This window comes from Ferrigenium straubiae, from assembly GCF_051257895.1.
Taxonomy (GTDB): domain Bacteria; phylum Pseudomonadota; class Gammaproteobacteria; order Burkholderiales; family Gallionellaceae; genus Gallionella; species Gallionella straubiae.
In genome coordinates, this window is the sequence record NZ_CP194331.1 from 1479072 (window position 1) to 2383659 (window position 904588).

Below are 904588 nucleotides of genomic sequence, written 5' to 3' on the forward strand. Positions count from 1 at the left end.
TCTATGCTGCCATGGCAGTAGAAGGCTTCCTCAATTTTTATGGCGTTGTCCGGCTCGGAGAAGAAGAGTTTACCTGCCACTTTGAGAAACTTGGCCTCATTCCAAAACTACGGCTACTCTTACTCATTTGCGATTCGATCTCAATCAGTAACACAGACCCTTTGGTGAAGCCCCTGGAACACATTGCCGCATCTCGGAACTCCTTAGTACATCCAAAGGCTAGGGAGATTCGCTTTGACCTTCCAGAGCAATCCCTAAACAACGTAAGAATTCCTGATGCCGCACGCGAAATCATTACGGATATGAATGTATTTTTCCACGAGTTTTTAGCTTTAGTACCAGACGCTTCACATCTACTCCCTAATAACGACGAATAAACCCGCGTAGGGCGCATTAGCCGCAAGGCGTAAGGCCGTATGTATCAAACAATCATCCGGCGGGTTACGCTTTGCTAACCCGCCCTACAAAACCTGCTTTTCATTTCCCCTGAGCGCCGCCGAGTAGATACCGTCTTCCTCGTCAACTGATTTTTGCATAGTCATGGCGATAGGGTTGACGGGTTTTGAGGACGCCGTAGCACAGATGCACCAGTTTGCGCATAGCGGCGCCGAGCGCGGACATCTTGGATTTACCTCTGGCGAGCAGGCGTTCGTAGATTGCTTTGACGTGTGGGTTGCAACGTATTGCCACGACAGCCGCCATGTACAGCACAGCGCGTATTCTGGCAGGTCCCGCCTTGGAGAGTCTCGATCGCCCCAATATCGAACTTCCCGACTGCCGTTCTATGGGAACCAGGCCAAGATAGGCCGCAAGCTGTTCGGCTGAGCCGAAGTTATGGCTGTGCATGACCGCCAGCAGATTGTTTCCAACCTGCGGCCCCACCGCAGGGATGCTCTGGAGCAGTGACAGGTCTTTCTTGAGTCCCGGATGATGATCGATATGTTGATCAATGTCCTGCTGCAATTGCGCGAGTTGCCCGGACAGGAATGCAATGCTGTCGGAGATGGATTGCTGTATCAGTGCTGGAGTGTCCGTGGCATCGGCTTTCTCCCGCCGGTTGCGCTCGCGTTGCAGGTCTTGGGCAATGGCATCGCGCCGCGTAATCAGCGCCTGCAATATCCGCGCCTCTGGCGCAGGCGGCACCCAAGCTGCAGGCTTGAGCAAGGCGCCATAGCGAGCCAAGACAAAGCTATCTACCCCGTCCGTCTTGGTGCGCACCGCCAGCCCACGCCCGAAGTCCTTGACCTGCGCCGGATTGACAATGGAAACCGCTACACCCGCATCAGCCAGCGCCAGCGCGGCCTGCTCGTGGTAAACCCCCGTTCCTTCCATGACCACATGCAACTCTGCTAGGGAAACGTGTTGCTTTACGACCCAAGCCAGCAAATCAGCAATGCCGGACTTGCTGTTACTGATCACCTTGGCCTTGCGCTTGCCAATGGCATCATCCAGCAACAGGCAACAATCCAGCTTGGCCTTGGCGACATCCATACCGAGATAAAACATGATGACCTCCGTTACAATGGTGCCAACTTCGCCCACTTGCCTTGTGCATTCAGGGTTTGCCCCTTGGCTACCGTTCAGTGTCTTTGCTGGCGATGTGGTGAAGCAGAGGGCTTAATCTACTCGACAAGGTCAGGCCTTAGCGCAGACTTCAAGCTGCCTCTGCTTCGGGTGGTGGTAGCTAACCACCACAATGGGGAAGATACAAGCGCAGGCTGGTCAGGGGTAGTCCGACGAATATGTTTGAGCACGTGGCCGCGCAGCGGATCGTGCGAGTTTATGAGGAGGCCTGACCGGCTGAGCAACGCAGGGAACCGCGCAGCGGCGGCAAACCGGGGTCGCCTTCTTTTCTAGCCGTTCCGCAAAGGTGTGTAAAGTGAGCGCCAGCCCCTTCGTTTTTGGTTGGCTGTGTGGCGAAACGGGAGTGTAAGATGTTGACTCCCTATACCCTTTTGAGCTTTAAGGATATGTTCGATCTTCCCATTGGCACTTTGCTGTTTACCTATACACGCATAGCGAATCTGGCGCAAGCAGTAGCCTCTCTGCCACCGGATCGCCACCTCGTTCTTCCGGCTCGTGACTACGCAGATTTTTCCAAAGTTGCAGAGGATTTTCTTGCGGCCAGTAGGGCCATTGGGCTTAAGGTTACTGAAGTGTCTGCAAGCCGTCTTCCGGGCGAGCTTAAGCATGCCGAAGAACAAGGCGGAAACTTCCACTTTCGCGGTGCAAATCTGGTTCATTTAACTGGTTGCCTGAATGAAATCGTGATCTGCATGCAGAATGAATCGGCGCTCAAGGTGGCATTGATGCTTCCACCCGATAAGGAGGAATATTTTGAACCCAAGGCCCCTTTGTTTGGGGATGAAGTTCATGCAAAATTCAACAATGTCATTTATGAAATCAGTGAGGCCGCTAAATGTCTGGCACTCGGAAGGTCAACCGCTTCAGTTTTTCATCTAATGCGAATCCTTGAAATAGCATTGAGGGCAATTCACAGTTGTCTCGGTATTGAAGTGGCCCTAACAGGCAATGAGCGAAACTGGGGAAATATTCTCGCTCGTATCAGAGAAGAAACCGCGAAACGCGGGAATGGTTGGGCAGAGAAAACTTATTTCAAAGAGATTTACGCACGGCTAGATGCGGTTAAGGATGCCTGGAGGAATAACACCATGCATGTTGAAAGCATTTATACCGAGCAGGAAGCAAAAATCTTATTCGATAACACTCGCGCTCTTATGCAGAAGATAGCTTCGCGAATGGATGAGCATGGGCTTCCGCTGGCTTAGCGGCTCGCTACGGAAGATTTTGCGCCAGTAATGATAATTACCACGAGCTTTTACCACATTGGATTGCAGGCATTTTTATCTCGGAATCTACACACCTTTGCGGAACGGCTAGCCTTCTTTTTGGTTACTTTTTCTTGGCGACGCAAGAAAAAGTGACTAGCTGCCGGGCTACCCCCGGCGGTTTTGGTTTTGACTTGGGTGGAAACTCCGTGCTTCTACCCTCTCCCCAACCCTCTCCCTACAAGGGAGAGGGGGCACAACACACTACCCCCTCGGATGATGCATCGCATGCAACTGCTTCAACCTCTCCCGCGCCACATGCGTATAAATCTGCGTTGTCGAAATATCAGCATGCCCCAACAGCATCTGCACCACGCGCAAGTCCGCACCGTGGTTCAGCAGATGCGTGGCAAAGGCATGGCGCAGGGTGTGCGGCGAGAGCGGCTTATTCAGCCCGCAGGTCTTCGCGTGCTTCTTGATGAGGTACCAGAACATCTGGCGCGTCATGCCCTCGCCGCGCGCGGTGACGAACAGCGCGTCGCTGACCTGTTTGCCGAGCAGCACACCGCGCCCATCCGCCAGATAGCGGCGCAGCCAGTCCAGCGCTTCCTCCCCGAGGGGCACGAGGCGCTCCTTGCTGCCCTTGCCCATCACGCGCACCACGCCCATGTCCATGCTCACCTGCGCAGCGCGCAGGGTCACGAGTTCCGAGACGCGCAGGCCGGTGGCGTAGAGTACTTCGAGCATGGTGCGGTCGCGCAGGCCGAGCGGCGTCTGCACGTCGGGCGCGTCGAGCAGTTGTTCGACATCCTGCTCGGTGAGGCTCTTGGGCAGGTTGCGCGGCAGCTTGGGGGTATCGATCTGCAGGGTGGGGTCGGCGGAAATCCTGTTTTGCCGCAACAGGTAGCGGAACAGCCGCTTGAGGCTGGAGATCGCGCGGCCGGTGCTGCTCGGCTTGGCCTTCTGCGCGGCGACCAGATGCGCGAGGAAGCCCTGGATGTCGGCGTGGGTGGTTTGCAGGATGGACAGGCCGCGCTGCTGCTCCAGCCACGCGGCAAACTTGGTCAGGTCGCGCCGGTAGCTGTCCAGCGTGTTGCGCGACAGGCCGTCTTCCAGCCAGAGGTTGTCGCAGAATTCATCGAGGAGGTCGGTGTTGGTCATAGACCAGCCGTTCGCCCTGAGGTATCGAAGGGTGAACGCATATCCCCACCGTCGTGGTTCGATACCTCACCACGAACGGGATTCATAACGCGCCCTCATGCGCCAGCAGCCAGCGCTTGATGTCCAGCGGGCCGCCGCTCGCGTGATGGGCAAAGCCGCCCAGCCCACCCTTGCCCACCACGCGGTGACAGGGAACGATGACGGGGATGGGGTTTGCGCCGCAGGCCTGGCCGACGGCCTGCGCGCAGGATTTGAGTTCGGCGGCGATTTCGCCGTAGCTGCGCGTCTGTCCGCGCGGGATGGCCAGCATGGCCTGCCATACTTTTTTCTGGTGCGCGGTGCCGTGCAGGTCGAGCGGCACGGAGAATTTGGCGTCGGGATTTTCCAGGTAGCGCAGCAACTGCTCGCACACGGTTTTGGCGAACGCGCTGGTGGCGCGCTGCGGCTTTTCGCCTGCAGGCAGGAAGTCGATGCCGGTCAGCGCCGCTGCGGTGCAGCGGATGCCGAGCACGCCGAACGGTACTTTAAGCTTGGCCTGGTAGTTCATGCCGCGATGATAGCGCACAAACAATATCGTGCGCACAGCGCACGCTACATGGCTTCTACAATAAAAAACGGGAGCCAGGCTCCCGTTTTGTCACGCAGAAAAACCGTTCGCTTATTCGGCGCGCGCTGCCAGTTTTTCCTTGATGCGTGCCGACTTGCCGGAGCGGTCGCGCAGGTAGTACAGCTTGGCGCGGCGTACCGCACCCTTGCGCTTCACTTCGATGCTGGCGATGGTGGGTGCGTAGGTCTGGAAAGTGCGCTCCACGCCTTCACCGGCGGAAATCTTGCGCACGATGAACGAGGAATTCAGGCCGCGGTTGCGCTTGGCGACCACGACGCCTTCGAAAGCCTGAACGCGCTTGCGCTCGCCTTCGACCACGTTCACGTTCACGATGACGGTATCGCCGGGGGCGAATTCCGGGATGGTCTTGCCCAGACGGGCGATTTCTTCTTTTTCCAGCGTTTCGATCAAGTTCATTTTGCTACTCCTTGGTTATCGGATCTTGTTCCTTCTGGAACTGAGCCAGAAGCCGAGACTCCTCTTTTGTCAAATCACGCCCGGCCAACAGATCCGGCCTGCGCAACCACGTCCTGCCCAACGACTGCTGAAGCCGCCAACGCTGTATCTCGGCATGATTGCCGGACAGCAGCACCGGGGGCACGGCTTCACCATTAAACACTTCCGGGCGGGTGTAGTGCGGGCAATCCAGCAGGTCCTGCACGAAGGAATCCTGCTCCGCCGATTCGGCATCGCCCAATACACCGGGCAGTTGCCGCACCAGACTGTCCATCAACACCATCGCCGCCAACTCGCCACCGGACAACACGTAGTCGCCGATGGAAAGCTCTTCATCCACATACCGGCGGATCAGGCGTTCATCGATGCCCTCATAGCGTCCCGCCAGCAAAATCAAACCTTCTTCCGGCTGCGCCACCAGCTCCTTGACCACCGCATGGGTCAGCAACCTGCCCTGCGGCGACAGATACACCACGCGGCTCTTCTTTACGCCGCTGGCCGCCTGCCGCTGCCTGGCCGCGCTGATCGCGGCCGCGAGCGGCTCCGTCAGCATCACCATCCCGGGGCCGCCGCCGTAGGGGCGGTCGTCGATGGTGCGGTAGTTGTCGGTCGTGAAATCGCGCGGATTCCACGTCCTCAATTCATAGTTGCCCTGTTCTGCCGCGCGCCGCGTGATGCCGTATTGCGTCAGCGCATCGAACATTTGCGGAAACAAAGTGATGACATCGAAAATCATCTCAGGTATTCCGCCGACCAATCCACAAGGATGGTCCTGTTTTTCAAATCCACCTGCTTGATGGCCGAGGCCACAAACGGGATCAGGATTTCGCCGCCGTCGCCCTGCACGCTCAACACCTCGTTCGCGCCGGTCTCCAGCAGGTTCGCCACCGTCCCCAGGCGTTCGCCCGCCTCGTTGACCACCGCGAGCCCGATCAGGTCCGACCAGTAGTATTCGCCTTCATCCTGCGCCGGCAGGCTGCTGCGCGGCACGGCGATCAGCAGGCCCTTGAGCTTCTCGGCCGCATTGCGGTCCGGGCAATCCGGCAATTGCGCAACCAGCGTCTTGCCGTGCACCTCACACTGCCCTGCTTCCACCTCGCGCCACGGGCCTTGCTCATGGCCGATCCACCAGGTCCGGTAATCCAGCAGGCTGTCGATATACTCGGTGAACGTCTGGATCTTGATCCAGCCGCGGATGCCGTGTGCGGCCGCTATGCGCCCCATGATGACCATGGAGCCCGCTTCGTCAGGCTTGGGCAGCGACACTCTCGAATCAGGCTGCCGCAGCTCCGGCGCGCTTGACCAGCTTGGCAACGGCTTCGCTCAATTGCGCGCCCTTGCTTTGCCAGTGGCTCACGCGCTCCAGTTGCAGGCGCAGCGCTTCCGGGCCTTCTGACAGGAGCGGATTGTAGAAGCCGACGCGCTCGATAAAGCGGCCGTCGCGGCGGTTGCGCGAATCAGCAACGACGACGTTGTAAAACGGACGGTTCTTGGAGCCGCCACGGGAAAGACGAATAATGACCATATAAAACCTATTAAGTTATAAGCCCAGCAAAAGGGCGCGAATTCTACGACATCTGGGGTGCTTCTGGCAACCCGTAGAAAATCAACGGGTTTATCGGTGCAATAAGACTTCAAGGACGAACTTGGTGCCCAGGTAGGCCAGCAGCAGGAACACGAAACCGCTCACCGTCCAGCGCACCGCGGTGCGGCCGCGCCAGCCGTAGGAATAATGCCCCCAGAGCAGCACGGCGAACACGCCCCAAGACACGAAACCGAACAGCGCCTTGTGGTTGAACTGCCATGCCTTGCCGAAGATTTCCTCGGAGAACACCGCGCCGGATGCGAGCGTCAGCGTCAGCAGCACGAAGCCGATGGCGATCATGCGGAACAGCAGGGTTTCCATGGTCAGCAGCGGCGGCAGGCTTTGCAGCACGCGCGGCAGGGTCGCGTGGTGCAGGCGCTTTTCCACCTGCGAGATCAGCACCGCGTGCAGCATGGCGATGGTGAACAGGCTGTAGGCCAGCATCGCGGCGGCAATATGCGCCTTGAAGGCAAATAGTTGAGTGTTCTCCAGCTGGTGCGCCGACGGGAAGAGTTCCGGCAGCAGCACCGCCGCCGACGCCAAGGGTAAAACCAACGCCTGCAACCCGCCGATGGGGTAGAAGAAGCGCGACAGCCAGTACACCAGCAGCGTCAGCCAGAAGATCAGCGACAACGCGTTCAGCAGACTCAGGTTGAAGCCGCCGTTGGCAAACACATCCTGAATGAGCAGGTAACCGTGCAAGACCAGCGGGATCAGCACCAGATGCCCTATCGCCCCGCGGCTTAGCGCATCCCCCTCGCCGCGCGCCTGCGCCCGCCAGAAATAGGCGGCCAGCACGCCATAGGCGGCGGCAACGATCAGGGCAAGGAGAATGTTAGGCATTTTTGTCAGGATGTTTTAGACTTCGCGAATTCTACACCATACGCAATAACATACCCATATGCTGGACAATCTGACGCAACGCCTTTCCGGCGTCATCAAGACCCTGCGCGGTCAGGCGCGCCTCACCGAGAGCAACATCCAGGACGCCCTGCGCGAAGTGCGCATGGCGCTGCTCGAAGCCGATGTCGCGCTGCCGGTCGTCAAGGACTTCATCGCCCAGGTCAAGGAGGCCGCGCTCGGCCAGGAAGTCATCGGCAACCTGAATCCGGGGCAGGCTCTGATCGGCGTGGTGCACCGCGAGCTCACCAAGCTGATGGGCGAGCACAACGATGCGCTCAACCTCGCCACCACCCCGCCCGCCGTGATCCTGATGGCCGGCCTGCAGGGCGCCGGCAAGACCACCACCAGCGGCAAGCTCGCCAAGCTGCTGCGCGACCAGCAGAAGAAGAAGGTGCTGCTGGTCAGCTGCGACGTATACCGCCCCGCGGCGATCGAGCAACTGCGCACGCTGGCGCAGCAGCTGGAGATCGATTTCTTCGCCTCCGACATCGGCCAGAAGCCGAGGGACATCGCGCTGGCCGCGCATGACTACGCGAAAAAACACTACCACGACGTGCTGATCGTCGATACCGCCGGCCGCCTCGCCATCGACGAAGCGATGATGGAGGAGATCAAGCAGCTGCATGCCGCGCTCAAGCCGATCGAGACGCTGTTCGTGGTCGATGCGATGACCGGACAGGACGCGGTGAACACCGCCAAGGCGTTCGGCGACGCGCTGCCGCTGACCGGCGTGATCCTCACCAAGCTGGACGGCGACGCGCGCGGCGGCGCGGCGCTCTCGGTGCGCCACATCACCGGCAAGCCGATCAAGTTCGTCGGCGTGAGCGAGAAACCCGCCGGCCTCGAAGCCTTCCACCCCGAGCGCATGGCCTCGCGCGTGCTCGGCATGGGCGACGTGCTGTCGCTGATCGAGGAAGCGCAGCGCGGCGTCGATCACGCCGAAGCCGAGAAGCTCGCCAAGAAAGTCAAAAGCGGGCAAGGCTTCGACCTCAACGACTTCAAGATGCAGATCGTGCAGATGCGCAAGATGGGCGGCATGTCCGCGCTGATGGACAAGCTGCCCGCGCAACTCAGCCAGGCGGCGGCCGGCGCCAAGGTGGACGACAAGCAGATCAACCGCACCGAAGCCATCATCAACTCGATGACGCCGGCGGAGCGCAGCAAGCCGGAGCTCATCAAGGCCTCGCGCAAGCGGCGCATCGCCGCCGGTGCGGGCGTGCAGGTGATGCATGTCAACCAGCTGCTCAACCAGTTCGAGCAGACGCAGAAGATGATGAAGATGCTCGGCAAGGGCGGCGGCATGGCCAAGCTGATGCGCGGCATGGCGGGGAAATTCCCCGGCATGGGGCGCTAGACTTCACCCGGTATCGTGGCCATCAAAGCCATCATCTTCGACGTCGACGGCACGCTCGCCGACACCGAGGACGGACACCGCCAGTCGTTCAACAAGGCCTTCGCCGAATGCGGCTTCGACTGGCACTGGGATGCGGCGCTGTACGACAAACTGCTCGCAGTGACCGGCGGCAAGGAGCGCATCAAGTATTTCGTCTCGGATTTCCTGACCGGCTATGCCAGGCCAGAAGACTTCGAGGACGTCGTCAAGCGCCTGCATGCGGTGAAGACACAACACTACAACGCCATGCTGCGCGAAGGCCGCATCCCGCTGCGCCCCGGCATCCGGCAACTGATCTCGGATGCGCATGAAGCCGGCATCCTGCTGGCCATCGCGACCACAACCACGCCGGAGAACGTCGCCACGCTGCTCGAGGTCGGGCTCGGCAAGGACTGGCAGAAACACTTCGCGGCTCTCGGATGCGGCGACATCGTGCCGCACAAGAAACCCGCGCCGGACATCTATTTCTGGGTGCTGGAGAAACTCGGCCTGCCCGCCGCCGCATGCATCGCGCTGGAAGACTCCGAAAACGGCCTGTGTGCCAGCCTCGCGGCAGGCATCCGGACTTTCGTCGTCCGCAACCGCTACACGCGCAGCCAGGATTTTTCGGGTGCTGCGGCGGTGTTCGACGACCTGGATAATCTGGAAAATTTCTACCGGATAACCGGCTTGCTGCTTCCCAAACCGCGGATTTCTGTTTAGCATTCACTCGCCAAGGGGGTGTAGCTCAGTTGGGAGAGCGTCTGGTTCGCAATCAGAAGGCCAGCGGTTCGATTCCGCTCACCTCCACCATCTGTCATTCCATAAAGTATTCAGCTATATAAAGTATCGGATAGAATGCACGCTTTGCATTTCGTATTTGATTGAAGGATCGTATGTACCAAATCGCACCAAGCATTCTTTCCGCCAACTTCGCCAAGCTTGGCGAGGAAGTCGACAACGTCCTAACCTCCGGCGCGGACATCGTGCACTTCGACGTGATGGACAACCACTACGTCCCCAACCTGACCATCGGCCCGCTGGTGTGCGAAGCGCTGCGCAAGCATGGCGTGACCGCACCGATCGACGTGCACCTGATGATCAAGCCGGTGGATCGCATCATCCCCGATTTCGCCAAGGCGGGCGCGACCTACATCACTTTCCACCCGGAAGCCTCCGAGCATATCGACCGCACCATCGGCTTGATCCGCGAGAACGGCTGCAAGCCGGGGTTGGTGTTCAACCCGGCCACGCCGCTGGACGTGCTGGAATACACGCTGCCAAAGATCGACATGGTGCTGCTGATGTCGGTGAACCCCGGCTTCGGCGGGCAGAAGTTCATTCCCTACGTGCTGGACAAGGCGCGCAAGGTGCGCAAGATGATCGATGCAGGCGGCTACAACTGCCGCCTGGAAATCGACGGCGGTGTGGGCCCGGCCAACATCCGCGAAGTGGCCGCGGCCGGCGCGGACACCTTCGTTGCCGGCTCCGCCATTTTCGGCGCGCGCAAGGACAGCGACCCGCACCGTTACGACAGCGTGATCGCGGCGATGCGCGCCGAGCTCGCCAAGGTGTAGCCATCATGCGCGCCCGCCTGTTCCTGTTGCCGATAGCCGCCCTCGCGCTGGCTGGCTGCGAGCGGTTTACGGGCGCCAATCAGCAGAAGACTCTCGACGCCGAGGCGATCGGCTATGCCTGCCGCGTGTCGCTGAAAACGCCCGAAGACTGCATGAAGGAAAACGACACGCACAGCCCGACTTCCGTGTTGTACGGCTGGAAGGAAGCCGACAAGGACATCAAGGAAAAGGCCATCGACCCCACCATGGGCAGGCACGCGCCACAGGCCCCGCAAAGCACACCGCCTGCTGCAGAAAGCAAACCAGTCGCCGCGGCCGAAGGCAAGCCCGCTCAGGGCACCGCCGAAAAACCGGCTGGCCGCTAACGGTACGGCCATGCAGCAAGCCGCGCCCATCAGAAGATTCTCCACCCCCGTCAGCGTGCGCGCCATCGTCGCCGACCTCGACGGCACGTTGCTGGACTCCGCGCCGCAACTGGCCGAAGCGGCCAACCGCATGCTGCGTGAAATCGGCTACGCACCCGTGCCGCAGGAACTGCTTGCCAGCTACATCGGCAACGGCATGGCCTGGCTGGTGAAGCGTGCGCTGACCGGCAAGATGCACGCCACGCCCGATGCCGCGCTGTTCGACCATGCCATGCCGATCTTCGAGAAGCACTACGCCGGCCTGCTGCTGGACAGCAAGCCGTACGACGGCGTGATCGAGGGTCTGGAAGCCATGCGCGCTGCGGGTTTCCGCCTGGGCTGCATCACCAACAAGGCTTCGCGTTTCACCGGGCCGCTGCTGGAAGGCGTCGGACTGGCGAAATATTTCGAGATCGTCGTGTCCGGCGACACGCTGCCGGAGAAGAAGCCGCATCCGCTGCCTTTGCTGCATGTGGCGGAATTCTTCGGCGTGCCGGTCGAACAACTGCTGATGATCGGCGACTCGCTGAACGACACCCTCGCGGCGCGCGCCGCCGGTTGCCCGGTGTTCTGCGTGCCTTACGGTTATAATCACGGCGAGCCGGTAGAAACCCTGGACACGGATGCGGTGATCCCCAACCTGTCCGCAGCCCTGACGCTCATAAAACGCATTTGAACATGAAACATCAATACCTCCATTTTTCGAAGACTGCCTGCTGGCGATGGTGAGCGCTGCTTCACCGGATGCACCGCATCCACGCATCGTCTTCGAAACAATATAGGAGGTTTTCATGCTGCACCCCATCACCGAACAAGAATTCAACGCGCTTGCCGAGCAAGGCTACAACCGCATCCCGCTGGTCAGCGAGACCTTTGCCGACCTCGACACGCCGCTGTCGCTGTACCTCAAGCTCGCCAACAAGCCCTATTCCTACCTGCTGGAATCGGTGCAGGGCGGCGAGCGCTTCGGGCGCTACTCCTTCATCGGCCTGCCCGCCGACACGCGCATCACGGTGCGCGGCAAGCAGGTCACGCTGACGCACCAGAATAGCGAGACTAAGCACGAAGCCGAGAATCCGCTGGATTTCATCCGCGAATACCAGACGCGCTTCAAGGTCGCCGAACTGCCCGGCCTGCCGCGCTTCTGTGGCGGGCTCGCGGGCTATTTCGGCTACGACACGATCCGCTACATCGAGCCGCGCCTGGCCAAAACTCAAAAGCCGGACACACTCGGTACGCCCGACATCCTGCTGATGCTCACCGAGCAGCTCGCGGTAGTAGACAATCTTTCCGGCAAGCTCACCTTCATCGTCTATGCCAACCCGGAACAGGCCGATGCCTACGAACTTGCGAAACAACGCCTGCACGAGCTGACCACGCGGTTGCGCCAGCCGGTGGACATCCCGCACGCTCCTGCCATGCATGGCGGCGAGGCAAGGTCAGAATTCGGCGAGGCCGCGTTCAAGCAGGCGGTGGTCAAGGCCAAGCAATACATCTTCGACGGCGACATCATGCAGGTGGTGCTGGCGCAGCGCATGGCGCAGCCCTTCCCGGCCGCGCCACTATCGCTGTATCGCGCGCTGCGCAGCGTGAACCCTTCGCCGTACATGTTCTATTACGACATGGGCGACCACCACGTGGTCGGCGCATCGCCGGAAATATTGGTTCGATTGGAAGGCGATACCGCCACGGTGCGCCCGATCGCCGGGACGCGCCCGCGCGGCAAGACGCAGCAGCAGGATATTGAGCTCGCGGAAGAACTGCTGGCCGACCCGAAAGAGCTGGCCGAGCACCTGATGCTGATCGATCTCGGGCGCAACGACATCGGGCGCGTCGCGCAAAACGGCACGGTGAAGCTCACCGAGAAGATGATCATCGAACGTTATTCGCACGTGATGCACATCGTCTCCAACGTCGAGGCCGCGCTCAAGCCTGGCCTGAATGCGATGGACGTGCTCAAGGCTACCTTCCCCGCCGGTACGGTCAGCGGCGCAGCCAAGGTGCGCGCGATGGAGATCATCGACGAACTGGAACCGAGCAAGCGCGGTATCTACGCGGGCGCAGTCGGCTATCTCGGCTTCAACGGCGACATGGACCTGGCTATCGCGCTGCGCACCGCCGTGGTGAAGGACGGCATGCTCTACGTGCAGGCGGGGGCGGGCATCGTCGCCGACTCGGTGCCGGACAGCGAATGGACCGAGACGCAGAACAAGGCGCGCGCCGTGCTGCGCGCCGCGGAGATGGTGCTGGCGGGGCTTGATGCGGAAGTACCTCGCTAGAGGATCTTTTGATGTTTGGAATAAACAGCTTGGGGGCTCAATTTTCTAGTTGCCATTTTTTCCTGCTAGGAGTGAGCCTTGCTGCACTCCTTTTTCCCGATATTGCACTAGGTGACTATGGGGAGAAATTTCTATCTGTCCGGTGCAACCCTGAGGCGGGCGTATTCGAAGTAGAGCCTCGGATCATTTGGAACGGAACATTGGACGCTCTGCGTAGCGACATTGAACAGAGCAATGGCAATGTAAGACTTGGAGACACCCTGCTCATTCAATTTAGCTTGAATCCTCCTGCAATACAGCCAACAGGCAACTTGGAGGCAAAGTGCACTATATCCAGATCACATCTCAAAGCGATTGTCCACGGATGGGATTTTCCAAAGCTTGAGCTTTTTTCAGAAGATGAACAGATTGCGAATCTCACTATTGGATACGTCTGGCAGTTCAGTGGATACGTTTTTCGTGTCCGCTATACACCAACTGGAGGATGGGAGGAGTTTTGTGGTGGTGATAAAAAAATAAACTCATGGCGTACTCTCGATAGAAAGCGCCTTGATACAAACTGCCCTACACATTGATGCATGGCTCACCACTGAAGCCTCGTTAGCCTACGTAGAGTGCAATCATTCTGCGCCGAAAGAAACATCTAGTGCATTGTGTCTTATGGCATCTATAAAGATAGATTATGTTGCGACTGACTGAAATCAGGCTGCCGCTCGACCATCCCGAGGAGGCCATCGGAGATGCCATCCTCGGGCGGCTAGTCATTCCTGCGGAAGACCTGATCCGCTATACCGTATTCAAGCGCGGCGTGGACGCGCGCAAGAAGAGCCACATCCTGTTCACATACACGCTCGATGTGGAAGTTCGCGACGAAACGGAAATCCTCGCGCGTCTCGACAGCGACCCGCATGTCAAACCCGCGCCGGACACCAGCTACCATTTCGTCGCGCAGGCGCCGCAACATCTTGCCGAACGTCCCGTGGTGATCGGCATAGGCCCCGCCGGACTGTTCGCCGGACTGATCCTCGCGCAGATGGGCTTCCGCCCGCTGATCCTGGAGCGCGGCAAAGCCGTTCGCGAAAGAACGAAGGACACCTGGGGGCTGTGGCGGCAGGGCGTGCTCAACCCGGAATCCAACGTGCAGTTCGGCGAGGGCGGCGCGGGCACGTTCTCCGACGGCAAGCTGTACAGCCAGATCAAGGACCCCCGACACCTCGGCCGCAAGGTGATGGAGGAATTCGTCAAGGCAGGTGCGCCGGAAGAAATCCTCTACGTCAGCCATCCGCATATCGGCACCTTCCGCCTCGTGGGCATGGTTGAAAAAATGCGCGAGACCATCCAGTCGCTGGGCGGCGAGATCCACTTCCAGAGCCGCGTGGACGACATCGAGATCGACAACGGCAGAGTGTGCGGCGTGGTGCTCGGCAGCGGCGAGCGCATCGCCACGCATCACCTGATGCTCGCGATCGGCCACAGCGCGCGCGACACCTTCGAGATGCTGCACAAGCGCGGCGTGTACATCGAGGCCAAGCCGTTTTCGATCGGCTTTCGCATCGAGCATCCGCAGTCGCTGATCGACCGCGCGCGCTACGGCGACAACGCGGGCAACCCGCTGCTGGGCGCGGCGGACTACAAGCTGGTGCATCACGCGAAGAACGGGCGCTCGGTGTACAGCTTCTGCATGTGCCCCGGCGGCACGGTGGTTGCCGCGACCTCGGAAGCGGGGCGAGTGGTCACCAATGGCATGAGCCAGTATTCGCGCAACGAGCGCAACGCCAACAGCGGCATCGTGGTCGGTATCACGCCCGAGCAGGACTATCCCGGCGACCCGCTCGCGGGCATCGAATTCCAGCGCCGCTGGGAGTCGCGCGCCTTCGAGCTGGGCGGCGGAAACTACCAGGCACCCGGGCAACTGGTCGGCGACTTCCTCGCAGGCAGGCCTTCGCGCAACTTTGGCGCGGTGCAGCCGTCTTACACTCCCGGCGTGCATTTATGCGATTTGGGCAGCGCCCTGCCGGACTATGCAATCGCCGCGATCCGCGAAGCGCTGCCCGCCTTTGCGAAGCAGATCAAGGGATTCGACCTTGCGGACGCGGTGCTCACTGGCGTCGAGACGCGTACCTCATCGCCGATCCGCATCAAGCGCCGCGACGAAGATTTGCAGAGCATCAACACGCAAGGCCTGTACCCGACTGGAGAAGGCGCGGGCTACGCGGGCGGCATCCTGTCGGCGGCGGTGGACGGCATCCGGGTTGCCGAAGCGGTGGCTTTGAGTATGATGCGCACAAACGATGAATAGACTGGAACAGACATGCTTTTGATGATCGACAATTATGATTCCTTCACCTACAACCTGGTGCAGTATTTCGCCGAGCTCGTCGCGGACGTGGTGGTGCGCCGCAACGACGAAGTCACGGTCGAACAGATCAAGGAAATGAACCCGCAGCAGATCGTGGTGTCGCCCGGCCCATGCACGCCGAACGAGGCGGGCGTGTCGGTGGCGGCGATCAAGCAGTTTGCGGGCAAGATACCCATCCTCGGCGTGTGCCTCGGCCACCAGAGCATTGGCCAAGCGTTCGGCGGCAGGATCGTGCACGCCAGGCAACTGATGCACGGCAAGACCTCGGCGATCCACCACAAGAACACCAGCGTGTTCACCGGCCTGCCGAACCCGTTCACCGCAACGCGCTATCACTCGCTGGTGATCGAGCGCGCGACCCTGCCGGACTGTCTGGAAGTTACCGCGTGGACCGACGACGGCGAAATCATGGGCGTGCGCCACAAGACGCTCGCGGTGCACGGCGTGCAATTCCATCCCGAATCCATCCTGACCGAACACGGGCACGACATGCTGAAGAATTTCCTGGAGGGAAAGAAATGACCATGATGACGCCGCAACAAGCCCTCGCCCGCCTGATCGATCAGCGCGAAATCTTCTACGACGAGATGCTGTCGCTGATGCGCCAGATCATGGGTGGCGAAGTCACGCCGGCGCAGATCGCCGGCATCCTCGTCGGCCTGCGCGTCAAGAAGGAAACCATCGGGGAAATTTCCGCCGCCGCTTTCGTGATGCGCGAATTTTCCGCCAAGGTGCCAGTCGCCAACCGCGACCACCTGATGGACACCTGCGGCACCGGCGGCGATGCGGCGCACACCTTCAACATCTCCACCGCCAGCGCGCTGGTCGCGGCGGCGGCGGGGGCGCGTGTCGCCAAGCACGGCGGGCGTTCGGTGTCTTCGACCTGCGGCTCGGCGGACGTGCTGGAAAAGCTCGGCGTCAACCTCAACCTGACCCCGGAACAGGTCGGGCGCTGCATCGACGAGATCGGCATCGGCTTCATGTTCGCCCCAAACTTTCACGGCGCGATGAAGTACGCCGCGCCGGTTCGCCGCGAGCTCGGCGTGCGCACGATTTTCAATGTGCTCGGCCCACTGACCAATCCCGCCGGGGCAGACAATCAGGTGATGGGCGTGTTCCACCCCGACCTGGTCGGCATCCAAGCGCGCGTGCTGCAACGTCTCGGCAGCCGCCATGTGCTGGTGGTGCACGGCGCGGACGGCATGGACGAGATTTCCATCAGCGGCGACACTTACGTCGCCGAGCTGAAAGACGGTGAAGTCAGTGAGTACACCGTATGTCCAGATGATTTCGGCCTGACCAGCGCACCCATCGATACGCTGCGTGTCACCAATGCCGACGAAGCGTGCAAAAAATTACTGGGCGTATTGAACAACGAAACCGGCGCACCGCGCGACATCGTGCAACTGAACGCCGGTGCGGCGATTTACGTGGCTGGCCTGACCGCCACGCTCAAGGAAGGCATTGCGAAGGCATATAGTGTGATCGCCAGCGGCGCGGCGAAGGAAAGGCTGGAGCAGCTCATCGCGCTGAGCAACCGTTTCAAGGGCTGACCGCCGCCTTTACACCCGCACGGGCTCGAAGGTCGCGTCCAGGTTCAGGTCGTCGCAGTAATCGAGGAAATTCCCGCGCAAGGTGGAAATGTGGATGTCGGCATGGATGCCCACCGTCATGTGCACGGAAAACATGGCCGTACCGGTATGCGGCGCCGGGTAAGTGTCGGTCTGGAGCTCCTCGATGTTGATGCCGTTCCTGGAAAAGAATACCGCCAGGTTGCGCACGATGCCGGGATGATCCATGGCCACCACCTCCACGCTGTAGGGAACCACCGGCTGCTTCTGCTCGCGTTTCTGGGTGCGCTTGTGGATGATGGTGAGCCCCAGCTGATCGCCCAGCGCCCCCATTTGCGCATCGAGCTTGGAAAGCGCGTGCCACGGGCCGGAAAGCAGCATGATCAGGGCGAACTGCCCACCCAGCACGGCCATGCGGCTTTCTTCGATGTTGCATCCGCTCTCGGCGATCCGGCTCGAAAGCCGGTCGACGAGACCGACCTTGTCTTCTCCCGAAGCGGTGATCACCAGATAATCGTTTTGCGTGTCTATGGCCATGATGCTGAGATGCGAAATTGAACGGCTCCCAGTGTAATGCCCCGCGGGACAATGCGCCAGCATGCCTTCCTGCGGCATGCCGATCCCTGCCGGCCTCATGGCTATTCCGGACCAAACTACGCAATTGACCCGATTTCATTGGATGGCGGACGCGCTATCCTCGCATCACCCCCAGCAGCCGATCGGCAATGAACCGGAGGTCACCATGAACATCCCCAGCCTTTCCGACTACGCTCCCTACGTAAACCGGGTCACGAACTACCTGGATGCGCAGACGGCTTCCGCACAGCAGTCCATCGATGAACTGCACCGGAACTCGGCAAGTTACGAGGTCAGAATTTCGGATTACGGGATGATACAGAGCGACCTGGCCAATCTCGAATCGGCCGCGCAACAACTGAGCGGGCCTGATGCTGCCATCGTCGCCGCCATCGACCCGGGCCGGATTACCGGCACGGTGCAATCATTCATCGACTCATACAACAGGGTGCAGGCCGAACTGTCCAAGTATCGTGCCGGAGGCTTGCCGGATGACCGGACGCTGGCGGAGATCGGCAACCGGCTTTCGGCTGGCGCGAGCCCCGCACAGCCCGCATCGGATGTGTCGCTTGAACAAATCGGAATCACGCGCAACCAGGATGGAGCACTGACTTTCGATACCCTGGTGTTTCAGGACGCCTATTCCCGGAATCCGGCAGGCGTTGCCCGTCTCTTCACCGGCAATGGAAACGGCCTCGCCGACCAGGCTTCGGTACAGCTGCAGAACGCCCTCCAGCCGGGCGGAGGCATCTCGTCGAATATCGATCAGTTGCTGTCGAAAATCCGGAAAAACCAGCAGATGGAGAGCCATATTGAGGATAGCGCCCTACGCAACCTGCAGCAGTCCGCACACCAGCATGCGCAGCAACTGGCGATGATGGTCGTCGCGCACATCATGGGACAGTTCATGCAGGACGCATCGTCCCGATCGGAGAATCACCCAGGCACCACAACCGGTGCGTCAAGACTCAAAACGCTGATGAGCGATCTCGCCAGCCGCTACAACAACCCCTCCCCCGCGGCAAACCCCGGCGTTCAGGCCTGAGTGTTTTTTGAATTGCCGGGGCGGCGTTCGATTTCAGCCAGCATGTCCGCCACCGTCGGGTAACGCAGCTTCACCTTCAGCTCCCGCTTCATGCGCCGGTTGGTCAGCCGCCGCGATTCATTCATGAACGACAGCAGCGCATCCGGAAGCACCCGCTGCGCCTCGGCGCGGCTGATGCGCGGTAGGTGCGGCAAGCCGAACGCATCCGCTACGGCATCGAAATATTCCCCCGTCTTCATCGGGTTGTCGTCGCCGGCGTGATACACGCGGCATGTCTTGCCGTGGCGCAAGGCCGCCACGGCGATGCGCGCCAGGTCGTCGGCGTGGATGTGGTTGGTGTAGCCGTCCTCGCCGTCGGCGATACACGGCAAGCCCTGTCGCAGGCGATCCAGCGGCAAGCGGTCGGCGGCGTAGATGCCCGGCACGCGCAGGATGCCGGCCTGCACGCGATTGCGCCTTGCCCAGTCGCGAATTTGCCTTTCGGCATCGGCGCGGCGCTGCGCGCGCGCCGTTTGCGGGTTGCGCGGGTGCGTTTCGCTCACGATGGCGCCGCCGCAATCGCCATACACGCCGCTGGTGCTGATGTACACCAGCCGTTCCGGCAATCTCCCAAGCGACAGCGCGGCCAGCAGGCGGCGGGTGCGCATATCGCGTGTGCCGCTGTTCGCGGGAGGAGCGAAGTGCAGCACGGCATCGGCCAGTCCGGCGATGCGTTCAAGGCTGGCGCGATCGTCCAGATCGCCCGGGATCGGCAGCACGCCGAGCGCGCGCAGTTTTTCGCGGCGCACCGGATTGCGCACCAGGGCGAAGATCCGGTAGCGGCGCGCAAGCAAAGGAATGGCGCGCATCGCCACGTCTCCGCAACCGATAATCAACAGACGTTTCATGACATAATTATACCTAGCGGCATAAACCTACTGCGCGGGCTGACATCGGGGTCGCGCGGTGCTCGGCATCCTCATGTACTTCCATGTACACTCCGGCGCCTGCGCTCCGGGCTCCCCCAATGTCAGCCCGCTCGCTACGGTTTCTGCCGCTAGGTATATGCCTTGTAATTTATCTTTTTCGACCTGACAGTTTCACCATGACCTTTCAAACCACCATCCGGCCGAGCGGCTACCAGTTCCCCATCGAAGAAAACGAAACCATCCTTGCAGCCGCGCTGAGGCACGGCTACACCCTGCCGTACAGCTGCCGCGAAGGCGCGTGCGGCGTATGCAAGGGCAGGGTCATGGAGGGCGAGGTGGATCACGGCAACCACCTGCCCAGCGCGCTGACCGAGATGGACAAGGCGGCGGGCATGACCCTGTTCTGCTGCGCCAGGCCGAAATCGGATTTAACGATCGAATGCCACACCGCAGGCAAAGCCAGCGACATCCCGGTGCGTATCATGCCCTGCCGCGTGCACAAAATGACCCGGCTGGCGGAGGACGTGATGGCGCTGCAGCTCGAACTGCCGCCGGGCGAACAATTACAGTTTGCGGCCGGACAACACATCGCCCTCCTGCCGAAAGACCAGAAACCGCGCAATTTCACGCTGGCCAACGCGCCGCACGAGGGCGGCTTCCTCGAACTGCATATCCGCAGGATGGAGGGCGGCGCCTTCACACAGCATGTGTTCAACGGGATGAAGGAGCGCGACATCCTGCGCTTCAAGGGCCCGCTCGGCGAGTTGCGCTTGCGCGAAGACTCCGGCAGGCCGACCATCTTCGTCGCCGACGGCACCGGTTTCGCACCCATCAAGGCGATGATCGAACATGCACTGCACCTCGGCCTGCAACGCCCCATGCACCTCTACTGGGGAGGAAGCCGGCCGGCCGATCTGTACATGATGGAGAAAATCAGGCAATGGGAAGGCAGCGGCATCAAGTTCACCCCGGTGCTTTCCGCAGCCTTGCCGGAAGACAACTGGCAGGGCAGAACCGGCCCGGTGCATCAGGCCGTGCTGGATGATTTCAGCGACCTGTCCGGCCATGAAGTCTACGCCTGCGGCACGCCGGAAATGGTGAATGCCGCGCGCCAGGACTTCACCGCGCAGCGCGGCTTGCCGGAGGCGTCGTTCTTCGCGAGCGCGTTCGTCCCGGCGCCGGCATTCGTGAGCCCATTTCAGCAATACCAGAGTCCGTTCTAAATTTCTTCGTTGAACCACGAAGGGCACGAAGAAAAGCAGCGCCACACTTTGGCGCAGGCCCATCGTACTGCGCCGGAATGAGGCCTAATGGATTTGTAGGAGCCCGATTTATCGGGCGATCTCAAGAAGCATCGCGCAACAAGTTGCGCTCCTGCAGGGGTGTTTTCCCCTAATGGATTATCCGGATTAAAGATTCGTGAACTTCGTTAACCAGCCACTCAGCGACCGTTGTTTGGTCGCCGAGTGGAATGGCCAGGAGTTCCATCAGTTCTTCGTGGTGAAGTGTTTTTTGGTCAACCGGCTTATTTGCCGCCCACCTTCATTTCGGCCGCCTGCTGGTAATACCCGAGCGCCTCACCGGCCTTGCCCGACTGTTCCGCGAGCTGCCCCAGCGCATGGTAGGCCGCGTGGCTCGGGGACACGCTGATGCTGGCATCCAGGTAGTTTTGCGCCTTGCCCCACAGCTTCTGGTGCAGGCACAGCTTGCCGAGCGCGAGCAGCAGCCCGGCATCGTCCTTGTGCTGGTTGAGCCATTTCTCGGCCTGCCTGATCTGTGCAATCACGTCTCCGGACTGGCAGTCGCCGTACAGCGCGACCAGCTCGCTGTCCCACTGCGCATTCAGGCTGTCGGAGAGCAGCTGCTGCGCGAGCTGCCCGCCGCCGAGCCGGATTAGCGCGCGTGCGGCCGTCGCCGCGATCTTGCCGCGCCGCTTGAATTCGGCAGGGATGTTTGCCAGATAGTCTGTCAGCCCTATCAAGTCGTCCTGCTGGCGGATCTTTTCCAGCCAGGCCTGCTGGCGCAGTTGCGCTGCCACCGTCACATCGATGGCTTCGTGCTTCTCCAGCTTCTCGATCAGGTTCAGCACTTCATCCCAGTTGCCCGCCTGCTGCTGCGCCTTGAGTTCCAGCGACAGCGCACCGGGATGCATCTTGGCGCCGCTGTCGCGCAACTCCTGCAGCGCGTGCAGCGCACCGCGCGAGTCGCGCTGATCGAGCATAAACTTGGCCGTTGCCATCAGGCGCAGGGTGGAATCGCCGGCCGTCTTGCCCTCGGCGGCGGACAGATAGGCGTCGCGTTTTTCGTATTCGCGCAATTCATGCGCGGAGCGCGCCGCGATGATGGGGTGCAGCGCGGACGTGTCGCCCAGCTCCATCGCGCGTGCCGAGGCCTTCTCCGCCGCGGCATAATGCCCTTCGAAGAACGCGTTGAGCGCCTCGCCCAGCAGTTCGCGCGCCTTGCCCTGGGCGCGCTCCATGCGGAATCTCCGCACATATGCCGGCAGCCGCACGACCGCGAACATCAGGCGCAGCAGCCCGTAGCCGGACACGAACGCGAGCATGAGCAGGACGATGAACAGCGTGAGCGACAGTTCGATGCGGTAGGGCGGGTACACCAGCAGCACATAGGCCGGGTTGTGCGACGCCGTCACCAGCGCGACCGCGGCGGCGAACAGCAACAGGATCCAGAGCAGATATTTCATTGCGCCGTTTTTTTGGCAGGGATGCGGTCTGCCGCGTGCTCGTGCGTCAGGCGGTAATTGCGCACTGCCTGCAGGCTCGGGCTGACGTCCGGCAAGTCGATGCTGACGGGAGAAGCGGAGATCTTCTTCAGTGCGGCCAGCACCCGCACGACCTCGTTCGATTTGCCGTCGAAATAGCGTGTGATCCATTGTTGCGCGGTTTTCATTTCCTGCCGGAAGCCGTCCTCGTCGCGCGACAGCAGGGCAAGGCGTGCCGAGAGCAGGCGCAGCTTGAGGTTTTCGCGCAGGAAAAATTCCTGGTTGGGCGGCAGCAGCGGAATCTCGGCCTTGCCGGTATCCTCGATACGCACCAGTTGCCTGGCGTCCTGCCAGATTTCGCGCAGCAGCCTCTGCCAGGTTGTTTCGTTCTTCGGCGCGGCGGCCTGTGCGGCCTCCTCCTTCTTCGCCACGCGCTGCTGATAGACCAGCGGCAATTCGTCCACGTCGGCGATCAGGCTGTCGAGCTGGAGGTTGATGCCGGTGATATCCACGCCGGGCAGGGCGCGCAGCTTGTCCATATCCTGGCCGATGGCCTTGCGCAGCCCGTTGAACGCCGGCCGGTCCATGCGCTGCAGGCGCGAGTCGGCGCTCTGCATCGCGATCAGCGCCGCCTTGACGTTGGCCGACAGCTGCAGCTGCTGCCCGGCGATCAGCAGCATCTGCTCGACCTCCGCCAGCGCGGTTTCATCGCGGCTGACCGACAGGTCGTTGTACAGAGCCTCCAGCGCAGCGCGCTGGTTCTGCGCCTCGGCATAGCGCGTCTCGAGCGCCGCTACCTTGACGGACAGCTCGCGCACCTCGCCCTGGCTTTGCGTCAGCAGCACCTGGTTGGCCTTGCCGGCGCCGTCCATCTCGGCGATTTTCTTCGCCAACTGCTGCTGCATGTCGCCGATCGCGCGATGCCCGTCGAACCATTGCCACAGGAAAATCACCACCAGCACCGCCAGCGTCATCTGCGTGAGATTCATCCTGGAAACAGCCGTCACGAAGGCATTGTGGCGCGGCTGCTCCTCGCTCCCGGCGCGTATGGTATTTTCGGTAGATTGCTGCTGCTCGTTCATGTCGGTTTCCCCGGAAGGCTGGCGCCGGAACACTGTCCTGCATTTTTCTGTCCTGCCCATGCTATCAAAGCCGACATCAATCCGTCATCCCCCGACCCGCTCGGCAACACCCACCGCCAGCCCTGCCGCTGCGCCAGTTCGGCGATGCGCGGATGCGGCACGAACAGCGGCAGGTCGCAGGCGCGACCCCGCGCCTCGCCCAGCATCTGCCAGAGGTATTCCAGCGCCTCGCTGCTCGTCACCGTGATCGCATCGGGCGCGGCATCCAGCAGCACGGCAATGTCCTGCTGCGGCCTGCTGCGCCGGTAGCAGGCCGCGTATTCCACTGCTGCGCCGCACGCCTTGAGCGTCTCGCCCAGCAGCTTGCGCCCACCGTCGCCACGGAAGATCAGCACGCGCCGTCCGGCGACATTTTGCAACTCCGGCAGAGCCAGCAAGCCCTCGCTATCGAAGTTTTCAAGGGGCACGATGACCTCGGCGACGCCGAGTTCGCGCAAGGCCTTCGCGCTGCCCTGCCCGACGGCGGCGATTTTCAGGTTGGATGGCAAACCGTCCGCAGCAAGGATCGCTGCCATGCCGTAACGCACGGCGTTCGGGCTGATGAAGATGGCGAGATCGAATTGCGCGAGGCGTGAAATCTGTTCGTGCAATGCCGCCGGGTCGGCGGCGGGCGCGATGTCGAGCAGCGGGAACAGCAACGGGATACCGCCCGCCTCCTGGATGCGCCGCACCAGCTGGGCGGCCTGCTCACGCGGCCGCGTGACGGCGATCTTCAGCCCGGCAAGCGGCAAATCACCCATTCAGGGCGGCAAGAATTTCGCCCGCGCCCTGAGCCAGCAAGGCATCGGCGACCCGCTTGCCCAGCGCCTCGGGGTCGGCTATCTCGCCGGTCAGGTCGGCGTGCACCATGCGTTTGCCGTCCGGGCTCGCGACGAAGCCGCGCATGCGCAGCTTGCCGTTCTGCACTTCGGCAAAACCACCCAGCGGCACCTGGCAGCTGCCCGCGAGCACGCGGCTCATGGCGCGCTCCGCGAGCACACAGGCGGCAGTATCGGGGTGGTGCAGCGGCTGCAGTGCGGTGATCACATCGGCGCGATCGGCGCGGCACTCGATACCCAATGCGCCCTGCCCGACAGCCGGCAGGCTGTCTTCGCTGGAAATGACGTTGCGGATGCGCTCGCCCAGCCCCAGGCGTTTCAGCCCGGCGGCGGCGAGGATGATCGCGGCATACTTGCCTTCGTCCAGCTTGCGCAGGCGGGTCTGCACGTTGCCGCGCAGCGGTTCGACGATCAGGTGCGGGAAGCGCGCGCGCAACTGGCTCTCGCGGCGCAGGCTGGAGGTGCCCACCACGCTGCCCGGCGGCAAATCTGCCAGGTTTTCATACTGGTTCGAGACAAACGCGTCGTGCGGGTCTTCGCGCTCGCCGATGGCGGCCAGCACAAAGTCTTCCGGCATATTCATCGGCACGTCCTTCAGCGAATGCACGGCGAGGTCGGCGCGCCCGTCTTCCAGCGCGGTCTCCAGCTCTTTCACGAACAGTCCCTTGCCGCCGATTTTCGACAACGTCACGTCGAGGATCTGGTCGCCCTGCGTGGTCATGCCGAGGATGCTGACCTCGGTTTGCGGATATAATGCGCGCAGCCTGTCCCGGATATGTTCGGCCTGCCACATGGCCAGCGCGCTTTCGCGCGAGGCGATCACCAGACGGGAGGGTGCAGTTGAGGATGCTTGACTCATCGGATTTCCTGAATTTCATTGATCGTACGCGTTGCATTCTAACATGAGGAGCGTCGCGCTTTTTCGTATGAATGAAATGCCGCCTGCTAGCGCCATGATCATTTCCCTCTCCTCAATCCTCTCCCGCAAGCGGGAGAGGAGGCGAACGTGAAAAGCAATCTTCAATTCCCGAATGTAATGAACCTGATTACCGCCCCCGCCGATATTTCCAGCAAGGACTTGCCGCTGCGCGAGGACGTGCGCCTGCTCGGCCGCATCCTCGGCGAGACACTGCGCGAACAGGAAGGCGAGGCGTCCTTCCAGCTCATCGAGAACGTGCGCCGCGCCGCGGTGCGCTTCCGCAGGACGCAGGACGACCGCGACCGTGAGCAGCTCGAACAGACGCTGGATGCGCTTTCGCCCGCCGAGACGCTGCTCGTGGTGCGCGCCTTCAGCTACTTCTCGCAACTGTCCAACATCGCCGAGGACCTGCACCACAACCGCCGCCACCGCGCCCACCTCAAGGCCGGCAGCACACCCAGGGACGGAAGCCTGCCGCTGGCGCTGAAGCGCGCCAAAGAAAAGCGCATCGGCAAAAAAAACCTGCAGGCGTTCCTGGACGGCGCGCTGATCTCGCCGGTATTGACCGCGCATCCCACCGAGGTGCAGCGCAAGAGCATCCTCGACTGCCAGCTGGTCATCTCGCGCCTGCTCTCCGAACGCGACCGCATCGACATGACGCCCGACGAGCTTGCCGAGAACGAGGAGGCCCTGCACCGCTTCGTGCTTATCCTGTGGCAGACGCGCATGCTGCGCACCGCCAGGCTGACCGTGCGCGACGAAATCAACAACGGGCTGGAGTATTACCGCTACACCTTCCTCAACGAGATTCCCAGGATTTACGCCAATCTGGAAAAGCAACTGGAGGCGCACTTCGGCGAAAATATCCGCATTCCGCCGCTGCTGCGCGTAGGCAGCTGGATCGGCGGCGACCGCGACGGCAACCCCTTCGTCACACACGACGTGATGCTGGATGCGGTACAGCAGCATTCCGCACTGGCGTTCGAACACTACCTGAATGAAACCTATATTCTCGGCAGGCGGTTGAGCCTGACCGACCGGCTGGTCGATGTCAGCGATGCGTTGCGCAAGCTTTCCGATGTTTCGCCGGACAAGGATGCCGCGCGCGAGGATGAGCCTTATCGCCGCGCGCTGAACCTGATCTATTCGCGCCTCTCGGCCACGGCCCGGCAGCTCGGGCACGAAATCACGCACCTGCCGCCGTTGGACCGGCATGCGCAACCCTATGCCGCGCCGAAGGAATTCATCGCCGACCTCGACGTGCTGATCGACTCGCTGCTCAGGCACGGCGCGGTATACCTCGCGCGCGGGCGGATCGCCAGCCTGCGCCGCGCCGCCGAGGTGTTCGGCTTCCATCTCGCGCCGCTGGACATGCGCCAGCACAGCGCGATCCACGAGCAGACCGTGAGTGAGCTCTTCTCTCACGGCCTCGGCAAGCCAAACTACCCGGACCTGGACGAAGCTGAGCGGCGCGAGGTCTTGCTGGGCGCATTGCAAGCCGGCAAGCCGCTGCTCTCCGATATCGAACAGTACACGCCGATGACGCAGAGCGAGCTGCGCACCATGCAGGCCGCCGCGCTGATCCACCGGCGCTTCGGCCGCGCGGCGCTGCCCAACCACATCATCTCCAAGACCGATGCGGTGAGCGACATGCTGGAGCTCGCGCTGATGCTTCAGCAGGTCGGGCTGCTGGAAGGCGACAACCAACTGCACGTCAATATCATCCCGCTGTTCGAGACCATCGAGGACCTGCGCGGCTGCGGCGTCATCATGGACGAGCTGTTCGCTATTCCCTGGTACCGCAAGCTGCTGGAAAGCCGCGGCAACACGCAGGAGGTAATGCTCGGCTACTCCGACAGTAACAAGGATGGCGGCTACCTCACCGCAAACTGGGAACTGTACAAGGCCGAGCTGGAGCTGGTGAAGGTGTTCGAGAAGCACGGCATCGAGCTGCGCCTGTTCCACGGGCGCGGCGGCACCGTCGGGCGCGGCGGCGGGCCGAGCTACGACGCGATCCTCGCGCAGCCGCCGGGCAGCGTGAACGGACAGATCCGCATCACCGAGCAGGGCGAGGTGATCGCCAGCAAATACTCCAATCCAGAGATCGGGCGGCGCAACCTCGAGACGCTGATTGCCGCGACCATGGAGGCCACGCTGCTGCACCACCACGGCGCGGACAGCGCGATGCCGGAGTACCACCGCATCATGGAGGCGCTGAGCCTGGATGCGTTCGCCGCCTACCGCAGGCTGGTGTACGAGACGCCCGGCTTCACCGATTACTTCTTCGCCGCGACCCCGATCCGTGAGATCGCCGAGCTCAACATCGGCAGCCGCCCGGCGGCGCGCAAGGCATCCGACCGCATCGAGGACCTGCGCGCGATCCCCTGGGTGTTCAGCTGGAGCCTGAACCGCGCGCTGCTGCCGGGCTGGTTCGGCTACGGCAGCGCGGTGAAGCGCTTCGTCGAACGCGAGGGCAAGGCCGGACTCGCGCAGTTACAAACAATGTACAGGAACTGGGCGTTCTTCCGCGGCCTGATGTCCAACATGGACATGGTGCTGTCCAAGACCGACATGGGCATCGCCTCGCGCTACGCCGAACTGGTGGAGGATAAAGCCTTGCGCGAACGGGTCTTCGGTGCGATCCACCGCGAATGGGAGGACACCGTGGAGATGCTGTTCGCCGTGACCGGCAACACCACGCTGCTGCAGGACAACCCTACGTTCGCGCGCAGCCTGCTCACGCGCACCCCCTACATCGACCCGCTCAACCATTTGCAGGTCGCGCTGCTGGAACGCCACCGCGCCGGGGACGACGACGTACTGGTGAAACGCGCGATCCATCTCACGATCAACGGCATTGCGACCGGTTTACGGAACAGCGGCTAGATTTCCTGTCTAACGACCGCGCCCGCTCGCCAAAAATGTTCATGCGTAATTTTATTCTCGCTCTCACCACCGTCCTGCTGCTCGCCTCGTGCAAAAGCGTGTCGACCGGGAGCGTCATCACCGTCGCGACCAGCAGCAGCCCGCAGGCGGCGGCGCGCGCACTGCTCCAGCGCAAGAAGCTCGCCTATATACGCAACCCCGTGCAGATCGCCAACGACCTGAAGGGCGTGCAGCGCGATTTCAAACGGCTGATGGACATCCTGAGCGGCAACGCTGGCAAGAAGTGGGGCCAGAAGGAAGCTCGCCTGCCCGATCGCACCCACTACGTCAAATACACGCAGGGCTACCTCTCGCGCGCCATCGTGGACTTCGACCGCGGCGAGATCACCGTCGAGACGCTGGACGAAAAGAATCCCGCGAACAGCCTGAAGGACGCCATCGTCACCACCCTGCTCACCCCCGATGACCCGCGCGCGGTCGACCTGTTCTCGGACAGCTCGATCAAGCTGACCGGCGAGCGCGATCCCTATCTACTCGGGCTGGTGCTCGACGACAACGGCCGCGCCATCGCCACGCCGCAGCAGGCCGATCGCTTTGCCGGAAGTCTGGTCAAGGATGCGCAGAGCCGCAGCGTGAAGACCGACGCGGGCAGCAAACAGGCCCGGTTCGTGAAGTTCGCCATGGTCAGTAACTTCGCGAACAAGCAGGCAGAAAAATACCGCCCGCTGGTGGAAAAATACGCCAAGACCTACGACGTCAGCCCGAGCCTGGTGTTCGCCATCATGCGCACCGAGAGCAACTTCAATCCCTTCGCGGTCAGTTCTGCCCCCGCCTACGGCCTGATGCAGCTCGTGCCGAGCAGTGGCGGGCGCGACGCCTACAAGCGCGCCAAAGGCGCGAACGAAATGCCGAGCAAGCAGTACCTGTTCAACGCGGAAAACAACATCGAGCTCGGCGTGGCCTACCTCAACGTGCTGGCCTTCGACGAACTGGACGAAGTGGCCGACCCGGTGTCGCGCGAATACTGCGTCATCTCCGCCTACAACACCGGCCCCGGCAACGTGCTGCGCGCATTCGGCGGCTCGTCGAAGAACCGCGACGGCGCCCTGGACGAAATCAACCGCATGGCCGCGCCCGCCGTGTACGACCGACTGCGCGCGAAGCTCCCCTACGCCGAGACGCGGCAGTATTTGCAGAAGGTGGTGGGATTCAGGAAGCAGTTCATTGCGCTGAACTGAGCAGTTCGCAGGATGTATGGCCAACAACAATCAAAACCGCCGGGGGTAGCCCGGCAGCTAGTCACTTTCTTTTGTGTCGCCAAAAGAAAGTGACCCAAGAAAAGGCGACCCCGGTTTGCCGCCCACTTCGTGGGTACCCTGCGTTGCTCGACTGGTCAGGCGGCTGCGGAACTCGCGCTACGCGCTCAGACAGTCCTCGCCGAAATCCCCTGACCAGCCTGCGCTACTCGGCGGCGCTCAGGGGAAATGAAAATCTAAAACCCCAAAGGCAGATGGGTTTCGCGTTGCTCAACCCATCCTACGTACTGAGTATTTCCGACTATACCGAATTATCTAGATAATTCGGTATATTGATTCGGGCGGGATACTCGGATAGGGTGCACGGGTTGCCGAAGACATTCAACCGCGTAATGGTTTTCTGTCCAGCCATAGGCAGCACTAAAAAATCACAACAGAATAAAAACATAATTTCACGTAATCATAAAATTTTATCCGCCGCTTTGACGCAATGTTTTTGCATCAATTGGGGTGGCGCTTTTGGTTAGCGTAAATAAGGGAGAGGTAGGAATGAAGGAAAAAATGAAGGCCCATGCCTTTGGTATTAAAAGGCATAACAACAGCGGCGACCTCCAAGATCTCTTAGCACAAATAAAAGACGATCAACTTAGCAAGCGAGTTAGGTCCATCGGATTTTCTGATATGCGAATCGAGGACGTTACCCAAAAAAATGGGTTATGGTTTTTCGATTTTGGGAAATTTAGAGAGCAACACGGCCCTGGGAAAGCATCAAAAGCCACACCTGTACAGGGCTTCTCATTTAAAAATGGTGAAGTTTTTTGCGAAGAAACGGCTTGTTTATATATCCCATCATCCTGTCATTTAATAATTCAATATAACCATCACGGTGCCAGGGTAGGGAAAATTCAGGAATACCTGAATTATTACGATCCAAATAATACGTATGCATTTGAGTTAGTTCCGAAATACGATGAAGCCATAGAACGAAAGTTTCGTAATCGGGCGGCCACGAAAAAAATAATTTTTGAAATTGACCCAAGATTTTTGAATCAGGCCGATAGAGTTGCAGGCACCGCTCTTACTCAAGCCTTGGATTTAGGAGAGCAATCACAGGGTGAAAAGGTAGAATTAACAATTTCTGCAGGCAGACCAAGGCAAAACTATCTGAGTCAGTTCATCGATAAAACTGCAGAAATATTAAAGAAAAAGGCTGGCGAAAATCCAGATGGAATAACAAAACTCAAAGTAGGCATTCTAGAAAATCTTGATAGTCGCATGGAGGTTCTCGATCTCATAGCCCAAAGACTAGTGCACGAATTTGAAGATATCCCGCTGGGGCCTGATCTACGTTTCCCCAAGGCTGAACGTTACAAGGCCTTGGAGCGAGCGTACAACAGCTGGAAAAATGTTCTAAAGAAATGAAATCTATATACCTAGAAAGGATTGCTCCATACATTCTTGCCATTGCGGGCGCACTTCTCTGGTGGAAGTTTCAGTTGGTATTACCTGCGGGTGACGGAATTCTTGGCTCCTCCCTTACCTTGGGTGCCATTCTCACGGGTTTTTTAGCCACAGCCAAAGCTATAGTGATGTCGTTAGATTCCCCAATAATGCACAGAATTCGTAACACCACATATGTAAACGATTTGGTGTCATACCTTAGCCAAGCAATCTGGCTGAGTTTCGGTTTTTGTATAGTTTCTATTGTTGGTTTCTTTTTAGCTACGAATAGCTTGTGGTATGGCTTGACGTGGATTGTATTTGGTTTAGCTAGTGCAGGAGCCTTCATCAGGGTAACAAATATCATGCTTAAGATAATTAAGCATCCGCCCCAATAATTTGGAAAAATTTGAAGGGGGTTAGCTCAGCATCACATTTGATTTCAAGGCATGGTGCGCGCAGCCCACCATGCCTTTGTTTTTTGTTTTCCATCCCCTGTGCGCCGCCGAGTAGATACCGTCTTCCTCGTCAACTGATTTTTGCATAGTCATGGCGATAGGGTTGACGGGTTTTGAGGACGCCGTAGCACAGATGCACCAGTTTGCGCATAGCGGCGCCGAGCGCGGACATCTTGGATTTACCTCTGGCGAGCAGGCGTTCGTAGATTGCTTTGACGTGTGGGTTGCAACGTATTGCCACGACAGCCGCCATGTACAGCACAGCGCGTATTCTGGCAGGTCCCGCCTTGGAGAGTCTCGATCGCCCCAATATCGAACTTCCCGACTGCCGTTCTATGGGAACCAGGCCAAGATAGGCCGCAAGCTGTTCGGCTGAGCCGAAGTTATGGCTGTGCATGACCGCCAGCAGATTGTTTCCAACCTGCGGCCCCACCGCAGGGATGCTCTGGAGCAGTGACAGGTCTTTCTTGAGTCCCGGATGATGATCGATATGTTGATCAATGTCCTGCTGCAATTGCGCGAGTTGCCCGGACAGGAATGCAATGCTGTCGGAGATGGATTGCTGTATCAGTGCTGGAGTGTCCGTGGCATCGGCTTTCTCCCGCCGGTTGCGCTCGCGTTGCAGGTCTTGGGCAATGGCATCGCGCCGCGTAATCAGCGCCTGCAATATCCGCGCCTCTGGCGCAGGCGGCACCCAAGCTGCAGGCTTGAGCAAGGCGCCATAGCGAGCCAAGACAAAGCTATCTACCCCGTCCGTCTTGGTGCGCACCGCCAGCCCACGCCCGAAGTCCTTGACCTGCGCCGGATTGACAATGGAAACCGCTACACCCGCATCAGCCAGCGCCAGCGCGGCCTGCTCGTGGTAAACCCCCGTTCCTTCCATGACCACATGCAACTCTGCTAGGGAAACGTGTTGCTTTACGACCCAAGCCAGCAAATCAGCAATGCCGGACTTGCTGTTACTGATCACCTTGGCCTTGCGCTTGCCAATGGCATCATCCAGCAACAGGCAACAATCCAGCTTGGCCTTGGCGACATCCATACCGAGATAAAACATGATGACCTCCGTTACAATGGTGCCAACTTCGCCCACTTGCCTTGTGCATTCAGGGTTTGCCCCTTGGCTACCGTTCAGTGTCTTTGCTGGCGATGTGGTGAAGCAGAGGGCTTAATCTACTCGACAAGGTCAGGCCTTAGCGCAGACTTCAAGCTGCCTCTGCTTCGGGTGGTGGTAGCTAACCACCACAATGGGGAAGATACAAGCACAGGCTGGTCAGGGGTAGTCCGACGAATATGTTTGAGCACGTGGCCGCGTAGCGGATCGTGCGAGTTTATGAGGAGGCCTGACCTGCCGAGCACACGAGGGAACCCACGAAGTGGGTGGCAAACTGGGGTCGCCTTCTTTTTGGTTACTTTTTCTTGGCGACGCAAGAAAAAGTGACTAGCTGCCGGGCTACCCCCGGCGGTTTTGGGTTTGATTGTCTGGATTCCGGCCTGCGCCGGAATGACGGTTGCCCTTCGATGCCTCAGGGCGAACGGCTGATTCACGACAACCTCAACTAAACTCCTTCACGATATGCTGCTGCCTCCGGCTGATCGCCAGCAACTCCTCCAGCCCTTTCAGCTTCACCATCCACCCGCTCCCCTCACCTTCCTCGCTGCCCTTCTCGAAGCCCGCTATCGCCTCCTTTGCCACCAGGCAGTTGCGGTGCACGCGCACGAAGCGCGTGGCGAATTCCTTCTCCAGCGCGGAGAGCGATTCTTCGAGCAGGTATTCGTGCTCGGCGGTGCGCACGGTGACGTACTTCAGCTCGGCGCGCAGGAACAGCACCTGCTCGATGGGCACGAGGTGGATCTTGCCGCGCTCGTGGATGGATAGGAATTTGCGCGGCTCGGGGAGCAGGTCGCGCAGCACCTCGGTCTGCACCGGCACGACTTCGCGCGCGCGGGTGAGCGATTCAAACAGCCGCTTCAGTCGGATCGGCTTGAGCAGATAGTCGATGGCATGCACCTCGAAGGCCTTGATCGCGTAGGTGTCGTAAGCGGTGGTGAAGATGATGACGGGCGGCCACTTCGCCACGCCCCCTTCGGCTGTGCCCAGGATAGGCCTGGGCATCTTCTGGATATGCTGCGCAAGCTCGATGCCGTCCATCTGCGGCATGCGGATGTCCAGCAGCACCACGTCGACGGGCACCTCCATCAGCAGGTCCAGCGCCTCCTGGCCGTTGCCCGCCTCGCCCACCACCTCCAGCGCCAGCTGGTCGCTGCAATCGTGCAGCAGGTCGCGCAGGCGGCTGCGCGCGGGCGGCTCGTCGTCCACGATGAGGATGCGCAGGGGCAGTTCGACGGTGCTCATAGGGTTTGCTCCTTCATGTACGGCAATGTGATTTCGACGCGGTAGAAGTCCGCGCCGTTCTCGACCTTGTAGCGCGCCTCGACGTCGAACAGCAGGGCGAGGCGCTCGCGGATGTTCTGCAGCGCCATCTTGTTGCCGGAATGCGGCGCGGCCTCGCGCGCCGTGCAGGGATTCTCCACCCCGATCCGCAACTCGTCGCCGCTGCGGTACAGCGCGACGGTGATGCTGCCGCCCTGCGGCAACGGCTCGATGCCGTGGTACACGGCGTTTTCCAGCAGCGGCTGCAGCAGCAGCGGCGGAATCAGCGCATCGTCCGGCACGTCCCGGATTTGCCAATCCACGCGCAGCCGTTCGCCCATGCGCAATTGCTCCAGGGCGATGTATCGCCTGCCCAGCTCGATCTCCTGGCGCAACGGCACGAAGTCCTGCGCCTCCGCCATCGCCATGCGGAACAGGTCGGACATATCCTCCAGCGCGGCCTCGGCCTGTTTTGGCTGGGCGCGCACGATGCTGAGCACGGCGTTGATGGTGTTGAACAGGAAGTGCGGCCGGATGCGCGCACGCAACACCTGCAGGCGCGCCTCGTGCAGGGCGCGCGACAGCACCTGGCTGCGCCAGCGGAAATACACCAGCAGGATGCCGCACACCAGCACGCTGAGCAACAGGTAGCGCACCGCGTCAAACCAGCCGCCGTCGCGCTCCAGCGGGCGATACAGATCGCCGCCGAAATAATAGGTGGCCAGCGTCACCACCGCCGCGAGAGCGCTCACCGCCAGTGCGCCGCGCCAATAGGCAAGCCGGGCCAGCCACGGCTGCGCCGCCCACAGCAGCAACAGGCAGGAGAGCAGCACCGGCGTGAGCAGTGTGGCGATCTGCATCATGCGCGACATCACGTCCGCCCATCCATACGCCTGCAGCAGCGCCTGCAGCAGTGCCAGGCCGTTGCTGATCAGCAGGATGCGCAAGGTCACGCCGAGGTTGCGAAAGTTGGGCAACGCGTCGGGCAGGGTGTTTTGTTTTATACTGCGCGCCTTATTCATGGCGGGAAATCTTACCGTTTTTCGGGGACAAGTGGGGGCGGCAATGCAAGATAAAGATACCTGGTCGGGGCGATTCTCGGAGCCGGTGGCGGAACTGGTGAAGCGCTACACCGCATCGGTGGACTTCGACCACAAGCTGGCCATGTTCGACATCCAGGGTTCGCGCGCGCATGCGCAGATGCTGGCCGCCTGCGGCATCATCGGCGCGCAGGACCTGGACGACATCCGGCGCGGCCTCGCGCAGATCGAGAACGAGATCATCGTCGGCGATTTCGCCTGGTCGCTCGACCTGGAAGACGTGCACCTCAACATCGAGAAGCGCCTCACGATGCTGGTCGGCGATGCCGGCAAGCGCCTGCACACCGGGCGCTCGCGCAACGACCAGGTAGCAACCGACGTGCGCCTCTACCTGCGCAGTGCGATCGACGACCTGCTGCACCTCATCAAGGCGCTGCAGACCGCACTGCTCGACCTCGCGCAGCACCACACGCATACGATCATGCCCGGCTTCACCCACTTGCAGGTCGCGCAGCCGGTCAGCTTCGCGCATCACCTGATGGCGTATTTCGAGATGCTCAAACGCGATGCGGAACGCCTGCAGGATGCGCGCCGCCGCGTGAACCGCCTGCCGCTTGGCGCGGCGGCGCTGGCCGGCACCAGCTACCCGATCAAGCGCGAGATGGTGGCTGAATTGCTGGGCTTCGAAGGCGTCTGCGAAAATTCGCTGGATGCGGTTTCGGATCGCGACTTCGCGATCGAATTCACCGCCTGTGCCGCACTGATCATGACGCATTTGTCGCGTTTCTCCGAGGAACTGATCCTGTGGATGAGCCCGCGCTTCGGCTTCATCGACATCGCCGACCGCTTCTGTACCGGATCAAGCATCATGCCGCAGAAGAAAAACCCCGACGTGCCGGAACTGGTGCGCGGCAAGACCGGGCGCGTGAACGGCCACTTGGTCGCGCTGCTCACGCTGATGAAGGGCCAGCCGCTGGCCTACAACAAGGACAACCAGGAAGACAAGGAGCCGCTGTTCGACACCGTGGAGACGCTGACGCAGACGCTGCGTATCTACGCCGACATGATAGGTGGCATCAAGGTCAAGCCGGAGGCCATGCGCAGCGCAGCCTTGCAGGGCTATGCCACCGCGACCGACTTGGCCGATTACCTGGTGAAGAAGGGGCTGCCGTTCCGCGATGCGCATGAGGCGGTGGCACTCGCGGTGCGCTACGCCGAACAGAAAGGCTGCGACCTCACCGACATCGGTCTTGCCGACTTGCAGCAATTCTCCGCACTCATCGATCAAGACGTGTACCAGGTGCTGTCGCTGGAAGGCTCGCTCGCCAGCCGCGACCACACCGGCGGCACCGCACCGAAACAGGTCGAAGCCGCCATCGCACGAGCCCGCGCAAATCTCGCTAAATCCTAGGCAAAAAAATGGGCGACCAGGGGTCGCCCAAATAGGAGGAGAGTATGAAAAGTAGAGTTGTTACCAACATCTAACCCAGACACTCGGAGCGGACTATATCCACTCCTCCCTCCAATTCATATATGTAAAAATACCTATATATTTCGGCCTAGTCATTTCGGATAGCCCATCGGCCTAGTTCTTTTGAAATGCTTGCTTTACCCTTTGCCGGGGATGTTTTGACCAAAACAGCTTGTACCCCTGCAAATTGAAGCGGCGCCCGAGGGCGCCGCTTCGTTATTCAGGGCTGGAGGATTGCCCGAAAATCAGGCGTTTTCCAGCAACTGCTTGAGTTCACCGCTCTGGTACATCTCGGTCATGATGTCCGAGCCGCCGACGAATTCGCCCCCGATGTAAAGCTGCGGGATAGTCGGCCAGTTGGCGTAATCCTTAATCCCCTGACGGATTTCCTCGTCCCGCAGCACATCCACGGTGAACAGGTCTTTCACGTCCAGTGCCTTCAGGATGCGTATTGCGTTGCCGGAAAAACCGCATTGCGGAAACTGCGGGGTGCCCTTCATGTACAGCACCACCGGGTGCGTGGTGACTTGCTCGTGGATGCGTTGCCGGACGTCTGTGCTCATGGTGTTTTTACCTGAATTAAATGGTCAGGAATTCTATTGGCGCGAAGAATACCGCGTCAAGCATAAAAAAACGGGCGTCCGAAGATGCCCGCCTGTTTTTCCGGAACGGTCGAACCGGATCAGAAGGAATGCCTCATGCCGAGGGAAACCACGGAAGGGGAAGCTCCCACGCCGTTGATCGTCGCATTTCCGGTGGTGGCCGAGGTCTGCGAGAAACCATAGCTCGCGCCGGAGTCGTTGCTGATGCGCGAATAGTTCGCGTACAGCTTGGTGCGCTTGGTCAGGCCGTGGTCGTAGCCCAGGCTGAACTGGCTCGCGCCGGTGTTGGCGGTGTTGCCCACCTGGCCGGCCTTGCCGTAGGCAAGCTTGATGGCGTCCTTGCCGAACTTGTACTGGCCGGTGAGCCAGTAGGCGTTGTGGCCGAAGCAGTCGCTCCCGGCAGGATTGGCCGCACAGGGGGCAACCCCTCCCAGGTTGTCGCTGGTTTTCTCATAGACAAGCCCCAAGATAAAGGCATCCATCGTATAGCCCGCGCCCAGCTTCCAGGCCGATTCCTTGCCGCCGGCACGGACAGTGTCGAGCATGTGCTCCTCATAACCCAGCGAACCGAAGAAGGGCGCGGCGTCATATATACCCGCCACACTCACAATGTTGGACTTGGCCTGCGCGGCGGTGGTGTTGCCTTCCGCCGTGTTGGCATAGGCGGCGATACCGCTGAACCCATTCACGGACGGGCTGGTGTAGGAAATGGTGTCGGTCGGGCGGCCATCGAAAGCCGTATTGGCGGACTTGAGGGCGACCCCGCCCATCAGAGCGCGGTTGTCGGCGATACTGTCGGCGAACGGGTCCAGCCTGCGCGTGGCCAGCTTGTAGGGGGTGTCGTAACGCCCCAGCAGCACGGTGCCCGCGCTGTCGCTCTTCAGGCCGACGAAAGAGTTGCGGGTGGCGAAAGTGCCGCCGGCGTTATCAATGTTGATCTGCTGCTCGATCTGCCAGATCGCCGCGAGGCCGTCGTCCAGTGCTTCCGAGCCCTTGAAGCCGATGCGCGAGACGTTGCTCGACACGTTGCCCTTGCTGACGCCCGCCACGCCTGCGGCAGAGGCGCCGGTATTGATCCTGTCGTAGGAGAGGTCAATCTGGCCGTAGAAGGTCACGCCGGAAGAGGTGTTCAGGCTGGCAGGCGCGCTGGCCGTGGCGCTCTTGGCTGCGGCCGCTCCCGCGCTCGCGGTTGCCTGGGCCGGTGCCGTGTTCTTGCGCTCGATTTCGCGCTCCAGCGCGCGGATTTTCTGATCCAGTTCCTGCACCATGGTGCGCAGTTTTTCCAGCTCGGCCTTGTCGGTCTCGGCAAATGCCACGGGGGCTGTGAGCGCCAGAGCGATCGCCAGCACAATACTTTTCTTCTGCATGTAACACTCCTCAGGTCTGTTTATATCGGCTGCCTAGTCCGCCGGCCGTTGGAAAAACCGCCGACGAAAACTCAGGTGCGGATTATCCGCATCACGAAAGGCGCCGCAAGGTGAATAGTGCAGATTTAACAAAAAATTCACACAACGCACCGGGGGCGGCGATTTTCCGCCGCCGAGCCGTCGTCCGCGGCCGATATGCTATGCTCCGCGCGACTTTTCTTCCGACGATACGCGATGAGGCGCTTCTTTTATTTTTGCCTGCTGATAGCCTCGCCCGCGCTGGCCGACCAGACTGCGGACTTCCTCGCCGCGCGCGATGCATTCCGCGCCGGAGATGCGGCAAAACTGGAACGTTCCGCACAACGACTGAAAAACACGCCGCTGGAGGTGTACGCCAGCTATTACCGGCTGCGCCTCGGCCTGGAAAAGGCCGACGCAGGCGCGGTGAAGGATTTCCTTTCCCGCCCGGAAGACACGCCGATGATCGACCGGTTGCGCGGCGAATGGCTCAAGGCACTCGGCAGGAAACAACAATGGGAACTGTTTGATGCGGAATATCCGCGCCTGCTCGGCGAGGATGCCGAACTGACCTGCTATGCCCTGCAATCGCGCCGCCGCAGCCAGGAGCAGGAGGCGTTGAGCGAAGCGCGCCGGTTGTGGTTCAACGGCAAGGGGCTGCCGGACAGTTGCGGCCCGCTGTTCGAGGCTGCGCTGGCCGCCGGCATCATCGGTGAACCGGATGTCTGGCAGCGGCTGCGCCTCGCGCTCGAAGCGGGCAACGTGTCGCTTGCCAAGCAGCTCACCGCGCGCCTGAGCGGCAACTATGCGGTGTCGTCCGCCGCATTGGAAGTTGCGGCGACCGATGCGGAGCGTTACCTGGAAAGACCGGCGCTGGACAGGAAAAACGGCGATGGCCAGCGTGTTGTTGCCCTATTCGCCCTGCACCGCCTGGCCAAGCAGTCCCCCGACCTCGCCGTGGCGCGCTGGGAAAAAATCGCGTCTCATTTCCCCGACGCGGAGCGGCATTATTTTTACGGCTGGCTGGCCTACGAGGCGGCGCGCAAACTGGATAAGCGCGCGACACAATGGTTCAAGGCTGCGGCTGACACACCGCTCAACGAACAGCAGTCGGCCTGGCGCGTACGCGCCGCCTTGCGCGCGCAGGACTGGCCCGAAGTGCTGGCGGCCATCGATGCGATGGGCGAGACGCAGCAGAGCGAGCCTGCCTGGCGTTACTGGAAAGCGCGCGCGCTGCAGGCCATGGGCAAGCCCGCCGAAGCCGAACGGCTGTTCATGGCGCTGGGCAACGAATACCATTTCTACGGACAACTGGCGGGAGAGGAGCTGATCGGTGCGCCGGTAGCGGCCAGGACGACGGCCTACAAGCCCCACAGACAGGATATCGCGGCGATGCAATCCCTGCCCGGCATCCAGCGCACGCTTGCCTTGTATCGCCTGGACATGCGCAGCGAGGCATTGAAGGAGTGGAACTGGGCGATACGCAACTTCAACGACCAGGAGCTGCTCACTGCCGCGGAGATCGCACGGCGCAACGAAATGTACGACCGCGCCATCGGCGCGGCGGACCGCACCGTCAATATGCATGATTTCAGCCTGCGCTACCTTGCGCCCTATCGCGAGGTGTTGCACGCGCATATCCAGGAGCATGGGCTGGAAGAGGCGTGGGTGTATGGCCTGATGCGCCAGGAAAGCCGCTTTGCAACAACGGCCAAGTCCGAAGTCGGCGCGGCCGGCCTGATGCAGATCATGCCGGCGACGGCGCGCTGGGTAGCGAAGAAGCTCGGCCTGAAAAGCTATCACCAGTCGCTGATCCACCAGATCGACACCAACCTGCGTCTCGGCACCTACTATATGAAGACCGTACTGTCATGGTTCGACGACAGCCCCGTGCTGGCCTCGGCGGCTTACAATGCCGGGCCGGGCAGAGCGCGCCTATGGCGCGGCGACCAGGCGCTGGAAGGCGCGATCTATGCCGAGAGCATCCCGTTCGACGAGACGCGCGACTATGTGAAAAAAGTGATGAGCAACACCATGTATTACGCCAGACAATTCGATGCGCCGCAGCGCCCGCTCAAGCAGCGGCTCGGCATCGTCGCGGGCAAGACAGCGGACAACCAGCAGGCCATTCCCGATGAGAAGTAAGGCCCCGATGAACAGCAAAGCCAGAATCTATTGCGTCGGCGGCGCGGTGCGCGACCGCTTGCTCGGCCTGCCGGTGCGGGACCATGACTGGGTGGTGGTCGGCAGCACGCCGGAAGAAATGGTGGCGCAAGGCTTCCAGCCGGTCGGCAAGGATTTCCCGGTGTTCCTGCATCCCGAGACCCACGAGGAATATGCACTGGCGCGCACCGAACGCAAGACTGCGCGCGGCTACAAGGGCTTCGCTGTATACGCTGCACCGGACGTCACGCTGGAGCAGGACCTGCTGCGCCGCGACTTCACCATCAACGCCATCGCCGAGGATGCCGACGGCAAGCTGATCGATCCGCACAACGGCGTCGCCGACCTGCGCGCCGGCATCCTGCGCCATGTCAGCGACGCGTTCGGTGAAGACCCGGTGCGCATCCTGCGCGCGGCGCGTTTCGCGGCGCGCTTCGGCTTCGCTATCGCACCGGAAACCCTGGGGCTGATGCGCCAGATGGTGGAGAACGGCGAGGTGGATGCGCTGGTTGCGGAGCGTGTCTGGCAGGAACTGGCGCGCGGCCTGATGGAAAAAACGCCGTCGCGCTTTTTCGAGACGCTGCGCAGTTGCGGCGCGCTGGCGAAAATCCTGCCCGAGGTGGACGCACTGTTCGGCGTGCCGCAGCCGGAAAACTATCATCCAGAAATCGACAGCGGCATCCACACAATGCTGGTGGTGGACGATGCAGCGCGGTACGGTTACCCGCTGGAGGTGCGCTTCGCCGCGCTGACGCACGACCTAGGCAAGGCGACGACGCCGAAAGACATCCTGCCGCACCACATCGGGCACGAGCAGCGCGGCGCGGAACTGGTGAAGCAGCTCGCGCAGCGGCTGCGCGCGCCGAGCGAATGCCGCGACCTGGCCTTGCTCGCGGCGCGTTATCACGGCAACATCCATCGTGCCCGCGAGCTGCGTGCCGAAACCATCATCAAACTATTCCAGTCGGCGGACGCGTGGCGCAGGCCGGAACGTTTCGCGCAACTGCTGCAGGTCTGCGCTACGGACGCGCATGGCCGCACCGGCCACGAGCAGGACGGCTATCCGCAGGCGGATTACCTGCTGCGCCTGCTGGCCGCCGCACGCGCGGTGGATGCTGGCGCAATCGCCAGCCAGTGCGCGGACGAGGCCACCATCCCGGAACGCGTGCGCCTGGCGCGCATGGCAGCGATCGAACCAATGGTTCAACCGCGATCCGGCGCAGGCTAAATATCGTATCGCCCGGTGGCTGACAGCCACCCTGAAAACTGCTCTGCAGCCTGGCCCCAGCTTCCGGCTACACCCCTCTCCATGCAGGAATAGGGCAATTCACTTATTGCTTTTCCCGCCCATAGGTCTAGGATTACATCACGGTGCAAGTCGTCGCACCACGCGCCGGTTCGAGCAACCTTCATGGGAGGGACAGGTCATGAAAAAGATCGCCACCATCGCCCTGCTGTATGCCATCGCCGCCATGCCCGTCTATGCCGCCGAAGACTACCTTGTCCCGGAAGCGGATGCGCCGGATGTGCTCCGAAGTGCCACGCTCGGCAAAATCAGGGCAAGTGCCGACCGGCTGAGCACATTCAATCTGCTGGAGGTAAACAACAATTTTTCACTGTACGGCAAGCTATCCATTCCCCGCCTAACCACCGGTATCGAGACCGGAATACAGCGCAATGCCGTTACCTACGGGCTGCACGGCCAGCTTGGAAGCATGGCTGGAATAGGCATCCCGAAAATGGGCCTCCGTTTCGGTTGGAACCGCGATCTGGTCGGCCCGGATAGCGGTGGCAACATGTATTCGCTGACGGCGGAAATCAAGTTCTAGGCTCCCTGCCCGGCAACTGCCATCCTGCATACGGGATTCCCTACCCCGGAATAAGCAATACACCCAATTTCCCCGGCCGCGATGGCTGCCTAAGATGTGCATCCCCTGGCAACAACCGCCGCCCCCTGAAATCTGCCAGCCATTCCAAATCAACTCCCGTGGAAAGGAAAAACATGAAGAAGACTGTCGCCGTTGCCTTGCTGTCTGCCGCCGTTGCGCTGCCTGCCTATGCGGCCGATAGTGGCGCTTACGCCGGGATCAAGGTGGGCAGCAATCGTGTGGGATTCAACGCACTGAGCAAGTCCAGCGATACCGCCTACGGCGTGCTGCTTGGGTACCAGTACACCCGGAACTTCGCCTTTGAAGGCGAATACACCGATCTCGGGAAGTTCTCCACCACCGCGGGTGTTAACGGTAAGTCCGACGTCTGGGGGCTAAGCGCGATTGGCATAATGCCGCTGCAAAACAGATTCTCGGTGTACGGCAAGCTCGGCATCGCCCGCTCCAACACCACCACGTCGGCCGCCACCGGCGCACATCGTACTTCCGCCACTTACGGGCTGGGAGGGCAATACGATGCCACGCCGATGATCGGCCTCCGTCTCAGTTGGGAACGCTACGGGGTAAGAGTGATCGGCCAGGACGCCAACGATGACCTCTACTCGCTGGTAGCAGCATTCAGGTTCTGACAGATCAGAACCCAAAGAAAAGCCGGGGGTTCCCCGGTTTTTTGTTTGCCAAATTACCGCAAAGAACTGTTGATAACTTTTCCAAAATAGGCCGTTCGGCATATTGCCCAATCATCAACGACATGGATAGGATGCCTCCCGACTGCAAAATCATGCCGATGATGCAGTTATCCGGGGTTATTTATTAATACAAACAGGAAAAATCAGAAAATGAAAAAAATTGCTTCTGCTCTGTTGTTATCCACCGTTGTTGCAGCACCTGTATTCGCGGCCGATAGCGGGTTCTATGCCGGTGTAACGGCGGGTCAAGCTCGTGCCAGCAGCTACGCCAGTAACGTCACTTTGACCAAATCTACCGATACCGTTGCCGGCATTCTTGCGGGTTATCAATTCACCAGGAACTGGGGCGCTGAAGCGTTCTACACCGGCGCAGGCAAATTTACAGGCGTCAATACAGTAGGTGTAACCGGTTCCGGTAATGCAGACACTTGGGGCCTGGTCGTCGTAGGCACCCTGCCACTGTCCGATGCCTTCTCTCTATATGGCAAGCTGGGCTATGCGAGCACCAAAACCAGCGCATCGTCGAGCAACGGCATTATGAAAGGCGCAACGCGTAGTGCTGAAACCTACGGCTTAGGCGCTACGTATAACATTAACAAATCTGTAGGCATCCGCTTCGGCTGGGATCGTTACGCTGCCGCCGTCGCTAACGGCACTGCAATTGGCTCCAAGGATAATTTTGATTCCGACGTGTACTCCGTGGGCGCCGTGTTCAAGTTCTGATCGAAGTTGTTGTCACAAAAAAAGCCGGGGAGTCCCGGCTTTTTTGTTTTTGTTGCGAAGCTACAGCCCCAGCCCGCTCCACATCGCATCCACCTTCGCCTTGACCTCGGCGCTCATCACGATGGGCGTGCCCCATTCGCGCTGAGTCTCGCCCGGCCACTTGTTGGTGGCGTCCAGCCCCATCTTGCCGCCCATGCCCGACACCGGGCTGGCAAAGTCGAGGTAGTCGATCGGGGTGTTTTCCACCAGCAGCGTATCGCGCGCCGGATCGACGCGCGTGGTGATCGCCCAGATCACCTCCTTCCAGTCGCGGATGGCGATGTCGTCGTCCACCACGACGATGAACTTGGTGTACATGAACTGGCGCAGAAAACTCCAGATGCCAAACATCACGCGCTTGGCGTGCCCCGGATATTGTTTCTTGATGCTAACGATCGCCATGCGGTAGCTGCATCCTTCCGGCGGCAGATAGAAATCCATGATCTCCGGAAACTGCTTCTGCAGCAGCGGCACGAACACCTCGTTGAGCGCGACGCCCAGCATCGCGGGCTCGTCAGGCGGCTTGCCGGTGTAGGTGGAGTGGTAGATCGCATTGCGGCGCATGGTGATGCGCTGGATAGTGAACACCGGGAAACGATCCTGCTCGTTGTAGTAGCCGGTGTGGTCGCCATAGGGGCCTTCCAGCGCGGTCTCGCCGGGATGGATCGCGCCTTCCAGCACGATCTCGGCGGAAGCAGGTACTTGCAGATCAGAGCCAACACATTTCACCAGTTCGGTCTTGCTGCCGCGCAACAGCCCAGCAAACTGGTACTCGGACAGCGTGTCCGGCACCGGCGTGACCGCGCCGAGGATGGTCGCCGGGTCAGCGCCGATCACCACCGCGACGGGAAACGGCTGCCCCGGATTTTTTTCGCAGTGGTCGCGGAAATCCAGCGCGCCGCCGCGATGCGCCAGCCAGCGCATGATGGTCTTGTTCGGGGCTATCACCTGCTGGCGGTAGATGCCAAGATTCTGGCGCGGCTTGTTCGGGCCGCGCGTGACCACCAGCCCCCAGGTGATGAGCGGCGCGACATCCCCTGGCCAGCAATGCTGGATCGGCAGCCTGGAGAGATCGACATCCGGGCCTTCCCATACGATCTCCTGGCACGGCCCAGAGGACACCTCCTTGGGCGACATGGTCAGCACCTGCTTGAGCACCGGCAATTTTTCCCACGCGTCCTTCAGCCCCTTGGGCGGCTCCGGCTCTTTCAGGTAGGCGAGCAGCTTGCCGACTTCGCGCAGCGCCTGCGTGCTCTCCGCGCCCATGCCCATTGCCACGCGGCGCGGCGTACCGAACAGGTTGGCCAGGACGGGCATGTTGTGCCCGGCCGGATGCTCGAACAGGATCGCCGGCCCTTGCGCGCGCAGCACGCGGTCGCAAATCTCGGTCATCTCCAGGTGCGGCGAAACCGGCGCAGCAACGCGCTTGAGTTCGCCGAGCTTTTCCAGTTGCGCGATGAAGTCGCGCAGATCGTGGTATTTCATCAGTAGAACCTCTCTTCACCTTCGGGTCTGGTTTTAAAACGCTTGTGCAGCCAGAAATACTGCTCCGGCATTTCGCGCACGCGCTGTTCGATGAATTCATTCATGCGCCGTGTATCGGCGACCACATCACCGGTCGGGTAATTTTCCCAGGCCGGATAGAAGCGTACCTCATAACCCTCGCCGCCGGGCAGCAGCTTGCTGATGCAGGGCACCACCCGCGCGCCGGTCATTTCGGCGAGGCGCGGCACGGTGGTCAGCGTCGCGGCCTTCACTCCGAAGAACGGCACGAACACGCCGTCCTTGGTCGCGAGATCCTGATCCGGCAGGTAGTAGAACGGGCGCCGCTCGCGCATCGCCTTGATGACCGGGCGCAGACCCTGCTGGCGCACGTATAGTTTCTGCTCACCGAAACGCGAACGCCCGTGCAGCAGCATCTTGTGGAACAGCGGATTCTTCTGACTGGAATACACGCTGACCAGGTCGACATGCTGGATCATCCACGAGCCGCCGACATCCAGCGCAACGAAGTGCGGCGCGAGCACGATCACCTGCCCACGCGCCTGCGCCGCCTCGTAATGTTCCAGCCCCTCGACGCGGATGTAGCCCTGGATGCGGGACGCGGGGCTCCACCACAGGATGCTGCGTTCCAGAAAGCTGCGCGCGAAAGCCTGGAAATTTTTTCTGGCCAGCACCCTGCGCTCGGCCTCGGACAACTCGGGGAAGCACAGCCGCAGGTTGGTCGCCGCCACGAAACGCCGCTCAGCGGCGAACCAGTACAGCAGCGTGCCCAGCGCATTGCCCAATCCCGCGAGCAGCGGCAGCGGCAGGAAGTGCAGCAGCCACATCAGGAAAATGCCTATTCTGGTTATCATCTTTCAAACAGCCATTGAACCACGAAGGTCACAAAGGGCGCGAAGAAAAACAATGCGCCTCATAGAGAATCCCTTTCCGGCAAGTTTCCAATTTTCACGCAATGAAAAATCTTCGTGGTGAAATGCTTTTTCTGTGTTCATGCCTGTTGTGAAGTTGTCGCGGGCGCATCCACGCCGCGCGGGATTTTATAGCGGTTGTAGCTCCACAGGTATTGCGCCGGGCAGGCGCGGATCACGCGCTCCAGCGCCGCATTGATCTGCCGCGGCACGGGTACGGCGAAATCCAGTTGCAGCGGCTCGACGTGGATCACATAGCCCTGCCCGTGCGGCAACCGTTCCGAGTAGGCGATCAGCACCGTCGCGCCGCTGCTTTCCGCGAGGCGGGCAGCCAGCGTCATGGTGTAGGCGGGGCGGCCGAAGAAATCCGCCCATTCGCCCTCGCCCCGGCTGGGCACCTGGTCGGGCAGCAGCCCGATCGCCTCGCCGCGCCTGAGCGCCTTGTACAGCAGGCGCACGCCGCTCACGTCGGCCTTCGCCAGCTTCGCCTGGCCGCGCTCGCGGCCACCGCGCATCACGCCTTCCAGAAAACCGAGCTTGGGCGGGCGGTACAGCACGGTGATCGGCACGCGCCGCGCGGCATACAGCGCGGAAATTTCGAAGCAGCCCAAGTGCGGCGTCAGGAAGATGATGCCGCGGCCTTGTTCCTGCGCCGCAACGATGTGCTCCAGCCCGATGCATTCGCGCACTGCGCCGACTACTTCGTCATACGGCCGCCCCCAGACCCACGCCAGTTCCGTGATGCCCCTGCCCGCCCCGGTGATGGCGTCGGACAACACCTTCCGGTATTCGGCCTCATCGGCAGTTATCCCGGCCTGGCGCAAATTGCCCCTCGTACGCGCGGCATATTGTGCGGAGACCGCATAGGTCAACCGCCCGAGCAGTGCGCCGAGGCCGTGTAACGCGTTCAGCGGCAGCAAGGCAAGCAGGCGAAAGAAGGATTTGAAGAGGAAAGCGGTCATGGGGGTGGCATGCTACCAAGTTTGGTCAGAATTGGTACAATGCGCGCCTTTTGTTCATTTTAGAGAGATAGAGCGGGGAGCCATGAGCGAATACTTGTTTACGTCCGAATCCGTTTCCGAAGGCCATCCAGACAAGGTGGCAGACCAGATTTCCGATGCCATCGTCGATGCCATTTTAGCGCAGGACAAGCATTCGCGCATTGCCGCCGAAACGCTGTGCAACACCGGCCTCGTCGTGCTGGCCGGCGAGATCACCACCGCCGCCAATGTCGATTACATCCACGTGGCGCGTGAAACTCTCAAACGCATCGGCTATGACAACACCGAATACGGCATCGACTACAAGGGCTGCGCGGTGCTGGTGGCCTACGACAAGCAAAGCCCCGATATTGCACAGGGCGTGAACAGGGCTTATGACGATGAACTGGGGCAAGGTGCGGGCGATCAGGGCTTGATGTTCGGCTACGCCTGCCGCGAAACCGACACGCTGATGCCATTGCCGATCTACTTGTCGCACCGCATTGTCGAGCGCCAATCGCAATTGCGCCGCGACGGCCGCCTGAACTGGCTGCGCCCGGATGCCAAATCGCAAGTAACCATCAAATATGTCAATGGCAAGCCCGACTCGATCGACACTGTGGTGCTGTCCACCCAGCACGCGCCGGAAATGACGCTGGAGCAAATCCGCGAGGCGGCCATTGAGGAGATCATCAAACCGATCCTGCCCAGGGAACTGGTCAAGGGCGACATCAAATATCTGGTCAACCCGACCGGACGTTTCGTCGTCGGCGGCCCGCAGGGCGATTGCGGCCTGACCGGGCGCAAGATCATCGTGGACACTTACGGCGGCGCGGCGCCGCACGGCGGCGGCGCATTCTCCGGCAAAGATCCGTCCAAGGTGGACCGTTCCGCTGCCTACGCCGGGCGCTACGTAGCCAAGAACATCGTCGCGGCAGGTTTGGCAGACAAATGTCTGATCCAGATTTCCTACGCGATCGGTGTGGCACAACCCACCAGCGTGATGGTCACCACTTACGGTACCGGCAAAGTATCGGATGAAAAAATCGCCGAACTGGTCAAGAAACATTTCGACCTGCGCCCGAAAGGCATCGTGCAAATGCTCGACCTGCTGCGCCCGATCTACCAGAAGACCGCGGCTTACGGCCACTTCGGACGCGAGGAGCCGGAATTCAAGTGGGAAGCAACCGACAAGGCTGCTGCACTGCGGGCTGACGCAGGCCTGTAATTCAGCACAGCACAAATGTAAAGCAAACGGCGCCTCGGGCGCCGTTTGTTTTGGTTGGTACGCGTTCCCCTAAGGTTTTATCTGCTTCAACTTCAAAGGCACTCCCGGCTTCTTATTTTCCTGCGGCGCAGATGCCGCCGCTGCGGCTTCCGCCGCCTCCCGCTGCAGATCCTCTATCGCCACGGCTCGCACCTCCATTCCGGGAGGATTTTTCGATGTCGTTTTTTCCCTGGCGGATTTAGGTGCTGCACCCGCCCTGCTTTCGGCAGCAGGCTGCTCCTTGGCTTGCGCTGTCCCCTCCGCCTTGGCTTTCACTGCCTTTTCCGCCTTGACGCGTTCCGCTTCGGCCTTGGCTTCCTGCTCGGCTTTCAGCTTGGCCGCGGCGTCAGCCTGTTTCTTCGCTTCTGCCACTGCCTTCTTCTCGGCCTTGATGCGCTCGGCCTCGGCCTTGGCCGCTTCCCGCTTGGCTCGGGCGGCATTGCGTGCGATCTGCGCCTTTTCTCTCTCGTGCGCCTCCTGTGCGGCGCTGAGCCGACGAGCCTTGGTTTCCTGGGCGGCTTTCAGCTTGGCCGCCTTGGCCTCGGCGTCAGCCTGCGCCTTCGCTTCTTTCTCCGCCTTGATCCGGGCGGCTTCGGCCTGCTTCGCTTCGACCCGCGCCGCTTCCTCGCGTACGGCCTGCTCCTTCTTCACCCGCTCCGCCTCGTCCCTGGCTTCCTGCTCCGCCTTGGCCGCCTGCTGTGCGGCTATTTGCCTCGCGACCAGTGCACGCTGTTCGACGGGGTCGATCCTCGCGACATTGCCCGCCCCGATGCCGAGTTTCACCGCCTCTTCGGTGAGCTCGCCGATGGAGAACTGCGGCTGGACCTCGGTCAAGGTGAGCGTATCCGCCGCACGGTCCGTGGCGCCCAGCACCGCACCCTTTAGCCCGACGACCGGTGCCGCATCCCTGACGTAAACAACGAACTGATCGCCGGCTTTCAGCCGCGCGTCGCTCCCCGCATCGAGATAGGCCTTCTTCCCTTCGACCCGGATGATGTTCGCGGAGAAGGGCATTTTCTCCAATGTCGCGCGGATATCCTTGACGGCAAGATCGAGCAGCCGGTTTGTCGCCTGCCCGAATTCAGTTTCAAAAAAGATGCTGCTGCCGAAGGGCTTGTCGTTGCCCACCCTCACCTCGCCCTGTGCCTGTTCACCCAGGCGGCGCAGCATGAGGCGGTTACCCGTGAGCCCGTCATAAACGGCAAGTTCGACTTCGATGTGCCGCTTCGCGCCTCCGCCGATCGGTGTGCCGAGGTAGCCTTTTTCCTGCTTCGTTCCCGCATTCACCACCACGCCGGAAACCAGGAATTGCGCACCGCTCTCTGCGGCAGCCCCGATGATGACCTCGCGCTGCGCGTCTCCCGCCTCGGCCGGAATCGAACAGCCGCTGTAAGCAGCCAGGAACTCCCCGCTTGCCTCCAGCCGGCTGGCAAGCGCCAGGGGAAGGCCGTCGTAGATATTGTTGATGTCGTCGACATGCAGGGTGTTGGCGACGTCGAACTGGGCGAACGCAATTTTCCTTTTCGCGGCGCGCGCCGCACCCTCCTGTGCGCCCTCGGTTCCTTCCGTCTGGGCGGCAACGGGCGCCGCGCAGAGGGCAACCATCATGCAGAACAGCGTCACCAGCGAGGCGGCGCAGCGAGAACCTTGGCGAATGTTGAATGGCATGAACTACCCTCTTAAAGCAATATGCGCCAACCGGTCAACACGTAGCGTTCCAGCACGAACAGCACAGCGAAGAGCAACAGTAGTACGACGGCGAAGCGCAACACTTGCCAGGCAAATTTCAGGTAGCGGCGGTCGCGCGTGAAGACATACATCCCGCCGCTCAGGATCACCAGCAGCGCGACCACTATAAAGAACAGGCGCAGGATCAGCACATGTCCACCATGGTCGCGTCAGCTCAGGCGGCCTGCAGTTGCAGCCGCAGGAAGGCCGGCGCGTCTTCCACGCTGTCGAAGGTGACGAACTCCCAGGCCTGCTCGTCGGCGAGCAGGGCGCGCAGCAGGGCGTTGTTCAGCGCATGGCCGGATTTGTAGCCGGAGAACGCGCCGATCAGCGGATGCCCCAGCAGGTAGAGGTCGCCGATCGCGTCGAGCACCTTGTGCTTGACGAACTCGTCGTCGAAGCGCAATCCATCGGCGTTCAGCACGCGGTATTCGTCCATCACGATGGCATTGTCGAGGCTGCCGCCCAGCGCAAGGCCCTGCGCGCGCATGTTCTCGACGTCCTGCATGAAGCCGAAGGTGCGCGCGCGGCTGATGTCGCGCACGTAGGATTCTTCGCCGAGGTCAACCACCACATGCTGCTTGGCGTCGGCGAACACCGGGTGGGCGAAGTTGATGGTGAAGGTCAGTTTGTAGCCGTTGTAGGGCTCGAAGCGCACCCACTTGTCGCCGTGCTTCACCTCGACGGTCTTCTTAACGCGGATGAATTTCTTGGCGGCGGATTGTTCGGCGATGCCCGCCGACTGCAGCAGGAAGATGAAGGTGCCGGCGCTGCCGTCCATGATCGGCACTTCCGCGCTGTCGAGATCGACATAGGCGTTATCCACCCCCAGCCCGGCCAGCGCCGACATCAGGTGCTCGACGGTCGCGACGCGCACGCCGTTCTGCTCCATGCAGGTGGACAGGCGCGTGTCATGCACCAGCTCGGCGCGCGCCTGGATTTCCTCGACCGGCCTGGCGTCCACGCGGCGGAATACGATGCCGGTGTTGACCGGGGCGGGGCGCAGCCCCAGCGTGACTTTTTCGCCGCTGTGCAAGCCGACTCCCGTCACGCTGACGGAGCTCTTCAAGGTGCGTTGCTTAACCATTGGTGCCTTAGACACAAAAATCATGTGTGAATTTTATCACGGCAATACCCGGCACAAGGAGCGGCATCACCCCCTGAGTCCGGAATCCTGAATCCTCCTCAGTCCGCCTGCTTGCGCAGGAAGGACGGGATATCCAGCGTATCCATGCCGGATTTCTCCATCGCATCGATGGTTTCCCTGCGGCCGCGGCGCATTACGGCAGGCGTATCCAACTCGGTGTAATTCACGCCGCTGCTGGCAATCGGCTCGTCGTGCGTGCCGGTGCGCTGGTAGGTTTCTTCGCTGCGGTAAACCACTTCCGGCTTGGGCTGCTTGCGCATCATCTGCGCGCCGAGGCCGGTTGCCACGACGGTCACGCGCAGGTCTTCGCCCATGTTCTCGTCGAACACCGAGCCGACGATCACGGTCGCTTCTTCGGCGGCAAACTGCACGCACTCCATCACGTCTTCCAGTTCCTTGAGCTTCAGGTTGCTGGACGAGGTAATGTTCACCAGCACGCCGCGCGCGCCGGACATGTCCACATCTTCCAGCAGCGGGCTGGCGATCGCGCGTTCGGCGGCGGTGCGTGCGCGGTCCGGACCGGAGGCGATCGCGGAACCCATCATCGCCATGCCGTTTTCCGACATCACGGTGCGCACGTCGGCGAAGTCGACGTTGATCAGCCCCGGCACGTTGATCACTTCGGCGATGCCCGCCACCGCGCCCTGCAGCACGCCGTTGGCGGCCTTGAAGGCCTCCGGCACGGTGACGTCGCTGCCCAGCACTTCCATCAGCTTGGAGTTCGGCACGATGATCAGCGAATCGACATGCTCGTGCAGCGCCTCGATGCCGGCCTTGGCGAAGCGCATGCGGTTGCCTTCATAGGTGAACGGCTTGGTAACCACCGCCACGGTGAGGATATCCAGCTCGCGCGCGATCTGCGCGACGATCGGCGCGGCGCCGGTGCCGGTGCCGCCGCCCATGCCGGCGGTGATGAACACCATGTTCGCGCCGCTGATCATCTCCTTGATGCGTTCGCGGTCTTCCTCGGCCGCTGCCTGCCCGATCGACGGCTTGGCGCCTGCGCCCAAGCCCTTGGTGATGTTCGCACCGATCTGCAGCTGGGTGCGCGCCTTGCTGCGCTTGAGCGCCTGCGCATCGGTGTTGATGGCGATGAACTCGACGCCCTGCACGCCCTGTTCGATCATGTGGTCCACGGCATTGCCGCCGCAGCCGCCCACCCCGATCACCTTGATCACTGCATCCTGTGTTTCCGCTTCCATTAGTTCGAACATCGTCGCCTCCTTATAAAAATAACTTCAAATATACTTCCGGGCCCTGAGCCGCTAACCCCTGAAAACCGCTAGAAATTCCCCTGAAACCACGATTTCATCTTTCCCAATACATCCCCCAATGAACCTGATTGCTTGCGCGTCTCTTCGTCACGCTGGTAGTGCTCCAGGCCATACAGCAGCAGCCCCACGCCGGTCGCCATGCGCGGCGTCTTCACCACATCGGACAGCCCGCCGACATACTTCGGAATTCCGAGACGCACCGGCAGGTGGAAAATTTCCTCGCCCAGCTCGACCATGCCCTGCATGGCGCTGCTGCCGCCGGTGATCACGATGCCGGATGAGAGCAGGTCCTCGAAGCCGCTGCGGCGCAGTTCCTGCTGCACCAGCAGGTAGAGCTCCTCGACGCGCGGCTCGATCACCTCGGCGAGCGTCTGGCGCGACAGCGAGCGCGGCCCGCGCTCACCCACACCCGGCACCTCGATCGCACCGTTGTCGGCGAGCTGGCGCAAGGCGCAGCCGTGCTTGATCTTGATATCCTCGGCATCCTGGGTCGGCGTACGCAACGCCATCGCGATGTCGTTGGTGATCTGGTCGCCCGCGATCGGGATCACCGCGGTGTGGCGGATCGCGCCGCCGGTGAACACCGCGATGTCGGTGGTGCCGCCGCCGATGTCGACGAGGCACACGCCCAGCTCCTTTTCGTCCTCTTCCAGCACCGCCTTGCTCGACGCCAGCGGCTGCAGGATCAGCTCGTTGACCTCCAGCCCGCAACGGTGGATACACTTCATGATGTTCTGCACCGCCGCGACCGCACCGCTGACGATATGCACCTCGACGTCGAGGCGCATGCCGCTCATGCCGAGCGGCTTCTTGATGCCGCTCTGTCCGTCGATGCTGAACTCCTGTTCGAGGATATGCAGGATCTGCTGGTCGCCCGGCAGGCTGATCGAGCTCGCGGTCTCGACCACCCGCTCGACGTCGGCGGGCGCGACCTCCTTCTCCTTGATCTTCACCATGCCGCGCGAGTTGATTCCGCGGATGTGGCTGCCCGCGATGCCGGTGTGCACCTCATGGATCTTGCAGTCCGCCATCAGCTCGGCCTCTTCCAGCGCGCGCTGAATCGAACCCACCGTGGCTTCGATGTTGACCACCATGCCTTTCTTCATGCCATCCGATTCGTGCATACCCATGCCGATCACCTCCAGCATGCCGTCCGGCTTAACCTCGCCGACGATGGCCACGATCTTGGATGTACCGATATCCAGCCCGACCACCAGGTTCTTGGTTTCCTTGTTTCTGCTCATCGTTTATACCTCGCTGCCTATCCTCAACTCCTGACCATACCGCCCACCGCAAACCCGTTGCGATAGCGCATGTCCACATACCGCATCGTCTGCCCCGCCAGGCTGTACGGATATACCGTCACAAACCGTGCCAGGCGCTGCTGCATCTCTTCGCGACCCAGTTCCAGCACCAGGCCATTGGAGAGGCGCAACTGCCAGGCATGGCGCGGCGTCAGCGCCAGTTGCGTCACCTGCAGGTTCAGCGCGGCAAGCTGCGCATTGAACTGCGTGTAATGCTGCGCCACCTCCACTGACGCTCCCTCCGGCCCGATGAAGCCCGGCAGCGCCTGCTCGCTCGCCGCGCCGAACACCTCGCCGTGGGTGTTCACCAGCGCTGCGCCGTTCCAGCGCGCCAGCGCCTGGTGCTCTTCCAGCTGCACCGCCAGCCGGTCGGGAAATTTGCGGCGGATGGTGACGCTGCGCACCCATGTCAGTTTTTCCAGCGACTGCCTCAGGTGCTCGATGTCCACGGTGAAAAAATTGCCGCGCACCTCGCTGCGTGCCACCGCCAGCACTTCCTGCACATCCACGCGCTGCGGCGCCGCATCCAGGCGCACGCTCTTCAGCGGTGACAATCCCGGCAGGTGCACGACGTAATAGGCCGCGCCATACAACACTGCCAGCGCGCTGAAAACCAGCAGCGCGTTGGCAATGTTCCTCAGCAGGACGGCGTTATCCCACATGCGCTCCCTCCAGTACGCGAATCACCAGTTGCTCGAAGCCGATGCCGGCCTGGCGCGCTGCCATCGGCACCAGGCTGTGGTCGGTCATCCCCGGTGAGGTGTTCACTTCCAGCAGATAGGGCTGGCCCGCCTCGTCCATCAGGAAATCCACGCGTCCCCAGCCTTGTCCGCCGATCAGCGTGAAGGCCTGCTGTGCCAGACGCTGCATCTCGGCCTCCTTGTCCGCGGACAGCCCGCACGGACACAGGTAACGGGTGTCGTCGCGGAAATATTTCGCCTCGTAGTCGTAGAACTCACTGGCCGGCTCGATCTTGATCACCGGCAGCACCTCATCGCCGAGGATCGCCACGGTGTATTCGCCGCCGCCGATGAAGCTCTCCGCGATCACCAGGGAGTCGTGCTTCGCAGCTGCCTGATAGGCGCCGCGCAATTCGCCGACGGCCTTCACCTTGCTGATGCCGACGCTGGAGCCTTCGTTGGCCGGTTTGACGAACAGAGGCAGGCCGAGCTGCTGCACCACGGCATTCCAGTCGCTGTGCGCATCGAGCAGCATGTATTTCGGCACCGGCAGGTTGGCCGCCAGCCACACCAGCTTGGTGCGCCACTTGTCCATGCCCAGCGCGGAAGCGAGCACGCCGCTGCCGGTGTAGGGAATGCCCAGCAGTTCCAGCGCGCCCTGCACCGTGCCGTCCTCACCGAAGCGCCCGTGCAGTGCGATGAAGGCGCGCTCGTAGCTCTCGTCGCGCAAGGCCTGCAAATCCTGCACCGCCGGGTCGAAGGCATGTGCATCCACGCCGTTGCGCCTGAGCGCCGCGAGCACCGCCGCGCCGCTCTTCAGCGACACCTCACGCTCGGCGGACTTGCCGCCGAACAGCACCGCCACTTTTCCGAAGGATTTAGGATCGAGGGTCGAGGATTGATTCTTGTTCATTTCGTTTCACCAATAATTCTTACTTCCGGATGCAGCTCGATGCCGGTCTGTTGCCGCACCGTTTCGCGCACCTCGCCGATCAGGTTCTCGATGTCCGCCGCAGTCGCGCCGCCGGCGTTCACGATGAAGTTCGCGTGCTTCTCCGACACCTCTGCGCCACCGATACGTTTGCCCTTCAGCCCGCACTGCTCGATCAGACGCGCTGCGTGATCGCCCGGCGGATTGCGGAACACCGACCCCGCATTCGGCAAATTCAGTGGCTGGCTCGCGTTGCGCTTTTCCATCAGCGCCCTGATCTCCCCGCGCGCGGCGCCGGCGTCTCCCTTCTCGAACTGCAGCCGCGTCGCGACGAAATATTCCTCGCCAGTCTCGCGCAGCGTCACATGGCGATAGCCGATTTTGTATTCCTGCGGCGCGCGCTCGATAAGCTCCCCGCTGCGGGTCAGCACCTGCACATGCAGCACCTTCTGCCAGGTCTCGCTGCCGTAGCAGCCCGCGTTCATCGCAAGCATGCCGCCCAGCGTGCCGGGGATGCCCGCGAAGAATTCCGCGCCGCCTAGCTGGTTCGATGCGGCGAAGCGCGCGAGCTTCGCGCCCGCCACGCCGGCCTGTGCATAGACGATGTCCGCGCCCTCCAGCCGCAGTTCGTTCAGCGCACCGTGCAGCAGCAGCACCGTGCCGCGCAGGCCGCCGTCGCGCACCAGCAGGTTGCTGCCGAGGCCCACGGCGAGCAGCGATTCGTCCGCCGGCAGGCCACGCAGGAAGACCTGCAGGTCGGCGAGGTCGGCCGGGCGGTAGACGCGCTCGGCGCGGCCTCCCGCGCGCCAGGTGACATGGCGGCTCATGTCTTCGTCGCGGAGCAGTTCCCCGCGCAGGCCCTGGATGGTGAAATGTGCCGGTTCGCTCATGTTCATTTCTGTGCCAGTTGCCTCACCAGATTAGGCACGCCGCCGATCGAGCCCGCGCCCATGGTGAGCACCACGTCGCCGTCCTTCGCCATCTGCATGACGGCCTGCGGCATGTCGGCTATCTGCTCTACGAATACCGCCTCGTTCTGCCCCGCGACGCGCAGCGCATGCATCAGCGCGCGCCCGTCCGCCGCGACAATGGGCGCCTCGCCCGCCGCGTATACCTCCGCCAGCAGCAGTGCATCCACGCTGCACAGCACCTTCACGAAGTCCTCGAACAGGTCGCGCGTGCGCGTGTAGCGGTGCGGCTGGAAGGCCAGCACCAGGCGCTTACCGGGGAACGCGCCGCGCACCGCAGCCAGCGTCGCCTTCATTTCGACCGGGTGATGTCCGTAATCGTCGATCAGGGTGAATGCACCTCCACCGGGCAACTTGATCTCGCCATACCTCTGCATGCGCCGCCCGACCCCCTGGAACTCGGCCAGTGCGGCGACGATGGCATCTTCCGCCACGCCCACTTCGAGCGCCACAGCAATCGCCGCGAGCGCATTCAGCACGTTGTGCATGCCTGCGAGGTTCAGCGTCACGTCGAGGTCGACCGGCACGCTGTTGTGGCGGCACTCGGCGGTAAAGCGCATCTGCCCGCCCTGGTGGAGCACGTTCACCGCGCGGATCTGCGCGTCCTCGCCGAAGCCATAGGTGGTGACCGGCTTGCTGATGCGCGGCAGGATATCGCGCACGTTGGAGTCGTCCACGCACAGCATCGCGCGGCCGTAGAACGGCAGGCGCTCGATGAAATCGACGAAGGCCTGCTTCAGCTTCTCGAAGTCGTGCCCGTAGGTCTCCATGTGGTCGGCGTCGATGTTGGTGACCACCGCAAGGATGGGCGTGAGGTAGAGGAACGAAGCATCCGACTCGTCCGCCTCGGCGACGATGAACTCGCCGGTACCAAGCCTCGCGTTCGCGCCGCTGCTGTTGAGCCGCCCGCCGATCACGAAGGTCGGGTCATAGCCACCCTTCGCGAGCACGCTGGTCACCAGCGAGGTGGTCGTGGTCTTGCCGTGCGTGCCCGCCACGGCGATGCCCTGGCGCAGGCGCATCAGCTCGGCGAGCATCACCGCGCGCGGCACGACGGGGATACGCCGGTCGCGCGCCGCGACCACTTCGGGGTTGTCCGCCTTGACTGCGGTAGACACTACCACCGCGTCGGCGTCGGCGAGATGTCCTCCGGCATGGCCGATATGCACCGCCGCACCGAGCTGCCTGAGGCGCTGCGTCACCGCACTCTCGGCGAGGTCCGAGCCGCTCACCTGGAAGCCGAGGTTGAGCAGCACCTCGGCGATGCCGTTCATGCCCGAGCCGCCGATGCCGACGAAGTGCAGATGTTTGACTTTATGTTTCATTTTTCTCCGTTATCCAGCCAGTTCCGCACACACTCTCGCCACGGCCAGCGCAGCCTCCGCCTTGGCTACGCTGCGCGCCTGCTGCGCCATCACCGCCAGTTTTTCGCGCGTCAATTCCTGCAATAGTTGCGCCAGTTTCTCCGCACTCAGCTCCGCCTGCGGCAGCAGGATCGCCGCGTCGCGGTCGGAGAGGAAGCGCGCGTTATGCGTCTGGTGGTTGTCCACCGCGAACGGGAACGGCACCAGGATGCTCGCGACCCCCGCCGCCGCGAGCTCTGCGACGGTCAATGCGCCCGCGCGGCAGATCACGAGGTCGGCATCTGCATAGCTACCGGCCATGTCGTCGAGGAACGATCGAATGTCGGCCTCGACTCCGGCCTCACGGTACAGCTGTTGCACGCTCTCGAAATGTTGCTTGCCGGTCTGATGGATCACATGTGGACGCACGTCTTGCGGCAGCAATGCGAGCGCCCGCGGCATGGCCTCGTTGAGCGCCTTCGCCCCGAGGCTGCCGCCCACCACCAGCACGTTGAGCCTGCCGCTGCGCGCCGCATAGCGCGCCTGCGGCGCGGGCAAACCGGCGATGCTGCTGCGCACCGGGTTGCCGCACCAGACCGCTTTCGGCAGCACGTCGGGGAAACCGCTCAGCGTCTTCTGCGCGATGCGCGCCAGCACCTTGTTGCTCAGCCCGGCGATGGAATTCTGTTCATGGATCACCAGCGGGCGGCGCAGCAGGGCCGCCATCACCCCGCCCGGGAAGGTGATGTAACCGCCCATACCCAGCACCACGTCGGGACGGTGGCGGAAAATCGCCGCCGCGCTCTGCCCCAGCGCGACGAGCAGATTGAACGGCAGCATCAGCTTGCGCAGCAGCCCTTTGCCGCGCAGGCCGGAGAAACGCACCCAGGCCATCTCGTAGCCGTGCTTCGGCACCAGTTCGGCCTCCATGCTGCCCGGCGCACCCAGCCAGGTCACCTGCCAGCCCTGCGAGCGCAGGATGGCGGCGACCGCCAGCCCCGGCATGATGTGCCCGCCGGTGCCGCCTGCCATGATGAGAATCGAGCGCTTGCTCATACTGGCAGTCCTCTAGCGACGCGCCTATTTTGGTTCCGGCCGCCCCGCTGGGGTTTAACTTGCTTGCACAAATTAGCCTTCACCGAAACAGAAGGGTTGTGAACTATCGCGCTCATACCGGAAGCCCCCGTGCAACCCTTCTGTTTTCGTAATCGACGCGCAACAGCACCGCCGCGGCGACGCAGTTCACCACGAGGCCGCTGCCGCCGAAGCTCAGGAAGGGAAGGGTCAGGCCCTTGGTCGGCAGCACGCCCATGTTCACGCCGATGTTGATCATCGCCTGCACGCCGAGCCACACACCGATGCCCTGCGCGACCAGCGCGGAGAAATTGCGTTCGAGGAAGGCGGCATGGCGGCCGATCTGGAAGGCGCGCACCACCAGCAGCGCGAACAGCGCAATGACCGCCGTGATTCCCGCCAGCCCCAGCTCCTCGGCGATCACCGCCATCAGGAAGTCGGTGTGCGCCTCCGGCAGATAGAAGAGCTTCTCCACGCTGCCGCCGAGCCCCACGCCGAACCACTCGCCACGCCCAAAGGCGATCAGCGCATGGCTGAGCTGGTAGCCCTTGCCGTAGGGATCGGACCACGGGTCCATGAAGCCGATGACGCGCTGCATGCGGTAGGGCGAGGAGAGGATCAGCGCGGCAAACGCGAGCGGCAGGGTCACGACCAGCCCGGCGAACACCTTGAGGCTGAAGCCGCCGAGCCACAGCGTGCCCAGTGCGATCGCGCAGATCACCACGAACGCGCCCATATCGGGTTCGAGCAGCAGCAGGCTGCCAATCAGCGCCATCACGGCGAACATCGGCACGAAGGCCTTGACGAAGGTGCCCTTCACCTTCGCCTTGCGCACGGTGTAGCTCGCGGCGTACAGCACGGCAAACAGCTTCATCAGTTCCGAAGGCTGCAGGTTGACGACGAACAGCGACAGCCAGCGGCGGCTGCCGTTGACTTCGCGCCCGATGCCTGGGATCAGCACCAGCACCAGCAGCGCCGCGCCGAACAGGAACAGCCAGGGCGCATAGTTCTGCCAGAGCTGCACCGGCACCTGGAACGCGATCAGCCCCGCGATCAGCCCCGCGGCGATGAACACGCCGTGCCGCAGCAGATAATAGGCCGGCTGGTAGCCGGTGAATTTGCCGGCCTCGGCGGTCGCGATCGAGGCGGAATACACCATCACCAGCCCGAGCGCGAGCAGCGCGATGAGCACCCAGACCAGCAGTTCGTCGTACTGCGCCTGCGGCGGACGGGTGCGAGTCTTGACCGCGTAGGGGCGGCGCGAGGCAGCCTGCATCTCTTTGGCCGATGTCAGCGCGACCATGCGGCCTCCTTGATCAGCTCATGCACCGCTTCGACGAATATCTCGGCGCGGTGCGCATAGTTGCGGAACATGTCGAAGCTCGCGCAGGCCGGCGAGAGCAGCACCGCGTCGCCCGATTGCGCGAGCCGCGCGGCCTGCCGCACCGCCTCATTCATGTTTGCGGCTTGCTGCAGCGGCACGCCGCAGCCTTCCAGCGCCGCCGCGATCAGCGGCGCATCGCGCCCGATCAGCACCACCGCGCGCGCATGCCGCATCACCGCCGGCCGGAGCGGCGCGAAGTTCTGGCCCTTGCCCTCGCCGCCCGCGATCAATACAACCTTCCTTCCCAAGCCTTCCAGCGCGGCGACCGTCGCGCCGACGTTGGTGCCCTTGGAGTCGTCGTAATAGAACACGCCGTCGATCTCGGCCACGCGCTCCACGCGGTGCGGCAGCCCGCGGAAACCGCGCAGCGCATCGAGCAGCGCCGGCATCGGCAAGCCGATCGCGCAGCACAGCGCGAGCGCGGCCAGAGCGTTGGCAACGTTGTGCAGCCCGGCGACCTGCAACTCGTCCGCCCTGAGCAACTGCTCATCACCCTGCATCAGCCAGATTTCGCCCTGCATTTTCTCAATGCCAAAGTCGTCTGCATTGGAGGGGGCATCCAGTCCGAAGGTCACGACCTCGCGGCCCGGCAGCGCCATACCCATGCTGCGCGGATCGTCGCGGTTCAGCACCTGCACGCCATGCCCGTAAAAAATGCGCGCCTTGGCCGCGGCGTATGCGTCGATGCCGGCATAGCGATCGAGGTGGTCTTCGCTGATGTTGAGCACCGTCGCCGTATCGACGTTCAGCGTCGCGGTCGTCTCGAGCTGGAAGCTCGACAGCTCCAGCACCCATATCTCCGGCTGGTTCGCGCCGCGCGCCATGACCACGTCCAGAACCGCCGGCGAAATGTTGCCCGCCGCGACCGCGTCCTTGCCCGCCGCCCTGCACAGGTGCTCCACCATGCTGGTCACGGTGGTCTTGCCGTTCGACCCTGTGATCGCGATCACCTTGGTCGTGAGCCGCAAGTCGTAATCCATGATCTGCTGCGCCAGAAGCTCGATGTCGCCTTCGACGGGAATTCCGCGCGCGCTGGCGCGCTGCACGAAAGGATCAGCCAGCGGCACGCCGGGGCTGATGGCGATCAGGTCGATACCGTCGAACAGGGTGTCGTCGAATGCGCCGCAGCGGACTTCCGCCTGCGGGCAGTCGCGCTGCAATACGTCCAGCCCCGGCGGGTGGGCGCGGCTGTCGGCGACGCGCACATGCGCGCCCTGCGCGTTCAGCCAGCGCGCGAGCGAAAGCCCGGTCTCACCGAGACCGAGCACCAGCACCAGTTTGTCTTTCAGTTGTGTCATCTCAGCTTCAGCGTCGCCAGACCGATCAGCACCAGCAGCATCGTGATGATCCAGAACCTCACCACGACCTGCGTCTCCTTCCAGCCCTTCAATTCATAGTGGTGATGCAGCGGCGCCATGCGGAACACGCGCTTGCCGGTGAGCTTGAACGAGGCGACCTGGATCATCACCGAGACCGCCTCGACCACGAACACGCCACCCATGATGAACAGCACCAGTTCCTGGCGCACGATCACCGCCACGACGCCAAGCGCCGCGCCGAGCGCCAGTGCGCCGACGTCGCCCATGAACACTTCGGCGGGATAGGCGTTGAACCACAGGAAGGCCAGCCCCGCGCCGGCAATCGCGCTGCAGAATACCGCCAGCTCACCCGCGCCCGGGATGTAGGGAATGCCGAGATATTTGGAGAACACCGCATTGCCCGCCACATAGGCGAAGATCGCGAGCGCGCCGCTCACCAGCACGGTGGGCATGATGGCCAGGCCGTCCAGCCCGTCGGTGAGGTTTACCGCGTTGCTGGTGCCGACGATGACGAGATAGGTCAGCACGATGAAGGCGAACGCCGAGAGCGGGAACACCAGCAGTTTCAGGAACGGCACGATGAGCTCGGTATGCGCGGGCAGGCTCGCGGTATTCCACAGATAGGCGCCGACCACCAGCGCGATGATGGACTGCCAGAACATCTTGGCTTTCGCCGACAGCCCCTTGGGGTTGCGATGGACAACTTTCCGGTAATCGTCCACCCAGCCGATCACGCCGAAACCCAGTGTGGTGAGCAGCACCACCCACACATAGTGGTTGTGCAGGTCGCCCCACAGCAGGGTGGTGATCGCGATCGAGGTGAGGATCAGCGCGCCGCCCATAGTCGGCGTGCCGGCCTTGACCAGGTGCGTCTGCGGCCCGTCGCTGCGCACCGACTGGCCGATCTTGTAGACGGTCAGCTTGCGTATCATCGCCGGCCCGACCATGAACGAGATGACCAGCGCGGTCATCGCCGCCAGCACGGCGCGCAGCGTGATGTAGTTGAACACGCTGAAGAACCTGATGTCCTGGGCGAGCCATTGTGCGAGTGTGAGCAGCATCTACCGTATCTCCTCATTGCCTGAAGGCAGGGGCGATGCACAGCTCCCCTTTTCCCTCTTTCCTTCTCCCTGCCCCTTCGAGCCTTCCGCCTTCGCCTCGCCGGTGCAGAATTGCACCACGCGCTCCATCTTCATGAAGCGCGACCCTTTCACCAGCACGGTGACATCCTCGTCCAACTCGTCTTCCAGCGCCTTGTGCAAATCCTCGATGCGCTCGAAATGCTCCGCGCCGCAACCGAAGGCGCGCACCGCGTGGACGCTCAACTCGCCCAGCGCAAGGAATTTCTCGATCCCGGCGCTGCGCGCCTCGGTGCCGACCCCGGCATGCAGCATGGCGGCGTCCCCGCCCAGCTCGCCCATGTCGCCCATCACGAACACGCGTTTGCCCCTGGCCTCTGCGAGCACGCCGATCGCAGCGCGCATCGAGGCGGGGTTGGCGTTGTAGGTGTCGTCGATCAGGGTGGCGCCGTGCCGCGCGTTCTTGCGCTGCAGGCGTCCGGTCACGCCGCCGAACTTTTCCAGTCCCGCGGCGATGACCTCCAGCGGCACGTTGAGCGCGATCGCGGCGGCGGTTGCGGCAAGCGCGTTGCGCGCGTTGTGCGCGCCGGGCACCTGCAAATCGGCGCTGAAGTCTCCCGATGGAGTGTGAGCATCCAGGTGCAAGCCCGTGCCGCGCGACTGCCATTGCCCGCCCACGTCGGCCTGCTTCTCGATGCCGAACTCGAGCAGTTGATGCGAGCCGGCGAGCGTGCGCCACAGCGGTGCATGCTCGTCGTCGGCATTGATCACCGCGGTGCCGCGCGGCTTGAGCCCGGCAAGGATTTCACCCTTGGCCTGCGCCACCGCCTCCACCGTACCCAGCCCCGCGAGATGCGCGCCGCTGGCATTGGTGATCAGCGCGATATCGGGTGAGGCGATATGCGTCAGGTAATCGATCTCGCCGGGATGGTTCATGCCCATCTCGATCACGGCATAGCGGTGCTGCGCGGTCAGTTGCAGCAGGGTCAGCGGCATGCCGATGTCGTTGTTGAGATTGCCCCGGGTGGCGAGCACCGCGTTGTCGCTGCCCGCCGCTTCGCGCAAAACGCTTGCGAGCATTTCCTTCACCGTAGTCTTGCCGTTGCTGCCGGTGACCGCCGCCAGCGGAATTTCGAACTGCCTGCGCCAGTGCGCGGCCAATTGGCCCAGCGCGAGGCGGGTATCCTCCACGATCAGGATTCGGGATTCAGGATTCAGGAGCGGGGGGTGCGCTTCGTAACTGTCGGCGTTGACCATCACCGCAACGGCGCCGGACTGCAGGGCGGTCGCGGCAAACTCGTAGCCGTCGAAGTGCTCGCCGCGCAACGCAATGAACAAATCACCCGGCTGCATCTTGCGCGAGTCGCTGGACACGGCAAAAAAGCGCGCATCCTCCCCGATCATGCGCGCACCGAGCGCCTGTGAGGCCTGCGAGAGCAGCATCATGGTATCGCCCTCCATCTTTCCAGCGCGTCCGCGGCGACCGCCACATCGCTGAACGGATGCTTCACGCCGGCAATTTCCTGGTAGTCCTCATGCCCCTTGCCCGCGATCAGCACGGTGTCGCGTTGCCGCGCCATTCCGACGGCACGTGCTATGGCCGCGGCGCGCTCGACGACGGCCTCGTGCTTGCCCATGTCCATGCCGCCGAGGATTTCGTCGATGATGCGCTGCGGATCCTCGCTGCGCGGGTTGTCGCTGGTGACGATGCAATGGTCGGCAAACTTCTCGGCGACCCGCCCCATCATGGCGCGCTTGCCGCGGTCGCGGTCGCCGCCGCAGCCGAACACGCAGATCAGCTTTCCGCCCGAGGACGCGCCTACCTCGCGCAGCGTCAGCAGCACCTTTTCCAGCGCATCCGGCGTGTGTGCGTAGTCCACGATGACCGTCGGCTGCCCTCCACCACCGACCCGCTGCATGCGCCCGGCCACCGCCTGCACCCTGCCCAAGGACTGCACTGCCTGGTCCAGTTCGATGCCGCTCGCCAGCAGCACCGCAAGCACCCCGAGCAGATTCGCCGCGTTGAAGCGGCCGACCAGCCTGCTGTTTATTTGCGCCCCGCCCCAGCTAGTATGCACATCGAGCCGCAGGCCCTGTCCGCTCATCTCGGCAAGGTTGCCGTACACCATGCGCAGTCCATGGCGCTCGGCCAGTTGCAGGGCGGCATCGCTCATGCCGTAGCCGATCACCTCCGCGCTGCCGTCGCGCAATTGCTCGGCCAGTTCCGCGCCGAAGGCATCGTCGAGATTCAGCACCGCATATTTCAGTTGTTCCCAGTCGAATAGCTTGTGCTTGCTCGCCGCGTAGCTTTCCATGTCGCCGTGATAATCGAGATGGTCGCGGCTCAGATTAGTCAGCAGCGCCACGTCGAAACGTGCGCCGTTCACCCGCCCCTGCGCCAGCGCGTGCGAGGACACCTCCATCGCCACGGCCTGCGCATCGGCGCGCAAATAATCCGCGAGCAGGCCATGCACGCGGATCGCATCCGGCGTGGTGTTGGCACTGGGTTGCAAACTTTCGACGAAGCCGTTGCCGAGCGTGCCGATCAGCGCGCATTTCTTCCCGACATCGTTCAGCGCATGCGCGATCCAGTGGCTGGTGGAGGTCTTGCCGTTGGTGCCGGTCACCCCGACCAGCCACAGCTTTTCGGAAGGCGCGCCATACACCGCGTCCGCGAGCCATCCCGCCTTGTGCCGCAGGTCGCTCACCGCGAGGTTGGGAATCTGCCAGGCGTCGTTCCAGGCGAAATGCTGCGCCTCCCCCCCGGATAAAAGCTTTTCATAAATTACCGCATTCGCGCCCTGTGCGATCGCCTGCGCGATGAACTGCCGGCCATCCGCCTTCTCGCCCGGATATGCGACGAAGGTATCGCCCGGCCGCACCGCGCGGCTGTCGGTCACGAGGCGCGTGATTTTTACGTTCAGCTCTCTTAACCGATCAAAGGGAAACATCAGACTTCCTCCCTGACGACGTCCGCCGGCGGCGCGATCACGTTGTCGAGCGGCGCATCGTTCGGCACGTTGAGCGCATGCAGCGCAGCGCCCGTCACCTTGCTGAACACCGGCGCGGCAACCAGCCCGCCGTAATACTGGCCGTTGTCCGGCTCGTCGATCATCACCGCCACGACGAGGCGTGGGTTCGAGGCCGGCGCGAAGCCGACGAAGGAGGCGACATAGCGGTCGATGTAGCGACCGCCTTCCAGCTTGTGCGCGGTGCCGGTCTTGCCCGCGACGCGGTAGCCGACCACCTGCGCCAGCGGCGCCGTGCCGCCGGGCTGCACCACCAGCTCCAGCATGCCGCGCAGCGTGCGCGCGGTGGCGTCGGAAAACACTTTTTTCCCGGTTGCGGGCGCATCCAGTTTGAGCAGCGATATGGGCTTGAGTTCGCCGTCGCTGGCGAACACGGTATAGGCGCGCGCGAGTTGCAGCAGGTTCACCGACATGCCGTGCCCATAGGACATGGTGGCCTGCTCGATGGGGCGCCAGGTTTTCGCGTCGCGCAACCTGCCCGATGCCTCGCCGGGGAAATTGCTGCCGGTCTGCGCGCCAAAGCCGCTGTCCGATAGGCTCTGCCACAGCGTCGCGGACTCCATCGACAGGGCGATCTTCGCCGAGCCGATGTTGCTCGACTTCTGGATGATCTGCGCCACGGTCAGCATCGATTCCGGATGCGTGTCGTGTATCTTCTTGTTGCCCACGGTCAGCACGCCGCGCTCGGTGCTGATGACCGTTTCCGGTTTCACCTTGCCCTGTTCGATCGCGGTCGCGACGGTGAACGGCTTCATCGTCGAGCCCGGCTCGAACAGGTCGGCGATGGCGCGGTTGCGCATCGCCTGGCTGCCGACCTTGCTGCGGTTGTTGGGGTTGTAGGCGGGATAGTTGGCGAGCGCGAGCACCTCGCCGCTCTTCGCATCGAGCACCACCACCGCGCCGGCCCTGGCCTTGTGCTGTTTCACCGCATCGGCCAGCTCGCGGTAGGCGAGGTGCTGCACCTTGCTGTCCAGGCTCAGCGCGATGTCGCTGCCCGGCTTGGGCGCGCGCAGGCTGCCCGCGTCCTCGACGATATGCCCGCGCCTGTCCTTGATGACGCGCTGGCTGCCGGACTTGCCGGCCAGCCGCTCCTGCAGCGCCAGTTCCAGCCCTTCCTGCCCGTTATCGTCCAGCCCGGTGAAGCCCAGCGTCTGCGCGGCCTCTTCCCCCGCGGGGTAGTAGCGGCGGTATTCGCGCTGCAATGAAATACCGGGAAGATTGAGGCTCACCACCTTGCCGGCCTGATCGGGAGGCAGGTGGCGCTTGAGATAGACGAAATCGCGCGAGGTGTCGGACAGACGGTTTTTCACTTCTTCGACGTTCATGCCGAGCGCCTGCGCGAGCTGTTTGATCTGCCGGCCGTCGGCTTCGACATCCGCCGGGCTGGCCCAGGCCGATTCCACCGGCGTGCTCACGGCCAGCGGCTCGCCGTTGCGGTCGGTAATCATGCCGCGATGCGCGACGACTTCGATCACGCGGCTGTAGCGGGCGTTGCCTTTCTCCTGCAGGAAGTCGTCGTGCATGACCTGCAGGTACACCCCGCGGCCGAACAGCCCGGCCAATCCGGCGAGCAGCACCACGAATAACGCGGTGGCGCGCCATCCGGGCAGTTCTGCCGTGATGTCTTGATGTGCGCTGGCCGCATAATTCATGGTTGTTGGTTTGCTCTGCCGTCAGGCTCTACCCGTATAAATTGAACTTGCCCGTTTGCGGGCAACTGCATCTGCAGCTGTCGCGCCGCGATCTTCTCCACCCGCGCCGGCGTGGCCCAGGTGCTCTGCTCCAGTTGCAACTGTCCCCACTCAACGTCCATCTGCTGCGCAAGCTCCTTCTGCTTCTGCAGCTCGACATACAGCTTGCGCGCGCGGTGCTGCGAAGTGACCACGCTCAGCGCGCAGACCACCACCGCCGCGAGCAGCAGCGCATTCAGTGCGCCCCCCTGCATCACATCGCTACGCCACATCGCTGCGCTCCGCCACGCGCATCACCGCGCTGCGCGAGCGCGGGTTGGCCTTCACTTCCGCCTCAGCCGCGCGCACGGCCTTGCCGACCAGACGCATCCGCCCCTGCGGCACTTCGCTCGCGCGGATCGGCACATCGCGCGGCAGCTTGTCGCCCTCCGCCATGTCGCGCATGAAGCGCTTCACGATGCGATCCTCCAGCGAATGGAAACTGATCACCGCGAGCCGCCCCCCGGCCTTGAGGTGCGTCACACATTCCGGGAGCACCCTCTCAAGCTCTTCGAGTTCCCCGTTGAGATAAATCCGTATAGCCTGAAAGGTGCGCGTTGCCGGGTTCTGCCCGGCTTCGCGGGTACGTACCGCTTTGCCAACCAGCTCGACGAGCTGCCGCGTGGTGTGGATGGGCTGGACTGCGCGCGCCGCAACAACCGCCCTTGCAATCTGCTTAGCAAACCGTTCTTCGCCGTAATCACGTATCACCTCCGTCAGCAAACCTTCATCCGCCGTCGCCAGCCACTCGGCCGCGGTCATCCCGCTGCTGGTGTCCATGCGCATGTCCAGCGGCGCATCGAAGCGGAAACTGAAACCGCGCTCCGCCTCGTCCAGTTGCGGCGACGACACCCCGAGATCCAGCAGTATGCCGTCCACCTTCGCCACACCCTCTTCGCGCAGCACTTCCGCGAGCTGCGCGAAACCGCGATGCACCATCCGGAAGCGCGCATCGCGCCATGCCTTGCCAACCGCCACCGCCGCCGGATCCTTGTCCAGCGCGATCAGCCTGCCTTCACTGCCCAACCGTTCGAGTATCCGCGCGCTATGCCCGCCGCGCCCGAACGTTCCGTCCACATAGATGCCGTCCGGCCTGATCGCGAGTGCCTCGACAGCTTCATTCAGTAATACTGTGGTGTGGGCTAAGCCCTCACTCACAACGAGAAGCCCTCCAGCTCAGGCGGCAGCTCGCCTTCCATGAACGACAGCGCGGCTTCCTGCTGCGCCTGCCACTTCGCCTCGTCCCACAATTCGAATTTGTTGCCCTGGCCGACCAGCATCACGCGCTTGTCGAGCGCCGCGTAGCCGCGCAGGGTCGGAGAGATCAGCACGCGCCCCGCGCCGTCCATCTCCACCTCCTCGGCATAACCGATCAGGCGGCGCTGCAGCGCGCGGATTTTCGGGTTGAGCGCGGAGAGCTTGAGCAGCTTGTCGCGGATCGGTTGCCAGTCGGGCTGCGGATAAACCAGCAGGCAGCCGTCGGCATCGGCAGTCAGCACCAGCTTGCCCGCGCAATGCGCAAGCAGCATATCGCGATGCCGCGCCGGAATCGCGAGCCTGCCCTTGCTGTCCAGATTAAGTTGCGCCGCTCCCTGAAACATCCCTTAGCTCCACTTTTACCCACTTTTTACCACTTAGGCCCACTATATTTAAAAAAATCCAGCGAGTCAAGCCGAAAAACAGGTTTTTTCTTTATGGGACAAGGAGTTAGCGAGGGAAGTTAATGCAAAACAAATACCCTTAAAAAGCAAGGTATTGCGCAAATAAGCTAAAGTTGTTTGTGATGAAAAGGTAGGGGGATTGGGTATTCGGGAGGGGCAGGACTACATCAACAAGATCGCGTCCCACGCGACCACTCAATGGTTGGCGGGCAGTTTGCCCGCCAACCATTGACCGCTTTGTTTTCCATCCCCTGAGCGCCGCCGAGTAGCGCAAGCCGGTCAGGGGTAGTCCGACGAATATGTTTGAGCACGTGGCCGCGCAGCGGATCGTGCGAGTTTATGAGGAGGCCTGACCGGCTGAGCAACGGAGGGAACCGCGCAGCGGCGGCAAACCGGGGTCGCCTTTTCTTGGGTTACTTTCTTTTGGCGACGCAAAAGAAAGTGACTAGCTGCCGGGCTACCCCCGGCGGTTTTGATTGGTGGGTATCGCTACGCTCAACCCATCCTATACTTATTGATGCCTTAAATATTTTATGCAAGTCATATCGTTTCGATGCTGGCATATCGATGCTTGAATTCAGAGGGGCTCACTTGGTATTCCCGGAACAATGCTAGGGCTCGTGGCGATTTGACAGTAAGTGGATTTGTCGTAAGTTGGATCGCACCGGATCGCCCTGGCTTTATTCCACCCGCAATATTGATGGCCGCCTCATATGAAAGATCAAATATTACATAAGGAGAAGTCGGGTCCGCATAGAATGCCGAAAATCTCGGATCAGCATCACCGATAAGGAGTAGACGGTGGTACTGTTTTCTACCAAGCTCGCCGAATATTTTTGTCCACACCCACCTCCGTATCGGGCGACCTGCAATCGTACTCAAGAGTGATGAGTATTTAACTTCAAAGCAAAGCTCACTTTCTGATAATTCGAGATCATGCCCAGCACCTCGCTTGGAACGACGGGCAGAAACAAGTCTTGCAATCAAAGATTCCCCTCTTAATCCCTTTGCAATCGTAGGGTGGCCACGAAGGAACTCTAATTCATCCCGAAGGCGCGCATTCTCTTCTTCAAGCTCTCGTATGAGAGCAAACGCTCCTCGTACATTTCGTGGCCCTTGGGTAGATGAATGACGCGCCATAAGAAAATTTATCGAATCTTCGGCATCCCGCAAACCACATCCCCACACTGCCCCCGCTGCCTCAACGCATGATCCATCAACACCAACGCCACCATCGCCTCCGCAATCGGCGTCGCCCGCAGCCCCACGCAGGGATCATGCCGCCCTTCGGTGGAAACCTTCACGGCCTTGCCGCCTTTATCGATGGAGCCGCGCTCGATGCGGATGCTCGAAGTCGGCTTCACCGCATAGTGCGCGACGATGTCCTGCCCGGTGGAGATGCCACCGAGAATGCCACCCGCATTGTTCGACAGGAATCCATTCGGTGTGAGTTCGTCGCCGTGCTCGCTGCCCTTCTGCGCCACGCAGGCGAAGCCCGCGCCGATCTCGACGCCCTTGACCGCGTTGATGCCCATGAGCGCGTAGGCGATCTCGGCATCGAGCCGGTCGAACACCGGCTCGCCGAGCCCGACCGGGACATTGTGCGCAACGACCGCGAGCTTCGCGCCGATGGAGTCGCCGGACTTGCGCAGCGCGTCCATGTAGTCTTCGAGCGACTGCACGGCTTCGGCGTTGGGCGCGAAGAACGGGTTGTGGTCCACGTCGTCCCAACTCCTGAACGGAACGGCGATCTCGCCGAGCTGAGCGAGGTAGCCGCGCACGGTGACGCCGTATTTTTCCTTGAGCCATTTCTTCGCGATCGCGCCCGCCGCGACGCGCCCCGCGGTTTCGCGCGCCGAGGCGCGCCCGCCGCCGCGGTAGTCACGGATGCCGTATTTTTGCCAGTAGGTGTAGTCGGCGTGGCCGGGGCGGAAGGTCTCGGCGATGCTGCCGTAGTCCTTGCTGCGCTGGTCCTCGTTGCGGATCAGCAGCGCGATCGGCGTGCCGGTGGTCCTGCCCTCGAACACGCCGGAGAGGATTTCCACGGTGTCGGATTCGCGGCGCTGCGTGACATGGCGCGAGGTGCCGGGCTTGCGCCGGTCGAGGTCGGGCTGGATGTCTGCTTCGCTCAGGGCCATGCCCGGCGGGCAGCCATCGACGATGCAGCCGATCGCCGCGCCGTGCGATTCGCCGAACGAAGTCACCGTGAACAAGGTGCCGAAGGTGTTTCCAGACATAACCAGCCTCATCGAAAGGATGCGCAAATAAGGCGCTCAGTTTAACATAGCGTCCCGCGCGGACACGCCACCCACTAACCATTACCGAAACCACGACCATGCAGAAATTGACAGCGGAACAAATCGAACTCGGCCTCACGAATGCGGATGTCGCCGTACGCAAGGAATTCGCCGAGCGCAAGGATTACACGCCGAGCGCGGCGCAGATCGAGCGCGGCCTCACCGACGAGAGCCCCGAAGTCCGGGCGCGCTTCGCCGACCGCAAAGACTATATCCCGACGCCCGAGCAGATCGAGCGCGGTCTGACCGACCCGGCGGACAGCGTGCGCTACACCTTCGCCGAGCGTGAGGACTACACGCCGACTCCCGTACAGATGGAGCGCGGCATGAAGGACCCGCACCGCTTCGTCAGGATGCTGTTCGCGCAGCGCATGGATGGTATGCATTAAAACTTCAACCACGAAGAGCACGAAGAACGCGAAGAAAAGCATCAAGCCATATTTCAAAAATATGCCCACGATGAAAGCCATCCTGATGACCGCCGCCGGCAATGCCGATGTGCTGCAACTGCGCGAGATCGCCAAACCCGAACTTCCCTCGCCGCACCACCTGCGCGTGAAGCTCGCCGCCGCCGGGGTGAATCCCATCGACACCAAGCTGCGCGCCAATCCCGTCTATTATCCCGACAAGCTGCCCGCAATCCTTGGCTGCGACGGTGCGGGCATCGTCGAGGAAGTGGGCAGCGCGGTGACGCGCTTCAAGATCGGAGATGCGGTGTATTTCTGCAACGGCGGGCTGGGCGACGAGCCGGGCTGCTATGCCGAATACACCACGCTGCACGAGGAATACTGCGCGACGAAGCCCGCCAACCTATCACTTGAGGACAGCGCCGCGCTGCCGCTGGTGCTCATCACTGCATGGGAGTCGCTCGTCGAGCGCGCCAATCTCAAGGCCGGGCAAACCGTGCTGATCCACGCCGCCGCCGGAGGCGTGGGGCATGTTGCCGTACAGCTTGCGCACCACCTCGGCGCGAACATCGCCGCGACGGTCGGCGACGAAAAAAAAGCCGGGCTCGCGCACGGCCTCGGCGCGGAAAAAATCATCGAGTACCGCGAGCAGGACTTCGTGCAGGAGACGCTGGACTGGACAAATGGCCGGGGCACGGATGTGGTATTCGACACGGTGGGCGGCGAGACTTTCCTGCGCTCGCTCGATGCCGTACGCATCGGCGGCAAACTGGTCACCCTGCTCTCCACCCCGCTGTCACTCGCCGATGCGCAGAAAGCAAGGCTGCGCAACCTGTCGCTGTGCTACGACCTGATGCTCACCCCGCAGGTGATGAACCTGCACGAGGAACGCGTGCGCCAGCGCAAAATCCTCGAGGAGGCGGCGAAGCTCGTCGAGGCAGGCAGGCTCGGCGTGCTGGTGTCGCACAGGCTGCCGCTGGAGCAAGCGGCGACGGCGCATCGCATGATCGAGGCGGGCGGCATGACCGGCAAGATCGTGCTGACGATGTAATGGCAAAAAACACCCTCTCCTCCGCCCCCTCTCCCGTACCCGCAAGGGGCATCCCCACTAGGGTCCCGCTGCTACGCAGCGACCGTGGCGAGACAAGCAGGAGAGGGGAATTATTCCCTCTCCCAATTTTGGGAGAGGGTTAGGGAGAGGGCGATGCAATTCATTGACACACATTGCCACCTCGACGCGGCCGAATTCAACAACACGCAGGCCGCGCTGGTGGAAGCCGCGCAGGCTGTGGAAGTGGCGCGCATGGTCATTCCTGCGGTTGCGCGCAGCAACTTCGAGGCGGTGCACGGCCTGTGCGAGCGCTTTCCCGCCTGCGCGCCCGCCTACGGCATCCACCCGATGTACGTAGATGAGGCGCAGCCGCAAGACCTCAACGCGTTGCGCGACTATCTGGCGCAACCCGGTACCGTCGCGGTCGGCGAGATCGGTCTGGATTTCTTCATCGAGCCGCACGACCGCGTGCGGCAGGAATACTTCTTCGCCGAGCAATTGAAACTGGCGCGCGAGTTCGATTTGCCGGTGCTGCTGCATATCCGCCGTGCGCAGGATGTGATCCTGAAGCACCTGCGCCAAGCCAGGGTGCGCGGCGGTATTGTCCATGCCTTCAGCGGCAGCCGCCAGCAGGCGGATGAGTTCATCAGGCTCGGCTTCAGGCTCGGCTTCGGCGGCGCGATGACCCATGTACGCGCCACGCGCCTGCGCGAACTCGCTGCAACCCTGCCGCCGCAGAGCATCGTGCTGGAGACCGACGCGCCGGACATCCCGCCCGCCTTCCTGCATAGCCCTCTCCTCAATCCTCTCCCGCAAGCGGGAGAGGAGGCGGACGAATTGCTGCGCAAAGCCAAAATCACCGAGCCGAACAAGCCGGAGTACCTGCCGCGCATCGCCGAAACGCTCGCGGAGCTGCGCGGCCTGCCGCTGGAGGAGATCGCGCGCATCACCACGGAGAACGCGCTGACAGTTCTCCCCAGACTCGGATCGCTTGAATAAAAATGCACTCCACCACGAAGCACACGAAGGCCACGAAGAATTTTCATCCCGGAAAACGCAGGTGGGAAATTATTAACCCTTCGACACGCCCGCTACGCGTGCTGCTCAGGGCGAACGGACTGCTCACCAAGCCGGCGAGCCCACAAAAAGCCCTGCGTTCTTCTTCGTGGTCTTCGTGTCCTTCGTGGTTCATATTAGAATTTAAATAAACATGCCGCTCTCCCATCTCGACAACGACCATGAGCGCCGCTTCGGCGGCGTTGATCGCCTCTACGGCGAGGGCACCCGCATGGCGCTGCACCGCAGCCGCGTGGCGGTGGTGGGCGTCGGCGGCGTCGGTTCCTGGGCGGTCGAGGCGCTCGCGCGCAGCGGCGTCGGGAACATCACGCTGATCGACTTCGACCATGTCGCCGCCTCCAACATGAACCGGCAGATCCAGGCGCTGGAGAGCACGCTCGGCGCGGCGAAGGTGACGGTCCTCGAAGCGCGCATCCGCGATATCAATCCCGCCTGCAAGGTGAATGCCGTCGATGATTTCCTCACCGAGGGAAATCTCCGCGAGTTGATTCCAGAAGGCGCGTTCGACGCCGTAATCGACGCCTGCGACCAGGTGAAGGTGAAGGCCGCGCTGATCGCCCACGCGCGCTTCAAGAAGATTCCGCTGGTCGTGTGCGGCGCGGCAGGCGGGAAGAGCAATCCCCTCAATTTGCGTCAGGCCGACCTGGGGCTGGTCACCCACGACGCGCTGCTTTCGCGCATCCGCAACCTGCTGCGCAAGGAATTCAAAATTCTGCCGCGCAAAAACGGCAAGTTCGGCGTGGCCTGCGTGTACCTGGAGGAGCCGTCCCGGAAGAGCGGGATCTGCACCGCGGGCAACCTGAGCTGCGCGGGCTACGGCTCGGCAGTGACGGTCACCGCGCCGATGGGGTTCGCCGCAGCGGCCTGGTGCATCGAGCGGCTCGTGACACAATCTGGCGATTGATTCGAGGCTATTCGCCCATCAAGCATCGGCGGCCTGACTACCACTCGCGGAACGAAAAGCCAACACCCATCGTCGTCTGGCGATGGTTGTAGTCGATGAGGCTCTCGCCGAAGCCTGAAGTCAGCTGGGTATGCAGCCGCGCGGAGTTCCCCAGCGGCACCGGCATCGACCAATCGAGTTGCATGAAGCCGCGGTTACTTCCGAAGCGGAGATTGTTGCGCAGCAGCAGGGCCACGGCCTGCGACTTGTCTGCGGGCTCCCAGCGCGCCACCAGGTCGGCGCGGCCGACGTAATCGGTGATGTCCGGGTTCTCGTCCTTGAGGGCATTCTCCGGGATACGCCACCAGCCGCGCGCCATCACCGAAGTGTTGCCCCATTCCCAGCCGCCCTGCAGGTAGAGGCGGTTCCAGCTGCGCGACTCCGGCAAATGCTGCCCGTTCGACTGGTGCGACAGCCCGAGGTTGACGAGCTTCAGTCCCGAATCCTTGCCCGTGCCCAGGGTCGCGATGAGTTCCGGCTCGTAATTGGTCTCGCGGAACAGCGAGGAATTGCGCGTGTTGAACATCTGCCAGTTGGACTGCTGCGTGTAGGCGCCCCACAGGCGCAGCGTCTTCAGCCCCAGGAAATTGATGTCTCGCTGGCTGCCGATGTCCGCCTTGAAGCTCAACTGGAATTTGGTCTCCAGCGCATCGAAATCGAAGGGTGCAGGCGTGCTGTGGCCCGGAGCGGGCGAGGTAGGCTGCCTGTTGATCTTGCCGGTCGTGCGCACCAGCAGGTAGCTTTGCCGATGTGGTGTCAGGCGGCCTAATTTGCTCTCATCGCGATTGGTTCTGTCATCCAGGTTCCAGGCCTTGGTCAGGTAGGAGCGTTCCGGGGGCGGGGGCGATGCAGGTGTGGCAACGGCTGGCGGCGGCGCTCCCTCTTCGTCTTCAAGCAACGGCAGTTCCGCCATGGAAGCGGCGGCCTGCGCATTGTCGTAGCACTTCAGGCGCTCGGCGTTGCTGCCCGCATATTGCTTCGCGCACAGCGCAAAGGCCTCCTCGCCGGCCTGTACCGCCGGCGCAAGCAGCAGGCACAGCAGCAGGAAGCCGCCCCGGCGGGCGGAATGGTTCGTTTTTTTCATAATGAAACCGAGCTAAAGTTATTCGTATGGTGGCCGCGAACGGCAGGCAGCACCGCCTATCTCAGCCAGCCCTTGCGGTGGAACACCCAGAACGGCAATGCGACGGATACCGCCATCAGCGACAGGGCGAATAGATAGCCGTTCGGCCAGTTTAGTTCCGGCATGGACTTGAAATTCATGCCGTAGATGGAGGCGATCAGGGTGGGCGGCAGCAGCGCCACCGAGACCACCGAGAACAGGCGCACGATCTTGTTCTGGTTGATGTTGATGAAGCCGACCGTGGCGTTCATCAGGAAGTTGATCTTGTCGAACAGGAAGGCGGTATGCCCGTCCAGCGAATCGATGTCCTGCATGATCTGGCGCGCCCCATCCATCATGTCCGGAGAGAGCAGCTTGCTGCGCATCAGGAACGAGACCGCACGGCGCGTATCCATGAGGTTGCGGCGGATGCGCCCGTTGAGGTGCTCCGCATGCGCGATGCTGGCCAGCACCGCGCTGGCCTGTTTGTCGCTGAGCGTCTTGTAGAGCACCGCGTCGCTGATTTCGCCGAGATCGGCATAGGCCTCCTCCAGCGCGTCGGCGGAGAACTCCACGTCGGAGCCGTACAGGTCGACCAGCACGTCGAGGCTGCCCGCGACCAGGTCGGTCTGCCCGCGCGAACGCAGGCGGAAATGCTGGAAGACCGGCGGGTCTTCGTCATGCACGCTGAACAGCACGTTGTTCGACAGCACGAAAGCTACGATGACGCTACGCGACTCGCTTTCCTTGCCGAGCAGGAAGTCCGAGCGCACATGCAGTTCTCCGTCCTCCTCGTAGAAGCGCGCGCTCGCCTCGATGTCGCGCAAATGCTCGGCTTGCGGCAGGATGATCGAAAAGGTCCTGGTCACCCATTCGCGCTCTTCTTCGCCGGGTGCAATGGCATCCACCCAGACCGGCTTGCGCGCGGCGATCTCATCCGGCCGGATGCCGACCAGCTTTCCGTTTTCCAGCGTGAAAATATTGAGCATGCGGTTGCTTCCGGTTACTGAATTTCAATGGGGGCGATTATCCACTACAAGGACTCAAAGGAAAACGCGCCAGCACCCGGTAATCCGTCAGCCCGCCCCGCTGCACGGATTGTACCAGTGCGAAATCCGCTATCCTCCAGCATGCCGGCTGCATCACGGGCAGCGGCATATCGCTCCAGTGCGCGTTGCGCAGCAGCGTGACATGCGGTTTATATTCGCGCTGGTCGAACTTGAAGCGATGCGCGTCCAGGCGCCGCCCCAGCGCATCGGCCAGTTGTAGCAGTTGCTGCGGCACATGGTGCGGCGCGGCGTACACGATATGGTTGTGCCCCCAGTAGCGCGCCGCATCGAAACACAGCTCGAACCCCTCGCCGCCTGCCTCCTGCGCCGCGAGCTGCAGCACTTCCAGCCCATACAGTTCGACATCGCCGATGAACGCCAGCGTGTTGTGCAGCGTCTCGCCGCGCATCGCGCGCCCGCCGCACAGGCGCTTCAGCGGCGCCTGCCAGGCCGCAAGCTGCGCGGACTCGGCGGCGGTCGGCCAGAAGGCGAAAAAAACGCGCGCAACAGGGTTGTCGGGTGGGTGGTTCATATGGCGGGCATTCTATAGCAGCCGGGCGTGCCGCCGATGGAACTTTCCCCAATAGCGATCCTCTTCCCTTTCATGTTTTGCGCATCCTGTTTTGTCCGCATGCTCATCAGGGTCGAGCGGCGAGCCGCATTCGGGTAAAATGCGCGCCTTGTCGAATCAGGGCAGACCATGACTGCACGCTTGAGAGAAATACCCTACAACTACACCTCGCTTTCCGACCGCGAGATCGTCCTGCGGCTGCTCGGCGCCGAGGCGTGGGACATCATCAACACGCTGCGCGAAGAACGCCGCACCGGGCGCTCGGCGCAGATGCTGTACGAGGTGCTGGGCGACATCTGGGTGCTGACGCGCAATCCGTACCTGCAGGACGACCTGCTCTCCAACCGCAAGCGCCGCAACGCGCTGACCGGCGCGCTGCGCCACCGCCTGAACGCCATCGAGGCGCGCCGCCGCGAGTCCGAGGGCGACGCCGGCCAGGACGACCGCAACCGGAAGGTGAGGCGCCTGCTCGAACTCGCCGCGGCGGCAGTCGACCAGTTCGCCGCCGAATTCGAGCAGACCCTACAGCTGCGCAAGCGCGCGCTGCGGGTGCTGACACGCATCACGCGCCGCGACAACATCCAGTTCGACGGCCTGGCGCGCGTCTCGCATGTGACCGACGCGACCGACTGGCGTGTGGAATATCCGTTCGTGGTGCTGCACCCCGACACCGAGGAAGAGGTCGCGCCGCTGGTACGCGCCTGCATCGAGCTCAAGCTGACCATCATCCCGCGCGGCGGCGGCACCGGCTACACCGGCGGTGCGGTGCCGCTGGACAGGTTCTCCGCGGTGATCAACACCGAGAAGCTGGACGCGTACTCCGCCGTGGAACATCTGGTGCTGCCCGGTGTGGACAAACCCTACGCCACGATCCGCTGCGGCGCGGGCGTGGTAACGCGGCGCGTGATGGAGGCGGCGGAAGCCAACAAGCTGGTGTTCGCGGTCGACCCGACCTCGGCGGACGCGTCGTGCATCGGCGGCAACGTGTCGATGAACGCGGGCGGAAAGAAGGCCGTGCTGTGGGGCACCGCGCTGGACAACCTCGCCTCGTGGCGCATGGTCACGCCGGACGGCCTGTGGATGCTGGTCGAGCGCATCAACCACAACCTCGGCAAGATCCACGACACGGAAACTGCGACCTTCCGCATCAGCCGCTTCGAGATCGACGGCAAGACGCCGCACGGCGCGCCGGAGATGCTCAACATCCCCGGCAGCGCGTTCCGCAAGGCCGGCCTCGGCAAGGACGTCACCGACAAGTTCCTCTCCGGCCTGCCCGGCATCCAGAAGGAGGGCTGCGACGGCATCATCACCTCGGCGCGCTTCATCCTGCACCGCGCCCACGAGCATACCCGCACCGTGTGCCTGGAATTCTTCGGCCAGGTGCGCGAGGCGGTGCCCGCGATCGTCGAAATCAAGAACTACATGGACGCGCACCCCACGGCGCTGCTCGCGGGGCTGGAACACCTCGACGAGCGCTACCTCAAGGCGGTGGGCTACGCCACCAAGGCCAGGCGCGGCACCCGCCCGAAGATGGTGCTGATCGCCGACGTGGTCAGCGACGATGCGGACTCGGCGGCTTCCGCCGCATCGGAGATCGTGCGCTTCGCCAACCTGCGCAGCGGCGAAGGTTTCGTCGCGGTCTCCGCCGAGGCGCGCAAGAAATTCTGGCTGGACCGCGCGCGCACCGCCGCGATCGCCAAGCACACCAACGCCTTCAAGGTCAACGAGGACGTGGTGATCCCGCTGCCGCGCATGGGCGACTACTGCGACGGCATCGAGCGCATCAACATCGAGCTGTCGCTGAAGAACAAGCTCAAGCTGCTCGATGCGCTGGACGAATTCTTCGCGGGCGAACTTCCGCTGCGCTACCAGGACGACGCGCAACTCGGCGGCGCCGAACTGCTCGGCAACCGCCCGCAGGCGGCAAAGCAGGTGCTCGCCGAAGTGCGCACGCGCTGGCAATGGCTGCTCGACAACCTCGATGCGCCGCTCGGGGAAGGCATGTACGCGCCCGAGGACCGGCAGGATGCGGCCACCGTGTTCGACGCGGTGCAGCGCCACCTGATGCGCGCCTCGTGGAAGCGCGAGGTGCGCGAGCCGCTGCGCCACATTTTCAGCGGTGCCACCTACCAGCCCATCCTCGACCAGTGCGGCAACATCCACGGCAACGTGCTGAAGAGCCGCGTGTTCGTCGCACTGCACATGCACGCCGGCGACGGCAACGTGCACACCAACATCCCGGTGAATTCGGACGACTACGAGATGCTGCAGCAGGCCTATGCTGCGGTGGACCGCATCATGCGCCTCGCGAAGGACCTCGGCGGGGTGATCTCCGGCGAGCACGGCATCGGCATCACCAAGTTCGACTACCTCGATCCTCAGGACATCGCCGCCTTCGCCGACTACAAGCAGCGCATCGACCCGGAGGGACGCTTCAACCGCGGCAAGCTGCTCAAGGGCAGCAACCTGGAGCGCGCCTACACACCGAGCTTCAACCTGATGGAGCTGGAAAGCCTGATCCTGGAAAAGAGCGAACTCGGCGAGATCGCCGACTCGTTCAAGGACTGCCTGCGCTGCGGCAAGTGCAAACCGGTGTGCAGCACCCATGTGCCGCGCGCCAACCTGCTATATTCGCCGCGCAACAAGATCCTCGCGACCTCGCTGCTGATCGAGGCGTTCCTGTACGAGGAACAGACGCGGCGCGGCGTCTCCATCCAGCACTTCGCCGAATTCGGCGACGTCGCCGACCACTGCACGATCTGCCACAAGTGCAAGAATCCCTGCCCGGTGGACATCGATTTCGGCGACGTGTCGGTCGCGATGCGCAACTTCCTGCGCAAGCAGGGCAAGAAGAAATTCAACCCGGTGACTGCCGGCTCGATGATGTTCCTCACCGCCACCGACCCGCTCACGATCAAGCTGCTGCGCAAGACGATGATCGAGCTGGGCTACAAGGCGCAGCGCGCCGGCCACAAGATCGCCAAACATCTGGGCCTGCTGGGCGGCCAGCTCAAACACCCGCCGGCCACCGTGGGCGGTGCACCGCTGCTTTTCCCGTCCGGCCACGCGAAGGTGATCCACTTCGTCAACAAGCCGATGCCGGGCAACCTGCCCAAGAAGACCTCGCGCGCGCTGCTCGACATCGAGGACCCCAGCATCGTGCCGGTCATCCGCAACCCGCACAAGCTGAGCGAGGATTCCGAGGCAGTGTTCTACTTCCCCGGCTGCGGCTCGGAGCGGCTGTTCGGCCAGGTCGGGCTCGCGACGCAGGCGATGCTCTACGAGCTCGGCGCGATCACCGTGCTGCCGCCCGGCTACCTGTGCTGCGGCTACCCGCAGAACGCCGCAGGCAGGGCCGACCAAGCCAATCAGATCAGCACCGACAACCGCGTGCTGTTCCATCGCGTGGCGAATACGCTGAATTACCTCGACATCAAGACGGTGATCGTGTCGTGCGGCACCTGCATGGACCAGTTGCTGAAATACCAGTTCGAGAAAATCTTTCCCGGCTGCCGCCTGCTCGACATCCACGAGTATTTGCTCGAGAAAGGCATGAAGCTGGAGTCCCCCACCGGCGCACGGTACATGTACCACGATCCCTGCCACTCGCCGATGAAGACCTACCAGCCGCTCAAGGTGGCCAGCGAGTTGATGGGGACCGACGTGAAGCTCAACGACCGCTGTTGCGGCGAGGCCGGCAGCTTCGGCGTATCGGTGCCGCAGATCGCGACCCAGGTGCGCTTCCGCAAGGAAGAGGAAATGCGCAAGGGCGCCGCCGCGCTGCGCGCCGACGGTTTTGCCGGCGAGGTGAAAATCCTCACCTCCTGTCCGGCCTGCCATCAGGGGCTGTCGCGCTACGACAACGACAGCGGCACCACGTCGGAATACATCATCATCGAAATGGCGCGCCACCTGCTCGGCCCGGACTGGCTGGAGAGTTACGTCGACAAGGCCAATCACGGAGGCATCGAACGCGTGCTGCTGTGAGCTGCCCATTCCGGGGAACGCCGCTTGACGGCAGGACGCGCCTCATGGAAAGTATCGGCCTATAACCAAGAATAACCATGCTGACACTCCCGCTCGAACCGACCGACGACCGCGCCAATCCGCTTTTCAAGGATGCGGCCGGCTGCGCCAAATGGCTCGGGCAACTGCAGCTGACAAACCTGCAACTGGCGCACAGCCTGCTGTTCAGCCAGATCAACGAGCTCAACCGCTATCCGATGCGCGGCCAGGAACGGCTCAACACGCTGGAGCTGCTGCGCGAGACCGTCGGCTACGTGCAGGGCGACTACGCCAAGAAACTCATCGCCAAACCGCTGCCGCTGAACGAAAGCGAACTGATGGTGTTCATCGCCATCGTGCAGCTCTGGCAGGCCATGGTGCTGGGCTACCAGCGCTGCCTGCAGGACTATATCGCCGGCGACAAGCAGCTCGCGAAGCACGGCGCCTTGCTGTGCCAGCGCTGTCTGATGTACAGCGGCCTGGAGATTTTCGAGCACCTGCGCACCGGCTACGAATTCGATCCCAAGCTGTGGAACCAGCTGCACGAGCTGTATGCCTTCGCCGAGGAACAGAATTTTCAGGCCGGCGAAGTCGGCGATCCGCTGAACGAAAAATACCCGCGCAGCAGCTGCCGCAACGTCTACGTGAAGACCCTGCTGGCCTGCTACGCGCGCCCCGCGGAGCTGACCCGCTCGCAGCTGCAGTTGCTGGATAACTGGCTCACACAATGGAGCGGTACGGTGACGGTGGAACGCAGCTATGCCGCCAGCAAGGGGGACGCCCAGCCGCTCGCGATAGACCTGGCCAGCACGCGCGGCCTGCAGCCGCTTACACAGGTCACCCACAGCGAATCGATGCGCTACCTGCCGATGGTGCCGCTCTCCAAACTGCTGCGCGTGAAGACCATCCTGCTGCAGCAGGGCCAGACCCCACGGCAGGTCAACCTGTGCGAACACTGCAGCGCAAGCGACTGCATCGAGTTCCTCACCTTCCTGCACCAGTGCTGGTGCGAGAACCACAGTGTGCGCCAGGGCGAGCGACTCCCGGCCGTGCAGCGCGCCCAGCTCTGCTACAAGCCGGAAGGCATCTACGCGCACCTGTCCGGCAAGCCGTTCCGGCAGCCCGGGCGCGAGAGCACGCTGGGCAGCGTGGCACGCCACCAGATCGAGGCCTTCGGGCGGGTGCTGCAGGACGCGCACAACAAGGAGCTGCTGGAAATGGGCTTCCCGCTGGAGACCTGGCAGTTCGAGAACGAAAGCATCTCGGGAGCGCGCCTGACGCGCGAGGACACCTTCGGCGGGCGGTTAAGCTACAACCAGCTCATTGCCGTACGCCCCGGCGATGCGGAAACCTTCCTGCTGGGCGCCACGGCGTGGACGAACGTCACGCGCGCCGGGCAGTTGCAGATCGGCGTGCGCTACCTGCCCGGCACCCCCGAGGCGGTCAGCATGCGCGCCACCGGCATCAACATGACCGTGCCGGAAAAATACGTCCCGGCCTTTTTGCTGCCCCCCGTTGCGGGGCTCGGCACCCCCCCCAGCCTGGTCGTCCCGCGCGACTGGTACCAGCCGGACCGCGTGGTGGAAGTCCTGCATCTGAACGGCGAGAAGGAGCACCTCAAGATGGGCATCAGCGTGGAACGCGGCATCGATTACGAGCGCGTGAGTTTCACGATAGCCTACTGATCCGCACAAGGCACAAATAGAGTTTCCTGCTCCGTTCGGCCTGAGCCTGTCGAAGGCCGTAAAGCCGTTCATGTTTCGATAGGGCTTTCCTGAGCGAAGTCGAAGGGCTCAACGCGAACAGCTTCTACTTTATTCGCTCAGCCCATCACCGGATAATCGATGTAGCCCTTGGCCCCGGGTGTATAGAACGTACCGGGATCGGGGGCATTCAGCGCAGTGCCGTTTTTCCACCGCTCGACCAGGTCAGGATTAGCGAGGAACGGGCGTCCCACGGCAACCAGGTCGCACTTGCCCGCCGCGAGGTCGCTCTCGGCCCGTTCGGCGTCGTAGCCGCCGGAAAGGATCAGCGCGCCCTTGAACGCGCTGCGGAACGCCGCCTTCATCGAATCGGGCACCGGCGGCGCACCCATGGAAGAATGATCGACCAGGTGGATGTAGACCAGCCCGCGCGCATTGAGCTGCTGCGCCAGCCAGGCGTACTCCGCCTCCATCGCGTCGTACAGCGGCATGTCGTTGAACACGCCGAACGGCGACAGGCGGATGCCGACCCTGTCCTTGCCGATGGCGACGATCGCCGCCTCGACGGCCTCGAGCACGAAGCGCGCGCGGTTCTCGATCGGGCCGCCGTAGCGGTCCGTGCGCAAATTAGAGTTCGGGCGGATGAACTGCTCGAGCAGGTAGCCGTTCGCCGCATGCAGCTCGACGCCGTCGCATCCCGCCGCCACGGCGTTCTTCGCGGCCTGCGCGAATTCCCCGATCGCGTCCCTGATGTCCGCCGCGCTCATCTCCTGCGGCATGGCGTTCGGCTTCATCCCCTCCGCATCGGTGTACATCTCCCCGGCGGCCGCGATGGCCGAAGGCGCGAGTACGCGTGCGCCGGGAGGCAGGTTGAGCTCATGGCTGACGCGCCCGGTGTGCATGAGCTGCACGAACAGCTTTGCGCCCTGCGCGTGCACCGCATCGGCAACGCGCCGCCACCCTTCGACCTGCGCCGCGGAAAAGATGCCGGGAATGCGCGCGTAGCCCAGCCCGTTTGGGGAGGGCGACGTGCCCTCGGTGACGATCAGGCCGGCGCTCGCGCGCTGCGCGTAATACTCCGCCATGAGTTCGTTCGGCACATTGCCGATGGCGCGGCTGCGCGTCATCGGCGACATGACCAGACGATTTTCAAGCGTGAACTGGCCTAAAGTGGTTTTCGAAAATAGCAGCGACATGGTTGCTCCTCCTGAAAAATGATGAAGCTATCAGCTTAGCGAACAATACATCTACAAACCGGATGAAGTCCGGATAGTCGAAAAATCATTGATGTTCGGATCCCAGCCATTGCATGGCCGCTTCACGATTAGAGAATATCTTTATGTTCCATTCTGCCTTTCGTGGAGTGGCAATCAACGACTCGGTAGAGCGTTCGGTGATTCGATTGTAAGCAACGACCGCCATGGCCTTGATTTGTCCGATCGTGGCCAAATTCATTTGCGCAACAAAATCGTAAGAATAGGAATTGATCTTGTTGATTAAAAGATTAAATGGCGCCTGCAGGTGCGCGATGAGAAATTCGTGGTATTCATTAACCATCGCTTCGTCCATCTCGACGCCATCGTCGATGATCACTTCGGCAATGCTGCTGGAAAGCAAAATAATCTTTCCGAATCTGAGTTCATGTAATTCCATGGCAATAATCCATCAACCAGCGTTTTAGTCTCAAATTGCAAGTATTTGAATAAGTATAAGCCAAACTGCCACACAGTAATTGTGCATATCGTTCATCAATATCCGCTTCGAAGACGACGGCCATTCGACCATGCCCTGGCATTCTCTCAGCGCGGTTCGATCTGCGACAGGTGCCGCGCCACCGACAGCCACGCCCCGAGCCATCCGAGGTAGACCGAGAACAGCAGCAGCGACAGGCTGTCGCCGGGGGACAGCGGACGAAGCGTGAGCGAGCTGCCGTAGAGTTGCGACAGCGCGCCGAGCTGCGCGTTGAGCAGCAGCAGGCTGAGGGTGACGATGAGCCAGGCCATGATGCCGCCGAGCAGGCCCTGCGCCGCGCCGAAATAGAGAAAGGGGCGGCGGATGAAGCCGTCGGTCGCGCCGATCAGCCGGGCGACCTCGATCTCGTCGCGCTGCGTGAGGATCTGCAGGCGGATGGTATTGAAGGTGACGGCGACCAGCGCGAGGCTGAGCAGGCTGGCGAGGATCAGCACCCCCATGCGTCCGAATTTGAGCAGAGCTTCGAGCTTGTAGGCCCAGGCCGAATCGAGCTGCGCCTCGGCGATTTTCGGCAGCTTCGCGAGTTCGCCGCGCAACGCATCGAGCGATTGCGCATCGCCCGGTTTGGGATGGACGACGAAGGCATCCGGCAGGGGGTTCTGCTGCAGCCCGCCGATCAGGTCGGCGAGGCCGGTACTCTGCTTGAGCTGCTCCAGCGCCTGCGCGCGCGGGACGAATTCGACGCCCGCGACGGCTGAGTGCTGTACCAGCTGTTTGTGCAGCCGGTCGATGTCTTCGGCCTTCGCATTCATCTCCAGGAACAGGCTGATCTGCGGCGTGCCGGAGAACTGTGCGACCAGCCCCTGCGCATTCTGCAGCAGCGCATACAGGCCGGCAGGCAGGCTGAGCGCGATGCCGATGACCAGGATGTTGAGGAACCCGGCCAGCGGGGATGCGAACATGCGGCGCAGTACGGCGCGCAGTACGCCGAGGCGCTGGGCGAAGGCGCGCGTCATTGCAGCACGCCCTCTTTCAGCGCGAGGCGGCGCACGCCGCTGTCCCGCAGCACGCTCTCGTCATGGGTGGAGATGAGCAGGGTCGCGCCGACCTGGTGGAAGGAACTGAAGATCGCCATGATCTCGCGCGCGTAATCCGCATCGAGGTTGCCGGTCGGCTCGTCGGCCAGCAGGATGGCCGGGCGGTTGACGATGGCGCGCGCGATGCACAGGCGCTGCTGCTCGCCGCCGGAGAGCGCGATGGGATTGGCCTTCTCGCGCCTGAGCAGGCCGACCTTGTCCAGCGCGGCGCGCACCCGCTTGGCGCTCTCGCGGTGGTCGAAGCCGCAGATTTGCAGCGGCAGCAGCACGTTGTCGAACACGCTGCGGTCGAACAACAGCTTGTGATCCTGGAACACGATGCCGAGGTTGCGGCGCAGGTAAGGCAAGGCGCCGCCCTTGAGCGCGCCGACGTTCTGGTTGTTCACCAGCACGCTGCCGGAATTGGGCCGCTCAATCGCCGCGATCAGCTTGAGCAGCGTGCTCTTGCCCGCGCCGGAATGCCCGGTGAGGAACACCATCTCGCCCTCGGCGATGTCGAACGAGACGCCCTTCAGCGCCTCGTAGCCGCCGGGATAACGCTTGTGGACCTGGTTGAAGGAGATCATTTACGGGTAACACCGTAACCGCGCTGCGCTTCGTCAGGCTGCGGCATGGTCTTGAGCGGATTATCGAGGGGAAGATTGTTTTTCATGATCGTCGCTTTTGCTGATGCTAGCCGCTCGCTGCGGAGAAAGCAATTTTGCGTGCCGGCGGTGGAACATTGGGTGGACTGAAGGCCTTTACCGGGGAAACTGCTGCCCACCGCGCCACCATTGAAAATAGGCCGTTCGGCATATTGTTTTTTGATGGGAATGCTGAAACACTGCGCCGCATTATTCGAATGCTGTGGGGAAAGCATGGTCTATCCCCCAAATACTTGTGTTGGGAAATTATTGTGATGCTGCCCCATTTAATTGCTATGTTCCAGCTTTCGGCTGAAGAATTCACAGCTTTGAGGTTCCAATTTGGCACCTCAAACTTGAAATCACAATTTGTGACTTCAAACGAAACACCCTCCGAACGCGGCGGACGCCGTTATGCCCCTTACGCCTTCACCGAACAGGGCGTCGCCATGACGCCAGTCACTTTATGCCTCCTCAAGCAATACGGGTTGACGCACCGTATCCCAAAGAATACACTGCCTCATGAAGTCCATCCTGACCACGGAGGTCTTCGATACCTGGTTCGCAAACCTGAAAGACAAGCAGGCATCGCGCCGCATCCAGGTACGCATCGACCGGGCCGAGGATGGCAACTTCGGCGATTGCAAACCCGTGGGCGAAGGCGTCTCGGAAATGCGCATCCACCATGGGCCGGGCTATCGCGTGTACTTCATGCAACGGGGGATGGAAATCGTCATCCTGTTGGCGGGCGGAGACAAATCCACCCAGACAAAAAACATCAAGACCGCGCTGGAAATCGCGCGTCAAATTTAGGAGGCCATCATGACAAAAACCAAACTGAAAAAATGGGACAGCGCCGAACACCTGAAAACCGATGAGGACATGGTGCTCTATCTCGAAGCCTGTCTCGAAGAAGCAGGCGATGATGCCGCCTTCATCGCCAAGGCGCTCGGCAACATCGCCCGCGCCAAGGGCATGACCCAACTGGCAAAGGAAACCGGGCTGGGGCGTGAAAGCTTGTATAAGGCGCTATCGGGAGAGGGCAACCCAAGTTTTGCAACTATCCTGAAAGTGACGAATGCGCTGGGGATCAAATTGCATGCACAAAGCGCTTAGGCGGCATGATTGAGAGCAATGGCGATGCTGACCCCCTATCACTTTGATTCGATGCTGTGTGGAAAGCATGGTCTATCCCCTAAATACTTGTGTTGGGAATTTAATGTGATGCTGACCCCGTTTAATTGATTGGCAGTTTGAGAAACTATTGCGACCCTAGCCCCTTTAATTCCTGATCATCATAACTAGAATTTCTACGTCTCCATGAAACTAAAGCCATTCATTCGTTGGGCCGGGAGCAAAAGACAACTTGCCCCCCTATTGTCCTCATGCTGGCCAGGCAACGATTATCGTTATATCGAGCCATTTATGGGCTCTGCGTGCGTGTTCTTCTCAATTTCACCAACACGTGCATTACTATCAGACATTAACGCTGAACTTGTTGGCATGTTTGAAGCGGTTCGTCAAACACCAGAGGCTGTATATGCCTCACTATTGAGCATCCCTGTTGGTGCCGAGAGTTATTACATCATTAGAAAGATTGATCCGAACTCACTCGCCTCAACGGATCGCGCCGCACGCTTCATTTTTTTAAATCGTTATTGTTTTAATGGCCTTTACCGCACAAATCTAAAAGGAGAGTTCAACGTCCCTTATGCGAGCTCAAAGACAGGGGGGCTTCCCACTTGGGATGCTTTTGTTTTGGCTGCGAACATGTTAAAGAACGTTGATATTAAGTGCGGGGATTTTGCCTCTATACTGGCAAACGAAGTGAAGGCCGATGACTTTATTTATCTGGATCCACCCTATGCCGTCCAGAATGAAAGGATTTTCAGCCAATATGGCCCGCAAACATTTGGCCTTAACGATCTCGAACGCCTGCGAGATACTCTGATACAAATTGATTCTATTGGCGCCAAATTCCTGTTGTCTTATGCAAACAGTCAAGAGGCCAAGCTTTACTTCCGCGATTGGCACAACACTACTGTTGAAGTACAAAGAAACATTGCTGGCTTCGCAAAACATAGGCGAAGAGCATCTGAAGTCCTAGTCTCAAATTTCGACTGTGAATCTCTTGCCAACTTCAGAAATGACCAACCTTAAAATCGCGATCATTAGTGATCTTCATATTGGGCACGGCGTAAGATCTAAAGATCTCAGCCCCCATGCCGACACAAATGGAATTGACGAGAAATATCTTCTGAAATTCCTTGAATTTGTTAAGTCAAAAAACATACAAGCAAACTACTTAGTAATTCCTGGAGACATTACAGGGAAAGCTCATCCAGATGAATTTAAGCTCGCATCAAAAGTAATATTGCAGATTGGTACGGCTCTCGGCGTGCCTGAAGAAAAGATTTTATTTGTGCCCGGCAATCATGATAAAAATTGGGATGCAAAACCAGCTGGGGAAAACGACACAACAGGTTTTTATGCCAAGCAAATGTATGCGCCACTTCAGCACGAAGATTGGTTTTTTGAGCACACGATGCGTCGCTCGCCACACCACATGTTGTCTGACAATTGTTTGGGGGTTTGGACTTTTGAGGATTTGATTCTAGTTGGTTACAACTCTTCAAATCACGATGATCGAAACACAAAGGTACATCATGGCCTAATCACAGAATCTTCATTGCAATGGCTTGACGCACAACTTCAAACAATGGACTTGGCAAAACAAAAATTAAAAGTTTTTCTAGTTCACCACCATCCAATTCAATACAGCGATCACATTCCAGATACACCCGACTTTAGTGTAATGACAAATGCGGAAAATCTGCTTAACCTTTTAACAAAGTTCAAGTTCGATTTGCTGCTGCATGGCCATAAACATATGCCTCACTTCAAAACACAAATTACAAACTCTAGTTTTCCGCTCGTAATTTTAGGCGCTGGTAGCTTTTCATATCAGCTTGAGTTGACCTACAACCAACATGCAAGCAATCAATTCCATTTATTGGAAATCGAGGGGCGAGACGATGAAGAAGAGTGCATCTTCGGTCTCTTGCGCAACTGGGCATACTTAAGTGGACACGGCTGGAAGGCAAGTCAAAAACATGACGGAATTTTGCACCAACTTGGGTTCGGCACATACGCGTCGCCAACAATACTAAAGAAGAACTTAGTCCAAAAAATCCAAACACTCTTCCAAAAAACTGATTATGTGCGTTGGCTTGATCTCGTGACACAGGAAAGCAAATTGGGTTACATACACCCTGATTGCGTCATGCTTTTATTAAAAGAAATTAGCGCCGAAATTGGCGTCGAATGTCATGGCGAAATTCCCGATAACGCAATTTTGCTTCTACCACGGAAGGCAAACTAACATGGAAGATATACTAAAACGAAACCTCTTTGAAGTTGAGAATGCTAGAAACTTGTCTTCTATTGAGGTTGTAAACACGTTTGTCCCAACCAAATCTTTTTGGCGATTACTGTCCCCCAAAAACCATATCGTTCTTGGTGCGCGCGGATCGGGCAAGACTGAACTTGTGAGGATGCTAGCGCACGACCACCTTTCTCAGTTTGATGATAAGCGCGCAAAGGAAATCATTCAGCGAAAAGAGTTCATTGGCATCTACGTCCCAACAAGATTGGAATGGGTTGGCGGATTGAAGAACAAACAATGGCAAACTGAAGCAGAGGCCGAGAAATTTTTCCAATGGCGACTAAATATATCCACTTGCGCCGCATTATTAGTGACGCTAAAAAGTTGCCTTGACACCTATATCAAAAACCATGGTGACCGTGCGCGCACAGAGCGCGATTTGGCAAGAGCACTTTATAAAACATGGACTGACAACCCAGAGGGTTCATGCGAAACGATTTTTGCATTACATGAATTACTGGAAGACATTGAACACGGCAAACAGGCTCAGATCACACGCGCGCGCATAACGGGGATTGCGACCAGTAATGAATTAATGATCGGTGCATATTTCGAATCTGAGCTTTTTTCCCCCCTAAGAAGGGCAATAACGCTTGCATCACGAGCTCTCGATTTTCCAGAAAACTCCGTATGGATGCTATGTCTCGACGAGGCTGAATTTCTTGAACCTCATCACCATAGAATCCTCAACTCACACCTACGAGCACATCCCGGGAACTTGGTCTTCAAGATCACAACCATGCCCTACTACCATCACACACTTGAAACAAACATGAACGCTTGTCTAAACGTTGGACACGATTTCGAATACATCTACATTGACAAGGACCCGATAGAATTTCTGCCGAGTGAGGACAGCGGTGAGTATTTCGCAAAAATGCTCTTTAACAAGCGCGCAGAACAATCGGCGGGAGATTACAAGTGGGAAGATTTTGAAGCATTACTAGGCGCCTCCGTACTGCTTGATTCTAGAATCAGTGACTGGTCTGCGGATTCAAAAATGATGGCCCTAATGAAAAAACATGCCAACTCGGCTACACAAGCGAGAGCAGGTCGTCTGGCCGGCACACCCGATTTCAAAGATCAAATTTCAAGAAAAATTCACGGTGCACTCCTGCTTCGAGAGGCGGTTGCACAAAAGCGTGGCCGCGCAGAGCTGGATGTTTACTCTGGCATTAGAATGGCAATAAGGTGCAGTGATGCAAACCCAAGAAGACTAATTCGCATTATTAACCTTTTCATTTCTGAGCGAGGAAAGAGCGAAACGCTTAACCAGATTAAGCCACAACGTCAAACAATGTTGTTGACTGCCTTTTCAAACAGCACACTGAGTCGAGTACAAAGTGAGCCACAAAACGGCCCAGATTTGTATAAGTTCTTATCTGCTGCCGGTAATTATATGCGACGGGATTTACATGACAACCTGCTTGGTACTGACCAAGTTTCATCCATAGCGATCGATGTCCCAATCACCGACAATGAGTGGACCGTGATCAAAAATGCCGTAGGTCTTGGGCTTCTCTACCCAAATATTAATGCCAATAGTGGCGATCAAATGCCTGAGCGAATTGGTGTCTTTCGTCTAGCCTACGTACTTGCTCCTAACTTTAAAATTCTGCCGCGAAAAGGCAAACCAGTGTCGATCAAACGCATTAATCAGCAGGCTGACATACTAGTGCTACAGAATACCAAATCATGAAGCTTACCTCCATAAACGACATCACATTTGAATCTGCCAAAGCCAACACATATGACTTGGCAATCTTTGCTTGTGGATATGAGTCACGCTGCCAATTTATTTCCTCTCAACTCAATCATTCCAATATCAATAGGCAGCTAATATTTGGTTTTGAATTTGTTGGCGATGCCATGTTGCGAGCTGAAAGCGACAAGCACTTCCAACAAAAGTGGGGGATAGCCCCAACAATTCTGCCCTCCCCAAATGAATTGGAGGTGTATAGGTTATTAAATCAGGAAATTCGCGATTCTAAGGCGAAGATCTCTCGTGTCCTTGTAGACTATTCTTCAATGAGCCGCTCGTGGTATGCCGCCATCCTCAATTGGTTCAGGTTCAGTGAATTGCAGTCTGAAGTTGTCGTCGACTTCGTCTATTCAGCCGGGGAGTATTCTGGTGACTTTGCTCCCATTTCTGTCGAAAGCATTTTGCCTTTGCCAGGTTGTGAGGGGTCGTCAGGGACTGTTACTAAATCTATAGCAGTCATGGGCCTTGGTTTTGAAAATCTCGCCCCCCTCTGCGTTTTAGATAAATTGCAACCAGATGAAATATTCGCATATTTTGCATCCCCATCCCTAAATGAAAGCTATCCCACCATTGCGCGCAGCAAGAATAAGGAATTGATTGATGTAGCAAGGGAGACGCTTGAACTTCCGCTAACAAGTATCGAGCTGACTGTTGCAAAATTGGCTGAAGTTATTTCGCCGTACTTAAAAACCGCGGATATAACTTTTGTTCCAATGGGACCTAAACCACATGTATTAGCAACAATTTTATTGGCCATCAGATTCAACCAAGTCACCTGCTTGCATGTGCATGGTAAATGTCAAAATATCGCGGACATTGTTGCTAGCGGTGATGTGATCGCAACAAGCCTGCAATTTAGACATTAAAACGACAAGGTGCTCAGGCTCGAATTGTTTTCAAGACAATCAGGGACAGGCCACGGTTTCCTGAAGCCTTCATCACTTACTCGAACCTGTCGGAGCTAGTCGGGCGGCTGGTGGCTTGACCGCCTGTTTCGGCAGACTTCGTCTTCCCGTTACTGCTCGTCCAGCCCCAGCAGCGCCTCGACAAAATCCTCCACAACGAACGGCCTGAGGTCGTCCAGCCCCTCGCCCACGCCGATGAAGCGCACCGGGATCGGGTGCGCCCTCGCAATCGCGGCGATCACGCCGCCCTTGGCGGTGCCGTCGAGCTTGGTCAGGATCAGGCCGGTCACGCCGAGCGCCTCGTCGAAGGCCTTGACCTGCGAGAGCGCGTTCTGGCCGGTGTTGGCGTCGAGCACCAGCAGCACCTCGTGCGGGGCCTCGGGCAGTGCCTTGGCAATCACGCGCTTGACCTTCTTGATCTCTTCCATCAGGTGCGCCTGCGTGGTGAGGCGTCCGGCGGTGTCGGCCAGCACCACGTCGATCTTGCGCGCCTGCGCGGATTGCACCGCGTCGTAGATCACCGCGGCGGCGTCGCCGCTCTGCTGCGCGATGACCGTCACGTTGTTGCGCTCGCCCCAGGTCATCAACTGTTCGCGCGCCGCGGCGCGGAAGGTGTCGCCAGCCGCGAGCAGCACCGACAGCCCCTGGCCCTGCAGGTATTTTGCGAGCTTGCCGATCGAGGTGGTCTTGCCCGCGCCGTTCACGCCGCACATCATGATGACGAAAGGTTTATGGGTTTCAGCCTGCAGCGGTTGCGCGAGCGGCCTGAGCAGCTTGAGCAGGCAGTGCGCGAGCGCCTCCCTGAGCTCGGCCGCCTCGCTCAGGCGATGCTCCTTGACGTAATAGCGCAGATCGGCGAGCAGCGCATTGGTCGCGTCCATGCCGACGTCGGCGGTGATGAGGATGGTCTCCAGTTCCTCGTAGAGGTCGTCGTCGATCTTGCCGCCGCGGCCGAACAGGCCGGTCAACTGGTTGCCGGTGCGCGCCAGCCCGGATTTCAGGCGCGCGATCCAGCCCTGTCCTGAGCCTGTCGAAGTGGCGTTGGCGGGTTTTTCTTCGGGGGCACCGGACGGATTTTTTTTCAGGAAGCTGAACATTGGGAACGCATTTTGGACACGGGGAAATAGGGCATAATACGCGCGCATTTTATGCCGATTACATGTTTTAGGGCTAGGCACATGAGAGCTTATCTGTTTTGCATCGCACTGCTGCTGGGAGGCATGCAGCCTGCCGCACAGGCGGAGGTATTCGAACGCACGCTGGCGAACGGGCTGAAAGTCATCGTCAAGGAAGACCACCGTGCGCCCGTGGTGGTGCAGCAAATCTGGTACAAGGCAGGCAGCATGGACGAGCGCACCGGCGTGACCGGCATCGCGCATGTGCTGGAGCACCTGATGTTCAAGGGCACCCATGCCGTGCCGGCGGGCGAATTCTCCAGGCGCATCTCGGCGGCTGGAGGGCGCGAGAACGCCTTCACGAGCTACGACTACACCGCCTACTTCCAGCAGTTGCACAAGTCGAAGCTGCCCCTGGCGATGCAGCTGGAGGCCGACCGGATGCGCAACCTCAACCTCACCGCCGATGAGTTCGCCAGGGAGATCAAGGTGGTCATGGAAGAGCGCCGCCTGCGCACCGACGACGAGGCGCATGCGCTGCTGCAGGAAAAGATGATGGCGACGATCTACCAGCAGCATCCCTACCGGCATCCGATCATCGGCTGGATGAGCGACCTCGAATCGCTCACGGTGGGCGACGCCAAGGCGTGGTACGACCGCTGGTACGCACCGAGCAACGCCACGCTGGTCATCGGCGGCGACGTCAAGGCCGAGGAGGTGTTTGCGCTGGCGCAGAAGCACTACGGCGCGATCCCGAAGCGCGCCATGCCGCCGCGGCGCAACTTCATCGAACCCAAACAGGTCGGCATCAAGCGCATGGTGGTGAAGGCTCCCGCCGAGCTGCCGCAGCTGGTGATGAGCTACCACGCGCCCACGCTGCAGGACCCCGCCCAGGACTGGAAGCCCTACGCCTTGCAGATTCTGGCCGGTGTGCTGGACGGCAACGAATCGGCGCGCCTCAACAAGCATCTGGTGCGCGAGCAGCAGATCGCCAGTGCGGCGGGTGCGGGCTACGACGCCACCTCGCGCGGCCCGAGCCTGTTCACCCTCGAAGTCACGCCCAGCGAGGGCCGGATGGTGGATGACGTCGAGGCCGCGTTGCGCCGGGAGATCGTGCTGCTGCTCAAGGACGGCGTGAGTGAGGAGGAGTTACAGCGCGTCAAGGCGCAGGTGGTGGCGAGCGAGGTGTACAAGCGCGACTCGCTGTTCTACCAGGCGATGCAGATCGGCCAGATGGAGAGCATCGGGCTGGGCCACCGCGCGATCCCGGTGATGCTGGAGAAACTCCAGGCGGTGACGGCCGAACAGGTGCGCCAAGCCGCCGAGGAAATCCTGCAGGACGACAGCCTGACCGTCGCGGTGCTCGACCCGCAGCCGCTCTCCGGCAAACCGAAACGCCAGCCTCAGGGAGCGAACCATGCGCATTAAATCCCTTCTTGTTGCGGCGCTGTGCTGCGTTGCGGCCACTGCGTTCGCCACCCCCAGCATCCAGCACTGGCAGAGCGCCAGCGGCGCGAAGGTGCTGTTCGTCGAGAACCACGACATCCCGATCCTGGACGTCGCGGTGAGCCTGCCGGCGGGCAGCAGCTTCGATGCCGCGGACAAGGCCGGCGTCGCGGGCCTGACCCATCACCTGCTCGACCTGGGCGCGGAAGGGCTGAGCGAGGACGACATCGCGCGCGGCATGGCGGACCTCGGCGCGCAATTCGGCGGGAGCTTCGACCAGGATCGCGCGAGTCTCTCGCTGCGCACCCTGAGCAACGCGGCGCAGCGCGACAAGGCTCTGGACATCATGGCGCGCGTGCTGCAGCGTCCGCTGTTCCCCGAGGCGATCCTGCTGCGCGAGAAGGCGCGGCTGATCGCCGCCCTGAAAGAGGCCGAGACCAAGCCGGAGAGCATCGCCGACAAGGCCTTCAACAAGGCGGTATTCGGCGCGCACCCCTACGCCCTGCCGGTTTCCGGCGACGTCGCCGGCGTGGAGAAGATCACCGTGCAGGACCTGCGCGACTTTTACGCCGCGCATTACCGTACCGGCGGTGCGGTAGTGGCCATCATGGGCGACATCTCGCGCGCGCAGGCCGAGGCGATTGCGCAACAACTGACGGCGCAACTGCCGGCGGGTGCTGCGCCCGCCGCATTGCCCGAGGTCGCGATGCGGATTCCCGCCAGCGAGCAGCGCATCGCCCACCCCGCCAGCCAGAGCCACATCCTGGTCGGCGCGCCGGGCATGGCGCGCAACGATCCGGACTATTTCCCGCTCTATGTCGGCAACCACATCCTCGGCGGCGGCGGCTTCGTGTCGCGCCTGATGGACGAGGTGCGCGAGAAGCGCGGCCTGGCCTACAGCGTCTACAGCTACTTCATGCCGCTGAAACAGCCGGGCGCATTCCAGCTCGGCCTGCAGACCAAGAAGGAACAGGCCGATGGGGCGCTGCAGCTGGTGCGCAACACGCTCGCCGAATTCATCGCCAAGGGGCCGACGGAAAAGGAACTGCTGGCCGCCAAGCAGAACATCATCGGCGGCTTCCCGCTGCGCATCGACAGCAACCGCAAGATCCTCGATTACCTTAGCATCATCGGCTTCTACAACCTGCCGCTGACCTATCTGGACGATTTCACGCGCAGGGTCGAACAGGTCACGGTCGCGCAGGTCCGCGATGCGTTCAGGCGCCACATCGACCCACAGGCGATGGCGACGGTGATCGTGGGCGCGCCCCCGGCGTCCGCAGATAAAAACGGGGCCACAAAATAAAAAAAGCAGCAAGCAACAAGGTTCGCATCATCGGCGGCGAGCTGCGCAGCCGCACCATCGGCTTTCCCGATGCCGAAGGTCTGCGCCCCACGCCGGATCGCGTGCGCGAGACGCTGTTCAACTGGCTGGGGCAGACGCTCCACGGGCGGACCTGCCTGGATCTGTTCGCCGGCAGCGGCGCGCTGGGGTTCGAGGCCGCCTCACGCGGCGCGGAACGGGTGGTGATGGTGGAAAAGAACCCCGCAGTCTTCCGCGCCCTGCGGGACAACATTGAAAAATTGGCCTGCGCCAACGTTTTCGCATATTGCCAAGATGGGTTAGAATTCGCAGCTCGCGATGCGCACCGGTACGACGTGATTTTCCTGGACCCGCCGTTTAAGAGCGGTTGCCTGCCCAGGCTGCTGGAAATCCTGCCGCAACACTTGAACCAAAACGGCAGGGTATATGTCGAATCGGGTGATGCGATTGATGCCGCACCGCCTTGGCAGGCAGTGAAGTCAGGCAAGGCCGGGCAGGTGTATTATCAATTACTGGGCTTACTGTAGATGATTAGGGTGGTTTATCCGGGAACTTTCGATCCCATCACGCGCGGGCATGAGGACGTGGTGCGGCGTGCCGCAGGCATGTTCAGCGAAGTCATCGTGGCAGTGGCGGAAAGCCGCACAAAGACATTGTTCACGCGGGACGAACGGGTGGAAATGGCGCGTGAGGCCTTCACGGACTTTGCCAACGTGCGCGTGGAAGGCTTCGACGGTTTGCTGATAAACTTCGTCCGGGCGCATGAGGCGCGCGTGGTATTGCGCGGATTGCGTGCGGTGTCGGATTTTGAATACGAGTTTCAATTGGCCGGGATGAACCGCAATCTCTATCCCGAAATGGAAACGCTGTTCCTGACTCCGGCGGAACAATATACCTTCATCTCGGCCACCATGGTGCGCGAGGTGGCCCGCTTCGGCGGCGATGTCAGCAAGTTCGTTTCGCCCTTGGTGGCGGCAAGGTTGCAGCAGAAATATTAAATTGATCTAACTAGGAGAAAAGCATGGCACTGATAATTACCGATGAATGTATCAACTGCGACGTGTGCGAGCCGGAATGCCCGAACGACGCAATTTCGCAGGGTGATGAGATTTATGTCATCGACCCCGACAAATGCACCGAATGCGTAGGCCACTACGACACGCCGCAATGCGTGGAAGTCTGCCCGGTGGATTGCATCCCCAAGGACCCGAATCATGCGGAAACCAGGGAGCAACTGCAGGCCAAGTACGAAAGACTGACGGCCGGGAAGTAATCCCTCGCTGCAACACCCAGATGACAGGCGGGGCGCATCATGCGCCCCGCCTGTTTTATTTTGCCGGAACAAAGTTCCCGCGAAAGCGGGTCTTTTGCATTCTGCGCTACCCCTGGATCAGCCGATACACCTGACGGTACAGCTCGCGCATACGGCTCATCTGCTCTGCCGTGACAGGGCGCCGTCCGTAGCGCGCATCCTCGAACAGGATGGTGATTTCGGACAGTTCGTCGCGTATGGAACGGTGGAAACGGCTGATCTGCGCAAGATATTCCGTGGTATTTACCGGCGGTTCGCGCTGCATATCCTGCAATGAGAACAGCCGCTCCGTTGCCAGGTAATAACGGCGCGCCACCGCCGCATCGTGTTGCTGCATTCCCACCAAGCCCAGGCGCAGATAGTCCAGCCGTGTGAGCAGCCATATCCCCGTTTTCGCTTCGCGCATCAGCCGCCACAGCGCATAGAGCAGTGCCAGGAAACCGAGCAGGAGCAGAGTCATCGCGATTGCGTTGCGGTTTTTGTCCAGCCATTCCTTGAACGATTGCCATAGCTCCTGCAGGCTCTGCATCAGCGGCTTCATGGCCATGGCGCACCACTCGCTCGCATCGGCCATGTCATTGATCGCAGCGCGCTGCCATTCCGGCATGCCGGCGTGCCCGGCCACTTTGCGCATTTCAGCGGGCGACAACCAGTCCGTGCCGCGCCCTCCAGTACTGGAAGAATTGCCGCTTCCGCTGCCACCCCCGGCCTGCGCCCCGCCTGTGGAGCCATTTTGCGGTTCGCCTTTGACGGTGGCGACATTGCCGGCCTGGCCCCACTTCCAGAAAAGGGAATGCCATGTCGCCTGGGGAGTGAGCGCATAGAGTGCCAGGCATAGCGCAAGGATCACCAGTGTTGCGGCAGCAATGGCTGCACCTTGCGCGCCGACGACATGATGCCCCAGGCTCTGCTGGCGCAATTCGCTGGCGGTGCGATTGATCTGCTCCGCGACCAGAGTGAACACCACGGCGATTACATAGGGCACGAGATAGAACAGCATGGCCCAGTCGGCGCGGAAGTGCGAGGCGGCGAACAGCACCATCACCACCGAGATGAGCAAAGCCAGATGGAGATGCCGCCGGGTGGTGGTGACACAGTTGTAGGCGACTTGCAGCATCGCCAGCATATACAGCCCGGCGCGCGGGAATCCCCACATCGGAATGAAGATGACCACGGAAATCAGCGCACCGAATATCAGCCAATTGCGCATCCGCCGCCGCCCCGCCTCTGTAGCTTCGCCGTGCTGCCGCCAGCCGGTGTGCAGAGTGAGGGCAAACACGACCGACCACAGCATTACCTCGGTTGCGAAGCCTCCATACTGGATGTCGAGGAAGGCATTGCATGTCAACGCCAGCACTTGCGCCGCAAACAATCCGAGATAAGCCGGAAGATAATTCAGCGGAGGGCTCATGGATTGAACACCCTGACCAGATCGTCGCCCTTGCGCAGCGTCAGGTAGCCCACGCCCAAGTCGAGCAGTCCAGCCCACGGAGACGACGCGCCGGGTTCCTTATCCAGAAACGTCTCGCGTTCAAACGCTATCGCCAGCACGTAAGCGCCGCGCGCGCGCAGCAGGGCAACAGCCTGCAAGGTTCCGGCAACCCGCTCTTGCGGTTCTGCGAGGAAAACCACGACGGTCTGCCCGTGGCGGCAGTTCATCGCAACGTTTTGTAACGCTTTTGCGTAGGGAATTGCCCCATCGGCGGCGGCCACCGCCAGCGCATCCAGCATATCGCGGTAGTGCGCCTCGCCGGAACCGATGCCGACGGCAAGCTGTCGTGCGCCCTCGCCGTGCAGCCGGACCGGCATGCCGTTGCTGCATGCGTAGCGGCCGATGGAAGCCGCGATGCGCACGGCATATTCAAAACTGGAATGTTTGCCCTTGCCGGCATTGCCGCCCGCCGACATATCCAGTGCAATGTACAACGAGGCCGAAGCCAGCGGCTCGAATTCCTTCACCATCAGTTCATTCAGTCGCGCCGTGGTGGGCCAGTGCACGTGGCGTGGGTTGTCGCCGCGCCGGTATTCGCGCAGGCCGGAAAATTCCGCCGCCCCAGCCCCCTCGGGCAGCAAAAATCCGCCGCGATGGATTTCGCTGGGCGTGCCGGACAGCGGCAGGGATACGATGGGAAATACATCGGGGTAGATGGTCAGCGTCTGCACACCGCCGCTCTTTTGCTCGCGCGCCTCGATCAGCCCGAGCGGAAAGCTGGAAGCCAGCCCTACCGGACCGAGCCGGTAAAACCCGCGCTTCTCGCACAGCAGCGGCACATCGAAGCTGCGCGTTGCATCGCCGCCGATGTAGGCAACAACGCCCAGCACTTTTTCCTCGGGCGCATCGCCCCGTGCCGCGCCGACAAAAGGCAGGCGATCCATCGCCTCCACCATGAAACGCGGTAACCAGCCGTGATTGCGTACCGTCACATGAAACAGGATGGTCTCGCCTTCCTCGGCGCGCTCCGGTCCGCTGCGCGTTACCGATAACCGCTTCACCAGCCAGCGCGGCCAGACAAACCCGGTAATCAGCGTCGCCAACAACAGTGCCGCAATCGCCCAGGGCAGCGCCTGCCCGCGATTGATGGCCGCCGCATAAGCCACCAGCGTGAGGCCGGCCAGCACCAACGGCTTGAGGTAACGTGGATTCCAGGCGGGACGAGGGAAGTTCATCGCTTATGTCGAATCTGGCGCGCCTTGATTACACCGGAGGATGCACCCGATCCAGCACTTCCTTCAGGATGTTGCTTGCCGTTTTGCCCAGCGCGGCAGCCTGCGGGCGCACGATGAGACGATGTTCCAGCACCGGTCCGGCCATGAGCTTGACCATGTTCGGAGTTACGTAGTCGCGCCCATGCAGAAAGGCCAAGCCGCGCACGCCCCGCGCCAAAGCCAGCGTTCCGCGCGGGCTGGCGCCCAACCGCAGATCGGGATGCTGGCGCGTAGCGTCGGTGATGCGGGCGATATATTCGGCGACGTTCGGATTGATATGTACCTGCTTCGCCGCCTCTCGTACCGCCAGTATCTCGGCTTCGGTAGTAACAGCTTGCAGTTGCTCGATGGGATGAGCGAGCGTCTGCGCACCGAGGATGCGCACCTCCTCCTCCAGCGTCGGATAGCCCACGTTGAGGCGCACGAAAAAGCGGTCGAGTTGTGCTTCCGGCAGCACATGCGTACCGGCCATGTCGATGGGGTTCTGTGTTGCCAGCACCATGAACAGCGGCGGCAAATCATAAGTGCTGCCATCCACGCTGACACGAAATTCTTCCATGCATTCCAGTAGCGCGGACTGCGCGCGCGGCGTAGCGCGGTTGATCTCGTCGGCCAGCAAGATATGGGTGAAAACCGGTCCGGCACGAAACTCGAATTCGCTGGTTTTCTGGTTATAGATCGGCACTCCGGTGATATCCGAGGGCAACAAGTCCGGGGTGCACTGCAACCGCTTCATATCCACGGCGACGGACTTGGCCAAGGCGCGCGCCAGCATGGTTTTGCCGGTGCCCGGCACATCCTCCAGCAGCACATGGCCACGACAGAGCAGCGAAATCACCGCCAGCTCAATTACCGGCCGTTTACCGACGATGACCTTTTCAACGTTGTCGACAAGCTTCCTGATGGTTTGCATGAACGCTCCCTGATCGCGAGTTTTTGCCGGGCTGGCTGGTTATCATGTATCGTTTTGAAGCCAACCCTTCAACAGCAGTTCGAGTTTATCCGCGCCGCAAGTTTTGCGCCAATTTTCAAGCTAGCACTGGCACTGCGAACAATAGAAACTGGAGCGCTGCCCCTGCCTGATCTGCCTGATGGGTTTGCCGCACTTGCGGCAGGACTCCCCTGCCCGGCCGTACACCCAGTAGTGCTGCTGGAAGTAACCGGGCTTGCCGTCGCTATTGATGAAATCGCGCAGGGTGCTGCCGCCTTTTTCGATTGCCTCGGTCAGCGTGGCGCGTATCTCCTTTACCAGCCGCGTGCAGCGCGGCAGGCTGAGTTTCCCGGCGGCGAGTTGCGGTTTGATGCCGGCGCGAAACAGGGCCTCGTTGGCGTAGATATTGCCCACTCCGACCACCACGTGGCTGTCCATGATGACGTGCTTGATCGCGGCAGTCCTGTTGCGCGTAACTTGGTGGAGATAGCGTGCATCGAAGCCCTTTTCCAGCGGCTCGGGCCCGAGCGCGGCGAGCAGCGGGTGAGCGCTAACCTCGCCTTCATGCCAAAGCACCGCGCCGAAGCGGCGCGGATCGCGCAGGCGCACCAGCATGCCGTTGCCCAGCACCAAATCGAAGTGGTCATGTTTCCCGGCCGGTGTCTTGACGGGCAGGAGGCGTAGGCTGCCGGACATGCCGAGGTGCAGGATCAGCGTACCGCGATCGAACCCGGCGAGCAGGTATTTGCCGCGCCGCCCGAGCGTGCGGATGGCTTGTCCGCGCAACAGCTTCGGCAGGTTTTTCGGGACCGGCCAGCGCAAGCCGGTGTGGCGGATAACGACATCCAGGACGGGCTGGCCTTCGAGGTGCGGCGCGAGGCCGCGCCGCGTGACCTCGACTTCCGGGAGTTCAGGCACGACGGCGTTTCCACCACATCGCCGCGCCGGCCAGCGCAAGCAGCAGCGGCAGGCCCGCCAGGAAGCCGAGGCCGATGGTGGCGAGCTGCTTCTTGCCGAGCGCCAAATTGCTGTCCTTCGCGGCGCGCGGCTGCAGGGTGATGAGGTGCTCCTCGCTGACCAGCCAGTTCACCATATTCACGCCCAGGTCCACGTTGCCGCCGTTGCCGGCGAAGCTGTTGGCGAGGAACGCGCCGCTGCCGACCACCACGATGCGCTGCTCGCGGTCGTTGATGTTGCGCTGCAGCGCGACCGCGATCACGGCGGGACCGGGGGTATCGCGCCGCTTATCGAAGCGCGGCGTAGCATTAGGCGCGCTACGGCTCACCCAGCCGCGCGCGGCGGCTTCCACCAGCACACTGTGCTGCCATTCCGGATTTTCGTTCCACGCCAGCGGGCGCGCCGAGGGGAAGGCGGTGATCAGGTTGAAATTGCGCGTGATGGCATGCGGCGGATAGGCCGCGCCCAGCGACCAGGTGGCGGGGGCGTTCATGCCGGCGGCGGAGGGGTCGATCACGATGCCGGGCGGCAGCAGCAGGTCGAGTTTCTCGGCGAGGCGCTCCAGCCCGTGCAGCGGCTCGGCGTCCACCAGCCAGAGCAGGTTGCCGCCGCGCTCGACGTAGCGCAGCAGCTTGTCCACTTCGCCTGGCATGAGATCGAGCTGCGGCTGGGTGATGACCAATACGCCGACATTGCTCGGCACCTCCTGCGCCAGCGCGAGATTCAGGCTGTTGAGGCGGAAGCCGTTCTGTTTGAGTTTCGCGCCGAAGGGATTGCCGAGGTCGTGGTTGGCGATGCCGTCCAGCTTGCGCTCGCCATGCCCGTCGAGATACATCACCAGTTGGTCGCGCTTGTGCGCGAGGCGCAAGAGCGCGCTGGTGAATATCTGCTCATTGAGCTGGGTGAGGTGTTCGCTGCGCCCTGCGTATTCGACCACCATCTCGCCGTTGAGCTGGACGCGCGCCGCGCGGGTCTTCTCCGGTTCCTTCTCCGGGTCGATGAACGCCAGAACGATGTCGGGCTTGTAGCGCTGGTAGAGCGCGAGGTAGTTGCGGATGATCTTGCGGATGTCGCCGAGGCGCGCGTCCTGCTCGGTGGCGTATACCGTGACGTTGACCGGGCCTTTCAGTTGCGCGAGCACCTCCACGCTGGCGGGTTCCAGGCTGTTGCCGGCGTTGTGCGTAACGTCGCGCTGCACGTGGTAGCACGTCGCGAGATAGCCCAGGCCGGACGCAATACCCAGCAGCAACAGCACGAACAGCAGGTTGCGCAACAGCGGATGGGTCAGGAATTTACGCACGATGGCTCACCCGTAGATGCGGTTGTTATGGAGGCGGCGCATCGCCAGCAGCAGGAAGAACGCGCTGAACAGCACGAAGAAGGCGGCATCGCCGCTGTCCAGCAGGCCGGCATTGAAATTCTGGAAGTGATTCAGCGGCGAGACGAAATGCCAGGGCGAGTCTTCCGCCGCCGCGCCGATATCGGCCAGCCACAAGCCGACCAGCACCGCCAGCGCGCCGATCGCGGCGATAACCGGCTGGGTGGTGAGTGCGGAGACATACAACCCCACCGCGACGTAGCTGGCGGTGAGCAGCAGCAGGCCGAGCAGGTTGGAGAGCATCAGGCCGTGATCGAGCGCGGTGCCGAGCGCCAGGGTGTAGAGCATCAGCGGCACGCCGGCCGTCAGCAGCGTCAGGAAAGCCAGCAGGCCGAAGAACTTGCCGAGCACGATCTGGCGGCCGGACAGCGGCGCGGAGAGCAGCAGCGCAAGTGTCTGGTTGCGCCGCTCCTCGGCGATCAGGCGCATGGTGAACATCGGCGCCAGCATCATCAGCAGCAGCGCGGCGGTGTTGAACAGCGGCGCGGCGATGGTTATGGTCACGCTGGGCGGATTGGCGAGCTGCGCGAGCTGCGGCTGGATGTCGAGGAAGGCATCGAGCCGCGCGAGGAAGAACCACGCGAAGACGAACTGCAGCGCGGCGAGCGCGAACCAGGTCGAAGGCATGGAGAACAGGCTGCGCAGTTCGCGCAGGGCGAGCAGGCGGATCATGCATTTCCTCCTGGAGCATTTTTTCCGCTGTCGGTGATCTTGACGAACACCTCCTCCAGCGTGGACTGCAGCGGCGTGAGCTGCTCGACTTGCCAGCCCCGCTGTTCGGCGAGGGTGAGCAGCGCGCTGCCGGGGTTGGTCTCCGGCTCGTGCAGCACGCGGAACTGCGTGGCGGAGAGCCGCTCGACGCCGCTGACGCCCGCGATGGCTTCCAGCTCGCCCAGGGGCGGCGGGTTACGCAAGGTGACGGTGAAGCCGGAGACGCCTCCGTACTTCTGCATGCGCGCGCTGGTGTCGCCGTAGATCAGCCTGCCGTTCTGCATGATTTCCACGCGGTCGCACACGCTTTCCACCTCGCCGAGCAGGTGCGTGGAGAGGATCACGCTGCTGCTGTTGCCCAGCTCGCGGATCAGGACGCGGATGTCGCGGATCTGCGCGGGGTCGAGGCCGACGGTGGGCTCGTCCAGCACGATCACGGCGGGACGGTGGATGATGGCCTGCGCGATGCCGACGCGCTGCTGGTAGCCCTTGGACAGGGTGCCGATGATCTTTTTGCCGACTGCCTCCAGGCCGCAGCGCCGCCTGGCCTGGACCAGCGCCTCGGCGGCGTCATTCGGCTTCATGCCGCGCAGGCGCGCCGCGAAGATCAGGTAATCGTCCACGCCGAGCTCGCGATACAGCGGCGGGGTCTCCGGCAAATAGCCGATCTGCGCCTTGGCCTGCATGGGACGGCGCAGCAGGTCGATGCCGCAGATTTCGATGGCGCCGCTGTCTGGCAGCAGGCAGCCGGTCAGCATCTGCAGCGTGGTGCTCTTGCCCGCGCCGTTGTGCCCGAGCAGGCCCAGTACCTCGCCGCGCCTCAATTCCAGCGACACGCCGTGTATGACCTGCCGGTTGCCGAAGCTGCGCGTCAGGTTGCGCGCGGAAAGGGTCGTTTCGGGATGGGTGTTGGACAAAGTCAGCGGCCGTCGTGGTTATAGGTTCGGTTAAATATAACCCAATCCATGCGCCCCGTCCTACGCATTGAGCCGATCCAGCAGTTCGCGTATCTTGAGCGGGTCGTCGGCGCGCAGGATCTTCTGCGTCAGCACGGCGATCTCCGGCAGGCTGGTGGTGAGCACACGCTGCTTGACGCTCGGCACCTGCGCCGGGAACATCGAGAACTGGCGCAGCCCCAGCCCCAGCAGCAGCCGTGTGTAGGCCAGTTCGCCGGCCATCTCGCCGCATACCGAAACCGGCACGCCGAGCTTGTTGGCGGTGCCGATGACATGCGCCAGCAGGTTCAACACGGCGGGGTGCAGCGGATCGTACAGGTGCGCGACATCCTCGTCGGTGCGGTCGATGGCCAGCAGGTACTGGATCAGGTCGTTGGTGCCGATGGACAGGAAATCCAGTTTCTTGGCGAACACGTTCAGCGCCAGCGCAGCGGCGGGAATCTCGATCATGCCGCCGATTTTCACCTCGCGGTCGTAGGGGATGCCTTCGTCATCCAGGCCCTTTTTGGTGGCGTCGATGAACTGCAGGGTCTGGTTGAGTTCGGACGCGCTGGACAGCATCGGTACGAGGATTTTCACGTTGCCGTAATGCGTAGCGCGCAGCAGCGCGCGCAACTGGGTGCGGAACAGCTGCGGCTCGGCCAGGCACAGGCGGATCGCGCGCAGCCCCAACGCGGGATTGTTGGCGACGCGTTCCGCATCCTTGAGTTGCTTGTCCGCGCCGAGGTCGAAGGTGCGGATCGTGACGGGCTGGCCGTCCATGCCCGCGGCGGCGGCGCGGTACGCCTCGAACTGCTCCTCCTCGCCCGGCAGTTCGTCGCGGTTGAGAAACAGGAACTCGCTGCGGAACAGGCCGATGCCGGTCGCGCCGTTTTCCTTCACCTCGGCGATGTCCCCCGGCTTCTCGATGTTGGCGTGCAGTTCGATGAGGCTACCGTCCAGCGTATCGGCGCGCGCGCTGCGCAGCCGCTTGAGCTTCTTGCGCTCCAACTCCCACGCGCTCTGGCGCAGCTTGTATTCGGCAAGGATGGACTTGTCCGGGGCGACGATCAGCACACCCTGCTCGCCGTCGAGGATCAGCAGGTCGTTTTCGCGCACCAGTTCGCGCGCATGATGCAGGCCGACCACGCATGGCGTATTCAGGCCGCGCGCGACGATCGCGGTATGCGAGGTCGCGCCGCCGACATCGGTGACGAAGGCGGCATATTGCTGCGGCTTGAACTGGATCAGGTCGGCGGGGCTCAGGTCGTGCGCGACCAGGATCGTCTCGACGTCGTGCCGCGCCGGCGGCGGCTGGTGTCCGGGGCGGCCGGCAAGCCGCTTGAGCAGCCGCTCGGCGACCTGCTTCACGTCGGTCTGCCGCTCGCGCAGGTAGGCGTCCTCGAACTCGTCGAACTGCGCGACCAGGGTTTCCACCTGCACCTTGAGCGCCCATTCGGCGTTGCAATGCTCGCTCGCGATCATGTCGCGCGGCGCGGCGCTCAGCAGCGGGTCATCCAGGATCATCTGGTGCAGCTCGAGGAAGGCGTCGAACTCGGCGGCGGCATGGGTGGGGCGGTTGCTGCGCAGGCTCGCAAACTCCTGGCGCGTGGCCTGCAACGCCGCATCGAAGCGCGCGATCTCCTCGCCGATGAAGGGTTTGGGCAGGATGTAGTGCGCCACCTCCAGCGAGGTGTGCGAGACCAGGTGCGCATGGCCGATGGCGATGCCGCTGGAGACTGCGATGCCGTGCAACGTGAAACTCACAGAAATCCTCCGTTCGTGCTGAGCCTGTCGAAGCATGAACTACCCATCATATGTGCGCCCATTTTAAATATCCCGAAATACCATTCCCCCTTCGACAAGTTCAGGGCAAACGGTATTGGCGAATATGCAGCGTCGGTCAGGCTCATTCGCCTTCCCCGAATTTGTCGTTGATCAGGTTCACGATGGCCTGCATCGCATCGGCCTCGTCCTCGCCGTCGGTCTCGATGCCTATGGTCGCGCCCTTCGCGGCGGCCAGCATCATCACGCCCATGATGCTCTTCGCGTTCACGCGGCGCTGGTTGCGCGACAGCATCACCTCGCACTTGAAACTGGAAGCCAGCTGCGTGAGCTTGGCCGAGGCGCGTGCGTGCAGGCCGAGTTTGTTTACGATCGAAATTTCTTGTTGCAGCATCGCTAATCCTCGCGGCTCATGTGAACGATGCATTCGCGACCGCCCTCGACGGCGATATTCGCGAGTTCCGGCAACGTCTTGCCGGGACTGCACACCACGCGCAGCAGCATCGGCAGGTTCACGCCCGCCACACCCATCACATGCTCGGCATGGCACAGCCGCCGCGCGATGTTGCTCGGCGTGGCGCCGAAGATATCCGCCAGGACCAGCACCCCGCCGCCGGTGTCGAGTTGCCTGATGAGCACCTGCCCCTCGGCCAGCTTCAGCTGCGGATCGTCGCCGGCCTGCACCGTCAGCACCCTGAGGTTTTTCGGCTCCTCGCCCAGCACATGTTCGACGCAATCCACCAGGCTCTCGCCCAGCGCGTTGTGCGCCACCACCAGAATTCCAACCACTAGATCACCCCCATCCAATACGAGCCTGTTTCAGCAGGTTTCGTCACGCGCCATTCGCTGCGGGATACAGTGCGAGGCGCGCTCATGCCGGCCGCGCGGCGCACCTTGTGCTCGACGATCTCCTTTTCCGGATCGTTCACGGCAGCACCTCCACATGCAGGCCCTTGTCGGCGAATTCTAGCCGTTTCTGCAGACCGGCTGTGAGGTGGATGTTGCCCTGCTCATCCACCAGCATCGCCTCGTCCGCGTTCATCCGTTGCGCGGCAGCGCGCCAGCCATTGGCTCCGGCGATGAACAGCGGCTTGGAAACCGCATCGGACAGCACCCCGGCGCGCGGCCCGCGCGTCAGCACGGTCGCCGCCTGCACGCCCTCGGCGGGACGGCCGTTGCGCGGATCGATCAGGTGGCAGTAGCGTTTTTCGCCCAGCATGAAGTAGCGCTGGTAGTCGCCGGATGTGCCGATAGCCTCGCCATCACGCAGCTCCAGCGTCGCCAGCGCGCCGGGCTTGCGCGGATGCTGGATGCCGACGCGCCACGGGCGCTTGCCGTGCTGGCCGAGTGCGAGCACGTTGCCACCGATGTTGACCAGCGCGTTGCGGATGCCCTGCTTGCGCAATATTTCGGCGGCGCGGTCCAGCGCGTAGCCCTTGGCGTAGCCGCCGAGATCGAGCCGCACCGCCTTGTTGCGGCTGTGCGCCCTGCCCTGTTCGATGACGATGTCGCTCATCTGCGGATTGGCTGCCACCCACTGCGCAAGCTGCTTCTCGTCGGGCAGCGCCGCCTTGAACTCGTCGGCATGGAAGCCCCACAGCTGCACCAGCCCGCCGATGGCGGGGTTGAACAGGCCCTGCGACTGCTGCGCAAACTGCGCGGCATCCTGCAGCATCGCGGCAAGCTCCGGCGATACGGCCTTGCTCTCGCCCCTGGCAAAGGCCGCATTCAGTTCGCTCAGTTCGCTCGGCTGCCACGCGTGCAGCATGTCGTGCAGTCGCTGAAACTCCTGCATGACCTCGTTCGCCGCCTGCTGCGCGCGCGCCTCGTCCTCGCCGTACACGGTGACGTCCACCAGTGTGCCGAACACGTAGCTCTGCTGCTGATGCAGCGGCTCCTTGCCTTCGCAGGCGGCAAGCAACAGGACGGCGACGATTGCAAGAAGGCGGATCAGCCCGTGCATCTGGTGATTTCCGGCGGCCCGATTTCCAGCGATGCGGCGAGCAGCGCCAGCCGCGCCACCACGCCGTAGGCATAGAAGCGGTTGGGCGTGTCGTCCGGCGCGCAGTCCGGGTTGGGCAGCGTGCAGCAGGACTCGAAGGCCAGCGGCTCGAAGGACATCCCCGGCGCATTGAGGTTCTCGTCGGTGCCGCGCTCGGTGTGCACGCGATAGAAGCCGCCGACCACGTAATGGTCGACCATGTAGACCACCGGCTCGGCCACCGCCTCGTGGATATGCTCGAAGGTATACACCCCTTCCTGCACCAGCACGTCCGAGACTTCCATGCCTTCCTTGATCACGGCCATCTTGTTGCGCTGGCGGCGGCTCAGGCCGGTGACCTCGCTCGCGTCCTTCACCGTCATGATGCCCATGCCGTAGGTGCCCGCATCGGGTTTGACGATGACGAAGGGATCGTGCTTCACGCCGTATTCGGCGTACTTCGCGCGCATCTTCTGCAGGACTGTGTCCACCTGCGCGGCGAGACAGGTTTCACCGGCGCGCTCCTGGAAATCGACCTGGTGGCAGACCGCAAAGTAGGGGTTGATCAGCCAGGGGTCGATGCCGAGCAGCTGGGCAAACTCGCCCGCGACACGGTCGTAGGCGGCAAAGTGCAGCGACTTGCGCCGCGTCTGCCAGCCCGCCGAGAGCGGCGGAAAGACGGCCTGCTCGAGATTCTGCAGGATGGCCGGCACGCCCCCCGACAGGTCGTTGTTGAGCAGCACCACGCAGGGGTCGAAATCCGCCAGCCCGAGCCGGTTGCCGCGCCGCACCAGTGGCTCCAGCGTCAGCGTCGAACCGTTGGGCAACTGGATAGCCGTGGGTGCGGTGATCTCGGGCAGCAGGCTGCCGACGCGCACGTGCATCCCGGCCTGCCTGATGATGGCGACCAGTTGCGCAACGTTCTGCAGGTAGAACATGTTGCGCGTGTGGTTCTCCGGGATCAGCAGTACCCCGCGCGCCACGGGGCAGACTTTCTCGACCGCGCTCTGCATCGCATGCACGCACAGCGGCAGGAAATCCGGATTGAGGTTGTTGAAGCCGGCCGGGAACAGGTTGGTGTCCACCGGTGCGAGCTTGAAGCCGCTGTTGCGCAGGTCCACCGAAGCGTAGAACGGTACATCATGCTCCAGCCATTGCGCGCGGAACCAGTGCTCGATGGTCGGCATGGCATCCAGGAAGCGCCGCTCCAGGTCGAGCAGCGGCCCGGTCAGGGCGGTAGTGAGATGGGGAACCATAGTGCTCTGTGAATTATTCGATGCGGCGCATTATACATAGCGGAATAAATCTGCTGCGCGACTCCGGGATGGGGTCGGGCGTGTTGCCGCCATGCATGGCCGATAGCATCGGGTCGCGGATAATTGCTACAATGCCGCCATGTCCGACTTCAACCTCACCCATCACTTCCTCATCGCCATGCCCGCGATGCAGGAGGGCGTTTTTGCCGGCACGCTGACCTACGTGTGCGAACACAACGAAAACGGCGCGCTGGGCATCGTGGTGAACCGTCCGATCAGCCTCACGCTCGGCGAGATGTTCGACCAGATCAAGATTCCGCTGCATCAGCCCGGCCTGCAGAAGATGCCGGTGCATTTCGGCGGGCCGGTGCAGACCGAACGCGGCTTCGTGCTGCACGACACGCCGGGTGACTGGCAGTCCACGCTGCGCATCAACGACAACCTGGCACTGACCACCTCCAGGGACATCCTCGAAGCGGTCGGCCAGGGCGAAGGACCGCGCCACCTGCTCGTCACCCTGGGTTACGCGGGCTGGGATCAGGGACAGCTGGAGCATGAGATGGGCGAGAACGCCTGGCTGACCGTGCCGGCCTCGGAACATATCCTGTTTAACCTGCCGGCCGAAGAACGCCTGCCCGCGGCGATGGCGCTGCTCGGCGTGGACTACGCCTCGCTGGCCGACAATGCCGGACATGCCTGAACGCACACCGGCTTTTATCGCCCAAGGCACACTCCTCGCATTCGATTTCGGCACCCGGCGCATCGGCGTCGCGGTCGGCAACACCCTGCTGCGCAGTGCCAATCCGCTGACCACCATCGACGAGGAAAAGACCGATGCGCGCTTCGCCATGATCGCGGCCCTGCTCGCCGAATGGCAGCCTTGCGCGCTGGTGGTGGGGCTGCCGAGCAACGACGACGGCACGCCGCACGAACTGACCGCGCTCGCCCGCCGCTTCGCCAACCGCCTCAAGGGGCGGTTCAATTTGCCGGCGATTCTGGTCGATGAGCGTTATACTTCGCTCTCCGCAAGCGCGGCTTTGAACGAACAGGGCGTCCGCGGCAAAAAGCAGAAGCCCCTGATCGACCAGTATGCCGCGCAGCAGATATTGCAGGCGTATTTTGATGAACCCGCAGCGGGACTGATCGTATGAAAAACCCACAACTGAACAAGAACGGCGAACTCCAGCACCTGCTGACCACCGAGGGCCTGCCGGCGAAGATCGTGCGCGACATCCTCGACCGCGCCGCGACTTTCCTCGAGGCCGCCGACGGCGGCGAGATCAGGAAGGTTCCCCTGCTGCACGGCAAGGCGGTGTTCAACCTGTTCTTCGAGAACAGCACGCGCACGCGCACCACCTTCGAGATCGCCGCCAAGCGCCTTTCCGCCGACGTGGTCAACCTCAACATCGGCTCGTCCTCCACCAGCAAGGGCGAGACCCTGCTCGACACCGTGAACAACCTGTGCGCGATGCACGCCGACATGTTCGTGGTGCGCCACGCGCAAAGCGGCGCGGCGCACCTGATTGCCAAACATGTCGCGCCGCATGTGCATGTCGTCAACGCCGGCGACGGGCGCCACGCGCACCCCACGCAGGCGCTGCTCGACATGTTCACCATCCGCCACTACAAGAAGGAATTCCACAACCTGCGCGTCGCGATCGTCGGCGACGTGCTGCACTCGCGCGTGGCGCGCTCGCAGATCCACGCGCTGACCACGCTCGGCGTGCCGGAAGTACGCGTCATCGCGCCCAAGACGCTGCTGCCGGCGATGATCGAGAACCTCGGCGTGCGGGTCTATCACGACATGGCACAGGGCCTGAAGGATGTCGACGTGGTGCTGATGCTGCGCCTGCAGCACGAGCGTATGGCGGGCGCGCTGCTGCCCTCCGCGCAGGAGTACTTCAAGTACTACGGCCTCACCGAGGAGAAATTGGCGCATGCCAGACCGGATGCGATCGTGATGCACCCCGGCCCGATGAACCGCGGCGTCGAAATCGACTCCAGCGTCGCCGACGGACCGCGCTCGGTGATCATGTCGCAGGTGACCTTCGGCATCGCGGTGCGCATGGCGGTGATGAGCATGTTGGCGGGGAAAACACAATGAACATCCAAATCAAGAACGGCCGGCTGATCGACCCGAAGAACAACATCGACGCAAGGCAGGACCTGTTCATCGTAAAGGGCAGGATCGCCGCCATCGGCAATGCGCCGGCGGGGTTCGTAGCGGACCAGGTCATAGATGCCACAGGCCTGGTGGTCACCCCCGGCCTGATCGATCTGGCCGCGCGGCTGCGCGAGCCGGGCTACGAATACCGGGCCACGCTCGAATCCGAGATGGCGGCGGCGGCAGCGGGCGGCATCACCAGCCTCGCCTGCCCGCCGGACACCGAGCCGCCGCTCGACGAGCCGGGCCTGGTGGAGATGCTCAAGCACCGCGCCAGGAACCTGAACCAGGCGCGCGTCTATCCGGTCGGCGCGCTGACCACCACGCTCAAGGGGCAGGAGCTCACCGAGATGGAGGAACTCACGGACGCAGGTTGCGTCGCGTTCAGCCAGGCCGATGCGCCACTCACCGACACGCGCGTGCTGCTGCGCGCGATGCAGTACGCCGCGACTTTCGGCTTTTCGGTGTGGCTGCGCCCGCAGGACAGTTTCCTCGCGAGGGACGGCGTTGCGCACGACGGCGAAGTGGCGACGCGCTGCGGCCTGCCCGCGATCCCGGTATGCGCCGAGACCATCGCACTCTCGACCATGCTGGCGCTGGCGCGCGACACCGGTGCGAAGCTGCATGTCTGCCGCCTCTCCAGCGCGGCGGGCGTGGAGATGGTGCGCGCCGCCAAGCGCGAAGGCCTGGCGGTGACCTGCGACGTATCGCAAAATCATGTGCACCTGTCGGAAACGGACATCGGCTTCTTCGATTCGAACTGCCACCTGATTCCGCCGCTGCGCAGCCTGCGCGACCGCGCCGCGCTGCGCGCCGGGCTGCTGGACGGCACCATCGATGCAATTTGTTCCAATCACGCGCCGGTCGACGAGGATGCCAAGCAACTGCCGTTCGCCGAGGCCGAAGCGGGCGCGACCGGCCTGGAGTTGCTGCTGCCGCTGGTGCTGAAGTGGGCGCAACAGGAAAAGCTCGGTCTGCCCGATGCGCTCGCGAGAGCCACGCTGCAGCCCGCTCGGATACTGGGGCTGGATGCGGGGCACTTGAGCCCCGGCGCAGCCGCCGACATCTGTGTGTTCGACCCCGAAGCGTACTGGAAGGTCGAACCCGCGGCACTGAAGAGCCAGGGCAAGAATACGCCGTTCACCGGCCTCGAAGTGCAGGGCCGGGTGCGTTACACGCTGGTGGACGGACAGGTGGTCTATCAGGGGTAGCGCCGTTAGTATTTCATCCAGCACGCCGCACCAGAGGATGTATACAATCGCCGCAGCAAATCAGCCCCTAAGGAGGCTTCACATGTTGGCTCTTGAAACGACGGTATCTATTAACGATCACCGCCTTGTCATACAGGACGCAGCGTTGCCCGACCACGCCGAGCATGCGCGCGTCATCGTAATGTGGGAGTCCGCCAAACCAGCCGGGCGGCGTTCGCCGCCGACAGCACTGGCGGGGATGGGCGAAAAAAAGGGCGACATCCTCAGCGGCCCGCCGGAAAGCGACTGGGACGTATTGTCCTGATGCTCATCCTTGATACTCATCATGCCCTCTACTGGTGGGTCAATCGCACACCGGGCAAGCTTGGGCAACAGCAGATAGAAGCTATCGAAACAGCCGATTCTCATGGCTGTCTCGGCCATGACCTGCTGGGAGATGGCGTGGCTGGTGAAGTATGGGCGGATTGTTCTCAAGCTGCCTGTCTCCGATTGGCTCAATCAAGTTGAGGCAATCGGCGTGGCGGTTATCCCGGGATCAAGGGCAATTGCCGAGCGTGCCGTCTTGCTGCCAGATCACCACAAAGACCCGGTTGATCGCATCATCATTGCCGCAGCTGTTGAGCATCAAGCACAACTGGTCAGCGCTGATGGGAAATTTCCGGCTTATCAGGAATTGGCTGGATTGCTGGTGCGGTGATGAGTGGCTCGAAAATGACTACACAGCGTAAAACAATATTGGCGGCGGTAAAGAAAGCGCCTCCCCGCGGCGATTACGTTTGGGACGGCAAGGACGAAGCCGAGCGCCCATTGACCCGCGCAGAAATGTAAAAAGGCGTCGAGGCCTACCGCAAGAAACGCGGACGCCCGGCCAGCGCAACCCGCAAGGAACAAGTCAGCGTGCGCTGCAGCCCGGAAGTCCTGACTTATTTCCGCTCCGGCGAAGGCTGGCAAACCCGCATGGATGCGGCGTTGCAGTTGCTGGTCAAGAAGCATCCGGAGTGGTTGAAGAAATTGGGATAGTCGAAGCAATTCGACTCCGATATATTGAGAGCTTGTCCGTAACTAAACCACATCCGCAAGCAGCGGGGTATTGGTTGGGTGGATAAAACGCCGAGGCGTGTATCCACCGCCTTTATGGCGGATTGACGATATGCACAAATGTATGCACAATGCGTAACATGAAGATCGAGTTCGATCCAAAGAAAGCCGAAGCCAACCCAATCAACCATGAAGGGGTAACGTTCGACGAGGCTGCGGCAGTGTTGCTCGATCCCTATGCGCTCACAAAAGAGGATACTGACGCAAAGCGCGAGCAACGGTTTGTGACTTTGGGTATGGGTGCAAAAGGCCGGGTGCTGGTTGTGGTATGGGCGCTGCGTGGCGAAAGCATCCGCTTGATCTCGGCATGGAAAGCGAATCAACCGCAACGGAGGCAATATGAAAAGCAGTTCTGACACGATGCACAAAAAACACAAAAACACGAATTTCGCCAACGCGAAACCAGTATCGGCCATTCCCGCCCTGGCCAAGCTGCAAACGGAATCCGGCGGCAAGACCCGCATCACCATGCGTGTGGACAATGACGTGCTCGCGGTGTTCAAGGCGCGCGCGGAAATGACCGGTGGAAGCTATCAAACCCTTATCAATGATGCGCTGAAACAGGTCGCCGCCGGACAAACGCTGGCAGAAGTCGTGCGGCAAACCATCCGGCAGGAGTTGCACGCAGCATAGGTGGCGCAACCCGCAAGGAACAGGTAAGCGTGCGCTACAGCCCGGAAGTCCTGACTTATTTCCGCTCCGGCGAAAGCTGGCAAACCCGCATGGATGCGGCATTGCAGTTGCTGGTCAAGAAACATCCGGGGTAGTTGAAGAAACTTGGATAGCCGGAGTGATTCGACTCCGGGGCGTTGATTCGCTTGTGGTGTACTAAAAACTGTAGCAAATAATCAGAGCGCAAGGTATTCCGGATTTCATTCCATCCGAAATACGTTTGTGGGGACATAAATTGTAAATGAGTGATATGAAGAATAAGTTGCAACGGGCTATTGAGCGTGGTTATTTTCGTTCTGTTGATCTATTTTCTGGATGCGGTGGGATGACAGCAGGTTTTCACCGAGGAGGTTTCAAATGTGTGGCAGCAGTCGAAATTGACGATGAGGCGAGGCGAACCCATTCGGTAAATTTTTCATCGCTTGCGGCCCCCGATACCTACCGAGTATTCAAAGACATTAAAACAACGAGCCCAGTAGAGGCGATAGCGCATATAAGAGCGCCTAATGAAGCACCGGAGGATGTGATTGATGTTGTCATTGGGGGGCCGCCTTGTCAGGCATTTTCAAGACTAGGCAGAGCTAGGCTTTGGGAGCTTAGCGGAGAAAAATATGCGCACCAAAACGATGAGCGCGCAACAATGTATCAATATTTCCTCGAATATGTGGCCAGATTAAAGCCCCTAGCTTTCGTTATGGAAAATGTCCGTGAAATCGGAAAATTCGTCGGTAGAAACGTGGCTGAAGAAATTGCTGTGACTGCGGAGGAGCTAGGATATGAGGTTCGTTACACTTTATTGAACGCGGCTTGGTTTGGAGTGCCGCAGTTACGGGAGCGGGCGATTATTATTGGCATCCACAAGGAGCTCGGAAAAATTCCATTTTTCCCTCTTATTCAGTGCGAATATGATTTGCCTAGTGGATATTCAACTTCGCGTGCAGGTAAGGGAAAAATAGAGGTTCTACCCCCTTTTGATCATTATGTTGACCATCTTGATTTTGAGTCAAAAACAAAAAAAGCCGTAACGGTACAAGAGGCGTTTTCGGATCTTCCGCCAATGTATGATCACTTAGATGGCCGAACAGGAAAAGGGCTTCCACGACATTCCTCAACACAAGGAGAATACATTTCCCCCCCTAAAAAAAGATACACAAGGGAAATGCGGAAGTGGCCGGGGTTCGAGGCAGACCCTGCCAGATTTTCAGGCCATGTTATTCGTTACACACCAAGAGATTATGAAATATTCAAAAGAATGCCCACGGGTGGAATGTATCCAGAAGCTCATCAGACCGCGATGGAAATATTTAGGGAGCGGATTGATGCGTACGAAAAAACGCACAATAAAAAGTTAAAGAAGGGGAGCGCAAAGTGGAACGAGATTTTCAAGCAGACGGTTCCACCTTATCCCGTTACAAAGTATCCTAATAAGTTCAGGAAAATGTGGCCCGATCACCCTGCAAGGACTTTGCCCGCACATCTTGGCAAAGATTCATATTCACACATTCATTTTGATAGTCAGCAGGCAAGATGTATCTCGCTTAGAGAGGCCGCACGGCTACAATCTTTTCCCGACGGATTTGTTTTTCCAGGGACGATGAATCCATCGCTAAAACAAATTGGCAATGCTGTTCCGCCGTTGATGGCCTTCGCGATTGCGTCGGCTCTAAAAAAAGCACTCATTGAAAACTCCTAATGAAGGAAATTTAAGATATGGGCACAATAGAACTTCGGCAAAGCAATTTCGAGACGGCGCTCGGCAATTTTTTGCCGGCTTATAGGCACTTATCTCCATGCTACGGCACCTCGAATATAGCCAGGATGGTTCCCGGTGGCATCGTATTGGCAGTTACGAATCTGGACAATTACACCGATCAGTCAGGCCCACTTTGTTTAGTATCTAGGCTTTGTCCTCTTCCGAATGCGGAGCTCTATATTTGCGCGGTTATTGAATCTGAGAAGGAGAGAGTTGCAGCGCGTCTTGAAGAGATGATGGCCAAGTTTAAAGCGAAAGATCCGCTTTTCGGCGAGAGAAATAACAACACATCAGTATGTTTGGCCAGCGATCAGAAATTATATTTTTATAATAAAAAAATATCTGAGATTGAGTCCCCTGTACAGGATTATTTGGGTGGGCCTGTTGCGATTGATAAATTTTATTATTCTGTATATTCCCCCCACAGTCGGCCTAACGAAAAGACGTTGCTAAAAAGCCTTATTGCGGGCATATCTGAATTCGTGGGCGCAGACAAAGTTGTTGAGGTTGATACATGGGGTCGATTTGGTTTCTTACCAAGCGCTATAGTCCCCATGCATGAGCCAATCGAAAAGTTGGTGCCGGACTTTGTTTCTTGTGCCGCCGTTGGCAATCTCAAAGCATCAAAAATTATGGTTGGCCGCTTTGCGGCATCACTATGGGCTAAGCGTTTTTTGATTTTAACTGGCCTTTCTGGCTCCGGCAAAACCAAACTGGCTCATGCCTTTGCCGCATGGCTCAGCGAATCGGAGGCCCAGTACCGCCTTGTCGCCGTGGGTGCGGACTGGACGACCAATGAGAATGTGGTTGGCTATCAGGATGCCTTGCAGTCCAACATTTACCGCAAGCCCTCGAACGGATTGCTGGATGTAATCTTGCGCGCAAGGGACGACAAAGATCGTCCGTATTTCCTGATTCTGGACGAGATGAATCTTTCGCATGTGGAGCGCTATTTCGCCGACATCTTGTCCGCCATCGAATCGCGGCAGGAGATTGCACTGCACTCTTCAGCGAATGATTTGGAGGCCTTTGAAAAAGACCCATTGCCCGTGCCATCCAAAATTCGCTTGCCGAAAAATCTATTTATTATCGGCACGGTCAATGTGGATGAAACCACCTACATGTTTTCGCCCAAGGTGCTGGATCGCGCCAACGTGATTGAATTCCGCGCGACAGCAGGCGACATTTCCGCGTTCCTCGACAACCCATCCGCGATAAACATGGATATGCTCGCCGGACAGGGCGCGCAATTCGGCGCTGCCTTTGTGGCGGAGGCTGCTGCGGAAGTCCAGCTAAAGAGCGAAACTGCGGTGGCGCTCAAGGAAAGGCTGGCAGAAGTTTTTGCCGCGCTCGCGCCAATAGGGGCGGAATTCGGTTTTCGCACCGCATATGAAATAACGCGCTTCACTTACTACCACGAGAAATTGACCGGCGACGGCTGGCAGTTTAATGAGGCACTGGACGCGCAAGTGCTGCAAAAACTCATGCCCAAGCTGCACGGATCGAGGCGCAAACTGGAGCCGGTGCTGAATACATTGGAAGCCTTTTGCACAACGCACCAGTGCAATGCCAGTCTGGAAAAAATAGATCGCATGCAGAAACGCCTGGAAAGAGACGGCTTCACCAGCTTTGCCGAGGCTTAAGTGGCCTCGCAGCCAGTTAGCGAATCACTGGAGTTTATTGGCGACCGGGGAATTCCAGTTGCGCGGCTGGCGCTGTATGCGCCGGAAGGCAAGGCTGACGCGCTGATTCGGCTTGCCGAAGCCGAGGCCAATGATGCGGGGGAAGAGCCCGTGCAGATTGTGGAGGGGCTGCGCTACGAATATGCGTTCTACGGCGCCGCCGCAGAGAGCTTGCGGCTGGAAGAAGAATTCGGCAGGGGCATGATCGAGCCGAGCAGCATTCAGGGGCTGGCGCACTGCGGAAGCATCGCCACCGGCCTGAATACCGGGCGGCTGGGTCTGCTGGCGCGCGATGCGGCTGGCTCCATCATTGGCCGCGCCGCGCTTGAAGTGCGCTCGCACAAGCTGGGCTACCGCGATGACTACCGGCAAATGCTGGAAGACATCACCGGGCAGTGCGTGGATTTGCTCATGGACTCGCGCGCGGCAACGGCCATGCGCATCGCCCCCGATCCGGGACAGTCGCCGCAAACCATCAATCAGCGCTTTGCTTTCTTGCGCGCGCTGCTCGGTTCTCGCTCTTTTGCCGATGCTTTGCATCGCATTACCTCTCACCCGCACCAAAGCTGGGAACCCGAAGAAATTGCCTGCGATACCCGCCGCAGCTTTCGCCCGGATGCGCGTGCAGTGCGCCAGCTTGCCCGCGCGCCGCGCCGCTCGCCTTTGCCGGCTGCACATCCATTATCGAAGGTGATTGCCTCTCTGCCGGAGCGCATTTCGATATACCGCAATGTGCAGAGCGAAGACACGCCCGAGAACCGTTTCGTCAAGTTTGCGCTGCAAACTTTCGTCAGCTTCCTGAATAGAATGCTGCTCAAGCTGGAAGAGATCGGCAGCGCCGCCGATGCGCGGCTGCGCAAGGAAATTGCCGCGCTGGAAAACCAGCTTGAGGCCAACCTAGCGGCAGATGTGTTTCGCAATATTTCCGAGCCCGACATGCTGCCGCTGGGCAGCACGGTGTTGCAGCGCAAAGAGGGCTACCGCGAGGTTTATCAGGCGTGGCTCAGATTTGATATGGCAGCGCGCCTGGTTTGGCACGGCGGCGACGATGTGTACGGCGCGGGGCAGCGCGATATTGCTACGCTGTACGAATATTGGGTTTTCTTCAAGCTGCTGGATATTGTGTCGGCAGTTTTCAAGATGGACAAACCCGCAGCGGATATGCTAATTGGGCCAACACCCGACGGCTTTGGCCTCAAGCTGAAATCCGGCGAACACATGGCTTTCGATGGCATTTTTCTTGGTGCTGCGCGCCCGCTTAAGGTGTGCTTCAGTTACAACCGCAGCTTTGCGCAAAATTCAGACAACCGCATTTCCGGCTCGTGGACAGAACGCATGCGCCCCGACTACACCCTGAGTTTGTGGCCCGCCGATTTCAAAGAGCATGAGGCCGAAGAGCAAGAGCTGATGGTGCATGTGCATTTCGACGCGAAATACCGCATCGAGAATATTGCGGAATTATTCGGCAAAGACGATGTGGATTTGAGCGCCGAAAAACAAGAGCAGCGCGAGGGGCGGTATAAGCGCGCAGACTTGCTCAAAATGCATGCTTACCATGACGCCATCCGCCGCACGCGGGGGGCTTATATTCTTTATCCGGGAGATGAGGCAAAACCGTGGGAGCGCTATCGCGAGGTTCTCCCCGGAATCGGCGCGTTCCCGATGAGGCCCGGAAATGGCGCGCAAGAGGTCGAGAAGTTTATTCGCGAGATTGTCGCGCATACATGCGACCGCGCAACCGTGCGAGAACGCCAGAGTTACCACACCTATCGGGTGCAGGAAGCGGTAGCAAGCTATGAGGTGTTAAGTAAATTTCCGGAGAGAGATATTGGCGGCAAACAGCGTGCAGCTCCGCTGGCGGAAACTTTCGTGCTTGTTGGCTGGTACAAGGATGAGGCACATTTGAAGTGGATTCTGGACAAAAAACTATACAACTTCCGTATGGACACTGAGCGTGGTTCACTACGCCTGAAGCCGGATGTTTCCGGCGCGCAGTATCTGCTACTGCACAGCCACAAGGGCGCTACAAGCCAAGGCTTGATGCGGCTTTCCGGGGAAGGCCCTCGTGTGCTGTCTCGCGAAGCGCTGAAAGCCGAAGGCTATCCGGGCGAACCGTCAAAGCCGTTTTATCTGGTTTATAACGTGGAAATGGCAGAGGGATTTGAGGGCTACAAATGGGACTATAAGGAGTTGCCCGTACGGCTGCAAAACCGCCAGTCTGCCGAGCCGCAGACGATCACGCTCGACGCGTTGATGGCGGTGGCCAAAGCGAGCCTGCTTACCAGGGCAGGGGGTGGTTGAAGTGTCTGTGCGTAAACATCCTGCGGCAGTCAGGAAAGTCGCCGCAACTTTGAAGTATCGCTACCACGACTTCAACCACTATAACCGCAAAGACCCGCTGGACGAATTGCTGTTTATCATGTGCAGCACCAAAACTGGCGAAGCAAGTTATCGCAACACCTTCCGTGCGCTGAAAGAAGCCTTCCCCACCCACCTGCAAATCGCCGAGGCCCCCGCCGAATATATCGCGCGGCCCATCGCCAGCGGTGGCCTGTCAAACCAGAAGGCCAAGGCGATACGCGATCTTCTCGACATCATCGTGGCACAATTTGGCGAGCCGTCCCTCAAGGCATTGCGTGCGATGAGCGACAAAGATGCCGAAGCATTTTTATTGTCGCTGCCGGGGGTGGGAAAGAAAACCGCGCGCTGCGTCATGATGTATTCGCTCGATAGGCAGGTGTTTCCGGTGGACACGCATTGCTGGCGTATCGCCCGGCGGCTCGGCTGGGTCAGGCCGACGCAGAAAGACAAACACTGTGCCCCGCGTGACATGGATCGGTTGCAAGCCAAAATACCGCCGGAACTGCGCCACTCTCTACACGTAAACATGATTTCGCTGGGGCGCGAGATTTGCATGCCGAAAACTCCACGTTGTGACATATGCCCGATAACTGTCTGGTGCCCGAAGATCGGCGTGCCGCGAACGCGAAGCAAAAAAGCACACATGTAACGAGCCGAAATATCGGGTGTAGTAAAATGCAGCGGTCAGATTTCCCACCGCAGTTTTTATTCCCACATAACCATGGACCCATTATTAGACTTCTCCGGTCTGCCGCGCTTCGCGGAGATCAAACCCGAACATGTCGCGCCGGCGATCGACCAGTTGCTCGCGGAGAACCGCGCGCTGATCGCGCGCCTGCTGGCCGACGATACGCCGACCTGGCAGAGCTTCGTCGTGCCGATGGAGGACGCCAACGAACGGCTGTCGCGCGCCTGGGGGCAGGTCGGGCACCTGAATGCGGTGATGAATTCTCCCGAGCTGCGCGAGGCTTACAACGCCGCGCTGCCGAAGATCACCCAGTACTACGCCGAGCTCGGGCAGAACCTCGCGCTGTTCGAGAAATTCAAGGCGCTGCGCAACGGCCCGGAATTCGCCGGTTTGAGCGCGGCACGCAAGAAGATCGTCGAGAACGAGCTGCGCGATTTCCGCCTCGGCGGCGCGGAGCTGCCGGAGGAGCAGAAGGCGCGCTACCTGAAAGTCCAGGAACGCCTCGCGGAGCTGTCGTCGCGCTTCTCCGACAACCTGCTCGATGCGACCAACGACTACACGCTGGTCATCGAAAACCGCAACGAACTGGATGGCCTGCCGGAAGACGCGCTGCAGACGGCGCAGGAAGCGGCTGCGGCTGCGGGAAAAACCGGCTGGCTGTTCACGCTGAAGGCGCCGTCCTACCTGGCGGTGATGCAATTCGCCACCAACCGCGCTCTGCGTGAGACGATGTACCGCGCCTACGTGACGCGCGCCAGCGAGTTCGGCAAGCCGGAGTGGGACAACACGCCGCTGATGGACGAGCTCATCAGACTGCGCGGCGAGGAAGCGAGCCTGCTCGGCTTCGCCAATTACGGCGAGGTGTCGCTGGCCACCAAGATGGCGGAATCGCCGCAGCAGGTGATCGATTTCATGCGCGAACTGGCGCGGCGCGCGCGCCCCTTCGCCGAGAAGGACCTGGCCGAGCTGCGCGAATTCGCGCGCACCGAACTGGGGCTGGCCGAACTTCAATCCTGGGACGTGAGCTACGCCAGCGAGAAGCTGCGCGAGAAACGCTACGCCTTCTCCGAACAGGAAGTGAAGCAGTATTTCCCGGAGGACGCGGTGCTGGCGGGCATGTTCCGCTTGGTCGAGACGCTGTACGGCCTGCAGATCGAACAGTCCGCAGCGCCGGTGTGGCATGAGGACGTGCGCTTCTTCGACATCCGCGACACATGGGAACAACTGCTCGGGCAGTTCTACCTCGACCTGTACGCGCGCAGCAGCAAGCGCGGCGGTGCGTGGATGGACGACGCGATCACGCGCCGCCGCCTGGCCTCCGGCATCCAGACGCCGGTGGCCTACCTCAACTGTAATTTCTCCGCGCCGGTCGGCGGCAAACCCGCCCTGTTCACGCACGACGAAGTCATCACCCTGTTCCACGAATTCGGCCACGGCCTGCACCACCTGCTCACCGAAGTGGAAGACCTCGCCGTGTCCGGCATCAACGGCGTGGAGTGGGATGCGGTGGAGCTGCCCAGCCAGTTCATGGAAAACTTCTGCTGGGAATGGGAGGTCGTGCACGGCATGACGCGCCATGCGGAGACGAACGAAAAGCTGCCGCGCGCGCTGTTCGACAAGATGCTCGCCGCGAAGAATTTCCAGAGCGGCCTGCAAACCCTGCGCCAGATCGAGTTTTCGCTGTTCGACATGCTGATGCACAGCCGCTTCGAGGCGGGCGGTGCAAAGTCGATTCTTGGGTTGCTCGACGAGGTGCGCGCCGAAGTGGCGGTGCTGATCCCGCCCGCGTTCAACCGCTTCCCGCACAGCTTCTCGCACATCTTCGCCGGCGGCTACGCGGCGGGCTACTACAGCTACAAGTGGGCGGAAGTGCTGTCCGCCGATGCCTACAGCCTGTTCGAGGAGAACGGCGTGCTGAATCCCGACGTGGGCGCGCGCTTCCGCGGCGAGATCCTGTCGGTGGGCGGCAGCCGCGGCGCGATGGATTCGTTCCGCGCGTTCCGCGGCCGCGAGCCGAGCATCGACGCGCTGTTGCGGCATAATGGGCTGCTCGAAACTTCCTGAGGAGGCGAAATGAAGCATATCGTCTTGTTGTTAAGCTGTCTGGCATGGATGCCGGCGCAGGCCGGCGAGCTGTACCGCTGGGTGGACGCAAAGGGCAAGGTGCATTACGGCGATGCGCCTCCGCCGGACGCGGCGCAAATCGAAGAGAAAAAGTTTTCCCCGGCCGGGACTCCCGGCGCAGACCTGCCCTATGCGACGCGGCGCGCGCAGCAGGATTTCCCGGTCACCCTGTACGTCGCGGACAACTGCACGGAATACTGCGACCAGGCGCGCAGGCTGCTGAACGAGCGCGGCATCCCGTACACCGAGAAGAAACTGGTCACCCAGGAAGAACTCGACGCATTCAAGGCGCTCTCCGGCAGCGACAGCGCCCCCACCCTCGCGGTGGGCCGCACCTTCCTGAAAGGCTTCCTCGCCACGCAGTGGCACAGTGAGCTCGACATCGCCGGCTATCCGAAGACCGCGCCCTACCGCCCTGCCGGCGCCCCTCCTGCACCTGCCGCAGCGAGCGGGGTCGCGCCGGCCAGTCCCGCCGCACAGTAAAATCTCCCTAAACGGCTAATGCGTCAAAGCGGTGCAGCGCCGTCCTGTGGGATAATTCGCCCATGAATTCCTCCCTGCTTTCCGGCCTCAATCCCGAACAACGCCTCGCCGTCACCCTGCCGCACCAGTCCGCGCTGATCCTCGCAGGCGCGGGCAGCGGCAAGACGCGCGTGCTGACCACGCGCATCGCTTATCTCATCAGCACCGGGCAGGTTTCGCCGCACGGCATCCTCGCGGTGACCTTCACCAACAAGGCGGCAAAGGAGATGGTGACGCGCCTGTCGGCGATGCTGCCGATCAACACACGCGGCATGTGGATCGGCACCTTCCACGGCCTGTGCAACCGCATGCTGCGCGCGCATCACCGCGAGGCGAACCTGCCGCAGACCTTCCAGATTCTCGATTCCGGCGACCAGCTCTCCGCGATCAAGCGCGTGATGAAGGCGCTGAACGTGGACGACGAAAAGTACCCGCCGCGCGAGTTGCAGAACTTCATCAGCGGCAGCAAGGAACAGGGGCTGCGCGCCTCCGAAGTCGAGGCCTACGATCCCTACACGCGGCGCAAGGTGGAAATCTTTGCCGAGTACGATGCGCAGTGCCAGCGCGAGGGCGTGGTGGATTTTTCCGAGCTGCTGCTGCGCTGCTACGAGCTGCTGCAGCGCAACGCGCAACTGCGCGAGCATTACCAGCAGCGCTTCCGGCATATCCTGGTGGACGAGTTTCAGGATACCAACCCGCTGCAATACCGCTGGCTGAAGCTACTGGCCGGTGCCGGTGAATATCGGAGACCCTCTCCTCAATCCTCCCCCGCAAGCGGTGGAGGAAGCGAACGTGAAGAGCAATCTTCAATCTTCGCGGTGGGCGACGACGATCAGTCCATCTATGCGTTCCGCGGCGCAAACGTCGGCAACATGCAGGAGCTGCTGCGCGACTTCCATATCGAGAGCGTCATCAAGCTGGAACAGAACTACCGCTCGCATGCCAACATCCTCGATGCGGCGAACGCGCTGATCGAACACAACCGCAACCGCCTCGGCAAGAACCTGTGGACGGCGGAGAGCGGCGGCGAGAAGCTGCGCGTGTACGAGGCCGCGACCGATGTGGACGAGGCGGGGTTCATCGTCGACGAAATCCGCCAGCTGAAATCCGAGGGGATCAACCTCAAGGAGATCGCGCTGCTGTACCGCTCCAATGCGCAGTCGCGCGTGCTGGAGCACGCGCTGGTCTCCGCCGGACTGTCATACCGTGTGTACGGCGGGCTGCGCTTCTTCGAGCGGCAGGAGATCAAGCACGCGCTGGCCTACCTGCGTCTGATGGAGAACGGCGACGACGACAACGCGCTGCTGCGCATCGTCAACTTCCCGACGCGCGGCATCGGCGCGCGCAGCATCGAGCAGTTGCAGGAAGCGGCCAAGCAAAATAACACCACCTTGTTCGACGCCGCTGCAAGGGCGGGCGGCAAGGTCACGGCCTTCGTCGCGCTGATCGAGTCGCTGCGCAGCGCGACGCGCGAACTGCCGCTGCCCGAGATCATCGACCATGTGCTGCAGCACAGCGGCCTCATTGCGCACTACGAAAACGAGAAGGCTTCCACCGCGAAGAGGCGCGAGGCCGAGGAGCGGCTGGAGAACCTCAACGAACTGCTCAACGCCGCGACGCTGTTCGTGCACGAGAACGAGGACGACAGCTTGACAGCCTTCCTCACCCACGCCTCGCTGGAAGCGGGCGAGCACCAGGCGGGCGACCAGGATGATGCACTGCATCTGATGACGGTGCATGCCGCGAAGGGCCTGGAGTTCCACACCGTGTTCATCACCGGGCTGGAGGAGGGGCTGTTCCCGCACCAGAACAGCCAGAACGTGGACGGCGGGCTGGACGAGGAGCGCCGCCTGATGTACGTGGCGATCACGCGCGCGCGCCGCCGCCTCTACCTCACTTTCGCGCAGAGCCGCATGCTGCACGGCCAGGTGAATTACGGCATGGCGTCGAGCTTCCTGCGCGAGCTGCCCGAAGAGTTGTTGCACTGGCTGACGCCGCGGTTTGCGGCGCGCAAGAGCTTCGATTCGTACCTGCCTGCTACGGCTTCCACCCCTGCCCCATCCTTCGGCGGCGGCGCATCGCCCGCGCACAGTTCACCCTGGCGCATCGGCCAGCGCGTGTTCCACCAGAAGTTCGGCGAGGGAACCATCACCGGCGTCGAGGGCGGCGGCGCGGATGCGCGCGTGCAGGTCAACTTCAAGCACGCCGGCAGCAAGTGGCTGGCGCTGGAATACGCAAAGCTGACCGCTGTGGGTTAATCGGGCGGCGGGAAGCTCGCCGCCAGCTTGTCCGGCACTTCCCGCCTGAGGGCGAGCGGGATCAGCAGCCCGGCCATGCCGATGTCCAGCACGATCACCGCCGGCGCCATCAGCAAATCGAACCGGAACAGGCCGGAGACGAACAGGTTATGCGGCACCTGCGCCAAGGTGATTTCCGCCTCGGTGGCAGCCGGGTATTGCAAGGCTAGGAGCTTGCGTCGTCCGGCTTTGGGGTTTCTTCCGCGGCGGGAGCGCTTTCCACAGGAACGGGAAAGATGTCGCAGTAGCAGGCGTAGACGGAGGTGAACATGATGGGCATCAGCACCAGCCAGCCGAGCATCATCGGGATGCTCGCGAGGATAGCCAGCAGCAGGATTGCCATGCCGTACACCAGCATCGCGCCGATGTTGACGACGAAGGCGCGCAGGCTGAGTTTCATCGCTTCCGCCGGGGTGGCATTGTTGAAGTAAACCAGCATCGGCGCAAACTGCATGGCCATCAGCATCACGCTGAACAGCGTGATGCCGAACAGGATGGCGATGCTCGCGCCCGAGATGGCCTGCTTGATGATTTCCGGATTTTCCACGGGCTGGCCGCTCGCCAGGATGCTGACCAGCGCGGCGCCGCCGACCATCATCATCACGCCGAGAATCAGGTATTGCCCGACCAGCGCGACGCCACCCAGTGTGACGAGCTGCGAGGTGTGCTGGCGGAAGCCGCTGAACAGGTGCGCCAGCTCCAGCTCTTCGCCGTGCTCCAGCGCACGGCAGCCGACCATCAGGCCTGCCAGCACCACCGGCGCCAGCAGGCTGACGAGCGGCTCGCCCACCACCGGCACGGCGGACAATCCGACCGCCGCGATGAAGCAGATCATCAGCAGCACGATCCACAGTAGCGGAGCCTTCATGAACAGCACATAGCCCTGCTTGATCCATTGCCAACCCCGTCCTGCTGCGAGATGTTGCGGCTCCATATCGTTCTCCCTATAGCCAGACGGGCGATGTCGTTGCGGTGTGGTTTTTCAGGATGCGCTCAAAGTGGCGCGGGTCGTGCGCATTGACCAGCTCGCCACCGCGCGGCAGGTACAAATCGTAGAGACGCGACAGCCAGAAGCGCAAGGCGGCGGCGCGCAGCATCAGCGGCCAGGCGGCGCGCTCGCTGTCCAGCAGCGGACGTACCGCATGGTAGGCGCGCAAAAAATCCTGTGTACGGGCGGTGTCCAGCATGCCGCCGTCATTCATGCACCAGTCGTTCACGGTGATCGCCACATCGTACAGCAGCGCATCGCTGCACGCGAAATAGAAATCGATCAGCCCGCCGACGCGGTTTTCCTCCAGCAGCACGTTGTCGCGGAACAGGTCGGCGTGGATCACGCCCTGCGGCAGCGCCGCCCAGTTGTGTTGCGCATGCAGCGCGACCTCGCCGCCCAGCAGCGCGGCCAACTCCGCATCGAGGAACGGCTGCACCTGCGGCGCGGTCGCGGTGCGCCAAGCCGCACCGCGCGGGTTGGGCATGACCTGACTGAAGCTCTGCCCGGCGATGTGCATCTGGCCGAGCATCGCACCGATCGCGGCGCACTGCGCAGGATTGGGTGCCGTCGTGGACTTGCCGGTGAGGCGGCTGACAATGCAGGCAGGCTTGCCGTTGAGCGTACCGAGAAACTGGTTGCGCCGGTTCGCCACCGGGCTGGGACAGGGAATGCCGTGGCGCGCGAGGTGTGCCATGAGGTTCAGGTAGAACGGCAACTCGTCGGCGGTGAGCTTCTCGAACAGCGTGAGCACGAAGCGGCCGTTGCTCGTGGTCACGAAGTAGTTGGTGTTCTCGATGCCGGAGGCGATGGGCTGCAGTTCCAGCAGCTGGCCGATGGAATAGTCGCCCAGCCAGGCGGTCAGCTCCGCCTCCGAAACGCTGGTGAAAACGGCCATTGCCTAGAACTTATGGATGATCCAGCGCGGCACGCGCAGACCGGAATCCAGGCCCTCCTGCCGCGCAAATTTGCCATCGCCGCGATCGTCCACCAGGTAGTAGGGCACGCCGTGCTTGGGCGTGATCTTGATCATGTACAGCTTGCCGCCCGCGCGATATTCCTCGACGGTCTGCTCGGTTTGCTTGGTGATGGTCACTTCCGGCTCGCCTACGGGTGCGGCATCCGGCCCGGCCTCGAACGGCGGCGGCGGAGGCAGCGGTTCGAGGTTGTCGGGTACCGGTTTCTGGGCGTAGGCGCTCAGGGAGAAGCAGCCCAGCAGCAAAAAGGTCAGGTAACGCATGGCGGTAGCCTCGATGAATTGGAATGGGCGTATTTTAGCCGATGTGCACCGAATCAGGCAGCCGTTATCGTTCGCCATGCATCGAGTTTGCAGCCGTAGGGAATGGAGGCATTCGCCGGGCTGGTGGATGGCAGGCGCAGGTACTCGATGGAGACACCCTCGATGCCGGGCAGCACATGCCTGCGATAGCACTCCTCGGCCTTGGCGCCGTTGAAAAAGACACGGGTAATTTTGGAATGGCGGCGGAAGAACGCCGCGAGATCGTTCGGCGCGAGCGAGCCGTTGTCTATATCGGAGTCCAGGCTGCCCTTGCGGCGGCAGGAGTGGAGCACATCCCACAGCGCGATCCCGGCCGCCTTCAGCGCCTCGACCCTTTGTTCGTAAGGCAAAGCAGGATCGACGCCGAGCAGCTCACCCATGATGCGCCAGAACAGGTTCTGCGGATGCGCGTAGTACTGGCCCGCACGGAGCGAAGCCTCGCCGGGCATGCTGCCGAGAATGAGGATGCGCGCGTCCGCCCTTTCGATCGGCGGGAAACTCTGGATGTGCCGCATGAGTGGTAGGTCGGGTTTCAATCCGACAGCGACAATTACAAATAAAGCTGGCGCTCGCGCTCTGCCTCCGAAGGCTCGAAGCCGCGCGTCTCGTAGTGCTTGAAAATCGCGCTGACCACGGTCTCAGGGTCGTCGATCACCTGGACCAGGTTCAGGTCTTCCGGGCTGATGACCTTCTCCTCCAGCAGCGCGGTCCTGAACCATTCGATCAGGCCGCCCCAGAAGTGGCTGCCGACCAGGATGATCGGCATCTTGCGCGTCTTGCCGGTCTGCACCAGCGTCAGCGCTTCCATCAGTTCGTCGAGCGTACCGAAGCCGCCGGGCATCACCACGTAGGCGCTGGTAAATTTCACGAACATCACCTTGCGCGCGAAGAAGTGCTGGAAGGTCTGGCTGATATTCTGGTAGGCGTTGCTGTGCTGCTCGTGCGGCAACTGGATGTTGAGGCCGACGCTCGGCGATTTGCCGTAGTAAGCGCCCTTGTTCGCAGCCTCCATGATGCCCGGGCCGCCGCCGGAGATCACCGAAAACCCGGCGTCGGAGAGCAGCCGCGCGATCTCCTCGGTGAGCTTGTAATAGGGCTGGCTGGGCTTGGTGCGCGCACTGCCGAAGATGCTGACCGCGGGATGGATGCGGTTGAGGCGTTCGGTGGCGGAGACGAACTCTGACATAATGCCGAACACACGCCACGCCTCCTTGGAATTCCACAATTCCGGCAATGCGGAGACGGGCAGCTTGGACGGGATGTTCATGTAATGACCTTTTGCAGAAAATTGAAACGAATGAAATGAGTTCCGCTAAAACAAACGAAGCGAGCTTCGCTAAAACCTTGCTCCTCGTGGACGGCTCGTCCTTCCTGTACCGCGCGTTCCATGCGATGCCGGATTTGCGCAACCACGAGGGCTTTCCGACCGGCGCGATCTACGGCGTGCTCAACATGCTGCGCAAGTTACGCCATGATTTCCCGGCGGATTATAGCCTGTGCGTATTTGACGCAAAAGGCAAAACCTTCCGCAACGACCTTTACCCCGACTACAAGGCGCACCGCCCGCCGATGCCGGACGACCTCGCGCGCCAGATCGCGCCGCTGCACGAGGCAATCGCCGCCTCCGGTTGGAACCTGCTGATGCTGGAAGGCGTGGAGGCAGACGACGTGATAGGCACGCTCACCTCGCAGGCCGAACGGGACGGGGTGCGCTGCATCGTCGCAACCGGCGACAAGGACCTCGCGCAACTGGTCAATGAGCATGTGACGCTGGTCAATACCATGAGCAATGAGACGCTGGACGTGGCTGGCGTTTCCGCCAAGTTCGGCGTGGAACCTACGCGCATCGTGGACTACCTGACGCTCACCGGCGATCCGGTGGACAACGTGCCGGGCGTGGAGAAGGTCGGCCCCAAGACGGCGGCGAAATGGCTCGCTCAATACGGCACGCTGGATAATTTGATTGCGCACACCAGCGAGATCGGCGGCGTGGTCGGCGAGAATTTACGCCGCGCACTCGACTGGTTGCCGCAGGCGCGACGGCTGCTCACGGTGAAATGCGACGTGGCGCTACCGTATGCCTACAGCGAACTGGCCCCGCCTGCCCCAGATACGGAGCAACTGCGCAGCCTTTATGAACACTTCGATTTCAAGTCATGGCTGCGCGAACTATCACTCCCCTCCCCCGCAGGCGGGGGAGGGGCTGGGGGAGAGGGCAGTCGATTCAACACTGCAACTCCTCCTTCAGCCCTCTCCCCAACCCTCTCCCGCGAGCGGGAGAGGGAGCACGAAGCGGCTGTTGCCAATGAAGGCCACTACGAATGCATCCTCACCGAAGCGCAACTCGACGCCTGGCTCGAAAAGCTGCTTGCCGCCGAGCTGGTCTCGCTGGATACCGAGACCACCGGCCTCGACGTGATGGACGCGCAACTGGTCGGCATCTCGTTTTCCATCGAACCGCACCACGCCGCCTACCTGCCGCTCGCGCATCGCTACCCCGGCGCGCCGGACCAGCTCAGGCGCGACCACGCCCTGCAGAAACTCAAGCCCTGGCTGGGGAGCGCGCGGCACAGGAAGCTCGGGCAGAACCTCAAGTTCGACCTGCACATCTTCGCCAATCACGGCATCGCGCTCGCGGGCATCCACGACGACACGCTGCTGCAATCCTACGTGCTGGAGTCGCACCGGCCGCACGAACTGGGCAACCTCGCGCTACGCCACCTCGGCCTCGCCACGATCGGCTATGCCGACGTGGTCGGCAAGGGCGCGAAGCAGATCTGTTTCGACCAGGTCGATCTCGACACCGCCACGCGCTACGCCGCCGAGGATGCCGACATCACGCTGCAACTGCACCGGGCACTCGCACCGCAGATCGAGGCGCAGAGCGGGTTGCGGCATGTGTACCGGGACATCGAGCTGCCGACCATGCAGGTGCTCTACAAGATGGAACGCAACGGCGTGCTGCTCGACTGCAATCTGCTGAGAATCCAGAGCCGCGAACTGGGCGAGAAACTCATCGCGCTGGAGGCGAAGGCATTTGATGCCGCCGGGCAGCCGTTCAACCTCAATTCGCCGAAGCAGCTCCGGGAAATCCTGTTCGACAAGCTCGGCCTGCCGGCAAAGAAGAAGACGCCGAGCGGCGACCCGTCCACCGACGAAGAGGTCCTGCAGGAGCTCGCGCTCGACTATCCGCTGCCGAAAATCCTGCTCGACTATCGCGGCATGGCGAAACTCAAGTCCACCTACACCGACAAGCTGCCGCAGATGGTGGATCGCACCACCGGCCGCGTGCACACCAGCTACTCGCAGGCGGTCGCGGTCACCGGGCGGCTCGCCTCATCCGATCCCAACTTGCAAAACATCCCAATCCGTACCGCCGAGGGCCGGCGCATCCGCGAGGCGTTCGTGGCACCCACGGGCTCGCGCATCGTCTCCGCCGACTACTCGCAGATCGAGCTGCGCATCATGGCACACCTCTCCGGCGACGCAGGGCTGCTGCAGGCCTTCGCCAACAACGAGGACATCCACCGCGCCACCGCCGCCGAAATCTTCATGGTCACACCCAATGAGGTGGACAGCGAACAGCGCCGCTACGCCAAGGTCATCAACTTCGGCCTGATCTACGGCATGTCCGCCTTCGGCCTCGCCAAGCAGCTCGGCATCGAGCGCGGCGCAGCAACCGCCTACATCGACCGCTACTTCGCGCGCTATCCCGGCGTCGCCGATTACATGCAACGCACCCGCGAGCAGGCCAAACAGCAGGGCTACGTCGAGACCGTGTTCGGCCGCCGCCTGTGGCTGCCCGAGATCAACGCGAGCAACGGCATGAAGCGCCAGGCCGCCGAACGCGCCGCGATCAACGCGCCGATGCAGGGCACCGCGGCGGATTTGATCAAGCTCGCGATGATCGCCGTGCAGCACTGGCTGGAAACAGAAAAGCTAAAGACGCGCCTCATCATGCAGGTGCACGACGAACTGGTGCTCGAAGTGCCGGAGAGCGAGCTGCCGCACGTGAAGGAGAAACTGCGCGACCTGATGTGCCATGTCGCCGAACTCAATGTGCCGCTGGAGGTGGGGTTGGGCGTGGGCGGGAACTGGGATGAGGCGCACTAAGTTTGCGATGGAGCGCAGCGATACCCAACAATTGCAGCGATGGGTATCGTGCTGCTCAACATCCTACGGTTGCTTGATATTCATTTTGATTCACGGCACGATGCGCAGATGAAAATATTTTTTCGACAACTCCGTTAGAGGTTTCAATGGAATGCCCATACTGCGACTCTAACCACACGAGAGCATTTCGCATCGTGTATGAGGAAGGCTCATCAACGCATGGTGAGTATCAATCTGAACTCAGTTACCGTTGTCGCCCCCCTTGGCTAGACACCGAGATTAATAGGGCATATCTTTGGGCCATCGGCATAGTCTCTGCTATAGCCGCTGTTAAAGTTAGCCGCTTCGCAGGTACATGGTGGTGGGGTGTCGGCACCTTTGCCTTATTGTTTTTAGTGTTTATCACTATTTGGAAAATGACAGTTGAAAAAAGACGATTAAGGCAATATCACTCGCGTCGTGAAGCGTGGGAAAAGTCATGGGTCTGCATGAAGTGCGGAGAAGCCTTTTTCATTGAACAGCCGCACTCGCACTGTCTCTAGTATTTTCGGCAAATGGGTATGCACAGAAAATCACGCAGGTTGGTTACCTTCGCGTTAGGCTCCATCACAGTAAACTTCCGAGGTATCACCATGATCCAAAACTTCCGCACCATTTTGATCGCCTTTTTCGCCCTTTTCTTTATACCCATCGGTGCGGCGGTCGCCTCACCAACACTTGTTGGAACGTATGCGATCATGAACCACGGAAAGCTCGTTGAATTCATCCGCGTCGAAAAGAGTGGCCCCGGCTATGTGCTTTTTGAGAAGCAATCCGGAAAGTGGCGGCGACCCGTGGAGGTCAAGCCAGCTTCAGAGTCTCAGCTTGAGGCTATGCTCAAACATCCAGTTACAGTCCAATTTACGGGACTCACAAGCAAAAAAATTGGTATTTTTCAGGTTCCAAAGGGTTGGAAATCCGGCAAGTTTGTCTGCTCTACCGGCTATTGGTTGGCGACTGTTCTCGGCCCTGTTGAGCTACACAAGCAATAAATCTGCATAAGCTAGCTAACCCGCAAAGGGTAGCCCACGTAGGGCGCAATAACCAGCGGGCATTGCGCCGGGTGTAATTTTCATGCTGTGCAATGCGCTGCGCTTATTGCACCCTACATGCTGACACCCCGCGCATGCTACTCCCCCTGCTGCCGCTTCAACTCTCTGATCCGTTCCAGCAGCGCCTTGCGCTCTTTCTCCAGCTCCAGATAGTTCACCGAAAGGCTCTTCAGGTCGTCGGTGTAGCGCTGGATGCGCCGCTCGCGCTCCATCTGTGCGCGCACGACATCGTCGTAGTTCGGCGGGGGCGTGTTGATGTCCGTGCCGTAGGGGTGATGGCCCATGGGCGGCGCGCCTTCCTGCACTTCCATGCGGCGCAGCTCCAGGGTCATCTGGTAGCCCTGGTACATGGACTGCTGTTCCTGGCGCACGGCGCCCAGCTCGGCTTCGAACCGGCTCAGCTCGTCCTGCGTCCCGGCGCATGCGACGGCCGATGCGAACGACAACAGGAAGAAAAGGATGTGTTTCATGGTGGCTCCCAGGCACAAAGCTTGCGGGCGGTTCGATAGGGCGGATTGTGCAGGCATATCGGCCGTACCGCACTAAGCAATACTATGTATCGCCCGCCCCGGCGTGGCGTGCTACCGTTCCCCAAACATCCGCAGAACGGAGGCTGGAATGGCGAAAAAAACGTTTCCATTAGCCAATGTCTACAAGCTGCTCGAGCCGGGCCCGGTGGTGATGGTCGCGACCGCGCGCAAGGGGCGCGCCAACGTCATGAGCATGTCGTGGCTGACGATGATGGAGTTCACGCCGCCGCTTATCGGCGTCGTGATCAGCGGCAACAACTACAGCTTCGACGCGCTGGTGAAGACTAAGGAATGCGTGATCGGTATCCCGACCGCAGACCTGGCGCAGACGGTGGTGAAGGTCGGCAGCGTGACCGGAGCCAAAATCGACAAGTTCGCAAAATTCGGCCTGACGCCGCTGCCCGCCGCGAAGGTGCAGGCGCCGCTGATCGCCGAGTGCTACGCCAACCTCGAATGCCGGATATACGACAGCCGCTTGGTGAACAAATACAATTTTTTCGTACTCGAGGTGGTCAAGGCGTGGATCGACCCGGCGCGGAAAGACCCGCGCACGCTGCACCATCGCGGCCGCGGCCTGTTCGCCATCGACGGCGAGACGATCAAGCTGCCGTTCGACAAGCCATGAACCTCCGGGGCAGACAGATCATTGCCGGTATGCTGCTGGCGATCATGGGCACTGCGACCCTTGCCGCGGACATCCAGCCGGGGCTGTGGGAACTGGTCGTGGAAAGCCGGATTGCCGCCGCTCCCGGTTTCTCTCCCGAACCCGTCACGATGCAGCAGTGCCTGACGGAGCTGGACGCGCAAGACCCTTCCCGCATTCTCGGCGGCGTGTCGAATCCGGGTGCGACGAATTGCACGTATACCGAGAAGAGCAGCAGCGGCAACGTGTTCCGTTTCAGGATGGAGTGCGCCGGCTCGCTCGGCATCCAGGCCAGGGGCGAGATTGCTTACTCGGCCTCGGCCATGGACGGCCGCATCGTCACCGTGGCGGGCACGGCGGGGCAGCCGACCGAATTGCAGAGCCGGATCACGGCTCGCCGGCTGGGTGGCTGCTGACATGGTGAAAAAATCGGTTGTCTGCACCCTGCTGCTGGCTGCCAGCCTGAACGCTTTCGGCCTCGAACTGCCGCTGGACAAGATCAAGCTGCCGCCCGGTTTCAAAATCAGCCTGTATGCCGACAACGTGCCCGGCGCGCGCTCGATGGCGCTGGGGCCGGGCGGCACGCTGTTTGTCGGCACGCGCGGCACGAGGGTTTACGCGCTGCCCAACCGCAGGCACGGCAAGCACGCCGACGAGGTCATCGTTCTCGCCGACAAGCTCGATACGCCGAACGGCGTGGCGTTCCGCGACGGCGCGCTGTTTGTTGCGGAGGTGAACCGCATCCTGCGCTACGATAACATCGAGTCGCGCCTCTACACTCCGCCCCGGCCGGCGGTGGTCAACGACAGCTTCCCGGACGACACGCACCACGGCTGGAAATTCATCCGCTTCGGCCCCGACGGGATGCTCTACGTGCCGGTGGGCGCGCCGTGCAACATCTGCGAGCCCGACCCGGCGCGCTACGCCGCGATCTTCCGCATGAAGCCGGACGGCACGGCGCTGGAGCAGTATGCGCGCGGCGTGCGCAACACGGTGGGCTTCGACTGGGATCCCGATACCGGCGAGTTGTGGTTCACCGACAACGGGCGCGACTGGATGGGCAACAACGCGCCGCCGGACGAACTGAACCATGCGCCGCGTCCCGGCATGCACTTCGGCTATCCGTACTGCCACGGCAAGGCGGTCGCCGACAAGGACTTCGGCGGCAAGCGCGCCTGCGGCGAATTCACGCCCGCCGCGATGGAGTTGGGGCCGCATGTGGCCTCGCTGGGGATGCGCTTCTACACCGGCAGGATGTTCCCGGAAAGTTACCGCAAGCAGATCTTCATCGCCGAGCACGGCTCGTGGAACCGCATCCCGCCCCTAGGCTACCGCATCACGCTGGTGCGGCGGGAAAACGGCAAGGCGGCAAGCTACGAAGTGTTCGCGGAAGGCTGGCTCAGCGGGCTGGCGGCGTGGGGAAGGCCGGTAGACGTAGAGGTGATGCCCGACGGCGCGCTGCTCGTGTCGGACGACAAGGCAGGAGTGATCTACCGCATCAGCTACGGGGAATAGCCGGTCAGGAAGCCCGCAGCCGCACCATCTCCCCGTCGCGGTTGAAGGCGAGGTAGTTGCCGATGCTGCCGACCTGGATGGACTTGACCATCTCCTTCAGCGGCTCTTCCGCTTCGACGCTTTCCGTCACATCCGCGGATTTTGCGGACATGCAGGCTACGAACGCGATGTCCCAGTCTTTTTCCGTGTGACGGGATTCCTCGACTAGGGTCGCAAAATCTACCCGGTTACTTGCCAGCTTATCCACGACCATTACCGGCATCAGGGCGCCGCCTTTACGCGCCTTGAATTGCTCCTGCTGGTCCTGGGTGGATTCGCCCGGCAACTCGGCCTTGGCAAACACGAACAGCATGCGCTGCGGCGTAGGTTGCGTGTTCGCGGCATTCAGCAAATCTTCGTAACTCGATATGTTCACGGCGTATGGCCTTTCAATAAAATATTCGCGGATTATATTTCACTATCGCCGCATAACCCAGCGGCAAACGACCTTTGTTCCCTCGCGCGCTATGCCTCCACGATCTGCAGGCTCACATGCAGGGCCTTCCACTGCTTCACTTCCTCGTGCAGTGCGGTTTCGGTGAGGGGGTTCTGCACCAGCCAATCGGCGTCCAGCGAGAGGTGGAACTTGGTGCCGCTGAAGCGCCCGCGCAGGTCCGGCAACCCGATGTCGCTGCGGTTGCGGTAGAACAGCACGGCAAGGCGCAGGCTCATCGCCAGCACGCAGTCCTCGGTGTTTTTCAGCTGTCCCTGCAGCTTGTCCAGGTTGCCGCGCTGCGCCAGCGCCAGCAGGCTCAGGTGCGCCTGCTCCTTCTTCGAGAAGCCGGGCATGTCGGCGTTGGCGAGAATGTAGGCGGTATGCTTGTGGTAGCCGCTGTGCGCGACGCTGACGCCGATCTCGTGCAGCCTGGCCGTCCAGCCGAGCATCAGCAGCGCGGCATCATTGGCTTCATCGCCGAGGAATTGCCGCGCAAACAGCTGCGCCAGTTGCGCCACGCGCTCGGCCTGCCTCGCATCGATGCGGTAGCGCTGCATGAACTGCCGCACCGTGACCTCGCGCATGTCGTTGTCGTGAAAGCGCCCCAGCAGGTCGTACAGCACGCCTTCGCGTAGCGCGCCGAGCGCGGGCTGCATCTGTTCGATTTCCAGCTCGCAGAAGGCGGCATACATGATGGCGAAGCCGCCCCCCAGGACGGGTATGCGATCCGGGCGCAGGCCCTGCAGGTCGAGCTTCTGCACGTCGCCGGCCTTGATGAGATCGGCGCGCAGTTTTTCCAGGCCGCCCCGCGTGATGCCGCTCTTGCTGTAGCCGTTCAGCTCCAGGATTTCGCTGATGGCCTTGGCCGTGCCCGATGAACCGAGCGCCTCTTGCCACTGCCCCCTGAAATCCGCCGCGATGGTCTGCAATTCGTTGCGCGCGGCAAGCTCGGCCTTCTTGAGGTTCTGCTTGGTGATCTTTCCACCGGGAAAAAAGCGCAGGCTGTAGCTGACGCAGCCCATGTACATGCTTTCCAGCTTGAGTGGGGTGAGGCCGTTGCCGACGATGAATTCGGTGGAGCCGCCGCCGATGTCGATCACCAGCCGGTTGCCTTCCGACTGCGGCAGCTCGTGCGCCACGCCGAGGTAGATCAGGCGCGCTTCCTCGTGCCCGGCGATGACCTCGATCGGGAAGCCCAGCACATGCTCGGCCTGCGGGATGAAATCGGCGGCGTTCCTCGCCACACGCAGCGAGTTGGTGCCCACCGCGCGCACCGCCTCGCGCGGCAGGTCGCGCAGGCGTTCAGCGAATCGTCCCAGGGTAGTTAGCGCGCGCTGCTGCGCCTCGGCATCGAGGTATTTGTCGGCGGTGAGTCCGGCGGCGAGACGCACCGGTTCGCGCAACTCGTCGAGCATGTAGAGCTGGTCGCCCTCGACGCGTGCGACTTGCAGGCGGAAGCTGTTGGAGCCTAAGTCAACGGCGGCGAGAATGGGCTGGTGCTGCACTCTACTCCTGGACTTCGCGGTCGATCTCGTCCAGGGTCACGTGGCGCACGTCGCGCCCCTTGACCATGTAGATGACGTACTCCGACATGTTCTTGGCGTGGTCGCCGATACGCTCGATCGCCTTGGCGACGAACAGGATTTCCAGCGAGGTGGAGATGGTGCGCGGGTCTTCCATCATGAAGGTGATGAGGTAGCGCATGATGGCGCGGAACTCCTCGTCCACCTGCTCGTCGAGGCGCACCACCTGCGCGGCCATCGCCACGTCGAGGCGCGCAAAGGCGTCGAGCGACTTGCGCAGCATGTCCAGCGCCAGCTCGGCGGCATGCTTGATCTCGTGGTAGCGCGGCAGGTTGGGCGTGTTTTTCTGCGACAGCAGCTTGGCCATGCGTGCGATCTTCTCGGCCTCGTCGCCGATGCGCTCCAGGTCGGTGATGGTCTTGACCACGGCCATCACGAGGCGCAGGTCGCCCGCCGTCGGCTGGCGGCGCGCAATCACCTGGCTGCACGCCTCGTCGATCTTCACCTCCATCGCGTTGACGCGGTGGTCATCATCGATCACGCGCGCCATCAACGCAACGTTACTCTCCAGCAGCGATTCCACCGCGCTCTTGATCTGGCTTTCCACCAGGCCGCCCATCTGCAGCACGTTGGCGCGGATGGCCTCGAGCTCTGCATCGAACTGGCGGGAAATATGGTAACCATGGCCCATGCTGTCATTCCTCGAAATAATTGACTGTGCAGTGTACGCGGCGAATGTGAAGGATAGATGACAGTCGCATCGCTCCCCCAGCCTAGATACTTATGCCGTTACCGTCTTCACGCCTTCCGCGGTGCCGAGCAGCAGCACGTCGGCGGCGCGGCGCGCGAACAAACCGTTGGTGACCACGCCCGCGATGTGGTCCAGCGTCGATTCCAGCTCCACCGGGTTCATGATCTGCAGCCCGTGAACGTCGAGAATGACGTTGCCGTTGTCGGTGGTGAAGCCCTCGCGCAGTTTCGGCTGGCCGCCCAGCTTCACGAGCTGGCGCGCCACGGAGCTGCGCGCCATCGGGATCACCTCGACGGGCAGCGGGAACTTGCCCAGCACGTCCACCAGCTTGCTCGCGTCGCACACGCAGATAAATTTTTTACTGGCCGCCGCGACGATCTTCTCGCGCGTCAGCGCCCCGCCGCCGCCCTTGATCATGTGCAGGTGCCGGGTGATTTCGTCCGCACCGTCCACGTACACCGGCAGATCGCCCGCGTCGTTCAGCGACAGCACCTCGATGCCGTGCCCCTTGAGGCGCTGTGCCGAGGCTTCCGAACTGGCAACCGCGCCGCGTATCCTGTGTTTGATCTTCGCCAGCTCGTCGATGAAAAAATTGGCGGTGGAACCGGTGCCTACGCCGACGATGCTGTCGACCGGCACATACTCGATGGCGGCCTGCGCGACCGCGCGTTTCAAATCATCCTGGGTCATCATGCCGAATACTCTCTTTACTATCGTTGTGTTCGTGATTATTGCAGGAATCGGGCGCTTTGGGGAAACCGCGCGGCGCCGGTGGTAATATGCCGGAAAACAAAAGGGAGGAATGACAATGCAGCCACGCACGGTTTCCACCACGCCCTACACCGACCAGAAGCCCGGCACCTCAGGCCTGCGCAAGCGCGTGCAAGCCTTCCGCCAGCCGCACTACCTGGAGAACTTCGTCCAGTCCGTTTTCGACACCGTCGCCGCACCGCCGGGTGCCACGCTCGTGCTCGGCGGCGACGGGCGTTACTACAACCGCGAGGCGATCCAGGTCATCCTGAAAATGGCTGCGGCCAACGGCTTCGGCCGCGTGCTGCTCGGCCGAAGCGGCATCCTTTCCACGCCCGCAGCCTCGTGCGTGATCCGCAAATACCGGACCCATGGCGGCATCATCCTGTCCGCAAGCCACAATCCCGGCGGGCCGGACGGCGATTTCGGCATCAAGTACAACACCGCCAACGGCGGCCCCGCGCCGGAGAAGATCACCGAGGCGATCTTCTCCGCGAGCAGGAAAATTGCGCAATACCGCATCGCCGATGTACCCGATGTCGCGCTGGATGCGCTGGGCGACAGCCGGCTCGGCAGCATGACCGTGTCGGTGATCGATCCGGTTCGTGATTACGCCGACCTGATGGAATCGCTGTTCGACTTCACCGCGATCCGTACGTTATTGAAGAGCGGATTCCGCATCCGCTTCGATGCGATGCATGCCGTCACCGGGCCTTATGCGCGCGAAATTTTCGTCAACCGGCTCGGCGCGCCGCCGGATAGCGTGATGAATGCCGAGCCCTTGGAAGACTTCGGTGGCGGCCACCCCGACCCGAACCTCACCTACGCGCACGAACTGGTGGAGGCGTTGTACGCCGATGAGGCGCCGGATTTCGGCGCGGCCTCGGACGGCGACGGCGACCGCAACATGATTCTCGGCAGGCGTTTCTTCGTCACCCCCTCCGACAGCCTCGCGATCCTCGCCGCCAACGCGCATCTCACGCCGGGCTACCGGAAAGGGCTGGTCGGCATCGCGCGCTCGATGCCGACCAGCGCGGCGGCGGACCGCGTGGCCGAAGCGCTCGACATTCCCTGCTACGAAACGCCGACCGGCTGGAAGTTTTTCGGCAACCTGATGGATGCGGGTAAGGTGACGCTGTGCGGCGAAGAGAGCTTCGGTACCGGCTCGGATCACATCCGCGAGAAGGACGGGCTGTGGGCGGTGCTGTTCTGGCTGAACATTCTCGCCGCGCGCAGACAATCCGTGGAAACTGTCGTACGCGAGCACTGGGCGCGCTTCGGGCGCAACTTCTATTCGCGCCACGACTACGAGGGCATCCCCGTCGATGCAGCCAACGGCGTGATGCAGCTGCTGCACAGCCGTCTCGGGGAATGGCAGGGAGCGCAGCTCGGCCGCCACAAGGTGCTGTTCTGCGACGACTTCAGCTACACCGACCCGGTGGACGGCAGCGTCAGCCTCGGCCAGGGGGTGCGCATCGTCTTCACCGACGGCTCGCGCATCGTGTTCCGCCTGTCCGGCACCGGCACCGAGGGCGCGACGCTGCGCCTCTACCTGGAGGCCTATGAGCCGGATGCGGGCAGGCACCGCCTCGACGCGCAAGAGGCGCTCGCAGAACTGATCGGCATCGCGCTGCAGATTTCCGGGCTGCGCGAACGCACCGGACGCGAACACCCTACCGTCATCACCTGAACGGATATAATCTCACCCTGATCATCGAAGGAGGAAACCATGGCAAACAAAAAAATCATCCAGACCCCCGATGCACCCGCCGCGATCGGTACTTACTCGCAAGCCGTGCGTGTCGACCACACCGTCTACCTGGCCGGCCAGATCGGCCTCGATCCGGCCACCATGCAGATGGTCGAAGGGATCGACGCGCAGATCCACCGCGTGTTCCAGAATATGCGCGCGGTTGCGACCGCGGCAGGCGGCAGCATGGACGACGTGGTGAAGATCAACATCTTCCTCACCGACCTCGGCAACTTCGCGAGGGTGAACGAGATCATGGCGACCTATTTTCACCAGCCCTATCCGGCGCGCGCCGCCGTGGGCGTCTCCTCGCTGCCGCGCGGTGCCTCGATCGAGGCGGACGGGGTGATGTATTTGCAAGACTAGCGTGACCCGCCGGGCAACCCTCTCGCCTGCCCCTCCCCCGCAAACGGGAGAGGGTGGAGCATAGCGGAGGAAGAGGACGCATTGGTTTCGCCGACAAAAATTTCACCCGCCACGCTGGCCAAACTCGCCAGGCTCGGCATCCATCACCGCACCGATCTGTTACTGCACCTGCCGCTGCGTTACGAGGACGAGACCCATCTCGCGCCGATTGCCGCGGTGCAGCCCGGCATGACTGTACAGGTACAGGGTGCCGTCGCGCACAGCGAGGTGGTTTTCCGTCCGCGCCGCACCCTGGTTTGCCGTCTGCAGGATAACGGCGGCGAACTGTATTTGCGCTTTCTCAACTTCTATCCCAGCCAGCAGAAACAATTGGCTGTTGGCAAGCAGATCCGCGCCGTCGGCGAGGTGCGCATGGGTTACTACGGGCCGGAGATGGTGCACCCCAAGTGCCGCGCGGTGAATGACGAAACGCCGCTGCAGCAGAGCCTCACGCCGGTCTACCCGACCACCGCCGGGCTGTCGCAGGCCATATTGCGCAAGCTGATCGGCAACGCACTGGAGACGCTGCCGCTGGACGACACCCTGCCGGATGCGCTGCTGCAAAAAATGAAGCTGGCCTCCTTCGCCGACAGCGTCAGACTGCTGCACAACCCGCCGCCGGATATTTCGGCGGCCAGCCTGGAACAGCGCAGCCATGCGGCATGGCGGCGCATCAAGTTCGACGAACTGCTCGCGCAGCAGCTGTCGATGCGCGTGCACCACCGCGAGCGCGGCAAGCGCATCGCGCCGGCACTCGCATCGAAACAGCACCTCACCGCGCAGTTGCTGAATAACCTGCCCTTCGCGCTGACCGCTGCACAGCAGAAGGTGCATGCCGAGATCGGCCGCGACCTCGCGCAGCCGCACCCGATGCAGCGCCTGCTGCTCGGCGATGTCGGCAGCGGCAAGACCATCGTCGCGGCGCTCGCCGCCTTGCAGGCCATCGAGAACGGCTGGCAGGCCGCGTTCATGGCGCCGACCGAGATCCTCGCCGAGCAGCATTACTTCAAACTGCGCGACTGGCTGGAGCCGCTCGGCATCAGCCCGGTGTGGCTGTCCGGCAGCCTGAAGAAAAAGGACAAGGCTGCGGCGGCGGAACGCATCGCCGGCGGCGACACGGCGCTCGCCATCGGCACGCATGCGCTGTTTCAGGAGCAGGTCGAGTTCCGTAAACTCGGCCTTGCGATCGTGGACGAACAGCACAAATTTGGCGTGCAGCAGCGCCTCGCGCTGCGCAACAAGGGCAACGAGCCGCACCAGCTCATGATGAGCGCCACCCCCATTCCGCGCACCCTGGCGATGAGCTACTACGCCGACCTCGACGTGTCGGTGATCGACGAGCTGCCGCCGGGGCGCACCCCGGTAATCACCAAGCTCGTCAGCGACGAACGCCGCGACGAGGTGTTCGAGCGCGTGCGCGCCGCCTGTCTTGAAGGAAAACAGGCCTACTGGGTGTGCCCGCTGATCGACGAATCGGAAGCTTTACAGCTGCAAACCGCAATCGAGACGTATGAAACCCTGCGCACCACTTTTCCGGAGCTCAATGTGGGACTGGTACACGGCAGGCTGGACAATGCCGAAAAGGCGCGCGCGATGGCGGCGTTCAAGGCGGGTGAGCTGCAGTTGCTGGTCGCCACCACCGTGATCGAGGTCGGCGTGGACGTGCCGAACGCCAGCCTGATGGTGATCGACCATGCCGAGCGCATGGGGCTGGCGCAACTGCACCAGCTGCGCGGCCGCGTGGGGCGCGGCGCGGAACACAGCCTGTGCATCCTGCTGTACCAGCAGCCGCTTTCCGAGCTGGCGCGGGCGCGCCTGAAAATCATTTTTGAGAGCAACGACGGCTTCACCATCGCCCAACAGGATTTACAATTGCGCGGCCCGGGCGAATTGCTCGGCGCAAGACAGAGCGGCGTGGCGATGCTGCGCTTCGCCGACATCAATGCGGATGAAGAATTACTGAATGAGGCGCGGCAGGCCGCCGACGGCTTGCTGCGCGATTTTCCCGATGCTGCACGGAGGCACTTGCAGCGCTGGATGGCAAACAAACATGACTACCTTCACGCCTAGCAAATTTATGCCCGATAAATTCTGGCACGGCGCGGCGCTGGGCTGCGAAGCCGGCCTCGCGCCCTGGCTGCGTGACCGCGGATCGCTGACGCAGCGCATCCAGCGGCGCTGCGCCCGCTTCGCGGTGCGCGGCGTGCGCAGCGGCCTGGCGCGCATTGCGCTGGACGAGGCCGCCCTGCTCGGGGTCGCCCCGCAGCATCTTGCGTATTCGCGTGAAGTGTTCCTGTACGCCGACGGCCGGCCGGTGGTGTTCGCGCACAGCGCGTGCGCCCGGCAGCACCTGCGCGGCACATGGTCGGCCGTGCGCGGCCTGGGCAACCGGCCGCTGGGCGCGCTGCTGTTCGCGCACCCGCAGGTGGAGCGCAGGCCGCTGCATTACAAGGTGTTACGCAGCGCACATCCTCTGTTTCGGCGCGCTGCCGCGGAGCTGGGTAATCCGCCGGGCAGGCTTTGGGCGCGCCGCTCGCTGTTTTATCTGCACGACGCCCCGCTGCTGGTGACGGAGGTTTTTCTGCCGGAAATCCTGCGCCTTGCCAACCCGGCATGAGGCGGCGCTTACTCCTTGGTGTTGGCCAGCTTTTTCAGCGCCAGTCCGAGTTGCGAGCCGTCCAGGGTCTGACTGAGCCTATCCAGCGCGTCCCTGGCCGATTTGCCGAGCTTGCGCGGAGCGGCTGCGGGCGGGCTGCGATCGAAGGAAACTTGCACCTTGACGCGGATTCCGCTAACCTCACACCCCCTGTTTTGCAACAGAATGGCCAGTTCCGGCGCAAGCTGGCGCAATTTCGCGGCAACGGCGGCATTGGCAGCGGCAACGTTGAGCGTGCCGGATTGCAGCCCCAATACTTGGCTGGATTGCGCAAGATAGGGTGGCGCAACACTCATGAAATGGCGATGCAGTGCCGACAAGGCCTGTGCCTTGGACAGCAGCGGCCGTAATTCCTGATTGCCGCTCAATAATGACTTGAATCGCTGCGCCACGGGTTTACGATACATATAAAAAGTTAGGAGGGGGAGCATGAATATTATTCTAGTTTCCGATCGCTTGGCAAAGCCCCGCAGTGTTACGCTGGGCGGCTGGCAGGTGCTGGCGCTGGTGCTGGTGCTGTCCGGCATGGTATGGGCTGCGGCGCTTTCGTTGCAGTATGCGCTGGTGCGCTTCGCTCCGGAAGAGCTGAGCGATGGGGTGCGCACCCTGCTGTCCAGAATGCAGAGCGAAGAACAGCAAAAACAGCAGTCCTATGTGCATAACAGCCTGGATGCGATGGCGACCCGGGTCGGCCAGATGCAGGCGCAGGTGCAGCGCCTGGACGCGCTGGGCGCGCGCCTGGCCAAGCTGACCGGCATGAAGCCCGAGGAATTCAAGTTTGACCAGCTGCCGGCGCAAGGCGGACCGCTGATAGCCATGCCCCCCCAGGAAATGTCGGTGAACAGCCTGGAGCAGCAGTTGAACAGACTGACCCTGGCGGTCAACGACCGCAGCGACAAGCTGCAAGCTCTGGAAACCATGCTGCTGCAGAATCAATTGAGCCGCAGACTGCTGCCTTCGATACAACCGATCAACGAGGGGTTTTATTCGTCGAATTTCGGCTGGCGCCTCGACCCCTTTACCGGCGCGAACGCCATGCATGAGGGCGTCGATTTCATGGTTCAGGCGGGAACGCCCATCCGCGCCTCGGCAGGCGGCGTAGTCGCCTATGCCGACCAACATCCGCAATATGGTAATATGGTCGAAGTCGATCACGGCAACGATATCGTGACGCGCTACGCGCATGCCTCGCGGCTGCTGGTGAAGGTCGGCCAGGTGGTGCGGCGCGGCGAAAAAATCGCCGAGGTCGGCAGCACCGGGCGCTCCACCGGCAATCACTTGCACTTCGAAGTCCGCTATAAAGGCACCGCCCAGAATCCCGTGCGCTTCCTGCAGAAAGCCGCCAGTTGACAGGGTGATGTGAGCCAGCAGAAAGCGGCTCCAAGGTGAGGGTGAGGCGATGAGAGCCTCACCCTTTTTATTGCAGTTGAGTTTTTTAATTAAGTTTGGAAAAACATGATTTCCGGTGTACTGAAAAGCATCTTTGGCAGCCGCAATGACCGCCTGCTCAAACAATACCGCGCTACCGTGCAGGCCATCAACAAGCTGGAAGCCGATATTGCCAAATTGAGCGACGAGGAGTTGCGCCGGAAAACCGACGATTTCCGACAGCGTTTTGCGCAGGGCGAGACGCTCGACGCGCTACTGCCGGAGGCATTCGCCGTGGTGCGCGAAGCCGGCGTGCGCGCATTGGGTATGCGCCATTACGATGTGCAGCTGATCGGCGGCATGGTGCTGCATTACGGCAAGATCGCCGAGATGCGCACCGGCGAGGGCAAGACCCTGATGGCCACCCTGCCGGTCTACCTGAATGCGATTTCCGGCAAGGGCGTACATGTCGTGACGGTGAACGATTACCTCGCGAGCCGCGATGCCGAGTGGATGGGAAAGCTGTACCGCTTCCTCGGCCTGTCGGTCGGCGTGATCCTGTCGCAGATGCCGCACGACCAGAAACAGGCCGCCTACGCCGCCGACGTCACTTACGGCACCAACAACGAGTTCGGTTTCGACTACCTGCGCGACAACATGGCGACGCATGCGGAGGAACGCTTCCAGCGCCCGCTCAACTACGCCATCGTGGACGAGGTCGACTCGATCCTGATCGACGAGGCGCGCACCCCGCTGATCATCTCCGGCCAGGCCGAGGACAACGTCGATATCTACGTGCGCATGGACAAGCTCGCGCCGCAGCTGCAGCGGCAGGCTGCAGACGATGAAAACGGGCCCGGCGACTTCAGCGTGGACGAGAAGAACCACCAGATACTGCTCACCGAACCCGGCCACGAGCGCGCCGAGGAACTGCTGGCGCAGGCCGACCTCCTGCCGCCCGGCGGCAGCCTGTACGACCCCGCCAACATCACCCTGATCCACCACCTGTATGCGGCGCTGCGTGCGCACAACCTGTACCACCGCGACCAGCAATATGTCGTACAGGACGGCGAGGTCATCATCGTGGACGAATTCACCGGCCGCCTGATGGCCGGTCGGCGCTGGTCGGACGGCCTGCACCAGGCGGTGGAGGCAAAGGAAGGCGTGGCGATCCAGAAGGAAAACCAGACGCTGGCCTCGATCACCTTCCAGAACTACTTCCGCATGTACCACAAGCTGGCCGGCATGACCGGCACGGCCGATACCGAGGCCTACGAGTTCCAGCAGATTTACAGCCTGGAAACCGTGATCATTCCGCCGCACCGCCCGACCATCCGCAAGGACCAGATGGACAAGGTGTATCTCACCGCAAAGGAGAAACACCAGGCGGTGATCGATGACATCAAGGATTGCTACAAGCGCGGCCAGCCGGTGCTGGTGGGCACGACCTCGATCGAAAATTCCGAGCTGCTGTCGCACCTGCTGGACAATGAAAAGCTGCCGCACCAGGTGCTGAACGCCAAGCAGCATGCGCGCGAGGCGGAGATCGTCGCGCAGGCCGGGCGGCCGAAGATGGTCACCATCGCCACCAACATGGCCGGCCGCGGTACCGATATCGTGCTGGGCGGCAACGTCGAGAAGCAGGTCGAACACCTGCGCGCCGACGAAAGCCTGGACGAGACCACGAAAGAACAGCGCATCACGCAACTGAAATCCGAATGGCAGCAAGTCCACGAGCAGGTGCTGGCCAGCGGCGGACTGCACATCATCGGCACCGAGCGCCACGAATCGCGCCGCGTGGACAACCAGCTGCGCGGCCGCTCCGGCCGCCAGGGCGACCCCGGCTCCAGCCGCTTCTACCTGTCGCTGGAAGACCCGCTGCTGCGCATCTTCGCCTCCGACCGCGTCGCGGCGATCATGAACCGCTTCAAGCTGCCCGAGGGCGAGGCCATCGAGCACAGCTGGGTGACTCGCGCCATCGAGAACGCGCAGCGCAAGGTCGAGGCGCGCAACTTCGACATGCGCAAGCAGATCCTCGAGTACGACGATGTCGCCAACGACCAGCGCAAGGTGATCTACCAGCAGCGCAGCGAGCTGCTGGAGAGCGCGGACATTTCCGAGACCATCCAGGCGATGCGCGAGGGGGTGCTGGACGACGCCATCAGCCAGTACATCTCGCCGGGCAGCATGGAAGAGCAATGGGACGTGCCCACGCTGGAGAAGGTGCTGGCGGCCGAATTCCGCCTGGAATTGCCGCTGGCGCAGTGGCTGGAGGAAGACAAGCAGCTGGACGAAGCAGGCTTGCGCGCCCGCGTCGCCGGACAGGCGCAGCAGCAATACCAGGCCAAGGTTGATGCCGTGGGCGCGGAAGTCATGCACCACTACGAGCGCGCCATCATGCTGCAGAGCCTGGACCAGCACTGGCGCGAGCACCTCGCCGCGCTGGATCACCTGCGCCAGGGTATCCATTTGCGCGGCTACGCGCAGAAAAACCCCAAGCAGGAATACAAACGCGAGGCTTTCGAGCTGTTTTCCATGATGCTGGATGCGGTCAAGCGCGAAGTGACCCAGGTATTGATGGTCGTGCAGGTGCGCAGCGGGGAGGACGTCGAATCGGTAGAAGCCCCCCCCGCGCCGGAAAATGTGCAGTATCATCACGCCGGTTATGACGAGGCCCTGGCGCAACCGGACGATGGGCAGTCAACCGATGAAGAGCATAAACCGTTTGTGCGCGGTGGGCAGAAGGTAGGGCGCAACGATCCGTGCCCATGCGGGTCGGGCAAGAAATACAAGCAGTGCCATGGCAAATTGAGTTAGATAAAATCAAATTAATAACGTGGAAGGGGGATAACATGTCACTAGTAATTGATACGCTGCGCACCTCGACGATTACCGAGGAGCTGAGCGATGCAGAGGTGGATATTCTTTCGGGCCTGTTCGAAGTTCACGATTACAAATCCGGAGATACCATCGTTCAGCCAGGTGAGCCACAGCCGGACAACCTGTACATCCTGGCACATGGCGATATCGAGGTAAAAATTCAGAGCACCGAAGGAAAATCCACCATCCACGTCCTCAAGCCGGGCGACCTGGCCGGCATGATCACCTTCGTGGGCGGCGCGGCCTCGCAGGTCAGCGCAACACTCTGCGCCGTCGGCGACACCAAGGTGTTGAGTCTGGATCGTTCCAAATTCGAAACGCTGATCAACAGCCACCCCATGATCGTATACCGCGTCATGCGCGGCTTGGCGCGGAACATGCACGGCATCGTGCGGCGCATGAATACCGAGTCGACCGAACTCAGCAACTACATCTACCGCACCCACGGCCGTTATTAGGAAGTTTCCATGCCGGTCAATCTGACACCGCCCGCTGCGGCACAACTGTTGCCCGTTGCGGGCGTTTTTCTGGGCGTCACCGAAGCGAACATCAAGCGCGAAAACCGCAAGGACTTGCTGGTGGTTCAGCTAGACGAGGGCGCGCGGGTCGCGGGCGTGTTCACCAAAAACCGCTTTTGCGCCGCGCCGGTAACCGTGGCGCGCGAACACCTCGCACAACCGGATGGCATCCGCGCGCTGGTGGTCAACACCGGTAACGCCAATGCCGGCACCGGCGAACAGGGCATGCAGGATGCGCGCACCACCTGTGCCGCATTGGCCGGCCTGCTGGGCTGCAAGGCATCGCAGATATTGCCGTTCTCTACCGGCGTCATCATGGAGCCGCTGCCGGTAGGCAAGATCGCCGCCGGCCTGCCCGGCTGCGTGACGAACATGCGCGCCGACAACTGGCATGACGCCGCGCACGCGATCATGACCACCGACATCGTCGCCAAGGCCATTTCGAAGCAGGTAATGATCGGCGGTGCGCAAATCACCGTCACCGGCATCGCCAAGGGCTCCGGCATGATCCACCCGAACATGGCGACCATGCTCGGCTACATCGCCACCGACGCGGGCATCGCGCAGCCGCTCTTGCAGCAAATGGTCAGCGAGGCCGCCAACCGCTCGTTCAACTGCATCACCGTGGACGGCGATACCTCCACCAACGACGCGCTGATGCTGATCGCTACCGGCCGGGCGGCCCTGCCGGAAATCCGCGATGCAAAAAGCGCGGAATTCGCCGCGCTGCAGGCCGCCGTCACCGAGGTCGCCATTTACCTCGCGCAGGCCATCGTGCGTGACGGCGAAGGCGCGACCAAGTTCATCACCGTACAGGTCGAGGGCGGCAGGGATGAAGCCGAATGCAAACAGATCGGCTACGCCATCGCCCGTTCGCCGCTGGTCAAGACCGCCTTCTTCGCCTCCGACCCCAACCTCGGGCGCATCCTCGCCGCGATTGGTTATGCGGGTGTTGCCGACCTGGATGTCGATGTGCTCAGGCTGTATCTCGACGACGTGCTGGTCGCCGAGCATGGCGGGCGGGCTGCGAGCTATCGCGAGGAGGATGGGCAGCGCGTGATGAAGCAGAGCGATATCACGATACGCGTGGTGCTGAATCGTGGGGTGGCGAAGGCAACTTTGTGGACTTGCGATTTTTCTTACGATTATGTGAAGATCAACGCGAGTTATCGCAGTTAGATTGCTCCATCCAACCGTTCGTGGTGAGGTATCGAACCATGAACGGCCATAATCAACATCAAAACCGCCGGGGGTTGCCCGGCAGCTAGTCACTTTTTCTTGCGTCGCCAAGAAAAAGTAACCAAAAAGAAGGCGGCCCCGGTTTGCCGCCGCTGCGCGGTACCCTGCGTTGCTCGACTGGCCAGGCGGCTGCGGAACTCGCGCTTCGCGCTCAAACAGTCTTCGCCGAAATCCCCTGACCAGCCTGCGCTTGTATCTTCCCCATTGTGGTGGTTAGCTACCACCACCCGAAGCAGAGGCAGCTTGAAGTCTGCGCTAAGGCCTGACCTTGTCGAGTAGATTAAGCCCTCTGCTTCACCACATCGCCAGCAAAGACACTGAACGGTAGCCAAGGGGCAAACCCTGAATGCACAAGGCAAGTGGGCGAAGTTGGCACCATTGTAACGGAGGTCATCATGTTTTATCTCGGTATGGATGTCGCCAAGGCCAAGCTGGATTGTTGCCTGTTGCTGGATGATGCCATTGGCAAGCGCAAGGCCAAGGTGATCAGTAACAGCAAGTCCGGCATTGCTGATTTGCTGGCTTGGGTCGTAAAGCAACACGTTTCCCTAGCAGAGTTGCATGTGGTCATGGAAGGAACGGGGGTTTACCACGAGCAGGCCGCGCTGGCGCTGGCTGATGCGGGTGTAGCGGTTTCCATTGTCAATCCGGCGCAGGTCAAGGACTTCGGGCGTGGGCTGGCGGTGCGCACCAAGACGGACGGGGTAGATAGCTTTGTCTTGGCTCGCTATGGCGCCTTGCTCAAGCCTGCAGCTTGGGTGCCGCCTGCGCCAGAGGCGCGGATATTGCAGGCGCTGATTACGCGGCGCGATGCCATTGCCCAAGACCTGCAACGCGAGCGCAACCGGCGGGAGAAAGCCGATGCCACGGACACTCCAGCACTGATACAGCAATCCATCTCCGACAGCATTGCATTCCTGTCCGGGCAACTCGCGCAATTGCAGCAGGACATTGATCAACATATCGATCATCATCCGGGACTCAAGAAAGACCTGTCACTGCTCCAGAGCATCCCTGCGGTGGGGCCGCAGGTTGGAAACAATCTGCTGGCGGTCATGCACAGCCATAACTTCGGCTCAGCCGAACAGCTTGCGGCCTATCTTGGCCTGGTTCCCATAGAACGGCAGTCGGGAAGTTCGATATTGGGGCGATCGAGACTCTCCAAGGCGGGACCTGCCAGAATACGCGCTGTGCTGTACATGGCGGCTGTCGTGGCAATACGTTGCAACCCACACGTCAAAGCAATCTACGAACGCCTGCTCGCCAGAGGTAAATCCAAGATGTCCGCGCTCGGCGCCGCTATGCGCAAACTGGTGCATCTGTGCTACGGCGTCCTCAAAACCCGTCAACCCTATCGCCATGACTATGCAAAAATCAGTTGACGAGGAAGACGGTATCTACTCGGCGGCGCACAGGGAAAAGAAAGTCAAAACCTAAAACCCCAGCATGGGCACTTTGTGCCCATGCTGAAATTAGAAATTACAATTGAAATTGTAAGATTTTTGGCAGGTGAGATTTATGAGTAATCCCCGAGATGAAAAATATGGAACTGTTTATTTTCTTAGCCACGGAACAAGTGGTCCGGTAAAAATTGGTTTTACCAGCGGTGGCAATCCACTATCCAGAATACGCCAACTCCAGACAGGTGCTCCAGAAGAATTAAATTTGCTCGGTAGTATCGCTGCAGAAGCGAGCATTGAGCCGGTGATTCACACGTTCCTAAATGTGCATAATGTTCGGGGTGAATGGTTTGAAAGAGAACCTTCATTATATTTGTTGGAGCGGCTCCAATTACGGTCAACTTTCTATGATGGAGAGTTTGTTAGAAATTTCGGATTTGTTGAAGCATCGCGACCAAAAAATGATGCAGACTGCGGAGCAGAGCTTCTTGAGGAACAAGTAGCTAACAATTTACTTTGGGACATAAAGAACCAACTTTGCCAAGTAAATACAGAACTGCCACTTCCTTTCTTTGCTTGGCTTTCTGCTCAGATGGGAAGAGATGATCCAATTGGCGATCTTGCTAAAGAATTTGCCACAAATTCGGGCATGCCAATTTGCGGCTCATTGAAACAATATCTAGAACATTTTCGTAATGTTCGTAATCCTGCCATTACTCGGACAGTTATTGAGGCATGGATTGAGTGCGATATCGCAGTGTTCGCACTGGCTTTCCATGATAAGTAGCGTGGGCACGAAGTGCCCACGCGGTGGATTTTGCTTTTCCATCCCCTGTGCGCCGCCGAGTAGATACCGTCTTCCTCGTCAACTGATTTTTGCATAGTCATGGCGATAGGGTTGACGGGTTTTGAGGACGCCGTAGCACAGATGCACCAGTTTGCGCATAGCGGCGCCGAGCGCGGACATCTTGGATTTACCTCTGGCGAGCAGGCGTTCGTAGATTGCTTTGACGTGTGGGTTGCAACGTATTGCCACGACAGCCGCCATGTACAGCACAGCGCGTATTCTGGCAGGTCCCGCCTTGGAGAGTCTCGATCGCCCCAATATCGAACTTCCCGACTGCCGTTCTATGGGAACCAGGCCAAGATAGGCCGCAAGCTGTTCGGCTGAGCCGAAGTTATGGCTGTGCATGACCGCCAGCAGATTGTTTCCAACCTGCGGCCCCACCGCAGGGATGCTCTGGAGCAGTGACAGGTCTTTCTTGAGTCCCGGATGATGATCGATATGTTGATCAATGTCCTGCTGCAATTGCGCGAGTTGCCCGGACAGGAATGCAATGCTGTCGGAGATGGATTGCTGTATCAGTGCTGGAGTGTCCGTGGCATCGGCTTTCTCCCGCCGGTTGCGCTCGCGTTGCAGGTCTTGGGCAATGGCATCGCGCCGCGTAATCAGCGCCTGCAATATCCGCGCCTCTGGCGCAGGCGGCACCCAAGCTGCAGGCTTGAGCAAGGCGCCATAGCGAGCCAAGACAAAGCTATCTACCCCGTCCGTCTTGGTGCGCACCGCCAGCCCACGCCCGAAGTCCTTGACCTGCGCCGGATTGACAATGGAAACCGCTACACCCGCATCAGCCAGCGCCAGCGCGGCCTGCTCGTGGTAAACCCCCGTTCCTTCCATGACCACATGCAACTCTGCTAGGGAAACGTGTTGCTTTACGACCCAAGCCAGCAAATCAGCAATGCCGGACTTGCTGTTACTGATCACCTTGGCCTTGCGCTTGCCAATGGCATCATCCAGCAACAGGCAACAATCCAGCTTGGCCTTGGCGACATCCATACCGAGATAAAACATGATGACCTCCGTTACAATGGTGCCAACTTCGCCCACTTGCCTTGTGCATTCAGGGTTTGCCCCTTGGCTACCGTTCAGTGTCTTTGCTGGCGATGTGGTGAAGCAGAGGGCTTAATCTACTCGACAAGGTCAGGCCTTAGCGCAGACTTCAAGCTGCCTCTGCTTCGGGTGGTGGTAGCTAACCACCACAATGGGGAAGATACAAGCGCAGGCTGGTCAGGGGATTTCGGCGAGGACTGTTTGAGCGCGAAGCGCGAGTTCCGCAGCCGCCTGACCAGTCGAGCAACGCAGGGTACCGCGCAGCGGCGGCAAACCGGGGTCGCCTTCTTTTTGGTTACTTTTTCTTGGCGACGCAAGAAAAAGTGACTAGCTGCCGGGCTACCCCCGGCGGTTTTGATTTTAATGGAAAGGGTGAGATTTCTACCCTCTCCCTAACCCTCTCCCTGCAAGGGAGAGGGAATACAAACTGGCATCCTTCGATACTTCAGTGCGAACGGCCTGATTTGAAAGACTACATTGAACACGCAAACCGAAATCACAAAAATCATCGAAGTCTCCGCTGCCGTCCTGCAACGCCCCGACGGTTCCTTCCTCCTCGCCCAGCGCCCTCCCGGCAAAATCTGGGCCGGCTACTGGGAATTCCCCGGCGGCAAGATCGAACCCGGCGAGACGCCATACCATGCACTGGTGCGCGAACTGCATGAGGAACTGGGCATCGAGGTCGAGGCCGCTTATCCGTGGATCACCCGCGTGTTCGCCTATCCGCATGCGACGGTGCGGCTGAATTTCTTCCGCGTGACGGAGTGGCGCGGCGAGTTGCATCCGCATGAGGGGCAGCAGTTTGTATGGCAGCCTTCTACCCTTCGATACGTCAGGGCGAACGAAAAAAATTCCGCAACCGTTTCTCCCATGCTGCCTGCCAACGCACCCGTCCTACGCGCGCTGGAGTTACCCCCCCTGTATGCCATCAGCAACGCCGCCGAACTGGGTACGGAGGAATTCCTGCGGCGGCTGGAGCACGCGTTGCAGAACGGCTTGCACCTGTTGCAGTTACGCGAGAAGAACCTGTCCCGCGATGAGTTGCGCGAACTGGCACGGCGTGTGATGGCGTTAACTCATGCGCATGGCGCGAGACTGCTGCTCAATGCCGATATTGAAATGGCACAGGAGATCGGTGCGGACGGCGTACAACTGACGGCCACGCAACTCGTGGAACTGAAGGAACGCCCTGCGGTGGACTGGTGCGGGGCCTCCTGCCACAACGCGGAGGAGCTGCGCCGCGCGGAGGACTTGGGCTGCGATTTTGTGCTGCTCTCCCCGGTACTGCCGACCCTGTCCCATCCCGGCGCGCCGCACCTCGGCTGGGAGAACTTTGCTGCCATCACGGCGGGCTCGTCCATTCCGGTGTATGCGCTGGGCGGCCTGAAGTGTGGCGACATGCAGGCCGCGTGGCGGCATGGCGCGCACGGCATCGCCCTGCTGCGTCAGGCCTGGTGATCAGGCGGGGGAAGTTCCTCTTCGCGCTGTTCGACGCGATATTCTTCTTTCGCCCATTTGCCGAGGTCGATCAGCTTGCAGCGTTCGCTGCAGAACGGGCGGTAGCGGTTGCTGGTATCCCACTCCATTTCCCTGCCGCACTGCGGGCAGGCCACGATCGGCGGTGCTTTTTCCGGCATTACGAGGAGAGGCTGCAGAAGGTCAGATCGAACGGCACATCCTGTTCGAACAGGGTGGATTTTGCGGCGTAGTTGGCGACGATGAAGCGGATGTTGATGGCGTATTTGTTGGCGCCGACTTCGGGGATGCACGCCAGGTCGCTGCTCAGGCTGACGCGCAGCATCTGTGCGACGCGCCCGCCCTGCATCTGCTGGAAAGTGCCCTGATGCGCGGTGAAGTGGAATATCTTGCCGTTTTCGCGCAATAGGCGCAGCACGATTTTCAACCCAACGTACAAGGGCATAAGCGGCGCCAGCCACGCCCGCAGGAGCTCTCGGCGTGATTCGGCATCCCGTTCCTGCCAGTAGTGATAGGAAGGCAGGTCGAATTCGCAGGTACCGCCCGGCATGACGGCACGCTGCTTGATGCCCATCAGCCACTCGTTCTCGCGCAGGTGCTGGCCAATCTTGCCGGTCATGGCGAGGATGTCCGTGGAGGCGCCGTCGATCTCCGTAAGGATGGCGTCCAGCGCATCTTCGGAAATCGCGGGATTGTTGTGCAGCGAAGCAAGGGCGCGTTTCTGGCGCTCCAACTCCTGCAGCAGTTCGGATTTCAGATCGGCGCGGCAGGCGACTTCGAGGATTTCAAACAGGGTGAGCAATGCGGCATGGTGGTCCATGCCATGTGAGTATTCGATGAAGTGCGTCGCACGTGCGAACAAGTCCTCAAGGCGCAGCAGGGTGCGCACTTTTTCGTTGAGAGGAAACTCGTAGTCGATCACGGCGGCAAAAGCGGGTTAACTTAATTGCGAACGATATATGGGTTTTCCTTGTATCGTCAATCGCTGTTTTGCATTTTTGCGTAGTATTCATGCAGGACGGCGACCTGTCCGGCCAGGCTGTCCAGCCCGGCATCGTTGCGGATGACATCGTCGGCCAGCTGCAGGCGGTCGGCGCGTGGGGTTTGCCGGACGATGATGGCGCGCACTTCCGCTTCGGTCAGGCGGCTGCGTCCGACGACGCGTGCGACCTGGGTATCCTCGTCGCAATCCACCACCAGCACGCGCTGCACCAGTTGCCGGAAGTTGCGGCTCTCGGGCAGCAGCGGCACCACGGCGAGGATGTAGGGTTTGTCCTGCAGCTGCCGTAACTGCGCCTTGGTCTGTTCGAAGATCATGGGGTGCAGGATCTGTTCTAGCCGCTGCCTGGCGGCGGCATCCGAAAAAATCAGCCCGCGCATCTTGGCGCGGTCCAGGGCGCCGTCTCCCGTGAGGTAATCGTCGCCGAAGGCGGCGCGGATCGCCGCGATGGCTGCACCGCCGGCTTGCGTCAGGTGGTGGGCGATGACGTCCGTATCGATGATACCCGCACCATACTCCGCGAACAGTGCGGCAACGGTAGTCTTGCCGCTGCCGATCCCGCCGGTGAGTCCGATAATCAGCCTGTCCCGATAACCAGCGACTTGGCTGTCGTTCTTTGACAGCTTAGTCGAATGGCTAGTTGTTCCATCAGCCGGTCGAAGGCTCATGGAGCGGCGAGCAGTTGCAGATAGCTCTGCGTCAGCGTTTGCCCCCAGAACAGCGCGATCAGCCCGCCGCCTGTCAGATAGGGGCCGAAGGGAATGGGAACGTTGCGGCCATGCTTGGCCGCAACCATCAGGGCAATGCCGACCACCGCCCCCACCAGCGAGGAAAGCAGGATGATGAGCGGCAGCATCTGCCAGCCCAGCCAGGCGCCGAGGGCGGCGAGCAGTTTGAAGTCGCCGTAGCCCATGCCTTCCTTGCCAGTGGTGAGCTTGAACAGCCAGTACACGCACCACAGCGCGAGATAGCCGAATACCGCGCCCAGTATCGCGCTGTGCAAATCGGTAAAGACACTGGCCAGATTGAATACCAGGCCTGCCCAGAGCAGCGGCAGGGTGATGTCGTCCGGCAGCAATTGCGTGTCGAGATCAATCGCCGTGAGCGCCAGCAATGCCCAGATGAGCAGCAGCGCGCCTGCGGCCGCCCAGCCGAAGCCGAAGTGCCATGCCGCATAGGCGCACAGCAGGCCGCTGACCGCCTCGATGACGGGATAGCGCGGCGAGATGGCCGCGCCGCAGCCCTTGCACTTGCCGCGCAGCAGCAGGTAACTGACGACCGGGATGTTTTCCCATGCGCCGATGGAGCGGTTGCAGTGCGGGCAGGCGGAGCGCGGGACAAGAAGATTGTAGTCGGGTGAGGTAGACGGCTCCTCACCGCGCAGTTCGGCGCATTGCTGCCGCCAGCCAAGCTCCAGCATTTTTGGCAGGCGATGGATGACCACGTTCAGGAAACTGCCAACCATCAACCCCAGAATACCGGAGAGCAAAATGAAAACCAGCGGGGAGGTTTGCAACAGAGACAGCATCGAATCACCTTGCGTACACAAAAAAGGCGCGGACATCGCCGCGCCTGTCCATAGCCGGATTGTTTACCCGACCGCTTGACCCATCTTGAAGATCGGCAGATACATCGCAACCACCATGCCGCCGATCAGCGTACCGAGCACCACCATGATGACCGGTTCCATGAGACTGGACAGAGCCTCTACCGCGTCGTCCACTTCGGCCTCGTAAAAATCGGCCACCTTGCTCAGCATCGCATCCAGCGAGCCGGCTTCCTCGCCGATCGACACCATCTGCAGCACCATGCTCGGGAACACTTCGGTGTTCTGCATGGCCACGGTCAGGCTGTTACCGGTGGTGACCTCGCGCTGGATATATTTCGTGGCGTCGAAATACACCGCATTGCCCGCCGCGCCCGCCACCGAATCGAAGGCTTCGACCAGGGGCACGCCGGCCGCGAACATGGTGGAGAGCGTGCGGCTCCAGCGTGCGATGCTGGCCTTGCGGATCAACTCGCCGAAAATAGGCAGCTTCAGCATCATCCGATCCATGGCGTCTTGCATTTTTTTGCTGCGTTTCCAGAAGTAGAAAAAAGCGTAGAAGCCGCCGCCAATGCCACCAAAGATCGCCCACCACCATGTCACGAAGAAATCCGAGATACTCATGACCACCAACGTCGGTGCCGGCAAATCGGCGCCAAAGCTGGAAAACAGTTCCTTGAACGCGGGAATCACGAAGATCATGATCACGGCGGTGATAACGAAGGCAATGACGATGATGGAAACCGGATAGAACAGCGCGGATTTGATCTTGCTCTTGATGGCCTGGATCTTTTCCTTGTAGGTCGCCAGCCGGTCCAGCAGGGTGTCCAGAATACCCGCCGCCTCGCCCGCACCGATGAGGTTGCAATACAGTTCGTCAAAATACAGCGGATATTTCTTGAAGGCCTGCTGCAGGCTGCTGCCGGTTTCCACGTCGGTCTTGATATCGAACAGCAGCTTCGCCACGGAAGGGTTGCTATGCCCCTTGCCGACGATGTCGAATGCCTGCAGCAGCGGCACGCCGGATTTCATCATGGTGGCAAGCTGGCGGGTGAACAGCGAGATGTCCTTCTCCGTGACCCTCTGGGTGCTGGCGCGCAGCTTTTTCACCTTCGAGACATTGATGCCCTGGCGGCGCAAATGGGCAGATACAGTGGCCTCGCCGGGCGCGCGCATCTCGCCCTTGACCAGCTTGCCGTTCTTATCCTTGCCTTCCCATACATAGGAATATTCTTTTGCCTTTCCTGCCTTCGGTGCTACAGCCATAGCGACTCCCTTGGGTCATCCCCTAACGTTGGCGGGCATGATGCCGAGCTTTGCGTCTATTGTAAAGCAGCCGGGGCGATTTACGGAGCAGGCCTACTGCCTGTCCGCCTGCACCGGGAAAATGCGCACTACCTTCACGATACGGTCCTGCGTCTGGATGATCTCGATCGGATAGCCCGCGATCTTCAGGCTGACGCCGGCCTCGGGGATATCCTCAAGATGCTCGAGGATCAGGCCGTTCAGCGTTTTCGCGCTGTCCAGCGGCAGATGCAGCCCCAGCTTGCGGTTCAATTCGCGCAGGCTGCTGCTGCCCTCCAGCAGGAAGCTGCCGTCCTCCTGGCGCAGGAACTTGCCGCTTTGTGCGGGGGATTGGGTGGTGAATTCGCCGACGATTTCCTCGAGGATATTTTCCAGCGTCACCAGGCCGAGCAGTTCGCCGTATTCGTCCACCACCAGCCCGAGCCGCGCATGGCGCTCCTGGAACTGCTGCAACTGCTTGAGCAGCGGCGTATCGGAGGGGATGAAATAGGGTTCATTGAGAATTTCGCGCAGTTGCGCCACATCCAGCGCCGCTTCCTGCAACAGGGCCGGCACACGCTTGAGGTGCAGGATACCGATGATGTTGCTGGGCGTATCGGCATAGACCGGCAGCAGGGTGTGGTGGCAGGTGATGATCTGCTGGCGCAAGTCTTCCGCGCCGGCATTGATGTCCAGCGCCTCGATCTGGTTGCGCGGCACCATCACGTCGTTCACAGTGATGCGCTCCAGGTCGACCAGGTTCAGCAACATCTTCTGGTGCTTGCGTGGCAGAAAATGCCCGGCCTCCAGCACCAACCCGCGCAATTCCTCCAGCGTTATTTTTTGCTTGCTCTGATCTGTTTCTATCTTGATGCGCAACATCCACAGTATGCCCTTTACCAGGGCGGTTGCCACCGAAACGACCGGATGGAACAGGGTGATGAGCGGCGCAAGCAGGTAGCTGGAAGGCAGGGCGATACGTTCCGGATGGCTGGCAGCAATGACTTTCGGCATGATCTCGCTGAATACCAGCAGCACGAAGGTGATAGCCAGCGTTCCCAGCAGCAGGGTCAGTTCGTCGGCGCCGAACAGCCGCATGATGACCACATTGGTCACCGCCGCCGCAGCCACGTTCAAGAGAGTATTGCCGAACAGGATGGAACCGAGCAGCTTGTCCACCTTGGCGAGCAGGCGGGAGGTCAGCTTCGCGCTCTTGTTTCCCTTGCGCACCAGGTTGTTCAGGCGATAGCGGTTGATCGCCATCATCGAGGTTTCCGCAGCGGAAAACCAGGCGCCGAAGATTATCAGCAACAACAACGCGCCGAGCAGCGCGTCTAGGGAAATGTCATCCAAGGTGAAGTTTCAGCGGTATTTGATGGCAGGAATAGTGTGCGAGAGGCTAACGGGTGTCAAGCGGCGCAAGGATTAAGAATTGCTTTTCTCGTTTGTCTCCTCTCCCGCTGGCGGGAGAGGATTGAGGTGAGGGTGACGTGTGCTGTAACGCATCAGCACGATCCCGGCGACCACCATCGGCAGGCTCAGCCACTGACCCATGCTCATGCCGAGCGACAGCAGGCCGAGAAAATCATCCGGCTCGCGCGTGAATTCGGCGATGAAACGGAAACTGCCATAGCCGATGAGAAACAGGCCGGATACCGTGCCGGTGGGGCGCGGCTTGCGCGCATACAGCCAGAGCAAGGCGAACAGCAGCAAACCTTCCAGCGCGAACTCGTAAAGCTGCGAAGGATGGCGCGGCAGATTGTCCACTCTGGGGAAAACCATCGCCCAGGGCACATCGGCGGGACGCCCCCAGAGCTCGCCGTTGATGAAGTTGCCGAGCCGCCCGAAGGCCAGGCCCGGCGGCACCAGCGGGGCGATGAAGTCGGTCAGTTGCAGCCAGCGCAGATTGTGCTTGCGTGCGAACCATGCCATCGCAATCAGCACGCCGAGAAAGCCGCCGTGGAACGACATGCCGCCCTGCCACACCGCGAGGATTTCCAGCGGGTGGGCAAGGTAATACGAGGCCTTGTAGAACAGCACATAGCCCAGCCGTCCGCCGAGGATCACGCCGAGCACGCCGTAGAACAGCAGATCGTCGAGCAGTTTGGCATTGATCTGCGGATGATTCAGCATCGCGATGCGCTTGCGCCCCAGCCAGAGGAAGGTCATGAACCCGGCGAGGTACATCAGCCCGTACCAGTGGATGGCGAGTGGGCCGAGTTGTACGGCGACGGGATCGAACTGCGGATGAACGAGCATGGTCGAATCGGGTAAAATTAACGGCCCAATTATACGTGCGCTTTAACTACAACAAGGAAACAACATGCCCGCTTACCGTTCACGCACCTCCACCCACGGCCGCAACATGGCCGGCGCGCGCGCCCTGTGGCGCGCCACCGGCATGACCGAAGGCGACTTCGGCAAGCCGATCATCGCCATCGCCAACTCGTTCACCCAGTTCGTGCCGGGCCATGTGCACCTCAAGGACATGGGGCAACTGGTGGCGCGCGAGATCGAGAAGGCGGGCGGCATCGCCAAGGAATTCAACACCATCGCGGTGGATGACGGCATTGCGATGGGGCACGCCGGGATGCTGTATTCTCTGCCGAGCCGCGAGCTGATCGCCGATTCGGTGGAATATATGGTCAACGCGCACTGCGCCGATGCGCTGGTGTGCATCTCCAACTGCGACAAGATCACGCCGGGCATGCTGATGGCCGCGATGCGCCTGAACATCCCGGTGGTGTTCGTCTCGGGCGGACCGATGGAGGCGGGCAAGGTCAGCTGGCAGGGCAAGGTCATCGGGCTGGACCTGGTCGATGCGATGGTCGCCGCGGCAGACGACAGGGTCAGCGCGGCGGAATGCGAGGCCATTGAGCGCTCGGCCTGCCCGACCTGCGGCTCCTGCTCCGGCATGTTCACCGCGAATTCGATGAACTGCCTGGCCGAGGCGCTGGGCCTCGCGCTGCCCGGCAACGGCACAATGGTCGCGACGCACGCCGAGCGCAAGGAGCTGTTTTTGCGCGCCGGACGCCTGATCGTCGAATTGTGCCGGCGCTACTACGATGAAGACGATGCGGCGGTGCTGCCGCGCTCCATCGCGACCTTCGAGGCGTTCGAGAACGCGATGACGCTGGATATCGCCATGGGCGGCTCGACCAACACCGTGCTGCACCTTCTGGCGATCGCGCGCGAGGCCGAGGTGAACTTCACCATGCGCGACATGGATCGTCTGTCGCGCCATGTGCCGACCCTGTGCAAGGTCGCGCCCTCCTCCGAATACCATATGGAAGACGTGCACCGCGCCGGCGGCATCCCGGCGATCCTCGGCGAGCTGGATCGCGCCGGCCTGCTGCACGCCGGTACCGGGACGATCCACAGCCCGACCCTGCGCGATGCGCTCAGGCACTGGGACATCGTGCAGACCACGGCCGAACCGGTAAAGAAATTTTTCCGCGCCGCGCCCGGCGGGATCGTCACCACCCTCGCCTTCTCGCAGTCCATGCTCTACCCGGAACTCGACGCCGACCGCGCCGGCGGCTGCATCCGCGACAAGGCGCATGCCTATTCGCAGGACGGCGGACTGGCGGTGCTGCACGGCAACATCGCGCTGGACGGCTGCATCGTGAAGACCGCCGGCGTCGACGAAAGCATCCTGAAATTCACCGGGCGTGCGCGAGTATTCGAAAGCCAGGACGACGCGGTGGCGAGTATCCTCGCCAACAAGATCGTGGCGGGCGACGTGGTGGTGATCCGCTACGAAGGTCCGAAGGGCGGGCCAGGGATGCAGGAAATGCTCTACCCAACCAGCTACCTGAAGTCGAAGGAACTGGGTACGGTATGCGCGCTGCTCACCGACGGGCGCTTCTCCGGCGGCACCTCGGGCCTCTCCATCGGCCATGTTTCGCCCGAGGCCGCGCGCGGCGGCGCGATCGGTCTCGTGGAGGAAGGGGACACCATCGAGATCGACATTCCTCAGCGCAGCATCCAGCTGGCAATTTCCGATGCGGAGATGCAGCGCCGCCACGCCGCGATGGAGGCGAAAGGCGGCAAGGCCTGGCAGCCCGTCAGCCGTGAACGCCACGTATCTGCGGCACTGCGCGCCTACGCCGCCATGACCACTTCGGCCGACAAAGGCGCGGTACGCGATGTAACGCAGGTGGAAAAATGAAGCGTGTGGCGGCTGACGCTGCTACCGGGTCGCATCTCCACTTGCGTGGAGCCTCTGCTCCGCCGTCCGCAGGTCAACGCCTTATGACCACTTCGGCCGACAAGGGCGCGGTGCGCGACGTGTCGCAGGTCGAAGGGAAATAGCCGTGACCGCATCGCAGTCGTTGAATACGCAATTCGGCATTCCCGGACAACTGAGTTTCCGTGACGACGCCAGCGGGCTGGTCATCGCCGAAATCGGCAACCCACAGGCAACCGCCTCGCTGTGCCTGCAGGGTGCGCACCTGATGACCTGGCAGCCCCGGAGCCAGGCCGCGCCGGTGATCTGGCTGTCGCGCGACGCCAGGCTGGCGCCCGGCAAGTCGATCCGCGGCGGCGTCCCGGTCTGCTGGCCGTGGTTCGGCGTGCATGCCGACCCCGGTTTCCCCGCGCACGGCTACGCGCGCACCGTGCCCTGGCAAGTGATCGAATCCGGCACTGAGCCGGATGGCGCGACGCGCCTGACGCTACGCCTGATCGAGAGCGAAAAAACCCGGGCACAGTGGCCGCACGCGGCGCGGCTCGAACTGACCGTCAGCGTCGGCGAGACACTCCGCATGGAGCTGTCCACCGAAAACACAGGGGAGTCGGATTTCGTGATCGGCGAAGCGTTGCATGCCTATTTCCGCATCGGCGACATCGGCGCAGCGCGCGTGACCGGACTGGCCGGCGGCGATTACTGGGACAAGGTGGGCGGCTCGACGCTCAAAAAACAAGATGGCATAATCCGGTTCGAGGGAGAGACCGACCGCGTGTACATCAACACTGCCGCGGGGTGCGCGATCGAGGACGACCGGCTGAAGCGGCGCATCCTTATCGCCAAATCCGGCAGCCTTTCCACCGTAGTGTGGACCCCGTGGACAGCCAAGGCCGAAAGGATGGGCGACTTGGGGCAGCCGGACGGCTGGCGCGAGATGCTGTGCGTGGAATCGGCCAATGCCATCGACAATGTGGTGCATGTCGCGGCGGGAACCGGGCATACCCTGATCGTCGAATACCGCGCCGAATCGTTGTAGATATTTTTTAATTGTTTGATCAGAAAATCTGGACAGGGAAAATCATGCGTATTCGAAATATCTTGCTGGCATCGCTGTTGATTGTACTGTACGGTTGCCAGCCGGAAGTACCCAAGGAACATGCCGCCAAGTCTGACCAATGGCTGCTGGCGGACAAGACCGGTTGCTTCATGTGCCATAAAACCGGCAAGAATCTGCTTGGCCCGGCATGGGAGAATGTATCCGAGCGCTATAGAAACAACCCGGATGCCGAGGCCCACCTGATGAACAAGATCCTGAACGGCGGTGCTGGCGCGTGGAGCAGCCGCGACATGCCCGCCTACGATGAAAGCCTGCTTACCACGCCAAATCGCAAGATTCTGGTCAAATACATCCTGTCGCTGAGATAAGGCGGAGCGTATACAACTCCGAGAAGCCGTTCAGCCCGAACGGCGAGCGGACCAAGATAAGCGGGCATGGCGCTCGCCATGCCCGCCAAGCACTACGGTAGCGTCCTCGCGAGGCGGAAGCCGATGGTGCCGAAACGGTAATCGGATTCGCTTCCGCCGCGCTTGGCCGCGGTCTGGGCGTAGCTCCAGCCGCCGCCACGGGGCACGCGCAACAGGCTGTCTCCTTGCCACGCGCTGCCGTCCGCGGGGGCATCCTTGTAGCTGTCGTGGTAGACGTCCTCCACCCATTCCCACACGTTGCCGCTCATGTCGTACAGCCCCCAGGCATTCGGCTGCCTGGTTGCGACCGGGTTGGTCGCCTTGCCGCTGTTGCCCGCCGGTTTCGCCAGCCCGCCATACCAGCCAACGCTGTCCAGATTGTCGCCGCCGCAGTATTGCTGCTGCGCGCCCGCACGGCAGGCGTACTCCCACTCCGCTTCACTAGGCAGGCGGTATTTTTTCCCGGTCTTGGCGTTGAACTTCTCGAGGAAGGTCTGGATATCGTCCCAGCTCACCTGCTCCACCGGGCAATTGTCGCCGCAGGTGGCGAACTTGCTGGGGTTGTTGCCCATGATGGCCTTCCACAGGCCTTGCGTGACTTCGGTCTTGCCTATCGCAAAGGCATAGCCGATGGTGACGCGGTGCACGGGCTTTTCGTTATCGTCTCCGCTATTCGACCCCATGTCGAAGCTCCCCGCCGGGATCGCCACCATCTCGGGGCAATCGGCGCAGTCCTTGAAAACCTTGCCAGCCGGCATGCTGGCGCCGCCTTTTTCTTTCGCAGCCGGCTTGCGCTCGTCTTTCGCGTGAGCCTGAAGCGAGATGAATGCCAGTACCATCAAGATAATTCTAAACACCTTCACTTTATTCTCCTGTGAGTCAATATTGCAGCTTCGCAGCATCGTTAGGTTGGATTGGATTCCTCGACAAGCCTGATGTAACCGTTTCGGTTCCGTATCGCCATTACGCCCGTTGAGCTGGTTTTTTATTTTCCGGCCTGATTGCGAAATTTTACTACAGCCGGCGGCCTCATCGAAATAGCCTCATGCACTTCAACATGAAGGCGGATGCAGAACACCCGGGAACTACAGGTCGGAATCCGCCATGCGTTTCTTGAAGGCAGTCCACAAATCCCGCAAAAAACAATAGCTGTAATAGATGGCAAAACCAAGAAACGCTCCCAGCATGAGCGTCCAATACCACATTTCAAGAATATTGTTGATCATTCGTCCTGCCCCCCGGGGTGAGTGAGCGCAATTGTAACGCAGGGACTGAATCTGAACGGATATTGCATTTCAACATCCTTCCGCCCCTCCGCTGCTTTGCTGCTGACTATCGAGTGCGCGCCCATTTTTTTAGATTCCCATCCAAACGCAGTATACCCATCGCTCATAAGGAGTATGCGGCCGCCTCGTCCGGCTTCCCCGTTTCCCCGTACTTGTTGCGCTCGACGGCTGGCCAATGCCGCGCTCCCAGGATGCGGTTCGCCACGGCATGGCCGCAGGCAAGGCGGTCGCGCACCGACACCCCGCCCCGGTAGTTGGCCTCGAGGTGCAGGCCGGGAAGATGCTGCAGGCGCGCCGCGATCGCCCGCATGCGTGCCTGGTAGGCGCCGTGATACAGCGGCAGCGCCTCGCGGTGCCGGTCGATGCGCACCATCTCCGGGTCGGCTTTCAGGCCGATCAGCGGGCGCAGCGTTCCGAACGCCTCGTCCGCTATGCGTGCATCGTCCAGGTCAACCACCCGAGGGGCGCGCGCACCGCCGAGATAGGAAGTCAGCAGGACTTTTCCCGGCGGCGCGCGGTCCGGAAACAGCGCGCTCATCCACAGGTTGCCCGTGAGGGTGGCGCTTTCCCGCTTCGGCGCCAGGAATCCGCTGCCGTCCAGCGCATGCCCCACCGCATCGCGCGCCAGCCCCATGTGCACCACCGTTACGCTGGCGTAGCCGATGCCGCGCAGCAATTCCGCCAGCTCGTCATCCAGCGTATCAACCAGCGCCGCCGCCGCAGGCGCCGAGGTTGCCACGATCACCTGGCTTGCGGATACGGTGCGCTGCCCATAGGGGGTCGCCGCCACGGCCTGCCAGCCGTCCCGCTCGCGCACCAGTTCTTCCGCAGCATGGCCGGTGCGCAGATCGATTCCGGGCGTCCTGGCCAACGTTTCCGCGAGCGTGCCCATACCGCCGCGAAAGGAAAAGGCTTCGGTGGTGCTGGCCGCGCGCTTGCGCAATATGCGGTTGACCAGCACCCCGGCAGCTATGCTGCCATAGCGTTGTTCCAGCGCAACCAGGCGCGGCAGGACGGCAGCGGCGCTGGCCTGATCCGCATCCGCCGCCAGCATGCCGGCGATGAAAGGCTCCATGGCCTTTTCCAGCACCTCGCGTCCCAGCCGGCGGGTGATGAACTCGCTGACCGGCTCATCGGCTCGCCCGCCGGAGAATACAAAAGGTTCGGCGAGCAGGCGCAGCTTGCCGCGCAGGCTCCACAGGGGCGAAGCCACCATCGCACCGAGCCGCATCGGCAGTGCTTGCAGACACCCTCCATGCAGCAGGTAACGGCGCGCCTCGGCGGCAGGCAAGCGGGTAGTCTTCGCCGTTTCCAGCCCCGCCTCGCGCACCAGTTCCGCAACCTCGGGGCGAAAATTCAACACCATGGACGCGGCGCGTTCGGTGAGATAACCGTCCTGCCTCGTGCTCGCAATCTTGCCGCCCGGCCGTTCGCCGGCCTCCCAGACTTCGACGGACATGCCTGCGCGCGCCAGCCACCAAGCCGAGGCGAGCCCCGAGATGCCACCGCCGATAATCAGTACGTCAATCTTGTCCATTCCGCTTGTTTGCCTTGAGCTGCGCCTTCATATCTTCGAGCAAGTCATGACCCAGCAAGTCGCCCGGGTTTTCGCGCGCCGCAACGAAGCTGCGGATGGTATCAAAACGCTTGTCGGCTTCGGGATTTTCCTTGAGGCGCGGCACGCGCTCGCGCGCGATCGCGTAGGCATCGAAGCTCAGCTCCTGCATCCCGAAGCCCTTCATGCGCTGTACCGCGCGCATCATCGCGTGGTTGCGAAAGCGCGTCAGGTCACCGGAGGTGATGCGCGCCAAGCCTTCCTTGCGCGCATTGAATTCGGCGGCCTTCTTGATGCCCGCGCGGATGAAGTCCGGCGCGGACAGCACGCGCGCCAGCGCGTCCTCATCCCATTCCACGCCGCCGGTCAGCCGGGCGATGGCAGCCTCGACATCGGCTTGCTCTACTGTTGTTGCATGCCTCTTGTCAGCAATTTGTTCTGCCGCGCTTTCCAGCGCGGGCGCGACGAACATGCGCACCTGAGGTTTTTTTTCAGCGAGAAACTCCGTCAGCAATCGATCCGCTTCAACAGCCCACCGCAAGCTGCGACCGGATTGTTGTTCAGATTCCAGCCGGTCCAGGAGCTTGACGTTGACTTCCAGTCTGCCCTCGGAACGCGCGACCTCCTCGGCGATCGCACACACCCCTTGCTGCAGGAAGGCGGGCATGGCGGCGAGACGCGCTCTTGCCTCTTCGCTCCACGACAGCGTATCGCCCTGCCTGATGCTTTCCACCTGAATATTCGGCCGCGGCGGCCCGTTGCTGCCGAAGCGTCTGGCGGCCAGGGTGGCAAGATGTTCTTCGGTCACCATCCGCAAACCCAGTTCGGCCACATGGCTTTCGGCGCGGTTCCTGACCATCTTGCGCAAAAAGGAAGGGGCGCGCGCGAGGCGCTTCTCCGCCTCTTCGCTCCAGGCAAGTTTTTTCGGCTGTTCAATCAGCGGCTCGATGACCGCAGCCCCATCGGGCACATGGACGCACCAGGGATCGGTGTCCATCATGCCGCCGCCCAGCGCGAGCGGCCGCGCGCGGCAGCCGCCGCACAGCTTCCTGAATTCGCAACTGCCGCACTTCCCCTGCAGCATGGGATTGCGCAGCGACCGGAAGGTGGGCGACTGATTCCAGATGTCCCAGAATTTTGTGTCGCGGATGTTGCCTTCTTCGGTCGGGATATAGGGACAGGCCGTCACTCCGCCTTCCGGCGTGATGCGGCAGTAATGGATGCCCGCGAGGCAACCGCCGCCCTCGTAGCCCGCTGCGCGGGTGAGCGTCGAAGCGGGGTCGCGCTGGTAGGCGATGCGCTTGTAATGCGGTGCGCAGCGCGCGCGGATCAGCAGGTCGCGGCTCTGCTCCTGCGCCGCCACGAGCTGGTTGAGCACCCTTTCATAGGTGATGGGGCTGATGTCCGACATGGACTCGCCGCGCCCGGTACACACCAGGAAAAACACGTTCAGCACGCGCGCTCCGGCTGCGCGCGCAAAAGCTATCATCGACGGGACTTCGTCGGCATTGGCTTCGGTGACCGAGAAGTGAATCTGGAAGGGCAGGCCGTGGCGCTTGCAGGCTTCGATGCCCGCCATGGTTTTTTCCCACGCGCCGGGCAATCCGCGGAAGGCATCGTGCCTTTCGGGATCGAGGGAATCGACGCTGATGCCGACACCCAATGCGCCGGCTGCCTTCAGCGACTGCACGCGTTTTTCGGTGAGCGCCACACCGTTCGTTCCCACCACCATCGCAAGGCCGTGCCCGGCGCCGTGGGCCACCAACTCCTCCAGATCGCCGCGCAGCAGCGGCTCGCCGCCGGTGAGCACGACCATGGTCTCGGTGCTGCGTCCCGCAACCTCGTCCAGCAGGCCGCGCACCTCGTCGGTGGTGAGTTCGTTTGCACCGCCATGCTGCATCGTTTCCGCATCCATGTAGCAATGGGCGCAGGCGAGGTTGCAGCGCTGGGTCAGGTTGATGGCGAGCAGGAATAAATCGTTTGTGGTACCGGGCGCATCCATTATCGGGAACCTATAAAATCCAAATCGCAGGCATCCGCACAAAGCCTGCCTGCTGCTTCATTTCAGACAGCTAAACAATAAACCTTCACTCGCGACATGATATAGCGAATCGTGATCGGTTCCTTGTATCGGAACCTTAAAGAGCTGCTGCGTAGTCTACGGCAGGGCAGCAAAGCTGACGATTTCTTTCAGCAGTTCATCTTCCTGGTAAGGCTTGCCGAGGTAGGCGTTCGCGCCCAGTTGCAGCGCGTAGTCGCGGTGCTTGTCCGCCGCGCGCGAGGTGATCATGATGATGGGCAGATGTTGCGTTCTGGCATCGCGGCGCAGGTGCTTGGTCAGTTCGAAGCCGTCCATGCGCGGCATTTCGATGTCCAGCAGCATCACGGCCGGTAGTGTCCCGCCGAGCTGCTCCAGCGCATCCATGCCATCCTTGGCCGTGGCGACCCGGTAGCCGGCGCGCATCAGCAGCCTCGTCGTGACCTTGCGCACGGTCAGCGAGTCGTCCACCACCATCACCAGCGGTTGTGCCGGCGGCTCTTCCGGCGCAGCCTTGACGGGGGCCGCAACGCGCTGTGCCAGTTGCGCCGGATTCAGGATCAGCGCCACCGCACCGCTGCCCAGCACGGTCGCGCCGGCGATGACCGGCAATTGCGCCAGTTGCGGGCCGGTGTTCTTTACCACCGCTTCCTGGTTGCCCAGCAGCCCGTCCACATGCAGGGCGATGCGCTGCTCGCCGCTATGCAACAGCACCAGCGGATTGTGCCTCTGCTCTTCCGGTTCGCACCCGCTATCGCCGAGCAGGTGCGGCAGGTAGTGCAGCGGGTAAAGGTGTCCCTGCCACTCGACCTGGCGGTCGCGGTAAAACTGCGCCAGCTCCGCCGGTTTAACCTGGCGCGCCTGCTCCACCATATTGGAGGGAATCGCATAAGTCTCCTTGCCGGAACGCACCAGCAGCACATGCGTGACCGCCAGCGTGAGCGGCAGATGGATGGTAAAGCGCGTGCCCAGCCCTTGCTGCGAACTCACCTCGATGCGCCCGCCCAGCGCGGCGATTTCGCTATGCACCACATCCAGGCCGATGCCCCGCCCCGCCACTTCCGTCACTTCGGTTGCGGTGGAGATGCCCGAGATGAAAACCAGTTGCGCAAGCCGCCCGTCGCCGGCCGCCTCGTCCGGTCTGAGCAGCCCTTTGGCGAGCGCCTTTTCGCGCAATGCGACAAGATCCAGCCCCGCACCGTCGTCGCTGAACTCGAACACCAGCTCGTTGCCTGCGTGGCGCAAGCCCAGGCGAATTTCGCCGATGGGATTCTTGCCGCGCTGCACGCGCACCGCTTCGCTTTCGATGCCGTGTGCCAGCGCATTGCGCAGCAGGTGTTCGAAGGATGCCGTCATTCTCTCCAGCATGCTGCGGTCCAGCTCCAGCTCCGTGCCAAGCAGTTCGAGGTTGGCGCGCTTGTTCAACTCTTTCGCCGCCTGCCGCACGACGCGGTACAGCCGCTCGGCAATGCTGGCAAACGACACCATGCGCACGTTCATCAGGTTCTGCTGCAGCTCACGGCTCTGGCGCCCCTGGGCGGCCAGCGCGGCTGCCGTCACCTCAAAATTCTTCAGCAGCGATTGCTGCACGGTCTGCACGTCATGCACGCTCTCGTTCATGAAACGCGTCAATTCCTGCAGGCGGGTAAAGCGGTCGAATTCCAGCGGGTCGAACCGTTCCGCGCTGCCTGGCGTCAATGAGGCGCGCGCCTGCATCCGGCTTTCCGCCTGCATCTCGATTTCGCGCAATTGCTTGCGCAGGCGTACCACGCTGCCGGTCAGCTCCAGCAATCCCTCCTTAAAGGCGCGCATCTCGGTTTCGATGCGCGAACGCGCCATGCTGATTTCACCTGCCTCGCTGGCCAGCCGTTTGACAAGGTCGGCGTGCACGCGCAACATCCCGCCGCCTTCCGGCACACGCTGTTCCCTCCTGCGCTCGACACCCGTGTATTCGGCCACGCGTGGCTCGGCGCCGGCCGCACCGCCACGCAGTTTTTCGATCTGGCTGGCGATGTGGTCGAGGCCGCTTTCCAGCACATCCAGGAGCTCCGGCTGTGCGGCCGCCCGGGCGGCGGACAATACCTGCTCTTCCATTTCGTGCGCGATGCCGCCAGTGCGCATCGCACCCGCCATGCGTGCGCTGCCCTTGAGGGTGTGCAGCAGTTGCAGCAGCAGTTGCGGCTGTCGTTCGTCGCCCGGCTGGTCGCGCCAGGCGCGCAGCCCGGCGCCTATCTGCGGGCACAACTCGTCCGCCTCTTCCAGGAAGACCGGCAGCATTTGTGCATCGATATCGTCGCGGGCCTGCGGCTTTCCCGCAGCGACGGGCATGGCCGGAGAAGACTGAAGAGGAATGAGCGTCGCTGCCTTGTCCACCGGCGCGGAGGGCGGGACGGCTTCTTTCTCGGGAGTTGCCACAGGCTCACCCCCTGGAGGCTGTTCTGCCGCCTCCCCTGGCTCGATGCCGTTCTCGATCTGCTGCGCGGTTGCTGCCAGGTCGCCCGCCTCGACGCTTACCCCGCCCTGGCTGTTGAGCGCATCTACCCAGCCGGTGAATCGCCGTTCCGCCCCGGCGATGAAGTCCAGCAATCCGGGGGTGGGCGGCCGGTTGTCCTGCAGCCACTTGTTCAGTGCGCGCTCAACGTTCCATGCGACTTCGCCGAGGTCAGTCAGGCCGACCATACGCCCGCTGCCCTTGAGGGTGTGGAAGCCGCGCCGGATATTCACCAGGAACTCGCGGCTGAGGTGCAGCCGGCAGGCTTCCAGGTTATTGCGCAGGGTGTGCAGCACTTCCTGCGCCTCTTCCAGGAACACCTCGAGCAATTCCTGGTCCTCGCCCGCCGGGTACGGCATCTCGATGCCGCGCGGCTCGGGCGCAACGGCTGCCGCCGCAGGGGGCTGCCGCAGCTTCACCATCCAGCCCCATGCCGTTTGCAATGAGGAAGCATCGCCGGCCTCGCCCCGCGCCAGATGACGCAGGTATTTTTGCAGCGCGTTTATTGCGCCAGACAGGGCATGGTCATCCGCCGGTTCCGGGACATCGTCGCTCTGCGCGAAACGGCGGATGCAACCCTGGATGGCGACCAGCAACTGCTCCGCCTGTTCCAGGGACACGATGTGCAGGCCGCCCCGGATCTGGCCGCACAGGCGCAGCAGCTCGCCCAGCTCATTGCGCTTGGCCGGGTCGGTGAAAAAGGCTCTCAAGCCCTGCTCGACATACTGGAGGTTCGCCAGCATTTCGTTGAACAGGTGGATCTTTACGTCGCCCTGTTGCTGCAGGCAATGCAGATGCACCAGTTCGGCCAGTTGCTGTGCATCCTCGGGCTGCTGCGTCAATGCCGCCTGCATGCGCTCCGACAAGATGCGCGCTTCCTTGAGGAATCCGCTATTCAGCTTGCCGTAATGCCGGATGCCGCTGCCCAGCAGCAGCAAGGCCATCGCCATGTCGAGGGCGATGAGCCGCAGGTTCTCCGGCTCGCCCGCCTGTTGCGCCAGCGCGCATGCCTGCTGCGCCAGGTATTGCAGGGCGTTGCGGCCGAGCCTGTCGGCCTGCGCCGCGAGCTGCCCGGCATGCTGGGCGAATTTTTCGCAGGCCATGCGATTGCCCTGTACGCACCACTCCAGGCTTTTCTCGGCGGCCTGCAGGCGATCGCGCATCGCCGCGAGAATCTGCGCCGCTTCGTTGGGCGGCAGGGCGGCAGGCAAGGGCAGGTAAAATTCCAGTGCATAGGCCTGCCGGATTTCCTCCGCCGGATCGCTTGCGGCGCTGCTGCTCCCGATCAGGTAGAGCATCTCGTTCAGGATAGTCTGCGCCTCGCCGGCGTGCCCCTCGGCAGCCGCACGCATCTGCTGGTCTATGCGCCCCAGCAGATGGCTGGTATTCGGCCACGCGGGCATTCCGTCCAGCCGCAAACATTCGAGCAGCCCGCCGGCGACCCACCAGAATGCGCGGCTGCCGTCCGGCGGCATACAGCGCATCGCGCCTTCCAGCGCCTCTTGCATCGCCTGCAACGCCACGGGCGCAGCGTCCTTGCGCAGCCAGTGCAGCAGCCCCTGCTGGTAGCGGCTGCGCAGCGCCCTCAGCCGCTGCGGGGCATCGTCCTCCGGAGGCATGTCCAGTATCCGTTGCGGTAACTGCACGTCCAGGTTGGGATGGAACAAGTCCAACTCGAACGAGACTTCCAGGCCGCGCAACTGCTGCAGCGCCTGGTATTCGGGAAACAGCCGTAGTGCGGCATCATCCGCGCCGTTGGCCAGCGCATCGAGGTGGTGGGCGAGGCCGGCCAGCGCCTGCTGCAGCACACCGCGGTGCAGGTCTGAGAACATGCCCGGCTGGGATGACAGTTCGTCCAGTACGGTTTTCAGTTCGGTGCAGAATGCGGCCGTGCCGTAGAGGCGTGCGTCCCTCAGGGCGTCGAGCAAACGGTGCAGCCCGCCGCGCGCCGCATCCAGCGCAGCCACGTTGTCGGGCGCGGCCAGGTATTGTTCCAGGGGCGCACCGATTCCGGACAGTGCATTGTCCAGTGTATCGCGGCCGGGTTGGGTGGCGTCGGCCATCGGTCAACCTACAGCTTGAAGCCCGACACCGAACCCTTCAGGTCGGCGGACAGGTTGGTGAGCTGCGCGACCGAGTTGGCCGTGAGGCGCGTGCCGTCGGTGGCCTGCTGGGTGATCTGCAGGATGTTGTGCATCGCGTGCGCCACCTTGCCGGCCATGTCGCTCTGCATCTGGGTGGAGGAAGAGATGCCGTCGATCAGCGCCGCGAGCTCCCTCGATACCTGCTCGATCTCCTTCAGCGATTGCCCGGCCACGTCGGAGAGCTTCGCGCCTTCCACCACGCCCAGTGTGCTCTTTTCCATCGCCGCGATGGCGTCCTGCGTATCGCCCTGGATAGTCTTCACCAGCGCGCCGATCTGCTTGGTCGCCTCGGCGGAGCGTTCCGCGAGGCGCTGCACCTCCTCGGCGACCACCGAGAAACCTCTCCCCGCCTCGCCCGCGGAGACTGCCTGGATCGCCGCGTTCAGCGCCAGCACGTTGGTCAGCTCGGTGAGGTCGGAGATCAGGTCGACGATCTCGCCGATCTCCTGCGAGCTTTCGCCGAGGCGCTTGATGCGCTTGGAGGTGTCCTGGATCTGTTCACGGATGCCGTCCATGCCGGCGATGCTGTTGCGCACCGCCAGCCCGCCGCGCTCGGTGGCCGTCAGCGTGCGCTGCCCGACCTCAGTCGCCCTGGCGGCGCTGCTGTCCACCTCGCGGATCGAGGCCGCCATCGATTGCACCGACTCGCCGGCCTTGCGGATTTCTCCCGCCTGTTTCTGTGCCGCTTCCAGCAAGCCTTTGGAAATCTGCTCGGCCTGGTGCGTCGCGTGCCCCATCTGGTCGGTTGCCACCATGATGCGCGCCACCAGCTTGCGCAGTTCCTCGGTGGTGTAATTCACCGCGCCGGCGATCGCGCCGGTGACGCCTTCCGACACCGTGGCGCGCACCGTCAGGTTGCCTTCCGCGAGTTCGCTCAATTCTTTCATGAGACGCTGGATCGCCTCCTGGTTGCGCCGGTTGGAATTTTCAGCCTCCTCGGCGCGCTGGCGCGAATCGTTCAGGTAAATTTTCGCCAGGATCAGCAGTTGCAGCAGCACCAGCGCCCCGGCCAGCACCGTGACCGGGCCGGCAAGGCGCGCGGCCACACCCGACTGGTACGCGTCGATCAGCCGCTGGCTTTTCGCCAGCACCAGGTCGATGTTGCTTGAAATCGATTTGGCCGCGCTCTTCGCCTTCACCAGGCTGCTCGCCTGCTCGTTCAAAATCTTGATGTTGCCGCGGTAGGGTTCGAACAGGATGGCCAGCCGCTGCACCGCCGGGTCCGCCGCCGGCAGCGCGGCGAGGCTTTCCTCGGCGGCGGTGGCCTCGCTGCCCAGCGCAGCCAGTTGCCCGGGGGATACATCGGCCACCAGGGCCCGTGCGGCATCCTTGGCGATCCGTTCCACGGACAGGGCGAAGCGGATCGCCGGTTTTTTCTGTGCGTCGGCGGCGGAATCGATCAGCCCCTGGGTCAGGCTGCGAAGCTCGGCGCTCGTAGCCTCGATCCCGGCAACGGTGGCGCTCAGCGTCATCAGGCCGAGGCGGCCTTCCTCCAGCGCCTGCACGTCCGCGAGAGTCTTGTTCGCGGTCGCCATCAGTTCATCCAGCACTGCACGCGCCGCGCCGCCGGTGGCCGGCAGGCTGCCGTCTCCCTTGTCCAGCAGACGCAGGATACCGGCGAAGTTTTCCTTGCTCTGGGCCAGCGCCTGCAATGCGGGGGCATCGCCCAGCGCGCTCAGCTGCGCATCCTTGGCGAGGCGCTGCGACAGCAGCAGCAGCTTGCCGGATTGCGTCAGGTAGCGCGCGGTATAGTCCGCCTCTCGGCTGTTGAGATAGGCTGCCGCGGCAGCCACGGCGAGGAACATCACCAGCGAAGCACCCAGCAATCTTATTTTCCGTGTAGCCGGGAGGCGCTCCGCTGACGGCGATAGCGGCTTGCCTCCGGTTCCCCGTTCCGCTTCAGTGTCTTTTTTACCGCGCAGCCTGAATGCCATGTCGCTTCCCTTTATCCGCTCGCTAGGCGCCGATCTGCAAAAACTCCGGTTGCCCGAGCAAGCCCACTATATCCAGCTTGTTCCAGGTATTTCCCTGCTCGTCGCGGTATCGGACTTGCCCGCCGGCCTCGCTTCGCTCCCAGGCGCGGGCGTTGCGCAGCCCCAGCACACGCTCCACCAGCAAGGCCGCATTGAATTCGTGTCGTTCGGCAACCAGCAGCACGCGGTTGGCCGCCTCACCGGATGCCTTGCCTTGTTGCCGATAGGCGGCCAGGTCGGTCACGCCGTACAGCACGCCGCGCAAGTTGATCATGCCGAGGAACCAAGGCTTGGCGAGCGGGGCCGCCGTCAGCGGCGGCAGCGGCGCTATCCCGCCGAGGTCATGCATGTCGACCACCCAGTTCTGCCCCGCGATTTGCACGCCCAGCGTGGAGATTTGATCGCCGGTGCGGCCCTTGGCCTGCATGCGATCGATCAGGTCCTGCTGGAATTCGCGCAGATTGATACGCCTGGACATGGATAGCTCTATGGGGCATCGCCATCGCGCGGCTCTTCCGGCTGGCGCGTATGGGTTGCGACGGCTTCCACTAGGCTCTTTTTGGTGAAGGGCTTGATGAGGTATTGCTTCGAGCCGACCAGTTTCGCACGCGCGCGGTCGAACAGCGCATCCTTGCTGGTCAGCATGACCACGGGGATATTTCCGAAGTCGGGGTGATTCCTGATCAGGGCACAGGTCTGGTAGCCGTCGAGGCGCGGCATGATCACGTCCACGAAAATCAGGTCGGGCCGGTGTTCGACAACCTTGGACAGGCCGTCGAAGCCGTCTTCTGACAGCACGACCTGGCAGCCGGCCTGCGACAGGAAAATTTCGCCGCTGCGCCGGATGGTGTTGCTGTCGTCGATCAGCACCACTTTCTTTCCCGACAATGGCAGATTCTCGACCAACTTTGCCTCCCTGTTCGATGTCCGGCGCCTGTGTGGTTTTTCTGAGCAGCTTGCGGTATCAATGCTAACCCGGGAACTGCTCAGCGCAACCGCAGAATTGAGGGGTAAACCCTAACCTATTCGGGCTCAATTACCGCCGCCAGAAATACGGCGTAAACAGGATCAGCACGGTGAAGATTTCCAGGCGCCCGACCAGCATGCCGAAGGTGCACACCCAGGTTTGGAAATCGGTCAAGCCGGCATAGTTGCTGCCTGGTCCGACCGCACCCAGCCCAGGGCCGAAATTATTGACGCAGGCCAGTACCGCCGAGAATGCGGTAATGAAATCCAGGCCGCTGATCAGCAGTACGAAGGTCAGCGTCGCGATGGTCATGAAATACAGGAAGATGAAACCCAGTACGGCGAACACGATGTTGTTCGGCACCACATGACCGCCGATCTTCATCGGGTTGATGGCCGCCGGGTGCAGCAGCTTGAGGAACTCCCGCCCGGCCTGCTTCACCAGCACCAGTGTGCGGATCATCTTGATGCCGCCGCCGGTGGAGCCTGAGCTGGCCGCGATACATCCGATGAACATCATCCACAGCGGCGCGAAGATCGGCCATAGACCATAATCGACGCTGGTGAACCCGGAGCTGGCACCGATCGAAACGACATTAAAACTAGCATGGCGCAAAGCCGTCGGGAAATCGGAATACACATTCTGCCACCACAAAAACACGGCAATACCGAGACAGCTCACCAGGATCAGGCCCACTGCGGCACGCCCTTCGGCATCACCGAGATAAACGGATAACGACTTGCTGCGCCAAACCAGAAAATGCGTGGCGAAGTTGATCACCGCGAACAGCATGAACACGATCATCACGAACTCGATCAGCGGTGAATCGAAGTAGCCGATGCTGGCATCATGTGTGGAAGAACCGCCCAGACCCATGGTGGCAAAGCCATGACAGACCGCATCCAGCCAGTTCATCCCGGCCAATTTCAGAGCGCCAATACAGAACAATGTAATAACGACATACACCACCCACAGGTTGCGCGCTGTATCGGCGATGCGCGGCGCGAGCGCGGCGTCTTTCATCGGCCCCGGCATTTCGGCCTTGAACAACTGGCGACCACCGATACCAAGCAACGGCAGCACTGCCACCGCCAGCACGATGACGCCCAGCCCTCCCAGCCAGTTTAGTTCGTGCCGCCAAATGTTGATCGCCGGCGAGAGGTTATCCAGCCCGGTCAGCACGGTCGCGCCGGTGGTGGTCAAGCCGGACATGGTTTCGAAATAGGCGTCAGTCAACGATAGCCCGGGTATTGCCAGGAGCAGGGGAATCGTGGCGAACAGCGGCATCGCCGTCCACATCGTCACCACCAGCAGGTAGCCATGGCGGATGGACAGCTCGCCCCTGTAGCGGCGCGTCAGCACCCACATCAAAAAGCCTGCTCCTGCAGTCCACACCATCGCCAGCAGGAAATCCAGCAGCATGGTGTTGTCTGCATAGATCAGCGAAGTGGCCACTGGTATGACATAGGCAATGCTGAACATCACCAGCAACAGGCCAAGCGCGTGGATAACGGTCAGCGTGCGTTGCATCAGAAGAACCCTATGCTGACCTGAAACAGTTTCTCGACTTTTTTCACAGTGCGCTTATCGATGACGAACACGATGACATGGTCTTCCGCCTCGATGCGCGTGTCATGGTGTCCCATGATGACCTCGTCGCCGCGCACGATCGCGCCTATGGTCGCGCCCTTGGGCAGGTCGACCTCGCAGATGCGCCGTCCGACCACTTTGGAGGACTGGCGGTCGCCGTGCGCCACCACTTCCAGCGCCTCGGCCGCGCCGCGCCGCAACGAATGCACTACCGCGACATCGCCCTGCCGCACGTAGGCAAGCAGCGAGCCGATGGTGACATTAGCCGGGGACAGGGCGATATCGATCTTGCCGCCCTGTACCAGGCCGACATAGGCGCTGCGGTTGATCAGTGCAATCACCTTGCGCGCACCACCCTGCTTGGCGAGCAGCGCAGACATGATGTTGTTCTCATCGTCATTGGTCAGCGCGCAGAACACATCAACCTCGCCGACATGCTCCTGTTGCATCAGCTTTTCGTCCGTGCCGTCGCCGTTGAGCACCAGCGTGCTCTTCAGTTCGCTAGCCAGCTTCTCGCAGGATTTCTTGTTGTATTCGATCAGTTTGACCTGGTAGTCGCGCTCCAGCGCCTTGGCCAGGCGGCGGCCAATGTTGCCGCCGCCGACGATCATCACACGCTTGGTAGGCTTGTCCATGCGGCGCATCTCGCTGAGTACGCTGCGGATGTTGTCGGTCGCGGCGATAAAGAAAATTTCGTCACCGTCCTCGACTACGGTACTGCCCTCGGGAATGATCGGCCCGTCCTTGCGGAAGATCGCCGCGACGCGGGTCTCGACCTGTGGCATGTGGCTGCGCAAAAAATTCAGCGGTTTGCCCACCAGCGGCCCGCCCTCGAAGGCGCGCACTGCGACCAGCGACGCCTTGCCGTCGGCGAATTCCAGTACCTGCAACGCCTCGGGAAATTCAATCAGCTTGGTGATGTACTCGGTGAGTATCTGTTCCGGACAGATCGAATAATCCACGCAGAAATTACTCGCACTGAACACTTCCTGCCGCTCCAGATAATTTGTCGCGCGGATCCGCGCGATGCGCGTCGGCGTGTTGTAGAGGCTGGCCGCGAGCTTGCAGGCCACCAGATTGACCTCATCGCTTTGCGTGACCGCGAGCAGCATATCGGTGTCGGCGATGCCTGCCTGCTCCAGGATTGAGGGATGCGCCGCATTGCCGGTCAGGGTGCGCAGATCCAGCCGGTCCTGCAGCTGGCGTAGCTTGTCGCCGTCGGAATCCACGACGGTGATGTCGTTCGCCTCGCTCACCAGGCTTTCCGCTACCGTGGAGCCGACCTGCCCCGCGCCCAGTATCAGTATTTTCACGTCCCCTCCCGATTCATCGCTGCGCGCGTATCCACTTCTTCCATTCGTCGAACAGTTTCTTGTCGCCGGCCGCAATCACCGAGCGCTGCCAGACATCGCCCAACGCGAAATCGTCGTCCTCGATGCAACTGGCATGACCGCCCGCTTCCAGCAAGACCAGCAGGCCGGCGGCATAATCCCAGAGTTTCTGGCCGCCATGCAAATACACGTCGTAGCGCCCGGCGGCGGTGTAGCACCAGTCCAGCGCGCTTGCGCCGAAGTTGCGTTGCGAGGAATAGGGTGGGTGGGAGGCGAGCTGCGTGACCAGTTTTGCGCCCAGGCGCTTCAGGTCGACGTTGGCCAGGGCATGCTGCAGCGATTTCGCCGCTTCGCGCTTCATCAGCAATTCGCCGTTCAGGAACGCGCCCTTGCCCGATTCGGCGGCGAACATCTCGTCCGCGACCGGGTCGTACACCACGCCCAGCTGGCTCTTGCCCTTGCGCAGCAGCGCGACGGACACCGCGAAATAGGGCAGGCCGCGCACGAAATTGGAGGTCCCGTCGATCGGGTCGATGCACCAGAGGCCATCATGGCCGGCTTGCCATAGCGCATGCTGCTCGCTCGCGGGCATTTCCTCGCCCAGCACCGGCACGTTGAGAATGGCCTGCAACTTCCGCGTCAGGGCGGCCTGCGCGGCGGTGTCCGCCTCGGTGCACAGACTGCCGTCGCTCTTGCGCTGGTGCGCCACCTTGAGATAGCGCGGCATGATCTCCTCGGCCGCGACCAGTTTGACGGCCGCGACCACCGCCTTGAGCATCGCGCCCATGCTGCGCGTGGAAGCCCGCGTCATGCTTCACCTTTCCACTTGATGGAGCAGCCCATACTGGCGATCTGTTCGCGCGGCCCCTGGCCGGTCCGGGCGACCTGCAGCATCGCGTCGAACAGGTCGCGCGGCGCATCCGGCGCGGCTTCCTTGCGCGACGCATCGAGCCGCCCGCGGTATTGCAGCTCCAGCTTGGCGTTGAAGCCGAAGAAATCCGGGGTGCACACTGCGCCGTAATCCTTCGCGACCCGCTGGGTCTCGTCCCAAACATAGGGAAAAGGATAACCGTACTGGGCTGCCACCCGCTTCATGTTGTCGAAGGAGTCTTCCTCGTAGTCGGCGGGGTCGTTGGACATGATCGCGATGCTGTTGATGCCGTGCTGCTGCAGTTCGCGCGCGTCGCGCACGATGCGGTCGCGGATGGATTTCACATAGGGGCAGTGGTTGCAGATAAACATCACCAGCAGGCCGTTCGCACCGCGCGCACCTTGCAGCGTGTAACGCTTGCCGTCCACGCCCGGCAGGTCAAAATCGGGGGCTTTCCAGCCGAAATCGCACAACGGTGGTTGCAGGCTGACCATTTGATATCCCTGACAAGATTTTGCGCGGCATTATATCATCGCGCCCAAGCCATTATTCATCCGCAAGCTGACCATGCCGCGCTTCTACTGCCCTCCGCCCCTGCCCTCCGGCGGTTCGTTCGACCTGCCGCCCGAGGCGGCGCATCACGCCGCGCGCGTGCTGCGGCTGCGCGAGGGGGATCGCGTGGAAATGTTCGACGGCATCGGCAATGCGTGCCACGGCGTCGTCGCCGCGATCGAAGGCAGGCGCGTGGCCGTGGATCACATCAGTGCGACGGATGCTGACCGCGAATCGCCGTTGCGGGTCATGCTCGCGCAGGCCATGACCAGCAGCGAAAAAATGGACTGGGTGATCCAGAAGGTCACCGAACTGGGCGTCGCGGAAATCCAGCCGCTAGCCACCGAACGCAGCGTGGCGCGGCTGTCCGCCGAACGCGCCGCCAAGCGACTCGAACACTGGCAGCAGGTCGCCATCTCCGCCTGCGAACAATGCGGGCGCAACCTGCTGCCCGAAATCCATGCGCCGCTGGACATCATGGTCTGGCTGCAACAAATGAAGGAAGCGCCCGGCACGAAGCTCATCCTGCTGCCGCAGGGTGCAACCTCCCTGCATAACCAGCCCAGACCTCAGGGCGGGGTCACGCTGCTGATCGGCGCGGAGGGGGGCTTCGCCGAGGCGGAAAGCGAAGCCGCACTGCGCTGCGGCTTCACGCCGATCCGTTTGGGCGTGCGCGTGCTGCGCACCGAGACCGCGGCGATCGCCGGGCTGGCCGCGCTGCAAACGCTGTGGGGTGATTTTTGTGAAACGTGAAATGTGAGAGCAGTTTTTTCGTTTCACGTTTCACCTTTCACTTTTCACGTACTTCAAACAAGGAGACCATCATGCCTTACGTCAACATCCGCATCGCGGGTACGCTGACCCGCGAGCAGAAGGCGAAAATCGCCGCCGAGATCACCGACACGCTGGAGCGCATCGCGCTCAAGCCGAAATCCTATACCTACATCGCCTTCGACGAACTGCCCGACGAGAACTGGGCCATCGCCGGGCAGTTGCTAGACGAGGAATAGCGCGGCATGATGCACGTATTGCACTAGGGAGCCTTAAATGCCGATTACCACTTCCCCCGCCGACTTCGTCGCCTGGTTCCGTTCCGTCGCGCCTTACATCAACGCCTTTCGCGGCAAGACCTTCGTCATCGCCTTCGGCGGCGAGGTGGTCGCGGACGGCAAGTTCGTCGAGCTGACGCACGACTTCAACCTGCTCGCCGCGCTCGGCATCCGGCTGGTGCTGGTGCACGGCGCACGCCCGCAGATCGAGCAGCACCTCGCAAAGAACAATCTCGGTGACACCTATTACCAGGGTATCCGCATGACCGACGCGGAGACCCTGCAGTGCGTGAAGGAAGCAGTCGGCCGGGTGCGCGTCGAGATCGAGGCGCTGCTGTCGATGGGGCTGGCGAATTCGCCGATGGCCAACGCCGACATCCGCGTGGCGGGCGGCAACTTCATCACCGCCCAGCCCATCGGCGTAGTCGAAGGCGTGGACCTGATGCACACCGGCAGCGTGCGCAAAGTGGACGTTGCGGCCCTGAACGACCGCATGGATTTCGGCGAGGTGGTGCTGCTCTCGCCGCTCGGCTACTCGCCCACCGGCGAGGTGTTCAACGTCACGCTGGAAGACATCGCCACCGCAACCGCCATCGCGCTGGATGCCGACAAGCTGATGTTCCTGATGGACACGGACGGCGTGCATGACAAGAAGGGTAAGCTGCTCAAGGAGCTCACCATCGCCGAGGCCCAGGCCGTGCTATCCGGCAAGCGCAAGCTGCCCGAAGACGTGGGCATGTTCCTGCCCTGCGCGATACGCGCCTGCGAGGCCGGCGTGGCGCGCACTCACCTCGTCAGCCGCCACACCGACGGCGCGGTGCTGCAGGAGCTGTTCAGCGACGAAGGTATCGGCACGATGGTCGTGGAAAGCACGCTCAACACCCTGCGCGCCGCCACTATCGAGGATGTCGGCGGCATCCTGCATTTGCTGCGCCCGCTGGAGGCCGCGGGGGTGCTGGTGCGGCGCAACCGCGAACTGCTGGAACGCGAAATCGCGCGCTTCGTGGTGCTGGAACATGACCGTCGCATCGTCGGCTGCGCCGCGCTCTATCCCTTCCCCGACGAGGCCGCCGCCGAGCTGGCCTGCCTCGCGGTGGACACGCAATATCGCGATCGCGGCTATGGTCAGGCCATCCTCGACCACATGATCAGCCTCGCGCAGATGCAGAGGCTGAAGGAATTGTTCGTGCTCACCACGCGCACCGCGCACTGGTTCATCGAGCGCGGCTTCGTTGAAGCCGACGTCTCGGCGCTGCCCGCGCAGAAAAAGTCGCTGTACAACTACCAGCGCAAATCCAAGGTGTTTGTGCGGAAGATTTGAACCGGAAAGCGGCGGACTCAGAGGAGGCGGGTTAGGCTGCCTTACCCGGGCTGATGCCGTTCTGCGCAAGAACGGCAATCACCTGCTGCACGCAATCGGGCAGGCTGTTCTCCGAGGTATTCACCACCAGCTCCGGCGCGTCCGGCGCTTCGTAAGGCGACGATATTCCGGTGAACTGCGCGATCTCGCCCGCGCGCGCCTTACGGTACAGCCCTTTTACGTCGCGCTGCTCGCACACCTCGACCGGGCATTGACAGTGGACCTCGATGAACTCCCCCGGCCGCACCATGGTGCGCACCCGGTCGCGGTCTTCGCGGAACGGGGAAATGAATGCCGTCAGCACGATCACGCCCGCCTCCATGAAGAGTTTCGCGACCTCGCCGACGCGGCGGATGTTCTCCGCCCGGTCCGCCGCCGAGAATCCCAGGTCGGCGCACAGGCCGTGGCGCACGTTGTCGCCATCGAGCACGAATGTCCGGCATCCTGCCTGGTGCAGGTGCTCTTCCACGGCATGCGCCAGGGTCGACTTGCCCGCGCCGGACAGCCCGGTAAACCAGACGATGGCGCCGCGATGCCCGTTCTGCGCCTCGCGCCGCTCGCGCGTCACGGTTGCGTGGTGCCAAACTACATTGGTGGGAATTGAGGGTACTTGCCGGTCATTTGTGGTAAAACCGGGAGTCCCAGCATTGTTGCCCACAAGGTCGCCTTACACTGGACACATCTTTATTTTCCCAGTTCATTTACTTTCCTGAGAATGTCGCGCGCCTGTTTATTGCTCAACATGGTAGAGCTTTCTGGCGCGTAGCCATGTGGGCAGATCAGTTCGCCCTTGACCACGCCAAACAGCCTGCAGATGGCCGGGCGCACTTCATAGACGGAGCATTTCTTGGTGTTTGCGTCAAGCAACGGGCAGGTGTATATCCCCTGCTTCTGGTTGTTTTGCATCTGAAGCCGGACATCTTCCGCTGAGCGGCCGGAGGCCTGGATGCAGCGCATATATTCCAGCCGCGACAATTCAACCGGCCCGCAGCAGTCGTAGCATCCTTCCTTGCATTGAAAAGCGGGGATCGCGCTCAACAGCGCGTCTATTTTCGCCAATTTTGTAGATTCATCCATCTGATCTCTGACTCTAACAATAATATTTAAGTATCACGCAACCATTGTCTCACTGCAACAAAAAAACAGGGGAGACCGAAGTCTCCCCTGTTAGCCTATCGACAGTACTCTGAAAACAGCCCAGCTTCAGGCTGCTTCCTCGATTCCGTCAACTTAGAACGAAGCTTCCAGCATGAACATCAGGAGGCTGTCGCCGGAATTGCCCGCAACAGTCTTGTCCTTCGCACCACCCAAGTCATAAACGCTGCCGCTGTACTTGGTATAGCTCGCATGCAACGCAACGTTCTGTACCATGTCGTAGATGCCCTGGATCATGAAGGCCTTATCCTTGTTGAGCGCTGCCGCACCGGTATCGCCATCCAGGTACGAAGCACCGAGGTGCAGAACGTGGGGGATCACGCTGTAGTCGGCACCGATCTGAAAGGCCTTCTTGGCATTAGGATTGTTAACACCAGCGACGTTGTTATATGCATTGGTAGTCCCAGCACCACCAGGGGCGCGAGCATAGGACGCATACAGGCTGAAGTCCTTGCCACCCAGTTGGGTCTGGCCTTGGAAGTCCAGAGTAGAACCCTTACGGTCTACTGGCGTTGCTGCGACGCCCTGGTTGGTAGAACCCGACATGAAGCCCAAGCCGATATGCATATTCCAGTCAGCATAGTTCGGGGTGGCAGCCAAACGTACCCAGTTTGCCTTGAATTGCTTGGTGCCAGCACCGCCCAGAGAACCTGCTTGTGTGGGCGACCAACGAGTCCAGTTGATGTAGCCCATGTCATTCTTGGCCACAAATGCGAGACCGGTCGCAGCGCCGTTGTTCAGGCCGACGAAGTTGGCGGCGGCAATGCTGGAACGATCTTCAGACCAGCGCAGACCGCGAACCATACCCGAGCTGCTCAACTCATAGCCGTGTGCCGGGCCCAGTACATCAGTCCAGAACGGAACCACGCCCACCTTCGCACCACCCGCGTCGAACATGAACGGCATCTTGAAGCCTGTGGCGATACCGCCGTTACCAGCGGCGTTGTTACCCGCCAGGTTGCCTTCGATCACGAAGCCAATGTTTTCGGCAGCACGTCCGCCCAAGAACATGGACATTTCGTCCGGCATCTGCCATTGGCCACTGTTGGTAGTTGCGCCAGACATGGCCGCATTGGCAGCGGTATCAACACCATTGGTCTTCTGGTAACGAATCTTGAGCAATACGCTGGCGTTCAGGGTGTCAGGGATCGACAGGTGTTCGCCTTCGATCTTGCTTTGTGCGCCCATCATGGTATAGCCGGCGGACTTGAAAGCCATACCGAAGCTGTTCAGGACAGGGAAGTGCTGGAAGTGACAAGCGCTACAAGCCATGCCGGTTTGACGAGCAAACGACGGAATAGCGGACGCTTCCGGAGCAAACGCGGTTGCTGCCAACACGCCTGCCAGAGAGAGAGCGATTTTCTTCATTGTGTATTTCCTCTTGAAAAGAAAAAGTTGGTTTATGTGTACGACTCGAAGTGATGGCAAAACCCCCCTGCTACCACTGATGCGGACTGTATAGAGAGGTGGGAAGGGCTGTCAAAAGTTTGTAGGGGGGAGTGTGGTTTTTTTGCAACAAATCGATACCCCGAGATGATGTAAATTTCGCGTTATTATGGACATATACAGAAATAAAGACATAAGTCATGGATGCCACTACCTACACCAATGCCCGCAACAGCATTGCCAAGACCATGGATAAGGTGAACGAGAATCACGAGCCGATCACTATCACGCGCCAGAACGGCGCTCCTGCCGTGTTGATGTCATTGGAGGGTTTCAACGCATGGGAAGAAACCGCATACCTGCTGCGTAACCCGGCCAATGCCAAGCGCTTGAGCAGCGCGATTGCATCCATTGACAGCGGAAAGGTGAAAGAATGGTCCTTGCTCAAATGAAAATCCTTTGGGCGAACGAGGCGTAGGAAGACTATTTGTGGTGGCACAAAATGAACGATAAGGCTTTCCGGCGCATCAACCGGCTGATCGAAAATATTCAGAATGCCCCATTTGCCGGCCCCGGCAAGCCAGAACCTTTAAAGCATGAATTATCCGGGTACTGGTCGCGCCGTATTACCGATGAGCGCCGTCTGGTTTATAAGATCGACGATGGCCGGATCGTTGTCGCGCAATGCCGCTATCATTATTGAGAAGGCATGAATCCGTACACATTTCGAGAGGGTGTAAGAATTTTTGTGTAAACGGTCATTTGGCAGGAAACTGCCGCCACTTTGCAAGGAGAGGACATGACCGTAGCGAAAGCACTACCGCAAGAACTGATCGACAGCCTGCTGGCTGACTACAAGAAACCGGAAGACCTGATAGGCGAGCACGGCCTGCTCAAGCAGCTCACCAAGGCATTGGTCGAACGTGCGCTGAATGCCGAGATGGAAGCGCATCTTGGTTACGGCAAGAATGAAGCCGTCACCAATCCTGCGGGCAACACCCGCAACGGCAAAAGCAAAAAGACACTCAAGGGTGAATTCGGCGAGCTCCCCATCGAGATTCCTCGCGATCGCCACGGCAGCTTCGAGCCGCAACTCATCCCCAAGCACCAGACCCGCTGGACTGGATTTGACGACAAGATTCTGTCGCTCTACGCCCGTGGCATGACCGTGCGCGAGATCCAGTCCCACCTGGAAGAAATGTATGGCACGGAGGTGTCGCCGACGCTGACCTCCTCGGTGACCGATGCCGTGACCGACGAGGTGAAGACATGGCAATCCCGCCCGCTGGATGCGCTGTATCCCATCGTCTATCTGGGCTGCATTCACGTAAAGGTAAGGGATGCCGGCACCGTCCGCGCCAAGGCGGCCTACCTGGCGTTGGGCATCAACATGACCGGCGAGAAGGAGCTGCTGGGCATCTGGATCGCCCAGACCGAAGGCGCCAAGTTCTGGTTGCAGGTGATGACCGAACTGAAGAACCGTGGCGTGCAGGACATCTTCATAGCCTGTGTCGATGGCTTGAAGGGATTCCCGGAAGCCATCGAGGCCGTATTCCCCAAGACCGACGTGCAGTTATGCATCGTGCATCTGGTGCGCTACAGCCTGAACTATGTCTCGTGGAAGTTGCGTGAAGAGGTCGTAACCGGCTTGCGCGCCATCTATAGCGCCGCCACCGTCGAGGATGCCGGGCTGCGGCTGGCCGAACTCGAGGAAAAATGGGGTGAGGCGTACCCGCCGATCATCCAGTCATGGCGGCGCAACTGGGCGCGTATCATCCCGTTCTTTGACTACCCGCCGGAGATCAGGCGAGTGATCTACACCACTAATGCGATCGAGTCGGTGAACATGAGCCTGCGCAAGATCACCAAGAACCGGGGCTCATTCCCAAGCGACGAGGCATTACTGAAACTGTTCTACCTGGCGCTGAATAACATCAGCAAGAAATGGACGATGCCCATCAGGGATTGGAAGGCTGCGCTAAACCGGTTTACTATCCAGTTCGAGGATCGGATGCCGCAACAGTAGAGAAACCCCGTTTACACAAAATTCGGGACACCCTCCATTTCGACAGGCTGGATTCATGGATAAAACTGACCGCATCAATAATTATGTAAACCTCGACAATGTATGTTACGCAAACGATTATCCCCTCCCAGCCTCGACATTGCGTCCTCACTCTGTCGATATCTCACCAGCGGGGGTTGCCTAAATCTGCGCAATGCTTCATTATCCAAACATAAGCCCCTGCATGGCAGGGACTACGCCCAGGCAGGCCGTCTTTGCACCATTGCACGGCCCTTGCTGAAATCTGGACGCGGCATTTGAAATCTCTTGGGAGGGAATAATAATGAAACGCAATCAGTCCGGCTTTACCCTGATCGAAATTGCCATCGTGCTGGTCATTATCGGCCTGCTACTCGGCGGCGTGCTGAAGGGGCAGGAGCTCATCAACAGCGCGAAGGTGAAAAACCTTTCCGCGGATTTCAAGAATATCCCTGTCTTCATCTACGGCTATCAGGACAAGTTCAAGGCCTTGCCGGGAGATGATGTCGCGGCCGCGACGCACCTCACCGGCGCGAGCAATGCAACGACACCGGCGGGCAGCATAGGCAATGGCGTAATCAACGGCATGTGGGATTCGGTCACGCTTACCGACGAGTCGATACTCTTCTGGCAGCATGTGCGCCTGGCCGGATTTGCTCCGGGCGAAACGGTACCCAATCTCACTACCTACCTGCCCACGAATGCGGTAGGCGGAAGAATCGGTATCACCAACGGAACGGCAGCCAATCTGCCCATCACCGGGTTGAGAGGCGCCTACATTATCTGCTCGGGCAGCATACTCGGGAAATTCGCCAAACAGATGGACACCACTCTGGATGACGGCAACACAGCCACCGGCTCGGTGATGGTCATGGCCGAACCGGCAGTGCACCCGGCCGCCGTTGTTCCCGCAGCCGCCATTGCAACCGGTTCCATCGACGATGCAACCAGCTACACGGTGTGCATGGGCGTCTGATTCAGATTAACCCGGCGTGACATTCAAGCCCGCTTCGGCGGGCTTTTTTATTGCCCCCGCGGCAGGTAGTATCTACCCTCTGTGCAGCCTTTCCTCCGCCTGCTGCAGCGCCTCCGGCAGCCCCAGCAGCACCAGCACGTCTCCCGCCTGCAACATCATTTCCTCGCTCGGTTGCGCACCGCGCACGCCGCGGCGGCGCACCGCATTCACATCAACGTTCAGAGCATCCAGGCCGACCTCGCGCAGCTTCTTGCCTGCGGCAGCGGAGTCTTCCTTGAGCAGCACGCTGAGGAAGCGCTGCTGCAGACGATCCGTCGCTTCACCAACCTCGTACTGGGGGCTGCGCAAATAGCCGCTGAACACCGCATAGCGGCGCGCACGGCTTTCCTGCACGCGGCGGATCACGCGATTGAGCGGCACGCCCGCCATCAACAACGCCTGCGAGGCGAGCATCACGCTGCCTTCCAGCACTTCGGCGACCACTTCCGCCGCGCCGGCCTCCTTCAACGCTTCCACATGGGTGTCGTCGGTGGTGCGCACCACCACCGGCAGATCGGGACGCAGCTCCTTGACATGGCGCAGGATCGCCAGCGCGGAATGCTTGTCCTTGTAGGAGACCACCAGCGCCTTGGCGCGCATCAGGCCCGCGGCCATCAGCACCTCGCGCTTGGCGGCGTCGCCGTACACCACGCTTTTCCTGGCGGCAGCGGCTTCGCGCACGCGGCGCGAATCAAGATCCAGCGCGATGAAGTTCAGCTTCTCATCTTCCAGGAAGCCGGCCAGCGTATGCCCGCTGCGCCCGTAGCCGCAGATGATGATGTGCCCGCTGCTGCCCATGCTCTGGATGGCGATCTGGTGCAACTGCATCGCACGGTTGGTCCATTCGGCCGCAGAGAAGCGCCGCGCGATCGCCTCGCCGTGCTGGATCAGGAAGGGCGCCGCCAGCATGGAGAGCAGCATCGCCGCGAGCGTGATCTGCATGGTGGTCTCATTGAGCAGGTGTGAGCCTTCCGCGAGCGTCAGCAGCACGAAACCGAATTCACCGGCCTGCGCGAGGCCGATCGCGCTGCGCAGCGCGACGCCCCAGTCCCCTTCGAAGGCGCGCGCCAGCAAGGTTACAACCAATGCCTTGAACAGGATCAGCGCCAGCAAGGCGAGCAGTACCCAGCCGAAATCCGCCAACACGCTGCCCAGGTTGAGCTTCATGCCGATGGTCACGAAGAACAGGCCGAGCAGCACGTCGCGGAACGGCTTGATGTCCTCTTCCACCTGGTAGCGGTACTCGGTTTCGGAGATCAGCATGCCCGCAACAAACGCACCCAGCGCTAGCGACAGACCCGCCAGCTCGGTGAAATAGGCCAGCCCCAGCGTGATGAGCAGCACGTTGAGCATGAAAAGCTCGGAGGATTTCTGTCGCGCCACGACGTGAAACCAGGAGCGCATGGCATACTGCCCGAACACCAGCAGCACCAGCAGCACCGCGATGGCCTTGAGCGTCGCGAAGGCCAGCATGGCGGCAAGATCGTCGGGCTTCGAAGCCAGTGCGGGAATGATGGTCAGCAGCGGCACGACGGCGAGATCCTGGAAGAGCAGCACGCCCATCATCTGCTGGCCGTAGGGCAGGTTCAGTTCGGCGCGTTCGACCAGCATCTTGCTGACGATCGCGGTGGAAGACATCGCCAGGATGCCGCCCAGGGCCAGCCCGGTGCGCCAGTCCAGCCCGAATATCTCGGCGAGCCCCATGACCAGCAGCATGGTCGCGACCACCTGCGCGCCGCCCAGACCGAACACCGTGTACTTCATCGCCTTGAGGCGCGCGAGGCTGAATTCCAGGCCGATGCTGAACATCAGGAACACCACGCCGAATTCGGCAAGATGCCGCGTGCCCTGTGCATCGGGTATCCACGCCAGCGCATGCGGGCCGATCAGGATGCCGACCACCAGATAGCCCAGCATCACCGGCAAGTGCAGGATGCGGCACAGCACCACCACCAGTACGGCGGTAGCGAGCAGGATGAGGACCAGCGAGAGCGTATTTTCCATCAGTGGTAGGTCATAAAAAGCGCGGCATCGTGCCGCTTAAAATCCAAAGTATCCGGTATAACCATCATGCTGAACGCATGAAGCCTGATAGACTGCACAGGCAAGCATTCCGTCGTTGCGTGCGCAATACCCCTCCGGGTGGCCGGGACTCAAACCCTGCCGCTCCGGGCACGCGGCATGGTGTGGATATACATATGTTTCGCGGGGAACCTGCATGAAGGATCGCCGGAACATGCAGTGCCGGAAATCCACTTCGGCGAGCCGCCTGCCATCCGGTGTTCAATCTGCGTCGCGCCATGAAAAGTTGTACGGATTATGCTGAGCGGGCGCACTGCTTGTCAATTTGGCGTTGCATAGCCATGGCAGTACGCAACAAAAAAGCCGGCCTGTGCCGGCTTTTGCGGATTGCCCTGCGAAGAGTTTTATTTCGCCAATCCCAGAATGAAACTCACCAATTCCTTTCTTTCGGCATCCTTGACCTGGGGATAACCCGGCATGGGCTGGTTGCCCCATACGCCGCTTCCACCCTTGATTATTTTGGCGTTCAACCTGGCGGCCGCACCGGGGTCGCCCTTGTACTTTTTGGAAACTTCCGCCCAGGCCGGGCCTATCACTTTTTTATCGATTGCATGACATATGACGCAGTTGTTCTTCTTGGCGAGTTCCGGCATCTCGGCCGCATGGATACTGCCTGCGACCATCAACCCTGCTGCGAGCACAATTACGATGACAGGTTTCATGTTTCCTCCGTTTATTGGTTAAAACGACTCAAACCTTGCGAAGGCAAAAATCCACCATCGCCACCTCTCCTGCAAACTTTGCCAGACACATGTACAGAAGCAAAAAAAGCCGGCTTGCGCCGGCTTTTTTTGAAGATTGCGCTAACAATCTTTCGACTGACTCAAGGCTGGCTTACTTTGCCAGACCCAGAACGAAGTCGACCAGCGCAGCACTGTCAGCTTCGCTGAGCTTCGGGCTGGCCGGCATCGGCATCGCACCCCATACGCCGCCGCCGCCCTTGATCATCTTGGGAACCAGCTTGGCCTTCGCGCCAGCGTCGCCCTTGTACTTCTTGGCAACTTCCGCCCAAGCCGGGCCAACCACCTTCTTGTCAATTGCATGACATGCGGTGCAGTTGTTCTTCTTGGCCAGTTCCGGCATATCGGCTGCCAGGGCGCTGCCTGCAACCATCAAGCCTGCTGCTGCAACCATGCTTACGATAATAGATTTCATGTTCTCTCCGTTTCGTGATTAAAAAATCTCAAACCATATGAAGGCGTCACCTTCGCTAACGATTCTAAACAACTCCGCCTGCTTTGCCAATCAGCTTTTTGGCGGCAAGGCCATAACGCATTGCCGCCCTGACGCGTTGACAGCTTATTTCAGGGACAGGATGTATTTTGCCAGTGTCCTGCGATCCGCCTCGCTGATTTGCGGGCTGGGCGGCATCATCATGGCGCCCCATACCCCGCTGCCGCCCTTGGCGATCTTGTCCACCAACCGGGCTTCCGCTCCCGTATCGCCGCGGTATTTGGCCGCGACATCCTTGAAGGCCGGGCCGACAATTTTCTTGTCGACCGAATGGCAGGCAAGGCAATTGCTCTTTTTGGCCAGCTGCATGAAATCCGCTTCGGATACTGCAGGCGCGGGTTTAGCCTCGGCAGCAACCGGCGCCGGTTCGGCCTTCGCAGCCGGTGCCGGGCTTGCCGGGGCTGGAGCGGACTGCATGGCTTTTTCTGCGGGAGCAGGCTGCATCGCCTGTGCCGGGGCGGTGGCGGCCGGTTGCACAGGTGGCGCGGCGGCTGGCTGCTCCATGGCAGGGGCGGGTGGAGCGGGAGGCTGTTCCACGGCCGGGGCGGCAGCCTTGGGCGCAGGCGCTTCAGGCTGACAGCCATAGAGCGGGACAAACAGGGATACAAGCAAGATACTTTTCATGCGCATGATTTTCTCCTTGGAGTTGGGATTTTCAGAAAACCTTCACGATCCGGCACAGTGTTTGCCGTAAAGGCTGCCCGATTACTGCTGCAACCTTAAGCGGCATTGTCAATGTATTTGCGGTTTCCCGCAAACTTTATTCCTCTGCAGGCTGCCGCCGTGCGCCGCGAACCGCGCCGACAGCAAATACGCCTGCGCCCAACAGGATGAGCAGGAGATACTCATAGGCGAGGATGCCGCCGCGCAGGGTCAACAGGCTGTCCAACACGCCGAGCACCATCAGGACGAAGCCCAGTATCCTGGTCTTCACGCCTCGATTGCTGAATTTAGTCTCTTCCATGCTATGACTGTCAGGCGGCAGGCTTGGCGCTGCGCGCCCACCAGAGCAGGCCGCCTGCGGCCAGCGCCATGACCAGCAGCGCCGCAATGAGCGGACGGTATCCGGTTGCGGGTTTCAGCAGCAGCCAGTACCAGGTGGTCATGGTGTGCTTGGCACCCTTCTCGCCGTTGCTGCCATCCCACGCGGCGAACGCGATGGGGATAAATTTGCCCTCGGCAAACTGGATGTCCTGCGCTGGTGTGGGCGTCGCAAGCGGACGCATCATCAGCACCTTCCAGGTTCCGTCGCCGTAGCTCGCCCTGCCCTTAAGTCCAACCTCGGCCGCATCGCGCCGCTCGATCTCTTTGAAGCCGCGGCTGTTGGCGAGATGGATGCTCTCCGCGGCGTCCTTCGTACCGCTCTTCCACTGCCAGATATTCACCGGGCGTGATGCATCGCCCATGCCGAAATAGGGCTTGGCCATTCCCTTCGTGACCGTGACGGGAAGTTGCACGGCGACGCCATCCTCGGCGATCGGCGGGTCGGCAAGCTTCTCTGCGGCTTCGTCGCCGGGGATGCTCCGGGTGCGGTCGTCCCACTCGAGCAGGATCGCGATGGCCTTGTCGTTGTATAGCGCGCGCACCGTGATCGTGTCGTTGGACGGCGTGAAGAAGCGCTCTTCCGCGATGAGCTGCGGCACCAGGTAGAAGGTGGCCGCTTCGGTTTTCTCCCAGCGCACGTCGTCCGTGGTCTCGGGCAGGTCGCCCTCGACCCGGTCCGCCTTGACGACGGTGTTTTCCGCGGCGACCTTCCTGCCGGTCTCCGCGAGCGACGCCACGTAGTTGGCGACATACCAGCGCTCCTCGGCGGTGAGGCTCTTCTTGCTCTTCGGGTCGGCGAAGGAGGGCATCTCGGTGCCCGCGATGCCGGTGGAGATGCGCGCGAAAATATCTTTCGGATCGCTGCCGCCGCGATAGGTCCAAGGCTTGGTCAGGTTGCGCGGCCAGGTGCGCTCGCCGGCCTCGCCCTTGAGGCGCTTGCTCGCGCTGCCCTTGCCGGACTTGCCGTGGCATTCCACGCAGCGGTCGCCTTCTTCAAACAATTTTTTGCCCTTCGCTATGCTTTCGGCGGAGCTTGCGACCTGCTTGCCGAAATCGACCTGTTTTTCCGGCGGCTTGTCGTAACCGGCGAAGGTCTTGAGGTAGGCCACGAGGTTCCACATGTCCCGTTCCTTCAGCACATCGCCCCAGCCCGGCATCGCGGTGCCCGGCATGCCGTCGCGGATCATGCGGAAGATGTCGTCGTCGTTGGGCACCATATCCTCGAAACTTGAGGACTTGATCTTGTAGTTACCCGAGGTGAAGTCGCGCGGCGGCGGGTTGAGCAGGTCCTTCGCCGCGCCCGCGCCGTCGCCTTCCGCGCCGTGGCACCAGCCGCAGCGCTTCTCGTAAATTTCCTTGCCCTTAGCGGCATCGCCGGGTTTCGCCGCCGCCGTACCTGCTGCAAGCAACGCGGTGCAGAAAACGAAGAGAGCTAACTTGCTCATTCCCATGCCCTCGGCTGCCTGCCGGTGTAGTCATACAGGAACAGAATGACTTCCCAGATCTCCTCCTCGGTCAGGAAGTTTTCCCAGACCGGCATCGACGAAATCCACGGCGCGGCCTCGGCGGGCAAACCCGGTCCGCCGGTGGCGATGCGCCAGAACAGGAAGGATTCCTGCAACTGCGCGATGGTGCCCACGTCGCGGAAGTTGATCGGCGTGGGGTTCAGCCCCGCCGCGTACGGCCCCTTGCCGTCCAGCTTGTCGCCGTGGCAGTACTGGCAGTTCCTGATATAGACCTCGCCGCCCGCCTTGACCAGTTCGCGGTACTTCGCGGAGTCTTCCTTCTGGTATCTGCGCAGGGGGTTTTGCAGCGTAGCGAGGTTGTAGCTCTTGCCGTATGCCTTGAACTTCGAGGGCGGCGCGGGATGAATGGTGCGCAACTCCACCGGTGCCTCGTAACCGGGCTGCAGGCCCGCATAGGTGTAGTAGCCCGCGAGCAGCGGCACGATCACGAACACGATGTTGCGCAGTCTTCTCTTCGACGGGTCCTCGACCAGCGCCCGGATCGGCGCGACTAGCTCATGCGCCCCCTCGTCGGTGAAAGTGAACGCCATGAGTGCGCCGGACACCACGAAGACCATGTACATGGTGAGCAGGCTGCGGGGAATCAGCTGCCCGAGCAGCACGTCGAAGAGCAGGATGAAGCCGAAATACACGCCGAATACCATGAGGGCGAACTGCAACAGGCGGGGGATGCGTCTCTTCGTCATGGTCACTTTAATTTCGCGAGGTAGTTGACCAACATCTCCAGCTCCTGCGCCTTCATCTGCTCGCCGTAGTTCCTGGGCATCATGCCCGGAGCGTATCCTTTGGGAACTACCGCGTCGGGGTCGAGGATTGCCTGCCGCAGGTATTCCTTATTCTTCGTCGCACCGATCTTCGCGAGGCTAGGCCCCAGCGTGCCGGCCTGCCCGGCGACAACATGGCAAGCGCCACAGGTATGTTTGGCGATGACCTCTTCGGCTGTCTTCGGCGCGGCGGATTCTTCCGGGTTCGCGGTGGGCATCGCGGGAATGGCTACCGTGACCTCGGCTCCACTCGATTCCTGGAGGTAGGCGATCACAGCCACAATCTCGGCATCGGAAAGGCCGATGCCGCCGCCGGAGACATCGGGCATCGGGCTTTCGCTGTCGTTGCTTCCCGCCTTGCCGAAGCCGGGAACCACGTAAGCCGACGGCTTCACCAACGACTCGTGTAGATACTCCTCGACGGTTTTTGCCGCGCCCTTGTAGGCGGGATTCTTCAGGTTTTCCGCCGCAATCGCGCCTATTTTGTCGAGCAGCGGCGCGCGACCCATCGCGTTGTGGCACAGGGTGCAGGTGCCCTTGCCATTGTAGATTTTGCCGCCCAGTGCCACGAACTGCTCCATGGTCATCGCGCCGAGTTCCAGCTTCTCCTCGACGGGCGGCAGCTCGGGCTTGATCTGCGGAATCCCGAAGTTCGAATACGCCGTGAATCCGCCGATCATGAGCAGGCTGAAGCCGGAAACCTTAAGGAAATTGGTCATGCCGGCTTCTTCCAATAACCCCTGACAGGAGCGCGCCGGCTGTTGATCGCGTTCAGCCAGAAGATGAACATGACCATCGCCATGAACAGGATCGTACCGAGCGAGACGATGTTGGCCGCATAGCCGAGGTCGGGGGTGAAGGCATCGGGCGAGTTGTCGCGGAACACGTTGGTCACATGCCAGTGCTGGCGGATCGCGGAGCGCACATAGCCCATCAGACCCATCAGCCAGGTGAAGGCTACGGCCAGCAGGAACAGCGCGTATTGCGAGCGTGCGGGCATGCGCCCCCAGTGCAGCGGTGCGACCTCTTTCGCGCCCTTGTACATGAACGCGTCGATGATCGTGCTCGCGACGATGATGATCAGCGTGGTCAGCACCTGCGGAATCGAGGCCGCTACCTTGTAGACGTTGTTGGTGAAGTAGCCGTAATAGACGCCGAGCAGCGTGATGTTGATCAGGCCTGCGGTGAACAGTGCGACCTGCATCGCGTTGCCTGCCGCCACCCAAGATACGGCCGGAATCTTGTTCGCTCGCCGGTAGAACATGAAGCTCAGGAAGGTGAACACGATCAGGAAATTCACCGCGGTGTTCTTCGCCGGCATGATGCCGAGCGCCCCGAGGTACTGGTGGTACGGCCCGCCGAGGCTCTTAAGCTCGACGTTGGTGAGCACCAGCGTGTGCGGCGTGAACCACACGAGGAAGGCCGCGACCAGCACGACGGCGATGTACTTGATCCTCGGGTTGTAGCGGTGCGCGCCCTCGCTGCGCCCCATGCCGCACCACAGGTAATAGTTGGCCGACAGGAACAGCGCGCCGATCAGCACCGCCTGGATGATGAAGATCCACGCGAACACGCCGCCCATCAGGGTGATGCCCATCTGCTGGCTGTAGGCGTACATCTCGGCCGTGAGGTAGTAGCCCGCGAAGGGCAGCGGCAGCAGCGCCGCAATGGCGATGAAGTTGGCGTTGTAGCCTATCCAGTCGTAATGGGCGCGCTCCTCCTTGCTCCTGGCGCTGAGAAACTTGAAGGCGGCATAGGCGCCGATGATCGAGCCGCCGTACGCCACGTTGGCGACCAGCCGGTGGATGTTGATCGGGTTCCACAGAAAATTGTGGATCGCGGCCCAGGTGTCACCGTTGAACACGCCCGCCGCATCCACGGCCGCCGGGCTCATCATGAAGGTTGTCCAGGCATTAGCGAGGAACATCAGCGTGCAGCCGGTCGCGTTGAGCAACAGCCCGAGCGTCAGATGCACCCATTTCCGGTTGCCCCCCTGCAGCCAGTGCCAGCCGTAATAGTAGATGTACAGGATCGCGCTCTCGGCAAAGAACAGCAGCGCGTAGACGAACATGCTGCCCTTGAAGATCGTCGCGAGATAGGCGAACAAATGGGGATAGAGGAGCACCAGCACGAAGGTCAGCAGACCGCCGAGCAGCGCGGTGATCGAATAGGCCGTGATGCTGACCTTCATGAACTCGAAGGCCATCTGATCGTAGCGCTCGTCGCGCGTTGCCATGCCGATGGCCTCGATGATGAAGACGAAGATCGGCACCGCCAGCACGAACGCGCCGAACCATAGGTGCAACTGCGCGACCAGCCACACCGTGACGCGGGAATTCACGCCCTTGAAGGCGGGGTAGTCCGATGCGGACAGTTTGGGTGCGGGCGGGTAAGTTGCCGCGTTTGGAGTGGCGGCAGTGTCAATCGCCGTCGAAGCCGTCGCCGACAGGGTCGCTGCCGCCTCGGCTGCGTTTGCCGCAGGCGAAGCAAAGGGGAGGATGAGCAGGGCGCAAACAACCCATAAAAATGCCCAGCCGATTATTCTTGTAGTTCGTGTTGGCAAGATATATTTTCTGTAAACGCGCGCAAGCCTCAAGGTCGGTATATCAGCGCCAGCCCCTGCAGCTTCATCAAAGAGAAATCCAGGGCAAGGAACACGACGCCGAAGACGACGAGTGCGGCAATGAACGGTAACAAGTGAGCCCTCATGCTCACGCCCGCAGGAACCATGCGAAAAAAACGATCACAGCGATCAGTACCGACGTAAACAAGGCCGGTCCTGCCCAAGGGTATTTGGTTGCTTCCCCTTCATGTGTGTGGCTTTCATTAACGTTCATGCCGCTGCCATTCCCTTAGATGGTTGCTGCTAATTGCGAAGCCACCGGGAAGGAAGCCTTCCTTCCCCCGGCGTTGTTTTACCGACTACAGGACGAAGTAATACAGGATCAGGGCAATAAAGGCGACGTTCATCAGCATCCCGGAAAAAATGACAATATCCGCGTAGTGTTTTTTGTCCGGATATTTCATTCCCGTACCCTATTTAGCCTTGCAGTCGCAAAGCTTGCGGATGTATTTCACCAGACCTTCCACTTCATCCGTGCTCAAAGTTGTGCCCCAGGGCGGCATCAATGCCGACTTGCTGATGGACGGGCCGCCGTCCTTGATGACTCCCCGGAGGTCGTCATCGGTGCGTTTCGCTATTTCCGTGGAGTCGGTCAGGTTGCGCGGGTCGGTCGCGAAATCCTTGGTGACGTTGATGCCCCTGCCTTTGCCGTCAACCCCATGACACTGGGCGCAGTAGAAGTCATATACCTGCTTCGAGTCTGCCGCCTGCGCCGTACTCACTGCACCCAACGCCAGGCAGAGCACTGCTGCGATTGCTGTTATTTTCGACACGAGTCTCTCCCTCTCTTCGTATTATTCCAAAGAAGCCACATACGATGCGATGCTTTCCAGATCTCTCTTGTTGAGCACGCTGCCGAAATCGGGCATGTCGCGAACCGGCTTGAATGCCTTGATGTTCGCCAGGTACGCGTAAACCCAGTCCGGGTTCAGCCGCTTGCTGGCTCCGGCCAGGCTGGGCCCGCTCTTGCCGCCGTGCATCTCGCCCTTCACCGGATACTCATGGCATCCGCCGCAAGGCGCTTTCTTGGCGAAGATGTTCTTGCCCTGCGCGGACTCGGCGGGTTTGATTACGCCAGCCTTGACCTCAGAAGATTTCAGGCCCATCAGGAAGTCCGTGACCGCCGCCGCATCGCTGGCCGACAGCTTGGGATGATCGGCCGGATTCCTGTCGGTAAGCGAGTTGTATTTCAGCGGGCGGATCGGTTTGGGATTCTGCAGCCATGCCGCAAGCCATGGCTTCTGGAATTTGCTGCCGGCATACCACAGCTCCGGCCCCTTCTTCGCCAATTGGTCGGCTATCGTCTTTTCCTTCGCCGGGCCGTCGGTGTAATGACAACCTGTGCAGCTCTTCTTGAAAATCGCGTCCCCACCAGCCGCGTAGCCCGGTGCTGCTGCAACCAGCAAAGCCGCGCCGATGGAGACGGTAACTGCCAGCAATCTCATGTCGCACTCCTTTCCATTTCCGTGAATTCAAAAAGTCAATCGATACGAACCGCCGCCATTTTATTTTATTTTATTTTATTTTCGCTCCAATTCACTTGAGGATTTCGGGTATTTTCTTGAGGATTTCGGGTATTTTGGGAGCCTCCAGGCCGACGGGGATGCCCCAAAGATACCCGCAAATCCATGCTGCACGGAATCGATAATATCTTTTCCAAGGATAATACTATCAGCGGATGCAAAGCGGGAATTGACGAATGGCGGCTGGCGGCCTCCATCGCTTGACCGGGCAACGCCGGATGGGTTCTACTACTGGAACTGTAGCAGGCGGCCCGGACAAATATCCGGCAGGGCTAACCGGTGCGGCAGGAAATCCCGGCCAGATAAACGGAGCCACTTCCAGATTTCAGGAGAAAGTTGTGAAGCAATACAGCAAACGCATGGTAATCGCCCATTGGCTGACTCTGCTACTGGTATTCGTGGCCTGGTATCTCGGGGATGGAGTGGCAAAGGCTCGGCATGCGGAAGGCGCGACTCTGGTCGCATACTTTTCGCATGCACTGATTGGCATCTCGGTGCTGTTCCTGACGATATTGCGCCTGACTTTCCGTAATGTGGACGGCACGCCACCGCTGGTGAGCCAGGCGCTGATGGATTGGCTGGCCAAGGGAGTCCATCACCTGCTCTATGCCCTGCTACTGCTGATGCCGGTAGTCGGCTTTATGACTTTTCTGACCAGCAGCGTGGGCCTGGCTTTGCTGTCTGGCGACACCATTCTGCTTCCCAAGGAATATACCGGTGCCGCCTTAATCCCTCGCACGACGCATGAGATATTGATGTATGGGCTGATCGTGGTGGTGGTAGTGCACATAGCGGGAGTAATCAAGCACCAGTTCATCATGAAAGATGGCATTATGGAGCGGATGTCGCTGCGCAGAAAAAAATGATTGGCACCGGGTGATTGAGTCTTGCATCCTCCTCCGGATTGCAGGGAAGCGCAGCGCCTGACAATATGCTTACGGCTTAAGTAAAAAGATGATTCGCATGAACCCCCAGGTTGCCCAGGCCGTTACCGAAGAATTACGCCCATCATCCGGCGCCTGCCCGCATCAACGCATCCTGGTCGCACTGGATTCCTCAGACCATGCCAACGCCGCGCTGCGCGTAGCGGCGGAACTGGCGGGATTGGCCAATGCCTCCGTGATCACCGGCTCCCATGTGTACGCCGCCAAGCTGCACGACATGCGCTTCCGCCAGATGGAAGGCGGCCTGCCCGAACAGTTCCGGCAGGAACATGAACTGGAACGCCAGCGCGATGTGCACGACGACCTGATCACCCGCGGTCTGGCTATCATCACCGACTCCTATCTCGACCAGGCCGCAACCCATTGCGATCAACTCGGCATCGACTTCAGGCGTTGCTCGCTGGAAGGAAAAAATTACCGCGCGCTCGCGCGGGAAACCAATTCCGGCGCTTATGACCTGCTCGTCATGGGCGCCCTGGGGCTCGGCGCCATCCAGGGCAGCCGCCTGGGGAGTGTATGCAAACGGGTGGTGCGGCGTTCAAACATCGATACCCTGGTTATCAAGGAACCCGGCCGTTCAATCAAGGAAGGCCCGATCGTCGTCGCGGTGGATGGCTCATCCAAGGCGTATGGAGGCTTGGTGACTGCGTTGACGTTGGCCAGACACTGGCAAGTGCCCGTCAATGTCATCGCCGCCTTCGATCCCTATTACCACTATGTCGCGTTCAATCGCATCGCCAGCGTGCTGTCCGAAGAGGCGGGCAAGGTCTTCAAGTTCAGGGAGCAGGAAAAACTGCACGAAGAGATCATCGATTCGGGATTGGCCAAGATATACGACGGCCACCTCGCGGTCTCGCGTTCGATGGCCAAAGATTTTGGCGTCGAAATAGAAACCGAACTGCTGGCCGGCAAGCCCCACGACGCCATCGAAAAATATGTCAGGAAGATCAAGCCCTCGCTGCTGATCGTTGGCAAACTGGGCATCCATGCCGACGACGAGCTCGACATCGGCGGCAACAGCGAGCACCTGCTGGAAAACATCGACTGCGCGATCCTGCTCGGCATGCGCGAGCATCAGCCGCAAATCGATGTCGTCTCCGGCGTCACCACCTCCTGGACCCATGAAGCCGAAGCCAGGATGGAGCACGTGCCCTCCTTCGTGCGCAACATGGCGCGCATGGCCATCCTGCGCTACGCGCAGGAACACGGCCACACCGTCATCACCCGGAAAATCGTGGATGAGGCAACCGCCCAGCTCATGCCGAACCGCGCGGAACAGGCCATGGAAGAAATCGTCGCCGCCTACGATGCCGGAGACCTGAAGCGCAAACCCAATGCGGAAGATGCCCTGCGCTGGTCAGAAGAAGCCGTCGCGCTGCTGCGCGGCATCGAAAACCTCGCTGTGCGCGGCAACCTCAGCATGCGCGCCGAGAAAAAAGCCCGCCAGGAAAAAAGCAACGGGGTGGAAGCCAGGCACTTGCAGCCGTTCCTTACCGACGAAGCGCCGGACGATGCGCAGCCCGCAACATTCTCAATCCACTGGCAGACCGCCGCGCTGGCACGCCTGATGCGCGTGCCCGAAGGCTTCATGCGCGAAAAATGCAAGCAGAGCATCGAGAATTTTGCGCGGCAGAATGGCTATACCGAAATCACCCTGGAGGTGGCGGAAAACGCCCTCAGGCTGGCCCGCAGCGAAATGGAAAAAACCATGCAGGAACAAAGCGCGCCAGATTCCAAACCGGCGCAGGGTGGATGCCCGTTCGGCCACGGCAAAAAAGCAAGGAACCCTCAAGGCCCGGGCCGATAGCGCAGACCGACTTTGGATTGGACAAGAAAGGCAAAAGCCAGGACATCCCGCCCGACCGTCCACTTCCGGCGCATTGCGAACGGCCGGCCAAGCCGCCCTGGATAACCATGTACCTGTTCCGGTTGAACAAGCCCCCGGGAAATGCTAGTCTTCCCGCCACAAATCATGGCACTTTCCGATTACATCCTCACCTTCGGCCAGCACCTGCTTGAGCAGCACGGCCAACGGATCCACAAGATTGCCCTCGACGCCGGTTTCACCTGCCCAAACCGGGACGGCGCCAAAGGCATCGGCGGCTGCACGTTCTGCAACAACAGCTCGTTCAGCCCCAACGGACCCGAACAGAAAACGCTGGAAACGCAGCTGGACAGCGGGCGGAGCGCCATCTCGAAGCGGACGCGCGCGAAGAAATACCTTGCCTATTTCCAGGCCTACACCAACACCTATGCCGACGTGGCGGAGCTGGATGTCATGTATCGCCAGGCCATGACCCAGCACGACATCATCGGCCTTTCGGTCGGGACGCGGCCGGATTGCGTGTCCGGCGCAGTGCTCGACCTGCTCGCCGGATACCGCGACGAAGGGCGCATCGTGTGGCTGGAGCTCGGCCTGCAGTCGGCTTTCGACGAGACCCTGCGCCGCGTCAACCGCGGCCACGGGCTGAAGGAATACCGCGAGGTGGCCATCGAGGCGCGGCGGCGCGGCATCCCCCTGTGCACTCACCTGATTCTCGGCCTGCCCGGAGAAGACGAGTCGCATTATCATGCCAGCCTCGACACCGTGCTGGACATTGGCGTGGACGGGCTGAAGCTGCACCCGCTGCATGTAGTGAAGCACACCGTGCTGGCAAATCAGTGGCGGCGCGGCGAATACCGGCCGCTGCAGCGCGAGGAATATATCCGGCATGCCTGCGACCTGATCGAGCGCACGCCGGAGCACATCGTGTTCCATCGCGTTACCGGCACCGCGCCGAAGGATATCCTGCTAGCGCCGGAGTGGTGCTCGCAGAAATGGAACGTGCTCAACGGCATCGAACTGGAACTGGCGCGGCGCGGCCGTCGCCAGGGGAGCCTGGCCGGAACGCCCTGGATTAGAGAGGAAATACTGGATGCAGCGTAAGATCGAACTAGTATGCCCGGCGGGCAGCCTGCCGGCGCTGAAAACGGCAATAGACAACGGCGCGGATTGCGTCTACATGGGGTTCCGCGACGACACCAACGCGCGCAACTTCACCGGCCTGAACTTCGGCGTCGACAACGCGAAGGAAGGCGTGCGCTATGCCCACGCCAAGGGCAGGAAGGTGCTACTGGCGCTGAATACCTACCCGCAGGCCGACGGCTGGCAGCGTTGGACATCGGCCATCGACCATGCCGCCGAGCTGGGCATGGATGCGGTAATCCTCGCCGATCCAGGGCTGATGCAGTATGCCGCGAAGACTCACCCCAACCTGCGCCTGCATCTTTCGGTGCAGGGCTCGGCGACCAACTACGAGGCGATCAATTTCTACCACGAGATGTTCGGCATCCAGCGCGCCGTGGTGCCGCGCGTGCTGGCGCTGGCGCAGGTCGAGCAGCTGATGGCCGGCACCCAGGTGGAGATCGAGCTGTTCGGTTTCGGCGGGCTATGCGTGATGGTGGAGGGGCGCTGCGCGCTGTCCTCCTACGCCACCGGCGATTCGCCCAACACGCGCGGCGTGTGCTCGCCGCCCAAGGCGGTGCGCTGGGAGGAAACGCCCAAGGGGCTGGAATCGCGTCTGAACGGCATCCTCATCGACCGCTACGATGCCGGCGAGAACGCCGGCTACCCGACCCTGTGCAAGGGTCGCTTCGACGTGGAGGGCGAAACCTATTACGCCATTGAGGAGCCCACCAGCCTCAACACCCTGGAACTGCTGCCGGAACTGGTGCGCATGGGCATCGCCGCGATCAAGATCGAGGGGCGCCAGCGCAGCCCCGCCTACGTCGAGCAAGTCACCAAGGTGTGGCGTCAGGCCATTGACAACTGCCTGCGCGATGCCGGAGCGTTTGCCGTCAAACCGGCATGGCAGGCGGAGCTCGGCAAGGTGTCTGAAGGGCAGTCACAGACGCTCGGCGCGTACTATCGTCCCTGGAAATAAGATATGAAGCTAGCTCTCGGCCCCGTCCTCTACTATTGGGATCGCGACACCATGCTCGGGTTTTACGACGAGATGGCCAGCGCGCCCGTGGACATCATCTACCTCGGCGAAACCGTCTGTTCGCGCCGCCACCTGCTGCGCCTGCAGGATTATCTGGACATGGCGGAACGGCTCACCGCCGCCGGCAAGGAAGTGGTGCTCTCGACGCAGACGCTGATCGAGTCCGAAAACGACCTCAAGACGCTGCGCAAGATCGCCGAAAACGAAAATTTCCGCGTCGAGGCCAACGACATGGGTGCGGTGCGCCTTCTGGCGAACAAGATGCCGTTCGTGGCAGGCCCGTTCCTGAACATCTACAATCCGCAGACCCTCGACATGCTCACCGGACTGGGTGCAACACGCTGGGTGATGCCACTGGAAATGTCGCGCGAGGCGCTGGTCTCGATCAACAACAACCGTCAGACGAAGCTGGAAACCGAGGTATTCGCCTACGGCCGCCTGCCGCTGGCCTTTTCGGCACGCTGCTTCACCGCGCGCCACCACAACCTGCAGAAGGACGACTGCCAGTTCAAGTGCCTCGATTACGAGGACGGCCTCGCCCTGAAGACCCGCGAGGGCCAGCCCTTCCTGAACCTGAACGGCATCCAGACCCAGTCGGCGCTGGTGCATAACCTGATCGGCGAACTCGATTCCCTGCAGGGCGCAGGGGTAGATGTGGTGCGGGTCAGCCCGCAGGCGCACCATAGCGGCAAGATACTCGGCCTGTTCCGTGAAAGCATGGAGCAGCGCCTGACGCCCGAACAGGCCTTGGCACAGATCAAGGACCTGATGCCGGCCGCGTCCTGCAACGGCTACTGGCACGGCAAACCCGGCCTCGATTTCATCCGCGACTAGAGTGAGGTGATCGCATGAAGCCCTTCCTGATTCCGCAACCTGTCGGCAACCTGATCTCGCTGCTGCCGCGCTACCCCCACTCGCTGATTTTTGCGCGCGCCATCAACCTGGCGCTGGGCGACAGGCTGCACGACGAGACCTGGCAGCCCCTGCACGGAAAACAGGTCTGCATCCGCGTCAAAGATGCCGGCCTGACCTTCCACTTCACCCTCGGCGCACAGGGGCTGCTCGCGCGGCACGCGGTCTCCCGCCCCGACCTGTCCATCAGCGCCAGCGCGCAGGATTTTTTCCTGCTCGCGCTGCGCAAAGAAGACCCGGACACGCTGTTCTTCAGCCGCCGGCTGGTCATGGAGGGAGATACCGAAATGGGGTTGCTGGTGAAGAACACGCTGGATGCGATGGAGCTACCGCCGCTGGATTTGGGCGCCCTGCTGCCGGTGCGCCTGCTCAACAAACTCCGTACGCGCCTGCTGGCGTAATTCAATTATTCGTCTATTCGGTTATCAGAAAAAAGGGCGCGATAAATCGCGCCCTTTTTCTGCCACTGTAAAAACCCGGTTCAGTTTTCCAGATAGTCCACCAGGATGCCGCTGGTCAGGCGCAGGCGCTGGCTGATCAGTTGCGCGATCTTGAACAGCAGTTGCGCCGAAAGCGCGGGCTTGTCGCGCATGATCTGCATGAAGTTTTCCTGGGTCAGCACGGCCAGTACCGACGGCGCAACGACCACCGCCGTTGCTGAGCGCGGCTCGCCGTCCACGATGGTCATTTCGCCCAAGCTACGGCCGGGAAGGATCGTGGTAACGGTCTTGTCCACGCGCCGGTTGTCTTCCTTGTGAACCTCGAGCTTGCCTTCGAGCACGACGCACATGAAGTCCCCCTTGTCGCCCTCGCGGAAAAGTACTGCGCCTGGGGCGGCGCGATATATCTGTAGATACTCAGACAACGCCTTGATTTGCGCCCACTCGAGATCCTTGAACATCTGCACGTTCTCGAGCATGGCCGCAATCCGATCCGAAGACGTCGTTCCCGACTGGGGATGCTGGCGCCGGTCTGGAGTCGCGCCTGCGGCTTGCTGGCGGCGCTCCGGAAACAGCTTGCCGGGCTCCAGCATCTCAAGCGACGCCAGGGATGATTTTGCGCTATCCAATGCCACGATTCGCCGTTCCGTTTTCCATCAGGTGTTCTGCACCACCACTTTCGGGAACACGGCGCTGCGGTTCTGCGCCATGTCCGCGATCTTGACCGCGATGCGGCGCGCGATCTGCTTGTATACCTTCGCGACCTGGCCGTCGGGATCGGCGACCACCGTCGGTTTGCCGGAATCGGTCTGTTCGCGGATGCGGATGTCCAGCGGCAGGCCGCCGAGAAACTCGACGTTGTAATCGGCGCACATCTTCTCGCCGCCGCCCGATCCGAAAATATGCTCCTCATGCCCGCACTTGGAACAGATGTGCGTGCTCATGTTTTCCACGATGCCGAGGATCTTGATGCCGACCTTCTCGAACATCTTGAGTCCCTTGCGCGCATCCATCAGCGCGATGTCCTGCGGCGTGGTCACGATCACCGCGCCGGTGACCGGCACCTGTTGCGCCAGCGAGAGCTGGATGTCGCCGGTGCCGGGTGGCAGATCGACAACCAGGTAATCCAAGTCGTCCCAGCGCGTCTGGCGCAGCAGCTGTTCCAGCGCCTGCACGACCATCGGGCCGCGCCAGATCATCGGCGTGTCGTCGCCGCCGATGAGGAAGCCGATGGACATCGCCTGCAGGCCGTGATTGATCATCGGCTCCATGAAGTGGCTGCCGTCCGTATTGGGCTGGCCGGAAATACCCAGCATGGTCGGTTGCGAAGGCCCGTAGATGTCGGCGTCCAGCATGCCGACGCGCGCGCCCTCGGCGGCCAGCGCCAGCGCGATATTGACCGCGGTGGTGGACTTGCCCACCCCGCCCTTGCCGCTCGCCACCGCGATGATGTTGCGCACGCCGTCCACCAGCTTCGCGCCGTGCGGCACCGCGTGCTGCACCACCTTGCTGGTCACGTTGGCGCTGACGCTACTGCCCGGCAATGCCGCCTTGAGATGCGCTTCGATCATGGCGCGTATCTCGTCCAGCACGCTCTTCGCGGGGTAGCCGAGCGCGATATCCACCGACACGTTGTTGCCGTCGATCTTGACGCTCTTCAGGGATTTGCCGCTGGCGAAATCCTTCTGGGTATTCGGGTCGATCAGATTCTTCAGTGCGCCTTGCACATCAGCTTCGCTAAAACTCATCATTTACTCCTGAAATCATTTGAAAAACTGAAAACCGGTGCCAATCTGCCCGGCTATTCTAACTCAATGGCTGCAGCCGCCACTCCCGCAACCGCCTTTCTGGGGCTCCGGCTCGCTGCCGGGCTCGCGGCTTCCGCCCGCAGCAGCCAATTTCTCCAGATACTCCTGCCACAACTCGGCCTGATGCTTGCCCAGATTGTAGAGATAATCCCAGGTGTAAAGGCCGGAGTCGTGACCATCGTCGAAGACGATCTTCATCGCATAATTGCCGACCGGCAAAACCTCAAGCACCTTCACATCCCTCTTGCCGACCTGCAGGGTCTCCTGGCCGACGCCATGCCCCCTCACCTCGGCCGACGGCGAGTGCACCCGCAGAAACTCGTAGGGCATTTGAAAGCATGCGCCATCGTCAAATGCGATCTCGAGCGCGCGGGATTGCTGATGTAATTTAATTTCCGTAGGGTGTCCTGACATGATTCCAAATTCCGTTGGTAGTGAAAAACCGCGCCGCACAGCAGGCGCCAATCAACCTGAATAGCAATTTTGCGACGGGAAAATATTAAGTTGCGATGGTGCTGCGATGACTCATACAACCAAGCAAAAACACAGGCAAGTCACTATACGCAACTCGCGCGGGAGCATCAAGACCGGATGTCCCTGATTGGGACGATGTTATTGGCCGTTATCGCCCATCTTTTCGCGGTGAACCGCCCGGCAAGGTTAACCGCAGCCGCGTTTTAGTTCGGTGCGAGGTGCGCAGGGTGATAAAATCGCGCTCCAAAATTTTCCGAAGTCAGGTTTTTAATGCTTTCCACCGCAAACATCACCATGCAATTTGGCGCCAAGCCGCTTTTTGAAAACGTCTCCGTGAAGTTCGGCGACGGCAACCGCTACGGCCTGATCGGCGCGAACGGCTGCGGCAAGTCCACCTTCATGAAGATCCTCGGCGGCGACCTGGAGCCGTCTTCCGGCAACGTGATGCTGGACAAGAACGAGCGCCTCGGCAAGCTGCGCCAGGACCAGTTCGCCTACGAAGATATGCGCGTGCTGGACGTGGTGATGATGGGTCATAGCGAGATGTGGGCGGCAATGAGCGAGCGCGACGCGATCTACGCCAACCCGGACGCCAGCGAGGAAGACTACATGCGCGCCGCCGACCTGGAGGCGACCTTTGCCGAATACGACGGCTACACCGCCGAGCCGCGCGCCGGTGAACTGCTGCTCGGCGTGGGCATCGCCATCGAGCTGCACAACGGCCCGATGCGCGAAGTCGCGCCCGGCTTCAAGCTGCGCGTGCTGCTGGCGCAGGCGCTGTTCTCCAACCCGGACATCCTGCTGCTCGATGAACCGACCAACAACCTCGACATCAACACCATCCGCTGGCTCGAAGACATCCTCAATGCGCGTAACTCGACGATGGTCATCATCTCGCACGACCGCCACTTCCTGAACAGCGTGTGCACCCACATGGCCGACCTCGACTACGGCAGGATCACCGTGTATCCGGGCAATTACGACGACTACATGTTCGCCTCGACGCAGGCGCGCGAACAGCAGTCCGCCGACAACGCCAAGGCCAAGGAAAAGATCGCCGAGCTGAGGGCCTTCGTCGCGCGCTTCTCGGCGAACGCCTCCAAGGCGCGCCAGGCCACCTCGCGCGCGCGTCAGATCGACAAGATCAAGGTCGAGGACATCAAGCCCTCCAGCCGCCAGTACCCGTTCATCCGCTACGAATACGACGAACGCGAGAAGCTGCACCGCACCGCGGTGGAGGTGCAGCAGATGGCCAAGGGCTTCGACCGCATGCTGTTTTCCAACGTGAATTTCCGCATCGATGCGGGCGAGAAGGTTGCCATCATCGGCCCGAACGGCATCGGCAAGACCACGCTGCTGCGCTGCCTGGCGGGAGACCTCGAACCCGATACCGGCACCATCAAGTGGGCGGACAAGGCCAAACTCGGCTACTACGCGCAGGACCACGCGCACGAGTTCGCCGAGGACAAGACCCTGACCGACTGGATGACCTACTGGCGCGGCCCGCACGATGACGACCAGGTGGTGCGCGGCACGCTCGGGCGCCTGCTGTTTTCCGGCGACGAAGTGAAGAAAAGCGTCAAGGTGCTGTCCGGCGGCGAGAAGGGGCGCATGCTGTTCGGCAAGCTGATGCTGCAGCGCCCCAACGTGCTGCTGATGGACGAGCCAACCAACCACATGGACATGGAATCCATCGAGTCGCTCAACACTGCACTGCTGGAATACAAGGGCACGCTGATCTTCGTCAGCCACGACCGCGAGTTCGTCTCCTCGCTCGCGACGCGCATCATCGAGATTTCCGCGAAGGGCGTGACCGACTACCATGGCACTTACGAAGAGTACCTGCGCGACCAGGGAATGGCACTTTAACCGATAGGAACCAACATGGCCGAACACCGCTATACGCTGACACTCTCCTGCCCGGACCGGGTCGGCATCGTCGCGGCGGTGAGCGGCTTTGTTGCGCAGCATGGCGGCTTCATCGTCGAGGCGAGCTACCATACCGATCAGGAGACGCAGCGGTTTTTCATGCGCCAGGAAATCCGCGCCGACTCGCTGCCGTTCGATGCGGCGGGATTGCGTACGCGCTTTGCCGCGCTGGCAGAACAATTCAGCATGGACTGGCAGGTCAGCGATTCCGCCGTAAAAAAACGCGTGGCGGTACTGGTCAGCAAACAGGATCATTGCCTCAACGACCTGCTGCACCGCTGGCGCAGCGGCGAGCTGGAAGTAGAGATTCCCTGCGTGATCTCCAACCATGAAGACCTGCGCGGCTTCGTCGAATGGCACGGTATCCCGTTCCATCATGTCGCCATGCAGGACAAGGCTGCGGCCTTTGCAGAAATTGCGCGCCAGTTCGATGAAACGCGCGGCGACGTGATGGTGCTGGCGCGCTTCATGCAGATCATGCCGCCGGATTTATGCGCCCGCTATGCCGGGCGCATCATCAACATCCACCACAGCTTCCTGCCCTCCTTCGCGGGCGCCAAGCCCTACCACCAGGCCTACCACCGCGGCGTGAAGCTGATCGGCGCGACCTGCCATTACGCGACCGCCGAACTGGATGCCGGCCCGATCATCGAGCAGGACACCACGCGCATCGACCACGGCGACACCGTGGAAGACATGGTGCGCTACGGCAAGGATATCGAAAAAACCGTGCTGGCGCGCGGCCTGCGCTATCACGTCGAGGATCGCGTGCTGGTGTGCGGCAACAAGACCATCGTGTTCCGTTGATTTCCTAAAGCGCGTCTGTGCCGGACTCGCCGGTGCGGATGCGGATCACCTGATCGAGGTCGGACACGAAAATTTTGCCGTCGCCGATCTTGCCGGTGTGCGCGGATTTTTCGATGGCTTCCAGCACCTGTTCCAGCAGGCCTGCTTGCACGGCGGTCTCCAGTTTTATTTTTGGCAGGAAATCCACCACGTATTCCGCGCCGCGATACAGCTCGGTATGGCCCTTTTGCCGCCCGAAGCCCTTGACCTCGGTGACGGTGATGCCCTGCACGCCGATCTCGGAAAGCGCCTCGCGCACTTCGTCGAGCTTGAACGGCTTGATGATGGCGACGACCATTTTCATGACTATCTCCTCTGCGAATCTAGAATGCGCGTGTCACCGACAATACGGCAACCCCCTTGCCCCAGTCACCGCCAAACGCGGGATAGGTGTAGAACGGACTGGCGTTGGTGTCGGTATAGGCCGCGGTCACCAAATAGCCGCTGAAATCCCTGGACACGCTCAGCTTGTAGTCGGTATAGGTCGGCGTGTTGGCGAAGGCTGCGGCGGCGGCATCCTTGTAGGTCTGTCTGCCCGCGTGCGCGCCGAAGGTGAAGCCAGTGCCCCCCAGGGGAACGCTGGCGTTAAGCTCAAAGTAGCTGGTGCCCACCGCACCCGGAACAGTCAGGAACTGCCCCAGTCCATAGGAGTACTTGGCGGCGACCCACTTGTAGCCGAGCGCGCCATAGACCTCTTCGGTATCGGCCTTGGCAAAACCGGCCGCGGCGGTGTAGCTACCAGGATAGTTATAACGGATGAAACCGACATCGTAAGTAAAGTCACCTGCAAAGCCGTTGCGGAAACCAAACCAGGTATCCAGTTCCAGGGTGACGCTGCCGGTCGCCACCGCGCCGCTGTCGGCGATCCAACTCACGTTCGAACCCCATACGCCCGCGTACAGGCCGCTGGCATGGGTATAGTCGATGCTGCCCTGCAGCGCCGGATTGTGGGAGGCCTGCGAAATGCCGCGAAAAATATAGTCGGTGGTGAAGCCGATGTTTGCGCTGAAGACATGCGGAGACGGTGGCGCATCCGCCATGGCCATGCCGGATGCCGCCGCCAGCAGCAAAAATAACAGTTTGTGCTTCATCACGTTTCCTTTTCTCGAGTCAAGAACGAGAGGAAAAATCTCCACGTCCCTTCCTCAGCAGGATGCGTGCCAAACTGAATTATGTTTGAATTACACTATGTTGCGGGCTAGGCAGCACCTGCCGGAGCGAGCCAATGCATGTTCCTGGTGCGTATCGGAAACACCCTCGCACCCATGAGGTGCGGCAAGCAAACGCTTAACTTGCTACACTTCGGGGCGCATCAACTACGGGAGAACAAACCATGCCTGATACAAAAATTTTTGACGACCTGTCCGCCAAGATCAGCGAACTGGTGAAGAACAGCCCCGCCAGGGACATCGAGAAGAATGCCCGCGCCATGCTCATGCAGGGCTTCGCCAAGCTGGATCTGGTGACGCGCGAAGAATTCGACGTCCAGGCACAGGTGCTGGCGCGCGCGCGCCAGCACCTCACCGCGCTGGAAGCGCGCGTCGCGGAACTGGAAGCGCAGCGCAACACCGCCGCAAAGTAATTTATGAGCGCCTCTGAAAACTCAGAGGTAACTTCATGAGCTTGGCTGTTCTCTACAGCCGCGCTTTATCCGGCATGGAGGCCGCGCTGGTCACCGTCGAGGTGCACCTCGCCAACGGCCTGCCAAGCTTCACCATCGTCGGGCTGCCTGAAACCGAGGTCAAGGAAAGCAAGGACCGCGTGCGCGCGGCCTTGCAGAACTGCCAGTTCGATTTTCCGGCGCGCCGCATCACCGTCAACCTCGCCCCCGCCGACCTGCCCAAGGAAAGCGGACGCTTCGATCTGCCCATTGCGCTCGGCATCCTCGCCGCGACCGGCCAGATTCCCTCCGACCGACTGAATGATTATGAATTTGCCGGAGAGCTCGCGCTGACCGGAGAGCTGCGCCCGATCCGCGGCGCGCTGGCGATGACCTATCGCGCCTCGAACAGCGGGCGCGCCTTTATCCTGCCGCAGGCCAATGCCGCCGAAGCCGCGCTGGTGGAGGAGGCAACCGTCTATCCGGCGCAATCGCTGCTACAGGTCGCCGCGCACCTCGCCGGACGCGAAGTCCTCGCGCCGTATGACAGCCCACCGCAGAGGGTCGCGCCGCATTACCCGGACATGCGCGAGGTGAAAGGCCAGGCGCAGGCCAAGCGCGCGCTGGAGATCGCCGCTGCCGGCGGGCACAGCGTGCTCATGGTCGGCCCGCCGGGTACCGGCAAGTCCATGCTGGCGGCGCGCTTCCCCGGCATCCTGCCGCAGATGTCCGAGGAAGAAGCTCTGCAGAGCGCGGCGCTGCAATCGCTCGACGGCAGCTTCGACGTGGCGAAGTGGAAGACCCGCCCCTACCGGTCGCCGCACCATACCGCGTCCGGCGTAGCGCTGGTCGGAGGCGGTGGCAACCCGCGCCCCGGCGAAATCTCAATGGCGTTGCACGGCGTGCTGTTCCTCGACGAGTTGCCGGAGTTCGAGCGCAGCGTGCTGGAAGTGCTGCGCGAGCCGCTGGAATCCGGGCGCATCACCATCTCGCGCGCCGCGCGGCGCGCTGATTTCCCCGCGCAGTTCCAGCTCATCGCGGCGATGAACCCGTGTCCCTGCGGCTACCTCGGGCACTACAACGGCAAATGCCGCTGCACGCCCGACCAGGTCTCACGCTACCGCAACAAGATTTCCGGGCCGCTGCTGGATCGCATCGACATCCAGATCGAAGTGCCCGCCGTTGCGCAGGACGATTTGCTCAACAAGGCGGACGGCGAAGTCAGCGCCGACTTGCAGGCGCGCGTGGAAATCGCAAGGCAACGCCAGCTCGCGCGCCAGGACAAGGCCAACGCGCAGCTTACGGTGACTGAGATCGACGAGTTATGCGCGCCGGATGAACAGGGCGCCGTGCTGCTGCAACAGGCCATCAGCCGCCTCAATCTCTCCGCGCGCGCCTACCACCGCGTGCTCAAGGTTGCGCGCAGCATCGCCGACCTGGAAGGGGTTGACGGGATTGAAACCAGACATATTGCCGAGGCGGTGCAGTACCGGCGGCTGAATCTCTAACTAGAACGGCGGCTCACTCGCCAGCGCCAATGGCTCGCCGCCCAGCGGATGGGCAAAACTCAACGCGCTGGCATGCAGCATCAGTCTCTCCGCCCCTTGACCGTACAGCGCATCGCCGAGGATGGGATGCCCGATGGCCGCGAGATGCACGCGCAACTGATGGGTGCGGCCGGTGACCGGCTCCAGCTCCACGCGGGTTGTGCACGTATCCCGCTCACCCTTCGATACCCCAGGGCGAACGTCCTCGCCATACCCCAGCACCCGATAGCGCGTGAGTGAGGGCTTGCCCAACTCATGATCCACCTTCTGCCGCGGGCGGTTCGGCCAATCGCCGGCCAGCGGCAGGTCGATCTCAGCGGATAGAGACTCCACCCTGCCCGCCACCACCGCCACGTAACGTTTTTGCACTTCGCGCTTGCTGAACAGATGCGACAGGCGGCGCTGCATCTCCGCGCCGCGCGCGAACAGCAGCAGGCCGGAGGTCGCCATGTCCAGGCGGTGCACGACCAGCGCGTCGGGAAACTCGGCCTGCACGCGGCTCGCGAGGCAATCCTGTTTGTCCGCGCCGCGCCCCGGCACCGCAAGCAGCCCGGCGGGTTTGTTCGCCACGATGAGGGATTCGTCCTGGTAGATCAGCGCGAGGCCGTGAGGGTGAGGGTGAGGGTGAGGGTGAGGGTGAGGGTGAACAGGTTTCAAGAAGGACAGCCGGTTGCCGGAAAGACCATCAGTCTTTTTCGGATGGCGCCTGGGGCGGGTGGTTTTCTTGCGGTTGCGGCTCGCCGCCGCCCCATCCCCCGGCGGGACGGTTCTTGCTCTGGTCCGCCCAGACGAAGCGGCCGAACAGCACGCAGCCTTTCATGCCCGGACTGCAGGGCAGGTCGTTCACCTTCTGGCATTTGCCTTCGTGTTCGTGCGGACATCCCCAGGAGCTCATGTGCTTTTCATTTCCCCGTCAAATTCTGACCTTGTGCGCCCAACTCTAGCACACTCGCCTAACGCATCCCGCCCGGCGCACGCCAGACGCCGGTGATCGGCCTCTCCTGCGCGCTCTCGCCCAGAGGGGGCAAGCCATACATCCCGGTGAGGGTGCGCAGCAGGGTGTAATGGTTGATGCGCTGCGCGGACCTGCCGGGCTTGACCATCGCGCCGGCGAAGATCGTCGCGATGCGGTTGTCCTCCGAGCCGTCGTCCTCATCCCAGGTCACGATCAGCAGGCTGTTGTGCGTCATCGCCCATTGCGCATAGGCCTCGATGTTCCGCGCCAGCCAGGCATCGCCCTGCGCGATGCTGCCGTCGTGCATGTCGTTGAGCTGGTTGGGCACCACCAGCGCCACGGCGGGCAACTGCGCAAAGTCCTGCGGAAACGCGTCGAACGGCTGGTTGAACGCCGCCAGTTCCTTCCAGTTCGCCAGCGGATTGTGCTTGCGCACATACGCGCCGTAGATGCAGCCCTCGAATCCCGCCTCCGGCATGGACTCCGAGTAGCTGACGAAGTTCAGTCCCTGCGCAATCAGGGCGCCGGCAAGATTCTCGCCGCCCAGTTCCAGCGGGCACGCATTGCTGCCGATGCCGCGCGTGGTGCCGGAAAACAGCGCGAGATAATTCGGCTGGCTGGGATGCGCAACGCCGCGCGACCGGGTGAACAGCACGCCACGTTTGGCGAGCGCATTGAGATAGGGCGCCTCGCGGTTGCCGATGATCTGCGAGAACGACCGGTTCTCTTCCACCACGATGACGATGTGATCGGGGCGCGGCAGCGCATCGGCGGCCAGCGCGCTTTGCGCCAGCAACATCAGGGCAAGAACGAAACGCATCAGGCTTTCTTCACAAACTCCGTCTTCAACTGCATCGCGCCGATGCCGTCGATCTTGCAGTCGATGTCATGGTCGCCGTCCACCAGGCGGATGTTCTTCACCTTGGTACCCACCTTGACGACGGAAGACGAGCCCTTGATCTTCAGGTCCTTGATCACCGTGACCGTGTCGCCGTCGGCCAGCACGTTGCCGAACGCATCCTTGTACACGCGCTGCTGCTCGCCGCCCTCGGCGGGCGCGTCTTTCGGCCACTCGTGCGCGCACTCGGGGCAGACGTAGTTGCCGCCGTCCTCGTAGGTGAATTCGGAACTGCATTTGGGACACTTGGGTAGACTGCTCACGACTAAACTCCAGTAATAAAAATTCGATGCGGGTGTACGCTAATGGTAATCGTCTTCGCGCTGATGGCGCACGGCGATGATCGTCACGGTTTCATTGTCCTCGATTTCGAACAGCGCGACATAGCCTGCGCCACCGAACGGAATCACCAGTTCGCGCAGCAAGGCATTCTCTGCAATGGCCTTGCGGCAGGTGAACGGGAATTGCTGCAACAACTCGATGCCTGCGGCGATGGTCTTGCGCGCGTGCTTCGCGGCCTGCAAGTCTTGTTCTGCGATGAAGACAAAGAGCCGTTTCAAATCCTCCTTGGCTTCCAGGGTGTAGCGAACCCTGTAGCTCACTTGCGCGCTTTCTTCCTCGCATCGGCAAGCACGCCATCCAGCTCCTGCAGCACTTCCTCAGAGGAAAAATAGACTCCGGATTTTTTTGCGGCATCGCGCGAAGCCAAGCCGCGCGCGATGAACTCCTGCTGCGCGCGGCGCAGCTCCACGTTGCGCCGCACCGCATCCTCGACAAACGCGGAAAGCGTCTCGCCCGGACGCAGCATCTCCTCGGCGGCCTGCCGGAGTTCGGGCTGCACACGCAGCGCGGGCATGGTGGCGGTTTTCATGGCTTGCCTCGTGTATTGCAAATGTGATGCACATCATCGCCGATGCGGGCGGGAGATGCAAGACGGATGGAGCGATAGGATGGATTGACGAAGGATACCCATCAAGAGAACGATGGATATCGCGTTGCCAACCCATCCTACGTGGGCTGCCAAAGCTCCATTCTTTACAGTTAAACGTAAAAGTAAGGGGCTACGTGCTTTTGCGCAGCCTCGCTTGACCGATGGGGGGCGCGCTCACGATTGCACCATGAACGCTTCATAGGCCCACACGATGCAGAGCGCAGCCAACACCAGCCAGATTGCGATGATGACTGTACCTGCAACCCGGCTCACGGGTTTACCATTCTGGATGGTTTCCTGTGCCCGCGCCCGGCACTCGGCTAAAACTGGATAGGGGATCAATTTGATAGCCAAAGAGATACCTATTGGTATCAGAATGAGATCGTCCAGATAGCCAAGAACCGGCACAAAGTCTGGGATCAGATCAATAGGGCTGAAGGCATAAGCGACGATGCCAGCAACGAGAAACTTTGCATACCACGGTGTTCGTGGATCACGTGCAGCAAGGTAAAGAGCAAAAGTCTCCGCCTTGAGATGACGCGCACGTTTTTTTAGTTCTGCGAGTAATGCCATATCAAAAACGAACTCATCACGCCGCAATCCGTTCCAGCGGGTGGATTTTTTTCAGCACATCGGCCAAAGCTTCTTTCGCCATTTCCGTGTCATAGCGCGTCTGGCCGCGCAACCAGTAGCCGTCAGACAGGCTGAAATACCGGCACAGGCGCAAGTCAGTATCGGCAGTAATCGAGCGCTTGCCATGCACGATTTCGTTGATACGGCGTGGCGGTACGCCGATTGCTTTGGCTAGAGCATACTGGCTCAAACCAAGCGGCTTCAAAAATTCTTCCAGCAAAATTTCGCCGGGATGTATGGGAGGTAATTCACGCATGTTTTTGACTCCTGAATAGTATCTTACGGTTAGTGGTAATCCACGATCTCGACATCAACTGCGCCACCGTTTTCGAAACGGAAACACACACGCCACTGATCGTTGATGCGGATACTCCACTGCCCCTTGCGATTCCCCTTGAGCGCCTCAAGACGATTATTGGGCGGAATGCGCAAGTCTTCGAGGCTGCCAATCATATGAAGTTGTTCCAGCTTCCGGCGCGCTACCCGTTCAATGTTGGCAAACCGGGGAGCACGCTCACGATTGAACAGTGCTTCAGTTTCGCGGCATCGAAAGGATTTAATCATGCGCACATATTAACGCGTCGCGTTAATATGTCAAGCCCGCGCGAAATATGACTTAGATGCTGACCTTAAAAATTCGCGAGGAGGGATAGATGCAAGGCGCACGGAGCTTTGCATGGCCATTCGACTAGGCTGACAAAATACGCCAGCCAAGTCGCTGGTCAACGCAGAAACCGGAATGTACTTAAGGTACATGAGGATTTCGAGTACCGCGCAACGCCGCATAACCAGCCACTTGGCTGCTGTATTTTGGCAGCCTAGTGGAATGGCTAGTAGTTCCATCAGACGCCCTCCGCAGCAATTTTTACAGCTTGTACCCCCGGTGCACCGCCACTACGCCGCCGGTCAGGTTGAAGTACTCGACGCGCTCCAGCCCGGCCTCCTCCATCATCTGCTTCAGCTCATCCTGCCCCGGGTGCATGCGGATGGATTCGGCGAGGTAGCGGTAACTGTCGGAATCGTTGGCGACGAGCTCGCCGATTTTGGGCAGCAGCTTGAACGAGTAGGCGTCGTAGATCGGTTCCAGCGGTTTGGCGATTTTGGAGAACTCCAGCACGATGACGCGCCCGCCCGGACGGATCACGCGGCACATCTCGCGCAGCGCGGCGTCCTTGTGCGTAACGTTGCGTAGGCCGAAGGCGATGTTGGCGCAGTCGAAGTAGTTGTCGGGAAACGGCAGGTGCTCCGCGTCGCACTGCGCGGTCGGCGTGGCGATGCCTTCGTCGAGCAGGCGGTCGCGACCGACGCGCAGCATCGCGTTGTTGATGTCGGTAAGCACGACCTGGCCGCTCGCGCCGACCTTCTTGAGGAACAGCCGCGACAGGTCCGCCGAGCCGCCCGCCACGTCGAGCACGCGCTGCCCCTCGCGCACGCCGCTGACGCCGACCGCGAAGCGCTTCCAGATGCGGTGCAGCCCGACCGACATCAGGTCGTTCATGATGTCGTATTTGCTCGCGACCGAGTCGAACACGCCCGCGACGCGTTTGGCCTTTTCTTCCTCGGCGACGGTTTCAAAACCAAAGTGGGTTTCAGCCATTTCCATACTCCTTAAATGCGTCGCTGAATTTCAGCGGGTCGTGCTCATAGCGAACGTATCTTGTTCAGCAGCGCGGTGGTGGAGCGCTCGTGCAGGAACGGGATGCTGTGCACCTTGCCGCCCCAGCCCTGCACCTCGCGCGCGCCGACGATGTTTTCGATCTGCCAGTCGCCGCCTTTCGCCAGTATGTCGGGGCGTGAGGCGAGGATCAGGTTCAGCGGCGTATCCTCGTCGAACGGCACCACCAGGCTGACCGATTCCAGCGCGGCGAGCACCGCCATGCGGTCGTCCTGCGGGTTGACCGGACGGTCGCCTCCCTTGCCGAGACGCTTCACCGAGGCGTCGCTGTTCACCCCCACGATCAACGCCGCGCCCAGCGCGCGCGCCTGCGCGAGGTAGGTCACATGGCCGCGGTGCAGCACGTCGAAGCAGCCGTTGGTGAACACCAGCGGGCGCGGTAGCATGACGGCGCGCTCGGCGAAGTGTTCCGGCCGACACAGCTTGTGTTCGAAGATGGGGGCCGTGTACATCTATGGCGCCTCGAAAAACCGTAGCGAGCAGTTTGAGTGCAAGGCGCACGGAACGGAGCGACGAGACATATCGAACAGATAGGCGAGGAAGCGAGTACCGCGCAACGCCGCAATCAAACTGCGCAGCAGGTTTTCCGAGGCGTCCATTTAATCGAGGTATTCGAACAGCCGTACCACGCGCTGCACACCGCCGGTGGTGCTGGCGATTTCGGTGGCTGCGTCGGCCTCGGCACGCTTGACGAGGCCCATCAGGAACACCGTGCCGTTTTCCGTGACCACCTTGACGTGTTCGGCGCTGAAGCGCTTGTCCTGCATGAAGCGCAGCTTCACGTCCGAGGTAACCACGCTGTCGCTGCTGCGCGAAGTCAGCGAACTCGGGCTGGCGACGACCAACTCATTGCTCACGTTGCGCACGTTCTCAACGCCGGCCACCAGCCTGCCGATCTCGGCCTTCACCACCTCGCTCGGCGCTTCGCCGCTGACCAGCACGTTGCGGTTGAAGCTCGTGACGTTGACGTGCACCTTGTCCTTGTACTGCTTGCCGATCTGGCTGGATGCCTTATTTTCAATCGCTTCGTCATCGATGTAGGCTCCGCTGGTGCGGCGATCCTGCACCATCATCACGCCGGTTCCGACACCGGCGGCGACCACCGGAAAACAGCCTTGCAGCGAACCGGCCGCAAGCGCGAGCAACAGCAGGGAAACGATACGCATGTCTATTCTCCTAACAGTAGATAATCGATCACGTCGCACAGGCAGTGCAGGGTGAGCAGGTGAACCTCCTGGATGCGCGCGGTGTTCTTCGCATTCACGCAGATCAGCACGTCGCCGTCGCGCAGGGCGCCGGCCATCTCGCCGCCGTCGCGCCCGGTCAGCGCGACCACGCGCATGCTGCGCTCATGCGCCGCGTGGATCGCCGCGACCACGTTCGGCGAGTTGCCGCTGGTGGAAATCGCCAGCAGGCTGTCGCGGGGCATGCCGAGCGCGCGCACCTGCTTGGAAAATATCTGGTTGAAATCGTAATCGTTGGCGATGGAAGTGAGCACCGAGCTGTCCGTGGTCAGCGCGACCGCCGCCAGCGGGAGGCGCTCCTTCTCGAAGCGGTTCACCAGCTCCGCCGCGAAGTGCTGCGCATCGGCCGCCGAGCCGCCGTTGCCGCAGCACAGGATCTTGCCGTCATTGGCGACGCAGTCGAAAAAAACCTGCGCGGCTTCCGCGATGGGCTTAGCCAGCTCTTCCTTGACCTTCAGCTTGAGTTCTGCGCTGTCCTTGAAATGCTTGATGATGCGCTTGCCTATATCCATTGTTATTGTCCCTGCGATGAGCGCGAATATTAACCGAATCAGGCCTCGAACGCATTCCTGAGCCATTCCACGCCGCCCTCGCCCATCAGCACGGCATCGAAGCGGCACGGCGGGATATGCGCGAGGGTGGCGAGATATTGCTGCGCGGTGCGGACGATGCGCTGTCGCTTGCGCGCGTCGATGCTGGCCGCCGCACCGCCAAAGCCGGCATTGCGCCGCAGGCGCACCTCGACGAACACCAGCGTCGTACCGTCTTGCATGATCAGGTCGATCTCGCCGAAGCGGCCGCGGTAGTTCTGCGCCACCGGCTTCAGCCCCTGCCCCTGCAGGTATTGCGCAGCCAATTGCTCGGCCTGCGCGCCGCAATCATTCATGGTTTTCCCAGCCGCGGCTCGGGAATGCCGGCGCGGCAGGTGCGGTCTGCAGATGGCGGGACTGCACCTGCCCCTGCGCGAAAACCGCGGGAACCGCCGTGCGCTGGAAGACATGGCTGTTGAGTTCGATGCGTCCGCTCACCCCGTCCAGCGGCAGGGTGGCGTCGACCTTGCCGGCCAGCAGCAACTGGATCAGGCGGAACGCATCGATGCCCAGCGCATAGAGCCGCTCGTTATCGGCGGAAAGCAACGAGATGGGGCGCGGATAGACCATCACCGCGGGATGGTCGGCCTGCAGCAGCCACGGCATGTCCACGAAGCGGATGCCGTGCAGGTCGTAATTGACCAGGTTTTCGCTGTTGCCGATAAAAATTTGCGAGGTGGCATAGATCGGCAACTTGTTCGGCAGATAGGGGCGGATCAGGCGCGCCTTTTCGGCATCGGCGGCGAGGAACACCACCGTGCCGGCCGCCTCGGCAATGTCGGCAAGCACCGCGGGATCGCCGTCGTATTCGATCTCACGCGAGATCGTGCCGCCCGAACGGTGCCATTCCTCCTCGAAGGCGAACTGCAGCCGCTTGGAAAGCTGCTCGCGCGTGGTGATGACGATGGCCCACTGCAGCCCCTCATGCATCGCCAGTTGCGCGGCCTGCCGCGCCTCGGCTTCCACCGCCATGCCGAAAAAATACAACTGCCCCACAGGCGCGGTTTCCGCCATGTTCAATGCCAGGGTCGGCACCGGAATCTCCTTTTCCGCCGCCAGCACGCCGACGCCGTTGCGCGTCAGCGGCCCCACCACGGCGCGTGCACCATCGGCGACTGCCTGGCGATACAGCGCGGCGATGTCCTTGCCCTCGTCGAAGCAGCCATACACCCGCACCGGCAGCTTCCCCGGCAGCTGCATTTCCAGATCGGCTGCGGCCTCGAAACCCTGCCGCACCGCGTCAGCGGCGGAACCGAAAGCTGCCGATTTCAGCGGCAACAGCAGCGCGATATGCGGTACGGGCTTCGCGTCGTCCGGAGGCGGCACTTCGCCGGCCGGCGCGCCCTCGGTGGCGCAGGCCATGCTGCTCACGTATAGTGCGAGCAGCGCCGACAGCCAGAGGAATGCACGTTGCATAGCGAATATCCGGAAAAATTGGAACCAGCATTATATGTAGTTGCCACCCCGATTGGAAACCTGCGTGACATCACGCTGCGCGCGCTGGACGTGCTGGCAGCGGCGGATGTCGTCGCCGCGGAGGACACGCGCAACACCGCGCACCTGCTCACGCAGCACGGCATCAACGCGAACCGGCTCATGGCAGTGCACCAGCACAACGAGAAGGGTGCAGCGGAGAAAATCGTCGCGCTGCTGCAGGCGGGGCAGAGCGTGGCCTTCGTCAGCGATGCGGGAACGCCCGCCGTCAGCGACCCCGGCGCGTTGCTGGTGCAGGCGGTGCGCGCAGCGGGCCTGCGCGTCATCCCGGTTCCCGGCGCGAATGCGGCGATCGCGGCGTTGTCGGCGGCAGGCCTGGCCGAGCCGCATTTCCTGTTCTATGGTTTCCTGCCCAGCAAGTCCGCCGCGCGCCGTACCGCGCTCGAATCCCTGCGCGACCAGGCCTGCACGCTGGCGTTCTACGAGGCCCCGCACCGCATCGTCGAATGCGTCGCCGATTTATGCGAAGTGCTGGGCGGGGAGCGGCAAGTCGTGCTGGCGCGCGAGATCACCAAACTGTTCGAGACGATCCATGCCTGCCCCTTACGCGATGCCGGGGCATGGCTGATGTCTGACAGCAACCAGCAGCGCGGCGAGTTCGTGGTGCTGGTTTCGGGTGCTGCGCCGCAACCCGGCTTGTCCGCCGAAGCAAGGCACACCCTGGAAATTCTGCTCGACGAGCTGCCGCTCAAGCAGGCGGTGCAGCTCGCCGCAAAGATCACTGCGGCGAGCCGCAACGAGCTGTATCAGCTCGCGCTGGAGATGAAACCTAGTTGACGATCTTCCAGGAGCCGTTCGGCTGGCGGCAGGCAGTTCCGTAGGCCTTCTCCTGCTTGCCGCTGACGGTGACTGTCGTCTGGTATTCGCGGCAGTTCTCGCCGTCGCTAGTCTTGAAGGTGCGGGTCGGCGTTGCAGAAACATCGGCGCCCGTATTCGGGTTGCGCCAAGTGCTGGCCTGATGGTCGCGGTTGTATTCCAGCGCGGACTGTGCCTTGCGCTCATCGTTCTCATCCATGTAGCGCCCCATCTCGCTGCCCACGAGCGCGCCGAGCAGCGTCCCGGCAATGATGGCGGCGGTGCGGCCTTCCCCGCCGCCGACATTGGAACCCAGCACGCCGCCCAGAGTGCCGCCTATGACCGCGCCGCTCTCCTGCTTGGTCTGGCAGGCGGCCAGCGTCACGGACAAGACGGAGAGAAAAAGCATGATCAGGATTCTTTTCATGATGGCACCCCTTATGTGGAATTCGGCGCTCCAATCATAGGGGGTCTCTTGTCGGCGTTATATGCGGGTAATTGCGTATTTTGGAGCCGGCAAGATGCTGAAAGCGGTGTCAGGCCCCAAGATATTCCAGCAGCGCCTGCGCGTTGTTGTGCCCGGCATCCTTCGCCGCGTAGACGAGTGTGGCGCTTCCCCTGCCGAGCGCGGCCCGCAATTCGGCGACAGTTTCAGGCTGCCGGTCGAGCTCGGCAAAGTAACGCCGCCGGAACTCCGGCCAGCGCTCGGGCTGGTGCGCATACCAGCGCCGCAGTTCCGTGGAAGGCGCGATGTCTTTCAGCCACAGATCTACGGCGGCCTTATCCCGGCTCAGGCCGCGCGGCCACAGCCGATCCACGAGAATGCGGATGCCATCGGCTTTTTCCGGCGCCTCATAGGCGCGCTTGATCTGCAGTTTCATGGCGGCAGGGCTGGTTCCCGAATGTTACGCAACCACCTTAACCCGGATCGCCGATGGAGAGCAATACACTGAAAAGCGTAAGCAGGAGCATCGAGAATAAGGTTGTATTTCAAACAAGCGTTTGATATTCTGCCCGGCTTGCAGCGCACCGTTTCATCGGAACGCCAGGGGGAAGGCAGCTGCTTTTCAGACAATTAAAACAGGATACCGAACATGGCAACTCCAACCAGGCCGATAGCTTACACCCTCCTTCTGACCGCCCTGCTGGCGGGCTGCGGCGGGAACGACAAGGGCGCGCCGCCCGGTGGACCGGGCGCAGGAATGCCGCCCCCCGAGGTGGACGTGATCACGGTCGCCGCGGGCAGCGCGACGCTCACGCAAGACCTGCCGGGGCGCTTGCAGGCGTACCGCACGGCGCAGGTGCGCGCGCGCGTCGAGGGCGTGATCGAGAAGCGGATGTTCCAGGAAGGCAGCGACGTGCAAGCGGGCGCGCCGCTGTTCCAGATCGACGCGCGCACCTATCGTGCGGCGGCCGAGGCGGCCCGCGCGGACCTCGCGATCGCGCGCCAGACCGTCGAGCGCTACCAGCCGCTGCTCGAAATCAAGGCGGTCAGCCAGCAGGAATACGACCTCGCGGCGGCCAAACACAAGCAGGCCGAAGCCGCGCTGATCCGCGCCGAGGAAGACCTGGAAAACGCCAGCGTTCCCGCCGCGATCTCCGGGCGCATCGGCCGCGCGCAGGTGACCGAGGGCGCGCTGGTCGGCAAGGGCGAGGCCACCCTGCTCGCGACCATCGAGCAGCTCGACCCGATCTACGTCAACTTCACCCAGCCCGGCGCGGATGTGCTGCGCCTGAAACAGGCTGTCAAGGCGGGCATGCTCAAACACGCCGAATCCGCCAGCGTGGAGATGTTGCTGGAAGACGGCAGCGCCTATCCGAAAGCCGGCAAGATCTTCTTCACCGACATGGCGGTCGACCCGAACACCGGCGCGGTCAGCCTGCGCGCCGAGTTCCCCAATCCGCAGCGCGAACTGCTGCCCGGCATGTTCGTGCGCCTGCGCTTCCCGCAGGCGCAGGCGGACAACGCCATCCGCGTGCCGCAGCGCGCCGTGCAGGCCAACCCGCAGGGGCAGTTCGTGATGATCGTAACCCCCGACGGCAAAGCAGCGCCGCTGCCGGTAAAAACCGGCGGCATGGCGGGCAGCGACTTCATCATCGCCGAGGGTCTGAAGGGCGGCGAGCAGGTCATCGTGAACGGCCTGCAGAAGGCGCGCCCGGGCACGCCGGTGAAAGCGGTACCGGCAAACGGTGCGCAGAAGAAAGCAGAAGACAAGGCAACGCCGCCTGCTGCAAACGGCAAGTCATAAGGGACACCCATGTTCTCCAGATTCTTCATTGACCGCCCGATCTTCGCCTGGGTCATCGCGATCCTCATCACCTTCTCGGGCATCCTCGCGCTGCGCGCCCTGCCGGTCTCGCAGTATCCGTCGGTGGCGCCGCCCACGCTGAACATTTCCGTCACCTACCCAGGCGCATCGGCGCAGGTGGTCGAACAGAGTGCGGTGCAACTCATCGAGCAGGAGATGAACGGCATCGAAAACCTGCTCTACATGGAGTCCAGCTCGCAGGTAAGCTCCGGGCAAGTGTCGCTGACCTTCCGCCCCGGCACCGACATCCAGTTCGCCTCGGTCGAGGCGCAGAACCGCATCAAGCGCGTGGAAGCGCGACTGCCGGACGACGTGCGGCGGCTCGGCGTGACCGTGACCCGCGCCGGGCGCAACTTCGTCATGGTGGTCGCACTGACCTCGCCGGATGGGCGCCTGAACGCCGTCGATCTCGGCAGCTACGCGAGCGCCAGCGTGCTGGAGCCGCTGCTGCGCGTGCCCGGTGTGGGCGAAGTGCTGCTGTTCGGCACCGAGTATTCGATGCGCATCTGGCTCAAACCCGACCGGCTGGAAGCCTATGCCATCTCCCCCGCCGATGTCGGCCGCGCGGTGCGCGCCCAGAACGCGCTGCTGCCGCTCGGCGAAGTGGGCCAATTGCCGGCAGCAGCGGGGCAGGAGGTCAACGCCGTGATCGGCAGCCGCGGGCGCCTCACCACGCCCGATGAATTCGGCGACATCGTCGTACGCGCCAATCCGGACGGTTCCGCCGTGCGGCTCAAGGACATCGCGCGCGTCGAACTGGGCGCGCAGGATTACAGCCGCTCCTCGCGCCTCAACGGCCAGCCCATCGCCGGCATGGCGATACGCATCACGCCGGGAGCGAATGCGCTGTCGACCACGCAGGGCGTGCGCGCCAAGATGCAGGAACTGTCGCGCTACTTCCCGCAGGGCGTGGACTGGACGGTACCCTACGACACCACACGCTTCATCGAACTCTCCATCCACGAAGTGGTGGTGACCCTGCTGGAGGCCGCGGCGCTGGTGGTGCTGGTGATGTTCGTGTTCCTCGGCAGCTGGCGCACCACGGTGGTTCCCGCCGTCGTCGTGCCGGTATCGCTCATGGGCGGGCTGCTCGGGCTGTACGCCTTCGGCTTCTCGATCAACGTGCTCACGCTGTTCGCGATGGTGCTCGCGATCGGCATCGTGGTGGACGATGCCATCGTGGTGGTGGAAAACGTCGAGCGCAACATGCGCACCAACCATCTCGACCCGCGCGCGGCAACCATACAGGCCATGAAGGAGATCACCGGCGCGATCATCGCCATCACGCTGGTGCTCATGGCGGTGTTCGTGCCGATGGCCTTCTTCGGCGGCTCCACCGGCGCGATCTACCGCCAGTTCGCCGTCACGCTGGTAGTGACCATGGCATTCTCCGCCCTGCTCGCGCTCTCGCTCACCCCGGCGCTGTGCGCGAGCCTGCTCAGGCACGACCCGGCAAGCGCAGAGCGCGGCTTCCACGGCCGTTTCAACCGCTTCTTCGGGCGCGTCACGGAACGCTATGCCGGCGGAGTCGATTACACCATGCGCCGGCTGCTGCGCTCCCTCGCGATCTACGTCGTGATCGTCATTGCTGCCGCCTGGACCTACGTGAAGCTGCCCGGCAGCTTCCTGCCGGAGGAAGACCAGGGCTACATCGTCACCGCCATCCAGCTGCCGCCCGCGGCGACGCGCGAGCGGTCGCAGGCCGTGCTGGAAGCGGTCGAGCAGTTCTACCTGAAGCAGCCGCAGGTGGACAAGGTGATCGGGGTGCTGGGCTTTTCCTTCTTCGGCAACGGCCAGAACATGGCGCTCTCCTTCATCAAGCTCAAGGACTGGGACGAGCGGCCGGGCAAGGAAAACTCGGCGCAGGCGCTGGTCAGGCGCGCCAACATGGAGTTCTTCCGCATGAAGCAGGCCATGCTGTTCGCGATCAACCCGCCGCCAATCCCGGAACTCGCCTCGGCCGGCGGCTTCGACTTCCGGCTGCAGGACCGCGGCGGGGTCGGGCGCGACAAGCTGCTCGATGCGCGCAACCAGGTGCTGGGCATGGCGATGGGCGACAAGCGCCTCGCCGCGGTGCGCCCCGAAGGCCAGGAACCCGCACCGCAGCTCTTCTTCGACATCGACCGCGACAAGGCGGAGACGCTGGGCATCAGTTCCACCGACCTCAACGACACCCTGCAATCGCTGCTCGGCGTGTCCTACATCAACGACTTCGTGCGCCAGGGGCGGGTGCTGCGCGTGCAGATGCAGGCCGAGGATACGACGCGCCGCAGCGAAGCCGACCTGTTGCGCACCTCGGTGCGCAACAGTGCGGGACGCATGGTGCGCCTCTCGGAGTTCGTCAGCACCAGATGGGTGGCGGGCTCGGCCAAGCTCGACCGCTACAACGGCCTCGCGGCGATGAAGATCTCCGGCGCGACCGCGCCGGGCGTGTCCAGCGGCGAGGCGCTCGCTGCGATGGAAGCCATCGCGCAGAAGCTGCCGCCGGGCATCGGCTTCGAGTGGTCGGGCATCTCGTCTGAGGAGAAAGTCTCCGGCCAGCAGGCGCCGCTGCTGTTCGGCGTATCGCTGCTGGTGGTGTTCCTGGTACTCGCCGCACTGTACGAGAGCTGGTCGATCCCGCTCGCGGTGATGCTCGCCGTGCCGCTCGGCGTATTCGGCGCGCTGGTCGCGGTGGAGTTGCGCGGCCTGCCCAACGACGTGTACTTCAAGGTCGGACTGATCGCCATCATCGGGCTGTCCGCGAAGAACGCCATCCTGATCGTCGAATTCGCGCGCCGTCTCGAAGACGAGGGACGTGAGCGCCTCGCGGCTGTGCTGGAAGCCTGTCGCCTGCGCCTGAGGCCGATCCTGATGACCTCCATCGCCTTCGTCGCCGGCGTATTCCCGCTGGCCATTTCCACCGGCGCGGGCGCCGAAAGCCGCCGCGCCATCGGCACCGGCGTCATCGGCGGCATGGTCGCCGCCACCGTGCTCGCCATCTTCCTGGTACCGGTGTTCTTCATGGCGGTGCGGCGCATCTTCCCGGGGCATGCACGCAAGCATGCCGAACATGAGGAGAACCGCCATGAGTAAGAAATTTGCAATTGCCGCCATCACGCTGGTGCTGGCCGGCTGCTCGATGACGCCCGACTACCAGCGCCCCGCCGCGCCGGTCGCCGCCGCGTGGCCAGGCAACGCCCAGCCGGGCGGCGCACGCCGCGTCGCGGACACCGACTGGCAGCGCTATTATCCCGACCCGCGCCTGCAAGGCCTGATCGCCGCCGCCTTGGAAAACAACCGCGACCTGCGCATCGCCACGGCTCGCATCGCGGAGGCGCGCGCGCTTTACGGCGTGCAGCAGGCCGACCGGCTGCCGAACTTCAGCGCCACCGCGGGACGCAACGCATCGCTGACCCCGGCGGGCGCGTCGGCGTTCAGCCCCAATGCGATCCACACGCAGCGCTACGACGTGGGCATCAGCCTGGTGTCGTTCGAACTGGATTTCTGGGGGCGGGTCGCAAGCCTGAGCGAGGCCGCCAAGGCCGGCTACCTCGCCACCGAGGCCGCACAGCGCGCCTTCCGCCTGTCGCTGATTGCCGACGTGGCGAATGCCTACCTGTCGCTGCTGGAACTGCGCGAACGCGCGCAGCTCGCCGCAATGACTGCCAGAACGCGTAGCGAAACCCGCGAGCTGACCCTGCGCCGCCGCGACGTGGGCGTGGCCGGCGACCTGGATTTCCTGCAGGCGGACGGCGCGTACCAAGCCGCCGTCGCCGAGCGCGCCAATCTGGAACGCCAGGAGGCCGCCGCTGCAAACCTGCTCGATACGCTGGTCGGTCAGCCGATGGCGCAGATGAAAGACCTGCCCGCTGCACGCGGCCTCGCCGAGCAGGGCATCACCCCCGACCTGATCGCCGGGCTGCCCGCCGAGGTGCTGCTGCAGCGCCCCGACGTGCTGGCCGCCGAGCAGCGGCTGATCGCCGCGAATGCCAACATCGGCGCGGCGCGCGCCGCCTTCCTGCCGCGCGTCACGCTGACCGGCAGCGTCGGCACCGCGAGCCGCACGCTCGCCGGGCTGTTCGAGCCGGGCAGCGGCGCGTGGAGCTTCCAGCCCGCCATCAGCATGCCGCTGTTCGACGCGGGGCGCACCTCCGCCAACGTGGATATCGCCGAGGCGCGCAAGGTCATCGCGGTCGCGGAGTACGAGAAGACCATCCAGCAGGCGTTCCGCGAGGTCGCCGATCTGCTCAATGCGCGTGAGAAGCTCGCCGAGCAGCTTGCCGCACAGCAGGCCAACGCCGCGGCGCAGAGCCGGAGGCTGAAGCTGGTCGAGGCGCGCTACGGAGTGGGCATCGCGAGCCACCTCGAAGTGCTGGACGCGCAGCGCGAAGCCTTCACCGCGCAACAGGGCACGCTGCAGGTGCAGCGCACGTTACTGTCGGCCGCCGCGCAACTCTACAAGGCGCTCGCGGGGCAGGGCGCGCCGCAGGAAGCAGGCAAATGACGGCCAGCATGTCCGCCAGCGAACAAACCCGCGCGCGACTGCTGGATGCGGCACGCGAGACGTTCTCCGAGCATGGCTTCCAGGGCGCGACGGTGCGCGAGATCTGCCGCCGCGCCGGGGCGAACGTCGCCGCGGTCAGCTACCACTTCGGCAGCAAGGACGACCTGCTCGCCGAGGCGCTGAACTTCGCGCAGCTCAGGTCGTTGCAGGCTGACAATCTCGATTCCGGCGCAAACCCCGAGGAACGCCTGCGCCTGTTCATCCGCGACTTCATGCTGCTGTTGCTGGACGAGAAGAACCCTTCCTCGCAATGCCGCATGATGGCGCGCGAACTGGCCGATCCCTCGCCTGCGCTGGACAAGATCGTGCGCGAGGCAATCGCGCCGCTGCATGAATTCCTCTACAGGCTGCTGCGCGAAATTGCCGAAAAAAATGCCGGGGAAGCCGAGTTGCGCCGCTGCGTGCACAGCATCTTCGGCCAATGCCTGTATTACCGCCACTCGCATCCGGTGCTGCAACGCCTGCACCCCAGGCTGCGCTACAGCCGCAAGGAAATCGAGGCGCTGGCCGGACACATCGCAGACTTTTCCCTCGCGGGCGTAGCGCATCTCTCGGGGAAAAGCGCGGATAGTGCTTGAGTTTACTCAAGCTCTCCAACGTGGAATGTGCTGCGCACCCTTACAGGTGCAACCGCGCGAAAGATGCCAAGCAGGCGCTGAACCAACAGGCGCAGCGGCTCATCGACTCGACCGGGTTTCCGCTTTCGCGGGAACGGCAAAGATCAAACCTTGAATTGCGCAACTATGTCGTTCAAGCTGCCCGCAATGCTGCGCAGGTCATTGGCATTTTCAGCCACTGCCTCACTTGCGTGTGCGGTTTGCTCAGACATTTGAGTAATCCCCTCCATCGAATTTGCTACCGCTTTTGCGGCCGCGTCCTGTTCTCTCACGGCTCGTCCAATCTCATTGATATGGCTGTTGATAACACCGGCCCCCGCTGCGAGGCTGGTAAGGATGGCATCTGCTTTCTGTGAAAGTTCGAGACAGGTGGCGACAAGCGCCACGTTTTCATCCATGGAAGTGCAAGTGTTGCCGATGTCTTGCTGTATCTCCGCAACCATCACCGAAATATCCTGTGTGGATTTTCCAGTCTGTTCAGCGAGCTTTCTGACTTCATCTGCGACCACGGCAAAGCCGCGACCTTGCTCCCCGGCCCTGGCCGCTTCGATTGCGGCGTTGAGCGCCAGCAGGTTCGTCTGATCCGCAATCCCCTTGATCGTTTCCACTATCCTGTTAATTTGTGAAGAACGCTCCGACAGGGACTGGACAAGCACTGCGGTTTGTCCGGTGTTCTGAGTCAGTCGCTCCATGCTCTGCTGGACTTCGCCAATCGCCGCAGACCCCTGCATGGCAGCATCGCGATTTTTCACCGAAATTTCGTCGCTGCTTCTTGCAGAATCTGCCACCGAGGTAATTGATACCGATAGCTGCTCGATTGCCGCAGCGATTGCCGTACTCTTTTCCGATTGCTGCGCTATCGAGTCACTGATGCTCCACGATCCCGAGGCAACGGCCTCGGCACTGGCTTTAACACTGCCACTGCTCTCCCTTACGGAGAGCAGCGCTGCCCGCATTTTCCGGAGGAGATCATGGAATGCCCTGGCGATGCGCCCGATTTCATCGAAGGATTTTACGCCGGTTGACATTGTAAAGTCCTTGTTCTGCGTGATGATGACCATGGCCGATTCAAGCGCCGACACCGGAGTGGCAATGGAGCGGATAATCCACAGGCTGAGCAGCACGCCAAGGCCGACCAGAATAATGATCAGGGTGATGATGAAATTTCGGGTAAAGGCGTAGGATTCCTTCTGCTCGAGAATCTCAATAGCCGTCTCTTTTGCCAGAAGCGTGGATAACTCATCTGCCGCGTCGAGCGCATCTTTAACCTTGGGATTCATCTCCTTCAACAGAATGAGCGTACCCTGCTCATAGTCGCCCTCCCCAACCGCCTTGACTACTTTCTGAAGGCCATTCGCAACAAGCTCCTCCCGTGCCGCTTTGAGTTTCCGGAATGATTTTTCCTCACCCTCAATAAAACCATGCTTTGCATATTTTTCGAATGCTTGATCGATTTTTTTCTTGTTCTCGGCGATTCTATCCAGATGAAACCCGATCTGATGATCGTGCAGGCTCGATGCCGCCATGGCCGGATTGTGCTGCAACACCAACAAGGCCTGGGCTCTGTCATCCTGGATAACAGTTCGAATATCTCCCATAATTTGTACGGGAGCAAGATGATCGGCAGCCAGTGCATCTGAAAAGTCGCTGCCTTTTTTCAGTGAAAGCAAGAGGCTCACACTGATGACAACAAGAGCGAAGAGAAAAACTCCCGCCAACAAAATCAGCTTCTGTTTAATTGATAGTTTCAAAACCACTCCCCCTAAAAAAACCAGGAGCACACGAGTACATAGCCCGTGGCCCGCTATATGAACTGCTGAAAGCGCTACCTGCAAATTCTAACCCAGGAAAATTTTATTTATGCTCCGCTAACATAAAAAATTTGGCACACCTGCATGGATTAACCTTTTGAGCTCCTGCCCTCGTGCAAACCGGCTATCCGGTTTGGGTCGAAATCGACTCATCGCAATCGCAAACCTCCTCTACAAAAGCGGATCCCCACGGCAACGAATCCAGAGCGTCGGATACCTTCGCCCCTCTCGATAAAAATACCTGAAACTGCTTATTCAAATATTTCGTCGATTTGGTTATCTTGAGCAGTAGCGTTTAGGCTCGCATGTTTCACCGGAAGCGCCGCTCTTGCCGTTTAATTACCTGAACATTCCGAACCATGCTTGCCATTTAATGAACCTTTACGAGGAGGCCATGATGAAATGCAATGTCGGCGGGATCGATCGTACGGGACGCATCGTTATCGGAGTAGTGCTGCTCGCTGTCGGATTGGCTGCTCCCATCGAAATGACCTGGCGCATAGTGGCGCTGGTTGTTGCGGCCATAGCGCTGGTAACCGCAATCGTGCGCTTCTGCCCTGCAAACGCAGCTTTCGGGATCAACACCTGTGAAGGCGAGGAGAAGAAGTAGGAACGAGCCAAAGACTCATGCTTGCTTGCAGCGTGCCAGAGGAAGACCAGCAAGTCGGAGGAAGCTGGGAACCCCCGTTAAATTGAAGAAGCGCCCTAGACCGGATTATCCTGATCGAAGAAGCGATGCTCCAGGCCGAAGCGCGCGGACAGGTGTTCGCCCAGCGCCTGGATGCCTAGCCGCTCGGTGGCGTGGTGTCCGGCGGCGATGTAGGCCACGCCGCTCTCCTGCGCGAGATGGAAGCTCTGCTCGGAAGCCTCGCCGCTGACGAAGACGTCCGCGTCCTGCGCGATGGCCGCCTCGAAGTAGCCCTGCCCCCCGCCGCTGCACCATGCCACCTTGCGGACGCTCACAGCATCGTCGCCGATGACCTGCGGGATGCGCTGCAGCGCCTGCCCGATCCGCGTGGCGAATTTTGCAAGCGTCTGCAGGGACGCCAGCTCGCCGATGTACGCGATACCCTGCTCGCCAAACCGGCCCTGTTCCACGATCCCGAGCAGCCTGCCGAGCCGTGCGTTGTTGCCCAGCTCCGGATGCGCATCAAGCGGCAGGTGGTAGGCCAGCAGGCTCACGTCGTTGCGCAGCAGCTGGGCGAGGCGGCGCTTTTTGATGCCTGTGATCGCGGCCTCCTCGCCGCGCCAGAAGTAGCCGTGGTGCACGAGGATCGCGTCCGCACCCCACGCGACCGCCGCATCCAGCACCTGCTGCGAGGCAGTCACGCCGGTGGCGATGCGCCGCACTTCCGCGCGCCCTTCCACCTGCAGACCGTTCGGGCAGTAGTCCTTGAACAGGGCGGTTTGCAGCAGGCTTGCGTTATAATCGCGCAATTCATTGAGCAGCATGACTTTCCTTCGACATGAAACAGGCGCGTCCATCATACCATGCGTAAATACTGGCTTTTCTTCACCCAGGCGGTCACCATCGTGCTGGCGCTGCTGTTCATCGTTCAGACGCTCAAGCCGGAGCTGCTGCCGAGCGCGGCGCGTAGCGGAGTGGTCACGCTGCTGGAAAGCGCGCCGCAGGCGACGGATGGCAAACCCACCGCGGGCGTGAGCGCCGCCGCGCAGAAGGCCATGCCCAGCGTCGTGAACATTTTCACCAGCACGGTCATCAAGACGCCGCTCCATCCCTTCATGGACGACCCGCGCTTCCGCTTCTTCTTCGGCGACCCGCGCGAGATGGAGCCGCAGAGCAGCTCCAGCCTGGGCTCCGGCGTGATCGTCAGCCCCGACGGCTACATCCTGACCAACCACCATGTCGTGGAAGCGGCCGACGAGATCGAGGTCGCGCTGGCGGACGGCCGCAAGACCAGGGCGCATGTGATCGGCTCGGACCCGGAGACCGACATCGCCGTCATCAAGGTCGAACTTCCCGGCAAGCTTCCCGCGATCACCTTCGGCCACCCGGAGCGCGCGCAGGTGGGCGACATCGTGGTCGCCATCGGTAACCCGTTCGGCGTGGGGCAGACCGTCACGATGGGCATCATCAGCGCACTCAAGCGCAACCATCTGGGACTGAGCACCTTCGAGAATTTCATCCAGACCGACGCCGCGATCAATCCCGGCAACTCGGGTGGAGCGCTGGTGGATGTGAACGGCAACCTGATCGGCATCAACAGCGCGATCTATTCGCCGAACGGCGGCTCGCTCGGCATCGGTTTCGCCATCCCCGCGAGCATCGCCAAGAAGACCATGGAGCAGATCATCCAGACCGGTTCCGTGACGCGCGGCTGGATCGGCGCGGGGGTGCAGGAACTGACTCCAGAGCTGGCCGAATCCTTCCGGCTCGGCAACACCAGGGGCGTGCTGATCACCGAAGTCATCCGCAACAGCCCGGCGGATCAGGCCGGCGTCAAGGCCGGCGATCTGCTGGTTGCGATAGACGATACCGCCATCGTCGACTGGAACACCATGCTGGAAACGGTGGCCAATCTGCCGCCCGGCAAGATGGTCACGGCCAGATTGATGCGCAACGGCGCGGCGATGAATCTGCCGGTGAAGATCGGCAAGCGGCCAAAACCCAGGCCACAGGAGGAGTGATGCCCGTCAGGGCTGGGCTTCTTCTGCCCTGCCCTTGCTGCCTACCCACGAGGCGACCACGATGCCCGCCTCGTAGAGCAGCCACAGCGGAATCGCCAGCATGAATTGCGACACCACGTCCGGCGGGGTGAAAATCGCGCCGACAATGAATGCGCCGACGATCACGTAGGAGCGGACTTCCCTGAGCTTCTCGACGCTGACCACTCCCATGCGTACCAGCAGCACGACCGCGACCGGCACCTGGAAGGTGACCCCGAATGCCACGAACATGCCGAGTACGAAGCTGAGGTATTTATCGATGTCGGTCATCACCGCCACGCCCTGCGGCGCCGCCCCGACCACGAAACCGAATATCACCGGAAACACCGCGAAGTAGGCGAACGCCATGCCGCAGAAGAACAGCAGCGTGCTGGCGACGATGAGCGGCACAACCAGGCGCCTCTCGTGCTCATACAGGCCGGGGGCGACGAAGCGCCACATCTGGTAGAGGATGTAAGGCAGCGCGATCAGCAAGGCGGCCATCATCGCAACCTTGAGCGGCACGAAGAACGGCGTGGTGACATCGGTGGCGATCATCTGCCCGCCCCTGGGCAGCTTCGCCAGCATCGGCTGCGCCAGCAGGGCGTAGAGGTCGGAAGCCCACGGAAACAGGCAGATGAACACCAGCAGCAGAACCACGGTGACGTTCAGCAGGCGCTTGCGCAATTCGATCAGGTGCGCGATGAAGCTTTCACTGGTGCCCATCAAACCGGCTTGCCTGGGGTGGTGGAGGATTGTGCGGCAGGAGGCTCAGTCTCATCGGACTCGTCGGTGGTTTTGCCCATCTGGGCATCCAGAACTTTCTGCTCGATCGCCATCCTGGCTTCCAGTGTGGCTTGCTCGATGGCGGTGATTTCCTTGCCGATGGTGCTGCGCAACTGTTTGGCTTCTTCGATCGCCATGTCGTTGGCGATGTCGCTCTTGACGCTGTGCACGTAACGCTGCATCCGCCCCCACAGGTGCCCCGCCGTGCGCGCCACTTTCGGCAGCCGCTCCGGCCCGATGACGAGGAGCGCCACCAGCAGGATGACCACCAGTTCGGAGAACGCGAAGTCAAACATTCGTGTTTGACTTGTCCTTTGCCTGCGTCTTCGACGTCACTTCGCCTTCGATGACCTTGCCGCCCTGCCCGTCCTGTTGCGCCTGCTTGGGCTCGTCATCGCGCACACCTTCCTTGAAATTCTTCACTGCGCCGCCCAGGTCGCTGCCGATGTTGCGCAGCTTCTTGGTGCCGAATATCAAGACGACGACCAGCAATACGATCAGCCAATGCCAAATGCTAAATCCACCCATCATGTTCTCCTCAAAAATTGACCGTCAGCTTTGCATAACCATTCGACCAAGGCAGCAAAAAACGCTGCCTTAGTCGCTGGTTAACTGCGCCGCACCATGGGCGGGATGCTGCCGCCGCCGATAATATGGATGTGCAGGTGAAACACTTCCTGCCCGCCGCCCTTGCCGGTGTTGATCACGGTGCGGAAACCGTTTTCCAGGCCCTGCTCCTTCGCCAGCCTCGGAGCCAGCACCAGCATCCTGCCCAGCAGGGCGGCGTGACCGTATTCGGCCTCCGCCAACGAAGCCAGGTGCAGCTTCGGAACCAGCATGAAATGCACCGGCGCGACCGGGTTGATGTCGTGAAACGCCAGCACCTCGTCGTCTTCGTACACCTTGCGGCAGGGAATCTCGCCGCGCGCTATCCTGCAAAAAATACAGTCGCTCATGCTCAGTCCTTCTTCCGGCTTTCCTTCTCGGCGATGCCAGACAGGCCCTCGCGGCGGGCCAGTTCGTTCAGCACATCGTCCGCGCTCAGGCCATGTTTGGCCAGCAGCACCATACAATGAAACCACAAATCGGCGGTTTCATACACCAAGTGGGTCCGGTCGCCCCCCTTGCTGGCCAGAATCATCTCAGTGGCCTCCTCGCCGATCTTCTTCAGGATGGCATCCTCGCCCTTGCTGAACAACCTGGCGACATAGGAACTCTCCGGCGACGCCTGCTTGCGCGCCTCCAGCGTTTCCGTCAGCCGCTGCAAAATATCCTGGTTCATGTTTTCCGTGCTCATTTCTTGTAAATCTCATCGGGAGATTTCAGCACCGCGTCTGTTTCCACCCACCGGCCTTTTTCCAGATGACTGAAGAAACAGCTCTCGCGCCCGGTATGACAGGCGATGCCGCCCTGTTGTTCAATCTGCAGCAGGATCGCGTCGCCGTCACAGTCCATACGGATATCCTTCACCCGCTGGACATGCCCGGATTCTTCGCCCTTGTGCCACAATTTTTTGCGCGAGCGCGACCAGTACACCGCCTCGCCCTTCTGCCAGGTCAGCTTCAATGCCTCGCGGTTCATCCACGCCACCATCAGCACCCGCCCGGTCGCCGCATCCTGCGCAATGGCCGCCACCAGCCCGTCTGCGGACCAGTTCACCTTGTTCAGCCACGCCTCGCTCATAACCGCACCTCCGACACGTTACTGGCGCAGCCAGCCGTTTGCGGGATAACCAGCCACTTGCCAGCTTGCTGGCTTAGTGGAATGGCTAGTAGTTCCATCAGGAGGTGCGATGCGGTTATTGGCTCCGGCATCACGCGCTGTGCGCATGAGCCTGCACCGCAACTGCGTTGTCCCGCACCCGTCGCTTTCGCGCACCGTGTCATAACCGCACCTCGATTCCCTGTTGCGCCATGAACTCCTTGGCCTGCTGCACGGTATATTCGCCGAAGTGGAAGATGCTCGCCGCGAGCACCGCGTCCGCCCCGCCGAGTTTCACGCCATCGGCCAGGTGCTGCAGGTTGCCCACGCCGCCGCTGGCGATCACCGGTATTTCCAGTGCGTCGGTCACCGCGCGCGTCAGCGCGAGATCGAAGCCGTTCTTCTGCCCATCCCGGTCCATGCTGGTCAGCAGAATTTCCCCCGCACCCAAGCCCTGCATTTTTTTCGCCCACTCCACGACATCCAGACCAGTGGCCTTGCGCCCACCGTGAGTAAACACTTCCCATCGATTAGCGCCCACCTGCTTGGCATCGATCGCCACCACGATGCACTGCGAACCATAGCGCCCCGCGGCATCCGCAACCAGTTGCGGATTGAGCACCGCGGAGGTGTTGATGCTGACCTTGTCCGCTCCGGCATTCAGCAGGTTGCGCACGTCGCCGACCTCGCGCACCCCGCCGCCAACGGTCAGGGGGATGAACACCTGCGAGGCGACGTCTTCGATGATGCGGAAGATGATGCCCCGGTCGTCCGAACTCGCGGTGATGTCGAGGAAAGTCAGCTCGTCCGCGCCCTGCTCGTCGTAGCGGCGCGCGATCTCCACCGGATCTCCGGCGTCGCGCAGTTCGACGAAGCTCACGCCCTTGACCACGCGCCCCGCCGTCACATCGAGACAGGGAATGATACGCTTCGCCAGCATGAATTACTGCTTCGCTCCGGTCAGTTCGTCGGCCAGCGCCTGCGCCGCGCGGAAATCCAGCGTACCTTCATAGATTGCGCGGCCGGTGATCGCGCCGGTGATACCCTCGGACTGCACCGCGCACAGGGCGCGCACATCGTCGAGGTTGGTGATGCCGCCGCTGGCGATCACCGGCACATGCAGCGGGCCGGCGAGCCCGACGGTGGCCGGGATATTCACGCCGGAGAGCATGCCATCGCGCCCGATGTCGGTGTAAATGATCGCTTCCACGCCGTAGCCCTCGAAGCGCTGCGCCAGGTCCGCCACGTCGTGCCCGGTGAGCTTCGACCAGCCGTCCACCGCCACCTTGCCGCCCTTGGCATCCAGCCCGACCATGATGTGGCCGGGAAAGGCGTCGCAGGCCTCGTGCAGGAAGCCCGGCACCTTGACCGCGGCCGTGCCGATGATGACGTAGCTCACGCCGATGTCGAGGTAACGCTCGATGGTTTCCAGGTCGCGGATGCCGCCGCCCAGTTGCACCGGCACGTCGCTGTCGCCCATCGCCTCGATGATGCTGCGCACCGCGGCCTCGTTCTTCGGCTTGCCGGCGAACGCGCCGTTCAGGTCCACCAGGTGTAAACGGCGCGCGCCCTGCTCCAGCCAGTGCCGCGCCATCGCGGCGGGATCTTCGGAAAACACCGTGGCGTCTTCCATCACGCCCTGTTTGAGGCGCACACAATGACCGTCTTTCAAATCAATCGCGGGAATAATCAGCATGGTTTCACTAATCAAACAAAAAAGTTAATCAAAAAACAACGACCGGTAATCTGCGGACGCAAGCCTTTACCCCGGCTGCCACTCCACGAAATTCTTCAACAACTGCAACCCGTCGCGCGCACTCTTTTCCGGGTGGAATTGCACCGCAAACAGGTTGTCCCGCGCCACCGCGCAGACAAATGGTTGCGGATAGTCACTGGCCGCCTGCACCAGTTCCGCATCCCTCGGGCATACATAATAGCTGTGCACGAAGTAGAAGCGCACATCCTGCGGGATGCCAGCCCACAGCGCATGGTCGCCGTGATGCACGCGGTTCCAGCCCATGTGCGGCACCTTGAGGCGGTTGCCCTGCGCATCCTTCAGGTCGGAAGCGAAGCGCACGACCTCGCCGTGCAGCACGCCCAGTCCCGCCACGTTGCCCTCGGTACTGTGCTCGAAGAGCATTTGCAGGCCGATGCAGATGCCGAGGAAAGGCTTGTCGCGCGCGGCCTGCAGCACGGCATCGCGCAGGCCGCGCGTATCCATCTCGCGCATGCAGTCCGGCATCGCGCCCTGGCCGGGGAACACCACGCGCCCGGCGTTTGCGATCACCTGCGCATCATCGGTCACGGCAATTCCGGCGCCGGGCGCCACCTTGCGCAGGGCCTGTTCGACCGAGCGCAGGTTGCCCATCCCGTAATCTACAACGGCGACATCTACCATTTCAACCTATAGCGTTCCCTTGGTGGAAGGCATCACGCCGGCCATGCGCGGATCGAACTCCAGCGCCATGCGCAGGGCGCGGCCGAAAGCCTTGAAGAGGGTCTCGGCCTGGTGGTGGGCATTGCTGCCCGCGAGGTTGTCGAGATGCAGCGTGACCAGCGCGTGATTGACGAAGCCCTGGAAGAACTCGTTGACCAGGTCCACCTCGAACTCGCCGATGCTGCCGCGCACGAAGTCGCAGTTGAACACCAGGCCGGGGCGGCCGGAGATGTCCACCACCGCGCGCGAAAGCGCCTCGTCCAGCGGTACGTAGGCATGGCCGTAGCGGCGCAGCCCCTTCTTGTCGCCGATTGCCTGGTTGAATGCCTGGCCGAGCGTGATGCCGATGTCTTCCACCGTGTGGTGCGCATCGATATGCAGATCGCCCTTGGCGAGGACCTCAATGTCCAGCAGCCCATGCCGTGCGATCTGGTCGAGCATGTGCTCGAGGAACGGCAAGCCGGTATCGAATTTGGCCTGGCCGCTGCCGTCCAGGTTCAGCTCGACGACGATCTGGGTTTCCAGGGTGTTGCGTGAAACTTTCGCGCTACGCATGATTTTCGCCTTGTGCGATTTGTTTAAGGGTGTCCTGCAATGCAACCATGAACTTCGCATTCTCCTCCGGTGTGCCGACCGTCACGCGCAGGCAGTCGTTCAGCATCGGGTGTCCGCCGTGCAGGTTTTTGATCAGCACGCTGCGCCGCTTCAGGCCGTCGAACACCTGCGCGGCGTTCGCCACACGGAACAGCAGGAAGTTCGCCTCGCTGGGATAAACCCGCACCTCGGCGATCCCGCCCAACTGCCGGTACAGCTCAGCGCGCGCCAGCTTGATCTGCTCCGCCTGCTGCAACAGCACCTCGTGATGCTCCAGTAATTTTTCGGCGACCAATTGCGGCAAAACGCCGACATTATACGGCAAGCGCAGTTTTTCCAGCTGTCCGAGCCATGCCGCATCGCCCGCCAGAAAGCCCAGGCGCAGCCCCGCCATGCCGAGCTTGGAGAAGGTGCGCATCACCAGCAGATTCGGATAGCGCGCGAGGCGCGGGATGAAGCTGTCGGCGGCAAAGGCATAGTAGGCCTCGTCCACCACCACCAGGCCGGGCGCCGCCTCGATGATCCGCGCCACGGCATCCGCCGGAAACAGGTTGCCGGTGGGATTGTTCGGGTAGGCGAGGAAGACCAGCGCGGGCCGTTCGCGCTCGATCGCATCGAGGATCGCCGGCAGGTCCAGCGAAAAATCCGCTGCCCGCAAGGGGACGCCCACATAACGCATCCCGGTGAAGGTTGCGATCATCTTGTACATCACGAACGACGGCTCCACGCCCAGCAGCGTTGCACCGGGCTTGTTCAGCGCCAGCGCCAGCAACTGGATCAGCTCGTCCGAACCGTTGCCGAGCAGCACCTCCATGCCGCCCGGCAAGCCGAGCAGGGCGCGGATTTTCTCCTTGAGTGAGGCAGCACCGGGATCGGGGTAGCGGTTGATGGCGGCGGAGGCGGTCGCATCGGCGATCTCACGGCACAGCTCGGGCGGCAAGGAATAGGGATTCTCCATCGCGTCCAGCTTGATATAGCCTGCGCTGTCCGGCACATGGTAAGCATGCAAATCAAGGATTTCGCGGCGCAGCAGGGCGCCGGCGAGAGAAGCAGCGGAGGGCATGAAATGAATCGCTCAATAAACGAGTGGCATCACGATGGCGCGCAGCTTATCACAAACTCCGGTGCAGATACGCATCGGGGCAGCCGTGATTATTGCCGCTCCTCATTCTGATGTAGTAAGCTGCCGTTACGTCGAGAACCCCGCTTAACCGAACGAAACAGATGCCTCCAAGCCCCCATAATCCACCGGCCAGCCCGTCCCCCGACAAACTGCAGGGCTTCATCGCCAATTTGCCGGGAATGGCCTGCCAGGTTGAATTGCAGGAAGACGGCTCCTTCACCTTCCCCTATGTCAGCGAAGGCTGTCAGGCGCTGTTCGGCTTCCCGCCGCATGAGCTGCAGAACGATGCCTCCAGTTTCCTGAGGCTCATCCATGCCGATGACACTCCCTCGCTGCTGGACTCCCTGAAAAAATCGGCGCAGACCCTGTGCTTCTGGAACTGGGAGGGACGCATAACCCTGCCGGACGGCGAGACCAAGTGGATCAGCCTGGGCGCCACGCCACAGAGCATGCCGAACGGCCTGCCGCGCTGGGAAGGCATCATCCTCGACACCACGCAGAGCAAGCTCGGCGAACTCGAAGTCAAGCGGGTGCAGCATCAGCTGCTGGAACTCTCCTCGCACATCCAGGATGCCAAGGAACAGGAACGGCTGCGCATCGCGCGCGAGGTGCACGACGAGATCGGCAGCCTGCTCACCGCGATGAAGATGGACCTGTCCTGGCTAATCCAGCGCCTCCCCAAGGACACCCCCAAACTCACCGAAAAGGCCAAGACCATAGAGGAACTGGTCAACCGCGCGATCAACTCGGCAAGCCATCTGGCGCACCGGCTGCGCCCCGGCTTCCTCGACTGTTTCGGCATCATCGCCGCGATCGAGATCGAGGCGCAGGAGTTCAGCAAACGCAGCGGCATCCCCTGCACCATCGTCAAATCGCAGGACAACATCGAACTGCCCGAGGCGTATTCGATCACCCTGTTCCGCATCTGCCAGGAGGCGCTGAACAACATCCTGAAGCACGCCCACGCCAAACATGTGCAGATCGAGATCGTCAAGGGCACCGACCATCTCGAGCTGATCCTCTCCGACGACGGGGTAGGATTCAGCGAGGCGGCGCGCAACAAGCCGCGCTCCTTCGGCCTGCGCGGCGTCCAGGAGCGCGTCGCGCACCTCGGCGGCACGGTCAAGATCGCCAGCACGCTGGGCGTGGGCACGCAGATCGCCATCTTCGTCCCGCTCATGGAAGAAACCCCGCAGCAGGCGCTTTTCGGGGATGCGTCGATATGATCAACATCCTCGTGGTGGACGATCACGCCCTGATCCGCAAAGGCCTGAAGATGCTGCTCGAAGAGGGCCCGGACTTCCACATCGCCGGCGAGGCGGAGACCGGACAGCAGGCCATCAGCATGGCGCGCAAGCAGCATTTCGACCTGATCCTGCTGGACATCTCCCTGTCGGACAAGCACGGCATCGACGTGCTCAAGCAGCTCAAGACCGAGCAGCCGGACGTCAAGATCATCGTGCTGAGCATGTACCCCGAAGAGCAATACGGCGTGCGCGCGCTCAAGGCGGGCGCGATGGGCTACATCAACAAGCAGAGCGCCCCGGAGAAACTGGTCGGCGCGATCCAGCAGGTCATCGGCGGCAAGAAATACATCAGCGCGCCGCTGGCCGAGCAGCTGCTGAGCAACCTGATCGGCGAGTCGCAGGAGGCGATGCACCAGAATCTCTCCAACCGCGAATACCAGACGCTCTGCCTGATGGCTTCCGGCAAGTCGCTCACCGAAATCTCCGAGATCATGGCGCTCAGCCCCAAGACGGTGAGCGTCTACCGCGCGCGCATGCTGGAGAAGATGGGCTTCAAGAACAACGCCGAGGCGGTCCACTACGCCATCGCGCACAACCTGGTGGAAGCCAAGAAGTGACAGGCCATGAATAAGCACAACCCCTCCGAACTTGCCCGCGAAACGCTGAAAACGCTCGCGGCGCGCAAGATGCAGCCGACGCCGGACAACTACGCGAAGATTTACGCCGAAATCGGCGGCATCCCCGCCGAAGAGGAGCGCGGCGCGGAAAAAGTCCTGCGCGGCATTGCCGACCGCCTCGCGCAAGCGCCCAAATCTGCGCCTACCGCCCTGGTATTGAACAAGGTGATCGGGGCCGAGGACTGGGACCAGTGCCTCAGGGAAATCGAAAAGCTCCTGCCCAAGCCGGGCGGAGAAACCACCCAGTCGTGGTCCGAGCTGATCCGCGATTTGCTGCGCCAACTGGAAACTCCCCATAAAGGCCTGACCCTCACGCGCAAGAAGGAAGGCCTGGAAACCGTGTTGAAGCGCTTTGCCGCAAACCCGGAAGTACTGTTCGACAAGCTGAACGGGCTGATGCGTTCCTGGGCGGAATCCCCGGTTGCGCCCGGCACCGAAGTTGAAGCCGAACCGTCTGCGGCGCTTGCCGCGAGCGGCATGACGCCGGTCGCACTCCCCGGTATCCCGGCCGCACCGCATATCCCCGGCGAGGAGGCGGGTATGCCCGCCCGGCTCGCGGAGTTGCTGGCACAGACGCTGGAAAGCTTTCTGGGCATGCTGCCGGAGTTGGCGCAGGAGGTGCGAGCCCTTGTCCAGCAGGCGCGCAACATCAGGACGCACGAGCAAGTCGCCGTCTTTGCCAAGCAACAGCGCCAATTCCTGATAAGGGTCGAGTTGCGCGCCGAGGACAAAGCCAAGGTGCACGAAGGCCTGATCCGCCTGCTGCGCCTACTCGTGGAAAACATCGGCGAAATGGTCGAGGACGAAGAATGGCTGCACGGGCAAATCGCCATCCTCCAGGAAATCATCGCGAAGCCCGTCGACCGGCGCGCCATTGCCGATGCCGAGCGCGGCCTGCGCGACGCCATCATCAAACAGGGCCTGCTCAAGCAGAGCCTCAGCGAGGCCAAATCCACGCTCAAGACCCTGATGGCCAACTTCATCGACCGGCTCGGCGAAATCACCGCGAGCACCGGCGACTACCACCAGAAGATCGATGGCTACAGCAAGAAGATCAGCAAATCCAACAACATCACCGAACTGAGCCACCTGCTGGAAGACATCATGCAGGACACGCGCGTCATCCAGGCCAGCGCGCTGCGCTCGCACGAAGAGCTGGTCGGCACCCGCAAGCAGGTCCAGGAAGCCGAGGGCAAAATCAGGCAGCTGGAACAGGAGCTCGCGCAGGTCAGCGAACTGGTGCACCAGGACCAGCTCACCGGCGCGCTCAACCGGCGCGGCTTCGACGATGCGTTCGACCGCGAAGCCACGCGCGCCGACCGCAGCCACACGCCCGTCTGCATCGCACTGCTCGACATCGACAACTTCAAGCGGCTCAACGACACCATGGGTCACCAGGCCGGCGACCAAGCGCTGGTCCACCTGAGCCATGTCGTCAAGGAGGCGCTACGCCCCAGCGATTCGGTGGCGCGCTACGGCGGCGAGGAATTCATCATCATGCTGCCCGGCATCGGCATCGAGGAGGCGGCTGCAACCGTCGAACGCCTGCAGCGTGAGCTGACCAAGAAATTCTTCATGCACGGAAATGAACGCGTCCTGATCACCTTCAGCGCGGGCGTGGCGCTGCGCGGCCCGCAGGAACCCCAGGATGACGTCATCGGGCGCGCCGACAAGGCCATGTACCAGGCCAAGCATACCGGCAAGAACCGCGTGGTTGTGGCGGAGTAAATACGGAAACCAGGTCCGCCCCGCAGATTACTCAGATTTAAAAACCCTTGCCGGTGATGGGTGCACGCTTATGGTTACCTGACCCCCGTCAATGATTCCCTGTTTAATCTTGCGTAATCTGTGCAATCTGCGGACAGCTGCCTTTTCCGGTTTTATTCGACCCCCGTCATTTTGATTACCCCTTGGGATGAACATGGATAACGCCCACAGCGCCGATCATTGTTTCCACTGCGGCCTGCCCATACCCGCCGGGGCGGATTACCGCACGCGGCTGGACGGCGCGGAGCGGCGCTTCTGCTGTTTCGGCTGCCAGTCGGTGTGCAGCGCCATCTTCGAGGCCGGGCTGCAGGGTTACTACCAGCGCACCCCGGAAGGCGTGCTGCTCGGCCCGCCGCCCGAACCGCCCAGGGACATCGAGATCTACGACTTCGACGAGGTGCAGCAGGAGTTCGCCACCTGCTCCGGCGACACGCGCGACATCCACCTGCTCGTCGAGGGCATCCACTGCGCCGCGTGCGTGTGGCTAATCGAGCGCGGTTTGCAGCGCGTGCCCGGCGTGCTGTCGGCCAACGTCAACCTCGCCGCCAGGCGGCTGCACCTGCGCTGGGACAACCGCCGCAGCAAGCTCTCCGACGTGCTGCGCGCGCTCGCCAGAATCGGCTATTCCGCCGTGCCCTACGACCCGGAAAGCGCCGAGGGCATCATCAAGAAGGCCAACCGCGCGATGCTCTACCGGCTGTTCTTCGCCGGCTTCGCGATGATGAACATGCTGTGGGTTTCGATTGCGCTATACAGCGGCGCGAGCCGCGACGAGTTCCGCGAATTCTTCCACTGGATCGGCCTGATCCTCGCCACGCCGACCCTGCTGTATGCGGGCTACCCCTTCTATCGCGGCGCCATCGGCGGGCTGCGCGGCGGCCGCCTGACCATGGACCTGCCGATCGCCATCGGCCTCTCCGTCACCTACGCCTACTCGCTGTATGTCACGGTCAGCGGGAGCAAGACCGGCGAGGTGTATTTCGACACCGTCACCAACCTGATTTTCGTGATCCTGGTTGGCCGCTACCTGGAAGGCATGTTCCGCCATCAGGCGATTTCCGCGACCAAGCGACTGATGGAGCTGCAGCCGCGCGTCGCGATCGTGATGCGCGAGGGCGAGGAGCAGATGACGCCGATCCGCGGCGTGAAGCCCGGCGACCGGGTGCTGATCAAGCCCGGCTACAAGGTGCCGGTGGACGGCGTCGTGATCGAGGGGCACAGTTCGGTGGACGAATCCATGCTGAGCGGCGAATCCACGCCGGTGAGCAAATCGATTGGCGCGCAGGTCTCCGCCGGCACGTTGAACACCAGCGGCGCGCTGCTCGTCGAAGTGCGCACCCTGCTGCAGGACACGACGCTGGCGAAGATCATCCGCCTGGTCGAAGAGGCGCAATCCTCCAAGGCGCCGATCCAGCGCCTCGCCGACACCATCGTGCCGTGGTTCGTGCTGGTCACGCTGGTGTGCGCGGCACTGACCTTCTTCATCTGGAATACCAGGGATTTCGAGGTCGCGCTGATGGCGGCCACCTCGGTGCTGATCATTACCTGCCCCTGCGCGCTGGGCATGGCGACGCCGATGTCAATCGCGGTGGCCTCGGGCCTCGGTGCCAAGCACGGCATCCTGATCAAGAACGGGCTGGTGCTGGAAACCCTGTCCAGGGTGAACCATTTCGTGTTCGACAAGACCGGCACGCTGACCGAAGGCAGGATGGGCGTCGCAGAGCTGCATATCGCGCCCGGCGTGGCTAAGGAAGAGGTGCTGCGCCATGCGGCCGCGGTGGAACGCCTGAGCGAACACAGCGTAGCCAAGGCCATCGTCGCCGAGGCAGAGGCACAGCAGTTGAGTTATCGCGACATCGCCACGGTGGGCTTTCAGGCCACGGCGGGACTCGGTGTGGAAGCAATAGTAAACGGGAAGGCAGTCTTGCTCGGCAGCGCCGAATGGCTGAAGCGGCAAGGCATAACACTCGATGAAAAGCTGCAGGCGCAGGCACACGAGCTGGAAGCGCAGGCGATGAGCTGCGTGCATGCTGCGATCGGCGGCGCGCACTTGGCCGTGTTCGCGCTCGCGGACAGGCTGCGCGGCGATGCGCAGCAACTGGTGAATGAGCTGCGCGCGGCAGGCATCGCCATGACCCTGCTCTCCGGCGACCGCCGGCCGGTCGCCGAGGCGATCGCGCGGCAACTGGGCGGCATGGAAGTCATCGCCGAAGTGTTGCCGCAGGACAAGGACAGCGTGATCCGGCAACTGCAGCAGAAGGGCGCGATAGTCGCGATGGTCGGCGACGGCATCAACGACGCGCCCGCACTGATCCGCGCCGATGTCGGCATCGCGCTCGGCTCAGGCACCGACGTGTCGGTGGAGAGCGCCGACATCGTGCTGATGCACAACGAGCTGGACAAGGTGCGCCTCGCCACCCTGCTGTCGCGCCGCACCCTGCGCACCATCCGGCAGAACATCGGACTGTCCTTTGTCTACAATGCGATCATGGTGCCGCTGGCGATGCTGGCGAAGGTCACGCCGCTGGTCGCGGCGATCACCATGCCGATCAGCTCGCTGGTGGTGATCGGCAACGCGGCGCGCATCCGCACCCTTTTCAGGAAATCTTAGGAGCTGTCATGGATGTAATTTACAGTCTGATCCCCGGCATGATGTTCTTCGGCCTGGTCTTCCTCGTCGTGCTGATCTGGGCGGTGAAGAAGGGGCAGTACGAAGACATGGAAGGCAGCGCCAACCGCATCCTGCACGATGACGATGAGGACATGATGGACCACCCCGCCGCCAACAAAAAGAGCGGGGCAAACAAGGAAAAGGCCGAACCGGAGTAGCCGGAACCGCCCGCCTGCCTCGACCGCGCCCGTCGGGCCGCTGGACGAGCGCCGTGCACACCGTGCATACTTTGCGCCTTGTCCGGCCACTCGGCCAAGAAGCAGATTCAAATAAACGGCAACGGAGGAGTGAGGTTTGCCATGACGACCGCTACGCCGCGCAGAAAGCGCACCGTGAAGACCGCCCATACCGATGTCGAAAAAATCGGCCGGGCCACCGCGCGCTTGCACCACCTGCTGAAAGAGCTCGGCCATACCCGCAGCCTGGAAAAATCGGCCTCCACCATGCCGGACGCGCGCGACCGCCTTTCCTTCATCGACCAATCCATGCATGAAGCATCGGAAAAAACCATCAGCGCGGTAGAAACTTCATTGCCGTTGACCGGTGCGACGCGCGCCATTTGCAGCGACCTCTCGAACCGGCTGGCAGGTGCGGTGTTTGAAGAAAATACGATGCTGATCGAGGAGGCGATTACCAGGCTTGGCGAGATTGCCGCCGCAGAAGAGGCCATCTACCGCAGCCTGCTGCACATCATGGAAGCGCAGGAATTCCGCGACGTGGCCGGGCAAATGGTCAACAAGATCGTGGGAGCCGCCGTCGAAGTCGAGAGCATTCTGCTCGACATCCTCAAGGAATACGCGCCTGACACCAGGGATTCGCTGATCAGAACGGAAGGCCTGACCGCCGGCCCCGCCCACAAGCCGGACGACAGCGTCAGGGGACAGGACGAAGTGGACGATTTGCTTTCCTCGCTGGGGCTCTGACCCGGCGCCACCTTGCGGCAATCCTGCTTAAGCCTCCAGACGGAAGCTGAAGCAGATGCCGGACGCCAACTCTAGTTGAGCACTTCGCCGCTGCCCAGCAAGGGTTGCAGCAGCCTGCCGAAGTCCCGGGGCGGAACGTATTGCAGCACGGGTTTTTCCTTGCCACTCAGCGCGATGTCCAGGCCGTGTTGAGGATACAGCCAGTGCACCGCACCGCTTTCCTTTTCCCGGATGCGCTGGTTCGGCTGGCCGAAACGCTTGAGGAAGATTTCCTCCTCCACGCGCACCGACGGCATGTAGGTCAGGCCGCCTATCGGCAGCACGCGCATTCTGGCCACATCCTCCGTCGCCGGCGTAATTTTTTTGCCGCCGCCGGTCCCACTGATGCGCAGGCCGCGCTCGTACATGGCCTGCAATTCCGCCTCGGGAACGGCGATGTCGATGACGATCCGGGATTTCAATCCCGCCAGGGTGACCTGCTCGAAGAACATTTCCGCAACCAGCCGCCCATCCGGCGACTTGAACAGGCTGGACTTGGCCTCTTCGCGGAAGCGCTGCTCCGCCTCGCCAGCGGTGCTGGCGCCCAGCGTCAGGCCGAAGACGCGCGTCGTATCCGGCATGGGATGTTCGATGTTCCACGGCAGGTCGCCCTGCCCGACCGGCTTGTCCGGCATGAAAAACGAACCGATCAGGATCAGCACAGAAAGTGTGCCGATGCCCCAGTATATTTTGCGTTCCATGGTCATTTTTTGGGGGCTCGAAATTGTTGATGCATTATCTTCCTCGTGAAGAGCCTCATAAATTAATCCGGGCAGCACCGCACCAAAGCGCGGCGTACTATGGTCAATTGCCGAACATCGCGCGCAGACCGGGCAGGTCGAGCAGCTCGACGGAGCGCGCCCGGACCTTGATCAGGCCGCTCTCCTGGAACTGGGAAAATGTGCGGCTGACGGTTTCCAGCTTCAATCCAAGATAGCTGCCGATTTCCTGGCGCGACATGCGCAACTGGAAGTGGGTAGGCGAATAGCCGCGCGCCGCATAACGCTGCGACAGGTTGAGCAGAAAGGCGGCAAGGCGCTCTTCGGCGCGCATCGAGCCGAGCAGCAGCATGATGCCCTGGTCGCGCACGATTTCGCGGCTCATGATCTTGTGCAGGTGGCGCTGCAGGCTGGGCAGCTTGCGGCTCAAGGCCTCCAGCTTGTTGAACGGCAGCTCGCACACCTCGCTGTTCTCCATCGCCACCGCATCGCAGGTGTGGTGATCGGTGCAGATCGCGTCCAGGCCAATGATTTCGCCAGCCATCTGGAAGCCCGTCACCTGCTCGCGGCCATCCTCGTGAAGTATCTGCGTCTTGAACGAACCGCTGCGTATGGCGTATAGCGACTGGAACTTGTCGCCGCTGCGATAAAGGTAACTGCCGCGCGCGTAGCCGCGCTTGATATTGCTGATATCGTCCATCTGCTGCATTTCGCCGACGCTCAGGTCGACAGGCAGGCAAAGCTCGCGCAGATTGCAGTTGGAGCACGCTGTTTTGAGGCGCGAAGCCGGTCGTTGCACGTTAATTGCCTTAAAAAATGGGAAACAGGGAACAAATCATGGAGAACATCCTCTCACCCATCCACCATTTGCATTGTAAATACCTCGTAGATTTTGACATATATTTGATATATATCAAACCAATCCGGGGCGACTAACTGGCATAATTCATGGCATTTTGTAGGGGTATTTTATGGATGAGCCAGTCAATCAACTGGTAGTGGATCTGGAGTTGATCCGCAGGCTGGACAAGAACGGCCCGCGCTACACTTCCTATCCGACTGCAGACCGCTTCATTGAAGCATTCAACGCCGAAAGTTACAAGCAGTGGGTGGCAAAACGCGAGATCGGCGGCATCGCCCGTCCGCTGTCGCTGTATATCCACATCCCGTTCTGCAACACGCTGTGCTTCTACTGCGCCTGCAACAAGGTCATCACCAAGGACCGCAGCCAGTCGGCCGAATACGTGCGCTACCTGACCAAGGAGATGGCGATGCAGGCGGAACTGCTCGGGCCGGGACAGGTCGTCGAGCAGCTGCACTTCGGCGGCGGCACGCCGACCTTCATGAGCGACGACGAAATACGCCAATTGATGGCGGCGATCCGCCAGCACTTCAAGCTGGTGGAAGACGGCGAATACTCCATCGAAATCGACCCGCGCAAGGTGAGCGATGAGACCATCGCACTGCTCGGCAAGGAAGGCTTCAACCGCATCAGCATCGGCGTGCAGGATTTCGATGCCGAGGTGCAGCGCGCGGTGAACCGCATCCAGAGCGAGGAAGAGACCTTGGGCATCATCCGCGCCGCGCGCGCCAACGGCTTCAAGTCGGTCAGCATCGACCTGATCTACGGCCTGCCCAAGCAGACGCTGGAGGGCTTCGGCGTGACGCTGGACAAGATCATCGCCGCCAATCCGGATCGCCTGTCGATCTACAACTACGCGCACATGCCGTCCATCTTCAAGCCGCAGTGGCGCATCAATGAAGAGGACTTACCGGCCCCGCAGGTCAAGCTGGACATCCTCAGCATGGCGGTGAACAAGCTGACCGGCGCGGGTTATGTGTATATCGGCATGGACCACTTCGCCAAGCCGGAAGACGAGCTTGCGGTGGCGCAACGCCAGGGGCGGCTGCACCGCAACTTCCAAGGCTATTCGACCCATTCAGACTGCGACCTCGTTGCGCTGGGCGTCAGCGCCATCGGGAAAATCGGCCCGACCTACAGCCAGAACTACCGCGAACTGGAAGACTATTACGACGCGCTGAACCGGAACGAGTTGCCCATCATGCGCGGCCTGGAGTTGAACGCCGACGACCTGGTGCGCCGCGCGATCATCCAGGCGCTGATGTGCCATTTCGAGATTTCCAAGGAATCGTTCAACATCGCCTACCTGATCGACTTCGACCAGTACTTCGCCACCGAAATGGAAGAGCTGCGCGAATACGAGCGTGAAGGCCTGCTGGCTATTTCCCCACAGTGGATCGAGGTGACCCCCAAGGGGCGCATGCTGATCCGCAACATCTGCATGGTGTTCGACAAGTACCTGCGCACGCGCACTGAGCATGCGCGCTACTCCAAGGTAATCTAGAAAAATTGCTGCGGAAGGCGTCTGCGGCGTTGCGCGGTACTCGCAATCCTCATGTACCTTCAGTACATTCCGGTTGCTGCGTTGACCAGCGACTTGGCTGGCGTTTTTTGCCAGCTTAGTCGGATGGCCATGCAAAGCCCGGGCGCCTTGCATCCATCCCTCCTCGCGAATTTTTAGGCAGCTTTTTAACAGAAATGCAGGTCGGGCTATAGAGCCCGACCTGCAATCTCTCCGCTATAATCCCTCCCGTCTTTCATCCCAATCTTTCAGCGGAGGGAATAACATGAACAAGATCCTCAAGTACGGTTTGCTGGGCACAGGCGCAGTGATCGGTATCGCCGTGGCAGGTGTGACATACGTGGCGGCAACCTTCGACCCGAACGATTACAAGGACCAGATCATCAAGGCGGTGAAGGACAGCAAGCAGCGCGACCTGCGCCTCGACGGCAAGATCACGCTGTCGTTTTTCCCCAGCATCGGCGCGAATATCGGCAAGGTATCGCTGTCCGAATTCAAGAGCGACCAGCAGTTCGCCGCGATCGATTCGGCGCATGTCTCGCTCGCGCTGCTGCCGCTGTTCTCCGGGCAGGCGGTGGTGGACGAAGTGGCGGTGAGCGGCCTGCAGGCCACGCTGGTCAAGCGCAAGGACGGCACGACCAACATCGACGACCTGCTCGGCGCCAAAGAGGAGAAAACGGGTGAGGAAAAACAGGCCGGGAAGAAAGCCGACGCCAAGCAGCCGGTCAAGTTCGACATCGCCGCGGTCTCCATCGAGAAGACCAGCCTGACCTACCGCGACGAAGGCAGCGGCGCACAGTACGCCATCAAGAACCTCAACCTGCACACCGGGCGCATCGCTAACGGCGTGCCGGGCAAGATCGACCTCGCCGCCTCGGTGCAGGCCAACCAGCCCAAGCTGGACATCACGACGCAGCTCAAGACCACGCTGACCTTCGATCTGGACAAGCAGCAATACCGCCTGGAAGGGCTGGACCTGCAGGCAGGCGGCGCGGCGCTGGACATCAGCAACCTCAAGCTGAAAGCCAGTGGCGATGCCAGTGCGGACCTGAAGACGCAGGAGTTCGGCACAAGGAAATTTGCGCTGCAGGCAACGGGCACCAAGGCGAAGGACAACTTCGAGGCGGCGCTCGACGCACCCGCCCTGAGCCTCACCAGGGACAAGTTTTCCGGCGACAAGCTGACGCTGAACGCCAAACTGGACGGTGTTTCCGGCAACATCGCCGCCGCGCTCTCGCTGCCCGGCGTGGAAGGCAACGCGCAATCCTTCAAGGTCGGCGCGCTGACGCTGGCTCTCGACGTGAAACAGCCCGAGCAGGCGTTCAAGGTGAAGCTTTCCTCGCCGCTGTCGGGCAACTTCGAGGCGAAGCAATTCAACCTGTCCAACCTGGTCGTGGCGATGAACGCCACGGGCGATAAGCTGCCGGGCAAATCGATCAGCAGCGAGATGAAGGGCAGCGTGCAGGTCGATGCGGCGAAGGAAACCGTGCAGGCCAACCTCGCCGGCGGCCTGCTGCAGAGCCAGGTCAAGGCCAGGGTCGGCGTGAACGGCTTCGCCGATCCGGCGATCCACTTCGACGTGGATGTCGACCAGTTCGATGCCGATCTGTACCTGCCGAAGAAGCCGGCGGGCGAGAGCAAGGCCTCCGCACCCAAAGCCAGCGAACCCGAGCAGCCCATCGACCTGTCCGCCCTGCGCAAGCTCAAGCTGGACGGCAGCTTGCGCATCGGCGCGCTCAAGGTGGCGAACGTGAAATCCAGCAACGTGCGCCTCGACGTCAAGGCGCGCAACGGCCAGGTGAACGTCGCGCCGCTGTCCGCCAACCTGTACCAGGGCAGCATGAAGGGCAGCCTGAGTGTGAACGCACAGGCCACGCCGAGCATCGCCATCAACCAGATGCTGAGCGGCGTGAATGTCGCTGCGCTGACCAAGGATGCGGCGGATTTCGACACCCTCGAAGGCAAGGGCAACATCGGCATGAACCTCACCATGCAGGGCGCCACCGTCGGTGCGATGAAGAAGGCGCTCAACGGCACGATGTCGCTCAATCTTGCCGACGGCGCGATCCGGGGCATCAACATCGCCAAGAAGCTGCGCGACGCACAAGGCATGCTGGGCAAGGGCGGCGCAAGCGCGCAAACCCAGTCCGCCAACAAGGACGAGAAGACCGACTTCAGCGAGCTCAAGGCGAGCTTCAAGGTAAACAACGGCGTCGCGCACAACGACGACCTGTCGCTGAAATCGCCGCTGCTGCGCCTATCCGGCAACGGCGACATCAACATCGGCAACGACAGCATCGACTATGTTGCCAAGGCCACGCTCGCGAAGACGCTGGAAGGCCAGGGCGGCAAGGATGCCGTCGGCGGTATCACCGTCCCGGTGCGTGTCAGCGGCCCCTTCACCAACCTGAAGTACACCCTGGATTTCGGCGCGATGGTCGGCGAGGCCGCCAAGGAAAAAGTAAAGACCAAACTGCAGGACCAGCTCAAGGAAGGCCTCAAGGGCCTGTTCAGATGATTCACAAAACCCGTTCGTGCTGAGGTATCGAAGCATGAACGGTATGCCCGTGGAACTTATCCGCTCGCCCTTCGATACCTCAAGGCGAACGGATGGCTGGTAGCTAATATGCCCTCTTTCGCCTCGCGCCTCGTTGCATGGCAGCACAAGCACGGCCGCCACGACCTGCCGTGGCAGAAACAGGGGGCATATTACGTGTGGCTCTCCGAGATCATGCTGCAGCAGACGCAGGTCGCCACCGTCATCCCCTATTACCTGCGCTTCATCGCCGCCTTCCCGACCGTCGCGGCCCTCGCCGCCGCGACCGAGGATGAAGTGTTGGCGCACTGGAGCGGCCTCGGCTACTACGCGAGGGGGCGCAACCTGCATCGTGCCGCACAACTCATCGTCGAAAAGTATCGTGGCGAATTCCCGCGCAAATTTGAAGATATCCTCGAACTCCCCGGCATCGGCCGCTCCACCGCCGCCGCGATCTGCGCGCTGACCTGGCACAAGCGCCGCGCGATCCTCGACGGCAACGTCAGGCGCGTGCTGGCGCGCTACTGCGGCATCGCAGGCTGGAGTGGAGACAGGAAAGTCGAAGCGCAACTCTGGCAACGAGCCGAGGCCCTGCTGCCGCAGCACGATATCGCCGCCTACACCCAGGCGCTCATGGACCTGGGCGCGACCGTCTGCACGCGCGGCAGGCCGAAGTGCGGCGAGTGTCCGGTGCAGGCCGGCTGCGTCGCGCTCAATACCGGCCGCGTCGGCGAACTGCCCACGCCGCGCCCGAAAAAGGCAGTGCCGGAAAAACGCGCCACCTTCCTGCTGCTGATGCACGGCAACGACATCCTGCTGGAGAAGCGCCCCGGCAGCGGCATCTGGGGCGGGCTGTGGTGTCCGCCGCAGTTCGACGACGAGGCAACGGCGAGGGACTGGTTCGTGCGCAGCGGGATGACCGCGAGTGAAGGAAAGCGGCTGGAGACCTTCACCCATACCTTCACGCACTTCAGGCTGCATATCACGCCGCTAGTGATCCGGCTCACGCACAAGCCGTTGCACGCCGCGCAACCGGGCAGTCTGTGGCTGGAGGTGGAAGAAGCGTTGCGGGCGGCTATCCCTATGCCGGTGCGTATGATATTGAATAAGGCCGTTCGTGGTGAGCATATCGAACCATGAACAGCCGGAAATTCAACATTGAATAAATAGGGCGCTACCCATAACAAAGGCAACACCAATCCTGTCCTTATTTTTAGCCAGGAACTCATCACCGGCCCGTTGCGGACCATCGCCATACGGCCAAATATAGTCGTCAATAATTATCCATCCGCCATCAACGACAAACCCGCTCCAGGAGGCAATATCGGCCTTGGCAGCGGCATAACTGTGATTGCCGTCAATATGCAGGATCGCAATATGGCCGCAATAGTTCGTTGTTCCAAATGATGCGGTGGTGGCACTCCGGTGTTCGCCGTAATGCTTCGCACCGTCTGTTGAGGGCATGCGCAGGTAATTGACGTGATTGACACTGTATGGAAGAAGATTCATTTCAAAAATGGTGAGCGCTTCTTCGACATTCAATTGTGCCGCCACGGTGTCAACCATACCCTGTGCGTCATGTTGCACCAGATGTTCGTTAGACCAGGGGTCAACGCATAGCAAATTCCCGATCTCATAACAATGCGCCAATCTGGCCAAAACAAAGGCTGACTTCCCCCACCAACTGCCTATTTCCACCACATCTCCGGGGGGGGTGTGGCAGAAAATCGCGCACAGGGCGGAAATCTTTTCGTCATCACACATTCCCGGAATCAGATTCGAGTGCCTAAATAACGAAGCAAGTTCGATTTCCGATATTGACGCTTTGACCGGGAAATTCGAAGCCAATGGAAGAGGTTTTTCCAGCAATGCCCGTGCCTGGTTGCGAGCTGCACGGTACCCGCTCAACTCCACATTTACCGGCGAGTCGTTCACCAGAGTCACATTTGGTGCAAGTTCTTTCAGGATGCGATTTAAATAATCCCAGACCACGGGATTGGGTGAAAAAATTCCGCCTATATCGAATTCCAGAATGGCTTGCTTGAGCGCGCCGCAGAATTCGGGCTGTGTGACATAGGGAAGATATAGCCATGCGGGATATTGTTCCCGTGAAACATCATAATCAAGCGACGAGGCGCCAATGACGGCCTGCCCATCGCGCAGGCATTTTTGCAGGTATTCGAGAGAACGCGGCATGCCACCCGGAAAAATCAAGATGTGTTTCCCTGCGCTACTCGTTTTCTGGCAATTATTCATTAAACAATCCCCTGTGCCTTCAATGCCATCCATTATTTCCAGTAATCCATGAATCCTTTTTTGAAAAAAAGCTGATCCGCTTCACTATGGTTATACTCTATCACCGCCTGCTGCACTAATTCGGCATTGTCTTTAAACCAGAACCACATCGTAGAGCCAAGATGGTAGACAGATGCCTTGAATCCGTATTTATCGAAGAGTATTTGCATGCTTCGATTGGTATAAAAAGCCACATGTACCGGCAGCAGATAGAACCATTCCGGATCCTGCGGAATATCTTCGCGGACCAGGGTGTGAACCGAGAGGGTTCCCGAATCGGAAACCAATGAAGCAATCTGGTCAAATGTCTCGATACTCAAAAGATGTTCAAGTACAGAGGTGCTGATGACGTTGTCATAACGATGGGAGATCAACTGATTTTCGGTCAGGTAATCGCCATTACCGGTATGCATGTATCGGTCAAATTTCAGGGTGGGCAGTCCGTTTTCCGAGAGCAGATCGGCGAGTTTGCCGTCACCGCAGGCATAATCCACCCAAGGCAGTTGATGCGGCAATACCTTTATTTGGGCGAGCCTGGATAGTATCTTGGCCTGTGCAGCCAGACGGGTTAGCCATTTGGGGTCGAGAGCCGCAAAATCTGTACCTTGATATGTTGAGTGCACGGCCTCATTCAGCTTTTCCCATTCAGAGGCGGGCATGTCCTTGTGTGTCTTGGAGATAACAAAACCACAGCCGCCGCATTTCCAGTATTCAACTTCATGGAGATTGAATTCTCCCCTGAAATCCTTGGAAAAATAATACGCCATGGATGCGTTGCAAATCATGCAGTTCATGCAATGCGCTCCCATCTCATGACGGTGGGCATGTTTTTCACGAGGTTTCCTGTTCTTGTTTCAAGGCGCGTTTCCTTGCCTTGGCCAACATGGACACATCGGGCTGAAATTGAGCAGGATTACCAAACACCAGCGAATCGGCAGGAATGTCCCTTGTTACAACTGCGCCGGCACTGATTCGGCACCGGTCGCCTATGGTTATTCCGGGCATGACTTTTGCGCCGGTGGAAATCAGGCACTCCCTCCCAACCGATACCCCACCGTTGACGCAGGCATAAGGCATGAGGGAGGAACGGTCACCAATGGAGCAATCGTGAGCAACAGCGCAAAAAGCGTTGATTAGAACATGTGAGCCCACATGTGCATCCCCCGCAACCAGTGAGAAAGGAGCAACAACCACTCCCGCGCCAAGCATGGCATGTCTGGAAATTATTGAAGATGGGTGAACAAAGGTTTCCCAAGTGAGAGATAAAGGCTGGAATTTATCAAGTATTTCTTGCTTATGCTCGGGGTATCCAATAGCAAAAATCGCGTTTTTGCATGAATAAGAATATCGTTGCGGGTGTACGACCTCATGCCCTAGAAGAGGTGCATTATCCTGTTCATCAAGTGCGCAAACAATATCATAGGAACCGTGTTCTTCAATATATCCCACAACTTCTTTGCCAAACCCTCTGGCGCCTACTATGACGATTTCTTTCTTTCGGCCCATTCTAATAGCCCCGTTTTATATTATGTCGAGAAGTTGAATCAGATAATAAGTCCGCCATCAAATTCAAAGATTCTGCCACTTGCCAACTCATTGCCGAGAAGAAAATGTATCGCCTCACCAATCTCCTCCGGTCGGGCAAATCGTTTGATCAGGCTCTTGCTGGCCAAGCTGTCTATTATGTGGCGCGGATACTGCTCTGCCATCGGGGTCAGTGTCAGTGCCGGACGAAATCCGCAGACCCTGATGCCGAAGGGGGCCGTTTCCCGCGCAAGAGATACGGTAAACGCCTCTACCCCGGCTTTGCTTGCAGCATAGGCACTTTGCCCTGGTGCCCCATTCGCGGCAGGAGAGCTGCATGTCACGACCACGCCATGGTGGCGTTTTCTAACCAGCCGGTCAACGAACTCGCGGGCGCAGAGAAAGGTGCCGGTAAGATTCACATCCATCGTTTTTCGCCATGACTGCTCCGGATAAGTGTGAATTCCGCCACGAGCTATGCCAAATACCGGTGCATCGAGAACAATTCCAGCAAGGCAGATCAAGGCATCCGGTGCCACGCAATACTCCATGATCGAGTCAAAAGCATTTTGAACGGCGCCGGAATCACTCACGTCTGCGATTATTTCCAAGTCGGGTCGCTCTTCTGGATTACAAGATCCAGAAGGCTTGATATCAACAGAGATAGTCCGCCATCCATTGTTCTTGAGGTTGGCAATGCAACCCTTTCCGAGGCCACCGCTTCCTCCGGTTATCACGGCATTTTTTACGTTCATCATTGGGGCGCATCCTTTGTCAGCACCATCGCCATGGCTCGCGGGAGAAACCTTCCTCCCGGAAGCCGGTTGCCGCTGTCGCACACAAGCCGTATAACTCGAAGGCCCACTTCCTCGGCCATCAGGATGGCCTCGCTCTCCTTGTGGAATTCATACACGTGATCCCGTTGCGGCGATTCCAGCGCAGTGCTGAAAAAAGCGAGTCCGCCGGGTTTCAGGTTTCTGCTGATTGAGGCAAACAGGGCGTGTGGAGTTTGCAGGTGTTCCGCAAGCATGGCGGCCATGATTCCGTGGTAGCCATGCGCCTCGTTCTGGTCGTCAAGCGTCAGCACATCCTTGACCGCAAAGCAGGCCCGATCCGCATGGCCTGATGCTCCGGCAAGCTTGCGGGCAATACCGATGGCCGTCGGGCTTATGTCATAGCCCGTCAGCGTGGCATCCTTTCGATGTTCTATGGCTGCCAGTCCCATGACGCCGTGGCCGCAGGCCAACTCAAGAATTGTCGGCGTCGCGGGAAGCTTGTCGAGGAATTCATCCCTGAACAGCCTGATATGGTTGGCCATGCTTTCCCAGAAAGCATAGATGAGGATTGCCGCCCACATGTATGGGGTCATGTAGGCGCTGTCTTCGTACACATGCTCAATGATGTCGGGAAGCGACTCGGGTGTGTACTTTCCTTCCTGCTCATATTTCCTCTGCGCCTGTGAAACGTGCATACAATATTGCGCATATCCCTTCACAGCATGTTCAAAAACTTCTTCTCCATAGGCTTCGCGAGCCCAGCGTGACAATGGGAAAAGGAGCCAGTCGCAAATATCCTGGTTATGTTCGTAAGCCTTATGGGCGCTGGGGTAAAACATTCTGGCCTTCTTTTCGAGTGCCTCCAGAAAGTCGTTTTTTTCGGCCATTAACATTCTCCTTGTTGTGCCAAATTGATCGAGGGCGCGTGGCGAACCTTCCTGATCATGGGAAGGATCAGATTGTTACCGTCCCATGGTGAATCAAATACGTGCATCGAGCCCAGGCGAACTATCCTGTCCACGCCCTGCCTTCCCGCCAGCTCGGCCAGCGCTGCTTCCAGTTGTGGGTTGGTCATGCCGAGCCCCAGTGTCTGCACATTGCCATCGAGAAGCGGGGCGATCATGCGCAAGTCCTCAACCGGAACTATATGCAGCGTTCTGCCCTGAACCGGTTCCGGAAATGAGGGTGAACCATGAACAAGGATGGTCCAGTCGGGTGTTTCCGGGAAGATGGCTCGATTGTTGACGTCATCAAGCAGGGTGGATGCCCTGGCGCGGACTATGGCCGACGTAAGCGATGCATCGATATCAAGGCGGGGGTGAGCACTGTTCTCTTCATTGAACGCCTTTGACATGGCATCAAGCAGGGGCGATAGATCATCATTGCGGTTTCGTTCCACAAACAATACCTGCGGTGAACTGCACGCCATCTGGTCAAACTGCCATACATCCCGCGCAAGACGCAGACACCATTTGGAGAGAGCTTCCGGTTCGGTCCAGGCGCCCCGGTCAAGAGCCGCGACTGAAACTCTCGGGCCGAATACCATGAATCGCGCCCAGTAGGGAAACGGCAGCGCGCGGATTGAAGTGACTGCCTCCTTGCCTCCCCAGATCATGGCTCCATCAGATGAACGGGCCATGGCTTCATGCAAATCCAGGCGGTCACGGTGGAAAGTAACAAAGCGGAATCTGCGCGCAATTTTTTCTCCTCCGTGCACCAGACGAAGCGATTCCAGCAGATATTGCACGGGCTCTACAAAGGATGGCGGAACCCTTACCAGCGAAACATTTCCCCCCAGCAAGGCACAGAGTCCTGAAAGCAGTGGCAGAATCTGCACGTTTGCGGCCGGCCAATGCCCTACGAGGCCAACCGGGAATGTCTTGAAACGGGTTTTGTTTTCTACAACCCAGCCTTCCTGCCACCGGTTTCCCAGCTCACGGTCAAGTATTGCCATCAGCGTACCTTTGCGCAGCCACATGCCAAGGAACACCGCCCCTGGCACAGCGGCGGCAGGAGGCTTCACAACCTCAGAAGACCAACTGTCACAGAGCCCGACCAGTTCATGCACCGATAAAGGTTCATCGGTCAAAATCTGCTTGAGCTCCCCCGCAATAACCGTTATCCGCTCAACGGTATCAACGGGTTCTATAACAAACATGTCCGGCAAAGATGCATTCATTCTTCAGGCGATCCTTTGTCTGTCAATATTTCCGCATCCTCGCACTTCGGCTTTGGATATGCGCCCCACAAAGCGGAATGCGCTTCCGGGGCGGCCGCAGGGACAGCCATCTTCAGCGATGAGCGTCGCCAGATCTTCCGTCAGCAGGAGGTGCCCCGGGAAGCTTGTCGGCAGGGCGCTGCAAACCTGAACAATGCCTGTTCCGCCAGTTATTACCGGCTTTAGCGTAAGCGGATCACGGATGACAACAGCTCCGAAGGCTGGAGCATGTTTGTTTCCTGCAATACAGTCGGGATAGATGATGCCAAGGTTCTCAACCATGCCGTAGTAATCAATGACCTTTTCTTTCTGGCAACCAAAGACCTGTGAAGCGGTTATGTTGAAAACTTCTTTGGTAACTGATTCCGCGATCAGCTTTTTCCACCCGCCGCTGTGGAGGATAACGGCTTGCTGCATCCCCAGGGTCTTTCCCTTTGCCGCCAAGGGCGTGATCAATTTTGTCCAGAGTATTGACGTGAAACCGTAGACGATGACCGGTTTATCGCCATGCTGTTCAATAAATTCCCCGAGAGCCTCGTCATCAATATCCAGGTTCCCGCCCTTAAGGCAATAGACGGTTTCAGTAGCAAAGGGCGATAGCGCGCGAATGGCTGCCCCCCTGGCTCCCAGGCTGGCAGCGTTTGCATTGGTTTCAGCGCTGTCAACAACCAGATAGGGGCGTCGGGCAGAACCTATAAAATCGCGAAGAATTGCGACCACTCCCTTGGTCATCCGCTTGGCGGTGGGCGCATCAATGGCAATCCTGCTGGGCTCCTGGCCTGTTGTCGCACTCGAAAGCAGCGTTCTTTGAATTTTATCGGAGGGAACGAGGGCCAACGGCGGGTTGCGCTTGAAAACCGAAACCGGGATATAGGGAAGCTCCTCGATGCTTTGCGCGTGCTCCACCTTGATGGGCCAATGGCGCACATAATTGGCATAAACTTCAGACTGGCTTGCCGCATGAATCACCTGTTCGCGCAACAGGGTAAAAACACGGGCTGCAGCTTCTGCGCTGCCAGGGCCATAGGGCGGCCCGGTCAGGATGGCATCTATTTTTTCATCAAGAGTGCTCATTGCTCTTCAAGCAACAGGTTTAATGCCGCACGGTCCAGTTTGCCGCGATCCGTAAGGGGCAGATGGTCGATGATGATTATCATTTCACATGTCCAGGCAGGGGGCAAAGAGGTCTTGATTCTGCTGGCCAGCTCTTCATGTGAAACCTCCTTATCGGGAACCACAAATACGGCGGGGGCTTCACCCGCCTCGTCATGGGGAATCACGCAGGCTGCCGCATCCCTTACCCCCTGCACACATAAAACCTTTTGCTCGATTTCACCCAGCGAGAGCCGCTTGCCCCTGACCTTCAGGAAATCCACGTTGCGCCCTTCAATCCAGACATACCCTTCTTCGTCCATTCTTCCCGAATCATTGGTGTTCAACCAACTGCCGTCGAATTTGGCGCGTGTCTCTTCAGGGTCATTCCAATACCCAAGGCATACGGAGGGGCCGCTGACCTGGATTGCACCGGATTGCCGTGCAGGCAGGCTTGCCCCGGAGTCATCAACAATTCTGAGCTTCAGGTTGTCAAGCGCTCTTCCAACGCTGCCCTTTTTATCAGAAAGCCTTTCAGGTTCCAGGCAAGTGATCCTTGCGGTAGCCTCGGTTTGACCGTACATGACGTAAAAAGGCACATCCGGCAAGCAGTCCCTGAACTGTTCTATGTGCCGCCACTCCAGGTGGCCGCCTGCCTGGATGGCCCTGCGCAAGCTCGGCATTGGTATGGTTGACAGGCTGGAGCGGGAAAGGAGTATCTTGTAAACGGACGGCACACCGGCAAAGGTAGTGCATCCATATTCGGCTATCGACCTCAATACTTTGTCCGGAAACATGAAGCGGTTGTCAAAAACAACGCTGCCGCCGCAATAAAGATGGCTGTGCAAAACGCTTGCTCCGAAACAGTACGAAATGGGAAGGATGAGCATTGCAGTTTCTCCGTCGCCGAGGCGCTGGCTTCGTACAATCGCTTCGGTGTTGGCGAGGAGATTTCCATGGCTGACCATGACAAACCGGGGCCTGCCGGTTGTGCCCGATGTCGGCATGAGAGCGGCCAGGTCGGCAGCGGCACGGGGCACCGGGTGAGCCAGGACAGTCCCTTCCGTTGCTTGATTTGCATGAATATAAAGCACTTCCGGGGGGATTTTCAGCTTCGGGCTGTCGTCGGTTTCCGACCAGACAGCCCTCGCCCCGGTCAAATCAATATAGGCTGATATATCTGTTGAAAGATTCGACGCATCAATGGGTACGGCAACCAGCCCGGCATAGATTGCTCCGAGATACGCCAGAGCGGATGCCGGCGAAAGCCGGCAGGTGATTATGATACGCTCACCCGGCTTGAGTCCAAGGGACACGAAAAAACCGGCGCTTCGTGCAATGAGAACTCCTGCGTCAGAATTGACCTCATTTGTTTTTACGTTCACAAGCCGCGATGAGCCGCCGCACCGGCTTGCAAGTTCTCCTGAAAAATTCATTGAATCCATGCGCTAAGTGATCTTGTTGCGCATCACCTCAATTATCGCAGCCACGTCTTCCATAGCCATCAATTCATCTATATCAAATGTGACGTTGAATGTTTTTTCAAGAGACAGGGTAAGTGTGGCATGCCCCAAAGAATCCCAGCCCGGAATATTTTCCGGTTTGGCATCAATGGTGACCAACGATGGATCGGTGCCAAATGCAACCTTGAAACTCTGCTGGATTTTTTCCATTAGTTCCTGCTCATTCATATGCAATATTCTCCTGATATTTCTTCGGACGGTTCATTTGCAACTGTAATAACAAAACGATTTGCCCACCTAACTTGCAATCAATCCAAGAATAAGATCAATCTGTTCATTTGATAAGCCCGGGTAAATCGGCAAACAGATTACTTGTTCCGCAACTTTCCTCGCCACTGGCAAATTCGCGTGTGCCGCCGAAGGCATCCCCCGGTACATCGGGAAATCGCTTATCAACGGGTAGAAATAGCGGCGCGCATAAATACCGGCGTCTTGCATTTTTTGATATAGCGCATCACGGCTGAGCGGATAGTCCGGCTGCACCAGAATCGGGAAGTAGGCATAGTTAGCTGTTTTTTCGCACCCAGCCAGCAAGCAATGGATGCCCTTGACGCCGGCCAAGGCCTCTCGGTAACGGCTATCAATGGCTTTGCGCTTCTGCAGGGCTTCATCAATGCCCTTGAGTTGCAGCAAGCCAAAGGCGGCATTAATTTCGCTCATCTTGCCGTTGATACCCGAAGCAACCACAGTAACCTCATCCACAAAGCCAAAGTTTTTCAGGTGGTCAATACGTTGTTTGGTTTTTGCATCGTGGCAGACGATGGCTCCGCCTTCAAAGGTGTTGAACACTTTTGTGGCGTGAAAGCTCAGCACCGACAGGTCGCCATGGTTAAGCACACTGCCGTCATGGCATTGCACACCGAAGGCGTGGGCAGCGTCGTAGATGATTTTCAGTCCATAGTTGTCGGCAATTTTTTGGATGCGATTCACATCACAGGGGTGGCCGTAGCAGTGCACCGGCATGATGGCAGTGGTTTGCGGGGTAATGGCGGCCTCGATCTTGTCAGGGTCGAGATTGAGAGTGATCGGATCGATGTCCACAAACACCGGTTTGATTCCGTTCCACAGCAGCGAATGGGCCGTTGCCACGAACGAATATGGCGTAGTGATGACTTCGCCAGTGATGCGCAAGGCTTGCAGGGCTGTGACCAGGGCGAGGGTACCGTTGGTGAACAGGGCAAGGTGCTTAACCCCCAGGTAGTCACACAATGTCTGCTCGAATTGCTGGTGAAACGGGCCGCTATTGGTCAGCCATTTGCTGTCCCAAATTTGCTGCAGATAGGGAATGAATTCATCCAGCGACGGCAACGAAGGCTGCGTGACATAAATTGGCGCGGCTTTTCGTGATTCCGTCATTTGCCGGCCTCCTGCGTCATACGGTCAGTATCTTGCAATGTCACTTCAAACGACTCCGGCGGCAAGCCGGCGCACCAGCGTTGCCACATGAGGCGCAAGGCACGTTCCACACCTGCGGCAACCAGCGCTGGCTGGCCCATCACCGACTTCGCAAAGCGTTCGCGCACCCCTGCCCGGATATCGGACAGCGCGGCAAGGTTGCGGGACCAGGACAAGCCCCTCTGCACGAAATCTGCCGCATCATGTGCAACGAACGCTTCCAGGCCAGCATGACTGAGAATTGTGGCTCCCGTCCGGCTTGCCACCGTGTTGCCCGTCATGGTTAGTGTCGGCACACCCATCCATAGCGCATGAAGGGTCGTGGTACCTCCGGTGTAAGGGAATGTATCCAGGCAGATGTCCACCTGATGATGCAATTCCAAATAATGCTCCATACCGCTGCGCGGATGGAAACTCAGGCGTTCGCGCGCGATGCCTTCCTGCGCAAACCATTCGATCAGCGTGCCGTATCCGCCATCCCGGGGCATCCCTCCCAGCAACATGCGTGAATCGGGCAAGGCACGCAGCAGTTGCGACCAGAGGGCAACGACCGGCCGGTTGAGTTTATTTGCCCGGTTGAAGCTGCCGAAGGTCACATGGCCGTTACTCAGGGCAGGCAGGGCGTTAACCGGCGGCGCATTTTCGAAGTGCAGGAAAGGTGCACTAGCCGGCATTTGTACGATTTTTTCCGTGAACTGGCTGTCGAATTGACCGGGTGGCAGAAAAAATCGATCCGCCAGATAGTAATCCATCGCGCTCAGCCCCGTGGTGCCGGGGTAGCCTATCCAGCTGGCCTGCACCGGCGCAGGCTTGCGGGCGAAGGCCAGCAGCCGATGTTCGGCGGTGTGCCCCGAAAGATCAATCAGGATGTCGATGCCGTCCGCACGGATTTTCTGTGCCAGCGCGTCATCCGACAGGCTGGCAATCGGGTGCCAGTGCGGCAGATACCCTCGCAGGCGCTGGGTGACGCCATCTTCGGCGATTTGGTTGTAATAGGCGTGCAGCGATAACTGCGGGTAGCCGGATAAATGAGCCAGCACCGGTTCGATAAAAAAAGCTACGGGATGGGTGCGCAGGTCGCCGGATACAAAGCCGACCTGCAAACAGCGCTCCGGGCTTCGCGAATGTGGATGCTGCGGCCAACTTGCGCGCAGGGGTGCTTCGAACTGTTCGGCAAAGCGGCGGTGTTCTGCAAACAACGCCTGCGCATCCACCGCTTCGCTTTGACTGAGGCAGTAAAGCAGGTTGCTGTGTGCCCTGGCGTAATCGGGTTTGACCGTCAGCGCCAGGCGGTAACTCGCCTCCGCTTCATCGAGCCGCCTGAGATCCAGCAGGGCATTGCCCAGGTTGTTGTACGCCTCGGCGTAATCGGGTTTGATCGCCAGCGCACGGCGGTAGCTCGCCTCCGCGTCGTCGGGCTGCCCGATGTCTCGCAGGATATTGCCCAGGTTGTTGTGTGCATCGGCATAATCGGACTTGATCTCCAGCGCACGGCGGTAGCTCGCCATCGCTTCATCAAGCCGCCCGATAGTTTGCAGGGCGTAGCCCAAGTTACCGTGCGCCTCGGCGTAATCGGGTTTGATCGCCAGCGCACGGTGGTAACTTGCCACCGCTTCATCGACCTGCCCGAGGTCGCGCAGGGCGGCACCCAGGTTGCGGTGCGCATCGGCGAAATCAGGCTTGATCGCCAGCGCACGGCGGTAACTCGCCACTGCATCCTCGAGCCGCCCGAGGTCTCGCAAAGCATTCCCCAAGTTGCTGTGCGCATCGGTGTAATCGGGTTTGATCGCCAGTGCACGGCGGTAACTTGCCACCGCACCCTCAAGCCGCCCGAGGTCTCGCAAGGCATTGCCCAGGTTGTTATGCGCCTCGGCAAAATCGGGTTCGATCGCCAGCGCCCGGCGGTAACTTGCCGCCGCCGCATCAAGCTGCCCGAGGTCCCGCAGGGCATTGCCCAGGTTATTGTGCGCATCGGCGAAATCGGGTTTGACCACCAGCGCCCGACGGTAGCTTGCCACTGCGCCATCGAACTGTCCGAGGCCTCGCAGGGCATTGCCCAGATTGCTGTGCGCATCTGCATCATCGGGCCGCAACTCTGCCGCTTTTTGCGAAGCCTGCAGGCTGTTTTTGCCTTGTGAATGAAGGGCAACCCCCAGCGCCTTCCAGACAAACCCGGAATCCGGATACTGCTCCACCAGTAAGCGTGCCCTGCTTTCCAACTCGGCATAACGCCCGGCATTAAACAGGGCAACCAGCTGCTTGCATTCATCCGGCGTGGGAGCCGTGTTCTTTACAAGAGATTCGGCTGAGTCTTTATCCTGGCAACATTTCTTGTATTTTTTCCCGCTGCCGCAAGGGCAGGGGTCATTCCTTCCCGGTTTCACGCTCACTATCCTTAAGATCGGTTTGGTCCTGAAGTTGGACACATACTAGCATGGATAATTCACTGAAATAATCATCAAGACCCCTGATGCATTGCCGGCGATACCGACGCAGAGCGAGTGTTTTCAAAAAGGTGGCCAGGCTACCCCCGGCGGTTTTACCTTACGCTCCCCACTTCTTTATCAGTGTCTGCGGCACGCCAAGATGATCAAGCACCCGCGCCACGACAAAATCCACCAAGTCCTGCATGCTCTGCGGGTGGTGGTAGAAGCCGGGATTGGGCGGCATGATGACGGCGCCGGCGTGCGACAGCTTGAGCATGTTCTCCAGATGGATCGCGGAGAACGGCATCTCGCGCGGCACGAGGATCAGGGTACGCCTCTCCTTGAGCATCACGTCGGCGGCGCGGGCGATGAGGTCGTCGCCGATGCCACCCGCGATCTTGCCGAGCGTGCCCATGGTGCAGGGGCAGACCACCATCGCGTCACCGGGATTGGAGCCGGAGGCCATCGGCGCGTACCAGTCCTGGATGCCGAACACCTTTAGCTCGCCGCTGAATTTCCCGTAGCGCTCCGCGAACATCTGCTCCGCCTCCTGCGGGCGGTTCGGCAACGTGATGTCCGTTTCCTGCTTGGCGACAATCTGCGCGGCCTGCGAGTACACCAGATGCACGCGCTGCCCGCTGGCGAGCAGGCATTCCAAGAGGCGCATGCCGTAGGGCAGGCCGGAGGCGCCGGTGAAGGCAAGAGTGATGATCTTCATGGCAGTCGTTCCATGTTTGGTTTGCCGTCATTATCCATGAAACGCGCCGCGATGAGGCCGTTCGCCGTGCCGAACACCAGCGCTGCGACGGCAAAGACCGGGATGAGGTAGGCGATGCCGGCATGCGGAATCAGCCAGACGTACACCACCAGCATCTGCCCGGCGATATGCGCGAAGGCGGCGTAGATGCTGTGGCTGACCGGGCCGAACCAGCGCACCGGCAGGTGCTGCGCGAAGGCCAGCACGAGCAGGCTGCATACCGCGCCGGACAGGCTGAGGAAAAAACCGGGAGCGAGGAAGCTGCCGAACAGCAGGCTGCCCGCGACGACGCGCAGCAGCGACACCCAGGCCGCCGCGCGCCAACCGTAGCGCGCCAACACGATCAGCGTAACGATGTTGGCCAGCCCCGGTTTCACGCCGGGCAGCGGCGAGGGGATGGCGTTCTCCAGCACCGTGAGGCCAAGCGCCACCGCCGCCATGCGCGCGATGTGGTGATCTTCCGCGGTGCTATCGAGCTTAATAGTTGAGGCTGTCATATTTCCTGGTGCTGCCGGTCAACTCAACGCTGACCTCGTTGGGCAGGCAGATGGCGATTTCACCGGGCTGTTGCAGCCAGCCCTGGCGCACGCAGTATTGCCTCGGACTCGGGTCGGAGCTGATGCGCGCGTGGCGCTTCTCGATGGTGATCACGCTGGTGCCTAGCGGGCCGGGGACCTCGATCTGCTGGTCGCGCGACAGCGGCACTTCGCGGAATATCTTCCCACCGCTGCGGATCACCGCCTTATCGGCAAGGCCGCCGCTCCACAGCGTGATGGCGAGCAGAACCACGCAGAGGCCGCCGAACAGCAGCGTCAGCCAGTCGCCGGCCTTCAGATACTGCAACATATTCTTTAACCCTAGGACGCCTTGAAAAACCGTAGCGAGCGGCTTGAGTGCAAGGCGCACGGAGCACAGCGACCGAGACATACCCGTGGGTAGACGAGGAAGCGAGCACCGCGCAACGCCGCAATCGAGTCGCGCAGTAGGTTTTTCAAGGTGTCCTCATGCGAGCTCACGGTGGCGCACCAGCACCTGTTGCTGCCGCTCGAAATGCCGCGCGAGCTTTTCGGCAAGATAGACCGAGCGATGCTGCCCGCCGGTGCAGCCGATGGCCACGGTGAGATAGCTGCGGTTGTCTGCGACGAAACACGGCAGCCAGCGTTCCACAAAATTGCGGATGTCGCCGAACATGTCCTGTGCGGCAGGAATATTTTCCAGGAATTCGATCACCGCCGCGTCGTTTCCGGTAAGCGGGCGCAACTCCGGGTTGTAGTAAGGGTTGGGCAGGCAGCGCGCATCGAATACCAGATCGGCATCCAGCGGGATGCCGTGCTTGTAGCCGAACGACTCGAACAGCAGCGTCAGGCGCGCGCGATCCACCTTGATGAACTGCTTGATCCAGGCACGCAGCGCATTTGCATTAAGTTCAGTGGTGTCGATGTGGTGGCCGATGTTGCTGATTTCGGCGAGCAGTTCGCGCTCCTGCCGCACGCATTCCGGCAGGGTACGCACGCCATCGTTGAGCGGATGCAGGCGGCGCGTCTCGGAAAAGCGCTTCACCAGCGTCTCGGTCTGCGCATCCAGAAACAGCACATGCACCGCCAGCTCCTTCTGCATGAGCTGCAGCAGCATGGCGGGAAGTATCTGCACGCTGTGTGCATTGCGTACATCCACGCTTACCGCGATATTCTGATAACCGGCCGGCATGAGCTGATCGACCAGGCTGGGGAGCAGCTCCGAGGGCAAGTTATCCACGCAATAGAAACCCGCATCCTCCAGCGTCTTGAGCGCGACGCTCTTGCCGGAACCGGACAGACCGCTGATCAGGAAGAGTTGCATGGGGTTCCCGCTAGTCGCCGAGCAGCAGCTGGTCGTGCCGCAGGATGAATTCCTGCATGCTGTCGATACCGCGCTGCTGCATGACGTAATTGCGCGCGGCGGCCTCCACCAGCACCGCAAGGTTGCGCCCTGCGACCACCGGGATGTTCACGGTGCTGACGTTCACGCCCAGTATCTCCTGATGCGTAGCGTTGAGCGGCAGGCGCTCCATTTGCGAGAGATCGCCGCCCTGCGGGCGATGCAGGTGCACGATCAGCTTCAGGCTCTTCTTGCGCCGCACCGCCGTCTCGCCGAACATGGTGCGGATATTCAGCACACCCAAACCACGCACCTCGAGAAAATCGCGCAACAACTCCGGGCAGCGTCCTTCCAGCGTATCCGGCGCGATGCGGTGCAATTCGACGATGTCGTCGGCGACCAGCCCGTTGCCGCGCGTGATCAACTCCAGGCCGAGCTCGCTCTTGCCGGCCGCGCTCTCGCCGGTGATCAGGACGCCGACCCCCAGCACATCGAGAAACACGCCGTGGCGCGTGGTGGATTCGGCCAACTCCTTGGCGATGTAGTGGCGGATCAGCCACATCAGGTGCGCGCTGGGCTTGGGAGAGCGGAACAGCGGGATATGCGAGCCGTTGGCAAAATCGATCAGCTCGGCCGGGATGTCATCGTCGCCCGCCACGATCAGGCAGACCGTGATGCTTTGTTCGATTTGCCGGAACGCGCCGGCGCGCTCATCAGCACCCTGGTTGCGCAGATAATCGAGTTCGGTCCGGCTGAACACCTGCACCCAGTTCGGGTGGACCAGGTTGAGATGGCCGATAAGTTCGCTGTTCGAGGCATTGACCCTGTCGCTGTCGATGATGCGGTCCGCGCCGTCCGTGCCGGCAACGCGGCTGAGCTGCAGCCGCTGCTGTTTGTCTTCGAACAGTTGCCGGACGTTGACCTGGCTCATGCCGTGCTTTTCCAGTCGCAGAACAGCTGATGGATGCCGGCCACATCTTCACAGGCTAACAGGCGGTTGCGGAACTGCGCACCGCTGAACATCTGCGCCAGCTCGCCGAGAATCTGCAGGTGCAGGTCGGTGGCGCGCTCCGGGACCAGCAGCACGAAAATCAGGCTCACCGGCTGGCCGTCCGGCGCATCGAACGGAATCGGGTGGGAGGTTTTGACGAACGCGGCAGTCGCCTCACGCAGTTTGGCGATGCGCCCATGCGGGATCGCCACGCCCTGCCCCAGGCCGGTCGATCCGAGCTTCTCGCGCGCGAACAGGCTGTCGAACACCTGGCTGCGCGCGATCTGCTGGTTGTTTTCAAACAGCAGGCCGACCCGCTCGAAGACGCGTTTTTTGCTGGTGGATTCGGCGTCCAGCAGGATATTGGCGGGCAGCAGGATTTTGCTGATCAGGTTCATTATCAACGTCGCATAAAAATGGGCGGCATTGCCGCCGCCCGTTGGTGATTATTCTGCTGCGTGATGCTTGCCGGAGTCGTCGTGGCGGCGTGCCGCCAGCTTTTCCTTATGCTTCATCACCTGGCGGTCCAGCTTGTCCACCAGCGCGTCTATCGCCGCATACAGGTTCTCGTCCTCGCATTCCACGAAGACATCCTTGCCGCTGATATGGATGGTGGCTTCGGCCTTCTGCTTCAGCTTTTCAACGGAAAGGATGATATTAACGTCGATCACATTGTCGAAATGGCGTTTGATCTTGCCGATTTTTCCGGTCGCATAGTCGCGGATGGCGGGTGTGATTTCCAGGTGGCGCCCGGTCAGGTGGAGGTTCATGTCTTGCTCCCTTATTTAGAGTGATTTACGGAGATTCACCGGGGGAATGTGCATTGCCTCCCGGTACTTTGCTATGGTACGCCGGGCGACTACGATGCCCTGCTGTGCCAAGATTTCTGACATGCGGCTGTCGGTAAGCGGTTTGCGGGTATCTTCCGCGCTGACCAGTTGCTTGATCAACTCGCGTATTGCGGTGGAAGAACAGGTGCCGCCGCTTTCCGTGGACAGGCCGCTGCCAAAGAAATGCTTGAATTCGTATATGCCACGCGGGGTCAGCATGAATTTTTGCGTGGTGCTGCGCGAGACCGTGGATTCATGCAGTTCCAGCGTTTCGGCGATTTCGCGCAACACCAGCGGGCGCATGCCGATCTCGCCATGTTCGAAAAAATTGCCCTGCCGTTCCACGATCGCCTGCGCGACCCGCAGGATGGTTTCGAAACGCTGCTGCAGGTTCTTGATCATCCATCTCGCTTCCTGCAGTTGCGTGGCAAGCCCCGCTGAACCTTTGTCGTCGCGCTGCTGCAGGATGTTGGCGTAAATCTGGTTCACGCGCAGTTTGGGCATGGCTTCCGCATTGAGCCGCGCACGCCATTTGTTCCCGCGCTTCTCGACGATCACATCGGGCACCACGTAGTCGGCAACACTCCGGTCGAACTCCGCGCCAGGCTTGGGGTTCAGTTCCACGATCAGATGCTGCGCGGTGCGCAGGTCATCGTCGGTGCAGCGCAGCAGTTTTTTGATCCTGGCAAAATCATGTGCGGCGAGCGCATCCAGGTGATGGCCCACCAGGCGGATCGCCAAATCGCGCTGCGGCGTGTCTTCGGGCAATGCCTTGAGCTGCAGGGCCAGGCACTCGCCCAGATTGCGCGCACCTAGGCCGGGCTGGTCGAGATGCTGCAGCTGCACCAGCGCGGTTTCCAGGTCGTCCAGGGTGATTTCGAGCTCTGCGGGCAGCAGCTCGGCAAGCTCGCCCAAGTCTTGCGCCAGATAGCCGTTCTCGTCCAGCGCATCGATCAGCATCCCGACCACCCTGCGGTCCCTGTCGTCCAGCGAGCTGGTGGTCAGCTGGTTATGCAGATGCTCGCGCAGGCTGGCCTCGCCGGCAGCCTGCTCGGGGTAGGTTTCATCCTCATCATCGGTGCTGTGTGCCGTGCCTCCAGCGGTATTCCAGTCCGCCTGCTCGTTGCCGAAATCGTCTGCGCCACGGTCGTCGGCTCTGCTCTGCTCGACCCTATCGTCTGCCGAACTCGCGCTGTCGCGCGTCTCCATGGGGGTATCGTCACGTGGAAAAACAGCCAACACGGGTTCTTCGGCCAATTCCAGCATGGGATTTTCGTCCAGCATTCTGGCGACTTCCTGATGAATGTCCTGCGTGGAGAGTTGCAGCAAGCGAATAGCCTGCTGCAACTGCGGTGTAAGCGTCAGCTGCTGGGATATCCGAAGTTGTAGCGCCGGTTTCATTGCCTGGTGTTTGTTCCGGGGTGCATTGCCATCAAAGCCGGAAATGCTCGCCCAGATAAACTTTCCTCACGCCCTCATTATAGATGATTTCATCCGGCTTGCCCTCCGCCATCACCGCTCCGGCATTGATGATGTAGGCGCGGTCGCAGATGCCCAGCGTCTCGCGCACGTTGTGGTCGGTGATCAGCACGCCGATATTGCGCTCCTTGAGAAAACGGATGATTTTCTGGATGTCCAGCACGGCGATGGGGTCCACGCCGGCGAACGGTTCGTCCAGCAGGATGAAGCGCGGGTCGGTCGCCAGCGCGCGCGCGATTTCCACACGCCGCCGCTCGCCACCGGACAGGCTGATGGCCGGATTGTCACGGATATGCGTGATATGCAGGTCTTCCAGCAACGATTCCAGGCGATTCTGCAGGTCGTCATCGGAAAGATCCTGCAATTCCAGCACTGCCTGGATATTCTGCGCCACGGTCATGCGGCGGAAGATCGAGGCTTCCTGCGGCAGATAGCCCAGCCCGAGGCGCGCGCGGCGGTGTATCGGCATGTGGGTGATGTTCTGCTCATCGATGAAAATCTCCCCGCCATCGGCGGCGACCAGCCCCACGATCATGTAGAACGAAGTCGTCTTGCCCGCGCCGTTCGGCCCGAGCAGGCCGACCACCTCGCCGCTCTTCAGCGACAGCGAAACATCATGCACCACGGTGCGCGAACCGTACTTTTTCTTGAGGCCAACCGCACGCAATTCACTCATCATGCAAATCCGGAAAATATTTCATGAACCCGCTCAATCTGCGGAAGGCAGGGATACACTAGGCCTGATCGGCAGCGCATCCGGCACGGAAGACGCGGCTGCGCCCTGTTTCGGCTTGGGTTGCAGGACGGCGCGCACCCGCTGCGGCGGCTCCTTTCCCGTGCCTGCGCCGCCGCTGCTCACCTGAAAAATCTCAGTCTTCTGGTTATAGGTGATGTGCTCGCCGCGCACCTCATCCAGGTTGCGCACCACGCGCGCCCGCACATAGAAGTCCACCGTCTCGGCGCGCGTGTCGTATTCGATGCGCTCGCCGTACCCCTCCACATACTCGTCCAGCCCCTCGCGTTTTTGCCGGAAACTGGCGGTATTTCCGTAGGCTGTGCCGTGCTTGAAGCCTTCCTGGTCCTGCACCACCACGATCTTGTCGCCGCGTATCAGCATCGTGCCCTGGGTCAACTTGACGTTGCCGATGAAAGTGCTGACCTGCTGCGCATCGTCCACCAGCACTTGGTCGGCCTCCAGATGCACCGGCTTGTCGCGGTCGGCGCGTTCCGCCAGGCAGGCAGGCGCCCAGAACAGCAGCAAGGCCGGCAGCAGCAGAATCGTCGGCAGCGGCTTATTTTTTGTTTGGCACATGTTCACTTCTTACCTGGGAGAGCAGTTTCAGGGTGCGCGCCTTGTTGTCCATTTCAAGGCCTATTGCATGTACGGTATTGTGCGCGTCCACAATAAGAACGGGACGGTCGGTGTCTGCCCAATCCCGGTCCGGGACGACGTGCAGATATTCGGTATGCAGCGTAAGCTCCTCACGTTGCGCACTTGCCTCGCGCAGCACTTCGACATCCTGGTGCAGGAATACCTCTTCGCCCCTGCTGGAGACGGTGCCCTGCCTGGCGATGATGTGTATCGGCGGCTGCTCGGCAGACAATGAAGTCAGGCGCGGCACTTCCAGCGTAGTGCTGTCGTCATCCGGGTAGTGCTGCAATTTTTTTGCAGCCATGATGAAGCGCGGCACTCCCTGCTCGTTCAGCCTGACAGCAGAAAAGTTTTCCATGATGGCATCCGGATCGTGACGCTTGCTGCTATCCGGCTTGTCCGGCTCCGGCCGTACCTGCTGGCTCAGCCAATAGGTCATTCCCAGCAGGCCGAGCAATGGCAGCAGCGACAGCCAGTAGCGGGCACGTGAAACAACGGTCATTTCAGGTAGGGGGCCAGTTGTGCGTTCAGTGTGCCTTGCGCCGACATGATCAATTCGCAGGCTTCGCGCACCGCACCGTGCCCTCCACGTAATTGGGTCACATAGGCGGAATGTTCGCGCACCAGCCGCGGGGATTCCGGCACGCTGATCGACAGCCCGACATGGCGCATCACCGTCAGGTCGACCACGTCGTCGCCCATATAGGCGGCGGCATCACGGGACAGCTTCAGCCTGTCGAGCAGCTCGACCATCGTTTCGCGTTTATTTTCCACGCCCTGAAAGACATGCTTGATGCCGAGGTTCTGCGCACGCGCCGCGACGCAGCGCGAAGTACGTCCGGTGATGATGGCGACTTCCACCCCGCTGGCGAGCAACATCTTCAGGCCGTGCCCGTCCTGGGAATTGAAGCGTTTGAATTCCTCGCCCGAATCGGACAGATACAACCCGCCATCGGTCATTATCCCATCCACATCGAAGGCCATCAGACGAATCAGTTTGGCGCGGCTCTGCAGCATATTCCCTCCCCTAAATAACTTTGGCGTGCAACAGGTCGTGCATGTTGAGCGCGCCGACCAGTTTGTTTTCTCCGCACACCACCAGCATCTGGTTGATGCTGTATTGCTCCATCATCTGCACCGCCTCGACGGCCAGCGCATCCGGGCCGATGCAGCGCGGATTGGCGGACATCACGCTGCGGACCGGCGTGGCATTGAAATCCAGCTTCTTCTCCAGCGTGCGGCGCAGATCGCCGTCGGTATAGATACCCAGCACGCGCTGCTCCGCATCCACGATGGCGGTCATGCCCACACCCTTCTTCGAGATTTCCAGGAGCGCATCGCTCAGCATCGCATGCTCACGCACCATGGGCACGCGCTCGCCGCTGCGCATGATGTCGCGCACGTGGGTGAGCAACCGCCGCCCCAGATTGCCGCCCGGATGCGAGCGCGCGAAATCTTCCTTGCCGAATCCCTTGGCGTCGAGCAGCGCCATCGCCAGCGCATCGCCGAGCGCCAGTGACGCCGTAGTGCTGGTGGTGGGAGCCAGGCCCATCGGGCAGGCCTCCTTATCCACATGCGCGTCGAGGTGCACGTTGGCAGCCTGCGCCAGGCTCGATTTCGGATTGCCGGTCATGCTGATGAGCTTGGCGCCCTGCCGCTTGATGACCGGCACGATGGTCATCAGCTCCTCACTCTCTCCGGAATAGGACAGCGCGATGATGACATCCTTGCTCGTGATCATGCCCAGGTCGCCGTGGCTGGCTTCGCCGGGATGCACGAAATAGGCCGGCGTGCCGGTGCTGGACATGGTCGCGGCAATCTTGCGCGCGACATGCCCGGATTTGCCCATGCCGCTGACAATGACGCGCCCCTCGCAGCGCAGAATTACCTCCAGCGCGTGCAGGAAGTCGTCATCGAGGCGTGCGGCGAGCGCCTGGACGGCGGCAGCTTCGATGTTCAGAACCTCGCGGGCGAGATCGAGTGCGCGCGGCGCGGCGGAAACATGCTTATTCATGCGGCGCATTATAACAGCGGGAGTTTTCCGGGTAACCGGCAAATATGGCCGAACCGAACGGAGCGGAAAATCAGCCTACAATCAACCGTCATGCGACCCCGGCAGAGCCTGCGTCTGCTTCAAAGCCTATTCTTCTGCGTTTTTTTTCAGCAGACACTGCATCTTTGTCACATAGTTTTGCAGCAAGGTGATGTAAGCGTTGTCGATATCCTTGAACTCGCATCCTATGTACCCGGCCGTTTTTTCATGTTTATGAGGTATCAGGCTTTTCACCGTTATCGTGACGCTGATCTTGCCCACTCCCGGCAAATCGATCTGGCAGTCTGAATAGGTCTGCCCAGGCACAAATTCGATATTGCCCTCCGCACAGGACAGCCTTAACCCGCCGCCGCTGATATCCGTGATGGGCATTTCGACCCGGCCTCGTATACCTGTCGGAATAACACAACGCAGGCGCTCGGAGGAGGGGACTGCAAGCCGGAAATGCTGGCGGCGCTGCAGGCGGTAGAGGTTGGCCGGGAATGGCAGATAAAAAGCGGGGTCGCCCTGATACGTCACCAGACGCGCTCCAGTGACAGCAAACTGTATCTTGACCCGATCAAGCGAGCTGACCAGGGTAATATTTTTGCTCTCCGCGATACGCCGGTTTCTGGATATATCGGTGCCCTGCTCCACCCACAATCCCTTGTCGCCAACGTTCAGCATTGAGGTCATGATGAAATCTGTGGTATCGCCGTAATAAAGGGCGGCGCGCGACTTCGCCTCCACAACGTTGCGCAACAGGGACTGAATTTGCCGTGCAGAGGTAATACAGCACTCCGCCTCCTGCTCTCCGGAGAGTCTTTCAATGTCCAGTGATATCTCTTTTCGCATGCTTGAAACCACTACTTGGCCGTTCTTGAACGCTGCACCATGGTCACGTAGCGCTGCAGCAGAACATTGGAAGCATTGTCGAGATTCTTGAACTCGCATCCCATGCGCTTGACGGTCTGTCCAATTTTTGGAGAGGCCGAAACCATGCTTTTCACTATTATCGTAGCGTCTATCTTGCCGACATCCGGCAGTTCGATCTGGCAGCCTGCATAAACCTGCCCCGGTACAAAATCGATGTCGTCACCAGTATAGGACAATTTCATCCCGCCGATGCTGATATCCGTGACGGGTACCTCAAGCTGCTTTACCGCAGGCGGCTTGCCGACTGGAATAATACAGCGCAAATATTCCGAGTTGGCAAGCATGAGCCGGTAATATTCGCGGTGCTGCAGACGATAGAGACTAGCCGGCAATGGCATGTAAAAAGCCGGGTAATCCTGATGCTTCGCTGCATGGATTTCGCCCACGGGAAATTGCATCTTGACCTGATCCAGCATGCTGACCAGGGTGACACTCCTGCTCTCGACAACGCGCCGGTTCTTCTGAGCATCCACGCCTTGCTCCACCCACAGCCCTTTTTCCCCGACTTTCAGCACAGTGGTCAGGATGAAATCATCTTTCGCACCACCGTAATAAAGCGCAGCCGGCATCACCTTTTCCGAGAGGCTGCGCAACAAGGAGCGGATTTGCAACTCCGAGGCAATGCGGAATTCCTTCTCCTGCTCTTCGGAGAGCTTCTCGGGGGTTAATGGGATATTTCCTTGCATTGGTAAGCTAGACTCAAAAACAGCGACTTAAGAGCATCTGCAACCAGTGGTCGGCATAGCCCAAGGGGGCGCATGATAACAAAATCCGGCATACATGGGTTACAACTTGGGCAGTATGCCCGGCGTTTCCGCATGCTCCAGCCGGTAGAGCCAAGCCAGCAACTCGGCTACGGCCAGATAAAGCTGCGGGGGGATCTCCTGGTCAAGTTCAACCTGCATCAGCAGCCCGACCAGGTCCTCGGACTCATGCACATAAATATCGTGCTGCCTGGCGCGCTCGATAATCGCCTGGGCGATCAGACCACGCCCCTTGGCGACTACTTTCGGCGCCCCGGCCTGATTCTTGCCGTAGGTCAGCGCGACGGCGACCTGCTGCGGGGTAAGGCTGCCCCGTTTCACGATTTTTCCACCACGGCGGCGGCCAGCGGGACGCCCGCGTCGGCAAGTGCATCCTTGAGCCTGGGCAGGGCGCGATCGAACAGATTGACGGTTGCAGGATCTGCCGCACGCAGCGTCATCCTTACCCCGCTGCCGGCGAATACCAGCCTTGCATGAACATCGCCCAGCATGGGCAATGCCAGTTCCATCTCGGTACTCCACTGGCGCTCATCCTGCTGCCGCGACTGCTGTTCCGGCTGCCCCTGAATTTCCCACTGCATCTGCTGCCCCGGCCAGACCTGCCCCATCCACACCAGATGATGTTGCTCCAGCGTGTGCAACTGCTGCTGCACCAGATGAACCAGTTCTTTGGCTATCGGCTGCGCGGCATCTCCGGCAGCCTTGGCCTGCGCCGGCATGTCAGCCTGCGCCATGGAAGTCTTCTCGACCGCAGCATGTTGATCGGCAGCTTTCCCGGGGAGAGGATACTGCACGTCAGACAACTGCACACCCTTCCCGGTCAGCCGGTTTTGCGGTTCCTCCAATAATTGATTGATGCTGCGCTCCCCCCGCACCCACTGCGCCTGGTGCGACTCATAGAACAGACCGCTCTTGCCGAGCGTCTCGCGCAACGCACCGGCCAACTGCTGGGTATCCGGCGCCTGCTGCCCGGACAGCCAGACCGCCTTGCTGCCGAGTTGCTGAACAACGGGCCTTTCGATAGGCCGCTCCGCAAGGTTGGAAAGCAGCCGCGCCGCCGAACCGATCTGTTCGGGAGTCGAGAGCGGATTGTTCGATGCAACCATACCGAAAGAGAGGCGCGGCTTCAACGAGACTACTTCGAGTTTGATCGTATCGCCGCTCTGAATATTGCCGGGTAAGCGCATCTGGAGGATCTGACCCGCGACCTGAACCTTGAACAAACCTTCGCTTATCTTGGCCTGGACGGAGCCCTGCACTTGCTGCCCCACCTCAAGATTGGTGACGGGTTTGGGAGTATCGGGAGTTGCAGTGATTAACGGTTTTCCAGAGCCGGAAAGACCTTGCAGTGCGCTAATCAGATTGGCTGGCAGCATCGTACAATCGCCTCATCAGGTTTCGAGCTTATGCACAGCGGTTCAATTCGGCGAAACCATGCGCAAGCTCCGGTAAACCGGCTCATGCATTGGTATAGGCGATGGCGGCTATACCCACCTGGACGTACTAAGTCCTGCTGCCGTATGCCTGTTGCAATCGCTGCTCCTGTCGATTGCTTTGCATGATGCGCTGCAACTGCCCCATCCATGCCGCAGTACGGCTGCGGATATCTGCATCATGCGCGAGGATTTTCTTGATGAGCCGCGCCTTGCGCTGCAGTGACGGCCCATCCAGCACGACGGACGCATCCGCTTCCTTCATTGCGTCGACATGCTGCCTGCACTGTTGCTCGAGGTCGATCAGCCGATCCCATTCGCCACGTACCGCCGCATCGCGCATCTGTGCGGTCAGTGTTGATAGCGACTCATAATTTGCGATGATTTGGCTGTTACTACCCATTTCCCTTACCCTCTTGCGTACGCCAGTTGGACCTTATTCGCGTTTATTGGCTGCACATCCACAACCGGTGAAACAGCAGCGGCAGCAGTTGCATTAGGACGTATGCTGTCCCATGCGCCCTTCAAATCGTTCAACAGGCGCGCCACTTCATCCAGGGCGGCAATGTCATTTTTCAGGTTGGCGGTAAGCAGGCGTGTGCACATATAGCCATACAGAGCCGACAGATTTTGTGCCAGCCCCCCCTCGACACTTTTGTCCAGACTGGCATTCAGGCCTTCATCAATGATGGCAATAGCCTTGGAAATCGCAGCGCCCTTGGCAGGGATATCCTTGCGAAGCATGCCGCTCTTGGCATTGGCGATCGCCAGCAGCGCGCCCTGATACAACATGGAAATCAGTTTATGCGGATCGGCAACAGTTACGCCGGATTCGACTTCAACTTTTGCGTAAGCCTTGATTGCACTGGCGGCATTCATGCTAATTCCCCCGGTTATAATTTGTTGAGTTGCTGCGTTAGGTAAGAACTGGTTTGGTTCATGCTGCTCAGCATGGAATCCAGCTTGGTAAATTGGGTACGGTAGCGCTTTTCGATGGCGTCCAGCCGAACGTTCAGCGCTTCGCGCTGCTTGCCAATGTCCTTGATGCTGATGTCGATCCCGGTCGTTCTGCCATCCAGCAGGCCACCACTCGCCAGGAACGTCGTCGCCAACTCGTTCAGGGTATAGGCATAGCCCTGCGAATAATTGACCGTGCCACGCGCGCCCGTTAGGCCACCGTTGATCCGTACTGTGAGTCCGGTCGAGTTGCCTGTGCTGGAAGTAAGAAATTGCCCAGACCCGGTTGCCGCTACCCCATCGATGGTGCCAGCCACATCCACCCCGCTGGTTGCGACGGGTGCGCCACCCAGCAGATTGCTTGCGCCAATACCCGATACCGCGAGGCTGGAGGCGGAACCGTAGCTATTTGAGGTGATAGTGAATACCCCGGCGTTTTGCGTCACAGCTACCGATATTCCTGCGCTAGACAGCGCACTGGCACCGTTGATCTTGGATTGCACTTCAGCGGCCAGTGCGGCTGCCGTGTATGTACCCGCAGCCAGCACTACCGATGCGCTGACGCCATTCACAGTAAAGTTCAGTGCATCGTCAACGCCGCTGGTAATGGTGAGCCCGGCCGCAGCATTGCCCGCGATATTTCCTTGCGTGGCGAGCGTTGTGACGTTCACGGCATAGCTGCCCGGTTTGGTTGCGGAAGAGGCGGAACTGTAACTGACCAGACTATCGGAGGCCTTGCCGACTGCCGCAAACAGGCTGGCGATGTCATTAAAATTGTTGCTGATGGCGGTGTCGAGTTTGCTAGCGTCCAGCGCCAGCGTACCGTCTTTCTGGAACGACACGCCAATTTGCGACAAAGTGGTGAGCGAACCGCCGGTATTGCTGACAGCCGTATTAAATACGGCGCGGATTTGTGACTGCATCGAGCGCACCGTGGAATCGCCCTGCAAAACCGCCCCTTTCTTGGTGGCTGCATTGTAGGCAGATACGTCGCCCAATATTTTATTCAAGTCGTTGTAGGCTTTTACGAAGCCCTCCAGGGAGGACTTGACCGTGGCGGTATCACGCTCGACGGTCAATTTCACGGGTGTGGCCGTGACTTTCTGCAAATTCAGCGTGACACCCTGGATGACGTCGGCTATGGTGTTGCTTGCCTTGCTCACGGACGCGCCGTCCACGATAAATTCGGCATTCTGCGCCGTCGCGTTCTCGGCAAGATTCTGTCCGGCGTTGTTGGCCGGATCATAAGCGAGCAAATTGCTCAAAGCCGCATCACCAGTCACGCCGATCTTGATGCTGCTCGTTTTGCCGATGCTGTCCGAAGTCAGCGTCAGCCGATAGGGGCTAGCACCGCCGTCATTGATAATGGTCGCGGTCACGCCGATTTTGGCGGCGTTGATGGCATCGCGTATACCCTGCAGGGAATTGTTTGCGGGGTCTATGGTAACCGTCTTGGTGCCGGTACCGTTAGAGGTAAAAGCTGCGCCGGTATATTTGCCGGTCGGGGCATCAAAAGCACCGCCCGTAATGGTGCCGAAATCAAACGTCAGGGTTCCGCTACCGATAGCCACTGTGCTGTCGGTTTGGCCGGTTGCCGCCAGTTTTTGCGATTGTGCCAGCTTGGTCACCGCATCGAGCGAGTAAACCCCCGCAACGGCCGTGGATGAGGCGGAAGCCGTAAAAATACCGGTATCCGACGAGGTAGCCTTCAGTGCCTGAAATTTCGCTATATTACTCAGGCCGGAAAGCGTACTTTGAAAGCTGGATAACGCCCCCTTGATGCTGCCATATGCCGAAAGCTTGGCTTGGTAGCTTGCTTCCTTGGCTTTGAGCAGGTTAAGCGGTCTTTGCTCAATGGTCATGAGCTGACTGACCAGACCACTCACGTCAAGGTATGACGATCCGACACCCGATGTTGTTGCCATGACGTTTCCTTCCCAGACCCTTTCAGGCCTTTTGCTTCAACAACAAACCCTGACTGACCTGGTCTATTGCGCGTGAAATTGCCAGCATTTCTTCCGTCGGAAATTGCCGGACCAAATCGCCGGTATCCGTATCCACGAGCTTGAATACCTGTTTTTTCGTATCTTGATCTACACTAAATTCAAGGCTCCTGTTCGCCTGCTTCAGGGTCTTGTTGATGCTGTCCACTGCGTTTTGCAATTGCTCGGCCGAGGTTTGCTGGTCAGCAGCCGGTTTAACGGCAGCCTGGGGCAACTCGAGTTGCGCACTGGGTTTGGCTTCGACGTTTGAAGGGGTAGCAACAACATTAGGCTCGCCATTACTGGCGAACCGCGCAGGTTGTGGAGTTTGAGCTATGTTTCCGGTATTTTGGATAAGCATTTTACTCTCCTTTGTTTAGAAATCCCGACCGGGTTACCGGCCGGGATTATTCTACCTTACCGTGCTTATTTCAACAGGCTCAAAACGTTGCTCTGCACCTGGTTGGCTTGCGACAGCATCGCGGTGCCAGCTTGTTGCAGGATCTGGTTACGCGTCATTTGAGCGGTTTCTGCGGCGTAATCGGTATCGGTGATACGGCTACGCGCAGCGCTCAGGTTCTCGGCGCCGTTTTGCAGGTTGCTGATGATGGCCTCGAAACGGGACTGGGTCGCACCAAAAGTCGCGCGAGTCGTGCTGATCGCGGCGATGTCGGTGTCCAGCTTGGTGATTTCGGCAGCCGCGGTGGTGGTGGTAGCACCCAGTGTCCCGGCATTGGTCTGCGTGGTGGCGGCAGCCGTAGCAACGGTGATGGTTTCACCGTTGTTCGCGCCAATCTGGAACTGCGCGCTCAATGCTCCGCTCAACAACGCGGTTCCGTTGAACTTGGTATCGGTGATGATACGCTTGTTCTCGGCAAACAGCTGCTTGAATTCAGAATCAATCGACGCGATATCGTTAGCCGAAGTGAAGTTGCTCGCCTGGATCGCCAGTTCGCGCATACGCTGCAGGTTGTTGCCGATGCTGGACAGCGCGCCTTCGGCAGTCTGAGCCAAGGAGATACCATCGGCGGCGTTGCGTGCTGCCTGGTTCAGGCCGCGGATTTGCGAAGTCATCTTCTCGGAAATCGCAAGACCTGCCGCGTCGTCCTTGGCGCTGTTCACGCGCAGACCGGAAGACAGGCGCTGCAGGGAGATTTGCATCGAGGTCTGCGAAGTGTTCAGGTTGCGCTGAGCATTCAAGGACGCGATGTTAGTATTAATAAAGGCTGGCATTTTGGTTCTCCATCAATAACGGAATTTTCTATCCTGCTTAAGGGTCCCGGCCAAGCTGCTGGCCGGGACTCCTAATCGTGTTTATTTCAACAGGCTCAAAACGTTGCTCTGCACCTGGTTGGCTTGCGACAGCATCGCGGTGCCAGCTTGTTGCAGGATCTGGTTACGCGTCATTTGAGCGGTTTCTGCGGCGTAATCGGTATCGGTGATACGGCTACGCGCAGCGCTCAGGTTCTCGGCGCCGTTTTGCAGGTTGCTGATGATGGCCTCGAAACGGGACTGGGTCGCACCAAAAGTCGCGCGAGTCGTGCTGATCGCGGCGATGTCGGTGTCCAGCTTGGTGATTTCGGCAGCCGCGGTGGTGGTGGTAGCACCCAGTGTCCCGGCATTGGTCTGCGTGGTTGCGCCAGCCGTAGTAACGGTGATGGTTTCACCGTTGTTCGCGCCAATCTGGAACTGCGCGCTCAATGCTCCGCTCAGCAACGCGGTTCCGTTGAACTTGGTATCGGTGATGATACGATTGTTCTCGGCAAACAGCTGCTTGAATTCAGAATCAATCGACGCGATATCGTTAGCCGAAGTGAAGTTGCTCGCCTGGATCGCCAGTTCGCGCATACGCTGCAGGTTGTTGCCGATGCTGGCCAGCGCACCCTCGGCCGTCTGAGCCAAGGAGATACCATCGGCGGCGTTACGTGCTGCCTGGTTCAGGCCGCGGATTTGCGAAGTCATCTTCTCGGAAATCGCAAGACCTGCCGCGTCGTCCTTGGCGCTGTTCACGCGCAGACCGGAAGACAGGCGCTGCAGGGAGATTTGCATCGAGGTCTGCGAAGTGTTCAGGTTGCGCTGAGCATTCAAGGACGCGATGTTAGTATTAATAAAGGCTGGCATTTTGGTTCTCCTTAATAACTGAGTTTGTTATCCGGCTTGTGTCGCACACTTTGGCTGACTATTTATTGATACGTTATCAACCGCCGTTGAGTTAGTTATCGGAAGGAGCAGGGAAAACTTTAGGAAGATTTTAGAAATTCTTTGAGGTTGCAAGCCTTGCGCTGCCAAGCGGATTACCAATAGCCCTGCGCGCACAATTAAAAACATCAATAAAACAGCCGGTTAAATAGTTTTGCATCTGCCCCCGATTTACCATGAGGGTTGGGAAATAAGCCTTGGCCTGCGCCTCGTTACAAGGTAGCCGCAACCATGAATCGATCAGTATTGACCTCGAATACTTCCTCGCCACGCTTGATGCGGATGCGCAATTCCCAGTAGCCTTTGAGTGGAAAGTTGATGTAGCCCTGATAATTGCCCGGCGAGATTTCCCTGAAAATTGTTGTGAAGTCCCGGCCTGCATCAGACGCGCGGTAAGCCTTCACTTCCATCGCACCGCTGACCGGCGCCCCCGCACGGTCCGCCACGCCGATTTCATAGGCCGCTGGCGAATTCATCGCGACGGTGCCGGGCTGCTTGACGGTGGTTTGCCAGGCAAGCGCCCGGTGCGCCTCAAGGTTGCTCAGCGTGGCGGCGTCGGATTTGCGGTTTTTGACGCTGTATTCCCGGTCTACCAGCGCCGGGCGATTTTGCATGGACAGCCAGATGAACGCGCCATTCACCCCCAGTACCACGGCCATCAACCCCAACATCCCGAGAAACCACGGGTTGCGTAAACCCTTCTTGCTGTCCTGTGAAATCATGTTCTTGATTCCCTTCCTGAAATTATTTCCTGCGCCCCAAATCAACGCTTGGGCCATTGAATTTTGTCTTGTATTCGGCGCCGATGAGCGGATCTTCGATGCTCTGGATGCGGAACTCGATCGGCGTCACCTCCCTCTTGAGGTTCCGGCCGGGCGCCCTGACGAAAATGGTAAAGGAGGTGCTGCGGCCATGGCGTGCCAGCAGAGGCTGCTCGGCGCCGATGATCACCTGATCCCTGACACCACCCTCTGCCGTCACACCGATGCTGATATCCTTGTCGGTCTTGTTCAGGATCTTCAATTCGTATTTGTTCTGTATCGAGCCGTCACTCAGGTAAACGTACAGGGGTTGGCGTTCCGGGATCACCTTCAGCGTTAACGAACCCAGGTGGGTGAGGCCATAGACGATGCCGCCAAAGGCGATCATGATGATACCGATATATACCCAGGTGCGCGGGTGCTGGTACATCTTCTTGACGGGCTTGCCTTCCAGTTCGTCCAGCGAGGCGTAGCGTATCAGGCCGCGTGGCTTGCCTACCTTATCCATGATGGAATCACAGGCATCCAGGCACAGACCGCAGGTGATGCAGCCCAGTTGCTGGCCATCGCGGATATCCACGCCGGTCGGGCACACCTGCACGCACTGGAAGCAGTCGATGCAATCGCCCTGCGGCGCGCCCTCCTCGCCCGCCTTGCGGTGCAGCTTGCCGCGCGGCTCACCGCGGTTGTAATCGTAGGCCGGCAATATCGTCTGTGCATCGGTCATCACGCCCTGGATGCGCGCATAGGGGCACATCCACATGCAGACTTGCTCGCGCAACAGTCCGGCCAGAATGTAGGTGCCGAAGAAGAAGGTGATCAGCGTCACCCAGCCGACCAGAGGCAACTGGAAATGCACCAGCCTGCCCCAGTAATCGTAGGCATCCACGAACCAGATTGAAAAGCTGATTCCGGTGAGCAGGGAAATCAGCATCCAGATGAAGTGCTTGACGGACTTTTTCCCGATCTTTTCCAGGTTCCAGGGCGCGGCATCCAGTTTGCGCCGCGCCTGGGGGTTGCCCTCGATCTTGTCCTCCAGCCAGACGAACCAATCGGTCCAGGCAGTCTGGAAGCAGAAATAACCGCACCACACCCGCGATGCCACCGAGGTCACCGCAAACAAGACCATTGCCAGCAACAGCAGCAACAGCGACAGCATCCAGATATCCTGTGGCAATACCGTCAGATTGAAAAAACGGAACTGACGATGCTCAATGTCAAACAGAATGGCCTGCTTGCCGTTCCAGCGCAGATAGGGTACCAGGAAGAACAGCAGCCAGAGCGATTGGGTGTAATTTTTCAGGGTGCGAAAAAAACCTGGCATGCGTTTGGCATGTACCGTCTTGTCACCCTTGTTGACGTTCCAGTGCTCCAGCTCGCGGTAAATCCCCGTGACGGTGCCGGTCTCTTTCTGTCCTGTTTCCTTATCCACGCTCTCTCTCCCGGCTGGTTTGCACCAACTTTCAAAAATCCTGCCCCACTATTCCCGCACTGCTCATTATTACAAATCGGACTCGATAAATTTCCGCAGGTTCCCCAAGCCCATTGGCTCTATGCCGGGTATTGTTCCAGAACATCCGGTTCCGGAATGAAAAAAGAGGGGATTCGAACCCCTCCTTTTCCCGCACCGGTGCGGACTATTAACTCTTGCTGCCTTTGGTTGCATTCCTGTAAATCGTATAGAACAGCCATGCCACCACTCCAAAAGCCGCTGCTACGGCGATAATTACGCCCCAAAACACCATATCATGATTCATGTTAAAACTCCTCCTTCATGCAATATAACCAAAACCCATGCGAACGAAAAATTGCCGCTATCGCCCCTCATTGCATTCCCTGCAAACCTTGTAGAGCAGCCAAGTCGCAGCCGCAAATGCGACAACCATAACGACGACTACCCCCAAAGCGCTACTTCCTGATTCATCTTTAGATGCTCTCCTTCAGACAATGTCCGCGCAGGAGTTGCCCGCGCGGACAAGGGTGCTATTTTCCCTTGCTTGCATCCGGTGCCGCAGGGGCTGCAGGCGCGTCTGCCTGTCCACCTCCGAATTTGTACACATACACTGCCAGCTTCTTCATTTCGGCATCGGTCAGCTTGCCTGCCTCCTTGAACGATGGCATGACCGCCACGCGACCTTGCGGATTACCCGCATTCACGCCGTAGGTAATGGTGCGCTTGATACCCTCGAGCGATCCATCAAAACGCCATATCTTGTCGGTCAGACTGGGCGCTCCCATGGCCTGTGTACCCTTGCCGTCTGCGCCGTGACAGGCCGTGCAACCCTTTGCCGCAAACAACGGCGTGGAGGTTGGCTGGCCATTCGCGACCGCGTTGGCCAAGGCCTCGATTTCGGCAGCGGTAAGCATATCCTTGTGCGCCATCATCATGCCTTGGCGGCCACCGCTGATCGAAGCGTAGATGTCGTCGATCTTGCCGCCATACAGCCATTCATCGTCATTCAGGACGGGCGCGAACAGCCCTTCCTTGTCGTGCGTGCCAACGCCGTTCTGACCGTGACAGGCGGCGCAGTTGTCGCCGAACAGCACTTTGCCGGAACGGATGGTGTACTCGGCCAATTCGCTGTCCGCCAGAATGGCTGCCGGCGTCATGTCCTTCAGCCTGGCTTCGAATTTGCCGCGCACTGCCTCCACCTCACCCTTGTCTTCTTCCATTTCCTTGATGGCCGTCCAACCACCGAGCCCTTTGGTGAAAGTGTTCATCGTGGCGACAGGAATGGATGGGTAGTACAGGAAGTACACCACGCAAAATAACATGCTGGCTGCCAAGCCCAGCATCCACCATTTGGGAGGCTGGTTGGTGAGATCAGCCAGATCGTCGTCCCACACGTGTCCCGTTGTCTGCGCGCCTGATTCCTCGTGTTTTTCGCTCATTTCATTTCTCCTGCATTGATTTGATCTTCGTCATTCAGCACCATGCCGCGCTGCGACTCGAACTTGTCCTTGTTAGCCGGACGAAACACCATGACATATACATAGACCATGCCAATGGACACCGCTACGGTGAAGAACACGCCGAGCCAGTCATTGACAGTCATGGCTGCCGCATCCATGCCCAGATAACCCAGTAGATTAGTCACGGTAGTTCACGCCTTCGGTAAACTTGATGTGATTTCCCATGCCCTGCAGGTAGGCAATCACCGCATCCATCTCGGTTTTACCCTCGACACCGGCCGAACTCGCAATATCCATCTCGGTGTAATTGGCCGGGTAGAACGGCATCATATTCATGACTTCCATGGTTTTTTTCACCTTGGCCACATCCACTTTTTTGCCATCCAGGAAGGCATAGTTGGGCATGACGGATTCGGGCACCACTTCACGCGGATACATCAGGTGGCGGCGGTGCCATTCATCCGAATACTTGCCGCCGACGCGCGCCAGGTCCGGGCCGGTACGCTTGGAACCCCACTGGAAGGGATGGTCGTACATAGATTCGGAAGACACCGAGAATTGGCCGTAGCGATCCTTCTCGTCGCGGAACGGGCGAATCATCTGCGAATGGCACAGATAGCAGCCTTCGCGGATATATATCTCGCGCCCCGCCAGTTCAAGCGGCTTGTAGGGACGCACGCCATCGCCCGGCTTCCAGTCGTCCAGGGATTGGCCCGGCTTGCGCTGCCAGACGATGGGGGATATCTGCTTGCTGTCCACCTTGGTTTTGACATCGGGGGACAGGTGGGTCATGGTACGGTCCAGGTAGAACAGCGGGACGATTTCCACAATGCCGCCGAACACCAGAACAAATGCAACCACCACGAACATCAGGACCGTGCTGCGCTCGATCTTGTCCTGGAACTTGGTCGAATAGATTTTATCGCGATCAGACATTTCTCACTCCTTATGCTTGTGCGGGAACGGCTTGGGCGCTGCGTGCGGCGCTTGCCTTGCGCACCGTCATTACCACGTTGTACAGCATGATCCAGGCGCCCAGATGGAAGATCAGCCCGCCGATGGTGCGCATCGCGTAGTACGGATGCATTGCGGCTACAGATTCAACAAAGGTGTAGGTCAAAGTGCCGTATTCGTCGTAATCGCGCCACATCAGACCCTGCATGATGCCGGACACCCACATCGCCACGACGTAAATCACAGTGCCGATAGTAGATAACCAGAAGTGCACATTGACCAGGTTGTCGGAGTACATCTCGGTGTTCCACAGCTTCTTCACCAGATGGTAGATCGCGCCGATGGAAACCATCGCCACCCAGCCCAGCGCGCCGGAATGCACGTGACCGATGGTCCAGTCGGTGTAATGCGACAGGGCATTCACGGTCTTGATCGACATCACCGGCCCCTCGAAGGTGGACATCGCATAGAACGCCAATGCAACCACCAGGAAGCGCAGGATGTAATCGGTGCGCAGGCGATCCCAGGCGCCGGACAGCGTCATCATGCCGTTCATCGCACCGCCCCAGGACGGGATAATCATCGCCAGGGAAACTGCCGCGCCGAGCGAGCCGGTCCAATCTGGCAATGCGGTGTACTGCAGATGGTGTGCGCCCAGCCACACGTAGCCGAACATTAGCGACCAGAAGTGCAGCACGGACAGGCGATAGGAGAATACGGGGCGGTTGGCCTGCTTTGGCACGAAGTAGTACATGATGCCGAGGAAGCCGGCGGTCAGGTAGAAACCCACCGCATTATGACCCCACCACCACTGGATCATGGCGTCCTGCACGCCGGAGAAAATGGCGTAGGACTTGGTCAGGCTGACCGGGATGGCAAGACTGTTCACCACGTGCAGATAGGTGATCATCACGATCATGCCCATGAAGAACCAGTTGGACACGTAGATATGCGAAGTCTTGCGCTTCGCTATGGTCATGATGTAATTCAGCCCGAACGCCAGCCAGACGACGGCGATCAGGATGTCGATCGGCCATTCCAGTTCGGCGTACTCCTTACCCTGGGTGAGTCCCAGCGGCAGGGTGACAACCGCAAGCACGATGATCAGGTTCCAGCCCCAGAAGGTGAACCACCCCAAACCATTGCTCCACAGCTTGGTCGCACCAGTGCGCTGCACGATATAGTAGCCGGTAGCCATCAGCGTACAGCCGCCAAATGCGAAAATTACCGCATTGGTGTGCAGCGGGCGCAAACGCCCGAAGGATATCTCAGCGATGTCAAAATTCAAGAACGGCCACGCCAATTCCGCTGCGATCCAAACGCCGACCAGCGTACCCACCAAAAAGTAGATCACCGCCGCGATGGAAAACCACCTGACGACTCCCATGTCGTATTTCACTGGTGCTGCTTGAGTTGTCTCCACAATACCTCCCTGATGCTAGTTAAAAACAATGCATTTCTCCCACAATACAAAAGCGCGTTCCGGAACTGCGGCAATGTGCCGGACGCGCCCCGATAAACTACTCAAACGGCCTGGGGCGCGGCGTCTTGTCCGTAGACGGCGGCAGAATCGGCAGCTTGAAATCCGGCTGTTTGCCGGTAAGCGTCTTCAGGAAGGCAACTATCCGGCCGATCTCGTCCTTGCTGAAACTGCGGCCGAGCTGCAGCCTCCCCATCGTATCCACCGCCTCTTCCAGGGTCCAGGCAGCGCCATCGTGGAAGTAGGGGTAGGTCAATTCGACGTTGCGCAGGATCGGCACCTTGAAGTTCATGCGATCCGCGTCCTTGCCTGTGACCGCAATCCGCCCCTGCGCCTTGCTGGCTGTCTTGTAGTCGGCATGCAAACCCATTTTCTGGAACGATCCACCGCCCACGGCGGCGCCGTTATGGCAGGCAACGCAGCCCGTATCCTTGAACAGCTTGTAACCGGCCAGTTCGGTGCCGTTCAGCGCCTTCTTGTCACCCTTCAGCCATTTATCGAAACGGGAATCCGGCGTAACCAGGGTTTCTTCGAAAGCAGCAATGGCATCGGTCACCATACCGACCTTGATGTCGTCCGAGCCGAACACTCGTTTGAATTCGTCGCGGTACTGGGGAATGGAGCGCAGCACATCCACCGCCAGTTCGTGAGTGAAGGCCATCTCGCCGGGGTTGGCGATGGGGCCGCCCGCCTGCTCCTTCAGATCCTTCGCACGCCCATCCCAGAACTGCGCCAGGTTCATGCTCGAATTCAGCACGGTGGGCGCATTGATCGGGCCTTGCTGCCAGCGGTCGCCGATGGATGTCTGCAAATTGTCCGTCCCGCCCATGCTCAGGTTGTGGCAGGAATTGCAGGAAATAAAACCGGATTTGGATAGTCGCGGATCGAAGAAAAGCTTCTTACCCAATTCCATCTTCGCCACATTCTTGACGGTTACGCGATGGACAGGCTGGATAGGTTCGCTGGCGGCGGCCCAGGAGGCCGACGTAGAAACAACAATCAGTGCTGCTATCAAAGTGACAAGTTTCATGATCATTCCTTTCACAGGAGAAGAAACACAAGAACGGACTCAGCTTTGTGGTGCAACGACCAATTGCGGCATAGTGTAGTGCACATCCTCACAATAGGAAAGGCAATTCACCCCGCCAACCACCCAAAGAACCAAGTCCCGCTCGAACGCCCGCCTTCCGGCAGAACGCCAATATTCTTTTTCGATAACCCAACACAGGTTACCAATCTGAGCAAACCCGGCTTACCTGGCAAATATGCCGTTCGCAACTGAGCGGTGCCACAAGCGGCCAGTACCAGCGCATGAGATAAACAAGCTGCCACAGAGATATCACTGCAGTCATTCTCTGTTCAAATACCGTGAAAAACCCTGATGCACGTCAACCTTTCTATCTGGAACTGAAAGTGATGTTAATGTAGAAAGATTAAGGCCCGGCAAAATCCGCTTGAAGCGTCTATCGCCGGGTCCCTTATTTTTACTTTAAAACTTCCAGCCCAAACCGACACCGAACAGGATCGGATCTATCTTGAGCGTCGTCACATAAGCGCCTGCCGTTGTCTTCACGTCGGTCTTCATCCAAACCTTCTTCAGGTCAACGTTGAAGGACAGGTTTTTATTGATCGGCATGTCGAAGCCAACTTGCAGCGCACCGCCTGTGCTGCTCCTGTCGACGTCCAGGTTACCCAGGCTCACGCTCGAAAAACGCGTGTAATTCAGACCGGCTCCCACATAAGGACTGAAGGAACTGCCGGGCATGAAGTGATATTGCGCCAACAGGGTCGGCGGCAGTTCTCTCAACGTGCCAAGCGACGCGCCGTTCAGCGTCACAGTATGTTTTTGTGGATAGGTCAGTACCAGTTCAGCCGAAATGTTGCTGGTAAAGAAATAGCTGATGTCGACCTCGGGGATCGTCTCGTTGCTGACCGCCACGCCCGTGAGGGGGCTGGAGCTGCTTTGCGGTGCGACGTTGACTGCGCGCGCGCGCACCAGCCAGTCGCCTGCCTCTGCGAATACATTGGATGATGCAAACAACGCGCTTGCCGCTACGGCCATCAATACTCTTTTCTGCATGATTTTCTCCTGAAAGTTAATTACTAGGGCTCAAAAAATACCCACAAAGAATATGTGGGTTTGAGCGGAGGAACCATGACGCGCGTCAACCTTCCTGTTCGACACGCAGAAACAAGCGCTTTGTTGCCAAGGCAATTGGCTGTAACAGGTTTCAGTTATTCCAGGGCAGGTTATAAATCTGATTGGCGAAGTAGACGCAACATGGGGTTGCGCCTACTCCGCAACGAAACAATAGGGAATAAAGGCCTGCTGAACTAAGCTCTGGGTAGCGGAAAAATCAGCAGCAGGGCTGGGCGCGCAGCAGCGGGATAACCTGCGCGGTAGCGGTGTAAGGCTCACGCGCAATGCCACTCAGGCGTTCGAGATTATTCAACATGATATGCCGGCGTTCGATGGTAACCACACCTTCTTCCTGGAAACGGGTAAAAATACGGCTGACCGTTTCCTCGGCGATGCCCAGATAATTGCCGATGTCACCGCGCGACATGCTCAGATTGAACTGGGTGGGAGAATAGTTGCGCATGGCAAACCGCCGCGACAGCGACAGCAGGTAAGTCGCCAGCCGTTCTTCGGCATTCTTTTTACCGAGCAACAGCATCAACTCCTGGTTGTGCTTGATCTCCCTGCTCATCATCCTGAGCATTTGATAATGCACCGACGGGATTTGCCGCGCCAACTCCTCGAAGCAATCCACGGAAATCTCGCACACCGCAGTGGTTTCCAGCGCAATCGCTTCGCAGTTATAGCGCCTTTCGTCTATGGCGTTCAGCCCGAGCAGTTCACCCGGAACATGAAAGCCGGTGATCTGCAGGCGGCCGTCGTCGGTGGAAATGCAGGTCTTGACCGATCCGCTACGAATGGCATAAATGCGATTGAACGCCTCGCCAACGCGATACAGCACCTCTCCGCGCTTGATGATGTGCTTCTTCTTCACATAGCGGTCGAGCACCGACGTATCGGCGCTTTCGAGCCCCATGGATAAACCGATCCGGTAAAAGCCGCAGTTCTGGCAGGCTATCACGGGACAGCTCTGTTTTAGCTCAGCTTGAGGTGCCATCATTACTCCACTCAAATATAAAATATCCCGCACAACCCCGCTTGTTTGAGCGCAACAGCGCATAGGGGTTCCGGCGCAAGGCGCCTGATATCTGAAAAATATCCTTCAAAGGCGCTTTAACCGCATGACTTTGTGCAACTGCGGGCCTTTTCAACATCACGTTCAAAAGACCCTCCGTAACGCCGCAGCAGTTCAAGCATGGCGGAGGCTTTGTCCAGCGTCTCCTGGTACTCAGCCGCCTGGTCCGAGTCCGCCACAATGCCGCCGCCCGCCCAACAGTATATTAGTTTTTCATTATACACCAAGGTGCGGATGGCGATATTGCTGTCCATGTTGCCGTCAAAACCGGCATAGCCGATAGCGCCGCAATAGACACCGCGGCGGTCCGGCTCCAGTTGCTCGATGATCTGCATCGCGCGTAGCTTGGGCGCGCCGGTGACCGAGCCGCCCGGAAAACAGTCGCGCAGCACGTCCAGCGCGTCGCGCCCCGGAGCGAGCCGCCCCTCCACCGTGCTGACGAGGTGATGCACGTTGGCAAAGCTCTCCACCTCGAACAATTCCGGCACGCGCACCGAACCGGGCGCACAGCTCTTGCCCAGATCGTTGCGCAGCAGATCCACAATCATCAGGTTTTCCGCACGATCCTTGGGATGGTTGCGCAACTCTTCGGCAAGCCGGCGATCCTGCTGCGCGTCGCCGCTGCGGGGGCGGGTGCCCTTGATCGGCCTGGTCTTGACCTTGCCGCCTTGCACACTGACGAAACATTCCGGCGAGGCGCACAGAATCTGTGTCTGGGGCAGGTTCAGGAAGGCCGCATAGGGTGCGGGGCTCAGGCTGCGCAGCGCAAGATAGGCGCCGAAGGCATCGCCTGCGGCCTGCGCGCTGAAGCGCTGCGCGAGATTGATCTGGTAGCAGTCGCCCGCCTGCAGATACCCCTGCACCACCGCGAAGGCGGCCGCGTAGCCTTCCGGGGTGAAGTTTGAGGCTATATTTCCCCGCACGCGGAAAGTATCGGCAGGAAGCGCAGGAAGATTCTGCAAACGGAGCAGCAGCCGCGGCAGCAGCTCCGCCGTTTCGGCAAAGCGCCGGTGCGACACCAACTTTGCTGTATGCAGCCGGTGATCCAGCACAACCGCCCAGTCGTAGATGCCCACCGCCATGTCCGGCAACTGCCCGCGGGGCTGCGCGATGTCCGGCAAAGCCATCATGCGGCGCGCCAGATCGTAGCCCCAGTAGCCCAGCGCGCCGCCGGCGAAAGGCACTCCTTCAATCGGCGCGACCGGCTCGCCCAGGGCGTCGCGCAGCAAGGTAAACGGATCGCCCTCTTTCGAGCCCTGATCGAGCGTCAAGGTGCGCTGCGGCGCGGCGGTCAGGATGTCGTAGCGCGCCATCCCGCCGCTATCCAGCCACACCGCCCAAGGCAGGTCGGCCAGCGCGGCGTAATAGCGCGAAGCATCGGGCTGATAGGGTAGCGGGGTGCTGTAGAAACTCATTGCTCGATCATGGGTAGTGGCGGCATCAAACGCGCAGGGCAGGAAGCCCACACCGCCAAAGGTGGAATGATACCACCAGAGCCGCACCTCCTTTGCGCGGTGATCCCCTACCCCTTGGAAGCTACCTTAAAAATTCGCGAGGAGAGATGGATGCAAGACGCACGGAGCCTTGCATGGCCATTCGACTAAGCTGGCACAAAACGCCAGCCAAGTCGCTGGTCAACGCAGCAACCGGAATGTACTTAAAGTACATGAGGATTGCGAGTACCGCGCAACGCCGCATAACCAGCCACTTGGCTGCTGTATTTTGGCAGCCTAGTGGAATGGCTAGTAGTTCCATCAGACGCCCTCCGCAGCAATTTTTAAGGCAGCTTCTCAGGAAAACCAGCGCAGCACGGCGGCTGAGCTCAGCGCCAAAGCGCCCAGCCCGAACAGGACGATCCAGACCGGCCGGCTTGGCATCTCCGATGGATGGGCAAACAGCTGCCATGCCGCCAAGACAAAGCCGGATACTGCACACGCCATTTTCACGCCGAGCGCGGCCACAGCGATGCCATGAATGTCGGGAAACTCCCCGTAATGGTAAAAACTGATCGCGCCGAAGGTCGCGCCGCTTGCCGCCTGGGTCGCCCAGCCGATGAGCACGATCCAGATGAGGCGGTGCTGCACCGCCGCCTCGCGCCACGCAAGCGCACAGGCCGCGCCGCCTACCACCGCCACCGCCCCGAAGTTATGGACTATCTGGGTGGCGGAATAGGCAAGGTTCTGCCAGTCCATCGCTATTCCGCCGTGACCTCGATGCAGCGCTCCATGCCGGTCGGCGTGTGATTCTTGTCGACCAGCCTGGCGCAGATTCCATGCATCCCCGGCGTCAAGGGATCGAGGGTGTGGCTGCCCTTTTTCTGGCGCAGCAGACCCGCCATCTTGCCGTCCACGTAAAGATGGGCGTGATCCGCACCGCCTCCGAGGGTGACTTCGTAGGCGAGCTGGCTTGGCATTCCGGCCTTGATTTTGGAGCCGTCTGCGGGAGAGATGATGTCGATCTTTGCTTCGGCGGCTGCCGCCGGCAAGGCGGCAAGACTGGTGAGCATGAGGGCCAGCATGGACAGTTTGCGCATAGTTTTCTCCTTCGATGTATTGGAAAAGCACGACGGAAATTCAAGCCGGGATAGCTGCGGTTCAGGCATACAGCGTGCGAACTATCACCCTGCGGCAGGGCAAAATCTGTAGGTGAAACTACCTAGCTTTTCCGCACATGACCCCAGCCACATCTCAATCCGGTCAAGGATGGCAGCCAACATGATAAAATCCGCTCTCATTTTTTCAGGCTCCGCACCATGACCGGCAACACCCCTACGATCGAGCGGATCGAGCAGCTCCTGCAGCAACGCATTCTGGTTCTCGACGGCGCGATGGGCACGATGATCCAGCGCCACAAGCTCACCGAGGCGGACTACCGCGGCGAGCGCTTTGTGGACTGGCCGCGCGACCTCAAGGGCAACAACGATCTGCTGGTGCTGACCCGGCCCGAAGTCATCAAGGCGATCCATTGCGAATACCTCGCGGCGGGCGCGGACATCGTCGAGACCAACACCTTCGGCGCAAACGCGACCACGCTGCACGCCTACGGCATGGAATCGCTCAACTATGAGTTGAACGTCGCCGGCGCGAGGCTCGCGCGCGAGGCGTGCGACCAGTACGCCACGCCGGACAAGCCGCGCTTCGTCGCAGGCGTGCTCGGCCCGACCGACAAGACCTGCTCCATCTCGCCGGACGTGAACGATCCGGCGGCGCGCAACATCACCTTCGACCGGCTGGTAGCCGATTACTCCGAGGCGGCGCGCGGCCTTATCGACGGCGGCGCCGACCTGTTGCTGATCGAAACGATCTTCGACACCCTCAACGCGAAGGCCGCGATCTTCGCGGTGCAGACAGTCTTCGAGGAGCGCGGCTCCTCGCTGCCGATCATGATCTCCGGCACCATTACCGACGCATCGGGCCGCACGCTCTCTGGCCAGACCGTCGAGGCCTTCTACAACTCGCTGGCACACGCGAAGCCGCTCTCCATCGGCCTGAACTGCGCGCTCGGCGCTGAGGAGCTCCGCCAGTACGTCGAGGAAATGTCGCGCATCGCGAACTGCTTTGTTTCCGCGCACCCGAACGCCGGCCTGCCCAACCCGCTCGCGCCGAGCGGCTACGACGACACGCCGGAGAACATGGCCGGCCACATCGGGGAGTGGGCGCGGAGCGGCTTTCTCAACATCATCGGCGGCTGCTGCGGCACCTCGCCCGCCTTCATCAAGGCGATCGCCGAAACGGTCAGGGACATCGCGCCGCGCAGGATTCCCAGCATCCCGCGCGAGTGCCGCCTGTCCGGGCTGGAGCCGTTCAACATCGGCGACGCCTCGCTGTTCGTCAACGTCGGCGAACGCGCCAACGTCACCGGCTCGGCCAAGTTCAAGCGCCTGATCCTCGAAGGAAACTACGAAGAAGCCCTCGAAATCTGCCGGCAGCAGGTGGAGACCGGCGCGCAGGTGATCGACATCAACATGGACGAGGCGATGCTCGACGGCGAGGCTGCGATGGTGAAGTTCCTCAACCTCATCGCCTCCGAGCCGGACATCTCCAAAGTGCCGGTGATGATCGACTCCTCGCGCTGGAACATCATCGAGGCGGGGCTGAAGTGCGTGCAGGGCAAGCCCATCGTCAACTCGATCTCGCTCAAGGAAGGCGAGGAGAACTTCATCAGGTACGCCACGCTGGTGCGCCGCTACGGCGCGGCGGCGGTGGTGATGGCCTTCGACGAACGGGGCCAGGCCGACACGTTCAAACGCAAGACCGAAATCTGCAGGCGCAGCTATGACATCCTCGTGAACCAGGTCGGCTTCCCGCCCGAGGACATCGTCTTCGACCCGAACATCTTCGCGATCGCGACCGGCATCGAGGAGCACAACAACTACGCGGTGGACTTCATCGAGGCTACCGCGTGGATACGCAAAAATTTACCTTATGCAAAGGTCAGCGGCGGCGTATCGAACGTATCTTTCAGCTTCCGCGGCAACGAGCCGGTGCGCGAGGCGATCCACACCGTATTCCTCTACCACGCGATCAAGGCGGGTATGGGCATGGGCATCGTCAATGCCGGCCAGCTCGGCGTGTACGAGGAGATACCGAAAGAGCTGCGCGACGCGGTGGAGGACGTGGTGCTCAACCGCAGCCCCGACGCGGGCGAAAAACTGGTCACGCTGGCCGAGACGGTAAAGGGCGGCGGCAAGGCACAGATCGAAGACCTCGAATGGCGCAAGGGCACGGTGCAGGAGCGCCTGACCCACGCGCTGGTGCGCGGCATCACCACTTATGTCGTCGAAGACACCGAAGAGGCAAGACAGCAGGCTAAGTCGTCAGTCGAGGTGATCGAAGGCCCGCTGATGACCGGCATGAACGTGGTCGGCGACCTGTTCGGCGCGGGCAAGATGTTCCTGCCGCAGGTGGTGAAGTCGGCGCGCGTGATGAAGCAGGCGGTGGCGCACCTCGTGCCCTACATCGAGGCGGAAAAGGCGCGCTCCGGCAACAACAAGCCCAAGGGCAAGATCGTGATGGCGACGGTGAAGGGCGACGTGCACGACATCGGCAAGAACATCGTAACGGTCGTGCTGCAATGCAACAACTTCGAAGTTATCAACATGGGCGTGATGGTGCCCTGCCAGCAGATCCTCGACGCCGCGCGCGAGCACAACGCCGACGCGATCGGCCTGTCCGGCCTGATCACACCGTCGCTGGAGGAGATGGCGCATGTTGCGAAGGAGATGCAGCGCCAGGGCTTCACCATCCCGCTGCTGATAGGCGGCGCGACCACCTCGCGTGTGCACACCGCGGTGAAGATCGAGCCCCACTACCAGAATGGCCCCACCGTCTACATCGTGGATGCCTCGCGCGCGGTCGGCGTGTGCAGCAACCTGTTGAGCGAAACGCTGCGCGACGATTACGTCGCGGGCATCAAGGCCGACTACGCGGCGGCGCGCGAGCAGTTCGAGGGCCGCAAGGAAAAGGCCGTGTATGTGCCCTTGCCCGAAGCGCGCGCGCATGGTCTGAAAACGGACTGGAAGAACTACACCCCGCCCAAGCCGAAAATGCCCGGCGTGCACCGACTGGGAGACTACCCCATCGACATCCTCGTGGACTCCATCGACTGGACGCCATTCTTCCACGCCTGGGAGCTGTCCGGACGCTACCCGAAGATATTGCAGGACGAGGTTGTGGGCAGCGAAGCGCGCAAGCTGTTCGCCGACGCGCAGGCGATGCTGAAGAAGATCATCGCCGAAAAATGGCTCACCGCGAACGCGGTGTTCGGCCTCTTCCCGGCGAACAGCGTAAACGGCGACGATATCGAAATCTATTCTGACGAGAAACGAAAAAAGGTCCTGATGACCTGGCACAACCTGCGCCAGCAGACGAAGAAGCCGGACGCCATCCCTAACCTCTGCCTCGCCGATTTCGTCGCGCCGAAGGAAACCGAAGTCAAAGACTACATCGGCGCATTCGCCGTGACCGCGGGCATCGGCATCGAGAAGAAGCTCAAGGAGTTCGAGCGGGCGCACGACGACTACAGCGCCATCCTGCTGCAATCGCTCGCCGACCGCCTCGCCGAGGCCTTCGCCGAACACCTGCACCTGCGCATGCGCCGCGAATTCTGGGGCTATGCGGCGGACGAGAGCCTGGACAACGAGGCGCTGATCGCCGAGCAGTACCGCGGCATCCGCCCCGCCCCCGGCTACCCCGCCTGCCCCGACCACACCGAGAAGGGCGCGCTGTTCCAACTGCTGCAGGCGCCGCAGAATGCGGGCATCACGCTCACCGAAAGTTTTGCGATGCTGCCCACCGCCGCCGTGAGCGGCTTCTGCCTCTCGCACCCGCAGGCGCAATACTTCGCGACCGGCAAGGTGGACAGGGATCAGGTCGCGGACTACGCGCAGCGCAGGGGCTGGAGCGTAGAAGAGGCGGAGCGGTGGCTGGCGCCGGTGCTAGGTTACTAAATAATTGCATCCTTCAATAACAACAAGAAAACATGAAATGAAACACATCACTTTCTTACCGCTGGCCCTGCTGCTGACCGCCGGCCTTTTTTCAACCACGGCCCATTCCGAACCGGCCAACACACAGAAGGAAAAACGCATCATGACCGAACTCATCAAGACCGACACCAAACTGGGCGAAGGCGCCGAGGCCACCGCGGGCAAGCTCGTGCTGGTGCACTACACCGGCTGGCTGTACGACGAGGCCGCGCCCGGCCACAAGGGCAGGAAGTTCGACAGCTCGCACGACCGCGCGGAACCATTCGACTTCCCGCTCGGCGCGGGGCATGTCATCAAGGGCTGGGATCAGGGCGTGGAGGGCATGAAGGTCGGCGGGCAGCGCACGCTGGTCATCCCGGCGAACCTGGGCTACGGCGCGCGCGGTGCGGGCGGCGTGATTCCGCCGAATGCGACGCTGGTGTTCGATGTGGAGCTGCTGGCCGTGCGCTAAGCCGGCCCGCATACCCTGCAACAACCTTGTGATTCCGGAGAAACGTAACATGATGAAGCGCACCTTGTTTTTACCGCTGGCCCTGCTGCTGACTGCCGGCGCCTTTTCGATCACCGCCTGCTCCGAAAAGGCCGCAACAGAAAAGAAACCCGGCGTCGTGTCCGAACTGATCAAGACCGACACCAAGCTGGGCGAAGGCGCGGAAGCCGTCGCGGGACGCAACGTATCGGTGCACTACACCGGCTGGCTGTACGACGAAACGTTTCTCAACCACAAGGGTAAAAAATTCGACAGCTCGCACGACCGCGGCCAGCCCTTCGATTTCCCGCTCGGCGCGGGGCGCGTCATCAAGGGCTGGGACCAGGGTGTGGCAGGCATGAAGGTCGGCGGGCAGCGCACGCTGGTCATCCCTGCGCACCTCGGCTACGGGCCGATCGGCGCGGGCGACGCGATTCCGCCGAATACGGCGCTGGTGTTCGAGGTGGAGTTGCTGGGAGTAAACTGACCAGCATCGCCAGACTATCGCCATGTTCTACGTCGACCTCTTCTCCGCGCTGGATCACCACAAAGTGGATTACCTGCTGATCGGCGGGCTGGCCGTTTCGCTTCACGGCGTGGAGCGAGCCACGATGGATGTGGACATCACCGTGGCGATGCATCCGGCCAACTTGGCGGCGCTGATCGAGGCTGTGAAAGAACTTAACCTCGCACCTGTGCTTCCAGTTCCGCTGGAGTCGCTGGGCGACATCGAATTGCTGCGCGAATGGCATGCACAACGCAACCTCGAAGCCTTCGCGCTGCGCACGCCTGAATTGGCTGGGGTAACCATCGACGTGCTGCTGTTCCCGCCCGTCGACTTTGCGGGCATGGCGGCACGGGCGGTAGAGTTCGACGTGGCTGGAACGGCAATCAGGGTTGTTTCCATAGATGACCTGATTGCGTTGAAAAAAGCGGTTGGACGTCCGATCGATATTTCCGATGTCGAACATCTGCAACGGGTGAAGTCCGCATGAAACAGCCATTCAACCCCGGTGACCGCACCTATTACGTGAGCGACGAACGGCTGCGCGCATTCAAGTCGCTCACGCCGGAACAGCGGCTGCGCTGGGTGGAGGAACTCGCAAGATTCCTGCGGCTGGCCAAGGCGGGCAGAAAAAAACCTGCTGCATGAACCTGATCTCGCACCCGGTGCTGGTCACGGCGCTGATGCTCGCAGTGTCCAACCTGTTCATGACCTTCGCATGGTATGCGCACCTCAAGAACATGGCGAGCTCGCCGTGGTATGTGGCGGCGCTGGTGAGCTGGGGCATCGCGCTGTTTGAATACCTGATCCAGGTGCCGGCGAACCGCATCGGTTACACCGAGCTCAGTCTCGGGCAGTTGAAGATTTTGCAGGAAGTCGTCACGCTCTCGGTGTTCGTGCCGTTCGCAGTGCTGTACATGAACCAGCCGCTGAAGCTGGACTACCTGTGGGCGGCGCTGTGCCTGATGGGTGCGGTTTATTTTATCTTTCGGGCCTGAGCCATGAGCCAGCAACAACACATCCACATCCTCGGCATCTGCGGCACCTTCATGGGCGGCATCGCGGCCATCGCCCGGCAGGCAGGCTATCGCGTCACCGGCTGCGACGCCAACGTCTATCCGCCGATGAGCACGCAGCTCGAAGCGCAGGGCATCGCGCTGATCGAGGGTTTCGGCGTCGAGCAGCTCGACCTCCGGCCAGACATCTTCGTCATCGGCAACGTGGTGGCGCGCGGCAACCCGCTGATGGAGGAAATCCTCAACCGCAACCTGCCCTATACCTCCGGACCGCAATGGCTCGCGCAGAACATCCTGCACGACAAGTGGGTGCTGGGCGTCGCGGGCACACACGGCAAGACCACCACCAGCTCGATGCTCGCGTGGATACTCGAATACGCGGGCCTGAACCCCGGTTTTCTGGTCGGCGGTGTGCCGCAGAACTTCGGCATCTCGGCGCGGCTGACCGATTCGCCCTTCTTCGTCATTGAGGCGGACGAGTACGACACCGCCTTCTTCGACAAGCGCTCCAAGTTCGTGCACTACCACCCGCGCACCGCGATCCTCAACAACTTGGAATTCGACCACGCCGACATTTTCGCCGACCTCGCCGCGATCGAGACGCAGTTCCACCACCTCGTGCGTACCGTGCCCGGCAACGGCCTGATCGTGTGCAACGGTCGCGAGGAGTCGCTGGTGCGCATGCTCAAGCGCGGCTGCTGGACGCCGGTGGAGAAGTTCGGTGGCAACGAAGGCTGGAGCATAGACACAAATGACCGCGTGGCGCTGGATGGTGAAGTGCAAGGCACGCTGCAGTGGGACCTGCTCGGCGAGCACAACCGCATGAACGCGCTCGCCGCACTCGCCGCGGCACGCCATGCGGGCGTGCCGGTCGCGCAGGGGCTGGCTGCATTAAGTGAATTCAGGAACGTGAAGCGCCGCATGGAGGTACGCGGCACGGTCAACGGCATCACCGTGTACGACGACTTCGCGCACCATCCCACCGCGATAGACACCACCATCGCCGGGCTGCGCCGCAAGGTCGATGGAGCGCGCATCCTCGCCGTGCTGGAGCCACGCTCCAACACCATGAAACTCGGCGTGATGAAAGACGCGCTGCCCGACAGCCTCAAGGACGCCGACCTGGTGTTCTGCTACGGCGCGAACCTCGGCTGGGACGCCGCTACGTCACTTGCACCGCTGGGCGAAAAGGCGGTGGTGAAGGACAACCTCAACGAGTTGATCGAAGCCATCGCCGCCGCCGTGCGCTCAGGCGACCAGGTTCTGGTGATGAGCAACGGCGGTTTCGGCGGGATACACGAGAAGCTGCTGAAGCGCCTGGCAAGCTAGGACACGAAGCAGGCTTCTGCCGCCCAGCAGCACAGGCTTAGCGCTCTTTCAGCATCCACATCACATCCACAAAGGATGGCGCGCCCTTGCTGCCGACTGCCTCGATCAGCTTGCTGAGATAACCGCTGTTGTGCACCGACATGCGCGTGAAAGACTGGATAAGCTGGACTACCCGCGCATCGCTCAAGCCTTGGTAATGACTGGCCATCCCCACCAGGAACACCTGAATGATTGCGAGGTTGCACACCATCTCCCGGTACAGGTCGAGATAGCTGGCGCGCGTGAACGGGAACAGGCGGATAAGCACCCCGTTCACCAGATAGTTTTCCAGGATGTAACCCTTGTCGCGGAAATACGGCAGATAGTAAGTCTCGTAGGCATGCTGGTAGCGCGTCAGCAGTTCGGCATCACCGCCTGTGCCCTGCGCTTCACTGCCAAGCAGGCCGTCGGCAACAGCCAGTATGCATTCCCGGAAGCGTGGGCGATCCACGTTCAAAAATTCGGAGATGAGCCCGGTAGTGACGTGCAATTTGCGCGGCAAATCGGAATGTATCTGCTCGAATTGCGCCTCGATGGCTGGCGGGTCGGAAAACAGATCGACGAAAGCCGACAGTACCGGGATCATTTCGGCAGCGTTTTTGAAATGCGGGTTGCTGACCACGCCATCCACCTCATCCAGCAGGAAACCCAGCGTCATCACCCGCGCGCCCAGCGTCAATTCCCGGAATTGCAGGATGCCCAGAATCAGAGTGCGGAAATCGTTCAGGACGGCGATCTGCCCGGGGTCGACGGTGCCGTTTTGCGGCATACGGTAGGAGGTGAAATCGCGCTCGCCAAGATCGGCATCCGGCGCAGCCATTTCCAGGGTGATCGGCTCGGGGTGCAGCAACACCAGGCGCGCCGCTTCCGGGCAGGACACGCCGAGTGCATATTCGCGCTGTTCGCCGAATTGATTGTAATAGCGCGGAAATGAGGCGCAGGTATCCGACAGCGCTTCCGGCCCCAGTTCTTTTTGAATCATGCACAGCATATCGGGCATCAGGAACGAACAACGCCCATCTGCCCGCAGCTTCACACTGGCGTATTCCTGCTCGCTCTGGCTGGCCTTCTCGTTTTCCACCACGACACTGCGGAACATCGGCGCCAGCGTCTCATGCTCGCATTTCTGATAACGCTGCCAGGTCGTATGGTCGATGGTGACGCGCCAGCCACTGCAGCAGGTATCCTCGCAATCCGAACCGATACAGCGGAACTTCTGATAGTAGTCCGGCACCATTACCGGCTTCTTCGCGGCCATTTTTGCCCCGGATTTTGCGTGTGGTTTCGACTCCTGCTGCTTTGCCATTTCCCATCCTTCCACAGAGTAACTGCTACATCATTTCACAGGACGCCCGTGCTGGGCAAGCGCGCAATGCCCACAGGTTGCGAACCCCATCGAGGCGAATCACGTCCCTGCGGCTACTGATTCTCCAGCCCCAGTTCCTGAATCTTGCGCGTCAGGGTGTTGCGCCCGATGCCGAGCAGCGCGGCCGCCTCGATGCGGCGCCCTCCGGTGTGGCGCAGTGCCTGCAGGATCAGGGTGCGCTCGAACTCGGCGGCAAGCTTCTCCATGATCCGGCCTTCGCCGCGCTGCAAGGAGAGCTCCACCTGCTGCGCCAGTACGGCGCTCCAGTCGCCGCCGGGTGACACGGCCGCTGCGCCGCGCCACTCGGGCGGCAGGTCGGCGATCTCGATGCGCTGCGAGGGCGTCATTACGGCCAGCCAGTGGCACAGGTTCTCCAGCTGCCGCACGTTGCCGGGAAAGTCCTGCGCGGCGAGGAAGCGCAGCACTTCCTCGCTCAACAGCTTCTGCTCCACGCCCAGTTCGCGCGCGCTCTTCTGCAGGAAATGCTTCGCGAGCAGTGGGATGTCCTCGCGGCGTTCTCTTAATGGCGGCAGACGCAGCCGGATTACGTTGAGGCGATGAAACAGGTCTTCGCGGAACAGCCCCTGCCGCACACGCTCGTCGAGGTTCTGGTGCGTCGCGGCGATGATGCGCACGTTGGCCTTGACCGGCTGCTGCCCGCCGACGCGGTAGAAGTTGCCGTCCGACAACACGCGCAACAATCGGGTCTGCAGGTCGGCGGGCATGTCGCCGATTTCGTCGAGGAACAGCGTGCCGCCTTCGGCCTGCTCGAAGCGCCCCTGCCGCGCCGCCGCCGCGCCGGTAAATGCGCCGCGCTCGTGGCCGAACAGTTCAGATTCGAGCAGATCTTTGGGGATCGCCGCAGTGTTGATCGCGATGAACGGTTTGCCGGCGCGCGGACTGTGACGGTGCAGCGCGCGCGCCACCAGTTCCTTGCCGGTGCCGGATTCGCCGTTGATCAGCACGGTCGCATGCGATTGCGCAAGCTTGCCGATGGCGCGGAACACCTCCTGCATCGCAGGCGCCTGCCCGAGTATCTCGGCGGCTGCCTCCACTTCCTCTGCACCGCCCGTCTTGCGCTGGCTCTGCTCCATGGCGCGCCGAATCAGCTCGACCGCGTGATTGACGTCGAACGGTTTGGGCAGGTACTCGAACGCACCGCCCTGGAACGCGGAGACGGCGCTCTCCAGGTCGGAGTAGGCGGTCATGATGATGGCAGGTATGAGCGGGTAACGCTGCTGCAGCGCCTGCAAAAAATCCAGCCCGGAACTGCCGGGCATGCGGATATCGCTGACCACCGCTTGCGGAACACTGCCATCCAGCGCAAGCAGCGCCTCGTCGGCAGAGGCGAAACTCTTGAACTCGATGTTCTCGCGCGCCAGAGCTTTTTCCAGCACCCAGCGGATGGAGCGGTCGTCGTCGATGATCCAGACAGGCTGCATATCTATTTACCTTTACGGGAGAGGAAGCAGCACGGTAAAACAGGTGCGCCCCGGCTCGCTGTCGAATTCTATCGCGCCGTGGTGCTGGCTGACGTAGTCCTGCGCGAGCGTCAGCCCGAGGCCGTGGCCGTCGGCGCGCCCCGATACCAGCGGGTAGAAAATCTTGTCCTGCAGTTCCGGCGGGATGCCGGGGCCGTTGTCGATGATCTGCACCATCACCGCGAGGCGGTGGCGGCGCTTGACCAGCGTCACCTGCCGCGCGATGCGGGTGCGCAGAGTGATGTTGCCGCTGCCCTGCAGCGCCTGCGCGGCATTGCGCACGATGTTGAGCATCGCCTGGATGAGCTGCTCCTTGTCGCCGATCAGCGGCGGCAGGCTGACGTCGTAATCGCGCCGTATCTTCAGCCCCTCCGGCATCTCGGCGAGCACCACGCTGCGCACGCGCTCCAGCACTTCATGGATGTTGAGTGCGCTGTGGTGCGAGGCGTTCTGCGGGGAAAGCAGTTTCTCCACCAGCGAGCGCAGCCTGTCCGCCTCCTGCACGATGACCCGGGTGTATTCGCGCAGGGCCGGTTTTTCCAGTTCCTGCTCGAGCAGTTGCGCCGCGCCGCGAATGCCGCCGAGCGGATTCTTGATCTCGTGCGCGAGGTTGCGCAGCAGCAGGCGACTCGCCTGCGTCTGGTCGAGCATCTGCTCTTCGCGCGCCAACTTGAGCGGCCGGTCCATCGGGTGAAATTCCAGCAGCAGGTATTGCCCGTTATCGAGCTGCACCGGCGTCGCCGCACAGCGCAGATGCAGCCTGACATGCGCATGCGTACCCAGCGTCAGGTCGTGCTCGATGTAGCTGGCGTTGTCGCGGATCGCGTGCTGCATCGCATGGGTCAGCTGCCCGGCATCGGTGAATGCCTGCTGCACCGGATACCCGAGCAGATTCTTTCCGCTCACGTCGAACAGGTGTTCTGCGGCCGGGTTGAGATAGATGACGCACGCCTCGCCGTCCAGCAGGATGACGGCGGTCGCAAGGTGTTCCGGCATGAAGGATGACAGGTCAGGCATACATTCTTGCGCAGCAGAAAACATGCCAGGTGGGAGAACCTACTTGAGTTTTGACAGCTCGGTTTTGAGCGCCTCGACGTTGTTGCTGTGCAGATCGACCTGCTCCTGCAGCGTCTTGATTTTCTCTTCGTATTTCGCCACGTTGCGGTAAGTCTTGCCGTCCTGGCCGCGATAAACTTCCGGAGTCGATTCACCCTCTTTCAGGTTCTGCCGGGCTTCCCCGAGCAATTTTTCTTCCGCCTCCAGTTCATCCTGCAGAATCTTGCGGCGCACGTCATCGCGGCTCTTTTGCGTTGCGCCATCCACCCTGGGGAAGCCCTCGGGCGTGGCGGTGCGCGCCGGCGGCACCATGGTAGGCAGCGGCTCCAGGATGATCTTCTTGCCGCCCTTGATCGGCGCGCTGGAATAGGTGACATGGCCGTCGGCATCGACGGCCTTGTATATCTCCGCCTGCGCCAATGCGGGGCAGAGGCATATGATTGCAAGCAAGTATCCAGACTTCATTTTCATTCTCCTGCTGGGGGGCTCGGGCAAGTATAGGGCAAGCATCAGACTCCGACAAACATTGGCGGTTCAAAAGCAAAACGGGGCTTGCGCCCCGTTCTGCCATCCTGCAGCGTATCTTAGATGCTGTAATACATGTCGAACTCGACCGGATGGGTGGTCATGCGGATCTTGTTCACTTCTTCCATCTTCAGGGTGATGAAGGCATCGATGAAGTCGTTGGAGAACACGCCGCCGCGCGTCAGGAACTCGCGATCCTTGTCCAGATGTGCCAGCGCTTCGTCCAGCGAGGCGCATACGGTCGGGATCTTTGCGTCCTCTTCCGGCGGCAGGTCGTAGAGGTTCTTGTCGGCCGGGTCGCCGGGGTGAATCTTGTTCTGGATGCCGTCCAGCCCTGCCATCATCAGCGCAGCGAAGCACAGGTACGGGTTTGCGGTCGGATCCGGGAAGCGCGTCTCGATGCGGCGCGCTTTGTCGCTGGCCACATGCGGGATACGGATCGAAGCAGAACGGTTCTTCGCCGAGTAGGCCAGCTTGACCGGTGCCTCGTAGTGCGGCACGAGGCGCTTGTAAGAGTTGGTGCCGGGGTTGCAGATCGCATTCAGCGCCTTGGCGTGCTTGATGATGCCGCCGATGTAGTACAGCGCGGTCTCGGACAGGCCGGCATAACCGTTGCCCGCGAAGGTGTTCTTGCCATCCTTCCAGATCGACTGGTGCACATGCATGCCGGAGCCGTTGTCGCCGACGATCGGCTTGGGCATGAAGGTCGCGGTCTTGCCGTACTGGTGCGCGACGTTGTGCACCACATACTTCAGCGCCTGGGTCTGGTCGGCGCGGCGCACCAAAGTATTAAATTTTGTGCCGATCTCGCACTGACCGGCGGTCGCGACTTCGTGGTGGTGCACTTCGACTTCGATACCGATGTCTTCCAGCGCCAGGCACATCGCCGCGCGGATGTCGTTCAGGCTATCGACCGGGGGAACCGGGAAGTAGCCGCCCTTGACCATCGGGCGATGGCCGGTGTTGCCGCCGTCGAATTTCTCGCCGGTGGCCCAGGCCGCCTCTTCGGAGTTGATCTTGAGCGAGCAGCCGGACATGTCGACGGACCAGGTCACCGAGTCAAAGATGAAGAATTCGGGTTCCGGGCCGAAGAAGGCGGTGTCGCCAAGGCCACTGGACTTCAGGTAGGCTTCGGCGCGCTTCGCGATGGAGCGCGGGTCGCGGTCATAGCCCTTGCCGTCGGCCGGTTCCACCACGTCGCAGGTGATCACCAGGGTGTTTTCATCCATGAACGGGTCGAGATAGGCCGTCGCCGGGTCCGGCATCAGCAGCATGTCGGAAGCCTGGATGCCTTTCCAGCCGGCGATCGAAGAGCCGTCGAACGCGTGGCCGTCTTCGAACTTGTCCAGATCGACATACTTGGCCGGCACGCCCACGTGCTGCTCCTTGCCGCGCGTATCGGTAAAGCGGAAATCCACGAACTTGACGTCGTGGTCCTTGATCATCTTCAAAACATCATTTGCCGACATAGCCATAGCTTTCTCCCACAAGGATTACAGAAATAATTTTTGACAACCCGAATTCGTTACGCATGAAGCGTGCCAATCCCGTTCCTTTGGCGGACGGGCATTGTGCCACAAGCCATTCATGCGAAGCGCGAAATATTTGCACCAGAAACGGGCGGCGCAAGCTGTTTATGCACTAATTTCGTGCGCGATTCCGGAAGCGTCGGTTCCGGCCTATAGAGTGGTAAAGGAGTGTGATTTTTCATACGGCTTGCGCTAGTATGCGTGCAACGAGCATAGCACCCGCGCCCGATTCGTTAAACCACGTGAAGGAAAGAAGTCCCATGGGAAAAATCACCGCCATCCTGGAGGCCGCGCAGCAACGTGCCAGGGAAATGAACCTGCCCTACGAGGGCGCGCTTTACCCCGACGAGGCCCATGAGGTGCTGCAATCCGCGCCCGGCGCGAAGCTCGTGGACGTGCGCACCCGCGCCGAACTGGACTGGGTCGGGCGCATCCCCGGCGCGGCAGAGATCGAGTGGGTCACCTATCCCGGCATGAAGCCCAACCCGAATTTCGTCGCACAACTCGAACAGCAGGTGGACAAGGAGGCGCTCGTGCTGTTCATCTGCCGCAGCGGCATGCGCTCCAACGCCGCCGCGGCCGCCGCGACCAAGGCGGGCTACGGCGACTGCTACAACGTGCTGGAAGGCTTCGAGGGCGAGAAGGACGGGGACGAGCACCGCAACGCGCTGGGCGGGTGGCGGGTGGCCGGATTGCCTTGGGAGCAGAGCTAAAACCTGCTGCGCGGCTTGATTACGACGTTGCGCGGTCTTGGTTACGGCATCACGCGCTACGCACCTGAGCCTTCACCGCAACTTCGTTGTCGCTTCCTCGCCTACTCAAAAGGCATGTAGCACTTTGAGATTGGCAGCAGGCCACAGCAGAAAAAATTTGAACCTGCTTTTTTCAACCCTAAGTTAGGAATTACCATGACCCTCAATCCACTCTTCTTTTTCCGGGCCCTGCTGGCCGCCCTGTTGCTGCTAACCGGCCTTGCCTGTCAGGCCGAGACGCCCGCCGTCGGGACGATCGCCCCGACCGAGCTCACCCAGAGGCTGAAGGCGCCCAAGCCGCCGGTCATCCTCGATGTGCGCACGCGCGAGGAATATGCGGCAGGGCACGTCGACACTGCTGTGAACATTCCGTACGATGAACTGGAGCGCAGGCTGGGCGAGATACCGGGGAATAAATCCAGCGAGATCGTGGTGTACTGCCGCAGCGGGAAGCGTGCCGGAATCGCGGAGAAGATCCTCATCGATAAGGGTTACACGAACGTCAGGGATCTGGCCGGGCACTGGCAGGAGTGGAGCAAGCAGCCGAAGTAGCAGGCTATCCCAGCCGTTTTCAGCTTCGCATCAACTCTTCGATTTCCGCGACCGCCTTCGGTGCGGCCGCGGTCAGCACTTCGCAGCCCTGCGCATTGACCGCCACGTCGTCCTCGATGCGCACGCCGATGTTCCAGAGCGCCTGCGGCACGTCGTCGCCGGGGCGGATGTAGCAGCCCGGCTCGACGGTAAACACCATGCCGGGCTGCAGCACGCGCCATTCGTCGCCCACCTTGTAGTCGCCGACATCGTGCACGTCCATGCCCAGCCAGTGGCCGGTGCGGTGCATATAGAAGCGCTTGTAGCTCTCGCTCTCCAGCACCGCATCCACGCTGCCCTGGCACAGTTTTAGGTCAATGAAGCCTTGCGCGAGCACGCGTAGCGCGGCGTCGTGCGGCGCGTTCCATGGTTTACCGGGACGCGCGGCAGCAATCGCGGCGGCCTGCGCGGCGAGCACGAGCTCATAGACGTCCTTTTGCGCGGCACCGAATTGGCCGTTCACCGGAAAAGTGCGCGTAATGTCGGAGGCATAGCCGCCCAGTTCGCAGCCCGCGTCGATCAGCAGCAGGTCGCCGTCCCTGAGCATGGCGTCGTTGCCCACGTAATGCAGCACGCAGGCGTTCGCTCCGCCCGCGACGATGCTCGGATAGGCGGGATGGCGCGCGCCGTGGCGGCAGAATTCGTGCAGCAGTTCCGCCTCGATCTGGTATTCGAACTGGCCGGGGCGGGCGAAGCGCATCGCGCGCCGGTGCGCCTGTGTGGAAATTTCGGCGGCATGGCGCATGACGGCCAGCTCGTGTTCGTCCTTGAACAGCCGCATTTCGTTGAGCAGCGTGCGCAGGTCGTGGATTTCGTTCGGGGCGCGGATGCCGCTGCGCGCCTTGGTCTGCACCTCGCCGCGCAGCCTGAGGATGTGCTGGTCCCACGCGGCATCGCGCCCCACCGGATAGAACAGCGCGGGCTGATTGCCCATCAGTCCGGCGAGCTTTTCGTCCAGTTGCGCGATCGGGTGGGCCGCGTCGAAACCGTATTGCTCTTTCGCGGCATCGGGGCCGGTACGGTAGCCGTCCCAGACTTCGCGCTCCGGGTTTTTCTCACGGCAGAACAGGATGGATTGCGGCTCGTCTCCGGCGACCAGCACCAGCACCGCCTCCGGCTCGGCAAAGCCGCTCAGGTAATGGAAGCTGCTGTCGTAACGGTAGGCATAGTGGGTGCCACCGTTGCGCTCCGTTTCCGGCGCGGTGGGGATGATCGCGATGCCGCGCTGCATCTTTTCGATCAGACGGGCGCGCCGCGCCGCATGGATGGTTGGGTCAACAGTCATGGCGCATTGTGCGACGAACGATGCTTCCCTTGCAACGAGCAAAGCCGGCTGTCGAGTTCGGCGAGGCGCTGCGGTGTGCCGACATCCACCCACAGGCCGCAGTGGTGTTCGCCGCTGACGCGGCCTGCGGCGATCTGCTCGCGCAGCAGCGGTGCGAGCGGCGCGGCGCTGCCGCGCGGGAGGCAGCTGAACAGGGCGGGCTGGTAGACGCCGATGCCGCTGAAGGTAAGCTTCGTTGCCACCCCATCCCCCCCGCCTGCAGTGGAGGGGAGCGGAATGATGCGGCTCCCATTCAGGACGAAATCGCCATTGGGGTGATGGGGGGGGTTATCGACCAGCACCAGGTGCGCCATGTCGCCTCTGGCTTGCAGTGCGGCGGCACGTTCGCTCAGGTGCGAAAAGTCGTAGTCACACCAGATGTCGCTGTTGACCACGGCGAAGGGCTTGTCGCCGAGCAGCGGCAGGGCATAGGCGATGCCGCCCGCAGTCTCCAGTGCCTTGCCTTCGTCCGAATAGCAGATGCGGATGCCGAAGCGGCTGCCGTCGCCCAGCGCGGTCTCGATCTGCGCACCAAGGTGGGCGTGATTGATGACCAGGTCGGTGATGCCGGCATGCGCCAGCCTCTCGATATGCCAGACGATCAGCGGCTTGCCGCCGGCCTCCAGCAGCGGCTTGGGGGTGTGGTCGGTGAGCGGGCGCATGCGTTCGCCGCGTCCCGCCGCGAGCAGCATGGCGATCATGGTTTTACGCCTTTCACGTTCGCCCCCTCGCCCGCTGGCGGGAGAGGGTTGGGGAGAGGGAGATGCGTGGCATCGTCAAAAGGTGTACCCCTGCTGTTTGTTGTGCGGTTCCAGCTCGTCGAGCAGGTATAGCAGCGGCTTGAGGTCGATGTAGCGTTCGCAGGCGCGGCGCAGGTAGTCCATCACCAGCGGCATGTCTTTCAGGTAACCGTCCTTGCCGTCGCGGTGGTACAGGCGCGCGAAGATGCCCAGCACCTTGATGTGCCGCTGCACGCCCATCCATTCGTAGTCGCGGTAGAACTCGCCGAAATCCGCGCGCACCGGAAGCCCGGCCTTGCGCGCCGTTTCCCAGTAGCGGATCAGCCAGTCCATGATCTCCGCTTCTTCCCACTTGATATAGGCATCCTTGAACAGCGAGGCGAGGTCGTAGGTGATCGGGCCGTATACCGCATCCTGGAAATCGAGGATGCCGGGGTTAGGCTCGCTCACCATCAGGTTGCGCGAATGGTAATCGCGATGCACGTACACGCGCGGCTGCGCGAGGTTGTTGGCGAGGATGCGGCGGAAGCTCTCTTCCAGCGTGGCTCTCTGTTTGTCGCTGAGGGTGACATTGAGGTGACTGGCGACATACCAGTCCGGGAACAGGTTCAGCTCGCGGCGCAGCAGGGTTTCGTCGTAAGGGAGCAGCTCGTTTTCCTTCGAGGCGAGCTGGATTTTGATCAATGCGTCCGTGGCCGCGCCATACAGTTCGCGCGCCGTGCCGGCATCCAGCCCCTGCAGGTAGGTGGTGTTGCCGAGGTCGGAGAGCAGCAAAAAGCCCTGCTGCAGGTCCTGCGCATACACATGCGGCACATGCGCCCCGGCCTCCTCGAACAGCCCGGCAATATGCAGGAAGGGGCGGCAGTCCTCATGCTGCGGCGGTGCGTCCATGATGATTCGGGTTGTGCCGTCGGCAAATGAGGCGCGGAAATAGCGGCGGAAGCTGGCGTCGGCGGAGGCCGGGGCGAGGGTAAAGGTCTCGCCGGGAAGCAGGCCTTGCAGCCACACGGTAAGCTGTTGCTGGCGTTGCATATCGGGCTTTTCGATGTTAATGGTAAACTTGCGGAAGTTTACCACCTTACTATTGTCATGCGGTTTCGTCTCAAGCCTGTCGTCTTCACCTTGCTTTGCACATTTGCGCACCATGCCGACGCGAATGCGGAGCAGCTCCGGTTGCGCATGGACAAGACCTTCAAGGCAATGGCAGAGCCGGTGCAGGAGACGCCTGCCTTCGTGGAGGCTGATCATCTGACCGGCAAGAAGGAAAGCCAGATCGAGGCGACGGGCAATGCGATCCTGCGCAAGCGCGGACAGTCCATCCGGGCGGATCATTTATTGTATTTCCAGGATACGCAGGATCTCGACGCGCAGGGCTCGGTGGTGCTGGAGCAGGACGGCAGCACGATGAGCGGGCCGCATCTCAAGCTGAACCTGGACACCAACATCGGCACCATGAAGCAGCCGGTTTACTACCTCGCGGAGAATGACGGGCGCGGGTCGGCGGATATGATGCACATCCACGACAAGCTGCATTACACGCTGGATAACGCAATCTATACCACCTGCCCGGCCGACGACAAGGACTGGCTGCTGAAAATGCGCGGCTTGGAGATCGACCGCGACCGGCAGATCGGCACGGCCCATCATGCCTGGGTAGAATTCATGGGCCTGCCGATCCTGTATTCGCCGTGGATGGACTTTCCGCTCAATGACCAGCGCAAGTCGGGCTTCCTGTCGCCGATTTTAGGAAGCACCACCACCGGCGGCCGGGAACTGACCCTGCCCTATTACTGGAATATCGCGCCGAACCGGGATGCCACGATAGCGCCGCGCATCATGACCAAGCGCGGGGTGCTACTCAACAATGAATTCCGCTATCTGGAGCCGCGCTATAACGGCGAACTGCATGTGGACATGCTGCCCAGCGATGCGCTGGCAAAACGCAGCCGCAGCCATATTTCCCTTATGCATAACCAGACCCTTGCAGGCGGATTGAATGGCTACACCAACCTGCAAAGCGTCTCGGACGATGCGTATTTCCGCGATCTGGGGAACACGGTGAATGCCACTTCGCAGGTCAATCTCCTGCAGGAAGCGGGATTGAGCTATGGCGCCGGCTGGTGGAACGCAACCGCGCGCGTACAGCGCTACCAGACCCTGCAGGATCCGGCTGCGCCGATTGGCGCACCCTATAAACGACTGCCGCAGTTGACGCTCAATGCACAGCATAGCTACTCCGATGTCAACCTTGCTTTTACCAGTGAATTCGTGGATTTTGCCCACCCCACATCGCTGAATGCCCAGCGGCTGGTGCTCAACCCCAGCGTGAGTTATCCGCTGATCAACGATCCCGCATACTATGTCACTCCAAAAGTGGCGCTGCACAGCACTTATTACGCAATGGGCGCCAACAACACCGGTACTTTGCCCAACTCTTCGCGCACCCTGCCCCTCATGAGCCTGGACAGCGGAATCGCCTTCGAGCGTGACTGGAACCTGCTCGGCGGCGACTATGTGCATACGCTGGAACCGCGTGCCTTCTATGTCTATGTGCCGTACAGGAACCAGGACCGGCTGCCCAATTTCGATTCGGCACAGGCCAGTTTCGACTTTACCCAGATGTTCACCGAAAACCGCTTCTTCGGCAGCGACCGGGTAGGCGACGCGAATCACGTTACGCTGGCCCTGACCTCGCGTTTACTGGAGCAGGAAAACGGCATGGAACGATTGAGGGTGATGGTAGGCGAGCGTTTCAGCTTCAAAACACCCCAGGTGAATTTTGTCGCGCCCACGGCGACGACCAATAAATCCGACATCCTGCTTGCCGTTTCCGGGAGCGTAGCCAGGGCTTTGTCTTTTGACAGCGAACTCCAGTACGACCCCAACCTGGCGCACAGCCAGCGCTACAACATCGCCATGCGTTACCGGCCGGAAATTGGCAAGTCTCTCGATCTCGGCTACCGTTTCCAGCGCAATGCCCTGCGCCAGGCCGATCTTTCCGGTCAATGGCCGTTATCCAGCCACTGGCGTGCGATAGGGCGCTTGAATTACTCCATCCAGGATAACAAAACTTTGGAGTCGATCGCCGGGCTTGAGTATAATCAAAGCTGCTGGACGCTTCGATTTGTGGCACAACGTTTCACTGTCGCGGCACAGCAGGCTGTTACCGGCATTTTCCTGCAACTTGAGTTGACCGACCTGGTCGGTGTCGGCGTGGATCCCATAGATGTCTTGAAGCAGAACGTACCCAGCTATACCAAGTTAAACGCAAGACCCGCCGATAAACCCAGTTCAGTCTTGCGTTGAACAGGACAGAGGAATGATGATATCCAGAACGGCAGCTACCGCGCTGATTTGCTGCGCAACATTCAGTGCAATATACCCCGCTTGCGCCGCCGATACCGCAACGGCAAAGCCCGCTCAGGCGGCGCCCGCAATCACCGACTCGCATAAGCCCGACCCGCAACAACAGGTAGCGGTAATCGACTCGGTGGTTGCTGTGGTCAACGACGACGTGATCACCCGCCAGGAGCTGAATGACCGGCTGCAGGCAGTGGTGCGCCAGCTGCAAAAACAGGGGACGCCGCTACCCGCACCCGAAGTGCTGGAACGGCAGATGCTAGAACGCATGATCACCGACATGCTGCTGGTGCAATACGCCAAGGAAAGCGGCGTGCGCGTGGACGATACGCAACTGGATCTGGCAATCACGCGCATCGCGCAGCAGAACAACATCCCGTCGCTGGCCGAATTCCGCACCAGGCTGGAAGCGGACGGGGTAGACTTCAAAAAATTCCGCGAAGAGATACGTAACGAAATCATTTCCACGCGTTTGCGCGAGCGCGAGGTGGAAAGCAAGCTCATCATCAGCGACAGCGAGGTGGCCAGCTATCTCGCCAACAAAGCCAAAGCGGGCAGTGCGGAAGAGGAGCTTCATCTCGCGCATATCCTGGTGGTGATACCTGAACAGGCCAGTGCGGAAAAGATACAGGCAGCGCGCGACAAGGCGGAACAGGCGTTGAGTCAATTGAAGGGTGGCGCGGATTTTGCGCAGGTTGCGGCGGGCTATTCCGACGCCAAGGACGCGCTGAAAGGCGGCGATCTCGGGTGGAGGCCAAGCGACCGCCTGCCGCCGCTGTTCACCAGTGAACTGCAAAAACTGCAGCCCGGGCAGGTCACTGCGCTGCTGCGCAGTCCGAACGGTTTTCACATCCTCAAACTTGTTGAAAGGCGTAGCGGCAGCGCACCGGTGGTAATCACCCAAACTCATGCGCGGCACATCCTGATCAAGACCAGTGAGATCGTTTCCGAAAGCGAGGCCCGGAACCGGCTAATGGAAATCAAACGCCGCATCGAGAGCGGCGCGGATTTTGCCGAGCAGGCCAGGCGTTTTTCCCAGGACGGCAGCGCGCAGCAGGGCGGCGACCTGGATTGGCTGTCGCCGGGACAGACCGTGCCTGAATTCGAAGAGGCGATGAACAAGCTGCAGCCCGGCATGATAGGCATGGTGCAAACGCAATTCGGCTGGCACCTGATCCAGGTGCTGGAGCGTAGGAATACCGATGTTAGCGAACAACAGCAACGCCAGCAGGCGCGCTTGGCCATCGGCACCTTCAAATCCGAGGAACAATTTCAGGATTGGCTGCGCCAATTGCGTGACCGCGCATTTATCGAATACCACCTCGATGAAAACCAGTAAGCGGTGAATGTGGCATCCTCTCCGGCCCCGCTGGCAATCACCGCAGGCGAACCGGCGGGCATAGGTCCCGATTTATGCGTGCAGCTTGCCGCCGCACCGCCCGATGTCCCGTTGGTGGTGATTGCCGATAAAAACCTGTTGCAGCAACGCGCGGCGCAACTCGGCATCAGCTTGCAACTGCATGATTATGTTGCCGGCAAGGGTGTGGCAACGTCCTCTTCCCCCCTGCACCCATCCCTGCCGGTCATACACGTTCCACTCGCTGCGCCATGCAGGGCCGGCGTGCTGGATGCCGCCAACAGCGGCTATGTACTGGCGTTGCTGCGCTGCGCCGTGCATGGCTGCCAGGCGGGCGAATTTTCCGGCATGGTTACCGCACCGGTGCACAAGGGCATCATCAACGATGCCGGGGTAGCGTTCACTGGACATACCGAGTTCCTTGCCGAGCAGACCGGCACCAAACTGGTGGTGATGATGCTGGCCGGCGGTGGAATGCGGGTGGCGCTGGCCACCACCCACCTTCCCCTGAAAGACGTGCCTGCCGCAATCACCGCTCCGCTGCTGGAAAACGTGCTGCGCATCATCCGGCGCGATCTGCAATCCCGCTTCGGCATCGCGCAGCCGCGCATCCTGGTGGCCGGATTAAACCCGCATGCCGGTGAGGGCGGTTACCTGGGGTGCGAAGAAATCGAAATCATGATCCCGGTGCTGTACAGACTGCGCGCCGAGGGTTTCGATGTCAGCGCACCGTTGCCCGCCGACACCCTGTTTACGCCGCAGAAGCTGGCACAATGCGACTGCGTGCTCGCGATGTATCACGATCAGGGGCTGCCGGTGCTCAAGCATGCCAGCTTCGGGCAGGGCGTAAACGTCACGCTCGGCCTGCCGATCATCCGCACTTCGGTGGACCATGGCACTGCGCTCGATCTGGCGGGAACCGGCAGGGCCGACGTCGGCAGCCTGCTGGAGGCGATCAGGCTTGCTGCACTGATGGCGCGTAATCAGCAGGCGCACCGTGCATAAAGCCCTTCATTTTGGTTCCGGCATCACGCGCTGCGCGCATGAGCCTCCACCGAAACGTTTTTGGATTACTGAATGAATCACCAAGCCTTCCGTTTTGGTTCCGGCATCACACGCTGCGCGTATGAGCCTCCACCGAAACGTTTTTTGAGATCACGAAAATGAGCCATCAAGCCAAAAAACGTTTTGGCCAGAACTTTCTCGTCGATGAACGGATCATCACCGACATCATCACGGCGATCCGCCCCGAACCGGACGACAACATGGTCGAGATCGGCCCCGGCCTGGGCGCACTGACCCGCCCGCTGCTGAAGCGGTTGAATCGCCTGCACGTGGTGGAAATCGACCGCGACATCATTGCGCGGCTAGAGCATGACTACCCGCAAGGTAACCCTGCAGCGAAGTTGGCCATCCATGCCGGAGATGCGCTGGAATTCGATTTTGCGACGCTGCCCGCCCCCTTGCGTATCGTCGGCAATCTGCCCTACAACATTTCCTCGCCGCTGCTGTTCCACTTTGCCGAGTATGCAGGACGCATCCGCGACATGCACTTCATGTTGCAAAACGAGGTCGTCGAGCGCATGGTCGCAGCGCCGTCCACGCCGGAATACGGGCGGCTGTCGGTGATGCTGCAATACCGCTTCCGGATGGAGAAGCTGATCGATGTGCCGCCGCAGTCGTTCCGCCCGGCGCCCAAGGTGAATTCCGCCGTCGTGCGCATGATTCCGCTGCCCGCCGCCGAGATCGTGGTGTGCAATGAGAAACTCTTCGCCACCATCGTCAGCGCGGCATTTGGGCAGCGCCGCAAGACGCTGCGCAACACCCTGCGCGGTTACTTGAATGAGGCCGATTTCGAAATGCTCGGCATCAACGCCCAACTACGCGCGGAGAACCTGGCCGTTGCTGACTATGCAAAAGCGGCGAATTACTTGAAACCAAGAGGATGAGAATGGCGATTCAGTCAATGCCATACTGCTTCAGTTTCTTCCATAACGTAGTGCGTGACATACCGAGCTTCTCGGCGGCGGCGGCCTTGTTTCCCCCGGTTTCCTTTAGCGCAAGGATGAGAATCTCTTTCTCTTGCCCTGCCTGCTGCACCGGAGCCCGGTAATAGCGCTGCACCAGTGGTGTAACAACTCCCGGAGCGGTCACGGCTCGTATTTCGTCAACCTGGTGGGCGGCTTCCTGTATCTCCGGCGGCAGGTGGCGCGGCAGGATAGACGTCCCATCCACATGCACCATTGCATATTCCAGGGCATTGACCAACTCCCTGACATTGCCCGGCCAGCTATAGGCAGCCAACGCGTCGAGCGCTTCGTTGGAAAGCTGAATATCGCGCCCTGGATGGCGGGCAAGCATGTTGGTAAGCATGGTGCTGACCAGCAGCGGGATATCCTCGCGACGTTCGCGCAAGGCGGGAACATGCAGCGGAAGCACCCGTAACCTGTAATAAAGGTCGGCGCGAAATTCGCCGCTGTTGACCATGGCTGGCAGATCCCGGTGCGTTGCCGCAATAATCCTCACGTCCACCTTGCGCGTCTGGTTTTCGCCGAGCCGTTCGATTTCGCGTTCCTGCAGGACGCGCAGCAGCTTGACCTGGACACTCAGGGGAACCTCACCGATCTCGTCCAGCAGCAGCGTCCCGCCGTTTGCGGCCTCGAAGCGGCCCTCGCGGGCTGTGGCCGCACCGGTGAATGCACCACGCGCGTGGCCGAACAACTCGCCTTCCAGCAACTGCTCGGGAAATGCAGCGCAGTGCACCCGTATATATGGCCCCTTGGCGCGGCTCGAATTATCGTGCAACGCACGCGCAACCAACTCCTTGCCTGTGCCGCTCTCACCGGTAATGAGGATGCTGGCCTCGCTTGCCGCCGCCCGCAAGATCTGGCGGAACAGATCCCGCATCACCACGCTGTGCCCCACCAGGCCGCCCAGGCGCAGCCTGTCGCTGGCCGCTTCCTCCAGTTGCACCTCATGGGTGCGATCGCGCAGCACCACGGCGCAGTAGACCGACTGCCCGTCATAGGGCAGCAGCATCGCCCACATGCGCAAGGGGATCAGTATTCCATCCGGGCGCTGCACGACGAGGTCCTGAACCTTCTTCCCCTGTATCGCGTTTTTCATGAGGGTGCAATGCCCTCTCTTATCGCAGCTTCGCGCGCATTCCGTTCCCTGGAAAATGCTGGGACAGAGTTTGTCCAGGATATTGTCATGGTTTTGCCCCAGCATGCGGATGGCCGCCTCATTGATCTCCACGACACGCCGTTGCTGGTCGAGCAGAAGAATCCCCTCCTCCAGATTGTCGAGAAACTGCCTCAACCCCGGTAAATTAATCATGATGGTTCACCGCCTCTTAATGTGTTCACTATGAACGTAATGCTAACGTTATCTCTTAACGTTGTCAATCTACCCCCATAAGCACTTGCAAATACAATTCCTTTATTTTCAATAAACTACAATTCTGGCACGGTAAGTGCTTATAACAAGGCGTCCACCTGTGAACAGCGCTTTACCCCACAGGCGAAACCCCCGCCAGGATGGCAGGGAATTCAAGCAAGTTTACATACTAAGGAGCTTTGATCATGAAAACGCATATTTTGGCAGGTCTTATCCTTACTGGTGTTTTGGCCACTACAGCCGTGCAGGCTGCAACCCCGGTCGATGAAATTTACTCCGGCATGAGTGCTGCTGCGATACAGAAAGATCAGCAAGCAAACCTGGCTGCCGAGCGGCATTCAGTACGGACATGTGCTTGGCGTGAAGCGGAAGGCAATGCGGTTGTAGTCGATCAACTGCACGCCGCTTACCCCGGCAGTGAGGCCAACTTTGGTGAAAAAGATTACCTCGCCTCAGCCAACCAAAACTTTGTGTGCTAACAGGCTTTGCGCAGCCTGCCGCCCGCAGGCTGCGCAAGCTTTTTATCGGTTCTCCAAGTCTTAACCTCTCCCAAGCTGTTAAGATGTTCTGCCCCTGAATCGGAAGAGTCAGGGGCATTTTTTTGTGAATTTTACCGGGCACACGGTTATATAAGCCAACGCATATCAGCCACCCATTAGAAGTGTTCATGCTGGAGCCATTTAGCCATTACCCAGTCTCTATTCCTGCCAATAAAATACAAAACCAAATCCGGCACAACCAGAACTGAAATTACCAACCAAGGGGATAGAATGTTCGAACAATGGAAAAGAATAGCCGTAACCCTGTCCACCGCTGTGCTAGTGAGCTTGGGCTCAGGCGTAGCCTTTGCTGAAGGCCATCAGCATTCCCATGGCGCGGGAGAAACGGCACAGCTCACCCTCGATAACGGCAAGAAATTAACTACTGACAACAGCCTGCGTCAGGGCATGGGCCGCATTCGCGATGCGCTGGCAGCCGACCTCCCGGCCATCCACTCCGGCAAGGCCACTTCGGAGCAATACCGCGCCTTGGCCCGGAAGATGGACGACCAGATTGCGTTCATGGTGAAAAACTGCAAGCTGGAACCAAAAGTGGATGCCATGCTGCATCTCGTGCTGGCCGACATCATCGCCGGTGCAGATGCGATGAAAACACAGGGCGGCAGCGATGCATACAAGGGTGCCGCGAAGATTGCCCGTGCACTGGATAATTACGGCAAGTATTTCGACCATCCCGGCTGGCATGGACTGGAACATATCCACTGATTGCCAAAAAAATCGCAGGGGAGGTAGCATAGATGGGACTGGCATGGAAAAAGAAGCTGAGCGTCGGGAACGCGGTTATCGATTCCGAACACCGGAATCTGCTGGGAATAATCGACAATATCGAGTCCCTGATTAACACCGGGGACTGCCTCGCCCTGTCGCAGGTATTCGGGCAACTGGAACAGTGGCTATGCATTCATTTTGCAAATGAAAACCATATTGCCCGATCGGTCAATTATGACTTCACCCAGCATAAGCTGGCGCAACAAAATCTGCTAAAGGAAGCCCGCCGCTTGAAAGAGGGGATGGCCACCAAAGACGGCTTGTGGCCCGAAGACGAGATTAAACATTACTCCGCTTTTTTAAAGTACCAGCTGATTGAACATATCACCAAGGCAGATATGCGGATGAAGTCGGCGCTGCAGCATCTTCCCTACGACTTCCTGCCCGAAAGAGGTGTGCACAAATGTGAATGCGGCTGCAGCCTGTAGGCCGTTTCCCGCATGAACGAGCGGTATACCTGACCGCCCTACAGCTGCTCTTCACGCCGGCGCAGGGTGCGCCACACCCAGACGCCTGACAGCAACAGCGCTGCAGCCAGCAGCCACAGCGGCCAACGCGCAGGCTGGTTCCATGCGCGGCGTTGCCGGTCGCGCTGCGCGGCGTCCACGCGCCAGTACTTGAGCTTGTTGTTGGCCATTACGTTGGGCTTCACGTTATGCAGCCAGCCATGCTGCAGCACATAGCTCTTCGGGTGGAAGCCCCATAGCCACGGCGAGTCTTTGCGCAATATTTCCAGCATCCGGTCGATGATGAGCTGCCGCGCCGGGCTGTTTTCCATGTTCTTCATCTGCTCGAACAGCCGGTCGTATTCCGGATTATTGTAGTTCGCCGCATTCTCGCCGCCCTTGCCCACCTTGGCCTGCGCGCCATGCAGCAGAAACAGGAAATTCTCCGGATCGGGATAGTCGGCGTTCCAGCCGAAATAGAACATCTGCGTGTCGCCCTTGCGAACCTTGTCCTGGAAGCGGTTGTAGTCGGTACTGCGCACCACCAGTTGTACGCTGATCTTGTCGAACTGCTTGCGCAGCCAGTCGAGACGCGCCTTGTTGCCCACGCCGCTGGCGGTAGTATCCAGATTGATCACCAGCGGCTGGCGGGTCTGCGCATCCACGCCATCGGGATAACCCGCCTCGGCGAGCAATCGCCTGGCTTCCTCGACAGGTTTGCGCTTCGGTGCGCCGTCTATCCAGTCGTACACATAGCGGTTCAGCCCCGCCTCACCCTCGCGGTAACCGAAGATACCCAGCGGAATCGGCGACTGGGCGGCGATTCCGCGGCCGTTGGCGAAGATCGAAACGAACTCCTCGAAATCCACCGCGATCGCGATGGCCTGGCGCAGCTTGCGTGCCCTCTCCGAGCTGCCTCCCACCACCGGATCCAGCCAGTTGAAGCCGGTGTACATGGTGGAAGTTGCAACCGCCGTCGAGAGTTCGATCCCCTGCGTCTTCATTTCCTCAGTCACGGCGGCTTCACCGCCGACATTCACCTGCACCGCCTGATCGAAGCTATCCGAGCTGATGCCGGAAGCGTCGTAATAGCCCTGCAAGAACTTGTTCCAGTAGGGGATGGTTTCCTTTTCCAGGCTGAACACCACCTTGTCGATCAGCGGCAGCGGCCGACCCGCATCCGCGAGCAGCGGCGCATCGCCCGACTCGCCCTCGGCCGGATAGGTCTCGCTGCCGTAAGACGGGTTGTGGCTCAGGACCATGCGCTGGTTGGGATTGTTCTCGGACAGGTAATACGGCCCACTGCCCACCGGCCACCAGTCCAGCGTCAGGTTGCGCTCGCGCATTCCCGGTTGCGCATAGAAGCGCTCGGCCTCCTGCGGCATCGGTGCGAAAAACGGCATCGCCAGCCAGTAGGCGAACTGCGGGTACTTGCCATGCACCTCGATGCGATAGGTGTGCTCATCCACCACTTGCACGCCCGGCAAGGGATATTCGTTCAGGTCGAGAAACGCCGCGGGATTTTTCTGTGCTGCCTGCTGCAGCTTCACGGCAAAGTCTTTCAGGCCGACGATGTATTCGCCCATCACGCCGAGGATAGGTGTGTGCAGTTGCGGATGCGCGAGGCGCTTGATCTGGTAGGCGTAATCCGCCGCCGTGACGGCGCGCGTGCCGCGGTGCGGAAAATCGCCCAGCGTATGGATGCCGCGCATGTCGTCCGGCGTCAGGCGCATATACTCCGGCGCAAACGCCGGATGCGGCTGGTAGCGCATGTCGGGTTTGATGCGGATTTCATACACGCTGAAGGCGATCTTTTCCACGGGCGCGGAAGCCGGCAGCGGGCGGCGATTCTTGTCCAGGTAGCGCACGGTCGGCATCTCGCTCACAGCCAGCGGAACCAGTTCGTAGGGGCGCTTCAGGTAATGATATTGCAGCGGCGGGGCATAGATCTGCGCAAGGAATTCATACTCGTTCTCGCTGTATGCCTGTGCCGGATCGAGATGCTTGGGACGCTCGGTAAACGCGGTGTAGAGGATCGGCTTGCCATCGTCCGCCGCCGGATAGGGGTTGTTCCACAATCCGCCGCCACAGGCGGAAAGCAGCACGACCAACGGCAAGGCAAACCAGGCTCTCATGGCGAAAGTGTAGCGGAATCGCGCCAGTGCGTCATGATTGAGGAGCATGAAGGGTGGCGGCAATCTCTGATGCTATACTTACGCCCGCTTTGTTAACCGCACCCAAGAGGAATACATGAAACGGTTTTTGATGATATTGACGGTCGCTCTGACCAGCGTGAGCCTGTTTGCCGCGACGGCGGAAGCCAAACGTTTCGGCGGAGGCGGCAGTTTCGGCAAACAACGGACCATGGCTCCGCAACAGGCGCAGAAGGCTCCTGCCGCTGCACCCGCACCCGCTCCCGCTCAGGGTGCAACGCCTGCACAGGCAGCTCCCGCTCAACCGGCCGGCAACAAGTGGCTAGGGCCGCTGGCCGGGCTGGCAATCGGCGCCGGGCTGGGTGCGCTGCTTGCCAACATGGGGCTGGGTGAAGGCATGGGCACCATCCTGATGATCCTCCTCGGCGCAATGGCGGTGATGTTCCTGCTGGCAAAATTCCGCAAGCAACAACCTCAGCCTGCCATGCAATACGCCGGGGCTGGCGCACCCTACACCGCCCCGCAGCCGCTGTCCGGCGGCTCGACAAGCCCGGCGCCTGCGGCCACAACGGCCAATATCCCGGCAGATTTCCCGGTGGAAAGTTTCCTGCGCAGCGCGAAGACCACTTTCATCCGCCTGCAGGCCGCGAACGACCGCAAGGACCTGAACGATATCCGCGAATACACGACGCCGGAAATGTTCGCCGAAATCTCGATGCAGATGCAGGAGCGCGGCGATGCGCCACAGAAAACCGACGTGCTGTCGGTCAGCGGCGAACTGCTGGAGGTGGCGAACGAGGGCAATCTGGCGATCGCCAGCGTGCGCTTCACCGGGCAGCTGCGCGAAAACAGCGGCACGCCGGCAGACGTGAATGAAATCTGGCATGTGCAGAAGGATCTGAGCGATGACAAGTCGGTCTGGCTGCTGGCCGGTATTCAACAGACCGCCCTGCATTAAGCGGCCATGTTCCCCCACCCCTCTGCTGCGGCGCTGAACTATTTGCTCGCACAGAACGGCTGGGCGCTTGCCAGGCTTGCGCGCTTCGCAGGGAAGACGGCTCGCTTCGACATCGCACCGTTTTCCTTCGCCTGCACCATCCTGGCGGATGGAACGCTGCGCAGCACCGATACCTCAACCACTGCGGACGCCATCCTCGTCATCCCCCCCACCCTACTGCCGCGCCTCGCGCTTCACGACGAGCATGCCCAAGCTGAAATTCACACCGAAGGCGATGCCGCGCTGCTGACGGAAATCTTCTTCCTGTCGCACAATCTGCGCTGGGATACGGCGCATGACCTTGGCCGCATCACCGGCAATACTTCCGCAGAACGCATTATGCAGACTGTGCGGGGCGCCCGGCAACGGCTGCACGGCACATCGGAAAACTTCTCGAAATCGGCGGCGACATATTTCACCGAAGAACACCCGCTTCTGGCCAGCAGACAGCAAATCGACGCGTTCGTGCAACAAGTCGACACGCTGCGCGACGATGTGGCGCGCATGGAGCAACGCATCAGGCAACTGGCGGCAGCAAAGGATCATTGAATATGTTACGTTTTCTGCGGTTACTGAAAATCATCTTTGTCGTGCTGCGCTTCGGGCTGGATGAATTCCTGCTCGCGCCCGAGCAGGTGCGCTGGCTGCGCACACCGCTGAACCTCCTGCTGTTCATGCGCAACGTCTCCGAACCGCGCGCGGTCAGGCTGCGCCGCGCGCTGGAAAATCTCGGCCCGATCTTCGTCAAGTTCGGGCAGATGCTGTCTACCCGGCGCGACCTGCTGCCGGCCGACCTCGCCGACGAGCTTGCCAAGCTGCAGGACCAGGTGCCGCCGTTCCCCTCTGCGCAGGCGGTAGCCATGCTGGAAACGGCCTATGGTAAGCCGTTGCGCGAGGTGTTCCGCAGCTTCGAAGAAACACCGGTCGCCAGCGCCTCGGTGGCGCAGGTGCATTTCGGCGTGCTGCCGGACGGCCGCGATGTTGCGGTGAAGATCCTGCGCCCCAACATTACCGGCATCATTTCACACGATGTCGCGCTGCTGAAAGCGGCGGCGGACATGGTCGAGTGGTGGGCGGAAGGCCGCCGCCTCAAGCCGCGCGAGGTCATCGAGGAGTTCGAAAAGCATCTGGAAGACGAGCTTGATCTGATGCGCGAAGCTGCCAATGCCAGCCAGCTCAAGCGCAACTTCGCCAATTCGACGATGCTCATGGTGCCGGAGATGTACTGGGATTACTGCAGCCCGGAAATCATGGTGATGGAGCGCATGTACGGCTTCCCGGTCAGCCAAGTGGGCGCGCTGCGCGAAGCGGGTATCGACATTCCCAAGCTTGCCGAAAACGGCGTGGAGATTTTCTACACCCAGGTTTTCCGCGACGGCTTTTTCCACGCCGACATGCACCCGGGCAATGTCCAGGTGGCGGCAGACGGGCGCTACATCGCGCTGGATTTCGGCATCATGGGCACCCTCACGGACACCGACAAGCATTACCTGGCGCAGAACTTCATCGCCTTCTTCCGCCGCGACTACAAGCGCGTCGCCGAGGCGCACATCGAATCCGGCTGGGCGCCCGCCGACACCCGCGTGGACGAACTGGAATCGGCCATCCGCGCGGTGTGCGAACCGATCTTCGACAGGCCGCTGCGCGAAGTTTCGTTCGGCCGCGTGCTGCTGCGCCTGTTCCAGACTTCGCGCCGCTTCGGCATCGAAGTCCAGCCGCAACTGGTGCTGCTGCAGAAGACGCTACTCAACATCGAAGGCCTGGGCCTGCAGCTCGATCCCGAACTGGATTTATGGAAGACCGCCAAACCGTGGCTGGAACGCTGGATGAACGAGCAGATCGGCTGGCGCGGCTTCCTCAAGACGTTGCGCACCGAAGCACCGAACTACGCCACCCTGATGCCGCAACTGCCGCGGGTGCTGCACCGCCGTCTGACGAGCGACGGCTCAGCACAACACGCCGAGATGCTGCACAAGATACTGGCGCAGCAGAAGCGCAACAACACCCTGCTGACCCTGATCAGCCTGTTGCTGCTGGGCATTGTTGCATGGAGTATCATCGGCTCCTACGCAGCCTGAAGGCTACCGGCCTTCCCCACGACGAGGACGCGGCCATCCCTGCCGATGATCGGCCGGGATAGCCGTAATATCCGCACCGGCCTGCGATGAATTATTCAAGGAGGTGACTGAAATGAGAAACTCAGCGGCGTTTCCTTTCATGGCTTGCTGCCTCTTTCTGGCCTTCGCCTACCCTGCCATTGCACAAGCCGGGCACATCGACGCGCCCTCCCTGAATGAGCTCATCAAGCAGGAAGAAGAAGTCCGCATGGCGCGCAAAGCCATTGTCGACGCGGAGCGCGCCTACGGCGTCAATCACCTCAAGGTCGCCGAACAACTCGACAGGATGGCGCAGGTTTACGAAAAACAGCGCAAGTACGCCGCCGCCGAGCCTTTTTTCAGGCGCGCCCTGAAGATACGCGAGGCGAGCCTCGGCGAGAACGACCTCGCGGTGGCCGAGACGCTCAACAACCTCGGCGAACTGTACCTCGAGCAGGGAAAATATGCCGCTACAGAGCCGCTGTTCAAGCGCGCGCTGGTCATCGAGGCAAACGCCTATGGCACCGACAGCATCAAACTGATTGCACCGCTGTTCCGGCTCGCCGAATTGCAGGAATCCCAGCGCCAGTTCGCCATCGCTATCCAGCTGCACCAGCGCGCGCTCGCCATCCGCGAGAAGGAGCTGGGGGCTAACCATCGCGAACTGGACGGCTCGCTGATGCATCTGGCGCACCTGCATCAGGAGCTCGGCCAATATGCCGAGGCAGAAGCCCTGCTCAAGCGCGCCCTGGCGATCCGCGAGAAAACTTTTGGCGCGGACAGTAGCGCAGTGAAAATAGCCCTGTTCAACCTTGCGCTGGTTTACCAGGCGCAAGGCCGGGAAACCGATGCCGAACCGCTGCTCAAGCGCGCGCTGACCATCAGCGAGAAGGGCAACGGGAACGGCGACCAGCCCGGCGCCTTGGCACCGATCTTCTACCTCGCCAAGCTATATGAGGCGCAGCATCGCTATGCCGCCGCCGAAGACATGCACAAACGCGCGCTGAGCATCGCAGAAAAATTCTACGGGGTCGATCACCCGGAAGCCGCCAAGGTGCTGGACAATCTGGTCGGGCTGTACAAGATACAGGGCAAATATGCCGAGGCGTTACCTGTCGCGAAACGCGTGCTTTTCATAGAGGAAAAGGCTTACGGCCAGGGCCATGCCGAAGTTGCAAAAAGCCTGAACAACTTGGCCCTGATACAGATGGAGCTGGGGCAATACGCTGAGGCCGAGCAATCGCTGAATCGCGCCCTCGCGATCGAAGAGGCCGTCTATGGCGGCAACCATCCCAACGTGGCGGCCGTGCTCGACATCCTGTCCGACCTATACAAGAAGCAGAATAAAGCCGAGCTGGCCGCACAGGCCGAGGCGCGCGCCAAGCAGATCCGCCGCACCCAGCACTGACGCTCTGCGCCTAGCCTAGCAGAAGCTGTCTAAAATTCGCGAAGAGGAATGGATGCAAGGCGCACGGAGCTTTGCATGGCCATTCGACTAAGCTGGCAAAATACGCCAGCCAAGTCGCTGGTCAACGCAGAAGCCAGAATGTACTTAAAGTACATGAGGGTTTCGAGTACCGCGCAACGCCGCAGGCACCCTCTGCAGCAATTTTAAAGAGCTTCTCATACGAAGAAGCCGCTGTCCCACAGCTCCTGGGTCAACGCCCGGTAGTCCGCCGCGCCCGGGCTGTGCGGCGCGAAGTCGAATACATCCTTGCTGTGCATCGGGCTGGTTGCCAGCGCGACGGTTTCACCGATGCGCGTTTCGCACACCAGCGAGCCATAACGGTCCCTGAGCTTGTCGTAAATTTCGTAGGCCAGCTTGCGCCGTGAGTCGAAGCGCGTCACGACCACGCGCCTCTCGAATCTGCGGTTGAGCCTGCCCTCCAGCACGTTGAGCGCACTGTCCAGGCGATGCACCCCCTGCAGCGAAAGAAAATCAGCCGAAACCGGGATTAGCACCCGGTCGGTTGCGAGCAGCGCATTGAGCGTCAGCACGCCCAGCATCGGGCAGCAGTCGATCAGGATGGGCGCGCCGGTCAGCGCCAGATCCTCGCGCAAACCCTGACGCAACAGCGTTGCGGCCTTGGGGTCGCTGCCCAGTAGCGCATCGATCTTGGCGAGTTCCAGCGAAGCCGGAATGATTTGCCAACCGCCCGGGGTTTCCTGCAGCAGTTCGGAGAGCGTGGTCTTGTCCTTGAAGAACGCCGCCATGCCGGTGTTCGGCATTGCCTTCGCCGCCCCGCTGGCCAGGGTCAGATGCCCCTGCGGATCCATGTCCAGTGCGATGGGGCATTGCTGCGCGATATTCAGCGCAGCCGTCACGTTCAGACAGGTCGTGGTCTTACCCACGCCACCTTTTTGATTGAATACGGCGATTACCGCCATGCGCGAACTTCTCCTGAAATTGAAAGAGGGAGACATGGCCACTCAAATGTGGCGGCTTGGCCCTCCCCGCAGTTTGTGGCTTCGGCCGCCCCTCCAGGGCTTAACCTGCTATGCAGGTTAGCCTGCACCGCAAGCCAAGAAACCTCGCCACCGCAAACCGTAGTTATTCCACGGTGACGGATTTGGCGAGGTTTCTTGGCTTGTCCACATCCGTACCCTTTTGCAATGCGACGTAATATGCCAGCAGCTGCAGCGGGATGGTGTGCAGAATAGGGCTCAAATACCCTGCGTGTTCCGGCATTTGCATGATGTGGATGCCGTCCGCCGCATGGATATGCGTATCCGCATCGGCGAACACATACAACTCGCCGCCGCGCGCACGTACTTCCTGCAGGTTGGACTTCAGCTTTTCCAGCAGCGCGTCGTTCGGCGCAACCGAGATCACCGGCATGTCCTTGTCCACCAGCGCCAGCGGGCCGTGCTTCAGCTCTCCGGCAGGATAGGCCTCGGCGTGGATGTAGGAGATTTCCTTGAGCTTGAGCGCGCCTTCCAGTGCGATCGGGTAGTGCAGCCCGCGTCCGAGGAACAGCGCATGCTGCTTGCCGGAAAACTGCTCGGCGAGTTGGGCAATCTGCGGCTCCAGTTCCAGCACCTTCTGCACCGCGGCCGGCAGGTGGCGCAGTTCGTGCAGGTATTGCTGCTCCTGCTGCGCAGTCAGGCGGCCGCGCTGCTTGGCCAGCACCAGCGTGAGCAGGAACAGCGCGGCGAGTTGCGTGGTGAACGCCTTGGTCGAGGCTACGCCGATCTCAGGGCCGGCGCGCGTCAGCAGGCGCAGTTTGGACAGGCGCACCAGCGCGCTTTCCGGCACGTTGCAGATCGCGAGCGTATGGTTATGCCCCTGCGCCTTCGCATGATTCAGCGCGGCCTGGGTGTCGGCGGTCTCGCCGGACTGGGAGATCACCACCACGAGGGTCTTCGGGTTCGGCACGCTGGTGCGGTAGCGGTATTCGCTCGCGATTTCCACGCTGCAGCGGATGCCGGCGATTTCCTCCAGCCAGTAGCGCGCCACCATGCCGGCATGGTGGCTGGTGCCGCAGGCCAGGATCAGGATGCTGTCGATATCGGCGAAGGCCTCCGCCGCTTCCGCGCCGAAGATGCCGGGAATCAGCGACTGGCTGTTGCACACCGATTCCAGCGTATTCGCCAGCGCCTGCGGCTGTTCGTGGATTTCCTTCTGCATGTAATGGCGGTACTGGCCGAGCTCGACGCTCTCGTTGCTCAGTTCGCTGGTCTGCACGGCGCGCTCGACGCATCGGCCCTGCGCATCGAAAATCCGGTAGCCGCGCTGCTCCAGTTCGACCACGTCGCCTTCTTCGAGATACACCACCCGGCGCGTCACCGGCAGCAGCGCGGAGACATCCGAGGCGATGAAGTGCTCGCCCTCACCCACCCCGAGCAGCAGCGGGCTGCCGCGCCGCGCGCAGATGAGCTGGCCGGGGTTATCCACCGCGATCACGCCGATGGCGTAAGCGCCCACCAACTCGGCGAGCGAAGCCTGCGTTGCCGCCAGCAGTGAATTGCCGCGTGCGTAATGGCTGTGGATGAGGTGCGCGATGACCTCGGTATCGGTATCGGAGGTGAATTCGTAACCCGCCGCGGTCAGGCTGGCGCGCAACTCTTCATAGTTCTCGATGATGCCGTTGTGCACCACGGCGATATGATTCCGGCTGAGGTGCGGATGGGCATTGCGCTCGCTCGGCACGCCGTGCGTCGCCCAGCGCGTATGCGCGATGCCGGTCAGCCCCTGGGTCGCCGTACTCTTCGCGCTCAGCTCGGCAACCCGCCCGGTGCTGCGCACCCGCTCGAGCTGCCCGTCATGCACCACCACCAGTCCGGCGGAGTCATACCCGCGATATTCCAGGCGTTGCAGCCCTTCCAGCAAAATCGGCACAACGTTGCGTTGCGCCACTGCACCTACGATTCCGCACATGCTATTTTTTCTCTTTCGTTGGACGTTTCCATCCGTTGATGGTCGCTTGCTTGCTGCGCGACAGGGTGAGTTCACCCTGCGGCGCATCCTTGGTGATGGTGGAACCGGCGCCGATGGTCGCGCCCTTGCCTACTTTCACCGGCGCGACCAGTTGTGTGGCCGAGCCGATGAACACGTCGTCCTCGATAACGGTGCGATATTTGTTTGCGCCGTCGTAATTGCAGGTGATGGTGCCCGCGCCGACGTTCACGCGGCTGCCCACCGTGCTGTCGCCGATGTAGCTGAGATGGTTCGCCTTGCTGCCCTGCGCGATCTCGCTGTTCTTGACCTCGACGAAATTGCCGATATGCACCTCATCGTGCAGCCTCGTGCCGGGGCGCAGGCGCGCGTACGGGCCGATAACGCAGTTGGCGCCCACCTCGCTGCTGTCGATCAGGCTGTAGGGAGCAATGCTGGTGCCATCGGCGATACTGGCATTCCGGATAACGCTGTAAGCCCCCACGTGCACATTGCTGCCCAGGGTCACGTCGCCTTCGAAAATGCAGCCGACATCGATCCCGACATCGTGCCCGCAGAACAACCTGCCGCGCACGTCGATGCGCGCCGGATCGGCGAGCGTCACGCCGTGCGCCAGCAGGCGGTCCGCCTCGACCTGCTGCCAGGTGCGCTCCAGTGCGGCCAGTTGCGCCTTGCTGTTGATGCCGTGGATTTCCCATGCGTGGGCGGGCTGCACGGTATGCACCGCAACGCCCTGCCCCACCGCCATCGCGACGACGTCGGTCAGGTAATACTCGCCCTGCGCATTGTCGCTCTTCAAGTTGGCCAGCCACTCGCGCAGCTTGCCGGTCGGCGCAAGCAGGATGCCGGTGTTCACCTCCCTGATTTCGCGCTGCTCGGGCGTCGCGTCCTTTTCCTCGACGATGCAAAGCACATCGCCCTGCGCGTCGCGCACGATGCGCCCGTAGCCTGCCGGATTGTCCAGTTCGACCGTCAGCAGCACCAAGCCCTCGCCCGCCTGCCGCATCCGGTGCAGCGTGCTGGGCTGGATCAGCGGCACGTCCCCGTACACCACCAGCGTCCGGCTGTCATCGGCGAGATGTGGCATCGTCTGCTGTACGGCATGGCCAGTACCGAGCTGCGGCTCCTGGATGACGAATTTCGCATCGTACTGCCGCATCGCCTGCGGCACGGCATCCCCGCCATGCCCGTACACCACGCAGACCTGTTTTGGCTCGAGCGCCATGGCGCAATCCAGCACATGCTGGAGCAGCGGCCTGCCTGCCAGTGCGTGCAATACCTTGGGTTTTTCGGAATACATGCGCGTGCCTTTACCGGCAGCGAGGACCACGATGTTCAATGCGCTCATGTTCGGCCTTCTGGATATGCCGCAGTATAAACAAAAAGAAAGGTCGCAGCCATTGGCAGCCTTGGCATGTCGCCAAGGAATACTGGGTATACCGTATCTTGCATCAGGCAATTTTGCTATATAGTAATCACTGTCGGCATGAGTTTCATGCCAACTGCCATGCATTTGTTTGTCCCGGCAAACTGCGCCCGACCCGCTTCGAAGCTTAAAGCAATACGGGCAGTCATTACAGTTCCAGCCGGAATCGTCATCCGGGTAATAGCGCAATACTATTAAAAGGGACGAGCGGCCATGACTGACAATGTAGATCGCAGCAAGCGCAAGTTGTTGATCGCCGCCACGACCGCGGCAGGCGGAATTGCCGCAGCGGGAGCCGGCGCCCCATTCGTGCTGAGCCTGATGCCGAGTGAGCGCGCCAAGGCGGCCGGCGCCCCGGTTGAAGTGGACGTGAGCGGCATCGAGCCCGGCATGATGATCAGCGTCGAGTGGCAGGGCAAACCGGTGTGGATTGTGCGCCGCACCCCTGAAATGCTCGATCTGCTGGCCAGGCATGACGACAAACTGGTCGACCCGGATTCAACCGTCCCGCAGCAACCCGCATACTGCAAAAACCCCTACCGCTCCATCAAGCCCGAGTACCTTGTGGTGCTCGGTATCTGCACCCATCTGGGCTGCTCACCGACCTATCGCCCCGAGATTGCCCCGGTCGATCTGGGCAGGGACTGGGCGGGCGGCTGGTTCTGCCCCTGCCACGGCTCGCGCTTCGACCTGGCGGCACGCGTTTTCAAGGGCGTGCCCGCACCGACCAATTTGATCGTTCCGCCGCATAAATACCTCAGCGACGGGCGACTCCTCATCGGCGACGACAGCAAGGAGGCTGCATGACAGGCCTCCTGAAGAAACTGATCGGCTGGATCGACGACCGCTTTCCGCTCCTCTCGACCTACCGAGTGCATGTCTCGGAATACTATGCGCCGAAGAACTTCAATTTCTGGTATCTCTTCGGCTCGCTGGCGCTGCTGGTACTGGTGATCCAGATCGTGAGCGGTATCTTCCTAACCATGAGCTACAAGCCGGATGCGCTGTCTGCCTTTGCTTCCATCGAATACATCATGCGCGATGTGCAATGGGGCTGGCTGCTGCGCTACATCCATTCCACGGGCGCCTCGATGTTCTTCGTGGTGATTTACCTGCATATGTTCCGCGGCCTCATGTACGGCTCGTACCGCAAGCCGCGCGAATTGCTGTGGATCATCGGCGTAATCATTTACCTCCTGCTGATGGCCGAGGCGTTCATGGGCTATCTGCTGCCTTGGGGGCAGATGTCGTTCTGGGGCGCACAGGTTATCGTGAACCTCTTTTCCACCGTGCCCTTCGTCGGCCCGGACCTCGCGCTGCTGATTCGCGGCGATTACGTGGTTTCGGATGCCACGCTGAACCGCTTTTTCGCGCTGCACGTCATCGCGATCCCGCTGGTATTGCTGGGGATCGTGGTTGCACATCTCGTGGCGCTGCATGAAGTCGGCTCGAACAACCCGGACGGCATCGAAATCAAGAAACACAAAAATGCCAAAGGCAACCCGCTGGACAGCGTTGCCTTTCACCCTTATTACACGGTAAAAGACGGGGTCGGGGCGGTCGGCTTCCTGATCATCTTCTGCGCCATCATCTTCTTTGTTCCGGAAATGGGCGGCTACTTTCTGGAGACCAACAATTTCATCCCGGCCAATCCGATGAAGACGCCCGAGCACATCGCGCCGGTATGGTACTTCACCCCGTATTACGCCATCCTGCGCGCCATGCCGCCCCTGTTCGGTTCTCAATTTCCGGGCGTCATGGCGATGGGGGTGGCAACGGTGGTCTTCTTCTTCCTGCCCTGGCTGGATCGGGGCAAAGTCCGGTCGATCCGCTACCGCGGCCCGATTTTCAAGGCTTTCCTGGCAGCGTTCGTGGTCAGCTTCATCGGCCTCGGCTGGCTGGGGCTGATGCAGGCCACGCCACTGTATACCTGGATTTCCCGCGGGTTTGCCGCGGTGTACTTTGCCTTCTTCCTGCTGATGCCCTGGTACACCAGGATCGACAAGACCAGACCCGAGCCGGATCGCGTGACGTTTCCATAAAACGACAACGGAGACCCTCAACATGAAGGCCATCGGAAGATTATGGGTGCTGTGGTTGTTCTCGTTGCCGGCCATGGCCGGTGCAGCCGACATTCGCCTGGACAAGGCGCCGGTCGACCTGAAAGACCGGGTTTCGCTGCAACGCGGCGCAAAACTGTTCACCCTGTACTGCCTGAGCTGCCACAGCGCCTCCTACATGCGCTACAACCGGCTGAAAGATATCGGCATGAGTGAAGAGCAGATCAAGAAGGAGCTGCCCGAGGGCGCCAAGCTCGGCTCGACCATGCAGGCCTCCATGGACAAGGAAGCCGCCAGGCAAGTGTATGGCGTCACTCCTCCCGATCTCAGCGTAATTTCCCGCTCGCGGGGGCCGGACTGGATCTACACCTACTTGCGCAGCTTCTACGTGGATAGCAGCCGCCCAAGCGGCTGGAACAACCTGATCTTTCCGAATGTGGGGATGCCGAACATGCTGGCCGAACTGCAGGGCGAGCAGAGGCTGGTCGTCGAGAACCGCGAGGGGGGTGAAATCAGGAGGCTGGTGCTGGACAAACCCGGCTCGATGAAGCCTGCCGAATACGACGTGGCCATCGCCGATTTGACCAGTTACCTGGTATTCATGGGTGAACCCGTCAAGCTGGTGCGCTATAATCTCGGTTTTATCGTGCTGGGTTTCCTGTTCATCCTCTTCGCGCTGATTTACGCCTTGAAGAGAGAAATCTGGAAAGATATCCACTAAGTGCTTGAATTTCAGGGGCTGCTTGTGGTAGTTTCCCGGCTGTTTCGTTAAGTGCCATTATGGCGGGGCCGCTGGTCTCGCCTTTTGGCTTTTGTTTAACGGTTTTTTTCGATGGCAGGCTGTTTCTATGATGCGACTCTATTCGGGCACGACGTGCCCATATTCCCACCGTTGCCGGATCGTGCTGTACGAGAAGGGCATGGACTTTGAAGTGATCGACGTGGATCTGATGAACCGCGCCGAGGATATCGCGGCGATCAATCCGTATAATAAAGTGCCGGTTCTGGTCGAGCGCGACCTGATTCTGTATGAAGCCAACATCATCAACGAGTATATCGATGAACGCTTCCCGCACCCGCAACTGATGCCGCCGGATCCCGTCATGCGCGGCCGCGCCCGCTTGTTCCTGCACCGTTTCGAGCAGGAACTGTACAGCCAGGTGGACATCATAGAACAAGGCGGAAAAAACGCCGACAAGGCGCGTGCCGCAATTCGCGACAACCTGACCCAGCTTGCGCAGATACTTACCAAGCAGAAATTCCTGCTGGGTGACGAATTCTCCATGCTGGATGTGGCGATCGCTCCGTTGCTGTGGCGGCTCGACCGTTACGGCATCCAGATGGGCAAGGAAGCCGCGCCGCTGATGAAGTATGCCGAGCGGCTGTTTTCGCGCCAGGGCTTCATCGATGCGCTGACGCCCTCCGAAAGGGCGATGCGCAAGTGAGCGATTTGTCCACGCGCCCATACCTGATTCGTGCGATCTACGAATGGTGCGTGGATAGCGGCTTGACCCCCTATCTGGCGGTTCGCGTCGACGAGCGCACCGAGGTGCCGCAGGCTTTCGTCAAGGATGGCGAAATTGTGCTGAACCTCAGCGCGAGTGCGGTGCGCAACCTGGAAATGGGTAACGAGATAATTTCCTGCAACGGCCGTTTTGGCGGCGTGCCCTTCGATATCATGGTGCCTGTCGCAGCGGTCATCGGCATATTCGCCAAGGAAAACGGCCAAGGCTTGGTTTTCCAGGGCAACGACCCTGGAACACCGCCGCCGGCCGCAGCCGATACCGAGGACACGCCCAAGCCAAAACCTAAACCACACTTGAAGATAGTCAAATAGACTCTGCTTGGTGCAGGGTCGAATAAAAAAGCCACAGCAAGCTGCGGCTTTTTTATTTTTCGGATCAACCGTTAAACCGCGGCCAATGCCGCGTGCATTTTGCTCAGCGCCTTCTGCTCGATCTGGCGGATACGTTCGGCGGAAACATTGAACTCAGCCGCCAATTCGTGCAGGGTTGCAGCATCCCCTTCGCGCAACCAGCGCGCCTCGACGATACGGCGGCTGCGCTCATCCAGGGTGGACAGGGCATTCGCCAGACCGGACGTTTGCAGGCGCTCACGCTCAGCCGTTTCCAGAATATGTGACGGCTCGTGTTCCTCGCCATCGGCCAGATAGTGGATCGGCGCATAGCTTTCCTCGTCATCCCCACCAGCCGGTTCCAAGGCGACTTCATGGCCGGCGAAACGCGACTCCATCTCCGTCACATCGCGTTCGCTGACGTTGAGCTGCTGCGCAATTTCGCTGATTTGCTGCGGCTTGAGCGGCGCGAGACCCTGCTTCATGCTACGCAGATTGAAGAACAGCTTGCGCTGCGCCTTGGTGGTGGCAATTTTCACCAACCGCCAGTTACGTACGATGAACTCCTGGATTTCGGCACGTATCCAGTGCAGCGCAAACGACACCAGGCGCACCCTGCGCTCCGGGTCGTAGCGTTTCACCGCCTTCATCAGGCCAATATTGCCTTCCTGAATCAGGTCGGCCTGCGGCAACCCGTAGCCGGCATAGCCGCGCGCCACGCTGACCACCACGCGCAAGTGCGAAAGTACCAGATTGCGCGCGGCATCCAGATCATTCCCGTTCCTGAAGCGCGTCGCCAAGGCATACTCCTCCTCCTCGGACAACAGCGGAAAGCGGTTCACGGCTTGTATATAGCCTTCCAGACTGCCAACGGCGGACGGTACAGGCAAACTCATAATGGTATTCATGATGTTCCTCCTTCTTCAAATACTAGCACTCATAGGCCGAGAGTGCCAAGAGGAAAAGCTCCGGGATTTAAAGAGCCTCCCTCGGCAGGCCTGAGGCCCGGAGGAATCAGGCAAACAACTCCGCTTCGGCGAGCGGTTTACCTTGCGCATCCTTGGCGGAAACAGAAGGAGCAGCCTGAAATCGCCAATCGATCGCCAGCGCGGGATCGTCCCAGCGGATGCAGCGTTCGTGTTCCGGGCACCAGTAGTCCGTGGTCTTGTACAGAAATTCAGCCGTGTCCGAAAGCGCAACGAAGCCATGGGCAAAACCCTCCGGTATCCAGAGCATGCGCTTGTTGTCGGCGGACAGTTCCACCGCGACATGCCGCCCGAAAGTCGGCGAACCGCGGCGTATGTCCACCGCAACATCGAGCACCGTACCTTGCACCACGCGCACCAGTTTGCCTTGCGGGCGCTGTATCTGGTAGTGCAGGCCGCGCAGCACGTTTCTGGCCGAGCGCGAATGGTTGTCCTGCACAAAATCCGCATCGTGGCCCGTCAATTCGGCAAATTTGCGCCGATTGAAGCTTTCGTAGAAGAAGCCGCGTTCATCGCCAAATACCTGAGGTTCCATGATCAGCAGATCGGGAATGGTGGTCTGGATCGCTTTCATCCAGTTTAGCCCTTTTCTTTCAGCACCTGCATGAGGTAGCTGCCATAACCGCTCTTTAGCAACGGGGCGGCGAGCCTCTCTAGTTGCGCGGCGTCGATGAACCCCTGGCGGTAGGCAATCTCTTCCGGGCAGGCGATCTTCAGCCCCTGGCGATGCTCGATGGTCTGGATGAACTGGCTGGCTTCAAGCAGCGATTCATGTGTGCCGGTGTCCAGCCAGGCGTAGCCGCGCCCCATGATTTCGACGGACAGGCCGCCGCGTTCCAGGTAGATGCGGTTGACATCGGTGATTTCCAGTTCTCCGCGCGCGGAGGGCTTGAGGCCGGCAGCAATGTCCAGGATGCCGTTGTCGTAAAAATACAGGCCGGTGACCGCATAATTTGACTTGGGCTGCACCGGTTTTTCTTCCAGCGAAATCGCGCGTCCGTTGCCGTCAAATTTCACGACTCCGTAGCGCTGCGGGTCACGCACATGGTAGGCGAACACCGTTGCCCCGCTGTTTTGCTGCATTGCCCTTTTCAACTGCTCATGGAGCGCATGGCCGTAGAAGATGTTGTCGCCCAGCACCAGTGCGCAGGGATGATTGCCGATGAATTCCCGCCCGATGATGAAAGCCTGCGCCAGGCCTTCCGGTGCGGGTTGCACGGCATACTGCAGATTCAGCCCCCACGCGCTGCCGTCGCCCAGCAATTGCTCAAAGCGCGGCGTGTCCTGCGGCGTGGAGATAATCAAAATGTCGCGTATCCCGGCCATCATCAGGGTGGACAGCGGGTAGTAGATCATCGGCTTGTCGTAGATCGGCAGGAGTTGCTTGGACACCGCCAGGGTAACGGGATGCAGGCGCGTGCCGGAACCGCCTGCGAGAATGATGCCCTTGCGATTATTCATGGTTATTTTTCCAAAATTTCGGTAAGCATCCTGGTCACGCCATCCTGCCAATGCGGCATATTCAACCCGAAAGCCTGTTGCAGTTTATGGGTGTCCATGCGCGAGTTGTGCGGCCGCCTCGCCGGCGTAGGAAATGCGCTGGTGGGCACGGCCTGGATGGCATCCGGCGCGACCTTGAGCTGCATGCCTGCATGCCGTGCGTAGTCGATGACGAAGCTGGCGTAACCATGCCACGAGGTCTCACCTGCTGCAACCAGATGGTAGAGCCCGGCCAGTTCCAGCCGCTGCTGCGCGGCGCGGATTGCATGAGCGGTCACGTCGGCCAGCAGGTCCGCGCCGGTGGGCGCGCCGACCTGGTCGTCGATCACCTTGAGGCTGTCGCGCTCCTGCGCCAGTTTCAGCATGGTCCTGGCAAAGTTGCCGCCGCGCGCGCCATACACCCAGCTGGTGCGGAAAATCAGGTGCCGGCAGCCGGATTGCTGGATCAGTTGTTCGCCTTCGAGCTTGGTCGAACCGTAAACGCTGAGCGATGCGGGGGCGTCCGCCTCCCGCCAAGGGCGGTCGCCGCTGCCGTCGAACACATAATCGGTGGAATAATGGACCAGCCAGGCGTCGCCGCGCCTGGCCTCCTGCGCCAGCACGCCAGGCGCCTGCGCGTTGATGGCACGCACCAGCTCCGGCTCGCTCTCGGCCTTGTCCACCGCCGTATGGGCGGCAGCGTTGACGATCACGTCCGGCGCCACGGCGCGAATCGTGCGTGCAAGGCCGTCCGGATCGGTGAAGTCGCCGCACATCTCCCGGCTGTCTGCATCCAGCGCGATCAGCTCGCCCAGCGGCGCAAGGCTGCGCTGCAGTTCCCAGCCGACCTGTCCACCCTTTCCGAACAGGAGGATTTTCAATTGCCACGCCCCACGTAATTTTTTTCGACCCACTGCCGGTAGCTTCCGGACTGCACGTGGCTGACCCAGTCCGGGTTGTCGAGATACCACTGCACAGTCTTGCGGATGCCGGTCTCGAACGTCTCGGCAGGTTTCCAGCCCAGTTCACGCTCGATCTTGCGCGCGTCGATCGCGTAGCGGCGATCATGGCCGGGGCGGTCAGTGACGAAGGCGATCTGCTCGCGGTAGGACTTGCCGTCCGCGCGCGCGCGCAGTTCGTCGAGCAATGCACAGACGGTATGCACGATGTCGAGGTTGGCTTTCTCGTTCCAGCCGCCGATATTGTAGACCTCACCCACCTTGCCCTTTTCCAGCACACAGCGAATTGCCGCGCAGTGGTCCCTGACGTAGAGCCAGTCACGAATCTGCTGGCCGTCGCCGTACACCGGCAGCGGCTTGCCTGCGAGCGCATTGACGATCATCAGCGGGATGAGCTTCTCCGGAAAGTGATATGGGCCATAGTTGTTGGAACAATTGGTGGTGAGCACCGGCAGGCCGTAGGTATGGTGGTAAGCGCGCACCAGATGGTCGCTGGCGGCCTTGCTGGCCGAATAGGGACTGTTCGGCTCGTAGCGGTGCGTTTCGCTGAAGGCGGGATCGCCTTGGGCGAGCGAGCCGTACACTTCATCGGTGGAAACATGCAGGAAGCGGAAACCGGTCTTTTCCTCATCCGCCATGCCTGACCAGTAGGCACGCACCGCCTCGAGCAGGTGGAAGGTGCCGACGATGTTGGTCTGGATGAAATCTCCCGGTCCATGGATGGAGCGGTCCACATGGCTTTCCGCCGCGAAATTGACGACGGCGCGCGGGCGGTGTTGCGCCAGCAGCCCTGCCACCAACTCCGTGTCGCCGATGTCGCCGCGCACGAAAATGTGGCGCGGTTCGTCCCCAAGGGAGGCGAGATTTTCCAGGTTGCCCGCGTAGGTCAGCTTGTCCAGCCCGACGACGGCTTCGTCCTGCCGCGCAAACCAGTCCAGCACGAAGTTCGAGCCGATAAAGCCAGCGCTGCCGGTTACCAGAATCAAAATACCCCTCCTTGAGATCTGGTGAGTATGCACCAAAAGTGGCGCGATTATATTTGATGCGCCTGCCCATTCATATAGGCCACCCCATCCTCGCGCCCGAAAAACCGGCGGACGCATAAATGACAAGGCCGGCTTGCGCCGGCCCTTATCGTCCGCCCTGCCGCTAATCAGTGATGCTCGTGCCCGTGCGCCGCCTTGGCCGCCGTCGCAGGCATGCCGCTCAGCCTGGCGGGGTCGGTCTCGCCGTTAATGTTGATGACGTTGAGCCTGCCTGCGCCCTGTTTCATGTCGTCGGCAAAGTCGTACACCGCGCCCACCACCAGCAGCTCGCCGCTCTTCACTTTTTCTCCCCACTCCTTGAGCGCGGCGGCAACCTGGTTGTTGACGTTGGCTTTTACGCCATCGATGTTGGCGGAACCCTTGGCGATATTAATAGTGTCCAGTTCCTTCTTGATCGGCTCCTCAAGCGTGGAGTAGTCGCCGCCCGCTGCTGCAATCGCGCCACATTTGGAATGGCCGATAAAGATCAGCAGCGAGGAAGCCAGGTGGTTCACGCCGTACTGAACGGATCCTTTGGCGGTCGCGAGCTGGTTGCCGATGTTGCGGATCATGAACAGGTCGCCCTCGGGCGTCTTGTCGAGCATATTGGTGTGTACGCGCGAGTCGGAGCAGGTCACCACGGTGGCGCGTGGCTTCTGGCCCTTGGACAGTTCCTGGAAGAACGCCGCGCCCTTGGCGGCAGCATAGGCGTTCTGGTCGGCCTGGATTTCCTTGATGAAGGCTTGTGCCACGGCAGCATCACCGGCGTGGTGATCGCCGCTGGCATGGGCAAACATGGGCATGACAAATGCGGTGGCAGCCAGCAAGGCCGCGAGTTGCTTCTTGAACATACTTTTTTCTCCCCGAGACGGTTTTATATTGATCGGAATGCGTATGGAACGCCGGTGTGGTCTAACGGACCGGTGCCATTAAACGCGCGAACCCTACATCAGGATGACATCGTATTGTTCCTGGCCGTAAAGGGTCTCGACCTGCAGGGAAATCGGCTTGCCAATGAAGTCAGAAAGCATCGCCAGCGCCTGGGATTCCTCCTCCAGGAACAGGTCGATCACCTGCTGCGAGGCGAGAATGCGGTATTCGCGTGCGTTGAACTGGCGCGCCTCGCGCACGATTTCACGCAGGATCTCGTAGCACACGGTCTGCGCGGTCTTCACCTCCCCGCGTCCCTGGCAAGTCGGACAGGATTCGCACAGGACATGCGCCAGGCTCTCGCGGGTGCGCTTGCGCGTCATTTCCACCAGCCCCAGCGAGGAAAAACCGCTCACGCTGATGCGCGTATGGTCGCGCGCCAGCGCCTTCTTGAACTCCTCCAGCACCGCGTCGCGATGCTCCTCCGTGTCCATATCGATGAAATCGCAGATGATGATGCCGCCGAGGTTGCGCAGGCGCAGCTGCCGCGCGATGACCTGCGTGGCTTCCAGGTTGGTCTTGAAGATGGTGTCGTCGAAATTGCGCAGCCCGACAAAGCCGCCGGTATTCACGTCTATGGTGGTCAGCGCCTCGGTCTGGTCGATGATCAGGTAGCCGCCGGACTTGAGATCGACGCGCTTCGCCAGCGCGCGCTCGATTTCCTCCTCCACGCCGTACAGATCGAACAGCGGACGCGCGCCGGGATAGTGCTCCAGGCGATCCGTCGCGGCTGGGTTGTAGGCCTGCGCAAACTCCAGCATGCTCTGATAGGTGATGCGCGAATCCACCAGGATCCTGGTCGTGTCGTTGCCGACGAAATCGCGCAACACCCGCAGGCTGAGGTTGAGCTCCTGATACAGCAATTGCGGCGCGCTGGCGTTCTGCGCGGTGTTCTGCAGGTTATGCCAGAGCTTGTCGAGGTAGGTAATATCCGCCGGAAAATCCGGATCATCCGTCGCCTCCGTGACGGTGCGGATGATGTAGCCGCCCTGGTGTTCCGGCGGCAGCACGGCCTGCAGCCTAGCACGCAAGGCATCGCGCTGGGCTGCATTCTCGATGCGCTGCGACACGCCGATATGTGCCTCCTGCGGCAGATAAACCAGCAATCGCCCGGCGATGCTGATCTGCGTCGACAGCCGCGCGCCCTTGCTGCCGATGGGCTCTTTGATGACCTGCACCAGCAGGGCCTGGCCTTCGAAGAGGATTTTTTCGATCGGCTTGGGAATATCGCCGTTGTTGCTGTTTTCCCAGATGTCCGCCACATGCAGGAACGCCGAACGCTCCAGGCCGATGTCGACAAAGGCGGACTGCATGCCCGGCAACACGCGGCTGACCTTGCCGAGATAGACATTGCCGACGATGCCGCAACTGCTGCTGCGCTCGATATGCAGGTCCTGCACCACGCCAAGCTGCATCACCGCGACGCGGGTTTCCTGGGGGGTGACGTTGATCAGGATTTCTTCGCTCATGGTGTGGGATAGTCAAAGTGTTTCAATAATTGTACGGTTTCAAACAGCGGCAACCCCATCACGCCGGAATAGCTGCCGGCAATATGCTCGACGAACGCGCCGGCATATCCCTGGATGGCATAGCCGCCGGCCTTGTCCGTGTATTCGCGGGTGAGCAGGTAACGCTGGATGCGCTCCTCGTCGAGCGTTGCGAAACGCACCGTGGAAACGGAAAGTGCAGTCTCGACATGATCGCCGAGTGCGACCGCCACTGCGCTGAACACCTTGTGCTCGCAGCCGGAAAGCTGGCGCAGCATCTCGGCGGCATGTCCGGCGTTGTCCGGCTTGCCGAAAATCCTGTTATCCAACACGACGGTCGTATCGGCGGCCAACACCGGGAACGGCGGCAGGCTGCGCAGTTTCAGCGAGGCGTAGCCCGCTTCGGCCTTGGCACGGCAAACACGCTGCACGTATTCCTCCGGCGGCTCGCCGTCATGCGGCGTTTCATCCACATCCGGGTTGCGGTACGGGTCGGAACGCAACAGCAGCAGCTCGAAGTTGATGCCGATCTGCTTAAGCAATTCGCGACGGCGCGGGCTTTGCGAGGCCAGGTAGATGCGTGGTTGGATGATGGCCATAAGGCTTACTCAAGATAACCCAGGGTATTCACTCACGGTGATAGGGGTGATTGTGCAACAGACTATGCGCCCGATACAACTGCTCGGCAAGCAGCAGGCGCACGAAGGCATGCGGCAGGGTCAGCGCGGACAACGCCAGCAGTTGCTGCGCGGCCTGCTTGACCGACTCGTGCAGGCCGTCCGCACCGCCGATGATGAACGCCACGTCGCGCCCCTCGCGCATCCATTCCTGCATCTGCGCGGCGAGCTGCTTGGTGGTCGGTTGCGCGCCGCGCTCGTCCAGCGCGATGCGCAGGCTGCCCTGCGGTAGGGCGGCAAGAATGCGCTGCGCCTCCGCCTCCATGATCTGCGCGGTGTTCTTGCCGGTGCTGCGCGGCTCGGGCTTGATCTCCAGCAACTCGATCTTCGCTTCGCGCGGCATGCGCTTGGCATATTCGTTGAAGCCCGCCGTGATCCAGTCCGGCACCCGGTGCCCCACCGATACGATGAGCAGCTTCACGCTTTACTTCGGCGCCTTGGCCAGTTTCGGGCGCAACGCCTGCGCCTTGCTCCACAGTTCTTCGAGGTTGTAGTACTCGCGCACCGCGGGCTGCATGATGTGCACCAGCACCTCGCCGAGGTCGATCAGGATCCACTCGCCGCTGTCTTCGCCCTCGCGGCCGTACACCTGCGCACCCTGCTCCTTGAGCTTGACCACCACGTTGTCGGCAAGCGCCTTGGTCTGCCGTGTGGACTGGGCGCTGGCGATGACCATGCGCTCGAACATCGAGCTGAGCTTGCTGGTGTCGATCACGGTGATGTCGTTGGCCTTGATGTCTTCGAGCGCGGCAACGACGGCCTGGGTTTTTTTTTCGGTAGTCAGCATGGTTGGTATAGATGATGTTGATGAATGTAACCGGCCACCGCATCGGGCAGCAGATAGCGTATGGTACGGCCTTCCGCGACGCGGCGGCGGATGTCGGTGGCGGAGATTTCCAGCTTGGGAATGGCCAACTCGGCGATGCCGCCGCAAGGCTGTTGCGCCAGGACGTTTTCAGTGCACAGTCGCCGCTGGTAGTGCCGCTGCAATTCCGGCAAAGCGCCGTGAATGCGCTCCTCCAGCGTGAAGCCGGGCCGGTAGCCGACCACGATATGCGCCAGTTCGAACAGCTGCTCCCATTCGTGCCAGGTGTGCAGCTGCAGAAAGGCATCGCCGCCCATCAGCAGGCACAGCGGCTGCGCCGTCCCCAGTTCGGCGCGCAGTTCACGCAGCGTGTCCACCGTGTAGCACGGCGTGGTGCGATTGACTTCGCGCTCGTCCAGCACGAAAGCGGGCTGTCCGGTTATCGCCAGGCGTACCATCGCGCTGCGGTGCTGTGCGGACACTTGCGGCTTGCCGCGATGCGGCGGCGTACCGGCGGGAATGAAGCGGATTTCGCGGAAGTGCGCCAACTCCAGCATCTCCTCGGCGAGGCGGAGGTGCCCGAAATGAATCGGGTCAAACGTCCCGCCCAGGACGCCGATGGGGGCGACGCTCTTGTTGCTAGAAACCATAATCGGCCAAGGATAAACCTGGATTTGTAAGGGTGGAAATATGCGACTGGCCCGATTTTCCCATGCGCCTCCCTGGCGAACAACCTATTTCGTGCGGCTGCCGCTTATCCGCGATCATCCGCGGCCGATGAGTGCAGATTTTACAGCGCCAGGCGGCGGATATCCGCCAGCGTCTGCGACAGGCAGACGACGAAGCGCGCGGCGGCGGCGCCGTCGATCACGCGATGATCGTAGGACAGCGACAGCGGCAGCATCAGGCGTGGCACGAAACCGCCGTCCTTGTACACCGGTTTCATGCTGGAGCGCGACACGCCGAGGATAGCCACCTCCGGCGCGTTCACGATCGGCGTGAACGCCGTGCCACCGATGCCGCCGAGGCTGGAGATGGTGAAGCAGCCGCCCTGCATCTCGGCGGCGGAGAGCTTCTTGTCGCGCGCCCGCGCGCTGATCTCGCCGAGCTCACTGGCGAGTTGCACGATGCCCTTGCGGTCCACATCGCGCAGCACCGGCACCACCAGCCCTTCCGGCGTATCCACCGCCACGCCGATGTGGAAATACTTTTTCAGCACCAGGTTCTCTCCGCTCGCATCAAGCGAGGCGTTGAACTCGGGGTATTGCTGCAGTGCCTCCACCACGACCTTGAGGAAAAAGGCCAGCGGCGTGATCTTGACGCCCTGCTTGGCATATTCCTCGTTCAGCTGCTTGCGCCATACTTCCAACTCGGTGATGTCGGCCTCATCGAACTGCGTGACATGCGGAATGCTCACCCAGTTGCGATGCAAATAGGGGCCGGACAGTTTCCTGATGCGCGACAGCGGCCTGTTTTCGATTGCGCCGAAGGCGGCGAAATCCACCTCCGGCATGGGAAGAACCTGCAGACCGCCTGCGCCGCGCGGCTGCGCGAGCGCAGCCTTGACGAAGCCCTGTACGTCTTCCTGGGTGACGCGGCCCTTCTGCCCGCTGCCCTTCACCTGCGCCAAATCCACACCAAATTCGCGCGCGAAGCGGCGGATCGCGGGGCTGGCGTGCGCTTTTACCCCATCCCCACCCCGGCCCTCCACTTGAAGGGGAGGGTGCAAAGAAGGTGCGGCGGCTGGCTCGCCCCCCATCAAGGGGGGAGTTGGAGGGGGAATAAGGATAGTGCTCCCCAATGAATTTTTTGTAGGCAAAGAAGCATGATCTGCGCCAGGTAAAAGCGCTGCCGTATCGCCGCTTTCCAGCAGCAGAATCAGCGAGCCTTGCGATACCTTGTCGCCTGCCTTGATTTTTACCTCTTGCACTACGCCCGCGAACGGTGACGGCACGTCCATCGTCGCCTTGTCGGTCTCCAGGGTGATGATGCCCTCTTCCGCCTCGATCGTATCTCCCGCCTTAACCAGCACATCGATGACGCTCACATCCTTGAAGTTGCCGATGTCCGGCACGACCACCTCGATAATTTCTGTCATGTCGCCCCCTTATGCGGTGACCGGGTTGGGCCTGTCCGGATCGATCTGGTACAACTTGATCGCCCTGCTTACCTCACCTTTGCCGATTGCGCCCTCGTCGGCCAGCGCCTTGAGCGCCGCGACGGCGACATGGCCGCGATCCACCTCGAAGAAGCGGCGCAGCTTCTCGCGCGTATCCGAGCGGCCGAAACCGTCCGTGCCCAGCACGGTATAGTGTGCCGGCACGAAAGCGCGGATCTGATCGGCGTAGCTCTTGAGGTAATCGGTCGCGGCAATCACCGGACCGCTGCGCCCGGCGAAGCATAGCTCGACATAACTGACGCGCGGCTCGTCCTCGGGATGCAACCGGTTCCAGCGTTCGCGGTCCAGCCCATCGCGGCGCAGTTCGTTGAAGCTGGTCACGCTCCAGATGTCGGCAGCCACGCCGAAGTCCTTCTCCAGCAACTCCGCCGCCGCGATGACCTCGCGCAAAATCGCCCCGCTCCCCAGCAACTGCACCACCAGTTTTTTTCCCTCCCCCTTGTGCGAAGGGGTAACGGCGGAGCCGTTGGGTACCACTCGGCCTCCTCCTTGCGAGGGCTCCCTTTCCCCTTCCCTGAAGAGGTACATTCCCCTGACGATGCCCTCCTCCGCGCCCTCCGGCATCGCCGGATGCGCGTAGTTCTCGTTCATCACCGTGATGTAATAAAAGCGGTTCTCCTGCTCTACGTACATGCGGCGCAGGCCGTCGTGAAGAATTACCGCCAGTTCGTAGGCGAAGGCCGGGTCGTAGGCCACGCAGTTCGGGATGGTCGCCGCTGCCAGGTGGCTGTGCCCGTCCTGGTGCTGTAACCCCTCGCCGTTCAGCGTGGTGCGCCCCGCGGTACCGCCGAGCAGGAAGCCGCGCGCGCACATGTCGCCCGCCGCCCAAGCCAGGTCGCCGATGCGCTGGAAGCCGAACATCGAGTAATAGATGTAGAACGGAATCGTCGCTGCACTATGGTTTGCGTAAGAGGTCGCGGCTGCGATCCACGAGGACATCGCCCCCGCCTCGTTGATGCCCTCCTGCAGGATCTGGCCGTGCTCGTCCTCCTTGTAGAACATCAGCTGCTCGGCGTCCTGCGGTGTATAGAGCTGCCCAACCTGCGAGAAGATGCCGATCTGGCGGAACAGCCCCTCCATGCCGAAGGTGCGCGATTCGTCCGGCACGATCGGCACGACCAGCCTGCCGATGTTCGAATCCTTGATGAGGATGCCGAGCAGGCGCACAAACGCCATGGTGGTGGAAATCTCGCGCTCTTCGGTGCCCTTGAGCAGCACCTCGAACGCCTCCAGTCCCGGTATCTTCAGCGGCTCGCCGGCCGGATTGCGCGCAGGCACCGTGCCCAGTTCCTCGATGCGATTCCTGAGATATTTCATCTCCAGGCTGTCCTCGGGCGGGCGGCAGAAATCCAGGCTTTCCACCTGCGCATCGGTCAACGGGATGTTGAAGCGGTCGCGGAATTGGCGCAGCGAATCGATATCCATTTTCTTCTGCTGGTGAGTCGGGTTCTGCGCCTCGCCGGATGCGCCCATGCCGTAACCCTTCACCGTCTTGGCGAGGATCACTGTCGGCTGGCCGGTGTGTTTCGCCGCCTCCGCATAGGCCGCGTACACTTTATAGGGGTCGTGCCCGCCGCGGTTCAGCCGCCAGATTTCGTCATCGGACATGTCCGCGACCATCTCCAGCAACTCCGGATACTTGCCGAAGAAGTGCTGGCGCACGTAGGCGCCATCGCGCGCCTTGTAGGTCTGGTAGTCGCCGTCCACCGCCTCCTCCATGCGTTTTTGCAGCAGGCCGTTCTTGTCCTTGGTGAACAGCCGGTCCCAGTGCCGGCCCCACACCACCTTGATGACGTTCCAGCCCGCGCCGCGGAACACGCCCTCCAGTTCCTGGATGATCTTGCCGTTGCCGCGCACCGGGCCGTCGAGCCGCTGCAGGTTGCAGTTCACGACAAAGATCAGGTTGTCGAGCTTCTCGCGCCCCGCGAGCGAGATCGCGCCGAGCGATTCCGGTTCGTCGGTCTCGCCGTCGCCGAGGAAGGCCCATACCTTGCGGGCACTGGTCTGCGCGATGCCGCGATGCTCCAGGTAGCGCATGAAGCGTGCCTGGTAGATCGCCATCAGCGGCCCCAGCCCCATCGATACGGTGGAGAACTGCCAGAAGTCCGGCATCAGCCATGGGTGCGGATAGGACGATAGACCGCCGCCTTCCGACTCCTGGCGGAATTTGCGCATCCGCTCCTCATCGATGCGCCCCTCGAGGAAGGCGCGCGCATACATGCCCGGCGAGGAGTGGCCCTGGAAATACACCAGGTCGCCGCCGTGGGTCTCGGTCCTGCCGTGGAAGAAATGGTTGAAGCCCACGTCGTACAGCGTGGCCGCCGAGGCGAAGGTGGCGATATGCCCGCCCAGCCCAGAGAATTCGCGGTTTGCGTTCAGCACCAGCGCCGTCGCGTTCCAGCGCGTGAGCGCGCGGATATGGTGCTCCATCTCGTGGTCGCCAGCAGAACGCTGCTCCTGATCCGGCGGGATGGTGTTGCAATAGGGAGTGGTTGCGCTGAACGGCATGCCGGCGCCGGCCTTGCGAGCCTTGCCGGTCAGTTGTTCGAGCAGGAAATGTGCGCGTTCCGCACCCTCGTTTTCCAGCACCGACGCGAGTGCGTCCAGCCACTCCTGCGTTTCCTGTGGATCGGAATCGGGCGGGTCTTGATCGGGTAAAGATGACATCTTTCACCTCCGATATTGCCGCAACACCAGTTTTGAAATGCTACTTGATACGCCCTTGAGCCGCGCAGTCTATGGTTTCCCGCTCGGTGACGATCCATTCGACCTTGATGTCGGTCGCCTCCTGCGGGAGGGCATCGACGATCTGCAACGCAAATGCCGCAGCTACCAGTATAGGCCGTTGCGCCATGCCTGCAAGCAGCTTGTCGTAAAACCCGCCGCCGTAACCCAGCCGTGCGCCGTCGCGGGTGAAAGTCACCCCCGGCAGCAGCGCAAATTCTACCTCATCTGGATTGTTCAGCCGCTCGCAGCGCTCAACAACCGGCTCGCGTATCCCCCACAGACCAGGCGCAAGCTGGTTCTCAAGATCATCCACCCAGTACAGGTCGAGGTGGTTGGTGTGGCGGTTCACCTTGGGCAACGCGAGCCGCTTGCCTTCCGCCAGCGCACGCTCCACCCAGAGCGAGCTTTCGAATTCCGCGCCGAAGTTCATGTAGCCCAGCACCGCCCCGGCCTGCCGGTACTCCGGCAGCTGCAGCAGACGCTCGGTGATCGCCGCGCTGTGTGCAGCGCGGGTATCGGCGAGAAGCTGCTCACGTAGGGACAGCGTGCTCTTGCGGATGGCTTGCTTGAGCGAGCCGTGCACAGGTCACCCCAGGAACAAGCGGTACGCCGGGTTGCCGCTCTCGTCCCAGTAGCGGTAACCGAGAGTGTCGAGGAAAGTCCTGAGCGCCTTCTTGTCGTGGTGCGGCCCCTGCATGCCAACCAGCACGCGGCCGTAGTCCGCGCCGTGGTTGCGGTAGTGGAACAGGCTGATGTTCCAGTTGTGGCTCATGCTGTTGAGGAAGTTCATCAGCGCACCGGGGCGTTCCGGGAACTCGAAGCGGAACAGGATTTCATCCTTGACCTCCGGCGCATGCCCGCCAACCAGGTAACGCAGGTGCAGCTTGGCCATCTCGTTGTCGGACAGATCGAGCGTGGGCAGGTTGTTGCGCCGCAGCCTCTCCACCAGCTCGGCCGTCTCGGACTGGTCGCGCACCTGGATGCCGACGAACACATGTGCCACTTTCGGGTCGTCGTAGCGGTAGTTGAACTCGGTGATGTTGCGCTTACCGAGCAGCGCGCAGAATTTGCGGAAGCTGCCGGGCGTCTCGGGGATGGTGACGGCGAGGATCGCCTCGCGCTGCTCGCCGATTTCGGCGCGTTCCGCGACGAAGCGCAGGCGGTCGAAGTTCATGTTCGCACCGCAGGCGACGGCAACCAGCGTCTCATTCTTGAGCTTCTCGCGTGCGGCATATAGCTTCGCGCCGGCGATCGCCAGCGCGCCCGCCGGTTCGAGGATCGAGCGCGTATCCTCGAACACGTCCTTGATCGCGGCGCAGGTGGCGTCGGTATCCACCAGCACGACCTCATCCACCAGCTTGCGGCACAGGCGGAAGGTCTCCTGCCCGACCTGCTTCACCGCCACGCCGTCGGCGAACAGCCCGACATGCTCGAGCGTGACGCGCTTTTTGGTTTTCAGCGAACGGTACATCGCGTCGGAATCGGTGGGCTGCACGCCGATGATCCTGATCTCGGGGCGCAGTTCCTTGACATAGGCCGCCACGCCGGAGATCAATCCGCCACCGCCGATGGCGCAGAAGATCGCGTGAATCGGCCGGGTGTGCTGGCGCAGAATTTCCATCGCGATGGTGCCCTGCCCGGCGATCACGTCGGGGTCGTCGTAGGGATGCACGAAGGTCATGCCTTCCTGCTTTTCCAGTTCCAGCGCGTGCGCGCAGGCGTCGGAATACGAATCGCCGTGCAGCACCACCTTGGCGCCGCGGCCTTTCACCGCGTCGATCTTGATCTGCGGAGTGGTGGCTGGCATCACGATGACCGCCCTGCAGCCGAGTTTCTGCGCCGAAAGCGCCACGCCCTGCGCGTGATTGCCCGCCGAGGCGGCGATGACTCCTCGCTTCAGTTGTTCGGGCGTGAGCTGCGCCATCTTGTTGTATGCGCCGCGCAGCTTGAAGGAAAACACCGGCTGCATGTCCTCGCGCTTGAGCAGCAGCGTATTGCCGGTGCGCGCGGAAAGGTTGGGCGCGAATTCCAGCGGGGTTTCGACCGCCACGTCATAGACGCGTGCGTTGAGGATGCGTTTCAGATAGCCATTCATATGCCCTCTATAAATCCATTTTGCGGGCAAATCGCGGTGTCGCGTGCTCGCTCATTCCTCATCTATCCAACTGATATGCCTCGTCATTCGCTGTGCGGCTCATTACGCTTTATCCCGCAAAATGAATTTCCAGAGGACATAATTAACTTGCCAAAAAATGAAAGGCTCGCGCAGATTAGCATAAATAGGGCGTTTGGAGCCGGCATAGGGAAATTACCTATGCCTGATTATCTAGGTAATTCGGCATATATTTCCGCCGAATGAGCTGTGGTCTAATGCCGCGCTGCAGTTTTCCGAATGGTCAATCCTGCAAATGGCAACAAGGCACTTTTAACGAACGAAAGCGCAGGATCGAAATTGCACCGGATATTCAGCCCCAAAGTGGCCGCCCTCGCCGCGGCATCGTTAATGTTCGCGGCCGTGCTGGCAGCCTATAACCTCGAGCGCGAATATATCACCCAGGATGAACGGCTCCATGTCATGGAGCGTATCTCTGCAGTGCGCGCCAGACTGGAGGCCGCCGTCAACACGTCGATCGCCGCCTCGCGCGCCATGGCGGTAGTCTATGCGGCACACCCCGATTTGCCGCAACATGAATTCATAAGACTGGCGGAGCAGGCCAAGGCATCCAGCCCAGCCCTGCTCGATATCGCCCTGTTTCGCGGCAGCGTCGTCTGTTGCGTCTATCCGCCCGAAGGCAATGAAAGGCTCGTCGGGCAGGATTTCAGCAAGCTCCCCGCGCAATGGCCTGCCTACCGGAGAATGATTTCCACAGGGCAGCCGGTAATCGCCGGGCCTCTGAAGCTGCTGGAAGGCGGCGAAGGAGTGGTGGTGCGCATCCCGGTATACGGCGCAGACCAGGCTTCGGGAAACAGGCCTTTTATCGGCGCCATCGGCACACCCATCCTGCTCGACGGTTTGCTGCACGAGGCGGATTTGCCCGCCATCGAAAAAACCCTGCATGTCGCCATCCGCGGCCGCGACGGCGAGGGCAGCCGTGGCGAAGTTTTCTATGGCAGCGCCGGTGTGTTTGCCGCGCAACCGGTCGTGCAGCAAATCTCCCTGCCAGGCGGAAGCTGGGAAATCGCCGCCTACCCGCGCTCCGGCTGGAATGCCGGCACCTTGTCGCTCAACATCACGCTGCTTCTGGGCGGCTTGCTGTGCCTGCTGGCGGCTGTGCTGGCCTACATGCTGGTCAGGTACTTTCGGCGGCGCACCGAAAACGAACAGCGCTTGCATGAAAGCGCGGCCCAATTGAAACAGATGGGCACCGAACTGGCGCATCAGAACGCCGTGCTCGAGATGATCGTGCACCACGCCGAATTGCCGGGCATCCTGGAAATGCTGGCGCAACTGATTGAGGTGCATCACCCGGAAATGCTGTGTTCCATCCTGCTGTCGGATCAGGAGAGCGGGTGTTTGCGGCACGGAGCAGCGCCCAGTCTGCCGGACTTTTACAATCGGGCGGTCAACGGCATCGCCATCGGCGAAGGAATGGGTTCGTGCGGCACGGCGGCCTATCGCGGTGAACGCACCATCGTCGAGGACATCAGGACTCACCCTCACTGGGAGAATTACCGCGAACTGGCAGGCCGCGCGGGCTTGCAGTCCTGCTGGTCGCAGCCAGTCAAGGGCTACGACGGACGCATACTGGGTACGTTCGCCATTTATCACCGCCATCCCGCCACGCCGCAGCCGGGCGAAATCGCGATGATCGAGAACTATGCCGGGCTGGCCGCCCTAGCCATCGAACGCACGAGCATCGCTGAGGCCTTGCGCCTGCACGATGCAGCTCTCAATGCCGCCGCCAATGCGCTCATGATCACCGACCGGGAGGCACGCATCATCTGGGCAAATCAGGCATTCACCAGATTGACCGGCTACGAGTTCGACGAGGCAGCCGGATGCTATTGCGGCGAGCTTTTCAAATCGGAATGCCATGACCGGCAGTTTTATGCGGCGATGTGGCAGACCATCCTCTCCGGGCGGGTATGGCATGGCGAATTGATCAACCGGCACAAGGACGGCACGCTGTACCACGATGAAACAACCATCACGCCGGTGCGCGGCAAGAGCGGCGAAATCACCCATTTCGTGGCGTTGAAGCAGGACATCACGGCGCGCAAGATCAGCGAGGAACACCTGAAAAACCTGGCGTTTTACGATCCGCTCACGCAATTGCCGAACCGCCGCCTGCTGATCGACCGGCTGGGCCAGACTTTGGCATCCAGCCGGCGCAGCGGTCGCCACGGTGCGCTGATGTTCCTCGACCTCGACAACTTCAAGCCGCTCAACGATGCGCATGGCCACGATGTCGGAGACCTGCTGCTGATCGAAGCCTCGCAGCGCATTGCGGCTTGCGTGCGCGAGGAAGACACCGTGGCGCGTTTCGGCGGCGACGAATTCGTGGTGATGCTGAAGGAACTGTATGGCGACAGCGTGACCTCCGCCACACAGGCAAACGGGGTAGCTGAGAAGATTCGCGCTGCACTGGCACAGCCTTACCGACTGGAGCTGCTGCAGGAGGCAAACGGCGAGCTCGCCGTCGAGCACCGCTGCACTTCTAGCATCGGGATCGTGCTGTTCGCCGGCCATGAATACAGCCGCGAAGACATCCTCAAATGGGCCGACGTCGCGATGTACCAGGCCAAGATGGCTGGGCGCAACACCATCCGTTTCCATTATCCCGGCACTCCCTGATTCCAGCCGATTCTTCCTGTTTTGCCGCACCGTGCGGCCGGCAGAATCGCCTTGTCCGCCGCTATCGCATACAATTGCGCGGTCATCATTTCCGGCGTCGAACGATGTATCCGAAACTTGTCCTCGTTACCTGCGTGCTCGCTTTCTGCGCCGTGGTGCTGAGCGCCTATGCGCGCCTTTCCGATGCCGGCCTGGGCTGCGCCAACTGGCCGGCCTGCTATGAGGAAAACGCGCTCAAGGAAAGGCAGCCACCCAGAGCGGATGCGCCGCGCGGCCACACCTCGTGGCAGTGGAAGCTGCACAGCCAGGTGGTGCAACTGCTCGGCTTGCTGGCCATCGCGGTGTGCGGGCTGGCGTGGAAAAAACGCAAGGAACTGCGCCAATCGCCGCTGCTGCCGACCCTGCTGCTGGGGCTGATGGTGTTCCTCGCCGTCTTCGGCATCTGGGCGTTTTCCCATCTGCCGCGCCCGGTCATCGTGCTGGTGCATCTCGCGGGCGGCATTGCGATGCTGATGCTGCTGAGCTGGATCGCGCTGCGCCAGACGGTGCAGCCCGCCGCCATCGATGCGCGCGAGGCGCAGAAGTGGCGCATGCCTGGTTGGCTAGGCGTCGCCTTGCTGCTGGCAGAGGTCATGCTGGGTGGCTGGGTGAGTTCCAATTTTGCCGCGCTCGCCTGCAGCGGTTTCCCGCTCTGCAACGGCGCGCTGCTGCCGCCCATGGATTTTTCCTACGGCTTCGATTCCTCCGGCCTGCCGCTTTCTGCGGAAAGACTCACCGCAATCCACTGGATGCATCGAGCCGGGGCGCTGCTGCTTGTTGCCTACCTGGGCTGGCTGTCTTTTGGGGTCATGGCGGTGCGAGGCCTGCGCAACCTCGGCCGAATCATCCTCGGCTTGATCCTGCTTCAGTTCGCGCTCGGCGTTCTCAACGTGCTGCTCGGTCTGTCGCTGCCGGTCGCGGTGCTGCACAACGCGGTGGCGATGCTGCTGCTGGTCGCACTGGTAACGCTGGTTTTCCGGCTCCGGAAAACTATCAGGTAAAAGCCTTCAGCAACATCCGCGTCGCCAGCACCAGCAACAGCACGGCAAACCCGCGCCGCAGCGGCTGCAGCGGCAGCCGGTGGGTCGCCCTCGCGCCGAGCGGCGTGGTGAAGGCGCTACCGAAGATAAGCATGAACAGCGCGGGTAGATAGACGAAACCCAGCGTCCCGACAGGCAGCGTGTGCAGCATCAGACCGGTGGCGACATAGCCTGTCGTACCGCCGAGTGCAATGGGAAAGCCGAGTGCGGCCGAAGTGCCGATGGCCTGTTTGAAGGGAATGTTGTGCCACAACATATAAGGCACGCTCAGCGTTCCGCCGCCGATGGAGACCAGGCTGCTGATCGCGCCAATGAAGCTGCCGGCCAGCGTCAGGCCGGTGCGCTCGGGCAGTTGCCGGGCGGCCTTGGGCCTCAGGTCGAGCAGCATCTGTACGGCGGCGAAATACACGAACAGCGCAAAGAACAGCGACAGCCAGGATTGCGAGACAGCGCTGGCGAACAGCGCCCCGAGCAGCGTGCCGAGCAGCAGGCCCGGCGTCATGCCGCGCACGACAGCCATATTGACCGCACCATGCGCGTGGTGCGTATAGGCGCTGGTGGCAGCGGTGTAGAGAATCGCGGCCATCGAAGTGCCCAGTGCGAGGTGCATGCCTTGCTCGCCCCCCAGGTGCTGCGCCTCGAACAGCCAGCTCAGCACCGGCACCAGCACCAGCCCGCCGCCGATGCCGAGCAGGCCGGCGAAGAAGCCGACGAAGGCGCCGAGCAGGAGATAGGCGGCATACCACTCCATCAATTTGAATTCCGTACTTGAACCACGAAGCGCATGAAGGTCGCGAAGAAAAACCGGCAGACACTCTGGGAACATCGGCCTTGTTGCGGGTTCCTCGCCACATGCCCCGAAAAATCTTCGTGATCTTCGCGTCCTTCGTGGTGAAGGGTTTTTTTCATCATCGCTCGCGCACCAGATGCTTCAGGATGAAGTTCCACTCCGCCGGATCGAGCGGGGTGATGGACAGGCGGTTGCCGCGTTGCAGGGTGCGCATTCGCGCCAACTCAGGATGTCGGCGCAATTCGCCGAGCGGAATCAGCGGGATCTTGCGCGCCAGTTGCACGTCCACGTTGAACCAGCGCGGCTGCTCGGGTGTGGCCTTGAGATCGAAGAAGCGGCTCTTGCGATCGAACTGGGTCGCATCGGGATAGGCAGCACTGGTAATTTTGATGATGCCGGCGATGCCCGGCTCCTTGCAGTTGGAGTGGTAGAACAGCGCGCCGTCGCCGACCCGCATCTGGTCGCGCATGAAGTTGCGCGCCTGGTAGTTGCGCACGCCGTACCAGGCCACGGTCTGGTTAGTCATCGCCGCGAGATCGTCGATGCTGCAATCGGATGGCTCGGATTTCATCAGCCAGTAGCGCATGTTCCTCATCCGCAAAAAAAAGTGCGACCCCCTGAGGTCGCACCGGAATAAAGCCCCCCGCCTGTGCCGTTGACCCGGCATCTTGAACCCGGGTTCAAGAGGGCGGCTTCCCAGTTACATCAGGTGCATCCGCGAGGGACGCTCACAACAGTAACATCGAGGGTTGCAGCCTTAAGCAGAGCTTATCGGTTCAAAGAATTATGGGCCTGACGAACACCGCAGGGGACAACTCAGAACAGCGTATCCTGCTCGGCTAACGCCTTGTCAATCGCTGTTTCCATGTCGTTCATTCTACGCTTAACGTCGGCGAGGTCAATGCCGCGCCCGACCTTGACCGAGAGCAATTCGTGGGCGATGTTCAGGGCGGCCATGATGGCGATGCGCTCGATGCTGGCGATCTTGCCGGCATCGCGGATCTCGCGCATTTTTTTGTCGAGATAGGTGACCGCATCGAGCAGTTCGCCGCGCTCCTCTTCGGGACAGGCGACGCGCAACTCCCGGTCGAGAATCTTGATGTCCAACGTTTTGGTGGAGCCGCTCATGTCTGTTCTTCGGGGAGGGTGGCCAGCAGCCTTTCGAGGCGCGCCTTTGCGCTTTCCACCTTGTCGCTGCACAGCCTGTTGCTGCTGAGTGCATGCGCCAGCTCCTGGCGCAACTGGTGATTTTCCGCACGCAGCTTGCCGCTCACTTGTATCAGTTGCGCAAGCTTGCCTTCCAGTGCGGTCAATTCGTTTTCCATGCGTTGACTATAATTTGAAAAGTGCTGATAAGTCAAACGGTAAGCGGGAGTTCTGAAAGCGGTTTGTGATTTTTTGGCAGCGCATCCCGCCTGTGTTACAGTGCGCCCTGCTTTGAGGTTCCCGTCTGCTTGCAGACGGGTTAAACGGGAAACAGGTGAGGGAATACCCGATGCCTGTGCTGCCCCCGCAACGGTAAGCGAGTGCGGATTTGCCAGTATGCCACTGTGAGCAATCATGGGAAGGCGGCAGATCAAGACTTGCGAGCCCGGAGACCGGCCCCGGAGCAAAGGGAACAGGAGATGCTGCGGGCGGCCGCATCGGCACAAATTGAACGGCATCGCCGTCCCCATTCTGCTTTTTTGCCCGTGGTATTCCCTGAATTTTAATGTTCCAGCGGGGACGCTTGGAACTTATCCGGGAACCAACCATGAAACAGAAATTGATAACCGTCGCGCTGTCCGGTGCGATCTCTTTTCCTTTTGCCGCTTATGCCGAAACGCCCAGCTTGGGTGAGACAGTCGTGACGGCATCGCGTATGCCGCAGCCGCTGGATCAAACCATCGCGCACACTACCGTGCTGAATGAGCAGGATATCCGCAAGTCCGGTGCGCAGGATGTACCCACGCTGCTGCGCTCACTTGCGGGAGTCGAAGTGGCTCAGAGCGGCGGCTTAGGCAAACTGTCCGGCACCTTCATGCGCGGCACCAATTCGAGCCATGTGCTGGTGCTGCTGGACGGCGTGCGCATCAACTCCGCCACCAGCGGATTGACCGCGCTTGAGCACATCATGCTGGATAGCATCGAGCGCATCGAAGTAGTACGCGGCAATATCAGCAGCCTGTATGGTTCCGAAGCCATTGGCGGCGTGATCCAGTTGTTTACCAGGCGCGGTCGTGGCGCACCGGCCATTAATGCAAGCGTCGGCCTGGGCAACCAGAACACGCAGCGTCTGGCGGCAGGATTTTCGGGCGAAGTGAACGACACGTCGTTCAGCGTCAATGCCGGCAAGACCAAAACCGATGGCGTATCGGCCATCAATCCCCAGCTTGCCGCGAGGGCCAATCCCGACAGGGACGGCTATGACAACACGACGTTCAGCGCGCAGCTGCAGCATGCCTTCAATGCGGATCATCAGTTATCCGCCTCACTGTTCGACAGCAGCGGCAACAGCCAGACTGACAGCTCCTCTTTCCCGGCAGTACCCACAGATATCCATAGCAGCAAATCAAGCATCAGGAAACTTTCATTGGCGGCCGACAACCGCATCAGCGATACGTGGCAGAGCAGGTTGCAATTGGCGCAGGGAACGGATGATTCCCAGAGTTTCCTGAACGGCGCGCCGGATGTCGCGTCGGGTGCCCTGTTTAAAACGGCCAACCGGCAGATTGCCTGGCAGAACGATGTACGAGTAATGGATAAGCAGCATATCAATCTCGCCGCGGAACATCTGTCACAAGCGGTCACCTCCAGCACGGCATTTTCACGCACCCGGCGTAACGTGGGCAGCCTGATGGGAGGATATGTCGGGGAATACGGCAGGCAGCAGGTGCAATTCAATCTGCGCCATGACAACTACTCGGACTTCGGCATAGCCAATACCGGTTTGCTCGGCTACGGCCTGCAATTTACCGATACATGGCGATTCACCGCGAGTATCGGCAGCGCATTCAAGGCTCCTACCTTTAACGACCTGTTTTATCCGCTTACCTGGGGGTTTGCAGGAAACCCCAACCTGCGCCCAGAGCGCGCGCATAACAGGGAAGCGGGATTGCGTTATGCGGCAAACGGGCAGCGCCTCAATGTGGTTTATTTCGACAACCGGATTCGCGACCTGATCGCGGTAAACGGCACTTTCACCACCATGGAGAATATAGGCGAGGCTCGCATAGACGGTTTCGAGCTGGGTTATGCCGGCAAGTTTGACGGTACACATTTAACGGCCAATGCCACCTTGCAAAACCCGCGTGATGCCGCAACCGGGCAGATACTTCCGCGCCGTGCAAGGGAACACGCGAATTTTGCGTGCTCGCGCGAGTTGGGTGCCTGGAATGCGGGTGCGGAGCTGCATCACAGCGGTGCGCGCAAAAACAGCAATTTCGATAACTTCGTGTTGCCGGCCTATCAGTCGGTCAGCCTGACTGCAGCCTACAAGATAGACGCACATTTGAACCTGTCGGCGCGCGTGGACAATCTGTTCAACCGTGCCTACAGCGAGGCGTATAGCTTCAATACGCCGGGGCGCAGGCTGTTCGTGGGGCTGAGTTACCAGCAATAATTGCAGGTCGGGCAAGGGCTATCCCCTTGCCTGCCTACCCCGACTTTATGTTAAGGTAAGCGTGTTTTTGGCATTCAATAAATGAGGATTTTTTACAATGAAGCTGACCCGGAATAAGTCCATTGCATTGTTCGCGCTGCTGGTGCTGCTTATGGCGGCAACCCGTTCGCACCATTTCGATTCCCTGACGCACCTGCCCGATGCGTCGCTGGCGGCATTCCTGCTGGCCGGAATATATTTGCCGCTGGCGGCGTTCCCGGCCCTGCTGCTGGTTGCCGGCCTGGCGGATTATTCTGCGATCAATTATGCCGGCGTGAGCGACTGGTGCGTCTCGCCCGCCTACTGGTTCCTGATCCCCACTTACGCCGTCATGTGGTATGCGGGGCGTTTCTATGCGGCACGCCATAGCCAGTCCTGGCGCAGCCTGTCGCTGTTTACAGCGACAGCCCTGGTGGCAACCAGTATGGCCTTTGTGATTTCCAGCGGCAGCTTTTTCCTGTTCTCCGGACGGTTTGCCGAGATGAGCGCGCTGCAATATGCGGGCAGCGTGGCCAAGTATTACGGCCTCTACCTGACCGGCGCCTTCCTGTATCTGTCCATTGCCGCCTGCGTGCAAATCGCCGCTGCGAACCTGTCCGGGCGTTCTGCGCACGCCTGATTGCTGACGCCTGTCGCGAGCCGCCATGCACGCTAAGACCGTCATGGTGCAGGGTACGACCTCGGATGCCGGAAAGAGCACCCTGGCGGTAGCGCTGTGCCGCTGGCTGGCACGGCAGAATGTGCGGGTTGCACCTTTCAAGCCGCAGAACATGGCGTTGAACAGTGCGGTGACCAGTGACGGCGGCGAGATCGGCCGCGCTCAGGCGGTGCAGGCGCAAGCCGCGCGGGTCGAGCCGCACAGCGACATGAACCCGGTGCTGCTCAAGCCGAACAGCGATACCGGCGCGCAGGTCATTATCCAAGGGCATTCCATCGGCAACATGCACGCGGTGGATTATCACGCCTACAAGCAAACCGCCCGCGCGGCGGTATTCGCGTCGCACGCGCGCCTGAGCCGTCACTACCAAGCAGTGGTCGCAGAAGGCGCAGGCAGCCCCGCCGAAATCAATCTGCGCGCCGGCGACATCGCCAATATGGGGTTTGCCGAGGAAGCGGACTGCCCTGTCATCCTGGTCGCGGATATCGACCGCGGCGGGGTATTCGCGCATATCGTCGGCACGCTGGCGCTGCTTTCGGCAACCGAGCAGGCGCGCGTGGCGGGTTTCATCATCAACCGCTTCCGTGGCGATTTGTCGCTGCTGCAGGGCGGCCTGGACTGGCTGGAGCGCGAGACCGGCAAGCCGGTGATCGGTGTTATGCCGTATTTGCACGGCCTGCATCTGGAAGCCGAAGACGCCTTGCCACTACCAGCCCAGAGAGCAGGAACGAGCGCGGGAAAATTACGCATCACCGCACCGGTGCTGCCGCACATCAGCAACCACACCGACTTCGACCCCTTGCGTCTGCACCCGCAGGTGGAGTTCCGCTTCGTGGCGCTGGACGAGCCCATCCCGGCGGCGGACCTGATCATCCTGCCCGGCTCCAAGGCGGTGCGCACCGACCTCGCGTGGCTGCGCAGCCGCGGCTGGGCGGAGGCGATCCGGCGGCACTTGCGCTACGGCGGCAAGCTCATCGGCATCTGCGGCGGCCTGCAGATGCTGGGGGAGAATATCCACGACCCGCTCGGCCTGGAAGGCGAGGCAGGCAGCAGCGCGGGGCTGGGTTTGCTGGAGCTGGACACCACCCTCTCCGCCAACAAACAACTGCGCAACATGCGCGGGGTGCTGGAACTGGAAGCGGCACCGGTCGCCGGCTATGAGATACATGCCGGGATCTCCAGCGGCGCGGCGCTGGAGATCCCGGCGATGCGGCTCGAACATGGCACGGATGGGCAGGCATTGCCGGACGGCGCGATCTCCAAAGATGGGCAGATTCTTGCCACCTACCTGCATGGCTTGTTCGAATCGCCTGCGGCCACCGACGCACTGTTGCGCTGGGCCGGCTTGGGCGATCCCGCAACACCGGACTATCATGCGCGCCGCGAGGCCGAAATCGACCGCCTGACCGATGCGCTGGAGCAGCATCTGGATACGCCGATGCTGCGCCGTTTGTTCGAACTGGAGGAAACACCATGACGGAAGAAACTGAAGCGGCAGCGCAGGATCGCGACCGCACACGCAAACAGCGCCACAAGAAAATCGTGGATGCCAAAATCGCCGCTGCAACGCAGGAGCGCGGCGTCATCCTGGTACATACCGGCAACGGCAAAGGCAAAAGCAGCGCGGCGTTCGGCATGATCGCGCGTGCGCTGGGGCACGGCATGCACGCCGGCGTGGTGCAATTCATCAAGGGCAGCTTCTCCACCGGCGAAGAAACCTTCTTCCGGCGCTTTCCTGAAGTCGAATACCACGTGATGGGCGAGGGATACACTTGGGAAACGCAGGATCGCGAGCGCGATATCGCCAAGGCGCAGGCCGCCTGGCAGGTGGCGCACGACATGCTGCGCAATCCGAATCTGCAACTAGTGGTGCTGGATGAAATCAATATTGCACTGAAGCTGCACTATATTGAAATCGGGCAGGTGCTGGAGGCGTTGCGTAACCGCCCGGCAATGCAGCACGTGGTGCTGACCGGGCGCGGCGCGCCGGACGCGCTGATCGAGATCGCCGATACCGTCACCGAAATGCGCCCCGTCAAACACGCCTTCGATGCCGGGATACAGGCGCAGAGTGGCATCGAATTTTAGGGCGCTTCAGTAATACTTGCCAAAAACTGGCGCGCCATCATTAGGCTGCGGCCTTTTTCTGCTAAAGTGCGCGCCATGAATTTATCCAGCAGTCAGCTCTACCTGCGCCTTCTCGATTACGTCAAGCCGTACTGGCGCGCCTTCTCGGCCTCCATCCTCGGCATGGTGGTGGCGGCAGCCACCGAACCGCTGCTGCCGGCCCTGCTCAAACCCATGCTGGACGGCACCTTCGTGAACAAGGACGAGGCGGTCATCAGGCTCGCGCCGGTCATCATCATCGCGATCTTCCTCGTGCGCGGGCTGGCGACCTTCGTCTCGACCTATGCGATCAACTGGGTCGGCAACAAGGTGGTGATGGACCTGCGCGACGAGATGTTCGCCAAACTGCTCTCGCTGCCGACGCGCTACTATGACGACCACGCCACCGGCAACCTGATCTCCAAGCTGACCTTCGACGTGACGCAGGTCACGGCGGCGGCAACCACCGTGGTGACCATCGTCATCCGCGACTCCATCATCATCGCCGGCCTTCTGGGCTGGCTGTTCTACCTCAACTGGAAACTGACGCTGCTCACGCTGGTGATGGCGCCGGTCATCGCCTACATCATCAGCACCATCAGCGGCCGCCTGCGTACCTCCAGCCGCGACGCGCAGCGCGCGATGGGCGACATCACCCAGGTGATCGAGGAGAGCGTCACCGCGCACAAGGTGGTCAAGCTGTTCGGCGGCCAGCATTACGAGGGTGGGCGTTTCCACGAGCAGGCCAACTGGGTGCGCCGCCACAACATGAAGCAGGCCGCCGCCTCCGCGGCGAACGTACCCATCGTACAGATGGTCGCGGCCATCGCGCTCGCCGTGATTATCTATCTCGCCACGCTGCAGTCGAAGGCTGACGAAACCACGGTGGGCGGCTTCCTCTCCTTCATCGCCGCGATGCTGATGCTGACCGCGCCGCTCAAGCGCCTGGCCGGGGTGAGCGAATACCTGCAACGCGGGCTGGCGGCGGCGGAGAGCGTGTTCGAGCTGACCGACACCGAGAGCGAAACCGACAGCGGCACATTCGCGGTGGGGCGCGTGCGCGGCGAAGTGCAATTCGACCATGTGCAGTTCGCCTACGGCACGGACGGGCGGCTTGCGCTGCGGGATATCACGCTGCATATCCGCGCCGGGGAAAACGTCGCGCTGGTCGGCGCCTCCGGCAGCGGCAAGACCACGCTCGCCAACCTCGTGCCGCGCTTCTACACGCCGACCGGCGGACGCATCACGCTGGACGGCCACGACATCAACGGCCTGACGCTGGCCAGCCTGCGCGCCAACATCGCGCTGGTGAGCCAGGAAGTGGTGCTGTTCAACGACACGGTCGCGGCGAACATCGCCTACGGCCAGATGCGCGAGGTGAGCGAGGCGGAGATCGTCGCCGCCGCGACTGCCGCGCACGCGATGGAGTTCATCCGCGAGTGGCCGGAGGGGCTGGAAACGCTGGTCGGCGAGCGCGGCGTAAAGCTCTCCGGCGGCCAGCGCCAGCGCATCGCCATTGCGCGCGCCATTCTCAAGGACGCGCCCATCCTGATCCTCGACGAGGCGACCTCGGCGCTGGATTCCGAATCCGAGCGCCATGTGCAGGCCGCGCTGGAAACCCTGATGCAGGGTCGTACCACGCTGGTCATCGCGCACCGCCTGTCCACCATAGAGAAGGCCGACCGGATTGTCGTCTTGCAGAAGGGCGAGATCGCCGAGATCGGCACGCACCGCGAACTGCTGGACAGGGGCGGTGTGTACGCGCAACTGCACCGCATCCAGTTTGCCGTGGCCGGCAGCGCATAGCCTGCCCGCCCGGCGATTCTATTCGCCCATGCCCACCATCTTTGTGGCAGTGCATTTCATGACGCAGGTCATGGGACATCGATGCCGCCTGAAATAGAATCGGCCTTTTTTATCCATAAGTTGACGCAGCCGAGGCAAAGGCCTAAATTGTGCTGCCCAACATTACCCTCAGGAGATCACCATGGCCGTTCTCGTTGGCAAGCCCGCACCCGATTTCAGCGCCGTTGCCGTGATGGGCAACAATGAAATCAACGCAACCTTCAACCTGAAGAAACACACCGACGGCAAATATGCCGTGATTTTCTTCTATCCACTGGACTTCACCTTCGTCTGCCCGTCCGAACTGATCGCCTTCAACCATCGCCTGGATGAATTCAAGAAGCGCAACACCGAGGTGATCGGCGTGTCGATCGACTCGCAGTTCACCCATCTCGCCTGGAAGAACACGCCCGTCGAGAAGGGCGGCATCGGCCAGGTGCAGTATCCGCTGGTCGCCGACATCAAGCATGAAATCTGCAAGGCCTACGACGTGGAGTTCGATGCGGCCGGAGTGGCGTTCCGCGGCTCCTTCCTAATCGATCGCGCCGGCACCGTGCGCCACCAGGTGGTGAACGACCTGCCGCTGGGACGCAACATCGACGAGATGCTGCGCATGGTGGACGCGCTGCAATTCACCGAGGAGCATGGCGAGGTCTGTCCGGCCGGTTGGAACAAGGGCAAGGCGGGCATGAATGCCTCACCGGAAGGTGTGGCGAAATACTTGGCCAATCACGCCGGGGAACTGTAGCCCACCGTCACTTCGGGCGGAGAAGCGCAGATGCACCAGTTGCTGGTCGAGTTCGTCGAACTGGTCGCGCCCTGGATCGAGGCGATCGGCATCGCCGTGGTGCTGTGGGGCGCGATCGAGGGGCTGATCCGGCTCGTGCTATGCATCAAATCGGCGCTGGTGCGCGAGCCGCAAGCGGCGCCGATCAGCCACATCCGCAGCGCCATCGGCGAAAAGACCGCACTGGGGCTGGATTTCTTCCTCGCCGGCGACATCATCCAGACCATCGTGATCCCCAGCTGGGAATCGCTCGCCATGCTCGGCGGCATCGTGGTGATCCGCACCGTGATCGCCTTCTTCCTCAACAAGGACCTGCGCGAACTCCACGAAAAATAGCCGCCCCCGATTGTTCTTCGGCGCAAGGCTGCTAAAATCCGCCCCGTTGCAATTCCGAGCGGGTGTTTGTCATGCTGGTCTGGTTCGTCGTTCTCTATCTACTGGTGTCCGTCGGCATCGGCCTGTATGCCGCAACCCGCGTGCACAGCGCAAAGGACTTCGCCGTCGCCGGGCGCCACCTGCCGCTGCCCATCGTCACCGCGACGGTGTTCGCCACCTGGTTCGGCGCGGAGACCGTGCTGGGCATCTCCGCAACCTTCGTCAAGGAAGGCATGGGCGGCGTGGTTGCCGACCCATTCGGCGCGAGCCTGTGCCTGATCCTCGCCGGGCTGTTCTTCGCCAACAAGCTGTACCGCATGAACCTCCTGACCATCGGCGACTTCTACCGCGTGCGCTACAACAAGGTCGTCGAGCTGATCGCGGCGGTGTGCATCGTGATTTCCTACCTCGGCTGGGTATCGGCGCAGATCATGGCGCTGGGGCTGGTGTTCAACGTGATCAGCGGCGGCGCGGTGAGCCAGGAGGCGGGCATGATGATCGGCGCGGCCATCGTGCTGACTTACACCACCTTCGGCGGCATGTGGTCGGTGGCGCTGCTCGACTTCGTGCAGATGACGGTGATCATGGCCGGCATGCTATTCATCGCGTGGTTCGTGAGCGGCATGACCGGCGGCGTGGGCGCGGTGGTCGCGCACGCCGAGGCGGCGGGCAAGCTGGATTTCTTCCCGAAAGGCGACTACACGCACTGGGTGCCGTTCATCGGCGCGTGGCTGACCATGATGCTCGGCTCTATCCCGCAGCAGGACGTGTTCCAGCGCATCACCGCCGCAAAGGACGAGAAGACCGCGGTGCGCGGCTCGGTGCTCGGCGGCTCGCTGTATTTCCTGTTCGCCTTCGTACCGATGTTCCTCGCCTATTCCGCGACGCTGATCGATCCGAAATTATTCGGCGAGTTGCTGGAGCAGGATTCGCAGCTCGTGCTGCCGACGCTGATCCTCCAGCACACGCCGGTGTTCGCTCAGGTGATCTTCTTCGGCGCGCTGCTCTCGGCGATCATGAGTTGCTCGTCCGCAACTCTGCTCGCACCCTCGGTCGCATTCACCGAGAACATCCTCAAGCATTTCATCCTCAAGGACATGACCGACCGCCAGTTCCTGCGCGCGATGCGTATCACGCTGTGGGGCTTCGGCGCGGTGGTGCTGGCCGTAGCGCTGAATTCCGAGCTGTCAATCTTCAAGATGGTGGAGAACGCCTACAAGATCACCCTGGTCGCGGCCTTCGTACCGCTTGCCTTCGGACTCTACTGGAAGCGCGCCAGCACCCAGGGCGCGCTGCTGGCGATGCTGCTCGGGCTGTCGACCTGGGGATTATGCGAGGTGTTCGAGCCTTCCGAAATCTGGCCGCCGCAACTGGTCGGCCTGCTGATGAGCGTGGCCGGCATGCTGGCCGGCTCGCTGCTGCCGCAGGTCATAGGCCGCAAGCTGCCCGAGGAGCCGGAGCATGCGTACATGCACCACCGTGCGGCCAGCCAGACCGAACATGTGGCCGCGCCGCACCCTATTCACCACCACGACTGATTCGTGTCATACGCCTGTCATAAAATTTTCCTATCCTTGGCCGCAGTCGAGGCTGAAGGAATGCAATGAGTACAAAAATCCTGATTGTGGAGGACGAGCCGGCGATCCAGGAACTGCTGGTGTTCAACATGGAGCAGGCGGGTTTTCAGGCGCTGCGCGCCGAGGATGCGGACAGCGCATGGCGGCAGATACGGGGCAATGCGCCGGATCTGATCCTGCTGGACTGGATGCTGCCGAACACCAGCGGCGTGATCCTGGCGAAACAGCTGCGCAGCGACCCCGCTACCCACGACATCCCGATTATCATGCTGACCGCGCGCGGCGAAGAGCGCGACAAGGTGCTGGGGCTGGAGGCGGGTGCTGACGACTACATCACCAAGCCCTTTTCGCCGCGGGAGCTGATGGCGCGCATCCGCGCCGTGCTGCGCCGCCATGCTCCGCAGATGCCGGACGAGACGGTTGCGGCGGGCGGCCTGGAATTGTTGCCGGCCTCGCATCGCGTGACCGCAAAGGGTGCGGCAATCGAACTCGGCCCCACCGAGTTCCGCCTGCTGCATTTCTTCATGACCCACGCGGAGCGGGTATACAGCCGCACGCAATTGCTCGATCAGGTATGGGGCACGCAGGCCTTCGTCGAGGAACGCACGGTGGATGTGCATATCCGCCGCCTGCGCGCCGCCCTGGAACCGGCCGGCATGGATGGGCTGGTCCAGACGGTGCGCGGCAGCGGCTACCGCTTTTCGCTCAACTAGGAGAATTTCTTGCAGGGTTTCTGGCTACGTTTAAGCATCCCCCTCGTGCTCGTCGCGCTGATCGCGCTGCTGCTGTGGGCCGTGTTTTCGGCCATGCCGGCGCTGCTGTTCATGCTGCTGGTGCTACTGATCGTGATGGCGCGCCATGCGCGGCAGCTCTACAGGCTGGGGCGATGGCTGCAGGATGCGCGTAGCGAGACCATCCCCGAGGCGGGCGGCATCTGGGATGAGGTGTTCTCACAGCTGTACCGCATGGTCAAGCAGCATAACCAGACCCGTCAGGAACTGGCGGCCGAGCTGCAGCACATCGAGCAGGCCACGGCCGCCTTGCCGGAGGGGGTGGCGATCCTGAACGAGTCGAATCGCATCGAATGGTGCAACCCGCTGGCACAGCAGCATTTCGACCTCGACCCCGAGCACGACTTCATGCAGGACATCACCTATCTGGTGCGCCAGCCGGAGTTCGTCGAGTATCTCCATGAATCCAATTTCAGCGAGCCGCTGGTGATGCGCCCGGCGCGCCACGACGAGATGGTGCTGTCCATCAAGCTCATCCCCTACGGCATGAACAAGCGGCTGCTGATCAGCCGCGACATCACGCGGCTGGAGCGCATCGAGGCCATACGCCGCGATTTCGTCGCGAACGTCTCGCACGAATTGCGCACCCCGCTGACCGTGGTGAACGGCTTTGTCGAAAACCTGCAGGATATGCCCGACCTCAACCGCGAGGATGCGCGGCGCGCCCTGCATCTGATGGCCGAGCAGACGCGCCGCATGGAAAACCTGGTTGCCGACCTGCTTACCCTGTCGCACCTGGAAAACGACCAGAACCCGCTGAGCGAGGAGACGGTGGATATGGGCGTGCTGCTCGAAGAAATTCACCGGGAAGGCCAATTGCTGAGCAACGGCTCGCATGTGCTGCGCCTCGAAGCCGCGAGCGGAGTGAAACTGCTCGGCAACCGCGAGGAACTGCATAGTGCGTTCGGCAACCTGATCAGCAACGCGATCCGCTACACGCCCAAGGGCGGCGCTATCCTGCTGCGCTGGGCGGAGCGCGGCGGGCAGCCGGTGTTTTCGGTGCAGGACAGCGGCATCGGTATTGCCGCACAGCATATCCCGCGCCTGACCGAGCGCTTCTACCGGGTAGACCGCAGCCGCTCGCGCGAAACGGGCGGAACGGGACTGGGCCTGGCGATCGTCAAGCATATCGCGATGCGCCACCAGGCCAAGTTCGAAGTCATGAGCGAGGAAGGCAAGGGCAGCACCTTCGCGCTGGTGTTTCCGGTCAAGCGGGCGATGCACTGAAAATTCCGGCATGACTGAGCCGCAGCCGCCAATAAGCGGTCGGTGTTGAGCCTGCAGGGTGGTGTTGCTATACTGCCCGCGCGGCGCATTCGTGCCGGAATAATAATAGTGCGGCAATTCAGGAGGATGGAATGCAGAACATCGAACAAGCACGTTTCAACATGATCGAGCAGCAAATCCGCCCCTGCGAGGTGCTGGAGCTGCGGATACTGGAGTTGCTCAAGCATGTCCGCCGCGAACACTTCGTGCCCGCGGACAAAAAGGAACTGGCATTTGCCGACATGGAGATCCCGCTGGGCCATGGAGCCGCCATGTGGCAGCCCAAGCTCGAAGCGCGTACCGTGCAGGAATTGCACCTCACCCGCAATGACAGCTTGCTGGAGATAGGCACCGGCAGCGGCTACCTGACCGCGCTGCTGTCCGCGCTGGCGGGGCAGGTCACCTCGGTGGAAATCGTGCCGGAACTGAGCGCCATGGCCAAACAGAATCTGGCCGCCTACCACCGCAACAACGTCACCCTCGAAACGGGCGATGCGGCGCACGGCTGGAACAAGGGCACCTACGATGTCATCGTGCTGACCGGTTCGACGCCGGTATTGCCGGCAGCCTTCCAGAACAGCCTGAACGTCGGCGGGCGGCTGTTCGCCATCGTGGGAGACGCTCCCCTGATGGAGGCAAAGCTGATCACCCGCGCCGCGCCGGACGTATTCGAGACCGTCAACATCATGGAAACCTGCGTCGCGCCGTTGCGCAATGCCGAGCAGCCCAAGCGGTTCGTGTTCTGAAAATGAAGTTTCAGTGCAGGTAACCTTTTGGTTGGCCGGACCCGAGCCTCACATCGGGATTGCGCAAGGCGGCGGCAATCTGTAGTATTAGAAATATCTAATATATCGACTGCGCGAAAACCCAATGAAGCTGAAGCCATTACCACTACTTCTGGCAGCCCTGCTCGGCGCGAGTAGCGCGGCGCAGGCTGCCGACCTGCTGGAAACCTTCCGCGCCGCCCAGGCGAACGATCCGGTGTTTGCCGCCGCGCGTGCCGCCCAGCAGGCCGGCCAGGAAAAGCTGCCGCAGGGCCGCTCGCTGCTGCTGCCCAGCATCAGCCTCAATGCGAACAGCACGTTCAATGACCAGAATATCCAGTACAAGGGGGCGTTTCCATTCCCGGGCGGCACCACCCGCTACAATACCCACGGCTACGGCGTGAGCCTGACGCAGCCATTGTTCCGCCAGCAGAACTGGATGACCTACACCGAAGCCGAATTGCAGGTTGTACAGGCCGATGCCCAGTTCAGGATCGCCGAACAGGATTTGATCCTGCGCGTCGCACAGGCCTATTTCGACGTACTGATCGCACAGGACAGCGTGGAACTCGCCGAGGCGCAGAAGAAGGCCATCTCCGAGCAACTGGAGCAGGCCAAGCGCAACTTCGAGGTGGGCAGCGCCACCATCACCGACACCCACGAGGCGCAGGCGCGCTACGACCTGACCAGCGCACAGGAAATCGCCGCGCAGAACAACCTTGAAATCAAGAAACGTGCCTTGCAGCAACTGATCAACGCGATGCCGAAAGACCTCAAGCATCTCGGCAAGGGTTTCAAGCTGGAAAGCCCGCAGCCCGCCAACATGGAGAAGTGGGTGGATGAGGCGCAGTCGAACAGCCTGCAGCTGGCCATCACGAAAGCGGGTGCCGAGATCGCCGAGAAGGAAGTCGCGCGCAACCGCGGCGGTCATTACCCCACGCTGGACCTGGTGGCGAATTACTCCAACAACCAGTCCAATGGCGGCACCTTCGGCGTGGGCAGCGACACCACCAACAAGAGCGTCGGCGTGCAACTAAACATGCCATTATTCCAGGGGGGCGCCGTCAATTCCAGATGGCGCGAGGCCGAGGCCAATCGCGAGCGCGCCAGGCAAACCCTGGAAGACACCCGCCGCACCGTCGCGCTGCAGACCCGCCAGGCCTATCTCGGCGTGGTCAACGGCATCGCCCAGGTCAAGGCGCTGCAGCAGGCACTCACCTCCAGCGAAAGCGTCCTGGAAGCCAGCAAGCTCGGACAGGAAGTCGGCGTGCGCACCAACCTCGATGTGCTGAATGCACAGCAGCAACTGTACGCCACCCGCCGCGATCTGTACCAAGCCGAGTACAACTATCTCGTCAGCCGGTTGCGCCTGAAGGCGGCGGCGGGTTCGCTAAGCGAAGAAGATCTGGGTGGGGTCAATCAGGCGCTCTACTAACACATTGTTTGTTGAATTGCACTCAAAACTGACCCATCCAGGGCAGTAATATGCATCCAAATTTGACCCACGTATAGATACTGTCCCGCTCATTTTTTGAGCGGGAGCAACAGGAGTGATCAACGTGGCGATATTGAGCAGCATCAGACGTTGGCATTTGCGTGATCAAATGCCGATCCGGGAGATCGTTCGCAGAACCGGACTCTCCCGCAACACCATCAGGAAGTACCTGGCCAACAAGGTCGTTGAGCCCAAGTACCCCAACCGCAAGACCCCCTGCAAGCTAGACGACTACGCGGCCAAGCTGGCCGCATGGCTGAAGACGGAAGCTGGCAAGGGGCGCAAGCAGAAGCGCAGCCTCAAACAACTGCACCACGACTTGGTGCAACTGGGTTTCACCGGTTCCTATGACCGCGTGACCGCCTTTGCCCGCCGCTGGCGGCAAGAGCAACAGGAGCTTGCCAGAACGGCCGGACGCAGCACTGTTGAAATGCATGTAAATCTGACCCGGGTTGTGCATTGAATTTTGACCCACCCTTGAATTATCTCTGGATCTTTCAGGTCGTGGATAGTTTTCTGTTTTTACCCTCCTTTCCGACTTGAGTTGAACTGTTTCTGAAGCGGTAACTATCGTTGCCGGTTTCCACGATATGGCAGTGATGTGTAAGCCTATCCAGTAGTGCCGTCGTCATCTTGGCATCCCCGAACACACTGCCCCATTCAGCGAAGCTCAAGTTTGTCGTGATCACCAGACTCGTACGCTCGTAGAGCTTCCCGATGAAGTGGAACAGCAATGCACCACCAGCCTGGCTAAACGGCAAATAGCCCAGCTCATCCAGGATCACCAGGTCGGCATACATCATCCGGTTGGCGATCTGGCCTTGTTTGCCTGCCGCCTTCTCCAGCTCCAGTGCATTGACCAGCTCGATTGTCGAGAAGTAGCGCACACGACGGTGTTGATGCTGAACAGCCTGCACCCCGAGTGCGGTGGCCAGATGCGTCTTGCCCGTACCCGGCCCACCAACCAGCACCACGTTCTGCGCCTGATCCAGGAACTCGCAACGGTGCAACTGCCGGATCAGCGCTTCGTTAATCACGCTCTGACTGAAGTCGAAGCTCGCCAAGTCACGGTAGGCTGGGAAGCGGGATGCCTTCATCTGGTAAGCGATGGAGCGCACCTCACGTTCCGCCATCTCTGCCTTGAGCAGCGTACTCAGCATCTCCTGCGCACTTTGGTATGCAGGCGAACCTTGGCTGGCCAGCTCATCGACCGCCTGCGCCATGCCGTACAGCTTGATGCTCTTGAGCGTTGTGATCATGGCTGGAGTATCTCCCGAAGCTGGTCGTAGCGGCTGACGTTGGATTGCGGCTCGACCACCAGCGCCAGATGGGCAGGTGTATCGACAGGGGCCGGTGGTGCAGGCTCGATCAGCCGCTTGAGCAGGTTGAGCACATGTTGCTTGGACGGTACGCCGCCCTCCAACGCCAACTCGACTGCGGTCAGTACCGCAGACTCTTCGTGCTGCATCACCAGTGCCAAAATATCGACCATCTCGCGTTCCCCACACGGCCGCTTGAGCAGGATGGCCTGCAAGCGCTTGAAGCCTTCCGGCAATTCGGTGAACGGTGCACCGTTGCGCAAGGCACCGGGCTTGCGCTGGAGTACGCTCAGATAGTGACGCCAGTCGTAGATCGTCCGTCCCGGACCGTGTTTGTGCGAGATCACCCGTACATGCTCGGCAATGATCTGCGCTTCGGCGACGAACACCAGCCGGTCGGCGTACACCCGCAGGCTGATCGGGCGATTGGCATAGGAGGCAGGTACGCTGTAACGGTTGCGCTCGAACATGACCAGGCAGGTCGGCGACACTCGCTTGATGTGTTCCACGAACCCGTCGAATGGACAGGACAGCGCCATCAGGTGGTCGCGTTCTTCCGCATAGACCTCTGCGATGCTGCGCTCGTGTTGCTCAGGATGGGAGGTCTCCGCCCAGAGAGACAGGCAACGCCGGTGCAGCCAGTCATTGAGTTCCGCCAGACTGCCGAACACAGGCAGCTTGTTCCAGATGCGGTGACGGGCGTCCTGTACGTTCTTCTCGATTTGCCCCTTCTCCCAGCCGGACGCCGGGTTGCAGAACTCGGCATCGAACAGGTAGTGGCTCACCATGGCAGTGAAGCGGATGTTGACGTCGCGCTGCTTGCCGCGTCGCACCTTGTCTACGGCGGTCCTCATGTTGTCGTAGATGCCACGGGCGGGCACGCCGCCGAATGCAGCGAAGGCATGGTTGTGCGCGTCGAACAGCATCTCGTGTGTCTGGAGCGGGTAGGCGCGCAGAAAGAAGGCTCGGCTATGACTCAGCTTGAAGTGGGCGATCTGTAGCTTGGTGCGCTCGCCTGCCATGACCGCCCAGTCTTCGCTCCAGTCGAACTGGAAGGCTTCGCCGGGTGCAAAGGTGAGCGGGATGAAGGTGCTGCGTCCGGCCGTTCTGGCAAGCTCCTGTTGCTCTTGCCGCCAGCGGCGGGCAAAGGCGGTCACGCGGTCATAGGAACCGGTGAAACCCAGTTGCACCAAGTCGTGGTGCAGTTGTTTGAGGCTGCGCTTCTGCTTGCGCCCCTTGCCAGCTTCCGTCTTCAGCCATGCGGCCAGCTTGGCCGCGTAGTCGTCTAGCTTGCAGGGGGTCTTGCGGTTGGGGTACTTGGGCTCAACGACCTTGTTGGCCAGGTACTTCCTGATGGTGTTGCGGGAGAGTCCGGTTCTGCGAACGATCTCCCGGATCGGCATTTGATCACGCAAATGCCAACGTCTGATGCTGCTCAATATCGCCACGTTGATCACTCCTGTTGCTCCCGCTCAAAAAATGAGCGGGACAGTATCTATACGTGGGTCAAATTTGGATGCATATTACTGCCCTGGATGGGTCAGTTTTGAGTGCAATTCAACATGGATAGGCTTACACATCACTGCCATATCGTGGAAACCGGCAACGATAGTTACCGCTTCAGAAACAGTTCAACTCAAGTCGGAAAGGAGGGTAAAAACAGAAAACTATCCACAACCTGAAAGATCCAGAGATAATTCAAGGGTGGGTCAAAATTCAATGCACAACCCGGGTCAGATTTACATGCATTTCAACAGTGGGTCAAATTTGGCTGCAAACTATTGTCGGAACTGGGTCAGTTTTGGGTGCAATTCAACACGATACCATTCAGCTGTGGCTCGCAAACCCTGCTCCAGTGTATAAGGCGGGACCCATTCCAAATCGTGGCGTATCTTATCGTCATTCAGCCGCAACGAACTTGATAATCGCTCAATCTGACCCGAGTACCCAGTCAGTTTCCCCAGTATCTTTAGCAGCTTAATAGGAAATCGAATAAGCCACGGTGTGCAACCCATCTCCCTTCCCAATTGACGTAACAAATTGGGGGTTGATATCGCCTCGCCGTCACGCACCAAATATGTTTTTCCTGCTGCGTCCGAGTGCTTTGCGCACACAAGCATAGCACTAACCAGATTTCCCACATAAATAAAATCGCGTAGATTATTTATCGAAGCAAGGGGCAGCGGCAACCCTAAGGCTTTGATCATCAGCCCAAAGTTACCAGGTGCTCCACCGCCATAAACCAAAGGTGGGCGAATAATCACAATTTCCAAACCTGTCTCTTGCATCACGCGATACAGTGCTTTCTCTGCCTCCCACTTCGAAATAGCATACCCGTCATGTGGTGCTGGAACATCCAACTCTGAAAATTGGTAATTTGCAGATGTTTGAGTACCATTTACCCCGATTGAACTCACAAAAACCAACCGCTTCACACCTCTTGCTGCTGCGCAACGTGCCAAATGCTCCGCCCCTGCCACATTAATACGCCAGAACTCGGCCATCACACCATCGGATATTTTCTGCATCACATGAACATGTGCCGCAAGATGAAAAACGACCTCTACACCATCCAACGCTTCCATCCAATCTGTAGTACCTGATATCTCGCCTACCTCTACCTGAGTAAATGTTCTGTTCGTGAATACGCTATCCGGCCTGTAACAACGGACAGCAGCGATAACCCAAACATCAGAATCAAGCAAACTCTGACACAGCGCCCGCCCGATAAAACCAGTTGCTCCGGTGACAAGAACTTTATGCAATTTTTCTGTCATTACGATGTACATCCGAAAACAAACGACGGTACTCCAATATAACTCCCTCGTTTATTTTTTTTGCATCAAATAACTGTTCGACCCGACATCTGGCAGCATTGCCCATGGCCCTGCAGCGCAGCAAATCCTTGAGTAAAGAAGATAACGCCTGTCCGAGCGCGGTTGAATCCCGTGGTGGCACCAGAATCCCTGTCTCTTCATTTACCACAGCATCGGATAAACCATATATATCTGTACCAACAGTAGGTATACCCATCGCTGCCGCCTCGATCACTACAGTTCCAAACCCCTCGCGGTAACTAGGCAAACACAGAATATCCGCAATAGCCATATACACCTCTGGCTGGCCGGTATATCCGACCAGATGGGTATCAGGAAGGGCATCAATATCAGTACGCGTAATCTCCCCCCCCCCCCTCGTTCAGTATCAAAGGGGCCGACAAACACCAAATGCGCGCTACTACCCGTTTTTTTGATTTCCTGAAATGCAGCCAGCAACTCGCTCACACCTTTGTCTGCCGTAATGCGCCCCACGAACAATAGCACTGGCGCATCCAAGGGGATACCTAAGTTTCGTCTGACTTGAATACGATCCTGATCGGTGAATCTACCTGCATTAAAGCGCACAAGATCGACTCCAGCAATTGAACCCGCACCAATAACACTTACCCACTCCGGCAGCACGACATGCCGATCAACAAGAAATTGTCGCTGGCTTTGACTATCCGCATAGCAATGAGTGTTCAACCGAGCAACAAGGCTATCACTCAAGTGAGCCAGTACTCGCATAGGCCCTTGCAGATTTACCCAAGGCTGGCCGGTGAACGTATGCAATCGAACAGGCACGCCGGCGAGTATGCCAGCAATTGCCGTCAGCAAGCCCGCCTTGGGATTTGTTGAATGAACAATGTCAAAGTGCTCTCGCCTGAATAGCCTAAACAGCATCCAAAGCGCCCGGATGTCCTTGATAACGGAAATCGATCGTGCGATTTCAATGGTAATGATGCGGGGAGGTGATGCACCCAATCTTAGCTTTTCCAACTCAGGTCCATCACTGGATATCACTGTAACTTCGATACCACTGCATACAATTGCATCCAACTGTGCAGGAAGCTGGGAAGCCACAAAGTATGGCGAGGCAGAAACACGGGCTAGCTTCATCTTTGTTGGCATATTCTCAAAATCATTTGTTTTCGATAGCTTATCGCCACGATGCTCCGCTTATTGGCGATATGATCACTTATTACCTCCTCTAATAGCAAAAGGGTGCGAACGCTTCATGCCATCAAGTGCCCAAAGTATCAGCAGAACCAAAATCAATGAGAACAAAGATCTCTGCAGCCCAACCAGCCAATCATCTAACCCCATAGCAGAATAAAACGAAAATATATTCAGCAGAATCCACGCTGAAAAATAGGGCACCAACCCACCTTTGAACTTTTTGGATATGGCCATATACATCGACAGCAGAATAAAACCGGCCACGAACAAAGCAAACAATCCCATGCCCCATCCAAACATGCAGTACGCTACCCCCCATGAGGTCCATATGAAACTTTCGTAATACCCTGCTTTCAATAATTCAGCATCCCGTAATTTATAAACAAAAGGCCATAGAAGTGCGGTATTAAACGGCGCATCAGCAAAAACCACCCCGGGGAGAATTATGTTCGTTGCGCTTTTCAATGCATAAGGCAAGTTAATATTTCGTAACGCCATCTCCGGATCTGCCCCCAATACAACGGTCATGACTGCCGTATCAAAACCTGCTCCTAGCCGACTCAATATCGACCCTCCTATAGCACTTCCGGCAGAGCCTTGTTCACCAGCCGTTTCCGGCGGCTTAGTCAATGGCTTAGTCAATGGCTTAGTCAATGGCTTAGTCAATGGGCGATTTTCCGTTACAAAACCGTCGCGCTCGGCAAGCATAGCCGTTCTAGCTGCTGTAGCAATAGGAAAAGAAACTACACTTAATGCCGCAATAGTGAGAAAAAAAACAAAATAATTTCGTAGCCGTTCGCGAAAATTCCCGTAGAGAACGAGCATCGCTATCAACACCAATTGAAAAATTGCGACTCCCCCAGAACGTGAGCCAAGCATGACCATTACTATCATGAAAGCGGCAGCAAACAAAAGGATGGGCATATTGGTTTTACTACCACGCCCTCTTGCAGCCAGCATTGAGATCATAACAATTAAAAATGCATGCATACTGACAAACAGAACCGTAACCACTCCTACAAACTTATGCTCGACACCATAATACATTTTCGATAGCACACTATTGCCAAGCCATAACGCTATGTAGAGCTGAACCACGCAAACAACAGTAAAGGCGAGGGCCAAATGGCTAGCTGGGTAAGTTTTTGTTGCAACGCCAACAACGCTCCATTTATTCAAGTGTTTTTTGAGGGCCATATATGCCAAAAAGAAGCCTGCGCAAAGTGCTGCAGTGCCCAGCACAATATAGACATACCCCAAATTTATCTGTTGCACTGTCAAGAATACGGTTAGCGGAAAACGCACTCTATCCGGGAAAAACAAGAATGAAAGAACACGTGGGAAAATGAAAATCAGAAAAAACACCACCAACAACGCATACGCAGGAAACAAGACCTCCTCACTCTTGAGCAACACGGATAGTAACAGTCCACAAGCAGTCAGCGTGACCAGAAGGGTTGTCATGTCATATAGTGCTCGCGGCCCGAGCAATACATAACCGACGATACTAATAATGGCAACCGTGCCCAGCGCCGCCATTAACACCGATTTAAATGCAAACTCCTCATCCAAAACCCCAAGGTTCATTTTACCGAACTGAATCCTCAAAAAGTTCATCATCCTTTTTTGTCACCCCCTTATTCGCTTCACATATCCATCTAGGCTAGCATGCAACTTGGAAGCATCTATTACAAGAGCAACAATGGGAGCCCATAGCAATGAAGATGTCTGCCCATCCCACCATTTTCTTTGCTTGCTACGCCGAACTGGATCAACCATACCGCGCAAAACCACATAAACCAATACACTCCAGGCCGCTATCTGCAGCGATATGGACAGCATAATCAGCCATCCAACAACAACAACCAGTTGCAATAAATCGTACTTGACGCCGATTCCCGCTTTGATGACATGGCTCTTGTACAGATACCACTTTCTGGCAATGGCAGGGATTGAATCTGGGAAAACGCGGTAATGAACCCGCGCCTGTAAACACACCACCTTGGGGCCAGACCAGGATTCCAGCAAGGCCATCCACTTGACGTCCTCGGCCGCACGAAGCTGTTCCTCGAACATCCCCGTTTTTAGAAAGGCGCTGCGTTGGAAGAGAGACGCAGGCAATACGGGGTGTTCGCTCCCCAGTCCATAACTGAGCGCACAGGCTGCCTTGGCGATCGCACCCTCTGCGAAGAAATCGCACAAGCCAAAAACGGCTGGCGCGCCCGTTTGGCCTGCACAAGCCAACAGCCGTTCCAGCCAGTCGGGCTCCGGGTAGATGCCACAATCGATGAAGGCGATCCACTCGCAGGTGGTGATACCAACCCCAATGTTGCGGTTGTGCCCTGGATATCCGCCTGGATTCACTTCGACCCGACAAGCGCCATCCGGCCAACCCTGCTCCTGCCACCAGGCGGAGATGACGCTCAGGCTGGCATCGGTCGAACCGGCGTCGACAAAGACGATCTCATCCGGGAGCCGGGTCTGGCCCTGTATTGCGCTCAGCAACGGCGGCAAGGTGGCCGCCTCGTTCAGTATCGGGATGACGAGCGCGACGCGTTCACCTGACTGCGGCTCACTCATTGCTTGCCCTCATGACTCAAAAAAGCACCTCCCAGCAGGTAGTACGCTATTTTTGCGCTCTCCAGCAGAACATTGCGCGCAGCCCCCTGGTCGTTCCACCATTGCTCCGGGAACTTCTCATAGACGTTGCCGACGACGTGCAATTCCGCAGGCACATCGCCCAATATCTTGCGAAAGATCATGCCTGTGCGGCGTACATGGTATGGCGAAGTAACGACCATTATCCGCAGCGATTTGCCTGAGATCTCGTCGCGCACGGCCAGCGCCTCTTCGAAAGTGCTGCGCGCACCCGTCCCGATGACACGAATATGCTCAAGCGGGACACCCTTGCGCTGCAATACCTGGATATTGATGTCTTCCTCTGCGGGCAAATTCATCCCCAGATCATCCAGCATGCGCTGCCCAGCCTCCCGCTCCGGACTGCTCACCAGAACCAGCGGAGCAAAGTTCTGACGATACAGGTCCGCAGCATAGAAAGCGCGCTCCACCGAACCGGCCAGCACCACGATGACATCGGACTTTGCGGGCGCTTCCGGATCCCGCAACCATGCCGCCGCGCCCGCCAAGAAACTCACCACTAGCGCGAGCAGCAGCAGATGGATGGCCGCAATAACGAGCAGGCAACGCTTCATGGCACTCTCATACCCACAGGTTGTGGCTGCAGTCGACCATACCAATCCCAGCAACCAGCCAGTTTCCTCCTGAGGGAACGTTCGCCGTCCTGAGCGAATATCGTGGTGCGCGCCAGCAGCAAGGGATCGCAAGTTGAACGGTTGATGCCGATATGACTGCATCCTGCATGATCGTATCCGGCAGCCTCGACCGCATCGCGTACGCGCCGATCTACCGAACCATGGGGATAGGACATCGTCGTCACCGCACGCCCCGTCAGATCCTCCAGATAGGCCCTGCTATCAGCCAGTTCTCTGGCGAGAGAATGATCATCGCAGCCTGCGAGCGGCACGTGCGTATCCCCATGGGCACCGATAGTCGCACCCGGCAGCGCTGCCAGTTCGCGGACTTCCTCCGGTGACAGGAAGTCCGGATGCCGGTCTCGTACGAATCGAGTCGCCACAAATACCGCGAACGGCATGCCGCGCGCCAGCAGAATGGGCGCCGCAACCCGCAAATTATCCCGGTAGCCGTCATCAAAGGTGATGGCCACTTTCGCACTGTCCGCCTCACAGGCGGCCTGGGTGACAGGGGACACGGTGAGCCCGGCGGTCTGGTTCAATATCTCCATATGCCGTGCGAAACGTTCGGCAGTGATGTTGTAATAGCCGAGATGGTCATTGTCAGCCCGACCGCCCACTGCGTGGTACATCAATATGCGCAGGCCATTCTGGGGCACGCGGCAAGCCCCGCTCAATGCGACCAACTCGGTGAGGAATCGATGACCGAACTGAGCCAGGCTCAAACCCGCCCCCCGCGCTTCCGTATTGCGAAATTAAGCGCCGATTGGATCAATCTGGAACTCGCGGATTCCCATTCGCCGACATATTCGGTTATTTGACCGCCGAAGCCGCATTTGAAATGATTCACGCCACTCGCAGATTTATTGACCGGGTCGATTCCGCCAAAATCAAAACAGGATATCCCACGCTCGCGCAATCGCTGAATCAATTGTTCGACCATCGCATAGGCCGCGCTGACATCCCGTCCTTTCTCGCCTGTCGATGCCACCATATAGAACGCCTTCTTTCCAAAGAGCAGAACCAGGCAAGAAGTCAGCGGTGTCTCGTTCAAGCACCCATTGACTATCAGGACATGGTCGCCCAATGCGTTCCTCATACGCTCAAGCTCTTCATAACTCGTCGCAATCGATCCAAGTTGTTTGGCCTGAACCATCTCGCGATGGAGCGCCGCCAGCTCACGCAATTGCTGGTCGCCATTACCGACCGACCAGCTGATACCGGCTTCGGCAGCCTTCTTCGTATAGTAACGATGCTTGGACGTCATCTGCTTCCGGAATGCCGCCTCATCCAGCGAACCCAGATCCATCCGGATACTGAAACCGCTGTTGAGCCTAGCGGCCGGCCTGTGACATACCTTGCTGATATCGTAGACCAGCGCTGAATCATGGGGCGAATGGCTCTGAAAACGGATCAGTGCGCGCGGATGGCTTTTATCCAGCACCTCCAGCAACTCCCGCAACAACTCGCTCGCCTGGATCTGACTCTTGCTTGGGAAGACCAACGCCGGACCGCCAGCAGCCCATAACAACCCGATACCCAACGGCAATCTCTTCAGGAGGAACTGGGCCATTCCCTGAACGCGCCCATCCTTATCCCGACACCAGTAGCGCAGGGGCTCCCATCCCGCAGCTCTCTTATATTCCCCCCAGCCATGGGACTGAAAAACCGTATGGTCATCGGCCAGTGCCAGATTCTCATCCCACTGCGCCGCCGCAACTATCTCAGAACAACATTCCCAACCAGACATATAAATGAACCATCAAGATACTAAAGTTGAATTATCAGCCGTATCACCTGACCATGATGTAGACATATCGCTGTTTTTTCCCCAAGGCAAAACTTATCATCCCCTGCATCATGACCAAGAATCCATTAAGCGACTGTTTATAACAAACTTTGCCGAGACGCCTAAAAATAGCATCGTGTATGAGCACTCGTCTCTCGACAACCGAATAACCCTCATTCAACAATCGACTTCTAGCCGCAATCCAATTGGTACAAATACCTTTGCTCAAGCACACCATTGAAAGAACGACCGCTCCTCCAGGTTTTAGTTTGGACAGATAACCCTTGAGGCAATTGATCTGAAAATCGAGGTCATTCGTTCTCGTAAAGGGATAGAACTCTCGCCCATGAATCACATCTATCGAATCACCCGTGATATTGGACAACTCATCTGCAGGCTGGCATAGAAAGTAACATTTCGGGTAGTCCCTGCGCGCGACGTCGACCCCGGTTTCTGAAATATCAATCCCTGTTACTTTTTCCACACCAGAGACGTTCCGAATATGTTCAGGGATGATCCCAATTGCGCAACCCAGATCCATGACGTTCCCTCGGAATCCCACCCCCAACATTCCCATGAGCGCATTAACGTTTGTGACGTACTCGGATGCCAGAACATCTTCGGATACTGCATGGTGCTTGATTAGATCCCGGTTGGCACCTGTCTTATATGCGTAGTATGCCGAATAATCGTTTTCGGAACTCAATTCTCCAGCCTGTGCACGCTTTATAGCCTCTTCCTCGGTTTTTTTGAGCTCCTCTGGCCTTGCCCAAGCCGCATCTTCCATAGTCATATTACTCTCCCTCATTGTCAGAATCCCGGTTGCCAAGTCCGAACCCTCGGCGAGGGCGTAATTATCTGGGGTATCCTAGAATCACCAAATAAAGTTAATCACCCAGACGTCTTGGTACCGTTCGACCGATTTTTTCTGGATTTCCAACGGCAATTCCGGCCAAAGATAACAGTCCAGATATTGCTTCCTTAATGCTCGCCTTATAGCCTCGATTCGCTCCGGTGGCGCACGAAAGGGGAAACAGTAAGGAACAACATGTTCCGGCAGACGTGGAAAGACCGGGATCCCGCCATAATCACCCACAAGCTCTTGAGACCCGAGATACAGGCGTCTTCGTCTTGAAATCTCACCCTCCACATCCAGTGATTTCAAGGCTTGCAGTAAGCTCGCATCCGGTTCAGGCCGCCCCGGCAACTCTAACTCTTCCTCGACTCCCGACCTTACATAATCGCTGCCTGTACGCAACTTGCGGACCCCCCTGTCCAGACTGATCAATGCATATAACAGCCCGGCCATATTCCATCGGGGCAACTGCCTCAGGAATCCCTTTATTCGGAAGATCCGAGATCTTGCATAGTGCACAAAAGGCAGCTGCGCTTTAAGGGTGCTGACTGTGTCAGGTTGGTTGACTACGAGCCCGCTGCCATTTACGAGCGGCATGGACTTCCTGAAGCTGAAAATACCCACGCATCCGCGCATCCCAAGATATTCACCACCTTCATCCTGACTCAGAAAGCCGTGCGCATTATCCTCGATCAATACCGCGCCACTCTTGTAGCAATAAGCTGCGAATGGCGCCAGTGCCTGAGGAAAGCCAAAATAATTGATTGCAAGGACTGCTCGCGCTTTCGGCAAAACCTCCGGGGGAACAGCGAGTTCCATATTCAGCCCCACAGGATAGTACTCCACCCTCGCCCCACAGGCATTCACAGCGGACAGCGTTTCGCCGCATATATATTCGGGAAGAAGCACCACATCATCTTTTCTGACGCCGGCCAGAATCAATGCTTCAAAGAGCGCATGTCGTCCGTAGGCAAAGAACCTGAAATCCCTGCCTCGCAGCGGAGGAGGTAATTCACCCGGCTGAGGCAGGGGGCGACACCCGCCATACAGGAGTCCGGCCAGCTTCTTCACCTCCTCATCACCTTGGGTCAACTAACCCCACGTGGCTTGAGAAATCCCAGTAGCCCTATCAAAGCTGCGGCATACTGTTTCGGTATGAACGGATATCTCAGCCACGACCGGAGAAGCAGCTTCATTCCACTGACATGATCGCCCTCGGCCTGCATCCCTCGCGCCGCCGTATAGTAAGCAAGGGCAAAGCGTCTTTGCATCTTCAGACGCGTCGCTATGCCATCATCGCGGATCTCTGAAAAATGCTTCCGAAGCACCGCCAGTTCGGCGCCGAGATTGCGCATTACCGCCTTGCTTTGATTCCCGCCATGCAAACGGTACTCACCCAGGACCTCCTCAATCAGCACAAAGGAACAACCTTTTTTTGCCAGGCGCAGCCAAAGCTCATAATCCTCCGCCGTGACCATCTGCGAATCCTCACTGAAACCTCCTGCTTTATCCAGAGCCGATTTCCGCACGACGATAGCCGAAGTCGACAGGCAATTCCCGTCATAGAGCAGGGAAAGATAGCATGTCCTCAATTGCGGACCATACATCACGACACGTGGCGGCGCATTTTCCTTTACCCAAGCCTCGGCATGGCACACGACATCCACCTGATCGCCTATTACATCCATACATCGTTGCAGCTTCTCGCGATACCAGACATCATCCGAATCCAGAAAGGCAATCGTCTTGCCGGTCGCCAGACCTATGCCATGATTTCTTGATGCCGCAATCACGCCATGATTGCGAAAGTTGACCAGCCTGATTCGCGGGTCATTGAACGAAGCAACAATTTGAACCGTATCATCTTCAGAATAGTTGTTGACGACCACTGCCTCCCAGTCCGCAAAGGTCTGATTGATGACGGACTGAAGGGCCGCCCTCAGGAACTGTGCATGATTGTATGTCGGGATGATTACCGAGACTGCCGGACTGATCATGTCAGCCCTTCTGCCCGAAAGAGCGCTGACACAGCCGGAGAGTCGCCTCTATCTCTTCGTCAATGTTGGCCAACAGGTAAAAGCCCGTTCCTTTTAACCTATCCATCCGATAGTCAAGCGACAACACCTGCTCATCGGCAGAGCTTGGCGGCTTATGTATTTCCGGCCTGAAGCCCAGAACAGCCTCACACCGTTCCGCAACCTTTTCCGCCACATCGATGATGCGCAAGGGGGCCTCTCCGCCAAGATTAAACAGGCCATCGCCACAAGCTTCCGGCGCGAGATCCAACAGATGCAAAACTGCTCTGCCGACATCTGTCAGGGTGATGAAATCCCGATATTGGAGGCCGGATGAGCGAAGCACCAATTTTTTCGCCGTCACAGCCTGCCGACAGAGATCGTTGGCCAGGAGCGACCAGCGATTGACTTCCGCCCGCTCGGGAGCGCCAAACCCATTGGAAAGGCGAACCACGATTCCATCGATCTCGTTCTTATCCCGCGCAGCAAGAACAAAATCTTCTGCGGTCCGGTGCGTGATCGCATAGGGATGTTGTGGGCGCGGCAGACTCTCCTCGGTCAATCGACCTGCCAGTGGGCTGCCGTAAACATGTGCCGTTGAAAAATAGATGAAGCGCTCGACCCCAGCTCTGATAGCGGCGCGCAGCAACTTCAGCGACCCTAGTCCGTTTATCATAAGGGCTTGCTCCGGGTCGGCCGCACTGTCGATTTCATTCAAAGCGGCCAGATGAATCACGCACTTCACCCCGCGGCAAGCCGCTGCAAGTGATGCCTCATCCAGCAAGTCCAATGAAACGATCTCACCCCGACCCAGCCATTCTGGCTTCGGCTGCGACGCATCACGCGTCCCTATCCTGAGGTGGTAATCCGACGCCTCGAGCAGATGGTGGGATATACGCCCGCCGACATACCCCAGTCCCCCGGTAAGCAGAACCACGTCGCTCATCGGTGCTTGATCTCCCATCGATATGGAATTGCCGGATCGAACGGATCCATGCGCTCGATCTCATCGGCTCGATGAGGAATGGACGTACAGTTTGCGACAATGGCCATTTCCTGCCCGATCCCCTTGAAACCATTCCAAACCAGAGGCGGCACCGTAACCAGGCAATAGTTATCCGGCCCCATAAATATCTCCTGAAGCTCACCTCGCGTAGGGCTGTTCGCACGATCATCATAAAGTACAAATTTTATGTTGCCGTGCGGCACGGCATAGTTCAGCACCATTTCTTTGTGGATATGCCATCCTTTTATGGCGCCGGGATGCACGCAGGAGAAATAGATCTCCCCGAACCCATGAAAATCCGCGGCATCACCACGCATCATGTGCATGATCTTTCCACGTTCATCCAGGATTTGTTTCAAGGGAGTAATTTTCACGCCTTCGATCATTTCGACTCCATGTATGCCAATATTTGTCTGCTAGAGATGTCAAATGCGTTGCCGCCTTTATGCACATCACGATACCAATCCACTGTTTCGGCAATCGCACGCTCCACTCCCCACTTCGGGTGCCACTTCATCAACTGATGCGCCTTATCGCAGTTCAAATGAAGCAACCGCGCCTCATGAGGTGCGCTGGTCTGCGGAGCGAACTCGACTCGTCCACTCCCCCATGCTGTGACGATCAACTGCGCCAAGTCACCCACTGTACGAATGGATTGCGTATCTGGGCCGAAATTCCAAGCACCCCTGAAAACTTCAGGGCGCTCGAGCAAATTGACCGCGGCCAGCAGATAGCCGGACAGGGGCTCCAACACATGCTGCCAAGGGCGCGTCGAATTCGGGTTGCGGAGATAAATCGGATCTCCCACCTTCAATGCGCGGACCGCATCCGGCACAATACGGTCGGCGGCCCAGTCGCCGCCGCCGATCACATTCCCTGCCCGCACAGTTGCCGCACCAAAATCTGATCGCGCGAAGAAGAACGAATCCTGATAGGAGGAAAACACCAGCTCTGCAGCAGCCTTGGATGCGCTGTATGGATCATGTCCGCCTAGCTCGTCGTTCTCGCGATAACCCCATATCCATTCGTTATTGCGATAGCACTTGTCTGAGGTCACGCAGACAAAAGCCCTGACCGAATCACATGACCTGACAGCCTCAAAAATATTGACCGACCCGGCAACATTCGTATCGAATGTGAGCTTGGGCTCCACATACGAATACCGCACCAACGGCTGCGCCGCCAGATGGAATACGACCTCCGGCTGAAAACGGTCAAAGACGGCCTGCACGGATGCAAGATCGCGGATATCGCCAGTAACGTGCTCGATTAGCTCTTCCATATTCAACAGATTGAAGTGAGCATCCTCTTGCTCCGGCGGAAGCGCATACCCCAAAACCTGCGCGCCCAGTTGATGCAGCCACAAGCACAACCAGGAGCCCTTGAAGCCGGTGTCCCCCGTCACAAGGACGCGACACCCCCGGAGTTTCTCCAGTGATCGGTTCACCACTTGATCCACGGAGCCTCACCCTTGCTTACGAGACCATTAAGGTACATATAATCCCGATAGGTATCCATCGGCTGCCAGAAACCATCGTGCGGATACATCACCATCTGTCCCTCCGACACCAATTTACGCATCGGTTCAAGCTCGAACACCAAATCCTCGCGGTCATTCAGATAATCGAATATTTCCTTCCGGCACACGAAAAAGCCGCCGGATATCCGCCCGCCTGTTGCCTGAGGCTTCTCGTTGAATTCCGTCACCACGCCCTCGGGAGAATGCATCAACTCGCCGAAGCGCCCGGGTGGACGCACCCCTGTCACTGTAAGGATGCGGCCATGATCGATATGGAATTTGATCAACGCATCAATATCCACATCCCCCACACCATCGCCATATGTCAGCATGAAATGCTTATCATCAGCGATATATTTGCGTATCTTCCGCACGCGCGCACCCGTCATGGCATCCTGCCCTGTGTCCGCCAGCGTCACACGCCAATCGGCCTCTTCATGATCGGTGTGATACTCGATCTCCCTTGCCCCGCCCAATGTGACCGAGAAGTCCCTCGTCTGGGATTCATAGTTGAGGAAAAAATCCTTGATAGCTTGGCCCTTATAGCCGAGACATAAAACGAATTCCTTTTGCCCTTTGCTTGCATAATATTTCATGATGTGCCAAAGAATCGGCAACCCGCCCACCGTGATCATCGGTTTGGGCATATTCTCGCTTACGTCACGAATGCGCGTTCCTTGTCCGCCACACAGAATTACTACTTTCATGTTCTTACTCATATAAATAGCGCTCCTTCTTAATAAGGAATCGGCATATCCCATCAATTATACTGTCGATTCGATCACAGGACACAACGAACCTGTCGGGCGCATCGGCTGCGCAACTCCGGCTCGTTAAGCCCTGCAAAAGCCAGGAGACTTGATCGCTCCGGCTGCCCCTTAAGGACAGGACATATCCGACATTTCGACAACACTGATTCCGCCCAAAAAGACAGGGAGCGCCTCCGGCTGAACGAATCGTTTCGAATAATAAGCGGCGACAAGACTCGCGTGACTCACCCCGGGGTCAGCCTGTCTGATTCGTATTGCCGCTCTGCATCCTCCCAATTGGAAATCCTTGAGCATATTCAACTGCAGGGGAAATCTACGGATAAATTCTTCCGGGGTGATCTCATTGAAACTTGAAAACCCAAGCCGTTTCTCCTCATTCCAGGCCGCCTTGAACATTCCAGCGTATTCGTAATAGTTATAGCTGATATCGAGAACCGGGAACTGATCATCCACAAAGATAACGTTGACCCGATCAACCTGCTCTGTCGGGAGTTTTTTCAGGTTCTCAATTATCGACGAGTCCTTGATCCATCGCACTTGCCATTCGATATAAATCATCGCACTCACAAGGACAAAGGTCGCCATGAGGAAGCCTGCAAAAGCACGCAGGACAACCGCTGACGTTCTGCTGAACGCCATGGATGCGAAGGCGCGCCCGAGCACCACGAGCATGAGCGCGACTGGGAGGCTGACCAGCAATGCATAACGCGTACCCGTTCCGCTATAGAAGGGGGCTTTCCCCACCAGGACATAAGGAAAAATGGCGCAGAGCATCATAAACAATGAATAAAAAGCCAGATTCCTCGTCTCAACCAAAGCAAAAATTCGCCATAGCAGCACAGGCATGCCTGCAATCATGAAACTTACAAGAAAGACATGGAATGCACTCCACTCTCTGACGGCTGAAGATTCACCGAACAACGCAGAAGGTATAACAACGTAGCGCAAGAGGGCAAAAACAAGGAACGTTCCCAGCAAAGCGAATCCGCCGATGCGTTTAAAACTCACCGGCATATTGGATGAACTGCTCCCTTCTTCCCGCAGCCATATCCTGCTCACGAACCATGTCACGACAATAAATATGCCAGTAAGCAGCACAACGGCTATCGGATATGCCTTACCCAACTTAACGGCGTGATAAAGCTGCATGAAAAACGAATTTTCTGCAAAACCCATCAAGCCATCGAGCCAGCGAACCGGCTCCAACAGCAGATGGTTGTAGCCCTCGTAGTTTCCAGATGGCTTCCAGAGGATATTCTTGAGTGCCCAATAAACGAACGGCAACAGAATGAAATCAGCATACCGCAGAGAAACTGCAATCCTACCCGTCAGATTTTTATTCTCCCACTCGCCCCGGCACTCCAGAAATAACAATACCAAAAAGGAAAAATATAGGACCAGCAATGAGTTATAAAAAAAACTGATGGCAAAAATTACCAATGCTAGTGTCCGCAACAGAAAACCAGCCCCCCTATCCATCCGGAGGGCCTGCAACGCAATATAGGCGGCCATCAAAAACAAGAAATAGCAGAATCTGGCCGAAAGCGCTATCTGGAGCACATAGGTCTGATATGCCGTAAAGCAACAAAACATAGCCCCGACAAAGAGACTCTCTCGCAAACTCAGAAAACGCACTCGCGAAGCCAGTAAATAAACCAACTGGCTCGACAACATGATACTGAGGAACGCCACTAAGTTATAAGAAAGCTTAGGGTTCGGAGTCTGCCATAGCACCGAGTGAAGATACCCAGCTACCGGATTACCCACCTCTCGGAAGAGGTCAACAAGCCCCGCCGCACCATTATTCAGGTACACCCCATGGAGCATCCAATCGTCCCAGTATATGCCGTCATTGAGCAACATCAATCCATGGCATACGAATACCAACATCACTAAAAGGAACAAATTACCAAAATGCTTGTGCATGGTTTTTAGAGGAGCAGACTCTGACAAAAAACCAGACGAATTTGAGATAGAATTAGATCGCATCTACCAACGCTCCAACGATATAAGCCTGATGCTCCCGAGAAAGGCCAACCCACAACGGGAGGCGCAACAAGTTGCCGCTAACAGAATCGGTGACCGCCATACCCCCATGCACCCTGCCATACCGAATGCCGGCAGGTGCGCTATGCAATGGGACATAATGGAACACCGCATTAATGCCCTGCTGCTTTAACCTATCGATCACCCGCGTCCTGGTCGCCAAAGAATCCAACAGAACATAATACATATGCGCATTCTGCCGACAGTCCAAAGGTATGATGGGACGCCTCAGTTTGCACGCCTCTTCCAATGGCTGGAAAGCTTCATGGTACCCATCCCAGACCGCCAAGCGACGCTCTGTAATCGCGCCAGCATATTCCATCTGTGCCCAAAGAAATGCGGCGATGATCTCACCCGGCAGATATGACGAGCCAATATCCACCCAAGTGTATTTATCCACCTGTCCGCGGAAGAAGCGGCTTCGGTTTGTTCCTTTCTCCAGAAGAATCTCGGCGCGCTCAACATACTCGGGCGCATTCACCAACAACGCTCCACCCTCACCCGAAATAATATTCTTCGTCTCATGGAAGCTTAGCGCCGCCAGATGGCCAATGCTACCGAGCGGCCGCCCCTTGTAGGTCGACATGATGCCTTGCGCCGCATCCTCGATGAGGACCAGATTGTGGTAATTGGCGATGGCCATGATCGCATCCATCTCGCAAGCCACTCCCGCATAATGCACGGACACAATGGCCTTGGTTCTGGAAGTGATCGCCGCCTCAATCTTTGATTCATCGATGTTCAGCGTATCGGGGCGAATATCCACAAACACAGGAACCCCGCCGCGTAACACAAAGGCGTTCGCAGTAGAAACGAACGTGTAGGAGGGCATGATGATCTCATCACCCGGCTGAACACCGATGAGTATCGCCGCCATTTCCAGCGCGGCAGTACAAGAGTGCGTCAACAGGGCCTGATAGCAGCCAATATTTTTTTCCAGCCAATCGCAGCACTTAGTCGTAAACTGCCCGTTGCCTGCCAGATGCAAATTGGCATGCGCCTGAGATATATAAGGCAACTCATTGCCTGTCATGTATGGCTTATTGAAGGGGATCTTCACTGCCTACCACCGTCCTCTAATGTTTATCCGCGTCAGGCATTGAGGTTCCACAGCGCAGCCATGACTTACTTGAAAAATGGGCTGCCTAATTAGAATAGGTGCTGAACAAGCCCGGCTTTGCGGGAATGACGACTTATTCAGCGTTTCCATAATTATATTCACCCGACAACGCACACCACGCCTGAAATCGGCTCATCGTATCTTCTTTGCAACGACTAGCCTAGAGCCGCCAAAAGGAAAATCCAGTCCAATCTTCACGCAAACAAGTTCAATGCTAAGCAGGCACAGGAACAATAAATTCAGAAAAGGGGAGATCGCAAGCTCCGCCCTGGCATCAACCCCATCCGCCCCTCTCCTCTTAAAAAACCTGGAAACCATCATCGCAGGCAGAAGAATAGATACAAATGACGTTGAACGCACTATTTCAAAACCCGCAGATTTGATCTTGCGTTGAAAATTTGCAGCCTCATAACGCCTGACATGGCAAGCACGCTCGTCTGTTGCGCTCCACAACCATTCATGCTGAGGCACAGTTAACAACATCACACCATCAGGATTAAGTGCAGAATGAAGCTGGGCAAGAACCAGTTCATCTTCTTCTATATGCTCCAGAACATCAAAGGCCCCGATTGCATCGAACTCATTATAGAAGGGAATATTGCGGGCATCCATTTGCATGAGATTCGCTGATGGCAATCGGGCGGAGGCGAATTCCAAACCAGCCGTAAATATCTCACTACCATACAACGTCGTATCAGGAAAAGATTTTGCAATACCAGATATAACGAACCCCGTCCCGCAACCAATCTCAAGAAACGAATGGAAACTTGGACAATATTTTCTTATTGCCCAGAGAATCAATTTATTACGGCATCGAAACCAAAAATTGGCTTCTTCCAAACGAGCCAAGTCCGAGAAGCGTGCCGCATCAAATCCGCCGCCCACGCGGGAAAGCAACGGGGCATATGCGATGAAGCCATCTACCACCACCGGAGCATGGCCGCAGGCCGGGCAATCCATAAGCCTGGACTCGTAATGCCCGTTACATACCAGGCAGCGTTTCATCCTTCGACCTTTGCCTGAACAGATTCACCATCCCTGAAGACAAAGAATTTGAACGCAATAAACAGGAATACCGCAACTACAAAAATCGCCACCAGCTGCACCCATTGATGTGGATACCCGAATTTATCCGCCAGAATGGCCATTAGCCCGAGATTAATCATATACCCAAGCAAGTGAACAACGATGTACCTGGTACCAGTCGCTTGCAGACTCCCTTCATGCATAAAAACATATTTTCGGCTTCCGAAAAACCCAACCGTTGCACCGGCCGCATACAAGATGCTTATTGCCCACTTGGGAGGAACCCCGAAATATGTGACCAACAGGTAAATCAGATAGCCAAGCGTGTTTCTTATTATCCCGAGGAGTCCGTAGCTGAATATCTGCTTGACTAGCATTTCGCCCCCATTGCGGCGAATACATCAGGGAATAAAAATAATCTTCTATTGCCCTCGACGTCATGATATCTGCCTTGCGATGCAGCCTCCCAGCGCGACAACTCAAACTGCCGATTTTTCACGGACAATGCGTAATTAGACAGGTATGCAGTGCGCACACCCTGCGTCTCCTCAACTAATCCAGAGATGTCATCCGCTCGTAAATCCGTGCTGCATGAATAACCCAGAGCATCCAGCTCCGGCTTGGTGCAGGCTTCGATGAAGCGAATTTCTTCGCCCGAAAGCAATGTGCGCCAGACCTCCTCGCTCTTGCGATCAACGCCCTTTTTGTCACCGAACGACGAGTTGCCTTTCCACTCTCTCCCCTGGTGGTCATATAGCGGCTGATGGATCAGCCCTTCTGGGAAGTCCCCGATCCCGAGCCACTCTGTAATTCCACTCAGGGTAGCATCCGGATCTTGCACTAGATCCTCATAGCGAACTACATGTACCAGCGGGTGGTTCCTGAAGGACAGCCAATATGCGGCACTTTTGCGCCATAGCCTGATCAACATCAAAAGCGGGTATCGGTCACCCACTTGTTGGTGATAACACCCATGGCTAGCAGATGAGATCACAGCACGGGGGTCACGAACGATAATCACACATCGCCCGCCGGAGTCGACTATCGCCGGTATGTATTCCTCGCAGAGCACTTCCTTGGCGCCTATGTATTTGGCATCATCGCGATGACAGCGCTCGGACAAAAGACTATGGAGCCGGGTTTGAATATCGAAGAAAGACCCAGAACCCATGGTTATTCCATCGGTGTACCCAAGGGCACTGCCGCCTTTACCAGTTGTCGCGCTCTTCACCAGGTATGCTGCTTCTTCGACATTGAAAGTCCGCTCTTTCAGCCATCGCGAGAATTGAAGGCGCTCTTCGTCAGAGCTGTCCTGGCCATCGCCTAGCGGCAGAAATTTTTCTATGCCGCACTCTTCAAGGAACAAACGCCTTACATCCACATAAAGCTGATGATAAGGCTGGTAGGCCACAAACATCTCCGGATGGTTTGTTAACAGTGTCTGAATCAGGCTAGTACCTGATCGCAGCATGCCGGTAACGAAAAGGAATCCCATTACAGATGCTCTTCAAAGATAGGAAACTGACTACTCGCCATATTTTCTTCGATGATTCTTCCGATATATTCGCCCAGCACCCCTATGCAAAGCAGGATGTTCCCGGCCAGGAATGAGATCAGAACCGCAAGAGACGCCCAGCCTGCAAATTGAGAGCCGTACAGCAAGACCTTGATAACGATAAATACCGCAAATGCCAAGCTGGCCAAACTGACCAGCCCACCCCAAGTTGTAACGAACCGCAATGGTATCCGCGAGTGGTTAATCAACAAATACGATGCAAGGGTTAACAGCTTCTTCAGCGTATAAGTGCTTTTGCCATCGGCACGCACATCATGCTGGACGGAGATATTGCATATCCGGTCAGGCGGAACAGAATTCAGCATCAGCGCCGGGATATAAACATGCGTTCCTTTGAACGAACTCATTGCCCGAGCAACGCGCTTCGTCATCCCCCTATAACTGGACAGCGTCAATCCTTGGGGCTTATGCAGGATGCGCCCAACCAGGGCTTGTATCGCCCGACTGGCCACATTGCGTAACCAATGATGTTTCTTGCTTCCTTTAATGTCGCCGATAACCAAGTCGTATCCTTCATCGATTTTTCCAATGAACCGTGGAATTTCTTCAGGGGGATTCTGCAGATCATCGTCCAATGTCAGCACATAATCTCCGCTCGCACGCTGCAAACCGCAAAGAGTTGCATGATGCTGGCCCATATTGCGCGCGAAGCGCACTAATTTGACCCGCTTGTCGTGTACACGGATTTCCTGCATTCGGTCGAATGTGCCATCGTTGCTAGCATCATCGACCAAGATGATTTCCCATTGATCCGTCAACGATGAAAGGATCCCTTCAAGTCGGCGACACAGCTCCTTCAGGATGTTGCCGCTACGGAAGACAGGGATAACGATGCTAATGGATTTGTTCATGATGATCTTTCCCTGCAGACATATTTCATAAATTCAGGAGAATCCGTGCCACAGTTAAACAGTAAATCAAGGATGCTCACACCATGCACGAAGCCTCCCCAAAGCTGCGGGTATTCTTTATAGCCAGAGTAGTCGAACCAGCTTAGCTTGATACCCTGCTCAGCAAAAAGCTTCTCTTCGATGTAATCCTTGGCGGCTGGACCGGAGATATATTCATCAGCACCCGCCTGTTCACATAAATCAACCAATCGAGCAGACCTCCCTTCAACCAGTCTGTAGTCCCATGAACAGCTTATTTTCGTCGTTATGTTAAGGTAGCCACAAATACCTTGGATGAACTCCCGATTTAGTTCCGATAAGTTTCTATACCTGCGCACATAAAAATGACTGAGTAAGGTTGCTATTTCATCAAAATGTGTTGCCCGACTATAGTTACTTTCTAGTGTCTTCCAGTGCTTTCTTTGCCAATTATTTTCTGGCAATTCAACATCTCTGATTCTTCGCTTAATATCCTGTCCAACTGGGACAGTAAGCCATTGCACCCCCTGTGGAGTTTTAATCAAATTACGATTTCGCCAATCATTCTTTGTAAACTGCATGTCATCGTAAATGATGAATTCATCCACTGCGGCAATCATGTCGAAGTATCCCTTCCAAGGGATATAGTTCGATTGGAGGATAGCGATTTTCTTCATGGGAAAAGGCAAGCGATCAATCCACTCCGACAGGTTGGGCCCCGATGCGGCGATGCCCGCCCTTCAAAGGCCGAAGAATTCAGCATTCACGATGAACGAGCATGGCATATTCCTTTGCCATGCGCTCTGCCGAAAATAGCCGCCGATAACGCTGATACCCTTTTTTGGCCTGTTCTTTCCTGAAGTCGGATTCTTTCAGGAAGGCGATAATATGATTCGCATAGCCCTGAACATCATCCGGCCCAACACAGAATCCACCCTCGCCATCCGCCACGACCTCTGGGACGCCGCCGACTCTTGTTGCCACTACCGGCACCCGGTTCGCCATTGCCTCCACACTGGTCAGTCCGAATGACTCAAAGATCTGTGATGCCACCAGTAACACGTCGGCTTGCTTCAGCATGGCATCCACATCGCTGCGAAAACCCTGCAGATTGACATGCCGGGAAAGGTCATATAACTCTATCAGGTGTCTCACTCGTTCCACTTCTTCAGGATAGCCATATCCGCAAACCACCAGATGTGCATTGGGAATTGCCGCAATTACTTTCTGGAATGCTCTAAACAGGAAATCATGTCCCTTGCGTGGCTCATAAGTTGCCAACATCAGGCACAACGGAACACCCGCAGGTATGCCGAGCTCTTCGCGCAACGATGTTCCGAGATTGGCCGACTCCACAGGCTCAGCAATGCCGTTGTAGATATACGATACCTTGTTCATAGCTGTATCACCGATCCGCTTGCGCAACGACTCCGCGCAGATCTTCGACACCCCGACCAGTGCGCGGGCATTGCTCACCAGCCAGGAATCCATCAGTTTCTCCGGCAGCCGGTCGATTCGATTGGGCATGTTGGCCAGGTTATGAAAGTTATATATCGCTCGCGGCTTGTCTTCATGAAATAACCGCCAGGCAATGACTGCAGCCCGACAGGTGTCCCCCCCGGGATGCCCTCCGTTCACCACCATCAAGCGATCGGTCTGCCATTTGGCAAAGATCGAGCGCAAGCGGATGAGGTAATAGACAAAGTAGCCATATCTCAACAGAGGCGACAGCACCCGCCTTGCTGTTCGCAAGAACCGATTCCGGTTGCTCTTGGACACCAGAACGGGATAGGTCGATATGTCGTGGCGCACCACCTCACAAGGGCGGATGATCCTGTCTTTCAGCACCTGGTAGCCGGGATGGGCTGGATTGCAAATTATTCTCAGTTCGTCTTCTGGATAGGGCCAGTGATTGACCAGTGAAATCAGGAAGGAATCCAGGCCACCGCAATGGATGTTCTCAGTCAGGAAAGTTATCTTCACGCGCGACCTGTTTGAAAAATGGCTTAGATCTTCTTTGCAAGGAAGGTGAATCCTTCGGCGAACTGCGACGGGTAGCGGTTCACCAGCCTCCTCCTGGCGGCAGATGACGGAATCAGGTACTTGCCGTAAGGAATAGCGGGAAAATGATGGCTTAGATCGCGGGCAATCTGGAATCCTGCCAAGCCAAGCAGCCCGGCCAGCCCCTCATGAGTAAAAAAGCGGATATGCGGGAAATCCCAGCACTTCGCACCCGGGAAATACTGGTGGGTATCGATATCGCTATTGAACAGAAATTTGATCCGCCCCTGGAGCGTGAAATGATTGGGTACATGCACAAGCAGAAATCCGCCCGGCTTCAACACGCGATGCGCTTCCTTCAGAACGAAATCCGGCCGCAGCAAATGTTCGAGCAGGTCTTTACACAGACAAAAATCCAACTGCCCGGCATCAAAAGGCAAGGTGTCGACATTGAAGTCACTGATGAGCGACAAGGTCTCAAAACCGACCCCTCTGGCTTGCTGGAGCGCATAATCGCTGCCATCCACGCCATAGAGCCGGCATCCCGTCAATGCCTTCGCCTCGGCTGCGAAAACGCCCGTGCCGCAGCCGATATCCAGCATGCTTTCAAAGTTACCCGTAGTCGCGATGGCTTCCTGCCATACAGGAGAGAAATAATTCGAAGCGATGCTGACTTTCGCGATGTCATCGATGTATTTTTCAGCAAAATGTTTATTTGTCATTACAGGCTAGGGCTATTTTAATGAACGTTTTATAAGGGGACGAGAACAGTTCAATCATTTCGATTCATCGGAACGGTCCCGATGACCGTCGCAGGGTTTCCGCCCACGATGCTGTAGGCAGGAACGTCTTTTGTAACCACTGAACCTGCAGCCACTATTGATGCCCGCCCCACTGTTACTCCTTTGAGGATGATGGCGCGGGCCCCTACCCAGACATCATCTTCGATGATGACCGGAGATCTTTTTACAACCGACCAGTCTTTCGGGCGTCCCTCCATATAATCGGGCAAATCCTTACGGCGCACGGCCGGGTCAATCGCATGGCCATCGTGGTCCAGAATCAGACAATCAAAGGATATCCAGACGTTATCGCCGACACACATCCGGTCCGCCAACACAAACATTGTTCCGCCATTGATGGCTGTGTTTTTTCCTATTTCCAGACTGGCTTTGCTGCGCTCGAAGTTTACGGTGCCATCGACTGATGACTGCATCCCCACCCGTATTGCGCATTCTGCCGGATCCACATAATAACCAAACGATACCACCGCTCTGAACATTTCTGTTTTGGCGATCGAGAATGACCCGAGGGACGCCACACCGCGGAGCCTTGCTCGGGTCCTGAACGAATCTATGATCTTTGCGACCAAATTGAAAATGGGATTTTTCATCAAATCAAGTCGGGAGGATTTACCAGCCACGCTAACCAACGCCCCCGACATAGAGTCACAGTTATCAACATCGCTTCCCTACTCCAGCACCCACACAATCGATATCGGCAGTCATGATATAGCAAGTGCATGAGACTCACGCACGAGATATGCCTTTGCCTGCTCCCAATTCCCGAGTGAGCGCGCACCATCGCTGCGGATCTCATATATATGGTCGGCATGCTGAATCGTGGTGTAGCGATGTGCGATGACGATGATGGTAAAACGGCCGCTCGCCTGCAGGTCGCATAGCATCTGCGTGATCCACTGCTCACTCTCGTGATCCAGCGCGCTGGTGGCCTCATCGAGGATCAGTATCTCGGGGCGGCGCAGCAACGCCCTCGCCAATGCCAGTCGTTGCCGTTGCCCACCGGAGAGTTGTACACCACGATCGCCGATGATCGCATCCAGCCCTCCCGAACGCTGAGCGATGAACTCCCATGCACCAGCCTTCTCACAGGCAGCCCGCAATTCATCATCACCGACACTCCACTCCAGCCCCAGAATCAGGTTGCTGCGAATAGTGTCGTGAAACAACACCGCCTCCTGCGAAACATAGGCAATACGCTCTCGGTACCGCCGCAACTCCAGCTCTGCCAAGTCGATATTGTCTATCATGACTCGCCCCGCTTCCGGCCGATACAACCCCAGGATCAGATCGGCGATAGTCGTCTTGCCAGAGCCGGATGGGCCAACCAACGCCACCGTTTGTCCCTTGGCGATTATCAGATCCAGCCCGTTGAGGACGGGCTCCCGCCCCGGATATCGGTAGCGAACCCCTTCCAGCTTTATGCAACGCTGCATACCATGAAAATCGCCTTTGCCAGTCGGCTCACTGGCCGCAGCCGCCGCCTCAAGCAAGCCGAACACCCTGTCAACGCTCGGCTTATTGGCCTGAAAATCGGCACCCATACTAATCACCGACTGGACATTCGGAAGCAATCGAGTAAATGCCAGGGCAAATGCGCCCAGGAAAGCTACCGACAGATCGAAATATAGTGAGAACCAGATTATCAGGCTCAGGATAATGACCGAGATCGGCTGAATCACGATACCCGGACTATTCGACCAGAACGCCATCCATTGCCAATGATGACGGACTGCACCGCTACCCTCCCGGAAGCGCCGCTCCAGTGCCCCCCCCCCAATTCATGGCATTGACCAGCTTCTTGGCCTGCAGCCCTTCCAGCGCTCGGTGCTGCGTCTCCTCCAGAGCTTGGGTGTAATCCTTTCCATGCTGGTGGGCCTGTCGCCCCATCCAGCGGATTATCGGAGCGGCACCCGCCCCCATCACCAGGGCCGTCACTGTGAGCTTCCAGGATATCCATAACACAAACGACAGATAAGCCAACACGGTCACCCATTGCGCCACCACCTGAATCAGCGTGAAGAATGCCTGCCCGGTTCGAACAGTGTGCTCGCTCAACACGCTGAGTAACGCCCCCTGTTTGTGCCCATTGATAAAGTCGGTCCTTGCTTCCAGAAAGTCATGGAACAAGACAGATCTCAGTTGGTTCTGTATCTCGGCGGCCATTTTCACACTTATATGGCGCATCCACATTATCAACCCGCCCTTGACCAGGAACAGCAAAGACAACAACACCAGAAATGTCGGCAACACAGCAGGCAACCCCAAGGCGGACAGAAAGTTCAACATGGTCTGTGTCAGCCCACTCGTCACGCCTCCCTTGCTTTGAAATAAATCGATAATCGGAATGAACAGGGAAAGTCCGAGTAATTCAAAGGCATTGATCAGCAGGATCAGAGCGATTAATACGCCGACCCGTGCAACACTTATCTTCTTCAACAGCGCATACATCATCTCGGAATAACTTTCTTCATTTCCCCAGCTATTGCAAGGAAAGCATATTGGTTCAGAGGGCTATTGTTCATTCCATCTCTTTCATCAGGATAGAGTGATAGCTAAGGGATACCCCATCCTCTTTCAGATAATCACGAACCAGTCGCTTCATCAGTTCGATGTTGGGTGACATTGCCCGCAAGTACACTGCCTTGTCCACCTCTGTCACAAACACTGGCTTCGCAACAAAATGGATCAGGGCGGCAGCAAAACCACTGCGCTTCATTTCCGTAAAATCTGGATCATCCATGATCATCACAGGCTTCTCGGATACCAGACACTGATCCAGGGCCAGTGACATATGCCCCATAACCAGTTGGGCATTTTGAATGAGCGGCAACGTCTGCCCATAGATCAAAGGTCGGCCGCCGAACCTGTCTCTGGGGTAGTGATATTTTCCTGAAGCCGCAATCACGACCGGCATCCCGCTCCAAGCCTCGATTTCGGCAAACAATCGGTTCAGTCGCGCATAATATGCATCAGGGTCTCGACAGACCGCGCAGCCCATCATCTTGGCATCTGGCGCATAGTCCACGCTCTCATCCACAAAAAGGTTATAAGGCCCCTTGACCATCCGTTCCGACGGCTGCCATCGTACCTTGATGGAAGGGATGCTGATGAAACGCGCCCCGGGGAACACCTCAAGAGATTGCTTCCGCCCGAACCTGCCGGAACCGACCACGCCGTACGGTTGCAACAACCTGTTGTGATATCGCTGCCTATATGCAGCCAGGAGCTTGCGGGTCCTTTGAATAATTTGTGCTGGTTCGATTAACGTATCGAAATGTTGCAGATAATAACGGACCCCCTTCCGTTGCAATTCGGCAAATATCCAGTCATCTGGCGTTATCCTGTGGAAGCGGCTCAGGTACCAGACCACCGAATCTTGAGTAAGCGCATGGAGTGATTTCTGGAACGAACCATCATTATCATAGATGCAATGATTGGGGCCGATGTATCGATAATCACGGGCGCCGCCAAAATATTGGGACAGGCCTTCTCCGGAATAAAAAAATCCTGAAATATCCCAGAACTCGACATCAACACCATGATTGGCGAACCACCACGCATCCAGCTTTTCGCCAAACAGCTTAGAGATTGGCATTGAACTGATGAAAATCAGCCTCATGATATTGCCAAGGTCAGAGATGCATCGACTGCTTCCCATGAGTACGCCACTCTGTCGTACGGTCCCGTTTGGAATGGGGACGTGGCGGAGGCGACAAGTGGATTAACTTCATAACGCCTTAAAGAATAGTCCGCAGCTTGACGAAGCTTCAGTCGCGAAGACCTCGCTTGCGCCCTGATCATCAGGGATATCCCCAAGCAGCATTCAGTTCATTGAGTTTCTTCAGTTCATTTGCTTCCACTTCACCCAGGAAATCGTAGTTTTTTACACCCCCCGTTTTATCTACCATCGGCCTGACAGACATGATGCCAAGTTTGGTTAGATTCGTGGTTTGTGTAGATAGGAACTGTGCCAACTCGTCCATGATAGAGTCGGGGTTCTGCCTTAACTCCTCGTAAGAGAGGATGTGCAGCCTATTACCCAGTCCACTGCTCTTCGCTTGTATCGCAAACTCCGCATCCCGCCTCCAAAGATAACATGCTCGGGTTGCTTCATTCATCTTTACCCATTCGCCAACCATTGAATCCTCAACCAAATGGGGAACCTTGCTCCCATTGACTATCTTGAAAGGCCAATAGTTATTTTTCAGCCCTTCGTCGCTAAGCCACCGTTTCTTGATGATGGATTTCACTACGTCTCGCCCATCTCTCATTATGATGATGAACTGGGACTCAGGGAGCGTGGCATCGAAAAACGGGATTGCATCTATCACACTCGGCATCTTGAAGGCGAGCCGCAGTTTTCTATCGGCAATGTAGTTAATTGCATCATCCCGATTGCGGATATTTTGCCACCGTGAAAGCAACTCCGGCCAGTAAATTGAGTTGAGAACCAGACTGTCATCTCCTGGACGGAGGTTTGCCTTTCTTCCATGTGCAGATTCGAGGAGAAGATCCTCATGCAAGTGCAATTGCAACAGAACCGATGCAACTTCTGGGGACAGGGCTTTCATTGAAAGCAAGGCGGACAACCCCCACACCAGCGGCGGTTCAAAATGGTACTCGACACCCTCGAGTGTGCTAACTAGTTTTCCCAGCAGACTAGTGCCGGATCTAGGCGCACCCGTTATGACAATCGTATTTTTGGTGTTCTTTTTTTGAATTTCAGCTAAATCTATTTTATTGTCCACGACTTATTACCTTTTGGGTGTCACCAAGCACTAAGACCGCCATCTATAAGCAAATTTTGTCCCGTAATATAGCTCGATGCGTCCGATGCCAAATAAACCAATGCGCCAACCATTTCGTTCGCTTGTGCCATCCTGCCCATAGGAATTCTCGCCGAATACCTCATTTGAAATTCTTCGTTTTGGCCACTCTCGACACCGCCTGGGCAAATGCTATTTACCCTGATTCCCTTATTCGCCCAGTAAGTGGCAAGATATCGCGTGAGGCCGATTACCGCAGCTTTTGAAGCTGAATATACGGCGGGTGTATTAATGGCGCGGCCATAATAGAACGAACCTTCATAAATCCGCTGATCCGGCGCCATTGCACCGTAAATAGAGGCAGTTTGAACGATGCTCCCCCCCTTACCCTGTTTTACCATTTGTTTGCCTACGGCCTGCGCGACAAGAAACATGCCGTCTATATTGACAGACATGGCATTGCGCCACTCCTCCAAGCTATATTCCTCAAATGGCGCAAAGTATGCTTCCATATTGGAAGATTTCCCCCCTGCATTGTTGTGGAGTATGTTGATTTCGCCGAATGCATTAACTACTTGCTCGACCATTCTGGCAACCGCTTCCGGGGAGGTAACATCACAGGCAACACCGACTGCCTTTATCCCATGATTTTTTATCAATTCATCAGCAAACGCTCGGCATTTTGATTCATCAAGATCTACAACTGCCACATTGGCGCCAAATTCGGCCAAGCCCCTACAAAATGGCTTGCCCAGAATCCCCACCCCTCCGGTAACAATGGCGGTTTTCCCTTTGAGGCTGAACCATTCCGGGTTAAATGTCTCACTCATGCGCCCCTCCTCTCATTAAAAATTCAACGAACTTGAAATCAAGCTCACTATCGATATCGATAGAACGTTCCTCAGGCATCACATAAAGCAAAGTATCTGGTTGAAAAATGGCGCGCTCCACAAACAAAGCATCATGGCGCCAAACATAGATGGAGGCATTCATGTCATAGCACTTGGGCGCGTCCTGACGGCGCACGATAGCTTTTTCAAGCGGCTTGGATAGTCGTACCACTCCATCTTCGCCAACTTCGACAAGATTGAAATAAGGGGAACGCCTCGCTGGCGCTCCCGTTATTACATTAGAAACCTCGCGTTCTTCCAGAAGCCTGACTGCTCCAGCGATATCTTCCGGTAAACGCAAGGGGGACGTAGCATCCAGATCAACCAATACATTGAATTTACTGCTGGCTCGATTTTCCGCTTCGAGGACACAATGCTGAATAGCGGGCAGTTTTGCCGCCGTGTCACTTGCCATTTCGTCTGGTCGCTTGATCAGCATATCTGCACCATACCGGCCAGCAACTTCCAGAATTTCATCTGAATCACTGCTGACAGCTATAGCCTCAAAAAGCTTCGATGCCTTTGCCTGTTCAATACTGTGTGCAATAAGGGGCTTCCCGAGCAACTCTCGAGTGTTCTTTCCCTTTACCCCTTTAGATCCGCCTCTCGCGCAAATTGTGCATAATCTAGCCATGAGCTGTTACCCATATTTCTTTCTTCGCTGCAATTTCTGCAGAGTCAATCATCTTCATGACTGCGAGCCCGTCTTTATAGTTACATAGCTTGGCAAAATCACCGGCGAGCATAGCCTTATGTTCATCAAGATATGTTACATCACGTTCAACATTCACTAACTCGGTGTTGCCGTCAATGTCAATCGTCCCTTTTACAAAATCGATCTTGAGCGAATGCTGGTCAGTGTGCACAAGCACCTCCCTGCGTGCGACCCTGTCAAGATAATTCACATGAATGCTCACAAGCGGACAGGCATTCATCTCCAACAGCAGGGTATAGAAATCATCACTATCAATTTCAAGATGACTGAAATGTCCGCCAATCGCAGTCAGCCGCACCCAGTCGCCAAACAACCATCTCATGTAATCCAGCTCATGGCTTAGATCTCGCAGCACCCCGCCCCCCTCGGAACGTTTGGCTGAATAACTACATCGATAATCTGTCGATGGCCGCCATTGAGGCAAATATTGCCCTACATATGCAAAGGCGGATAACGGGCGCTGATCAACAAGAAAATCGCGCAATCTGTTAATCAGTGGGTGGAATCTCAGGTTATAGGCGACAGCAAGGCAAGCAAAACGATTGGGCGGTACCTCATAAACCTGGTCAAAAAGCGGTTTCTCAACTAACACCCTGCCTTCGAAATCATATTGTGCGAGGGTAGACAATACGCTATGGTGCTCATGGGTTTTGTTTGCCAAAACCACGTATTCCGGCTTCCACTCTTCCAAGGCTGTGCCAATATCACAAAAAACAACTGGATGCTCAATTTCTCGGCTGCTCACTACAGCAACCTCGCACCCTAGCTCCTTAAGCAATCGAGCATGCCGCTGCCCAATAGACCCGAAACCAACCACCAGAACCCTCATTGCGCATCCCCAGAGTGCTCCAAATTGGCTCTCTCAAAGTCCTCGACGTGACCAATATCCAGCCAGTATTCACGCACTGGGAAAGCAATGGTTTTGCTTCTATCGGCAATCAAACGGTCAAACAGGGTAGGCATGTCGAAAAAATCGCTCTTGGGGATCATGTCCAGTATTTCTGGCTCGAGCATATAAATCCCTGCGTTGACGAAAAACGTTTGAACCGGCTTTTCCTCGATGGCCGTGATGCTGTGATGATCCATTTTGACCACTCCGTAGGGTACCTGAAAATCATACTCCCTGACACACATGGTCGCCTTTGAACGGTGCGCCCCGTGAAAATCAACAAGCTGCGTAAAATTAACCTTAGTCAACAGATCGCCGTTCATGACCAGAATGGGCGAATTCGGCCTTTCCGGCAGTAAGCTGAGTGCTCCGGCAGTCCCTAGTTTCTGAGATTCGCGCAGATACCGGATATCTACCCCCCAACGCGAGCCATCGCCAAAATATTCGGTAATGGCCTCCGACATATAATTAACGGAGAGATAGAAGCGCCGAAAACCGTATTCGATAAAATTGAGTAAAATGGTTTCGAGGATGGGTCTCCCACCTATTTTCAGCATGGGCTTAGGGCAATTCTCAGTCAGTGGTCTCAGCCTGACACCAAGGCCTCCCGCCATCAACACCACCAGATTATCCCGCTCTTTGGGTGCAAGCAACTCGTCGTGCGTCTCTAGTCTTACGACCCGACCGGCCTTATCGACTACAGGCATGTGACGCAAATTTCTGATCTCCATGCGAGTCAGAATCGCTTCGCGCGCGTCATCTTCCCTGCAAACGCTGGGATTCGGATTCATTATCTTATCGACGGTCTCATTCAGCGCCACGCCACGCAAAATTCCGCGCCTGACATCGCCATCAGTCACCGTACCTAGCAAGTGATTGTCACCGTCCACCACCAACGCGATTTGCATGGCACTCGAATCAATAAGTTGTATCGTGTCGCGTATGGACGAATCTGGCGAGACAAGTATTTTTTTAATATCTTTCATTCTGGTATATGGTGCTCACGATTAGTATGCCGGACCGTCTATTGTTGTTTCTCTCCAACAATGAGCCATTCCTTGACTTCATGTTTGCGACCTTCCATCGTACGCGTCAATAATTCAGTCTCTTTGATTTCAAATCCCTTGATCAGCTCGGGTATTTCGGACAATTCCGTAAACCTATTAAATCCCTTATTCAGCAATGGCCCCTCGGCCACGATCCAAGCATTGTGTCCCACAGGCTGGCCTGTACCATCACCCCAACAGCCTTTAGCAAAAGCTCGGGAAAACAGCTTTCCACCCGGTTTGCATACCCGCGCCAACTCGGCGTAAATCTTTACTGAATCGTTAAAAGAGTTGCAGCAAATAGCCTCGTTATCAATTACTGCATCAAAGACACCATTTTCGAAGTCGAGGAGGGTGATATCACCGACTTTCAATTCCCCCTTCCACCCTGGGCATTCCGAATCAAGGCGAGCTTTAGCTTGCGCTATGGCTGTCGCGGAGCCGTCCACCCCATAAACCGTGAATCTTTCTCTGGCGATATACCATAGATTCGCACCCGGGCCACAACCCACCTCCAGGATCTGGACCGCAGTGCGATCTGGTACCCGATAAAAATTGCGGGCCACGAATCGGATCAAATCTTCGCCGGGATATTTGCCCCACGCTTGCGTTTTGAATACCTGCTCCCAAACCGGATCAAATGACATGCCACCCCCAATAATTACTTCGTTAACTGATGAAAAATACTGCTCAAAGACTTAATGCCCACCGAATATATCATCCCATTCGACAGGCTGATCCGCATTAACTGCAGTATGAAGTATACGATTGCAAACCAATTCAAAATGTTCTGCGAATATGCCCGAATTTGCGCGTTTAAATATCAGATCGTTTTCTGACAATCGCCTTCCCGCGTGCAGATCGCATGCTGCAACTAGGCGCTTACGCACAATTTGCTTGGTCTTCTCCTCGCTCGGATTTGGACGCTTTATGCCATCGCCCATTGCGGATTCGATATTCCGGATAGCGCGAACCATGGCTGACAATTCGCCTGGATCCATTGAAGCCTTATGGTCTGGACCTTCCATTTCCTTATCCAGCGTAAAATGCTTTTCAAGTACTTCGGCCCCCAAAGCAACGGCTGCTACCGGCACTTCGAGCCCAATGGTATGGTCGGAATATCCGATTCTTATCTTGAATGCTTCTTTGAGCGTCAGCATCGCCCTGAGATTCACTTCATTCATCGGGCATGGATAATTGGTCGTACAGTGCAGAACTACCAGCTCTTTCTGGTTTATCTCCCTGATGAGGCGCATGGCAGTCTCAACCTCACCAAGTGTCGACATGCCGGTTGAAAGGATGATTGGCTTTTGCTTGAATGCGGCACGCCGAAGAAACGGGTAATTGTTCACCTCTCCAGAACCTATCTTGAGCCAAGGTATATCAAGTTCATCCGCCAGAAAGTCCAAACTGTCTTCCTCGTCAGGCGTGGAAAGAAACAGTATCCCCGTGCGTCTGCAATATGTGTGCAATTCCCGGAACTCATCATAGCTAAGTTCGAGCTTCTTAATCATCTCGAATTGCGAATTGCTTACTGCCAGATTTTCTTTTTGGTAATCTGCCATGTCTGCATGGCGAGTGACTATCTTTTCTGTCTTGAAAGTCTGGAACTTTACGGCATCCGCTCCCGCCTTGCGGGCTGCATCAATCAATTGATAGGCTAGTCCGATGTCACCATTATGGTTGACGCCAGCTTCCGCAATAATGAATGTCTTTCCGTTCACTTGAAATTCCTGATTAATGCATTCCATTCACTCTTGTTCACGTCAAGGTTGAATTTTTTTGTGAGTAACTCATGTCTGGTGCGCGTAGTCATTGCGTTCAGCAAGGCACTTACGATCCGCTCCGAATTACGGCCGTCCTTGAATGGATCATAAGGGTTGATACAACTGCGACTAAATTGCTGGAAGGCCGGGCTCAAGACACGCTCCAAAGCTTCTTGGATCGCTAGCGGATCATAATTCACGTGAAGAACAGACTCTGCCGCCATTCGATTTTTCTGTCGATTGCCCACATTGACTGTAGGCACCCCAAAGGATGCCGCTTCAACCAATCCGCTTGAGGAATTTCCCAACACCGCGGAACTATTTCTTAGGACAGCCAGATAGTTTCTGCTTCCAAAATTATCCACGAACAGCGCATTCGTCCGATCATCTACAAACCTCTTGATGCATTCCACCACCTCATCTGCACCTTTCTCGGCCCCTGGGGATGTAAGAACAACCTGGTACTCCGGAAAATATCCCAGCGCCTGCAGCAATGAATCGACCTGGGCAGACACTGAAAACTCCGAATCCAGCGAGGCTGGGTGATATGTGACCAGAATGAACTTCTGCTTCAGGGACAATCCGAAGCGTTCCTTGATCTCCTCTGGTGTGGCCAGATCCTGGCGATGGATCGAATCCAGGCCGCATTCGCCGGAGACCGTGATACGCCAATCTTCCTCTCCCATTCTGCTGATGTTCTCCGCATAGTGCTCGTTCGCGGCAAAGTGCAGGTGCGCCAGTTTGGTGTGCGCATGCCGTATGCAGTCATCAATCACCCCTTCTGTGACCTCACCGCCACTGATATGAGCGATAGGAATCCCATAAAGCATGGCTGGTAGCGAAGCGCCGAAAAGTTCCCAGCGGTCTCCCAATATGACCAAAGCATCATAAGATTGGGTGGCGAACCACTGTCCGAGGCTGGCTTGCGCCAACGAAAGAGATTTAGCCTGCGCCTGTGCGGAACAGTCTTCAAGCAGGAACTCCACGGGAATCATTCTTATACGTGCGTCTTCCCCCCAATCCGCCTCGATCTCATGCCGTGTCATTCCCTTCGATTGCAGGTGATGTGCTCCAGCTACAAGGATGTCTACGTTAAATACCTCGGCGGATTGCGAGATGAAATTTCGCAACAATCCATAATCCGAACGAGCACTGGTATAAATAGCTATTTTTTTCATAGCGCGGCAATCAATTCATCAGCGGTTCTCGACATATCCCTAGCGCTATACCTTGCATCGCAGGGGATGCTGAGCAGTTTGTCCGAGAGTGCGTGGGGTTGGGAGAGGAATGATGTATCCCAATGGATAGGGCAATAGATACGTTTTGTCCCAAGTGTGCTGTGCACTGCGTCACGCGATTTTTTGTCGCTGAACTTGCATACGAAATATTGAGAAACTCCATGCCCGTAAACAGGCAACTCGCATGCATGACCAAGACGCGCTGCCAGCACAGCCGTATTTTCAGCCACAGCCACACGTTGACTTGAGATGTCAATTGCTGACATCACTCCGTTGCTGGCATAGCTCATACCATATCGTCCGGCTGGTGCATTGTCCAGTATCTCCTCTGCCTGACGCAGCATGATAAAATTCTCGTCATCAGCAAAATCTTGCCTTGCCGAATATCCACGTGAAAGCATCGCTGCCGCGCGCAATGACCAGAAACTCTGGCGTGCGGGTTCACTCGGTGCTGGCACGGAATGCTTATTGCTCCCGCAAAAGGCCCCATCCGGAAATGGTCCTGACTTGCGCAAGCTTGCCATGGAAAAATCCGATTCTTGTATCACTTCAGCCAACCCTTCGGCATTGAATAACAAGTGAGTGGCATCCGACACTAGTGTGACGTTCTTCTCGCGTAACTTCTTCAGCAATCCAATATCCGGAATACCAAAGAAATGGATCACCAGTACTACATCATCTGGCTGGGTATCAGCTATCCAGTCGTGTACCCCACGCAGACTGTCATCCACATCGTAATACATGACCGGCTTCCCGACCTGCCTGACAGATGACCATACTGAATGGCATAAATAGTTAGGCAACCAGATCCGTCCGATCTCCAAGCCGGAGAAAAGGGAGAACAGTGTATCTCTGCCAGTTGCAAAATATGAGAGTTTGCTGAAACTCATCGTCAACTCTTTTTCCAAGCTATTCGAGATTGGCGCAGAAGTTTGAAAATAATACTCCCCGCCGATCATGCCTCACCCCGCGCATCGCTTATCAGAAAGAAGTTCGGGTATTTCAGGGTCAGGCGCGCGCGCTCAGCCTGGTAACGTATGTCATCGCAGACCCAGCGTGAGAGATGGAAAGGCCTGCTCTCTGTCGCAAATTTTTTCTTAAAGCGACTCAATCCATCACTTTCATCGGCAGCATGCCCTCCACCCAAATGTAAATTCCGATACCCGGCATTCCCATATCGCAATGTTGCCTCCGCCATCATCAATTCAACCGGCTGCAGTTTCATAAAATCACGATGCGAAGCACTCAGATGGTAGTGAGCCCAATCCGCGCCATCCAGCAGGAAGAAGGCAGCTGCGATCAGCTTACCACTTGACGGATCATGCACAGCTGCCAATTCGCAGTTGTCGCCAAAATGAAGCGCGTGCTTCTGAAAAAACTCTTCCGAAAAAAGATAGTAGTTATTGGTCTTCTTTCCATCCATCAGCCCATGATAAATACTATAAAATTCTCTAATTAAACTTTCTTTGCACGTTTTCAAGGGGTGAAAGTGCGTCATCAAATCATGGCGGCGCGCATAGTTGATCGACCATCGCAACTTTTGCGGCGAGCTAGCGCTAAACTTGTCTAAATCCCCGCCTTGGGTCAAGGTGCGAACATAGGTTGTGCGGTTAAACTCTGACTGTCCACGCGGCAACCACTCTTGGTTTCCGAGGAAAGGAGAATGCCTTATAAAGGCGCAAACCACATTTTCTTCTTGAAGAAATTTGCGCAGCTTCTCCAGCAACGCCATTGAAACCGTGCTACCGGTTGCACTCAATATCCCACCATAGCCATATGCAGTATATGCCTCATATACCCTATCTCCGATCTTGCGCAACAGCAGCGGCAGATACCATTCTGAAACCCCATCGTTGATGCATACGCTGACTGTTTTTGCACCATCATGTTCAGCGAAGAGCGACTGGTATGCTTGTGTGAAATATATCGGTAGTGAGCCGCTGGGGATGTGATCCACCCAGTCGCATGGCTGCCTCATTGCTTCCCCATCGCTTTCACTGACTCACTCGCTATATGCCAATCCAACAGTTAACCTTTCAGCTTGCCCAAGCTTGCACTACTGGGGATATTGATCAGACGCCGCTCAATATCTTTAGCCACCTCCAGATCGCCCATCGCCGGGCATGCCTTATATATATCCAATTCATGCATCAGTGTCCACGCTGGGCGCGTCATTATCCCCGAGCTGTTGGTGGCCTCAAGCAGCACATCACGCTGATTTACAAACTGCCGGTCCAATAGCAAAACATTCAACCAATAATTGCTTTGAGCAAACTCTGGCTCAGTATAAAAATGAACGTTATCAACGCCTATAAAAGCTTTCTTGTAGCTTTCTGCCAGCGCTCGCTTTTCCTTGATAAAGATTGGCAGCTGCTCAAGCTGCGCGCAGCCCAGCGCAGCATTGATATTTGGCAAGCGATAATTGAAGCCGATCATGTCGTGAGCAAACGACCATTTGTGGGGAACCTTTGCGGTCGTGGTTATATGCTTCGCAACCTTGGCGATCTCTGGATCGTTTGTAAGAATAGCGCCGCCGCCGCCGGTAGTGATGACTTTATTCCCGTTGAAGCTTAGCGCCGAAACTCTGCCCAAGTTTCCGGTGTGCCGCCCCTTGTAATACGACCCTAGCGATTCGGCGGCATCTTCAACCATCTCAAGCCGATAGTGGCGACATACCTCAACTAGCGGATCAAGGTCAACGGGGTGCCCGAAAGTATGCATCGGTAAAACGGCTTTGATACGGCGGCCCGTTTTCTTATTGAAGCAGCCATCCGCCCGAAATTCAGAAATCTCTTTGAGATAATCAAAGAGCTTTTTTGGATCAAGTCCTAAAGTAGCTTCTTCACTGTCCACAAAATGAGGAATAGCCCCGCAGTAGCTGACAGCATTGGCCGTCGCAATGAAGGTGAGGGTTGGCATCAGCACCTCATCATCCTGCTTTACTCCGACCAACTTGAGGCAAACATGCAATGCCGCTGTTCCATTGACTGCTGCTACGGCATATTTGACACCGGTATAGGCCGCAAGGTCTGCCTCGAAGCGGTCAACAAATTTGCCCACCGATGAAACAAAGGTAGAGTCAAGACACTCTTTCAAATAGAGCCACTCGTTGCCAGAGAAATTGGGTTCGTGCAGTACCACAGGCCCCTCCCCGACGACAGTGCGTATTGCCGAAACAACTTGTTCAGTCAGCATAATCGGGGGGCTCTTGGCATTCATAGGTTATAGATATCTGCTTTGTAGCCAGCCAGATTGCTCGGTCGCGTAAACCATTCTGCGGTTTCTGCCAAGCCACGCTTGAATCCTTCGCGTCCGCCATAGTTTGGCTGCCAACCAAAGAGCTGCTTGGCTTTTGCATTTGCGGCCCACAAACGCTCAACCTCGGAGTCCTCGGGACGTAAACGCGCTTCATCCGTGATGATCTCAATCTTGGTATTCATCGCTTCAGCGATAAGCTGTGCCGTATCACCGACTGAAATCTCAAAATTGCTGCCGAAATTGACCACCTCACCCAGCCCATGGCCAGAATTCAGTACGGCGATGAATCCAGCTACCGTATCCTGCACGAAATTGAAATCCCGGGTCGGCGATACCGCTCCGAGCTTGATCTGGCGCTTGCCATTCGCTATTTGAGTAATGATGGTCGGGATCACTGCCCGTGCCGACTGGCGCGGACCATAGGTATTGAAGGGGCGTGCAATAACCACAGGCAGACCGAAGGACGCATAGAAGGAAAAGGCCAGCTGATCAGCCGCAATTTTTGTGGCCGAGTACGGCGATTGGCCCTGCAATGGGTGCTCTTCGGTGATCGGCACAAAACGCGCTGTGCCATATACCTCGCTGGTCGAGGTATGAATAACCCTCTTAACACCCAGCTCACGCGCCGCTTGCAACACGTTCAGTGTGCCTTTGACGTTGGTATCCACATAGGTATCCGGCGAATGGTATGAATAAGGGATAGCGATCAGTGCGGCCAAATGCAATACCGCATCACAACCTTTCATCGCCTCCTTTACGCCATGTGGATCGCGAATATCACCTGCGAATACCTCGAACTGACCTCTTACATCTGGTGCGCACTGATCCAGCCATCCCCATGAGCCAAAGGAGTTATAAAGTACCAATGCGCGGACTTTGTACCCTTGGCGCACCAGAGACTCTGTAAGATGGGATCCGATAAAACCATCGGCCCCTGTTATAAGTATTTTATTTAATTCCATTTCGCCGCTCTCGGTCAGTCAATAACAAAACCAGTTCTATTGGGTGCAAGAAAACAATCTGTGAATCGATATTCCCTGGCTCAAACTATTTTTATAATTCTCCGGGCCTGCATTTCACTTAGAACGTAGCCCACGCAAGTGTCCAAATCTATTGAGCCAGTATTCACAGTTAATTCTGCTTTTTTTGGCTCCTCATACGGAGACGAGATACCCGTGAAATTTTTAATCTGTCCGGCACGGGCTTTTTTGTAGAGGCCTTTTACATCGCGCGATTCGCACATCTCGATGGGGCTGTCACAATATATCTCGATGAAATCTCCATGTTCGACCATGCCGCGAACACGCTCCCGATCTTCACGAAAAGGTGAAATAAAGGCAGTCAATATGATGACCCCTGCCTCCATAAATAATTTAGCAATTTCTCCCACCCGGCGGATGTTCTCAACCCTGTCTTCATTTGTAAAACCCAAGTCTCCACACAGCCCATGTCTTACGTTATCCCCATCCAGAACAAACGTACGACATCCGTGTTGATGTAATTTTTCTTCCACTGCGTGCGCTAGTGTAGATTTGCCAGCGCCGGATAATCCAGTAAACCAAAGAATTGCACCACGGTGACCATTTTGTGCTTCGCGGCGTGATCTGGTGACGGTAGCGTGATGCCAATTCACATTAGTCGAAATACTTGCAAATTCTTTGCTCATGGATTGAGTCCCCTGATTACCTGGCTAAATTTGCGCTTCTGCTCACACGCACAAAAAATTCCGAATTATGCGAGTCAAATTTATTGCAAAGAAGTTCTTTGCCTGTTTGATAATGCACGACGCCGCCTGCCATCAAACTACCGCATGTGCTGCTGCAGTATCCCATTCCATGGTTAGCACTAAACGTGGATAGAAATGCGCTGCACCCTCTGCAACCAAACACAATTTAAGTGAGCTCCCCATGCGTATACATTCATATTCTTCCAGCTTATATTGCTACAGTACGTTTCGTCAGTATGTGAAAGGCTAACCACTCCTTTGAGTGGCTCATCTGTAGGCTCGGTAGAACTCGGATCACTCAAGCTGTTTCTGCAGAACGTTTAACGTACGCGCCCACACCGATTGCTGTGTAGTAACAAACATTCAATATAGGGACGTATGCAATATCAAAAATAGGTTGCCTATTCTCTATAAGGGCAATGTTGACAGTGAATTCGCCGCATTTCGTGTATAAGTCCCCTAGTGCTACCGAGTGGGCCAACTAGCCAGTACCGCCTCCGGTACTACGCGACATATGGTATGTCAGTCGCTTCTTCGGAAGAATTGGATATTGTTCTTGTGTCAGCATGGCAAGCCTGAAACGATGGCTCGTTGTAAAACGGGATCGGCTATGGTGAGTGGCGAGTCGCCCGCCTTGCGGATATCACCCACATCGCCACTATGAAAACCGTCATGTAGCCTCGCCTGCCTCATAAGCTAGCTTATAACTTCATGCAATAAATCTTCTGACAGCATCCTCTACTAATGGGCGACCGATTCTTGTCACAGTATGCACACAGCCTAGGAGACGGGCACTTATGCGCGTTCTCCAGCAAGCCCGCTTTGCTCCGCTTCACGCTTCAGTTCTTCGATCTCTGTTCGCAGCCGCTCATATTCCTGCATCTTGTATTTAAGGAAGTGTACGGTGATGCGCGCCTTTTCTTCGACACCTTGGGAAGTAAGCAAATATGCATACCCCAGCTTGTTATCGCTGTTGCGGAAATTGCTGACCTTCAGGCAACCCTTCTCGATCAATGCATTGAGGCAGTAATTAATCTTGCCGAGGCTGACGCCCAGCCGCTTCGCCAAATCTCTTTGGGAAAGCCCAGGATCATTTTCTAGTGTTTTGAGTAAGCCGTAGCTGGTAGTATCGTCGAACATAATGTGCGTTCAGCAAATGAACGTCAGGCATTACAACAGCCTTACCACAATACTGTCAAGGGGCAATGATACGCCGCCCCTTGACGATGCCTTTGTTGCCAGTATGGGGAATATATCAGATCAATTTGCAGCTGTTACAGAAGCAGAACGGCAATTGCATTGGACGAACAGCTGACTTGGCATGCCCCCTCTCTGGGGCAGCGTTCAGGTATGTGGTTTAATGCCCCGCTTGCTTGCGCAACTGCTGAATCGCGCGCAACTGGGCAATAGCTTCGGCCAGTTCAGCCTGCGCTTGGGCGTAGTCGATGTCTGAGGTGCGGTTCTTGAGCGCCTCTTCCGCGGCCTGTTTCGCTTCCAAGGCGCGCGCCTCGTCCAGGTCGCCACCGCGTATCGCGGTGTCGGCCAGAATGGTCACCACGCCGGGCTGCACTTCCAGCATGCCGCCGGAAACATAGACCAGTTCTTCCTGCTCCTGGTCAGGGCGCTTGATGCGCACCGCACCCGGTTTGATGCGGGTCAGCAGCGCGGTGTGGCGCGGGTAGATGCCCAGCTCGCCCATTTCGCCCGGGACTGCGATGAATTCAGCCAAGCCGGAGAAAATCTGCTCCTCCGCGCTCACCACGTCCACATGTACGGTCATTGCCATGGTTGCTCCCACTGATTATTGCAGGGTCTTGGCCTTCTCGACCGCTTCTTCGATGCTGCCCACCATGTAGAACGCCTGTTCCGGCAGGTGGTCGTATTCGCCGTCCACAATGGCCTTGAAGCCCTTGATGGTGTCCTTCAGCGACACATACTTGCCCGGTGCGCCGGTAAATTGCTCGGCGACGTGGAACGGTTGCGACAGGAAGCGCTGGATCTTGCGCGCGCGCGCCACGGCCAGTTTGTCTTCAGGCGCCAGTTCGTCCATACCCAGAATCGCGATGATGTCGCGCAATTCCTTGTAGCGTTGCAGCGTCTGCTGCACGCGGCGCGCCACGGTGTAGTGCTCTTCACCCACGACCAGCGGGTCGAGCTGACGCGAGGTGGAGTCCAGCGGGTCGACCGCAGGATAGATACCCAGCGAGGCGATGTCGCGGGAAAGCACCACGGTGGAGTCCAGGTGCAGGAAGGTGGTCGCAGGCGACGGGTCGGTCAAGTCGTCCGCCGGCACGTACACGGCCTGGATCGAGGTGATCGAGCCTACCTTGGTCGAGGTGATGCGTTCCTGCAGCCGGCCCATTTCTTCGGCCAGCGTAGGTTGGTAACCCACTGCGGAAGGCATACGGCCCAGCAGCGCGGACACTTCGGTACCGGCCAGGGTGTAACGGTAAATGTTGTCCACGAAGAACAGGATGTCGCGGCCTTCGTCGCGGAACTTCTCGGCCATGGTCAAGCCGGACAGGGCAACGCGCAGACGGTTGCCGGGCGGCTCGTTCATCTGACCGAACACCATCGCCACTTTGGACTTGGTGAAGTCTTCTGTGTCGATAACGCCCGCATCGGTCATTTCGTGGTAGAAGTCGTTGCCTTCGCGGGTACGCTCACCCACGCCGGCAAACACCGACAGGCCGCTGTGCTGCTTGGCAATGTTGTTGATCAGCTCCAGCATGTTCACGGTCTTGCCCACGCCGGCACCACCGAACAGGCCAACCTTGCCGCCCTTGGCGAACGGACAAACCAGGTCAATCACCTTGATACCGGTTTCCAGCAGGTCAACCGAGGGAGACAGTTCATCAAACTTGGGGGCTGCCTGGTGAATAGAACGCTTTTCGGCGCTCTTGATCGGGCCCACTTCGTCGATCGGGCGGCCCAGCACGTCCATGATGCGGCCCAGTGTGCCGGTGCCGACCGGCACCTGGATCGGGTTGCCGGATGCGTTCACGACCATGCCGCGGCGCAGACCGTCAGAGGAACCCATGGCGATGGTACGCACCACGCCGTCGCCCAGCTGTTGCTCGACCTCGAAGGTCAAACCCGCTTCTGCGGTGGATGAACCCGCATCCGCCAAGGTCAGCGCTTCATATACCTTGGGCATTTTGTCGCGCGGGAACTCGATGTCAACCACCGCGCCGATACACTGAACAATCTTTCCTTGACTCATTTTTAAGATTCCCCGTCTAAATTATTTCTGAATACTTTGCGCCGATGACTAGCTGATCGCCGCTGCACCGCCAACGATCTCGGAAATTTCCTTGGTGATCGCTGCCTGGCGCGCCTTGTTGTAAACCAGCTTGAGCTCGCTGATGACATTCTTCGCGTTGTCGGAGGCGGCCTTCATCGCCACCATGCGCGAGCTCTGTTCGGAAGCGATGTTCTCAACCACGGCCTGATAAACCAAGGATTCGATGTAGCGCAACAGCAACTCGTCGATCACCTTCTTGGCATCCGGCTCGTAGATATAGTCCCAATTGCCTTCGGTGGTGCCCATTTGCTCGCCGGTCAGCGGCAGCAACTGTTCCATGCGCGGCTCCTGCCGCATGGTGTTGATGAAGTGGTTGTAGCTCAGGTAGATCGCGTCAATTTCACCGGCTACGTAAGCATCCAGCATCACCTTCACGGCGCCGATCAGCTTTTCCACATGAGGCGTATCGCCCAGCCCGGTCAAATGCGACTTGACCTTGGCGCCGATGCGGTTCATGAAGCCGAAGCCCTTGTTGCCGATGGGGCACACCACGAGACCCTTGCCCGCAGTTTCCCACGACTTCATCTCGTTCACTGCCAGACGCAGCAGGTTGGTATTCAAACCGCCGCACAGGCCCTTGTCCGAGGTGACAACGATCAAACCGACGTTCTTCACGGTGTCGCGCTTGGTCAGGAATGCATGCCGGTACTCCGGATTGGCGCGCGACAAGTGGGCGGCGACGTTGCGTATCTTTTCGGCATAGGGGCGGGCGGCACGCATGCGTTCCTGCGCCTTGCGCATCTTCGCCGCTGCTACCATCTCCATCGCACGGGTGATCTTGCGCGTATTTTCAACGCTCTTGATCTTGGTGCGAATTTCTTTGCTGCCTGCCATGGTTTAGCTCCCGCTTAGTAAGCCGCTGTTGCCTTGAACGCTTCGACAGCAGCAGCCAGCAGCTTCTCGTTGTCGCCGGACAGATCCTTGCTGGATTCGATCGCATCCATCAGGTCCTTGTTCTTCGAGCTCAGATGCGCATGCAACCCCGCCTCGAAGGCCAGCACTTTGGGCACGGCCACGTCGTCAAAATACCCCTTGTTCACAGCAAACAGCGTCGCGGCCATCTTGGAAACGGACAGCGGTGCATATTGCAACTGCTTCATCAACTCGGTCACGATCTTGCCGCGCTCGAGTTGCTTGCGAGTCGCCTCGTCCAGATCGGAGGCGAATTGCGCGAACGCAGCCAGTTCACGGTACTGCGCTAGCGCCAGACGCACACCGCCACCGAGCTTCTTGATGACCTTGGTCTGCGCTGCACCACCCACGCGGGACACCGAGATACCGGCGTTGATCGCGGGACGGATGCCGGCGTTGAACAGGTCGGTTTCCAGGAATATCTGACCGTCGGTAATGGAAATCACGTTGGTCGGCACGAAGGCGGACACGTCGCCTGCTTGTGTCTCGATCACCGGCAAGGCGGTCAGCGAACCGGTCTTGCCCTTGACGGCGCCTTTGGTGAAGGCTTCGACATACTCTGCGTTCACGCGGGCGGCGCGCTCCAGCAAACGGGAGTGCAGATAGAACACGTCGCCGGGGTAAGCTTCACGGCCTGGCGGGCGGCGCAACAACAGGGAGATCTGGCGATAAGCCCAGGCTTGCTTGGTCAAGTCGTCATATACGATCAGCGCGTCTTCGCCGCGATCGCGGAAGTATTCGCCCATGGTGCAACCGGCATAAGGTGCCAGGAATTGCATCGCAGCTGAATCGGAAGCGGTAGCGGCAACCACGATGGTGTATTCCATCGCACCGTGCTCTTCCAGCTTGCGCACCACATTGGCCACGGTCGAAGCCTTCTGGCCGATGGCAACGTAGATACAGGTCATGTTCTGACCCTTCTGGTTGATGATGGCGTCCACTGCCACGGCAGTCTTGCCGGTCTGGCGGTCGCCGATGATCAGTTCGCGCTGGCCGCGGCCGACCGGCACCATGGAGTCGATGGACTTCAGGCCGGTTTGTACGGGCTGGTCGACCGACTTACGCGCGATCACGCCCGGCGCGACCTTTTCGATCTTGTCGGTCATCTTGGCGTTGATCGGACCCTTGCCGTCGATGGGCTGACCCAGCGCATTCACCACGCGGCCGCGCAGTTCGGGGCCAACCGGCACTTCCAGAATGCGGCCGGTGCACTTGACGGTGTCGCCTTCGGTAATGTGTTCGTATTCGCCCAGCACCACGGCGCCGACGGAGTCGCGCTCCAGGTTCAGCGCGAGGCCGAAGGTGTTGCCGGGAAACTCCAGCATTTCACCCTGCATCACGTCGGAAAGACCGTGCACACGAACGATACCGTCGGTCACGCTGACCACCGTACCTTCGGTGCGCGCCTGCGTCAGGGCCTCGAAGTTCTCGATGCGACTGCGAATCAGATTGCTAATTTCAGAAGGGTTGAGCTTCATCTGGATTTCCTTATCTTGATAAATCTTTTATCAGGCCAATGTGCCTGCCATCAAGCAAGCGCGTTCGCCATCTCACCGAGACGGGTGCGGGCCGAGCCATCGATCACCTTGTCACCGGCACGGATCACTACGCCGCCCAGCAATTCCTTGTTAACTTTGCAGGTCAGCTTGATTTCGCGACCCATGCGCTTCTTTAGCGAGGCAACAATCTTTTCCTGCTGTGCGGCAGACAATTCAAACGCGGAATCCACTACCACATTCACGGTTTTTTCCGCTTCCGCGCGCAAGGCCTCGAAGATGGCGGCGATTTCCGGCAGGATCAACAGGCGCTGGTTATCCACCAGCACCCTGGCGAAATTGCGCTGTTGCGCGCTTGCCTGGCTACCCAGCAAGCCCTCCATCAGGCTCTCGACTTGCGCCTTGTCAACCCGCGGATTGGTGGCTACCGCGCGAACTTCCGGGTAATTGATCGCCTCGGCAAGGGACAGCAGCATTTCCGACCAGCCTTTCAGGTCCGCCTTCTTTTGTGCCTCTTCAAATGCCGCCTGGGCATAGGGGCGTGCAGTGGTAATGGCTTCGGACATGGCGTTCAGATTTCCGCGACGAGTTTGTCGAGCAGATCGTTATGCGCCTTGGCATCGATCTCGCGACCGAGGATCTTGCCTGCGCCGGCCAATGCGATCGCAGAGACCTGAGTGCGCAATTGTTCCTTGGCTTGAAAGACTTGCTGATCAACATCAGCATGCCCTGCCGCAACAATTCGATCATACTCCACCTTAGCCTTGGCCTTGGCTTCTTCGACGATCTCGCTCGCGCGTTTCTCGCCGCTCGCCACGATGTCGCCTGCTTTTTCCTTGGCTTCGCGCAGGATCTCTGCAGAACGCTTGGAGGCCAGTTCGAGGTCGTGCTTGGCGCGCTCGGCATCGGCCAAACCGTCGGCGACCTGCTTCTTGCGTGCGTCCAGCGCCGCCACGATGGGCGTCCAGACGAACTTCATGCAGAACCACACGAACAGCGCAAACATGATGAGCTGGGCGAGGAGAGTTGCATTGATATTCATGCAAGCTACCTTTCTTAGTTATGCGTTTCGCGTTGCGCGGATTAACCCACCACAGCGAACAGAACGTACATCGCGATACCCACAGCGATCATCGGAACGGCGTCGACCAGACCCATCACCACGAAGAACTGGGTACGCAACATCGGGATCAGTTCGGGTTGGCGTGCTGCGCCTTCCAGGAAGCGACCGCCCAGGATACCGATACCGACGGCTGCGCCGAGAGCGCCCAGACCCATCATCAGTGCTCCGGCGATGTACAGCAGTGCGTTTGCCATTTCCATTTGTATTTCTCCTATTTGATAAAAGTGATGTTGATGAAACCGAGAATCAGTGATGTTCCTGATGCGCCATGTCCAGATAAACCACGGTCAGCGTCATGAAGATGAACGCCTGCAGGGTCACGATCAGGATGTGGAATATCGCCCAACCGAGTGAAAGCAGGATTTGAGAACCGAACAGGGTCACGCCACTGAACGAAAAGCCCGCCCAGGCGCCGCCCATCAGCGCGATCAGGATAAAGATCATTTCGCCCGCGTACATGTTGCCGAACAGACGCAGCGCGAGCGAGATCGGCTTGGCGATCAGGTTCACGCCTTCCAGCAACAGGTTGACCGGCATGCCCCACTTTCCGAACGGCTGCAGGGTCAGTTCGCCCATGAAACCGCCCAGGCCCTTCATCTTGACGCTGTAGTACAGCACCAGCAGGAACACGCCGATCGCCATGCCGAAGGTCGCATTGGGATCGGTCGAAGGAACAACCTTGAAGAATGGAACACCCAGCATGCTCATCAGGCCGGGAACCCAGTCGATGGGAATCAAGTCCATCAGGTTCATGCAGAATACCCAAAAGAAGATGGTCAGCGCCAGCGGGGCAACCATGTTGTTCTTGGCCGAGAAGGAACCGCGCACGCTGCTGTCGACGAACTCGATGGCCCATTCACAGAAGTTCTGCAGGCCCCCCGGCGTGCCGGAAACGACGCTCTTTGCCACGCTGCGGAACGTGAACATGATCACGGCGCCCAGCAGCAGGGACATGATGAAGGTGTCGAGATTGAGCGCCCAGAAGCCCATCGCCTTGGCTTCCTCTGCGCTATGTGCAATACCCCAAGTGCCGTCGGGCAATTGGCCGTAAGTCAGGTTTTGCAAGTGATGCTTGATGTACCCTGCTGTTGTGTGCGCTTCGCTAGACATTTTTAGTCGCTATCTCAGTCTAAAACTTGTTCAACCTATTCAGGAACAACCGGCCTGCCAGCAGTGCCGACTGTCCTGTCACAAAACCACCCAGCACAGCGAGCGGCGATAATTTCAGCGCCGCCATGCACAAGCCGAGCAGCGCAACAACCACCAAAAATCTTTCGGCGGCGTAAAAATACATGAGCCGTAGTTGACGATGAGCACCACTGGGATGTTGTGCTTCATGTGCGGAATGCAAAGCTGCCCGGGACATCCTCCACGCCAGCAATGCTCCGTTGAGAACCGATACCAATCCCCCGCTTAACACCGCTACTGCATATTCCGGAGCACCATTCAGCCCGTAAGCGACGCCCGCGACGATCAGGGCGATTACCACCTGCAGCCCAACCACTTGGCGCGCCAACCTCTTTTCTTTGGCCTCTACGGCACAAAGGGTGGCGATTATAGAGACGCTTGCCGGGGGTGTCAAACATTGTTGTGGCGTCTCACCCGCGTCTTTTCCCACTTATTTGCCCTTCTTGAGCCTGCCCAGGAATTCATCCAGCTGATCATGGTTGGCATAGGCAATGACCAGCTTTCCCGTGCCCTTGTTGCCCGGTTTGATTTCCACAGGGGTTCCGAGGCATGCGCTCATTTCCTCCTGCAGCCGCTGGGTATCGCGGTTGAGCCGGTGCGCCTTGGGTTTGTGCTTTTCCGGCTCATCGACCTGCTTCTGCGCCAGTTTTTCCGCTTCGCGCACGGACAGCCCTTCCAGGACGATCTTGTTGGCCAGCAATATCTGCTGCGCGCTCTCCAGCGACAGCAGCGCGCGTGCATGTCCCATGTCCAGCTTGTTTTCCATCAACATGTTCTGCACGGCCTGCGGCAGCTTGAGCAGGCGCAGCAAGTTGCTGGCTGCGCTGCGCGAGCGGCCTACTGCCTCTGCGGCGACCTGGTGCGTCATCTTGAATTCGTCGATCAGGCGCTGCAGACCGATAGCCTCTTCCAGCGGATTCAGGTTCTCGCGCTGGATGTTCTCGATCAGGGCCATCGCCAGCGCCGCATTGTCCGGAACGCTGCGCACCAGCACCGGCACATGGGTCAGCCCGGCCAGCTGCGCGGCACGCCAGCGCCGCTCGCCGGCGATGATCTCGTAGCTGCTGTCGGCAAGCTGCCGCACCAGAATCGGCTGCATGATCCCCTGCGCCTTGATCGAGGCCGCGAGTTCATCCAACGATGCCTCGTCCATATGCGAACGCGGCTGGTACCTGCCCGGTTTGAGCAGCGTGACGTTCAGATCGCGCAGCACCTCGTCTTTTTCGCTCTTGCCGCCGGACAGCAATGCGTCCAGTCCGCGCCCCAACCCCTTGTGCAGTTTTGCCATGATTGCTTCCCTTATGCTGATGCAGCCGATTGCGCTGCGTTGTTCAATAATTCCCCGGCCAGCGCCAGATAGGCCTGTGTTCCCTTGGATAACTTGTCGTGATACAGCACCGGTACACCAAAGCTGGGCGCCTCTGCCAACCGCACATTGCGCGGGATCACGGTGCGGTAAACCTTGCTGCCGAAGTGCTCCTGCAATTGATCCGAAACCTGCTGTGCAAGGGCATTGCGCGGGTCGAACATGGTACGCAGCAACCCTTCGATTTCTAAGTCCGGATTCAGGTTGGCGCGCACCTTGCGAATAGTATTCACCAGGTCGCTCAGCCCTTCCAGCGCGTAATATTCGCACTGCATTGGAATCATCACCGACCTCGCCGCGCACAGGCCGTTCAGAGTCAGTAGATTCAGCGCGGGCGGGCAATCGATCAGCACGTAGTCATAATCTGCCGCGACACCCTGCAAGGCATCGCGCAGGCGCGTTTCGCGATGTGCCAGACCGACTAACTCGACTTCCGCGCCCGCCAGTTCACGGTTGGCGGGCAGCAGGTCGTATTTTCCGGCTTCCGAGTGTATCCGCGATTCGGCTACCGTCTTGCCTCCTAGCAGCACATCGTAGACGCTGACCTGCAAATCACGCTTGTCGATGCCGCTGCCCATGGTGGCGTTGCCCTGCGGATCGAGGTCGATCAGCAGCACTCGCTGCTGGGCCGCCGCGAGGCTGGCCGCCAGATTTACGGTGGTGGTGGTCTTCCCTACCCCACCCTTCTGGTTGGTTATTGCCAGTATTTTCTTCATGTTGCTTCGCTCCCCTTTTCATGGTGCTTAGTCGCTGGGCATATTGCAATTACCAGGCTGCGCGCCGCATCCAGCCCCGGCACCTGCAGCGGTATCACGCGTTCCACCAGGCATCCTTCCGGAACACCCGCCAATTCCCGTTGCGGCGCACCCTTCATCGCAGCCCAACGCCCGTGCTGCGCCATCAGATGGCGGGTGCTGCGCAGGAATTGACCCAGATCGCTGAACGCCCGCGAGATGATCCCGTCGAAACGCTCCGCTGTTTGCCACTCTTCCACACGCTCGCAGTGAACGCTCACGTTTCTCAAGTCCAGTTCGATGACTGCCTGTTGCACGAAGCCGGTTTTCTTGCTGTTGCTGTCCAGCAGGGCGAACTGCCAGTCCGGCTGTGCGACCGCCAGTACCAGCCCCGGCAGGCCCGCGCCGCACCCCACATCCAGCCACCGCCCTGCCCACAGATGCGGCATAGCCGCGAGGCTGTCGAGCAAGTGATGGCTCACCATCTGCTGTTGATCACGGATTGCGGTCAGGTTATAGACCCTGTTCCATTTGTGCAGCAACGCCAAGTAGTCCAGCAGCTTGCGCTGCGCCTCCGCGTCCAGCGCAATCCCCAACTCCGCAATGCCACGCTGCAACTCCTCTGAAGGACTCATGCGCGCTTCTGCTGCCGGTCATCGTGGAACCCGCGCTTGATATGCACCAACAATAAGGAAATCGCCGCAGGGGTAATCCCGGAAATGCGCGCCGCCTGCCCGACGGTCTCGGGTCTATGCTGGTTGAGCTTCTGCTGTACCTCGATGGACAGGCCACGCACCTTGCGGTAATCGAGATTTTCCGGCAGCCCAAGCGTCTCGTATTGCTCGTTGCGCCCGATCTCGTCGCGCTGCCGCTCGATATAGCCGTGGTATTTCGCCTGGGTTTCCACCTGCTCGGCGACTTTTTCGTCACTCACCACAACCCCCGCACCAGGCAGGGTCAGCAGGCTGGCATAGTCCACATCCGGACGGCGCAGCAACTCATGCAGCGAGTACTCACGCTCGATCGGCTTGCCTAGCACGCGCATCGCGTCCTCTTCGGGCAGGTTGCGCGGATTCACCCAGGTGTTGCGCAACCGCTCCTGTTCGCGCGCGATGGCCTCACGCTTCTGCTCGAATGCGTGCCAGCGCACATCGTCCACAATGCCAAGTTTGCGCCCGATCTCCGTCAGCCGCAGATCCGCATTGTCCTCGCGTAACTGCAGGCGGTACTCCGCGCGGCTGGTGAACATGCGATACGGCTCGGAAGCGCCGCGCGTGATCAGGTCGTCCACCATCACGCCCAAATAGGCCTCGTCGCGGCGCGGACACCAGGCTTCGCGCCCAGTGACCTGCAGCGCCGCATTCAGCCCGGCCAGCAGACCCTGTGCCGCCGCCTCCTCGTAGCCGGTCGTGCCGTTGATCTGCCCGGCGAAGAACAGCCCATGAATCGCCTTGGTTTCCAGTGAGCTTTTCAGCCCGCGTGGGTCGAAATAATCGTATTCGATCGCGTAGCCGGGACGCAAGATATGCGCGTTTTCCAACCCCTTGATAGAGCGCACCAGAGCCAGTTGCACATCGAACGGCAGGCTGGTGGATATGCCGTTGGGATAAACCTCGTGGGTGGTCAGCCCTTCCGGCTCGAGAAAAATCTGGTGCGAGTCCTTGCCGGCAAAGCGCGTGATCTTGTCCTCGATCGACGGGCAGTAACGTGGCCCGATCCCCTCGATCACGCCGGTGAAGAGCGGCGAGCGGTCCAGCCCGCCGCGGATGATGTCATGGGTGCTTGGGTTTGTCTCGGTGATCCAGCAGGGCAGCTGCCGCGGATGCTGCGCGGCATTGCCCAAGAACGAGAACACCGGCACGGGATCGTCACCCGGCTGCTCCTGCATCACCGAATAATTTATGCTGCGCCCGTCGATGCGCGGCGGAGTGCCGGTCTTCAGCCGCCCCACCGGCAGATCCAACTCGCGCAGGCGGTGTGCGAGGCTGATGGAGGGGGGGTCGCCCGCACGGCCTGCCGGATAATGAGCCTGCCCGACATGTATCAGGCCGGACAGGAAGGTGCCCGCCGTGAGCACTACGGTTTTTGCGCTGAAACGCAGACCCAGTTGCGTGACCACCCCGCATACCCTGTCCCGATCAACCAGCAGATCGTCCACCGCCTGCTGGAACAGCCACAGGTTAGGCTGGTTCTCCAGCCTCGTGCGGATTGCCTGCCTGTAAAGGATGCGGTCGGCCTGCGCGCGCGTCGCACGCACTGCGGGCCCCTTGCTGGAATTCAGGATGCGGAACTGGATGCCGCTCTCGTCGGTGGCTGCCGCCATCGCACCGCCGAGCGCATCCACCTCCTTGACTAGGTGCCCCTTGCCGATCCCGCCGATAGATGGGTTGCACGACATCTGCCCGAGCGTCTCGATGTTGTGGCTGAGCAACAGGGTTTTGCAACCCGCGCGCGCACTGGCCAGGGCGGCCTCCGTGCCGGCGTGCCCACCGCCCACTACGACCACATCGAACATATCGGGAAAATTCATGCAGCAACCGCCTCAAAAAGGACGCGCATCATACAACAGCGCATCAGGAAACCCAACGGTCATGACGGAAATCCATCAAAATAGAATTCATCATGCCCGCCCTTCTCCCCAACCCTCTCCCGCAAGCGGGCGAGGGAGCAAACAAATCGCTGCGCGAGTTTCACGTTAACCGCATTGTTTCACGTGAAACAGTTGGAGCTATTTTCCGATACAGAAGCGGCTGAATATCTCGCCAAGCAGGTCGTCGGAGGTAAATTCCCCGGTAATTTCGTTCAGCGCGTACTGCGCCAGACGCAACTCTTCGGCAAACAGTTCTGCACTCGCCAGCACCGCTTGCGCCTGTTCCAAGTGGGTCTGAGCCAGCGCCAAGGCGCGCAGGTGCCGCTCCCGCGCCATGAATGCGCCGCTTTCCTGCTCGCGCCAGCCTGCTGCTTCCAGCAACTTGCCGCGCAACTCCTCCATTCCCGCACCGGTTTTGGCAGACACAAGGGCAAACGGCACGCCGGTAGCTACAGTAGCGCTCCCGTCCAGAAGGTCTGCCTTGTTGAACACGAGTAGCCGCGGAATATCCGTCGGCAAACTTGCAAGGATCGCCTCGTCCTGCGCCGTCAGCCCCTTGCTCGCATCCAGCAACAGCAGGATCAGGTCGGCGCGGTGCATGGTCTGGTGCGCGCGCGCGATGCCCATGCTCTCCACCGCGTCCTCCGATTTGCGCAACCCCGCCGTGTCCATGATGTGTAGTGGCACCCCGCGGATCTGGATCGCCTGACGGATTACGTCACGGGTGGTGCCTGGTATGTCGCTGACCAGTGCAATTTCCTCGCCGGCCAAGCGGTTCAGCAGGCTGGATTTGCCGACGTTCGGCTGCCCAGCAATGACCACATGCGCACCCTCGCGCAGGAGGCTGCCCTGTTTTGCGGTGCCCAGCGTATGCTGCAGACTGGCTCGAATACTGTTCAACAGAGCATTGCGGCGCTCCAGGTCGACGGCATCCACCTCCTCTTCCGGAAAGTCCAGCATCGCCTCCACCAGCATGCGCAGGTGGATCAACTCGTCGACCATGTGACGGATAGCAGCGGAAAATTCCCCGTGCAGGGAGCGCATCGCGCTGCGCGCAGCCTCGGCGGTGTTGGCCTCAATCAGGTCGGCGACGCTTTCCGCCTGAGCCAAGTCAAGTTTGTCGTTCAGAAAGGCGCGCTGCGTGAATTCGCCGGGCTGCGCGAGCCGCGCGCCCAGAGCGAGGCAGCGCTGCAGCAGCAGTTGCAGGACGGCGGAGCCGCCGTGCCCCTGCAGTTCGAGCACATCCTCGCCAGTATAGGAACGCGGGGCTGGAAAAAATAGGGCGACCCCCTGATCCAGGGGGTCGCCGTTTTCATCGAGGAATTCGCCGTAGGTAGCATGCCGCGCGGCGGGCAACTTGCCCAAGATGCCACGCGCCAGCGTTTTGAGTTGCGGTCCGGATATCCTCACCACCCCGATGCCGCCTCGTCCTTGCGCGGTGGCAATGGCGGCGATGGTATCAGCGTTTGGCTGCGGCGGCTTTGCTCGCATCCTCGGCAGCCCGGGTGATATACCACTGCTGGCCGATGGAAAGGATGTTGTTCACGATGGAGTACAACACCAGTCCGGCGGGGAAAATGAAGAAAATCGCGCTGAAAGCAATCGGCATGATCTGCATGATCCTGGCCTGCATGGGGTCGGTCGGCTTTGGATTGAGGCGCATCTGGATAATCATGCTGGCGCCCATGATGATCGGCAGGATGTAATACGGGTCCGCCGCCGACAGGTCGGTAATCCAGCCGAAGAACGGCGCATAACGCAACTCGACGCTAGCCAGAATGGCCCAGTACAGGGCGATAAATACCGGGATTTGCACCAGCACCGGCAGACACCCGCCCAGTGGATTGATTTTCTCCGTTTTGTACAAGTCCATCATGGCGCGATTCAGCTTCTCCCGGTCGCTGCCGCATTGCTGTTTGATCTTTTCCAGCTTGGGTGCGACCACGCGCATCTTGGCCATGGAGCGGTAGCTCGCCGCAGACAGCGGGAAAAACAGCAGCTTGATCAGCACGGTCAGCAGAATGATGGCGATACCCCAGTTATGCGTCCATTGATGGAACAACTCCATGACCCAGAATAGCGGGGCGGAAAGAACGGTCAGCCAGCCGTAATCCACCGTCAATCCCAGCCCGGGAGAGATCTTATCTAGGTTGGATTGGGCAGGGCCGGCATAGAGGGTGGTGCCCATCAGCGCTTTCTGGCCAGGATTGACCACCTGCTCCGGCAGGAGAACCCCCACTGAATACAGATCGCCGTCCAGTTTACGCGTAAAATACTCGCGATTGGTTTTTTCCTTGGGCAGCCATGCCGCAACGAAATACTGCTGCAACATCCCGATCCAGCCGTTATCGGCTTGCTTGGGATAGTCCGTCTTGCTCTTTTCCATATCGGGAAATGCCACCTTCTGGAATTTTTCACTGTCGGTGTAGACCGCAGCACCGATATAAGTGGGCAAAAACATCGAACTTCCGGCCAGCGCGGCGCTATCACGAATCAACTGATAGTAGCTGCTTGCCGCTACTGCCTGCTGCCCGGTGTTTTCCAACTCATAGGCGACATCGACCAGGTAGCTCCCCTTATGGAAGGTAATTACCTTGGTTGCCTTCAGCGCGGCATCACCCTCCGCTTTCAGGCGCACCTGTACCTGTTCGGCATTCCCGGAAAGCGTGTATTGATCCTGTTCCGGAACAAACAGGCTGTTGTGATTGGGCAACCCCGCACCGAGCAGGCCGCTTTGTGCGGCATAATTGTGGGTGCCGGCACCACGATGGAAAAGCACCAGCGGTTTGCTCTTATCCTGCCCGTCGGGGTGTTCCAGCAGCGCCAGACGGCTGATATCCCCGCCGATGGTGCTGATTTCTGCTTCAAGAACATCGGTCTTGACGTGAATTATCTTTCCAGCCACTTGCTGGAGGGGCTGCTGGGCAACAGGAGCCTGCGCCGACCCGGTCTGGGACGAGGCGGCAGGAATGGATGCCGCTGGGGGTGTTGCCTGAGATTTCGGCTGCACCTCGTTTGCCGCCGCCTCTTGCTGAACATACCGCTCTGGGTGCTGGTGGCGCTGCCAGCCATCCCAGACCAATCCCAGCGAAAACGCAAAAATTAGAAACAAGAAGAGTCTTTGAAAATCCATGATCGGGCCTGATGTTTAGGGTGCGGGGTCGTATCCGCCGGGGTTCCAGGGATTGCAGCGCAGCAATCTCTTAATGCCGAGCCACCCCCCTTTCATGACACCGTATTTCGCCAGTGTTTCGCAGGTGTAATGGGAACAGGTGGGAGTAAATCTGCAGGTAGGCGGTTTCAGCGGGCTGATCAGGTATTGATAGCCGTGTATCAGCTTAATCATGATTCTGCGCATCTGCTTTCCACCCGATTAAACAGCATCTTCAAGTTGCCAACCTGCACCCCCTCTTCTTGGGGGTCATTGCGCCTCAACATCACCACCAGATCCAGCCCGTACTGCTTAACGCTATGTTGGCGGAACGCCTCCCTGATGACTCTTTTCATGCGATTCCGGTCGGTTGCGCGGGCCAGTGTTTTTTTGCCAACAATCATCCCGAGCCTGGCATTTTCCTTGCCGTTGTGCACAAAAAAAATTTTGAAATGCCTGTCGGATATGTTTTCGGCGCGAACAACATGATCAAAACCGTTTTCGCGCAACAAGCGATGCGCAGCGGTAAATTTCGCCGATAGATCAGACTGCGAGTCTTGCACGGCCCTTGGCGCGACGTGCATTAATAACGGCGCGGCCTCCACGCGTTTTCATGCGCGACAAAAAGCCATGGGTGCGCTTCCTTTTGGTGACTGACGGTTGGTATGTGCGTTTCATGTTCTTTTCCTAGGTGTTCGTAAAACGTGCTATTACAAAGCCTTGGGGCGTAAGTGTCAAGTATATTTTACTTTTTTGCCTGTGGATAAGTTTTCGCTTGCGCGGTAGAATGCGGCAACTTTCATTGTCGCAGAGTCTCTCCTTCCAACTAAATCATGCAGGATATTTCTTTTTGGGATTCATGTCTTCGCTCGTTCGAAAAGAGCCTGCCGCCGCAACAATACAATTCCTGGATAAAGCCGTTGGTCCTCAAGAGCGAGAACGGATCTCTGGTGCTGACCGCGCCAAACAGCTTCACCCTGAAACTTGTCCAGGAGCGATTCTTACCCGAAATCAACAGGCAGGCAGGTTTGGCTTATTCGCGAATCCCGCCGTTCGAGTTCCGTATCCTCGAAACAGAACCTGCCGCGCCACGCGAAGCTGCCCCCCAGAAAGCAGCGGCACCGGTCAATGATGGCAAACCGAAGGTCGAGACTTCCTTTCGCAATTATGTGAAACTCAACCCCAACCTGACTTTTGACAATTTTGTGATCGGCAAAGCCAACCAACTCGCTTTTGCCGCCGCCACGCAAGTCGCTGAATTACCGGGCGCCTCTTACAACCCTCTATTTATTTACGGTGGGGTGGGGTTGGGTAAAACCCACTTGATCCAGGCGATAGGCAATCAAATCAAGGCTCATAACCCGCAGGCAAAAATTTGCTATATGCACGCCGAGCGGTACGTCTCAGACGTAGTGCGCGCTTACCAATCTAATAAATTTGAGGAATTCAAACAATACTATCATTCCCTCGACATTCTGCTGATCGACGATATCCAGTTTTTCGCCGGAAAAACAAAAACTCAGGAAGAATTTTTCTACGCCTTCAATACGCTCATCGATTCGCACAAGCAGGTCATCATGACCAGCGACACCTTCCCAAAGGAAATTGCTGGGCTCGATAGCCGCCTCGTTTCACGTTTCGGTTGGGGGCTTACTGTGGCCATCGAACCGCCGGAACTGGAAATGCGCGTTGCCATCCTGTTGAAAAAAGCCGGCTTGGGCGGTTATGTACTTGATGAGGCGGTCGCTTTTTTCATTGCTAAACATGTCAACTCGAATATTCGCGAACTCGAGGGCGCCTTGAAGCGCGTTGAAGCATATGCAAAATTTCACCGTCGCGCCATCTCCGTTGAAACAGCAAAAGAAGCCCTGAAAGACATCCTGATTGCGCAAAGCCGGCAAATTTCCATCGATAATATACAAAAAACGGTTGCCGACTATTACCATATCAAGATGGCCGACCTGCTTTCGAAAAAAAGAACTCGCAACCTGACCAGGCCACGGCAAACAGCCATGTCGCTTGCCCGGGAATTAACTTCCATGAGCCTGCCTGAAATTGGTAATGCTTTTGGTGGAAAAGATCACTCGACCGTGATTCATGCGTGCAAGATGATGACAAATCTCCGAGCTTTGGACACTACGATAGACGCCGATTACAAAATCCTGCTTCAAACTTTACGGGGATAAAACGGGTAAGGAATTATGTGTAGTTAACCATGGGATTAATGTGTAGCGAATGTTGATAACTTAATGTTTTTCGGCGTACCGATAAATTATCCACATTAGCCATGTCATTTACCCACAGTAGTTCCATGTAGTTTGTTTTTATATAATTTTCTGTATAAGAAGAAGTTTTTTAGTTATCCACACTATTGAGGCCACTTAATTAGCTCTTATTAAGGATTCATATTATGTTTATTAAAGAAGTAAACAAAGAAACCATACTTAAACCCCTGCAAGTGGTCATTGGCATCGTAGAGCGAAAACAGACCCTGCCAATACTGTCGAATGTGCTGATTGAAAATCAGGACGGCAAGATGCGCTTCACCACGACGGATCTGGAAATACAGATCACCACGACTATTGATACGGAAGCATCCATTGGTCAAACTACATCCTTTACGGTGGGTGGGAAAAAACTCCAGGAAATACTCAGGGTTCTCCCTGATCAAAGCAAGATCACCATCGATACCAAGGAAAACAAGGCCCAGATCAAGACCAATAAAAGCCGCTTTAGCCTGCAAACCTTGCCATCGCAGGATTTTCCAAAGTTGAGCAACCAACTGGAAAACGCAAAAAAAATAGTGTTGCCGCAAAAGGAACTGAAAAGCCTGCTGCTTTCCGTTCAATACGCAATGGCACAACAGGATGTGCGCTATTACCTTAACGGCGTATTGCTGATCGTCGACGGCAATAAGCTCAAGGCGGTGGCTACCGATGGACACCGGCTTGCCTACAATGCGGGCTCCATCGAAGGGCAGTACGAGAAGCAGGAAATCATCCTTCCGCGCAAGGCGGTCATGGAGTTATCCAAACTGCTGTCGGACAACGATGAAAGCGTCGAGCTGGAGTTTTCCCAACAGCAGGTGAAAACTACTTTCTCTGGCATCACCATGATAACAAAGGTAATCGAAGGAAAATTTCCCGATTACGAGCGCGTTATTCCGAAATACGACAATCATCTCAGTATGGAGCGGATCGTCATTCAGCAGGCTTTACAGCGTGCCGCAATCCTGTCCAACGAGAAATTCAGGGGAGTACGCTTTGTGCTGACCGAGAAGAATCTCAGTATTATCAGCAGCAACAGCGAACAGGAAGAAGCTCAGGAAGAAATTGAAACCGATTATCACGGCGAGGCGCTGGATATCGGTTTTAATGTCAACTACCTGATGGACGGGCTGAACAACATCAGCAGCGGCACCGCTACTTTTTCGTTCGGCGACCCCAATAGCAGCATTCTGATGACTATTCCCGATAATCAGGAATTTCGCTACGTCGTCATGCCGATGCGTATTTAAATGTTCCACGTGAAACAAAAGGCAGAATAACTCAATGAGCGATAATTACGACGAATCAAGCATCCAGCAACTCGAAGGGCTGGAGGCAGTGCGCAAACGTCCCGGTATGTACATCGGCGACACATCCGACGGCACCGGCCTGCACCATATGGTGTTTGAAGTGGTGGACAACGCTATCGATGAGTCACTAGCCGGCCATTGCGACGACATCAAGGTCATTATTCATGGCGACAACTCGATCTCGGTGGCGGACAATGGCCGAGGCATCCCAGTCGGCATTAAGTTTGACGATAAGTTCGAGCCGAAGCGCTCGGCGGCCGAGATTGTGATGACCGTGCTGCATGCCGGAGGTAAGTTCAACCAGAACAGCTACAAGGTATCGGGCGGTCTGCATGGCGTGGGCGTGAGTTGCGTCAACGGCCTGTCGGAGTGGCTCAAGTTGGTGATTTACCGCGATGGCAGAAAATACGGCCTGGAATTCAACCGCGGCGCGGTCAAGGATCGCCTGGTCGAAGTGCAGAACGGCATCGAAGTTTCCCCGGTGCACGACCTGGGCGAAACCAAGAAGCGCGGCACCGAGGTGCACTTCCTCGCCGACAAGGAAATCTTCGGTAATGTAGAGTTCCACTACGAAATCCTCGCTAAGCGCCTGCGCGAACTGTCATTCCTCAACAACGGCGTGAAGATCGAGTTGATCGACCAGCGCACCGGCAAGAGCGAGAACTTTGCCTACTCCGGTGGGGTGCGCGGCTTCGTCGAGTATATGAACAAAAGCAAGTCCGTGTTGCACCCCAAAACCTTCCAGGCCTGTGGCGAAAAAGACAATATCACCGTCGACGTTGCCATGCAGTGGAACGACAGTTACTCGGAAGTTGTGCAGTGCTTCACCAACAACATCCCGCAACGCGACGGCGGTACACACATGACCGGCCTGCGTATGGCGATGACTCGCGTTATCAATAAGTACATCGAGGAAAACGAACTGGCGAAAAAAGCCAAAGTGGATACCACGGGAGACGATATGCGCGAGGGCTTGACCTGCGTGCTATCGGTCAAAGTGCCTGACCCGAAGTTCTCCTCGCAGACCAAGGATAAGCTGGTCTCCAGCGAAGTGCAACCGGCCGTGCAGGAAGTCGTGGCGCAGAAGTTGGCCGACTACCTGCAGGAAAACCCGATTGACGCGAAGATCATCTGCAGCAAGATCATCGATGCGGCCCGCGCCCGAGAAGCGGCGCGCAAGGCGCGCGAGCTGACGCGCCGCAAGGGTGTGCTGGACGGTATGGGTCTGCCCGGCAAGCTGGCCGACTGCCAGGAAAAGGACCCCGCCCTCTCCGAGTTGTACCTAGTGGAGGGTGATTCCGCAGGCGGCTCGGCCAAGCAGGGCCGCGACCGCAAGTTCCAGGCGATCCTGCCGCTCAAGGGCAAGATCCTCAACGTAGAGAAAGCGCGCTTCGAAAAGCTCATTGCGTCGCAGGAAATCGCGACCCTGATCACCGTGCTCGGTACTGGCATCGGCAAGGATGAATACAACGCCGACAAGCTGCGCTACCACCGCATCATCATCATGACCGATGCGGACGTGGACGGCTCACATATCCGCACCCTGCTGCTTACATTCTTCTACCGGCAGATGCCAGAACTGGTCGAGCGCGGCCATATCTACATCGCACAGCCGCCGTTGTACAAGATCAAGCAGGGCAAGGATGAGCGCTACCTCAAGGACGACCAGGAGATGAAGATCTACATGCTCAAGTCCGCGCTCAACAACGCCGTGCTCTACCCGGCCGCCGATGCAGCGCCGATCCAGGCGGAAGCATTGGAAGAGATCGCCAAGCAGTACTTCCTCGCCGAGGCGGTGATCGACCGCCTGTCGCGCTTCACCGCGCCGGAAGCCAGCCACGCCCTGCTGACCCTACCCACGTTGTCGCTGGACGACGCCAAGCAGGCGCAGAAGAGCGCGCAGCTGCTCGAAGCGGCTTGCGGCGGCAACATCAAGGTTGCGGTGGAAAACGATGAAGCCGGTGAACCGCGCCTGCGCCTGGAAAAGCTGTATCACGGCAACTACTCGCTCAGCTACATGGACCGTGATTTCCTCAACGGCAGCGACTACGTGCAGATTCGCCAGGCAGCGGACATCCTGAATGGTCTGCTTAAACCCAGCGCGTATATCGCCCGCGGCGAACAGAAGCGCGCCGTGACCAGTTTCAAGCAGGCCATCGAATGGCTGCTTGAGGAAGCCAAGCGCGGAGTCAATATCCAGCGCTACAAGGGTCTGGGCGAGATGAACCCGGAGCAGCTGTGGGAAACCACCATGGACGTGACCAACCGCATCCTGCTCAGGGTGCGCATCGAGGATGCGATCGCCGCCGACGAAATTTTCACCACCCTGATGGGCGATATCGTCGAGCCGCGCCGCGCGTTCATCGAGAAAAACGCGCTGGGCGTGAAAAACCTGGACGTGTAAGGAGCCGCAAGGCTGGAGGCACGCCTTTACCGGCGTGCCTTTTAATATTTTGAATATACAATACAAAACAGATAATGAATACACCGGTAACATTCTTTCCGCAACGCACCCAGCAACCGATTGAAACCACGCCCGAAACATCACCCATCGTGGGCGACCGCGTGGAGCTGCAACTGCTTACCACCCTGACCTGCAACCTGAAGTGCAGCTACTGCTCGCTCGGCGTGGGCGACATGGTCGGCTCGCAGGGCAAGGTATCCTACGACGTCGACACGCTCGACGCCTTCATCAAAAAACACCTATCGAAGCATGAAGTCTATGTCACTTTCTACGGCGGCGAGCCGACCCTGAACCTCGACTTCATCGAGGAGATCATGGAGCGCTACCCCACCTTCCGCTTCCAGCTCCAGACCAACGGCACGCTGCTCGACAACCTGCCGGACCACGTCCTGTCGAACCTCTCCAATATCCTGATCTCCATCGATGGCGGCGAGAAGATCACCGACGGCTTCCGCGGCCAGGGCGTGTACCGACAGGTGGTCAAAAACTCCCAGAAGGTGCGCGACAAGATGAAGGGAACCTTCACCGCGCGCGTGACCTGGAGCAGCGAGGAGACCTCGTTCGAGGAACTGGATGAACTCGCGAGCACCTTCGATTACCTGTACTTCCAGTTCGTTGCCGGAGAAGGTACTTACACCCCAGAGGCGATGGAGAAGAAGAAAAAGGTGATCACGCAGCTCGTGGACAAGTTCTTCTCCTCGACCGACAGGCTCTACCCGATCATCCCGATCATGGGCATCGTGCGTAACAAGGTGCTGCCGACGCGCGCCACCGAGTTGTACCACGGCAAGACCCAGTGCCGCGTGTCCACGCACATCCTCAACGTGATGCCGGACGGCAAGATATTCCCCTGCCCCGACATGATGTACGCGCCCGAGATGCTGCAGGGCAGCGTGATCGAAAACTGGCTCAAGCCCAGCCCGCTGCAGCCGCATCCCGACATGCCCTGCGACCGCTGCGAGGCGCAGCCCTGGTGCCGCGGCAACTGTATGAAGAACCTCTATCTCGCCTACGTGAAGAACGACCGGCGCTACCGCGACAACGTCGTCGACCCGATCTGCGACCTGGTGAGGTTCCTCGGCCGCGAGATCGACCGCCACGACCCGCATGCCTGGTACGCGAAGGCGCCGCTGGACGTGCGCAAGACCCTGCGCGACTGCGAGGTTTACGAATATGTAGAAATCATGCCCTGACTGATGAGCAGCCGGGCTTTTTACATCACTGGGGAAACAAAATGAAAATAAGCAAGCTTGCCTTGATTGCCCTGCTGCTCTGGGCCGCCACCGTCGCCGTCTTCGCCTGGTTCTTCGTGCGCGGCAACACCGCCGCGGGCACGGATGGCAGGACCGCGATCGTGTTGTCGTCCGCTGAGCGCGACTTCGTCATGAAGGAAATGCGCGGTCTGCTCGCCGCAACGCAGGAGATCGCGGACGCCGCGAGCCAGAACGACGTGCCGCGCATCGTCAAGGCGGCGCGCAGCGCGGGCATGGCGGGCGCAGCGGACGTGAACCCCGCGCTGATGGTGAAGCTGCCGGTCGACTTCAAGAGGCTCGCGATGGGTATGCACGGCGACATGGACGAGATCGCCAGGGCCGGCGAGAGCGGCAAGCTCGCGCCGGAACTGCTGAAGATGACCTCCGGCGCGCTCGCAAAGTGCGTGGCCTGCCACAAGGATTGGCAGATCAAGGTGGGGAGTTAGCACCTACGTTAGGCTTTTATGTCAGAGGTTGAATACCGTCATAATTTTCCCCTTGTCGCTACTGATGTAGCTGCGGTTTTTGATGCGTCCGGCATTCGCCGCCCCACCAACGATTTGGCGCGGATTGAGCGTATGTTTTCCAATGCAAACCTGATTTTCTCCGCTTGGCACGAAGGCAAACTCGTTGGAGTATGCCGCGCTCTGACTGATTTCAGCTATTGTTGCTACCTGTCCGATCTCGCAGTGGATAAGGCGTTTCAAAAACATGGTATCGGGCGTGAACTTATTGCCCGCGTTCGCTCTGCTATTGGTGAAGAGGTGGCGCTTGTTCTGCTATCCGTACCTGAAGCTATGGCGTATTACCCCAAGGTTGGGTTTGAGAAAATTGAAAATGGGTTCATCATCAAACGCACCCGATAGCGCGTAAGGCGTAGGGCGTCAATAAGCGTAGCGCATTGCGCCGGATGTCAGTCCTTGTATCCGAGCATATTTTTATCGCCACCCGCCCAATCCGGCGGGTAAACACCCCGCTCCACCAAACGATGGAAAGTCGAATGCGGCCAGTCCGCCAGCCGTTCGACCAGGCCATGCTTGAGCGGGTTGATATGGACGTAATCCATGTGCGCACGAAAATCCGCCTCATCGCGATCAAGTGTTCCCAGTAACGGCGTTGCCAAATACCCCGTTCGTTGCGTGCCATGCGAATCTGAGAGCGCCGTTCGGTCTTAGGCAGCGCCTTGGAAAACGCTATCTTGATTAACCGCCATCGGGTAGCGAAGTCGGCGTCATCGGGAGGGAGCTCGATGATGCAATGCAGGTGCTCTGGCAACACCACCCAGCCATGAATGGCGAAGGGGTGCCGTTGCCGCACCGATGCCACCGCCTCGCGCAGCAAATCCACATGCCGGATCAGCAGGTCGTTGCCCCGCCGTTGCAGCCAGGGTAACGGTGAAAAAATAAGTACCGCCCGGATGTCAGGCGCGACGGTAATCAGGCATGGCGGCGGTATGGCGGAATTTTCATGCGGCGCAATGCGCTTCGCTTATTGACGCCCTACGTATTTTTCTTGGTAGTTTTCTTCGCGGCAGGCTTGGCCGCTGCAGTCTTGGTCTTCGCAACCACAGTCTTTTTGGCCGTCTTTGAACCCGTCTTCGCAGCAGCCTTAGGTTTGGCCGCCGCCTTGGCCTTGGCGGCAGTCGCCTTCTTCGCGGCGGGTTTTTTCGCCGCCTTCCCTGCCCCGCCCTTCGCGGCCTTGGTCACGATCATCTCCAGCGCCTGTTCCAGCGTGATCTCGTCGGGCGACATGTCCTTGGGCAGGGTCGCGTTGACCTTGCCGTGGCGCGCGTAAGGGCCGTAGCGGCCGCTGCAGATTTCGATGGGTGCCTTGTCGTCCGGGTGCTCGCCGAGCGTGCGCAGCACGGTCGCGCCACCGGTTCTGGCCTGCGCGAGCAGTTCCACGGCGCGCTCAAGCCCGATGTCGAAGATGCTGTCGGCTTTCGGGATGGACTTGAACTTGCCATCGTGGCCGATGTAGGGGCCGAAGCGGCCGATGTTGACGATGACTTTCTTGCCGGTCTCGGGGTGCGCGCCGAGCTCGCGCGGCAGCGACAAGAGCTTCAGCGCGGCATCGAGGCCGGCCTGCTCCAGCGGCAGCTCCCTGGGCCAGGAGACGCGCTTCGGCTTGGTCTTTGCGCCCTCCTCCACCTCGCCTAGCTGCACGTAGTGGCCGTAGGGGCCACGCAGCAGCAGCACGGGCTGCTTCGTTTCGGGATGTGCGCCGAGTTCTCGCCTGGCCTCGCCCGCTTCCTCCTCGCCGCCGAGGCTGCGCGTGTAGTCGCACTCGGGGTAGCCGGTGCAGCCGATGAAGCTGCCGCGCTTGCCGAGCCGTTTGGACAGGGGCTTGCCGCATTTCGGGCAGGCCTCCTCGAGCACCTCGGTGCCGGGGCGCTCGACGTCCTTCTTGTCGGCGAGCAGCTTGTTGAAGCCTTTCCAGAACTCGTCCAGCACCGGGATCCAATCGCGCTTGCCCTCGGAGATTTCGTCGAGCTCGTCCTCGAGGTGCGCGGTGAAGCCGTAATCGACGTAGCGCGTGAAGTGCTCGGTGAGGAATTTGTTGACCACGCGCCCGACGTCGGTGGGCATGAAGCGCTTCTTGTCGAGCACGGCGTATTCGCGCGCCTGCAGGGTGGAAATGATGGTCGCGTAGGTCGAGGGGCGGCCGATGCCGTGTTCTTCGAGCGACTTGACCAGGCTGGCCTCGGAGTAGCGCGGCGGCGGCTGGGTGAAGTGCTGCTCACCGTAGAGCTTGTCCAGCGGCAGCGTGTCGCCCTCGGCGAGCGGCGGCAGCTTGCCACCCTCCTCCTCCTCGGCGTCGTCCACGTCCTCCATGTACACGCCGATGAAGCCGGGGAACACCAGCGTCTGGCCCGAGGCGCGGAATAGCGTGGTGTCGCCGCCGAGGCGGATGTCCACGCTCACGGTGTCGAAGCGCGCGGGCGCCATCTGGCACGCGAGGGTGCGCTTCCACACCATCTCGTAGAGGCGCGCCTGGTCGGCGCTGAGGTGATCGCGGATGCTGTCCGGCGTGCGCAAAATCGAGGTCGGGCGGATCGCCTCGTGTGCCTCCTGCGCGTTTTTCGATTTGCTCTTGTAGACGGGCTGCTTGCCCGGCAGGTAATCGGCGGCGAAGTTGTCCTTGATGTAATCCCGGATCTCGGCGACGGCCTCGTTCGCGAGGTTCACCGAGTCGGTACGCATGTAGGTGATGAGGCCGATGGTCTGGCCGCCGATATCCACGCCCTCGTACAGCGACTGCGCGGTGCGCATGGTGCGCTCCGCAGACATTCCGAGCTTGCGCACCGCCTCCTGCTGCAGGGTGGAGGTGGTGAAGGGCGCGGCGGCGTAGCGTTGCTTGGCTTTTTTCTCGACGCGCGCCACCTTGGGCGGCAGCTTGGCGTCCGAAAGCTTGGCGTGGATCGCGTCGTATTCGGCCTGGCTGCCGATGGAGAGCTGCTCGAGCTTCTTGCCCTGGTACTGGAACAGCCTCGCGGTGAACGGGATACCGAGCTTTTGGCTGTCGAGGTGCACCGTCCAGTATTCCTGACTCCTGAATTTCTCGATCTCAAGTTCGCGCTCGACGATCAGGCGCAAGGCCGGACTCTGCACGCGGCCCGCGGACAGGCCGGGGCGGATTTTGCGCCACAGCAGCGGCGACAGGCTGAAGCCGACCAGGTAGTCGAGTGCGCGCCGAGCCTGCTGCGCATTCACCAGCGGCAGCGAGATTTCTCGAGGGTGAGCGACCGCTTCGCGCACCGCCGACTGGGTGATCTCGTAGAACACCACGCGCTGCATCTTCTTGCCCTTGAGCGCACGCTTGCCCTTCAGCAACTCGGAAATATGCCAGGCGATCGCCTCTCCTTCGCGGTCAGGGTCGGGTGCTAGCAGGATATTGTCGGCCTCGGCGGCAGCCTTCGCGATCGCGTCGACATGCTTGCTGTTGCGCGCGATGGTCTCGTACTGCATCGCGAAATTGTTGTCGGGGTCGACCGCGCCGGTCTTGGGCACGAGGTCGCGCACATGCCCGTACGAGGCGAGCACTTCGAAATCCTTGCCCAGGTATTTTTTGAGGGTCTTGGCCTTGGCCGGGGATTCGACGATCAGGAGGTTGGTTGCCATGCGCGATATTCGTTTAATGCAGTTGCGTGGAGTGCATCGGGGAGAGCAACTCTTCGACCAGCAAGGGGTCGAGGTCCTGATGGCGGTTCCACAGCACCATCAGCATGATGAGCTTGAGCCGGTCCAGCCCGAGGTTCTCGCGTTGCAGCGCGACGGCGCGGTCGATGATCATCTCGCGTTCGACGGCGGAGATCATGTGCTGCTGCTCGGCGAACATCAGGAACTGGCGCGCCTCGAAGCCGATGCGCTGCAGTTCCAGTCCGGCAAAATGGCGCAGGCCGGCGTGCTCGAGGCTGGCCGGGTAATTTTCCGGGTTCTGCTGCTGCAGGTCGGACAGCCAGGTCAGCGCCTCGCTGATTTCCTCGCCCTCGAAGCCGGCGGCGGAAAGTTTGCGCGACAGTTTGTCCGGCTCCGGATAGCTCCCGGCGTCGAAGTAGCTTTCGAATAAGTACATCAGGATTTCAAACATGGTCTGCGCGAAATATTTATTTTAATTAATGCGTTGGTACTGTCCGCCGGGCAGCGCGCTGATGCGCCCTTCCAGCTCGAGTGTCAACAGCATGGCGGATAGCTCGCTTACCGTCAAGCCGCAGCGCGCGCCAAGCGTGTCCAGATCGACCGGATCGAAACCGATTAGTTCCAGTAGTGCGGAGTCTGCGCCTTGCTGCGTCGCGGGGAGGGGTGGGGCGGGCAGGCCGCCCAGTTCCTCGAGAATGTCCTGCGCGGTCTCGACCAGCTTCGCGCCCTGCTTGAGCAGCGCATGGCAGCCCTTGCTCTGCGGTGCATGGATCGAACCGGGAATCGCGAACACTTCCCTGCCCTGCTCCAGCGCGAGCCGCGCGGTGATCAGCGAGCCGCTCTGCAGTGACGCCTCCACGACCAGACAGCCTGAGCTCATGCCGCTGATGATGCGGTTGCGGCGCGGGAAGTTGGCGGCTAGCGGAGGGGTGCCAAGCGGGAATTCCGAGACCAACGCGCCCCGGCCGGCGAGCGCATGTGCGAGGTCGCGGTTCGCGGCGGGATAGACCTTGTCGAGCCCGGTGCCGACCACGGCGATGCTGCTGCCGCAATTGTTCCCTTGGCAGCTCAACGCGCCACGATGCGCGGCGGCATCGATGCCGTGCGCCATGCCGCTGATGACGCATAGCCCGGCATTGCTCAGTGATCTGGCGAAGGCCTCGGCGTTGCTGAGGCCCTGCGGCGTCGCGTTGCGGCTGCCGACCACGGCCAGTGCGGGACGGTTGAGCAGGTCGAGCCGTCCCTTCACATAAAGCAGCAGCGGCGGGTCGGAGGTGTTCAGCAGGGCTTGCGGGTATTCGCCGTCGGCGAGGGTGACGATGCGGTTGCTGCCGTCTTCCAGCCAGGTGATGGTGGCGGCGAGCGAGGCCTCATCGATGTCTTTGCCGATCTCGGCGGCGACTCCGGGCTTGACGAAGGCTCTGAGTGAGCCGGTGGAGGCGGCGAACACCGCCTCGGGCGAACCGAACTCCTTCAGCAGGCGGCGCGCGCCTTCTCCGCCCAGGCCATGCGTCAGGCTGAGCGCCAGCCAGGCCTTGAGCGAAGCGTCTAAGGGCATCAGGGGGTTTGGGCGCGATCCAGCAGTTGCACCGGCAGGCGGGTATTCATCACCAGCGCGTACGAGACCTTGTCGAACACGCGGAACACGAACGCCAGGCCGTAGCGTTCGTCCGGCAGGGTGAATTTTTCGCCTTCGTTCTTCACTTCCTCACCCTTGTGGTACAGAGCGAGCACATGGCCGCTTTCCAGGCCGTCACGCTTGCCCTTACTCAGGGTGATGACGGTATTCTGCCCGGCCTGTGAGACACCGCCGTATACCGAGATGACGCGCGCGGAAATGTTGCCGCCCGGCGCGCGCGGCAGGTAGGTGTTGACGGCGCTGCCGGAAGGTGCGACCAAGCGGTCGCCCGGATTGATTTCCTGCTCGGAGCGGGTGATCACAACGGTGCTGACATCCGCAAAATTGGCCACCTCGGCATTGCCCAGATAGATCGCCTCGATGCCCAGCACTTCATCGGTATCGGGGTCGGTGAAGGTCTTGCCCGGGCGGTAAATCTGCCACTTGTCGCCCTTGTCCTGGGTCAGGCCCTTGGCGAATCCGGTATCGTGAGCTCCGAGGATGACACGGCCTTCGCGCGCGCCGACCAGTCTGGGCGCATCCTTCAGGGCGCTTTCCTCAATGACCAAGGGCTGGCTCAGGAACGGCGCGATGGCGCTGGCGGGGATGCTCGGGATGGCATCGTGGTCGCTGCGGCCTTCGTGCGCACGCGGGGAAAGCTTCACGACATTGCTCGGGGTCGGGGCCGCGGTTTCGCCGGGCTGGCCGATGCGCAGGGTGCCCGTGGCGCGGTCGAGGAGGATGATGTCGCCCGGATAAATCCAGTGCGGATCCTTGATGCTGTCCTTGTTCATGCCCCAGATGTAAGGCCATCTCCAGGGATCCTTGAAGAACTTTCCGGAGATGTCCCACAGGGTGTCACCCTTGACGACTACATGCCGGTCGGGCGCGTCGCTGCGGAGTTCCGGGCGGGTGTCGGGCTGGGCGGCAAAGGCCATGACGGGCAACAACAGGCAAATCAGCGATATAATCTTGCGCATGGAAAACTCCGGCAGAATCAATGTAAAAGGCACGCAATGTTGCCGCGTTGCGTTAAATTCTGCATCCAGTCATATAAATTAGCAAGCATTTATGGAGCGCACATGGCTATCCTGAAAATTCTGCAGTATCCGGACGAGCGGCTGCACAAGGTCGCCAGGAAGGTAGAACGGGTCGATGCAGCCACCCGCAAGCTGGCGCAGGACATGGCGGAAACCATGTATGCCGCGCCCGGGGTCGGCTTGGCGGCGACGCAGGTGGACGTGCACGAGCAGATCATCGTGGTGGATGTTTCCGAGACGCACGACCAGTTGCGGGTGTTCATCAATCCGGAAATCCTCGCCCGTAGCGGCGAGGAGGAAAGCGAGGAAGGCTGTCTGTCGGTGCCGGGCATCTATGAAAAGGTGCGCCGCGCGGAAAAGGTGACGGTGCGCGCTCTCGATGAAAAAGGCGAGCCGTTCACGCTGGAGGCGGACGGCTTCCTGGCGGTCTGCATCCAGCACGAGGTGGATCACCTGCGCGGCAAGGTGTTCGTCGAATACCTCTCGCAACTCAAACAAACCCGCCTCCGCGCCAAGCTGAAGAAGCACCGGCGCGAAACCCTGTAGGTCTAATCACAGTGAAAATCATCTTTGCCGGAACGCCGCAGTTTGCGGCCAGCGCGCTCGCCGCGCTGCTCAAGGAACACCGGATCGTTGCGGTGCTGACCCAGCCGGACCGCCCGGCCGGACGCGGCATGCAGCTGGTTGCCAGTCCGGTGAAACAGCTCGCCCTGCAGCACGGTTTGCCGGTGTTGCAGCCCGCCACCCTGAAGACCGAAGAAGCGCAGCGCGAGATCGCCGCACTCGATGCCGACGTGATGGTCGTGGCCGCCTATGGGTTGATCCTGCCCAAGGCCGTGCTGCAACTGCCGCGCCGCGGCTGCCTCAACATTCATGCGTCGCTGCTGCCGCGCTGGCGCGGTGCGGCGCCGATCCCACGCGCGATCCAGGCGGGCGACAATGAAACCGGCATTACCATCATGCAGATGGACGAGGGGCTGGACACCGGCGACATGCTGTTGCGCCGCGCCTGCCCGATCGCGCCGGACGATACGGCGGCAACGCTGCACGACAAACTGGCGGCGACGGGTGCAGACTGCATCCTCGATGCGCTGCGCCTCTTGCAGGAAGGCAGCCTCGCGCCGGTCAGGCAGGACGATGCGGTGGCGACCTACGCCGCCAAGCTGCTCAAGAGCGAGGCGCAGATCGACTGGCGGCAGGATGCGCGGCAGATCGAGCGCACGGTGCGTGCCTTCAATCCCTTTCCGGTATGCCATGCGAGCCTCAATGGGGTGGCGGTGAAAATCTGGCAGGCCGCGCTGCAGGAAGGCGCGCAAGGCGAGGCGGGCAAGGTGCTGGCGGTGGACAAGCGCGGCATCACGGTGGCCTGCGGCAAGGATGCGCTGCGGCTGGAGGTATTGCAGCGCCCCGGCGGCAAGGCGCAGCCGGCTGCACAGTTCCTGCAGGCCGTACCGGTCAAGCCCAGCGACAGTTTTTTGTAAATGCAGAACGTTCAAATCGCAGCCAGCCAGGTCGTCCGGCAGGTGCTTGCCAGCGGCCGCAACCTCAACCAGGCGCTGGATGAGGCGCTGCGCGGCAAGCGTGACTGGGTACCCGCACAGCGCGCCGCCTTGCAGGATCTGAGCTATGGCACGCTGCGTTTCTATGGCCGGTTGCGCGCGGTACTGGGTTTGCTGCTGCACAAGCCGCTGGAGGATGAGTGGGTGCGCTGCCTGCTGCTGGTGGCGCTCTACCAGCTGCAGCACGGCAAGTCGGCGCAGCACGCGGTGGTCGATCATGCGGTGCGTGCCGCGCAGGACTTGAATCCGCGCGTTGCAGGTCTGGTCAATGCGGTCCTGCGCAACTTCCTGCGCAAGCGGGCAGCCCTGCTGGAACAGGCCGCACGGGATGACGAAGGGCGCTACAGCCATCCGCAGTGGTGGATAGACGAATTGAGTACGCAGTACGGCGAACGCAGCGCGGCGATCCTCGATGAAGGCAACCGGCATCCGCCGATGACCCTGCGCGTCAACCGGCGCCGCGGCACGGTGCAGGAATACCTCACGCAGCTGGCACAGCAGGAGATCGCCGCGCGCCTGATCGAGCCGTGCGCGCTGCTGCTGGACAAGCCGCTGCCGGTCGACAGGCTGCCGGGATTTTTCGACGGCCTCGTCTCGGTGCAGGATGCGGGTGCGCAGCACGCAGCGCGCCTGCTGGATGCGCAGGACGGAATGCGCGTGCTGGACGCCTGCGCCGCGCCCGGCGGCAAGACGGCGCATATCCTTGAAAGCACCGGGGTGCAAATGGTTGCGGTGGACAAGGACGAGGAGCGCCTGCGCCGCGTCGCGGAAAACCTGCAGCGCCTCGGCTTGTCTGCACAGCTTGTGTGCGGCGATGCCGCCACGCCGGATCAGTGGTGGGACGGCAAGGCTTTCCAGCGCATCCTCGCCGATGTGCCCTGCTCCGCATCCGGCGTGGTGCGCCGCCACCCGGACATCAAGTGGCTGCGCCGGCCGGAAGATATTGCCGGGTTTGCCGCGCAACAACTCGATATTCTGAGCGCGCTGTGGCGGCTGCTGGCGCAAGATGGTAAATTGCTCTACGCCACCTGCTCGGTATTCCGGCAGGAAAACGAACAGGTCATTGCGTCGTTCCTGGCGCAACAGCCGGATGCACGGCGTTTGCCGGTAGCCTTGCCGGAAAACAGCACCGGGCAGATGTTGCCCAATGACCAGCACGACGGATTCTTTTATGCATTGCTGCAAAAAATTTAGGTCGCATGGATGGCTGTTGCACAGTGCGCTGCTGGTCTGGCTGTTCATCGCAACGGCTCATGCAGACGGCATTTCCGTCAACAAGGCGGAAGTGCGCCTGGGCGATGAGGGCTATCAGCTTACCGCCAGCTACGACATCAGCCTGACTTTTGCGGCGCAGCAGGCTCTTGCGCGCGGCGTGCCGCTGTATTTCGTGGGCGAGTTCATGCTGACGCGTTCGCGCTGGTACTGGCTGGACGAGGAAATCTTTCAGGGCGAGCAATCGGTCAAGCTTTCCTACAATGCGCTGACGCGGCAGTACCGCATCTCGCGCGGCGCGCTGTTCCAGAATTTCGCCAGCTTCGAGGACGCGCTGAACATGCTGTCCAGGCAGAGCTCGGCGATCATTCCCGCCGAACTGATGAAGAAGGACGGCGACTACACGGCGGCAGTGCGTTTCCGCCTGGATATCGCACAATTGCCGCTGCCGCTGCAGGTGAACGCGTTGACCGGCAAGGATTGGGCGCTCGGTTCCGACTGGTACCGCTGGGTGATCCGCCCGATGGAGATCACCACACGCAGCGAAGGCAAGACGGAGTGACGGCACGGTGAAGTACCTCAATTTCATCAGCATCCTCGTCGGCGGAGTGTTGCTGTACCTGCTGTCCAGCAGCAGCACCAATACCGGCGTGTTTTCCATCAGTTATTACGCGTTGCTCGGCTTGACCGGCCTGTTCGCGTTGTGCCTGGCGGGATTGGTTGGCTATCAGTTGCTGCGCCTGCGCAGCAAGCTCAGGGACAAGGTTTTTGGCGCCCGGCTTACCTTGCGCCTGGTGGTTTTTTTCACCCTGATCGCCGTCCTGCCCGGCATGCTGGTTTACGTGGTCTCGGTGAATTTTCTGGGCAAGAGCATCGAGTCGTGGTTCGACGTGCGCGTCGAAAAGGCGCTGGAGGGCGGACTCAACCTCGGCCGGAGTGGGCTCGACAACAGCCTGAAGGAGCTGACCAAGAAGACCCAGTTCATCGGATTGTTGCTCGCGGAGAAACAGCCGGATCAATACCAGCGCGCACTGGACCAGCTGATCGACGTGAAGGAGGCGCAGGAGGCGGCCTTGTTCAGCGCCAAGGGAAATGTCGTGGCATTTTCCTCCAGCGGCAATGCGCTGATGCCGGAAATGCCGGATGCCGATGCGCTGCGGGCAACGCTGGACAAGGGCGAATACGCGGTGATCGACACCCTGCCGGCGAAAGGGCTGACGCTGCGCGTGCTGCTGAGGGTGAATTCCAATATGCAGCCGGGGGCGCGATATGTGCTGCAGTTTACCCAGCCGGTACCGAAGCAGGTCGAGGCGGATGCCGAGACCGTGCAGGCGGTGTATCGCGATTATCAGGAGCTGACGCTCTCGCGCCTCGGGCTGAAGCGGCTGTACGCGATCACCCTGACGCTGTCGCTGCTGGTGGTGCTGCTGACGGCGGTGTCGGCGGCGTTTTTCATCAGCGAGCGGCTGGGTTCCTCGCTGGAAGCGCTCGCGGATGGCACGCGCGCCGTGGCGCAAGGCGACTTCACCGGCCAGTATCCGATACAGAGCAGCGACGAGCTGGGCGCGCTGACCGGCTTGTTCAACCAGATGACGCAGCAGTTATACGAGGCGAAGCAGGCCAGCGAACAGCAGCAACGCGAGGTGGAAAGCGCCAAGGGCTACTTGGAAAGCGTGCTGACCCACCTGTCTTCCGGGGTGCTGGCGCTGGACAATGAGTTGCGGCTGCGTTCGGTGAATACCAGTGCGGCGCAGATTCTTGCCGTGCCACTGCACGAGATGCAGCGCATGTCGCTGGCCCAAATCGCCGAAAAGCACAGCCTGCTGAAACCGTTCTGCAATACCATCATGGAGGCGTTCGGCGAGGCGACCAACTGCGAGTGGCAGCGGCAGATCGAACGCCTGAGCAGGAACGGCAACCAGATCCTGCTGATGCGCGGCACCCGCCTGCCGCAGGGTGGCGATGCGGGCTATGTGGTCGTGTTCGATGACGTCAGCCACCTGCTGAAGGCTGAGCGGCAGGCGGCATGGGGCGAGGTGGCGCGCCGTCTCGCGCACGAAATCAAGAACCCGCTCACCCCGATCCAGCTTTCGGCGGAGCGCCTGCAGCACAAACTCGGCGGCAAGCTCGATGAGGACAACGCACAACTGCTGCGGCGCGCCACGGAGACCATCGTCAGCCAGGTTGGCGCGATGAAGAACATGGTGAGCGACTTTGCCGATTACGCGCGCGGCCCCTCGTTGAAGCTGGCGCGCCTGGATATGCACAAACTGATCCGGGAGGTGCTGGGGCTGTACGAGGCGAATGCCATCCCCAACATGCTGAAACTGGAAGCGTCGCGCAGCGAGGTCAACGGCGATGCCACCCGTCTGCGCCAGGTCATCCACAACCTGCTGCAGAATGCGCAGGATGCGTTGCAGGGCGTCGCGCAGCCGCAAATAACGCTGAGCACCGCGGTGCACCAGGGCGAGATACACCTGCGCGTCGAGGATAACGGCGCGGGCTTTCCGGAGAGCGTGCTGTCGCGCGCCTTTGAACCATACATGACGACCAAGACCAAAGGTACCGGACTGGGGCTGGCGATCGTGAAAAAAATTGTGGAGGAGCATGGCGGACGCATCGGCATCGAAAACAACGCAAGCGGCGGGGCGCGGGTCAACATACACCTGCCTCTGGCCGAGGAAGGAGAATAATGGCTAGCAAGCAAATTCTGGTGGTGGACGACGAGGTCGGCATTCGCGAGCTGCTTTCGGAAATCCTGTTCGACGAGGGTTACCAGGTGCACCTGGCGGAAAACGCCGCGCAGGCGCGCGCTTTCCGCAATGAACGCGAGCCGGATGTGGTGCTGCTCGACATCTGGATGCCGGACACCGATGGCGTGACCCTGCTCAAGGAGTGGGTCGAGCAGGATTTGCTGACCATGCCCGTCGTGATGATGTCGGGCCATGGCACCATCGAGACGGCGGTCGAGGCGACGCGCATCGGCGCGGTTGATTTTCTGGAAAAACCCATCGCGCTGCAAAAGCTGCTCAGCACCATTGCCAAGGCGGTCAGGGAGGGAGCGCCCAAGCCGCAGGTTCAGCCTGCCGAGGCGCAGAGCCAGCAGATCACCCTGAGCATCGACGGCCAGACGCAGCAGTTTTTCCTGCCGCTGGATCTGCCCTTGCGTGAGGCGCGTGAGCACTTCGATGCGCTCTATTTCGACTACCATTTGCGCAAGGAGGCCGGCAACGTCACGCGGGTAGCCGAAAAAGTCGGCCTGGAGCGCACCCATCTTTACCGCAAACTCAAGCAATTAGGCATTAAATTTGCCAAAAAGGGGGGCGAAGGCGAATCACAGTAGGAAGCCATGGCAGCGGTGTTGCGGTATAATCGTCGACCCTAACGGATTTACACGACCAACCCACAGGATATTCTGGAGACCATAGACCATGGCCGCGACACGCAACATCACCCCTCCCAAGTTCAACGACATTACCGGCGCGATCCGGATGCTGGCAGTGGATGCTGTGCAAAAGGCGAATTCCGGCCATCCCGGCGCGCCGATGGGCATGGCGGAAATCGCCGAGGTGCTGTGGAACCGCCACCTGCGCCACAATCCGGCCAACCCCAAGTGGCCCGACCGCGACCGTTTCATCCTGTCCAACGGGCATGGCTCGATGCTGGTCTATGCCCTGCTGCATCTGTCTGGCTACGACCTGCCAATGGATGAACTGAAGCGCTTCCGCCAGATGCATTCCCGCACCCCGGGCCACCCCGAATACGGCTACACGCCGGGCGTGGAAACTACCGGCGGCCCGCTCGGCCAGGGCATCACCAATGCGGTGGGCATGGCGATGGCGGAAAAGCTGCTGGCTGCCGAATTCAACCGGCCCGGCCACGAAATCGTCAACCACTACACCTACGTGTTCATGGGCGACGGTTGCATGATGGAAGGCATCTCGCATGAAGCTTGTGCGCTGGCGGGCACCTGGGGGCTGGGCAAGCTGGTTGCCTTCTGGGACGACAACGGCATTTCCATCGACGGCCATACCGACGGCTGGTTCACCGACGATACGCCGAAGCGCTTCGAGGCGTACGGCTGGCACGTGGTCGCCGACGTGAACGGCCACGACCCGGAGGCGGTCGATGCCGCGATCAAGGCGGGCAAGGCCGTGACCGACAAGCCCACCCTGATCTGCTGCAAGACGATTATTGGAGCAGGATCTCCGAATAAAGCAGGCACCCATGACGTGCACGGTGCCGCGCTGGGCAACGACGAAGTCGCCGCGACGCGCGAATACATCGGCTGGAAGTATCCGCCGTTCGAGATTCCCCAGCATGTCTATGACGCTTGGGATGCGCGCACCAAAGGTGAGGGCCTGGAGACGCTGTGGAACAACAAGTTTGTCGAGTACCGCGCCGCATTCCCGAAAGAGGCTGCCGAATTCGTGCGCCGCATCAAGGGAGAGCTGCCTTTCAACTGGCCGGCTCATATTGACGGCGTGATTTCGGCGATCAACGAGAAAGCCGAAACCATCGCGACCCGCAAGGCTTCGCAGAATGCCATCAACGCGCTGGCTCCGGCGCTGCCGGAATTCCTTGGCGGCTCGGCCGACCTGACCGGTTCCAACCTGACCAACTGGACGGGCTGCAAGCATATCCGCGGCAAGAGCACCGGCAACTACATCAGCTACGGCGTGCGCGAATTCGGCATGGCGCACATTATGAACGGCATGGCCCTGCACGGTGGCTTCCTGCCGTTCGGCGGCACCTTCCTGATGTTCTCGGAATACGCACGCAACGCGCTGCGTATGTCTGCATTGATGAAGCAGCGCGTAATCTATGTGTTCACCCACGATTCCATCGGTCTCGGCGAGGACGGCCCGACGCACCAGCCGGTCGAGCAGACCGCGACCCTGCGCCACATCCCCAACATGGAGGTCTGGCGTCCGTGCGACACGGTGGAATCCGTCGTCGCCTGGGCTGCCGCAGTCGAGCGCCGGGACGGCCCGAGCAGCCTGATTTTCAGCCGCCAGAACCTGGCGTTCCAGAAGCGCGACAAGCCGCAGATCATCAATATCCGCAGGGGTGCTTACGTGCTGTCCGAAGCACCGGGCGGCAAGCCGCAGGCGGTGATCATCGCCACCGGATCGGAAGTGGCGCTGGCCATGGAGGCACAAAAGTCGCTGGCCGCCGAAGGCGTCAGCGTGCGCGTGGTGTCGATGCCTTCCACCAGCGTGTTCGACAAGCAGGACCAAGCCTACCGGGACAGCGTGCTGCCCAGGGGCGTGAAGCGCGTTGCGGTCGAAGCGGGCGTGACCGGCGGCTGGTACAAGTATGTCGGCCTGGACGGGGCGGTCGTGGGCATGGATTGCTTCGGCGAATCTGCGCCGGCCGGCGAACTGTTCAAGCATTTCGGTTTCACCGCCGCCAACGTGGCGGAGACGGTGAAGAAAGTGATTGGCGCATGAGATGGCGTGAGCCTGTGTCGACGCAAAGGATTATTAATTACTGAGGAGAATGAAATGACAATTCGTGTCGGTATCAATGGATTCGGCCGCATCGGGCGCATGGTGTTGCGCGCGGCGGTACAGGACTTCGCTGACATTGAGGTCGTGGGCATCAACGACCTGCTCGAGCCGGACTACCTGGCCTACATGCTGAGCTACGATTCAGTACACGGCCGCTTCAAGGGTACGGTTTCTGTCGAGGGCAATACCCTGATCGTCAACGGCAAGAAGATCCGCCTGACAGCCGAGAAGGATCCCGCCAACCTGAAGTGGAGCGAAGTCGGCGCGGACCTCGTGATCGAGTGTACCGGCCTGTTCCTGACCAGGGAGACCTGCGAGAAGCATATCGCCGCCGGTGCGAAGAAGGTCGTGCAATCCGCGCCTTCCAAGGACGACACGCCGATGTTCGTGTACGGGGTGAACCATGACAAGTACGCAGGCGAGAAGATCGTCTCCGCGGCTTCCTGCACCACCAATGCGCTGGCGCCGGTCGCCAAGGTGCTGAACGATACCTTCGGCGTCAAGCGTGGCCTGATGACCACGGTGCATGCGGCGACCGCGACGCAGAAGACCGTGGACGGCCCGTCCAACAAGGACTGGCGCGGCGGCCGTGGCATCCTCGAGAACATCATCCCGTCCTCGACTGGCGCGGCCAAGGCCGTGGGCAAGGTAATCCCCGAGCTGAACAAGAAGCTCACCGGGATGGCTTTCCGCGTGCCGACCTCCGACGTGTCCGTGGTTGACTTGACGGTCGAGTTGAACAAGGCCGCGAGCTACGAGGAAATCTGCGCCGCGATGAAGGCGGCCTCCGAGAACGGTCCGCTGAAGGGCGTGCTGGGTTACACCGCTGACAAGGTGGTCGCCACCGACTTCCGCGGCCATACCTGCCCGTCCATCTTCGACGCCGACGCGGGCATCGCACTCGACCCGACCTTCGTCAAGGTGGTCGCGTGGTACGACAACGAGTACGGCTATACCTGCAACCTGATGCGTCTGGTAAGGCACGTCGCAAAATAAACCGTGAAATGCCCGTCTCCCTTGCCGGGAAGACGGGCTTCTCGTTTCAAGCGGCGTGAGTTGTAAGGCCTGGCTTCGCGCCAGCCCTTACCGTTTACTTAAATTCAGGAGAAAGAAAATGTCCGTAATCAAAATGACCGATCTGGATCTCAGGGGCAAACGCGTCCTGATCCGTTCCGATCTCAACGTGCCGGTCAAGGACGGCAATGTGACCTCCGACGTGCGCATCACCGCGTCGATGGCGACCATCAATGCAGCCATGCAGGCCGGCGCGCGCGTGATGGTGACCTCGCACCTGGGACGTCCGGAAGAAGGCGTCTACTCGGAGGAAAACTCGCTCAAGCCGGTGGCGCATGTCATCGCCGACAAGCTGGGCAAGCCGGTGCGCCTGATCAAGGACTGGATCGACGGCGGCTTCAGCGTCGCCGAGGGCGAACTGGTGCTGCTGGAGAACTGCCGCTTCAACAAGGGCGAGAAGAAGAACGTCGAGGACACGGCGCGGAAATACGCGGCCCTGTGCGACGTGTTCGTGATGGATGCTTTCGGCACTGCGCACCGCGCGGAGGCCTCGACCCACGGCGTGGCGAAGTACGCGCCGGTCGCGGCGGCCGGCATCCTGCTCATGGAAGAACTGGACGCGCTGTCCAAGGCGCTGCTCAATCCGGCGCGCCCGATGGTGGCCATCGTCGGTGGCAGCAAGGTATCCACCAAGCTGACCGTGCTCGAATCGCTGTCCGAGAAATGCGAACAGCTGGTGGTCGGCGGCGGCATCGCCAACACCTTCCTCAAGGCCGCGGGCAAGAACGTCGGCAAGTCGCTGTGCGAGGACGACCTGGTGCCGACCGCACAGGAACTGATGCAGCTGATGCTGGCGCGCGGCGCCTCCATTCCCCTTGCGACGGACGTGGTGGTCGGCAAGAAGTTCGATGCCAACGAACCTGCCGTATTGAAGGGCGCGGATGAGGTGGCAGACGACGACATGATCTTCGACATCGGCCCGCAATCCGCGCAGGAGCTGGCCGACATCATCATGAAGGCCGGCACCGTAGTGTGGAACGGCCCGGTCGGCGTGTTCGAGTTCGACCAGTTCGGCGAAGGCACCAAAAAAATCGCCACGGCGATCGCGGAAACCCCGGCCTTCACGCTCGCGGGCGGCGGCGACACCATCGCCGCGATCCAGAAGTACGGTATCTACGACAAGGTCTCCTACATCTCCACCGCGGGCGGCGCTTTCCTGGAATTCCTCGAGGGCAAGAAACTGCCTGCCGTGGAAATCCTCGAGCAGCGTGCGGCGGAATCCGGCCGCGGCTGTATCGGCGAATGAACACGCTGCGCAGAACAAAGATCGTCACCACCCTCGGGCCTGCCTCCAGCAGCCGGGAAGTCCTTGAGCGCATGATTCGCGCCGGGGTTGACCTGGTGCGGATGAACTTCTCGCATGGCTCGGTGCAGGATCATGTGCAGCGCGCCGAGACGGTGCGCGCGGCAGCTGCGGCGGTGGGCCGCACCGTGGGGATACTTGCCGACCTGCAGGGTCCCAAGATCCGCGTACGCAAGTTCGAGAACGGCAAGATCGTGCTGAACAAGGGCGACATCTTCATCCTCGATGCCGCGCTGGACGGCCTGGGCAACCAGGAGCGCGTCGGGCTGGACTACAAGGACCTGCCCAAGGATGTGGGGCCGGGCTCGGTGCTGCTGCTCAACGACGGCATGCTTGAATTCGACGTTGTCGAGGTAAGGGGTGCCGAGGTGGTCTGCAGGGTGGTGCGCGGCGGCGTGCTGTCCAACAACAAGGGCATCAACCGCAAGGGCGGCGGCCTGACCGCGCCCGCACTGACCGACAAGGATAAGGAAGACATCAAGACAGCCGCCTTGATCAAGGCGGACTACCTCGCGGTGTCCTTTCCGCGCAACGGCGACGACATGCGCCTGGCGCGCGAGCTGATGCACGAAGCGGGCGGCAAGAGCCTGGTGATGGCCAAGATCGAGCGCGCCGAGGCCATACCCCTGCTGGGCGAGATCATCGATGCGTCCGACGCCATCATGGTGGCGCGCGGCGACCTCTCCGTGGAAGTCGGCGACGCGGCCGTGCCCGGCCTGCAGAAGAAGATGATCAGGATGGCGCGCGCGAAGAACCGCCTGGTGATCACCGCCACGCAGATGATGGAGTCGATGATCACGGCGCCAATCCCGACAAGGGCGGAGGTCTCCGACGTGGCCAACGCCGTGCTGGACGGCACCGATGCTGTGATGCTGTCCGCGGAGACGGCGGTGGGCGACTACCCGGTGGAGACCGTGGAGGCCATGGCGCGCATCTGCCTGAATGCGGAAAAGGAGCTCGAGGAGATCGGGATAGAGCAATGCCTGTCGCGCGGCAAGTTCACGCGCATCGACCAGTCCATCGCGATGTCCGCGCTGTATGCCGCCTCGCACTTCAGGATCAAGGCCATCGTGGCGCTGACCCAGTCCGGCAGCACCGCGCTGTGGATGTCGCGCCTCAGTACCCATGTGCCGATCTTTGCCCTGACGCCGATCGAGGCGACCCTGACCAAGGTCACCCTGTTCAGCGGCGTGCATCCGATCGCATTCGAGTCGAGCTCCAAGGACCCGTCGGCGACGCTGCACCAGGCAGAGGAGGAGCTGCTGCGCCTCGGCCTGGTGGCGGAGGGAGACTTGATGGTGATGACCGTGGGCGAGGCCATAGGCCGTTCCGGGCACACCAACACGATGAAGATCGTGCGGGTCGGCGATCACCGCAAGCACTGAATTTGATTTTGACTAATTAGCTAGGAGAAAAATATGGCACTCGTATCACTGCGCCAATTGCTGGACCATGCGGCGGAACACGGCTACGGCCTGCCCGCCTTCAACGTGAACAACCTCGAGCAGGTCAAGGCCATCATGGAGGCGGCCGACGAAACCAACAGCCCGGTCATCATGCAGGGCTCGGCCGGCGCGCGCAAATACGCCGGCGAGGCCTTCCTGCGCCACCTCATCGAGGCCGCGGTGGAGTCCTATCCGCATATCCCGGTGGTGATGCACCAGGACCACGGCGCATCGCCCGCGATCTGCATCCAGGCGATCAAGTCCGGCTTTTCCAGCGTGATGATGGACGGCTCGCTGATGACCGACGGCAAGACGCCGTCCACCTTCGAGTACAACGTCAACACCACGCGCAGCGTGGTGGACATGTCGCACGCGGTCGGCGTCTCCGTCGAGGGCGAGCTCGGCTGTCTGGGTTCGCTCGAATCCGGCCACGGCGAGAAGGAAGACGGCCACGGCGCGGAAGGTGCGCTCTCCCAGGATCAATTGTTGACCGACCCGAACGAGGCCGCCGAATTCGTCAAGGCCACCCAGGTGGACGCCTTGGCGATCGCGATCGGCACCTCGCATGGCGCCTACAAGTTCACCCGTCCGCCAACCGGTGCGGTGCTGCGCATCGACCGCATCAAGGAAATCCACGCGCGCATCCCCAACACCCACCTGGTGATGCACGGTTCGTCGAGCGTGCCGCAGGAATGGCTCAAGGTCATCAACGAATTCGGCGGCGCGATGGGCGAGACCTACGGCGTGCCGGTTGAAGAAATTGTGGAGGGCATCAAGCACGGCGTGCGCAAGGTCAACATCGACACCGACCTGCGCATGGCCTCGACCGGTGCGACCCGCCGCTACCTCGCGCAGAACCCCAAGGACTTCGACCCACGCAAGTTCCTCGCCGCCACCACCAAGGCGATGAAGGAAATCTGCAAGGCGCGCTACGAAGCCTTCGGCTGCGCCGGACAGGCCGCGAAGATCAAGCCGATCTCGCTGGACGCGATGGTAACCCGCTACGCCAAGGGCGAGCTGAACGCGATCATCAAGTAAGCTCGTTTCTCTCGCTAAACAGAAAGCGGCCGACAGGCCGCTTTTTGTTTGCCGGGATTACAAGGGAGAGATGCCGGCGCGCACCGTTGCCTTGTCTAGCGCGGGAGAACACAGCTCGATGAAGCGATAGGCGAAGCTGCGCAGATAATGTCCGCGCCGCAACGCGATATACGTGGTATTCGCGCTGAACAGGTGCGAAGCGCCCAGCAGGCGTAGATCGGTGTCCTTGGCCGGGTTGAATGCCATCGAGGCGATGATGCCGATGCCCATTCCCAGTTCCACGTAAGTCTTGATGACGTCGGCATCGAGTGCGGACATCACGATCTCCGGCGCGATACCGGCTTCGGCAAACGACTGGTCGATCTTCGTTCGCCCGGTCAATCCCTCGTGATAGGTGACGATGGGGTATTCGGCAATTTTCTTCAGGGTCAGCGCCCTGATTTTCTCCAGAGGATGACCGGCCGGCACGATCACCGCGTGGTGCCAGGAGTAATAGGGGAACGAGTCGAGCCGGGTGACATCGGACAAGGCTTCCGTTGCCACGCCGATGTCCGCTTCGCCGGAGAGCAGCATCGCGACGATCTCGCTCGGCCCGGCTTGGTGCAGCTTGAGATGCACCTTGGGGAAGGCCTTCTTGAATTCGGTAATGACTTTCGGCAGGGCATAGCGCGCCTGCGTATGCGTGGCGATGACGGTGAGCTGGCCTTCGTCACGCTTGCTGTATTGCTCGACGAGGTTCTTGATGTTGTTCGCGTCGAGCAGGATGCGCTCGGCGATTTCCAGCAGTTCGCGCCCCGGATCGGTCAGCCCGAGCAGGCGCTTACCCTTGCGCACGAACAGCTCAACGCCGAGCTCGTCCTCCAGGTCCTTGATGTGCTTGGACACGCCGGACTGCGAGGTGAACAGCGCGTTACCGACTTCGGTGAGGTTGAAGTTGCAGCGCGCGGTTTCGCGGATGATCCTGAGTTGCTGGAAGTTCATGTTGCGTCTCCTGTCTCGAACACGCGGAACTGGCGCGGGCGGATGAACACCCTGTCGCCGTCCGCCAGCGGCGCGGCATCGAAGCGTTCGCGGGAAAGCTCGATCTCGATGAACTCGCTGCCGGCATCCGGGGCGACTTCCACGCGCACCACCGCTCCGATGGCGCGCACCAGTTTAACCTCTACAGGTAGCGCCGTGTCGTCCTGCGGCGTGCGGCCGATGTCGATGTCGTGCGGGCGAACATACGCTACCGCGTCGCCGTGCTGTTCCGACCATGGCGCGTGGTCGCGACCGTGAAACAGGTTCACGTTGCCGATGAACCGGTATACGAACGGCGTGGCAGGTTGCGCGTACACCTCGTCCGGCGTGCCGGCCTGCTCGATCCTGCCCCGGTTCATCACCACCACGCGGTCGGCCACTTCGAGCGCCTCCTCCTGGTCGTGCGTGACGAACACGCTGGTTACATGCAACTCGTCGTGCAAACGGCGCAGCCAGCGGCGCAGCTCCTTGCGCACCTGCGCATCAAGCGCGCCAAACGGCTCGTCGAGCAGCAAGATCTTCGGCTCGACCGCGAGCGAACGCGCCAGCGCGATGCGCTGCCGCTGACCGCCGGAGAGCTGCGCCGGATAACGGTCCGCAAGGAAATTCAATTGCACGAGATTCAATAATTCATGCACGCGGCATTTGATCTCGGCCTCGCTCGGGCGCTGTTTTTTCGGCTTCACGCGCAGGCCGAACGCGACGTTCTCGAACACCGTCATGTGGCGGAACAGCGCGTAATGCTGGAACACGAAGCCGACGTTGCGCTCGCGCGCGTCGCGGCTCTCGACATCCTCGCCGTGAAACAGCAGCCTGCCGGAATCGGCGACATCCAGCCCGCCGATGATGCGCAGCAGCGAAGTCTTGCCGCAGCCGGAAGGGCCGAGCAGCGCGATCAGCTCGCCGCTCCCCACTTCGAGGTTGATGTCATCCAGCGCCTTGTACGCGCCGAAATGCTTGTTCAGATTCTGTATCGTGATGCTCATTTCCTTACTCCGTGACGCAAGTTCATGTAGGGTGGATAAGACCGAAAGCCGCATCCACCTTTGCGATGGTGGATGCGCGCGTTGCGCTTATCCACCCTACTTTTTGCTTTTATGCTCCGTGCAAAGGCTCTCCCGCCCGTTTTGCCTGCCACTCAACCGCCGCCTTCACCCCCAGCGTCACCAGCGCCAGCAGGGCCAGCAGCGAGGCCACGCTGAACGCGGCGGCGAAGTTGTATTCGTTGTAGAGGATCTCGACATGCAGCGGCATGGTGTTGGTCAATCCGCGGATATGACCGGACACCACCGAAACCGCGCCGAATTCGCCCATCGCGCGCGCGTTGCACAGAATCACGCCGTACAGCAGCCCCCACTTGATGCCGGGCAGGGTCACGCGGCGGAACGCCTGCCAGCCGGACGCGCCGAGCGAGATCGCGGCCTCTTCCTCCTCCTTGCCCTGCGCCTGCATCAATGGGATCAATTCGCGCGCGACGAACGGGAAGGTCACGAACACGGTCGCGAGCACAATGCCGGGCACCGCGAAGATCAGCCTGATGTCGTGTTCCAGCAGCCACGGCCCGAACCAGCCCTGCGCGCCGAACAGCAGCACGTAGATCAGGCCGGACACCACCGGGCTGACCGCGAACGGCAGGTCGATCAGCGTGATGAGCAGGCTCTTGCCCCTGAACTCGAACTTGGCGATCGCCCAGGCCGCCGTCACGCCGAACACCAGGTTCGCGGGAACCGCGATGGCGGCGACGAGCAGCGTGAGCTTGATCGCCTCCCATGCGTCGGGCTCCTGCAAGGCCGCCCAGTACAGCGGCCAGCCCTTCTTGAACGCCTCGTAGAACACCGCGAACAGCGGGATGCAGAGGAACAGCACGAGGTAGCCGAGCGCGATGCCGGTCAGCAGCAGCGTGACGCCGCGCGATTCGTGCGTGGAAATGCGTCGCTGTATGGATGGGCTCGAAGACATCATCTTGCTCCTTTGCGGCTCGCCCACCATTGCAGGCCGTTGATCGCGAGCAGCAGCGCGAACGAGATCAGCAGCATCACCACCGCAATGGCCGTCGCGCCTGCGTAGTCGTATTGCTCCAGCTTGGCGACGATCAGCAGCGGCGCGATTTCGGAGGCGTAGGGCATGTTGCCCGCGATGAAGATCACCGAGCCGTATTCGCCGATGGCGCGCGCGAAGGCCAGCGCGAAGCCGGTCAGCAGCGCCGGGAAGATCGCCGGGAAGATCACGCGGCGGAACACGTCCCAGCGCGAAGCACCCAGGCTCGCTGCCGCCTCTTCGACCTCGGCCTCCACGTCGGCCAGCACCGGCTGCACCGTGCGCACCACGAACGGCAGGCCGATGAAGGTCAGCGCGACCACGATACCCAGCGGGGTGTAGGCCACCTTGATGTCGTGCGCGGCGAAATGCTGGCCGAGCCAGCCGTTGGGCGCATACAGCGTCGCCAGCACGATACCCGCCACGGCAGTCGGCAGCGCGAACGGCAAGTCGACCAGCGCATCGATGAGGCACTTGCCGGGGAAGCGGTAGCGCACCAGCACCCAGGCCACGATCAGCCCGAAGACGGCATTCACCAAGGCGGCGGCGAATGAAGCGAAGAAAGTAACCTTCAGTGAGGCGACCACGCGTTCGCCAGTGGCGACCTCCCAGAAGCCGCCCCAGCCCAGCGCCGCGGTCTTGAAGAACAGCGAAGACAGCGGGATCAGCACGATCAGCGAGAGATACAGCAGCGTGAAGCCCAGCGCCAGATTGAAGCCGGGCAGCACGCTGTGCGCCTTGAATTGCGCCATCGGATATTCCTTGAAGTTGAATTGGCGTGCAGTCTAGCGAGGCAATCCGGTGCAGAAAAATAACAAATTCTTCATTGGTTATCTGTTTTCGGAATAAGCGCCTACTTCCTGCCGTAAATCTGGTCGAACACTCCGCCGTCGTCGAAGTGTTTTTTCTGCACCTTGGCCCAGCCGCCGAATACCGCGTCGATGGTGATCAGGTTCAGCCTCGGAAACTGCCTCGCGTATTTCTCGGCCACCTTGGCATCGGTCGGGCGGTAGTAGTTCTGCGCCGCGATCTCCTGGCCTTCCGGGGAATAGAGGTATTCGAGATAGGCTTCCGCGACCTTGCGCGTGCCGTGCTTGTCCGCATTCTTGTCCACCACGGTGACCGGCGGCTCGGCGAGGATGCTCAGGCTGGGTGCGATGATGTCGAACTTGTCCGGGCCGAGTTCCTTGACCGCGAGATAGGCCTCGTTCTCCCAGGCCAGCAGCACGTCGCCGATGCCGCGCTCGACGAAGGTGGTGGTGGAGCCGCGCGCGCCGGAATCCAGCACCGGCACGTTGGCGAACAGCTTGCCGACGAATTCCTTCGCCTTGGCCTCGTCGTTGCCGTTGTGCTTCAGCGCGTAGCCCCAGGCTGCGAGGTAGTTCCAGCGTGCGCCTCCGGAGGTCTTGGGGTTGGGCGTGATGACGGCGATGCCAGGCTTGACCAGGTCGCTCCAGTCCCTGATGGCCTTTGGGTTGTCCTTGCGCACCAGGAACACGATGGTCGAGGTGTAGGGCGCGCTGTTGTGCGGCAGCCGCTTCTGCCAGTCCGCCGGGATCAGCCAGCCCTTTGCTGCGAGCGCGTCGATGTCTCCGGCCAGCGCCAGCGTCGCCACGTCGGCCTCCAGCCCGTCGATGATCGCGCGCGCCTGTTTACCGGAGCCGCCATGCGACTGTTTGACAACTACGTCATCGCCGGTTTTGCCCTTCCAGTATCTGGCGAAGGCGGCGTTGTAGTCCTGATACAGTTCGCGCGTCGGATCGTAGGACACGTTGAGCAGTTTGATTTCCGCGGCATGGGCGGCGGACAAGCCGAGCGCGAAGGCCAGGATGGCGGCGGTAAGTTGGTATCGTTTCATGTGATTTTCTCCTTGTGAGCTTTGTTGTTTAGAAGCTGTGCGCCAGCCCGAGGCCGAACCCGGAAAGCTTCGCGCCGAGGCCCGCCGCACCCGCCGCACTCGCGACGGTGGTGTTTGCCGAGAAGTTGTAGGAGGCCGCCGCATCGTTGCTCAGCGCGGTGTAGAAACCGTACAGTTCGGTGCGTTTGGAGAGGTTGTAGCCGTAGCGCAGCGAATACTGGTTCGCGCCGGTGTTCGCCACGCCGCCCAGGTCGCCCGCGCGGCTGTAGAACGCGCCGAGGCTGTTCGCGCCGAACCTGTATTTGCCGGACAACTCCCAGCCGTTGCGCGAGGAAGTCGCGGTGCTGCCCACCGCCGTCGCCACCGAGAGGCGCTCGACGGTCAGGCCGACCTGGCCGCTACCGATCTTGTAGGCGCCCACCAGCCGGTGCGCCGCATCGGTCAGGCTGGCCGCCGTGGATAACGCGTCCCTGTGCGCCTCGTAGGCGTAGGCGGCGTAGAGCGCATCGTTCTCGTAGGCCGCCGACAGCGACCAGACGGACTTGTCGCCGCCCGCCGCGACGCTAGCCTTCTTCGTATTGTCCGGCGCGTAGGCGAGTTTCGCCTGGAAGCCGTTGAAGCTGGGCGTCCAGTACTGGAGCACGTTCTTCTGGCGCGTGTTGAAGCTGGCGTTGCCGTTTGCGGTGCCGACGCGGCCGGTGAGGTCGAGCGCGGAGGCGGTGTGGGTGTTGTCGAACAACTCGACCCTGTTGTGCGCGACCTTGTAGGGCGTGTCCCAGTTGCCGTAGAACGCGGTGCCGAAGCCGCCCTCCAGCCCCACCTGGCTGTTGCGCGTGCTCGCGAACGGTGTGCCGCCGCTGTTGGTGAGGTCGAACTGCGCCTCCAGTTGCCAGATTGCCGCGAGGCCGTCGCCGAGGTCTTCCCTGCCCCTGACGCCGAGGCGTGAGGCGTTGGATACGATGCGGTTCAGGCCGGTCGCGGCGGCGGCCTTGTCGTTCCTGACGGATTCGAGGTCGGCGTGCAGCACGCCATAGACGTTGATGTTGCTGTTCTCGGCGAAGACCGGCGCGGAAACGGCGGCGGCGATGGCTGCCGCGATGATTTTCTTCTGCATGATGAAACTCCTTTATTCGTTGATTGGGATCGATCGCGAGTGCGCATTTCACGATGGGCGCATCGTAGGGACGCGACCTCATGCCGTGAAATAACTTGTTCTCGTTTGGTTATCTGTTTTTTGAATATGCGGGAGCCGGCGGGATGCGCAGGGACGTGCCTGACCTTGCAGGGCGTTATCGGTTAAAGTAATGCCGTGCAGACTCTTGCGGGTGGTCGGAGATGGCTCAGCTCGAAATCAGGAATGTCACGCGCCGCTTCGGCAATTTCGTCGCGGTGGACGATGTCAGCCTGAATATCGAAGCGGGCGAGTTCTTCACCCTGCTCGGCCCCTCCGGCTGCGGCAAGACCACCATCCTGCGCATGATCGCGGGCTTCGACCTGCCCGACGCGGGGCAGATCCTGCTCGACGGCAAGGACCTCGCCGCCACCCCCGCGGAAAAGCGTCCCATCCATACCGTGTTCCAGAGCTACGCGCTGTTCCCGCATATGACGGTCGCGCAGAACGTCGCCTTCCCGCTCAGGATGGCGCGCCGCCCGGCCGCCGAGATCGACCGTATGCTGCGCGAGACGCTGGAGCAGGTGCACCTCACCGACAAGGCAGACGCCTATCCGCACGAACTGTCCGGCGGGCAGAAGCAGCGCGTCGCGCTCGCGCGCGGGTTGGTCAACCGGCCGCGCCTGTTGCTGCTCGATGAGCCGCTCGGCGCGCTCGACGCCAAGCTGCGCGAGGAGATGCAGGTCGAGCTCATCAACCTGCAGCGCGAGGTCGGCGTGACCTTCGTGTTCGTCACCCACGCCCAGGTCGAGGCGCTGGCGCTCTCGCACCGCATCGCGGTGATGAACCGGGGCAGGGTGGAGCAGGTGGACGAGCCATCCCGGCTGTACGGCTGCCCGCAGACCCGCTTCGTCGCCGACTTTATCGGCCACCTCAACCAGCTCGAGGCGCAGGTGACGAAAGTCGGCCACACTCATATCCACCTCGAAGTGGCGGGACTGGGCGAGATCGTCGCGCCGCTGCCGAAGGGCGCGGTCTCCGGCGGCAAGGGCGTGTTTGCGATACGCACCGAGCAGGTGCGCATCGGCGTGCACGGCGAGCTGGACGAACTGAAGAACCACTTCTCCGGCGTGGTGCACAACCTGCTGTATCGCGGCGACGTCAGCGTGTACAAGGTTGCGCTTCCCAACGGCGCAACGGTCGAGGCGCTGCTGCCCAATTCCGCGCCGGGGCGCGCCGAGCTGTTCGAGGTGGGCGACACAGTCAAGATCGGCTGGCGCCACGATGCGGGGATGTTCCTGCATGACTGAGCGCCTTCACAGACCGGCCTTCCTCCTCGCCAGGTGGCTGGTGAGCGGCCCGCCGTTCGTATTCCTGCTGCTGTTCTTCGTCGCGCCGAGCGCCATCATGGTGCTTGCCTCGTTCCGCTATCCGGGCGAGTTCGGCGGGCTCGCGCCGCTCGCCGCCGCCGATCCCAAAGTATTGCAAGGCATCACGCTGGAGACCTACCGGTTCTTCTTCAGCGACTTCATCTACACGGAAATCTTCATCAAGTCGTTTTTCGTGGCGCTCGCCACCACGCTGATCTGCCTCATCATGGCCTATCCGCTCGCGCTGCTGATCGCGCGCAGCCCGAAGAAGAGCCGCGACCTGATGGTGCTGCTGGTGATCCTGCCGTTCGCGAGCAACTTCCTGATCCGCGTCTATGCCTGGATGATCGTGCTTGGCCCGCAGGCCGTGCTGAGCCGGGTGGTCAACGGGCTGCTGCAGGGGATAGGCATGGAGCCGGTGCACCTACTGTTCTCGCCGTTCGCGGTGCTGGTCGCGATGGTGTACGTGCACCTGCCGTTCATGGTGCTGCCGCTCTACACCAATCTCGAGAAGCACGACCCCGCGCTGCTCGACGCCGCGCAGGATTGCGGGGCGAATGCGTGGCAGCGGTTCTGGCGCGTGACCTTCCCGCTCTCGCTGCCGGGCATTTTCTCCGGCTCGGCGCTGGTGTTCATCCCGGTACTCGGCATGTTCGCGATCCCCGACATCCTCGGCGGCACCGGCGACATGCTGATCGGCAACCTCATCAAGGAGCAGTTCCTTGGCACGCGCGACTGGCCATTCGGCTCGACGCTGTCGATCATGCTGACCCTCGCGGTGCTGCTGGCCGCGTGGCTCGCGGCGAAGCTTGCCGGAAAGCGGGGCAGCTATGCGTAGGGGACCATGGCTATGGGCGGCGGCGCTCGCGGTGTACGCCTTCCTCTACGTGCCGCTCGCGATCGTCGTCACCTACTCGTTCAACGACTCGCACCTCAACGCCGAATGGGTGGGATTTACCTGGCACTGGTACGAGGTGCTGTTCAGCGACGAGGCGATGCTAGCCGCCGCGGGCAACTCACTGTTCATCGCGCTGGTGTCGAGCCTGGTTGCCACGGTGCTCGGCACGATGGCCGGCATCGCGATGCACCGCTACAGGCTGCGCCTGCTGACCTTCATGGTGCTGACTCCGGTGGCGATGCCGGAAATCCTGCTCGGCGTGTCGCTGCTGCTGTTCTTCATCCAGGTGCTCAATCTGACGCTCGGCCTGCTGTCCATCGTGCTCGCGCATATCACCTTCTCCATCGGCTTCGTCGCGATCATCGTGCGTGCGCGGCTGGCCGGCATGGACGAGAGCATCTTCGAGGCGGCGCGCGACCTCGGCGCATCGCCCTGGGAGACCTTCCGCTACGTCACCTTCCCGCTGATACTGCCCGGCGTGGTCGCGGGCGGCCTGATGGCGTTCACGCTGTCGATCGACGACTTCGTGATCACCTTCTTCACCGCCGGCGTCGGGGTGTCCACCCTGCCGCTGCATATCTACTCGATGATCAAGATCGCGGTGACGCCGGAAGTGAACGCGGTGTCCACGCTGCTGATGCTGCTCACGCTGACCATGATCGTGCTCGCCGCGAAGTTCGCGCCGGATGTGCTGAAAGGCAAGGCATGAAGTGGCCCGGCCTGCTGTTCCTGCTGTTCATCGGCGGCGCGCATGCCGACGACGTGCTGCACCTCTACAACTGGAACAACTACATCTCGGGCGAGACGGTGGCTCGCTTCGAGGAGCGATGCGCCTGCCGCGTGGTGCAGGACTATTACTCCGACAACGAGGAGATGCTCGCCAAGCTGGCCGCGGGCGCGACCGGCTACGACCTCATCGTGCCGACCGGCAACGCGATGGAATCGCTGATCCGCCAAAAAGCCCTGCGTCCGCTCGATAAGGGCCTGCTGCCGAACCTGAAGAACATCGATCCGGCCTACCTCGACACTCCGTTCGATCCGGGCAATAAATTCTCGGTGCCATATGCCTACACCCTCACGCTGATTGGCTACAACAGCGAGAGGCTGCGCGGGCTGAAGCTGCCGCTCGACAGCTGGGCGGCCATCTTCGAGCCGCGCTACCTGGCGAAAATCCGCGGGCACGTCACCGTGCTCGACAGCCAGCGCGAACTGCTCGCGGCGGCGCTGAAGTACCTTGGTTATTCAGCGAACGATGTGGACGAGGCGCACTGGAAACAGGCGCGTGACCTGATCGTCCGCGCCAAGCCCTACTGGGCGGCATTCAACGCGTCGAGCTACATCAAGGAACTGACGGTGGGCAACATCTGGCTGGTGCACGGCTATTCCAATGACATCTTCCAGGCCGACCTAGATGCGCAGAAGGCCGGACGCGGTTTCCGTATCCTCGCCAGCATCCCGAAGGAGGGTGCGGTGCTGTCCATGGACTCGATGGTGCTGCACAAGAGTGGCCCGCGCCCCGATCTCGCGCACCGCTTCATCGACTTTATGCTCGAGGGCGGGAATTCCGCCGAGCTCACCAACCTGATCGGCTCGGGCAACCCCAACCGCGACGCGCTGCAATACATCCGGCCGGAAGTCGCGCAAAACCCCGCGGTGTTCCCCGGCCCGGAGCAGCGCGCGCGGCTGGAGATGCTGCGCGACCTCGACCGCCACCGGCGCCGCGTGCTGTCGCGCATCTGGACGGAGATCAAGCTGAGGTAGGCGGCTACTGAATCACCCCTATGTTTAATCTTGCGCAATCTGTGTAATCTGGCCCAAGCGGTGATTTTTTCCCCAAGGGGGTAGAATAGCCGCGGTGTCTCAAGGGCGGCGCTCGCCGCTTTGCAGGAAATACATATCGGGAGGTTTCATGGCCATCATCGGTATTGATCTGGGCACTTCCAATTCCGCCGCCGCCGTACTCCGCGGCGGGCGTCCCGTCATCATCCCCAGCGCCGAAGGTGTCAGCCTCGGCGGCAAGGCCTTCCCCAGCTACGTCGCGCTCACCGCCGACGGCCAGATGTTGGTCGGCGAACCCGCGCGGCGCCAGGCGGCCTCCAACCCGGAGGGCACGGCGAGCGCCTTCAAACGCAGGATGGGCAAACGCGAAAACACCCGGCTGCGGGACAAGGATTATTCGCCCGAGCAGCTTTCCGCCTTTTTGCTGCAGAAGATCAAGCGCGATGCCGAGGCCTTCCTCGGCGAGCCGGTGGAGAAGGCGGTGGTGACGGTGCCGGCCTATTTCGACGACAACCAGCGCGCCGCGACCAAGGATGCCTGCCGCATTGCCGGGCTGGAGGTGGTGCGCCTCGTCAACGAGCCCACCGCCGCCTCGCTCGCCTACGGCCTCGACCGCGCGGGGCAGGAGCTGCGCATCGCGGTGATCGACCTCGGCGGCGGCACGCTGGACGTGACCATCATGGAATTCGGCAAGGGCGTGTTCGAGGTCAAGGCCACCAGCGGCGACACCAAGCTCGGCGGTACCGACATGAACCAGCGCGTCTATGAGCACCTCGTCGAGCGCTTCCAGATGGCCACCGGCGTGGACGTGCGCAACGACCCCAAGGCAGCCGCGCGCCTCATCGAGGCCGCCGAGACCGCCAAGATCGAACTTACCGCGAGCGTCACCACCCATGTCAGCTTGCCGTATCTCGCCACCGTCAACGGCGAGCCGCGCCACCTCGAGCTCGACCTCAACCGCACCGAGCTGGAGCGCCTTGTGCGCCCGGTGATCGAGCGCTGCAAGGGGCCGGTCGAGCAGGCTCTGCACGATACGGGCATCGTGCCGAAGGATGTGGATCGCGTGGTGTTCGTCGGCGGGCCGACGCGCATGCCGGTGGTGCGCAGTTTTTTTGAGGACATCTTCGGGCGCAAGGCCGAGATGGGCGTCGACCCGATGGAATGCGTCGCCGCGGGCGCGGCGATCCAGGCCGGGGTGCTCGCGGGCGAGGTCGGCGGCATCGTGCTGGTGGACGTGACGCCGCTTACGCTCGGCGTCGAGACGCTCGGCGGCATCGCCACCCCGCTGATTGCGCGCAACACGCCGATCCCGGTCAAGCGCAGCGAGACCTTCACCACCGCCGCCGACATGCAGACCAGCGTCACCATCCACGTCTTCCAGGGCGAGCGGCCGATGTCGTCCGACAACACCAGCCTCGGCGAATTCAACCTCGACGGCCTGCCGCCCGCGCCGCGCGGCGTCCCCAAGATCGAGGTGGCGTTCGACATCGATTCCAACGGCATCCTCAGCGTCTCGGCGAAGGATACCGCCAGCGGCAAGACGCAGTCGATCAACATCACCGGCTCCACACGGCTTGCGGAAGACACCAAGAAGCGCATGGTGGAAGAGGCGGAACGCTACGCCGATGCGGACAAGAAGCGGCGCGACGATGCGGAAAAGCTCAATGCCGCGGATGCAGGCTGCTACGAGGCCGAAAAGATGCTCGCCAGCTTCGCCGACAAGCTCACCGACGAGCTGAAGAAGCGCATCGAGTTCGCGCTGCACGAAACCAAGGAAGCGCTGATGAAGAAGGACGCGCCGCTTGCGACCGAGCGCGCCGAGACGCTGAAGAAGGTGCTGCAGGAGGCCGGGGCGGTGCTCTATGCGCAGTCGGGCCAGGCGCCCAAGGGACAGCCCTACGCGGAGACGCGCTGGGAAGGCCCCGAGCCGCCGCCCAACGTAGGCGCCTCGACCGGCGAGCCGCGCCCTTCCGGCTCGGGCCCACGCGGCAAGGTCGTGGATGCGGAGTACAAGGAAAACAAGTAGCCCTGAAAAATACGGTTCACCACGAAGGACACGAAGGCCACGAAGGTATGGAGTTGTATGGTGTTGAGCGTTTGCCGCCAAAGACGCCCTAATTTTGGGAGCGCCTTGTTTTTTCTTCGTGTTCTTCGTGGTTCGAATGAGGCATTTAGATAACTCGTCCGGGAGAAAAAATGACTGCCCTACTGGAAACGCAAAAGCTGCACCATCCCTGCGACCCCGCCCAGTTCGGCTTCCAGACCACGGCGGATCTGGATGACCTGACCGAGATCATCGGACAGATGCGCGCGATGGATGCCGTGCATTTCGGCGCGGGCATCCGTCATGAAGGCTACAACCTCTTCGTGCTCGGCCCCTCCGGCATCGGCAAGAGCAGCATGGTGCGGCAATTTCTCGAGAAGAAGGCGAAGGACGGACACAAGCCGGACGACTGGTGCTATCTCAACAATTTCGACAAGCCGCACAAGCCGCAGGCGCTGAGGCTCCCGCCCGGCAGGGGGTCGGAGCTGCGCCGCCGCATGGAGCAGCTGGTGGATTATTTGCGCACCGCCATTCCTGCGCTGTTCGAGAGCGACGAATACCGCGCCAAGGCGGGGGCGATCCATGAGGAGTTCGGCAAGCGCGAGGAGCATGCCTTCAAGGAACTGGGCGAGGAGGCGGCGAAGCAGCAGATCATGCTGCTGCGCACCCCGGACGGCTTCGCCTTCGCGCCGACCCGCGACCACGAGGTGATTCCGCCGGGCGAATACGAGAAGCTGCCGGACGAGGAAAAGAAGCGCGTGGAGGCGACCATCGCCGACCTGCAGGAGCGGCTGGAAAAAACCCTGCGTCAGATCCAGCCCTGGCGCAAGGAGCTGCACGAGCGCATCAAGCAGCTCGACCGCGAGACCACCCTGTCGGCGGTCGGCCATCTCGTCGACGAACTGCGCGAGGCCTATCACGACTTGCCAGAGGTGCTGAAATACCTCGATGCGGTGCAGCAGGACATGGTCGACAACGTGGACGACTTCCGCAAGCAGGAAGAGTCCGTCGCCTTCGACGGCATGACTATGGTCGCCCGCCATACCTTCCATCGCTACCGGGTGAACGCGCTGGTGACCAACGGCGAAAAAGCCGGCTCACCCATCGTCAGCGAGGACAACCCGACCTACAGCAACCTGGTCGGCCGGCTCGAACATATCGCGCAGCTCGGCGCGCTGGTCACGGATTTCACGCTGATCAAACCGGGCGCGCTGCACCGCGCGAATGGCGGCTACCTGTTGCTGGACATCCGCAAGGTGCTGGTGCAGCCCTTCGCCTGGGAGGCGCTGAAGCGGGCGCTGCAGAAGCGCGAGATCCGCATCGAATCGCTGGGGCAGATGTTCAGCCTGGTCAGCACCGTCTCGCTGGAGCCCGAGCCGATCCCGCTGGACATCAAGGTGGTGCTGTTCGGCGACCGCATTTTCTATTACCTGCTGCAGCAATATGACCCGGAGTTCGGCGAGTTGTTCAAGGTCGCAGCGGACTTCGAGGAGCGCATCGAGCGCAACAAGGATACGCACCAGCTCTACGCTCGCCTTGTCGCCACGCTGGCGCGCAAGGAGTCGCTGCTGCCGTTCGACCGCGGCGCGGTGGCGCGCGTGATCGAGCACAGCGCGCGCCTCGCGGGCGATGCAGAGCGGCTTTCCACGCACATGCGCAGCGTGGCGGACCTCTTGCGCGAGGCCGATTACTGGGCGCGCGAGGCTGGCCGCGGTGCGGTAGAGGCTTCCGACGTGCAGCGCGCGATCGACACGCAGATCAAACGGCTCGACCGGATGAGGGATCGCCTGCACGAGGCGATCCTGCGCGACACCCTGATGATCGCGACGCAGGGCGCGGTGACGGGGCAGATCAACGGCCTCTCGGTGCTCGAACTGGGCAACTTCGCGTTCGCCCAGCCGACCCGCATCACCGCCAACACCCGGCTCGGCGAAGGAGACATGGTCAACATCGAGCGCGAGGTAAAGCTCTCCGGCGCGATCCACTCCAAGGGCATGATGATCCTCTCCTCCTTCATGGCCGCGCGCTATGCCAAGAACCAGCCGCTCGCGCTCTCCGCGAGCCTGGTGTTCGAGCAGTCCTACGGCATGGTCGACGGCGACAGCGCCTCGCTGGCCGAACTCTGCGCGCTGCTCTCCAACCTCGCGGAGGCGCCGATCAGGCAGTCGCTTGCGGTGACCGGCTCGGTGAACCAGCTCGGCCAGGTGCAGGCGATCGGCGCGGTCAACGAGAAGATCGAGGGCTTCTTCGACATCTGCAAGGCGCGCGGCCTGAACGGCGAGCAGGGTGTGCTGATTCCCGCCGCCAACGTGAAGCACCTGATGCTGCGCCACGACGTGGTCGCGGCCGCCGAGGCCGGGCAGTTCCGCATCTACGCCGTGGAGCATGTCGATGAGGCCGTCGCCCTGCTGACCGGCCTGCCGGCCGGGGAGGCGGACGACAAGGGCGAGTACCCGGAGGGCAGCGTCAACCGCAGGGTTGCGGTGCGACTCGCCCAGCTCAACGAGATCAGGGCGACCTTCGCCAAGCGTCTCGGCAAAAACTCCGGCGAAAAGAAAGCCCCGGACTGATCATCTTCGCACCTGGCGTAGGTCGGGCTTTAGCCCGATGTGTCGGGTTAAAACCCGACCTACACTCAAATTCAGGAGAACATCATTCCTGCACAACGCGACTACTACGAGGTGCTCGGCGTCGCCCGAAATGCCGACCAGAAGGCGATCAAGGACGCCTTCCGCAGCCTCGCGCTCAAATACCACCCCGACCGCAACAAGGAGCAGGGCGCCGAGGATCGCTTCAAGGAAATTGCCGAAGCCTATGCGATCCTGTCCGACCCGAAGAAGCGCGCCGAATACGATGCGCGCGGCTTCGCCGGCGTGGAGGGCTTCAGCCGCGAGGACCTGTTCGGCGGCATCAACTTCGAGGACATCTTCGGCGGGCTCAACTTCGATTTCGGCATGGGCAGCCCCTTCGAGGGGTTCTTCCGCCGCGATGCCGGGCCGCCGCGCGGCGCGAACATCGAGATGGAACTTTCCATCCCGCTGGAACTGGTGGCCAGCGGCGGCGAGGAGCGGGTTCGCCTGAGCCGCCCTGTTTCCTGCCCAGCCTGCCGCGGCACGGGCGCCGAGGGCGGTGCCGCGCCAAAGAAATGTGACGCATGCGAAGGCACCGGGCGCGTCACGCGCAGCCACCGCAAGGAAAAGGAGCATATCCTGATCCAGCAGATCGGCGTGTGTCCCGTCTGCCACGGGCGCGGCAGCATCATCGAACACCCCTGCAAGGCCTGCGGCGGCAGCGGCGAGGTCGAGCGTGAGGAAAACCTGACGGTGAAAATCCCCAGAGGTGTCGAGGAAGGTATGGCGCTGCGCATTCCCGGCAAGGGTATGCCCAGGCCCGAGGCGGGCGGTGTGGACGGTGACTTGTTCGTGGTGGTGCGCACCCGGCGCGACCCGCGCTTCGAGCGGGCCGGCGCCGATCTGCTGCGCCAGGAAGCCATTCCGCTGACCGATGCCGTGCTCGGCGCGACGCTGGAAGTGCCGACACTGGACGGCTCGGCCAGCGTGACCATCCCGCCCGGCACCCAGCCCGGCGCGGTGCTGCGCCTCAAGGGCAAGGGCCTGCCGGAATTCGGCAACGGCCATTACGGCGAAATGTATTTGCGCGTCGACGTGCATGTGCCCGAGAAACTTTCCGGTGAGGAGCGCGAGCTGTACGAGCGGCTACGCACCCTCGGCGGCAAGCCGGCCGGGCGCTTCTCGAGGATGTGGAAGTAACCCGTAACAGGGCGAGCCGTGAACCCGCACCGCCGCGACATTGAGGAACTCTACGCCCACCTGCACAGCGGCGCGGACGGCCTGAGCCAGGCCGACGCCAAGCGCAGGCTCGCGAAGTACGGGCCCAACCTCATCGAGGAAATCGGCGCACTGCCGCCCATCGCGGGACTGCCCTTTGCCGCGGGGCTGTTCCTCGCCAAAAAGCTGCCCCTTGTCCGCAAGCTGCTTGGCGAATTCACCCACTTCTTCGCGCTGATCCTGTGGCTCGCGGCCGGGCTTGCCTTCTTCGCCGAGTGGCGCGAGCCTGGCCAGGGCATGGCCACGCTGGGCTATGCCATCCTCGGCGTGATCCTGGTCAACGGGCTGTTCTCGTTCTGGCAGGAATACCGCGCCGAGAAGGCGCTCGCCGCGCTGCGCGACCTGTTGCCGCGCCACACCACCGCGTTGCGCGACGGCAAGGCGGTGCAGGTACCGGTCGCGGAACTGGTGCCGGGCGACGTGGTGCTGCTTGCGGCGGGCGACGACGTGCCCGCCGACTGCCGCCTGATCGAGGCTTTCGGCGTGCGCGTCAACACCGCCAATCTTACCGGCGAGTCGAAGCCGATGGCGCGCAATGCGGCCGCCGAACCCGAGGAGCAGGCCATGCTGCGGCGCGACATCCTACACGCCGGCACCTCGCTGATCTCGGGCGAGGCGAAGGCCATGGTGTACGCCACCGGCATGCACACCGAATTCGGCAACATCGCGCGCCTCACACAAACCGCGCGTGAACCGCTCTCGCCGCTGCAAAAGGAGATTGCGCGGCTCTCCCGGCTGGTCGCGCTGTTCGCCACCCTGCTCGGTGTTGTATTTTTCCTTATCGGCCGGATGATCGGCCTGTCGTTCTGGGAAAACCTGGTGTTCGCGATCGGTATCATCGTCGCCAACGTGCCGGAGGGCCTGCTGCCCACCGTCACGTTGTCGCTCGCGATGGCGACGCAGCGCATGGCGAAGAAGAACGCGCTGGTGCGCCACCTGCCCGCCGTGGAAACGCTGGGCTCGGCCACCGTGATCTGCAGCGACAAGACCGGCACATTGACGCAGAACCGCATGAGTATCCGGCAGGTGTTCTATTCCGGCATGCTCATGGAACCCGGCGAACTGGAAGGAGCCGAGCCGCTGTTCGCGATCATGCGCAATTGCCACGACCTGCGCCGCGTCGAGCAGAACAAGCATGAAGTATGGCAGGGCGACCCGATGGAAGTCGCGCTGCTGCAGGGCGTGCCGCCGGGTGGCGCGGTATTCCCGCGCGTCGGCGAAATCCCGTTCGACACCGAGCGCAAGCGCATGTCGGTGATCTGCGACACGCCGCACGGCCGCAAGCTGTACTGCAAGGGCGCCCTGGAAAGCGTGCTGCCGCTGTGCGATGCCATCCTGCTGAATGGCAGGCAGCATCGGATGGATGAAGCCTGCCGTACCGAGCTGCTGGCGCGGCAGGAACAGATGGCCGAACAGGGGCTGCGCGTGATCGCACTCGCGTATCGCAATTTGCCGCAGCATGCCGCGATGGGCGAAGCCGAGCTGATTTTCGCCGGGTTGATTGGCCTTATCGACCCGCCGCGCGAGGGTGTCCCCAAGGCAATCGCCACCTGCAAGGCCGCCGGCATCCGCGTAATCATGATCACCGGAGACCACCCCGAGACCGCGAGCGCGCTGGCGCGCGAGATCGGCATGGCGCATGTGCCGCTCGCCATCACCGGCGACAGGCTGCGCCGCATGTCGGAGACCGACCTGCAACTGCTGCTCGACGAACCGGGAGTGCTGTTTGCGCGCACCGGCGCCGACCAGAAGATGCGCATCGTGCAGGCGCTGCAGCGCAAGGGCGAGATCGTCGCGGTGACCGGCGACGGGGTGAACGACGCGCCGGCGCTGAAGTGCGCCGACGTGGGCATCGCGATGGGAGTCTCAGGCACCGATGTCGCGAAGGAAGCGGCCGACATCATCCTGCTCGACGACCACTTCGCTACCATCGTCGCCGCGATCGAGGAAGGGCGCGCGGTGTTCGACAACCTGCGCAAGTTCCTCACCTACATCCTCACCTCGAACATCCCCGAGCTGGTGCCCTACCTCGCCTTCGTGCTGTTCAGGATTCCGCTGCCGCTGACCATCATCCAGATCCTTGCGGTCGATCTCGGCACCGACATGCTGCCTGCGCTGGCGCTCGGCGCGGAAAAGCCCGGCCCGGACACCATGCAGCGCCCGCCGCGCCCGCGCGGCGAGCGGCTGCTCGACTGGGGTACGCTGCTGCGCGCCTACCTGTTCCTGGGCCCGCTGGAGGCGGTTGCGGGCATGGCTGCGTTCTTCTTCGTGCTGCACGGGGGCGGCTGGCAATACGGAAGCCTGCCGGGATACCACGGCAACCTCTACCTGCAGGCCACCGCGGCCTGTCTCACGGCGATCATCGCGATGCAGGTGGTCAATGTGTTCCTCTGCCGCCATCCGACGCTGTCCGCCTTCGGCCGTGGTTACCGCCGCAACCCGCTGATCTGGTACGGTATCGGCTTCGAGCTGATGCTGTTGCTGTTGATCGACTACACCCCGTGGGGCAACACGCTGTTCGGCACCGCGCCGCTGGGGATCGAGGTCTGGCTGTTCATCGTCCCGTTCGGGATAGGCATGCTGCTGCTGGAGGAGTTGCGCAAGGCGGCGGTGCGCAGGCGGAAGGCGTGAATGCCGCCGCTCAGGCAATAAGGCAATGCCGTCATACCGGCGAAGGCCGGTATCCAGTGGTGCGCAAAGCACACCTATTGATAATTGCTGGATTCCGGGTCAAGCCCGGAATGACGGGCTCGCAGCAATACTTACCATTTTGCTACTTGTCCAGCGCGTTGGCGATGTCGCGCCGGTGCTCCTCTTCCATGACCAGGATGTCCTCCAGCACGCGCCGCAGGCCGTATTCCTTGAGCGCCTCGGCCTGGGCGATGCGCTCCTTGTAGCGCTTGATCGCGTACTCCTCGCCCGCGAGGTCCTGCTTGAGCATCTGTACGCTGTCCTTGGAGATTTCGCGCTTCTCCACGTCCACCGTGGGCACGCCGCCGAGCGAGTCGATTTGGTCGGAGAGCAGAACGGCATGCGCCATCTCCTGCTGCGCGTGGATCAGCAGCTCCTTCTGGATGGAATCGTATTGCGCGCCGTGGATCGCTGAGGCGTGCTGCGTGTACTGGATGGCCGCCGCATATTCCCATTCCAGATCCTTGTTGAGTTCGGCCAGCAGCTTCTTCATGGTGATCTTCATCGGGAGTCTCCTGTCGTTTGGCGAAATAGTCGGTTTGCAATAATGGCGGCCCCATCTTAGCAAGTAGCCGCGCGGTGCGCTACCCGTACCCGGGCCATATCCCCAAACCCGGCGCTATCGGTTAAGCTACGCCCCTTCCGTAAACACTCTTATCCGCAAAGCAAAATGGCCCAATACGTAATGTCGATGCTCCGCGTGAGCAAAATCGTCCCGCCCAAGCGTCAGATCATCAAGGACATCTCCCTCAGCTTCTTCCCCGGCGCGAAGATCGGCCTGCTCGGCCTCAACGGTTCGGGCAAGTCCACCGTGCTGCGCATCATGGCGGGCGTGGACAAGGAATACGACGGCGAGGTGCAGCGCGAGCCGAACATCCGCATCGGCTACCTGCCGCAAGAGCCGCAGCTCGACCCCGAATGGACGGTGCGCCAGGAAGTGGAGTCCGCCTTGGGCGAGGTCATGCAGGCGCAGAAGAAACTCGACGAGGTGTATGCCGCCTATGCCGAGCCGGACGCCGACTTCGACAAGCTCGCTGCCGAGCAGGCGCGCCTCGAAAACATCATCGCCGCAGGGGGCAGCGATGCCGCACACCAGATGGAGATCGCCGCCGACGCGTTGCGCCTGCCGGATTGGGATGCGGTCATCAAGAACCTCTCCGGCGGCGAGAAGCGCCGCGTGGCGCTGTGCAAGCTGCTGCTGGAAAAGCCCGACATGCTGCTGCTCGACGAGCCGACCAACCACCTCGACGCGGAATCGGTCGAGTGGCTCGAGCAGTTCCTCGTGCGCTTCCCCGGCACCGTGGTTGCCGTGACCCACGACCGCTACTTTTTGGATAACGCCGCCGAATGGATTCTGGAATTGGATCGCGGCCACGGCATCCCGTGGAAGGGCAACTACTCGAGCTGGCTGGAGCAGAAGGAGGCGCGGCTGGAGCAGGAGAACAAACAGATCGATGCGCACATGAAGTCGATGAAGCAGGAACTGGAATGGGTGCGCCAGAACCCCAAGGCGCGCCAGGCCAAGTCCAAGGCGCGCCTGAACCGCTTCGAGGAACTCTCCAACACCGAATACCAGAAGCGCAACGAGACGCAGGAAATCTTCATCCCGGTCGGCGAGCGGCTCGGCAACGAGGTCATCGAGTTCGAAGGCGTCAGCAAAGCCTACGGCGACCGTCTGCTGATCGACAACTTCAGCTTCAAGGTGCCTGCGGGCGCGATCGTCGGCATCATCGGCCCGAACGGCGCGGGTAAATCGACAATGTTCCGCATGATCACCGGCAAGGAACAGCCGGATTCCGGCACGGTGAAGATCGGATCGACTGTGAAGATCGCCTTCGTCGACCAGTCGCGCGAAGGGCTGGAGAACAACAAGACTGTGTTCGACGCGATCTCCGGCGGCAACGAGATTCTGACCGTGGGCAAATACGAAACCCCGGCGCGCGCCTACATCGGCCGCTTCAACTTCAAGGGCGCGGACCAGGGCAAGATCGTCGGGCAACTGTCAGGCGGCGAACGCGGTCGCCTGCACCTCGCGCAGACGCTGATCTCCGGCGGCAATGTGCTGTTGCTCGACGAACCCTCCAACGACCTCGACGTGGAAACCCTGCGCGCCCTCGAAGACGCCCTGCTCGAATTTGCCGGCTGCGTGATGGTCATCTCCCACGACCGCTGGTTCCTCGACCGCATCGCCACCCACATCCTCGCGGCGGAAGGCGATTCCAAGTGGACGTTCTTTGACGGCAACTATCAGGAATACGAGGCGGACAAGAAGAAACGCCTAGGCGAAGAGGGCGCGAAGCCGAAGCGGATTCGGTATAAGCCGATTAGTAGATAACACACCGTTCACCCTGAGCCTGTCGAAGGGTGCCCTCTCCCTCAGGGGGAGGGTTAGGGTGGTGGCCGGGGTGCTGGCTAACCTGCGCAGCACAGACTAGAATGGACTTCATCCAGAAGCAGGAGGCAACAATGAGCGACCGCATCACCATTGATCCCGCTGTATGCCACGGCAAGCCCTGCATACGCGGCCTGCGCTATCCGGTGGAAAATGTGCTGGAGTGGCTGGCTAGTGGCATGACCACCGAAGAGATACTGAGCGACTACGAAGACCTGGAACGTGAGGATATCCTGGCCGCGCTTTCCTACGCCGCCCGCCTGACCCATGTGAAACGGCTGGAACGCCTGGCAGCATGAAATTCCTGGTCGATGCGCAACTGCCTCGGCGCTTCGCCCAATGGTTGAATGAAGCGGGGCATGATGCGCTGCATACTCTCGACCTGCCGAGGAAGAATCTCACCGCCGATAGCGAGCTTATTACCCGAGCCATGCAGGAGGGCCGTATCGTCATCAGCAAGGATGACGACTTCGTGCAGTCCTATCTGCTGACGGGTGAACCGTTGCTGCTATTGATCTCAACCGGCAACATCACCAACATAGAGCTGGAAAAAATTCTGCATGCCAATTTGAGTGGGATCGAAGCGGCGTTTGCATCCGGCAGATTTGTCGAGGTCACTCGCGAAGCGTTGGTGGTGCATGAATGAAAACAAATGCGATTAATAATTCAATCTCCCACGACCGCTGGTTCCTCGACCGCATCGCCACCCATATCCTCGCGGCGGAAGGCGATTCCAAGTGGGTGTTCTTCGACGGCAACTACCAGGAATATGAGGCGGACAAGAAGAAGCGCTTGGGTGAAGAAGGGGCGAAGCCTAAGCGGATTCGGTATAAGCCGATTAGTCGGTAAGCTACAAATAACTCCGTTCGTGGTGAGCCTGTCGAACCATGAGTGGAGTTGTGTGACTGGCAAACCCACACACCACAGACTAGAATGCATCCATCAATAATGGAGGTGAGCCATGCAGGCAGTCGAATTTGTCAGCAAAGCGCATGACGGCGTGGTGGACTTGCCGCGCGAGCTTCAGAATTGGAACGGCAAACAGGTGCGCGTGATCCTGCTGGATGAAGGGGCGGGCGCAAAAGAGGCAAAGCCAGTTGCAGGAAATAATGTCTGGGAAAGAACCGCTGGTGCGTGGCAGGGCGAACCACTGGTCCGGGAGCCGCAGGGCGAGTATGAAAAGCGTGCGGAGCTGGATTGATGCTTTACTTGCCGGATACCAACGTCTGGATTCACCATCTCAACAATACATCCTCCATCGTCAAAGGCCGGCTTGCAGCGCACACTCCGTCACAGGTCGTTTTGTGCGACGTGGTAAAGGCGGAGCTGTTCTACGGCGCATTCAAGAGCGCGCGCCGCGATGCAAATCTGGCCTTGCTCGAATCGTTGTTCCCCGAATTCAATAGCCTTCCGTTTGATGGCAAGGCGGCGCGACTTTCTGGAGAAATTCGCGCCGACCTTGCGCGAAAAGGTACGCCTATCGGCCCCTACGATTTACAGATTGCGGCAATTGCGTTAGCGAATGGCTGCACGCTGGTATCGCATAACACAAGAGAGTTTTCACGCATCGCGGGGTTGAAGTTGGAGGATTGGGAAGTGGAGAAATAATTGCGATGCTGACCCCGTTAGTTCGATTTTTACTCGAAGCATATTTAGTGTACTTGCTGGAAGAATATGACAAAGAATAACTTTCCGATTGTGTCATCTGATATTCGTTCTCTAGAAGGAATGGCGAGCAGTTCATTTCCAGCTTTCGGGATATCGCTTACCTCTGCGGCTGAGGGGCGGCCTGATTCTCTGACTGCATATCCGATTGCGTCCATGGCAACGGATCCATGCCCGCCGAGTAACGCTCGCAATGATGAGGTGGTTGTGTATCGTCTTGTGTCGGGCAGTCCGCTGACCAAGGAGGACTTCTTGCCTACGTGCATGGACGAGGGGTTTCCACACAGAGAATTTCCTCCAGAAAAATTGTGTATTGCGCAAGGAGTGTCAGTATTTACAAGCGAGAATGCGATAGACAAGAAAAGAAAACGTTATCAAAAATTAAATGAAAAGCTCATCGCGATCGGAATAATTTACAAGGAAGACGGACGTGTTTTGGAAACGTGTTCAAAGTTCCACCTTACATGGTGGCTAGAGACTGATGTTCCTCATCGCAATTTCAGATTGGTGACCAATAATGCCACAGCATAATATTGAAAATGTCATCAAGGAATTGGTACCTTGGGAGGTACTTGATTACTACGATGGCCCAAAGTTATATAGCTGCAAAGATAACGTTGGGCAAATTTATTTGGTCTATTGGCTTGATGGAGTGAGGGAGCTAAATAGCTGGCTATATTTGCGAGTCAGTCCCGCTCGTTATTTAGCATTAAAGAATGCTCACATTTCAATTTCAAAAGCATTGTCCGAGCCAGAAGAGGGCTTCGCATACGAAGTCAAATTCTCACCAACGCAATTTGATATTGCCCTCCTAAAACAATCTCAAATTAAGCCGGAGTGGCTTCCAGAAGCCGATGACTTTCTTGATCTTCCATCGTCAACATTACCGGCAAAAATTTCAACTGCACTTGAACAGGCTAAGGCAACGAATCGCCAAGTATTCGATGTGGCTCTCGGAAGAATCTCCAATCAATACGAAATTGGCTGTGGAAAGTTAGGGAAGATTCTGGAGGCTGTGCAGAATGCCGTGAATGCTTTTGCCTGCGCTTCGAATCGGGAATTAAAGCGTATTCCTGAGGAAGTTAAGTTTAAGAATGAATTGCTCTTCACGACAGTTTTTGCGAGCTCCATAGGTATTAGATTGCAGTCAAAATCTGGTGAGCTTGTTAGTAATGACGAGGGTGTTCAGGCGGCAAAAATATTGGCTGAACTTCTACGAGATACCGATGTACCTGAATGCATACCAGAGAGGCTCAAAAGCTTTAATGTGTTAGCAAGAAGCAGATTTAAGCATTTACTTCATGTGTTGGTGGATTCGGAAGTCTCTTTGTCAACGGATTGGAGCTCGCCTTTCGGTAGTGAGGTGAGTTCTCGTATAAGCTTCGACAAGCTCAAGCGCACTCTTCAAAAACTTGAAGAGACGGATGATGCAATGACACAAATACGGACTTACTCGGGAAAGCTTGTTGGTGTAGATATTGAGAGTGATTTCTTTGCAATGATTCCTAACGATGGTCAGTTGATTAAGGGGAAACTTTCTAAACAATTAGAAGGTGGACACTTTGAAGTTCCAAGTATGATTACTGCAATAGTTCAAGAGGTCTGTGTCGTTGATCCGCTTACAGAAAGGGAAAAGTGGACTTACACATTGTTTGAAGTTTCGAGCAATCAGAGTTAAAGGGGCTATCGAGCTAGAGCTAATGGGGTCAGCATCGCAATAGTTTTCCAGCCATCGCCCGCAAGGGCGATTTTCTTTTCTGAGTCATGGAGGCAAGCACCATGGAGTTGATCGAACTCGGCCTGGACAGCCAGCTTCAGGAACAGGCCGGCAAGCTGTGCGAGCCGAGCCAGCGCCTAGCGCGCGTGACGGCTGTGGACCGCGGGCGCTATGTGGTGCGCAACGAAGCGGGCGAGGTACCCGCCGAGCTGACGGGCAAGTTCCTGCACGCCGCCGCCTCTGCCGTGGACATGCCCTGCGTGGGCGATTGGGTGTGCGTGCAGTATCACGATGCGGCGTCGCATGCGAGCATCCATGAGGTTGTGCCCAGAAGGTCTTTCCTGCGGCGCAAATCTCCCGGCAAGAACATCGATTTCCAGATGATCGCGGCGAACATCGATGTCGCCTTCGTCGTGCAGTCGTGCCATTTCGATTTCAATGTGCGCAGGCTGGAGCGCTACCTGGTGATGGTCAACGAGGGGCATATCGAGCCGGTGCTGCTGCTGACCAAGACAGACCTGGTGAGCCCTGCCGAACTGGAGCGCATGCAGGCGAACATCCGCGCGGCGGGCATCACGGCCAACATCATCCCGCTGAGCAGCGTGACGGGCGAAGGCGTCGCCCAAGTGCAAGAATTCATGCTGCCGGGCAAGACCTATTGCCTGCTCGGTTCTTCTGGCGTGGGCAAGACGACGCTGATCAACCAGTTGCTGGGCCATGATGAACTGGAGACGGGCACTGTGAGCGGCACCGGCGAGGGCCGGCACACCACCACGCGCCGCCACTTGGTTGCGCTCGACAACGGCGCACTGCTGATCGACATGCCGGGGATGCGCGAACTGGGCATCTTGAGCGCGGGCGAAGGGCTGGATGATAGCTTCGCCGACATCGCGGCGCTGGCCGCGCACTGCCGCTTCGCCGATTGCAGCCACAACAACGAGCCGGGCTGCGCGATCCGCAAGGCCATCGAGAGCGGCGCACTGGACCCGGCGCATTACCAGGGCTACCTGAAGCTCAAGGCCGAGTCGGACTTCAACGAGATGTCTTACCTGGACAAGCGCAAGAAGGACAAGGCGTTCGGGAAGATGGTGAAGTCGGTGTTGAAAGAGAGGCGGAAGTGAAACAATCGACGGGCGTTTGGATTATTCTGGGCACAAGAAACCGGCAAGAAGGAGGGCGCAAGAAAGGAAAGGTGCTAAGCTCGGGTTGTTTTTGTTAAACCCAAGTTTGTTCCTCCGTATTTTCACATGTTGACGTTCGAGCGCTATGCTGGATTTCACCGAATACACCAAGATCTTCATCAGCCTGTTCGCGATCCTTGATCCGATCGGGATCATTCCCATCATCATTCTGTTTACTGCGGAGATGACGGCAACCAAGCGCGCCCAGGTCGGGCGCCTCGCTTCGCTGACAGTGTGCGCCATCCTGCTGGTGGCCTTGCTGATCGGGCAACCGCTGCTGGCGTTCTTCGGTATCAGCATCAATTCTTTCCTTGTGGCAGGCGGCATCTTGTTGCTGCTGATGGCGATCAAGATGATGCTCGGCAGCTTTTACGAAAACGGTAACAGCAAGCAAGCCAAACCTGACGGCGAGACAGTTTCGGCGAATGCGATCGTGCCTTTGTCCACACCGTTGCTGGCGGGCCCCGGCTCGATCAGCGCGGTGATCGTGGAGGCGCACAAGGCAGACGGCTTTCAGCATTATCTGATCATGGGCCTGATCATCGTCCTGCTCAGCGTCACTGTCTGGCTGACCTTCCTGATCGCGCCCTGGGTCGCGCAGCGGCTGGGCAAGATCGGCATCAATGTGTTCACCCGCCTGATGGGGCTGATACTCGCCGCGATCGCGGTGGAGTTTGTCGCCAGCGGCATGCGCGGCCTGTTTCCGGCGCTCGGCTGACCGAAATAATCAGGGACAGACCACGATTTCGCTTGAATGAAAATCATGACCAAGAAAACTTCTCGTAAACTGCGCAACATCCACCCCGGCGAAGTGCTGCGTGAGGAGTTCCTGGTGCCGCTCGGTATTTCGCAATACCGCTTGGCAAAGGAGATCGGCGTGACCGAGGCGCGCATCTCGGCGATCGGTTCCGGCAAGCGCGCGATCACGGCGGCACGGCCTTGCGGCTGGCGGCTTTCTTCGGCACGAGCAGCGGTTTCTGGATGGGGTTGCAGGCGGATTACGATACCGAGGAAGCGGCAAAGGAGCTTGGCGATCAGTTGGCGCCGATACACCGCTTCGAGTCGCTGGCTGCATGAGTGCCAAAGGCGGCGCGAATTTTTGAAAGAGCATGACGTGACACCATGAACCTGGACCCTCGCACGCTGCTGTTCTCCCTGATGCTGGTCTATGCGCTGTCGGTGCTGGCGCTGTTCCTTGCCGCCTATGGCCGGAACGGCGGCGGCAGGCACGACGGCATGGGCAAGTGGGCGGTGGCGATGCTCCTGGAGACGCTGGTCTGGACACTGATCGCAGCCCGCGGCATCGTCCCGGATGTGCTCTCGATCATCGCCGCCAACGGCCTCAAGGCGGCCTCGCATGCGCTGATCCTCGCGGCTATTTACGAATTCCAGCGGCGCGAGGCGCCGCGCTGGCAGTACTGGCTGCCGGTCGCGCTGACGCTGCTGCAGACAACCTTGCTGGTGGACGATCTGCAGGGGCGCTTCATCTGGGGCGGCCTGGTTTACGGCCTGCAGATGGCGCTGATCGCGCGCGCCCTGCTGTCCGACCGCGAGACCCGTGCGGGCCGGGCGTGGCGGGTGCTGTTCATCGGCATCGTCATGATCATGCTGGTGCTCGCGCTGCGCGCGGCCCTGGCGCTGTTCGGCCTGAGCGAGATCGCGCAGCCGCAGAAGGCCTTGCCCATCCACCCCGTCCAGCTCTTCACCTATGTCGCCGTCATGGCGACTGCGCTGCTGGGCTCGATCGGCTTCGTGCTGATGGTCAAGGAGCGCACGGATCGCGAGATCATGCGCCTCGCGATGACCGACAGCCTCACGCGCATCCCCAACCGGCGCGCCCTGATGGAATGGGCCGAGCATGCCCTGGCACGGCGCGATGGGGCGCCACTGGCGTTACTGATGATAGACGTGGATCACTTCAAGCGGATCAACGACACCTACGGTCACCCGACGGGGGACGAAGTGCTGCGCAAGATCGCCGAGCTGCTTGAAGGGCGGTTGCGCGGCTACGACTTCATGGGGCGCTACGGCGGTGAAGAATTTTGCGTGGTTGCCCCGGACACCGACCGCGAAGGCGCCCTGGCGCTGGCCGAATCCTTGCGGGCGATCATCCACGCCACCCCGTTTACCGACGCAGGCAAGGCAATCGCCCTCTCGGTGAGCATCGGCGTCGCGCTCTGCCCGTCCAACGCTAAGTGCGAACTGAAGGAGATCCTGGCGGAAGCGGATGCCGCGCTTTATGCGGCCAAGCAGGCGGGACGCAATAGGGTGGTCTGCTTCGGCATGGAGAGCGCGTAATGGAAATGAAGAAGATCAATTCGGGCAGGCTGCGCGCCATCGGCTACGATACGCGCGCCCGGTTGCTGCAGGTGCAACTCGACGACGGCAGTACGCTGCAGTATGGCGGAGTCGGCGAGGATACCTGGCGCCGCTTCAGTGGCTCGGGGGCGGCGTGGAGCTTCTACCGCGACAACATCGAGGAGGAGTTTGCAGCGAAGCGTGTCTCCGGCAACGGGCATGGAGAGGCCAACACTCCACATAATGAAGCTCACCATGCCCGCTCCCCTCTCCTCAATCCTCTCCCGCAAGCGGGCGAGGAGGCGAACGAATCGCTACGCGAATTTCATGTTACTGCTCCCGCAGGCAAGAACCCGCTCGACGAGTTGTTCCGCAAACCCTGAGCGCGTCCGTGCTGAATCGCTGAATGAAAAATAATCCGTATACGGTGGCTGTCATCGGCGGCGGCCCGGCCGGGCTGATGGCGGCCGAGGCGCTGGTTGAGGGCGGTGCGCGGGTCGATCTCTACGATGCCATGCCGACCGTGGGGCGCAAGCTGCTGCGGGCGGGCAAGGGAGGCCTCAACATCACGCATGCCGAGCCGCTGGAGGATTTCCTCTCGCGTTACGGCGCGCGCCGCGCCGAGATCGAGCCGCTGCTCGAAGGATTCGGGCCGGATGCGCTGCGGGAGTGGGTGCATGGCCTCGGCATCCAGACCTTTGCCGGCAGTTCGGGGCGCGTGTTTCCGTCCGACATGAAGGCCGCGCCGCTGCTGCGCGCCTGGCTGCGCCGTTTGCGCGAGAACGGCGTGCATTTTCACCTGCGCCATCGCTGGCGCGGCTGGGCCGATGAAAGCGCGGATGGCAAAACCGTCGCGCTGCGTTTCGACACGGTCGGGGGAGAGGCCATTGTGCAGGCCGATGCGGCGGTGCTCGCGCTGGGTGGGGGAAGCTGGGCGCGGCTCGGCTCCGACGGCGCATGGGTGACGCTGCTTGCACAGCTCGGCATCCCTGTCGCGCCGTTGCGGCCCGCGAATTGCGGTTTCGATGCCGGATGGAGCCTGCACTTCAGCGAGAAATTCGCCGGGCAGCCGCTGAAGGCGGTGGGCGTGAGCTTCACCGGTGCGGCGGGCCATGTCCATTCCAGGCGCGGCGACGTGATGGTGACAGCAACGGGGGTGGAAGGCGGCCCGATCTATGCCCTGTCCGCGATGCTGCGCGACGAAATCGAGGCAAGGGGCGAGGCCGTCATCCGCATCGACCTGGCACCCGGCAAGGACCTGCAGCGGATCAGCGCCGAAGTGAATCACCCGCGCGGTTCACGCTCGATGTCCAGCCATCTGCAGAGCCGGGCGAAGATCGCGGGCGTGCAAAGCGGGCTTTTGCGCGAGTTGCTGCCGAGGGAGGATTTCGACCGCCCCGAGCGGCTGGCCGCCGCGATCAAGTCCCTGCCGCTGCGCCTCATCGCGCCGCGTCCGCTGGACGAAGCGATCAGCAGCGCGGGCGGCGTGCTCTTCGAGGCGCTGGACGGGCGCCTGATGGTGCGCGACCTCCCCGGCGTGTTCTGCGCCGGCGAGATGCTCGACTGGGAGGCGCCCACCGGCGGCTACCTGCTGACCGCCTGTTTCGCCAGCGGACGCCACGCCGGCCGTGGCGTGCTGGAATGGCTCGCGGGCGTCCGCCGTGCCGAGAAGGATTAGCGCTGGCGGGAACGGCCAGTACGCGGTCTCACCACCCTGAACTGGGGTGTTGCCTGTATTCCATATTAAAGAAGCGCAAAGGCATCATGTTCGACGTCCTTTGAATCCCGGGAGAACATGAATGAGAACCCATGCGATTCTGCTCTGCCTGCTGGCGGCGGGAGCCCCCCGGCAGGCGCATGCCGAGGCTCCCGCAGGCTGGAACGGATGCTACATGGGGGTCAATGCCGGATATGGCTGGGCCCACATAAGCGGCACTGACTTGGCCATCGGCGCTCCCATCGGTTCCGCCACGGCCAGCGGCGGCGCGCTCGGGGGGCAGTTGGGTTGTGACCGCCAGACCGCTGACTGGGTGTGGGGCGCGCAACTCTCCGCGGACAAGGCGAATTTAAGCGGGAGCCACCAGTACCTCAACGGCAGCGGCCCTGCGGATACCGTCACCTACGACATCAAGTCCCTGGTTTCCCTTACCGGCCGGATCGGCTATGAGCTTCGGCCGGCCACGCTCGCCTACCTGAAAGGCGGGGGTGCATGGGCGAGAACCAGCCACGACGATTCCGACCCGGCCCCGCTTTTCGGCGTGCCCTATACCGGGAACACGAAAGCCACGCGCGGCGGGTGGATTCTGGGCATCGGCCTGGAGCGCAAGATCGGCCGGAACGTATCGGCTTATGTGGAGTACAGCTACGCGGATTTCGGCAGCAAAACGGTCACGATCGCCTACACCGACGGGGTGATCGCCGATTATTCGTTCAGGCAGGAGCTGAGTTGCCTCGGACTCGGCGTGAACTACCGGTTCTGATCTTTCCCTTCTTTCTGATACCATCTCGACGGCTCCCGCGACCGTCCAAGGGAGTGGCCCAGTTTTAAACCGCGCCCGCAAGGGCGATTTCTTTTTCAGTTTCTTCAATAACCCATGACGCTCGCTTGGCAAGACGGCCTGCCCTATTCCACGCGCTTCGGCGACGTGTATTTTTCCGCCGATTCCGGGCTCGAGGAGACGCGCCATGTGTTCCTCGCGGGCAACCGGCTCGCGGAGCGCTTCGCGGCGCTGCCTGCGGGCGAGAGCCTCGCCGTCGGCGAGACGGGTTTCGGCACCGGGCTGAATTTTCTCTGCGCCTGGCAACTGTTCGAGCGGGTGGCACCATCGGGTGCGAGCCTGGATTTTTTCAGCATCGAGAAATTTCCGCTGGACGATGATGAGCTGCGTGCCGCACTCGCGCTGTGGCCCGAGTTCGTGCCGTTCGCGGACGCGCTGCTCGCGCGCTGGCGGCGGCACGTGCCGGGCTGGAACCGCTGGGTCTTCGCCAATGGACGCGTGCGGCTCACGCTTGCGATCGGCGATGTCGCTGAAGTGCTGACGCAACTGCAGGAAGGGGTCATGGATGCGTGGTTCCTTGACGGGTTCTCCCCCGCGAGGAATCCCGAGATGTGGAGCGGGGAAGTGGTGGCGGGCATCGCCCGCGCCTCGCGCCCTGCGGCGACGCTCGCGACCTACACCAGCGCGGGCTGGGTGCGGCGCGGCCTGCAAGAGGCCGGCTTCGCGGTGGAGAGGGTGCCGGGCTTCGGGCGCAAGCGCGAGATGCTGCGCGGCCAGATGCACACTCACTCCCCCACGCGGGGAGAGGGGAGCATGCGGAGCACGCCTGCCAGCGTCGTCGTCATCGGCGGCGGCATCGCGGGCTGTGCCGCCGCCCGCGCGCTGGCGCATCGCGGCATCGCGGTTACGCTGGTCGAGCGTGCGCCGCGGCTCGCAAGCGCGGCCTCGGGCAATCCGCGCGGCATCCTGCACGCGCGCTTCGGCGCGGGCGGCAATCCGGTGCACCGCTTCGTGCAGGCGGCCTACGGGCATGCGCTCGCGCTCATCGACGAGGTGTTGCCGGCGGATGGCGAACTGCGCGCCGAGTGCGGGCTGCTGCAGGTTGCGTTTTCGCCTAGCGAAGAGAGGCGCATCGCGAAGCTCGCCGAATATGAGTGGCCCGCGCACCTGCTGCGCCCGGTCGAGGCCGCCGAGGCGACGCGGCTCGCGGGGATGGAGATGGCCTACGGCGGGCTGTGGTTCCCCGGCGGCGGCTGGGTCGTGCCGTCCGCGCTCTGCGCGAGGCTCGCGGACGATGAACGCATCGAACTGCGCCTCGGCCATGCGGCGGAGGCGCTGACGAAATCGGATGCGGGCTGGCGCGTGGCGGGGCGCGACGAGTGCGGCGCGAACTGGGCCGTCGAGGCCGACATCGCGGTGGTCTGCTGCGCGCACTCGGCATTGGCCTTTGAGCAGTTCGCGCATTTTCCGCTCACACCGGTGCGCGGCCAGGTCAGCCTGCTGCCCGCGACTCCGGCCAGCCGGGCCTTGCATGCGGTGGTGTGCGGCGACGGCTATTGCGCCCCGGCGCTGGACGGCATGCATGTCGCGGGCGCGACGCATGCCTTCGGCGACGAGTCGCCCGGGGTGCGCGCCGCCGAGCACGAAGACAATCTCGCGAAACTTGCCGCACATTCGCCGGCCCTGCGCGCGGCGCTCGGCGAGGTGGATATCCAAAAACTGGAAGGCCGTGCCGCGATGCGCTGCTCGGCGCCCCTCGCGATGCCGCTCGTGGGCGAGGTGCAGCCAATGCTCTATTGCAGCCTCGCGCACGGTACGCGCGGTCTCATCAGCGCGGGGCTGGCCGGCGAGATCGTTGCGGCGCTGGCCTGCGGCCAGTTGCCGCCGCTGCCCCTGCCCATCTTCGCGGCGCTGGCGCCCGATTTGCGCGCCAAAAAGGTCGGGTGAATCCGAAACCATGGGGTTGGGGTAACATATCCGAATGGTTTTTATGGCCAGATATCAGGGATGAAATGACGAAGTCCAAGCAACTCGCGGCGCTGATCGGCCCTACCGTGATGGTACTCGCCGCCTCCGAGGCGATGAACCTCCGGATCTGGGCGGTCAACATTGCCCCCATCACTTACCTGAACGGCACGATATTGTTCGTCGCGGGCCTGGCCATCATCCGCGTGCATAATTACTGGGGGCCTCGCTGGCCGGTAATGGTGACGCTCACGGGGTGGTTTGCCCTGCTCATCGGCCTGTACCGCATGTTTGCTCCGCAGGCTCAACAGGCGGGGCAGAATTTCGCCACCTATGTGTTGCTGGCGGTGCTCTTCGTGATGGGAGCCTTTCTGGCCTTCAAGGGCTACAGCCGCAAAGAGGGCTGATCGAAACAGCGTGTATTCTTGACCGCAATAATCAACTGGAGAGCTACCTTGCAGAACCTACAACCGCACCCGGTCTGGGCGCACTTCGCCGCGCTGTGCGCGATCCCGCATCCTTCGTATCACGAAGCGGCGCTGCGCGAACACCTGAGCGAGTGGGCGCGGGCGCACAGCATCGCCGCCGTCGTCGATGGTGCGGGCAACCTGATCCTGAAAAAGCCCGGCAGCCCCGGCTGTGAATCGCTGCCCGGCGTGATCCTGCAGGGCCACCTCGACATGGTGTGCGAGGCCAATTCCGGCACGCAGCACGACTTCGAGCGCGATGCCATCAAGGCAGTGGTGCACGACGGCTGGGTAGTGGCTGAGGGCACCACGCTGGGCGCGGACAACGGCATCGGGGTCGCGCTCGCGCTGGCCGCGCTGCAAGAGCCGAGCCTGGTCCATCCGCCGCTGGAGGTGCTGCTCACGGTCAACGAGGAATCGGGCATGGACGGCGCGCGCGGGCTCGCGCCCGGCACCCTGCAGGGCAAGATGCTGGTCAACCTCGATACCGAGGAGTGGGGGCATTTTTACCTGGGCTGTGCGGGCGGCGTGGACGTGGAGGTGCGCCACGACTGCGCACGGGAAGAGGTGCCGCCGGACTATGCGCTGCTGCGCTTCGAGGTGTCCGGGCTGCGCGGCGGCCACTCCGGCATCGACATCCATCTCGTGCGCGGCAACGCGATCAAGCTGCTGGCGGAGGCGCTGCGCGACCTGTCCGCGCACACCGACCTGCGCCTGATCGAGATGAAGGGCGGTACGGCACGCAACGCGATTCCGCGCGAGGCCTATGCGGTCTGCGCGCTGCCCGAAGCGATCGCATCGACGATCGACGAGTGGGTGCGGCACCGCCACGAGGCATGGCGGCAGCGTTATGTGGAGGAGGATGCGAACGTGACGTTCGCCTGCCGGCATGACGACGCGCCGCCGGACAGAGCCATTTTGCGCGTGGAGCAGGAGCGCCTGCTCGCTTTCCTAGACACCACCGCGAGCGGGGTCGAGCGCATGAGCGAGGACTTCCCCGGCGTAACCGACACCTCGGCCAACCTCGGCGTATGCGCGCTGGAGCAGGGCGCGTTCAAGGCGACGTTCAAGGTGCGTTCGCTGAGTGATGCGCGCGCCGATGCGCTGGCCGGCAAGCTGGTTTCCCGCGCGGCCGGCTACGGCCTGCGGGCCTGGAAGGACGGTGCGTATCCGGGCTGGACGCCGAACCCGTCCTCCGGCTTGCTCGCGCTGTGCCAGCGGGTCTACACGAAACAGTTCGGCCAACCCGCCGGCCTGCAGGTGATCCACGCCGGGCTGGAATGCGGCCTGCTCGCCGCGAGCCATCCGCATCTGGACATGATCTCCTTCGGCCCCGACATCCGCGGCGCGCATGCGCCCGGCGAGCGGGTGGAGATCGAATCGGTCGCGCGCTGCTGGACTTTGCTCAAGGCGGTGCTACATGAATTGGCTACGGCCTAGGCAGTGCCCCAGCGGATATAATGCGCGCGCACTGGCCTGGTGCTGCTGTCCGGGCCGTGCAGCATAGTCAAATCATTTTCCCAGGAGAACCTTATGAAAAAACTCATCATCGTTGCCCTTGTCGCCCTGTTTGCCGCTAACAGCGCGCTGGCCGCTGACGATTGCGCGGCCAAGGCTGCCGAGAAGAAGCTGGCCGGCGCAGCCAAGAACAGCTTCATGAAGAAATGCGAGAAGGATGCCGCCGCCGCGCCTTCCTGCGAAGCTCGCGCTGCCGAGAAGAAGCTGGCCGGTGCGGCGAAGAACAGCTTTATGAAGAAGTGCGAGAAGGACGCTGCCGCTGCCAAGTAAGCAGGCGGTTTTTTAACGGACGGGCAAGGCTTGCGCCTTGCCCGTTTTGTTTTCGGCAGCATCCGTGTGGCCTGGCCAGAGTTGGCAGCCTACGCCTTCTTGCCCTGCGGTCCTCTACATAAACGACCTACTTCACCCGTGCGAGGCGGGATAGTAGATTGCAAACACGTAAATGCTCATCCCTCGCTTGGTGAGCATGTTCTGCACAGCGATCCTTCTTACAGAATGCGGAGGCAGGGCTATGAGTGAGGATCTGCGGCAACTGATAGAGGAAGCGACGCGGCTGGAGCTTAATATGGCCGAGGTCTACCTCGGCTTCCATCATCTGTTCCCCGATGACGCGCGCTTCTGGTGGAAGCTGGGCATCGAGGAAAAAAATCATGCGGCCCTGCTCATGAGCGGGAAACAGTATTTCCTGGAGGCGGGGATGTTTCCGGCCGAGTTGGTAGGCACCTCGCTGGCAACCTTGAAGAGCCTGAGCGGCGAGCTGGAAGGTGTCATCGGGCGCTGGGGAAGGCCTCGCCTGTCGAGGGCCGATGCATTCGATCTGGCCATCAGGCTGGAAGACTCGGCGGGGGAAATACATTTCCAGCATGCCATGCATGAAACAGAGCATCCCTCGAAAGCCATCAAGTTATTCCAGAGCCTGAATGAGGCCGATCTGGATCACGCCGACAGGATACGCAGCTACATGCGCCTGGCGAGCCTCTAAGATCAGTACGGCTTCAGCAGCGCCAGTTGCGCTGTATCGAGGTAGCACCATTCGCCCTCGGCCAGTCCCAGCTCATCGAGTTTCAGCAGGCCGATCTGTGTACGGCGCAGCGCGACGCAGTGGTTGCCGGCGGCTGCCAGCATGCGTTTTACCTGATGGTATTTGCCCTGCTCCAGCACGATCTCGATCTGGTGGTCATCGATCATGCGGCAAGTCACCGCCGCCAGCGGCGCAGGTTCGTCGTGCAGCTTCACGCCACGCAACAGTTGCGCGACCAGTTCAGGTGTGACCGGGTCATGCGTGATGGCGGCATAGACCTTGGGCACATGGTGTTTGGGCGAGGACTGTTTGTGGATGAACGGCCCGTCATCCGACATCAGCAGCAGACCGGTGGTGTCGTGGTCGAGGCGGCCGACCGGTTGCACGTCGCGCCGCGTGAATTGCTCCGGCAGGATGGTCAGCACGCCGGGATGGTGACTGGCCTTGCGCGAGCATTCGAAATTGGCCGGCTTGTTCAGCGCGATATAGACATGCTCGCGATAAGTCCACGCCTCGCCATAGAGGGTGAATTCGAGGCCATCGGTCTCGATGGCGAGGCGGCTGTCCCGGACGACTTTGCCGGCGATGCTCACCTCGCCCTCGGCGATCAGCTGGCTGCACCACTTGCGGGTGCCAAAGCCCTGCGATTGCAGGATGCGGTCCAGGGTTAGTTTGCTCATGTCGTGACTGTAGCGGTATCGGGGTGCGGTTCGGGATCGGTCAGCCCGGAAATTTTCCGTCCACGTAGAACCATTGCCCTTCCTCGCGCACGAAATTGCTGATCTCGTGCAGGCGATGGGCGCGGCCGCCGATCTTGTAGCGCGCGACGAATTCTACCGTGGCGCGGTCCGCCGATTCCGCGTGGTGCTTCTTCACTTCCAGCCCCAGCCACCTGGCGTCGTCCGCCGCGAGGTCAAGCGCGGCGGGGCGGGTGCTCGGGTGCCAGGTGGCAAGCAGGTAGGCTTCCAGCTTGAGCGCATAGGCGCTGTAGCGCGAGCGCATCAGGGCCGCTGCATCCGGCGCGGGCACGCCGCCGTGGTAGCGGCCGCAGCAGGCGGCGTAGTCCGCTGCGCCGCAGGGACAGGGCTTTGCGGCCATTAGCGGAACTCGCCCTGCCATACCACCGGCTCGATCTCGATCATGCCGGCGTCGCTGGTCATCATGATATGACCCTCCTGCATCGTGCATTGCAGTTGCATGGTGCGGCTGGCCAGCGCGGCGAGCGCCAGCGTGGTTTCGCCGGCCAGGTTGAGCACGGTGAGGTTGTTCAGGCGCTGCAGCTTGGCGCGGTTTTCATTCCACCAGATATTCGCCGCGCGGCCGTAGCTGACGACCACGACTTGCGCGGCGCGTCCGCTGGCTTTGCGGAGCGCGCGCTCGTCGGGCAGGCCGACTTCGATCCAGCGTTCGATCGCGCCGGTGAGGTCCTTCCGCCACAGGTCGGGCTCCTCGTCGCTGCTCAGACCCTTGCCGAAAGCCAGCGCTTCATCGGCGTACAGCGCGAAGGCGAGCAGGCGCACCATCATGCGCTCGTCGGTTTCCGAAGGGTGTCGCGCCAGGGTAAGTGAGTGGTCGGCGTAATAGTGCCGGTCCATGTCGGCGATCTGGAGGGCGGCTTTGAAGACGGTCGATTTGATGGCCATGGATACGTTCGGATGGATACTGTGCAGGTGCGCATTCTATCAGGGAGCACCAGGCATCCCGGATCTCGCTGGATGCAGCAAGTTTGACACACCCTCTCACGCTCCCTGATAATCCCCTCATGATTTCGCTCTCCGCATTCCATCCCGTCCGAGCACCCGCCGCCGTGCGCATGGCGTGGCGCTTCGCGTTTCGTGGCCTGGAGAGTTAGCGTTTAAGCAATAGTCGCTTCGGTTGTTTCCAAAGGGCCACGGAATGTTTCTGTGGCCTTTTTGTTTTTTATGTTGGAGAAATATGTCGTTGCCCGCAGCCTTTGTTTCGGTGATCCTGATCTGGTCCACCACGCCGCTCGCCATCAAGTGGAGCGCGCTGGGCTTCGGGCCAAGCTTTGCGGTGTTCTCGCGCATGGCAGCCGGCGCCTTGCTGTGTGCGGTGCTGCTTGCGCTGCTGCGCGTGCGTCTTCCGTTGCACCGCAAGGCGCTGCTGAGCTATGCGGCGAGCGGGCTGAGCATGTTTGGTGCGATGGCGCTGACTTACTGGTCGGCGCAATACGTCAGCTCGGGCATGATCTCGGTGCTGTTCGGCCTGTCGCCGCTGATCACCAGCCTGGGGGCGGCGCTCTGGCTGAAGGAGGAGGCGCTTACGCCGACCAAGCTGGCTGGCATGCTGCTGGGTGTGCTCGGCCTGGCGCTGGTGTTTCGCGGCGGGATGGGGCTGGGCGATGGAGCTGCTCTCGGGCTGGCGGCGCTGTTCGCTGCGGTGGCGGTGCAATCGCTGGGGCTGGTGTGGATCAAGCGCATCGGCGACGACAGCCCGCCGCTGGCAACGACGCTGGGCAGCCTGGTCGTTTCCCTGCCGCTGTTCTTCGCCGCATGGTGGTTGGACGATGGGAGCCTGCCGGCGGCATGGCCGGAGCGCGCGCTCGCGGCGACCCTGTATCTAGGTGTGTTTGGTTCGGTGCTTGGGTTTGCGCTGTATTACTACATGATCAAGCATATGGAGACGGGGCGCATTGCGCTGATCACGCTGGTCACGCCGGTGCTGGCCTTGCTGCTGGGGCATGGGCTGAACAACGAGGTGGTGCTGCCGCAGGTGTGGCTGGGAACGGGGAGCATCATCCTGGGTCTGTGCCTGCATCGCTGGGGCGGGCAATGGCTGGCGTATTTGCGTGCCCGTGGCTAGGGGCGCGCCTTGCCGGTCGCATCGGCGGCAGGGGCAAAAATAATGGCAAAAGCCACACCAAAAAAAGTAGAATAGCCCGAAAGTGCCGGTGGTTCGGCCGCGATAACCTCGGGGGTGATTTTGGTTGAGTTTTGTATGGAAAGCGTGGGCGGTTTCATGAAAAACAGACATGAATTCCCCCATGCCTGTTCTGATAGTTCGTTATGCCTCAGCAGCTAGAAAAACTTGCGATCCTGTTTGCCGATATCTGCGGCAGTACCGCGCTCTACGATAATCTTGGGGACAGTCTGGCGCGCCGCCTGATTGCGCAGTGCATTGCGACGATGGATGGCGAAATTTCAGCCCATCACGGCACGCTGATCAAGACCATCGGGGATGAAGTCATGTGCTCCTTCCCCAGCGCCGAAGCCGCCATGCATGCCGCCTGCGCAATGCAGCGCGCGGTGAAAAACGGTAAGTATGAAGGCGGCCATGCGATGCATATCCGCGTCGGCTTCAACTATGGCGAGGCAATCCGCGAGGCAGGCGATGTGTTCGGCGATACCGTCAACGTCGCCGCGCGCGTTGCCGCGATCACCCGCGCCGACCAGATCATGACGACCCAGGCCGTGGTCAATGCGCTGCCGCCCGATCTGCGCGAGAAGACGCGCCAGATCATGCGCGCCGAATTCAAGGGCAAGCAGGAGCACTTCGATATTTCCATCGTGATCTGGGAGATGGACGACATGCTGAGCACCCGCATCGGCACTCCCGTATTCCGCAAGTCACCGGAAAATATCGATGAGATAACCCTGCGCTACCGCGACCAGTCGCTCAAGGTCAACAAGGAGCGGCGCAGCGTGGTGCTGGGGCGCGGGGACGTCTGCGATCTTGTGGTGGAGAGCAGTTTCGCGTCGCGCCAGCACATCCGCATCGAATTGCGCTTCGGCAAATTTGTCGTGGTGGACCAGAGCACCAACGGCACCTATGTCCGCTTCGGCGACGGAAACGTGGTACGCCTCGCACGCGAGGAAATGATTCTGCAGGGATCAGGCTCCATCAGCCTCGGGCAGGCTTACACGGAGCATCCAGCCGAACTGGTCGAGTTTGCCGTGACTTCCAGCCACGCGCAGCGCCCGCCGGCGGAATAGGGGCGCAGGTCTTACGGGCCTGTCACCCGGGAAGGGCGTCCAGCGCAAGCTGCAATTGTTCGCACCATTTTTCCTGGGGTTCGAGTTTTGCAACCTGCTTCAGGCATTCGGCTGCTATCTGCATCAGGTCGCTGTTCCTGCCGTTTTGCCGCATGGACATCACGGCCATGTTGGCCAGATTGATCATGACCCGCTTGTTGTTCGGCAGCATGGCGTGTGCGTCGTTGAGCAGGCGGATCGCTTCATCCAGCTTGCCTTCCTTGGCCAGAACGACACCGCGGTCGTTGATCGCAATGACCTCCTGGCAGGATTTTTTGACCAGCTCCTCGCCTTGGTCAGACATGCCGGCCTGGCTGTATAGATCGCTGACCTGCGCGAGCAGCTCGGTGTTCTCGTGGTTATTCTTGACGATGGATTGCGCTATATCTTCGGCAGCTTCCTTGTTTCCGGTTGCCAGGAATAGCTGGGCGGCCTCAAGCATGATGCCGGTGGTGAGATGGCCATCATCCGCTTTGGCCAGTTCGGCAACTTCCCTGGATATCCTTCCCGCGCTCGCCAGATCGCCGGACTTGCTGTAGACCATCCCCTCCACTACCTTGGCGTGCAGGTTGGTCTCGGCGCTGTTGAATTCCTTGTTGATTTCCTTCAGGATCTGCAGCGCCTCGGCGGGGTCGTCGTTTTCCGAGCGTATCTTGGCCAGACCCAAATAGGCAACGGGGGTCTTGTGGATGGAAAATTCGCCCAGCTTGATGGTTTTCCGGAAAGCCGTTTCGGCCGTTTCCAGGTCGCCGCGCTTCTGTGCCAGCTCGCCGAGGCTCCTCTGGCGCACGACTGAATTCGGCGACAGCTCGGTGCAGCGCGCCAGCGCGCGCTGCGCCTCTTCCAGCTCACCGGCCTTTTCGTGGCTCTTGGCCAGCCAGTCGTGCGCCTCGAGGTAGGCCGGGTTGGCATTGATGACCTCGCGGAATAATTGCTGCGCCCGCGCCAGATCGCCATTGTAGAAGTAAGCCTTGCCCAGGCCGGTCCTGGCCCAGGGGATGTCGCGCTTGGCCAGGATCTGCTCGAATTCCTGCCGGGCACGCCCATACCTGCCCATGGTCAGCAGCGTGCCGGTCTTGATGCGCTGCAATTCCGTGGTATTGGTCTTGCTCGAGGCAAGCGCCTTGTCGCAAAGGGCGACGGTCCGATCATAATCCTTGTCGCGCACCGCCTTTTCGATATCGATGAGCATTGCTTTGCGGGTGAGCACTTTTTCCAGCCGGCTCTTCATCGTGGCCTCGTTGACCGGCTTGATGATGTAATCGTCCGGCATATATTCGGCAGCGCCAAAAACCAGGTCGGCGGTTTTTTCGGCGGTGATGATGATCCAGGCCGTCGCGAGCCCGATCAGGTCGCGATGTTTTGCCTCTTCGAGGACATGCTGGCCGGTTTTTCCGCCGCCCAGGTTGTAGTCGCACAGCACGACGTCGTACTTGTTCTTCTCCAGGAAGGCGATGGCCTCCTTGCCGTTGGTGACCGTGTCGATATTCCTGCTGCCGAATATTTTGAGCATTTCGCGCAGCAGCGCACGCATGCCCTGGAAGTCGTCGATGACCAGGAAGGATTTTCCGGCAAACAGGGCAGTGGTATCTTGGGGGATGTACATAAGTTCGCCTTGTCGCTCAGGGCAGGCGCAGGATAAAACAGCTTCCGCCGAGTTTCCCGCCGTTTTCCAGGAAGACGCCGCCAATCTTGCCGCGGTTTTTGTGGAGTCTGGCCACCATGGACGAGAAATACAAGCCGAGCCCCGTGCTGCCGGAGGCGAAATTTACTCCCCTGCCGACTGCATCGCCGGCCTCGAGGATGCTTTTCGGGTAACCGCTGCCGTTATCTTCGACGCGCATCACCAGTTCGCCATCCTCATCCTTCACGGAAAGTCTCAGCTTGTCCCTGGTGTAGTGCGTCGCATTGTTCAAGGCATGGGAGACCACCCCCGAAATCAGTTCATAATCGAAATACCAGTCCAGCCCTTTGTCGCAATCCACCTCAAGGGTGATGCCGGAATAATCCAGCAGGGTTTTGTTTTGTTCGACAATTTCCCGGACAAAATCATCGATGGAGTTTTCCGCCAGGTCGAAGGGATAGAACTGGTTGCCGATTTTGTAAATTGCCAGCATCTGGATCAAATTGTCATTGACCCGCTTGACTTCATAGAGCATCGGCGCCGCCTTTTCCTTGGCACCCGGCCCGAGTTCAGTGAGGCTGGTTTCCAGAAAATTGACCAGCACGCCGATGGAGTTTTTCATGTCGTGCACTGCCGACGCGAGAAAGGCCGATATGTCGGGAGAGGCTTCCTTGGTTTGATCCATGATATGAATATCCGTGTTGTTTATTGTTTGGCCAAGCGTCGGGTAGCGAATTGAACGGCTCGATGCCGTCCTGTGCATCGCCCTCGGCGTTGCGTGGCGGCAAGGGGATCGGCGATCGGCACCGGGCGGCAGGTTCAAAATCAGCCGGCAGTATAGCGTGAAGGGGGCGCTGGTTAAACCCGTTTGCGCCGGTCAGGAACAATCCCGCGCAGTTGGCTCATTTGGCGGGTTTTTTGCGGTAATCGCCCGAGCTGGCGTTCATCGCATCGATGGCCTCTTTCAGCGTCATCGCGGCGGCCTTGGGATCGCTGCTGCCGACAGCCATTTCGCCGCCGACGGAGGACAGGGGTGTGCTTGCGCCGGTTTGCCGGGCAGGCGCAGCAGTGGGGCGCTGCTGCGCCTGCCCCTTTTTAAGCTCTTCGATTTTTGCCTGCAATTCGGCGTTCTCTTTCCTGAGTGCCTCGATTTCGTTTGGGGGGGGCTGAGGCGCGGCCGCAGGCTGGGCGGCGCTGGGAGTGGCGTCGTCGGGAGTGGCGTCGTCGGGAGTGGCGGCGTCGGGAGGGGCGGCGTCGGGAGGGGCGGCAACATCATGGGGGGCCGATTGTTTCTGGGGCGGCTGCTCGGCACTTGGCCAAAGGGCAATCCCGATGCCAATCAGCAATAAAACCACTGCGGCAACCACGCCGCCGATGATCAGCCGTTTCCTGGAGCGCGCCGGTTCCCCTTCGTGGAATTCGTCTTCCGGCGCCTCGGGTTCTACCTCTGCGCGGAAGGTCGGAGTCCTTTTGAAATGCCTGGTCAAGCCGCCGAGCAACAATTTCATGCGCTCGACCGGACCCGGTTTGGCGGATGTTTCCGGGCTGGTTTCATCGGCGCCGGATAATTCGTGCCCGGCTGGTTCCGGGTTCTGTCCGGCACTGCCCTGTTCCGCCGCAACGAAATCGAGCGATTCCCGCGGCTTTGCGTTCACGGCAAGATTGCCCTGCGCCGTCTCTTCACCGGCGCCGGTCTTTTTCTTCCAGAACTTCAGGTTCATAGGGTCTCCATCGTCACGCGTTGCCACCCGCCCGGTCTGTGGCCGGAACGCGGTAGCGCAGCATATTGCGCCGGTTGCCCGGCGTCAAACCGGCACAGGCGGGCCTCGGCAGGGGGGGCGCAAAATGGGGTTTCGGGTCGGCCTTGCACAAGACTAGCGGATGATCCGTTTGACTTCCGGTATCTTGCGCAGGCTGCGCATGATGTTGGCGAGGTGCAGGCGGTTGTTCACTTCCAGCGTGAAGTGCAGCGCGGTGTATTCGCCCTCGTTGGTGAAGCTGACATTCTCGATGTTGGATTCCGCATCGGCAATCGCAGCGGCCACCTTCGCCAGCACGCCGCGCTGGTTGGCGACCACCAGCTTGAGGCCGACATCGAAGGGGCGCTGGATATCCTTGCCCCACACCACGTCCAGCCATTGTTCACCGCCGCGCCCCTTGTGCAGGGACTGGCAGTCGCGCGTGTGCACCGTGAGGCCCTGACCGCTCTTGAGCACGCCGATGATAGGGTCGCCCGGGATCGGGTGGCAGCACTTGGCGAACTGCACCGCCATGCCCTCGGTACCCTGGATAGTGATGGCCGTGCCGCCTGCCGCCTCGGCCGGCAGTGCCTCGCCGATGCTGGCCAGTTGCCGCGCCACCACCATGTTGAGGCGGCGCCCGAGGCCGATGTCGGCGAGGATTTCCTGGCGCGTTTTCACGCCGGTATCCTTGAGCAGCTTGTTCCAGTTTGCCTTGCCGATGTCCTGCGGCTTGACGCCCAGTGTATGCAGCGCCTGGTTGAGCAGGCGCTCGCCGAATTGTGCGGACTCGCCGGACTGCATGGTCTTGAGGAAGTGGCGGATATGGCTGCGCGCCTTGCTGGTGGTCACATAGCCCAGCCAGGCCGGATTCGGTTTGGCCTGCGGCGCGGTAATGATTTCCACGCGGTCGCCGTTGCGGAGCTCGGTGCGCAGCGGCACCAGTTCGTGGTTGACCTTGACGGCGATGCAGTGGTTGCCGATGTCGGTATGCACGCTGTAGGCGAAGTCCACCGCGGTCGCGCCGCGCGGCAGCGCGAGGATCTTGCCCTTGGGCGTGAATACATACACCTCGTCGGGGAACAGGTCCACCTTGAGGTGCTCGAGGAATTCCGACGAGTCGCTGCTCTGGCTCAGGCTTTCCAGCAGTTCCTGCAGCCACTGGTGGGTCTTCTTGTGCAGATTCTTGATCGAGACGTGGCCGCTCTTGTACAGCCAGTGCGAGGCCACGCCGGCATCGGCGATCTTGTGCATCTCGTGGGTGCGGATCTGGATTTCGATGGGCGTGCCGAACGGGCCGAACAGTGTGGTGTGCAGCGATTGATAGCCGTTGACCTTGGGGATCGCGATGTAATCCTTGAACTTGCCGGGGATCGGCTTGTACAGGCCGTGCAGCGCGCCCAGCGCCACATAGCAGGACGCGAAATCGTTGACCAGCACGCGGAACCCGTAGATGTCCAGCACCTCAGCGAAGGCCAGCGACTTGCTCTGCATCTTCTTGTAGATGCTGTAGATGTTTTTTTCCCGGCCGGTCACGTCGGCCTGGATATTGAACTCGGCGAGCCGCTGCCGGATCGTCTCGAGGATCTTGCCGACCACTTCGCGGCGGTTGCCTCGCGCCACCCTGAGCGCCTTGGACAGCACCGCGTAGCGGTTGGGGTTCAGGTACTTGAAGCTTAAATCCAGCAACTCGCGGTAAATATCGTTCAGGCCGAGACGGTTGGCGATCGGCGCATAGATGTCCATGGTCTCGCGGGCGATGCGCTCGCTTTTGTCGTGCGGCATGGATTCCAGCGTGCGCATGTTGTGCAGGCGGTCGGCCAGCTTGATGAGGATGACGCGCACGTCGCGCGCCATTGCCAGCAGCATCTTGCGGAAATTTTCCGCCTCCGCGTCCTCGCGGGTTTCGAACTGGATGCGGTCCAGCTTGGAGAGGCCGTCGACCAGTTCCGCGACCGGCTTGCCGAATTTTTCGGCGACCTGCTCCGCGGTGACCTCGGTGTCTTCCACCACGTCGTGCAGCAATGCGGCGATGATCGCCTGGACATCCAGGTGCAGGGTGGTGAGGATGCGCGCGACGGCGATCGGGTGGGAGATGTACGGGTCGCCGGACTGGCGCTTCTGCCCCTGGTGCGCGGCCTGGCTGAATGCAAGCGCTTCGCGGACGTAGTCGACGTCCTCCGGTTTAAGGTAGGCTGAGACTTCTCCGATAAGCAGCTCTGTATCGGTCATGCAGGATCACGGGTTTTATGCCTGGCCGCGGTTGAGGATTTCCTTGCCCACCTTGCCTTCGCTGATTTCGCGCAGTGCGACGACGGTGTGCTTGTCGTTGCTCTCGTCGACCAGGTAGCTTGCGCCGTTGGCCAGCTGGCGGGCGCGGTAGGCGGCTGCCAGCGTCAGTTCAAAGCGGTTCGGGATTTGGGTGAGACATTCTTCGACGGTGATGCGTGCCATGATTTACTCCGGGTTCTGTAACTGGTTGATCAATGCCTGATGACGCGCCAGCTGCCTCGCGCCCCTCAGTCGGGCGGAAAGCACCACCGCGTTGAGGTCGCGCAGCGCCTCGTTCAGATTGTCGTTGATAATAACATAATCGAATTCGGCGACATGGGCGACATCCTCGCGCACCGCCGCCATGCGCTTTGCGATCACTTCGTCGTTGTCCTTGCCGCGCCCCTTGAGGCGCTGCTCCAGCGCATCCAGGGAAGGCGGCAGGATGAAGATGCTGACGCATTCCGGGAACAGCCGGCGCACCTGCGCCGCGCCCTGCCAGTCGATCTCCAGCAGGATGTCGCGATTCTGGGTGATGGCCTGGCCGATCCAGGTTTGCGAGGTGCCGTACAGGTTGCCGTAGACTTCCGCGCTCTCCAGGAACTCGCCGCGTTCCATCATGATGACGAAGGTTTCGCGGCTGACGAAATGGTAATCCTTGCCGTCGCGCTCGCCGGGGCGCGGGTTGCGTGTCGTGTAGGAGACCGATAGCTCGATCTGCGGATTGATGTTGAGCAAGGCCTGCACCAGGCTGGTCTTGCCCGCGCCGGAAGGCGCGCTGATGACAAACAGGTTTCCGGACATGGTTTACCTCAATGATTTGTTTAACCGCGAAGGCACGAAGGGTGCGAAGAAATGCATTTTCGGGGAATCGAAGCTATCTTGAGGCAAGCATTCGACCTATCGCATCTGTGAAAAATCTTCGTGATCTTCGTGCACTTCGTGGTGAAGCTTTTACTCCAGGTTTTGAATTTGCTCGCGCATCTGCTCGATGAGGATCTTCATCTCCATCGCGCTGCGCGACACTTCCGCATCCACCGATTTCGAACCGAGCGTGTTGGCCTCGCGGTTCAGTTCCTGCATCAGGAAATCCAGCCGTTTGCCCACCGCGCCGCCCTGCGCGAGGATGCGGCGCATCTCGGCCAGATGGCTGGCAAGCCGCGACAGCTCCTCGTCCACGTCGATCTTGCTCGCGAACAGGGTGATTTCCTGGCGGATGCGCTCGTCGAGGGCGTCATGTGCCGGGGCGCCTTGCAGCGCCTCGCGCAGCCGCGCGGTGAGCTTCTGCTCGTAGGCGGCGATCGCGGCGGGTACATGCGGCATCACGCTATTGCGCAGCGCCTCGATCTTTTCCACGCGCTGCAGCAGGAAGTCCTTGAGTTTCTCGCCTTCGCGCGCGCGCGACGCAGAAAACTCCTGCAGCACCTCCTGCAGCAGGTTGAGCAGCGCGGCGCGCAGCTCGTCCGCCGAGGCAGACGGCGCTTCCAGCACGCCGTTCCAGCGCAGCACGTCCGCCACGCCCAAGGAGCGCGCATCCGGCAGGGCATTCTGCACTTCCCGGTTCCACGCGGCAAGCTGCAGCAGCAGGTCGCGGTTCAGCGCCGTGCTGGTTTGCGCGCCGCGTGCCGCGTAGTTGATGCGGCAATCCACCTTGCCGCGCTGCAGTTGCGCGGTGATCGCCTCGCGCAGCGCGCCCTCGACGCTGCGCAACTCGTCCGGCATGCGCAACTGGATGTCCAGGTAGCGGTGGTTGACGGCGCGCAGCTCAAGGGTCAGCGAGCCGCTGTCGAGCTCCGCGCTGGCGGCGGCGTAACCGGTCATACTGAGTATCATGGAAAGGCTCCCGAATAAAGGGCTGTGCTGGAGCGGCGCATTATATTACGATTGCGTCCTGTCAAATTTCCCCTTTGCCCATGAAGTTTTCGATACACCAGGCCAGCCACATCGGCAACCGCAAATACAACCAGGATCGCGCCGCCTATGCCTACAGCAGCGAAGTATTGCTGCTGGTGCTGGCGGACGGCATGGGTGGGCACTTGCACGGTGAGGTGGCGGCGGAGTTGATTGTCGATACGTTCGTCGAGTCGTTCGGCCGGAGTGCGCATCCGCGCATTGCCGACCCCGACGGGTTTGTGCTGGAAACCATGCGCCACGCCAACGAGCGTATCCTCAAGGTTGCGCACGACAAGGATCTGGGCGGCTCTCCGGGATCGACCTGCGTGGCTGCGCTGATCCAGGATGGCAAAGTGTACTGGGGGCACGCCGGGGACTCGCGGTTCTACCTGCTGCGCGACGGCGCGGTGCTGGTCAAGACGCGCGACCATTCGATGGTGCAGCAGTGGCTCGAATGGGGCATGGTCACCGCCGAAGAGGCGCGCATCCATCCGCAGCGCAACCAGATCACCAACTGCCTCGGCGGCGTCGAAGACCTGTTTTACATGGAGCAAGGCAAACCGATAGCGCTGCAATCCGGCGATACGCTGCTGCTCGGCAGCGACGGCCTGTGGGGGCCGTTTACCGACGAGGAGCTGGCCGTGGCCTTTGCCGCAAAGCCTGTCGCACAGGTGCTGGACAGCCTGATCACGAGCGCACTGGAACGCGAGAACGGCCATTCCGACAACGCCACCGGTATCGCGATACGCTGGGGAAAAAACGAAGCCGACCACGATACCGACCAACTCGTCTGCCACATCCTGGAAGTCGCCTGACTTTCGTAACCCATTAACCCTTTATCGAGGATTTAACATGCGCCCCAGCCAGAGATCGCCCAGCCAACTGCGTGAAATCCGCATCACCCGCCGCTACACCAAGCATGCCGAAGGCTCGGTGCTGATCGAATGCGGCGACACCAAGGTGGTCTGCACCGCGAGCGTCGAAGAAAAAGTGCCGCCGCACAAGAAGGGCAGCGGCGAGGGCTGGGTCACCGCCGAATACGGCATGCTGCCGCGCTCGACCAACGAGCGCATGGGCCGCGAGGCGGCCAAGGGCAAGCAGTCCGGGCGCACCCAGGAGATCCAGCGCCTCATCGGGCGCAGCCTGCGCGCCGTGGTCGATTTGAAAAAACTCGGCGAGCGCACCATCGTGGTTGACTGCGACGTGATCCAGGCCGACGGCGGTACGCGTACCGCCAGCATCACCGGCGCCTTCGTCGCACTGCACGACGCGGTGAGCGAGCTGTTGAAGAAAAACAAAATCCAGGAAACCCCGCTCAAGGAATTCATCGCCGCGGTGTCGGTCGGCATCTACGAGGGTGTGCCGGTGCTCGACCTGGATTACGCGGAAGACTCCGCCTGCGACACCGACATGAACGTGGTGATGTTGGGCAACGGCCACTTCGTCGAGGTGCAGGGCACCGCCGAAGGCCATCCCTTCACGCGCGCCGAGATGGACGAGCTGCTGGAACTCGCGAAGGCCGGCATCGCGCAGCTGATCGATAAACAGCGCGCCGCACTGGCGTAATGAAAAAACTCGTCATAGCCTCCAACAATCCCGGCAAGCTGCGCGAATTCCAGCGCATGCTCGCGCCCTTGGGCATCGAGGTGCTCACGCAGGCCGAGCTCGGTATCAGCGAGGCCGAGGAGCCGCACTGCACCTTCGTCGAGAACGCGCTCGCCAAGGCGCGCCATGTGAGCGCGGCCTCGGGCCTGCCCGCGCTCGCGGACGATTCCGGCATCTGCGTCGCGGCGCTGGGCGGCGCGCCCAGCGTGCAGTCGGCGCGCTATGCCGGGGACAATCCGAAATCCGATGCGCGCAATAACGAGAAGCTGCTGCGCGAGATGCAGGGCGTTGCCGACCGCCGCGCGCACTACTACTGCGTGCTGGTGCTGGTGCACCATGCCGAAGACCCGCAGCCCGTCATCGCCGAGGGCGAATGGCACGGCGAGATCGGCCACGAGGAGCGCGGCGAGGGCGGCTTCGGCTACGACCCGCTGTTCCGGCTGCCCGAATCCGGCAAAACCGCCGCCGAGCTGTCGCACGACGAGAAGGCGCTGGTTAGCCACCGCGCCAAGGCGCTCAAGGTATTGCTCGACAAGCTCAGCCTCGGCGCATGACCGTACACCAGCTGCATCCCGCCGGCCTCAGGGCGCAGGCGGTGAATTTCCAGGCGACCCCGCCGCTGTCGCTCTACATCCACATCCCTTGGTGCGTGCGCAAATGCCCCTATTGCGACTTCAATTCGCACGAGCTGCGCGGTACTCCCTCGCCCTTGCAGGGAGAGGGCGGGGGAGAGGGTAGAAGTGGCCAAATTCCGGAAAAGGAATACGTCGCCGCGCTGATCCGCGACCTCGAACTCGCGCTGCCGTCGATCTGGGGGCGCAAGGTCTACACGGTGTTCTTCGGCGGCGGCACGCCCAGCCTGCTCTCGGGCGAGAGCGTCGCGGAGATCCTGCGCCAGGTGCGCATGCTGCTGCCGCTCGATCTCGGTGCGGAGATCACGCTGGAGGCCAATCCCGGCACGGTCGAAGCGGAACGCTTCGCGGCGTACCGCGAGGCGGGCGTGAACCGCCTGTCGCTGGGCATCCAGAGCTTCAACGACGCGCATCTGAAGGCGCTGGGGCGCATCCACAGCGCCGACGAAGCCAGGCGCGCGATCGCCATCGCGCAGCAACACTTCGACAACATCAATCTCGACCTCATGTACGCGCTGCCCGGCCAGACGCTGGAGCAGGCCCTGCAGGATGCGCAGGCAGCGCTCGCGTTCGCACCGCAGCACCTGTCCTGCTACCACCTCACACTGGAACCGAACACGCTGTTCTACCGCAATCCGCCGCCGCTGCCGGACGACGATGCGAGCGGCGAGATGCAGCTCCGCATCGAGGAGCTGCTTGCGGCGCATGGCTACGAGCATTACGAGACCTCGGCTTTCGCGCTGCCGAAGCGGCAGGCGCGCCACAACCTCAACTACTGGCAGTTCGGCGACTACCTCGGCATTGGCGCGGGCGCGCACAGCAAGCTGAGCTTTCACGACCGGGTGATCCGCCAGATGCGCCACCGGCAGCCGCAGGCCTACCTCGATGCGGTGGCGCAGGGCAGCCCTGTGCAGGAGCAGCACGAGGTCGCGCCCGCCGATCTCGCCTTCGAGTTCATGATGAACGCGCTGCGCCTGAACCGGGGCTTCGAGGCCGCGCTGTTCCAGGAGCGCACCAGCCTGTCGCTGCTGTCGATACGCCGCAAACTGGAAGAGGCGGAAAAGCGCGGGCTGTTGACGCGCGATCCAGGCCGCATCGCGCCGACTGAACTGGGGCAGCGATTCCTGAACGACTTGCTAGAGATTTTCCTTGCGGCGAAAGACTAAATCCCACACCCCATGCCCCAAGCGTATTCCGCGCTGCTCGAACTTGGTGAGCGGGCGGTACTCGGGGCGCGGCGCGTAGTCCGCGGCGGTGTTCTCCAGCAGCGGCTCCTCGCTCAGCACGCGCAACACCTGCTCGGCGTAATCCTGCCAGTCGGTGGCGACGTGGAGGTAGCCGCCTGGCTTGAGTTTTCGCACCAGTTGCGCGACGAAAGGCGCCTGGATCAGGCGGCGCTTGTTGTGGCGCGCCTTGTGCCACGGGTCGGGGAAGAAGATGTGCACGCCGGAGAGCGAGCCGTCGGCGATCATGTCGCGCAGCACTTCCACGGCGTCGTGCTGGATGATGCGGATGTTGGCGATCTGTTGCGCGTCGATCAGCTTGAGCAGGTTGCCCACGCCCGGCGTGTGCACTTCGAGTGTGAGGTAGTCGTTTTCGGGGACTGCCTGCGCGATGGTCGCGGTGCTCTCGCCCATGCCGAAGCCGATTTCCAGGATCTTCGGTGCGGCGCGGCCGAAGGCCTGATCGAGATCAAGCGGCTGTGCGGCGTAGGGGATGCCGTAGCGCGGCAGCAGCGTGTCCACCGCGCGCTGCTGCGCGGGCGAGACGCGGCCCTGGCGCAGCACGAAGCTGCGGATATGGCGCTTGCTGAGGTCAGTGGTGTCTGTCATGGTGCTTGTATGAAAGCACCCTCTCCCCATCCCCTCTCCCACGCGTGGGAGAGGGTGCCCGGCAGGGCGGGAGAGGGAGTTTTTAACTGCGCGTCGAATCGATGATTCCAGCAGTCGGCGAGCTCGGGCTGGCGCTGTAGAACTTCTTCGGCATGCGCCCGGCGAGGTAGGCCTCGCGCCCGGCCTCCACGGCCTTCTTCATCGCGCCGGCCATCAGCACCGGGTTCTGCGCGGCGGCGATCGCGGTGTTCATCAGCACGCCGTCGCAGCCCAGCTCCATCGCGATGGCCGCATCCGATGCCGTGCCCACGCCCGCGTCCACGATCACCGGCACCTTCACGCGCTCCATCACGAGTTGCAAATTCCAAGGGTTGAGGATGCCCATACCCGAGCCGATCAGCGAGGCGAGCGGCATGATCGCCACACAGCCGAGGTCTTCGAGCTGCTTGGCGACGATGGGGTCGTCCGAGGTGTAGACCATGACCTGGAAGCCTTCCGCGATCAGCGTCTTTGCAGCGGCGAGGGTCTCGACCACGTTGGGGTAGAGCGACTGCGGGTCGCCGAGTACCTCCAGCTTGACCAAGGTATGCCCGTCGAGCAGTTCGCGCGCGAGGCGCAGGGTGCGCACCGCGTCATCGGCGGTGTAGCAGCCCGCGGTGTTCGGCAGGTAGGTGAACTGCGACGGCGGCACGGCGTCGAGCAGGCTGGGCTCGTTCGCGTTCTGCCCGAGGTTGGTGCGGCGGATCGCCACCGTCACGATCTCCGCTCCGCTCGCATCGAGCGCCGCGCGCGTCTCGGTGAAGTCCTTGTACTTGCCGGTGCCGACCAGCAGGCGCGATGAATAGCTCTTGCCTGCGATGATGAGTTTGTCGTTCATTTCCGTGTTCCTGTTAAGTTGAATCTTGCTTTCCTCTCCCCTCGCGGGATAACCAGCGACTTGGCTGTCGTATTTTGACAGCTTAGTCGAATGGCTAGCAGTTCCATCAGAGGGATTGAGGGAGAGGGGGTCAGCCCCCGCCCACCGCGACGACGATCTCCATCCTGTCCCCGTCCGCGATCTGCTGCGCCGCGAACTGGCTGCGCGGCACGATCTCGCCGTTGCGCTCCAGTGCGATGCGTTTTCTCGTCAGGCCCATCTCCTCGATGAGCGCGGCGATGCTGATGGCTTGCGGGAACTGGCGGGATGCGCCGTTGATGCTGACCGTTATCACTTTGGGAGTCTCTGAAATTGCCGAAGGCCGTGTTAGAATGCCGCCGCATTTTACACCAAGCGGGTGTAGTTCAATGGTAGAACGGCAGCTTCCCAAGCTGCATACGACGGTTCGATCCCGTTCACCCGCTCCAATTCGCTGCCCCGTGCAGCAGAATCTGCTTCGATTCGAGCAAAGGAGCGCGCCATGTTGAGCATAGAAAACCTGACACGCGCAGAAAAGCTGCGCATGATGGAGGCGATCTGGGATGACTTGGCGCGCGATCCGGCAGCGCTCACATCCCCCGAATGGCATGCTCAGGCGCTCAAGGATGCCGAACGTGCCCATGCGGAAAATCAGGCCGGTTTCGTGCCCTGGGATATCGCCAAGAAAAAGCTGCGTGACGGCATGTCATGAAGATCGAGATTCTGGATATCGCAATGGGCGATCTCCAGACCGGTCAGCAGTTTTATGAGCGGCAGCAGGAAGGGCTGGGCGCTTACTTTCTGGATGCTCTGTTTTCCGACATCGATGCGCTGCTGCTCTACGCGGGAATCCATCAGCAATTCTTCAGCTATTACCGTGCGCTCTCGAAGCGGTTTCCCTACGCAATCTACTACCGTGTGAGCGGCGAAACCATCCAGGTCTGGCGCGTGCTGGATTGCCGGCAAAAACCTTCGCGCACAGCCGGTGCGCTACGCGCCTGATGCAGTTTGCACGTTCCAGTTCTCACACTGTTTTCTGCGGCACTTCCCTGCAAAATAGGCCTTTCGGCATATTGACCGTGTGATGCGTGCGGGTTAGTGTGCGCTTCATAGTCAGTCCATGCGATATGAAAAAGTCGGCGCGAAGCTGACCCCCTTTCATTTTATGAGATAGGAGTATCCCCAATGAACGAAGAAAACATTCTCAAAATAGTGCAGGTCGTAAAGGCGCGTATTTCGGTAATCGCAGTCCCATACTTGTGCGCCGATTCCCGACTCCGCGAAGAAGTATCACGACGTCTTAAAGCAGAAGGTGACGACGATTCGATCAACTGGATAAACCAGCTTTGTGATGCCGGGAATTAAGGAGTGCAGCATGAACCACCCCTTTTATTTTTTAGTTATGAGGCGACTATGAAAAAATTTGCAGTTTTCACTGCATTGCTAATTACAGGAATAGCTCGAGCGGAGGATTTTTACTATGTACCTTTTAATGAGCCCGCTGGATCGCATTTTTGCTATCAATTGTGGGGAGGAAATACAAGAGAAAAACTGGTGCGTTTTTTTGAGGATCAAACGGGGGTGCGTGTAAGAGGGTATTCTGAATTCGATGATGGTGTAATTTTGGATACGGAGAAGGGGCGGGTGGCTCTTTGGTATCGAGGGATAGATTGTAAGTCTCCCCAATACAATCCGTTGTTACAAAGGACGCCGCCCAGTAATGCCCCTTCTTCCAAGAAAGGCTCACAGGCCAAATCCATCAACGATTTGAATGGGCATAAACCTGCTCCAGCGAGCAATAAGTTGGCCTCATCAAATTATCAAAATGACTGGACTGAGGCGGGGCCATTTTTTGAACGCAATCTTACTGAATGTATCAAGTGGGATCACATTCCTCTCGGGCTATATGGGAATCAGCGCAGGCTTGTCAGCGAAAAGAAATTATTAAGTAAAGATGCTAATAGCTTCACACTTATAGGTTCATTTGATGATGGAAGTGAGGATCGTAATGTTTTTTATAAGTCAAAAAGTGCATGCGAATTATCAATACCAAGCAAAGTTGACCAATCCAATGGAGTGAAGGTAGTACCTTCGCCATCATTCAATTGCGCAAAAGCTATAAGTGATGCTGAAAAACTGATTTGTAGTGATGCAGAGTTGGCTGCGCTGGACCTTGATCTCAGTGGCCTTTATAAACAGGCTAAGGAAAATAGTGGCGGTTCGGCAGAATTTAAAAATGAGACCGTTCGCGAGTGGAAGCGCCGAGAGTCAGACTGTCATTCGAAAGCATGCCTAATCCAATGGTATTCAGATCGTAGGAAACAATTACAACAATGGAGCGTGCATAAGAATTATGCTTATGAAAGTCAAAGAATAAAATATCCAATCTGTGGCTCATCCAAACTTGGCGATTACAAAATGAATGAGACCATTTCAAGTCAGGCCGTAATAGAAGCTATTGCTCAGCGTATTGGTTCTGGTTGTGGGGCATTAAATAATGACATTGTTGCGGTTGCATTCGGTGATGACAATTCCCTATTGGTGCTATCGAATTGGAAATGTGAGCCATTGGGTACTGGCTGGTTTCATTTGCACATCGTAAGAAATAATGATTTTTCAAATCTAACTTTGGGTTGCGGTCGACTTACTGAAAGTGCTTTACTTGCAAGACTTGCGTATGTCCCAGGAGAGTGGTCACCACCAATTAAAGTTGACCAATTTCGGCTTGTTGCAATGGACTATGCTCCTCAGCAATAAAGGCCAAAGCGCGAATCAAAACCGAGGGAGTGGCTTTGCGATTAGTATCTGGGCAGGACGGGTTGAGCATAGCGAAACCCATCCATCTTTCAGCTTTTGACTTCCCTTCCCTGTGCGCCGCCGAGTAGCGGAGGCTGGTCAGGGGGAGTCGGCGAGGACTGTCTGAGCGCGTAGCGCGAGTTCCGCAGCCGCCTGACCGGCCGAGCAACGCAGGGAACCGCGCAGCGGCGGCAAACCGGGGCGACTTCTTTGGGTTACCTTTCTTGGCAAGACAAGAAAGGTAACTTGCTGTCGGGCAACCCCCGACGGTTTTGATGTTGAATAACCGAGGGCAAGCTACCACATCGCGCGATAGCAGTCCGGTTACTTGACCCTGTACAACCTCTTCTCCAGCGTCTTCCCCTTCACCCCATCGAAGCGGTCATCCATCGCGGTTCCGAGCTTGCCGAGGCGCTCGTCGGGGTGCGGGTGGGTCTTGAACAGCAGCGCGACGTCGCCGTCTTCCTTGGCGTAGTGGCCGATCTGCTGCAGCACCGTGGGCAGGCCGAATGAGTCGTAGCCTGCGCGCGTGGCGAGCACCACGGCGATGCGGTCGGCCTCGAACTCGGCGTTCTTGTCGAGCGAGCGCGACACGATCTCCGCGCCGCTGCCGATGAGGCCCTGCACCTTGTCGCTGCCGCCGACGTTCTTCGCGATGGCCTGGCTGCCGAGGTCGATCAGCTTACTCTGCTGCAATATCTTGAGGTGGTGCTGGCGGATCACGTGGCCGACCTCGTGCGCGAGCACGCCCGCGAGTTCTGCCTCGCTCTGCAGCAGTTTGTACAGCCCCTTGGTGACGAAGATGTAGCCGCCGGGCGCGGCGAAGGCATTGACGTCATTCGAGTCGATCACGCCGAAGTGCCATTCCAGGTCGGGGCGCTCGCTCTGGCTCGCGACCCAGCGGCCGACGTTGTTGACGTACTTCTGCAGCTTCGCGTCCTTGACCAGCGGCGCCGCGCCGAGCAGGTTGCCGGCGATCTGCCGCCCGATCGCGACCTCCTCCTCGATCGGGGTGGCGGGCTTGCCGGTCACCTTTTCCTGCACGCCCTGCTTCAGCGTGTCCAGCAGTTGCTGCTCGAAGGGGTTTGCGGCCAATGCGGGGGCGGAGAACAGCGCCAGGCCCAATATCCAGAGTGTCTTGTTGTTCATGGCGTTCCTCCTCATTTTGGCGCGGGCAGGTAATCGAAGGGGCGCGCGGCGAGCTTGCCGGCGGCGGCGAATTTAGCGGCCTCGGCCTTGCCGGTCGCGTAGGATTCGGCGCGCTTCACTTCGGCCTCGTTGAATTTTGCCGCCTTGAGCTCCTCCTCGTTCAGGCCGCGGATGCCAGTGGTCGCGACCACCTTGCCGGTGCCGGCGCGTCCCGAGGCGAGCGCGAGCACGCCGGAAGCGTCGCCGCCGCCCTTGCGCGTATCGCCCTTGCGGATGCTCAGCATGCGCACCCAGCCCTTGCCTTTCGCGCTCTTCACCTCGTACCAGCCGCCGTCCTTTTTGAGGATGTCGACCTTGTCGCCCGTTGCCAGCGCCGCCACCGTCTTCGCGTCGCGGAACGGCTCGGCCTTGAGCTCGTCGCCCTTGATGGCCGTGCCGCTCTCGGCGGCGTGCAGCGTGCCGCTCAGCAGCAGCGCGGCCATCGTGATGCTCCATCGTGTTGTCTTCATGCCTTGTCTCCCTTTTTGTTGTCCCATTCCAGCAATGCCTCGGCGAACATTGCGCGCCAGCCGGCGCGCGCCGCGTCGCCGCCGAAGATGCGCCCGTGATGGATGTAGTGCTGCGCGGCATTATCCGGCTGCGCGAGGTAGCGGCGCAATACTGTCGGCAATGCAGTTACCACGGCGTCGGCATCGCGTTCGATCGCCGCCTGCGCTTCCGTATCCCCGGCCTCGGTCACCCAGGAGACGGCGATGTTTTTTTCGAACAGGTCCCACAGGCCTTTCTGCTCGCCGCGCAGCGCGTCCACGCTCTTGGCGAGCGTCCCGGTTCGTTCCAGGCCGTGGCGTATCTTCTCCAGCGCCGCGGGGGTGATCGCGTTGCGTTCGGTATCTAGCCGGATAAGCAGCAGCGTGGCGTGCAGGTCGCCGTTGCGCGCCGCCGCGGCGCGCACCATGTTAGGCCCGAGCGCCTTGCCCGTCGCCACGGCGTAGAGGCGCGCCAGCGAGAAGAAGGCCAGCCCGATCGACACCGGGCCGGTGAGGTTGATGTAGGTGGTGGTGAAGTTGATGCTCGCGTAGCTGATGCCGATGAGGATGAACTGCGACAAGCCGAACAGGCGGTCGATCTTGTCGCGCCCCGTGTCGCGGTAGAAGCCCCATGCCGTGATCCACACGATGGACAGCGTGAGCAGCAGGTACAGGAAGCGCGCCTCGGGGAAGCGCAGCGCGTCGCCGTGCTTGAAGTTGTCGATCGCCGTGGCGAGGATTTCCACACCGGGGTGCATCTTGTCCATCGGCGTCGCCTTGATGTCGAACAGGCTGGGCGCGGTCGAGCCGATGATGACGATCTTGTTTTTGAATTCGTCTGGCGGGCGCTTCTTCTCCTTGCTCGTCAGGTCGGCGTACACGTCGCTGAAGCTGACGTAGCGGTAGGTGAACGGCTTGCCGCGCCAGTTCAGCAGCACCTCCTGCGCGGGCGGCACTTCCCAGCCCAGCTCCTGCGCGATACGCGCCGGCAGCGAGGGCAGCTTCCAGCCGTAGTCGTCGCGGTAGACGCTGTAGCGCCGCGCCACGTTGTCGGGATCGGGGTAGATGTTGTGCAGGCCGAGGCGTCCGCCGTCGAGCGCGGCCTGGAAGTGTGGCAGCACCACCGCCACGGTCGCCTTGTCGTCGGGCTGTGCGCCGGGCAGCGGGGTCACGCCGGGAATCATGGAAGGCTTGACCTGGCTCAGGCCGTCGCTCTCCGGGTCGAGGCGCAGCATCGGGAAGAAGGTGTTGTTCGTGGCCGCGATGGCCTCGTTGAAATAGGCGTCGCTGTCCGGGTTGTACACGTCCGCGTCGCTGAACAGGATGTCGAACACCACCGCCTTCGGCTGCTGCTTCTCGACCTGTTCGACGAACTCGCCCATCACCTGGCGCGGCCATGGCCAGCGCCCGTAGTCTTTCGCCATCGCCGCGAGGCTGGCCTCGTTGATATCCACGATGACGATGTCCGGGTCGGGCTTGGGCGCGACGATCCGGTAGCGCAGCATCGCGTCGAACGCCGCCTGGCGCATGTCGCTGGTGATATGTAGCACCGTGGTGTCGAGCACCGCGAACACCGTGAACAGCCCCGCGAGGTAGAGGTAGAAGCCGTGCTTCCAGAGTTCCGCGATGCGCTCGTAGAGCCGGGCACGCCAGCGCAGCAGGTGGTTGACGATCTGTTTCAGTCTCATGGGATCCCCGATGGTTGAGGCGGCGCGGCGCCGTGCATCGCGATGCGGGAGACGAACCCCACCGCCAGCAGGTTGGCCGCCACCGCCACGTAGCCGACCGTGCCGTAATCGACGATATGCCCCGCATTGTCCTGCGAAATGATGAATCCCGCCAGCGTCGAGGCCAGCCCCATCGCGAGCGCCTGCGTGGTGGCGTTGAGCGACATGAAGGTGCCGCGCAGTCTCGGCTGCGCCGCCGAGGTGATGATCGCCATCGCCGGGATCATGCGCCCGGACACCAGCACGAAAAAGGAGGTGGTGCAGACCAGCCACAACCACAGCGGCACCGCGCCGATATGCGTGACCACCAGCAGCGGCAGCAGCGCGGCAAGGGCGACCAGGCGGTAGACCTCGATTTTGCCGTGCGAATCGGCCCAGTAGCCGATCAGCCGCGCGGTGATTAGGGTCGCCGCACCGCCCGCGAGGTAGACGAGCGGGATGTCATGCTGCGAGATGCCGACGTTATGCACGGAATAGAGGGTGATGTAGGGGATCACCGTGAAGCCGGAGAAGATGATCAGTGCGGAGAACAGCAGGGCGCGCAGGTGGTTGGCGTCGCGCAATACGTCGAACATCGGCACGAAGGGATGGGCGCGCTGTTGCGTGCCAAGGTGGTGGCGCATCTCCGGCAGCACGCGCAGGCCGATGAGAATGAACAGCACGACCAGCACTGCGATGAAGACGAAAGGCGCGCGCCACTGGAAATGGTTGGCCAGCCACAGCGACAGCGGCACGCCCGCGACGGTGGAGACAGAGAACGCCGCCGACACCATGCTGCCCGCGCGGGCGCGGCGCTCGAACGGGATCACATCGCCGATCATGGTCTGCACCAGCGCGCCCATCACGCCGCCGAATGCCCCGGCCAGGCCGCGCGCGACGAGGAGGGTCGCATAGCCCGGCGCCAGCCCGCAGGCCAGCGTTGCCAGCCCGAACAGCGCGAACATGGAAAGCAGCAGGCGGCGGCGCTCGAAGCGGTCGACGAAGGTCGCGGCGAGCAATCCGGAGGCGGCGGCGGAAAAGCTGTAGGACGCGACCAGCAGGCCGAACTCGTGCGTGGTGATGCCGAACTCGGCGATCAGGATCGGGCCGAGCGGCATCATGATCATGAAGTCCAGCACATGGCTGAACTGGATGCCCGCGAGGGTGAGCAGCAGGTAGCGTTCGCGTTGCGGGGTGAGGGGTGGGTGCACGTGGAATGATGGCCGCGAAGTTGAGGCTGGATTCTAACGTTTTGAATCAGAGGCAAGAAATTTTTGTGCGTTTTGCGGTGCTAGAATCATCCCTCGATTTATCCGACTTCCATCATGCCGCAACCGTCTTTTGTCCATCTCCGCCTGCACAGCGAATATTCCATTTCGGATGGCATGCTGCGCGTGGACGAGGCGATCGCCGCCGCGAAGAGCGATGCCATGCCCGCGCTGGCGCTGACCGACCTGAACAACGTGTTCGGGCTGGTGAAGTTCTACCAGGGCGCGCGCGGCAAGGGCATCAAGCCCGTCGCCGGCTGCGACGTGCTCATCAGCAACGACGCCGACCGCGACCGGCCGCACCGACTGCTGCTGCTGTGCCAGTCGCGCGAGGGCTATCTGCTGCTGTGCCGCCTGCTGTCGCGCGCCTACCTGGAGAACCAGCACCGCGGCCGCGCCGAGCTGCGCCGCGAGTGGTTGCACGAGGGTACGGCCGGGCTGATCGCGCTGTCTGGCGCGCACCTCGGCGACGTCGGCTGCGCGCTGCTGGCCGGCAACGCGCAACAGGCCAGGCAGTACGCGCAGGAATGGGCGGCGCTGTTCGCCAACCGCTATTACGTCGAAGTGCAGCGCGTGGGTTTCGCCGATGAGGAGCATTACATCCACGCGGCGGCGCAACTCGCCGCCGGGCTCGGCCTGCCGGTGGTCGCCACCCACCCGGTGCAGTTCCTCAAGGCGGACGACTTCAAGGCGCACGAGGCGCGCGTGTGCATCTCCGAGGGCTACGTGCTTAACGACAAGCGCCGCGCGAAGCAATTCACCGCGCAGCAGTATTTCAAAACGCAGGCAGAGATGGCCGAGCTGTTCGCCGACCTGCCGGAGGCGTTGCAGAACAGCGTGGAGATCGCGCGGCGCTGCAACCTGTCACTCGTGCTGGGTAAGCCGCGCCTGCCGGACTTCCCCACGCCAGACGGCTCAAGCCTGGAAAACTACCTGCGCAGCGAGGCCGAGCGCGGCTTGGCGTTGCGCATGGAGCAGCTCTATCCCGATGCGGCGGAGCACGCCGCGAAGCTGCCGGAATACCAGGCGCGGCTCGCGTTCGAGACCGAGACCATCATCAAGATGGGCTTCCCTGGCTACTTCCTGATCGTGGCGGACTTCATCCGCTGGGCGAAGGGCAACGGCGTGCCGGTCGGCCCGGGGCGCGGCTCCGGCGCGGGTTCGCTGGTGGCCTACAGCCTCGGCATCACCGACCTCGACCCGCTACGCTACGGGCTGCTGTTCGAGCGCTTCCTCAACCCCGAGCGCGTCTCGATGCCCGACTTCGACGTGGACTTCTGCCAGGACGGGCGCGAGCGCGTCATCGACTACGTGAAGAAGAAATACGGCGCGCAGTGCGTGTCGCAAATCGCCACCTTCGGCACCATGGCGTCCAAGGCGGTGATCCGCGACGTCGGGCGCGTGATGGATTTTCCCTATGGCCTGTGCGACAGCCTGTCCAAGGCGATCCCGCTCGAGGGCGTGAAGCCGGTGTCGCTCGCCAAGGCGCGCGAGATGGAGCCGGAGATCAACGCCATCGCCGAACGCGAGGAGGGCGTGCCGGAGCTGCTGGAACTCGCCGGGCGCCTTGAGGACCTGACGCGCAACGTCGGCATGCACGCGGGCGGCGTGCTGATCGCACCGGGCAAACTTACCGATTTCTGCCCGCTGTATTGCGCCGATTCCGAGGCCAGCGTGGTGAGCCAGTTCGATAAGGACGACGTCGAGGCCGTCGGGCTGGTGAAGTTCGACTTCCTCGGCCTGCGCACGCTGACCATCATCGACTGGGCGGTGAAGTATGTGCGCGGGCTGAAGGCCGAGGACAGTGCCTTCAACATCGAAACCATTCCGCTCGACGACAAGCCGACCTACGAACGCATCTTCAAGACCGCGAACACCACCGCGGTGTTCCAGCTCGAATCGCGCGGCATGAAGGACATGCTCAAGCTGGCCAAGCCGGACCGCTTCGAGGACATCATCGCGCTGGTGGCGCTCTACCGCCCCGGCCCGATGGACCTGATTCCGGATTTCTGCCGGCGCAAGGAAGGCGCCGCGTTCGAGTATCCGCATCCCGCCGTCGAATCGGTGCTGCGCGAGACCTACGGCATCATGGTCTACCAGGAGCAGGTGATGCAGATGGCGCAGATCGTCGGCGGCTACAGCCTCGGTGGCGCCGACCTGCTGCGCCGCGCGATGGGCAAGAAGAAGCCCGAGGAGATGGCCGAGCACCGCGGAATCTTCGTCAACGGCGCGCTCAAGAACAATACCTCCGAGGCACAGGCCGGCGAGCTGTTCGATCTGATGGAGAAGTTCGCCGGCTACGGCTTCAACAAGTCGCACGCCGCCGCCTACGCGCTGGTGGCCTACCAGACCGCCTATCTCAAGGCGCACCATCTGGCCGCCTTCATGGCGGCGACGCTGTCGGCGGACATGGACAACACCGACAAGGTGCGCATCTTTTACGATGATGCGCGGCATCAGGGCCTGCGCATCCTGCCGCCGGACGTGAACAGCTCGGGCTACATGTTCGCGCCGGTGGGCGAAAAAACCATCGCCTACGGCCTCGGTGCGGTCAAGGGTACCGGCAGGGCGGCCGTCGAAAACATCATCCAGGCGCGCGAACGCGGCCCGTTCAGGGACCTGTTCGATTTCTGCCGCCGCGTGGACAAGCGCATCGTCAACCGGCGCACCGTCGAGGCGCTGATTCGCGCCGGCGCGTTCGACGGTATCAACGCCCATCGCGCCTGCCTGATGGCGACGCTGGATGCCGCGCTGGCGAGCGCCGACCAGCACGCGCGCGCGGCGAACCAGAACAGCCTGTTCGGTGACGACGAGGCGGATGCAGCCCTGACCGTGCAGCATGCCGACGTGCCGCGCTGGCGGCTGCGCGAGCAGCTTGCGCACGAAAAGACCAGCCTCGGTTTCTACCTCGGCGGGCATCCTTATCAGGAATACGAGGAGGAGCTCGCGAACTTCATCAAGGTGCGGCTGGGCGACCTCACGCCGCAGTTCGTCGGCAAATCTTCGAACGGCGGTGGTTACGGCAACGGCGGGCAGGGCAGGTCGCGTGGCGTGCAGGTGGTGCTGGCGGGCATCGTGGCCGGGCTGCGCATCCAGCAGACGCGGCGCGGACGCATGGCGGTGGTCACGCTGGACGACGGTGGCGCGCAGATCGAGGTGACCGTGTTCAACGACCTCTACGAGCTGAGCCGCCCGTGGATACGCGAGGACGAGCTGCTGGTGGTGCAAGGCAAGGCCAGCCTGGATTCGTATACCGATAGCGTGCGCGTGAACGCCGACGAGTTGTTCGACTTCGCCTCGGCGCGCTCCGCCTTCGCGCAGCGGCTTGAGCTGAACTGCGACGGCAAGGCGAACGTCGCGCAACTCAAGAAACTCTTTACACCGTACCGCGACGGCAAATGCCCGGTGCTGATCCACTACCGCAACCACGCCGCCGCCTGCGAGCTGCGCCTCGGCGAGGCGTGGCAGGTCACGTTGCACGACGACCTGATAAGCGGTCTGCGCGAGTTGCTGCGGCCGGAGAACGTGAAGGTGGTTTACGGCTAGCCGGTCGATCCCGCGACCGGCTTCAGGCCACAGCGCCTTTCCCCGTTCACTACCTTGCTACGTAGTTCAGCGTATTTCTTATCCGGTATTCCTGGTTCATTATTCATACCATCGGGTATCGTTCCGCCCTTCTTTTCACGGCCACCCAACCATCGAAGAAAAGGAGTTCCAAATGACACGCCATAAAGTGAAGAGGAATGAGTTTCGCCTTGGAAGTGGAGCCATGGCCAGCATCGAGTATTGGACCAACTCGACAACAGTTCACGTGGCCGCATTCGACACGGATAAGCACCAGGTTTCGCTTGCCGAATATCAGGCCTCGGTCGGCACGGCCGGCGATCTCACGCCCGAGCTGCAGGAGGCCTTGATCGACAGCCTGGCCAACGCGCTCGAATACGCCCTCATCAGGAAGCCGGATCTCCTTGTCCGGAAACGGCAAGCGGCATAGTGCATTTGCATGGAAGCTTCAATCGAGCATAATGAACGCTCGAAAGGAGAGAACATGCGCATCATTTCTTTGATTACCGCTTCGGTGTTTGTCGCCGCCAGCCCGGCGGCCTGGGCGGAGGGCGCGCCCGCCGAGCCGCCGAAGGCAGAGACGCAGGCGGCTCCTGCAACACCAACCCCGGAAAAGTTCACCGAGTCCATCAGGCCGGCCACCCAGTCGAATGCGCCAAAACCGAGGGAATCAGGGCTCGACCAGCCGCTCTGCACCGGGGAGTGAAGCTTTGCCCGGATGCGGGGCGGCCTCCCGTGTTGAGGCGGCCTTCCCATAAGGAGTAGAATTGCGGCCTTGCGCAGCGGCTACCGTCTGCAAAGGGAGGAAAAACGATCAGGATGGACATGGCCGGGGTGTTGCCGTTGGATGTGGCGGGCACGATCGTCGTGCTTTGGCTGGCTCTGGGAATCCTGGGGCTGGCGCTGCAGGGCAGTCCGCATCTCGTCGCCAAGGCCATCTTCCCCGCCGGTGCCTTCGCCTCGCTGGCGCTTGCCGCCACCGGCCTGTGGGCGCTCGGCGAACCCGCCACCGTCGCCATCCTTCCGCTCGGCCTGCCCGACCTTCCGCTGCACCTGCGCCTCGATCCACTCTCGGCCTTTTTCCTGATCCTGCTCGGCGGCGCATCGTTCGGCGTGTCGCTGTTCGGCGCGGGCTATTTCCGATCCATGCCGGGCAAAACGCTCGGCCTGCTGTGCCTGGAATACCACCTGTTCCTCGCCGGCATGGCGCTGGTGCTGCTCGCCGATGACGCCTACATGTTCATGGTGGCCTGGGAGACCATGGCGCTGTCCTCCTATTTCCTCGTCACCACCGACCATCATGTTCCCGACATCCGCAAGGCGGGCTACCTCTACCTGCTGATCGCGCATGTCGGCGCGATCGCCATCCTGCTCTCCTTCGGCGTGATGCAGGGCGGGCAGGGCATAGGCGCATACACCTTCGCGGCGATGCGCGAGGCGCACCTCACGGAATTCTGGTCGTCGGTGGCGTTCCTGCTCGCGCTGTTCGGCTTCGGCGCGAAGGCCGGGCTGCTGCCGCTGCATGTCTGGCTGCCCGAGGCGCATCCGGCTGCACCCTCGCCGGTTTCCGCGCTGATGAGCGGCGTGATGCTGAAGACCGCGATCTACGGCATCCTGCGCGTCACCTTCGACCTGCTGGATGCGCACCAGTGGTGGTGGGGAGTGCTGGCGCTCGCGCTGGGCCTGCTCACCGCGTTGTTCGGCGTGATGTTTGCCGCGGTGCAGGGCGACATGAAGCGGCTGCTCGCCTATTCCTCCATCGAGAACATCGGGCTGCTGCTGGTGGGCATCGGTCTCGCGATCATCTTCCACGTTTACGGCAAGGATGCGCTCGCGGCGTTGGCGCTCACCGCGGCGCTGTACCACAGCCTCAACCACGCCTTCTTCAAGAGCCTGCTGTTCATCGGTGCGGGTTCGGTCCTGCACGCGACCGGGGAGCGCAACATGGGGCGCCTCGGCGGGCTGATCCGCAGGATGCCCTGGGCCGCGGTGCTGATGCTGGTCGGCGTGCTGGCCATCTCCGGCCTGCCGCCGCTCAACGGCTTCGTCTCGGAATGGCTGCTGCTGCAGGCCTTCCTGCTCTCGCCGGGCCTGCCGAACAGCTACATCAACATGCTGATTCCGGTGGCGGCGGCGGTGATCGCGCTCGCGGCCGCACTCGCGGCCTACGTGATGGTGAAGTTCTACGGGATCATTTTCCTCGGCCAGCCACGCGAGCCCGCGCTGGAGCATGCGCACGACGCCGGCCCCTGGGAGCGTCTCGGGCTCGGCTGGCTGGCCTTCGGTTGCGTGGCGCTCGGGCTGGCGCCGGTCTTCGTGATACAGCAGCTCGACCATGTCACGCAGATGCTGATCGGGCAGGGGCTGGGCAATGCGGCCGGCGGCTGGCTGTTCCTCAGCCCGGTGGACACCGAGCGTGCGAGCTACAGCCCGGTGTTCTTCCTGTTCGCGGTACTCGGCGTGATGCTGGTGACCTCGCTCGCGGTGCACCGCTTCTACCATGGGAGGCTGCGCCGCGGCCCGGCCTGGGACTGCGGTTTCCCGGCGCAGACCGCGCGCATGCAGGACACCGCCGAGGGCTTCGGCCAGCCGATCCGGCGCATCTTCGAACCGTTCTTCAAGATCGAGAGCGAGCTGCCGGGCGCGTTCGACACCCATCCGCGCTATCACGGCCGCAGCGACGACCGCATCTGGCTCGCCCTCTACCTGCCGATCAAGCGCATCACCGAGAAGCTGTCGTCCTGGGTGTCGGTGCTGCAGCACGGGCGCATCCACCTGTACCTGAGCTACACCTTCGTCACGCTGGTCGTGCTGCTGGCGTTCATGTGATGGAAAACATAAACCTGACCCTCGGCATCGTGTGTAGGGTGGGTACGTTTTTGTGCCCACGCGGATTCAATATTTAGAGTAACCAACCATGTCACGTTATCGCCGCGCAACGACTGCTGGCTCCAGTTATTTCTTTACCGTAGTTGCTTACCGGCGACAGTCGATTCTATGTGATGAAGCGATGCGTAACGCCTTGCGCGCCGCAATCGAAACGGTGCGTGTGGCGCGACCTTTCGTTATTGATGCATGGGTATTGCTGCCTGACCATTTGCATTGCGTGTGGACATTACCTGATGGTGATGCCGATTTTTCCACACGTTGGATGAAAATCAAGCGCGCGGTTTCTTTGGCCTGTGGAGAAAATTATCGTCGTGCCGATTGGATAACCGCATCAAAACTCAAGCATCGCGAATCGACCATCTGGCAGCGGCGGTTTTGGGAACATCAAATTCGCGATGAAAATGATTTTGCTCGTCATGTGGATTACATTCATTTCAACCCTGTTAAACATGGGCATGTACAACGAGTGGCGGATTGGCCTCATTCGACATTTCATCGTTATGTGCGCGATGGGGTATATGCGCGTGATTGGGCTGGTGCGATGGATAGCGTGGTGCTGGAATATGATTGATACTGCCGGTGTGTGCTCCTCATTACCCTTCACGCGTGGGCACAAAAAGCGTGCCCACCCTACCGGTCTGCTGGTGTCCATGTGATGGAAAACATAAACCTGACCCTCGGCATCCTGTTCCAGCTCTGCCAGTCACTGCTGGTGGTGCTGCTCGCGCCGCTGCTCATGGGTTGGGTGGGGCAGTGCCGCGCCCGGCTGCAGAACCGTTCCGGCCCCGGCCTGCTTCAGCCCTTCCGCACGCTGCGCAAGCTGTTCCACAAGGACGCGGTGATCGCGCACAACGCCTCGCCGCTGTTCCGCGTCACGCCCTACATCCTGTTCGGCTGCATGTGGCTCGCGGCGGCCATCATCCCCATCATCGCGGTGGACCTGCCGTTCTCGCCTGCCGCCGACGTGATCGCCCTGGTCGGCGTGTTCGCGCTCGCGCGGGTGTTCATCGCGCTCGCCGCGATGGACATCGGCACCGCGTTCGGCACGTTGGGCGCGCGGCGCGAGATGCTGGTGTCGTTCCTTGCCGAGCCCGCGCTGCTGATGGTGCTCTTCACCGCCTCGCTGATCAGCCACTCGACGCAGCTGCCGCGCATCGTGGAAGCGCTCGCGCACCACCAGTTCGTGCTGTATCCCAGCCTGGCCTTCGCTGCGCTGGCCTTCGGCATCGTGCTCCTGGCCGAGAACGCGCGCATTCCGGTGGACAACCCGAACACGCACCTCGAACTGACCATGATCCACGAGGCGATGATCCTGGAGTATTCGGCGCGCCACCTCGCGCTGATCGAATGGGCGAGCAGCCTCAAGTTGTTTGCCTACATCTCCATCGGCATCGCGCTGTTCTTCCCGCACGGCATCGCCGAGGTGGGCAACTGGGGTGCGCTGCCGGTAGCCATCATCGCGCTGCTGGGGAAACTGATCCTGGCCGGCGCCGGACTCGCCCTGCTGGAGACGCTGCTCGCCAAGATGCGCATCTTCCGCGCGCCGGAGTTTCTCGGCACGGCGTTCCTGCTTGCTGTGCTGGGGCTGCTGATCCACTTCTTATTAGGTGCGTGACATGCAGATGAGCTATACCATCCAGTTCATCAACCTGCTCGCGGCGATCCTGCTGCTGATCGTCTTCGCGATGCTGTCGCAGCGGCGCATCCTGTCGCTGATCAACCTGTTCGCCTGGCAGGGGCTGGTGCTCGCGGTCAGCACCTTCGTCGTGGCTTACTCGACCGCGCAGCATCACCTCTATTATTCCGCCGCACTGACCCTGCTGCTCAAGGTGCTGGTGCTGCCTTGGCTGCTGCACCGCCTGATTCGTAGGCTCAACGTGAGATGGGACGTGGAGACCCTGATCAACATTCCGACCACCATGCTGGTCGGCATCGTGCTGGTGATTTTCGCCTTCAACCTCGCCGCGCCGATCTCGCAACTCGCCGAAGGCATCACCCGCGGCCTGATCGGTATCGCGCTCGCGAGCGTGCTGCTGTCGCTGCTGATGATGCTCACAAGGCGCAAGGCGATCTCGCAGGTGGTCGGCTTTCTCGCGATGGAAAACGGCCTGTTCTTCGCCGCGACCAGCGCCACGCACGGCATGCCGCTCGTGGTCGAGCTGGGCATTGCGCTCGACGTGCTGGTGGCCACCTTCATCTTCGGCATCTTCTTCTTCCAGATCCGCGAGACCTTCGACAGCCTCGACATCACCCACATGGAGAAGCTGAAAGATGATTGAGATGGAGCTTACGGCGCTGCTGCTTTTTCCGCTGCTGGGTGGGCTGCTGCTGGCTGCGTTCGGCTCGCGCCGCTGGGCGGCGGAACTGAATTCGCTGATGAGCTTCCTCACCTTCGCCGCCGCCGCGGCGCTGACCGTGCGCGTGGTCGAGGCAGGGCCGCAGGTCGCGTTCCGCGAGCAGTTCTTCATCGACCAGTTCAACGTGTTCCTGGTCGCGCTGACCGCCTTCGTCGCGTTCACCACCTCGCTGTTCTCGCGCCCCTACATGCGCATCGAGCAGGATCACGGCAGGCTCAGCACGCCGATGCTGCACCTCTACTACAGCATGTACCAGCTCTTCACGCTGGCCATGCTGGTCGCGCTGACCGCCAACAACATGGGCATCGTCTGGGTCGCGATGGAGGCGGCGACGCTGACCACGGTGCTGCTGGTCTCGCTGTATCGCACCCCGGCCAGCCTGGAGGCGGCGTGGAAGTATTTCATCCTCTGCGGCGTGGGCATCGCGCTCGCGCTGTTCGGCACCATCCTGCTGTATTTCGCCGCCGAGCGCGTACTCGGCCAGGGCGGCACCGCGCTGCTCTGGACGCACCTCAACGAGGTCAAGGGCGAGCTGGAACCCACCGTGCTCAAGCTCGCTTTCATCTTCCTGCTGGTCGGCTACGGCACGAAGATCGGCCTGGTGCCGCTGCACAGCTGGTTGCCGGACGCGCATGCGGAAGGCCCGACGCCGGTCTCTGCGGTGCTCTCGGGCCTCTTGCTGAACGTCGCGCTGTGCGCGGTGATGCGCAGCAAGGTGCTGGTGGACGGCTCGCTGGAGACGCATTTTGCGGGCAACCTGATGATGGGCTTCGGCCTGCTCTCGGTAGTAGTCGCCGCGCTGTTCCTGTCGCGGCAGAAGGACATCAAGCGCATGTTCGCCTATTCCTCGATCGAGCACATGGGGCTGATCACCTTCGCCTTCGGCATGGGCGGGAAGGTCGCGACCTTCGCGGCGCTGCTGCACATGACCATGCATTCGCTGACCAAGTCGGCGATCTTCTTCGCGGTCGGCCATGCGGTGCAGAAGGCCGGCACGCAGCAGATGGAGAACATCCGCGGCATGCTGCAAGTCAGCCCCACGGTCGGCTGGGGGCTGATGCTCGGCACCTTCGCGATCCTCGGCATGCCGCCGTTCGGCGTGTTTGCGAGCGAATTCCTGATCATCACCACGGCGATGCACGACTACCCGTGGACCACGCCGGTCCTGCTGATCGCGCTGGGCATCGCTTTCGCCGCGATCTTCGGCAAGGTGCAGCCCATCGTGTTCGGCGAGACGACGGCGAAGCCCCTGCCGCACCCGCCCGCCCTGCTGCCGGTGTTCGCGCACCTCTTGCTGGTGCTGATACTCGGCCTGTACATGCCGCCCTATCTCGCCGACTGGTACCGCCAGGCGGCGGCTTTGCTAGGATAAGCCATGCCCATCACCCACCCCAACCTGCATCTGACCCGGCTGGACGGCGCGATTCCAGCCTGGCTCGGCGAGATCAAGCCTGACGACCTGATGCCGATCTGCCGGAACGTGGCGGACGGCGGCGGAAGGCTGCTGGCCCTGTGGGGGAGCGACAGGCGCGCTCAACACAAGGGATTCGGGTTGCATATCGCGCTGGTCAACGAGGCCGGCCTGATCTGCCTGAACTTGGCGCTGGATGCCGCCCAGCCCGTCTATCCGGACATCGGCCGGATATTCCCCGCGGCCGCGCGCATGCAGCGCGCGGCGTACGACCTGCTCGGCATCTATGCCGAGGAAGGCCAGGACCACCGCAAATGGATACGCCATGGCGCGTGGCAAGGCTTCCCGCTGCGCAAGGATTTCGATGCCGCGCCGAACCGCGCGCATGAGCCCGACAATTATCCTTTCGTCCAGGTCGAGGGGCAGGGCGTGCATGAAATCGCGGTAGGGCCGATCCACGCCGGCACCATCGAGCCGGGGCACTTCCGTTTTTCGGTAGTCGGCGAGAAGGTGCTGCGCCTCGAGGAGCGCCTCGGCTACACGCACAAGGGCATCGAGAAGCGCTTCGAGAGCCTGGACTTGCAGCAGGGTGCGAAGCTCGCCGGGCGGGTGAGCGGCGACAGCACCGTTGCCTACGCATGGGCGTATGCGATGGCCGCCGAGAGCATCGCGGGCGTGACGCCCCCGGAGCGCGCGCTCTGGCTGCGCGCGCTGTTCCTCGAACGCGAGCGCATCGCCAACCATCTCGGCGACCTCGGCGATCTCGGCAACGACGTCGCATTGTCCTTCGGCTTCGCGCAGTTCTGGATGCTGAAGGAGCAGGTGCTGCGCAACAACGCCGCGCTGTTCGGGCACCGCTACCTGATGGACAGGATCGTACCGGGCGGAGTGGCCGCCGACCTCGCAGAGCCGGGCAAGTCCGTGCTGCGCAACGAGTGCGCGATGCTGGAGCGCGAGGTGCGCGTGCTGCGCAACATCTACGAGGAGCATGCGGGGATGCAGGACCGCTTCATCGCCGCTGGGCGCGTCGAGCCGAAACTGGCTGCGCGGCTCGGCCTGTGCGGCCTGGCCGGGCGCGCCAGTGCGCAGGCCTGGGATGCGCGCGTGCAGTTCCCCTGCGCGCCCTACGACAGGCTGGACGTACGCATGGCGACCTACCGCAACGGCGATGTTGCGGCGCGCGTCATCGTGCGCTTCGACGAACTGTTCGAGTCGTTGCGCCTGCAGCGCGAAATCCTGGATCGCCTCGTTTATGGCGGCGAGTTGTGCGCGCCGCTGGACAAGTTGCCCGGCAACGGCTTCGGCGCGGGCATGGTGGAAGGCTGGCGCGGCGAGGTGCTGGTGGCGATCCACAGCGATGCCGAAGGCAGGCTCGCGCGCGTCCATCCGCACGATCCGTCCTGGCAGAACTGGCCGGTGGTGGAACATGCCGTCCTGGGCAACATCGTGCCGGACTTTCCGCTCATCAACAAATCGTTCAACCTGAGCTACTCGGGCCAGGACTTGTAGCATGCCTACCTATCAAATCATTCGGCAGATCATCAAAACCGGCATCAAGACCGAGGCGCCGCCGCAGCCGGACGAGGCGCTGCGCGTGGAGCCGCAGCGGCTGCAGGAAGAAATCCTGAGCGTGTTCGGCGGCGCGCTGAGCATCCGCCAAGTGGATGCGGGTTCATGCAACGCCTGCGAGCTGGAGATCCGCGCGCTCAACAACGCCTATTACAACATCGAGGGACTGGGCATCAAGTTCACCGCGAGCCCGCGCCATGCGGACCTGCTGCTGGTCACCGGCCCGGTGTCGCGCCACATGGAAGTGGCGCTCAAGCGCGCCTACGACGCGATGCCGGAACCCAAGCTGGTGGTCGCGGTCGGCGACTGCGGCTGCGGTAGCGGTATCCTCTGCTCCGGGGGCGGGGACTACGCCACCTGCGGCAGGGTTGCGAACGTTATCCCGGTGGACGTGGCGGTGAGCGGCTGCCCGCCCACCCCCGCGGCGATTTTGCAGGGTATCCTCACCGCGGTCAGCGCGCAGAAACAGGGATCAGCCGGATAGCTTCTTATCGGGCGAGACGGACTTTGTAGTTCAGCATTGCCAGCAGCAGCACGAGCAGCGCCGCGCCGCCGTTGTGGATCACCGCGAGCGCGAGGGGGAAATCCAGGTAGACGGTCAAAACGCCGGTCGCGAACTGCAGCGCGATCCCGGCAAGCAGCCAGCGCGCGGTCTTCTGCAGCCCGCCGATCCTGAGCGCCCTGAACCCCAGCCAGACGAGCAGCGCGATCACGGCGAAGGCGAAAATGCGGTGCGTCCAGTGGATCGCGGTCAGCGCCGCGAAGGGCAGGAATTCGCCGCCGGCGGTCTTGCCCAGGTCGCGCCACAGCGCGAAGCCGTGCGCGAAATCCATGTGCGGCAAGAGGGCGCCCTGGCAGAGCGGGAAATCGGTGCAGGCGAGCGCCGCGTAGTTGCTGCTGACCCAGCCGCCGAGCGCGACCTGGATCGTCAGCAGGATTGCCGCGAGCAGCGCCGGCAGGCGCAGCGCCGCCGCCTTGCGTTCCACCGGAAGATGATCGGCCTGGCGCGCGCCATGCCAGGTGAGCAGCGCGAGCAGCGTCATGCCGAGCAGCAGGTGGCCGGTCACGATGATGGGCTGCAGCTTCATGGTGACGGTCCAGGCGCCGAAAGCGCCCTGCAGGCAGACGAAGCCGAACATCGTCGTCGCGAACCACGGCGCGAAGCGCGTCTCCCTGCTCTGCCGCCACTTGCGCCACGCGATCGCCATGATCGAGACGATCAGCACGCCGATGGCCATCGCGAGATAGCGGTGCAGCATCTCGATCCAGGCCTTCATGACCGTCACCGGTCCGGTCGGCATCGCGGCCTCGGCGGCGCTGATGTCCGCATGCGCGCGCAGCGGGTCGGCCTGCCCGTAGCAGCCCGGCCAGTCCGGGCAGCCGAGGCCGGAATCGGTCAGCCGCGTGAAGGCGCCGAACATGATGAGATCGAAGGTCAGGAACAGGGTGACCCAGACCAGCTTGCGGTACTTGTCCCGGTCGACCGATACCCAGACGATCGCCAGCGGCAACATGGCCGCGATCAGTCCGATGATGCCAAGCTGGATCAGCATGATGGGTGCTCCTGATCGGGCAAGTTAATCCGCACTGGGGAGGCGCCGGTGCGCAGGGTGATCGACTGTTTCATAAGGCAGGCAATTCCGTTTCTGAATTTGGCGCGCCCGACAGGAGTCGAACCTGTGACCCTTGGCTTCGGAAACCAATACTCTATCCAACTGAGCTACGGGCGCGTTACGTGAAGGCGTGCAGCATAGCGTTTTTTGGCCCTACCGTCCACGCCACGGCACGCCGGAAAAATGCTATCGTGCCGCCTGCAATGATCAAAATACCTCGCTCGCCATGACCTTCAGCAACCCCGAACCGGAGCAGATCCGCGAGCTGCTGTGCAGCGTGCGCAGCATCGCCGTCGTGGGGCTGTCGCCGAATCAGGCGCGCCCCAGCTTCCGCGTCGCGAGCGGCCTGCAGGGTTTGGGTTATCGCATCGTTCCTGTGCGGCCCATGGTTGAGGAGGCGCTCGGCGAAAAAGCCTATCCCGATCTCGAAAGCCTGCCGTTCCTGCCGGACATCGTCGACGTGTTCCGCGCGCCGGAGCATGTGCCCGCCATCGTGGAGAGTTGCATCCGGCTTGGCATCAGGAACCTCTGGCTGCAGGACGGCGTCGTCCACGAGGCGGCGGCCGAGCGCGCGAGGGAGGCCGGCATCACTGTGGTGATGGACCGCTGCATGTGGCGCGACGCTTCAAAGTTCGGCACCCGTCCGCCGGCGCCATGAACAAGCCGCGCTGCGCCTGGGCGGGCGACGATGCGCTCTACCGCGCCTATCACGACCGCGAGTGGGGCGTGCCGCTGCACGACGACCGGCGCCTGTTCGAGTTCCTGATCCTGGAAGGCGCGCAGGCCGGCCTGAGCTGGATCACCATTTTGCGCAAGCGCGAGAATTACCGCGCCGCCTTCGACGATTTCGACGCGGCGCGCATTGCCCGCTACGGCGCGGATAAAATAGAATCACTGCTGCAGGATGCGGGCATCGTGCGCAACCGCCTGAAGCTGGAGGCTGCCGTCGTCAACGCGCAGAAATTCCTCGAGGTGCAGGAGTCCTGCGGCAGCTTCGACGCATTCCTCTGGCAGTTCGTCGAGGGCAAACCGAGGCAGAACGCCTGGCGCAGCCTCACCGAGGTGCCGGTCAGCACGCCGCAATCGGAAGCAATGAGCCGGGAACTGAAGCGGCGCGGCTTCAAGTTCGTCGGCACGACGATCTGCTACGCCCTGATGCAGGCGACCGGCATGGTCAACGACCATACGACAAATTGTTTCAGACATAAAGAATTGCAAAGATGAATCTCAGGTTTACCAAGATGCACGGCGCGGGCAACGACTTCGTGGTGCTGGACGGCGTGCGCCAGAAGATCGAGCTGACGCCGGAACAGCTGCGCCTGCTCGCCGATCGCCATTTTGGTGTGGGCTGCGACCAGATTCTGCTGGTGGAGAAGGCACAGCATCCCGAGGCGGATTTCCGCTATCGCATCTTCAACGCCGACGGCGGCGAGGTCGAGCAGTGCGGCAACGGCGCGCGCTGCTTCGTGCGCTTCGTGCACGACCAGGGGCTCACGCCGAAGCGCGAGATCGTAGTGGAAACCAAGAGCGGCCTGGTCAGCCCGCGCCTCGAGGACGACGGGCGCGTGACGGTCAACATGGGTGCGCCGATTTTCGAGGCCGGGCTTATCCCGTTCGAGGGCAAGGGAGCGGTGAGCGAGCCGCTCGATGCGGCTGGAGAGGTACTGGAGATCAGCGCGCTGTCGATGGGCAATCCGCACGCGGTGCAGGTCGTGGCGGATGTCGAGCATGCGCCGGTGGAAAGGCTCGGGCCGCTCATCGAGCGCCACCCGCGCTTCCCGAACCGTGTCAACGCCGGCTTCATGCAGGTCATGGATCGCGGCCATATCCGGCTGCGCGTGTACGAGCGCGGCGCGGGCGAAACGCTGTCGTGCGGCACCGGCGCCTGCGCGGCAGTCGTGGCGGGCATCCGGCGCGGCCTGCTGGACAGCCCGGTGAGCGTCGCCACGCGCGGCGGCCTGCTGACCATCGCCTGGGCCGGAGAGGGCGCGCCGGTGCTGATGACCGGCCCGGCGATTACCGTTTTTGAAGGCGAAATAAGCATATAGGGAGTCAAAATGAGAGCCGAAGACGTCGCACAATACCTGCAGGACAACCCGCAGTTTTTCGAGGGCCATACCGACCTGCTGGCGCAGATCAACTTGCCGCACCCGCACGGCGGGCGCGCCGTCTCGCTCTCCGAGCGTCAGCTGCTCGCCTTGCGCGAGAAGAACAGGGAGATCGAGAAGAAGCTCAACGAGCTGATCACATTTGCGAAGGAGAACGACGCGCTGCAGCACAAGGTGCACGAGTTCGTCGTCGCGCTGTTCGCCGCGCGCGACCTTCACACACTGCAGGAAATGATCCCGCACCTGCTGCGCGAAGTCTTCGCGGTGCCGCATGCGGCGCTACGCCTCTGGCAGGTCAACCCGCCCAGCGCAGAGACACTGGCCTTCGCCGAGGCGCAGGCGCAGCCGGTCTGCCTGCACCACGCCGCGCAGGACACCGCCGGATGGTTCGGCGAGGCCGCCTCACAACTGCATTCCTTCGCCTATCTGCCCTTGCACGCGGGCAGCGAGACCATCGGCCTGCTGGTGCTGGCCAGCGAAGACAAGCAGCGCTTCTACCCAGAGATGGGCACGGTGTTCCTGCAGCGCATCGCCGAGGCCGCGAGCGCCGCGCTGCATCCGCATCTCGCGCAATGACCGAAGCTGCCGCGCCAAACCAGAACTATCTGGATGGTTACCTGGCGTGGCTGCGCAACGAGAAGCAATACTCTGCCCTGACCGCCGAGAACTACGCGCGCGACCTGCGCCGCCTGTTTGAACTGACCGCAGCAACGCCGCTCGCGAGCCTCAAAATCCACCATATCCGCCGGTTTATTGCGCAACTGCACGCCAAGGGCTTGGGCGGCCGCACGCTCGCGCGCATGCTCTCGGCGTGGCGCGGCTTCTTCACCTATTTGATGCGCGACCACGGCTTTGCGGACAACCCCTGCACCGGCCTGCGCGCGCCGAAGTCGCCCAAGACCCTGCCGCAGGCGCTGTCGCCCGACGAGGCGGCGCGCATGGTCGAGTTGCCCACCGACACGCCGGAGGCGATCCGCGACAAGGCGATGTTCGAGTTGTTCTATTCCTCCGGCCTGCGCCTCGCGGAACTGGTGAACCTCGACCCGGCGCAGCTCGACCTGCAGGCAGGCGAAGTGCGCGTCACCGGCAAGGGCAGCAAGACGCGCATCGTGCCGCTCGGCAGCCACGCCAGCTCCGCCTTGCAGGCCTGGCTCGCGGTGCGCGGCCAGCTCGCGAGGGAAGATGAGCCCGCGCTGTTCGTAGGCGCGCGCGGCAGCCGCATGACGCCGCGCATGGTGCAGCTGCGCATGAAGCAATGGGGCATCAAACAGGGCATCACCAGCAACGTGCACCCGCACCTGCTGCGCCATTCGTTCGCCACCCATGTGCTGCAGTCCAGCGGCGACCTGCGCGCGGTGCAGGAAATGCTCGGCCATGCGAGCATCTCCACCACGCAGGTCTACACCCACCTCGATTTCCAGTACCTCAGCAAGATTTACGACGCGGCGCACCCGCGCGCGAAGAAAAAGACATGACCACCAAAAAGCCAGACAACACACGCCGCCCCGCGAGCGGCAAGCCCGACTTTCGTAACAAGGCAAAACATGGCGCAAACGAGCGCCGCCCCGCGAAGAACCCTCTCCCGGCCTCTCGGCCACCCTCTCCCGCTCGCGGGAGAGGGGCTGGGGGAGAGGGAGTCGCAGGTGCAGCTATCATCCTCAAGGCAGGCCGCGAGAAATCGTTGCTGCGCCGCCATCCCTGGGTGTTCTCCGGCGCCATCGAGTTCGTCGAGGGCGCGCCGCAAAAGGGAGACACGCTGCCGGTGCGCGACAACGCGGGCAATTTCCTCGCGTGGGCGGCGTACAACCCGGACTCGCAGATCACCGCGCGCGTCTGGTCGTGGGACGAAAATGAAAGGATCAATGCAGAATTTTTCTGCCGCAGGATTTCGCAAGCATTGAAGATGCGCCGTGATTTGCTCCCCTCGCCCCTTGTGGGAGAGGGGCAGGGGGAGAGGGGGGGAAGTACCGGCCTGCGCCTGATCCACGCCGAATCCGACGGCCTGCCGGGGCTCATCGTCGACCGCTACGGCGACACGCTGGTGATGCAGGTCGGCAGCGCGGGCGCGGAGAGTTGGCGCGATGCCATCGCCGACACCCTGCAGGAGCTGTGCAGTCCAGCATGCATCTACGAGCGCTCCGATTCCGATTCGCGCGGACTCGAAGGACTGGAGCCGCGCAACGGCGTGCTGCGCGGCGCGCTGCCGGAAAGCGTCGAGGTCGTCGAGCACGGCCTGCGCTTCGCGGTGGATGTCGTCGCGGGCCAGAAGACCGGCTTCTTCCTCGATCAGCGCGACAACCGCGCGCTGACCGAGACGCTCGCGAAGGATCGCGACGTACTGAACTGCTTCTGCTACACCGGCGGTTTCTCGCTCTATGCGCTGCGCGGCGGCGCGAAGTCGGTGCTGTCCATCGACGCCTCGGGCGACGCGCTGCGCATCGCCGAGGAGAATTTATCCCGCAACGGACTCGATGCGGCGCGCGCCGAGTGGCAGGAGGCCGACGTGTTCCAGGCGCTGCGCAAGCTGCGCGACCAAGGCCGTTCCTTTGACTTCATCATCCTCGACCCGCCCAAGTTCGCGCCCACCGCCGCCTTCGCCGAGAAGGCCGCACGCGGCTACAAGGACATCAACCTGCTCGGCTTCAAGCTGCTCCGCCCGGGCGGCCTGCTCGCGACCTATTCCTGCTCGGGTGGCGTCAGCGAAGACCTGTTCCAGAAGATCGTCGCGGGCGCAGCGCTCGACGCCGGCGTGGATGCGCAGATTGTGCACCGCCTGCACGCGAGCGCCGATCACCCGGTGCTGCTGAGTTTCCCGGAGGGGGCGTATTTGAAGGGGTTGGTGTTGAGGGTGGCGGGGTAGTTCATAGTCCGTTCGCCCTGAGGTATCGAAGGGTGAGCGTGTCTAACAATCAAAACCAACTTCGCCGGGGGTAGCCCGGCAGCTAGTCACTTTTTCTTGCGTCGCCAAGAAAAAGTAACCAAAAAGAAGGCGCCCCCGGTTTGCCGCCCGCTTCGCGGGTACCCTGCGTTGCTCGACTGGTCAGGCGGCTGCGGAACTCGCGCTCCGCGCTCAGACAGTCCTCGCCGAAATCCCCTGACCAGCCTGCGCTTGTATCTTCCCCATTGTGGTGGTTAGCTACCACCACCCGAAGCAGAGGCAGCTTGAAGTCTGCGCTAAGGCCTGACCTTGTCGAGTAGATTAAGCCCTCTGCTTCACCACATCGCCAGCAAAGACACTGAACGGTAGCCAAGGGGCAAACCCTGAATGCACAAGGCAAGTGGGCGAAGTTGGCACCATTGTAACGGAGGTCATCATGTTTTATCTCGGTATGGATGTCGCCAAGGCCAAGCTGGATTGTTGCCTGTTGCTGGATGATGCCATTGGCAAGCGCAAGGCCAAGGTGATCAGTAACAGCAAGTCCGGCATTGCTGATTTGCTGGCTTGGGTCGTAAAGCAACACGTTTCCCTAGCAGAGTTGCATGTGGTCATGGAAGGAACGGGGGTTTACCACGAGCAGGCCGCGCTGGCGCTGGCTGATGCGGGTGTAGCGGTTTCCATTGTCAATCCGGCGCAGGTCAAGGACTTCGGGCGTGGGCTGGCGGTGCGCACCAAGACGGACGGGGTAGATAGCTTTGTCTTGGCTCGCTATGGCGCCTTGCTCAAGCCTGCAGCTTGGGTGCCGCCTGCGCCAGAGGCGCGGATATTGCAGGCGCTGATTACGCGGCGCGATGCCATTGCCCAAGACCTGCAACGCGAGCGCAACCGGCGGGAGAAAGCCGATGCCACGGACACTCCAGCACTGATACAGCAATCCATCTCCGACAGCATTGCATTCCTGTCCGGGCAACTCGCGCAATTGCAGCAGGACATTGATCAACATATCGATCATCATCCGGGACTCAAGAAAGACCTGTCACTGCTCCAGAGCATCCCTGCGGTGGGGCCGCAGGTTGGAAACAATCTGCTGGCGGTCATGCACAGCCATAACTTCGGCTCAGCCGAACAGCTTGCGGCCTATCTTGGCCTGGTTCCCATAGAACGGCAGTCGGGAAGTTCGATATTGGGGCGATCGAGACTCTCCAAGGCGGGACCTGCCAGAATACGCGCTGTGCTGTACATGGCGGCTGTCGTGGCAATACGTTGCAACCCACACGTCAAAGCAATCTACGAACGCCTGCTCGCCAGAGGTAAATCCAAGATGTCCGCGCTCGGCGCCGCTATGCGCAAACTGGTGCATCTGTGCTACGGCGTCCTCAAAACCCGTCAACCCTATCGCCATGACTATGCAAAAATCAGTTGACGAGGAAGACGGTATCTACTCGGCGGCGCACAGGGGATGAAAAGCAAAGAATCAAAACCGTTGTGGTAGCGTGCGTAAGCGCACGCTACACTGATTTGTTGATTTTCTGTTTTACATACTCAGGTACAGATCCGAGTTCCGGTTCAGTGTCGCAATCAAAAATGCACAGCACAAGCTCCTTGAGGCGAGCCGGGTCAATCCCAGCATCTTTGCCCCAGTTGAATGCATACTTTGACTTCATGTAAATAGGAAGTGCTTCGTCAGCAGCATCTTCGCGGATGATGGCAATGTATTTCTGTTTATTATCGCCCTGAGCAAGCATATCGCCTTGAATAACCATCGTCTCCCAGCCAACACCTCCCTTCCGAAAATCCGCCTTCTCCATGTAATACCTGTCACAGATAAGTAATACCTTTTCCGCCATGATGACCTCGTTTGTCATCCATTGCGGGAGATCGAAGCCGGGCTTCAAGTGAAATGCATCAAGGCGCGCGTCAACCCCGTGTTGACGTAGTGCTGTAGCAAGCAATTTGACCCAAGATGCGTTGTCCTTATTGGTTCCAGTGTAGCTAATGAAAACTCTTGGGTGAGGTACAGGCTGTTCTGCTAGTGCAGGTGCTCGAGTGGCGTGGAGGTTTCGATATGCTTCTTGGGTGAAGCAAAACACGTTGAAGGTAATATTTCCCTCCGAGTCTAGAACTGATCTGAGGGCCTCAAACGAATCGACAGGTGTCATTCCTCCTGCACCTGTACCCAAAAGAGGGATATTGATAATTCTGATCTGATTTTCAGTCGCGTAGCGGACAATTTCACTCGCGATTTGACGGATTGCCTTTGCCTCTGATGTAACCGTGTCAACATTAACCGATGCAGCGTATCCTATTGTGCTTGCGAATTCGTACTTGGACTCTCGGAAGTGCACCTTTCCATATGGGATGCGACCGATCCGTACGGGAAGGCCGCGCTCATAAAGATTCGTAAGTACAGAGCGCGTAACGCCCCCACCGCTATCACACGGCACAATTAGGAGATCGCATTTAGTATCAAAAATACTTCCATGGATGATCTGTATCATCTGCCTCCCCTTGCCGGTGTTTGCTCCACAATTGCCTTGAAAAAAATGGCTTAACTTATGTGCGGTTGGATTAAACGCTATATTGTATAAGGCAGCAAGCGACTGAAATTAGGCATGCAGGGCGATAGCCCGGCATGCCTTAATGTTTTTGGGGTTGAGATTTGCTTTTCATCCCCTGTGCGCCGCCGAGTAGATACCGTCTTCCTCGTCAACTGATTTTTGCATAGTCATGGCGATAGGGTTGACGGGTTTTGAGGACGCCGTAGCACAGATGCACCAGTTTGCGCATAGCGGCGCCGAGCGCGGACATCTTGGATTTACCTCTGGCGAGCAGGCGTTCGTAGATTGCTTTGACGTGTGGGTTGCAACGTATTGCCACGACAGCCGCCATGTACAGCACAGCGCGTATTCTGGCAGGTCCCGCCTTGGAGAGTCTCGATCGCCCCAATATCGAACTTCCCGACTGCCGTTCTATGGGAACCAGGCCAAGATAGGCCGCAAGCTGTTCGGCTGAGCCGAAGTTATGGCTGTGCATGACCGCCAGCAGATTGTTTCCAACCTGCGGCCCCACCGCAGGGATGCTCTGGAGCAGTGACAGGTCTTTCTTGAGTCCCGGATGATGATCGATATGTTGATCAATGTCCTGCTGCAATTGCGCGAGTTGCCCGGACAGGAATGCAATGCTGTCGGAGATGGATTGCTGTATCAGTGCTGGAGTGTCCGTGGCATCGGCTTTCTCCCGCCGGTTGCGCTCGCGTTGCAGGTCTTGGGCAATGGCATCGCGCCGCGTAATCAGCGCCTGCAATATCCGCGCCTCTGGCGCAGGCGGCACCCAAGCTGCAGGCTTGAGCAAGGCGCCATAGCGAGCCAAGACAAAGCTATCTACCCCGTCCGTCTTGGTGCGCACCGCCAGCCCACGCCCGAAGTCCTTGACCTGCGCCGGATTGACAATGGAAACCGCTACACCCGCATCAGCCAGCGCCAGCGCGGCCTGCTCGTGGTAAACCCCCGTTCCTTCCATGACCACATGCAACTCTGCTAGGGAAACGTGTTGCTTTACGACCCAAGCCAGCAAATCAGCAATGCCGGACTTGCTGTTACTGATCACCTTGGCCTTGCGCTTGCCAATGGCATCATCCAGCAACAGGCAACAATCCAGCTTGGCCTTGGCGACATCCATACCGAGATAAAACATGATGACCTCCGTTACAATGGTGCCAACTTCGCCCACTTGCCTTGTGCATTCAGGGTTTGCCCCTTGGCTACCGTTCAGTGTCTTTGCTGGCGATGTGGTGAAGCAGAGGGCTTAATCTACTCGACAAGGTCAGGCCTTAGCGCAGACTTCAAGCTGCCTCTGCTTCGGGTGGTGGTAGCTAACCACCACAATGGGGAAGATACAAGCGCAGGCTGGTCAGGGGATTTCGGCGAGGACTGTCTGAGCGCGGAGCGCGAGTTCCGCAGCCGCCTGACCAGTCGAGCAACGCAGGGTACCCGCGAAGCGGGCGGCAAACCGGGGTCGCCTTTTTTTTGGTTACTTTTTCTTGGCGACGCAAGAAAAAGTGACTAGCTGCCGGGCTACCCCCGGCGGTGTTGGTTTTGGGTTTACCCCTCTCCCCAACCCTCTCCCGCAAGGGGCGAGGGGGGTGTTATACCCCAGCAAAATTATCTTGCTTAACGCAAGTTCACCATCGGCTTAAACCCCAACTTCCCCTTCAACCCCTCCGCGCTGCTCCGCGCCGCATCCTGATTCGCATACGGCCCGAGGTGGACGCGGTTGAGGCCGTCCTTGAGGAACACGCTGAGCTGCTTGCCGGCATCGCCCAGCTTGGTGCGCATCTGCGCCATGAAGGTCTCCGCGGCTTCGGGGGTCTTGAACGCGCCGAGCTGCAGGTAGACGTTGCCGGTGGTGGCGGCCGTGGTTGTGGCGGCGGGCGGCGCGCTTGCGGCGGGTGCTTCGGCCTTCGCCAATGGTTTGCTTTCCACTGCATCGGGCTTGGCGAGGGTGTTCACGCTGGCGTCCGGAGTGATGCTCTCGACTTCCACTTCCGAGCTGCCGTTGCCGATGATGCCGAGCTTGTGCGCGGCGGTGTAGGACAGGTCCATCACGCGCTCATGCAGGAAGGGGCCGCGGTCGTTGATGCGCACCACCACGGATTTCTTGCTGGCGGTGTTGGTCACGCGCGCGTAGCTCGGGATCGGCAGGGTGGGGTGCGCGGCGGTCATGCCGTACATGTCGTACACCTCGCCGCTGGAGGTGCGCTGGCCGTGGAATTTCTTGCCGTACCAGGAGGCGATGCCGCGCTCCCTGTAGTTGCCCGCTGAGGTCAGCGGGGTGTAGGTCTTGCCCAGCGCGGTGTAGGGGCGGTTGGCGTAGCGGTGCAGCGGTTCGCTCTTCGGCACGGCGTCGGGAATGGCGTCGAGGTTGGCCGGGGCGTCCGCGCCGGGGCCGTCTCCGGCGAGGTAGCCGCCTCCCTTTGCAGGCGTGCTGCCCCCGTGATCCTCGACCGGCGCGGGGGTGCTGCGCGTTGCCACCTGGCGCTGCGGCGTGCTGCCGCAGGCGGCGAGGATGAGGGTTGCCAATGCCAAAACCAACACTTGCTTATTCATGCGATCTCCCGGAAATGCTCTATGTTTTAACCAGTTTCTTGTGCGTCTCGATGCTCATCAGCATACCAAAACCCAGCAGCAGGGTCAGCATCGAGGTGCCGCCGTAGCTTACCAGCGGCAGCGGTACGCCGACCACCGGCAGGATGCCGCTGACCATGCCCATGTTGACGAAGGCGTAGGTGGCGAAGGTCAGCGTGATGGAGCCCGCCATGAGGCGCGTGAAGTAGGTCGAGGCGTTCGCAGTGATGACGAAGCCGCGCGCGATCACGAACAGGTACAGGCTGAGCAGGATCAGGTTGCCGAGCAGGCCGAACTCTTCCGAGTACACCGCGAAGATGAAGTCGGTGGTGCGCTCCGGCAGGAAATCGAGATGGGTCTGCGTGCCGTCCAGGTAGCCCTTGCCGAGGATGCCGCCCGAGCCCACCGCGATGGTCGCCTGGATGGTGTGGTAGCCCTTGCCGAGCGCATCCTGCGAGGGGTCGAGCAGCATCAGGATGCGGTGCTTCTGGTAGTCGTGCAGCATGTTCCACAGGAAGGGGGCGCTGACCGAGGCCGCAACGAATAGCCCGCCCATGATGCGCCAGGAGAGGCCCGCGAGGAACAGCACGTAGAAGCCGCTCGCGGAGATCAGGATCGCGGTGCCGAGGTCGGGCTGGCGCGCGATCAGCGCCACCGGCATGAGCAGCAGCAGCGCGGCGATGAAGTAGTTCTTCAGGGTGAGCGTGGCCTCGTGCTTCTCGAAGTACCAGGCCATCATCAGCGGCACGCCGATCTTCATCAGCTCGGACGGCTGGATGGTGGCGATGCCGAGGTTCAGCCAGCGCCGCGCGCCGTGGCTGATTTCACCGAACAGCGCGACGCCGATGAGCAGCAACATGCCCAGCACATAAATCGGCACGGCGGTGCGCATCAGGTAATGCAGCGGCAGGTTGGCGATCAGCCACATGCAGGTGAACGCCACGATGATGTTGAGCATCTGGTTCAACGGCTTGCCCCAGCCGGCGTTGTCCGCGCTGTACAGCACCAGCAGGCTGACCGCCATCAGCAGGCCGATGCCGAGCAGCAGCGGCAGGTCGAGGTGCGCGATGAAGCGCTGCCAGAGCTGGCGCCTAGTCATGTTCCGCCCCCTCCTTGTCGGCTGCGTCCGGCAGCGGCTGTGGCACCTTGCCGAGCAGGTAGTAGTCCATCACCTTGCGCGCGATCGGCGCTGCCGTGCCGCCGCCGTGCCCGCCGTTCTCCGCCAGCACCACCAGCGCGATTTTGGGCTGTTCGGCGGGCGCGAAGGCGATGAACCAGGCATGGTCACGGTGCCGCTCGTCGATCTTGCTCTCGTCGTATTTTTCGCCCTGCTTCATCGCGATCACCTGTGCGGTGCCGGTCTTGCCGGCGATGCGGTAGGGCGCGCCCGCCGCCGCGCCCGCCGCCGTGCCCCCCGGCTGGTTGACCGCGACCATCGCGCGCTTCACCAGGTCGAGGTGCGCGGGTGGAATCTGCAGGTCGGTCTCCGGCTTGTTTTCGATCAGGCGGATTTCGTTGCTGCGCGAGTTGCGCACCTCCCTGACCAGATGCGGCTTGTAGCTTACGCCGTTGTTGGCCAGCGTTGCGGTGGCATGCGCCAGCTGCAGCGGCGTGACCAGGTTGTAGCCTTGCCCGATGCCGACCGAAACGGTGTCGCCGGCATACCATTTCTGCTGGTAGCGCCGCATCTTCCATTCCTGCGAGGGCAGCAGGCCGGAGGTTTCGCCTTCCATGTCCAGGCTGGTCTTCTTGCCGAAGCCGAAGCTCGACAGGAAGCTGAAGATGTTGTCGATGCCGAGCTCGTTGGCCAGCCCGTAATAGTAGGTGTCGCAGGACACCACGATGGACTTGAACATGTCCACGCTGCCATGGCCGCCCTGTTTCCAGTCGCGGTACTGGTGGCCGCTGCCGGGCAGATTGAAGTAACCCGGGTCGCCGATGGTGTGGCCGGGCGAGCGGGTGTTGTAGTGCAGCCCGGCCAGCGCCATGAACGGCTTGATCGTGGAGCCCGGCGGGTACTGCCCGCGCAGCGCGCGGTTGTTGAGCGGCGTGTCGGGGGAGTTGTTCAGCTCGTCCCAGCTTTGCGTGTCGATGCCGTCGATGAACAGGCCGGGGTCGTAGCCGGGCTTGCTGACGAAGGCCAGCACCTCGCCGTTGTTCGGGTCGATCGCCACCAGCGCGCCGCGGTAGTTGCCGAACGATTGCACCGCGATCTCCTGCAGCTTCGCGTCGATGCTCAGCACCAGCGTGTTGCCGGAAGCCGGCGGGGTGCGCGACAGCATGCGCACCGCGCGGCCGCCCGAATCCACCTCGACCTGTTCCACGCCGGTCTTGCCGTGCAGCACGCTTTCGTAGCTCTGCTCCAGGCCGGTCTTGCCGATGTAATCCGAGCCGCGGTAATTGGCGGCGAGGTCGTTTTCCTCGAGTTGCTCCACGTCGGTCTGGTTGATGCGCCCGATATAACCGAGCAGGTGGGACATCTGTTCGCCGTACGGGTAATCGCGGAACAGCCGCGCCTTGATCTCGACGCCGGGGAAGCGGTATTGCTGCGCGGCAAAGCGCGCGACTTCCTCGTCGCTGAGCCGGTTGCGGATCATCAGGGTTTCGAAGTTGCGCCGTTCGGCGAGCAGCTTGTTGAAGCGCCTGCGATCCTTGGGGGTGATCTCGACCAGCGTGGACAACTCGGCTATCGTGGCTTCCAGGTCGGCGGTCTTGTTCGGCGTGATCTCCAGCGTGTAGCCGGAGTAGTTGTGCGCCAGCACCACGCCGTTGCGGTCGAGGATCATGCCGCGGTTCGGGACGATGGGCACGATGGAGATGCGGTTGCTCTCCGCGAGCGTCTGGTAGTAGTCGTGGCGCACCACCTGCAGGTAGAAGAAGCGCAGCAGCAGAATCGCCATCAGCACCAGCACGAAGCCGATGCTGATCGCCAGCCGCAGCCGGAAGTAGAAAATTTCGCGCTGATGGTTTTTGAGTTCGACGTGCTTGTTCATTCGCGATCCACACGCATCTGCCGCACCGCGTGGAACATGAGGCTGAGCGGCACCCACAGCAGGGTCGAGGTCAGGCAGCCGAGGAAGTACGGCCACACCACGTAGCCGTTGACCTGCCAGTGCACCAGCGCATAGGCCAGATACGTCAGTGCCAGGATGCCGAACACCTGCGTGGTCTGCTGGCGCAGGTCGAACATCTGCAGGCGGTTATGCAGCGTCACGCCGCCGAAGGCAAGCAGGGTGTAGGCGAGCGCATGCTGGCCGAACAGGCTGGCATCGGCCACGTCGGCGAGGATGCCGACCGCCCAGGCCAGTCCGATGCCGATGCGCGCCGGCTTGTGCGTGCACCAGTACAGCATCACCACGGCGACGAAGTCCGGGCGCAGCATCAGCCAGATGCCCTTCCATGGCAGGCCGTTGAGGAACAGCGCGAGCAGCACGCTGAACACGATCAGGGTATTGCTGACCGGGCGCTGGATTTCGGGATGGGCAGGGGCGAGGTAGGGCATTATTTCTTCTGCTTCGATTTCGAAGGTTGCGGCGCCGCGGGCTCTTCAGCCGGAGGCTCAGGCAGCCTGGGCAGGCCGGACAGGATCAGCAGGTGGCGGTGGTTGTCCACGCCGGCCACCGGCAGACAGGTGATGCGCGCAAAGGGGTAGGCCGGGTCGCGCTCGATCTTCACCACCCTGGCGACCGGGATGCCCGGCGGATAGACGCCGTCGATACCCGAGGTGACCAGCGTGTCGCCATCCTGGATGTCGGAGCTGATCGGCATGTAGCGCAGCGACAACTGGCTGGTGTCGCCTGCGCCGAACACGATGGTGCGCAAGCCGTTGCGCAGCACCTGCACCGGCACGGCATGGTCCTTTTCGGTGATCAGCGTGACTTCGGAAAGCCAGGGGTGGACGCGGGTAATCTGGCCGACGATGCCGATATCGTCGATGACCACCCGCCCGATCTGCACGCCGGCATTCGCGCCCTTGTCGATGAGCACCTTGCGCTTGAATACGTCGCGCTCGGCATACACGATCTCGGCCGCCAGCGTGGCTGGGGCGCCGCGTTGCGGCAGGGCGAGCAGGCTGCGCAACTGGCTGTTCTCCTGCTGCAACGCCTGCAATTGTGACAGCTGCGCCGCATCGTGGTCATGCTGCTGGTGCAGCGCCCGGTTGTTTTCCACCAGATGCTGCTGGGTGGTCAGGAAATCGCCGGCCTGCTGCCACAGCACGCCAGGCAGGGTTGCCAGACGCTGTATCGGCGAGACCAGCACGGACAGCGCGCTGCGCGTGGATTCCAGGTAGCGGTAGCGCGCGTCGATGAACAGCAGCAGCAGGGAGAGCACTGCGAAGAACACCAGCCGCACCGCAGGGCTGGGGCCGCGATTGAAGAATTGCAGGGATTGGGTGTTGTCTGTCAACGACTTTCCATCGCGGCTTTACGGGGTGTTGCGCTTAACAATTACTCGGTGGTGAAGATGTTGGTGGATTTGTCCATGCTGTCGAGGGCGCGCCCCGAGCCGCGCACCACGCAGGTCAGCGGATCGTCGGCGATCAGCACCGGCAGGCCGGTTTCTTCCATCAGCAGGCGGTCCAGGTCGCGCAGCAGCGCGCCGCCGCCGGTGAGCACCATGCCCTTGTTGGCGATGTCCGCGCCGAGTTCCGGCGGGGTCTGTTCCAGCGCGGTCTTCACCGCGCTGACGATGCTGTTGAGCGGATCGGTCAGCGCTTCGAGGATTTCGTTGCTGGAGATGGTGAAGCTGCGCGGCACGCCTTCCGCGAGGTTGCGCCCCTTCACTTCCATCTCGCGCACCTCGCTGCCCGGGAAGGCAGAGCCGATGGTCTTCTTGATTTCCTCGGCGGTGGTTTCGCCGATCAGCATGCCGTAGTTGCGGCGGATGTAGTTGATGATCGCCTCGTCGAACTTGTCGCCGCCGACGCGCACCGAGCCGGAATATACCGCGCCGCCCAGCGAAATCACGCCGACTTCCGTGGTGCCGCCGCCGATGTCCACGACCATCGAACCGGTTGCATCTTCCACCGGCAGGCCGGCGCCGATCGCCGCAGCCATCGGCTCCTCGATCAGTTCCACGCGACGCGCGCCCGCGCCGACCGCCGATTCACGGATCGCGCGGCGCTCCACCTGGGTGGAGCCGCACGGCACGCAGATCACGATGCGCGGGCTGGGGCTGAAGATGCCGGCCTTGTAAACCCGGCGGATGAACTGCTTGAGCATCTGCTCGGTGACGGTAAAGTCGGCGATCACGCCGTCCTTCATCGGGCGGATCGCGGTGATGTTGCCCGGTGTGCGCCCCAGCATTTGTTTAGCTGCGAGGCCGACCTGCTGGATTACCTTCTTGCCGTTTGGCCCGCCCTCCTGGCGGATCGCCACCACCGAAGGTTCGTTCAGCACGATGCCCTGGCCGCGCACCCAGATGAGGGTGTTGGCGGTGCCGAGGTCAATTGCAAGGTCGTTGGCAAAATAGCCGTTCAAAAATCCAAACATGTTTGTTCCCGATAGTCAAAGAGGTGTGCCGATAAACCCCTTTATGATACCCTATCGGCCTTGTTTCAATAAAGTTTTTGCCATGTTTTTAACCACCCAAGATGTAGAAAAAGTCGCCCGTCTGGCGCGGCTGGCGATGAGCGATGCGGAAATCGAAACCGCCCGCTCGCAACTATCCGGCATTTTTTCCCTGATCGAGGAAATGCAGGCCGTCGATACCTCGGGCATCACCCCGATGTCGCACGCACAGGACGTATCGCAGCGGCTGCGCGAGGACGTTGTGACGGAAACCAACCAGCGCGAACTGTTCCAGGCTATCGCGCCGCAAGTCGAGGCGGGGTTGTACCTCGTCCCCAAGGTCATCGAATGATGCGAAACGTGACTCGCCATTTCATGGCTCAAGTGAAACGTGAAACGCAGAACCGGGCTTCCGTTTCATGTTTCACGTTTCACGTTTCACCCAATCACAAGCAGATATGATAAACGCAAGCATCAAACAACTTTCCGCAGCCCTCGCTGCAAAGAAGATTTCCAGCGTCGAACTCACGCAACTCTATCTCGACCGCATCGCGAGGCTCAACCCTGAGCTCAACGCCTACATCACGGTGAATCCGGAAATGTCGCTGGCGCAGGCGCGCGCGGCCGATGCGCGCATCGCCGCCGGCAATGCGGAGGCGCTGACCGGTATTCCGGTCGCGCAGAAGGACATCTTCTGCGCCAAGGGCTGGCTCACCACCTGCGGCTCGAAGATGCTGCACAACTTCGTCTCGCCCTACGACGCGCATGTCATCGAGCAGTTCAACCGCGCGGGCGCGGTGAACCTCGGCAAGACCAATATGGACGAGTTCGCGATGGGTTCGTCGAACGAGACCTCCTTTTACGGCCCGGTGAAGAATCCATGGGACCGGGCGCGCGTGCCGGGGGGTTCCTCCGGCGGCACGGCGGCGGCGGTCGCCGCACGGCTGTGCGCGGCGGCGACCGGCACCGATACTGGCGGCTCGATCCGCCAGCCCGCCTCGCTGTGTGGTATCTCCGGCCTCAAGCCCACCTACGGCGTGTGTTCGCGCTACGGCATGATCGCCTTTGCATCCAGCCTCGACCAGGCTGGCCCGATGGGGCGCAGCGCGGAAGACCTCGCCTTGATGCTCAGCACCATGGCTGGATTCGACGAGCGCGATTCGACCAGCCTGCAACGCGACAAGGACGACTATGCGCGTGACTTGGATAAGCCGCTCAACGGCCTGCGCATCGGCCTGCCCAGGGAATTCTTCTCCGAGGGAATGGGCAGCGACGTGGCGCAGGCCGTGGAGGCAGCGATCGCCGAATACAAGAGACTCGGCGCGACCGTGGTCGAAATCGGCCTGCCGAATTCGAAGCTTTCCGTGCCGGTGTATTACGTGCTCGCCCCCGCAGAGGCATCAAGCAACCTGTCGCGCTTCGACGGCGTGCGCTACGGTTACCGCGCACCGGAATATTCCGACCTGACCGATATGTACGAGAAGAGCCGCGCGCAGGGCTTCGGCGCGGAGGTGAAGCGCCGCATCATGATCGGCACCTACGTGCTCTCTCACGGCTACTACGACGCCTACTACCTGCAGGCGCAGAAGATCCGCCGCCTCATCGCGCAGGATTTCAGCGAGGCGTTCAAGCAGTGCGACGTGATCATGGGGCCGACCGCGCCGTCCACGGCCTTCAATCTGGGCGAGAAGAGTGACGACCCGGTGCAGATGTACCTCTCCGACATCTATACGATTGCGGTGAACCTCGCCGGCCTGCCCGGCATGTCGATTCCCTGCGGCTTCGGGGAAAACAACATGCCGGTTGGCCTGCAGATCATCGGCAACTATTTCGAGGAGGCGCGCATGCTCAACGTCGCGCACCAATATCAACTGGCGACCGACTGGCACAGCCGCGCGCCGCAAGGAATTTAAGGAAGCGCCATGACCTGGGAAATCGTCATCGGGCTGGAAGTGCACGCGCAGCTTTCGACCAGCAGCAAGATATTCTGCGGTGCATCGACCGCGTTCGGCGCGGAGCCCAACACGCAGGCCGATGCGGTGAGCCTCGCATTGCCCGGCGTGCTGCCGGTATTGAACAAGGGCGCGGTGGAGCGCGCGATCCGGTTCGGCCTCGCCACCGGCGCGCATCTCGCGCCGCGCTCGGTGTTCGCGCGCAAGAATTACTTCTATCCCGACCTGCCCAAGGGCTACCAGATCAGCCAGTTCGACCTGCCGGTGGTCGGTAACGGACAGCTCGTGATCCAGGTGCCCGCGCAGGGCAATAGCCCGGCCTACGAGAAGACCGTGCGCATCACGCGCGCGCATCTCGAGGAGGACGCGGGCAAGTCGCTGCACGAGGACTTCCACGGCATGACAGGCATCGACCTGAACCGCGCGGGCACGCCGCTGCTGGAGATCGTCTCCGAGCCGGACATGCGCAGCGCCGCCGAGGCGGTGGCCTACGCGAAGGCGCTGCACACGCTGGTGCAGTGGATCGGCATCTGCGACGGCAACATGCAGGAGGGCTCGTTCCGCTGCGATGCCAACGTGTCGGTGCACAAGCCAGGCACGCCGTTCGGCACGCGGCGCGAGATCAAGAACCTCAACTCGTTCCGCTTCCTCGAACAGGCGATCAACTACGAAGTGCAATGGCAGATCGACAAGCTGGAGGGCGGCGGCGCGATCCAGCAGGCCACCGTGCTGTTCGACCCGGACAAGGGCGAGACGCGCATGATGCGCACCAAGGAGGAGGCGCACGACTACCGCTACTTCCCCGACCCCGACCTGCTGCCGCTGGAGATTTCGCCGCAGTGGATTGAAGAGGTACGCGCCACGCTGCCCGAATTGCCGCACACCAAGCAGGAACGCTACGCGGGTGAGCTCGGGCTGTCCGCCTATGACGCCAGCCTGCTCACTTCATCGCGCGAGATGGCGGATTTTTTCGAGGCCGCGCTCGGCGAAGCGCCGGGGCAGGCGAAGGCTTGCGCCAACTGGCTCATCGGCGAGGTGAGCGCTCAGCTCAACCGCGATGGCCTCGACATGAGGCAGTGCCCGATCAGCGCAAAGCAACTCGGCGGCATGCTGAAGCGCATCAGTGATGGCACCATCTCCAACTCCGGCGCGAAGGAAGTGTTCCGCGCGATGTGGGTCGAAGGCGGTGAGGCCGATGCGATCATCGAGGCCAAGGGGCTCAAGCAGGTCTCCGACAGCGGCGCGATCGAGGCGCTGGTGGATGAGATCATCGCGGCCAACGCAGACAAGGTGGCGGAATACCGCAGCGGCAAGGACAAGCTGTTCGGTTTCTTCGTCGGCCTCGCGATGAAGGCCAGCAAGGGCAAGGCCAATCCGGCGCAGTTGAACGATATCCTGAAGAAGAAGCTGGCGGGTTAGGGGAAGGCTGAATAAGTCCGTTCGCCCTGAGCCTGATGGAACTACTAGCCATCCGACTAGGCGGCCAAGAAACGCCCGCCAAGTCGTTGGTTATGTCGAAGGGCGTGTTTTACAACTTGCTGATTTATTCAGCCTCCATTCATGGTTCGACAAGCTCACCACGAACGGAGGACTTGTTCAGCGGCTCCTCAGGTTATATCGAAGCGCATCACGCGGTAGAACCCCGCGAAGCAATATTCGACGTGCGGCTCACCCGCCAGGGCCTTGCCGTGTTTCTGTAATGCAACTTCCAGATTTGCCGTCACGTCTTCCCGCCAAAAGCCCGGCAGGAACGGCTCCAGATGACCCAGCACCCAGCGGAACAGCATAAACCGGTACAGCAGATGCCGGCGCGGTGTTGCGGCATATTCGGTGATCAGCACCGAGCCTCCTGCGCGCACCACGCGTGCGATCTCGGCGTAGGTATTCTCGCGCGCTGCGGCGGGCATCTCGTGGAACAGGAAGAATACGATCACCTGGTCGAAGGCATCGCTGCGGTAGCCGAGAGATTCGGCATTCATGCGCGCGAGGTGGCAGCGCTCCGCGGCATGCCGGGTCTTGCGCCGCGCCAGTCGCAACTGTCCGGTCGCGGCGTCGCACAGGTGGATTTCGCCATTTGTGCAGGACAGCAATGAGGGCGTGAGCTTGCCGTACACGCAGGTCAGCTGCAGGATTTTCGCACCGGGTTTGCGCTCGACCTGCGCGAGCGTCTTGCTCAGCAGTCTCTCGTACTGGCCGAACAGGATCGCGTTGATGATGGGCTGGTGGTCGAAGAACCAGATGCTGCCGCGCCACAGGTAGGCCCACCAGTAATGGTGGGCCAGATACTCCGGTACGCCGTCGAGGAATTTTTTATACAGGCGCATGGCTTAGAAGTTGTCTCAAAAATTAGCGAGGAGGGATGGATGCAAGGCGCACGGAACGCAGCAACCGGAATGTACACAGAGTACATGAGGATTGCGAGTACCGCGCAACGCCGCAGACGCCTTCCGCAGCAATTTCTGAGGCAATTTCTTAGAGAAGGTTGCGCGGCTTGTGCGGCGCGTGCGCAAACAGCCGGTCGTACAGCCAGCGCGGCAGCAGCTTGAGCGCGCGTCCGGCCAGTCCCATCTGCCACGGGATCACGGCGAAGGCGGTTTGTCGCTCGATGGCGTGCGCGATGCGTTTCGCCGCCTCATCCGGCTCCAGCATGAAGGGCATCGGGTAGGGGTTGATGTCGGTCATCGGCGTCCTGATGTAGCCGGGGCAGATCGTGACGACCCTCACGCCGCTGCCGTGCAGCTCGACGCGCAGGGACTCCAGATAGGTGATTGCGGCGGCCTTGGAGGCGGAGTAGGCGCCCGCTCCCGGCAGGCCGCGGAAGCCGGCCACGCTGGCGATGCCGGCCAGCGTGCCTTGCCCTGCCGCGCGCATTGCCGCGATGAAAGGCTGGAATGTCTGCACCACGCCGAGCACGTTGATGTCCATGACCTGGCGGAAGGCGTCGAGATCCTCGGCATGTTCGGTGAGGGTGCCGGCGCTCACCCCGGCGTTGGCGATCACAATATCCGGCACGCCGCTGCGGGTGATGAAGTCGTTGGCCGCCGCCTGCACGGCGGCCGCGTCGCGCACGTCCAGCGCATAGCAGAAGGCTCGTTCGGGGAATTCGGCAGCGAGGACTTGCAGCAACTCGCTGCGCCGCGCGAAGGCGGCGACGACGGCACCGCGCTCGAGATAGTGGCGTGCGAGCGCGAGGCCCAAGCCGCTCGACGCGCCGCTGATGACCAGCCTGCGTGGTTGTTCCGGCTTTAGCCGGTTTACAACCACGGCGTACTCCTTGCGGGTGGACTTAACATGCGTCTTTTGCATGTTTATAACCAATCACTTGGCAATCGTCTTATGGTTGTCTAGTGAGATGGCTAGTAGTTTCATCAGTCGAGTGGCCATGCAAGGCGATTATTTTTGCTTGGCCTTCATTTTGGCGGCGCGTTCTTTGCGTGCCATTTCGATCACTTCATTCAGTACGCGGATCGCGTCCGCGGGCTGCAGGCCGCTGATCATGTATTTACCGTCCACGACCAGGGTCGGAGTACCGCTGATGCTGTAGCTGCGGATCATCTGCTTGGCGCGCACCACCTTGCTCTGCATCGAGAACGAGTTGTAGGCCGCGGAGAACTTCGTGCGATCCACGCCGCGCGGCACGAGGAAATCCAGCACCTTGGCCTCGTCACCGAGTACCTCGTTGTCCACGTTCCACGCCTTGTACAGTGCGTCATGGTGCTGGTGCAACTGGCCGAGCGATTCGAGCGCGTAGAAAGTGCGCGCCATCGGCTCCCAGGAATCGCGGAAGATGGTCGGCACGTAAATCAGATCCACGTCCTTGGGCATGGTCTTTTCCCATGCGCTCAGCTGCGGATGCAGGTGGAAACAGTGCGAGCAGCCGTAGAAGAAGAACTCCAGCACCTCGATTTTATTGGCGCCGGCCGGTTGCGGTGGGTTCAGCAGTTTGTAATCCCTACCGATCTCCACGGCGGCAAACGCCGAGCTGCCGATCAACAACAGTGCTGCAACAAACAGGTTCTTGAACATATTTTTCACTAGTCGCTCCTTGATTGATGGTGGTGTTTACGCTACTGCGCGCGCATTGGAGTGGCATCCACCCCATTTTGTTTCAGCAGGGTGCGCGCCTTGCTCATTTCGTCGGCATTTTTATACGGCCCGAGGCGCACGCGATGCCACACCCCCTTGTCGGGGATGGTCGCAGTCTGGGTGCTGGCCTCGATGCCCAGTAGGGCCAGCCTGGCCTTGAGCTTCTCGGCATCGTCCGCGTTGGAAAATGAGCCTGCCTGCAGAAAATACGGTTCACTGGCGGCGGTGGCCGGTTTGCTGTCCGTGGGCTTGCTCTCCGCTGATTGGGGCTTGGCTGCCTGCAGCTTGTCGGCAGGTTTGGCCGGCACGGCGACGGTCGCATCCTGCTTGTCGGTCAGCACCTTGTAGAACTCGAAGCGCGGCTTGCCTTCAGCCACACCGGAGGCTGCCGGCTGCGCAGCCGGCGCTGCGGTTACGGCAGGGGCCGCCGGCTTGGACACGTCCACCGGTGGCTTGGCTGCCACCTGCTCCTTCTGCACGAAGGGGCTGGGTGATTTCATGATGTACCAGGCCAGCCCGGCAGCCATGCCGACGCCGATCACCATGCCGATGAGGATGCCGGTCAGCAGCGAACTGCCGCTCTTGCGCGGCGCGGAGGATTTGTTGCCTGTGTTTCTGCTCATCTCAGCTTCCTTTACATTTTTTCCGGTGCGCTCACGCCGAGCAGCGCCAGGCCGTTCTTGAGCACCTGCGCTACCGCGGCGATCAGCGCCAGCCGCGCATACTTGAGCGCCTCATCCTCGACCAGAAAGCGCGAGGCATTATAGTAGCTGTGGAAATCGGCGGCCAACTCCCTGAGGTAAAAGGCGATCAGGTGCGGCGAAAGATCCTGTGCGGCGTTTTCGACCGCCTGGGGGTAGTCGATCAGCCTCTGCAGCAGCGTTTTTTCGTAATCGCTGTCCAGCAGGCCGGACTGCGCATTGAGCAGGCTTGCGCGCTCGCCATCCCATTGCGCCAGCACGCTGTGCACGCGTGCGTGCGCGTATTGCACGTAATACACCGGGTTCTCGTTGCTCTGCGATTTGGCCAGGTCCATGTCGAAGTCCAGGTGCTGGTCGCTCTTGCGCAGCACGTAGAAGAAGCGCGTTGCATCGTTGCCCACCTCGCTACGCAGTTCGCGCAGGGTGACGAATTCGCCGCTGCGCGTGGACATCGCGGCCTTCTGGCCGTTGCGGTACAGCACTGCGAATTGCACCAGCGCGACGGTCAGCCTGCCGCTGTCCAGCCCGAGTGCCCGGAGCGCGCCGTTGACGCGCGGGATGTAGCCGTGGTGGTCCGCGCCCCACACGTTGATGATGCGCTCGAAGCCGCGCTCGAACTTGTTGAGGTGGTAGGCGATGTCGGAGGCAAAATAGGTGTAGAGCCCGTTCTCGCGCTGCACCACGCGGTCCTTCTCGTCGCCGAACGCGGTGGAGCGGAACCACCAGGCGCCGTCCTGCAGGTACAGGTGATTGCCGGCCTTGAGCGTCTCCACGGCGCGCGCCACCAGCCCGCTGTCGAACAGCGACTGCTCGGAGAACCACTCATCGAAATGCACGCCGAATTCGGCCAGGTCGTTGCGGCAGTCGCCGAGCTGTTCGGTCAGCGCGTGATTGTGGATATAGGCGTAGTCCTCGCCCAGCAGGCGCTTGGCGTTGGCGATCAGCGCATCGAGATGCGCGTCGCCGTCTTCTTCGGCGGAAGGCGCGCCGTCGAAGGCATGGCCGACCGGATGGACATATTTCGCGCCATGCGCCGCGCTGATCTGCTGCGCCATGTCGCGCACGTAGCCGCCCTGATAGGCGTTTTTCGGGAACGCCAGTTGCGCACCGTGCAGTTCGAGGTAGCGCAGCCAGGTGGACAGTGCGAGGATGTCCATTTGCCGCCCGGCGTCGTTCACATAATATTCGCGCGTCACCGCGTAGCCTGCCGCCGCCAGCACGTTCGCGAGGCTCGCGCCGTAGGCCGCGCCGCGCCCGTGCCCGACATGCAAGGGCCCCGTTGGGTTGGCCGAGACGAATTCCACCTGAACCTTGTGCTCTCCGCCCAGCGAGCCGCGCCCGTAGCCGTCGGCCGCCTGCAGCACCGCCTTGACGACCGCCTGCTTGGCAGCAGCGGTGATGAATACATTGATGAAACCGGCACCGGCAATTTCCACCTTCTCCACCACGTCTGAGGCTGGCAGCGCCGCGATCAGTGCCTCTGCGATGGCGCGCGGCGGTTTGCGCAACGGTTTGGCCAGTTGCATTGCCAAATTGCAGGCATAGTCGCCATGCGATACCTGTTTGGAGCGCTCGATGGACAGGCCGGCAGCCAGGGCTGAGCCGGCTTGCCCGGAATCCTGCTCATCGAGAACAACATTCATGGCCTGCGAGAACAGTTCATGCAGGTGGGACTGGAAATTCAGGGTGACGGACATTGCACAATGCTTTCAAGAAAGGCGCGAATTATAGCATCCCGAAGTTTGGCAGGATGCTGCGCGCTTTTGAGGTTGTTGGGTATTTCAATCCGGCAACTCGTTGATGGAAAAGGTTGCGTGCAACTCCCGCATCCAGCCCATGTCGAAGCCCGTGTTGGCATGGCGGTATGGGCAGGCGGCTTTCCGTATGACCCCATCTGTGGCATGCTTCGCCTTTCGAAGTTGTGCATGACAATTATTTTTGACTCTCTTGCGGGAATACAGCCAGGAGGGCACTTGGGGGATGGCAGTAATGAAGTGTGTGGATGACTTTCGCCTGCGCTTTGGCAAGCGCGAGCTGGTGCCGATCATGATCGGCGGGATGGGCGTGGATATTTCCACCGCCGAATTGGCGCTGGAAGCCGCACGGCTGGGCGGAATCGGCCATATCTCCGACGCGATGCTGCCGACCGTGACGGATCGCCGCTACAAGACGAAGTTTGTCAGCACCAAGCAGAAACAATACAAGCTCAACGTCCACAAGGCCGACAAGGCGATTGTGCAATTCGATCTGGCACAGGTTGAGGAGGCGACGCGCCTGCACGTCGGCAAGACCATGGAAGCCAAGCGCGGCGACGGCATGGTTTTCATCAACTGCATGGAAAAGCTCACCATGAATTCGCCGCGCGAGACGCTGCGTACGCGGCTGTGCAGCGCGCTGGACGCGGGCATCGACGGCATCACGCTGGCAGCCGGCCTGCACCTCGGTTCGTTTACGCTGATGGAGGGTCATCCGCGCTTCCGCGACGCCAAGCTGAGTATCATCGTCTCCTCGTTGCGCGCCCTGCAGCTGTTCCTGCGCAAGAATGCCAGGCTCAACCGGCTGCCTGATTTCATCGTGGTGGAGGGGCCGCTGGCAGGCGGCCATCTGGGCTTCGGCCTGGATTGGGCACAATACGATTTGCGCACCATCGTCGCCGAGATTCAGCAGCACCTTCAGGAAGAAAAGCTGGATATCCCGGTCATCCCGGCAGGCGGCATTTTCACCGGCAGCGATGCGGTGAGCTTCCTGGAAACGGGTTCAGCTGCGGTGCAGGTGGCGACGCGCTTCACTGTTGCCGAGGAGTGCGGCATCCCGGAAGACGTGCGGCAGGAATACTTCAAGGCCGGCGAGGACGACATCGAGGTTAATATGTTGTCGCCGACCGGCTACCCGATGCGCATGCTGAAAAATGGCCCCGCGATCGGCTCGGGCATCCGCCCCAACTGCGAGGCGTACGGCTATATCCTCGATGCCAATGGCAACTGCTCCTACATCGATGCCTATAACCGCGAGCGGGCCTTGCATCCCGATGCAAGAAGGATTTCCGTCAAGGACAAGATCTGCCTGTGCACCCACATGCGCAACTATGACTGCTGGACCTGCGGGCATTACACCTATCGTCTCAAGGATACGACCCACCGCAATCCCGACGGCACCTACCAGACGCTGTCTGCCGAGCATATCTTCCGCGACTACCAGTTCAGCACCGGCAACAAGATCGCGCTTCCCGCGCAAAAATAATTCCCCGTTCTGCCCTTGAAAGCCGGGCAGATCGTCCCCACTATTGGCACTCGCAGGTCTGGAGTGCTAAACTTCGCCTCCGCATTTTTCAACCCATTGTTCAACCCCTTGTTCTAGGAGACTTAGTATGAAAATTCGCCCTTTGCACGACCGTGTAATCGTCAAGCGTATGGAAGAAGAGCGTAAAACCGCTTCCGGTATCGTGATTCCCGATGCTGCTGCCGAGAAACCCGATCAAGGCGAAATCATTGCCGTGGGCAATGGCAAGATCGGCGACGACGGCAAGGTGCGCCCGATGAATGTCAAGGTCGGCGACCGTATCCTGTTCGGCAAGTATTCAGGCCAGGCATTCAAGATGGACGGCCAGGAATATCTGACCATGCGCGAAGATGACATCATCGGCGTAGTAGAAGCCTAAGCAACCCCAACGAATTCAGGAGAGAAAAACATGGCAGCTAAAGACGTAAAATTCCACGACGCCGCGCGCAGCAAGATGGTCGTAGGCGTGAATATCCTGGCCGACGCGGTCAAGGTGACCCTGGGCCCGAAGGGCCGCAACGTAGTGCTGGACCGCTCCTACGGTGCGCCAACCATCACCAAGGATGGTGTGTCTGTCGCCAAGGAAATCGAACTGAAGGACAAGTTCGAGAACATGGGTGCGCAGATGGTCAAGGAAGTCGCTTCCAAGACCTCCGACGTCGCCGGCGACGGCACCACGACCGCGACCGTGCTGGCGCAGTCCATCGTGCAGGAAGGCATGAAGTTCGTTGCCGCCGGCATGAACCCGATGGATCTGAAGCGCGGCATCGACAAGGCGGTGATTACAGCAGTGGGCGAACTGAAGAAGATGTCCAAGCCTTGCACCACCTCCACCGAGATCGCCCAGGTCGGCAGCATCTCCGCCAACTCTGACGCCAACATCGGCAAGATCATCGCCGACGCGATGGACAAGGTCGGCAAGGAAGGCGTGATCACCGTCGAGGACGGCAAGTCCCTCGACAACGAACTCGAAGTGGTCGAAGGGATGCAGTTCGACCGCGGTTACCTGTCGCCCTACTTCATCAACAATCCCGACAAGCAGCTCGCCGCGATGGAGAACCCCTTCATCCTGTTGCACGACAAGAAGATATCCAACATCCGCGACCTGCTGCCCGTACTGGAGCAGATCGCAAAATCAGGGCGTCCGCTGCTGATCATCGCCGAAGACGTCGAAGGCGAAGCGCTGGCGACATTGGTGGTGAACAACATCCGCGGCATCCTGAAGACCGTTGCGGTCAAGGCTCCCGGTTTCGGTGACCGCCGCAAGGCCATGCTGGAAGACATCGCCATCCTGACGGGCGGCACGGTGATCGCCGAGGAAGTCGGCCTGACGCTGGAGAAGGCGACTCTGGCCGAGCTGGGCCAGGCCAAGCGCATCGAAGTGGGCAAGGAAAACACCACCATCATCGACGGTGCAGGCAAGCATGATGCGATTTTGGCGCGCACCACCCAAATCAAGAAGCAAGTCGAAGAATCGACCAGCGACTACGACAAGGAGAAGCTGCAGGAACGCATGGCCAAGCTGTCCGGCGGTGTGGCGGTGATCAAGGTCGGCGCAGCGACCGAAGTCGAAATGAAGGAGAAGAAGGCGCGCATCGAAGATGCACTGCATGCGACCCGTGCTGCCTGGGAAGAAGGCATCGTGGCTGGCGGTGGCGTGGCGCTGCTGCGCGCCAAGGCCGAGGTTGCCAAGCTGAAGGGCGACAACCACGACCAGGACGCCGGCATCACCATCGTGCTGCGCGCGATGGAATCGCCGCTGCGCGCCATCGTGGCCAATGCCGGTGACGAGCCGTCCGTGGTGGTGAACAAGGTGATGGAAGGCAAGGGCAGCTTCGGCTACAACGCCGCGACCAGCGAATACGGCGACATGCTCGCGATGGGCGTGGTCGATCCGACCAAGGTGACACGCACCGCGCTGCAGAACGCTTCCTCCATCGCCGGCCTGATGCTGACCACTGCCTGCATGGTGGCCGAACTGCCGGAAGACAAGCCGGCTGCCGGCGGCATGGGCGGCGATATGGGCGGTATGGGTGGCATGGGCGGCATGATGTAATTTGCATTTGCTTCATGGGCTGTTCGTTTCACAGCGCTCTCGCAAACCCCGCTTCAGCGGGGTTTGTCATTTGATGCGTTACCGGTATAATGCGCGGCTTCCGAAGTTGGCCGGTTTGCCCGGTTGATGAGGAATGCAGTAAAAATGGCCTGGTAGCTCAGTCGGTAGAGCAGAGGATTGAAAATCCTTGTGTCGGTGGTTCGATTCCGCCCCGGGCCACCAAATATTAATAACAAATGCCCGATCCGTTCGGGCATTTGTTTTTCACGGCAGATAAACACCCATGAGCGAACTCGCAGGTGACGATTCGATAGGCACTCCAGATGCGGCAACAGCCGATGCTGCGATTGCGCGCGAGGTCAAACGCCGCCGCACCTTTGCGATCATCTCCCACCCCGACGCCGGCAAGACGACGCTCACCGAGAAGCTGCTGCTGTTCGGCGGCGCGATCCAGATGGCGGGCACGGTAAAGGCGCGCAAGAGCGGTCGCCACGCGACCTCCGACTGGCTGGAGATCGAGAAGCAGCGCGGCATTTCGGTGGCCAGCTCGGTGATGCAGTTCACCTACGACGATTGTGTGATCAACCTGCTCGACACCCCCGGCCACCAGGATTTTTCCGAGGACACCTATCGCGTGCTGACCGCGGTGGATGCGGCGGTGATGGTGGTGGACGCGGCCAAGGGCGTGGAGGAGCAGACCATCAAGCTGCTCGAAGTGTGCCGTTTGCGCAACACGCCCATCATCACCTTTATCAACAAGATGGACCGCGAGGTGCGCGAGCCGCTCGAGGTGCTGGACGAGATCGAGTCGGTGCTGAAAATCCATTGTGCGCCGGTGACCTGGCCGATAGGCATGGGCAAGCGCTTCCAGGGCGTGTACCACCTGCTTAACGACTCCGTGCTGCGCTTCACGCCGGGCGAGGAGAAGGCAGGCCAGGAAGTCGAAGTGCTGCAGGGTGCGCAGATCGACAAGCTGGCCGAGCTGTGCCCGAGCGAGATGCAGACCATGCGCGACGAGACCGAACTCGTGATGGGCGCGGGCGCGTCATTCGATCTGGATGAATTCCTCAAGGGCAAGCAGACCCCGGTGTTCTTCGGCTCCGGCATCAACAACTTCGGCGTGCGCGAAGTGCTGCGCGCGCTCGTGGACTGGGCGCCATCCCCGTTGCCGCGCGAAACCGACAGGCGCATGGTGCAGCCGACCGAATCCGCCTTCACAGGTTTCGTGTTCAAGATCCAGGCCAACATGGATCCGAACCACCGCGACCGCATCGCCTTCCTGCGCGTGTGCTCCGGCAAATACGCCTCGGGCATGAAGGTCAGACAGCGCCGCACCGGCAAGGAGATGAAGCTCGCCAATGCGGTGACCTTCATGGCCAACGAGCGCACGCGCATGGACGAGGCCTACGCGGGCGACATCATCGGCATCCACAATCATGGCCAGTTGCAGATCGGCGACGTGCTCACCGAAGGTGAGGCGCTGACCTTCAAGGGCATCCCGTATTTTGCGCCGGAGCTGTTCAGCCGCGCGCGCCTGCGCGACCCGATGAAGGCCAAGCAACTGGAAAAGGGGCTGCGCCAGTTAGGTGAGGAGGGCGCGGTGCAGGTGTTTGCGCCGCTGGTGGATAACACTCCGCTGATCGGCGCGGTCGGGCAGTTGCAGTTCGAGGTGGTCGAGCACCGCCTCAAGGCCGAATACGGCGTGGATGCGGTGTTCGAACGCGCCGGCATCCATACCGCGCGCTGGGTCACCTGCCCGGATGTCGCGCACCTGAATGAATTCGTCAAGGCCAACCAGGGAAGGCTTGCGAAGGACGTGGACGGCAACTACGCCTACCTCGCGGACACCGGGGTGAATCTCCGGTTGGCACAGGAGCGTTGGCCGAAGGTGCAGTTTCACGCCACGCGCGAGCACGGGCAGCAACTGGACTGAGGGCCGCTTATATCACCGAGTCTCGCAGAAAACAGAAAGCGGCCATGAGGCCGCTTTCTTGTCTAATACGATATTTGCTACTGTATCAGTTCACGCCACGAAACGCGCTTTGCGGTACCGGATGAGGACACTGCTGTGGGCGTTTCCTTAGAAGTAATGCCGCCGCCGGTATCGGTAATGATGGTAATAACCTTGCCGGATTGTAAACGAATGGTATTCATCCCGGCTACCATGGCGCCTGAAGCCAGTTTTGAACCAACCGCCTGCGCAGCTGCGGTTTGCAGGTATTGCCCGGACTTGAAATCAAAGTTGTACAGGAAAGAATATCCTCCAACGTTGCAGGTATTGTTGCTGGGGACATTGGTTGCGACTGTCAGCGATCCCAGTTGCAGTTGTACATCCACGTTGACCCGCTCTCCCGGTGAGGTATTGTCGGGGTTAAGGTCAATATACCAACCGGCCTTGCTTGCCCAGTCTACCGGGTTGGTCGACGTAGTGCGCAATTTTTCACCGCTTGCGCCGGTGAAATCGCTCAGAATTTGCGCAACAAGCACCCCGCTGGCCCTTGCCTGACCGAGTCCTGTGCTCGACAGGTCATCCTTGATCGCATATACCGATTGCTGATCCGTATTCGACAAATCGGTCAACCCGAGATAACGGCCGGTACCCACTTGCACCACTGCATAATCGACCCCGCCGTAGGGAACGACGGTAAGCTCGGGCTTGGTCGTGATGGGCTGGACACCGGCGCCATTGATCGCGCCCAGCTCCGCAAGCAGCAGGGCGGATCCAGCAACTGAAACCGGCGAGGCAGGCGGAGTGGCGCTGTCCAGGGTAAAGCGCCAGAGATTGCCGAGCAGGTCGCCGCCATAAAAACGCTCGGCCGTATTGTCAGTCGATACGCTGACCCAGACGTTGATTTTTGCCAAGCCGCTGGGCGTGGTTGTATCACCCGTAGCAGTGCCGATCTTTTCCAGCAGTGCACCCGTGTTGGCGTTCAGTACGTAGAGGTAGCCCTGGCCATTCCCGGGCGAAATGTTGTTGTAGCCGGATGTTACAACGACCACCCATGTGCCATCCTTGCGTTTGGTCACGACCGGGTTGCCGAAGCTGTAGCCCAAATCCGAATCTTCGGTAGTGGTGAAGTTCCACAGCGCCTTGGGCGTGGCAGGATTGGTGACGTCCAGCGCGTAATATCCCCTGCCGCCGGCATTTAAGCCGCCCACCAGAATGGTTTTCCACTGGGCGCCGGTGCAGGAGCTGGCTGGCGCATTCGGGCAGATATCGGCGACGGTCGGCGAACCGTCGACATAATAGCGATGGTTGGCGGAATAAGTTTTATCGGCCAGCCGGTAAAGATTGCTCATCACCATTGGCGGAACATATGCCCATTGTTCCTGGCCGGTATCGCCATTGAAGGCATGCAGCATGCCGTCGTTGGCTGCCACGTAGACCATAGGCGTGCGGCTGGCATGCAGGTATTTGAAGGTGCCGGAGGTCGCTTCTGGCCCGTAGTGGGTATCCACATACTCGAAAGGCGGTTTTTTGACATACACCGGCTGGGAGGTGACCATATCGCCCAGCACATGGTCGCGGTCGCGATAGAGTGTCGCTTCATTGCCGTTCTGGCCGCGCAGGAAGTTGACCAGATTTTCCCCGGATGCCGCAGTTTGTTCGGCGGCTGTCAGCGCAGTGCATTGCGTCAGCAGTGCGGTTGGGGAGCACATACTGTTGAAATAAGCCTGTTCTGTGCCGCTCAGGCTGGCCCAGAGGAAAGGTTTCAGCTTGTTGGCAGTGCCGCCGTCGAAAGTATAAATCGTACGCGTATCGCTGCTTGCGCCTACCTTGAGATCCAGCAGCGGCTGTGCAGTCCATACCGGGGTAGATGAAACAATACCCGTTATCGGATCGATAGTTTTGGCCTGCAAGTCGCCGTCCCAGAACACGGTACGGTACAAGGCGACAAACAGATAGTTATCTCCGGCTACCGGCTCCAGGTTGCTGGTCGCGGCGGCGGCGGATGAGCCTGCTCGCGCAGTCACGCCGGCCAATGCGCTGCTGATGCCTGTCACCAGAGTAGCCGGGTCGCGTGCGCTGTAATATACGCCGCGGCCATTGACGGCGGCATGCCACAAATCGTCGACTCGTTCGGCACCAGTGTTCGCGATAGGGTCTGGCCAGTTTTTTGTGCCCTGCACGATGGCATTGTAGTCGGCCGAACCGCCGGACTTGTAGTTGTCGGCATAGCCCAGCGTACCGTCCACACCCAGTCCCAGGGTGAAGGTCGTCATGTGCTGCCGCGAATTGACATCGTCACCGCTGCCGGGGACGTTGTTCTCGCATACATCCACGCCGGCGCCGAGCGCGCCGGTACAGTTACCCAGCGCCGAGGTACGCAAGTCGGTCTGATAGTAATACATCGCCACGTCCGCCAGCGAGTCGCTGACCCCGCCGCTCCCTGCAGTACAGGTGGTCGCAGTGTAATTGTTCGCTGCCGATGCACCAGCTGCGGTGCAGGAGGTTACGATGGTCGGGCCGGTCGTTACCGTGTTGCAACTGGTGGTCACGTAGTTGTTCCCGGAGGAAGGTGCCGCAGGCGTACAGGATGCCACACCTGTGGCTGGTGAGATTACGGTGGTCGTGCAAGTGGTCTGCGTCCAGCTGTTGCCTGATGAAGCGGAGGCCGCTGTGCAGGAGGATACGTAAGTGGGGCCGGTGGTGGTCGTTTGGCAGGTGGTAGTACCGCCGCCCGATGAGCCCGGTGTGCAGGAACTTGTGCCGATCCAGCCAGTATCGGCGGTCTGGCAGGTGACGGTCTGGCCGTTGGTTGGCCCCGAGGGCGTGCAGGAGGAAACATTCACCCAGCCAGTATCGGCGGTCTGGCAGACCGTAGAACCTGATGGCGTGCAACTCGACACATTGCTCCATGTTATGGCGCCAGTCTGGCAATCCACCGCGGCCGAATTGCCGGTCCAGACGTAAGTGCCGGAAGGACCGGTGTGTGTCGGCGTGCATGAGGCGGCAATGGTCCAGTTCTGTGTTATGCGGCATTGCGTGCGGTTGGTGCCGCTGTTGTCTGTTGTGCAGGACGATGTGGCGGACCAGCCCGTCCAGCTTGAGCCGGAATTGCTGGAGGTTCTCTGCTCCAGGGTGCCGACTATGCATTCATCGCGTTTTGAGCCGCCAGAATCCTCGGTGCAGGTGGATACTGCCGTCCAGTTATTCCACGTGGAGCCACTGTCAGCTGAATGCCTCGTATAAAGCTGCCCGGTAAGCTTCTGGATTGCACTGGTGCCCTGTTGGATCTGCTGGATGCGCTGCTGGATCTGTTGTGTCCGGTACTGAAGCTGGCTGGTGCTCTGGGATATCCGGCTCTGGCTCTGCTGGAGCTGGCTGGTGGATTTGGTGACGGTGGCGCCGTCGTTCATCGGCCGGGGTGCTGCGCCATCCTGCTGGCCGACGTTGGTGCTGCCATCGATCCGGTCCGGCCCGTAGGTGCCGGTTTCATTGTCGGTGTTCCAGTAGCCGTCGGTGGAGAGGATTGCGAAGTTTTGCTGGCAGGAGTATTGCACCGGGTCATTGGCACCAGTCAGCAGTTGTCCGGCGTAAATCCGCCCGGCCTTGGCAAGGGCGGGACGTAATGGGGTATAGCCTGGGGTGCCGGTTATATAGAGCTTGCTATACCACTTTTCCTTTTGGCCTGTCCCGTCACCCACAAAATCGAAATCACTAATTTTCAGGAAGCGATTATCGGTGGAATCGACGCCGGTATATCCGATGGTGGAGAAGCCGACGCGGAAATTGCTGTCGATATTCTTGAAAGCGAGTCCCGCTGCCGATTTCATGGTGTGCATGCGGTCGCGGTAATAAGTGTACCAATTGGCAAAATTTTGCCGTTCGTCCGTACCACCCGGACCGGAAGTGCTGTTGACAGTCACTTTGGTATAACTGGTGTCGGCATAGCAGGTGCCGCGCGCCGGCGTAGCGGGTGATGCGCCGGTATATTTATAATAATAGGCTGCCTGATCGGCGCTGTCATTGCCGGTTCTGAACTGGGTGGACAGGTTTTTGGTGGCTGTGCCGCTGAAGCCGCTGACCAGGGCGGCAGTGAATACGGAATCCGGAAATGAGGAGCGATCGGCATTAACCGGCAGAGCATAGGTGATGTTTGGGTTGTAGTAGACGCCGTTATAGAGGTAATTCCGATAGCAAAATTTGCTTTTGTTGTTGTTCACGGAATCGGGCAGGTATTCCCAGTCCATGCTGCCCGAGTCGTCCAGGATGAATATGATGTTGGGCTTCACGGGGGTGCTGCCCGACGAGGCCATCGGTGAATTGGCAATATCTGTCGCTGCGGCCTGGGCGGTCGCACCCAAGCTGGTTGCTGCGAACAGCAATGATGTTTGCATAATACGTTTGGCAGCGGTTTTCATGATCGCCTCCTGATGTGGCACATTAGAAATGGACGATGGTTTCAACATAACTGGTGGTATTGCGCGGCCCCCGAATACGAGTGGTGACGCGGTAATATTCCACTTCGGCAGTGCCGCTTAACCCGCCCTTGCCGGTGTAGTCTTTCGCGCCCGAACTTGTTCCGGCAACAACGGTGGCGGTGGAGGCGCAGTTGTTCGGCAGCCCGGTGCTTGGGCAGAGGCGATGGATAATGTATCTGGCCTCGTATCCTGCCGCGTTGGCTGGAATCAATGCGGCGGGCTGCACACAAGCAGTTGCCGTGCCGTTTGCTACGGCGTTGTTGCAATTGTTGCCGTCCCAGTCAACCAGCGAACGGGCCGGGTTGCCACTATTGCCAGTCATGTCCAGGGTTTCCTGACTGGTGGCGTAATAGCCGTTGGCAGGATCGTCGCTTTGCGAGGCGACGACGCCCGCAATACCGGTCAACCAGGTTATGGCGGCCTCTGTCCCTGCATCGCCAGCCAGTGCAGCGCCCTGTTTGAACGCCATGTTGCCGGCTACGATATTGCCGGTGTCCACCGACCGTACCAGCGCGATCGCAGCCAGGGTCATGGCAACCAATACGATGAGGGTGATGATTAACACCACTCCCTTTTGTTGTTTTGGCGGCGGTGTGCCAGCGCAACCGGCAGTCTGTCCAGCCATGCTTTGCGCATGGATGTCTTTGTGGAGAGTAAGGACGAGCATTACACACCTCCCCAAATTGTGTTGCGCAGCGGCACAACGGTTTCAAAGGTCTTGTAGCGATAGCATCGCCAATTGGCATCTGCAGCAAGGCTGATAGTGCCGCCCGTCCAGGTTGGGCCGGCAGTGGTGGTGTTGCAAATGCCGGTAGCGGGATCAGGTTTCTCAATCAACCCACTGCGCGCCACCAAGGCGAAGCGCAATGCATAAATTCGGTTGATATCGCCTGCATCGCCAGTCGTTCCGCTTGCGTCAGCATCGATCATGGTCGCGCTCCATGTGTCGACACGGGCATCGGTTTGTGCGCCGGCACGGGTATCAAAGCCGTATTCAGCTTGTATGCTGACTATATCGGGCGCGAGGATTTGTGAGGTGTTGGTGTTGGTCGCGGATGAATAATCGGTGAATACCAGATTGCTGTTGGCGTCGATGGAGTAAGTATGCGACATCAAGCTGCCGACATCCATCAACAACGCATCTGTCGAATAGCCTGCGGCAGGGAAAATGGCCGAATTGCCATTCCAGCTGCCTGCTGCATGGAGGATTGGGTTGAGGACGGGGTTGGTGTTGTCTACCTGAAACAACGTGCAATTCGGCGGTGTAGCTGCTTCGTATGCTATGAGCAAATCGCCTTGCGCAATTCCGAGCGTGGCGTTGGTGTTGAATTGGGTGGATGCCTGGGTATGTATGGATATGACCCTGATAGGCACGCTCCAGCTCGATTTATTTCCGGAGAGGATGGTGATGCTGTCGGGCAGGCCGCCAGCACCGTTGGCGATGGTGGCAGGAGATAAGACCAATGAGGGCAGCGCCGTACCATTAAAAGACCTGTTTAAGGCGCAGCCGGTGGCGTCGGCAAAACCATACCCGGCCATGCGCGCGTCGCGTTCGATGGTATAGAGGCCGATACCCCCGTTGGTTTGCGCGTCCGAGCCGCTGGTGGTAGTGCGCTTTTGCCCTTCAAAGTTGGCAAATACCTGCATGACGATTATGGTGCCGATCAAGCCGATGACCATGCCGACCATGATTTCAACCATGCTGAAACCGGTAATGTGGCGCCTGTTGGGCTGATGTGAGGGCATGAAAGATCTCTTCGGGCTAGTTATTCACCACGGCAATGGCGGTGTAGTTGTGGGCAACGGCCTCATTCGGCGCTTGCCAGAATACGGTAATGGTGGCGTTGTTACTGGCATCGATGGCAATGGTCGGAGCGTTTGCCGCTACACCGGAGACGCCCGGCAGGGCTTGTGCCACAGAGTTTGCCCATGTGGCGTAACTGGCTCCGGCGGGGCTGCTGAAGTTTGCCACCAGGGTTGCATTGGTTTTATCGCTTGCCCACATTTGCCCGATGACCTGATTGACCAGCAAACTGGCATCGATACGATACTTGGCGGCGGCGACATTTTTGATTGAAGCGGCCTGCAGGCCGATAATCGCCAGAATCCCGATTGCGAAGAGCAGGATCGAGATCAATGCTTCCAGCACCACGGAACCTTGCTGTGTTGAGCGCATCGTTTTCAGGGCGGCTTTCCTCATGGTGATTTAAGAGCATCCCTGTGGGTTGGCAGCAAGAGCAAGAGCGGGGTCGCACATCCGGGTTTGGCCCCCGGTTCCGATAACGATAACCATGCGGCGCACGCCTGCGTTGGCCGCATTGGTGACATCGACGCGGGTGATATCGTCGTTGTTTGCCGTGCCGTCCGGGTTGAGCGCGGGGACTCGGCCCATGCCGTCAAAAGTAACTCCGGCCGGCAACCCTGCACCGGCAGCAAGCGTAGCGCTGAAGTGTTCGGCCGGTATCGGGGAGGGCAGGGCGGCTACGCTGACGCCCGCGCGGGCATTCACTCCACCCTCACTGCCGCTGCGGCTTTGCACGGTGTCGGCAGCAGCGCAGGGGCTGGCGGTCACGTTCAGGCACACCGTCCATGCTACCTTGCCCCCGGCATCGGTCAGGTTAAAGCGCACATTGGTGTTGCGCCGCACCGCTTCGGTACGGGCAATCTGCAAGCCGTTCTGGACGGATTCGGCCGCGGTGCGGGTCTGGGTATTCTGTATCCACAGGCTAAAGGATGGTGCGCCTATAACCATCAGCAAAGAAATGATGACTATGCCGATCATTAGTTCGATCAGCGTCACCCCGCCTTGTTTGCCCGGAATTAACATGCGCCACCCTTCTTGGTGACCCAGCAGCTGATCGGTTCGGCGCCCCAGTCAGCCGATGGAACGTCAGTCGTTATTTTGGCGTTGTTTTGATCGATGGTATAAACAAAGCCGTCCGTGCCTTGAGCGGCAATGCCGGCGGCTGTTACCGTAAATGCCGAAGCTGTCAGGGTCGGGCAGGTGTAAGTAAAATATTTGGTGCCTGAAGGGAGTGGCGCAACGGTGCCTGCAGCGCAGCCGCCCACGTAAGTCCGGTTGTCCTGGTAATACTGCTCAAGCTTTACCCGCATCGCAGCCAGTTCGGTCATCGCCTCCGTCAATTTGCCGCGCAGCACATAATCGCCGTAAGCGGGAATACCGATGCTCGCCAGGATGGCGATAACTACAACGACGATCATCAGTTCGACCAGGGTAAAGCCTTTTTGCGTTTTCATACGTTCTCCTTTGGGCGTGCATAGTAGGGGGCGTATTTAATGGTTTCTATCCGAAACCGACCAAAGGCTAAGGCTTCCTGACAGGCGGCGTGTCAATTCCGATGAGCGCGTGGCTCGGAGGCGGGAATTATCCGGGGGTATCAGCGCCTGCTTTTCGGAATGGGGTGGAGGACCTTATTGGCATCTTCCAGCAGAAATTCTTTGAATGCCGCTGCGGCGCTGGACAGGCGCTTGTTGCTGCGGTGCGCGACGAACCAGTGGCGCAGCAGGGGGAAGTGCTCGACATTGAGCATGGCAAGCCGCCTGGTTTCCAGTTCCAGTTCGATGCTGTGCAGCGACAGGATGCCGAGGCCCATGCCTGCCTGCACGGCCTGTTTGATGGCTTCGTTGGTTTCCACTTCCATGCCGATGCGAGGCTGGATTTGATGCTCCGCGAAGACGCGCTCCATGGCGCTACGCGTGCCGGAGCCCGGTTCGCGCGACAGGAAGGTTTCCTGTGCGAGTTGCGCGAGTTTGACGCGCTTGAGCCTGGCGAGCGGGTGATCGGGCGCGGCGATCACCACCAGCGGGTTATCCATGAACGATTCCGCGCTGATGTCCAGACCTTCGGGCGGGCGCCCCATGATGGCGAGGTCGGTGCTGTTGTCGGCAAGCTGCTTGAGCACGGCATCGCGGTTGGCGACCTGCAGGATCACGTTGATATGGGGATGCTGCTTGCAGAATTTCGCCAGCAGCCGCGGGGCGAAAGAGTTGGCGGTGTTGACCACCGACAGGGTGAGCCTGCCCTGCTCCAGCCCCTTCATTTCATCGAACACCGTTTGCATCTCGGCAAGCTGTTGCGTGATGTTGCGGCTGTAGTGGAAAAGCTCGCGGCCGGCTTCGGTGAGAAAGACTTTCTTGCCCATCTGTTCGAACAGCGGCAGGCCGATATTTCCCTCCAACTGCTTGATTTGCATGGACACTGCCGGTTGCGATAGGTATAGTTCCTCGGCGGCGCGCGAGTAGTTCAGATGGCTGGCCACCTTTTCGAAGACCTGAAGCTGGCGCAGGGTGATGTGGAGCATGGCGCAGGGTGTGAAGGGGATGGCGCGATTATAGCAATCTATAAGAAATATTTATTGTGTTTATAAAGACAATTGACTGTTGTTTATATGTGGATGCCTCTATAGTGATCACCATTGCAACTTGAAACACATCGTCATTACAGGAGAAAAAGCCATGGATCAATCGAACCGTTACGCGGACCTGAGTCTGAAAGAAGAAGACCTGATCAAGGGCGGCAACCATGTTTTGGTGGCCTACACCCTGGAGCCGGCAGCAGGCCATGGCTTCCTGGAAGTGGCAGCGCATTTTGCCGCCGAATCGTCCACCGGCACCAACGTGGAAGTCTCCACCACCGATGACTTCACTAAGGGCGTGGATGCGCTGGTGTACTTCATCGATGAAGCCAAGGGCATTATGAAGATCGCCTACCCGATCGACTTGTTCGACCGCAATATCATCGACGGCCGCGCGATGCTGGTTTCTTTCCTGACGTTGTGTATCGGCAACAATCAGGGCATGTCCGACGTGAAGAACTCGCAGATGCAGGATTTCTACATGCCGCCGCGCATGCTGCAACTGTTCGACGGCCCCGCCAAGAACATCTCCGACCTGTGGCGTATCCTTGGCCGCCCGGTGGAAAACGGCGGCTACATCTCCGGCACTATCATCAAGCCCAAGCTGGGCCTGCGCCCAGAGCCGTTCGCGCATGCCGCGTACCAGTTCTGGCTGGGCGGCGATTTCATCAAGAACGACGAGCCGCAGGGCAACCAGGTTTTCGCACCGCTGAAGAAGACCATGCAGCTGGTGGCAGATGCGATGAAGCGCGCGCAGGACGAAACCGGCGAGCCCAAGCTGTTCTCCGCCAACATCACCGCCGACGACCACTATGAGATGTGCGCGCGCGCCGATTTGATCCTGAAAACCTTCGGTCCGGATGCGGACAAGGTCGCCTTCCTGGTGGACGGTTATGTCGGCGGCCCCGGCATGGTAACCACGGCACGCCGCCAGTACCCCAACCAATTTTTGCATTACCACCGCGCCGGCCACGGCGCCGTGACCTCGCCTTCTTCCAAGCGCGGCTATACCGCCTTCGTGCTGGCCAAGATGTCGCGTCTGCAGGGCGCCTCCGGCATCCACGTCGGCACCATGGGCTACGGCAAGATGGAAGGCGGCAAGGACGACCGCATCATTGCCTACATGATCGAGCGCGATAGCTGCACCGGCCCGTTCTACCATCAGGAATGGTATGGCATGAAGGCCACTACGCCGATCATCTCCGGCGGCATGAACGCGCTGCGCCTGCCCGGATTCTTCGAGAACCTCGGCCACGGCAACGTGATCAACACTGCGGGCGGCGGCTCCTACGGCCATATCGATTCTCCGGCAGCCGGCGCGAAGTCGCTGCGTCAGGCGTACGAATGCTGGAAGGCGGGTGCCGACCCGATCCAGTGGGCGAAGGAGCACAAGGAATTTGCCCGCGCGTTCGAGTCTTTCCCGAAGGACGCAGACAAGATTTTCCCGGGCTGGCGCGAAAAACTGGGCGTGCACAAGTAAGCAGGATGGGGGTAGGTCGGGTTGGCATAGCGTACCCGACAATTTGCTCCATCGGGTTACGGCCTTGCGGCCTAACCCGACCTGCTTGAGCAATAAAACGCGCCCCCGCTTATGGGGGCGTTTTTGTTTACAGGAGCAGCCATGGAAAACAAAGACCAGTACCGGATTCACAAGGAGCCGTTCTATCGCCCGCAGGCCGATGAAGTTGTGCTGTACGAAGCCGCCTACGCGGCGCGCCTGCCGGTAATGATCAAGGGCCCGACCGGTTGCGGCAAATCACGCTTCGTCGAATACATGGCGTGGAAGCTGGGCAAGCCGCTGATCACCGTGGCCTGTAACGAGGATATGACTGCCAGCGATCTGGTCGGGCGCTATCTGCTCGACGCCAATGGCACGCGCTGGCTGGACGGCCCGCTGACCACTGCGGCGCGTATCGGCGCGATCTGCTATCTCGACGAGATCGTTGAGGCGCGCCAGGACACCACGGTGGTGATCCACCCGCTGACCGACCATAGACGCACCCTGCCGCTGGACAAGAAGGGCGAGCTGATCGAGGCACACCCCGATTTCCAGATGGTGATCTCCTACAACCCCGGCTACCAGAGCCTGCTGAAGGATCTGAAGCAGTCCACCAAGCAGCGTTTCACCGCCTTCGATTTCGATTACCCGGAGTCTGCAGTCGAGGCGGATATTCTCTGCAGGGAAACCGGTATCGAAGCGGGGCTGTCCGCGCAACTGGTGAAGATCGGACAGGCGGCACGCAACCTGAAGGGGCACGGCCTGGATGAAGGTATATCCACGCGCCTGCTGGTGTACGCGGCCACCCTGATCAAGGGCGGCGTCGAGCCGCGTGCCGCATGCCGCATGGCGCTGGTGCGCCCGATCACCGACGACGCGGACATCCGCGATACGCTGGATCATGCGATCGATGCGGTGTTCGGCTAGATCCGGCCTGCGCTGAAAATCATGGAAGTCACGACGATACCCGCCGAACTGGAAGCATACTGGAAGCAGCTCGACTGCGGCTTCCCGCGCGTCGAGCCGGTGTTCGCCGATTGCATGCGCGACGCGCTGGCCACGCTCACCAAAGAGGGGGTGGACGCCTACATCGAAAGTGCGCGTTTCCTCGGCAAGATGGGGCGCGGGGCCGAGCCCATCCTGATCTTCCTCGAGGAATGGCCCGCGGTGGCCAAGTCGCTGGGCGAGGATGCGCTGCCCGGCGTCATGGAGTGCATCCGCCGGATGTGGAAGTCGCCCAACGGCAACGCGATCACGCCCTTTCTGCAATCGTTGCCTGCTACTGCACGGCGCTTGCAATCGCCGGAGCAGTTGCGCGGTTACCTGGATATCGTGCTCGACTTCATGGAGCGCACTACCGGCTCGATCCACGGCATCCACCAGACTTTTCCCAGCCCAGGGCTGTCGGAATTGTTCCGGAAGATTCCGCTGCTGCTCGGCCAACTCTCGCTCGCGGGGCTGAAGCAGTGGGTGGAATACGGCGTGCGCTATTACAAGGATCACCCCGAGCGGCAGATCGACTACTTCAGCCTGCAGTCGGCGGACAGCCGCGCGGTGCTGCAGCGCGAGCGGCACGGCACGCTGCTGGTGGACAACGAGCGCAGGCTGGACATGTATCTGCGCGGGCTGTGGCGCGACGAAGGGCAACTGATCCCCTATTCCGGCGCGTTCGACGAGCTGCGCAAGCCGGTTCCCTATTACGACAAACTTGGCATCCGCCTGCCGGATGCGTATGACGACTTTGTCATCCCCCCTGCGAAATCTTCAACCGTTCGCCCTGAGCCTGTCGAAGGGCTGTGTGGTTCGACAAGCTCACCACGAACGGTTGAGCGAGTCCTGGGGATAGACCGCTACCGCGCGGTGCTGGCCCACGTGGCCGGACACCGGCGCTGGACGACGACCATTTTTGCCGACAACTTCAGCCCGCTGCAACGCATGGCAGTGGAGTTTCTCGAAGACAGCCGCGTGGAATACCTCGCGATGCGCGAGTACCCTGGCCTGCGCCGCATCTTCATGGCGCTGCATCCGGTTCCTGCCGAAGACGCCTGTGACCCCGAGCTGGAATCCGGTGTGCGCCATCGCCTCGCGATGCTGTCGCGCGCGATCCTCGATTCGCGGTACACCTGCAAAAATCCGCATATCGCCGAGTTTGCGCGGCGCTTTCACGAGTTGATGCGGAACGGCGATTCGAGCACGCCGGAGATGGCCGAGCTGGCAGTTTCCTTCATAGTCAAAACGCGCCGCGAGAGCGATCAGTTCGCCAAAATCCACTTCAAGGACACGGTGGTGGATTACCGCGACGACAACCGCCAGATGTGGAAATTCATCGAGGAGGGTGACGAGGAAGAGGCGTTCGATGAGCCGCGCAAGATCGAACCGGGCGAGGAAATCGGCGGCCTGCCGCCGCGCCATTACCACGAGTGGGATTACCACAGCCAGAGCTACCGCCCGGACTGGGTCAGCGTATACGAAGCCCTGCACCCGCCCGGCAATGCGGCGGACATCGACCGGCTGCTGGCCAGGCACGGTGCGCTGGCCAAACAATTGAAGAAGATGCTCGACCTGCTCAAGCCGCAGGAAAAGGTGCGCATCCGCTATCAGGAAGAAGGTAGCGAGCTGGATCTCGACATCGCGCTGCGCTCGCTGATCGACTACAAGAGCGGAGCGACGCCCGATCCGCGCATCAACATGAGCCACCGCACCAGCGGGCGCAACATCGCGGTGCTGCTGCTGCTGGACCTGTCGGAGTCGCTCAACGAAAAGGCGGCGGGCTGCGACCAGACCATCCTGGAGCTGAGCCGCGAGGCGGTATCGCTGCTGGCCTGGGCGATCGAAAAACTGGGTGATCCGTTCGCGATTGCGGGCTTCCATTCCAACACGCGGCACGACGTGCGCTACCTGCACATCAAGGGCTACAGCGAAGGCTGGGACGAGCAGGTGAAGGGGCGGCTCGCCGCGATGCAGGCCAATTATTCCACGCGCATGGGCGCGGCGATGCGCCATGCCGCGCACTATCTGGAAAAACAGCCGGCCGACAAGAAACTGATGCTGATCCTGACCGACGGCGAGCCGGCAGACGTGGACAGCAAGGATGGACGCATGCTGATCGAGGATGCGCGGCAGGCGGTGGCGGAGCTGGACCGGCAGGGCATCTATGCCTATTGCATCAACCTCGATCCCAAGGCGGACAAGTATGTCGCGGACATCTTCGGCAAGCAGTACACCATCATCGATCGAGTGGCGCAGCTGCCTGCAAAGCTGCCGCAGCTATTCATTTCGCTGACCAAATAGCCATTAAGGTATGGCAGTAAAGTTATATAATTCAACAACCTTGTGAGGAAAGAAGCATGAGCAAAAGTTTGACCCAGTTCATCATAGAAGAGCAGCGCGCCATCCCTGGTGCGAGCGGCGATTTCACCGGCCTGATCAGCGACATCGTGATCGCCTGCAAGCAGATCGCGCACGACGTCAACAAGGGTGCGCTGATCGGCGTGCTGGGCAGTGCGGGCAGCGAGAACGTCCAGGGCGAGACCCAGAAGAAGCTCGACGTCATCACCAACGAAATTTTCATCAAGTCGACCGAATGGGCAGGCCACCTCGCGGGGATGGCTTCCGAGGAAATGGACGATGTCTACCATATTCCTGCCTGTTACCCGAAGGGCAAATACCTGCTGGTGTTCGATCCGCTCGACGGCTCCTCCAACATCGACGTGAACATTTCCGTCGGCACGATCTTCTCGATCCTGCGCGCGCCCAAGGGCATCGAAAACCCGACGGCGGAAGACTTCCTGCAGCCCGGCACCACCCAGGCTTGCGCCGGCTATGCGCTGTACGGCCCGTCGACCATGATGGTGATCACCAGCGGGCACGGCGTGAACGGCTTCACGCTGGACAACGACATCGGCGAATTCATGCTGACCCACCCGAACATGACCATCCCGGCGGATACGCTGGAATTCGCCATCAATGCCTCCAACGAGCGCTTCTGGGAGAAGCCGGTGCAGCGTTACGTCGACGAATGCATCGCTGGCAAGAACGGGCCGCGCGGCGTCAACTTCAACATGCGCTGGATCGCGTCGATGGTCGCCGAGGTGCACCGCATCCTGATCCGCGGAGGCGTGTTCATGTACCCCAAGGACACCAAGGATCCCACCAAGGCAGGCAAGCTGCGCCTGCTGTACGAGGCCAACCCGATGTCCTTCATCGTCGAGCAGGCGGGCGGCGTGGCTTCCACCGGCTACCAGCGCATCATGGACATCCAGCCGTCCGAGCTGCATCAGCGTGTGCCGGTGATCCTCGGCTCGAAGAACGAAGTCGAGCGCATCGTGCGCTACCACCAGGAGGCATAGAAATGGGCAAGCCACTGGTTTCCATCGTCATGGGCAGCGCCAACGACTGGGAGATCATGCAGCAGGCCGCGCGGCAGCTGCAGGACTTCGGCGTGGCTTACGATACGCGGGTGATCTCCGCGCACCGCTCCCCGGACCTGCTGTTCGACTACATCAAGGATATGCATGCGCAGGGCGTGCAATGTTTCATCGCGGGCGCGGGCGGCGCCGCACACCTCGCGGGCGTGATTGCCGGCAAGACCGCGCTGCCGGTGCTCGGTGTGCCGATCCCTTCCAAATACCTCAAGGGCATGGACTCGCTGCTGTCCATCGTGCAAATGCCCAAGGGCATCCCGGTCGCGACCTTCGCGATCGGCGAGGCGGGCGCGGCCAATGCCGGACTGTTCGCGATTTCCATGCTCGCGCTGAACGATGCGCAACTCGCGCAGAAGCTCGCTGACTACCGCAAGAAGCAGGCAGAGGCCATCGCTGCGACGGCGCCGCCAGCCCTGACGTGAGGTGATATCCGCAAAGATGATGCGGCCTTGAAACCGTGGAATTGCCGGGAGATAAACAGTGAGAAAAACGATCCAGGAATTCAACCAGCAACTGCTCTCGCTGGTGGAGCATGTCGGCCTGCTGGTGATTGCCGTCGCGACGGTGATTGCCATGGCCAACGAAATCGTGAACATGGTGCGCGTGGCGCAAGTGACCCTGGCCGACCTGCTGATGCTGTTCCTCTATCTCGAAGTGCTCGCCATGGTCGGTGCCTATTACCGGTCCGGCAAGCTGCCGGTGCGCTTCCCGCTTTACATATCGATGGTGGCGCTGGCGCGCTATCTGGTGCTGGATTTCAAGGGTATGGAGGAATGGCGCATGCTGGCCATCACCGCCTCTATCCTGCTGCTGACGCTGGCGGTGCTGGTCGTGCGCATCGGCCATGTGCGCTATCCCTATCCGAGCAACGATTAAGGGCAGCCGTAGGGTGGGCACGTTTTTTGTGCCCACGCGGTCTGGCAGAGGTTAATCACGCGTGGGCACAAAAACGTGCCCACCCTACAATGTTTTATGGCTAATGGTTTTGAGAACATGATGAATACCCCGATACTCCAATCCGACATCAAAAGCCTGCCGTTGCTGCACCGCGGCAAGGTGCGCGATCTCTATGAGGTGGATGCCCAACATCTGCTGATCGTGCAGACCGACCGGCTCTCCGCGTTTGACGTGATCCTGCCCGACCCGATTCCGGGCAAGGGCGAGGTGCTGACCCGGGTGTCGAATTTCTGGTTCGACAGGCTGGGCCATGTCATTCCGAACCACCTGACCGGCATCGCGCCCGAGTCGGTGGTCAAGGGTGAGGAAGAGCTGGCGCAGGTGAGGGGCCGCGCCTTCGTCACCCGCAAGCTCAAGCCGCTGCCGATCGAGGCGATCGTGCGCGGCTACCTGGTAGGCTCCGGCTGGAAGGAATATCAGAAGACCGGTGCGGTGTGCGGCATTGCGTTGCCGGCCGGGCTGCGCGAGGCGGAAAAGCTGCCGCAGCCGCTGTTTACGCCGTCCACCAAGGCGGCGGTCGGCGACCACGACGAGAATATTTCCTTTGAACAGGCCGCCGAACTGCTCGGTGAGGCGCGCGCCGGAGAAGTGCGCGATGCGGCGCTGGCGCTTTATACCGAAGCGGCAAATTATGCGGCGGGCAAGGGCATCATCATCGCCGATACCAAGTTCGAATTCGGCGTGGACGAAGCGGGCAAGCTGTACCTGATCGACGAGGCGCTCACGCCTGACTCCTCGCGGTTCTGGCCGGCCGACCAATACCGCGTCGGCAGCAATCCGCCGAGCTTCGACAAGCAGTTCGTGCGCGACTGGCTGGAAGCCTCCGGCTGGGACAAGCGGCCTCCCGCACCGCATATTCCGCAGGACGTGCTGCAGAAGACCGCCGACAAATACCGCGAAGCGGCACAACGTCTCACCGGCGCATGAGTTCGCCGAAGCAGCTCATCGAGGGCTTTTCGCGCTTCCGCGAAAGGCATTTCGCCAGGGACGACGCGCTGTTCCGCGAACTGGTCGAGCAGGGACAGGCGCCCAGAACCATGGTGGTCGCCTGCTGCGATGCGCGCGTTGACCCGGCGCTGGTGCTGGATTGCGCGCCGGGCGACCTGTTCGTTATCCGCAACGTCGCCAATCTCGTCCCTCCCGCAGAAAACCAGGGGCATTACCACGGCACCAGCGCCGCGCTGGAGTTCGGCGTGCGCAAGCTGAACGTCGGACATATCATCGTGCTCGGGCATGCGCATTGCGGCGGCATCCAGGCACTGCTGGAAGGCGATGTGCGGAAGGAAGACGCATTCATCTCGCAATGGATGGGGATAGCCGATGCCGCGCGGGAACGGGTAAGCCGGGAATATACGGATAACGGCAGCGCGGCGCGCCAGTGCGCCTGCGAGCAGCAGGCGATCCTGGTCTCGCTGGATAACCTGATGACTTTTCCCTGGATACGCGAGCGCGTCGAACAAGGCAACCTCGCGCTGCATGGCTGGTATTTCGATATCGAGCGCGGCGAACTGCTGGGCTACAACGCGGCCGCCCGCCGCTTCGAAGTGCTATAACAGAGTGCCGCACAACGCAGCAATAGAGCTGTGCAGCAGGTTTTTGGGGCGCTCTTACTTGCCGGTCAGTTCCTTGTAGCGCGCCTTGTCTGCATCGTAGCGCGCGTCCAGCGCAGCCTTTTCCGCCTTGGCTTGCTCCTGATCCTGCAGCAGCTTGGTCACCCGCTCCTGCGTTTCCTTCAGGTCCTCCCGCAGGGATGCCGGGACTTTCCTGCCCGCTGAGTTGTAGCCGTCGGCCTCCTTGTTCAGCCCGGCCAGGTTGTCTTCGGCCATCTTGAGCCGCGAGTTGATACTGGTGATGCGCGCCTCCACCTGTTGCAGGTTGCGGTTGCGTGCGAGGTCGATTTCACTCGAGTTGCTGTAGGTGTTGACCAGCGCCTTGTCACGACGCTTCTGCTCCAGTGCTGCCTCCTCTTCGGCACGTTTCTTGGCACCGGACTGCTCGCTGGCGCGGCGCTCTTCCGGGGTAAGCACCTCCTGTTTTTTCACCGCCCGCCCTTCCTTGTTCAGCTCGGTGCGATCCTTGCCGGCATATTCCGGGGGGACGGTCTCGCCGTAATGCGTGACGCCCTTGTCGTCTACCCATTTGTACATCTTCGCGGCGGCGGGCAGGCTGAAGGCGATGCCGGCGATCAACGCGGCAAACAATTTGAATTTGGTCATTTTTTTACTCCATAACGGTCGCGATAGGTTTGTACGGCGGCCAGATTCTGCATCATGTCCGCTTCGCCCTGCAAATAGCCGAGCAGGTCGTCCAGTGTGGCGATAGACACCACCGGGATACCATAGTTGCGTTGCACCTCCTGTGCGGCGGAAAGTTCGCCCTGCCCTTTCTCCATGCGATCCAGCGCGATCACCACGCCACAGGGCTCGCCGCCGCCCATCCGGATCAACTCGATGGACTCGCGCACCGAGGTACCCGCGGAAATTACGTCGTCCACGATCAGCACGCGTCCCTGCAGCGCAGCGCCGACCGTCGTGCCGCCTTCGCCATGGTCCTTGGCCTCCTTGCGGTTGTAGGCATAGGGCACGTTGCGCCCCTGCTCGGCGAGCGCGATGGCCGCCCCCGCAACCAGCGGGATGCCCTTGTAGGCCGGGCCGAACAGCATGTCGAATGGCAGTTCCGAGGCCAGGATGGCCTGTGCGTAGAACTGCGACAGGTTTCTTAGTGCGGCACCATCGTTGAACAGCCCGGCGTTGAAAAAGTACGGCGACAGGCGCCCGGCCTTGGTCTGGAATTCGCCGAAGCGCAACACCTTCTGCTGCACGGCGAAACGGATGAAGTCCTGCCTGAAATTGAACATGATGATAGCCTCGGTTGGGGCGAAGGCCGTCATTATAATGGCGCACCCTCCCCACCGGAAATTTTCATGCGCATCATCACCCTCAACCTCAACGGCATCCGCTCCGCCGCCACGAAGGGCTTTTACCAATGGCTCGCCGAGCAGGAGGCGGACATCGTCTGCCTGCAGGAGCTCAAGGCGCAGGCCGCGGATATGACCGCGCAGATGCTTGCGCCCTCCGGCTATCGCGGTCACTTCCATTACGCCGAAAAGAAGGGCTACAGCGGCGTCGGCATCTACACGAGGCGCGAGCCGGACGCGGTGATCGAGGGCCTGGGCATTCCCGAATTCGACGCCGAGGGGCGCTACCTCGAGGCGCAGTTCGGCAACCTCAGCGTGGTGTCGCTCTACCTGCCATCCGGCTCGAGCGGCGAGGAGCGGCAGGCGGTGAAGTTCGGCTTCATGGAGGCGTTCATGCCGCATCTCGTTGCGCTCAGGCAGAGCGGGCGCGAGGTCATCGTCTGCGGCGACTGGAACATCGCGCATACCGAGAAAGACCTCAGGAACTGGCGCGGCAACCGCAAGAACTCCGGCTTCCTGCCCGAGGAGCGCGCCTGGCTCACCAGGCTGTTCGACGAGGTGGGCTTCATCGACGTGTTCCGGCGGCTGCACCCCGAACTGGAGGCCTACACCTGGTGGTCGAACCGCGGGCGAGCATGGGAGAAGGATGTCGGCTGGCGCATCGACTGCCAGATCGCCACCCCCGGTATCGCCGCCAGGGCAAAGACGGCGAGCATCTACAGGGAGCAGCGCTTCTCCGATCATGCGCCGTTGATCGTCGATTACAGTATGGGTAGCCAGGGAAACACTGAATAAGTCTCTCGGAGTTTACGAGGTTGCCTAACGACGGAGGTCAGGGGCGGGCAGACTGCGAAGCTGGCTGACCGTCCCCTGGACCGGATTGTTAGGGCTAGCCATTCTTGATGCCCACTATCCGAATTTCTTCATCATCACCGTCCTTTTCCTTTGGATTCCCGCGCAATTTCGTGACGATGCTAGAGGCATCTGTGTCGGACAAACTTACATGAGGAGGAATGGGGTGCTTAATTTGGAACACATACTTCAGATAAAGAGCGAAGAATGCCAGGGAAATAATGAGAGTAATGGCGCCAACAATCGATGAGTTGATTGAGACCTTGCCGGCAGTTTCAATTTCTACGGCGCTCTTGAGGGAAGACAAATCGCCGAGAGCAATTGCATAACGTAGCTGAAGAAACGAAAACACTAGACCACTGACCACCAAAGCAAGAACAACAAAGGTGATTATCCAATTCGCAATGATCTGCTGCCCAAATACCTTTTTTGGATAGTTGAAGCGCCACAACAGATGCTCAACATATGCTTTCTCAAGTGCCTGCCATTCCGGAGTGTTTAGCTCTTCGTCTTTCTTAGTCTGTCGAAGCTGAGTCCATTCCTTTAGCAAATCACCGATCGCAGCAGCTGACACTCCCGCTGCTGGGCCAGCTAGTTCCAAAATCAGACTCATGATGTCTCCATGTGGTGAGTAGGGAAAGCCCTAACGTTCAAATTGAGGGGCAGCCCGCTTTTGGGCTGTCCCTCTCGAATGCAGGGTTGGGCCTCGATTGTGTGACGAGGCAGGCCATAAGACTACTTCTCGACTGTAACGCGTTTAATGGCATTTTCATGACCCCGATGACCGCCGCCATTGGGTGAAGTTGCTACCCAATTCTGCTTCTCGTAGAAGACCAGAGAGACCCTATCAATTCCAGCGAGCGGAAGTGATTGTCTCGCCAACTCTTCAACCACATGAATGTCGTTAGGTTCGACGATTTCGTAGAATGTGAACGACGGCACGCACCCTGGGGCAACGTAATATATCTTTCCGCTGTGAGTTCTGTCGACACTCGTTCGATTCGCAAAGGAGTAGTTCTTCTCGATGTGTTTGGCAACGATATCTGCGACCGCATAGGCATCACCACCCGGCACACCAAAATGACAGACAAACGAGCCGTTGCTTCTCTGGCAGCCAAGGAGGAGGAAGCAAGAGATAGCCAGTAGGGCTGCAATTCGTAGAGCGTTCATGAGGCCCAACGTAAAGGTGAGGGGCGCGAGCGGCATCGCCGCGAAGCGTCCCACTCGACCGGTGGGTTGGGATGATTAGTTGCGATCGAACTCAGCATCGAAAAGTCGTGCAGCCGTTTTGGTGGTGTTCGCAGAGTAGTTAACTGCATCTTCGAGGGTCGAAAATGACTTGAGTAACTCGTAGTGTTCCCAGAGGGAGCATGTGAGTTTGAGTTTCAAACGACCAGCGACACAAGGCTCACTGTATGAGAAAGATAAGGCGACAGAATAGTGCGAACCAGAGCCCTCAATCTGCACATTTGTTGAGACCACGTTGTCGTAGTTGTTCTGATCTATCTTCTTGCCCCGTTTCTGAAGTATTCCAATAAAGGGTGCTTTCAAAGCATCCAATGACAGTCGCGCTTCTTGTGGGGCAATAATGGTTGCGACTACCTGGAACGTCTTCACAGAGCCAAGACGTAGATTGGGTTCTGCATCATGGGCGCTAGCCGTCAACGCGAGCGACCCTAATAAACACCCTATAGGAAGCTGGCACCTTTTGATCATTGTGCCTCCCAACGTGTAGGTAAGGGGCGCGCAGCGTAGCGGAGCGTCCCAGCCCGAAGGGCGAACTTGACCGCAGGGTTAGACATTGCGCTCACGAGCCACCTCAAAACAACCTTCACATACCCAACGAAACGAAGCAAAAGCTTCCGAAATATCATTCCACTCTCCGACTTCAATAGCAACGCGCTCGCATTCAGCACACCATGCTTGCGCCCACGGGTCATCAGACGTAGGAAGCTCTGCGGGTGTAAAAAAACCAAGGTTAGAACCATGCTGAAGATGCTGACAAATAAAAGCCGGTTTACGGTGTCCGTGTATCGGGCACTCCATAAAACTTTCAGGCGTTAGCGGTGTTCGCATATCTATGTCTAACGTGGAGCTAAGGGGCGCGCCGAAGGCGCGTCCCAGCGACCGGAGGGCGCGAACTTGAGCGCAGGGTTAGCCAGGGTGACAATTTAATTGGGATACTTTGTCAAGTAGTTAAGCTCAACAACTCGCCCTGCTGTGATTCTGGCAAGGCACTCGGCGTACTCTAACTTCACTACCCATCCTTCCGAACCAGCAGCACTAGCCAAGTAGTCACAAGTTAAGTTTCTATATTCGATCCACTTTCTCTGAATTTTCTTAAGGCTCTCCTTTCTCTCTCCGGGAAGTTGGGTAAGCAACTGCTTGTATGTCTTGTTTAGTTGTTCGTCTTGACGATCGAGCTCCTCGTAAAGACAATCCAAAATCAAGCTGTCTCTGAAGTCCGCTTTTTCTATACATTTGGCATGAACTTGTGAAAACACTGAGTCATGAGCAAGAGCACTATTCTGAATGAAACAGGATAGAGATAGCAGTAAGAAAATGGCGAAGATTCGCATAGGGCTTTCCGATAATGGCTAACGTAAAAGTGAGGGGCTGCGCGCTTTTGCGCAGTCCCTCTCGACTGACTGGTTGGGGGATTCACAAAAGAGTTCAATGCGTTCCACACGCAAACTCCATCATGCTGAGAATGTGACCATAAGGCGGCACTGGCCACCATTTGTTTGTGTCCACTTCAGGTAAAACTCCGCCGCTCATGTTTATTGCTACACCGCTTCCCATTTTTTCAGGATAAGCAAAGACAGAAATAACTCGCGACAGTTTTTCCTTGCAGTCAAATTCCGTTTCCGTCTTCATTGACCAATACGGTTTAAGATCAGGATAGCGACTTTTCACCTGCTGCATTTTGTAATCAGCCAAAAATAATACTTTCACTTTGCTGCCAATTAGTTGAATGGTGGAGGAGTCGGCATAGAGAGCAAATGCGTTATTGAAGGGAGCATTGCTATCAACCGCCATCCACTCAGCTATCGCACTTTCGCTTGCGACAACAAGTAGCATCATCACAATATTTTTAATCATTCTCCCCTCGACGTAATACGCTCCTTGATCCTCCATTCGCAAAATGCCCAACAAAGCGAGTTATCTCGAATAAAAAGATACCTACAGCTCCCAGTATTGCAGCCATCCCTATGTACATGAGTACAGGCAACATTCCAAGCCCTGGCTCTGACGAGCCAGAAAAAATTGCGAATGTAATTGGCTTGATGAAGAAGAAGCTCACCATTGCAATCACACCAACCCACATGAAGAAGATAGCCAGAGCACGGAGTGTCTTAAGCAAACGGCTTGTAACAACGGCATCAAGTGCAGTTGGTTTGCGAATGACTTTGACGAAGCGGAAACAAAGGAGGGCGAGCACTACAGAATTGAATGAAATTCTCAAAACATCAATAAGAGAGGACCGCAAGAATTGCCACACCACAAAGCAGAAGAAGATGATGAGAGCCGCCATGTTCAAGCAGTAGATTATTTTGAGCGAGCGAGTGACGCCAATTTTCACCTAAGCCCCCAACGTAGAGTTAAGCCGCCGCGCTTCGCGCGGTCGGCCTTGAACGCCGGGTTAGGGTTTTGTGATGTGGATAGCATCACTCTGTAGAAGGGACACAGAATATGAAAGTTTATGAGACGCCGCCGTGGTTGACAGAGCCATCAGATATTGCCAAGTATTTTCAGCAGGCAGCAACCAGACATTTTTTTGAAGCTGCACGGCTTCTTTCAAGGGCTTTAAGATTTTATCTGCTTCATTTGCGAACGCTACCCACTCGTATGGGTGTCCTGGCGATGACGACATTGCGATGTTTGGTGGGATTTCGACGGCAAACAAAAACTGCGGCATGTGAACCTCCATTAAAAAATCATCTTGAAAAGATAGATAACAAGCTGCACGAACATTGGAATGATGATTAGGACGAAAACCAAGACACCCAAAATAGCTGCGTGCGCTCTGTCTCGACGGGTGCGCATAAATTGAACCCTAACTAAAAATAGAAAACTGTTTCATGGGGTAGTAATGTCGCCCATGTCCGTTCAAGTTGTCAATATTATGCTTGGGAGCTTCATATTTTCATGCGGTTAGCATAATTTCTCTACTGGACTTCCTTTTTAGGGCAACCTAAAATTCTGCGGATGGAAGCTAAAACCGTTTCTCAAGATTCGCCCAAGCTGCTCGACCGGATGCGCGCAGAGATTCGCGTGCGCCACTATAGCATTCGTACCGAAGAGTCCTACGTTGACTGGGCGCGCCGGTTTATTCTGTTCCATGATAAGCGCCATCCCAAGGATATGGGGGCTGATGAAGTGCAAAGTTTTCTGAGCCATCTGGCGGTGGAGCGCAAGGTGTCTTCTTCCACCCAGAATCAGGCCAAGTCCGCGTTGCTGTTCTTGTACCGTGAGGTATTGCATGTCGAGCTGCCTTGGCTGGATGAGGTGATTGCAGCCAAAACGGGGAAGCGTTTACCGGTGGTTTTGACACCAACGGAGATGCGAGCCTTGCTGAACGCCATGTCCGGGACGATGGGGCTAGTCGCAGCCCTGCTGTATGGCACAGGTATGCGCCTGCTGGAAGGTTTGCGGTTGCGGGTGAAAGATGTGGAATTTGAAAGGCGCGAGATTGTGGTGCGCGAGGGGAAGGGCAACAAGGACAGGGTGACGGTGCTGCCCGAGAATCTGATCCTGCCTCTGCAAGCGCATCTGGCCAAGGTGAAAGCCTTGCATGAGCGCGATCTGGAGGCCGGTTTTGGCGAGGTGTATCTGCCTAATGCGCTTGCCGTTAAATATCCCAAGGCGGCACGCACTTGGGGCTGGCAATTCGTGTTCCCGTCTGCGGTACGCTCGATCGACCCGCGCTCCGGTATCGAGCGTCGCCATCATCTTTACGAGGCCAGTGTACAACGGGCCGTTCGCGAGGCGGCGAAGATCGCCGAAATTCACAAGCCTGTTACTCCGCATGTCTTGCGCCATTCGTTCGCCACGCATCTGCTGCAATCTGGCTATGACATCCGCACCGTGCAGGAGCTGCTCGGCCATTCTGACGTTTCCACCACGATGATCTACACCCATGTACTGAACAAGGGCGGGCGCGGCGTGGTCAGCCCGCTGGATCGGTAATTCCGCGAATGAAGGAACTGTTCTTCACCGAAACCCGCGCGCGGCTGCGTACCTGGCTGGCCATCGGCTATGCGCTGTTCATCGTGTATGCCAGCCTGTCACCTTTTACCGGCTGGCGCGAGCAGGGGCTGGATTTTTTCGAGGTGCTGGCCGCACCCCTGCGGCTCACCTATACCGCCTTCGATGCGACCGTGAATCTGCTGTCCTACCTGCCGCTCGGCCTGCTGGCCGGGCTGGCGTTGCATGCGCGCTTCGGCGCTGCGGCCAGCTTGATCCTCGGCCTGTGCCTCGGGGTGTCGCTGTCGGCGGGCATGGAGTTTCTGCAGATGTATCTGCCCGCGCGCATCAGTTCGAACATGGACTTGCTGGCCAACGGCGCGGGCGCGCTGATCGGCGCGCTGCTGGCGGTGCGTGTGGCCTCGTGGGACTGGTTGTTCGGCCGCCTGACGCGCTGGCGCAGCGGCCTGTTCCACCAGGGCCGGGAGATGGATTTCGGCCTGGCGCTGCTCGCGCTGTGGATGTTCGGGCAAATCAATCCCTCCCTGCCGATGCTCGGCAACGTGTTTATCAGCGAGGTGGCGCGCCAGCCGTTTGCCGCGCTGTCCTCCGCCCCGTTCGACTGGTGGGAGAGCGCCGCCGTCACGCTGAACCTGCTGATGCTGGGCACGCTGCTGCTGACCCTGTTGCGCGCGCCGCGCAATACCGCCACCGCCTTGCCGGTGATTTTGAGTGTGGTGGCGCTGGCGAAATTTGTTGCGGCGGCGCTGCTGCTGAAATCCTGGGCGTTGCTGCTGTGGATCAACAGCGAGGCGGTGCTGGGGATGCTGTTCGGGATGGCGCTGCTGTTCGCCGCACTGTCGCTGCCGCGCGGTGCGGCGATCGTCTGCGGCGCGGCGGTGGCGCTGGCCTACTTCGCCGTGGTGAATTTTTTGTTCGGCGACAACACGCCCGCCGCCGCGATGTCGGTGTATCACTGGCACTACGGGCACCTGCTCAATTACAACGGGCTGGCGCAGACCATCGCGCTGGTCTTCCCGTTGTTGTTGCTGTTTCACCTGTGGCGCATCAGGAAAGTATAATTGCGCACGGCAGGGGCGGGCTGAAGCCCGCTGCGCCGGTCGACGATTTCAATCTACGGAGCACATGATGGGTTTTTACGACAAGCATGTTTTTTTCTGCACCAACCAGCGCGCGGACGGCGGCGACTGCTGCGGCAAGCGCGGCGCGCCGAAGGCACGCGAATACATGAAGAACAAGGTTGCCGAGCTCGGCATCTCCACTCTCAGGAACAACATCCGCATCAACACTGCGGGCTGCATGAACCGCTGCGACGAGGGGCCGGTCATCGTGGTGTATCCGGAGGGCACCTGGTACACCTACGTGGACGAGAAAGACCTCGACGAGATCATCGAGGAGCATCTCAGGCATGGCAGGCCGGTCGAGCGCCTGAAAATCTAGCCGCCCCGGGCTCCGCCTCCACCCGGCTTTACTGCCTGCCCCGCCGCCACTTGTAACGGCGGGGCGGATATCTTCGCGCACCGCCGGTGCAATAGGTATTTCAACCTATATATTTGCGTCCTCTTCCATGTAAAAGTTTGCCGCCTGGTTGTCAGCAATAGCGCTGTTTTCGTTTTCAATCTACCGGAGGGTTGATCATGTTCAAACGTCACGTTGTGCCAAGCAGGGAAATCATCGGAAAACACGTCAGCAACAGTTGGTCGGAAGATCTGGGAGTCATCGAGGATGTGGTGCTCGACCTCAACACCGGCTGCGTGGCCTACGCGGTGCTGTCCTTCCGCGGCATCATGGGGTTCGGTGCGAAGCACTTCGCCATTCCTTGGGGGAAAATCGGGATGCCGAAGAAGGGTGCATCGGACGACATCTTTTCACTGAAGATGGATCGGGAGGATCTGCTCCATGCTCCGGGCTTCGAGCCGGACAACTGGCCGGATATGGCCGATAGCGCCTGGATGGAGGAGGTGGAAAGGCATTACCTGGAGGCAATCCACGAACCTCACTGATGCCGCTTCAGGTCCTGTAGCAAATACCCGGCAGCAGCTTCCGGCAATCCTTCAGGGGAGCAAATTTTCCGGTTCGATTTTGCTGCCGGTTATCGCCACGACCTTGTGGCGCGATTGCCCGCCCTGCCTTAGCTCCACCTGGCGCAGCGGCACCTCGAACAATTCCGCGATGAATTTCAGCAGGGCCTCGTTGGCGCGCCCCTCGACGGGAGGGGCGGCGAGCCGGATTTTGAGCGCCTCGCCGTGCAGGCCGGCGATCTCGCTGCGCTTCGCGCCGGGCTGGACATGCAGGGTCAGGGTGACGACTTCCCCGCTGCGGCGGTACCACACAGCCATTTACAGCATTCCGGCGGCGAGGCGTTCCAGCGCGCCGACCGGCACGATCACGATGAGCTGGCAGACGATGAACAGCAGCAGCGGCGACAGGTCCACGCTGCCCAGCATCGGCACGACGCGGCGCAGGGGCTGGAGGAAGCGGTGGGTAATGGCCGAGAGCAGCGGCGCGGCCGGCGTGTGGGGATTCACCCAGGACAGGATCGCCTGCGCGAATACGGCCGCCATCAGCAGGTAGAGGCTGATCTTGAGCAGCTTGACCATGGCCAGAACCAGCAGCCCCGGCAACGGGAAGCCGTGGAAGGCGTAGCCCTGCGCCCACAGGGCTGCGGCCAGGTAGAGCATTTCGGCGAGCAGCGCGAGCAGCAGTGTCGCGCTGTCCAGCCCGCGCACCGCGGGGATGAAACGGCGCGCGCGCAGCACCATGAAGTCGGTCAACGCCATGACGAATTCGCCGATAGGGTTGCGCATCGGCGCGCGCAGCCATACGGCGTGGAAGCGCAACAGCAGGATCGCCGCGAAGGGCTGTAGCAGCATGTCGAGCAGGAACAGCAGGGCTTCGTTGAGCATGTCAGTCCCTGCCCAGTTCGTTGCCCATTTCCCTGGAACGTTCGGCGGCGGCATGGGCGGCCTGCGCGATATGTTCCGCGACCCGGTTGGCGGACATGCTGAGCAGCGCGCGCTCGGTGGTGCCGTTCTTCGAGGTGACGCGCGCGCGCAGCACGCTCGCATCCTCATCGCTGCCGGCGGCAAGCTTGCTGGCGCCGAGGAAGGTCGCGAGGCTCAGGCGGCGCGCGTCTTCGGCATTGAAACCCAGCTCGCGCGCCGCCTGCTGCAGCGCCTCGATGAAATAGAACACGTAGGCCGAGCCGCTGCCGGAAATCGCCGTGACGGCATCCAGCATCGCCTCATCCTGCAGCCACAGCGTTTCGCCGACCGCCTCCAGGATGTCCTGCGCCTGCCCGCATTGCACGGTGCCCACCGCGGGCAAGGCGTACAGCCCGGTCATGCCGCTGCGGATCAGCGCCGGGGTGTTGGGCATGGCGCGCACTACCTTCGGGCAGTTCGCCCAGCGCGCGATGTCGCCGGCGCGGATGCCGGCGGCAATCGAGATCAGCAGTTGCCCCTTGATCAGCGGGGCAAGCTGCTGCGCCACCTCGCGCAACTGCTGCGGCTTTACCGCGAGCACGATGACTTGGCTGCCGTCCACGCCCTCGAAGAGATTGTCCACGGATTGCACGGAAAAATCGCGCTGCAGCCTCGCGCGGCTCTCCGCGTTGACTTCCACCACGCAGAGCTGCTCGGTGAAAAACCCCTTGCCGAGCAGGCCGCCGATGAGTGCGGTGGCCATGTTGCCGCCGCCGATGAAGCAGATGTTCATGTTGTTTCCTTTTGATAAGTTCGATTACCGAAAATCGCCGAGCCGACGCGCACCATGGTCGCGCCTTCCGCGATGGCCGCGGCAAAGTCCTGCGACATGCCCATCGACAGGGTATCGAGTTGCAGGCCCTGCCGGTTCAGTTGTTCGAGCAGCTCGCGCAGCCGCGCGAATGCCTCGCGCTGCGCGGCAACTTCGTCGCTGGGTTCGGGGATGGCCATCAGCCCGCGCAGCGCAAGATGCGGCAGTTGCGCGACCGCCCTCGCCAGTTGCTCCGCTTCTTCGGGCGGCACGCCGCTCTTGCTGGCCTCGCCGCTGATGTTCACCTGCAGGCACACCTGCAGCGGCGGCAGCGGCGCGGGGCGCTGCGCCGAGAGCCGCTCGGCGATCTTCAGCCGATCCACGCCGTGCACCCAGGAAAAACTTTCCGCGATGACGCGCGTCTTGTTGCTCTGGATCGGCCCGATGAAGTGCCACTCGATCGGCAGATCGCGTAGCGCGGCGATCTTGTCCAGCGCCTCCTGCACGTAGCTCTCGGCGAAGCGGGTCTGCCCTGCATCATATGCCTCGCGCAGCGCTTCGGGCGGGAAAGTCTTGCTCACCGCGAGCAGGATTACGTCGTTCGCGGCGCGCTCCGCCTTGGCGGCGGCAGCGTCCATCGCGGCGCGCACGGCTTGCATGTTGGAAGCGATTGTTGTCATAATCCCGTGCGCTGCCCGTCCTTTTCATGCGGCCTGCAGCCGTCTCAATCAAACCGGATTAAAACCGGCAAAACAGGGAAGATTATAATGGATATCACCGAACTGCTTGCCTTCGGCGTCAAGAACAAGGCCTCCGACCTGCATCTCTCCGCCGGCCTGCCGCCGATGATCCGCGTGCACGGCGATATGCGCCGCATCAACCTGCCCGCGATGGAGCACAAGGAAGTACATGCGCTGGTGTACGACATCATGAACGACCAGCAGCGCAAGTTCTACGAGGAGAACAAGGAAGTCGACTTCTCCTTCGAGGTGCCGGGGCTGGCGCGCTTCCGCGTGAATGCCTTCATCCAGAACCGTGGCGCGGGCGCGGTGATGCGTACCATTCCCTCCAAGATTCTGTCGCTGGAAGACCTCAAGGCTCCGAAGAGCTTCGAGACCATCTCGGACTATCCGCGCGGCATGGTGCTGGTCACCGGGCCGACCGGCTCCGGCAAGTCCACCACGCTGGCGGCGATGATCAACCACCGCAACGAGCACGAACTGGGGCATATCCTGACGGTGGAGGACCCGATCGAATTCGTGCACGAGAGCAAGAAGTGCCTGATCAATCAGCGCGAGGTCGGGCGCGATACCCTGTCCTTCCAGAATGCGCTGCGCTCGGCGCTGCGCGAAGACCCGGACATCATCCTGGTCGGCGAAATGCGCGACCTGGAAACCATCCGCCTCGCGATGTCGGCGGCGGAAACCGGCCACCTGGTTTTCGGCACGCTGCACACCAGCTCGGCGGCCAAGACCATCGACCGTATCATCGACGTGTTCCCCGCCGACGAAAAGGAAATGGTGCGCGCGATGCTCTCCGAAAGCTTGCGCGCGGTGATCTCGCAGGCACTGCTCAAGACCAAGGACGGCACGGGCCGCGTGGCCGCGCACGAGATCATGGTCTGCACACCGGCGATCCGCAACCTGATCCGCGAGGCCAAGGTGCCGCAGATGTATTCCGCGATCCAGACCGGCCAGAACCTCGGCATGCAGACTCTCGATCAGTGCCTGACCAACCTGGTCAAAAACAACATCGTCAGCGCCGCCGAAGCGCGCAGCAAGGCGATGAACAAGGATCTGTTCCCCGGTTGATTCAACGGTAGGGTGGGCACAAAGAACGTGCCCACCCTACTACAAGCTACCAGCTATATTCAGGAGTTTATTATGGAAAGAGACCAGGCCACCGAGCTAATCCACAATCTGTTGCGCGGCATGATCAGCAAGAAGGCCTCCGACCTGTTCGTTACGAGCGGCTTTCCGCCGGCCTTCAAGGTGGACGGCAAGATGACGCCGGTTTCCAACCAGGCGCTGACTCCGGTGCATACCCAAGAGCTGGCGCGCGCCATCATGAACGACAAGCAGGCCGCCGAGTTCGAGGCGACGCATGAGTGCAACTTCGCGATCAGCCCGCCCGGCATCGGGCGCTTCCGCGTGAACGTGTTCATGCAGCAGCAGCGCGTCGGTATGGTGCTGCGCACTATCACCACCAAGATTCCCGATCTCGATCAGATGGGGTTGCCGCCGGTGCTGAAGGACATCGTGATGACCAAGCGCGGCCTGGTGATCCTGGTCGGCGGCACCGGCTCGGGCAAGTCCACCACGCTGGCGGCGATGATCGGCCACCGCAACAAGAACAGCTACGGGCACATCATCACCATTGAGGATCCGGTGGAATACGTGCACGATCACGCCAACTGCATCATCACCCATCGCGAAGTCGGCGTGGACACCGAGAACTGGCACAACGCGCTGAAGAATACCCTGCGCCAGGCGCCGGACGTGATCCTGATCGGCGAAATCCGCGACCGCGAGACCATGGAGTACGCCGTGGCTTTCGCCGAGACCGGCCACCTGTGCATGGCCACGCTGCACGCCAACAGCGCCAACCAGGCGCTGGACCGCATCATCAACTTCTTCCCGGAGGAGCGCCGCGAACAGTTGCTCATGGACCTGTCGCTGAACATCAAGGCGCTGATCTCGCAGCGCCTGATCCCGAAGAAGGACGGGGCGGGCCGTGCCGCCGCGATCGAAATCCTGCTCAATTCGCCGCTGATCGCCGACCTGATTTTCAAGGGCGAGGTGCATGCGATCAAGGATGTGATGGCCAAGTCGCGCGAATTGGGCATGGAGACCTTCGACGGCGCGCTGTACAACCTCTACGAGGCCGGCATGATCTCCTACGAGGAGGCGCTGAAGAACGCCGACTCGCTCAACGACCTGCGCCTGCGCATCAAGCTGGAAAGCAAGCTGAGCGGAGACCGCGACGTGATGAGTGGCACCGATCATCTGAAGCTGACCTGACGTTGCCGGCATGGAGCAAAAAGCCGCGCACAGGCGCGGCTTTTTTATTTGCGGTTGCTGCCCGCCACGATCCTGTACTCCAGCAGGCGGCACTCGATCGCGCCGTTGAACAGCGGGATGCGCTTCGACGGAGACAATCGCATCAGTTTCAGGATCGCCTTGTCCGCCGTGAACAGGTAAGCCGTCCAGCCGCCGAATTTCTTCTTCAGCGCGTCGCCCAGCTTCGGGTACAACTCCGCCAGTTCGTCCAGCTCGCCCATGCGTTCGCCGTAGGGCAGGTTGGCCACCAGCACGCCGCTCTCCGCCGGGGCGGAAATTTCCAGGATATTGGCCTGCTTGAGCTGCACGCATTCCGACAGGCCGGCCTCGTGCAGGTTGCGCCATGCGGTCTTCAGCGCGTCGCCGTACAGGTCGCTGCCGTAGATTTCCAGCGGCCTGGCCGGAAGCTGCGCGGCGATCGCCTGTTCGCGCATCTGGCTCCACTTCGCGGCATCGAAATTTTTCAGCTTCTCGAAGGCGAAGCCGCGCCCGATGCCGGGCTGGATGTTGAGGGACATCTGCGCCGCCTCGATCAAAAAGGTGCCGCTGCCGCACATCGGGTCGAGCAGCGGCGTGCCGGGCTGCCAGCCGCTCAGGCGCAAAATGCCCGCCGCGAGGTTCTCGCGGATCGGCGCGATGTTGGTGTGTGATCGCACGCCACGCTTGAACAGCGCGTCGCCCGAGGTGTCGAGGTACAGCATCATGCTGTTGCCTTCGAGGAAGGCATGGATGCGGATGTCCGGCGTGAGCGTGTCCACGCTCGGACGCTCGTTGCAGTGCTCGCGGAAGCGGTCGCACACCGCGTCCTTGATGCGCAGCGTGACGAACTCCAGGCTCTTCAGCGGGCACTTGATCGCCGTGACGTTGACGCGGATCGTGTTGCCCACGTCGAACCAGCGCTGCCATTGCAGCTCGAGCGCAGTCTGGTAAATGTCATGTTCGCTGCGGTACTGCGCTTCCTTGACGCGCCACAGGATGCGGCTGGCGATGCGGTTCTCCAGGTTGGCGCGGTAGCACAGCGGCCAGTCGCCGGAAAAATGCACGCCGCCTTCGGTGCTGCGCACGTTGCTTGCGCCGAGCGCTTCGAGGTCGCCATGCAGGATGGCTTCCAGTCCGCGCGGGCAGGGGGCGAAAAAATCAGGCATGGATCAGAAGGGCTTGACGGTGACGAGGATGACGATGGCGATCAGCAGCAGCACGGGCATCTCGTTGAACCAACGGTAGAACACATGGCTGCGCGTGTTGCGGTCTTCGGCGAACAGCTTGACCAGGTGACCGCAATAGCGGTGGTAGCCCAGCAGCACCAGCACCAGCAGAAGTTTGGCATGCATCCAGCCGCCGCCGATGCCGTAGCCCAGCCAGAGCCACAGGCCGAAACCGATCGCCAGCCAGGCAATCGGCGTGACGAAGCGGTACAGCTTGCGCTCCATCAGTTTAAGCCGCGCGATTTCGGCAGGCTCGGTCGCCATCGCGTGGTTGACGAAGATGCGCGGCAGATAGAACAGACCCGCGAACCAGCTCACCACGAAAATGATATGAAACGATTTAACCCACAGCATGAACTATCCTCATTGCGACAAGCGCCGCCGGAACAGCACCAGCGACACGTAAAAACCCAGCAGCGCGTAGGCCAGCAGCACGGCGGCATGCCACAGGGGCTGCGCCGGAATTGTGTTGTTCAGCAGCGGCCGCGCTAGGTCGATCGCGTGCGTCAGCGGCAGGAAGGCCGATATGTTTTGCAGCAGCGGCGGCAACTGGTCGACCGGGAAAAACACGCCGCATAATAGCACCATCGGCGTGATCACCAGCGTGAAGTAGTACATGAAGAAGTCGTAGCCGGGCGCGACGGCGGTCATGATCAGCCCGAGCGAGGCGAAGCACAGGCCGACCAGCAGCGCGAGCGGGATGAGCCACAGCGTGAGCGGCGAATGCGACAGCCCGAGCAGCCAGATCACCGCGAGCACCGCGAGGCCGGAGAGCAGGCTTTTGCTCGCTGCCCAGGCGATTTCCGAGAACACGATGTCGTCTAGTGTGATGGGGGTGTTGAGGATCGCCTCCCAAGTGCGCTGCTCGTGCATGCGCGCGAAGCCGGAATACAAGGCCTCGAAGCTCGCGCTGTTCATGGTGCTGTAGCACACCGTCCCGGCGGCGAGGAAGGCGATGTAGGACATGCCACCGACCTCCGGCAGCATCCCGCCCAGCCCGTAGCCCAGGCCCAGCATGTAGATCACCGGATCGGCGAGATGGCCGAGGATCGACGAGCCGGCCATCTTCTTCCACACGAGGAAGTTGCGCCGCCAGATCGGGACGAAGCGGAGGCTCGGGCGCGGTGGCGCGAAGATTCTTGTTTTCATTCCATCACTGCCAATTGGATTACTCGTGCATTGTAGGAGCCCGGCTTGCCGGGCGATTCAGGACTCGCGCAACAAGTTGCGCTCCTACAACAGCGCACCATCCCCAACGAGTTACCTGGAGTCATTCGCGCATCTCCCTGCCGGTCAGTTTCAAAAAAACATCTTCCAGATTCGCCGGGCGATGCAAGTAGCGCAGTTCCGGATGCTGCTGCAACTCATGCAGCAGCGGTTGCGCATCCTGCACATAGCAAAATACCGTTTCGCCGCTCACTTCGAAGCGCTGCGCATGGCGTGCCGCGTGGCCCTGCGCCCATTCCGCCGCGCCCTCGCCGAACACCTCGACCACCTGCGGCTCGATGTTGCGCTCGATGAGTTCGCGCGGCGAGCCTTCGCTGATGATGCGTCCGTTGTCCATCACCGCGAGGCGGTGGCAGAGCCGCTCGGCCTCGTCCATGAAGTGCGTGGTGAGCAGCAGCGTCTTGCCGCGCGCGGTCAGCTCGCGCAGCCGTTGCCAGATCAGGTGGCGCGCCTGCGGGTCGAGTCCGGTGGTCGGCTCGTCGAGGAAGATGACCTCCGGGTCGTTCACCAGCGCGCGCGCCAGGGTCAGCCGCCGCTTCATGCCGCCGGACAGGGTCGGCACGCGTGCGTCGCGCTTGCCGGTCAGGTTGGCGAACTCCAGCAGTTCCGGCAGGCGCGCCTCGATGGCCGCATCGCTCATGCCGAAGTAGCGGCCATACACCAGCAGGTTTTCCGCTACCGTGAAGTCCGGATCGAGGTTGTCCATCTGCGGCACCACGCCGACGCGCAGCCGCGCAGGGCGTGCTTCGCCCGGAACGGGATGGTCCAGCAGCCGCAGTTCGCCCGCGTCCGGCGCGATCAGACCGAGCAGCAAACGCAGCGTGGTGGTCTTGCCCGCGCCGTTCGGTCCGAGCAGGCCGAAGCACTCGCCGCACCGGATGGACAGGTTCAGCCCGTTCACCACCAGTTGTCCGCCGTAGAATTTGCGCAGGTTGCGCGCGCTTATCACCGCATTCATGGCTGCCCTCCGAAGTGCCGCAGCACGATCTGCCTGAGCTGCGCCAGCCGCCCGTGGAAGAAATGGTCCGCGCCCGCGAGCACGACGACGGGCAGGTGCTGCGGGCGCGCCCAGCGCAGCACCGCATCGAGTTCCACCACCTCGTCCAGGTCGCCGTGGATCAGCAGGGTGTCGGCTGGCACCGGCGGCATGCCTGCCCCGAGCCCTGTCGAAGGGGTGAAGCGCTCCACGGCGGGCGCGACCAGCACCAGGTGTTGCGGCTGCAAGGCTTCGGCCGCGCGCGCCTGCACGTAGCCGCCGAAGGAAAAGCCGGAGAGGATCAGCGGCAGGCCGGGGTATTCGCCGCGCAGGTGCTCGGCTGCCGCGATCGCGTCCCACGTCTCGCCGTCGCCGTGGTCGTAGCTGCCGGCGCTTTCGCCCACTCCGCGGAAGTTGAAGCGCAACGCGGCAAAGCCCAGCTCGGCGAAGGCCTTCGCCAGGGTCGTCACCACCTTGTTGTCCATCGTACCGCCCATGGTGGGCAGCGGGTGCGCGACCACGGCCACCGCGCGCGGCTCATCGTCGGGCAGGTGCAGCATGCCCTCGAGATGGCCGGCTGGCCCGGCAAAAATTGTCTTGCGTTGTGTAGCCAAGCGGCCTCCGGGAGTTGGCGGGGTGCCGGGATTATTTCTTCTGGATCAGTTCGATCTTGTAGCCGTCCGGGTCCTCGACGAACGCGATCACGGTGCTGCCGTGCTTCATCGGCCCGGCCTCGCGCACCACCCTGCCGCCGCGCTGCCTGATGTTGTCGCAGGCGGCATAGGCGTCGGCCACCTCGATCGCGATGTGGCCGAAGGCGTTGCCGGGTTCGTACTTTTCCACGCCCCAGTTGTGGGTGAGCTCTATCACCGCGCCCTGCGCCTCGTCACCGTAGCCGACGAAGGCCAGGGTGAACTTGCCTTCGGGGTAATCGGTGCGGCGCAGCAATTTCATGCCGAGCACGCCGGTGTAGAAGGCGAGCGATTTTTCCAGATCGACAACACGCAGCATGGTGTGCAGGATACGCATAGCGGCTCCATTCTTTTGAAATTATCTTGGGGGTTATAGGGTAAAATACCCGTCCGAAAGCGCATTTTACCATCGCCCCATCATGTCCGAATCCTTCCCGCTCGTCATGAGTTTCGCCGCGACCGATCCCAGCGGCGGCGCCGGCCTGCAGGCCGACCTGCTGACCATTTCCAGCATGGGATGCCATCCGCTGTCGGTGGTCACGGCGATCACCGTGCAGGACACCAGCGGCGTGGACGACGTGCTGCCGATCGACCCCGAGTGGGTGGTGGACCAGGCGCGCGCGATGCTTGAGGACGTGCCGGTCGCGGCATTCAAGATCGGCCTGCTCGGCAGCGTGGAGAACATCGCGGCCATCGCCGAGATCCTCGCGGATTATCCGGACATCCCGCTGGTGCTCGACCCGGTACTGGCCTCGGGGCGCGGCGACGAACTCGCGAACGAGGATATGCTGGATGCGATGCGCGAGCTGCTGATCCCGCAGACCACCATCATTACGCCGAACAGCATGGAGGCACGCCGCCTCGCGCTGGATGAGAACGATGAAGAGGACGACCCGGCCCTCGACGAATGCGCCAGGCGCATCCTGGCTCTGGGTTGCGAGTACGTGTTGATTACCGGCACGCACGAGCAGACGCCCAAGGTAATCAACACGCTTTATGGCGAGCGCGGCGTGCTGCGCAGCGACAGCTGGGCGCGGCTGCCGGGCATCTATCACGGCTCCGGCTGCACGCTGGCCTCCGCAATCGCGGCACTCCTGGCGCAGGGCGTGGACGTGCCGGAGGCGGTCAAGGAGGCGCAGGAATATACCTGGCAGACATTGAGTGCAGGTTTTCGTCCTGGCATGGGACAGCATATCCCGGATCGCTTGTTCTGGGCGCGCGGCGAAGAGGATGAACCAAAACCTGAACGCCCGAATTAAAGGGTTGTATGCGATCACGCCGGACGAAAGCGACACGGCGGAGCTGCTGCACAGGGTACGCCTCGCCCTGCGGGGCGGGGCGCGGGTGCTGCAGTACCGCAACAAGGCCGCCGATGCGGCGCTGCGCCTGAAGCAGGCGCAAGCCTTGCGCGAACTGGCGCGCGAATTCGGTGCGCAACTGATCGTCAACGACGACGTTGCGCTGGCGCAGCAGGTGGAGGCGGACGGCGTGCACCTCGGCGGTGAGGACGGCAGCATCGCGGAAGCGCGCGCGCTGCTCGGCGGCGGCAGGCTGATAGGGGTGTCTTGCTATAATCGCCTCGTGCTGGCGCAGGAGGCGGTGTGGCAGGGCGCGGATTACGTGGCGTTCGGCAGCTTCTTCGCCTCGACGGTGAAGCCGCAGGCGGTGGCGGCGACGCCGGAGTTGTTGCAACAGGCGCGCCGCGAGCTGGCGGTGCCGATTGTCGCGATCGGCGGCATCACCGCGCAGAACGGCACGCAACTGATCGAAGTGGGGGCGGATGCGCTGGCGGTGATTTCGGCGGTGTTTTCCGCGCCGGATGTCGAGGGTGCGGCAAGAGAATTTTACAATTTATTTGAGCAAGGTAAATCAGTATGACTTCGCACAACCAAGAGCTATTTGATCAATCGCAGAAAGTCATCCCCGGCGGGGTGAATTCGCCGGTGCGCGCCTTCCGCTCGGTCGGCGGCACGCCGCTGTTCTTTCAGCGCGGGCAGGGCGCCAGCGTGTGGGATGCGGACGGCAAGAAATACACCGATTACGTCGGCTCCTGGGGGCCGATGATCGTCGGGCACTGCCATCCCGAGGTGGTCAAGGCGGTGCAGGATGCGGCCGCGCAGGGCCTGGGTTTCGGTGCGCCGACGGCGAGCGAGCTGGAACTCGCCAATCTGCTGTGCAAGCTGCTGTCGAGTCTGGAGATGGTGCGGCTGGTGAGCTCCGGCACCGAGGCGACGATGAGCGCGATCCGCCTCGCGCGCGGCTTCACCGGCCGTTCGCGCATCGTCAAGTTCGAGGGCTGTTACCACGGCCATTCCGACGGTTTGCTGGTCAAGGCCGGCTCCGGCGCGCTGACCTTCGGTCAGCCGAGCTCTTCCGGTGTGCCTGCGGAGATCGCTCAACTTACCACGGTGCTGGATTACAACGATGCCGCCGGACTGGAGAAGGCCTTCGCCGAGATGGGCAAGGAAATCGCGGCGGTGATCGTCGAGCCGGTTGCGGGCAACATGAACCTCGTCGCGCCGAAGCGCGAGTTTCTCGACGCGATGCGCAACCTGTGCACCAAGCACGGTGCGGTGCTGATTCTCGACGAGGTGATGACCGGCTTCCGCGTCGGGCTGCAGGGCGCGCAGGGACATTACGGCGTCAAGCCGGATCTGGTCACGCTCGGCAAGGTGATGGGCGGCGGCCTGCCCGCGGCGGCCTTCGGCGGGCGGCGCGACATCATGCAATGCCTCGCTCCGCTCGGCCCGGTGTACCAGGCAGGCACGCTGTCCGGCAACCCGGTCGCTGTCGCGGCGGGGTTGGCCACGCTCAAATTGGTGCAGCAAGCCGGTTTCTACGAGCGCCTGTCGCAACTCGCGAAGCAGCTCACCGAAGGTCTGACTGCGGCCGCGCAGAAGCATGGCATCCAATTCTGCGCGCAATCCGTTGGCGGCATGTTCGGCCTGTATTTCAGCAAGGCCTTGCCGACCAGCTACGCCGAGGTGATGGCATGCGACAAGGAGGCGTTCAACCGCTTCTTCCACGCGATGCTGGACGCGGGCCACTACCTCGCGCCGTCGGCGTTCGAGGCTGGTTTCGTCTCTGCCGCGCATAGCGAGGCGGATATCGCCGCGACCATTGCCGCGGCCGACAAGATTTTCGCCGTCTGGTAATGGGACTGTTCTCTCAGGCCCAGTTTTTTACTACGGTCAATCATTTGCACGATCTGCCGCTGCACGGCGGGAGGGAAGTCGCGTTCGTCGGGCGCTCCAACGCGGGCAAGTCGAGCGCAATCAACACGCTGGCCAACCACACCCGGCTGGCCTACACCAGCAAGACGCCGGGGCGCACCCAGCACCTCAACTATTTCTCGCTCGGCGACAACAACTTCCTGGTCGACCTGCCCGGCTACGGTTACGCCAAAGTGCCGCCGGACGTGCAGCAGCACTGGGAGAACCTGCTGAGCAAATATCTGCAGACCCGCGAAGAACTGTGCGGTCTGGTGGTCATCATGGACGCGCGCCGCCCGCTGACCGAGCTGGACGAGAACATGCTGGACTGGTTCGCGCCGACCGGCAAGCCGGTGCATATCCTGCTGACCAAGTCGGACAAGCTCAGCCGCCAGCAGGCCACCTTGACCCTGAATCGCGTAAAATCTCACTTGGCCGAGCATTTTCCGCAGTGCTCCGTGCAGTTGTTCTCCAGCCTGAAGAAGATCGGCATGGAGGAGGCGGAAGCGGTGATCGCCGGCTGGCTGAAGGACAATGGATAAAAAAAGCCCCCGGATACCGGGGGCTTAAAAATGTCTTAACAGGGGGTTAAGACGACCCGCTCAGGGAGGAGAAACGGGGAACGATTCATCATCATTCACAGCATCAGATTAGCGTTCTCTGAAATAGTTCAATCGAAGACCACAATTCGGGAAAAAATCATGCAGACACTCGGCCAATACCCTCATAAGCGCATGCGCCGCATGCGTCACGACGCATTTTCACGGGACTTGATGCGTGAGCATGTGCTCACACCGGCGGACTTCATCTACCCGGTCTTTGTGCTCGAAGGCAGCCAGAAGGTCGAGGACGTGAAGTCCATGCCGGGGGTGCAGCGCAAGACCCTGGACCTGCTGCTTAAGGACGCCGAGCAGTGCGTGAAGCTCGGTATCCCGGTGATGGCGATCTTCCCGGTGATCGACGCGCCGCTCAAGAGCCTGGACGCCAAGGAGGCCTACAACCCGGACGGCCTCGTGCCGCGCGTGGTCGCCGAACTGAAGAAAAATTTCCCCGGACTCGGCGTGATGACCGACATCGCGCTCGACCCCTACACCAGCCACGGCCAAGATGGGCTGATCGACGCCAGCGGCTACGTGCTCAACGACGAGACCGTGGCCGTGCTGGCGCAGCAGGCGCAAGTCCATGCGATGGCAGGCGCCGACATCGTCGCCCCCTCCGACATGATGGACGGGCGCATCGGCGCGGTGCGCGCCGCGCTGGATCGCAAGGGCTGCATCCACACACGCATCATGGCCTACTCCGCCAAGTATGCCTCCAGCTTCTACGGCCCGTTCCGCGATGCGGTCGGCTCCAGCGGCAACCTCGGTTCCGGCAACAAGTACACCTACCAGATGGACCCGGCCAACTCCGACGAGGCGCTCTGGGAAGTAGGCCTCGACCTGCAGGAAGGCGCGGACATGGTGATGGTCAAGCCCGGCATGCCCTACCTCGACATCGTGCGCCGCGTGAAGGACGAATTCAAGGCGCCGACCTTCGTCTACCAGGTCAGCGGCGAATACGCGATGCTCAAGGCCGCCGCGCAGAACGGCTGGCTCAACGAGCAGGCCTGCGTGCTGGAGGCGCTGCTGGCGTTCAAGCGAGCGGGGGCGGATGGGATATTGACTTACTTTGCGCTGGATGCGGCGAAGTGGTTGAAGCAGCACGATTGAGGCTTAAAACTAAAGATTCGGGTTATTAGGTTGTCTACTTTTCGTTAGTTTTCATTAAGCATATGTCCGAGCCAATCCAAGATGGTGTTGTAAAGTGGTTCTCAGCCGAAAAAGGCTATGGCTATATCGTTGGTGAAGACAAAACAGATAGACACTTTCGTGTCAAAGATGTCATAGGAGCGAACTTGCCACGGACAGGGCAGCAAGTACATTTTGTGCCGATACAACGGACGAAGGGAGTTGCGGCTAGTTCTGTCACTTTGATCGATGACTCCAATAACACAGCGCCAGGAGACGGACGGGTCATATGTATGTCGTGCAACAATCGCGTCAGCCCACGCATTGTTACTTATCGCGGACAGCCAGAGCGTTCCCTTTGTCCTGTCTGCGGGCACTCTCTTAAAGAGTTTAATGAACCAGCGATAGAAGTGATTTGGCGAGAGTTGTCCTTATTGCTTCTGCGGATAGGCAGCTTCATTGAAAAGCAGGTTTGCAAGCGATTTCGTTGAGCCATGGGCACATCGTGACCACGCAGCAATTCAAATCTACGCATTAATGATTTTGAATTTCCATTTGCCCTTCCCCTGTGCGCCGCTGAGTAGTGGAGGCTGGTCAGGGGATCTCGGCGAGGACTGTCTGAGCGCGTAGCGCGAGTTCCGCAGCAGCCTGACTAGGCGAGCAACGCAGGGAACCCCCGAAGGGGGCGGCAAACCGGGGGCGCCTTCTTTGAGTTACCTTTCTTGGCAAGACAAGAAAGGTAACTAGCTGCCGGGCTACCCCCGGCGAAGTTACTTTTGATTACGGCCTTTCATGCTTCGACAAGCTCAGCACGAACGGCCTTAGAGACAGCGCGGTTCCGCACCCTACGCCAAATCAAACAACAACACCTCCGCCCTCTTCCCCGCCGCAAGGCTGACCCGCGCCTCATCGACATACATCAGCGCATCCCCCGCGTTCAGTTCATATCCATTGGCCTGCAAGCTGCCGCGCGCGACATGCAGGTAGGCCCTGCGTCCCGCGGCGATGGGGTAGTCCAGTGTCTCCGCGCCATCCAGCAGCGCGGCCGAGAGGCGTGCGTTCTGGTGGATGCGCAGCGAGCCGTTCGCCGCATCGGGCGAGACCAGCAGGCACCAGCGTCCGCGTTTAGCCTCGTCGGGGAAGGTCTTCTGCCAGTAGCCCGGCGCAAGCCCTTGTTCGTCAGGCATGATCCAGATCTGCAGCAGGTGCACCGCTTCGCTGTCCGAGGGGTTGAATTCGCTGTGCTGCACGCCGCTGCCCGCGCGCATCAACTGTATTTCGCCGGCGTGGATGTCCTCGCCGTTGCCCATGCTGTCGCGGTGGCGCAGGCGGCCGGAGAGGATGAAGGTGATGATTTCCATGTCGCGGTGGCCGTGGGTGTCGAAGCCCCTGCCGGGCTGCACGATATCCTCGTTGATGACGCGCAATGCGCCGAAGCGCATATGCTTGTGGTCCTGGTAGTCGGCGAAGGAGAAGCTATGCCAGCTTTCCAGCCAGCCGTGGTGCGCGTGGCCGCGTTCATTTGCCTTGCGTAGCGTGATCATGGCGAGCCTCCGTTCAAGTTGAAGAGGTTCCGGTCTGTTTTCGGGGAAAGACGTTGTCCGCAGCTTACCCAGATCGGCCGCGACTGGGCAATGGGTAATGGAGCTTATTTGATGGCTTGAGATTAGCCAGCCAGCAGCATCTCCACTGCCGCGATGTCGGCATGGGTCTCCGGGTGGCGGCTGCCGCTGTGGCGGGCGTTCTCGGGCAGCACGACGATGTGGGTCTGCATGCCGGATTCGCCGGTCAGGGTGTAGCTCGGCACGGTCTCCTCGTGGCCGCCTACCTGCGCTTTCCATTCGCCGTCCTCGAAGTCGATGTTGTGCTTGAGCAGGAACAGCAGCACGGCCTTGGCGTCGTCGGAGAACAGCATCAGGTTGATGTCGGAGTGCGCACCCGCCGTGCCGCTCAGCACCGAGCCGGTGAGGTAGGGGTGGAACGGCTCCAGCAGGCGCATGATGGAAAGGGCTTCCTCGCGCAATAGGCGCAGGATGTCCGGGTGGCTGTCGTGCTGATACAGCGCGCGGTAGCTGTGCAGCGCCTCGTCCACTTCCTGGTTGCTGGGCAGGTGCTGGGTGTCGGATGCGCCGAGTTGCCGCGCGGCCTTGCGCTTGGCGAAGGCGTGGTCGGTGATGCCGCCCTCGGCCATCAGCTTGGCGGCCAGGTGCGCGAGCTGCTCGCGCATCAGGTCGCGTTTGCCGTTATGGTTTTTGTGTTCCTTGGACATGTCAGAGCAGCTGGTCCTTGACTGTATCCACCGGCCGCGCTTCCCCGCTGGGAGCAGGAGGTGGCATGGCCTGCTCGGGCGGGATATTCTCCTGGTAGAAAGACTCGAACAGCGAGCCGTTCGGGTCGCGATACCCTGCCTCGTTGATGCGCACGACGGTCATGTTGTCCGGCATGGCGTATTCGGCCTGCGGTACGTCCTTGAGCGCCTTTTCCATGTAGCTCATCCAGATCGGCAGGGCCGCGCCGCCGCCGGTTTCCTTGTCGCCCAGGCTGCGTGGCTGGTCGAAGCCCATCCAGGCGATGCCGACCAGGGTGGGCTGGAAGCCGCAGAACCAGGCATCTATCGAGTCGCTGGTGGTGCCGGTCTTTCCGGCCAGGTCTTGGCGGCCGAGCTGCATGGCGCGGATGGCGGTGCCGTGCTTGACCACGTCCTGCATCATGCTGATCATGGTGTAGGCGTTGCGCACGTCGATGACCTGTTCCGCATCCTCGCCCGCCGTGACCGGCCTGGTCTTGAGCAGCACCTTGCCCTGGGCGTCTTCGATGCGCTCGATGAAGTAGGGGGTGACGCGGAAGCCGCCGTTGGCGAAGGTCGAATAGCCGGTCAGCATCTGCATGGGGGTGACGGAGCCGGCGCCCAGCGCCATGGTGAGATAGGGCGGGTGCTTGTCGGCGTCGAAGCCGAATTTGGTGAGGTAGTCCTGGGCGTATTGCGGCGTGATGGATTGCAGGATGCGGATGGAGACCAGGTTCTTCGACTTGGTCAGTGCCCTGCGCATGCGCATCGGGCCGGCATATTCGTTATCGAAATTCTTCGGCTGCCAGGGCTCGCTGCCGGTTTGCTCGGCGTCGAACATCAGGGGCGCGTCATTGATCACCGTGGCGGGCGTGAAGCCTTTTTCCAGTGCGGCGGAGTAAATGAAGGGCTTGAGGCTTGATCCCGGCTGCCGCCAGGCCTGAGTGATGCGGTTGAACTGGTTGCGCCCGAAATTGAAGCCGCCGACCAGCGCGTGGATAGCACCGTCGCGCGGATCCGCGGAAACGAAGGCAGCTTCGACCTGTGGAAGCTGGCTTATCTGCCAGACCCCCTTTTCGTCCTTCTGCAGGCGGATGACCGAGCCGGGGATGATGCGCTGGTTCAGGGCGACCTTGCCGTTCAGCGCGCGCTGGGCGAATTGCAGGGCTTCGCCGCTGACTTCGGCGACTTCCCCGCCCTTGCAATAGGCGCGGACCAGTTTGGGCGAGGCTTCCTGCACCACGGCGGGAATCAGGTCGTCGTTGTCGGCGACTTCCTGCAGCGCCTCTTCCAGATATTCTTCGCCACTGCCTTTTTTCGGGTCGATAAAACCTTCCGGGCCGCGATAGCCGTGGCGGCGGTCGTATTCCAGCACGCCGGCGCGGACGGCCTGGTATGCGGCGAGTTGCTCCTGCTGGCGGATGGTGGTGTAGACCTTGAAGCCCAGCGCGTAGGTATCTTCGTGGTATTTCTCATAAACGGCCTGGCGGGCCATTTCTGCGATGTAGTCCGACTTGGTGCCGTATTCCTGAGTGCCGTGCTTGGCGGTGATGGGCTGCTGCTGGGCGAGGCGGAGTTGCTCGTCGTCGATAAAGTGCAGCTCGTGCATGCGGCGTAGCACGTAAGCCTGGCGCAGTTTGGCACGCTTTGGATTGACCACGGGGTTATATGAGGAGGGCGCCTTGGGCAGGCCGGCGAGCATGGCTGCCTCGGCCAAGGTCACCTGGCCGAGCGGCTTGCCAAAATAGACCTGGGATGCCGCCGCGAAGCCGTAGGCGCGCTGGCCGAGGTAGATCTGGTTGAAGTAGAGCTGCAGGATTTCGTCCTTGCTCAGGTTGTGCTCGATCTTGAAGGCGAGCAATACCTCATTGAATTTGCGCGTCATAGTCTTTTCCTTGGAAAGGAAAAAATTGCGCGCCACCTGCATGGTGATGGTGCTTGCCCCTTGTTTCGCACCACCGGCGGTGAAGTTGGAGATTGCCGCGCGCAGCACCCCCATGTAATCTACGCCGCCATGCTCATAAAAACGGTCGTCCTCGGCGGCGAGAATGGCCTTCTTCATCACGTCGGGGACTTCGGAAATTTTGACCAGCGCGCGCCGTTCCTCGCCAAACTCGCCGAGCAGCGCGCCTTCGGCGCTGTAAACGCGTAGCGGAATCTTGGGGCGGTAGTCGGTGAGCGCCTCCAGCGAAGGTAGTGTCGGGTATGCCAGCATGACCGCCAAGCCAAGCAATATTGCCGGGAGTGAAAGCAGGGTCAGCGCTGCAAGGATCGGGAGCAGCCAGCGGCGGGAAAGCATGTGCAGTTGTCTGGAAAGAGAAATTGATGATATGGTGGGCGCAATTATATCGGCTCGCGGATAAAATGACCCTCCAAAAATAACTTTACATGATTTATAGTTATTGCTAGGATTTAAACCACTTTGTACGGAAAAGCGCTAAACGGCCTATGCCAAAAGTAAATTTTGATATCCCGCTGGACTTTCTGCAGACCAAGACTCCACCCATGATAGGCGTGGATATCAGTGCATCCTCCGTCAAGATGGTTGAACTGAGCGAATTGCCAAAAAAAGGCGGGTATGTCGTGGAGCGCTACGCGATCGAGCCGCTCCCCAAGGATGCCGTCACCGATGGCAACATCAACAACCTCGATGCAGTGGCGGAGACCCTTCAGCGCGCCTGGAAGCGCTTGGGCAGCCGCATCAAGAACGTCAGCCTAGCGCTTCCCGCCGCGGCGGTGATTACCAAGAAAATTCTGCTGCCGGCCGGTATGCGCGAAGAAGACCTAGAATATCAGGTCGAATCCGAGGCAAACCAGTATATTCCGTTCGCGCTGGATGAGGTCAATCTTGACTTTCAGGTGATCGGTCCCGCCCCCGGCAATCCTGAAGAGCTCGAAGTGTTGCTGGCCGCTTCGCGCAAGGCCAATGTCGAAGACCGCGTCGCAGCCGCTCAGGCGGCAAGCTTGAAGGCTCTGGTCGTCGACGTCGAGCCCTATGCGGCCGAAACGGCGTTTGAACAGATAAGCGCCCAGTTACCGGACAACGCGGTGGACAAGTGCGTCGCGCTGGTCGATGTCGGCTCGAACGTGATGAACGTCAATGTGCTGCGTAATGGCCAGTCGGTCTATTCGCGGGACCAGCAGGTCGGCGGCGACCAGTTGACGCAGCAGATTCAGGCGATGTTCGGTTTGTCCGCCGACGAGGCGGAGGCGGCCAAGCGCAGTGGCGGATTGCCGGATAACTATGAAAGCGATGTGCTGTCGCCCTTTCGCGAGAGCGTCGTGATGGAAATTGCTAGGGCGCTGCAGTTCTTCTTTACTTCGACGCAATACAATGAGGTGGACTACATCGTGCTGGCGGGAGGGTGCGCGGTGCTGCCAGGTCTGGACGATGCGGTGGCGACCCGCACCCAGGTCAGCACCATGGTGGCCAACCCGTTTGCCCTGATGACGCTGTCGAGCCGCATCAAGCCGCGTCAGTTGCAGATGGACGCGCCGTCCCTGATTGTCGCCTGCGGACTGGCGATGCGGAGGTTCGACCCATCATGATACGCATAAACTTATTGCCGCATCGCGCCGAAAAGCGGCGCGCCCGCCAGATCCAGTTTGCCGCACTGAGCGTGATCTTCGTAGTGCTGGGGGCATTGCTGGTGGGGTTTGTGCATGGCTATATCAGTGCACAGATTTCCTACCAGGAAAGGCGCAATGCATACCTGAAGCAGGAGACGGCGGTGCTGGACAAACAGATTGCGGAAATCAAGAAGCTCCAGGAGCAGACGCAATCCCTGCTGATCCGCAAGGATGCGGTGGAAAAACTGCAAAGTGACCGTTCGGACGTGGTGCACTTGCTGGACCAGATGCTGCGCATCCTGCCGGATGGCGTGCACCTCAAGACGCTCAAGCAGACGGGCAATAAAATCAATGTGGTCGGCTATGCGCAGTCCAATGCACGGATTTCCACCTTGATGAGGGCGATCGAGGATTCGCCGTGGCTTGATTCACCGGCCTTGGTGGAGATTCATGCCTCCGGTGCGGGCGGTGCGCGGGTAAGCGAGTTTACGCTGACATTCAACCTGACCAAGCAGAACACCGCCGGCACAAAGGGTTAATGCCATGATGAAACTGGAAGACCTGAAAAACCTAAACCCGAAGAACCCCGGTGCTTGGCCATGGCCGGTGAAGATCATTACCTTTGTTGCTCTGTTCCTCTGCGTGGTGATCGCTGGCGCGCTGCTTGACTGGCAGGATCAGTGGGGGAATCTGCAAACCATCAAGAAAGAGGAGGGCAGCCTCAAGGAAACCTTCCTGGCCAAGAAAAAACAGGCGATCAACCTGGACTTGATCAAGAAGCAACTCACCGAAACCCAGGAATCCTTTGGTGCTCTACTCAAGCAGTTGCCAAGCAAATCCGAAATGGATGCGCTGTTGACGGACATCAATCAGGCAGGGCTGGGGCGTGGCTTGCAGTTTGAATTGTTCCGTCCGGGTGCAGAAACGGTGCGGGACGGTACATTCGCCGAGCAGCCGATTACGATCAAGGTGACCGGGAGCTATGATGATATCGGAAAATTCTCCAGCGATATCGCGATGCTGTCACGCATCGTCACGCTCAATGACATAGCGATAAATCCGGTTGGCACGGGATTGTCCATGGACGCTACCGCAAAGACTTTCCGCTATCTGGATGAAGCGGAAGCATCGGCACAGAAGAAAGCAGCCAAGCCAGCAGGAGTGAAAAAATGATGAGGCTTATTTATCTTGTGCTGGCTACGCTGCTGCTGGCCGGGTGTGGGGGCGAGGAATTCCAGGATTTGCGCGATTTTGTCAAGAATGCCGGCGCGGACATGCGCGGCAAGATCCCACCGCCGCCAGAGGTCAAACCATACGAGCCTTTTGCCTATAACAACGAGGCAAGTTTGCCCGATCCGTTCAAGCCGCGCAAACCGGAGTTGCGCTCCGGAAGCCGTGCCGGAATAAACCAGCCTGACCTGGATCGCCCCAAAGAGGCTTTGGAGGAGTTTCCGCTCGAAGGGCTGAGGATGGTCGGTTACCTTTACCAGAACAAGATCGGTTATGCGGTGATTCGTGCGCCGGATGGCAAACTGCATCGGGTTAAAGCCGGTAACTATGCCGGTTTGAACTTCGGATTGATCCAGGAAGTGACTGACACGGGAGTGAAAGTTAAGGAAATGGTGCAGGATAGTGCCGGCGACTGGTCAGAGCGCATGAGCAGCCTTCAGTTGATTGAATGATGCGGGTCTTGGCTTTAACGGCGCTAGCCGGTTGCCTGCGCATTTCTGCGTTATTAATGTTCGATCCGGCTATGCCGGTTTAGGAGTAAGACAATGAAACGACTTAATTCCATTCTCAGTGGCATCGTGCGAATGCTGGGCATGTTTGTTGCATTTGGCCTGTGCGGCGCACAGGCTCAAGCCGACGTGCAAAACAGCATTACTGCGTTGAATGTCAGCCGCGCCGGTGACGGGACGACAGTCATCAAGGTCGAGCTGGCGCAGCCGCTGGCCAATGTGCCGGCCGGTTTTACCATCAACACTCCGCCGCGCATCGCGCTGGATTTTCCCAATACTGCAAACGGGCTGGGGAAATCTGCACAGGATTTCAGCGAAGGCGACTTGCGTAGCGCCAATATTGTGCAGGCCGGCAACCGTACCCGTTTGGTGATCAATCTCAACCAGATGCTTGCCTACGATACCAAAATCGACGGTAACAGCCTGTTGATTACCCTGCAGGGCAAGGCGGCGAATCGGGCTGCAGCGGCCGATACGGCATCACGGTTTGCCGAGGCCAAACAGGGTGTGCAAAAGCATACCCTGCGCGACATCGATTTCCGGCGCGGCAAGAATGGCGAAGGACGCATCCAGGTTGACCTTTCCGATCCCGGCACCGGCATCGACATCCGCCAGCAGGGCACGACGCTGATCGTCGATTTCCTCAAAACCAGCCTGCCGCGTAATCTGCAGCGCAAGCTGGATGTAGTTGATTTCGCAACCCCGGTACAAGGGGTGGATACCTTCGTGCAGGGTGACAACGTGCGCATGGTGATTGAACCCAAGGGGTTGTGGGAGCACGCGGCCTATCAGACAGACAATAAGTTCATCGTCGAAGTGAAGCCATTGGCCGATGATCCCAACAAGCTGGTCAAGGGCACTCAAATCGGCTATGCGGGTGAAAAGCTGACGCTCAACTTCCAGAAGATTGATGTGCGCGAGGCATTGAATGTGATTGCCGATTTCACCGAACTGAACATGGTCATCAGCGATACGGTGAGCGGTAATCTCACTCTGCGCCTCAAGGATGTGCCTTGGGATCAGGCATTGGATATCATCCTGCAGAGTCGCGGCTTGGATATGCGCAAGAACGGTAACGTGATTCAGGTTGCGCCCCGCGAAGAAATTGCTGCCAAGGAGAAAATAAACTTGGCCGCGCGCCAGGAAATTTCCGATCTGGAGGAGTTGCGTACCGAGAGTTTTCAGCTCAGCTACCAGACGGTAGGTGAGATGATCAAATTGCTGACCGATCCGAAGCAGCCCATCATGTCGAAACGCGGCAGCGCGGTATCCGATGCCCGCACCGGCACGATATTCATTCAGGACACTCCTTCGCGCCTCGAGGAAGTGCGCAAGATCATCAAGCAAATCGACGTACCGGTACGGCAGGTGTTGATCGAGGCGCGCTTTGTTTCGGCGGGCGATCAGTTTACCCGGACTTTGGGCGGGAAGCTGGGCTATACCGGCCCTGCCGTCGGCCCCAATGCAGGGTTTTCGGTGGGTGCCAATACGCCAACGGCAACGCGGGCCCTCATCCAGCCCAATGTCAATCTCCCTGGCGCAGCCAGCGGGACGGGCGGGTTGACGCTGTCGCTGTTCAATCCGCTGGCCACCAAGGTGTTGACGCTGGAATTGACCGCGTCGGAACTGGATGGCGTGACCAAGAATATTGCCAGCCCGCGCGTAGTGACAAAGGACAAAGTTGCGGCCACTATCTCATCAGGCACGCAAATTCCTTATCAGGCGGCTACCAGTAGCGGCGCCACCAGTGTTTCATTCAAGGATGCGACGCTGAGCCTCAGCGTGACCCCGCAAATTACGCCGGATGACCATATCAACATGCTAGTTGCGGCAAACCAGGATAGCGTGGGCGCCATATTTGGCGGCGTACCGAGCATCAATACCAAGAAGGTAAATACGGAAGTGCTGGTCGAAAACGGCGGTACGGTTGTGATCGGCGGCGTCTTTACCCAGGACATTTCCGATGCCACGCAGAAGGTTCCGCTGCTTGGGGATGTGCCAGTTGTCGGCTGGCTGTTCAAGAATAACACCAAGACGGACAACAAGTCGGAGTTGCTGATCTTTATTACCCCCAAGATCATGAAGGATGAGATGAGCCTGCGCTGATCTAGCAGATTTAATTAAGCACTGGCCCGGCCTAGTCCGGGCTTTTGTTTTTATCGTTTACAATTGCAGCATGCAAAACAGCCAGCTAATCAACCACCCCGAGGGGGATCGCAAGTTTCGGTCAGGCAACCTGATTCTGGTGGGCATGATGGGCTCGGGAAAGACCACCATGGGACGTGTGCTGGCCAGGCATCTTGGCAAGGCTTTTGTGGACAGCGACGAGGAAATCCAGAAGCGCACCGGCGTGACGATTCCGCATATTTTCGATGTCGAGGGCGAAGCCGGTTTTCGCCAGCGCGAAAGGGCAGCCATTTGCGATCTGGTGGGGCGCGACAACATGGTTCTGGCAACCGGCGGCGGGGCGGTGCTGCTGGAGTCGAACCGCGAGTTGCTGCAGCAGAACGGCATCGTTATCTATCTGAAGGCGAGCGCTCACGATTTGTGGCAGCGTACCCGCCATGACCGCAACCGCCCGCTGCTGCAAGCCGCCGACCCGTACGCCAAGTTGACGGAACTGTTCCAGCAGCGCGACCCCTTGTATCGGCAGGTCGCTGACATCGTCGTGCAGAGCGGCAAGCAGAGCGCGCATGCCCTGATGCTGCATCTCGCAGATGAAATTGAGGCATTCAGAAAAACCAGACAATGAAATTAGCCGGAAGATGATGCAAATACTGACAGTAGGATTGGGGGAGCGCAGTTATCCGATACACATCGGCAGCGGGCTGCTCGGACAGGCAGGGTTGCTGCAGGGCGTTTTGCCGCGTAAGCGGGCAGCCATCGTGACTAATGCGACGGTGGCGCCGCTGTATCTGGAAAAACTCCAGAAAACCCTGCAGGGCATTGATGTCAGCGCCATACCGGTTATCCTGCCGGATGGCGAAGAATATAAAAACTCCGCCACGCTCAACCTGATCTACGACGCGCTGCTGACCAACCGCTGTGAACGAACCACCCCGCTGATCGCGCTCGGCGGCGGCGTGATCGGCGACATGACCGGCTATGCCGCCGCGACCTATCTGCGCGGCGTGCCGTTCATCCAGATACCCACCACGCTGCTCGCGCAGGTGGATTCCTCGGTGGGAGGCAAGACTGGCATCAACCATCCGCTCGGCAAGAACATGATCGGTGCGTTCTACCAGCCGCAGCTGGTGCTGGCCGATACCGACACGCTGAACACCCTGCCGGACAACGAGCTTGCGGCGGGCCTCGCCGAGGTCATCAAATACGGCCTGATCCGCGACCTGCCGTTCCTCGAATGGCTGGAGCAGAACATGGACAAACTGCTGGCACGCGATACGGGCGCCCTGCAATACGCTATCGCGCGCAGCTGCCGGAACAAGGTCGAGGTCGTCGCGGCGGACGAACGCGAAAGCGGCGAGCGCGCCCTGCTGAACCTGGGGCACACCTTCGGACATGCGATCGAATCGGGCATGGGCTATGGCAACTGGCTGCACGGCGAGGGCGTCGCGGCCGGCACCATCATGGCGGCAGACTTGTCGCAGCGCCTCGGCTGGATCGGCGCGCAGGACGTGGCGCGCGTTCGCAGCCTGTTCGAACGCGCCAGGCTGCCCACCGTCGCCCCCGATCTGGGTGCGGCAAAGTATCTCGAATTGATGGAACTGGACAAGAAAGTGGAAGGCGGCAAGATGCGCTTCGTGCTGCTCAAGGAGCTCGGCCGCGCGGTGGTGTACGGCGATGTGCCCCCTGCCCTGTTGCGGCAGACCCTGGAAGCCTGCGTGCATGGCTGAGCCGATGGCTTGCGGCCTGGCTCCCTACGCCGTCAGCGAGGCCAATTCGCGCGGCCGGAAAATCGCTGAAGCCGCACCGCACGGCCGCAGCGAATTCCAGCGCGACCGCGACCGCATCATCCATTCCGGCGCGTTCCGCCGCCTCGAATACAAAACCCAGGTGTTCGTGAACCACGAAGGCGACCTGTTCCGCACCCGCCTGACCCACAGCATCGAAGTGGCGCAGATCGCCCGCTCCATCGCGCGCCGCCTGCGCCTGAACGAAGACCTCGCCGAAGCGATTTCCCTGGCGCACGACCTCGGCCACACGCCGTTCGGCCATGCCGGGCAGGATGCGCTGAATGCCTGCATGAAGGAATATGGCGGCTTTGAGCACAACCTGCAGTCGCTGCGCGTGGTGGACCTGCTGGAAGAACGCTATGCCGCGTTCGACGGGCTGAACCTCACCTTCGAGACGCGCGAGGGCATCCTCAAGCATTGCTCGCCAGACAAGGCAGTACAACTCGGCGAACTGGGCGAACGATTTCTGAAGAACCAGCGTCCTTCGCTGGAAGCGCAGATCGCCAACCTCGCCGACGAGATCGCCTACAACAACCACGACGTGGACGACGGCCTGCGCTCCGGCCTGATTACGCTCGAGCAACTCGCCACCGTGCCGCTGGTGGCGATGCATCTGCAGGAAGTGCGCCACGCCTTTCCCGCGTTGCCGGAGCGGCGCGTGGTGCATGAAACCGTGCGGCGCATGATCAACACGCTGGTGTCCGACCTGATCCAGCAGAGCGAACACAATATCGCCGTGTTGAAACCGGCCACGCTAGAGGACGTGCGCAGTACCGCGGCAATGATCGCCTTCAGTCCTGAGATGCATGAGCGGCAGCGCGTGCTGAAAAGCTTTCTGCATACCCATTTGTACCGCCACTATCGCGTGATGCGCATGAGCGTCAAGGCGCAGCGCATCGTCAGCGACCTGTTCGGCATCTTCATGGCGGACGGCCGCCTGCTGCCGCCGCAATTCCAGCCGGCCGCCGGGCAGACGGAGCCGGAGCGCGCACGCGCGGTGGCCGACTATATCGCCGGTATGACCGACCGTTATGCCATCCGCGAACACCGCCGCATTTTCGCGGCGGAGGAGATGCCGGGTGGCTTTTGACACCCCCTCGCCCAAGGCTACGAAGTCAACTTGTGGCAAGCAGATATTGCGGCTAGAATGCCTCCCCCATTTTTCCCGACCTGCGGGCGTGGATGTTTATGGGTGAAATTTACAAGCAAGCACTTAACTGATTGGAGACGACATGGCAGCGGCGTTGGGAGAGAAAATCGAAACGATCTATCAGCAGGTCAAGGCGAGGAATCCTGGAGAGGATGAGTTTCATCAGGCCGTCCATGAAGTGCTCGAGTCGCTCGGCCCTGTGCTCGTCAAATATCCGGAATTCGCCGACCAGAAGATTATCGAACGCATCTGCGAACCCGAGCGCCAGATCATCTTTCGCGTGCCATGGCAGGATGACAAGGGGGTCGTCCACATCAACCGCGGTTTCCGCGTCGAATTCAACAGCGCCATCGGCCCCTACAAGGGCGGCCTGCGCTTTCACCCATCGGTCTATCTCGGCATCATCAAATTCCTGGGTTTCGAGCAGATATTCAAGAATGCGCTCACCGGCATGCCGATTGGAGGCGGCAAGGGCGGTTCCGACTTCGACCCGAAGGGCAAGTCTGACAATGAGATCATGCGCTTCTGCCAGAGCTTCATGACCGAACTCTACCGGCACCTCGGCGAATACACGGACGTCCCTGCGGGCGATATTGGCGTTGGCGGCCGCGAGCTTGGCTATTTGTTCGGCCAGTACAAACGGATCACCAATAAGTACGAGTCTGCGGTGCTGACCGGCAAGGGGATCAGCTGGGGCGGCTCCCTCGTCAGGACGGAGGCGACCGGGTATGGCGCCGTCTATTTCGTGCGCGAGATGCTCAAGGCGCGCAAGGATACGATTGAGGGCAAAACCTGCGTGGTTTCCGGTTCCGGTAATGTCGCGATCTACACGATCGAGAAGCTGAACCAACTCGGCGCCAAAGTTGTCGCCTGTTCCGACTCGAATGGCATCATCGTCCATGAGAAAGGGATAGACCTTGATCTCGTCAAGAGACTCAAGGAGGTCGAGCGGCGCAGGATCGCCGACTATGCAAATTATCACAAGGACGCGAAATATATAGCCGGGGGCAATATCTGGGACATCCCCTGCCAGGTTGCGATGCCTTCCGCGACGCAGAACGAACTCAACGGCAAGGATGCGCAGACGCTGATCAAGAACGGCTGCATCGCTGTCGGCGAAGGCGCGAACATGCCCACCACGCCGGAGGGCGTCAAGATATTCCTCGATGCGAAGGTCGCCTACGGCCCGGGCAAGGCCGCCAATGCCGGCGGCGTGGCGACCTCGGCGCTCGAAATGCAGCAGAACGCCAGCCGCGATGCCTGGTCGTTCGAGTTCACCGAGAACAAGCTCGACCAGATCATGACCAACATCCATGAAAACACCTATCAAACGGCGGAAGAGTTTGGCGCAACGGGCAACTATGTCGTTGGTGCAAATATCGCCGGGTTCATGAAGGTTGCCAAGTCGATGGTGGCGCTCGGCCTGATCTAGCCTGATGGAGGATCAGGAATTGCCGGATAGTTGAAGTGTTGCCCCATCCGGGGAACAATGACCGGTGATGATGGGTGGTAGGTGAATTTGTCTCCGCACGTCGCCGACTGCTGTTTGCTTTAATGTTTCGATCAAGGAATGCCGTGAGCTTCTCTGTTTCTCCCTCGCAACAAGGTCTGTACGATCCACGCCAGGAGCGCGATGCCTGCGGAGTCGGGTTCGTCGCGCATATCAAGGGTAAGCCGAGCCATGACATGGTACGCCAGGGCTTGCAGATACTGGAAAACCTGACCCATCGCGGGGCGGTGGGCGCCGATCCGCTGGCCGGCGACGGCGCGGGCATCCTGCTGCAGATCCCCGATGCGTTCTTCCGCGCACAGTGTGCAGCACAAGGCATCGTATTGCCGGAGGTGGGCAGCTACGGCGTGGGGATGCTGTTCCTGTCGCGCGACGCCTCGATCCGTGCAGCCTGCGAGCAGATCCTTGCCGACAAGATCGCCGCCGAGGGGCAGCAGCTGCTGTGCTGGCGCGACGTGCCGGTGGACGGCTCAGGCCTCGGCGAGAGCGTCAGGAACTCGGAGCCCGTCGTGCGCCAGGTGTTCATCGGACGCGGTGCAAATTGCCCCGATGCCGATGCGTTCGAGCGCAAGCTGTTCGTGATCCGCAAGATCGTGCAGCACGAGGTGCGGCGGAGCCTCGGAGGCTCCCAGAGCCTGTATGTTCCTTCGCTGTCGTCGCGCACCATCGTCTACAAGGGCATGCTGCTCGCCGGCCAGGTCGGCAAGTATTACCTCGACCTGCAGGACAAGAGTGTGGCCAGCGCGCTGGCGCTGGTGCACCAGCGCTTCTCCACCAACACCTTCCCGACATGGGTGCGAGCGCATCCGTTCCGCATGATCGCGCACAACGGCGAGATCAACACGGTGCGCGGGAACGTGAACTGGATGGCCGCGCGCCATGCGGCGATGTCCTCGAAGCTGCTCGGCGAAGACCTCGACAAGCTCTGGCCGCTGATCGTGGAAAACCAGTCCGATTCTGCCTGTTTCGACAACGCGCTGGAACTGCTGGTGATGGGAGGCTACTCGCTGCCGCACGCGATGATGATGCTGATTCCGGAGGCCTGGGCGGGTAATCCTCTGATGGACGAGGAGCGCCGTGCCTTCTACGAATACCACATGGCACTGATGGAGCCGTGGGACGGCCCTGCCGCCGTGGCGTTCACCGACGGGCGCATGATCGGCGCGACGCTGGACCGCAACGGCCTGCGTCCGGCGCGCTACCTGATCACCGACGACGACCTGGTGCTGATGGCGTCCGAGATGGGCGTGCTGGACATCCCGCAGCACAAGATCGTCAAGAAATGGCGCCTGCAGCCGGGCAAGATGTTCCTCATCGACATGCAGGCCGGGCGCATCGTCGAGGATGCGGAGCTCAAGAGCCAGCTTGCGAAGGCCAAGCCATACCGCCAGTGGGTCGAGCAGTCGCGCTATTTCCTCGGCGACCTGCCCGAAGTCAAAAGTGAGACGAAGCTCAACGCCTCGTTGCTGGATACCCAGCAGGCGTTCGGTTATTCGCAGGAAGACCTCAAGTTCATCCTCGCGCCGATGATCGCGAGCGGCGAGGAGCCGATCGGTTCGATGGGCATCGACGCCGCGCTGCCGGTGTTGTCGAACAGGAACCGCTCGCTCTTCGATTATTTCCAGCAACTGTTCGCGCAGGTGACCAATCCGCCGATCGACCCGATCCGCGAGGAAATCGTCATGTCGCTGATCTCGCTCATCAGCCCAAACCCCAACCTGCTTGGCATCGACGAGACCGAGCCGACGCCACGGCTGGAGACGCACCAGCCGGTTCTCCCGCCTGCCGACATGGCGAAGCTGAAGCATATCGAACAGTTGAGCAACGGCACGTTCCGTTCCATCGTTGTGGACATTACGGCACCGGCAGATGACGGGACGGCTGGCATGGCGCGGGCGCTTGACGCGGTTTGTATCCGGGTAGAGCGGGCGGTGAGGGAAGGTTACAACGTGATCATCCTTTCCGACCGCGCCGTGAGCCGCGAGCGCGCTGCGATTCCGTCGCTGCTCGCCTGCTCCGCCGTGCATCAACATCTGGTTCGCACGGGATTGCGCACCTCGGTCGGGATGGTGATCGAGACCGGCGCTGCGCGCGAAGTGCATCATTTTGCGGCCCTCGCCAGCTACGGTGCAGAGGCGGTGCATCCCTGGCTCGCCTTCGAGACCGCGGACACACTGGCCAGCCGGACCTCCGGTGCGATCACGCCAGCTGAGGCCCAGAAACGCTATATCAAGGCGATCAATAAGGGGCTGATGAAGGTGATGTCCAAGATGGGTATCTCCACCTACCAGTCCTATTGCGGCGCGCAGATTTTCGAGGCGATTGGTCTCAATGCGGAATTCGTCGAGAAATATTTCACCGGCACGTCGACCCAGATCGAGGGCATCGGCCTTGGCGAAGTCGCCGAAGAGGCGTTGCGCACCCACCGCGCCGCCTTCGGCAGCGACCCGGTGCTGGCCAACGCGCTCGACGCGGGCGGCGAGTATGCCTGGCGCACACGCGGCGAAGAGCACATGTGGACGCCGGACACCATCGCGAAGCTGCAGAACGCCACGCGCACCAACAGCGCCGCGACCTTCAAGGAATATTCGAAGCTCATCAACGAGCAGGCGGGCAAGCTGAAGACGCTGCGCGGCCTGTTCGAGGTCAAGCAGGCTGGAAAAACGGTGCCGATCGAGGAAGTCGAACCGGCGAAGGAGATCGTCAAGCGCTTTGTCACAGGCGCGATGTCGCTCGGCTCGATTTCAACCGAGGCGCATACCACGCTGGCGATCGCGATGAACCGCATTGGCGGCAAATCCAACACCGGCGAGGGCGGCGAGGATGCGGCGCGCTCCAGGCCGTTCGGGGGCGGCGAGATGCTGTCCGACATCATCGGCAAGAACCGCATCGCCAGAGACCACGAACTCAAGGAAGGCGACTCGCTGCGCTCGCGCATCAAGCAGGTGGCTTCCGGCCGTTTCGGCGTGACCGCCGAATACCTCGCGAGCGCCGACCAGATCCAGATCAAGATGGCGCAGGGCGCGAAGCCAGGCGAGGGCGGGCAGTTGCCCGGCCACAAGGTGACCGAATACATCGCCAAGCTGCGCTTCTCGGTGCCGGGCGTCGGCCTGATCTCGCCGCCGCCGCACCACGACATCTATTCGATCGAGGACCTCGCGCAGCTCATCCACGACCTGAAGAACGCCAATCCTTCCGCGTCGATCTCGGTCAAGCTGGTTTCCGAGGTCGGCGTGGGCACGGTCGCGGCCGGCGTGGCCAAGACCAAGGCGGACCACATCGTGATCTCCGGCTTCGACGGCGGCACCGGCGCGTCGCCGATCTCCTCGATCAAGCACACCGGCACGCCGTGGGAACTCGGCCTGGCGGAGGCGCAGCAGACGCTGGTGCTGAACCAGTTGCGCGGCCGCGTCCTGCTGCAGGTGGACGGCCAGATCAAGACCGGGCGCGACGTGCTGATCGGCGCGCTGCTCGGCGCGGATGAATTCGGCTTCGCGACCGCGCCGCTCGTGGTGGAAGGCTGCATCATGATGCGCAAGTGCCACCTCAACACCTGCCCGGTGGGCGTGGCCACGCAGGATCCCGAGCTGCGCAAGAAATTCACCGGCCAGCCGGAGCATGTGGTGAACTTCTTCTTCTTCATCGCCGAAGAAGTGCGCGAATACATGGCGCAACTCGGTATCCGCAAGTTTGACGACCTGATCGGGCGCAGCGACCTGCTCGACGTGAGGCAGGGCATCGCGCACTGGAAGTCGCAGGGGCTGAATTTTTCAAGAATCTTCCACCAGCCGGACATGCCGGACAGCGTGGCTCGGCGTCATGCCGAAGCACAGGATCACGAGCTGGAGAAGGCGCTGGACAACGCCCTGATCGCCAAGGCGCAGGGCGCGCTGAACCACAGGAAGCCGGTGGCCATCGAGAGCGGGATCGCCAACGTGAACCGCACCGTCGGCACGATGCTGTCGCATGAGGTCGCGAAGCGCTACGGCCAGGCGGGACTGCCGACCGACACCATCAGCGTGAAGTTCGGCGGCACTGCGGGGCAGAGCTTCGGCGCGTTCCTCGCGCACGGCATTTCGTTCGAGTTGCGCGGCGAGGGCAACGACTACGTCGGCAAGGGGCTGTGCGGCGGACGCATCGCGATCATGCCGCCCAAGGACGCGAAGATTGCCTCGCACGAGAACATCATCGTCGGCAACACCGTCCTGTACGGCGCGACTTCCGGCGAGTGTTACTTCAGCGGCGTGGCCGGCGAACGTTTCGCGGTGCGCAACTCTGGCGCCGTCGCGGTGGTGGAAGGCGTGGGCGATCACGGCTGCGAATACATGACCGGCGGCATGGTCATCGTGCTCGGACAGACCGGGCGCAACTTTGCCGCGGGCATGTCCGGCGGCGTGGCCTTCGTGCTCGACGAGGACGGTGGCTTCGAGAAGCGCTGCAACCTCGCGATGGTGGAGCTCGAACCCGTACCCGCCGAGGCAGAGGCCAGCGAGACAGGCGAAGTCGAGGCGCACGGTCGCGTGCATTTCAACCACCTCAACCGGGCTGACGAGCAGGTGCTGCGCGAGTTCATCCGCAACCACTGGCAGCATACCGGCAGCGCGCGCGCCAGAGATATCCTGGACAACTGGGCGCGATACCTGCCGAAATTCATCAAGGTCATGCCGACCGAATACCGTCGTGCCCTGCAGGAGATTGCGGCGCAGCAGAAGGAGGCCGCATAGTGGACACCCCTATAAATTCGTTTTGCGGGCGAATCGCGGCGTCGCGTGCTCGCTCGTTCCTCGCCTATCCGTTCGATATGTCTCGTCGCTCGCTGCGCGGCTCCTTGCGCTTCATCCCGCAAAGCCAAATTTCTAGAGGTGCCCACAATGGGTAAGATTACCGGATTCATGGAATTCCAGCGGCAGCATGAGGATCACCTGCCGGTGGAGAAACGGCTGAGGAATTACCGCGAGTTCACGCTGCATCTGAGCGACGAGCAGGCGAAGATACAGGGTGCGCGCTGCATGGACTGCGGCATCCCTTTTTGCACCAGCGGCTGCCCGGTCAACAACATCATCCCGGACTGGAACGACTTGGTGTACCGCGGCAACTGGCGCGAGGCGCTGGATACGCTGCATTCCACCAACAACTTCCCCGAGTTCACCGGGCGCATCTGTCCCGCCCCCTGCGAGGCGGCCTGTACGGTGAACATCGACGGCGACGCAGTGGGCATCAAGTCTATCGAACACTTCCTCATCGACAAGGGCGGCGAGAACGGTTGGGTGGTGCCGCAGCCCGCGGCGAAGAAGACCGGCAGGAAGGTCGCGATCGTCGGCTCGGGCCCCGCCGGCCTCGCGGCCGCTCAGCAGCTGGCGCGTGCGGGCCATGCGGTGACCGTGTTCGAGAAGAACAGCCGCGTCGGCGGGCTGCTCCGGTACGGCATTCCGGACTTCAAGCTCGACAAGCGTCTGATCGACTGGCGCATGGCGCAGCTTGCGGCCGAGGGAGTGAAGTTCCAGACCGGTACCTTCGTCGGTAAGGAGAAGCCGGGCCGGGGTGTCGCGAACGACGCGCAGAAGACGATCTCCCCGGAAGCCTTGCTGAAGAAGTTCGATGCAGTGATCCTTGCGGGCGGTTCGGAACAGCCGCGCGACCTGCCGATTCCCGGGCGCGAGCTTAAGGGCGTGCACTACGCGCTGGAGTTCCTGATCCCGCAAAATAAGGAAGTGGCCGGCGACGGCAAGAACCCGATCAGCGCGAAGGGCAAGCATGTGGTGGTGATCGGCGGCGGCGACACCGGCTCCGACTGCGTCGGCACCTCGAACCGCCACGGCGCGGCTTCGGTGACGCAGATCGAGGTGATGCCGCGCCCGCCCGAGCAGGAGAACCGTTTTCTGGTGTGGCCGAACTGGCCGATGAAGTTGCGCACCTCCAGCTCGCATGAGGAAGGCTGCTCGCGCGACTGGGCGATCGCCACCAAGGAATTTGTCGGCGAGAAGGGCGTGCTCAAGGCCATCAAGGCGGTGCGCGTCGAGTGGAAGGACGGCAAGATGAGCGAGATCGCGGGCAGCGAGTTCGAGCTGAAGGCCGACCTGGTGTTCCTGGCGATGGGCTTCACCAATCCGCTGCAGCAGGTGCTGGACGCGTTCGGTGTGGAGAAGGACGCGCGCGGCAACGCCAAGGCAACGACCGACGGTGCGGGCTGTTACAAGACCAGCGTAAACAAGGTGTTTGCGGCGGGCGACATGCGCCGCGGACAGTCGCTGGTGGTGTGGGCGATCCGCGAAGGCCGCCAGTGTGCGCGGGCGGTGGACGAGTTCCTGATGGGCTCGTCGCTGCTGCCGCGTTAGAAAGCAAGTTGTCCGCAGAATGTACCAATGACGCGGAATTTTGAATCTGTTTACTCTGCGTAATCTGCGGACAAAATATTTAGGTAATTGCCAATGAACTTTAAGCTAAAGAACGACACCTTCCTGCGCGCTTTGCTGCGCCAGCCGACCGACTACACCCCCGTATGGATGATGCGCCAGGCCGGCCGCTACCTGCCGGAATACCGCGCTACGCGCCAGCGCGCCGGCAGCTTCCTCGGCCTGTGCAAGAGCCCGGACTTCGCCACCGAGGTCACGCTGCAACCGCTGGACCGCTTCCCGCTGGATGCCGCGATCCTGTTCTCCGACATCCTCACCGTGCCGGACGCGATGGGGCTGGGGCTGTATTTTTCTGAAGGCGAAGGCCCGAAGTTCGAGCATCCGCTGAATGACGAAGCGGCGATCAAGGCCTTGCGCGTGCCGGACATTGGTACAGACCTGAAATACGTCACCGACGCCGTGACGCAGATCCGCAAGGCGCTCGACGGACGCGTGCCGTTGATCGGTTTCTCCGGCAGCCCGTTCACGCTGTCCTGCTACATGGTCGAGGGCGGCGGCAGCGATGACTACGCCAAGGTGAAGACCCTGATGTACAACGAGCCGAAGCTGATGCACCACATCCTCGGCGTCACCACCAGGGCGGTGATCGCCTACCTGAACGCGCAGATCGAAGCCGGCGCACAGGCGGTGATGATTTTCGATTCCTGGGGCGGCGTGCTGTCGCATGCGGCATTCCACGAGTTCTCGCTGGCCTATACCCAGCGCATCGTCGATGGCCTGATCAAGGAGAAGGACGGCGTGCGCATCCCGTCCATCGTGTTCACCAAGGGCGGCGGCCTGTGGATCGAGAGCATCGCCGACAGCGGCTGCGATGCCGTCGGCCTGGACTGGACCATGGACATCGGCGTCGCCCGGCAGAAAGTCGGCGACAAGGTCGCGCTGCAGGGCAACATGGATCCCGCCGTGCTGTTCGCTTCAAAGGATGCGATCCGCACGGAAGTCGAGCGCATCCTCGCCAGCTACGGCTACGGCAGCGGCCACGTGTTCAATCTCGGCCACGGCATTTCGCAGCACGCCAACCCGGAACATGCGGCGGCGCTGATTGCGGCGGTGCACGAGTTGAGCAGAAAGTATCACTAAGCTCATAGCTTGAACAAAAAGCCGCAGGCACTCCCTGCGGCTTTTGCATTTCTGCGACAATCGCTGCGTTATCCTGTTTGAAAAATATGCCTATCGTCCGCATCGCCCTCGATGTCCCGCTGCCCACCCTGTTCGATTACACGGTGGCGGAGGAGGTCGCCGTCGGTCAGCGCGTGACCGTGCCGTTCGGGCGCAGGCAGATGGTCGGGGTGGTGATGGAGATTGCGGCTGCTTCGGAGATGACGCTGGAGCGCATCAAGCCGGTGCGGCAGGTGCTGCACGACAGCCTGCCGCTCTCGGCGGCATTGCTCGATCTGCTGCGCTTTTGCAGCGATTATTACCGCTATCCTATTGGCCAGACGGTGCTGGCGGCGTTGCCGACGAAGCTGCGTTCGGACAAGCCCGTCATCGGCAAGCCCGCATTGAGTTATCGCCTCACTGTCAGCGGCATGGCGCTCGATCTCGAATCTTTTCCGAAACGCAAGGTGGTGCAGCGGCGCCTCCTCGCGAGGCTCGCCGAAGGGCCTTACCATCTTGCGCAACTCAAGAGCCTGTCGGCGACGGCGGGGGCGCAGTTGAAGGCGCTGGTGGCGGAGGGGTGGGTCGAGAGTTTCGCACGTCCTGTAGGCCCACTCCTCAATCCTCCCCCGATGCCCTCTCCTCAATCCTCTCCCGCAAGCGGGCGAGGAGGCGAACGAGAAAGGCAATCTCCAATCCCTGCGGGAGAGGAGGTAAACGTGAAAGGCCATATTTTTCATGGTGCGCACACGCTGACCGGCGAACAGCAGTGCGCGGTGGATGCGGTCAGTGCGGCGCAGGGCTATGCCTGTTTCCTGCTGCACGGCGTTACCGGCAGCGGCAAGACCGAGGTGTATGTACATCTGATGCACCAAGTGCTTCAGCAAGGCGGGCAGGTGTTGCTGCTGGTGCCGGAGATCAATCTCACGCCGCAACTGGAAAATTATTTCCGCAGCCGCTTCCCCGATGTAAACCTGATCAGCCTGCACAGCGGCCTGAACGAAGGCGAGCGGCTGCACAACTGGCAGCAGGCGCAGTCGGGCGCCGCGCAGATCGTGCTCGGCACACGCCTCGCGGTGTTCGCCGAATTACCTAACCTGGCACTGATCATCGTGGACGAGGAGCACGACGGTTCGTTCAAGCAGCAGGACGGGCTGCGCTATTCGGCGCGCGATGTGGCAATCTTTCGCGCAAATCAAAAAAAAATACCCATCGTGCTGGGCTCGGCGACGCCGTCGCTGGAGAGCTATCACAACGCACAGAGCGGGCGCTACCGCATGCTCAGGCTGACCGGGCGTGCGCTCGCTGAGGCACGCCTGCCTGCGGTGCGCTGCGTCAACATCAACCAGACCGCGATGCATCACGGCGTCAGCGAAAACCTGCTGCGCGAGATCGGGCAGCGCATCGAGCGCCGCGAGCAGAGCCTGCTGTTCATCAACCGGCGCGGTTATGCGCCGGTGCTGATGTGTACCGGCTGCGGCTGGCTATCCGGTTGTAAGCACTGCGCGGGCAAGATGGTGCTGCATCTCAATGACCGGCGGCTGCGCTGCCATCACTGTGGCTATCAGGTGCGTGTGCCGCATGCGTGCCCGGACTGCGGCAACGCCGATCTGCATCCGGTCGGCAGCGGCACGCAGCGCGTGGAAAGTGTGCTGCAGGAACGCTTTCCGGAGGCGCGCATCCTGCGGGTGGATCGCGATAGCACGCGCAGCAAGCGCGCCTGGCAGAGCATGCGCGAGCAGATTCACGCCAATGAAGTGGATATACTGGTCGGCACGCAGATGCTCGCCAAGGGGCACGATTTCCCCGCGCTGACGCTGGTCGGGGTGCTCAACCCGGATGGTGCGCTGTACAGCAGCGATTTCCGCGCGGCGGAGAAGCTCTTCGCGCAGCTGGCGCAGGTGGCGGGGCGTGCCGGGCGTGCCGACAAGCCCGGCGAGGTGCTGATCCAGACTGCCTTTCCCGATCATCCGTTGTTTCGTGCGCTGCAGGCCCATGATTTCGAGGGCTGGGCGGCGGCACAGCTCGCCGAGCGCCAACTGGCGGGTTTCCCGCCGTTCATCTATCAGGCGATGTTGCGCGCCGAGGGGAGGAGTGAGGCAGAAGTCTATGCGTTCCTCAATCAGGCCCGCGCCGTTGCGGTCTCTTTTCGCCATGCCGTAGAAGTCTTCGGCGTGGTGCCCGCCGCGCTGCCGCGCCGCGCCAGCCATACCCGTGCGCAGCTTCTGGTGCAAGGCGCGAAGCGCAAGGACCTGCAGCAATTTCTGCGTGCCTGGCAGCCCTTGCTGGATGAATTGCCCATGCAGAAGCTGCGCTGGTCGCTGGATGTCGATCCGCTGGAGTTTTAGAAAACCCTGCTTCGGAGTCGAGCTATCCGAAAGAACTAGTTCTTTTTTTCCGTCTACCCTGTTCTTTAGAGGTATAGGAACACCACGCATGCAGGCTTAGTCTGCAACATGTGCGGCTCGGTAAAGGCATCGTGGCGGCACAACAATAATTTGTGGCTTGGGTGGAGGGGCTATATTGCTGTTTCAGGGGCTTCGTGGCGTGTTTGTACGCCATGGTTTCGGCATGGCAGCAAAAACTTGACCTATATCAAAAAGTATCCTGTACCCATCCAATAGAGTGACGTTTCGTCAGGACTAGGTTAGTCAAAAACTAGGGCGGTTTAGGTTGAGTCGAAAACCAAAAAAGGGAAGATTATGCACAAGCACATAGTTCGTTTATTGACACTGGTTGCGATAATTGCAGTGGTTGCCACAACTGCAAAATTCATGGCCATCCAGGATACGTTTCACCAATACGGGCACTACCGCGGCGCTTCAGTCGCGCAAATTGCGGCCAAGCTACCTAAACATCAGGGCTCTGCATCCTGCCAGTCCTGCCATAAGGAAATCTATGCCGAATGGTCGTCCGGCATACACCAGAAAGCCAACAAGGATGGCAAGGTGGTGGGTACAGTTGTTAAATCGGGCGTCAATTGCGAGGTCTGCCACAACGGCCCTGCGGGTAATCACCCGTCCAAAGATGCTATGCCGCTTTCCACCGAGGACCAAGTGACCACCATCACTCACCTCAAACATACGACACACCCAGCCAATGTGGCGGACAGGAACCTGATGCGTGATCCGGAAGACATGCGGGTTCTGTGCACCAACTGCCATGAGAAAATAGCAGGGCGTCCTTTGAGGGGCAGGGATGAGGGCGGTGTGCCGCAGGTTGTGGTCGATGGTCATGGAGGCAAAGCGCAGTGCACCTCCTGCCACAACCCGCATTCGCCCAGGATCAGTTTTGCCGCTATCCCGAGACCGCCTGTGGATCCAACAACCGGCAAGGCACTTCCAGTGAGCGCAGCAAAGGCGGGAGATGCGGGTGCAGGAAAATCTGTAGCGGCGGCTTGTGCTGCATGCCACGGCAATTCCGGAGCCAGCGTCAATCCGGAATGGCCGAATCTGGCCGGCCAGAATGGCGATTATCTGGTCAATTCGCTTAAGGCCTTCAAGGAAGGGGCACGCAAAAATGATTTGATGAGCCCCATGGCGGCTGGCTTGAGCGATGCCGATATGCGTAATGTGGCAGCCTATTTCTCCAGGAATAGCTGCAGTGTGACCGGCGGCGACAAGGATAAGGCAGCGCTGGGCAAGGCCAAGGCAGCGGCAGCAGGTTGCGCGGCATGCCACAACTCCGGTGGCCTCAATAAACCCGGCGCCTCTGGAATTGCCGGCGCGCAGGTATGGCCGAACCTGGCCGGGCAGAATGCAGGATATCTGGCTGTTGCACTCAAGTCATTCCAGGATGGCAGCCGCAGCCATGCGGTCATGTCAAGCGTGGCGAAGACCCTGAGTGCTTCCGATATCGATAACTTGGCGGCTTACTACGCCACTGCGAGCTGCAAATGAATAAGTTACCTAGCGAGGGAAAAATGACTACTCAGGATACGAAAATAGAAAAAGAAGCGGGCGATCTGTCACGCCGCGACTTCTTGGGCTTGTTGGGTAAAGGCGCAGCATGTGCCGGAGCGTTGGTCGGTACCGGCAGCGCGCTGGCTTCGGCTGGCGGAGGCGCCGCAAATCCTCTTGGGGGTGTCGGACCGACATTCCAGCAGGCACCGGAGCAATACGCCGAGGCGCGCAAGAATCCGCCCAAGATACCCAACTACAACTGGACTGAGCACAAGTGGGCGTTCGGCGTCGATGTTGATCGTTGTATCGGCTGTTTGCGCTGTGTGGAAGCCTGCAAGATGGAAAACAGTGTGCAGATGGACAGGAACCACACCCGTACCTGGGTTGAGCGTTACGTCTATCTGGAAGGCGAAAAACATGCGCACGTCGACAGCATCCATGATCTCAAGAACGTGGTGGCTGGCAGCAATGAGACCAGGTTCAAGTTCGACGATCGCTACAAGGATCAAAAGGTCGAAAAAGCGTTTTTCGTGGCCAAACTGTGTAACCAGTGCGAGAAGCCATCGTGTGTTCAGGTCTGTCCGACCGGCGCTACCTATAAGGCAGTGGACGGCCCGGTATTGATCGACACGAAATACTGTATCGGTTGCCAGTATTGTGTCCAGGCCTGCCCGTACGGCGCACGCAGTTTGAATCATGAAAGAGGCACCGCCGAGAAGTGCAACTGGTGCTACCACCGTATTACCAAGGGGATGCAGCCCGCCTGCGTCGAGGTATGTCCGACCGGCACGCGGATTTTCGGCGATCGCTTGGATCCGGAAAGCCCAGTCAGCCAGTTTATCGCCAAGAACAAGGTAAACGTGCTGCAGCCGGCTATGGGTAATTACCCCAATGTGTTTTACAAAGGGTTAGATAAGGAGGTTTTCTAAAATGGAAAAAGATGTCTTTTATCACGTAGCCCCGTTTTCCGGATTCACGTTTCCGAACGAAACCGAGGTGCCGTGGAGCGAACTTATCGTAATCTATCCCTACATCACCGGGCTGGTTGCCGGCGCGTTTGTGGTGTCCAGTCTGCACCACGTGTTTGGCATGGAGCGTTTCGCACCAATCTCGAAATTCGCCCTGCTGACGTCGCTGTGCTTCATGTTCTTTGCGCCGACACCGTTGCTGTTCCATCTGGGTCAGCCGACGCGCGCACTGAATGCGGTTTTGACGCCGCACTGGACCTCGGCGATGGCGGCCTTCGGTTATGTCGCGGGCTTCTACATCTGTCTGCTGCTGCTGGAAACCTGGTTTTCGTTCCGCGCCGACATTGTCGCCTTGTCGAAATCCAGGACAGGCATCATGCAGAAGGTATACAAGGCGCTTACCCTGGGATCGGATGATGTGTCGCAGCGTGCGCTTGACACTGACCACACCATTGCGCGCAGGCTGGCGATGATAGGTATCCCCGGTGCATGCGGATTGCACGGCTACGTCGGGTTCCTGTTCGGCTCGCTGAAAACACGCGAATGGTGGTCGTCCGATCTGATGCCGATCATCTTCCTGTTGTCTGCCGTGGGTTCGGGCGTCGGCCTGCTGATCGTGATCTATGTGATTACCTCCTGGTGGCGCAAGAAGCCTACAGATGACGGTGCCATGCAGGGCCTGCTGTATGTATTGTGGACGGGTATCGTCATCGTGATGGTGATCGAGGCACTGGAAATGGTGCAAATGCTTTACAAGGCGCGCGAGGGTGTCGAAGGGGTCATGGATCTGGTTAATGGTCCGATCACGGTCGCCATGACGATTCAATGGGGCGGGTCGCTGCTGGCGCTGGTGATAACGTCGATAATGATGGTGAAAATGCCCAAGCCAAAAACCCTGCTCTTCTGGCTCTTCATCAGCGGCTTGTCGATGATGATCGGGGTGTTGGCGATGCGCTGGAACGTGGTGATTGGCGGGCAGGAATTGTCCAAGACCATGAGGGGCTTGATGACTTTCCATCCCGAGGTATTCGGGCGCGAAAGCCTGTTTACGGTCGCAACGCTCTTTACCGCACCGTTTGTTGTGCTGTATCTGGCACAAAAGCTGTTGCCGACGGTTTGGGAAGGCGAGCATCCCGAGCCCGAGAAGAGGGTGTTTGATATTCACAAGGCTATTTGATACACACGAAATAGCAAAAAAAGTATCTCTTGAAATCCCGCCGCAAGGCGGGATTTTTTTGCGCATAAATTTCAGCCGACAGGGTGTGTGCAACTCGAAGGGGAAGCAGCAAGCGATGCCATGGTTCCAGGCGTCGTCATGGGGAGTGTGGAAATGCTGCCGAGGCCGTGTGACAGCCGCCCCTGGTCTAAACTCAGGAGCTAATCCGGATCGACCCGATCCGAAAACCAGACAGGCAATTTACAAAGTGGGAGTGTATGCTTTTGCGAAGGGCTGGAAGGTTTTGCCATCCAGATGTGATGGCACAGCCCGTGTTACTGCAGTTTCAGGTTACGGCGCTTCCCGGTAACATCAAACATTCACAGCTTCACGGGCTGTAAAGTGCTGCTTTTCATTAATACGAAAAATGCCCTTGCGAGAACACATAAAACAGGAAATAAATAATCGGGAAAATAACAAGGGGAATCCTGACAATAGTAAGCAAATCTTTCATCATTCTTCAAACTCCTTAAAACGATCAAAAGCCGAAATGGCGCCCCGATTATACTGCACGAATATGAATTTTTCATCTCGAAAATGCGGGATTTTTCGCATGAAATGAGGGCGGGGGAAGCTGCCCGCGAATTGTGCCTCTCGGGCGGTTTTCTGTTAGCATTTAACCGGCCGGCGGAGGGACCGGTTGCGCAATTTTTAGACACCTCCCATGCCATTCTTGCGGTTTCACAGGGCAGGGCGAAAATTTCCCCGTGCTTTGCATGTCGGAGAGTTTCGCCAACTCCATTTCTGGATCGATTGATCAGGGATATTTGATCCGCCCCTTCTTTTACGACGGTAGCTTGCAAAAAACAGGAGAAACAAAATGAAAGAGCTGACTTGGTCGAACCTGGAGAATCTCGCCTTGCCCGTCAAGGCCTTGTTTACCGGCTATCTTCTCGTCATCGGCTTGGGCTTGCTCATGTCCGGCGCGCAAATCATGCTGACCCACGGCATGGCGGACGGCAAGCCCGGATTGTCGCTGGATGACATCGTCTACAGCTATTACGGCAATCGCGAAGGCTCGAAGCTGGAGGCCAAACTCAACGGCTCGATGAAGGATTACGCGCCCGGCGAGGCCAGGCTGGCCATGATCAAGTGGGCACGCGCGGGAGCGCCGGAAGGCGAGTGGGAGTCGAAGATCAAGCCGATCACCGAACAGCATTGCGTCGCCTGCCACGCCAACATGCCCGGCCTGGCCAAGGTTGGAGAGAAGGACGTCATGATCCAGGTGGCGGCAACCGACCGTGGGGCGAACATCACCAATCTGACCCGCGTTTCGCATATCCACCTGTTTGGCATTGCCTTCATCTTCTTCTTCGTCGGCCTGATCTTCAGCCTGGCAACCGGCTTCAGCCCGATCGTCAAATCGCTGCTGATTTTCACGCCGTTCATCTTCCTGATTATCGATGTTGCATCCTGGTGGCTGACCAAGATGAATCCGGGCTTTGCCTGGCTGGTGATGGTCGGGGGTGTAGGCTACAGCATCGCCTCGACGATCATGATTTTTTCGTCCCTCTACCAGATGTGCGTCAAGCCCTTCATGGCGAAAAAGGCCTGATCCGGAATCATTCCCCTCACCAATAGCACTTAGACATGGCGACAAATTTTCTTGACGCCGTCGCCGCCATCGTCGGCGGCGATGGCATCCTGAGCGGCGAGACCGCTGCACCCTATTATGCCGACAAACGCGGACGCTATTTTGGCAGTGCGCTGGCGGTGGTGTTCCCATCGGATACGCAGCAGGTCTCGGCAATAGTGGAGCTGTGCGCCGCGAGCCGGATCGCCATCGTGCCACAGGGCGGCAACACCAGCCTGTGCGGCGCATCGGTGCCGCTGGCCGAAGGTAGGCAGATCGTGCTCAACCTGTCGCGCATGAAGCGCATCCGCGCGATCGATGCGGTGAACTACACCATGACCGTCGAGGCAGGCTGCATCCTGGCCGATGCGCGTGAGGCGGCGGAGCAGCATGATCGCCTGTTCCCGCTCGAACTGACGGCGACCCTGAACCATTGCGAGATCGGCGGCAACCTGTCCACCAACGCCGGCGGCAACGGCGTGCTGCGCTATGGCAATGCGCGCGATCTGGTGCTCGGGCTGGAAGTGGTGCTACCCGACGGGCGCATCTGGAACGGCCTGCGCAGCCTGCGCAAGGACAACTCCGGCTACGACCTGAAGCACCTGTTCATCGGCGCGGAAGGCACGCTGGGCATCATCACCGCCGCCGTGCTCAAGCTGTATCCGCGCCCGCGATCTTCCGCCACCGCCGTCGTGGCCATTCCCGACCCCGCCCTCGCCGTGCGCCTGCTGGCGCATGTCCGCGCCGCCTGCGGCGACACCCTGAGCGCCTTCGAGCTCGTCTCGCGCAGCAGCCTGGACATCGTGTTCCGGCATGTTCCTGGCGTTGCCGAACCGTTCACAAAACACTACGAGTATTACCTGCTGATCCAGTCGGACGACATGCAGGCGCGCCCGCTGGATGGCGCGCTGCGTGACGCGATCACAAGTTTCGGTGCGGACATCCCGGAGTTTGCCGCCACCGCCGATGCCGCACAGGCGGCAAACTGGTGGAAGCTGCGCCAGAACATCAGCGATGCGCAGAAGCGTGAAGGCATCAGCATCAAGCACGACATCTCCGTGCCGGTCAGCCGTGTCGCGGAATTCATCGCGCGCGCCGATGCCGCCTTGCAGGGCGCTTGGCCCGGCGTGCGCATCGTCGCGTTCGGCCACATGGGCGACGGCAACATCCACTACAACGTCTCGCTGGCGGATGCCGAACGGAACAATACTTTCATCGAGCAGCATGAGGGCGCGGTGAACCGGCTGGTCTACGAAGTGGTGCGCGAACTCGGTGGCAGCATCAGCGCCGAGCATGGTCTCGGCCAGCTCAAACGCGCCACTATCCGCGACTACAAGGACCCGCTGGAGCTCGAACTGATGCGCAGCATCAAGCAGGTGTTCGATCCGCAGGGCCTGATGAACCCCGGCAAGGTGTTGTAGGTGGTTTTCTTGAATGGCTGTTCATCGGTGCGGATTCAGATGAATCCAGATTATTTCCACTTTGTGCTCAGGAGTAGACGTTCAACGTAGAGCTAACCGGTGCTGCGCAGCTTTATCGCGCAGCGTCCAGCGACCGAAGAGCGAGGTTGAGCGCCATGTCAGAAGTTCCATTTAGGCGCTCCAGTGCCCCAAAACCCATTCCCATTTTCTTGTGTTGTAGTCCCACCGCCAATGTGCCTTAACCCATTTTGTTTTTCCAATGGGACGCACTGTTTTCATATTCTGAAGGCGGTCAATTGGCTTCGGTGGCTTGGGTGGGTGAATCTTTTTGATGACCATAATGCTCTGCGGATTCAACCCGTCGATGCAACAAGTTGGTTAAATCGTTCAGCCGGTGTTTCGTAGTTTAGCGTCTTCCTTGGACGTTCATTTAGCTTCCTCGCCACGCCATTTAGCTGTGCTTGCGTGTATCCGGAGATGTCCATCCCTTTTGGGAAGTACTGTCTCAACAATCCATTGGTATTTTCATTCGTCCCGCGCTGCCAAGGATTCTGAGGGTCACAGAAATAGACCTTGATGTCGGTCGCCAAGGTAAAGCGCTTGTGGTCCGCCATCTCCTTACCTCGATCCCACGTCAGCGATTTGTAAAGTTCCTGCGGCAGCTTGTGAGCATGTTTGATCAATGCATTTATGACGGTCTCGGTATCTTTTCCTGCCACCTTCACCAACATCACATAGCGTGTCTGGCGCTCAACAAGTGTCGCAATCTGGCTACTTAAAGTCCCACACAGCAGGTCGCCCTCCCAGTGGCCTGGCACTGCCCGGTCTTCTGCCGTGGCCGGACGCTCGCTAATCGATACCGCATCGGTGATTCGGCCATGATTATCCGTCTTCTGCGTATGATGCCGCGAACGGCGCATGACTCGCGTGCGCCGCAGGTGGGCCAGAAGTTCCTTCTTCAATGCGCCTCTGGCCTGGATGTAGAGGCTGCGATAGATGGTCTCGTGTGACACCTGATAGTCCTCGTCATCTGGATAGGTGCATTTTAGCCATCCGGCAATCTGCTCCGGTGACCATGCCATTTTCAGTTTGCCTGCCACGATATGTGCCATCGCGCGGTTCTTCACCAGTTTACAAGGTTGGGGGCGATGCGCACGCTCCCAGGCAGCCTGGTCGGCCTGGCTTGCGCGATAGCTCTTTCGATCACCGTTACGTTCGATCTCTCGACTAATTGTCGAAGCGGCACGGCCAAGCTTCTTGGCGATAGAGCGGATTGAATCCCCTGCAACGACTGATCGAGAGATTTCTTCACGTTCAGACAAGGTTAGTGCCAGTCTCGAACGACGTCGAGGAATCGGCCGAATGCCGCCGGCCTCAGACAAAATTCGCTCGATTGATGAATGGTATCGATCAAACAGCTGCGCGATCTGCTGAAGGGAATCGCCTTTCTGCCAGCGATCCCACATCAGCGCCTTCTGGGATTCAGTGTAATGAATGCGAGGTCTTTGTTTCATCTGCAACACTCCTTTCGCTTTCGCAAAGTTTAGTGTGTTGCATCGACGGGTTGAATCCGCATCCCTTACAGGATTCCTGTGTTCTATTTAAACTTCGACTGGCCAGCGTGGCGCGAACGAATTAGCGGTTTCTTCGACTGAAATGATTCGCGTAACAACGAAAGAGCGAGTTCCTTGTTTCCCGATGTCGTAACAGTAGAACAACTCATGTCCACCTTTGAATCTATAGCTGTACGGTTCTGCTTCTCGGGTTTCAATGCTTCCATCCTCCTCGCGTGCCGTGAGGAGGACCGTGTGCAAATTCTTACCGGCTGACGCTATGATTTGTTTAATGTTCATGTGGCGCTCCCTGGGTTAAAACTTCTACGTGCAAGCTCTGGGGGGCGGAGCCGGCTTGCCGGCGTAGCGTCCCACTGGCGCGAAAGGTTAGGCCTCATATGCAACCTGATCGAGACGTTGTACCAGAAAACCAACAAACTCACGGCACTGTATTGCGTAGTCAGGCTGCATAGGGCGCTGCTGTCCATTAGCCTCTAAATCCCCTTCATGAGCGATTTGGTTACGCCGCTGAACGTAACCAGCAAGTCGACGTTTCAAGTGTTCTGTCGTTGTGTTTGGGCCAGGCCACAAATCGGAAACTGGCTCAAACATATTGTTGAAGCCGATAAGTCGGTAAGCCTCAATTATCTTGTCTGGAGCTTGAAATGACTGGAACTGTAAAAAGTTGTCCTCAAGCTTCTTCAGTAGCTGACCTATTGTGTCGTGGGCGAGCAGTATTGGCACTGCTTGTCGAAAGGTGTTCGCGTTTTTAACAGGCATGAGTAAGGCAAGTTGTTCCGCTAACGACTCGGGAATAATTGCACCAGGCGAGAATTGGTGTGGAAGCCGATCTTTGACGACACTGTGGACGTAAGTGTCCAGTGCGGATATGGTTGCGACAACTGCGGAGCGTGGGAGCCACAAGAGATCTTGGTTCGGCGCATCGAGCCGACCTCGCGCCCCCAGATTCCGGAAAACGCGTAGTTGCCGGTACATTGCCACGAGCTTATCAGAGGCATCGATGTTGCGATTGAACTGTTCCAGAGCGCTCATCATGCGGCCTAACAGTTATTGCAGAGCCCCATAGGTCCGGACATTTTTAATATAGAGACAGGCATTTTATCTTCCCATCCTTATGATTCTTAAGTGCTTATATATAGCTGCGTCTCTTTATTACATCAAAAAATGGAGACACAGGCTCCGAAGCGCATTGAACCACACTGACATGCGTAAATACATAGGCCGAAATAGCTAGATATTTCTGCCTAGTCTCGATGAATGAGGTTGTCCGGAAAGATGTTGTAAAGCAGCCATTACCCTCATTTGTTGAAAATGGCCGTTTTGGCCGAGGAACAGCCATTCGCCGGTAGCTTCCTGAAACCCGCCTAGCCGATCAGGTCGCGCAACGCCTCTTCCAGCGTCGGGAAGGCGAAGCGGAAGTGCGCCGCCATCATCTTTTGGGGCAGCATCCTCTGCCCTTCCAGCAGCATGTCGGCGGATTCGCCCATGGCCAGCTTCAGCATGGTGGCGGGGGCGGTGAAGGGCGCCGGGCGGCGCAAGGCCGCCGCCAGCGTCCGGGTGAATTCGGCGTTGGTGACCGGATTCGGTGCGGCCAGGTTGTACGGGCCGTGCATCTGGTCGTCGCGCAACAGCCTGAGCATCATCGCGATGTGGTCTTCGATATGCACCCAGCTTATCCACTGCCTGCCGTCGCCCAGCTTCGCGCCCAGCCCCAGCCGGAACGGCGGCAGCATGCGCGCCAATATGCCGCCGTCATTGCTCAGCACCGGCGCGGTGCGCAGCAGACAGACGCGCACCTTCGACACGTTACCGGCAGAGTCGGCCGTTTGCGGGAGAAGGTGCGATGCGCCCACTCCCGCACCAGACGGCTCCGCCGCACCGTGTTGTGGCCGCACTCCCAATTTTTCGGCGGCGCGCGCCGCGTTCTCCCAAGCCACGCAGAGCTCTGCGGCGAAGCCTGCACCGGCCGCCGATGTTTCGTCCAGCATGCGGTCGCCGCCGTTGCCGTAGTAGCCCACCGCCGAGCCGCTGAGCAGCACCGAAGGCTTGCACTCGGCGGCGGCGATGCGCCGCACCAGCTCTTCGGTGAGGGTGACGCGGCTGTCCCACAAGACCCGTTTGCGCTGCGCCGACCAGCGCTTGTCGATGATAGGCTCGCCCGTGAGGTTGATGACCGCGTCGAAAGTCATGTCGGGGCGCCAATCGGCGAGCGAGCTTAGGGCTTTGACTCCTGCGCCACACTTGGCCGGGACGGAAGCCGGGTTGCGGCTGAACACGGTCAGCTCATGCCCTTCCGCCAGTAACGCCTTGCAAAGATGCCGGCCGATCAGGCCAGTACCGCCCGTGATGAGTATGCGCATGGCTCCTCCCCCCAAGTTTGCGTATGCTGCCGGTCAGGCTATCCGAACATAGTTCGGATGGCAATAAGCAAAACCCGCTATGATTTCACCCATGCAAAATCCTGTTTCGACCAATGCCGGATTGCTCGCGCGCAGCCTGTCCGCCGTCTGGCACCCCTGCTCGCAGATGAAGCACTACGAGAGTTTCCCGCTGGTGCCGATCGCGCGCGGTCAGGGCGTGTGGCTGTATGACTGCGACGGGAAGCGCTACCTGGATGCGGTCAGTTCCTGGTGGGTGAACCTGTTCGGGCATTGCAACCCGCGCATCAACGCCGCGCTGCGCGACCAGCTCGAGACGCTGGAGCATGCGATGCTGGCGGGCTTCACCCATGAGCCGGTGGTACGGCTTTCCGAGCGGCTGCGCGAGCTGGCGCCAATCGGGCTGGGGCACTGCTTCTATGGTTCGGACGGCGCCTCGGCGACGGAGATCGCGCTGAAGATGAGCGCGCATTACTGGCGCAACAGCGGCCAACCGGGCAAGACGCAATTCATCAGCCTGGAGAACAGCTACCACGGCGAAACGCTGGGCGCACTGTCGGTGACGGATGTTGCGCTGTTCCGCGATGCCTACGGCGCGCTGATCCGGCAGCAGGCCACCGTGCCAACGCCGGACTGGCGCAAGGCCGAAGCGGGCGAGAGTGCCGAGGCCTATGCGCTGCGCTGCGCCGCCGCGCTCGAACGGCATTTGCAGCAGCACCACGCGCAACTCGCGGCCTTCATCGTCGAGCCGCTGGTGCAGGGCGCGGCGGGCATGGCGATGTACCATCCGGTCTATTTGAGCAAGGCGCGCGAGTTGTGCGATCAATATAACGTTCACCTGATCGCCGACGAGATCGCGGTCGGCATGGGGCGCACCGGCACGCTGTTCGCGTGCGAGCAGGCGTCACCCCTCTCCCTAACCCTCTCCCCCAAGGGGAGAGGGAATGAAAGCAGTGATGCGCTCCCCTCTCACGTTTACGGGAGAGGGGTTGGGGGAGAGGGAATAACACCGGATTTTCTGTGCCTCTCCAAGGGTATCACCGGCGGCTATTTGCCGCTGTCCGTGGTGATGACGCGCGACGAAATCTACCAGGCCTTCTACGCCGACGAGACGGCGCGCGGCTTCCTGCATTCGCATTCCTATACCGGCAACCCGCTGGCCTGCCGCGCCGCGCTCGCCACGCTGGATATTTTCGTGCAGGACGACGTGCTCGCCGCGAACCGCAGCAAGGCTGCGTCACTGAACGCAATGGCGCGGCCATTGTCCGAGCATCATGCGGTGCGCAACTGGCGCAACACCGGCATGATCTGGGCGTTCGAGGTCGAATCGCCGCATAAGGATTTCGCGCAGCGCTGCTTCGCGCTTGCGCTGCAAAACGAACTGCTGCTGCGCCCGATCGGCAACACCGTCTATTTCATGCCGCCGTATGTGATCGATGAAGAGGAGATGCAATTGCTGGTGACACGCACACGGGAAATCGTCGAGGAGCTGACATGAGGTGGCTGGCTGGCATTGCTGCGGCATTGCTGCTTGCATTCGATGCCTGTGCTGCCGCGCTGCCCGCAACGGTGACGCAGGCGCTGAAGCAGGCGGGCATTCCGCTTTCTAGTGTCGCCATCGAGGTGCGCGAGGCGCACGCGCACAGGCCGCTTCTCAACCTGAACGCAGACCGGCCGATGAACCCGGCTTCTACGATGAAGCTGCTCACCACCTATGCCGCGCTGGACATGCTCGGCCCGGCCTACAGCTGGAAGACCGAGGCTTGGCTGGACGGCGAACTGAAGGACGGCGTGCTGCACGGCAATCTGGTGCTGAAAGGCTATGGCGATCCGAAATTCACCCTCGAGCAATTCTGGCTGTGGCTGCGCGAATTGCGCGCGCGCGGCCTGCACGAAATTCGCGGCGACCTGGTGCTGGACCGCAGCTTCTTCGAGTTGCCGCCGCACGACCCTGCCGCCTTCGACAACGACCCGGTGCGCGCCTACAACGTCGGGCCGGACGCGCTGCTGCTGAACTTCAACACGCTGCGCCTGCGCTACCTGCCGAACGGCAACGGCATGAAGGTCATCAGCGAGCCGCCGCTCGAAGGCGTGAAGCTGGATAACCGGCTCGCGCCGCAATCCGCCCCCAAGGCATCCAGGAACGGCTGCGACAACTGGGATGACGGCGTCCTCGTGCAGCCGGATGGCGACAGCGTCGTCCTGCAAGGCGGCTACCCCGGCGAATGCGGCGAGCGCGAACAGCACCTCAGTGTGATGCCGCACACACGCTACGTGGAGGCGGTATTTCGTGCGCTATGGCAGGAACTCGGCGGTGCGCTGAAAGGAAAACAGCGCGAAGGCGTCGCGGGCGGCAACGCGCAACTCTTCTCGACACACCACTCCGAGCCGCTGAGCGCGGTCATCCGCGACATCAACAAGTTCAGCAACAACGTCATGGCGCGGCAGCTGTTCCTGACGCTGGGTGCAGCCGCGCAGGAGGGCGCCACCTCGACCAATCTCGAGCGCAGCACGCGAACCGTGCAGGGCTGGCTGCAGAAGCAGCAGCTTGATTTCCCCGAACTGGCGCTGGAAAACGGTGCGGGCCTGTCGCGCAGCGAACGAATCAGCGCGGCGCATCTCGCGCAACTGCTGCAGCACGCCGCCGCTCATCCGTACAGCGCCGAATTTGCGGCCTCGTTGCCGATCCTCGGCGTGGATGGTTCGGTCAAAAAACGCCTCAGGGAAAGCGCCGCGGCCAGCCATGCCCACCTCAAGACCGGCACCCTGGAGGGTGTGAAGACCATCGCGGGTTATGTGCGCTCACAGGGCGGCAGGGAATGGGTCGTGGTGTTCCTCATCAACCACCCGAACGCGAAATACGGACAGGCCGCGCAGGATGCGCTGGTCGAGTGGGTGCAGGGGCAGTAGCCTCGGGCGGAGGCTACAGCGTTCGGGTCAGGTCGCCGCGCGCGAAGCCGCATAGCGGTCCGGCCATCCCCCTGCACAGGGCCATCGCCTTGAACAGTTCGCCCATCTCCGCCGGGCTGGTGAGCTTCTGCAGCTGCGCCGAGAGCGGCAGGTAGTCGCGCAGGTTTTCCGGCGGGGTATCCTTCAGCAGGTCGGCGATGCCGCAGTTCAGCAGGAAGAACGCCTGCGAGGTGTAGCCGAGCAGCTCCAGCCCGGCATCGATGCCGCATTCCGCAATGTCGGTGAAGTTCACGTGCGCGGTGATGTCCTGCAGGCCGGGCAGATAGAACGGATCGTCGTGTGCGTGGTGGCGGTAGTGGCACATCAGCGTGCCGCGGTTGCGCTGCGGGTGGTAGAACTCGCGCGCGCCGAAGCCGTAGTCGATGAACAGCAGCGCGCCTTTTTCCAGACAGCCCGCCAAGCTGTTGATCAGGCCGCGTGCGGCGAGGCAGATTTCACTCACATAATCGTCCGGCACGGCGATCTGCTGCGCGGCATGCAGCAGGGCGGAGTCGGCGATGGGGCGCTCCTGCCAGACGAAACCGTTGTCGCCGACGGCGACGCCGCGCTCGGCCAGCGCACTGTCCTGCCAGTGCACCAGATGCACCGGCAGGGCGTCGAGCACCTCGTTGGCGACGACCATGCCGCTGAATTTTTCCGGCAGCGCATCCAGCCAGCGCACCCGCTCCATCAGGTGCGGCAGTCGCTCCTGCAGCAAGGCCTGCTGGCGCGCGCGCAGGTCGGCGCTCACTTCGAGGATGGCGTAGCTCTCCGGCAGGCTGCCGAGCTTCTCCAGTTCGCCGAGCAGGTCCGCCGCGAGCTTGCCGCTGCCCGCGCCCAGCTCCAGAATCTGCGGCGCGCTCGCGGCCATGATCTCCGCAACCTGCCGCGCCAGGGTGCGGCCGAACAGCGGCGACAGCTCCGGCGCAGTGACGAAGTCGCCCGCCTCGCCGAACTTGTGCGCCCCCGCGGTGTAGTAGCCCAGCCCCGGCGCATACAGGGCCAGTTCCATGTAGCGCGCAAAGGTGATCCAGCCGCCCTGTTCGGCAATGTCGCGGCGGATGAAGTCGCCTAATCGGGCGCTGTGCTGCGCGGCTTCCGGGCTGGGGGGCGGTAGTTGAAGCGGCATGGTCGGGTATAATTCGCGAGCTTGAGAGTGGAGCGCGAGTCTAATGGAACAGGCGATGCAAGGCAAAGTGGTGCTGGTGACCGGCGGGGCGAAGCGCGTGGGCGCGGCGATCTGCCGCCGCCTGCACGCGGCGGGCGCGGAGCTCGCCGTGCATTATCACCGTTCCGAGAAGGAGGCTCAGGCCTTGCAGGACGAGCTGAACGAGCTGCGCCCGAAAAGCGCGGCTGCATTTCAGGTCGACCTGCTCGACCTGGATGCCCTGCCGAAGCTGGTCCACAAGGTCGTCAAAAAATTCGGGCGGCTGGACGTGCTGGTCAACAACGCTTCGAGTTTCTACGCCACGCCACTCGCGGAGGTGGACGAGCGGCAGTGGCACGACCTGCTCGGCACCAACCTGCACGCGCCGCTGTTCCTCGCGCAGGCTGCGGCGGACGAATTGCGCAGCAGTCACGGCTGCATCGTGAACATTGCGGACATTCACGCCGAGCGGCCGATGCAGGGGCATCTGCTGTATAGCGTCGCCAAGGCGGGGCTGGTCGCGCTGACCCGCGCGCTGGCGCAGGAAATGGCGCCGCAGGTGCGCGTCAACGCCGTCGCCCCCGGCGTGATCGTGTGGCCGGATGGACAGGCATGGGAGGACGTGGAGTTGCGCCGCAAGATCGTCGCGCATACCCTGCTCAAGCGCGAGGGCGAGCCGGACGACATCGCCCGGACCGTGGCCTTCCTGGTCCAGGATGCGCCCTACGTGACCGGACAAGTCATCGCCATCGATGGCGGCAGAAGCATCAACATTTAACCTGGAATCATCATGAACGACGTTGCACAACCCATCCATTTCGAGCGCCATTCGACCAACTTCAACCGCCTCAAGGGGCGGCTCGAGCATCAGGTCGGCAAGGCGATCGCAGATTTCAACATGATCGAAGCGGGCGACACGGTGATGGTCTGCCTGTCCGGCGGCAAGGACTCGCATGCACTGCTCGATATCCTGCTCACCCTGCGCAAGCGCGCGCCGATCGATTTCCGCATCATCGCGATGAACCTCGACCAGAAGCAGCCGGGCTTCCCTGAAGAAGTGCTGCCGGAGTACCTCAAGTCCATCGGCGTGGATTTCCACATCGAAAACCAGGACACCTATTCCATCGTCAAGGAAAAAATCCCCGAGGGCAAGACCACCTGCTCGCTGTGCTCGCGGCTGCGGCGCGGCATCATCTACCGCGTTGCGAACGAACTCGGTGCTAACAAGATCGCGCTCGGCCACCACCGCGACGACATGATCGAGACGCTGTTCCTGAACATGTTCTTCGGCGGCAAGCTCAAGGCGATGCCGCCGAAGCTGGTCACCGACAAGGGCGACCACATCGTGATCCGTCCGCTGGTCTATTGCGCGGAAAAGGACATCGCCCGCTACGCGCGCGGCATGGAATTCCCGATCATCCCGTGCAACCTGTGCGGCTCACAGGAAAACATGCAGCGCAAGAACGTCAAGAAGATGCTCGCCGCATGGGAGCTCGAGTATCCGGGGCGCAGCCAGACCATCTTCACCGCAATGCAGAGCGTCAAGCCCTCGCACCTGCTGGATAGCGGCCTGTTCGATTTCAAGAATCTCAAGATTGGCGACAAGGTGGCGGAAGGCGACATCGCTTTCGATGACGAGACGAGCTGTTAGGACGGCTGGCCGGCAAGCGTAACATGCTTGCCGAGCCGGGCGGCTCGGCCGGGAGTATCGCTCATACAAAGGGAGGGATATGAGAATCAGGTCTTGTATCGCTGTTGCCCTACTGGCAGTCGCGGGCTGCTCGGTGTTTCCCCACGCCGGACAAGAAACCGTCTATGACCAGGTCGTGACCGTTCTCAGGCCCATCGAGAAGGTGCCGGTCGCTGTCAGTTTCCAGGACGGCGCGTTCTATCGCGTGAAGGTGAGCAATACCCTGCCGGTCACGATCAACCTGCTGTGGGACGAGAGCACCTACGTCAACACCGGCGGCGAATCGGTGCGGCTCATCCGCGTGCTGGACCGGCGGAACCTTCCCGATCACCTGCAGTTGCCGCAGGCCGACTCACCCATCGCGCCTAATTCTCAGCTGCAGGCGGATTTCGCCGGCGAGAGCTGGATCGAGCTCGCGCGGCACGGCGGTGCGCCCAGGCCCAGAGAGAGTTTCAGGAAGGCGAAAATCAACCTGCTTTTCGACATCAACGGCAAGCGGGTCGACTGGCGCGGCGAGGTCGCGTTCGTGCCCAGGAAGCCGCACTGAGCGGTTATACCGCGACCTTGAAGATGGCCTTGCGGATGTTGTCTGAGCTGACCAGCGGCGCGTGCGCATCCTCCGGGAAGAAGATGCAGAACGCGCCGGGCGGGGTGGCGATCCAGCTTGCCGCAGCGTCGTGGAAGAAGCGGATGTCCTTCTCCTCGCTGTAATCACTCACCGGCTGCGTGCATTCCGCCAGCGCCTTCCAGCCCATCTCGTCGGTGCCTTCCAGCACCAGCTGGATGTCGATGTACTTGCGGTGGCACTCCAGCTTCGCCGCCTCGCGCGCGCGTCCCGGCACGCTCTCCATGATGACGAAGAGCTGCTTATCGACGATGGGATAACGCCCCGGCGCGAGCGAGAGCAGGTCGGTGTTGCGCATGTATTCGAAGACGCGCGGGAACAGCGGATGCAGCGCGGCGTAGCGGTCGGCTTGGGAGAGAGTGGAAAAAATCATCTGGATATCCGTTTAAATAAAACGAGCAATCATGCCATTTTGGTATTGGCCCTGCAGCGGTATCTGCACGCGATGCCCGCTGCCCGGCGCGACGCTGACGGCTTCGCCATCGAGGTTTTTCATCTCGGTGAGTTCGACGATGCGGTTGCCGGAAGGGTGGATGATCTCGAGCCGGTCGCCGACCTGGAATTTGTTTTTTACGTCGATCTCGGCGATGCCGTTCGCGCAGCTCACGATGTCGCCGACGTATTGCTGGCGCGTGCTTTCGGAGTGGCCCTGCATGTAGTTCTGGTGCTCGTGGGTATGGTGGCGTTCGAGGAAGCCATCGGTGTAGCCGCGGCTCGCGAGCGCATCGAGCGCGCCGAGCAGTGCGTAGTTGAATGGTCTGCCCGCGGCCGCGTCGTCGATCGCCTGCCGGTATACCTGTGCGGTGCGCGCGACGTAGTAGATGGACTTGGTGCGGCCTTCGATCTTCAGCGAATCCACGCCGATCTTCACCAGCCGTTCGACATGCTCCACCGCGCGCAGGTCCTTGGAGTTCATGATGTAGGTGCCGTGCTCGTCTTCCAGCACCGGCATCAGCTCGTCCGGGTGATCCTGGCGCGAGATCAGGTAGGCGCGGTCGGCGAGTGGGTGGCGCGGCTGGCTGCCGCAGGACGACAGCGCGCTTTCGCTTAGCGCCTTGTCGAAGTCGAAATCAATTTTTTGGATGTCGCCGGTGCCGCCCTCGATCGCGTTGTCCACCTTGTAGTCCCAGCGGCAGGAGTTGGTGCAGGTGCCCTGGTTGGCGTCGCGGTGGTTGAAGTAGCCGGACAGCAGGCAGCGACCGGAATAGGCCATGCACAGGGCGCCGTGGATGAACACCTCGAGTTCGATATCCGGGCACTCCTGGCGGATCTCCTCGATCTCGTCCAGCGACAGCTCGCGCGACAGGATCACGCGTGTGAGGCCCAGCGATTGCCAGAATTTCACTGCCGCATAGTTAATGGTGTTGGCCTGCACCGACAGATGAACTTCCGCCTCCGGCCAGCGCTCGCGCACCATCGCGATCAGGCCGGGGTCGGCCATGATGAGTGCGTCCGGCCGCATCGCGATGACCGGCTGCATGTCAGCCAAGTAGGTCTTGAGCTTGGCGTTGTGCGGCATCAGGTTGCTGGCGACGTAGAACTTCCTGCCGAGCGCGTGCGCCTCCTGAATGCCGCTGGCCAGTTCTTCGAGCTGGAATTCGTTGTTGCGCGCGCGCAGGGAATAGCGCGGCTGTCCGGCGTACACCGCGTCCGCGCCGAAGGCGTAGGCGGTGCGCATTTTTTCCAGCGTGCCGGCGGGCAGGAGAAGTTCGGGGGATTTCATCATTAGTTTAAAAACATTTCACCACGAAGACACGAAGAACACGAAGATTTACGAGACCGGATGTGCTCATCTGTCGAGCAAGCCAAATTGTGGAAACTTCTTACGCATTTCTTCGTGACCTTCGTGTGCTTCGTGGTGAGCGGGGTTTATCTTGACAGTCCCAGCCGCTTCCAGATTTCCAGCGACGGCCCGGCCTGGTTCAGCGTGTAGAAGTGCAGCCCCGGCGCGCCGCCCGTGAGCAGCTTCTCGCACAGCAGTGTGACCACGTCGAGGCCGAAGGCCTGCACCGACTCGTTGTCGTCACCGTAGCCTTCCAGTGTCTTGCGTACCCAGCGCGGGATCTCCGCGCCGCAGGCGTCGGAAAAGCGCGCGAGTTGCGAGAATTTCACGATGGGCATGATGCCCGGCACGATGGGGAGGGTGACGCCGAGCTTGCGGCATTCATCGACGAAATGGAAATAGCTGTCGGGATTGTAGAAATACTGGGTGATCGCCGAGTTCGCGCCGGCCGCGGCTTTGCGCTTGAAGTTGGCGAGGTCGTCGCGCGCCGAGCGGGCCTGCGGATGGACTTCCGGATAGGCCGCTACCTCGATGTGGAAATGCTCGCCGGTCTGCGCGCGGATGAACGACACCAGTTCGTTGGCGTACTGGAATTCGCCGGCGGTCGCCATGCCCGAGGGCAGGTCGCCGCGCAGCGCGACGATGCGCCGGATGCCGAGCTGCTTGTAGGTCTGCAGGACTTCGCGGATGCTCTCTCGCGTCGAGCCGATGCAGGACAGGTGCGGCGCGACTTCGAGTCCCTCGGCCTTGATCTGCTGCACGACTTCCAGGGTGCGCTCGCGCGTGGAGCCGCCTGCGCCGTAGGTGACGGAAAAATAGTCCGGGCCGAGCGCCGCCAGTTGCTTGCGCGCGGCGGCGAGCTTTTCCGCGCCTTCCGGAGTTTGCGGTGGGAAGAATTCGAAGCTGTAAAGCGGTTTATTCATGCCATTCCTAATCATTGCGTGGCCTCATGACTTGTGCGGCGGCTGCGGACAGCGCCCACGAAAAAATACTGTACAGGACCGCACCGAGCACGCCGTGCCAGAAGCCGTCCACGACGAAACCTTTCAGCACCGACCCGACGAACCAGAACAGCAGGCCGTTGATGACGAAGATGAACAACCCCAGGGTAAGCAGCGTAACCGGCAGCGTGAGCAGCAGCAACAGCGGGCGGATCAGCGTGTTGACCAATCCGAGGAAGAACGCGGCGATCATCGCATCGACGAAGCTGTCCAGATGGATGCCCGGCACGAAGTTCGCCACAGCCAGCAGAGCCAGCGCGTTCAACACCCAGATCAGCAGCAGTCTCATCGATCTCCTTCCAGGTTCGGCGTCAAAGGCCGTTCGTGCCGAGCTTGTCGAATCATAAATGGCCTTCGACAAGCTCGGCACGAACGGTTACCGGATACTAGTAGCGGTAATGCTCCGACTTGTACGGGCCGTTCTTCGGCACGCCGATATAGGCGGCCTGCTGGTCGGTCAGTTCGCTCAACTGCGCATTCAGCTTGGTCAGCTGCAGGCGCGCCACCTTCTCGTCAAGATGCTTGGGCAGGGTATACACGCCGACCGGATAGTCCTTGGTGCGGGTGTACAGTTCGATCTGCGCAATGGTCTGGTTGGCGAACGACGAGGACATCACGTAGGACGGATGGCCGGTGCCGCAGCCGAGGTTCACCAGGCGGCCCTTGGCGAGCATGATGATGCGCTTGCCGTCCGGGAAAATGACGTGATCCACCTGAGGCTTGATTTCTTCCCACTGGTACTTCTCGATCGAGGCGACGTCGATCTCGTTGTCGAAGTGGCCGATGTTGCAGACGATCGCCTGGTCTTTCATCTTCGCCATGTGGTCGTGGTTGATCACGTGGAAGTTGCCGGTGCAGGTGACGAAAATATCGGCCTTGTCGGCGGCGTATTCCATGGTCACGACGCGGTAGCCTTCCATCGCGGCCTGCAGTGCGCAAATCGGGTCGATCTCGGTCACCCATACCTGCGCCGACAGCGCACGCATTGCCTGCGCCGAGCCCTTGCCCACGTCACCGTAGCCGGCGATCAGCGCGACCTTGCCCGCGATCATCACGTCGGTGGCGCGCTTGATGCCGTCCACCAGCGATTCGCGGCAGCCGTACAGGTTGTCGAACTTGGACTTGGTCACCGAGTCGTTGACGTTGATCGCGGGGAACTTCAGCTCGCCGCGCTCGTGCATCTGGTACAGGCGGTGCACGCCGGTGGTAGTCTCCTCGGTCACGCCCTTGATCTGGGCGAGGCGCGTCGAGTACCAGGTCTTGTCGGTGGCGAGCTTGGCCTTGATCGCGGCGAACAGGATGCGTTCTTCCTCGGAGCCGGGGTTGGCCAGCACGCCGATGTCCTTCTCGGCCCTGGCGCCGAGATGCAGCAGCAGGGTGGCATCGCCGCCGTCGTCGAGGATCATGTTGGAATAACCACCATCCGCCCATTCAAAGATGCGGTGGGTGTAGTCCCAGTACTCGGTGAGCGTTTCGCCCTTGACCGCGAACACCGGGATGCCGTCTGCGGCAATTGCGGCGGCGGCGTGGTCCTGCGTGGAGAAGATGTTGCACGATGCCCAGCGCACCTGCGCGCCGAGCGCGGTGAGCGTCTCGATCAGCACGGCGGTCTGGATGGTCATGTGCAGACTGCCGGTGATGCGCGCACCCTTGAGCGGCTGGCTCTTCGCAAATTCCTCGCGGATCGCCATCAGGCCGGGCATCTCGGTCTCGGCAATGGCGATTTCCTTGCGCCCCCAGGCGGCGAGGGACAGGTCGGCGACTTTGTAATCGGTAAACGTGGCGTTCATGAAGCACTCCATTCATAAAAAGTTAATGAATGGGTGCCGTTGAAACAGTTATGGCTCCGAGCCTGACGGGGGAATGTGGATCAAACCCGCTGCAGCACCCCTCGGAGGGCGCGGATTATAAACGCAAAAAGGATATTTTGCTGGGATTGCTTACCACGACGCGGCGGGCATGCCGCTCCACAGCTCGTGGATGTCGCGGATGCCCCACTTTCCCGAGTCTTCGTGCGAGACGATCTTGTCCTTGCAGGCGGGTTTCGACAAATCCACCATCTCCGGCGGGATCCGGGCGTTGGACTTGATCGAGAAGAACACTTTGACCACCGGGGTGAGCAGCGATTTTCCGCTTTGTTCGATGACTACGCCCAAATGACCGGATTCCAGCTTGACCAGCGAGCCGATCGGGTAGATACCGACGCTTTTGACGAAGGCATGAAATATCTCGGTGTCGAAATGCCCCTTGCTCCATTCCGCCATCTTGCGCAGCGATTCGGCGGGCTCCCAGCCGTTCTTGTAGGGGCGGTTGGAGGTGATCGCGTCGTAGACGTCGCACACCGCCCCCATCTTGGCATACAGGCTGATCTGCGCCTCCGTGAGCCGCTCCGGATAGCCGCTGCCGTCCACTTTTTCGTGGTGGTGCAGGCAGACGTCCAGCGCCGCTTGGTTGATGCCGTTACCTTCCAGCAGCATCCTGTGCCCCTCGACCGGGTGGTTCTTCACCGCCGCGAACTCGGTATCGGTCAGCTTGCCGGGCTTGTTGAGGATGCTCAGCGGGATCGTCATTTTGCCGACATCGTGCAGCAGCCCGGCCAAGCCGGCCTGGCGCACCTGCTCGTCGTCGAGCCCCAGTTGCCGCGCCAGGGACACCATCAGCGCGCACACTGCGACCGAATGCATGTAGGTGTAATCATCCTTGTTTTTGAGGCGCGCCAGCCCGATCAATGCACCGGGATTGCGCATCACCGAGGTGGAGATTTCCTCGACGATGGGCAGTGCGTCGTCGGAACTCAGCGCCTTGCCCATGCGCGCCTCCCTGAACATGGAGGAAACGGCCTGCTTGGATCTGGCGCAGATCTTGATGGCACGTGCGGCTTCCTGAGCGACATCGACGCGCTGAATTGTCTTGATGGCCGTATCGGCCTGTGCAAGCGTGGTTTCGACTTCCGCCGCGATCGCTTTCTCGTCTTCTCCGTCCGCGACGCCCAAACCTTTGGCGTCGTCTATCCATACTTCCTTGAGGCCGGTTGCGAGGAGGGTTTTCAGGTCGCTGGGGTTGTCCAGCAGGAAGGCGCCACGCCAGAACGGATGATCCATCCACGAGCCACACAACTCATGGACGAACATGCCCAGGCGCAGTTGTTTGACATGGATACGTATCAGCACGGATGTCTCGATGTGTCGGAGGATAGGGCGAATTCTAGCTTATAAAACAGGGTTATTGAACAGCCAAATCAACTGCCGAATCAACCGTCGATAACCGAGGCGATGAGTTGCAGCGATTTGTCCGTCGCCCCGCGGTTGGACGCCACAAACCCGGCGCAGCATTGCCGCATTTCGCGCAGCGCTTCCGGGTCGTCCAGCAGGCGCCGGGTTTCGCTGGCCAGTTCGCCGCCATCCTGCACCTGCATTGCCGCTCCGGCGGCGATTGCCAGCCTCGTCGCCTCGGCAAAATTGTAGGTGTGCGGGCCGATCAGCACCGGGGCGCCGGCCGCGCAGGCCTCGATCAGGTTCTGTCCGCCGTAGGGCAGCAGGCTGCCGCCGACGAAGGCGAGGTCGGCGGCGGCGTAGTAGGCGAACATCTCGCCCATGCTGTCGCCCAGCACCGCCCCGGTTTCCGGCGGGATAGCGCTGCCCTGCTCCATTTCGCTCCGGCGCCGGAACGGGATGCCGTGCCGTTCCAGCAGAGCGGCGACCTCCGCGAAGCGCTGCGGATGGCGCGGCACGATCACCAGCAGCAGGCCGGGGATCTGCACCTGCTGCAGCGCGTCGAGCAGCAAGGCTTCCTCACCGTCGCGGGTGCTCGCGGCGAGGAACACCTTGCGCGATGCGCCGAACTGCCCGCGCAATTGCCTGCCCAGTTCCAGCATCGCGGGCGGCGGCTCGATGTCGAACTTGAGGTTGCCGGTCACGGCAACATTTTTTGCGCCGAGGCCGGCCAGGCGCGCGGCATCGTCGGTGGTCTGCGCGGCAACGGCGGCGAGTTCGCCCAGCGCGTCGCGGGTCAGCCGCGCGAATCGTGCATAGCCGCGCGCCGATTTTTCCGAGAGGCGCGCGTTCAGCAGCAGCAGCGGCGTGCCGGTCTCGCGGCAGGCATGGATCAGGTTGAACCAGATTTCCGTCTCCATCAGGATGCCGAGCCGCGGCTTGAAATGATTCAGGAACCGGTTCACCGCAAACGGGTAGTCGTAGGGCAGATACACGCGCAGCACATCGTCGCCATACAGTTGCTCGCTCGTGGCGCGCCCGGTCGGCGTGGTGTGGGTGAGCAGGATCTGGTGGTCGGGGTAGCTTGTGCGGAGCCGCGCGATGAGGCTCTGTGCGGCGCGCGTCTCGCCTACCGAAACGGTGTGCAGCCAGATGATCGGCCGGTCGCTCTGCGCGGGATAAAAGCCGAAGCGCTCGCCGACATGGCGCAGGTATTCCGGCTGTTTGCGCGCGCGCCAGGCTAGACGCAGGAAGATATACGGCAACAGCAGCCATAGCGTGAGGGTGTAAAAAAATCGCGGGTTCAGCATGCCGCCATTCCTTGCAGCGCCTCGATGACGGCGGCGACATCCGGTGCGTGGCCGGCATTGCCGAGATTGACGGCACATCGCCCCGCGTACAGGCCGGTGAGCGCCGGATCGGTAGCGGTGTAGATGCCGACGGTGGGCACGCCGAGTGCCGCCGCGAGGTGGGCGAGGCCGGTGTCCACGCCCATCACCGCCCGTGCGCCGCCGAGCAAGGCGGCCGCCTCGTTCAGGTTCAGGCGCGGCGGCGCGACCGCATCGGGAATCGCCGTGGCGAGGCGCAGGCTGCGCGCCTGTTCCGCCTCGCTGCCCCACGGTAGAACGCAGCGGATATTTTTCTCATGCAGGTAATGCCCCAGCGCGATCCAGTTTGCCTCGTTCCACAGCTTGTCGGCGCGGCTGGTAGCGTGCAGCAGCACGGCGTAAGCGCCTTCCACGAGCCAGACAGGTTGTGCGAGGACGGGCGGACGGATGCCGTAATCGGCTCGTTCTTGCAGCGTATAACCGAGCGCCTGCGCGGCGAGCTGGCGGTTGCGTTCGACGGCGTGCTGCCCCTTCGCGACCTGAAAAGTCTGCTGGTACAGGCCGGATGCCAGTGGCTCGCGTGCGCTGTTCCGGTCAAAGCCGCAGCGCAGCCCGCGTGCGCCGCGCATCAGCAAAGCGCTCTTGAGCAGGCCCTGCGTGTCGATTGCAATATCGTAATGTTGTGCTGTCAGCGTGCTGCGAAATGCCGCGATTTCGCGCCATGTGGCGGCGCTCAGCAGCTTGCCGCGCCAGCGCCGCACCGCAACCGGGATGACGTTGCGTACCGCCGAGTGCAGCCTGGGCAGCGCGGCAAAACTTTCCTCCACCAGCCAGTCGATCTGCGCGTCCGGGTAGCGGCGCGCGATGTCGCTGGCCACCGGCAGGTTGTGCAGCACGTCGCCCAGCGACGAGGTCTTGACCAGCAGGATATGCGGCGTTTGTATGTCGGCAAAAAGAGGCGCCATAGGAGAGTCGTGGTTTCGGGTGGTTCGCATCTTATAGGATGCGGTGCGGCTTGAGGAAGGGCATGGTTCCCTGACGGTGATGCTAAAATGCGCCACCCTGATTTCCGGTAAATGGCATGACGTATTATGTTCCACTGCTTAGCGCACTGGTGACGCTGATGTTGACATTCATTCTGATGACGAGCAAAACCGGCGCTATTGTCCGAGATATACCCAACGAGCGTTCGCTGCATAGTGTCCCGATTCCGCGGGTTGGCGGCATCGCGTTGATGGTGGGAATATTGTCAAGCTGGGCATTGCTGATGCAGTTCCTGGCGTGGTGGATTGCATTGCCCGCAGCAGGTTTGTTCGCGCTGTCGCTGCTGGATGATGTACGCGGCCTCTCCCCGCAAACGCGCCTTGCCGGCCACTTCCTTGCTGCGCTGGTCGCCTTGGCGGGTGCCGGCGTACCGTTGCTGTGGTTCATTCCTGTATTGCTGTTCGTCGTGTGGATGACCAATTTGTACAATTTCATGGATGGTTCGGACGGGCTGGCGGGCGGCATGGCATTGTTTGGTTTCGGCAGCTACGGGATTGGCGCATGGCTGACTGGCAACGAGATGTTCGCGCTGCTGAATTTTTCGGTCGTGTCGGCGGCGGCAGGTTTTCTGGTTTTTAATTTTCATCCGGCCAAGGTATTCATGGGCGACGCCGGTTCGATTCCGCTGGGTTTCCTTGCCGCCGTATTCGGTGTGTCGGGCTGGCAGGCCGGGTATTGGCCGTTCTGGTTCCCGCTGCTGGTGTTTTCACCGTTTGCGGCCGACGCGACCATGACGCTGTTCAAGCGCATGCGGCGCGGCGAAAAGCTTTCCCAGGCGCATCGCAGCCACTATTACCAGCGCCTTGTGCAGATGGGCTGGGGGCACCGCAACACCGCATTCGCCGAATATGCGCTGATGTTGCTGGTTGGCATATCTGCTTTGTGGGGGATTGGCCTGGATGCTCATGGGCAGGCCTATCTGCTGATCTGGTGTGCCGTAATTTATTCAGGGCTGATGATGTGGATCGATTGGCGCTGGTATCTGTATCGGGCAAAACAGGAGAATGCCGATGTTGCGTAAATCGAATGCTCGTACCGCGCTGGCTATCCTGCACGATACGGCGGCGGCGGCATTTGCGTTGATCGGTGCGTATCTGCTCCGGTTCAATTTCGAGGTGCCACCGGATTTTACCGCAGAAATAAAATACAACCTGTTGTGGATCGTCCTGCTGCAAATGGCAATATTCTGGGGGTTTGGTTTGTATCGCGGCATGTGGCGATATGCCAGCCTCAACGATTTGCGCCGCATCGTGCTGGCAGTGCTGTTCGCGGCAATAGTCATCCCGTTTGTGCTGTGGATGCTGCGCAGCGATATGGTGGTGCCGCGCTCGGTGCTGATATTGGACCCGTTGTTGCTGATGCTGATTATGGGCGGCAGCCGGGTGCTGTACCGGATGTGGAAGGAAACCGGGCTGTATGGACGCATGAAGTTGTCTGCCGAGCCGGTTCTGGTGCTGGGCGCCGGCGATGCAGCGGTCATATTGTCAAAAGACCTTGAAAAAAACCCTTCCTGGCAATTGGTCGGCTTTCTGGACGATGATGCCAACAAGCAAGGCTGCATCCTGAATGGCGTAAAAGTGCTGGGCCGTCTGGACGATCTGGCGCACTGGGTCAATCATTTCGGCGTCGAGCGCGTCATCATCGCCATGCCGTCCTGTTCGCACCAGCAGCGCAAGCGTGCGATCCAGCTTTGCAACCAGGCCAATGTGAAGGCGCTTACGGTGCCTTCTTTCGACGACCTGGTGAGCGGCAAGGTGGGGGTATCGCAGCTGCGCGCGGTCGAACTGGACGATCTGCTCGGGCGTGATCCGGTGGCGTTGGATGACGCCGGATTGCATGGCCTGTTGGCCGGAAAAACGGTTATGGTCACCGGTGCGGGCGGCTCGATCGGCTCCGAAATGTGCCGCCAGATTGCGCGGTTTGCGCCTGCGAGGCTGATACTGTTCGAGTTGAGCGAATTTGCGCTGTATACCATCGAACAGGAAATGAAGCAGGCTTTCCCCGCCTTGAATTTCATTTATCTCGTGGGCGATGTGCGCGATGCGGAGCGGGTCGACGAAGTCATGCGGCAGCATCGGCCGGGAGTGCTGTTTCACGCGGCGGCTTACAAGCATGTGCCGCTCATGGAAAAGTACAATGCATGGCAGGCGATCCGCAACAACGTGCTGGGCACCTGGACGGTGGCGCATGCGGCGCAGCGGCATGGCGTCGGAAAATTCGTGATGATTTCCACCGACAAGGCGGTCAATCCGACCAACGTGATGGGCGCTTCCAAGCGGCTCGCGGAGATGGTGTGCCAGGCGTTGCAGCCATCCGGCGATACGCGCTTCGTCATGGTGCGCTTCGGCAATGTTCTCGGCAGCAACGGCAGCGTGATCCCCAAGTTCCGCGAACAGATTGCGCAAGGCGGGCCGGTCACGGTCACCCATCCCGAGATCACCCGCTATTTCATGTCCATTCCCGAGGCGGCGCAACTGGTGTTGCAGGCCGGGCTGATGGGGCAGGGTGGCGAGATTTTCGTGCTGGATATGGGGGAGCCGGTGAAGATCGTCGATCTGGCCAAGGACTTGATCCGTCTCTCCGGCTTCACCGAAGAGGATGTCAGGATCGAGTTTACCGGGCTGCGCCCCGGCGAGAAACTCTACGAGGAGCTGCTGGCGGATAACGAGCATACTTTGTTGACGCCGCATCCCAAGCTGCGCATCGCCCAGGCACGGCAAGCCGATGCGGCCTGGCTGGGGAATCTGCTGGATTGGGCCAAGTTGCCCGGCATGCCCGATGAGCAGGTGCGCGCCGCGCTGCAGGATTGGGTGCCGGAGTATCGGCCGGCGCTGAACGGCCATAAGCCATGACCTCTCTTTCCATCGTCCTCATCACCAAAAATGAGGCGGCCAACATACGCGATTGCCTGCAGTCCGTGTCGTGGGCGGATGAGATCGTGGTGGTGGATGCCGGCAGTACCGACGATACGGTGAGCATCTGCAAGGAGGTGGGGGCGCAGGTGTATGTGCACCCCGATTGGCCGGGTTTCGGGCCGCAGAAGAACCGTGCCCTTGGCTATGCGAGCAAGGACTGGGTGTTCTCGATTGATGCGGACGAGCGCGTTACGCCGGAGCTGCGCGCCGAATTGATACAGGCCATGAACGAGGGGCGTGTGCAGGGATTCTATTTGCCGCGTCTGTCGCAATTCTGCGGCAAATTCATCCGCCATTCCGGTTGGTATCCGGACTATGTGCTGCGCTTGTTCAAGCGCGGAGCGGGGAGGTTTTCGGATAGTCTGGTGCACGAGAGCGTGCTGCTGACGGGCCGGACGGACAGGCTGAAAAATCCGCTGCTGCATTACAGCTATCTCACGGCGGATGACGTGCAGCGCAAGGTGGAGCATTATTCCGCCGCCGCCGCACAACAGATGTTTCAATCCGGGAAACGGTCCACCTGGCTGGCTGCCGCCCTGCGCGCCGGCTGGGCGTTCGTGCGCACCTATGTCTTGCGGCTGGGGGTGCTGGATGGAATCGCCGGATTGAGCATCGCACGCATGAATGCCCGCACTACCTATCTGAAATACCGCAAACTCGAGGCGTTGCGCGCCGCCTCCCGATAGCCGCTAGCCCAGCGCGCGCTTCAATCTGCTGCGCAGCAATTGCCAGCGCAACTCGCGGGTATCTTCGGGCTCTTCCAGACGCAAGCCTTGGGCGGGTATTCCGCGTCGCAGGTAATAGCGGTCGAAAACCGATTGGCGCATCCCCCACTTGTTCAGGAACTGCCTGCCGCCGTCGTTCTTCTTTACCTTGCCGGTGGATTTGCACTGGAAGTGATAGACCAGCGAATCGCCCGCGCCCAGGAAGATGCGGCAGCCCGCGTGCCACAGCTTCATGGAAAAATCGTTGTCGCTGCTCATGCCGGGAGAGAACTCGCTGCTGTATCCGCCCACCTTGAACCACCAGCGCCTGCTGACCAGCGTGGGCGGCCAGGTCGCACCGTACCAGTCGGCCTTGCGCAGTTGCGGCAATTCTTCGAGCAGCCCCGCTTCGTTGAAAGTATCCGCGTCGCTGCCGTAATCGCGCACGATCACGCAGGGATTGCGAGTATCGCGCGGCTCGATCATGGTGCCGGAGAGCATGAACAAATCGGTGTCCAGCCGCCCGAGCTTGTCGACCAGCGCTTGATCCCAGCCGGGGCAGCAGTACATGTCGTCGTTCAGATACAGGATGTAATCCTGCGCGGCATGCATCGCCGCTTCGTTTACCGCCAGGCAGATGCCGATGTTCTCAGGAGAGTGGGTGTGCGTGATGCCCTGTTCGCGCACCCAGGCAAGCGTGCCGTCGCTGCCGTCGTTGACATGCACGATGATCTGGTGCGCGTAGGCGGAATGCTGCCAGATGCTGCGTATGCAGAGTTGCAGCAGCGCAAGGTTGTTCCAGCTGGGGATGATGATGGAGAACATTTGTCTGCCCGGTTATGGTTTGCGCGTACGGATCAGCACGTTCTGGCCGGTATGCGGACTGGATTGCTGCGCGCGGTATTCCTGCAACTCCTTGCGGTAACCCCAGGCCAGCAGGCCCAATTCATCCAGCCAGGATAATTTGCCGGTTTGTTTTTGCCGGTTCGAGCGGCTCACGCGATACACCACGGCGGAACCGGCCGAGTAGGTGCGGGCATCGATCACCTCGAAGCCGGCGCGTTGCGCAAGCAGCCGTAGCGATTCCACGGAGAACAGGTGCAGATGCCTTGGAGGCTCCCAGCCGCGCCAGAATGCGCCGAATTCGCCGGCCCCGATGCTCTCCACGTTGGGAGTGGTCATCACCAGCAGTCCGCCGGGCTTCAGGATGCGCAGGCTTTCGGCGAGCGCGGCATAGGGATCATGCAGATGTTCGATGGTCTGGCTCATGGTGATCGCATCGAAACTGTCCGATGGCAAGGCGCATTGCGTCAGATCGCCGACATGCCCCTTGATGCCGTAGCGCGCAATGGCCTTCTCGATCGCCTGTGCGTCGAAATCGATCCCCTCTACCTGCCAGCCGCGCTTCTTCATCCGATTGAGGAAACGCCCGCCTCCGCAGCCGACGTCCAACAGCTTGCCGGGCGGCTCATGCTTCAGCGTCATGTAGCGCAGATAATCGGCCTCGCGTTTCAGTCCGTTGGTGATCCAGAGGGGTAGCAAGCCAAGCTTGATAAAGCGGTGTACCAGACTGAGCGTGGCCCCGGTAAGGCGATTGCCGGATTTGCGCGTGTGTGTGTGATAGGTGGTGTATGCCTTCCAGAGCTCGTGCGGCGGCGGTGCCGGGTCCAGCCAACACGCGCCGCAGGCAGGATTGGAGCAATGCCGGAAACCCCATGAGCCGCCGAGATTGCCGTCCGGGTCGGTGATGCCGGTCTGTGCAAATTCGCCCGCCGAGCCGCACAGGTTGCATAAAGGCCGCGGCTCACTTGCTATACTATTCATATTTGGGTTGTCGGTCGGATGATTCAACGCGTACATTCTATAACGGCACCCCATTATTTTAGAGGCAGGATGAAAATAATTCACATCGTGAGGCGTTACGGGCCAGTGGGCGGGATGGAACGCTACGTCTGGGAGACGACACGCGAGCTTGTGAAACTCGGGCATCAGGTGCAGGTGTTGTGCGAATGCTGCGTCGCCGAAAAACCGCAAGGGATAACGGTGCATGAATTTGGCACGATGATTTATCGGCCGCGCTGGCTCTATTACTGGCGCTTCGGGCGGCGCGTTGAAAAATGGCTGCGTGCGCACCCACAACCCGGTTGGCTGATCCATAGCCACGAACGCGTCGGGGTGCACCACCTCACCACTCTCCATGGACAGCCATTCGCCTCGGTGCGCGAGAAGCCCTGGTGGAAAATGGCTTCACTGCGCGTGGCGATGCATCTCTATATGGAGCGGCGCGCGTTGCGCGCGGCACGGCACATTGTGCCGAATTCCGGGATCATTGCGCGCCAGTTGGCGCGCTACTATCCGGAGTATGCGCACAAACTCACCGAACCGGTTATGCCCGGCGCGGTGTGCGACACCGAGAGGGCGCTGCGCACCGTGCCCAGGGACGGAGGCATCATCGGCTTCGTCGGCAGAGAGTGGCAGCGCAAGGGATTGCCGTTGGCGGCCGAGATCGCCGCGCAATTGCGCCGTGAACGGCCGAACCTCGAGTTGTGGGTGATCGGTCCCGATGAGCGGAATGTGCGGCACTTGTTTTCCGGCTGGCAAGGCGGCTTCCGGTTGTTCGGCTGGCGTTGCAACTCTTTACATTTCAATGAGATCGATGTGTTGCTGCATCCGGCGAAAGTCGAGCCTTACGGCATGGTCATCAGTGAGGCGATGGCGGCGTGTGTCCCGGTGGTGGTGTCCGATGCCTGCGGTGCGGCAGCGCAGGTGGATGCACAGGCAGGGGAAGTTGTGTCGCTGGACGAATCGCTGGAAAGATGGGTGCGGGCGGTTATGGAGCAACTGGATCGGACGGAAGCCGCACCACCCTTCGTGCGCAAATGGGAGACAGTCGCGCAGGAGTCCGCAGCAATTTATACGGATGCCATTAGCCGGACGCAGCGAAAGATCGCCGTTGTCGTACCAAAATATGGGTTGATCGGCGGCGGAGAGCGTTTCGTCAGTGAAATTACCGGGCGCCTGGCACGGAATGAAAACTTCGAAATGCATGTCTTTGCAAACCGGTGGATTGTCAATTCGGACCGGATCGAGTTTCACAAGGTGCCAACCGTCCGCTTTCCTCGTTTCCTGCGCCCGCTGTTTTTCGCCTGGTATGTAAAGCGGAAGATAGATCGCATGAATTTTGATTTGGTGCATACCCACCACTGGATTTTCAATGCAGATATATTTTCCCTGCACGGCATACCTCACGCCTACTGGGTCAGGAAGGTACGGAACGGACGCCCCAGCCTTTACGATTATGCGTTGAGTGCCGTCGAGCGGCGCGCAATAAAAGGCGGTGCATCATCCTGGTTCCTCCCCGTATCCTCCATTGCCATGGATGCATTCCGCCACGAATATGCAACGCTGCCCGGTCATTGGCAAATAGCCCATCCCGGCGTTGACGTTGCGCGTTTCCTAGTGCCGGATCGCACCGCTTGCCGCGCTGATATCAGAGGGCGCTATGGAATCGGTGCATCGGACATCCTCCTGCTGTTTGTCGGGATGAATTTTGAGGTCAAGGGGCTGGACACCATCATCGCAGCGCTGGCCCAAGCTCGAACCGAGGGGCAAGAGAAAAATATCCGGCTCCTGGTGGTGGGAAGGGGGGATGAGGATAAGTACCGCAAGAAGGCACAATCGCTGGGTATGGCCGAATCCGTGGCTTTCGCCGGAACACAGGTTGAAGGGCTGGAGCGTTATTACCGGGCGGCGGATATATTCATCATGCTTTCCAAGTTTGATACCTTCGGTATGGTGGTGCTGGAAGCAATGGCCGCCGGGCTGCCTGCCATTGTCAGTTCAAACGTCGGGGCAAAAGACCTTGTAGAAGAAGGAGTCAACGGATTTGTCATTTCCGCACCACAGGATGTGGATGCTGCCGCAGAGTGCATCGCCCGGTTGTCGGACAAGGCACGGCGGGAAGCAATGGGAATTGCGGCGGCGCAAACCGCATCGGCCCACGATTGGGAGAGGCTGGCGGCGAATATGGAGCATCTTTATGAGGATGTTCTTTCCAGAAAACAGGGAGCATCGGTGGGAAACCCCGTTTGACAATCCATGGGGTCAGTTGGCACTTTGCCCCGATCAATATGCAATCAGCCCATTGTGAACCGATGAACACCAAGCGCTCTTATTATTTCCATTTTGTCGAAAAGACTACAGCACTGCTCCTTTTGGTCTACCCAGCCCTGATGCTGACGGTGAAGGGGGGGATGAACGCTGTGTTTCTGTTCATGCTGTTGCTTGCCCTTTCGACCTGGATGGTTCGCCCTGCCGGCATGAATGCCGTAGCATGGAAACCGGAATGGACAGCCTATGTGGCGGCCATGTTTTTGCTGTCATTTACCATTCTTGCCAGCCAAATTGCCCACAAGAATATTACTGCGCATCCCCATGACGCGGCTTCGCGTTATTGGCTGGCTATACCGATCTTCCTGTTGTTGCAGCGCCTCCCTTTGCGGGTGATGGGCCTGCTGCAATACGCTTTTCCGCTCGGTGCCATTGGTGGCTTGATTATGGCCTTCAGGAATTATGCGGGCTGGCTGATCAGCCCTACGCTGGACAAGATACATTTCGGTGACCTTGAACTGATACTGGGGATGCTGTCACTGTTTTCCCTGAATTGGCTCGGGCGGGATGCCCCGGCGCTGCGCGTGTTGAAGATACTGGGCGGCATCGCAGGCGTATGGGCATCCCTTGGCTCCGGATCGAGAGGCGGTTGGCTGGCGATTCCGCTGTTCATCGGGTTTTTCTTTTATTTCAGCGTGGGCAAGGGTTTTCTGAAGACGATAAAGATCAGCCTGTTAGTTGCAGTGCTGGCCATGACGGCTAGCTATTTCGCTATCGATACATTTCATCAGCGCGTGAATCAGTTTGCCAATGATATTAGAGCCTTCGAACAGGGGAATCGGGACACTTCAACAGGTATACGGTGGCAACTCTACAAGGCGGCCGTCGATGTTTTTTATCGCCATCCGTTCGTGGGTGTCGGGCCTGAAGGCTTTGCATCAGAGATGCGGCCGATGGTAGAAGCAGAGAAGCTCACGCCGGATGCAGGCCGGTTAGGGCAAGGTGAGGTGCACAACGATATTCTGGCAAAGACTGTTGGAATGGGAATATTGGGGCTGGTTGCCATTCTTGCTAGTTTTCTCGTCCCGCTGAGATTATTCTGGCTCGCAACGAAATCCGGGTCGGCCCCGATCCGGCGGTCGGGTATTCTGGGGGTGGTTTTCGTGAGCGGTGTTTTCGTGTTCGGCCTGACGGTGGAATTCCTGAATCTGACCATGGCCACTGCCTTCTATGGCTTTACCGTTGCTGTGCTGCTGGCGGCTTGCTACAACGTTCATCACGGCGAACTGTCCGCCAAGCCCTAGTTCGAGAGGGGAATACATGTTCAGCATCGTCATCCCGAGTTGGAACAATCTGCCCTATCTGAGGCTTTGCGTCGAGAGTCTGAAAAAACACTCGAGGTTCGAGCACGAGATCATCGTGCACCTGAACGACGGTTCGGATGGCTCGCTTGAATGGGTGAAATCGCAGGGCATCAAATACACGCAGTCGGACAGGAACGTCGGTGTTTGCCTATCGGTGAACCATCTGATGGCTCAGGCACAGCACGACTGGGTGTTGTATATGAACGATGATATGGTCGCCGCGCCTGGCTGGGATACGGCTTTCGCCGAGGCGGTTAAATCGGCGGACAGTGACCTTGCGCTGTTTTTCGGCACGCTCATCCAGCCGGAGAACGGCGGCAACGATATCATCATCAAACAGAGTTTCGGCGAATCGCCGGCCACATTCGACGAGGCGAAGTTTTTGCAGGGCTATCTGGCGGATACCCGCGGCGACAGGGAGGGCTCCGCTTCACAGCCCACCCTCGTTCACAAAAAATGGTGGGGTATGGTCGGCGGATACAGCCTGGAGTTTTCGCCGGGCATGAGCAGCGACGACGATCTGCTCATGAAGTTCTGGGTGGCGGGCTGCCGCAACTACCGCGTCGTCGGCGGCAGCCGTTTCTACCATTTCGGCTGCAAGAGCACCGAACGCATCAGGCATAACCTGGGCGGGCGCATCTTCGTGATGAAGTGGGGCATCACGCAGATCGAGTTTTACCGTTTCTATCTGGCGGCGCTGCGCAGGCCGGATGGCGGCAGGCCGGCAGGCAATCCGGACAACTGTGTGCGTGCTTCCTGGCTGGGCAAGTTGCGCCGTGTGGGTTACGCCTTGCGCTACAACTACCCGCTGGAGGATATCGAGGCGTGGGATCCTGCGCCGGGGCGCAGCAAGTGGAGCCGGGGGAGTTAGTGCAAGCTCCCGGTATGCTGTGCCTTTTGTATGGTCTTGAATATTTCCTCTCCCATCAGCAGATAGCCAACCGTCGAGAAGTGCGTGTTGTTCGCGGGATAAAGATCGACGGTTTTTCTGTCGATGGCCTGTTGCGTCATGCGCAACAGGTTGGGTGCTCCGAAGCGCCGTTCCGCCTCGTTCCAGAATTGCTTGCCGGGATACAGATAGGCCGTGGACTTGTTCGGCACTAACGCCCAGATCGGCGTAATGCCGCCCAGGCGGGCATTGAGTTTTTCGATGTTGCTCAACACGCTGCCATCCATCTCCCCCTCTTTGTCCTCGCCCAGGAATAGCGTGTCGTTACAGCGCCTGTGGCTGAACAATTCACAACCATTCTTTATGCGCGCAATTTTGGCGCCATTCGGCAGTGCAACCAATCTGAAGTCCGGGGTATCGCTCAGTTTTTCATATTCCCTGAAACTCAGTGCAGCCTGGATGCCTATCGAGATACGGCCGCTGCGATTGCTGTGATCCGGGTCAAATGACACGGCAGGAGGGGAGCGCGGCCTGTCGGCGGATACATTGGTATGGGTATCCATGTGTTGGCAAGCGGTAAACTTTTCCAGTCCTTCCGGAATGTTGCGTTCGATGATCTGCAGCACCACGAATTGCCCCCTGAATCCCTGCGCTTTTAACCAGGGCATGAAGTCGGTACAGATCGCGCGTATGCTGTCCCAGTGCACAGTGCGCACCTTCAGGCCGTGTTGGGTCAGGACTGTCTGCCATACGCGGCCGTCCGAGAAGCTGTCGCCGATGACCAGCACGTCCGCCTCCTGCATGGAGGATTGCCGCATCAGCGCCGGGTCGATGGCGGGCCGTGGCTTGCGCCAGCCGAATTGCGATTCGGGCAGCATCCCGAGGCGGGTGAGATCGCCCTCGAAGCCGGCCATCGGCAGGAAGTAATAGCCGATCGCACCGTAACCGATCACGATTGCGGACACGAGGATGGAAAAGAGTTTGGCGTGCCTCATGGTCAGAACTGGAAGTAAAGAAATGGGCTGTAACTGCCGAACTGGTCTACCGCAAGATACAACATGCCGAACACGATGGCGGCCTGCAGCAGCGCCAGCAACATACTGCCCTTGACGAAGCGGATACGGGAAGAATTCGGCAGCAGCCATACCCAGAGCAGGCCCGGAACCAGCAGGCGCATCAGGTCGCGCCCCGACACGTCGGTGAGCAGCAGCAGGTTGCCGTGGATTACGGCATCGAACGAGATCGGGCGCGAGGCGATGCCGAACATCGCCTTGAGGATGAACAGCGCATGTGCCATGCTGTCCGCGCGGAATACCACCCATGCGGCGACAACGGCGATGAAGGTGAGCGCGCCTCCCGCCAGCGCGCCCAGCCAATTGGGAATGCGCGCGAGCCTTTCTCCGGTAATCTCGCGCCACAGATGATTGATGGCGAGATACGCGCCGTGCAGCGCGCCCCAGACCACGAACGTCCAGCCTGCGCCGTGCCACAGCCCGCCGAGCAGCATCGTAGTCATCAGGTTCAGGTAACGGCGCAGCTTGCCTTTGCGGTTGCCGCCCAGCGGAATATACAGATAGTCGCGCAGGAAGCGCGACAGCGTCATATGCCAGCGCCGCCAGAATTCGATGATGCTGGTCGCCTTGTAGGGCGAGTTGAAATTGATGGGCAGGCGGATGCCGAACATCAGCGCGACCCCCAGCGCCATGTCGGTATAGCCGGAGAAATCGAAGTAGATTTGCAGGGTGTAGGCCAGCGCGCCCGACCATGCCTCATAAATGGTAGGCAGCGTGCCTGTCGTCATGGCATGCCGCGCGCCGTCGAAAATGGCCGTGGCGAACGGCGCGAGCGAATCCGCCCAGAGCACCTTCTTGCACAGCCCCAGCGTGAACAGTAGCAAGCCGGTGGCGACATGTTCCCAATTGACGCGGTAAGTCGAAGCATGCGCGAATTGTGGCATCATCTCCTTGTGGTGCAATATCGGGCCGGCAATCAGGTGCGGGAAATAGGTGACGAACAGCAGGTAGTGGACGAAGTTGTACTCCTTCACCTTGCCCTGATAGGTATCCACCAGGAAGGCGATCTGGGTGAAGGTGAAGAAAGAAATGCCCAAGGGCAGCATGATCTCGCCCAAGCTCCATTGCGTGCCCGCCGCGGCATTGACGCTGGCGACGAAGAAATTCGCATACTTATAATAGGCCAGCAACGCCAGGTTGGAGGCAATCGCCGCGATCAGCAGCCCCTTTTTGCGCCGGTCTTTATGACTGACGCCTGCCTTGGCAATCCACATCCCGAAGGCGTAGTTGCCGATGATGGAGCCTGACAGCAGACCGATATAGGCCGGGTTCCAGTAGCCATAGAAGAACAGCGAGGCAAGGGCCAGCCACCCCGCGGCAAAGGCGTGGCTCAGCCGCGCCAGCCAGAAGAATCCCAGCAACACGACGGGCAGATAGAGGAAGATGAATCCGTAGGAGTTGAACAGCATCAGGCAGCGCGATCTTTCAGCATGGAACGGGTGTCAGGCAAGAGGCGGAGGTTTTACCGAGCGACGCAAAAATTTATTGCACCATTCTACAGCGAAATACGGCCGGCCGATGCCCGCATGACTGCGGGAAAATTCAATCGATACCGGGGCATTGCCGCCCGATGCGGTGGGGGGAAACTGGTTTGCGGGGGCGGGATGCTGCATAATGAGCGGGTTGAGGGATACGGAATGCAGGGGTAGGGCAGCGCGCAACAATTTATGGATGTCTCTATCATTATCGTGTCATACAACACTGCCGACCTGACGGTTGCCTGCCTGGAATCCGTCTTTGCGTCGCAGCGGGTCAGCTATGAGGTCTTTGTTGTCGACAATGCCTCGCAGGACGGGAGCGCCGCGATTGTCCACGAGAAATTTCCCGGTGTGAGGCTCATCGCCAACGAGGCGAACCGCGGTTTCGGGGCCGCAAACAACCAGGCGCTACGGGAATGCAGCGGCCGCTATGTGATCTTCCTGAACCCCGACACCACGGTTGAGCCGGACTCTTTTTTCAGGATGGCTACCTACATGGATGCGCATCCGGAAGTGGGCCTCGCGGGCCCCAGGGTGCTCAATCCGGACGGGACACGGCAGGACTCGGCATCAGACCGTTATCCGGGACACCGGTACGGAGCTTCAGACCTTGGCGCCCTTCCCGGGAGCATTGCCTGCGTGCTGGGGGCCTGCCAGATCGCCAGCGCGAGCCTGTTGCGCGAAATCGGCGGGTTCGATGAGGATTTTTTCCTGTACGGCGAGGACCAGGATCTTTGCCTGAGAATCCGCAAGCGCGGCTTCGAGATCGGCTTTATCGACGACGCAGTCATCATGCATCACGGGGGGCAGAGCGAGCGCGCCACCCTTCCGGCGGAGGTCGTGAGGAAGAAGATTCGTGCGGAATTGCTCTTTTACCGCAAGCACTACCGCCCGGAGACCGTGAGGAGGCTGTGCCAGAGGCAGCGCCGCCGGGCATTCTGGCGCATTCTTTCCATCCGCTTGCTGATGCCGGTGATGCCGGACAAAACTGAAGCGCAGGGGAAATTAGCCAGATACCGGGTGATTCGCGAAGAGGCCGGGGCGTCACCGGAATTAACAAACAGTTTTTAAGGAACAGAATGCCGCTATTGCTCGGTACCGATATAGACCAACTGGTCGAAAAGAACATACAGGGTCACGTCGCGCGCGCGGGAGGCACCGTCGACCAGCTGATCGACTATGGACGATGCCGGGTCGAGGACATCAATATTCCGGACGGCGGCTTCGGCAAGGTGCTGCAGACCGGCCGACGGGCCGCCTCGGCAAAATCCCTCTCCATCCTGAAGCGGCATCTCAAGCAGGAGTTCAAGTTCCTCGTGCACGGTCCGAGAATTCCAAGGGATCGCAAGACGATAGTCCTGGACATGCACGATGCCCATGCCATGCCGGAGCTGCACAACCGGTACGACGCCGCAATATCGTCGAACCTGATCGAGCATTCCCCGAACCCCATCGGGCTGCTGCTCAACTTCTACTTCATTACCAGGAAAACCGGCCACCAGTTCCATGCCATCCCGCACTACGCCTACACCTATGACCGGTTCAGGAAGCCGACCCCTCTGGAGCACTTCGTGGAAGATTTTGAAAACCGGGCCGGCTACGCTGATACCACCCACGTCGAGGACTACCGGCAGTCGGCCATCGAAAAAGACGGCTGGCAGAGGCGGTTCCATGAAACCTATCCCCTGGAATATCCGTTCATCCACTTCCATGTGTTCGACGAGCACAACACGAAGGCCCTGCTGTCATATGTGTTTCAGGACGTGACCGTGGATGTTTACAAGACCGAGAGGTTCTCGGACAACGTTGCCCTGTGCAGCAATTCGCTGAATCCCGAGTTCGCCGAAAAATACAAAAAGTTTCTGCAGGAGATGGGGGAATAATGACGAATCTCCACACGAACAGCATGCCGAGCGCAGCCTCCCTTGAGCACCTTCTGGGCAGCAAACACTTCCGTTATGCGCGCCTCGCCATCGAAGGCATGGACAACGAGCCGGTCTTCGCGCGAAACGCCCCCGGCCAGCGGGAAGAGGAAATCTGCCTGTTCCACGAATCGGTGCCGTCGGGCGATGCCTACGTAGCGCTGCTTGCCGACCGCATCGAGGCGGGGATAAAAAATCACTCCTCCCTTCCGGTCGTCCGTTTTGCCGACGGGGAGTACGCGTTCTACAGCGGCTCGCTGAAATGCAACGGCCTCTACCGGCAGGCCGAATCGGTGGCCGCGATCAAGGCGGCATTCCCCGCGCACGCGGAAGCGCTACGCTATCTGGCCGCCTCGGGCATCCTGGCGCCGCTGGTCTTTCCCGGCAACACGCGGGAGCGCCGTGGGCTGCGTGCCCTGTTCGGCAAGAAAGACGGCAGGGACTGGGCCATCCATTTCCTGAAATTCCTCGCACGCCATGAGATCAGGCTTGCACAAACAAACTACATCCCGTTCTACTGCGTCTACGCCTACCTTTCGAGCACCCGGTTTGCCAAGGCAGTTGACGGCAAAACGGTGTGCGTCGTCAATTCCGATTTCAACGAGGCGGCATGCACAGCATGGTTCGAGCGGGCGGGATCGCGCCCCAGGCTGGTCCATGTGCCGATACCGGCTTCCTATGTCGCCACGCAATGGGATTTCATGCGCGAAGAGGCTTTTCAGCATGTTCCGGAAAATCCGGATTGCTTCATGGTGGGAGCAGGCGTCGGCGCGCTCGAGGTGTGCGTGGACGCAGCACGCCGCTTTTCTGCGCCGGCGATCGATTCGGGACATATCCTCAACATGATGAACGACCTCGAGAGCAAGTCCGCCGGGCCGCGCCTCTATACCTTCCGCCGATGAGCAGCGCTTTCCGCATGCTCAGACGCTCCTTCCGCGCATGGCGCAACCGCCGCCGCCTGGAGCGGGAAGAGACGCACTACCGCAACAGCTTCTGCCAGCACGGCCTCTCGATTCCCGGAGAAACGGAAATCCGTGCGCGGATTGCCCTTCGCCTTCCGGGCAGAACGCCCAAGGCGAAGGGCGATCTGCATATCCTCGCCATCTACCACAACTACAACTGGGAAGGTCCGTCGCTTGGCCCGTCGCTGGCGGCTTTCGGGGAGGTGAAACACCTGGACTGGCGCGACCCCGCGCTTGCCGCAGGCAAGCAGCCGGGTGATGCCGGCTGGAGGGAGGCAATGAACGCGGGGTTGCTGCGGACGGTGCAGGCCTGGGCTGTGGAGCGGCCGTTCGACGCGGTGTTCACCTATCTTTCCGGCGAGCAGGTGGATTCCGGCGCCCTAGAGAAACTGCGCGGGTTCGGTGCGCCGATGGCCAACCTCGCCCTGAACGACAAGGAGACGTTCGTCGGCAGGGTGCGCGGTGGTCATGCGGCGGGCGCCAGGGACATCTGCCGCCACTTCGATCTGTGCTGGACCAGCACCATCGACGCGCTCGAGAAATACGTCGTCGAAGGCGCCACGCCGCTCTACCTTCCGGAGGGCGCGAATCCGGGCATCCACCGGCCCTACGACGAGGAAAAGGTGTATGACGTTTCCTTCGTCGGGCAATGCTACGGCAACCGTCCCGGGGTCGTCGCCAGGCTGCGCGAAGCTGGCGTGCGCGTGGAAGCCTTCGGCCCCGGCTGGCCGAGCGGCCCGCTGACCATGGAGGAGATGGTGCGCACCTGGTCGCGCAGCAAAATCAACCTCGGCTTCGGCGGGGTGCTGGGGCACAATGAGACGTTTTGCCTGAAGGGGCGGGACTTCGAGGTGCCGATGAGCGGCGGGCTCTACCTCACCGAGCACCACGAAGAGCTGCTGCCGTTCTACGAGATCGGCCGCGAGATCGTCACCTACACCGGCTTCGGCGATCTCCTGGAAAAAATTCGCTGGCTGTTGTCCGATCCCGAGCAGGCGGAGATAATCCGCCGCGCAGGCCGGGTTCGCGCTTTGCGGGAGCATAGCTGGGAAATGCGTTTTGACCGGGTGTTCCGGATGCTGGGCGCACTGGACTGAGAATATTGGAGGAACTGTATGTCGCAAAAAAAAGGATTTTTCCGGTCATTGAAACGTCAGTATGATCGCCGCCGCCGGGAACGGCGCTTCTGCGAGGAGACCCTGCGGGGAGGGTATTCCTTGCCGCCACAGTCGGTAAAACTGGCGGTGATTCGGCACAATATCCCGAACCCCCGCCCGCATGTGTTTGTCGAGACGGGAACCTATTTCGGCGATACGGTGGCGGCCATAAAGGACATGTATTCGAACGTGATTTCGATCGAGGTTGACGAGACGCTCTACAAAAAAGCCTGCATGCGGTTTGCGGCTGACAAGAATGTTCATATCGTGCATGGAGACTGTGCACGGGAATTGCCCGCAATACTCGCCTCGCTGGGAGAGCCGGCGGTGTTCTGGCTGGATGGTCATTACAGCGGCGGAGAGACCGGCAAGGGAGAGATCGAAGACCCGATCCTTATCTCGTTGAACCAGATTGCAGCATCCCCGATCAGGGGACATGTGATCTTCATTGACGACGCGCGGACTTTCGATGGGCGCGAGGGGCATCCCGATCTTTCGGAAGTTTTGAATTGCATCAAGAAGATCGATAGCCGCTATATCATCCGGGTGCAGAGCGATATTATCGTTGCCACGGTAGTTCCACTCCAGGTTTGTTGAAGGTGCCGAGGGGTGATTGGTTGTTAATCTGTCTTTTCAGTGGACTTTACTATTTCAGGTTTTATCAAAAGGGTTATTGATATGAAGACTGCTGCTGATTTATCCGGCTATAAGAAAAATATAACTTCGCAATTTGGAGAGGACGGGATTATCGAAGAAATCCTGAACCGTATTGGGATTGAGAATGCGTTTTGCGTTGAGTTTGGGGCATGGGATGGCAAGCATTTCAGCAATACATGGCAGTTGTGGCATGACAAGGCATGGAGTGCTGTTCTAATAGAAGGCAATCCTGATAAGGTGGTGCAACTTGAAAAAAGCTTGGCGGAATTTAAGAAAGTTGTCGCATGTTGTGCATACGTCGGCCTCGCGGGCGAGAATACTCTGGATGCGATTCTGGAGAAGGTTGGCGCACCGCGAATTATTGACGTGCTGTCCATCGACATTGATGGAAATGACTACCATGTCTTCGAATCAATCAATTTATTTTCCGCAAGAGTGGTGCTGGTTGAGTTTAATCCGACAATTCCTCCACATGTCGAATTGGTTGCTGCGCCGGGGAATTATTTCGGTTCATCTGCATTGAGCATTTGCAAGTTGGCTAAGGCAAAAAATTATTCGCTGGCAGCCTGCACTACTGCAAATCTTATCTTCGTGAGAAATGCCGATTTCGATAAGCTGGGTTTTGATGAGCCAATGCTGGCCGAGATTATGCCAACTGACTGTTTGACATATGTTATAACTGCTTTTGACGGAACAAGCTACTTGTCCCGCAGGCCACCTTATAAGGATTTAAGAAAACCGTCGTTGTGGGGTCTACTTAAGGCCTATGGCAGAAATTTACTCGGAAAAAAGAACGATGATTTTGTGGTGTTGAAAAAGCAGATGGATACGATTACTCCTGTTTCAATTTATTCTGGGTTCTGAACAGCGACTCTCTTCTTCAAGTATTTGAAGGGCGGCTTGGGCGACGGGTTCGGCTGCAAGCTCATCGAGGCAGCGGCTCCTTCCGCTTCCCTCGCATCCCATCATGCTGCACGGGAGGCAATCCATCACGGGACTCACGATCCGGTGGCGCTCGTTGATGACACGCCATGCCCGCCAGTCGGAAGGGCCGTGTACCGTGACCGTCGGGGTGTCCAGTGCCGCGGCAATGTGCGGCGCGGCACTATCGACGCCCAGATGCAACGAGCTCATGGAAATCACCGCCGCAAGCTCGCCGAGGGTGGTCTTCCCGGCCAGATTGAAAGCTCTTTCTTCACGCCCCGCAACAATGTCCTGGCAGCCGGCCGCTTCTTCCGGAGATCCGATCAATACGGCCGGTATGCGATGCGCCTCCCATATCCGGTCTATTACCTCTTTCCATTTCGCATTATCCCATTCCTTGTATTTCCAGCGCGAAAATGGATTGACTGTCACCATGCAGGTTCCGGGGGCAAGCCCGGCTTCCTCGAGCAGAGCCGTGGCGCGCAGCCGGTCGTCCGGTGCGATGTAGAGCCGCGGCGTGGAATCTTCCGTGGTGATGCCAAGCTCGCGCACGACGCGCAGGGATTGATCCGCGCCGGGATGAACGGGCGGCGGTGCAACCTTGAGGTCGCGGATGATTTTCGTAAACAGGGCTTCATGCCAGAACTGCTTCTTGACTCCCTGGCAGCCGATCCGTTCCGGCGCTCCCGTAAGGAACGAGAGGATCGCTCCGCGGTCTCCGGTCCGCAGATCGATCACGAAGTCGTAATGCTTCTGCCGCAGACGCCGCGCGAATGAAACAAACTCGCGCAGGCGGCGGAACAGGGAGCCGCGGGTTCTTGCAGTCTCTATGACTTCGTGAACATTCGGGTCGGCGGCCAGCAGGGAGCCATATGGCCTGAAAACCAGGATGGATACGCGGGCACCCGGGCAGGATTCTTTTGCGGCGCGGATCGTCGGAGCGGTGAGGACAACATCACCGATGTCTCCCAATTGGATCAGAAGAATGTTGCGGGGCATGTGAAGATAGGGATAAATCCTGTGCTGTTTTATGCTTGCTTGTCTTTTGCCAGAGCCACGAAGTTCGAGGCGAGGAACTGCTCGCATTCCTCGTTGTATTTGGTGATTTTTATTAAAAATCCGGAGGGAGCAACCCTGTAGATATCCATATTCGTATCTTTGAAGAAATGCCAGTAGTCCCGGAAAAATCTGCGTGTATCGACATTGCAGCCCCCAAACTCGAAGAGAATGATATCTATCACATTTTTTGCGATCATGTTTCTTGAGCCGTACAAGGCATCCAGTTCATGGCCTTCTATATCGAGCTTCAGCAAGTGGATGTGCTCGATACCGTTTTCCTCGCAATAATTGTCCAGGTTTTCTATCCTGACGGTCTCGGACTGGTCAAAGTGAATTCCGTAGTGATCCAGATCCCTTTTGGTAAGGGATGCACCCTCGGCGCCCTGCGCGTTGTAATACAAGACCATCTCGGTACGCTCTTTTCCCAGCCCGACGTTGTTCAGTATTATTTTCGGATCGATGGGGCTGTTGGCCGTCAGTATCTTGAAGGTTTCGCGGCCGGGTTCAAAGCAATGGATCTGGCAATCCTTACCCTTGGTTTTTTCCAGGGTGAATTTGAGGAACTGGCCCTTGTTGGCGCCGACATCGAAAATGCAATAAGGGGGCTGGCAATGCCGGCTCAATAAGTCGAATACCACGAATTCACCGCTGTTGCAGAAGTCGCCGCCCGAGCCGATTCCCATGGCGTGATTCAGGACGCGCACCTGCTTTGCCATCAGGCGCTGCACAAAGGCATTGCGGGAAATCTTGACCAGGAAATCTTTGTAAAGTCCCATGAATAATTTCTCTTATTTTGTGAACTGGAAGAGACCACAGCCGTATTTTGCGTCCCGTCCTATGCCGGGGTCGACATCTTTCAGGAAGCGGCCCTTGTCGTTGACAAACGAGAATTCAACAAGCTTCAGCCCCGAAAAATATTCCAGGATCTGCTCGGTGGAGTGGATGCGGTGTGCATTGAAGCAAACACGTGGCCTGCCGATGGGCAAGCCAAAGTAAAGATTCCCGCCGGGGGCGAGAACCCGCTGAAGCTCCCGGCATGCCTTGACCGTGCCCAATGGATCGAGCGGATCGCCATAGCGGCCCAGCCCGATATGCTCGGCTACGTGCAGGCATGAAAGCGAAGAAACCGATCCGTCCGGATAGGGCATTCCGAGGATGGAGCCCGGCTTGCTATCAAGGTTGGGCAAGTCGGTGACCAACGGTCGAATGTCAATGAAAGTTACCCGGGTGATCGTGGAAAGGAAGCCCACGTAATCGACCTTGGAGCCGACGTCGACGTGAGCTTCGACGCCGCTCTCGAGTATTTTCCGGAAGGCCCATATATCCTGATAAAAATAGTGCGTGTCGAATGCAGTCGTCGAAGTCCGCTCATCCAATATCGGATATAAGTCGCGCATGGAGATGTCTTCCGCGCCTTCCATGCTCTTGTACTGGCGAAGTTCGGAAAAGAACGAAGCATATTTCGGGATATTTTTGAGCCTGAGCTTGAATTTCATTTTGAGGAGTTTCTGAATGGGGGGATCAACATGCGTTTTGGACTACAAGATCCTGCGGAAGTAATCCACGGTTTCCTTGAGCCCGTCTTCCAGATGGACTCGCGGCGCCCAACCGAGCGTGCCCTGCGCAAGGGTGATGTCCGGCTGCCTCTGGCGGGGATCGTCCTGGGGCAGCGGCTTGTGAACCAGCTTGCTGCTTGAGCCGGCGATCCTGAGGATGGTTTCCGCCAGTTCGAGCATGGTGTACTCGCCCGGGTTGCCAAGGTTGACCGGCCCGGTGAGCGACTCATCGGAGCCCATCAGGCGGATGAAGCCCTCGATCATGTCGTCCACGTAGCAGAAGCTGCGGGTCTGCTGCCCGTCGCCGTAGATCGTGATGTCCTCGCTGCGGAGGGCCTGCACGATGAAGTTGCTCACGACCCGCCCGTCGTTGGGGTGCATCCTCGGGCCGTAGGTATTGAAGATGCGCGCGACCTTGATGCTCAGGTTGTGCTGGCGGTAGTAGTCAAAGAACAGGGTCTCGGCGCAGCGCTTGCCTTCGTCGTAGCAGGAGCGCGGGCCGATGGGATTGACGTTGCCCCAGTAGCTTTCCTGCTGCGGATGCATCACCGGGTCGCCGTACACCTCGGAGGTCGAGGCCTGGAAAATCCGCGCCTTGACCCGCTTGGCGAGGCCGAGCATGTTGATCGCGCCGTGCACGCTGGTCTTGGTCGTCTGCACCGGGTCGAACTGGTAGTGCACCGGCGAGGCCGGGCACGCGAGGTTGTATATTTCATCGACCTCCACGTACAGCGGGAAGGTGACATCGTGGCGCATGAGCTCGAAATAGGGATTGCCGACCAGGTGCGCGATGTTCGTCTTGCTGCCGGTGAAGAAATTGTCGACGCACAGGACATCGTTGCCATCCCTGATCAGCCGGTCGCAAAGATGGGAGCCCAGAAAACCGGCGCCCCCGGTAACCAATATGCGTTTCATCGTGCCCTTCCTGAAAAATCTGTTACGCTATTTTACAGGTAAACACGGCGGGAAAGCGCGATGGCGATTTATGCGGTGGGCGATGTGCAGGGCTGCTATGACGAGCTGGCGCAGTTGCTGGAGCAGGTGCGCTTCGACCCGGCGCAGGACAGGCTGTGGCTGGTCGGCGACCTGGTGAACCGCGGGCCGGGCTCGCTGGAGGTGCTGCGGCTGGTCCGGTCGTTAGGTGACAGCGCGATCACCGTGCTCGGCAACCACGACCTGCACCTGATCGCCGTCGCGGAAGGCATCGGCGAACTGCACCGCACCGACACCCTGGACGGCATCCTCAACGCGCCGGACCGCGACGAACTGCTGCACTGGCTGCGCCATAGGCTCCTGCTGCATGCCGAGGGAAGCTACGTGCTCGTGCACGCCGGGCTGCTGCCGCAATGGAGCGTGGCGCAGGCCGCGAGCCTCGCGCGCAAAGTCGAGGCCGCGCTGCGTGCCGACGACTACGTCACCTTCCTCGAGCATATGTACGGCAACGCCCCGCATGGCTGGGACGACAGCCTCACCGGCTACAAGCGCCTGCGCGTCATCGTCAACGCCTTCACCCGCATGCGCATCTGCACGGTGGAGGGCGAGATGGAATTCAAGTTCAAGGGCGAGATGCCGGACATCCCGCAAGGCTACCTGCCGTGGTTCGATATCCCCGATCGCGCCAGCCGCGATGCCACCGTTGTCTTCGGCCACTGGTCGGCGCTCGGCCTGCTGCTCCGCAAAAACGTCATCGCGCTCGACACCGGCTGCCTGTGGGGCGGCACGATGAGCGCCATCCGGCTCGACGACCGGCAGCTGTTCCAGGCAGCTTGCAACAACCCGGTGGCGAAGCATTGGTGATGACTACGCAGGTACTATTACCCCCCTGTATACCGCCGGTTGGCCATCAGACTGTTTGAGAAAAGTTTTATTTGGCATCTTAATAATCAACTGTGGCTTTATAATGCTCCCATGCAGAGGTGGCGTTCCGTGTAACAACGCCATTGGAAGGAGCGGACCATCAGTTTTCATCTCTTCCTGCATTTCCAATCTCTTGAGTTGGGCACACCATCGGTATGCAATGTCAAGCAAGGGCGGCATATGGGAGTGTCATCGGTTTGTTCGATATTTTTAATTCGATGGGCAGTTTTTTGAAACAGAAAGATATTTGCGCGACTATTCTTGCAGGCGGCAGTGGTAGCCGCCTGTGGCCGCTATCGCGTCAGCACTTGCCCAAGCAATTTCTTCCACTGGATGGCGACGTATCGTTGCTTCAAGCCACCATCGACCGCCTGTCCCCGCTAATCGATGCCGAAAATATCCTGATCGTTACCCAGGAGGCACTTGCCAAAGGCGAGGCCTATCACGCCCTCCAGCCTTATCAGAGCATCTTTGAACCCGTCGGTCGCAACACCGCGCCAGCCATCGCACTGGCGGCGGCTTATCTGATGTCAGATGGTTCCGACCCCATCATGGTCGTGCTGCCGGCCGACCACGTCATCAAGGATGAGGTGCGTTTCCGCGCGCATTTAGGTGCTGCGATTGAAGCCGCCGAAAGCGGCAAGCTCGTCACTTTCGGCATCCAGCCCACCCGGCCGGATACCGGGTTTGGCTACATCAAAATCAGGGGCGGCCTGGTTCATGCCTCCGGCGTCTATGAAGTCGAGCGGTTTACCGAAAAACCGGACAGAGCCACTGCCGAACAATTCATAAGGGAAGGCAATTACTACTGGAACTCGGGCATGTTTGTCTGGCGTGCCTCGGTGATCCTTGCTGAAATTCGGCAATACCTGCCGGCAGTATATGAAGTGATTCAAGCCATCGTTGCCGAGAGCCGCGCTGCAGGAACGTTCCAGCAGGCCGTCGATAGGCATTTTGCGGCCATGCCTTCCATCTCCATCGATTACGGCGTACTGGAAAAATCCGGCCACGTATCGCTGATCCCCTGCGATATCGGCTGGAATGATGTGGGAAGCTGGCAGGCCGTGCATGAAATCTCCAGCAAGGATGAAAACGGCAATGCCCTGCAGGGCAACGTCATCGCGCTGGGCTGCAAAAACAGCTTGGTTCGCGCCGAGAAAAGGCTGGTTGCCGCCATCGGCCTTGAGGATATTTGCGTTGTCGAAACCGCCGACGCCGTGCTCGTTTCAAAGAGCGACCAGACGCAGCGCGTGCGCGAAGTCGTCGATATCCTGCATAAAAACGGTGCCACCGAGCATGTCTATCATGCCAAGGTCAACCGGCCATGGGGCAGTTATACTGTCCTCGAGGAAGATCCGGATGGCTTCAAAATCAAGCGCATTGAGGTTGCCCCTGGTGCGCGCCTCAGCCTGCAGAGTCATAGTCGGCGCTCCGAACACTGGGTGGTGGTGTCAGGCACCGCAACCGTCACCAACGGCGACGAGGTAATTACGGTGCGGAAAAACCAGAGCACCTACATTCCGATAGGCGCAACACACCGACTCGAGAATCTGGGTACCGAACCGCTGCATATCGTTGAAATCCAGGTCGGTGAATACCTTGGGGAAGACGATATTCAGCGTTACGAAGACAACTACGGCAGATAGCCGCACAGGAAGGAGTATCGAATGAGCCAGGCCAAAAAAGTTGCCTTGATTACCGGCGTGACCGGCCAGGACGGCGCATACCTTGCCGAACTGTTGCTCGACAAAGGCTATGAGGTGCACGGAATGAAGCGCCGCAGCTCCATGTTCAACACCGCTCGCATCGATCACCTGTTTCACGACATGCATGAGAAAGGCCTGCCGTTCTTCCTGCATCACGGCGACATGACCGATTCTTCCAGCCTGGCGCATATCATCCAGAAGGTGCAGCCGGACGAGATATACAACCTTGCGGCACAAAGCCACGTGGCGGTGTCGTTCGAAGAGCCGGAATACACGGCCAACTCCGATGCGCTGGGCGCCTTGCGCATCCTGGAAGCGATCCGCATCCTCGGCATGGAAAAGAAAACCCGCTTCTATCAGGCATCCACTTCTGAGCTGTATGGCTTGGTGCAGGAAACACCGCAGAAGGAGACGACGCCGTTCTATCCGCGCAGCCCCTATGCGGTGGCCAAGCTCTATGCCTACTGGATCACCGTCAATTACCGCGAAGCCTATGGCATGTATGCCTGCAACGGCATCCTGTTCAACCACGAGTCGCCGATACGCGGCGAGACCTTCGTCACGCGCAAGATCACGCGCGCGCTGGCGCGCATCAAGCTAGGCCTTCAGGAATGCCTCTATCTCGGCAACCTGAATGCGCTGCGCGACTGGGGGCACGCCAGGGACTATGTCGAGATGCAATGGCTGATGCTGCAACAGGAACAGCCGGAAGATTTCGTCATCGCCAGCGGCGTGCAATACAGCGTGCGCGATTTCGTGAATGCGGCGGCCAGGGAACTCGGCATGGACATTACCTGGCGCGGCAAGGGGGTGGAAGAGAAGGGCTTCGACGACGCCGGAAAATGCATCGTTGCCGTTGATCCGCGCTACTTCCGGCCTACAGAAGTGGAGACGCTGCTGGGCGATGCCAGCAAAGCGAAGAACAAGCTCGGCTGGACGCCAAAGATTACATTTGATGAGCTGGTGAGCGAAATGGTGCGCGAAGACCTCAAGGGGGCGGAGCGCGACGAACTGGTGAAGAGACATGGCTACAATGCCGTGGGACATCACGAATAACCTGCCTGCCTTTCCCCTCATGGAACAAGATAGCAAGATTTACATCGCGGGCCATCGTGGCCTGGCCGGCTCCGCCTTGATGCGGCAACTGCAAGCCAGGGGCTACCATAAACTCATTACGCGTACACACACCGAGCTTGACTTGACCGACCAGGCCGCGGTGCGCGACTTTTTTTCTGCGGAAAAACCGGAATATGTCCTGCTGGCTGCAGCAAAAGTGGGCGGCATCCTTGCCAATAATACCTACCCTGCAGAATTCATCCGGCAGAACCTGGCGATCCAGACCAATGTCATCCATGAGGCCTGGTGCAGCAAGGTCAAACGCCTGTTGTTTCTGGGTTCGTCCTGCATCTATCCGAGAGACTGCCCGCAGCCCATCAGGGAAGAATATCTGCTTACCGGTCCGCTCGAGCCGACCAACCGGCCTTATGCGGTGGCCAAGATAGCCGGTATTGAAATGTGCTGGTCATATAATCGCCAATACGGCACGAAGTACCTTGCCGTTATGCCAACCAATTTGTATGGGCCGGGCGACAATTACGACCTGGAAAACTCACATGTACTGCCTGCATTGATCCGCAAGATTCACGAAGCCAAACAGCGCGGCGACAAGGAAGTGGTCGTTTGGGGTACCGGCGCGCCACGGCGGGAGTTCCTTTACAGCGATGACATGGCAGATGCCTGTTTGTACCTCATGAATTTGCCTGAAAGGCAGGCAGCTGGTTTATTTGCCCAAGATCGGCCGCCACTCGTGAATATCGGTTGCGGAGCGGACCTGACGATCCGGGAACTGGCTGAATTGGTCAAGAGGGTGGTCGGGTTCGATGGTGAGCTTGTGTTTGATACTGCAAAGCCGGATGGAGCTCCTCGCAAGCTGCTGGATGTTGGCCGCATGGCCGGATTGGGCTGGTCAGCAACGGTGCCGCTGGAAAAAGGCATAAAGCAGGCATACGCAGACTATTTGAAAAGCGCCCACTAGTCATTACCCTGTAATTTCCGCCAGCAACTCCACCATCATCTCCTCCGCCTGCCGCGCATACCCTCCGCCGAAAAGATTCGTATGGTTGAGGATGTGGTACAAGTTATACAACCCCCTGCGCACCGCATAGCCCGCATCCAGCGGATATGCGGCGCGATAGGCGGCGTAGAAATCGGCGGGGTAGCCGCCGAACAGCTCGGTCATCGCGAGATCGCATTCGCGGTCGCCGTAGTAGGGTGCTGAGTCGAAGACCACCGGCGTGCCGTCCGCGAGGAAGGCGTGATTGCCGCTCCACAGGTCGCCGTGCAGCAGTGCGGGCTGCGGGGTGTAGCCCGTGAAGAAGGCGGGCAGGGTATCGAGCAGCTTCTCGCCGAGCGTCTGCAGCCTGCCGCCGTGGCCGTTCCGCGCCACGAGGCGTAACTGGAAGCCGAGGCGTTGCTCGCGCCAGAACGTTATCCAATTATCTTCCCAGCCGTTCGGCTGCGGCGTCGTGCCGATGAAGTTGTCCTGCGCGAAGCCGAATCGTTCGTTCGTGCTGCGATGCAGCGCGGCGAGCTGTGCGCCGAGGAGGCGCGCATCGCCGCGCGGATTCAGTTCCAGGTATTCCAGCACGAGGAAGCTATGCGCGCCTGCCGTGCCGTGCGCAATTGGTTGCGGCACGCGGAGGGTTTGCGTCGCGGCGATGGCTTCGAGGCCGGCCGCCTCCGCGGCGAACATCGGTTGATGGCGCGCGTCGTTGAGCTTGACGAAGAACTGCCGCCCGTCCTGCCCGCAGATGAGAAAAGTCTGGTTGATGCAGCCGCCGCCGGTTGCCGCATGTGACATGAGCCGGAAGGGCTGCCGTGTCGCCGAGGCGATGGCGGCCGAGATGGCCGGCCAATCCGTCATCAGGGCTTGGGTGGTTCTTTCGGGGTGTCTTTGGCCGGTTCTTTCGGCGTTTCGGCCGCGGTCTCATGCTCGACGCGCGCCTCGCCACGCTTGCGCAACACGCGCACGCGCTCGCCGACCTTGAACTCGTCCGGCTTGCCGGGCTGCATCACGTAGGTGCTCTTGCCTTCCTCGCCGTCCAGCTTGACCCAGATTTCCAGGCCGGATTTGGTGGCGATGCCGGACTGGTTGCCGAGCGTGCTGCCGAGCACGCCGCCGAGGATGGTGCCGACTACTGCCCCGCGCCCGCCGCCGGTATTCGAGCCGCCGACCTGGCCGAACAGGCCGCCGAGGGAGGTGCCGCCGCCGGAGCTCGCGTCCAGTTCGATCGGCGTGACGCTTTCAACCACGCCGCGCTTGATGGTGGCGACATTGTTGGCGTCGCCATTGCTGCCGACGCCGCCCTGCCGGTCGCTGGCGCATCCGGCCAGCAGCAGGGCGATGAGGAGCGGAAGGATGCGCATGATTTACAGCGGCACGTCGAAGCCGAAGTGCTGCTTGAACTGCGCCCTCAGTTCGTCGCGGGTAGGCGCATGGTTCTGCCCGCCGCGGCTCGCGATCTTGATGGTGCCGAGCAGCGAGGCCAGGCGTCCGGTGGTTTCCCAGTCCCAGCCTTGCTGGATGCCGTGCAGCAGGCCGGCGCGGTACGCGTCGCCGCAGCCGGTAGGGTCGGTCAGCGCGGCTGCCTTGGCGCAGGGGATGGCGATCTCCTTGCCGCCGGCGTAGATGGTCGAGCCTTCGCCGCCGCGGGTCATGATGAAGGCGCGCGTCATTTTGGCGAGTTCCTCGATCTTCTTGCCGGTCTTGTCCTGCAGCAGTTGCGCCTCGTAGTCGTTCACCGTCACATAGTCGGCCTGCTCGATGAAGCGCAGCAGTTCATCCTTGCCGAACATCGGCATGCCCTGGCCCGGGTCGAATATCCACGGGATGCCCGCCTCGCGGAATTCGCGCGCGTGCTGCAGCATGCCCTCGCGACCGTCCGGCGAGACGATGCCGAGGCTGACGTTCTCCGCGTCGCCGACATGGTTGCGCTCGGAGAAACTCATCGCGCCGGGATGGAAGGCGGTGATCTGGTTGTCGTCCAGGTCGGTGGTGATGAACGCCTGGCCGGTGTAGCTGTCCCGCACATGGCGGATATGCGCCTGCGACAGGCCGAGCTTTTCCAGGCGCGCCGCATAGGGGTCGAAGTCGTCGCCCACCGTCGCCATGATCATCGGCTTGCCGCCGAGCAGCTTCAGGTTGTACGCGATGTTGCCCGCGCAGCCGCCGAACTCGCGGCGCATCTCCGGGACGAGAAAGGCGACGTTCAGGATGTGGATCTTCTCGGGCAGGATGTGTTTCTTGAATTGATCCTGGAACACCATGATGGTGTCGTAGGCCATCGAACCGCAAATCAGCGTGTGCATCGCAAAACCCTAAATAGATTGAGAGGCGCAAATTGTATCACTGGAGCGGCGGTTGTCTGCTGCGGCGAACGGTGCGATAAGGCATAATCCCGCCACAAAAAATTCAGGGGGAACACCATGCCGTTGCCGATATTCCGCACCAAGCCGATCAACACCGACGATGCCGTCTGCGACACCGGGCTGAAGCGCTGCCTGAGCGCCTTCGACCTCACTTTGCTCGGCGTCGGCGCGATCATCGGCACCGGCATCTTCGTGCTGACCGGTATCGCCGCGGCCAACCAGGCCGGCCCGGCGGTGGTGCTGTCCTTTATCATTTCCGGTTTCGCTTGCGCCTTCGCCGCGCTGGCCTACGCGGAGCTGGCTGCCGCCGTGGGCGGCTGCGGCAGCGCGTACGGCTACAGCTACGTCGCGTTCGGCGAGATCGTCGCGTGGGTGATCGGCTGGATATTGCTGCTGGAATACAGCGTGTCGGTGGCGGCGGTCGCCAACGGCTGGTCGGGCTATTTCAACAACGCGCTCTCCGCGATGGGCATGGGCCTGCCGGAGGCGCTCACCAAATCGCCGGCGCTCGGCGGCATCATCAACCTGCCCGCCGCTTCCATCATCCTGATCCTGATGGGGCTGCTCATCGTCGGCGTCAGGCAGAGCGCGCAGCTCAACACCGCGATGGTGTTCGTCAAGGTGTCGGCCATCGCCATCTTCGTCAGCATCGCCGCGTTCAACGTCGATCCGGCCAACTGGCAACCGTTCATGCCCTACGGCTGGTTCAACACCCTGCCGGACGGCAAGACCACCGGCGTGCTCGCGGGCGCGTCGCTGGTGTTCTTCGCCTATGTCGGCTTCGACGCCGTCTCGACCGCGGCAGAGGAGGCCAAGAACCCGCAGCGCGACCTGCCGGTCGGCATCATCGCCTCGCTCGCCTTCTGCACCGTGATCTACATCATCGTCTCCGGCTTGCTGACCGGCATCGTGCCCTACACCAGCCTCGGCGTATCCTCGCCGGTCGCGCATGCGCTGCAAATGCTTGGCTACAACTGGGCCTCGGCGCTGGTCGCCACAGGCGTCATCGCGGGGCTGACCACCGTGATGCTTGTGCTCTACTACGCGCTGACCCGTATCATCCTCTCGATGTCGCGCGACGGGCTGATGTCGCCATTCCTCTCCAAGGTCGACCCCGAAAGAAAGACGCCGGTGCGCGTGATCGTCATCACCGGCATCATCATGTCCGCCGCCGCGGGGCTATTCCCGCTCGGTGTGCTCGCGGAACTGGTCAACATCGGCACGCTGGCCGCCTTCGTGCTGGTCTGCCTCGGTGTCATCGTGCTGCGCGTGCGCCATCCGGACCTGCCGCGCCCGTTCAAGAATCCGTTCGGCCACCTGTTCCCGGTGCTCGGCATGGTCTCCTGCGCCGCGCTCATGGCCTTCCTTCCGGCACAGACCTGGCTGCGCTTCATCGTCTGGCTGACCCTCGGCGTGATCATCTATTTCACCTATTCCATCCGCCACAGCAGGCTGGCGCGCGACTAGAGCCGCTATTCGCGCGGGGATTTTTCCGCGCCTTCGAGGCGGACGATCATGTCCACGACGAACTGCCGGAAGGACTCGTTTTCCGCGAGCTGTTTGCAGAATTCTGCGTCGTCTTTCAGCAGCAAGTCGGCGATGCGCGTGAGCGCGGCGCCCAGCTCGGCGCGCATCGCGTCCGGTACGTTCTTCCTTGCCTCCTGATAGCGCGGGTCGGCGGCGACCCTGGGCGCCATGTCCTCGGCAATCTGGCGCGCGATGCGGTTGCTGTCGGCGAAGAGCGCGCCGAATGGTTTGCCCATGCGGAAATTGTCCGCTCCCTTCCCGGCGGCGCGCTCCCCTTTCACCCTGTACACCTTCAGCGGATAGGGGATGTCGCGGAGTTGCCCTTCCCCCAGGCTCCTGCAACCGAAATGCTTTGCCACCAGGCGATAGGTGTCCGCGCTCAGCGCGACTTCGCCGCTCTTCACCGCGAGGCGCAGGCGAATGGCGAGCCCCGATGTCAGGCCGATGGTGTCGGGAATGCCCGCGGCCGTGCCTGCGACGATCAGGCCGGTGTGGACGCCTGCGCGCACTTCGAGGGAGGGCGTCGCTTCGGCCGCGCACGCCAGCGCGGCCTGCACCGCCTGGCGCGCGGCGCTCTCGTCGGATACCGGATAGCCGAAATAGGCCAGCAAGCCGCCGCCGTGCGCCTGGACGATATGTCCGGAGAAGCGCTGGATGATGCCGGTGCAGCACTTCTGGGGCGTTTGCAGCAGGGATAGGGCCCTGCTTGGATTTCCGGTCCGGGGGGACAATTCGCAGTACAGGACCGTCACGTGATGCCGCTCCGCCGAGAGCGGCGGAACGGAGGAGACCGGCGGCTTTCCTTTTGCATAGGCCCGATCCGGCTGGAATTCGCCTTTGCGGATGCGATCGGCCAGGCTCCGGGTCTTTTCGCCGGGGAGTATTCCCAGTTCTTTTTTCAGCGCGCGGCAGCAGGCGTCATACTGGGCGATGGCCGCGCCGTTCTGTCCGTTCAGCGCAAAAAGGCGGATTGCCCGGCGGTGCGCCTCCTCATTCCAGGGTTCCAGTTCTACATAGCGCAACGTGAACGGCAGCGCCCTGGTATAGGCTTTCGCCTGTTCGTGACAATCCGAGAGGCGTCCCAGCAGCGTGATGGCATGGCGGCGCATGGATTCGCGCTGCATCTGCAGCCAGTCCTCGAAATCCGGGCAGTCCGGCAGGGGAAGCTCCGCCATGAATTCCCCGCGGTAAAGCCCGGCCATGTATTCCATTTTTGCGATGCAGGGATCGCAATACTGCGGGTAGGGCGTTTCCACGCAGGCGGGCACCGTGGCGGCAAATTCCACCGTGTCCATGCGATACGGGCTGTCCGGGTTGAAGCACAGCCACTCGCGATTGGCCAGCAGGAAAGGGCGTGTGCCGGTGTCGCCGCCCAACGACTGGCGCAAATGGAAAAAAGTGTGGCGCAAATTGAATCGGGCAGCCTCGGCCGGCAAGTCCGGCCAGAAAAGTTCGGCCAGTGCTTCACGGCGGTGCTTGTGGCCTGCCTTGATCGCCAGGTAGACCAGCAGCGCAGTCATTTTTCCGCCGCTCAGGCCTGGAAGAGGCCTGGTTCCATGTCTGGCCAGAAAGGCGCCAAAGGTGGAGAGAGATAAGGTTTTCGTCATCGCGTACCTGTACCAGTTCTTTCCGGGCCGTTGATCCTGAAGGTTACCGAGCACCAACGATACACCAACTGATGGCCTGGGGGAATGGTCTGAACCAACGTTAGCCCAACGATGCGCTTTTACTGTAGCAGTGGGTTGATACGGTTCAATTATGCAGTGGCCAAGGTAGAGCATGAATACCAGCAGTTGTTTTTTCGAGAGAGTACAAGATGTTTGTCGTGAGATTGGTCAGGCAGCCTCGCTGGAATCGCTATACGAAAACCTCGTTCATTTCATTGCAAGAGCCTGCGGGTCTCCTGCTTCGGCGCTCATGACCGTTGCAACATACGGCGCAGCCAGCAACTCCTTCCGGGTTGCCCAGGGCACGGGGCGATTCTCCGATACCGCAGGCCAGACCCTGCGCGATGAGCAAGTTCAGGAATTACTGCGCGACATCACTGGCCGGCGTTCGAGCCATTATGGCCGGAACGCAGTCGGGTTCTACCTCCCATGCATCGAGAACTTTGCCGTACTTGTTTATATCGAGCTGCAGCAAGAGCTCGATGCAGAAAAAAGAGGGTTGCTCTCTTTTATCAACGACAAGGCTGCGAGCACCATCCAGGTGCACGCTCTGACCAGACGGGCGGATCGAACCGGACGCGCCATGGTTGTCGCACTCGCCAATCTTGCTGAACACAAGGATCAAGATACCGGCGAACACGTTCTGCGCGTAGCCATCATGACCGATGAGATCGTTCAGGTGTTGAATGAGCTCGGGCACTACAAAAACCTGATCACCCGTGAATTCGGGCATTTCATCAGCACCGCCAGCATTCTTCACGATGTAGGCAAGGTCTCCATTCCGGAAAGCATCCTGCAGAAACCGGGGAAACTGGATCCGCAGGAGCGGAAAATCATCGAGGAGCACACCCTGAAGGGCAAACAGGCACTGGAAAAAGCCAGCCGCATCCTCGATGGCGGCGACTATCTGCTCAGGCTTTCCGGCGAGATCGCCCTTTGCCATCACGAGCACTACAACGGCCAGGGATATCCGTCCCGGATCGCCAGCGATGAAATACCGCTTTCCGCGCGCATCGTCGGGCTGGTTGACGTTTTCGACGCGCTCGCCTCGGCAAGGCCATACAAGAAAGCATGGCCCGAGAAAGAGGTCATCGACTATATCGTCAGCCAGTCCGGCCGGCAGTTCGACCCGTTGATCGTGGAGGCTTTTCTGAAAGTCATGGACTGCCGCCGGGAGGCATCCCTGATTCGATGGACGAGCACGATGTCGGTAAAAGAGCCGTGCATGGACGATGATCACCGCGTTTTGATCGCGCTCATCAATCAACTGGCCACGGCGGAAAAGATCGGAAACCGGCGCAACATCGAGTTCGTGCTGGACGAACTGGTCGATTACGCGATTGACCACTTCAGCCGCGAAGAGCGCTATCTGCAGGATGCGGGGTATCCGTTCGAAAACCTGGTTGCACACAAGCTGCAGCATGCCGCCTTCACCGAGACCATTCAGGATATCCGCTGGCAATACCAGCATGGGTTCTGCAGAAGAATCGACCGGGAGGTGCTGCTCTTTTTGCGCGACTGGCTGGGCAAGCACATCCTTGTCGAGGACATGAAATATGCCTCATCGCTGGGCAGCGCATAGACAGCAATATTTTCAGCAAAGGGAATCACCGTGAAAACCAATTTACCCGTCACCCAGACCGAGCGCCCCTTTCCCAAGGGGGAATACATCGTCTCAAAAACCGACCTCAAGGGCATAACGACCTACGCCAACGATACATTCGTCAAAATTTGCGGGTTTTCGACCGAGGAGCTGATCGGCAAGAACCACAATGTCGTCCGCCATCCCGACATGCCGCCGCAGGCGTTCGCCTGGCTGTGGAACACCCTTAGGGACGGGCGTCCGTGGCGGGGCGTGGTCAAGAACCGCTGCAAGAACGGCGATTATTACTGGGTCGATGCGCTGGTCGTGCCGGTGCGCAAGAACGACCAGACCATCGGCTACATGTCGGTGCGCACGGAGCCGACGCGGGAACAGATTGCCGTCGCCGAACCCTTGTATAAATCGCTCAAGGCGAGCGGCGCGAGCATTCCGGAGCCCTCGCGCCGGCAGCGCATCTCGCTGTACACCAAGCTTGCCGGCCTGGTTGCCGCGATGGTTCTCCTGCAAGGGATCGCGGGGCTGATTTGGCTGCTCGGCGATGCGCTGGGGCTGCCCAAGGACGTAGCCAACAGCCTGTTGCTGCTGTCCGGCATCGGCGTCGTGGCCGCTGCGGCCACGCTGGCACTCCTGCAGAACTCCATGCTGACCGCCATCGACCGTACCACTCGGCACCTCGACCAGATCAGCCAGGGCGACCTCACCGGCGAGATTCCCATCCATCGGCTGGATGAGCTCGGCAAGCTCAACGACGGGCTGATTGCCATGCAGACCCATCTCAAGGTGATGATGGCCGAGATCGCCGAGATGGCCGGCGCGGTCGGCGATAACGCGAAAAATTTCAGCTGCGAGATGGAGGGGGTTTACCGGCAGTCGGAGCAACAGTCCGATTCCGTGTCCAACATCGCCGGCACCATGGTGGAGATGAGTGCTTCGGTAAGGGAGGTCGCCGATTCCGCGCGGGCGACCGCGGATGCAGTCGGCGAATCGGGCGATGAATTGCGCAAGGTGACGGCGCAAATGCATCAAAGCCGCGCGGCATCCAATGCCGTGGTGACTACCGTGTCCGAGGCAAGCGGCACCATGCTCAACTTGTTCCAGTCCATCCACCAGATCGGCACCATCACCCGGGGCATCAAGGAGATCGCCGAACAAACTAATTTGCTGGCGCTCAATGCCGCCATCGAGGCTGCACGCGCCGGCGAGATGGGGCGGGGCTTCGCGGTCGTGGCGGACGAGGTGCGCAAGCTGGCGGAAAGGTCGCGCGTCCAGACCGAGGAAATCGGCCGCACCGTGACGGCCATCCAGAGCGCCACCCAGATTGCGGTCGGAAGCATGGACTCCGCCGGCGAGCAGGTGAAGAAAACCGATGCCGAAATGGACGTGACCGAGAGCGAATTGCTCAAGGCGGCGGAGCATGGCGGGCGCATCATCGGCATGGCGCAGCAGATTGCGAGCGCGTCCGCGCAACAGTCGCAGGCGAGCGAGGAAGTCAGCGCCAACATCAGCAGGATAGCCGCCGCCATCGAAGCCAACCTGGCCTCCGTCGCACAGACGCGCGAACGCGCCGGCGAGCTGGATGCGACCGCCATCAAGCTGCACGAGCTGATCCATTTTTTCCGCTATATCAGATCGTGACTGCAACGGGGTACTTCGTGCAACGCAAGAAAGGGAGAGCCTGATGGCGGCGGCGCATGCCTTGGCCTGGGGCGAACAGCTGGAGACGGGGCTGGATAGCGTGGACAGCCAGCACCGGCGGCTCATCGCGATCATCAATGCGCTGAGCAGCCTGCACGAGCAGGGGGCTGCGGCCGAGGAGCTTGCGGCCGTTCTCGCCGAGCTGCGCGACTACACGGTGTACCACTTCCAGCATGAAGCCGACCTGATGCAATCCCTGCCGGTCAACCCGGCCAACCGGGAGGCTCATCTCAAGGCGCACCAGGGATTCGTCGATCTCATCGTGCGTGCCGGAGAAATGATCGCGACCAACCCCAGGGATGTCACCGACCATTTGCTGGCCTTCCTGGTGAAATGGCTGGTGCACCACATCACCGGCGTGGACGCGCGCATGGCCAGGGAAATTTTTGCGCTGCGCTCCGGTGTCGCTGCCGCGCAAGCGGGGCTTGCGGAGAATCCGCTCCACGATGCGCTCGTCGACACGGTCAGCAACCTTTACGACAGCATCGGCGCGCGCACCTTCGAGATTCTCGAATTGAACCGCCAATTGCAGATTTACCACGACGCACAGCAGGAAGAAAACGCGCTGGCGCAGGACATCATCCTGCGGCTGATGAAGCGCGGCGGTTTATCCGGCTCGCAACTGCATTACTGGTTTGTCCCCACCGCCACTTTCAGCGGCGACATCATTGCCGCTATCCCTAGCCCCGGAGACCGTTTCTATGCATTGATGGCGGATGCCACGGGCCATGGCCTTGCCGCGGCCATCACAGTTCTGCCGGTGCTGTCGACGTTCCACGCCATGGCCGAGCACGGCCATCCCATCGGGGAAATTGTTGCCGAAATCAACCGGAATTTGCGCGCAACCTTGCCGGTTGACCGTTTTGTGGCGGCTGCCCTGCTGCACATCGACGAAGCGGCGGGCACGGCCGAAGTCTGGATCGGCGGCATGCCCGATCTGCTGCTGCTGAATCCGGAGGGGATGGTGGTGCGCAGGATGAGTTCGCAGCACCTGCCGCTGGGCATCGTCGATTCCGGTGACGGTATGGCCGCCACTGCCAGGATTGCCTGGCCAGCGGGCAGCCAGATCGCGATGTATTCCGACGGCCTGATCGAGGCCTCCAGCGAGGCGGGCGAGATGTTCGGCATCGAGCGGCTGTGCAAGGCGTTGCTGGCTGCCCCCGCGGATCGGCGCGTGGCCGCAGTGCAGGATGCGGTAACGGCGCATATCGGCCCGACCGCGCCGCACGACGACATATCGCTGATGCTGATCGATTGTAAAAATGCCTGATTCTTTACGGGTCATGCGCTTGGCCTGACCGTCCATTTCACTTGTTTAACCCACCACAGCAAGCTGGCGGTGCGCGAATAGAGAACTACTGCCTGCGCCTCAGCCACGTCTTTTCGATTTCCACCGCCGCAAACAGCACCACACCGAATAGCAGGATGCGCCACCACGCCATCGCATCGAGGGCGGAGGTGCCGAACAGTCGCTGGAGCAGCGGTGCGTAGGTGAACAGCGCCTGCAACGCGACGGCTACGGCGATCGAGATGAGCACTGGGCGCGATCCGGTAAAGGTGTTTGCGCCACAGGACGACGCAAGCAGGAAACGGCAGTTGAACAGGTAGAAGATTTCACCCATGACTATCGCGTTCACTGCCGCGGTGCGCGCGGTCTCGATACTCGCGCCGTGCCCCTGTTCCCAGAGGAAGAAGCCCAGCGCGCCGGCCACCATCAGGCATGACACCAGAAATACGCGCCACAGCAGGAACCGGCTGAGCAGCGGCTCCGCCGGATCGCGCGGCGGGCGGCGCATCACGCCCGCTTCCGGCGCCTCGAAAGCCAGCGCCAGCGACAGCGTGACGGCGGTGACCATGTTCACCCACAGGATTTGCACCGGCGTGATCGGCAGCGTCAGGCCGAGGAAGATCGCAGCGACGACGACCATCGCCTCGCCGCCGTTGGTCGGCAGGATGAACACGATGGCTTTTTTCAGGTTGTCGTAAACGGTGCGTCCTTCTTCCACCGCCGCATCGATCGAGGCGAAATTGTCGTCGGCCAGCACCATCCCGGCCGCCTCGCGCGCCGCCTCGGTGCCTTTTTTACCCATTGCCACGCCGACATCGGCTCGCTTCAGCGCGGGCGCATCGTTCACGCCGTCGCCGGTCATCGCCACCACTGCGCCGTTGGCCTGCAACGCCTGCACCAGGCTGAGTTTGTGCTCCGGGCTGGCGCGGGCAAAGATGTCTGCCCGGGTTGCCGCGACACGCAGGGCAGCCTCGTCCATTTGTTCGATTTCCGCGCCACTCAGCGCGCCTTCCGCCGCCAGGCCGAAGCGCGCGCCGATGGCGCACGCGGTATCGAGATGGTCACCCGTGATCATCTTTACCGAGATGCCGGCTTCGCGGCAGCGTGCCACGGCAAGCAAGGCCTCGTCGCGCGGCGGGTCGCCGATGCCGAACACGCCGAGCAGCGAAAAGCCGTGCCTTACATCGGCCATGCTGAGCTCGCGCTGCTCCTTGCCGGCGGGGCGCATCGCTATGGCGAGCAGGCGCAGTCCCTGCCGCGCCGCATCCTGCATCGCCTGCTGCCAGTCGATGAGGCGCAAAGGACGATCCTCGCCGTCCGCGCGCTCGAACTGGCATATTTCCAGCACGCTTTCCGGTGCGCCCTTGAGGATGATGAAGCCGTGCCCTTCGAGATCGTGGTGCAGCGTCGCCATGAAGCGATGCTGCGACTCGAACGGGATCAGGTCGGTGCGGCGCAGCGCCTCGCGTTCGAAGGAGATGTCGAGTCCGCTTTTGGCGGCTAGCGTGAGCAGCGCGCCTTCGGTAGGGTCGCCTTCAATGTGCCAGCCCGCACCGGTGGCAGGATACGCGTGCAGTTCCGCATCGTTGCACAGCAGCGCGGTGCGTCCCAGTTCGATCAGCTCGGGGAAATCGTCGACGAATACCTCGCGCCCGGCGATGGAAAAACCGCCATGCGGCGAATAGCCGCTGCCGCTGACCTCGAATACGCGGCCTGCGGTGAGGACGCGCTGTACGGTCATCTCGTTCCGGGTCAGCGTGCCGGTCTTGTCGGAGCAGATCACCGTCACCGAGCCGAGCGTTTCCACCGCAGGCAGACGGCGGATGATGGCGTTGCGTTTTGCCATGCGCTGCACGCCGATGGCCAGCGTGATGGTCATCACGGCGGGCAGTCCTTCCGGGATGGCGGCAACCGCCAGGCCGACAGCGGCAAGGAACATTTCCGGCCAGCCGTAGCCGCGCATCCACACGCCGAAGGCAAAGGTCAGTCCGGCCAGCAGCAGGATGGCCGCGGTCAGTTGCTGGCCGAAACGCGTCATCTGGCGCAGCAGCGGCGTTTCCAGGGCGGTTACTGCGGCGATCATGCCGCTGATGCGGCCAATCTCGGTCGCCGCACCGGTGGCGACCGCTACACCGCGCGCCTGCCCATAGACCACCAGCGTGCCGGAGTAAGCCATGCAGCTGCGGTCGCCGATTACGGCCTGCGCATCCACCGTCGCGGTGTTCTTTCCCACCGTCGCCGATTCGCCGGTCAGCGCGGCCTCCTCGACACGCAACTGGTGCGCTTCAATCAGGCGCAAATCGGCGGGCACCTTGTCGCCGGAGGCCAGCAGCACGATGTCGCCGGTCACCACCTGTTCCGCCGGAATCTCGCGCCGCTGCCCGTCGCGCAGCACCGTCGCGTTCGGTGACAGCATGTTGCGGATGGCGTCCAGCGCGCGTTCCGCCTTGCCTTCCTGGATGACCCCGATGATGGCGTTGATCAGCACCACGCCGGCGATTACGCCGCAGTCCACCCAGTGGCCGAGCAGTGCGGTGATCAGCGCGGAGACCAGCAGCACGTAGATCAGGACGTTGTTGAACTGGCGTGCGAAACGCACCAGCAGGCTGTCGCCCTTCGCGGCGGGCAGGCGGTTCGGGCCGTATTGCTGCAGGCGGCGCGCTGCTTCGTCTTTGGGTAATCCGGCATGATCCGCCGCTAGCGCGCGCAACACTTCCTGCACCGGCAGGCTGTGCCAATCGGAAGAGTGTTCGGGGTGTGAGGTGAGGCCAACAGCTTTATTCATTTTCACCCTCGAGAACGATGTGGTGAATAGATCAAATGGCGGATACGTGCCTGACGGCACTTATCCGCTTTGCTGCTGCTATTGCGCTAAGTTGGCTGCGCCTTATGCCGGTTAATGGCTGATGCGGGTTACGCCGCTGCCGGTCAGCACGCGTACCCTTTCACCGGGCTGGAATTTCTCGTCCCCCGCCTGGGTTACCGCGATCAGCTTGCCGTCATCGAATTTGACGGTGATTTCCATGGCGGATTGACGGGTCGCACCCTCTTCGATGGCAGAGCCCACCACGCCGCCGGCCACCGTACCCAGTACGGCGCCCACTGAGCTGCCCTTGCCGGAGCCGGCATTGCTGCCTCCAATGCCCCCCACCACCGCTCCTGCTGCGGTGCCGATCCCAGACTTGGTGCCTTCGATCAGCACCTCGCGCACGCTCTCGACCGTGGCCATGCGCACGTCCTCAACCTGCCGGGCCTGGTCGCGGGTGTACGTCGAGCCTGACAGGCCGGAAGCGCATCCCGCGAGGGCGGCGATAGCCAGTAATAGAGCGGTTGCTTTGCCGAAGTTAAACATGGAGATCCCTTTCATAAAGTAACGCCAAGCGTCAGTCGTTAGACTTCCACGTCAAGTCAAGTTCCCGCGCGGCCTTCACGTCGTCGAGGCGGCGCACCGGCATGGTGTGCGGCGCGCCCTTCACGAGTTCCGGCGTGGCATGGGCCTCGTCGCGGATTTCCTTCATCGCGTTGACGAAGGCGTCCAGCGTCTCCTTCGATTCGGTTTCGGTCGGCTCGATGAGCAGGCACTCCGGCACCAGCATCGGGAAGTAGGTGGTGGGCGGGTGAAAGCCCTTGTCCAGCAGGCGCTTCGCGACGTCCATCGCGGAGATGCCGGTCGCGTCCTTGAGCGGCTTCATCGAGACGATGAACTCGTGGCTGGCGCGGCGCTGCGGGAAGGCAACGGTAAAACCGGCCTTGGTGAGTTCCGCCATCAGGTAGTTGGCATTCAGCGTGGCGAATTCGGCGACGCGGTGCATGCCTTCCGCGCCGAGCATGCGTGCATACACGTAGGCGCGCAGCAGGATGCCGATGTTGCCGCTGAAGGCGGACAGGTGGCCGATGGATTGCGGCAAGTCCTGCTCGGTTAAGTAGCGATAGGCTTCGTCCTGTTTAGCGACTACCGGCAGCGGCAGGAACGGCAGCAAACGCTGCGCGACGCCTACCGCGCCCGCGCCCGGCCCGCCGCCGCCGTGCGGCGTGGAGAAGGTCTTGTGCAGGTTCATGTGGATCACGTCGAAGCCCATGTCGCCGGGCTTGACCTTGCCGAGGATCGCGTTCAGGTTTGCGCCGTCGTAATACAGCAGGCCGCCCGCGTCGTGCACGATCTTCTGGATGTCGGCGATACGTTTTTCGAACACGCCCAGCGTGGATGGATTGGTCAGCATCAACCCGGCGGTCTGCGGGCCAGTTGCGGCGCGCAGCGCTTCGAGATCGACGTCGCCGTTCGCGTCGGTCGGAATTTCCTTCACCGTGTAGCCGCACATCACCGCGGTCGCGGGGTTGGTGCCGTGCGCCGCGTCCGGCACGATGATCTCGGTGCGCGCCGTATCATTGCGCGCCTCGTGGTAGGCGCGGATCATCGCGATGCCCGCGAACTCGCCCTGCGCGCCGGCCATCGGCATCAGCGATACACCCGCCATACCGGTCACGTCTTTCAATATTTCCTGCAGGTCATGCAGGCACGCGAGCACGCCCTGCCCGGTGGCTTCCGGCGCGAGCGGATGGCGCGCGAGGAAGTTCGGCAGCATCGAAAGCTGGTTGCAGGCGCGCGGGTTGTACTTCATCGTGCAGGAGCCGAGCGGGTAGAAGTGCGTGTCGATGGAGAAGTTCTTCTGCGACAGCTCGGTGTAGTGGCGCACCACGTCCATCTCCGAGGCTTCCGGCAGCAGCGGCTTATCCCCGCGCAGCAGCGCAGCCGGGATGCCGCCGGCTGCTGCGGCGTGCTGCGGAGCCTGTGCTGCATTGCGGCGGCCGGGATGGGAGCGTTCAAAAATCAGCATGATGTGTAACCTTAGTGAGACAGTTGATTCGTAGGTTGGTGGTTTTAGCGCTAAGCTGGAAAATATTTTATTGATCCCGCCAAGCGAAGTTCGAAGTCCGTTTGCCCTGAGGTATCGAAGGGTGAACGGGCTTCGATACCTCAGCCCGAACGGTAAGTTTTAAATGGCCTTCAGTGCCGCCAGTGCCGCATCGTAATTCGGCTCGTTCTTGATCTCGCTGACCAGCTCGGTATAGCGCACCACGTTGTTGCCATCCAGCACGATCACCGCGCGCGTGGCGAGCCCGACCAGCACGCCGCTGGCGATCTCCACGCCGTAGTTGCGCAGGAACTCGCGGCCGCGCATCAGGGACAGGTTGACCACGTTGTTCAGGCCTTCGCTGGCGCAGAAACGCGATTGGGCAAACGGCAGGTCGGCGGAGATGGTGATCACCACGGCATTGTCCAGCGTGCTTGCAACCTGGTTGAAGCGCCGTTCGGAAGCCGCGCAGGTTGCCGTGTCCAGGCTGGGGACGATGTTCAGCACCTTGCGCTTGTTGCCGAAACTGGCCAGCGTGATGTCCTGCAGATCCTTGTTCACCAGCGAAAATTCCGGTGCGGTTTGTCCTACCTTGGGGAAGTTGCCGTTCAGTTGCACGGGGTTGCCGCCGAGTGTCGTACTGTGTGCCATATCGTTCTCCCTGTGAAGTTAGTGAAACCTAGTGAAGTGCGTGGCGTAACGCCGCCACAAAGCGTTGCAAATCCTCATTGGTCTTGGTTTCGGTGGCGCACACCAGGATCGCGTTGCCCAGTTGCGGGTAGTGCGGTTTCAGGTCAAAGCCGCCCGAGATGCCCTGATCGGCCATGCTCGCCAGCACTTTGGCGGAAGACTCGGGCAAATGCAAGACCACTTCGTGGAAATGCGGCGCGATGAACAGCCGCTTCACACCTGGGATGCCGCCGGCCTGCACTGCGAGGGCCTGCGTGTTGGCATGCGAAGCTGCGGCAACGCGGCGCAGCCCGTCGCTGCCGAGCAGCGCCATGTGTATGGTTGCAGCGGTGACCATCAGCCCCTGGTTGGAGCAGATGTTGGAAGTCGCCTTGGCGCGGCGGATATGCTGTTCGCGTGCCTGCAGCGTCAGCGTGAAGCCCGGCTTGCCGTCCAGATCGACGGTGCGGCCGATGATGCGCCCCGGCATCTGGCGCACCAGCGCCTGCTTGCAGCACATGAAGCCAAAGTATGGGCCGCCGCTGGAGAGCGGTGCGCCGAGCGGTTGGCCGTCGCCTACCGCAATATCCGCGCCTTTTTCGGCCCATTGTCCCGGCGCTTTCAGCAGGGCGAGCGACAGCGGGTTCGCCAGCGCGATGGCCAGCGCGTTTTGCGCATGCGCCCAGGCGGTCAGCGCATCGACGTCTTCCAGCGCGCCGAAGAAGTTCGGCTGCGGGATGACCAGCGCGGCGAGATCGCTGCCCGCGTGCTGTTTCAGCGCCTTGAGGTCGGTGGTGCCGGTCGCGGCGTCGAACGGGACCTCCACCAGTTCGATGTTCTGCAGCCTGACGATGCTCTGCGCGACGCTGCGGTACAGCGGGCTGACCGTGGCGGGGATCAGCACGCGGCGCGAAGACTTGTGCGAACGCACCGCCATCAGGATCGCCTCGGCCAGTGCGGACGCGCCGTCGTACAGGCTGGCGTTGGACGCGTCCATGCCGGTCAGCGACGCGATCATGGTTTGGTATTCGTAGAGCGTTTGCAGCGTGCCCTGGCTGGCCTCGGCCTGATACGGAGTGTAGGCGGTGTAGTACTCGCCGCGCGTGGCGATCTCCCAGACTGCGGCGGGGATATGGTGCTCATAGGCACCCGCGCCGATGAAGTTGAGCGGCTGGCCGTCCTGCGCGGCACGCTCCTGCATCAGGCGCGCAACCTGCATCTCGTTCAGGCCGTCGCCGATGGCGGTCAGCTTGCCGCTTTTCAGCGCGGCGGGAATTTCATCGAACAGCGCGTCGATGTTCTTCGCGCCGATGCTCGCGAGCATCGCCGCGATGTCCTGCTCGGTGTGGGGGATGAAGGGCATTTTATAAACCGTGAAAAGTGAAAGGTGAAACGTGAAAGGTGGGAAAGGCGCTGCGTTTCACTTTTCACGTTTCACAGATTTAATGGGCTTCGCTGTCCACGACGGCCTGATACGCCGCCGCATCCATCAGTGCCGCGACATCGGCCGCGTTGTCCGGCTTCATCCTGAACATCCACGCGCCGTACGCGTCGGCGTTGATTTTCTCGGGGGCGCTGCCCAGTTCATTGTTCACCGCGACCACTTCGCCGGAAACCGGCGCGTACACGTCGGCGGCGGCCTTGACCGATTCCACGACCGCGCATTCTTCCTTGGCCTTGAGCTTGCGTCCGACTGCGGGGTTCTCGACGAACACCATATCGCCCAGCAGTTCCTGCGCGTGCTGGGTGATGCCGATGCTGATGGTGCCGTCGGCTTCGCTCCTGATCCATTCATGGGAGGCGGTGTACTTTAAATTACTTGGCAGGTTGCTCGGGTTGCTCATTTTGAATCTCCAGTTGTTAGTCGTTAGACGTTAGTCGCTAGTTGGTTTTGTCGCAGTGCGGTTTTAACTAACCGCTAACGACTGCCTTACCATTGCGTGCGAACGGGTACTTCACCACCTTTGCCGTCAGCATTTTATCGCGGATCGCTACCTGCACTTCGTCGCCGACCTGCACGTCCTTGGGCACGCGCGCCAGCGCGATCGACTGGTTCAGGGTCGGCGAGAAGCTGCCGCTGGTGATCTCGCCCTCGCCGTGCGCGGTGTGCACCTTTTGGTGGCCGCGCAGCACGCCGCGATCCTGCAGCACCAGCCCGACCAGCTTGCGTGCCGGCGGGTTGGCCAGCAATGCGGCCTTACCGATGAAGTCGCGCTCGCTCTTCAGGTCCACCGTCCACGCGAGGCCGGATTCAAGCGGGTTCACGTTCTCGTCCATGTCCTGCCCATAGAGGTTCATGCCGGCCTCGAGGCGCAGGGTGTCGCGTGCACCCAGCCCGCAGGGCTCGACGCCCTTTTCCGACAGCGACTTCCAGAAATACGGTGCGGCGATGGAGGGCAGCACCACCTCGAAACCGTCCTCGCCGGTGTAGCCGGTGCGCGCGATGAACATCGTGCCGACCACGATGGCGCTAAAGGGCGCGAGTTTTTCAGTCAGCTGCTGGCTGCCGGGCATCGCCGTCCAGAGTTTTTCCCTGGCGTTCGGGCCCTGGATCGCGATGATCGACAGCTCGGGGTGTTCGGCAATGTCCAGTGGCGGTTTTTCCGTCTGTTCCTCGTCCTCTTCTCCCCATATGAGCTTTGCCGCATCTTCCTGGCTCATGTCGCCGAACAGGTAGGCATTCGGTATACGCTTGACCTCTTCTTCCGGAGGCGCGACTTCAGCGGAAACTTCGCCTTCCGCGCCACCTTCGCTCTTTGCGTAGCACTCGGGGTGGGCCTTCGCGTGCTCGGTGGCTTGCTTTTTCATCCACGCGATGTCCTTGTCGGCGGTGCCCGCATTCACCACGATGCGGAACCATTGCTCTTCCATGAAGTACACGATCAGGTCGTCGATCACCCCGCCGTTTTCCAGCAGCATGCAGGAATACAGTGCCTTGCCGGGCGTGGTGAGCTTGTCCACGTTGTTTGCCAGCAGGTAGCGCAGGAAGTCGCGCACCCCCTTGCCCTTGATATCCACCACGCGCATATGCGACACGTCGAACATGCCGCAGTCGTTGCGCACCTGGTGATGTTCGTCGATCTGCGAGCCGTAGTTCACCGGCATGTCCCAGCCGCCGAAATCGACCATCTTCGCGCCCATCGCGCGGTGTGCTTCATTCAATGGAGTCTGTTTTAGTGTCATGTTCGCTTTCTGCAAATGAAAAAGGCGCAGCGCAGTTGCGCTACGCCCCATCTGTCCTTGGTACCTGAGAGATTGCAGCTCACGCTGCGTGCCCCTTCGGTGATTGGTTAATCCAACACTCTCCAGATTTGCCTGTCCCCATGGTTCCTTGTACCTGAGCGGTTGCGGGTGTTGCGCCTTCGGCGGTGTCGCAGTCCGTGAAACGGAGCCGGGCGACACGCTCTCCCATGGGCCTGAACGGCAGAGTGAATTATGCCGCAAAGGGAAAGGACTGACAAATGAAGACACTGAAAAGTCCGTTCGCCCTGAGCTTATCGAAGGGCGGAAGCTATCGGGGGATCGCCCCGCCGCTTACCCGCTCGATGTCCGCGAGGTCGCGCGCCGAAAACACCCCGGCGTACTCCGCCGCATCGAGCAGTTCGCGCACCCGTGTGGCCTGGTCGTAGCCGTGTTCGAACAGCAGCCAGCCGCCGGGGTTGAGATGATCTTTCGCCTGCGCGACGATGCGGCGAATGTCGTCCAGCCCGTCTGCGCCGGAAGCCAGCGCACCGTGCGGCTCGAAGCGCAGGTCGCCCTGCGCGAGATGCGCGTCGCCCTCGGCGATGTAGGGCGGGTTGGAGACGATCAGGTCGAAGCGTTCGCCGGCCAATGCCGAGAACCAGTCGCTGCACAGCAGGCGCACGTTGGCGATCAAAATATCCGTTCGCACTGACCCTTCGACTTCGCTCAGGACTAAAGGCTTTGTCGAAATGTGAGCGGGTTCATGTTGAACCAACAGCCGCAGCGCATTTTCCCGCGCCACCTCCAGCGCCTCGGGCGAAGCATCCACCGCCGTGACCTCGACATCCGGCCGCGCACGGGCGATGGCAAGCGCGATCGCGCCGCTGCCGGTGCCGAGGTCGAGCACACGGAACGCCCCTCTCCCTCCGCTACGCTCTTCCCTCTCCCGTTCACGGGAGAGGGGCAGGGGAGAGGGAATACGCTCGAGCGCCAGCTCCACCAGCAACTCGGTCTCGGGGCGCGGGATCAGCGTCGCGGGCGTGACTTTGAAGTTCAGCCCGAAAAATTCGCGCTCGCCGAGGATATAGGCCAGCGGCTCACCCTTGAGGCGGCGCTGCAGCAGCGCGCGGTAACTCGCTTCCTGCGCGTCATCGAGCACCTGCTCGGGATGCGCCAGCAGATGCGCGCGCGACACGCCCAGCACCTGCTGCAACAGCATCTGTACCTCGATACGCGCAGTGTTAGAGTTCAGCGCCAGCGCGGATTCGAGCACGGCTTTATTTTGCGTCTGGAAGGACTGGATAGCGTACGGCATAGACTAATTAGATATGGGAGTGCAGCTATCAAAATGTTAAATGCCCTTAATTCCTTAAGTTGAGGCGCTAAATACGGAACGCGGCTTTAGTGACTGCAATTCGCTCAGCTAAGTTTCTGACAGCCATTGTTAGAAAATTCGATAAGTCGGAGCCTTCACTGTAGTTCGTTGAATAGAGCGTAGAGACACGTCGGTCTGCGACAAACTGATAAGCATTAGACCATTTCTTGACGTGGTTCTTGTCATACACCGCTACAGCCATACCTTTTTCCTTGGTGAGCAACGAAAAACAGGGTACGTCCGTAAGTCCATCTCCAACAAAAATCATATTTGTGAATGGAATACGGATTTGGTCATATTCAAATTTCTTATTTACCTCAAGAGGCTTCCCACGAGATGGCTTTCCGATTAAGCCCTTTTGTATATGAAACAAATAACGAGTTTTGTCGGTAAAACTAATAATCTTTTTTGGGAATGTTGCATTCCCTTCGTGGTCGAAATGAAATTCGGATGCCCAAATATCCTTAAATTCGCTGGCGATCTTTGTGCTTCGGATGACCTCACCAATGCCGCTGCTGATCACATAGAATTCAATTGCGACAGTAGGATTTGTTTCTTCGACGGTACGTTTTAATCGTGCGAAAATCGAATCAGTTCCTGCGTGCAGCGGCGCATTCTTGCCCCATTCCGAAAGAGTCTGCTTGTTTAGCGGAATTTGTTTTGCGTTTGCGGCAGCGAGCATCTTATGAAGATACGCTGGAACAGGGTCCCAGTCTTCACCATACAAAGGATTGACTTCGTTTATCCAAAAATTCTGCGCATCAACCCCATGGTGTTGTAGGTAGCCCGATGTTGTGTCTGGGGCGAGCGTGTCGTCAAAATCAAAAACAACAGCAATTGTTTCTTGCATGACATTTACCCTTTACGAATAAGAGGAGAGGTATTCGCCTTGATTAAACACTATTGTTTCCTACAGCAGGGCCAATAGACCGGAATATCTAGATATTTTCTTCCGCCATCGCGGCAAGCTGCTCCGCCTGGTGCTCGGCCATCAGCGCGCCGGTGAGTTCGCCGATGTCGCCGTCCATGATCGCATCCATCTTGTACAGCGTGAGGTTGATGCGGTGGTCGGTGACGCGGCCCTGCGGGAAGTTGTAGGTGCGGATGCGCTCGGAGCGGTCGCCGCTGCCGACCAGCGACTTGCGTTCGGCGGCGATCTTGCTGTGCGCCTCCTGCTCCTGCTTGTCCTTGATGCGCGCGGCCAGCACGCGCATCGCCTGAGCCTTGTTCTGGTGCTGCGAGCGGCCGTCCTGGCACTCGACCACGGTGCCGGTCGGCAGGTGGGTGATGCGCACCGCGGAGTCGGTCTTGTTGATGTGCTGCCCGCCCGCGCCCGAGGCGCGGAAGGTGTCGATGCGCAGTTCGGCGGGATTGAGCACCACGTCGTCGACCTCGTCCGCTTCCGGCAGGATGGCGACGGTGCAGGCCGAGGTGTGCACGCGGCCCTGCGTCTCGGTGGCGGGCACGCGCTGTACGCGGTGCGCGCCGGACTCGAACTTGAGCACCGAATACGCGCCCTGCCCGACGATGCGCACGATGATTTCCTTGTAGCCGCCGACCTCGCCGGGGCTCTCGGAGATGACTTCGACCTGCCAGCGCTTGCGTTCGGCGAAGCGCGTGTACATGCGGAACAGGTCGCCCGCGAACAGCGCGGCCTCGTCGCCGCCGGTGCCCGCGCGGATTTCGAGGAACACGTTGCGCTCGTCGTTGGGGTCCTTGGGCAGCAGCTGCACTTCGAGGTCGCGATCGAGCTGCGCGAGACGCGCTTCGCCTTCAGCGATCTCGGTCTGCGCGAATTCCTTCATCTCGGGATCGGCGGCCATCTCCTGCGCGGCGGCGATGTCGCCGAGGCAGCTCTGGTAGGCGTGGTACAGCGTCACCACCGGCTCCAGCTCGGCGCGCTCGCGGCTCAGGCGGCGGAACGCGTCCATGTCCTTCGTGGATTCTTCGGTGCTCAGCAGCTGGTCGACTTCGTGCAGGCGCTCGCTCAGTTGAGCGAGTCTGGCGGCAATGTTGGGTTTCATTCTAAATTCGGCAGCTGGGCGAGAGGTGGTAAGCAAAGGCTGTAGGAGCGGCTTTAGCCGCGAATAGCCGATTGTTCGCGGCTAAAGCCGCTCCTACAAAAGCTGATCGACAATCCGGAATCATTCGTCGGTGTGCAGGTGGTACAGGCGATGGATGATATCGAGGAAGGCCTCGCGGTCGTCGCCGTGCACCTGGTTCAGCGCGTGGGTGGGTGCGTGCAGGAACTTGTTGGTCAAGCCGCTGCTCATTGCCTCCAGCACCTTCTCCGGGCTCTCGCCCTTGGCCAAGAGGCGCATGGCCTTTTCCATCTCGTGACGGCGGTTGCGTTCGGCCTGGTCGCGCAGCGCGCGGATGGTCGGCACCACCTCGCGCGATTCCATCCAGTGGATGAAATCGTTCACGCCGGAGTCGATGATGACTTCGGCTTCGCGGACCGCGTTCTGGCGCGCATCGAGGCCGTCCTTCACCACCTCGGCGAGGTCGTCCACGCTATAGAGGAACACGTCGCTCAGTTCCGCGACTTCCGCCTCCACGTCGCGCGGCACGGCGAGGTCGACGATGAACAGCGGCCGGTGCCTGCGCGCCTTGAGCGCGCGCTCCACCATGCCCTTGCCGAGGATCGGCAGCGGGCTTGCGGTGCAGGTGACGATGATGTCGTGGTGCGCGAGCTGCTCCGGCAGCTCGTTGAGCGTGATCGCGTGGCCGTTGATGCGCCGCGCCAGCACATGCGCGCGCTCCAGCGTGCGGTTGGCAACGGTGATGTGTTTGGGGGAGCGCGCCGCGAAATGCACCGCGTTGAGCTCGATCATCTCGCCCGCGCCGATGAACAGCACGCGCTGCTCGGCGATGCTCGGGAAGATGCGCTCGGCCAGCCGCACCGCCGCTGCCGCCATCGACACGAGGTTTGCGCCAATCTCGGTCTGGGTGCGCACGTCCTTGGCGACCGAGAAGGTGCGCTGGAACAGCTTGTGCAGCAGGAAACCCAGCGTGCCGGCCTCTTCGGCCTGGCGCACCGCCTGCTTCATCTGGCCGAGGATCTGCGGCTCGCCGAGCACCATGGAATCCAGCCCGCTGGCGACGCGGAACGAATGCTTCACGGCCTGTTCGCGCGGCAGCATGTAGAGATAGGGGTCGAGGTCCTTGCGCGGCAGCTGGTGGTACTGCGCCAGCCAGTCGATGGCGTGCTCGGGCTGCGCGGCGTTGCAATACAGCTCGGTGCGGTTGCAGGTGGACAGGATCGCCGCCTCCTTGGCCGCGCCGTTCTCCACGAGGTTGCGCAGGGCGTCCTCCATCCCGTCGGCGTTGAACGCGACCTGTTCGCGCACGGCGAGCGGCGCGGTTTGATGGTTAATGCCGAAGGCGAACAACTGCATGGTATGTGGCAAGGCTAAATAAGTGGCGGATTATAGTCACAACGGCCGGGTAATACCAACCGGGGCGGCGCGGCCGCATGGCCGGTGGGCGCTGCGGGCTTGCGTAGGACTATTCCCCTTCGGGCAAGTTCAGGCGCTCCAGCACCTGCCAGGCCAGGCTGCGGCAGATGTTGTTCAGCACCGTCGGCAGCTCGGGCGTTATCCGGTCTTCCAGCAGCAGCTTGCTCGCGCTCACCGAGTACACCGGGTCAAGCAGGCGCGGGCGGTAATCCTGCATCATCTCGTCCAGCGTGCGCTCTGCCGCCATCTGCTGCCACGGGTTGGTCGGCCATTGCGACGGGATGCCCAATGCCCTCGGGAAAGCGTCGAGGTCGTTGCGCACCGTGCGGATGTCCTCGTGCGACTCGCGGAAGGGCAGCAGCACGAGCCCCGACATCTCGTAGAATTTCTTGTCCATCTCCGGGCGGTTGCCTCCGCCGTCGATCACGCCGAGCCACTTCGGCCGCGATTCCAGTTTGGCGACGATTTCCGCGAGCCGGTCCGGCGAACGGCCGTCGAGCGGGGTGTAGCGCCGGATGCCGCGCGACAGCGGATCGCGCGCGGCGTCGGTAAGCACGGCGATCGAGCGTCTGCCGAGCAGCCCGAGACCGTGGCACAGCATGTGCGTGATGCTGGTCTTGCCGGTGCCGCCCTTGTTGCCGATCACGCAAATCAGCCTTTCCATGTCTTTCTCCGCCGGTTCAATTCAGAAGGTGCTGGAGGGGTAGGTTAGCGAAATTTGGCACGACTGTCAGCAGGGGATTTCCGGCTGTGGCCGAGCTTGCTTTTCGCTCGTCTTTCCAGTACCTTGCGAACCTCGCTAGGGGTCTTCGCCGGTATATGAAAATGGCGGAGTGAGAGACACCCTTTGAACCTGTGCGGGTAATGCCGCAAAGGGAAGCATCCCAGAGGTGCTCCCCGCCATTTTGGAGCACCATCAATGAACGCCAATCCCAAGTTTATCGCCGAAGCTGCGCAGGTCGATGCCGCAGCAATCCAGCCCTTGCCGAACTCGCGCAAGGTGTACGTGCAGGGCAGCCGCCCCGACCTCCGCGTGCCGATGCGCGAAATCTCGCAGGCCGACACGCCGAGCGGCATGGGCGCGGAAAAAAATCCGCCGATCTACGTGTACGACTGTTCCGGCCCCTACACCGACCCGGCGGCGAAGATCGACATCCGCTCCGGCCTGCCCGCGCTGCGCGAGGCGTGGATCGACGAACGCGGCGATACCGAAACGCTGGACAAGCTTTCCTCCGCTTACGGCCAGCAGCGCCTGAACGACCCCGAACTGGCGGAGCTGCGCTTCAACCTGCAGCGCACGCCGCGCCGCGCCAAGCCCGGCAGGAACGTCACGCAGATGCACTATGCGAAGCAGGGCATCATCACGCCGGAGATGGAATACATTGCCATCAGAGAGAACCAGCGTCGCGAGGGGCTCTCCGAAATGATGCTGCAACAGCATCCCGGCGAAAACTTCGGCATGGCGATGCCCAAACAGATCACGCCGGAATTCGTGCGCAGCGAAGTGGCGGCCGGCCGCGCGATCATCCCCGCCAACATCAACCACCCCGAAGTCGAGCCGATGATCATCGGGCGCAATTTCCTGGTGAAGATCAACGCCAACATCGGCAACTCGGCGCTGGGTTCGAGCATCCAGGAAGAAGTCGAGAAGATGACCTGGTCGATCCGCTGGGGCGGCGACACGGTGATGGACCTGTCCACCGGCAAGCACATCCACGAGACGCGCGAATGGATCATCCGCAATTCGCCCGTCCCTATTGGAACCGTGCCGATCTATCAGGCGCTGGAAAAGGTGAACGGCCGCGCCGAAGACCTGACTTGGGAGATATTCCGCGATACGCTGATCGAGCAGGCCGAGCAGGGCGTGGACTATTTCACCATCCACTCCGGCGTGCTGCTGCGCTACGTGCCGCTGACCGCGAAGCGCATGACCGGGATAGTTTCTCGCGGCGGTTCGATCATGGCGAAATGGTGCCTCGCGCACCACAAGGAGAACTTCCTCGCGACGCACTTCGAGGAAATCTGCGAAATCATGAAGGCCTACGACGTGGGCTTCAGCCTCGGTGACGGCCTGCGCCCCGGCTCGATCTACGACGCCAACGACGAGGCGCAACTCGGTGAACTCAAGACGCTCGGCGAGCAGACGCTGATCGCGTGGAAGCACGACGTGCAGGTGATGATCGAAGGCCCCGGCCATGTGCCGATGCACCTCATCAAGAAGAACATGGACCTGCAGCAGAAGTGGTGCCACGAGGCGCCGTTCTACACGCTCGGTCCCTTGACGATGGACATCGCGCCCGGCTACGACCACATCACCAGCGCAATCGGTGCGGCGATGATCGGCTGGTTCGGCACCGCGATGCTGTGCTACGTCACGCCGAAGGAGCACCTCGGCCTGCCGGACAAGGACGACGTCAAGGAAGGCATCATCACCTACAAGATCGCCGCGCACGCCGCCGACCTAGCCAAGGGACACCCCGGCGCGCAGATACGCGACAACGCGCTCTCCAAGGCGCGCTTCGAATTCCGCTGGGAAGACCAGTTCAACCTCGGCCTCGACCCGGACAAGGCGCGCGAATTCCACGACGAGACCATGCCCAAGGAATCCGGCAAGGTCGCGCACTTCTGCTCGATGTGCGGCCCGAGCTTCTGCTCGATGAAAATCTCGCAGGACGTGCGCGACTTCGCCGCGCAGGAAGGCGTCTCCGAACAGGAGGCGCTGGCGAAGGGCATGGAAGCGAAGGCGGTGGAGTTCGTGAAGCAGGGGGCGCAGGTTTACCGCAAGGCATAGCCCGCTGCTTCGCTCTTTTGAAGAGCGGGGGTACGATCATGTATTCCGGAATTACATGGAATCCGGTACATCAGGCCCGCGCCGGGCGGCCAAAATGCGCGGAAACAGGACTTCTTCCTTTGCCGCACCGTTCGAAGCGGCCGGTTCGAAAATACGCAGTTCACTTTATCGCAAACCGGCACCCTCGCTATTATTCTTGATCCGCCAGTTTCCGATCAACCAGTTCGCCCGGATCATCCGAATACGGTACTGAACCGGGCGACAGCGGATCGGTATCTTTCAGCTTGATGCGATGCATGGCGTGACCTGCAGAACCGTCATGCCACATGAACCCCGCATGACCATGCGAAAGGCAGAACATGAAACCGGCCACTGCTTTGCGCGACAAGTATTTCGTGCTGTTCGGGGCAGGAGGCGATCTTGCATCGCGCAAGATCGTGCCGGCGCTTTTCAACCTGCATCTTGCCGGGCGCCTGCCCGAACACTTTCTGCTGCTCGGCGTCGGCCGCGCAAACTACGATAACCAGACGCTGGCCAATTATTACCTGCAAGGCGTCATCCGGCATTCGCGCAGCGGCGCACCAGCGGATCAGGCGTGGCAGGAATTTTCCCGCAAGATTCGCTTCGTCAAAGCCGACATCAATGATCCGGCCAGCTTCGCCGGGCTGGAAAAGGTGCTGGCGTCCTGCGATCACGAATGGGAATGCAAGGCCGACAAGGTATTTTACCTGGCCACCCCCTCCTCGCTGTTTGAGGCCATCGCACGCGGCTTGGGTGCGACCGCACTCGCACAGGATCGCGAGCGCGTGCGCATCGTGGTGGAAAAACCCCTCGGGTACGACCTCGCTTCTTTCCGCGAGATCAACGACGTGTTGCGCAGCTTCTTCAGCGAATCGCAGATCTTCCGCATCGATCATTTTCTGGGCAAGGAGACCGTGCAGAATATCCTTGCGATGCGCTTCGCAAACCCGATCTTCGAACCTATCTGGAACCGCCGCTATGTAGATCACGTGACCATCACGGTGGCGGAAACCCTGGGGGTAGAAAATCGCGGCGGCTACTACGAACAGGCAGGCGCCTTGCGCGACATGGTACAAAACCATCTGCTCCAGTTGTTGTGCCTCGTCGCAATGGAGCCGCCCGTGGCATATGACGCGGATGACATCCGCGACCGGAAGGTTGATGTGATGCACGCGCTGCGCCCGATCGCCAGCGAAGACGTGCCCTCCTGTGCGGCGCGCGGCCAGTACGGTGCCGGATGGATAGAGGGCGTGCATTTGCCGGGCTATCGCGACGAGCCCGACGTGGCCACGCATTCCAACACCGAAACCTATGCGGCTCTCAAGCTCTATGTGGACAACTGGCGCTGGCAGGGCGTGCCGTTCTATCTGCGTACCGGAAAACGCATGTTTGCCGATGTCTCCGAAATTTCGATTCGCTTCCGCGATGTGCCCCACCGCTCTTTCCCGGCATCAGCAGGCATCAACCGGCAGCCGGTGCGGCTGGTCATCCAGATCCAGCCGGAACAGGGGATCGTCCTCAAGTTCATGGCGAAGGAGCCGGGCTCCGGGTTGCGTCTGCGGCCCGTCGATATGCGGTTCAGCTACCGTGACGCATTCCGTATTGACACGCCGGAAGCGTACGAAACACTGCTTTGGGATGTCATGGTCGGAGATGCCACGTTGTTCATGCGCGCCGATCAGGTTGAGGCCGCCTGGAAGCTGTTGATGCCGATCCTGGACGTCTGGGCGGAAAACCCCGCGCCGGATTTCCCGAACTACGTCACCGGTTCGTGGGGTCCGGAGACCGCCGAATCGCTGATTGCGCGCGACGGCAATAATTGGCTGATTCCGACGCTGACGAAGCCGGACTAGCAAAGCCCGTCCGGCAAAGGTAGGACCAGCCCTTGTGCCCACTGGAGAGGCAGCCGATGAAAGCACCACCCGCAGGGTATTCCTGTCCGACCTGGGCGCCCGCCGCCAAGGACATGGTGGGCACGAGCCTCGGTTCATCGCGCGTGTGGTTCACTCTCGCCGAGGGCATCGTCACCGAAGTCTATTATCCGCGCATCGACATTCCCCAGATCAAGGACATCGGGTTCATCATTGCGGACGACATGGGTTTCTGGGTCGAGCTGCGGCGGCTTGGCAGTTACGTCCTCAAGCTCCCTTCTCCCGCCGTGCCCGCAGTTGAGGTCGTGCACACCCATCCGCGGTTCACGTTCACGCTGCAGGTCTGTCCGTCGCAGCGCCGCGATGTGCTGATGCTGCGCCTGCGGCTCGAAGGCGATGCCAACCTTCGGCTTTATGCGCTGCTCGCGCCGCGCCTTGGAGCCGATGGCGAGCGCAATGTCGCCTCGGTGGAAAAACACAACGGCCGCACCGTCCTCTGTGCGGAGCAGGGGCCATTCGGATTGGCGCTCGCTGCGGCAGGCGACGGGGGCGAAGACGTCTGGCAGCGTTGCTCCGCCGGCTCCATCGAGGAAAGCGACGGCTGGCAGGACTTCAACCGGAACGGGCGCATGACGTGGGAGTACGACAGCGCCGGGCCGGGCGCCGTTGCGCTGACCGGCGAACTCCCGGTCCGCGCGACCCTCGCCCTCGGGCTCGGCACAAGCAAGGGCTCGGCGGCGACGCTTGCGGTCGCGAACCTGATGGAAGACTTTTCGTCGGTCTGGGACGCGCAATGCCGGGCGTGGCAAACCTGGCTGAGCGGTTGCCGGTTTCCCCGACTGCCGCCAAATTTGCGCAGCACGCTGGAGCTGTCGGCGATGGTCCTCAAGGTCCACCAGGACCGGACCTATTGCGGCGCGGTTGTCGCGAGCCTCTCCGTTCCCTGGGGTGAGAATAGTGTGGATCGCAGCGGCTACCATCTCGTGTGGTCGCGCGACCTTGTCGAGACCGCGGGTGCGATGGTCGCGATGCAATCGTACGATGATGCGCGCGACGTGCTCCGCTATCTTATCGCAACCCAGCAGGAAGACGGACACTGGCTGCAGAACCAGTGGCTCGGCGGCACCGCGCACTGGCAGGGCATCCAGCTCGACGAAGCGGCATTTCCCGTCATCCTTGTCTCGCTGCTGGATGAACGCAATGCGCTCAATGGCATCCCGGTGAAAGACATGGTGCGCAGGGCCCTGCGCTTCATCGCACGGGAGGGCCCGGTTACCGGCCAGGACCGGTGGGAAGAAGACCCCGGCGTCAACACGTTCACGCTCGCGATCGCAATTGCGGCGCTCGTCGAGGGCAGCGCGTTTCTCGACGAACGGGCGCGCAGATTCGCGCTCCTGCTCGCCGACAACTGGAATGCGCATGTCGAGCAATGGACCTATGCCGAGGATACCGAGCTTTCGCGCCGGCTCGGCGTTGGCGGCTACTACATCCGCACGGCGCCGGTGGACGCGCTCGTGCACGAAGGAGCGAAGTCCGAGGAGATACTCATCAAAAACCGGGTGCGCGATCCGTTTCTGCCAGCCAACCAGGAGATCGCGACCGACTTCCTGCAGCTCGTGCGCTACGGGCTGCGCCGCGCGGACGATCCGCGCATCCTCGAGACGCTGAAAGCCGCCGACCAGCTGCTCAAGACCGACACGCCGAACGGGCCGGTCTGGCACCGCTACAACGGCGATGGATACGGCGAGCACGAAGACGGCAGCGCGTTCGACGGAAGCGGCCGCGGTCGCGGCTGGCCCCTCCTGACCGGGGAGCGCGGGCATTATGCACTTGTGGCCGGCGCAGACCCGATCCCCTACCTTGAGGCGATGGCCGCGATGACTGGAGCAGGCGGGCTTATCCCCGAGCAGGTCTGGGACAGCCCCGCCATCACGGAGCGGAAACTGGAGCCCGGCAAGCCGAGCGGAGGCGCGATGCCCCTGATTTGGGCGCACAGCGAATTCATCAAGCTGTGCTACAGCCACACGCTCGGCTATCCCGTCGACAGGCCGGCCGCAACGTGGAATCGTTATATGGGGAAGCCGCTGGAAATTACGCATCACCTCTGGGGGCCGCGCTACCGGCCGCGGCGCCTGAAGTGCGGCAACCGGTTTACGATCGCGCTCAGGCGGCCTGCACTCGTGCACTGGGGAATCAATGGCTGGAACGACGCGCGGGACAGCGAGACGGACGACACCGGGCTCGGAGTATGGGCGGCCGAAATTCCGGTTGCCGGGCTCAGCGTCGGCGACAGCATTCAGTTCACGTTCTACTGGCGCGACGACGCGACATGGGAAGGGAGCGACTATGAAGCCGTCGTCTGCGAGTAACCGGATTGGCCTCAAAGTGCCGTCCGCATTTGACGGGCACACCGCGAGCCTCTTTTCCGGCAACCCCTCGGCCGCGCAGGACGCGCATCTCCAGCCGGTCTTTGCTTCGCTTGCGCCAAGCATCGAGGCGGCGCCGCGAAGTGCGGGCCGCACTCTTCAGCCGCTTCTCGTCGCGCGGCGAAGCGGACTACGCCGACCGGCTGCTGTCCGCGATGCGGTCCGAATTCGGAGGCCATCAGAAAAAGAAACCCTGACGGCACATTTTCGCAATTACATTAAATTGGGTACATGAAATTCCCTTCAGACGGAGTACATTATGGACACCCCTCTCCCGCAGGCGGGAGAGAGGATTCTCTCGATGTGTGCAAACGCTGCGTGACAATGAGGAGGCCAAAGCGATGAAAGCGAGTCCGCTGACACAGTTGGAAAACCTCGGCCAGTCGGTCTGGCTGGATTACATCCGCCGCGACCTGATCAGGAGCGGCGGGCTCCACCGCCTGATCGAAGACGACGGGCTGCGGGGCATGACCTCGAATCCGTCGATCTTCGAGAAGGCAATCCTTGAGAGCCATGACTACGATCCCGACATCGAGAAACTTGCCATGGGCGGGCGGACCCCTGCCGAGATATACGACGCCATGAGCATCAAGGACGTGAAAGATGCCGCCGACGAATTCCGGGATGTGTACGAGAACTCTTCGGGCGAGTGGGGCTACGTGAGCCTCGAAGTGAACCCCCATCTGGCTCACGACACCAACGCGACAATCGAGGAGGCGCGCCGCCTGTGGGACAAGCTCTTCCGGCCCAACGTTTTCATCAAAGTGCCGGCCACCGACGCGGGACTGCCCGCGATCCGCCAGCTCATCAGCGAGGGGATCAACGTCAACATCACGCTGCTCTTCGGGCTGCCGCGCTATCGGCAGGTGATCGAAGCCTACCTCTCGGGAATCGAAGATCGCCTGAGCCACGGCGAGCCGGTGGAAAATATCGCATCGGTCGCGAGCTTCTTCGTGAGCCGCATGGACACGCTCGTCGATCCGCTCCTGGAAAAGATCATCGCGGCGGGCGGCGAGAAAGCGGAGCTTGCGGCGAAGCTCCATGGCCAGGTCGCCGTCGCCAACTCGAAGCTCGCGTATCAGATATGCAAGGAAGCCTTCACCGGCGAGCGCTTCCGGAAACTTGCCTCGCGCGGCGTGCGGGTACAAACGCTGCTCTGGGCGAGCACCAGCACCAAGAGGCACGACTACAGCGATGTAAAATACGTCGACGAACTCATCGGGCCGAATACGATCAACACGGTTCCGGTCAGCACGCTCGATGCGTACCGCGATCATGGCCATCCCGAGGTTCGCATCGAGCAGGACGTTGCAGGCGCGCAGTGGGTGCTCGACAAGTTGCCGGAGCTCGGGATCGACATGAAGCAGGTGGCGCAGCAGCTTGAAGATGAAGGCTATCAGAAGTTCTGCGAACCCTACGATCACCTGATCGAGACGATGGCGAAGCGGCTGCCGCAATATCCGGAGAGCGAATAAGAATGAATTATCGGACACCGGAAGAAACGGCAACCGGGACGGCTCTCGACGCCCTCTGCATCAACACCGTCCGCACCCTCGCGATGGATGCCGTGCAGCAGGCGAACTCCGGCCATCCCGGCACGCCGATGGCGCTGGCTCCGGCAGGCTACGTGCTGTGGACGCGATTTCTTCGCGCTAATCCCGCCAATCCACACTGGTTCGATCGCGACCGTTTTGTGCTATCGGCGGGGCACGCTTCGATGCTGCTCTACGCACTGCTGCACCTGTGTGGCTACGACCTGCCGCTCTCCGAGATCAAACGCTTCCGCCAGTGGGGCTCGAAAACTCCGGGGCATTCCGAGCATGGCGTGCCGGGCGTCGAGGCAACCGCGGGCCCGCTCGGCCAAGGGCTGATGAACGCCGTCGGCATGGCGATGGCCGAAGCACACCTTGCCGCGGTTTACAACCGGCCGGGACACGGGATCGTCGATCACCGCACCTTTGTCTTCTGCAGCGACGGCGACCTGATGGAGGGCGCATCGCACGAGGCCGCCTCGCTCGCCGGGCATCTCGGGCTCGGCAAGCTGATCGTCCTCTACGACGACAACCATATCACCATCGAGGGCGACACGAAGCTGGCCTGCTCCGACGACGTGGCGAAACGCTTCGAGGGCTACCACTGGCATGTACAGAACCTCGGCGACGCCGCAAACGATCTCGCCGCTCTTGAGCAGGGTTTTGCGAATGCCGTCAACGAAACTGAAAGGCCCTCGCTCATCATCCTGCGCTCGCACATCGGCTACGGGGCACCGCATGCCCAGGACACCGCCAAGGCGCATGGCGCGCCGCTCGGCGAGGAAGAGGTAAAGGCGGTGAAGGATTTCTACGGCTGGCCGCGCGACGCAAAATTTCTCGTGCCGGAAGAGGCGCTCGCACACATGCGCAAGATGGTTGCCAGAGGGAGCCGGCTCGAAGCGGAGTGGCAGGAGAAGTTCGCCGCGTACCGCAACGCGCACCCGGAACTCGCCGCGACTTTCGAAGCCGCGCTGCGGGGGGCGCTCCCTGACGGGTGGGATGCGGACATTCCGGAGTTCTCGCCCAAGGATGGTCCGATGGCGACGCGCTCCGCATCGGGTAAGGTGCTGAACAGCATTGCAAGCAAATTGCCGTGGCTCATCGGCGGCAGCGCCGATCTCGCGCCTTCCACCGACACGCTGATCAAGGGCTCCGGCGACTTCGGGAAAGGCAGCTACCAGAACCGCAATATCCACTGGGGCATCCGCGAGCACGCGATGTGCGCCGCGTCTTCCGGGATGGCGCTGCATGGAGGCGTGCGGCCGTATGCGGGAACCTTCCTGATCTTCACCGACTATGCGCGCCCGGCGATCCGCCTTGCCGCGCTGACGGGGCTGCCGGTCATCTACGTGATGACCCATGATTCCATTGGATTGGGCGAGGACGGCTCGACGCACCAGCCGGTTGAGCATCTCGCGGCGCTGCGCGCGATGCCCAACCTCTGCGTGATTCGCCCGGCCGACGCCAACGAGACGGCATATGCCTGGCGCGCGGCGATGGCACGAACGAGCGGGCCGACACTGCTCGCGCTATCCCGTCAGGCGCTGCCGGTGTTCGACCGCGCGAAGCTCGCGAGCGCAGCGGGCGTGCTGCGCGGCGCCTATGTCCTGTCGAAGGAGAAGAAGAAAGAGCCTGACGTCATCCTGATGGCGAGCGGCTCCGAAGTGCAGCTCATCGTGGAAGCGCAAGGCAAGCTGTGGAGTGAAGGCATCGATGCCAGAGTCGTCAGCATCCCGAGTTTCGAGCTCTTCCGCGCGCAGCCGGAAAGCTACCGCGCGGAGGTTCTTCCACGGTCAGTGACGGCGCGCCTCGCCGTCGAAGCCGGGTCTTCGTTCGGCTGGTGCGAGTGGGTGAATCACGGCGACGTGCTCGGCCTCGATCGCTTCGGTGCAAGCGCCCCCGGCGAAGAGAACTTCCGCCAATTCGGGTTTACCGTCGAGCATGTCGTCGAGCGCGTGAGGCTCCTCATCGCCCGCCTGTGAACATGCACGAAGATGTCCTGAGAGTCTGCTTCGAGGAAGCGCAGCCCCTCACAGTGGTGGAAGAAGGACGACAGATTCGTCACGGGAACATTTCAACCTCGCCCCGGACTACACCGCGACTTTGCAGAGCAGTATGGTGTCTCCGAGCAGGGAGCGCAGGTTACCCAAGGCGTAACCGCATCTAGGCTGCCATGCTTGGGGTGGCGGTTTGTCGGCCATTGCTGCCATAAAAGGATAGAACGCGTTATGTCTGTTCTGTGCAGCTAAAAGGAGATACTTAACTCGCCACAACGCCCAGCAGTAGCAGTGCCCATGCAGACACTACGGCGCCCATCACTGTGTGCGTAATGGCTGCGGCAGCCGTTTCTTCGCGCATGTGACAGAGGGTATACACTCCGTGATAAATTAAGCTGCATGAAGCCGCCAAGGCCATGAGTACAATGACGGCATTGAACGCAAAACTTGGTACCAGCAATCCTATAGAGGAAAGCCACAGCGGAGTCGGTGTGATGCCGGCCAGCATGTAGGCATAGTGTGTCGATATCTGCGCCTCTTGAACTGCCACGACTTGGCCGATGAACCAGCCCATGCCGAGTATGGTAAGCATCTCGGCGAAGAAGAAAACGATAGCAATCGTTCCCCACGGTTTGCCTCCAAACCCAGCGGCGAATGCATCGCCGTAGTGTGTCCCCGCATAGTAAAGCAGTAGCGGCGGCAGCGCGGAAAGCGGCAGTACCAGGGACAAGAACAAGCTTGCCAGAGAAGTTGGGGGCTTTTCCAGATGGGGCCAGCTATTCCTTGGCGTCAGGATCATTTTGGGAATCGACAGAATGTTCATGAGAAGCCTCCTTGCATGAAGTTGAAAGCGATTTTGAGTTACGATGTATCATATGATGATTATATCATGTTGTGATACGTTAGACGATGAAGAGAGTGTTGTCAAGAAAATCTGCCGTCTTTGGGCAAAAACATTACTATGAAAAAAACCGATTTCGAAAAGCTGTCGCATTTCCGCTATCGCCTGCGCTGTTTCTTGCGCTTGAGTGAAGATTTGTGTCAGACGCATGGGGTGACGTCATTGCAGTATCAATTGCTATTGCACATCAAAGGGTTTCCCGGGCGTGAATGGGCCACCATCGGAGAACTGGCCGAACGGTTGCAGGCCAAACATCACGGTGTTGTAGCCCTGGTTGATCGTTGTGAGAAGGCTGAACTGGTCAAGCGTGTTGCCAGCAAGGATGATCGCCGCCAGGTTGCAATATATCTCCGGCCAAAAGGTGCGCGACTTCTTGATTTACTCGCCGCGCTGCATCAACCGGAGCTTCAGTTACTCCGGGAAGAATTCAATTTGCCGAGTTGGGGCAGTGCCGCCAAATCTGATTGAATTTCGCCTTCAGCTTGGGTGAATTGCCGATCAAATCGGTGATCTGTCTCCTTGATAGGCGGCTGTTCACGGTGACGAGAGATAGCTTTGGGTTGCGCGGACTTAATCGACGGTGCGTGTCACTGGCCGCTATGGCCTGCGGATTCAACCCGTCGATGCAACAAGTTGGTTAAATCGTTCAGCCGGTGTTTCGTAGTTTAGCGTCTTCCTTGGACGTTCATTTAGCTTCCTCGCCACGCCATTTAGCTGTGCTTGCGTGTATCCGGAGATGTCCATCCCTTTTGGGAAGTACTGTCTCAACAATCCATTGGTATTTTCATTCGTCCCGCGCTGCCAAGGATTCTGAGGGTCACAGAAATAGACCTTGATGTCGGTCGCCAAGGTAAAGCGCTTGTGGTCCGCCATCTCCTTACCTCGATCCCACGTCAGCGATTTGTAAAGTTCCTGCGGCAGCTTGTGAGCATGTTTGATCAATGCATTTATGACGGTCTCGGTATCTTTTCCTGCCACCTTCACCAACATCACATAGCGTGTCTGGCGCTCAACAAGTGTCGCAATCTGGCTACTTAAAGTCCCACACAGCAGGTCGCCCTCCCAGTGGCCTGGCACTGCCCGGTCTTCTGCCGTGGCCGGACGCTCGCTAATCGATACCGCATCGGTGATTCGGCCATGATTATCCGTCTTCTGCGTATGATGCCGCGAACGGCGCATGACTCGCGTGCGCCGCAGGTGGGCCAGAAGTTCCTTCTTCAATGCGCCTCTGGCCTGGATGTAGAGGCTGCGATAGATGGTCTCGTGTGACACCTGATAGTCCTCGTCATCTGGATAGGTGCATTTTAGCCATCCGGCAATCTGCTCCGGTGACCATGCCATTTTCAGTTTGCCTGCCACGATATGTGCCATCGCGCGGTTCTTCACCAGTTTACAAGGTTGGGGGCGATGCGCACGCTCCCAGGCAGCCTGGTCGGCCTGGCTTGCGCGATAGCTCTTTCGATCACCGTTACGTTCGATCTCTCGACTAATTGTCGAAGCGGCACGGCCAAGCTTCTTGGCGATAGAGCGGATTGAATCCCCTGCAACGACTGATCGAGAGATTTCTTCACGTTCAGACAAGGTTAGTGCCAGTCTCGAACGACGTCGAGGAATCGGCCGAATGCCGCCGGCCTCAGACAAAATTCGCTCGATTGATGAATGGTATCGATCAAACAGCTGCGCGATCTGCTGAAGGGAATCGCCTTTCTGCCAGCGATCCCACATCAGCGCCTTCTGGGATTCAGTGTAATGAATGCGAGGTCTTTGTTTCATCTGCAACACTCCTTTCGCTTTCGCAAAGTTTAGTGTGTTGCATCGACGGGTTGAATCCGCACCGACATTCTGCCATTACCATTTAGACCAAATATAATTCATTGATATGAACTGCCGCCCCCACTGCGCCGCCTGCTGCATCGCGCCTTCGATCAACTCGCCGCTGCCGGGCATGCCGAACGGCAAGCCTGCCGGAGTGCCGTGCGTGCAGCTCGACGAGGATCTGCGCTGCAAGGTGTTCGGTAGGCCGGAGCGCCCGGCCTTTTGCGCCGGGCTGCAGCCGTCCGTCGAGATGTGCGGCGAGACGCGCGAGCACGCGATGGGCTGGCTGTCGCGGCTGGAGCGGTCGACGAGCCCGCAGGTATAATCCTGCCCTTCGACAGGCTCAGGGCGAACGGCCTTTTTATAACAACTGGATTCCGGCCTGCGCCGGAATGACGAGACTTCATGGACATTGCACTGCTCACCAAGGCCGCCATCCTCGGCATCGTCGAGGGCCTCACCGAATTCCTACCGGTCTCTTCGACCGGCCATCTCATCATCCTCGGCGATCTGCTCGGCTACAACGACGAGACCAGCAAGGTGTTCAAGATCGTGATCCAGCTCGGGGCGATCCTCGCGGTGTGCTGGGACTACCGAGAGCGGCTGGCGAAGATGGTGGCGGGGCTGCCGAGCGACAAGCCTTCGCAGCGCTTTGCCGCGATGCTGTTCATCGGCTTCCTGCCGGCGGCGGTGCTGGGGCTGATGTTCCATTCGACGATCAAAGCGCTGCTGTTCAACCCGATCACCGTCGCGACCGCGCTAGTCGTGGGCGGCTTCATCATTCTTTATGTGGAGAAGCGCACCTACCATCCGCGCATCAATTCGGTGGACGAGATGCGCTGGCCGGACGCACTCAAGGTGGGCTTCGCGCAGGCCGTGGCGATGATCCCCGGTACCTCGCGTTCCGGGGCGACGATCATGGGCGGGCTGATCTTCGGCCTTTCGCGCAAGACGGCGGCGGAGTTTTCTTTTTTCCTCGCGATTCCGACGATGTTTGCCGCGACCGCCTACGACCTCTACAAGAACTGGGCGCTGCTGCACGCCTCCGACCTTCCGGTGTTCGCGGTGGGTTTCATCTGTTCGTTCGTCGCCGCGATGTGGGCGGTGAAGGGTTTCATCCGCTTCATCTCGAACCACACCTTCGTGGTGTTCGCGTGGTACCGCATCGTGTTCGGATTGATTGTATTGCTGACTGCCTACACCGGCGCGGTGAGCTGGTCGGCCTCATAGAAAATACGGGTAAAAAAAACCAGCCATAAGGGGGTGGCTGGTTAATGTCTTAACGGGATTAAGACACACGCTCAGGAGGGGAGCCGTGTGGATGCATGATGCAAGACTGACCCTGGAAAAAATATCGGCCAATGCTTAAATTTTCATAGGGAAACCTATAAAACGCCTAGGAATTTTCCTACGGGGAGCACCTATTACACTGTACAAAAAAAGCCGCCGGATCGTCCGGCGGCTTTTTCATTTCAACCGTACAGGCTCAATCAAACTTGAGGTTTGCCTTCAGCCACAGGTTGCGCCCCATTTCGTTGACGCGCGTGGTTTGTGTGAAGCCCGTCACCATCGCGCCCGCCCGGCTGATATGCTCGGCGTATACGCGGTCTGCCAGATTGTCCACGCCGGCACTGACCAGTACGCTCTTGCTGGCGCGCCAGCTGGCGTTCAGCGACAACACACCAAAGCCTGCAGTGCGGCCAATATCCTGTCCGGCGATATTGCCCTGATTGGCCACGAAGCGATCCTGTGCGGCAACCATGCGCAACAGGCCGCCGATATTACACGTACCGTTGTCATAGGCTGCGCCCAGACGTCCTTCCAGCGGTGAAATTTGCGCAAGAGCAGTGCCGTCGGTGTCGTTGCTGCCACGCACATAAGCCAGCGAGCCGTCCACCTTCCATTGCGGTGCAAATTGCCATGCCGCGCTGGCTTCGCCACCCCAAGTGGTGGCAGAAATATTGCGTGTCATCGAGACGGCATATTGGCCCATACCGCAGGAACTTGCCAATCCAACCAGCGCGTTTGCCGCAGTTGTTTTGCATGCCGACTCGATCAGGTTGAAGTCGGTGATCTTGCTGTAGAAACCCGACAGTGAGCCGGAGATGTCGCCCTGTTTATATGTCATGCCGACATCCAGCTGGGTAGTTTTTTCCGGGCGCACTGTATTGAAGGCGCTCAACGTGGTCGCGGTGTGCTTGTAAAGCAATTCCCAGTAATCAGGAGATCTTTCCGTGTGACCCAGTCCCGCATAAAAAGTGCCGGCATTACCCAGCACATCCCGTTCATAACGGGCGAAGCCGCTCGTTAGTGTGTCGCTGCGCGCAAGGTTTGCGGTGGGATTGGCCGCTGCCGCCGCCATGCCTCTGGATACCGTGGCGCGCTTATCCTGCGCCTTCCACCAGTCGGCGCGCAGGCCGCCGACGATGCGTGCATCGTTGCCGAGTTGATGCGTAACCTCACCGAATAAGCCATGATTCTGGAAGTTGGCATCCTCAATGCGCGCTTGCAACGTGTAATCTCCCATGTAGCCAGGGGCTGCACCCGTGCGGCCGGTATGCACATTGGATTGTGCGTCCAGGCCCAGCTTGAGTTGTGTTGCATCAGAGAAATTCAGCGTACCGGCAATCCTCCCGCCCGTAGTGGTGCGATCCGGATTCATCGCGGCCATCATGCTGGCCGGATTGCCGCCTGCGCGCAGGCTGTAGCTATCCATGACATGGTCAATGTAGTTGCGGAAAAATTGTGCTTCCACCTTGCCCAGCAAGCCGTGATCCGGGTTCTTCCAGTCAGCCTTCAGGCCAACGTTGTCGCGTGCGAACTTTGAACCGTCCACCGTACGATCGGCATATGCCGCATGGCCATCGCTCCTGGCCATCGATAATTCGATGCGTGTGCCGTCGCTTGGGGTCAAGCCAATGGCAGCATTGGCACTCCAGCGCGAGTAGGCGGAATGAACGCTGACGCCATTGCCATCCTTGTAATCGCCAGCACGCGAATTGGTCGCTATAGCCCGTGCGTACCAGTCCGGCGAACCGCCCTGCACGTCGCCCATCAGGTCGGTGCGGCCAGAGCTGCCCGTCGTTGCGCTGCCGTCAAAACCGGCACCGGTATCGCTGCGGCGCGTAATGTTGCGTTCAAATAATACGGTGCCTGCGGAGCTGCCGGGGCCGTAAATCACCGTCTGCGGGCCTTTCAGCACCGTGATCTTGTCGTAGGAAGACGGGAATATGTAGGCAGTGGGCGGATCCATGCGCCCGCTGCAGCCGCCCAGAATCTGTTCGCCATCCAGCAGGATGTTCAGGCGCGAACCCGCCATGCCGCGAAATACTGGGTCGCCGTCTGTGCCGCCTTTGCGGATCACCGAAAAGCCGGGAATGGTCTTCAGGTAGTCCGCCCCGTCATGCGCCGGGATCGGCTGGCGCGGCTTGCGCGGGTCGGTTGTTACCACCAGCGGCTGTTCCATTGCAGGCGCAGTAACTACCACTTCCGGCAAGGTTGATTCGGCTGCAAATGCACCGGGCGTAAACGCCAGCGCGATACAGAATGTGATTTTCTTCAATTGCATGGTTCTTCTCCCTGAATTTTTATAGAGCCCCGCAATTTTCGGCCAAGAATTTTCTTCTGGGAATGTGGCATATTGCCGCGCGTCAAAATGCCGCACTCCTCATGTTTGCTTGTTTTCAGCTTGGTGCGCGCAAAAAATCCGTCCCGGTGTCATAATTGCGGGAGTCAATCACTCGCATGGAGATAGAACAAATGGCAAGAATGGTGCATTGCGTGAAACTGGGCCGCGAAGCGGAGGGGCTGGATCGTCCGACTTACCCCGGCCCGCTGGGTCAGCGGATTTTCGAGAATGTTTCCAAGGAGGCTTGGCAGGGCTGGATCAAGTTCCAGACCATGCTGGTGAACGAGAACCGTCTCAACCTTGCCGATGCGCAGGCGCGCAAGTTTCTTGCCGCGCAGATGGAGAACTACTTCTTCGGCGAAGGCACACAGATGCCGCAAGGGTACGTACCGCCCAAGAGCTGATCATCCCCTGCCTTGGCCAAGAAATTCGCCCCGCAGCAATTCCTTAACCGCGAGCTCGGCCAGCTTGAGTTCAACCGGCGCGTGCTGGCGCAGGCCGAAGACGCGTCCGTTCCGCTGCTGGAGCGGTTGAAGTACCTGTGCATCGTCAGCAGCAATCTCGACGAATTCTTCGAGATCCGCGTGGCGGGGCTGAAGGAGCAGATCAAGCTCGGCGGCATCGCCGTCGGAGCGGACGGCATGACCGCCAAACAGACGCTCAAGCTGGTGTGCGAACAGGCGCACCAGCTCATCGAGCGGCAATACCGGCTGTTCGATACGGACATCGTCCCCGCGCTCGCCGCGCAGGGCATCCGCTTCATGCGCCGCACCCAGTGGAACGAGGTGCAGCAGGCCTGGGTCAAGGATTTTTTCATGCGCGAGGTGATGCCGGTGTTGACCCCGATCGGGCTCGATCCGGCGCATCCCTTCCCGCGCGTGCTCAACAAGAGCCTGAACTTCGCCGTGGAGCTGCAGGGCAAGGATGCCTTCGGCCGCAACTCGGCGCGCGCCATCGTGCAGGCGCCGCGCGTGCTGCCGCGCACCATCCTGATGCCGCCGGAGATCAGCGGCTGCGCACACGGCTTCGTGTTCCTCTCCTCGATCCTGCATGCGCATGTCGGCGAACTGTTTGCCGGCATGGAGGCGCTCGGCTGCTACCAGTTCCGCGTCACGCGCAACAGCAACCTGTTCGTGGACGAGGAGGAAATGAAGAACCTGCGCCTCAGCCTGCAGGGTGAGCTGCCACAGCGCCACTTCGGCGACGCGGTGCGCCTCGAAATCGCCGACACTTGTTCGCCGCAGATCGCCGAATTGCTGCTCAAGGAATTCAATCTCGCGCCGGAGGACCTGTACCGCGTGCACGGGCCGGTGAACCTGGTGCGGCTCATGGAAATCCCCAATCTGGTGGCGCGCGACGACCTGAAGTTTTCCGCATTCGCACCCGGCGTGCCGCCGGTGATCCAGAAAAAGGGTGCGGACATGTTCAAGGCGATCCGCAAAGGCGACATCCTGCTGCACCACCCCTTCCAGTCGTTCAAGCCGGTGATCGATTTCATCCAGCAGGCCGCCAGCGATCCGGGCGTGGTCGCGATCAAGCAGACCGTGTACCGCACCGGCGCGGACTCCGCACTGATGGAGGCGCTGATCGGCGCGGCGCGGCGCGGCAAGGAAGTGACGGTGGTGGTGGAGTTGATGGCGCGCTTCGACGAGGAGGCCAACATCAACTGGGCAACCCGCTTGGAAGAAGTGGGTGCGCATGTAGTGTACGGCGTGGTCGGTCACAAGACTCATGCCAAGATGCTGATGGTGGTGCGTCGCGAGGACGGCAGGCTGCGCCGCTACGTGCATCTCGGCACCGGCAATTACCATCCGCGCACCGCGCGGCTCTATACCGACTTCGGCCTGTTCACCTGCAACGAGGAAGTTTGCGAAGACGTGAACGAGGTGTTCAGTCAGCTCACCAGCCTCGGCAAGGCGCGCAAGCTGCACCACCTGTGGCAGTCGCCGTTCTCGTTGCACAGTGAGGTGCTGCGCGCCATCCAGAACGAGACCCGCCTCGCTAGGGCGGGCAAGCGCGCCCATATCATCGCCAAGATGAACGCACTGCTCGAACCGGAAACCATAGTCGCACTATATGAGGCCTCGCAGGCGGGCGTGAAGGTAGACCTGATCGTGCGCGGCGTGTGTGCCTTGCGCCCCGGTGTGAAAGGACTGTCGGAAAATATCCGCGTGCGTTCGCTGGTCGGGCGTTTCCTGGAGCACACGCGCATCTTCTATTTCTGCAACGACCTGAAACACGACGTGTACCTCGCAAGCGCGGACTGGATGGACCGGAATTTTTTCCGCCGCATCGAGGTGTGCTTCCCGGTGCTCGACAAGAAGCTCAAGAAGCGCGTGATCGACGAGGGGCTGAAGGTTTACCTGCAGGATAACTGCCAGTCGTGGGACATGGATGGCGAGGGGCATTACCGGCGCAAGAAACCGCGCCGCGCGGCGCTAAAGTGCGCACAGGACAGATTGCTGGCGCAGCTCGCCAGCCCACAGGTCAAAGCGGTCCAGAATTAGCCTTTGTGTTTTTTCGGGCGGCCGGTCCTGATCTTTTCCAGCCCGATCAGGGTGCGCTTCAACTGCGCCGCATTCATGGCACATAGCGCCTTCAGGCCGGCGCGCAACACTTCGCTTTTCTTCACGTGCAGCCCGGCCTTCAGGCAGGCCTCCTTGATCTCGGCGATCTTGCGGTACTCGCCCTGCGGCATGGTGAAGCTATCGCGCACCACCTTCTCCTTGTGCTCTTTCCTGGGTTTCTTCTCCGCCTCTTTTGCCGGTGCCTTCTTCAACGGTGCCTTTGTTGCAGCGGGTTTTGCCGTAGCCGTTGTGGCCTTTTTGGTTGTCCTGGTTGTCATGTCATTCCCTTAGGGTTAAAGTGACGATAACAGTGTATACGGTATATGCTGACAACGAAAAATAATATTCGTCGGAGGCCATGGTGGACCTGATTCTGTGGCGGCATGCGGAAGCGGCGGATGGCACACCCGATGACACCCGCGAACTCACCGCGAAGGGCGTCAAGCAGGCCGAGAAGGTCGCGGCCTTTTTGCATGGCCATTTACCCGAACATGCGCGCATCCTGGTCAGCCCGGCGGCCCGCGCGCAGCAGACTGCCGCGGCGCTCACCAAACGCTACACCCTCGCGCCCACCATTGCGCCCGGCGCTTCCGCGCAGGATGTCCTGCAGGCGGCGCACTGGCCGGATGCGGGTGGCACGGTACTGGTGGTCGGGCATCAGCCGACGCTGGGCGAAGTCGCGGCGCAACTGCTGGGTTGCAACGGCTATTCGCTGAACATCAAGAAGGGCGCGCTGTGGTGGTTCAACCGGCGCGAACGCGAGGGAGCGGCGCAGACCACGTTGCGCCTGGTTATCGGGCCGGATTTATTATGAGAATTTTTTCTGAACTTGGGAGGGCACCATGTTTGAATCAGCCGAACTCGGCCACAAGATAGACAAGGAGACCTACGACAAGGAGGTGCCGCAGCTGCGCGAGGCATTGCTCGAAGCGCAGATCGATCTGGCGAAGCTAGCGAAATTCCCGGTCATCATCCTGGTCGGCGGCGTGGATGGCGCGGGGCGCGGCGAGACCGTCAACCTGCTCAACGAATGGATGGACCCGCGCTTCATCCAGACCCACGGTATGGGCGAGCCGTCCGACGAGGAACTCGATCGCCCGATGATGTGGCGCTTCTGGCGCGAGCTGCCGCCCAAGGGCAGGATAGGCGTGTTCCTCGGTTCCTGGTACACCTGGCCGATCCTCAACCGGGTGGCCGGGCGCACCAAGACTGCCGACCTCGACCAGAGCCTGGAGCGCGCCAGGCGTCTGGAAACGATGCTGGTGGAAGAGGGCGCGCTGATCCTTAAGTTCTGGATGCATTTGTCCAAGGAGAAGCAGGAGAAGCGCCTGAAGCTCCTCGAAAAAGACCCGAAGACCCGCTGGCGCGTCACCGAGCGTGACTGGGAACATTACAAGATGTACGAAAAGTTTCGCGTCGTGAGCGAAAGCGTGATGCGCCACACCAGCACGGCCGAAGCGCCGTGGACTATCGTCGAGGGTTACGATCCGCGCTACCGCAGCCTGACCATGGGCAAGATCATCCTGGACGCCATCCGCAAGCGCCTGGATGAGGCTGGCAAAAAGGTGACGGAGATTTCCGCGCCGCCGCCGCTCCCTTCGATCGACAAGCTGCATATCCTGAAGACGCTGGATCTCGACCAGAAGATCGACAAGAAGAAATTTGAAACCGAGCTGGAAAAATATCAGGGCAAGCTCGCGCTGCTCACGCGCAGCGCGAAGTTCAAGGATATCACCGTTCTCGCCATGTTCGAGGGCAACGACGCGGCCGGAAAAGGCGGCGCGATCCGCCGCATCACCGGCGCGCTGGATGCGCGCCAGTACAACATCGTCCCGATCGCTGCACCCACTGAAGAAGAGCGCGCGCAGCCCTATTTGTGGCGCTTCTGGCGGCACGTCCCGCGGCGCGGGCGGGTGACGATCTTCGACCGCTCGTGGTATGGCCGCGTGCTCGTCGAGCGCGTCGAGGGCTTCTGCTCGAAGACCGACTGGATGCGCGCCTACAGCGAGATCAACGACTTCGAGGCGCAACTGGTGCGCCACAATATCGTGGTGGTCAAGTTCTGGCTTACCATCAGCAAGGCGGAGCAGCTAAGACGCTTCAAGGAGCGCGAAAAGATCGGCTTCAAGCGCTTCAAGATCACCGAGGAGGACTGGCGCAACCGCAAGAAATGGGAAGAATACGAGCATGCCGTGTGCGATATGGTGGACCGCACCAGCACCGAAATCGCGCCGTGGACGCTGGTCGAGGCCAACGACAAGAATTTCGCGCGCATCAAAATCCTGAAGACCATGTGCCGCCAGATCGAGGCGGCGATGAAAAAGAAAAAGGAAAAATAGGTTCCTAGTGTAGTAGGCCCACCGGCTGTACCAGCACCCACGGTTTAACCACTACGGCCCAAACCAGCGCATCGGCCTCAAACCATTCGCGCGCCTGCTCATCGGGCACGCGCACCAGCTTTCCCGCCATGGCCCATTGCTGGATCTGTTCCACGTTGTCCTCGGACATCTGGTATGCGACTTCGACCAGGTCCAGATCGGCGGAGGCCACCAGCGCCTTGCCGCCGGCGAAGAAACGCTGCAGCTCCTTCCACGCAATCTTCGAGGTTTCCAGATTGATCTTGATGCGGGATATCTCGCCGGGATTATCCGTCGCGGTCATGTCAGTCGCCCAGCTTCCAGGTGATCGCTTCTCCGGCGCGTAGCGGCACGAGGCGGTGTTCGCCGAACGCAAGGCTGTCCGGCGCCTGCCAGCTTTCCTTGCGTAGCGTGATTTTGCCGGTATTGCGCGGCAGGCGGTAAAAATCTGCGCCGTAAAAGCTCGCGAAGCCTTCCAGCCGGTCCAGCGCGTTCCATTGTTCGAACGCCTCGGCGTACAGTTCGATGGCGGCATGCGCGGTATAGCAGCCGGCACAGCCGCAGGCCGTTTCCTTGGTGTGCTGTGCGTGCGGCGCGCTGTCGGTACCGAGGAAGAATTTCGGGTTGCCGCTCGTGGCTGCCTTGCCCAATGCCTCGCGATGAGTTTCGCGCTTCAGCACCGGCAGGCAGTAGTAGTGCGGGCGGATGCCGCCGGCCAGCAGCGCGTTGCGGTTGTACAGCAGGTGATGTGCGGTGATGGTCGCCGCGATGTTGCCGGGCGCATCCGTCACGAACTGCACCGCGTCCTTCGTGGTGATGTGCTCAAACACCACGCGCAGTTGCGGCAGGTCGTGCAGCAACGGTTGCATCACGCGCTCAATGAAGACCGCCTCGCGGTCGAAGATATCCACCGCCGGGTCGGTGACTTCGCCATGCACCAGCAGCGGCATGCCGAGCCGCTGCATCTCCTCCAGCGCCGGATAAGCCTTGCGGATGTCCGTCACGCCCGCGTCGGAGTTGGTGGTCGCTCCCGCCGGATACAGCTTGACCGCGTGCACCACGCCGCTCGACTTGGCGCGCTGGATTTCCTGTGCCGTGGTGTTGTCGGTGAGATACAGCGTCATCAGGGGCCGGAATCTCGAGCTTGGCGACAGCACGGCGAGGATGCGCGTGCGGTAAGCCTGCGCCTGCGAGGTCGTGGTGACCGGCGGCCTGAGATTGGGCATCACGATGGCGCGGCCGAATTGCCGCATAGTATCCGGCAGTACCGACTGCATCAAGGAGTCATCGCGCAGATGCAGGTGCCAGTCGTCGGGGCGGGTGAGGGTGATCTGTTGCATGAGGGTATTCCGTTTGGTCGAGTGGCGGGATTGTAATTCAAAGTCCGGGTTGACGGACTCGCCCGATGTTCCCGTGATAGACTCCGCCTCGAAGCTGGCCAGACAGTCGCTGCGCACCTTGTGTGCGGAGAGGAAAGTCCGGGCTCCACAGAGCGGGATGCCGGTTAACGGCCGGACGCCGTGAGGCGATGGAAAGTGCCACAGAAAATATACCGCCGATGGCTGCGCGAGCAGATCAGGCAAGGTTGAAATGGCGAGGTAAGAGCTCACCGCGCCGGTGGCAACACTGGCGGCAGGGTAAACCCCATCCGGAGCAAGACCAAATAGGCAGGCCATGACGTTGCTCGCGTCGCCTGCGGGTAGGTTGCTCGAGCGTCAGGTAACGAAACGCCTAGAGGAATGACTGTCCACGACAGAACCCGGCTTACCGGCCAGCTTCACCTTTTTGGATGATTATTTTTGGATCAATCACGATGAACCACGATGTTTTCAACGGCGATGCCGACGGCATCTGCGCGCTGCACCAGTTGCGGCTCGCCTTCCCGGCAGCCAATAATCTCGTCACCGGCACCAAGCGCGACATCGACCTGCTGCGGCGCGTGGAAGCCGGTGCCGGCGACGAGGTGACGGTGCTCGATCTGTCCATGGACAAGAACCGCGCTGCGCTGCTTGCGCTGCTCGGCAAGGGGGCGAAGGTCAGCTATTTCGACCACCATGTCGCGCAGGATATTCCAGAGCATCCCAATCTGGCCGCGACGATCGACACCAGCCCGGATGTCTGCACCAGCCTGCTGGTGAACTGTCATCTGGGCGGCAAGTATCTGGTCTGGGCGGTTATCGGCGCGTTCGGCGATAATCTCCACGAAGCCGCATATGAGGCCGCCAAGCCGCTCGGCCTCGACCCCAAACGGCTTGCCACGCTGCGCGAACTGGGCGAGTGCCTCAACTACAACAGCTATGGCGAGTCCGTGGATGACCTGCATTTCCACCCCGCGGAACTGTACCGCATCCTGCACCAGCAGAAAAACCCGTTCATCTTCGCTCGCGAAGATGGTGTCTTTGAAATACTGAAGCAGGGCTACGCCGAGGACATGGCGCTCGCCCGCACCATCAGGCCGGAGCGTGAAACTCCGAACGGTGCGGTCTACATTCTTCCCGCCAAACCCTGGAGCCGCCGCGTGAACGGCGCTTTCGGCAACTCTCTTGCCAGCGCATCCCCCGACCGCGCGCATGCCGTGCTGACGCAGCGCGGCGACGGTGCCTTCGTGGTCAGCGTGCGCGCTCCGCAGTCCACCAGTAGCGGCGCCGACATTCTCTGTTCCCGCTTCGATACCGGCGGCGGCAGGAAGGGTGCAGCGGGCATCAACCGGCTGCCGGAAAACGAACTGCCGCGATTCATGCAGGCATTCGACGAGGTATTTTCCGCGGCATCGTAACTACGGTGCTGCTCTCACGATTTCCCGATCCGCCGGTATAGCCGGTAGTGCTCGTTTTTGTCGCCCTTGCGGCTGCCTTCCCAGATTTTTTCCCAGCGGGTTTCGTCGAGTAGCGGCCTGGATAACCGGTCTCCCTGGACGAGGCGCAGGTCGCAGCGGCCGCCTCGGTCTGGCTGCGTGACGATGCCGCCAAAGTAATGCAGCATGGCGCGCTGTCCGTCGCCGAGGTAATCGCGCCCGACGCATTGATATTGCTGCGGCATGGCGCGCTTCAGCGAGGCGACCATGCTGCGGTAGCTCTTGCCGCTGTCCAGCCACGGCAGCCACAGCGTCATCGCGAGCACCCAGACCAGCGTGATGCCGGTCGCCCAGTTGGTCACCGCGCGGCGCATCGAGCGGCCGACGCGCCACACCAGCACCAGCCACAGCAAGGTGGCGATAATCGCGATGGCGAATGGTGCGGCGTGAAATTCCGGCTCAAAGCCCGGCTGGTAGTCTTTCAGCCACAGCGTGATCTTGGCGTGGTTGTCGAGCAGCAGCCCCGCCCAGCCCCACCACATCGCGATGGCGAACAGCGCGAAGGTCATCAGGCCGAACCAGTCCAGCGCGTTGGCCGCGCCGCGTTTCAGCGACGACAGCGAGGCGGTGGCGAGCAGGGTGATCGGCAGCAGCATCGGCAGCGCGAACACTTCCTTGATGTCCGGCACGAGGCTGAGCGTGACGAACATCACGACCAGGGTGACCAGCGGCAGGTGCAGATCGTCGCGCTGCGCGAGGCGCTTGCGCGATTGCCAGATCGTCCATGCCGCGAGGGGCAGGGCGGGCCACGCCAGCCACGGCAGGTTTTTCAGGTAGTAGAGCGATTCCCTCGTAGGACCGCCCTTTGCGTGATCCAGCCAGTGGCCGATGTTGTGTGTCCATGCCCAGTCGGCGAACAACTGCGGCGAATGCTGGTAGAGCAGCAGCGGCCAGATCGTGAGCCAGGGCAGGGCGCACAGAACGGCGATGCCCAGGCTGGAAAGATAGTTGCGTGAGCGCCAGTTCCGGAACAGCGCGGGCAGCAGCGCGGCGATCAAAACGAACAGCACCGGTGCGATGAAGCCCTTGGACATGAAACCGATGCCTACGCCGGTGCCGATCAGCACACCGGCGCGCAGCGCGCGTTCTTGGCTGTATATGAAGCCGTAGAGTAGCATCGCGCATCCGGCGAGCAGCGCGAGGTCGGTGATCATCTGGTGTGCGCGCACCAGCATGCCGACGCAGCCGAGCAGGATGATCGCTGCCGCCCAGCCGCGGTTCTCGCCGTACAGTTTGCGTCCGGCGAGGCCGGTGCACAGCAGGGTCAGCGCGATATAAAAACCGCTGACGAGGCGTGCGCCATCGTGTAGCGGCAGCAGCGGGGAAAATAATTTGGCGGACAGTGCGGCGGTCCAGTAGTACAGCGGCGGCTTGTCCATGTACGGCTCGCCCGCCAGGGTCGGAACCAGCCAGTCGCCGCTTTGCAGCATCGAGTAGATCAGCCCGAAGGCGGTCGCCTCATCCGGCTTCCACGGGTCGTGTCCGATCAGCCCCGTACCCAGCCAGGTCAGGCACAGCAGGCCGAGCATCACCGCCTTGGCGGGGGTGATCGGGTGCGGGTCGGTGGGCTTTATGAAATACATTTATTCTTGAAATTATGATTAAACCAACCACGAAGGGCACGAAGAACGCGAAGGTGCAATTCCGCGGGAATCCTTCGTGATCTTCGCGTTCTTCGTGGTGATGTCCTTATTCCACAATCTTGATGCGTTGCCCCGCCCGCGGTTCGCCATCCGGATATTGCGCGTTGATCAGGCGCAGGTAACTTTCCGCCGATTTGCCGAGCGGCGAGTCCTGCGCGAGCCTTGCATAGGTGTCGCCCTGTCGCGCGGTGATGACATGGATGCTGAGCGGCCTGACCAGTTTGCGTTCCTCGGCGGTGAGTGCGTGGAAGCTGTGCACCGTGTCGAGGATCTCGGAGCGGTGCGCAGCCAGGCTCTGGTTGGTCTTGCCCTGGCCCTGCACGATGAATGCCTTCTGGTCGAAATAAATCACGCCGCCGACTGCATTCGGCAATTCGAAAGTGGCGGCAGGCAAACCGTTTAGGTCGAGCGAGCGCACTTGCGCGCTATAGCCCGCCAGGCGGCGTGCGTAGTCTGCCGGAGTGCCGCGTGGTTTCTGATCCATATTCATTTGCAACCGGGCTTCGCCCTGCGGGCTGACGGCGACCAGCGCATCCGGCAGGTTATGTACCTGCCAGGCTTCCGGGAACTGCAGCGCGATGCCCAGCTCGCCGTGGTAGAAGCGGTTATTGCGGACCACGCCCTGCTCGGTGTTGTCGTTGAACACCAGTCCGTCGGTGGCGGCAAGGTACTCGGCGCGGCCCTCGAAGGGGGTGGCGGGAGCCAGCTTGTCGGCTTCGCCGACCACCTGTTTCAGGCGCGTGTCGTTGTCCGGGTGCGTGGCGAACAGGCCGGAATAGCGGCGCGGCTCGCGGCCTTCCTGCTTGGCCAACTCGGCATCCTTCAGCTCCTGGTTCTTCAGCGTGCGCAGGACGCTGATGATGGCCTGCGGATCGTAGTCGGAGCGCGCGAGGTATTGCGCACCCAGGCGGTCGGCCTCGAGCTCGTGCTCGCGCCCGTAGCCGGACAGCAGCGCGCCGCCGACCAGATTGGTGAGGTTCTGCCCGCCCATCGAATTGATTTCCGGCACGAAGATGGAGGCGATGGTCAGCCCGAGGTTGGCGGCCTGAGCGGCGCTCTGCTGGCGCACGCCGTGGCGTGCCGTGACGTGGCCGATTTCGTGGCCCACCACGGCGGCCAGCTCCGCCTCGCTGTTGAGGTAGGCCATGATGCCGCGCGTGATGTACACATAGCCGCCGGGCAGCGCGAAGGCGTTGACTTCCGGCGTGTCCAGCACGGTGAAGTGATAGCCCAGATTGGGGCGGTGGCTGTTCTTTGCGAGTTTCTGACCGATGCGGTTGACGTAATCCTGCAACGGCTTCGATTCGTAGACCTGGTACTGCTTCTGGATCACCTGTTCGTTGTACTGGCGGCCGAGGGCGATTTCCTGTGCTTCCGACATCATCACGAAATCGTTCTGCCCGGTGACCGGATTCTGGGCGCAGCCGGCCAGCAGCGAAAGAGCGAGGCCGATAATCAGTAGACGCATGGCAGTTCCTGATGGGTGTTAAAAATTAGGTGTGATTGTCGCCGCAAATAAAAAAGGCAGCAAACGCTGCCTTTTGATAAGACTGTGGGGCGAAGTTCCCTGATTAAACTTCTAGCCATTCGACCGGGCTATCAAAATACGACAGCCAAGTCGCTGGTTATTATGCCGCAGCCTTGCCGTATTTCTGGCGGAATTTGTCGATGCGGCCGGCGGTATCGACGATCTTCTGCGTGCCGGTATAGAACGGGTGGCATTCGGAGCAGACTTCGACGTTCAGCGCGGGCTTGCCCATGACGGACTTGGTCTTGAAGCTGTTGCCGCAACTGCAAGTCACGGTGATTTCCTGGTAGTTCGGGTGAATATCGGCTTTCATTTTCTTTCCTTGCGGTAATTTGGTGCGGCGGGTGTACGCACTCACGGGGCGCGCATTATCCATAAAAATAGGGGGTTGCGCAAATTTTTAGCAGCAGCGTTTGATCCCCGACCACTTTTGCTGCTGCTGAAGCGCAAACCAGGCGCGGCGCGGCAGCGCCGGGGTGCCCGGATGGGCGGCGGCATGATGCGCCAGGTAACGCTCGTAGCCGTCGTCGCCGCTGAGCCGGCGGGCGGCTCGCCACAGGGTGCGCAGCAGATCATTCAGTCGCGTTGCCATGCTTCCTCCAGGCGGGTCGGGTAATGCGGCGCCTCGGACAGCGGCGGCACGCGCTTGCCGCCCAGGTGGCGCGCGCAGACGCGCAACATGTCGATGACGATCAGCCACAGCAGGCCGGCGAAGAACAGCGCGAGCACGGCATCGAGTTGCTGGTTGAAGATCAGTTGCGGTGCGACTGCAGCCTTGTCCGGCGGCAAGGCGCCGGCGGCAAGCTTGTCCGACAGGCTGTTGGCGGCGGCGAGGAAGCCGATGCGCGGATCGTCGCTGGTCAGTTTTTGCCAAGTCGCGGTGCTGGTGATGACGACCAGCCAGGCCAGCGGCAGCGCGGTTATCCACGCGTACTTCAGTTTGCCGGATTTCACCAGGATGCCGGTCGCCACGCACAGCGCAATCGCCGCGAGGATCTGGTTTGCGATGCCGAACAGCGGCCAGAGGATGTTCACTCCGCCGTTCGGATCTATCACGCCGATATACAGGAAGTAGCCCCAGGCCGCGACGACCACCGCGCTGCTGAGCAGCACCGAGGGATACCACGAGGTGCGCCCCATCGGCTTCCACAGGTTGCCTAGCAAATCCTGCAGCATGAAGCGTCCGACGCGTGTGCCGGCGTCCAGCGTGGTGAGGATGAAGAGCGCCTCGAACATGATCGCAAAGTGGTACCACAGCGCGAGCAGGTGCTCGCCGAATGCGCTGCCGAAGATGCTCGCCATGCCGACCGCCAGCGACGGCGCGCCACCGGTGCGCGCGAACAGCGTGGCCTCACCCATCTGTTTGGACAGTGTATTCATCTGCTCGACGCTGACCGGGAAGCCCCAGGCGGAGATCGTCGCGACCGCTTCAGCCGCCGTCTTGCCGACCATGCCGGCCGGCGAGTTGATCGCGAAATACACGCCGGGGTCGAGCACCGTCGCGGCGATCATCGCCATGATGGCGACCAGCGACTCGAGCACCATGCCGCCGTAGCCAATCATGCGGATGTCGTGCTCGTTGGACAATAATTTAGGAGTCGTGCCGGAGGCGATCAGCGAGTGAAAACCGGAGATCGCGCCGCAGGCGATGGTGATGAACACGAAGGGGAACAGCTTGCCGCCGAAGATCGGCCCGGTGCCGTCTACGAACTGGGTCAGCGCGGGCATTTTGATTTCGGGCCGCAACCACACGATCGCCAGCGCGAGCAGGATTACCGTGCCGAGCTTCATGAAGGTGGACAGATAGTCGCGCGGTGCGAGCAGCAGCCATACCGGCAGGATCGCGGCGGCAAAACCGTAACCGATGATGGCGAAGGCCAGCGGCAGACCGGGGTGGTCGAACAGTTCGCGCAGCTCGGTCTGCTGGTCGATCCAGCCGCCGCCCGCGACCGACAGCAGCAGCAGGATTACGCCGAGCGCCGAGCCTTCCAGCACGCGCCCCGGGCGCAGCTTGTACATGTACAGCCCGACCAGCATCGCGATGGGAATCGTCGCGGCGACCGTGGAGGTCGCCCATGGGCTGTGCTTCATCGCGTTGACCACCACTAGGCCGAGCACCGCGATCAGGATGATCATGATGAGGAAGGTGGCGATCAGCGCGGCGATGCCGCCGATGCTGCCCAGCTCGTCGCGCGCCATCTGGCCGAGGCTGCGGCCGTCACGGCGCGTGGAGAAGAACAGCGTCACCATGTCCTGCACGCAGCCGCCCAGCACCGCGCCGATCAATATCCACAGGGTGCCGGGCAGGTAGCCGAACTGCGCGGCCAGCGTCGGGCCGATCAGCGGGCCGGGGCCGGCGATGGCGGCGAAATGGTGGCCGAACACAACCCAGCGATTCGTCGGCATGAAGTCGCGACCGTTGTTGAGCCGCTCGGCCGGCGTGGCGCGTGTCTCATCGATGCACAGCACGGTTGCGGCAATCCATGCCGCGTAGAAGCGGTAGGCGATGGCGTACACGCACAGCGCGGCGGTGACGAACCACAGTGCGTTGATCGATTCGCCGCGGTTCAGCGCGATGCCGCCGACTGCCGCTGCGCCCAGCAGCGCGACGCCCAGCCATATCAAGACGGAGGAAAGGTTTGTTTTCATGGAGGGCATACGAGGAACGGAAATTTTATGCGACAATGGTATATTAGAATAAAAAATTGAGGCGTGTTAATCCGCCCTTTCAGCCGCACAGCACGGCGACACAATAAATCAGGGAAGAAAGTTTTTGGAAAACCTCAGGCAATTGATCGCCGCGGACATGGCGGCCGTGGACCAGGTGATACGCACCCGGCTGCACTCGGAAGTGATGCTGATCAATCAGGTCGGCGAATACATCATCAACAGCGGCGGCAAGCGGCTGCGCCCGGCGCTGGTAGTGTTGTCCGCCGAGGCTTTCAACTACAAGGGTAAATACCATTACGATCTGGCGGCGGTGGTGGAGTTCATCCATACCGCCACGCTGCTGCACGACGATGTGGTGGATGAATCCTCGTTGCGCCGCGGGCGCGAGACGGCCAATGCGCTGTTCGGCAATTCCGCCAGTGTGCTGGTCGGCGATTTCCTGTATTCGCGAGCCTTCCAGATGATGGTCGCGGTGGGCGAGATGCGCGTGATGCAGACGCTGGCCGACGCCACCAACACCATCGCCGAGGGCGAGGTGCTGCAACTGCTCAATTGCCACGATGCGGATGTCGATGCCGCCAACTACATGCGCGTGATCCACTGCAAGACCGCCAAGCTGTTCGAGGCGGCGATGCGCCTCGGCGCGATTCTCGGCAAGGCCTCGGCGGCTGATGAAGAGGCTGCGGCAAAATACGGCATGCATCTCGGCACCGCGTTCCAGCTCGTCGATGACGTGCTCGACTATTCCGCCGACGAGGCGCAGACCGGCAAGCATCTCGGCGACGACCTCGCCGAAGGCAAGCCCACCCTGCCGCTGATCTACGCCATGCAGCACGGCACGCCGGAACAGGCCGCCGTGGTGCGCGGTGCGATCGAGCAGGGCGATGTGGAGAAGTTCGACGAAGTGCTGCGGATTATCCATGTCACCGGCGCACTGGATTTCACGCGCCAGCAGGCGATGCGTGAAGTGGAAGCGGCCTGCGCGGCTATCGCCGCACTTGCCGATTCAAAATACAAACAATGTCTGTTAGAATTAGCGCACTTTGCCGCCACGCGGCAATTTTAGTTTCCGGTCAGGCTGGTTTTTGGCCTTTCGCAACGGGGTGTAGCTCAGCCTGGTAGAGTACTGCGTTCGGGACGCAGGAGTCGGAGGTTCGAATCCTCTCACCCCGACCAATCAAAGTTGGTCTTCTGAATTTCCCGTCAATTCCCTTCTTCCGCCGCCATGGATTTTTCCTGGCGGAGCCGAGCATTTGGATTTTGTGGTCATTTTGCTGCTGCGAACCGATTGCAATTCCTCTTCGAGCCTTCTTTGTCATTAAGCCGAATGGACTAGTTATTTTGGTCTATATCGGCGAAGTGGCCGGTATGGTCTAATCCCCATCCGAATTACTCTCTGTCGAAGCTGTTAACGCATGCGGCGGCAGAAAACAGGCTGGATTGAAATTGAATCAATCGGTTATCAGAAAGCGCGATTCTCTGTTTTTAATAATACCGGCCACCAGTCCGGTGCATGGGAGAGTTGCATGAAGATATTCCGCATTTGCGGTTACGGCGGCGGGCGCGGCGAGCTGGTAGCCAGGCTTGCCGAGGAGTTCAGCTTCCGGCAAGTCGGGATCGCGGCGGTGAAATATGCGCACAAGCCATTCGACATGGACAAGCCGGGATCGGAAACCAGCAACCTGCGCCAAGGCGGCTGCCGGCAGACGCTGATTGCCAACCGCGACCGCTGGGGGCTGCTGTGCGAAACCCCCGATCAGACCGATCCCGATCCTGTCCTGCTGGCCGGACATCTCGCCGAATGCGACCTGGTCCTGGCGATCGGCTTCGACAATGCGCCCTTGCCCGGCCTCGAGGTGATGCGCGCCGACAATCCCGGTGAGCCGCTATGCCGGCGCGACCCGCATATCCAGGCCGTAGTCATCGATGGCGTTCCGCCGCCGGGCGTGCCTTACAGCTTTGCGCACACCGACATCGAGAATATCGCCACGCATATCCTGGAGCGGGCGGTTCTGCTTCCCCCGCGGACAGATGACAGACGGACTGCTGCGCATTAACATGCATCATGGCTGAGATATCCAGAATCATTCCGATTGCATCCGCTGTCACACAGGAGACTGGGGCCGTACTGGATGATACCTTGCGGGGATATGGGCAATTCGTTGCCGACTCCCTGCAGCGGCCGCTGCGCGACCTGCGCATCTCGGTCACCGATCGCTGCAACCTGCGCTGCACCTACTGCATGCCGCGCGAAGCCTTCGATGAGCATTCCTTCCTGCCGCGCGCCGAGCTGCTCAACTTCGAGGAGATCGAGCGGCTGGCCAGATCGTTTATCCAGCTCGGGGTGCAGAAAATCCGCCTGACCGGCGGCGAGCCGCTGCTGCGCCGCGGTGTCGAACGTCTGATCGAGTCGCTCGCCAGGCTGCACACTAGGGAAGGCAAGCCGGTCGAAGTCGCGCTGACCACCAATGCCGTGCTGCTGGCCAAGAAGGCGCAGGCGCTCAAGGATGCCGGCCTGGCGCGCATCACCGCCAGCCTCGACGGACTGACCGACGAGACCTTCCGGCACATGAGCGACTCGGATGTTTCCGTTAGGACCGTGCTGGACGGCATCGCTGCCGCGCAGCGCGTCGGGCTTGCGCCGGTCAAGGTCAATATGGTGGTCAGGCGCGGCGTAAACGATCACGAAATCATCCCGATGGCGGGGCATTTCCGCAACAGCGGCGTCGTGCTGCGCTTCATCGAATTCATGGACGTAGGCTGCACCAACGGCTGGTGCATGGACGACGTGGTTCCGGCGCGGGAAATCCTGGAAAAGATCAACAGCCGCTACCCTGTCCTGCAGGCCGACCCCAATTACACCGGCGAAGTCGCGGAGCGCTGGCGCTATGCGGACGGCGGCGGCGAGGTCGGGGTGATCGCATCGGTCACCCAGGCGTTCTGCCACGAATGCACCCGCGCGAGGCTTTCCACCGACGGCAAGCTCTATACCTGTCTGTTCGCCAGCAATGGCGCGGACTTGCGCGGCCCGCTGCGCACGGGTGCGACGGATCAAATGCTGACCAACCTGATTGCCGGCAAGTGGGAGCAGCGCTTCGACCGCTACTCGCAACTGCGCCACGCCGCGACGGAAAGACCCAGAGAAAAAATAGAAATGTCCTATATCGGCGGGTGATGATTTTTTCGCGCGTAATTCATTTTCAACTGTAGACTGCCTGCATGGACGACCAACAACTGCTGCGCTATAGCCGGCATATCCTGCTGCCGGAGATCGGCATCGAGGGGCAGCAGCGCCTGCTCGACGCTACGGCGCTCATCATCGGCCTCGGCGGGCTAGGCTCGCCCGCCGCGCTGTACCTCGCCGCCAGCGGCGTCGGCAAACTGATCCTGTGCGACCACGACGAGGTGGACTTCAGCAATCTGCAGCGCCAGATCATCCACCGCACTTCGACGGTCGGGCTGCCCAAGGTCGACTCCGCGCAGGCCGCGCTGCACGAGATCAACCCCGAAGTCGAATGCGTTGCCGTACCGGTGCGCGCCGATGCGGCGCAGTTGCGCGAGCTGGCTGCGCAGGCTGACGTGGTGCTGGATTGCAGCGACAACTTTGCCACGCGCTACGCCGTCAACCGCGTCTGCCTGGAACTGCGCAAGCCGCTGGTTTCGGGCGCGGCGATCCAGTTCGACGGGCAGGTCTCGGTATTCGACTTCCGCCGTGAAGAGGAACCCGAACAAACGAAAGCACCCTGCTACAACTGTCTGTTCCCCGAGGACAGCGTAGCGGCCGAGCTGCGCTGTGCGACCACCGGCGTATTCGCGCCGCTGGTCGGCATCGTCGGCGCGCTGCAGGCGGCGGAGGCGCTCAAGGTGTTGATGGGAGTGGAGCGCGGCCTGAGCGGCAGGCTGCTCACGATCAACGCGCTCGACATGCAGGTCATGCGCAGCGCGCTGAGCAAGGACCCCGCCTGCCGCGCCTGTGGCGGTACGGCCTCTCCCTTGCGGGAGGAAGATGTTGTGATGGAAAGTTGCACTTCAAAGGCGAATGGCACATGGACGAATTGACCCATTTTTCCGACGCGGGCCGCGCGCGCATGGTGGATGTCTCGGCAAAATCCGACACCCAGCGCGTCGCGATTGCCAGCGGCGTGCTGCGCATGCAGCCCGCGACGCTGGAGCGCATCCGCGCGGGCAGGATCGCCAAGGGCGACGTGCTGACGGTGGCCGATGTCGGCGCGGTCATGGCGGCGAAGCGCACCTCCGACATGATCCCGATGTGCCATCCCATTGCGCTGACCGGCGTGGAGGTCGAGTTCAGCGAGATCACCGAGCCGGATGCGAGCGGCTGCGTGGGCATCAAGGTCGTCACCACGGCGGGCTGCACCGGCCAGACCGGGGTCGAGATGGAGGCCTTGTGCGCCGCCAATGTGGCGCTGCTGACCATTTACGACATGTGCAAGGCGATCGACCGCGGCATGCGCATCGAGTTCGTGCAGCTGGAGGAGAAGCGCGGCGGCAAGAGCGGCGTCTGGCTTCGGGAAGACTTGGGGAAGCGCGGAGAAATGAAATGATCAGGGTGTTGTTCTTCGGCCCGATCGCGGCCGCGACGGGCGAGCGGGAGGTCTCGGTGGCGCATGCGCCGGGGCTGACGCTGGGCAGCCTCAAGGAAACGCTTGCGGCGCGTTACCCGGAAGCCATGCACCTCGCGACGATGATGGCGGTCAACGGCGAACACGCCCGCGACCTTGCGCTGCCGCTTGCGGACAACAGCGAAGTGGCCTTCATGGCCAAGTTTTCAGGCGGGTAAAGGGTGATCCAATGAAAGACGCAGTTCGCATCCAGGCCGAAGACTTCTCCCAGGACGAGGAGATTGCGGCGCTCAAGGGCAGCTCGAAACGCATGGGCGGCATCGCCACCTTTCTCGGCTGCGCGCGTGATTTTTCGGAAGGGCGCGAGGTCTCGGAGATCAGCTTCGATGCCTACGGCAGCATGGCGCTGTCGGAACTGAACAAGCTGCGCAGCGATGCGATCGAGAAATACGCCCTGCTGGATGCGCGCATCGTGCATCGCATCGGCACGGTCAGCGGCGGCGACAACATCGTGTTCATCGCGGCAGGCGCGGAGCATCGCGTCGCCGCACTGGAAGCCTGCCGCTGGATGATCGACGAGCTGAAGCAGCGCGTGCCGATCTGGAAGAAAGAAGTCACGCCGCAGGGAGAGTCTTGGGTGACTCCCCATCCATAGGTTTAATTCATGCCGAACGTATTTACCGTCGTCGGGCATTCCGGTTCCGGCAAGACCACGCTGGTCGAAAAGCTGCTGCATGAGCTGAGCGGCCGGGGGCTGCGCGTCGCGACCATCAAGCACGCGCATCACAAGGTGGTGCTGGACACTCCCGGCAAGGACAGCTTCCGCTACAAACAGGCCGGCGCGGTGATGAGCATGCTGGTCACGTCCAACGAGCTGCAACTGGTCGCCGACGCGGTCGACCGGCGCGAGCCGGAGCAACTGGCGGGGCGCTTCCTCGGCGAGGCCGACCTGGTGCTCGCGGAAGGCTTTTCCCACTGCGCCGGAGCGAAGATCGAGGTGCTGCGCCGCGAATGCGCCAAGCCGCCGCGCTGCACGATCGAGGACGGGCTGATCGCCATCGTCACCGACATGGACGAGGTCTATCCGCAGTTGCCGCATTTCGGGCTGGAGGACGTCGCCGCGATTGCGCAGTTCCTGCTCGACCGGAAATGATTACGGACTGCACCGCGATTGTCATGGCGGGCGGCGACTCAAGCCGCATGGGAACGGACAAGGCGAACGTGACGCTGGGCGGCAAGACACTGCTGCAGACGGTTACCGCAACCATGCAGCAGCTGTTCCCGCAGGTGATCGTCAGCGTGCGCCAGCCGCGCGCCGGGATCGACCTGCCGCAGGTCTGCGACGAAGTACCCGACGGCGGCCCGCTGGCCGGGCTGGCTGCCTCCCTCGGCAAGATCACCACGCCGTGGGCGTTCATGGTGGCCTGCGACATGCCTTTCGTCGTGCCGGAAGTGGTCGAGTTGCTCGCAAAATACCGTTTGCAGCATCAGGCGGTCGTGCCCGTCGTGCATGGGCATCCGCAGCCGCTCGCGGCCTTCTATGCGGCCAGTTGCCTCGCGCCGCTGTGCGCGAGCCTCGCTGCGCAGCAAAAGGGTTTGCGCGGCGTGTTGCAACAGCTGGACGTGCGCTATGTGGACGAGGCAGAGATGCTCAAGGCCGATCCGCAGCTGCGCAGTTTTTTCGATCTGGACACGCCGCAGGATGTTGCGGCGGCAATGAATGGAGTGAGGTGATGGAACATTTGCAAGTAAGCGAGGCGCAGCGCGTTGTGCTTGATTCGGTCGCGGCGTCGGGCGCGGAGCAGGTGAAACTCGAACAATCGCTGGGCCGCGTGCTGGCCGAGGAAGTGCGCGCCAACCGCGACCAGCCGCCCTACGACATCTCGGCGATGGACGGCTACGCGCTACGCAGCGCCGATATGGGCACTGTTCCCGCGACGCTGGAAATCATCGAAGACATCAAGGCCGGAGACATGCCGACCAAGACGCTGGCGCCCGGCCAGTGCGCGCGCATTATGACCGGCGCGCCGATGCCGCAGGGCGCCGATGCGGTGATCCGGGTCGAGGACACCGAGGCAAAACCGGACAGCCGCGTGCAGATCAATCTGTCGGTCAAGCCGGGCAACGACATCCGCCGCCTCGGCGAAAATATGCGCAACGGTGAGGTGGTGCTGACGCCTGGCACCGAAATTACACCCGGCGTGATCGGCGTGCTGGCGACGGTGAAGCGTGCGCAGGTGCAGGTATACCGGCGGCCGCGCGTGGCAATCCTGTCCACCGGCAACGAGCTGGAAGGCCTCGACGAGCCCGTCGATCCGAACAAGATTCCCAATTCCAACAGCTATGCGCTGATGGGTCAGGTGCAGGCGCTGGGCATCGAGCCAGTGCTGCTCGGCATCGCGCGCGACGATCCCGACGAACTGGCGCGCTACCTGAAGCGTGGGCTGGAATATGACGTGCTGCTGGTTTCCGGCGGCACCTCGGTCGGCGTGCACGACTACGTCCGCCCGACCATCGAGGCGCTGGGTGCGAAGATGCTGTTCTGGCGCGTGGCGATGAAGCCGGGGCATCCGGTCGCGTTCGGCAAGGTCGGTGAGAAAATAATTTTTGGTTTACCGGGAAATCCCGTTTCGAGCATGGTCTGCTTCGAGCAATTCGTCGTGCCGGCGCTACGCCGCATGATGGGGCACGCACGCACCCACCGCCGCACCGTCTCAGCGCGTCTCACGCACAACGTGAAGCACCAGCCCGGGCGCACCGAGTTCATCCGCGTGATGCTCGCGCAGGAAGAGGGCGGCTACGCGGCCACCTCCACCGGTGCGCAGGGTAGTGGCATGCTGCTGTCCATGGCGCGGGCGGACGGCCTGGCAGTTTTGCCGGCGGAGTGCAACGGTTTTGCGGCGGGCAGCATGGTGGCGGTGCAGTTGCTCGACGGCACGGCTTTCCAGGATGGCATGTGCTTCAAGGAGTAAGTAATGAATCCGGAAAAGACTATTCGCCACGAAGAGCACGAAGCACACGAAGAGTTTTCAATAGGTTGCAGCCGGCAATCGTTTGGTTTTTCTTCGTGTTCTTCGTGTGCTTCGTGGTAAAGGGGGTTAAATGAGCATTGCACGCATCGGTATTCTGACCATTTCCGACCGCGCGAGCCGCGGCGAATACGAGGACAAGGGCGGTCCGGCGATACATGCCTGGTTTACGCGCGTGCTGACCTCGCCGTGGGAACAGGTGGTGCGGGTGATTCCCGACGAACAGCCGCTGATCGAGGCGACGCTGATCGAGCTGAGTGACCGGGAGAACTGCTCCCTGATCGTTACCACCGGCGGCACCGGCCCGGCGCTGCGCGATGTCACGCCGGAAGCCACCGAGGCGGTGTGCGAGAAGATGATGCCGGGCTTCGGCGAGCTGATGCGCGCCGCATCCCTGAAGTTCGTGCCCACCGCTATTCTCTCGCGCCAGACCGCCGGTATCCGCGGCAAGAGCCTGATCGTCAACCTGCCCGGCAAGCCTTCCGCGATCGACGACTGCCTGAACGCGGTGTTCCCCGCGATCCCGTACTGCATCGACCTGATCGAGGGTGCGTACCTGGAATCCGATCCGGAGCAATGCAAGGCGTTTCGTCCGGCGCACGCCAAACGTATGTAACTTCACTTGAAAAATTGGGAGGGGACCGCAAAAAAGCGAGATTCCTAATGCCCGGCGGGCATGTCACGATAGTCTGACGGTTGTTCATTCTGGTGTTCCCTTTTCAACTATGCTCTGATTTCCACAACCTTGCAGGTCTCGCTTGCCCGGGTGGCATGGCAAGAGGCGGTTCCCCCATTTATTCTGGCATGGTAGGATTCTTAGTCGTGTTTCAGGCTCGGATTTGCGTTATATACCACCTACCCTAACGAACTAGTTCTTTTTTTGGTTGTTTCGCCATGCGTTATATCGTATCGTGTATCACGCTATCAGGGAGGAAACAATTGTGCGAAAAGTTAATTTAACAGTTTAACAAACAAAAGCTGCCTTGCTTGCAGGCTGGAATTTCAAGCGTCATTGCCGCATTTCGAATGCGGTGGGGGCTTGAAGGCGTTGTCGTTTACCGCCTCTTTTTTTGAATGCCGTTATATGCAGCAAGATATAACGTGCATGGGTGGTAATACGACAAGCAACCAGCTCATCCCGAAAAGCGGGAAAGAGGGAATAAGGAAGAAGTGACTCAGAAGCACACCAACTAATCAAAAGGAGTTTATTCATGCAAAAAAGAATCATCGCCACTGCCATCCTGGCTGCCGTTTCTGCGCCGGCTCTTGCCGATACCGGCAATGTCACCGTCTATGGCGTGTTGCATGCGGATGTCGAGTCCGTGAAAAATAACAAGGCCACCCTTGCAACCAACGCGGCCAGCCTGAACCGTGTGAGTTCCAACGCGACTCGCCTGGGGTTCAAGGGCAAGGAATATCTGGGTGACGATCTCACCGCAATCTGGCAACTGGAGGCGGAGTTCGACCTGACCAACAGCAACGGCGCGCCATTTGCGAAAACGCGTAACAGCAACGTGGGGCTGCAAGGCAATTTCGGCACCGCGTTTTTCGGCAACTGGGACACGCCCTACAAGGAGGCGCGCAGCCGGGTCGAGTTGTTCGGCAACACCCACATCGCCTCGGCGATCAACGTCATGGGACGTGCCGGGCTTAACACCAACAGCGTCACCGCTGCTTCGAGCACCGTTAACTTCAATACCCGGCAGAAAAACGTGCTCCAGTACTGGACGCCGGATTTCAACGGTTTCCAGGCCAGGCTGGCTTACGCGCCGGACAATGCCAAGAAAGGGACTCTCGCTGCGGGCGGCGACAAATCTATCTGGTCGTTTTCGGCTGCCTACGACAAGGATGCGTTCTATGCCGCCTACGCCTACGAGGCCCACAAGGATACGCTATCTACGGCAACCAGCCTGACCGACACGGCGAGCCGACTGGTCGGCACATACAAGATCGGGAACGGACTGATCGGCCTGACCTGCGAACGCCTGTCCGTGGCGACGCTGACAACCAGCACCGCCACATCCTCGCGCAACGGCTGGGAACTGACCGGAAAATACAAGTTCGGCGCAAGCAACATCGGCGCGTTTTACGCACGCGCAGGCGATCTGGGCGGCGTGGCTAATACCGGCGCGAACCAATACTCCCTGCGCTATGGCTACAACCTCTCGAAGCGCACCGAACTGTATGGCTTCTACACCCGCTTGAATAACGACGCGGCGGCCAGTTACAACTTCCATGCCGGCAACACCATAACCAGCACGGCGGGTGCGGCGGGTCTCGGTGCGACGCTCTCGGGGGGCGGGCTGGGGCTTCTGCATTCCTTCTAGCCAGGAGCGCATCACAGCAATACAAGTAATACGCATAAATATAACGCCACAGGGGAAGGGAAAGTCATGATTCATGCTGTTCGTAACTGTCTATTTATCGCTGCTATCCGCACCAACCCGCGCCACGTAAATTGGTTACAGGCGATTGAGGTGCGGAAGATCTCCGACTGAGGCAAGGCGAGCGCCGGAACCATGATTGGGTCATCGCATTGTGCCAGCAGCGCGGGGGAGTTCATGCCGCCAATAGCCGCATACCCTCCGACGCAGCCGGTCTTGGATGACAGTCATGAGATTGCAGCATCTGTAATCACAAATGTCATGTGCACCGCAGACAATGGCGACTTGCCGCTGTTCGCAGCCACACTTGGCATACCTTCCAAAGAATTCGCCATGCTCCTTGACGGGCAATCGCAGCCCCTATTTCAGTTCAATTCGCTGCACGCCAAGTTGCTGGCCGACTGGCTGCCCGGACTGTTTCTGCCGCTGGTCGAGCTGCTTTGGGATTACCAATGCCGCCAAGACCGGCTTGGCTGGCTGGTTTCCCATGCTGTTGCCTGCGCCTGTTTCGGGCACCGGCATCTTTGGCAGGACTTGGGGCTGAATGAAAGGGAAGATGTTACGCGCCTGCTCCTCCGGCATTGCCCCGGGCTTGCCGCCCGCAATACGCAAAACATGAAGTGGAAACACTTCCTGTTCAGTGAGCTGGGCAAGCGCCTTGGGCAATCCGATCTCGAGCCTCCGGGGTGCGGCGGATGCGATCAGGTGCGTGCCTGTTTCCCGGGCAGAAAAGAATCGGGAATTGCCTTCATGCGGAGGGTGAGATAATGCCGCTCTTGTTTTTCGGGGTGAAGGAGGCAAACGATGGCTCGCGGGCGCGGAATAGAACTGAAAGGGTCGCTGTGGATGACCGTCGGAGACAAGAGCTTCGGCGGTCCGGGGCGCATCGAATTGCTGTCCAGGATAGCCGAACATGGGTCGATCACCCAGGCGGCGAAGTCGATGAAGATGAGCTACAAGGCGGCGTGGGATGCCATCGACCAGATGAACAATCTTGCGGGCGAACCGCTGGTGGAGCGGACAACGGGCGGCAAGGGCGGAGGCTCGACCCACCTCACGCCGCGCGGCAGGCAGCTCGTGGAAAATTTTTGCCTGATCGAGCAAGAGCACCGCCGTTTCATCGACCAGCTCAGCCACCAGTCGGAAAAAATTGCCGACGATTTCTTACTTATCAGGAGAATGGGCATGAAAACCAGCGCGCGCAACCAGTTTGTCGGCAAGGTCGCCAGCATTAAACGTGGGGCGGTCAACGATGAGATCGAAGTCGACATCGTGGGCGGCCAGAAAATCGTCGCCACTGTCACACATGAGAGCACCGGCAACCTCGGGCTCAAGATCGGGGCGGAAGTTTTCGCCCTGGTCAAGGCATCGTCCGTCATCGTCATGACCGACACCGGGGGCGCAAAAATCTCGGCACGTAATCGCCTCGCTGGCACGATTTCCCGCCTGCAGCCGGGCGCGGTGAATGCGGAGATCGTGATCGACCTTCCCGGAGGGGGCGCCATCGCCTCGATCATCACCAACGAAAGCGCGGCCAGCCTCGGGCTGACGGTCGGAGGAAAAGCGAGCGCGATCTTCAAGGCGTCCAGCGTGATCATCGGCGTAGCGGACTGATCTATTTGAAAGGAAACCCAATGCATCGCATTATTTGTGGCGCAAGAGTGCCTCTATTCACCGTATTTCTCAATCTGGCAACTTGCCTGCTGGCAGCCTGCTCGTTGCTGCTGTCCTTTTCCGCGCGCGCGGAGGAGGTGAGCGTCGCCGTGGCCGCCAACTTCACCGCACCCATGAACGCCATCGCCGCAGAATTCGCCAGGGACACCGGGCACAAAGCCAGCCTGTCATCCGGCTCCACCGGAAAGTTTTACGCCCAGATCAAAAATGGCGCGCCTTTCCATGTATTCCTCTCGGCGGATTCGGATACTCCCGCCAAGCTGGAGGCCGAGGGGCTGGCCGTACCCGGCTCGCATTTCACCTATGCCATAGGCAGCTTGGCGCTATGGTCGGCCAAGCCTGGCTTTGTGGATGCCAAGGGTGAGGTGCTGCGGCATGGCCAGTTCAACAAGCTCGCCATCGCCAGCCCCAGGCTCGCTCCCTATGGCAAGGCGGCAGAGGAGGTGCTGACCGGCATGGGGCTCTGGGAGTCCGTTTCGCCCAGGCTGGTGCAGGGCGAAAACATTGCACAGACCTACCAGTTTGCCGCAAGCGGCAACGCCGATCTCGGGTTTGTGGCGCTGTCACAGATCATGGTGGACGGCAAGATTACCGGCGGTTCAGCCTGGATCGTGCCCGGCCACCTGCACGCGCCCATCCGCCAGAACGCGGCTCTCCTGTTGACTGGCAAGGGTAATCCCGCCGCCGAAAAACTGATGAAATATTTGCAGAGCGACAAGGCCAGGGCCATCATCAAATCCTACGGCTATGAGTTCTGATCTTATTTGCTGCGCGCTTCATCATGAGCAGCAAGGCGCGCGCGATTACTGATTGCTATGGCTTAGTTTCGCCGGGTGAAGCAAAATAGCGCGATGGAATCCGCTTTCTCCTCCGCCGACCTTTCCGCGATCTGGCTCACTCTCAAACTGGCCTCGGTTACGACCCTCATCCTGTTGCTGCTCGGCACGCCGGTTGCGTGGTGGCTGGCGCGCACCCGTTCCTTCTGGAAGGGTCCGGTCGGCGCGGTGGTGGCGCTGCCCATCGTGCTGCCGCCGACGGTGATCGGTTTCTATCTGCTGGTGGCGATGGGGCCGTCCGGGCCGCTTGGCGCGTTCACGCAGGCGCTGGGGATCGGCCTGTTGCCCTTCACCTTCGCCGGGCTGGTGGTCGCCTCGGTGTTCTATTCCATGCCGTTCGTGGTGCAGCCGCTGCAGAACGCCTTCGAGGCCATTCCCGAACGCGCGCTGGAAGCCGCCGCGACGCTGCGCGCATCGACCCTGGATGCTTTCTTCAGCGTGGCGCTGCCGCTCGCGAAACCTGGCTTCCTCACTGCGACGGTGCTCGGCTTCGCGCACACCGTCGGCGAATTCGGCGTGATCCTGATGATCGGCGGCAACATCCCGGACAAGACGCGCGTGGTGTCGGTGCAGATATACGACCATGTCGAGGCGATGGAATATGCCTCGGCGCACTGGCTGTCGGCGGGGATGGTGGTGTTCGCTTTCGTGGTGCTGCTGGCGCTGTATACGCTCAACCCGACGGGGCGGCGCAGATGACTATCAAAAAAACATTTCACCACGAAGAACACGAAGGTTTGTTATGCCGTTGCATGATATTGAGCGACGACCTGAAAAGTGAATCTTTCCGGAAAAATAGTTTCAGGATTTTCTTCGTGCCCTTCGTGGTTGGCTTGGGATTTTCAGGATGATCCACGCACGCTTCGATCTCGTCTATCCCGGTTTCGTGTTGCACGCGGATCTGAATGTATTCGCGCATGGCGTCATCGCGCTGTTCGGCCCGTCCGGTTCGGGCAAGACCACCTTGCTGCGCTGCATCGCGGGGCTGGAACGCACCGCCAACGGGGCGCTGCAGGTGAAGGACGAGGTGTGGCAGAGCGGCGACAAATTTATGCCGGTGCACCGGCGCCCGCTGGGTTACGTGTTCCAGGAAGCCAGCCTGTTCCCGCATCTGTCGGTGAAGGAAAACCTGGAATACGGCCTGAAACGCATTCCGCCGGAGCAGCGCAGGGTGCAGCTGGAGCAGGTGGTGGAGTGGCTCGGCCTGAACAAGCTGATCGGGCGCGACAGCCCTGCCGGGCTGTCCGGCGGCGAGCGGCAGCGCGTTGCCATCGGCCGCGCACTGCTTGCCAGCCCGCGCCTGCTGCTGATGGACGAGCCTCTTTCGGCGCTGGATGCGGCGAGCAAGCGCGACATCCTGCCGTATCTGGAGCGGCTGCACGAGGAGCTGGACATCCCGGTGATCTATGTCAGCCATGCGCTGGACGAGGTGGCGCGGCTCGCCGACCAGCTGGTGCTGATGGAGCAGGGGCGCGTCATCGCCAGCGGCGCGCTCAACGAAATCCTCGGGCGGCTGGATCTGCCGACCGCGTACCTGGACGACGCGGGTGCGGTGATCGAGGCCGGCGTGGCCGAACACGACGAGGAGTATCACCTGAGCCGGCTGGATTTCCCCGGCGGCAGCCTGTGGGTGAACAGGGTGGAACACGCCGTCGGCAGCAGGGTGCGCGCCCGCGTGCTGGCGCGCGACGTGAGCATCGCCACCGCCGCGCCGCAGGACTCAAGCATCAGCAACATCCTGGAGGCGCGCATCGAAGAGATTCGCGACGAGGGATCGGGCCGCGTGAATCTGCGCATGTCCGTTGGCAGCGGGCAGTTGCTGCTGTCGCGCATCACGCGCCGCTCATGCGACCAGCTCGGTCTTGCGCCGGGCATGGAAGTGTTCGCGCAGGTCAAGAGCGTGGCGCTGATTGCGTAGTACAATTCCTGCCCCTGCCCTGCCTGTGGAGTTCATGTGAGCCGTCTGTTATTGATCATCGCCATCGTGGCCGTGGTGTATCTGTTGATCAGGTCTTACCGCAAAAAAATGCCGCAGCAGGATGTGGCAACGGCCGAGGACATGGTGCGCTGCGCGTATTGCGGCGTGCACCTGCCCAAGGGTGAGAGCGTCCAGGCCGAAGGGCGTTTTTTCTGCAGCGTAGAACATCGTGATGCCTATCGTAAATAGACAACCTGGCGCAAACAACCTGCGCCGGATGCAATGACCGACAAGCTTATTGCAGAGTTCCACCCAGTCGATTTATGGCGCTCCCTGCGCTATTTCAATCTGTACCGGCTGGCGCTAACCAGCCTTTTCGTGTTTCTCGCCGGGGCATTAGGGCATTCGCTGCCGCTTGGTGCGCGCAACTGGTCGATATTCTTCACTGTCAGCCTGATCTATGTGGTCGTGGTGATCCTTTCCTTCATTCCGCTCAAATTGCGCTGGCCGCATTTTTCCTGGCAACTGGCCGGACAGGTCGGCAGCGACATTGTCGGCTTGTCGGTGCTTTCTTATGCCAGCGGCGGGATACAGAGCAATATCGGGCTCCTGCTGCTGGTTTCGCTGGCGGCGGCCGGCTTGATCAGCCGCGGCAAAATCACCCTGTTCTTCGCCGCGCTGGCAAGCATTGCCGCCTTGCTGGAGCATTCATATGCGGTGCTGTATGCAGATGCCGAAGTAGCCCAATATGTCCAGGTTGGCTTGCTGTGCATCTCCTATTTTGCAGTGGCTTGGCTGGCGCATATGATGGCGAAGTATGCCGTGGACAGCCAGCAACTGGCTCAACGCCGCGGCCACGATCTGGCCAGCCTGTCCGAGGCGAACCGCCTGGTGATGCGCGACATGCAGGACGGCGTGCTGGTGGTGGATGAGCACGGCGTAATCATGCAGATGAATCCGAGTGCGGCGCGCCTGCTGCGTCACAGCTCAATATCCGGGGGTTCGCTGGCGGAAAATTTTCCGTTGCTGTTCGGACAGTATGCGCTGTGGAAGAGAACCGGTGCGGTCAGCCGCGACACCCTGCAGCTGGATGTCGGGGTGCAGGCAAGGTTGCGTTTCGTCGCGGTCGAGCGGAATACGGCGCATGGCGCGGTGATCTTCCTGGAAGACATGCAGCGCGTCCGGGCGGAGGCGCAGCAGATCAAGCTGGCCGCACTGGGCCGCCTGACTGCCAGTATCGCGCATGAGGTGCGCAATCCCTTGTCGGCGATCAGCTACGCTGCTGAACTGATGCAGGAGGAGCAGGGTGATGCCAAGCAGCAGCGGTTGCTGCAGATCGTGCTGGACAACACGCAGCGCATCAACCGCATCGTGCAGGATGTGATGCAGCTGAATCGGCGCGACCGTGCGCAGCTCGAAGTGTTCGAGCTGAATGCGATGCTGCGCACTTTCGTGGAAGAGTTCAGCCTCGCGGAGCGGCTTGAGCCGGGAGTGATGGTGTTGGCGGGGATCCCGGGGGACACAATTTCCTTCGATCGCGGCCACCTGCGCCAGGTGCTGTGGAATCTGTGCCGCAACGCGCTGCGCTATGGCCGCAAGATGCCCGGCAGCCTGATGCTGGTAATGGGGTCGGCGGGTAAAAGGGTGATGCTGGATGTGCAGGACGACGGGCCGGGCATTTCCGCCGAATACCGTCGCAGGCTGTTCGAGCCGTTCTTTACCACCGCAGCCGACGGCACCGGCCTGGGCCTGTATATTGCCAAGGAATTGTGCGAGGCAAACGGCGCGCAGCTGGAATATCATGGCCGGGATGGGCAAGCCGGGAAGGAGCAGGCGGGCGCCTGCTTCCGTATAACATTCGGGGAGTTGCATGAAGATGGTGGGGGGCATGAGCATGGCGGGTAACCATCGGTCGAAAAGTCCCACGGTGCTGCTGGTGGACGATGAGCCGGACATTCTGGAGTTGCTGGAACTGGCGCTGCACAAGATGGGGCTGGAGGCGGATCGGGCGGGTAATGTGCGCGAGGCGCAGGCGAAACTGGCGTCGCGTCGCTATGACCTGTGCCTGACCGATATGCGCATGCCAGATGGCGACGGGTTGCAGGTCGTGCAGCACATCATGCAGAAAAACCTTGATGTGCCGGTGGCGGTGATCACCGCACACGGCAACATGGAAAATGCGGTGGCCGCGCTCAAGGCCGGAGCATTCGATTATCTGGCCAAGCCGGTGTCGCTGGACCAGTTGCGCGCCCTGGTCAAATCCGCGCTGAAGCTGCCGCAGGCGGCTGCATCGGATGACAAGGCGCTGCTCGGCCATTCGCCCGCGATGCAGAAAGTGCGTGACCTGATCGGGCGCGTGGCGCGCAGCCAGGCGCCGGTGCATATCAGCGGCGAATCGGGCAGCGGCAAGGAACTGGCCGCACGCCTCATCGTGCAAAGCGGCGCGCGGCACGACCAGCCGTTTGTCGCGGTGAACTGCGGGGCGATCCCGGCCAACCTGATGGAAAGCGAATTTTTCGGCTGCAAGAAAGGCGCATTCACCGGCGCGGACAGGGACAGGGACGGGTTTTTCCAGGCTGCGCACGGCGGAACCCTGTTTCTCGATGAGGTGGCCGATCTGCCGCTGGATATGCAAGTCAAGCTGTTGCGCGCGATCCAGGAGAAATGCGTGCGCAGAATCGGCGGTGCCGGCGAAGAGGCGGTGGATGTGCGCATCATCAGCGCGACGCACCGCGATCTGGCCGAATGCGTGCGGCAGGGCAGGTTCCGCCAGGATCTGTACTACCGCCTGAGTGTGATCCCGATCCAGATGCCCGCCCTGCGCGAGATGCGCGAGGATATACCGGAGATTGCACAGCGCATTCTGGAGCGTTTGCGCGGCAGTGCGCAGGTGCGGTTTTCCGAAGAAGCCCTGCGAGCGCTGCAAGGCTACAGCTTTCCGGGTAACGTGCGCGAACTGGAAAATATCATCGAGAGGGCGTTGGCGCTGTGCATGGGAGGGTTGATCGAGGAGCTGGATCTATTGCTGGTTCCCGTGGTGCACGACCACGCTGACAATGTGTCCCTCGGCAGCAAATACCCGCTGCCGGAATATCTGGACCGCATCGAGAAGCAGGCCTTGCTGGAAGCGCTGGAGCAGACCGGTTTCAATCGTACGGCAGCCGCCAAGTTGCTGGGGCTGACGTTCCGTACCATGCGCTACCGGATGGAGCGTCTGGGCATCAAAGGCCCGAACGGCGCAGACGATGCGGATTGACGCGCAGGGTTTGCTGGTTGGCGGTATATATATCCCGTCTCCGAACTGCGACGATCGCCCCGCAGGCCCAATCGAGTTGCTGGTGATCCATAACATCAGCCTGCCGCCGGGCGAATTCGGCGGGAACGATGTGGAACGGCTGTTCACCAATACCCTGGACGCGCATGCCCATCCTTATTATCAAACCATTGCGGGGCTGAGAGTGTCCGCGCACTTTTTTGTGCGCCGCGATGGAAAAATTATTCAGTTCGTTTCCTGCCTGAAGCGCGCCTGGCATGCGGGCGAATCCTGCTGGCAGGGGAGGATGCGCTGCAATGATTTTTCGCTCGGCATCGAACTGGAAGGCGGCGATACGGTTCCTTTTGCCGATGCGCAATACGATGCACTCCATCGTTTGACCATGGCGCTGCGCAAAACCTATCCAATACGCGGCATTGCGGGGCATAGCGATGTCGCGCCGCAGCGCAAGACTGATCCTGGGTCGTGCTTTGATTGGGTGCGTTATCTCGCAGGATTGCCCGGATAAACCCATGTTTTCAGCCCTTTGTCAGTGTGTAAAAGGGTAAATTGGATGAGATATGCACTTCTTTTCTCTGCTTACGATGTTGATGTCAACTACTACAATTAGCGTCATGGATGGAAAAAATAGCTAAATGTAGTGTTTTTGAGTTTGGCAAAATTTTCAGGGAGTGCGTGCATGACGCATATTGCTACCGATGGTGTTTCAGGCGATTCAGTGCTTGCCGGCGATATTTCCTGTTCTATTCCGTTTTTTTTAATCAATTCGATCGATGCAAGGCAATCTGCCGTAGTTGTATGTGCGGTGCGAATGTTGTTGCCCGGGGTTGGTGCGGTGCGGCGAATTGACAGGCTTTAGCTTGTGCTTGAACCAGAGCGCGGGCTGGGGGTGTAGTAGCAGCATGTGTTGTTTTCGTTAACTTTCATTATCACAAGGAGGTTGAAATGGCAGAAGCAAAGAAGGCTAAACCAGCAGCAAAGAAACCGGCAGCCAAGAAAGCGGTGGCAGCCAAGAAACCGGTAGCCAAGAAAGTGGCAGCCAAGAAACCGGTAGCCAAGAAACCGGTAGCCAAGAAAGTGGTAGCCAAGAAAGTGGTAGCCAAGAAACCGGCGGCTAAGAAAGCAGTAGCAGCCAAGAAGCCAGCCGCCAAGAAAGTGGCAGCCAAGAAGCCAGCAGCTAAAAAGGTAGCAGCGAAGAAGCCAGCCGCCAAGAAAGTGGTAGCCAAGAAGCCAGCAGCTAAAAAGGTAGCAGCCAAGAAGCCAGCCGCCAAGAAAGTAGTAGTCAAGAAGCCAGCGGCTAAAAAGGTAGCAGCTAAGAAGCCAGCCGCCAAAAAAGTGGCAGCCAAGAAGCCAGCAGCTAAAAAGGTAGCAGCCAAGAAGCCAGCCGCCAAAAAAGTGGCAGCCAAGAAGCCAGTAGCTAAAAAGGTAGCAGCGAAGAAACCGGCAGCAGCTAAACCGGCAGCGGCTAAACCGGCAGCGGCTAAACCGGCAGCGGCTAAACCGGCAGCGGCTAAACCGGCAGCGGCTAAACCGGCAGCCCCGGTGGCAGCCAAGCCGGCAGCCCCGGCTCCTTCTGCGCCAGCGCCTGTGCGTCCGGCTGCAACATGGCCTTTCCCAACACCGGGAATCGGCAAGCCGAACTGATCTGGGGTGTGCCTGTTGTGGCAGTTGCCACGACACGGTGAGGCGCACTTCTGGTGCGGGGGTGGCGGCGGTTGCCGTTCCCGCAATCGGCTGGTTTCACCGGTACGGAAGAGCCGCTGTATGGCAGCGGGGAATCGGACTCCTCCTTATGCGGGAGGGGTGTGTTGGCCACCCCCTGATGCTTCGGCAGTAAGGGGTTTTCCCTGGCGTGATTGGTTTTTGGCGCGCTAATTGGCGCGTGCGCCTCTTTATTTTGCCAAGTCAGGATTGGCTGTTTCGTTGTCGCTGTTGCAAACCTGATGGTTTGCGACTGTCTTTGTGTCCCCTGAAATTTGCCGCTGCATCCTGCAGGTTGCGGCTTAGACGTTGAACAGGAAATTCATGACGTCGCCATCCTGTACGACGTAATCCTTTCCCTCGACGCGCATCTTGCCTTTTTCCTTCGCGCCCGCCTCGCCGCCGCAGGCAATGAAATCGCCATAAGAAATCGTTTGCGCGCGAATGAATCCCTTCTCGAAGTCGGTGTGGATCACACCCGCCGCCTGCGGTGCAGTGTCGCCCTTGTGGATGGTCCAGGCGCGCACCTCCTTCACACCCGCAGTGAAGTAGGTCTGCAGGCCGAGCAGGTCGTAGCCGGTGCGGATCAGCCTGTTCAAGCCGGGTTCATCCAGGCCGAGGTCGGCGAGAAATTCCTTTTTGTCGGCATCGTCGAGGTCGGCCAGCTCCGCTTCGATCTTGGCGCATAGAGCGACGACAGGCGCACCCTCTTTCGCCGCATGTTCGCGCAGACGGTCAAGATGAGGGTTGTTCTCGAAGCCGTTTTCCAGCACATTGCCGACGTACATCGCGGGTTTGATGGTGAGCAGGCACAACGGCTTGATGAGATGCTTCTCTTCATCGCTTAAACCAGATGTGCGCGCCGGCTTACCTTCATTCAGATGCGGCAGCAGCTTTTCCAGCACGGCAACCAGCTTCTGCGCATCCTTGTCGCCGGACTTGGCCTTCTTGCTGTCGCGCTGGAGCGTGCGCTCCACCACGGCAAGGTCGGCCAGCGCCAGCTCGGTAAGGATGACTTCGATATCGGATATAGGATCAACGCGCCCGGCCACATGCACCACATTCGGGTCGTCGAAACAGCGCACCACGTTGACGATGGCATCGGTCTCGCGAATGTTGGCAAGGAACTGGTTGCCCAGCCCTTCGCCTTTTGATGCGCCCGCGACCAGGCCGGCAATATCGACGAACTCGACGATGGCAGGCTGCATGCGCTGCGGCTTGACGATTTTCGCCAGCTCGGCCATGCGCGGGTCGGGAACTTCGACGATACCGACGTTCGGCTCGATAGTGCAGAACGGATAGTTTTCCGCCGCAATGCCCGCCTTGGTCAGCGCATTGAACAGGGTGGACTTGCCGACATTGGGCAGACCGACGATTCCGCATTTGAGACTCATGGTTGTTTCCTTGGTTAGTTGCTGTGCAGCTTCAACATCGCTGCTTCGGTTTTTCCTTCAACGACCAGGTGCGCGACGTCCAGCGCGCGCTGCATCGCCGTATCGATCAGCTCGCGCTCTTCGCGGCGCGGGTCATGCAACACGAAGTTTGACACCTCGCTGCGTTCGCCCGGATGGCCGATGCCGAGGCGCAGCCGCCAGAAGTCCTTCGTGCCGAGATGGGCAATGATGTCCTTCAGGCCGTTATGCCCGCCGTGTCCGCCGCCGAGCTTCAGGCGCGCCACACCCGGCGGCAAATCCAGTTCGTCGTGTACCACCAGGATTTCCGCCGGGGCGATCTTGTAGAACTGCGCCAGCGCGCCGACCGATCGCCCGCTCACATTCATGAATGTCTGCGGTTTGAGCAGCAGCATCTCGTGATCGTGCAACTGGCCGCGCGCCATCAGGCCGTGAAACTTGGGTTCGTTCTTGAAATTCAGATTTTTCAGGCGCGCAAGTTCGTCCACCCACCAGTAACCTGCGTTATGCCGGGTAGTTTCATATTCGCGCCCGGGATTGCCCAGGCCGACGATCAGGCGTATCGATGGCATAGTGATGAAAACGAAAAACCCGCCATGCCGTAATCAGCAATGGCGGGTTGCATGACGATGTTCCCGTCTTACTTCTTGGTTTCTTTGGCTGCTGCCGGAGCAGCGGCCGGAGCAGTGGCTGCTGCGGGTGCAGCTTCGGCAGCCACTTCCGCCTCAACTGCGCCGCGCGGAACTTGCACGGTTGCTACCACCGCTTCCGAGGTATGTGTGCCGTGTGCTGCCGCTTCCACGCCCTTGGGCAGCTTCAGGTCGGCTACGTGCACGGAATGTCCCAGTTCCAGCTTGCCCAGATCGACTTCGATGAAGGCCGGCAGATCCTTGGGCAGGCAGACGATATCCAGTTCGTTCAATACATGGCTGATCTTGCCGCCGCCAACCTTCACGCCGGGGGCGATGGCTTCGTTGATGAAGTGCAGCGGCACCTTGATGTGCATCTTCTTCGTTGCGTCCACGCGCTGGAAGTCGATGTGTTGCACTTGCTGGCGGAACGGGTGCATCACGAAGTCGCGCAGCAGCACGGATTCCTTCTTGCCTTCCAGGTTCAGCGTCAGCACGGAGGCGTGGAAGGCCTCCGAGCGCAGTTTGTGATAAAGATCGTTGTGATCCAGGTCGATCATCACGACGTTTCCGGAGCCATAGACAATTCCTGGCACGCGGCCGGAATTACGCAGACGGCGGCTCGCACCCGTACCTTGCGCCTTGCGGGTTGTTGCATTGATTTCGATAGTCATTTTACTTCTCCAATAAACAGGCTTGCCCGCGACCAGGCAAACCCTACTTTGCAACAGCCCCCATGGCTGCCGCTAATCCTATTCGGTGAACAGCGAGCTCACCGATTCTTCGTTGTTGATGCGGCGTATCGTTTCAGCGAGCAATTCCGCCGTGCTCAGCTGGCGAATGCGCTTGCAGTTGCGCGCCGCTTCGCTCAGCGGGATGGTGTCGGTGACCACCAGTTCATCGATCGCTGAATTTTCGATGCGATCGATTGCAGGACCGGACAGCACCGGATGGGTACAGTAGGCCAGCACGCGCGCCGCACCCTTTTCCTTCAGCGCATTGGCCGCCTCACACAGCGTGTTGGCGGTATCCACCATGTCGTCCATGATCAAACAGGTGCGCCCCACCACGTCGCCGATGATGTTCATCACCTTCGCCACGTTCGGCTTGGGGCGGCGCTTGTCGATGATCGCCAGGTCCGCTTCCAGTTCCTTGGCCAGCGCCCGGGCGCGTACCACGCCGCCTACGTCCGGTGATACTACGATCAGGTTCGGATAATTGCTCTTCCACACGTCGGACAGCAGGATCGGGCTGGCATAGATGTTGTCCACCGGGATATCGAAAAAGCCCTGGATCTGGTCGGAGTGCAAATCCATGGTCAGCAACCGGTCTATCCCGGCGCCGGTGAGCATGTCGGCCACCACCTTGGCGGTGATCGCGACGCGCGCCGAGCGCGGGCGGCGGTCCTGGCGCGCGTAGCCGAAATACGGCATCGCCGCGGTGATCCGCCCGGCGGAGGCGCGCTTCAGCGCGTCCACCATCACCATCACTTCCATCAGGTTGTCGTTGGTCGGTGCGCAGGTGGATTGCAGGACGAATACGTCCTTGCCGCGCACGTTCTCGAGGAGCTCCACCATCACTTCACCGTCGGAAAAACGTCCCACGTTGGCGCGTCCGAGATGGATGTGCAGGTGCTGCGCGACTGCTGCGGCAAGCTTCGGATTGGCATTGCCGGTGAACACCATCAAGCGGTCGTAGGACACGTGCAACCCCTCAAAGAATCGAAAAACAACGGGGCAAATGCCCCGAATCTGGCTTCGGCCGCCCGCTTCGCGAGCTTAACGTTCGTTTCACTCACATTAGCCTGCGCCGAAACTTACGTTTTGGCTGGGGAGGTAGGGATCGAACCTACGAATGCCGGAATCAAAATCCGGTGCCTTACCACTTGGCGACTCCCCAATAACTCAATCGAGCACCCAATCATGCAGCGGATGCTGTGCTAAACCTCGCGCCACCACGCCGCGCATGTCGTGCGGCAGCCGTTTCAACACCGCTTCGGCCTGGCTTTGATCAGCGAACTCGGCGAACACGCATGCTCCCGATCCGGTCATCATCGCCTTGCCGAAATTGCCTAGCCAGGCTATATGGCGCTCCACTTCCGGATAGAGCTTGCAGGCCACTGATTGCAAATCGTTGTGCAGATCCACGTGCCGCTCCGAAAGGGCGCGCATTGTGATGGAAACCGTATCGCGTGTCAATTCCGGATGCCCAAAAATCTGCGCGGTCGGCACCTGCACCGGGGGAAACAGCACCACATACCACGCCTCCGGCAGGGGACAGGCCTGCAACTCTTCGCCCACACCCTCGGCAAAGGCGTTTTCGCCGAACACGAACACCGGCACATCCGCGCCCAGGCGCAGGCCGAGCTGCATCAGGCGCTGGCGCGACAACCCCAGCGACCACAGGCGGTTCAGCGCGACCAGCGTGGTTGCCGCATCCGAGCTGCCGCCGCCCAGACCACCGCCCATCGGAATATGTTTTTCGATTGCGATATCTGCGCCCAGCGCGCAACCGGTCTCGTCTTGCAGCAGGCGTGCGGCGCGCACACATAAATCCTGCTCCTCGGGCACGCCCTCGGTGGTGCTGGTGCGCCGCACCAAGCCATCCTTGCGCAACGTGAAATGCAGTGTGTCGTGCAGGTCGATGAAGCGGAACAGGGTTTGCAGCAGGTGGTAGCCGTCCGGCCTGCGTCCGGTGACATGCAGGAACAGGTTGAGCTTGGCCGGCGCTGGGCAGGTGAGCGTTTGCATCACGGCAGTTCCCACTCGTCGATCAGCAGTTGCACCTGCAATCCCTCGCGGCTCAATTGCAAACGCGTCGGCAGGCTGTCCGGCCTGTCGTCGGGGTAGCGCTGGTAATGCACCTCCCAGCTGCCCTGGCGCAGTACGGCGATCTGGCCGTTGCCGTTGCGTTCGATTTGCGCGGGGCTCCCCGCTTCAGGCAGGCCCAGCACCCAGTGGTGCAGGCCGCTCAGCGGCAAATACCAGCCCAGCACCTGCTGCATCAGAGCTTCCGTATTGACGGCTTGATAGTGTTTGTCGCCATCGTCCAGCGTAGCGCTTTGCGCGTCGCGGTAGACGCGCGCGGCAGTCTGTCCGAGCGGTGCGAGCAGCAGGATCTCGTCGGATTGCGCCGTATGTGTCCAGCGCAAGCCGGCAGAGTGGCGCGAGCCGTTGTATTTGACCGCAATGCGTCCGTTCAGTGCGAACGGCGCGGCTTCCGGCTGCGCGGGGCGCATGGCTGGTACGGGTGTGGACGGCAGCAGTGCGCAGCCGCCCAGCATGCCTGCCAGCAAAACACCCAGCCAGCGCATCAGGGAATAAATTTCTTGATGACGGCCTGCAGCAGCGTATTGCCGGGGTTGGCCTTGAGGCTGTCCTGCCAGACCTTCTTCGCCTCATCCTTGTCGCCGTGCACCCACAACACCTCGCCGAGATGTGCGGCGACCTCCGGGTCGGGGTTGCCGGCAAAGGCGCGCCGCAGCAGCTTCAGGCTCTCTTCCAGCCGGCCGCTGCGGTAGTAGCCCCAGCCCACGCTGTCCATGATCGCGGCATCGTCGGGGGCGAGCTGCAGGGCTTTTTCCACCAGTTCCACTGCCTCGGGAATGCGCTCGTTGCGCTCCAGCAGGCTGTAGCCCAGCGCATTGTAGGCATGCGCGTGGTCGGGCTTGAGCTGGATCAGCTTGCGGATCAATTGCTCGAACACGTCCGGTTTGCCGATCCGGTCCGCCAGCATCGCGGTTTCGTAAAGCAGGTCGGGGTGGTTGGGCAGCTTCGCCAGACCCTGCTGCAGCACCTGGTAGGCATCCTCCAGCCGCTTCGCCTCGCGCAGCAGCTGCGCCTCGATCAGCAGCAGTTGCACGCGCTGCTGGTTGTTGGCGGCCTGGGTCTGCTGCAGATATTCCCTTGCCTCGTCCAGTTTGCCGCGCTTGTTCAGCAGATAGGCCACGCGCAATCGCGCCGCGAACTGGTGTTCGCCGCTTCTGACTTCGCGGTAATGCGCTATCGCCTCGTCTTCGTTTTCCCTGGCCTCACCCAGTTGCCCGAGGTAAAACTGCACCGTATCCTGGTCCTTCTTGCCTTTTTCAAGCGCGCGCTTGAGCTGTACCTCCGCATCCTGCAACTCGTTCATCTGCAGGGAAATCAGCGCGATCGCAAAGGCGAGGTCCGGGTTGTCGGGACTGCTTTCCGCGAGGCGCTGGAATTCGGCGCGCGACGGCCGGTACTGCTTCTGCTCGAGCAGCAGGCGCGCATACTGCAGGCGGATTTCGCGTGCCTCCGGATAATCGGACAGGTAGCCGCGCAACACTTCCAGCGCCTGCTTGGGCGCGTTTTTCTGCAGCAGCTGCGCCTCCAGCATGGCCGCCATGTCCCATTCCGGGCGCAGGCTGCGCGCCTGCCGCACCTCGTTTAGCGCAAGCTGGTTGTCACCTGCCTGTTGCGCCAGTTGTGCCACCGACCAGTGCGCCTCGGCAGCCTGCGGATAGGGCTGGGCGAGTTCGCGCATCAGCTTTAGGGCCGCAGGCTTGTCGGGGTAAGGGGCAAGCAACTGGAAAACCTGCATGAAGGCGAGGCCGGGATTCGCTTTCTCCGCTTCCAGCATCCCGGCCAGTTCCGGCTGCGCTTCGCCCAGCCTGCTGCCGCGCACCAGGATCGAAGCCAGCATGCGTCCCGCCAGAGGCGCAGTCGGTTCGACTTCCTGCCATTGCCGGAATGCCTCGATCGACTTGTTCATGTCGCCGGACTCGAACGCCAGCTGCGCAGCGCGTCTCGCCAGGCGTGGATCGCGGGTTTTTCTGGCGAGGTCCGTGCTGCCTTCCACGGCCAATGCCTTGTGCCCGCGCTGGTTGGCGATCTCGGTCAGGAGGAATTCGTAGAGCAGTTCGTCGCTCAACTCGACATTGGGCAGCACCGGCGCGGCTTCCGCCTGTGGCGCGAGGGCAGGTGCAGGCTCGGTGCGCTGCGGGGCTTGCGCGCAGGCGGTGAGCAGCAGGCTGCCGGCGATGAGGTAAATGAACGGGTTCATAAAATGCGGCGGTTGAGGTGGATGCGCATATTAGCAAAATCCGGCCATCGGCAGGATGGCGGTGTAGGTGTTTCCCCTGAGTAGAGGGCCCTGTTTTAAAGTGGTTTCCTATTTCTCCAGCCAGTCCAGCAGGAGTGCCCATTGCTCGAGCTCGCGCTCGGCGAGGTAGGGCGGCAGGTCGAACAGGGATTTCCCCTCGAAGGCGGCATTCACATACACCTGGGTTTCGCGCAGATAGGCCAGCACCGGGAGGTCGAGGGTGGAGAGGAAATGCTCCAGCGCCCAGGCGGCCTTGGTGCGCATCTCCATGCGCATGCCGACCACGCCGATCTGGCACTTGTTCTTGCGCACCGATTTTTCTTCGGCCAGGGCTTTCAGGAAATCGAGGCTGGCCTGCAGGTCGAACAGCGAAGGGGCGACCGGCACGACGATTTTGTGCGCCAGCCTGACGGCGTGGTCGAGGTTTTTGCCGTGCAGGCCGGCGGGCGAATCGATCACCAGCCAGTCGTTTGGCCGGTCGTCTTCCTTCCTGGAATCGAGCAGGCGGATGCGTGGCAGGGTGTCGGGGCGCGTGGCGAGCCACAGGGCGGAGGATTGCTGCCGGTCGAGGTCGAGCATCGCGACCTGCTGGCCGCGGCTCGCGAGGTAGCCGGCGATGTTGACCGACAGCGTGGACTTGCCGCTGCCGCCTTTCGGGTTTGCAACCAGAATCGTCTTCATTTCACTCCCCCTTTTTTTGAATTATGGTGGTGCTACCTGCGTCTCCCGAGCAATGAACCCAGCACGCCGCGGATGATCTGCCGCCCGACTTCCGAGCCGATGGCGCGCGCGGCGCTCTTGGCCAGCGCCTCGGCGGCGCCCTCACGGCGGCTTCCGCCGCCCCCCAGCACGCTGCCCAGCATTCCGCCTAATCCTCCACTTGACTGTCCGCTGCTCTCGGCTGGCGTGGGCGGTGCGGCAGTGGTTTTTTCGGCGGTGCGTCCCTTGAGGATTTCGTAGGCCGACTCGCGGTCCACGGCTTTTTCGTAGTGCCCCGCGAGCAGCGATTCCTGCATGACGGCCTTGCGTTCGGCATCCGTGATCGGGCCGATCTGCGCCTGCGGCGGGACGATCAGCGCGCGCTCCACGATGCCCGGGCGGCCGTGTTCGTCCAGGCAGGAGACCAGCGCCTCGCCGACGCCGAGTTCGGTGATGACGGAGGCTTCATCCAGTTCCGGGTTGTCGCGCATGGTCTCGGCGGCGGCCTTCACCGCCTTCTGGTCGCGCGGGCTGAAGGCGCGCAACGCGTGCTGGATGCGGTTGCCGAGCTGCCCGAGCACCTTGTCCGGCACGTCGGCGGGGTTCTGCGTGACGAAGTACACGCCCACGCCTTTCGAGCGGATCAGGCGCACCACCTGCTCGATCTTGTCGAGCAGCGCGGCGGGCGCGTCGTTGAACAGCAGGTGCGCCTCGTCGAAGAAGAATACCATCTTCGGTTTGGCGAGGTCGCCCGCCTCGGGCAAGTTCTCGAACAGCTCCGCGAGCAGCCACAGCAGCATCGTCGAATAGACCTTGGGCGAGGTCATCAGCTTGTCGGCGGCGAGGATGTTGATCATGCCGCAGCCGTCGCTTCCCGTCTGCATCAGGTCGTTGATGTCGAGCATCGGCTCGCCGAACAGGCTTTCGCCGCCCTGCGTCTCGATCTGCAACAGGCCGCGCTGGATCGCGCCGACGCTCGCGGCGGAAATGTTGCCGTACTCGGTGGTGAACTCCTTCGCGTTGTCGCCGACATGCTGCACCATCGTGCGCAGGTCTTTCAGGTCGAGCAGCAAGAGGCCGTTATCGTCGGCGATCTTGAACACCAGCGAGAGCACGCCCTGCTGCACGTCGTTGAGGTTGAGCATGCGTCCGATCAGCAGCGGCCCCATGTCGGAGATGGTGGCGCGTAGCGGATGGCCCAGCTCGCCGAACATGTCCCAGAACGTCACCGGGTACGCGCGGTGCGCAAAATTTTCCAGCTTGAGTTGCCCCACCCGCGCCTCGACCCTGGCGTTGCCGCCGCCGGGTTTGCTCATGCCGGAGAGGTCGCCCTTGATGTCCGAGAGGAACACCGGTACGCCGATGCGGCTGAATGATTCAGCCAGCGTCTGCAGGGTCACGGTCTTGCCGGTGCCGGTCGCGCCGGTGATCAGGCCGTGGCGGTTGGCCATCTGCGGCAGCAGGCAGAGTTCTTGTTTGTCGTTCTTGGCGATGAGCAGCGGTTCGGTCATGGCAGTCCGGCTTGGCTTGTATTGGGATATTTGAGGCGTAAATGATAACATCGCGGAATGGTCTTATAGGGAATGGCAAGGCTGCTTTTTTTGGAGAGAAATATGGCTGGACATAGCAAGTGGGCAAACATTCAACACCGCAAGGGCAAGCAGGACGCGAAGCGCGGCAAGATTTTCACGCGCCTGATCAAGGAGATCACCGTCGCGGCACGCATGGGCGGCGGCGACGCGGGCGCGAACCCGCGCCTGCGCCTCGCGATCGAGAAGGCGCGCGAGAACAACATGCCCAAGGACACCGTGGAGAACGCGATCAAGCGCGGCAGCGGCCAGCTCGAGGGGGTGAATTACGAGGAATTGCGCTACGAGGGCTACGGCATCAACGGTGCGGCGGTGATGGTGGACTGCATGACCGACAACAAGACGCGCACCGTCGCGGAAGTGCGCCACGCCTTTGCCAAGAACGGCGGCAACATGGGGACGGACGGCTCGGTGTCCTTCCTGTTCAAGCATTGCGGGCAGATGATCTTCGCCCCCGGTACCGACGAGAACGGCCTCATGGAGGTTGCGCTGGACGCCGGCGCGGAAGATATCTCGACCAACGACGACGGCAGCATCGAGGTGGTCGCCGCGCCCAACGATTTCGTGAACGTGAAGCAGGCGCTGGAGGCGGCGGGCTACAAGCCGGAATTCGCCGAAGTGACGATGAAGCCGTCCAGCGAGGTAGTCTTCAGCGGCGACGACGCGGTGAAGATGCAGAAGCTGCTCGATGCGCTGGAGAATCTGGATGACGTGCAGGAGGTCTATACCACCGCTGTCATGGAGGAGTAGTGCGCATCCTCGGCATCGATCCCGGCCTGCGCATCACGGGTTTTGGTGTCCTCGAGAAACACGGACAGCAGTTGCACTACGTCGCGAGCGGCTGCATCAAGACGCCGGACGGCGAACTGCCGGAGCGGTTGAAGGTGATATTGGATTCGCTGGGTGAGGTGATAGCGCAGCATGAGCCGCAGCAGGTGGCGGTGGAGAAGGTGTTCGTCAACGTCAACCCGCAATCCACCTTGCTGCTCGGGCAGGCGCGCGGCGCGGCGATCTGCGCGGCGGTGCTGGTGAACCTGCCGGTGGCTGAATACACCGCGCTGCAGGTGAAGCAGGCGGTGGTCGGCAACGGCCACGCGAAGAAGGAGCAGGTGCAGGAGATGGTGCAGCGCCTGCTGAAACTGTCCGGCACACCCAGCCCGGATGCGGCGGATGCGCTGGCCTGCGCGATCTGTCATGCGCATGGCGGAATGGGTTTGGGCGCTTTGGCGACCAAGGGTTTTCGCGTTCGGGGGGGGGAGGCTGGTATGACAGTGCAACCGCTGGAACCGACCATCGCAACATTCCAGAACCCGCGGCTGCGTTACGCCGCGGCGACGCGCCCGGCGTTCCTCACGGCGAGCCTGATGGCATGCCTGCTCGGACTGGCGGCAGCCCGGCATGACGGCATCGCGCTTAACCCGGAACTGGCGGCGGTTACGCTGCTGTTTGCGCTGCTGGCGCATGCCGGGGTTAACGTGCTGAACGATTATTACGATGCGCTGAACGGCACCGACGCACAGAACACCGAGCGCATCTTCCCGTTCACCGGCGGCAGCCGCTTCATCCAGAACGGCGTGCTGACCATGGCGCAGACGCGCAATTTCGGTTTTGCGCTGCTGTCCGGCGTGGCGCTGGCGGGGCTGTGGCTGATGCTGCGCTCCGCGCCGCAGCTGTGGTATGTCGGCCTCGCCGGCCTGTTCATCGGCTGGGCGTATTCCGCGCCGCCGTTCCGTTTGAACAGCCGCGGCTGGGGCGAGTTGTGCGTGGCGGCGGGATTCCTGCTGATAACGGTGGGGACGGATTTCGTGCAGCGCAAAGGTTTCTCCGCCGCGCCGTTTGTGGCCGGTCTGTCCTACGCGCTGCTGGTGGCCAACCTGCTTTACATCAACCAGTTCCCGGATCGCAAGGCGGATACGGCGGCGGGCAAGCTGCACTGGGTGGCGCGGCTGGAGGTGCAGCAGGCGCGCTGGGGTTATGTGCTGATCGCGGCGCTGGCCTATGGATGGCTGTTGTCGGCGGTGGCGCTGGATGGGTTGCCGGTGCTCGCCCTGCTGACAGTACTCGCGCTACCGTTGAGCGTCAAGGCGGCACGCCTGCTGCTGCGGCACGCCGCGCAACCGCAGCAGCTCGGCGGCGCGATCAGGCTGACCATCGCCGCGATGCTGCTGCATGGAGCCTTGCTCTCACTTGGTTTAATTTTGGGATAGGAAAATGATTGGCCGTTTAACCGGAATCCTGCTGGAAAAGAACCCGCCGCAAATCCTGCTGGATGTGCAGGGCGTGGCCTACGAACTGGACGTGCCGATGAGCACCTTCTACAACCTGCCGGTGCTGCACGAAAAAGTGGTGCTGCATACGCAGCTCATCGTGCGCGAGGATGCGCACCTGTTGTTCGGCTTCGGTTCGCTGGACGAACGCGCGGCGTTCCGTCAGCTGCTCAAGATCAGCGGCGTCGGTCCCAAACTCGCGCTGGCCGTGCTGTCCGGCCTGAGCCTCGCCGACCTGGCGCTCGCGGTGGCGAACAAGGAGGCGGGCCGCCTCACCAAAATTCCCGGCGTCGGCAAGAAGACCGCCGAGCGGCTGCTGCTGGAATTGCAGGGCAAATTTGCGGCAAGCGTCGCGAGCGCCGCGCGGGATGTTGCGCCCGCATCGTCCGGCGACGACATCGTCAACGCGCTGCTGGCCCTGGGCTACAACGAGAAGGAGGCCGGCTGGGCGGTCAAGCAATTGCCTAAAGACACCGATGTTTCGGACGGCATCCGCCAGGCCCTTAAGTTATTATCCAAAGCATGATTCACAGCGACAACCTCTCCGCCGAACCGCGCCTGATCGCGCCCACCTCCGTGTCGAAACAGGAGGAGGCGCTGGAGCGCGCGCTGCGCCCGAAGCAGCTCGACGAATACGTCGGGCAGGAAAAAATCCGCGGACAACTGGAAATCTTCATCGAGGCGGCGAAGCGGCGCAACGAGCCGCTCGATCATGTGCTGCTGTTCGGCCCGCCGGGCTTGGGCAAGACCACGCTGGCGCAGATCATCGCGCGCGAGATGGGTGTCAACATCCGCCACACTTCCGGCCCGGTGCTGGAGCGTGCCGGCGACCTCGCCGCGCTGCTCACCAACCTCGAGCCGAACGACGTGCTGTTCATCGACGAGATTCATCGCCTCTCGCCCGTGGTCGAGGAGATCCTCTATCCCGCGCTGGAGGATTACCAGATCGACATCATGATAGGCGAAGGCCCTGCCGCGCGCTCGGTGAAGCTCGACCTGCCGCCGTTCACGCTGGTGGGGGCGACCACGCGCGCGGGCATGCTGACCAATCCGCTGCGCGACCGCTTCGGCATCGTGGCAAGGCTGGAGTTCTACACGCCGCAGGAATTACAGCGCATCGTGATGCGTTCGGCGAAGCTGCTGGAGATGAGCCTGTCGTTTGATGCCGCGCTGGAGATCGCCAACCGTTCGCGCGGCACGCCGCGCATCGCGAATCGTTTATTGCGGCGCGTGCGCGACTTCGCCGACGTGAAGGCAGCAGGCGATGCGACGCGCGAGGTTGCCGATGCCGCGCTGACCATGCTCGACGTGGATGCGCGCGGGCTGGACGTGATGGACCGAAAACTGTTGCTGACCGTGATCGAAAAATTCCTCGGCGGGCCGGTTGGCGTGGACAACCTCGCGGCCGCGATCGGCGAGGAGCGCGACACCATCGAGGACGTGCTGGAGCCATACCTGATCCAGCAGGGTTACCTGCAGCGCACCCCGCGCGGGCGCATGGCCACCGCGAATGCCTATCGCCATTTCGGGCTGGTGGTAGCGGGCAACCCGATCAGCGGGGACTTGCTGGATGAGTAGGCACAGGATATTTGCGCTGCCGGTCCGGGTCTATTTTCAGGACACCGACGCGGGCGGCGTGGTGTATCACGCGAGCTACGTGAACTTCATGGAGCGCGCGCGCACCGAGTGGCTGCGCACGCATGGCTACAGCAACGCCGGGCTGATGAAAGAGTTCGGCGTGGTGTTCGTGGTGCGCTCGCTGAAGCTGGATTATCTCAAACCTGCGCTGCTCGACGATTTGCTGGAGGTCACGGCGCAGATCAAGGAGATCGGGCGCAGCCGCCTGAATCTGGTGCAGACTGTGCGGCGTAATGGTGATGTGCTGGCCGAGGGCGAGGTGCATCTGGTGTGCGTTTCGGTGGAAGGCTTCAAGCCGGTCAGCGTGCCGGAGGTCTTGCGTAGGCAGTGGAAGGTTTAATCGGGAAAGGACAACAATGGAAGTGACGCAGGATTTGTCGTTTATACATCTCATCAGCAATGCCAGCGTGCTGGTGCAGCTCGTGATGGGCCTGTTGCTGCTGGTGTCGCTGCTGTCGTGGTGGTACATCTTCCTCAAGCTGTTCGCTATCCGCCATGAGGTCAGGCTGACCGGGGAGTTTGAAGATGCGTTCTGGCACAACCAGAATCTGAATGAGCTGTACAAACAGGTGAGCGGCAACACGCGGCGCAACCAGGGCGCGCTGGAGCGCATCTTCGCCGCCGGTTTTGTCGAGTTCGTAAAGCTGAGGAAGCAGCATGGCGTGGAGGCCGCTGCGGTGATGGACGGCACGCGTCGCGCGATGCGCGCGACCTACCAGCGCGAGATGGACCGGCTGGAGTCGCATCTGGCGTTCCTCGCCTCGGTCGGTTCGGTCAGCCCGTATGTCGGGCTGTTCGGCACGGTGTGGGGCATCATGAATGCGTTCCGCGGCCTGGCGAACGTCGGGCAGGCGACGCTGGCGCATGTCGCGCCGGGGATCGCCGAGGCGCTGGTGGCGACCGCGATGGGCCTGTTCGCGGCGATCCCGGCGGTGATCGCCTACAACCGCTACGCGCATGACATCAACCGGCTGGCGACGCGTTTCGAGAGTTTCACCGAAGAGTTTTCCAACGTGTTGCAGAGGCAGCCATGACACGGTGCGCGGTAGCGACGGGTGCGGGAATGGCTGCCTTGCACCTCCTCCCGCAAACGGCTGGCTACGCCAGTAACGTGTTGGAGGTGCAGCCGTGAACTCTGAACGCCATTCCGCGCGCCGCCTGATGAACGAGATCAACGTCGTGCCCTATATCGACGTGATGCTGGTGCTGCTGGTGATCTTCATGGTGACCGCGCCGCTGATGAATCCCGGGCAGATCGATCTGCCCAGCGTGGGCAAGTCGCTGGTCCCGCCGGTCGCGCCGCTGGAGGTCGTCATCAGGAAAGACGCCACGCTGGCTTTGCGCGATCATTCCAGGGGCGGCAAGGAAAGCAAGGTTTCGCGCGAAGAGCTGGTCGCGATCCTGAAGACCCGGCAGGGCATCCAGGCGGAGCAGGCGGTGGTTATTTCCGCCGACAAAAACGTGCGCTATGAAGAAGTCGTCAACGTGATGGACGTGCTGCAACAGCAGCACATCAAGAAGGTCGGATTGCTCACTCAAGCAAAGGGCAAATGAGCGCGGTCGCTTACTACGAACCCTACAAGCTGCCTGCGGGCATCCTGGCCGCGGCGGTGCATGGCGTTTTTTTCGCGTTGCTGTATTTCGGCTTTGCGTGGCAGGCGCAGCCTTCCGGGACGATGAGCGTGGAGTTGTGGGCTAGCCTGCCGGGCGAGGCCGGGGCACCGCCGGGCCAGGCGAAGGCCGAGGAGGCCGCACCGCCGCCACCGGAGAAAGCAGTCAAGCAGGAAGCACCGCCGCAGCCGGAAAAAGCGGTTGAGCCGGAGATCGTCATGCCCGACAAGAAGAAGGCAGAGACCAGGGCGGCCGAGGAGAAGCCGGAGAAAAAGAAAGTGCTTCCGCGCATCGCCGATGTGATTGCCCAGCCCGGGGGGCAGGGAGCGGGCAGCATCGCAGGCATGGCCGCGCGCGAGCGGGCCGGGCGGGAATCGGCGATCGGACGCGTGGTGGATGAATACACCGGCAGGATCACCAGCAAGGTGCGCCGCAACATCGTGATGCCGCCGGATGTGGCGGATGATGCGCGCGCCGAGTTCCTCGTGACGCTGCTGCCGGGCGGCGGGGTGCTGAGCGCAAGGCTTGTCAAATCCAGCGGCAACGCGGCCTACGACGATGCGGTGGAGCGCGCGATCCTGAAGTCGCAGCCCTTGCCGTTGCCCGCCGATGCGACGATGTTCAACAGATTTCGCGAATTGAAACTGGTATTCAGGCCGGTCGAATAGAAGAGGATAGATATGGTGTTGCGTGTGTTGCGGAGTGTGGTTGGGTTGCTGTTGCTGGCGCAGGCCTCGATGGCAGGCGCGGTGTTGAGCATCGAAATCATCGGTGCGGGGGAGCACCAGATTCCGGTGGCCATCGTGCCGTTCGGCGGGGATGAGAAGATCGCGCAGGCCATCAACGAGGTGGTGACCGGTGATCTGCAGCGCAGCGGGCTGTTCCGTCTGGTCGATCCGACCGGTAAATCGCCGCACGAACCAGCAGAGGTCAGCTATCCGGACTGGCAGGTGCGCGGTGCGGAGGCGCTGGCAATCGGTACGGTTGCGGTGCTGCCCAATGGCCGCATCGAGGCGCGTTTCCGCCTGCTGGACGCGGTCAAGGAGACGGAATTGATCGGCCAAGCGGTCTCGTCAGCCGAAAACCAGGTACGCGCCATCGGGCATCGCATCGCGGACCTGGTCTATGAAAAACTCACCGGCGCCAAGGGCGTATTCAGCACGCGCATCGCCTATGTGAACCGCGTGGGGAAGAGTTACCGCCTGATCGTGGCAGACAGCGACGGCGCCAACGAACAGACCGTGCTTGCACAGAACCAGCCGATCATGTCTCCCGCCTGGTCGCCGGACGGCAGCCATCTCGCCTATGTGAGTTTCGAGACCGAGCATGCCGTGGTGTACGTGCAGTCGCTGTACACCAATCAGCGCAAGGTGCTGGCCGATTTTCGCGGCAGCAACAGTGCGCCGGCCTGGTCGCCGGACGGTCGGCAGCTGGCGGTGGTGCTGACGCGCGACGGCAGTTCGCAGATTTACCTGGTTCGTCCGGACGGCAGCGGGTTGCGGCGCATCACCTTCAGCGGCGCGATCGATACCGAGCCGCATTTCTCGCCGGACGGGCAATCCCTGCTGTTCACCTCGGATCGCGGCGGCAGCGCGCAGATCTATCGCATGCCGGCGGAGGGCGGGCCGGCGGAGCGCCTGACGTTTGGCGAAGGCACCAATTTTTCGCCACGGCACAGCCCGGACGGCAAGGGCTTCGTGTTCGCGCACCTCAACGGTGGCGGGTTTTATGTCGCCATGCAGGACTTCCAGAGCGGGCAGATGTCGCTGCTCACCGAGGGCGGGTGGGAGAAAAAACCCAGCTATGCGCCCAACGGCAAGCTGATACTGTTTGCCAGCGAGGCGCGCGGTCGTGGTATATTGGCGACTGTTTCCAGCGACGGTCGTGTCAAGCAGCACATGTTTACGCAAAGCGGCGATGCACGCGAACCTGTGTGGGGACCCTATCCTTAACCTAACCTAGTAAAGGGGAATGCCATGAAAAAACTAATAATCAGCATTGTTTTGGTCAATTTGCTTGCTGCCTGTGCCAGCGAGCCAAAGAAGGAAGAAGCGGCACCCGCACCGGCACCCAAGGCCGAAGCACCCAAGCCGGCTCCGGCTCCCGCACCCAAGGCTGAAGTCGATCCGCTCAACGATCCGAGCAGCATCCTGGCAGGGCGCAGCACCTACTATCCGTTCGATGTGGCAGTGGTTCAGGAGGCGGACAAGCCGCTGGTGCAGGCGCACGCCAAGTATCTGAGCGAGCACTCCAACCGCAAGGTGCGCCTCGAAGGCAATTGCGACGAGCGCGGCAGCAACGAATACAACCTCGGTCTCGGCCAGCGCCGCGCAGACGGTGTGAGCAAGATGCTGGCGGCAGGCGGCGCGAGGGCGGACCAACTGGATAGCGTCAGCTACGGCGAAGAGAAGCCGCGCTGCGCCGACCACAACGAGGCATGCTGGAAACAGAACCGCCGTACCGATCTGAACTACGCGAAGTAAACGATGCTGAAGCAGCGGGTCCTCTTGTTGCTGGCCTTGTGTTGTGCCGCCCCCGCGCAGGCGGGGTTGTTCTCCGATGACGATGCGCGCAAACAAATCCAGCAGCTCGAGGAGCGCATGCTCAAGCTGGAATCCGCCACCGAACAGCAAACCAAGTCGCTGCTGGACCTGCTCGGCCAGGTCGAAGCGCTGAACGGCGAAATCCGCAAGCTGCGCGGGCAGAACGAAGAGCTCGCGCACGGCCTGCAGGATGCCGAAAAGCGCGAGAAGGATTTCTACGTGGATCTGGATACGCGACTGCGCCGCTTCGAACCCACGGATAATGCGGCGCAAGCTGGGGGCGATGTTCCCGCGGTACCGGCCGATCCCGATAATCCCGCAGCTGAGAACCGCGCCTTCGAGGCCGCCTATGGCTTATTCAAGGGCGGGAGCTACGAGAATGCAGTTGCGGCATTCCAGGAATTCCTCGAGAAATACCCCAAGTCGGTGCATGTGCCCAATGCCGGTTACTGGCTGGGTAATGCGCTGTTCACCCTGAAGGATTATAAGAGCGCGCTCGGTGCCTATCAGAGCCTGCTCAAGGCTTATCCCAGCACGCCCAAGGCGCCTGAGGTACTGTTCAGCATCGCCGGCTGCCAGCAGGAATTGAAGCAGGATGCGGCCGCACAAAAAACCCTCAAGCAGCTTGTCGCCAAATATCCTGGCAGCGAAGCCGCCGGCAAGGCCAAAAAACTCCTCGCTGCCGGCAAGTAGTCCGCTATGCCCCCCCAAAATCCAGCTGTGCATTTGCGCATCAGCGAAATATTTTTTTCCCTGCAGGGCGAGACCAGCCGCATCGGCCTGCCCACGGTGTTCATCCGCCTGACCGGCTGCCCGTTGCGCTGCACCTACTGCGACACGACTTACGCCTTTATGGGCGGGCAGGACATGAGCGTGGCGGAAATTCTCCGGCAGGTTGCCGGATATGCGCCACGCTACGTGACCGTCACCGGCGGCGAACCGCTGGCGCAGAAGAACTGCCTGCCGCTGTTGCGCGCGTTATGCGATGCGGGCTACCAGGTGTCGCTGGAAACGAGCGGCGCGCTGGATATCGGCGAGGTGGATGCGCGCGTGATGCGCGTGGTGGACATCAAGACCCCCGCATCCGGCGAGTCCGGAAAGAACCGCTGGGAAAATCTGCCGCTGCTGAACCCGCACGACGAAATCAAGTTCGTGCTGTGCGACGAGAAGGATTACCAGTGGGCCGAACAAATCCTGCGGCAGCATGGTCTCGGCGAAAAATGCGAAGTAGCCTTTTCGCCCGCGCATGGCGCACTGGATGCGACGCAGCTCGCCGAATGGATATTGCGCGACCGCCTGCCGGTGAGGATGCTGCTGCAATTGCACAAGCTGCTGTGGAACAACGAGCCGGGGCATTAGCGATGAAAAACGCCGTCGTGCTTCTGTCGGGTGGGCTGGATTCGGCAACCGTGCTGGCCATGGCGCGTGCGCAGGGTTTTGCCTGCCATGCGCTGAGCGTGGATTACGGGCAGCGCCATCACGCCGAGCTGGCCGCCGCACAGCGCGTCGCGCAGATGCTCGGTGCGCAAGAACACCGTACGATCGACATCGACCTCACGGGATTCGGCGGTTCCGCCCTCACCGATAGCAGCATCGCGGTGCCGCAACAGCCCAGCGCAGGCATCCCGCTGACCTATGTTCCCGCACGCAACACCATCATGCTCTCGCTGGCCCTGGCCTGGGCCGAGGTATTGCAGGCTCAGGACATCTTCATCGGCGTGAACGCGGTGGATTATTCCGGCTATCCCGATTGCCGCCCCGCCTATATCGAGGCCTTCGAGCGCATGGCCAATCTCGCCACCCGGGCCGCCGTCGAGGGCAGCCCGCTGACCGTCCACGCGCCCCTGCTGCACCTGTCCAAGGCGGAGATCATCCGGCGGGGAACTGCACTCGGGGTGGATTACGCGCAGACGGTTTCCTGCTACCAGGCCGACGAATCCGGGCGCGCCTGCGGCGTCTGCGACTCGTGCCGCCTGCGCCGCGCGGGGTTTGATTCCGCGGGCATGGCCGACCCGACCGCCTATCGCGCGGCATAGTCCGCAAGCCTTGCCGCAAGCGGCATTTTGCGTTGACAGGGTGGGCCAAACCCGTATAATTCGCGCTCTTTTGCGTAGGGTCGTTAGCTCAGCCGGTAGAGCAGCGGACTTTTAATCCGTTGGTCGGCAGTTCGAATCTGCCACGACCCACCAGTCCGCAAAAATCCCCGGTTGTATGCTGCACTTTTAATGCCGCTTTAGCTCAGTTGGTAGAGCAACCGCCTTGTAAGCGGTAGGTCGTCAGTTCGAATCCGACAAGCGGCACCATTCCCTCTGTTGTCGCAGCTCATTGCGGCTCATTCCGAAAATATTTTTTGCGTTAAGCATCCCTTAAGCTTGACCTTTTATCCTGCACACCTCGTAATTCATTTCAGGAGATCAAAAATGTTTCATGTATTTCATAAATCGGGTCTGGTATTAGTGGCGCTTGCCGGCTTGGCGGCACAACCGGCGCTGGCGGAAACGCCCAGCGAGATACTGGCTGCCATCCAAAAGGAAGCGTCGGCCACGCCCGGATTCCAGGGGTTTTCGGCGGCACGTGGGGAGAGCTTCTTCAAGGCGAAGCATGGCGGAGAATGGAGTTGTTCTTCCTGCCATACTGACAATTCCGCCGCGCCGGGCAAGCATGCCAAGACCGGGAAGATCATTGAGCCGCTTGCTCCATCTGCCAACGCGGAGCGGTTCGCCAACCCGAAAAAGGTGGAGAAATGGTTCAAACGCAACTGCAACGATGTGTTGAGCCGTGAATGTACGCCGCAGGAAAAGGGCGATGTGCTCGCCTACCTGCTGACCTTCAAGAAATAAGGAGAGAGACATGCCGAGGTACAAGCAAACATTCCGGGTGCTGGCCGTTACCCTGCTGGCGATGGGCGTGACGGCCGCACAGGCAGATGACGGTGCGCGCGAAGGAAGATCCGGCGGATGGTTTGGTGAGAAGCACGGCGGAAAATACGGCGGCGAAAACCGCGGCAAGCCGCTGCAGCCCGCGCAGACCAACGCCAAGTTCCAGCAGGAATGCTCCACCTGCCATATTGCCTATGCACCGGGGCTGCTGCCCGCCGAATCGTGGCGCAAGATCATGGCCGGCCTGGACAAGCACTTCGGTTCGGATGCCTCGCTGGATGCACAGGACAACAAGGAGATCACCGCGTTTCTGGTGGGCAATGCCTCCAACCGCTGGAGCGCTTCGACTGCACCGCTGCGCATCAGCGAGAGCGCCTGGTTCAAGCGCAAACACGACGGCCACGAGGTCGACCCGGCAGTCTGGAAAAATCCTCAGGTGAAGAGTCCGGCCAATTGCGGGGCTTGCCACCCGCGGGCGGAGCGCGGCGATTTCAACGAGCACGATATAAAAATACCCAAGTAAAAGGAGACCATCATGAGTCAACGTATCCTGGTCTGGGATGTACCGACGCGAGTCTTCCACTGGCTGCTGGTGTTGTCGTTTACGGGCGCCTACCTGACTGCGGAGTCGGAGATGGACCGCGATATCCATGTGGTGCTCGGCTACACCCTGCTGGGGTTGCTCGTCTTCAGGCTGCTATGGGGATTTTTCGGCACCCGCTATGCGCAGTTCCGCTCGTTCCTGTTCAAACCCGGCGAAATTATTGCCTACTCGTTGTCCATGCTCAAAGGCAAGCCTGCGCACTATATCGGACACAATCCGCTGGGCAGCGTGTCGGTCTGGATGCTGCTCGGGCTGGGCATTCTGTCCGGGGTGAGCGGGGTGCTGACATATCAGGATATCGGCGGCGATGTGCTGGAAGAGTTGCATGAGATCGTATCCAATACCATGCTGGCCGTGGTGTTGATCCACATCGCCGGGGTGGTGGTGAGCAGCGTGCTGCATCGCGAGAATCTGGTACGCGCCATGGTCACCGGCTTCAAGTCAGCCGAACCGGATCAGGGTATCCAACGCTCATATCTCTGGCTGGGGATCATAATGCTGGTCGCGGTGGTGGCATTCTGGGTCGTCTATCCGTCTATCGCGTTTGCGACACCAAGCGCGGAGACGGCTCATGCCGGACACCACGATGACGATTGATTGATGTTTTTTTTGCGGTGGGACGATGCGCGTGCTGGTAGTCGAAGACGATGCCCTGCTGGGTGATGCGATTCAGGCGGGCCTGAAGCAGGCCGGCTATGCCGTGGACTGGATGAAGGACGGCGCATCGGCGGAGCAGGCGCTTGCCACCGAGCCTTATGCGGCGGTGGTGCTGGACCTCGGATTGCCGCGCCTGTCCGGGCTGGAAGTGTTACGCCGGTTGCGCAGCCGAGACGTTCCGACACCCGTGCTGATCCTGACCGCGATGGACACGGTGGACGACCGCATCAGGGGGGCTGGATGCAGGCGCGGACGACTACCTGGTCAAGCCGTTTGACATGGGCGAACTCGCGGCGCGCCTGCGTGCGCTGATCCGCCGCGCCAGCGGAAAGGCCGAGCCCTTGCTGGAGGTCGCCGGGGTCAGGCTCGATCCCGCCGCCCACAGTGTGCTGTACCGTGGCAAACCGGTCGAGCTCTCGGCCAGGGAGTTCGCGGTACTGCACGCGCTGATGCTCAACGCGGGAAAAGTCCTGTCGCGCACCCGGCTCGAAGAGCAGCTCTACGCGTGGGGCAGCGAGATCGAAAGCAACGCGGTGGAGGTGCACATCCATCATCTGCGCCGCAAGCTTTTCCCCGAGCTGATCGAAACCATACGCGGCGTCGGCTACCTGATGCCGCGCGGCAAGGGCAATTGAAATGTGGCAACGCGCTTCGCTCAAACAACGGCTGCTGGCCCTGGCACTGGCGGCGATCACGCTGGTCTGGCTCGGCGCGACTGCCTTCACCTACCACGATGCGCGCGAGGAATTCGACGAAGTGCTGGACGCGCACCTGGCGCAGGCCGCCTCGCTGCTGGTCATCCAGGCGACGCATGAAATCGATGAGCTGGAAACCGACCACGTACCGCAGTTGCACAAATACGCGCGCCGCGTTGCGTTCCAGGTGTGGGAAAAAGGGCGGGAACTACGCCTGCATTCCGCCAACGCCCCGCAGCAGCCGCTGGCGAGCAAGGAGCGCGGTTTCAGCGATACCGTCATCGATGGGCACCGTTGGCGCGTCTTCAGCACCTGGGACGAATCCGGCGAATACCTGATCCATGTCGCGGAACGCATCGAGGTGCGCGACGAGTTGGCGCGCGACCTGGCGGGCAACCTGCTGCGGCCGCTGTGGTTTTCCCTGCCGCTGCTGGCGCTGCTGCTGTGGGTCGCGGTGCTGCGCGGCCTGCGCCCCCTCGACAGGCTGGCGCGCGAAGTGGTGCCGCTGATCGAGCGACTCAACCGGCTGTTCGTGCGCATCGAGGCTTCCATGCAGAAGGAGCGTCGGTTCACTGCGGACGCCGCGCACGAACTGCGCACCCCGGTCGCCGCGATCAAGGCGCAGGCGCAAGTGGCGCGCTCCGCCACCGGAGAAGCGGAGCGCCTCCATGCGCTCGACAACGCGATCCTCGGCTGCGACCGCGCCGCCCACCTGATCGACCAGCTGCTGGCGCTGGCGCGGATCGACACGCTGGATCGCGGCGTGGCAGAGCAGTGCCAGCTCAGGGGCATCGCCGCCGAAGCGATTGCCGCGCTCGCGCCCGCCGCGCTTGCAAAAAATGTGCAACTCGAATTGCTGGCCTGCGACGAAGCTGTGGTGCGCGGCAATCCGGAGCTGCTGCGAGTGCTGCTGCGCAACCTGCTCGACAACTCGATAAGGCACACCCCGCCCGGCACATCGGTCGAGGTCGGTATCGAGCATGAGCCGGGCGCGGTGCGCCTCTCGGTGAGCGACAACGGCCCGGGCATTCCTGAACAGGAGCGCGACAAGGTGCTGGAGCGCTTCTATCGCCCGCTGGGCACGCAGGCCAGCGGCAGTGGCTTGGGACTCTCCATCGTCCAGCGGATCGCCGAGGTGCACGACGCAACCCTGCAGATGCAGCCGGCGAATGAAGGCCGGGGCTTGCGGGTGACGGTGAGCTTCAAGGCTTGATGCCCCGGCGTGGGGCACTATTCGGCCGTGGGGAATTCCATGCGGGCATTTCCCGCAACGCCATCTCTTCGCGAAGGAAGCGAGTTCCAAGTGAGCCGCAGCTTATCCATGCATGCGCACGATGCGGTCGTCCGCGAGCATGAGGCGGTCGGTCATGGAGAGCAGCAGGGTCTTGGTGAAACGCAATTCGCAGCCGGTGCTGAGTTGTTCCAGTGCAGGAAATGGAAGTTCGGCAACGACTACGTCCGAGAGCGCTTCCAGCGTGGCCTGCCGCTTCGTTCCACGCATGATGTAGGCCATTTCCCCGAAGTATTCGCCGGCCTTGATGACGTTGAGCAGGCGCCCCTGCTTGGTGACCTTCATCTGCCCGGAGGCCAGAAAGTACATGCTCCGGCCTGGCTCGTCTTCGCGCAGGATGACGGTTCTGGCAGGGAGCATGGCCCATACGCTGGCTTGTACGAGTTCCCAGATTTCCGGGTCGGAAAATTCGTGCAGCGATTCGCTTTCGCGCAGCATCTTGAATTTGTCGCTGTCGGAAAAATCCTGCTGGAATTTGCTGAAGCGGCCTGTCCCGGCGATATCGAGCGCAAGGTCAGTCCAGCTGGGGTAGCGGTCGGCCGGGTTCTTGGCGATCATCTTCATGACCATCCTGTCGAGTTTGGCGGGGAGCTCGGGCCGGTGCGCACTTGGCGGTGGCGGCTCCTGTTTGGTGATGGCGTCGAACAATTCGAGCAGGTCCCGGCCATAGAACGGCAGTCTGCCGGTGAGCAGCTCATAGGCCACGATGCCGAGCGAGTACATGTCACTGAGATGGGGCAGGCGGTGGCCGCCGAGTTGTTCCGGGGACATGTAGGAGGGGGTGCCGACGGTCACCTTCTGCGAGACCTGCGTCTGATAGAACACGGCTATGCCGAAGTCGGCGATTTTCACGTTGCTGCCGGACACGACCATGATGTTGGCGGGCTTGATGTCGCGGTGGATGATGCCGTGGCGGAACGCGTAGTCGAGCGCGCCGCAGCACTTGAAGATGATCTGGAGCACCTCGCTTACCGGCAACAGCGTGTCCCGGAAGGTGTAGCGCGAGAGGTTGCCTTCCGGCACGTATTCCATCACGACGTAACCCACGTCCTCGGTGACCGAGGCTTCCAGGATTGCGGCGATGTGCGGGTGCGCCAGCCGGCCCGCGAGCGCGGCCTCGTTGAGGAATTGCCGGCGGCATTCCTCGTTGAATTCGGGGTCGGCGAGGACGTTCGGGTCGATGAGCTTCACCGCGACCTCGCGGCCGGAAAAGGTGTCCAGCGCATAGTAGACTTTTCCCGTGGCGCCTTCGCCGATCTGCCGGGTCAGTTCGTATTTGCCTAGACGGTAGGGTAGTGAGACGGGCATGAGCGTTTTTTTTGAGTTATTTTCGGGCAAGTTAACATTTGCCCCGCCGCAGCGCAATTCCTGATGCGTTGTCGCATCGCATCCATGCAAATACCGCCTTGCTGCAGCGGATAATTCGGTAAGATTGTGCCCGCACCGTAACGGCGGGTTGCAAGGGATTCCGATACTGAAAGGTCACAATGCTGGAGATGTTTTCTACCCCCCAGTTCTGGGTGGATGTGTTCAAGATCATCATGATCGACCTGTTGCTTTCCGGCGACAATGCGGTGGTGATCGCACTGGCGTGCCGCAACCTGCCCGAGGCGCAGCGCAGGAAGGGCATCCTGTTCGGCGTGGGCGGCGCGATCGGCCTGCGCATCGTGCTGACCTTCTTCGCGGTCGGCCTGCTGTCGCTGCCCTACCTGAAGCTGGTCGGCGCGCTGCTGCTGCTGTGGATAGGCATCAAGCTGATCCTGCCCGAGGAGGGGCATAGTGCGGACAACCTCAAGGCGGACACGCGCCTGCTCGGCGCGGTCAAGACCATCATCATTGCCGATTTCGTGATGAGCCTGGACAACGTGCTGGGTGTGGCTGCGGCGGCCAAGGGTAACGTGTCGCTGCTGGTATTCGGCCTGCTGGTCAGCATCCCGCTGATTGCGTGGAGCAGCCAGGTGGTGCTGAAGCTGATCGACCGCTTCCCGCTCATCATTTACGCGGGCGGCGCACTGCTCGGTTATGTGGCGGGCGAGATGCTGGTGACCGAGGCGCTGTTTGCGGCGCTCGTCGAGGCGCATCATTATCTGCACTGGCTGGTTCCGCTGGTGTGCGCGCTGCTGGTGGTGGCGCTCGGCAAATGGCTGGCGTTGCGCATGGCGGTTGCCGCGCCGGTGGTCGATCTGGTGGAAGAGACGGTGGACAACAAATCGCAGAGGGGGGAATGATGAAGATACTGATTCCGGTGGATGGCTCGGCCAATGCACTGCGCGCGGTCGAATACGTGATCGGGAATATCGCTACGCTGAAGGAACGGCCGCAACTGCTGTTGCTGAACGTACAGTGGAATGTGGCGACCGGCAACGTCAAGCTGTTCATCAACCAGCAAACCATCGACGACTATTACCGCGAGCAGGGCACGGCTGCGCTGCAGCAGGCGCGCGCCGCGCTGGATGCCGCCGCCTTGCCTTACCACTACCACATCAGCGTCGGCACGCCGGCGGAGGCGATCGTGCAATATGCCAGGGAGCAGAGGGCCGACCAGATCGTGATGGGCCGGCAGGGGCAGGGCGGCCTGCAGACATTGCTGCTGGGGTCGGTGGTAAACAAGGTACTGCACCTCGCGAGCTGTCCGGTATTGCTGATCAAATGAAGAAGCCCGTTTGCGTAAATCCGCTATAAATCAAAAGGATTATGGTGTGTTGTTGAGAAATACCTTAATATCCGCGGTGTAACCTGCTTGACGATGGGCATCGGGGAGTGGCAATGAACAAGTGGTCGTTCTGGAAAAAGGACTGGTTCGTCGGTCTGCTGGTCGCGCTGGTGTTCATGCTGGGCGCAAACAGCGACCTGATGCAAAGCCTGGAGCGCAAGGCCTATGACCTGGGGGTGCTGGCCTCGTCGCGCACGCCGAGCGACAGGATCGCGGTGATCGCGATCGATGAGCAGAGCATCGCCAATCTGGGCCGCTGGCCGTGGCCGCGCGAGATTCACGCCAGGATGGTGGACATCCTCGCGGCGGGCCACGCCAAGGTGATCGGCCATACCGCCTTCTTCTTCGAGCCACAGGTCGATGCGGGACTCGCCTACATCCACAAGATTGCCGGCCTGCTCGGCAAGTCTTCCCTCCTGGAAGATGCCGGCCCGGAAATCATGGCGGACCTCGCGGCTCCGGCAAGCGCAGTGAATCACGCCAGCGCGGTGAGTGCAGCAAGTGCGATGAGCCCGGCGAGCATCATGGCCGTTCCTGCAGGCACCATGGAGCCTTCGCCGCTCGATGCGCTGCTGCTGGAGGCGGCAAAAAATCTCGATAACGACAAGAAGCTCAGCGAGAGCATGGCCAGGGCCAACGATGTGCTGCTCGCGATGTTTTTCGAACTGGGCGAGCCGCAGGGCAAGCCCAATCAGGCCTTGCCCGACTATGTGCTGCGCAACAGGCTCGAAAACGTGAAGGATGCTTCCGGCTCCGGCGCCCAGCCGCTGCCTTCGCGGAGCGTGCTGGCGCCGATCCCGGCGCTGGGCGGCAAGGCATTGGCCATCGGACACCTGAACAGCTTCCCGGACGTGGACGGTGCGGTGCGCACCGAGCCGCTGGTGGTGGGCTATTACGACCAGTATTACCCCTCGCTGTCGCTGATGCTGGCGGCTAAAAGCCTCAATCTCGAGCCCAGGGATATTCTGGTCAGCCTCGGAGGGGGCGTGCAGTTGGGCAACCATAAAATCGCCACCGACCCGGCCTTGCAGATGCACACTTATTTCTACAAGGATAGGGACGGCCGGCCGGCCTTTCCGGTGGATTCCTTCTACGACGTGTTCACCGGCAAAATTCCGGCGGAAAAATACCGCGACAAGATCGTGCTGATCGGCGCATCGGCAGCGGGTGTGGGCACCCTGCAAGTGACGCCGGTTTCTGCGGGCATGGCACCCGCGCTGATCCTGGCGCATTCGGTGTCCAGCATCCTCAAGGGGGATTATTTCGTGGCACCCGCCTGGGGGGCGATGGCGGAAATCGGCGTGTTCCTGCTGGTCGCGCTATACCTCATCCTGTTGCTGCCGCGCCTGAGCGCGGCGATCGGCGCGGCGGTCACCGCAGCACTGCTCGTGGCACTGCTGACCACGCATTTCGTACTGATGACGACGCAGGCGCTGTGGCTGCAACTGATGCTGCCTGCGACCCTGCTGCTCGCCGGCCACCTGCTGCTCACGACCAAGCGCCACCTGTTGACGGAGAAGGGCAAACAGAAGTCCGACGCCGAATCCGCAGAGAGCAACCGCATGCTGGGCCTGGCCTTCCAGGGGCAGGGGCAACTGGACATCGCTTTCGACAAGTTCCGCAAGGTGCCGATGGACGACAGCCTGATGGAGGTGCTCTACAACCTCGGGCTCGATTTCGAGCGCAAGCGCCAGTTCAACAAGGCCGAGTCGGTGTTCAGGTACATGGCGGAGTACAACCCGAAATTCCGCGATTTGGAGCAGCGCCTGACGCAGGTGCACGCGATGTCCGAAACCGTCATGCTGGGCGGCGGCGGGGGCGGGCGCACCAACGCCAGCACCATGGTGCTGGACAAGGCGGGCGTGTCCAAGCCGATGCTGGGGCGCTACGAGATCGAGAAGGAACTCGGCAAGGGCGCGATGGGCGTGGTGTATTACGGCAAGGACCCCAAGATCGGCCGCGTGGTGGCGATCAAGACCATGGCGCTGGCGCAGGAGTTCGAGCCGGACGAATTGCAGGACGTGAAGGAGCGCTTCTTCCGCGAGGCCGAGACGGCCGGGCGCCTCAACCATCCCAACATCGTGTCCATCTATGACGCAGGCGAGGAGCACGACCTGGCCTACATCGCGATGGAATTCCTCAAGGGCAAGGATCTGGTACCGTTCACCAAACCGGACAACCTGCTGCCCTTGCCACGGATGATGAGCATCGTCGCCCGCGTCGCCGACGCGCTGGATTATGCGCACAAACAGAACGTGGTGCACCGCGACATCAAGCCGGCCAATATCATGTACGACCCCGAGACAGATACGCCCAAAGTGACCGACTTCGGCATTGCGCGCATCACCGATTCCTCCAAGACCAAGACCGGCATGGTGCTGGGCACGCCCTCCTACATGTCGCCGGAACAGCTGGCGGGCAGGAAGATCGAGGGGCATTCCGATCTGTTCTCGTTGGGGGTGAGTTTGTACCAACTGGCTTGTGGTAAGCTTCCGTTCGAGGGGGACTCGATGGCGCAGCTGATGTATCGCATCGCCAACGAACCGCATACCGATATTCTGGGCATCCGGCCGGATTTGCCGCCGTGCCTGGTGGACATCATCAACAAGTCACTGGCCAAGCAGATCGAAAACCGCTATGCGAACGGCGCTGAAATGGCCGAAGCGCTGCGCCGGTGTGCAGCCGGCTTGCAGGGGTGAACTATGAAAATGGAAGACGCGCTTGAAATAGTCAGTCGGACCGATCCGGGCATGGTGCGCGCGCACAACGAAGACAGCGTCGCGCAGGAGTTGGCCTGCGGCCTGGTCGTGCTGGCGGACGGCATGGGCGGCTACAATGCCGGCGAGGTGGCGAGCGGTATCGCCGTTTCGGTCGTCGCGACGGAAATCTGCCAGCACCTGCAGAATGCCAGCCCGACGGATCGCGATGAGGCCAGCGGTGAGGAACTGGGGGTGGTGCTGTTGCGCGACAATATCCGGCGCGCGAATGCCTCGATTTACCATGCCGCGCAGAGCCAGCCGCAATATGCGGGAATGGGCACGACCATCGTTACCGGCCTGTTCTACGATAACCGCGTGGTGGTCGGACATGTGGGGGATTCGCGCATGTACCGCTTGCGCGGCGAGGAGCTCAAGACGATTACCCGCGACCATTCCCTGCTGCAGGAACAGATCGACGGCGGGATGATCAGCGTCGAGGATGCGCGCCTGTCCAAGAACAAGAATCTGGTGACGCGTGCGGTCGGGATCGACGCCGAGGTGGTGCCGGAAATCCATGTGCACGACGTGCTGGTCGGGGACATTTACCTGCTGTGTTCGGACGGCCTGAACGACATGGTGGAAGACGAGGATATCCAGTCGACGCTGTATGCGATGCAGGGCAACCTGCCGCTGGCTGCGGGGCAATTGATCCAGCTGGCGAACGACAACGGCGGCCGCGACAATGTTTCGGTGATCCTGGTAAAGATAAACGGCGAATTTGCCGCGCCGCGCGGCTTGTTGGCAAAGCTGTTCAATTGTTTCAAAAAATAATCGGCTCAAAATCTGGAAGGGCACAACTATGGCTGCAAAACTGATACTCAGCATGGATGGGGTGGTAATCAAGGAATACCCCCTGAACAAGGAGCGCATGACCATCGGGCGCAAGGCGCATAACGATATCGTCATCGACAACCTCGCGGTGAGCGGCGAGCATGCCGCGATCGTCACCATCCTGCACGACTCCTTCCTCGAAGACCTGGACAGCACCAACGGGCTGGAAGTGAACGGTGTGCCGACCAAGAAGCATTTTCTGCAAAACAACGATCTGGTAGACATCGGCAAATACCGCCTGAAGTACGTCAACGACCAGGCCGGGCAGGTGAATGCCGCCGATTTCGAGAAGACCATGGTGTTGCGCGCGCCGGTGAAGCAGGCTGCCGCTGGCGCCGAGACGGGCAATTCGACCATAAGCATGAGGGCGCCGAGCGGTCCGGCTGCCAAACCTGCGCCAGAGTTGGAGAAAACCGGCAAATTCGAGGCGCCTCAACCTGCCGCACCGCTCGCCAAGCCGGTTGTCCAGCCTGTTCCTCAGCCCGTTGCCCAGCCGGTAGCGGCCGCTGCAGCTGCCTCCGCACCACAGGCTGCAGCGGTGCAAATCCTGACCGGCCCCAACGCCGGAAAGGAACTGGAGCTGGTCAAGAACCTCACCACGCTGGGCAAACCCGGGGTGCAGGTGGCCGTCCTGACGCGCCGCCCGCATGGCTACTTCATCACCCACGTGGAGGGCGCAAGCCATCCAATGGTGAATGGCGTATCGCTGAGCGACCAGCCGCACCAGCTTAACGATCACGATGTGATCGAGTTGGCCGGGGTGAAAATGGAATTCTATTTCAAGGAATAACAGCCAAGGGCGGCAGACAAATGACTGAATATGGTGTGCCGCCATGCGGCATGTTTTTCAGGGATGCGGCGCGGCTGCGTTCATGCTCCTGTCTTTTGACGCCCGTACTCTCCTAAGGGCCGCGGCGTGAAAAAAAACGCAATCCTGATCGGGCTGGGTCTGCTGATAGTCTTGTTTTTTGCGGGCAATGCCGCGAATTTCTACCGGCTGAATTTTGTCGACAGGCTGTCTGCCATCCTCTACGACTACCGTTTGCAGTTGACCATGCCGCGGACGGTGGACGACCGCATCGTCATTCTCGATATCGACGAGAAGAGCCTCAAGGAGGAGGGCCGCTGGCCGTGGAGCCGGGACCGCCTCAGCCTGCTGATGGACAAGCTGTTCGACAGACACAACGTCGCGGTAGTCGGCTTCGACGTGGTTTTCGCCGAAAAGGACGAGAGCTCGGGGCTCAAGGTATTGAAGAAAATCGGGCAGGAGCAACTCAAGGGAGATGCGCAATTTCAGGCCACCTTGGCACAGATCCAGCCGCAACTCGAATACGACAGCCTGTTCGCCGGCGAAATCAAAAACCGCAACGTGGTGCTGGGCTACTACCTGACCAGCCAGAAGGGCGGCAACATATCCGGGGCCTTGCCCGAGCCGGTGTTTCCGGCGGGCACGTTCAAGGGCAGGCCGATCGGATTTACGACATGGAGCGGTTACGGCGCAAATCTTCCCGAGTTGCAGAAGGCGGCCGCAAGTGCCGGACACTTTAATCCGCTGGTTGATGCCGACGGCGTGGTGCGCCGCGTGCCGATGGTCGCAGAGTTTGGCGGCAACTATTACGAATCCCTTTCCTTGGCAATGGTGCGCACCCTGCTTGGCCAGCCCGCACTGTTGCCGGGTTTTGCCGAGGGCAAGACCAACGGCTATGGCGGCCTGGAGTGGCTGGAACTGGACAGTGTCGCCGGCAGGCTGAAAATCCCGGTGGATGACGAAGTGGCCACCTTTGTGCCGTACCGCGGCAGGCAGGGAAGCTTCCGCTACATTTCGATTGCGGACGTGCTGCACGACCGCGTCGACATCGCCCAGCTCAAGAACAAGATCGTGCTGGTAGGCACCACCGCTCCCGGGCTGATGGATATGCGCGCCACGCCGGTAGCTGAGGTCTATCCGGGGGTGGAAGTCCACGCCAACATGATTTCCGGCATTCTCGACCAGAACCTGAAGGAGCACCCGGCTTATATGGTCGGCGCCGAGGTGGTCTGGCTGCTGCTCATGGGCATCGCGCTGAGTATCCTGCTGCCGCAGATGAGCCCCGCCAGGGCAATCTTGGTCTCGGTATTCATGTTTGCCGTTACGCTGGGCATGAGCCTGGCCATCTGGCACTACGGGGCGTTGCTGTTCCCGGTGGCGAGCAGCTTGCTGATGATTGCCCTGATCTTCGCACTGGACATGTCCTACGGCTACTTCGTCGAGTCGCGCACCAAACGCCAGATTACTGGCCTGTTCGGTCAATACGTGCCGAGCGAGTTGGTCGAGGAGATGGCCGAGCACCCGGAAAGTGTGTCGATGGAAGGTGAGAGCCGCGAGATGACCATTCTGTTTTCCGACGTGCGCGGCTTCACCACCATCTCGGAGGGACTGGACCCGAAGGAGCTGACGCTGCTGATGAACGAGTTCCTGACGCCCCTGTCCCGCGTTGTTTACAAGCATCGCGGCACCATCGACAAGTACATGGGCGACTGCATCATGGCGTTCTGGGGAGCACCCCTGCCGGATGAGAACCATGCGCGCCACGCCATCCTGGCCGGCATCGAGATGCAGGCGGCCCTGAAAGCCTTGCAGCCGCATTTCAAGGAGCGCGGCTGGCCGGAAATCCACATCGGCGTGGGCATCAACAGCGGTCGTGTCAGTGTCGGCAACATGGGCTCGGAAGTGCGCGTGGCCTACACGGTGATGGGCGACGCAGTGAATCTCGCTTCGCGCCTGGAAGGCATTACCAAGCAATACGGCGTCGGCGTGGTGGTCGGCGAAAACACCCGGAATGCCGTGACCGATTTCGTTTATCGCGAGCTTGACCATGTGCGGGTCAAAGGCAAGGACAAGCCGGTGGCGATTTACGAGCCGATCGGGCTGCTCAGCGAAGTGGGCAAGGCGCTGCAGGACGAGGTCAAGCTGTTTCATGAAGTGCGCCGCCTGTATCGCAAGCAGGATTGGGATCAGGCCGAACTGCAGCTGATGAACTTGCAGCGCATGTCGCCGGAGACAGCGCTGTATGGAATTTATACCGAGCGCATTGCCTACTTCCGCAAGAATCCCCCGCCCGCGGATTGGGACGGCGTATTCGTGTTCCAGACCAAATAGCCGGGTAACCAAGGCTGACAAGAATGATGAACTCAGGACTCTGGGGTGCAGGCGGGATTGGCTGCAATCAGCACTGTTTCGTTATGTTGCTGAGCAATCAGAAGCTCGAGTTCTAGGAGGCAGCCGATGACTTACGCGCTCGACATCAAAGTTCTGGCCGGACTGGAGCCGATTTCCACATTCGGCCCGGCGCGCTTGCGCGAGTTGCTCGATTATTGCCATATCGAAACGGTACCCCAGGGGGGCGACCCGTTCAAGGTGCATGGACTGCAAGGCCAGTCGGTCTATCTGGTGGACGGGGAGCTGGAACTGGTCTATCAGGACGGCAACAGGGTGGTGGTCGGCGCACAGTCCGAATGGGCCAAACATCCGTTGGGCAAGCGCCAGCCGTACATCGTCTCTGCTTCGGCCTTGCGCGAGAGCCATTTGCTGCGCGTCGATGACGAGTTGCTGGACCGGATGGTGACATGGGATCAATTTTCCCGGCATGATTCGGCGGAGCAGCGGGGGTTCCCCGTGTCCGGCCGTGAAGACGGTATCGATGCATCGACCAGCATCAAGCATTTGTTGAACTCCAGCATGTTTAGCGCGGACAATCTCAAAAATGGGCCGCTGGCGCATTTGCCGATGGCGAATATCAGCGCGCTGTTGCAGCGCATCGAAGCGGTTGCCGTGTGGGAGGGCGATGTCGTTATCCGCGAGGGCGACGAGGGTGATTATTATTACCTGATCGATAGCGGCCGCGCCGAGGTGACGCGCCGCGTGGGCGGCGCGGATGTGCCGCTTGCCAGCCTGAAGGCAGGCGATGTGTTCGGCGAAGAGGCGCTGGTTTCCGGCAGCAAACGCAATGCGACCGTCACGATGAAATCCAACGGAGTATTATTGCGCCTCGGGCGGCAGGATTTTCTGGCGCTGCTGCAGGAACCGCTGCTGCACAAGCTGAGCTATGAACAGGCCATGCAGGCCGTGGCGCAAGGCGCAGTGTGGCTGGACGTACGGCATCCGCCGGAGTACCGTTATGACAGGCTGCCCGGAGCGATGAATGTGCCGTTGAATGACATACGCAATGCGATCGGCGTGCTGGATCGCAGCAAGAAATACATCGCCTATTGCCAGAGCGGGCGGCGCAGCGCGGCTGCCGCATTCATCCTGGCGCAGGCAGGATATGATGTGCAGGTTCTGGATGGCGGGTTGTGGTCGGTGCCGAGGTCGGCGCAGCAGTAGCTTGGGGAAACGGGCAAGGGAGCGGGAATGAGTACAGTCATGGCGGCCAATGGTGGAGCAGGCAATGTTGGTGAAATGAGCCTTAAGCTCGAGTTCACCAAGAACCTCAATCACGTCATCAACAGGATACATGCCACCAGTAATATCGATGAAATCATGCTGGATGTCAGCAAGGACATCTGTACGCTGTTCAACGCCGACCGGCTGACCATCTATGTGGTGGGCGAAGACAATGCCTCGCTGATCTCCAAGGTCAAGACCGGCCTGAATTCCTTCAAGGATCTCAAACTGCCGATTGCGGAGCAGAGCGTTGCCGGTTATGCGGCAATGCACAAAAGATTGCTCAACATCAAGGATGTCTACGACGTGCAGGAACTGGCCGGTTACAGCCCGCACCTGCGTTTCCTGCAGGAAGTGGACAAACGCACCGGCTACCGCACCAAGCAGATGCTGGTTGCTCCGATCCTGGATAGCGGCGGCGATCTGGTCGGCGTCATCCAGGTCATCAACAACAAGGCCGGCGCTCCTTTTGCGGCGATGGTCGAAGAAGGCGTCCAGGAACTGGCGCAGAGCATGGCGGTGGCCTTGCGCCAGCGTCAGCAGATCGCCACGGTCAAGACCAAATATGACTTTCTGGTGGCCGATGCGGTGCTTTCCGTGGCGGAATTCGAATTGGCGACCCGCACCGCCCGCCGCAAGGGGATCGACATCGAGGAAGTGCTGATCGATGAGTTTCAGGTTACAGCAGCCGCGCTGGGCAAGGCGTTGTCCACCTTCTTCGGCGTCCCTTACGAACCCTACAAGGCGGATCGCATCAAGCCGGCCGATTTGCTGAAAAACCTGAAGCGGGAGTACGTGGAAAGCAGCCACTGGATTCCGATCGAGGAAACCCAGGAGGGGCTGATCATCCTGACCACCGATCCGGAGCGCATCCAGGCCTCGCGGGTGGTCAACAATATATTCCCCAAGAACCGGCTGGTCTATAAGGTCTGCTCGCAGCGTGAATTCAAGCAGACACTGGATTCGTTCTATGGCGGAGGAGGCTCGTCCGATGCCACCGGCGGCTTCGCCATGGACGAGTCCTCGATGGACGACCTGCTGTCCAGCCTCGGCGGGGACGATGAGGAGAGTGCCGGTGTCAGCCAGGACGATGTCAGTGCCGCGGCCGACAACGAACTGGTCAAGCTGGTCAACAAGATTATCGTGGACAGCTACCGCATGGGGGCCTCGGACATCCATATCGAGCCGGGGCCGGGCAAGATGAAAACCCAGATTCGCGTGCGCAAGGACGGTTCGCTGCTCAATTACATCGAGGTGCCCGCCACCTACCGCAACGCGCTGGTGACGCGCCTCAAGATTATGTGTGACCTGGATATTTCCGAGAAGCGCAAGCCGCAGGACGGCAAAATCAAGTTCAAGAAATTCGGCCCGCTGGACATCGAGTTGCGCGTCGCGACCATCCCGTCGCAGGGCGGGGTCGAAGACGTGGTGATGCGTATTCTCGCCTCCGGCGAGCCGCTGCCGCTGGAAAAGATGGGCTTCTCGGCGCGCAACAACGAATTGATTAAGGCGACGGTTAGCAAGCCGTACGGCCTGTTCTTCGTCTGCGGGCCGACCGGCTCCGGCAAGACGACCACGCTGCACTCCATTCTCAAATTCATCAATACGCCCGACACCAAGATATGGACGGCCGAAGACCCGGTGGAAATCACCCAGAAGGGCTTGCGCCAGGTGCAGATCAACAAGAAGGCGGGGCTGGACTTTGCGACCATCATGCGCGCCTTCCTGCGCGCCGACCCGGACGTGATCATGGTCGGCGAAATGCGCGACAAGGAAACCGTGTCCATCGGCATCGAGGCCTCGCTCACCGGCCACCTGGTGTTTGCCACCCTGCATACCAACAGCGCGCCGGAATCCATCATCCGCCTGCTGGACATGGGGATGGACCCGTTCAACTTTGCCGATGCGCTGCTGGGCATCCTGGCGCAACGCCTGGCGAAGCGCCTGTGCGGCGAGTGCAAGAAGCCGCATATCGCAAATCCTGACGAAATAAAGGCCATGCTTACTGAATACAGTAATGAGTTGACCAACACTGCAACCTGGAAAAAGGATCCGGCTGCCGCGACCAAGGCGCTATATGAAGAATGGGTCAAGCTGTTCGCCAACGACAAAAAAGAATTTACGCTTTACGAGCCAGTCGGCTGCGACAAATGTACCGGCACCGGTTACCGCGGCCGCGTCGGCCTGCACGAGTTGCTGATCGGCACCGATCCGGTCAAGAAGGCGATTCAGGAGCATGCGCGCGTCGCCGAACTGCTGGCCATCGCCCTCGAAGAAGGCATGCACACCCTGAAGCAGGACGGGATGGAAAAGGTGTTGCAGGGTATCACCGACATGCACCAGATACGCGCAGTCTGTATCAAGTAGGGGCGCATCATGGATTCCACGGAGCACTTGCTGCATCGCCTCAAGGAACTCAACGAGATCGGCATCGCGCTGTCGCAGCAGCACAACATCAACAGCCTGCTGGAAACGATCCTGGAGGCGGCCAAGCGCATTACCAATGCCGATGCAGGCACACTTTATCTGCATGAGCCGGAGCAGCGCGTGTTGCGTTTCGAGATCATGCGCACCGATTCGTTGAACATCGCGATGGGCGGCACCAGTGGGGTGCCGATCACCTTCTACCCTATCCACCTCTATGACAAAGAGGACAAGCCCATCCACTCGATGGTGGTGACCCACTCGGCGCTCAGTGGCGAGACGGTCAACATCCCCGACGCCTATGCGGCGGAAGGCTACGATTTTTCCGGCACCAAGAAATTCGACGCCAAGACCGGCTACCGCTCGCAGTCCTTCCTGGCCGTGCCGATGCGCAACCACGAGAACGAGATCATCGGAGTGCTGCAACTCATCAACGCGCAGGACCGCGAGAGCGGAGCGGTCGTTCCGTTTTCGGGTGACGACCAGCAATTGCTGGAATCGCTCGCCTCGCAGGCCGCCATTGCGCTCACCAACCGCCGCCTGATCGAGCAACTGGAAGAGCTGTTCGAATCGTTCATTCAGCTCATCAACACCGCGATCGACGACAAATCCCCCTACACCGGCGGGCATTGCGCGCGCGTGCCGGTGCTGACCATGATGCTGGCCGAGGCGGTCAACCGCACCAGCAGCGGCCCGCTTGGGGATTTCGTGATGAGCGAGAAAGACCGGCATGAACTGAAAATTGCCGGCCTGCTGCACGACTGCGGCAAGATCACCACGCCGGTGCATGTGGTGGACAAGTCGACCAAGCTGCAGACCCTGTTTGACCGCATTCATCTGGTGGACACGCGCTTCGAGGTGCTCAAACGCGATGCGGAGGTCGCCATGCTGCGCACTCTCTCGGAAGGCAAAGGAAACGAGGAAGCCGTCCGTGCCGAATACGCGGCGCGCATCCGGCAGCTCGACGATGACCGGGAATTTCTGCGCTACTGCAACATCGGCGGCGAGGCCATGTCGGACGAGGCGCAGCAGCGCGTGCGACGGATTGCCGCCTACCAGTGGCGTGGCGTTGATGGAGAAACCGGAAATTTCCTGAGCGAGGACGAGGTCGAGAATCTTAACATCCGTGCAGGCACCTTGACTGCGGCGGAGCGCGAGATCATCAACCACCATATCGTCGTCACCATCAAGATGCTGGAGTCCCTGCCGTGGCCGAGACACCTCAAGAATGTCTCGGAATATGCCGGCGGCCATCACGAGCGCATGGATGGCAAGGGCTATCCGCGCGGGCTGACCCGTGAGCAGATGTCGGTACAGGCGCGCATGATGGGCATCGCCGATATTTTCGAGGCGCTCACCGCCAAAGACAGACCCTACAAGCTTGGCAAGACACTGACCGAGTCGCTGACCATACTCGGGAAACTCAAACTGGCCGGCCATATCGACCCAGACCTGTTCGACATCTTCATTCGCGAAAAAGTCTATCTTGATTACGCCAAACAGTTCCTGGCGCCCGAGCAGATCGACGACGTGGACTTGAGCGGGATTCCGGGTGTGAATCTGAACGCATAGGCACAAAAAATCCGCCAAATCTGCGAGGGTGGTTTGTGGCGAATCGAACGAGGCACGAATTAGTCGAGATATAACTGCCCAAAAATGTCAGTATGGTGACAAATTATCGACGATTGATGATAAGATTATAATATGGGTAAGCAATTAAAAATATTTAATAAACAATGTATTATTGTTTTGGCATGACTATTGCTGATTAAATGGCGACACACATTCTGGTGTGTTTTCCTAAGGAGACTCAAACATGAAACAAATTCAAAAAGGTTTTACCTTGATCGAATTGATGATCGTGGTGGCGATTATCGGCATTCTGGCTGCGGTGGCGATCCCTGCGTATCAGGACTACATCACCAAAGCCAAGGTATCCAAGGTGGCTGCAGCGGTAGAGTCCATCAAACTGGCTGTTGCTCAGTACGCCCAGGAGAACGGCGGAGCGGTATCCTTCGATGCAATCGATGCATGGACCTCGATCGGAACAGGCACTCCAAGCACCACCACCGAAGTGACCAGCATCCAGATGGGTACCAACGGTGTCATCATCGCGAACGTTCCCGCTTCCGTTGCGGGCACCGCATGTAACATCCGTTTCACGCCTACCTTCGGCACGACAGCTACGACTTGGGCTGCAACGACTACTACGGGTGCGGTCGGCGGAGCAACGCCAACCAATAATACGGCTTGCCCGACTGTAGTTCAAAACATCATTGCTAAATGGATCTGATTCTCTGTGTAGTGATTTAGGAACAGATGGCCCCTCTCCGGAGGGGCATTTTTTTGGCGAAGAGGAGTGGGGATGATTTTGCGGCGAGGTGAGGGAGCATCGTTCGGGTGGCTCCGTCCCGCAGTGTTGTTGTTACTTGCGGGAGTGCTCTATCTGCCATTCCTGGGTAATCCTCTTATCTTCGATGACCTTGGCCTGTTCGGGCCGATCGGATCGCATGCCGGGTTGGGCACGCTCCTCAATCTGCGCGGCCTGCCCTACTTCACGTTCGGTGCGACATGGGTCTTCTTCGGGGAGAGTCTCCCCGTATACAGGGTGCAGAACTTGTTGCTGCATACCCTGAATACTTGGTTGGTATGGCGGTTGTTGATTCTATGGGGCGAACTGTTCCTGAAAGACGTAGGATACCGGGCCAGATTTTCGGTCGGCGCTTTTGGGGCTGCCGCCATCTTTGCAGTTCATCCTCTCGCAGTGTATGGGGCGGGATATCTGGTTCAGCGTAGCATCCTCATGGCGACCCTGTTCACCTTGCTCATGCAACTGGCCTATCTTCGCGGCATCACCGAACACAACAAGAGGTACCTAGTGCTGGCGGTCCTGGCCTATCTCTTCTCGGTGTTCAGTAAAGAGCACAGCCTGATGGCGCCTGCGATCCTTCTGCCGTTGACTTGGCTGCTGAGAGGAAGGAATGAGCATTCGCTGCGTGCCCTATCCTTCACTTGGATGGGGTTCTTCTTTGTCGCGCTGCTGGTGGTGTTACGCATAAAGGGTATTTTGGGTCAGCCTTACGAGCCTGATGCGACCCCTTTATTCTTGAAGCTGGCACTGCCGGCGGATGTGCAGCAACTTCACTTGTTGAGCGTGCTCACGCAGTCGGGACTGTTCTTTAAGTATGCTTTCCTCATGTTGATACCCAATCCCGTGTGGATGTCGATCGACATGCGGGAGGTGTTCATGCTGACGTGGAAGGAGTGGGCTAGCTGGGTGGGGTTAACGGCGTTTGTTGCATACGGAGTGTTTGCACTGAGGAGCCTGCTGAAGGGAGGGAGATTGGGGCTGCTTGGTTTGGCGCTGCTTTATCCCTGGTGTCATTTCATGGTGGAGTTCTCCAGTATCCGCGTACAGGAGGTGTTCGTCCTGTATCGGGCGTATCTGTGGTTGCCCGGTTATATGTTGATTTTTGCCCTGCTGTTAAGTGCATTGTCTGTCCGGAGGCAGGCCATTCTTTGCGGCTTGGCTGTGCTGGTGATGATTCCGTTGGCGTGGGACCGGTTGCAGGTCTTTTCGGAGGAGTTCAGAGTCTGGGACGATGCGGCCCGGTTGCTTCACGGTGAAGACAGGCTTGGTTCAGCACGTATCTATTACGGGAGGGCGCGAGCTTCCGCGGCCAATAAGAACTGGGAATCGGCAATCGAGGACTATAAGAAGGCGCTTTCTATCGATCCAACAAAAGCTCAAATCGCAATGGCGTTGTCGTCAGCTTATTTTGGCGCCGGGAGATATCCTGAGGCGTTGGCCGAGATAGACAGGGTGATCGAGACCGATCCGGATAATCCCAAAGCGCATTACAACAAAGGAGTTCTCTACAGGAAGCTGGGCGATCCAAGAGCCGCTGGAGAGATGCAAAAAAGTTGCGATCTTGGTGCCGTGGTGGCTTGTGCGACCGTTGTTTTCACTAATATTAAAAAACAACACATTGATCCAATGAAGAAATAAATATTCAGAAACCGCAGGGACACGGTTTTCACCTCCCCATCCCGACAAAGCGTTATTGCCAATCGGTTACTTTTTACCAGGCGCTCCCAACATTTCGCGCAATTCCCGCAAATCACTTTCTATCATTGAAAGCTGGTAGAAGCTTCCGCCCACCTGTTTCGCCAGTTCAAGTTGATCGATCGCGGCGTAGAGGTTGCCCTGCCAGGCGTAGCTGTAGGCCTGCGCCTGGTGTTGCTCGAAGCGCTTGCCGAGCATGGCGTAACTGCGCGCCTGCAGGTCATATAGCGTCGTATCGCTGGGGTGGCGGGTGAGCTGTTCGGTGAGCAGCTTGACGGCGGTTTCCGCCTGGTTGCTGTTCAGCAGCAGGTCGGCATAGTCGTAAATCAGGGCGCGGTGCTGAGGGAAAGTTTGTACGGCAGCCCGGTAAAATGCCAAAGCGGAGGCATCATTTTTTTCGGTGCGCTTCACCTGGCCGGTGAGGGTTTCTACCATCGGGTTCTGCCTGGCCATCGGATCACTCTGGATCTGTTTGTGCAATGCCGCCAGTTCTTCGGCGGCGCGGCCGGTTTCGTTGTTGCGCAGCAATGCGCTTACCAGACCATAGCGTTGCGCAATCGGGTTGCCGTGTTTCTGTGCGCCCAGCGCGTCGCTGAAATAGGCGATGGCATCCGGCGCAGTCTTTTGCGCAGCGATAAGCTTCGCGCGCACCAGCTGGAAATCCAGGCTGTCCGGGATCAGGCGGTAAGGCTGTTTCTGAACGCGGTTCCCGATGTCGGCGACGCGCTCGCTGGTGATCGGGTGGGTGCGCAGGTAGCTTGGTGCATTCCCCTCCAGCAGGCGGGTGGCTTTCTGCAGCCGGTCCAGGAATTCCGGCATGGCGTGGATGCTGAAGTTCGACTTTTGCAGAATCTCCAAACCGATGCGGTCTGCTTCCTCTTCATGGGCGCGGGTGTAATCCAGTTGTTTCTGGATGGCGCGCGCCTGCATGCCGGCAAGCGCCGCCTGGGAGGCTTGCGAGTTGCTGCGCGCGGCGAGAATGGCGATGGCGATCGCGGCCATCGAGGCCAGGCTGTCGCCTTGCTGTCCGGCCACCATGCGCGCCAGGTGGTGTTGCGTGACATGGGCAATTTCGTGGCTGAGCACCGCAGCCAGTTCAGATTCGCTCTGGGCGGTCAGCAGCAAACCGCTGTTTACGCCGATGAAACCGCCCGGGAGCGCGAAGGCGTTGATGTTGTAATCGGCGAGCGCAAAGAACTCGAAGCCCAGGCTGGGCTCGGCGCTGTTTTCGACCAGCTTCTGGCCTAGCCGGTTGAGGTAATCATTGATTTCCGGGTCGTCGAGATATTGCTTGCCGGCGCGGATCTGCATCACGCTTTGCTGGCCGATCTGGCGCTCCTGCAGCGGGGTGAGGATGGTCTGCGAGACATCGCCCAGGTCGGGCAGGCCTTCGCCCATGGCGCAGGGCGAAAAACACAGCAACAGCAGCGGAATCAGTTTTCTCATGATTACTATGATAGTTGTTTTTGCTTCCGGTTCACACCTCTCGGGGAACAGGGTATTGCGGCAGAGCGTCTCGGGATGGACAGTGCGGCGCAAAGCACGCAGAATTGCGCTGTTTCCGGCCAAACGATGCGAATGGACAAGATCGGCAAATACGAAATCGAGCGCGAACTCGGCAGCGGGGCGACCAGCACCGTGTATCTGGCCACAGATACCTTCAGCAGGCAGCAGGTTGCCATCAAGCTGTTCGACCTGGAGAGCCTGCGCGACCCAGCCAGCGCCAAGGTCTACCGCAAGCTGCTGATGACGGAAGCCTCGCTGGCGGGCAAGCTGTCCCACCCGCATATCGCGAAGATCCTCGATGCGGTGATGGAGGGCGATCTCAATTACATGGTGATGGAATACGTCGAGGGCAGCACGCTCGAGCGGTACGCCGAGGTGGACAACCTGCTGCCGATCAGCGCGATCGCGGAAATCACCTACAAATGCTGCAAGGCGCTCGAATACGCGCAGTATCAGGGGGTAATCCACCGCGACATCAAGCCGGCCAACATCCTCCTGCAGGGCGAAACCAATATCAAGATTTCCGATTTCGGCGCGGCGGTCATCCAGAACCAGCAGACCACCCAGGTCAGCGGGGTGGGCTCGCCGGCCTATATGTCGCCCGAGCAGGTCAAGGAATTGCCGCTGACGCACCAGACCGATATCTATTCGCTGGGTGTGGTGATGTACAAGCTGCTCACCGGCAAGCTGCCCTTCGATGCGAGCAACAACTTCAGCATGATTTACCAGATACTCAACATCGAGCCGCCGCCGCCCAGCGTGTTCCGCCCGGAAGTGCCAGAGGAGCTGGATGCGATCGTGTGGCGCGCCATGGAGAAGGATACGGCCAGGCGCTATCAGGCCTGGGATGAATTTGCGCGCGATCTGGTCGGGTTTTTCAGCCATGTGACGGCAGTGCGGGAAGAGATCTTCGATACCGAAAAATTCGACACCCTGCGCGGCCTCGCATTCTTCAAAAATTTCAGCGACGTGGAACTTTGGGAGGTGTTGCGCATCAGTGACTGGCGCAGAGTTCAGGAAGCGGAATATATCCTGCACGATGGCGAAAGCGGGCGCGCCTTTTACATCCTGGCGCAGGGTACGGTGCGCGTGGTCAAGCAGGGCAGGCTGTTGAGTTTGCTGCATCGCGGCGACTGTTTCGGCGAAATGGCGCACCTCTCCGAGCATGAATTTGTACGCAGCACCGACGTGATCGCCAAGAGCGATACGGTGCTGATCGAAATCAACCCGGACGTGCTGGTGCGCGCTTCGACGGGATGTCGCTTCCAGTTCGGCGATGCATTTTTGCGCATGCTGGTAAGGCGGCTTGCGGTGGCGAACAAGCGCATCTCGCATCTGCTGGCGGATCAGGATCAAACAGAAAGGGAATAGGCAATGTCAGGTTTCAAAAACATCAGCGTCGCCGAGCTCGAAGCGATGCTGCAGCAGGGCAAGGTGCACTTGGTGGATGTGCGCACCGATGCGGAAGTGGCGCGCGGCAAAATCCCGCAGGGCATATCCCTGCCGCTGCATCTTTTGCCGATGCGGCTCGGCGAGGTGGATAAGACCAGGCCCACGGTGTTCTACTGCCAGATGGGCGGGCGCTCGGCGCAGGCCGCTGCCTTTGCCGCCGCGAATGGTTTTTTCGACGTGTACAACCTGCAGGGCGGTATCGCCGCCTGGATGCAGGCCGGTTTGCCGGTGGGGGCGTGATGGAATTCGATATGGAACTGGATGCGCGCAAGCTGAGCTGTCCGCTGCCCATCCTGCGCACCAAGAAATCCCTGTCGCAGCTGAGCGGCGGGCAGGTGCTCAGGGTGCTGGCGACCGATCCGGAATCGCCCAAGGACTTTGTGGTGTTCTGCCGCCAGACCGGCAACGAACTCCTGTCCTCGACCGAAGAGAACGGCGAATTTACGTTCCTGATCCGCCGCCGCGCTTAAGTTTCAAAAACGACTATCCACGAAAAACACGAAGGGCACGAAAGCATCACGCCGGTGATTGGTTTTTATTTCGTGAGTTTCGTGTTTTTCGTGGACTGATTAGTCCACTAACCAAGCTTATTCCGCTGTGCCTGCAGTTGCTCCAGCGTCGCGCCAAAACCCTCCATGCGCTTGCGTTCCTGCTCCACCACGGCGGCGGGCGCGCGATCTACGAAGCTGGCGTTGGACAGCTTGGCTTTCGCTTTTTCTACTTCGCCCTGCAGGCGCGCGATCTCCTTGTCCAGCCGTTCGCGTTCCGCCGCAACGTCGATCTCGATCTTGAGCATGAGGCGGAAATCGCCGGCGATCTGTACCGGAGCGTCTGAATCGGGCAGGGCATCTCCCGTCGCGGATACTTCGGAAAGTCTTGCCAGCGCCGCGAGATAAGGCGCGTAGGCTTCGATCGTATTTTTGTCACCGGCGGCAGCCAGCGGCACCTTCTGCGCCGGCGAAAGATTCATCTCGCCGCGCAGGCTGCGGCAGGCGTTGACCATGGCCTTCAGCGTCGCCACCCACGCCTCGGATTTTTCGTCGCAGCGCGCCAGGTCGGCGCGCGGATAGGCCTGCAGCATGATGCTCTCGCCGCTGCGCCCTGCGACCGGAGCGACCTTCTGCCAGAGCTCCTCGGTGATGAACGGGATCAGCGGATGGGCGAGGCGCAGGGTGGTCTCCAGCGCGCGCACCAGCGTGCGCCGCGTGGCGCGCTGCTGCGCCTCGCTGCCATTCTGCATCTGCACCTTGGCGAGTTCCACGTACCAGTCGCAGTATTCGTCCCAGACGAACTCGTAGATTGCCTTGGCCAGCAGGTCGAAACGGTAGTCGGCATAATGCCTCACCACCTCGTCCTCGACGCGCTGCAGCAGGCTGGTGATCCAGCGGTCGGCTGCAGAGAAATCAAGATAACCGCTGTGACAGGATTCCTTACCGTGCGGCTCCAGCCCGCAGTCCTTGCCCTCGCAGTTCATCAGCACGAAGCGCGTGGCGTTCCACAGCTTGTTGCAGAAGTTGCGGTAACCCTCGCAGCGCTGCATGTCGAATTTGATGTCGCGCCCCGGCGAGGCGAGGCTGGCGAAGGTGAAACGCAGGGCATCGGTGCCGAACGCGGGGATGCCGTTCGGGTATTCCTTGCGTGTGCGTTTCTCGATCTGTTCCGCCTGTTTCGGGTTCATCAGGCCGCTGGTGCGCTTCTTCACCAGGTCTTCGAGGCCGATGCCGTCGATCAGGTCGATCGGGTCGAGCACGTTGCCCTTGGACTTGGACATCTTCTGCCCTTCCGCGTCGCGGATCAGGCCATGCACGTACACATCCCGGAACGGAATCTTGCCGGTGATGTGTTTGGTCATCATCACCATGCGCGCAACCCAGAAAAAGATGATGTCGAAGCCGGTGACCAGCACCGAGGAGGGCAGGTATTGCTGCACGAACGGGTTCTGTGCGTTGAACGGTTTTCCCTCTTCCCAGCCCAGCGTGGAGAACGGCCATAGTGCGGAGGAGAACCAGGTATCGAGCACGTCCGGGTCGCGCATGAGCATGCCGGCGTAGCCCGCGTTGTCTGCCAGATGGCGCGCTTCGGCTTCATCGCGCGCGACGAACACCTCGCCGTTCACGCCGTACCACGCGGGAATCTGATGCCCCCACCAGAGTTGGCGCGAAATGCACCAGTCCTGGATGTTGTTGAGCCACTGGTTGTAGGTGTTGACCCAGTTTTCGGGGTGGAACCTGATCTCGCCGCTGGCGACGCATTCCAGCGCCTGTTCGGTGATGCTCTTACCCTCTTTACCCGGCTTGCTCATCGCGACGAACCACTGGTCGGTGAGCATCGGCTCGATCACCACGCCGGTGCGGTCGCCGCGCGGCACCTTGAGTCTGTGTTTCTCGGCCTTTTCGAACAGACCGTCTGCTTCGAGGTCGGTAACGATAGCTTTGCGTGCGTTGAATCGATCCATGCCGCGATATTTCGCCGGGGCGTGGTCGTTGATCTTCGCATCCAGTGTGAGTATGGAGATCATCGGAAGCGCATGGCGCTGCCCCACCGCATAGTCGTTGAAGTCATGCGCGGGCGTGACCTTGACCACGCCGGTGCCGAATTCCTTATCCACGTATTCGTCCGCGATGATCGGGATGTCGCGCCCGCACAGCGGCAGCGTGATCTGTTTGCCGATCAGATGCTGGTAGCGCTCGTCTTCGGGATGCACCATCACCGCGACGTCGCCGAGCATGGTCTCGGGGCGGGTGGTGGCGATGGTCAGGTGCGTGAGGCCCTTCACGCCGTCCGGCTCGGCGAGCGGGTAGCGGATATGCCACATGAAGCCGTCTTCCTCTTCCTGTGCCACTTCGAGGTCGGAGACGGCGGTGTGCAGCTTCGGGTCCCAGTTCACCAGGCGCTTGCCGCGATAGATCAGGCCTTCGTTGTACAGGCGCACGAAGGTCTCGGTGACGGTCTTGTTCAGGCCGGGATCCATCGTGAAGCGCTCGCGCGACCAGTCGGGTGAGGTGCCGAGGCGGCGCATCTGCCGGGTGATGGTGCTGCCGGAGTATTCCTTCCACTCCCAGACCTTCTCGATGAACTTCTCGCGGCCGAGGTCGTGGCGCGAGATGCCCTGCGCGTCGAGCTGGCGTTCGACGACGATCTGCGTGGCGATGCCCGCATGGTCGGTGCCGGGCTGCCACAGCGTGTTGTCGCCGCGCATGCGGTGGTAGCGCGTCAGCGCATCCATCAGGGTCTGGTTGAAGCCGTGCCCCATGTGCAGCGTGCCCGTCACGTTGGGCGGCGGCAGCTGGATGCAAAAATTGTCTGTTTTGTTGGGGTCAAGCCCGGCCTTGAAGTAGCCGGAGGATTCCCACTTGGGATACCAGCGGGATTCGATGTCTTTTGGTTCAAAACTTTTGGCGAGTTCCATGGTGTTAGGCTTCGGTGCTGCGGGAAAGGGCAGGATTATACAGGCAGTCGCGGCTCGCCCGCAGCCGGTCGATATTCTTAACTGTGGCTGTCCGAGTCGCTCAGCGCGTCGCGCAGTAGTTGGGGGAGTTCGGCCTTGAGCTCATCGACCGCCTGCTCGACGGCCTGGCGCTGCAGTTGTTCGAGCTGGAGGCTGAGTTTGTGGGTCAACGCGTTTTCCAGGTGTGCTTCGAGCCGCTGCAACAGCCGCTGCATTTCTTCGTCCGGGATGCATGAGGCGGGGGCGGATACTTCGGCAGCGGGTGTTTCCAGATCGGGCTCGGGCTGTGCTTCGGCGACGATCTCGGTGAGGGTCGGCAGATCGTCCGGTAGCGGTTCGTCCGCTACCTGGGTCAGCAGGGGCAGATTGTCCGGCAGGCTGTCGCCGGGCTGTCTGATGGAGGTCATGGTGCTTTGGACAGGTCGATATGGCTCAGTTCGTAGCCGCGGTCGCGATAGAACTTGAAGCGTTCGCGTCCGAGGCGGCTGCCCTCGGCATCGTGACTCACGATCTCGATGACGCGCTCGAAGCGGCTGAAGAACGGCACGCATTCGTCATGCAGGCTGATCAGCAGGTCGTAATGGGGAAAGCTGCCGTTGCCGCTGTTCAGCACGACGGGCATCTGCCCGGCTTCGGCGGCATCGCTGCGGCAATGCGGGATGAAGGCCGTCGCGGGATAGTGCCAGAGCAGCTTGTCCAGCGCGTCGGCGGTCGCCGGGTCGTGCGCGCTGATGATCGTGCGCACACCGCTCTGCATCGCCTTGTGGCTCAACTGGCAGGCGGTGCGCAGCTTGTCGGTGGAGCCGGTGTAGAAATCGACCTTGGTCATTGTTTCGCCGATTGCGCGCGCCGGATCAGGTACTGCGTGAGCAGCGGCACCGGGCGGCCGGTCGCGCCCTTGTCCTTGCCGGACTTGTGCGCCGTACCCGCAATGTCCAGGTGCGCCCAGCGGTAGTCCTTGGTGAAGCGCGACAGGAAGCAGGCGGCGGTGATGGTGCCGCCGGCGCGTCCGCCGATGTTTTGCATGTCGGCGAAGTTGCTGTCGAGCAGCGGCTGGTAGTCGTCCCACAGCGGCAGTTGCCAGGCGCGGTCGTGCGCGTATTCGCCCGCCTCGAGCAGTTCCTTCGCGAGCCTGTCCTCGTTGCTGAACAGGCCGCTGGCAACGTTGCCCAGCGCGATAACGCAGGCGCCGGTGAGGGTGGCTATGTCGATCACGGTGTCGGGGTCGAACTTCGCCGAGTAGGTGAGCGCGTCGCACAGGATGAGGCGGCCTTCAGCATCGGTGTTGAGTATCTCGATGGTCTGCCCGGACATGGAGGTGACGATGTCGCCCGGCTTGGTGGCCGTGCCGCTGGGCAGGTTCTCGCAAGTCGGGATCACGCCGACGACATTCAGCTTCAGCCCCATCTCGGCGATCGCCTGCATCGTGCCGAGCACGCTGGCCGCGCCGCACATGTCGTATTTCATCTCGTCCATCTCGGCGCCCGGCTTGAGCGAGATGCCGCCGGAATCGAAGGTGATGCCCTTGCCGACCAGTACGACAGGCTTCTGTTTCTTGCCGGCGCCGTGGTATTCGAGCGTGATCAGCTTGGCGGGTTGTTCGCTGCCGCGCGTGACCGAAAGGAAGGAGCCCATGCCCAGCTTCTGCATGTCTTTCTCTTCCAGCACGGTCGCCTTGAGCTTGTGCTTTTTCGCGAGGGCCCTGGCCTGTTCGGCGAGGTAGGTCGGCGTGCAGATGTTGCCCGGCAGGTTGCCCAGGTCCTTGGTCAGCTTCATGCCGTGCGCGACAGCGGCGGCCTGGTCGAGGGCCTGTTGCGCCGCAGCGTTCGGTTTCGCGGAACAGCACAGCGTGATCTTGCGCAGGGCGGACGCGTCGGCGGGCCTGCTCTTGAGCCGGTCGCTGCGGTAGGCGGATTCGGCGGCGAGCAGCACGGCCTGCCTGATCTTCCAGGCTTCGTCGCGGTCTTTCACGGCGAGGTCGGTGAGGTACAGCGCGGCATCCTTGCAGGCGGTCTTTTTCAGCGCGCCGAAGGCGGCCTGCAGCGCATCGAGGAATTGCCTGGCGCCGAATTCGGCAGCCTTGCCGAGGCCGACCAGCAACACGCGCTCGGCGGCGGCGACATCGTGCAGCATCAGCGCGCTGCCGGCCTTGCCGTCCATGTCGCCGTGCGCGATGAGGTCGCTCAGGCGATGCGCCGCAGCCTTGTCGAGAGCCTGCGCCGCCGGCGAGAGTTTTCCGCCTTCGTATACGCCAACCACCACGCAGCCGCTGCGCTGCTTCTCCGGACTGCCTTGTTTTATGCTAAATTCCACGCGTTGCTCCCTATAGTAAAGACCTGCATCTCAATGCCCGATTATCCGCAAACTTCCCGCATAAAGTCAAAGCCGGCGCGCACCGGGCTTTTTCAGCGCGCCCTGATAGGCGAGCTTGCCAGCAACGGGCTGCTGGTGTTTGCGGTGCTGCTGGGCATCGTGGTGATAAGCCAGCTGATACGCCTGCTGGGCGAGGCGGTCAGCGGCTTGATCGCGGTGGATGGCGTGCTGGCGCTGCTGGGCTTCAGCGCCATGAACTATCTCCCGGTGCTGCTTTCAATCAGCCTGTTCGTTTCCATCATCCTCACGCTGTCGCGCTGTTACCGCGACAGTGAGATGGTGGTGTGGTTCTGCTGCGGAGCCGGGCTGGGGCGCTGGATACGCCCGGTGATGCTGTATGCCTTGCCGGTGGTCGGGGTGATCGCCCTGCTCAGCCTGGTGCTGTCGCCATGGGCGCTGCAGAAGGCCGATGAATTCAAGAAAAAGCTGGAAAGCCGCGACGATGTGGCTGCCGCGACCCCGGGGTCGTTCCGAGAATCGAAACAGGCCGACCGGGTGTATTTTGTCGAGAACATGTACCCCGGGTCGAATCGCGTCAGCAATGTCTTCGTGCGCTCGGAGCAGAACGGCAAGCTCGGCACGATGGTCGCGCGGCAGGGGGTGCAGGAAACCTTGCCGAACGGGGACCGCTTCCTGGTATTGCTCAACGGCACGCGCTATGAAGGCGTGCCCGGCCAGCGCGACTACAGCATCGTCGAGTTCGAGCGCTATGCGATACGCATTGACAGTGCGCCACCCAAGCTGGCAGAGCCTTGGGCGCGCACCATGCCGACAGTGGAACTATGGCGCAACCGCACGACTTGGGATATTGCCGAACTGGAATGGCGGGTAGGGCTGCCGATCAGTGCCTTGATCCTCGCCCTGTTGGCGATCCCCTTGGGCCACGTCAATCCGCGCGCCGGCCGTTCGCTCAACCTGGTGCTTGCGATCGTGCTGTATATGCTCTACAACAATATGATCAGCGTGACCAATGCGTGGGTCGGGCAGGGCAAGTTGTCGCCTGGCGTCGGGCTGTGGGGTATCCATACGGTGATGCTGGTGATAACGGCACTGATGTTTTATCGCCGCATGACATTGTTTTCGCTGCGCAGGGTAATGGCGAAAAAGAGCCAGCCTTCCTCCGATGAACTCGGGGTAAAAGCATGAACCTGCTGACGCGTTATCTCGGCCGCGAAATCTACCTCAGCATTGCACTGGTGTTTGCAGGGCTCATCATGCTGTTCGCCTTTCTGGATTTGATCCATGAACTGAATATCATGGGGCAGGGGCAGTACCATCTGGGGTATGTACTGCTGTTCGTGATCCTGACCATCCCCGGCCATGTTTACGAACTGTTCCCGGTGGCGGTGCTGGTGGGCACGATTTTCGCGCTGGTGCAGATGGCGGCCAGTTCGGAGCTGACCGTTTATCGCTCGTCCGGAGCGTCGCTGTGGCAGATGATAGGCGCGCTGTTCAGGATTGCGCTGCCGCTGGTGGTGCTGAGTTTTATCTGCAGCGAATTCATCGCCCCGCCGAGCGAGCGGATGGCGCAGCAATTGCGCCTGAAGGCGCAGAATGCGCAGGTCTCGCTCAAGGAGTTCCGCTCCGGCGTATGGGTCAAGGATGACCGCAGCTTCGTAAATGTTAAGAGCGTGATGCCGGATACCAGTCTGCTGAACATCGACATTTACCGTTTCGACGACACCTATCACCTCGAGGCGATCACCCATGCCAAGCGTGCCAACTTTCTCGAAGAGGGGCGCTGGCAACTCGAGGAGGTGATGGAGACCCGCTTCGGCAAACAGGGAACTGCTATTGTTACAGTTCCCAGCCAGGAATGGCGTTCGGCGCTGAATCCGGGCATCCTGAGCGTGCTGCTGGTGGTGCCGGAGCAAATGTCCACCTACGGCCTGTACCAATACACCAGCCACCTGAAGGATAACCGCCAGAAAAGCACGCGCTACGAAATTGCGATGTGGAACAAGCTGGTTTATCCATTTGCATTAATGGTAATGATGCTGCTGGCGCTGCCGTTTGCGTCCTACCACCGGCGTGCGGGCGGGATAGGCGCGATGGTATTCATGGGCATCGTGCTCGGCCTGGTGTTTCATTTCGTCGGGCGGCTGTTCGCCAACCTGGGCGCGCTTAATGACTGGCAGCCATTCGCCAGCGCTACTGCGATGACGGGCCTATTCCTGTTGCTGGGGATGCTGATGCTGTGGTGGACCGAGCGGCGCTGACGGGCGTCGAAAAACTGCCAATCCCGGTCGCAAGCGATGTTCTTCAATCCCCGTCAATTGCCGCCGGAGGGTGGTGATGCAGCCGGGATGCCGCTGGCAGATTGCAGGGACTTTGCTTTCTGATCCTGCTTGATCATCTGCTTCACCTGCTCGCGTTTTTCCGCCGGCACCTTGCTGAAGGCGCGGTATTTTTCGCGGGCGGCGTTGCGTTGTTCAGGAGTGAGCTTACTCCATACCTCAAGGCGGTCGCGGAAGCGTTTCTTCTGTTCGGGAGTGAGATTCGGGTAGCGCTTGGCTGTTTTGAGCAGGCGGTGCTGCTGCTGCTCGGGCAGGCTATCCCACTGCTGCGACAAGGGGGCGAGGGCTTCATGTTGCAGGGGAGTGAGCGAGTGCCACGGTGTCGTTGCTGCGCTGGCAGGCATGCCGGTCAAGCCCAGCAACAAGAAAGCAATGATTAGTGGATTTCGCATGGATCGGAACAAGAATTAATCGACGAAGACTTCCAACGGCAGATCGTCGGTCAGGATGGCGGTATCCAGATGAGCAAGGTCATTCTCATGAGCGTGATGCCAATAGCTTATACCGCCGAAAAATATCGCCACAAGAATGATGATCATTGCCATCCACTGATGGGCGGAATGCGGCAATAGCCAGCGCATGCCGTGACCTGTGCTTAGCGCGAAAACCGGTTTGCCCTGCGACTGCCTCTCCAGCGCAACATTGCGTACCCGGCGCAGTGCGGAGGCGGTGTTGTCATCAAGCTGCTGGGCGGCACGCGTAAGCAACTGCGCAATACGCTGCGGAGCGATGTCCCGGGAATCATTTTTTTTTGGTGAATTGGTATTTGTATTCATGGCAGTTGGATCCCTTTTTTGTTGAGAGATGCGGCCAGCGCATGTACCGCGCGCGAACAGTGGGTTTTTACGCTTCCTTCGGTGCACCCCATCGCTGCGGCAGTTTCTGCCGTGTCCAGACCCTCCCAATAACGCAGCAGGAAGGCTTCACGTTGACGTGGCGGGAGTTGGCATAGCGATTCTTCAATCAGCGCGATGACCTGGGATTGCTGGAGGGAATCCTCCGGCGCAGCAGGGGCGCTCAGGTTCTCTTCATCTCTCAGGTTGTCGAGCGGATCATATTCAGTCTCTTCATTTTTTGGGGTGAACGAGGAAAACAGGGTTGTCCAGGCATTTTTGACTTTTTGCCTGCGGTAATAGTCGTGTATGGTGTTTTGCAGGATACGTTGAAACAACAGCGGCAACTCCGCGGTCGGCTTGCCGCCGTATTTCTCGGCGAGTTTGATCATCGCGTCCTGTACGATATCCAACGCGGAGTGTTCATCGCGCACGGCATATAACGCCTGCTTGTATGCGCGGCGTTCTACCATACTGAGAAATTGGGATAATTCGGTGCGGCTGGCCAGTTTGGTCGCTCCTTTCCGCGAGCGCGAATGGTAGCAAATTTTTGACGGCCAGCTTGAAAAAACTGCTGAAATAGACTCTGTCCACCGGGGGCTGGAAGGCATGAGTCTGAACCAGATGAGCATAGGGCGCTGGTACTACCGGATTGTGTGCGAATAATGCCAGCTTCAAAGCGGCTTCAGGGCGGCGGTACGATACAAACATCCCCGGCTTTGCCGGGGATGTTTGTTAATGATGATGTTTGTGGGCGTTTGGGTCGGGGGCGGTTATGGGTGCTTCTGAAACTTCCTTGAATAGCGCGTTCCATTTCTTGTTGAATTCCCCAAAGGTTGCCTGTCCGTTGTACAGCTCCGGCACAATGCTCAAAAAGAGTATATGCAGATCGACCGAGCGCTTGATTGGCTTGCTATTGACGCATAGCGATCTGGCATCGATCCAGTCGGCTATGGCCCGTTGTTGCTGTTCATTTGGGTTTGTCCTGTCATCCAGCATTTGAGGGCTTGTCACATCCTGCCCATCAAGCGCCACTTGTCTTGCAATCGAGGAAAATCGGACATCCTTTTCCAGTTTTTTCAGGCATTGCGAAGGCTCATTCTGGGTTTCCGCAAGGGAGTAACCGGAAACAAGCATAAGAACGGCCAGTAGTGTGATCCTCATAATACTTTTCTCCTTGAAGCATGGAATGTGTCTCGCGCAATTTGATTGCGCTGCCCATGGTTTGTTTCCAGAGCCTGAGTTTTAAGTGAGTCAGGTTTGTAGAGCATCATAAAAAAGCCAGCTCGAAGCTGGCTTTTAAGATAAAACCACTCAAAAAAAGGGTTTTGCTGGAATTACTTGAACGACAAGATGAAATCTACGATTGCACCGATATTTTCGTCGCTCATAGCACCTTTTTGTGGAGGCATCGGGTTATCACCCCATGCGCCTTTGGTTCCATTTATGATTCTTTTAGTCAAGTCTTCTTTCGCGGTAGCAACACCAGCGTACTTCCGCCCAATATCCTGAAAAGCTGGCCCGTATCCCTCGTAGTCCACGGCATGGCAACCCTTGCATACAGATTTTGCAAATGCCAGCTTCCCTGCTTCCACATCGGCAGCGCTTGCCTGACCGGCAAACATCAACGCTGCTGTAGCCGCTGCGATACCCACCCAAGATGCTTTCACTTTCATGACAATCTCTCCAAAGAAATTATTTTATTAAATACACCCCACACTCAGGGAGTAGGCATCCTAGCATGAGCAGAATGGCTTGAAAATCCCTTTTCCTGATATTGCTCGTAGATGCCTTAACGCCCGGAAATAAACTAATGTTGACAACTCATCGAGAATTTCTTTTTCCCCTCTTGACGGTAATGTTCTCTTTAGGCATGATGCGACAAAATGCCGCAGCAAAATAATTAAAAATACATAGCGTTTTTTCTGCAACAGAGGTTTGATTTTGTGGTGTTTGTGCTTACCCATTTTGTTGGTGTTTGCTGGCTGATGGGGCGGTGCGTGTGTTGTAGTAGTTGTAGCATTGCAGTGTGTAGTAGTTTGTTTTTAATAACCAATGAAACGGGAGAGGAATCATCATGAAAGTAAAAGGAATCATAGGGGCATTGTCTCTGGGTCTGTTGGCATTCGGCACATCGGCATCGTGGGCTGCAGATGTAGCTGCTACTGCTCCAGTATCGGTAGCCGGTGCTGTAGATATTCACCAGGATCCGACCGCTGTGGGTACGCCGGTAGGCAAGCGTGAACCGACAACACTTAAAATGGCTCTGGAAGCCGTGGAACTGGAAGGGATCCTCGATCCGGCCAAGAAAACCACATTCACTTACTGGACCTATAACAGCAAGGTGCCTGGCCCGATGCTGCGCGCCCGCGTAGGTGACACGGTTGAAATTACCTTGAGCAACAGGAAAGATAGCACAGTCACGCACAACGTTGACCTGCATGCAGTCTGGGGTCAAGGCGGCGGTGCTGCAGCGACCGTTGTTGCTCCTGGCGAAACCAAGTCGTTCGTCTTCAAGGCTATGAACCCCGGCCTGTATGTGTACCACTGCGCTACCCCCATTATTCCGCAGCATATCTCCAGCGGCATGTATGGCCTGATCCTGATCGAACCGGCTGGCGGCCTGCCGAAGGTTGACAAGGAATTCTACATGATGCAGGGTGAGATCTATACTGACGGCGCCGCCACCGGTCACCGCGCATTCGACGTGCCCAGCATGCTGGCCGAGCACCCGACCGATGTCGTGATCAACGGTTCCCGCATGGCCTTGGCCAACAGCCCGATGAAGGTCAAGGTGGGCGACAACGTCCGCGTGTTCTTCGGCGTTGGCGGTCCTAACCTGACTTCGGCCTACCATGCGATCGGCACCGTGTTTGACAAGGTCTGGAACGAAGGCACCACCGGCGCTCCGCTGCAGAACGTGCAAACTACTGTAGTACCTCCTGGTGGTTCTGCAATGGTGGAATTCAAGGCGCGCGTTCCGGCCAAATACATCTTCGTTGACCATGCGCTCTCCCGTTTTGCCAAGGGTAACGCAGCCATCATGATCGCAGAAGGTGACGAGCAGCCTAACGTTTTCCGTACCGGCAAGCTGGAAGATGCAAAGAAGAAATAAACTTTAACCGCTCCTCGCTGTAAGACGAGCGTAAACATGAAAGAGCAAGGCTTAACCGCCTTGCTCTTTTTTTGCCCGATTTGCCGGCTATTCATGCAAGCGTTTTTTCTGCTGTTTTGTAATAAATGTTGTTATTGCTTCGGTGCCGCTTGGATCACACAGGATATGGAGACTTGATGCAAGATATGCCCCCCATGGGCATCACATACCATAGCGGGTTGGAGGTGTCGGCGCAGATCGGTTTACTGGTCAGCCTGACGGCTATGTATGCTTTCATTGTGGAATCTATGGCAGTTATCGCAGCTGCTATTGATCCGGTTTTTTGCCTGCTTATTTCCCCCATGGCATTCACGGCATTTTTCAATTTCAGGAATCGCCACATCCGAACTCTTCTCAGAGAGTGTTTTGTCGTGGCACTCGGTACATTTTGCCGTACTATGTTTTGCATGGGTAAAGCGTGAGTTGCGCAGCCAGTGGCTCGTTATGGTCACGGGCGTAACTTTCCATGGAATATCCTTGTCATCGGCAATATGCGTGATTTCGTGGCACTCTCCACAATCGCTGTCCGGCTTGAACAAAATCTCTGCATTTGCATGGGCATTGCGCCTGGCGCAATCTAACGCACGTTCCAGTTGATTCTTGCCCGCCACGTCCCCGGTGCCGCACTGAAATTTTTCACCTGCAGCTATTTTGCTGATTGCCGCAGTTGCGTAATACTCGCGCAGGGCGACCATGAGTTTTTTCTCTGATCCGTGGGGTAGTTGACGCTTAGATACGGGAGGCTTGAAGTTCAGCGCATGGCATCGGGATTGTTGACAGTTCTTTTCCATGGAAATTGGCCTGAAGCGTGCACCATCCGTATCCAGCTGGTGACAATCACGGCATTCCAGCACCGTGTCGCCCTCAGGGCTGGAAATGCCTTCCTTGTCGAGATGAACTTTATGCGAAAACTTTAACCCCGATTTTTCGATGAGTTTGGCTTTGTCCTTCTGTGGAATACGTACCACATCACTGTCTTTGTGTCCCGTTTTAAAAGTCAGGCTGAATGCGGGGTGATCCTTGCTGAAGTCGCGGATGTTTGCCAGTCTGGTTTTGTCGTTCTTCTCCTTGATTTTTGCATGACATGCTACACATTGTGCGTTCAGAGTTCCCTGCCCGGATTCCCCTCTGTGCTCATGGTGGCATTCTCCGCAACGCATGTCTTTGAACGCGTTTGTGTGCAGCGCCTTGTCTTTGATATGTCTTGCCGCCGCTTTGTGGCAGTTCTCACACGCTTTGTCAGGCACCGCTTCAAATGGCGTCTGGTGGCATGAGTCGCATTTTGCGCTAATCAGCTGGTGCCCCCGGGACATCTCGCCCAATTGCCAGGATTTCTTAAGCCACGCCTGTGAGCTGGGCACCCATTTAGGTAGCGTAGGGCTCGATGCAGGGATCATGGGGAGTATCAGGAAAGCAAGCGCAATTGCACCGGCCAGCCAGAGCGTGGGCTTGCGTTTTGACAATCCGGTTCTGGATAAAGTGATAGGCGCCTGCTTTGCTGAAATATGTACATGGTCGTCCGGTAGCGGGACAACCTCCTCTATTGAGAGCGCCAGGTCGTAATTATCATTGGGCGTTTCAACAACAAGTTCGTAGGGGCCGACAAGAACATGTGTGCCCGGTGTAAATTCGGCACTCGACCTGGACGAGCCGTTAATGAAAATATCTGCACCTTCTTCTGCATCAATAAATAACTTCCCTTCATCGGAGCGGCGAATGGCTGCATGGTGAAGGTTGACCCTGTGGTCGGAAAGGGAAATTTGGCATTCAGCGGCGCGTCCGATCTGAATGACTTCGCCAGTGGCCAAGGACTCCTTGCGGACAGTTTGACCGCTCGGGTTGCGTGAAATCTGGGCAAGCAGGCAACGAATCATTGACGGTTACCAGTAATAGAATATGGCGATAACATGCACGATGAGTACTGTTAGAAATGCAACCGAAAGCGGGGCATGCAAGTAAAGCCAGAAATCCAGCCGGGCTCTGTACATTACATCCCGCCGTGCTTTCTTTACCAGAGACTCCTTGTGTGCCATGACCGAATAAAGATCATCGAAGGATTTTAGCTGATCATATTTCAGGCTTTTGCCCAGCACATGCAACTGTTGTACGGCCCTGATAGTCGGGCAGTTGCGCTGGAATGCCGTCAGTTGCTCGATAAAATTACCGCCGATACGGGTTTCTTGCCGAGCCTTAAGCACAATCGCGCAGATATCATCGGAAAACTGAAGGGACTTAACGCTCGCCTGTTTATCAAGGCTGTCAATTTCGCGCAGCAGAGCATCAAATGTGCCCACTTCACCCATATTGGCCGTCATCAAGCGTGGAAAGCGCAGATAAGCGTAGATACCGTAGCAGCCGCTGATGATTACAATCATCATCAATACATAGGCAGAAGTGTGGATGTTCCACCCGAACTGAAAACCGGTATGCAGCGTAGCCAGTACAATGAGCGCTATTCCAAGGTAGGTGTGAGCAGAAAGCCAGCCCTGAAGTGTTGCACCCTGGTGCCGTAGCTGATTCCCAGCATGTTTTCGGCGGTCTGAAGCGCCATGCTGTAGCAATGAGGCATTGGATAAGTTTCGCCGCTCGGTGCGTATGGGCGCAAAGCGCCTGCGAACCCCGTACAGAACCAGCGCCACAACAATTAATGCCGACAAAATCCCGAGCAAGTAACCCAGCCAGGAGCCTCCATAAGCGCCCATTGCGGGCTGATGGAATAAATAAGCCAATATGGCAGCAATCATCAGCAGCACGGAGATTTTAAAATACCGATAATTTTTATACTCCAGTAGGGTGTCGCGCTGCATGTTGCGGATTCCTCGAATTTGCAGTTCTATTCCAGTGTTGCGGAGCTGTCACGCATGGTCAGGGAAAGAGCTTCCGGACTGATACGCAAGGCTGCTCCGGTCGGGCATGACCGGACGCAGGCTGGACCCATTGCATTATCCTTGCATAGGTCGCACTTGATTGCTTTCTTGGGTGACGCCTCATCGGCAATGTGTTTGCTCTCATGATGGTTGGTGCCACCCAGCAGGGCTTGCCATAAACCCGGTTTCTTGAACTTCGGATTAACGGCCACCATCTGGATGGCATCGTAAGGGCAGTTATTTTTGCAATTGCCGCAGCCAATACAGCCATCTGCAATGAATACCTCGCCGTTGACCGATCTGTGAATAACATTGGGCGGGCAATCCAGCATGCAATACGGATGCTCGCAATGACGGCATGAAGCAGGCACATGGATGTGGCCGTGGGTAGGGCCGGCTTCGCGGTTAAAAAGTGAGATGCCTCCATGTGTATTTGCACAGGCGGTTTCACAGTTGTTGCAACGGATACAAAGCGAGTAATCGATCAGCAATACATCGGTTGCTTCGCCAACACCCTGCTGAATAAGAAAAGTGAATAGATTGTCCGGTTTTCCTTGAGGCTCGACGATTTTTTCTTCGTGAGCGTTTTCGCGGTAGCGCTCGGCAAAAAGATCGCGCAGGTCTGAATTGCGCTCGAGTACTGCGATAGCCACGGGGGCTTTGAGCAGAACAACCTCGGTTGCTGAAGCAGCCCGCGCTGTTGTTGAGCGCGGCTTATCTGAAATAAGCGCCATTTCGCCAAAATAGTTGCCCGTAACGACATATGACATTACATCTTCCTTCCCGCCAGCCATGCGGGAAATTATCACCGAGCCGCGCCGGATCAGATATAGCCCGTCGGCCTTGTCTCCCTGATGGAACAGGACATCTCCGGCTTTATATCGCTTGATCGTTGCGCCTTGTAGCAGATAGTTCAATTCGCTTTCCGGGAGCGTGTTGGTCAGGCAGTTGCGAACAACCCGCTTCATCGATATTTCATCGAGTTTCTGACGTACGGATTCTACGGAATTGATCAATTTAAGCATCGAGCGGCGCGGCGTTTCGATAAGCACGCAATCCGTAATTGCCTTGATTGTGGCGGATCTGCGGCGCCCGGAGATCAATCCCATTTCGCCAAAGAAATTCCCCGCTTTAATCTGGAAATAAATCTCACGGCCGTCCTTGGCCTTTACAAGAACGGCGAGCTCTCCTTCCAGAATTGAGAAGAAACTGCTGGTGTAATCGTCGTATTTGAAAATAATTTCATCCGGCTTGGGAGTCAAAATACTGCTTTCGAGCAGAAGTTCGCGCAGTTGTAATGCCGTGAGGCCGGCCAGTATAGGCGCGTTGCGCCGGATAATGGCGAGCCCTTCGTGCACTGCGCATGATGGGTCGAGACTGGAGATTTTTTGTTTTAGGAGCGGCTCATCAGCTGGCTCTATGTGGTTGCCGAGAATATATTCGATCGCCTCGTAGCCTTGATTCAACGCCTGCTTGATAAGCGGATAGCCGCCGAGCGCCCCGATAATATAGAGGCCAGGTACGTTCGATTCGTATTGTTCCGATAACTCGGGCGCCGAAGTTATATCGCTGCCGGAGAATTTCACGCCAAAGCTTTCCAGCAGTTTGCGCGGAGGGCTGGCGCCAAGGCGCGCAATAACGCGATGGCAAGCTACGCTCTCGATACCCTCGGGAGTTTTTGCAACAACCCTTAGCAGAAAACCGTTCTCCGTATCGGTATCAATATAATCAACTCTTGTATTGGCACGAGGCTCAATCTGGCCGGTCTTGATGGCGGCTTGCAGCAAGGTGAAGTTGCCTTCCTTGCAGCGGCTGAACTCTTCTTCCCGGTTGATGAGGATTACCCGATTTTGCTGTGCGAGTGCGAGAGCATTTTCCACCCCGGCGTCTCCACCACCCACAACTACGATGGTTTCGCCCTTAAACTCTTCCGGGTCATCGAGCTGGTATTGTACGTTCGGGAGATCCTGTCCCTGAACTCCAAGCTTGTGAATATTGCCCTGGAGTCCGATTGCAAGCACTACAAACTCGGCACCTATGGCCTGCCCGGAAGACAGGGCGATCTGAAAGCCGCCGCGCTCACCGGCTATTCCATTAACCTGTGCGCCCAGGCGCAGGTTGACCTTATGTTTTTGGAGGTCTTCGTACCATGTTTTGAGAATGTTTTCTCGAGTCCCGGCTGCAAATGCCATCGGGCTTCTGAGCGGCAGCACGGCAGGCTCGGCCATGACGAGCTTGCCTTTCTGGTACTTGTGAATGGTATTCGCGGGGTGCGGTGCCGCCTCCAGCAAAACATGCGAGATTCCCAGTTCGGCAGCATGTGCCGCAGCAGACAGCCCGGCCGGCCCCGCACCTATGATGGCAATCTTGAATTTTTCAGTCATTGATTAGCTGCAAGGGCAATTTGAAGCCATTTATCACTTTGATTCAAACAGACTTCGATTTTTATGGATAATTTTTGTTCCATTCAAATCTTATTAAAGGTTCATTTTGACATACATGCCGATATCCTACTGGGGCATTAAATTCGCCATATTTGATGGGGCATTGTTGACATGAATATATATCGTAAGTATATTGGTCAATACAAGTGAAAACTTGATGAAAATAAACTTAATTCCTTGGAGAGGCTTTAAAAAATGCGTAAATTTGCTTATATTCTGCTTGCAACTCTCGGCTTTTTCAGCCTGCCCGCCCAGGCGGATGTTGATGGTGCGAAACAATTTGTTAAACAATATGCTGCTCTTGTCAAAGGATCCAATCCTACCTATGTTTTGAATGCGGAAGCAGGGCGTGCGTTTTATATCAAGAAACATACCGTAAAGGGTAAACAGGTAGCTTGCACTGATTGCCATACCGACAATCCTGCTGCCGTCGGCAAGCATTCGGAAACTAAAAAGAAAATTGCCTCTCTTTCTCCCGTCGTTAACCCTAAACGTTTCTCGAATCTGAAGAAGACGGAAGAAGCTTTCGATCAGCACTGCGTTGATGTTCTTGAAAGAAACTGCACATCGCAGGAAAAAGGCGATTACATCGTTTACTTGCTGTCAATCAAGTAACCAGACTGTAGTCACCCAAGAAACAGCCCACATTTTTGTGGGCTGTTTTATTTATACCCGAAAAAATATCAGCGTTCCTCCGGCGAGCGTTATTAGGAGCACAAGTATTTATGGTTACTCTGCCTGAATTGAAACAAGTTTTTGATAATCTCGACGAGGGGATTGTTTTTATTGATCAGGATCGTCGCGTCGTAGCAATCAATGAGGCGGCTAGCCGCATGCTGGGTCAGGATCGTGACGCTACCCTGAATAAACTCTGCCCAAGCCTTTTCCAGGGGACGGATTGCGCGAGGGATTGTGAAAAAAGTGACCATTGCACGCTTATGGTGGAAACCAAGCGAGAAAGAAAGTTCCAAGACCTTGTCGTGCGGCGGCCGGATGGTGCGTTAGTGCAGTTGCGCATGTGGGCCATAGTGCTGCCTTCCAATGAGACAACTAAACACTGCGCTGTGGTGTTGCGCGGAACGAATTGGTGACATTCCTGGGGCGTAAAGCGGAGATGAGGGTCGGGCAGAAAAGTACGTGATAATTTTAGCCAAGGTGTTTGGTGCTCGCAAATCCGAGCCAGTTTTAACGACGCTATGATGCACTGATTTTGCATTGACTTGCAGGCTACCAAACTTACTGCGATTCACGATAAAGACGGACTTTCCGGAAAGTTGATTTTTTCCTGCCACCACGCGTAGATCACGGGAATAACAATAAGAGAGAGCAGTGGCGCGGAAATCATGCCGCCCACCAGCGGTGCGGCGATGCGCTTCATCACATCCGCGCCGGTGCCGGCGCTGACCATCACCGGCACCAGGCCGGCCACAATCACCGATACCGTCATGATCTTCGGGCGGATGCGCAGCAGCGCTCCCTGGACGATGGCCTGCTGCAGATCCTGCCGGTTGTTTAGCCGCCCCTCCTTGCGGAATTCCTCTATGGCCTGATCCAGATAGAGCAGCATGACCACGCCGAATTCGGCCGCTACGCCGGCCAATGCGATGAACCCGACTGCGACCGCCACGGACAGGTGATAGCCCAGCCAGTACACCAGCCAGAAGCCGCCCGCCAGGGAGAAGGGCAGGCACAGCACCACCAGCAGCACCTTGCTGTGATGGCGGAAGTTCAGGTACAGCAAGGCCACAACCAGTAGCAGCGTGAGCGGTATGACCCACATGAAACGTTCCTTGGCGTGCTGCAGGCTGACATATTGTCCCGACCAGGCGATGGCGTAGCCCGGTTCGATCTTGACGGATTTTGCCACGGCAGCCTGCGCGTCGGCGATGTAGCTGCCCAGATCGCGCCCGGCAAAGTCGAGATAGACATAGGCCACCAAGCGGCCGTTTTCACTCTTGATCTCGACTGGCCCGTCGTTCACGCTGATTTCGGCGATCGTTCCCAGCGATACCTGCGCGCCGGAAGGCGTCATGATACGGCTTGCCGCAAGCGCATTGAGCGAATCGCGGAAGGCGCGCTGGTAGCGCAGGTTGATCGGGAAGCGGTTGCGTCCCTCGATCAGCATGCCGATGTTTTCTCCGCCGATGGCGCCTTGCACGAGGCGCTGCACATCGGCGGCGGTGATGCCGTAGCGCGCCGCCTGGACGCGATCCAGCACGACATCCACATAGCGCCCGCCGGAAGCGCGGTCGGCGAAGGCGTTGCGCGTGCCCGGCACGGTATTTTTGATCACGTCCTCGATCTGCATGGCCAATTCGCTGATGCCGGAAAGCTCAGGGCCTGTGACCTTGATGCCCAGCGGCGTGCGGATGCCGGTGGACAGCATGTCTATGCGCGTGCGGATCGGGTATCCCCAGGAATTGGTCAGCCCCGGCAGGCGCACATGGTTGTCCAGTTTGTGGATCAGGTCCTCCATGGTTTCGCCGTCCGGCCATTCCTCACGCGGTTTGAGCTGGATTGTGGTTTCCAGCATCGAAAGCGGCGCAGGGTCGGTGGCGGTATTGGCGCGCCCGGCCTTGCCGAACACGCGCTCGACCTCGGGCATCTGCGCGATCAGGCGGTCGGTGGTCTGCATGATGTTTGCCGCCTCGTCTATCGATATGCCGGGCAGCGTGGTGGGCATGTACAGCAGGTCGCCCTCGTTGAGCGGCGGCATGAACTCGCTGCCCAGTTTGGCAATTGGCCAGGCGGCGCTGAGCAGGAATACCAGACAGAGCGCCATGGAGAGCCTGCGTTTTTGCAGCGCGGCCATCAGGAACGGGTGGTAGAGCGCGTGCAGCATCCGGTTCAGCGGGTTGCTCTGTTCGCTCGCGATGCGGCCGCGGATGAAATAGCCCATCAGCACCGGCGCCAGCGTGATGGCGAGGGCCGCGCTTGCGGCCATGGCATAGGTCTTGGTGTAGGCGAGCGGGGCGAACAGCTTGCCGGCCTGTCCGGTGAGCGTCAGCACCGGCAGGAAAGAGACGGTGATGATGAGCAGCGAGAAGAACAGGGCCGGCCCTACTTCGAGTGCGCTCTGGGCGGTGACTTTCCAGTAGTCGGGCTGATCTCCGGCGCGCTCGAGATGCTTGTGCATGTTCTCTATCATCACGACCGCGGCATCCACCATTGCGCCGATGGCGATGGCGATGCCGCCCAGCGACATGATGTTGGCGGTCACTCCCTGGTTTTCCATGATGATGAAGGCGGTCAGGATGCCGATCGGCAGCGTGACCACCGCCACCAGCGAGGAACGCAGATGGAACAGGAAGGCGAGGCATACCAGGGAGACGATGATCGATTCCTCGACCAGCTTTTCGCTCAGGGTCTTGATGGCGCGGTCGATCACGCCGGAGCGGTCGTAAGTGACCACCAGCTCGATGCCGGGCGGCAGCCCGCTCTGCAATTCTTTGAGGCGCTCCTTGACGCGCGCAATGGTCTTGAGCGCGTTTTCGCCGTAGCGCATGACGACGATGCCGCCGGTCACTTCGCCTTGCCCATCCAGATCGGTCACCCCACGGCGCAATTCGTGACCGACCTGGACTTCCGCCACGTCTTCCAGGCGGACCGGCACCCCCTGCGCGCTGGTCGCCAGCGGAATGCGCCGGAAGTCATCCAGGCTCTTCAGGTAATTCTGCGAGCGCACCACGTATTCGGAACGCCCCATTTCCATCACCGAGCCGCCGCCCGTCATGTTGCTGTCGCGGATCGCCTGCCCGACTCGCTCCATGCTGAGGTTGTATGCCGCCAGCCGGTTAGGGTTCACCTCGATCTGGAATTGCCGCGACATACCGCCGATGCTGGCGACTTCGGCCACGCCGGGCAGACTCTGCAATTCGTATTTGAGGAAGAAATCCTGCATGGCGCGCAACTGGTCGGCATCGTAGCGGTGATGGCGGTCCACCAGCGCGTACTCGAATACCCAGCCCACACCCGAGGCATCCGGCCCCAGCGCGGGAATGACGCCCCACGGCAGGCGATCTTTGATTTGGCTCAGGTATTCCAGCACGCGCGAACGCGCCCAGTAGGGGTCTATGCCGTCCTGGAAAATCACATACACATAGGATTCGCCGAACATGGAAAACCCGCGTACAGCGGTCGAACCCGGCACGGACAGCAACTCGGAGGTGAGCGGGAAAGTGACCTGGTCTTCAACTACCTGCGGCGGCTGGCCGGGGTAGGCGGTCTTGATGATGACTTGCACGTCGGACAGGTCGGGAATGGCGTCCAGCGCAACCTGGCGCGATGAGTAGACGCCCCAGCCTGCCAGCATCACGGCGCACAGCAGCACCAGGATGCGGTTTTTCAGCGACCATTTGATGATGCGTGCAATCATGCTTGAGCCAAAAATCTCCGCGCAGTGGCGCAGTGGGTAGGGTTACTTTGTTATCAAAGAAGCTGCCTTAAAAATTCGCGAGAAGGAATGGATGGCGCACGGAACGCAGAAACCGGAATGTACTTGAGAGTACATGAGGGTTTCGAGTATCGCGCAACGCCGCATACCCCCTACGCAGCTTAAATGCAGCTTCTAATGCTTGCCGGCTTTATCGTCGTGTTGCATGCGCTGTGCAGCATCGCTCATCGACGCTGCCGCATCCAGCAGGAACTGCCCGTTTACCGCAATCTGGTCGCCGGCTTGCAAGCCGGCAATGATCTCTATCGAATCGGAAGCCTCAATCCCTGTTTCCACCCTGGTTGGCGTGAAGTGCCCTTTGCCATCGGAGCGCATCACCCAGTCGCCCTTGCCGCTGCGCATGACTGCCGAGCGCGGAACGGCAAGCGCCTTGTGCGGCTTGGTGTGGATGATGACATCGAGGAAAGATCCTATGAGCAAGCGATTGCCGGGGTTGTCGACGCTCAGTCGCGCCTGTACGGTACGCGTCGCGCTATCGACCATCGGGGTGATGAATTGCAGGCGCGCCTTGATTTCCGGTGCGTTGGACTTGGGCGGTTTTACCGCCACCGCGTCCCCATTCTTCACCCAGGCCAGCTGGTCCGGGTAAAGCGGCACGTCAATCCACACCCGCGACGTGTTGGCGAAGGAAAGCAGGTTGTCCATCGGCTTGATGGCGCTGCCTTCTCGGATGTCGATCTTGGTGATAAAACCGGAGCGCGGCGCGCGGATTTCAACCACTTCCCTGGGGCGGTAACTGGTATTGAGTTCTTCGATCAATTGGCCTGCATCGAAATACTGGAATTTTTCGGTGTAGAGATTGCGCATTTTGGCGTTCATCTGGATCGCCATCATCTCGCTCTCGGTCATCCGGTAGTCGGGGTTCGTGTGGGCGTCTTCGGAGGCCATGGGCACCATGAGCTTATCCTTCTCCTTGATCACGTCGACGTACTCGAACTGGATCTTGAACAATTCGGGGGAATAGATTTCGTAAATCGCATCCCCCTCCTCGACCTGCTGGCCGACCGAATTTACGTGGAGTTTCTTGATGACCCCTTCGAGTTTGGAGCTGAGGTTGAAAACCAGGCTTTCATCGGCAATCACGTTGCCGTAGGCGTGGATGTCCTGGCTCAGCGTTTGCCATTCGGCCGCGGCCAGCCGCACCCCCAGCCTCTGCTGCGAAGCAGTATCGATAAATACGCCGTGGTTATGCTCTGCCGGGGATGCGCCCGGCTGATCCAGTTCCACCAGGTCCATGCCGCAGATCGGGCACAACTCATCCGGCTGGTCGCGGATAACTTGGGGATGCATGGGGCATACATAGAGTTTCTTTGCAGGCTTGGCCTTGTCGGGGGCTGTTATTTGATCGAGATGAGCGGCGCTGGCGTTGCCACCCGGCCGGTTTGCCGAATGGCCAAGGTAGAGATATCCGCCAACTGTCAGGGCCGCGATTGCGCCCAGGCCCAGCCACAGCTTCGCACGCCAGAATGCAGGTGCATCGGGCAATCTGGAATCCTGTTTTTCTTCAGGCTGTGCCATATTGGTATATCGGGCCGGCAACCGTGGGCTGTCAGGGCGATGGAAGCCCGCTTCTCATCTCAATCCATGAACCGGACTGCGAGCCATTTATCGTGAGCATGCCGCAAAGGGTCACTGTTTTTCGGGGCCTTTGTAACGCGAGTTCGGGATGCATTGACCAGCCTGTTTCTCGGCAGCCTGGTTGCAGGACTCATTGTCGTAGTATTTGTCGCAGATTTCCATCCACCCTAATACCAGGCAATACGGCGCCTTGTCCGATGCATCAAGTATATCGGCTACGCAATCTTTTTTGGATCCTGTGGCACGTTTGCATTCATCGTTAGAGCCGTACTTGCACTCGTCGACGCGAATTGCTCCACTGTCGGTTACCGGGCAATACCTGCCGGCAGACGCATATTGCGGGAGTGCGATCATGGCGCACAGCATCAGGGCGGTAAAAATGTTTCTGGCTTGCATTGCATTCTCTCCTCAAGTATTTATTTGTCAGGCAACCGCGAATTGGAGGGGTGCCATTTATAATTAGTTCAAAACGACTGTAGCTGGCAACGCTCATTCCACCATGACGCATGTGGGTTTAGCACGGCTTTCGGAAGGGCACACCTGGAATCCGGCATGGGATCTACGGATACTGCACCAACGGAACTGAGTTGCGCTACATGACGACACCATTCTACACGACAGCCGGCCAAATGTGATGTTACTATCGGCCACATTTAGGGGTAAGTGAATCATGAGCCATCCGGATTTTTTCGACGCAGTACCTAAGATCAGTTTGTACGACCCGCTGGCCGAATTTCTCGGCGCGACCGAAGGCGGGATACTTCAATATGGTTACTTTGACGCAGTGAAGCTGGCCGGCCATTCCTGCCCGACGGTCGCTTCAGCCTACTGGATGACCTACAAGGCGCTGGCCGCTCTCTATCCCGGCGCAATGCCGGTGCGCGGCGACATCCTCGTGGAGTTCAGTCAGGACAACGCGAGCGGCGTGACGGGCGTGATCGCGAATGTCGTGAGTATGCTGACCGGCGCGATGGGCGACGGCGGCTTCAAGGGGCTGGCCGGGCGCTTCGTGCGGCGTGACCGCTTGTTCTTCGCGGCAGAAATGCCGGGAGAAATCCGTTTCACCCGCCTCGATACCGAGCAGGCCGTGAATACTGCAGCCAATCTGCAGCGCGTCCCGGCTTCGCCGCGCATGCCCATGCTGATGGGGAACTGCATCTCGGGCAACGCCACCCCGGCCGAGGCTGCCGAGTTCGGCAGGCTGTGGCAGGAACGGGTGCGCAGCATCCTGCTCGACCATGGAGATGACCCGGAAATTTTTGTCGTAACCCCTGACTGAGTTTTATGAAACGAATACCAGCCCTGCAACCCCTGTCGCGGGAACATCACACCGCCCTTACCTTGGCGAAGGCCTGCGAGCGCGCCGTGCAGTCACGCGATGCGGAGCGGATAGCCGCAACTTGCCAGCGCGTGCTCAAGGTCTTTCCCGCCGAACTGGAGCCGCATTTCCAGATCGAGGAGCGGTCGTTGCTGCCGTTGTTGCACAGCGCGGAAAACAAGCCGCTTGAACGGCGCACCCTCGAGGACCACCGGCAGTTGCGCGCGCTGCTCGATGACTTGCAGCGGAACGACGCCGAGGCGCTGGACAGTTTCGGCAGGCTCCTCATGGAGCATGTCCGGTTCGAGGAGCGGGAGCTTTTTCCGGCGCTGGAAAGCCTGATGCCGCAATAGCGGCGCGTTACTTCTCCATGGTAAAGCTCGGGACGGCATGCGCGGCCATGTAGTCCACCGCCGCTTTGACTTCTTCCTCGGACAGTTTGGTATTGGAGCCGCGCGACGGCATGGAGCCTTTCTTCCCGCGGTAGCCGTTGATGGCACGGTCATAGAGTATCTCTTTGCCCTGCGCGAGGCGCGGTTCCCAATCCGCCGCGCTGCCCATGCGCGGCGCACCGTGCAATCCGGACTTGTGGCAGATGCTGCAGGTGCTCTTGTACACCTTCTCCCCGGTGTCCGGGCCGATCACGGCAACCTGCGGCTTGACCTCGTTCGACTGGACCTGCGGTGTGGAAGTCGCGGGTACGGCCGTTTCCCTGTTTTGGCCGCCGCACCCGGCGAGGAGCGCGAGCGAGGCGAGGGCGATCAGTAGTGTTTTTTGCTTCATGTTCATCATCCTTAGGTCAGCGAATTGTAAATTGTTTGGCGGTGGTGGAAAACAGATGCGACCCGAGCAGACCGCGCGACTTCGGCACCGAATACCACACCATGTAGTCCACCGCCGCCTTGACTTCGTCCCCGGACAGCCTGGCGTTCGAGCCGCGCGACGGCATGGAGCCCTTCTTGCCGCGGTAGCCGTTGATGGCGCGGTCGTAGAGGATTTCGCTGCCCTGCGCGAGGCGCAGCGTCCAGTCCTCAGTGTCGCCGAGGCGCGGCGCGCCCCTCAGTCCGAGCCGATGGCAAATGCTGCAGGTGTTCCGGTAAACCTTCTCGCCGCTTGCCGGGTCGCGCGTGACGGGCGATTTCATCGGTGCAGATGGCGGAGTGCCGGCCGCTTCGGCTTTTCCGGCATCAGATACGGAAAGAAGTACGAGCAACGCGGTGACTGTCACAAGCTGTTTTTGCATGACCAAGTTATTCATTGAAAATATGCGCGGCAGAGGGTGTGTGGTGCGTGATATTCAAAAGTGGCGGCGCCGATGTTGACCGGCAAATGAGACGCGGTGGCGCGCGGCGAGTTCCCTTGCTGCGGCGGAATGCCGCAGCAGGGAAGCTGGCAATCGGGGTCAGGCTTGCATTTTCGATATATCCCATTAAAATAGTCGGGCATTATTTTGATTAACAATCTCTGTTTAAGGAACCCGAAATGCACAACTGCTCCAATTCCATTACCCCCGACATGCGTTATCCGTTCGATGCGCGCGGCGTTGCCAAACGCTTTCGTCACGCCGCCATTTTCGGCGCCTTCGACTCGCTGCGCCCCGGCGAAACCATGCTGTTCTGCAACGACCATGACCCGCTGCCGCTGCTCGCGCAACTGAGCGACCGCTACGGTGCCGGCATCGAAATCAACTACGTCGCCCGCGAACCCGGCCAGATCGTCATCGAGTTCCACCGCAAGTAATTCCCCCTGCGATGGCGGCGGCAGGTAGCGCCGTTGCCGTCGCACCTGACTTTACCCTTACCTCTACAAGCGAGCGGCTATCCAGCCCGCCGCCTGTTCTATTCCTTCCGGGACGACCGGCACCGGGCGCGGTGCATGGAAGATTTCCTCCAGCACCCCGGCCAGATTTCCCCGCTCCAGCGCCGCCCTCGAAACCTCGCGGCACAGGCCGTGCTGCCGCAGCCATCCGGTCAGGGCGGGCGACTCCGGCCAGTCGGCGCGGCTGACATACAGCACCGGCGTGCCGCAGCATGCGGCCTCGGCAAAGCTGCCGTAGCCCGGTTTGCACAGCAGCGCATCGCAGCTGGCGAGCAAGTCGGAAAAACTCATCGGCAGCGGCTCGATGACGATGGCATCGGGATGCTCGACCTGCCAGCCTTGCTGCACCAGCCAGCGCACGCCGCCGATGCGCGGCCAGCTTTCGATGGGCAGGCGGCCCGCGATGCCGCCCAGGCTCACCAGCACCAGCCTCTCATTCTGTGCAAGCTGCAGGCTATGATGCAGCTCCTCGCGCCGGTTTGCGCCGATCACGGCGACGGGGCCGAGTGGCACCACGTTGGGCAGATGCTCCATCGCCATGCCGGGCGCGAGGCGCAGGAAGGCGTCCGCATTCGCGTAGCAGGCATGTATCTGCGCCGCGATTTTTTCATCCTCAGTTCGCCCAGAGCCTGTCGAAGCATGAACAGTCTGCATGCAGTAATGCCGGAAAATATCGAACCAGTTCAGCGAAGACATCGCCGCATTCGGAATCCCCGCGCGCTGCGCGCCCGCCAGCGGCAGGTAGCCCACGTTCGACAGCACCAGGTCCGCGCCGAGGTCGCGCAGCAGGCAGGCTTCTTCGTTGGCGCGCACCTCCCAGCCCGCATGAAAGGCGCGATACGCCGCGCGGCTCTCTTCGACCTGGATGTCCAGCGCCGAAGACATTGCCATGCCGATATCGCCCTCGCTCTGCAGATATTCGAACGGTGCATGGATGCGCGAACTCAGATACGTCAGTGGCGTGGCGGAGCGCACCGTGATGCGCAATCGCGGCATCATCCGATGCAATGCGTTCAGAACCGGCGCGGTCTGCGCGACATGGCCGTAGCCGTGGCCGGTGATGGAGACGACGAGGTGGGGCATGTGAGTGGTGATGCGTTTGAATGGTGAGTTACGGCTGCATTATATGCAATTCGAAGCTGACCCATAGCTGCGGGCTTGGGCTTAGCGGAAATCAAATCGACTCCGGTACCTTTATTTTTTGAAATCAAATGCGATGCTGACCCCTTTACCCAGGGCCAGCGCGATCTCCTGCCACAATCGGGCGGTTTCCGGTTTGCTTGGCATGCAACCTCCACGCTTCGAATGCGGCAATGTTGCCGCTTGCCGAGGCAGAATCAATACATGATTCTGAGTATTTCTGCGTGGGATTAAGGGGGAAGGGTGGGGAGAGTGCGCTGGTCGGAGGACAAAGCTACACGATAGCTATGTCTGCTGAGACGGCGAAAACAAAGGTGAAGCTGAATCCCTTTGGCCCTCATTGCACCAGGCTGCCCCGATTATTTCTTTGAATCAAACAAGTTTCCTTGTGATTCAGCTAGCTTTTTTGCATGTCTGTATTTTTTGCCCTGCGGTGTCTCTTGCGGGGTGTCATTATCAACCTTATCCAAGACAGTCGTTACGGAGTAACCAGTAATTTTTATTGCGCCAACCTCATCTAACTCTCGATGAGTAACAAGAACGCAAACTATCTTGCTGCCATGCTGAAATGGAATATTTTCAAAAAGTACGGAATCACGGAAATGGGAGTCCTGCATTTCGAAGCTGATTGGATTTTCGTTGTAGACCCCTTTCCATCTGTAACGACCTTCTTTAAGAACAGGGGAAATAATTTCAATTACAGCATTGTCGTCTTCCTCTGATCTCAGTCTGTTGGTGCTTAAGACATATTTACTAAAATCAGATCTAGGTACAAACCTTTCATTTGAAACAGGCTGCCAATCATTGTTCAAAACAATGAAGCCAACTTTTTCAATTTTGTGATATTCGCTTAAGGAGGAGTAAAAATTTGATTTGCGTTTGATGATTTTTAAATTGGCACTGATGGATGTGGTTGCTCGATCAATACTTTCGTTAGTTTGTTCGCCTTTTTCAATTTCCTGTTTTAATTTTTTAATATTTAATTTCTTTTCCTCGATACTAAGGCGTTTTTCCTCCTTTTCAAGTTCTTTGTTTTCGGAGTCGAAAAGAGGGGTTGTTGAAATAATAATTTGGGCTACAAGTAGAAGCAGGGTGATCTGAGGGGAGCTCTTTCCGAGAGCTTTCCAGAAATCTCGGAATCCTCCTTCTTTGTATGCCTCCTTAATGAGGTTTGCATCAATCTCTAATAGTGTTGCCGCTTCGAGGATTATTCCGAGAAGTTCTGCTTCGCACTTATTTCGAAGGAGTGCATCAATTTCATGACTGGCATCTCCAAAATAGTAGTGAAGTTCAAGTATGTTGGCATTCCTCATCCTTACTCCTTTCTGGAGTTGCATAACTGGAGATTTATTAGCGGCGGTACACCTTTTTGATATTACATCAGCTTCTTCAACTGATACAGCTTCTCCAGCGCCGCCTTCGGGCTGAGGTCGTCCGGCTGCACGTCGCGCATCGCGGACACCAGCGGATGCTCTTCCGGTTCGGGCGTTTGCGGTACGGCGGCGAAGAGGTCGCCCTGCGGATTCTGCGCGGCGCTCTGCTGTTCCAGCCGCACCAGTTGTTTCTTTGCGTTGCGGATCACGCTGTTCGGCACGCCCGCGAGCGCGGCGACCTGCAGGCCGTAGCTCTGGCTGGCCGCACCTTCGTTGACGCTGTGCAGGAGCACGATGCTGTGCTGGTGCTCGATGGCGGCGAGGTGCACGTTGGCGAGTTGGGCGAATTCTTCGGCGAGCCGCGTGAGCTCGAAGTAGTGGGTAGCGAACAGGGTGTAGCTGCAGTTCCTTTCCAGCAGGTGGCGCGCGATGGCATAGGCGAGGGCGAGGCCGTCGAAGGTGGAAGTGCCGCGCCCGATCTCGTCCACCAGCACAAGGCTCTTCTCGGTGGCGTTGTGCAGGATGTTCGCGGCCTCGGTCATCTCGACCATGAAGGTGGAGCGTCCCGAGGCCAAGTCGTCCGATGCGCCGATGCGCGTGAAAATCTGGTCGATCTCGCCGAGCACCGCTTCCTGCGCGGGGACGAAAGAGCCGACATGCGCGAGCAGCGCGATGATCGCGACCTGGCGCATGTAGGTGGATTTGCCGCCCATGTTGGGGCCGGTGATGAGCAGCATGCGGCGCGCGTCGGAGAGCGCGGCGTCGTTCGGCGTAAAAGTATCGACTTGCGCTTCCACCACTGGATGGCGGCCTTGTGCGATGTTGATCTGCGCATCGCCGGAGAACTGCGGCGCGCTGAAATTCAGCGTCGCGGCGCGCTCGGCGAAGGTCGCGAGCACGTCGAGTTCGGCGATCGCGGCGGCGACGCGCTGCAGTGGCGGGATGAAGGGGGCGAGTGCGTCGAGCAACTGGTCGTAGAGGAATTTCTCGCGCGCCAGCGCGCGCTCGTTCGCGGACAGCGCCTTGTCCTCGAAGGTCTTGAGTTCCGGCGTGATGTAGCGCTCGGCGTTCTTCAGCGTCTGGCGGCGGCGGTAGTCGTCCGGCACCTTGTCCGCATTGGCGACGCTCACTTCGATGTAGAAGCCGTGCACGCGGTTGAACTCTACTTTTAACTTCTCGATGCCGGTGCGCGCGCGCTCGCGCGCTTCGAGCGCGAGCAGGAAGTCTCCGCAGTTGGTCTGGATGCCGCGCAACTCGTCGAGCTCGGCATCGAAGCCGTCGGCGATCACGCCGCCTTCGCGCAGTACGGAGGAGGGCTCGGGCTTGATTGTTTTTTGCAGCAATTCGACCAGTGCGGCATCGGCTTGCAGCGCATCGGCGAGACTGGCAATGAGTGAGAGAGGTTGTAGGCCGGGCTTCAACCCGACGTCGTCATCCTGTCGGGCTGAAGCCTGACCTACGAGGGCGGTTTGCAACTGCGGCAAGGTCAGCAGCGTGTCGCGCAGGCCGGAGAGGTCGCGCGGGCGCGCCGACTTCAGCGCGATGCGCGCGGTGATGCGCTCGACATCCACGCTGGGTCTGAGTTGCTCATGGACTTTCCGGTGTAGTTCGCCCAGTTGTTCGACGGCTTCGAGCCTCGCGCCCAGCATGGTGCGGTCGCGCAGCGGATGATGTAGCCAGTGCGCAAGCAATCGGCTGCCCATGTTGGTCGCGCAGGTGTCGAGCAGCGACAGCAGGGTGGGCGCGGGCTCGCCGCGCAGGGTCTGGGTGATCTCGAGGTTGCGCCTGGTTGCGGCGTCCATGCGCACGTAGCGATCCGCGCTGTATACCTGCAGGCCGCGGATATGGCCGATGCTTTGCCCCTGTGTGAGCTTGGCGTAACCGAGCAGCGCGCCCGCGGCCTGCAGTCCGAGCGTGAAGTCGTCGCAGCCGAAGCCGGCGAGGTCGAGCGTGGCGAACTGCTGGCACAGCGCGCGGCGTGCGGCGTCGAGATCGAAGTGCCAGGCGGGCAGCGATTTCAGTGCGGCATCCCGCAATTGCGGCGCGCGTGCCTCTTCGGCGTAAAGGATCTCGGAGGGTTGCAGGCGTTCGAGTTCGGCGGGCAGTTGCTGTGCCGGTACCTCGGCGGTGACGAACTGGCCGGAGGCGAGGTTGAGCCAGGCGAGCCCGGTTTCGTTGCCGCGCTCGTGCAGCGCCAGCAGCAGGCAGTCGCGTTTCTCTTCGAGCAAGGCGGAGTCGGTGAGCGTGCCCGGCGTGACGATGCGCACCACCTTGCGCTCGACCGGCCCCTTGCTCGTGGCGGGGTCGCCGATCTGTTCGCAGATCGCGACCGATTCGCCGAACCTGACCAGCCGCGCGAGGTATTGCTCGACCGCGTGGTAGGGCACACCCGCCATTTTGATTGGCTGCCCGTTGGACGCGCCGCGCTGCGTGAGCGTGATGTCGAGCAGCTTCGCGGCGCGCTCCGCGTCCCCGTAGAACAGCTCGTAAAAGTCGCCCATGCGGTAGAACAGCAGCAGCTCGGGATGCTCTGCCTTGATGCGCAGGTATTGCTGCATCATTGGCGTATGGGTCGATTCTTTGATTTCTTTATCCACGGTACTCGATTGTCTGACGGTTGTCCGGTTGCAGGACAGCACCGCGGAAAATTATTCGTCTTTTGTCTTGTCGGAGGCGGCGAGGAATTCCGCCATGGCCTCTTTTTTGGCCTTGGCGGTGCGCAGGTAGGTCCATGCTACATAGAGTATCAGGCCGCCCACGGCGAGATAGACGCCCAGCAATGATCCCGGCCCCTGGCGCAGGGTGCCTTGGTCGGTAGGCAGGGTGACTATGCCCATGGCGATCGATACGAGCACGATCACGCCGCCGTGTAATATCTGGACAGGGCGGGTGGGAACATACTTGTACATTTTCTCCTTGATCAGGAGGTCGAGTTTCGGGTCGTTCATGGTGTCTCCGCAAGGCCTGTCATGTGACCGCGATTCTACGTCAAAGCCGAGGCGATAAAAACCGCCCTCGGCCGGTTGACTTGCCGGGCTAGCCCTTGAGTACCGCGGTGAGATGTGGCGCCATCGTTTGCAGCAGCAGCGGGTGGATGTTGGGATTGCCCGCGCAGATATGGCCGGTCTTGAGATAGGTGTCCGAGCCGTGCAGGTCGCTGACCATGCCGCCCGCCTCGGTGATCAGCAGGCAGCCTGCGGCCATGTCCCACGGCTTGAGTCCGGTTTCGAAAAAGCCGTCGTAGCGCCCTGCAGCCACCCAGGCCAGGTCCAGCGCGGCGGAGCCGGGGCGGCGCAGGCCGGCGGTCTTCTGGATGAGGTCCTTGAAGATCGCCAGATAGGCGTCCATGTGCTCGAAGCGGGTATAGGGGAAACCAGTGCCGATCAGGCTGTCGGCAAGGTGCAGGCGCTTGCTGACGCGCAGGCGCTTGTCGTTGAGGAATGCGCCGCGCCCGCGTGTGGCGGTGAACAATTCGTTCTTGGTCGGGTCGTACACTACTGCTTGGGTGATGATGCCCTTGTGCTGCAGGGCGATGGATACGGAGAACTGCGGAAGACCGTGCAGGAAGTTGGTCGTGCCGTCCAGCGGATCGATGATCCACAGGAACTCCGACTCGCCTTGGCCGCCGCTCTCTTCTGCTAGAATCGCGTGGTCCGGATAGGCCTCTAGCAGGGTCTGGATGATGGTTTGTTCGGCGGCCCTGTCCACTTCGCTGACGAAATCCGCATGGGATTTCTTGGTGATGGTGAGGTGGTCGATCTTGTCGGCGGAGCGGTAAATCAGGTTGCCGGCGCGACGCGCGGCCTTCACCGCGATGTTGAGCATGGGATGCATATAAACGACCTTTTTAATGAGCTGGGGAATTCAGCGCGCATTTTAGTTGGAATTACGCTTTGTATAAACAGAATCTTATGGAGAACATCCGGGTCGTTCTCAGCCACACCACCCATCCGGGCAACATCGGCGCGGCGGCGCGCGCGATGAAGACCATGGGGCTGCGCCATCTGTACCTGGTCAATCCCAGATATTTTCCCGACCCGCAGGCCGATGCGATGGCCGCCGGCGCAGACGACATCCTGCGCGATGCGGTGGTGTGCGGCTCCGTTGACGAGGCACTGCAGGGCGTGGTGTTCACGGTGGCGATGACCGCGCGGCTGCGCGATATTTCCATCGAGGTGAAGACCCCGCGCGAGGCGATGCCGCTGTTGCTGCAGCAGGCCGCGCAACAGCCGGTGGCGTTGCTGTTCGGCACCGAGATGTCAGGCCTGACCAACAAGGAGATGGGCAAGGCGCAGGTGCTGGTCAACATTCCCGCCAACCCGGATTTTTCTTCGCTCAACCTGGCGGCTGCGGTGCAGGTGATGGGCTATGAACTGAGCGCGGCGGCGCGAAGCCATGTGCCGGTCATGCCGGAAGTCCGGCCGGCATCGCATGAACAGGTGGAAGGATTTTTCGCGCATCTGGAGAAAACCCTGTTCGAGATCGGTTTCTTCACTACGCAGAACCCCGCACGCCTGATGCAGCGCCTGCGCCGCCTGTATGCCCGCGCGCGGCTGGAGCAGGAGGAGGTCAACATCCTGCGCGGCATATTGAGCGTGACAACCGAGTACAATGCGCGCCTCAAATCGCGTTACCAGGAAGAGCACCGGAATGTTTCGGAGCACCCATGATGTTCAAAAATATTAGGGAAGACATCGCCAGCGTATTCGACCGTGACCCGGCGGCGCGCACCACTTTCGAGGTGCTGACCTGCTATCCGGGCCTGCATGCGCGCATCATGCACCGCATGGCGAATACCCTGTGGCACGCCAACCTGAAATGGCTGGCGCGCTTCCTGTCGCATATCGCGCGTTTTTTCACCGGCATCGAGATTCATCCCGGTGCAACCATCGGGCGGCGCTTCTTCATTGACCATGGCATGGGCGTGGTGATCGGCGAGACCGCCGAAATCGGCGACGATGTCACGCTCTACCACGGCGTCACCTTGGGCGGCACTTCGTGGAAGGAAGGCAAGCGGCACCCCACGCTGGGCAACGGCGTGGTGGTCGGGGCGGGTGCCAAGATACTCGGCCCGATCACCATCGGCGACGGAGCGAAGATCGGCTCGAACGCGGTGGTGGTGAAGGACGTCCCGGCGGGGGCGACGGCGGCGGGCATCCCCGCACGCATTCTCGACGAAGAGAAGAAAGCTGCCGCCGGCTTCAATGCCTATGGCGTCGGCAACGACCAGAACGATCCGCTTTCCAAGGCGATCCATGGTCTGCTCGGACACAGCGTATCGGTGGACCATCGCATCGATTTCATCCTGCAGCAGCTTGAGAAAATGGGCGTGCCGGTTGATGAGGAACGCGCTACCGCTGACAAATTTGACCCTAATCACTTGAACAGGATAGTTGACTAAAATATTGGGGTATTCTATTATCCACCTGCCGGAATTTGGAACGCTTTCCGGGGTATTTCGGAATAATCTGAATACAATCATTGATTAGGTGATGACATGCGATTAACTACCAAGGGGCGTTTTGCCGTGACGGCAATGGCCGATTTGGCGATGTGCGGCGGACACAGCCCGGTGACCATGGCTGCGATCAGCGAGCGGCAGAGGATTTCGCTCTCCTATCTGGAGCAGTTGTTCGGCAAGCTGCGCCGCAGCAAGATCGTGGAAAGCGTGCGCGGCCCGGGCGGCGGCTATTATCTTGCTAGGCCTGCTGAGAAGATCACGATAGCCGAGATCATCCTCGCGGTGGATGAGCCGCTGGATGCGACCAGTTGCGGCGGGAAGGGCAATTGCCACGACGAGCGCCAGTGCCTGACCCACGAATTGTGGATGGGCCTCAACGGAAAGATTTTCGACTACCTGACTTCGGTCACGCTGCGGCAACTGGTGGACAGTCAGGCCAGGACGGATTCCGCCGCGGTGCACGTGGTGATGAAAAAGAAGGATGTCAAGCCCGGGAACACTCCGGTTTAAGGCGAACAAGGCGCGACAGACAAAATATGAAGCTTCCCATTTACATGGATTACTCCGCAACCACGCCGGTCGACCCGCGCGTGGCTTCGGTGATGATTCCCTATCTCACCGAGAAGTTCGGCAACCCCGCCAGCCGTTCCCATGCCTTCGGCTGGGAAGCCGATGCGGCGGTGGAACTGGCGCGCGAGCAGGTCGCCGCGCTGGTGAACGCCGACCCCAAGGAAATCGTCTGGACTTCCGGCGCGACCGAGTCGAATAACCTCGCCATCAAGGGTGCGGCGCATTTCTACCAGGGCAAGGGCAAGCACATCGTCACCATGACCATCGAGCACAAGGCGGTGCTGGATACCGTGCGTGAACTGGAGCGCGAAGGGTATAGCGCGACCTACCTGAACCCGGAGCCGAGCGGCCTGCTCGACCTAGACAAGCTCAAGGCGGCGCTACGTCCCGATACCGTGCTGGTGTCCGTCATGCTGGTGAACAACGAGATCGGCGTGATCCAGGACATCGCCGCGATCGGCGAAATCTGCCGCGACAAGGGCATCCTGTTCCATGTGGATGCGGCACAGGCGACCGGCAAGGTGGCGATCGACCTGCAGCAGTTGAAGGTCGACATGATGTCGTTTTCCGCGCACAAGACCTACGGGCCGAAAGGCATCGGCGCATTGTATGTACGGCGTAAGCCGCGCGTACGCCTGGAGGCGCAGATGCACGGTGGCGGGCACGAGCGCGGCATGCGCTCCGGCACCTTGCCGACGCACCAGATCGTCGGTATGGGCGAGGCGTTCCGCATCGCCAGGGAAGAGATGGCGCAGGAGAACGAGCGCATCCGCATGTTGCGCGACCGCCTGCTGAACGGCCTGATGGCCATGGAAGAAGTGCATATCAACGGCGACATGGAACAACGTGTGCCGCACAACATCAACCTCAGCTTCAGCTTCGTCGAAGGCGAATCGCTGATGATGGCGATCAAGGATGTCGCGGTGTCCAGCGGCTCGGCCTGCACCTCGGCGAGCCTCGAGCCATCCTACGTGCTGCGCGCACTGGGGCGCAGCGACGAACTTGCGCACAGCTCGATCCGCTTCAGCATCGGGCGTTTCACCACGGTCGAAGAAGTCGATTACGCCATCGACCTGCTGAAAAACAAGATCGGCAAGCTGCGCGAACTGTCGCCGCTGTGGGAGATGTACAAGGATGGCGTAGATTTGAATTCGGTGCAGTGGGCGGCACACTAAAAATGGTGAAAGGTGGAACGCGAGAAAATCAGCGGAAGGTGAAACGTGAAAAGTGATGCCCACCCGGCGCTTTGCGCCACCCTCACTGCCGGGAGGAGTCCGTTTCACCTTTCACCTTTCACGTTTTACTGCGACTGATAAGGAGCAACAAAATGGCATACAGCGAAAAATTACTGGATCACTACGAACACCCGCGCAACGTGGGTTCCATGGACAAGGATGACGAGGAAGTCGGGACCGGCATGGTCGGCGCGCCGGCGTGCGGCGACGTGATGAAGTTGCAGATCAAGGTCGGCAAGGATGGCGTGATCGAAGACGCGAAGTTCAAGACTTACGGCTGCGGCTCGGCGATCGCATCTAGCTCTCTGGTCACCGAGTGGGTCAAGGGCAAGACGGTCGATCAGGCGCTGGAGATCAAGAACACGCAAATCGCCGAGGAGCTGGCGCTGCCGCCGGTGAAAATCCACTGCTCGATCCTCGCGGAAGACGCGATCAAGGCGGCGGTCGCGGATTACAAGAGCAAGCACGGCGCGGTGGTGGAAACCCCGGCCTGCAGCGTGAGTTGCAAGGAGTAGGACATGGCGATCACGCTGACGGAAAACGCGGCCAAACATGTGCAGAACTTCATCGCCAAGCGCGGCAAGGGTGTCGGCCTGCGCATCGGCGTGCGCACCAGCGGTTGCTCCGGCATGGCCTACAAGCTGGAGTTCGCCGACGAGGTGGCCAGTGACGATCATCAGTTCGTCAGTCATGGCGTCACAGTGCTGGTCGATCCGAAAAGCCTGTCCTATATCGATGGCATGGAACTGGATTACACGCGCGAGGGGCTGAACGAAGGATTCAAATTCAGCAATCCGAATGTGAAGAACCAGTGCGGCTGCGGCGAAAGTTTCGGCGTCTGATGCAGCCTGCCAGTTTTGACTTCCAGCACAATCACTTCCAGTTGTTCGGCCTTGGGCAGTCTTACCGGATAGACATCGCGCAGCTTGAGCAGCAGTACCGCGCCCTGCAGGCACAGGTCCACCCCGACAAATCCGCACACCTGCCCGATGCCGAGCAGCGCATGGCCATGCAGCGTGCAACGCTGGTGAACGAGGCTTACCAGACGCTGCGCAGCCCGCTGCGGCGCGCGCGTTACCTGCTGTCGCTGCATGGGGTGGACACCCAGGAAGACAACAACACCGTGATGCCGCTGGACTTTCTCATGGTGCAGATGGAGTGGCGCGAAGCGGTCGTCGATGCGCAGCAGGCGAAAGATGCCGCAGCGCTCGACAAGCTGGAGGCGCAGATGAAGCGCGAAACGCACGAACTCGAGGCGCAGCTTGCGGTTAAAATCGACGCCGAAAAGGATTATGCGGCGGCCGCCGGCGCGGTGCGCAAGCTGCGGTTCATGGAAAAACTCGCGGAAGAAATTCATGCCGCTTACGATGCGATAGATGTTTGATTCGCAGTGTGGGTACATTTCCGTGCCCACGCTGCATTAACCTTTTAACAATTTTCTCGCGTGGACACAGAAACGTGTCCACCCTACAACAATGGCTTTACTGCAAATTTCCGAACCCGGCCTGAGCACTCTGCCCCACCAGCACCGCCTGGCGGTGGGCATCGATCTCGGCACGACCAACTCGCTGGTGGCCACAGTGCGCAACGGCATCAGCGTGGTGCTCAACGACGAGAACGGCCGCGGCATGCTGCCTTCGGTGGTGCGCTATCTGGCCGATGGCGGTGTCGTGGTGGGCGAGGCGGCGCAGGCCATGCAGAGCGAGGATGCGGCCAACACCATCGTTTCGGTGAAACGCTTCATGGGACGCGGCCTCAAGGATGTCGGCGAAATCAGCCGCCTGCCGTACCGTTTTGCCGACACCGCAGGCATGCTGCAACTGCGCACTGCGGCAGGCGTGAAGAGTCCGGTCGAGGTGTCCGCCGAAATTCTCAAGGTGCTGCGCCTCCGCGCCGAAGCCGCACTGGGCGGCGAACTGGTCGGCGCGGTCATCACCGTGCCGGCCTATTTCGACGACGCGCAACGCCAGGCCACCAAGGATGCGGCGCGCCTCGCGGGGCTGAACGTGCTGCGCCTGCTCAACGAACCGACCGCGGCGGCGATCGCCTACGGGCTGGATAACGCCGCCGAGGGGGTGTATGCGGTGTACGACCTCGGCGGCGGCACCTTCGACATCTCTATCCTGCGCCTGTCGCGCGGTGTGTTCGAGGTGCTCGCGGCCAACGGCGATTCCGCGCTCGGCGGCGACGACTTCGACCAGCGCATCCATTGCTGGCTGCTGGAAAAAAACAACCTCTCCGCGCTCGGCCCACAGGACACGCGCCTGCTCCTGACCCATGCGCGCGCCGCCAAGGAACAGCTCACCGAGCACGCCGAGACGCGCATCACCGCGGTGCTGTCGACTGGGGAGCTGATCGACAACGTGCTCACGCGCGGCGAGTTCCACGCGATGTCGCAGAACCTCGTGCAGCGCACTTTGCAGCCGTTGCGCCGCGCGTTGCGCGACGCGAAACTCGGCATCGAGGACGTCAAGGGGGTGGTGATGGTCGGCGGAGCGACGCGCATGCCGCAGGTGCAGCATGCGGTCGAGGAGTTTTTCGGGCAGACGCCGCTGACCAACCTCGACCCGGATAAGGTCGTGGCGCTGGGCGCGGCGATCCAGGCCAACCTCTTGGCGGGCAACCGCGGCGGCGACGAATGGCTGCTGCTTGATGTGATTCCGCTCAGCCTCGGCATCGAGACCATGGGCGGTCTTGCGGAAAAGATCATCCCGCGCAACAGCACCATTCCGACCGCGCGCGCGCAGGAATTCACCACCTTCAAGGACGGGCAGACCGCGATGAGCATCCAGGTAGTGCAGGGCGAACGCGAGCTGGTAAGCGATTGCCGCTCGCTGGCGAAGTTCGAACTGCGCGGCATTCCGGCGATGGTGGCGGGTGCGGCGCGCATCCGCGTGACCTTCCAGGTGGATGCCGACGGCCTGCTCAACGTGTCGGCGCGCGAGATGAGCAGCGGCATCGAGGCGGCGGTCGCGGTCAAGCCTTCCTATGGGCTGAGTGATGCCGAGATCACGCGCATGCTGCAGGAATCCACGCAGCACGCGCAGGACGACATGCTGGCGCGCGCGCTGCGCGAGCAGCAGACCGAGGCGCAGCAATTGCTCGAAGCGGTGCAGCACGCGCTGGAGCTGGATGGCGATTTGCTCGACCAGGCCGAGCGTGCGCGGATTGAAAGCCAGATGGGCGCGTTGCGCGACACGCTGCAACTTACCGACCACCTCGCCATCAAACGCGCCGTCACCGTCCTGAACGATGCGACGACCGTTTTTGCGCAGAGGCGCATGGACAAGAGCGTGGCGCATGTCCTCGCGGGCAAGAATATTTCCGAACTGGAGGTGAAATAATGCCGCAGATCATCGTGTTGCCGCATGAGGAACTTTGCCCGCAGGGCAAGCTGTTCGAGGCCGAGCCGGGGGTTTCGATCTGCGACGCGCTGTTGCAGCATGGCGTGGAAATCGAGCATGCCTGCGAAAAATCCTGCGCCTGCACCACCTGTCATGTCATTCTGCGCGAAGGTTTCAATTCCCTGGAGCCTGCCGAGGAGATTGAAGAGGATATGCTCGACAAGGCTTGGGGACTGGAGCCGACCTCGCGCCTGTCCTGTCAGGCCATCGTGGATAATCAGAACCTCGTGGTGGAGATTCCCAAGTACACCATCAACATGGCGAAGGAGGGGCATAAATGAAATGGACCGATGTCAGGACGGTCGCCATCGAGCTCGCGGAGGCGCACCCCGAGGTTGACCCGAAGACCGTCCGTTTCACCGACCTGCACAACTGGGTGCTGGCGCTGGAGGATTTTCGCGATGACCCGAAGCACGGCGGCGAGAAAGTCCTCGAAGCGATCCAGGCGGCGTGGATAGAAGAGGCGGAATAGCGTGAGCCTCTGGCGGAAAATCTCCAACCGCTGGCTGTATCTGGCGGGTGCGCTGTTCGCCGGCGGCCTGATCGGCTTCGCGCTGTTCCTGCAATACGTCAAACACCAGGATCCCTGCCCGCTGTGCATGGTGCAACGCGTGGTTTTCATCGCCCTGCTGGTAGTGTTCGCGCTGGCCGCGCTGCATGGCCCGAAACGTACCGGTCAGCGTGTCTATGCGGCGCTGGTTGCGCTGCTGTCGCTGTCCGGCGCGGGCGTCGCGGCACGTCACATCTGGATACAGCACCTGCCCGCGGATCAGGTTCCGGCGTGCGGCCCCGGCCTGGACTACATGCTGGAAACGATGCCGATGGCCGATGTGCTGAAGCAACTGATGCACGGCTCCGGCGAATGCGCTGCAAAGGGCTGGACCTTCCTTGCCCTCGGCATCCCGGAATGGTCCCTGCTGTGCTACCTCGCGCTGGGCGCCTGGGCGGTGCTGATTTCACTCAGGAAATAGCCGCGCTTGTTATATCGATTACGCATCTTGTGCGGGGCGCGAAACGGGGCGGCGCCGCATCTGGAAGTTTTTGCCCTGAACGGATTTCAAGGAGGTTGACATGCAAAGATCAAAATTCGCATTGCTGGCGCTGGCCGCTGCGATGTGCGTCATGTTGAATGTCGGCACTGCCGTTGCTGCGGACAAGGCGCAGGAGCAGGAAAAACAGGCCGCGACCCAGGGCGCTCAGGGACAAGGGGCATGCGGCACGGCGGGCGGCTGCTGTGGAATGCATCAGGGAGGTGCGGCGGCGGAAGGTAAAGGGGCCTGTGGCGCAGCGGGTGGTTGCTGCGGCATGCATGGCGGGATGCATCATGGCGGGGCAGGGGCGCAGGGCGGGGCGGCCTGCGGGACCGCAGGCGGTTGCTGCATGCACGGCGGAATGCAGCATGGAGGAGCGGCGCCGCAGGGCGAAGCGGTCCCGCAAGGCGGAGCGGCATCGGGCGGACATCAGCACTGATCCGTCTGTCACAGGCTGAAAATTAACGAGGGGGCATTGCCCCCTCGTTTTTTTCCGGCTTTCTGATTCGCAACTAAAGGGGTCCAACTAAAGGGGTCAGCTTCAAGCGCTAAGGGGGGGCAAGCTGACCCCTTTAGCCTACTTGGTGCAATTAACCCTTGCTAATCACCTTTTTTGTGTTTGTGAGGCTTAAGCGAGGGCGTATTTCTAGGAGTTTCTTTATTATCCCGTTGGCGCCTATCTGGCTTCCCAGTTGATTTGGCAGTTCTTTTTGGACCTGGCTTAATTCCCATAGTTTTCTCCCTTTATTGGTACTAATGACTGATCAACGAAAGGGTCGCCGCACCCTAACGTGGAGGTAAGGGGCTGCGCTTTAGCGCAGTCCCAGCGCAGCGAAAGCGGAGCGGACTTGACCGCAGGGTTAGAACGGAAACTTTTCATTTGATTGCGGGCGAGATAGTGAAAGTTCGATATATGAGGTGTCGGATAACCACGCATTAAGCCCGTGGTTTAAGTCGAGTTTGTTAATGCTGACCTTGTAGGCCATGCCAGTTAACTCGCCCAATGCTTTTGAAAACGCATCCTCAATTTGTTGGATGCTGGCAGTTTTTATTGGGCGATGCCCCCAGTCGGGAGAGGCCTCTTCTTGCGGCTTTTGTTTTTCATCAGTCATAAATTTCTCCAAGCATTGAGATATAGAGTTCTAACTAGTTAATGTAGAGACCCATTGGTTCGGACAAGCGGTCAGCCGCACGCGCCTATCGTCCCGCAGCTCGTGCAGAATTCGCAGCCGTCCTTCTTGATCAGCGTGGCGTTGCCGCACTCCTTGCAGACCTTGCCGGTCATCGGCTTGATCCCGGAGGCCTTGTTTTGCGCCTCGGGGACTTCCAGTACGCCCATCTGCTGCACCGGATAGCCGTTTTCGTCGAGGATGCCGAGCATGGCGTAGCGGTGGATGATGAGCTTGGCGACATAGGAAACCGTCGAAGGGTAGCTTTCCATTTTTTCCCCGCCCGGCACGCGCGCCATGAAATCGCCCAGCGGTTCGCCGAAGTTGAGCAGCTTGCGCAGCTTCATGCCGATCCAGGCCGGGTCGATGACGCGCATGTCGAGGCTCAGCACCTTGCACAGGCCGTCGAGGGCGCGCGGATAAACCCCGGCGAGCCACATCGAGTAGGGGCGGCGCTGGCCGTCCGGCATCATCAGTTCCTTGAGGCCGAGCACGAAGTCGTCGCCGGTGCCGGCGTTGGAGATGTCCACCGTCCAGCTCATCGTGCCGTCGGTGCCAGTCTTCGGTTCCTTCTTGGCGAACAGCGCATCCATCATCGGCGTGGTGACGCCTTCGCCGACTTCCAGCGCACCCAGCGTCTCGATGCGGTATTTCAGCAGGTGGGCGAACGCCGCCACCAGGCTGGGCATGCGTTTCATTTCGCCATCGGGCGGCATCGGCATGTCGAAGGCGTCGTCGCCCGCGGTCTTCATCAGCATCTCCAGCTTCATGCGCAGCCACACCGGGTCGCGCGCGCGCATGTCCATCGACAGCGATTTCGCGAGCGCACCCAGTCCGCGCGGCTGCTCACCGCCGTTCACCCAGACTTCGAACGGGTGGTTCCTGCCGTTGCGGGTATGGGAAACGAACACGACGAAGCTGCCGAGCGTGTGATCCACCACCTGCGAGACCCAGCCTTCGCTGCCGCTTGGCAGATCCGGGCGGCCCGGCCAGCGCAGCGATGCGAGCGTCGGATTGGGTGCGGCCTCCAGCACGATGCGGCGGTCCTGGTCGAACAGCAGGTCTTGCGGCTGCTCTTCTTTCTTAGCCGGCGTGACGGACAGCACGGAGCCCAGCACGCTGTTGGGGCGATAGGTCGCGAGGCCTTTCAGGCCGGCCTTCCAGGCTTCGGTGTAGAGTTCCTTGAAGTCTTCGTAGGGGTAGTCGGCCGGCACGTTGACCGTCTTGCTGATCGCCGTGTCGATGAACGGCGCGACGGCCGCAACCATTTTCATGTGGTCGATCGCGGAAATCTCCAGTGCGGTGACGAATGCGGGCGGCAGGTTGTCCACGTCGCCGCCCTGTTCCTTGTATAGGCGCCAGGCGTGATCCTCCACCGGGTAATCCTTGGTGCTGCCGTCCATCATGCGCTTCTTGCGCGTGTAGAACCAGGAGAACGGCGGCTCGATGCCGTTGGAGGCGTTGTCGGCGAACGCCAGTGAGATGGTGCCGGTGGGCGCGATCGACAGCAGGTGGCTGTTGCGGATGCCGTGCTTGCGTATCTTGTCCTTGATTTCCTCCGGCAGCCGCGAGGCGAAGCGCGGCGCGGCGAGGTACTGCTCGGTGTCCAGCAGCGGGAAGGCACCGCGCTCGATGGCTAGGTCCACCGAGGTGAGATAGGCCTCGTCGCGCATGAAGCGCGTGAGATCGGCGGCCAGCGCGCGCGCCGCGTCGGTGTCGTAGCGCAGGCCCAGCATCACCAGAGCATCACCCAGACCGGTATAGCCCAGCCCGATGCGCCGCTTGTTTGCCGCTTCCTTCTGCTGTTCGGGCAGAGGCCAGGAGGTGACGTCCAGCACGTTGTCCAGCATGCGCACACCGACCTGGATCAGCTTCCGGAATTTTTCGTAGTTGAAGGTGGCCTGTGCGGTGAAGGCGTTGTCCACCATGAGGGTCAGGTTGACCGAGCCCAGACAGCAGCAGCCGTAGGAAGGCAGCGGCTGTTCGGCGCAGGGATTGGTGGCCTCGATCAACTCGATGTAGGAGAGGTTGTTGTCGCGGTTCATCAGGTCGATGAACAGCACGCCCGGCTCGGCATGGTCGTAGGTACTTTCGATGATCTGTTTCCACAGGTCGGCGGCCGGCACCCTGCGGTACACCCACTTGCCGTCGGCGCGCTGCGCTGCCCCTTGTTCCTTGAGCGCGGCGGACGGTTCGGCGCTGTGCACCAGCTCGAAATCCGCGCCGCTTTCCACGGCCTGCATCAGGTCATCCGTGACGCCCACGGAAATGTTGAAGTTGCGCAGGTCGCCCTTGTCCTTGGCGTGGATGAATTTCTCGATGTCGGGATGGTCGCAGCGCAGCACGCCCATCTGCGCGCCGCGCCGCGCACCGGCCGATTCGACGGTCTCGCAGGAGCGGTCGAATACGCGCATGTAGGAAATCGGGCCGCTGGCGCGGGAGTTCGTGCCCTTGACCATCGCGCCTTCGGGGCGGATGGTCGAGAAATCATAGCCGACCCCGCCACCGCGCCGCATGGTCTCCGCGGCCTGCTGCAATGCGTCGTAGATGCCCGGCTTGCCATTGCTGATGCCGGAGATCGCATCGCCCACCGGCTGCACGAAGCAATTGATCAGGGTCGCATGTATCTTCAGGCCGGCTGCCGAGTTGATGCGGCCGGCAGGCACCAGGCCGTTTTCTTGGCCGAGGAAAAATTCCTCTTCCCACTTGGCGCGCTGCTTCGGTTTTTCGGCCTCAGCCAAGCCGCGCGCCACGCGGCGGCGCACGTCTTGAACGGAGTTTTCGCCGGGCTCCGCATATTTTTCCAGCAATACTTCGGTGCTGATTTCCTGTGTCATTTAAGTTGCTCCCTTAAAGCCAGCGCGCCTGATCTTCCGGTGGTCTTGCCACCTGCGTTGTGTGGGCACTATTTTCTGGCGTATGTTGTGAATTTGTTCTGTAGCCCGAGGAACTATGGAGCCTCCCCCGGCTCAAATTGGCTAGTTGTTTTCTTGTGGCGGGTCGCCCTGGTGTCGATCGGACGTCATGGAGACGGAAGGTTGGGAAGCATTATTGTCGGATGTTGTAGTCGGGATGTTTTCTGTAACAGGCACGATATTAACTCCAGGGTTGCATAGACCGTTTTTGGCCCGGGAAACCAAAAAACACTATATCTAGTGTTTTGTTGCGAAATTTCTACTAATTCTAGTGGGTCATTATTTTTTTGCAAGCACTATTTGAATCGGAAAATTAAGGTGAATAATTTGACTTAATCGGTAACTTGAGCTAACCGGATCGGGGGTATGCAGCCCTTGCGGGAAGGTAGTCATTTACGCTTTAATGCGCGACATTTTTTATTGGCGGGAGCAAGGCATGGGTTTTTTTGAGAAATTATTCGAGGGCGCGCTATGGAACAGCCGCTTCATGATCTTGGCGGCGGTGATCGGCAGCCTGCTGGCGGGCATTGCGATTTTCTACATGGCCACGGTGGACGTGGTGAACCTGTTCGGCCACGCCTTGCATTACGCCGATGCCAGCCTGACTGTTGAGACGCGCAAGGCATTGCATGACAGTACGGTGTCGCATATCGTCGAGGTGGTGGACGGCTACCTGCTGGCGACGGTGATGCTGATTTTCTCGCTGGGTCTGTACGAGCTGTTCATCAGCGATATCGACCAGGCGCATGGCAGCAAGTCTTCCAGCAAGATACTGGTCATCAATAACCTCGATGACCTCAAGTCGCGCCTGGCCAAAGTGATCCTGATGATCATGATCGTCACGCTGTTTGAGGAAGCCCTGCGCATGCACATGAGTACGCCGCTGGACCTGGTCTATCTCGGCGCAAGCATCGCGCTGATCGCACTGGCGCTGTATCTGACCCATGCTTCCGAGCATGGCACGGGTGGCGAGACGGCGCAGGACGAAAAAACACCGGAAAAGCACGGCCACTGATAACTATTCGATAGAGCTGGGGGCAGTCATGTTGTTACGCAAGTTGCTGATATGGCCGTTGCTGGCTTGGTCGTTTTCGGGGTATGCGGGGGATTTCTCGCTTGAGGATATGCAAGGCAGGACACATCGCCTGGCGGATTATCGTGGCAAGTGGGTGCTGGTAAATTTCTGGGCAACCTGGTGCCCGCCATGCCTGACCGAGATTCCCGAGTTGAGCAGCCTGCATAACGCCCACAAGGACCACGATCTGGTGGTGATCGGCGTTGCCATGGGTTCCGGCTCCAGCAAGAAGGTGGCTGATTTCATTGAGGCACACGGCATCAGTTACCCGATCGTGCTGGGCAACAACAGGCTCGCGGCGCAGATAGGCAAGGTGGAAGCGTTGCCGACCAGTTATTTGTACGCGCCGAATGGCGAGCAGGTGAGCTATCAGACCGGGGAAGTGACGCGCGAGAGTGTCGAGACCTACATCAGGAACAAAAAATTCAATTGACTGCCGTGCGCAGGCCGCTGTCGGCCGTCTTGCGCGGCAGAGACCACTTGTTGTGCCAAGCGGCACGCACTAGGTTGGGATATTCGGGGCGGCCCAGGCTGCCGTTGTAACGCCCCAGCGCACGATACAGATTGCCTTTTTCGATGTCCAGGTAATGGCGCAGGATGGTGCAGCCGTATCGCAGGTTGGTGCGCAAGTGGAAGAGGTTGTGATCCCCGGAGCCGATTTGCCTGACCCAGAACGGCATCACCTGCATATAGCCGTGTGCGCCCGCGCCCGAAACGGCGTATTTCCTGAAACCGCTCTCCACTTCAATCAAGCCCAGCACCAACTCAGGCTCCAGCCCGGCGCGGGTCGCCTCGTAATGCACAGTGCTCAGGAAATCGAGGCGCGATTCGGCATCGGGCATGCGTTTGCGCAAGCGGTGCGACATCTCCTTCAGCCATACATCCGCCTCGGATTGCGTGCCGAATGCCAGCCTGGATGCTGCCTGGTCCGATACGCTGCGCTGCAATACTGCGCGGACGCTGGCTGAGAGTGCCTCTTCCTGCTGCGCGCCGGCAAGCGCACCGGAAGCGGGCAGCAGCCCGGACAGGCACAGCGGCAGCAGGACGAAACGATGCAAAAAGGACGTTGTGGTCACTTGCATGATTCGGATTTTACGAACTCCGCCGCACTTTGCAAGGAGACGGCCTGCGCCTGCGCATCGCGCCGCCCCTGGTATTCGACATTGCCCTCCTTGAGGCCGCGGTCGCCGATGACAATGCGGTGCGGGATGCCGATCAGCTCCATGTCGGCGAACATCACGCCGGGGCGTTCGTCACGGTCGTCCAGCAGCACTTCGATACCCGCATCGACAAGCTTGGCGTAAAGCTGCTCCGCCGCTTCGCGCACCGCCGCGCTTTTGCCCATGCCGATCGGCACGATGGCGACCTGGAACGGCGCCATTGCGGCCGGCAGGATGATGCCGCGCTCGTCGTAGTTCTGCTCGATCGCGGCGGCGACGATGCGCGACACGCCGATGCCGTAGCAGCCCATCTCCATGATCTGCGCCTTGCCCTGCGCGTCGAGGAAGGTGGCGTTGAGCGCTTCGGCGTATTTCCTGCGCAACTGGAAGATGTGCCCGACCTCGATGCCGCGGCAGATTTCCAGCGCGCCCCTGCCGTCCGGCGATAGGTCACCCGCGACGACGTTGCGCAGGTCGTGCACGTTCGCTTCGTCAAGCGCCACGTCACGCCCGAAATTCACGCCGGTGTAATGGAAGCCGTCGTCGTTCGCGCCGCAAATGAAATCACTCAATGCGGCAGCAGAGCGGTCGACCAGCAGGCGCACTCCGGTATTCACCGGCCCGATGTAACCGGCGCGGCAATTCATGTTGCGGTGAATTTCGTCGTCGCTGGCGAAGCGGAACTCGCCCAGCACCTTGCCGGCCTTGATCTCGTTGAGCTGGTGGTCGCCGCGCAGCAGCAGCAGTACGAATTCGTCCTCGTACGTCACCACCGCAATGGCCTTCAGTACCTTCTCTGCGGAAGTGTCGAAGAAGGCGGCGACTTCCCCGATGGTCTTCTGTCCGGGCGTGATGGCCTTCTGCATCTCCTGCGTTGCGGCGGCGCGCGGCTCGCCCGGCGCGACAGCTTCGGCCAGTTCCACGTTTGCCGCGTAATCCGAATCCGGGCAGAACGCGAGCGCGTCCTCGCCGGAATCCGCCAGCACGTGGAATTCGTGCGAGCCGCTGCCGCCGATCGCGCCGGTGTCCGCCGCGACCGCGCGGAACTGCAGGCCGAGGCGCGTGAAGATGCGGCTGTAGGTGTCGTGCATAACCTGGTAGGTCTGCTCCAGGCTCGCATAGTCGGCATGGAACGAATAGGCATCCTTCATCACAAATTCGCGCGCGCGCATCACACCGAAGCGCGGGCGCACTTCGTCGCGGAACTTGGTCTGGATCTGGTAGAAGTTGACCGGCAACTGTCGGTAGCTGCGGATCTCGCGGCGCGCGATGTCGGTGATAACTTCCTCGTGGGTCGGGCCGAAACAGAACTCGTTGTCGTGCCGGTCCCTGATTTTCAGCATCTGCGGGCCGAACACCGCCCAGCGCCCGGTTTCCTGCCACAGTTCGGCGGGCTGCACGGCAGGCATCAGCAGTTCGATGCCGCCGCTCTTGTCCATTTCCTTGCGCACGACGTTCTCCACCTTGCGCAGCACGCGCAGGCCGAGCGGCATCCAGGTGTACAGGCCGCTCGCGAGCTTGCGGATGTAGCCCGCGCGCAGCATCAGCCGGTGGCTGGGCAACTCCGCCTCGGATGGGGCTTCTTTCAGGGTGGAGATGAAAAATTGTGAGACGCGCATGGTGAATGGTAGCAAAGTGTAAATGAGGGCGCGATTTTACAGGGATTGACTGCGGTGCGCATTCTCGCCAAATACACAGGCCTCGCGTCGCGGGGCCTGTGTTAGCTGCCAAGGATGTCAGCGATGGAAGGCGGCTACGCCGTTGACGATGACGGTATCCTTTTGCATGCCATATGCCACTCCGGCACCTATGCCGCCGGCACCGACGAATACTCCGCCCAGATGGCCCGATAATACTGCCCCGGGGCAGGTTGCCGGGCAGGTTACCGTCAGCGAGCCCAGGTTTGCCCCGCCGTTGGGCGCATTTGCCGTGCCTGCGTTGAAGAAACTCTTCTGCTCGATGGGGATGTTTGCTCCGCTGGCCACCAGATTGCCCGCGTTGGGGGTAGTCACGTCCAGGCTGACAGCCACGGTCTGCGCGGTGAAATTGGCGGTCAGGCTGGCGCTGTTCAGCGTTCCCACGCCGCCCAGCGAGTCAGTGGGCGCGGTGCCTCCCGCCAGCACGTAGTTGAAAGTGCCGGACACTGGCAAATCGACCGGGCCGGTCATTGTCGGGCCGGTGATCCAGTGCGAGTTGACGTTGGTGGGGTTGGCCGTCGTGTTGGTAGCCAAGTCGGTGATCGCCAGGTTGCCTCCCTGCCAGCGTCCCCAGCTGATGCCGGAGACGGGGTCGGTGCCCAGGCCGACGGGGGTGGCGGTCCCAATGTTGATGGTGTTGGCGCTGCCGTTCGAGAAAGGTTTGTCGGCGTTGAACTGAATGGCATTGCCGGCCACGTCAAACTGCACGCTGGCGGCATTGTTGTATCCCCCTCTCTCCGTCGGGACTGTCATACCGGCATTGGTCTGGCCTGCCGGGATCGTGTCGATGGTGGACAGGGCGGCAATCCGGTAGGGCGTCGCGGTATTCTGCGCTGTGCTGGTGAAGGCTGCGACGCCCGACACTTGGGCCGCAGCGCCTACCGAGCCGCTCAAGACATACGACATTATGGCGCCGTCCAGGCCGTTGCCGGTTAGTTGCCCGATGACATCACCTCCCGTTGCACCGGTTACCGTCAGCGGCGCCCAGCCAGTCATCGCTGCGAAGTTTGTCGAGGCCCTGAACCCGGTCTTGGCACCGTTCCAGTACATCATCTGCAAGGGGGCGCCGCTCGCGCTGGCGGTCCACGGTGTGCCGCCCACGCTCAATGCCAGGTTGAACGTCACCAGCTGCTGGGTGAAATTCACCGAGAGGGAGGCAGAGCTCAGGGATACTGCCGGGGGGGTGGTGACCGTGGTGATTGTTGGGGCGGTGCCGCCGGCCAAGGTATAGGTTGCCGTGCCAAGCAGCACTTCCGGCAAATAGACCGGATTGACCGCCGGGCCGCCGGCCCAGTGCGAATAGACCGGTGTGTTGGATGGAGATGGCCAAGCGCAGCAATTGGTATTTCCCACTGCTGTCCATTGTGCGGAGGTGCTGTCCCACCTCCCGAACTGGATGCCGTTGGCCAAGGTAGTGGTCGCCTGCCCGACCGTTGTTGTGCCGTTCAGGGCGTAGGTGACGTAACTGTTCACATCCTTTCCGGCATAACGGTCAATATAAGATGGATTAGGCAGTGCATTGTTCAGGTCCGCCGGTTTCGCGATCAGGGTGCCCATCTGAACGAAGGGGCTCAGGTAACTCGAGCTATTTGTTACGAGCGCCATTGCCAAGTCGCTTTGCACATAAGGTGCGGTTGCAACCGGCACCGGTGCCGGAGCAGGAGTTACCCCAGGAGTAATTACCTGCCCCCCAGCGGTGGTACCCGTGCCTGAGACAAGATTCAGTGTCGTTCCCCCTGCCGTAAGCGTGGTGGTGGTCTGGACTTGTAGTCCGGTTGGCGGCGCAATGATTTCAGCCGTCGTGGTGGCCGCTATCGTCGAAGTGGCGGCGGTGGGAGCTCCACCTGTGCTGGGGGCGGCTGCATCCACTACCGCAGTCTCGCGGACAGGAGCCTCTTCGCCGGCTGCGCCGCCTTCTGCTGCTTCAGCCTTGGCTTCCTCTTTCTTGCCTTCTTCCTTGCCGCTTTTGGCGGCTTTTTCTTCCTGCTTGGCTCCGGCCTTCTCTTCCTTTTCTTCTTTCTTCTCGACCTTGGCACCAGGTGCAGGCGCCTCACCAACCGTGAACACATTGGTGTTCACCGGCTGCAATTGCGGCATCTGGTTCATGCCACCCGCAAAGCCCATCTGGTTGGGCTGCACGAAGATCGTGCCCTTATCGGTGGTCATGCTCGTTTCGCCGACGTTCACCTTGTTGTAGGCTCCAGTCGGCGCCATCTGCGCCAGCGGGCTCCCCGGCGCAATGACAAAGGTCTCATGATCCGTTCCGCGGATGCCGATGGTTGCCGCCGGGGTGGTGATCCTGTAATTCTGCTTGTTGATGCGGCCGATCAGGCCGGTTACCGCGCGAAAGCCGCCCTTGAACAGGGAAAAGAAGCCCTTCTCGCTGCCGTCTTCCTTGCCGGCAAAGACGAACTGGTCGAATTTCAGCCTGGTGTCTTCGCGCACCGCGACGAAGCCGCCGTCCTGCATCTTGATCTGTGCAGAGGATTTCTGCGCGGAGGTCAGTGTGTCGCCTTCATTGATCGCATCGCCCTTTTGTGCCGGGCGCGACTGTCCTGCCGTGTTGGTGACCTGCACGTCGCCGTTGACGAACTGCACATGCCCGGCTACGGCAGCATAAACCGGGGATGCCGCTGTGAAACAAACAACGGATAGCCCCAGGCAAGCGAGTAGTTTGTTAATTTTCATGATGGCACCTCAAGCAAAGATGGTTACCTGAAATCACGGCGGATGGTCAGTGAAACGTCCGCGCGATCGAAGCTATACAAGGAAATGTTGGAATTTTTTCTGGAAAAAATAACTTGCGGCCTGACCGACCAGAGCTTGTCCAGCCGCCAGTTTGCCGCCACGGTCAGGTCATAAAGCTGTTCGCTGCGGTTGGCCATGATCAGGTTGTTCAGTTTGCCGTAGTGCGCAGATTGCCAGCCCAGGCTGGCAATTCCGTCCAGTTGTTCGTAAAAAGTGGCCTGTCCGCCAATTCGCAATCCCTCGAAGCGCTTCTTGCCGTCGGTGCGGCCGCCGTCGGGCAGGCCGGGGGAGATGACCGGTGCGACATCCAGTTCCTTGCCGGCATAAATGCTGCCAAACAGGGCCTGCTTGCCATCCGCCATAATGTGCACCCACCCGGCGCCAACCACAGCCTGATTGGTGTCACCCTCGATGCGCGCATCCGTCGTCGGGGAGGTCGGCTGGACGCCGGCAGCACGGTTCTGTCCATATTGCGCAAATGCGCTCATCTGGTTGGCCGGGCTGAATACATGTTGCCATTCCGCGCTTAGGCCGACCGAATCGCGGCGCATGGAGTTGGCGGTGTAATACTGTCCGCCAGTCAGCGTCAGTTTGTAGGCATTCTGCTCCTCGGCGTAGATTGCTCCTAAGCGGGCATCGGTGCTGACCGTGTCATAGGCGGTCTGGGTCATGTTGCCGTGCTGGCGCAGGTCGGCGCCGGCAAACACCCCCCAATTGCCGTTCAGGTTGTGGCTGATTTCGGCGCCAGCATTGACGCCCTCGTAAGTGCCGCTCAGCTTGGCGGCCGGCGGCAGTTGATTGCCGGGGAAGAAGCCGATCCACGGCGAAGTCGGGGCGAACGTAAAGGTTTGGGTGCTGCTGTTGGCTATGTTGCTGTCATGCCCCACGGTGCCCTCGACATAGCCGCTGATGCGTGTCTGCTTGGCCTGTTCTGCGGCCACAATGGCATCCAGATATTTCTGGATGGTGATGCGCGCCGCCTCAGGCGGGTTTTGTTTCAATACTTCCTGAAATTCGGTTTGGGCGCGCGGCAGATCGCCGAGCTGGTAATAGGCGCGCGCCATGTCCAGGCGCGCTCCGGCAAAATTCGGATCAACGGCCAATACCCGCTCGAAGGCGAGTGTCGCCTTGTCCGGCTTGCCGCTGTCCAGTGCGGCGATGCCGAGCAGGTAGTCGAAGCGCACCTCGCCGGAACGCTCGAACTCCAGAGGCTCCAGCAATGCGTAAGCATCGGCCGGCTTGCCGTTCTTCATCATTTCTTCGGCATCCCTGATGGGTTTCTCGCGCGCTTCGATCTCTGCACGTTTGGCTTCTGCTTCGGCCTGCTTTCTGGCTTCTGCTTCGGCACGCTGACGCGCTTCCTGTTCGGCTTTGGCGCGCGCTGCCGCTTCGCGCTGCGCCTGCAAGGCGCGTGCGCCCGGCTTTGCGGCTTTTTTGGCGGCAGGCTTGGCCTTTTTGGTTACGGCCTTCTTGGGAGCCCCTTGGGGTTCAGCCTGTGCAACAGTGCCCGCCGCCATCAAGGCTCCGAATACTCCGCAACACACCCATTGCACCAGCTTCATGTTTGCTGCCTCCCTTATTGATTACTAGTCGCAGTATCTACTCCTCGTGCGGCATGGTCAATACGCCAAAAGGCCTAGTCTAGATGAACCCCTTTTCCGCAAACGACAGGGTTTGCCCGCCTGCCACCACGAAGTGATCCAGCACGCGCACGTCAACCAAACCGAGGGATTGTTTCAACGCGGTCGTCAGGAGCTGGTCGGCCTGGCTCGGCTCGGCGACGCCGGAAGGATGGTTGTGCGCGAGGATCACGGCGGCGGCATTGTGCGCCAGCGCACGCTTGACCACCTCGCGCGGATAGACGCTGGTCTGGCTGAGTGTGCCGTGGAACAGCTCCTCCGAAGCGATCACGCGATGCTGGGTGTCGAGGAACAGCGCCAGAAAGACTTCCTGCTGCCGGCCGCCGAGCAGCAGCCGCAGGTAGTCGCGTACCGCGCGCGGCGAGCAGAGCGCATCGCCGCACTGCATTTCCTCCTGCAGCGCGCGCCGTGACATTTCCAGCACGGCCTGCAGTTGCGCGAATTTCGCCTGCCCCATGCCGTGCGTTTCGCAAAATTCCTTTTCGCAGGCGGCGAACAGTTTGGTGAGGCTGCCGAAGCGGGTGAGCAGCTCGCGTGCCAGATCCACCGCGCTCTTGCCGGTCACGCCGGTGCGCAGGAAGATCGCGAGCAATTCGGCATCGGATAATGATGAAGCGCCGCGCTGAAGCAACTTCTCGCGCGGACGTTCGCCCTCTGGCCAGTCGGTGATTGCCATGACCACCTCGCTTTCTTGCCAAACTTTCTTGTAAGATGCGCGGCATTATGAAACAAGAACCCGCAAAACGCATCCTGCTCGGCATTACCGGCGGTATTGCGGCCTACAAGGCCGCGGAACTGTTGCGTCTGCTGATGAAGCAGGGGATGGAGGTGCAGATCGCGATGACCGAGGCAGCGTGCCGCTTCATTACACCCACAACCATGCAGGGACTGTCCGGCAGGCCGGTACTTACCAGCCAGTGGGACATGGGTGCTTCGAACGGCATGGCGCATATCAGCCCTAGCCGCAACGCCGATGCGATCGTAATCGCTCCCGCAACGGCGGATTTCATCGCCAAGCTGGCGCATGGCCTGGCGGACGATTTGCTTTCCACGCTGTGCGTGGCGCGCAACTGCCCGCTGCTGGTCGCTCCGGCGATGAACCGTGAGATGTGGCAGAACGCCGCGACGCAGCGCAACATTGCGCAGTTGCTCGCCGACGGCGTGCGCGTGCTCGGTCCCGACTGCGGGATGCAGGCCTGCGGCGAAGAGGGCATGGGGCGCATGCTTGAGGTAGAGCATCTGGCGCAGGACATCGTGGCATTTTTCCAGCCCAAGCTGCTGCTCGGCAAAAAAATCCTGATCACCGCCGGGCCGACCTACGAGGCGATCGACGCGGTGCGCGGCATCACCAACCGCAGTTCCGGCAAGATGGGCTATGCCGTCGCGCAGGCCGCGCTGGAGCAGGGCGCGGAAGTGGTGCTGGTGTCCGGCCCGGTCGCGCTTGCCAGGCCGCAGGGCGCGAACTGCATCGATGTGGTGAGTGCCGCGCAGATGTTCGAGGCTGTGCAACAACGCGCCGGCGATTGCGATATTTTCATCGGTGTGGCGGCGGTCGCGGATTATCGCGTCGCGCAACCGAGCGAGCAGAAGATCAAGAAAAGCGTGGCACCGCTCACGCTGGAACTGGTGCTCAATCCGGACATTTTGGCGTATGTCGCCGGACTGCCGAACCCGCCGTTCTGCGTGGGTTTTGCCGCCGAGAGCGAGAATCTCGCGCAGTATGCCGAGCAAAAACGCTGCGTGAAGAATCTGCCGCTGCTGGTGGGTAATTTCGCGCAACAGGCCATCGGCAGCGACGAAAACGAACTGGTGCTGTTCGATGACAGCGGCAGCCATGTCTTGCCGCGCGCAGGCAAGCTGACGCAGGCCAGGCTATTGATGCAACACATTGCGCAACGCTATGAAGGAGCAAGCAAATGAAGCACATCCCGGTGGATGTAAAGATCCTCGATTCCCGTCTGCATGAAAGCATGCCGGGCTACGCCACCTCCGGTTCGGCGGGGATCGACCTGCGTGCGTGCATCGACCGGGATATGGTGATCCAGCCCAAGCAGTGCGAGCTGATTCCCAGCGGCATCGCCATCCACCTTCGCGATCCAGGCTATGCCGCGATGATCCTGCCGCGCTCCGGCCTGGGGCACAAGCACGGTGTCGTGCTCGGCAACCTGGTCGGCCTCATCGATTCCGACTATCAGGGGCAGATTTTTGTCTCGCTGTGGAACCGCAGCCAGACACCCTTTACCTTGGTGCCGATGGAGCGCATGGCGCAACTGGTGATTGTGCCGGTCATGCAGGCAAAGTTTAATATCGTGGAGGAGTTTTCGTTGAGCGAACGCGGCAGCGGCGGCTTCGGCAGCACCGGCAAGCATTGACCCGTCCTAAAATAGGTTGACACCTGTGATGACGGATTGGCCGGCTTGATTGCTGGCCAACATAGACGCCCGATGAACCTCATCGGGCGTTTTCAATTGTAGCGAGAGATGGGGGTGCTCGGTGTTGTAAATCGCAATGGATTGACTGACCATGCGCCGGGCCTGAGCCAGATCAGACGGCTTCTGGAGCAGGAACTCCTGCTTGAGAATGCCGTTGACCCGTTCCGCCAAGGCATTCTGGTAGCAGTCGTAGCCGTCCGTCATTGAGCAGATCAGCCCGTGTTTATGATGAATGGCCTGGTACTCGTCGGCACAGTACTGGATTCCCCTGTCCGAATGATGGATCACCGGTTGGCTTCTACAACGCCCTTTCAGCGCCATCTTCAAGGCCTGGCTGACTTGGGCCGTGTGCAGGCTGTCATGGACGTGGTAACCCACGATCTTGCGTGAGTAGGCATCGGTGATCAGGCTCAGGTAGACACAGCGTTCGCGGGTGGGCAGATAGGTGATGTCCGCAACCCAGACCTGCTCGCTCGCTTCGGCACGAACCTGCTCCGGACCGGCTTTGAGCAAGTTGGGATGGCGCCGGAAACGATGGTGGCTGTGCGTCGTCTTGTGGTATGCCCGTCGCGGGAGCAGCAACAGGCGCGCACCGCGCAAAAGATTGAACAGCGCATCCCGGCCAATGCCAAGGCCGTGGGCGTCAAGCTCGGGGCCTATCAGGTGGTGCAGCTTGCGCGTCCCCAGCCGGGGCTGGCGCAGGCGTTTTGCCCTGACCAGTTCCAGCACCGTTTCGTGCTTCGCTTCTTCCTGCGCCCGGCGATGTTGCCACTGGTAATGTGCCTGCCGGCTGATCCCCATGTAGCGGCAAACCCTCGACACGTTCAGTCCTTCAACGGACTTTTGCGCGAGGACTTGCCCACAGGCTTTTTTACGACGCGGACTCCATAGTCTTGCTTCAGAACATCGATCACCGCTTCGAAGAATTGGGCTTTCTCCCGCGCCTCCTTGAGCTGGACTTCCAACTCCTTGATCCGCTGTTCCGGCGTCAGCCCTTGGCTGCCGGCTATTTGGGCTTGGTTACTCATACGACCGTATGATGCCATCGCTCCCCAGTTCTGGCGACCGTGCTTGCGCAACCAGACCATGACGGTCGATCTCCCCTGAATCCCGTAACGGTCCTGCGCCTGTTTGTAGGTCAGTTCGCCTTTTTCCACTTGCTCGACTACTGCCAGTTTAAAAGCCAGCGTGTAATCTCGCTGCGTTCTCTTAACTCCTGCTCCCATCTGACTTCCCCTTTTCCTGGTCGAAAAGGCGTCAACTTCTTTCAGGACGAGTCACATTAAAAACAAAGGCCCGCAAAGCGGGCCCGTCAAACTTCATCAAACAGCCGGACTTAACGCTCGAGATTCAGTTCCACCTCAGTATTGTCGCCCTTGCGCACCGACACTTTCTCGGTGACCATCTTGTAGCCTTCCAGCTTCACGCTGATTGCATGCACGCCAGGCTCCATTTCCAGACGCAACGGCGACATCCCGTAATATACCCCGTCCAGATACACCTTGGCGCGCTGCGGGTTGGTATTCACCAGCAGCAATCCAGACGTGGCGCTGGCGCGCGGCGTGTAGGCAGACGGAGGAATGTCGCCAGCCGGCTGCGCGCCATAAGCCGGTATCGCGGCGGGCGAGACACTTCTGGCAGCAGCAGGAGCGGTATAGACCGTTACGCCGGGAATCGGCTTGGTGCCGGCAGTCAGATTGAACAGTTCCGGTCGTGATGCCATCAACGATGCGCTGATCGCTTCCACGGCCTTGGTGGTGGCAATGCGCAACTCCTTGTTCAGGTAGGCGACCACGTCGTCCTTGTTGTTGCCGGAAACACCGGCAAACCGGTCGTTCTTTTCCATCACCATGCCCGACCATACCACCTTTCCGGTAGCCACGTCCTTCAGGGTGGTCTCAATCGCAATGTTGATCTCATCGCGCTCCTTGACGTTCAGGGTCAGGTCCTTGATGACCCCGGTCACTTCGAACAGGGCATTGGCAGCGCTGCTGCCTTCCAGCACCTGGTAGCCTTCCCCATCGAAGCGTTTCTTGACGGCTGTCGTAACGATATTCGCGATTTCCTGATCGAGCAGCAACTGATCTCCATCCACGCCGCGGACACGCTGCGTGGTTATCCCGAGTAAGCGGGGATTGCCCTGCTTGCGCTGATCGGCATATTTGTTGACGCGCATTGTGGCGCCATATTTGAGTAAAGGTCCGGAGCTGTCGCCGGACGTCTTCGTTCCGCTTGTGGTGCTAAGCGTACTGCTCGTGCTACTTGTATTGTCGTTGCCATTGAACCAGCCGACGACTGAATCCTTGGTATTTTTGACGGTAGAACACCCGGTAACCGTAAACAACAGCCCAACCAGCGCGGCATGCCGCAACAATCGACTCATGAATCTTATCCTTCAATCAAGTTTAACTACGTACTCGTTCCCGAAACATGTGGCGTTATTTATTGGAGGCTGGGAGGTAACGAACCAGTTCGTTGAGCGCCATCCTGTAAACATCACGCTTGAATTCAATTACGGCATTGATGTCCAGCCAGTAATCGTTCCAGCGCCACGCATCGAATTCTGGATGCGTGCAGGCGCGCAGACAGACATCGCAATCACGACCAACCAGGCGCAGCAAAAACCATATCTGCTTCTGCCCGCGGTAACTACCGCGCGATTCGCGCTTGTTCCATCCCTGCGGAACCTCGTAACGCATCCAGTCGCGGGTGCGTCCGAGAATTTTCACATGTTCCGGCATCAAGCCGACTTCTTCGCGCAACTCGCGGTACATCGCCTGTTCCGGGGTTTCGCCATGCTGTATGCCGCCTTGCGGAAACTGCCACGCGTGCTGCCGCACCCGCTTGCCCCAGAACACCTGATTCTTGTCGTTCGTGATAATGATGCCGACATTCGGGCGGTAGCCGTCTCGGTCGATCATTTCCCACTCTATTCAGTTAATTCCAATTCGTGGATTCTTTCACATTTCCGGGTTGTTGGAAAGCGAGTCGGCGGCGCTCAATCTGCATAGCGGCGGGAAAAAGCGGAATATTTGATCCGGGTGAAGGTGCGGCAGGGGAGTATCGCCCCGGCATGGCTAACCTTTCGGTAATGCCGCCACGCCCGCTGCCGCGATCTGCCCGTCCTGGAACGAGCGTACGCCGCTGATGCCCAGGCCGCCCACGATGATGCCATCGATTTCCAGCGGGACGCCGCCTTCGGCAGGAATCACGCCGGGCAGGGCAAGGTGAATCAGACGGCCGCCCAGCACGGCATCTTCCGAAGCCTTGGTGGGGCGCTGGAACGCGACGGCGGCATGGGCCTTCCGGATTGCCGTTTCCACGCTGCCGAACTGGGTGTCGTGGCCGCGTTGCAGATAGAGCAGATGCCCGCCATCGTCCACGACGGCGATGACCACGCGCCAGTCATTGCGTCGCGCTTCGGCCTCGGCCGCGGCCGCGACGCGCTTGGCGTCCTCCAAGGTGAGCACCGGCTTGTCGGCCACGATCAGTTGCCGCCCAACACTGCGAAAATCTGGTCGCGGATAGCCTCCACACTGCCCACCCCCTGAATGTTTGCGTACTTCGGCGCTTTTGCGTCGCCGGATTTCGCCCAAGCGGAGTAGTAATCGACCAGCGGTTTGGTCTGGTCGTGGTAAACGTTGAGGCGTTTGAGCACCGTTTCTTCCGCATCGTCGGGGCGCTGCACCAAGTCCTCACCGGTGAGGTCATCCTTGCCGGCCGCCTTGGGGGGATTGAATACAGTGTGGTAGGTGCGCCCGGAGGCCAGGTGCACGCGGCGTCCGCTCATGCGCTTGATGATCTCGCTGTCCGCCACCTCGATTTCCACCACGTAGTCAATCGGGATGCCGGCATCCTTCATCGCCTGCGCCTGCGGGATGGTGCGCGGAAAACCGTCGAACAAAAAACCGTTGGCGCAGTCGGCATCCTTGATACGTTCCTTCACCAGGTTGATGATGATGTCGTCGGAGACCAGGCCGCCGGCATCCATCACCTTCTTGGCCGCGATGCCGAGCGGTGTGCCCGCCTTGACCGCCGCGCGCAGCATGTCGCCGGTGGAGATTTGCGGGATGTTGAATTTCTCCTTGATGTAATTGGCCTGTGTGCCTTTGCCTGCGCCCGGTGCGCCTAGCAGTATCAGTCTCATTTTTTGTTCTCCTCGGGTTTGATGGTTGCGGCAAAAGCTTGCCGTGCTGCATGTAAATCCTGTTCGGTGTCCACGCCGGCCGGCGGTGCCTCGCCGGTCACGAACACGCCAATCTTGTGGCCATGATACAGCGCGCGCAACTGTTCCAGTGCCTCGAAGCGCTCGATTGCCGCCGGGGCAAGCCGGCCGTAGGCGCGCAAAAAGCCCACGCGATAGGCATAGATGCCGATATGGCGCAGCACCGGCAGGTCGGCGGGCAGCGGCTGTTGCTGCGCGAATGCATCGCGCGGCCAGGGAATTGGCGCGCGGCTGAAATACAGCGCGTTGCCGTCCTTGTCGAGCACCGCCTTGACGATGTTCGGGTTGCGCAGCGAGGCTTCGTCGTGGATGGGGTGGCAGGCCGTGGCAATCGCGCATTCCGGGTGATCGTGCAGGTGTTCGGCGACGGCGCGGATCAGCGCAGGCGGGATCAGCGGCTCGTCACCCTGCACGTTCACCACGATGGTATCGTCCGGCCAGCTATGCTGTTCCGCCACCTCGGCGATGCGGTCGGTGCCGCTGGCGTGGGTATCCCTGGTCAGGCAGGCCTTGAAACCGTGTTCGTGCGCTACGTTGGCGATGGTGTGATGGTCGGTGGCGATCCATATCTGCTGCGCGCCGCTTTGCGCAGCCTGTTCGGCAACCCTTACCACCATTGGCTTTCCGGCAATCGGCAGCAGCGGTTTGCCGGGCAGCCGAGTGGAAGCATGGCGCGCCGGGATGACGACGTGGAAATCGGTCATCAAAACCTACTGCGCGGCTCGATAGCGGCGTTGCGCGGTGCTCGCTCCTCGCCTACCCATGAGGTATGCCTCGTTCGCTGCGCTCCGTGCGCCTTGCTCTCGAACCGCTCGCTACGGTTTTTTTTGGTGTTCATTTTATATTTTCGGCTTCTTCGGCGGTCAGTTTGCGCGCCTCGTCGGCCAGCATCACCGGAATATCGTCTTCGATTTTGAAGGCCAGCCGGTCGGCCTTGCAGATCAGTTCCTGCGCGGCCTTCTGATAGGCCAGCGGGGATTTGCACAGCGGGCAAACGAGGATATCAAGCAGTTTTGTGTCCATGGGGTTCTATCTTTCGCAGTATATGGTCGACCAGGGCCGGGTCGATCTGGGCATCCACGCGCAACACCCAGTATCGGGCGTCGGCGAATGCGGCGCATTTTACCGCATCTTTTTCGGTGAGGAGTATCGCGCCGCAATCGGCAAAGGCGAGGTCGGCTCTGGAATAGGGGTGATGGTCGGGAAAGGCGTGCGGCGTGCAGGGGATCCCCAATGATTGAAGATGGCTGAAAAAGCGTTGCGGATGCCCGATGCCGGCCACGGCGTGATTGTTGAGCAAACGAAAATGCTCGGCGGCAGCCGTCTTGCCGGGCTCGAGCAGGTTGTAAAAAATCTCTCCCGACAGGCGCATCGCATACTGGTCTGCCGAAGGCTCTCCGCCGTTCGCCACTACCGCATCCACATTTTGCAAGCGCGCTGCCGGCTCACGCAGCGGACCGGCGGGGAGCATGAAGCCGTTGCCGAAGCGACGTTCGCCGTCGACGACCGCGACCTCTACGTCGCGTTGCATGCGGTAGTGCTGCAGGCCGTCGTCGCACAGCACGACGTCGCACTGCGGATGTGCGTGCAGCGCGGCCTGTGCGGCGGCGGCACGGTCTTTGCCGATCCACACCGGGCAGAGCTTGCGCCGCGCCATCAGCAGCGGCTCGTCGCCCACTTGTTGCGCATCGCCGTCTGCATCGACCTGCTGGGGCCGTTGCGCGGCGCCGCCGTAGCCGCGGCTGACGATGAGCGGATGCCGGCCGCGCTCGACAAGCTGCTGCGCTAGGGCAAGAGTGAGCGGGGTCTTGCCGGTTCCGCCAACGCTGATGTTGCCGACCACGATGACCGGCACGGGCAATTTATAACTGGGCAGCATGCGGATGCTGTACAGGATGCGGCGCAATGCCACCAGCGCGCGAAACAGCAGGCTGAGCGGGAAAAGAATCAGGTGCAGCGGGGTGATGCGGTACCAGTGGCGTTCCAACCAGTGCACGTTACTTGGACTGGCTCTGCGTGGTGAAGGTAATGCGTCCATACCCCGCCAGGCGCGCAGCTTCCATCACGTTGATCACGGACTGGTGCGGAGTCTTGGCGTCGGCATTGATGACGATGGTGGGGTTGGCCTGGTCACCTGCGGCATTTTTCAGGGAGGCGGCCAGGGCATCCACGCCGGAAAAGGGCAGCCCCTGGTTGTTGATGGCGTAGTGCTCCGAAGCGTCTATTGCGATGTTGATCGGCCTGGCCGCTTCGGCGACCGTTTCGCCGCCGGCCTGCGGCAGGTTGATCTGCAGTTCGGAGAACTTGGCGTAGCTGGTGGTCACCATCAAAAAGATCAGGATCACCAGCAGCACGTCGATCATCGGAATCAGGTTGATCTCCGGCTCTTCACGGTTGCGCCCGCGTCGGAAATGCATGATGGACTAACCCTTGCGCTGGCCGTGCACGATTTCCACCAGCTTCACCGCCTGCTGCTCCATTTCGATGGACAGGCTGTCTATCTGGGCGCGGAAGTGCCGGTAAGCAATCATGCTGGGAATCGCCACGATCAGGCCGAAGGCCGTGTTGTACAGGGCCACCGAGATGCCATGGGCGAGCACCGTTGGGTTGTTGCCCACCGCGGTTTGCGAGCCGAAAATTTCAATCATCCCCACCACGGTGCCAAACAGCCCCAGCAGCGGGCTGATGGAGGCGATCGTGCCCAAGGTAGTCAGGAAGCGCTCCAGGTCGTGAGTGACTGCCCGCCCCGCCTCTTCAATGGATTCCTTCATCACCTCGGGCGCACTTTTTATGTTCTTGAGGCCGGCGGCGAAGATGCGTCCCAGTGGCGAACTTTCGGCCAGCCTGGCCAGCATGCCTTCGCTGACGCCGCGTTGCTTGAGTTCCTTGATGACTTCATCCAGCAGGGCAGGGGGGGCGATGCGGTTCGCACGCAGGAAAACCGAACGCTCGATGATCAGGCCGACTGCTATGATGGATGCGAGGATCAGGAACCAGATCGGCCAGCCGGCCGCTTCTACGATTGCAAACACGCGGACTCCCCAAATGTGCTTAAATAAAATGAGCTACAAATTTCAGGCCGCAACTGTATCTTGTCGCATGGAGTTGAGCAACATTTCTCCGGGGTTGCTTCTGCCATATTTTGCTAACTTGCCTATCGATAAAGAGTATTTTTGTTTACCCACAAAATCTGTGGATAACTTTGTGGATGATTCCTGTGGGTGATGCATTAAGGTGGCGTGCGATAAGGATTTTCCTTACTTTGCCTATTTTTTGTGTGGCGGTAAAATCAATATAAAACAATTGCTTAGTGTAAGTGTGGAGCCCTGTGGTAGGGGAAAACCTTAGGAAGTGGCGAATTTGCTGGTTTTGTGGATTATTCCGGGATGTCAATATGTCCGTAGGCCTATTTTGTGAAGAAAAAAACTGCGTCTTGCGTGTCGCGGAACTCAACTTTGCAATCAAGAAGTTGCTGGAGTCAGAGGTACCGTTGCTGTGGGTGCGCGGCGAAATTTCCAACCTGGTGAAGGCCGCTTCCGGCCATTTTTATTTTTCGCTGAAGGACGACCAGGCGCAGGTGCGCTGCGTGATGTTCCGGCACAAGAACCAGTTGTTGAGTAATCCAGTCGCCAATGGTCAGCAGGTCGAAGTCTTGGCCGTCGCCACGTTGTACGAGCAGCGCGGCGATTTTCAGCTCACTGTCGAGCAGATGCGCCCCGCGGGGCTGGGTGTGCTGTACGAGCAATTCGCGCAACTCAAGCAGAAACTGGAAAACGAGGGGCTGTTCGCTGCCGGGCGCAAGCGTGCGCTGCCCGCTTTTCCCAAGCGCATCGGCATTATCACCTCGCCCCAGGCTGCCGCGTTGCGCGATGTGCTGACCACCCTGAAGCTGCGGCTGCCGAGCGTGCCGGTGATCCTGTATCCCGCGCCGGTGCAGGGTACAGGCAGTGCGGAAAAGATTGTGGCAGCCATCGCGACAGCCAATCGGCGCGCAGAATGCGACGTGCTGATCGTCTGCCGCGGCGGTGGCAGCATCGAAGACCTGTGGGCGTTCAACGAAGAAGTTGTCGCGCGCGCCATCGTCGCCAGCGAAATTCCCGTCGTCAGCGGCGTGGGCCACGAGACCGACTTTACCATCGCCGACTTCGCCGCCGACGAGCGCGCCCCGACCCCCACTGCAGCCGCGCAGCGCGTCGTACCGGATCGCCATGCCCTGCTGAGGAGCTTGCGCGACACGGCGCAACATCTGCAACGCGCGCAGCGCAACCGCCTGCAGAATGCGATGCAGGCAGTGGACTATCTGCAGCGCCGCCTCGTGCATCCCGCACAACAGTTGCAGCGCCAGACGCAACAACTGGGCCAACTGCAGCGGCGATTGCAGAGAGCACTGACTTACCGCAGGCAACAGCAATTCTGGCAATGGCAATCGCTGGCACGGCGCCTGCACGCGGCGGGCAGCGACTTTGCGCGCTTGCGCGACCAGCAGTCCAATCTGGCGCAACGGCTGACCAAGGCGATGCGTACGGTACAGGTGCAACGATTGGGGCGGGCGGATAATCTCGCGCAGCATCTGATCCTGCTCGATCCGCAGCGGGTATTGGCGCGTGGTTACAGCCTGGTGCAGGATGCGAACGGCGGGGTGGTGGCGGATGCGGGGAAGGTAGCGGTGGGGGCGGAGCTGCGCATTACCTTTGCCAAAGGCTGGGTGCGGGCAGAGGTAAAGGAGCGTGGCGAATCATAAGAGGCCGTTCGCACTGAGCTTGTCGAAGGGCGTTTTCCAAACATCAAAACAAAACCGCCGGGCAACCCCCGGCAAGCATGCGCGCCGTTCCCCACTGCGGTATCATCCCGCCCTCGCAAATCCGCCATTCAGCTCAATCGCAATGACATCCGCAAACTTCATCGACCTCCCCCCTCTGCTGACCGCCCACGGCACGATCACGCTGCCCGGCTCCAAGAGCATCTCCAATCGCGTGCTGCTGCTGGCCGCGCTGGCCGAAGGGACGACTGAAGTACGCGATGTGCTGCTGTCCGACGATACCGGGCGCATGCTGGATGGCCTGCGCGCTCTGGGGGTCGGCGTGGAGCAACTCGATAAACATATTTTCAGGGTGCAGGGTTGCGGCGGCAACTTTCCGGTCAAGCAGGCAGAACTGTTTCTCGGCAACGCCGGCACTGCATTCCGTCCGCTGACCGCGGCGCTGGCCTTGTCCGGCGGGCATTACAAGCTGTCCGGCGTGGCGCGCATGCATGAGCGGCCGATCGGCGATCTGGTGGATGCGTTGCGCCAACTGGGAGCGGACATTCGTTATCTCGGCAACGAAGGTTTCCCGCCGCTGGAAATTTTTCCGGGCAAGCCGGAGGGGGTCACCGCTCAGGTGCGCGGCGACGTATCCAGCCAGTTCCTTACCGGCCTGCTGATGGCGTTGCCATTACTGGGCCGCGAGGCCACGGTCGAAGTAGTTGGGGAGCTGATCTCCAAACCGTACATCGAGATCACGCTGGCGATGATGAGGCGCTTCGGAGTGAATGTACTTTACGATGACTCGAATCGTTATTGGGTAAATCCGAGCAGCCATCATTATGTATCGCCTGGTGTGATTCACGTGGAAGGAGATGCTTCTTCAGCCTCGTATTTCCTCGCGGCGGGCGCGATCGGCGGCGGGCCGCTGCGCATCGAGGGGGTGGGCAGCGACAGCATCCAGGGCGACGTGCGCTTCGCCGATGCGCTGGCGCTGATGGGCGCGCATATCACGATGGGGCCGAACTGGATGGAGGCGCGTGCACCGCTGCACGGCAGGCTCAAGGCCATCGACCTCGACTGCAACCATATTCCCGACGCGGCGATGACGCTCGCGGTCGCGGCGCTGTTCGCCGAGGGTACGACCACGCTGCGCAACATCGCGAGCTGGCGCGTCAAGGAGACCGACCGCATCGCGGCGATGGCAACCGAACTGCGCAAGGTTGGCGCGGCGGTGGAAGAGGGTGCGGACTTTATTCGCATCACCCCGCCCGCCTCTCGATCCTCGATCCTCAATCCTGCCTCAGGCGTAAACACCTACGACGATCACCGCATGGCGATGTGCTTCTCGCTCGCGGCATTCGGTGCTGCGGGGGTGCGCATCAACGATCCGGATTGTGTGGCCAAGACCTTTCCGGATTATTTCGCACGCTTCCGCGAGGTGGTGCAGGCCGTGCCGGTGATCGCGATCGACGGGCCTTCCGCCTCGGGCAAGGGTACGGTGGCGCAGCGCGTCGCCAGGGTGTTGGGCTTCCATTTTCTCGACAGCGGCGCGATGTACCGCCTGCTGGGGCTGGCTGCGGCGAAACGTGGCATCGCGCTGGATGCTGAATCGCAGCTGGCCCATTTGGCGGCGCAGATCGAAATCCGTTTTGAAGGGGAAAGCATCTGGCTGGACGGCGCGAAGGTGGGGGACGAGTTGCGCAGCGAGGAGGCGGGCGCCGCCGCCTCCAAAGTGGCGGCGCTGCCCCTGGTGCGCGCCGCGCTGCTGGAAAGGCAGCGCGCCTTCCGCCGCGCGCCGGGGCTGGTGGCCGACGGGCGCGACATGGGCTCGGTGGTGTTCCCGGACGCGGCCTTGAAGGTATTCCTGACCGCCAGCGCCGAGGCGCGCGCCGAGCGCCGCTATAAGCAGTTGAAGGAAAAAGGAATGAGTGCTAATATCGCCGCCCTTTTGCAAGATATCCGGGCGCGCGACGAGCGGGATTCCCAACGTAGCGCCTCCCCTTTGCAACAGGCACCTGATGCGAGTCTGCTGGACACTACCGCTCTGAACATCGAGCAGGCAGTTGCCGAAGTGCTCGCGCGTTACCAGGTGAAGAAATAGGCCCCGCCTGACCCTCCGTCTTGCGGGATCGCTAACCAACCCTCTGCAATGAACCTCTGTTCCGGGCAGAATTTTTCTTAGGTGTATCCGATGAACGCAACCGCAACTGCAGCCGCCGTACAAAACCCCGATAGTTTTGCCGCAATGTTTGAAGAAAGCCTGACGCGCAAGGAAATGCGCGCCGGCGAATTGATTACCGCACAAGTCGTGCGCATCGACCACAACGTGGTGGTCGTGAATGCCGGACTGAAGTCCGAAAGTTTGATCCCGGTCGAGGAATTCCTCGACGCGAAAGGCGAAATCGAAGTCAAGGCGGGCGATTTTGTCACCGTCGCAATCGAAGCGCTGGAAAACGGCTATGGAGAAACCAAGCTGTCGCGCGAAAAGGCCAAGCGCCTCGCTGCATGGCACGATCTGGAAGTGGCCATGGAAGAAGGCAAGATCGTGGAAGGCTTCGTCAGCGGTAAGGTCAAGGGCGGCCTGACCGCGATGGTCAACGGCATCCGCGCGTTCCTGCCGGGTTCGCTGGTGGACATCCGCCCGGTCAAGGACACCACGCCTTACGAAAACAAGACCATGGAGCTGAAGGTCATCAAGCTGGACCGCAAGCGCAACAACGTGGTGGTTTCGCGCCGCGCAGTGCTGGAAGCCAGCATGGGTGCCGACCGTGAAGCCATCATGGAAAACCTCAAGGAAGGCGCGATCGTCAAGGGCGTGGTCAAGAACATCACCGACTACGGCGCGTTCGTCGACCTGGGCGGCATCGACGGCCTGTTGCATATCACCGATCTGGCATGGCGCCGCGTGAAGCATCCATCCGAAGTACTGAATGTCGGCGACGAAGTCGAAGCCAAGGTGCTCAAGTTCGACCAGGAGAAGAACCGCGTCTCGCTGGGCATCAAGCAGATGGGCGACGATCCGTGGAACGGCCTTGCACGGCGCTACCCGCAAGGCACCCGCCTGTTCGGCAAGGTGACCAACCTGACCGACTACGGCGCGTTTGTCGAAATCGAGCAGGGCATCGAAGGCCTGGTGCACGTTTCCGAAATGGACTGGACCAACAAGAACGTTCATCCTTCCAAGGTCGTGCAGCTGGGCGACGAAGTGGAAGTGATGATCCTCGAGATCGACGAGCAGCGCCGCCGCATCTCCCTGGGCATGAAGCAGTGCCAATCCAACCCGTGGGACGATTTTGCGATCAACCACAAGAAGGGCGACAAGGTAAAGGGTGCGATCAAGTCCATCACCGACTTCGGCGTATTTATCGGCCTGGATGGCGGTATCGACGGCCTGGTGCATCTGTCCGACCTGTCGTGGAGCCAGCCCGGCGAAGAAGCCGTGCGCGGCTACAAGAAGGGCGACGAAGTCGAAGCCGTGGTATTGGCGATCGATGTGGAGCGCGAGCGCATCTCGCTGGGCATCAAGCAGCTGGAAGGCGATCCGTTCGGTGGCTTTGCCGCCAGCCATGAAAAGGGCGCAGTGGTCACCGGCAAGGTGAAATCGCTGGATGCCAAGGGTGCCGTGATTGCGCTGGAGGGCGACGTGGAAGCCTATCTGAAGGCCTCCGAAGTCTCCGCCGACCGCGTCGAAGACATCCGTACCCACCTGAAGGAAGGCGATAGCGTGACTGCCGTGATCATCAACGTGGACCGCAAGAATCGCGGCATCAACCTGTCGATCAAGGCGCTCAACAAGGCTGAGGAATCCGCCGCGATGCAGAAGCTTTCCGCTGAAAGCAGCGCGAGCGCCGGCACCACCAATCTGGGCGCATTGCTGAAGGCCAAGATGGGCGGCAGCAAGACAGACGCCTGAGTTTGAGGTATTGCCATGACCCGTTCCGATTTGATTGCCAGGCTCGCCGAGTTGCATCCGCAACTGCTGACCAAGGATGCCGAGTTTGCCGTTAAAGTGATTCTGGATACCCTGTCCTCCACGCTCGCGCGTGGCGGGCGAATCGAGATTCGCGGTTTCGGCAGCTTCGGCCTGAATTACCGGCCGCCGCGCCAGGGGCGCAATCCCAAGACCGGCGACAAGGTGAAAGTGCCGGCCAAGTATGTGCCGCATTTCAAGGCGGGCAAGGAATTGAGGGAGCGGGTCTGCCAGCAGAAGCCCTGATTCTGTATAGTACGGTTGAAGTGGCGGCATATCGCAAGGTATAGCCGCCTTTTTTTATGCTATCGTTGCGGGATACCTGAAACACCGCTGCGCTTGGTGATGCTGCGCTCGCTGCGTGTTGCAGGAATCTTGTTGTGATGGTTTTCGGGGTGGATGCCATGCGTTATCTCAATTGGATTTTGCGTGCGGTGTTGTTCGTCGTGCTGCTCGGATTTGCGGTCAAAAACGACCAGCCGGTCACGCTGCGCTATTTTTTTGGCTATGAGTGGCAGTCTTCGCTGGTGATCGTGCTGCTGATATTTTTTGCCGCGGGCGCGGCGGTCGGCGTGCTCGCGATGCTTACCAACGTGCTGCAGCAGCGCCGCGAGATCGCGCGCCTGAAGCGCGATCTCCGCGTCAAGAACAAGCTTGCCGGCGTCGGCGAAACGCAGCAGATCCCAATACAACCCTCCTGATAGTTTTTCGGTATGGAATTTGAACCCTGGATGCTGCTTATCTTCCCGCTGTTTTTTGGCATGGGATGGCTGGCCGCGCGTATCGACATCAAGGAATTGCTCTCGGAATCGAGCGCGCTGCCGCAATCGTATTTCCAGGGGCTGAACTTCCTGCTCAACGAGCAGCAGGACAAGGCCATCGAGGCCTTCATCGAGGTGGTCAAGGTCGATCCGCAAACCATCGAACTGCACTTCGCGCTGGGCAGCCTGTTCCGCCGGCGCGGCGAAGTGGATCGCGCCTTGCGCATGCACCACAACCTCGTGGACCGCGCCGATCTGGACGACGACAAGCGCCAGCAGGCGATTTTCGAGCTCGCGCAGGATTATCTGAAGGCGGGCATTTTCGACCGCGCCGAGAGCCTGTTCCGCGAACTGGGGAATACCCGCTACGCCAAGCCCGCGCTGGAATTCCTGCTGGAACTGTTCCAGAAGGAGCACGACTGGCTCAAGGCGATCGAGGTGGCACAGCGGCTGACGGAAGTATCCGGACAGTCCTATGGCAAGCTGGCGGCCTTCTTCTACTGCGAACTGGCGAGCGAGGAGATCGCGGATGACAATCCCGCCGCGGCGCGCGGCCATCTGCAGCAGGCGCTGGCTACTTATCCGAACGCGGTGCGCGCCACCATGATGCTGGGCGACATGGCGTCCGGCGAGGGCAGGCTCGAGGAGGCGATCGCCATCTGGAAGAACATCGAGGCGCAGGACGCGCAATACCTGCCGCTGGTCGCGGAGCGCCTGCTGAATGCCTGTCGCAGCCTGGATCGCGAGGCGGAGGGTATTGCGCTGCTGCGCGACTACTTAAGCAAATACCACTCGCTGGACCTGATGAACGTAGTGTTCGATGGCGTGCTGAAAAACGAGGGCTCGGGTTCCGCCTACCAGCTGGTGCGCGACGAGTTGCAGCGCAACCCGACCCTGCTCGGGCTGGACAAGCTGCTCGAGGCGCGGCTGCTGGAAGTGCCGATGGAGCGGCGCGCCGATGTCGAGTTGGTGAAGGATCTGGTGCACAAACGCACGCGCAACTTGGCCATGTATCACTGCGCCCATTGCGGTTTCAAGGCGCGCCAGTTCTACTGGCACTGCCCGGCCTGCCAGGCATGGGACAGCTACTCGCCGCGCCGCAGCGAAGAAACCGGTACCCCTCTATGAACCTGAAAAATACGCCTCACCACGAAGAACACAGAGAACACGAAGATTTCTTGTGGGGCTGTGCGATGTTTGGCGATCCCGGCAAGGTGAATCGACCTTTGGAAATGATGCATTGTTTTTCTTCGCGATCTTCGTGCTCTTCGTGGTTCAAATGAGGAATTTGGAATGAACGACCCGAAGATCATCATTGCGCTGGATTATCCCGCCGCCGCCCCGGCGCTTGCGCTGGCCGAGCGGCTGCAGCCTGCGCTGTGCCGCCTGAAAATCGGCAAGGAACTGTTCACCGCAGCCGGTCCGGCCTTGCTGGATCAACTCATGAAGCGCGGTTTCGAGATTTTTCTCGACCTGAAATTCCACGACATCCCCAACACTACCGCGCAGGCCTGCAAGGCCGCGGCTGCTCTCGGAGTATGGATGGTCAACGTGCATGCGCTGGGCGGACGCAAGATGCTGGAGGCGGCGCGCGAGGCGGTGGACAGCAGCGCACATCGACCGAAGCTGATCGCCGTGACCATGCTCACCAGCATGGCGCAGGAAGACCTCACCGGCATTGGCATCAGCGCCACGCCCGCCGAGATGGTGCTGCGCCTCGCTGTGCTGGCGCGCGACAGCGGGCTGGACGGCGTGGTGTGTTCCGCGCAGGAGGCCGCGCTGCTGCGCAAACAGTGCGGCAAGGATTTCTGCCTGGTGACGCCGGGCATCCGTCCGGCGCAGGCGAGCCTCGACGACCAGTCGCGCGTGATGACGCCGTTGGCCGCGCTGCAGGCCGGTTCCAGCTATCTGGTGATCGGCCGCCCGATCACCAAGGCGGCAGACCCCTTGCAGGCGCTGCTCGACATCAACAAGGAAATCGGAGAAGCGATATGAATCAGAAAAGCGCAGGGCGGCTATGACAGCGTTGCCCAAATTCGACGGCGCAAAAATCCTCGTAGTCGGCGACGTGATGCTGGACCGCTACTGGTTCGGCGACGTCAACCGCATCTCGCCGGAGGCGCCGGTGCCGGTACTCAAGGTCGAGCGCGTCGAGGAGCGTCCCGGCGGGGCGGCCAACGTGGCACGCAACATCGCCGCGCTCGGCGCGCAAATCACCCTGCTGTCGGTGGTCGGCGACGACGAGGCGGGTGCGTGCCTGGAGAAGCTGCTCAACCAGTACGGCAACCTCAGCGCGCTGCTGCACCGCGACAACACCATCTCAACCATCATCAAGCTGCGCGCCGTCGCGCGCCACCAGCAGCTGCTACGCATCGATTTCGAAACGCCGCCCAGCCACGAGGTGCTGAATGCGAAGCTGGCGGATTTCCGCATCAAGCTGCCGGGGGTGGACGTGGTGATCCTGTCCGACTACGGCAAGGGCGGGCTGGCGCATATCAGCGAGATGATCCGGTTGGCGCGCGCCGCGGGCAAGCCGGTGCTGGTCGATCCCAAGGGTGATGATTACGCGCGCTACCGCGGCGCGACGCTGCTCACGCCGAACCGCAGCGAATTTCGCGAAGTGGCGGGGAGCTGGAAGACCGAGGCAGAGCTCAACGCGAAGGCGGAAAAGCTGCGCACCGAATTGCAGCTCGACGCGCTGCTGGTCACGCGCAGCGAGGACGGCATGAGCCTGTACCGCGCCAACGAGGCGCTGCACGAGCCGACGCAGACGCGCGAAGTGTTCGATGTCAGCGGCGCGGGTGACACCGTGATCGCCACGCTGGCGGTGATGCTGGCGAGTGGCGCGGATCTGCCCGATGCGGTGCGCATCGCCAACCGCGCGGCGGGCATCGTGGTCGGCAAGCTGGGCACGGCGGTGGTGTCGCGCGAAGAGATCATTAAAGACATGGGTGAAATGTGAAAAGTGAAAGGTGAAATGCAGAAACCGCTTTTCGTTTCACCTTTCACTTGAACTGCGTAGCGGCGAGTCACTTTTCACGGTTCTTAAGGAGTAAATATGTACTACATCGTCACCGGCGCTGCCGGGTTTATCGGTTCCAACCTCGTCAAGGCGCTCAACGAGCGCGGCGAGAACAACATCATCGCGGTGGACAACCTCAGGAACGCCGACAAGTTCAGGAATCTGGCCGATTGCGAGATTGCCGACTACCTCGACAAGGAAGACTTCCTGAAGAAGCTGCAGGACGGCTTTTTCGACGGCTTGGTCAGGACGGTGCTGCATCAGGGCGCGTGCTCCAACACCATGGAGACCGACGGCCGCTACATGATGGACAACAACTACCAGTACACGCTGGAGCTGCTGAACTACTGCCAGAACGAAGAGGTGCCGTTCCTGTATGCCTCGTCCGCGTCGGTGTATGGCGGCGGCAAGGTGTTCAAGGAGAGCCGCGAATGCGAGGCGCCGCTGAACGTGTACGCCTATTCAAAGTTCCTCTTCGACCAGATCGTGCGGCGCCGCTGGCACAAGCGCAACGCGCAGATCGTCGGCCTGCGCTACTTCAACGTGTACGGCCCGCGCGAGCAGCACAAGGGGCGCATGGCCTCGGTCGCGTTCCACTTCTTCAATCAGTACCGCGCCGAGGGCAAGGTGAAGCTGTTCGAGGGCTGCGACGGCTACGCCAACGGCGGGCAGTTGCGCGACTTCATCTCGGTGGAAGACGTGGTCAAGGTGAACATGTACTTCCTCGACAATCCGCACAAATCAGGCATCTTCAATCTCGGCACCGGACAGGCGCAGAGCTTCAACGACGTGGCGGCAGCGACCATCAACGCGCTGCGCAACGCCGAAGGGAAGAATGCATTAAGCCTCGCCGAACTGCAGCAGCAAGGCCTGATCGAGTACACGCCGTTCCCCGAGGCCCTGCGCGGCAAATACCAGAGCTACACCCAGGCCGACATGACGGCGCTGCGCAACACCGGGTATGACCAGCCGTTCCTGACGGTCGAGCAGGGCGTGGCGAGGTATGTGGGGCAGATGCTCAAGTCGGTTTCCTGAATATGTATTCGTCCATAGAGAACTTCGTCGGCAACACGCCGCTGGTTCGGCTCAAGCGCATTCCCGGCGCTACCTCGAACGTCATCCTCGCCAAGCTCGAAGGCAACAATCCCGCCGGCTCGGTGAAGGATCGCCCCGCGCTGTCGATGATCATGCGCGCCGAAGCGCGCGGCGACATCAAGCCGGGCGACACGCTGATCGAGGCGACCAGCGGCAACACCGGCATCGCGCTGGCGATGGCGGCGGCGGTGCGCGGCTACAAGATGATCCTGGTGATGCCGGACAATCAGAGCGCGGAACGCCGCCAGACCATGCATGCCTTCGGCGCGGAGCTGGTGCTGACGCCGAAAGAGGGCAGCATGGAACTGGCGCGCGACACGGCAGAAAGGCTGCGCACCGAAGGGCGCGGCATCATCCTCGATCAGTTCGCCAATCCCGACAACCCGCTGGCGCATTACGAAGGCACCGCGCCGGAAATCTGGCGCGACACGCAAGGGCAACTCACGCACTTCGTCAGCAGCATGGGCACCACCGGCACCATCATGGGCTGCTCGCGCTACTTCAAGGAAAAAAATCCCAACATCCGGATCATCGGCGTGCAGCCCGAAGAAGGAGCGCAGATTCCCGGCATCCGCAAATGGCCGCCGGCCTACCTGCCGAAAATCTACGACGGCAGGAACGTGGACAGCCTGGAATACGTGAACCAGCAGGACGCAGAGGAAATGACGCGCCGCCTGGCGCGCGAGGAAGGCATCTTCTGCGGCATCTCCTCCGGCGGCGCACTCGCCGTGGCGCTGCGCATCTCGGAGCGGGTCGAGAACGCGACCATCGCGTTCATCGTGTGCGACCGGGGGGATCGCTACCTTTCTACGGGAGTGTTTCCGGCGTGATTCAGCCTTTAACTCATTTTATTTCGCCAAATCAAAAAACCCGCCAATTGGCGGGTTTTTGTTACTGCAACCAACAATGTTCAAAATAACATCAGAACTTATATGCTACCCCCAGCGACAAAACACTGATGTTGCCAGTGCCAGTCACTCCAGTGTTGTACCTATCCCAATCACCACGTACTGCAAAATTCTTGGATATGTCGTATTTGATGCCAAGGCCGTAGGTTAAGTCGGTTTTTGATTTGCTTGCGCCCAAAGTGGCTGTGCCGATGCCAGCCAAGGTCACTGCGGCGTTAGCATTGGAACGAACAGATGCAACACCCAATTTACCGATTGCTGAGAAAGAATTACCAAAGGGTAGTATACCGACAGCGCTAATATTCCATGCCTCTGCTTTATCAGTTTCAGTCGCTGTACCTGCCACGCCACCAACTGTACCAGTTGCCGAATATGAAATTTTCCCTAAGTCGATGTAGCCGCCCTCTACGGCAAAATTTTGGTTGATTTGATAGCCTGCTTGTAACTTGAATGCCGTAGGGTTGTTGCTTGCAGTTGAAACTACGCCGACTGCACCCGCATTTGTTAGTGCCGCATCAGTGGCAGCTTGTGGATAGCTAACTCGTGTCTGCCCAACTGATCCCAGCACATAAAACCCTTCATCTGTCGCCAGTGCAACACCCGAAACCGTTGCCATCGTTGCTGCAACACACAAACCTGCAAGTACCTTTTTCATGGTTATTTCCTTTTTTCGTAGTTGTATGAGCCACATAAAATACGCAAATCGTAAGTTTGCGGCGCGATATTACGGTTAACGTAAATTAAGAGTCAATATATCTTTCGGTCTATATATTTCGGCCTAGTCATATAGGCCATAGACTCCAAGCCTATGAATTTAGGCGAAACAATCAAAAATCTCAGGATTGCGCGACACTGGACGCAGGACGAACTTGCGTATCGAGCCAAGATAACTGCTGCAAATATTTCGCGTATCGAAACAGGAAAACATGGGCCAAGCACGCAGCTTCTTGAATCGCTAGCTTCCGTTTTTGGTATGAAAATGTATCAGTTGGTCGCGCTTGCGGAAGGTGAAAAACTTCCTGTCGCTTCGCCGGAATACGACTTCACCGAGCAGGCGTTGCTTCAGAATTTCCGCTCAATGACGCCGAAAGAACAAGAATTGTTCATGGCCATGGGCGAGCGTTTGGCCGAGCTGGGAGGAACGCCCCAGAAGCTGCCCTAAAAATTCGCGAGGAGGGATGGATGCAAGGCGCACGGAACGCAGCAACCGGAATGTACTAAAGGTACATGAGGATTGCGAGTACCGCGCAACGCCGCAGACGCCCTCCGCAGCAATTTTTAAAACTCCGCCTGCGCGAACTTCGGTTTCGATAGTGCGGGGTTTTGTGCGAAGTAGCGCTTCACGCCGCCGAGGATCGCGCTTGCGAGTTTCCCTTGGTAGCCCTCGTCGTTCAGGCGGCTCTCTTCGCTGGGGTTGCTGATGAAGGCAGTCTCGACCAAGATCGAGGGGATGTCCGGCGATTTCAGCACGGCGAAGCCGGCCTGCTCGACTTCGCCGCGGTGCAGGTCGTTGATTCCGCCCAGTTCGCCCAGCACATGCTTGGCCAGTTTCATGCTGTCGTTGATGGTGGCGGTCTGCGACAGGTCGAGCAGGGTGCGCGCGAGGTAGGGGTCTTTCACCGCGATGTTCACGCCGCCGATCAGGTCGGCCTCGTTTTCCTTCTTCGCCAGCCAGCGCGCCGCGGCGCTGGTTGCGCCGTGTTCGGAGAGCGCGAACACCGACGAGCCGCGCGCGGTCTTCTTGATGAAGGCGTCGGCGTGGATGGAGATGAACAGGTCGGCGTTCACCCGGCGCGCCTTCGCGATGCGCGCACCGAGCGGGATGAAGTAGTCGCCGTCGCGGATCAGCACGCCGCGCATGTTCGGCGTTTCTTCGACCAGCTTCTTCACCTTGCGCGCAATCGCCAGCGTGACATTCTTTTCGCGCGAGCCTTTCCGGCCGATCGCGCCCGGATCTTCGCCACCGTGTCCGGCATCGATGGCGACGATCAGGGTGCGCGCGCGCAACTCGGGGATATTTTTTGGCGGTGCGGCTTGCGCATCGGCTTTGCCGATGGCCGGCTTTGCAGCCGGCTCGGGCTTCTCCTCGGCGAACGATGCGATCGAGTCGGGTGGCTCTTTCGCGGATTCTGCGGCTGCGGGCGCGCTGGCGGCTTCCGGGGCGAGAGGCTGGGGCTGTTCGAGCAGGGCCATCAGCGGGTCGGCTGGCTGGGCGGGGTACACGTCCAGCACCAGGCGGTAGCCGTATTCGCCGACCGGCTTGAGGACGAAGAGCTGCGGCTTGGCCTCGCCCTTCAGGTCGAGGACGAGGCGCACCACGCCGGGCTTGAAACGCCCGACGCGCACGCTCTTTATGTAGGGGTCGTCTGCGCCGATCAGCCTGGTCAATTCGTTGAGCGCGCCGTCGGGTTCGACGTCTTCCAGATCGATGACCAGCCGCTCCGGGTTGCTCATGGTGAACATGTTGTGGCGGATGGCCTGTTTCGATTCGAGCGTCAGGCGCGTGTAGTCCTGCGCCGGCCAGACGCGCGCCGAGCCAACGGCGATGGCGGCGTGCGCCTGCGGCAGCCAGCAGAAGAACAGGATTGTTGCGAGTCTTACAACTGCCTTAAGCATTGCCTGCCCATTTCCGTATTGGCCTGGATTTCCGCGTTGCGGCCATGCGCCAGGATTTCAAACCCGATTTCCACATCGGCCTGCGGGATCAGCCCTTGCGCCTTTTCCGGCCATTCGATGAAGAAGATGTTGTTTCCGTCGAACTCGTCGCGGAAGCCGGCCGCTTCCCATTCCTCCTCGTCGTGCAGGCGGTACAGGTCGAAGTGGCGCAAGTCTAATCCGCCAGCCCGGTAGGGTTCAAGCAGCGTGTAGGTGGGGCTCTTCACCCGGCCGGTATAGCCCAGCGCATTCAGCACGCCGCGCACCAGCGTGGTCTTGCCCGCGCCGAGGTCGCCGTGCAGGTAGATCACCATGCCGGGCTTGAGCCGCGCGGCGAGGCGTTGCGCCAGCGCGAGGGTCGCGTTTTCATCGGGGAGGAAGAATGAAAGATTCGCGCAGCGGTCGTTCGTCCCCTCTCCCGCTTGCGGGAGAGGGTTAGGGAGAGGGGCGGGCATGGCGGATTCCATCATCAGGAATGGCATCCCTGGCGTACCCGCATGCTGATTCGGCTATCATCCGGACTATGCAAAACGGAGTTCCTCAATCGATCGATTACGACGCGCTTGCCGCGCAGATACGCGCATGGGCTCATGAGCTCGGCTTCCAGGCCGTGGGCATCAGCGACACCGATCTTTCGGCGGCGGAGGCCGGCCTGCTGGAATGGCTCGCGCTCGGCATGCACGGCGAGATGGATTATATGGCAAAACATGGCAGCAAACGCAGCCGCCCGGCGGAACTGCTGCCCGGCACCTTGCGGGTGATTTCGCTGCGCATGAACTACATGCCGCCCGGCGCACGCGACAGCTGGCAGGTGCTCGCAGAAGGCGAACGCGCCTTCATCTCGCGCTATGCGCTGGGGCGCGATTACCACAAGGTGGTGCGCAACCGCCTGGCGAAGCTGGCCGAGAAAATCCGCACCGAAGTGGCGGAATTCGACGGGCGCGTCTTCACCGACAGCGCGCCGGTCATGGAAAAGGAGTTGGCACGCAAGGCCGGCATAGGATGGCGCGGCAAGCACTCCCTGCTGCTGTCGCGCGAACACGGCTCGCGGTTCTTCCTCGGCGAGATTTACGTGAACCTGCCGCTGCCGGCCGACGAGCCGCAGCGGGAGCATTGTGGAACCTGCACGCGCTGCATCGACATCTGCCCGACGCAGGCCATCGTCGCGCCGTACCGCGTCGATGCGCGCCGCTGCATTTCCTACCTGACCATCGAGCTCAAGGGTAGCATCCCCGTCGAGTTGCGCCCGCTGATCGGCAACCGCATCTACGGCTGCGACGACTGCCAGTTGGTGTGTCCGTGGAACAAGTTTGCGCAGGCCAGCGCCGAGCCGGATTTCGCGGTGCGCCACGGGTTGGACGACGTGGGATTAATCGAGTTGTTCACGTGGGACGAGGCCGAATTCGACCGCAAGCTGGCCGGTACCGCGATCTATCGCATCGGCCACGAGCAGTGGCTGCGCAACATCGCCGTGGCTTTGGGGAATACGCCGCAGAGTGCCGCCGTGATTGCAGCCTTGCAGTCGCGCGCGGCGCATCCTTCGGAGATGGTGCGCGAACATGTGACTTGGGCGTTGGCGCGCCAGCTCAATAAATAAACCGCTCACGCAATTCTTCCAGATTCAATTCGCGCAGGATATGCTCCAGTCTTTCCCGCGCATTCTTTCTCTGCGCATCCCCGCGGCGCGCGATGATGAGCTCGTTCTTCATCGAGTGCTCCCAGCCGACCAGTTCCGTCACCGTTACCCCGTAGCCGTGTGACTCCAGCAGCAGGCAGCGCAGCACATTGGTGAGGTGGCTGCCGAATTCGCGGGTGTGGATCGGATGCCGCCAGATTTCCGAGAGCGGAGTTTTGCCGAACGACTGGTTCTTGTGCTTGTTCAATACAGACGCAACCTCGGCCTGGCAGCAAGGCGCCAGCACGATGAATTTCGCCTGCTTGTGCAGCGCGAACTTGATCGCGTCGTCGGTGGCGGTGTTGCAGGCGTGCAGCGCCGTGACGACATCGACTTGCTCGGGCAGTTGCGGCGAGTGGATGGATTCTTCCACCGACAGGTTCAGGAAAGACATGCGCGCAAAGCCCAGCTTCCCAGCCAGTTCGCGGGATTTGCCGACCAGCACCTCGCGGGTCTCGATGCCGTAGACGCGGCCGGCCTCGCGTGCCTTCAGGAACAGGTCGTAGAGGATGAAGCCCAGGTAGGACTTGCCTGCGCCGTGATCCACTAGCGTCAGGTCCTGCCTCTCTGCGAGTATTTCATCGAGCAACGGTTCGATGAAGTGATACAGGTGATAAACCTGCTTCAGTTTGCGCCGGCTGTCCTGGTTGAGCTTGCCGTCGCGCGTCAGGATGTGCAGCTCCTTGAGCAGTTCGACGGACTGGCCGGGTCTGATTTCTGGGATGGAGGTAATGTTCACGGATATAGTCTTCGTGTCTTGGTCATGCGGCCGCAGACGGCGCAAATTCGGCGCCAAATAATAGCGCGTTTCATCGGTGGCGGTGACGCAATCAGCCTTGTGGGGGTAGAATCTGCCTCGCTTCGAGGTATTCGCAATGAATAATATAAAAAGGGAGGGTATCGTGAATCGATTGGTAAAGGCCGCATTTATCGGGCTGGTAGTGAGCAATATCGCGTTCGCCGAGGAAGAAAAAGCGCCGGACTGGAATACGGAAACTCTGTCGGGCGATTGGGGTGGGGCGCGCCCCAGCCTCTACGACAAGGGCATCACGGTGGAACTGACCCACAAGAGCGACCTGCTGGCGAACACGTCGGGCGGCGTCAGCCGCGGTTCGGTCTGGCTGGCGAACAGCGAAGCAGCGATCAACATGGATCTGGGTACGCTGGCCGGTTGGGATGCCACCACCGCCTTCTTCCAGTACCACGTCCAGCACGGTGCCAAGTCGATCAATAATTACACCGGCAGCTTCGCCGGGGTGGACAACATCGAGTCGAGCACCAATGCCGGCCAGTTCTTCCAAGCATGGCTGCAAAAGAATTCGGCCGACGACAGTCTGTCGGTGCTGGCAGGGTTGTATGCGATCGACTCCGAGTTTTATGTCACCGATACCTCAGGGCTGTTCCTGCAGCCGCCTTACGGCATGTCGGCCGAAATGGCGCAGACCGGGCAGAACGGCCCCCCGGTCTTCCCGATGGGCGCACTGGGAATGCGCGTGAAATACGCTTCGTCGGGCTATTACGTGCAGGGGGCATTGACCGACGGCGTGCCGGGGCATCTCAATAATCCGCAGGGCACGCATATCCGGCTGGACAAGGGCGATGGCACGCTCGCCGTCATCGAACTGGGTTCCAATACGTCGGAAGAGGGTAAATCCTTCAATAAGACCGCCATTGGCTTGTGGCGTTACACTGCGCGCGCCGACGATCTGACCGAAGTGGATGCACTCGGCAATCCGCTGCGCCGCCCAGACCAGGGGTTCTACTTCCTGGCTGAGCGTACCCTGCGTGCCGAACAAAATGACCCTGCGCAGGGCTTGTCGGGTTTCGCTCGATTCGGTACGGTCAACAAGGATGTTTATCAGGCGGACTGGTCCGGAAGCCTGGGCTTGATCTACCAAGGGTTATTTGACGGGCGCGATGAAGATACCGCCGGTATTGCCGTCACTACCTGCCATGCCAGCAGCAAGTATCGCGATGCTCAACTTGCGCTGGGCAATGCTTCCGATTCGTCCGAAACGGTAGTCGAAATTACCTATCGCGCGCAATTGAAGCCGTGGTTGTCCGTACAACCGATGGTGCAGCGCATTTTCAATCCAAATATGGATGCAACCCTGCGGGATGTATGGGTGGCCGGGGTGCGGCTTGAAGTGGCATTTTGAAAATCGGCGACCCGTGCAAATCATGAGGCGGCCCGGGGCCTTCTTGGGGTGCCATTGATTCATTGCGTGCGGTGCCAGATTAAATAAATTACATAGTGTTTGACGAAGCCCGGATGCTTTGCTATAGTTCGCCCTCTTCGCTGACGCGGGGTGGAGCAGCTCGGTAGCTCGTCGGGCTCATAACCCGAAGGTCATAGGTTCAAATCCTGTCCCCGCAACCCATCAGCCCGATCTTTAAAAAGAAAACGAACAACCGACGAGTGTAGGCACTTGGTTTTTGGGGAGTTTCCGAGTCCTTAGGGATGAGGGAACGACTTTAAAAATATGTAGTAAAAAGTGCTTACGCAAAGTCGAAAAGAATCATGTCAATGATTCACTTTGAGTAAGACCGGTTCAGAAGTGAACCAAAACAGGAATTGAACTGAAGAGTTTGATCCTGGCTCAGATTGAACGCTGGCGGCATGCTTTACACATGCAAGTCGAACGGCAGCACGGGGGCAACCCTGGTGGCGAGTGGCGAACGGGTGAGTAATATATCGGAACATATCCGGAAGTGGGGGATAACGTAGCGAAAGTTACGCTAATACCGCATATGCCCTGAGGGGGAAAGGGGGGGATCGCAAGACCTCTCGCTTTCGGAGTGGCCGATATCGGATTAGCTAGTTGGTGAGGTAAAGGCTCACCAAGGCGACGATCCGTAGCTGGTCTGAGAGGACGACCAGCCACACTGGGACTGAGACACGGCCCAGACTCCTACGGGAGGCAGCAGTGGGGAATTTTGGACAATGGGCGCAAGCCTGATCCAGCCATGCCGCGTGAGTGAAGAAGGCCTTCGGGTTGTAAAGCTCTTTCAGACGGAAAGAAATCGCACGATTTAATACATCGTGTGGATGACGGTACCGTAAGAAGAAGCACCGGCTAACTACGTGCCAGCAGCCGCGGTAATACGTAGGGTGCGAGCGTTAATCGGAATTACTGGGCGTAAAGCGTGCGCAGGCGGTTTCGTAAGACAGATGTGAAATCCCCGGGCTTAACCTGGGAACTGCATTTGTGACTGCGAGACTAGAGTGTAGCAGAGGGGGGTAGAATTCCACGTGTAGCAGTGAAATGCGTAGAGATGTGGAGGAATACCGATGGCGAAGGCAGCCCCCTGGGCTAACACTGACGCTCATGCACGAAAGCGTGGGGAGCAAACAGGATTAGATACCCTGGTAGTCCACGCCCTAAACGATGTCAACTAGGTGTTGGGGAAGGAGACTTCTTTAGTACCGCAGCTAACGCGTGAAGTTGACCGCCTGGGGAGTACGGTCGCAAGATTAAAACTCAAAGGAATTGACGGGGACCCGCACAAGCGGTGGATTATGTGGATTAATTCGATGCAACGCGAAAAACCTTACCTACCCTTGACATGTCAGGAAGTTTCCAGAGATGGATTCGTGCCCGAAAGGGAACCTGAACACAGGTGCTGCATGGCTGTCGTCAGCTCGTGTCGTGAGATGTTGGGTTAAGTCCCGCAACGAGCGCAACCCTTGCCAATAATTGCCATCATTCAGTTGGGCACTTTATTGGGACTGCCGGTGATAAACCGGAGGAAGGTGGGGATGACGTCAAGTCCTCATGGCCCTTATGGGTAGGGCTTCACACGTAATACAATGGTCGGTACAGAGGGTAGCCAACCCGCGAGGGGGAGCCAATCTCAGAAAGCCGATCGTAGTCCGGATTGTTCTCTGCAACTCGAGAGCATGAAGTCGGAATCGCTAGTAATCGCGGATCAGCATGTCGCGGTGAATACGTTCCCGGGTCTTGTACACACCGCCCGTCACACCATGGGAGTAGAATCTGGCAGAAGTAGGTAGCCTAACCGCAAGGAGGGCGCTTACCACGCTGGGTTTTATGACTGGGGTGAAGTCGTAACAAGGTAGCCGTATCGGAAGGTGCGGCTGGATCACCTCCTTTCTAGAGATATCCAAAGGCTGAGTGCCTACACTCATCGGTTGTTCAAGAGCAGGATTGAAGATTGTGGATCGAGGATTGAGTAGGGGCAGCGTGCTGCTTTACCCCTCATCCCTGGTCCTCGCTCCTTGGTCCTGACAAGTTCAGGGTCTGTAGCTCAGCTGGTTAGAGCATCGTGTTGATAACGCGAGGGTCGTTGGTTCGAGTCCAACCAGACCCACCAGAGAAAAATGGGGGTTTAGCTCAGCTGGGAGAGCACCTGCTTTGCAAGCAGGGGGTCGTCGGTTCGATCCCGTCAACCTCCACCAATACCTGAAGCACAAGAAGCGAGAACCCATATCCAAGCTGATGAGGCTTTGATATTGGCTTTTGCCGATAAGCAGTTCTTTAAAAATTTGGAAGAAGTAAAGAAAGTGATTCACGCAGACGTGGACACGGGGCAACCTGTGTTTGCTGCTGCATGAAAAATCATGGGTTTTGATTGTATCAAGTCAGTTCATGCTAGTCGTATGAACTGGACACAAATGCGAAACACCTATGGCGCCTTGGCAGCGATGCTGAGGGCTTAACGTTATAGGGTCAAGCGAATAAGTGCATGTGGTGGATGCCTTGGCGATTACAGGCGAAGAAAGACGTGACAGCCTGCGATAAGCTGCGGGGAGCTGGCAATAAGCTTTGATCCGCAGATTTCTGAATGGGGAAACCCGGCCCGCAAGGGTCACTCCTGACTGAATACATAGGTCAGGTAGAGCGAACCCAGGGAACTGAAACATCTAAGTACCTGGAGGAAAAGAAATCAACCGAGATTCCGTAAGTAGTGGCGAGCGAACGCGGAAGAGCCTGCAAACTTTAGCTCTCAAATTAGTGGAACAGTCTGGAAAGTCTGGCCATAGTGGGTGATAGCCCCGTACGCGAAAATTTGAGGGTGGAACTAGGTTTGGAACAAGTAGGGCGGGGCACGAGAAACCCTGTCTGAACATGGGGGGACCATCCTCCAAGGCTAAATACTCGTAATCGACCGATAGTGAACCAGTACCGTGAGGGAAAGGCGAAAAGAACCCCGGAAGGGGAGTGAAATAGAACCTGAAACCGCATGCATACAAACAGTGGGAGCCCGCAAGGGTGACTGCGTACCTTTTGTATAATGGGTCAGCGACTTACATTCAGTAGCGAGCTTAACCGAATAGGGGAGGCGCAGCGAAAGCGAGTCTGATAAGGGCGATAGTTGCTGGGTGTAGACCCGAAACCAAGTGATCTATCCATGGCCAGGATGAAGGTTGGGTAAAACCAACTGGAGGTCCGAACCCACTAACGTTGAAAAGTTAGGGGATGAGCTGTGGATAGGGGTGAAAGGCTAAACAAACTTGGAAATAGCTGGTTCTCTCCGAAAACTATTTAGGTAGTACCTCATGTATCACTCTCGGGGGTAGAGCACTGTCATGGCTAGGGGTCTATTGCTGATTACCAAACCATTGCAAACTCCGAATACCGAGAAGTGCGAGCATGGGAGACAGACACCGGGTGCTAACGTCCGGTGTCAAGAGGGAAACAACCCAGACCGCCAGCTAAGGTCCCAAAGACACAGTTAAGTGGAAAACGAAGTGGGAAGGCTAAAACAGTCAGGATGTTGGCTTAGAAGCAGCCATCATTTAAAGAAAGCGTAATAGCTCACTGATCGAGTCGTCCTGCGCGGAAGATGTAACGGGGCTCAAACTGTGCACCGAAGCTGCGGATATGCGTAAGCATATGGTAGGAGAGCGTTCTGTAGGCCTGCGAAGGTGTCCCGTGAGGGATGCTGGAGGTATCAGAAGTGCGAATGCTGACATGAGTAGCGATAAAGGGAGTGAAAGGCTCCCTCGCCGAAAGCCCAAGGTTTCCTGCGCAACGTTCATCGGCGCAGGGTGAGTCGGCCCCTAAGGCGAGGCTGAAAAGCGTAGTCGATGGGAAACAGGTTAATATTCCTGTACCTCAATGCAATGCGATGTGGGGACGGAGAAGGTTAGGCAAGCCGGGTGTTGGACGTCCCGGTTCAAGCGTGTAGGAAGATCCTTTAGGCAAATCCGGAGGGTCAATTCCAAGGCGTGATAACGAGTGCCCTTGTGGCGCGAAGTTGCTGATACCAAGCTTCCAAGAAAAGCCACTAAGCTTCAGTTGCATTGGGACCGTACCGCAAACCGACACAGGTGGGCAGGATGAGAATTCTAAGGCGCTTGAGAGAACTCGGGTGAAGGAACTCGGCAAATTAGCACCGTAACTTCGGGAGAAGGTGCGCCCCGGTAGAGTGTAGAGACTTGCTCTTGAAGCTCGATGGGGTTGCAGTGAAATGGTGGCTGCGACTGTTTAATAAAAACACAGCACTCTGCAAACACGAAAGTGGACGTATAGAGTGTGACGCCTGCCCGGTGCTGGAAGATTAAATGATGGGGTGCAAGCTCTTGATTGAAGTCCCAGTAAACGGCGGCCGTAACTATAACGGTCCTAAGGTAGCGAAATTCCTTGTCGGGTAAGTTCCGACCTGCACGAATGGCGTAACGATGGCCACACTGTCTCCACCCGAGACTCAGCGAAGTTGAAATGTTTGTGAAGATGCAATCTACCCGCGGCTAGACGGAAAGACCCCATGAACCTTTACTGTAGCTTTGCATTGGACTTTGATGGGACCTGTGTAGGATAGCTGGGAGGCTTTGAAGCGGTATCGCTAGATATCGTGGAGCCGACGTTGAAATACCAGCCTGGTGTCATTGAGGTTCTAACCTAGACCCCTGATCGGGGTTGGGGACCGTGCATGGTAGGCAGTTTGACTGGGGCGGTCTCCTCCCAAATTGTAACGGAGGAGTACGAAGGTATCCTAGGTACGGTCGGACATCGTACTGATAGTGCAATGGCAAAAGGATGCTTAACTGCGAGACTGACAAGTCGAGCAGATGCGAAAGCAGGTCATAGTGATCCGGTGGTTCTGTATGGAAGGGCCATCGCTCAACGGATAAAAGGTACTCTGGGGATAACAGGCTGATTCCTCCCAAGAGTTCATATCGACGGGGGAGTTTGGCACCTCGATGTCGGCTCATCACATCCTGGGGCTGTAGCCGGTCCCAAGGGTATGGCTGTTCGCCATTTAAAGTGGTACGTGAGCTGGGTTTAAAACGTCGTGAGACAGTTTGGTCCCTATCTGCCGTGGGCGTTGGAAATTTGAAGGGACCTGCTCCTAGTACGAGAGGACCGGAGTGGACGAATCTCTGGTGTACCGGTTATCACGCCAGTGGTATTGCCGGGTAGCTAAATTCGGAAGAGATAACCGCTGAAAGCATCTAAGCGGGAAACTCGCCTTGAGATAAGATTTCCCTTGTGCCTTGAGCACACTGAAGGGTCGTTCGAGACCAGGACGTTGATAGGCTGGGTGTGGAAGCGCAGTAATGCGTTAAGCTAACCAGTACTAATTGCCCGTGAGGCTTGATCCTATAACGTTAAGTAACAAAGGCGTTTCGCAACGCGCAATCAAAACCACTTTACTTCTTCCAGATACGGTTCAGCGCGAGAGCCTCAAAACTCGACCGATGAACCACAAACAGGGCAGACGACAGAACAGCGTCGGATGCCGAACAGTTTGTCTGACGACCATAGCGAGTTGGTCCCACTCCTTCCCATCCCGAACAGGACAGTGAAACGACTCCGCGCCGATGATAGTGTGCATCCGCATGTGAAAGTAGGTCATCGTCAGACTCCTCTCAAACACAAAAGCCCTCCTCGTGAGGGCTTTTGTGCTTTTGGGGTTTCTATTGATGCCTTAAACGAATTGACAGCGATTCGCAAAACGCGGAAACTGCGCACCAGTGCCGATTTGACATCAGCTTGCGGGGCACTTAAAACATACCAGCTAAAGCGAGGCAACCCGCTCCGCGCAAGCTGAACGGGTTTTGTTTTTTCAGGGAATTCATTTTGGACGCATCCAACAGCATCGGCATCGTCAGCGCAAAACGCGCGCAATTCGACACCCCGCTAGTTTTCAGAAGCGGTGCGGTGCTGCCGCGTTATGAATTGGTGTATGAGACCTATGGCACGCTGAACGCGGACAAGTCCAACGCGATCCTGATCTGCCACGCGCTGTCCGGCCATCACCATGTCGCAGGCCATTATGCGGACAACTCGGGAAACATCGGCTGGTGGGACAACATGGTGGGGCCCGGCAAGCCGATCAACACCAATAAATTTTTTGTAATCGGCCTGAACAATCTCGGCGGCTGTCACGGTTCGACCGGCCCTTCCTCGATTAACCCGGAGACCGGGCAGCCATACGGCGCAGATTTTCCGGTCATCACGGTGGAAGACTGGGTGGCATCGCAGGCGCGCCTCGCCGATCTGCTCGGTATCCGGCAATTCGCGGCGGTGATCGGCGGCAGCCTGGGCGGGATGCAGGCGCTGCAATGGTCGCTGACCTTCCCTGAGCGGGTGCGCCATGTCCTGACGATTGCCGCCGCGCCTCACCTTACCGCACAGAACATTGCATTCAACGACGTGGCACGCAGCGCGATTCTCAGCGACCCGGATTTCCATGGTGGCAATTTCTACCAGCACAACGTGGTGCCGACACGCGGTCTGAGGCTGGCGCGCATGCTGGGGCACATCACCTACCTGTCTGACGACGCGATGGCGGACAAGTTCGGGCGCGAACTGCGCGATGGGAAATTCAGTTATGGCTACAACATCGAGTTCGAGATCGAGTCTTACCTGCGCTATCAGGGCGACAAATTTGCATCCTACTTCGATGCCAACACTTACTTGTTGATGACCAAGGCCCTGGATTATTTCGATCCGGCGCACGACTACGGCGGGGACCTGAACCAGGCGTTCGCGCGTGCCAAGGCGGATTTTTTGGTGATTTCGTTCACCACCGACTGGCGTTTCTCGCCGGAACGCTCGCGGGAAGTCGTGCGCCCCCTGCTGCACAACCAGCGCAACGTCAGCTATGCCGAAATCACCTCTACGCACGGTCATGATTCCTTCCTGATGGAAAATCCGCACTATTTCGACGTGATGCGCGCCTATCTTGATAACGTCGCGAAGGAATCTGCCAAATGACGCAGAACGATATCGCCCGGCTCGCCGCCGAACGCCCGGATTTTGCCGCGATTGCCGCCTGGATACCGAAGGGTGCATCGGTGCTCGACCTCGGCTGCGGCGACGGCAGCCTGCTGCGCTACCTCAAGGAAACCCGCGCGGTGCGCGGCTACGGCGTGGAGATCAACGATCTCGATATCGTGTCGTGCATCGCCAACGGAATAAACGTGATCCAGAATGACCTGGAATCCGGCCTGTCCGATTTCGAGGACGGCTCGTTCGACTTCGTGATCCTGTCGCAGACCCTGCAAGCCACGCGCCACACCGAGGCGCTGACTCGGGAAATGCTGCGTGTCGGACGAGAGGGTGTCGTAAGCTTCCCCAACTTCGGTTACTGGAAAAACCGCCTCCATGTGCTGCTCGGCAACATGCCGGTATCGCGCGAGTTGCCCTACCAGTGGTATGACACGCCGAACGTGCATCTCTGTACGCTGCGCGACTTCGAGGACTTCTGTCGCGGCCATGACGTGACGGTGCTGGAGCGCAGCGTGATGACCGGCGAGCGCGAGGTGCGGCTGCTGCCGAACCTGCTGGGCAGTACGGCGGTGTACCGCTTCAAACGCACGGCATAACTGGATGACCGTCTGGCAGCAACTCTTCACCCGCCGCATGCTGATCTGCGTGTTCACCGGTTTCGCTTCCGGCCTGCCGCTGTACCTGCTGCTCAACCTGGTTCCCGCGTGGCTGCGCACCGAACATATCGACCTCAAGGTGATCGGCGCGTTCGCGCTGATCCAGTTTCCCTATACCTGGAAATTCCTCTGGTCGCCGCTGCTCGACCGCTATGTCGTGCCGCTGCTCGGGCGGCGGCGCGGCTGGATGCTGCTGACCCAGATCGCGCTGCTGGTGGTGATCGCCGCACTGGGCGGCTTTTCGCCACAAGAGAATTTAGGCCTCATCGTGCTGTTCTGCACACTGCTGGCTTTCCTCTCCGCCACGCAGGACATCGCGCTGGACGCCTATCGTCGCGAGTTGCTGCTGGACAATGAACTCGGCCTTGGCAATGCGGTGCATGTCAACGCCTACCGCATCGCCGGGCTGATTCCCGGCTCGCTGTCGCTGATCCTCGCCGACCATCTGCCTTGGGACACGGTGTTCCTGATCACTGCATTGTTTATGCTGCCCGGCATAGCGATGACGCTGCTGGTCAGGGAGCCGGTCGCACTTAACACACCCAAGACGCTGCGCGCCGCGGTGGTCGAGCCATTCCGCGAATTCATCGGGCGGCAGGGCTGGCGAGGCGCGCTGCTGATCCTCGCGCTCCTTTTTTTCTACAAACTCGGCGACAGCCTGTGCACCGCGCTGGCTACGCCGTTTTATCTCGACATGGGCTTCAGCAAGTCGCAGATTGGCCTGATCGCCAAGAATGCCGGGCTGTGGCCGGCGGTGATCGGCGCGCTGCTCGGCGGCATCTGGATGCTCAGGCTCGGCATCAACCGCGCGCTGTGGCTGTTCGGCGTGGTGCAGGTGGTGTCGATCTTCGGCTTCTACTGGCTGGCGGTACAGGGTACCCATGCAGAAATCACCGCGCTGCACCTTACACAGCTCGCGTTCGTGATCGGCCTGGAGGCGTTCGGCGTCGGGCTGGGCACGGCGGCCTTCGTCGCTTACATCGCGCACACCACCCACCCCGCCTACACCGCGACCCAGTTTGCGCTGTTCACCAGCCTTGCTGCCGTGCCGCGCACCTTCATCAATGCCACCGCAGGCTGGCTGGTAGAGCAGATGGGCTGGAGCGGCTTCTTCCTGCTGTGCGCGGTGCTGGCGATACCGGGAATGCTGCTGCTGTTCAAGGTCGCGCCGTGGAATGAAGCCGCACGGGAGATACGATGAAGCATTTTCTGATGTGCGAGCCGAGCTTTTTTGAAGTGCGCTACGTGATCAATCCCTGGATGGAAGGCAACCAGGGGAGAGTGGACAAGGTGCTGGCGAGGCAGCAGTGGAAAAACCTGTATGACATCGTGACGGCTCGGGCAACGGTCAGCCTGATCGAACCTGTTGCGGGGCTGCCGGATATGGTGTTTACCGCCAATGCTGGCCTCGTCCACAACAAGGATGTCATCGTCTCGTCGTTTCGCCATGTTGAGAGACAGCCGGAAGCAAGGTTCTTCGAGAAATTTTTTGCCTCCCTTCATTACAGCGTGCGGCATCTGAGTGAAGAGACAATCTTCGAAGGCGCGGGAGATGCCCTGTTCGATTCACAGGGGAGGCTCTGGGTCGGCTCGGGAATCCGCAGCGACCCCCACGCGCCGGAGGAAGTTGCCGCCGTGCTCGATGCCGAAACCTCCGGGCTGAACCTCGTCGACCCCCACTGGTATCACCTCGATACGGCCTTCTGCCCGCTGCCGGAGGGGCAAGCCATCGCCTACGCAAAGGCGTTCTCCGGAAAAAGTATAGAAACCCTGCACAGTGCCTTCGGTGAGAACATCATCTGGATCGCAGAAACGGATGCGAGGAATTTCGCTTGCAATGCCATCTCCATCGATCGAAGCGTCATCCTGCACCGGGCGTCCGCAGAACTGAAATTTGCCCTGCAGCAACGCGGCTTCGAAGTCATCGAGGTAGATGTTTCCGAATTCCTCAAGGCCGGTGGGGCATGCAAATGCCTGACGCTGGAGATTTGAGGAGCATAAGCAATGAGCGCCAGTGAGTTGATTGCCGCCGCACAAAAATTGTCGCGCGCCGTATCAGGCCTGTCTTTTTCCGCGCCGGTCACGCATGTCTACAACCCGCTCGACTATGCCTGGGCGTGCCACGAGCAGTACCTGCGGCGCTATGGCGAAGGCAGGAAGCGCATCGTGTTCGTCGGCATGAATCCGGGCCCGTTCGGCATGACGCAGATCGGCGTGCCGTTCGGCGAAATCGCGGCGGCGCGCGACTGGCTGCACCTCGATGCGCCCATCGGAAAGCCTGAGTGCGAAAACCCGGCACGCCCCATCGAGGGCTGGGCATGCCCGCGCAGCGAAGTGAGCGGGCGGCGGCTGTGGGGATTGTTTGCACAACGCTTCGGGGAGGCGGACCACTTCTTCGCTGAACACTTCGTTGCCAACTATTGCCCGCTGGCGTTCTTCGCCGGCGCGCGCAACGTCACGCCGGACAAGCTGCCTCCGGCGCAGGCAGCCCCTCTGTTTGCGGCCTGCGACACCCATCTGGCCGAAGTAATCCGCGCCAGCGGCGCGGAGTGGGTGATCGGCATCGGCGGCTTCGCCGAAACCCGTGCGCGTCACGCGCTGGCGGAAGTTCCAGGCATCCGCTTCGGGCGCATTTTGCATCCCAGTCCGGCCTCGCCTGCCGCCAACCGTGGCTGGGCGGAGCAGGCTACCCGGCAGATGCAGGCGCTCGGTCTGTGGGATCATCCTGGATAACGGTGCTTGCTCGTGAGTGCCAGGGACCGTGCATGGTTTACGCCATCTGGGGTGGTAGGCCTTAGCCAAGTCAGGATGAGCCTCGTCTCCTGTTTTTTCGGCCACAATACTTCCCGTTATCGCCAGAACTGACTTCCCGCATTTTTTCATTACCCCCTCGCACCCAGTTGCGGTAAACTACTGACGGAAAAGCAAGGAAGTAATTCGATGGATGTCGCCGAAAGCCCAATACTGTCCCGCCTGAAAGTCAGCAATCGCCTGCCCACGCCGAAAGGAGTGGCGCTGGAGGTGATTAACCTGACGCAACGCGATGATGTATCCAATCCCGACATTGTCCGGCTGGTCGGCTCGGACCCAGCCTTGAGCGCGCGGGTCATCAAGGCGGCCAATGTGCTGCTCACCAACCCTTCCAGGCCGATCACCACCATCGCCGATGCGGTGACGGTGCTGGGAGTGCATGCGCTGCGCCAGCTGGTGCTGGGCATCGCGCTGATCGCGGATTACCGCAGCGGCCCCTGCAAGCAGTTCAACTACCCGTATTTCTGGGCGCACTCGCTGCTGACCGGTATCGCCGCGAAGCATCTGGCGGCGCGCGCCCGGCTGGCCGTGGCCGAGGAGATTTTCGTGCTGGGCCTGCTCGGCAATATCGGCCAGCTGGCCCTGGCCACGGCATACCCCGAAGAGTATGGCGATGTGCTTGAATGCGCGAAGGGCAAGGCGCTGGCAGAGCTATATCGGCAGGAGCGCGATAAATTCGATTGCGACCATGCGGAATTGAGTGAGGCGATTCTTGCCGATATGCACTTCCCCAGGATTTTCCAGGTGTTGGCGCGCGATTTCCGGCAGCCCGAATCCAGCAAGGCGACCGAGGGTTCGCGCGAATGGAGGTTGACGCATCTGCTGCACGTGGCATCGCTGCTGGCGGATGCGTGCCTGGCGGGTCCCGCAGAGCGCGGCGCGCTGGTGGCGAAGCTGCGGCTGCATGCCGCGCGCGTGGCCATCGAGACGGATCATCTCATCGAGATCGGCGATGCGTGCGTGCGCGACTGGCTGGACTGGCTGGAGTTGATGCATATGGGGATGGTTCATATCCCGCCGTTTGCGGAGTTGCTGAGCCAGTCGGATGCGGCTGATGCCGCGGCCGAGGTGCCGCATTGGGCGCACGCCGACCAGGCCGATTACAAGATGCGCGTGCTGGTGGTCGAGGACGATCGCGCAATGCTGGTGCTGCTGGAGGCTATGCTGAAGACAGCCGGGCACGAGGTGCTGGTTGCGCGCAACGGCGTGGAGGCAATGCGCATCGTCGAGCAGCAGCATCCGCAGCTGGTGATTACCGGGTGGACGATGCAGCAGATGGATGGCATCACGCTGTGCCGCAGGCTGCGCGAGAGTCAGGAGCGGCGCGATGTGTATGTGATCATTCTCACCATACAGGAGAGCGTGGATAGGCTGGTTGAGGCATTCGATGCGGGCGCGGACGATTATCTGGTCAAGCCGATCGCGCAGAAAGTTTTTTTCGCGCGCCTGCGCGCTGCACAACGGGTAGTGCGATTGCAGGAGGAGTTGGCCTTCGACCGCGAGCAGTTGCTGCGCTTTTCCAAGGATCTGGCGGCCTCCAACGAGCGCTTGCAGCGGCTGGCATTGACCGATGCGCTGACCGAACTGCCCAATCGCCGTTTTGCGATGGAGCGCATCGAGCAGGAGTGGGCATTGTCCAAACGCGGCGACCGCACCTTGTCCTGCATGATGGTCGACGTCGACTACTTCAAGGCCATCAATGACAAGTTCGGCCACCAGGCGGGTGACGAGGCGCTGAAATGCATTGCCAATACCTTGCGCCAGTCGGCGCGCACGCAGGATGTAGTGTGCCGCTATGGCGGGGAAGAGTTCCTGGTGATCTGTCCGGATACTGGCATCGATGCGGCTTACCAGTGTGCCGAGCGGTTACGCCTGAATGTGGCTGCTCTGAAGTTCAGGAGTCAGGGGGCCGATATCAAGCTGACAATCAGCGTAGGCGTGGCGCAGAAGAAAGGCGGGATCGCCTCGGTCGAGGATTTGCTGAGTCGTGCCGATGAATGCCTGTATGCGGCAAAGCAGGGCGGACGGAACCGGGCGGTCTGCGCGAAATAAGCCTCCGAGTTGCCGCTGGCAGTTAATGTCTTTATGAAAAAACGCGCGGCGATCAGCCCCGTTTTATATGCAACCAACGGGTCAATCCACTTCGCAGGCGTGAACATCTCCTGCATTTCGGCTGCATTTTTCGGGGTAATCGCCCCTGAGAAAAAGCCATCGACATCATCGCCCCCCTCGCGTTTAATTTGAAGATAGAGAATTTGTCTTGTAAGAATAAATCTTACATGGCTCATCTTTGGATGCTTACAAAAAAAACGGCGCGCTTCCAGTTCTTTTCTTGCATGCAACTCCTGATAATGCGAGCACTGAAATTCGTGCGGTCGATGTCAGCGGTAAACGTCGGCGCAGTCAGTTCAGTTTGTTCCATACTGGCTAGGGGGGTACATGAGCACCATGCAATTGCAGGAAGGAATCCGCGACATCAATCTGACTTATCTGATGCTGGCTCAGCAAATGATCAAGGAGGACAGGTCGGCCGCAATTTTCCGTTTGGGCATCGGCCAGGATCTGGTGGATATCATCGCCGGCCTGACACCCGCGCAGATCATCAAGATAGCGGCTTCCAATATGCTGTTGTGCCGTTTCCGTTTTGACGAAAACCTGCTGCTCAATATGGTGACTGGCTACAGCAAGGATCGCATGATGTCGCAGGCGCATGCTGCGATCCTGATGTCGGCGCAACCCGTCGAAGAGCTTGCATAGAAAGGCGGCTGATCTGACTGTCAAGACTGTAGCAGGGGAGGCACAGCAAGTCAGGGTTGCGATTGACCTGATCGAACTGGGCGCCCGCCTGCAGTTGCTGCAGGAAGAAACCTCGCTGAGCCGCGAGCGCCTGCTCAGGCTCTACAAGGAGATCAAGGGCGAGTCGCCTTCCAAGGGTATGCTGCCTTATTCGACCGACTGGTTCATGAGCTGGCAGCCGAATATCCACTCCTCCCTGTTCATGGATATCTACAGGTTCCTGGTCATCAATGCCGGAATCGACGGCGTACAGGCGCTGATTACCGCATATCGCTTATACCTCGACCAGGTGCAGGGCATCGAAGATGCCGAACCCGTGCTAAGCATTACCCGTGCATGGTTTCTGGTCCGTTTTTTCAAGGCGGGAATGATGCAACTCTCTCCCTGTCGGGAATGTGGCGGATACTTTGTGGCTCATGCGAACGAACTGCACGACAACTATGTGTGCGGCATCTGCCATCCTCCCGCGCGCGCCGGCAAGACCAAGGCCGCCAAACAGGCCTCGATTGCCGCTCTGCAAGTCGCCTGCTGACCGTATAGCTTGCAAGACTGGCGGGATAGTGGTCTTGCGCTCCAAACCGGCCGAAAACTGCGTAAATGCGCAATTCATCCGCTTTCAATCCTGCCGAATTAATCTAGAATGCGCATATGGGCTTTGCCGATTGCGACGCCGGGCGCGCAAAAGTGAAGCTATGCCTCCTTCTTGCGGAGGGAAACGACGACAGGGAATGCGGGCATGTTGGTAATCATTGGTTATGTGGTGGTGTTGTTCTCGGTATTCGGCGGGTTTGCCATGGCCGGCGGCCATCTGGCCGCATTGCTCCAGCCTATCGAGTTGTTGATGATCGCAGGTGCCGCAATAGGTGCATTTTTTGTTGGTAACACCGGCAAAGCGATCAAGGCGACACTCAAAAGCCTGCCGAAGACCCTGCAAGGCGCCAAGTACAACAAGGCAATCTACATGGAACTGATGGCCTTGCTGTACGAGTTGCTGAACAAAGTGCGCAAGGAGGGCCTGATGTCCATCGAGGGTGATGTGGAGGAGCCCTCGGAGAGCGCAATTTTTGCCAAATACCCCAAAGTGATTGCGGACCACCATGTGGTCGAGTTCATGACCGATTACTTGCGCATCATGGTCAGTGGCAACCTGAACGCGATGGAAATCGAGAACCTGATGGATGTCGAAATCGACACGCACCACCATGAGGAAATGGTGGCTTCCCATGTGATTGCCAAGCTTGGCGACTCGATGCCGGCTTACGGCATCGTCGCGGCGGTGATGGGCGTGGTGCATACCATGGAATCGGTCGGCCTTCCCCCGGCCGAATTGGGGATATTGATCGCGCATGCGCTGGTGGGCACTTTCCTGGGCATTCTGCTGGGCTACGGTTTTGTCGGCCCCTTGGCTACGCAACTGGAACAAAAGGCCATGGAAGGCACCAAGATACTCAATGTCATCAAGGTGACCCTGCTGGCCAATCTCAACGGTTATGCGCCGGCGATGGCGGTCGAGTTCGGCTGCAAGGTGCTGGATTCCACCGAGCGCCCGGGCTTTGCCGAACTGGAAGAGCATGTCAAACAAAAACGCTGACCGGGAGACAGAGGGCGGGGAGCAGAGGGTAGATTGTCGCGTGCTGCCGTGCGGCGCGCCCTGTCCGAAAATGCGGCATAGCCGCGACAATCCCACCGCCTTCCATTTTCTGCCTTCCAACTTCTGAACATGGCTGACGACAAAAATAAAAAACCCATTATCGTAAAGCGCGTCAAGAAGGTGGTGGGCATGCCGCACGGCGGGGCATGGAAGATTGCCTATGCCGACTTCGTCACGGCAATGATGGCGTTCTTCCTGTTGATGTGGCTGCTAGGTACGACCAACAAGGGAGATCTGGAAGGGATTGCCGAATATTTCAAGATGCCGCTCAAGGTGGCATTGTCAGGCGGCAAGGTTTCCGGTGAAACCGCCACTCTCATTCAGGGGGGCGGGCACGATATTACGCGCGCCGAGGGGCAGGTGAAGTTGGGCGGGAAGTCCGCTGAAACCAGGGTTGTCGATCTTAAAAAGGTGCAAGCCGAAGCATTGCGCAGTCAGCGTGCGCAGGAAGTTGAAAGGCTTAAACAATTGAAAGCCAGCATCGAGAGGGCCATCGAAAGCAATCCCAGGCTGCAGCAATTCAAAAACCAGATCCTGCTGGACATCACCAGCGAGGGGCTGCGCATCCAGATCGTGGACGAGAAAAACCGCCCGATGTTCCAGATCGGTAGCGCCCAGCTGGAACCCTACACCAAGGAAATCCTGCACGAAATCGGCAAGATGCTGAATGAAGTGCCAAATAAAGTGAGCATTTCCGGTCATACCGACGCGGCACTTTATGGCGGGGGTGCCAAGGGGTACAGTAATTGGGAACTGTCTGCGGACCGCGCCAATGCCTCGCGCCGCGAACTGATTGCGGGCGGCATGGCGAATGAGAAAATCGTCCGCGTGGTGGGGCTGTCTTCTGCTGTGTTATTCAAGAAAGAAGAGCCGCTCAATCCGGTCAATCGGCGCATTAGCATGATCGTGATGAACAAGAAGGCCGAGGAGGCAGCCAGCCATGACGGCGGCACGGTCGGAGGGGCAGCAGAGGAAGATGCGGAATCCAGCGGTATGGAGGAGACGCAGGCGGGAGGGGTGCAAAACGACAACCCCCAGAATGCTGAGGCGGCGCCTGCTGTGCCGACAGCGCGCCAGCCCTGATTTCACGAATTGGCGGGTGTTTATTTCTCTGTTCCCCCGAAGAAAATCCGGGTTTTCCATTTAAAGTGCCGATCATGGCAGGACTGCCTCATGTCGACAGGAGACTTGCGGCATGGCGTCGGAAGGTGGGCGTGTAAATTTGATACGGGAGTTGATGATGTTGAACGACATGAAAATCAGTTCGCGGTTGACGATCTTGCTGGCGCTTTTTATGGTGGGGTTGGTGATAGTCGGCGTGGTGGGGCTGTATGCCGCGAGCAGGACGGAGCAGGCGCTGGAGTCGACGTTCGACGAAAAAATGACGCCCCTCGTGCAATTGACTTCCATCGCCAAGGCGAATCTGGGCAACCGGCTGGCCATCGCCAATGCGGTCATCCAGCCGGAGCACATGGCAGACTATATCCAGGTGGTCGGGAAGAACAAGGCCGAGATCGACAAGCAATGGGCGGCCTTCATGACCTCGCTGACCGACGAAGAGGACCGGAAGCTGGCGGCGAAATTTGCCGAGGTGCGCGGTCGTTTCGTCGAAGAGGGCATCAAGCCGGCCCTGGAGGCGATGCGCGCCAACAATGTGGCCGAGATCAGGCGGATACAGGTAGAGCATGTCAATCCCCTCTATGCACCGCTGTTCGAGGCTCTGGATGCGCTGATCGAGATGGAAAAGCGCGACACCCAGAAGCTGCACGAGGAATCGACCGCCACCTACAGGAACATGCGCAACCTCTCCATTGCGCTGATCCTGATCGGTGCGGTGATGGGTGGCGGACTTGGGGTTTCCATCATCCGCGGCGTGCATCGCTCGGTGGATGAACTGCGCGGCGTAATGGTGAAGATGGCGGCGGATGGCGACCTGAGGGCGCGCGCCAAAGTCTACGGGCAGGATGAGATCGGCGAGGCGGCGGCGGCCTTCAACGCGCTGATCGACAATTTCGCCAGCATCATCCGGCAGATCGTCGGCCATGCCGACACGGTATCCGGCACCGCGGTGCAGTTGTCGGCCTCCTCATCGCAGATTTCGCAAAGCTCGCAGGCGCAGAGTGAGGCGGCTGCATCCACGGCGGCGGCAGTGGAACAGATCACCGTGAGCATCAGTTCGGTTGCCGCCAACACCGATGATGTGCGCAAGCTGTCCGAAAGGAGTCTGAGCCAGACTCGCCATGGCAACCAGAACGTCACGGAAATGATCGGTGAAATCCACAGCGTGCAGCAGGCGGTCAACCAGATCGCCGACTCGGTCAAGGAATTCGTCGACAGCACCCGAGCGATCGCCGGCATGACCCAGCAGGTAAAGGAAATCGCCGATCAGACCAACCTCCTGGCATTGAATGCGGCGATCGAGGCGGCGCGCGCCGGCGAGCAGGGGCGCGGTTTCGCGGTGGTGGCGGATGAGGTGCGCAAGCTGGCGGAGAAGTCCGCACAGTCGGCCAATGAAATCGACCGGGTGACCAACTCGCTGAACCAGAAATCCACCCATGTCGAGGCCACCGTGCAGGAGGGGTTGCAATCCCTGCAGGCAACTCAGGAGCATATCGAGCGGGTCTCTGCCGTGTTGACCGAAGCGGGCGAGGCGGTCACGCAATCCAGCCACGGCGTGAACGACATCGCCACCTCGGTGAGCGAGCAAAGCCTGGCGAGCAGCGAGATCGCGCGCAACGTGGAGAAAATTGCGCAAATGTCGGAAGAGAATCATGCGGCGGTGGAATCGAATGCGCAGGGTATCGTGCGCCTGGAGCAATTGGCCGGGGAATTGCAGGCCGCAGCAAGCCGGTTTAAGGTGTAAGGGTGCGTGCGGAATAGGTTTTAATCGGCTGCACAATGCTTGCCAGAGAATAGTTTTTGGGGGGGTCGGCCATGCAGAATAAAAATGCTTACGTTTCGCAAAAAGAAGTGCCGTTTCCGGCAGAGGCTGTCCTTGTCTCGAAAACCGACACCAAAGGCATCATTACCTATGCGAACGATGCATTCGTGGTGATCTCGGGGTATGCGCGGGAAGAACTGGTCGGCACAAGCCACAACATCGTACGCCACCCCGACATGCCGCCCTCGGCCTTCCAGTGGCTGTGGGATACGCTGAAGGCAGAGCGTCCGTGGCGCGGCACGGTTAAGAACCGCTGCAAGAACGGCGACCACTATTGGGTGCGCGCCACCGTCGCACCGATCATCGAGGGCGGCAAGATCACCGGCTATGTGTCGGTGCGCAAGGCGCCAACGCGCGAACAGATTGCCGAAGCGGAAGCGCTGTACAAGGAATTGAACCGGTCCGGCGCGCAGGCCGTGTCGAAATACGAGCGGTTCAGGTTCAAGAACTGGTCGCTGAAGGCCAAGCTGCAATCCACGATCCAGGTTACGATCATCGTCGTCCTGGCGGTCGCGCAGGTCTTCGTTTCTGCGGATCTCAGGGAGGAGTCGCAAATATTGGCGGCCGAAAAGGGCGCCCAGATTGCCGACGGAATCATCGACAGCTCGAATATGCTGATGGTGACTGGACAGATCGGCGATGTAAATAACCGCAAACTGCTGATCCATAAAGTTGTTTCGTCGAAGAATATTAAGTCCGCGCAATATGTCCGGGTGCAGCAGGTGGTGGAGCAGTTTGGCCCCGGCCTGCCCGAAGAGCGAATCAAGGATGACGTGCAGCGGAAGGCAATCGAAAGCGGGAAGCCCAGTGTTATTTTCACTGATGATGACCGCGGCATGCCGATATTGCGGGTGGTGACCCCTTATGCGGCGAGCAAGGATTTCCACGGCACCGATTGCACCGGCTGTCATGCGGTGCCGGAAGGCACGGTACTTGGCGCTTCGGATGTGGTAATCGACATGAAGCCCGACCTCGACCGAATTAACCATATGGAGATGCAGATAATGGCCGGGCAGATTGCGCTGCAAATCTTCCTGTTCTTCTTCATTGGTTACTGTGTCGACAAGTACGTGCGCCGCCCAGCGCATGCCGTAAGTAATGAATTCAGGAATATCATGGAGGGCAATCTCGATACCGAGCTGGATATTTCCGGACGGGATGAGATGGGATCGATGCTGTGTGAAATCCAGGCCATGCAATGCTATTTGCGCACCATGGTGGACGAGATTGTTACGCCGGTCGGGCTGATGCAGCAGCGCATCATGGATATGGACGCCAGGGTGTCCAGCGTGGCGGACAATGCGGTCAACGAGCAGGATCATATCCAGCAAATCGCCAGCACCATGGAGGAATTCAGCCAGTCGATCGCCGAAGTGGCAAGCATGGCGGCAGATTCACTCAACGATGCACGGGCGATGGAGGCGGTGATCAATGCAAATGCCGAAAGGATGCAAAGCCAGATCAATCCCGCAATGAACAAGGCCGTGGACACCGTGCAGTCGTCCAGCAAGACGATTGCCAATCTCAGTGCGGCAATCCAGAAGATAGGCGCGATTGCGAATGCCATCAAGGACATTGCCGAACAGACCAACCTGCTGGCGTTGAATGCGGCAATCGAGGCGGCGCGCGCCGGCGAGCAGGGGCGTGGCTTCGCGGTGGTGGCGGACGAGGTGCGCAAACTGGCGGAACGCACCGCAACCAGCACCAAGGATATCGCCAGCACCATCGGGGAGATTAACGCAATTTCGGAGGCTGCCGTAAAATCCATGCAGGGCGCGATAACCGATGTCGAAAACGGCGTTTCCCTGGTACATCAGAACAGCGAGGGACTCAAAACAATCAAGGCTGCGATGGTCAACGTGGACGAGCGTATGGAGCATATTGCCACTGCCATGAGAGAGCAGTCTTCGGCGAGCGAGAGCGTGGCGAATAGCCTTGAGCAAGTCACCGGCCTGGTAGATAACAATACGCAATCCGCCAAGGACGCCAAGGAGGCTGCAGAAGAGTTGGCCAAGTCGGCGGATGAATTAAAAAAAGCCGGATATCCGCTGACCAAATGTGCAATGGGGTAAGGTGGGGAGGGAGCGGTGAGGAGAGAGAAATGTCAGACCTGTTAAAAAATATTGACGCCCGTACCAAGCTGGCGGGAACCAACAAGCTGGAAATCCTGATGTTCACGCTAGGCCTGGACAATCGTACCGGGCGCGAGGAGACCTTCGGCATCAACGTGTTCAAGGTGCGCGAGGTGATGCGCATACCGGAAATTACCCGTGCGCCGGAAATGCCGCCCGCGGTGGAAGGCATGGTGAGTCTGCGCGGCGCGCTTGTGCCGGTGATCGACCTGGCCAAATATACGGGGGTCGAGACCGGCGACAAGGCGGAGATCATGATCGTCACCGAATACAACGGCCATACCCAGGGTTTCCTGGTCAAGGCGGTGGATAACATCCTGCGCCTTGACTGGGCGGCAATGCGCGTCCCGCCGGCAATGCTGGTTGCCGAAATGGGCGGGCTGGTCACGGCGATCACCGAGCTGAAGGATGGCCGCCTGGTGATGATGCTGGATGTGGAGAAGGTGCTTTCCGAGACCAGCCGCTTCGATACCGACGAACTGATTTTCAGGAACGTGCAACCGCTGGGCAAGGAACGCACGGTATTCTTTGCCGACGATTCTTCGGTGGCGCGCAACCAGATCGCGCGCACACTGGATGCGATGCAGATAAAGCACATTTCGGCGATCAACGGGCGCCAGGCATGGACCGAGTTGTCGAAGATGGCGGATTACGCCGAGGCCTCGCATATACCGCTCAAGGATATGGTGCAGGTGATTTTGACGGATGTGGAAATGCCCGAGATGGACGGTTACATGCTGACGCGCAAAATCAAGGCGGACAAGCGGTTTGCCGGCATACCGGTACTGATGCATTCATCGTTGAGCAGTTCGTCCAACCAGCAACTCGGCAAGACGGTCGGAGTGGACGAATACGTGCCGAAGTTCGAGCCGCAGAAGCTGGCGCAGACCTTGGCGCGATTGTTGGCGTAACGGAGGGCTGAAGGCGGAAGACAGGGGCTTTGTTGCGGCTGCAACATCCCGGTTTCTGCCTCTGTCTGACAGGGAGAGGGGAATGACTTACACGGAAGATATGTTAAGCGGTAGCCAGGATGGTTTGCTGGATAATGTTGACGCACGCACCAATCTGGCGGGCACCAACAAGATGGAGATCCTGCTGTTCAGTCTGGGCAGCAGCGAAAAATTCGGCATTAACGTGTTCAAGGTCAAGGAGGTTTGCCAGGCGGGCAAGATCACGCGCACGCCCAATATGCCGACCGGGGTGGATGGTATCGTCAGCTTGCGCGGGCATGTGATGCCGGTGCTCAATCTGGCGAATTTCATGGGGATATACCCGACCGAAAAGTATCACACCATGATGGTGGCGGAGTACAGCAATCATATCCTGGGGTTCCTGGTGAAAGAGGTGGATCGCATCATCCGGGTGGACTGGGACAAGGTGCGCGCGACGGAAGGGATGCTCTCCGACAAGGGCGCATTGATCACCGCCATCACCGAGTTGCCGGACGGATCGCTGATTTCAATTCTTGATGTCGAACAGATCCTGGCCAATGCATTCGGCGACGCCATTGTCGGAAACGTCGAGCGCGTGGAGTCGGCGCATGACCTGTGCATATTCTTCGCCGACGATTCGATGGTGGCGCGCAGAAAGATCGCTGAAGTGCTCGATAAAATGGGCATCAAGCACATCCAGGCAACCAATGGCCACGAGGCGTGGGAGAGGCTCAGGGCGATGGCAGATGCGGCGCAGAGCGTGGGAGGGAGCCTGCACGACCAGATTCAGGTGATTCTGACCGATGCGGAAATGCCCGAGATGGACGGTTATGTGCTGACGCAAAATATCAAGGCTGACCGCCGCTTCGATGGCATACCGGTGGTGATGCATTCGTCGCTGTCTTCGGATGCGAACCGTGCAATGGGACGGCGTGTCGGGGTGGATCACTATGTGCCGAAATTCGATTCAATAGTGCTGTCGTCGACGCTGCGCCCGTTGCTGGTTTGAATGCGGAATTGAGGACAAGGATTTTGGATCGGGGATCGAGGAGCGGGGTATTTTGCCCAGGCCTGATTCCTTGATGCCGGATTTTGGAGGAAATGATGGGAATAGAAAGTACGAAATTTTTGGTGGTGGACGATTTTTCCACGATGCGCCGCATCGTGCGCAATTTGCTCAAGGAACTGGGTTTCCTGAATGTCCAGGAGGCGGAAGACGGCGTGGAGGCCTTGGTCAAACTGCGCGCGGACGAGTTCGATTTTGTGGTGTCCGACTGGAACATGCCCAACATGACGGGGATTGAGTTGCTGCGCGCGATCCGCGCGGACGAAAAGCTCAAGCATCTGCCGGTGCTGATGGTGACGGCGGAGGCGAAGAAGGAAAACATCATTGAGGCGGCGAAGGCCGGCGCAAGCGGCTACGTGGTGAAACCGTTTACGGCCGCCACGCTGGATGAAAAGTTGAAGAAAATATTTGCCAACATGCAAAAGTGAGTAATGCGATGAACGACAATACTGCAAATCAGGATTCCGACGACCTCGAAGCGTTATTCGATAGCATCGTGTCGGCCAATGCCGAGGAAGACAACCCGTTCCCCGCGATGGGGGGCAAGGAGGCCGATTCGGCGAAGATGATCAACCAGATCGGGCACATGGCGCGGACGCTGCATGACACGTTGCGCGAGTTGGGACTGAACAAGGAAATCGAAAAAGCGGCGGCTTCCATCCCGGATGCGCGTGACCGCCTCAATTATGTGGCAACCCTGACGCAACAGGCAGCGGAGCGGGTGCTGAATGCGACTGATGCAGCGCAGCCGATTCTGGAAAAAGTGGAGGTCGAATCGCATCGCCTGGCGGGGCAGTGGCAGATGCTGTTTGAGCAAAAGCTGGACGTGATGCAATTCAGGGATCTCGTCATGCAGACGCAGGCCTTTCTCCATGAGGTGCCCAAGCAGACCAAGGCGACCAACGCCCACCTGATGGAAATTATGATGGCGCAGGATTTTCAGGATCTGACCGGCCAGGTCATAAAGAAGATCATCGACGTGACCAAGGCCATGGAGGAACAACTGGTTTCTCTGCTGCTGGAGGCTGCGCCGCCTTCGGTCAAGGCGGAATTTGACTCGGGTCTGTTGAATGGTCCGGTCATCAATGCGGCAGGGCGCACGGATGTGGTGACCAGCCAGGATCAGGTGGACGACTTGCTGGAAAGCCTGGGGTTCTGAAGATAGCGCAGGTCGGGCTTTGGCCAGACCCTGGTGCCGTGTCGGGCTGAAGCCCGACCTACTTGGGAGAATGAAATGAATGACTTTGCCGGCATGGAAGAATTGTTGAGCGATTTTTTGCTGGAGGCGGGCGACATGCTGTCCGAAGTGGACAGCAAGCTGATGGAGTTGGAAAAGCACCCCGATGACAGCAAGCTGCTCAACGAGATATTTCGCGGTTTCCATACCATCAAGGGAGGGGCCGGATTTCTCAATGCAACCGAACTGGTCACGCTGTGCCATCTCACCGAAAACCTGTTCGACAAACTGCGCAACCGCGAGTTGACCTTGAGCGCCGAACTCATGGATGTGATTTTTGCGGCAACCGCCGAGGTGCGCAGGATGTTTGGCGCCTTGCAGCAAAACCTGCAGCCAGGCGCGGCGCCTGCGGACATCCTCGACAACCTGAAGGTGGCACTGAGCGGAAAGGCGGTTTCCGCTCCGGTGAAAAGTCAGCCAGCCCCGGCGGCTGTGGCTTCTGCCGTGCAGGCCCCAGCCCTGCAGGCCATGGACGGGGTGGATTGGGAGGCACTGTATAACGCATTGACCGGCGGCACGGACATTGCCGCCAAAGTGGGCGTGACGCGCGATCCGGAAAAGATCGCTGCGGCGGTATCCGAAGAGGAATCCACCCGGAAGGCATTCGGCCGCCGCGCCAGCGATGTGCCGGGTGCCACGGTCGGGCGGCGCGACGGCGACGTGCCGGCCAAGGAAGCCAAGGAGTCGACGATCCGCGTGGACACCGACCGCCTCGACCAGGTGCTCAACCTGTCCGGCGAAATCGGTCTGACCAAAAACCGCCTGACGCACTTGCGCTCCAGCATTATCCAGGGGGGTAACGACGCGGACACCTTGCGTGATCTCGATCAATCCGTTACGCAACTGGATATGCTGGTGGTGAATCTGCAGAATGCGGTGATGAAGACGCGCATGCAGCCGATCGGCCGGCTGTTCAAGAAATATCCACGCCTGGCGCGTGACTTGGCAAGATCCTTGGGCAAGGATGTGGAGTTGGTGCTGTCCGGCGAAGAAACCGAAATGGACAAGACCATGATCGAGGACTTGAACGATCCGCTGGTGCATCTGGTGCGGAATGCAGTGGATCACGGCGTGGAGACCATCGAGGAGCGCATCGTCGCCGGCAAGCCGGAAAAGAGCATGGTGGAGCTGAGCGCACGTCAGGAAGGCGATCATATTCTGATTACCATCGCGGACGACGGGCGCGGCATGCGGCCGGAGGTGATCCGCAATAAGGCCATCGAGAAGGGGCTGATCACTACCGAGGTAGCGAACACCCTGGACGAGAGCCAGTGTCTGGAATTGATATTCCTGCCTGGGTTTTCGACCAAGGATGAAATCTCCAGTGTCTCTGGGCGCGGCGTCGGCATGGACGTGGTGAAGACCAACATCCAGAAGTTGAACGGCGTCGTAAACATCCACTCCGAACCGGGCAAGGGAACCGTGCTGACCATCTCCTTGCCACTCACAATGGCCATCCTGCCGGTGCTGATTCTGCGCCTCGGTGAACAATCCTTTGCCGTACCGCTGTCGATGGTGCGGGAGATACTGTCCATCACACCCGATCAGTTGCAGCAGGTTTCCGGCAGGGCAACCATGGTGGTACGCGGCGAAGTGCTGCCGGTGCTGCCGCTGGCGCAATTGATCGGCTGGGAGCAGGGCCCCAATCCGGAAGTGGGCGTCCTGATGCAGTTCGGCAACAACAGCTTCATCCTGTCGGCGGACGGCTTTGCCGGGCATGACGATGTGGTGATCAAGTCGCTGGATACTTTCCGTCCCAAGGGCGTGGCGGGCGTAACCATGTCCAGCGAGGGCGACATCGTGCTGATCCTCGATATCAAGGAACTGCTCAGCGATGTGCGCGGACACTAGCAGAGTTAGGGGAATAGCATGTTTTGCGGAAAATTAAGGCAGGAACACAGGGAGTTGCAGGCCAGGCTGGCCCAAGCCGATCAGGAGATTGCCGCGCTACGCGGCGATTTGTCCCGGCTGGAGGGTGAGCGCGAGGCGGTGCGTGCCGAGTTGGAGGGAGTCTTGGCCGAACAACAAGGTGCGGCCAAGTTGCATGACAACATGCAGGGGTTCGGCGATTCCTTCGCGGAGCTGCAAAAATCCCAGGTCGCCGCGGCGCAGGCCTTACGCGAAGAAAAACAGCACGCCATCGAGGCGGCCGGCATTTCGGCGAACAACCGCGAGGCCGTGCTGCGGATCGCCCAGAGCCTCAATGCGCTGTCCGCAGATACCATACAGACTTCGCAGAACGTGCAAAACCTGACCGAGCGTGCGGCGCAGATCGGCAGCATCGTCCAGCTGATCAAGGAAATTGCCGACCAGACCAACCTGCTGGCGCTCAATGCGGCAATCGAAGCGGCGCGCGCAGGCGAGCAGGGACGCGGTTTTGCGGTGGTCGCGGACGAGGTGCGCAAGCTGGCTGAGCGCACCGCGAAGGCGACCAGCGAGATTTCGACAATAGTGACCGCCATCCAGGGAGAGACCGACCGCACCAAGGTGCAAATGGAGGGCTGGGCGGCGAAGTCGCATGTGTTCAGCGGCGATGTCACGGGCGTGACGGACAGCATGGAACATTTGCTGAAGCTGTCGCAGCAGATAGAGGGCACGATTTCGGCGGCGGCGCTGCGCAGCTTTATCGAGGTCGCCAAGATCGACCATATCCTGTACAAATTTGAAATTTACAAGGTGTTCATGGGTATATCGGAGCGCGATGCGGGCAGTTTTGCGCCGCATACCGATTGCCGGCTGGGCAAGTGGTATTTCGAAGGCGAGGGCCGGGATTGTTTTT

At 60.3% G+C, this 904588-nt stretch carries 876 protein-coding genes, 11 tRNA genes, 3 rRNA genes, 2 other RNA genes, 11 pseudogenes and 3 riboswitches (2 of these 906 only partly in view); of the genes and pseudogenes, 437 read left to right on the forward strand and 466 right to left on the reverse strand.

The features are described 5' to 3' along the window. Positions 1-377 carry the 3' portion of a hypothetical protein gene (locus ACRRNM_RS07065; protein ID WP_435627528.1) on the forward strand. 244 nt of this gene lie to the left of the window's left edge, so 377 of the gene's 621 nt are visible here — the last part of the coding sequence; the start codon falls outside the window, past its left edge; its stop codon occupies positions 375-377. A 142-nt stretch (positions 378-519) separates the two neighbouring features. Here ACRRNM_RS07065 and ACRRNM_RS07070 read toward each other — a convergent pair whose 3' ends face one another. Beyond that, complete coding sequence (locus ACRRNM_RS07070; protein WP_435627529.1) at positions 520-1506, reverse strand: IS110 family transposase; 987 nt, start codon at positions 1504-1506, stop codon at positions 520-522. A gap of 428 nt (positions 1507-1934) precedes the next feature. Here ACRRNM_RS07070 and ACRRNM_RS07075 point away from each other — a divergent pair, with 428 nt between their 5' ends. Then, entirely contained in the window at positions 1935-2789 is an 855-nt protein-coding gene (locus tag ACRRNM_RS07075) for a hypothetical protein (protein ID WP_435627530.1), read from the forward strand. 264 nt (positions 2790-3053) lie between these two features. Here the strand turns inward: ACRRNM_RS07075 and xerD are convergent, their stop codons facing one another. From xerD to ACRRNM_RS07110, 7 genes are all read right to left on the reverse strand, one after another. After that, complete coding sequence (gene xerD, locus ACRRNM_RS07080) at positions 3054-3950, reverse strand: site-specific tyrosine recombinase XerD (RefSeq protein WP_435627531.1); 897 nt, start codon at positions 3948-3950, stop codon at positions 3054-3056. A gap of 82 nt (positions 3951-4032) precedes the next feature. Then, positions 4033-4515: a methylated-DNA--[protein]-cysteine S-methyltransferase gene (locus ACRRNM_RS07085; protein ID WP_435627532.1), complete on the reverse strand. Its 483-nt coding sequence runs from the start codon at positions 4513-4515 to the stop codon at positions 4033-4035. 93 nt (positions 4516-4608) lie between these two features. After that, the gene (rplS, locus tag ACRRNM_RS07090; protein WP_435627533.1) at positions 4609-4974 is read right to left on the reverse strand and encodes a 50S ribosomal protein L19; all 366 of its coding nucleotides are present in this window, start codon (positions 4972-4974) and stop codon (positions 4609-4611) included. Positions 4975-4978: 4 nt separating this feature from the next. Further along, entirely contained in the window at positions 4979-5749 is a 771-nt protein-coding gene (trmD, locus tag ACRRNM_RS07095) for a tRNA (guanosine(37)-N1)-methyltransferase TrmD (protein WP_435627534.1), read from the reverse strand. Further along, positions 5746-6279, reverse strand: a complete 534-nt coding sequence (gene rimM, locus ACRRNM_RS07100; RefSeq protein WP_435627535.1) for a ribosome maturation factor RimM — start codon at positions 6277-6279, stop codon at positions 5746-5748. The genes trmD and rimM overlap by 4 nt, the downstream gene beginning before the upstream one ends. 7 nt (positions 6280-6286) lie before the next feature. Continuing rightward, the gene (rpsP, locus tag ACRRNM_RS07105; RefSeq protein ID WP_435627536.1) at positions 6287-6538 is read right to left on the reverse strand and encodes a 30S ribosomal protein S16; all 252 of its coding nucleotides are present in this window, start codon (positions 6536-6538) and stop codon (positions 6287-6289) included. A 90-nt stretch (positions 6539-6628) separates the two neighbouring features. After that, positions 6629-7441 (reverse strand): cytochrome C assembly family protein, encoded by an 813-nt coding sequence (locus ACRRNM_RS07110; RefSeq protein ID WP_435627537.1) that lies wholly within the window; start codon positions 7439-7441, stop codon positions 6629-6631. A 58-nt stretch (positions 7442-7499) separates the two neighbouring features. Here ACRRNM_RS07110 and ffh point away from each other — a divergent pair, with 58 nt between their 5' ends. The 11 genes from ffh (at position 7500) to trpD (ending at position 17045) form a co-directional block, all read left to right on the forward strand. Next, complete coding sequence (ffh, locus tag ACRRNM_RS07115) at positions 7500-8855, forward strand: signal recognition particle protein (RefSeq protein WP_435627538.1); 1356 nt, start codon at positions 7500-7502, stop codon at positions 8853-8855. A 15-nt stretch (positions 8856-8870) separates the two neighbouring features. Next, positions 8871-9596 (forward strand): HAD-IA family hydrolase, encoded by a 726-nt coding sequence (locus ACRRNM_RS07120; RefSeq protein WP_435627539.1) that lies wholly within the window; start codon positions 8871-8873, stop codon positions 9594-9596. Between the two features lie 14 nt (positions 9597-9610). Continuing rightward, positions 9611-9686, forward strand: a tRNA-Ala gene (locus ACRRNM_RS07125). A gap of 83 nt (positions 9687-9769) precedes the next feature. Next, a complete protein-coding gene (rpe, locus tag ACRRNM_RS07130) occupies positions 9770-10450 on the forward strand; it encodes a ribulose-phosphate 3-epimerase (RefSeq protein ID WP_435627540.1) in 681 nt (226 codons plus the stop codon). 5 nt (positions 10451-10455) lie between these two features. After that, on the forward strand, positions 10456-10815 hold the full coding sequence (locus ACRRNM_RS07135; protein WP_435627541.1) for a hypothetical protein: 360 nt from the start codon (positions 10456-10458) through the stop codon (positions 10813-10815). A gap of 10 nt (positions 10816-10825) precedes the next feature. Then, positions 10826-11530 carry a phosphoglycolate phosphatase gene (locus ACRRNM_RS07140; RefSeq protein ID WP_435627542.1) on the forward strand — a complete coding sequence of 235 codons (705 nt, stop codon included), beginning with the start codon at positions 10826-10828 and terminating at the stop codon, positions 11528-11530. A gap of 115 nt (positions 11531-11645) precedes the next feature. After that, positions 11646-13133, forward strand: a complete 1488-nt coding sequence (trpE, locus tag ACRRNM_RS07145; RefSeq protein WP_435627543.1) for an anthranilate synthase component I — start codon at positions 11646-11648, stop codon at positions 13131-13133. Between the two features lie 11 nt (positions 13134-13144). After that, entirely contained in the window at positions 13145-13708 is a 564-nt protein-coding gene (locus tag ACRRNM_RS07150; RefSeq protein ID WP_435627544.1) for a hypothetical protein, read from the forward strand. Between the two features lie 107 nt (positions 13709-13815). Beyond that, on the forward strand, positions 13816-15432 hold the full coding sequence (locus tag ACRRNM_RS07155; RefSeq protein ID WP_435627545.1) for an NAD(P)/FAD-dependent oxidoreductase: 1617 nt from the start codon (positions 13816-13818) through the stop codon (positions 15430-15432). A 12-nt stretch (positions 15433-15444) separates the two neighbouring features. Beyond that, positions 15445-16014, forward strand: coding sequence for an anthranilate synthase component II (locus ACRRNM_RS07160; RefSeq protein WP_435627546.1), 570 nt, complete (start codon positions 15445-15447; stop codon positions 16012-16014). 2 nt (positions 16015-16016) lie between these two features. Further along, complete coding sequence (gene trpD, locus ACRRNM_RS07165; protein ID WP_435628651.1) at positions 16017-17045, forward strand: anthranilate phosphoribosyltransferase; 1029 nt, start codon at positions 16017-16019, stop codon at positions 17043-17045. A 9-nt stretch (positions 17046-17054) separates the two neighbouring features. Here trpD and ACRRNM_RS07170 read toward each other — a convergent pair whose 3' ends face one another. Beyond that, a complete protein-coding gene (locus ACRRNM_RS07170; RefSeq protein WP_435627547.1) occupies positions 17055-17699 on the reverse strand; it encodes a glycine cleavage system protein R in 645 nt (214 codons plus the stop codon). 106 nt (positions 17700-17805) lie between these two features. Between ACRRNM_RS07170 and fliD (ACRRNM_RS07175) the strand changes: the two genes are divergently transcribed. After that, positions 17806-18684 (forward strand): flagellar filament capping protein FliD, encoded by an 879-nt coding sequence (fliD, locus tag ACRRNM_RS07175; RefSeq protein WP_435627548.1) that lies wholly within the window; start codon positions 17806-17808, stop codon positions 18682-18684. On the opposite strand, the gene ACRRNM_RS07180 is transcribed toward fliD (ACRRNM_RS07175), so the two are convergent. Next, on the reverse strand, positions 18675-19571 hold the full coding sequence (locus ACRRNM_RS07180) for an SDR family oxidoreductase (RefSeq protein ID WP_435627549.1): 897 nt from the start codon (positions 19569-19571) through the stop codon (positions 18675-18677). The two genes, fliD (ACRRNM_RS07175) and ACRRNM_RS07180, sit on opposite strands and share 10 nt — an antisense overlap. 197 nt (positions 19572-19768) lie before the next feature. Between ACRRNM_RS07180 and ACRRNM_RS07185 the strand changes: the two genes are divergently transcribed. Next, positions 19769-20815 (forward strand): CDP-6-deoxy-delta-3,4-glucoseen reductase, encoded by a 1047-nt coding sequence (locus ACRRNM_RS07185; RefSeq protein ID WP_435627550.1) that lies wholly within the window; start codon positions 19769-19771, stop codon positions 20813-20815. Between the two features lie 302 nt (positions 20816-21117). On the opposite strand, the gene ACRRNM_RS07190 is transcribed toward ACRRNM_RS07185, so the two are convergent. Genes ACRRNM_RS07190 through hemC form a run of 4 tightly spaced genes read right to left on the reverse strand, consistent with a single transcriptional unit; the run spans position 21118 to position 25133 of the window. Continuing rightward, entirely contained in the window at positions 21118-22296 is a 1179-nt protein-coding gene (locus ACRRNM_RS07190) for a heme biosynthesis HemY N-terminal domain-containing protein (RefSeq protein ID WP_435627551.1), read from the reverse strand. Next, positions 22293-23396 (reverse strand): uroporphyrinogen-III C-methyltransferase, encoded by a 1104-nt coding sequence (locus ACRRNM_RS07195; RefSeq protein ID WP_435627552.1) that lies wholly within the window; start codon positions 23394-23396, stop codon positions 22293-22295. The genes ACRRNM_RS07190 and ACRRNM_RS07195 overlap by 4 nt, the downstream gene beginning before the upstream one ends. After that, on the reverse strand, positions 23393-24196 hold the full coding sequence (locus ACRRNM_RS07200; protein ID WP_435627553.1) for a uroporphyrinogen-III synthase: 804 nt from the start codon (positions 24194-24196) through the stop codon (positions 23393-23395). The genes ACRRNM_RS07195 and ACRRNM_RS07200 overlap by 4 nt, the downstream gene beginning before the upstream one ends. Next, positions 24189-25133: a hydroxymethylbilane synthase gene (gene hemC / locus ACRRNM_RS07205; RefSeq protein WP_435627554.1), complete on the reverse strand. Its 945-nt coding sequence runs from the start codon at positions 25131-25133 to the stop codon at positions 24189-24191. The genes ACRRNM_RS07200 and hemC overlap by 8 nt, the downstream gene beginning before the upstream one ends. A gap of 177 nt (positions 25134-25310) precedes the next feature. Here hemC and ppc point away from each other — a divergent pair, with 177 nt between their 5' ends. The 4 genes from ppc to ACRRNM_RS07225 all read left to right on the forward strand — a co-directional run bounded on the left by ppc (position 25311) and on the right by ACRRNM_RS07225 (position 31173). Then, a complete protein-coding gene (gene ppc / locus ACRRNM_RS07210; protein ID WP_435628652.1) occupies positions 25311-28079 on the forward strand; it encodes a phosphoenolpyruvate carboxylase in 2769 nt (922 codons plus the stop codon). A 41-nt stretch (positions 28080-28120) separates the two neighbouring features. Next, positions 28121-29317, forward strand: coding sequence for a murein transglycosylase domain-containing protein (locus tag ACRRNM_RS07215; RefSeq protein ID WP_435627555.1), 1197 nt, complete (start codon positions 28121-28123; stop codon positions 29315-29317). A 567-nt stretch (positions 29318-29884) separates the two neighbouring features. Then, positions 29885-30757: a DUF6731 family protein gene (locus ACRRNM_RS07220; protein ID WP_435627556.1), complete on the forward strand. Its 873-nt coding sequence runs from the start codon at positions 29885-29887 to the stop codon at positions 30755-30757. Then, entirely contained in the window at positions 30754-31173 is a 420-nt protein-coding gene (locus ACRRNM_RS07225; RefSeq protein WP_435627557.1) for a hypothetical protein, read from the forward strand. The genes ACRRNM_RS07220 and ACRRNM_RS07225 overlap by 4 nt, the downstream gene beginning before the upstream one ends. Before the next feature lie 130 nt (positions 31174-31303). Here the strand turns inward: ACRRNM_RS07225 and ACRRNM_RS07230 are convergent, their stop codons facing one another. From ACRRNM_RS07230 to ACRRNM_RS07240, 3 genes are all read right to left on the reverse strand, one after another. Continuing rightward, positions 31304-32290, reverse strand: coding sequence for an IS110 family transposase (locus ACRRNM_RS07230; RefSeq protein ID WP_435627529.1), 987 nt, complete (start codon positions 32288-32290; stop codon positions 31304-31306). A gap of 498 nt (positions 32291-32788) precedes the next feature. Beyond that, complete coding sequence (locus ACRRNM_RS07235; protein WP_435627558.1) at positions 32789-33589, reverse strand: LytR/AlgR family response regulator transcription factor; 801 nt, start codon at positions 33587-33589, stop codon at positions 32789-32791. Then, positions 33586-34629 (reverse strand): sensor histidine kinase, encoded by a 1044-nt coding sequence (locus tag ACRRNM_RS07240; protein WP_435627559.1) that lies wholly within the window; start codon positions 34627-34629, stop codon positions 33586-33588. Before ACRRNM_RS07240 ends, ACRRNM_RS07235 begins: the two co-directional genes overlap by 4 nt. A gap of 43 nt (positions 34630-34672) precedes the next feature. Here ACRRNM_RS07240 and argH point away from each other — a divergent pair, with 43 nt between their 5' ends. Next, positions 34673-36058, forward strand: coding sequence for an argininosuccinate lyase (gene argH / locus ACRRNM_RS07245; RefSeq protein ID WP_435627560.1), 1386 nt, complete (start codon positions 34673-34675; stop codon positions 36056-36058). A gap of 305 nt (positions 36059-36363) precedes the next feature. Here the strand turns inward: argH and grxD are convergent, their stop codons facing one another. After that, positions 36364-36681: a Grx4 family monothiol glutaredoxin gene (grxD, locus tag ACRRNM_RS07250; protein WP_435627561.1), complete on the reverse strand. Its 318-nt coding sequence runs from the start codon at positions 36679-36681 to the stop codon at positions 36364-36366. Between the two features lie 119 nt (positions 36682-36800). After that, the gene (locus ACRRNM_RS07255; RefSeq protein ID WP_435627562.1) at positions 36801-38087 is read right to left on the reverse strand and encodes a porin; all 1287 of its coding nucleotides are present in this window, start codon (positions 38085-38087) and stop codon (positions 36801-36803) included. A gap of 234 nt (positions 38088-38321) precedes the next feature. Between ACRRNM_RS07255 and ACRRNM_RS07260 the strand changes: the two genes are divergently transcribed. The 5 genes from ACRRNM_RS07260 (at position 38322) to ACRRNM_RS07280 (ending at position 43569) form a co-directional block, all read left to right on the forward strand. Further along, the gene (locus ACRRNM_RS07260; RefSeq protein WP_435627563.1) at positions 38322-40250 is read left to right on the forward strand and encodes a transglycosylase SLT domain-containing protein; all 1929 of its coding nucleotides are present in this window, start codon (positions 38322-38324) and stop codon (positions 40248-40250) included. Next, complete coding sequence (locus tag ACRRNM_RS07265) at positions 40240-41496, forward strand: multifunctional CCA addition/repair protein (RefSeq protein ID WP_435627564.1); 1257 nt, start codon at positions 40240-40242, stop codon at positions 41494-41496. Before ACRRNM_RS07260 ends, ACRRNM_RS07265 begins: the two co-directional genes overlap by 11 nt. A gap of 199 nt (positions 41497-41695) precedes the next feature. After that, positions 41696-42097 carry a hypothetical protein gene (locus ACRRNM_RS07270; protein ID WP_435627565.1) on the forward strand — a complete coding sequence of 134 codons (402 nt, stop codon included), beginning with the start codon at positions 41696-41698 and terminating at the stop codon, positions 42095-42097. A gap of 173 nt (positions 42098-42270) precedes the next feature. Continuing rightward, positions 42271-42786, forward strand: a complete 516-nt coding sequence (locus ACRRNM_RS07275; RefSeq protein ID WP_435627566.1) for a porin family protein — start codon at positions 42271-42273, stop codon at positions 42784-42786. Positions 42787-42996: 210 nt separating this feature from the next. Further along, positions 42997-43569 (forward strand): porin family protein, encoded by a 573-nt coding sequence (locus ACRRNM_RS07280; protein ID WP_435627567.1) that lies wholly within the window; start codon positions 42997-42999, stop codon positions 43567-43569. Between the two features lie 60 nt (positions 43570-43629). Here ACRRNM_RS07280 and ubiD read toward each other — a convergent pair whose 3' ends face one another. The 3 genes from ubiD to ACRRNM_RS07295 all read right to left on the reverse strand — a co-directional run bounded on the left by ubiD (position 43630) and on the right by ACRRNM_RS07295 (position 46984). After that, positions 43630-45093 (reverse strand): 4-hydroxy-3-polyprenylbenzoate decarboxylase, encoded by a 1464-nt coding sequence (ubiD, locus tag ACRRNM_RS07285; protein ID WP_435627568.1) that lies wholly within the window; start codon positions 45091-45093, stop codon positions 43630-43632. Further along, positions 45093-45965, reverse strand: a complete 873-nt coding sequence (locus ACRRNM_RS07290) for a lysophospholipid acyltransferase family protein (protein ID WP_435627569.1) — start codon at positions 45963-45965, stop codon at positions 45093-45095. Before ACRRNM_RS07290 ends, ubiD begins: the two co-directional genes overlap by 1 nt. Positions 45966-46102: 137 nt before the next feature. Beyond that, complete coding sequence (locus tag ACRRNM_RS07295) at positions 46103-46984, reverse strand: lysophospholipid acyltransferase family protein (RefSeq protein WP_435627570.1); 882 nt, start codon at positions 46982-46984, stop codon at positions 46103-46105. Between the two features lie 82 nt (positions 46985-47066). Between ACRRNM_RS07295 and metK the strand changes: the two genes are divergently transcribed. Beyond that, complete coding sequence (metK, locus tag ACRRNM_RS07300; RefSeq protein WP_435627571.1) at positions 47067-48230, forward strand: methionine adenosyltransferase; 1164 nt, start codon at positions 47067-47069, stop codon at positions 48228-48230. 69 nt (positions 48231-48299) lie between these two features. On the opposite strand, the gene ACRRNM_RS07305 is transcribed toward metK, so the two are convergent. From ACRRNM_RS07305 to aroC, 20 genes are all read right to left on the reverse strand, one after another. Then, the gene (locus ACRRNM_RS07305; protein ID WP_435627572.1) at positions 48300-49937 is read right to left on the reverse strand and encodes a flagella assembly protein FlgT middle domain-containing protein; all 1638 of its coding nucleotides are present in this window, start codon (positions 49935-49937) and stop codon (positions 48300-48302) included. Between the two features lie 11 nt (positions 49938-49948). Next, entirely contained in the window at positions 49949-50149 is a 201-nt protein-coding gene (locus ACRRNM_RS07310) for a hypothetical protein (protein WP_435627573.1), read from the reverse strand. A 23-nt stretch (positions 50150-50172) separates the two neighbouring features. Then, positions 50173-51084, reverse strand: a complete 912-nt coding sequence (gene lpxC, locus ACRRNM_RS07315; protein WP_435627574.1) for a UDP-3-O-acyl-N-acetylglucosamine deacetylase — start codon at positions 51082-51084, stop codon at positions 50173-50175. A gap of 98 nt (positions 51085-51182) precedes the next feature. Then, positions 51183-52358, reverse strand: coding sequence for a cell division protein FtsZ (ftsZ, locus tag ACRRNM_RS07320; protein WP_435627575.1), 1176 nt, complete (start codon positions 52356-52358; stop codon positions 51183-51185). 68 nt (positions 52359-52426) lie between these two features. Beyond that, on the reverse strand, positions 52427-53662 hold the full coding sequence (ftsA, locus tag ACRRNM_RS07325; protein WP_435627576.1) for a cell division protein FtsA: 1236 nt from the start codon (positions 53660-53662) through the stop codon (positions 52427-52429). Positions 53663-53685: 23 nt separating this feature from the next. Beyond that, on the reverse strand, positions 53686-54384 hold the full coding sequence (locus ACRRNM_RS07330) for a cell division protein FtsQ/DivIB (protein ID WP_435627577.1): 699 nt from the start codon (positions 54382-54384) through the stop codon (positions 53686-53688). Continuing rightward, positions 54374-55315: a D-alanine--D-alanine ligase gene (locus ACRRNM_RS07335; RefSeq protein ID WP_435627578.1), complete on the reverse strand. Its 942-nt coding sequence runs from the start codon at positions 55313-55315 to the stop codon at positions 54374-54376. Before ACRRNM_RS07335 ends, ACRRNM_RS07330 begins: the two co-directional genes overlap by 11 nt. After that, entirely contained in the window at positions 55312-56229 is a 918-nt protein-coding gene (murB, locus tag ACRRNM_RS07340) for a UDP-N-acetylmuramate dehydrogenase (RefSeq protein ID WP_435627579.1), read from the reverse strand. Before murB ends, ACRRNM_RS07335 begins: the two co-directional genes overlap by 4 nt. Continuing rightward, on the reverse strand, positions 56226-57626 hold the full coding sequence (gene murC, locus ACRRNM_RS07345) for a UDP-N-acetylmuramate--L-alanine ligase (RefSeq protein ID WP_435627580.1): 1401 nt from the start codon (positions 57624-57626) through the stop codon (positions 56226-56228). The genes murB and murC overlap by 4 nt, the downstream gene beginning before the upstream one ends. 9 nt (positions 57627-57635) lie before the next feature. Then, complete coding sequence (gene murG, locus ACRRNM_RS07350) at positions 57636-58700, reverse strand: undecaprenyldiphospho-muramoylpentapeptide beta-N-acetylglucosaminyltransferase (RefSeq protein WP_435627581.1); 1065 nt, start codon at positions 58698-58700, stop codon at positions 57636-57638. 112 nt (positions 58701-58812) lie between these two features. Beyond that, on the reverse strand, positions 58813-59994 hold the full coding sequence (gene ftsW / locus ACRRNM_RS07355) for a putative lipid II flippase FtsW (protein ID WP_435628653.1): 1182 nt from the start codon (positions 59992-59994) through the stop codon (positions 58813-58815). 14 nt (positions 59995-60008) lie between these two features. Further along, positions 60009-61400: a UDP-N-acetylmuramoyl-L-alanine--D-glutamate ligase gene (gene murD / locus ACRRNM_RS07360; protein WP_435627582.1), complete on the reverse strand. Its 1392-nt coding sequence runs from the start codon at positions 61398-61400 to the stop codon at positions 60009-60011. Next, positions 61397-62482, reverse strand: coding sequence for a phospho-N-acetylmuramoyl-pentapeptide-transferase (gene mraY, locus ACRRNM_RS07365; protein ID WP_435627583.1), 1086 nt, complete (start codon positions 62480-62482; stop codon positions 61397-61399). The genes murD and mraY overlap by 4 nt, the downstream gene beginning before the upstream one ends. Next, positions 62483-63946 (reverse strand): UDP-N-acetylmuramoyl-tripeptide--D-alanyl-D-alanine ligase, encoded by a 1464-nt coding sequence (locus ACRRNM_RS07370; protein WP_435627584.1) that lies wholly within the window; start codon positions 63944-63946, stop codon positions 62483-62485. Next, the gene (locus tag ACRRNM_RS07375) at positions 63943-65451 is read right to left on the reverse strand and encodes a UDP-N-acetylmuramoyl-L-alanyl-D-glutamate--2,6-diaminopimelate ligase (RefSeq protein WP_435627585.1); all 1509 of its coding nucleotides are present in this window, start codon (positions 65449-65451) and stop codon (positions 63943-63945) included. The genes ACRRNM_RS07370 and ACRRNM_RS07375 overlap by 4 nt, the downstream gene beginning before the upstream one ends. Then, positions 65451-67181 (reverse strand): peptidoglycan D,D-transpeptidase FtsI family protein, encoded by a 1731-nt coding sequence (locus ACRRNM_RS07380; RefSeq protein ID WP_435627586.1) that lies wholly within the window; start codon positions 67179-67181, stop codon positions 65451-65453. The genes ACRRNM_RS07375 and ACRRNM_RS07380 overlap by 1 nt, the downstream gene beginning before the upstream one ends. Next, positions 67178-67492, reverse strand: a complete 315-nt coding sequence (ftsL, locus tag ACRRNM_RS07385; RefSeq protein ID WP_435627587.1) for a cell division protein FtsL — start codon at positions 67490-67492, stop codon at positions 67178-67180. The genes ACRRNM_RS07380 and ftsL overlap by 4 nt, the downstream gene beginning before the upstream one ends. Further along, positions 67482-68417 carry a 16S rRNA (cytosine(1402)-N(4))-methyltransferase RsmH gene (gene rsmH, locus ACRRNM_RS07390; protein ID WP_435627588.1) on the reverse strand — a complete coding sequence of 312 codons (936 nt, stop codon included), beginning with the start codon at positions 68415-68417 and terminating at the stop codon, positions 67482-67484. The genes ftsL and rsmH overlap by 11 nt, the downstream gene beginning before the upstream one ends. Further along, the gene (mraZ, locus tag ACRRNM_RS07395) at positions 68414-68860 is read right to left on the reverse strand and encodes a division/cell wall cluster transcriptional repressor MraZ (protein WP_435627589.1); all 447 of its coding nucleotides are present in this window, start codon (positions 68858-68860) and stop codon (positions 68414-68416) included. The genes rsmH and mraZ overlap by 4 nt, the downstream gene beginning before the upstream one ends. A gap of 1208 nt (positions 68861-70068) precedes the next feature. Further along, entirely contained in the window at positions 70069-71157 is a 1089-nt protein-coding gene (aroC, locus tag ACRRNM_RS07400; protein ID WP_435627590.1) for a chorismate synthase, read from the reverse strand. A gap of 98 nt (positions 71158-71255) precedes the next feature. Here aroC and ACRRNM_RS07405 point away from each other — a divergent pair, with 98 nt between their 5' ends. From ACRRNM_RS07405 to ACRRNM_RS07420, 4 genes are all read left to right on the forward strand, one after another. Continuing rightward, positions 71256-71606 (forward strand): hypothetical protein, encoded by a 351-nt coding sequence (locus ACRRNM_RS07405; protein WP_435627591.1) that lies wholly within the window; start codon positions 71256-71258, stop codon positions 71604-71606. 70 nt (positions 71607-71676) lie between these two features. Then, a complete protein-coding gene (locus ACRRNM_RS07410; RefSeq protein WP_435627592.1) occupies positions 71677-72675 on the forward strand; it encodes a zinc-dependent alcohol dehydrogenase family protein in 999 nt (332 codons plus the stop codon). Positions 72676-72828: 153 nt separating this feature from the next. Continuing rightward, positions 72829-73674, forward strand: coding sequence for a TatD family hydrolase (locus ACRRNM_RS07415; RefSeq protein WP_435627593.1), 846 nt, complete (start codon positions 72829-72831; stop codon positions 73672-73674). A 211-nt stretch (positions 73675-73885) separates the two neighbouring features. Next, positions 73886-74656: a tRNA threonylcarbamoyladenosine dehydratase gene (locus tag ACRRNM_RS07420; protein WP_435627594.1), complete on the forward strand. Its 771-nt coding sequence runs from the start codon at positions 73886-73888 to the stop codon at positions 74654-74656. A gap of 37 nt (positions 74657-74693) precedes the next feature. On the opposite strand, the gene ACRRNM_RS07425 is transcribed toward ACRRNM_RS07420, so the two are convergent. From ACRRNM_RS07425 to thpR, 3 genes are read right to left on the reverse strand one after another with little or no spacing between them, the layout of a single operon-like run. Then, entirely contained in the window at positions 74694-75779 is a 1086-nt protein-coding gene (locus tag ACRRNM_RS07425) for a phospholipase A (RefSeq protein ID WP_435627595.1), read from the reverse strand. Between the two features lie 56 nt (positions 75780-75835). Next, positions 75836-76786, reverse strand: a complete 951-nt coding sequence (corA, locus tag ACRRNM_RS07430) for a magnesium/cobalt transporter CorA (protein WP_435627596.1) — start codon at positions 76784-76786, stop codon at positions 75836-75838. Between the two features lie 37 nt (positions 76787-76823). Further along, positions 76824-77378, reverse strand: coding sequence for an RNA 2',3'-cyclic phosphodiesterase (gene thpR, locus ACRRNM_RS07435; protein ID WP_435627597.1), 555 nt, complete (start codon positions 77376-77378; stop codon positions 76824-76826). A gap of 168 nt (positions 77379-77546) precedes the next feature. On the opposite strand from thpR, the gene ACRRNM_RS07440 reads away from it, so the two are divergent. Both ACRRNM_RS07440 and ACRRNM_RS07445 read left to right on the forward strand, forming a co-directional pair. Continuing rightward, positions 77547-81404, forward strand: coding sequence for a DUF3683 domain-containing protein (locus ACRRNM_RS07440; protein ID WP_435627598.1), 3858 nt, complete (start codon positions 77547-77549; stop codon positions 81402-81404). A gap of 77 nt (positions 81405-81481) precedes the next feature. Further along, positions 81482-83107 carry a hypothetical protein gene (locus ACRRNM_RS07445; protein ID WP_435627599.1) on the forward strand — a complete coding sequence of 542 codons (1626 nt, stop codon included), beginning with the start codon at positions 81482-81484 and terminating at the stop codon, positions 83105-83107. 137 nt (positions 83108-83244) lie between these two features. Here ACRRNM_RS07445 and ACRRNM_RS07450 read toward each other — a convergent pair whose 3' ends face one another. From ACRRNM_RS07450 to ACRRNM_RS07470, 5 genes are all read right to left on the reverse strand, one after another. After that, on the reverse strand, positions 83245-84321 hold the full coding sequence (locus ACRRNM_RS07450; protein WP_435627600.1) for an alkene reductase: 1077 nt from the start codon (positions 84319-84321) through the stop codon (positions 83245-83247). Between the two features lie 85 nt (positions 84322-84406). Beyond that, complete coding sequence (locus ACRRNM_RS07455; RefSeq protein WP_435627601.1) at positions 84407-84778, reverse strand: hypothetical protein; 372 nt, start codon at positions 84776-84778, stop codon at positions 84407-84409. A 146-nt stretch (positions 84779-84924) separates the two neighbouring features. Continuing rightward, positions 84925-85833: a permease-like cell division protein FtsX gene (gene ftsX, locus ACRRNM_RS07460; RefSeq protein ID WP_435627602.1), complete on the reverse strand. Its 909-nt coding sequence runs from the start codon at positions 85831-85833 to the stop codon at positions 84925-84927. Then, positions 85830-86480, reverse strand: coding sequence for a cell division ATP-binding protein FtsE (gene ftsE / locus ACRRNM_RS07465; RefSeq protein ID WP_435627603.1), 651 nt, complete (start codon positions 86478-86480; stop codon positions 85830-85832). Before ftsE ends, ftsX begins: the two co-directional genes overlap by 4 nt. After that, entirely contained in the window at positions 86477-86773 is a 297-nt protein-coding gene (locus ACRRNM_RS07470; RefSeq protein ID WP_435627604.1) for a hypothetical protein, read from the reverse strand. Before ACRRNM_RS07470 ends, ftsE begins: the two co-directional genes overlap by 4 nt. 60 nt (positions 86774-86833) lie before the next feature. Between ACRRNM_RS07470 and ACRRNM_RS07475 the strand changes: the two are divergent. From ACRRNM_RS07475 to ACRRNM_RS07505, 7 genes and pseudogenes are all read left to right on the forward strand, one after another. Then, positions 86834-86977: pseudogene (locus ACRRNM_RS07475) on the forward strand (ORF6N domain-containing protein); the annotation flags it as partial. A gap of 82 nt (positions 86978-87059) precedes the next feature. Next, entirely contained in the window at positions 87060-87350 is a 291-nt protein-coding gene (locus ACRRNM_RS07480; RefSeq protein ID WP_435627605.1) for a type II toxin-antitoxin system RelE/ParE family toxin, read from the forward strand. Between the two features lie 9 nt (positions 87351-87359). Next, complete coding sequence (locus ACRRNM_RS07485; RefSeq protein WP_435627606.1) at positions 87360-87653, forward strand: addiction module antidote protein; 294 nt, start codon at positions 87360-87362, stop codon at positions 87651-87653. Between the two features lie 204 nt (positions 87654-87857). Continuing rightward, the gene (locus tag ACRRNM_RS07490; RefSeq protein ID WP_435627607.1) at positions 87858-88697 is read left to right on the forward strand and encodes a DNA adenine methylase; all 840 of its coding nucleotides are present in this window, start codon (positions 87858-87860) and stop codon (positions 88695-88697) included. After that, positions 88684-89919: a metallophosphoesterase family protein gene (locus ACRRNM_RS07495; protein ID WP_435627608.1), complete on the forward strand. Its 1236-nt coding sequence runs from the start codon at positions 88684-88686 to the stop codon at positions 89917-89919. The genes ACRRNM_RS07490 and ACRRNM_RS07495 overlap by 14 nt, the downstream gene beginning before the upstream one ends. A gap of 1 nt (position 89920) precedes the next feature. Continuing rightward, positions 89921-91681: an ORC-CDC6 family AAA ATPase gene (locus ACRRNM_RS07500; RefSeq protein ID WP_435627609.1), complete on the forward strand. Its 1761-nt coding sequence runs from the start codon at positions 89921-89923 to the stop codon at positions 91679-91681. After that, complete coding sequence (locus ACRRNM_RS07505) at positions 91678-92610, forward strand: hypothetical protein (RefSeq protein ID WP_435627610.1); 933 nt, start codon at positions 91678-91680, stop codon at positions 92608-92610. Before ACRRNM_RS07500 ends, ACRRNM_RS07505 begins: the two co-directional genes overlap by 4 nt. A gap of 149 nt (positions 92611-92759) precedes the next feature. Here the strand turns inward: ACRRNM_RS07505 and ftsY are convergent, their stop codons facing one another. After that, complete coding sequence (gene ftsY / locus ACRRNM_RS07510) at positions 92760-93746, reverse strand: signal recognition particle-docking protein FtsY (protein WP_435627611.1); 987 nt, start codon at positions 93744-93746, stop codon at positions 92760-92762. A gap of 81 nt (positions 93747-93827) precedes the next feature. Between ftsY and ACRRNM_RS07515 the strand changes: the two genes are divergently transcribed. The 5 genes from ACRRNM_RS07515 to ACRRNM_RS07535 are packed head-to-tail and all read left to right on the forward strand — an operon-like array spanning position 93828 to position 97807. Beyond that, complete coding sequence (locus ACRRNM_RS07515; RefSeq protein ID WP_435627612.1) at positions 93828-95192, forward strand: M16 family metallopeptidase; 1365 nt, start codon at positions 93828-93830, stop codon at positions 95190-95192. Next, a complete protein-coding gene (locus tag ACRRNM_RS07520; RefSeq protein ID WP_435627613.1) occupies positions 95182-96516 on the forward strand; it encodes a M16 family metallopeptidase in 1335 nt (444 codons plus the stop codon). Before ACRRNM_RS07515 ends, ACRRNM_RS07520 begins: the two co-directional genes overlap by 11 nt. A gap of 29 nt (positions 96517-96545) precedes the next feature. Next, positions 96546-97061: a 16S rRNA (guanine(966)-N(2))-methyltransferase RsmD gene (gene rsmD / locus ACRRNM_RS07525; protein WP_435628654.1), complete on the forward strand. Its 516-nt coding sequence runs from the start codon at positions 96546-96548 to the stop codon at positions 97059-97061. Then, a complete protein-coding gene (gene coaD, locus ACRRNM_RS07530) occupies positions 97062-97532 on the forward strand; it encodes a pantetheine-phosphate adenylyltransferase (protein ID WP_435627614.1) in 471 nt (156 codons plus the stop codon). 23 nt (positions 97533-97555) lie between these two features. Beyond that, positions 97556-97807, forward strand: coding sequence for a YfhL family 4Fe-4S dicluster ferredoxin (locus ACRRNM_RS07535; RefSeq protein WP_435627615.1), 252 nt, complete (start codon positions 97556-97558; stop codon positions 97805-97807). 106 nt (positions 97808-97913) lie between these two features. Here the strand turns inward: ACRRNM_RS07535 and ACRRNM_RS07540 are convergent, their stop codons facing one another. From ACRRNM_RS07540 to gshA, 13 genes are all read right to left on the reverse strand, one after another. Then, positions 97914-99257: a DUF4129 domain-containing protein gene (locus ACRRNM_RS07540; RefSeq protein WP_435627616.1), complete on the reverse strand. Its 1344-nt coding sequence runs from the start codon at positions 99255-99257 to the stop codon at positions 97914-97916. Beyond that, a complete protein-coding gene (locus tag ACRRNM_RS07545; RefSeq protein WP_435627617.1) occupies positions 99254-100513 on the reverse strand; it encodes a DUF58 domain-containing protein in 1260 nt (419 codons plus the stop codon). The genes ACRRNM_RS07540 and ACRRNM_RS07545 overlap by 4 nt, the downstream gene beginning before the upstream one ends. Before the next feature lie 28 nt (positions 100514-100541). Then, the gene (locus ACRRNM_RS07550) at positions 100542-101465 is read right to left on the reverse strand and encodes an AAA family ATPase (RefSeq protein ID WP_435627618.1); all 924 of its coding nucleotides are present in this window, start codon (positions 101463-101465) and stop codon (positions 100542-100544) included. 120 nt (positions 101466-101585) lie between these two features. Next, positions 101586-102401, reverse strand: coding sequence for a bifunctional DNA-formamidopyrimidine glycosylase/DNA-(apurinic or apyrimidinic site) lyase (mutM, locus tag ACRRNM_RS07555; protein ID WP_435627619.1), 816 nt, complete (start codon positions 102399-102401; stop codon positions 101586-101588). After that, positions 102394-103740, reverse strand: a complete 1347-nt coding sequence (locus ACRRNM_RS07560) for a GldG family protein (RefSeq protein ID WP_435627620.1) — start codon at positions 103738-103740, stop codon at positions 102394-102396. Before ACRRNM_RS07560 ends, mutM begins: the two co-directional genes overlap by 8 nt. Positions 103741-103746: 6 nt before the next feature. After that, positions 103747-104490, reverse strand: coding sequence for an ABC transporter permease (locus ACRRNM_RS07565; RefSeq protein WP_435627621.1), 744 nt, complete (start codon positions 104488-104490; stop codon positions 103747-103749). Next, positions 104487-105446, reverse strand: coding sequence for an ABC transporter ATP-binding protein (locus ACRRNM_RS07570; protein WP_435627622.1), 960 nt, complete (start codon positions 105444-105446; stop codon positions 104487-104489). Before ACRRNM_RS07570 ends, ACRRNM_RS07565 begins: the two co-directional genes overlap by 4 nt. 60 nt (positions 105447-105506) lie before the next feature. Continuing rightward, complete coding sequence (gene ptsP / locus ACRRNM_RS07575; protein ID WP_435627623.1) at positions 105507-107231, reverse strand: phosphoenolpyruvate--protein phosphotransferase; 1725 nt, start codon at positions 107229-107231, stop codon at positions 105507-105509. A gap of 142 nt (positions 107232-107373) precedes the next feature. After that, entirely contained in the window at positions 107374-107643 is a 270-nt protein-coding gene (locus tag ACRRNM_RS07580) for an HPr family phosphocarrier protein (RefSeq protein WP_435627624.1), read from the reverse strand. A 2-nt stretch (positions 107644-107645) separates the two neighbouring features. After that, on the reverse strand, positions 107646-108038 hold the full coding sequence (locus tag ACRRNM_RS07585; protein WP_435627625.1) for a PTS sugar transporter subunit IIA: 393 nt from the start codon (positions 108036-108038) through the stop codon (positions 107646-107648). Next, complete coding sequence (locus ACRRNM_RS07590; RefSeq protein WP_435627626.1) at positions 108038-108178, reverse strand: hypothetical protein; 141 nt, start codon at positions 108176-108178, stop codon at positions 108038-108040. Before ACRRNM_RS07590 ends, ACRRNM_RS07585 begins: the two co-directional genes overlap by 1 nt. Beyond that, positions 108175-109212: an FAD:protein FMN transferase gene (locus tag ACRRNM_RS07595; RefSeq protein ID WP_435627627.1), complete on the reverse strand. Its 1038-nt coding sequence runs from the start codon at positions 109210-109212 to the stop codon at positions 108175-108177. Before ACRRNM_RS07595 ends, ACRRNM_RS07590 begins: the two co-directional genes overlap by 4 nt. Further along, complete coding sequence (gshA, locus tag ACRRNM_RS07600) at positions 109200-110486, reverse strand: glutamate--cysteine ligase (RefSeq protein WP_435627628.1); 1287 nt, start codon at positions 110484-110486, stop codon at positions 109200-109202. Before gshA ends, ACRRNM_RS07595 begins: the two co-directional genes overlap by 13 nt. A gap of 139 nt (positions 110487-110625) precedes the next feature. On the opposite strand from gshA, the gene ACRRNM_RS07605 reads away from it, so the two are divergent. The 17 genes and pseudogenes from ACRRNM_RS07605 to ACRRNM_RS07685 all read left to right on the forward strand — a co-directional run bounded on the left by ACRRNM_RS07605 (position 110626) and on the right by ACRRNM_RS07685 (position 127019). After that, a complete protein-coding gene (locus tag ACRRNM_RS07605; RefSeq protein WP_435627629.1) occupies positions 110626-111186 on the forward strand; it encodes a YqgE/AlgH family protein in 561 nt (186 codons plus the stop codon). Continuing rightward, positions 111179-111637 (forward strand): Holliday junction resolvase RuvX, encoded by a 459-nt coding sequence (gene ruvX, locus ACRRNM_RS07610; protein ID WP_435627630.1) that lies wholly within the window; start codon positions 111179-111181, stop codon positions 111635-111637. Before ACRRNM_RS07605 ends, ruvX begins: the two co-directional genes overlap by 8 nt. Further along, entirely contained in the window at positions 111634-112590 is a 957-nt protein-coding gene (locus ACRRNM_RS07615; RefSeq protein WP_435627631.1) for an aspartate carbamoyltransferase catalytic subunit, read from the forward strand. The genes ruvX and ACRRNM_RS07615 overlap by 4 nt, the downstream gene beginning before the upstream one ends. Beyond that, positions 112587-113861: a dihydroorotase gene (locus ACRRNM_RS07620; protein WP_435627632.1), complete on the forward strand. Its 1275-nt coding sequence runs from the start codon at positions 112587-112589 to the stop codon at positions 113859-113861. Before ACRRNM_RS07615 ends, ACRRNM_RS07620 begins: the two co-directional genes overlap by 4 nt. 82 nt (positions 113862-113943) lie before the next feature. Beyond that, on the forward strand, positions 113944-114165 hold the full coding sequence (locus ACRRNM_RS07625) for a hypothetical protein (protein ID WP_435627633.1): 222 nt from the start codon (positions 113944-113946) through the stop codon (positions 114163-114165). A 102-nt stretch (positions 114166-114267) separates the two neighbouring features. Beyond that, complete coding sequence (locus tag ACRRNM_RS07630) at positions 114268-114558, forward strand: type II toxin-antitoxin system VapC family toxin (RefSeq protein ID WP_435627634.1); 291 nt, start codon at positions 114268-114270, stop codon at positions 114556-114558. Positions 114559-114722: 164 nt separating this feature from the next. Continuing rightward, positions 114723-114881 (forward strand): annotated as a pseudogene (locus tag ACRRNM_RS07635) (BrnA antitoxin family protein); the annotation flags it as partial. A gap of 158 nt (positions 114882-115039) precedes the next feature. Then, positions 115040-115315: a BrnT family toxin gene (locus ACRRNM_RS07640; protein WP_435627635.1), complete on the forward strand. Its 276-nt coding sequence runs from the start codon at positions 115040-115042 to the stop codon at positions 115313-115315. Beyond that, positions 115299-115592, forward strand: coding sequence for a BrnA antitoxin family protein (locus ACRRNM_RS07645; RefSeq protein WP_435627636.1), 294 nt, complete (start codon positions 115299-115301; stop codon positions 115590-115592). The genes ACRRNM_RS07640 and ACRRNM_RS07645 overlap by 17 nt, the downstream gene beginning before the upstream one ends. A 29-nt stretch (positions 115593-115621) precedes the next feature. Then, complete coding sequence (locus tag ACRRNM_RS07650; protein ID WP_435627637.1) at positions 115622-115726, forward strand: BrnA antitoxin family protein; 105 nt, start codon at positions 115622-115624, stop codon at positions 115724-115726. A 155-nt stretch (positions 115727-115881) separates the two neighbouring features. Then, positions 115882-117324, forward strand: a complete 1443-nt coding sequence (locus ACRRNM_RS07655) for a DNA cytosine methyltransferase (RefSeq protein WP_435627638.1) — start codon at positions 115882-115884, stop codon at positions 117322-117324. Positions 117325-117341: 17 nt separating this feature from the next. Further along, on the forward strand, positions 117342-119027 hold the full coding sequence (locus tag ACRRNM_RS07660) for an McrB family protein (RefSeq protein WP_435627639.1): 1686 nt from the start codon (positions 117342-117344) through the stop codon (positions 119025-119027). Next, entirely contained in the window at positions 119028-121367 is a 2340-nt protein-coding gene (locus ACRRNM_RS07665) for a DUF2357 domain-containing protein (protein ID WP_435627640.1), read from the forward strand. Between the two features lie 7 nt (positions 121368-121374). Next, positions 121375-122076, forward strand: coding sequence for an endonuclease III domain-containing protein (locus ACRRNM_RS07670; RefSeq protein ID WP_435627641.1), 702 nt, complete (start codon positions 121375-121377; stop codon positions 122074-122076). Positions 122077-122148: 72 nt separating this feature from the next. After that, positions 122149-124179, forward strand: coding sequence for a M3 family metallopeptidase (locus ACRRNM_RS07675; RefSeq protein WP_435627642.1), 2031 nt, complete (start codon positions 122149-122151; stop codon positions 124177-124179). Positions 124180-124188: 9 nt separating this feature from the next. Beyond that, complete coding sequence (locus ACRRNM_RS07680) at positions 124189-124722, forward strand: DUF4124 domain-containing protein (protein ID WP_435627643.1); 534 nt, start codon at positions 124189-124191, stop codon at positions 124720-124722. 62 nt (positions 124723-124784) lie between these two features. After that, positions 124785-127019, forward strand: coding sequence for a UvrD-helicase domain-containing protein (locus tag ACRRNM_RS07685; RefSeq protein WP_435627644.1), 2235 nt, complete (start codon positions 124785-124787; stop codon positions 127017-127019). Here the strand turns inward: ACRRNM_RS07685 and ACRRNM_RS07690 are convergent. The 6 genes from ACRRNM_RS07690 to ACRRNM_RS07715 are packed head-to-tail and all read right to left on the reverse strand — an operon-like array spanning position 127016 to position 130592. Beyond that, complete coding sequence (locus ACRRNM_RS07690; RefSeq protein ID WP_435627645.1) at positions 127016-127222, reverse strand: hypothetical protein; 207 nt, start codon at positions 127220-127222, stop codon at positions 127016-127018. The two genes, ACRRNM_RS07685 and ACRRNM_RS07690, sit on opposite strands and share 4 nt — an antisense overlap. Positions 127223-127224: 2 nt before the next feature. Continuing rightward, a complete protein-coding gene (locus tag ACRRNM_RS07695; protein ID WP_435627646.1) occupies positions 127225-127992 on the reverse strand; it encodes a BPSS1780 family membrane protein in 768 nt (255 codons plus the stop codon). A 10-nt stretch (positions 127993-128002) separates the two neighbouring features. Further along, complete coding sequence (locus ACRRNM_RS07700) at positions 128003-128944, reverse strand: homoserine kinase (protein WP_435627647.1); 942 nt, start codon at positions 128942-128944, stop codon at positions 128003-128005. A gap of 3 nt (positions 128945-128947) precedes the next feature. Then, positions 128948-129286: a DUF2782 domain-containing protein gene (locus tag ACRRNM_RS07705; RefSeq protein WP_435627648.1), complete on the reverse strand. Its 339-nt coding sequence runs from the start codon at positions 129284-129286 to the stop codon at positions 128948-128950. Positions 129287-129339: 53 nt separating this feature from the next. Beyond that, complete coding sequence (locus tag ACRRNM_RS07710) at positions 129340-129840, reverse strand: DNA-deoxyinosine glycosylase (RefSeq protein ID WP_435627649.1); 501 nt, start codon at positions 129838-129840, stop codon at positions 129340-129342. Positions 129841-129875: 35 nt separating this feature from the next. Beyond that, entirely contained in the window at positions 129876-130592 is a 717-nt protein-coding gene (locus tag ACRRNM_RS07715) for a TIGR00730 family Rossman fold protein (RefSeq protein ID WP_435627650.1), read from the reverse strand. A 35-nt stretch (positions 130593-130627) separates the two neighbouring features. Between ACRRNM_RS07715 and polA the strand changes: the two genes are divergently transcribed. Continuing rightward, a complete protein-coding gene (gene polA / locus ACRRNM_RS07720) occupies positions 130628-133438 on the forward strand; it encodes a DNA polymerase I (RefSeq protein WP_435627651.1) in 2811 nt (936 codons plus the stop codon). A 632-nt stretch (positions 133439-134070) separates the two neighbouring features. Then, on the forward strand, positions 134071-134469 hold the full coding sequence (locus tag ACRRNM_RS07725; RefSeq protein WP_435627652.1) for a hypothetical protein: 399 nt from the start codon (positions 134071-134073) through the stop codon (positions 134467-134469). Between the two features lie 137 nt (positions 134470-134606). Here ACRRNM_RS07725 and ACRRNM_RS07730 read toward each other — a convergent pair whose 3' ends face one another. Next, on the reverse strand, positions 134607-134999 hold the full coding sequence (locus ACRRNM_RS07730) for a hypothetical protein (protein ID WP_435627653.1): 393 nt from the start codon (positions 134997-134999) through the stop codon (positions 134607-134609). Positions 135000-135147: 148 nt separating this feature from the next. On the opposite strand from ACRRNM_RS07730, the gene ACRRNM_RS07735 reads away from it, so the two are divergent. Genes ACRRNM_RS07735 through ACRRNM_RS07745 form a run of 3 tightly spaced genes read left to right on the forward strand, consistent with a single transcriptional unit; the run spans position 135148 to position 137217 of the window. Continuing rightward, positions 135148-135684 (forward strand): flavin reductase family protein, encoded by a 537-nt coding sequence (locus ACRRNM_RS07735; RefSeq protein WP_435627654.1) that lies wholly within the window; start codon positions 135148-135150, stop codon positions 135682-135684. Continuing rightward, entirely contained in the window at positions 135681-136118 is a 438-nt protein-coding gene (locus ACRRNM_RS07740) for a DUF3617 domain-containing protein (RefSeq protein WP_435627655.1), read from the forward strand. The genes ACRRNM_RS07735 and ACRRNM_RS07740 overlap by 4 nt, the downstream gene beginning before the upstream one ends. Position 136119: 1 nt before the next feature. Continuing rightward, complete coding sequence (locus ACRRNM_RS07745; RefSeq protein WP_435627656.1) at positions 136120-137217, forward strand: PQQ-dependent sugar dehydrogenase; 1098 nt, start codon at positions 136120-136122, stop codon at positions 137215-137217. Between the two features lie 4 nt (positions 137218-137221). Here ACRRNM_RS07745 and ACRRNM_RS07750 read toward each other — a convergent pair whose 3' ends face one another. From ACRRNM_RS07750 to rpiA, 4 genes are all read right to left on the reverse strand, one after another. Beyond that, entirely contained in the window at positions 137222-137632 is a 411-nt protein-coding gene (locus ACRRNM_RS07750; protein ID WP_435627657.1) for a ribonucleotide reductase subunit alpha, read from the reverse strand. Between the two features lie 89 nt (positions 137633-137721). Then, on the reverse strand, positions 137722-139197 hold the full coding sequence (ppx, locus tag ACRRNM_RS07755) for an exopolyphosphatase (RefSeq protein WP_435627658.1): 1476 nt from the start codon (positions 139195-139197) through the stop codon (positions 137722-137724). A gap of 1 nt (position 139198) precedes the next feature. Then, positions 139199-139906: a phosphate signaling complex protein PhoU gene (gene phoU, locus ACRRNM_RS07760; protein WP_435627659.1), complete on the reverse strand. Its 708-nt coding sequence runs from the start codon at positions 139904-139906 to the stop codon at positions 139199-139201. Between the two features lie 90 nt (positions 139907-139996). After that, complete coding sequence (gene rpiA, locus ACRRNM_RS07765) at positions 139997-140656, reverse strand: ribose-5-phosphate isomerase RpiA (RefSeq protein WP_435628655.1); 660 nt, start codon at positions 140654-140656, stop codon at positions 139997-139999. A gap of 118 nt (positions 140657-140774) precedes the next feature. Between rpiA and ACRRNM_RS07770 the strand changes: the two genes are divergently transcribed. The 4 genes from ACRRNM_RS07770 (at position 140775) to ACRRNM_RS07785 (ending at position 145488) form a co-directional block, all read left to right on the forward strand. Next, positions 140775-142406, forward strand: a complete 1632-nt coding sequence (locus ACRRNM_RS07770; protein ID WP_435627660.1) for an alpha-D-glucose phosphate-specific phosphoglucomutase — start codon at positions 140775-140777, stop codon at positions 142404-142406. 39 nt (positions 142407-142445) lie between these two features. Next, positions 142446-142832 carry a RidA family protein gene (locus ACRRNM_RS07775; RefSeq protein WP_435627661.1) on the forward strand — a complete coding sequence of 129 codons (387 nt, stop codon included), beginning with the start codon at positions 142446-142448 and terminating at the stop codon, positions 142830-142832. Between the two features lie 81 nt (positions 142833-142913). Beyond that, complete coding sequence (recG, locus tag ACRRNM_RS07780; protein ID WP_435627662.1) at positions 142914-144941, forward strand: ATP-dependent DNA helicase RecG; 2028 nt, start codon at positions 142914-142916, stop codon at positions 144939-144941. Between the two features lie 7 nt (positions 144942-144948). Continuing rightward, positions 144949-145488 (forward strand): chorismate--pyruvate lyase family protein, encoded by a 540-nt coding sequence (locus ACRRNM_RS07785; protein ID WP_435627663.1) that lies wholly within the window; start codon positions 144949-144951, stop codon positions 145486-145488. Positions 145489-145496: 8 nt separating this feature from the next. Here the strand turns inward: ACRRNM_RS07785 and ACRRNM_RS07790 are convergent, their stop codons facing one another. Beyond that, a complete protein-coding gene (locus ACRRNM_RS07790) occupies positions 145497-145934 on the reverse strand; it encodes a DciA family protein (protein WP_435627664.1) in 438 nt (145 codons plus the stop codon). Between the two features lie 22 nt (positions 145935-145956). On the opposite strand from ACRRNM_RS07790, the gene ACRRNM_RS07795 reads away from it, so the two are divergent. The 6 genes from ACRRNM_RS07795 (at position 145957) to ACRRNM_RS07820 (ending at position 153719) form a co-directional block, all read left to right on the forward strand. Beyond that, positions 145957-146877: a M23 family metallopeptidase gene (locus ACRRNM_RS07795; protein WP_435627665.1), complete on the forward strand. Its 921-nt coding sequence runs from the start codon at positions 145957-145959 to the stop codon at positions 146875-146877. A gap of 105 nt (positions 146878-146982) precedes the next feature. Next, the gene (gene secA / locus ACRRNM_RS07800; protein WP_435627666.1) at positions 146983-149712 is read left to right on the forward strand and encodes a preprotein translocase subunit SecA; all 2730 of its coding nucleotides are present in this window, start codon (positions 146983-146985) and stop codon (positions 149710-149712) included. Between the two features lie 35 nt (positions 149713-149747). After that, positions 149748-150233 (forward strand): Crp/Fnr family transcriptional regulator, encoded by a 486-nt coding sequence (locus tag ACRRNM_RS07805; RefSeq protein ID WP_435627667.1) that lies wholly within the window; start codon positions 149748-149750, stop codon positions 150231-150233. A gap of 9 nt (positions 150234-150242) precedes the next feature. Beyond that, the gene (gene argJ, locus ACRRNM_RS07810) at positions 150243-151472 is read left to right on the forward strand and encodes a bifunctional glutamate N-acetyltransferase/amino-acid acetyltransferase ArgJ (protein ID WP_435627668.1); all 1230 of its coding nucleotides are present in this window, start codon (positions 150243-150245) and stop codon (positions 151470-151472) included. 455 nt (positions 151473-151927) lie between these two features. Further along, entirely contained in the window at positions 151928-152914 is a 987-nt protein-coding gene (locus tag ACRRNM_RS07815) for an IS110 family transposase (protein WP_435627529.1), read from the forward strand. Positions 152915-153050: 136 nt separating this feature from the next. Next, entirely contained in the window at positions 153051-153719 is a 669-nt protein-coding gene (locus ACRRNM_RS07820; RefSeq protein ID WP_435627669.1) for a GIY-YIG nuclease family protein, read from the forward strand. A gap of 78 nt (positions 153720-153797) precedes the next feature. On the opposite strand, the gene ACRRNM_RS07825 is transcribed toward ACRRNM_RS07820, so the two are convergent. Continuing rightward, positions 153798-154784, reverse strand: a complete 987-nt coding sequence (locus ACRRNM_RS07825) for an IS110 family transposase (RefSeq protein ID WP_435627529.1) — start codon at positions 154782-154784, stop codon at positions 153798-153800. A 516-nt stretch (positions 154785-155300) separates the two neighbouring features. Between ACRRNM_RS07825 and ACRRNM_RS07830 the strand changes: the two genes are divergently transcribed. Then, on the forward strand, positions 155301-156281 hold the full coding sequence (locus ACRRNM_RS07830; protein WP_435627670.1) for a Nudix family hydrolase: 981 nt from the start codon (positions 155301-155303) through the stop codon (positions 156279-156281). On the opposite strand, the gene ACRRNM_RS07835 is transcribed toward ACRRNM_RS07830, so the two are convergent. From ACRRNM_RS07835 to lgt, 7 genes are all read right to left on the reverse strand, one after another. Further along, a complete protein-coding gene (locus ACRRNM_RS07835; protein ID WP_435627671.1) occupies positions 156269-156460 on the reverse strand; it encodes a DNA gyrase inhibitor YacG in 192 nt (63 codons plus the stop codon). The genes ACRRNM_RS07830 and ACRRNM_RS07835 overlap by 13 nt on opposite strands. After that, positions 156460-157221, reverse strand: coding sequence for a cell division protein ZapD (gene zapD / locus ACRRNM_RS07840; RefSeq protein WP_435627672.1), 762 nt, complete (start codon positions 157219-157221; stop codon positions 156460-156462). The genes ACRRNM_RS07835 and zapD overlap by 1 nt, the downstream gene beginning before the upstream one ends. 56 nt (positions 157222-157277) lie before the next feature. After that, positions 157278-157967, reverse strand: a complete 690-nt coding sequence (gene coaE, locus ACRRNM_RS07845) for a dephospho-CoA kinase (RefSeq protein WP_435627673.1) — start codon at positions 157965-157967, stop codon at positions 157278-157280. Further along, positions 157964-158827 (reverse strand): prepilin peptidase, encoded by an 864-nt coding sequence (locus tag ACRRNM_RS07850; RefSeq protein WP_435627674.1) that lies wholly within the window; start codon positions 158825-158827, stop codon positions 157964-157966. The genes coaE and ACRRNM_RS07850 overlap by 4 nt, the downstream gene beginning before the upstream one ends. A 63-nt stretch (positions 158828-158890) precedes the next feature. Next, positions 158891-160111 carry a type II secretion system F family protein gene (locus ACRRNM_RS07855; RefSeq protein ID WP_435627675.1) on the reverse strand — a complete coding sequence of 407 codons (1221 nt, stop codon included), beginning with the start codon at positions 160109-160111 and terminating at the stop codon, positions 158891-158893. A gap of 93 nt (positions 160112-160204) precedes the next feature. After that, complete coding sequence (locus ACRRNM_RS07860) at positions 160205-161482, reverse strand: HlyC/CorC family transporter (protein ID WP_435627676.1); 1278 nt, start codon at positions 161480-161482, stop codon at positions 160205-160207. Between the two features lie 72 nt (positions 161483-161554). Then, positions 161555-162388, reverse strand: a complete 834-nt coding sequence (gene lgt, locus ACRRNM_RS07865; protein WP_435627677.1) for a prolipoprotein diacylglyceryl transferase — start codon at positions 162386-162388, stop codon at positions 161555-161557. 64 nt (positions 162389-162452) lie between these two features. On the opposite strand from lgt, the gene ilvD reads away from it, so the two are divergent. From ilvD to ACRRNM_RS07880, 3 genes are all read left to right on the forward strand, one after another. After that, positions 162453-164300, forward strand: a complete 1848-nt coding sequence (gene ilvD / locus ACRRNM_RS07870) for a dihydroxy-acid dehydratase (RefSeq protein WP_435627678.1) — start codon at positions 162453-162455, stop codon at positions 164298-164300. Positions 164301-164445: 145 nt separating this feature from the next. Continuing rightward, complete coding sequence (locus tag ACRRNM_RS07875) at positions 164446-165354, forward strand: D-hexose-6-phosphate mutarotase (protein ID WP_435627679.1); 909 nt, start codon at positions 164446-164448, stop codon at positions 165352-165354. 44 nt (positions 165355-165398) lie between these two features. Continuing rightward, positions 165399-165743, forward strand: coding sequence for a c-type cytochrome (locus ACRRNM_RS07880; RefSeq protein WP_435627680.1), 345 nt, complete (start codon positions 165399-165401; stop codon positions 165741-165743). 92 nt (positions 165744-165835) lie between these two features. Here ACRRNM_RS07880 and ACRRNM_RS07885 read toward each other — a convergent pair whose 3' ends face one another. From ACRRNM_RS07885 to ACRRNM_RS07940, 12 genes are all read right to left on the reverse strand, one after another. Beyond that, positions 165836-166639, reverse strand: a complete 804-nt coding sequence (locus tag ACRRNM_RS07885; RefSeq protein ID WP_435627681.1) for a formylglycine-generating enzyme family protein — start codon at positions 166637-166639, stop codon at positions 165836-165838. Between the two features lie 228 nt (positions 166640-166867). Continuing rightward, positions 166868-167008 (reverse strand): hypothetical protein, encoded by a 141-nt coding sequence (locus ACRRNM_RS07890; RefSeq protein WP_435627682.1) that lies wholly within the window; start codon positions 167006-167008, stop codon positions 166868-166870. 163 nt (positions 167009-167171) lie between these two features. Next, the gene (hemG, locus tag ACRRNM_RS07895; RefSeq protein WP_435627683.1) at positions 167172-168605 is read right to left on the reverse strand and encodes a protoporphyrinogen oxidase; all 1434 of its coding nucleotides are present in this window, start codon (positions 168603-168605) and stop codon (positions 167172-167174) included. Then, entirely contained in the window at positions 168592-170625 is a 2034-nt protein-coding gene (locus ACRRNM_RS07900) for a radical SAM protein (protein ID WP_435627684.1), read from the reverse strand. Before ACRRNM_RS07900 ends, hemG begins: the two co-directional genes overlap by 14 nt. A 156-nt stretch (positions 170626-170781) precedes the next feature. Then, a complete protein-coding gene (locus ACRRNM_RS07905; protein WP_435627685.1) occupies positions 170782-175215 on the reverse strand; it encodes a response regulator in 4434 nt (1477 codons plus the stop codon). An 8-nt stretch (positions 175216-175223) separates the two neighbouring features. Beyond that, the gene (locus tag ACRRNM_RS07910) at positions 175224-177122 is read right to left on the reverse strand and encodes a methyl-accepting chemotaxis protein (protein ID WP_435627686.1); all 1899 of its coding nucleotides are present in this window, start codon (positions 177120-177122) and stop codon (positions 175224-175226) included. Positions 177123-177252: 130 nt separating this feature from the next. Further along, positions 177253-177747 (reverse strand): chemotaxis protein CheW, encoded by a 495-nt coding sequence (locus ACRRNM_RS07915; RefSeq protein WP_435627687.1) that lies wholly within the window; start codon positions 177745-177747, stop codon positions 177253-177255. Positions 177748-177755: 8 nt separating this feature from the next. Continuing rightward, the gene (locus tag ACRRNM_RS07920; protein WP_435627688.1) at positions 177756-178175 is read right to left on the reverse strand and encodes a response regulator; all 420 of its coding nucleotides are present in this window, start codon (positions 178173-178175) and stop codon (positions 177756-177758) included. Between the two features lie 130 nt (positions 178176-178305). Continuing rightward, positions 178306-179766, reverse strand: a complete 1461-nt coding sequence (locus ACRRNM_RS07925; protein WP_435627689.1) for a TrkH family potassium uptake protein — start codon at positions 179764-179766, stop codon at positions 178306-178308. Continuing rightward, positions 179766-181139: a Trk system potassium transporter TrkA gene (gene trkA, locus ACRRNM_RS07930; protein WP_435627690.1), complete on the reverse strand. Its 1374-nt coding sequence runs from the start codon at positions 181137-181139 to the stop codon at positions 179766-179768. The genes ACRRNM_RS07925 and trkA overlap by 1 nt, the downstream gene beginning before the upstream one ends. A gap of 13 nt (positions 181140-181152) precedes the next feature. Continuing rightward, on the reverse strand, positions 181153-181935 hold the full coding sequence (locus ACRRNM_RS07935) for an inositol monophosphatase family protein (protein WP_435628656.1): 783 nt from the start codon (positions 181933-181935) through the stop codon (positions 181153-181155). A 29-nt stretch (positions 181936-181964) separates the two neighbouring features. Then, positions 181965-182522 carry a thioredoxin family protein gene (locus tag ACRRNM_RS07940; RefSeq protein ID WP_435627691.1) on the reverse strand — a complete coding sequence of 186 codons (558 nt, stop codon included), beginning with the start codon at positions 182520-182522 and terminating at the stop codon, positions 181965-181967. A 73-nt stretch (positions 182523-182595) separates the two neighbouring features. Here ACRRNM_RS07940 and ACRRNM_RS07945 point away from each other — a divergent pair, with 73 nt between their 5' ends. From ACRRNM_RS07945 to argA, 3 genes are all read left to right on the forward strand, one after another. Then, on the forward strand, positions 182596-183333 hold the full coding sequence (locus ACRRNM_RS07945) for a 16S rRNA (uracil(1498)-N(3))-methyltransferase (protein WP_435627692.1): 738 nt from the start codon (positions 182596-182598) through the stop codon (positions 183331-183333). A gap of 71 nt (positions 183334-183404) precedes the next feature. Next, positions 183405-183590, forward strand: coding sequence for a tautomerase family protein (locus ACRRNM_RS07950; RefSeq protein ID WP_435627693.1), 186 nt, complete (start codon positions 183405-183407; stop codon positions 183588-183590). 37 nt (positions 183591-183627) lie between these two features. Further along, a complete protein-coding gene (argA, locus tag ACRRNM_RS07955) occupies positions 183628-184950 on the forward strand; it encodes an amino-acid N-acetyltransferase (protein ID WP_435627694.1) in 1323 nt (440 codons plus the stop codon). A gap of 31 nt (positions 184951-184981) precedes the next feature. Here the strand turns inward: argA and cysC (ACRRNM_RS07960) are convergent, their stop codons facing one another. From cysC (ACRRNM_RS07960) to ACRRNM_RS07970, 3 genes are all read right to left on the reverse strand, one after another. Next, positions 184982-185647: an adenylyl-sulfate kinase gene (gene cysC, locus ACRRNM_RS07960; protein WP_435627695.1), complete on the reverse strand. Its 666-nt coding sequence runs from the start codon at positions 185645-185647 to the stop codon at positions 184982-184984. Positions 185648-185673: 26 nt separating this feature from the next. Next, positions 185674-186066, reverse strand: coding sequence for a YkgJ family cysteine cluster protein (locus ACRRNM_RS07965; protein ID WP_435627696.1), 393 nt, complete (start codon positions 186064-186066; stop codon positions 185674-185676). 153 nt (positions 186067-186219) lie between these two features. Beyond that, the gene (locus ACRRNM_RS07970) at positions 186220-187512 is read right to left on the reverse strand and encodes a hypothetical protein (protein WP_435627697.1); all 1293 of its coding nucleotides are present in this window, start codon (positions 187510-187512) and stop codon (positions 186220-186222) included. A 218-nt stretch (positions 187513-187730) separates the two neighbouring features. Between ACRRNM_RS07970 and ACRRNM_RS07975 the strand changes: the two genes are divergently transcribed. The 4 genes from ACRRNM_RS07975 to ACRRNM_RS07990 all read left to right on the forward strand — a co-directional run bounded on the left by ACRRNM_RS07975 (position 187731) and on the right by ACRRNM_RS07990 (position 190550). Then, positions 187731-187982, forward strand: a complete 252-nt coding sequence (locus ACRRNM_RS07975) for a type II toxin-antitoxin system Phd/YefM family antitoxin (protein WP_435627698.1) — start codon at positions 187731-187733, stop codon at positions 187980-187982. A gap of 35 nt (positions 187983-188017) precedes the next feature. Then, the gene (locus ACRRNM_RS07980) at positions 188018-188233 is read left to right on the forward strand and encodes a Txe/YoeB family addiction module toxin (protein WP_435627699.1); all 216 of its coding nucleotides are present in this window, start codon (positions 188018-188020) and stop codon (positions 188231-188233) included. A gap of 96 nt (positions 188234-188329) precedes the next feature. Then, entirely contained in the window at positions 188330-189556 is a 1227-nt protein-coding gene (locus ACRRNM_RS07985; RefSeq protein ID WP_435627700.1) for an IS256 family transposase, read from the forward strand. A gap of 322 nt (positions 189557-189878) precedes the next feature. Beyond that, positions 189879-190550 (forward strand): prepilin-type N-terminal cleavage/methylation domain-containing protein, encoded by a 672-nt coding sequence (locus tag ACRRNM_RS07990; protein WP_435627701.1) that lies wholly within the window; start codon positions 189879-189881, stop codon positions 190548-190550. Between the two features lie 72 nt (positions 190551-190622). On the opposite strand, the gene ACRRNM_RS07995 is transcribed toward ACRRNM_RS07990, so the two are convergent. From ACRRNM_RS07995 to ACRRNM_RS08045, 11 genes are all read right to left on the reverse strand, one after another. Next, positions 190623-192593, reverse strand: coding sequence for a monovalent cation:proton antiporter-2 (CPA2) family protein (locus ACRRNM_RS07995; RefSeq protein WP_435627702.1), 1971 nt, complete (start codon positions 192591-192593; stop codon positions 190623-190625). 422 nt (positions 192594-193015) lie between these two features. After that, positions 193016-193333 (reverse strand): c-type cytochrome, encoded by a 318-nt coding sequence (locus tag ACRRNM_RS08000; protein WP_435627703.1) that lies wholly within the window; start codon positions 193331-193333, stop codon positions 193016-193018. 172 nt (positions 193334-193505) lie between these two features. Beyond that, on the reverse strand, positions 193506-193826 hold the full coding sequence (locus ACRRNM_RS08005; protein WP_435627704.1) for a c-type cytochrome: 321 nt from the start codon (positions 193824-193826) through the stop codon (positions 193506-193508). A gap of 144 nt (positions 193827-193970) precedes the next feature. Further along, positions 193971-194528: a c-type cytochrome gene (locus ACRRNM_RS08010; protein ID WP_435627705.1), complete on the reverse strand. Its 558-nt coding sequence runs from the start codon at positions 194526-194528 to the stop codon at positions 193971-193973. Positions 194529-194664: 136 nt separating this feature from the next. Continuing rightward, positions 194665-194868 (reverse strand): hypothetical protein, encoded by a 204-nt coding sequence (locus ACRRNM_RS08015; RefSeq protein ID WP_435627706.1) that lies wholly within the window; start codon positions 194866-194868, stop codon positions 194665-194667. 10 nt (positions 194869-194878) lie between these two features. Then, complete coding sequence (locus ACRRNM_RS08020; RefSeq protein WP_435627707.1) at positions 194879-196393, reverse strand: ethylbenzene dehydrogenase-related protein; 1515 nt, start codon at positions 196391-196393, stop codon at positions 194879-194881. Beyond that, a complete protein-coding gene (locus ACRRNM_RS08025; protein ID WP_435627708.1) occupies positions 196390-197160 on the reverse strand; it encodes a c-type cytochrome in 771 nt (256 codons plus the stop codon). The genes ACRRNM_RS08020 and ACRRNM_RS08025 overlap by 4 nt, the downstream gene beginning before the upstream one ends. A gap of 2 nt (positions 197161-197162) precedes the next feature. Next, on the reverse strand, positions 197163-197957 hold the full coding sequence (locus ACRRNM_RS08030) for a c-type cytochrome (RefSeq protein WP_435627709.1): 795 nt from the start codon (positions 197955-197957) through the stop codon (positions 197163-197165). Beyond that, the gene (locus ACRRNM_RS08035) at positions 197954-199801 is read right to left on the reverse strand and encodes a cytochrome ubiquinol oxidase subunit I (protein ID WP_435627710.1); all 1848 of its coding nucleotides are present in this window, start codon (positions 199799-199801) and stop codon (positions 197954-197956) included. Before ACRRNM_RS08035 ends, ACRRNM_RS08030 begins: the two co-directional genes overlap by 4 nt. A 473-nt stretch (positions 199802-200274) precedes the next feature. Then, positions 200275-200634, reverse strand: a complete 360-nt coding sequence (locus ACRRNM_RS08040) for a c-type cytochrome (protein WP_435627711.1) — start codon at positions 200632-200634, stop codon at positions 200275-200277. Between the two features lie 21 nt (positions 200635-200655). After that, the gene (locus ACRRNM_RS08045; RefSeq protein WP_435627712.1) at positions 200656-201306 is read right to left on the reverse strand and encodes a c-type cytochrome; all 651 of its coding nucleotides are present in this window, start codon (positions 201304-201306) and stop codon (positions 200656-200658) included. Positions 201307-201560: 254 nt separating this feature from the next. On the opposite strand from ACRRNM_RS08045, the gene ACRRNM_RS08050 reads away from it, so the two are divergent. The 6 genes and pseudogenes from ACRRNM_RS08050 to ubiT all read left to right on the forward strand — a co-directional run. After that, positions 201561-202250, forward strand: coding sequence for a cytochrome b (locus ACRRNM_RS08050; RefSeq protein WP_435627713.1), 690 nt, complete (start codon positions 201561-201563; stop codon positions 202248-202250). Positions 202251-202347: 97 nt separating this feature from the next. Continuing rightward, on the forward strand, positions 202348-204135 hold the full coding sequence (locus tag ACRRNM_RS08055) for a universal stress protein (protein ID WP_435627714.1): 1788 nt from the start codon (positions 202348-202350) through the stop codon (positions 204133-204135). 165 nt (positions 204136-204300) lie between these two features. Further along, complete coding sequence (locus ACRRNM_RS08060) at positions 204301-205254, forward strand: TIGR01212 family radical SAM protein (RefSeq protein WP_435627715.1); 954 nt, start codon at positions 204301-204303, stop codon at positions 205252-205254. Beyond that, positions 205244-206251 carry a ubiquinone anaerobic biosynthesis protein UbiU gene (gene ubiU, locus ACRRNM_RS08065; RefSeq protein WP_435627716.1) on the forward strand — a complete coding sequence of 336 codons (1008 nt, stop codon included), beginning with the start codon at positions 205244-205246 and terminating at the stop codon, positions 206249-206251. Before ACRRNM_RS08060 ends, ubiU begins: the two co-directional genes overlap by 11 nt. Before the next feature lie 3 nt (positions 206252-206254). Further along, on the forward strand, positions 206255-207145 hold the full coding sequence (locus tag ACRRNM_RS08070) for a U32 family peptidase (protein ID WP_435627717.1): 891 nt from the start codon (positions 206255-206257) through the stop codon (positions 207143-207145). 14 nt (positions 207146-207159) lie between these two features. Further along, positions 207160-207568, forward strand: a pseudogene (gene ubiT, locus ACRRNM_RS08075) (ubiquinone anaerobic biosynthesis accessory factor UbiT); the annotation flags it as partial. Between the two features lie 136 nt (positions 207569-207704). On the opposite strand, the gene ACRRNM_RS08080 reads toward ubiT, so the two are convergent. The 3 genes from ACRRNM_RS08080 to ACRRNM_RS08090 form a co-directional block, all read right to left on the reverse strand. Beyond that, complete coding sequence (locus ACRRNM_RS08080) at positions 207705-208298, reverse strand: cyclic nucleotide-binding domain-containing protein (RefSeq protein ID WP_435627718.1); 594 nt, start codon at positions 208296-208298, stop codon at positions 207705-207707. A gap of 21 nt (positions 208299-208319) precedes the next feature. Next, on the reverse strand, positions 208320-209411 hold the full coding sequence (gene apbC / locus ACRRNM_RS08085; protein WP_435628657.1) for an iron-sulfur cluster carrier protein ApbC: 1092 nt from the start codon (positions 209409-209411) through the stop codon (positions 208320-208322). A 63-nt stretch (positions 209412-209474) separates the two neighbouring features. Beyond that, positions 209475-209885: a gamma-butyrobetaine hydroxylase-like domain-containing protein gene (locus ACRRNM_RS08090; protein ID WP_435627719.1), complete on the reverse strand. Its 411-nt coding sequence runs from the start codon at positions 209883-209885 to the stop codon at positions 209475-209477. Positions 209886-210215: 330 nt separating this feature from the next. Here ACRRNM_RS08090 and ACRRNM_RS08095 point away from each other — a divergent pair, with 330 nt between their 5' ends. Continuing rightward, complete coding sequence (locus tag ACRRNM_RS08095; RefSeq protein ID WP_435627720.1) at positions 210216-211814, forward strand: ABC-F family ATPase; 1599 nt, start codon at positions 210216-210218, stop codon at positions 211812-211814. 15 nt (positions 211815-211829) lie between these two features. After that, a complete protein-coding gene (gene purU / locus ACRRNM_RS08100) occupies positions 211830-212681 on the forward strand; it encodes a formyltetrahydrofolate deformylase (protein WP_435627721.1) in 852 nt (283 codons plus the stop codon). Between the two features lie 4 nt (positions 212682-212685). Here purU and ACRRNM_RS08105 read toward each other — a convergent pair whose 3' ends face one another. Both ACRRNM_RS08105 and ACRRNM_RS08110 read right to left on the reverse strand, forming a co-directional pair. Beyond that, a complete protein-coding gene (locus ACRRNM_RS08105; protein ID WP_435627722.1) occupies positions 212686-213024 on the reverse strand; it encodes a P-II family nitrogen regulator in 339 nt (112 codons plus the stop codon). A gap of 19 nt (positions 213025-213043) precedes the next feature. Continuing rightward, positions 213044-213811 carry a TorF family putative porin gene (locus ACRRNM_RS08110; RefSeq protein ID WP_435627723.1) on the reverse strand — a complete coding sequence of 256 codons (768 nt, stop codon included), beginning with the start codon at positions 213809-213811 and terminating at the stop codon, positions 213044-213046. Positions 213812-214053: 242 nt separating this feature from the next. Between ACRRNM_RS08110 and ACRRNM_RS08115 the strand changes: the two genes are divergently transcribed. Together ACRRNM_RS08115 and ACRRNM_RS08120 are read left to right on the forward strand one after the other, a co-directional pair. Next, entirely contained in the window at positions 214054-214302 is a 249-nt protein-coding gene (locus ACRRNM_RS08115; RefSeq protein WP_435627724.1) for an accessory factor UbiK family protein, read from the forward strand. A 35-nt stretch (positions 214303-214337) separates the two neighbouring features. Next, the gene (locus ACRRNM_RS08120) at positions 214338-215828 is read left to right on the forward strand and encodes a YifB family Mg chelatase-like AAA ATPase (RefSeq protein ID WP_435627725.1); all 1491 of its coding nucleotides are present in this window, start codon (positions 214338-214340) and stop codon (positions 215826-215828) included. Here ACRRNM_RS08120 and ACRRNM_RS08125 read toward each other — a convergent pair whose 3' ends face one another. From ACRRNM_RS08125 to ACRRNM_RS08195, 15 genes are all read right to left on the reverse strand, one after another. Next, complete coding sequence (locus ACRRNM_RS08125) at positions 215829-216437, reverse strand: RluA family pseudouridine synthase (RefSeq protein WP_435627726.1); 609 nt, start codon at positions 216435-216437, stop codon at positions 215829-215831. A gap of 115 nt (positions 216438-216552) precedes the next feature. Continuing rightward, on the reverse strand, positions 216553-216762 hold the full coding sequence (locus ACRRNM_RS08130; RefSeq protein WP_435627727.1) for a hypothetical protein: 210 nt from the start codon (positions 216760-216762) through the stop codon (positions 216553-216555). 58 nt (positions 216763-216820) lie between these two features. Further along, complete coding sequence (locus ACRRNM_RS08135) at positions 216821-217642, reverse strand: alkaline phosphatase family protein (RefSeq protein WP_435627728.1); 822 nt, start codon at positions 217640-217642, stop codon at positions 216821-216823. Beyond that, complete coding sequence (locus tag ACRRNM_RS08140) at positions 217642-217983, reverse strand: zinc ribbon domain-containing protein YjdM (protein WP_435627729.1); 342 nt, start codon at positions 217981-217983, stop codon at positions 217642-217644. The genes ACRRNM_RS08135 and ACRRNM_RS08140 overlap by 1 nt, the downstream gene beginning before the upstream one ends. A 39-nt stretch (positions 217984-218022) precedes the next feature. Beyond that, complete coding sequence (locus ACRRNM_RS08145; RefSeq protein ID WP_435627730.1) at positions 218023-218322, reverse strand: type II toxin-antitoxin system RelE/ParE family toxin; 300 nt, start codon at positions 218320-218322, stop codon at positions 218023-218025. Continuing rightward, positions 218319-218591 (reverse strand): YlcI/YnfO family protein, encoded by a 273-nt coding sequence (locus ACRRNM_RS08150; protein WP_435627731.1) that lies wholly within the window; start codon positions 218589-218591, stop codon positions 218319-218321. Before ACRRNM_RS08150 ends, ACRRNM_RS08145 begins: the two co-directional genes overlap by 4 nt. A 234-nt stretch (positions 218592-218825) precedes the next feature. Continuing rightward, the gene (locus ACRRNM_RS08155; protein ID WP_435627732.1) at positions 218826-219224 is read right to left on the reverse strand and encodes a YkvA family protein; all 399 of its coding nucleotides are present in this window, start codon (positions 219222-219224) and stop codon (positions 218826-218828) included. Between the two features lie 16 nt (positions 219225-219240). Then, a complete protein-coding gene (locus tag ACRRNM_RS08160; protein ID WP_435627733.1) occupies positions 219241-219540 on the reverse strand; it encodes a HigA family addiction module antitoxin in 300 nt (99 codons plus the stop codon). Between the two features lie 29 nt (positions 219541-219569). Then, positions 219570-219848, reverse strand: a complete 279-nt coding sequence (locus tag ACRRNM_RS08165) for a type II toxin-antitoxin system RelE/ParE family toxin (protein WP_435627734.1) — start codon at positions 219846-219848, stop codon at positions 219570-219572. A 301-nt stretch (positions 219849-220149) separates the two neighbouring features. Continuing rightward, positions 220150-220881 carry a bifunctional demethylmenaquinone methyltransferase/2-methoxy-6-polyprenyl-1,4-benzoquinol methylase UbiE gene (gene ubiE, locus ACRRNM_RS08170; RefSeq protein WP_435627735.1) on the reverse strand — a complete coding sequence of 244 codons (732 nt, stop codon included), beginning with the start codon at positions 220879-220881 and terminating at the stop codon, positions 220150-220152. Between the two features lie 44 nt (positions 220882-220925). Next, positions 220926-221411, reverse strand: coding sequence for a D-glycero-beta-D-manno-heptose 1-phosphate adenylyltransferase (gene rfaE2 / locus ACRRNM_RS08175; protein ID WP_435627736.1), 486 nt, complete (start codon positions 221409-221411; stop codon positions 220926-220928). Positions 221412-221558: 147 nt separating this feature from the next. Then, positions 221559-222125 carry a BON domain-containing protein gene (locus ACRRNM_RS08180; RefSeq protein ID WP_435627737.1) on the reverse strand — a complete coding sequence of 189 codons (567 nt, stop codon included), beginning with the start codon at positions 222123-222125 and terminating at the stop codon, positions 221559-221561. Positions 222126-222127: 2 nt separating this feature from the next. Beyond that, positions 222128-222715 (reverse strand): phosphoheptose isomerase, encoded by a 588-nt coding sequence (locus ACRRNM_RS08185; RefSeq protein WP_435627738.1) that lies wholly within the window; start codon positions 222713-222715, stop codon positions 222128-222130. 38 nt (positions 222716-222753) lie between these two features. Beyond that, positions 222754-223089, reverse strand: a complete 336-nt coding sequence (locus tag ACRRNM_RS08190; RefSeq protein ID WP_435627739.1) for a YraN family protein — start codon at positions 223087-223089, stop codon at positions 222754-222756. Continuing rightward, on the reverse strand, positions 223082-224209 hold the full coding sequence (locus tag ACRRNM_RS08195) for a penicillin-binding protein activator (protein ID WP_435627740.1): 1128 nt from the start codon (positions 224207-224209) through the stop codon (positions 223082-223084). The genes ACRRNM_RS08190 and ACRRNM_RS08195 overlap by 8 nt, the downstream gene beginning before the upstream one ends. A gap of 18 nt (positions 224210-224227) precedes the next feature. On the opposite strand from ACRRNM_RS08195, the gene rsmI reads away from it, so the two are divergent. After that, complete coding sequence (rsmI, locus tag ACRRNM_RS08200; protein ID WP_435627741.1) at positions 224228-225064, forward strand: 16S rRNA (cytidine(1402)-2'-O)-methyltransferase; 837 nt, start codon at positions 224228-224230, stop codon at positions 225062-225064. Here rsmI and ACRRNM_RS08205 read toward each other — a convergent pair. Both ACRRNM_RS08205 and ACRRNM_RS08210 read right to left on the reverse strand, forming a co-directional pair. After that, the gene (locus ACRRNM_RS08205; RefSeq protein ID WP_435627742.1) at positions 225057-225509 is read right to left on the reverse strand and encodes an RT0821/Lpp0805 family surface protein; all 453 of its coding nucleotides are present in this window, start codon (positions 225507-225509) and stop codon (positions 225057-225059) included. The genes rsmI and ACRRNM_RS08205 overlap by 8 nt on opposite strands. A gap of 109 nt (positions 225510-225618) precedes the next feature. Further along, entirely contained in the window at positions 225619-225963 is a 345-nt protein-coding gene (locus ACRRNM_RS08210) for a DUF488 domain-containing protein (RefSeq protein ID WP_435627743.1), read from the reverse strand. Positions 225964-226176: 213 nt separating this feature from the next. Between ACRRNM_RS08210 and ACRRNM_RS08215 the strand changes: the two genes are divergently transcribed. Genes ACRRNM_RS08215 through ACRRNM_RS08230 form a run of 4 tightly spaced genes read left to right on the forward strand, consistent with a single transcriptional unit; the run spans position 226177 to position 232515 of the window. After that, positions 226177-227331 carry an efflux RND transporter periplasmic adaptor subunit gene (locus ACRRNM_RS08215; protein WP_435627744.1) on the forward strand — a complete coding sequence of 385 codons (1155 nt, stop codon included), beginning with the start codon at positions 226177-226179 and terminating at the stop codon, positions 227329-227331. 9 nt (positions 227332-227340) lie between these two features. Further along, complete coding sequence (locus ACRRNM_RS08220) at positions 227341-230466, forward strand: efflux RND transporter permease subunit (protein WP_435627745.1); 3126 nt, start codon at positions 227341-227343, stop codon at positions 230464-230466. After that, positions 230459-231877, forward strand: coding sequence for an efflux transporter outer membrane subunit (locus ACRRNM_RS08225; protein WP_435627746.1), 1419 nt, complete (start codon positions 230459-230461; stop codon positions 231875-231877). Before ACRRNM_RS08220 ends, ACRRNM_RS08225 begins: the two co-directional genes overlap by 8 nt. Beyond that, positions 231874-232515 carry a CerR family C-terminal domain-containing protein gene (locus tag ACRRNM_RS08230; protein WP_435627747.1) on the forward strand — a complete coding sequence of 214 codons (642 nt, stop codon included), beginning with the start codon at positions 231874-231876 and terminating at the stop codon, positions 232513-232515. Before ACRRNM_RS08225 ends, ACRRNM_RS08230 begins: the two co-directional genes overlap by 4 nt. A gap of 143 nt (positions 232516-232658) precedes the next feature. On the opposite strand, the gene ACRRNM_RS08235 is transcribed toward ACRRNM_RS08230, so the two are convergent. Next, positions 232659-234305, reverse strand: coding sequence for a methyl-accepting chemotaxis protein (locus tag ACRRNM_RS08235; protein WP_435627748.1), 1647 nt, complete (start codon positions 234303-234305; stop codon positions 232659-232661). 454 nt (positions 234306-234759) lie between these two features. On the opposite strand from ACRRNM_RS08235, the gene ACRRNM_RS08240 reads away from it, so the two are divergent. Continuing rightward, positions 234760-234975: a YgaP family membrane protein gene (locus tag ACRRNM_RS08240; RefSeq protein ID WP_435627749.1), complete on the forward strand. Its 216-nt coding sequence runs from the start codon at positions 234760-234762 to the stop codon at positions 234973-234975. Between the two features lie 95 nt (positions 234976-235070). Here the strand turns inward: ACRRNM_RS08240 and ACRRNM_RS08245 are convergent, their stop codons facing one another. Further along, positions 235071-235817, reverse strand: coding sequence for a Nif3-like dinuclear metal center hexameric protein (locus ACRRNM_RS08245; RefSeq protein ID WP_435627750.1), 747 nt, complete (start codon positions 235815-235817; stop codon positions 235071-235073). A gap of 39 nt (positions 235818-235856) precedes the next feature. Here ACRRNM_RS08245 and ACRRNM_RS08250 point away from each other — a divergent pair, with 39 nt between their 5' ends. Further along, the gene (locus tag ACRRNM_RS08250; protein ID WP_435627751.1) at positions 235857-237014 is read left to right on the forward strand and encodes a Do family serine endopeptidase; all 1158 of its coding nucleotides are present in this window, start codon (positions 235857-235859) and stop codon (positions 237012-237014) included. A 6-nt stretch (positions 237015-237020) separates the two neighbouring features. Here the strand turns inward: ACRRNM_RS08250 and tatC are convergent, their stop codons facing one another. The 11 genes from tatC to hisC form a co-directional block, all read right to left on the reverse strand. Continuing rightward, positions 237021-237758, reverse strand: a complete 738-nt coding sequence (tatC, locus tag ACRRNM_RS08255) for a twin-arginine translocase subunit TatC (protein WP_435627752.1) — start codon at positions 237756-237758, stop codon at positions 237021-237023. Next, positions 237758-238114, reverse strand: coding sequence for a Sec-independent protein translocase protein TatB (tatB, locus tag ACRRNM_RS08260; RefSeq protein WP_435627753.1), 357 nt, complete (start codon positions 238112-238114; stop codon positions 237758-237760). The genes tatC and tatB overlap by 1 nt, the downstream gene beginning before the upstream one ends. After that, positions 238107-238346: a Sec-independent protein translocase subunit TatA gene (gene tatA / locus ACRRNM_RS08265; RefSeq protein ID WP_435628658.1), complete on the reverse strand. Its 240-nt coding sequence runs from the start codon at positions 238344-238346 to the stop codon at positions 238107-238109. The genes tatB and tatA overlap by 8 nt, the downstream gene beginning before the upstream one ends. Positions 238347-238426: 80 nt before the next feature. Beyond that, the gene (locus ACRRNM_RS08270) at positions 238427-238774 is read right to left on the reverse strand and encodes a histidine triad nucleotide-binding protein (RefSeq protein WP_435627754.1); all 348 of its coding nucleotides are present in this window, start codon (positions 238772-238774) and stop codon (positions 238427-238429) included. 2 nt (positions 238775-238776) lie between these two features. Further along, complete coding sequence (locus ACRRNM_RS08275) at positions 238777-239100, reverse strand: phosphoribosyl-ATP diphosphatase (protein WP_435627755.1); 324 nt, start codon at positions 239098-239100, stop codon at positions 238777-238779. 11 nt (positions 239101-239111) lie between these two features. Further along, positions 239112-239501 (reverse strand): phosphoribosyl-AMP cyclohydrolase, encoded by a 390-nt coding sequence (gene hisI / locus ACRRNM_RS08280; RefSeq protein WP_435627756.1) that lies wholly within the window; start codon positions 239499-239501, stop codon positions 239112-239114. Positions 239502-239700: 199 nt separating this feature from the next. After that, positions 239701-240459: an imidazole glycerol phosphate synthase subunit HisF gene (gene hisF / locus ACRRNM_RS08285; RefSeq protein WP_435627757.1), complete on the reverse strand. Its 759-nt coding sequence runs from the start codon at positions 240457-240459 to the stop codon at positions 239701-239703. Between the two features lie 3 nt (positions 240460-240462). Continuing rightward, on the reverse strand, positions 240463-241215 hold the full coding sequence (gene hisA, locus ACRRNM_RS08290; protein WP_435627758.1) for a 1-(5-phosphoribosyl)-5-[(5-phosphoribosylamino)methylideneamino]imidazole-4-carboxamide isomerase: 753 nt from the start codon (positions 241213-241215) through the stop codon (positions 240463-240465). A 66-nt stretch (positions 241216-241281) separates the two neighbouring features. Next, positions 241282-241917: an imidazole glycerol phosphate synthase subunit HisH gene (gene hisH, locus ACRRNM_RS08295; RefSeq protein ID WP_435627759.1), complete on the reverse strand. Its 636-nt coding sequence runs from the start codon at positions 241915-241917 to the stop codon at positions 241282-241284. A 6-nt stretch (positions 241918-241923) separates the two neighbouring features. Further along, entirely contained in the window at positions 241924-242511 is a 588-nt protein-coding gene (gene hisB / locus ACRRNM_RS08300; protein WP_435627760.1) for an imidazoleglycerol-phosphate dehydratase HisB, read from the reverse strand. Next, the gene (hisC, locus tag ACRRNM_RS08305; RefSeq protein ID WP_435627761.1) at positions 242504-243613 is read right to left on the reverse strand and encodes a histidinol-phosphate transaminase; all 1110 of its coding nucleotides are present in this window, start codon (positions 243611-243613) and stop codon (positions 242504-242506) included. The genes hisB and hisC overlap by 8 nt, the downstream gene beginning before the upstream one ends. A 161-nt stretch (positions 243614-243774) precedes the next feature. Here hisC and ACRRNM_RS08310 point away from each other — a divergent pair, with 161 nt between their 5' ends. The 6 genes from ACRRNM_RS08310 (at position 243775) to ACRRNM_RS08335 (ending at position 250958) form a co-directional block, all read left to right on the forward strand. Continuing rightward, positions 243775-244899, forward strand: a complete 1125-nt coding sequence (locus tag ACRRNM_RS08310; RefSeq protein ID WP_435627762.1) for a histidine kinase — start codon at positions 243775-243777, stop codon at positions 244897-244899. Next, entirely contained in the window at positions 244896-245537 is a 642-nt protein-coding gene (locus ACRRNM_RS08315; protein WP_435627763.1) for a response regulator, read from the forward strand. The genes ACRRNM_RS08310 and ACRRNM_RS08315 overlap by 4 nt, the downstream gene beginning before the upstream one ends. A 6-nt stretch (positions 245538-245543) precedes the next feature. Beyond that, entirely contained in the window at positions 245544-247325 is a 1782-nt protein-coding gene (locus tag ACRRNM_RS08320; protein WP_435627764.1) for a diguanylate cyclase, read from the forward strand. A 193-nt stretch (positions 247326-247518) separates the two neighbouring features. Further along, the gene (locus ACRRNM_RS08325) at positions 247519-249975 is read left to right on the forward strand and encodes a heavy metal translocating P-type ATPase (RefSeq protein ID WP_435627765.1); all 2457 of its coding nucleotides are present in this window, start codon (positions 247519-247521) and stop codon (positions 249973-249975) included. Positions 249976-249983: 8 nt separating this feature from the next. Continuing rightward, positions 249984-250193, forward strand: coding sequence for a cbb3-type cytochrome oxidase assembly protein CcoS (gene ccoS, locus ACRRNM_RS08330; RefSeq protein WP_435627766.1), 210 nt, complete (start codon positions 249984-249986; stop codon positions 250191-250193). A gap of 141 nt (positions 250194-250334) precedes the next feature. Further along, positions 250335-250958: a protein phosphatase CheZ gene (locus tag ACRRNM_RS08335; protein ID WP_435627767.1), complete on the forward strand. Its 624-nt coding sequence runs from the start codon at positions 250335-250337 to the stop codon at positions 250956-250958. Between the two features lie 71 nt (positions 250959-251029). On the opposite strand, the gene ACRRNM_RS08340 is transcribed toward ACRRNM_RS08335, so the two are convergent. Then, the gene (locus ACRRNM_RS08340) at positions 251030-251698 is read right to left on the reverse strand and encodes a hypothetical protein (RefSeq protein WP_435627768.1); all 669 of its coding nucleotides are present in this window, start codon (positions 251696-251698) and stop codon (positions 251030-251032) included. Positions 251699-251801: 103 nt separating this feature from the next. Further along, positions 251802-252515: a fumarate/nitrate reduction transcriptional regulator Fnr gene (gene fnr, locus ACRRNM_RS08345; protein WP_435627769.1), complete on the reverse strand. Its 714-nt coding sequence runs from the start codon at positions 252513-252515 to the stop codon at positions 251802-251804. 172 nt (positions 252516-252687) lie between these two features. Here fnr (ACRRNM_RS08345) and hemN point away from each other — a divergent pair, with 172 nt between their 5' ends. The 3 genes from hemN (at position 252688) to mutY (ending at position 257776) form a co-directional block, all read left to right on the forward strand. After that, positions 252688-254082, forward strand: coding sequence for an oxygen-independent coproporphyrinogen III oxidase (hemN, locus tag ACRRNM_RS08350; RefSeq protein WP_435627770.1), 1395 nt, complete (start codon positions 252688-252690; stop codon positions 254080-254082). 283 nt (positions 254083-254365) lie between these two features. Further along, entirely contained in the window at positions 254366-256618 is a 2253-nt protein-coding gene (locus ACRRNM_RS08355; protein WP_435627771.1) for an AsmA family protein, read from the forward strand. Positions 256619-256726: 108 nt separating this feature from the next. Beyond that, positions 256727-257776, forward strand: coding sequence for an A/G-specific adenine glycosylase (gene mutY, locus ACRRNM_RS08360; RefSeq protein ID WP_435627772.1), 1050 nt, complete (start codon positions 256727-256729; stop codon positions 257774-257776). Between the two features lie 12 nt (positions 257777-257788). On the opposite strand, the gene ACRRNM_RS08365 is transcribed toward mutY, so the two are convergent. The 46 genes from ACRRNM_RS08365 to ACRRNM_RS08590 form a co-directional block, all read right to left on the reverse strand. Continuing rightward, complete coding sequence (locus ACRRNM_RS08365) at positions 257789-258925, reverse strand: class I SAM-dependent methyltransferase (RefSeq protein ID WP_435627773.1); 1137 nt, start codon at positions 258923-258925, stop codon at positions 257789-257791. After that, positions 258925-259725, reverse strand: a complete 801-nt coding sequence (locus ACRRNM_RS08370) for a class I SAM-dependent methyltransferase (RefSeq protein ID WP_435627774.1) — start codon at positions 259723-259725, stop codon at positions 258925-258927. Before ACRRNM_RS08370 ends, ACRRNM_RS08365 begins: the two co-directional genes overlap by 1 nt. Positions 259726-259762: 37 nt before the next feature. After that, entirely contained in the window at positions 259763-260437 is a 675-nt protein-coding gene (locus ACRRNM_RS08375) for an acetyltransferase (protein ID WP_435627775.1), read from the reverse strand. Between the two features lie 38 nt (positions 260438-260475). After that, a complete protein-coding gene (locus ACRRNM_RS08380) occupies positions 260476-261213 on the reverse strand; it encodes an SDR family NAD(P)-dependent oxidoreductase (RefSeq protein ID WP_435627776.1) in 738 nt (245 codons plus the stop codon). Further along, positions 261210-262118 (reverse strand): class I SAM-dependent methyltransferase, encoded by a 909-nt coding sequence (locus ACRRNM_RS08385; protein WP_435627777.1) that lies wholly within the window; start codon positions 262116-262118, stop codon positions 261210-261212. The genes ACRRNM_RS08380 and ACRRNM_RS08385 overlap by 4 nt, the downstream gene beginning before the upstream one ends. Next, on the reverse strand, positions 262118-263410 hold the full coding sequence (locus ACRRNM_RS08390; protein ID WP_435627778.1) for an acyl-CoA reductase: 1293 nt from the start codon (positions 263408-263410) through the stop codon (positions 262118-262120). Before ACRRNM_RS08390 ends, ACRRNM_RS08385 begins: the two co-directional genes overlap by 1 nt. Positions 263411-263413: 3 nt before the next feature. Next, the gene (locus tag ACRRNM_RS08395) at positions 263414-264523 is read right to left on the reverse strand and encodes a hypothetical protein (protein ID WP_435627779.1); all 1110 of its coding nucleotides are present in this window, start codon (positions 264521-264523) and stop codon (positions 263414-263416) included. Next, entirely contained in the window at positions 264520-265986 is a 1467-nt protein-coding gene (locus ACRRNM_RS08400; protein ID WP_435627780.1) for a class I adenylate-forming enzyme family protein, read from the reverse strand. Before ACRRNM_RS08400 ends, ACRRNM_RS08395 begins: the two co-directional genes overlap by 4 nt. 3 nt (positions 265987-265989) lie before the next feature. Then, positions 265990-266232, reverse strand: a complete 243-nt coding sequence (locus ACRRNM_RS08405; RefSeq protein WP_435627781.1) for an acyl carrier protein — start codon at positions 266230-266232, stop codon at positions 265990-265992. Between the two features lie 69 nt (positions 266233-266301). Then, complete coding sequence (gene vioA, locus ACRRNM_RS08410) at positions 266302-267420, reverse strand: dTDP-4-amino-4,6-dideoxy-D-glucose aminotransferase VioA (RefSeq protein ID WP_435627782.1); 1119 nt, start codon at positions 267418-267420, stop codon at positions 266302-266304. Next, on the reverse strand, positions 267417-269843 hold the full coding sequence (locus ACRRNM_RS08415) for a tetratricopeptide repeat protein (protein ID WP_435627783.1): 2427 nt from the start codon (positions 269841-269843) through the stop codon (positions 267417-267419). Before ACRRNM_RS08415 ends, vioA begins: the two co-directional genes overlap by 4 nt. A gap of 160 nt (positions 269844-270003) precedes the next feature. After that, positions 270004-270603, reverse strand: coding sequence for a flavin prenyltransferase UbiX (locus ACRRNM_RS08420; protein ID WP_435627784.1), 600 nt, complete (start codon positions 270601-270603; stop codon positions 270004-270006). Further along, on the reverse strand, positions 270600-271139 hold the full coding sequence (locus ACRRNM_RS08425; protein ID WP_435627785.1) for a Gx transporter family protein: 540 nt from the start codon (positions 271137-271139) through the stop codon (positions 270600-270602). The genes ACRRNM_RS08420 and ACRRNM_RS08425 overlap by 4 nt, the downstream gene beginning before the upstream one ends. Further along, entirely contained in the window at positions 271120-271488 is a 369-nt protein-coding gene (locus tag ACRRNM_RS08430; protein ID WP_435627786.1) for a NusG domain II-containing protein, read from the reverse strand. Before ACRRNM_RS08430 ends, ACRRNM_RS08425 begins: the two co-directional genes overlap by 20 nt. Positions 271489-271644: 156 nt before the next feature. Continuing rightward, on the reverse strand, positions 271645-272481 hold the full coding sequence (gene rapZ, locus ACRRNM_RS08435) for an RNase adapter RapZ (RefSeq protein ID WP_435627787.1): 837 nt from the start codon (positions 272479-272481) through the stop codon (positions 271645-271647). Positions 272482-272491: 10 nt separating this feature from the next. After that, positions 272492-273430, reverse strand: coding sequence for an HPr(Ser) kinase/phosphatase (gene hprK, locus ACRRNM_RS08440; RefSeq protein WP_435627788.1), 939 nt, complete (start codon positions 273428-273430; stop codon positions 272492-272494). After that, positions 273427-273888, reverse strand: coding sequence for a PTS sugar transporter subunit IIA (locus ACRRNM_RS08445; RefSeq protein WP_435627789.1), 462 nt, complete (start codon positions 273886-273888; stop codon positions 273427-273429). Before ACRRNM_RS08445 ends, hprK begins: the two co-directional genes overlap by 4 nt. A 48-nt stretch (positions 273889-273936) precedes the next feature. After that, positions 273937-274260 (reverse strand): ribosome hibernation-promoting factor, HPF/YfiA family, encoded by a 324-nt coding sequence (hpf, locus tag ACRRNM_RS08450; RefSeq protein ID WP_435627790.1) that lies wholly within the window; start codon positions 274258-274260, stop codon positions 273937-273939. A 15-nt stretch (positions 274261-274275) separates the two neighbouring features. Further along, entirely contained in the window at positions 274276-275721 is a 1446-nt protein-coding gene (locus tag ACRRNM_RS08455; protein WP_435627791.1) for an RNA polymerase factor sigma-54, read from the reverse strand. Between the two features lie 31 nt (positions 275722-275752). Then, entirely contained in the window at positions 275753-276475 is a 723-nt protein-coding gene (gene lptB / locus ACRRNM_RS08460; protein WP_435628659.1) for an LPS export ABC transporter ATP-binding protein, read from the reverse strand. Positions 276476-276508: 33 nt separating this feature from the next. After that, entirely contained in the window at positions 276509-277111 is a 603-nt protein-coding gene (lptA, locus tag ACRRNM_RS08465) for a lipopolysaccharide transport periplasmic protein LptA (RefSeq protein WP_435627792.1), read from the reverse strand. Then, positions 277092-277673 (reverse strand): LPS export ABC transporter periplasmic protein LptC, encoded by a 582-nt coding sequence (gene lptC, locus ACRRNM_RS08470; protein WP_435627793.1) that lies wholly within the window; start codon positions 277671-277673, stop codon positions 277092-277094. The genes lptA and lptC overlap by 20 nt, the downstream gene beginning before the upstream one ends. Further along, complete coding sequence (locus tag ACRRNM_RS08475) at positions 277670-278188, reverse strand: KdsC family phosphatase (protein ID WP_435627794.1); 519 nt, start codon at positions 278186-278188, stop codon at positions 277670-277672. The genes lptC and ACRRNM_RS08475 overlap by 4 nt, the downstream gene beginning before the upstream one ends. A gap of 10 nt (positions 278189-278198) precedes the next feature. Beyond that, positions 278199-279185: a KpsF/GutQ family sugar-phosphate isomerase gene (locus ACRRNM_RS08480; protein ID WP_435627795.1), complete on the reverse strand. Its 987-nt coding sequence runs from the start codon at positions 279183-279185 to the stop codon at positions 278199-278201. Between the two features lie 126 nt (positions 279186-279311). Continuing rightward, positions 279312-280058: a flagellar brake protein gene (locus ACRRNM_RS08485; RefSeq protein ID WP_435627796.1), complete on the reverse strand. Its 747-nt coding sequence runs from the start codon at positions 280056-280058 to the stop codon at positions 279312-279314. 11 nt (positions 280059-280069) lie between these two features. Beyond that, positions 280070-280825, reverse strand: coding sequence for a flagellar brake protein (locus ACRRNM_RS08490; protein ID WP_435627797.1), 756 nt, complete (start codon positions 280823-280825; stop codon positions 280070-280072). Positions 280826-280924: 99 nt separating this feature from the next. Continuing rightward, a complete protein-coding gene (locus ACRRNM_RS08495) occupies positions 280925-281224 on the reverse strand; it encodes an EscU/YscU/HrcU family type III secretion system export apparatus switch protein (protein ID WP_435627798.1) in 300 nt (99 codons plus the stop codon). Then, entirely contained in the window at positions 281221-282279 is a 1059-nt protein-coding gene (locus ACRRNM_RS08500) for a flagellar hook-length control protein FliK (protein WP_435627799.1), read from the reverse strand. Before ACRRNM_RS08500 ends, ACRRNM_RS08495 begins: the two co-directional genes overlap by 4 nt. A gap of 127 nt (positions 282280-282406) precedes the next feature. Next, complete coding sequence (locus ACRRNM_RS08505) at positions 282407-282739, reverse strand: flagellar protein FliT (RefSeq protein WP_435627800.1); 333 nt, start codon at positions 282737-282739, stop codon at positions 282407-282409. A gap of 5 nt (positions 282740-282744) precedes the next feature. Then, a complete protein-coding gene (fliS, locus tag ACRRNM_RS08510) occupies positions 282745-283215 on the reverse strand; it encodes a flagellar export chaperone FliS (protein ID WP_435627801.1) in 471 nt (156 codons plus the stop codon). 14 nt (positions 283216-283229) lie between these two features. Beyond that, positions 283230-285218 carry a flagellar filament capping protein FliD gene (gene fliD / locus ACRRNM_RS08515; protein ID WP_435627802.1) on the reverse strand — a complete coding sequence of 663 codons (1989 nt, stop codon included), beginning with the start codon at positions 285216-285218 and terminating at the stop codon, positions 283230-283232. A gap of 22 nt (positions 285219-285240) precedes the next feature. After that, positions 285241-285636 (reverse strand): flagellar protein FlaG, encoded by a 396-nt coding sequence (locus tag ACRRNM_RS08520; RefSeq protein ID WP_435627803.1) that lies wholly within the window; start codon positions 285634-285636, stop codon positions 285241-285243. A gap of 65 nt (positions 285637-285701) precedes the next feature. Further along, positions 285702-286508: a flagellin gene (locus ACRRNM_RS08525; protein ID WP_435627804.1), complete on the reverse strand. Its 807-nt coding sequence runs from the start codon at positions 286506-286508 to the stop codon at positions 285702-285704. Positions 286509-286589: 81 nt separating this feature from the next. Further along, positions 286590-287396 (reverse strand): flagellin, encoded by an 807-nt coding sequence (locus ACRRNM_RS08530; protein WP_435627805.1) that lies wholly within the window; start codon positions 287394-287396, stop codon positions 286590-286592. 290 nt (positions 287397-287686) lie between these two features. Beyond that, the gene (locus tag ACRRNM_RS08535) at positions 287687-288196 is read right to left on the reverse strand and encodes a FixH family protein (RefSeq protein ID WP_435627806.1); all 510 of its coding nucleotides are present in this window, start codon (positions 288194-288196) and stop codon (positions 287687-287689) included. A 22-nt stretch (positions 288197-288218) separates the two neighbouring features. After that, entirely contained in the window at positions 288219-289667 is a 1449-nt protein-coding gene (gene ccoG, locus ACRRNM_RS08540) for a cytochrome c oxidase accessory protein CcoG (protein WP_435627807.1), read from the reverse strand. A gap of 551 nt (positions 289668-290218) precedes the next feature. After that, on the reverse strand, positions 290219-291127 hold the full coding sequence (gene ccoP / locus ACRRNM_RS08545) for a cytochrome-c oxidase, cbb3-type subunit III (RefSeq protein WP_435627808.1): 909 nt from the start codon (positions 291125-291127) through the stop codon (positions 290219-290221). Then, entirely contained in the window at positions 291124-291333 is a 210-nt protein-coding gene (locus ACRRNM_RS08550; RefSeq protein WP_435627809.1) for a hypothetical protein, read from the reverse strand. The genes ccoP and ACRRNM_RS08550 overlap by 4 nt, the downstream gene beginning before the upstream one ends. Next, positions 291326-292084 carry a cytochrome-c oxidase, cbb3-type subunit II gene (gene ccoO, locus ACRRNM_RS08555; RefSeq protein WP_435627810.1) on the reverse strand — a complete coding sequence of 253 codons (759 nt, stop codon included), beginning with the start codon at positions 292082-292084 and terminating at the stop codon, positions 291326-291328. Before ccoO ends, ACRRNM_RS08550 begins: the two co-directional genes overlap by 8 nt. A gap of 10 nt (positions 292085-292094) precedes the next feature. After that, on the reverse strand, positions 292095-293525 hold the full coding sequence (gene ccoN, locus ACRRNM_RS08560) for a cytochrome-c oxidase, cbb3-type subunit I (RefSeq protein WP_435627811.1): 1431 nt from the start codon (positions 293523-293525) through the stop codon (positions 292095-292097). 97 nt (positions 293526-293622) lie between these two features. Beyond that, on the reverse strand, positions 293623-294612 hold the full coding sequence (locus ACRRNM_RS08565; RefSeq protein ID WP_435627812.1) for a cytochrome-c peroxidase: 990 nt from the start codon (positions 294610-294612) through the stop codon (positions 293623-293625). A gap of 459 nt (positions 294613-295071) precedes the next feature. After that, positions 295072-295662, reverse strand: a complete 591-nt coding sequence (locus ACRRNM_RS08570) for an OmpW/AlkL family protein (protein ID WP_435627813.1) — start codon at positions 295660-295662, stop codon at positions 295072-295074. A 277-nt stretch (positions 295663-295939) separates the two neighbouring features. Continuing rightward, positions 295940-296722 (reverse strand): fumarate/nitrate reduction transcriptional regulator Fnr, encoded by a 783-nt coding sequence (fnr, locus tag ACRRNM_RS08575; RefSeq protein ID WP_435627814.1) that lies wholly within the window; start codon positions 296720-296722, stop codon positions 295940-295942. Between the two features lie 113 nt (positions 296723-296835). Continuing rightward, positions 296836-298212, reverse strand: coding sequence for an aminodeoxychorismate synthase component I (gene pabB, locus ACRRNM_RS08580; RefSeq protein WP_435627815.1), 1377 nt, complete (start codon positions 298210-298212; stop codon positions 296836-296838). 375 nt (positions 298213-298587) lie between these two features. Continuing rightward, entirely contained in the window at positions 298588-298989 is a 402-nt protein-coding gene (locus ACRRNM_RS08585; protein ID WP_435627816.1) for a hypothetical protein, read from the reverse strand. Positions 298990-298991: 2 nt separating this feature from the next. Further along, complete coding sequence (locus ACRRNM_RS08590) at positions 298992-299330, reverse strand: hypothetical protein (protein WP_435627817.1); 339 nt, start codon at positions 299328-299330, stop codon at positions 298992-298994. A gap of 219 nt (positions 299331-299549) precedes the next feature. On the opposite strand from ACRRNM_RS08590, the gene metH reads away from it, so the two are divergent. The 7 genes from metH to mpl are packed head-to-tail and all read left to right on the forward strand — an operon-like array spanning position 299550 to position 306603. Beyond that, positions 299550-303245 (forward strand): methionine synthase, encoded by a 3696-nt coding sequence (gene metH / locus ACRRNM_RS08595; protein ID WP_435627818.1) that lies wholly within the window; start codon positions 299550-299552, stop codon positions 303243-303245. Between the two features lie 37 nt (positions 303246-303282). Further along, complete coding sequence (locus ACRRNM_RS08600; RefSeq protein ID WP_435627819.1) at positions 303283-303735, forward strand: FKBP-type peptidyl-prolyl cis-trans isomerase; 453 nt, start codon at positions 303283-303285, stop codon at positions 303733-303735. A gap of 52 nt (positions 303736-303787) precedes the next feature. Further along, entirely contained in the window at positions 303788-304240 is a 453-nt protein-coding gene (locus ACRRNM_RS08605) for an FKBP-type peptidyl-prolyl cis-trans isomerase (protein WP_435628660.1), read from the forward strand. Between the two features lie 22 nt (positions 304241-304262). Beyond that, complete coding sequence (locus tag ACRRNM_RS08610; protein WP_435627820.1) at positions 304263-304748, forward strand: DUF6036 family nucleotidyltransferase; 486 nt, start codon at positions 304263-304265, stop codon at positions 304746-304748. Further along, complete coding sequence (locus tag ACRRNM_RS08615) at positions 304745-304906, forward strand: hypothetical protein (RefSeq protein WP_435627821.1); 162 nt, start codon at positions 304745-304747, stop codon at positions 304904-304906. Before ACRRNM_RS08610 ends, ACRRNM_RS08615 begins: the two co-directional genes overlap by 4 nt. Then, complete coding sequence (locus ACRRNM_RS08620; protein WP_435627822.1) at positions 304903-305256, forward strand: DMT family protein; 354 nt, start codon at positions 304903-304905, stop codon at positions 305254-305256. Before ACRRNM_RS08615 ends, ACRRNM_RS08620 begins: the two co-directional genes overlap by 4 nt. Positions 305257-305259: 3 nt before the next feature. After that, the gene (mpl, locus tag ACRRNM_RS08625) at positions 305260-306603 is read left to right on the forward strand and encodes a UDP-N-acetylmuramate:L-alanyl-gamma-D-glutamyl-meso-diaminopimelate ligase (protein WP_435627823.1); all 1344 of its coding nucleotides are present in this window, start codon (positions 305260-305262) and stop codon (positions 306601-306603) included. 37 nt (positions 306604-306640) lie between these two features. On the opposite strand, the gene fliB is transcribed toward mpl, so the two are convergent. The 5 genes from fliB to glnA form a co-directional block, all read right to left on the reverse strand. Beyond that, positions 306641-307948, reverse strand: a complete 1308-nt coding sequence (fliB, locus tag ACRRNM_RS08630; protein ID WP_435627824.1) for a flagellin lysine-N-methylase — start codon at positions 307946-307948, stop codon at positions 306641-306643. Between the two features lie 113 nt (positions 307949-308061). After that, a complete protein-coding gene (gene ntrC / locus ACRRNM_RS08635; RefSeq protein ID WP_435627825.1) occupies positions 308062-309450 on the reverse strand; it encodes a nitrogen regulation protein NR(I) in 1389 nt (462 codons plus the stop codon). Between the two features lie 12 nt (positions 309451-309462). Next, complete coding sequence (gene glnL / locus ACRRNM_RS08640; protein ID WP_435627826.1) at positions 309463-310506, reverse strand: nitrogen regulation protein NR(II); 1044 nt, start codon at positions 310504-310506, stop codon at positions 309463-309465. Positions 310507-310545: 39 nt separating this feature from the next. Continuing rightward, the gene (locus ACRRNM_RS08645) at positions 310546-311010 is read right to left on the reverse strand and encodes a DUF4124 domain-containing protein (RefSeq protein WP_435627827.1); all 465 of its coding nucleotides are present in this window, start codon (positions 311008-311010) and stop codon (positions 310546-310548) included. Between the two features lie 119 nt (positions 311011-311129). After that, positions 311130-312539 (reverse strand): glutamate--ammonia ligase, encoded by a 1410-nt coding sequence (glnA, locus tag ACRRNM_RS08650; protein WP_435628661.1) that lies wholly within the window; start codon positions 312537-312539, stop codon positions 311130-311132. A gap of 320 nt (positions 312540-312859) precedes the next feature. Between glnA and ACRRNM_RS08655 the strand changes: the two genes are divergently transcribed. Then, positions 312860-313312 (forward strand): rhodanese-like domain-containing protein, encoded by a 453-nt coding sequence (locus ACRRNM_RS08655; protein WP_435627828.1) that lies wholly within the window; start codon positions 312860-312862, stop codon positions 313310-313312. A gap of 195 nt (positions 313313-313507) precedes the next feature. Further along, positions 313508-313903 carry a rhodanese-like domain-containing protein gene (locus tag ACRRNM_RS08660; protein WP_435627829.1) on the forward strand — a complete coding sequence of 132 codons (396 nt, stop codon included), beginning with the start codon at positions 313508-313510 and terminating at the stop codon, positions 313901-313903. A 19-nt stretch (positions 313904-313922) separates the two neighbouring features. Here ACRRNM_RS08660 and ACRRNM_RS08665 read toward each other — a convergent pair whose 3' ends face one another. From ACRRNM_RS08665 to ACRRNM_RS08675, 3 genes are all read right to left on the reverse strand, one after another. Next, entirely contained in the window at positions 313923-315227 is a 1305-nt protein-coding gene (locus tag ACRRNM_RS08665) for an aminopeptidase P N-terminal domain-containing protein (protein WP_435627830.1), read from the reverse strand. Next, positions 315224-315967, reverse strand: coding sequence for an N-acetylmuramate alpha-1-phosphate uridylyltransferase MurU (gene murU, locus ACRRNM_RS08670; RefSeq protein WP_435627831.1), 744 nt, complete (start codon positions 315965-315967; stop codon positions 315224-315226). The genes ACRRNM_RS08665 and murU overlap by 4 nt, the downstream gene beginning before the upstream one ends. Before the next feature lie 75 nt (positions 315968-316042). Continuing rightward, positions 316043-317038, reverse strand: a complete 996-nt coding sequence (locus ACRRNM_RS08675; RefSeq protein ID WP_435627832.1) for an aminoglycoside phosphotransferase family protein — start codon at positions 317036-317038, stop codon at positions 316043-316045. 90 nt (positions 317039-317128) lie between these two features. On the opposite strand from ACRRNM_RS08675, the gene ACRRNM_RS08680 reads away from it, so the two are divergent. The 4 genes from ACRRNM_RS08680 (at position 317129) to rsmA (ending at position 322672) form a co-directional block, all read left to right on the forward strand. Beyond that, a complete protein-coding gene (locus tag ACRRNM_RS08680; RefSeq protein WP_435627833.1) occupies positions 317129-319312 on the forward strand; it encodes an LPS-assembly protein LptD in 2184 nt (727 codons plus the stop codon). 13 nt (positions 319313-319325) lie between these two features. Further along, positions 319326-320705, forward strand: coding sequence for a peptidylprolyl isomerase (locus ACRRNM_RS08685; RefSeq protein ID WP_435627834.1), 1380 nt, complete (start codon positions 319326-319328; stop codon positions 320703-320705). A gap of 3 nt (positions 320706-320708) precedes the next feature. Beyond that, positions 320709-321728 (forward strand): 4-hydroxythreonine-4-phosphate dehydrogenase PdxA, encoded by a 1020-nt coding sequence (gene pdxA, locus ACRRNM_RS08690; protein ID WP_435627835.1) that lies wholly within the window; start codon positions 320709-320711, stop codon positions 321726-321728. A gap of 158 nt (positions 321729-321886) precedes the next feature. Then, on the forward strand, positions 321887-322672 hold the full coding sequence (gene rsmA / locus ACRRNM_RS08695; RefSeq protein ID WP_435627836.1) for a 16S rRNA (adenine(1518)-N(6)/adenine(1519)-N(6))-dimethyltransferase RsmA: 786 nt from the start codon (positions 321887-321889) through the stop codon (positions 322670-322672). Between the two features lie 10 nt (positions 322673-322682). Here rsmA and ACRRNM_RS08700 read toward each other — a convergent pair whose 3' ends face one another. Continuing rightward, positions 322683-324062 carry a sigma-54 interaction domain-containing protein gene (locus ACRRNM_RS08700; protein ID WP_435627837.1) on the reverse strand — a complete coding sequence of 460 codons (1380 nt, stop codon included), beginning with the start codon at positions 324060-324062 and terminating at the stop codon, positions 322683-322685. A 245-nt stretch (positions 324063-324307) separates the two neighbouring features. Here ACRRNM_RS08700 and ACRRNM_RS08705 point away from each other — a divergent pair, with 245 nt between their 5' ends. The 3 genes from ACRRNM_RS08705 to ACRRNM_RS08715 all read left to right on the forward strand — a co-directional run bounded on the left by ACRRNM_RS08705 (position 324308) and on the right by ACRRNM_RS08715 (position 325878). Next, the gene (locus ACRRNM_RS08705; protein ID WP_435627838.1) at positions 324308-324601 is read left to right on the forward strand and encodes a hypothetical protein; all 294 of its coding nucleotides are present in this window, start codon (positions 324308-324310) and stop codon (positions 324599-324601) included. Between the two features lie 291 nt (positions 324602-324892). Further along, positions 324893-325387 (forward strand): hypothetical protein, encoded by a 495-nt coding sequence (locus ACRRNM_RS08710; protein ID WP_435627839.1) that lies wholly within the window; start codon positions 324893-324895, stop codon positions 325385-325387. 32 nt (positions 325388-325419) lie between these two features. Continuing rightward, positions 325420-325878: a bacteriohemerythrin gene (locus ACRRNM_RS08715; protein ID WP_435627840.1), complete on the forward strand. Its 459-nt coding sequence runs from the start codon at positions 325420-325422 to the stop codon at positions 325876-325878. 38 nt (positions 325879-325916) lie between these two features. Here the strand turns inward: ACRRNM_RS08715 and ACRRNM_RS08720 are convergent, their stop codons facing one another. Continuing rightward, positions 325917-328031, reverse strand: a complete 2115-nt coding sequence (locus tag ACRRNM_RS08720; RefSeq protein ID WP_435628662.1) for an ABC transporter substrate-binding protein — start codon at positions 328029-328031, stop codon at positions 325917-325919. Between the two features lie 115 nt (positions 328032-328146). On the opposite strand from ACRRNM_RS08720, the gene ACRRNM_RS08725 reads away from it, so the two are divergent. From ACRRNM_RS08725 to ACRRNM_RS08740, 4 genes are all read left to right on the forward strand, one after another. Continuing rightward, complete coding sequence (locus ACRRNM_RS08725; RefSeq protein WP_435627841.1) at positions 328147-329007, forward strand: Tim44 domain-containing protein; 861 nt, start codon at positions 328147-328149, stop codon at positions 329005-329007. Between the two features lie 6 nt (positions 329008-329013). Further along, entirely contained in the window at positions 329014-329595 is a 582-nt protein-coding gene (locus tag ACRRNM_RS08730; protein WP_435627842.1) for a ubiquinone biosynthesis accessory factor UbiJ, read from the forward strand. Between the two features lie 2 nt (positions 329596-329597). Beyond that, a complete protein-coding gene (ubiB, locus tag ACRRNM_RS08735; RefSeq protein ID WP_435627843.1) occupies positions 329598-331124 on the forward strand; it encodes a ubiquinone biosynthesis regulatory protein kinase UbiB in 1527 nt (508 codons plus the stop codon). A 139-nt stretch (positions 331125-331263) separates the two neighbouring features. Then, positions 331264-332550 (forward strand): tetratricopeptide repeat protein, encoded by a 1287-nt coding sequence (locus ACRRNM_RS08740; protein WP_435627844.1) that lies wholly within the window; start codon positions 331264-331266, stop codon positions 332548-332550. 215 nt (positions 332551-332765) lie between these two features. Here the strand turns inward: ACRRNM_RS08740 and ACRRNM_RS08745 are convergent, their stop codons facing one another. The 3 genes from ACRRNM_RS08745 to glmU form a co-directional block, all read right to left on the reverse strand. Further along, positions 332766-333530, reverse strand: a complete 765-nt coding sequence (locus ACRRNM_RS08745; protein ID WP_435627845.1) for a ParA family protein — start codon at positions 333528-333530, stop codon at positions 332766-332768. Between the two features lie 163 nt (positions 333531-333693). Then, positions 333694-335520, reverse strand: coding sequence for a glutamine--fructose-6-phosphate transaminase (isomerizing) (gene glmS / locus ACRRNM_RS08750; RefSeq protein WP_435627846.1), 1827 nt, complete (start codon positions 335518-335520; stop codon positions 333694-333696). A 1-nt stretch (position 335521) separates the two neighbouring features. Beyond that, positions 335522-336886 (reverse strand): bifunctional UDP-N-acetylglucosamine diphosphorylase/glucosamine-1-phosphate N-acetyltransferase GlmU, encoded by a 1365-nt coding sequence (gene glmU / locus ACRRNM_RS08755; protein WP_435627847.1) that lies wholly within the window; start codon positions 336884-336886, stop codon positions 335522-335524. Between the two features lie 291 nt (positions 336887-337177). Here glmU and petA point away from each other — a divergent pair, with 291 nt between their 5' ends. The 5 genes from petA to ACRRNM_RS08780 all read left to right on the forward strand — a co-directional run bounded on the left by petA (position 337178) and on the right by ACRRNM_RS08780 (position 340861). Next, on the forward strand, positions 337178-337771 hold the full coding sequence (gene petA, locus ACRRNM_RS08760) for a ubiquinol-cytochrome c reductase iron-sulfur subunit (RefSeq protein WP_435627848.1): 594 nt from the start codon (positions 337178-337180) through the stop codon (positions 337769-337771). Then, positions 337768-339006, forward strand: coding sequence for a cytochrome b (locus tag ACRRNM_RS08765; RefSeq protein ID WP_435627849.1), 1239 nt, complete (start codon positions 337768-337770; stop codon positions 339004-339006). The genes petA and ACRRNM_RS08765 overlap by 4 nt, the downstream gene beginning before the upstream one ends. Before the next feature lie 22 nt (positions 339007-339028). Further along, positions 339029-339745 (forward strand): cytochrome c1, encoded by a 717-nt coding sequence (locus ACRRNM_RS08770; RefSeq protein WP_435627850.1) that lies wholly within the window; start codon positions 339029-339031, stop codon positions 339743-339745. A 127-nt stretch (positions 339746-339872) separates the two neighbouring features. Then, complete coding sequence (locus ACRRNM_RS08775; protein WP_435627851.1) at positions 339873-340469, forward strand: glutathione S-transferase N-terminal domain-containing protein; 597 nt, start codon at positions 339873-339875, stop codon at positions 340467-340469. After that, positions 340466-340861 carry a ClpXP protease specificity-enhancing factor gene (locus tag ACRRNM_RS08780; protein WP_435627852.1) on the forward strand — a complete coding sequence of 132 codons (396 nt, stop codon included), beginning with the start codon at positions 340466-340468 and terminating at the stop codon, positions 340859-340861. Before ACRRNM_RS08775 ends, ACRRNM_RS08780 begins: the two co-directional genes overlap by 4 nt. A 71-nt stretch (positions 340862-340932) precedes the next feature. On the opposite strand, the gene rpoH is transcribed toward ACRRNM_RS08780, so the two are convergent. The 15 genes from rpoH to ilvA all read right to left on the reverse strand — a co-directional run bounded on the left by rpoH (position 340933) and on the right by ilvA (position 356228). Next, positions 340933-341787, reverse strand: a complete 855-nt coding sequence (rpoH, locus tag ACRRNM_RS08785; RefSeq protein WP_435627853.1) for an RNA polymerase sigma factor RpoH — start codon at positions 341785-341787, stop codon at positions 340933-340935. Between the two features lie 106 nt (positions 341788-341893). Continuing rightward, positions 341894-342439 (reverse strand): dTDP-4-dehydrorhamnose 3,5-epimerase, encoded by a 546-nt coding sequence (rfbC, locus tag ACRRNM_RS08790; RefSeq protein WP_435627854.1) that lies wholly within the window; start codon positions 342437-342439, stop codon positions 341894-341896. 5 nt (positions 342440-342444) lie between these two features. Continuing rightward, positions 342445-343326 carry a glucose-1-phosphate thymidylyltransferase RfbA gene (rfbA, locus tag ACRRNM_RS08795; RefSeq protein WP_435627855.1) on the reverse strand — a complete coding sequence of 294 codons (882 nt, stop codon included), beginning with the start codon at positions 343324-343326 and terminating at the stop codon, positions 342445-342447. A 2-nt stretch (positions 343327-343328) separates the two neighbouring features. Continuing rightward, the gene (gene rfbD, locus ACRRNM_RS08800; RefSeq protein ID WP_435627856.1) at positions 343329-344225 is read right to left on the reverse strand and encodes a dTDP-4-dehydrorhamnose reductase; all 897 of its coding nucleotides are present in this window, start codon (positions 344223-344225) and stop codon (positions 343329-343331) included. Then, complete coding sequence (gene rfbB / locus ACRRNM_RS08805) at positions 344222-345292, reverse strand: dTDP-glucose 4,6-dehydratase (protein ID WP_435628663.1); 1071 nt, start codon at positions 345290-345292, stop codon at positions 344222-344224. The genes rfbD and rfbB overlap by 4 nt, the downstream gene beginning before the upstream one ends. A 164-nt stretch (positions 345293-345456) precedes the next feature. Next, a complete protein-coding gene (locus ACRRNM_RS08810; protein WP_435627857.1) occupies positions 345457-346179 on the reverse strand; it encodes a carbonic anhydrase in 723 nt (240 codons plus the stop codon). 93 nt (positions 346180-346272) lie between these two features. Then, positions 346273-347727: a ribonuclease G gene (gene rng / locus ACRRNM_RS08815; protein ID WP_435627858.1), complete on the reverse strand. Its 1455-nt coding sequence runs from the start codon at positions 347725-347727 to the stop codon at positions 346273-346275. Next, on the reverse strand, positions 347724-348344 hold the full coding sequence (locus ACRRNM_RS08820; protein WP_435627859.1) for a Maf family protein: 621 nt from the start codon (positions 348342-348344) through the stop codon (positions 347724-347726). Before ACRRNM_RS08820 ends, rng begins: the two co-directional genes overlap by 4 nt. A gap of 28 nt (positions 348345-348372) precedes the next feature. Continuing rightward, on the reverse strand, positions 348373-348843 hold the full coding sequence (rlmH, locus tag ACRRNM_RS08825) for a 23S rRNA (pseudouridine(1915)-N(3))-methyltransferase RlmH (protein ID WP_435627860.1): 471 nt from the start codon (positions 348841-348843) through the stop codon (positions 348373-348375). Between the two features lie 3 nt (positions 348844-348846). After that, positions 348847-349209 (reverse strand): ribosome silencing factor, encoded by a 363-nt coding sequence (gene rsfS, locus ACRRNM_RS08830; RefSeq protein WP_435627861.1) that lies wholly within the window; start codon positions 349207-349209, stop codon positions 348847-348849. After that, positions 349203-349877, reverse strand: coding sequence for a nicotinate-nucleotide adenylyltransferase (nadD, locus tag ACRRNM_RS08835; RefSeq protein ID WP_435627862.1), 675 nt, complete (start codon positions 349875-349877; stop codon positions 349203-349205). Before nadD ends, rsfS begins: the two co-directional genes overlap by 7 nt. A gap of 140 nt (positions 349878-350017) precedes the next feature. Further along, complete coding sequence (gene aceF, locus ACRRNM_RS08840; RefSeq protein ID WP_435627863.1) at positions 350018-351325, reverse strand: dihydrolipoyllysine-residue acetyltransferase; 1308 nt, start codon at positions 351323-351325, stop codon at positions 350018-350020. Between the two features lie 9 nt (positions 351326-351334). Continuing rightward, positions 351335-354073 (reverse strand): pyruvate dehydrogenase (acetyl-transferring), homodimeric type, encoded by a 2739-nt coding sequence (gene aceE, locus ACRRNM_RS08845; RefSeq protein ID WP_435627864.1) that lies wholly within the window; start codon positions 354071-354073, stop codon positions 351335-351337. Between the two features lie 40 nt (positions 354074-354113). Then, the gene (locus ACRRNM_RS08850; RefSeq protein WP_435627865.1) at positions 354114-354716 is read right to left on the reverse strand and encodes a 5-formyltetrahydrofolate cyclo-ligase; all 603 of its coding nucleotides are present in this window, start codon (positions 354714-354716) and stop codon (positions 354114-354116) included. Positions 354717-354719: 3 nt separating this feature from the next. Next, complete coding sequence (ilvA, locus tag ACRRNM_RS08855) at positions 354720-356228, reverse strand: threonine ammonia-lyase, biosynthetic (RefSeq protein ID WP_435627866.1); 1509 nt, start codon at positions 356226-356228, stop codon at positions 354720-354722. 381 nt (positions 356229-356609) lie between these two features. Between ilvA and ACRRNM_RS08860 the strand changes: the two genes are divergently transcribed. Both ACRRNM_RS08860 and ACRRNM_RS08865 read left to right on the forward strand, forming a co-directional pair. After that, positions 356610-358928: a diguanylate cyclase domain-containing protein gene (locus tag ACRRNM_RS08860; RefSeq protein ID WP_435627867.1), complete on the forward strand. Its 2319-nt coding sequence runs from the start codon at positions 356610-356612 to the stop codon at positions 358926-358928. Between the two features lie 104 nt (positions 358929-359032). Then, positions 359033-359968 carry a COX15/CtaA family protein gene (locus ACRRNM_RS08865; RefSeq protein WP_435627868.1) on the forward strand — a complete coding sequence of 312 codons (936 nt, stop codon included), beginning with the start codon at positions 359033-359035 and terminating at the stop codon, positions 359966-359968. Here the strand turns inward: ACRRNM_RS08865 and ACRRNM_RS08870 are convergent. The 5 genes from ACRRNM_RS08870 to ACRRNM_RS08890 form a co-directional block, all read right to left on the reverse strand. Beyond that, positions 359961-360758 carry a sulfite exporter TauE/SafE family protein gene (locus ACRRNM_RS08870; protein ID WP_435628664.1) on the reverse strand — a complete coding sequence of 266 codons (798 nt, stop codon included), beginning with the start codon at positions 360756-360758 and terminating at the stop codon, positions 359961-359963. The two genes, ACRRNM_RS08865 and ACRRNM_RS08870, sit on opposite strands and share 8 nt — an antisense overlap. A 157-nt stretch (positions 360759-360915) precedes the next feature. Next, positions 360916-361383, reverse strand: coding sequence for an EVE domain-containing protein (locus tag ACRRNM_RS08875; RefSeq protein WP_435627869.1), 468 nt, complete (start codon positions 361381-361383; stop codon positions 360916-360918). A 50-nt stretch (positions 361384-361433) separates the two neighbouring features. Beyond that, positions 361434-361611: non-coding RNA, 6S RNA (gene ssrS / locus ACRRNM_RS08880), on the reverse strand. A gap of 2 nt (positions 361612-361613) precedes the next feature. Continuing rightward, complete coding sequence (locus ACRRNM_RS08885) at positions 361614-361925, reverse strand: cell division protein ZapA (RefSeq protein WP_435627870.1); 312 nt, start codon at positions 361923-361925, stop codon at positions 361614-361616. Further along, the gene (locus tag ACRRNM_RS08890) at positions 361922-362110 is read right to left on the reverse strand and encodes a hypothetical protein (RefSeq protein WP_435627871.1); all 189 of its coding nucleotides are present in this window, start codon (positions 362108-362110) and stop codon (positions 361922-361924) included. Before ACRRNM_RS08890 ends, ACRRNM_RS08885 begins: the two co-directional genes overlap by 4 nt. A 110-nt stretch (positions 362111-362220) precedes the next feature. Then, positions 362221-362418: riboswitch (cobalamin riboswitch) on the forward strand. Positions 362419-362550: 132 nt separating this feature from the next. Here ACRRNM_RS08890 and ACRRNM_RS08895 point away from each other — a divergent pair. The 13 genes and pseudogenes from ACRRNM_RS08895 to ACRRNM_RS08955 all read left to right on the forward strand — a co-directional run. Beyond that, positions 362551-364398 carry a TonB-dependent receptor domain-containing protein gene (locus tag ACRRNM_RS08895; protein ID WP_435627872.1) on the forward strand — a complete coding sequence of 616 codons (1848 nt, stop codon included), beginning with the start codon at positions 362551-362553 and terminating at the stop codon, positions 364396-364398. A 97-nt stretch (positions 364399-364495) separates the two neighbouring features. Continuing rightward, on the forward strand, positions 364496-365056 hold the full coding sequence (locus ACRRNM_RS08900; protein WP_435627873.1) for a hypothetical protein: 561 nt from the start codon (positions 364496-364498) through the stop codon (positions 365054-365056). Between the two features lie 25 nt (positions 365057-365081). Then, complete coding sequence (locus ACRRNM_RS08905) at positions 365082-366572, forward strand: cobyric acid synthase (RefSeq protein ID WP_435627874.1); 1491 nt, start codon at positions 365082-365084, stop codon at positions 366570-366572. Next, complete coding sequence (cobO, locus tag ACRRNM_RS08910) at positions 366569-367183, forward strand: cob(I)yrinic acid a,c-diamide adenosyltransferase (RefSeq protein ID WP_435627875.1); 615 nt, start codon at positions 366569-366571, stop codon at positions 367181-367183. The genes ACRRNM_RS08905 and cobO overlap by 4 nt, the downstream gene beginning before the upstream one ends. Positions 367184-367258: 75 nt before the next feature. Continuing rightward, positions 367259-369007: a lipid A export permease/ATP-binding protein MsbA gene (gene msbA, locus ACRRNM_RS08915; protein ID WP_435627876.1), complete on the forward strand. Its 1749-nt coding sequence runs from the start codon at positions 367259-367261 to the stop codon at positions 369005-369007. Between the two features lie 181 nt (positions 369008-369188). Then, a complete protein-coding gene (locus ACRRNM_RS08920; RefSeq protein WP_435627877.1) occupies positions 369189-369794 on the forward strand; it encodes a peroxiredoxin in 606 nt (201 codons plus the stop codon). A 30-nt stretch (positions 369795-369824) separates the two neighbouring features. Continuing rightward, on the forward strand, positions 369825-370169 hold the full coding sequence (locus tag ACRRNM_RS08925; protein WP_435627878.1) for a DUF1622 domain-containing protein: 345 nt from the start codon (positions 369825-369827) through the stop codon (positions 370167-370169). A gap of 71 nt (positions 370170-370240) precedes the next feature. Continuing rightward, the gene (locus ACRRNM_RS08930) at positions 370241-371746 is read left to right on the forward strand and encodes a sodium:solute symporter family protein (RefSeq protein WP_435627879.1); all 1506 of its coding nucleotides are present in this window, start codon (positions 370241-370243) and stop codon (positions 371744-371746) included. 65 nt (positions 371747-371811) lie between these two features. Further along, complete coding sequence (phoB, locus tag ACRRNM_RS08935; RefSeq protein WP_435627880.1) at positions 371812-372498, forward strand: phosphate regulon transcriptional regulator PhoB; 687 nt, start codon at positions 371812-371814, stop codon at positions 372496-372498. A gap of 9 nt (positions 372499-372507) precedes the next feature. Continuing rightward, entirely contained in the window at positions 372508-373803 is a 1296-nt protein-coding gene (gene phoR / locus ACRRNM_RS08940) for a phosphate regulon sensor histidine kinase PhoR (protein ID WP_435627881.1), read from the forward strand. Positions 373804-373934: 131 nt separating this feature from the next. Beyond that, positions 373935-374588 carry a protein-L-isoaspartate O-methyltransferase family protein gene (locus ACRRNM_RS08945; RefSeq protein ID WP_435627882.1) on the forward strand — a complete coding sequence of 218 codons (654 nt, stop codon included), beginning with the start codon at positions 373935-373937 and terminating at the stop codon, positions 374586-374588. A gap of 124 nt (positions 374589-374712) precedes the next feature. Beyond that, a complete protein-coding gene (locus tag ACRRNM_RS08950) occupies positions 374713-376041 on the forward strand; it encodes a TolC family outer membrane protein (RefSeq protein WP_435627883.1) in 1329 nt (442 codons plus the stop codon). 124 nt (positions 376042-376165) lie between these two features. Then, positions 376166-376525, forward strand: a pseudogene (locus tag ACRRNM_RS08955) (IS21 family transposase); the annotation flags it as partial. A 73-nt stretch (positions 376526-376598) separates the two neighbouring features. Here ACRRNM_RS08955 and istB read toward each other — a convergent pair. Together istB and istA are read right to left on the reverse strand one after the other, a co-directional pair. Next, complete coding sequence (gene istB / locus ACRRNM_RS08960) at positions 376599-377360, reverse strand: IS21-like element helper ATPase IstB (protein ID WP_435627884.1); 762 nt, start codon at positions 377358-377360, stop codon at positions 376599-376601. After that, entirely contained in the window at positions 377357-378877 is a 1521-nt protein-coding gene (gene istA / locus ACRRNM_RS08965) for an IS21 family transposase (protein WP_435627885.1), read from the reverse strand. The genes istB and istA overlap by 4 nt, the downstream gene beginning before the upstream one ends. A 105-nt stretch (positions 378878-378982) precedes the next feature. On the opposite strand from istA, the pseudogene ACRRNM_RS08970 reads away from it, so the two are divergent. Next, positions 378983-379102 (forward strand): annotated as a pseudogene (locus ACRRNM_RS08970) (ATP-binding protein); the annotation flags it as partial. Between the two features lie 96 nt (positions 379103-379198). Here ACRRNM_RS08970 and ACRRNM_RS08975 read toward each other — a convergent pair. From ACRRNM_RS08975 to rpmH, 61 genes are all read right to left on the reverse strand, one after another. Next, a complete protein-coding gene (locus ACRRNM_RS08975) occupies positions 379199-380197 on the reverse strand; it encodes an NAD-dependent epimerase/dehydratase family protein (RefSeq protein WP_435627886.1) in 999 nt (332 codons plus the stop codon). Continuing rightward, positions 380178-380528 (reverse strand): glycosyltransferase, encoded by a 351-nt coding sequence (locus ACRRNM_RS08980; protein ID WP_435627887.1) that lies wholly within the window; start codon positions 380526-380528, stop codon positions 380178-380180. The genes ACRRNM_RS08975 and ACRRNM_RS08980 overlap by 20 nt, the downstream gene beginning before the upstream one ends. Further along, entirely contained in the window at positions 380471-381370 is a 900-nt protein-coding gene (locus ACRRNM_RS08985; protein WP_435627888.1) for a glycosyltransferase, read from the reverse strand. Before ACRRNM_RS08985 ends, ACRRNM_RS08980 begins: the two co-directional genes overlap by 58 nt. Before the next feature lie 63 nt (positions 381371-381433). After that, positions 381434-383038, reverse strand: a complete 1605-nt coding sequence (locus tag ACRRNM_RS08990) for a hypothetical protein (protein ID WP_435627889.1) — start codon at positions 383036-383038, stop codon at positions 381434-381436. 9 nt (positions 383039-383047) lie between these two features. After that, positions 383048-383998, reverse strand: a complete 951-nt coding sequence (locus tag ACRRNM_RS08995) for a glycosyltransferase family 2 protein (protein ID WP_435627890.1) — start codon at positions 383996-383998, stop codon at positions 383048-383050. Beyond that, the gene (locus ACRRNM_RS09000; RefSeq protein ID WP_435627891.1) at positions 383995-384630 is read right to left on the reverse strand and encodes a YdcF family protein; all 636 of its coding nucleotides are present in this window, start codon (positions 384628-384630) and stop codon (positions 383995-383997) included. Before ACRRNM_RS09000 ends, ACRRNM_RS08995 begins: the two co-directional genes overlap by 4 nt. Then, positions 384627-385415 (reverse strand): polysaccharide deacetylase family protein, encoded by a 789-nt coding sequence (locus ACRRNM_RS09005; protein WP_435627892.1) that lies wholly within the window; start codon positions 385413-385415, stop codon positions 384627-384629. The genes ACRRNM_RS09000 and ACRRNM_RS09005 overlap by 4 nt, the downstream gene beginning before the upstream one ends. After that, entirely contained in the window at positions 385412-386440 is a 1029-nt protein-coding gene (locus tag ACRRNM_RS09010; RefSeq protein WP_435627893.1) for a lipid II:glycine glycyltransferase FemX, read from the reverse strand. The genes ACRRNM_RS09005 and ACRRNM_RS09010 overlap by 4 nt, the downstream gene beginning before the upstream one ends. Positions 386441-386483: 43 nt before the next feature. Beyond that, positions 386484-387272: a class I SAM-dependent methyltransferase gene (locus tag ACRRNM_RS09015; protein WP_435627894.1), complete on the reverse strand. Its 789-nt coding sequence runs from the start codon at positions 387270-387272 to the stop codon at positions 386484-386486. Between the two features lie 81 nt (positions 387273-387353). After that, a complete protein-coding gene (locus ACRRNM_RS09020; RefSeq protein WP_435627895.1) occupies positions 387354-388406 on the reverse strand; it encodes a DegT/DnrJ/EryC1/StrS family aminotransferase in 1053 nt (350 codons plus the stop codon). 17 nt (positions 388407-388423) lie between these two features. Then, a complete protein-coding gene (locus tag ACRRNM_RS09025; RefSeq protein WP_435627896.1) occupies positions 388424-389332 on the reverse strand; it encodes a glycosyltransferase family 2 protein in 909 nt (302 codons plus the stop codon). 1 nt (position 389333) lies between these two features. Next, positions 389334-390296: an NAD-dependent epimerase/dehydratase family protein gene (locus tag ACRRNM_RS09030; protein ID WP_435627897.1), complete on the reverse strand. Its 963-nt coding sequence runs from the start codon at positions 390294-390296 to the stop codon at positions 389334-389336. Next, positions 390293-390742, reverse strand: a complete 450-nt coding sequence (locus ACRRNM_RS09035) for a dTDP-4-dehydrorhamnose 3,5-epimerase family protein (protein ID WP_435627898.1) — start codon at positions 390740-390742, stop codon at positions 390293-390295. Before ACRRNM_RS09035 ends, ACRRNM_RS09030 begins: the two co-directional genes overlap by 4 nt. After that, positions 390739-391815, reverse strand: coding sequence for a CDP-glucose 4,6-dehydratase (gene rfbG / locus ACRRNM_RS09040; RefSeq protein ID WP_435627899.1), 1077 nt, complete (start codon positions 391813-391815; stop codon positions 390739-390741). Before rfbG ends, ACRRNM_RS09035 begins: the two co-directional genes overlap by 4 nt. Further along, positions 391800-392582 (reverse strand): glucose-1-phosphate cytidylyltransferase, encoded by a 783-nt coding sequence (gene rfbF, locus ACRRNM_RS09045; RefSeq protein WP_435627900.1) that lies wholly within the window; start codon positions 392580-392582, stop codon positions 391800-391802. Before rfbF ends, rfbG begins: the two co-directional genes overlap by 16 nt. A 171-nt stretch (positions 392583-392753) precedes the next feature. Next, positions 392754-394571 (reverse strand): hypothetical protein, encoded by a 1818-nt coding sequence (locus tag ACRRNM_RS09050; RefSeq protein ID WP_435627901.1) that lies wholly within the window; start codon positions 394569-394571, stop codon positions 392754-392756. Between the two features lie 52 nt (positions 394572-394623). Continuing rightward, the gene (rffA, locus tag ACRRNM_RS09055) at positions 394624-395751 is read right to left on the reverse strand and encodes a dTDP-4-amino-4,6-dideoxygalactose transaminase (protein WP_435627902.1); all 1128 of its coding nucleotides are present in this window, start codon (positions 395749-395751) and stop codon (positions 394624-394626) included. Between the two features lie 192 nt (positions 395752-395943). Continuing rightward, positions 395944-396771, reverse strand: a complete 828-nt coding sequence (locus ACRRNM_RS09060; protein WP_435627903.1) for a class I SAM-dependent methyltransferase — start codon at positions 396769-396771, stop codon at positions 395944-395946. A 41-nt stretch (positions 396772-396812) separates the two neighbouring features. Beyond that, positions 396813-397214 carry a GtrA family protein gene (locus tag ACRRNM_RS09065; RefSeq protein ID WP_435627904.1) on the reverse strand — a complete coding sequence of 134 codons (402 nt, stop codon included), beginning with the start codon at positions 397212-397214 and terminating at the stop codon, positions 396813-396815. Further along, entirely contained in the window at positions 397208-398332 is a 1125-nt protein-coding gene (locus ACRRNM_RS09070; RefSeq protein ID WP_435627905.1) for a sulfotransferase family protein, read from the reverse strand. Before ACRRNM_RS09070 ends, ACRRNM_RS09065 begins: the two co-directional genes overlap by 7 nt. Further along, positions 398332-399264, reverse strand: a complete 933-nt coding sequence (locus tag ACRRNM_RS09075; RefSeq protein WP_435627906.1) for a glycosyltransferase family 2 protein — start codon at positions 399262-399264, stop codon at positions 398332-398334. The genes ACRRNM_RS09070 and ACRRNM_RS09075 overlap by 1 nt, the downstream gene beginning before the upstream one ends. After that, a complete protein-coding gene (locus ACRRNM_RS09080; protein WP_435627907.1) occupies positions 399261-399959 on the reverse strand; it encodes a WbqC family protein in 699 nt (232 codons plus the stop codon). The genes ACRRNM_RS09075 and ACRRNM_RS09080 overlap by 4 nt, the downstream gene beginning before the upstream one ends. 79 nt (positions 399960-400038) lie before the next feature. Further along, positions 400039-401265, reverse strand: a complete 1227-nt coding sequence (locus tag ACRRNM_RS09085; RefSeq protein ID WP_435627908.1) for a glycosyltransferase family 4 protein — start codon at positions 401263-401265, stop codon at positions 400039-400041. 23 nt (positions 401266-401288) lie between these two features. Next, the gene (locus ACRRNM_RS09090; RefSeq protein ID WP_435627909.1) at positions 401289-402005 is read right to left on the reverse strand and encodes a class I SAM-dependent methyltransferase; all 717 of its coding nucleotides are present in this window, start codon (positions 402003-402005) and stop codon (positions 401289-401291) included. 50 nt (positions 402006-402055) lie between these two features. Then, entirely contained in the window at positions 402056-402706 is a 651-nt protein-coding gene (locus ACRRNM_RS09095; RefSeq protein WP_435627910.1) for an acyltransferase, read from the reverse strand. Between the two features lie 81 nt (positions 402707-402787). After that, on the reverse strand, positions 402788-403795 hold the full coding sequence (locus tag ACRRNM_RS09100; RefSeq protein WP_435627911.1) for an ATP-binding cassette domain-containing protein: 1008 nt from the start codon (positions 403793-403795) through the stop codon (positions 402788-402790). A gap of 28 nt (positions 403796-403823) precedes the next feature. Then, the gene (locus ACRRNM_RS09105; protein WP_435627912.1) at positions 403824-404537 is read right to left on the reverse strand and encodes an ABC transporter transmembrane domain-containing protein; all 714 of its coding nucleotides are present in this window, start codon (positions 404535-404537) and stop codon (positions 403824-403826) included. 67 nt (positions 404538-404604) lie between these two features. Then, positions 404605-405705 (reverse strand): hypothetical protein, encoded by a 1101-nt coding sequence (locus ACRRNM_RS09110; RefSeq protein ID WP_435627913.1) that lies wholly within the window; start codon positions 405703-405705, stop codon positions 404605-404607. Between the two features lie 181 nt (positions 405706-405886). Further along, entirely contained in the window at positions 405887-406834 is a 948-nt protein-coding gene (locus ACRRNM_RS09115) for a sulfotransferase (RefSeq protein WP_435627914.1), read from the reverse strand. Positions 406835-406854: 20 nt separating this feature from the next. Then, the gene (locus tag ACRRNM_RS09120) at positions 406855-407682 is read right to left on the reverse strand and encodes an SDR family oxidoreductase (RefSeq protein ID WP_435627915.1); all 828 of its coding nucleotides are present in this window, start codon (positions 407680-407682) and stop codon (positions 406855-406857) included. Further along, positions 407675-408376, reverse strand: a complete 702-nt coding sequence (locus tag ACRRNM_RS09125; protein ID WP_435627916.1) for a cytidylyltransferase domain-containing protein — start codon at positions 408374-408376, stop codon at positions 407675-407677. The genes ACRRNM_RS09120 and ACRRNM_RS09125 overlap by 8 nt, the downstream gene beginning before the upstream one ends. Then, complete coding sequence (locus ACRRNM_RS09130; protein WP_435627917.1) at positions 408369-409286, reverse strand: Gfo/Idh/MocA family protein; 918 nt, start codon at positions 409284-409286, stop codon at positions 408369-408371. The genes ACRRNM_RS09125 and ACRRNM_RS09130 overlap by 8 nt, the downstream gene beginning before the upstream one ends. Continuing rightward, the gene (locus tag ACRRNM_RS09135) at positions 409283-410332 is read right to left on the reverse strand and encodes a nucleotidyltransferase family protein (RefSeq protein WP_435627918.1); all 1050 of its coding nucleotides are present in this window, start codon (positions 410330-410332) and stop codon (positions 409283-409285) included. The genes ACRRNM_RS09130 and ACRRNM_RS09135 overlap by 4 nt, the downstream gene beginning before the upstream one ends. 38 nt (positions 410333-410370) lie before the next feature. Next, positions 410371-411039, reverse strand: a complete 669-nt coding sequence (locus ACRRNM_RS09140) for a class I SAM-dependent methyltransferase (protein ID WP_435627919.1) — start codon at positions 411037-411039, stop codon at positions 410371-410373. Positions 411040-411090: 51 nt separating this feature from the next. Continuing rightward, positions 411091-412116: an N-acetylneuraminate synthase gene (gene neuB, locus ACRRNM_RS09145; RefSeq protein WP_435627920.1), complete on the reverse strand. Its 1026-nt coding sequence runs from the start codon at positions 412114-412116 to the stop codon at positions 411091-411093. Next, entirely contained in the window at positions 412113-413336 is a 1224-nt protein-coding gene (gene neuC, locus ACRRNM_RS09150; protein WP_435627921.1) for a UDP-N-acetylglucosamine 2-epimerase, read from the reverse strand. The genes neuB and neuC overlap by 4 nt, the downstream gene beginning before the upstream one ends. Beyond that, a complete protein-coding gene (locus ACRRNM_RS09155; RefSeq protein ID WP_435627922.1) occupies positions 413333-414355 on the reverse strand; it encodes a hypothetical protein in 1023 nt (340 codons plus the stop codon). Before ACRRNM_RS09155 ends, neuC begins: the two co-directional genes overlap by 4 nt. Next, positions 414352-415353, reverse strand: coding sequence for a GNAT family N-acetyltransferase (locus ACRRNM_RS09160; RefSeq protein WP_435627923.1), 1002 nt, complete (start codon positions 415351-415353; stop codon positions 414352-414354). The genes ACRRNM_RS09155 and ACRRNM_RS09160 overlap by 4 nt, the downstream gene beginning before the upstream one ends. A 71-nt stretch (positions 415354-415424) precedes the next feature. Next, complete coding sequence (locus tag ACRRNM_RS09165) at positions 415425-416591, reverse strand: LegC family aminotransferase (RefSeq protein ID WP_435627924.1); 1167 nt, start codon at positions 416589-416591, stop codon at positions 415425-415427. Positions 416592-416611: 20 nt separating this feature from the next. Beyond that, a complete protein-coding gene (locus tag ACRRNM_RS09170; RefSeq protein WP_435627925.1) occupies positions 416612-417616 on the reverse strand; it encodes an NAD-dependent 4,6-dehydratase LegB in 1005 nt (334 codons plus the stop codon). An 80-nt stretch (positions 417617-417696) separates the two neighbouring features. Further along, positions 417697-418320 (reverse strand): adenylyl-sulfate kinase, encoded by a 624-nt coding sequence (gene cysC / locus ACRRNM_RS09175; protein ID WP_435627926.1) that lies wholly within the window; start codon positions 418318-418320, stop codon positions 417697-417699. Positions 418321-418452: 132 nt separating this feature from the next. Next, entirely contained in the window at positions 418453-418563 is a 111-nt protein-coding gene (locus tag ACRRNM_RS09180) for an inositol monophosphatase family protein (RefSeq protein WP_435627927.1), read from the reverse strand. A gap of 612 nt (positions 418564-419175) precedes the next feature. Next, positions 419176-419520, reverse strand: a complete 345-nt coding sequence (locus ACRRNM_RS09185; RefSeq protein WP_435627928.1) for a MarR family EPS-associated transcriptional regulator — start codon at positions 419518-419520, stop codon at positions 419176-419178. 217 nt (positions 419521-419737) lie between these two features. Next, the gene (locus tag ACRRNM_RS09190; RefSeq protein ID WP_435627929.1) at positions 419738-420166 is read right to left on the reverse strand and encodes a F0F1 ATP synthase subunit epsilon; all 429 of its coding nucleotides are present in this window, start codon (positions 420164-420166) and stop codon (positions 419738-419740) included. A 15-nt stretch (positions 420167-420181) separates the two neighbouring features. Then, entirely contained in the window at positions 420182-421603 is a 1422-nt protein-coding gene (gene atpD, locus ACRRNM_RS09195; RefSeq protein ID WP_435627930.1) for a F0F1 ATP synthase subunit beta, read from the reverse strand. Between the two features lie 48 nt (positions 421604-421651). Continuing rightward, entirely contained in the window at positions 421652-422518 is an 867-nt protein-coding gene (gene atpG, locus ACRRNM_RS09200) for a F0F1 ATP synthase subunit gamma (protein ID WP_435627931.1), read from the reverse strand. Positions 422519-422532: 14 nt separating this feature from the next. Next, positions 422533-424074, reverse strand: a complete 1542-nt coding sequence (gene atpA / locus ACRRNM_RS09205) for a F0F1 ATP synthase subunit alpha (protein ID WP_435627932.1) — start codon at positions 424072-424074, stop codon at positions 422533-422535. Between the two features lie 50 nt (positions 424075-424124). Then, positions 424125-424658 (reverse strand): F0F1 ATP synthase subunit delta, encoded by a 534-nt coding sequence (locus ACRRNM_RS09210; RefSeq protein ID WP_435627933.1) that lies wholly within the window; start codon positions 424656-424658, stop codon positions 424125-424127. Positions 424659-424663: 5 nt separating this feature from the next. Then, positions 424664-425134 (reverse strand): F0F1 ATP synthase subunit B, encoded by a 471-nt coding sequence (locus ACRRNM_RS09215; protein WP_435627934.1) that lies wholly within the window; start codon positions 425132-425134, stop codon positions 424664-424666. Between the two features lie 41 nt (positions 425135-425175). Next, on the reverse strand, positions 425176-425415 hold the full coding sequence (gene atpE, locus ACRRNM_RS09220; protein WP_212785950.1) for a F0F1 ATP synthase subunit C: 240 nt from the start codon (positions 425413-425415) through the stop codon (positions 425176-425178). A gap of 46 nt (positions 425416-425461) precedes the next feature. After that, positions 425462-426325: a F0F1 ATP synthase subunit A gene (atpB, locus tag ACRRNM_RS09225; protein ID WP_435627935.1), complete on the reverse strand. Its 864-nt coding sequence runs from the start codon at positions 426323-426325 to the stop codon at positions 425462-425464. 19 nt (positions 426326-426344) lie between these two features. Next, a complete protein-coding gene (locus ACRRNM_RS09230; protein ID WP_435627936.1) occupies positions 426345-426731 on the reverse strand; it encodes an ATP synthase subunit I in 387 nt (128 codons plus the stop codon). A 102-nt stretch (positions 426732-426833) separates the two neighbouring features. Next, a complete protein-coding gene (locus tag ACRRNM_RS09235) occupies positions 426834-427691 on the reverse strand; it encodes a ParB/RepB/Spo0J family partition protein (protein ID WP_435627937.1) in 858 nt (285 codons plus the stop codon). An 11-nt stretch (positions 427692-427702) separates the two neighbouring features. Continuing rightward, positions 427703-428485, reverse strand: coding sequence for a ParA family protein (locus ACRRNM_RS09240; RefSeq protein WP_435627938.1), 783 nt, complete (start codon positions 428483-428485; stop codon positions 427703-427705). Further along, the gene (gene rsmG, locus ACRRNM_RS09245) at positions 428482-429138 is read right to left on the reverse strand and encodes a 16S rRNA (guanine(527)-N(7))-methyltransferase RsmG (protein ID WP_435627939.1); all 657 of its coding nucleotides are present in this window, start codon (positions 429136-429138) and stop codon (positions 428482-428484) included. The genes ACRRNM_RS09240 and rsmG overlap by 4 nt, the downstream gene beginning before the upstream one ends. After that, positions 429135-431033: a tRNA uridine-5-carboxymethylaminomethyl(34) synthesis enzyme MnmG gene (mnmG, locus tag ACRRNM_RS09250; RefSeq protein ID WP_435627940.1), complete on the reverse strand. Its 1899-nt coding sequence runs from the start codon at positions 431031-431033 to the stop codon at positions 429135-429137. Before mnmG ends, rsmG begins: the two co-directional genes overlap by 4 nt. A 198-nt stretch (positions 431034-431231) precedes the next feature. After that, positions 431232-432584 (reverse strand): tRNA uridine-5-carboxymethylaminomethyl(34) synthesis GTPase MnmE, encoded by a 1353-nt coding sequence (gene mnmE / locus ACRRNM_RS09255; RefSeq protein WP_435627941.1) that lies wholly within the window; start codon positions 432582-432584, stop codon positions 431232-431234. Beyond that, positions 432553-434226, reverse strand: a complete 1674-nt coding sequence (yidC, locus tag ACRRNM_RS09260; RefSeq protein ID WP_435627942.1) for a membrane protein insertase YidC — start codon at positions 434224-434226, stop codon at positions 432553-432555. The genes mnmE and yidC overlap by 32 nt, the downstream gene beginning before the upstream one ends. 15 nt (positions 434227-434241) lie before the next feature. Continuing rightward, a complete protein-coding gene (yidD, locus tag ACRRNM_RS09265; RefSeq protein ID WP_435627943.1) occupies positions 434242-434451 on the reverse strand; it encodes a membrane protein insertion efficiency factor YidD in 210 nt (69 codons plus the stop codon). After that, positions 434436-434849 (reverse strand): ribonuclease P protein component, encoded by a 414-nt coding sequence (gene rnpA / locus ACRRNM_RS09270; protein ID WP_435627944.1) that lies wholly within the window; start codon positions 434847-434849, stop codon positions 434436-434438. Before rnpA ends, yidD begins: the two co-directional genes overlap by 16 nt. Then, positions 434788-434922, reverse strand: a complete 135-nt coding sequence (rpmH, locus tag ACRRNM_RS09275) for a 50S ribosomal protein L34 (RefSeq protein WP_435627945.1) — start codon at positions 434920-434922, stop codon at positions 434788-434790. The genes rnpA and rpmH overlap by 62 nt, the downstream gene beginning before the upstream one ends. Before the next feature lie 155 nt (positions 434923-435077). Between rpmH and dnaA the strand changes: the two genes are divergently transcribed. From dnaA to ACRRNM_RS09305, 6 genes are all read left to right on the forward strand, one after another. Further along, positions 435078-436430, forward strand: coding sequence for a chromosomal replication initiator protein DnaA (gene dnaA / locus ACRRNM_RS09280; protein WP_435627946.1), 1353 nt, complete (start codon positions 435078-435080; stop codon positions 436428-436430). Positions 436431-436654: 224 nt separating this feature from the next. Continuing rightward, positions 436655-437761, forward strand: coding sequence for a DNA polymerase III subunit beta (dnaN, locus tag ACRRNM_RS09285; protein WP_435627947.1), 1107 nt, complete (start codon positions 436655-436657; stop codon positions 437759-437761). Positions 437762-437795: 34 nt separating this feature from the next. Beyond that, positions 437796-440225, forward strand: coding sequence for a DNA topoisomerase (ATP-hydrolyzing) subunit B (gene gyrB, locus ACRRNM_RS09290; protein ID WP_435627948.1), 2430 nt, complete (start codon positions 437796-437798; stop codon positions 440223-440225). A 74-nt stretch (positions 440226-440299) separates the two neighbouring features. Beyond that, positions 440300-441478 carry a radical SAM protein gene (locus ACRRNM_RS09295; protein WP_435627949.1) on the forward strand — a complete coding sequence of 393 codons (1179 nt, stop codon included), beginning with the start codon at positions 440300-440302 and terminating at the stop codon, positions 441476-441478. A gap of 41 nt (positions 441479-441519) precedes the next feature. Beyond that, positions 441520-441984, forward strand: a complete 465-nt coding sequence (locus tag ACRRNM_RS09300) for a hypothetical protein (protein WP_435627950.1) — start codon at positions 441520-441522, stop codon at positions 441982-441984. A gap of 18 nt (positions 441985-442002) precedes the next feature. Then, positions 442003-442404 carry a GNAT family N-acetyltransferase gene (locus ACRRNM_RS09305; protein WP_435627951.1) on the forward strand — a complete coding sequence of 134 codons (402 nt, stop codon included), beginning with the start codon at positions 442003-442005 and terminating at the stop codon, positions 442402-442404. A 47-nt stretch (positions 442405-442451) separates the two neighbouring features. On the opposite strand, the gene ACRRNM_RS09310 is transcribed toward ACRRNM_RS09305, so the two are convergent. The 6 genes and pseudogenes from ACRRNM_RS09310 to ACRRNM_RS09335 form a co-directional block, all read right to left on the reverse strand. Further along, positions 442452-442604 carry a hypothetical protein gene (locus ACRRNM_RS09310; protein ID WP_435628696.1) on the reverse strand — a complete coding sequence of 51 codons (153 nt, stop codon included), beginning with the start codon at positions 442602-442604 and terminating at the stop codon, positions 442452-442454. Positions 442605-442678: 74 nt separating this feature from the next. Next, positions 442679-442885: pseudogene (locus ACRRNM_RS09315) on the reverse strand (transposase); the annotation flags it as partial. Positions 442886-443037: 152 nt separating this feature from the next. Continuing rightward, complete coding sequence (topA, locus tag ACRRNM_RS09320; RefSeq protein ID WP_435627952.1) at positions 443038-445659, reverse strand: type I DNA topoisomerase; 2622 nt, start codon at positions 445657-445659, stop codon at positions 443038-443040. 13 nt (positions 445660-445672) lie between these two features. Next, entirely contained in the window at positions 445673-446128 is a 456-nt protein-coding gene (locus ACRRNM_RS09325) for a DUF494 family protein (RefSeq protein ID WP_435627953.1), read from the reverse strand. Positions 446129-446149: 21 nt separating this feature from the next. Continuing rightward, a complete protein-coding gene (dprA, locus tag ACRRNM_RS09330) occupies positions 446150-447235 on the reverse strand; it encodes a DNA-processing protein DprA (RefSeq protein ID WP_435627954.1) in 1086 nt (361 codons plus the stop codon). Continuing rightward, complete coding sequence (locus ACRRNM_RS09335; RefSeq protein ID WP_435627955.1) at positions 447235-448275, reverse strand: LysM peptidoglycan-binding domain-containing protein; 1041 nt, start codon at positions 448273-448275, stop codon at positions 447235-447237. The genes dprA and ACRRNM_RS09335 overlap by 1 nt, the downstream gene beginning before the upstream one ends. 102 nt (positions 448276-448377) lie before the next feature. On the opposite strand from ACRRNM_RS09335, the gene def reads away from it, so the two are divergent. The 12 genes and pseudogenes from def to fba all read left to right on the forward strand — a co-directional run bounded on the left by def (position 448378) and on the right by fba (position 461479). Further along, a complete protein-coding gene (gene def / locus ACRRNM_RS09340; RefSeq protein WP_435627956.1) occupies positions 448378-448881 on the forward strand; it encodes a peptide deformylase in 504 nt (167 codons plus the stop codon). 11 nt (positions 448882-448892) lie between these two features. Beyond that, on the forward strand, positions 448893-449816 hold the full coding sequence (gene fmt / locus ACRRNM_RS09345) for a methionyl-tRNA formyltransferase (RefSeq protein ID WP_435627957.1): 924 nt from the start codon (positions 448893-448895) through the stop codon (positions 449814-449816). After that, positions 449817-451088, forward strand: coding sequence for a 16S rRNA (cytosine(967)-C(5))-methyltransferase RsmB (rsmB, locus tag ACRRNM_RS09350; RefSeq protein WP_435627958.1), 1272 nt, complete (start codon positions 449817-449819; stop codon positions 451086-451088). It abuts the gene before it with no gap. Between the two features lie 16 nt (positions 451089-451104). Continuing rightward, positions 451105-451668, forward strand: a complete 564-nt coding sequence (locus ACRRNM_RS09355; protein ID WP_435627959.1) for a DUF4390 domain-containing protein — start codon at positions 451105-451107, stop codon at positions 451666-451668. Positions 451669-451675: 7 nt separating this feature from the next. Next, positions 451676-453799: an ATP-binding protein gene (locus ACRRNM_RS09360; RefSeq protein WP_435627960.1), complete on the forward strand. Its 2124-nt coding sequence runs from the start codon at positions 451676-451678 to the stop codon at positions 453797-453799. Further along, a pseudogene (locus tag ACRRNM_RS09365) lies at positions 453799-454182 on the forward strand (response regulator); the annotation flags it as partial. The gene ACRRNM_RS09360 and the pseudogene ACRRNM_RS09365, both read left to right, overlap by 1 nt. Positions 454183-454317: 135 nt before the next feature. Continuing rightward, positions 454318-454449, forward strand: a complete 132-nt coding sequence (locus ACRRNM_RS09370) for a helix-turn-helix domain-containing protein (RefSeq protein WP_435628665.1) — start codon at positions 454318-454320, stop codon at positions 454447-454449. A gap of 88 nt (positions 454450-454537) precedes the next feature. After that, on the forward strand, positions 454538-456559 hold the full coding sequence (gene tkt, locus ACRRNM_RS09375; protein WP_435627961.1) for a transketolase: 2022 nt from the start codon (positions 454538-454540) through the stop codon (positions 456557-456559). A 54-nt stretch (positions 456560-456613) separates the two neighbouring features. Then, positions 456614-457615: a type I glyceraldehyde-3-phosphate dehydrogenase gene (gene gap, locus ACRRNM_RS09380; protein ID WP_435627962.1), complete on the forward strand. Its 1002-nt coding sequence runs from the start codon at positions 456614-456616 to the stop codon at positions 457613-457615. Between the two features lie 118 nt (positions 457616-457733). After that, positions 457734-458939: a phosphoglycerate kinase gene (locus ACRRNM_RS09385; RefSeq protein WP_435627963.1), complete on the forward strand. Its 1206-nt coding sequence runs from the start codon at positions 457734-457736 to the stop codon at positions 458937-458939. Then, positions 458936-460381 (forward strand): pyruvate kinase, encoded by a 1446-nt coding sequence (gene pyk, locus ACRRNM_RS09390; protein ID WP_435627964.1) that lies wholly within the window; start codon positions 458936-458938, stop codon positions 460379-460381. Before ACRRNM_RS09385 ends, pyk begins: the two co-directional genes overlap by 4 nt. A gap of 33 nt (positions 460382-460414) precedes the next feature. After that, the gene (gene fba / locus ACRRNM_RS09395; RefSeq protein WP_435627965.1) at positions 460415-461479 is read left to right on the forward strand and encodes a class II fructose-bisphosphate aldolase; all 1065 of its coding nucleotides are present in this window, start codon (positions 460415-460417) and stop codon (positions 461477-461479) included. A gap of 57 nt (positions 461480-461536) precedes the next feature. Here fba and ACRRNM_RS09400 read toward each other — a convergent pair whose 3' ends face one another. The 6 genes from ACRRNM_RS09400 to ACRRNM_RS09425 all read right to left on the reverse strand — a co-directional run bounded on the left by ACRRNM_RS09400 (position 461537) and on the right by ACRRNM_RS09425 (position 467508). Beyond that, entirely contained in the window at positions 461537-462460 is a 924-nt protein-coding gene (locus ACRRNM_RS09400; RefSeq protein ID WP_435627966.1) for a CysB family HTH-type transcriptional regulator, read from the reverse strand. Further along, a complete protein-coding gene (locus ACRRNM_RS09405) occupies positions 462457-463485 on the reverse strand; it encodes a sulfate/molybdate ABC transporter ATP-binding protein (protein WP_435627967.1) in 1029 nt (342 codons plus the stop codon). Before ACRRNM_RS09405 ends, ACRRNM_RS09400 begins: the two co-directional genes overlap by 4 nt. A 109-nt stretch (positions 463486-463594) precedes the next feature. Then, entirely contained in the window at positions 463595-464461 is an 867-nt protein-coding gene (gene cysW, locus ACRRNM_RS09410; RefSeq protein ID WP_435627968.1) for a sulfate ABC transporter permease subunit CysW, read from the reverse strand. Then, entirely contained in the window at positions 464458-465288 is an 831-nt protein-coding gene (gene cysT, locus ACRRNM_RS09415; protein ID WP_435627969.1) for a sulfate ABC transporter permease subunit CysT, read from the reverse strand. Before cysT ends, cysW begins: the two co-directional genes overlap by 4 nt. Positions 465289-465389: 101 nt before the next feature. Next, a complete protein-coding gene (locus tag ACRRNM_RS09420; RefSeq protein ID WP_435627970.1) occupies positions 465390-466394 on the reverse strand; it encodes a sulfate ABC transporter substrate-binding protein in 1005 nt (334 codons plus the stop codon). A gap of 28 nt (positions 466395-466422) precedes the next feature. After that, positions 466423-467508, reverse strand: a complete 1086-nt coding sequence (locus ACRRNM_RS09425; protein WP_435627971.1) for a porin — start codon at positions 467506-467508, stop codon at positions 466423-466425. A gap of 221 nt (positions 467509-467729) precedes the next feature. Here ACRRNM_RS09425 and ACRRNM_RS09430 point away from each other — a divergent pair, with 221 nt between their 5' ends. From ACRRNM_RS09430 to ACRRNM_RS09465, 8 genes are all read left to right on the forward strand, one after another. After that, a complete protein-coding gene (locus ACRRNM_RS09430) occupies positions 467730-468815 on the forward strand; it encodes an ABC transporter ATP-binding protein (protein WP_435627972.1) in 1086 nt (361 codons plus the stop codon). After that, positions 468808-469713 carry an ABC transporter permease gene (locus tag ACRRNM_RS09435; RefSeq protein WP_435627973.1) on the forward strand — a complete coding sequence of 302 codons (906 nt, stop codon included), beginning with the start codon at positions 468808-468810 and terminating at the stop codon, positions 469711-469713. Before ACRRNM_RS09430 ends, ACRRNM_RS09435 begins: the two co-directional genes overlap by 8 nt. Then, complete coding sequence (locus tag ACRRNM_RS09440; RefSeq protein ID WP_435627974.1) at positions 469706-470482, forward strand: ABC transporter permease; 777 nt, start codon at positions 469706-469708, stop codon at positions 470480-470482. Before ACRRNM_RS09435 ends, ACRRNM_RS09440 begins: the two co-directional genes overlap by 8 nt. Further along, on the forward strand, positions 470479-471534 hold the full coding sequence (locus ACRRNM_RS09445; protein WP_435627975.1) for a polyamine ABC transporter substrate-binding protein: 1056 nt from the start codon (positions 470479-470481) through the stop codon (positions 471532-471534). The genes ACRRNM_RS09440 and ACRRNM_RS09445 overlap by 4 nt, the downstream gene beginning before the upstream one ends. Before the next feature lie 148 nt (positions 471535-471682). Continuing rightward, positions 471683-473578, forward strand: a complete 1896-nt coding sequence (gene dnaK / locus ACRRNM_RS09450) for a molecular chaperone DnaK (RefSeq protein WP_435627976.1) — start codon at positions 471683-471685, stop codon at positions 473576-473578. Positions 473579-473748: 170 nt separating this feature from the next. After that, the gene (locus tag ACRRNM_RS09455; protein ID WP_435627977.1) at positions 473749-476166 is read left to right on the forward strand and encodes a Lon protease family protein; all 2418 of its coding nucleotides are present in this window, start codon (positions 473749-473751) and stop codon (positions 476164-476166) included. Positions 476167-476250: 84 nt separating this feature from the next. Continuing rightward, positions 476251-477366 (forward strand): molecular chaperone DnaJ, encoded by a 1116-nt coding sequence (gene dnaJ / locus ACRRNM_RS09460; RefSeq protein ID WP_435628666.1) that lies wholly within the window; start codon positions 476251-476253, stop codon positions 477364-477366. Positions 477367-477384: 18 nt separating this feature from the next. Continuing rightward, positions 477385-480075: a cation-translocating P-type ATPase gene (locus tag ACRRNM_RS09465; protein WP_435627978.1), complete on the forward strand. Its 2691-nt coding sequence runs from the start codon at positions 477385-477387 to the stop codon at positions 480073-480075. Positions 480076-480217: 142 nt separating this feature from the next. Here ACRRNM_RS09465 and ACRRNM_RS09470 read toward each other — a convergent pair whose 3' ends face one another. Beyond that, complete coding sequence (locus tag ACRRNM_RS09470) at positions 480218-480640, reverse strand: ferritin-like domain-containing protein (protein WP_435627979.1); 423 nt, start codon at positions 480638-480640, stop codon at positions 480218-480220. 165 nt (positions 480641-480805) lie between these two features. Between ACRRNM_RS09470 and ettA the strand changes: the two genes are divergently transcribed. The 20 genes and pseudogenes from ettA to ACRRNM_RS09570 all read left to right on the forward strand — a co-directional run bounded on the left by ettA (position 480806) and on the right by ACRRNM_RS09570 (position 496818). Further along, positions 480806-482470: an energy-dependent translational throttle protein EttA gene (gene ettA / locus ACRRNM_RS09475; RefSeq protein ID WP_435627980.1), complete on the forward strand. Its 1665-nt coding sequence runs from the start codon at positions 480806-480808 to the stop codon at positions 482468-482470. 131 nt (positions 482471-482601) lie between these two features. Continuing rightward, positions 482602-482826, forward strand: coding sequence for a DUF433 domain-containing protein (locus tag ACRRNM_RS09480; protein ID WP_435627981.1), 225 nt, complete (start codon positions 482602-482604; stop codon positions 482824-482826). Further along, positions 482823-483173: a DUF5615 family PIN-like protein gene (locus tag ACRRNM_RS09485; protein WP_435627982.1), complete on the forward strand. Its 351-nt coding sequence runs from the start codon at positions 482823-482825 to the stop codon at positions 483171-483173. The genes ACRRNM_RS09480 and ACRRNM_RS09485 overlap by 4 nt, the downstream gene beginning before the upstream one ends. Before the next feature lie 23 nt (positions 483174-483196). After that, a pseudogene (locus tag ACRRNM_RS09490) lies at positions 483197-483376 on the forward strand (energy-dependent translational throttle protein EttA); the annotation flags it as partial. Between the two features lie 112 nt (positions 483377-483488). Further along, positions 483489-483728 carry a hypothetical protein gene (locus ACRRNM_RS09495; protein ID WP_435627983.1) on the forward strand — a complete coding sequence of 80 codons (240 nt, stop codon included), beginning with the start codon at positions 483489-483491 and terminating at the stop codon, positions 483726-483728. After that, positions 483728-484135 carry a type II toxin-antitoxin system VapC family toxin gene (locus ACRRNM_RS09500; RefSeq protein WP_435627984.1) on the forward strand — a complete coding sequence of 136 codons (408 nt, stop codon included), beginning with the start codon at positions 483728-483730 and terminating at the stop codon, positions 484133-484135. The genes ACRRNM_RS09495 and ACRRNM_RS09500 overlap by 1 nt, the downstream gene beginning before the upstream one ends. Before the next feature lie 66 nt (positions 484136-484201). Then, positions 484202-484723 (forward strand): hypothetical protein, encoded by a 522-nt coding sequence (locus ACRRNM_RS09505; protein ID WP_435627985.1) that lies wholly within the window; start codon positions 484202-484204, stop codon positions 484721-484723. Next, entirely contained in the window at positions 484710-485870 is a 1161-nt protein-coding gene (locus ACRRNM_RS09510; RefSeq protein ID WP_435627986.1) for a DUF6575 domain-containing protein, read from the forward strand. Before ACRRNM_RS09505 ends, ACRRNM_RS09510 begins: the two co-directional genes overlap by 14 nt. 101 nt (positions 485871-485971) lie before the next feature. Next, positions 485972-487030, forward strand: coding sequence for a ribosome small subunit-dependent GTPase A (gene rsgA / locus ACRRNM_RS09515; RefSeq protein WP_435627987.1), 1059 nt, complete (start codon positions 485972-485974; stop codon positions 487028-487030). Positions 487031-487175: 145 nt separating this feature from the next. Beyond that, on the forward strand, positions 487176-487808 hold the full coding sequence (locus ACRRNM_RS09520; protein WP_435627988.1) for an NAAT family transporter: 633 nt from the start codon (positions 487176-487178) through the stop codon (positions 487806-487808). Between the two features lie 36 nt (positions 487809-487844). After that, on the forward strand, positions 487845-488216 hold the full coding sequence (locus ACRRNM_RS09525) for a HigA family addiction module antitoxin (protein WP_435627989.1): 372 nt from the start codon (positions 487845-487847) through the stop codon (positions 488214-488216). Beyond that, positions 488213-489388: a GGDEF domain-containing protein gene (locus ACRRNM_RS09530; RefSeq protein ID WP_435627990.1), complete on the forward strand. Its 1176-nt coding sequence runs from the start codon at positions 488213-488215 to the stop codon at positions 489386-489388. The genes ACRRNM_RS09525 and ACRRNM_RS09530 overlap by 4 nt, the downstream gene beginning before the upstream one ends. Before the next feature lie 5 nt (positions 489389-489393). Further along, a complete protein-coding gene (locus ACRRNM_RS09535; RefSeq protein WP_435627991.1) occupies positions 489394-489771 on the forward strand; it encodes a KTSC domain-containing protein in 378 nt (125 codons plus the stop codon). Positions 489772-489794: 23 nt separating this feature from the next. Further along, positions 489795-491066, forward strand: coding sequence for a TIGR03862 family flavoprotein (locus tag ACRRNM_RS09540; RefSeq protein ID WP_435627992.1), 1272 nt, complete (start codon positions 489795-489797; stop codon positions 491064-491066). A gap of 121 nt (positions 491067-491187) precedes the next feature. Beyond that, positions 491188-491868 carry an outer membrane protein gene (locus tag ACRRNM_RS09545; RefSeq protein WP_435627993.1) on the forward strand — a complete coding sequence of 227 codons (681 nt, stop codon included), beginning with the start codon at positions 491188-491190 and terminating at the stop codon, positions 491866-491868. Positions 491869-491982: 114 nt separating this feature from the next. Then, positions 491983-493833 carry a bifunctional tRNA (5-methylaminomethyl-2-thiouridine)(34)-methyltransferase MnmD/FAD-dependent 5-carboxymethylaminomethyl-2-thiouridine(34) oxidoreductase MnmC gene (mnmC, locus tag ACRRNM_RS09550; protein ID WP_435627994.1) on the forward strand — a complete coding sequence of 617 codons (1851 nt, stop codon included), beginning with the start codon at positions 491983-491985 and terminating at the stop codon, positions 493831-493833. A 65-nt stretch (positions 493834-493898) separates the two neighbouring features. Next, positions 493899-494258: a hypothetical protein gene (locus tag ACRRNM_RS09555; RefSeq protein WP_435627995.1), complete on the forward strand. Its 360-nt coding sequence runs from the start codon at positions 493899-493901 to the stop codon at positions 494256-494258. A gap of 48 nt (positions 494259-494306) precedes the next feature. Continuing rightward, positions 494307-495758, forward strand: a complete 1452-nt coding sequence (locus tag ACRRNM_RS09560; protein WP_435627996.1) for an aminoacyl-histidine dipeptidase — start codon at positions 494307-494309, stop codon at positions 495756-495758. Between the two features lie 93 nt (positions 495759-495851). Continuing rightward, a complete protein-coding gene (locus ACRRNM_RS09565) occupies positions 495852-496106 on the forward strand; it encodes a hypothetical protein (protein WP_435627997.1) in 255 nt (84 codons plus the stop codon). 241 nt (positions 496107-496347) lie between these two features. After that, on the forward strand, positions 496348-496818 hold the full coding sequence (locus ACRRNM_RS09570; protein ID WP_435627998.1) for a hypothetical protein: 471 nt from the start codon (positions 496348-496350) through the stop codon (positions 496816-496818). A gap of 2 nt (positions 496819-496820) precedes the next feature. Here the strand turns inward: ACRRNM_RS09570 and ACRRNM_RS09575 are convergent, their stop codons facing one another. From ACRRNM_RS09575 to ACRRNM_RS09585, 3 genes are read right to left on the reverse strand one after another with little or no spacing between them, the layout of a single operon-like run. Then, a complete protein-coding gene (locus ACRRNM_RS09575; RefSeq protein ID WP_435627999.1) occupies positions 496821-497537 on the reverse strand; it encodes a pseudouridine synthase in 717 nt (238 codons plus the stop codon). A gap of 40 nt (positions 497538-497577) precedes the next feature. Continuing rightward, the gene (locus ACRRNM_RS09580) at positions 497578-497955 is read right to left on the reverse strand and encodes a YchJ family protein (protein ID WP_435628000.1); all 378 of its coding nucleotides are present in this window, start codon (positions 497953-497955) and stop codon (positions 497578-497580) included. Then, positions 497955-498500, reverse strand: a complete 546-nt coding sequence (locus ACRRNM_RS09585) for a YaeQ family protein (RefSeq protein WP_435628001.1) — start codon at positions 498498-498500, stop codon at positions 497955-497957. The genes ACRRNM_RS09580 and ACRRNM_RS09585 overlap by 1 nt, the downstream gene beginning before the upstream one ends. Before the next feature lie 292 nt (positions 498501-498792). Between ACRRNM_RS09585 and ACRRNM_RS09590 the strand changes: the two genes are divergently transcribed. After that, complete coding sequence (locus ACRRNM_RS09590; protein ID WP_435628002.1) at positions 498793-499680, forward strand: DMT family transporter; 888 nt, start codon at positions 498793-498795, stop codon at positions 499678-499680. Here the strand turns inward: ACRRNM_RS09590 and ACRRNM_RS09595 are convergent. Further along, positions 499677-499838 (reverse strand): hypothetical protein, encoded by a 162-nt coding sequence (locus ACRRNM_RS09595; RefSeq protein ID WP_435628003.1) that lies wholly within the window; start codon positions 499836-499838, stop codon positions 499677-499679. The genes ACRRNM_RS09590 and ACRRNM_RS09595 overlap by 4 nt on opposite strands. A gap of 45 nt (positions 499839-499883) precedes the next feature. Here ACRRNM_RS09595 and ACRRNM_RS09600 point away from each other — a divergent pair, with 45 nt between their 5' ends. Further along, positions 499884-500810, forward strand: coding sequence for an adenylate/guanylate cyclase domain-containing protein (locus ACRRNM_RS09600; RefSeq protein ID WP_435628004.1), 927 nt, complete (start codon positions 499884-499886; stop codon positions 500808-500810). 22 nt (positions 500811-500832) lie between these two features. Here the strand turns inward: ACRRNM_RS09600 and ACRRNM_RS09605 are convergent, their stop codons facing one another. From ACRRNM_RS09605 to ACRRNM_RS09635, 7 genes are all read right to left on the reverse strand, one after another. Beyond that, complete coding sequence (locus ACRRNM_RS09605; RefSeq protein WP_435628005.1) at positions 500833-502455, reverse strand: tetratricopeptide repeat protein; 1623 nt, start codon at positions 502453-502455, stop codon at positions 500833-500835. A gap of 16 nt (positions 502456-502471) precedes the next feature. Further along, on the reverse strand, positions 502472-503158 hold the full coding sequence (locus ACRRNM_RS09610) for a sensor histidine kinase (RefSeq protein ID WP_435628006.1): 687 nt from the start codon (positions 503156-503158) through the stop codon (positions 502472-502474). A 217-nt stretch (positions 503159-503375) separates the two neighbouring features. After that, positions 503376-504194 carry a hypothetical protein gene (locus ACRRNM_RS09615; protein WP_435628007.1) on the reverse strand — a complete coding sequence of 273 codons (819 nt, stop codon included), beginning with the start codon at positions 504192-504194 and terminating at the stop codon, positions 503376-503378. 153 nt (positions 504195-504347) lie between these two features. Then, positions 504348-506444, reverse strand: a complete 2097-nt coding sequence (locus tag ACRRNM_RS09620; RefSeq protein ID WP_435628008.1) for a RelA/SpoT family protein — start codon at positions 506442-506444, stop codon at positions 504348-504350. Between the two features lie 15 nt (positions 506445-506459). Next, positions 506460-506666, reverse strand: coding sequence for a DNA-directed RNA polymerase subunit omega (gene rpoZ, locus ACRRNM_RS09625; RefSeq protein ID WP_435628009.1), 207 nt, complete (start codon positions 506664-506666; stop codon positions 506460-506462). Positions 506667-506669: 3 nt separating this feature from the next. Continuing rightward, the gene (gene gmk, locus ACRRNM_RS09630) at positions 506670-507287 is read right to left on the reverse strand and encodes a guanylate kinase (protein WP_435628010.1); all 618 of its coding nucleotides are present in this window, start codon (positions 507285-507287) and stop codon (positions 506670-506672) included. A gap of 150 nt (positions 507288-507437) precedes the next feature. Then, positions 507438-508316, reverse strand: a complete 879-nt coding sequence (locus tag ACRRNM_RS09635; RefSeq protein ID WP_435628011.1) for a YicC/YloC family endoribonuclease — start codon at positions 508314-508316, stop codon at positions 507438-507440. 80 nt (positions 508317-508396) lie between these two features. Between ACRRNM_RS09635 and ACRRNM_RS09640 the strand changes: the two genes are divergently transcribed. The 4 genes from ACRRNM_RS09640 to hemW are packed head-to-tail and all read left to right on the forward strand — an operon-like array spanning position 508397 to position 511779. Then, positions 508397-509191 (forward strand): PP2C family protein-serine/threonine phosphatase, encoded by a 795-nt coding sequence (locus ACRRNM_RS09640; protein WP_435628012.1) that lies wholly within the window; start codon positions 508397-508399, stop codon positions 509189-509191. Positions 509192-509228: 37 nt separating this feature from the next. Next, positions 509229-509942, forward strand: a complete 714-nt coding sequence (rph, locus tag ACRRNM_RS09645; RefSeq protein ID WP_435628013.1) for a ribonuclease PH — start codon at positions 509229-509231, stop codon at positions 509940-509942. After that, a complete protein-coding gene (gene rdgB / locus ACRRNM_RS09650) occupies positions 509942-510535 on the forward strand; it encodes an RdgB/HAM1 family non-canonical purine NTP pyrophosphatase (RefSeq protein ID WP_435628014.1) in 594 nt (197 codons plus the stop codon). The genes rph and rdgB overlap by 1 nt, the downstream gene beginning before the upstream one ends. Further along, on the forward strand, positions 510532-511779 hold the full coding sequence (hemW, locus tag ACRRNM_RS09655; RefSeq protein WP_435628015.1) for a radical SAM family heme chaperone HemW: 1248 nt from the start codon (positions 510532-510534) through the stop codon (positions 511777-511779). Before rdgB ends, hemW begins: the two co-directional genes overlap by 4 nt. Here the strand turns inward: hemW and trmB are convergent. The 3 genes from trmB to thiS all read right to left on the reverse strand — a co-directional run bounded on the left by trmB (position 511750) and on the right by thiS (position 513656). Further along, positions 511750-512445: a tRNA (guanosine(46)-N7)-methyltransferase TrmB gene (trmB, locus tag ACRRNM_RS09660; protein WP_435628016.1), complete on the reverse strand. Its 696-nt coding sequence runs from the start codon at positions 512443-512445 to the stop codon at positions 511750-511752. The genes hemW and trmB overlap by 30 nt on opposite strands. A gap of 82 nt (positions 512446-512527) precedes the next feature. Further along, positions 512528-513322 (reverse strand): thiazole synthase, encoded by a 795-nt coding sequence (locus ACRRNM_RS09665; protein ID WP_435628017.1) that lies wholly within the window; start codon positions 513320-513322, stop codon positions 512528-512530. Between the two features lie 130 nt (positions 513323-513452). Then, entirely contained in the window at positions 513453-513656 is a 204-nt protein-coding gene (gene thiS / locus ACRRNM_RS09670; protein ID WP_435628018.1) for a sulfur carrier protein ThiS, read from the reverse strand. 59 nt (positions 513657-513715) lie between these two features. On the opposite strand from thiS, the gene ACRRNM_RS09675 reads away from it, so the two are divergent. The 5 genes from ACRRNM_RS09675 to ACRRNM_RS09695 all read left to right on the forward strand — a co-directional run bounded on the left by ACRRNM_RS09675 (position 513716) and on the right by ACRRNM_RS09695 (position 516097). Continuing rightward, positions 513716-513789 (forward strand) — tRNA-Gly (locus ACRRNM_RS09675). Positions 513790-513842: 53 nt separating this feature from the next. Then, complete coding sequence (locus tag ACRRNM_RS09680) at positions 513843-514052, forward strand: addiction module protein (RefSeq protein WP_435628019.1); 210 nt, start codon at positions 513843-513845, stop codon at positions 514050-514052. After that, the gene (locus ACRRNM_RS09685) at positions 514049-514342 is read left to right on the forward strand and encodes a type II toxin-antitoxin system RelE/ParE family toxin (RefSeq protein WP_435628020.1); all 294 of its coding nucleotides are present in this window, start codon (positions 514049-514051) and stop codon (positions 514340-514342) included. Before ACRRNM_RS09680 ends, ACRRNM_RS09685 begins: the two co-directional genes overlap by 4 nt. 183 nt (positions 514343-514525) lie before the next feature. Then, complete coding sequence (locus ACRRNM_RS09690) at positions 514526-514705, forward strand: hypothetical protein (RefSeq protein WP_435628021.1); 180 nt, start codon at positions 514526-514528, stop codon at positions 514703-514705. Between the two features lie 48 nt (positions 514706-514753). After that, the gene (locus ACRRNM_RS09695; RefSeq protein ID WP_435628022.1) at positions 514754-516097 is read left to right on the forward strand and encodes a lysozyme inhibitor LprI family protein; all 1344 of its coding nucleotides are present in this window, start codon (positions 514754-514756) and stop codon (positions 516095-516097) included. Between the two features lie 363 nt (positions 516098-516460). On the opposite strand, the gene ACRRNM_RS09700 is transcribed toward ACRRNM_RS09695, so the two are convergent. From ACRRNM_RS09700 to ACRRNM_RS09715, 4 genes are read right to left on the reverse strand one after another with little or no spacing between them, the layout of a single operon-like run. Then, positions 516461-517285: a M48 family metalloprotease gene (locus tag ACRRNM_RS09700; RefSeq protein WP_435628023.1), complete on the reverse strand. Its 825-nt coding sequence runs from the start codon at positions 517283-517285 to the stop codon at positions 516461-516463. A gap of 11 nt (positions 517286-517296) precedes the next feature. Beyond that, positions 517297-517794: an SH3 domain-containing protein gene (locus ACRRNM_RS09705; RefSeq protein WP_435628024.1), complete on the reverse strand. Its 498-nt coding sequence runs from the start codon at positions 517792-517794 to the stop codon at positions 517297-517299. Further along, a complete protein-coding gene (locus ACRRNM_RS09710) occupies positions 517791-519500 on the reverse strand; it encodes a CHASE2 domain-containing protein (RefSeq protein ID WP_435628025.1) in 1710 nt (569 codons plus the stop codon). The genes ACRRNM_RS09705 and ACRRNM_RS09710 overlap by 4 nt, the downstream gene beginning before the upstream one ends. Continuing rightward, the gene (locus ACRRNM_RS09715; RefSeq protein ID WP_435628026.1) at positions 519497-520729 is read right to left on the reverse strand and encodes an MFS transporter; all 1233 of its coding nucleotides are present in this window, start codon (positions 520727-520729) and stop codon (positions 519497-519499) included. The genes ACRRNM_RS09710 and ACRRNM_RS09715 overlap by 4 nt, the downstream gene beginning before the upstream one ends. 114 nt (positions 520730-520843) lie before the next feature. Between ACRRNM_RS09715 and dnaE the strand changes: the two genes are divergently transcribed. The 10 genes from dnaE to ACRRNM_RS09765 all read left to right on the forward strand — a co-directional run bounded on the left by dnaE (position 520844) and on the right by ACRRNM_RS09765 (position 533060). After that, a complete protein-coding gene (gene dnaE / locus ACRRNM_RS09720; protein ID WP_435628027.1) occupies positions 520844-524332 on the forward strand; it encodes a DNA polymerase III subunit alpha in 3489 nt (1162 codons plus the stop codon). A gap of 172 nt (positions 524333-524504) precedes the next feature. After that, positions 524505-524780: a hypothetical protein gene (locus ACRRNM_RS09725; RefSeq protein WP_435628028.1), complete on the forward strand. Its 276-nt coding sequence runs from the start codon at positions 524505-524507 to the stop codon at positions 524778-524780. Between the two features lie 54 nt (positions 524781-524834). Next, positions 524835-525056 (forward strand): hypothetical protein, encoded by a 222-nt coding sequence (locus ACRRNM_RS09730; RefSeq protein ID WP_435628029.1) that lies wholly within the window; start codon positions 524835-524837, stop codon positions 525054-525056. Between the two features lie 119 nt (positions 525057-525175). After that, positions 525176-527179: a hydrogenase 4 subunit B gene (hyfB, locus tag ACRRNM_RS09735; protein WP_435628030.1), complete on the forward strand. Its 2004-nt coding sequence runs from the start codon at positions 525176-525178 to the stop codon at positions 527177-527179. 88 nt (positions 527180-527267) lie between these two features. Beyond that, the gene (locus tag ACRRNM_RS09740; RefSeq protein ID WP_435628031.1) at positions 527268-527810 is read left to right on the forward strand and encodes an REP-associated tyrosine transposase; all 543 of its coding nucleotides are present in this window, start codon (positions 527268-527270) and stop codon (positions 527808-527810) included. Between the two features lie 84 nt (positions 527811-527894). Next, positions 527895-528854 (forward strand): respiratory chain complex I subunit 1 family protein, encoded by a 960-nt coding sequence (locus ACRRNM_RS09745; RefSeq protein ID WP_435628032.1) that lies wholly within the window; start codon positions 527895-527897, stop codon positions 528852-528854. 1 nt (position 528855) lies between these two features. Next, the gene (locus ACRRNM_RS09750) at positions 528856-529518 is read left to right on the forward strand and encodes a formate hydrogenlyase (RefSeq protein ID WP_435628033.1); all 663 of its coding nucleotides are present in this window, start codon (positions 528856-528858) and stop codon (positions 529516-529518) included. Further along, a complete protein-coding gene (locus ACRRNM_RS09755) occupies positions 529511-530968 on the forward strand; it encodes a hydrogenase 4 subunit F (RefSeq protein ID WP_435628034.1) in 1458 nt (485 codons plus the stop codon). Before ACRRNM_RS09750 ends, ACRRNM_RS09755 begins: the two co-directional genes overlap by 8 nt. A 3-nt stretch (positions 530969-530971) precedes the next feature. Then, positions 530972-532516, forward strand: coding sequence for an NADH-quinone oxidoreductase subunit C (locus tag ACRRNM_RS09760; protein ID WP_435628035.1), 1545 nt, complete (start codon positions 530972-530974; stop codon positions 532514-532516). Position 532517: 1 nt separating this feature from the next. Continuing rightward, positions 532518-533060, forward strand: a complete 543-nt coding sequence (locus tag ACRRNM_RS09765) for an NADH-quinone oxidoreductase subunit B family protein (protein ID WP_435628036.1) — start codon at positions 532518-532520, stop codon at positions 533058-533060. 4 nt (positions 533061-533064) lie between these two features. On the opposite strand, the gene ACRRNM_RS09770 is transcribed toward ACRRNM_RS09765, so the two are convergent. Together ACRRNM_RS09770 and ACRRNM_RS09775 are read right to left on the reverse strand one after the other, a co-directional pair. Then, positions 533065-534129 carry a COX15/CtaA family protein gene (locus ACRRNM_RS09770; RefSeq protein ID WP_435628037.1) on the reverse strand — a complete coding sequence of 355 codons (1065 nt, stop codon included), beginning with the start codon at positions 534127-534129 and terminating at the stop codon, positions 533065-533067. A 100-nt stretch (positions 534130-534229) separates the two neighbouring features. Next, a tRNA-Arg gene (locus ACRRNM_RS09775) sits at positions 534230-534306 on the reverse strand. 13 nt (positions 534307-534319) lie between these two features. Between ACRRNM_RS09775 and ACRRNM_RS09780 the strand changes: the two genes are divergently transcribed. From ACRRNM_RS09780 to ACRRNM_RS09810, 7 genes are all read left to right on the forward strand, one after another. Continuing rightward, on the forward strand, positions 534320-534847 hold the full coding sequence (locus ACRRNM_RS09780) for a CoA-binding protein (protein WP_435628038.1): 528 nt from the start codon (positions 534320-534322) through the stop codon (positions 534845-534847). Next, positions 534844-535413: a DNA-3-methyladenine glycosylase I gene (locus tag ACRRNM_RS09785; RefSeq protein ID WP_435628039.1), complete on the forward strand. Its 570-nt coding sequence runs from the start codon at positions 534844-534846 to the stop codon at positions 535411-535413. The genes ACRRNM_RS09780 and ACRRNM_RS09785 overlap by 4 nt, the downstream gene beginning before the upstream one ends. Continuing rightward, on the forward strand, positions 535410-536237 hold the full coding sequence (gene dapF, locus ACRRNM_RS09790) for a diaminopimelate epimerase (protein ID WP_435628040.1): 828 nt from the start codon (positions 535410-535412) through the stop codon (positions 536235-536237). The genes ACRRNM_RS09785 and dapF overlap by 4 nt, the downstream gene beginning before the upstream one ends. Before the next feature lie 9 nt (positions 536238-536246). Then, entirely contained in the window at positions 536247-536873 is a 627-nt protein-coding gene (locus tag ACRRNM_RS09795; protein ID WP_435628041.1) for a DUF484 family protein, read from the forward strand. Further along, complete coding sequence (gene xerC, locus ACRRNM_RS09800) at positions 536870-537772, forward strand: tyrosine recombinase XerC (protein WP_435628042.1); 903 nt, start codon at positions 536870-536872, stop codon at positions 537770-537772. The genes ACRRNM_RS09795 and xerC overlap by 4 nt, the downstream gene beginning before the upstream one ends. Beyond that, on the forward strand, positions 537769-539157 hold the full coding sequence (locus ACRRNM_RS09805) for a class I SAM-dependent rRNA methyltransferase (RefSeq protein WP_435628043.1): 1389 nt from the start codon (positions 537769-537771) through the stop codon (positions 539155-539157). The genes xerC and ACRRNM_RS09805 overlap by 4 nt, the downstream gene beginning before the upstream one ends. 454 nt (positions 539158-539611) lie before the next feature. After that, positions 539612-540598: an IS110 family transposase gene (locus ACRRNM_RS09810; RefSeq protein WP_435627529.1), complete on the forward strand. Its 987-nt coding sequence runs from the start codon at positions 539612-539614 to the stop codon at positions 540596-540598. 85 nt (positions 540599-540683) lie between these two features. On the opposite strand, the gene ACRRNM_RS09815 is transcribed toward ACRRNM_RS09810, so the two are convergent. From ACRRNM_RS09815 to ACRRNM_RS09850, 8 genes are all read right to left on the reverse strand, one after another. Further along, positions 540684-541673 carry a TIR domain-containing protein gene (locus ACRRNM_RS09815; RefSeq protein WP_435628044.1) on the reverse strand — a complete coding sequence of 330 codons (990 nt, stop codon included), beginning with the start codon at positions 541671-541673 and terminating at the stop codon, positions 540684-540686. A gap of 208 nt (positions 541674-541881) precedes the next feature. Then, the gene (locus ACRRNM_RS09820; RefSeq protein ID WP_435627529.1) at positions 541882-542868 is read right to left on the reverse strand and encodes an IS110 family transposase; all 987 of its coding nucleotides are present in this window, start codon (positions 542866-542868) and stop codon (positions 541882-541884) included. 476 nt (positions 542869-543344) lie between these two features. Continuing rightward, positions 543345-544280 carry a septal ring lytic transglycosylase RlpA family protein gene (locus ACRRNM_RS09825; protein ID WP_435628045.1) on the reverse strand — a complete coding sequence of 312 codons (936 nt, stop codon included), beginning with the start codon at positions 544278-544280 and terminating at the stop codon, positions 543345-543347. 19 nt (positions 544281-544299) lie between these two features. Next, entirely contained in the window at positions 544300-545397 is a 1098-nt protein-coding gene (gene rodA / locus ACRRNM_RS09830) for a rod shape-determining protein RodA (protein WP_435628046.1), read from the reverse strand. Beyond that, positions 545390-547291 carry a penicillin-binding protein 2 gene (mrdA, locus tag ACRRNM_RS09835; protein ID WP_435628047.1) on the reverse strand — a complete coding sequence of 634 codons (1902 nt, stop codon included), beginning with the start codon at positions 547289-547291 and terminating at the stop codon, positions 545390-545392. The genes rodA and mrdA overlap by 8 nt, the downstream gene beginning before the upstream one ends. Beyond that, a complete protein-coding gene (mreD, locus tag ACRRNM_RS09840; protein WP_435628048.1) occupies positions 547288-547800 on the reverse strand; it encodes a rod shape-determining protein MreD in 513 nt (170 codons plus the stop codon). The genes mrdA and mreD overlap by 4 nt, the downstream gene beginning before the upstream one ends. Then, a complete protein-coding gene (gene mreC / locus ACRRNM_RS09845; protein WP_435628049.1) occupies positions 547800-548705 on the reverse strand; it encodes a rod shape-determining protein MreC in 906 nt (301 codons plus the stop codon). Before mreC ends, mreD begins: the two co-directional genes overlap by 1 nt. 41 nt (positions 548706-548746) lie before the next feature. Beyond that, positions 548747-549790 carry a rod shape-determining protein gene (locus ACRRNM_RS09850; RefSeq protein ID WP_435628050.1) on the reverse strand — a complete coding sequence of 348 codons (1044 nt, stop codon included), beginning with the start codon at positions 549788-549790 and terminating at the stop codon, positions 548747-548749. An 82-nt stretch (positions 549791-549872) separates the two neighbouring features. Between ACRRNM_RS09850 and gatC the strand changes: the two genes are divergently transcribed. The 3 genes from gatC (at position 549873) to gatB (ending at position 553179) form a co-directional block, all read left to right on the forward strand. Then, positions 549873-550160 (forward strand): Asp-tRNA(Asn)/Glu-tRNA(Gln) amidotransferase subunit GatC, encoded by a 288-nt coding sequence (gene gatC, locus ACRRNM_RS09855; protein WP_435628051.1) that lies wholly within the window; start codon positions 549873-549875, stop codon positions 550158-550160. 106 nt (positions 550161-550266) lie between these two features. After that, positions 550267-551721: an Asp-tRNA(Asn)/Glu-tRNA(Gln) amidotransferase subunit GatA gene (gene gatA, locus ACRRNM_RS09860; RefSeq protein WP_435628052.1), complete on the forward strand. Its 1455-nt coding sequence runs from the start codon at positions 550267-550269 to the stop codon at positions 551719-551721. Positions 551722-551730: 9 nt separating this feature from the next. Next, complete coding sequence (gene gatB, locus ACRRNM_RS09865; protein ID WP_435628053.1) at positions 551731-553179, forward strand: Asp-tRNA(Asn)/Glu-tRNA(Gln) amidotransferase subunit GatB; 1449 nt, start codon at positions 551731-551733, stop codon at positions 553177-553179. A gap of 188 nt (positions 553180-553367) precedes the next feature. Here the strand turns inward: gatB and ACRRNM_RS09870 are convergent, their stop codons facing one another. The 5 genes from ACRRNM_RS09870 to argS all read right to left on the reverse strand — a co-directional run bounded on the left by ACRRNM_RS09870 (position 553368) and on the right by argS (position 558244). Continuing rightward, positions 553368-554084 carry a methyltransferase domain-containing protein gene (locus tag ACRRNM_RS09870; protein ID WP_435628054.1) on the reverse strand — a complete coding sequence of 239 codons (717 nt, stop codon included), beginning with the start codon at positions 554082-554084 and terminating at the stop codon, positions 553368-553370. Positions 554085-554232: 148 nt separating this feature from the next. After that, positions 554233-555066, reverse strand: a complete 834-nt coding sequence (locus ACRRNM_RS09875) for an SDR family oxidoreductase (RefSeq protein WP_435628055.1) — start codon at positions 555064-555066, stop codon at positions 554233-554235. A gap of 87 nt (positions 555067-555153) precedes the next feature. Then, the gene (locus tag ACRRNM_RS09880; protein WP_435628667.1) at positions 555154-555786 is read right to left on the reverse strand and encodes a thiol:disulfide interchange protein DsbA/DsbL; all 633 of its coding nucleotides are present in this window, start codon (positions 555784-555786) and stop codon (positions 555154-555156) included. A 41-nt stretch (positions 555787-555827) separates the two neighbouring features. Continuing rightward, on the reverse strand, positions 555828-556469 hold the full coding sequence (locus ACRRNM_RS09885) for an SPOR domain-containing protein (RefSeq protein ID WP_435628056.1): 642 nt from the start codon (positions 556467-556469) through the stop codon (positions 555828-555830). 11 nt (positions 556470-556480) lie between these two features. Further along, positions 556481-558244, reverse strand: coding sequence for an arginine--tRNA ligase (argS, locus tag ACRRNM_RS09890; protein WP_435628057.1), 1764 nt, complete (start codon positions 558242-558244; stop codon positions 556481-556483). 292 nt (positions 558245-558536) lie between these two features. Here argS and ACRRNM_RS09895 point away from each other — a divergent pair, with 292 nt between their 5' ends. The 5 genes from ACRRNM_RS09895 (at position 558537) to ACRRNM_RS09915 (ending at position 563815) form a co-directional block, all read left to right on the forward strand. Further along, positions 558537-559787 carry a nitronate monooxygenase gene (locus ACRRNM_RS09895; RefSeq protein ID WP_435628058.1) on the forward strand — a complete coding sequence of 417 codons (1251 nt, stop codon included), beginning with the start codon at positions 558537-558539 and terminating at the stop codon, positions 559785-559787. A 127-nt stretch (positions 559788-559914) separates the two neighbouring features. Next, the gene (gene groES / locus ACRRNM_RS09900; protein WP_435628059.1) at positions 559915-560205 is read left to right on the forward strand and encodes a co-chaperone GroES; all 291 of its coding nucleotides are present in this window, start codon (positions 559915-559917) and stop codon (positions 560203-560205) included. Between the two features lie 30 nt (positions 560206-560235). Beyond that, entirely contained in the window at positions 560236-561882 is a 1647-nt protein-coding gene (gene groL / locus ACRRNM_RS09905) for a chaperonin GroEL (RefSeq protein ID WP_435628060.1), read from the forward strand. Between the two features lie 146 nt (positions 561883-562028). Beyond that, positions 562029-562104: transfer RNA gene (locus ACRRNM_RS09910), tRNA-Phe, on the forward strand. 61 nt (positions 562105-562165) lie between these two features. Further along, positions 562166-563815, forward strand: a complete 1650-nt coding sequence (locus ACRRNM_RS09915; protein ID WP_435628061.1) for a peptide chain release factor 3 — start codon at positions 562166-562168, stop codon at positions 563813-563815. Positions 563816-563892: 77 nt separating this feature from the next. Here the strand turns inward: ACRRNM_RS09915 and ACRRNM_RS09920 are convergent, their stop codons facing one another. The 7 genes from ACRRNM_RS09920 to ACRRNM_RS09950 all read right to left on the reverse strand — a co-directional run bounded on the left by ACRRNM_RS09920 (position 563893) and on the right by ACRRNM_RS09950 (position 572630). Next, complete coding sequence (locus ACRRNM_RS09920) at positions 563893-568248, reverse strand: PilC/PilY family type IV pilus protein (protein ID WP_435628062.1); 4356 nt, start codon at positions 568246-568248, stop codon at positions 563893-563895. Positions 568249-568270: 22 nt separating this feature from the next. After that, entirely contained in the window at positions 568271-568975 is a 705-nt protein-coding gene (locus ACRRNM_RS09925; RefSeq protein WP_435628063.1) for a pilus assembly PilX family protein, read from the reverse strand. Then, a complete protein-coding gene (locus ACRRNM_RS09930) occupies positions 568975-570054 on the reverse strand; it encodes a PilW family protein (protein WP_435628064.1) in 1080 nt (359 codons plus the stop codon). Before ACRRNM_RS09930 ends, ACRRNM_RS09925 begins: the two co-directional genes overlap by 1 nt. A gap of 16 nt (positions 570055-570070) precedes the next feature. Continuing rightward, on the reverse strand, positions 570071-570508 hold the full coding sequence (locus tag ACRRNM_RS09935) for a type IV pilus modification PilV family protein (RefSeq protein ID WP_435628065.1): 438 nt from the start codon (positions 570506-570508) through the stop codon (positions 570071-570073). Between the two features lie 6 nt (positions 570509-570514). Then, positions 570515-571135, reverse strand: coding sequence for a GspH/FimT family pseudopilin (locus ACRRNM_RS09940; protein ID WP_435628066.1), 621 nt, complete (start codon positions 571133-571135; stop codon positions 570515-570517). Then, entirely contained in the window at positions 571129-571566 is a 438-nt protein-coding gene (locus ACRRNM_RS09945) for a type IV pilin protein (protein WP_435628067.1), read from the reverse strand. Before ACRRNM_RS09945 ends, ACRRNM_RS09940 begins: the two co-directional genes overlap by 7 nt. Before the next feature lie 140 nt (positions 571567-571706). Continuing rightward, positions 571707-572630 (reverse strand): LysR family transcriptional regulator, encoded by a 924-nt coding sequence (locus ACRRNM_RS09950; RefSeq protein WP_435628068.1) that lies wholly within the window; start codon positions 572628-572630, stop codon positions 571707-571709. 154 nt (positions 572631-572784) lie between these two features. Between ACRRNM_RS09950 and ACRRNM_RS09955 the strand changes: the two genes are divergently transcribed. The 8 genes from ACRRNM_RS09955 (at position 572785) to ACRRNM_RS09990 (ending at position 581116) form a co-directional block, all read left to right on the forward strand. After that, positions 572785-574164 (forward strand): ribulose-bisphosphate carboxylase, encoded by a 1380-nt coding sequence (locus tag ACRRNM_RS09955; protein ID WP_435628069.1) that lies wholly within the window; start codon positions 572785-572787, stop codon positions 574162-574164. Positions 574165-574305: 141 nt separating this feature from the next. Then, positions 574306-575109 carry a CbbQ/NirQ/NorQ/GpvN family protein gene (locus ACRRNM_RS09960; protein WP_435628070.1) on the forward strand — a complete coding sequence of 268 codons (804 nt, stop codon included), beginning with the start codon at positions 574306-574308 and terminating at the stop codon, positions 575107-575109. 21 nt (positions 575110-575130) lie between these two features. Next, on the forward strand, positions 575131-577473 hold the full coding sequence (locus tag ACRRNM_RS09965; protein ID WP_435628071.1) for a nitric oxide reductase activation protein NorD: 2343 nt from the start codon (positions 575131-575133) through the stop codon (positions 577471-577473). A 56-nt stretch (positions 577474-577529) separates the two neighbouring features. Next, positions 577530-578531 carry a class 1 fructose-bisphosphatase gene (locus ACRRNM_RS09970; protein WP_435628072.1) on the forward strand — a complete coding sequence of 334 codons (1002 nt, stop codon included), beginning with the start codon at positions 577530-577532 and terminating at the stop codon, positions 578529-578531. Positions 578532-578533: 2 nt separating this feature from the next. Continuing rightward, positions 578534-579028, forward strand: coding sequence for a 5-(carboxyamino)imidazole ribonucleotide mutase (gene purE / locus ACRRNM_RS09975; RefSeq protein ID WP_435628073.1), 495 nt, complete (start codon positions 578534-578536; stop codon positions 579026-579028). A 58-nt stretch (positions 579029-579086) separates the two neighbouring features. Then, positions 579087-579482, forward strand: coding sequence for a phosphate-starvation-inducible protein PsiE (locus ACRRNM_RS09980; protein WP_435628074.1), 396 nt, complete (start codon positions 579087-579089; stop codon positions 579480-579482). Between the two features lie 120 nt (positions 579483-579602). Continuing rightward, a complete protein-coding gene (locus ACRRNM_RS09985) occupies positions 579603-580490 on the forward strand; it encodes a phosphoribosylaminoimidazolesuccinocarboxamide synthase (RefSeq protein WP_435628668.1) in 888 nt (295 codons plus the stop codon). Further along, complete coding sequence (locus ACRRNM_RS09990; RefSeq protein WP_435628075.1) at positions 580487-581116, forward strand: carbonic anhydrase; 630 nt, start codon at positions 580487-580489, stop codon at positions 581114-581116. Before ACRRNM_RS09985 ends, ACRRNM_RS09990 begins: the two co-directional genes overlap by 4 nt. 54 nt (positions 581117-581170) lie before the next feature. Here ACRRNM_RS09990 and ACRRNM_RS09995 read toward each other — a convergent pair whose 3' ends face one another. Next, positions 581171-581779, reverse strand: coding sequence for a DUF4124 domain-containing protein (locus ACRRNM_RS09995; RefSeq protein WP_435628076.1), 609 nt, complete (start codon positions 581777-581779; stop codon positions 581171-581173). After that, positions 581776-582420, reverse strand: a complete 645-nt coding sequence (pyrE, locus tag ACRRNM_RS10000; RefSeq protein WP_435628669.1) for an orotate phosphoribosyltransferase — start codon at positions 582418-582420, stop codon at positions 581776-581778. Before pyrE ends, ACRRNM_RS09995 begins: the two co-directional genes overlap by 4 nt. 66 nt (positions 582421-582486) lie before the next feature. On the opposite strand from pyrE, the gene ACRRNM_RS10005 reads away from it, so the two are divergent. Continuing rightward, the gene (locus tag ACRRNM_RS10005) at positions 582487-583275 is read left to right on the forward strand and encodes an exodeoxyribonuclease III (RefSeq protein ID WP_435628077.1); all 789 of its coding nucleotides are present in this window, start codon (positions 582487-582489) and stop codon (positions 583273-583275) included. A gap of 94 nt (positions 583276-583369) precedes the next feature. Here ACRRNM_RS10005 and ACRRNM_RS10010 read toward each other — a convergent pair whose 3' ends face one another. From ACRRNM_RS10010 to ACRRNM_RS10035, 6 genes are all read right to left on the reverse strand, one after another. Next, positions 583370-583945 carry a hypothetical protein gene (locus ACRRNM_RS10010; RefSeq protein WP_435628078.1) on the reverse strand — a complete coding sequence of 192 codons (576 nt, stop codon included), beginning with the start codon at positions 583943-583945 and terminating at the stop codon, positions 583370-583372. Between the two features lie 122 nt (positions 583946-584067). Next, entirely contained in the window at positions 584068-584502 is a 435-nt protein-coding gene (locus ACRRNM_RS10015) for a hypothetical protein (RefSeq protein ID WP_435628079.1), read from the reverse strand. Positions 584503-584577: 75 nt separating this feature from the next. Further along, positions 584578-585048 carry a hypothetical protein gene (locus ACRRNM_RS10020; RefSeq protein WP_435628080.1) on the reverse strand — a complete coding sequence of 157 codons (471 nt, stop codon included), beginning with the start codon at positions 585046-585048 and terminating at the stop codon, positions 584578-584580. A gap of 455 nt (positions 585049-585503) precedes the next feature. Beyond that, a complete protein-coding gene (locus ACRRNM_RS10025; RefSeq protein ID WP_435628081.1) occupies positions 585504-585911 on the reverse strand; it encodes a lysozyme inhibitor LprI family protein in 408 nt (135 codons plus the stop codon). Between the two features lie 94 nt (positions 585912-586005). Beyond that, positions 586006-586434: a surface-adhesin E family protein gene (locus ACRRNM_RS10030; protein WP_435628082.1), complete on the reverse strand. Its 429-nt coding sequence runs from the start codon at positions 586432-586434 to the stop codon at positions 586006-586008. Continuing rightward, positions 586427-586915, reverse strand: a complete 489-nt coding sequence (locus ACRRNM_RS10035; protein WP_435628083.1) for a hypothetical protein — start codon at positions 586913-586915, stop codon at positions 586427-586429. The genes ACRRNM_RS10030 and ACRRNM_RS10035 overlap by 8 nt, the downstream gene beginning before the upstream one ends. Before the next feature lie 110 nt (positions 586916-587025). Between ACRRNM_RS10035 and ACRRNM_RS10040 the strand changes: the two genes are divergently transcribed. From ACRRNM_RS10040 to ACRRNM_RS10060, 5 genes are all read left to right on the forward strand, one after another. Beyond that, positions 587026-587322 carry a hypothetical protein gene (locus ACRRNM_RS10040; protein ID WP_435628084.1) on the forward strand — a complete coding sequence of 99 codons (297 nt, stop codon included), beginning with the start codon at positions 587026-587028 and terminating at the stop codon, positions 587320-587322. A 219-nt stretch (positions 587323-587541) separates the two neighbouring features. After that, the gene (locus ACRRNM_RS10045) at positions 587542-588522 is read left to right on the forward strand and encodes an integron integrase (RefSeq protein ID WP_435628085.1); all 981 of its coding nucleotides are present in this window, start codon (positions 587542-587544) and stop codon (positions 588520-588522) included. An 8-nt stretch (positions 588523-588530) separates the two neighbouring features. After that, positions 588531-589601 carry a VanZ family protein gene (locus ACRRNM_RS10050; RefSeq protein ID WP_435628086.1) on the forward strand — a complete coding sequence of 357 codons (1071 nt, stop codon included), beginning with the start codon at positions 588531-588533 and terminating at the stop codon, positions 589599-589601. Between the two features lie 67 nt (positions 589602-589668). Then, a complete protein-coding gene (locus ACRRNM_RS10055) occupies positions 589669-589980 on the forward strand; it encodes a (2Fe-2S) ferredoxin domain-containing protein (RefSeq protein WP_435628670.1) in 312 nt (103 codons plus the stop codon). Between the two features lie 197 nt (positions 589981-590177). Beyond that, positions 590178-590543, forward strand: coding sequence for a PRC-barrel domain-containing protein (locus ACRRNM_RS10060; protein ID WP_435628087.1), 366 nt, complete (start codon positions 590178-590180; stop codon positions 590541-590543). 51 nt (positions 590544-590594) lie between these two features. On the opposite strand, the gene ACRRNM_RS10065 is transcribed toward ACRRNM_RS10060, so the two are convergent. From ACRRNM_RS10065 to ACRRNM_RS10080, 4 genes are read right to left on the reverse strand one after another with little or no spacing between them, the layout of a single operon-like run. After that, positions 590595-590879, reverse strand: coding sequence for a DUF167 domain-containing protein (locus ACRRNM_RS10065; RefSeq protein WP_435628088.1), 285 nt, complete (start codon positions 590877-590879; stop codon positions 590595-590597). After that, positions 590880-591446 carry a YggT family protein gene (locus ACRRNM_RS10070; protein ID WP_435628089.1) on the reverse strand — a complete coding sequence of 189 codons (567 nt, stop codon included), beginning with the start codon at positions 591444-591446 and terminating at the stop codon, positions 590880-590882. A gap of 1 nt (position 591447) precedes the next feature. Further along, complete coding sequence (proC, locus tag ACRRNM_RS10075; RefSeq protein WP_435628090.1) at positions 591448-592257, reverse strand: pyrroline-5-carboxylate reductase; 810 nt, start codon at positions 592255-592257, stop codon at positions 591448-591450. Beyond that, on the reverse strand, positions 592254-592955 hold the full coding sequence (locus ACRRNM_RS10080; RefSeq protein WP_435628091.1) for a YggS family pyridoxal phosphate-dependent enzyme: 702 nt from the start codon (positions 592953-592955) through the stop codon (positions 592254-592256). The genes proC and ACRRNM_RS10080 overlap by 4 nt, the downstream gene beginning before the upstream one ends. An 84-nt stretch (positions 592956-593039) precedes the next feature. On the opposite strand from ACRRNM_RS10080, the gene ACRRNM_RS10085 reads away from it, so the two are divergent. Both ACRRNM_RS10085 and ACRRNM_RS10090 read left to right on the forward strand, forming a co-directional pair. Further along, positions 593040-594086 carry a type IV pilus twitching motility protein PilT gene (locus ACRRNM_RS10085; RefSeq protein ID WP_435628671.1) on the forward strand — a complete coding sequence of 349 codons (1047 nt, stop codon included), beginning with the start codon at positions 593040-593042 and terminating at the stop codon, positions 594084-594086. Positions 594087-594158: 72 nt separating this feature from the next. Beyond that, complete coding sequence (locus ACRRNM_RS10090; protein WP_435628092.1) at positions 594159-595295, forward strand: PilT/PilU family type 4a pilus ATPase; 1137 nt, start codon at positions 594159-594161, stop codon at positions 595293-595295. A 44-nt stretch (positions 595296-595339) separates the two neighbouring features. On the opposite strand, the gene ACRRNM_RS10095 is transcribed toward ACRRNM_RS10090, so the two are convergent. From ACRRNM_RS10095 to gloA, 6 genes are all read right to left on the reverse strand, one after another. Continuing rightward, positions 595340-596479 carry a THUMP domain-containing class I SAM-dependent RNA methyltransferase gene (locus ACRRNM_RS10095; RefSeq protein ID WP_435628093.1) on the reverse strand — a complete coding sequence of 380 codons (1140 nt, stop codon included), beginning with the start codon at positions 596477-596479 and terminating at the stop codon, positions 595340-595342. A gap of 3 nt (positions 596480-596482) precedes the next feature. Then, positions 596483-596893 carry a CopD family protein gene (locus tag ACRRNM_RS10100; RefSeq protein WP_435628094.1) on the reverse strand — a complete coding sequence of 137 codons (411 nt, stop codon included), beginning with the start codon at positions 596891-596893 and terminating at the stop codon, positions 596483-596485. Between the two features lie 9 nt (positions 596894-596902). Continuing rightward, complete coding sequence (locus ACRRNM_RS10105) at positions 596903-597688, reverse strand: ABC transporter permease (RefSeq protein ID WP_435628095.1); 786 nt, start codon at positions 597686-597688, stop codon at positions 596903-596905. Between the two features lie 121 nt (positions 597689-597809). Further along, a complete protein-coding gene (locus ACRRNM_RS10110) occupies positions 597810-598724 on the reverse strand; it encodes an ATP-binding cassette domain-containing protein (protein WP_435628096.1) in 915 nt (304 codons plus the stop codon). Beyond that, positions 598721-599356 (reverse strand): alpha/beta hydrolase, encoded by a 636-nt coding sequence (locus ACRRNM_RS10115; protein ID WP_435628097.1) that lies wholly within the window; start codon positions 599354-599356, stop codon positions 598721-598723. The genes ACRRNM_RS10110 and ACRRNM_RS10115 overlap by 4 nt, the downstream gene beginning before the upstream one ends. 31 nt (positions 599357-599387) lie before the next feature. Beyond that, positions 599388-599771, reverse strand: coding sequence for a lactoylglutathione lyase (gene gloA, locus ACRRNM_RS10120; protein WP_435628098.1), 384 nt, complete (start codon positions 599769-599771; stop codon positions 599388-599390). A gap of 82 nt (positions 599772-599853) precedes the next feature. Here gloA and thiD point away from each other — a divergent pair, with 82 nt between their 5' ends. The 6 genes from thiD to ACRRNM_RS10150 all read left to right on the forward strand — a co-directional run bounded on the left by thiD (position 599854) and on the right by ACRRNM_RS10150 (position 604864). Further along, positions 599854-600693, forward strand: coding sequence for a bifunctional hydroxymethylpyrimidine kinase/phosphomethylpyrimidine kinase (gene thiD, locus ACRRNM_RS10125; RefSeq protein WP_435628099.1), 840 nt, complete (start codon positions 599854-599856; stop codon positions 600691-600693). Continuing rightward, a complete protein-coding gene (gene thiE / locus ACRRNM_RS10130; protein ID WP_435628100.1) occupies positions 600665-601312 on the forward strand; it encodes a thiamine phosphate synthase in 648 nt (215 codons plus the stop codon). Before thiD ends, thiE begins: the two co-directional genes overlap by 29 nt. After that, the gene (hemL, locus tag ACRRNM_RS10135) at positions 601309-602589 is read left to right on the forward strand and encodes a glutamate-1-semialdehyde 2,1-aminomutase (RefSeq protein WP_435628101.1); all 1281 of its coding nucleotides are present in this window, start codon (positions 601309-601311) and stop codon (positions 602587-602589) included. The genes thiE and hemL overlap by 4 nt, the downstream gene beginning before the upstream one ends. Next, entirely contained in the window at positions 602589-603188 is a 600-nt protein-coding gene (gene yihA / locus ACRRNM_RS10140; protein ID WP_435628102.1) for a ribosome biogenesis GTP-binding protein YihA/YsxC, read from the forward strand. Before hemL ends, yihA begins: the two co-directional genes overlap by 1 nt. A 159-nt stretch (positions 603189-603347) precedes the next feature. Then, on the forward strand, positions 603348-604355 hold the full coding sequence (hemB, locus tag ACRRNM_RS10145) for a porphobilinogen synthase (protein WP_435628103.1): 1008 nt from the start codon (positions 603348-603350) through the stop codon (positions 604353-604355). Between the two features lie 62 nt (positions 604356-604417). After that, complete coding sequence (locus ACRRNM_RS10150; protein WP_435628104.1) at positions 604418-604864, forward strand: cold-shock protein; 447 nt, start codon at positions 604418-604420, stop codon at positions 604862-604864. A 354-nt stretch (positions 604865-605218) separates the two neighbouring features. Here the strand turns inward: ACRRNM_RS10150 and ACRRNM_RS10155 are convergent, their stop codons facing one another. The 3 genes from ACRRNM_RS10155 to ACRRNM_RS10165 all read right to left on the reverse strand — a co-directional run bounded on the left by ACRRNM_RS10155 (position 605219) and on the right by ACRRNM_RS10165 (position 608959). Continuing rightward, on the reverse strand, positions 605219-605917 hold the full coding sequence (locus ACRRNM_RS10155) for a pirin family protein (RefSeq protein ID WP_435628105.1): 699 nt from the start codon (positions 605915-605917) through the stop codon (positions 605219-605221). Positions 605918-606039: 122 nt separating this feature from the next. Further along, entirely contained in the window at positions 606040-606642 is a 603-nt protein-coding gene (locus ACRRNM_RS10160) for a nucleotidyltransferase domain-containing protein (RefSeq protein WP_435628106.1), read from the reverse strand. Position 606643: 1 nt separating this feature from the next. Continuing rightward, a complete protein-coding gene (locus ACRRNM_RS10165; protein ID WP_435628107.1) occupies positions 606644-608959 on the reverse strand; it encodes a penicillin-binding protein 1A in 2316 nt (771 codons plus the stop codon). 149 nt (positions 608960-609108) lie between these two features. Here ACRRNM_RS10165 and ACRRNM_RS10170 point away from each other — a divergent pair, with 149 nt between their 5' ends. The 18 genes from ACRRNM_RS10170 (at position 609109) to ACRRNM_RS10255 (ending at position 635134) form a co-directional block, all read left to right on the forward strand. After that, entirely contained in the window at positions 609109-610209 is a 1101-nt protein-coding gene (locus ACRRNM_RS10170; protein WP_435628108.1) for a pilus assembly protein PilM, read from the forward strand. Next, a complete protein-coding gene (locus ACRRNM_RS10175) occupies positions 610206-610769 on the forward strand; it encodes a PilN domain-containing protein (protein ID WP_435628109.1) in 564 nt (187 codons plus the stop codon). Before ACRRNM_RS10170 ends, ACRRNM_RS10175 begins: the two co-directional genes overlap by 4 nt. Before the next feature lie 4 nt (positions 610770-610773). Next, positions 610774-611403, forward strand: coding sequence for a type 4a pilus biogenesis protein PilO (locus tag ACRRNM_RS10180; RefSeq protein ID WP_435628110.1), 630 nt, complete (start codon positions 610774-610776; stop codon positions 611401-611403). After that, positions 611400-611912 carry a pilus assembly protein PilP gene (locus ACRRNM_RS10185; RefSeq protein ID WP_435628111.1) on the forward strand — a complete coding sequence of 171 codons (513 nt, stop codon included), beginning with the start codon at positions 611400-611402 and terminating at the stop codon, positions 611910-611912. The genes ACRRNM_RS10180 and ACRRNM_RS10185 overlap by 4 nt, the downstream gene beginning before the upstream one ends. A gap of 93 nt (positions 611913-612005) precedes the next feature. Continuing rightward, on the forward strand, positions 612006-614075 hold the full coding sequence (pilQ, locus tag ACRRNM_RS10190) for a type IV pilus secretin PilQ (RefSeq protein WP_435628112.1): 2070 nt from the start codon (positions 612006-612008) through the stop codon (positions 614073-614075). Between the two features lie 70 nt (positions 614076-614145). Further along, a complete protein-coding gene (locus ACRRNM_RS10195) occupies positions 614146-614721 on the forward strand; it encodes a shikimate kinase (RefSeq protein WP_435628113.1) in 576 nt (191 codons plus the stop codon). A 16-nt stretch (positions 614722-614737) separates the two neighbouring features. Then, complete coding sequence (aroB, locus tag ACRRNM_RS10200) at positions 614738-615823, forward strand: 3-dehydroquinate synthase (RefSeq protein ID WP_435628672.1); 1086 nt, start codon at positions 614738-614740, stop codon at positions 615821-615823. Positions 615824-615827: 4 nt separating this feature from the next. Next, on the forward strand, positions 615828-616973 hold the full coding sequence (locus ACRRNM_RS10205) for a deoxyguanosinetriphosphate triphosphohydrolase (RefSeq protein ID WP_435628673.1): 1146 nt from the start codon (positions 615828-615830) through the stop codon (positions 616971-616973). Positions 616974-617115: 142 nt separating this feature from the next. Continuing rightward, the gene (gene gdhA / locus ACRRNM_RS10210; protein ID WP_435628114.1) at positions 617116-618465 is read left to right on the forward strand and encodes an NADP-specific glutamate dehydrogenase; all 1350 of its coding nucleotides are present in this window, start codon (positions 617116-617118) and stop codon (positions 618463-618465) included. Positions 618466-618587: 122 nt separating this feature from the next. Beyond that, the gene (locus ACRRNM_RS10215) at positions 618588-623267 is read left to right on the forward strand and encodes a glutamate synthase-related protein (RefSeq protein WP_435628115.1); all 4680 of its coding nucleotides are present in this window, start codon (positions 618588-618590) and stop codon (positions 623265-623267) included. A gap of 147 nt (positions 623268-623414) precedes the next feature. Next, on the forward strand, positions 623415-624878 hold the full coding sequence (locus tag ACRRNM_RS10220; RefSeq protein ID WP_435628116.1) for a glutamate synthase subunit beta: 1464 nt from the start codon (positions 623415-623417) through the stop codon (positions 624876-624878). 93 nt (positions 624879-624971) lie between these two features. Then, positions 624972-626036, forward strand: a complete 1065-nt coding sequence (gene hemE / locus ACRRNM_RS10225) for a uroporphyrinogen decarboxylase (RefSeq protein WP_435628117.1) — start codon at positions 624972-624974, stop codon at positions 626034-626036. Positions 626037-626122: 86 nt separating this feature from the next. Then, the gene (locus ACRRNM_RS10230) at positions 626123-628402 is read left to right on the forward strand and encodes a primosomal protein N' (protein WP_435628118.1); all 2280 of its coding nucleotides are present in this window, start codon (positions 626123-626125) and stop codon (positions 628400-628402) included. Positions 628403-628756: 354 nt separating this feature from the next. Next, complete coding sequence (locus tag ACRRNM_RS10235; RefSeq protein ID WP_435628119.1) at positions 628757-629953, forward strand: c-type cytochrome; 1197 nt, start codon at positions 628757-628759, stop codon at positions 629951-629953. Between the two features lie 23 nt (positions 629954-629976). Then, a complete protein-coding gene (locus ACRRNM_RS10240) occupies positions 629977-630885 on the forward strand; it encodes a 4Fe-4S dicluster domain-containing protein (protein WP_435628120.1) in 909 nt (302 codons plus the stop codon). A gap of 1 nt (position 630886) precedes the next feature. Continuing rightward, positions 630887-632101 (forward strand): NrfD/PsrC family molybdoenzyme membrane anchor subunit, encoded by a 1215-nt coding sequence (gene nrfD, locus ACRRNM_RS10245; RefSeq protein WP_435628121.1) that lies wholly within the window; start codon positions 630887-630889, stop codon positions 632099-632101. A gap of 859 nt (positions 632102-632960) precedes the next feature. Then, the gene (locus tag ACRRNM_RS10250; protein ID WP_435628122.1) at positions 632961-633695 is read left to right on the forward strand and encodes an elongation factor-1 alpha; all 735 of its coding nucleotides are present in this window, start codon (positions 632961-632963) and stop codon (positions 633693-633695) included. Between the two features lie 35 nt (positions 633696-633730). Beyond that, positions 633731-635134, forward strand: a complete 1404-nt coding sequence (locus tag ACRRNM_RS10255) for an FAD-binding oxidoreductase (RefSeq protein WP_435628123.1) — start codon at positions 633731-633733, stop codon at positions 635132-635134. Positions 635135-635487: 353 nt separating this feature from the next. Here the strand turns inward: ACRRNM_RS10255 and ACRRNM_RS10260 are convergent, their stop codons facing one another. From ACRRNM_RS10260 to ACRRNM_RS10275, 4 genes are all read right to left on the reverse strand, one after another. After that, positions 635488-636648 carry an IS30 family transposase gene (locus ACRRNM_RS10260; RefSeq protein ID WP_435626700.1) on the reverse strand — a complete coding sequence of 387 codons (1161 nt, stop codon included), beginning with the start codon at positions 636646-636648 and terminating at the stop codon, positions 635488-635490. A gap of 87 nt (positions 636649-636735) precedes the next feature. After that, on the reverse strand, positions 636736-636987 hold the full coding sequence (locus ACRRNM_RS10265; protein ID WP_435628124.1) for a WYL domain-containing protein: 252 nt from the start codon (positions 636985-636987) through the stop codon (positions 636736-636738). An 87-nt stretch (positions 636988-637074) separates the two neighbouring features. Then, entirely contained in the window at positions 637075-637743 is a 669-nt protein-coding gene (locus ACRRNM_RS10270) for a HEPN domain-containing protein (RefSeq protein WP_435628125.1), read from the reverse strand. Between the two features lie 329 nt (positions 637744-638072). After that, complete coding sequence (locus tag ACRRNM_RS10275) at positions 638073-639068, reverse strand: epimerase (protein ID WP_435628126.1); 996 nt, start codon at positions 639066-639068, stop codon at positions 638073-638075. A 91-nt stretch (positions 639069-639159) separates the two neighbouring features. Between ACRRNM_RS10275 and ACRRNM_RS10280 the strand changes: the two genes are divergently transcribed. Then, positions 639160-640584, forward strand: a complete 1425-nt coding sequence (locus ACRRNM_RS10280; RefSeq protein WP_435628127.1) for an aminotransferase class III-fold pyridoxal phosphate-dependent enzyme — start codon at positions 639160-639162, stop codon at positions 640582-640584. Continuing rightward, the gene (gene dacB, locus ACRRNM_RS10285; protein WP_435628128.1) at positions 640581-641996 is read left to right on the forward strand and encodes a D-alanyl-D-alanine carboxypeptidase/D-alanyl-D-alanine endopeptidase; all 1416 of its coding nucleotides are present in this window, start codon (positions 640581-640583) and stop codon (positions 641994-641996) included. Before ACRRNM_RS10280 ends, dacB begins: the two co-directional genes overlap by 4 nt. Positions 641997-642009: 13 nt before the next feature. On the opposite strand, the gene ACRRNM_RS10290 is transcribed toward dacB, so the two are convergent. Further along, positions 642010-643164 carry a class I SAM-dependent methyltransferase gene (locus tag ACRRNM_RS10290; protein ID WP_435628129.1) on the reverse strand — a complete coding sequence of 385 codons (1155 nt, stop codon included), beginning with the start codon at positions 643162-643164 and terminating at the stop codon, positions 642010-642012. Positions 643165-643219: 55 nt separating this feature from the next. Here ACRRNM_RS10290 and ACRRNM_RS10295 point away from each other — a divergent pair, with 55 nt between their 5' ends. The 3 genes from ACRRNM_RS10295 to ACRRNM_RS10305 all read left to right on the forward strand — a co-directional run bounded on the left by ACRRNM_RS10295 (position 643220) and on the right by ACRRNM_RS10305 (position 645419). After that, positions 643220-643960, forward strand: coding sequence for a pteridine reductase (locus tag ACRRNM_RS10295; RefSeq protein WP_435628130.1), 741 nt, complete (start codon positions 643220-643222; stop codon positions 643958-643960). 12 nt (positions 643961-643972) lie between these two features. Then, the gene (gene ttcA, locus ACRRNM_RS10300) at positions 643973-644833 is read left to right on the forward strand and encodes a tRNA 2-thiocytidine(32) synthetase TtcA (RefSeq protein WP_435628131.1); all 861 of its coding nucleotides are present in this window, start codon (positions 643973-643975) and stop codon (positions 644831-644833) included. Positions 644834-644912: 79 nt separating this feature from the next. Further along, positions 644913-645419 (forward strand): hypothetical protein, encoded by a 507-nt coding sequence (locus ACRRNM_RS10305; protein ID WP_435628132.1) that lies wholly within the window; start codon positions 644913-644915, stop codon positions 645417-645419. A 4-nt stretch (positions 645420-645423) separates the two neighbouring features. Here ACRRNM_RS10305 and ACRRNM_RS10310 read toward each other — a convergent pair whose 3' ends face one another. From ACRRNM_RS10310 to waaC, 8 genes are all read right to left on the reverse strand, one after another. Continuing rightward, positions 645424-645870 carry a YhcH/YjgK/YiaL family protein gene (locus ACRRNM_RS10310; protein ID WP_435628133.1) on the reverse strand — a complete coding sequence of 149 codons (447 nt, stop codon included), beginning with the start codon at positions 645868-645870 and terminating at the stop codon, positions 645424-645426. 12 nt (positions 645871-645882) lie between these two features. Then, entirely contained in the window at positions 645883-647223 is a 1341-nt protein-coding gene (gene yegQ / locus ACRRNM_RS10315) for a tRNA 5-hydroxyuridine modification protein YegQ (RefSeq protein WP_435628134.1), read from the reverse strand. Positions 647224-647366: 143 nt separating this feature from the next. After that, on the reverse strand, positions 647367-648203 hold the full coding sequence (metF, locus tag ACRRNM_RS10320) for a methylenetetrahydrofolate reductase [NAD(P)H] (RefSeq protein WP_435628135.1): 837 nt from the start codon (positions 648201-648203) through the stop codon (positions 647367-647369). A gap of 7 nt (positions 648204-648210) precedes the next feature. Beyond that, on the reverse strand, positions 648211-648570 hold the full coding sequence (locus ACRRNM_RS10325) for a phage holin family protein (RefSeq protein ID WP_435628136.1): 360 nt from the start codon (positions 648568-648570) through the stop codon (positions 648211-648213). 97 nt (positions 648571-648667) lie between these two features. Then, positions 648668-650071, reverse strand: coding sequence for an adenosylhomocysteinase (gene ahcY, locus ACRRNM_RS10330; protein WP_435628137.1), 1404 nt, complete (start codon positions 650069-650071; stop codon positions 648668-648670). Positions 650072-650095: 24 nt separating this feature from the next. Beyond that, a riboswitch (S-adenosyl-L-homocysteine riboswitch) is annotated at positions 650096-650180 on the reverse strand. A 41-nt stretch (positions 650181-650221) separates the two neighbouring features. Next, positions 650222-651451 carry an HD-GYP domain-containing protein gene (locus ACRRNM_RS10335; RefSeq protein ID WP_435628138.1) on the reverse strand — a complete coding sequence of 410 codons (1230 nt, stop codon included), beginning with the start codon at positions 651449-651451 and terminating at the stop codon, positions 650222-650224. 80 nt (positions 651452-651531) lie between these two features. Beyond that, positions 651532-652803 (reverse strand): lipid IV(A) 3-deoxy-D-manno-octulosonic acid transferase, encoded by a 1272-nt coding sequence (waaA, locus tag ACRRNM_RS10340; RefSeq protein ID WP_435628139.1) that lies wholly within the window; start codon positions 652801-652803, stop codon positions 651532-651534. After that, positions 652797-653786 (reverse strand): lipopolysaccharide heptosyltransferase I, encoded by a 990-nt coding sequence (gene waaC, locus ACRRNM_RS10345; protein ID WP_435628140.1) that lies wholly within the window; start codon positions 653784-653786, stop codon positions 652797-652799. The genes waaA and waaC overlap by 7 nt, the downstream gene beginning before the upstream one ends. A gap of 158 nt (positions 653787-653944) precedes the next feature. Here waaC and ACRRNM_RS10350 point away from each other — a divergent pair, with 158 nt between their 5' ends. Genes ACRRNM_RS10350 through ACRRNM_RS10360 form a run of 3 tightly spaced genes read left to right on the forward strand, consistent with a single transcriptional unit; the run spans position 653945 to position 657466 of the window. Beyond that, on the forward strand, positions 653945-654886 hold the full coding sequence (locus ACRRNM_RS10350) for an MraY family glycosyltransferase (RefSeq protein WP_435628141.1): 942 nt from the start codon (positions 653945-653947) through the stop codon (positions 654884-654886). Then, entirely contained in the window at positions 654876-656717 is a 1842-nt protein-coding gene (locus ACRRNM_RS10355) for a polysaccharide biosynthesis protein (protein WP_435628142.1), read from the forward strand. The genes ACRRNM_RS10350 and ACRRNM_RS10355 overlap by 11 nt, the downstream gene beginning before the upstream one ends. Beyond that, a complete protein-coding gene (locus ACRRNM_RS10360; RefSeq protein WP_435628143.1) occupies positions 656714-657466 on the forward strand; it encodes a glycosyltransferase family 2 protein in 753 nt (250 codons plus the stop codon). Before ACRRNM_RS10355 ends, ACRRNM_RS10360 begins: the two co-directional genes overlap by 4 nt. A 3-nt stretch (positions 657467-657469) precedes the next feature. Here ACRRNM_RS10360 and ACRRNM_RS10365 read toward each other — a convergent pair whose 3' ends face one another. Together ACRRNM_RS10365 and ACRRNM_RS10370 are read right to left on the reverse strand one after the other, a co-directional pair. Beyond that, positions 657470-658309 (reverse strand): glycosyltransferase family 2 protein, encoded by an 840-nt coding sequence (locus ACRRNM_RS10365; RefSeq protein ID WP_435628144.1) that lies wholly within the window; start codon positions 658307-658309, stop codon positions 657470-657472. A 12-nt stretch (positions 658310-658321) separates the two neighbouring features. After that, the gene (locus ACRRNM_RS10370; protein ID WP_435628145.1) at positions 658322-659308 is read right to left on the reverse strand and encodes a class I SAM-dependent methyltransferase; all 987 of its coding nucleotides are present in this window, start codon (positions 659306-659308) and stop codon (positions 658322-658324) included. 114 nt (positions 659309-659422) lie between these two features. Between ACRRNM_RS10370 and ACRRNM_RS10375 the strand changes: the two genes are divergently transcribed. The 3 genes from ACRRNM_RS10375 to ACRRNM_RS10385 all read left to right on the forward strand — a co-directional run bounded on the left by ACRRNM_RS10375 (position 659423) and on the right by ACRRNM_RS10385 (position 663829). Beyond that, positions 659423-661576 carry a glycosyltransferase family 4 protein gene (locus tag ACRRNM_RS10375; RefSeq protein WP_435628146.1) on the forward strand — a complete coding sequence of 718 codons (2154 nt, stop codon included), beginning with the start codon at positions 659423-659425 and terminating at the stop codon, positions 661574-661576. Between the two features lie 62 nt (positions 661577-661638). Further along, entirely contained in the window at positions 661639-662898 is a 1260-nt protein-coding gene (locus ACRRNM_RS10380; protein ID WP_435628147.1) for an O-antigen ligase family protein, read from the forward strand. Between the two features lie 16 nt (positions 662899-662914). After that, on the forward strand, positions 662915-663829 hold the full coding sequence (locus ACRRNM_RS10385) for a glycosyltransferase family 2 protein (RefSeq protein ID WP_435628148.1): 915 nt from the start codon (positions 662915-662917) through the stop codon (positions 663827-663829). On the opposite strand, the gene ACRRNM_RS10390 is transcribed toward ACRRNM_RS10385, so the two are convergent. After that, positions 663826-664842, reverse strand: a complete 1017-nt coding sequence (locus tag ACRRNM_RS10390) for a hypothetical protein (RefSeq protein WP_435628149.1) — start codon at positions 664840-664842, stop codon at positions 663826-663828. The two genes, ACRRNM_RS10385 and ACRRNM_RS10390, sit on opposite strands and share 4 nt — an antisense overlap. Before the next feature lie 2 nt (positions 664843-664844). Continuing rightward, positions 664845-666329: an MBOAT family O-acyltransferase gene (locus ACRRNM_RS10395; protein ID WP_435628150.1), complete on the reverse strand. Its 1485-nt coding sequence runs from the start codon at positions 666327-666329 to the stop codon at positions 664845-664847. A gap of 258 nt (positions 666330-666587) precedes the next feature. On the opposite strand from ACRRNM_RS10395, the gene ACRRNM_RS10400 reads away from it, so the two are divergent. The 6 genes from ACRRNM_RS10400 (at position 666588) to ACRRNM_RS10425 (ending at position 671960) form a co-directional block, all read left to right on the forward strand. Further along, complete coding sequence (locus ACRRNM_RS10400; RefSeq protein ID WP_435628151.1) at positions 666588-667469, forward strand: glycosyltransferase family 2 protein; 882 nt, start codon at positions 666588-666590, stop codon at positions 667467-667469. A gap of 8 nt (positions 667470-667477) precedes the next feature. Beyond that, positions 667478-668281: a hypothetical protein gene (locus ACRRNM_RS10405; protein WP_435628152.1), complete on the forward strand. Its 804-nt coding sequence runs from the start codon at positions 667478-667480 to the stop codon at positions 668279-668281. Further along, a complete protein-coding gene (locus tag ACRRNM_RS10410) occupies positions 668281-669222 on the forward strand; it encodes a hypothetical protein (protein ID WP_435628153.1) in 942 nt (313 codons plus the stop codon). The genes ACRRNM_RS10405 and ACRRNM_RS10410 overlap by 1 nt, the downstream gene beginning before the upstream one ends. Before the next feature lie 14 nt (positions 669223-669236). After that, on the forward strand, positions 669237-670379 hold the full coding sequence (locus ACRRNM_RS10415) for a CgeB family protein (protein WP_435628154.1): 1143 nt from the start codon (positions 669237-669239) through the stop codon (positions 670377-670379). 18 nt (positions 670380-670397) lie between these two features. Continuing rightward, on the forward strand, positions 670398-671036 hold the full coding sequence (locus ACRRNM_RS10420) for a hypothetical protein (RefSeq protein WP_435628155.1): 639 nt from the start codon (positions 670398-670400) through the stop codon (positions 671034-671036). Between the two features lie 81 nt (positions 671037-671117). Next, complete coding sequence (locus tag ACRRNM_RS10425; protein WP_435628156.1) at positions 671118-671960, forward strand: FkbM family methyltransferase; 843 nt, start codon at positions 671118-671120, stop codon at positions 671958-671960. Here the strand turns inward: ACRRNM_RS10425 and rfaQ are convergent. From rfaQ to ACRRNM_RS10445, 4 genes are read right to left on the reverse strand one after another with little or no spacing between them, the layout of a single operon-like run. After that, positions 671940-673019, reverse strand: coding sequence for a putative lipopolysaccharide heptosyltransferase III (rfaQ, locus tag ACRRNM_RS10430; RefSeq protein ID WP_435628157.1), 1080 nt, complete (start codon positions 673017-673019; stop codon positions 671940-671942). The two genes, ACRRNM_RS10425 and rfaQ, sit on opposite strands and share 21 nt — an antisense overlap. A gap of 29 nt (positions 673020-673048) precedes the next feature. After that, positions 673049-673807: an FkbM family methyltransferase gene (locus ACRRNM_RS10435; RefSeq protein WP_435628158.1), complete on the reverse strand. Its 759-nt coding sequence runs from the start codon at positions 673805-673807 to the stop codon at positions 673049-673051. Positions 673808-673867: 60 nt separating this feature from the next. Next, on the reverse strand, positions 673868-674575 hold the full coding sequence (locus tag ACRRNM_RS10440) for a DUF268 domain-containing protein (RefSeq protein ID WP_435628159.1): 708 nt from the start codon (positions 674573-674575) through the stop codon (positions 673868-673870). A gap of 42 nt (positions 674576-674617) precedes the next feature. Continuing rightward, the gene (locus tag ACRRNM_RS10445) at positions 674618-675550 is read right to left on the reverse strand and encodes a UDP-glucuronic acid decarboxylase family protein (protein ID WP_435628160.1); all 933 of its coding nucleotides are present in this window, start codon (positions 675548-675550) and stop codon (positions 674618-674620) included. Between the two features lie 60 nt (positions 675551-675610). Here ACRRNM_RS10445 and ACRRNM_RS10450 point away from each other — a divergent pair, with 60 nt between their 5' ends. From ACRRNM_RS10450 to ACRRNM_RS10465, 4 genes are all read left to right on the forward strand, one after another. Then, positions 675611-676432, forward strand: coding sequence for a symmetrical bis(5'-nucleosyl)-tetraphosphatase (locus ACRRNM_RS10450; protein ID WP_435628161.1), 822 nt, complete (start codon positions 675611-675613; stop codon positions 676430-676432). A gap of 257 nt (positions 676433-676689) precedes the next feature. Beyond that, on the forward strand, positions 676690-678138 hold the full coding sequence (locus ACRRNM_RS10455) for a mannose-1-phosphate guanylyltransferase/mannose-6-phosphate isomerase (RefSeq protein ID WP_435628162.1): 1449 nt from the start codon (positions 676690-676692) through the stop codon (positions 678136-678138). Between the two features lie 21 nt (positions 678139-678159). Further along, the gene (gene gmd, locus ACRRNM_RS10460; protein ID WP_435628163.1) at positions 678160-679254 is read left to right on the forward strand and encodes a GDP-mannose 4,6-dehydratase; all 1095 of its coding nucleotides are present in this window, start codon (positions 678160-678162) and stop codon (positions 679252-679254) included. Positions 679255-679273: 19 nt separating this feature from the next. Beyond that, positions 679274-680233 (forward strand): GDP-L-fucose synthase family protein, encoded by a 960-nt coding sequence (locus ACRRNM_RS10465; protein WP_435628674.1) that lies wholly within the window; start codon positions 679274-679276, stop codon positions 680231-680233. Between the two features lie 3 nt (positions 680234-680236). Here the strand turns inward: ACRRNM_RS10465 and ACRRNM_RS10470 are convergent, their stop codons facing one another. The 3 genes from ACRRNM_RS10470 to ACRRNM_RS10480 are packed head-to-tail and all read right to left on the reverse strand — an operon-like array spanning position 680237 to position 682566. Next, the gene (locus ACRRNM_RS10470) at positions 680237-681121 is read right to left on the reverse strand and encodes a fructosamine kinase family protein (RefSeq protein ID WP_435628164.1); all 885 of its coding nucleotides are present in this window, start codon (positions 681119-681121) and stop codon (positions 680237-680239) included. Continuing rightward, positions 681121-681624 carry a hypothetical protein gene (locus tag ACRRNM_RS10475; RefSeq protein ID WP_435628165.1) on the reverse strand — a complete coding sequence of 168 codons (504 nt, stop codon included), beginning with the start codon at positions 681622-681624 and terminating at the stop codon, positions 681121-681123. Before ACRRNM_RS10475 ends, ACRRNM_RS10470 begins: the two co-directional genes overlap by 1 nt. A 3-nt stretch (positions 681625-681627) precedes the next feature. Further along, positions 681628-682566, reverse strand: coding sequence for a carbohydrate kinase family protein (locus ACRRNM_RS10480; protein ID WP_435628166.1), 939 nt, complete (start codon positions 682564-682566; stop codon positions 681628-681630). Positions 682567-682683: 117 nt separating this feature from the next. On the opposite strand from ACRRNM_RS10480, the gene ACRRNM_RS10485 reads away from it, so the two are divergent. Continuing rightward, a complete protein-coding gene (locus ACRRNM_RS10485; protein ID WP_435628167.1) occupies positions 682684-684093 on the forward strand; it encodes an amino acid permease in 1410 nt (469 codons plus the stop codon). Positions 684094-684098: 5 nt separating this feature from the next. On the opposite strand, the gene ACRRNM_RS10490 is transcribed toward ACRRNM_RS10485, so the two are convergent. Then, positions 684099-685673, reverse strand: coding sequence for a BTAD domain-containing putative transcriptional regulator (locus tag ACRRNM_RS10490; protein ID WP_435628168.1), 1575 nt, complete (start codon positions 685671-685673; stop codon positions 684099-684101). Positions 685674-685932: 259 nt separating this feature from the next. On the opposite strand from ACRRNM_RS10490, the gene ACRRNM_RS10495 reads away from it, so the two are divergent. Genes ACRRNM_RS10495 through ACRRNM_RS10505 form a run of 3 tightly spaced genes read left to right on the forward strand, consistent with a single transcriptional unit; the run spans position 685933 to position 690388 of the window. Further along, entirely contained in the window at positions 685933-687402 is a 1470-nt protein-coding gene (locus ACRRNM_RS10495; protein WP_435628169.1) for a bacteriohemerythrin, read from the forward strand. Between the two features lie 30 nt (positions 687403-687432). Next, positions 687433-689058 (forward strand): methyl-accepting chemotaxis protein, encoded by a 1626-nt coding sequence (locus ACRRNM_RS10500; RefSeq protein WP_435628170.1) that lies wholly within the window; start codon positions 687433-687435, stop codon positions 689056-689058. A gap of 43 nt (positions 689059-689101) precedes the next feature. After that, on the forward strand, positions 689102-690388 hold the full coding sequence (locus ACRRNM_RS10505) for a PP2C family protein-serine/threonine phosphatase (RefSeq protein ID WP_435628171.1): 1287 nt from the start codon (positions 689102-689104) through the stop codon (positions 690386-690388). 85 nt (positions 690389-690473) lie between these two features. Here ACRRNM_RS10505 and ACRRNM_RS10510 read toward each other — a convergent pair whose 3' ends face one another. The 12 genes from ACRRNM_RS10510 to ACRRNM_RS10565 form a co-directional block, all read right to left on the reverse strand. Then, positions 690474-693191 carry a cation-transporting P-type ATPase gene (locus ACRRNM_RS10510; protein WP_435628172.1) on the reverse strand — a complete coding sequence of 906 codons (2718 nt, stop codon included), beginning with the start codon at positions 693189-693191 and terminating at the stop codon, positions 690474-690476. A gap of 111 nt (positions 693192-693302) precedes the next feature. Then, on the reverse strand, positions 693303-693758 hold the full coding sequence (locus ACRRNM_RS10515; protein ID WP_435628675.1) for a glycine zipper 2TM domain-containing protein: 456 nt from the start codon (positions 693756-693758) through the stop codon (positions 693303-693305). 31 nt (positions 693759-693789) lie between these two features. Next, a complete protein-coding gene (gene gcvPB, locus ACRRNM_RS10520) occupies positions 693790-695241 on the reverse strand; it encodes an aminomethyl-transferring glycine dehydrogenase subunit GcvPB (RefSeq protein ID WP_435628173.1) in 1452 nt (483 codons plus the stop codon). Between the two features lie 159 nt (positions 695242-695400). Then, positions 695401-695910 (reverse strand): thiol peroxidase, encoded by a 510-nt coding sequence (tpx, locus tag ACRRNM_RS10525; protein ID WP_435628174.1) that lies wholly within the window; start codon positions 695908-695910, stop codon positions 695401-695403. Between the two features lie 28 nt (positions 695911-695938). Then, positions 695939-697291 (reverse strand): aminomethyl-transferring glycine dehydrogenase subunit GcvPA, encoded by a 1353-nt coding sequence (gene gcvPA, locus ACRRNM_RS10530; RefSeq protein WP_435628175.1) that lies wholly within the window; start codon positions 697289-697291, stop codon positions 695939-695941. A 79-nt stretch (positions 697292-697370) separates the two neighbouring features. Further along, complete coding sequence (gcvH, locus tag ACRRNM_RS10535) at positions 697371-697772, reverse strand: glycine cleavage system protein GcvH (RefSeq protein WP_435628176.1); 402 nt, start codon at positions 697770-697772, stop codon at positions 697371-697373. Between the two features lie 67 nt (positions 697773-697839). Next, complete coding sequence (locus tag ACRRNM_RS10540) at positions 697840-699111, reverse strand: glycine cleavage system aminomethyltransferase GcvT (protein WP_435628177.1); 1272 nt, start codon at positions 699109-699111, stop codon at positions 697840-697842. Between the two features lie 41 nt (positions 699112-699152). Next, positions 699153-699247: riboswitch (glycine riboswitch) on the reverse strand. 192 nt (positions 699248-699439) lie between these two features. Continuing rightward, positions 699440-700426, reverse strand: coding sequence for a HemK/PrmC family methyltransferase (locus ACRRNM_RS10545; protein ID WP_435628178.1), 987 nt, complete (start codon positions 700424-700426; stop codon positions 699440-699442). Positions 700427-700493: 67 nt separating this feature from the next. Further along, complete coding sequence (locus ACRRNM_RS10550; RefSeq protein WP_435628179.1) at positions 700494-701336, reverse strand: hypothetical protein; 843 nt, start codon at positions 701334-701336, stop codon at positions 700494-700496. Positions 701337-701424: 88 nt separating this feature from the next. Then, on the reverse strand, positions 701425-702510 hold the full coding sequence (gene prfA, locus ACRRNM_RS10555; RefSeq protein ID WP_435628180.1) for a peptide chain release factor 1: 1086 nt from the start codon (positions 702508-702510) through the stop codon (positions 701425-701427). A gap of 120 nt (positions 702511-702630) precedes the next feature. Next, on the reverse strand, positions 702631-703884 hold the full coding sequence (gene hemA / locus ACRRNM_RS10560) for a glutamyl-tRNA reductase (protein WP_435628181.1): 1254 nt from the start codon (positions 703882-703884) through the stop codon (positions 702631-702633). Positions 703885-703993: 109 nt separating this feature from the next. Beyond that, the gene (locus tag ACRRNM_RS10565; RefSeq protein ID WP_435628182.1) at positions 703994-704608 is read right to left on the reverse strand and encodes a hypothetical protein; all 615 of its coding nucleotides are present in this window, start codon (positions 704606-704608) and stop codon (positions 703994-703996) included. Positions 704609-704863: 255 nt separating this feature from the next. Here ACRRNM_RS10565 and thiC point away from each other — a divergent pair, with 255 nt between their 5' ends. From thiC to tkt (ACRRNM_RS10590), 5 genes are all read left to right on the forward strand, one after another. Then, positions 704864-706735, forward strand: coding sequence for a phosphomethylpyrimidine synthase ThiC (gene thiC / locus ACRRNM_RS10570; protein ID WP_435628183.1), 1872 nt, complete (start codon positions 704864-704866; stop codon positions 706733-706735). 359 nt (positions 706736-707094) lie between these two features. Next, positions 707095-708609 (forward strand): glucose-6-phosphate dehydrogenase, encoded by a 1515-nt coding sequence (gene zwf / locus ACRRNM_RS10575; protein WP_435628184.1) that lies wholly within the window; start codon positions 707095-707097, stop codon positions 708607-708609. 56 nt (positions 708610-708665) lie between these two features. Next, positions 708666-710996 carry a glycoside hydrolase family 15 protein gene (locus ACRRNM_RS10580; RefSeq protein WP_435628185.1) on the forward strand — a complete coding sequence of 777 codons (2331 nt, stop codon included), beginning with the start codon at positions 708666-708668 and terminating at the stop codon, positions 710994-710996. Positions 710997-711394: 398 nt separating this feature from the next. Continuing rightward, positions 711395-712528, forward strand: a complete 1134-nt coding sequence (tal, locus tag ACRRNM_RS10585) for a transaldolase (RefSeq protein ID WP_435628186.1) — start codon at positions 711395-711397, stop codon at positions 712526-712528. 2 nt (positions 712529-712530) lie between these two features. Next, positions 712531-714567: a transketolase gene (tkt, locus tag ACRRNM_RS10590; protein ID WP_435628187.1), complete on the forward strand. Its 2037-nt coding sequence runs from the start codon at positions 712531-712533 to the stop codon at positions 714565-714567. A 277-nt stretch (positions 714568-714844) separates the two neighbouring features. Here the strand turns inward: tkt (ACRRNM_RS10590) and ACRRNM_RS10595 are convergent, their stop codons facing one another. Beyond that, positions 714845-715405, reverse strand: a complete 561-nt coding sequence (locus ACRRNM_RS10595) for a Yip1 family protein (RefSeq protein WP_435628188.1) — start codon at positions 715403-715405, stop codon at positions 714845-714847. 138 nt (positions 715406-715543) lie between these two features. On the opposite strand from ACRRNM_RS10595, the gene ACRRNM_RS10600 reads away from it, so the two are divergent. Continuing rightward, positions 715544-715951, forward strand: a complete 408-nt coding sequence (locus ACRRNM_RS10600; protein ID WP_435628189.1) for a MarR family winged helix-turn-helix transcriptional regulator — start codon at positions 715544-715546, stop codon at positions 715949-715951. 144 nt (positions 715952-716095) lie between these two features. Here ACRRNM_RS10600 and ACRRNM_RS10605 read toward each other — a convergent pair whose 3' ends face one another. Then, positions 716096-717256 carry an IS30 family transposase gene (locus tag ACRRNM_RS10605; protein ID WP_435626700.1) on the reverse strand — a complete coding sequence of 387 codons (1161 nt, stop codon included), beginning with the start codon at positions 717254-717256 and terminating at the stop codon, positions 716096-716098. Between the two features lie 106 nt (positions 717257-717362). Here ACRRNM_RS10605 and ACRRNM_RS10610 point away from each other — a divergent pair, with 106 nt between their 5' ends. Both ACRRNM_RS10610 and ACRRNM_RS10615 read left to right on the forward strand, forming a co-directional pair. Then, the gene (locus ACRRNM_RS10610) at positions 717363-717623 is read left to right on the forward strand and encodes a YkgJ family cysteine cluster protein (protein WP_435628190.1); all 261 of its coding nucleotides are present in this window, start codon (positions 717363-717365) and stop codon (positions 717621-717623) included. Between the two features lie 80 nt (positions 717624-717703). Then, on the forward strand, positions 717704-718528 hold the full coding sequence (locus ACRRNM_RS10615) for an undecaprenyl-diphosphate phosphatase (RefSeq protein WP_435628191.1): 825 nt from the start codon (positions 717704-717706) through the stop codon (positions 718526-718528). 256 nt (positions 718529-718784) lie between these two features. On the opposite strand, the gene ACRRNM_RS10620 is transcribed toward ACRRNM_RS10615, so the two are convergent. After that, positions 718785-720866 carry a TonB-dependent copper receptor gene (locus ACRRNM_RS10620; protein WP_435628192.1) on the reverse strand — a complete coding sequence of 694 codons (2082 nt, stop codon included), beginning with the start codon at positions 720864-720866 and terminating at the stop codon, positions 718785-718787. 191 nt (positions 720867-721057) lie between these two features. Between ACRRNM_RS10620 and ACRRNM_RS10625 the strand changes: the two genes are divergently transcribed. Together ACRRNM_RS10625 and ppk1 are read left to right on the forward strand one after the other, a co-directional pair. Next, on the forward strand, positions 721058-721330 hold the full coding sequence (locus tag ACRRNM_RS10625; RefSeq protein ID WP_435628676.1) for an oxidative damage protection protein: 273 nt from the start codon (positions 721058-721060) through the stop codon (positions 721328-721330). Between the two features lie 12 nt (positions 721331-721342). Next, entirely contained in the window at positions 721343-723433 is a 2091-nt protein-coding gene (gene ppk1 / locus ACRRNM_RS10630; protein ID WP_435628193.1) for a polyphosphate kinase 1, read from the forward strand. Here ppk1 and ACRRNM_RS10635 read toward each other — a convergent pair. Continuing rightward, positions 723430-723771 (reverse strand): hypothetical protein, encoded by a 342-nt coding sequence (locus tag ACRRNM_RS10635; RefSeq protein WP_435628194.1) that lies wholly within the window; start codon positions 723769-723771, stop codon positions 723430-723432. The two genes, ppk1 and ACRRNM_RS10635, sit on opposite strands and share 4 nt — an antisense overlap. A gap of 80 nt (positions 723772-723851) precedes the next feature. Between ACRRNM_RS10635 and sixA the strand changes: the two genes are divergently transcribed. Beyond that, the gene (gene sixA / locus ACRRNM_RS10640; RefSeq protein ID WP_435628195.1) at positions 723852-724307 is read left to right on the forward strand and encodes a phosphohistidine phosphatase SixA; all 456 of its coding nucleotides are present in this window, start codon (positions 723852-723854) and stop codon (positions 724305-724307) included. Between the two features lie 28 nt (positions 724308-724335). Continuing rightward, positions 724336-725832, forward strand: a complete 1497-nt coding sequence (pap, locus tag ACRRNM_RS10645; protein WP_435628196.1) for a polyphosphate:AMP phosphotransferase — start codon at positions 724336-724338, stop codon at positions 725830-725832. Between the two features lie 4 nt (positions 725833-725836). On the opposite strand, the gene ACRRNM_RS10650 is transcribed toward pap, so the two are convergent. After that, complete coding sequence (locus ACRRNM_RS10650) at positions 725837-726154, reverse strand: DUF2288 domain-containing protein (RefSeq protein WP_435628197.1); 318 nt, start codon at positions 726152-726154, stop codon at positions 725837-725839. Between the two features lies 1 nt (position 726155). Next, entirely contained in the window at positions 726156-727190 is a 1035-nt protein-coding gene (gene pyrC, locus ACRRNM_RS10655) for a dihydroorotase (protein ID WP_435628198.1), read from the reverse strand. Positions 727191-727280: 90 nt separating this feature from the next. Between pyrC and rnpB the strand changes: the two genes are divergently transcribed. Both rnpB and ACRRNM_RS10665 read left to right on the forward strand, forming a co-directional pair. Beyond that, positions 727281-727633, forward strand: an RNA gene (gene rnpB, locus ACRRNM_RS10660) — RNase P RNA component class A. A gap of 30 nt (positions 727634-727663) precedes the next feature. Continuing rightward, entirely contained in the window at positions 727664-728626 is a 963-nt protein-coding gene (locus tag ACRRNM_RS10665) for an acetyltransferase (protein ID WP_435628199.1), read from the forward strand. Between the two features lie 14 nt (positions 728627-728640). On the opposite strand, the gene ACRRNM_RS10670 is transcribed toward ACRRNM_RS10665, so the two are convergent. The 5 genes from ACRRNM_RS10670 to ACRRNM_RS10690 form a co-directional block, all read right to left on the reverse strand. Next, complete coding sequence (locus ACRRNM_RS10670) at positions 728641-730287, reverse strand: ArnT family glycosyltransferase (protein WP_435628200.1); 1647 nt, start codon at positions 730285-730287, stop codon at positions 728641-728643. 106 nt (positions 730288-730393) lie between these two features. Continuing rightward, positions 730394-731815, reverse strand: a complete 1422-nt coding sequence (locus tag ACRRNM_RS10675; RefSeq protein WP_435628201.1) for a M48 family metalloprotease — start codon at positions 731813-731815, stop codon at positions 730394-730396. Between the two features lie 160 nt (positions 731816-731975). Then, a complete protein-coding gene (gene rpmE, locus ACRRNM_RS10680) occupies positions 731976-732188 on the reverse strand; it encodes a 50S ribosomal protein L31 (RefSeq protein ID WP_435628202.1) in 213 nt (70 codons plus the stop codon). Between the two features lie 87 nt (positions 732189-732275). Beyond that, positions 732276-732467: a YbdD/YjiX family protein gene (locus ACRRNM_RS10685; protein ID WP_435628203.1), complete on the reverse strand. Its 192-nt coding sequence runs from the start codon at positions 732465-732467 to the stop codon at positions 732276-732278. Continuing rightward, entirely contained in the window at positions 732452-734524 is a 2073-nt protein-coding gene (locus ACRRNM_RS10690) for a carbon starvation CstA family protein (RefSeq protein WP_435628204.1), read from the reverse strand. Before ACRRNM_RS10690 ends, ACRRNM_RS10685 begins: the two co-directional genes overlap by 16 nt. Before the next feature lie 124 nt (positions 734525-734648). Between ACRRNM_RS10690 and ispB the strand changes: the two genes are divergently transcribed. From ispB to ACRRNM_RS10810, 24 genes are all read left to right on the forward strand, one after another. Next, positions 734649-735611: an octaprenyl diphosphate synthase gene (gene ispB, locus ACRRNM_RS10695; RefSeq protein WP_435628205.1), complete on the forward strand. Its 963-nt coding sequence runs from the start codon at positions 734649-734651 to the stop codon at positions 735609-735611. Between the two features lie 33 nt (positions 735612-735644). Next, a tRNA-Pro gene (locus tag ACRRNM_RS10700) sits at positions 735645-735721 on the forward strand. Between the two features lie 350 nt (positions 735722-736071). Then, positions 736072-736602 (forward strand): molybdopterin-guanine dinucleotide biosynthesis protein B, encoded by a 531-nt coding sequence (locus tag ACRRNM_RS10705; RefSeq protein ID WP_435628206.1) that lies wholly within the window; start codon positions 736072-736074, stop codon positions 736600-736602. 8 nt (positions 736603-736610) lie between these two features. Then, on the forward strand, positions 736611-737720 hold the full coding sequence (moaA, locus tag ACRRNM_RS10710) for a GTP 3',8-cyclase MoaA (protein ID WP_435628207.1): 1110 nt from the start codon (positions 736611-736613) through the stop codon (positions 737718-737720). Between the two features lie 44 nt (positions 737721-737764). Further along, a complete protein-coding gene (locus ACRRNM_RS10715; RefSeq protein WP_435628208.1) occupies positions 737765-738604 on the forward strand; it encodes a HesA/MoeB/ThiF family protein in 840 nt (279 codons plus the stop codon). Continuing rightward, positions 738592-739110, forward strand: coding sequence for a cyclic pyranopterin monophosphate synthase MoaC (moaC, locus tag ACRRNM_RS10720; RefSeq protein ID WP_435628209.1), 519 nt, complete (start codon positions 738592-738594; stop codon positions 739108-739110). Before ACRRNM_RS10715 ends, moaC begins: the two co-directional genes overlap by 13 nt. Then, a complete protein-coding gene (locus ACRRNM_RS10725) occupies positions 739107-739346 on the forward strand; it encodes a MoaD/ThiS family protein (RefSeq protein ID WP_435628210.1) in 240 nt (79 codons plus the stop codon). The genes moaC and ACRRNM_RS10725 overlap by 4 nt, the downstream gene beginning before the upstream one ends. Before the next feature lie 11 nt (positions 739347-739357). Beyond that, the gene (locus ACRRNM_RS10730; RefSeq protein WP_435628211.1) at positions 739358-739783 is read left to right on the forward strand and encodes a molybdenum cofactor biosynthesis protein MoaE; all 426 of its coding nucleotides are present in this window, start codon (positions 739358-739360) and stop codon (positions 739781-739783) included. Between the two features lie 9 nt (positions 739784-739792). Further along, a complete protein-coding gene (mobB, locus tag ACRRNM_RS10735) occupies positions 739793-740281 on the forward strand; it encodes a molybdopterin-guanine dinucleotide biosynthesis protein B (protein WP_435628212.1) in 489 nt (162 codons plus the stop codon). After that, positions 740278-740862: a molybdenum cofactor guanylyltransferase gene (gene mobA / locus ACRRNM_RS10740; protein WP_435628213.1), complete on the forward strand. Its 585-nt coding sequence runs from the start codon at positions 740278-740280 to the stop codon at positions 740860-740862. The genes mobB and mobA overlap by 4 nt, the downstream gene beginning before the upstream one ends. After that, the gene (locus ACRRNM_RS10745; RefSeq protein WP_435628214.1) at positions 740862-742100 is read left to right on the forward strand and encodes a molybdopterin molybdotransferase MoeA; all 1239 of its coding nucleotides are present in this window, start codon (positions 740862-740864) and stop codon (positions 742098-742100) included. Before mobA ends, ACRRNM_RS10745 begins: the two co-directional genes overlap by 1 nt. A gap of 130 nt (positions 742101-742230) precedes the next feature. Beyond that, the gene (gene mog / locus ACRRNM_RS10750) at positions 742231-742773 is read left to right on the forward strand and encodes a molybdopterin adenylyltransferase (protein WP_435628215.1); all 543 of its coding nucleotides are present in this window, start codon (positions 742231-742233) and stop codon (positions 742771-742773) included. Positions 742774-743368: 595 nt separating this feature from the next. After that, positions 743369-744484, forward strand: a complete 1116-nt coding sequence (locus tag ACRRNM_RS10755) for a porin (protein WP_435628216.1) — start codon at positions 743369-743371, stop codon at positions 744482-744484. A 273-nt stretch (positions 744485-744757) separates the two neighbouring features. Continuing rightward, the gene (locus ACRRNM_RS10760) at positions 744758-745309 is read left to right on the forward strand and encodes a nitrogen fixation protein NifQ (protein ID WP_435628217.1); all 552 of its coding nucleotides are present in this window, start codon (positions 744758-744760) and stop codon (positions 745307-745309) included. Positions 745310-745345: 36 nt separating this feature from the next. Continuing rightward, entirely contained in the window at positions 745346-746155 is an 810-nt protein-coding gene (locus tag ACRRNM_RS10765; RefSeq protein WP_435628218.1) for a TOBE domain-containing protein, read from the forward strand. A gap of 47 nt (positions 746156-746202) precedes the next feature. Further along, positions 746203-746973, forward strand: a complete 771-nt coding sequence (gene modA, locus ACRRNM_RS10770; RefSeq protein WP_435628219.1) for a molybdate ABC transporter substrate-binding protein — start codon at positions 746203-746205, stop codon at positions 746971-746973. Positions 746974-747066: 93 nt separating this feature from the next. Continuing rightward, positions 747067-747750, forward strand: coding sequence for a molybdate ABC transporter permease subunit (modB, locus tag ACRRNM_RS10775; protein ID WP_435628220.1), 684 nt, complete (start codon positions 747067-747069; stop codon positions 747748-747750). 148 nt (positions 747751-747898) lie between these two features. Further along, positions 747899-748969, forward strand: a complete 1071-nt coding sequence (gene modC / locus ACRRNM_RS10780; RefSeq protein ID WP_435628221.1) for a molybdenum ABC transporter ATP-binding protein — start codon at positions 747899-747901, stop codon at positions 748967-748969. A 36-nt stretch (positions 748970-749005) separates the two neighbouring features. Continuing rightward, positions 749006-749218 (forward strand): PP0621 family protein, encoded by a 213-nt coding sequence (locus ACRRNM_RS10785; protein ID WP_435628222.1) that lies wholly within the window; start codon positions 749006-749008, stop codon positions 749216-749218. Between the two features lie 33 nt (positions 749219-749251). Next, on the forward strand, positions 749252-750874 hold the full coding sequence (locus ACRRNM_RS10790) for a sensor histidine kinase (RefSeq protein ID WP_435628223.1): 1623 nt from the start codon (positions 749252-749254) through the stop codon (positions 750872-750874). Beyond that, complete coding sequence (locus ACRRNM_RS10795) at positions 750840-752225, forward strand: sigma-54-dependent transcriptional regulator (protein WP_435628224.1); 1386 nt, start codon at positions 750840-750842, stop codon at positions 752223-752225. The genes ACRRNM_RS10790 and ACRRNM_RS10795 overlap by 35 nt, the downstream gene beginning before the upstream one ends. Beyond that, the gene (ampD, locus tag ACRRNM_RS10800; protein ID WP_435628225.1) at positions 752215-752751 is read left to right on the forward strand and encodes a 1,6-anhydro-N-acetylmuramyl-L-alanine amidase AmpD; all 537 of its coding nucleotides are present in this window, start codon (positions 752215-752217) and stop codon (positions 752749-752751) included. Before ACRRNM_RS10795 ends, ampD begins: the two co-directional genes overlap by 11 nt. A gap of 171 nt (positions 752752-752922) precedes the next feature. Continuing rightward, positions 752923-753102, forward strand: coding sequence for a hypothetical protein (locus ACRRNM_RS10805; RefSeq protein ID WP_435628226.1), 180 nt, complete (start codon positions 752923-752925; stop codon positions 753100-753102). 86 nt (positions 753103-753188) lie between these two features. Continuing rightward, complete coding sequence (locus ACRRNM_RS10810) at positions 753189-753887, forward strand: histone H1-like DNA-binding protein (RefSeq protein WP_435628227.1); 699 nt, start codon at positions 753189-753191, stop codon at positions 753885-753887. 359 nt (positions 753888-754246) lie between these two features. Here the strand turns inward: ACRRNM_RS10810 and ychF are convergent, their stop codons facing one another. The 10 genes from ychF to ACRRNM_RS10860 all read right to left on the reverse strand — a co-directional run bounded on the left by ychF (position 754247) and on the right by ACRRNM_RS10860 (position 763259). Beyond that, positions 754247-755338 (reverse strand): redox-regulated ATPase YchF, encoded by a 1092-nt coding sequence (gene ychF / locus ACRRNM_RS10815; RefSeq protein WP_435628228.1) that lies wholly within the window; start codon positions 755336-755338, stop codon positions 754247-754249. 14 nt (positions 755339-755352) lie between these two features. Continuing rightward, positions 755353-755928 (reverse strand): aminoacyl-tRNA hydrolase, encoded by a 576-nt coding sequence (gene pth / locus ACRRNM_RS10820; RefSeq protein WP_435628229.1) that lies wholly within the window; start codon positions 755926-755928, stop codon positions 755353-755355. 68 nt (positions 755929-755996) lie between these two features. Then, a complete protein-coding gene (locus tag ACRRNM_RS10825; protein WP_435628230.1) occupies positions 755997-756659 on the reverse strand; it encodes a 50S ribosomal protein L25/general stress protein Ctc in 663 nt (220 codons plus the stop codon). Between the two features lie 78 nt (positions 756660-756737). Beyond that, on the reverse strand, positions 756738-757688 hold the full coding sequence (locus tag ACRRNM_RS10830) for a ribose-phosphate pyrophosphokinase (protein ID WP_435628231.1): 951 nt from the start codon (positions 757686-757688) through the stop codon (positions 756738-756740). 121 nt (positions 757689-757809) lie between these two features. Beyond that, a tRNA-Gln gene (locus tag ACRRNM_RS10835) sits at positions 757810-757884 on the reverse strand. 5 nt (positions 757885-757889) lie between these two features. Continuing rightward, positions 757890-758735, reverse strand: coding sequence for a 4-(cytidine 5'-diphospho)-2-C-methyl-D-erythritol kinase (gene ispE / locus ACRRNM_RS10840; protein WP_435628232.1), 846 nt, complete (start codon positions 758733-758735; stop codon positions 757890-757892). Beyond that, positions 758735-759298, reverse strand: a complete 564-nt coding sequence (gene lolB / locus ACRRNM_RS10845; RefSeq protein WP_435628233.1) for a lipoprotein insertase outer membrane protein LolB — start codon at positions 759296-759298, stop codon at positions 758735-758737. The genes ispE and lolB overlap by 1 nt, the downstream gene beginning before the upstream one ends. Continuing rightward, positions 759298-761010, reverse strand: a complete 1713-nt coding sequence (locus tag ACRRNM_RS10850) for a tetratricopeptide repeat protein (RefSeq protein WP_435628234.1) — start codon at positions 761008-761010, stop codon at positions 759298-759300. The genes lolB and ACRRNM_RS10850 overlap by 1 nt, the downstream gene beginning before the upstream one ends. A gap of 108 nt (positions 761011-761118) precedes the next feature. Then, positions 761119-761730 carry a ParA family protein gene (locus tag ACRRNM_RS10855; RefSeq protein ID WP_435628235.1) on the reverse strand — a complete coding sequence of 204 codons (612 nt, stop codon included), beginning with the start codon at positions 761728-761730 and terminating at the stop codon, positions 761119-761121. A 32-nt stretch (positions 761731-761762) separates the two neighbouring features. Then, positions 761763-763259, reverse strand: coding sequence for a helicase HerA-like domain-containing protein (locus tag ACRRNM_RS10860; RefSeq protein WP_435628236.1), 1497 nt, complete (start codon positions 763257-763259; stop codon positions 761763-761765). A 102-nt stretch (positions 763260-763361) separates the two neighbouring features. On the opposite strand from ACRRNM_RS10860, the gene ACRRNM_RS10865 reads away from it, so the two are divergent. The 22 genes and pseudogenes from ACRRNM_RS10865 to ACRRNM_RS10970 all read left to right on the forward strand — a co-directional run bounded on the left by ACRRNM_RS10865 (position 763362) and on the right by ACRRNM_RS10970 (position 777444). Beyond that, entirely contained in the window at positions 763362-764087 is a 726-nt protein-coding gene (locus tag ACRRNM_RS10865) for a YebC/PmpR family DNA-binding transcriptional regulator (protein WP_435628237.1), read from the forward strand. Then, positions 764087-764593 (forward strand): annotated as a pseudogene (gene ruvC, locus ACRRNM_RS10870) (crossover junction endodeoxyribonuclease RuvC); the annotation flags it as partial. The gene ACRRNM_RS10865 and the pseudogene ruvC, both read left to right, overlap by 1 nt. Positions 764594-764710: 117 nt before the next feature. Next, positions 764711-765544 (forward strand): annotated as a pseudogene (locus tag ACRRNM_RS10875) (prenyltransferase); the annotation flags it as partial. A 4-nt stretch (positions 765545-765548) separates the two neighbouring features. Beyond that, a complete protein-coding gene (ruvA, locus tag ACRRNM_RS10880; protein ID WP_435628238.1) occupies positions 765549-766130 on the forward strand; it encodes a Holliday junction branch migration protein RuvA in 582 nt (193 codons plus the stop codon). Further along, complete coding sequence (gene ruvB / locus ACRRNM_RS10885) at positions 766127-767182, forward strand: Holliday junction branch migration DNA helicase RuvB (RefSeq protein WP_435628239.1); 1056 nt, start codon at positions 766127-766129, stop codon at positions 767180-767182. Before ruvA ends, ruvB begins: the two co-directional genes overlap by 4 nt. Further along, entirely contained in the window at positions 767175-767582 is a 408-nt protein-coding gene (gene ybgC / locus ACRRNM_RS10890; RefSeq protein WP_435628240.1) for a tol-pal system-associated acyl-CoA thioesterase, read from the forward strand. Before ruvB ends, ybgC begins: the two co-directional genes overlap by 8 nt. A 16-nt stretch (positions 767583-767598) precedes the next feature. Further along, positions 767599-768276: a protein TolQ gene (tolQ, locus tag ACRRNM_RS10895; protein WP_435628241.1), complete on the forward strand. Its 678-nt coding sequence runs from the start codon at positions 767599-767601 to the stop codon at positions 768274-768276. A gap of 127 nt (positions 768277-768403) precedes the next feature. Further along, positions 768404-768796 carry a protein TolR gene (gene tolR, locus ACRRNM_RS10900; protein WP_435628677.1) on the forward strand — a complete coding sequence of 131 codons (393 nt, stop codon included), beginning with the start codon at positions 768404-768406 and terminating at the stop codon, positions 768794-768796. After that, positions 768793-769521 (forward strand): cell envelope integrity protein TolA, encoded by a 729-nt coding sequence (tolA, locus tag ACRRNM_RS10905; protein ID WP_435628242.1) that lies wholly within the window; start codon positions 768793-768795, stop codon positions 769519-769521. Before tolR ends, tolA begins: the two co-directional genes overlap by 4 nt. Before the next feature lie 12 nt (positions 769522-769533). Beyond that, positions 769534-770805, forward strand: coding sequence for a Tol-Pal system beta propeller repeat protein TolB (tolB, locus tag ACRRNM_RS10910; RefSeq protein ID WP_435628243.1), 1272 nt, complete (start codon positions 769534-769536; stop codon positions 770803-770805). 24 nt (positions 770806-770829) lie between these two features. Continuing rightward, positions 770830-771336 carry a peptidoglycan-associated lipoprotein Pal gene (gene pal / locus ACRRNM_RS10915; protein WP_435628244.1) on the forward strand — a complete coding sequence of 169 codons (507 nt, stop codon included), beginning with the start codon at positions 770830-770832 and terminating at the stop codon, positions 771334-771336. Between the two features lie 3 nt (positions 771337-771339). Beyond that, the gene (gene ybgF, locus ACRRNM_RS10920) at positions 771340-772089 is read left to right on the forward strand and encodes a tol-pal system protein YbgF (protein WP_435628245.1); all 750 of its coding nucleotides are present in this window, start codon (positions 771340-771342) and stop codon (positions 772087-772089) included. Positions 772090-772095: 6 nt separating this feature from the next. Further along, complete coding sequence (queE, locus tag ACRRNM_RS10925) at positions 772096-772755, forward strand: 7-carboxy-7-deazaguanine synthase QueE (RefSeq protein ID WP_435628246.1); 660 nt, start codon at positions 772096-772098, stop codon at positions 772753-772755. A gap of 2 nt (positions 772756-772757) precedes the next feature. Then, positions 772758-773432, forward strand: a complete 675-nt coding sequence (queC, locus tag ACRRNM_RS10930; protein WP_435628247.1) for a 7-cyano-7-deazaguanine synthase QueC — start codon at positions 772758-772760, stop codon at positions 773430-773432. Positions 773433-773509: 77 nt separating this feature from the next. Then, positions 773510-773585: transfer RNA gene (locus ACRRNM_RS10935), tRNA-Lys, on the forward strand. 38 nt (positions 773586-773623) lie between these two features. Continuing rightward, positions 773624-773699: transfer RNA gene (locus tag ACRRNM_RS10940), tRNA-Thr, on the forward strand. A 117-nt stretch (positions 773700-773816) separates the two neighbouring features. Continuing rightward, positions 773817-774236 carry a DUF1924 domain-containing protein gene (locus ACRRNM_RS10945; RefSeq protein ID WP_435628248.1) on the forward strand — a complete coding sequence of 140 codons (420 nt, stop codon included), beginning with the start codon at positions 773817-773819 and terminating at the stop codon, positions 774234-774236. Between the two features lie 10 nt (positions 774237-774246). Further along, positions 774247-774798 (forward strand): diheme cytochrome c, encoded by a 552-nt coding sequence (locus ACRRNM_RS10950; RefSeq protein WP_435628249.1) that lies wholly within the window; start codon positions 774247-774249, stop codon positions 774796-774798. Between the two features lie 12 nt (positions 774799-774810). Continuing rightward, a complete protein-coding gene (locus ACRRNM_RS10955) occupies positions 774811-775476 on the forward strand; it encodes a cytochrome b/b6 domain-containing protein (protein WP_435628250.1) in 666 nt (221 codons plus the stop codon). Positions 775477-775501: 25 nt separating this feature from the next. Continuing rightward, positions 775502-775813, forward strand: coding sequence for a response regulator (locus ACRRNM_RS10960; RefSeq protein ID WP_435628251.1), 312 nt, complete (start codon positions 775502-775504; stop codon positions 775811-775813). 1 nt (position 775814) lies between these two features. Next, complete coding sequence (locus ACRRNM_RS10965) at positions 775815-776171, forward strand: winged helix-turn-helix domain-containing protein (protein ID WP_435628252.1); 357 nt, start codon at positions 775815-775817, stop codon at positions 776169-776171. 1 nt (position 776172) lies between these two features. Next, positions 776173-777444, forward strand: a complete 1272-nt coding sequence (locus tag ACRRNM_RS10970; protein WP_435628253.1) for an ATP-binding protein — start codon at positions 776173-776175, stop codon at positions 777442-777444. Between the two features lie 102 nt (positions 777445-777546). Here the strand turns inward: ACRRNM_RS10970 and ACRRNM_RS10975 are convergent, their stop codons facing one another. Continuing rightward, positions 777547-778830 carry a protein kinase domain-containing protein gene (locus ACRRNM_RS10975; protein WP_435628254.1) on the reverse strand — a complete coding sequence of 428 codons (1284 nt, stop codon included), beginning with the start codon at positions 778828-778830 and terminating at the stop codon, positions 777547-777549. Between the two features lie 179 nt (positions 778831-779009). Between ACRRNM_RS10975 and ACRRNM_RS10980 the strand changes: the two genes are divergently transcribed. From ACRRNM_RS10980 to ACRRNM_RS11030, 11 genes are all read left to right on the forward strand, one after another. Further along, a complete protein-coding gene (locus ACRRNM_RS10980; RefSeq protein ID WP_435628255.1) occupies positions 779010-779750 on the forward strand; it encodes a TerC family protein in 741 nt (246 codons plus the stop codon). Next, positions 779747-780175, forward strand: coding sequence for a universal stress protein (locus ACRRNM_RS10985; protein WP_435628256.1), 429 nt, complete (start codon positions 779747-779749; stop codon positions 780173-780175). Before ACRRNM_RS10980 ends, ACRRNM_RS10985 begins: the two co-directional genes overlap by 4 nt. A 113-nt stretch (positions 780176-780288) precedes the next feature. After that, the gene (locus ACRRNM_RS10990) at positions 780289-782934 is read left to right on the forward strand and encodes a CHASE2 domain-containing serine/threonine-protein kinase (protein ID WP_435628257.1); all 2646 of its coding nucleotides are present in this window, start codon (positions 780289-780291) and stop codon (positions 782932-782934) included. 3 nt (positions 782935-782937) lie between these two features. Then, on the forward strand, positions 782938-783765 hold the full coding sequence (locus ACRRNM_RS10995) for a Stp1/IreP family PP2C-type Ser/Thr phosphatase (RefSeq protein ID WP_435628258.1): 828 nt from the start codon (positions 782938-782940) through the stop codon (positions 783763-783765). Positions 783766-783793: 28 nt separating this feature from the next. Further along, entirely contained in the window at positions 783794-784615 is an 822-nt protein-coding gene (locus ACRRNM_RS11000) for an FHA domain-containing protein (RefSeq protein WP_435628259.1), read from the forward strand. Between the two features lie 126 nt (positions 784616-784741). After that, positions 784742-786964, forward strand: coding sequence for a CHASE2 domain-containing protein (locus ACRRNM_RS11005; RefSeq protein ID WP_435628260.1), 2223 nt, complete (start codon positions 784742-784744; stop codon positions 786962-786964). 126 nt (positions 786965-787090) lie between these two features. Next, positions 787091-788188, forward strand: a complete 1098-nt coding sequence (locus ACRRNM_RS11010) for a cyclic nucleotide-binding domain-containing protein (protein WP_435628261.1) — start codon at positions 787091-787093, stop codon at positions 788186-788188. 27 nt (positions 788189-788215) lie between these two features. Beyond that, positions 788216-790615, forward strand: a complete 2400-nt coding sequence (locus tag ACRRNM_RS11015) for an ATPase, T2SS/T4P/T4SS family (RefSeq protein WP_435628262.1) — start codon at positions 788216-788218, stop codon at positions 790613-790615. A gap of 9 nt (positions 790616-790624) precedes the next feature. Further along, the gene (locus tag ACRRNM_RS11020) at positions 790625-792244 is read left to right on the forward strand and encodes an HD domain-containing phosphohydrolase (RefSeq protein WP_435628263.1); all 1620 of its coding nucleotides are present in this window, start codon (positions 790625-790627) and stop codon (positions 792242-792244) included. A 244-nt stretch (positions 792245-792488) separates the two neighbouring features. Continuing rightward, positions 792489-792965: a pilin gene (locus tag ACRRNM_RS11025; protein WP_435628264.1), complete on the forward strand. Its 477-nt coding sequence runs from the start codon at positions 792489-792491 to the stop codon at positions 792963-792965. A gap of 72 nt (positions 792966-793037) precedes the next feature. Next, positions 793038-794681, forward strand: coding sequence for a tetratricopeptide repeat protein (locus tag ACRRNM_RS11030; RefSeq protein WP_435628265.1), 1644 nt, complete (start codon positions 793038-793040; stop codon positions 794679-794681). Between the two features lie 66 nt (positions 794682-794747). Here ACRRNM_RS11030 and ACRRNM_RS11035 read toward each other — a convergent pair whose 3' ends face one another. Continuing rightward, positions 794748-796184, reverse strand: a complete 1437-nt coding sequence (locus ACRRNM_RS11035) for a beta-barrel assembly-enhancing protease (protein ID WP_435628266.1) — start codon at positions 796182-796184, stop codon at positions 794748-794750. A 132-nt stretch (positions 796185-796316) separates the two neighbouring features. Between ACRRNM_RS11035 and ACRRNM_RS11040 the strand changes: the two genes are divergently transcribed. From ACRRNM_RS11040 to ACRRNM_RS11050, 3 genes are read left to right on the forward strand one after another with little or no spacing between them, the layout of a single operon-like run. Then, entirely contained in the window at positions 796317-797615 is a 1299-nt protein-coding gene (locus ACRRNM_RS11040; protein ID WP_435628267.1) for a protein kinase domain-containing protein, read from the forward strand. Between the two features lie 3 nt (positions 797616-797618). Next, positions 797619-797936 (forward strand): rhodanese-like domain-containing protein, encoded by a 318-nt coding sequence (locus ACRRNM_RS11045; protein WP_435628268.1) that lies wholly within the window; start codon positions 797619-797621, stop codon positions 797934-797936. After that, entirely contained in the window at positions 797936-798166 is a 231-nt protein-coding gene (locus tag ACRRNM_RS11050) for a sulfurtransferase TusA family protein (protein ID WP_435628678.1), read from the forward strand. The genes ACRRNM_RS11045 and ACRRNM_RS11050 overlap by 1 nt, the downstream gene beginning before the upstream one ends. Positions 798167-798273: 107 nt before the next feature. On the opposite strand, the gene ACRRNM_RS11055 is transcribed toward ACRRNM_RS11050, so the two are convergent. The 4 genes from ACRRNM_RS11055 to ACRRNM_RS11070 all read right to left on the reverse strand — a co-directional run bounded on the left by ACRRNM_RS11055 (position 798274) and on the right by ACRRNM_RS11070 (position 803457). Then, positions 798274-801105 carry a valine--tRNA ligase gene (locus tag ACRRNM_RS11055; RefSeq protein WP_435628269.1) on the reverse strand — a complete coding sequence of 944 codons (2832 nt, stop codon included), beginning with the start codon at positions 801103-801105 and terminating at the stop codon, positions 798274-798276. Positions 801106-801182: 77 nt separating this feature from the next. Further along, positions 801183-801551 carry a hypothetical protein gene (locus ACRRNM_RS11060; protein ID WP_435628270.1) on the reverse strand — a complete coding sequence of 123 codons (369 nt, stop codon included), beginning with the start codon at positions 801549-801551 and terminating at the stop codon, positions 801183-801185. Next, positions 801548-801973 (reverse strand): DNA polymerase III subunit chi, encoded by a 426-nt coding sequence (locus ACRRNM_RS11065; protein WP_435628271.1) that lies wholly within the window; start codon positions 801971-801973, stop codon positions 801548-801550. Before ACRRNM_RS11065 ends, ACRRNM_RS11060 begins: the two co-directional genes overlap by 4 nt. Beyond that, complete coding sequence (locus ACRRNM_RS11070) at positions 801970-803457, reverse strand: leucyl aminopeptidase (RefSeq protein ID WP_435628272.1); 1488 nt, start codon at positions 803455-803457, stop codon at positions 801970-801972. Before ACRRNM_RS11070 ends, ACRRNM_RS11065 begins: the two co-directional genes overlap by 4 nt. Positions 803458-803490: 33 nt before the next feature. Here ACRRNM_RS11070 and lptF point away from each other — a divergent pair, with 33 nt between their 5' ends. After that, positions 803491-804663 (forward strand): LPS export ABC transporter permease LptF, encoded by a 1173-nt coding sequence (gene lptF / locus ACRRNM_RS11075; RefSeq protein WP_435628273.1) that lies wholly within the window; start codon positions 803491-803493, stop codon positions 804661-804663. Beyond that, positions 804660-805736: an LPS export ABC transporter permease LptG gene (lptG, locus tag ACRRNM_RS11080; RefSeq protein WP_435628274.1), complete on the forward strand. Its 1077-nt coding sequence runs from the start codon at positions 804660-804662 to the stop codon at positions 805734-805736. The genes lptF and lptG overlap by 4 nt, the downstream gene beginning before the upstream one ends. 53 nt (positions 805737-805789) lie before the next feature. Here the strand turns inward: lptG and ACRRNM_RS11085 are convergent, their stop codons facing one another. From ACRRNM_RS11085 to ACRRNM_RS11105, 5 genes are all read right to left on the reverse strand, one after another. Next, on the reverse strand, positions 805790-806158 hold the full coding sequence (locus tag ACRRNM_RS11085; protein ID WP_435628275.1) for a DUF3106 domain-containing protein: 369 nt from the start codon (positions 806156-806158) through the stop codon (positions 805790-805792). 63 nt (positions 806159-806221) lie between these two features. Beyond that, positions 806222-806590 carry a DUF3619 family protein gene (locus ACRRNM_RS11090; RefSeq protein WP_435628276.1) on the reverse strand — a complete coding sequence of 123 codons (369 nt, stop codon included), beginning with the start codon at positions 806588-806590 and terminating at the stop codon, positions 806222-806224. Then, a complete protein-coding gene (locus ACRRNM_RS11095; protein ID WP_435628679.1) occupies positions 806587-807156 on the reverse strand; it encodes an RNA polymerase sigma factor in 570 nt (189 codons plus the stop codon). Before ACRRNM_RS11095 ends, ACRRNM_RS11090 begins: the two co-directional genes overlap by 4 nt. Positions 807157-807382: 226 nt before the next feature. Then, positions 807383-807811 carry a hypothetical protein gene (locus tag ACRRNM_RS11100; RefSeq protein ID WP_435628277.1) on the reverse strand — a complete coding sequence of 143 codons (429 nt, stop codon included), beginning with the start codon at positions 807809-807811 and terminating at the stop codon, positions 807383-807385. Positions 807812-807984: 173 nt separating this feature from the next. Next, positions 807985-808323, reverse strand: a complete 339-nt coding sequence (locus ACRRNM_RS11105) for a c-type cytochrome (RefSeq protein WP_435628278.1) — start codon at positions 808321-808323, stop codon at positions 807985-807987. Between the two features lie 401 nt (positions 808324-808724). On the opposite strand from ACRRNM_RS11105, the gene nirK reads away from it, so the two are divergent. After that, the gene (gene nirK, locus ACRRNM_RS11110; RefSeq protein WP_435628279.1) at positions 808725-809762 is read left to right on the forward strand and encodes a copper-containing nitrite reductase; all 1038 of its coding nucleotides are present in this window, start codon (positions 808725-808727) and stop codon (positions 809760-809762) included. Between the two features lie 242 nt (positions 809763-810004). Here nirK and ACRRNM_RS11115 read toward each other — a convergent pair whose 3' ends face one another. Genes ACRRNM_RS11115 through ACRRNM_RS11125 form a run of 3 tightly spaced genes read right to left on the reverse strand, consistent with a single transcriptional unit; the run spans position 810005 to position 815052 of the window. Beyond that, positions 810005-811675 (reverse strand): cytochrome c3 family protein, encoded by a 1671-nt coding sequence (locus ACRRNM_RS11115; protein ID WP_435628280.1) that lies wholly within the window; start codon positions 811673-811675, stop codon positions 810005-810007. Positions 811676-811681: 6 nt separating this feature from the next. Continuing rightward, positions 811682-812608, reverse strand: a complete 927-nt coding sequence (locus ACRRNM_RS11120; protein ID WP_435628281.1) for a hypothetical protein — start codon at positions 812606-812608, stop codon at positions 811682-811684. A gap of 26 nt (positions 812609-812634) precedes the next feature. Continuing rightward, positions 812635-815052: a cyclic nucleotide-binding domain-containing protein gene (locus tag ACRRNM_RS11125; protein ID WP_435628282.1), complete on the reverse strand. Its 2418-nt coding sequence runs from the start codon at positions 815050-815052 to the stop codon at positions 812635-812637. A 255-nt stretch (positions 815053-815307) separates the two neighbouring features. On the opposite strand from ACRRNM_RS11125, the gene ACRRNM_RS11130 reads away from it, so the two are divergent. Both ACRRNM_RS11130 and ACRRNM_RS11135 read left to right on the forward strand, forming a co-directional pair. Next, positions 815308-815727, forward strand: coding sequence for a DUF1924 domain-containing protein (locus tag ACRRNM_RS11130; protein WP_435628283.1), 420 nt, complete (start codon positions 815308-815310; stop codon positions 815725-815727). Between the two features lie 110 nt (positions 815728-815837). Continuing rightward, a complete protein-coding gene (locus ACRRNM_RS11135) occupies positions 815838-816203 on the forward strand; it encodes a PAS domain-containing protein (RefSeq protein ID WP_435628284.1) in 366 nt (121 codons plus the stop codon). Between the two features lie 155 nt (positions 816204-816358). Here the strand turns inward: ACRRNM_RS11135 and ACRRNM_RS11140 are convergent, their stop codons facing one another. From ACRRNM_RS11140 to ACRRNM_RS11150, 3 genes are all read right to left on the reverse strand, one after another. After that, positions 816359-819487 carry an efflux RND transporter permease subunit gene (locus ACRRNM_RS11140; RefSeq protein ID WP_435628285.1) on the reverse strand — a complete coding sequence of 1043 codons (3129 nt, stop codon included), beginning with the start codon at positions 819485-819487 and terminating at the stop codon, positions 816359-816361. 192 nt (positions 819488-819679) lie between these two features. Further along, positions 819680-821083, reverse strand: coding sequence for an efflux RND transporter periplasmic adaptor subunit (locus tag ACRRNM_RS11145; RefSeq protein ID WP_435628286.1), 1404 nt, complete (start codon positions 821081-821083; stop codon positions 819680-819682). A 111-nt stretch (positions 821084-821194) separates the two neighbouring features. Continuing rightward, positions 821195-821539 (reverse strand): hypothetical protein, encoded by a 345-nt coding sequence (locus tag ACRRNM_RS11150; RefSeq protein ID WP_435628287.1) that lies wholly within the window; start codon positions 821537-821539, stop codon positions 821195-821197. Positions 821540-821813: 274 nt separating this feature from the next. Here ACRRNM_RS11150 and ACRRNM_RS11155 point away from each other — a divergent pair, with 274 nt between their 5' ends. Continuing rightward, positions 821814-822422 (forward strand): hypothetical protein, encoded by a 609-nt coding sequence (locus ACRRNM_RS11155; protein ID WP_435628288.1) that lies wholly within the window; start codon positions 821814-821816, stop codon positions 822420-822422. Positions 822423-822427: 5 nt separating this feature from the next. Then, positions 822428-822814 carry a hemerythrin domain-containing protein gene (locus ACRRNM_RS11160; RefSeq protein ID WP_435628289.1) on the forward strand — a complete coding sequence of 129 codons (387 nt, stop codon included), beginning with the start codon at positions 822428-822430 and terminating at the stop codon, positions 822812-822814. A gap of 7 nt (positions 822815-822821) precedes the next feature. Here ACRRNM_RS11160 and ACRRNM_RS11165 read toward each other — a convergent pair whose 3' ends face one another. Both ACRRNM_RS11165 and ACRRNM_RS11170 read right to left on the reverse strand, forming a co-directional pair. Continuing rightward, entirely contained in the window at positions 822822-823244 is a 423-nt protein-coding gene (locus ACRRNM_RS11165) for a c-type cytochrome (protein WP_435628290.1), read from the reverse strand. A 16-nt stretch (positions 823245-823260) separates the two neighbouring features. Beyond that, the gene (locus ACRRNM_RS11170) at positions 823261-823704 is read right to left on the reverse strand and encodes a c-type cytochrome (protein WP_435628291.1); all 444 of its coding nucleotides are present in this window, start codon (positions 823702-823704) and stop codon (positions 823261-823263) included. 239 nt (positions 823705-823943) lie between these two features. Between ACRRNM_RS11170 and ACRRNM_RS11175 the strand changes: the two genes are divergently transcribed. After that, the gene (locus tag ACRRNM_RS11175) at positions 823944-824201 is read left to right on the forward strand and encodes a DUF2249 domain-containing protein (RefSeq protein WP_435628292.1); all 258 of its coding nucleotides are present in this window, start codon (positions 823944-823946) and stop codon (positions 824199-824201) included. A 63-nt stretch (positions 824202-824264) separates the two neighbouring features. Here ACRRNM_RS11175 and ACRRNM_RS11180 read toward each other — a convergent pair whose 3' ends face one another. The 5 genes from ACRRNM_RS11180 to ACRRNM_RS11200 form a co-directional block, all read right to left on the reverse strand. Then, the gene (locus ACRRNM_RS11180; protein ID WP_435628293.1) at positions 824265-825362 is read right to left on the reverse strand and encodes a hypothetical protein; all 1098 of its coding nucleotides are present in this window, start codon (positions 825360-825362) and stop codon (positions 824265-824267) included. Between the two features lie 416 nt (positions 825363-825778). Beyond that, entirely contained in the window at positions 825779-826732 is a 954-nt protein-coding gene (locus ACRRNM_RS11185; RefSeq protein ID WP_435628294.1) for a hypothetical protein, read from the reverse strand. A gap of 62 nt (positions 826733-826794) precedes the next feature. Continuing rightward, a complete protein-coding gene (gene mutS, locus ACRRNM_RS11190) occupies positions 826795-829353 on the reverse strand; it encodes a DNA mismatch repair protein MutS (RefSeq protein ID WP_435628680.1) in 2559 nt (852 codons plus the stop codon). Positions 829354-829440: 87 nt separating this feature from the next. Further along, the gene (locus tag ACRRNM_RS11195) at positions 829441-829740 is read right to left on the reverse strand and encodes a hypothetical protein (RefSeq protein ID WP_435628295.1); all 300 of its coding nucleotides are present in this window, start codon (positions 829738-829740) and stop codon (positions 829441-829443) included. Between the two features lie 88 nt (positions 829741-829828). Further along, on the reverse strand, positions 829829-830626 hold the full coding sequence (locus tag ACRRNM_RS11200; RefSeq protein WP_435628296.1) for an inositol monophosphatase family protein: 798 nt from the start codon (positions 830624-830626) through the stop codon (positions 829829-829831). A gap of 77 nt (positions 830627-830703) precedes the next feature. Here ACRRNM_RS11200 and ACRRNM_RS11205 point away from each other — a divergent pair, with 77 nt between their 5' ends. From ACRRNM_RS11205 to ACRRNM_RS11260, 12 genes are all read left to right on the forward strand, one after another. Further along, on the forward strand, positions 830704-831462 hold the full coding sequence (locus ACRRNM_RS11205) for an RNA methyltransferase (protein WP_435628297.1): 759 nt from the start codon (positions 830704-830706) through the stop codon (positions 831460-831462). Next, a complete protein-coding gene (gene cysE, locus ACRRNM_RS11210; protein ID WP_435628681.1) occupies positions 831462-832193 on the forward strand; it encodes a serine O-acetyltransferase in 732 nt (243 codons plus the stop codon). Before ACRRNM_RS11205 ends, cysE begins: the two co-directional genes overlap by 1 nt. Before the next feature lie 96 nt (positions 832194-832289). Next, a complete protein-coding gene (locus tag ACRRNM_RS11215) occupies positions 832290-832763 on the forward strand; it encodes an Rrf2 family transcriptional regulator (RefSeq protein WP_435628298.1) in 474 nt (157 codons plus the stop codon). Positions 832764-832789: 26 nt separating this feature from the next. Continuing rightward, positions 832790-833998, forward strand: coding sequence for an IscS subfamily cysteine desulfurase (locus tag ACRRNM_RS11220; protein WP_435628299.1), 1209 nt, complete (start codon positions 832790-832792; stop codon positions 833996-833998). A gap of 152 nt (positions 833999-834150) precedes the next feature. After that, positions 834151-834573 carry a Fe-S cluster assembly scaffold IscU gene (iscU, locus tag ACRRNM_RS11225; RefSeq protein ID WP_435628300.1) on the forward strand — a complete coding sequence of 141 codons (423 nt, stop codon included), beginning with the start codon at positions 834151-834153 and terminating at the stop codon, positions 834571-834573. 3 nt (positions 834574-834576) lie between these two features. Continuing rightward, complete coding sequence (iscA, locus tag ACRRNM_RS11230; protein WP_435628301.1) at positions 834577-834900, forward strand: iron-sulfur cluster assembly protein IscA; 324 nt, start codon at positions 834577-834579, stop codon at positions 834898-834900. Further along, positions 834900-835442 (forward strand): Fe-S protein assembly co-chaperone HscB, encoded by a 543-nt coding sequence (gene hscB / locus ACRRNM_RS11235; RefSeq protein ID WP_435628302.1) that lies wholly within the window; start codon positions 834900-834902, stop codon positions 835440-835442. The genes iscA and hscB overlap by 1 nt, the downstream gene beginning before the upstream one ends. A gap of 91 nt (positions 835443-835533) precedes the next feature. Then, positions 835534-837402, forward strand: coding sequence for a Fe-S protein assembly chaperone HscA (gene hscA, locus ACRRNM_RS11240; protein ID WP_435628303.1), 1869 nt, complete (start codon positions 835534-835536; stop codon positions 837400-837402). Further along, positions 837402-837743 carry an ISC system 2Fe-2S type ferredoxin gene (fdx, locus tag ACRRNM_RS11245; protein ID WP_435628304.1) on the forward strand — a complete coding sequence of 114 codons (342 nt, stop codon included), beginning with the start codon at positions 837402-837404 and terminating at the stop codon, positions 837741-837743. The genes hscA and fdx overlap by 1 nt, the downstream gene beginning before the upstream one ends. Next, entirely contained in the window at positions 837740-837934 is a 195-nt protein-coding gene (iscX, locus tag ACRRNM_RS11250; RefSeq protein ID WP_435628305.1) for a Fe-S cluster assembly protein IscX, read from the forward strand. Before fdx ends, iscX begins: the two co-directional genes overlap by 4 nt. Position 837935: 1 nt before the next feature. After that, positions 837936-838433, forward strand: a complete 498-nt coding sequence (locus ACRRNM_RS11255) for a disulfide bond formation protein B (protein ID WP_435628306.1) — start codon at positions 837936-837938, stop codon at positions 838431-838433. A gap of 100 nt (positions 838434-838533) precedes the next feature. Beyond that, positions 838534-838932: a hypothetical protein gene (locus tag ACRRNM_RS11260; protein WP_435628307.1), complete on the forward strand. Its 399-nt coding sequence runs from the start codon at positions 838534-838536 to the stop codon at positions 838930-838932. A gap of 421 nt (positions 838933-839353) precedes the next feature. Here the strand turns inward: ACRRNM_RS11260 and ACRRNM_RS11265 are convergent, their stop codons facing one another. Continuing rightward, entirely contained in the window at positions 839354-839605 is a 252-nt protein-coding gene (locus ACRRNM_RS11265) for a hypothetical protein (protein ID WP_435628308.1), read from the reverse strand. A 71-nt stretch (positions 839606-839676) separates the two neighbouring features. Further along, complete coding sequence (locus ACRRNM_RS11270) at positions 839677-842499, reverse strand: adenosylcobalamin-dependent ribonucleoside-diphosphate reductase (protein ID WP_435628309.1); 2823 nt, start codon at positions 842497-842499, stop codon at positions 839677-839679. A 514-nt stretch (positions 842500-843013) separates the two neighbouring features. Between ACRRNM_RS11270 and ACRRNM_RS11275 the strand changes: the two genes are divergently transcribed. Continuing rightward, positions 843014-843592, forward strand: coding sequence for a YqhA family protein (locus tag ACRRNM_RS11275; protein WP_435628310.1), 579 nt, complete (start codon positions 843014-843016; stop codon positions 843590-843592). Positions 843593-843620: 28 nt separating this feature from the next. Further along, positions 843621-844085 (forward strand): TlpA disulfide reductase family protein, encoded by a 465-nt coding sequence (locus tag ACRRNM_RS11280; RefSeq protein WP_435628311.1) that lies wholly within the window; start codon positions 843621-843623, stop codon positions 844083-844085. Here the strand turns inward: ACRRNM_RS11280 and ACRRNM_RS11285 are convergent. The 5 genes from ACRRNM_RS11285 to radC all read right to left on the reverse strand — a co-directional run bounded on the left by ACRRNM_RS11285 (position 844078) and on the right by radC (position 851573). Continuing rightward, a complete protein-coding gene (locus ACRRNM_RS11285) occupies positions 844078-844728 on the reverse strand; it encodes a lytic transglycosylase domain-containing protein (RefSeq protein ID WP_435628312.1) in 651 nt (216 codons plus the stop codon). The genes ACRRNM_RS11280 and ACRRNM_RS11285 overlap by 8 nt on opposite strands. Further along, positions 844725-846431: a proline--tRNA ligase gene (locus tag ACRRNM_RS11290; protein ID WP_435628313.1), complete on the reverse strand. Its 1707-nt coding sequence runs from the start codon at positions 846429-846431 to the stop codon at positions 844725-844727. Before ACRRNM_RS11290 ends, ACRRNM_RS11285 begins: the two co-directional genes overlap by 4 nt. 117 nt (positions 846432-846548) lie before the next feature. After that, a complete protein-coding gene (locus ACRRNM_RS11295) occupies positions 846549-849197 on the reverse strand; it encodes a FecR domain-containing protein (protein WP_435628314.1) in 2649 nt (882 codons plus the stop codon). A 23-nt stretch (positions 849198-849220) separates the two neighbouring features. Further along, positions 849221-850819 carry a surface lipoprotein assembly modifier gene (locus ACRRNM_RS11300; RefSeq protein WP_435628315.1) on the reverse strand — a complete coding sequence of 533 codons (1599 nt, stop codon included), beginning with the start codon at positions 850817-850819 and terminating at the stop codon, positions 849221-849223. Between the two features lie 79 nt (positions 850820-850898). Continuing rightward, positions 850899-851573, reverse strand: a complete 675-nt coding sequence (gene radC, locus ACRRNM_RS11305) for a RadC family protein (protein ID WP_435628316.1) — start codon at positions 851571-851573, stop codon at positions 850899-850901. A 47-nt stretch (positions 851574-851620) separates the two neighbouring features. On the opposite strand from radC, the gene coaBC reads away from it, so the two are divergent. After that, a complete protein-coding gene (coaBC, locus tag ACRRNM_RS11310) occupies positions 851621-852817 on the forward strand; it encodes a bifunctional phosphopantothenoylcysteine decarboxylase/phosphopantothenate--cysteine ligase CoaBC (protein ID WP_435628317.1) in 1197 nt (398 codons plus the stop codon). Beyond that, positions 852814-853269 carry a dUTP diphosphatase gene (gene dut, locus ACRRNM_RS11315; RefSeq protein WP_435628318.1) on the forward strand — a complete coding sequence of 152 codons (456 nt, stop codon included), beginning with the start codon at positions 852814-852816 and terminating at the stop codon, positions 853267-853269. The genes coaBC and dut overlap by 4 nt, the downstream gene beginning before the upstream one ends. Before the next feature lie 6 nt (positions 853270-853275). Here the strand turns inward: dut and ACRRNM_RS11320 are convergent. From ACRRNM_RS11320 to ACRRNM_RS11365, 10 genes are all read right to left on the reverse strand, one after another. After that, positions 853276-854555, reverse strand: a protein-coding gene (locus ACRRNM_RS11320; RefSeq protein ID WP_435626763.1) for an IS3 family transposase whose coding sequence is annotated in 2 segments (ribosomal slippage) — positions 853276-854189 and positions 854189-854555 — 1281 coding nt in all. Because the reading frame shifts where the segments join, the coding sequence is not laid out codon by codon here. Between the two features lie 110 nt (positions 854556-854665). After that, positions 854666-855505, reverse strand: coding sequence for a PEGA domain-containing protein (locus tag ACRRNM_RS11325; RefSeq protein ID WP_435628319.1), 840 nt, complete (start codon positions 855503-855505; stop codon positions 854666-854668). A 262-nt stretch (positions 855506-855767) separates the two neighbouring features. Beyond that, positions 855768-856250: an RNA pyrophosphohydrolase gene (locus tag ACRRNM_RS11330; RefSeq protein ID WP_435628320.1), complete on the reverse strand. Its 483-nt coding sequence runs from the start codon at positions 856248-856250 to the stop codon at positions 855768-855770. Positions 856251-856406: 156 nt separating this feature from the next. After that, the gene (locus ACRRNM_RS11335) at positions 856407-856799 is read right to left on the reverse strand and encodes a GlcG/HbpS family heme-binding protein (RefSeq protein ID WP_435628321.1); all 393 of its coding nucleotides are present in this window, start codon (positions 856797-856799) and stop codon (positions 856407-856409) included. Positions 856800-856816: 17 nt separating this feature from the next. Further along, a complete protein-coding gene (gene adk / locus ACRRNM_RS11340; RefSeq protein WP_435628322.1) occupies positions 856817-857476 on the reverse strand; it encodes an adenylate kinase in 660 nt (219 codons plus the stop codon). Continuing rightward, positions 857473-858258 (reverse strand): 3-deoxy-manno-octulosonate cytidylyltransferase, encoded by a 786-nt coding sequence (gene kdsB / locus ACRRNM_RS11345; protein ID WP_435628323.1) that lies wholly within the window; start codon positions 858256-858258, stop codon positions 857473-857475. The genes adk and kdsB overlap by 4 nt, the downstream gene beginning before the upstream one ends. A gap of 130 nt (positions 858259-858388) precedes the next feature. Then, positions 858389-858577 (reverse strand): Trm112 family protein, encoded by a 189-nt coding sequence (locus tag ACRRNM_RS11350; RefSeq protein ID WP_435628324.1) that lies wholly within the window; start codon positions 858575-858577, stop codon positions 858389-858391. After that, positions 858558-859550, reverse strand: coding sequence for a tetraacyldisaccharide 4'-kinase (lpxK, locus tag ACRRNM_RS11355; protein ID WP_435628325.1), 993 nt, complete (start codon positions 859548-859550; stop codon positions 858558-858560). Before lpxK ends, ACRRNM_RS11350 begins: the two co-directional genes overlap by 20 nt. Position 859551: 1 nt before the next feature. Then, the gene (locus tag ACRRNM_RS11360) at positions 859552-859971 is read right to left on the reverse strand and encodes an ExbD/TolR family protein (RefSeq protein ID WP_435628326.1); all 420 of its coding nucleotides are present in this window, start codon (positions 859969-859971) and stop codon (positions 859552-859554) included. Positions 859972-859977: 6 nt separating this feature from the next. After that, the gene (locus ACRRNM_RS11365) at positions 859978-860586 is read right to left on the reverse strand and encodes a MotA/TolQ/ExbB proton channel family protein (protein WP_435628327.1); all 609 of its coding nucleotides are present in this window, start codon (positions 860584-860586) and stop codon (positions 859978-859980) included. A gap of 362 nt (positions 860587-860948) precedes the next feature. Here ACRRNM_RS11365 and xseA point away from each other — a divergent pair, with 362 nt between their 5' ends. The 10 genes from xseA to cysM all read left to right on the forward strand — a co-directional run bounded on the left by xseA (position 860949) and on the right by cysM (position 871976). Continuing rightward, positions 860949-862295 (forward strand): exodeoxyribonuclease VII large subunit, encoded by a 1347-nt coding sequence (gene xseA / locus ACRRNM_RS11370; RefSeq protein ID WP_435628328.1) that lies wholly within the window; start codon positions 860949-860951, stop codon positions 862293-862295. A 142-nt stretch (positions 862296-862437) separates the two neighbouring features. Beyond that, positions 862438-864399, forward strand: a complete 1962-nt coding sequence (locus ACRRNM_RS11375; RefSeq protein ID WP_435628329.1) for a bifunctional 3-phosphoshikimate 1-carboxyvinyltransferase/cytidylate kinase — start codon at positions 862438-862440, stop codon at positions 864397-864399. Positions 864400-864489: 90 nt separating this feature from the next. Continuing rightward, positions 864490-866211, forward strand: coding sequence for a 30S ribosomal protein S1 (rpsA, locus tag ACRRNM_RS11380; RefSeq protein WP_435628330.1), 1722 nt, complete (start codon positions 864490-864492; stop codon positions 866209-866211). Between the two features lie 15 nt (positions 866212-866226). Further along, positions 866227-866514, forward strand: coding sequence for an integration host factor subunit beta (locus ACRRNM_RS11385; protein ID WP_435628331.1), 288 nt, complete (start codon positions 866227-866229; stop codon positions 866512-866514). Positions 866515-866672: 158 nt separating this feature from the next. After that, entirely contained in the window at positions 866673-866969 is a 297-nt protein-coding gene (locus tag ACRRNM_RS11390; protein ID WP_435628332.1) for a LapA family protein, read from the forward strand. Between the two features lie 12 nt (positions 866970-866981). Then, positions 866982-868157: a lipopolysaccharide assembly protein LapB gene (gene lapB, locus ACRRNM_RS11395; RefSeq protein WP_435628333.1), complete on the forward strand. Its 1176-nt coding sequence runs from the start codon at positions 866982-866984 to the stop codon at positions 868155-868157. A 165-nt stretch (positions 868158-868322) separates the two neighbouring features. Beyond that, complete coding sequence (gene pyrF, locus ACRRNM_RS11400) at positions 868323-869024, forward strand: orotidine-5'-phosphate decarboxylase (protein WP_435628334.1); 702 nt, start codon at positions 868323-868325, stop codon at positions 869022-869024. Positions 869025-869046: 22 nt separating this feature from the next. Then, complete coding sequence (gene rfaE1 / locus ACRRNM_RS11405) at positions 869047-869991, forward strand: D-glycero-beta-D-manno-heptose-7-phosphate kinase (protein WP_435628335.1); 945 nt, start codon at positions 869047-869049, stop codon at positions 869989-869991. A gap of 96 nt (positions 869992-870087) precedes the next feature. Then, entirely contained in the window at positions 870088-871086 is a 999-nt protein-coding gene (gene rfaD, locus ACRRNM_RS11410; protein ID WP_435628336.1) for an ADP-glyceromanno-heptose 6-epimerase, read from the forward strand. A gap of 2 nt (positions 871087-871088) precedes the next feature. Further along, complete coding sequence (gene cysM, locus ACRRNM_RS11415; RefSeq protein WP_435628337.1) at positions 871089-871976, forward strand: cysteine synthase CysM; 888 nt, start codon at positions 871089-871091, stop codon at positions 871974-871976. A 91-nt stretch (positions 871977-872067) separates the two neighbouring features. Here the strand turns inward: cysM and ACRRNM_RS11420 are convergent, their stop codons facing one another. Next, entirely contained in the window at positions 872068-872709 is a 642-nt protein-coding gene (locus ACRRNM_RS11420; protein ID WP_435628338.1) for an outer membrane beta-barrel protein, read from the reverse strand. A gap of 153 nt (positions 872710-872862) precedes the next feature. On the opposite strand from ACRRNM_RS11420, the gene ACRRNM_RS11425 reads away from it, so the two are divergent. After that, positions 872863-873216, forward strand: a complete 354-nt coding sequence (locus tag ACRRNM_RS11425) for a helix-turn-helix domain-containing protein (protein WP_435628339.1) — start codon at positions 872863-872865, stop codon at positions 873214-873216. 116 nt (positions 873217-873332) lie between these two features. Here the strand turns inward: ACRRNM_RS11425 and ACRRNM_RS11430 are convergent, their stop codons facing one another. Further along, positions 873333-874670, reverse strand: coding sequence for an N-acetylmuramoyl-L-alanine amidase (locus ACRRNM_RS11430; protein ID WP_435628340.1), 1338 nt, complete (start codon positions 874668-874670; stop codon positions 873333-873335). Beyond that, entirely contained in the window at positions 874652-875179 is a 528-nt protein-coding gene (gene tsaE, locus ACRRNM_RS11435) for a tRNA (adenosine(37)-N6)-threonylcarbamoyltransferase complex ATPase subunit type 1 TsaE (protein ID WP_435628341.1), read from the reverse strand. Before tsaE ends, ACRRNM_RS11430 begins: the two co-directional genes overlap by 19 nt. Before the next feature lie 53 nt (positions 875180-875232). Here tsaE and queG point away from each other — a divergent pair, with 53 nt between their 5' ends. Next, positions 875233-876306, forward strand: coding sequence for a tRNA epoxyqueuosine(34) reductase QueG (gene queG, locus ACRRNM_RS11440; protein WP_435628342.1), 1074 nt, complete (start codon positions 875233-875235; stop codon positions 876304-876306). Here queG and ACRRNM_RS11445 read toward each other — a convergent pair. After that, positions 876296-877117: a class I SAM-dependent methyltransferase gene (locus ACRRNM_RS11445; RefSeq protein ID WP_435628682.1), complete on the reverse strand. Its 822-nt coding sequence runs from the start codon at positions 877115-877117 to the stop codon at positions 876296-876298. The genes queG and ACRRNM_RS11445 overlap by 11 nt on opposite strands. Before the next feature lie 169 nt (positions 877118-877286). Here ACRRNM_RS11445 and ACRRNM_RS11450 point away from each other — a divergent pair, with 169 nt between their 5' ends. The 26 genes and pseudogenes from ACRRNM_RS11450 to ACRRNM_RS11575 form a co-directional block, all read left to right on the forward strand. After that, entirely contained in the window at positions 877287-878543 is a 1257-nt protein-coding gene (locus ACRRNM_RS11450; RefSeq protein WP_435628343.1) for a carbohydrate porin, read from the forward strand. 144 nt (positions 878544-878687) lie between these two features. Continuing rightward, positions 878688-878761: transfer RNA gene (locus ACRRNM_RS11455), tRNA-Met, on the forward strand. 200 nt (positions 878762-878961) lie between these two features. Next, a 16S ribosomal RNA gene (locus tag ACRRNM_RS11460) occupies positions 878962-880499 on the forward strand. Positions 880500-880642: 143 nt separating this feature from the next. Then, positions 880643-880719: transfer RNA gene (locus ACRRNM_RS11465), tRNA-Ile, on the forward strand. Between the two features lie 9 nt (positions 880720-880728). Beyond that, a tRNA-Ala gene (locus ACRRNM_RS11470) sits at positions 880729-880804 on the forward strand. Between the two features lie 269 nt (positions 880805-881073). Further along, a 23S ribosomal RNA gene (locus tag ACRRNM_RS11475) occupies positions 881074-883954 on the forward strand. Between the two features lie 149 nt (positions 883955-884103). Next, positions 884104-884216: ribosomal RNA gene (rrf, locus tag ACRRNM_RS11480) — 5S ribosomal RNA — on the forward strand. Together the 16S, 23S and 5S rRNA genes with 3 tRNA genes alongside form the textbook arrangement of a ribosomal RNA operon. Before the next feature lie 216 nt (positions 884217-884432). Further along, positions 884433-885572: a homoserine O-succinyltransferase MetX gene (gene metX / locus ACRRNM_RS11485; protein WP_435628344.1), complete on the forward strand. Its 1140-nt coding sequence runs from the start codon at positions 884433-884435 to the stop codon at positions 885570-885572. Continuing rightward, positions 885569-886183 (forward strand): methionine biosynthesis protein MetW, encoded by a 615-nt coding sequence (metW, locus tag ACRRNM_RS11490; protein ID WP_435628345.1) that lies wholly within the window; start codon positions 885569-885571, stop codon positions 886181-886183. Before metX ends, metW begins: the two co-directional genes overlap by 4 nt. A gap of 4 nt (positions 886184-886187) precedes the next feature. Next, positions 886188-887444, forward strand: a complete 1257-nt coding sequence (locus ACRRNM_RS11495) for an AmpG family muropeptide MFS transporter (protein ID WP_435628346.1) — start codon at positions 886188-886190, stop codon at positions 887442-887444. Beyond that, the gene (locus ACRRNM_RS11500; RefSeq protein ID WP_435628347.1) at positions 887441-888235 is read left to right on the forward strand and encodes a dimethylarginine dimethylaminohydrolase family protein; all 795 of its coding nucleotides are present in this window, start codon (positions 887441-887443) and stop codon (positions 888233-888235) included. The genes ACRRNM_RS11495 and ACRRNM_RS11500 overlap by 4 nt, the downstream gene beginning before the upstream one ends. Positions 888236-888247: 12 nt before the next feature. Continuing rightward, complete coding sequence (locus ACRRNM_RS11505; RefSeq protein ID WP_435628348.1) at positions 888248-888976, forward strand: hypothetical protein; 729 nt, start codon at positions 888248-888250, stop codon at positions 888974-888976. 207 nt (positions 888977-889183) lie between these two features. Further along, positions 889184-891106: a diguanylate cyclase gene (locus tag ACRRNM_RS11510; RefSeq protein WP_435628349.1), complete on the forward strand. Its 1923-nt coding sequence runs from the start codon at positions 889184-889186 to the stop codon at positions 891104-891106. Positions 891107-891493: 387 nt separating this feature from the next. Next, positions 891494-891811, forward strand: a complete 318-nt coding sequence (flhD, locus tag ACRRNM_RS11515; protein WP_435628350.1) for a flagellar transcriptional regulator FlhD — start codon at positions 891494-891496, stop codon at positions 891809-891811. Between the two features lie 13 nt (positions 891812-891824). Beyond that, positions 891825-892382, forward strand: coding sequence for a flagellar transcriptional regulator FlhC (gene flhC, locus ACRRNM_RS11520; RefSeq protein WP_435628683.1), 558 nt, complete (start codon positions 891825-891827; stop codon positions 892380-892382). A 204-nt stretch (positions 892383-892586) separates the two neighbouring features. Next, the gene (motA, locus tag ACRRNM_RS11525; protein ID WP_435628351.1) at positions 892587-893441 is read left to right on the forward strand and encodes a flagellar motor stator protein MotA; all 855 of its coding nucleotides are present in this window, start codon (positions 892587-892589) and stop codon (positions 893439-893441) included. A gap of 129 nt (positions 893442-893570) precedes the next feature. Next, complete coding sequence (motB, locus tag ACRRNM_RS11530) at positions 893571-894584, forward strand: flagellar motor protein MotB (RefSeq protein ID WP_435628352.1); 1014 nt, start codon at positions 893571-893573, stop codon at positions 894582-894584. A gap of 112 nt (positions 894585-894696) precedes the next feature. Further along, positions 894697-896364, forward strand: a complete 1668-nt coding sequence (locus ACRRNM_RS11535; protein ID WP_435628353.1) for a methyl-accepting chemotaxis protein — start codon at positions 894697-894699, stop codon at positions 896362-896364. 71 nt (positions 896365-896435) lie between these two features. Beyond that, positions 896436-898514: a methyl-accepting chemotaxis protein gene (locus tag ACRRNM_RS11540; protein ID WP_435628354.1), complete on the forward strand. Its 2079-nt coding sequence runs from the start codon at positions 896436-896438 to the stop codon at positions 898512-898514. A gap of 29 nt (positions 898515-898543) precedes the next feature. Then, positions 898544-899485 (forward strand): chemotaxis protein, encoded by a 942-nt coding sequence (locus ACRRNM_RS11545; RefSeq protein WP_435628355.1) that lies wholly within the window; start codon positions 898544-898546, stop codon positions 899483-899485. A gap of 82 nt (positions 899486-899567) precedes the next feature. After that, complete coding sequence (locus ACRRNM_RS11550; RefSeq protein ID WP_435628356.1) at positions 899568-900515, forward strand: chemotaxis protein; 948 nt, start codon at positions 899568-899570, stop codon at positions 900513-900515. 95 nt (positions 900516-900610) lie between these two features. Beyond that, positions 900611-901000 carry a chemotaxis response regulator CheY gene (gene cheY, locus ACRRNM_RS11555; RefSeq protein ID WP_435628684.1) on the forward strand — a complete coding sequence of 130 codons (390 nt, stop codon included), beginning with the start codon at positions 900611-900613 and terminating at the stop codon, positions 900998-901000. A gap of 8 nt (positions 901001-901008) precedes the next feature. Continuing rightward, on the forward strand, positions 901009-901731 hold the full coding sequence (gene cheZ / locus ACRRNM_RS11560; protein ID WP_435628357.1) for a protein phosphatase CheZ: 723 nt from the start codon (positions 901009-901011) through the stop codon (positions 901729-901731). Positions 901732-901806: 75 nt separating this feature from the next. Beyond that, positions 901807-903660, forward strand: coding sequence for a chemotaxis protein CheA (locus tag ACRRNM_RS11565; protein ID WP_435628358.1), 1854 nt, complete (start codon positions 901807-901809; stop codon positions 903658-903660). Between the two features lie 417 nt (positions 903661-904077). Continuing rightward, positions 904078-904356: pseudogene (locus ACRRNM_RS11570) on the forward strand (methyl-accepting chemotaxis protein); the annotation flags it as partial. 9 nt (positions 904357-904365) lie between these two features. After that, a protein-coding gene (locus tag ACRRNM_RS11575) for a CZB domain-containing protein (protein ID WP_435628685.1) crosses the window boundary here: on the forward strand, positions 904366-904588 show its 5' portion. Its footprint extends 218 nt past the window's final position; only the first 223 of its 441 coding nucleotides appear in the window; the start codon lies at positions 904366-904368; its stop codon lies beyond the right edge, outside the window.

Bases quoted from the DNA above. Each gene is read 5' to 3' on its own strand.
- ACRRNM_RS07070 (WP_435627529.1), bottom strand. From the start codon at position 1,506: ATGTTTTATCTCGGTATGGATGTCGCCAAGGCCAAGCTGGATTGTTGC.
- ACRRNM_RS07075 (WP_435627530.1), top strand. From the start codon at position 1,935: ATGTTGACTCCCTATACCCTTTTGAGCTTTAAGGATATGTTCGATCTT.
- xerD (WP_435627531.1), bottom strand. From the start codon at position 3,950: ATGACCAACACCGACCTCCTCGATGAATTCTGCGACAACCTCTGGCTG.
- rplS (WP_435627533.1), bottom strand. From the start codon at position 4,974: ATGAACTTGATCGAAACGCTGGAAAAAGAAGAAATCGCCCGTCTGGGC.
- trmD (WP_435627534.1), bottom strand. From the start codon at position 5,749: ATGATTTTCGATGTCATCACTTTGTTTCCGCAAATGTTCGATGCGCTG.
- rpsP (WP_435627536.1), bottom strand. From the start codon at position 6,538: ATGGTCATTATTCGTCTTTCCCGTGGCGGCTCCAAGAACCGTCCGTTT.
- ACRRNM_RS07110 (WP_435627537.1), bottom strand. From the start codon at position 7,441: ATGCCTAACATTCTCCTTGCCCTGATCGTTGCCGCCGCCTATGGCGTG.
- ffh (WP_435627538.1), top strand. From the start codon at position 7,500: ATGCTGGACAATCTGACGCAACGCCTTTCCGGCGTCATCAAGACCCTG.
- rpe (WP_435627540.1), top strand. From the start codon at position 9,770: ATGTACCAAATCGCACCAAGCATTCTTTCCGCCAACTTCGCCAAGCTT.
- ACRRNM_RS07135 (WP_435627541.1), top strand. From the start codon at position 10,456: ATGCGCGCCCGCCTGTTCCTGTTGCCGATAGCCGCCCTCGCGCTGGCT.
- ACRRNM_RS07140 (WP_435627542.1), top strand. From the start codon at position 10,826: ATGCAGCAAGCCGCGCCCATCAGAAGATTCTCCACCCCCGTCAGCGTG.
- trpE (WP_435627543.1), top strand. From the start codon at position 11,646: ATGCTGCACCCCATCACCGAACAAGAATTCAACGCGCTTGCCGAGCAA.
- ACRRNM_RS07150 (WP_435627544.1), top strand. From the start codon at position 13,145: ATGTTTGGAATAAACAGCTTGGGGGCTCAATTTTCTAGTTGCCATTTT.
- ACRRNM_RS07155 (WP_435627545.1), top strand. From the start codon at position 13,816: ATGTTGCGACTGACTGAAATCAGGCTGCCGCTCGACCATCCCGAGGAG.
- ACRRNM_RS07160 (WP_435627546.1), top strand. From the start codon at position 15,445: ATGCTTTTGATGATCGACAATTATGATTCCTTCACCTACAACCTGGTG.
- trpD (WP_435628651.1), top strand. From the start codon at position 16,017: ATGATGACGCCGCAACAAGCCCTCGCCCGCCTGATCGATCAGCGCGAA.
- ACRRNM_RS07170 (WP_435627547.1), bottom strand. From the start codon at position 17,699: ATGAGGCCGGCAGGGATCGGCATGCCGCAGGAAGGCATGCTGGCGCAT.
- fliD (WP_435627548.1), top strand. From the start codon at position 17,806: ATGAACATCCCCAGCCTTTCCGACTACGCTCCCTACGTAAACCGGGTC.
- ACRRNM_RS07180 (WP_435627549.1), bottom strand. From the start codon at position 19,571: ATGAAACGTCTGTTGATTATCGGTTGCGGAGACGTGGCGATGCGCGCC.
- ACRRNM_RS07185 (WP_435627550.1), top strand. From the start codon at position 19,769: ATGACCTTTCAAACCACCATCCGGCCGAGCGGCTACCAGTTCCCCATC.
- ACRRNM_RS07190 (WP_435627551.1), bottom strand. From the start codon at position 22,296: ATGAAATATCTGCTCTGGATCCTGTTGCTGTTCGCCGCCGCGGTCGCG.
- ACRRNM_RS07195 (WP_435627552.1), bottom strand. From the start codon at position 23,396: ATGAACGAGCAGCAGCAATCTACCGAAAATACCATACGCGCCGGGAGC.
- ACRRNM_RS07200 (WP_435627553.1), bottom strand. From the start codon at position 24,196: ATGGGTGATTTGCCGCTTGCCGGGCTGAAGATCGCCGTCACGCGGCCG.
- hemC (WP_435627554.1), bottom strand. From the start codon at position 25,133: ATGAGTCAAGCATCCTCAACTGCACCCTCCCGTCTGGTGATCGCCTCG.
- ppc (WP_435628652.1), top strand. From the start codon at position 25,311: ATGAACCTGATTACCGCCCCCGCCGATATTTCCAGCAAGGACTTGCCG.
- ACRRNM_RS07215 (WP_435627555.1), top strand. From the start codon at position 28,121: ATGCGTAATTTTATTCTCGCTCTCACCACCGTCCTGCTGCTCGCCTCG.
- ACRRNM_RS07220 (WP_435627556.1), top strand. From the start codon at position 29,885: ATGAAGGAAAAAATGAAGGCCCATGCCTTTGGTATTAAAAGGCATAAC.
- ACRRNM_RS07225 (WP_435627557.1), top strand. From the start codon at position 30,754: ATGAAATCTATATACCTAGAAAGGATTGCTCCATACATTCTTGCCATT.
- ACRRNM_RS07230 (WP_435627529.1), bottom strand. From the start codon at position 32,290: ATGTTTTATCTCGGTATGGATGTCGCCAAGGCCAAGCTGGATTGTTGC.
- ACRRNM_RS07235 (WP_435627558.1), bottom strand. From the start codon at position 33,589: ATGAGCACCGTCGAACTGCCCCTGCGCATCCTCATCGTGGACGACGAG.
- ACRRNM_RS07240 (WP_435627559.1), bottom strand. From the start codon at position 34,629: ATGAATAAGGCGCGCAGTATAAAACAAAACACCCTGCCCGACGCGTTG.
- argH (WP_435627560.1), top strand. From the start codon at position 34,673: ATGCAAGATAAAGATACCTGGTCGGGGCGATTCTCGGAGCCGGTGGCG.
- grxD (WP_435627561.1), bottom strand. From the start codon at position 36,681: ATGAGCACAGACGTCCGGCAACGCATCCACGAGCAAGTCACCACGCAC.
- ACRRNM_RS07255 (WP_435627562.1), bottom strand. From the start codon at position 38,087: ATGCAGAAGAAAAGTATTGTGCTGGCGATCGCTCTGGCGCTCACAGCC.
- ACRRNM_RS07260 (WP_435627563.1), top strand. From the start codon at position 38,322: ATGAGGCGCTTCTTTTATTTTTGCCTGCTGATAGCCTCGCCCGCGCTG.
- ACRRNM_RS07265 (WP_435627564.1), top strand. From the start codon at position 40,240: ATGAGAAGTAAGGCCCCGATGAACAGCAAAGCCAGAATCTATTGCGTC.
- ACRRNM_RS07270 (WP_435627565.1), top strand. From the start codon at position 41,696: ATGAAAAAGATCGCCACCATCGCCCTGCTGTATGCCATCGCCGCCATG.
- ACRRNM_RS07275 (WP_435627566.1), top strand. From the start codon at position 42,271: ATGAAGAAGACTGTCGCCGTTGCCTTGCTGTCTGCCGCCGTTGCGCTG.
- ACRRNM_RS07280 (WP_435627567.1), top strand. From the start codon at position 42,997: ATGAAAAAAATTGCTTCTGCTCTGTTGTTATCCACCGTTGTTGCAGCA.
- ubiD (WP_435627568.1), bottom strand. From the start codon at position 45,093: ATGAAATACCACGATCTGCGCGACTTCATCGCGCAACTGGAAAAGCTC.
- ACRRNM_RS07290 (WP_435627569.1), bottom strand. From the start codon at position 45,965: ATGATAACCAGAATAGGCATTTTCCTGATGTGGCTGCTGCACTTCCTG.
- ACRRNM_RS07295 (WP_435627570.1), bottom strand. From the start codon at position 46,984: ATGACCGCTTTCCTCTTCAAATCCTTCTTTCGCCTGCTTGCCTTGCTG.
- metK (WP_435627571.1), top strand. From the start codon at position 47,067: ATGAGCGAATACTTGTTTACGTCCGAATCCGTTTCCGAAGGCCATCCA.
- ACRRNM_RS07305 (WP_435627572.1), bottom strand. From the start codon at position 49,937: ATGCCATTCAACATTCGCCAAGGTTCTCGCTGCGCCGCCTCGCTGGTG.
- lpxC (WP_435627574.1), bottom strand. From the start codon at position 51,084: ATGGTTAAGCAACGCACCTTGAAGAGCTCCGTCAGCGTGACGGGAGTC.
- ftsZ (WP_435627575.1), bottom strand. From the start codon at position 52,358: ATGTTCGAACTAATGGAAGCGGAAACACAGGATGCAGTGATCAAGGTG.
- ftsA (WP_435627576.1), bottom strand. From the start codon at position 53,662: ATGAGCAGAAACAAGGAAACCAAGAACCTGGTGGTCGGGCTGGATATC.
- ACRRNM_RS07330 (WP_435627577.1), bottom strand. From the start codon at position 54,384: ATGTGGGATAACGCCGTCCTGCTGAGGAACATTGCCAACGCGCTGCTG.
- ACRRNM_RS07335 (WP_435627578.1), bottom strand. From the start codon at position 55,315: ATGAACAAGAATCAATCCTCGACCCTCGATCCTAAATCCTTCGGAAAA.
- murB (WP_435627579.1), bottom strand. From the start codon at position 56,229: ATGAACATGAGCGAACCGGCACATTTCACCATCCAGGGCCTGCGCGGG.
- murC (WP_435627580.1), bottom strand. From the start codon at position 57,626: ATGAAACATAAAGTCAAACATCTGCACTTCGTCGGCATCGGCGGCTCG.
- murG (WP_435627581.1), bottom strand. From the start codon at position 58,700: ATGAGCAAGCGCTCGATTCTCATCATGGCAGGCGGCACCGGCGGGCAC.
- ftsW (WP_435628653.1), bottom strand. From the start codon at position 59,994: ATGCAGGCTGCCTCGCGCCGCCCCTACGCGGTCAAGACTCGCACCCGT.
- murD (WP_435627582.1), bottom strand. From the start codon at position 61,400: ATGACACAACTGAAAGACAAACTGGTGCTGGTGCTCGGTCTCGGTGAG.
- mraY (WP_435627583.1), bottom strand. From the start codon at position 62,482: ATGCTGCTCACACTCGCACAATGGCTCGCCCAGGACATCAGGTTCTTC.
- ACRRNM_RS07370 (WP_435627584.1), bottom strand. From the start codon at position 63,946: ATGATGCTGCTCTCGCAGGCCTCACAGGCGCTCGGTGCGCGCATGATC.
- ACRRNM_RS07375 (WP_435627585.1), bottom strand. From the start codon at position 65,451: ATGTTTCCCTTTGATCGGTTAAGAGAGCTGAACGTAAAAATCACGCGC.
- ACRRNM_RS07380 (WP_435627586.1), bottom strand. From the start codon at position 67,181: ATGAATTATGCGGCCAGCGCACATCAAGACATCACGGCAGAACTGCCC.
- ftsL (WP_435627587.1), bottom strand. From the start codon at position 67,492: ATGTGGCGTAGCGATGTGATGCAGGGGGGCGCACTGAATGCGCTGCTG.
- mraZ (WP_435627589.1), bottom strand. From the start codon at position 68,860: ATGTTTCAGGGAGCGGCGCAACTTAATCTGGACAGCAAGGGCAGGCTC.
- aroC (WP_435627590.1), bottom strand. From the start codon at position 71,157: ATGTCTGGAAACACCTTCGGCACCTTGTTCACGGTGACTTCGTTCGGC.
- ACRRNM_RS07405 (WP_435627591.1), top strand. From the start codon at position 71,256: ATGCAGAAATTGACAGCGGAACAAATCGAACTCGGCCTCACGAATGCG.
- ACRRNM_RS07410 (WP_435627592.1), top strand. From the start codon at position 71,677: ATGAAAGCCATCCTGATGACCGCCGCCGGCAATGCCGATGTGCTGCAA.
- ACRRNM_RS07415 (WP_435627593.1), top strand. From the start codon at position 72,829: ATGCAATTCATTGACACACATTGCCACCTCGACGCGGCCGAATTCAAC.
- ACRRNM_RS07420 (WP_435627594.1), top strand. From the start codon at position 73,886: ATGCCGCTCTCCCATCTCGACAACGACCATGAGCGCCGCTTCGGCGGC.
- ACRRNM_RS07425 (WP_435627595.1), bottom strand. From the start codon at position 75,779: ATGAAAAAAACGAACCATTCCGCCCGCCGGGGCGGCTTCCTGCTGCTG.
- corA (WP_435627596.1), bottom strand. From the start codon at position 76,786: ATGCTCAATATTTTCACGCTGGAAAACGGAAAGCTGGTCGGCATCCGG.
- thpR (WP_435627597.1), bottom strand. From the start codon at position 77,378: ATGAACCACCCACCCGACAACCCTGTTGCGCGCGTTTTTTTCGCCTTC.
- ACRRNM_RS07440 (WP_435627598.1), top strand. From the start codon at position 77,547: ATGACTGCACGCTTGAGAGAAATACCCTACAACTACACCTCGCTTTCC.
- ACRRNM_RS07445 (WP_435627599.1), top strand. From the start codon at position 81,482: ATGCTGACACTCCCGCTCGAACCGACCGACGACCGCGCCAATCCGCTT.
- ACRRNM_RS07450 (WP_435627600.1), bottom strand. From the start codon at position 84,321: ATGTCGCTGCTATTTTCGAAAACCACTTTAGGCCAGTTCACGCTTGAA.
- ACRRNM_RS07455 (WP_435627601.1), bottom strand. From the start codon at position 84,778: ATGGAATTACATGAACTCAGATTCGGAAAGATTATTTTGCTTTCCAGC.
- ftsX (WP_435627602.1), bottom strand. From the start codon at position 85,833: ATGACGCGCGCCTTCGCCCAGCGCCTCGGCGTACTGCGCGCCGTACTG.
- ftsE (WP_435627603.1), bottom strand. From the start codon at position 86,480: ATGATCTCCTTCAACCAGGTCCACAAGCGTTATCCCGGCGGCTACGAG.
- ACRRNM_RS07470 (WP_435627604.1), bottom strand. From the start codon at position 86,773: ATGCTTTCCCCACAGCATTCGAATAATGCGGCGCAGTGTTTCAGCATT.
- ACRRNM_RS07480 (WP_435627605.1), top strand. From the start codon at position 87,060: ATGAAGTCCATCCTGACCACGGAGGTCTTCGATACCTGGTTCGCAAAC.
- ACRRNM_RS07485 (WP_435627606.1), top strand. From the start codon at position 87,360: ATGACAAAAACCAAACTGAAAAAATGGGACAGCGCCGAACACCTGAAA.
- ACRRNM_RS07490 (WP_435627607.1), top strand. From the start codon at position 87,858: ATGAAACTAAAGCCATTCATTCGTTGGGCCGGGAGCAAAAGACAACTT.
- ACRRNM_RS07495 (WP_435627608.1), top strand. From the start codon at position 88,684: ATGACCAACCTTAAAATCGCGATCATTAGTGATCTTCATATTGGGCAC.
- ACRRNM_RS07500 (WP_435627609.1), top strand. From the start codon at position 89,921: ATGGAAGATATACTAAAACGAAACCTCTTTGAAGTTGAGAATGCTAGA.
- ACRRNM_RS07505 (WP_435627610.1), top strand. From the start codon at position 91,678: ATGAAGCTTACCTCCATAAACGACATCACATTTGAATCTGCCAAAGCC.
- ftsY (WP_435627611.1), bottom strand. From the start codon at position 93,746: ATGTTCAGCTTCCTGAAAAAAAATCCGTCCGGTGCCCCCGAAGAAAAA.
- ACRRNM_RS07515 (WP_435627612.1), top strand. From the start codon at position 93,828: ATGAGAGCTTATCTGTTTTGCATCGCACTGCTGCTGGGAGGCATGCAG.
- ACRRNM_RS07520 (WP_435627613.1), top strand. From the start codon at position 95,182: ATGCGCATTAAATCCCTTCTTGTTGCGGCGCTGTGCTGCGTTGCGGCC.
- coaD (WP_435627614.1), top strand. From the start codon at position 97,062: ATGATTAGGGTGGTTTATCCGGGAACTTTCGATCCCATCACGCGCGGG.
- ACRRNM_RS07535 (WP_435627615.1), top strand. From the start codon at position 97,556: ATGGCACTGATAATTACCGATGAATGTATCAACTGCGACGTGTGCGAG.
- ACRRNM_RS07540 (WP_435627616.1), bottom strand. From the start codon at position 99,257: ATGAGCCCTCCGCTGAATTATCTTCCGGCTTATCTCGGATTGTTTGCG.
- ACRRNM_RS07545 (WP_435627617.1), bottom strand. From the start codon at position 100,513: ATGAACTTCCCTCGTCCCGCCTGGAATCCACGTTACCTCAAGCCGTTG.
- ACRRNM_RS07550 (WP_435627618.1), bottom strand. From the start codon at position 101,465: ATGCAAACCATCAGGAAGCTTGTCGACAACGTTGAAAAGGTCATCGTC.
- ACRRNM_RS07565 (WP_435627621.1), bottom strand. From the start codon at position 104,490: ATGATCCGCCTGCTCGCCCTGCGCGAACTGCGCAGCCTGTTCTCCATG.
- ACRRNM_RS07580 (WP_435627624.1), bottom strand. From the start codon at position 107,643: ATGCTGCAACAAGAAATTTCGATCGTAAACAAACTCGGCCTGCACGCA.
- ACRRNM_RS07595 (WP_435627627.1), bottom strand. From the start codon at position 109,212: ATGCACGGGCTGATCCGCCTTCTTGCAATCGTCGCCGTCCTGTTGCTT.
- gshA (WP_435627628.1), bottom strand. From the start codon at position 110,486: ATGGTTCCCCATCTCACTACCGCCCTGACCGGGCCGCTGCTCGACCTG.
- ACRRNM_RS07605 (WP_435627629.1), top strand. From the start codon at position 110,626: ATGTCCGACTTCAACCTCACCCATCACTTCCTCATCGCCATGCCCGCG.
- ruvX (WP_435627630.1), top strand. From the start codon at position 111,179: ATGCCTGAACGCACACCGGCTTTTATCGCCCAAGGCACACTCCTCGCA.
- ACRRNM_RS07615 (WP_435627631.1), top strand. From the start codon at position 111,634: ATGAAAAACCCACAACTGAACAAGAACGGCGAACTCCAGCACCTGCTG.
- ACRRNM_RS07620 (WP_435627632.1), top strand. From the start codon at position 112,587: ATGAACATCCAAATCAAGAACGGCCGGCTGATCGACCCGAAGAACAAC.
- ACRRNM_RS07625 (WP_435627633.1), top strand. From the start codon at position 113,944: ATGTTGGCTCTTGAAACGACGGTATCTATTAACGATCACCGCCTTGTC.
- ACRRNM_RS07630 (WP_435627634.1), top strand. From the start codon at position 114,268: ATGGCTGTCTCGGCCATGACCTGCTGGGAGATGGCGTGGCTGGTGAAG.
- ACRRNM_RS07640 (WP_435627635.1), top strand. From the start codon at position 115,040: ATGAAGATCGAGTTCGATCCAAAGAAAGCCGAAGCCAACCCAATCAAC.
- ACRRNM_RS07645 (WP_435627636.1), top strand. From the start codon at position 115,299: ATGAAAAGCAGTTCTGACACGATGCACAAAAAACACAAAAACACGAAT.
- ACRRNM_RS07655 (WP_435627638.1), top strand. From the start codon at position 115,882: ATGAAGAATAAGTTGCAACGGGCTATTGAGCGTGGTTATTTTCGTTCT.
- ACRRNM_RS07660 (WP_435627639.1), top strand. From the start codon at position 117,342: ATGGGCACAATAGAACTTCGGCAAAGCAATTTCGAGACGGCGCTCGGC.
- ACRRNM_RS07675 (WP_435627642.1), top strand. From the start codon at position 122,149: ATGGACCCATTATTAGACTTCTCCGGTCTGCCGCGCTTCGCGGAGATC.
- ACRRNM_RS07680 (WP_435627643.1), top strand. From the start codon at position 124,189: ATGAAGCATATCGTCTTGTTGTTAAGCTGTCTGGCATGGATGCCGGCG.
- ACRRNM_RS07685 (WP_435627644.1), top strand. From the start codon at position 124,785: ATGAATTCCTCCCTGCTTTCCGGCCTCAATCCCGAACAACGCCTCGCC.
- ACRRNM_RS07695 (WP_435627646.1), bottom strand. From the start codon at position 127,992: ATGGAGCCGCAACATCTCGCAGCAGGACGGGGTTGGCAATGGATCAAG.
- ACRRNM_RS07700 (WP_435627647.1), bottom strand. From the start codon at position 128,944: ATGGCCGTTTTCACCAGCGTTTCGGAGGCGGAGCTGACCGCCTGGCTG.
- ACRRNM_RS07705 (WP_435627648.1), bottom strand. From the start codon at position 129,286: ATGCGTTACCTGACCTTTTTGCTGCTGGGCTGCTTCTCCCTGAGCGCC.
- ACRRNM_RS07710 (WP_435627649.1), bottom strand. From the start codon at position 129,840: ATGCGGCACATCCAGAGTTTCCCGCCGATCGAAAGGGCGGACGCGCGC.
- ACRRNM_RS07715 (WP_435627650.1), bottom strand. From the start codon at position 130,592: ATGAACATCCCGTCCAAGCTGCCCGTCTCCGCATTGCCGGAATTGTGG.
- polA (WP_435627651.1), top strand. From the start codon at position 130,628: ATGAGTTCCGCTAAAACAAACGAAGCGAGCTTCGCTAAAACCTTGCTC.
- ACRRNM_RS07725 (WP_435627652.1), top strand. From the start codon at position 134,071: ATGATCCAAAACTTCCGCACCATTTTGATCGCCTTTTTCGCCCTTTTC.
- ACRRNM_RS07730 (WP_435627653.1), bottom strand. From the start codon at position 134,999: ATGAAACACATCCTTTTCTTCCTGTTGTCGTTCGCATCGGCCGTCGCA.
- ACRRNM_RS07735 (WP_435627654.1), top strand. From the start codon at position 135,148: ATGGCGAAAAAAACGTTTCCATTAGCCAATGTCTACAAGCTGCTCGAG.
- ACRRNM_RS07740 (WP_435627655.1), top strand. From the start codon at position 135,681: ATGAACCTCCGGGGCAGACAGATCATTGCCGGTATGCTGCTGGCGATC.
- ACRRNM_RS07745 (WP_435627656.1), top strand. From the start codon at position 136,120: ATGGTGAAAAAATCGGTTGTCTGCACCCTGCTGCTGGCTGCCAGCCTG.
- phoU (WP_435627659.1), bottom strand. From the start codon at position 139,906: ATGGGCCATGGTTACCATATTTCCCGCCAGTTCGATGCAGAGCTCGAG.
- rpiA (WP_435628655.1), bottom strand. From the start codon at position 140,656: ATGACCCAGGATGATTTGAAACGCGCGGTCGCGCAGGCCGCCATCGAG.
- ACRRNM_RS07770 (WP_435627660.1), top strand. From the start codon at position 140,775: ATGCAGCCACGCACGGTTTCCACCACGCCCTACACCGACCAGAAGCCC.
- ACRRNM_RS07775 (WP_435627661.1), top strand. From the start codon at position 142,446: ATGGCAAACAAAAAAATCATCCAGACCCCCGATGCACCCGCCGCGATC.
- ACRRNM_RS07785 (WP_435627663.1), top strand. From the start codon at position 144,949: ATGCCCGATAAATTCTGGCACGGCGCGGCGCTGGGCTGCGAAGCCGGC.
- ACRRNM_RS07790 (WP_435627664.1), bottom strand. From the start codon at position 145,934: ATGTATCGTAAACCCGTGGCGCAGCGATTCAAGTCATTATTGAGCGGC.
- ACRRNM_RS07795 (WP_435627665.1), top strand. From the start codon at position 145,957: ATGAATATTATTCTAGTTTCCGATCGCTTGGCAAAGCCCCGCAGTGTT.
- secA (WP_435627666.1), top strand. From the start codon at position 146,983: ATGATTTCCGGTGTACTGAAAAGCATCTTTGGCAGCCGCAATGACCGC.
- ACRRNM_RS07805 (WP_435627667.1), top strand. From the start codon at position 149,748: ATGTCACTAGTAATTGATACGCTGCGCACCTCGACGATTACCGAGGAG.
- argJ (WP_435627668.1), top strand. From the start codon at position 150,243: ATGCCGGTCAATCTGACACCGCCCGCTGCGGCACAACTGTTGCCCGTT.
- ACRRNM_RS07815 (WP_435627529.1), top strand. From the start codon at position 151,928: ATGTTTTATCTCGGTATGGATGTCGCCAAGGCCAAGCTGGATTGTTGC.
- ACRRNM_RS07820 (WP_435627669.1), top strand. From the start codon at position 153,051: ATGAGTAATCCCCGAGATGAAAAATATGGAACTGTTTATTTTCTTAGC.
- ACRRNM_RS07825 (WP_435627529.1), bottom strand. From the start codon at position 154,784: ATGTTTTATCTCGGTATGGATGTCGCCAAGGCCAAGCTGGATTGTTGC.
- ACRRNM_RS07835 (WP_435627671.1), bottom strand. From the start codon at position 156,460: ATGCCGGAAAAAGCACCGCCGATCGTGGCCTGCCCGCAGTGCGGCAGG.
- coaE (WP_435627673.1), bottom strand. From the start codon at position 157,967: ATGAGCCTTCGACCGGCTGATGGAACAACTAGCCATTCGACTAAGCTG.
- ACRRNM_RS07850 (WP_435627674.1), bottom strand. From the start codon at position 158,827: ATGCTGTCTCTGTTGCAAACCTCCCCGCTGGTTTTCATTTTGCTCTCC.
- ACRRNM_RS07855 (WP_435627675.1), bottom strand. From the start codon at position 160,111: ATGGCTGTAGCACCGAAGGCAGGAAAGGCAAAAGAATATTCCTATGTA.
- lgt (WP_435627677.1), bottom strand. From the start codon at position 162,388: ATGCTCGTTCATCCGCAGTTCGATCCCGTCGCCGTACAACTCGGCCCA.
- ilvD (WP_435627678.1), top strand. From the start codon at position 162,453: ATGCCCGCTTACCGTTCACGCACCTCCACCCACGGCCGCAACATGGCC.
- ACRRNM_RS07880 (WP_435627680.1), top strand. From the start codon at position 165,399: ATGCGTATTCGAAATATCTTGCTGGCATCGCTGTTGATTGTACTGTAC.
- ACRRNM_RS07890 (WP_435627682.1), bottom strand. From the start codon at position 167,008: ATGATCAACAATATTCTTGAAATGTGGTATTGGACGCTCATGCTGGGA.
- hemG (WP_435627683.1), bottom strand. From the start codon at position 168,605: ATGGACAAGATTGACGTACTGATTATCGGCGGTGGCATCTCGGGGCTC.
- ACRRNM_RS07900 (WP_435627684.1), bottom strand. From the start codon at position 170,625: ATGGATGCGCCCGGTACCACAAACGATTTATTCCTGCTCGCCATCAAC.
- ACRRNM_RS07905 (WP_435627685.1), bottom strand. From the start codon at position 175,215: ATGGCCGACGCCACCCAACCCGGCCGCGATACACTGGACAATGCACTG.
- ACRRNM_RS07915 (WP_435627687.1), bottom strand. From the start codon at position 177,747: ATGTCCAGGCGTATCAATCTGCGCGAATTCCAGCAGGACCTGATCGAT.
- ACRRNM_RS07925 (WP_435627689.1), bottom strand. From the start codon at position 179,766: ATGCAACGCACGCTGACCGTTATCCACGCGCTTGGCCTGTTGCTGGTG.
- ACRRNM_RS07935 (WP_435628656.1), bottom strand. From the start codon at position 181,935: ATGCTCAAGGCGGTGGTCGCGGCCGTCAAACTGGTCGCGGCCGAGGAG.
- ACRRNM_RS07940 (WP_435627691.1), bottom strand. From the start codon at position 182,522: ATGGTCAGCCTGCAACCACCGTTGTGCGATTTCGGCTGGAAAGCCCCC.
- ACRRNM_RS07945 (WP_435627692.1), top strand. From the start codon at position 182,596: ATGCCGCGCTTCTACTGCCCTCCGCCCCTGCCCTCCGGCGGTTCGTTC.
- ACRRNM_RS07950 (WP_435627693.1), top strand. From the start codon at position 183,405: ATGCCTTACGTCAACATCCGCATCGCGGGTACGCTGACCCGCGAGCAG.
- argA (WP_435627694.1), top strand. From the start codon at position 183,628: ATGCCGATTACCACTTCCCCCGCCGACTTCGTCGCCTGGTTCCGTTCC.
- ACRRNM_RS07965 (WP_435627696.1), bottom strand. From the start codon at position 186,066: ATGGATGAATCTACAAAATTGGCGAAAATAGACGCGCTGTTGAGCGCG.
- ACRRNM_RS07970 (WP_435627697.1), bottom strand. From the start codon at position 187,512: ATGAAGAAAATCGCTCTCTCTCTGGCAGGCGTGTTGGCAGCAACCGCG.
- ACRRNM_RS07975 (WP_435627698.1), top strand. From the start codon at position 187,731: ATGGATGCCACTACCTACACCAATGCCCGCAACAGCATTGCCAAGACC.
- ACRRNM_RS07985 (WP_435627700.1), top strand. From the start codon at position 188,330: ATGACCGTAGCGAAAGCACTACCGCAAGAACTGATCGACAGCCTGCTG.
- ACRRNM_RS07990 (WP_435627701.1), top strand. From the start codon at position 189,879: ATGAAACGCAATCAGTCCGGCTTTACCCTGATCGAAATTGCCATCGTG.
- ACRRNM_RS07995 (WP_435627702.1), bottom strand. From the start codon at position 192,593: ATGGAAAATACGCTCTCGCTGGTCCTCATCCTGCTCGCTACCGCCGTA.
- ACRRNM_RS08000 (WP_435627703.1), bottom strand. From the start codon at position 193,333: ATGAAACCTGTCATCGTAATTGTGCTCGCAGCAGGGTTGATGGTCGCA.
- ACRRNM_RS08005 (WP_435627704.1), bottom strand. From the start codon at position 193,826: ATGAAATCTATTATCGTAAGCATGGTTGCAGCAGCAGGCTTGATGGTT.
- ACRRNM_RS08010 (WP_435627705.1), bottom strand. From the start codon at position 194,528: ATGAAAAGTATCTTGCTTGTATCCCTGTTTGTCCCGCTCTATGGCTGT.
- ACRRNM_RS08015 (WP_435627706.1), bottom strand. From the start codon at position 194,868: ATGGAAGAGACTAAATTCAGCAATCGAGGCGTGAAGACCAGGATACTG.
- ACRRNM_RS08020 (WP_435627707.1), bottom strand. From the start codon at position 196,393: ATGAGCAAGTTAGCTCTCTTCGTTTTCTGCACCGCGTTGCTTGCAGCA.
- ACRRNM_RS08025 (WP_435627708.1), bottom strand. From the start codon at position 197,160: ATGACGAAGAGACGCATCCCCCGCCTGTTGCAGTTCGCCCTCATGGTA.
- ACRRNM_RS08030 (WP_435627709.1), bottom strand. From the start codon at position 197,957: ATGACCAATTTCCTTAAGGTTTCCGGCTTCAGCCTGCTCATGATCGGC.
- ACRRNM_RS08045 (WP_435627712.1), bottom strand. From the start codon at position 201,306: ATGAGATTGCTGGCAGTTACCGTCTCCATCGGCGCGGCTTTGCTGGTT.
- ACRRNM_RS08050 (WP_435627713.1), top strand. From the start codon at position 201,561: ATGGCGGCTGGCGGCCTCCATCGCTTGACCGGGCAACGCCGGATGGGT.
- ACRRNM_RS08055 (WP_435627714.1), top strand. From the start codon at position 202,348: ATGAACCCCCAGGTTGCCCAGGCCGTTACCGAAGAATTACGCCCATCA.
- ACRRNM_RS08060 (WP_435627715.1), top strand. From the start codon at position 204,301: ATGGCACTTTCCGATTACATCCTCACCTTCGGCCAGCACCTGCTTGAG.
- ubiU (WP_435627716.1), top strand. From the start codon at position 205,244: ATGCAGCGTAAGATCGAACTAGTATGCCCGGCGGGCAGCCTGCCGGCG.
- ACRRNM_RS08070 (WP_435627717.1), top strand. From the start codon at position 206,255: ATGAAGCTAGCTCTCGGCCCCGTCCTCTACTATTGGGATCGCGACACC.
- apbC (WP_435628657.1), bottom strand. From the start codon at position 209,411: ATGAGTTTTAGCGAAGCTGATGTGCAAGGCGCACTGAAGAATCTGATC.
- ACRRNM_RS08090 (WP_435627719.1), bottom strand. From the start codon at position 209,885: ATGTCAGGACACCCTACGGAAATTAAATTACATCAGCAATCCCGCGCG.
- ACRRNM_RS08095 (WP_435627720.1), top strand. From the start codon at position 210,216: ATGCTTTCCACCGCAAACATCACCATGCAATTTGGCGCCAAGCCGCTT.
- purU (WP_435627721.1), top strand. From the start codon at position 211,830: ATGGCCGAACACCGCTATACGCTGACACTCTCCTGCCCGGACCGGGTC.
- ACRRNM_RS08105 (WP_435627722.1), bottom strand. From the start codon at position 213,024: ATGAAAATGGTCGTCGCCATCATCAAGCCGTTCAAGCTCGACGAAGTG.
- ACRRNM_RS08110 (WP_435627723.1), bottom strand. From the start codon at position 213,811: ATGAAGCACAAACTGTTATTTTTGCTGCTGGCGGCGGCATCCGGCATG.
- ACRRNM_RS08115 (WP_435627724.1), top strand. From the start codon at position 214,054: ATGCCTGATACAAAAATTTTTGACGACCTGTCCGCCAAGATCAGCGAA.
- ACRRNM_RS08120 (WP_435627725.1), top strand. From the start codon at position 214,338: ATGAGCTTGGCTGTTCTCTACAGCCGCGCTTTATCCGGCATGGAGGCC.
- ACRRNM_RS08130 (WP_435627727.1), bottom strand. From the start codon at position 216,762: ATGAGCTCCTGGGGATGTCCGCACGAACACGAAGGCAAATGCCAGAAG.
- ACRRNM_RS08135 (WP_435627728.1), bottom strand. From the start codon at position 217,642: ATGCGTTTCGTTCTTGCCCTGATGTTGCTGGCGCAAAGCGCGCTGGCC.
- ACRRNM_RS08150 (WP_435627731.1), bottom strand. From the start codon at position 218,591: ATGAAAACCGCCACCATGCCCGCGCTGCGTGTGCAGCCCGAACTCCGG.
- ACRRNM_RS08155 (WP_435627732.1), bottom strand. From the start codon at position 219,224: ATGGCATTACTCGCAGAACTAAAAAAACGTGCGCGTCATCTCAAGGCG.
- ACRRNM_RS08160 (WP_435627733.1), bottom strand. From the start codon at position 219,540: ATGCGTGAATTACCTCCCATACATCCCGGCGAAATTTTGCTGGAAGAA.
- ACRRNM_RS08165 (WP_435627734.1), bottom strand. From the start codon at position 219,848: ATGATTAAATCCTTTCGATGCCGCGAAACTGAAGCACTGTTCAATCGT.
- ubiE (WP_435627735.1), bottom strand. From the start codon at position 220,881: ATGGCTGAAACCCACTTTGGTTTTGAAACCGTCGCCGAGGAAGAAAAG.
- rfaE2 (WP_435627736.1), bottom strand. From the start codon at position 221,411: ATGTACACGGCCCCCATCTTCGAACACAAGCTGTGTCGGCCGGAACAC.
- ACRRNM_RS08180 (WP_435627737.1), bottom strand. From the start codon at position 222,125: ATGCGTATCGTTTCCCTGCTGTTGCTCGCGCTTGCGGCCGGTTCGCTG.
- ACRRNM_RS08185 (WP_435627738.1), bottom strand. From the start codon at position 222,715: ATGGATATAGGCAAGCGCATCATCAAGCATTTCAAGGACAGCGCAGAA.
- ACRRNM_RS08190 (WP_435627739.1), bottom strand. From the start codon at position 223,089: ATGAATGATTGCGGCGCGCAGGCCGAGCAATTGGCTGCGCAATACCTG.
- ACRRNM_RS08195 (WP_435627740.1), bottom strand. From the start codon at position 224,209: ATGCAACGTGCATTCCTCTGGCTGTCGGCGCTGCTCGCACTATACGTG.
- ACRRNM_RS08205 (WP_435627742.1), bottom strand. From the start codon at position 225,509: ATGAAAAGAATCCTGATCATGCTTTTTCTCTCCGTCTTGTCCGTGACG.
- ACRRNM_RS08210 (WP_435627743.1), bottom strand. From the start codon at position 225,963: ATGAAACTGCAGATCAAGCGCGCCTATGAGGCGCCGGAAAAAGCCGAT.
- ACRRNM_RS08215 (WP_435627744.1), top strand. From the start codon at position 226,177: ATGGCAACTCCAACCAGGCCGATAGCTTACACCCTCCTTCTGACCGCC.
- ACRRNM_RS08220 (WP_435627745.1), top strand. From the start codon at position 227,341: ATGTTCTCCAGATTCTTCATTGACCGCCCGATCTTCGCCTGGGTCATC.
- ACRRNM_RS08225 (WP_435627746.1), top strand. From the start codon at position 230,459: ATGAGTAAGAAATTTGCAATTGCCGCCATCACGCTGGTGCTGGCCGGC.
- ACRRNM_RS08230 (WP_435627747.1), top strand. From the start codon at position 231,874: ATGACGGCCAGCATGTCCGCCAGCGAACAAACCCGCGCGCGACTGCTG.
- ACRRNM_RS08240 (WP_435627749.1), top strand. From the start codon at position 234,760: ATGATGAAATGCAATGTCGGCGGGATCGATCGTACGGGACGCATCGTT.
- ACRRNM_RS08245 (WP_435627750.1), bottom strand. From the start codon at position 235,817: ATGCTGCTCAATGAATTGCGCGATTATAACGCAAGCCTGCTGCAAACC.
- ACRRNM_RS08250 (WP_435627751.1), top strand. From the start codon at position 235,857: ATGCGTAAATACTGGCTTTTCTTCACCCAGGCGGTCACCATCGTGCTG.
- tatC (WP_435627752.1), bottom strand. From the start codon at position 237,758: ATGGGCACCAGTGAAAGCTTCATCGCGCACCTGATCGAATTGCGCAAG.
- tatB (WP_435627753.1), bottom strand. From the start codon at position 238,114: ATGTTTGACTTCGCGTTCTCCGAACTGGTGGTCATCCTGCTGGTGGCG.
- tatA (WP_435628658.1), bottom strand. From the start codon at position 238,346: ATGGGTGGATTTAGCATTTGGCATTGGCTGATCGTATTGCTGGTCGTC.
- ACRRNM_RS08270 (WP_435627754.1), bottom strand. From the start codon at position 238,774: ATGAGCGACTGTATTTTTTGCAGGATAGCGCGCGGCGAGATTCCCTGC.
- ACRRNM_RS08275 (WP_435627755.1), bottom strand. From the start codon at position 239,100: ATGAACCAGGATATTTTGCAGCGGCTGACGGAAACGCTGGAGGCGCGC.
- hisI (WP_435627756.1), bottom strand. From the start codon at position 239,501: ATGAGCGAGGCGTGGCTGAACAAGGTGAACTGGTCCGCAGACGGGCTG.
- hisF (WP_435627757.1), bottom strand. From the start codon at position 240,459: ATGCTGGCGAAGCGTATCATTCCCTGTCTCGATGTGACGGCGGGGCGC.
- hisA (WP_435627758.1), bottom strand. From the start codon at position 241,215: ATGCTGATTATTCCCGCGATTGATTTGAAAGACGGTCATTGTGTGCGC.
- hisH (WP_435627759.1), bottom strand. From the start codon at position 241,917: ATGGTAGATGTCGCCGTTGTAGATTACGGGATGGGCAACCTGCGCTCG.
- hisB (WP_435627760.1), bottom strand. From the start codon at position 242,511: ATGCGTAGCGCGAAAGTTTCACGCAACACCCTGGAAACCCAGATCGTC.
- hisC (WP_435627761.1), bottom strand. From the start codon at position 243,613: ATGCCCTCCGCTGCTTCTCTCGCCGGCGCCCTGCTGCGCCGCGAAATC.
- ACRRNM_RS08310 (WP_435627762.1), top strand. From the start codon at position 243,775: ATGCCTCCAAGCCCCCATAATCCACCGGCCAGCCCGTCCCCCGACAAA.
- ACRRNM_RS08315 (WP_435627763.1), top strand. From the start codon at position 244,896: ATGATCAACATCCTCGTGGTGGACGATCACGCCCTGATCCGCAAAGGC.
- ACRRNM_RS08320 (WP_435627764.1), top strand. From the start codon at position 245,544: ATGAATAAGCACAACCCCTCCGAACTTGCCCGCGAAACGCTGAAAACG.
- ACRRNM_RS08325 (WP_435627765.1), top strand. From the start codon at position 247,519: ATGGATAACGCCCACAGCGCCGATCATTGTTTCCACTGCGGCCTGCCC.
- ccoS (WP_435627766.1), top strand. From the start codon at position 249,984: ATGGATGTAATTTACAGTCTGATCCCCGGCATGATGTTCTTCGGCCTG.
- ACRRNM_RS08335 (WP_435627767.1), top strand. From the start codon at position 250,335: ATGACGACCGCTACGCCGCGCAGAAAGCGCACCGTGAAGACCGCCCAT.
- ACRRNM_RS08340 (WP_435627768.1), bottom strand. From the start codon at position 251,698: ATGGAACGCAAAATATACTGGGGCATCGGCACACTTTCTGTGCTGATC.
- hemN (WP_435627770.1), top strand. From the start codon at position 252,688: ATGGATGAGCCAGTCAATCAACTGGTAGTGGATCTGGAGTTGATCCGC.
- ACRRNM_RS08355 (WP_435627771.1), top strand. From the start codon at position 254,366: ATGAACAAGATCCTCAAGTACGGTTTGCTGGGCACAGGCGCAGTGATC.
- mutY (WP_435627772.1), top strand. From the start codon at position 256,727: ATGCCCTCTTTCGCCTCGCGCCTCGTTGCATGGCAGCACAAGCACGGC.
- ACRRNM_RS08365 (WP_435627773.1), bottom strand. From the start codon at position 258,925: ATGGATGGCATTGAAGGCACAGGGGATTGTTTAATGAATAATTGCCAG.
- ACRRNM_RS08370 (WP_435627774.1), bottom strand. From the start codon at position 259,725: ATGAACTGCATGATTTGCAACGCATCCATGGCGTATTATTTTTCCAAG.
- ACRRNM_RS08375 (WP_435627775.1), bottom strand. From the start codon at position 260,437: ATGGGCCGAAAGAAAGAAATCGTCATAGTAGGCGCCAGAGGGTTTGGC.
- ACRRNM_RS08380 (WP_435627776.1), bottom strand. From the start codon at position 261,213: ATGATGAACGTAAAAAATGCCGTGATAACCGGAGGAAGCGGTGGCCTC.
- ACRRNM_RS08385 (WP_435627777.1), bottom strand. From the start codon at position 262,118: ATGGCCGAAAAAAACGACTTTCTGGAGGCACTCGAAAAGAAGGCCAGA.
- ACRRNM_RS08390 (WP_435627778.1), bottom strand. From the start codon at position 263,410: ATGAATGCATCTTTGCCGGACATGTTTGTTATAGAACCCGTTGATACC.
- ACRRNM_RS08395 (WP_435627779.1), bottom strand. From the start codon at position 264,523: ATGAGCACTCTTGATGAAAAAATAGATGCCATCCTGACCGGGCCGCCC.
- ACRRNM_RS08400 (WP_435627780.1), bottom strand. From the start codon at position 265,986: ATGGATTCAATGAATTTTTCAGGAGAACTTGCAAGCCGGTGCGGCGGC.
- ACRRNM_RS08405 (WP_435627781.1), bottom strand. From the start codon at position 266,232: ATGAATGAGCAGGAACTAATGGAAAAAATCCAGCAGAGTTTCAAGGTT.
- vioA (WP_435627782.1), bottom strand. From the start codon at position 267,420: ATGACGGAATCACGAAAAGCCGCGCCAATTTATGTCACGCAGCCTTCG.
- ACRRNM_RS08420 (WP_435627784.1), bottom strand. From the start codon at position 270,603: ATGAAGATCATCACTCTTGCCTTCACCGGCGCCTCCGGCCTGCCCTAC.
- ACRRNM_RS08425 (WP_435627785.1), bottom strand. From the start codon at position 271,139: ATGACAGCCTCAACTATTAAGCTCGATAGCACCGCGGAAGATCACCAC.
- ACRRNM_RS08430 (WP_435627786.1), bottom strand. From the start codon at position 271,488: ATGTTGCAGTATCTGAAGGCCGGCGACTGGCTGACGCTGCTGTTCGGC.
- rapZ (WP_435627787.1), bottom strand. From the start codon at position 272,481: ATGCAACTCTTCCTGATCAGCGGTCTGTCCGGTTCCGGCAAGAGCGTC.
- hprK (WP_435627788.1), bottom strand. From the start codon at position 273,430: ATGAGCCAGGTCAACGTCCGGCAACTGTTCGAAGACAAACAGCAGCGG.
- ACRRNM_RS08445 (WP_435627789.1), bottom strand. From the start codon at position 273,888: ATGAACCTGATCAGCAAAATCCTGCTGCCCGCCAATATCCTGCTGGAC.
- hpf (WP_435627790.1), bottom strand. From the start codon at position 274,260: ATGAACCTCCACCTGACCGGGCGCCACCTGGAAATCACACCCGCCATC.
- ACRRNM_RS08455 (WP_435627791.1), bottom strand. From the start codon at position 275,721: ATGAAACCGGCGCTACAACTTCGGATATCCCAGCAGCTGACGCTTACA.
- lptB (WP_435628659.1), bottom strand. From the start codon at position 276,475: ATGAGTGAATTGCGTGCGGTTGGCCTCAAGAAAAAGTACGGTTCGCGC.
- lptA (WP_435627792.1), bottom strand. From the start codon at position 277,111: ATGTGCCAAACAAAAAATAAGCCGCTGCCGACGATTCTGCTGCTGCCG.
- lptC (WP_435627793.1), bottom strand. From the start codon at position 277,673: ATGACCGTTGTTTCACGTGCCCGCTACTGGCTGTCGCTGCTGCCATTG.
- ACRRNM_RS08475 (WP_435627794.1), bottom strand. From the start codon at position 278,188: ATGCTGCAGAGCCGCGCCAAACTGATTCGTCTGATGGCCTTCGATGTG.
- ACRRNM_RS08480 (WP_435627795.1), bottom strand. From the start codon at position 279,185: ATGAATAAGCATGTTTCCGCCGCGCCGCGCGCACTCGATCTCGCCCGC.
- ACRRNM_RS08485 (WP_435627796.1), bottom strand. From the start codon at position 280,058: ATGCGAAAAGAGATATCACTGGACATTGAAAGACTCTCCGGAGAGCAG.
- ACRRNM_RS08490 (WP_435627797.1), bottom strand. From the start codon at position 280,825: ATGCAAGGAAATATCCCATTAACCCCCGAGAAGCTCTCCGAAGAGCAG.
- ACRRNM_RS08500 (WP_435627799.1), bottom strand. From the start codon at position 282,279: ATGCTGCCAGCCAATCTGATTAGCGCACTGCAAGGTCTTTCCGGCTCT.
- ACRRNM_RS08505 (WP_435627800.1), bottom strand. From the start codon at position 282,739: ATGGGTAGTAACAGCCAAATCATCGCAAATTATGAGTCGCTATCAACA.
- fliS (WP_435627801.1), bottom strand. From the start codon at position 283,215: ATGAATGCCGCCAGTGCAATCAAGGCTTACGCAAAAGTTGAAGTCGAA.
- fliD (WP_435627802.1), bottom strand. From the start codon at position 285,218: ATGGCAACAACATCGGGTGTCGGATCGTCATACCTTGACGTGAGTGGT.
- ACRRNM_RS08520 (WP_435627803.1), bottom strand. From the start codon at position 285,636: ATGCTTATCCAAAATACCGGAAACATAGCTCAAACTCCACAACCTGCG.
- ACRRNM_RS08525 (WP_435627804.1), bottom strand. From the start codon at position 286,508: ATGCCAGCCTTTATTAATACTAACATCGCGTCCTTGAATGCTCAGCGC.
- ACRRNM_RS08530 (WP_435627805.1), bottom strand. From the start codon at position 287,396: ATGCCAGCCTTTATTAATACTAACATCGCGTCCTTGAATGCTCAGCGC.
- ACRRNM_RS08535 (WP_435627806.1), bottom strand. From the start codon at position 288,196: ATGATTTCACAGGACAGCAAGAAGGGTTTACGCAACCCGTGGTTTCTC.
- ccoP (WP_435627808.1), bottom strand. From the start codon at position 291,127: ATGAGCGAAAAACACGAGGAATCAGGCGCGCAGACAACGGGACACGTG.
- ccoO (WP_435627810.1), bottom strand. From the start codon at position 292,084: ATGTCTGATCGCGATAAAATCTATTCGACCAAGTTCCAGGACAAGATC.
- ACRRNM_RS08565 (WP_435627812.1), bottom strand. From the start codon at position 294,612: ATGAAACTTGTCACTTTGATAGCAGCACTGATTGTTGTTTCTACGTCG.
- ACRRNM_RS08570 (WP_435627813.1), bottom strand. From the start codon at position 295,662: ATGCAGAAAAGAGTATTGATGGCCGTAGCGGCAAGCGCGTTGTTTGCA.
- fnr (WP_435627814.1), bottom strand. From the start codon at position 296,722: ATGATGGCACCTCAAGCTGAGCTAAAACAGAGCTGTCCCGTGATAGCC.
- pabB (WP_435627815.1), bottom strand. From the start codon at position 298,212: ATGAGTTTCTACAGCACCCCGCTACCCTATCAGCCCGATGCTTCGCGC.
- ACRRNM_RS08585 (WP_435627816.1), bottom strand. From the start codon at position 298,989: ATGGACTGGCAGAACCTTGCCTATTCCGCCACCCAGATAGTCCATAAC.
- ACRRNM_RS08590 (WP_435627817.1), bottom strand. From the start codon at position 299,330: ATGCGCAAACTGTCCATGCTGGCCCTCATGCTCACCAGTCTTGCCGCC.
- metH (WP_435627818.1), top strand. From the start codon at position 299,550: ATGACCGGCAACACCCCTACGATCGAGCGGATCGAGCAGCTCCTGCAG.
- ACRRNM_RS08600 (WP_435627819.1), top strand. From the start codon at position 303,283: ATGAAACACATCACTTTCTTACCGCTGGCCCTGCTGCTGACCGCCGGC.
- ACRRNM_RS08605 (WP_435628660.1), top strand. From the start codon at position 303,788: ATGAAGCGCACCTTGTTTTTACCGCTGGCCCTGCTGCTGACTGCCGGC.
- ACRRNM_RS08610 (WP_435627820.1), top strand. From the start codon at position 304,263: ATGTTCTACGTCGACCTCTTCTCCGCGCTGGATCACCACAAAGTGGAT.
- ACRRNM_RS08615 (WP_435627821.1), top strand. From the start codon at position 304,745: ATGAAACAGCCATTCAACCCCGGTGACCGCACCTATTACGTGAGCGAC.
- ACRRNM_RS08620 (WP_435627822.1), top strand. From the start codon at position 304,903: ATGAACCTGATCTCGCACCCGGTGCTGGTCACGGCGCTGATGCTCGCA.
- mpl (WP_435627823.1), top strand. From the start codon at position 305,260: ATGAGCCAGCAACAACACATCCACATCCTCGGCATCTGCGGCACCTTC.
- fliB (WP_435627824.1), bottom strand. From the start codon at position 307,948: ATGGCAAAGCAGCAGGAGTCGAAACCACACGCAAAATCCGGGGCAAAA.
- ntrC (WP_435627825.1), bottom strand. From the start codon at position 309,450: ATGCAGCCTGTCTGGATCATCGACGACGACCGCTCCATCCGCTGGGTG.
- glnL (WP_435627826.1), bottom strand. From the start codon at position 310,506: ATGCCTGACCTGTCATCCTTCATGCCGGAACACCTTGCGACCGCCGTC.
- ACRRNM_RS08645 (WP_435627827.1), bottom strand. From the start codon at position 311,010: ATGAAGTCTGGATACTTGCTTGCAATCATATGCCTCTGCCCCGCATTG.
- glnA (WP_435628661.1), bottom strand. From the start codon at position 312,539: ATGTCGGCAAATGATGTTTTGAAGATGATCAAGGACCACGACGTCAAG.
- ACRRNM_RS08655 (WP_435627828.1), top strand. From the start codon at position 312,860: ATGGGAAAAATCACCGCCATCCTGGAGGCCGCGCAGCAACGTGCCAGG.
- ACRRNM_RS08660 (WP_435627829.1), top strand. From the start codon at position 313,508: ATGACCCTCAATCCACTCTTCTTTTTCCGGGCCCTGCTGGCCGCCCTG.
- ACRRNM_RS08665 (WP_435627830.1), bottom strand. From the start codon at position 315,227: ATGACTGTTGACCCAACCATCCATGCGGCGCGGCGCGCCCGTCTGATC.
- murU (WP_435627831.1), bottom strand. From the start codon at position 315,967: ATGATCGCCATGCTGCTCGCGGCGGGACGCGGCGAACGCATGCGCCCG.
- ACRRNM_RS08675 (WP_435627832.1), bottom strand. From the start codon at position 317,038: ATGCAACGCCAGCAACAGCTTACCGTGTGGCTGCAAGGCCTGCTTCCC.
- ACRRNM_RS08685 (WP_435627834.1), top strand. From the start codon at position 319,326: ATGATGATATCCAGAACGGCAGCTACCGCGCTGATTTGCTGCGCAACA.
- rsmA (WP_435627836.1), top strand. From the start codon at position 321,887: ATGAGCCATCAAGCCAAAAAACGTTTTGGCCAGAACTTTCTCGTCGAT.
- ACRRNM_RS08700 (WP_435627837.1), bottom strand. From the start codon at position 324,062: ATGATTAATTTACCGGGGTTGAGGCAGTTTCTCGACAATCTGGAGGAG.
- ACRRNM_RS08705 (WP_435627838.1), top strand. From the start codon at position 324,308: ATGAAAACGCATATTTTGGCAGGTCTTATCCTTACTGGTGTTTTGGCC.
- ACRRNM_RS08710 (WP_435627839.1), top strand. From the start codon at position 324,893: ATGTTCGAACAATGGAAAAGAATAGCCGTAACCCTGTCCACCGCTGTG.
- ACRRNM_RS08715 (WP_435627840.1), top strand. From the start codon at position 325,420: ATGGGACTGGCATGGAAAAAGAAGCTGAGCGTCGGGAACGCGGTTATC.
- ACRRNM_RS08720 (WP_435628662.1), bottom strand. From the start codon at position 328,031: ATGAGAGCCTGGTTTGCCTTGCCGTTGGTCGTGCTGCTTTCCGCCTGT.
- ACRRNM_RS08725 (WP_435627841.1), top strand. From the start codon at position 328,147: ATGAAACGGTTTTTGATGATATTGACGGTCGCTCTGACCAGCGTGAGC.
- ACRRNM_RS08730 (WP_435627842.1), top strand. From the start codon at position 329,014: ATGTTCCCCCACCCCTCTGCTGCGGCGCTGAACTATTTGCTCGCACAG.
- ubiB (WP_435627843.1), top strand. From the start codon at position 329,598: ATGTTACGTTTTCTGCGGTTACTGAAAATCATCTTTGTCGTGCTGCGC.
- ACRRNM_RS08740 (WP_435627844.1), top strand. From the start codon at position 331,264: ATGGCTTGCTGCCTCTTTCTGGCCTTCGCCTACCCTGCCATTGCACAA.
- ACRRNM_RS08745 (WP_435627845.1), bottom strand. From the start codon at position 333,530: ATGGCGGTAATCGCCGTATTCAATCAAAAAGGTGGCGTGGGTAAGACC.
- glmS (WP_435627846.1), bottom strand. From the start codon at position 335,520: ATGTGCGGAATCGTAGGTGCAGTGGCGCAACGCAACGTTGTGCCGATT.
- glmU (WP_435627847.1), bottom strand. From the start codon at position 336,886: ATGAGCGCATTGAACATCGTGGTCCTCGCTGCCGGTAAAGGCACGCGC.
- petA (WP_435627848.1), top strand. From the start codon at position 337,178: ATGACTGACAATGTAGATCGCAGCAAGCGCAAGTTGTTGATCGCCGCC.
- ACRRNM_RS08765 (WP_435627849.1), top strand. From the start codon at position 337,768: ATGACAGGCCTCCTGAAGAAACTGATCGGCTGGATCGACGACCGCTTT.
- ACRRNM_RS08770 (WP_435627850.1), top strand. From the start codon at position 339,029: ATGAAGGCCATCGGAAGATTATGGGTGCTGTGGTTGTTCTCGTTGCCG.
- ACRRNM_RS08775 (WP_435627851.1), top strand. From the start codon at position 339,873: ATGATGCGACTCTATTCGGGCACGACGTGCCCATATTCCCACCGTTGC.
- rpoH (WP_435627853.1), bottom strand. From the start codon at position 341,787: ATGAATACCATTATGAGTTTGCCTGTACCGTCCGCCGTTGGCAGTCTG.
- rfbC (WP_435627854.1), bottom strand. From the start codon at position 342,439: ATGAAAGCGATCCAGACCACCATTCCCGATCTGCTGATCATGGAACCT.
- rfbA (WP_435627855.1), bottom strand. From the start codon at position 343,326: ATGAATAATCGCAAGGGCATCATTCTCGCAGGCGGTTCCGGCACGCGC.
- ACRRNM_RS08810 (WP_435627857.1), bottom strand. From the start codon at position 346,179: ATGTTCAAGAAGCAACTCGCGGCCTTGCTGGCTGCCACCGCATTTGTC.
- rng (WP_435627858.1), bottom strand. From the start codon at position 347,727: ATGAGCGAAGAAATCCTGATCAACGTCACCCCCCAGGAAACCCGCGTC.
- ACRRNM_RS08820 (WP_435627859.1), bottom strand. From the start codon at position 348,344: ATGGCCATCATCCAACCACGCATCTACCTGGCCTCGCAAAGCCCGCGC.
- rsfS (WP_435627861.1), bottom strand. From the start codon at position 349,209: ATGCTGACTACCGAAAAAAAAACCCAGGCCGTCGTTGCCGCGCTCGAA.
- nadD (WP_435627862.1), bottom strand. From the start codon at position 349,877: ATGGTTTCTAGCAACAAGAGCGTCGCCCCCATCGGCGTCCTGGGCGGG.
- aceF (WP_435627863.1), bottom strand. From the start codon at position 351,325: ATGACAGAAATTATCGAGGTGGTCGTGCCGGACATCGGCAACTTCAAG.
- aceE (WP_435627864.1), bottom strand. From the start codon at position 354,073: ATGTCATCTTTACCCGATCAAGACCCGCCCGATTCCGATCCACAGGAA.
- ilvA (WP_435627866.1), bottom strand. From the start codon at position 356,228: ATGAATGGCTATCTGAAACGCATCCTCAACGCACGCGTCTATGACGTG.
- ACRRNM_RS08865 (WP_435627868.1), top strand. From the start codon at position 359,033: ATGTATCCGAAACTTGTCCTCGTTACCTGCGTGCTCGCTTTCTGCGCC.
- ACRRNM_RS08870 (WP_435628664.1), bottom strand. From the start codon at position 360,758: ATGGAGTGGTATGCCGCCTATCTCCTGCTCGGCGCCTTCGTCGGCTTC.
- ACRRNM_RS08875 (WP_435627869.1), bottom strand. From the start codon at position 361,383: ATGCGCTACTGGCTGATGAAATCCGAGCCATCCGATTGCAGCATCGAC.
- ACRRNM_RS08885 (WP_435627870.1), bottom strand. From the start codon at position 361,925: ATGAGCGGCTCCACCAAAACGTTGGACATCAAGATTCTCGACCGGGAG.
- ACRRNM_RS08895 (WP_435627872.1), top strand. From the start codon at position 362,551: ATGAAACAGAAATTGATAACCGTCGCGCTGTCCGGTGCGATCTCTTTT.
- ACRRNM_RS08900 (WP_435627873.1), top strand. From the start codon at position 364,496: ATGAAGCTGACCCGGAATAAGTCCATTGCATTGTTCGCGCTGCTGGTG.
- ACRRNM_RS08905 (WP_435627874.1), top strand. From the start codon at position 365,082: ATGCACGCTAAGACCGTCATGGTGCAGGGTACGACCTCGGATGCCGGA.
- cobO (WP_435627875.1), top strand. From the start codon at position 366,569: ATGACGGAAGAAACTGAAGCGGCAGCGCAGGATCGCGACCGCACACGC.
- msbA (WP_435627876.1), top strand. From the start codon at position 367,259: ATGAATTTATCCAGCAGTCAGCTCTACCTGCGCCTTCTCGATTACGTC.
- ACRRNM_RS08920 (WP_435627877.1), top strand. From the start codon at position 369,189: ATGGCCGTTCTCGTTGGCAAGCCCGCACCCGATTTCAGCGCCGTTGCC.
- ACRRNM_RS08925 (WP_435627878.1), top strand. From the start codon at position 369,825: ATGCACCAGTTGCTGGTCGAGTTCGTCGAACTGGTCGCGCCCTGGATC.
- ACRRNM_RS08930 (WP_435627879.1), top strand. From the start codon at position 370,241: ATGCTGGTCTGGTTCGTCGTTCTCTATCTACTGGTGTCCGTCGGCATC.
- phoB (WP_435627880.1), top strand. From the start codon at position 371,812: ATGAGTACAAAAATCCTGATTGTGGAGGACGAGCCGGCGATCCAGGAA.
- ACRRNM_RS08945 (WP_435627882.1), top strand. From the start codon at position 373,935: ATGCAGAACATCGAACAAGCACGTTTCAACATGATCGAGCAGCAAATC.
- ACRRNM_RS08950 (WP_435627883.1), top strand. From the start codon at position 374,713: ATGAAGCTGAAGCCATTACCACTACTTCTGGCAGCCCTGCTCGGCGCG.
- istB (WP_435627884.1), bottom strand. From the start codon at position 377,360: ATGATCACAACGCTCAAGAGCATCAAGCTGTACGGCATGGCGCAGGCG.
- ACRRNM_RS08975 (WP_435627886.1), bottom strand. From the start codon at position 380,197: ATGACAGAAAAATTGCATAAAGTTCTTGTCACCGGAGCAACTGGTTTT.
- ACRRNM_RS08980 (WP_435627887.1), bottom strand. From the start codon at position 380,528: ATGGCTATTGCGGATATTCTGTGTTTGCCTAGTTACCGCGAGGGGTTT.
- ACRRNM_RS08985 (WP_435627888.1), bottom strand. From the start codon at position 381,370: ATGCCAACAAAGATGAAGCTAGCCCGTGTTTCTGCCTCGCCATACTTT.
- ACRRNM_RS08990 (WP_435627889.1), bottom strand. From the start codon at position 383,038: ATGATGAACTTTTTGAGGATTCAGTTCGGTAAAATGAACCTTGGGGTT.
- ACRRNM_RS08995 (WP_435627890.1), bottom strand. From the start codon at position 383,998: ATGAGTGAGCCGCAGTCAGGTGAACGCGTCGCGCTCGTCATCCCGATA.
- ACRRNM_RS09000 (WP_435627891.1), bottom strand. From the start codon at position 384,630: ATGAAGCGTTGCCTGCTCGTTATTGCGGCCATCCATCTGCTGCTGCTC.
- ACRRNM_RS09010 (WP_435627893.1), bottom strand. From the start codon at position 386,440: ATGTCTGGTTGGGAATGTTGTTCTGAGATAGTTGCGGCGGCGCAGTGG.
- ACRRNM_RS09015 (WP_435627894.1), bottom strand. From the start codon at position 387,272: ATGACTATGGAAGATGCGGCTTGGGCAAGGCCAGAGGAGCTCAAAAAA.
- ACRRNM_RS09025 (WP_435627896.1), bottom strand. From the start codon at position 389,332: ATGATCAGTCCGGCAGTCTCGGTAATCATCCCGACATACAATCATGCA.
- ACRRNM_RS09030 (WP_435627897.1), bottom strand. From the start codon at position 390,296: ATGAGCGACGTGGTTCTGCTTACCGGGGGACTGGGGTATGTCGGCGGG.
- ACRRNM_RS09035 (WP_435627898.1), bottom strand. From the start codon at position 390,742: ATGATCGAAGGCGTGAAAATTACTCCCTTGAAACAAATCCTGGATGAA.
- rfbF (WP_435627900.1), bottom strand. From the start codon at position 392,582: ATGAAAGTAGTAATTCTGTGTGGCGGACAAGGAACGCGCATTCGTGAC.
- ACRRNM_RS09050 (WP_435627901.1), bottom strand. From the start codon at position 394,571: ATGCACAAGCATTTTGGTAATTTGTTCCTTTTAGTGATGTTGGTATTC.
- ACRRNM_RS09060 (WP_435627903.1), bottom strand. From the start codon at position 396,771: ATGGATTGCCCGGCCTGCGGCCATGCTCCGGTGGTGGTAGATGGCTTC.
- ACRRNM_RS09065 (WP_435627904.1), bottom strand. From the start codon at position 397,214: ATGCTAGTCAAGCAGATATTCAGCTACGGACTCCTCGGGATAATAAGA.
- ACRRNM_RS09070 (WP_435627905.1), bottom strand. From the start codon at position 398,332: ATGGGATTCCTTTTCGTTACCGGCATGCTGCGATCAGGTACTAGCCTG.
- ACRRNM_RS09075 (WP_435627906.1), bottom strand. From the start codon at position 399,264: ATGAACAAATCCATTAGCATCGTTATCCCTGTCTTCCGTAGCGGCAAC.
- ACRRNM_RS09080 (WP_435627907.1), bottom strand. From the start codon at position 399,959: ATGAAGAAAATCGCTATCCTCCAATCGAACTATATCCCTTGGAAGGGA.
- ACRRNM_RS09090 (WP_435627909.1), bottom strand. From the start codon at position 402,005: ATGACAAATAAACATTTTGCTGAAAAATACATCGATGACATCGCGAAA.
- ACRRNM_RS09100 (WP_435627911.1), bottom strand. From the start codon at position 403,795: ATGGCGTTCTGGTCGAATAGTCCGGGTATCGTGATTCAGCCGATCTCG.
- ACRRNM_RS09105 (WP_435627912.1), bottom strand. From the start codon at position 404,537: ATGATGTATGCGCTGTTGAAGAAGATAAGTGTTGCACGGGTCGGCGTA.
- ACRRNM_RS09110 (WP_435627913.1), bottom strand. From the start codon at position 405,705: ATGAGGCTGATTTTCATCAGTTCAATGCCAATCTCTAAGCTGTTTGGC.
- ACRRNM_RS09120 (WP_435627915.1), bottom strand. From the start codon at position 407,682: ATGAGTGAGACATTTAACCCGGAATGGTTCAGCCTCAAAGGGAAAACC.
- ACRRNM_RS09125 (WP_435627916.1), bottom strand. From the start codon at position 408,376: ATGGCTAGATTATGCACAATTTGCGCGAGAGGCGGATCTAAAGGGGTA.
- ACRRNM_RS09130 (WP_435627917.1), bottom strand. From the start codon at position 409,286: ATGAGGGTTCTGGTGGTTGGTTTCGGGTCTATTGGGCAGCGGCATGCT.
- ACRRNM_RS09135 (WP_435627918.1), bottom strand. From the start codon at position 410,332: ATGAAAGATATTAAAAAAATACTTGTCTCGCCAGATTCGTCCATACGC.
- ACRRNM_RS09140 (WP_435627919.1), bottom strand. From the start codon at position 411,039: ATGTCATTTGATCCGGTTTGGGAGCAGGTATTCAAAACGCAAGCGTGG.
- neuC (WP_435627921.1), bottom strand. From the start codon at position 413,336: ATGAAAAAAATAGCTATTTATACCAGTGCTCGTTCGGATTATGGATTG.
- ACRRNM_RS09155 (WP_435627922.1), bottom strand. From the start codon at position 414,355: ATGATCGGCGGGGAGTATTATTTTCAAACTTCTGCGCCAATCTCGAAT.
- ACRRNM_RS09165 (WP_435627924.1), bottom strand. From the start codon at position 416,591: ATGCTGACTGAACAAGTTGTTTCGGCAATACGCACTGTCGTCGGGGAG.
- ACRRNM_RS09170 (WP_435627925.1), bottom strand. From the start codon at position 417,616: ATGGAATTAAATAAAATACTTATAACAGGGGCCGATGGTTTTATCGGA.
- cysC (WP_435627926.1), bottom strand. From the start codon at position 418,320: ATGAGCAAAGAATTTGCAAGTATTTCGACTAATGTGAATTGGCATCAC.
- ACRRNM_RS09180 (WP_435627927.1), bottom strand. From the start codon at position 418,563: ATGGGGAGCTCACTTAAATTGTGTTTGGTTGCAGAGGGTGCAGCGCAT.
- ACRRNM_RS09185 (WP_435627928.1), bottom strand. From the start codon at position 419,520: ATGTTCGACGATACTACCAGCTACGGCTTACTCAAAACACTAGAAAAT.
- ACRRNM_RS09190 (WP_435627929.1), bottom strand. From the start codon at position 420,166: ATGGCAATGACCGTACATGTGGACGTGGTGAGCGCGGAGGAGCAGATT.
- atpD (WP_435627930.1), bottom strand. From the start codon at position 421,603: ATGAGTCAAGGAAAGATTGTTCAGTGTATCGGCGCGGTGGTTGACATC.
- atpG (WP_435627931.1), bottom strand. From the start codon at position 422,518: ATGGCAGGCAGCAAAGAAATTCGCACCAAGATCAAGAGCGTTGAAAAT.
- atpA (WP_435627932.1), bottom strand. From the start codon at position 424,074: ATGAAGCTCAACCCTTCTGAAATTAGCAATCTGATTCGCAGTCGCATC.
- ACRRNM_RS09210 (WP_435627933.1), bottom strand. From the start codon at position 424,658: ATGTCCGAAGCCATTACCACTGCACGCCCCTATGCCCAGGCGGCATTT.
- ACRRNM_RS09215 (WP_435627934.1), bottom strand. From the start codon at position 425,134: ATGAATATCAATGCAACTCTCCTCGCCCAGCTCATCATGTTTGCGCTG.
- atpE (WP_212785950.1), bottom strand. From the start codon at position 425,415: ATGGAAATGGCAAACGCACTGCTGTACATCGCCGGAGCACTGATGATG.
- atpB (WP_435627935.1), bottom strand. From the start codon at position 426,325: ATGTCTAGCGAAGCGCACACAACAGCAGGGTACATCAAGCATCACTTG.
- ACRRNM_RS09235 (WP_435627937.1), bottom strand. From the start codon at position 427,691: ATGGCAAAACTGCACAAGGGGTTGGGGCGCGGACTGGACGCATTGCTG.
- ACRRNM_RS09240 (WP_435627938.1), bottom strand. From the start codon at position 428,485: ATGAAGAAAATACTGGCAATAACCAACCAGAAGGGTGGGGTAGGGAAG.
- rsmG (WP_435627939.1), bottom strand. From the start codon at position 429,138: ATGAGTCCTTCAGAGGAGTTGCAGCGTGGCATTGCGGAGTTGGGGATT.
- mnmG (WP_435627940.1), bottom strand. From the start codon at position 431,033: ATGAATTTTCCCGATATGTTCGATGTGGTCGTAGTGGGCGGTGGGCAC.
- mnmE (WP_435627941.1), bottom strand. From the start codon at position 432,584: ATGCGAGCAAAGCCGCCGCAGCCAAACGCTGATACCATCGCCGCCATT.
- yidC (WP_435627942.1), bottom strand. From the start codon at position 434,226: ATGGATTTTCAAAGACTCTTCTTGTTTCTAATTTTTGCGTTTTCGCTG.
- yidD (WP_435627943.1), bottom strand. From the start codon at position 434,451: ATGCGCAGAATCATGATTAAGCTGATACACGGCTATCAATACCTGATC.
- rpmH (WP_435627945.1), bottom strand. From the start codon at position 434,922: ATGAAACGCACATACCAACCGTCAGTCACCAAAAGGAAGCGCACCCAT.
- dnaA (WP_435627946.1), top strand. From the start codon at position 435,078: ATGCAGGATATTTCTTTTTGGGATTCATGTCTTCGCTCGTTCGAAAAG.
- dnaN (WP_435627947.1), top strand. From the start codon at position 436,655: ATGTTTATTAAAGAAGTAAACAAAGAAACCATACTTAAACCCCTGCAA.
- gyrB (WP_435627948.1), top strand. From the start codon at position 437,796: ATGAGCGATAATTACGACGAATCAAGCATCCAGCAACTCGAAGGGCTG.
- ACRRNM_RS09295 (WP_435627949.1), top strand. From the start codon at position 440,300: ATGAATACACCGGTAACATTCTTTCCGCAACGCACCCAGCAACCGATT.
- ACRRNM_RS09300 (WP_435627950.1), top strand. From the start codon at position 441,520: ATGAAAATAAGCAAGCTTGCCTTGATTGCCCTGCTGCTCTGGGCCGCC.
- ACRRNM_RS09305 (WP_435627951.1), top strand. From the start codon at position 442,003: ATGTCAGAGGTTGAATACCGTCATAATTTTCCCCTTGTCGCTACTGAT.
- ACRRNM_RS09310 (WP_435628696.1), bottom strand. From the start codon at position 442,604: ATGGATTACGTCCATATCAACCCGCTCAAGCATGGCCTGGTCGAACGG.
- topA (WP_435627952.1), bottom strand. From the start codon at position 445,659: ATGGCAACCAACCTCCTGATCGTCGAATCCCCGGCCAAGGCCAAGACC.
- ACRRNM_RS09325 (WP_435627953.1), bottom strand. From the start codon at position 446,128: ATGTTTGAAATCCTGATGTACTTATTCGAAAGCTACTTCGACGCCGGG.
- dprA (WP_435627954.1), bottom strand. From the start codon at position 447,235: ATGCCCTTAGACGCTTCGCTCAAGGCCTGGCTGGCGCTCAGCCTGACG.
- ACRRNM_RS09335 (WP_435627955.1), bottom strand. From the start codon at position 448,275: ATGCGCAAGATTATATCGCTGATTTGCCTGTTGTTGCCCGTCATGGCC.
- def (WP_435627956.1), top strand. From the start codon at position 448,378: ATGGCTATCCTGAAAATTCTGCAGTATCCGGACGAGCGGCTGCACAAG.
- rsmB (WP_435627958.1), top strand. From the start codon at position 449,817: ATGCAGAACGTTCAAATCGCAGCCAGCCAGGTCGTCCGGCAGGTGCTT.
- tkt (WP_435627961.1), top strand. From the start codon at position 454,538: ATGGCCGCGACACGCAACATCACCCCTCCCAAGTTCAACGACATTACC.
- gap (WP_435627962.1), top strand. From the start codon at position 456,614: ATGACAATTCGTGTCGGTATCAATGGATTCGGCCGCATCGGGCGCATG.
- ACRRNM_RS09385 (WP_435627963.1), top strand. From the start codon at position 457,734: ATGTCCGTAATCAAAATGACCGATCTGGATCTCAGGGGCAAACGCGTC.
- pyk (WP_435627964.1), top strand. From the start codon at position 458,936: ATGAACACGCTGCGCAGAACAAAGATCGTCACCACCCTCGGGCCTGCC.
- fba (WP_435627965.1), top strand. From the start codon at position 460,415: ATGGCACTCGTATCACTGCGCCAATTGCTGGACCATGCGGCGGAACAC.
- ACRRNM_RS09400 (WP_435627966.1), bottom strand. From the start codon at position 462,460: ATGAACTTCCAGCAACTCAGGATCATCCGCGAAACCGCGCGCTGCAAC.
- ACRRNM_RS09405 (WP_435627967.1), bottom strand. From the start codon at position 463,485: ATGAGCATCACGATACAGAATCTGAACAAGCATTTCGGCGCGTACAAG.
- cysW (WP_435627968.1), bottom strand. From the start codon at position 464,461: ATGATGTCTTCGAGCCCATCCATACAGCGACGCATTTCCACGCACGAA.
- cysT (WP_435627969.1), bottom strand. From the start codon at position 465,288: ATGGCGCAATTCAAGGCGCACAGCGTGCTGCCCGGCTTCAATCTGGCG.
- ACRRNM_RS09420 (WP_435627970.1), bottom strand. From the start codon at position 466,394: ATGAAACGATACCAACTTACCGCCGCCATCCTGGCCTTCGCGCTCGGC.
- ACRRNM_RS09425 (WP_435627971.1), bottom strand. From the start codon at position 467,508: ATGCAGAAGAAAATCATCGCGGCAGCCATCGCCGCCGCCGTTTCCGCG.
- ACRRNM_RS09430 (WP_435627972.1), top strand. From the start codon at position 467,730: ATGGCTCAGCTCGAAATCAGGAATGTCACGCGCCGCTTCGGCAATTTC.
- ACRRNM_RS09435 (WP_435627973.1), top strand. From the start codon at position 468,808: ATGACTGAGCGCCTTCACAGACCGGCCTTCCTCCTCGCCAGGTGGCTG.
- ACRRNM_RS09440 (WP_435627974.1), top strand. From the start codon at position 469,706: ATGCGTAGGGGACCATGGCTATGGGCGGCGGCGCTCGCGGTGTACGCC.
- ACRRNM_RS09445 (WP_435627975.1), top strand. From the start codon at position 470,479: ATGAAGTGGCCCGGCCTGCTGTTCCTGCTGTTCATCGGCGGCGCGCAT.
- dnaK (WP_435627976.1), top strand. From the start codon at position 471,683: ATGGCCATCATCGGTATTGATCTGGGCACTTCCAATTCCGCCGCCGCC.
- ACRRNM_RS09455 (WP_435627977.1), top strand. From the start codon at position 473,749: ATGACTGCCCTACTGGAAACGCAAAAGCTGCACCATCCCTGCGACCCC.
- ACRRNM_RS09470 (WP_435627979.1), bottom strand. From the start codon at position 480,640: ATGAAGATCACCATGAAGAAGCTGCTGGCCGAACTCAACAAGGATCTG.
- ettA (WP_435627980.1), top strand. From the start codon at position 480,806: ATGGCCCAATACGTAATGTCGATGCTCCGCGTGAGCAAAATCGTCCCG.
- ACRRNM_RS09480 (WP_435627981.1), top strand. From the start codon at position 482,602: ATGAGCGACCGCATCACCATTGATCCCGCTGTATGCCACGGCAAGCCC.
- ACRRNM_RS09485 (WP_435627982.1), top strand. From the start codon at position 482,823: ATGAAATTCCTGGTCGATGCGCAACTGCCTCGGCGCTTCGCCCAATGG.
- ACRRNM_RS09495 (WP_435627983.1), top strand. From the start codon at position 483,489: ATGCAGGCAGTCGAATTTGTCAGCAAAGCGCATGACGGCGTGGTGGAC.
- ACRRNM_RS09500 (WP_435627984.1), top strand. From the start codon at position 483,728: ATGCTTTACTTGCCGGATACCAACGTCTGGATTCACCATCTCAACAAT.
- ACRRNM_RS09505 (WP_435627985.1), top strand. From the start codon at position 484,202: ATGACAAAGAATAACTTTCCGATTGTGTCATCTGATATTCGTTCTCTA.
- ACRRNM_RS09510 (WP_435627986.1), top strand. From the start codon at position 484,710: ATGCCACAGCATAATATTGAAAATGTCATCAAGGAATTGGTACCTTGG.
- rsgA (WP_435627987.1), top strand. From the start codon at position 485,972: ATGGAGTTGATCGAACTCGGCCTGGACAGCCAGCTTCAGGAACAGGCC.
- ACRRNM_RS09520 (WP_435627988.1), top strand. From the start codon at position 487,176: ATGCTGGATTTCACCGAATACACCAAGATCTTCATCAGCCTGTTCGCG.
- ACRRNM_RS09525 (WP_435627989.1), top strand. From the start codon at position 487,845: ATGAAAATCATGACCAAGAAAACTTCTCGTAAACTGCGCAACATCCAC.
- ACRRNM_RS09530 (WP_435627990.1), top strand. From the start codon at position 488,213: ATGAACCTGGACCCTCGCACGCTGCTGTTCTCCCTGATGCTGGTCTAT.
- ACRRNM_RS09535 (WP_435627991.1), top strand. From the start codon at position 489,394: ATGAAGAAGATCAATTCGGGCAGGCTGCGCGCCATCGGCTACGATACG.
- ACRRNM_RS09540 (WP_435627992.1), top strand. From the start codon at position 489,795: ATGAAAAATAATCCGTATACGGTGGCTGTCATCGGCGGCGGCCCGGCC.
- ACRRNM_RS09545 (WP_435627993.1), top strand. From the start codon at position 491,188: ATGAGAACCCATGCGATTCTGCTCTGCCTGCTGGCGGCGGGAGCCCCC.
- mnmC (WP_435627994.1), top strand. From the start codon at position 491,983: ATGACGCTCGCTTGGCAAGACGGCCTGCCCTATTCCACGCGCTTCGGC.
- ACRRNM_RS09555 (WP_435627995.1), top strand. From the start codon at position 493,899: ATGACGAAGTCCAAGCAACTCGCGGCGCTGATCGGCCCTACCGTGATG.
- ACRRNM_RS09565 (WP_435627997.1), top strand. From the start codon at position 495,852: ATGAAAAAACTCATCATCGTTGCCCTTGTCGCCCTGTTTGCCGCTAAC.
- ACRRNM_RS09570 (WP_435627998.1), top strand. From the start codon at position 496,348: ATGAGTGAGGATCTGCGGCAACTGATAGAGGAAGCGACGCGGCTGGAG.
- ACRRNM_RS09575 (WP_435627999.1), bottom strand. From the start codon at position 497,537: ATGAGCAAACTAACCCTGGACCGCATCCTGCAATCGCAGGGCTTTGGC.
- ACRRNM_RS09580 (WP_435628000.1), bottom strand. From the start codon at position 497,955: ATGGCCGCAAAGCCCTGTCCCTGCGGCGCAGCGGACTACGCCGCCTGC.
- ACRRNM_RS09585 (WP_435628001.1), bottom strand. From the start codon at position 498,500: ATGGCCATCAAATCGACCGTCTTCAAAGCCGCCCTCCAGATCGCCGAC.
- ACRRNM_RS09590 (WP_435628002.1), top strand. From the start codon at position 498,793: ATGTCGTTGCCCGCAGCCTTTGTTTCGGTGATCCTGATCTGGTCCACC.
- ACRRNM_RS09595 (WP_435628003.1), bottom strand. From the start codon at position 499,838: ATGAAACCGCCCACGCTTTCCATACAAAACTCAACCAAAATCACCCCC.
- ACRRNM_RS09600 (WP_435628004.1), top strand. From the start codon at position 499,884: ATGCCTCAGCAGCTAGAAAAACTTGCGATCCTGTTTGCCGATATCTGC.
- ACRRNM_RS09605 (WP_435628005.1), bottom strand. From the start codon at position 502,455: ATGTACATCCCCCAAGATACCACTGCCCTGTTTGCCGGAAAATCCTTC.
- ACRRNM_RS09610 (WP_435628006.1), bottom strand. From the start codon at position 503,158: ATGGATCAAACCAAGGAAGCCTCTCCCGACATATCGGCCTTTCTCGCG.
- ACRRNM_RS09615 (WP_435628007.1), bottom strand. From the start codon at position 504,194: ATGAACCTGAAGTTCTGGAAGAAAAAGACCGGCGCCGGTGAAGAGACG.
- ACRRNM_RS09620 (WP_435628008.1), bottom strand. From the start codon at position 506,444: ATGACCGATACAGAGCTGCTTATCGGAGAAGTCTCAGCCTACCTTAAA.
- rpoZ (WP_435628009.1), bottom strand. From the start codon at position 506,666: ATGGCACGCATCACCGTCGAAGAATGTCTCACCCAAATCCCGAACCGC.
- gmk (WP_435628010.1), bottom strand. From the start codon at position 507,287: ATGTCCGGAAACCTGTTTGTCATCAGCGCGCCTTCCGGCGCGGGCAAG.
- ACRRNM_RS09635 (WP_435628011.1), bottom strand. From the start codon at position 508,316: ATGATACTCAGTATGACCGGTTACGCCGCCGCCAGCGCGGAGCTCGAC.
- ACRRNM_RS09640 (WP_435628012.1), top strand. From the start codon at position 508,397: ATGAAGTTTTCGATACACCAGGCCAGCCACATCGGCAACCGCAAATAC.
- rph (WP_435628013.1), top strand. From the start codon at position 509,229: ATGCGCCCCAGCCAGAGATCGCCCAGCCAACTGCGTGAAATCCGCATC.
- rdgB (WP_435628014.1), top strand. From the start codon at position 509,942: ATGAAAAAACTCGTCATAGCCTCCAACAATCCCGGCAAGCTGCGCGAA.
- hemW (WP_435628015.1), top strand. From the start codon at position 510,532: ATGACCGTACACCAGCTGCATCCCGCCGGCCTCAGGGCGCAGGCGGTG.
- trmB (WP_435628016.1), bottom strand. From the start codon at position 512,445: ATGACAGACACCACTGACCTCAGCAAGCGCCATATCCGCAGCTTCGTG.
- ACRRNM_RS09665 (WP_435628017.1), bottom strand. From the start codon at position 513,322: ATGAACGACAAACTCATCATCGCAGGCAAGAGCTATTCATCGCGCCTG.
- ACRRNM_RS09680 (WP_435628019.1), top strand. From the start codon at position 513,843: ATGTTGAGCATAGAAAACCTGACACGCGCAGAAAAGCTGCGCATGATG.
- ACRRNM_RS09685 (WP_435628020.1), top strand. From the start codon at position 514,049: ATGAAGATCGAGATTCTGGATATCGCAATGGGCGATCTCCAGACCGGT.
- ACRRNM_RS09690 (WP_435628021.1), top strand. From the start codon at position 514,526: ATGAACGAAGAAAACATTCTCAAAATAGTGCAGGTCGTAAAGGCGCGT.
- ACRRNM_RS09695 (WP_435628022.1), top strand. From the start codon at position 514,754: ATGAAAAAATTTGCAGTTTTCACTGCATTGCTAATTACAGGAATAGCT.
- ACRRNM_RS09700 (WP_435628023.1), bottom strand. From the start codon at position 517,285: ATGAACAACAAGACACTCTGGATATTGGGCCTGGCGCTGTTCTCCGCC.
- ACRRNM_RS09705 (WP_435628024.1), bottom strand. From the start codon at position 517,794: ATGAAGACAACACGATGGAGCATCACGATGGCCGCGCTGCTGCTGAGC.
- ACRRNM_RS09710 (WP_435628025.1), bottom strand. From the start codon at position 519,500: ATGAGACTGAAACAGATCGTCAACCACCTGCTGCGCTGGCGTGCCCGG.
- dnaE (WP_435628027.1), top strand. From the start codon at position 520,844: ATGCCGCAACCGTCTTTTGTCCATCTCCGCCTGCACAGCGAATATTCC.
- ACRRNM_RS09725 (WP_435628028.1), top strand. From the start codon at position 524,505: ATGACACGCCATAAAGTGAAGAGGAATGAGTTTCGCCTTGGAAGTGGA.
- ACRRNM_RS09730 (WP_435628029.1), top strand. From the start codon at position 524,835: ATGCGCATCATTTCTTTGATTACCGCTTCGGTGTTTGTCGCCGCCAGC.
- hyfB (WP_435628030.1), top strand. From the start codon at position 525,176: ATGGCCGGGGTGTTGCCGTTGGATGTGGCGGGCACGATCGTCGTGCTT.
- ACRRNM_RS09740 (WP_435628031.1), top strand. From the start codon at position 527,268: ATGTCACGTTATCGCCGCGCAACGACTGCTGGCTCCAGTTATTTCTTT.
- ACRRNM_RS09745 (WP_435628032.1), top strand. From the start codon at position 527,895: ATGGAAAACATAAACCTGACCCTCGGCATCCTGTTCCAGCTCTGCCAG.
- ACRRNM_RS09750 (WP_435628033.1), top strand. From the start codon at position 528,856: ATGCAGATGAGCTATACCATCCAGTTCATCAACCTGCTCGCGGCGATC.
- ACRRNM_RS09755 (WP_435628034.1), top strand. From the start codon at position 529,511: ATGATTGAGATGGAGCTTACGGCGCTGCTGCTTTTTCCGCTGCTGGGT.
- ACRRNM_RS09760 (WP_435628035.1), top strand. From the start codon at position 530,972: ATGCCCATCACCCACCCCAACCTGCATCTGACCCGGCTGGACGGCGCG.
- ACRRNM_RS09765 (WP_435628036.1), top strand. From the start codon at position 532,518: ATGCCTACCTATCAAATCATTCGGCAGATCATCAAAACCGGCATCAAG.
- ACRRNM_RS09770 (WP_435628037.1), bottom strand. From the start codon at position 534,129: ATGCTGATCCAGCTTGGCATCATCGGACTGATCGCGGCCATGTTGCCG.
- ACRRNM_RS09785 (WP_435628039.1), top strand. From the start codon at position 534,844: ATGAACAAGCCGCGCTGCGCCTGGGCGGGCGACGATGCGCTCTACCGC.
- dapF (WP_435628040.1), top strand. From the start codon at position 535,410: ATGAATCTCAGGTTTACCAAGATGCACGGCGCGGGCAACGACTTCGTG.
- ACRRNM_RS09795 (WP_435628041.1), top strand. From the start codon at position 536,247: ATGAGAGCCGAAGACGTCGCACAATACCTGCAGGACAACCCGCAGTTT.
- xerC (WP_435628042.1), top strand. From the start codon at position 536,870: ATGACCGAAGCTGCCGCGCCAAACCAGAACTATCTGGATGGTTACCTG.
- ACRRNM_RS09805 (WP_435628043.1), top strand. From the start codon at position 537,769: ATGACCACCAAAAAGCCAGACAACACACGCCGCCCCGCGAGCGGCAAG.
- ACRRNM_RS09810 (WP_435627529.1), top strand. From the start codon at position 539,612: ATGTTTTATCTCGGTATGGATGTCGCCAAGGCCAAGCTGGATTGTTGC.
- ACRRNM_RS09815 (WP_435628044.1), bottom strand. From the start codon at position 541,673: ATGATACAGATCATCCATGGAAGTATTTTTGATACTAAATGCGATCTC.
- ACRRNM_RS09820 (WP_435627529.1), bottom strand. From the start codon at position 542,868: ATGTTTTATCTCGGTATGGATGTCGCCAAGGCCAAGCTGGATTGTTGC.
- ACRRNM_RS09825 (WP_435628045.1), bottom strand. From the start codon at position 544,280: ATGAATAAGCAAGTGTTGGTTTTGGCATTGGCAACCCTCATCCTCGCC.
- rodA (WP_435628046.1), bottom strand. From the start codon at position 545,397: ATGACTAGGCGCCAGCTCTGGCAGCGCTTCATCGCGCACCTCGACCTG.
- mrdA (WP_435628047.1), bottom strand. From the start codon at position 547,291: ATGAACAAGCACGTCGAACTCAAAAACCATCAGCGCGAAATTTTCTAC.
- mreD (WP_435628048.1), bottom strand. From the start codon at position 547,800: ATGCCCTACCTCGCCCCTGCCCATCCCGAAATCCAGCGCCCGGTCAGC.
- ACRRNM_RS09850 (WP_435628050.1), bottom strand. From the start codon at position 549,790: ATGTTTGGATTTTTGAACGGCTATTTTGCCAACGACCTTGCAATTGAC.
- gatC (WP_435628051.1), top strand. From the start codon at position 549,873: ATGTTTTTAACCACCCAAGATGTAGAAAAAGTCGCCCGTCTGGCGCGG.
- gatA (WP_435628052.1), top strand. From the start codon at position 550,267: ATGATAAACGCAAGCATCAAACAACTTTCCGCAGCCCTCGCTGCAAAG.
- gatB (WP_435628053.1), top strand. From the start codon at position 551,731: ATGACCTGGGAAATCGTCATCGGGCTGGAAGTGCACGCGCAGCTTTCG.
- ACRRNM_RS09870 (WP_435628054.1), bottom strand. From the start codon at position 554,084: ATGCGCCTGTATAAAAAATTCCTCGACGGCGTACCGGAGTATCTGGCC.
- ACRRNM_RS09875 (WP_435628055.1), bottom strand. From the start codon at position 555,066: ATGCAAAAGACGCATGTTAAGTCCACCCGCAAGGAGTACGCCGTGGTT.
- ACRRNM_RS09880 (WP_435628667.1), bottom strand. From the start codon at position 555,786: ATGTTCAAGAACCTGTTTGTTGCAGCACTGTTGTTGATCGGCAGCTCG.
- ACRRNM_RS09885 (WP_435628056.1), bottom strand. From the start codon at position 556,469: ATGAGCAGAAACACAGGCAACAAATCCTCCGCGCCGCGCAAGAGCGGC.
- argS (WP_435628057.1), bottom strand. From the start codon at position 558,244: ATGTCCGTCACCCTGAATTTCCAGTCCCACCTGCATGAACTGTTCTCG.
- ACRRNM_RS09895 (WP_435628058.1), top strand. From the start codon at position 558,537: ATGAAGTGTGTGGATGACTTTCGCCTGCGCTTTGGCAAGCGCGAGCTG.
- groES (WP_435628059.1), top strand. From the start codon at position 559,915: ATGAAAATTCGCCCTTTGCACGACCGTGTAATCGTCAAGCGTATGGAA.
- groL (WP_435628060.1), top strand. From the start codon at position 560,236: ATGGCAGCTAAAGACGTAAAATTCCACGACGCCGCGCGCAGCAAGATG.
- ACRRNM_RS09915 (WP_435628061.1), top strand. From the start codon at position 562,166: ATGAGCGAACTCGCAGGTGACGATTCGATAGGCACTCCAGATGCGGCA.
- ACRRNM_RS09920 (WP_435628062.1), bottom strand. From the start codon at position 568,248: ATGAAAACCGCTGCCAAACGTATTATGCAAACATCATTGCTGTTCGCA.
- ACRRNM_RS09925 (WP_435628063.1), bottom strand. From the start codon at position 568,975: ATGCTCGTCCTTACTCTCCACAAAGACATCCATGCGCAAAGCATGGCT.
- ACRRNM_RS09930 (WP_435628064.1), bottom strand. From the start codon at position 570,054: ATGCCCTCACATCAGCCCAACAGGCGCCACATTACCGGTTTCAGCATG.
- ACRRNM_RS09935 (WP_435628065.1), bottom strand. From the start codon at position 570,508: ATGAGGAAAGCCGCCCTGAAAACGATGCGCTCAACACAGCAAGGTTCC.
- ACRRNM_RS09940 (WP_435628066.1), bottom strand. From the start codon at position 571,135: ATGTTAATTCCGGGCAAACAAGGCGGGGTGACGCTGATCGAACTAATG.
- ACRRNM_RS09945 (WP_435628067.1), bottom strand. From the start codon at position 571,566: ATGAAAACGCAAAAAGGCTTTACCCTGGTCGAACTGATGATCGTCGTT.
- ACRRNM_RS09950 (WP_435628068.1), bottom strand. From the start codon at position 572,630: ATGCTCCACATCACCCTGCGCCAGCTTCAGGTCTTCGAAAAGGTGGCC.
- ACRRNM_RS09955 (WP_435628069.1), top strand. From the start codon at position 572,785: ATGGATCAATCGAACCGTTACGCGGACCTGAGTCTGAAAGAAGAAGAC.
- ACRRNM_RS09960 (WP_435628070.1), top strand. From the start codon at position 574,306: ATGGAAAACAAAGACCAGTACCGGATTCACAAGGAGCCGTTCTATCGC.
- ACRRNM_RS09965 (WP_435628071.1), top strand. From the start codon at position 575,131: ATGGAAGTCACGACGATACCCGCCGAACTGGAAGCATACTGGAAGCAG.
- ACRRNM_RS09970 (WP_435628072.1), top strand. From the start codon at position 577,530: ATGAGCAAAAGTTTGACCCAGTTCATCATAGAAGAGCAGCGCGCCATC.
- purE (WP_435628073.1), top strand. From the start codon at position 578,534: ATGGGCAAGCCACTGGTTTCCATCGTCATGGGCAGCGCCAACGACTGG.
- ACRRNM_RS09985 (WP_435628668.1), top strand. From the start codon at position 579,603: ATGAATACCCCGATACTCCAATCCGACATCAAAAGCCTGCCGTTGCTG.
- ACRRNM_RS09990 (WP_435628075.1), top strand. From the start codon at position 580,487: ATGAGTTCGCCGAAGCAGCTCATCGAGGGCTTTTCGCGCTTCCGCGAA.
- ACRRNM_RS09995 (WP_435628076.1), bottom strand. From the start codon at position 581,779: ATGACCAAATTCAAATTGTTTGCCGCGTTGATCGCCGGCATCGCCTTC.
- pyrE (WP_435628669.1), bottom strand. From the start codon at position 582,420: ATGTTCAATTTCAGGCAGGACTTCATCCGTTTCGCCGTGCAGCAGAAG.
- ACRRNM_RS10005 (WP_435628077.1), top strand. From the start codon at position 582,487: ATGCGCATCATCACCCTCAACCTCAACGGCATCCGCTCCGCCGCCACG.
- ACRRNM_RS10010 (WP_435628078.1), bottom strand. From the start codon at position 583,945: ATGAGTCTGATTTTGGAACTAGCTGGCCCAGCAGCGGGAGTGTCAGCT.
- ACRRNM_RS10015 (WP_435628079.1), bottom strand. From the start codon at position 584,502: ATGAACGCTCTACGAATTGCAGCCCTACTGGCTATCTCTTGCTTCCTC.
- ACRRNM_RS10020 (WP_435628080.1), bottom strand. From the start codon at position 585,048: ATGATCAAAAGGTGCCAGCTTCCTATAGGGTGTTTATTAGGGTCGCTC.
- ACRRNM_RS10025 (WP_435628081.1), bottom strand. From the start codon at position 585,911: ATGCGAATCTTCGCCATTTTCTTACTGCTATCTCTATCCTGTTTCATT.
- ACRRNM_RS10030 (WP_435628082.1), bottom strand. From the start codon at position 586,434: ATGATTAAAAATATTGTGATGATGCTACTTGTTGTCGCAAGCGAAAGT.
- ACRRNM_RS10040 (WP_435628084.1), top strand. From the start codon at position 587,026: ATGAAAGTTTATGAGACGCCGCCGTGGTTGACAGAGCCATCAGATATT.
- ACRRNM_RS10045 (WP_435628085.1), top strand. From the start codon at position 587,542: ATGGAAGCTAAAACCGTTTCTCAAGATTCGCCCAAGCTGCTCGACCGG.
- ACRRNM_RS10050 (WP_435628086.1), top strand. From the start codon at position 588,531: ATGAAGGAACTGTTCTTCACCGAAACCCGCGCGCGGCTGCGTACCTGG.
- ACRRNM_RS10055 (WP_435628670.1), top strand. From the start codon at position 589,669: ATGGGTTTTTACGACAAGCATGTTTTTTTCTGCACCAACCAGCGCGCG.
- ACRRNM_RS10060 (WP_435628087.1), top strand. From the start codon at position 590,178: ATGTTCAAACGTCACGTTGTGCCAAGCAGGGAAATCATCGGAAAACAC.
- ACRRNM_RS10065 (WP_435628088.1), bottom strand. From the start codon at position 590,879: ATGGCTGTGTGGTACCGCCGCAGCGGGGAAGTCGTCACCCTGACCCTG.
- ACRRNM_RS10070 (WP_435628089.1), bottom strand. From the start codon at position 591,446: ATGCTCAACGAAGCCCTGCTGTTCCTGCTCGACATGCTGCTACAGCCC.
- proC (WP_435628090.1), bottom strand. From the start codon at position 592,257: ATGAACATCTGCTTCATCGGCGGCGGCAACATGGCCACCGCACTCATC.
- ACRRNM_RS10080 (WP_435628091.1), bottom strand. From the start codon at position 592,955: ATGACAACAATCGCTTCCAACATGCAAGCCGTGCGCGCCGCGATGGAC.
- ACRRNM_RS10090 (WP_435628092.1), top strand. From the start codon at position 594,159: ATGGAAAGAGACCAGGCCACCGAGCTAATCCACAATCTGTTGCGCGGC.
- ACRRNM_RS10095 (WP_435628093.1), bottom strand. From the start codon at position 596,479: ATGCCTGATTTTTTCGCCCCCTGCCCGCGCGGACTGGAAGCCATCCTG.
- ACRRNM_RS10100 (WP_435628094.1), bottom strand. From the start codon at position 596,893: ATGCTGTGGGTTAAATCGTTTCATATCATTTTCGTGGTGAGCTGGTTC.
- ACRRNM_RS10105 (WP_435628095.1), bottom strand. From the start codon at position 597,688: ATGAAAACAAGAATCTTCGCGCCACCGCGCCCGAGCCTCCGCTTCGTC.
- ACRRNM_RS10110 (WP_435628096.1), bottom strand. From the start codon at position 598,724: ATGAATGCGGTGATAAGCGCGCGCAACCTGCGCAAATTCTACGGCGGA.
- gloA (WP_435628098.1), bottom strand. From the start codon at position 599,771: ATGCGTATCCTGCACACCATGCTGCGTGTTGTCGATCTGGAAAAATCG.
- thiD (WP_435628099.1), top strand. From the start codon at position 599,854: ATGTCCGAATCCTTCCCGCTCGTCATGAGTTTCGCCGCGACCGATCCC.
- thiE (WP_435628100.1), top strand. From the start codon at position 600,665: ATGAACCAAAACCTGAACGCCCGAATTAAAGGGTTGTATGCGATCACG.
- hemL (WP_435628101.1), top strand. From the start codon at position 601,309: ATGACTTCGCACAACCAAGAGCTATTTGATCAATCGCAGAAAGTCATC.
- yihA (WP_435628102.1), top strand. From the start codon at position 602,589: ATGGGACTGTTCTCTCAGGCCCAGTTTTTTACTACGGTCAATCATTTG.
- hemB (WP_435628103.1), top strand. From the start codon at position 603,348: ATGCAGACACTCGGCCAATACCCTCATAAGCGCATGCGCCGCATGCGT.
- ACRRNM_RS10150 (WP_435628104.1), top strand. From the start codon at position 604,418: ATGTCCGAGCCAATCCAAGATGGTGTTGTAAAGTGGTTCTCAGCCGAA.
- ACRRNM_RS10155 (WP_435628105.1), bottom strand. From the start codon at position 605,917: ATGATCACGCTACGCAAGGCAAATGAACGCGGCCACGCGCACCACGGC.
- ACRRNM_RS10160 (WP_435628106.1), bottom strand. From the start codon at position 606,642: ATGTCCAAGGAACACAAAAACCATAACGGCAAACGCGACCTGATGCGC.
- ACRRNM_RS10165 (WP_435628107.1), bottom strand. From the start codon at position 608,959: ATGCTTTCCCGCCGCTGGCTGCTCCCGATCCTTGCAGCGCTGACCCTG.
- ACRRNM_RS10170 (WP_435628108.1), top strand. From the start codon at position 609,109: ATGCCAAAAGTAAATTTTGATATCCCGCTGGACTTTCTGCAGACCAAG.
- ACRRNM_RS10175 (WP_435628109.1), top strand. From the start codon at position 610,206: ATGATACGCATAAACTTATTGCCGCATCGCGCCGAAAAGCGGCGCGCC.
- ACRRNM_RS10180 (WP_435628110.1), top strand. From the start codon at position 610,774: ATGATGAAACTGGAAGACCTGAAAAACCTAAACCCGAAGAACCCCGGT.
- ACRRNM_RS10185 (WP_435628111.1), top strand. From the start codon at position 611,400: ATGATGAGGCTTATTTATCTTGTGCTGGCTACGCTGCTGCTGGCCGGG.
- pilQ (WP_435628112.1), top strand. From the start codon at position 612,006: ATGAAACGACTTAATTCCATTCTCAGTGGCATCGTGCGAATGCTGGGC.
- ACRRNM_RS10195 (WP_435628113.1), top strand. From the start codon at position 614,146: ATGCAAAACAGCCAGCTAATCAACCACCCCGAGGGGGATCGCAAGTTT.
- aroB (WP_435628672.1), top strand. From the start codon at position 614,738: ATGCAAATACTGACAGTAGGATTGGGGGAGCGCAGTTATCCGATACAC.
- ACRRNM_RS10205 (WP_435628673.1), top strand. From the start codon at position 615,828: ATGGCTTGCGGCCTGGCTCCCTACGCCGTCAGCGAGGCCAATTCGCGC.
- gdhA (WP_435628114.1), top strand. From the start codon at position 617,116: ATGGCAGCGGCGTTGGGAGAGAAAATCGAAACGATCTATCAGCAGGTC.
- ACRRNM_RS10215 (WP_435628115.1), top strand. From the start codon at position 618,588: ATGTTTCGATCAAGGAATGCCGTGAGCTTCTCTGTTTCTCCCTCGCAA.
- ACRRNM_RS10220 (WP_435628116.1), top strand. From the start codon at position 623,415: ATGGGTAAGATTACCGGATTCATGGAATTCCAGCGGCAGCATGAGGAT.
- hemE (WP_435628117.1), top strand. From the start codon at position 624,972: ATGAACTTTAAGCTAAAGAACGACACCTTCCTGCGCGCTTTGCTGCGC.
- ACRRNM_RS10230 (WP_435628118.1), top strand. From the start codon at position 626,123: ATGCCTATCGTCCGCATCGCCCTCGATGTCCCGCTGCCCACCCTGTTC.
- ACRRNM_RS10235 (WP_435628119.1), top strand. From the start codon at position 628,757: ATGCACAAGCACATAGTTCGTTTATTGACACTGGTTGCGATAATTGCA.
- ACRRNM_RS10240 (WP_435628120.1), top strand. From the start codon at position 629,977: ATGACTACTCAGGATACGAAAATAGAAAAAGAAGCGGGCGATCTGTCA.
- nrfD (WP_435628121.1), top strand. From the start codon at position 630,887: ATGGAAAAAGATGTCTTTTATCACGTAGCCCCGTTTTCCGGATTCACG.
- ACRRNM_RS10250 (WP_435628122.1), top strand. From the start codon at position 632,961: ATGAAAGAGCTGACTTGGTCGAACCTGGAGAATCTCGCCTTGCCCGTC.
- ACRRNM_RS10255 (WP_435628123.1), top strand. From the start codon at position 633,731: ATGGCGACAAATTTTCTTGACGCCGTCGCCGCCATCGTCGGCGGCGAT.
- ACRRNM_RS10260 (WP_435626700.1), bottom strand. From the start codon at position 636,648: ATGAAACAAAGACCTCGCATTCATTACACTGAATCCCAGAAGGCGCTG.
- ACRRNM_RS10265 (WP_435628124.1), bottom strand. From the start codon at position 636,987: ATGAACATTAAACAAATCATAGCGTCAGCCGGTAAGAATTTGCACACG.
- ACRRNM_RS10270 (WP_435628125.1), bottom strand. From the start codon at position 637,743: ATGATGAGCGCTCTGGAACAGTTCAATCGCAACATCGATGCCTCTGAT.
- ACRRNM_RS10275 (WP_435628126.1), bottom strand. From the start codon at position 639,068: ATGCGCATACTCATCACGGGCGGTACTGGCCTGATCGGCCGGCATCTT.
- ACRRNM_RS10280 (WP_435628127.1), top strand. From the start codon at position 639,160: ATGCAAAATCCTGTTTCGACCAATGCCGGATTGCTCGCGCGCAGCCTG.
- dacB (WP_435628128.1), top strand. From the start codon at position 640,581: ATGAGGTGGCTGGCTGGCATTGCTGCGGCATTGCTGCTTGCATTCGAT.
- ACRRNM_RS10290 (WP_435628129.1), bottom strand. From the start codon at position 643,164: ATGCCGCTTCAACTACCGCCCCCCAGCCCGGAAGCCGCGCAGCACAGC.
- ACRRNM_RS10295 (WP_435628130.1), top strand. From the start codon at position 643,220: ATGCAAGGCAAAGTGGTGCTGGTGACCGGCGGGGCGAAGCGCGTGGGC.
- ttcA (WP_435628131.1), top strand. From the start codon at position 643,973: ATGAACGACGTTGCACAACCCATCCATTTCGAGCGCCATTCGACCAAC.
- ACRRNM_RS10305 (WP_435628132.1), top strand. From the start codon at position 644,913: ATGAGAATCAGGTCTTGTATCGCTGTTGCCCTACTGGCAGTCGCGGGC.
- ACRRNM_RS10310 (WP_435628133.1), bottom strand. From the start codon at position 645,870: ATGATTTTTTCCACTCTCTCCCAAGCCGACCGCTACGCCGCGCTGCAT.
- yegQ (WP_435628134.1), bottom strand. From the start codon at position 647,223: ATGATGAAATCCCCCGAACTTCTCCTGCCCGCCGGCACGCTGGAAAAA.
- metF (WP_435628135.1), bottom strand. From the start codon at position 648,203: ATGAATAAACCGCTTTACAGCTTCGAATTCTTCCCACCGCAAACTCCG.
- ACRRNM_RS10325 (WP_435628136.1), bottom strand. From the start codon at position 648,570: ATGAGACTGCTGCTGATCTGGGTGTTGAACGCGCTGGCTCTGCTGGCT.
- ahcY (WP_435628137.1), bottom strand. From the start codon at position 650,071: ATGAACGCCACGTTTACCGATTACAAAGTCGCCGACCTGTCCCTCGCC.
- waaA (WP_435628139.1), bottom strand. From the start codon at position 652,803: ATGCTGAACCCGCGATTTTTTTACACCCTCACGCTATGGCTGCTGTTG.
- waaC (WP_435628140.1), bottom strand. From the start codon at position 653,786: ATGGCGCCTCTTTTTGCCGACATACAAACGCCGCATATCCTGCTGGTC.
- ACRRNM_RS10350 (WP_435628141.1), top strand. From the start codon at position 653,945: ATGTTGACATTCATTCTGATGACGAGCAAAACCGGCGCTATTGTCCGA.
- ACRRNM_RS10355 (WP_435628142.1), top strand. From the start codon at position 654,876: ATGTTGCGTAAATCGAATGCTCGTACCGCGCTGGCTATCCTGCACGAT.
- ACRRNM_RS10360 (WP_435628143.1), top strand. From the start codon at position 656,714: ATGACCTCTCTTTCCATCGTCCTCATCACCAAAAATGAGGCGGCCAAC.
- ACRRNM_RS10365 (WP_435628144.1), bottom strand. From the start codon at position 658,309: ATGTTCTCCATCATCATCCCCAGCTGGAACAACCTTGCGCTGCTGCAA.
- ACRRNM_RS10370 (WP_435628145.1), bottom strand. From the start codon at position 659,308: ATGAATAGTATAGCAAGTGAGCCGCGGCCTTTATGCAACCTGTGCGGC.
- ACRRNM_RS10375 (WP_435628146.1), top strand. From the start codon at position 659,423: ATGGAACGCTACGTCTGGGAGACGACACGCGAGCTTGTGAAACTCGGG.
- ACRRNM_RS10380 (WP_435628147.1), top strand. From the start codon at position 661,639: ATGAACACCAAGCGCTCTTATTATTTCCATTTTGTCGAAAAGACTACA.
- ACRRNM_RS10385 (WP_435628148.1), top strand. From the start codon at position 662,915: ATGTTCAGCATCGTCATCCCGAGTTGGAACAATCTGCCCTATCTGAGG.
- ACRRNM_RS10390 (WP_435628149.1), bottom strand. From the start codon at position 664,842: ATGAGGCACGCCAAACTCTTTTCCATCCTCGTGTCCGCAATCGTGATC.
- ACRRNM_RS10395 (WP_435628150.1), bottom strand. From the start codon at position 666,329: ATGCTGTTCAACTCCTACGGATTCATCTTCCTCTATCTGCCCGTCGTG.
- ACRRNM_RS10400 (WP_435628151.1), top strand. From the start codon at position 666,588: ATGGATGTCTCTATCATTATCGTGTCATACAACACTGCCGACCTGACG.
- ACRRNM_RS10405 (WP_435628152.1), top strand. From the start codon at position 667,478: ATGCCGCTATTGCTCGGTACCGATATAGACCAACTGGTCGAAAAGAAC.
- ACRRNM_RS10410 (WP_435628153.1), top strand. From the start codon at position 668,281: ATGACGAATCTCCACACGAACAGCATGCCGAGCGCAGCCTCCCTTGAG.
- ACRRNM_RS10415 (WP_435628154.1), top strand. From the start codon at position 669,237: ATGCTCAGACGCTCCTTCCGCGCATGGCGCAACCGCCGCCGCCTGGAG.
- ACRRNM_RS10420 (WP_435628155.1), top strand. From the start codon at position 670,398: ATGTCGCAAAAAAAAGGATTTTTCCGGTCATTGAAACGTCAGTATGAT.
- ACRRNM_RS10425 (WP_435628156.1), top strand. From the start codon at position 671,118: ATGAAGACTGCTGCTGATTTATCCGGCTATAAGAAAAATATAACTTCG.
- rfaQ (WP_435628157.1), bottom strand. From the start codon at position 673,019: ATGCCCCGCAACATTCTTCTGATCCAATTGGGAGACATCGGTGATGTT.
- ACRRNM_RS10440 (WP_435628159.1), bottom strand. From the start codon at position 674,575: ATGAAATTCAAGCTCAGGCTCAAAAATATCCCGAAATATGCTTCGTTC.
- ACRRNM_RS10445 (WP_435628160.1), bottom strand. From the start codon at position 675,550: ATGAAACGCATATTGGTTACCGGGGGCGCCGGTTTTCTGGGCTCCCAT.
- ACRRNM_RS10450 (WP_435628161.1), top strand. From the start codon at position 675,611: ATGGCGATTTATGCGGTGGGCGATGTGCAGGGCTGCTATGACGAGCTG.
- gmd (WP_435628163.1), top strand. From the start codon at position 678,160: ATGAGCCAGGCCAAAAAAGTTGCCTTGATTACCGGCGTGACCGGCCAG.
- ACRRNM_RS10465 (WP_435628674.1), top strand. From the start codon at position 679,274: ATGGAACAAGATAGCAAGATTTACATCGCGGGCCATCGTGGCCTGGCC.
- ACRRNM_RS10470 (WP_435628164.1), bottom strand. From the start codon at position 681,121: ATGACGGATTGGCCGGCCATCTCGGCCGCCATCGCCTCGGCGACACGG.
- ACRRNM_RS10475 (WP_435628165.1), bottom strand. From the start codon at position 681,624: ATGCGCATCCTTCCGCTCCTCATCGCCCTGCTGCTGGCCGGATGCGCC.
- ACRRNM_RS10480 (WP_435628166.1), bottom strand. From the start codon at position 682,566: ATGCACACGCTGATTTGCGGTTCGATGGCCTACGACACCATCATGGTG.
- ACRRNM_RS10485 (WP_435628167.1), top strand. From the start codon at position 682,684: ATGCCGTTGCCGATATTCCGCACCAAGCCGATCAACACCGACGATGCC.
- ACRRNM_RS10490 (WP_435628168.1), bottom strand. From the start codon at position 685,673: ATGACTGCGCTGCTGGTCTACCTGGCGATCAAGGCAGGCCACAAGCAC.
- ACRRNM_RS10495 (WP_435628169.1), top strand. From the start codon at position 685,933: ATGAATACCAGCAGTTGTTTTTTCGAGAGAGTACAAGATGTTTGTCGT.
- ACRRNM_RS10505 (WP_435628171.1), top strand. From the start codon at position 689,102: ATGGCGGCGGCGCATGCCTTGGCCTGGGGCGAACAGCTGGAGACGGGG.
- ACRRNM_RS10510 (WP_435628172.1), bottom strand. From the start codon at position 693,191: ATGAATAAAGCTGTTGGCCTCACCTCACACCCCGAACACTCTTCCGAT.
- ACRRNM_RS10515 (WP_435628675.1), bottom strand. From the start codon at position 693,758: ATGTTTAACTTCGGCAAAGCAACCGCTCTATTACTGGCTATCGCCGCC.
- gcvPB (WP_435628173.1), bottom strand. From the start codon at position 695,241: ATGCTGATTTTTGAACGCTCCCATCCCGGCCGCCGCAATGCAGCACAG.
- tpx (WP_435628174.1), bottom strand. From the start codon at position 695,910: ATGGCACACAGTACGACACTCGGCGGCAACCCCGTGCAACTGAACGGC.
- gcvPA (WP_435628175.1), bottom strand. From the start codon at position 697,291: ATGCCCTTCATCCCCCACACCGAGCAGGACATCGCGGCGATGCTCGCG.
- gcvH (WP_435628176.1), bottom strand. From the start codon at position 697,772: ATGAGCAACCCGAGCAACCTGCCAAGTAATTTAAAGTACACCGCCTCC.
- ACRRNM_RS10540 (WP_435628177.1), bottom strand. From the start codon at position 699,111: ATGACACTAAAACAGACTCCATTGAATGAAGCACACCGCGCGATGGGC.
- ACRRNM_RS10545 (WP_435628178.1), bottom strand. From the start codon at position 700,426: ATGCCGTACGCTATCCAGTCCTTCCAGACGCAAAATAAAGCCGTGCTC.
- ACRRNM_RS10550 (WP_435628179.1), bottom strand. From the start codon at position 701,336: ATGCAAGAAACAATTGCTGTTGTTTTTGATTTTGACGACACGCTCGCC.
- prfA (WP_435628180.1), bottom strand. From the start codon at position 702,510: ATGAAACCCAACATTGCCGCCAGACTCGCTCAACTGAGCGAGCGCCTG.
- hemA (WP_435628181.1), bottom strand. From the start codon at position 703,884: ATGCAGTTGTTCGCCTTCGGCATTAACCATCAAACCGCGCCGCTCGCC.
- ACRRNM_RS10565 (WP_435628182.1), bottom strand. From the start codon at position 704,608: ATGGAAAGGCTGATTTGCGTGATCGGCAACAAGGGCGGCACCGGCAAG.
- thiC (WP_435628183.1), top strand. From the start codon at position 704,864: ATGAACGCCAATCCCAAGTTTATCGCCGAAGCTGCGCAGGTCGATGCC.
- zwf (WP_435628184.1), top strand. From the start codon at position 707,095: ATGAAACCGGCCACTGCTTTGCGCGACAAGTATTTCGTGCTGTTCGGG.
- ACRRNM_RS10580 (WP_435628185.1), top strand. From the start codon at position 708,666: ATGAAAGCACCACCCGCAGGGTATTCCTGTCCGACCTGGGCGCCCGCC.
- tal (WP_435628186.1), top strand. From the start codon at position 711,395: ATGAAAGCGAGTCCGCTGACACAGTTGGAAAACCTCGGCCAGTCGGTC.
- tkt (WP_435628187.1), top strand. From the start codon at position 712,531: ATGAATTATCGGACACCGGAAGAAACGGCAACCGGGACGGCTCTCGAC.
- ACRRNM_RS10595 (WP_435628188.1), bottom strand. From the start codon at position 715,405: ATGAACATTCTGTCGATTCCCAAAATGATCCTGACGCCAAGGAATAGC.
- ACRRNM_RS10600 (WP_435628189.1), top strand. From the start codon at position 715,544: ATGAAAAAAACCGATTTCGAAAAGCTGTCGCATTTCCGCTATCGCCTG.
- ACRRNM_RS10605 (WP_435626700.1), bottom strand. From the start codon at position 717,256: ATGAAACAAAGACCTCGCATTCATTACACTGAATCCCAGAAGGCGCTG.
- ACRRNM_RS10610 (WP_435628190.1), top strand. From the start codon at position 717,363: ATGAACTGCCGCCCCCACTGCGCCGCCTGCTGCATCGCGCCTTCGATC.
- ACRRNM_RS10615 (WP_435628191.1), top strand. From the start codon at position 717,704: ATGGACATTGCACTGCTCACCAAGGCCGCCATCCTCGGCATCGTCGAG.
- ACRRNM_RS10620 (WP_435628192.1), bottom strand. From the start codon at position 720,866: ATGCAATTGAAGAAAATCACATTCTGTATCGCGCTGGCGTTTACGCCC.
- ACRRNM_RS10625 (WP_435628676.1), top strand. From the start codon at position 721,058: ATGGCAAGAATGGTGCATTGCGTGAAACTGGGCCGCGAAGCGGAGGGG.
- ACRRNM_RS10635 (WP_435628194.1), bottom strand. From the start codon at position 723,771: ATGACAACCAGGACAACCAAAAAGGCCACAACGGCTACGGCAAAACCC.
- sixA (WP_435628195.1), top strand. From the start codon at position 723,852: ATGGTGGACCTGATTCTGTGGCGGCATGCGGAAGCGGCGGATGGCACA.
- pap (WP_435628196.1), top strand. From the start codon at position 724,336: ATGTTTGAATCAGCCGAACTCGGCCACAAGATAGACAAGGAGACCTAC.
- ACRRNM_RS10650 (WP_435628197.1), bottom strand. From the start codon at position 726,154: ATGACCGCGACGGATAATCCCGGCGAGATATCCCGCATCAAGATCAAT.
- pyrC (WP_435628198.1), bottom strand. From the start codon at position 727,190: ATGCAACAGATCACCCTCACCCGCCCCGACGACTGGCACCTGCATCTG.
- ACRRNM_RS10665 (WP_435628199.1), top strand. From the start codon at position 727,664: ATGAACCACGATGTTTTCAACGGCGATGCCGACGGCATCTGCGCGCTG.
- ACRRNM_RS10670 (WP_435628200.1), bottom strand. From the start codon at position 730,287: ATGTATTTCATAAAGCCCACCGACCCGCACCCGATCACCCCCGCCAAG.
- ACRRNM_RS10675 (WP_435628201.1), bottom strand. From the start codon at position 731,815: ATGCGTCTACTGATTATCGGCCTCGCTCTTTCGCTGCTGGCCGGCTGC.
- rpmE (WP_435628202.1), bottom strand. From the start codon at position 732,188: ATGAAAGCCGATATTCACCCGAACTACCAGGAAATCACCGTGACTTGC.
- ACRRNM_RS10685 (WP_435628203.1), bottom strand. From the start codon at position 732,467: ATGGCAACGCGACTGAATGATCTGCTGCGCACCCTGTGGCGAGCCGCC.
- ACRRNM_RS10690 (WP_435628204.1), bottom strand. From the start codon at position 734,524: ATGAAAACAAACCTTTCCTCCGTCTTGATATGGCTGGGCGTCGCGCTG.
- ACRRNM_RS10705 (WP_435628206.1), top strand. From the start codon at position 736,072: ATGAAGATATTCCGCATTTGCGGTTACGGCGGCGGGCGCGGCGAGCTG.
- moaA (WP_435628207.1), top strand. From the start codon at position 736,611: ATGGCTGAGATATCCAGAATCATTCCGATTGCATCCGCTGTCACACAG.
- ACRRNM_RS10715 (WP_435628208.1), top strand. From the start codon at position 737,765: ATGGACGACCAACAACTGCTGCGCTATAGCCGGCATATCCTGCTGCCG.
- moaC (WP_435628209.1), top strand. From the start codon at position 738,592: ATGGACGAATTGACCCATTTTTCCGACGCGGGCCGCGCGCGCATGGTG.
- ACRRNM_RS10725 (WP_435628210.1), top strand. From the start codon at position 739,107: ATGATCAGGGTGTTGTTCTTCGGCCCGATCGCGGCCGCGACGGGCGAG.
- ACRRNM_RS10730 (WP_435628211.1), top strand. From the start codon at position 739,358: ATGAAAGACGCAGTTCGCATCCAGGCCGAAGACTTCTCCCAGGACGAG.
- mobB (WP_435628212.1), top strand. From the start codon at position 739,793: ATGCCGAACGTATTTACCGTCGTCGGGCATTCCGGTTCCGGCAAGACC.
- mobA (WP_435628213.1), top strand. From the start codon at position 740,278: ATGATTACGGACTGCACCGCGATTGTCATGGCGGGCGGCGACTCAAGC.
- ACRRNM_RS10745 (WP_435628214.1), top strand. From the start codon at position 740,862: ATGGAACATTTGCAAGTAAGCGAGGCGCAGCGCGTTGTGCTTGATTCG.
- mog (WP_435628215.1), top strand. From the start codon at position 742,231: ATGAGCATTGCACGCATCGGTATTCTGACCATTTCCGACCGCGCGAGC.
- ACRRNM_RS10755 (WP_435628216.1), top strand. From the start codon at position 743,369: ATGCAAAAAAGAATCATCGCCACTGCCATCCTGGCTGCCGTTTCTGCG.
- ACRRNM_RS10765 (WP_435628218.1), top strand. From the start codon at position 745,346: ATGGCTCGCGGGCGCGGAATAGAACTGAAAGGGTCGCTGTGGATGACC.
- modB (WP_435628220.1), top strand. From the start codon at position 747,067: ATGGAATCCGCTTTCTCCTCCGCCGACCTTTCCGCGATCTGGCTCACT.
- modC (WP_435628221.1), top strand. From the start codon at position 747,899: ATGATCCACGCACGCTTCGATCTCGTCTATCCCGGTTTCGTGTTGCAC.
- ACRRNM_RS10790 (WP_435628223.1), top strand. From the start codon at position 749,252: ATGACCGACAAGCTTATTGCAGAGTTCCACCCAGTCGATTTATGGCGC.
- ACRRNM_RS10795 (WP_435628224.1), top strand. From the start codon at position 750,840: ATGAAGATGGTGGGGGGCATGAGCATGGCGGGTAACCATCGGTCGAAA.
- ampD (WP_435628225.1), top strand. From the start codon at position 752,215: ATGCGGATTGACGCGCAGGGTTTGCTGGTTGGCGGTATATATATCCCG.
- ACRRNM_RS10805 (WP_435628226.1), top strand. From the start codon at position 752,923: ATGACGCATATTGCTACCGATGGTGTTTCAGGCGATTCAGTGCTTGCC.
- ACRRNM_RS10810 (WP_435628227.1), top strand. From the start codon at position 753,189: ATGGCAGAAGCAAAGAAGGCTAAACCAGCAGCAAAGAAACCGGCAGCC.
- ychF (WP_435628228.1), bottom strand. From the start codon at position 755,338: ATGAGTCTCAAATGCGGAATCGTCGGTCTGCCCAATGTCGGCAAGTCC.
- pth (WP_435628229.1), bottom strand. From the start codon at position 755,928: ATGCCATCGATACGCCTGATCGTCGGCCTGGGCAATCCCGGGCGCGAA.
- ACRRNM_RS10825 (WP_435628230.1), bottom strand. From the start codon at position 756,659: ATGACTATCGAAATCAATGCAACAACCCGCAAGGCGCAAGGTACGGGT.
- ispE (WP_435628232.1), bottom strand. From the start codon at position 758,735: ATGCAAACGCTCACCTGCCCAGCGCCGGCCAAGCTCAACCTGTTCCTG.
- lolB (WP_435628233.1), bottom strand. From the start codon at position 759,298: ATGCGCTGGCTGGGTGTTTTGCTGGCAGGCATGCTGGGCGGCTGCGCA.
- ACRRNM_RS10850 (WP_435628234.1), bottom strand. From the start codon at position 761,010: ATGAACCCGTTCATTTACCTCATCGCCGGCAGCCTGCTGCTCACCGCC.
- ACRRNM_RS10855 (WP_435628235.1), bottom strand. From the start codon at position 761,730: ATGAAGACGATTCTGGTTGCAAACCCGAAAGGCGGCAGCGGCAAGTCC.
- ACRRNM_RS10860 (WP_435628236.1), bottom strand. From the start codon at position 763,259: ATGACCGAACCGCTGCTCATCGCCAAGAACGACAAACAAGAACTCTGC.
- ACRRNM_RS10865 (WP_435628237.1), top strand. From the start codon at position 763,362: ATGGCTGGACATAGCAAGTGGGCAAACATTCAACACCGCAAGGGCAAG.
- ruvA (WP_435628238.1), top strand. From the start codon at position 765,549: ATGATTGGCCGTTTAACCGGAATCCTGCTGGAAAAGAACCCGCCGCAA.
- ruvB (WP_435628239.1), top strand. From the start codon at position 766,127: ATGATTCACAGCGACAACCTCTCCGCCGAACCGCGCCTGATCGCGCCC.
- ybgC (WP_435628240.1), top strand. From the start codon at position 767,175: ATGAGTAGGCACAGGATATTTGCGCTGCCGGTCCGGGTCTATTTTCAG.
- tolQ (WP_435628241.1), top strand. From the start codon at position 767,599: ATGGAAGTGACGCAGGATTTGTCGTTTATACATCTCATCAGCAATGCC.
- tolR (WP_435628677.1), top strand. From the start codon at position 768,404: ATGAACGAGATCAACGTCGTGCCCTATATCGACGTGATGCTGGTGCTG.
- tolA (WP_435628242.1), top strand. From the start codon at position 768,793: ATGAGCGCGGTCGCTTACTACGAACCCTACAAGCTGCCTGCGGGCATC.
- tolB (WP_435628243.1), top strand. From the start codon at position 769,534: ATGGTGTTGCGTGTGTTGCGGAGTGTGGTTGGGTTGCTGTTGCTGGCG.
- pal (WP_435628244.1), top strand. From the start codon at position 770,830: ATGAAAAAACTAATAATCAGCATTGTTTTGGTCAATTTGCTTGCTGCC.
- ybgF (WP_435628245.1), top strand. From the start codon at position 771,340: ATGCTGAAGCAGCGGGTCCTCTTGTTGCTGGCCTTGTGTTGTGCCGCC.
- queE (WP_435628246.1), top strand. From the start codon at position 772,096: ATGCCCCCCCAAAATCCAGCTGTGCATTTGCGCATCAGCGAAATATTT.
- queC (WP_435628247.1), top strand. From the start codon at position 772,758: ATGAAAAACGCCGTCGTGCTTCTGTCGGGTGGGCTGGATTCGGCAACC.
- ACRRNM_RS10945 (WP_435628248.1), top strand. From the start codon at position 773,817: ATGTTTCATGTATTTCATAAATCGGGTCTGGTATTAGTGGCGCTTGCC.
- ACRRNM_RS10950 (WP_435628249.1), top strand. From the start codon at position 774,247: ATGCCGAGGTACAAGCAAACATTCCGGGTGCTGGCCGTTACCCTGCTG.
- ACRRNM_RS10955 (WP_435628250.1), top strand. From the start codon at position 774,811: ATGAGTCAACGTATCCTGGTCTGGGATGTACCGACGCGAGTCTTCCAC.
- ACRRNM_RS10960 (WP_435628251.1), top strand. From the start codon at position 775,502: ATGCGCGTGCTGGTAGTCGAAGACGATGCCCTGCTGGGTGATGCGATT.
- ACRRNM_RS10965 (WP_435628252.1), top strand. From the start codon at position 775,815: ATGGGCGAACTCGCGGCGCGCCTGCGTGCGCTGATCCGCCGCGCCAGC.
- ACRRNM_RS10970 (WP_435628253.1), top strand. From the start codon at position 776,173: ATGTGGCAACGCGCTTCGCTCAAACAACGGCTGCTGGCCCTGGCACTG.
- ACRRNM_RS10975 (WP_435628254.1), bottom strand. From the start codon at position 778,830: ATGCCCGTCTCACTACCCTACCGTCTAGGCAAATACGAACTGACCCGG.
- ACRRNM_RS10980 (WP_435628255.1), top strand. From the start codon at position 779,010: ATGCTGGAGATGTTTTCTACCCCCCAGTTCTGGGTGGATGTGTTCAAG.
- ACRRNM_RS10985 (WP_435628256.1), top strand. From the start codon at position 779,747: ATGATGAAGATACTGATTCCGGTGGATGGCTCGGCCAATGCACTGCGC.
- ACRRNM_RS10990 (WP_435628257.1), top strand. From the start codon at position 780,289: ATGAACAAGTGGTCGTTCTGGAAAAAGGACTGGTTCGTCGGTCTGCTG.
- ACRRNM_RS10995 (WP_435628258.1), top strand. From the start codon at position 782,938: ATGAAAATGGAAGACGCGCTTGAAATAGTCAGTCGGACCGATCCGGGC.
- ACRRNM_RS11000 (WP_435628259.1), top strand. From the start codon at position 783,794: ATGGCTGCAAAACTGATACTCAGCATGGATGGGGTGGTAATCAAGGAA.
- ACRRNM_RS11010 (WP_435628261.1), top strand. From the start codon at position 787,091: ATGACTTACGCGCTCGACATCAAAGTTCTGGCCGGACTGGAGCCGATT.
- ACRRNM_RS11015 (WP_435628262.1), top strand. From the start codon at position 788,216: ATGAGTACAGTCATGGCGGCCAATGGTGGAGCAGGCAATGTTGGTGAA.
- ACRRNM_RS11020 (WP_435628263.1), top strand. From the start codon at position 790,625: ATGGATTCCACGGAGCACTTGCTGCATCGCCTCAAGGAACTCAACGAG.
- ACRRNM_RS11025 (WP_435628264.1), top strand. From the start codon at position 792,489: ATGAAACAAATTCAAAAAGGTTTTACCTTGATCGAATTGATGATCGTG.
- ACRRNM_RS11030 (WP_435628265.1), top strand. From the start codon at position 793,038: ATGATTTTGCGGCGAGGTGAGGGAGCATCGTTCGGGTGGCTCCGTCCC.
- ACRRNM_RS11035 (WP_435628266.1), bottom strand. From the start codon at position 796,184: ATGAGAAAACTGATTCCGCTGCTGTTGCTGTGTTTTTCGCCCTGCGCC.
- ACRRNM_RS11040 (WP_435628267.1), top strand. From the start codon at position 796,317: ATGGACAAGATCGGCAAATACGAAATCGAGCGCGAACTCGGCAGCGGG.
- ACRRNM_RS11045 (WP_435628268.1), top strand. From the start codon at position 797,619: ATGTCAGGTTTCAAAAACATCAGCGTCGCCGAGCTCGAAGCGATGCTG.
- ACRRNM_RS11050 (WP_435628678.1), top strand. From the start codon at position 797,936: ATGGAATTCGATATGGAACTGGATGCGCGCAAGCTGAGCTGTCCGCTG.
- ACRRNM_RS11055 (WP_435628269.1), bottom strand. From the start codon at position 801,105: ATGGAACTCGCCAAAAGTTTTGAACCAAAAGACATCGAATCCCGCTGG.
- ACRRNM_RS11060 (WP_435628270.1), bottom strand. From the start codon at position 801,551: ATGACCTCCATCAGACAGCCCGGCGACAGCCTGCCGGACAATCTGCCC.
- ACRRNM_RS11065 (WP_435628271.1), bottom strand. From the start codon at position 801,973: ATGACCAAGGTCGATTTCTACACCGGCTCCACCGACAAGCTGCGCACC.
- lptF (WP_435628273.1), top strand. From the start codon at position 803,491: ATGCCCGATTATCCGCAAACTTCCCGCATAAAGTCAAAGCCGGCGCGC.
- lptG (WP_435628274.1), top strand. From the start codon at position 804,660: ATGAACCTGCTGACGCGTTATCTCGGCCGCGAAATCTACCTCAGCATT.
- ACRRNM_RS11085 (WP_435628275.1), bottom strand. From the start codon at position 806,158: ATGCCTGCCAGCGCAGCAACGACACCGTGGCACTCGCTCACTCCCCTG.
- ACRRNM_RS11090 (WP_435628276.1), bottom strand. From the start codon at position 806,590: ATGAATACAAATACCAATTCACCAAAAAAAAATGATTCCCGGGACATC.
- ACRRNM_RS11100 (WP_435628277.1), bottom strand. From the start codon at position 807,811: ATGAGGATCACACTACTGGCCGTTCTTATGCTTGTTTCCGGTTACTCC.
- ACRRNM_RS11105 (WP_435628278.1), bottom strand. From the start codon at position 808,323: ATGAAAGTGAAAGCATCTTGGGTGGGTATCGCAGCGGCTACAGCAGCG.
- nirK (WP_435628279.1), top strand. From the start codon at position 808,725: ATGAAAGTAAAAGGAATCATAGGGGCATTGTCTCTGGGTCTGTTGGCA.
- ACRRNM_RS11115 (WP_435628280.1), bottom strand. From the start codon at position 811,675: ATGATTCGTTGCCTGCTTGCCCAGATTTCACGCAACCCGAGCGGTCAA.
- ACRRNM_RS11120 (WP_435628281.1), bottom strand. From the start codon at position 812,608: ATGCAGCGCGACACCCTACTGGAGTATAAAAATTATCGGTATTTTAAA.
- ACRRNM_RS11125 (WP_435628282.1), bottom strand. From the start codon at position 815,052: ATGACTGAAAAATTCAAGATTGCCATCATAGGTGCGGGGCCGGCCGGG.
- ACRRNM_RS11130 (WP_435628283.1), top strand. From the start codon at position 815,308: ATGCGTAAATTTGCTTATATTCTGCTTGCAACTCTCGGCTTTTTCAGC.
- ACRRNM_RS11135 (WP_435628284.1), top strand. From the start codon at position 815,838: ATGGTTACTCTGCCTGAATTGAAACAAGTTTTTGATAATCTCGACGAG.
- ACRRNM_RS11140 (WP_435628285.1), bottom strand. From the start codon at position 819,487: ATGATTGCACGCATCATCAAATGGTCGCTGAAAAACCGCATCCTGGTG.
- ACRRNM_RS11145 (WP_435628286.1), bottom strand. From the start codon at position 821,083: ATGGCACAGCCTGAAGAAAAACAGGATTCCAGATTGCCCGATGCACCT.
- ACRRNM_RS11150 (WP_435628287.1), bottom strand. From the start codon at position 821,539: ATGCAAGCCAGAAACATTTTTACCGCCCTGATGCTGTGCGCCATGATC.
- ACRRNM_RS11155 (WP_435628288.1), top strand. From the start codon at position 821,814: ATGAGCCATCCGGATTTTTTCGACGCAGTACCTAAGATCAGTTTGTAC.
- ACRRNM_RS11160 (WP_435628289.1), top strand. From the start codon at position 822,428: ATGAAACGAATACCAGCCCTGCAACCCCTGTCGCGGGAACATCACACC.
- ACRRNM_RS11165 (WP_435628290.1), bottom strand. From the start codon at position 823,244: ATGAAGCAAAAAACACTACTGATCGCCCTCGCCTCGCTCGCGCTCCTC.
- ACRRNM_RS11170 (WP_435628291.1), bottom strand. From the start codon at position 823,704: ATGCAAAAACAGCTTGTGACAGTCACCGCGTTGCTCGTACTTCTTTCC.
- ACRRNM_RS11175 (WP_435628292.1), top strand. From the start codon at position 823,944: ATGCACAACTGCTCCAATTCCATTACCCCCGACATGCGTTATCCGTTC.
- ACRRNM_RS11180 (WP_435628293.1), bottom strand. From the start codon at position 825,362: ATGCCCCACCTCGTCGTCTCCATCACCGGCCACGGCTACGGCCATGTC.
- ACRRNM_RS11185 (WP_435628294.1), bottom strand. From the start codon at position 826,732: ATGAGGAATGCCAACATACTTGAACTTCACTACTATTTTGGAGATGCC.
- mutS (WP_435628680.1), bottom strand. From the start codon at position 829,353: ATGATGCAGCAATACCTGCGCATCAAGGCAGAGCATCCCGAGCTGCTG.
- ACRRNM_RS11195 (WP_435628295.1), bottom strand. From the start codon at position 829,740: ATGAACGACCCGAAACTCGACCTCCTGATCAAGGAGAAAATGTACAAG.
- ACRRNM_RS11200 (WP_435628296.1), bottom strand. From the start codon at position 830,626: ATGCATCCCATGCTCAACATCGCGGTGAAGGCCGCGCGTCGCGCCGGC.
- ACRRNM_RS11205 (WP_435628297.1), top strand. From the start codon at position 830,704: ATGGAGAACATCCGGGTCGTTCTCAGCCACACCACCCATCCGGGCAAC.
- cysE (WP_435628681.1), top strand. From the start codon at position 831,462: ATGTTCAAAAATATTAGGGAAGACATCGCCAGCGTATTCGACCGTGAC.
- ACRRNM_RS11215 (WP_435628298.1), top strand. From the start codon at position 832,290: ATGCGATTAACTACCAAGGGGCGTTTTGCCGTGACGGCAATGGCCGAT.
- ACRRNM_RS11220 (WP_435628299.1), top strand. From the start codon at position 832,790: ATGAAGCTTCCCATTTACATGGATTACTCCGCAACCACGCCGGTCGAC.
- iscU (WP_435628300.1), top strand. From the start codon at position 834,151: ATGGCATACAGCGAAAAATTACTGGATCACTACGAACACCCGCGCAAC.
- iscA (WP_435628301.1), top strand. From the start codon at position 834,577: ATGGCGATCACGCTGACGGAAAACGCGGCCAAACATGTGCAGAACTTC.
- hscB (WP_435628302.1), top strand. From the start codon at position 834,900: ATGCAGCCTGCCAGTTTTGACTTCCAGCACAATCACTTCCAGTTGTTC.
- hscA (WP_435628303.1), top strand. From the start codon at position 835,534: ATGGCTTTACTGCAAATTTCCGAACCCGGCCTGAGCACTCTGCCCCAC.
- fdx (WP_435628304.1), top strand. From the start codon at position 837,402: ATGCCGCAGATCATCGTGTTGCCGCATGAGGAACTTTGCCCGCAGGGC.
- iscX (WP_435628305.1), top strand. From the start codon at position 837,740: ATGAAATGGACCGATGTCAGGACGGTCGCCATCGAGCTCGCGGAGGCG.
- ACRRNM_RS11260 (WP_435628307.1), top strand. From the start codon at position 838,534: ATGCAAAGATCAAAATTCGCATTGCTGGCGCTGGCCGCTGCGATGTGC.
- ACRRNM_RS11265 (WP_435628308.1), bottom strand. From the start codon at position 839,605: ATGACTGATGAAAAACAAAAGCCGCAAGAAGAGGCCTCTCCCGACTGG.
- ACRRNM_RS11270 (WP_435628309.1), bottom strand. From the start codon at position 842,499: ATGACACAGGAAATCAGCACCGAAGTATTGCTGGAAAAATATGCGGAG.
- ACRRNM_RS11275 (WP_435628310.1), top strand. From the start codon at position 843,014: ATGGGTTTTTTTGAGAAATTATTCGAGGGCGCGCTATGGAACAGCCGC.
- ACRRNM_RS11280 (WP_435628311.1), top strand. From the start codon at position 843,621: ATGTTGTTACGCAAGTTGCTGATATGGCCGTTGCTGGCTTGGTCGTTT.
- ACRRNM_RS11290 (WP_435628313.1), bottom strand. From the start codon at position 846,431: ATGCGCGTCTCACAATTTTTCATCTCCACCCTGAAAGAAGCCCCATCC.
- ACRRNM_RS11295 (WP_435628314.1), bottom strand. From the start codon at position 849,197: ATGAAAATTAACAAACTACTCGCTTGCCTGGGGCTATCCGTTGTTTGT.
- ACRRNM_RS11300 (WP_435628315.1), bottom strand. From the start codon at position 850,819: ATGAAGCTGGTGCAATGGGTGTGTTGCGGAGTATTCGGAGCCTTGATG.
- radC (WP_435628316.1), bottom strand. From the start codon at position 851,573: ATGGCAATCACCGACTGGCCAGAGGGCGAACGTCCGCGCGAGAAGTTG.
- coaBC (WP_435628317.1), top strand. From the start codon at position 851,621: ATGAAACAAGAACCCGCAAAACGCATCCTGCTCGGCATTACCGGCGGT.
- dut (WP_435628318.1), top strand. From the start codon at position 852,814: ATGAAGCACATCCCGGTGGATGTAAAGATCCTCGATTCCCGTCTGCAT.
- ACRRNM_RS11325 (WP_435628319.1), bottom strand. From the start codon at position 855,505: ATGCGCGTCAACAAATATGCCGATCAGCGCAAGCAGGGCAATCCCCGC.
- ACRRNM_RS11330 (WP_435628320.1), bottom strand. From the start codon at position 856,250: ATGATCGACCGAGACGGCTACCGCCCGAATGTCGGCATCATTATCACG.
- adk (WP_435628322.1), bottom strand. From the start codon at position 857,476: ATGAGACTGATACTGCTAGGCGCACCGGGCGCAGGCAAAGGCACACAG.
- kdsB (WP_435628323.1), bottom strand. From the start codon at position 858,258: ATGACCGATTTCCACGTCGTCATCCCGGCGCGCCATGCTTCCACTCGG.
- ACRRNM_RS11350 (WP_435628324.1), bottom strand. From the start codon at position 858,577: ATGGACACAAAACTGCTTGATATCCTCGTTTGCCCGCTGTGCAAATCC.
- ACRRNM_RS11360 (WP_435628326.1), bottom strand. From the start codon at position 859,971: ATGCATTTCCGACGCGGGCGCAACCGTGAAGAGCCGGAGATCAACCTG.
- xseA (WP_435628328.1), top strand. From the start codon at position 860,949: ATGTCCGTAGGCCTATTTTGTGAAGAAAAAAACTGCGTCTTGCGTGTC.
- ACRRNM_RS11375 (WP_435628329.1), top strand. From the start codon at position 862,438: ATGACATCCGCAAACTTCATCGACCTCCCCCCTCTGCTGACCGCCCAC.
- rpsA (WP_435628330.1), top strand. From the start codon at position 864,490: ATGAACGCAACCGCAACTGCAGCCGCCGTACAAAACCCCGATAGTTTT.
- ACRRNM_RS11385 (WP_435628331.1), top strand. From the start codon at position 866,227: ATGACCCGTTCCGATTTGATTGCCAGGCTCGCCGAGTTGCATCCGCAA.
- ACRRNM_RS11390 (WP_435628332.1), top strand. From the start codon at position 866,673: ATGCGTTATCTCAATTGGATTTTGCGTGCGGTGTTGTTCGTCGTGCTG.
- lapB (WP_435628333.1), top strand. From the start codon at position 866,982: ATGGAATTTGAACCCTGGATGCTGCTTATCTTCCCGCTGTTTTTTGGC.
- pyrF (WP_435628334.1), top strand. From the start codon at position 868,323: ATGAACGACCCGAAGATCATCATTGCGCTGGATTATCCCGCCGCCGCC.
- rfaE1 (WP_435628335.1), top strand. From the start codon at position 869,047: ATGACAGCGTTGCCCAAATTCGACGGCGCAAAAATCCTCGTAGTCGGC.
- rfaD (WP_435628336.1), top strand. From the start codon at position 870,088: ATGTACTACATCGTCACCGGCGCTGCCGGGTTTATCGGTTCCAACCTC.
- cysM (WP_435628337.1), top strand. From the start codon at position 871,089: ATGTATTCGTCCATAGAGAACTTCGTCGGCAACACGCCGCTGGTTCGG.
- ACRRNM_RS11420 (WP_435628338.1), bottom strand. From the start codon at position 872,709: ATGAAAAAGGTACTTGCAGGTTTGTGTGTTGCAGCAACGATGGCAACG.
- ACRRNM_RS11425 (WP_435628339.1), top strand. From the start codon at position 872,863: ATGAATTTAGGCGAAACAATCAAAAATCTCAGGATTGCGCGACACTGG.
- ACRRNM_RS11430 (WP_435628340.1), bottom strand. From the start codon at position 874,670: ATGCTTAAGGCAGTTGTAAGACTCGCAACAATCCTGTTCTTCTGCTGG.
- tsaE (WP_435628341.1), bottom strand. From the start codon at position 875,179: ATGATGGAATCCGCCATGCCCGCCCCTCTCCCTAACCCTCTCCCGCAA.
- queG (WP_435628342.1), top strand. From the start codon at position 875,233: ATGCAAAACGGAGTTCCTCAATCGATCGATTACGACGCGCTTGCCGCG.
- metW (WP_435628345.1), top strand. From the start codon at position 885,569: ATGACGCAGAACGATATCGCCCGGCTCGCCGCCGAACGCCCGGATTTT.
- ACRRNM_RS11495 (WP_435628346.1), top strand. From the start codon at position 886,188: ATGACCGTCTGGCAGCAACTCTTCACCCGCCGCATGCTGATCTGCGTG.
- ACRRNM_RS11500 (WP_435628347.1), top strand. From the start codon at position 887,441: ATGAAGCATTTTCTGATGTGCGAGCCGAGCTTTTTTGAAGTGCGCTAC.
- ACRRNM_RS11505 (WP_435628348.1), top strand. From the start codon at position 888,248: ATGAGCGCCAGTGAGTTGATTGCCGCCGCACAAAAATTGTCGCGCGCC.
- ACRRNM_RS11510 (WP_435628349.1), top strand. From the start codon at position 889,184: ATGGATGTCGCCGAAAGCCCAATACTGTCCCGCCTGAAAGTCAGCAAT.
- flhD (WP_435628350.1), top strand. From the start codon at position 891,494: ATGAGCACCATGCAATTGCAGGAAGGAATCCGCGACATCAATCTGACT.
- motA (WP_435628351.1), top strand. From the start codon at position 892,587: ATGTTGGTAATCATTGGTTATGTGGTGGTGTTGTTCTCGGTATTCGGC.
- motB (WP_435628352.1), top strand. From the start codon at position 893,571: ATGGCTGACGACAAAAATAAAAAACCCATTATCGTAAAGCGCGTCAAG.
- ACRRNM_RS11535 (WP_435628353.1), top strand. From the start codon at position 894,697: ATGGCGTCGGAAGGTGGGCGTGTAAATTTGATACGGGAGTTGATGATG.
- ACRRNM_RS11540 (WP_435628354.1), top strand. From the start codon at position 896,436: ATGCAGAATAAAAATGCTTACGTTTCGCAAAAAGAAGTGCCGTTTCCG.
- ACRRNM_RS11545 (WP_435628355.1), top strand. From the start codon at position 898,544: ATGTCAGACCTGTTAAAAAATATTGACGCCCGTACCAAGCTGGCGGGA.
- ACRRNM_RS11550 (WP_435628356.1), top strand. From the start codon at position 899,568: ATGACTTACACGGAAGATATGTTAAGCGGTAGCCAGGATGGTTTGCTG.
- cheY (WP_435628684.1), top strand. From the start codon at position 900,611: ATGGGAATAGAAAGTACGAAATTTTTGGTGGTGGACGATTTTTCCACG.
- cheZ (WP_435628357.1), top strand. From the start codon at position 901,009: ATGAACGACAATACTGCAAATCAGGATTCCGACGACCTCGAAGCGTTA.
- ACRRNM_RS11565 (WP_435628358.1), top strand. From the start codon at position 901,807: ATGAATGACTTTGCCGGCATGGAAGAATTGTTGAGCGATTTTTTGCTG.